This window comes from Bradyrhizobium sp. S3.7.6, assembly GCF_054061875.1.
The window spans coordinates 7,128,475-8,034,596 of record NZ_JBSSEQ010000001.1 but is presented as its reverse complement, the minus strand read 5'-3'; the positions used below and the strand labels follow the sequence as shown (position 1 = coordinate 8,034,596).

The window sequence follows — 906,122 nt, the reverse complement described above, 5'->3', positions numbered from 1 at the left end:
GGCCCCGAACGGCAACGGCATATTTGCCTGTCTCCTCATCGTCGCGTTCGCGCTGTGCTCGAACGGCGTGATTTACGAGGCCCCTTCGTATCTTTCTCCCGCGATCGACATTGCGATCGGGCTGTGCCTGGTCGCGCTGATCTGGTGGGTGCGCGCCAACCAGGACAGTGCCTTTGTTCAGGCGCTGGAGTGGAAGCCGCTCGAGCATCTCGGGAAGATCAGCTACGGCTTCTATCTCGTTCACAACTTCATCCCGAACCCGCTGGGCAAGGCGCTGACGCTCTATGGCGGGATGTCGGTGCCCGAGAGCGTGAAGATCACCGCGGGCGCAGCCATCGGTTTCGTGATCTCCTACGCTGTCGCGCATGTGTCCTGGAAGTACTTCGAATCGCCGATCCTGCGCAGCCGTCGCGGCCTGACCAAATTCTTCCTGCAATACCTGCCCGAAAATCCCTCGCAGGGCGTGCCGCGAACCGAGCTGAAATAGCCTAGCGGCTCATCCGAAAGCCATCGCCATCGACTGGATAACAGCGATGGCGAATTCGCAGGCCCTTCTCCGCGACGAAATGCGAGAACAATTCCCGATCGGCTTCGGGCGCGGCGCAGGTGCGTTCGAGCAGCGCGATGCGCGCCTCGGCGCCTGCCGCCTGATAGAACGTAGCTGCGCTTGGGAACAGGCGGGCCTGGAAGATATCGGCGAAGTCCTGGGTGGCGTAATCCCTGAGCTCGGGCGAGGCCGCATTGAAGGCGCGAAGCGCCAGTGGCGCGCGGATGAGCTGGAGCCAGGCCTCGTGTGGTGCGAAGCGATAGGAAAGACCCAGCAGTTCCGCCGTTCGCGGCCCAAAGCCGGCCTGGCGAATTTCGGCCCAGTAGCTGCCGAACCAGCCCAGTGCTTCAGTCGGCGCGCATGCCAGCAAGGCACGGCTCGTCGACGCGACGGCGTCTGCATCGAGGTCGATCTGCTTCAGGTCGCCTGTGCGTGTCGATTCGTCGGCGATTGCGAGCTGGAGCAGCAGGAGCTCGCGCAGCGTCTTGGCGCTGCATAGGCGACGGGCGGATGGCAAATTGTCCGATACGATCCGTCTCAGGCGATCGACTTCATATCGCTCGCCGCGCGCGACGCGTCCTGCAATCTGCGGAACCGCGGGATTGGTCACATCCGGGGCGATAGCCGCGATCCACGCCAGCGCGGCTGCGGCCAGCGCGATGGTCGAGCCGCGCAGAAGCCAGCGATACGCGGTCCCCGCTGCCTGTGCCGCCGGCTCGGTGGCGCTAGGCTCCCTCGACATAGTAGCTGTTGTAGTGCGAGCCCTTATACGCCTCGATCCTCTTGAGCATCTTCGGATTGGCGCGATTGAGCACGGCGCCCAGAAGCTTCTTCTGAATGCCTTCGGAACTCGCCATCGACTCCTGGAGCGCGTTGCGGGTCGTACGGCCCCACTCGATGACGTAAACCATCGCATCGACGAGATGGCTGACAGCCTTGGCGTCGGTGACCGGCATCACCGGCGCCAGATCGATGACGATGTATTCGTATTCCTCGCGCACCACTGCAAGCAGGTCAGCCATCGACTTGGAGGCGATGACGTCCGCCGAGTTCACCATGCGCGATGCGACGACGGAGGGCAGGAAGTCGAGCCCGCTCTCCTTGCTGCGCTGGATATGATAGCCGAACGAGCGCGGATCCTTGAGGGCTTCGACCAGGCCGGTCTTGGAATGGGGGGCCAGCGCCCTCGTCAGCGAGCGGGTATGGAGGTCGCCGTCGATCAGTAGCGTGCGATGTCCGGTCAACGCGGTCAAATGACCGAAATTGGCGGCAACCGTCGTTTTTCCCTCTTTCGGCAAGGACGACAGGATTCCAATGATCTTGACCTCGCGCGACAGGCGCGCGACGTCGATCGACACCTTGATGTTCCGCAGCGTCTCCGCGAACCGCGAGAACGGGTGCTCGACGACGTAGCTGGATATGTTTCCTTCCGGATGATCTGCCGAAGCCCTCGCCGCGCGGATGTCGGGAAGAACGCCGAGGCATTTCACCCCGAGCTGATCCTCGACGTCGCTCGGAGATCGCAGCACGTCGCTCATCAGTTCCTTCGTGAAGGCCGCCCCGAAGCCGAAACAGAGACCGCCGAGCAGGCCGCCGACCAGCGCCAGCAGCGTCTTGGGTGAGCTCTTCTTGTCGGGTTTGACCGCCGTGCCGATGATGCGCGCTTCGCTGATCGGGAAGCTCTGGTTCTGCGTCGCGTTCTGCAGCTTCTCGAGGAAGTTGTTGTAGAGGTTACGATAAGTATCCGCCGCGCTTTCGAGGTCGCGCAGCTTGACCTGCGCCTGACTCGTGCTGCCGGCCTGGGATACGAGATTCTTGAGATTCTCCTCAAGCGCCGTCTCGCGGCTCTTGGCGATCTCGTACTCGCTGCGATATGCGTCCGCGATACGACGGACCTCGTCCGCGATCGCCTTGCGCAGCTCTTCCATTCGGTTGGCGAGGTTGACGGCCGCCTGGTGGGTCTTGCCGTAACGGCTCGACCAGTCGGCATATTGCGCCGCCAGGTCGAGATATTGGGCGCGCAGGCGCGTGATCACCGTGTTGTTGAGTGCGTCCGTCACGGTCGGCTGCACGAGATCCTTGTCAAGCAGCGCCTCGATCCGGTCGAGGCGGGCCTTGGCCTCGGCGGTCGCGGCATGAGCGGCAATAAGCTGAGAGTTGACGTCCGCAAGCTGTTGCTCGCTCATCAGACCCCGGCTGGTGCCCACGATGTTGTTTTGCGCCTTGAACGTCTGCACGGCGCGGTCGCTCGCCGTCGCCTGTTCACGCAGCTCGGCGCTGCGTTGCTGGAGCCACTCGCCGGCGCGCTTGGTCGACTGATATTTCGCCTCCAGCGCGCCGACGATGTAGGCGTCTGCAATCGCGTTGGCGATCTGCGCAGCCTTGTTCGGATCGATCGAACGGTAGTTCATCGAGAGGACATAGGTCGTCAGCACGCGCTCGACCTTAAGGTTCTTCTGGAGAAGCTCGACCGCGCCGCGCTCGACCCGCTCCTTGCTCGGAGGACCGTCCGACCCGAACATCGAGATGACCTTGCCGATGACCAGCGGAATCAACCCGGGATCCGAGCCGTTGAACTCCGGATCCTCGGTGAGCTTCAGGCGACGGACGATCGACAGGAGGAGGTCGTCAGACTGGAGAATCTCGACCTGGCTGTCGACGAAGCCCGGGTCGATCAGCGCGTTGGCGGTTCCGCTGTCCTTGTCCAGTACCTGGGTTTGGCGTGTGTCCATCAGGATGCGCGCATTTGCCGTGTACATCGGCGTTGCCACGATCAGGTAGACGAGAACGATCGCGAGCGTACCGGCCACGATGGCGACGATCAGCGGCCATTGGCGGCGTACGATGTCCAGAGCGCGCTCGGCGCTGAGCGTCGTGCCACCGACCTCGATGGCATATCTCGGGCGTTGCGGAAACTGATCTCGTGGCTGAAACATCTCTGGGAATCTTGAGGTTGTCACTCGGGAAGGGGAACGGGTTTGAACGGGTCGGCGAGTTCGGTCTTCCACTCACCCGACATCAGACCGGCGCTTGCACCCGGACCCGCCGGTGCATTGCTGGCCGTGGCGGGAGCCGGGCTTCCCGGAACGGGCGCAGCCGCGGCGTCCTGATCCGTGAGATATCCTTTGAGGATGGACCCGTCGTGCAGCTTGGCAACGAATTCGCTGATCCGGCGCGCGACGTCGGGCTTGGTCGCGATGCAGCGCTCTTCGGCACGGTGAAGCCCGGCGCCGATTGCGACACGGTCGGCCTGGCTCGCCTGGCGCAGCATGTCCCGAACCGGATCGAGCGCGGCTATGTCGGTCACCAGCAATCCGGTGAGCCGGCCCGAAAGCTTGTCCCTGTCGTTCTTCGACTGTCGCAACAAAACCGAGGGGTCCGAGACGAATGCGCTGACCGCGGACGACGGCGCTCGTTCGGCGCGATCGACGCATTGAGCCTGTGCCGGCGCCGACAGCGTCGCAGACACGGCAACGGCGATCACTGCCGCGATCCGTAAAACCGGCAGGGAGCCACGCAACAAGCTATCGAGTTTGATTAGGATCGCGCTCATATCTCGTTGCAAACTAGCGATGACGTATGGATTTAGGCCCTAGGTCCTTGATGACCCAAAACTATGTCAAATTCTTGTGCGGCGCAAAATATAAACCAGTACGGACCAAATTGCCATACTTGCCCGCTCTGCATCCCCGTTTCGCATGAACGAAATTCTTGCTGCGATCAGGCGCGGATTCGGCGAATGGTTGCGCGCGCTCGTATGCGATAAGCACGAATTTTAGGCAAGCGCCATGCCAAGGCCAAGCACCATGCCAAGGCAAAGGCGCGAGGGACGGTCTGGCAGACCATCGCCTCGCGCCTGTCGCAACCTGCGATTGAGGGCGGTAGAGCGAAACTTCGCGCGGTCTATTCGGAGGTCCGCAACATCGCGAGACGCGTGGCGCGCAGGCGCTCGCCATGCTCGCCGATCGCGACCCAGAAGCGCGGATTTCCGCCGGACTGCATCGAGATCCACTCGTAATCCGCGGCGTTCCAGGGGCGCACCGAAGCGGAAAGATTGTCCAGGACGAAGTCGCCGTCGGCAAGTCGCGCCACCAGCACGAGATGGCCCTGGCCGCCATTTGTCAGGACCACTGCGAGGCGCAGTGCCGACTTGGGCCAGCCCATCTCGATCAGTTGATGACGCTTGGTGACCGCGTAGTCGTTGCAATCGCCGGCGGACGGCGAAAGGCTCCAGCGCGCCACCATCGGATTGGTCGATTTCTGCATCGGTGTGATCGACGCGTTGACCGAGCTGTTCACCTCGCGCAGCATGCTCATCGCCCGGTCGCCCGAAGGCAGTGTCCGGTCGGCGGCGTCGCTCGCGCATTCGCCGTCGTTGTTCATGCAGAACTTGACGAATTGCAGCGGCGCGAGCGCATTGTCGTACTCGCGGATGAACGCGCTCTTCGCCTGATTGAGCGAACTGTCGTTCAACATCTCGGCCTTGGCGGCGGTGCCGGTCGACGCGATCCCGATCGCGACCAGCGATTTGATAATCCAGCTCATGACATCCCCGTCTCGCGTTTTCTTTTTTGACGCTACGGGTATCTCACAAACGATTTGAGCTTTGGTTCCGCGGAAATTTACAATTGTAGCTAAATAGGCCGGTCACGGGACCGGCCTGGGAGGGGTGGTTAACGGTTCCAGCCGTCAGCGCGACGGGCTTACCGAGGTCAGAACGGCGGTCGACGTCGCCGCAAACAGCGTCTGCGTCTGTGACGCCGCACCGGGCCCGCTCTGGTTCACGACCGTGGGTGCGGTCGAGCTTGCTCCGCCACCGCGTGCCTCCGCCGCGGTCGAACCAGGTCCGCCGCCGGCTGTGGTCTCGCCCGTCGGATCGGCGCCGTTGGTCGCTTCGGTCGGGATATCGCCGGTGATGCTGGTGAACGATTGGATCAGGTCGGGATTCTCGGTCTTGAGAACCGCCTCCTGGATCAGCTGGGCAACGCCGGGCTGCGACAGGACGCAAACCGAAGCGGCGGTGCCGAGACCAGCGCCAATGGCGCGGCTTTGATCGGTGCTGCTGGCCTTCGCCAGCGAGACAATGCCATCGACTGTCTCGGGACGCGCGGTCAGAAGGTCGCGCACAGCCGAGGCGAGGCCGCCTTGTCCGTCCTTGAACTGGTCGAGCAGCCCGCCGGGATTGGCCAGAAAGTCGGTGGCGCGCTCGGCTGAAACAACGCCCGTGTTGGCAACGCAGCCCGAGCTGACGCCCGTTGCGCCGAATGCTGCCGGCATTCCGGCGAAAATTGCCAGCGCTCCGACGACCACGGTGAAGCGCCTACCAGAATTCCAGCTCATTGCCCTGCCCACTTCAATCAATTTGGCTTTAAACTTCAATTAATTTGACTTTAGCTCGACTTGCACGGATTTGCCACGTTCTTTTCGCATCTGTGATGGTAGCGATTGCGCGAGGCCGCACCCGACGATGGCTGCGAAAAACACGCCGTAACCGGGTATCTGCAACGAGAAATCGATGCAGCTATGTGCAACTCCCAATACAGCGACGCTGGCGCCGATCACGGGTATGTAGCGGTCGCGTTTTCGGCGCAAGCTTCCGGTAAACAGATGGTAAAGATACCAGAGGCAGGCCAGCGCGATGACGCCGAAGGCGGGGATGCCTAATTCGACGGCAATTTCCAGCGACGTGCTGTGAGCGCGGTCCCAGATGCCGAGACTGCCGAGCGTTGCGGGTCTGATGGCGGGAAAAACAGCTTCGAAATTGCCCAGCCCGACACCGAGCAGCCGATGATCAGCGATGATCCCCAATGATGCCTGGTACGCAGCAAGCCGCTGCGGATCGACCAGCCCGTGTTCGACGATTCGCCCCGCCACGAGGCCGCCTACGAGCTGCAAGAGCACGAGCCCTGCTGCCGCTGAGCCGCCGAGGACCAGCCACTTCCGCGATCTGCCGAGCTCGAGCGGCACGAGATAAAGGATGATGGCCAGCACGAACGTGCCAACCGACAGCAGCAGACCCGCCCGCGATCCGGTCATGGCAAGCGCGATCGTGCAGATCGCGAATCCCGCACCGAGCGCCACCGGCGCGGAGAGGATTTGCTCGAGCCGCGATCGCCAATCCGGTTGTTCCGGCGGCCCGCCTTCCTGGCGGTGCATGGTGCGCAGAAGCGGCACCAGAAACAGCAGGGCGCAGCTGCCCCAGAACGTCGCCGCCGTGTTTCGATTGACGAAGGTCCCTGTGGCAAAGCCCAGGTAGGCTTCTTTCTGCCTGAACAGCACCATGTCCGGTGCGATCAGCTCCGCCAGAATTCCGTACAATGCATACAGGCATCCCGCCCATGCCAGTATGCGTAGCAGCGAACGTGCGGCTCCCGCATCGCTTGCAAGAATCACGGCGCGCGTGAAGGCGAGCGACAGCAGCAAGACCGATCCGAACGCCAGCCACGTTCCGCGTGCGGTGACCGAGAGGCGGTCAGGCAACACGAGGCCGAAAAAACGCCGCGGCAGTTCCCAGACCGCTGCTGATTCACTGGACGGATCGCTCCACGTTTGCAACGCCACGATGACAACCACCGCCGCGATCGCCACTGCCAATGGAATGAGCAACATGGCATTGCGACGGCTCACGGCCGAAAGATCGGCGGTCAGCAGGCTGCAGACGAGCAGAAAATTCCAGAAGCAAATCCACGCGAGGTCGAGGGATCCGAGCGGAAGTGGCGCCAGCACAAACACGGCTGTGGCGAAAAATCGCGATATCGCGCCCAAAGGCCCCTCTGTCATTCAACTCAGCCGCGATGGAGCTATCAGAACTTCGCGCGAGATCAAGTTAATGCGAGGCTAGGTCGTTGATGGCCATTCGCAACATTGCAAACAAGGCCGCAGCTCGCGCGTGCAGCCCTGATCTGTTCCAAACGCAATGCCCGTTGCCTCGCGAAAGCTGAATTGAAGTCTATGAGCATGTCGTCGGAGCAAAGATGCCGACCGGCGTCTTGCTGCCGCATCTGTCGTGCACTGTCCTGGTCGAGATCGGCGCTTCGCGGCTCTTTTCAGTTGAATAAACCATCCCGGTGGAGGCATTATATTGCACCGCAGCATTTCGCTTTGGTCGAATCGTAGAGCCTCTATCAAGTGCTAGCTCATCAAACAAAGGCGCACTACGTTCCGCTGGACAGCGTTCGTGGCCTCGCCGCCCTCTGCGTGGTCGTCCATCACTTCGTCGGATCGGATCCGCTCGCCGCTGCGCTACCTCATCGCGCCTGGATCGACGTCGCGTTTTTTCACAATTCCTGGCTCTTCGTCGATTTGTTCTTCGTGTTGAGCGGCATCGTGATTTCGATGAGCTATGTTCAGTCCGAATTCAGCGGGTTCGACTTCCGAACGTTCACCTTGCGTCGTATCGCACGCATCTATCCGCTGCACATCGTCATGCTGTTCGCCTTTCTGGCGTTTCGGCTGATGCGGCTCACGCTCACCGAACTGGACCTGCTGCACTTCTCGACCAACGAGACGGCGGATCTCCAGGTTAACAATGTGTACTCGTTTGTCGCGAATGTGTTCTTGCTCCATGCTATGGGCGTGCTCGACTATCTGAGCTGGAACGGCCCGAGCTGGAGCATCAGCGCGGAGTTCTACACCTATCTCGTGTTTGGCGCCGTCGTCGTCCTGTCGCAGCGCCTTGGCTACATCAAGCTCGTCTATGTTTTCAGCGCCGTGCTGGCCGTGATGGGCGCGGCTCTCATTATCTTCGTGCTCAAGAATGAAACGCTCGACTTCCAGACCAACGCCTTCACCCGATGCTTCCTGGGCTTCTTCGTCGGCGTGCTCACGCTTCGTTTCGTCTCGGGAAAAGGTCGTTCAGTGAGCCCCTTCGTTCAGTCGGCCTGCCAGATCGGCGCGGCCGTCGTCGCCATCGTGCTGGTTTCAGTCGTCGGCTTCGACGAACGGCTCAGCTTCGTGGCGCCGATCGTTTTCGGCGCCCTGCTGGGCTCGCTGATGGCGTTTCCGGAGCGGCTCCTGCCGAGGCTGCTGTCCGTCCGTCCGCTGGTCTGGCTGGGCAAGCGCTCCTATTCGATCTACATGACGCATGCGCTGATACTTGTCCTCATCCAGTACTTCGCGCGTGGCGTGGGCACCGAGCGCCTGCAAATCGTGGACAACATTCTTCCCGGACTGGCAGCCTCGCTGCTGCTCGCCGTCTTCGTGGCCGCCGTGCTCGTGCTCTCCAACCTCACCTACCTCTGGGTCGAGATGCCGGGGTCGCGGTTCGTGCTTCGGCTTTTCAATCGCCGCGCCGTTCCCGTTGTGGTCGCGGCGGAGTGACGGGCATGTCCAGCAGCTCTTCGGCTCTACCGAGGTCGGACTGGCGCATGGTCGATCCGGTGGCCTTGCCCCGGCATCACCAGCAGGAGGGCAGTGCATTCTTCAGTCTCGAGGCAATCGCGCTCTTGCTTTATTTCTACCGCGATGCGCTCGCAGGCGCGTTGCGCTATTATCTGGCCGTTCTCAAGATCAGCCCGCTGTGGTTCCTGCCTGACATTTTCGCGCTGGTCTGCATTTTTGCCTTCGTGCAGCGCTACGTCCTGATGGGACGTAACCTCGTCGCGATCCTCACGCTGTTCTACATCTGCTTTGCGCTTTACCTCGGATACGTGTTCCTGGGCTATTTCAGCGGCATGATGTCGTCGTTCAAGATGATCGCGCCGGTGTTCGTCGGCTTCTGTTTCTGCGGGCGCAATTTCGGCGACTACGATCGACTGCTGCGGTGGCTTCACCCGATCTTCTACCTGACGATCGTCGGGATCATATTGTCGTCCCGCATGCAGTTGCCTTGGGTGGGATATGCCTACGAGACTTTCGGCACGACGCGGCAGGCGACGCGGCTGTGGTGGTCGGCGTCCGAGACGCGCCTCGCCGGACTTGCCGCCGACAGCACGATGGCCGCATTCTTCGTGTTCATTTCGTTCACGATCAGCTCGGTGCGCCGGAGCCTGCTGTGGTGCCTGTTCTGGGCGCCCATCGGTCTCTACGCCATCAAATTGACCACGAACAAGACCTCGCTCGGCGTGATGGTGATCTACATCGCTTGCCTGATCATCGTTCGCCTCGTTCCCGAGCGTGAGAAGTTTCCCATGCTCCGGCGCATGGCGCTGCTTTCGTTCCTGTCGATCCTCGTGCCTGCGGTGCTGATCGCCCTGTTCTCCGGCAACGGGCTTGTCAGCATGTCGCGCGGCCTGTTCAGCCTGCAGGACCGCGTCAACAACAGCTGGCAGTTGCCGTTCGTCTACATGGCTGAGCTCATGCCGGTCGGCTTCTTCACCGGCTGCGGCCTCGGTTGCTTCAACTATCCGCAGCTGCTGTTCTCGAACAAGCTCAGCTATTACGTTCCGGTGGATAATTTCTACCTCGGCACCTACCTGATGTTCGGGCCGATCTTCGTGTTGTTCATGGTCATGGTCATCCTCGCGGTCGCAAGGACCAGGGACATCTACAAGCTGTCTTTCGCGGTCGCCATGAACCTCTTCACCATCACGGTTCTGGCCTATGGTCCCGCAAGCGGCCTGATCATGCTCGGCGTCGCCTTCAGCGAAGTCTTCGCCCGAGAGAGACGTGACGAGACCGTCGCGGACGCGGTGCCGCTCGCGCCTGACGTCGACGATCTGGTCTCTCGGCCGGCATGATCGCGATGTTGCCGCATGCAATGAGCTGCAATGCGCAGCACGGGCTCTGGTCCGCAACTTTCCTTCGTCTTGATATCGGATCGCGGCGGTGAGCGCAGATAGCAAGAATTTCGTGGAGGCGATCCAGGGGCTGCGCGGCGTCGCCGCGCTCACCGTGCTGATCGTCCATCTTCAGGACATGCCGCTTCTGGCGGGCTTCCTGCCTCCGATCTGGCCGTGGCTGGAAGCGACGGTCAACATGGGCGGGCACGGGGTCGAGCTGTTCTTCATGATCAGCGGCTTCCTGATTCCGGCGAGCCTGATGCGTCACCGCAGCGTCGGGAAGTTCTTTCTCGATCGCGCCCTGCGAATCCTGCCCGTGTTCGTGATCCTGCACCTGATCCTGTTCACGGCAGGCCCCCTGGTTGGCTACAAGTTCTTCAAGGGGATCGACCTGCCGACCTATCTCAAGCTGTTCTTCGTCAATCTGGCGTTCCTGCCGGACGCGCTGGGATTGCCGATCGGCCAGCAGAATGCATGGACACTGAGCTACGAATGGGCGTTCTACATTCTGTTCGCGGTGATCTTCGTGATGTTGGTGCGGCGGAGGAACTGGCTGCTGGCGGCGCCGTTCATCCTGCTCGGTCTCGCGGGCATTGCCTTTCGGCCGATCGCCGCGTTCTTTCTGGTCGGGCTGTTGTTCAGCCTGATCGATTTGCGAATCCGCGTCGTCGGCTGGCCCGGATTGCTGGCGGGCATCCTTTGCGGGATCGCGATGTACGTGTCGATCGAATATGCGCATCCGCTGGTCGGGCTGCTGCCGGGCGCGCTGCTGTTTGGAATGGTCCTTGCTCCGGACTCCGGTATTGCCGCCGCTTTGAGCGGCAAATTCCTACAGTTCCTCGGAAAGATCAGCTATAGCCTCTATTTGGTCCATCCTTTCGCGCTATTTCCGTTGCAGGTCATCGGAGTGAAGCTGGCCGCGCATGGCGTCAATCTCTGGCTCCTCTGGGCCGGGTTCGCGGGCCTCGGCCTGATTGCCGCGCTGATAGCGGGAACGGTCAGTTACGAGCTGATCGAAGTGAGACTCCGCCGCTTGCTCGATCCGGTGCTGCGGGGCCTGTTGTTCGGAGTGCGCCGTGAAGCTCGCTATGTCGCCTGAGCGCATCCCTTCGCAATCGTTTCAGCCGGATCACGTACGAGAGATGTCATGATCATCAAGAATCTGCTCTCGATGTCGAGCGTGAACGTCGTGAAGTCGGCCGTTCAGTTCCTCATCACGCTGCTGATCACCTATTTCGTGACGCCCACGGAATTCGGGCTCGTTGCGTTTTCGCTGCCCTTCATCGCCTTCATCTCCATGCTGACCGACCTTGGGCTGTCGAGCGCGATGATCCAGCGGACGTCGCTCACCAGGGAGGAAGCCGGCGCGGCGACGACTCTGATGGTCGCGATCGGGATTGGTTGTGCCCTGGTGCTGGCCGCCGCCTCGAAACCGCTGGGGGCTGCCGTCGACATGCAGGGGCTGCCGTCCGTGCTGGCTGCTCTCTCCGGTTCGGTCGTCTTGTCCATTTCCGCGATGGGGCCGCGCGCGGTCCTGGAGCGCTCCCTGCAATATCAGACCATCGCCTTGATCGAGGCCGGCGCGGCTCTAGCTTCCGCGACGGTGGGCGTGGCCGGAGCCCTGCTCGGATGGGGGATCTGGGCGCTGATCGCATACTATGTCCTGATGCAGGCGGTGCGCGCCGTCGCCTTCTATGTGAACACCAGGCGCCATATCCATCTGTCCTTCAAATGGCGCGGCGTCGCGCTGATGCTGTCGTTCGGCGGTTGGGTGCTGGCCTCGAACGTCCTCAACTTCACTGCGAGAAACGTCGGCAATCTCATGATCGGCGCCAAGCTGGGCGCGGCGGCGGTCGGCCTGTTCGGTCTCGCCTTCCAGTTCATGACGCTTCCGCTGATGATCCTGTCGTGGCCGGGCGGCGGCGTTCTGATGGCCACCCTGAGCCGGATGAACGGCGAACGGGAACAGGAACGGCGCCGGTCGGCGATCTGCGCGGTGCTCGGCATGACCGCGATGATCACATTCCCGGCGATGATCTATCTGACATTCGGGCTGAAATATCCCGTTGCGACGTTCCTCTCGCCGCATTGGCAGGAAGTCCTGCCGCTGATTGCCATCCTCGCGCCCGCAGGCGCGGCACAGTCGATTGCGGCCTATGCCGGGCCGATTCTGCTGGCTCACAACAAGGCCCGGCTTCAGTTCTGGGTGAGCACCGCCAACAGTGCCAGCATGATCCTTGCCTTTGTCGTGGCGTTGCCGTTCGGGCTCACGGCCGTGGCGGTCGTGTACCTGATCGTATCGATCCTCGTTTGCGTCCTGATGCTGATGATTGGAGCCCGCAACTGCGCGATCTCCTATGCCTCTTTGTTGGGCGCCCTGATGCCGGCCACCGTCGCCACCGCGCTCGGCGCATTGTGTGCGCTCGTCGCCACGAAGGCAGACGTCGCAAGCCTGTCACATTGGCTGTTGGCGACGGCCGTCTATGCGCTGATCGTGCTTGGCAGCTACGTGATATTCAGGCGTCGTATCTGGAACAGCATGCAGTCGCTGCTCGGCGGCTCGGTTCCGCCGATCCAGGCGAATGTCTCCTCGGCAGGTTAGTAGAGAACGTTTGATGTCATCAGTTGAGGGAATGAGCGGCAAGTCCCAGGCGGGATTTCCGTGGCGCGAGGACCTGATGGCAAACACCGGCAGGTCCGGTGTTGGTGCCGCTTTCGTCGCCATGCTGACGAGCCCGGGCTTTGCCGTGATCACGACCTGGCGCATCGCCAGGATGCTGCGATTCCAGACACGCTGGGGACATCAGATCACCTGGCTGCTCGTGCGGGCGCTAATGCGGCGCGGCTGCTACATCTCGGTTCTCGCGGAGATCGGTCCAGGGCTGATCTTGCCGCATCCGACCGGCGTCGTGATCGGCGAGGGGGCGCGGATCGGTCGTTCCGTGATGCTTTATCACAACGTCACGCTCGGCCGGCGTGCCTGGGATGAACCGGGTTGCCCGACCATCGGCGACGGCGCCGTCATCTACACCGGTGCCGTGATCGTTGGCCCGACTTCGATTGGTGCGGGAGCAAACGTTGCCGCCAACGCGGTCGTGACGCGTGACGTCCCGCCGCATTCCGTCGCCGCGGGAGCACCTGCGCGGATCGTGCGCTCCGAAGCACCAGGTCGCCTGCGCGCCTGACCGGCCGCGAACCGACGGCGAGGTTCCGGCGATCCGCGGTTGGTCCGCCGGTTCAACCCGGTCACAATTCTGATTGCTTGCCATGTATAGTTGTGTCTGGAAACGTCTCGGACACAGGAAGCAAGCCCATGTCGTCGATCATTACCGATTTTTCGCAGGTCTATCCCTATCTCGACGGCTCGAAGTTCAAAGACACCATCGTCGTGCAGTATCGGGGCGACGGCGACGTCAGATACAGATGCGACGTCCTCGTGGACATCTGTCGGGGCAAGCGAGTCCTGCATGTCGGATGCTGTGATCATCTGCCGCTCATCAAACGAAAGATCGACAACCGGGACTGGCTGCACGGCCTGATCACCGAGTGTTCCGAATACACCGTCGGCGTCGACATCGATGCGGATGCGGTGCGGGAGGCGTCGCGGATTTCCGGGCTCGACAACATGGTCGCGGGCGACGTGACGTCCGGCCAGAAGATCGAGGCAATATCCGGCCGGAAGTTCGACATCGCCGTGTTTGGCGAAGTCGTCGAGCACATTCCGAATCCGGTCTCGTTCCTGTCGCGCTTCAGGGAGAATTACGGCGACGTCGTCGATCAGATCGTGATCACCGTTCCGAACGCCTTCAGGGGTGGCAACATCAAGGGCATCTTGAAGAACGTCGAGACGATCAACAGCGATCACCGGTTCTTCTTCACGCCCTACACCATCGCCAAGGTCGCAATCGACGCCGGCTATGCGCCCGTCGAGGTGAAGATGGCCACCTTCATGCGCGCCGGAAAGCTGAAGTCGATGCTGCTGCGGCGGCTTCCGCTGCTGGCCGAGGATATCATCTTCATCGGTGCGGCCACACCCGCGCGGCCGCACTGACGTTGCTTCACCCGTCTTCCTATTTCAGCTGGCAGGGGGCACCTGCCAGCTGGTTCGGCATCAGACGAACAGGAAGTTGCCGTGATCCAGGGTGGTCGAATTCACATTCTTCAACAGGATGGAATCGGCCGAGGTGAGCTGGATCAGCGTGTCGGACCCTGATTGCGAAATCTGCAGGTGGCTGTAGTCGGCCACCAGTGATTTCAGGATTTCGATCGTGTCGTGGTTCGCCGCGGTTCCGGCGTGGAAGCTCTTGATCTGGTCGTTGCCGCCGTCGAACATGACGGTGGTCGTGCCCGGCGCCGCGGAGAAGATATCGTTGCCACTGCCGCCCGCCAGTGTCAGTCCCGCAGTCACCGCCGTGACGGCGTGGGTCCCATCGGTGTTGAGGACGTCGATCGAGAGCAGCGAGCCGCTGGTATTGTAGCTGTCGTGCTCGACGGCGCCCGGCAGGCCGGCGACCTTGAACTTGAAGACGTCGGATGTTCCATCGGCGTTGTTGATGGTTTCGGTCGTCTTGACCCCGGTGCTGTCGTAGACGTCGGAGATTTTGCTGCCGTCCGACTTGACCACTTGCGTGTAGTCGAGCGTGCCGTCCGCGTGCGAACGGATGATCGAGGTCATCTTGCCCGCAGCGTCGATGTGCTGCTGCTCCGTGACGTAGCTCTTGCCGGTGATGTTGTAGATCGTGTTGTCGTGCGAGCCGTCGGCGTTATTGGCGTAGACCGCGGTCTTGACGCCCGACGTGAACACGGTGGTCGAGTTGGAGCCGTCCTTGTTCAGCACGTAGTCGCTGGTGAGGCTGCCGCTGCCGTCGAACAGCTTCGTTTCCTTGGAACCGTCGGCGTTGACGACGTAGATCGACGAGTTCAATCCGTTCGCGTAGTTTGTCGTCGTCACGTCGCCGCCCGCCGTCTTGTGAACGTCCTGGACCAGAGCTCCCGACGAATTGTACGTGTCCGTCGTGGTCGATCCATCGGCGGCATTCAAGATCTCGCTCATCTTGTGGCCGGTGCTGTCGTAGAGGTCGGTGACCTTGCTGCCGTCGCTATTGATCACCTGCTTGTAGGCAAGCGAATCATCGGCATGAAGGCGGGTCAGGGCCGTAAGCGCGCCGGCGGCGGTGAGGTGTTGGATCTCGGTCGTATAGCTCTGGCCCGTGATGTTGTAGAAGGTGTTGTCATGGCTGCCGTCGGCATGGGTGACATAGAGCTTCGTCTTGACGCCGGCGGAGTAGACCGTGTTCGAGGACGAACCGTCCTTGTTCTGGACCAGGTCGCTGGCGATGATCCCCGCTGGAATCGTACAGCTTGGTGTCCTTTGACCCGTCGGCGTTGACCACGTAGACCGACGCCAGCTTGGCGCCGTTGTAGTTCGTCGTTGTGGTGTCGCCGGAGTTCGTCTTGGAGATCTCCTGCTTCAATGCGCCGGTCGATGCATCGTAGATGTCGGTCGTCGTGCCCGACGACGTGACGGTGATGACCGAGATCTTGTGGCCTGTGGAATCGTACTGGGTCGTGACCTTGCTGCCGTCGCTGTTGACCACCTGGCTATAGGCCATCGAGCCGTCGGCATGGGTACGGCTGACCAGAAGCAGCTTTCCGCTCGGATCGATGTGGTCGTGCTCGTTGGTATAGGACTGGCCGGTGATGTTGTAATAGTAGTTGTCGTGGCTGCCGTCGGCATTGGTGCCATAGACCTTGGTCTTGACGCCGGCCGTGTAGAGCGTGTTCGAGGACGAGCCGTCCTTGTTCTGGATCAGGTCGCTCGCGATGAGGCCGTTGGAATCGTAAAGCTTCGATTCCTTCGACCCGTCGGCGTTGACCACGTAGACCGACGCCAGCAGCGAGCCGTTGTAGTTGGTCGTGGTCACGTTGCCGGAGGTCGTCTGCACGACCTGCTGCTTGAGCGCGCCCGCGGTGGTATAGAAATTGGTCGTGGTGGCCGTCGACGTTATGGTGACGGCCGAGGTCTTGTGGCCGGTCGAGTCGTACTGGGTCGTGACCTTGCTGCCGTCGCTGTTGAACACCTGGCTGTAGGCCATGGTGCCGTCCGCATGGGTGCGGCTGACCGACAGCAGCTTGCCGCTCGCGTCGAGGTGATCGTGCTCGCCGGTATAGGACTGGCCGGTGATGTTGAAATAATAGTTATCGCGGCTGCCGTCCGCGTTGGTGACGTAGGCCTTGGTCTTGACGCCTGCCGTATAGAGCGTGGTCGACGACGAGCCGTCCGCGTTCTGGACCACGTCGCTCGCGATGACGCCCTTGGCGTCGTACAGCTTGGAGTCCTTCGAGCCGTCGGCGTTGACGACGTAGACGGACACCAGCAGCGAACCATTGTAGTTCGTGGTGGTCACGTTGCCGGAGGTCGTCTGCACGACGGTCTGCTTGAGAACGCCGGCTGTGGTGTAGAAATCGGTGCTGGTCGCCGTCGATGTCACGGTGACGACAGAGGTCTTGTGGCCCGTGGCGTCGTACTGGGTCGTAACCTTGCTGCCGTCGCTGTTGTAGACCTGGCTGTAGGCCATCGAGCCGTCGGCATGCATCCGGACGACTGATAGAAGCCTCCCGCCCGCGTCGAGCTGGTCGTGCTCGGTGGTATAGGACTGACCGGTGATGTTGTAATAGTAGTTGTCGTGGGTGCGGTCGGCATTGGTGACGTAGACCTTGGTCTTGACGCCGTTCGAATAGAGCGTATTCGAGGACGAGCCGTCCTTGTTCTGAACGAGATCCGCGGTGAGATTGCCGCTCGTATCGTAGGTCTTGGTGTCCTTGTCGCCGATCGCCGAGACGGTGACGTCACGCACCATCTTGCCGCCGGTATAGGCGATGTTCTCCGACGAGCCGTCGGTATTGAGCGTCACCTTGCTGGTGATGACGCCGTCGGTGAAGTTGGACGTGCTGGTCGACAGAAGCTTTGCGGAGGAGTCGTAGACCCTGGTCACGCTCCAGGTGTCGGTCGAGTTGGTGACGGAGAACTGGTAGCCGCCCTGGATGGCTGCGAGCGCCTTCCCGTAATGCGAGATCATGTACTCCATGGTGGCATTGGAAGCGACCGGAAGCACGTGGGTGTCGGTGAGCGTGATGGTCTTAAGCGAACCCGAGGCGTTCAGGTCGGACATCTGCGATACGATGTCGGCGGCGGTTCCGCTGACGTCGGTCACGGCGGGCGGTGCAGTGCCGCCTCCTGCGGGAGCGTCGATCTCGATGATGAGCGGGTGGTCCGTGATCGGAACCACGATCTGGCTGACATCGGTGTAGGTCGCGATCGGCGAGCTGCCCTTTAGCGGGTCATAGACGTTGATCAGGTGGTGGACGCTGCCCAGGTTGACGGTAACCGATATCGTCGGATTCGCGATCTCGGTGTCGGTGGCGTCGTTCCAGACCTTGGGTTCCGCCCAGACCACGAGCTCATAGGCGCCGTTGCTCTTGCCGAGAACCATGCTGTTCCCGCTCGCCGGCATGTTGTCGAGCGTATAGTTCAGCGAGGCAGTCGGCGTGTGGCCGCCCTTGCCGTCGTCGGCCAGGATCGTCGTCAGATTGTGGACCGCGGTCGCCGCGAGCTTCGGGGTTCCGTCGGCGTTGAACAGGCCCCAGTGCGATTCGGGATCCGTAGGGTCGTTGCTCGCCGAGGCGTCGAGCAGTTGATAGAGATAGGTGGTGCTGACGCCGTCCTTGTAGGCATCGACCAGCGTGTTCAGGATCGATTTCGCCTGTACGTTCTCGCTGGCGCCGACATACGGGGTATCGCTCTTGGTCGTATAGCCGGTCTCGGTGATCACGACCGGTTTGCCGCCGGTGACCGACGTGGCGTTACCGAGCAATTGCTCGAGGGCGGTTTCGGGTGTCAGGCCGGTGCTGACATAGGCGTGAGAGTTGGCGTAGTCGGTCGATCCCGACATGTTTCCGAGATTGGCGTAGTCGGCCGAGTCATTATAGCCGATCGACAAATTGTAGACGGGGATGTCCTTGAGCGCGGCGTCCGCCTTGATGGCGCTGTAATAGACAGCCTGGAACTGCGCTGCGGCCGAGACGCTCGAGCTCCCATTATAGCTGAAGCCCTGGATGTTGACCTCGTTGAGGCCTTCCAGCGCGATGACGCTGCCGGGATGGCTGGCCGCGAACTCCTTGACGGATTCCAAATAAGACTGGAGCGCAGCCGCGCCGCCGGCCGGAACGCCCGACGGAACCACGAGGTCGAATTTGTAACCGTCCTTCGCAAGTCCCTCGACGATCGGTTGCGCTTCCGGGCTCGTGGCGAGTCCGCCCCGCAGTTTCGTCACCCCGAGATATTTGAGATTGTCCTCGACGAGGGCGAGGTTGTCGTAGGCGCCCCAGGAATATCCAACGTGAACATTGACGCCGATGGAACTGACAAAGGTGCTCGCCGACAGGATCGTCTGATCTGGTGATGCGGTAGTCATCGGTATTTCGGAGCCTTTTCTGAAACGCGAGAGTTCGGTGCCGCCTGCGTCTGTCGTATCGGCCAATCTCTGTTTTTCGAGTTGGTGAGATCGGTAAAAATGGAAGCACCCGGAGATTTTCTCACCGACGCTTCCTGCGCGACGCCCACAGCGCACGAATCTGCGTGGACTGAGATTGATCGATGAAGACCACGGCAATGTGCTTGCAGCGTGACGTTCGAATGGCGATGCAACGACGATGTTCGATCGATGTTGTGCCGGTGCCTAATCGAAACGCATTTGCTTGTCGCGCGAGCAGCCTTGCTTCGAATCTGTTGTGTTAAGCGCCGTTAAGCCTGTGGCGTGGGCGGATCGAGTTGCCTGCGAGTCACGACCGCAAAAAATATCGATCGAACTTCGAATGTGACAGTTGTTCGGGCGTTGAAGGCTTGCAGCGCGCTTCCAAATTTTCCCGCGTGCAGTCGGGAAGCGAGAAAGTAAATCTATGGAACTCGCCACCGGAGTTTTGTTTTCTCTCCTGGTCGCTGCGACATCGTGTCGACGTCAATGCAGAAGGATATCGAGTCTGTCTTTGGCCGATGAAGAAACGCCTCGTTGATGTGCAGGGCCAGTCGAACGAACGACGCCGACCAGATGAGAGGTCCAATCTGTGTGCACGAGGTGCGGCGATCGGTGCGTTGACGGCGGGACAATCGGTCGCGGACCCGGCGGGCAAGGGGCCGGGGGACGTTTCAACCGGGCGTTGCTTGCGGAATTTGAAGGGAACGCCGACTTCCGGCGGAAGGTGCGAACCCGAGAAGCGGACTTCGGACGTCGTCTGCAGTGCCGGGGCGGAGTGTCGCAGATCCGCAACGTCAATATGTTAGGCGCGCAATGCTGTTGCGGGCAAACCGCTGGCACGGCATGGAATTTGCCGCTAAGCACTGACCGAAATGTCGTCGATTGAACGGAGTAAGGCCATTCCCATGCAAGATCCCGCCCCGAATGTCATGTTTCTGGTTGAGGTCGTGAATTGCAATGACGGGATTGCATCCTATTGCGAGACCCTGGCCACGGGATTGCATGGCCGGGGCGTGCAGATCCACCTGGTCTCCGGTGCCGTGCGCTCGGACGACAAGTCTGAATACAAGCGTCAGAAGCTGGCGGCGGCCGTCAAGGAATGGCACGTCATTCCGGGACTTCGGAAGTTGCCCTCGCTGTCGATCTTCATGCAGCTGTTGAAGCTGATCCGGAAGAACAACATCACGGTGATCAACGTCCACGGGCTGGGCATGCTGATGTGGGGCAGGCTGCTCGCGCTGCTCACCGGCGCGCGCTGTGTTGCGACCTATCATCCCTCGGTGCTCGGGAACATCGAGAAGGTGCAGAATGCGCCGCAATCGACCTTCAGCCCGGTCCAGGTCCTGTTCTTCAACCTCTTCTTTCCCCACACCCTCATTCTGATGTCGGAGGAATCGCTCCGGCATCTGCGCCGCTACGTGCTGTTCGGCAAGAACCGGATCGCCAAGGTCTATGGCGGCGTCGACACGGTTCATTTCCGCCCGCCCTCGGATGCCGAGCGCCGCGATGCGCGCGCGAAATTCGGCGTTGGCGACGGTGAGTTCATGTGCCTGTTGGCGGCCCGTCTCGCCTGGGTGAAGGGTCACGACCTCCTCATCAAGGCGGCGCGCAAGATCCGCGACGGCGCCAGTTCTCCGCCGATCGACATCAAATGCTACTTTGTCGGCAGCGGCGGAGCCGAGCGCGAGAAGGAAATCAAGTCGTTCGCTTTCGCCGGCGAGAAGGACAAGGACACCTTCAAGTTCCTCGGTTTCATGGGCGACGTCCGCGAAATTCTCTGGGCCGCCGACGTGTTCGCGCTGCCGAGCCGGTTCGAGGGATTTCCGCTCGGCGTTGCCGAGGCCATGGCGACGGGCCTCGTTCCGGTCCGGACTCCGGCGGGCGGCGCGACTGATCAGATCATCCAGGGCCAGACCGGCTTCATCGTGCCGTTCGAGGACGTCGACGCGCTCGTCGGTGCGCTCGAGAAGGTGGCCGACCCCGCGATGCGCGCCGCGCTGTCGCGCAATGCTCTTGCGCGCGCCCAACAATATTTCGGTGTCGGGCCGATGGTCGACGAGACTCTCAGGATCTACGGTTTGACCGGCGATACCAGCGGCAACGCGCTGGCTCACGCGGTGAAGGCCTGATCTTAACTGCGTGCCGAGGCCAGCAGATCGCCTCGCCACGTCACCAGAACGACGGCGAGGCCGGCAAAGACGATCTTTCCCGCGAGCCAGGTCAGGGAGTCCGACGGAGCTGCCGCGAGCATCGCGATCGCGGCGGCCGCGACGGTCGCTTCCAGGATCAGCAACACCTTTGGCGCCGCCCTGAACCGGATCAGCGGACCGCTGGCGAAGAGGATGATGAGGGCGGTGGCCAAGGCCGCGCTCGCGATCTGTCCCGCCACCGATATGTGCAACAACGCGCCGATCGAGGACGCCGCCGACACCAGCAGCAGCTGGCACGCGGCGACGACCACCAGCCTCGTCGCCGATTTGGTCAGATGTGGCACGATCGCGAGCGTGGCCTGAAGGTGGGTGTGGAGGAAGTAGAAGATCGCCGCGACCGGCGCCGCGTTGAGGAAATCGACCAGCAGATCGGCGGGCACGAACAGATGCGCCGCGTCGGGCAGGAGGCCGATCAGCCCGCCCAGCATCACGATCGTCGCGCAGAGGATGAATTCGAGCATGCGGGCGGTGGCCTTGCGCGCTTCGCCGTCGACGCCGCGCTCGAACTGGACCACGACATTGGGATAGCAGACGGTGTGAATGGCGGCCACCAGGACCGAGAACGGTCGTTGCAGAAGGTCGATCGCCATCGAGAAGCCGGCCGCTCCGGTCGACGCCCGGCCGAGCGTGGCGATCACGATCAGGCGCAAGGTGACGGGTACGGAGAGATGAATGACGGAGGCGGCCGCAGCCATGATGCCGTAGCGGCAGAAATTGCCCCAATCGGTTAGCATGGCGTGCCGCGACGCGCGCCGTAGCGAGGTGCGATGCACGACCAGGCTCAGGAGAAGCACCGCGCCGTAGCTCGCGGCCATGCCGCACAGCGTCGCTGCAGCCGTGCCGTGGAGCAGCGCGCCGGCGACGGCGCCGGCCAGAAGCACGCTGGCACGCAGGATCAGGAGGACGGACGCGGTCCCCAGCCGGTCGGACACGCGGACGATCATGAAATAGAGGTCGGTGGCGCCTTGCAGCACGGCCATCGCCAGCGCGAGGGCGACGACGCTCGTCTCGAGCGTGCCCAGCAGTCCCGCCACGCCGCCGACGAGCAGCAGCACCAGCGCGCTGAGCAGCCCGGCGCTGAACAGCGAGAACCGCAGGCGCGCGGCCTCTTCTCCGGAAGCTGCGGCGAGGAAACGAACGCCGGCCAGTTGCAGCCATTCGAACACGAAGACGCAGAACAACTGGCTCGTCGCCAGCGCCAGCGAGAACGAGGTGTACTGGGCCGGCGAGAGGATATGGCTGACGGCGAAGATCAGAATGATCGCGGACGCACTCTGGTAGATATAGCTGCCGAATGCGAGCAGGCTGATCATGTCTGGCAATGCGTGAGAAAGAACATGGCGGGATGGTTGAGGGCCATTGGCGGCATCTGCGTCAGCTTCGGCTATGTGCGAGGCGTGCCGCGGCCGCGCGTGAGCTCGTCGTAGACGTTGCGATAGCCGGCGACGACGTCGTCAAAAACCCATTTGTCGATGCCGGACTTCAATCGCTCGCTCATCTCCACGATCTGCTGCGGCGCTTCGATGATCGCCGAAATGCTCTTGGCGATCGAGGCGGGATCGGGCGACGTCAGCCAGCCGGTCACGCCAGGCTTGATCGCCTCCTGAATGCCGCCGAACGGCGTGCCGAGCAGGGGTTTGCAGGCGGCCTGCGCGTCGGCGACGACGAGCGGGCAGGGATCTTCCCAGACCGAGGGGACGACCACCACGTTCACCTGTTCGTAAAACTGCTTCGGCTGTACGAAGCCGAGAAATTCGATCCGTGCATTCGGAGCGAGCGCCTTGAGCTGCTTCTGCTGGCTCTCGGTTGTGTGGCCTGCGATGACGAGCCGAAACCGGTCAGGCGGAATCGTCGCGATGGCGCGCACGAGATTGTAGATGCCCTTCTCTTCGGTCAGGCGTCCGATGAAGCCGAACGTGACGGTGCCGTCGACCATCGCGGTGTCTGCGTTGCCGACGTCGGCGGTCGAGGCGTTTCGAATGACGATCTTCAGCGGTGTCTGCGTGAACAGGCCGAGCTGGGTATGGATGTCGAGAATGCGCTGGCTGACGCCGACGACGGCATCCAGATGTCGCGTCGCCCCGCGACGGCGAAGGGTCAGGATCTGACAGCTCATGCAGCTCGATTCGCAGGCATGTCCGTCCGAGAAGCGCGAGCAGCGCGGGCAGGTGAGATAATAGTCGTGAAGCGTGTGCAGGACCGGAATGCCGAGCTCGGCGGCGGTCCGCCACACCGCGGTCGTCAGGCCGGAGAGATTGTTCGAGTGCAGGATGTCAGGCTTGAAGGCCTTGATGCGCGCCGCAACGAGCTCCGACATTGTCTGCCAGTCCTCGATCGCGTGCCAGATGCCGCGCACCGGCGAACTGTGCTGCTTGGCGAAAGGGAAATAGATGTTGTGTACGGGCGCCGAATACACGTCGATGCCGTTGCAGGTCTCCATCTGCTGGTTCGATGCGGACGCGGCACGTATCACTTCCACGCCGTCGTTCTGCCCGACCAGGGTCTCGGCGAGGCGGCGGACGAACGTTTCCGCGCCCCCGACCACCTTCGGTGCCAATGGCGTTGGATAGAGGGATGACGTGATAAGGATCTTCATCGAAAAGGTCTGTCCAGCTATCCTGCCAAATGGCTTTGCTGAAATCTCCGTTTCGGCTTATTGCCGGTTGGTTCGATTGTTGTTCAAATAGACGTCCAAATATTGTCCTGTCACTGAATCCGCCGAAAACCTCTCGGCGAATCCTGGCTGCGGAGGCCGGGAGACTTTCCAGTGTGACCTTTCGTTGACGGCCTTCAGCATCAATTCTCCCAGTCGCCTATGATCGCTGGGCTCGTAGGACCCAACCATATTGGAAAACCCCGCGATCTCGGGAATCCCACCGGCCGTCGAGCAAATCGTCGCCCGGCCGGCGTTGATGCTTTCGATCAACGTGCGCGGCAGCGGCTCCGGCCAGACCGAACTCACCAGGCAGACGTCGATGCTGGCATAGAATTCAGCTGCCTTGGCAAAGCCAAGCCATTCGATCTTCTTTCCGCTGCGGCTTTTTAGCCCCCGCACGTAATCCTCAAGCCCTTTTCCTGCGATTTTCAGTTGCCAGCCCTCGTCGGGAAGCTGCTCGGCCGCCTTGAGGACTACCTCGATACCTTTTTCAGCCTCGAGCCGCCCGATGAACCCGAATATCAGATCATCCGAGCTCGAAGCTGGTGACGGCACCACGGAGCTTGGATCGGCGATGTTGAAGATGACGCGGCCATCGGTGCCGGGGAAATATTTCAGCCTGGTGTGCTGGTCGAGCACGAATTGGCTGTTCGAGACCACCGCATCGACCATACGCGAGGCCAGCAGATAAGGCGACGTCATGGCGGCGCAGACGGTGCAGCGCTGCGCGCATGTCGCATCGCCCCGAAACAGCGTCGAGCGTTTGCAGAGCAGGGAATAGTCGCGCAGGGTGTGCACGATCCTGATGCTGCGCCGCCTGGCTTCCGACCACAGCGAGACCGAGAAGCCCGTGAGGTTGTTGGTGTGGACGACGTCGGGCTTCTCGATCTCGAGAATTTCGGCGAACCGCGCCGCGGATTTGCGATTCCATGTGTCCTTGAGATGCCACTTCAGGCGCTGGACCGAGGAGGGCTTCCTGTCGTTGCCGAACGGCCAGTAATCGTTGTCTATCGGCACGCGGTATACGCGCACGCCCTTGAGTTCGTCGATCGTGCGTTCCTGCTTCTTCTGAAGGCAGACCACCGACACCTGATGGCCGCGCTGGACGAACGCCTCCGCGAGCAGCGACACAGACACTTCGGCGCCCCCGATGATCTCGGGCGGATAGAGCGTGTTAACGATCAGTATTTTCAAGGATAGCCTCGGATTAGCAGCCCGCCGCAGCGTCAGTTCGATGGCCGGATCTCGAAATCCGGCACGGCCGTGCCCTTGACGCTGACAAGCAACGGCGTTGTCGATAACGCCGTCCAGGCGCCGGCGGCAGGGCCCGGCGCTTGCTGACATACATATCTGATCTCGGCATTCGGTTCCGCATTTTTTAATCGAACTTCGAAGCGCTTCGACGCAGTCTCCGACCAAAGCGCGAGTTTCGTTTCCGATCCACTGTCACTGCGAATCTGCACGACGCCGGGCGCCGGCGTGGTTCGCGTTGCCTTCAAGCTGGTGCGGATGAAGGCCCAGCTTTCGCGAATGGAACACACGGCAGGCTTCGGCGAATTGTCGAAATGATAAATGCCGAAATTGTCCTCCAGTTCACCAGGCTTCGTCCCACTGTCCTTCAGCTCGTAGAGCCATATCCCCTTGAGCCAGGGACCGGCGGTCGAGGCCCAGAGGATGATCTGCGCCATGTTGTCGGCGGCAAGCTGCTCGGTCACGCCGCATTTCGCGCTTGGTGTCGGCCAGCCCGTTTCGGTCAGATAGATCGGATAGTCGGGATTGCCGGTCGCCTGTGCGACGCGTTGATGAAGATTTTGCAGCCGTTCGATCGCCTCGGCTGCGGTCCGCCCGGCCGGTGACAGGCAATGGTTGTAGATGTGAATGGACATCCCGTCCGCGATACGAAGCAGGTCGGTCTTCAGCAGGGCGTCGGTCCATTTCCAGCCGGGATCGTCGCCCAGCGCTCCGACCACGAAAGGCGCGGACGGCACCGCCTGCTTGACCGCGGGCTGCACCGATCGGGCGAGCGTCACATAATTTTCGACGGTGAACAGCGGCTCCGCGCGCGCTCTGAGATTGTACTCGTTCCACAACTCGAAGATCGGCTGCCGCGATGCGACCGCTTGCGCGGCTGCCGCGGCATAGGTGACGAATCTTTGGCGCGCTTCGTCGGTCGTCGGCGGATCGGAATTCGGGACGAGATGATGGCCGGTCCCGAGAATGAGCAGCGGGATTCCGACGCCGGACCTGATCTGGGTCTCGAGGCGGCCGTTCAGGGCATTGAAGCCGAGCCGCTTGCCGGGCAGCTCGAAATCCGACCAAGGGAAGTCGTCGCGGAACGAGGTGACCCCCAGCTCCTTCATCTGCTTGATGGCGGTCGCGGGCACATAGCCGCGGGCGCTGGTGACGCCGCCGAGGCCCTGGTGCGTGCCGACGCCCAGCAGGAAGCGCTGATCGAGCGGCTGCGCGTTCTGTGCGTCTGCAGGATATGAGAGGCCGGCCGCGACGCAGAGCCCGCACATCAACATCCGGAAACGACGCAGGGCGCGTTTCCTGTTTTGCTCGGTCACGCTCGTGTCCACTCCTGCTCGCGTCAACCCGACAAGGCTAATACTCTTCAGTGGCCCCAATGGGGTAGGGCCGCCTTGTCTGCACGCTCGTCATTGAGCGCGCTGAGTTGGGCTATTTGGAGTTCACGACCACCGAGCTGATGTTGTCCGCGTTGGCGGTTGCCGCGTTCAGCGGGGCCATGAGCTTGATGAATTCGATCGACGGCGATTCCGCCACCGAGATCACGTCGTGATCGCGCATCCTGAACGTATCCGCCTGGAACCAGCCGTCCGGCTTGCTCATGTCGAACTTGTAGACGGCAGGGACCGACTTGGTCGGGAACTGGGATACGGCGATGCCGATCCTCTCCAGCAGCGGCTTGGGCTCGAAACGGTAGACGTAGATCGACTTGGAGTCCGCACGGGCGCCGTCGAGACCGCCTGCCTTCGCGATGGCTTCAGCCAGCGACATGTTGTCGTTCTCGAACGTGAAACGACGGTTGTTGGTGCCGCCGATCGATCCCGGAGACGGCGTCGAACCGAACACCATGTAGACGCGCGGAATGCGGGTCAAGAAGACGACGTCGCCTGGAGCGAGCAGCGCGTCCTCGTTGGGGTTGTGCACGACCGAGGACATCGTCTCGCTGTAGGTGCGGCCCTCGCGCTTGATCGTGATCGTGCTCTCGTAGGACGGATATTTCGGGCCGCCGGCGCGCGCGATCGCGCCCATCAGGCGAATCCCGCCCGGATCGACCGGGAAGCGGAGCGGCGAGTTGACTTCGCCGAGCACGCTGATCTGGTTGCCGCGCTGTTCCGCCACGCTCACGACGGCCTGCGGGTCGATGGCGCGGTCCTTGAGACGCTCGCGGATGATGTTCGACACGGCGCGCGGCGTCAGCCCTGCGACCTTGATCGATCCGGCGTAGGGGATGTTGATGTTGCCGGACTGGTCGACCTGCTGGCGCGGAATGTCGACGAAGTTGCCCGGCCGCACGCCTGCTTCGCGCGGAATGAACAGGCCGCCTGCCTGCGCTTCATACACGGTCACGGTGACGATGTCGCCGATGCCGATGGTGACGTCGCGGTAGTTGCCGCCGGGAAGGCGGGAGAACACCATTCCGGCGGAGTCCGTGAACGCGTTGGTCGCCTGCAGGATCGCCGGATTGACCGGCATCAGGGCATAGGCCAGCGGCGCGCTCGGCTCGGTGATCAGCGCCGCATTTGTTTGCGTTGCGACGGCATCAGGAGCGTCTAACGGAATGAAGCTACCGCAACCCGCCAAGGAGAAGCTGATCGCAGCAACGGCCAGGATTCGGCTAATACCGAAATCAAAATCAAAACGTTCGGTCTTAGCCACCACTATTCCCTCGCACTCATCTAAAATCGGAATCACCGTACAAATCCCGTGCTGCGGAGTCACTGCTACGTCTTCGACTTTATGGTAAAGCACTTGTGGCTGTGACCTTATTGCCACTTGTGAACGTGGATACACGCCGAAATCTCTGTCCAAAATTTGTGCGGAACATCCTCTTAAATAAGCAGTTCGCAAACCATACATACACGTGTCAGATCGATGTCACGATTGAGACTGCGATCGAACCAATGAGCAGCGTGCGGCGACGGACATGCAGATGCGACGGCATTGTCGCGAGATGACATCGCCATAAACTTCAAGTGTTGGATCCCGTCCTGAGTGATTCTGCGTTGTGTTTTCGTCGTCCTGCGGCGGGCATCGCGCCCGAGCGGACGTTCTCGCCGGGGCATCGGACCAATGTTTCTGCGACGGGATTCCACCTCCGTTAACGCTTAGATTTGGAAGCTGGCGTCACGCTGGCGTCCGTAAGGTCTTCCTAATCCTGATCCGGCTAGTGGTCGGCCAAACAAAAGGAAGGCGAAGACGATGTTGCACACCGGATCACTGCTGTTCGCGGCCGGCTTTCTCACCTGCGCGATGATCGTCGCATCGGCCATTGCTTGGTCGTTCTCCGATAAACGCGTGAATGACGGCGAGTTCGCGCAGGGCGATGCCCGCCGGCTGGCCTGATCAGCCGGTCGCTACGATCGCAGATTGTTCGGGAAATCGGACTGCAACTTCGCCTGCTGCCCGGATTCGCTCATCCGCACATGCACGACGTCGGCATAAACCTGACTGAGCGTGCGGTGGGTCTGTTCGATGTCGTAGAGGCGGGTGAAACGCTCATATCCGGCACGGCCGACCGCAGCCAGGTCGAGCCTGGTTGCGCGTTGGAAACCTTCAACCAGCTTTTCGGCCGAGACTTCGTCGCACAGCACGCCCGTCGCATTGTCTTCGACGATTTCGGGCAGGGCGCCGATGCGGAAGGCAATGATCGGCTTGGCCGCCCGCATCGCCTCGATTGCGACCAGGCCAAACGCCTCCCCAGCGCGAGGGAATCGCGACCATGTCGGCCTGGTCGAGCTCGGCCTCGATCTGGTTGCGGTTCATCCAGCCCAGAAAAGAGACGTTGGCGGGCAGATCGCTTCTGCGGAATTTGCTGACGACCGAGGCGCCGATCAGGCGCACGTCGAGCTTGTCTCCGAGTGCGCGCGCCGCCTCGATCAGGAGATCGTAGCCCTTCTGACGGTCGAGGCGCCCGATGAAGAGGACCTTGATCTTCTCCGACCGCCATTGCGCTGCGCCCTTGTCGAGCGCAGGACGCTGCTTGGAAATCCCGTTGTGCACAAGAACCAGGCGATTCGCCGCGATTCCGACCTGCTTGGCGTCGGCCTGCTCGCTTTCCGAGATGCAGACGATGCGATGGGTGAATTTCGACAGCACGAGCTCGGTGAACTTCGTCACCTCGCGGCTGAGGCGGCCGGTTTCGCGGCCGAAGGCCCAGCCGTGCGGGCAATAGACGATGCGCGAGCGCCGATAGGTGAGCCAGAGCACCGGGCGCACCACGAGCCCGGCGAACGACGAGTGCAGGTGGATGACGTCAGGACGAAGCTGCCGGACCGCGCGCATGGTTGCAAACAGCATGCGAAACAGGCCGACCGCGTTGCGTCCGTCGCGCGGAAACGTGGTGACCGCGTCGTCCTCGATGTTCACCAGGTCGCTGCGATGGTCGGAGGGAACGACATAGTTGACGTTGCCGGGGCCGAAGCTCGCGCTCTGGTGCGGATGCAGCTCGTTGAGGTAGGTCGCGATGCCGCCACGGACCGTTTCGGCGACATGCAGAATCTTCAGGCCGCTGGACAACGGTCATTCCTTCCTTGTCTTGAAGGCGCCAGATACTGGAGACGCCGGATCTTGCAGGCGCACGTCTAACCTCGCTAAGCAGCAATAATCGGGCCGCGTCATTGTTTCGCACGGTCGGATGTGGATCGGGATGCCGGTTTGGCGAGGAATTCGAGCATCGCTGCGGCGGACTTGGCCCAGGAATATGTCATAAGGCGCTGCCGCTGCTTCTCCTGTTCCGCCGGCGATATCCTGCCGAGTTCAATTCTTTCGCGCATCCGCGCCGACAGCTCGTCCGCGTCGAGCGGATCGAAATAGACGGCGGCATCGTTGCAGGTCTCGCGCACGGCATCGGCGGAACTCGCGATCACCGGACAGGCGAAGAACATCGCCTCAAGGGGAGGCACGCCGAATCCCTCATAAAGGCTCGGAAACACGAACGCGGCGGCCTGGGAGAACAGCGCGGCAATCTCCTCGTCCTTCAGGCGCCCGGCGATGACAACGCCGGACCTCGATTCCGTGGCCGCGCCTCCGAACACTTTGCTGTTATCGCCTCCGACCACGACCAGCGGAAAGTCGGCGCGGCCAAGCTGCTCGGCGGCGCGAATGGCCGTATCGACATTCTTGTTCTTCGTCATCGAGCCGACGAAGAGGAAGAATTGATGGGGCGCAAGACGCAGCTTGTCGATGATCGAGAAGTCGGGCGCGACGGTCGCAAAATGTTCCGCGCTGTTCGCAATGACGGGGATCGAAGCCGGATCCAGCGACAGCACCTCGGCAAGTTCGTTGCGTGAAAACGCCGAAACTGTTGCGATCGTTGCCGTGCGCGCCAGCAGATGGCCGAGCGTCCGGTGCAGGGCGAGGTAGCGCCAGCTGAAGAAGTCCGGCCGCCGGAAAACCTGCGCGTCGTGAATCACGACGAGATGGTCGCGGTGGAGTACGGGGCCGGAATTGGCGAGACTGACGAGACGGGTGCCGGCCGCGGCGCGCGCCAGATCGATCTGGTCCCACGCGTGCCCCTGCAAAGATCCGATCTGCTTGATGGCGATGCGGCGAAGACCTGGAAGCGTCTGCGCATTCGGCGGCGCAAGGATTTGCCACTCTGCATCCAGCAGTTGTCGCGGGGCCTCTCCGCTCGCGAGCAAGCGGTCCATCGCCTTGACGATCTCGGCGGCGTAGCGCTGCACGCCCGTGAGCGATTGTGACAGGAACCTGCCGTTGATGGAGAGTTTCAAAGTCGATCTTTTTCTTTGCGGGTTCTTGCGCGAACAATGCTCGAAGACTGAGCATCAGGCGCCGAATATACGTTCTATGACGTCTAGCACATGTGGCGCTATCGTCCGAGCATCCTTGCAGGCGGATAGCATGCGATCGTGCATGACGCCATCATGTTTCCTACACATTTCGATGCGCTTACATGGGCCGACTGATTTGATGATTGTCGTGACTGTCCAAACCTTGCCTCTCATGTCCTGGTCTGGCAATGCTCCGCGGAATGAACGAGATGACAACTTTGCGGCCAGTGATCGTTACCGGTGCTGCCGGCTTTATCGGAATGCATGTTTGTGAACGGCTGTTGGCACGTGGCGAGCAGGTCGTCGGCATCGATGCAATCACTCCGTATTACGATCCCGCGCTGAAGCGTGCGCGTCTCGCAACGCTCGAACACCATCCAGGGTTCAAATTCCACAAGATCGATCTCGCAGACTTCGCCGCAGTGACGCGCGTCTTCGACGAGGTCTCGCCCGATCGCGTCGTGCATCTGGCGGCGCAGCCCGGCGTGCGCGCGTCGATCGACGATCCCATCACCAGCATCCGGGCCAATTGTGACGGCTTTGTCACCGTGCTCGAAGCCGGCCGGCGCCATGGTCTGGCGCATCTCGTCTACGCCTCGTCGAGTTCGGTGTATGGCGCCAACCGCACCTTGCCGTATTCGACCGAGCATTCGGTGAACCATCCGGTCAGCCTTTACGCCGCAAGCAAGAAAGCCAACGAGCTGATGGCGCATACCTTTGCGCATGTTCACAAGCTGCCGGTGACCGGGCTTCGCTTCTTCACCGTCTACGGCCCGTGGGGCCGGCCCGACATGGCCGCCTATCTGTTCACGCGCGCGATCTTCGCGAATGAGCCGATCAGGATTTTCAATAAAGGCGACATGTGGCGCGACTTCACCTATGTCGACGACATCGTCGAAGGGGTGATCCGCACCCTCGATCGGCCCGCGGCGCCGAATCCCGCGTGGAATGCCGAGCGGCCGGAAAATTCGTCGAGCTATGCGCCGTATCGCGTCTACAACATCGGCAACAACAGGTCGGTCAACCTGATGGAGTTCGTCGAGACGCTCGAGAAGATCATCGGCAAGCCGGCGATCCGTCAGCTGTTGCCGATGCAGGCCGGCGACGTCCTGGAGACGCGCGCCGACATTTCCGCGCTCCAGCGCGACGTCGGCTTCTCGCCGTCCACGTCGATCGCGGATGGCCTCGGCCGCTTCGTCGAATGGTATCGGAAGTACCACGGCGTCTGATCCCGCGGGCGACGGCACCTGCGTGTCGCCCGGGAATGCTGGCTCTTAAGCCGGTTCTTGCGCTGGTTCTTGCGCTTTTGACCGCCGGCGGCCTTGTCAGCGGGCGCGAACGGTGGTTATCCCGTCCCTCTGAACCTCTTTGACCCCGAACCAGGCGCGGGCCCATGGCTGAGCGGATCGCTCTCATCACCGGCGTGACCGGTCAGGACGGCGCCTATCTCGCCGAATATTTGCTGTCGCTCGGCTATGTCGTGCACGGCATCAAGCGGCGCTCGTCCTCGTTCAACACCGCGCGCGTCGATCACCTCTACCAGGACCCGCATGTCGGCAACGTGCCGTTCCTGATGCATTACGGCGACATGACGGACTCGACCAATCTGATCCGTCTGGTGCAGCAGATCCGGCCGACCGAGATCTACAATCTCGCAGCTCAAAGCCACGTCGCCGTCAGCTTCGAGAGCCCGGAATACACCGCCAACGCCGACGCCATCGGCGTGCTGCGCCTGTTGGAAGCGATCCGCATCCTCGGCATGGAGAAGGAGACGCGGTTCTACCAGGCCTCGACCTCCGAGCTCTACGGCCTGGTGCAGGAGATCCCGCAGAAGGAGACGACGCCGTTCTATCCGCGCTCGCCCTATGGCGTCGCCAAGCTCTACGGCTACTGGATCACGGTGAACTACCGCGAAGCCTACGGCATGTTCGCCAGCAACGGCATCCTGTTCAACCACGAGAGTCCGATCCGCGGCGAGACCTTTGTGACCCGCAAGATCACCCGCGGCGTCGCGCGTATCGAGGTCGGGTTGGAACAGACGCTCTATCTCGGCAATCTCGAAGCCAAGCGCGACTGGGGCCATGCCAGGGACTATGTCGAGGGCATGCACAGGATCCTGCAGGCCGACAAGCCCGACGACTTCGTGCTTGCCACCGGCGAGATGCGCTCGGTGCGCGAGATGGTCGAGCTGTCCTTTGCCCATGTCGGCCGCCGCATCGCATGGCGCGGCAAGGGCGTCGAGGAGACCGGCGTCGATGAGACGAGCGGCAAGCCCGTGGTGAAGATCGATCCGACCTATTTCCGTCCGACCGAGGTCGATCTCCTCGTCGGCGACGCCAGCAAGGCGCGCGAGGTGCTCGGCTGGACGCCGAAGCGCAGCTTCGCCCAGCTCGTCGAGGAGATGATGGCAAGCGACCTGGCGGAGGCAAAGCGGGATGCGGCCAGTGGCAAACGCACCGTTTGAGCTGAGGGGAAAGACCGTCTATGTCGCCGGCCATCGCGGCATGGTCGGAGCCGCGCTGGTGCGCCGGCTGGCGCGGGAGGACGTCAACCTCGTCACGGTCGACCGGCGCGAGGTCGATCTCTGCAACCAGGCCGCCGTGTTCGACTGGTTCGTGAAAGCGCGGCCGCAAGTGATCTTCCTCGCCGCGGCCAAGGTCGGCGGCATCGTCGCCAACAACACGCTGCGTGCCGAGTTCATCTACGACAACATCGCGATTGCCGCGAACGTGATCCAGGCCGCGCATCTCAACGGCGCCGAGAAGCTGATGTTTCTGGGCTCGTCCTGCATCTATCCGAAGCTGGCGCCGCAGCCCTTGCGCGAGGATTCGGTGCTATCAGGCCCGCTGGAGCCGACCAATGAGCCCTATGCGATCGCCAAGATCGCCGGCATCAAGATGGCGGAGGCCTATCGCAGCCAGTATGGCAGCGACTTCATCAGCGTGATGCCGACCAATCTGTACGGTCCCGGCGACAATTATCACCCTGAATTGAGCCACGTCGTCGCCGCCCTGATCCGGCGTTTCCATGAGGCAAAAGTCGCAGGCGCAAAGAGCGTCATCGTGTGGGGCACCGGCACGCCGCGGCGCGAGTTCCTCTATGTCGACGACATGGCGGATGCCTGCGTGCACCTGATGAAGACCTATTCGAGCGCGGAGCTGGTCAACATCGGCACCGGCGAGGACATCACCATCGCCGAGTTCGCGCGGGTCGTGGCCGACATCGTCGGTTACGGCGGCGAGATCGGCTTCGACACCTCGCGTCCCGATGGCACGCCGCGCAAGCTGCTCGACGTCAGCCGTCTCGCCAAGCTCGGCTGGCGCGCCACGACCTCGCTCGAGGACGGCGTGAGACGCGCTTACGCGGCGTATCTGTCGCATACGTAGAATGCAACCAATGCATGTCGCGTATTTCAGGAGATGACCGCAACGCCTGTCACGCGCGGCGGTTAAGGTTTATTCGGTTCGCGAAGCAACCTGCCCTAATGTTGGGCGTGCGGCCGGATACAGAAATGGTCTAGGGTGTTCAGTGGAACATCCGTCTTCAACGGAAAGAGTTTTTCATGCGAATCGCGATGATCGGAACGGGCTATGTGGGACTGGTGTCCGGAGCCTGCTTTGCGGATTTCGGTCACGACGTCACCTGCGTCGACAAGGACGAGAAGAAGATCGCGGCGCTTCATCGCGGCGAGATTCCGATTTACGAGCCTGGGCTCGACGAGCTGGTCGCGACCAATGTGAAGGCCAAGCGGCTCGACTTCACCACCGATTTGTCGAAGCCGGTCGCGGACGCCGATGCCGTCTTCATCGCGGTCGGCACCCCCTCGCGCCGCGGCGACGGTCACGCCGATCTGTCCTATGTCTACGCCGCCGCGCGCGAGATCGCGCAGTCGCTGTCGGGCTTCACCGTCGTCGTGACCAAGTCCACCGTCCCGGTCGGCACCGGCGACGAGGTCGAGCGCATCATCCGCGAGACCAACCCCGCGGCCGACGTCGTCGTCGCCTCCAACCCCGAATTCCTGCGCGAGGGCGCGGCGATCCGCGACTTCAAGTATCCCGACCGCGTCGTCGTCGGCACCGCCGACGAGCGCGGCCGCAAGGTGATGGGCGACGTCTATCGCCCGCTGTCGCTGAACCAGGCCCCGCTGATGTTCACGGCGCGCCGCACCGCCGAGATGATCAAATACGCCGCGAACGCGTTCCTCGCGACCAAGATCACCTTCATCAACGAGATCGCGGACCTCTCGGAAAAGGTCGGCGCCAACGTCCAGGAGGTCGCGCGCGGCATTGGCCTGGACAACCGCATCGGCACCAAGTTCCTGCACGCGGGTCCCGGCTTCGGCGGCTCCTGCTTCCCGAAGGACACCAAGGCGCTGATCAAGATCGCGCAGGACTATGACGTGAGCTTGCGCATCGTCGAATCCGTGCTGGCCGTCAACGAGAACCGCAAGCGCGCGATGGCGCGCAAGGTCAGCCAGGCGCTCGGCGGTAGCTTGCGCGGCAAGACCATCGCCGTGCTCGGCCTCACCTTCAAGCCCGATACCGACGACATGCGCGATGCGCCGTCGATTCCGCTCGTCACCGGCCTGATCGACATGGGCGCGACGGTCAAGGCCTTCGATCCCGTCGGCATGGAACAGGCCAAGGGTGAGTTGCCGAACATCACCTATTGCGAGGACGCCTATTCCTGCGCGCAAGGCGCCGATGCGCTCGTCATCGTCACCGAATGGGTGCAGTTCCGCGCGCTCGATCTCGGCCGGCTGAAGGCGGCCATGACCCAGCCCGTCGTGGTCGATCTCCGCAACATCTACCCGCCCGAAGAGATGCGAGCCGCCGGCTTCACCTACGAGAGCATCGGGCGATCGTCCCAGGCTTAAGCCAGTCGTTTGAAGTTCGGCTTCGCCCGCCTCATCCTGGGGCGGGCGAAATCGTTTCTGATGCGATATGATCCGGTCGCATCAGGTCGCCGCGTTTGGCCTCGTTGCCGCGATGGAGATTGTCATGACCGACGACACGCACACGATCCGAAGTGGCGGGCTCACCGCGACCATCAAGGCACACGGCGCCGAGCTGTGCTCGTTGAAGGACGGCAGCGGTGTCGAATTTGTCTGGCAGGCGGGGCCGGCCTGGCCACGCCACGCGCCGCTGCTGTTTCCGATCGTCGGGCGTCTCGCCAATGACGAAATGCGGCACCGGGGCAAGACCTACCGGATGACCCAGCACGGTTTTGCGCGCGACAGCCGGTTCGCGTGGGTAGAGCGCGGCGAGAACCGTTGCGCGCTGGCGCTCGAAGACAGCGAGACAACGCGCGCGCTCTATCCGTTCGCATTTCGCCTGACGGCCACCTACGCGATCGACGACGCTGGTCTCGATCTCTCGCTCACGGTCGTGAACACCGGCAAGGAGACATTGCCGGTGTCGCTCGGTGGCCATCCCGCCTTCAACTGGCCGCTTCAGCCTGGAATGTCGAAGGAGAGCTACGCGCTGACGTTCACGAACGAGGAGCCGTCTCCGGTTCGCCGTGTCGAGGGCGGACTCCTGCTCGCGGCAACGGATCCGAGCCCCGTCAGAGGCACCGTGCTTCCTTTGTCGGAATCCCTGTTCACCAATGACGCCGTCATCCTCGACCCCGTCAACAGCCATGCGGTCCGCTATGCGGCCGGGCAGGGGGCCGGGCCCTGGCTCAAAATGTCATGGCGCGGCTTTCGCGAACTCGGCGTCTGGTCGAAACCGACAGGCGCGCCGTTTCTCTGCATCGAGCCCTGGCGCGGCTATGCCAGTCCCGTCGGTTTCGAAGGCGAGTTCAGCGACAAGCCGGGTCTGATGCACATTGCGGCCGGCGCGAACGAAGAACTGTCGTACCGGATCGAGGTCGGGTCGTCCTGAGGCAGGCCTTCGCGTGCCTGTGGCTCTCAGACCTCGATCCGCGTGAGGTCCTCGCCGAGCACGACGGGACCTGCGTAGTCTCGGCGGACGTCCGCGAGCAACGCGTTCAGCATGGAATCGTCAGTGCGCGGCCGGTGATGGGTCAGCGCGAGCTTCTTGACGCCGGCCTTGGCGGCAACCTTGCCGACCGTATCGCCGCAGGCGAGCGTATATTTCGCGAGCCGGCGGAAGTGGTCGTTGGTGATCTCAGGCGTCGCGAGAAAGCAGCACTGGACCAGCAGGTCGGCTCCCTGTGCCAGCCGCTCGAGACCGGGGCAGGGGACCGTGTCGCCGGAGATCGCTATGACCTTGCCCTCGGCTTCGAAGCGGAAGCCGAGACACATCCAGCGCGCGAGAAACGCCGGCGACATGTCGAGACCGTCGCCATGTGAAACGAGCTCGGCGCTGATCTTCCAGCGACCGGTGTCGAGGACGGGGCCGGGAATGATGTCCGTCGCGACGACCGGCTTCCATCCCCCAAAGGTCGGCTCGCCCTGATCCCGCCAGGCGATGTCCTTGTCGTAGACCTGTGTGATCAGCGTGTTGACGAGCCGTTCGGTATCGGGCGGACCGTAGATGCGCAGATCGTCCTTGCGCCCATGCATCCACGAATTCAACATCACATCGTAGAGGTCGCCGATGTGGTCGAAGTGGTGATGGGTGAGAAAGACCGTGTTGATGGCGCCGAGCGGCACGCCGGCCTTGTGGAGCTGCACCATGACGCCGCGGCCCGCGTCGAACAGGATATTCTCCTCGCCAAGCCTGATCAGCGTGGTCGTCGCCATGCGGCGCGGGTCCGGGCGTGGGCCGCCGGTGCCGAGCAGTATGACTTCCATGGCGCCTACTCCAGCGTGAAGCCGGTCGACCTGATCACGCCGCCCCGGCGTGTCTGAAGATCTTTCGTGGCGTACTGTAGATTCGAAGGCGTCAGCTAGACAAGTCGCGCGTCAGTGCAGACCGGCCACAGTGGCAGCAATGGTTGGCCGGATCGTCGAGCGGCCCGATCCCGTGGACGTCAGGCGATGCGCAAAATCCTGCGCGCGCCGTTCGACCAGATGCCAGGTCGCGCGTGCGACGAGATAGCTGAGCGCGGCGATGACGGCATAGGCGATCAGCAGCGAGACCAGTCCGTCCGTAAGCGGCCAGATCTGGCGCAGGCCGTAGATCACCGCGAAGTGCGACAGGTACATCGAATAGGAGTTGCGGCCGAGCGCCTCGATCGGCCGGCAGCGGATCGCGAGGCGGATGCAACCTGCAACCAGCGCGCCGAGCACGAGGTTGATCATCAAATAGTTGAATTCATGCGAGTCGGTGGCGCGATCGGCGATGAAGGACAGCGCGATGAAGGCGGCGAAGATCGCGGCGCCCGACTTCGCAAAGCCGTCGCGCAGCGAGAAGAACAGCGCGCAGCCCACGAGGAAGACCGGCAACTGGTTCAGGAAGCTGATGTGCAGCGCATTCCAGACGAAGGCCTCGTGGCCGGGCCCGTAATGGGCCGAGAACAGTGCGAACGCCCAAGGCTTGAACAGGCAGACATTGACGAGATGCAGCGCGATCGCGAGCGCGAGATAGAGGTGGCGGCGAGATCCGAAGGCCGTGATCACGAAGGGGAAGACGAGATAGAACGTCATTTCCGCCGCAATCGACCAGTCGCCCGGCACGACGCTGTTGACGCTGTCCGGCCAGAAGCCGTGCAGGAACGTCGCGGTCAGGATCACCTGGAGCGGTCCGATGCCGTTGGGCGCGTTGTAGCTGGGACCCGTGCCGTTGACGGCGAGGTAAACCGGGATCGCGAGCCAGAACAGCGGCGCGATGCGCAGGAAGCGCCGGATGTAGAATTTGCGCGTCGGGTCGGTTTCGGTGCGCTGCGTCCACATCAGGCACATCGTCATGGCGCTGACGAAGTAGAACACGTTGACGCCGGTCCAGCCGCACATGAAGGCGAAGTCGACGGCGTGGATCTTTGAAGGAAAGGATTGTGAAACGTGGATCGCCATCACGCCGACGATGGCGAGGCCGCGCAGGACGTCGAGCGTGTGAGAACGGCCGAAAGGCGTTGCACCTTGCTCGGTTCGTTCGGCGGCCAACCGGGCCTGCCCCTGCATCACGCCTGCTCCGTGGTTTCGCATCTGCAAGCGGAGACCATAGAGGCGCGGCCGGCTGTTTCGAAGCCGAAGCCTTTCTTTACGTTAACCAGCGGTTGAGTCCGATGCCGAATGTACGGGATCGGCGGTGTCGAGGGCCCCGGTCGGCGCTCGCACGCGCCACGCCGGCATGATGATGCGCGCGATGAGAATTGTGGGGCAATTCATACTTAATACGCCAATACCATGACCAATATTGTTCGGGCAGCACAACACGCCTAGTATTCCAGCAGGCAAATTTCGGGGGCTCGAATAAGTCGTGAATGTTCGTTCACAGGACAGTGCGCTGCGCGACGACTTGAACTTTCAAGCCGCGCCACAAGCACACAGGACATCCAACAACGTGGTTGATTCCGCACGTCAGGAATTGAGGCCTGCCGGCCGCGAGCGGCTGATCGTCGTCGAAGACGATCCCGTGACGCGGACGATGCTGGTCGGCTATTTCAGCGAGAACAATTTCGACGTGGTCGGCGCCGGCTCCTGCGCGGAATGCCGCCAGGCGCTGCGCTCGCGCACGGATCTCGTCTTCCTCGACGTGCAGTTGCCTGACGGCGACGGCTTCGAGCTCGCCAAGGAGATCCAGGCGACCAGCAACGCGGGCATCATCTTCGTGACGCGCCGCGACACCGACGTCGATCGCATCCTCGGGCTCGAGATCGCCGGCGACCATTACGTCACCAAGCCGATCAATCTGCGCGACCTGCTCGCGCGCGCGCGCAGCGTGCTGCGGCGGCGCTCGATCGACCGCAAGGCGGCGCGCAACCACAATTCGATCGCCTTCGGCGACTGGATCATCGACCTGACCCGGCGCGAGCTGCTCGGCAGCGACGGCAAGCCGGTGGCGTTGACGCGCGCCGAGTTCGACCTGCTCGCGGCGCTGGTCGGCGCCGACGGCCGGCCGCTCAGCCGCGACTATCTGATCGAGGTCGTCAGCAACCGCCAGGCCGAGGTCGACATCCGCACGGTGGATGCGCTGGTGGCGCGGCTGCGGCGCAAGCTCGTCGGCAGCGGCACGCCCGTGATCGCGACCGTCACCGGCGTCGGCTACAAACTCGCGCTCAGCGAGCGGCTCTAGCCTCAACCGTCGAAAGATCCGATCACCCTCGCGCCTATCGCGCGCGGGCGCTCTGATCCGTCGATGTCCTTTGCGCCGCCCCGGCCAGCTGGTCATCGACCGCATACAGCGTGCAGGTCGGCGACCATTTCATGCAGGCGCTAAGCGAATCGCGCCGGGCGTCGTCGGCGGTGGTGCGGCCCGAACGCCAGCCGTAACCGCCGTTCGGCGACACCGCAAAAGCCTTGTGCGGCATGGTGCTGGCGAGATAGCGGGAGAATTCGGCGCGCGCGGCCTCGTTGAGCTGGCCCGGCGGCGGCAGCGGATCGGGAAGGCTCAGGATGTCATGGCCGAGCCCGCGCTCGCGCAGGAAGGCGTCGAGATAGGGCGTCCATTGCGGGCGGCCCACCACCGAATAGAGATAGTGGCCGTCATCGCCGTAAGGCGGCGCCGCAATGAATTTCGCGTGACCGCCATTGCCGCGAAATCCGTCATAGAGGCGGCGCGCGAGATCGGGACCGAAGAACGAATCGTTGGCCGCATAGACCCACAGCATCGGCACGCGCGAGGTTTTGCCGAACGTGGCGAAGGCCTGCACCAGCCCGTCCTCGTTGCAGACGTCGTCGTCATCGCGCGAGCCGCGGCCGCCGGCAAAGCTGATCGCGGCGACGAGACCACTCGGTGCCTGCGCGGTCAGCGCGACGGTGGCGAGCCCGCCGGCGGAATGGCCGGCCGCGATCATGCCCGATGTCGTGACGTCGGCCCTGCGACCCATCGCGTCGATCGCCGCGCGCAAATCCGCGACCGCAACCGCCGCCGCCGGCAGATAGGCGGCATTGGCGCAGCCGCCGACGCTGTCGACGCGTCCGCCGGGCGAGGTGCCGTAGCCGCGCCGCATCACGATCAGCGCGGCAAAGCCGCGCCGGGCATATTCGAGCGCGATCCCGTAATATTTGTGCGCCGACATGGTCGCGCGGTCGTCGAAACTGCGCGGCGAGCCGTGGTTGAGCAGCGCGAGCGGATAGCGCTTCGTTCCGGCCGGCCGGACCAGAAAGGCCTCCAGCCCCTGCGGCCCGGCCCCCGCCATCGGAATGCGCAGGTCTTCCGTGTAGAACTCCGCGGCCGTCGCATTGGTCACGATGCCAGCGGTCGCAAGCCAGGCCATCAGCACAACCAAGAGCCTGTGAAACAGCGTCATGCCCCGACTCGAAAAAGCCCCGATTTGAAAGACCATAGCATGATCTCGGGAACGGCCAGCCCGCCGCGCGTGTTGTGCCCTTGGCGGGGGTCCGGCCGATGCTATGGTACTCCACAAACTCTGCACGACAGGACGAGGATATTTCAGTGGCTGATGTTCATCCCGCGGCGGGCAAGCTGGTCTCGCCGGACGCGCTCACCAACGTTCCGCGGCTGGTGACGGCCTATTTCGCCGGCAAGCCCGATGTCGGCGATCCCGCGCAGCGGGTGGCGTTCGGAACCTCCGGCCATCGCGGCACGTCGTTCAAGAACAGCTTCAACGAGGGCCACATCCTCGCGACCACGCAGGCGATTTGTGACTACAGAACAGAAAAGGGCCTGACCGGCCCGCTCTTCATCGGCATCGACACCCATGCGCTGGCCGAGCCCGCGCTGGTCAGCGCCGTCGAGGTGTTCGCCGCCAACGGCGTCGACATCATGATCGACAAGGACGGCGGCTACAGCCCGACGCCTGTCATCTCGCACGCGATCCTGACCTACAACAAGGGCCGAACTAGCGGCCTTGCCGACGGCGTCGTCGTCACGCCCTCGCACAATCCCCCCGAGGACGGCGGCTACAAATACAATCCGCCGCATGGCGGCCCGGCCGACACCGACGCGACCTCCGTCGTCGAGAAGCGCGCCAACGCCTATCTCGCCGACGGCCTCAAGGGCGTGAAGCGTATCGACTACGCCAAGGCGCGCAAATCCGCGAACGTGCACGCCTACGACTTCATCACGCCCTACGTTGCCGATCTCGGCAATGTCGTCGATCTCGATCTCGTCAAATCCGCCGGCATCAATATCGGCATCGATCCGCTCGGCGGCGCCGCCGTGCATTACTGGCATCCGATCATCGAGCGCTACGGCCTGAAGGCCACCGTCGTGAACGAGGCGATCGATCCGACCTTCCGCTTCATGACCGTCGACTGGGACGGCAAGATCCGCATGGATTGCTCCTCGCCCTACGCGATGGCGAGCCTGATCGCGATGCGCGACCGCTTCGACGTCGCCTTTGCCAACGACACCGATGCCGACCGCCACGGCATCGTGACGCGCACCGGCGGCCTGATGAATCCGAACCATTATCTGGCGACCGCGATCTCCTATCTGTTCGCGAACCGCCCGAACTGGGGCAAGGATGCCGCGATCGGCAAGACCGTGGTGTCGAGCTCGATCATCGACCGCGTCGCCAAGAAGCTCGGCCGCAGGCTGGTCGAGACGCCGGTCGGCTTCAAATGGTTCGTCGACGGCCTCCTCACGGGCGGCTTCGGCTTCGGCGGCGAGGAGAGTGCAGGGGCCTCGTTCCTGCGCCGCGACGGCGGGGTGTGGACCACCGACAAGGACGGCATCATCCTCGGCCTGCTCGCAGCCGAGATCATGGCGAAGACCGGCCGCGGCCCCAGCCAGCTCTTCAACGACCTCACCGCGGAGCTCGGCGTGCCGCACTATGCGCGCATCGACGTCGCCGCCACCGCGCCCCAGAAGAACATCCTCAAGTCCGTCACGCCCGAGCAGCTCGGCCTCAAGGACCTCGCCGGCGATCCTGTCCGCGCCACGCTGAGCAAGGCGCCGGGCAACGGCCAGCCGTTCGGCGGCATCAAGGTCGAGACCGATTTCGGCTGGTTCGCCGCAAGGCCGTCGGGGACCGAGGACGTCTACAAGATCTACGCGGAAAGTTTCCGCAGCACCGAGCACCTGAAGCGGATTCAGGAAGAGGCCCAGGCAGGGCTGAAGAAGGTGTTCGGGGCGTAGGGCACTGAGCCCAGTACGACTCTTCGGTTGCTGCTCCGAGGAAGTGTTTGCCGCATTCTCCGCTGTCATCACCAGCGAAAGCGGGTGATCCAGTACGCCGCCGCCGTGCCGTGATGCGGAGAAGCCGCGGCGTACTGGATTCCCCTCCTTCGGGGAATGACATGTGGGTAGAATTGTATACACCATCTGGATAATAGGTATCCAAATACGCCATATTTAGCCTTGAACGATTCTATCCCTCCGCTATTGTATACATAAAGCATACACAAGCCTTGGGAGAGCGACCCGTGACAAAACCCTTCCCGATGAACGCGTGGTACGCCGCGGCCTGGGACGCTGAAGTCAAGCCGGCGCTGTTGCCGCGGACGATCTGCGGCAAGCATGTCGTGATGTACCGCAAGGCCGATGGCTCGGTGGCCGCGCTGGAGGATGCCTGCTGGCACCGTCTGGTGCCGCTGTCCAAGGGCCGGCTGGAAGGCGACACCGTCGTCTGCGGCTATCACGGCCTGAAATACAATGCGCAGGGGCGCTGCACCTTCATGCCCTCGCAGGAGACCATCAATCCGTCGGCCTGCGTCCGCGCTTATCCCGTGGTCGAGCGTCATCGTTACATCTGGCTCTGGATGGGCGATCCCGCGCTGGCCGATCCCGCGCTGGTGCCGGACATGCACTGGAATCACGATCCGGCCTGGGCCGGCGATGGCAAGACCATCCGCGTCAATTGCGACTACCGCCTCGTGCTCGACAATCTCATGGACCTCACCCACGAGACCTTTGTGCACGGCTCCTCGATCGGCAATGATGCGGTGGCCGAAGCGCCGTTCGACGTCACCCATGGCGAGAAGACGGTGACGGTGACGCGCTGGATGCGCGGCATCGAGGCGCCGCCGTTCTGGGCCAAGCAGCTCGGCAAGCCCGGCCTCGTCGACCGCTGGCAGATCATCCGCTTCGAAGCCCCGTGCACGATCGCGATCGATGTCGGCGTGGCGCCGACAGGCACGGGCGCGCCGGAAGGCGACCGCTCGCAGGGCGTCAACGGTTTCGTGCTCAACACCATCACGCCGGAGACCGAGAAGACCTGCCACTATTTCTGGGCGTTCGTCCGCAACTATCAGATCGGCGAGCAGCGCATCACCACCGAGATCCGCGAGGGTGTCTCCGGGATCTTCCACGAGGACGAGCTGATCCTCGAGGCGCAGCAGCGCGCCATGGACGAGAACCCCGATCGGATCTTCTACAACCTCAACATCGACGCCGGTGCGATGTGGACGCGCAAGCTGATCGACAGGATGGTGGCGAAGGAAAGCGCGCCGCAGCAGCTCCAGGCCGCGGAGTAGGCCAGGTGAAACCAGCGCCTGAGCGAGAGGTCGACCGCTCCGTCTCGCAGACCGTGAAGGCGCAGCTCGCGCTGCGCGACCAGATCCTGTCGGGTCGCTTACGGCCCGGCGAGCGCATCTCCGAGCTGCAGGCGGTGGAGACGACCGGCGCCTCGCGCACGCCGGTGCGCATGGCGCTGGTGCGGCTGGAGGAGGAAGGCCTGCTGGAGGCGATTCCCTCCGGCGGCTTCATGGTGAAGGCGTTTTCCGAGCGCGACATCTCCGATTCCATCGAGCTGCGCGGCACGCTCGAAGGGCTCGCCGCGCGCTTCGCAGCCGAGCGCGGCGTTTCCGCGCGCGAGCTCGAGCCGTTGAAGGAGTGTTTGGCCGCGATCGACGAGTTGCTGCGCCAGGTGCCGATCTCGGTCGACGCGTTCTCATCCTATGTCACGCTGAACGCGCGCTTCCACGCACTGCTCACGGAATTGTCGCGCAGCCCGCCGCTGATCCGGCAGATCGACCGCGCCTCGGCGCTGCCGTTCGCCTCGCCCAGCGGTTTCGTGATGGCGCAATCGGCGCTGCCCGAGGCGCAGCAGATTCTGATCATCGGGCAGGAGCACCATCGCGTCGTGATCGACGCCATCGAGAACCGCGAAGGCGCCCGCGCCGAGGCCGTGATGCGCGAGCACGCGCGCCTCGCAGTGCGAAACCTGCGGCTTGCGCTGCGCAACCGCACCCATCTCGACCTCTTGCCGGCGCTCGCGCTGATCAGGACCGCAACCGACTAGGGCAATCGCCATGCGCTTCATCGAAACCTGGATTCCGGCAACGCTGGTCGCGACGCGCGATCTTGCGCCGGGCATCCGCGAATTCCTGATCCTGCCGGATCAGTTCGACGGCACGGCCTATCCGGTCGGCAGCCACATCAATATCAGCGTGACCATCGACGGCCTGCCGGAGACGCGATCCTATTCGCTGGTCGGCGAGGCGTCCTCGCGCGGCTTGCGGATCGCGGTGCGCCGTGCCGAGGATTCCCGCGGCGGCTCGCGCTATATGTGGCAGCTCGCACCCGGCGCTCGGCTCGACATCACCCGGCCGGCTTCGCTGCTCGCGGTCGACTGGGCCCGCGAAAACTATTGCCTGATCGCCGGCGGCATAGGCATCACGCCGATCCTTGGCGCCGCTCAGGCGCTGGCGCGTCGCGGCGCTGACGTCACGCTGCATTATGCCGTGCGCTCGCGCACCGATGCCGCCTACCTCGACGATCTCGCCAAAATGCTCGGTGAGCGCCTGGTCGTTCACGCGAGCGACGAGGGCCGGCGGCTCGACCTCGATGCGCTGTTCGGATCATTGCCGCAAGGTGCGCTGGCGCTGTTCTGCGGTCCGATGCGGATGCTGGATGCCGCGCGGCACGCCTGGATCGGCGCCGGCCATCCGCTTCCCGATCTCCGCTACGAGACCTTCGGCTCCAGCGGCACGCTGCCGACCGAGACGTTTCGCGTGCGCCTGAAGGGGACCGATGTCGAGCTCGAAATCCCGCGCGAGCGCTCGATGCTTGATGTGCTCAATGCCAGCGGCCACGACGTGATGTACGATTGCAAGCGCGGCGAATGCGGCCTGTGCGCCATCGACGTGGTCGAGGTCGACGGCGAGATCGACCATCGCGACGTCTTCTTCAGCGATCACCAGAAGCAAAGCAACCAGAAGATCTGCGCCTGCGTCTCCCGCGCCCGCGGTACCATCACCGTGGACACGCTGCTGCGGGCGGATGCGGTCTGACCGGGGCTGGAAGGCGTACTCGGAAACCGCGATCAGCCTGAAAGCTCGCGCATCCGCCCTACTTTCGGAGCGGGCGGGTGCAGGTCGTCCTGGCGAGGCAGCTAAGGGCGGTGACGAAGCGGGCTTCGTTTGCAGCGCCAACGGGCCGGTAAGAGCGCTTCGTGCGGTCCATCAATCATGATAGGTTTGCTCTCGCAGTAAAAGTGTTCAGCCGGTCTTGGACAGCAAGGGTGGAGATTCTGCCATGAAATCCAATTCTGTCTCGCTGGCAGTCGATGAGTTCGCCAAAGGGCGAGCTGACGCGCTGATTTTAATCGGCCGCATTCTCCTCGCGTGGGTATTCGTCGGAAGCGCGTATGGAGCAATATCCAACTTCAGCGGCTCTGTGGGTTATTTCAGGTCCCTGAACCTTCCAGCACCTGAGCTGTTCACGATGACGAACATCGTACTGGAGGTATTGATATCCGTCGGTTTGATATTGGGCGTCGGTACGCGCTACTGCGCAATTCTGACGTTTGTGTTCGTATTGGCGGCAACGGCTATTGCGCACCGCTACTGGGAGTATCCCGCGGGTGCGCAGCAGATCGGTCAATACAACCACTTCTTGAAGAATGTCTCGATCATGGGAGGCGCGATGTTGATCTTCGTCACCGGGGCGGGCCGGTTCAGTTTCGATCGGGCATCGTAGCCGAGATCACTTCAAGTCGGGCTTGAAAGCTTCCTCTATCGCGCGGCGGATGCTCTTTGAGAGCTGCTTCAGGGTCTTGCTCACGAGGGCGAAGAGAAGCATCAACCATGTCGCAAGCGCGGCACACCACAGCACGACTTCAAATATCTCAGGCATGATGATGCCCCTCAAAATAATTACTTTGAAATGAGGCAAGTGTTGCTTAATGGGGCCGACACGGCAAGCCGTCTTGAGAGTGGTAGCGCGCCGAAACACTCGGAAACGCCCTCAAAACAGCGGGCAGCCTTAGGTCAGGGATGCAGACCAACCCTATGACCGCGAAGACTGGCGCGGGATGCAGAACTGCCTGGCAGCGATTCATTTGCGAAGGGTGGCTTGAAGAAATTCTGCCCTGCGCGAGTCTGCTTCACCCCTGGAAGCGGACCGCCTCACATTTGCGAGTATTTCCCTACGCCGCGTAAGTCGCCCGCAGCTTCTTCGTGTTCAACAGCGCCAGAACGCCATCGGCCGACACCGGCCGGCTGATCAGATAGCCCTGCGCTTCGTCGCAACCGAACTGGCGCAGAAACTCGAGCTGGTCGGCGGTCTCGACGCCTTCCGCAACCACGCCGATGCGCAGGTCGCGCGCCAGCGAGATCACCGACTTCACGATCGCGGCGCAGTCGGGCTGCACCAGCATGTCGCGGATGAAGGACTGGTCGATCTTGATACGGCTGAACGGCAGCTTGCGCAGATAGGTGAGGGAGGAGAAGCCGGTGCCGAAATCGTCCAGCGCCACCGTGATGCCGAGCTCGAGCAGCGCGTTCAGGATCGACGCCGCGGAGCCATATTTCGACAGCAGCATCGATTCCGTGATCTCGACCTCGAGCCGGTGCGGGGCGACCTTCGCGTCCGCGAGCGCCTGCACGATGGTCTGGAGGATGCCGGTGCTGTGAAACTGCGCGGCGGAGAAGTTCACGGCGACCCTGATGTCCTCGGGCCAGTCCGAAAGCGTTGCGCAGGCGCGCCGGATCACCCATTCGCCGATCTCGTGGATCAGCCCGGTCTCCTCGGCGATCGGGATGAATTCGCTCGGCGGTACCAGTCCGCGCCGGGGATGCTGCCAGCGCAGCAGCGCCTCGAAGCCGGTGATGCGGTTCTCGCCGAGATCGAGGAACGGCTGGAACACCAGGAACAGCTCGTCCCTGGCGATGGCGCCTTCGAGGTCCGCTTGCAGCGCCTTGCGATCGCGTGACACCCTTTCATCGGCTTCCTCGAAGAAGCAGACCGTGCCGGGGCCGGCTTTCTTGGCGCGATACAGTGCGGCGTCGGCATTCTTCATGATGTCGAGCTGCGTGGTGCCGTCGCGCGGCGCCAGCACGATGCCGACGCTGGTCGCGCCGACGATCTGGCGGCCCTCGAACTGGAACGGTTCGTCGAAGGCCGCGACGAAGCGTTCGGCGATCTCGAGCGCATCCTCCGGCCGCGCCAGATTGGCCATCACCAGCGCGAACTCGTCGCCGCCGATTCGCGGCGACGTGCTCGGCGGCGCGCGTGCAGCGTTGCAGCCGGCTTGTGACCTGCAACAGGAATTCGTCGCCCGCGGGGTGGCCGAACTTGTCGTTGACCTCCTTGAAGCGGTCGAGGTCGAGCAGGAGCACCGCGAATTCCTCGCCGGACAGGGCCATCCGCCGCAGCGCGGCTTCGAGCGTCTCGTTGAAGGCGAAGCGGTTGGGCAACAGCGTGAGGGGATCCTGCCGGACCGTGCGCTCGGCCTCGATCTGCCGGATCACGCGTCGCGCGAACGCGAATGAATTGACGAACACCGCGCGCAGCAGCACGCTGCCGTAAACCACCACCAGGATGGCCATCAGCACATAGGCGGGATCGCCGTCGCGGCCGAGGCAGATGGCGATGCCGACGAAGATGGGGCTGGTGAAGGCGATGGCCGCAATCGGGATCGTGGCGAAGGCAAGCGCGCCGCCGGCCAGCATTCCCGAGCAAAGGCAGGTGATGACGAGCTGGCCGCCGGTCGCGGCATTCGCGAAGAAGGCGACCGGGACGATGCCCCAGGCAACGCCGAGCACGAAGGCGTTGCGCACCAGCCGATGCATCGCCCGGCGCGAAACGAATTGCGGTTTTGTGATCCGGCGCGAGGCGTGGGATTGCAGGCCGAACGCAATCGCGGCGCCGGCCACGATCGCGGCCCAGGCCAGTGCAAACTTCCAGTCCGGCGAATGCCAGAGCGCGATGGCGAGCACGGCCGCGTTGCAGGCATTGGCAAGCATGATGCCGACGGAGTAGCCGAGCACCAGTGACATCTGATCGGCGCGGATATGTCCGGCGACGGCTTCGTCGGTTGCAGGACCGCCAAAGGTCGACAGATCGCCGGCGAACAGCCGTGCGAAATAGCTGGTCGTTTGAGTCCGCATTCCAGGGCCTAGCAGCATGGGCCGTTTGTCCGGCTCGATCAGGAGGATTCGCTGCAAACCTTTGACGAAATATGAATTATCCCCGCTGGCCACGATCGCCATGGCCACTTCTGCGTGTTCAAGCGAGGGTATCGATAACAAATCGATACAAATGCGGCGCCCCGCGTTACGGTTGTAACAGTGGGCCGATTGCAGAACGCGCTCGGCCTTCATGGTTCGAGACGCGCCGCAAGGCGGCGCTCCTCACCATGAGGGTCCAAGATGTTGCCGCGGAGCAGACCTCATCCTGAGGAGCCCGCTGAAGGCGGGCGTCTCGAAGGATGGCCGCGAGGAGGCTGCCAACCCGATCTGTTGCCAAATGTGCCGAACGTCACCGCCCGAGCTGCTTCGGATCATAGTAGAACCGCTCCTCGACCAGCTTGTCGCCCTGCCAGGTCTGCCACGCGATCTCATCCAGTGTTCGGGTGGCGCCTTCGGCATTGGTGAAGCTGAACCGCCAGCGTGTCGCGACAGTGTCGCCCTCGATCAGGCTCGGCCCGATGCGGACGGCCTTCACCTCCCTGGATGCCGCGAGCACGCCGCGCTCCTTGGCGACGAGCTTGTCGCGGCCAACCGTCGGGGCGGCGTTGTTCTCATAGGTCGCGGCATCGGACGTGTAGTACTGCTCGATCGCTTCGACAAACTCCCCATCCTCCAACCGCTTCGCAAAAGCTTCGACGACGTCACGGCTCGGCATGGCGCACCTCACGATTAAAACCGACTGATAGTCGGTAAATACCGACCGGTAGTCGAAAAGTCAACTGGCCGGGTGCGACGAATTGGACTAGACGGGAGCGATGGCAAAGCAGGCGGAGCGGCGGGCGGCGACATCGGAGGCGATCCTGACGGCGGCGCGCCGCCTGTTCGGGACGCAGGGCTTTGCCGCGACCACCATGGACGACATCGCGGAGGCCGCGGGCGTCGCCAAGGGCGCGGTCTATCATCACTTCAAGACCAAGGAGGCGGTGTTCGAAGCGGTGTTCGATTCTGTCTCGCGCGATCTCGTCGCCGAGATCGACCGCACCGCGCGCGCCGAGAAGGACGTGCTCGCCGCGATGGTCGCCGGCACCCAGCATTACTTTGCGGCGACCGCCAAGGGGCCGACCGGCCAGATCATCCTGCGCGACGGCCCGGCCGTGCTCGGCTGGGAGCGCTGGCGCGAGATCGACGCGCAGCATTTTGGCGGCAAGATGCCGCGCGCGCTGTCGGTGGCGATGGAGGCCGGCCTCATCGCAAAGCAACCGGTCGAGCCGCTGGCGCGGCTTCTGCTCGGCGCGGTGACGGAAGCGGCGGTCGCCTGCGCCGGACGCGCCGATATCGCAAGGGCAGGGGCGGAATATGCCCGTGCGTTCAAGTCACTGGTCGAGGCGCTGCGTCTACGCGCATGATTGTGCTAGTGACGAACCGGAAACGCCCACCAACAAGAAGAACAGTAGCGCATGAACGCAAATTCCTCCCTCGCGCCGTCCGATCCTGAGTTCGACTACATCATCGTCGGCGCCGGCTCCGCTGGCTGCGTGCTCGCCAACAGGCTGTCGGCGAACGGCAAGCACAGCGTGCTGCTGCTCGAGGCGGGACCTAAGGATTCCAACATCTGGATCCACGTGCCGCTCGGCTACGGAAAACTGTTCAAGGAGAAGACGGTCAACTGGATGTATCAGACCGAGCCGGAGCCCGAATTGAAGGGGCGCCAGGTGTTCCAGCCGCGCGGCAAGACGCTGGGCGGATCGAGCTCGATCAACGGCCTGCTTTATGTCCGCGGCCAGCACGAGGATTACGATCGCTGGCGCCAGCACGGCAATGCCGGCTGGGGCTATGACGACGTGCTGCCCTATTTCAAGAAAGCCGAGAACCAGGCGCGTGGCGCCGATCAATATCACGGCAGCGGCGGCCCGCTGCCGGTGTCCAACATGGTCGTGACCGATCCGCTGTCGAAGGCCTTCATGGATGCCGCGGTCCAGACCGGTCTGCCCTACAATCCCGATTTCAACGGCGCCACGCAGGAGGGCGTCGGCCTGTTCCAGACCACGACGCGCAACGGCCGCCGTGCCTCGACGGCGGTGGCCTATCTTGGACCCGCGAAGACGCGCAGCAATCTCAAGGTCGAGACCGAGGCGCTCGGCCAGCGCGTGCTGTTCGAGGGACGCCGCGCGGTCGGCGTCGAATATCGGCAAGGCGCAACCGTGCGCCGGGCCCGCGCGCGCAAGGAGGTCGTGCTGTCGAGCGGCGCCTACAACTCGCCGCAGCTCCTTCAGCTCTCCGGCGTCGGCCCTGCCGATCTCTTGCGCAAGCACGGCATCGATGTCGTGCTGGACGCGCCGGGCGTCGGCCACGATCTCCAGGACCACATGCAGGTCCGCGTCGTGATGCGCTGCTCGCAGAAGATCACGCTCAACGACACCGTCAATAATCCGTTCCGCCGCACGTTGGCCGGTGCGCGCTATGCGCTGTTCCGGAAGGGCTGGCTGACCATCGCGGCCGGCACGGCCGGCGCCTTCTTCAAGACCAGTCCGCGGCTTGCTTCGCCCGACATCCAGGTGCATTTCCTGCCGTTCTCGACCGACAAGATGGGGGAGAAGCTGCATGATTTTTCCGGGTTCACGGCGTCGGTGTGCCAGCTGCGGCCCGAAAGCCGCGGCTCCTTGCGCATCAAAAGCGCGGACCCGACCGTGCCGCCGGAAATTCGCATCAACTACATGTCCACCGAGACCGACCGCACCACCAATGTCGAAGGCCTGAAGATCCTGCGCAAGATCCTGAATGCGCCGGCGCTGAAGCCGTTCGTGGTCAGCGAGTACGATCCCGGGGCGAAGGTATCCACGGACGCCGAGATTCTGGATTATTGCCGCGAGCGCGGCAGCACCATCTACCATCCGACCTCGACCTGTCGTATGGGCAATGACGCGCTGGCGGTGGTGGACCAGCGGCTGAAGGTGAGGGGGCTCGAAGGCCTTCGCATCGTCGACGGTTCGATCATGCCGGACCTCGTGTCGGGGAATACCAACGCGCCGATCATCATGATCGCCGAAAAGGCCTCCGACATGATATTGGAGGATGCGCGATAAACATTGCGCTGAAAGGACATTCGACTTGGCTACGCGACTGAAGATCGGCACACGCAAGAGCGCGATGGCGCTGGCGCAGACGGAAGAGATTGCGCGCCGCCTGACCGCCGCCATGCCCGATCTCGACGTCGAGATCGTCAAGTTCGACACCACGGGCGATCTCGACCAGACCAGCAAGCTGTTGCCGCATGGCGGCAAGGGCGGCGCCTTCGTGGCGCAGATCCGCGCCGCGGTCCTGTCGGGCGAATTGCAGGCCGCTATGCATTCGCTGAAGGACATGCCCGGCAACGAGGACACGCCCGGCCTCGTCATCGGCGCTACGCTATCGCGCGATCCCCCGAGTGACGCACTGGTGCTGCGCGATGGCGTGACGCTGGAAGCGCTGCGCCAGTCCCGCGGTAAGGGTTTCAAGATCGGCACCAACGCCGTGCGCCGCGCCGCCTATGCGCGGCGGCTGTTTCCCGATGTCGAAGTGATCCACTTCCGCGGCGCCGCCGACACGCGCGTGCGAAAACTCGACAATGGCGAGAAGCAGAAGTTGCCGGATGGCGGCGCGGTTGGTCCCGCCGATGCGCTGATCATGGCGCGTTCCGGCCTCGACCGCGTTGGCCTCTCTCACCGTATCGCCTATGAATTCACCGCGGCGGAGATGCTGCCCGCGGCAGGCCAGGGCATCGTCGCCGTGGAATGCGCCGCGCAGGACTGGCAGACGCGGCAGATCCTGTCATCGATCGACGATCCCTCTGCGCACGCTTCTGCCGATGCGGAGCGCGAGGTGCTGTGGGTGCTCAACGGCCATTGCAATTCGCCGGTGGCGGGTTTTTCGACCATCGCAGGCGATCAGATGTCGCTGACGGCGTCCGTGCTCGACCTCTCCGGCAACACCATCATCGAAGCCTCGCACACAGGCCCCGCCAACCGCCCGCGCGAGCTCGGCCGTGCGGTGGGACTGGATCTGCTGACGAAGGGCGCCGCCGAGATCATCGAGCGCAGCCGGCCGCGCTAGCTGGCCTGTGAAATCGCAATCGGTGGGATGATGCCATCCTGCTCCTGTTTTGCCCGACGTGTCAAACGTCGGCGCAATCTAGTGCGATGACCGCGCATCTGATTTCAGTGCCCTTTAAGTCATTGATCGGGCGTGGTCTCTCTACTGTGCATGGGGTTGTTTCGCGGTTTTTGTTTCCGCTCCCCTCCGGGACGCAACAAATTAGCCCCGCACGCGCTTCAGCATCTGCTCGACATGGGCGATCGGCGTTTCCGGCTGGATGCCGTGACCGAGATTGAAGATGAAGCGCCCTTGCGCAAAGTTCGCCAGCACGTTGTCCACGGCGCGGTCGAGCGCAGCGCCGCCCGTGATCAGCACCAGCGGATCGAGATTGCCCTGCACGGCGACGCGGCTCTGCACGCGCTCGCGGATGAAGGCCGGCTCGGCAGTCCAGTCGATGCTGACGGCATTCACGCCGGTCGCTTCGACATAACCCGGCAATTGCGCGCCAGCGCCGCGCGGAAAACCGATGATCTTCGCATCGGGCACTTTTGCGCGCACGCCTTCTACGATGCGCCGGGTCGGCTCGACCGACCAGCGCGCGAACTCGGCCGGCGGCAGCACGCCGGCCCAGGTGTCGAAGATCTGCAACGCATCGGCACCGGCCGCGAGTTGCGCCAGCAGATATGCGATCGAGTTCTCCACGAGCACGTCGATGATTGTCGCAAACGCCTCCGGATGCCGGTAGGCCATCATCCGCGCCGGCGCCTGGTCGGGCGTGCCCTGGCCGGCGACCATGTAGGTCGCCACCGTCCACGGCGCTCCGCAGAAGCCGATCAGTGCGGTCTTGGGATCGAGCGCACCGCGCACGAGCCTGAGCGCTTCGAACACCGGTTTGAGCTTGCTGAAGTCGGCGTGCGCGGCGAGCGTCACGACTTTTGCGGGATCATCCAGCGGCTCCAGCCGAGGACCCTCGCCAACCTCGAACCGCACGGAACGGCCGAGCGCATAGGGGATCACGAGGATGTCGGAGAAGATGATCGCTGCATCGAAGCCGAACCTGCGGATCGGCTGCAGCGTCACTTCGGCGGCAAGCTCCGGGTTGAAGCAGAGATCGAGGAAGCCGCCGGCCTTGGCCCGCACCTCGCGATATTCCGGCAGATAACGCCCGGCCTGCCGCATCATCCACATGGGCGGGGTAGCCTGGCGCTGGCCGGAGAGCACGTCGATGAAGGGCTTTGTCGCAGACTGGGGCACGGACGGTCCTATCAAGATTGAGGTTCCTGATACACTGCCGGAAGCCGGAGCGGAACAGTGGAACCAGCGCAAATGCGCCGCGTTGACCTCCCAATCGAGGAGGACTCCATGGCTGAGACATTCAATCCCGCGCCGCACGACAAGCACGCTGATGATCTTGGCAAGGCGCTGGCCGCCGATCGCCATACCAAGCTTGAAGCCGGGCTGGAGGACAGTTTCCCTGCGTCCGATCCGGTCAGCGCTGCGCAGCCGACACCGTCGAAGGCCGATGCGGACGCCGACAGTCCCTCGCTCTGGGACAAGGTTAAGTCGATCTTCAGCTAAGGCCGACGTTCAGCGAGCGCCGGGGCGCTCGGTTTCCGATAGGGTCGCTAACGCATTGTTAGCGATCCAACGACGCTCCAGTCCGTAGGAGTACGGGAAAACCCGCATAACGCTGCGAATGTCCTCAAGCGTTTCAGGGTTCAATAACAGAAGCGGTGGAAGTTCCGGCGATCGGAGATTTCTGCCGCATGACCGTCGCCTCACAAAGAGCCGGATGGAGCCGCCTGCCGTTGCGCGCGGCGGCGTTCGTCGTGCTCACTTGTGCGACCATCCTCGGCGTCAGCGGCTGGCGTGAATGGGCCGCGCGCGATGCCGTGCTCAAGGGCGCCGAGACCGAGATGGCGAATGTTGCGCGCTCGCTGACGCAGCATGCGGAGGACAGCCTCGACCTGCTGGATTCCGGCGTCGTCGGCGTCGTCAGCCGGCTGGAGATGGACGGCGCCGAACCCGCCACGATCGCCAAGCTCAGGAACCTCTTGGAGGCGCGCAAGAAGGCGATCGCGCGCATTCACAGCCTCGCCATCATCGACGACCAGGGCAACTGGCTGACCTCGCCGGGCACGATCGGCTCGACCCTCAGCGACGACGCTTTCTTCCGTCATCACCAGCTGTCCTCGAAACGGGAGCCTCATGTCGGCCATCCGGTGCGGAGCCAGCTCGATGGCGAATGGGTCGTCACCCTGTCGCGCCGCTTCAACAAGCAGGACGGCAGCTTCGGCGGTGTCGTGCTTGCGACCATCAGTGCGAACTATCTCGCGCATTTCTACGAGCAGTTCGAGCTCGGCCGCAACAGCTCCGTGGCGCTCGTGCACGGCGACGGCATGATCATCGCGCGCAATCCAAGCAACGACAGGTTCGTCGGCCGCAGCGTCGCCGACACCCCGCTATTCCGCGACGCGAGCCTGCAGCAGCCGGGCGGCGCATACCATTTCAGGTCGCCGCTGGACGGCGCCGAGCGCGTCAGCTTCTTCAAGCGCTCTGGCCGTTATCCGCTCGTCCTGCTTGCCATGGTCGACAAGGCCGAACTGCTGGCGCCCTGGCGCGCCGCGGCGATCTCCCGCATGCTCTACGTGCTCGCGCTGGTCGTGCTGATCGCGGTCATCGGCGCGGTGCTGGTGCGGCAGTTGCAGCGGGGCCAGCGCATGGCCGCGGCCCTGGTCGAGAAAGAGGCGCATTTCCGCCTGCTCGCGGAAGGCTCCAGCGACATGGTGACCCGCATCGGGCTCGACGAGCGGCTGCGCTATGTCTCGCCCTCGTCGGTTCGCGTCGTCGGCTGGCGGCCCAATCAGCTGATCGGAACGCCGGCGCTCGCCGGCATCCATGCGGATGATCGGCCGCAGGTCCAGGCGCTCGTCGATGCCATGAAGCGCGGCGAAAAGGACGAGGCGCGCGTCACCTATCGCAACGCGCACCGGCAAAACTCGGAAGTCTGGCTCGAATCGACCATGCGGGTGACGCGCAAGGAAAACGGCAACGTCGACGGGGTGGTCGCGATCTCGCGCGACATCACCGAGCAGAAGAAGCTGGAGACCAGGCTCGAGACACTCGCGATCGAGGACAGCCTCACCGGGCTCGCCAACCGCCGCCGCTTCGACGAACGGTTGAAGGAGGAATGGGCGCGCGCCTATCGCGACCGCTCCAGCCTCGCTTTGCTGATGATCGACGTCGATCACTTCAAGGCCTACAACGACGAATACGGCCACCCCGCAGGCGATGCCTGTCTGCGTGTGGTGGCGAAGGTCATCGCGGCCGAGATGCAGCGCGCCGGAGATCTGGCTGCGCGCTACGGCGGCGAGGAATTCGCCATGCTGCTGCCGAACACCGATGCCGCCGGCTGCGCGCGGATCGGCGAGCGGATCCGCCGGGCGATCCGCGAGGCGGGCCTCGTCCACAGCACCAATCACGCGTCGGGCTGCGTCACCGCTTCGCTCGGCGGCGCGGCCTGCCGGCCCGCGCTGGAACGCACCGCCGGCGTGGGCTCGCTCGTCGAGGCTGCCGATCAGGCGCTCTATGCGGCGAAGCAGGGTGGGCGCGACCGCCTGATGATGTCGGTCGAGGTGGCGAGCCTGCTGCCGAAGGCGTCAGGGCTGTAGCCCATCATCCTCAATAATGCGGCGGGGGCTCGTTGGCGGGGCCCGGCGCATTCGTCTCGGCTTCCTGAAGTCGCTCGCCGAGCTCTGCGATCTTCCGCGTCAGCGCGTCGATCTGCTTCCATTGCGCGGTGATCGTCTGGTTGAGCGTCTCGATCGTATCGTCCTGATAGGCGATGCGCGTCTCCAGCGTGTCGATGCGCTCGCCCAGCGTCTTGATGTCACTCGTCACGGTCGTGCCCCAATTCCTGTTCGCGTAGGCCCCGTTCGCGCAAGCCATGACTGAGTGCGACGCGCTCGTCGAATACAAAACATTCGCCGCGCCAGCGGCTCTGCGCCTCCGGCACCTCTTCGAGATATTTGAGGATACCGCCCTTGAGGTGATAGACCTCAGCAAAGCCGCGCGCGAGCAGATGCGCGCTCGCCTTCTCGCAGCGGATGCCGCCGGTGCAGAACATCGCGATCCTGCGGTGCTTTGCCGGATCGAGCTGCTCGGCGGCAAAATCCTTGAACTGGCCAAAGCTCTTGATCTCGGGATCGACCGCACCCTCGAACGTGCCCATCGCCACCTCGAAGGCGTTGCGCGTGTCGAGCACCAGCGTGTCGGGTGCTGCGATCAGCGCGTTCCATTCGGCGGCCTCGACGTACGTGCCGACCTGCCGCGTCGGATCTGCGGCCTCGTCGCCGAGCGTGACGATCTCCTTCTTCAGCCGCACCTTGAGCCGGCCGAACGGCATCGCCTCGGCGGTCGAGAATTTCAGCTCGAGATTGTTCAGCCGGCCGCCGAACAGGGCGCCGTGCGCGAGCTCGTGGACGAAGGCGTCGATCGCCTCGGGCGCACCCGCAATCGTGCCGTTGATACCTTCCTGGGCGAGCAGCACGCTGCCCTTGAGCGCGAGGCCTGCGCAGAACGCGCGCAACGGCTCGCGCAGCTCGCGGTAATCGGGCAGGGCGGCGAATTGGTAAAAGGCGGCGACCTTGTGGATCATGGCGGCTCGTTTAGCAGGCGGCCGCCGCCCAGAAAACCCGCATGGCCCCGGACGGCAAAAGGTCTATACGCCCAGCGGATGGCAGCTATTTCGCTGGTATGCCAGCATTGCCCCGACGGGCCGGAATGTGTCATGTAGGCCCGGTTTTTCCGAGACGGCGCGCCCTCCGCGCCGACGGCCCAAGAGAGCCCCCCAAGAGAGCCCTGAGAGAGCAAAACTTCGATGAGAAACTTCCATTTCCCCGGCAGGTCCACCGTCCACGCCACCAACGCGATGGTCGCGACCTCGCATCCGCAGGCCTCCCTGGCCGCGATCGAGGTGCTGCGCGAGGGCGGCACGGCGGTGGATGCGGCGGTGGCGGGTTCGGCGCTGCTCGGCGTGATCGAACCGCAATCGACCGGCATCGGCGGCGACTGCTTTGCGCTGATCCAGCCGCGCGGCGAGGGCAAGATCATCGCCTATAACGGCTCCGGCCGGGCCCCGAAGGCGGCGAACGCCGACTGGTATCTCGAGCGCAAGATCAATTCCGTGCCGCTGACCTCGGCGCATGCGGTCTCGATCCCGGGCGTGATCGACGCCTTCGCGACCGTGCTGCGCGATCACGGCAAGTTCGGCTTCGACCGCCTGCTGCAGCCCGCGATCAAGGCGGCCGAGGAAGGTTACGTGGTTGCCCCCCGCATCGCCTTCGACTGGAAGAACCAGTTCGAGAAGCTGAAGGGTGGCACCAATACCGTGCGTTACCTGTTGCCGGGCGGCAAGCCGCCGGTCGCCGGCGACATCATCCGCCAGGCCGAGCTCGGCAAGACGCTGCGCGCGATCGCCAAGGACGGCCGCGACGCGTTCTACAAGGGCGCGATCGCGGAGGACATGGTCGAGACCCTCAGGGAGATCGGCGGCCTGCACACGCTCGACGATTTCGCCGCCCACACCACCGAGACGACGACGCCGATCGGTACCAACTACAAGGGTTACGACGTCTGGCAGTGCCCGCCGAACGGCCCGGGCGTCACCGCGCTCTTGATGCTCAACATCCTGTCGCGGTTCGACCTGACCAAGTACGCGCCGCTCAGCATCGAGCGCTTCCATCTCGAAGCCGAAGCCGCGCGCATCGCCTACATGAATCGCGAGATGCATGTCGCCGACCCTGAGCATATGAAGATCGACGTCGCCGAAATGCTCGCGAAGGGCTTTGCCGACGAGTACATCAGCAAGATCCGCATGGACGGCATGCTCGACCTGCCGAACGTCGCGCCGCCGATGAATCCCTCGACCATCTACATCACGGTCGTGGACAAGGATCGCAACGTCTGCTCGTTCATCAATTCGATCGCGCATTCCTTCGGCTCGGCGATCGTCTCGAACAAGACCGGCGTGCTGTTCCAGAACCGCGCCGGCGGCTTCCGCATCCAGCCCGGCCATCCCAATTGCATCGCCGGCGGCAAGCGCCCGCTGCACACGATCATGCCGAGCCTCCTCACCAAGGGCGGCCGCTCCGTGATGCCGTTCGCGGTGATGGGCGGACAGTACCAGCCCGTCGGCCAGACCCACGTCGTGACCAACATTCTCGACTATGGCTGCGACGTGCAGGAGGCGATCGACATGCCGCGCGGTCTGCACTACGAGGGCCAGTACCAGCTCGAGGACAGCGTGCCTGCCGATATCGTCGAAGGCCTGAAGAAGCTCGGCCACAAGACCACCAGCGTGGTCGGCCCGCTCGGCGGCGCCCAGGCGATCTGGATCGACTGGGACAAGGGCACGCTCACCGGCGGTTCCGATCCACGCAAGGACGGCTGCGCGCTGGGCTATTAAGGGCCGAGGGCTGGAAACGATTGCTTCGTTGCGCTAGACACCTTCCGCCTCAAACGGAAGGTCTCTTATGCAGCGTTTCCAGCGCGCGCTCCTCGCCATCATGTCGGCACTCGCGATCACCGTGATCGGCAGCGTGTCGACATTCGTTTCCACCACGGCCTCGGCCCAGACCGCAGGAAAACCCATGACAACAGCTTCAGGCTTGCAGACCATTGATAGCGTCGTCGGCACCGGTGCCTCGCCGAAACCCGGCCAGATCTGCGTGATGCACTACACCGGCTGGCTCTACGAGAACGGCCAGAAGGGTAAGAAATTCGACTCGTCGGTCGACCGGAACGAGCCGTTCGAGTTTCCGATCGGCAAGGGCCGCGTCATCGCCGGCTGGGACGAGGGCGTTGCCACGATGAAGGTCGGCGGCAAGCGTACGCTGATCATCCCGCCGCAACTCGGCTACGGCGCCCGCGGCGCCGGCGGCGTGATCCCGCCGAACGCGACTTTGATGTTCGACGTGGAATTGCTCGCGGTGAAGTGAGCCTGCTTCGTCATGCCCGGGCTTGTCCCGGGCATCCACGTTCTTTCCTTCGTGCAGCCAAGACGTGGATGGCCGGGACAGGCCCGGCCATGACGGATAGAGATCAGCGCAAAACAAAAAGACCGGCCTCGCGGCCGGTCTTTTCGCTTTCAGATTGACGCGCGTCACTCCGCCGCGCGCTTTGCCGCGGCTGCGGCGCGATCGATTGCTTCCTTCGCGGCGTCCTTGGCGTCGCCCATGGCCTGCTGGCCCTTGCCCTTCACTTCCTGGACCACGCCTTCGCCCTTCAGGCGATCGGAACCGGTGGCTTCACCGATGCCCTACTTGGCTTTGCCAATGGCCTCGTTGGCGGTGCCCTTGATCTTGTCGCTCGTGCTACCCATGAAACTCTCCTTCCAGTTGGCTCGCGAAAACAACGCCTGCCGACTACGAGAGTTCCGATTTTGGGTATGGCTTGATAGGCCCGCTTTGGTTAGCTTGCCGCGCACGGAACCAACAGAAAGCAAGTCCCATGACCGGCCATGACCACACGCATTCCCACCATGACCACGATCATGACGATCGCTGGAAACATGACGGTGTGCGCGTCATTCCCGGCAATCAGCTCGATACCAACGTGCCGTCGACGGCGGGCATGGACCGCGCGGCCGCGATCAATTTCGCACGCGTCGGCGCGCAGAAATTGTGGGCGGGCACGGTCAGCATCAAGCCGGACGCCAAGACCGGTGCGCATCACCACGGCCATCTCGAAAGCGTCATCTACGTGGTGAAGGGCAAGGCGCGGATGCGCTGGGGCGAGAGCTTGCAATTCACGGCGGAGGCCGGCCCCGGCGATTTCATCTTCGTCCCGCCTTACGTGCCGCATCAGGAGATCAACGCCAGCCGGGACGAGGTGCTGGAATGCGTGCTGGTGCGCAGCGACGGCGAGGCGGTCGCGATCAACCTCGACATCGAGCCGGTCGAGAAGCCCGAGACCGTGCTGTGGATCGACCCCGTGCACCGGGATCCCAACGAGAAGAAGTAAGGGCCTGAAAGCCTGCTGGTTCTGTGCGACAGAACCACGCAGGGCACAGCCTTCAAAAAATATTCGGAAGCCGTGTCGGATGGCCGTCGGGCCATCCGTCCTTGGGCAGAACCCCGCCCAAGGAGCCTCCGATGCCCAAAATGATCTTCGTCAATCTGCCGGTGACCGACCTCAAGCGCGCGACGGCCTTTTACGAGGCGGTCGGAGCGGTCAGGAACCCGCAATTCAGCGACGAGACGGCGAGCTGCATGGTCTTCTCCGAGACCATCTTCGCCATGCTCCTGACCCACGACAAATTCCGCAAGTTCACGCCGAAGCCGATCGCGGATGCCAAGACCTCGAACCAGGTGCTGCTCTGCCTGTCGGCCGACAGCCGCGACGAGGTCGATGACGTCGTCGGCAAGGCCGAGGCCGCGGGCGGTGTGGCCGATCCAAGCCCGAAGGACGAATACAGCTTTATGTACGGCCGCAGCTTCGAGGATCCGGACGGTCATATGTGGGGCGTGAACTGGATGGACATGGCAGCCTTCGCCGCGCAGTCCGACATGGCGAACGCCTGACCGAAGCCAACGAACATCGACCATCTCAAGAGGAGCATTCACGATGTCCAAGCTCGTGCCCTGCATGTGGTTCAACGGCGATGCCGAGGAAGCCGCGAAGTTCTACGTGTCGCTCGTTCCGAACTCGGAAATCACGCACGTCCAGCGCAACGTTTCGGACGGCCCGTCCGGCAAGACCGGCTCCGTGCTCGTCGTCGAGTTCACGGTGGCCGGGCAGCCCCTGGTCGCGCTCAACGGCGGCATGAAGGTGGAATATACCCACGCAATCTCCCTGATGATCCATTGCGACGACCAGGCTCAGGTCGACAGCGTCTGGAGCGCGTTCCTTGCTCATGGCGGCAAGGAGCAGCAGTGCGGCTGGATCAGCGATCGCTGGGGCGTATCCTGGCAGGTGGTGCCGAAGGTGATGTTCGAATTCCTGTCGAGCCCCGACAAGGCCGCGGCTGCGCGCGCGATGCAAGCCATGATGACGATGGTGAAGCTCGATGTGGAAGTGCTCCGGCGGGCGTTCGAGGGCAAGTCGGCAGCGTGACGTGGCATGCTCTGGCCACATATTGACTGTCATCGCCCGACTTGATCGGGCGATCCAGTACTCCGAGACGCTAGTGGTCAATCGATAGGCCGCGGCGTACTGGATGCCCCGGTCAAGCCGGGGCATGACAGCGGAATTTGGGGCGAGATCCCGCCCTAGTAATTGATCCTTAGCCCCACGCCGCCATGGATGGTGTTCCCCACCGGCTGCGGGCCCAGCGTGCCGTTGGCGAACAGGTCCACGATCCAGCCCTTCTGCACGCGGAAGCCGAGGCGGCCGCCATATTCGAACCAACCCTGGTTGCCCATCGTCGGCACCACCAGGCCGTCGCCGGTCACGGTGGCGACGATGCCGCCATGGCTGGCGAAGGACTGCACCCAGCCGCCATTGACATTGGCCTCGATGTTGCTGCCGAAGAGGTGCGTCCACTGGCCGCCGATCTTGACCAGGCTGGTGCGGTCGGTGCCGGTCGCAATGGAGGCGTCGAACGGATTGAACGCCACGGCGCTGTCCGAATAGCCGGAGACGCGCTGCCAGAGCTGCCAGACTTCGATCGAGGCCGCGAATTCGTCGCGCGGGGACACGCGGCTCATCCAGCCGGCACGGCCATAGACGGCGTAGTTCGACGCGTTGGTCGAGCCCGTGACGCTCACCGGCCCGAGGCTGGCGTTGTAGTTGCGGGTGTAGCGCGCCTTCTCCCACGGCGTCAGGATGGTGCCGACGTCGAAGAACGGGCGCGACGAGCCCCAGTCGGTGAAGTCATAGCGCAGAGCGAAGGCGCCGATCGGCGCGCTGGTGATATTGTAGCCGCCCTCGCTGTATTGCGTGTAGGCGATGCCGGCGAGCAGCGACAGGTTGTTGGTGAGCTCCTTGCGGCCGTGGATGCCGGCCGAGAACGAGCCGGCGGAGCCGAATGCGCTGATGCAGTCGCTGCAATTGACCTGCTCGTTGACGCCGAGCAGCACCGTGCCGAGCACCCGGTTGGTGATCATCTGGTTGAAGCGCTGGTTGGCGAGGCCGCCGATCGAATTGCCGCTGGAGTCCGCGCCGGTCGGGCCCGAAGGTGGAGGCGGTGGATACGGGCTCGGCGAGGACGACGGATAGGGGCTTGGCGAAGGGGAGGGGGTCGGTGTGGGTGTCGGCGACGGCGACGGTGAATAGGTCGGCGACGGAGAGGGCGTCGGCCCACCGCATCCGGACTCGCAAGACGCCTGCGCTGCCGCCGGTCGCGCATTGAACGCGAAGAACGCAAACGCAGCGGTTGCGGTCAGCGCGGCGGCGAGGACGAAGCGCTTGACGTCGAGTTTCGCCATCATCACCGCCCGCACAGCATGCCGTCGTCGTGGACGGCAGGCGTGATGGTCGGCGAGGCGTCCGCATACTGGTTGACCGAGCACAGCCCGGCGCTTGCGGCGCAGTTGGCGGCAAAGGTCCAGGGCGGCGTGTTGGTCTTGGTGATGCTAACCTTGCCGCCGGCCGAGGTGATGATTGCAGTGTCGCCGGGCTGGGTGAGCTGCACGCACTGGGAGCTCGTCGTGCAGACGCTGGCGGCTCCGTCCTGGAGCACGACGACGGAGCGGCCGCGCTGGGAGAGGATGTCGAGCGTGGTGCCGCGCACGCCGATGGTCGCGAGCGGTGTCGTGATCTTGTAGGCGGTCTTTTCCGAATGTCCGGTGACGAAACGGAATGCGCCTGTGGTCATGCGGATCGCGACGTCGCGATAGCTGTGCTCGTCGTTGAAGACGGTGCGGTCGAGCTTCAGCGTGGCGCTAGGGCCGAGCGACAGATTGGTGCTGTCGGCCATGACGAAGCGCGCAGCGCTATCGGCGCCGGTGCGCACAGTCTCGTCGCGCAGCATGCTGTCGCCGACACTGATCGGCGTCGTGGTCGTGGCCACGCGCACCACGTCGTTCTGGATCACGACGGCTTCGCCGACGCGCGTCTGTGCCTGCGCGCAAGGCGCCGCGCAGACGAGTGCCGACAACAGAGTGGGGAAAAGCCAGAAACGCAAATTCATTTCGCAACCGATCGATATGTCCCTGATCGTACCGGATCGCGCGCGCTTCTGATGTGGCGAAATTATCACAAGCGGCGCTGGACGTGCGTTATGCTTAGTGACAGTTGCGGCAGAATGCGTTCAATGAAAAGTGCCGTCTTTGTTTTTCTCCGCGGTGAAGCAGATTTGCCACGCAAAATAGCCCCACAGCAGCCGTTCGAATTGCCCTCGGTTCCGAAGGTGTCGCAGAGCGCAGTGATCGCTGTCGCGATTTTCCTGGTCGCGCATCTCGCGCTGCTGATCGGCCTGACGGCGCCGGAGAAGTTCGTCTTCGACGAGGTGCATTACGTGCCGGCGGCACGGCAGATGCTGACACCCACGATGTCGCAACCGATGCTCAATCCGATGCATCCGCCGCTGGCCAAGGAGCTGATGGCGGCATCGATCGCCGCCTTCGGCGACAATGCGCTGGGCTGGCGCTATCCGTCGACCTTGTTCGGTGCGCTCGCGATCGTCGCGATCTATCTGTGCGGGCTCGCGCTGTTCTCCGCGCAAGGGCCCGCGATCGCCGCCGCGGCGATCGCGGGCTTCAACCAGATGCTTTACGTGCAGGCGCGCATCGCCATGCTGGACATTTACGCGCTCGGATTCGGCCTGCTCGCGATTGCCGCCTTCATGCACGGCTTTCGAAGAGAGCGCCCGCATGCGTTGTTCGCGCTCGCTGGCGCCTTGTTTGGCCTCGCCGCGACTTGCAAATGGAGCGGCCTGTTTCCGCTCGGCATCTGCATCGTGATGGTTGCGGTGATCCGCCTGATGCAGGGCTGGCACACACTGTTTGCCGACGCGAAGCCGAGCGACTGGTATCGGCCCGATCTCTGGCCCGGTTTTCGGGTGCAGCATGTCGCGCTCTGTTTCGCCGTGCTGCCGGCGCTGACATATCTTGCCGCTTTCGTGCCGCTCTACGGAGCGTCGCTGCCGGATCTGATCGAGGCGCAGCGCCGGATATTCGCCGACAACACCACGACCGCGATCGCCGGCCATACCTATATGAGCGCGTGGCCATCCTGGCCGCTGCTCGCGCGCCCGGTGTGGTTCCTATTCGACAAGACCTCGGAGAACAATGTCTCCGCGATCGTCTTCCTCGGCAATCCGCTGGTCGCGTGGCCGGCGCTGCTCGCGCTCGCCGTCGTGTTGCGCGACTTCATCGTCGCTCGCCGCTGGGATGCGTTCCTGATCGCGACGTTCTATTTCGGCTCCTGGCTCGCCTGGGCCTTGCTGCCGCGCACGCTCGGCTTCCTCTACTATTATCTGCCGGCCGCAACCGTGGCGTCGCTTGCGCTGGTCTATGTGCTGCGACGAGAGGGGCTGCCGCGCTGGCTGCTGTGGGCCTATGTCGGGGTCGCGGCGATCGGCTTTGCGGTGATGCTGCCGATCTCGGCGGCCTTCATCGGCACGTCCATGCAGACGTTCAACCGGTTGATGCTGTTCCAGAGCTGGATATGAAATCGCCGCCTGTCACGATCGGGGCAGGCGGCGTATTTCACGCGGCGATGATTTGAAGTTCACTTGGACAGTTTACTTGGACAATCTACTTGGACGCCGTCGTCTTGGCTTCCATGTTGACGACCTGGACGCGGCGGTTGATCGGGTCGGCGCCGTTGGCGGTGTCCTTCAGCTTGGTCTTGCCATAGCCGACGGTGACGAGCTCTGTGCCGTTGAGACCATAGTTCTGCACCAGGTACTTCTTGATGGTGTCGGCGCGCCGTTCGGAGAGGCCTTGATTGTACTCCTCGCCGCCGATCGCATCGGTGTGGCCGGCGACCACGAAGGTCGAGCCCTTCAGCGACGGATCGGACAGCGCCTTGCCGAGCGCCTGCACCGACGGCACCGACGTCTTGGCGATGTCGGCCGAGTTGTAGTCGAACTGGATCTCCAGATCGATCTTCGGCTTGGTGGCGGCGAGCTCGGCGATCTGCTCGCGCTCGCCCATCGAGAGCGACCGGGTCGAGCGGTTGCGCACCGTGTTCAGGAACGTCGCTTCCTTGGCCTGCGCGGTCGGATCGGCCTGCGGACCGACGGACAGGCCGCGGGTTGCCGGCTTCGGCTTCAGCGCATCCAGAATCTGGTTAGCAGAGACGTTATCCCCGGCGAAAGCCAGGCCGGCCGTCATCGACAGCGCGGCCGTGAGGGTAATCGCCTTCAATCCAAAAAACTTATCAAAACGGGTCATTGTCGCATCCTCGCTGTTACGCCTGATGGCGATTTGATGTTGCGAGCGTAGGGAAGGTTCAACAGCCTCGATGTGATGCGGGTCACATTCCAGACGACCGAAATGACCCGTGCATCCTAGCGCCGGCGCCGATCGGCATCCATGGCATGTCGGGCCAGCGGCGGTGCCCTGCCACCGGGAAGAACCGCCGTCTCATTCGGCATCGACAGCTGAACCGGCTGGACTCGCAGCCCGAGCAGGTACAATCTTTCGGCCATTGTTCGTCACCAGCCGTATTGCCCGCTGCGTCAGCAGCCCGAAAAGCGACCGTCGCAGCGACTCTCAGCTCGGTTCGAGCAGCAGAAATCCCCGAGTGATCCAGATCACAGTGCGTCGTTGTGAACTGGATCAGATTGCTCTCATCGGATCGGCTCAGGCCGAACCGAGAGCAGCGAGGAAGTTTGGATCAGGGGAGAATGATCATGCGCTTCTTGATCGCAGCAATTTCAATCGCAGTATTTCTCGTCAGCGGCAACGCGGCCTTCGCGGACAAGCGCGTCGCCTTCGTGGTCGGCAACGCCGCCTACAAGAATGTCCCGCAGCTTCCCAACCCCGCGATCGATTCCAAGGCGATGGCCAGGGTGCTGCGCAATGTCGGCTTCGACGTCGTCGAGGGCGCCAACCTCACCCGCGATGCCATGACCGCGAAGCTTCTGGAGTTCGGCAAGAAGAGCGAAGGCGCCGACGTCGCTGTGTTCTTCTATGCCGGCCACGGGATTGCCGTGAACGGCGTCAACTACCTGTTGCCGGTCGACGCAGACCTGAAATCCGAGATGGACGTCAAGCTGGGCGCGGCGATCAATGTCGACCTCACGCTCGATCAGACCATGTCTGACGCGAAGGTGAAGCTCGTGTTCCTGGACGCCTGCCGCGACAATCCGTTCGCGGCAAAGATCCGCTCGGCCAAGGCCACCCGCTCCGTCAACGTCCAGACCGGTCTTGCCGAGATGAAGTCGGGCGAGGGTACGCTGATTGCCTTTGCCACCGGCCCCGGCCAGACCGCGCTCGACGGCGAAGCCGGCACCAACAGCCCGTTCACCCGCGCGCTCGTCGCCAACATTGCCCAGCCCGGGATCGAGATCCAGCAGGCGATGACCAAGGTCCGTGCCCAGGTCAGTGACGAGACCAGCAAGGGGCAATTGCCCTGGGGGCACACCAACCTCACGGGCAACGTCTATCTCAATCCGGTCGGCGTGCCGGCTGCGGCCACGACCGATCCGTCGAACGCACCGGTGTTGGCCGCGAGCAAGCAAGGCTCCGACGTCGAGCTCGAGTTCTGGCGCTCGATCAGGGACTCCAACAAGGTCGAGGAGCTCAACGCCTATCTCACCAGCTATCCCAACGGCACGTTCAAATCGATCGCGCTCGCCCGCATCGCGGCGTTGCAGGATGGTCCATCCATCACCACCCGCAACCTCTCGGCCGGGATCGATCCCGCGACCTTTACGGAAGAAGCCAACCAGGTGTCTGAAGACCAGATCGGCCTGGACAAGAACCAGCGCCGCGACGTGCAGCGCCGCCTCACCGGGCTCGGCTTCGACGTCAAGGCGACGGGCAAGTTCGATGATGAGACCCGTTCCGTGATGAGGCGGTGGCAGGCTGCCCGTGTCTATCCTGCGACTGGTTACCTTAACAAGCTCCAGCACAAGGCCCTGCTGTCGGAGATTGTCTCGACCCGCGCGGCCTCCTCCGAACAGGCAGACGACGAGCCGGCGCGTCGCCGGTCCTCCGGCGGTGGCGGCCGGCGCCATTACGGCGGTGGCGGTGCCGGTCCGCCAGGCGGCCCCGGCGGTCTGTTCGGCGGTATGATGGGCGGGTTGTTCGGCCGCCGCTGAGCCGGCAGGCAAGCAACAGGCGGCCCGGCTCGGGCCGCCAATTTGTTCCGGAAACCCTTGCTCACCGATCGTCGCAAAGCCGTCGCGTGATGGCCTGCGTGCGAACAAGAATTCGGCCAGTTGGGCGCCTAGCAGGACTCCGCGTCCAATAACCGCCGAGGAACGGAGCCGAGTTCAGTCCAGTGCCCAGGCCGAGTGATTACCAGTTCTATCGTGGCGGGCCGCCGGATCGGACAGTCTTTCTGAGCTCAATGCCCATCTATGTCGGTGCGGCGATGATCGCGGTGGCGATCCTGCTGTCCACGCTGATCACCGGGCTGAGCAGCCGTTATGTCGGCCTCGACGGTCCGAACGACGAGAACATGTGGCTGGTCGACCGCCTCACCGGCAGCGTCTATCGCTGCCAGGCGGAGGTGCGTGGCAAAGCGTCCTGCGAGCCTGACGTTGCCACCGGCAGCCTCGGTGACCGGCCCAAGGTGCAAAAGAACGGCAATTGAGGCCTTTCACCCTCGCAGCGCAGCCATGGCCAACACCGTTATGAGCAACGGCAAGATGAAGAGCGCCTGCACGCATTACATGAAGGCGCAGAAGGCCATGTCGATGAAGTGAGGCGCGAGGCGCGCACGGTTCGGCCGCGCTGTCAGCAGTTGGCAGCGCGGCTTTTTCTTGAGAAAGCTTCTTTGGCGTCTCTCTTTTTCCTGGCGCGAATCCGGCTACATTGCCTCCTGCAATGTCACGCGCGCCCAAACCCTTTCCGATCCCCACGACACAGGCCCGGCAGATCTGGCTGCATGCCCAGCGGCTGGACGAGCGCGCGCCGTTCGGGGAGGGCGCGCGCGCGGTGGCGGATGCGATCGACCATCTCGGTTATGTGCAGATCGACACCATCAACGTCATCGAGCGCAGCCACCACCACATCCTGTTCAGCCGCATTCCGTCCTACCGGCGTGCCGATCTGCGCCAGGCCCAGAGCGTCGACAGGAGCGTGTTCGAATACTGGACCCATGCGCTGTCCTATGTGCCGGCGAACGATTTTCGCTTCTTCCTGCCGGCGATGCGCGAGCACCGGCGCGAGGGGCACAAATGGTACGCCTCGGTCAAGCCGGCCGATACGCGCAAGGTGATGCGGCTCCTGCGCGCCGGTCCGCTGACGATCCGCGACATCGAGGACGACGTGCTCACCGAGAAGGAGCATCTCTGGCAGAGCCGAAAGCCCTCGAAGCGGGCTTTGCAGCTCGCCTTCTACACCGGCGTCGCGACCGTCAGCGCGCGCCAGGGCATGCTCAAGACCTATGAGCTGATGACGCGGCACTTCGGCTGGGACAAGCTGCCGAAGCCGGCGTCGGCGAGAGACATCACGGCCTATCTGCTCGACCGCGCGCTGCGGTCGCAGGGCTTGGTCAGTCTGGATTCGATCTGCCACCTCGATGCGCCGAGCAAGAAGGCGATCGCTCAGCTGGTCGCCTCACGCATCCGCCGCGGTGAGCTCGTGCCCGTTGCGATCGAGGGCGCCGGCAAGCAGGAGCATTGGGCCGCGCCTGCGGCGCTGGAGCCGGGTGAGGGCGCTTCGCCCGATCTCGTTCACATCCTCTCGCCGTTCGATCCCCTGATCATCCAGCGCAAGCGCACCAATCTGTTCTTCGGCTACAACCACCTGTTCGAAGCCTATGTGCCGAAGGCCAAGCGCAAGCTCGGCTATTTCGCGTTGCCCGTGCTGGTGGGCGATGAGATCGTCGCGGCGCTTGACCTCAAGACCGACCGTCAGGCGAAGAAGCTGTTGATGCAGAAATGGACCTGGGTCGGGCAGGGGAAGAAGACGGCGGGGCGCAAGGAGCTGAAGCGCGTGATCGAGGAGGAGCTCGATCGCTTCGAGCGGTTTCAATTGACAGAGTGAGGGGCGCTCGCCACGGCGTCGGTCCCGTAGGGTGGGCAAAGCGACTTGTCCGCCGTAGCTCGAAGAGCGAAGGCGGAAGCGTGCCCACCATCGTGGTCCGCGAAGGAGAACGGTGGGCACGGCGCTAACGCGCCTTTGCCCACCCTACAAGACCATCAATCCAAACGCCGAACGCAATCCCGACCGCATAGGCCACCAGATTCCACAGCGAGAAGATCCGTCCTAACAGCAGCGCGCCCGCGGTGGTGAGCCGAAACGCATCGAGCCAGGGCGCATGCACCAGCCGGGAGAACTCGACGGCGATCGCGATCGCCACGGCGATGGCTGCAAGTCGGCTCCGCGACATCCCCGGCAGCAAAACCCCGACTAGCAGAAACACCATCGTCGCCCATAGCAGCGAGCCGCCATATTTCACCACGAAGGCGGGAAGCCCAAGCGGAAAGCCGTACCAGCGCAAGGACAGCCCGCAGGCGATCACGACCAGCGCAAGGGCGGCGCGGGTCAGCGACCTCCGTCGCAGCGCAACAGGTTTATCCGGCTGCGCCCCGTGCATTGCTTGCTCCATTGACTCTTTCGCAGCGATGCTGAAAACCCCGGATCAGCCCATAAGAGCAACAACCCCGGGGGGAAGCCTTGAGCCAGACCACGACCTATGCCGGTTCCGCCGGCTCAGCCAAGTCGGAAATCGAGACCTCGACGATCCGTGCCATCTCCTGGCGCCTGATTCCGTTCCTGGTGCTGGCCTACTTCTTCTCCTATCTCGACCGCGTCAATCTCGGCTTCGCCGCGCTGACCATGAACGCGGAGCTGAAGTTCACGCCGCTGATCTTCTCCTGGGGCGCCGGCATCTTCTTCATCGGCTATTTCATTTTCGAGGTGCCGAGCAACCTGGCGCTGGAAAAATTCGGCGCGAGCCGCTGGATCGCCCGCATCATGGTGACCTGGGGCATCATCTCGGCGCTGATGGCGCTGGTCAGCGGCGTGACGAGCTTCTACGTGCTGCGCTTCCTGCTCGGCGTCGCCGAGGCCGGCTTCTTCCCCGGCATCATCCTCTATCTCACCTACTGGTACCCGGCCGAGTATCGCGCCCGCTTCCTCGCCGCCTTCGCCATCGCTGTCCCGGTCTCCACCGTGATCGGCGCGCCGGTCTCGGGCCTGCTGCTCGGGCTCGACGGCGCGATGGGGCTGAAGGGCTGGCAGTGGTTGTTCATCATCGAAGGCATCCCCTCGGTGCTGCTGGGCATCGTCACCTGGTTCTATCTCACCGACAGGCCGGAGAAGGCGGACTGGCTCTCGGCCGATCAGAAGGCCTGGCTCAAGTCCAGGCTCGATTCGGAAATCGCGGCCAAGCAGGCGGTGAAGCATCTGTCGCTCGGCGAGGCGCTGTCGTCGCCGAAGGTGATCATGCTGAGCCTCGTCTATTTCGGCTTCGTCGGCGCGCTCTATGGCATGCAGTTCTGGCTGCCGCAGATCGTCAAGGCGTTCGGCCTCACCAACGCCCAGACCGGCTTCGTCACCGCGATCCCGTATCTGTTCGGCACCATCGCCATGATCCTGTGGGCGCGGCATTCCGATGCGACGCGCGAGCGCGTGATGCATGTCGGCGCGCCGCTGCTGCTCACCGCCGTCGCGCTGGCCGTCTCCTCCTATCTCACCGATCCCACCATGACGATGGTGGTGCTCACCGTCGCGGCGATCGGCGTGTTCTGCTGCTTCGGCGTGTTCTGGACCCTGCCGACCGCCTGGCTCTCCGGCACGGCGGCGGCCGGCGCCATCGCGCTGATCAACTCGATCGGCAACCTCGCCGGCTTCGGCGGTCCCTACCTGATCGGCTGGGTCAAGGAAGCCACCGGCCAGACCTCGACCGGCTTGCTGGTGCTGGCCGTCCTGCCCCTGATCGCCGGCATCCTAGTGTTTGTCGGCGGCCACGAGAGCAAGCACGAGTTCGCCGGGCAGGGGCGTTAGAGCTGCACCCACCACTGCGTAGCCCGGATGGAGCGAAGCGAAATCCGGGAGCGCTCGAGCTACAGCCTGCAGGCCGCGGATTGAGCTGCGCTCCATCCGGGCTAATCTGCACTGGCGCTTCTCTGCGAACCAGCCAGTCCGAGAAACACCAGAATAGCGCGATTGAGACGCAGCAGGTCGTCATCGTCTAGGCGTCCCACTAACGTTCCTACCTTGGCTTTTGGCACTGTAGTAATCTTGTCGACCATAAGTCGAGACGGAGCTCGAAGGCCGTTGCCGTCGTTCGGCTCGACCTTGAGCCGGAAAAGTGGCGCCTCGGTTTCGTCGGTCGTGAAGGCGCAGACAGTGATGGAGTTCGTCGCGTCAAAGCTGTCGTCCTGCACGATGACGACGGGGCGCGGCTTGCCCGCATAGTCCTTGCCGCCTGCCACCGTCCCAGACCTCACCTCGCTTCATTCATCGGTCCAATCGGATACGGCATCAATGAAGCCTTGGTCTTCGGATTCATGTGAGCTCGTTGCGACCGCAAGCGATTGGCGATGGGCTTCCGATTGGAAGGAGGGCGAGCGGATATCCGGCACCCAGATCTGGATCGGCCGCAGGCCTTGTGCACGCAATCGATCGCGGTGGGCCTGCACCTTCATACGAGACGGCTTGGGCTTTGAAGGGCTCATATGTATTTCCGTTGGTTACATGTAACCCTATCAAGAAATGGTGCGCGTTGCTAGCGGCACAAGGCTCACCAATCCTTACCGCCCCTTAACGATCACGCTTTCCTGATGACTGACGATTATTGACTTTTATCAGTGATTAGTCGACATTCCTCTCATTGCAGTCGCGGGAGTGTCCTCCGATGTTCGTTCGGTCAGTTTTGTCCAGCTATTCCAAGCTCTTGGCGGGTGTGTCGCTGGCCCTGATGGTCGCCGCGCTGGCCGGGTGCAATGACACCGTCGCTGAAAAGGCCGAGCCGCCACGGCCGGTTCTGGTCGCGACCGCCCATTATGATGCCGAGACGCCGGAGCGCAGCTTTGTCGGCACCGTCAGGCCCCGGATCGAGAGCGATCTCGGTTTCCGCGTGGCCGGCAAGGTTGCCAAGCGCCTGGTCGAGGTCGGCCAGACCGTCGAAATCGGCCAGCCGCTCGCGACCCTCGACGAGGTCGATCTGAAGCTCCAGGCTGAACAGTCCGTCGCCGAGCAGACCGCTGCGACCGGCGTGCTGGCCCAGGCCGCCGCGGCCGAGCAGCGCGCCAAGGATCTGAAGGCCAAGGGCTGGACTACGGATGCGGCGATGGATTCGAGCCGCGCCGCCGCCGATGAGGCCCGCGCGCGTCTGGACCGAGCCGTGCGCTCAGTCGAGCTGACCAAGAATTCTCTTTCCTACGCGACGCTCAACGCCGACGCCCGTGGCGTCGTCACCGCAACGCTGATCGAGCCCGGCCAGGTGGTTGCCGCAGGCCAGACTTCGATCCGTGTCGCCCGCTTTGCCGAGAAGGAAGCGGTCGTCGCGATCCCTGAGACGCTGGTTGGACGTGCCAAGTCGGGCGCCGCCAGCGTCACTCTTTGGTCGGAGCCGGACAAGAAATATGCGGCCAAGCTGCGCGAGATCGCGCCGACGGCCGATCCGTCGACGCGCACCTATCTAGCAAAATTCTCGCTGCCTGAGGCCGACGACAAGGTTTCGCTCGGCATGACCGCGACGCTGACGCTGTCGGATGCCGCGACCGAGCGCGTCGCGCGGCTGCCGCTGTCGGCGCTGTTCAACGAAGGCGGCAAGCCCTCCTTCTACGTCGTCGACGACAATGGCGCCGTCACGCTCAAGCCGGTCGTGGTGAAGTCCTACGAGAGCAACGACGTCATCATCACCAGCGGTGTCGAAGAGGGCGCCAAGATCGTGGCGCTCGGCGTGCAGAAGCTCGATCCGAGCCAGCGGGTGCGGATCGTCTCGTCGCTGTCTTTCTAGAGTTTACGAGTCACGTCGTGTGAGGTGAGTTTCGGCCCAAGCGCAAATGCCGGGGCTGAAGCGGCGAAGCGATCCAGAACCTGCCCAGCCCCCTGGATTGCTTCGCTGCCTCGCGACGACGGTTTGAACAGAGTGGCTGTGGTTTTTTTGCAATTGGACCATCTTTGGAGAGTGCGATGAAGCGCTTCAACCTTTCGGCCTGGGCCGTCAGCCATCCGACGCTGGTCCTGTTCTTGATGATCATACTCGGCGTCGCCGGCTTCTTCTCCTATCAGAAGCTCGGGCGAGCCGAGGATCCGTTCTTCACGGTGAAGGTGGTCAACGTCTCCGTGATCTGGCCGGGCGCGACTGCGCAGGAGATGCAGACGCAGGTCGCCGACCCCATCGAGAAGAAGATCCAGGAGCTGCCCTATTTCGAGAAGGTGCAGACCTATTCCAAGCCGGCCTTCACCGCGCTCCAGGTGACCTTCCGCGATTCCACGCCGCCAAAGGACGTGCCGTATCTCTTCTATCTCTTGCGCAAGAAGCTCGCCGACGTGCAGGGCCAGTTGCCTTCGGGCATTCTGGGACCCGTCGTCAACGACGAGTTCTCCGACGTCGATTCCATCCTCTACATGATGACCGGCGACGGCGCCGACTATGCCCAGCTCAAGAAGGTCTCGGAAGGCTTCCGCCAGCGCCTGTTGAAGGTGCCTGGTGTGACCAAGGTCGACGTCTACGGCAACCAGGACGAGCGCATCTTCGTCGAATTCTCGCACGCCAAGCTCGCCACCCTCGGCATCACGCCGCAGGCCCTGTTCGATTCGCTCGCCAAGCAGAACAACGTCGTGCCCGCCGGCACGGTCGAGACCTCGTCGCAGCGCGTGCCGCTGCGCGTTACCGGCGCGCTCGATGGCGCCAAGGCCGTCGCCGAGACGCCGGTCGAGAGCAACGGCCGCGTGTTCCGTTTGGGTGATATCGCCACCGTCACCCACGGCTATGTCGACCCGCCGAGCTTCATCGTGCGCCAGGAAGGCAAGGCCGCGATCGGTATCGGTGTCGTCACCGCCAAGGGCGCCAACATCCTCGATCTCGGCAAGGAGGTCGAGAAGGCCACCGCCGAGTTCATGAAGGCGGTGCCGCAAGGCATCGACGTCAAGCTCATCGCCGACCAGCCCAAGGTGGTCGAGCACGCCGTCGGCGAGTTCGTGCACTCCTTCATGGAAGCGCTCGTCATCGTGCTGTTCGTGTCGTTCCTGGCGCTCGGCTGGCGCACCGGCATCGTGGTCGCGCTGTCGGTGCCGCTGGTGCTCGGCATCGTCTTCGTCGTCATGAACACGATGTCGCTCGATCTGCACCGCATCACGCTCGGCGCGCTGATCATCGCGCTCGGCCTGCTGGTGGATGACGCGATCATCGCGGTCGAGATGATGGTGGTGAAGATGGAGCAGGGCTGGGACCGTTTCCGCGCGGCCTCCTTTGCCTGGGAATCCACTGCGTTTCCGATGCTCACGGGAACGCTGGTCACGGCCGCTGGCTTCCTCCCCATCGGCTTTGCCAATTCCGCGGTCGGCGAATATGCCGGCAGCATCTTCTGGATCGTGGCGATCGCGCTGGTCGCGTCCTGGTTCGTGGCGGTGATCTTCACGCCCTATATCGGCGTCATGTTGCTGCCCAACATCAAGGTGCACCACAATCACGATCCGCACGCGGTCTACGAGACCCGCATGTACCGCGGCCTGCGCGCCATCGTGCAATGGTGCGTCAACCACCGCATCACCGTGGTGGCCGCGACCGTCGGCGTCTTCATCGCCTCGATCGTCGGCTTCGGCCATGTCCAGCAGCAGTTTTTCCCGCTGTCGGAGCGGCCCGAGCTGTTCCTCCAGCTCCGCCTGCCCGAGGGCACCGCCTTCAACGTCACCGAGAAGGCGGTGAAGAAGGCCGAGACGCTGCTCAAGGACGACAAGGACATCGAGACCTATACGTCCTATGTCGGCCAGGGCTCGCCGCGCTTCTGGCTCGGCCTCAATCCGCAGCTTCCGAACGAGGCCTTTGCCGAGATCGTCATCGTCGCCAAGGGCGTCGAGGCGCGCGAGCGCATCAAGGCCAAGATCGAGAACGCGGCTGCGGAGGGCATGCTGACCGAGGCGCGCGTGCGCGTCGACCGCTTCAACTTCGGTCCGCCGGTCGGCTTCCCCGTCCAGTTCCGCGTGATCGGCCCCGACGCTAACAAGGTGCGCGAGATCGCCTATCAGGTCCGCGACGTCATGCGGCAGAACAAGAGCGTCAAGGACGTCCAGCTCGACTGGAACGAGCAGTCGCCCTACCTCAAGCTCGTCGTCGACCAGGATCGTGCCCGCGCCATGGGCCTGACCCCGCAGGACGTCTCGCAGGCGCTGTCGATGCTGATCTCGGGCGCGCAGGTCACGACCATACGCGACGGCATCGAGAAGGTGGCCGTGGTTGCTCGTGCGGTCCCGTCCGAACGTCTCGATCTCGGCGGCGTCGGCGATCTGACCATCACCTCGAAGAACGGCGTCGCCGTGCCGCTCCAGCAGATCGCCAAGATCGAGTATGCCCATGAGGAGCCGATCATGTGGCGGCGTAACCGCGACATGGCGATCACCGTGCGCTCCGACGTCGTCGACGGCGTGCAGGCGCCCGACGTCACGAGCCAGATCACGCCGAAGCTGAAGGCGATCAAGGACAATCTCGAGCCGGCCTACCGCATCGAGCCGGGTGGGGCGTTCGAGGAATCCGCCAAGGGCAACGCCTCGATCTTCATCCTCTTCCCGTTGATGGTCATGGTGATGCTGACGCTGCTGATGTTCCAGCTGCAGAGCTTCTCGCGCCTGATCCTGGTGTTCCTCACCGCGCCGCTCGGCATCGTCGGTGCCTCGTTCGGCCTCAACGTCGCCAATGCCCCGTTCGGCTTCGTGGCGCTGCTCGGCCTGATCGCGCTCGCCGGCATGATCATGCGCAACACCGTCATCCTGGTCGACCAGATCGAGACCGACGTTTCCCACGGCCTGACCCGCCGCGAGGCGATCGTGGAGGCAACCGTCCGCCGCGCCCGGCCGGTGGTGCTGACGGCGCTCGCCGCGATCCTGGCCATGATCCCGTTGTCGCGCTCGGCCTTCTGGGGCCCGATGGCGATCACGATCATGGGAGGCCTGTTCGTCGCGACCTTCCTGACGCTGCTGTACCTGCCGGGCCTCTACGCCCTGTGGTTCAGGAAGAGCCTGGACGAGGCGGGCACCCCCGAGCAGCCTGCCGCGCCGCAGCATGGGAGCGATGACCAGCACGCAATTCCGCTTGCTGAAGCGGCTGAATAAATGAGAAGACTGCTGATGGACGAGTCCTGACACATGACACTGGTTGCGGAACATATCGAAGGCGACACCCGGGATCGTATCCTCGAGGTGGCTGAGCGGCTGTTCCGCCAGATCGGTTACCAGAAGACCACGGTCGGGGACATCGCCAAGGAGCTCAGGATGAGCCCCGCCAATGTCTATCGCTTCTTCGAATCGAAGAAGGCGATCCACCAGTCGGTGGCGCGGGCCTTGATGGGCGAGGTCGAGATCGAAGCGCAGCGGATCGTGGCGAGGCCTGGTCCGGTGCTCCCGCGCTTCCGCGAGCTGCTCACCACCATCCACCGCATGAACACCGAGCGCTATGTCGGTGATAACAAGCTGCATGAGATGGTCGAGATCGCGATGCAGGAGGACTGGGACGTCTGCGTCGCCCATATGGAGTGCATTGCTGGCGTCATCGGCCAGGTGATCGCGCAGGGTACCGCGTCCGGCGAGTTCGAGGCGCCGGACCTGCAACTGGCCTCGATGTGCGCCTGCACCGCGATGATGCGCTTCTTCCACCCCCAGATGATCGCCCAGTGCGCCACCAAGCCGGGCCCGACCATCGACCAGATGATCGATTTCGTCATCGCCGGTCTGTCCCCGCGCCACTGACGGGCGCTGGAATTTCCCCTATAAACTGCTTAGCGCCGCCCTTAACGGGTGGATGGCGGGCAATGACGGACCAACAAACTCCGTCATTGCGAGCGCAGCGAAGCAATCCAGACTGTCTCCGCGGAGGGATTCTGGATTGCTTCGCTGCGCTCGCAATGACGAAAAGGAAGCAGCGCGTGACCGACAAAGACCTCTACTTCTACGAGCCCTCCAAGGGCCACGGCCTCAAGCACGATCCCTTCAACGCCATCATCGCGCCGCGGCCGATCGGCTGGATCTCCTCCCGCGACACCAAGGGCCACGTCAACCTCGCGCCCTACAGCTTTTTCAACGCCTTTTGCTACGTGCCGCCGATCATCGGCTTCTCCTCCACCAACTGGAAGGACACGGTCTCGAACATGGAGCAGACCCGGGAGTTCGTCTGGAATCTGACGACCATGGATCTCGCCAAGCACATGAACGCGACCGCCGCGCATGTCGGCCCCGAGGTCGACGAGTTCAAGCTCGCAGGGCTGACCGCCGTCCCCGGCAAGCTCGTCAACGTGCCGCGCGTGGCCGAGAGCCCGGTTGCCTTCGAGTGCAAGGTGTCTGACATCGTCCGCCTCAAGGGCGCCGACGGCAAGGAGGCCGACGCCTGGCTGACGCTGGGCGAGGTCGTCGCCGTCCATATCGACAAGGCCATGATCAAGGACGGCGTCTACCAGACCGCCGCCGCCCACCCCATCGTCCGCGCCGGCCGTCGCGGCGACTATTTCGAGATCAAGCCGGAAAACATGTTCGAGATGGTGCGGCCGGACTGATCTGATCCAGGTTAAGCCACTCTCTCCGCATCGTCATTCCGGGGCGCGCCGTCAGGCGCGAGCCCGGAATCCATACTCCCGATGGTGGTTATGGATTCCGGGCTCGACGCTTGCGCGTCGCCCCGGAATGACGACGGGGCATTCAGCCCGATTCGCCTCCCCGGAACTGCCCCCACGCCCCGACCGTTATGGCCTCCGGGGCGGCCGCCCGGCCGCGTCAATTCGCGTCTTTTTGCTCGCGAAGTGTTCACTTACCCCGGCCACTTTCCGCTAAAATGCCGATAACCGCGCCGATGCATGAGGTCAGCCATGAGCTTCCGCCGCGACACCATCACAAAGCCGATCTTCTCCTGGGCGCGCGGCGTGCTGCCAGCGATGTCCGACACCGAGCGCGAGGCGCTGGAGGCCGGTGACGTCTGGTGGGATGCCGATCTCTTCACCGGCGACCCCGATTGGTCGAAGTTGCTGAAGGTGCCTCAGGCGACGCTCACCCCCGAGGAGCAGGCCTTTCTCAACGGCCCGGTCGACGCGCTCTGCGCCATGCTCGACGAGTGGAAGATCTTCTGGGAATGGCGTGACCTGCCGCCAGACGTCTGGCACTTCGTCAAGCGTGAGAAATTCTTCGGCATGATCATTCCGAAGGAATTCGGTGGTCTCGGCTTCTCGCCCTATGCCCATTCGGAAGTGGTGCGCAAGATCTCGACCCGTTCGATCGCCGCGGCCGTCACCGTGATGGTGCCGAACTCGCTCGGGCCGGGCGAGCTCCTGATGCGCTTCGGCACGAAAGAGCAGCAGGAGCGCTGGTTGCCGCGCCTCGCCGACGGCCGCGACATTCCCTGCTTCGGCCTGACCAGCCCCGAAGCCGGCTCCGACGCCGCCTCGATGGTCGACACCGGCATCATCTGCAAGGGCGATTTCGAGGGCAGCGAGGTCATTGGCCTCAGGCTCAACTGGCACAAGCGCTACATCACGCTCGGCCCGGTCGCGACGCTGCTGGGCCTCGCCTTCAAGGCCTATGACCCCGACCACCTCGTGGGCAGCCAGGAAGAGCTTGGCATCACCGTCGCGCTGATCCCGACCAATCTGCCGGGCGTCAAGATCGGCCATCGTCATCTGCCGTCGATGCAGGTGTTCCAGAATGGCCCGAACTGGGGCCGCGACGTCTTCATCCCGCTCGACTACGTCATCGGCGGCAAGGAGAGACTCGGGCAGGGCTGGAAGATGCTGATGACCGCGCTCGCCGCCGGCCGCGGCATTTCTCTTCCATCGTTGTCGGCGGCCGGCGCCGCCTATGCCGCCCGTACCACCGGCGCCTATGCCCGCATCCGCGAGCAGTTCGGCATCTCTATCTCCAAATTCGAGGGCGTCGAGGAGCCGCTCGCGCGTATCGTCGCCACCGCCTACCAGCTCGACGCGGCGCGCCGGCTGACCTGCGCGGCGCTGAATGCCGGCATCCATCCCGCCGTCATCTCCGGCATCATGAAGCTGCACGCGACCGAGCGGATGCGCACGGCGGTCGACGACGCCATGGACATCCATGGCGGCAAGGCCGTGATCGACGGTCCGCAAAACTATCTCGGCAATCTGCACCGCGCCGTGCCTGTCGGTATCACGGTCGAGGGCGCCAACATCCTGACCCGCAACCTCATCGTGTTCGGGCAGGGTGCCATCCGCGCGCATCCCTATCTGCTTGACGAGATGAATGCGCTTGCGGACGCCGATCGCGAACGCGGGCTCACCGCCTTTGACAAGGCGTTCTGGAAACATGCCGGCCACAGCTTCCAGACGCTGTTGCGTGCGTTCGGCCGGAGCTGGAGCTTCGGCGCCTTCGCGCTTGCGCCGGATGCGGGCGATGCCACGCCATTCTATCGCCAGCTCGCGCGCTACTCCGCGGCCTTCGCGCTCTGCGCCGACATGGCGCTGCTCACGCTCGGCGGCGCGCTCAAGCGCAAGGAGATGCTGTCGGCGAGGTTCGGCGACATCCTCTCCGAGCTCTATCTGCTCTCGGCCGCGCTGAAACGCTGGCAGGACGAGGGCCGGCAGAAGGAGGACTTCGCTGCGCTGGAATGGTGCATGGCGACCGGCTTCAAGACCATCGAGAACCGGCTTGCTGAGATCCTCGCCAATCTGCCCAATCGTTTTGTCGCTGTCATCCTCAAGCTCGTGGTCCAGCCCTTCGGCGCGCGGGTGCTCGGCCCGTCTGACCGTGTCGTGCACCAGTGCGCCAGCCTCGTGCTGGAGCCGTCGGCGGCGCGCGAGCGCCTCACGCCGGATCTCGCTTATGTCGATGACGACGGCGGCTTTGCCCGGCTGGAGCGCGCGTTCAAGCTCGTTGCGGCCACCGATGCCATCGCCAAGCGCATGCGCGCCGCGCACATCCGCGACTGGAAGGACGCCGTCACCAAGGGCGTGATCACGCAGGCCGAAGGCGAGCAGCTTGCGGCCGCTCATGAAGCCGTCACAAAAGTGATCGAGGTCGACGATTTTGCGCCCGAAGCGCTGTCGCCGATTTACAAGAAAACCGGAGATGTGCATCAGTTCTTCCAGGAACTCGGTGAACAGAGGGCGGCGAGCTGATGGCACGACCGGTTTTCATCGTCGACGGCAGCCGGACGCCGTTTCTCAAAGCGCGTTCGGGGCCGGGGCCGTTCACGCCAGTCGATCTCGCCGTGCAATGCGGCCGGCCGCTGCTGGCACGCCAGCCGTTTTCACCCGATGATTTCGACCGGGTCATCCTCGGTTGCGTCAACGTGATCGCGGACGAGATGAACCCGGCCCGCGTCGCCGCGCTCCGGCTCGGCATGGGCGAGGACATGGTCGCCTTCACCGTGCAGATCAATTGCGGCTCCGGCATGCAGTCGATCGACACGGCCTACCGCTACATCCGCGAGGGTCATGCCGACATGGTCCTCGCCGGCGGCACCGAGGCGCTGAGCCACGCGCCGCTGGTCTGGCCGAATTCCGGTGTGCGCTGGTTCGCCGGCCTTGCCACCGCCAAGGGTATGGCCGCGAAGCTCGCTGCCGCCTTCAAGCTGCGGCCGCGCTACCTCAAGCCGATCATCGGCCTGGAGCGCGGGCTGACCGATCCCATCACCGACTTGAACATGGGCCAGACCGCCGAGGTCGTCGGCCATCTCTTCGGCATCACGCGGGCACAGTCCGACGCTTATGCCGCCGAGAGTCATCGCCGGCTCGCGCATGCGCAGGCCGAAGGTTTTCTCAAGGGCGAGGTCGAGACAGCGTTCTCCCGCGACGGAAAATTCTTCGACCATGACGACGGCGTGCGGCCGGACTCGACGGCCGAGACGCTCGCAAAGCTGCGGCCGGTGTTCGAACGCCCTTGGGGCCAGGTCACCGCCGGCAATTCGTCGCAGATCACCGACGGTGCCTCCTGGGTGATCCTCGCCTCCGACGCGGCGGTCGCAAAGCACAGACTGACGCCGAAGGCTGTCATCGTCGACAGCCACTGGGCGGCGCTCGATCCCAGCATCATGGGACTGGGACCCGTGATGTCGGCGACGCCGCTGCTTCACCGCAACGACCTCACCGTCAAGGACGTCGAAACCTGGGAGCTGAACGAGGCTTTTGCGACGCAGGTGCTCGGCTGTCTCGCCGCCTGGAACGACGACAAATTCTGTCGCGAGATCCTGGGCCTCGACGGCGCGGCCGGCGAGATCGACCGTGACAGGCTCAACGTCGATGGCGGTGCCATCTCGCTCGGCCATCCCGTCGGCACCTCCGGCAACCGCATCGTGCTGCATCTCGTCAATGCGATGAAGCGGCTCGGCACGCGCCGCGGCGTTGCGACCGAATGCATCGGCGGCGGGCTCGGCGGCGCCATGCTGATCGAGGCGGTGTGACCATGGATTCCAGGATCATGACCGCGCTCGGCGACCGCGTGCTGGAGCTTGGGCCCAGGCCCGCGACCGACTGCCCCTACAAGCACTTCAAGCTGACGCGCGATGCCGACGGCGTCGCCTGGCTGCTGTTCGACCGCGCAGATGCCAGCGCCAACACGCTGTCCGCGGACGTGATGGAGGAGTTCGATGCCGTGCTCGCGGCGATCGAGACCGAGCGCCCCGCCGGCCTCGTGATCCGCTCGGCAAAGCCGTCCGGCTTCATTGCCGGCGCCGACGTCAACGAATTCCGCGGCGCCAGCGATCCCGAGATGGTCGAGACACGCATCCGCGCGGCGCATGCGGTGGTCGATCATCTGGAGGCGCTGAAGCTGCCGACGGTCGCGGTCATCCACGGCTTCTGCCTCGGCGGCGGGCTGGAGGTCGCGCTGGCCTGCCAGTCGCGCATTGCGATCGACGGCGCGCGCTTCGGCTTCCCGGAGGTGATGCTCGGCCTGCATCCCGGCCTCGGCGGCACCGCGCGCTTCACCGCGCTGGTGAACCCGACGCAGTCGATGGCGCTGATGCTGACCGGCCGCACCATCGATGCGCGCCGCGCCAGATCGCTCGGCCTCGTCGATACCGTGACGCAGGAGCGGCACGTCCGCAACGCGGTGAAGGATGCGCTGTTCGGCCGCTTGAAGCGGGCGCGTCCGGGCCTTCTGACTCACGCGGCCAATTTCGGTCCCGTGCGCGGGCTGCTGGCCAGGCGCATGCGCTCGGAGGCGGCGAAGGCCGCGCGCCGCGAGCATTATCCGGCGCCTTACGCGCTGATCGATCTCTGGGAGACCCATGGCGGCAGCAAGGCCGCGATGCTGAAGGCCGAGCAGGCCTCGTTCGCCAGGCTGATGGTGACGCCGACCGCGCAGAATTTGATCCGCGTGTTCTTCCTGCGCGAGCAGATGAAGAAGACGGCCGGCGGCGGCAACACGATCAAGCACGTCCATGTCATCGGCGCCGGCGCCATGGGTGGTGATATCGCGGCGTGGTGTGCGGGGCAGGGGCTGCGCGTCTCGCTCGCGGACATGAAGCCGGAGCCGGTCGCCGGCGCGGTGAAGCGCGCGGCCGAGCTTTACGGCAAGATCATTCGCAGGCCGACCGAGGTGCGCGATGCGCTTGATCGTCTGATCCCCGACATGGACGGCGAGGGCGTTCGCAACGCCGATCTGATCATCGAGGCGGTGCCGGAAAAGCTCGAGCTGAAGCAGAAGGTCTATGCGGGCCTCGAGCCGAAGATGAAGCCGGGCGCGATCCTTGCGACCAACACGTCGAGCATTCCGCTCCAGGATCTGCGCACCACGCTGGCGCGGCCCGATCGTCTCGTCGGCCTGCACTTCTTCAACCCGGTGTCGCGGCTGCAGCTGGTCGAAGTCGTCAGCCATGACGGCAACGACGCGCGGGTGCTGAAGGAGGCGCTCGCCTTCGTCGGCGCGATCGACCGTCTGCCGCTCTCCGTGAAGAGCTCGCCCGGCTTCCTCGTCAACCGTGCGCTGACGCCCTACATGCTGGAGGCGATGGTGATGCTGGATGAGAGGATCGACCAGCGCCTGATCGACGCGGCGGCCGAGCAGTTCGGCATGCCGATGGGGCCGATCGAGCTCGCCGACCAGGTCGGGCTCGACATCTGCCTCGACGTCGGTGACATGCTGCGGACCAAGTTCGGCGATCTGCTCCCGCCGACGCCGGCTTGGCTGCGCGAGAAGGTCGCCAAGGGCGAGCTCGGCCGCAAGACGGGCAAGGGATTCTACACCTGGAAGGACGGCAAGGCGGAGAAGGCGCCGTTGCCCGAGACCGGCCCGCGCGTCACCGACCCGATGATCGACCGCCTGGTGCTGCCGATGTCCAATGTCTGCGTCGCGGCACTCCGCGAAGGTATCGTCGACGATGCCGATGCGGTCGACGGCGCCATGATCTTCGGCACTGGATATGCACCGTTCCGCGGCGGTCCGCTGAACTACGCGCGCACGCGCGGCGTGGAAAATGTCGTATCCACCCTGCGCGCGCTGGCCGAGCGATTCGGCGGGCGCTTTGCGCCCGATCCGGGCTGGGACAATTTTAGGTGAGACCGACATGACCGAGAAGTCCGACACCGAGCCGCGCGGCGATCTCTGCATTCGCACGCTGGCAATGCCCGCCGACACCAATGCCAACGGCGACATCTTCGGCGGCTGGCTGCTCAGCCAGATGGATGTCGGCGGCGGCGTGTTCGCATCGAAGCTCGCGAGGTCGCGTACGGTCACCGTGGCGATCGAGGCGATGAATTTTCGCAAAGCGGTCTATGTCGGCGATCTCGTTTCGGTCTATGCCAATCTCGTCCGCGTGGGCCGCACCTCGATGACCGTGCATCTCGAAGCCTGGGCGCTACGGCGCAGGGAGCTCCAGCCGATCCTCGTCACCGACGGTCATTTCACCTACGTCTCGATCGATGATGACGGCCGTCCGCAAGCGATCCAGCGCAACGATCCGCCGATCGCGACGTAATCGCGCGCGACGCTCTGCCCCATCTCACGCAAACTTGCGGCACGCCAAACGCGGCGCGACTGAGTCACCGCGTCGCGGCTTCGCCAAGAACAAGTCATAAAACGGATGAGGTCCCGGCGTACTCAATTGCGTGTCGATTCGGGGTGGAGACGGCCTCAAATGCTCAGGAACCTTTGGGCAGGATTGCCGTTATTTGCCCGCACTGAGGAATCTACGGACCATGCCGGACAGCTACATTATCGAAGTCGACTCGCAAACCGCAGGTATCGTCGTTCGTTCTCAGGGAGGCTATTGTTTCTTCGCCTCGTCGCACCGCTTCAATCGCCTTGAAGGCCAGCTTTTCCGCAACGCACGCGAAGCCGAGCGTGCCGCGCGCAAGCTGGTTAACGGCGATGTGAAGGAAGCGGCGTAAACGCCGCCGCTGGCGATTTCTGGCGCGCAAAGCGTGGTCGGGATTTTTTGCAGCCCTTGATGCCGCTGCCTTTTCCTTCTCCCTTCATGTCCGCCGAAGCCTTGGCGAAGGCGGATGTGGGAGAAGGTGGCGCGAAGCGCCGGATGAGGGGTTGTTTCCGCGAATTCAATCGTGAGAGGGTCGCCCGCGGGGGCAACCCCTCATCCGTCTCGCCGCCGCGCGGCGAGCCACCCTCTCGCGCAGAGGGAGAGGGAAAGAATCGCAATCACAACTTCGTCGCGGAGCGCGACAACAACTTCCACTCGTCGCCTTGCTTCAGCCAGTTCATCAGGATGTGAAGGCTGTTTGCCACTTTCTGTCCGCCGGTCATCATCTCGGCCAACCAGTGGAAGCGCACGATCGCGGCGGGACCAACGATCTTGATGGTTGGATCCTTGTACGTAATCGACAGGAATTCGGTCTTGCCGTCGGTGGCGTTGGCGATAAAGGCCGCCTTATCCTCGAGGAAGCCGCTGGAATGGCTGTAGCTCAGATCGTCCGCGCACAGCGCGCCGAGGGCCTTCGGATCGGCCGCGATCTGGGCGAGGCGAAATGCCTCGACGTTCTTTGCCACCGCCTCGTGGTCCGTCGTGGCAGCATGGTCGCGATTCAGTGTCATCATATCCTCCGTCCTTGATCTTGCGCCCACTGTTGCAGCCGCACTTGATTGTGTCGAGCGCCAGGTCGCAATCGTCGTCGCAATACGCTGCATTGCGCCAGGCGGCGCGATTTCTGACGCGCAAAGCGTGGTCGGAATTTTTTGCAGCCCTTGATACCGCTGCCTTTTCCTTCTCCCCTTGTGGGAGAAGGTGGCGCGAAGCGCCGGATGAGGGGTTCTATCGGCGCATTCGGAAGCGAGAGAGTTACTCGCGGAAGCATACCCCTCACCCGTCTCGCCGCGAGCCACCCTCTCCCACAGGGGGAGAGGGAAAGAATCGCAATCACAGCTTCGTCGCAGCCCGCGACAGCAGCTTCCAATCGTCGCCCTGCTTCTGCCAGTTCATCAGGATGTGAAGATTGGTCGATACTTTTTTCCCATCGGCCGCCATTTCCTGTTCGCCCATCCAGTGGAAGCGCACGATCGCGGCGGGGCCGACGACCTTGATGGTCGGGTCCTTGTACTCGATCGACAGGAATTTTGATTTGCCGTCGGTGGCGTTGGTGATGAAGGTCGCCTTGTCCTCGACCTTGCCGTTGGAATGGCTGTAGCTCACCTCGTCGGCGCAGAGCGCGCCGAGCGCCTTGGGATCGGCCGCGATCTGGGCAAGGCGGAAGGCCTCGACCTTTTTCGCCACGGCTTCCTCATCCGCCGCGGCCGCCAACGCCGGTGCTGTGAGAGCAAGCGCGGAGACGGCAAGGGTTGAGACGGCAAGAGTCGAGAGAGCCAGATCGCGTCGGTTGATCGTCATCGTTTCCTCCTTTTTGGTCTTGCGCGGAGTGTTGCAGCCGCGCGCGACTTTGTCGAGTGTCGCTTGGCGGTCATGTCGATGCGTCATTGCGCGATCGGGGCTGCATTGATACGTGTTTCGCATTGATGCATCGTGCATTCGGGAAAGTACGGAAATGATCGAGGCCAAAGGGCAGGCGCAGGGGCAAGTGACGGGCAGGGCGCTGCTGTTCGACATCGACGGCACGCTGGCCAACACCGACCCGCTGCACCTCAAGGCGTTCAACCAGGTGCTTGGGCCGCTGGGCCATGTGTTCGATCACGCGCGCTTCTCCAGGGAGCTGCAAGGCTTCGCCAATGCGTCGATCGGCGAGCGCTTTCTGCCCGACGAAACCGTGGAACGGCGCGCCGTGATCCTCGGAGAGAAGGAGGTCGTCTTCCGCACACTCGTCGCCGGACAGATCGAGCCGCTTCCGGGCCTGATGGCGCTGCTCGACCGCGCGGATGCCGCCGGCATTCCCATGGTCGCCGTGACCAACGCGCCGCGTCCGAATGCCGAGCTGTTGCTCTCCGGTCTCGGCATCACGCACCGCTTCAGGGCACTTGTGATCGGCGACGAGCTGCCGCACGGCAAGCCGCACCCGCTGCCCTATCAGGAGGGGCTGCGTTTCGTCGGCGGGAGCGCGACGGCTTCGATCGCGTTCGAGGATTCCCGCTCCGGCGTGCAGTCGGCGACGGCCGCCGGCATTCCGACCATCGGCATCCGGACGAGCCTCAGCCATGCCGACCTTGTTGGCGCCGGCGCGGTTGCTTCCGCCAGCGCGTTCGACGATCCGGAACTGCTCGCGCGTCTCGCCGCCGCGATGGCATGGTGAGAGGCTTTGTCCGTTAACCGTGATCGCTGAGCGCATTGACCGAACGTGCGAACCGCCGCACCATGCGCCTTCCTGATTTGAGGCCATCGCCGTGACCGGATTGACCCATCGCCAAGCCGAAATCCTCAACATCGCGCGCGCCTCGGGGCGCGTCATGGTCGAGGAGCTCGCGCGCCGGTTCGAGGTCTCGGCGCAGACGATCCGCAAGGATCTGAACGATCTCTGCGAGCGCCGCTCGCTGACCCGTATCCACGGCGGCGCCATCATCGCCTCCGGCGTCGAAAACCTCGCCTACGAGGCGAGGCGGTTCGTCGCCGCCGACGAAAAGAAGGCGATCGGGGCTGCGGCCGCCTCGCTGATCCCGAACGGCTGCTCGCTCTTCATCAATATCGGCACCACGACCGAGGAGGTGGCGAGCGCGCTGACCTCGCACGAGGACCTCCTCGTCATCACCAACAATCTCAATGTCGCGATGCTGCTCTACCGCCATCCCCGCATTGAGGTGGTGGTCGCCGGCGGCACGGTGCGGCGGGCCGACGGTGCCGTGGTCGGCTCGACCGCGACGCAGCTCATCGGCCAGTTCAAGGTCGACTATGCCATCATCGGGGCGTCCGCGATCGACGAGGAGGGCGCGCTGCTCGACTTCGACTATCGCGAGGTGCAGGTGGCGCAAGCCATCATCGCCAATGCCCGCAGCGTCATGCTGGTTGCCGACTCCACCAAGCTGCGCCGCAGCGCGCCGGTGCGCATCGCCCATATCACCCAGATCCAGACCTTCGTGACCGACCAGGAGCTGCCCGAGCGCCTCGCCACCATCTGCCACAGCAAGGGCATCGAGGTGATGGCGGCGATGCCGAAGGATGCGGCGGATATCGATGATGCGCAGGCCGAAGCGCAGGATGCCGCGCCCGAAGCCGCGCCGGTGGTCCGGCTGAGATAGCGGCTTAGGCGTCGCTCCATGGGTCGAGCAGCGGAACGCCGAAGGCCGCAAAATCTTTCACATTGCGTGTGACGAGCGTGAGATCGTTGGCGAGCGCGGTGGCCGCAAAGAAGCCGTCCATCACGGACAACGCAACGCCATTGCGACGGCTCTGCGCCATCAGGTCGCCCCAGCGCTCAGCGACCGCGTGGTCGATCGGCAGGATGCGCTGCGCGAACCGAGCCGGCAGGTCATGGGCGAGCCAAGCGACCAGTGCGGCGCGCCGACGGCCATCGTCCAGCAGGGCGATGCCGCGGCGAAGCTCGGCGATCGAAGCAACGCTGATGAACGTGCGATCCTCATCGACCGTATCGAGCCATGCCAGGACTTTCGGGGAAGGCGCCGGCCGCTGAACCTCCGACAGCACGTTGGTGTCGAGGAGCAGGTTCACGGCATCTCGTCGCGCGGTTCGTCCTGCACCCGTTCAAGTTCGAGGTCGGCACCGCGCAGCGGCGAAGCCAGCAGGAATTCAGCTAGCGTGCCTTTGCGTGCCGTCTTTCGCGCCCATTCATCCGCGGAAACGACAACCGCATTGGGCCTGCCGTGTCGGGTGATGATCTGGGGGCCAGTTTGGGCGCGATCGACCACCTCGGACAGGCGTGCCTTGGCATTGGCGAGCGTCCACGTGTCAGTCGGGGGCGAATCGGGGGCGGTGCTGCGGTCTGTCATGCCGAATATAACTAATGTGACTATTATGACTATATTGGCTCTACGTGACTATTCAAGATCGTATTGCGGTTTCGATTGGCGTCCGAACTGCCCATTTCCACGGCTGATTGCCCACCAGAAAGTTCCTCTTTCACTTCCCTTCGCCTCTCTTTCATCTTGCTTTCGTTTTTCGGTGTGATCTAATCAAAAACGAAAGTAGTCGCTCGAAGGAACGAGCGGTCGCCGGGGGATGCGTCTGTTGGAGCGTATTTTCGACCTCGCCATTATCGGAGGCGGTGTTAACGGCTGCGGCATCGCGCGCGACGCGGTGGGCCGGGGCAACACGGTTTTCCTGTGCGAAATGAACGATCTGGCGAGCGGGACCTCGTCCTGGTCGACCAAGCTGGTGCATGGCGGCCTGCGCTATCTCGAATATTACGAGTTTCGCCTGGTCCGCGAGGCGCTGATCGAGCGCGAGATCCTTTGGGGCATCGCGCCCCATATCATCCATCCCCTGCGTTTCGTTTTGCCGCATCACGCCGGCCTGCGTCCGGCCTGGCTGCTGCGCCTCGGCCTCTTCCTCTATGACCATATCGGCGGCCGGCACCTGTTGCCGGCGACGCGTTCGGTCGATCTCAGGCGTGACGAGGTCGGCCGCCCGCTGATCCCGAACCGCTACAGCCGCGCGTTCGAATATTCCGACTGCTTCGTCGACGACGCCCGTCTCGTCGTGCTCAACGCGCGCGATGCCGCGGACAAGGGCGCCGAGATCCGCACCCGCACCCGCGCGACGGATATCAAGCAGTCCGGCGGCATCTGGACCGTCAGCATGGTCAGCACGCTGACCGGCGAGCGTTCGCAGATCCAGGCCCGCGCGGTGGTCAATGCCGGCGGCCCCTGGGTCGAGGATGTGCTCGGCCGCGGCGCTGGCGTGAACGCGAAGGCCAAGGTGCGCCTGGTGCAGGGGTCGCACATCGTAGTCAAAAAGCTCTACGACCACGACCGCGCCTACATGTTCCAGAACGCCGACGGCCGCATCATCTTCGTGATCCCGTACCAGGACGATTTCACGCTGATCGGCACCACCGATCGCGATTATGACGGCGATCCCTCCAAGGTGAAGGCGACGCCCGAAGAGATCGAGTACCTCTGCGCCGCCGCGAGCGAATACCTGGCCAAGCCGGTGACTTCGGCGGACGTGGTCTGGACCTATTCCGGCGTGCGGCCGCTTTATGACGACGGCGCCAGCGAAGCCAAGGCCGCGACGCGCGACTACGTGTTCGAGCTCGACACACCCGGCGGCGTGCCGCTGCTCTCGATCTATGGCGGCAAGATTACGACCTACCGCCGACTCGCCGAAGAGGCGCTGGAACGGCTCGCGCCCTATCTTCGCAGTGCGAAAGCGCGCGAAGGCTGGACCGGCAAATGGCCGCTGCCCGGCGGGGACATGGGCGTGTCCGACGTCGACGGCCTGATCGCCGAGCTCCAGCGCGGCTATCCCTTCCTCAGCCATGAGCATGCCCGGCGCCTCGCGCGCGCCTATGGTACCCGCGCCATCAAGCTGCTTGGTGATGCCAAGTCGGTCGCCGATCTCGGCCAGGCCTTCGGCGCGACACTGACCGAACGCGAGGTCCGCTACCTCATGGCCAATGAATGGGCGGTCACGGCGGAAGACATCGTCTGGCGCCGCTCCAAACTTGGCCTGCGACTATCTGCCGACGAGGTTGCTGCATTGAACGACTGGATTGCAACCCACGCTGTGCCGCAAAGTCCCCTGCTGGAAGCGGGAGGACGCCCATGACCGTGACGCTCGATCATGTGACCCGGACCGTCGAGGGGATACCGCACATCCGCGACGTCTCGCTGACGCTCGAGAGCGGGACGCTCAACGTGCTGCTCGGGCCGACGCTGTCAGGCAAGACCTCGATCATGCGGCTGCTCGCCGGCCTCGACAAGCCGACGACGGGCAAGGTGCTGGTCAACGGCAAGGACGTCACCGGCGTCGACGTGCGCAAGCGTTCGGTCGCGATGGTCTATCAGCAGTTCATCAACTACCCCTCGCTCACGGTCTACGAGAACATCGCTTCGCCCTTGCGCGTGCAGGGCAAGCCGCGCGAAGAGATCGAGAAGCGCGTGGCGGAAGCCGCGCGGCTGCTCCGGCTCGAGCCGTTCCTGAAACGCACGCCGCTCCAGCTCTCCGGCGGCCAGCAGCAGCGCACCGCGATGGCGCGCGCGCTGGTGAAGGGCGCCGATCTCGTGCTGCTCGACGAACCGCTCGCCAATCTCGACTACAAGCTGCGCGAGGAGCTTCGTACCGAGCTGCCGCGCATCTTCGAGGCGTCCGGCGCGATCTTCGTTTATGCCACGACCGAGCCGACCGAGGCGCTGCTGCTCGGCGGCAACACGGTCTGCATGTGGGAGGGGCAGGCGCTCCAGATCGGCGAGACGCCGAACGTCTACCGCCGTCCGCAGACGCTGCGTGTCGCTCAGGTGTTCTCCGATCCGCCGCTCAACCTCGTCGGCATCGAGAAAAAGAACGGCTCTGTGCAATATGCAGGCGGCATCGCCGCGCCGGCCTCCGGGCTCTATTCATCGCTCGCCGACGGCGCCTATCGCGTCGGCTTCCGCGCGCATCAGCTCGCCCTCGCCAATGGCGAGACCGACCGCCACGCCTTCCACGCCACGGTGACGGTGACCGAGATCACCGGTTCGGAGAGTTTTGTGCATCTGACCCGCGACGGATCGAACTGGGTGGCAGTGCTGCACGGCGTGCACGAGTTTGAGCCCGGCCAGACCATCGATGCCGTGCTCGATCCCAATGATATCTTCGTCTTCGACGCGGCCGACCGTCTGGTCGCCGCGCCGAGCTCGTAAGGGGGAGATGCGACATGGCCCGCATTGACCTCGTCGATCTCGCCCACTCTTACGGCGGCAATGATGCGCCGCAGGACAGCTTTGCGCTGAAGCCGGTGACCATGACCTGGCGGCAGGGCGGTGCTTACGCGCTGCTCGGCCCGTCCGGTTGCGGCAAGACCACGCTGCTCAACGTCATCTCCGGCATCATCACGCCGTCGCGGGGGAAAATCCTGTTCGACGGCCAGGACATCACACCGCTGTCAACCCAGAAGCGCAACATCGCCCAGGTGTTCCAGTTTCCGGTGATCTACGACACCATGACGGTGGGGCAGAACCTGGCGTTCCCGCTTAAGAACCGCGGCGTGCCGAAGGCCGAGATCGACAAGCGCGTCGCCGAGATCGGCCGCCTGCTCGACCTTGAGCCCTATCTCAATCGCAAGGCGACGCGCCTCACGGCGGATGCCAAGCAAAAAATCTCGCTCGGCCGCGGCCTGGTCCGCTCCGACGTCGCCGCCGTGCTGTTCGACGAGCCGCTGACCGTGATCGATCCCGAGCTGAAATGGCAGCTCCGTTCCAAGCTGAAGGCGTTGCATCGCGAGCTCGACCTGACGATGATCTACGTCACCCACGACCAGACCGAGGCGCTGACCTTCGCCGACACCGTTGTCGTCATGCATGACGGCCGCGTGGTGCAGAGCGGCACGCCCGCCGAGCTGTTCGACAAGCCGGCGCATACGTTCGTGGGCTATTTCATCGGCTCGCCCGGCATGAACATCCTGCCGGCCGAGGTGAAGGGTCGCGAGGCGCGCATCGGCGGGAATGTCATCGCGCTCAACCGCAGCTATGACAGCCTGCCAGCCGGCGCCAAGATCGAGATCGGCGTGCGTCCGGAGTTTGTCGACGCCGTCGCGCCCGCACCCGGATTGCTCAGTGCGAAGATCGACCGCATCGACGACCTCGGCCGCATCCGCTTCGCGCGCGTCCGCATCGGCGAGGCCAAGATCGCGGCGCGCGCGCCGGCGGGCTTCACCAGCGCGGACGGTACCGCCGGGCTGAAGTTCGATCCGGCGCATGTCCACGTCTATGCCGACAGCCTTCTGGTGGAGGGAGCCGCCTGATGGACAAGACCGTCAACCAAAAAGCCTGGTTCCTGGTGCTGCCGGTGTTCCTGGTCGTGGCCTTCTCGGCGGTGCTGCCGCTGATGACGGTCGTGAACTATTCGATGCAGGACACCTTCGGCAACAACCAGTTCTTCTGGAACGGCGTCGGCTGGTTCAAGGAGCTGCTCGATCCATCGACCGATCTCGGCGGCCGATTCCTCGCCTCGCTCGGCCGCAATCTGTTCTTCTCGATGGTGATCCTCGCGATCGAGGTGCCGCTCGGCATCGTCATCGCGCTGTCGATGCCGCGTCAGGGCTGGACGGTGGCGGCCTGCCTCGTCATCCTCGCGCTGCCGCTGCTGATTCCGTGGAACGTGGTCGGCACGATCTGGCAGATCTTCGGCCGGCCCGACATCGGTCTGATGGGCTATGTGCTCAATGCGATCGGCATCGACTACAACTACGTCTCCAACGCCGTCGATGCCTGGGTTACCGTCATCGTGATGGACGTCTGGCACTGGACCAGCCTGGTCGCGCTGCTGTGCTACGCCGGCCTGAAGTCGATCCCCGAGGCCTATTACCAGGCAGCTCAGATCGACGGCGCCTCGCGCTGGGCTGTGTTCAAGGCGATCCAGCTGCCGAAGATGAACCGCGTGCTCCTGATCGCCGTGCTGCTGCGCTTCATGGACTCGTTCATGATCTACACCGAGCCGTTCGTGGTGACGGGTGGCGGACCCGGCAACTCGACGACCTTCGTGTCGATCGAGCTCGTCAAGATCGCGCTCGGCCAGTTCGACCTCGGCAAGGCCGCGGCGCTCTCGCTGGTCTATAATCTGATCATCCTGATCGTCTGCTGGATCTTCTATACCGTCATGACCAATGCCGGCGTCGAACGCAAAGTCCAGGCCGAGACCGAGCCGGCGACGGAGCCCAAGCCTTCGGCCGTGCTCAAGCCCGTGACTGCACTCAAGCCAAAGGAAGGAGTGGCCTGATGCACTCAATTCCCGGCCGCCGCGTCATCATGGCGCTGTTTCTGATCTTCCTGTTGTTGCCGATCTACTGGCTCGTCAACATGAGCTTCAAGACCAACGCAGAAATCGTCTCGACGATGACGCTGTGGCCACATGCGCCGACGCTGCAGCATTACAAGCGCATCTTCACCGACGAGAGCTGGTACTCCGGCTACATCAACTCGCTCAAATACGTCGTCCTCAACACCATCATCTCGATCTCGGTGGCGCTGCCCGCGGCCTACGCGTTCTCGCGCTACCGCTTCCTCGGCGACAAGCACCTGTTCTTCTGGCTGCTGTCGAACCGCATGGCCCCGGCGGCGGTCTATGCGCTGCCGTTCTTCAACCTCTATTCGGCGATCGGCCTGTTCGATACGCCGTGGGCGGTCGCGCTCGCGCATTGCATCTTCAACGTTCCGCTGGCGGTGTGGATCCTCGAAGGCTTCGTCTCCGGCGTGCCGCGCGAGATCGACGAGACCGCCTTCCTCGACGGCTATTCCTTTCCGCGCTTCTTCATCAGGATCCTGGTGCCGCTGATCGCGAGCGGCATCGGCGTCGCCGCCTTCTTCTGCTTCATGTTTTCCTGGGTCGAGCTCCTGCTCGCGCGGACGCTGACCTCGGTGCAGGCAAAACCGATCGCGGCGATCATGACGCGTACGGTGTCGGCTGCGGGCATGGACTGGGGCCTGCTGGCCGCGGCCGGCGTGCTTACCATCATCCCAGGCGCGCTCGTGATCTGGTTCGTCCGCAATTACATCGCGAGCGGTTTCGCGCTCGGTCGGGTCTAGGGAGGCATCGATGGAATCTATTGCATGGATGGCCTGGACGCTGCCGACGGCGATCTTCTTCGTGGCGCTCGCCTCCACCCTCGCGGTCATGACGTGCCTCGCCGCGGTCTATCCCGAAGCCGAGCGCGTCGGCGTGCTCAGCATTCCGACGACGCGGGGCGACCGCCTGTTCATCTCCTTGATCACGGCGGCCGTCATCCACCTTCTGTGGATCGCCTTCGCCGGCACCGACACGCTCGCCACCCTGCCGATCGGCGAGGAAGGTTTTGAGATCTCGAGCCTGTGGCTCGCAAGTGGGATTTCGCTGGCCACGGCCGTGCTCATTTTTCGCACGGTCTGAAGCTCGCGAAGGGACGGCCAGATCCGGGGGCAACCCGGGCCTGTATAAAATTTTGTCGCTGCAACGGAGGAACAACATGCGACAGTTTAGGAGAAGGAAAGGTCCATTGACCAAGAATAGCTTTCTGACCATGTCCAGCGCCGCCGCCATCGTGGCGGTGTCGTTCGCCGTCTCGGCGCCGGTCCGCGCCGCCGACGACGCCGCGATCCAGAAGTGGATTGCGGAATTCCAGCCCTCGACGCTGTCAAAGGACGAGCAGAAGAAGGAGCTGGAGTGGTTCGCCAAGGCCGCCGAGCCCTTCAAGGGCATGGAGATCAACGTCGTCTCCGAGACCATCGCGACCCACGAATACGAGTCGCAGACGCTGGCAAAGGCGTTCTCCGAGCTCACCGGCATCAAGCTCAAGCACGACATCATCCAGGAAGGTGACGTCGTCGAGAAGCTGCAGACCCAGATGCAGTCCGGCAAGAACGTCTATGACGGCTGGATCAACGATTCCGATCTGATCGGCACACACTTCCGCTACGGCCAGACCATCGCGCTGTCGGACTACATGACCGGCGAGGGCAAGGACGTCACCGATCCCCAGCTCGACGTCAACGACTTCATCGGCAAGTCGTTCGGCACCGCGCCGGACGGCAAACTCTATCAGCTGCCCGACCAGCAGTTCGCGAACCTCTATTGGTTCCGCTACGACTGGTTCACCAACGCGGACTACAAGGCCAAGTTCAAGGCCAAGTATGGCTACGAGCTCGGCGTGCCCGTGAACTGGTCGGCCTATGAAGACATCGCCGAGTTCTTCACGAACGACATCAAGGAGATCAACGGCGTCAAGGTCTACGGCCATATGGACTATGGCAAGAAGGACCCGTCGCTCGGATGGCGTTTCACCGACGCCTGGCTGTCGATGGCCGGCAACGGTGACAAGGGCATTCCGAACGGTCTGCCGGTCGACGAATGGGGCATCCGCATGGAAGGCTGCCGTCCGGTCGGCTCCTCGGTCGATCGCGGTGGCGACACCAACGGTCCGGCCGCGGTCTACTCGATCACCAAGTACCTCGAGTGGATGAAGAAGTATGCTCCGCCGCAGGCCCAGGGCATGACCTTCTCCGAGTCCGGTCCCGTGCCGGCGCAGGGCAACATCGCCCAGCAGATGTTCTGGTACACCGCCTTCACCGCCGACATGGTGAAGCCGGGCATCGCCGTGATGAACGCGGACGGTACGCCGAAATGGCGTATGGCTCCGTCGCCGCACGGCTCGTACTGGAAGGAAGGCATGAAGCTCGGCTACCAGGACGCCGGCTCGCTCACGCTGTTGAAGTCGACCCCGGCTGACCGCCGCAAGGCGGCCTGGCTCTATCTCCAGTTCATCGTCTCCAAGACGGTGTCGCTGAAGAAGAGCCATGTCGGTCTCACCTTCATCCGTGAATCCGACATCTGGGACAAGTCGTTCACCGAGCGTGCGCCGAAGCTCGGCGGCCTGATCGAGTTCTACCGCTCGCCCGCGCGCGTGCAGTGGACCCCGACCGGCAACAACGTGCCTGACTATCCGAAGCTCGCGCAGCTCTGGTGGCAGAACATCGGCGATGCGTCGTCCGGTGCGAAGACGCCGCAAGCCGCGATGGATGCACTCGCGGCCGCTCAGGACTCCGTCATGGAGCGCCTCGAGAAGTCCGGCGTGCAGGGCGCCTGCGGTCCGAAGCTGCACAAGAAGGAGACCGCCGAGTACTGGTACGCCAAGGCCCAGAAGGACGGCACCATCGCACCGCAGCGCAAGCTCGCCAACGAGAAGCCGAAGGGTGAGACGGTCGACTACGACACGCTGATCAAGTCGTGGCCGGCATCCCCGCCCAAGCGCGCGGAAGCGAAGTAAGCGGCGCATAGCGTCATCAAACACGAAAGGCCGGGAGCGATCCCGGCCTTTTTCCTGGCGGATGTCGAGAATGGCGATTGTGCCGACTACACACTCGCTGTCATCGCCCGACTTGATCGGGCGATCCAGTATTCCAGAGACGGTCGTGATTGAACCGAAGAGCCGCGGCGTACTGGATGCCCCGCCTTCGCGGGGCATGACAGCCGTCGTGTGGTTGGTACTTACTCCGCCGGCTCGGCCGCGAGCGTCGGATAATCCGTGTAGCCCTTCGCGCCGCCGCCGTAGAACGTGTTCTTGTCCCAGTCGTTCAGCGCCGCGCCCGTCTTCAGCCGCTCGACCAGGTCGGGGTTGGAGATAAACGGCTTGCCGAAGGCAATGAGATCGGCCGCGTTCGCGTCCAGCACCTTGGTCGCGAGATCGAAGTCGTAGCCGTTGTTGGCGATGTAGGCGCCGGTGAAGCGCTTGCGCAGGCCCGCATAGTCGAACGGCGCGATGTCGCGCGGGCCGCCGGTGGCGCCTTCGACCACGTGCAGATAGACGAGCTTGAGCGCGTTGAGACCGTCGACGATGTGATCGAACAAGGCCTGCGGATTGGAGTCGGAGAGGTCGTTGGCTGGCGTCACCGGCGAGATGCGGATGCCGGTGCGGTCGGCGCCGGCCTCGGCGGCAACAGCCCTGGAAACCTCCAGCATCAGCCGCGCGCGGTTCTCGATGGAGCCGCCGTAAGCATCGGTGCGCTTGTTGGCACCGTCCCTTGCGAACTGGTCGAGCAGATAGCCGTTGGCGCCGTGGATTTCGACGCCGTCGAATCCGGCCTCGAGCGCATTCTTGGTGGCGCGCTTGAAGTCATCGATGATGCCGGGAAGTTCGGAGAGCTCGAGCGCGCGGGGTTCGGAGACGTCGGCAAAAGTGCCGTTGACAAAGGTCTTGCCCTTGGCGCGGATCGCGCTCGGCGCCACCGGGGCTGCGCCATTGGCCTGGAGATCGACATGCGAGATGCGGCCGACATGCCAGAGCTGGATGAAGATCTTGCCGCCGCGCTCATGCACGCGGTCGGTGACCTTGCGCCAGCCGGCGACCTGGTCCTTGCTGTAGATGCCGGGCGTGTCCTGGTAGCCCTGGCCCTGCTGTGAGATCTGGCTCGCTTCGGTGACCAGGAGACCTGCGGAGGCGCGCTGGCCGTAATAATCGGCGGCAAGCGGGCTCGGCACGAACGTGCCGGGCGCTGCGCGGTTGCGCGTCAGCGGCGCCATCACGAGGCGGTTGGCCAGCGTGATCGGGCCGAGCTTGTAGGTCTCTAGCAATTTGGTCGGGCGGCTCATGGGAATGCTTCCAGGCGGTGAGAGATCACGAACACTTGTGCATCGCGACAATCAGCGCAAGGGAGGAGCCATACGGAAAGTGCAGGCGAGCTACGCGGCCTGGCCCGCGTAGCATGATTCATGTGCAATCCCGGCCATGACAGCGGATTTGCGCTTCCACGGCCTGCGATCCCTCAGTTCGCGCCGAGGAAATCGCGCTTGCCGATCTCGACGCCGTTGTGACGCATGATGCCGTGAGCGGTGGTGGCGTGGAAATAGAAGTTCGGCAGCGAGACCCCGCTGAAGAACTGCTGGCCCTTGAGCGTCATGGTCCGGTCCGGGCCCGCCGGGAAGGTCACGTCCTTGGTGTCGGCGCCTTCGAACTGCTCCGGCTTGTACGATTTCACGTAGTCGATCGTCTTGGCGAGCCGCTGCTTCAGCTCCTCAAACGTCTTTTCCGTGTCGGGCATCGAAGGCACCTCGCTATGGGTCAGCCTGGCGCAGCCCTTGGCGGCGAAATCGCTGGCGAGCTGGATCTGCTTCGACAGCGGCAGCATGTCCGGGAAGAGGCGCGAGCCGAGCAGGACGCCCGGGTCGATCTTTTTGGCCGCGCAATGCGCCTCAGCCTTGGTGAGCAGGCCGGTCAGGCTGTTCAGCATTTGCAAGTACGCGGGGACGACGGCGTCGTGGAAGGACATGTGATGCTCGCTTGTGAATGGGAAATCTCAGGAGAAACCTGAGCCACTCACATGGGAGCATCACAGAAAATTACAATCGCGAGAGCGGCTTGTGCGGTGCGAAAATTCTAGCGAGCCACACCCGCAGTGTCATCGCCCGCGAAGGCGGGCGATCCAGTACGCCGCAGCGGTTCGATTCCGGCCGCGCTGTCTCGGAGTACTGGATGCCCCGCCTTCGCGGGGCATGACGGAGAGTAGAGGCCTTAGCGCACCATCCCCGCCGGCTGCGCCTGGGCCGTGCCGCCGCGCATCCGCGCGAGCAGCTCGGCGGTCGGCCAGGAATCGGCGGGCAGGCCGTATTTGATCTGCATCGCCTTCACGGCGGCACGGCTCTGCTGGCCCAGCACACCGTCGACCTTGCCGACGTTGAAGCCGGCCTGGACCAGGAGCTGCTGCAATTGCTTGAGTTCGTTGAACGGCAGTTGCGCGACCGGTTGGGCCGGCTTGCGCATCGGAGCCGCGCCCGCGATGCGCGTGGCGAGATAACCCGCGGTGGTCGAATAGATCAGCGAATTATTCCACTCGGTGTAGGCCGCGAAATTCGCATACGCCATGAAGGCAGGTCCATTGCGTCCCATCGGCAGCAGCACGGACGACGCGAGATTGTCGTTCGGCAGCGGACGGCCGTCGGGATAGGTGACTCCCAACTGCGACCATTTCGAGCGCGGCTGCTGCACCGTGAGGTCGGTCTGATCCCAGGGCAGGTTCTGCGGCACCTTGATCTCTTCGAGCCACGGCTCGCCGCGCCGCCACTTCAATCCGTTGGCGATGTAGTTCGCGGTCGAGCCGATCACGTCGTCCTCGCTGCGCAAGAGATCGCGCCGTCCGTCGCCGTCATAGTCGACGGCGTAGTTGACGTAATGCACGGGCAGGAATTGCGTCTGCCCGAGCTCGCCGGCCCAGGAGCCGACCATCTCGTCGGGTGTGAGATCGCCACGATCGATGATCTTCAGCGCGGCGATGGTCTCGTTCACGAACATCTCCGAGCGCCGGCAGTCATAGGCCAGCGACACCAGTGATTTCAGCGTCGGCAGATTGCCCATGTTGACGCCGAAATCGCTCTCGAGGCCCCAGAACGCGGCGATCACCGCCGGCGGCACGCCGTATTCCTTTTCGGCGCGTGCGAACGCAGCCGCGTGGCTCTTGATGTGCTGCTGGCCGTTCTGCATGCGATAGGGCGCGGCCATGCGGCCGGCAAATTCGGTGAAGAGCTGGCCGAACACGCGCTGGCCGCGGTCGCGATTGACGATGCCCTGGTCGTAGACGAGGTAGGGCGAGGCTTCCGATATCGTCCGCTGCGACACGCCGGCGGTAACGGCCTGCTTTTTCACGTCGGCCAGGAAGCGATCGAAGCTCGTGCCATTGTGGCACGAGGCCGCGCGCGGCGACGGGGTTGTGGCTTTGGGCGCGATGGGCTTGGCGGGTGGTGGCGCGAACTGGGCGGAGGCGGGGAGGGCGAAGGCGAGCAGAGCGGCGGCCGCGATCGCAAATCGGGTCTGGAGCATGAGGTTTCCGGCGGGGAGAAGGGCGCGTGTGGAATCTTGCTAAAGCTTAAGTGAATTGAGCGCCTCAAACCATCCCTTCGTCATGGCCGGGCTTGTCCCAGCCATCCACGCCTTTCGGGCCTTGTGTAGAGGAAGAACGTGGATGCCCGGGCCTTCGCCGCGCCGAAGCGGCTTCGGCCGCGCAGGCGGGACAAGCCCGGGCATGACGGAAATGCAATGTTGGGCATAGCCGCGGCCCCGCGACGCACCTTGAAACCTTGCACCCGGGCCGGGGTCATCCCTACCTGAATAGCGCCGGCCAGAGGTTTGCCCGCGGCCGCCCTGGGAGACGGCCATGAACTATCTGCGTACCGCAATGCTGCTCGCCGGCCTCACCGCCCTGTTCATGGGCGTCGGCTATCTGATCGGCGGTGCCACCGGCGCCATGATCGCGCTCGTCATTGCCGCCGCGACCAATCTCTTCACCTACTGGAACTCCGACCGCATGGTGCTCCGCATGTACGGCGCCCATGAGGTCGACCGCGCCAGCGCGCCGGAGCTGGTCGGGCTCGTCGCCGAGCTTGCGGGCCGCGCCTCGCTGCCGATGCCGCGTGTGTTCGTAATGGACGAGGCGCAGCCCAACGCGTTCGCGACCGGGCGCAACCCGCAGAATGCCGCGGTCGCCGTCACCACCGGCCTTGTGCATCAGCTCAGCCGCGAGGAACTTGCCGGCGTGATCGCGCACGAGCTCGCGCATATCAAGCATCACGACACGCTGCTGATGACTGTTACCGCGACCATCGCCGGCGCGATCTCGATGCTGGCGCAGTTCGGCATGTTCTTCGGCGGCCATCGCGACAACAACGGCCCCGGCATCGTCGGCTCGATCCTGATGATGATCCTCGCCCCGATCGGCGCCATGCTGGTGCAGATGGCGATCAGCCGTACCCGCGAATACGCCGCGGACAATCTCGGCGCGCGCATTGCGGGCCAGCCAATGTGGCTGGCGTCGGCGCTGCTGAAGATCGAAGGCGCCGCGCATCAGGTCCCGAACTACGATGCCGAGAGAAACCCCGCGACCGCGCACATGTTCATCATCAACCCGCTGTCGGGCCATGGTGTGGACAATCTGTTCGCCACCCATCCTTCGACGCAGAACCGCATCGCGGCGCTCCAGCAGCTCGCGGCCGAGCTCGGCGCGCAGGCATCTCCGTCGGTCGGCGCCAACGAAAACTATCCGCCGCGGAGCCCGTGGGGGCAGTCGTCCTCACGCGGCCCTTCACCTGGTCCTTCCCGTGGCCCTTGGGGCTGATGCGGAACCGGCCGGAATCGCGCCCGGCTTTGTGACCGGCTTTTGTGACCTGGCGCACACAGGATGGTCCCGGCCGGTGTTAACACCATGGCGAGACTGTTCCTTCGAAAGGGGATGCGTGGCCGGTCCTCTGCCTGCCACGGTCGAAGATGACCAAAGCTGCGGTACCATTGTTGATCGTCCTGGGCGTGCTCATTGGCCTGTCCACGCACACGGTCGTCAATTGCGGGGACGAGGACGAGCCCGACATCTGCTCGGCGGTGATCGGATTCTCGCCGCTGCGGGGATCGCTGATCGCGTTCGCCTATGAAGGGCGCGGACGGATCGCGTTGCGCCACGGCGACTGGCGGCGGGCGATCGCGGATTTCGACGAGGCCATCCACCTCAATCCCAACCGCGCCTCGCTGTATCGCGACCGGGCGCAGGCGCGCCGGCAGAACGGCGACCTGGAGCTTGCCATCGAGGATTACGACGAGGCGATCGCGCATGATCCCAGGCACGCCGCGCCCTATCACCAACGCGGTCTCGCGCTCGCCGCCACCGGCGATCTCGATCGCGCCATCCTGAGCTACAACACGGCGGTCCGTCTCGACCCGTCGGATGCGCAGGCCCGCCTCGACCGCGGCCTTGCATTCCTCGCCCGCGGCCAGGCCGACGACGCACGCGCCGATTTCGAAGCCGCTCTCGCGCTGCCGGCCGGCAAGGACGACCGCACCCGCGACGCAGCCCGCGCCAAGCTCGCCGAGCTCGCGAGCGCCGAGCCGAACCAGGCCCCCGCGCCGAGGCGGTAGAGATATCTAGAGCCGCATTCGCCGCTGCAACCCTCTCCCCTTGCGGGAGAGGGTGGCTCGCCGCGATAGCGGCGAGACGGGTGAGGGGTATCTCTCCACGATTGATCCTCTCGCAGACGAGTACGCGGAAAGAACCCCTCATCCGGCGCCATAGCCGAAGCTTCGCTTCGGCGTTCTTAAGAACGGCGGCCGAAGGCCGCCTATGCCACCTTCTCCCACAAGGGGAGAAGGAAGAAAGTGCGCGCTTACTTCGCTTTCTTGGCTTTGGCCTTCTTCGCCTTTTTCACCGGCTTCTCCTTCGCCTTCTTCTCCACCTTCGCCGGGATCGGCGTGCTGGCGACGAGGCGCATCGAGCGGGCGTAGCTGTCGGCGACGTTGTCGGCGGACATCTGGAGGCGCTTGGCGGCGGCGGTGGCCTGCTCCATCGTGGCCTTGGCCATCATCTTGAAGCGGTCGCCGGTCTCCTTGCCCTTGGCCTTGGCCGCAAGGCCGTTGAAGCGATCCCGGCGCTCCTTGGCGCGGGTCAAAAGGCCCGTATGCAGCTGTCTGGCCAGTTGCCGGATCACGACATCCAGGTCGGCGTCCGCCATGTTGTTCTATCCTCTTAAAACGGTATCGATGCGGGCGGGACTATGCAGATCGGGCCCCGCCTTGGCAATTCCCGGCGGTGCGTCATCCGCAGCTTCCGGTTACCAAACCAAAAAAGCCGCGCATTTTTGCGCGGCTTTCTGGGGTGGCTTGGCGCAGACGCCTTATTTCAGCGAGGCAACCGGTCCGCTCGCCGGTGCCGGATCGGGGTCGAAGCCGAACACGCCGACCAGATATTTGTAATAGTCCGGCATCTTCTCCTTGAGCGCCTCGCGCGACTTCGGGTCGTGGAATTCGCTCTTGCCGGCCAGGAAGATGCTGGCGGTCACGGCAAAGAATTCCATGGGATTCTTCATCGCATAGGATTCCTTGGGCAACAGGTCCTTGGACTTGGCAAGGGCGAAATAGCCGATCACGCCCTTGTTGGCGTAGCCGTCCGGCAACAGCCGCGCGTGATAGGCGTGCAGCAGCTCGTGCAGCAGCACGGCTTCCTTCTCGTAGCGCATCATGTCCGGCCGCAGCATGATCACGCCGAGGCCCGAATCGACCGCGAGGTCGACGGCGTTCGGATTGGTCCAGCGCTGCTTGTCGGGGTCCCAGACCGTCAGCGTCCGGGGTGCGGTGCGCTGGATATCCGGCGTGACCCGGCCGTAGCATGCGGTCGCGGCGCCTTCGTCGAGGCAGGCGAGCTCGCTCGCGACGATCGGAACGGTGTGGAAGAAGCGCAGCACGCGCGGCGACAGGCCGGAAGCCTCGACGACGTCGATCTGCTGCTTCAGATTGTCGGTGAGCTTGTCGACGTCCTTGCGCTCGGAATTCTCCGTCAGGTCGAACATGTAGCCGCGGTAGCTCTGGAAGCCCGGCGGCAGCACCTGCGCTGCCCCGGCCGACGCGTCGAGCGATCCGGCATGGGATGGATTGGCGAAGAGCGCGCCCACAACGGTCGCGGTCAGCAGCAGCGCAGCGCGCATGATGAACCCCCTGTTGTCACTTCACCCGGCAGAATAGGCCGCCGCCGTTTGCGAAAAGTGAGTGGGGCGAGACTAAGGCACCGATGTTGAGGCGTGCTTAACCGTTGGTTGCAGATCGCGGGAATGGATTAGTGGCGGGTTAACCAAGCGTGGATTGGTCGCGCGCTTCGGCGTAGGATCGAAGCCGGGCACATGCCCGACAGCAATAGCCGGAGGAGGATGCCATGTATGCCGCCATCCGTCAGGCCAAGGCGAAAAGCGGGAGCGCCGAAGAGCTGGCGCGCCGCATCAAGGACGGCGCCGTTCCGATCATCAGCGACGTCGACGGTTTCCGTGCCTACTACGTCGTCTATGCCGGCGACGACACGGTCACCGCCATCTCCATCTTCGACAAGTTCGAGCAGGCGGAGGAGGCGAACCGGCGAGCGATCGCCTGGATCGAGAAGGATCTGGGGCCGCTGCTCGCAGGGCACGCGAGCGCCGCAGCCGGGCCGGTGATCGTGCATACGCTGGCGTAGGTGGACGGATCGCTCTCGCCTCACACTCAACTGTCATCGCCCGGCTTGACCGGGCGATCCAGTACTCCGAGACGGCTGTGATCGAACCGATAAGCCGCGGCGTACTGGATGCCCCGCCTGCCGCCTACGCTAAAGCTTCGGCGCCCCTGGACCGCAGCCGCGGCGAAGCCTTGGCGTAGCCGGGTCGCGGGGCATGACAGCGGTGTGCCTCACAACTCCCGTGCATTCGAGAACGCGAAACTCGACACCCGTCTTGTCGTCTCATCCAAAATCAGCGTGCGCGTGATCGGCGGCTCGGCGCGCTGGGCGCAGTTTTCGCGTTCGCAGAGGCGGCAGTTGACGCCGATCGGCGTGCCCTCCGTTTTCTCCAAATCCAGGCCGGAGGCGTAGACGAGGCGGGCGGCGTGACGGATCTCGCAGCCGAGGCCGATGGCGAAGCGCGGCTGCGGCAGCGGATGCGGCGCGACGGGGCGTCGCACCATCTGCGCGATCGAGAAATAGCGCGTGCCGTCGGACAGCTCAATCACCTGCTTCAACAGGCGATCCGGCGTGTCGAAGGTCGAGTGCACGTTCCACAACGGACAGGTGCCGCCGAATTTCGAGAACGGGAACGTGCCGGACGAAAAGCGTTTCGACACGTTGCCGGCATTGTCGACGCGCAGCAGGAAGAACGGAATGCCGCGCGCGTTCGGCCGTTGCAGCGTGGTGAGGCGATGGCAGACCTGCTCGAAGCCGGAGTTGAAGCGCTGCGCCAGCACGTGGATGTCGTAGTTCAAGGCCTCCGCCGCGGCGAGGAAGGCCGGGTAGGGCATCATCACGGCCGCCGCAAAATAGTTGGCGAGCGTGATGCGGAACAGGCGGCGTGGCGCGTCGTCGAGCGGGCCGGCGCGGCCGATGATGGTCTCCAGGGCTTGCGCGCATTCGCCCAGGCCCAGCTGGAAGGCGAGCTGGAACGCGCGGCCGGGCGGATCGACCAGCTCGGAGATCAGGAGCTGGCGGCGATGGCGGTCGAAACGCCTGAGCGTCTCGCGCATCACGTCGACCGGCATGATGCGGGTCTGGATCGAATGCTTTTCGCGCAGGCGTGCGGATAGCGCGGCATAGAGCCCTTCGGCCGGCACGTTCAGTTCGTCGCGAAGCGTCTCCGCGGCCTGCTCCAGCTCCGGAAAATAATTGCGGTTGGCCTCGATCAGCTCGCGCACGCGCTCGACGGGATTGGCCTCATAGCGCGTGCCGACGTCGCGGTCGGCCATGTGCGCCGCGGCCAAGGTCTCGCCCTGGCGGGCCTCGGCATAGGCGGCATAGAGCCGTTGCAGCGCATGGGTGACGCCGGGACAGAGCTCGGCAAGGTCGCGCAGTTCCTGCTTGGGAACGTCGATCTGGCGGAACAGCGGATCGGAGAAGATCTCGTTCAGCTCGGCGAAGAAGCGGTCCTCGTCGGCGGTCGCGAGGTCGCGCAGGTCGAGGTCATAGGTCTCGGCCAGCCGCAGCAGGATCTGCGCCGTCACCGGGCGCTGGTTGCGCTCGATCAGATTGACGTAGCTCGGCGAGATCCCGAGCCCCTCGGCGATCTGGGTCTGCGACAGCCCCAATTGCTGCCGGATCCGCCGGAAGCGCGGGCCGACGAACAGTTTTTTCCCTGATACGGCGGGCATTTTCAGATCTCCCAACGGAATAACAGGCACATCAAGGACAGTCTTGTTGACTCATATTCTTTACAAGATTTACAAAATAACATCTATTACATGTTCTGATGTTACATGACATCACCATTCGAATACAAGGCCTCTGTACGAACTTCGCTTTCTGGCGTTTAGCTCATGACACGCATTTCGCAATGCACTGTCAAAAATGTCGATGACAAGTTGAGTTGTCATCAGCGAAAGGATCGAGCAGATGAATTACCAGCCCCGTGGCATCAACGCCCTGCAGAGCCCGGCCTCGTATCAGAGCGAGATCGAGGCAGCCCAGGCGCTCCTCAAGACCCAGCCGACCTGGAACGGGGTGTCGGCCGAGGCCGTCGCGCGCATGCGCCTGCAGAACCGCTTCAAGACCGGCCTGGACATCGCCCGCTACACCGCGGCTTTGATGCGGGCCGACATGGCGGCCTATGACAACGATCCGACCAAGTACACCCAGTCGCTGGGCTGCTGGCACGGCTTCATCGCGCAGCAGAAGCTGATCTCGGTCAAGAAGCACTTCGGCGGCAAGACCGATCGCACCTATTTGTACCTGTCCGGCTGGATGATCGCGGCGCTGCGCTCCGAATTCGGCCCGCTGCCCGACCAGTCGATGCACGAGAAGACCTCGGTGCCCGCCCTGATCGAGGAGCTCTACACCTTCCTGCGCCAAGCCGACTCGCGTGAGCTGAACGACATCTTCCGCAGCCTCGATAAGGCGCGCAAGGAAGGCGACAAGACCAGGGAGAAGGAGCTGATCGAGAAGATCGACAACTTCCAGACCCATGTCGTGCCCGTCATCGCCGACATCGACGCGGGCTTCGGCAACGCGGAGGCGACCTATCTGCTCGCCAAGAAGATGATCGAAGCGGGCGCCTGCGCGCTCCAGATCGAGAACCAGGTCTCGGACGAAAAGCAGTGCGGTCACCAGGACGGCAAGGTCACCGTGCCGCACGAGGTGTTCCTGGCGAAGATCCGCGCCTGCCGCCACGCGTTCCTCGAGCTCGGCATCGAAGACGGTGTCGTCGTGACCCGTACCGACTCGCTCGGCGCCGGCCTGACGCAGCAGATCGCCGTCAGCCACAAGCCTGGCGACCTCGGTGATCAGTACAACAGCTTCCTGGATTGCGAGGAAATCACGCCGGAGAACGCCCGCAACGGCGACGTCATCATCAACCGTAACGGCAAGATGATGCGTCCGAAGCGGCTGCCTTCCAATCTCTACCAGTTCCGTCCCGGCACCGGCGAAGACCGCTGCGTGCTCGACAGCATCACCTCGCTGCAGAACGGAGCCGACCTGCTCTGGATCGAAACCGAGAAGCCGCATATCGAGCAGATCGCCAAGATGGTCGATCGGATCCGCAAGGTGGTTCCGAACGCGAAGCTCGCCTACAACAACTCGCCGTCGTTCAACTGGACCCTCAACTTCCGTTGGCAGGTCTACGACGCAATGAAGGAAGCCGGCCAGGACGTCAGCAAGTACAACCGTGCCGAGCTGATGAAGCCGGAATACGACGATACGCCGCTGGCGAAGGAAGCCGACGAGCGCATCCGCACCTTCCAGGCCGACTCAGCCAAGCGTGCCGGCATCTTCCATCACCTGATCACGTTGCCGACCTACCACACGGCGGCGCTCTCGACCGACAATCTGGCGAAGGAATATTTCGGCGACCAGGGCATGCTCGGCTACGTGAAGAACGTGCAGCGCGCCGAGATCCGCCAGGGTATCGCCTGCGCCAAGCATCAGAACATGGCCGGCTCCGACATCGGCGACGACCACAAGGAATACTTCGCCGGCGAGGCTGCCCTGAAGGCGGGCGGCGCCCACAATACGATGAACCAGTTCGGCTAACGTACCACGCTATTCGACAGGAGACTGACAATGACCAAAGGCAGCAATTTCTGGGTGATCGGCGGCGAGTTCGGTTCGATGAACTTCCACAAGCTCGTGGAAGGCTCGGCCCAGGTGCAGGGTCCGTTCAAGACCCGCAAGGAAGCCGAGGATGCCTGGCGCTCGGTCTCGGAAGAGAACCGCCACAAGGCCGGCGTCCGCTTCTCGATCGTGGAGGAGCCGTCGCGGGTTTCGGCCTGACAATCTGAACTAAGAAGACGTCCAAGGACGGAGGGTCCCATCCGGCGCAAGCCGGGTGGGATCGTCTGTTTCTGGGACAGGTCAATCGGCTGTGGGCGCCGTAAGTCTCTGGAATTGTGGACCCTTTGCGGAGGGTGTGGTTGCTGATAGGTTAATGGCGTAAAGTCGAGGACGAGGCCGACAATGTCAGAGCCTGAGACCAGCGGGACCCATCCCAGCCAGCCGCGCCCGGTGCGGCTGCGCGACGCGCTGCTGCGCGCACGGATCGAGGCCGCCGACCGGACCGGTGTGGTCGTCGATTTGCGCGACGCGGAGGTGGCGCGGCTGGAGATCCTCAATGACGCGCTCGATCCCCTGTTCGCGCAGGTGCCCGACCAGATCGACCTGTTCGATCGCGGCATCAGCCAGGGCGATACGCCCAGACTCTGGATCGATGTCGTCGCACACATCATGATGGGGCGCGACAAGCGGATGTACCGCTTCGTCCAGGACACCCGCTTCGGCCGCATCGTGCTCGCCGAATCGCACGACACCGCAATGATCGTCGAAGCCGTGACCGACTACGTCGCCCGCCGCATGATCGAGCGCGAGCACGCCATGGTGGTGCCATCAGAGCCGAAGCCCGCGGCCGCCGAGCCGCCGCGCCGCTCGCGCCTCTGGCCGTTCGTGTTCGGATTCATTTTCGGCGCGGCCGCCTTGTTCGGCCTCGCCGTGCTGGCGGCCCTGCGGAGCTGGTGAGACGCTCGCCGTCGTCATTGCGAGCGCGGCGAAGCAATCCAGGAATCTTTCCGCGGAGAAACTCTGGATTGCTTCGCGGAGCCTGTCATCGGGCCGCGCTTCGCGCGGACCCGTTGGCTCGCAATGACGGCGAACTAGATCAACCTTGCCTGCTTGATCTGCCGGATCTGAAATCCGGACCCGAGGCCCCGCACCGTCTGCTCGCAGCGCCAGCCGGCATTGTCTTTCTCGATCGTGAACAGGTTATACGCTGCCGCCGGGTAGCGCCCGTGGGCGAGCGCGGAGGCCGACGGCACGCCGACCGCGGGGATGTTGCCGTTGGGGCCCTCGAACCACATCGTCGAATGAATGTGGTCGTGCCCGTGCAGGATCAGCTCGACGCCGTGGCGCTTGATCAGTCCCAGCAGCGCACCCGCATCGGTCATCCGTTTCTGGCGCGCGCCGGACTTCAGGGGATGATGCACCAGCAGCACGCGGAAGGCGTCCTCGGCGGCGAGGCGGTCGAGGACCGCTTCGAGGGATGCGAGCTGATCGCGGCCGAGCGTACCCGTCGCCATCAGGGGCAGGGTCGGCACCGCCGTGGACAGGCTGATCAGCGCGAGCGGCCCGCGCCGGCGCAGCGAAGGAAAGCCGATGCTGCCGTCGTCGCCCGCAAGATAGGGTGCAAAGATCTCGCCGAATCGGTGAGAGGTGGCGTGGACATAGGCATCGTGATTGCCGGGAATGGTGGTGACGCGGTCGGGCGGACCGACGCCGTCGAGCCAGGCGCGCGCCGGCGCGAACTCCGCCTCCAGCGCCAGATTGACGAGATCGCCTGTGACCGCGATGTGGTCGGGCGTCTGCGCCTGGACGTCGGCGACGAGCGCGTCGAGCACCTCGCGGCGCTGGTATTTGTGGCGGTTGCGCGTCCAGTTGACGTAGCCGAGCGCGCGCTTGCCGGCGAGCTCGATCAGCCGTGGCTTCGGCAACGGGGGCAGATGCGGGTCGGACAGATGGGCGAGCGTGAAGGGGGCCATGGCGCGCGATTGCCTCGCTATTCGTCCGCTGTAATGGCAAGGTCGCGAGGACTGTGCAAGCGGGGCCCGGGCAGGGGCCTCTTGGGAGTCTTCTCGGGAGTTTTCTTGGGAGTTTCTTTGGGAGCCTGATGGGGGATCGTCTGAACAGCGTCCGACGGACATTCGAACCGCTGCTGCGGCGAATCTTCCACGCCTATTTCCTGCTTGTCCGCGGCATGACGCTCGGCGTTCGCGCCGTGGTGCTGGATTCCGAGAACCGCGTGTTCCTGGTCAGGCACAGCTACATCTCCGGCTGGTATCTGCCCGGCGGCGGCGTCGATCTCGGCGAGACCATGGAGCAGGCGATGCGGCGCGAGCTCAAGGAGGAAGGGGACATCGATCTCACCAGTGACGCGGTGCTGCACGGTATCTTCCTCAACAGCCACGTCTCCCGCCGCGACCACGTCGCGGTCTATGTCGTCAGGCAGTTCAAGCAGGATCGCCTCCCTGAGCCCAACCACGAGATCGTCGAATGCGGATTCTTCGCGATCAATGCGCTGCCCGAGGGCACCACACACGGCACGCGGCAAAGGCTCGCGGAAGTGCTGGACGGCAAGCCGCTGATCGCGACGTGGCGTTAAAGGAATTTGCCGCTTTAGCGATGTGACGTTGAAGCGATGTGACGTCGAAGCGGCCTGGCCGAATCCTCAAGCCCGAACCGGCTGCCCGATCCCCAGCAGGTTGCCTTCGCTGTCGCGGAACCAGGCGCCCCGCTCACCAGTACCCTTGCTCGGATAGTTTCCCGCGATCTCCGCAATTCCATCGACGGTCTTCAAGCTGGGCAAATCATAGTCCTCGAACGCCACGCCGCGTGTGCGAAGTTCGCGCACAGTTGCCTCGATATCCTCGACTTCCCACCCCATTTGCGTGTGCGTGCCGGATTGCGTGCCGGCCGAGACGAATATCGCAAACTCGCCGGCCGCACAGACGTAACGGAGCCCACCCTCGCGCTGTTCGACCGGCTCGAGCCCGAGCTTTTCCGAATAGAACGCCCGCGCACGGTCGAGGTCTTTGGCTGGAAGCCGGGTTGCCACCTTCGCGTTCTTCAGCATGCCCGCTCTCCCTGTCTTTGCCTCGCGACGACGCTGGATTTCCTCGGCTACGCGCTCATGACTCGACGCCCTGACGGCCCTGCTTCGCCTGCAGCTCCAGCACCAGCAGGCTCTGCTCCTGGATCAGCGCGCAGTTCTGCCGCTCCAGCCTGTGCAGTCGCGCCGTCATGTTGTGCATGAACGCGAACACCACCAGGAACAGGGCGCCGAACATCACGACGAACGGAAACACGACGCCGGTCAGATGGCTGACCAGATAAGCCAGTGTCGGAAACAGCGTGAAGCCCGCGGGGATGATCGCCACCATGGACAGCATCAGGAAGTCATAGAGATCGAACTTGCCCTGCATCGTCTTGCGCAGCAGCACCAGCATGTAGATCAGCGCAAAGGCGGAGACGACGACGACCGTCTCCGGACTTGGAAGGGCATCTGTCACGGCTGCCTCCTCAGAATGTTCGACGAGATGATGAGACCACAAATCGGAACGGGGACGCTCGGCGTCATGACGCCCTCACGAGGCGCGCGAGCAGGATATAACCGAGGACGCGGATCATGTAGCTCGCCGACTTCAATCCGTCGATCGAGCTGACGCCGGTCTCCCGCGCCCGCATCTCGACCGGAACTTCGCTGACCGTGAGGCCTGCGCGCATGGCCCAGGCCAGCGAGATCGGCTCCGGAAAATCCGTCGGATACGCTTTTGCGAAGAAGGCGATGGCGGAACGGTCGAGCAAACGCATGCCGCTGGTCGGATCGGTGATGCGGCCGCCGCTGAAGAGGCCGTTGAGCGCAAGCACGATCAGCCTGATGCCGGCGCGCCGCATGCGCGTGGAGCAGAAACCGGCATGGTCGATGAAGCGGCTTCCGATGGTGATGTTGGTCGGGTCGTTGCGATAGGCCTCCAGAAGCGTCTCGATGGCGCGCGGATCATGCTGCCCGTCGCCGTCGATCTGGATGCAGAAATCAAAATCCTGACGCGCCGCGTATTTGATGCCGGTCTGCACGGCGCCGCCGATGCCGAGATTCTGCGCGAGGCGGGCGACCGGCGAGCGGCAGCTTGCCACCGCGGACGTCGCGTCCGACGAGCCGTCGTCGACGACCAGGGTGTGGTAGCCGCGGCCGGTCGCCGCGATCTCGCTCAGCAGGCCGCCGACCGAGGCCTCCTCGTTGAAGCAGGGAATGATGATGAGGACGCGCGACGTGCCCTGCTGCGGTGCGGCAGCACCGTTGCGGCACGTGTCAGTTGAACCCAAGCCCAGTCCCATATCGGCCACGTCCGCCTCACCTCCAGAATCCCCACTTTGCTATACTTGCCGGTGCTTTTCCTGTACAGGCGGCGGGCCATTTCAAGCTGCGGGGGCCGCCCGGCGAATGCCGATGAGAGCTGTCAAAGTATTTTTTTCAATTGTGTTTCTGGCAATTCTGGCCAGCAACATCAGGCTGACCTCGCATTGGAGCGAGAGCCGCGGCGTCTATGACGACATCTGCTATCTCAGGCAGGCGCATCTGTTTCAGCGCTTCGGCTGGCAAGGGCTCGACACCAGTCTCGCCCGTGAAACCGACGGCTATCTCGCGGCCAAGTTGCGCAGTATCGATTTTCCGAACTGGAACGAACCGACGCGGGCACCCTGCCACACACAGACTGCCGACGGCAGCAAATGGGTGATGACGCCGCCGCCGGGCACGGGCTTCGTGCTGGCGCTGTTCCCGGAGGGGTTCCAGGTCGTTCCGCTCTATATGCTGGCCAACGCGATCGTCGCCGGCCTTGCGCTGTTCGGCTTGTGGCGGGCGCAGGAGAAGGTCGGCTTGACGCTCGCCGCATTGCTCGGCGCGCTCTCGATCTACTTCATGATCAATCCGACGAAGGCGAGCTATTCGATGGCGCCGACCATGGTCGTCTGCGCGCTGGCGGGTCTGTTCACCGCAAGACTGTTCGTCGATGAAGGCCGGCGCCGCCTGCTGATGGTCGCTGCCGTCGGCGTGCTGCTCGGCCTGTCCGCGAGCTTTCGGATCGCCAACGTGGTTCTGTCGGCCGGCTATTTCCTGTTCTTCGGATTGTCCTTCCTGATCCGGCGTAACCGCGAGACGTTCGTTTCGGGTCTCGCGCTCGGCCTTTCGTTCCTCGTCGGGCTGTTGCCGGTGTTCGCGGCGAACCTGGTCAATTCAGGCAATCCGCTGGTCTCGGCCTATGGCGGCCAGGATACGGCCCCGCCGAGCCTCGACCCGGCCGTGCTGCTGGCCTATCTCCGCGACACGCAGTTCCCGTTGATCGTGATCGCCTGCGTCGGGACCGCGCTGTTGTGGCGCTACGCCGGCCATGGTGGCGTCAGGAAACTCGCGTTGCTGGTGGCGGGCAATCTCGCGCTGAATCTGGCGTTCTTTGCCACGCATCCGGTCTTCACGCAGTACTATGTCATCCCGATCCTGATGCTGTCGCTCTGGACGCTGCTGTTCGCGGCGGTCCTCAGTCGCGGTCCGGCACAGGGTTTTATCGCCCACGAGGCCGATGGACCGCGGCCGTCTGAGATGTTATCCCGCATCTCGCATTGACGCGTTTTCCTGACGCGAACCTGAAACCACTTCGCTCGAAGACGCATGCCGACATGACCGATCTCTCGCTCACCATCCTTCCGGAAGCCGCCGGCGACGCCCAGGCGATCGAACGGCTGCACGAGCGCACCTTCGGCCCCGGCCGTTTCGTGCTCAGCGCTTACCGCATTCGCGAGCATGTCGACCATCTGCTCGAATTGTCTTTCACCGCCCGCATCGGTACGCTGCTGGTCGGCTCGGTCAGGCAATTGCCGGTGCTGGTCGGCGAAACGCAGGCCCTGCTGCTCGGACCGCTCACCGTCGAGCCGCCGTTCCGCGACCGCGGCATCGGCCGTCTCCTGATGGAGCGCGCGCTGAAGGACGCCAAGGAGAAAGGTCACCGCCTGGTGCTGCTGGTCGGCGACGAGCCCTATTACAGCCGCGTCGGCTTCAAGCCGGTGCCGAAGGGCCGCGTCACCATGCCGGGCCCGGTCGACGCCGCGCGCGTGCTGGTGTTCGAGCTCGTCGACGGCGCTTTCGAGGGCGTGTCGGGGCAGGTAACGCCTGACTGGAGCAAGGCGCGAGGCTAGGGCTACGATACCTCTTGCGGAGTATCCATGATGCAGGTGCGGCCCGCTGATGCCGGTGAAGTCGATCATCTCGCTCAGCTGTGGCACGATGCCTGGCATGGGTCGCATGCCTCGCTTGCGCCGCAAGAACTGGTCCGCCTTCGCACGCTCCCGAATTTTCGCGATCGGCTGGCGGTCATGCTTCCCGACATCCGCGTCGTCGGCCCGGCCGGCGCGCCGCTCGGCTTCTGCGCCGTCAGGGCTGACGAATTGTATCAGCTCTTCGTATCGCCGAAGGCGCACGGCGCGGGCGTGGCCGCGGCGCTGATCTCCGACGCAGAGGCCCGCCTTGCCGCGCGCGGCGTGGAGCTGGCGTGGCTCGCCTGCGCCGTCGGCAACGCGCGCGCTGCGCGGTTCTACGAGAAGAGCGGTTGGCGCAACGCCGGCACCTTCGTGATGATGACGGACACCTCGAACGGGCCGTTCCCCGTCGATCAATGGCGCTTCGAGAAGCGGCTGACGCGCAGCCCGTAGCCCGGATTTCGCTCCGCTCCATCCGGGCTACGGTTCACTCAACGCGCATGTGCCGGGGCCCGCGGGCCCCGGCTGTCGCAAGGCTAGAACTTGAAGTTGGCAAACGCCCGCACGCCGATGCCGGGCATCAGAACCTCGTCCTTGGTGTAGGACACCGAGTTGCGGATGTTTTCGTTGAGGAGATTGTTGCCGACGATGCCGGCCGTCATCTCGCGCGCGCCGAACAGACGCGGATCGAGCTTGGTCTTGTAGCTGACCTCGGCCTTCAGCAAATTGTAGCCCGGCGTTGGCGTCTCCGCGATCACGGCGACGTTGTTCTGCGCGAACGCGTGCAACAGGTTGACGCGCATCAACCAGTTGTCGTCGCGCCAGAACACGCCGCCGCCTATCCGCAGCGGCGGAATGCGCGGCACGTTGGTGCCGTCGGTGAAGGTGGCGCGCACCACGTCGAACTGGTTCTCGATGCCCCAGATGCCGCCCTGGAATGCGCCGACGTCGAGCTGCGACTGGAATTCGCCGCCGCGGAAATTGGCATTGCGTTGCGAATAGACGGCCTGGTTCAACTCGGCGCCCGGCGTGCCGCAGGACGCGAAACTGTCGTCGCACATCACGCCGGTGAGGCGGCGAAAGATGAAATTGTCGAAATGCGTGTAGTAGACGGTCGCCTCGAACCGGAACGGCCCCGTCGCCTTGCGCAGTCCAACCTCGACCGACTCAGCGGTCTCGATCGTGAGGTTCGGATTGCCGATGTCGAACGTCGCGGTCGCATCATGCGCACCGCGCGAGAACAGTTCGGCCGGCTTCGGCGCGCGCTCGACATATTGTGCGGTGATGCTGCCGACCATGCCGCCCGGCAGGTCCTGCAACAGGCCGATGCTGCCGCTCTTCGGCGTGAAGGACGGATTGCGTGCGATGCCCACCTGCGGCGTGCCGTCGGGTAGATAATCCGGCGGGAAGTTCGGCGTCGTGCCGTGCAGCTCGACATGCTCGATGCGGCCGGCGATCTGGGCTCGCGTCGCGTCCGTGAACTTGAACTCGTTGAAGGCGTAAGCGGCAACGCGGGTGTTGTTGTTGGGGTCCCACAGGCCGTTGAACAGCGTACCGGGATTGTCAGGGCTCGGCGCGGTCAATTCCTGATGGCCGACCTGAAAGCCCAGCGCCGTCGTCACCTCGGCGAAGCGCGCGTTGAACGGCATCAACTGCACCTCGGTGCGGATCTCCTGCTCCTTGTTGGTGAAGGTCTGCCGCACACCGTCGGTGTTGGGATCGGCGGGATCGGCAAGGCCGATCTCGTTGTGTCGATAATCCGTGGTGCCAGCCCAGAAGCGGATGGTGTCGATCGCGGCGGCATCGGGCCGGTACTCGCCCTTGACGTTGATCTTGGTCTGGTGCGCGTCGATCCGGGTGTTGTGGTCGGCGCCGTCGATGCCGGGGATATGGTAGAGCGAGTCGTTCTGCGTGATCGACGCGCCGATATAGCCGCCCTGGAAGAAGTAGGAGCCGCCGATCGAGGCGCCGTCCGTGCGCGACGCCGAATTGGGCTGGCGCCCGTTTGTGATGGTCCGGGTCTGGTCGGTCAAATAGGGGTAGCTCGGGATGCCGTAATCCGTCGTGTTGCGGCCGTAGACGTCGGCATGGAACGCGAAATTGCCGGCGCCGGTGTCGAGCAGCACGCCGCTCTCGACACCGCGATCGACCGAGCTGAACGCGGAACGCGTCTCGGCCGTGACGCAGGGCGATGTCCCAGCGGTTGCGAGTGGCGCCTTCACCGGCATGCCATAACTCTGGAACGGCTGGGCACCGCAGGTTGGCAGCGCGTCCGGAATCCGGTTGTTGGTCGCGCTGACGACGCCGCCGATCGAGGTCGATCCATAGCGCAAGGCGGCCGGCCCGCGCACCACTTCGACCTGATTGGTCGCGAGCGTATCGATCGGGACGAAGTGATCCTCGCCGAGATCGGATGCGCCGTTCGCATTGGTGCCGTTCTCGACGATGCCGACGCGGTTGACGTCGAGGCCCCGGATGATCGGCCGGCTTGAGGCGCCAGGTGCGAAGCTCGAGCCGGTGATGCCGGGCTTGGAGAACAGGAGATCGCCGAGCTGGCCGCCGCCCTCGCGGCGGATCTCCTCGTTCGGCACCACGGTGACGGTGGCGAACTGGTTGGTGACGATTGGCAGCACGCCCTGCTGGGGCGTGGCGGCCGTCGCTGGCGCCGCCGGCGTTGCTTCCGCCGTGCGTTGCTGGCCGCGCGACCGTCCGGTGCGCGCGACATGGACCGGGCTGCGGGTCGGCACCACCCTGCGCACGATCGGGCTCGGCGCCGTCACGGTGACGGCGGGGATCTCGGTCGATGATTTATCTTGCGCAGGCTGTTGTACCGGCTCTTGGGCGAGCGCCGATGTGGCGGCGGCGCCGAGCAGGAGCAGGCTTGCTCCACCCAGACGCTGCGCGCGTCGCAATTCAAATGACATAGTCCTGATTCCAGTCAGGCGCCGTCCGCAAGATTTGGTGCTGATCGGAGGCGGCCTGCCGTCGCAGCGCGACGGAATTCGACTTCAACTTCTCCCGTGCGTTCGCCGGAAAGCGGCGAGCCGGGCGTGATCAAGTGATGTCTGGAGTCAGGACGCGGGAGGGGCGCGGGGCTGGAACGCCGTGCCGGCCGATTTCAGATGGACGAATTCGGCATCGGTGGTGAGCTGAAGCAGCTCGATCGCCTGCGGCAGCAGGAGCACAGGCGGCGTCGCGGATACGACGGTACCCGCCATCGCGACCACGGCGCAGATCGCGCAATTGTCCTCGCCCGGCTGCTCCCGGTCGGGGCCGGCGGGCGATTGCTTCTGGACCGCGGCGCGGTCGATCGAAGCGATGCTCTTGCCGCTGTCGGTCTGCTGGAGCGAGGACTGTGCGAGGGGCGCGGCCTGGGCGAACCAATGGCTGTGGCCGAACGTCAACGCGAACTGCACCAGCATCGCGAACAACGCGAGCCGGGCGCCGTGCCTGATATTCGACCGGAACCACTTCATCTGGAAAAGCCACCCCACATCGCGAGGCGCCGATCCCCTCGGCTTCCTGCGATGTTATAATGTAACATCGCAGGAACGGTCTGCTTATGTCAACGGAAGTCAAACGATCTCGCGCGGGTGGCCGCGCGATGTGTCGTTCAGGCAACTAGCGCCCTTCGCGGACCCAGGTCGCGGCAAACGCGCCGAGCAGCAGCAACAGGCCGATCAGGCCGGCGAAGATCGGCAGCACGCCGACGCCCTTCACGACGCTGGCGTCGCGCATCCGCACGCCCATCCAGCCATCGCCAGCGAAGACGCTCGCCGAACGCACCGGCACGATGCGCGGTAGCTCGACGCTGGTGCCGTCGACCACGCGCACGGCATTGCCGCCGGTCGCCTGCGTCAGCGGCTTCAGGGTTTCGGTCGTCGAGGTGACTTCCGAAAACTCCTTCGGATTGGTCGGGCCGACATTGATCAGCGCCTTCAGTGTGCCGTCGGTCGCCTGCCACAGGCCGAGCTCGCTGGCCGGCAGGCTGGCGCGCCACTCGCCGGGATCGGCAGGGCTGAGCGTCAGGTCCTGCGATACGCCGGACGGCGAGGTCACGCTGACCGGCTGGACACTGTCCGACATGGTCTGGCGCACCACGACGAGGTCCTTGCCCTGCACCTGGAGGCGCAGCGCCTCTTCATCGAGGTCCGGCTGCTTCATCAGCCAGTGCGACATCCGCCGCAGCAGGTCAAGATGCGGGCCGCCGCCTTCATAGCCGCGCGCCCACAGCCAGATATGGTCGGAGAGCAAGAGCGCGACGCGGCCCTCGCCGAAGCGCGACAGGAACAGGAGCGGCTTGCCGTCGACGCCCGTCATCACCGGCGGGTTGACCGCATTGCGGGTGTCGACGGTGCGGAAGAAGCGGCTCCAGCGCGGCGGTTCGCTCGCGGAGCCCTCGAGGCCGCGCGTGACCGGATGGCGTTTTCCGATCTCCGACAGATGCGCATAGAACGGCTTTTCCGTCACGCCGACCGGCTCAGCCGGCAGCACCGAATCCAGCGGCGTGCGCCAGATGCTGGTGTTGGAGGCATAGTCGGGGCCGGCCGAGACCAGCACCGCGCCGCCCGCACGGACGTAGCGCGCGATGTTGTCGAAATAGGCGATCGGCAGCACGCCCTGGCGGGCGTAGCGGTCGAAGATGATCAGCTGGAATTCGTTGATCTTCTGCTGGAACAGCTCGCGGGTCGGAAACGCGATCAGCGACAGCTCGTTGATCGGCGTGCCGTCCTGCTTCTCCGGCGGACGCAGAATGGTGAAGTGCACGAGGTCGACGCTGGCGTCGGACTTCAGCAGGTTGCGCCAGGTGCGCTCGCCGGAATGTGGTTCGCCCGAGACCAGCAGCACGCGCAGCTTGTCGCGCACGCCGTCGATGGCGACGACCGCGCGGTTGTTCACCGGCGTCAGCTCTTTCTCGAGCGGCGAGGCCTCGATCTCGACGATGTTGGGGCCGGCATGCTTGATGTCGACGTCGACGCTTGCGCTCTGGCCGCTCGATAGCGTGCGCTCGCCCAGGACCTCGCCGTCCCTGCGGATCGTGACCTTGGCGCGCTCGCCGGTGACGCCCTGGTCGTCGAGGCGGTAGGTGATGGTCTGGGTCTGTCCGACGATGCCGAAGCGCGGCGCGGCCGTGATCGCAATGCGGCGGTCGCGCTCGTCCTTCTGCCCGGTGATCAGCGCGTGCACCGGCGCCTGGAAGCCGAGCCCGGCGGTATTGGCCGGGATGTCGTGGACCCGGCCGTCGGTGATCAGGAACGCGCCGGCGACGCGGTCGACCGGCACGTCCGACAGCGCGGTGGCCAGCGCCCCGAACAGTTTTGTGCCGTCGGTCTCGCCATCGGCCTGTCCGGCGTCGACGACGCGGACCTCGAGGCCCTTGATCTTCTTCAGGCTGTCGACCAGCGCTTCCTGCGCTTGCGCGGCCTCGCGATTGCGGTTGCCGAAATTCTGGCTCGGGCTCTTGTCGATCACGACGGCGGCGACCGAGGTGAGGGGATCGCGGTCCTCGCGGGTGAAGGAGGGATTGGCGAGCGCCAGCAGGAACAGCGCCAGCGCGGCCACGCGCACGGCTGCACCGCGCGCACGCGCCACCAGCAGCACGAGCGCAACGACGACGATCGCGGCGAGCGCGAGCCACAGGACGATCGTGGGAACAAGCGGCGTGAACGCAATGCCGTAATTCATGTCGATCCTATTGCCCCAACCGTTCGATCAGGGCCGGTGCGTGCACCTGGTCGGCCTTGTAGTTGCCGGTCAGGGTGTACATCACGATGTTGGCGCCGGCGCGGTAGGCGAATTCGCGCTGGCGGGCGTCGCCGCCGGACATCGGCAGCATGAACTGACCGTCGAGCCGCTGCGCCCAGGCGCCGGCCAGATCGTTCGAGGTGATGATGATTGGCGAGACGCCGTCGCCGCCGCGGGCCGGCCGCTGCGCGCTGTCGTCGTCCTCATCGCGCGGCAAGGCCTCGACCCAGGTCTGGCCGGTGCTGAAACGGCCCGGGAAGTCGCGCAGCAGGTAAAAGGTCTTGGTCAGCACGTGCTCGCGCGGCACCGGTTCGAGCTCGGGCACGTCGAGCGACGACAGGATCTCGCGCAGCGTCTGCATGCCCGGGGTCTGTGCGGCGCCGTTCTCGCCGGGCGGCGCTTCGATCGCGTCGCGGGTGTCGAACAGCACGGTGCCACCCTGCTTCATGTAGGCGTCGATCTTGTTGATGGCATCCTGCGGCGGCTTGGGCGCGCCCGGCACGATCGGCCAGTAGATCAGTGGGAAGAAGGCGAGCTCGTCGCGTCCGGGATCGATGCCGACGGGATCGCCGGCCTCCAGCGCGGTGCGCTGCGCCAGGAATTGCGTCAGACCGGACATGCCGGCCTTGACGATGGAATCGACGTCGGCATTGCCGGTGACGACATAGGCGAGGCGGGTTTGCGACACCGCCTTCATGGCGAACTCGTCGGACGCGCCATCGGCGCGCGACGGCGCGGGCGCAAGCGACACCAGGCCTGCAAGCGCCAGCCCGACGACGATCATGGCTGTCGCGGCGCGCCGGCGCAGCAGCGCGGCGATCCCGCCGCCGAGCACCGCGACGATGATGGCGTCGATCAGGAACAGCGCGAGCGCCGTCGACAGCAGCCAGCCGCGCAGGTCGCGCGGCTCGGCGTTGGTGTAAGTCGCGTGCCGGGCGCGCAGGCCTGCGGTGTTCAGCGCGGCGATGCGGTCGGAAGCTGCGAGCGTATTCACGGCGAGCGGTCCTTCTGCCGGACCATAGAAGCCGGGCGGATGATCAGGCGTAGCGCGGTCGCGATAATCCGCGGGCAGCGGCTTTGCGGTGGCCGGCGGCGGACCGAACGCGCCGAAGCCGTCGAGGATGTGCAGCGGCGCCACCGTCTCGGTGCTCGCCTCGGCCGCGACCCCGGGCCCGGGCTTGGCGGTGTAGCCGGACATGTCGACGACCCGGCGCAGCATTTCGACGAAGGTGCCCGACATCGGCAGGTCAGACCAGCGCATGTCGGCGCTGACGTGGAACAGGCTGACCAGGCCCTTGCCGCGATGCTCGCCGGTGACGAGCGGCGTGCCGTCTTCCAGCGAGGCCCAGCTCTTGGTGGCGAGCACCGCGTCGGGCTCGGCCAGCACCTGGCGGTTCACGGTGACGTCCTTGGGGACGGCGACGCCGGCAAACGGGCCGTTTGCCGCGAAGGCGGCGAGATGCTGCGGCTTCTCCCAGGTCAGGCTGCCGCCGAGCGTGCGGCCGCCCTTGCGCAGCTTGACCGGCACGAGATCGTCCTCGGCCTGCGCGAGCCTTGGACCGGCGAAGCGCACCAGCACGCCGCCCTGGTCGATCCAGGCGTTGAGGCGCTCGCGGATTTCAGGAGCGACGGTGCCGACATCGGCGAGGATGATCATCGGCAGCTTCTGGTCGAGGAATTGCGTGATGCCCTGCTGCGGCGAGCCCCGGTCGGCGAGCCGCACGTCGGCGAACGGCGCCAGCGCACGGGTCAGGTAGAAGGTCGGCGCCAGCAGCGGCTGCGCGGTCTCGCTGGTCGTGCCGGTGACGATGCCGATGGCGCGGCGGCGCCACCGCTTGTCGAGCAGTTGCACCGCGCCGGCCGAACGCTCGCCCGATATGTCGAGCCGCGTGATGTCGTTGCGCAGCTCGACCGGCAGGTCGAACGAGGCTTCGGTTTCCTTGTCCTGCGGGCCGAACGAATAACGCGCTTCGCCGATCGGCGAAGACTTCTGGTCCAGCGCGCGCACGGTGCCGACGGCGATGCCGCTGTCGGTGCGCAGCACCTTCACCGTCATCTTGGCGGCGGCGTTCTCGGCGGCGACGAGCGCCAGCGGGGAGGACGTGCCGCCTTCGAACACCGTCAGGCTGCGATCTCCGATGGTCTTGCCCAGGCCCTGCACGAAGTCCTCGCCGCGGCCGGTGTCGACGCCATCCGACAGCCAGGCGATCTCGCAGTCGCCGGTGGCCTTCAGGAAACGGTCGATGGCGGTCAGGGTTTCAACGCGATCGATCGAGTAGGGCTTTGGCGCGAGCTGGCGCAGTGCGACGCGCGCCGCACCCGCCGGCATCAGGGTGATGTCGCGGTTCGGCTCGGACAGCGGCACCAGCGCGATGGCGCGGCGGTCGTTGTCGGCATTGGCGATCAGCTCGTCGGCGGCCCTGACCCTGACATCCCAATGCGATGCGGCGCTCCAGCCGTCGTCGAACATGATCATCAGCGGCGCCTTGCTGCCGGCGGCGCCGGTCTGCGGATTCCAGATCGGGCCGGCGGCGGCGAAAATGACGAGGGCCGCAGCTAGGAGCCGCAGCGCGGTCAGCCACCACGGCGTCCGCGAGGGCGTCTCTTCCCTTGGCGCGATGTCGAACAGCAGGCGCGTCGGCGGAAACTCGATGCGGCGCGGCCGCGGCGGCATCACGCGCAGCAGCCACCACAGCACCGGCAGGCTGACGAGGCCGATCAGGAGCAGCGGTTCGGTGAAGGCGAGCGGCAATCCCATCATGCGGCCGGCCCCACCTTGATCGTCGTGGTGCGGGTGCCCGATTTGCTCACCTGCATGCCGGCATGCAGGAACAGCAAGAGCTCGGCGGCGGAGCGGTCGGTCGCATGGGTCGTGAACAGCCAGTTGAGTCTGCTGGTCTCGGCGCGGATCTGGTCGCGGTGCAGCGCGAGCCGCGCGGTGTAGTCCTGCGCCCAGCTCTCGGCGCGGCCCGCCGTGATCACGCCGAAGCCCTCGGGCTCGACGAACTCGACGCGGCCGGAATAAGGGAACGACTCTTCGGCGGGATCGACCACCTGCACCATCGTGCCATGCGCGCCGGAGCCGGACAGGCCCGCGAGCGTGGATTTGATCTCCGCGATCGGCGACCAGAAATCCGACAGCACGATGATCTCGGCGAGCGCGGAAGGCACGAAGGACGGCGGCAGGCTCAGCCGGTCGGCATCGTCATGCAGCATCGCCTGCGCCATCTTGTCGATGACGCTGCGGCTCGCGGTCGGCGCCATCAGTCCGGGAATGCCGACGCGTTCGCCGCCCGAGACCAGCAACTCGGCCAGCGCGAAGGCGACGATCAGCGTCCGCTCGAGCTTGGATTCGCGCGCGGTCTTGGAGGCGAACGCCATCGAGGGCGAGCGGTCGGGCCAGATCCAGACCGTGTGCGAGGCTTCCCATTCGAGCTCGCGCACATACAGATGGTCGTCGCGCGCCGAGCGGCGCCAGTCGACGTTCTGCGCCGGCTCGCCGGAGACGAAGCGGCGGTATTGCCAGAAATTTTCGCCGGAACCGGCGCGGCGCCTTCCGTGCAGGCCATGGATGACGTTGGCGGCGATACGGCGGGCTTCGAGCACCAGGCGCGGCAGTGAAGCGGCGAGCGTACGGCTTTCGCCATCGGCACGTCGGATCGCGATGATCTCCTTCGCTGTGTGCCCGTTGTCTGCGGCCATCAACCGATCCGAGCCTTCAATTGTTTGATCACGTCCGGAATCGTGCGGCCTTCGGCGCGCGCCTGGAACGTCAGCGCCATGCGGTGCTTCAATATGGGCTCGGCGAGGTCGAGCACGTCGTCGATCGAGGGCGCGAGGCGTCCGTCGATCAGCGCGCGTGCTCGCACGGCGAGCATCAAGGATTGGCTGGCGCGCGGGCCGGGACCCCAGGCGATGAACTTGCCGGTCTCGCCGCTCTCCTCGCCCGGACGGGCCGAGCGGACCAGCGACAGGATCGCCTCCACCACGGAATCGCCGACCGGCAGACGGCGGATCAGCCGCTGCGCGGTGATCAGCGCATCTGCGTTCATCGATCCCCTCGCCAGCGTCTCCTCGGCACCCGTGGTCTCGAACAGGATGCGGCGCTCGGCGTCGCGATCGGGATAGTCGACGTCGATCTCCATCAGGAAGCGGTCGAGCTGGGCTTCCGGCAGCGGATAGGTGCCTTCCTGCTCCAGCGGGTTTTGCGTGGCCAGCACGTGGAACGGCTTCGGCAGGTCGTGACGCGCGCCGGCGACGGTGATGTGCTGCTCCTGCATCGCCTGGAGCAGCGCCGACTGCGTGCGCGGGCTGGCGCGGTTGATCTCGTCCGCCATCAGCAGCTGCGCGAACACGGGACCGGAGATGAAGCGGAAGGAGCGTTTGCCGGCGGTGCTTTCGTCGAGCACTTCGGCACCGAGAATATCCGACGGCATCAAATCGGGCGTGAACTGGATGCGCTTGGCGTCGAGGCCCAGCGTGATGCCGAGCGTCTCGACCAGCTTGGTCTTGGCGAGGCCGGGCACGCCGATCAGCAGCGCATGACCGCCTGAGAGGATGGTGACGAGCGTGTTCTCGATCACCCGATCCTGGCCGAAGATGACGGACGCGATTGCGTCTTTCGCCGCGCGAATCTGGCTCGACACCTGCTCGGCCGAACGGACGATTCCGTCTTCCAGTTTCTCGACACTTTCCGCCATCCGTCAGCTCCTTAAGTCCGCCACGCGGCCCGCTTGCGTCGTCAGATCATCACAAGTCGCACATGGGCCCTATGCTAGACTTGCAGGAAGGCCATGTATTCGTTGAATTAACCTATCCCCACCTTATCGGCTTAGGGATATGTAGGGCATCACGAAGTGGCGACCTCCACACCGGGTTAATCCGGTGTGGAACCGCGCACCCGGGTACAACGTAAAACCTGCACCAATCGTGCCAACAGACAAAGTCAGGGCAAACCATGGCGAACCAAGGGCAGAGCGCCGATCGAGGTCTTGAGGGGCTGACTGCCGCCGCCAAAACTGCCGCCAATACCGAAGGCGCCACGAAGGGCCTACCGCCGGTGCATCTGTGGAATCCGCCGTTTTGCGGCGATCTCGACATCCGAATCGCGTCCGACGGTACTTGGTTCTACATGGGCACGCCAATCGGACGACACGCCCTGGTCCGCCTGTTCTCGACCGTCCTGAAGCGCGAGGGCGACAAGCATTTCCTCGTCACGCCTGTGGAGAAGGTCGGCATTCGCGTCGACGATGCGCCGTTCATGGCGGTCGAGATGCAGAAGGACGGCGAGGACAACCATCGCGTGCTCCGCTTCCGCACCAATGTCGACGACTGGGTCACCTGCGATGCCGCGCACCGGCTGCGCTTCGAGCAGGCCAGGGAGGGCGGGCTGACGCCATACCTGCATGTCCGCGCCGATCTCTGGGCCAAGGTCACCCGCGCACTCTACTACGATCTGGTTGACATGGGTGAGGAGCGGATGGTCGATGGCCAGCCGATGTTCGGCGTCGAGTCGGCCGGCGAATTCTTCGCCATGGCCGACGCGGAGCAGGTGAGGGCCGCACTTTGAACAAGCCTATCCTGAAGAGCGGTCCGGTCGTGATCGGCGCGGCCGATTTCTTCGCCCGATCCCGGGCGAGGCTCGGGTTCGACGTGCCGCCCGGCCTCTACGATCCGAACGTCATCCCCGCCTCGGGCGATCCCGGCACCGACAAGATGCTCGAGATCGTCGCGCGCGAGCAGCCGGTGCGGCCGGCTGCGGTCCTGATCGCCGTGGTCGACCGTCCCGAGCCGACCATCCTGCTGACGCAGCGCTCGGCGCATCTCAATGACCACGCCGGCCAGATCGCTTTCCCCGGCGGCAAGATCGACGCGATCGACGCCTCGCCGCTCGATGCGGCTTTGCGCGAGGCCGAGGAGGAGGTCGGCCTGTCCAGAGACTTCGTCGAGCCGATCGGCTATCTCGATCTCTACGGCACCGCTTTCGGCTTCCGCATCCTGCCGACGGTCGCCAAGGTGCGGCCCGGCTTCGAGCTCACCATCAACCATTCGGAGGTTGATGATGCCTTCGAGGTACCGCTATCCTTCCTGATGAACCCGGTGAACCACCAGGTGCACAGCAAGGAATTCCGCGGCATGGAGCGCTTTTACTACGCGATGCCGTTCGCGGAACGCTACATCTGGGGTGCGACGGCCGGAATGTTGCGTGTGCTGTATGAGCGGATCTACTCATCATGATCCGGCCGGTTCTGACCGAGATCGGAATTTTCCTCATCCCCTTTGCCGTCTATGCGCTGTTCCTGGCCGCCACCCGCTCCGGCCTGTTCGCGCGATCGTCCTGGCCGGTCACCGTCGTCGCGCGCCTTGTCCTGGCCGCGCTCGTGCTTGTCATCGCGGGGCTGATCGGCTTCGCGCATTTCTCCGGCGCCGCACCGGATTCGACCTACGTTCCCGCCCATATCGAGAACGGCAGGCTCGTGCCGGGCGTGGAAAAATAGGGGCTGGACCATGAGCGCAGAGCCGTTACTCGCCAATGCGCCCTGGCTGACCTCTGGCGGGACGGCGCGCGTCCTGACGCTGCTCAACGGCAACGGCGAGGAAGCGCGCGTGGTCGGCGGCGCCGTGCGCAATGCGTTGCTCGGTCTCGTGCCCGGCGACATCGACATCGCGACCACGGCGCGGCCCGACGAGGTGATGCGGCGCGCCAAGGCTGCCGGCATCAAGAGCGTGCCGACCGGCATCGACCACGGCACCATCACGCTGGTCATCGACGGGCAACCTTACGAAGTCACGACGCTGCGCGAGGACACCGAGACCTTCGGCCGCAAGGCCAAGGTCGCGTTCGGCCGCGACTGGGTGAAGGACGCCGAGCGCCGCGACTTCACCATGAATGGACTTTCGGCCGATGCGATGGGCGTCGTCTACGACTATGTCGGCGGGATCGCGGATGCGGCCGCGCGGCGGGTGCGCTTCATCGGCGATCCCGACCAGCGCATCGCCGAGGATTTCCTGCGCATCCTGCGCTTCTTCCGCATCCACGCCGCCTTCGGGGCCGGCAAGCCCGACCGCGACGGCTATCTCGCCTGCATCCGCGGCCGCGCGGGTCTTGCGAGCCTGTCGGCCGAGCGGGTGCGCATGGAGATGCTGAAGCTGCTGGTCGCTCACGGTGCCTCTGACGCCGCGGTCGCGATGGCGGATGGCGGGTTGCTGCAAGTGCTGAGCGGAGGCGTCGTCTATACCGGGCCGCTGTCGGCCATGATCGCGATCGAGGGCGAGCTTGGCTTGCCGGCAAGCAGCACGCGGCGGCTCGCCGCGCTGACGGTCGCCGTGACCGAAGATGCCAAGCGCGTTGCCACGCGCTTGCGGCTCTCCAATGTAGAAAGCAAGGCGCTGGATTCGATGGGGCATCGCTGGTGGCGCTTCGCCACCAAGGACGAGGCCAATGCGCGGCGGTTGCTCTATCGGCTCGGCGCGGAGCGCTATCACGATCGCGTGTTGCTTGGCTGGGCGCGGGCCGGCGGCGACGTCGGATCGTCGCGCTGGCGTGCGCTCGCCGAGTTGCCGCAGCGCTGGATTGCGCCGAAATTTCCGCTGCGCGCCGCCGACTTCATCGCCCGCGGCATGGCGGAAGGACCCGCGCTCGGGCATGTGCTGACGCTTGCCGAGGACGCTTGGCTTGCGGCGGATTTTCCCCTAGAGGAAGCCGCGCTCGCTTCCATCGCCGATCAAGCAGCGGCACGCGTCAGCCGCGATGAGAGAACGTGACCATCGTCTCAGGCTTCGCCGACATCTCGATCCTTCAGCTCCTGCTGGTCGCGTTGATGGCGTTGTTTGCTTCGATCATCGGTGGTCTCGCCGGCTACGGCACCGGCGCGCTGATGCCGCTGGTGCTGGTGCCGCTGGTCGGCGCCGAGCCCGTGGTGCCGATCATCGCGATCTCCGCGATCTTCACCAATTCAAGCCGCGCGCTCGCCTATCTGCGCTATGCCGATCGCCGCCGCGCGCTGATCGTGCTCGCCTGTGCGGCGCTGACGACCGCGCTCGGCGCCTACGGCTACACGCGCCTCACCAATGCGGGCGCCGCGCTCGTGATCGGCTCCATGCTGATCCTCAGCGTGCCGCTGCGCCGCGTGCTCCGCCGCCGCCAGGTCAGGATCGGCGACACCGGCCTTGCCGCCGGCTCCGTTGGTTACGGCGTGCTGGTCGGCGGCACCTCCGGCTCCGGCGTGATCCTGCTCTCGCTCTTGATGGCCGCGGGCCTCGAAGGCGCCGCCGTGATCGCGACCGATGCGATGATCTCGCTCGGCACCGGTCTCATCAAGATCTCGGTGTTCGGCCTTGCCGGCGCGGTGAATGCGCAGGTGCTCGCCTTCGCGCTGCTGATCGGCGCGATTGCGATCCCCGGCGCGTTCCTCGCAAAGGCTTTTGTCGAACGCATGCCGGTGCATATCCACACGGCGATCCTCGACGTCGCCGTGATCACCGGCGGGCTGGTGATGATCTCGGCTGCGGCAAGGTCGCTGATCGCATAGATGACTCCGGTCCGATTGGCGTTCGCGATGTCCTTTCAAGGACGGACATTCCGTCCCGATGCTTGCACGCCACCAAATGCTAGCCGAAACGCCCGATCCTGACTGCCGGGGGTTGAAAAGATTTCCGCCGATGACGGCCGTGGGCCGGTGGGCCAAGCGGGACGCTTTCTTACAACTGCAATCGGGCATGTCAGGACTGAAATGCTTCAGTAGCACCGTCGAGGCAGGTTTGAGACTTCATATCAATGGAAGCGGGCGCAGGCATGCGCACGCATCGTGGTCTCGACGTGCACGGAGGAGGGTGAGGCATGGGACGATCCAACACAGAGTGCCAATGGCCTGAAAAAAAGTCGCGCAATCGGTCCAGGATTCAGATTGCCTTCCGTGAGATCAGTGCCGTTCTTGTTCTCTTTCCTGCTCTCCTGGGTCTTTCTCTCCCTTCCAGTGCATGGGCGCAGACCGGGACCGACGCGAAGCCGGACCGCATCAAGGCGAATATCTCGAGAGTCGACCGCGACTTCATTGAAGCCAATACCAAGAGATCCAGGGATTGGCCGACCGTCGGCCTCGACTACGCCGAAACGCGGTTCAGCAAGCTCAATCAGATCAACACTGACAACGTCAGGGATCTCGGGCTCGTCTGGAGTTACAATCTGGAATCATCGCGCGGCATCGAGGCAACGCCCCTCGTCGTCGACGGCATCATGTATCAGTCGGCCCCCTGGAATGTGGTCCATGCCATTGACGCGCGGACCGGGACAAAAATCTGGTCGTTCGATCCGGGTGTTGACCGGTCGAAGACCTATCGCGGGTGCTGCGACGCTGTCAGCCGTGGCCTCGCACTCTACAAGGGCAAGGTCTTCGAAGCCGCCTATGACGGGCGCCTGATCGCGCTCGATGCCGCGACCGGGGCCAAGCTCTGGGAAACGGACACGCTGATCGATCACGATCATTCCTACACGATCACCGGCGCGCCTCGCGTCTTCAACGGCAAGGTCGTGATCGGCCAGAGCGGTGCCGAATATGGTGTGCGCGGCTACGTCACGGCCTACGACAGCGAGACCGGTCATCAGCTCTGGCGCTGGTTCACCGTGCCCGGCGATCCATCCAAGCCATTTGAAGACGCCTCGATGGAAGCCGCGGCGAAGACCTGGGATCCCTCAGGGAAGTATTGGATCAACGGCGGCGGTGGCGCGCCATGGGACTCGATCACGTTCGATCCCGATCTGAACATGGTCTATGTCGGCACGGGAAACGGCGGTCCCTGGAATCGCAAGCTTCGCAGTCCGTCGGGTGGCGACAATCTCTATCTGGGCTCGATCGTCGCGCTCAACGCCGACACGGGCCGGTATGTCTGGCACTACCAGGAGACGCCCGGCGACAATTGGGACTATACATCGACCCAGCCGATGATCCTCGCCGACATCAAGATCGACAATGTGCCGCGCAAGGTGATCCTGCACGCGCCGAAAAACGGCTTCTTCTTCGTCATCGATCGCACCAACGGCAAGTTCATCTCGGCGAAGAATTTTGTCGATGTGAATTGGGCGACGGGATACGATGCCAACGGACGGCCGATCGAGCTGCCTGCGGCGCGCGATGCAGATCAATACGAGTCGATTCCGGGACCGGACGGGGCTCACAATTGGCAGCCGATGTCGTTCAATCCGCTGACCGGCCTCGTCTACCTTCCGGCGCAGCACATCCCGGTCAATCTGTCGCCGGAAAAGTCGTTCGTGCAGAATGCTGCTGCGCCGGGCAAGCTCGGCGGCTTGCGTGGGCGGGAATATCGGTTTCGTTTTCAACCCTCCGAAGTCGGCCCCATTCGGACGTCTGCTCGCCTGGGATCCGGTGCATCAAAAGGAAGTCTGGCGCGTCGAGCACGTGTCGCCGTGGAACGGCGGGACGCTGACCACCGCCGGCAACCTGGTTTTCCAGGGGACGGCGGATGGCCGCTTCGTCGCTTATGATGCGGCAAACGGAACCAAGCTGTGGGAAATGCCGACCGGCACCGGCGCGGTGGCGGCCGCCGCAACCTACATGGTCGACGACAGGCAATACATCTCGATTGCGGTCGGCTGGGGCGGCTCCTACGGCCTGACGCACCGCGCGACCGAGTACCAGAACCCGGGAACGATCTACACATACGCACTCGGCGGCACGGCGAAGCTGCCAGCGTTCGTCAAATATCAGACCGAAGGTCTGCTGCAGGGCGTGAAGTACGATCCGAAGGACATCAGGGAAGGCGGCGAGATCTATGTCGCGGCAGCCTGCGTCGCCTGCCACGGCGTGCCTGGCGTCGGCCGCGGCGGCAACATCATCAATCTCGGTTACGTCAGCGCCGAAGAGATCACCAATCTGAGGCATATCCTCTTCCACGGTCCATTCCGCGACCAGGGCATGCCGGATTTCAGCGGCAAGTTGACGGAAGGGGACGTCGGGAAACTCCAGGCCTTCATACAGGGAACTGTTGACGCCATCAGACCGAAGAGCAGGTGATGAGTCAGCAGGCGCTGCGGCGGCGAGCGGCCCGTTCGACCGTGGCCGCTCGTCACGCGCCTTTGTCGATCTTCACCCAGAGCGCACTGCCGAGCGTCGATGAGTTCCTGGCCGCGTAGGCCCATGCCGGCAAGCGTGATGGTGCAAGCGCAAGTGCGATCATCGCTTGCCCAATCCGCTGCGCTTTGCTTCGCGGCAGGCCGCGCACGAACTCACTGACGCTGCCCGGCTTCTCCGCCCTGCGCAAAAAGCTGTCCACGATGTCTTCCCTGAGGAACTTCAGGAGATCGAATGGCTCCCGCTCGCAAACGCTCAATTGCAGGCCGTGTCGTCGACATACCGCATCAAACGCGTCCTTCGTCCAGCGGCCAATGTGGTTCGGCGGCATGTCGATGAGCGATCCGTGGCCCTCCATGTAGTGCGTTCGGATATCATTCGGCACGGCGATGAAGACAGAGCCTTGCGCCTTGAGGAGGTATTTCAATCGCGCGAAGACGTCATCCACCCGGTCCATGTGCTCGAACACCTGAAACATGAAGATGATGTCGAAGGCCTCCTTCATCGGAGTGAAGCCATCCTCCCGAAGGTCGACCGAAAAGGTCTTGTAGCCTTTCGATCGCAAGGCCTGTTGCGCTGCTTCGTTGTAATCGACCGCGTAAATATCGGACGCGCGAAAGAGTTTGTCCTTGATGTGATCGAGAAAATAGCCAAACCCGGCCCCGACATCGATCGCCGTTTTTCCGGCAGTGCCGAGGCCGCTCAGCTCCTCGATCGTCCTCTCATACTCCCATTTCATGGTTGGATAGGAAGGGTGGGGCGCGGCCAGGTTATAGAACTCGGCGCCGCCCGCGACGAACGGATCTGCAAATCCAAATCCGCAATCCGCGCATTTGCGGATATCGCAGGTGTCGCGGCCCCAGAGCAGCGACAGGTGGCTTATTAACTTTCGAGAGCGATCCGGATACTGGCGCGGACTGACGAAGGATCGAGAGGCCTGATCTGCGGTCACTTCAAACAGTTTGGCAGTTGATCCACTGCCGCATGCTGGACAGGTGCTCATCTCTCCTGACCTCATTCAGGTCTTTCGGTGGAAAGTGGTTGCGACCAATTGTCTCGTCATCATTCAAATGAAGGTTGGCGGAGCGCGAGGTCCGGGGCAGTGGACAGGACAGGGGAGGCAGGCCGCTCGCGGCGCGAAGGCGCCTTCGGCAGCGCCGATTTCCTACTGCCAGAATCTGTCACTGGCCTGCGCTAGGTCTTCTTTCAGGGCATTTTTACTGAAAGGAAGACGATGAAAACCCAGAGCAACGGCCAGGCGCTGCAGATCGCCAAGACCTACATCGAGGCCATCGCCAGCAGGAGCGTGGATACGATTACTTCCGTGTCGGCGGACGACGTTGTTTGCACGTCGCCACGCGGGCGGATCGTCGGCATGCAGAAGTTTCGCGAATTCCACCAGGGTTTCGCCCGCATGATCAAGAAGGTCACGGTTCTCGCCGTCTACGGCGACGATGATCAGGCTGTCGTCCTTTACAGCGCGGACACCCATCCGGTTGCCAACGCCGTCGTCGCGGAACTCCTCAAGGTGAAGAACGGCAAGATCGCGTCGACCGAAGTGATCTACGACGCGACTCCGTTCGCCGCCTACACGGCGACCGTCCAACCGCACTAAGGCACGATCGACCATGAAACGGATTCAATATGACAGCTACGGCGGCCCTGAAACGATGAAGCTCGAAGCCTTCGAGCTGAAGGCTCCGGGGACCGGCGAAGTCGCGGTCAAGGTCAAGTTCGCCGCCATCAATCCCATCGATTGGAAGGTGCGCAATGGCTATCTCAAAATGGTGACGGGGAAGAAATTTCCGCGTGCCATGGGCAGCGATTTTTCCGGCATCGTGACCGCTGTCGGCGCTGGTGTCACGCGCTTCAAGATTGGCGATCCCGTATTCGGCATGGCGCAGATAAAGCATGGTGGCGCGCTTGGCGAAGTCGTCATCGCTCCCCAAACCTTCGTCGCCAGGAGGCCGGATTCAGTCTCGTTCGAGGACGCGGCTTGCCTGGCTACGCCGGGGGTCACCGCATGGAACGGCCTCGTGGACAAGGCTGCCCTGAAATCCGGCGGCCAGGTGTTCATCAACGGCTGCACCGGCGCTGTCGGCGAGGCCACGGTGCAGCTCGCAAAGATGTTCGGGGCGACCGTCGCGGGGACATGCAGTGCGCAGGCGATGCAGCGAGCCCGTGACTTGGACGTCCAGCCTCTCTTCGATTATCGGGCCACCGATCTGTCGAAGATCCGTGAACGCTTCGACGTAGTGTATGACTCGGCGGGAACGATGGCAGTTGCCGCCGGGGTTGGCCTGCTTCGCGAAGGCGGCGTGTATCTCGATATCAATCCAGCGCCAATCAAGTTCATCCGTGCGATCTTCAACCGGAAACTCAAGCCGATCGTCTGCGCCGCGCGGGCTGATATCCTTGACGGCCTTGCCGTCGCTTCGGCGAATGGAAAGCTGCGCTTGCCAGTTGCTGAGACCGTGCGTCTGAACGATGCGATCCCGCTCATCGCGGCGCTTGAAGCCGGGCACAAGCTCGCCGGAAAGGCTCTGGTAGCGATGTAAATGCCGTCTGGGCCAGTAAAGCCCCGCCGCCCGTCGCCCGCGATGCCTACTGCCATTTTTTGGCAGGATTCGTGCTAGACTTGGTCTATGTCGAAGAGCCAACGATTATTCGACCTCATGCAGATTTTGCGGCGGCACCGCACCCCGGTGTCGGGCAACGACCCTTGCGGCTGAGGCGGGTGTGTCGTTGCGAACGATTTATCGCGACATCGCCGACTTGCAGGGCTTGGGCGCACAAATCGACGGCGAGCCTGGCTTTGGCTATGTCTTGCAACCCGGCTTCCTCCTTCCTCCCCTGATGTTCTCGGAACAGGAAATCCAAGCCTTGGCGCTGGGCGCCCAATGGGTATCTCGCCAGACCGATGACGAGTTCGCGCTGGCGGCGCGTGACGCGCTCGCTAAAATTGGCGCGGTCCTTCCCTCGGAGCTGCAACACAAGCTGGACGACAGTGCCTTTCACGTAGGGCGCAGGTTGAAGCAGCCCGAAGCCGTCGACCTTCGCGTCGTGCGGCAAGCCATGCGCGACCAACACAAGCTTTCCATTGTGTATCGCGACCCGCAAGGCGCGAAGACGACGCGGATCATCTGGCCAATTGGCGTCGGCTTTTTCGATTCCCGGCGCATCATTGCCGGCTGGTGCGAAATGAGAAAGGACTTCCGCTCATTCCGGGCGGATCGGATAGAAAAGATCAAGCTCAGGACGGAACGCTATCCCGGTCGCCGGCGCGATCTCGTCAAGCAATGGCGGGCTCAAGTTGACGCGGAACGTCGCAAGACTCTCAGCTGATCTCACCACCGGGTCCGACGCTGATGCTGGCGAGCTATCACCTGCTGGTGCGCTTCACCATCGCCGGCGTAAGGGCCGCCTGACGCCTTCCGGGGTTAGAGCGGGCGCCGAAAATTACCGCGCCCGCTAGGCTCGAACCTTAATTTGTGACGGGCGCCGCCTTGCGGACCAACACTTCGTTGCCCGCCCGGCTGATTTCAAGCGCACGTGGCTGCTGGGACGTTGAGAGAACAACGCTTTGGCCTGGCGCGAGAACAGAGACTACGCGGATTGGCGTTCCCGTCTCGCCCTGAGCAAGGGTCGTCACGACATGGAACCCATCGCGCTCAACGGTGTAGTAGGCGACGCCGGACACCCCGCCGAGATCGATGCTCTTTGCCTGAATTGGCCTGAGGCTATCTGCATGAGCGGTTCCAAAAGCGGCTAAGGCTAGTGTCGCGGCTAAGAGGCTACTGCGGATTGACATGTTGATCTCCTTTAGCTGGGCGGTGGGCCACGCCCTCCGTTCCCTTGCCACATAAGATGGGCGGCCTATGCTCATTGATCAAACAGATTGGATCGATGATGGGTATCGATGCCGTCAATCTAAGCCATCTCGACCTAAACCTACTGGTTCACCTCGATGCCTTGCTTCGCGAACGTAGCGTCACGCGAGCTGCAGGCCGCGTAGGCATTGGTCAGTCGGCGATGAGCCACAACCTCGCCCGCCTGCGTGACCTGTTCGGCGACGAGCTTCTGACGCGAGGGCCCGACGGCTTGCGCCTCACTCCTCGTGCAGTGATGCTGGTAGAGCCGGTGCGGGCTACGCTGTCTCAAATCCAAACGATTGTCTCACGCGACGACGCATTCGATCCAGCGACGGCAGAGCGGACCTTCAGGTTCGGACTCCCAGACAGCATGGAAATCCTGGTCCTTCCCGCTCTCCTCGCACGCCTGCGCGAGGTCGCGCCTGGCGTCCATCTGCGGCTCTACAACATCGACTCGTCGAGACTTCTGGATGATCTCGATGCCGACGAACTGGACCTCGCTATTGGCTATGACGTCTTTCCTCAGGGCCAGATCCACCACAAGCGGCGTCTGCTGTTCAATGAGAGCTATCTGTGCATGTTCAACAAGGAGATAACGGGCATCACCGACGCCCAAATCTCGCTCGAAGATTATGTGCGGTTACCTCATGTTCTCACGAGCCTGCGGCCGGGCCGGACTGTGCGCGGCGTGGTAGACGACGCCCTTGAGAAACTGGGATTGCGGCGGACGGTTGTCCTGACCACGCCTCGCTTCCTCACTGTCCCTGCCTTGGTGGCACGCGCACCTGTCGTCGTGACAATGCACGCGCGGCTGGCTCGGTTGTTCGCCACAGAACTCAAGCTTAGCCTGAGCCAGCCTCCGGTGGATTTGCAGGACGTAGCTGTTTCACTGCTCTGGCACGCTTCCTACGATCACGATCCATCTCATGCGTGGCTGCGTCAGATCTTGGTGGAATTGGTCTCCGAGCTTTGAGCTGGCCACCACCCGGCGTGGAGCGGTGCAGACTCCACAGGCCACTTGTCGCCCTTTGGCCCTTAGCAGACGTTCCAGCGCTCTGGGTCGATGCCGGCTTTTGACCCAAAGCAGAAGTCGCTGTTGAAACCAATCATTGCCCAGCAATCCATCGGTCCGGCGGCACCTCACGCTCATGTGTCCGCGGCGAGGCCGCTATTTCTATTGAATTACGATCGTAATTTAATATTGTGACCGTAATGGCATCAAGCTGAGCCGCTGTTGGGCGGCGGCCGGGTGCCGCCAAACAGCTCCCAGCGAGGATTTCATGGACGACACGACCACGGCCTCACGCCACATCGCATCGCGACAAACCACAGATGTCGGCTCGCTTGGGCTCGCAACCGCTGCAGCAGCGGTTCGCAACGGCGATATCACCTCGGAGGCCTACACCGCGGCACTTTTACAGCGCGCCCGAGCGCTTGCCGAGCTGAACGCCTTCATCACCATCGACGAGGCCGGGGTGCTGGCGGCCGCGAGGGCCGCAGACAAATCGCGTGCGGCCGGATCGGCGGCCCCGCTCCTCGGCGTGCCGCTTGGGGTGAAGGACAGTTATTTGACGGAAGGGCTACCTACCAGCCTGGGCGTCGAAGGTCTCGCTCACTTCGTGCCGCGCGAAGATGCCGACGCTGTCCAGGCCATTAAGGGTGCGGGCGCTTTGGTCTTCGGCAAGAACAACCTCGTCGAGATGTCGTACGGCTTGACCGGTCACAACGCGCGTTACGGCCAGGTGAAGAATCCGCACGCACGAGATCGCGTGTCGGGCGGCTCCTCGAGCGGCTCCGCCGCATCCGTGGCCGCCGGCATCGTTCCCGCGTCCTTGGGCGGTGACACCGTTGGGTCGATCCGGGTGCCAGCATCGTTCTGTGGGGTCGTGGGATTTAAGCCAACCACCGGGCGTTGGCCGCGCTACGGCGTTGCGCCGATCTCCCATACGCTCGACACGACGGGCGTATTCGCGCGTAGCGTTGAGGATTGCATGCTGGTGGATCAGGTCGTGACCGGCGAACAGGCGGCGGAGTCCTCCGACGGCGGCTACGGCTTGAAGGGTGCCCGGCTGGCCTTCGCGCCGCGACAGTTCCTGGATCTGGTGGACTCGGAGGTCGAGACCCGCTTCCGCGAGGTGGTTCGGCGCTTGCAGGACGCCGGCGCCGAGATCGTTGAAGTAGACCTTGGCGACGATTTCAATTCCCTCGTCCAAACCGCAACATGGGGCATCTTCGCTCATGAGACGATGGGCGAAATTTCAGAGTTTCTTCGCCGCCATGACATTCCGACCACGTTCGAGGCCATTTACGAGGGCCTTAAGCCCCAACTTCGGCAGGCGTGGGGGCACATCGTGCTGCCGGGTGGCGCAGGTGCTACCTCGGCAGAGGCCTATCAGGTTGCGCTCGACGTGAGCCGGCCGGAAATCCAGCGCCGGCTCAACACGGCGTTCGTCTCTCATGGAGCGCTGGTCATTCTGCAACCGACCACGCCCTGCACGGCGCCTTTGATCGAGGAGCAGGCGACCGTCCATATCGCGGGGCAGGAAGTTAGCTACCTCGCTTTGGCGAACCACACCGTGTCGGCAAGCAGCGTAGGGTTGCCCGGTGTCAGCCTTCCTGTTGGCTTGTCTCGCGCGGGGCTGCCGATCGGGCTTGAGCTGGATGCCCCCTTAGGGAGCGACCGGGGGCTTCTAAACCTTGCCCGCGGCATCGAGGGCATCTTGGGCGCAGAGTCGAGTGCGATCTGACGTCGTGATCGACCAGCGTCGGTTTCAGTCAGCTTGGCAGCGATAATGTCGATCCAGTGGCCCAGCAACTTGATCGCGACCTCCAGGCTTTGCTGGAAGCGGCCGCAGCGTAAGGGCCGCGGGATATTGGTGGAGGGGAGAGAACATGCGCTTCGAGAAAGGTCATAAGGCGGCGACGCGACTGCACATCATCGATGTGGCGTCGAAGTGCATGCGCCGGAACGGCATCTCCGCCGCCGGGATCGCCGGGATCATGGACGAGGCCGGCCTGACCAAAGGCGCATTCTCTCCGCACTTCGAATCCAAAGACGCGCTCGTTCGCGAGGCGCTGGCGAGCGCGCTCGACGACCAGCAACATCGCCTCGATGAGGATCAGCGGAGAGGCCTGGACCTTGAGGGAGCGATCCGGAGATACCTGAACCGCGCTCACCTCGAAGACCCGACGGGCGGATGCCCCTCGGCGGCGTTGCTCCCCGAAATCGCCCGACAGCCCCTGTCCACCAGGAAAGATTACGAGAAGGGGCTGCGAAGCTACGTTGCGACATTGGCTGCACTGCTTCCTGACGCAGATGCATCAGCGAGCCGCCGCCGCGCGACCGCCATCTTCGGTCTCATGGTGGGCACCCTTCAGTTCGCGCGGGCCGTGCCCAACGCTGCGCAGGCCGAGCAGATCCTGGAAGGCGGCGTTGAGGCCGCCTTGCACTTGGCACGAGCTCCCTCTCGCTAGATTAGGAAGCCGGGAGAGGCGGTCCCTCGAGGTCCGCTTCACCAAACAGAGCAGACACGGCGTCGCATTGTCCGCCGCGAGCAGCGAAGGGCGTCGCTGGCTCCGAGCGCAACGATTGGGCGATCTAATTCGCGCATTCAATCGCGCTTTGATGCTGCTTTGGTTTTGCTTCATATGATTGGCAGGCCGCCCGGGCGGCTCAATAAGGGGGTTTTGAAATGAGGAAGTTTACACTTGTATTGCTGTCGACAGTCGCTCTCGGCCCGATCACAGCCCAGGCTGCGGATCTGGCGCCGGTCCGTATGTCGTCGAAGGCTCCCGCTCAGGTGGGCAACTGGACGGGATTCTATATCGGCGGCAACGTTGGTTATGGCTGGGGCAGCTACGGCGCGTCGAACGCCACCGGGACAATCGTGAACTCGAATGGCGGTTCGGGCATCTATGGCTTCAACGCTGTATCCGGAAACGGCAATGGGGTCACGGCCGGTATCCAGGCCGGCTACAACTGGCAGATCGAGCAGACTGTGCTCGGCATCGAGGCTGATTGGCAGTATCTCAATTCAAAGGCCAGCACCGGCAACTCGGCTATTGCTGTTCCCGTCTTCATCGGCGGCAATTTCAGCGGCAGCACGTCCGTCAGCACCGATTGGTACGCGACCTTCCGTGGCCGAGTGGGTTATGCGTTTGGGCCGGCGTTGCTCTACGCGACTGGCGGTATTGCGTTGGCCGATACCAAGGTCAGTGCGAGCGCTACGGGCAGTATCGTTACTGCCCTCTTCCCGCCAACCCTGGGACCGCTGGGCTCCATGAACGCTTCTGACAGCGCCGTCCTGATCGGCTACACGGTTGGCGGCGGTTTCGAATATGCTCTGGGGGCAGGGTGGTCGGTCAAGGGCGAGTATCTGCACATGGGTTTCGGCACGAAAGGCTACAACTTGACCGGCTCGCTTCAATCGCCGGCCGGGTTGACGGGCGTCATCGCGACTCACGTCGATATCAAGCCGAGCTTCGACATCGCCCGCGTTGGTGTGAACTATCGCTTCTGATCAGCGGATCTGAAGACGTGAAGAAAGGGAGACTTCAGGTCTCCCTTTCTCGCAATCGCAGGCCGCTTAGGCGTGCCTACTCGTCATCCTCGTCTTCGTCCTCATCCTCGTCGTGATCTTCCACTTCCAGGCGGTCGAGCGCGGCCAGCGGCAGTGTCTCGCGGAACAGATCGCCTTCCGAGCCCATCCAGAGGCAGAGGATGTCGTCGCCTTTCACCTCTGCGACGGTCAGCGGCTGGCCGCCGGATTTCAGCATCACGACGTCGCCGGTTTTCAGTTCCATGGATGGTCCTTTCGGGGTTGATCGACGAGAGGGGAGGCTAGCAAGCCGTCATGACAGGCCGATCACGGGCTATGGGACCCGTGAATTCGCTGCGGCTTGCACAGACTGCCGACACGTCGATGGCAGAGGTTCGAGTGGGGGATCGCTCGAGGTCACCAGGGGCTATTCCGTCCCAGGCACGGCGATGATGGCATCATGCGCCTGTTTTGCCCGACGCGTCAAATGATTTCGTAAAATCAGCAATGAATTGCGTTTGCGGCAAGCTCTTGAAATTGCAGCAGCCGGCTACTGTGCATGGGGTTGTTTTCGATGTTTTGTTTTCGCCTGGGTTACGGCTGGTCCGGCACGAGTTCGGTCAGCGAGCGGATGATGCGGTCGGGCTTGACGGCCGAGCCTTCGGGCAGGCCGTCGCCATGCACGTCGATCCAGATCGAGTAGATGCCGAGGCGCTGCGGCGTCACGACTTCCCATTCCAGATTGTCGCCGATCATCCAGGTGTCTTTCGCGGTGACGCCGAGCGCCTCCATCGCGTGCAGATAGGCGCGCTCCTCGGGCTTGCCGAAACCGTGCTCGCCCTCGATCTGGATGTGATCGAAGCGATGCGCGAGCTCGAAGCGCTCGACCTTGGCGCGCTGCATGTCGGCGGCGCCGTTGGTGACCAGCGCGAGTTTGACGCCGCGTGCCTTGAACGCGTCGATCGCATCATGCGCACCGGGGAACACGAAGATCGCTTCTTCGCGATAGGTCGTGAAGCGGTTGGCGAGGCGATCGGCGAGATCGTCGGAGAGGGCGCGGTGGCCGTCGGCGGCGAGCGCGGCGAAGCCGCCCCGCACTGTGAGCCGCCGTGCCTCGCCAAGCTTCATTCGCCATGCGGCTTCCGCATTGGCCCAGAAGTTTCGTGCGAAGGCCAAAACTGCGATCGCGACCTGCTGCGGCGGCAGCGGCGCGAGCTCGTCGGCAAATTCTTCTGCGATCGTATTCCAGGCGATCTCGGGCCGGCCGTAGGCCGACAGGATGGTGTCGTCCATGTCGATCAGCATGGCGCGCGGCAGCGGAGGCATCGCGGTGCTCATGGCCATTTCACCTCCGGCGGCAGCGACGACAGGATGGAGTCCACGTTGCCGCCGGTCTTGAGCCCGAAGATGGTGCCGCGGTCGTAGAGCAGGTTGAATTCGACATAGCGACCGCGCCGGATCAACTGCTCCTCGCGATCCTCAGCGGTCCAGGCGCTCGCGAAATTGCGCCTGACGATGTCAGGGTAGATTTTCTGGAAGGCGCGGCCGACATCCTGGGTAAAGGCAAGGTCGGCGTCCCAGTCGCCGCTGTCGTGCCAGTCGTAGAAGATGCCGCCGATGCCGCGCGCCTCTCTCCGGTGCGGCAGGTAGAAATACTCGTCGCACCATTTCTTGTATTTGTCGTAGTCGGCAACACCGTTCGGGCCCGTGCAGGCCTCCTTCATCGCGGCGTGGAAGGCGAGCGTGTCGGGATCGTCCTGCGTGCGCCGGCGGTCGAGCACCGGCGTGAGATCGGCGCCGCCGCCGAACCAGGCTTTTGTGGTGACGACGAAGCGGGTGTTCATGTGCACGGCGGGCACGTGCGGATTGCGCAGATGCGCGATTAGCGAGATGCCGGAGGCCCAGAACTTGGGGTCGTCTGCTGCGCCCGGGATCTGGGCGCGAAACTCGGGCGCGAATTCGCCGTGCACCGTCGAGCAGTGCACGCCGACCTTCTCGAACAGGCGGCCGGACATCATCGACATCACGCCGCCGCCGCCGGGCGCGCCGGTATGATCGGTGCGCTGCCAGGGCGTGCGTTTGAAGCGGCCGGCCGCGCCCGGATAAAGGCTTTGGGGGGCGTCATCCTCCAGCCGCTCGAAGCTCGCGCAGATGTCGTCGCGCAAAGCTTCGAACCAGGCGCGGGCGCGCGTCTTGCGGTCTTCGATTGTCGAGATGTCCATATCCAATTCCAAAACCGGTCTCGTAGGGTGGGCAAAGGCGCTCTTGCGCCGTGCCCACCATCTTCACTGTCGTCCTGAATGGTGGGCACGCTTCGCTTTGCCCACCCTGCGAATTTCACCCCTGCGGACCGTAATAGGTGCAGCTCTCGTTGCAACTGTCGCGGTGGATGCTGACGCGGGTGAGCTCGCCGATATGCTGGAGCCGCTCCCAGACGAAGCGCGAGAGGTTTTCCAGCGTCGGCGTGCCCAGCGCCTCGATCTTGTTGAGGTATTTGTGGTCCAGCGTCAGCCGTACGTCCTCGATGGCGCGCTGGACGAGGCCGAGATCGACCACCATGCCGGTCGCAGGGTCCGGCGTGCCGCGCAACGTCACCTCGGCGCGGAATGAGTGGCCGTGGATCTCCTCGCTCGCGGCGCCAAAGGTCGTCCCCGATAGTGAGTGCGCCGCCTCGAAGCGGAACGATTTCGTCAATTCCCACATCTGTTCGAAAACCAATCCTATCTGATGCCGAGCGATTTATGTGTCTGCACGCTCAGCCGCCATTGCGGATGGCGCAGGCAATAGTCGATCGCACGCACGGTGTTTTGGGCAACCTCGGGTCCGTCCATCGGCTGCAGCGAGAAGCGTTCGAAGGCGAGGTCCTCGAAGGTCTCGGGGGCGGCGAGGGCCTGCGGATAGACCAGCTTCAGCTCGTGGCCGCGGCGCTGGACGAGTTCGCTGCCGCCCTTGGGGCTGACGCAGATCCAGTCGAGCCCCTCAGGCGCCGCAATCGTGCCGTTGGTCTCGACGCCGATCTCGAAGCCGCGGGCGTGGAGGGCGTCGATCAGGGCGGCATCGACCTGGAGCAGCGGCTCGCCGCCGGTGAGCACCACGTAACGGTTGTTGTCAGCGGCGGCCGTCCATTGCGCGGCGATGGTGTCGGCGAGTTCCGCGGCCGAGGCATAGCGGCCGCCGAGCGTGCCGTCGGTGCCGACGAAGTCGGTGTCGCAGAATTTGCAGGTCGCGGCCTCGCGGTCGGCCTCGCGGCCGCTCCAGAGGTTGCAGCCGGCAAAACGGCAGAACACCGACGCGCGCCCGGCATGGGCGCCTTCGCCTTGCAGGGTCAGGAAGATTTCCTTGACCGCGTAACTCAATGATCTCTCCTCAACATCTCAAACTTGCGGGTTCCGGAGCTGCCGCAGCGCCTCGCCTGCGGCCATCGCCGCGGTCATGGCAACATTGAGCGACCGCAGCCCCGCATTGATCGGGATCACCAGCCGCGCGTCCGCAGCCTCGACCACCGCGTCGGTGACGCCGGCGCTCTCGCGCCCGAATAGCAGGATGTCCGCCGTCTGGTAATGAAAATCGCGGTAATCGGTGGCGGCCTTGGTGGTGAACAGAAGCAGGCGGTAGCCCTGTGTCGCACGCCAGTCCTCGAATTTCGACCAGGAGTCGTGGCGGGTCACGCTGACATGATCGAGGTAGTCCATTCCCGCCCGGCGGAACAAGCGGTCGGAGAACGGGAAGCCCGCCGGCTCGATGATATGGGCGGCCATGCCCAGGCAGGCACAGAGCCTGAGAATCGTGCCGGTGTTCTGGGCGATGTCGGGTTGGAAAAGCGCGATCTGCATGGGCTGTATCAGGGTCGGTGCGGGCCGGAAATGTCTCAATAAAACATCGCTGGCTGCGGAATTCGTGCATTGCACGCCCCCACGCCGTTAGCGGGCTTGCGCTCGCCCGGCAAGGGTGCCAATAGAACGATTCTGGACTGCTGTTTTCGCCTTGTTTCGGTGGGGACAAGTGAAGTTCTGCCGCCGCGGGGGGCCGCGGGCGCCGGCACGCTGTTTTGGGGACCTTGGGGGCTCCCGGAACGGTTCCGTCGGCAGCATAAGAAGAAAGGGTTGGAATCGTGACGACAGCGTCTTCGGCGGACCATCCGACACGCCGTGATTTCTTATTCGTTGCAACGGGGGCAGCTGCAGCAGTAGGGGGCGCAGCTGCGCTCTGGCCCTTCATCTCTCAAATGAATCCTGATGCGTCGACCATCGCCGCCGGTGCGCCGATCGAGGTCGATCTCAGCCCGGTCGCCGAGGGGCAGGACATCAAGGTGTTCTGGCGCGGCAAGCCGATCTACGTCAGCCACCGCACCAAGAAGCAGATCGACGAGGCGCGCGCCGTCAACGTGGCGAGCCTGCCCGATCCGCAGTCCGACGAGGCCCGGGTCAAGCCGGGCCACGAGCAGTGGCTGGTCGTGATCGGTATCTGCACCCATCTCGGCTGCATCCCGATCGCTCATGAGGGCAATTACGACGGGTTCTTCTGCCCCTGCCATGGTTCGCAGTACGATTCGTCCGGCCGCATCCGCCAGGGGCCCGCGCCCGCGAACCTGCCGGTGCCGCCGTACCAGTTCGTTTCCGACACCAAAATCCAGATCGGCTGAGCTTCGGGCCTTCGCCCGAAGCTTCGCGCCGTCTCGTCGTTATATTTCCTCAGGATCGCATCATGAGCGGACCATCCGACTACCAGCCGAGCAATCCGGCCCTGCAATGGATCGAGCGACGTCTGCCGATCATCGGTCTCGTCCATTCCTCCTTCGTCGTCTATCCCACCCCGCGCAACCTGAACTACTGGTGGACCTTCGGCGCCATCCTCTCCTTCATGCTGGGGATGCAGATCCTGACCGGCGTGGTCCTGGCGATGCATTACACGCCGCACGCCGATCTCGCCTTCAAGTCGGTCGAACTGATCGTCCGTGACGTCAATTACGGCTGGCTGCTGCGCAACATGCATGCCTGCGGCGCGTCGATGTTCTTCTTCGCGGTCTACGTCCACATGCTGCGCGGCCTCTATTACGGCTCCTATAAGGAGCCGCGCGAGGTGCTGTGGATCCTCGGCGTCATCATCTACCTCCTGATGATGGCGACGGGCTTCATGGGCTACGTGCTGCCGTGGGGCCAGATGAGCTTCTGGGGCGCCACCGTCATCACCAATCTGTTCTCCGCCATTCCCTATGTCGGCGAGAGCATCGTGACGCTGTTGTGGGGCGGCTATTCGGTCGGCAACCCGACGCTGAACCGCTTCTTCTCGCTGCACTATCTGCTGCCGTTCCTGATCGCTGGCGTCGTCGTGCTCCACGTCTGGGCGCTGCATGTCGCCGGCCAGAACAATCCTGACGGCGTCGAGCCGAAGACGGAAAAGGACACGGTGCCGTTCACGCCGCACGCGACCATCAAGGACGGGTTCGGTGTCGCCTGCTTCCTGCTGCTCTACGCCTGGTTCATCTTCTACATGCCGAACTATCTCGGCGACGCCGACAACTACATCCCGGCGAACCCGGGCGTGACGCCGCCACACATCGTGCCGGAATGGTATTACCTGCCGTTCTACGCGATCCTGCGTTCGATCCCGAACAAGCTTGCGGGCGTGATCGGGATGTTCTCGGCGATCATCATCCTGTGCTTCCTGCCCTGGCTCGATGCCGCCAAGACCAGGTCGTCGAAGTACCGTCCGCTGGCCAAGCAGTTCTTCTGGATCTTCGTCGCGGTCTGCATCCTGCTCGGCTATCTCGGCGCGCAGCCGCCGGAAGGCATCTACGTGATCGCCGGCCGGGTCCTGACGGTCTGCTACTTCGCCTATTTCCTGATCGTGCTGCCGCTGCTCTCGCGCATCGAGACGCCGCGGCCGGTGCCGAACTCGATCTCGGAGGCGATCCTGGCCAAGGGCGGCAAGGCGGTGGCCTCGGTCGCCATCGCGCTCGTTGCCGCCGGCGCGTTGTTCCTCGGCAGCCTTCAGGACGCTCGCGCCTCCGAAGGCAGCGACAGGCCGCCGGGCAACAAATGGTCGTTCTCCGGCCCTTTCGGTAAGTACGACCGCGGCGCGCTCCAGCGCGGCCTGCAGGTCTACAAGGAGGTCTGCTCGAGCTGCCATGGCCTGTCCTACATCGCCTTCCGCAACCTCGCGGAAGCCGGCGGCCCCGGCTATTCGGTGGCGCAGGCAGCGGCGTTTGCGTCCGACTACAAGGTCAAGGACGGCCCGAACGATGCGGGTGACATGTTCGAGCGCCCGGGCCGGCCGGCGGACTATTTCCCCTCGCCATTCCCGAACGAGCAGGCGGCCCGTGCGGCGAACGGCGGTGCGGCGCCGCCCGATCTGTCGCTGATCACCAAGGCGCGCTCCTACGGTCGCGGCTTCCCCTGGTTCATCTTCGACTTCTTCACCCAGTACCAGGAGCAGGGCCCGGACTATGTCGCGGCGGTGCTCCAGGGCTTTGAGGACAAGGTGCCTGAAGGCGTGACCATCCCGGAAGGCTCCTACTACAACAAGTACTTCCCGGGCCACGCGATCAAGATGCCGAAGCCGCTCAGCGACGGCCAGGTAACCTATGGCGACGGCTCGCCGACCACGGTCGCGCAATATTCCAAGGACGTCACCACGTTCCTGATGTGGACCGCCGAACCCCACATGGAAGCGCGCAAGCGCCTCGGCTTCCAGGTGTTCGTGTTCCTGATCATCTTCGCGGGCCTGATGTACTTCACGAAGAAAAAGGTCTGGACCGACTCCCACTGAGCGGATCGAGAAGAAAATGAAGAAGCCCCCGCGAGGGGGCTTTTTTTGTTGGACACGAGCGTGTGTTGTTTGGCGCGATTGCCTATCGCGCTCCCAGCGGCCAAAATACTGCCAACCGCTCCCCCAGAAACTCATCGGAGGACACCATGGGAACCGCCATCACCTTCAAGCGCCCGGACGGCAAGGACGCCTCGGGCTATCTCGCCAACGCCGCGCGCGGCAACGCGCCGGGCGTGGTCGTGATCCAGGAGTGGTGGGGCCTGTCGGACCAGATCAAGGGCCTGTGCGACCGCTTTGCGCTCGCCGGCTTCGATGCGCTGGCGCCTGATCTCTACAAGGGCAAGGTGGTGCCGTATCACGACACGGACGCCGCCGGTAAGGAGATGAACTCGCTCGATTTCATGGACGCCACCACGCAGACCGTCCGCGGCGCCACGCAATATCTGTCGCGCAACGGCGCCAAGGTCGGGCTAACAGGCTTCTGCCTCGGCGGCGCCGTCACCATCATCGGCGCGACCAAGATTCCGGAGCTTGCGGCCGGCGTCGTGTTCTACGGCATCCCGCCAGAGCAGGCGGCCAAGCCCGCCGACGTCAAGATCCCGCTCCAGGCCCATTTCGCCAACAAGGACGACTGGTGCACGCCGCAACTGGTCGATGCCTTTGAAAACGGCATGAAGGCCGCCGGCAAGTCGCTCGAGCTGTTCCGCTATGATGCCGAGCACGCTTTCGTCAACGAGCAGCGCCAGGCCGTGCACGACCGCGAAGCCGCCGAGCTCGCCTGGGGCAGGGCGACGGAGTTTTTCAGGAAGCATCTCGGCTGATCGCCTGGAGCCCGGACGGCATCGGGCCCACCCTTGACGCCGTCCCCGCGCCATGGTGAGTATCCGCCCCATGAGCACCGCCGTCCGCCCAGCCCGTCTTTGGTGGCGCACCTCCTAAAGAGGTGGCCGGTGCGATTTCATTTCTCAAAATCGTCGAAGGTCGCCACGCAGTGCGGCGGCCTGATCGTTTGTCCTGTGTGGCGTTTCCTCGGCAAGTTTCGTAAGAGGACGACATGAACAGGACAGTCTTTGCCCTCCCGGCCCGAAGCGACTACGTGACCCGCGGCGGTCTCGCGATCACGCGTGTAGCGGAGCAGTTCACCGGCGGCGCCAACAGGCTCGACGATCTCATCAACCTGCTCGACCGCCGCCGCGGCGTGGTGCTGTCCTCGGGCACGACCGTGCCCGGCCGCTACGAGAGCTTTGACCTCGGCTTCTCCGATCCGCCGCTCAAGCTCGAGACCACTGGCGTCAATTTCAAGCTGGAAGCGCTCAATGAACGCGGCCAGGTGCTGATCGCCTTCCTCGCAGACGTGCTGCACGAGCCCTGCGTCGTGATCTCCGAGAAGAGCGCCACGCAGCTTGCCGGCCACATCATCCGCGGCGATGCGCCGGTCGAGGAAGACCAGCGCACGCGGCGCGCCAGCGTGATGTCGCTGGTGCGCGATCTCGTCGCCGCCTTCTCCGCCAACGATGACGGGCTGCTCGGCCTGTTCGGCGCCTTCGCCTACGACCTCGTGTTCCAGATCGAGGACCTCGTGCAGAAGCGCGCACGCGAAAATGATCAGCGCGACATCGTGCTCTACGTCCCCGATCGCCTGCTCGCCTACGACCGCGCCACCGGCCGCGGCGTGGTGCTGAGTTACGATTTTGCGTGGAAGGGCAAGTCCACCGAAGGCTTGCCGCGCGAGACCGTCGAGAGCCCGTACCTCAAGACACCGCGCCAGGGCTTTGCCGATCACGCGCCTGGTGAATATCAGGCCACGGTCGAGACCGCGCGCGCGGCTTTCGCGCGCGGCGATCTGTTTGAGGCCGTACCCGGACAACTGTTCGCCGAGCCCTGCGATCGCTCGCCGGCGGAAGTGTTCCAGCGCCTCTGCGTCATCAACCCGTCGCCCTACGGCGCGCTGATGAATCTCGGCGAGGGCGAGTTCCTCGTCTCCGCCTCGCCGGAAATGTTCGTGCGCTCGGACGGCCGCCGCGTCGAGACCTGCCCGATATCAGGGACGATCGCGCGCGGCACCGATGCGATCGGCGATGCCGAGCAGATCCGCCAGCTCCTGAACTCGGAGAAGGACGAGTTCGAGCTCAACATGTGCACCGACGTCGATCGCAACGACAAGGCGCGCGTCTGCGTCCCCGGTACGATCAAGGTGCTGGCGCGGCGGCAGATCGAGACCTACTCAAAACTGTTCCACACCGTCGATCACGTCGAGGGCATGCTGCGTCCCGGCTTCGACGCGCTCGATGCCTTCCTCACCCATGCCTGGGCGGTGACGGTAACCGGCGCGCCAAAACTCTGGGCGATGCAGTTCGTCGAGGATCACGAGCGTTCGCCGCGGCGCTGGTATGCCGGCGCGATCGGTGCGGTGAATTTCGACGGCAGCATCAACACCGGCCTCACCATCCGCACCATCCGCATGAAGGATGGTCTCGCCGAGGTGCGCGTCGGTGCCACCTGCCTGTTCGATTCCGATCCCGCGGCCGAAGACCGCGAGTGCCAGGTCAAGGCTGCAGCCCTGTTCCAGGCGCTGCGCGGCGATCCGCCAAAGCCGCTCTCGGCCTTCGCGCCCGACGCGACCGGCTCGGGCAAGCAGGTGCTGCTGATCGATCACGACGACAGCTTCGTGCACATGCTGGCCGATTATTTCCGCCAGGTCGGCGCCGACGTCACCGTGGTCCGCCATGTGCATGCGCTCGACATGCTCAAGCGGAAGAAATGGGATTTGCTGGTGCTGTCGCCCGGACCCGGCAGGCCCGAAGATTTCGGGATCAAGAAGACCATCGATGCGGCGCTGGAGAAGAAGCTGCCGGTGTTCGGCGTCTGTCTCGGCGTGCAGGCGATCGGCGAATATTTCGGCGGCGAGCTCGGTCAGCTCACCCATCCCGCGCACGGCCGGCCCTCGCGGGTGCAGGTCCGCGGCGGACGCCTGATGCGCAATTTGCCGAACGAGATCGTCATCGGCCGCTATCACTCGCTCTATGTCGAGCGCGACAGCATGCCCGAGGTGCTTGATGTCACCGCCAGCACCGAGGACGGCGTCGCCATGGCGCTCGAGCACAAGACCCTGCCGGTTGCCGGCGTGCAGTTCCACCCGGAATCGCTGATGTCGCTCAGTGGCGAGGTGGGCCTGCGGATTGTCGAGAATGCGTTCCGGCTGGATGCGCGCGTTGATTGAGAGGCACCAATGACCTTTGACCACGATCTGAAGGCGAGCGTCCGCACCATCGTCGACTATCCCAAGCCGGGGATCATGTTCCGCGACATCACGACGCTGCTCGCCGATGCGCGCGCCTTCCGCCGCGCGGTCGACGAGCTCGTCAATCCCTGGGCCGGCAACAAGATCGACAAGGTCGCCGGCATGGAGGCGCGCGGCTTCATCATCGGCGGCGCGGTGGCGCATCAGCTCTCGGCCGGCTTCGTGCCGATCCGGAAAAAAGGCAAGTTGCCGCACACCACCGTGCGCATTGCCTACTCGCTCGAATACGGCATCGACGAGATGGAGATGCATGTCGACGCGATCCAGCCCGGCGAGCGCGTCATCCTGGTCGACGATCTCATCGCCACCGGCGGCACCGCGGAAGGCGCGGTGAAGCTCCTCCGCCAAATCGGCGCCAATGTCGTCGCCGCCTGCTTCATCGTCGATCTGCCCGATCTCGGCGGTGCCGCCAAGCTGCGCGCGATGGACGTGCCGGTGCGCACGCTGATGACGTTCGAAGGGCATTGAGCCGCGTCGGCGCCCCGGCGGTCGTCAGATCGCCTCGGCCTTCAATGCCGACCGCCAATGCAGCATGCGCTCCTTCAGGAGCGCGTTCCTGACGTAGTCCGTCTCCTCATCTTCCAGCCGCTCGCATTCGCCGAACGTCAGGCCCGCCTCGCCATGCGCGTTCCAGGCGGCCTGGAGGGTACGGCAGGTGTGGCTGCCTTGGCGGAGCGAGAACCAGATGCGGTTCTGGATGGTCTGCAGGTTCGGCGCCTGGCCGACCCAGGCCTCGCCCGATGCCGCGCAGCGGACGACGTAGATGCCCGCAATGGTCTTGCGCTCCTTGTAGGCGGCGATGGCTGCCTTCCGGTCGATGCTCACGGGGGTGGGACCTTGCTGAGAGGGATACCGATCTCCGCCTCAATAGGCGCGGTCAGCCCCGCAGTCAATATTATCCGGGTAAAATTATCGCCTCAGGAGCTTTGCAGGATCAGGCTGAGCTCGAGCTCGCGGAAGGCGAGGTAGTTCCGCCGGGTCCACTGGTGCAGCTCGGTGGAGGCGTCCTTCTCCTGGCGCAGATAGCCGGTGAAGGAGAAGTTGAGCCGGTCGATATAGGTCTTGAGGAAGCCGGGTAGCGCGGGCAGGCGGAACAGCCGCCCGGTTGCCATCGCGGCCGGCAGCTCGCCGCGCACGATGTGCTCATTGTCCACCGTGATCAGGTTTATCCGGGGGATCTGCCCGCGCAGCATCTCGTGGGCGCGGGCCGAGACGCGATCGGTATCGGCCACGAACAGGATCATCGGCGCGACGTGGCGGCGCGCGGCCTCCTTCAACAGGCCGATCTCGTCGCTCATCTTGAAGAACTCGTCGAAGGCGTGGAAGCCGAGGTCGATCACCTTGGCCATGCCGTCATCGACGATGACGCGGTCCATCAGCTGCATCTTGCCGTAGGTGTCGATCACATCAGCCGTTTCGGTGACCTTCGGCAGATAGTCGAGTAGCGACGGTTCCTTCAGGTTGACGTCGAAGGCCGCGACGTCGCCGTTCTTGAGCAGCAAAAATTCGCTCAAAAGCCGCGCCAGCAGCGTCTTGCCGACCTGCGGGCGGGGCGAGCAGATGATGTAAAGGGGCGTCGCGGGCATCGACAGCTATATCAGGCGAACTCACCGCCCAATCCAGCCGTATCCGCCCGGGCTCTGCAACTATTTTTCGCTGTTGCGGGTGGCGGGCTTCGAACCGACGATGTCGGTCAGCCGGATCCGGTCGAACTCGCTCCAGACATTCGCCAGCCAGTGGCGGACATAGCCGCGCAGCACGAAGGAATAGTTCGCGGCTTCGTCGTTGATGCCCTTGTTGGCGACGAATTTCAGGAACGGGACGGAGGACACCTCGACCTGCTCATAGGCCATTTCGTTGAGCTTGGGGATGGTCAGCTCGGTCGCGTCCTTGATGCGGTGGAAGTAGGAATTGTAGGTCGCCTGGTCCCACTGGAAGAACTGGGTGTCGTTGATGAAGTTCTTCACCAGGAAATATTTTGCGCCCCCCATGAAGCCCGCGGTCTCGGCGATTTCGTCGAGCGACGCGATCGAGGGGCCCAGGATGTGGAACACCGCGAAGGTGATCTGGCCGGCCTTGGCGGCGTCGAGGAAGCCGATGTCGCGCAGCGAGGCCAGCGCCGGCGAGAGCAGGCCGGCGCGGACGTCGATCACGGTCACCGACGGGCTCGCCGCGTTGAGCGTGTCGAAGATCTTCATCTGGTCCGAGGTCGTCATCATGTCGACGATCTCGGTGATCTCGGGGTGAAAGCGCTTCAGGGTTCCGCGCGGCGACTCCGTGTCGAAGGCGCGCGTCGGTACGTTGTTGGCGGAAAAATAATCGAGCAAGGTGCGCGACACCGTGGTCTTGCCCACCCCGCCCTTGTCCGCGCCCACCACAACCACTGCCGGCTTTGCCATTGCTGTCCCCTAACGCGCCCTCCGATTGCGCCTTGCAATCGGTCGGGCCCCAAATCGATGTCCCAAGTCTGCTGTTGGGCGCGAACATGGCAGAAACAAGGGAGAATTCAAATCCTCGGCCTATGGTTGTGGCAATTTCCGAGGTTTTTCCCAATCGCAACGCAACCCTTCGCAAGTCGCTTAAAATCCCGCCCTTAACGACGGCCCCATGGACCCATCGGATTGCCGGCTGCAGTTCCGGAGGGTGCGGGTACGGGCGGCGGACTGGCCGAGCCGCCTGCATCGTCCCAAGGCCCCTGGCGCAACGGCGGCGGGCCGCCCTGCCGCTCAACCTGTGCCTCAGGCTCGTCCGCCTCGTCGGGCGGCGGCAGCGGGCCGGGATCATGGCCGCCGGCGAACTTGACCAGCGCGTCGACCCGGGACTGCACCGAGGGATGGGTCGCGAACAAATCGGCAAAGCCCTCGCGCGGATTGTCGACGCAGAGCTCCATCACCGCCGAGGTCGCGCCCGGCAGCTCGCCGCGGTTCTCGATCTTGCGCAGCGCCGAGATCATGGCGTCCGGATCTTTCGTCAGCTCGACGGAGCCTGCGTCGGCGAGATATTCGCGCGAACGCGACAGCGCGAGCTTCACCACCTGCGACAATAGCCACGCCACCACGATCAACACGACCGCGATGATGATCACGATCACCGCGCCGCCGCCGGAGCTCTTGCTTTCGCTCGATGACGAGGATGATCGCGACGATGAGGACGAGCCCGACGACCACGAGCCGCCGGAGCCGGAGCTCCAGTTGAAGCTCGTGAACAGGCGGAAGAACAACTCGCCGAAGAAGCCGACCACGCCGGCGATGATGACGGCGACCACCATGAGCTGGACGTCGCCGTTCTTGATGTGGGTCAGCTCGTGGCCCAGCACCGCCTCGATCTCCTTGTCGTTGAGCGCATTGAGGAGACCCGTGGTTACGGTGATCGAATATTGCCGCGGATTGAGGCCGGTCGCGAACGCGTTCAGCGCCGGGCTTTCCATGATCTTCAGCTTCGGCATGGTGATGCCGCGCGAGATGCAGAGGTTTTCGAGCAGATTGTAGAGCCGCGGCTCTTCCTGCCGGGTGACGTCGTGGCCGCCGGTCACGGCATCGATCATCGACTGGTGGAAGAAATAGGCGATGACGATCCAGACCGCCGCCGCGATCGTCGCGAACGGCGCGGCGACGATGAGGTCGTGGAAAGCGCGGCTCAGATAGTAGGCGACAGTGCCATTGCTGTTGATGACGACTTCGGCGACCAGCGCGCCGGCATAGACCAGCACGTAGACCAGCATGAACAGGCCGGCGAGCAGCAGCATCGAACGAAACTTGTTCGAGGCGATGTGCGTGTAGAGACCATACGCGGCCATGACGCGATGCCCTGCCGGCCTATCGGCTCAACTCAGAACTTCACCTGCGGAGTGGCTTCGACTTCGGTGCGGCTGGCGCCGAGATCGAAGAAGTCCTTCTTGGTGAAGCCGAACATGCCGGCGAACAGGGCGGCGGGCATCTGCTGGATGCCGGTGTTGTATTCCTGGACCGCGTTGTTGAAGAACCGGCGGCTCGCCGCGATCTTGTTCTCGAGGTCGGAGAGCTCACTGGCGAGCTGCTGGAAGTTGGCGTTGGCCTTGAGGTCCGGATAGGCCTCCGACAGCGCGATCAGCCGGCCGAGCGCGCCGGAGAGCTGGTTCTCGGCGGCGGATACCTGTGCCGGCCCCTGTGCGGACATCGCCGAGTTGCGCGCCTTGATGACGTCGTCGAGCGTGCCACGCTCATGCGAGGCATAGCCCTTCACCGTCTCGACCAGGTTTGGGATCAGATCGTGGCGCTGCTTGAGCTGCACATCGATGTCGGCAAAGGCCTGGCCGACCCGCTGGCCCAGCGCCACCAGCCGGTTGTAGGCGCTGAACGCCAGGAACACGAGGACGACGATGACGCCGAGAACGATCCAGCCGGTCGACATGGAGAACTCCTGAAGGGGGGAAGAAGGCGGGCGCAGCCTAGACCAAATTGGCACAGGACGAGAGCCCGGCGCAGAGGAAGGTAAGACTTGGTCGAATGGGGAACCATCCGAGTTCAAGGCAAAAGCGTCCGACGAAGTTAACTTTCGGCAATGACCGCGTCACCCCAGCGCCAGCGCCGGGCGTTTGCATAGGCGGCCTTGTCGCGCCGCGAGACCTTGGTGATGGCGAGGCCGCCCTCCGTGCAGAGCTTTGCGGTGATCTCGGCCTTGCCGACATCCGGCGGCGCCAGCACGCGCGCGGCGCGTGTTGCGGGCGCTGTCCGGGTCAGGGCGATGTAGATGAAGCGCTCGTCCTCGAACGGCACGTCGGCGCCCTTGATCTGCCGGTGCGCCTGCGAGCGCGGCAGACGCTGGCTGAAATGGCACCAGTCGGGCGCTACGAGGGGGCAGGGTTTTTCGTGCGGGCAGGGCGCGGCGACGTAGGCACCTAGCGCGATCAGTTGCTGGCGCAGTGCCAGGATGCGGGCGTAGCCGGCCGGTGTGCCGGGCTCGATCACGACCAGCGCGTGGCGTGCTTTCGCCCACATCGTTTCCGCCAGCTTGCGCTGATCACCCTCGCTGAGCTCGCCGACCACGTAGCTCGCGACGACGAGATCGGCTTGCGAGGCTTCCGCGAGGTTGGTGCCGGCGTCGCCCGGCAGATAGCGGCAATCAGCGAGCCGCGTGCTGTCATGCGCGAGTTCGAGCGCGAGACGGCTGAGGGTGGCGTTGGCGTCGAGCAGGGTGAAATCCTGCAGCGACGGAAAGGCCTCAGCAGCGGCCCAGCTCGCGGTGCCCGGGCCTGCGCCGACGTCGAGCAGGGTTTCCGGGGCGAGGTCCGGCGCCATCTCGGTCAGCGCATTCAGGCTGGCCGCCACGGCCGCATAGGTTGCCGGCATCCGCGCCAGCGCATAGGCGAGCGCGTCGGCCTCCGACTTGATGGTGCCGGAGGTGCCGCCTGCGCGATAGGCGGTCGAGATTTTTTGCGAGCGCTGTGCGGCGTCGGTGCGGGAGAAGCCCTGGAGCTTGCCGTCGAGGGCTGCTTTTAGCTCAGCGGGGAGGGTGGGTGAGATCATTTTCTCATCGTCATGCCCCGCGCAGGCGGGGCATCCAGTATTCCGAGACGGCGCCGTCAACCGAGAGCCCGCGGCGTACTGGATCATCCGCTCCAGTGCGCAATTTGCGCACAAGGCGGATGATGACGTCAATGGGTGTGGAACGACCGGAGGCTCACGCCACGTTCTGGTCGAGAATGTCCACCGCCTCTGACAGGCTCACCGACACCAGTTGCGAGACGCCGCGCTCGGCCATGGTGACGCCGAACAGCCGGTTCATCCGCGCCATCGTGATCGGGTTGTGCGTGATGATGATGAAGCGGGTGTCGGTCGAGCTGGTCATCTCGTGCAGCAGGTTGCAGTAGCGCTCGACGTTGTGGTCGTCGAGCGGTGCGTCGACTTCGTCCAGCACGCAGATCGGCGAGGGGTTGGTGAGGAACACCGCGAAGATCAGCGCCATCGCGGTCAGCGCCTGCTCGCCGCCCGAAAGCAGCGACAGCGTCTGCGGCTTCTTGCCCGGCGGCTTTGCGATGATCTCGAGACCGGCTTCGAGCGGGTCGTCGCTCTCGATCAGGTGCAGCGCGGCCTCGCCGCCGCCGAACAGCTCGACGAACAGGCGCTTGAAGTGGTTGTTGACGACCTCGAACGAGGTCAGGAGCCGCTCGCGCGCTTCCTTGTTGAGGCTCTGGATACCCTGGCGCAGCCGCTTGATGGCTTCGACGAGGTCATCGCGCTCAGTGACGAGGCCCGTGTGCTGGGTCTCGACCTCGCGCAGCTCTTCCTCGGCGCGCAGGTTGACGGCGCCGAGGCGCTCGCGGTCGCGGCGCATCTTTTCGAGGTCTTCCTCGATGCCGTGCAGCGGCGGCAGCTCGGCGCCGGGCTCGATCTCGGCGAGGCCGGCAACGGCCTGCGGCTCGACCTCCAGCATGTCGCGGATCTCGCGCTCGATGTCCTCGAGCCGGCGCCGTGCGCCTTCCATGCGTTCCTCGGCGCGCGCGGTGGCCTCGCGGGAGCTCGACAGCGCTTCGAGTGTCAGCTTGGCGACGCGATCGGTTTCGGCCATCGCGGTCTCGGCCGAGGCGAGCGCGTCGGCGGCCATGCGGCGGTCGTTTTCCGCGTATTCGATCTCGGTGATCAGCGCGCTGCGCTTCTCGGCGAACACGGCGGGCGCGTTTTCGAGATCGCTGCGCTCGATCGAGACCTCGGTGATGCGGGTCTGGATGGTGTCGATGTGAGAGGCCGCACTCTCCTTGCGGTTCTGCCACTCGGTGCGCTCGGCGAGGATCGCCTGCACGCGGCGGTCGGCGAGCTCCGCTTCGCGCGCCAGCGCCTGCGCCTCGGCGCGGACCTGGGCGGCCATACGGCGATGGCCTTCGATGTCGCTGCGGACGGCGGCGAGACGGGTTTCGGTGTCCTCGCTCGACGGCAGCTCGGTGATCCCGGCCTCGGCATATTCGTACGCGGCCTCGGCCTCGGCGCGGTCGGCGGCGAGACGGCTATGGGCTTCCGACAGCGTCGCCTTGCGCGCGGCGCGGCGGCTGATCTCGCGCTCGGCGGTGGCATGGCGCTCGCGCGCGACGTTCACCTCGCGCTGGGCGGCGCGCCAGGCCTCGCGGCTCGCACCTTCGGTGCTGGCGGCCATCTGCAGCTCGGACTCGGCGTTCTCCAGCGCCTGACGCTTGATCTGCGCGTCGATGCGGGCCTGCTCCAGCTCGTTCTCGATGTCGACGAGGCGGGCGCGCTCGGCGAGGCGCCGTGCCGCACCGGTCGGGGCGTGGGCTGCGGCGACAAAGCCGTCCCAGCGCCAGACGTCGCCTTCGGGCGAGACCAGCCGCTGGCCGGTCTTGAGCTGCGAGACCAGCTCGGCGCCGCGCTCGCGCGGCACCACGCCGATCTGCGCCAGGCGGCGCGCCAGCTCGGCGGGCGCCTGAACGTGGCTCGCGAGCGGCACGACGCCCTCGGGCAGCTCCGGATCGCCGTCGGTGACGCCGGCATTGGTCCAGCGCATCGGCGCGGACGGATCGACCGGCGCGTCGAGATCGTCGCCGAGAGCTGCGCCGATCGCCTTCTCAAAGCCCTTGTCGACGGTGATGCCGTCGATGATCGGCGGCCACAGATTCTTGGTCTCGCCGTTGACGATCTTGGAGATCGTGCGCGCTTCGGTATCGAGCCGCTGCACGCGCTTGTCGGCTTCGACGAGCGGTGAGCGTGAGGATTCCAGCGTCTGGCGCGCGGCAACATGCGCAGCTTCGCTGGCCTGGGCCGCGGCTTCCGAAGCGGCAAGGGTCTGCTCCGCGTTCTCGACCGTTGCGGTCAGCTCGTCGAGATCGCCGAAGCCGCCGGTCTCGTCGGCAAGCTTCTGCTCCTCGGCCGCGACGTTCGAAATCTCCTGGTCGAGGCGGGCGAGCTTGTCGCGATGGGTGCGGACATTGGCCTCGAGCTGGTTGCGCTTGGCGGTGAGGTCGGCGAGCGCCGTGGTGAGCTCGGCGAACTGGTGCTCGGTTTCGGTCAGCACCGCCTCGGCTTCGCCGACGCGCTCGTCGACGCCGGAGCGCTTCTCGACCCGCGACTTGATCTCTTCCTTCAGCTCGGCGTCTTCGGTGTCGAGCCGCTGGAGCGCGACGTCGGCGTCCATGGTCTGCTGCTGGGCGCGGGAGATGTCGCCCTCGAACTGGGCCAGGCGCCGCTCGAGCTCGGCGACGCGCTCCTTGGCGCGCTCTTCCTCGCGGTCGAGCAGCTCGCGGGCATTGGTCAGGCGCTGCAGCCCGGCCGCGGCGCGCGCTTCGGCATCGCGCAGCGCCGGCATTTCGGTGGCGCGGATCGCCTGGATGCGGGCGGCTTCGGCCTGGTGCTGAGTGCGCTCGGCCATCTCGCGAACCGCGAGATCATGGGTCTGGCCGGATTCGTTGACGTCGGCATGCGCGCCGATCCAGCGCAGGTGGAACAGCGTGGCTTCAGCCTTGCGGACCTTGGCCGCGACCTCGCGATAGCGCACGGCCTGGCGGGCCTGCTTCTTCAGGCCTTCCATCTGGCCGGCGAGCTGGCCGATCACGTCCTCGACGCGGGTGAGGTTGGTTTCGGCCGCCTTCAGCCGCAATTCGGCCTCGTGGCGGCGGGCGTGCAGGCCGGCGACGCCGGCGGCGTCTTCCAGCACGCGGCGGCGCTGCTCGGGCTTGGCCTGGATGATCTCGCCGATCTTGCCCTGGTGGACGAGGGCGGGCGAACGCGCGCCGGTGGCGGCGTCGGCGAACAGGATCTGCACGTCGCGCGCACGCACGTCGCGGCCGTTGATACGATAGACCGAGCCGGCCTCGCGCTCGATGCGGCGGGAGATTTCGAGCAGCTGGCTGTCGTTCATCGCCGCCGGCGCGGTGCGATCGGTGTTGTCGATCGTCATCGTCACTTCGGCGTGGTTGCGCGCAGGACGGTTGCCGGAGCCGGCGAAGATCACCGCGTCCATGTCGGCCGCGCGCAGCGACTTGTACGAGGTCTCGCCCATCGCCCAGCGCAGCGCTTCGACGAGATTCGACTTGCCGCAACCGTTGGGTCCGACCACGCCGGTCAGGCCGGGCTCGATGACGAAGTCGGTGGCCTCAACGAAGGACTTGAAGCCGTGAAGGCGCAGGCGGGTGATTTTCATAAGCACGCATCTCTGTTGGCAGGCGCGAATCCCCCTGCCGGGACAATACCATGGAAGGCAATGTCACTCTCTGGGTGAGTCGCGCGAGGCGCCTCATGCGGTCGGACAATGGCCGCGGTGCGCCGCGAGGGCAACCGGCGAAAGCCGCTTTTCCCAAGGGATTTATGCCGGGAAAGATACGGCTTTCGAGATGCGAATCAGGCGTTGAGCGGGGAAAATCAGCTCTTCAGCAGCGGATTGATCTTCTTGGCGAATTCATCGAACGAGGCTTCGCCCTTGATCTTCTCGCCGTTGATGAAGAAGGTCGGCGTCGAATCCACCTTCAGAACGTCGCTGGCGTATTTCTGGTCGGCGGCGATCTTGTCGAGCAGCGCCTGGTCCTTCAGGCAGGCCTCGACCTGCTGCTGGGTGAGGCCGGCCTGCTTGCCGATCCGCGTCAGGGTCTCGGTGGTGTTCTTCAGCACCCAGTCGTTCTGCTGGCGGAACAGCATGTCGGTGACCGCGAAATATTTCGGCGCGTCGTCCTTGGCGATGCAGCGCGACAGCATCGAGCCGGCGGCGGCTTTGATGTCGAGCGGGAACTCGCGGAAGATGTAACGCACCTTGCCGGTGTCGATGTATTCCGACTTGATCTTGGGGAACACCTGCTCGTTGAACGCCGCACAATGCGGGCAGGTCATCGAGGCATATTCGGTGATGGTGACGGGGGCATCCTTGGGACCGAGTGCCATGTCGGGCAGCGACACGGGCTTGGCCACATCGGCGGCCGACTGCGCCATCGCTTCGGAGATGAACCGCAGCGGCGACAGCCCGGCGAGCGCGGCAAAACCGGTCAGCGACAGCATCGTGTTGAAGGCGCGGCGGGTGATGATCAAGGTCGGCTCCCGGATTGATGTGGTCTCGCCCCAAGGGTCCTATTGAGTTCCCGTTCAGGCGGCCTGTCGCTAGCTTGAAACGTAGTTCGAGGCAATGGCGAGCGACAGGGACGGGTCCAGATTACCGTCGGAATGAGGCTCAATTTCGCTTGATGGCGGCCCCGAGCCGCGCCAGCGCTGTCTTCAATTCTTCATCTTCGATGTCCCCCAGGCTCTCCGCCACCTTGGCCACCGATTTGGGATCCGGCGGACCGGGCCGGACCGGCGGCCGGGCGCGCGACAGGGGGGCCTGGCGGAAGGCGAGCTTGCCGACCGCGCTCCAGCCGAAGAAGCGGTTGACCCGCTCCAGGATCACGTCGGCGGAGTGCTGGATCTCCAGCGCCATCGGCCCCTCGACCCGCAGCACCAGGGTCGCCGGCTCCTGCGGCTGGCCCTCGACCGGCCGCGGCCATTGTATCTTCAAGGGCTCGGCATGGGCCGCAATCTCCGGCCCGGCAATCTGCGCCCACCGGGTCACGAGCTCGCGCGCGGCAAAACCCTGCTTGGCATAGGCCTCGGCAAAGACGTCGTTGAGCAGCAGCGAAAGCGGCTTGGCGCTGATGGGACCGGGTCTGGGAGGGAATTTGGACATGGACCCTTATAGCACCTTGGAGCGCAGGCCTCACCATTGGGGAGCGTTCCGCGAAGAAAGACGTGGATGCCCGCGACGAGCACGGGCATGACGTGGAGAGGCCGGCGCGTTGCCGCTACAGTGAGAGCATGAGCCCCAAATCGGCACTAATGGCCAAGTCGGAACCAATTCAGTCGGAGGCATCGGCTCGCCCAACGCTGCTGCTCGCCTGGTACGACCGCCATCGCCGCCGTCTGCCATGGCGCGCGATGCCCGGCGAGACCTCGGACCCTTACCGCGTCTGGCTGTCGGAGATCATGCTCCAGCAGACCACCGTGAAAGCCGTCGGCCCTTATTTCGAAAAGTTCGTCGCGCGCTGGCCGGATGTCACGGCGCTGGGGCGGGCGTCGCAGGATGACGTGCTGCGGATGTGGGCTGGCCTCGGCTATTACTCCCGCGCGCGCAATCTCCATGCCTGCGCGGTCGCCGTGACGCGCGAGCACGGCGGTGTGTTTCCGGACACGGAAGAGGGGCTGCGCGCGCTGCCGGGGATCGGGCCCTATACGGCGGCCGCGATCGCCGCGATCGCCTTCGACCGCCGCACCATGCCGGTCGACGGCAACATCGAGCGCGTGGTGTCGCGCCTGTTCGCCGTCGAGGAGGAGCTGCCGCAGGCCAAGCCGCTGATCCAGCAACTGGCGGCGACGCTGCTTGCGGACGCTCGCGCCGGCGACGAGACGTCTCGCGCCGGCGACAGCGCGCAGGCGCTGATGGATCTGGGCGCCTCGATCTGCACGCCGAAGAAGCCGGCCTGCTCGCTCTGTCCGCTCAATGAGGGTTGCACCGCGCGTGCGCTAGCGACGCAGGAAACGTTTCCGCGCAAGGCGCCGAAGAAGAGCGGAACGTTGCGGCGCGGTGCTGCCTTCGTCGTGACGCGCGGCGGCGAGCTGCTGGTGCGCTCGAGGCCCGAAAAAGGCCTCCTTGGCGGCATGACCGAGGTCCCGGGCTCGGACTGGCTGGCCGGCCAGGAAGACGCGACGGCGAAGCAGCAGGCGCCGGACCTGAAGGGACTGTCGCGCTGGCAGCGCAAGGTGGGCGTCGTCACCCACGTCTTCACGCATTTTCCGCTGGAGCTGGTGGTCTACACGGCGAAGGCCGAAGCGCGCACTCGCGCGCCCGAGGGCATGCGCTGGGTGCCGATCGCGACCCTCGCCGGTGAAGCGCTGCCCAACGTCATGCGCAAGGTGATCGCGCACGCGCTGGACCCTTCAAGGGCCCCACCTTCCTGACAGCACGCTGGCAGCAGCGCTACGCTATCAGCGCCCGATACGGAGGCTGCCAATGGTCAAGACCGCACTCGACAACTTCAAGAGGCCGCCCTGCGCCGAGCTGCTCGGATGGCGCCTGCTCGATGCCCGTCCGGAGGAGGGCTGGATCAGGCTCGCCTTCCAGGGTAAGCCCGAGTTCTGCAATCCGGCGGGCTTCATCCAGGGCGGCATGCTCTCTGCCATGCTCGACGACACCATGGGGCCGGCCGTGCTGGTGATGAGCGAGGGCCGGCTCTACACCACCACGATCAGCATGACCGTGAATTTCCTCAGCCCCGCAAGGCCCGGTCCGATCATCGGTGAGGCCAAGGTGACGCAACTCGGCAAGACGATTGCGTTCGTCGAGGCGAAGCTGATGGCGGAAGACGGCACGGTGCTGGCGACGGCCAGCGCGAGCGAGCGGCTGCTGGAGGCGGCGAGGGTGGTGGGGAAATAGTCGAGCCGCGCATTCCTCTTCCCTTCTCCCTTGCGGGAGAAGGTGGCATAGGCGGCCTTCGGGCCGCCGTTCTTAAGAGAACGCCGAAGCGAAGCTTCGGCTATGGCGCCGGATGAGGGGTATGTCTCCGCGAACTCAAATGCGAGTTGGACTCGCGGAGACAGACCCCTCACCCGAGTGAGCCTGCGTCCACCGGCGTCGCTGCCCTCTCCCGCAAGGGGCGAGGGCGCATTCATGCACATCTCGCTTTGAGCGAGAGCATCACGCCCTCGCGCGCGCACCAGCACTCACGATCGGCGGCTTCGCATTCAGCGCCTCGACCTGGAAGCCGGCGACGCGCTTGTAGTTGGCGGCGATGTCTTCCAGCTCCTTTTGCGACAGCACGTCGGTGACGACGTCGTATCCGTCAGGCGCGCGCTCCTCGACGAGCTGCATCACCTGCTCGGGGCCGTTCTTGCGGTTGAGCAGGACGAGGTCGGTGGTCGCGGGCCTGCGCTCGGCCTCATAGGCGAGCAGCGCCGCGGTCGTCGGGCCATGCGCCAGGATCTCGCGCGTGATGGTGCGGGCATCGAGGATCGCCTGCGAGGCGCCGTTCGAGCCGATCGGGTACATCGGATGCGCCGCGTCGCCCATCAGCGTGACGCGGCCAAAGGTCCATTGCGACACCGGATCGCGGTCGACCAGCGGGTATTCGTAGGCGTGCGGGCAGTTCTCGATCAGGCCGGGGACGTCCAGCCAGTCGAACTGCCAGCTCTCGAACCAGGGCAGAAACTCCTCGAGCCGCGCGGTGCGGTTATAATCCTCGCGCCGCCACTGATAGGTCGGCGGCATGTGGCGCTCGGCAACCCAGTTGATCAGATGGTTGCCCGCTGCGTCCGGCGCCTTCGAAATCGGATAGCAGACGAATTTCAGGATCTCGTGCCCGGCCATGATCATGGTGCGGCCGGTGAGGAACGCCTTTGACGGCGTGACGCCGCGCCAGAGGATGCGGCCGTTCCAGATCGGCGGTCCCTCCTGCGGATAGAGCTTTTCTCGCACGGCGGAATGGATGCCGTCGGCGGCGATCAGGATCGCGCCGTCGTAGCTGCCGGCAGCCTTGCCGGTCGCCCTGTCGACGAAATTGGCGCGCACGCCGCTGTCCGTCTCGGTCCAGCCCGTCAGATGGTGGCTGGTCAGGATATTCTCGCGGCCGAGCCGCTCGATCGCGGTGTCGAGCAGAAGCTGCTGGAGCGTGCCGCGATGGATCGAGAATTGCGGCCATTTGTAGCCGGCCTCCAGCCCGCGCGGCTCGCTCCAGATCGGCTTGCCGTGCTTGGAGAAATAGGCGAGCTCGCGGGTGCGCACGCCGCTTTCGTCCAGCCGGTCCATCAGCCCGAGCTCGATCAGCTCGCGCACCGCATGCGGCAGCACGTTGATGCCGACGCCGAGCGGCTTCAGTTCCGCGACGCTCTCGAACACTTTTACGGGAACGCCGATTCCGTGCAGGCTGAGCGCGAGCGTCAGCCCGCCGATGCCGCCACCGGCGATGAGTACGGTCATGACAAAACCCCTCCAATTGCAGGCGTCTTGGCACAGGCGGGCGGCGGTGGGCAACTGCGAAGAGCAAAGCACCTAGAACAGCGTGCTATGGACCTGGCGGCCCGCAGCCGTTAGTTTCCAATTTTCCCATGAGGTCCGACATGCTCAAGCTCTACTACGCCACCGGCACCTGCGCGCTCGCCACCTACATGACCCTGGAGGAGGCCGGCGCCGACTACACGGCTGAACGGCTGAGCTTCAAGGATAACCAGCAGAACAGCCCGGACTATCTCGCGATCAATCCGAAGGGCCGCGTGCCGGCGCTGGTGACCGATCGCGGCGTGCTGACCGAGACGCCCGCGATGCTGGCCTATATCGCGCAGACCTTCCCCAAGGCGAAGCTCGCCCCGCTCGACGATCCCTTCGACTTCGCCCAGGTGCAGTCGTTCAATTCCTATCTCTGCTCGACCGCGCACATCAACCATGCCCACAAGATGCGCGGCGCGCGCTGGGCGACGCAGGAGAGCTCGTTCGCCGACATGAAGGCGATGGTGCCGAAGAGCATGGGCGCCTGCTTCTCCTTGATCGAGCAGAAGATGTTCAAAGGTCCCTGGGTGATGGGCGACCAGTTCACGATCTGCGATCCCTACCTCCACACGCTCTCGCACTGGCTCGAAGGCGACAGCGTCGACATCAACGCGACGCCGAAGATCGCCGACCACTTCAAGCGCATGTCAGACCGCCCCGCCGTGCGCAAGGTGATGGACGCGCAGAAGGCGTAGGAACGCGGCCACATATTCCCCTGTCGTCCCGGGCAAGCGTTAGCGCAGACCCGGGACCCATAACCACAGGGAGAAGTTGTGACACGAGCTGACGACCACGAGTCTTCGCCAAACCGCGCCCTGTGGTTATGGATCCCGGATCGGCGCTCCGCTTCGCTGCGCTTGTCCGGGACGACACCATTTGTTTTGAAGCTGCGTCCTACCCAGCACGCCGTTCCTTCTTCTCCAATTCCCGTCCCGTCGCCAGCATCAGCCGCCGCAGCCAGATCGAGCCGGGGTCCATCTGCGCCCGCGTCGGATGGAACATGAACTGCTCGTCGATCCCTGGATCGAGCGGCGGCGTCACCGTGACGAGGCCGAACTGCTTCGACAGCGCCGCGATCAGCCGGCGCGGCACGAAGGCGACGAGGTCGGTGCGGGCGGCGACGTGCAGCGCTTCGAGATAGCCTGACACCACCAGCGAAATGTGCCGCTCGATGCCCTTGGTCCGCAGCCAGGTGTCGATGAGATCCTCCGGTTGGCCGCGGATGATCACGCCGACATGGCGTGCCGCCAGGAACGTCTCGCGCCGCTTCAGCTTCGCAGCCATGGGATGGCCGCGCCGCACCGCCAGCGCGTCGCTGTCGGTGTAGAGCAACTGGCGGTGAAAGCCCTTGAAGGCGTTGCCGATCGAGATCACGAGGTCGATGGTGCGGGCGAACTCGGCGTGAAAGATCGCAGGGCCCCGCCACGGTACGACGTCGATGCGGACGTTGGGCGCGGCCCGCGTCACCTTCTCCATCAAGGGCGGCATCAGCAGCTCGACCGCGAGATCAGGCATCATCAGGCGGAATTGCCGCTCGCTGCGCGCGGCGTCGAAGTCGTCGGGTATGAACAGCCCGCGCACCTGGTCGAGCGCCTGGGCCAGCGGTGCGCGGAGGGCTTGCGCCCGCGGCGTCAGCTCCATGCGCGCGCCGGTGCGCACCAGCAGCGGATCGCCGAAGATGTCGCGCAGGCGTTGCAACGCATGGCTCGCGGCCGGCTGCGACAGCCCGATCCGAAGCGCGGCCCGGCTGACATTGGCCTCGCGCAGCAGCGCGTCGAGCGCGGTCAGGAGATTGAGGTCAAGCGAATTCAAATTCATGAAGCGAATAGATATCATATCCACTATCGATTTGAAGAATTCTCATCCGGCGGGGATGATCTCCGTGTTGCCACCAAACGGAGATGCCGCCATGAGCGCGAGCGCCAACAAGAAACTGATGCAGGATATCTTTGCCGCCGCCGCCAGCCCCGATCCGGCCGCGCGCGACCGGGCCCTGTTCGCCGCAAGCCTTGCCGACGATGCCAGATGGGTCGTGACCGGACAGTACTCCTGGTCGCGCACCTTCACCGGCAAGGAGGCGATCCTCAACGATCTGCACGGTTATGTGCGCACCCGCTTGCGCGATCGGACGCGCACCGTGGCTCACCGTTTCATCGCCGATGGCGACGTCGTCGTGGTGGAAGCCAAGGGCGACAACGTCACGCCCGAGGGCGTTCGTTATGACAACGACTACTGCCTGGTGTTTCGCCTCGAGGACGGGAAGATCAAGGAGATCCGGGAATATTGCGACTCGACCCTGACCGAGAAGGCGCTCGGTCCGTTTCCGCAGACGCCCGTGAGGGCCGCGAGCTGACCGGATCGAGGACCATCTCGTCCGCCGACCGGTGCCGTCGGCCCCGTTCGGCGATGGTCGTGTCGATCTGGCGCAGGCTGATAGCGATCGTCCATGTCAGGCGCGAGCGGTCCCGGGCCCGGTGCCAGCTCGCCGCCATGAGCGAACGGGAGCTTCAGGACTGCGGCATGACCCGGGCGGAGATCGCGTACGAACTGAGGAGACCGGTGCGACGGAGTTAGACAAACGGACGAGATCCAGGCGCCGCCTGCCTCCCATTTTATCGTAGCCGGCGGAACCTTCGGGTTCCGCCGGGCGTTTGCTCGGTTCGGGGGCAATCGCGCCCCGGCATTGCACGCGTTTGGGACATTTCATGCTGGCTGGGGTTTCGGACGTTTCAACACAGGTGGGCCGCAGCTTTTCCGGACTCCGCGAACGATTGAGAGATGCGACTGCGAATGCGCACCGGGAGCTCGATGCGCAGCTTTCGTCGTTCGACCTCACAGTCCTGTCCGGTTACCGCCGCTTCCTGCAAGCCAGCGCCGGCGCACTTCTTCCGCTCGAAGCTGCGCTTGTGCAGGCCGGCGTCGCCAAGATGTTTCCGGATTGGCGGGAGCGGGCGCGTAGCGCCGCGATCGCGGCGGATCTCGCGCAGCTCGGCAGCGCCGCGCAATCCACCGTGTCCGTGCCGCCGCTGACGCGCAGTGGCATGCTCGGCACGTTGTACGTTCTGGAGGGCTCCCAGCTCGGCGCAAAGTTTCTGCTGAAGGCGGTTGCCGATGCGGGCGATCCGCGCATCGGCGAGGCCACCGCCTATCTCAGCCATGGCGCGGGCAAACGGCTCTGGCAGAGCTTTCTGGCGAAACTTCAAAACGAAGAGGCATGCGACGAGGACGAGGCGATCGAGTCGGCACGTCTCGCCTTCGCGGCCTTCGAGCAGGCGGCGGACCGCGCATGAACGAGGCGGTCAATCTCACCAATTGCGATCGCGAGCCGATCCACATCCCCGGCAGTGTCCAGCCGTTCGGCTTCCTGCTCACGGTGCTGTCGGATTTCACGATCTGCATGGCCTCCGACAATGTCGACAGCTTTCTCGGGACTGACGTCGCCGACCTGCTCCAGCAGCCGTTGTCGCGCGTCATCTCGGAAGCCGCGGTCGAGACCATTCGCAGCCGCGTCGATCATCTCAGCGGCCCCGATACGACCGAGCGCATGTTCGGTGTCGAACTCCAGGCCGGCAAGCCGCCTTACGATCTCTCCATCCACTTCTCCGGCGCCTATCTGGTCATCGAGGCGGAGCCCAGCGTCAACGAGCCCGGCGTCAATTCCGGCGAGCTCGTCCGCCTGATGCTGGAGCGAATCCGCAAGACGCGCGGCATGACCGAGCTCGCCCGCGAGGCGGCGCGCCAGCTCAAGGTCCTGACCGGATTCGACCGCGTCATGGTCTATCAATTTCACCCGGACGGATCGGGTGAGGTGATCGCTGAAGCTGCGGAAGCCGGCCTCGAACGGTTCCTCGGCCTGCACTATCCGGCCTCCGACATCCCCAAACAGGCCCGCATCCTTTATCAGCGCAACTGGCTGCGCATCATCGCCGATATCAATTCGAAACCAGCCGCGTTGTTTTCGACGGCCACGCACAATGCGGGGCTGCTCGATCTCTCCATGAGCGTACTGCGCTCGGTCTCGCCGATCCACATCGAATATCTGCGCAACATGGGCGTCGGCGCCTCGATGTCGGTGTCGATCCTGCGTGACGGCAAGCTGTGGGGCCTGTTCGCCTGCCATCATTATTCGCCGCGCTACATCTCGTTCGAGAAGCGCACCGCGTCCGAGCTGTTCGGGCAGATGTTCTCCTGGATCGTGGAGGGGCGCGAGCGCGAGGGCAATGTCGCCTATGAGATGCGCGCTCACCAGGTGCAGGAGCGGTTGATCGAGACCGCGGCCTCGCATGAGCACAGCCGGCGCGCGATCGTCGACTTCCTCGGCGACTATCGCGGGATGATCGATTGCGACGGCGTGGCGGTGTGGTCCGACAACAAGATCACGCTTCAGGGCCAGACGCCGACCGAGGACGAGGTGAAGGATCTGGTTGCCTTCATCAACCGAACCTCGCCGGGACGGATTTTCGCCAGTGCCGAGATTGCCAAGGTCTATGCCGCGGGCCAGTCCTTTCGCGACCGCGCGGCGGGATTTCTCGCCATTCCGATCTCACGGACTCCGCGCGATTGCCTGATCTTCTTCCGGCGCGAGGTCGTGCGCTCGGTGAACTGGGCCGGCGCGCCCGACAAGGTCTATGACGAGGGTCCGAACGGACCGCGGCTGACGCCGCGCAAGAGCTTTGAGCTCTGGCAGGAAACGGTGGCGGGCCAGTCGAAACCGTGGTCCACGGCCGACATCCGCATCGCCGAGAGCCTGCGCGTCACGCTGCTCGAAGTGATCCTGCAACTGTCCGACCTTGCCGCCCGCGAGCGTCGCGGCGCGCAGGAGCGGCAGGAGCTGATGATCGCCGAGCTCAATCACCGCGTCCGCAACATTTTGAGCCTCGTCCGCGCGCTGGTGGCGCAGAGCAAGGACACCGCCACGTCGGTCGAGGAATTCGCCGGCGTGCTCGGTGGCCGCATCGAGGCCTTGGCTCGCGCCCACGACCAGATCACCAATTTGAACTGGGCGCCGGTTGCGCTGCGCTCGCTGGTCGAGTCCGAGGCCGGCGCCTATCTCGGCGCGCGCGCCGGCCGCGTGAAGATGGGCGGGCCCGACGTCGCGCTCGATCCCAAGGCGTTCGCGACGCTGGCGCTCGTCGTGCACGAGATGATGACCAATTCCGCCAAATATGGCGCGCTGGCCGATTCCACCGGCAGCGTCGAGGTGGTGTGGCGTCTCGATCCGTCTTCAAGCCTTGTCATCGAATGGAAGGAGAGCGGCGGTCCGCCAGTGCAGCCGCCGTCGCGCCGCGGCTTCGGGACCACCATCATCGAGCGTTCCGTCCCCTTCGACCTCAAGGGCGAAGCCGAAATCCGCTTCGACCTGCTCGGGGTCCAGGCCAAGTTTATCATCCCGCCCAATTTTGTCGAACTGGTGCCATCAATCGGAGGAGCCGCCATGCGCGTCGAGGAGCAGCAACCCGCCCGTCCGCGAATTTCCGAGACGGCACTGATCGTCGAGGACAATCTGATCATCGCCATGGCGGCGGAAGTCATCCTGCTCGATCTCGGTGCCCGCCATGTCGATACTGCGGCGAGCGTCGACCAGGCGTTGCGCGCGATCGAGCGCACGCGTCCGGGTTTTGCGCTGCTCGATCTCAACCTCGGTAACGAGAGCAGCATCAAGGTGGCCGAGAAGCTGAAGGAGATCGGCGTGCCCTTCATGTTCGCGACCGGCTATGGCGAGCGCGCGCCGATCCCGGAAGAGCTGGCGTCCGCGCCGGTGGTCCAGAAGCCCTACACGCTGGAAGTCGTCGAGAACGCGCTCGGCAAATTGCAGGGGACGGTCGCCCAATAGACATCCATCCCGGCGACGCGTGCAGCGCTCTGCAAGCGGCTGCGGGCTTTGCGCCGAAACCTGCGCAACTGCCGATAAAATCAGCAGGTCTTGGGCGGGCCGGCGCACACATGCGCGAAAAATCGGAAGGTTCAATTAACGAGTGTCCCTCATTGTACCGCGGTGCAGCGTGGGTGCCGAAAAGCGACTCGCGGCTGCCGGGGGTGGCCGTGACGATTGCCGGGGTCGTTCGTCCGCCCGAATTCACATGCACCTGGGTGGACAGTGGGAATGCCGAACTTTCGTTTGCGGATCAGGGGGCGCCTGTACGCAGGCTTCATGGCCTTGGTGGCGGTTGGTCTCGTGATGGCGGTGGTCGCCATCTGGAATTTGCGGTCCGTGCAGGACCAGGTCGCAAAGGCTTCGGCGTTTTCGGACAGCACGGCGCGTGTCCTGGAGGTCTCGACCCATCTTCAGGCGATCCAGCGCGCCAATCTGCGCTACATCTACGACGCCAGCGAGCCCGCAATGAAGGAGGCCGCAGAGCGGGAGACCGCGGCGACCGAGCTGTTGAAGGTCGGGGCGCAGGGGACGCTCTCCGAGGAGCGGCGGAAGCTCTACAACGATCTGATCGCCGACATCGCGAAAATGCGAAGCCTGCGTGACAATCTCGGCGACGCCGTCAACGAGGCGCGGACCGGCAAGGCGACGCTGCTGCCCAGCGGTGACGAACTGACTGTCAAGATGGGCAAGCTGGTCGATGTGGCGCGCGCAGCCGTCGACGAAGACACCGGGGCCCTCGTTGCGGATCTCGAATCCAGGCTCCTTCTCGTCCAGATCGCGAACTGGCGTTTCCTGGCCCTGCGCGACAGCAAGGGGCCCGCCAACTTCAGAACCAATGTGGACAGGGCGTCGCAGCGCCTCTCGGCGCTCGAAAAGAGCCCGCAGGCGACCGAACTGCGCACGACGCTCGCGCCGGTGAAGACCTCACTCGGAATCTACAAATCCGCGTTCGAGACGACGTCGGCCGCGATGCTCCAGGCCGACGAGATCTACCACAAGAGCCTCGCGCCCCTCATCGTCGACAGCATCGCCAAGCTCAAGGTCGCGGAAGCCGCCCTGAAGAAGGACTACAAGGAGTCGCGCAGCCAGGCCGAAGCCGTGATTGACGGCACGACCACCGTGCAGGCGATCGCTGGCTGCCTTGCCACCCTGTTCGGATTGATCGTCGCCTTCCTGATCGCCCGCAGCATCGTCGGTCCCCTGACCTCGATGACGCGCGCGATGGGGCTGCTGGCCGGCGGCAATCTCGAGGTCGAGATTCCCGGGCGCGGCAAGGCCGACGAGATCGGCGACATGGCCAAGGCGATCGAGGTGTTCAAGACCAACATGATCGACACCGAACGGCTGCGCACGGAGCAGACCGAGACCGAGGCGCGGCAGGCGGAGAGCCGCAAGGCCGACATGGTCCGGCTCGCCGACCAGTTCGAGCAGGCGGTCGGCGAGATCGTCGACACCGTGTCGTCGGCATCGAACGAGTTGGAGGCGTCGGCGGGCACCCTGACGACGACCGCGACGCGCGCACAGAATCTGTCGACCGAGGTGGCGTCGGCGTCACAGGAGGCCACGGCCAATGTGCAGGCGGTGGCGTCCGCGACCGAGCAGCTGTCCTCCTCGGTCACCGAGATCGCCCGCCAGGTGCAGGAATCCGCCCGGATCGCCAACGAGGCCGTCGGGCAGGCGAGCAGGACCAATGAGCGCGTCGGCGAGCTGTCCAAGGCGGCCGCCCGCATCGGCGACGTGGTCGAGCTGATCAGCACGATCGCCGGCCAGACCAACCTCCTGGCGCTGAACGCCACCATCGAGGCCGCGCGCGCCGGCGAGGCCGGCCGCGGCTTTGCGGTGGTCGCCTCCGAGGTCAAGGCGCTGGCCGAGCAGACCGCGAAGGCGACCGGCGAGATCGGCCAGCAGATTTCGAGCATCCAGGCCGCGACCGAGCAGTCGGTCGGCTCCATCCGGGAGATCAGCGGCACGATCGAGCGGCTGTCGGAAATCTCGTCGGCGGTTGCCGCCGCCGTGGAAGAGCAGGGCGCGGCGACGCAGGACATCTCCCGCAACGTCCAGCAGGCCGCCCATGGCACGCAGCGCGTCTCGATCAATATCGGCGACGTCCAGCGCGGCGCCTCCGAGACCGGCTCGGCCTCCTCGCAGGTGCTCTCGGCGGCGCGCTCGCTGTCTTCAGACAGCAACCGGCTGAAGCAGGAAGTCGCGAAGTTCCTGGACTCGGTCCACGCTGCCTGATCGGCGCGGACCCGCAAAAGCAAAGGTCCACGCGCATGCGCGTGGACCTGCCATGGCGGTGTGGTAGGATGAGGACATCGATCGCGCGCCACCGCTTGATGTCCGGAATACGGTGGTGTCTTCGTCGGCTTCTCCGTATTCGACACCGGTAAAAATACAGCCGCAATTAACAATTGTTCCGCATTGTACGGCAGCGCAGCGCGATTCTCGGAGGCGTGGTTGCAATGATCTGTCGTTGCAATCGCGCGAAGGTCGTCGGCTGCTTCTGCTTTTCTGCTGCAATGGGTGGACAGTGATGCCGAGCTTGCGTTTGAGAATTCGGGGGCGTCTCTACGCCGGATTTTCGGTTCTCGTGGTCGTTGGTTTGATCATGGCCGCGGTTGCGGTCTGGAATTTGTGGGCCGTCCAGGGCCAGATGGCACGGCTCTCCGCGCTCTCGGACAACACCGCCCGCGTCCAGGAAATCTCGATTAACCTCCAGGCGCTGCGGCGTGCCAATTTGCGTTACATCTATGACGCCAACGAGCCGGCCTTCAAGGAGGCTGCGGAGCGGGAGGCGGCGACGGCCGAGCTGTTGAGGGCCGCGGCCAAGTCGACGGTCTCCGAGGAGCGGCTCAAGATCTACAATGGCCTCGTCGGCGACGTCGACAAGATGAAGTCCCTGCGCGAGCGCATGGGCGCTGCCGTCAACGAGACGACGAAAGGCAAGGCCACTTTGCTCGCCGCCGGCGACGAGCTCACCGCTAACACCGGCAAGCTGGTCGAGGCCGCGGGTGCAACCGGCGACACCAGCGTGACCGCCCCCGTCGCCGATCTCGAATCCAAGATCCTCCTTGTTCGTGTCTCAAACTGGCGTTTCCTCGCCGTCCGGGACGCGAAGGGGCCGGCGACCTTCAGGACCAATGTCGATCGGGCGCAGCAAGCACTCAAGTCACTTGAGGGGGCCGGTCTGCCGGACGAGGTCAAGGCCGCGTTCGGGCCGATCAAGAGTTCACTTTCGACCTACAAGGGGGCTTTCGAGACGACATCCGCCGCAATCCTCCAGGCCGATGAAATCTACCGCAACGAGATCGCCCCCTTGATCAGCGATAGCGTCGACAGGCTCAAGGTGGCGGAGACCGGATTGAAGGCCGACTACCAGAAATCGCGCGCGGCCGCCGATGGCGTCATTGCCAGCACGACCTGGATTCAGGAAGTCGCCGGCGGCCTTGCGGTCCTGTTCGGCGGCCTCGTCGCCTTCCTGATCGCGCGCAGCATCGTCGGACCGCTGACCACGATGACCCGGGCGATGGGAGCCCTCGCCGGTGGCGATCTCAAGGTCGAGATCCCCGGCCGCGGCAATCGCGACGAGATCGGCGAGATGGCCAAGGCGATCCAGGTGTTCAAGGAGAGCATGGTCGAGACCGACCGCCTGCGCCACGAGCAGGTCGAGGTCGAGGCGCGGCAGGCGGAGAGCCGCAAGGCCGACATGCGAAACCTGGCCAATCAGTTCGAACGAGCGGTCGGCGAGATCGTCGACACCGTGTCGTCGGCATCAAACGAGCTCGAGGTTTCCGCGGGCACCCTGACCACGACGGCAACGCGCGCCCAGGATCTGTCGACGGAAGTCGCCAGCGCCTCCCAGGAGGCCTCGGCCAATGTGCAAGCCGTTGCCTCGGCGACCGAGGAACTGTCCTCCTCGGTCTCGGAGATCGCCCGCCAGGTGCAGGAATCCGCCCGCATCGCCAGCGAGGCTGTGGGTCAGGCAACGCGGACCAACGAACGGGTCGGTGAGCTGTCCAAGGCCGCCGCCCGTATCGGCGACGTGGTCGAGCTGATCAGCACGATTGCCGGCCAGACCAATCTGCTGGCACTGAACGCGACGATCGAGGCGGCGCGTGCGGGCGAGGCCGGTCGCGGCTTTGCCGTGGTCGCCTCCGAGGTGAAGGCGCTGGCCGAGCAGACCGCGAAGGCCACGGGCGAGATCGCCCAGCAGGTCTCCGGCATCCAGGCCGCGACGGAGGAGTCGGTCGGCTCGATCCGGGAGATCAGCGGCACCATCGAGCGGCTGTCGGAGATCTCGTCGACGGTCGCGGCGGCCGTGGAAGAGCAGGGCGCTGCCACACAGGAAATCTCCCGCAACGTCCAGCAGGCCGCCCATGGCACGCAGCGCGTGTCGACCAATATCGGCGACGTGCAGCGCGGCGCCTCCGAGACCGGCTCGGCCTCCTCGCAGGTGCTCTCAGCGGCGCGCTCGCTGTCTTCAGACAGCAACCGGCTGAAGCAGGAAGTCGCGAAGTTCCTGAGCTCGGTCCACGCCGCCTGAGCCGCAAACGCAAAAGGCCACGCGCATGCGCGTGGCCTCCAAGAGCTGCGTCGCGCGATCAGGCGACCTTCGTCGTCATGTGCTTGAACATGTTGGCGCGCGCCTCGTCGTCCATCTCGGCCTTGAAGGTGAACTTGTCCTTCAGGGCGATCGCACGCGCCGCCGCCGGCCGCGCCGAGATCTCGTCCACCAGCCGCTTCACGTTCGGGTAGCGCGCAAAGGCATCGTCGCCGAGCTTGAACGGCACCATCCGCGCCCAGCCCCACAGCGCCATGTCGACGATCGAATAGCTGTCGCCGACCATATAGCTGCGGCCTTTGAGGTGACCGTCCAGGATCTTGTAGTGGCGATCGGTCTCGTACTGGTAGCGGTTGTGCGCGTAGTCGTGGTTCTGGTCCTTGGGCGCAAAATGCTTGAAGTGCACGGCCTGGCCCGAATACGGCCCGACGCCGGTGGCAATGAACATCAGCCATGACAGCGTCTCGCCGCGGACGTTGGCGGCGGGGAGGAACTTGCCGGTCTTCTCGGCGAGGTAGAGCAGGATGGCGTTCGAGTCGAACACGATGGTGCCGTTGTCATCGATCGCCGGCACCTTGCCGTTCGGATTGATCTTCAGATAGTCCGGCGCGAACTGTTCGCCCGTGCGGGTGTCGATCTTGACCGGCTCGAAGGCCAGGCCGACCTCTTCGAGATAAAGCGCGACCTTGGTCGGGTTCGGCGATCCGTTGAAATAGAATTTGAGCATGTTTGTCTCCCCGATTCCCTTCTTAGAGAATGAATGCAGCGTCGCGGCCTTCTGTGCCTGAACATGGCCTGGGAGAGCAACCGGCGAGTTTGCCGGGCGGTGTCTGCGCGGTACGCAGATCAGCCGGCGTAACAAGGGCCGATCGCCGCCGTAATGGCGGTTCAAGTCCGGCTGAGCCGTTCCCGCAGGAATTCGATGAAGCGCTGCGTCTTGGCTGGCAGCAGGCGCGTCTCGGTGACTGCGTAGACAGTGACGGGCGAGCCCTGCCATTGCGGCATGATGCGACGCAGCCGGCCATTCGCCACTTCGTCGGCCACGATCTCTTGCGGCAGAAAGGCGATGCCCATGTCGAGCGTTGCGAGGCGGCGGATCAGTCCCACGTTGTTGAGCCGAAAACGGCCGCCGACGTCGGTCTGCTCCATCTGCGTGCCCCTGTGTAACGTCCACGCACTCACCTTCGTCATGCACAGGCATTGATGACGGGTGAGGTCCGCCGGTTCATGCGGCTCGCCGTTGGTCTCGAGATAGCGCGGCGAGGCGTAGAGATATCCCGGCATGCGGGCGAGCGGCCGCGCGATCATGTGGGACGGCTCTGATTCTCCGACGCGGATCGCCAGATCGAATGGCTCCGATACGAGATCGACACGTCGCGGCGTCAGGTCGAATTCGAAATCGATGTCGGGATATTGCTGCGCGAATTCGGCGATCAACGGTGCGAGGTAGGTGTTCGCGAAATCCACCGGCAGCGAGACGCGGAGCATGCCGCTCGGCTGCGCCAGCATCCCGTCCAGTTGCTCATGCGCCAGGCGCGCCTCGTCCACGATGCGCTTGCAGCGCTCGAAGTAGATCTGGCCGGCTTCGGTCAATTCGATCTTGCGGGTCGTCCGGTTCAGCAGGCGAAGCCCGATCTCCTTCTCCAGGAGATCGATCCGGCGCGACAGCGTCGAATTGGGCATGTCGAGGGTCTTGGCGGCGCGACGGAAGCTGCGGGCCTTCGCGACCTCCACGAACAGCGCCATATAGTTCAGCAACGCCATTTCATTATTCCATCAATGGATCAATCAGTTCCAATTTACGGTATTTATTCCATTGAGTGGAAGGTCCATCTGCCCTTTGCTGACATTGCAGGGCGAGCCATCCATGAAACGCGTAGAACTCGACAAGAACCTGAAGGTGAATCCGCCGGCGCTCGAAGGCCTCAGGCTCGCTGGATTGAATGTGGCGGTGATCGGCGGCACCGGCGGCATCGGCCGGGCGTTCAGTCGCCAATTGGCGGCCAAGGGGGCGCGTGTCCTCGTCGTCGGCCAGACGTTCCGCGATCAGAACGTGCCGGGCATCGCATTCATGCAGGCCGATCTGAGCCTGATGCGGGAAGCCAGGCGGATCGGCCGTGAGCTTCCCGCCGAGACGCTCGACATCGTCGTCTTCACGACCGGCATCATGGCGGGGCCCAGGCGTGAGGTGACGGCGGAAGGCATCGAACGCGATCTCGCCGTCAGCTATCTGAGCCGCTTCGTCATCCTGAACGCGATCGCCTCTCGTCTTGGAAGGGACAGGGCCACGGCCACATTCAAGCCTCGGATTTTCGTCATGGGATTCCCCGGGACCGAGCAGAGGGCCGATGTCGGCGATCTGAATTCGGAACGGAGCTACAAACGGTTCGCAGCCCACTCGAACACCGTGGCGGGCAACGAAGTGCTCGTCCTCGAGGCCGCCAGGCGCTTTGCCGATGTCGATGTGTTCGGCCTCAATCCCGGCTTCGTGAAGACCGATATTCGCGCCAATCTGCTCGGGTCGCGCGCGCTCGTCTCGCTGATCAACTGGCTGACCAGCTTCATGATGGTCGAGCCGGACGCCTATGCCGAGCGACTGGTGCCGCTCCTGGTGTCGCCTGATCTCAACGGCCGCAGCGGTGTCATGTTCAACAACAAGGCTGAGGCGATCCTGCCGAGCCCTTCGTCTGCGGAGCGATCCTACGCGACGGCGCTCATGGATGCCTCCGATCGATTGATCGCTCGTCTGGCGCCGTGAGGCCGCGCCTCGACGCTCAACTGGAATAGAGCAGGCCGACGATGGCGATGACGATCATCCCGGCGCCGACAGCGTCCAGCCGCATCGCGAGCCGCGTTGCGGCGTGCATGCTGGAGGCCCGTGCCTTGCGCTCCGATCCGCGCGCGTAGCCGTGCACGATGACGTCGTGATTGAAATTGTCGTGGGCCTCGTTGCTGCTGGCCAGCCCGACGCAGACCACCAGCACGCCGAAGATGGCGAGGCCGAAAAAGCCGAGCAGGGCGATCAGGAACATCGGAAACATGCCGAGCAGGAAGATCGGCAGCAGCGGCACCAGCAGCAAAGTCTCGGACTGTCGTCGCATCGGAGCCGGACCGGTCAGGACGGGGCTGATCGGTGAAATCTAGTCCTGGCTGTGGCGGCATTCAAGGAGCCGTAGGGTGGGCAAAGGCGCGAAGCGCCGTGCCCACCGCGTCGCTTGCGGCATATTCTAAGGTGGTGGGCACGCTTCGCTTTGCCCACCCTACGGGACCGCGGAGAAAACTACTCCGCCCCGATCCCCGCACGGATCTCGGCACGGAACTCGTCGATCAGCTTGAGACCCTTCTTGGTCTCGACATGCCAGAAGGTCCAGCCGTTGCAGGCTTGCGCCCCTTGCGCCACGGCGCCGATGCGGTGGATCGAGCCGACCTTGTCGCCCAGCATGATGGCGCCATCGGCACGCACCAGCGCACCAAGCTTCTTCTTGGCGTCGAACAGCTTTGTGCCGGGCATGATCATGCCGCGCTCGATCAGCTCGGAGAACGCGACCCGCGGCGCTTCGCGCGCGGTCATGAACGGGGCGAGGCTTTCTTCCGGCAGCGGCTCGATCGCAGCGATGCGGGCTTCCGCCGCCTTGGCATAGGTCTTGTCGCGCTCGAAGCCGATATAGGAGCGGCCGAGACGCTTGGCGACAGCACCCGTGGTGCCGGTGCCGTTGAAGGGATCGATCACGAGATCGCCGGGCTTCGACGACGACAGCAGCACGCGCGCGAGCAGGCCTTCCGGCTTCTGCGTCGGATGCACTTTCTTGCCGTCGGCGCCCTTGAGGCGCTCCTCGCCGGTGCAGAGCGGGATCAGCCAGTCGGACCGTGCCTGCACGTCCTCGTTCGCCGCCTTCAGCGCCTCGTAGTTGAACGTGTAGCCCTTGGCTTTTTCGTCACGCGCGGCCCAGATCATCGTTTCGTGCGCGTTGGTGAAGCGGCGGCCGCGGAAGTTCGGCATCGGGTTCGACTTGCGCCAGACGATGTCGTTCAGGAGCCAGAAGCCGAGATCCTGCATGATCGCGCCGACGCGGAAAATGTTGTGATAGGAGCCGATCACCCAGATCGTCGCCGACGGCTTCATCGCGCGGCGGGCGGCAAGCAGCCAGGCGCGGGTGAAATCGTCATAGGCGGAGAACGAATCGAACTTGTCCCAGTCGTCGTTGACGGCATCGACATGGGATTCGTCGGGGCGCTTCAGATCGCCCTTGAGCTGGAGATTGTAGGGCGGATCGGCGAACACGAGGTCGACCGAACCGGCCTGAAGCTTCGACATCTCGGCGACGCAATCACCGAGGATGATGCTGTGCGAAGCGGACTCAAAATTTGTGCGGGGCGCCCTTGCAGACGCCCCGCGACGCGACACTACCATGACTCAAGAACTCTGACTCAGGCGACGCTGTCGGCGACGCGGGACCAAACAACCGACTGACCGCTACAATGGAGCGGCAAAGTAAAAATCGACTTAACCCGCCGCTTTGGTGAGCAGCCCTCGCATCACGCATTGTGCGCGTTTCGCTCTGCGCATTCGTCGTGTTTTCCAGTGTATTTCGTATTTCTTCGCGTTGCGGGAGCAGTCAGGTCGCCAAATTTCTCTCGGAAAAAATTGCACGACCCCGGAAAAAATTGCTGGCATCGGCATGCTGTCGCACTAGGCAATAATTGCCGAGCGGGATATTGATTAACGCATTGGAAATTTTACGTGTGTGGCGCGTTGAGCTTTCGCGCTTCTGCGCCCAAATGACGCCAATTGAGGACTGAGGGAAACCCGCCATGCGTTATGATGATTTCCGCCGCAGCGACGACATTGAGGATCGCCGCGACGGCGGTGGCGGCATGGGCGGCGGCGGAGGCGGGTTCGGCCTGCCGATGGGCGGCGGCGGTCTGGGCATCGGCACCATCATCGTGCTCGGCCTGGTCGGCTATGCCTTCGGCATCGATCCGCGCATCCTGATCGGCGGCGCCGAGATCCTCACCGGCGGCGGCCAGGCGCCTTCCTACCAGACCGATCGTCAGTCGACCTCCGCCAAGCGCGGCGCGCCGACCGACGAGATGGGCAGCATGATCTCCGGCATCCTCGGCGAGATCGACGACCGCTGGAGCGAGATCTTCCAGGCCAGCGGCCAGTCCTACACCGGTCCGAAGGTCGTGCTGTTCCGCAACGTCACCAATGGCGGCCGCTGCGGCCGGGCAGAGTCGGCGATGGGGCCGTTCTACTGTCCGCCGGATCGTACCATCTTCCTAGACACCAGTTTCTTCCGCGAGGTCGAGACGCGCTTCCGCGGCTGCTCCGCGCAAGTCCGCCTGCAACTTCACCACCGCCTACATCATCGCGCATGAGGCCGGCCATCACATCCAGAACCTGCTCGGCATCATTCCGCGCGTGACGCGGCTGCAGCAGCAGGCCGGCAGCAAGGCCGAGGCCAATGCGCTCCAGGTGAAGGTCGAATTGCAGGCCGATTGCCTGTCCGGCGTCTGGGTCAATCGCGAGTCGAAGAAGCGTCCGAACTTCCTCGAGCCCGGCGACATCGACGCCGCGTTGACCACGGCGAGCGCGATCGGTGACGACACGCTGCAACGCCAGGCGACGGGACGCGTCGTGCCCGATTCCTTCACGCACGGCTCGGCGGCGCAACGCAAGCAGTGGTTCATGACCGGCTACCAGCAAGGCACCGTCCAGGCCTGCAACACGTTCGGCAGCGGGTCGTAGTCGCCAGGACATCGTGCCCCGGACGCAGCGCAGCGCTTCTTCAGCGGTGCGCTGCAGAGCCGGGGCCCACAATGCCGGTCTCCCAAGCCTCGGAAATGGGTCCCGGCTCTGCGACGCACCGCTGACGCGCTGCATCGCGTCCGGGACACGAGAGGAAGGACCAATGGCCTCGATCGACGACTCAAAACAATTCATCCCGCTCAACATCGCGGTGCTCACCGTCTCTGACACGCGCGCGCTCGCCGACGACAAGTCCGGCCAGACGCTGGCCGACCGCCTCACCGCGGCGGGCCATCATCTTGCCGCGCGCGAGATCGTCACCGACGACGTCGAGGCGATCCGCGCCGTCGTCCGCCGCTGGATTGCTGATGCCGGCGTCGACGTCGTCGTCACCACCGGCGGCACCGGTTTTACCGGGCGCGACGTCACGCCGGAGGCGATCGAGCCGCTGTTCGAGAAGCGCATGGACGGCTTCTCGATCGCCTTCCACATGCTGAGCCACGCCAAGATCGGGACGTCGACGATCCAGAGCCGCGCCACCGCCGGCGTCGCCGGCGCCACCTACATCTTCTGCCTGCCGGGCTCGCCCGGCGCCTGTCGTGACGGCTGGGACGGCATCCTCGCCGCCCAGCTCGACTACCGCACGCGTCCCTGCAATTTCGTCGAGATCATGCCGCGCCTCGACGAGCATCTGCGAAGGGCGAAGGCGCAGGGCGCGACGGTGTGAGTGCGTTGCTTTGACGCTGCTTTGCTGAGCTAGGCGCGGACCTCTTCCCTTCCCCCTTGTGGGAGAGGGTGGCTCGCCGCGGAGCGGCGAGACGGGTGAGGGGTCTCCATCCGCACGGACCGCTCGGAGACATACCCCTCACCCAAGCGAGTTCGTATCTACTGGCGTCGCTGCCCTCTCCCGCAAGGGGCGAGGGCACAATCATGCGCATCGCGCCCGCTGCGCCAGCGACTAGCTCTTCCGTCTCAGCGAGCTCCACACCACGCGCCACATAGTCCGGCGCGCCTCCACGTGCAACCGTCGCGCCCGGCGCTTGTAGAGATCGACGAGCTCTCCCGTGATGAGCGCGTGCCGCCGCATCAGAGATCGCGCTCCCAGGTTTCACCGGTGAGGTTCTGGCCAAAACTGCGATGCGGCTCGGTGGCGGTCAGCTTGAAGCCGGCATCCTGATAGATTTTTCGCGCGGCGACCAAATTGCTCTGCGTCCACAGCGTCATCCGCCGATAGCCGCAGGCGCGGGCAAAGGAGACGCATTCGGCGACCAGCCGTTGGCCTAGCCCCTGGCCTCGCGCGGCCGGATCGAGCAGCAACAGGCGCAGCTTGGCAACGTCGTCGCTGGCCTTGACCAGAAATACCGAGCCGACCGGCCGGCCCTCGATGTCGGCGATCCAGCAGCGCTCGCGCGAGGCATCGTAGGAGGTCATGTATTTGGCGACGATCTCGGCGACCAGCGCCTCGAAGCCGGAGTCGAAACCGTATTCGCTGGCGTAGAGCGCGCCGTGGCTCTGCACCACCCAGCCCATGTCGCCCGGGCGGGGCTCGCGCAGGGTCGCCCGCGGGGATGGCGTGCGCGGCATGGCGAGCAGCCGCTCGATCGTCTCCATCGCACCGGTGAGCTTGCTGCGCTCCTCATCCGGCAGCGGCCGCAGCATCGCGGCGACGTCGTCCTGGGACGAGCGTTCGAGCCTGGCGAACGCCTGGCGGCCCTTCGCAGTCAGGCTCAGCTGAACCTGCCGGCGGTCGCTCGGAAGCGGCTTGCGCGCGATCAGGCCGCTTTCATCGAAGTTCTGCACGATGCGGCTGAGATAGCCGGCGTCGAGCCCGAGCGCGATGCCGATCTCCTTGGCCGACTGCTCGCCACCATGGGCCAGCTCGTAGAGCACGCGCGCCTCGCTCAGCGAGAACGGGCTCTTCAGGAGCTGCTGGTCGAGCACGCCGAGCTTCTGGGTGTAGAAGCGGTTGAAGGCGCGAACCGCCTGGACCTGGTCGTCGGCGACCTGTTCGGTCGAAGCGGGGCCGGATGGCGAAGGGCTGGATGACGAAAGGGCTGATGGCATGGGTCACCTCGATACTTGCCATTGTCAAACAATTATTTGACTTTGGCAAGTATTAGATCGGTGACGTCAGCCGACCATGACGATCCGGCTGCGCAGCATGGTCCGGGACGAGCGGCCGAGCCGCCGGAGCAGCCGCGCCTCGGAACGGCGGGCCTGGGGCGGGTAGCCGCCGATCCGGTCGTAATGATCGCGCGCGATCAAGAGTCCCTGATCGCCGAGGGGGCCGACCAGTTTGCGCACCACGGCCCAGAGGACGTCGCGAAACCCGGTATCGGCATAAGGCGACCGTGTGTAGCGGAACACCGCCGCGCGATCCCTGCCGCTGGTCGAGACAGCCTGGATGAACTGGGTGGTTTCCTCGATCCAGCCGGTCTCCAGCACGGCGCCGGCCGGGAGGAACATCAGCCAGGGCGAACGGGCCTGGAGCGCACCGGCGGCAAGCGCCGCGCCCTGCGAAGAACCCTCGAAGCCGATGAAACGGCAGCCTGCGACGTCGGCAACGCGCTCGATGACACCGTTGCGGGTGCCATCGACCAGCAGGACTTCCTTGATGATGCCCGCAGCGGCACCGGGTACCAGCGCGGCCAGAGTTGCGACCGCCGTCTGCTCGACGCCTTCGGTCGGTATGATGACGCTCAGCATGATTGAGGCTTCGATGTCTGCACTTCGGGAGAAGCGTAGCTTGTTATGAATGTGTCATAAACACGCGGCGTCGCCGAGTGCAACTTTTCGCCGGTGTTCCGGCATGCGATGGTAAATCGCCGCCGGTCTATCGCAGCCGAATATGTCGTGCGCGGGGTGGCCCTGTTGCCCAATGTTTCCGCGAATGTCGTTTCCGTGAGCTTCAAACGGGGGCTTTCTCTGCCGATATGATCGGGGCGAGGACGGCACGTTCCGCAAGGCTGCACCGGCAGTCTGACACAAACCTTTCGACGGGAAAAACGTGCAACGCTCGCCGCGCAAAGTGAGATAGTCCAGTGAACGCCGATCAACTTCCCGTTGGCACCACGCCAACATCGCCGAAGCCGGAGGCCGCGCCGACCCTGCGGATCCGCGCCGTGATGCTGGGCGAACGCATCAATCCGTCCGGGCTCGAGCTTGGCGCACCTGTCTCCTCGACGCCTGCTGCCTTCCGCGTCCATGCCGGGCTCGTCGTGATCTTCCGCTACGGCGTCGTGGTGCTGATCGGCCTCCTCCCTTCGGAGGAGAAGGTGCTGATCGACAGCCTGAAACCGCGGGTGACCGGCGAGCTCAGCCCTTTTGAAGAGGAGATCGCACAGGCGCAGCTCTGCAAGGATGAGAACGCCGAGGCGATCCAGCCCGGCGGGCCGATCTGCCTCGCCAAATTCTCCGACGATCGCCTGCTGATCGTTGCGGACGCGCTCGCCAAGAGCACCTCGCTCGCCCGCGACGAGCGCCGCGTCGCCGCGGTCTTCGACGTGATCGAGCCCTTTGCGCGGGGACTCGCCGAGCAGGGCCGCACGCCGCCCCGGCGCAAGGGCATCTTGCAACTGATCGGCAATGCGCTTCTGGTCCAGCAGCGCGTCGCCGGCCGTGTCGCGGTGGCCGAGAAACCGGACGTGCTCTGGGAGAAGCCCGAGCTCGACCGCCTCTATGCCCGTCTCGAAGACGAGTACGAATTGAAGGAGCGCCTCGATACGCTCGAGCGCAAGCTCACCGCGGTGTCGGAAACCGCCAACGCGCTGACCGACATCATCGACACCCAGCGCTCGCTGCGTCTGGAAATCGCAGTCGTGGTGCTGATCGTGATCGAGGTCGTGATCGGGTGCATCCAGATCCTGTCGGGCACGCATTAGATCGGCCTGAGATCGGCCTGCACGCCACTGTGCGGGCGGGGAACCGTCGTTCATGTAGATGAACGTTGATCCAAATCAAAGGCACGAAGCTCCAGCGCACGAGACTTCGATCGGACCCGCGGTCAACGCGATGTGCAGCTGTCCGCGGCTTCCTCCCTCGAAGAAGGAGTACGCTGATGTTGCGTCAAGCTCTCATCGCTTCGGCAGCCGCAGCTATGCTGCTTGTCGCCTTCACTCCCGATGACGCATCTGCCCGCGGCGGTCGCGGCGGCGGCATGCGCGCAGGAGGTTTCCACGGCGGTGCCGTGCGGGCAGGAGGCTACCGCGGGGGCGCGGTCGCGGCGCGTGGATATCGGGGCGGTGCTGTCGCCGTGCGCGGCGGGCGTTACGGCTATCGGGGCGCTTATGCAGGGTATCGCGGATATCGTTACGGCGTCGGTGCGGCGGCAGTGGGGGCCGCGGCGATCGGCGCAGCTGCGACGGGGGCCTACTACCGCAGCGGCTGCGGCTATGACGCTTACGGAAACTATGTTTGCCCGGGCGGGTACTCTCCGTACTGAGCGGAGCGACGTAGTTGGCCCATGGTGCTCGAAGCGCTGGCGAAATCGTTTGCTTTGCGCACCATGGTCATTTCGACAGTGGCGCAGCAGCGCTGCGACAAGTCATGGCCCGACAAGTCATGGTCCGCTGAAATTCTCCCACGGGGGAGAAGGGAAAGATGCAGCGGTCGACCGGGCTTTCATTTCGCTCGCAGCACAGCCGCGCAATGCCGAGCGATCGTCAGCTCCTCATTCGTCGGAATGACGAACACATTGACGGTGCTGCCACTGCTGCTGATCCGCTCGCGTGCCGCGTCATTCGCACCCGCGTCAATATGTACGCCGAGCCACCCAAGCCGCTCACCAATCGCGGCGCGGATTTCCTTCGCATGCTCGCCGATGCCGCCGGTGAAGACCAGACAGTCCAGCCCGCCCAGCGTGGTCGCCATCACCGCGACCTGCTGCGCCGCACGGAAGGTGAAGAGCTCGACCGCCTGCCGCGCCGCAGCCTCACGGCTCGCCAGCAGCGTGCGCATGTCGGCAGAGATGCCGGAGACGCCGAGCAGGCCTGACTCGTGATAGAGCAGGTGCTGGACATCCTCGACCGACATCCTCTCGTGCTGTTGCAGATAGAGCAGCACGCCGGGATCGATCGTGCCGCTCCGGGTGCCCATCACGAGGCCATCGAGCGGCGTCAGCCCCATCGTGGTGTCGACGCTGCGGCCATCGCGCAACGCGCACAGGCTGGCGCCATTGCCGAGATGCGCGATGACGGTGCGCTTGGCAACGAACTGCGGCGCGATTTTCGCGAGGCGCCCCGCGACATATTCGAACGAGAGGCCGTGAAAGCCGTAGCGCCGGATACCGCGCTCTTCATAGCGCCGCGGGATGGCGAAGCGGCTCGCGGGTGGCGCCATGCTGTGATGAAAGGCGGTGTCGAAACATGCGATCTGTGCCAGGTCGGGCTTTATTGCCCTGATGGTGCGGACTGGTTCAAGGCACCGCGGCTGGTGCAGCGGCGCCAGTGGCGTCAGTGCGTCCAGCTTTGCGTAGACGTCGTCAGTCAGCTCAACCGGGCCCGAATAATCCGGCCCGCCATGAACGATGCGGTGACCGACGGCGCGCAGGCGGTGGTCGGCAAAACGCTCCTCGATGAAGCCGAGCACCTCCGCGAACAGATGACCGCTGTCCGCATCGGATGCTTCCCTCTGCGTCTCGAACAGGTCTCCGCCCGCAGGGCTTTTCACCACGAGCCGCGGCTTCGCCTCATGCTCGTCGAGCAGGCCCTTGCAGAGCAGGGCAGGCTCGTCCGCCGCGATGTCGAACAGGCCGAACTTGATGCTCGACGAGCCCGAGTTGAGCACGAGGGCCGACGCCGTCATGACGTCAACCCGCTTTGCCCGGCCAGACCCAGTCGCGAATTTCAGGCATGTCCTCGCCGTGTTCGCGCACATAGTGCGAATGTTCGATCAGTCTGTCGCGGAACTGCTGTTGCACCTGCGCGGCCTTGGTCGCCAGACCCGGCACGCGCGCGATCGCCTCGATCGCGAGGTGATAGCGGTCGAGCCCGTTGAGGACGACCATGTCGAACGGCGTCGTCGTGGTGCCTTCCTCGGCAAAGCCGCGCACATGCATTCCGGCATGGTTGGTGCGGTTATAGGTGAGACGGTGGATGAGATAGGGATAGCCGTGATAGGCGAAGATCACCGGCTTGTCTGGTGTGAACAGGCTGTCGAAGTCACGGTCGGACAGGCCGTGCGGGTGCTGGTCTTTCGGCTGCAGCGTCATGAGGTCGACGACGTTGACGACGCGGATCTTCAGGTCGGGCAGCGCCTTGCGCAGCAGATCGACGGCGGCGAGCGTCTCCAGTGTCGGCACGTCGCCGGCGCAGGCCATCACGACGTCGGGCTCGCCATCCGCATCCTCCGTGCCGGCCCAGGTCCAGATGCCGATGCCGGCATCACAATGCGTGGCGGCGTCCTGCATCGACAGCCATTGCGGCGCCGGCTGCTTGCCGGCGACGATGACGTTGATGCGGTCATAGGTGCGCAGGCAGTGATCGGCGATCCACAACAGCGTGTTGGCGTCGGGCGGGAAGTAGATGCGGACGATGTCGGCCTTCTTGTTGGCGACGAGATCGACGAAGCCGGGATCCTGATGGCTGAATCCGTTATGGTCCTGCCGCCAGACATGCGAGGTCAGGAGATAGTTCAGCGAGGCGATCGGTCGCCGCCAGGGCAGATGTCGCGTCACCTTCAGCCATTTGGCGTGCTGGTTGAACATGGAATCGACGATGTGGATGAAGGCCTCGTAGCAGGAGAACAAGCCGTGCCGTCCGGTGAGCAGATAGCCCTCGAGCCAGCCCTGGCAGAGATGCTCGCTCAAAACCTCCATCACCCGGCCGTCCTGGGCGAGATGCACGTCGTAAGGCTCCGTCGGCTCCATCCAGACCCGTTCGGTCGCCTCGAACACGGCATCGAGCCGGTTTGACGCGGTCTCGTCCGGACCCATGATGCGGAAGTTGCGCGTTTCTGCGTTGAGGCGGATGACGTCGCGCAGGAATTTGCCGAGCTCGCGCGTTGCTTCGCCGGTGACGCCGCCGGGCTGCGGCACGTCCAACGCAAAACTGCGGAAGTCCGGCAGCTTCAGCTCCTTCTTCAGCAGGCCGCCATTGGCGTGCGGATTGGCGCCCATGCGCCTGTTACCGTCGGGCGCCAGCGCCTGGAGCTCGGGAATGAGCGCGCCGCTGCCGTCGAACAGCTTCTCGGGCTCGTAGCTGCGCATCCAGTCTTCGAGGATTTTCAGATGCGCCGGGTTCTCGCGACAGCTCGCAACGGGAACCTGATGCGCGCGCCAAAAGCCCTCGACCTTCTTGCCGTCGACCTCCTTCGGGCCGGTCCAGCCCTTCGGGCTGCGCAGCACGATCATCGGCCAGCGCGGCCGCTCGACGCTCTTGCGGCCGTCGCGGGCATGCTGCTGGATCGAGCGGATGCTGGCGAGCGCGACGTCGAGCGCATCCGCCATGGCCTGGTGCATCAATTCGGGATCGTCGCCCTCGACGAACAGCGGCTCGTGGCCGAACCCGCGGAACAGGTCGCGGATCTCCGCGTCGCGCATCCGTCCGAGCACGGTCGGGTTCGCGATCTTGTAGCCATTGAGGTGCAGGATCGGCAGCACAGCGCCGTCATGGGCGGGATTGAGGAACTTGTTCGAGTGCCAGGACGCCGCGAGCGGGCCGGTTTCCGCCTCGCCATCGCCGACGACGCAGGCGACGATCAGGTCGGGATTGTCGAATGCGGCGCCATAGGCATGCACCAGCGCGTAGCCGAGTTCGCCGCCTTCGTGGATCGAGCCTGGCGTTTCCGGCGCCGCGTGGCTCGGAATGCCGCCGGGGAAGGAGAACTGCCTGAAAAGTTTTCGCAATCCGTCTGTATCGCGCGCGACGTCAGGATAGATCTCGCTGTAGCTGCCTTCGAGATAGGTGTTGGCCACCATGCCCGGGCCGCCATGGCCGGGACCGCAGATATAGAGCACGTTGACATCGAGCGCGCGGATGACGCGGTTGAGATGGGCGTAAATGAAGTTCAAACCGGGCGTCGTGCCCCAATGGCCGAGCAAGCGCGGCTTGATGTGCTCCGGCCGCAACGGCTCGCGCAGCAGCGGATTGTCGAGCAGATAGATTTGCCCGACGGAGAGGTAGTTCGCGGCGCGCCAATAGCGATCGAGCAGATCGAGCTCGCTGCTCCCTGAGGCCGATTGTCGTTGATTTGTCATGTTCCTGCTGACCTTCACCCAGCGATCGACACCAACTTTGTTCCGGTGCGATTGATCCCTGTCCGGCATCGAACAGGATCGCCGCGACGGGTGTGTTGCGTGAGGTCAAGGGACCGCGCCCGAAATTTGGGCGGCTACTGTGCATGGGGTTGTTTTTGAGTTTTTTGTTTGTGTTCTTGATTTGTTCCTTTTGCGTGCTATCTTGGCTTCATGAGTCCAGCATCCTCTCATGCTCTCAAGCACCCGCCGGTCACGGCGCCCTCCGAGCCGGCGGGTGCGGACTCTGATTTTCCCGAACTGGCGGTCGCCATCGACAAACAGCGCAGGCGAGGGCGGGGCGCCCAGTCCAATGCCAGCGGCCGCTTCGAGGCCGAGGCCCGCGTCGCCTTCGACGATGGCTGGCAGAGCCTGGAGGAGCTGCCGCCGTTCAAGACCACCGTCGGCGTCGATACCTCGCGCAAGGTGATCACCCGCAACGAATCCCCCGATATTGGCTTCGACCGCTCGATCAATCCGTATCGCGGCTGCGAGCACGGCTGTGTCTATTGCTTCGCGCGGCCGACGCACGCCTATCTCGGCCTGTCGCCGGGGCTCGACTTCGAGTCAAAGCTGTTTGCCAAGCCCGATGCGCCGGCGCTGCTCGAGAAGGAGCTGGCCGCGACCGGCTACGAGCCGCGGATGATCGCGATCGGGACCAACACCGATCCGTATCAGCCGATCGAGCGCGAGCGTAAGATCATGCGCGGCATTCTCGAAGTGCTGGAGCGCGCCGGCCACCCCGTCGGCATCGTCACCAAGTCGGCGCTGGTCACGCGCGACATCGACATTCTCGCGCGGATGGCCAAGCGCAATCTCGCCAAGGTCGGAATTTCCGTCACCTCGCTCGATCCAAAGCTGGCTCGCACCATGGAGCCGCGCGCATCGACGCCGCCGAAGCGGCTGGAGGCGCTGAAGCAGCTTTCGGACGCGGGTATTCCGACCACCGTGATGGTCGCGCCCGTGATCCCCGCGCTGAACGATTCCGAGATCGAGCGCATTCTCGATGCCGCCGCCCATGCCGGCGTCAAGGAAGCCTCCTACGTGCTGTTGCGGCTGCCGCTGGAGGTTCGCGATCTCTTCCGCGAATGGCTGATGGCCAATTATCCAGACCGCTACCGCCACGTCTTCACCCTGATCCGCGACATGCGCGGCGGCCGCGATTACGACGCGAAATGGGGCGAGCGGATGAAGGGCACCGGACCGATGGCCTGGACCATCGGCCGCCGCTTCGAGATCGCCTGCGACAGGCTTGGGCTGAACAAGCGGCGCTCCAAGCTGACGACGGATCACTTTGCGAGGCCGAAGCGGAACGGCGATCAGCTCAGCCTGTTCTGATCGGGAAACGGAAGAGGCGTAGCATGAGCCAGGAACTTACCGCGCCGGTGCCGCGGCTCACGGTCATCACACTGGGTGTGAGCGACATTCGTGCCAGCATCGCCTTCTATGACGCGCTCGGCTTCTCGCGTCGGCTGAAGGCGACCGGCGAGGCCGTCGCCTTCTACGATACCGGTGGTCCGGTGCTGGCCCTGTTTCACTGGGACAAACTCGCGGCCGACGCCAAGTTGCCCGACAATCCGAGGCCCGCGACCTTCCGCGGCATGACGCTCGCCTGGAACTGCGCCACGCGCGGCGAGGTCGATGCGGTTCTGGCCTTCGCCGTCGGCAAGGGCGCGGCGCTGCTGAAAGCGGCGCATGAGACCGACTACGGCGGTTATTCCGGCTATTTCGCCGACCCCGACGGCCATCCCTGGGAAGTCGTGGTCGCGCCCGACATCGAGGTCGGTGAGGACCGGCGGGTGCATCTGGCGGAGTAGGCGGCTGGTCTGAATAACGGGAATTGTCCGGGGTTCCCGGTTGCGCCGGCCGGGCCGCTTGCGCACGATCCCGCCCATGATTCGGGACAAGTCCACCAGGAAGCCGGCCAAAGACGCGCCAAAGAAGGGCGCGTCGAAGAAGGATGCCGCCAGGAAGGCAGCGCCTGCGAAGACGGCCAAGGGGGCGGCCAAGGCCCCGGCCGGTAGGCAGGGCGCCATCATCGCCGTCGCATCGCCGACCTTCCGCCGCGAGCGCGCGCTGATCAAGCGCGGCATCTGGCCGGTTGCCGGCTGCGACGAGGCCGGCCGCGGGCCGCTGGCCGGACCCGTGGTCGCGGCCGCCGTGATTCTCGATCCCGACCGCATTCCCCGCGGCATCGACGATTCCAAGCGCCTGACGGCCGAGGAACGCGAGAAGCTTTTCGACAAGATCTGCGCCACCGCGCAGGTCTCGGTCGCCGTCGCCTCGCGCTCCCGAATCGACCGCGACAACATCCTGCGCGCCTCGCTGTGGGCGCTGAAGCGCGCCGTGGTGGCGCTGCCCGACTCGCCGCGTCATGTGTTTGTCGACGGCCGCGACCGGCTCGACACCGCCTGCGACTGCGAGGCCGTGATCGGCGGCGACGGCATCGTCCTGTCGATCGCCGCAGCCTCGATCATCGCCAAGGTGACGCGCGACCGGCTGATGTGCGCGCTGGCGCAGGACTGCCCCGGCTATGGCTTCGAGCAGCACAAGGGCTACGCCGTCCCGGAGCACCTCGACGCGCTCGACCGCCTCGGTCCCACCATCCACCACCGCAGCTTCTTCGCCCCCGTTGCCGCCGCCCGCGCCAAGCACATGCCCTGGACCGTCGAGCCGGTGCGGGACCTGTTCGCGGTGACCGAGATGGAAGTGCAGCTAGAAGCAAGCGTTGAAATTGATGCGTCAGCGGGCCTGTAGGGCAGACGGTCGTTGCCACAACGCGCAGCGCCCTTTATCAAAACAGATGTGAGCGAATAGGGCCGGCTGGACGGGTTGGCTGCATCTTTCGGACGTTGCATGCGGTTTACCTCCCTGGTCATCGAGCTCATTCGCGCCCGGCCGCGGCTGATCGTGTGGATCGCCGTGCTGCTGCAGGCCGCGATGTGGCTGTTCGTGGCGCTGGTATTTTACCGCAGCCCGCCCGGCACGCTCGCGACCCTGCTGGCGTTCGGCCGCGAATACCAGGTCGGCACCGATCTCGGGCCGCCCTTGCCGGTCTGGCTCGCCGACATCGCCTATCGCGCCGCAGGCGGCCACGTGTTCGGCGTCTATGTCCTCGCCCAGCTCTGCGAGGTCGCGACCTTCATCGCGCTCTATCATCTCTCCCGCGCCGTGGTCGGCTCACAGCAGGCGGTGCTCGCCGTGCTGCTGACCATGACCGTGCTGGCCTTCTCCTCGCCGGCGCTCGACTTTGGCCCGCTGGTGCTGGCGCGGCCGCTCTGGGCGCTGCTGCTGCTGCATTCCTGGCAGATCATCGGCCAGCGCCGCGGCAATGCCTGGTTTGCCTGGTCGATCGAAGCGGGCCTCTTGCTGCTGACGACGCCCGCGGCGATCTTCCTTCTCCTCCTGCTCGTCGTCTTCGCGGTCTCGACCGCCGGCGGACGCCGGACGCTACGCGCGCTCGATCCGCTGTTCGCGCTGATCGTCGTCGCCGTGCTGGCGCTGCCCTATGCAGTCTGGCTGATGCGCGCGGAGACGCTTGTCATGCCGACCCTGCCTGAGGTCGCCGAGCTGAACGCTCGCGCGCTGCACGCGGCCTGGCTGCTCGGCGGGCTCGTGCTCGGCGCGGCGGCGATCCCGGCGCTGACCTTTCTCAATAGCGGCCTGTTCGTCGCCAAGGGCGAGGAAGCGCCGATCATCTACCGGCCGCCGGTCGAGCCGCTCGCGCACAACTTCGTCTATTTCTTCGCGCTGGCGCCTGCGCTCGGCGCGGTCCTGATCTCCGGCGTGCTCGGGCTCGATGCCGTTGTCGGCGGCGCCGGTGTCGTGCTGGTGGTGTCGGGACTTGCCGTGGTGGTGGCGGCTGGCGACCTCATCGCGATGCGCCGCGCGCGGGTGCTGCGGACGGTGTGGGCTGCCGCCGTCCTGGCGCCCGCAGCCGGCGTCGTGCTCGCCGTGCTGTTTCTGCCCTTGACCGGCGCCAACGAGATTGCGACCTCGATGCCGGCGCGCGCTATCTCGGATTTCTTCGACGAGAGCTTTGCCCGCCGCACCAATCATCGCCTGCGCGCGGTCGCCGGCGAGACCCAGCTCGCGAGCCTGATCACGCTGCATTCCGGCCGGCCGCATCTCTTCATCGATGCCCAGCCCGCGCGTACGCCGTGGATCAATCAGGCCAAGTTCAGCGAGACCGGCGGCGTCGTGGTCTGGCGCGCCTCCGACACCGCCGGCACCCCGCCGCCGGAAATCCTCGCGCGCTTTCCCGGCATCGTTCCGGAAGTGCCGCGCGCCTTCGAATGGCTGGTGACCGGCCGCCAGCAGCTCTTGCGCATCGGCTGGGCCATCGTGCGGCCGAAGGGGACGTAAGTCGGGAATCGTAGGGTGGGCAAAGCGAAGCGTGCCCACCACGCATCCATGATCGCGGAGAGAGACGGTGGGCACGGCGCTTTGCGCCTTTGCCCACCCTACGAGAGCTCGCTATCCCGCCAGCACCTTCGCGATCGCGCGCAGATCCTGCCAGGCCAGCCGCTTGTACGATGGCGAGCGCAAGAGATAGGCCGGATGGAACGTCGGCAGCGCGCGGATGGTGCGCCCACCCGTCTCGTAGTCGAACCAGCGGCCGCGGGTGCGCATGATGCCTTCGCGCGTCGACAGCAGCGTCTGCGTCGAGGGATTGCCGAGCGTCACCAGCACGTCGGGATTCACCAGCTCGATCTGGCGCTGGATGAAAGGCAGGCAGATCTGCGTTTCCTGCGGCGTCGGCGTGCGGTTGCCGGGCGGCCGCCAGGGAATCACGTTGGCGATGTAGGCAGTGGTGCGGTTGAGCCCGATCGCGCCGATCATGAGGTCGAGCAGCTTGCCGCTGCGCCCGACGAAGGGCAGCCCCTCGATGTCCTCGTCGCGGCCCGGCGCCTCGCCGACGAACATGATGCGCGCCTGCGGATTGCCGTCGGCGAACACCAGCTGCGTCGCGGTGTGCTTCAGCGCGCAGCCTTCAAAATTCTGCATCAGCTCGCGCAGTGCCTCGAGCGTCGGCGCGGTACGCGCGGCCTCGCGCGCGGAGGCGATCGCAATGTCCGGCGCAGGTGCGGCCTCGCCGCGCATCACCGCGGGCGCGGCAACAGGCCGTGGTGCCTCAACCGGAGGTGCGGCGCGTGGGGCCGGCGGCGGAGCATCCAATTCCGCCAGGCGGTCGACTGGTTCCTCCGCGAGCGCGCAGTCGACCCCGGCCTCCAGATAGAAGGCGAGAAGCTCTCGGACGGTGGGTGCGGGTTCGGGGATCATTTGGAAAGTCAGACTTTTACTATATCAGTTTGGGGTGCCTTGCATCCCAGTGGAACGCATTTCCGTGGTTGTCCTACCCGGAAAAATCGGAAACAAGGGGGCGCAAATGACGAGGAACCGTCTCAAGGGCTGAGATCAGATGAGCACCGAAGAACTTCCCCCGCGCGAATCCATGGAATTCGACGTCGTCATCGTCGGCGCCGGCCCGTCTGGCCTGGCGGCCGCGATCCGGCTGAAGCAGCTCAATGCCGATCTCAACGTCGTCGTGGTGGAGAAGGGCTCCGAGGTCGGTGCGCACATTCTCTCCGGCGCCGTGATCGATCCGGCCGGGCTCGACAAGCTGATCCCGGACTGGCGCGAGGATTCCGACTGTCCGCTGAAGACGCAGGTGAAGGACGATCGCTTCTACTGGATGACCGCTGGCGGCGCGATCAAGCTGCCGAACTTCATCATGCCGCCGCTGATGGATAATCATCACTGCTATATCGGCTCGCTCGGCAATGTCTGCCGCTGGCTGGCGCGCAAGGCCGAGGCGCTCGGCGTCGAGATCTATCCGGGCTTTGCCGCAGCCGAGGTGCTCTATGACGAGCAGGGCGCGGTGAAGGGCATCGCCACCGGCGACATGGGCATTGGCCGCGATGGCAAGCCGAAGGACTCCTTTACCCGTGGCATGGAACTGCTCGGCAAGTACACCCTGTTCGCCGAAGGCGCGCGCGGCAGCCTGACCAAGCAGCTGATCGCGAAGTTCGCGCTAGATGCCAACAGCGAGCCGCCGAAGTTCGGCATCGGCCTCAAGGAAGTCTGGCAGATCGATCCCGCCAAGCACCAGAAGGGTATGATCCAGCATTCGTTCGGCTGGCCGCTCGACCTGAAGACCGGCGGCGGCTCGTTCCTTTATCACTATGACGACAATCTCGTCGCCGTCGGCTTCGTCGTGCATCTCAACTACGACGATCCGTATCTGTCGCCGTTCGACGAGTTCCAGCGCTTCAAGACCCATCCCTCGATCCGCGGCACCTTTGAAGGCGGCAAGCGGCTCGCCTATGGCGCGCGCGCCATCACCGAAGGCGGCTACCAGTCGGTGCCGAAGCTGAGCTTCCCCGGCGGCGCGCTGGTCGGTTGTGCGGCGGGCTTCGTCAACGTGCCTCGCATCAAGGGCGTGCACAATGCGATGGGCACCGGCATGCTCGCCGCAGAGCATGTCGCGGCCGCGCTCGCTGCCGATCGCGCCAATGACGAGATCGTCGACTACGAGAACGCCTGGCGGTCCTCGGCGGTCGGCAAGGACCTGTTCCTGGTCCGCAACGTCAAGCCGCTATGGTCGAAGTTCGGCACCGTGCTCGGCGTCGCGCTCGGTGGCTTCGACATGTGGTGCAACACGCTGTTCGGTGGCTCGCTGTTCGGCACGCAGTCGCATGCGAAGCCCGATCGCGCCACGCTTGATCCGGCGAAGAGCCACGCGCCGAAGAACTACCCGAAGCCGGACGGCAAGATCTCGTTCGACAAGCTCTCGTCGGTGTTCCTGTCCAACACCAATCATGAGGAGGACCAGCCGGTCCATCTCAAGGTCGCCGACATGAACCTGCAGAAGACCTCGGAGCACGACGTCTTCGCCGGTCCCTCGAATCGCTATTGCCCGGCCGGGGTCTATGAGTGGGTCGAGGAAGGCGCGAGCCCGCGCTTCCAGATCAATGCCCAGAACTGCGTCCACTGCAAAACCTGCGACGTGAAGGACCCCAACGGCAACATCACCTGGGTTCCCCCGGAGGGCGGCGGCGGCCCGAACTACGAGGCGATGTAAGCCGGGATCATTGGACCAAAGCGATCAGGCCGGGGTCAATGTGACGTGCCCCCGGCATTGTGACGCACGTTCGCGTGAGAACCGGCCCGGGGTAGCGGTCCGCGGCCACGATAAGGCCATACTGGCAGCGTCTTGGGGCGTAGTAGGCCGATTTGGGGCGTGCGGAGGGGATCGCATGCCCGAATCCTTGCGGTGAAGCGCCAAAAGCGGCATTGTCGGCCCGACGGTTCCGGGTCCCCATGCCACCGGCCGCGTTCGCATGCGATACGGCCTACTGCTGCAAACCCAGGCACTACAACTCAAGGCGAGCCCCTGATGTTCTCAAATCGTTTCAACCGCTGGACTGTTGCCGCCATCGCCCTCATGGGCACCGCGATTGCGACGGTCCCCGGCGCGGTCCTGGCGCAGACGCCGGACCATCCGTCCGACACGGCGGCGCAATTCCCGACCCGGAACGATCTGAAGTCGCTGACGACCTCCGGCAGCTATCTCGCTGCCCGCCACGCCAGCGTCGAGCGCGATGCGGCCTCGGCCGCCGCCTTCTACCGCTCGGCGCTCCGCACCGATCCCAAAAACAATGAGCTGCTCGATCGCGCCTTCATCTCGTCGGTTGCCGACGGTGACATCGACGAGGCGGTCAAGCTCGCCGAGCGCGTCCTGACCATCGACAAGACCAACCGCGTCGCACGTCTCGTCGTCGGGGTGCACGATCTCAAGATGAAGAAATACGCGACCGCGCAAACCAACATCAACCAGTCGATCCGCGGTCCGATCACCGATCTCGTCGCCACGCTGCTGTCGGGCTGGGCCGCCTATGGCGCGGGCGATGCCAAGGGCGGCGTCGCCACCATCGACAAGCTCGCCGGTCCGGAATGGTATCCGCTGTTCAAGGACCTCCATGCCGGCATGATCCTCGAGCTCTCCGGCAAGGAGAAGGACGCCGGCGTCCGCTTCGAGCGCGCCTACAAGCTCGACGATTCCATGCTGCGCGTCACCGAGGCCTATGCCCGCTGGCTGTCGCGCAACAAGGATTCCGCGGCCGCGACCACCGTCTACCTGGCTTTCGACAAGAAGCTCGCCCGCCATCCGCTGATCGTGGAAGGCCTGCGCGACACCAAGGCCGGCAAGAAGATGCCGCCGCTGGCCGACTCCGCCCAAGCCGGTGCCGCCGAAGCGCTGTACGGCATCGGCGCCACGCTGACCCGCCGCGGCGGCGAGGATCTGGCGCTGGTCTATCTCCAGCTCGCGCTCTATCTCCAGCCGACCCATCCGCTGGCGCTACTCTCGCTCGCCGACCTCTATGAATCGGTGAAGCGGCCGCAGATGGCGATCAAGGTTTATGAGCGGGTGCCCGCGACCTCGCCGTTGAAGCGCAATGCGCAGATCCAGCTGGCCATCGATCTGGATTCCGCCGACCGCACCGACGAGGCGATCAAGATCCTCAAGGGCGTCACATCGGACGATTCCAAGGATCTCGAGGCCATCATGGCGCTCGGCAATATCGAGCGCGGTCGCAAGAAGTTCGGCGATTGCGGCGCGACCTATTCGCGGGGCGTCGACGTGCTGCCGGCGGGCAACGACAAGGCCAACAGCGTCTGGTACTATTATCGCGGCATCTGCGAGGAGCGTTCCAAGGAGTGGAGCAAGGCCGAAGCCGACATGAAGAAGGCGCTCGAGCTCCAGCCCGACCAGCCGCATGTCCTCAACTATCTCGGCTATTCCTGGATCGACCAGGGCGTGAATCTCGACGAAGGCATGAAGATGATCAAGCGTGCCGTCGAGCAGCGTCCCGACGACGGCTACATCGTCGACTCCCTCGGCTGGGCCTACTACCGCATCGGCAATTACGAAGAGGCGGTGAAGAACCTCGAGCGCGCGATCGACCTCAAGCCCGAGGATCCCACCATCAACGATCACCTCGGCGATGCCTATTGGCGCGTCGGCCGCACGCTGGAAGCGAAATTCCAGTGGGCCCACGCCCGCGATCTCAAGCCCGAGCCGGAGGAGCTTCCGAAGATCGAGGCCAAGATCGCCAACGGTATGACCGACGATTCGAACTCTTCGGCCGCGCAGGCGGACAAGAAGAAGGACGACGGCAAGGGCGGCTAAGAGTGCGTTTGGGGACTGATCGCCAATGTCGGCGTTGATTGAAGAAGGGCGCGCGAAGGTCAATCTGAGCCTTCGCGTGGTCGGCCGTCGTGCCGACGGCTATCATGATCTCGAAAGCGTGGTCGCGTTTGCCGACTGCGCGGACCAGCTGACGCTGGAGCCGGGCGGCGAACTGAAGCTCGTCACCACCGGGCCGCTGGCCGCGGCCTGCGGCGACACCGCCGACAATCTCGTGGTCAAGGCGGCCAGGCTCCTGGCCGAGGCCGTGCCGAACCTGAAGCTGGGCGCCTTCGCGCTCGACAAGGTGCTTCCCGTCGCGGCCGGCATCGGCGGCGGCTCGGCCGATGCCGCGGCGGCGCTGCGGCTGCTCGCGCGTCTCAACAATCTGTCTCTCGATGATCCGCGCTTGCAGAAAGTCGCGCTCGCGACCGGCGCCGACGTGCCGGTGTGCCTGGTCTCGCGCGCCTGCGACATGACCGGCGTCGGCGAGCAGCTGCTGCCGCTCGCGCTGCCGAGCATGCCCTGCGTGATGGTCAATCCGCGCGTGCCGGTCGCGACCAAGGACGTGTTCCAGGCGCTGGGCTTGCGCAACGGCGAATTGCTGGTGGGCGCCACCTCTGTCCTCGACGCCCCGGCCTGGCCGGACGAGGGCGCCTCCATTGCCGATTGGGTCGACGTTCTCGAAACCGTGGCCAACGATCTCGAAGCCCCTGCGTTGCGGATCGAGCCCGTGATCGGCGAGGTGCTGGAAGCCTTGCGTGACTCCGCCGGCGTCAAGCTTGCCCGCATGTCCGGCTCCGGCGCGACTTGCTTTGCGATCTGTGGCGCAGCGAGCGATGCGCATGCCGGCGCGGAAAAGATCCGGCGCGACCACCCCGGCTGGTGGGTGCATGCGGGGACGTTGAGCTAGGTTTTTCCCCGACGACGGTGCCGTAGGGTGGGCAAAGCGAAGCGTGCCCACCAAACTTATTCTCGCAATCTGGCTGCGTGGTGGGCACGGCGCTTTGCGCCTTTGCCCACCCTACGGCAGTGGAGCTAGCCGCCGTCTTCGGCCAGCCCGAGAAACCGCCGGATCTCACCCAACACCTCTTGCGGCTTGTCATGCTGCAGCCAGTGTCCGGCGCCGGCGATGGTTTCGATGCGCGCCTGCGGGAAGTAGCGCTCCAGGCCCGCAGCCTTGGCGCCGGCGAGAAAACTTTCACCGGCATTGAGCAGCAGCGTCGGGCAGGCAATGCGCGACCACAGCGCGACGTGATCGTCCGGCCAGAGCCGGTGCGGCGCAGAGGCGCGCTGGTAGGGATCGAACTTCCAGCTATAGGTGCCGTCGTCATTCCGCCGCGAGCCGTGCGTTGCAAGATGCAGCGCGAGGTCGCGGGCGAGGCGCTTGTTGTGAAGCACCATCTGCGCGGCCGCGTCTTCGAGGGTCGAATAGCGGCGCGGCGTGCGGTCGTGCAGCCTGTCGAGCTGGCTGACCCATTTGCTGATGCGCTCATGCGTCGGCGCTTTGGGGGTGTCCGGCAACATGGTGACGCCGTCGAGGACGACGAGCTTCGAAACCAGTTCGGGGAACGACCCCGAAAAGATCAGGCTCACCATGCCGCCCATGGAATGGCCGATCAGAGTCACCTGAGGCGCTGCGATGCTGCGAATGAGCTGCGCGAGGTCGTAGACATACTCGGTCAGCGCGTAGCTGCCGCCCTTGGTCCAGTCGGAATCGCCATGACCGCGCAGATCGGGCGCGAGCACGTGAAAATGCGGCTGAAGCGAGCGGGCGATGGCGTCCCAGCTCCGGCAATGATCGCGGCCGCCATGGACCAGGATGGCGACGGGCGCGCCGTGATTGCCCCAATCGGCATAGTGCAGCCGCAGGCCGTGGGACTCGTAAGTGCGACTTTGCGGGGCGAGCATCGGGCGTCGATCCTTCGAAATGCCGGACGAGATAACAGCACGACTGGAGTAGCCTGCTGCCGGCCATTCCACAAGCAAGCCGCAGGTCACGGGCGCTTCGGCGGCGAGCTCGTGCCGGCTAGGCGGCGCATGGCGCGTCGGCGCTGCCGGGTCTTGCGCATCTTCGCGTCGTGACAGCGACGCGCGGTGCGCGACAACGACCTTGTCAGGAGGCGATAACGCGACCAGGACATCATCCTCATCGAACTCTCCATCGCAACAACCATGGGTGAGCCGCGAGCGATGGGTCGTTCGAATTCCACGCGTTACATCTAGGTCATTACGGGTCGGAAAGTCTTTCGGGCCGATGGCGACAATGTCGCGCGCACGCCGTCATCGCGAGCGGATCGCCTCATCGAAATCGTTCATCGGTATTAAACCTGCGTAAGGCGCCGAACGCAGGACGCACTCGTCGCCTCCAACGGATGTTAGGAGGTGAACATCATGAAACTTGTATCTGCGTTTGTCGGCCTTGCCGCGCTTGGCGGGGTCACGCTGTCGAGCGGGGCTGCGTCAGCAGCACCGATCGAGGTGCCGACCGGCTATGTCTGCAATGAATGGGGCCATTGCTGGCAACGGCACTACCATGGAGGCTACTACCATCCGCACTACTGGGGTGGTTACGGCTGGCACCATCATTGGGGTGACGGCTGGCGCTGGCATCATTGGGCTCGCTGGCACCGCTGGCATCATTGGCATCAGTGGTGAAATCCGAGAAAGGGGCTTCGGCCCCTTTCTTTTTTCGGCGGATGCCGTCGGGAATGACGCGAGCTAGGTCTGCACCGGCCGCCGCGCCAGCGCAAGTGAGAGGCCAAGGCCGGTGATGAAGACGCCCGAGCCCTGCGTGAGACGCCGCATCAGATGCGGCCTGCCAATCAGCTGCGTGCGCGTTGCAGTTGCCATCAGCACGACGACGACATCGGCGAGCGTGTTCAGGATCACCGAGATCGCGCCGAGCACGATGAATTGCAGCGTGGGGCTCGATCCCGCGGGATCGAGGAACTGCGGAATGAAGGCGAGGAAGAATGCGGCGGTCTTCGGGTTCAGCGCCTCGACCAGCACGCCGTCGCGGAACGCGCGCCTGTCGCCGACGGGCTCGCTCTCCAGCGAGAGCGCGCGGCCGGCGCTGCGGAAGGTCTTGATGCCGAGCCAAACCAGATAGAGCGCGCCGATGAATTTTACGACGGCAAACAGCTCCGCACTGGCAAGGATGATCGCGGAGATGCCGAGGCTGCCCGCGACGACATGAACCAGCCCGCCGAGCGCCGTGCCCGCAGTTGACGCAAAGCCGCTGGCGCGCCCCTCCGACAAGGTCCGCGCCGCGACGTAGAAGATGCCGGGGCCGGGAACGGCGGCAATGAGACACGCTGCGGCCAGGAACAGCCAGAAATTCGTTTCGATCATCCCGTTTTGGTAACGTAGCGTGCTGCGATTGCAAGGCCTCTCGTTCAGCCCATCCGGCGGAAGATCACGCTGGCATTCACCCCGCCGAAGCCAAATCCGTTGGAGATGGCGTTGAGCATCGGCATCGGCCGCGCGCTGCCTGCGACGATGTCGATGCCATCAGCGCCGGGATCTGCGTTTTCGAAATTGCGCGTCGGCGGCGCGACCTGGTCTCGCAAGGCGAGGACGGTGAAGATGGCCTCGAGGCCGCCGGCGGCGCCGAGCAGATGGCCGGTGGCCGATTTCGTCGCGCTGACCGCGATGCCGCGGTTGCGGCCGAACAGCGCGGCGATCGCGCCGAGCTCGCTCTCGTCGCCGGCCGGCGTCGACGTCGCATGCGCGTTCAGATGCTGCAAATCCGCGGGCGCAAGCTTCGCCTGGCGCAGCGCGATCTCCATGGCACGGCGGGCGCCGTCGCCGTCGGGCGGGCCCGACGTCATGTGATAGGCGTCCGCCGTCGTGCCGTAGCCCACGATTTCCGCAATCGGGGAGGCGCCGCGCGCCAGCGCATGCTCCAGCTCCTCGATCACGAGGATACCGGCGCCTTCGCCCATGACAAAGCCGTCGCGGTCGCGATCGAACGGGCGCGAAGCGCGCGCGGGCTCGCCGTTGAATCCGCTCGACAGCGCGCGGGCCGCGGCAAAGCCGCCGATGCTGACGATATCGATGCAGGCTTCCGCGCCGCCGCAGATCGCGACATCGGCTTCGCCTGCACGGATCATGCGCGCGGCATCGCCGATCGCCTGGACGCCGGCGGCACAGGCCGTGACCGGTGTGCCCAGCGCACCCTTGTAGCCGTATTTGATCGAGACGTGGCCGGCGGCGAGATTGGCGAGAAACGAGGGGATGGTGAAGGGCGAGAGCCGGCGCGCGCCGCGCTGCTCGGTGATGCGCACCGCCTCCGCCATTGCCGGGAAGCCGCCGACGCCGGAAGCGATGATCGTCGCGGTGCGTTCCTGTGCGCTCGCATCCTGCGGCGCCCATCTGGCCTGCGCGACCGCCTCTGCGGTCGCGAGCAGGGCGAACAGGATGAAGCGGTCCATCTTGCGCTGGTCTTTTGGCGCGGCAGCTTGCGCGGGGTCGAAGCCGCCTTCGGCATCGTCGGCCTTGTCGGGCACGAGACCGGCAATGCGCGCGGGCAGTGCCTGCGACCATTCCGGCAGAGGGCGCAGCCCGCTCTGGCCGGCGCGCAGCCGGCGCCAGGACAGTTCAACACCGCAGCCGAGCGGCGACACCGCCCCCATTCCCGTCACGACGATACGACGCATGTCAGTCTCCAGCCGGCGCAACGGCCGGGTTCATGGCTTTGAGCGAGGCGAGCCGCTTGCGCATCCCGCGACTGGCGCGGGGACCCGGGACGACGACCGCATTGGCGAGGGTGATCGGACGCATCTCGGCGGCATCGACCACGATCGGATCGAACGGGCGAGCGTCACTCCGATTCGCCAGCACGATGGATTCGCCCTTGGGCGCGAGATGCCTGTTGCCCCAGGCCAGCAGCGCCACGACCACAGGGAAGAAATCCCGCGCCTTCTCCGTCAGCACATATTCGTAACGCGGCGGCCGTTCATGATAGCGGCGGCGGACGAACATGCCGCTCTCGGTGAGATGGGCAAGGCGCCGCGACAGGATGTTCGGCGCGATGCCGAGACCTTGCGAGAATTCGTCGAACTTCGTCGCGCCCTGGAACGCATCCCGCAGGATCAAGATGCTCCACCATTCACCGACCGTCTCAACAGCGCGGCCGACCGGGCATTCCAGGATGGAGGGGGATTTGGGCTGCATGGCGGGAACGTAGGAGAGTGGCTTGCAAAATGCAAGTCACTGGGCAGGCGGCGGCGGGTAGAGTGAGCGGTGAGGATGCGGAGGTGGGGCTGGCGGTGAGGTGCGCGGCGGGCGAGCGGTAAGTATGTGAAAGCAGGTCTGGTGGTGGGATTTAAGGTAGCCGCCGGATAGCCGCTATCGTGCCCCGGACGCAGCGCAGCGCCTCTTGGCGGTGCGCTGCAGAGCCGGGGCCCATGTTGCGGAGAGCCTTGCGTGTCGCTTCCCGGCTCTGCACAGCAGCGTTTCCCGCTGCAGCGCGTCCGGGACAAGAGAGGGAATGCGCCGTTGCCTAGCTCTCCGTCATTGCGAGCGCAGCGAAGCAATCCAGACTGTTCCCGCGGAGGGATTCTGGATTGCTTCGCTGCGCTCGCAATGACGACGTGGAAAGAGCGTCAGGCCCTCGCGCCTAATGCGACCTTGCCAGACAGAACGCGACCACCTGCTCCAGCGCGCTCTTCATCGGCGAGGACGGGAACAGCGCCAGCGCGTCGACGGCCATGGCGCCGTAGTGCTGGGCGCGGCTGAGCGTATCTTCCAGCGCGCGGTGCTTGTTCATCAGGCCGAGGGCGTGGTCGAGGTCGGTGTCGCCGATCTCGCCGCGCTCGAGTGCCCGGATCCAGAAGGCGCGCTCGGTGTCGTTGCCGCGGCGGAAGGCGAGCACGACCGGCAGCGTGATCTTGCCCTCGCGGAAATCGTCGCCGGTGTTCTTGCCGAGCTTGGCGCTCTTGCCGCCATAGTCGAGCACGTCGTCGACGAGCTGGAAGGCGATGCCGAGATTCATTCCGACCGAGCGGCAGGCGGTCTGCTCCGCCTTCGGGCGGTTGGCGATCACGGGGCCGACCTCGCAGGCGGCCGCGAACAGCTCCGCGGTCTTGCCACGGATCACGGCGAGATATTCGTCCTCGGTGGTCGCGGTGTTCTTGGCGGCGGCAAGCTGCATCACCTCGCCCTCGGCGATGGTGGCGGCGGCCGCGGACAGGATGTCGAGCGCGCGGAGCGAGCCGACCTCGACCATCATGCGGAACGCCTGGCCGAGCAGGAAGTCGCCGACCAGCACGCTCGCCTCGTTGCCCCAGAGCATTCGCGCCGACAGCTTGCCGCGGCGCATCTCGCTCTCGTCGACGACGTCGTCGTGAAGGAGCGTCGCGGTATGCATGAATTCGACGGAGGCAGCGAGCTTGATGTGACCGTCGCCGGTGTAGCCGGCGAGGTTGGCCATGGCGAGCGTCAGCATCGGGCGCAGGCGCTTGCCGCCGGAGGAGATGAGGTGGTTGGCGACCTCCGGGATCATGGTGACCTCGGAGCCGGTCCGCGACAGGATCGTGGCGTTGACGCGCTCCATGTCACCAGCGACAAGGGCAACCAGCTGTTCGATCGACGCGCCGGGAGTTTCGAAAGGTACGATGACGGCCACGCCGGTCTCCAATATTTGCCCCGGAGGGGCTATTCTGATGCAAATACAATAGAAACTGGCAGCGGATGCGGCAAGTGCCGCGGAACCATTGACATTTGCCGCTTTAGCCCCTTTCAGGCAGGAGACGTGCGTTTTGCGTGAACTGGTTCGGACCAACGACATGGTGCTGGTGTCGGCGATCGGCGCGCTGCTCGACGGCGCCAACATCCATCATCTGGTGCTGGACCAGAACATGAGCATTATCGAGGGCTCGCTGGGTATCCTGCCACGGCGGATCCTGGTCCATGAGGATGACGCCCAGGAGGCCAGGGAGCTCCTCACCGAGGCCGGCCTCAGCCATGAACTGCGCGGCGATGATTGACGTCGTCACAGACTTCACCGAGGACGCCTTTCTCGGCGGGCAATTGCGCTTGAAGCAGAAGCGGTCCGGCCACCGCGCCGGGCATGACGCCATCCTGCTCGCGGCGGCGACGGAAGCGCGGGCGGGCGACCGCGTCGTCGATCTCGGTGCCGGCATCGGCACCGCCGGGCTGGCGCTTGGCCGGCGCGTCGCGGGAATCAGCCTCAGCCTGGTCGAGATCGATCCGGAACTGGCGGAACTCGCGCGCGCCAATGCGGCGGCGAATGCGATCGCCGCCGAGACGATCGTGCTCGACGTTACGGCCGACGCACAGGCGTTTGCGGCTAATGGCCTCGCGCCCGACAGCGTCGACGTGGTGCTGATGAACCCGCCCTTCAACGATCCCGCGCGCCATCGCGGTTCGCCCGATCAGGCGCGCCGCACCGCGCATGTTGCGAGGGAGGAGACGCTGAATGCATGGGTGCATGCGGCGCGGCGCATCCTCCGATCGGACGGCGCGCTGACCCTGATCTGGCGCGCCGATGGGATCGCGGAGGTCTTGACTGCGCTGTCACGCGGCTTCGGCAGCCTGTCGATCCTGCCGGTTCACGGCGAGGCGGGACGGCCCGCGATCCGCGTACTGGTGCGCGCCGTCAAAGGCGGCCGGGCTCCGACGCGACTGCTGCCGGGCCTCATGCTCAACGACGAGTCAGGCGTGCCTAAAAATCAGGTGACGGAGATTCTGGAGGGGAGGGCGCTCTTGCCGCTGGCGGAGCCGCGACGACTTACTGCGGAAGCGATTCCGACTGCTGCTCTTGCGGGGTCGTCAGGCGGATCGCCATGAACAGCGCACCGACCAGCAGCAACAGCAGATAGATTTTCATGGTGTTCTCCGCTGCCTCATTGCAGCTTCCCAACGGGGAATCTGCAAAACACGTTCCGGGCACTTCCAATGACAGTCGCGTGATAAGAAATGGTTAAGCAGAGGTAACGGCATGGCCGAACAATTGAACGATCGTGAGGGTTCCGGCCTGGCCGACAAGCTCATGCAATATCTGCCGGCGCGCTTCCGTCCCGGCACCGCGGTGGTGCCGGTGGTGCGGCTGTCCGGTGTGATCGGTGCGGTGACGCCGCTGCGCCCGGGCATGACGCTTGCGGGCGTCGCGCGGGTGCTGGAGCGGGCATTTTCGTACCGGAACGCCAAGGCGGTGGCGCTGGTGATCAATTCGCCCGGCGGCTCGCCGGTGCAGTCGCGCCAGATCTATCTGCGCATCAAGCAGCTCGCGGCGGAGAAGAAGCTGCCCGTGCTGGTCTTCGTCGAGGACGTCGCGGCGTCCGGCGGCTACATGATCGCCTGCGCCGGCGACGAGATCATATGCGATCCGTCCTCCATCCTCGGCTCGATCGGCGTGGTCGGCGGCAGTTTTGGTTTCCAGGAGGCAATCAGGCGGCTCGGCATCGAGCGGCGGCTCTACACGGCCGGCGCGCACAAGGCGATGCTCGACCCGTTCCTCCCGGAAAACCCCGACGACGTGGCGAGGCTGAAGGCGCTCCAGCGCGAGATCCACCAGATCTTCATCGCGCTGGTGAAGGAGAGCCGCGGCGCGCGGCTGAAGGGCGCCGACGACACCCTGTTCACCGGCGAATACTGGGCCGGCGAGAGTTCGATCGCGCTGGGGCTTGCCGACGGCATCGGCGATCTCCGCTCAACTCTTCGTGCCCGCTATGGCGAGAAGGTTCTCACCCCTGTGATTGCGCAGCCGACCGGTCTGCTCTCGGGCCTTTTGGGGCGGAAATCGCCCGGTGCGGGCCAGCTTTCGGCCATGGAATCAATGGCCGGCCTGCCGGACGAGTTGATCTCGGCGGTCGAGACGCGGGCGATTTGGGCGAAATTCGGGTTCTAGGCGACACCCTCCCGCGCCATTTGGTCCGGGCCGAGCCAATTGCGGCGCGGCCCGGTCTGCGCAAGAATGTGCGTGGGGGCTGAGCACTAGACAAGGATCGACCGATGCCGCCGTTTGTCGCTTTCGCGGGCGTCCTGGGCGGGCTTGCCGTGGTCCGCTGGGCCTACAAGACCGCTGTCCGGATCAACCATGAGCTGGAGGAGATGCGCCTGTCGCGCGTCGCTGAAGCCGCCCATGCCGGGGATATTCAGAAGCTGAAACGTGACCCCGTGACCGGAGCGTATCGGCCCGGCTAGGCCGCGCTGCCGTAGGGTGGGCAAAGGCGCTCTTGCGCCGTGCCCACCATTCCCTTTGCAATTGTGGTGACGATGGTGGGCACGCTTCGCTTTGCCCACCCTACCGCACCGTCTCCGGACCAAGGCGATCGGCCCGAATCCGCCCCCTTTGCCTTGATTCCCATCCCCGCCGTCGATACGGTCCCGCGCGATTCAAAACCCCCCGCGAGAGCCTGATCTGACGATGGACGCCTCATTGCCCGCCCATATGCGCCCGGAACGCTCGTTCCAGGGCTTTATCCTCGCGCTCCAGCGGTTCTGGGCCGAGCAGGGCTGCGTGATCCTGCAGCCCTACGACATGGAGATGGGCGCAGGCACCTTCCATCCGGCGACGACGCTGCGCGCGCTTGGGCCAAAGCCCTGGAACGCCGCCTATGTGCAGCCCTCGCGCCGGCCCAAGGACGGCCGCTACGGCGAGAATCCGAACCGGATGCAGCACTACTACCAGTTCCAGGTGATCATGAAGCCGTCGCCGCCGAACCTTCAGGAGCTGTACCTGAAGTCGCTCGCCGCGATCGGCATCGATTCCGCCGTGCACGACATCCGCTTCGTCGAGGACGATTGGGAAAGCCCGACGCTGGGCGCCTGGGGCTTGGGGTGGGAGTGCTGGTGCGACGGCATGGAAGTCAGCCAGTTTACCTACTTCCAGCAGGTCGCGGGATTTGAGTGCGCGCCTGTTGCCGGCGAGCTCACCTATGGGCTCGAGCGCCTCGCGATGTATGTGCAGGGCGTCGACCGCGTCTACGACCTCAACTTCAACGGCCGCGAGGGCGACGCCAAGGTGACCTATGGCGACGTGTTCCTGCAGGCCGAGCGTGAATATTCGAAGCACAATTTCGAAGTCGCCGACACCGCGATGCTGTTCGAGCAGTTCAAGATGGCGGAGACGGCGTGCAGAAAATACCTCGAAGCTGGCTGGAAGGACGGCAAGCGCGAAGCGCACCTGATGGCGCTGCCGGCCTATGACCAGTGCATCAAGGCCAGCCACGTCTTCAACCTGCTCGATGCGCGCGGCGTGATCTCCGTGACCGAGCGGCAGAGCTACATTCTTCGCGTGCGCGAGCTGGCAAAGGCCTGCGGCGAGGCCTGGATCCATACTGAAGCGGGCGGAGCGGCCTGATGCCCGATCTTTTGCTTGAACTGTTCTCGGAAGAAATCCCCGCGCGCATGCAGGCCAAGGCGGCCGACGATCTGCGCCGCATGGTCACCGACAAGCTGGTCGCCGAAGGCCTCGTCTACGAGGGTGCGAAGGCGTTCGCGACGCCACGTCGCCTTGCGCTCACCGTGCACGGCATCCCCGCGCGCCAGCCCGATCTGAAAACCGAACGCCGCGGTCCGAAAATGGGCGCGCCCGATGCGGCCGTGCAGGGTTTTCTGAAAGCGACAGGTCTAAACTCGCTCGACGAAGCAAAGATCCAGCGCGACCCGAAGGGCGACTTCTACATCGCGTTGATCGAAAAGCCCGGCCGCGACGCGATCGACGTGCTCGCGGAAATCCTGCCGGTCATCATCCGCACCTTCCCCTGGCCGAAATCGATGCGCTGGGGCGCGCGCTCCGGCAAGCCCGGCTCGCTGAGCTGGGTGCGTCCGCTGCACGCGATCACCGCGACCTTCGGGCCTGAAACTGAAGAGCCCGATGTCGTCAAATTCTCGGTCGACGGCATCGAGACCGGCCAGACCACCTACGGCCATCGCTTCATGGCGCCGGCGGCGATCAAAGTACGCCGCTTCGAGGACTATGAGGCGAAGCTGAAGGCTGCAAAAGTCATCCTCGATCCGCAGGCGCGCAAGGACATCATCTTCGCCGATGCCAAGGAGCTGACGTTCGCGCAAGGGTTCGAGCTGGTCGAGGATCAGGTGCTGCTGGACGAGGTGTCGGGCCTCGTCGAATGGCCCGTCGTCATGATGGGATCGTTCGAGCCGGAATATCTCGCGATCCCGGAAGAGGTGATCCGCGCCACCATCCGCAACAACCAGAAGTGCTTTGTCGTCAGGGATTCCAAGACGGGCAAGCTGACCAACAAGTTCGTCCTCACGGCGAATATCGAGGCGGCCGACGGCGGCAAGACTATCGTATCAGGCAACGAGCGCGTGATCCGTCCGCGCCTGTCGGATGCGAAGTTCTTCTATGAGACCGATCTCAAGACGAAGCTTGAAGACCGCCTGCCGAAGTTCGAGCAGATCGTGTTCCACGAGAAGCTCGGAACTCAGGCGGAACGCATCAAGCGCATCGAACGCCTCGCCGCCGAAATCGCGCCTTTGGTCGGTGCCGACGTCGCGAAGGCCACGCGTGCCGCGCATCTCGCCAAGGCCGATTTGCTGACCGAAGTCGTCGGTGAATTCCCGGAAGTGCAGGGCTTGATGGGCAAGTACTACGCGCTGGCCCAGGGCGAGGATGCCTCTGTCGCCGCCGCGTGCGAGGAGCACTACAAGCCGCAGGGCCCGACCGATCGCGTGCCGACCGATTCGGTCAGTGTCGCCGTCGCGCTTGCCGACAAGGTCGACACGCTCGTCGGCTTCTGGGCGATCGACGAGAAGCCGACTGGCAGCAAGGACCCGTATGCGCTGCGGCGTGCGGCGCTGGGCGTGATCAGGCTGATCGCTGAGAACAACCTGCGTCTGTCGCTCATGAAGGTGGCGGCATCTGCACTCGCGGGCCTGTCGCTGAAGTCGGCCGATGCGGAGAAGCTTCCAAGCGATCTCCTCGCCTTCTTCGCCGATCGCCTGAAGGTCCAGCTGCGCGAGCAGGGCGCACGGCACGATCTCGTCGACGCCGTGTTCGCCCTCGGCGGCCAGGACGATCTCCTGATGATCGTCCGCCGCGTCGAGGCGCTCGGCAAGTTCCTCGAGAGCGATGACGGCAAGAACTTGCTCGCTGGTATCAAGCGCGCCAGCAACATCCTCGGCATCGAGGAGAAGAAGGACAAGCGCGCGTTCGACGGTGCGCCGGATGCTGCGCTCTATGGCCTCGATGAGGAGAAGGCGCTGGCGAAGGCGATCGGCGAAGTGCAGGCGGAAGCAAGCGCCGCTGTCGCCAGGGAAGACTTTGCCGCCGCGATGAGCGCGATGGCAAAGCTGCGTCCGCCGGTCGATGCGTTCTTCGAGAAGGTTCGTGTCAACGACGACGATCCGAAGGTGCGTGAGAACAGGCTGAAGCTGCTCAACGAAATCCGCAGCGCCACGCGTGCGGTCGCGGATTTCTCGAAGATCCAGGATTGAGGCTCTCGTGCCCCGGACGCAGCGCAGCGCTTCTTCAGCGGTGCGCTGCAGAGCCGGGGCCCATGTTAACCTCGTGCTCGTAGCTTCTGGGTCCCGGGTCGCGCTGCGCTTGCCCGGGACACGAGAGCGTGCACAGACGACGCCCAAAAAAGCCCCGCCCGGCGGGGGGAGAACCGGGCGGGGCCTGATGTCCGTACTACGCGATGCGCGCCAGCCTGATTGAAGTGACACGCCGGACATCGAGTTGATCGGAAGCGTTTTCAAGCGAAGTGGATACCGGTTCGCGTGAAGAAAACGCGTTCAGACGAGAATCTAATCCATCACCTCGACGACGCGCCGCGAGCGCGGCTCGACCAGCACGGTTGCGCCGTTTACGACGGTGTAGCGGTAGGTGGTGGCGCCGAAACGTTGCGGCACGTCATAATAAGTGACGCCGCTTTCAGGTAAGGTGGCGCCGACCACCACGCGATCCGGGACACGGAAGGCCGGCACACGTTGCTCGACGACATATTCGCGGAATGCCGGCCTCTGTTCGACCGCAATCGTCGGGCCGCTGTCGACGACGACAGGCGCGCGGCCAACGGTGAGACCGGATTGCGCAAACGCTGCGATCGGCGAGCCGAGCGCGGCGCCAAGCGCAGCGAGGGCGAGAATCCTGTTCCGCATGGGCAACTCCTTCGAACTGATTTCAGCCGGCGCTACTGGCGCGACCGGTTGCCAATGCATGTCCCCTTCGCAATGTTCCGGGAAAAGCCCTGCCGCATCAGCGGCAATTTCGGGCAGTTTTCGCGAAGCCGGGAACCTGTTCGCGCCTTGTGCGTCTCTACCCGCGGAACCCGGTCCGGTATGATCCAGCCGCGATTCGCCTCACGTCACGGAAAGACAATTCATGCACATCACCGTCGCCCACATCTCGCCGCTTCTGTCGCTGCTTGCGGGCGTGCTCATCCTGATCATGCCGCGCCTTCTCAACCTGATCGTCGCGATCTTTCTCATCATAAATGGTGCGATCGGGCTCGGATTGTTGAAGTGGCTCCATCTCTAGGCCTTCATTTTCCGGAACTCTTCGACTTGCGCGGGCCTGCCCAAAGTGGTGTAAGGCGCGCGATTTCCCTTTCCTCTCGCAGGTTGTGTGCAAGCTATGGCCAAAGCCGCCTCGAAGCCCAATAAAACTCCAGCGAAAACGCCAGCGAAATCAAAGTCCTCCGCCGCGGCGAAGGCCGCGCCGGCGGCTCGCAAGGCACTCGCCAAGAGCGCCCCGAAGCCGGTCGCCAAGGCGGCTGTAAAGTCGGCTGCAAAGCCGGCTGCGAAGCCCGCGGCGAAGGCTGCGACCAAGTCGGCTGCGCCGAAGGTTGCCGTGAAGCCCGCCCCCAAAAAGGCCGCGCCCGCCAAGGCGGCGCCAGCCGCGGCCAAGGCCGGCAAATGGGTGTTCACGTTCGGCGACGGCAAGGCCGAGGGCCGGACGGAGATGCGCGACCTGCTTGGCGGCAAGGGCGCCAACCTCGCCGAGATGGCCAATCTCGGCCTTCCCGTGCCTCCCGGCTTCACCCTCCCGACCTCGGTCTGCACCTACTTCTACGCACACGACAAATCCTATCCGAAGGAATTGCAGTCGCAGGTTGAGAAGGCGCTCGACCATGTTGGCAAGTTGACCGGCAAGGTGTTCGGCGACGTCAAAAACCCGCTGCTCGTCTCCGTGCGCTCCGGCGCGCGTGCCTCGATGCCGGGCATGATGGACACCGTGCTCAATCTCGGCCTGAACGACGAGACCGTGGAAGCGCTGTCGGAACTGTCGGGTGACCGTCGCTTCGCCTATGACAGCTATCGCCGCTTCATCACCATGTATTCGGACGTGGTGCTCGGCTTCGAGCATCATCACTTCGAGGAAATCCTCGACACCTTCAAGGACAGCCAGGGCTATACGCTCGATACGGACCTCAGCGCCGAGGACTGGGTCGGACTGGTCGGCAAGTACAAGGACGCGGTCGCGCGCGAGACCGGCAAGGATTTCCCACAGGATCCGCACGACCAGCTCTGGGGTGCGATTGGCGCGGTGTTCTCATCCTGGATGAACGCGCGCGCAGTGACCTATCGCAAGCTGCACGACATTCCGGAATCCTGGGGCACCGCGGTCAACGTGCAGGCCATGGTGTTCGGCAACATGGGCGAGACGTCGGCGACCGGCGTCGCCTTCACCCGCAACCCCTCGACCGGCGAGAGCAAGCTCTACGGCGAGTTCCTGATCAACGCGCAAGGCGAAGACGTGGTGGCGGGCATCCGCACGCCGCAGGACATCACCGAGGAAGCGCGCAAGGAATCCGGTTCCGACAAGGCGTCGATGGAAGCGGCGATGCCGGAAGCCTTCAAGGAGCTGACGCGGATCTACACGCTGCTCGAGAAGCACTACCGCGACATGCAGGACATGGAGTTCACGGTCGAGCAGGGCAAGCTGTGGATGCTCCAGACCCGCGGCGGCAAGCGCACCGCCAAGGCGGCGCTGCGCATCGCGGTCGAGCTCGCCAATGAAGGGCTGATCTCGAAGAAGGAAGCGGTGACGCGGATCGATCCCGCCTCGCTCGACCAGCTGCTGCATCCAACCATCGATCCCGACGCCAAGCGCGACGTGATCGCGACCGGCCTGCCGGCCTCGCCTGGTGCGGCTTCCGGCGAGATCGTGTTCTCCTCGGACGAGGCGGCCAAGCTCCAGGCCGACGGGCGCAAGGTGATCCTGGTCCGCATCGAGACCAGCCCGGAAGACATCCACGGCATGCACGCCGCCGAAGGCATCCTGACCACCCGCGGCGGCATGACCTCGCATGCGGCGGTGGTCGCGCGCGGCATGGGCAAGCCCTGCGTCTCCGGCTGCGGCACCATCCGCGTCGATTACGGCCGCGGCACCATGAGCATCGGCTCCCGCACCTTCAAGACCGGCGACGTCATCACCATCGACGGCTCGCTCGGCCAGGTGCTCGCCGGCCGCATGCCGATGATCGAGCCGGAGCTGTCCGGCGAGTTCGGCACGCTGATGAAATGGGCCGACCAGGTCCGCAAGATCGGCGTGCGCGTCAACGGTGACACGCCGGAGGACGCGCGCACCGCGATCAAGTTCGGCGCGGAAGGCATCGGCCTCTGCCGCACCGAGCACATGTTCTTCGAGGAGACGCGCATCCGCACGGTTCGCGAGATGATTCTCTCCGAGGACGAGCAGTCGCGCCGCGCCGCGCTCGCCAAGCTGTTGCCGATGCAGCGCGCCGACTTCGTCGAGCTGTTCGAGATCATGAAGGGCCTGCCCGTCACGATCCGGCTTCTGGATCCTCCCCTCCATGAATTCCTGCCGCACACCCATGCCGAGGTCGAGGAAGTGGCGCGCGCCATGAACACTGACCCGCGGCGCCTGGCCGACCGTGCGCGCGAGCTCTCGGAGTTCAATCCGATGCTCGGTTTCCGCGGCTGCCGCATCGCGATCGCCTATCCGGAGATCGCGGAGATGCAGGCGCGTGCGATCTTCGAGGCCGCAGTCGAGGCCGAGAAGCGCACCGGCAAGGCCGTCGGCCTCGAGGTGATGGTGCCGCTGATCGCCACCAAGGCCGAGCTCGACCTCGTCAAGGCGCGCATCGATGCCACCGCGAAAGCCGTGATGCGCGACACCAACACCAAGATCGCCTACCAGGTCGGCACCATGATCGAGCTGCCGCGCGCCTGCTTGCTTGCGGCAGAGATCGCGGAGAGCGCGGAGTTCTTCTCGTTCGGCACCAACGACCTCACGCAGACCACCTACGGCATCAGCCGTGACGACGCGGCGAGCTTCCTCGGAACCTACGTGTCCAAGGGCATCCTCCCGGTCGATCCCTTCGTCGCGCTCGACCAGGAAGGCGTCGGTGAGCTCGTCAAGATCGGCGTCGCGCGCGGCCGCAAGACGCGCCCGCAGCTCAAGGTCGGCATCTGCGGCGAGCACGGCGGCGATCCCGCCTCCGTCGCCTTCTGCCACGATATCGGCCTCGACTACGTCTCCTGCTCGCCCTACCGCGTGCCGATCGCCCGTCTCGCCGCGGCGCAGGCGGCGCTCGGCAAGGCGATCGCGAGCCAGGCGTAAGCGCAGCGTTGAAGTGTTGAATGCGAAGAGGCGGGGCTAAACCCCGCCTCTTTCATTTGAGGCACACTCCACCCACACTTCATTGCGAGCGCCCCACACTCACTGTCATCGCCCGGCTTGACCGGGCGATCCAGTATTCCGAGACAACAGTGATTGAATCGAGAAGCCGCGGCGTACTGGATGCCCCGGTCAAGCCGGGGCATGACAGCGGTGTTTGCGGGACGTGGTTCCCGTAAACGATGGAGCCCCCCGCGTCCCGTAATGAGACGCGCGCGCAAGAGTTCCTTCACCATTCGCGTTGACCGAATGTTTACCGCTTTACGAGAGGCGGCGTTTACCAACGTGCATCATTGCCCGTGAAAACACCTGCAATCGCTTGAGTGTGCCGCACGCGCAACGCCGATTAACGCCCCGGCAACCTAAATTGGATATTGACGATAAAGATCGAATTGTACGGACGTACTGCGGTTCGATTTTTCTGGCGTAAGCGTAGCGTGAGCGTGTCGATGTCAGTGTTGCGTAACCATCCGAAGGGCGCGCGGTTCGCGTCCTTCGGAATCGGTCTCTGCATCTTCGCATTGATGCCGAGAGAGACCGGTTATCAGGATATCGCGTCGTTGCTGGCGCGGCAGCCCGGCGTCGCCGAGCGCTGGCAGAAGCAGGTGTTCTCTGCCGCGTCCTCGATCCAGCTCGCCACCTACAGCTTTTCCCGTCCGATCGGCACGTCGCTTCCGCAGAGCGCGATGGTTCGCCTCGCGAGCCTCGATGGTCGCGACGTCACCGGCGCGATCAGCCGCAATCCTGCGCTTCAGGCGCCGCCGCGCTACCAGGCCGCCGATTTTCCCAAGGTCGATCGCTCCATGAAGGGGGATCGCCTCGCAAGCGTCACACCCACGCAGGTTCCCGAGACGAGCGCACCATCGGCCGCGCCGGCGCTGCAAGATCCCGCGACATCGAACAGCTCGGTGTTCGGCGCCAAAACCGCCGCGTTGCCACAAATCATGTCGCCGGAGTCCGCGGCGGCGCTCGATCCTGAGCTTCAGGAAGCGCTGCGTGCGCCGCCGCTGCCGCAATATGCCAATCCGCCACAAGCCAGTGACGCGGCGCGCGCGTTCGCAGTCCAGCCGCTCGAGGCGCTGAAGCAGGCGACCCTTCCAGACGTGGCGCCGCGCGATCCCTTCCGCGTCAAGACCTCGAACCTGTTTTTCGGGAGCTCCTCGCTCGGCGGCAATCTCGAGAGCATCGAGAGCTGGCAGCCCGGCGCCGAGCCGCTGATCGTGATGCCCGATCCTGACATGAAGGTGACGGCCGCGCTGTCGCCGCCGTCGGCCGAGATCGCCAGGGACATCGAAAGCGGCGAGAGCGTCGCGCCGAAGGGCGAGGTCAACGCCGACAACCAGCGCGCCAGATCGCCGGCGGAGCGGCTCGCGCTCGACGACAAGTCGCGCGCAAAGGCCGAGAAGTGTCTCGCCGAAGCCGTCTATTTCGAATCGCGCGGCGAGGCCGTGCGCGGCCAGATGGCGGTTGCGCAAGTCGTGATGAACCGCGTCTTCTCCGGCAAATATCCGGACACCGTGTGCGGCGCGGTCTATCAGAACAAGCACCGCCATTTGGCGTGTCAGTTCACCTTCGCCTGCGACAACAATGCCGACGTGATCCGCGAGCCCGAGATGTGGGAGCGCGCGAAAAAGATTTCGAAGGCGATGCTCGACGGCCAGATCTGGCTGCCCGAAGTGGGCAAGTCCACGCACTACCACGCCTACTGGGTGCGTCCGTCCTGGGTCGCCGAGATGAAGAAGATGTACAAGACCGGCGTCCACACCTTCTATCGCCCGCGCGCCTGGGGCGACGGCAGCGAAGAACCGAGCTGGGGCACCCCGGCCCAGACCGCCGCGCTCTCTGCCGAGCTCGCCCAGGAAGCCAAGAGCTCCGCCGAGATGGGCGTGAGCGAGCGAAGGTAATCATTCACGGAAGTTCGTCATGCCCGGGCTTGTCCCGGGCATCCACGTTCTTTGTGTTGCGAGGCGAGGCGTGGATGGCCGGGACAACCCGGCCACGACGGTGTGGCTCACGCCTCGATATCCAGCGCACAGTCGAAATTCGGCGCCGAATGTGTCAGCGCGCCGGATGAGACGTAGTCGACGCCGGTCGCCGCGATGGCCGCGATCGAGTCCAGCGTGACGCCGCCGGATGCCTCCAGCTCGAGGCGCCCCTCGTTGAGCCGCACCGCCTCGCGCAGCGTCGCAAGGTCCATGTTGTCGAGCAGCACGGCATCGGCGAGCCCGGTGCCGAGCACCTCGCGCAATTGCGCGAGCGTATCGACCTCGATCTCGATCTTGACGAGATGACCGGCATGGGCGCGGGCGCGCTCCAGCACCGCACCGATGCCGCCGGCGACCGCGATGTGGTTGTCCTTGATCAGGATCGCATCGTCGAGCCCGAAGCGGTGGTTGAAGCCGCCGCCGCAGCGCACGGCGTATTTCTCCAGCGCACGCAATCCCGGCGTGGTCTTGCGCGTGCAGCAGATGCGCATTGTCGTGCCTTCGGTCTGCGCGACGTAGTCGGCCGTGAGCGTCGCGACGCCCGACAGCCGGCCGACGAAATTCAACGCGGTCCGCTCCGCCGTGAGGATGGCGCGCGCCGGGCCCGTGATCGTCAGCACGTGCTGGCCGCGGGCAACCCGTGCGGCGTCGCGGACATGCGCGCGCACGTCGATGTCGGGCGAGAGCTTTTGCAGCGTCGCCAGCGCCAGCGGCAGGCCGGCGATCACGCCGGACTGGCGGGCGACCAGGACGGCCTGCGCCTTGGTCGCCTCCGGGATCGTCGCAAGCGAGGTGATGTCGCCGGCGCGGCCGAGATCCTCGTCGAGCGCGCGATGCACGGCCTCGTCGATCGCAAGCGGCGACAGGAAGGCGTCGGGATAGAGCAGTGACGTCGGGGTGATCATGGGGAACTCCATCAGGCGATCATCGGTCGGGCGGTGCGTGGCAGCGGACGCTCGGTCAGGCGCTCCGCGATCTCACGTGCCTCCGTGAGCGTCGTCATCGTTCTCTGTGCCAGCGTGGGGACATCCGCCGGATGGTCGGAGCGGAAATGCGCGCCGCGGCTTTCGCGCCGCCTCCACGCGGAAGCCGCGACGAGCAGGGCTGATGCCGCCATGTTGCGGAGAGCGATGCTTGCGGGCCCGCGTTCGACTGCGGCGAAGTTGCGCACGGCCTCCGCAAGCCCATCACTGTTGCGGATCACGCCGACATGCGCGCTCATCATCGTTCGCAACCGCTTCACGTCGGCAGCGTCCGGCGTGCCGCCGCGCGACGTCACCAACGCATCGGGAAGGCGGGCAGGTGAGGGGATCGCGCGGCCGGCGATGTCGTCGGCGATGCGGGCGGCGTAGACCACGGCCTCCAGCAGCGAATTCGACGCCAGCCGGTTGGCGCCATGCGCGCCGGTGGAGGACACTTCGCCGCCGGCCCAGAGCCCGTCGATCGAGCTGCGGCCGCGCTCGTCCACCGCGATACCGCCCATGTGGTAATGCGCGGCCGGCGCGATCGGGATGGCCTGCGTGGCGGGATCGATGCCGGCCGCGATGCAGCTTGCATGCACGGTCGGAAATTTGTCGGCGAAGCGTGTGCCGAGCGCCTGCCGGGCATCGAGGAAGGCGCCGCGGCCGGCCGCGATCTCGGCGAATACGCCGCGCGCCACGATGTCGCGCGGCGCGAGCTCTGCGAGCGGATGGAGCGCCGTCATGAAACGTTCGCCATCGCCGTTGATCAGCGTCGCGCCTTCGCCGCGCAGCGCCTCCGTTGCCAGCGGCGCCGGATCGCGGCCGACCATGATGGCGGTGGGGTGGAACTGCACGAACTCGGGATCGGCGATCACGGCGCCGGCGCGCGCGGCGATCGCAAGGCCGGAGCCGCTGGCCTCAGTCGGGTTGGTGGTGACGGCATAGAGATGGCCGAGGCCACCGGTCGCCAGCACCACCGCGCGAGAGGCAAGCAGGAGCGGACGTGCAGCGGGATTGCCGGCCTCGCGCAATTGAATACCCGTGACCGCGCCGTCCTCGGTCAACAGCGCTTCGGCGACGAGACCTTCGATCAGTCGGATCGACGGCGTGCGGCGCACGGCCTCGCTCAGCGCCGCAATGATCGCGGCTCCGGCCCCGTCGCCGCGCACATGCACGATGCGCCGCGCCGAATGCGCGGCCTCGCGGCCGACCGCGAGCTGGCCTTCGAGGTCGCGGTCGAACGGCACGCCATAGGCGAGCAGGTCATGGATTCGTGGCGCGGCCTCGCGCGCGATCCCGAGTGCGACCGCCTCGTCGACAAGACCGCCGCCGACGGCGATGGTGTCAGCGGCGTGCGCCTCCGGGCTATCGCCTTCAGCCACGGCCGCTGCGATGCCGCCTTGCGCCCATGCGGACGACGCGCCCTGTCCGAGCGGGGCGGCCGAGATCAGCGTTACCGGCCGCGGCGCGAGCTTCAGTGCACAAAAGAGTCCGGCGAGGCCACCGCCGACGATGACGACGTCATCGGTGCTGCGGGTGAGATTGTGGATGTTGTCTTGCATGCTTCACTCTCAATTCTTCAGATTGATCATCCGCTCGACCGAGCGCCGCGCGCGTTCCGCGAGCGCGGGGTCGATCGTGACCTGCTCGCCAAGCGTGAGCAGGCTGTCCAGAATGTTGGCGAGCGTGATGCGCTTCATGTGCGGGCAGAGATTGCAGGGGCGAAGCATCTCCACATCAGGCAGCTCGGCGCGGACATTGTCGGCCATCGAGCATTCCGTGATCATGACGAGTCGCCGCGGCCGCCGCTCGCGCACCCAGTTGATCATGTGCGCGGTCGAGCCGGTGAAGTCGGCTTCCGCCAGCACATCAGGCGGACATTCGGGATGCGCGATGATCTGCACCGACGGGTCGGCCTCGCGATAGGCGCGCAGCTCCTCGCCGGTAAAGCGTTCGTGCACCTCGCAGGCACCCTTCCAGGCGATGATCTTCACGTCGGTCTTCGAGGCGACATACGTTGCAAGGTAGCGATCGGGCAGGAAGATCACGGTCGGTGCGTTCAGGCTCTCGACCACTTGCACCGCGTTCGACGAGGTGCAGCAGATGTCGACCTCCGCCTTCACCTCTGCGGAGGTGTTGACATAGGCGACGACCGGTACGCCCGGAAATTTTTCGCGGAGCAGGCGAACGTCCGCGCCCGTGATGCTGTCCGCGAGCGAGCAGCCGGCGCGGCTATCCGGGATCAGCACCATCTTGTCCGGGTTGAGCAGCTTTGACGTCTCCGCCATGAAGTGCACGCCGCATTGCACGATGATGTCGGCCTTCACCTTGGTTGCTTCGACCGCGAGCTGAAGCGAGTCGCCGCCGATGTCGGCGACGCAATGAAAGATCTCCGGCGCCTGATAGTTGTGCGCGAGGATGACCGCGCCCCGGGCCTGCTTCAGCTCGTTGATTGCCTTGATCGTCGGCGCCATCAGCGGCCACTCGATCGGGGGGATCACGTGCTTCACGCGCTCATAGAGCGGCGCAGTGGCCCGCTCGACGTCCGCAGTCCATTCCAGTGAGGGCTTCGGCAGCGCGGGGCCGGTTCGCGCTGCTATGGCGCGCGGAGGGGCGGGGACTTGGCCCTGCGGCCGGTTGGCAAAGTCGTCGGGGCCGTAAATTCCAGTGATGGGCATCGAAGCCTCCCGTGAATGCTAATTATGCTCAATGCGAGTATATATAGGGTCTGAGAAATCCGGCCGAGAGGGCCGGTGGGTTTCGCTAGAGCTCACATATACTCAATCTGAGTAAATCAAAGATAACACGCGCCCGAGCTGGCCGCTAGCCCCGGCCGCACACATTCCCGTCAAATCGCGCTCGGCGCGTCGGAGAGGGCCGCGATGGGCAGCCCTTCGTGGAACGCAATCATTTTTGACTTGGGATCTTCATGCATCTGCATTAAACGCGTGACTCGCGGTTGCCTATCCCGGATCCGCCAGTGACTGATGAGGAACCCATGTCCACTCAAGCGGGCGAACTCGGTCCGGACTCGCGTTCCTCCTCCTGGCGCACCCCGGCGATCATCATTCTCTGCGGCTGTGCGATCGGCATGCTCGGCTTCGGGCCGCGCTCGGCGCTCGGGTTCTTCGTGCAGCCGATGAGCCACGAATTCGCCTGGGGCCGCGACGTGTTCGGTCTCGCGATCGCTTTCCAGAATTTGCTGTGGGGATTGGGCCAGCCCCTTGCCGGCGCCGTCGCCGATCGCTTCGGCCTATTCCGGGTGATGTGCGTCGGCGCGCTGCTTTACGCCGGCGGCCTATTGCTGATGCGCTATTCCTCGACGCCGCTGTCGCTGAATCTCGGCGCGGGCGTCATGGTCGGCTTCGGTCTCGCCGGCTGTTCGTTCAACTTGGTGCTGTCGGCCTTCACCAAGCTGTTGCCGGCGGAGAAGCGCGGCCTTGCGCTCGGTGCCGGCACTGCGGCGGGCTCGTTCGGCCAATTCCTGTTCGCGCCGATCGGCGTCGCACTGATCGACAATTTCGGCTGGCAGCAGGCGCTCACCGTGTTCGGCTTCCTGATGCTGCTGATCATCCCGTTGTCGCTGGCGCTCTCGACGCCGCCGGTCGCAACCACGGCCAACGCGGCGCCGGCGGATGAGCAGACCTTTACGAAAGCGCTCGCCGAAGCCTTCGGCCATCGCTCCTATGTGTTGCTGGTGCTCGGCTTCTTCACCTGCGGCTTCCAGCTCGCCTTCATCACCGTGCATCTGCCGGCGTTCCTGGTCGATCGCGGCATCTCGACTCAAACCGGCGGCTGGGTGATCGCGGCGATCGGCCTGTTCAACATCATGGGATCGCTGAGCGTCGGCTATCTCCAGAACTCGCTGCCGAAGCGCTACATCCTCTCCGCGATCTATTTCACGCGCGCGCTTGCGACGCTCGCCTTCATCTCGTTCCCGATCACGCCGTTCTCGGCGATCGCATTCGGCGCGGTCTCCGGTCTGACCTGGCTGTCGACGGTGCCGCCGACCTCGGCGCTAGTGGCGCTGATGTTCGGCACGCGCTGGCTCGCCACGCTCTATGGCTTTGCCTTCGTCAGCCATCAGGTCGGCGGCTTCCTCGGCGTCTGGCTCGGCGGCATCGTGTTCGAAAAGTTCGGTTCCTATACGCCGATCTGGTGGCTCTCGATCCTGTTCGGCGTGCTCTCCGCGCTGATCAATCTTCCGATCGTGGAGAAACCGGTTCAGCGAGCGGTTGCGCAGCCTGCCTGATCGGCTAAACATCCCCTGAAACAAGTCCAGGGAGTTCAGTCGTGGCCACATTCAAGGCGATCCGGATCGACAAGGCGGACAAGGGCACCACCGCCGCACTCACGCAGTTCGACGACGCCGAACTGATGGACGGTGATGTCACGGTCCGCGTGGAATGGTCGACGCTGAACTACAAGGACGGCCTCGCGCTCACCGGCAAGGCGCCGGTGGTGCGCCGCTTCCCGATGATCGCCGGCATCGATTTCGCCGGCACGGTTGAAACCTCCGCCCATCCGCAATGGAAGGCGGGCGACAAGGTCGTCTGCACCGGTTGGGGCATGGGCGAGACCCATCTCGGCGCCTATGCCGAGAAGGCGCGGGTCAAGGGCGACTGGCTGGTCGCCTTGCCGCAGGGCCTGTCGGCGCGTGACGCCATGGCGATCGGCACCGCCGGCTTCACCGCGATGCTGTCTGTGCTGGCGCTGGAGAAGCACGGCCTGTCGCCGAAGAGCGGCCCTGTGGTGGTGACGGGCGCGGCCGGCGGCGTCGGCTCGGTCGCCACCGCCGTGCTCTCGAAGCTCGGTTATCACGTCATCGCCTCGACCGGCCGCGCCTCGGAAGCCGACTATTTGAAAGAGATCGGTGCGGCCGAGATCATCGACCGCAATGAATTGTCGGCGGCGGCCAAGCCCCTCGCCAAGGAGCGCTGGGCCGGCGGCGTCGACAGCGTCGGCTCGACCACGCTCGCGAATCTCCTGTCGATGACGAAGTATGGCGGCGCGGTCGCGGCGTGCGGCCTGGCGGCCGGCATGGACCTGCCGTCTTCTGTCGCACCCTTCATTTTGCGCGGGGTGTGCCTTCTCGGCATCGATTCCGTGATGTGCCCGATCGAGCCGCGGAAAGCCGCCTGGCAGCGTCTGGCCTCGGATCTGGATCGGACAAAACTATCTGAAATTACTCATGAAATTCCGCTCGAGGAAGTTTCGGAATGGGGCGCGAAAATCCTTGCCGGCCAGGTCCGCGGCCGCATCGTGGTAAAAATTGTCTAACGGCGTTCAGACTTTACCAACCAAGCTGCTTCAATGTTGCCTTGGTTAGTATGGTAAGCAGCGGGTAAAGAGATAAGGCATCGCCCGCGCTGGGGTTGGTTCGGAGTTGAGCATGCTTGCGCGTATTGTGTTGGGGGCTGTCACGGCGGCAGCGACGTTTGCGCCGGCCATTGCAGGAAGCATGAACGCCGACGAGGCGCGCCGCTTCGTTGCCGGTAAGGTGTTCGCCTTCACTTGTTTCGACGGCACCCGCGGCGCAGGCCGCATCCTGGACGATCTCGGCGCCGCCGGCGCGGTGCAGTTCTCGGGCGCAGGCCCGGTGAAGCATCTCCGCCTGCCCGGCAACACGCTCCAGATCCGTGGGCAGAACGTTTGCGCCTCGATCAAGGGCATTCCGTTCGAGCCCTGTTTCAACCTGGAAAAGACCGACGATCGCAGCTTCCGCGGCTCGGTGTCGGGCATGGGCTTCGCCTATTGCGACTTCCACCACCAGGGCGGCAATCAGATGCTGATGGCCCGCGCCGTGGCGCGTCCGCGTTCACTGCGCTCTTCGGAGCGCACCGGTTCGGTCGCTGCGTCCAACACTGAAGTCGCCGCGCGCGTCGAGACGCCGCGTGTCGAGAGCAGCCGGCTCGAGCCGGTGAAGTCCGAAGCCAAATCGGAGCCAGCCAGGAACGACGCTCCGCTGGAATTGCGCCGCTCGACCCAGTGAGCTGGCTGCGCGGGACCGCCCGCGCATTTTGTCGTTGAAAATATTCATCGGTCACCAAGCCGCCGCGCCGTAGTCATACGGACGGCGGCTTTCATGCCTTGGTAGGGACTCGCGTCCCAGTTTGCGCAGGGCCGGGGGGTGCAAGGATTCTACGATGTCGTTGTATTTCTTTCGCATCAGCACCGGTCGTTATTCCGGCGCCGCCGACCAGCCGTACGAGTTCGAGGATCGCGCCGCCGCCTGGGCCGAGATGAGCGAGGTCTGCGCCAACCTGCTCGGCAGCATCGCGCGCAACCTGAAGCCGAACGCGAAGTGGAGCATGGAGCTGCTCGACGAGAACAAGAAGCCGGTCTTCCGCGTCAGCCTGGTCGGTGAGACCGTGTGCTGATGACCGCGAACGGGCAACCGTTAACGGACGCCAGCGCGTGCAAATCCGCGAGTTCCGTTTCATTGCACGTGAAAAGTGCGCAACTGCAGTAGTTTAAGCACGATTTCAGTATTTCTACCCAGGCTGCCGCGGCCACCCTTAACGTTAATGAGTAACCTCGCGGTTAGCCTTCCCGGACTGTTCACGCGCGTCGGCGCGGCAATGCGTATCCGGGGATTATGTCGATGATGTTCATTCAGAACCTGCGAATTGGCACCAAGCTCGCTGTGACCTCGGCACTCACCATCGCGCTCGTCGCGCTGATGATCGTCCTCCAGATGAACGGCGACGCTGCGGTTCAGAAGCTCAGCAATGGGGCATCGGGGCAGCAGTCGATCGCGCAAAGCGCCGCGGAAGCCAAAGCGTCGGTCCGCGGGATGCAGATCGGCATTCGTGACATCCTGAGCTCCACGTCGCCGGCCGAGTTGCAGAAGGCCGTCACCTATTTCAACGATCGGCAGACCGCGGCCCTGAAATTCGCGGACGAGATGGCGAAGCTGTCGCGCTCGCCGGAGAATCACAAGCGGATCGACCGCCTGGTCGTGTTGGTCGGCAATTTCAGCAAGGGGCAACAGCAGATCGAAGCGATCCGCAAGCAGGAGCTCGCCCTGAGCGCGAAGAAGGACGGCGAGGCGGCAGCACCGCTCGCAAAGCTCGTGGCCGAGGTCGACCGCATCCGCAAGGAGATGCTGGCGCCGATCAACGAAGAGATATCGGAGCTGACCAACGAGATCATCAACTTTGCCAAGCAGAAGAGTTCCGAAGCCCGCGCCGAAGCCGAAGCTGAGGCCGCGTCCGTCGCGCGGACCTCGTTCGTCGCCGGCGTGCTGGTCGCGCTGGTTCTGATCGGGGCGTGCATCTTCTCCGTCTTCAGCATTGCGCGGCCCATGCGCGCATTGACGGCGGCGATGGAGAAGCTCGCCGGCGGCGATTTCTCCGTGGTGCTGCCGGGCCTCGGCCGCAAGGACGAGGTCGGCGAAGTCGCCGGTGCCGTCGAAAAATTCAAGATCGTGTCCGAACAGAAGGCGCGGGAGGACGCGGAAGCCAAGTCGCGGCAGGATCAGCTCGCGGCCGAGCAGCGCAAGTCCGAGATGCGCAAGCTCGCCGACAGCTTCGAAGGCGCCGTCGGCGAGATCGTCGGTACGGTGTCGTCGGCTTCCACGGAGCTTGAAGCATCCGCCACCACGCTCACCTCGACCGCGGAGCGCACGCAGCAGCTCACCACCGTGGTCGCGGCGGCTTCCGAAGAGGCCTCCACCAACGTGCAGTCGGTGGCGTCGGCAACGGAGGAGCTGTCGTCGTCGATCACCGAGATCAGCCGCCAGGTGCAGGAATCTGCGCGCGTCGCCAGCGAGGCGGTCGGCCAGGCCCGCACCACGACCGACCGTGTCAGCGAACTGTCGAAGGCGGCGACGCGGATCGGCGACGTCGTGGAACTGATCAACACCATCGCCGGCCAGACTAATCTGCTGGCGCTCAACGCCACGATCGAGGCCGCGCGCGCCGGCGAAGCGGGCCGCGGATTTGCCGTGGTCGCCTCCGAAGTCAAGGCGCTCGCCGAGCAGACCGCGAAGGCGACCGGCGAGATCGGCCAGCAGATCGCCAGCATTCAGGCCGCGACCGAGCATTCGGTCGGCGCCATCAGGGACATCAGCGACACCATCGAGAAGCTGTCGGAGATCTCCTCGGCGATCGCGGCTGCGGTCGAAGAGCAGGGCGCCGCGACGCAGGAAATCTCTCGCAACGTGCAGCAGGCCGCGGAAGGCACCCATCAAGTGTCGTCCAACATCACCGACGTGCAGCGCGGCGCAAGCGAGACCGGCTCGGCGTCCTCGCAGGTGTTGGCGGCGGCGCAGTCGCTGTCCGGCGACAGCAATCGCCTCAAGCTCGAAGTCGGCAAGTTCCTGGGTACCGTTCGCGCGGCCTGACCAAAACCGCAGGGAGAGCCTTGCTCCCTGCGCAACTCTCGGAATGCAAGAGCGGCGTCGATCGCGGTGAAAGCTCCGTGTTTCTACGGCAAACGTGGTTAAGGGAAGCGGAATGGTTTTGGACGAAGTTCATGGGAATTCAGCCGCTTGAGCGGCAACGTCCATAAAGGGTTCCAGTCATGCATTTTCTCGGCCGCTTCCGCATCCTGAGCAAGATCCTCGGGATCGTCCTCCTGCTGTGCGGGATCGGTGCCGCGATCGCCTGGATTGGCGTCTCCGCCCTCAGCGATCTCAGCGAAAAGGCCGACGTGATGTCGACCGCGGCCAAGCGGGCCTTGCTCGCCGCGCGCGCCAACCAGAACGTCATCGCGCTGAACCGCGCTGAATTCCGCAGTGCGCTCGATCCGCGTGACGACAATCGCCTCGCCGCGCGTGATGTCATCAACGCCCAGCTCAAGCAGTATCAGGAGCGTTTCGACGAGGTCAGCCAGACCCCGGACGAGAAGGCCAAGACGCTGCTCCCGGGCGTGCGCGAGGCGTTCTCGGCCTACAAGAGCCAGATGGACACGACGCTCGCGGCCGTCGATGCCGAGAAGTCGGCGAAGCTCAGCGACAGCGCAGACAAGCTGCGCGACATCGCGATGAAGAGCAGGACCGCTGCGGAGAACCTTCAAGGCAAGATCCGCGAACTCGCCGATCGGCTGAATACGCGCGTCGAGGAGAAGAGCAAGGAAGCGCGCGAGCAGTATGAATCGACGTCACGCTTCCTGATCATCCTCGCAGGCCTCGGTGTCGTCATCGGCGGCGCGTTGGGCTTCATCATCGGTCAGTACGGCATCGCGCGGCCGATCCGCATGATCGTCGGTGTGCTCCAGGAGCTTGCCGCCGGCCGCTATCAGGTCGAGATCGCCGGCCTTGATCGCAAGGACGAGGTCGGCGAAGTCGCCAAGACCGCGGAAGTGTTCCGGGAGAACGGCCTTGCCAAGATTCGGATGGAAGCCGAGCAGAAGGAGATGGAGCAGCGCAGCGCGGCGCAGCGTCGCCAGGACATGCTCCGGCTTGCCGATCAGTTTGAAACCGCGGTCGGCGAGGTGATCGAGACCGTGAGCTCGGCCTCGACCGAGCTCGAGGCTTCCGCGACGACGCTGACCTCGACCGCGGAGCACGCGCAGCAGCTCGCGACCGTGGTCGCTTCGGCCTCTGAGGAAGCCTCCGCCAACGTGCAGTCGGTGGCCTCGGCAACGGAAGAGCTGTCGTCGTCGATCACCGAGATCAGCCGCCAGGTGCAGGAATCCGCGCGCGTGGCGAGCGAAGCCGTCGGCCAGGCCCGCACCACGACCGAACGTGTCAGCGAACTGTCGAAGGCGGCAACGCGGATCGGCGACGTCGTCGAGCTGATCAACACCATCGCCGGCCAGACCAACCTGCTGGCGCTCAACGCCACGATCGAGGCTGCGCGTGCCGGCGAAGCTGGCCGTGGCTTCGCCGTCGTCGCTTCCGAAGTGAAGGCGCTTGCCGAGCAGACCGCGAAGGCGACCGGCGAGATCGGCCAGCAGATTTCCGGCATCCAGTCTGCTACCCAGGAGTCGGTCGGCGCCATCAAGGACATCAGCTACACCATCGAACGCCTGTCGGAGATCTCTTCGGCGATCGCGGCGGCGGTGGAGGAGCAGGGCGCGGCGACGCAGGAAATCTCCCGCAACGTGCAACAGGCGGCGGAAGGCACCCATCAAGTGTCGTCCAACATCACCGACGTGCAGCGCGGCGCGAGCGAGACCGGCTCGGCGTCGTCGCAGGTGCTTTCGGCTGCGCAGTCGCTGTCCGGCGACAGCAACCGCCTCAAGCTCGAGGTCGGCAAGTTCCTCACCACGGTGCGCGCCGCCTGAGGGCGCCCGTCCTCACCCATCATTCGCCGATTGCAACCGCCGCGCGAGGACGCGTGGCGGTTCGCATGCGTCCACAGCCGATGCCGCGGTGAGAAGGTCTGCACGGTTAACCTTCCGGAAAACCGATGCAGTCATGATCTCGCAATATTCGGGTGCCGAGTCGCCCTCCCTGTATTGCGTATCGAACGTATCGGAGCACATTCAATGAGCGGCTTCTCCATTCGCCTCACCCACAAGGTCATGGCGATCGGACTCTTCGGCCTTGTCGGCCTCGTCGTCTTCGGCGCGATCTACGAGATCGGCAGCCTCTCTCAGGACGCCTCCCGCACCGTTGCCAACCGCGCCCGCGCGATCGCTGACCTCAACAAGCAGCTCACGATCGAGATGCTGGAGGCGCGCCGCAACGAGAAGAATTTTCAGCAGCGTCGCAACGAAAGCTACGCCAAGGCCCATGCCGAGCTGATGGGACCGATCAACCGCGATTTCGACCAGGTCGAGCGGTTGATGGCGGCCGGCGGCATGAGCGCGCTGTCCGACAAGACCAGGCAGGCACATGACGGCTTCAAACGCTATGCCGAGGATTTCAAGGCGCTTGTCGTGGCCGAGACCAGACTCGGGCTGAACGAGACGCTTGGCCTGTCCGGCTCGCTCCGCGCCGCCGTGCACGACATCGAGGTGAAGCTCAAGGAGATCGACGATCCCAGGACGACGAGCTGGATGCTGATGATGCGCCGGCACGAGAAGGACTTCATGCTGCGGCGCGACCCCAAATACATCGCCGAGGTGAAGAAGGCCGCGATCGAATTCTCCAAGGCGATCGAGGTGGTCGCAGTCCCGACGGCGGTGATGAACGACATCACGGCCAAGCTCCAGAAGTACCAGTCCGAGTTCGCGGCCTGGGCCGAGACCGCGCAGCAGAGCGCTGCGCTGGACGCCAGCATGATGAAGACGTTCCGCGAGCTCGAACCCTCCATGGTCGAGGTGCGAACCGCCGTCGACGCCATGTACAAGCAGGCCGACGCCGCGGAAGCCGCAACGCGCGATGCCGTGCGCCTGTGGATGATGATCGCCTTCGCGCTCACCGTCGTCGTGCTCGCCGTGGTCGGCTTCGTGCTGGGGCGCTCGATCTCGAAGGCATTGTCCGGCATGGTCGGCGCGATGACGCGGCTGGCGCGCGGCGAGCTTTCGATCTCCGTCCCCGGCGTCGGGCGCAAGGACGAGATTGGCGAGATGGCCGGTGCGGTCGAGGTGTTCAGGACCAACATGGCGGAGGCCGAGCGGCTGCGTGCGGAGCAGGCCGAGGCTGACGCGCGCGGGCGCGAACGGCGCAAGGCGGACATGCACCGCCTCGCCGACGGGTTTGAAGGCGCGGTCGGCGAGATCATCGACACGGTGTCGTCGGCGGCAACCGAGCTCGAGGCGTCCTCCAATACGCTGACCCAGGCCGCCGAGCGCGGCAACGGGCTCGCCACGGCGGTGGCGGCGGCCTCGGAGGAGGCGTCCGCGAACGTGCAGTCGGTGTCGTCCGCGAGCGAGGAGATGACCACATCGATCTCGGAGATCAGCCGCCAGGTGCAGGAATCGGCCCGCGTCGCCGACGTCGCGGTGGAGCAGGCCCAGCGCACCAACGCGCGCGTCGCGGAGCTGACCAAGGCGGCAGGGCGTATCGGCGACGTGGTCGAGCTGATCAACACGATCGCCAGCCAGACCAATCTGCTGGCGCTGAATGCCACGATCGAGGCGGCACGTGCGGGCGAGGCCGGCAAGGGCTTCGCGGTGGTCGCGACCGAAGTCAAGGCGCTCGCTGAGCAGACCGCGAAGGCCACGGGCGAGATCAGCCAGCACATCGGCGCGATCCAGACCGCGACGCAGGATTCGGTCGGTGCGATCAAGGAGATCGGCGACACCATCGCGCGGATGTCGGAAATTTCCTCGGCCATCGCCGCAGCGGTGGAGGAGCAGGGCGCCGCGACGCAGGAGATCTCCCGCAACATCCAGCATGCCGCGCACGGCACCTCGGAGGTCTCCGCCAATATCGGCAACGTCCAGCGCGGCGCAGGCGAGACCGGGGCTGCGTCGGCCCAGGTGCATTCGGCAGCACAATCGCTGTCTCAGGAGAGCAACCGGCTTAAGAGCGAGGTCGCGCGCTTCCTGGAGTCGGTCCGGGCGGCCTGAGGTCGTCAGTTGCTCCGTTCGAGCCGCGCATCGCGGTGCGCGGGTGTGGCGTCGCGCGATGTCTGCTGCGCTGCAACCAATAATTGCGGAACATATAACGGCGGCGACAGCGAATTCCGTAGTTCACGTAGGTTCCTGTTAACGCCTGTTTGCAACTATGAGCGCAATCTTACGGGATAAAAATCAGCCAGCATTGTTGAACTGACTTTCGCCCTGTCGTCCGTCGTGACGATGGCGGCGCAGGTGATTTGCGCGTTGCTAGGTCTCATCGGGATTTGCTGTGATGTCGAAGTTGTCGATCGTGTTCAAGCTTCTGACCGTGTTGTCGGTCCTCGTGCTGTCGCTCGCCGGCGTCGGCGTGATGGCGATCGGCACCATGCAGAGTATCAATTCCCACACCGTCGAGATCGCGGAGAGCTGGCTGCCGAGCGTGCGTGCGCTCGGCTCGCTTCGCGCCGATATCAACGAGCTGCGCGTCGCGCTGCGCCTGCACCTGATGCAGGACACCGCCGAGGGCAAGGAAGCCGCCGAGAAGCGCCTCGCCTCGCTGCAGGCGCGCATCGACCAGACCCGCAAGGTCTACGAGCCGCTGATCACCTCAGCCGAGGAGCGTTCGCTCTATGAGCAGTGGAGCAAGGCATGGGCCGAGTACCTGAACGGGGTGCAGGACGTCATGGCGCTGTCGCGCAAGGGCGTCGGTCGCTTCCCGGCCGATGCCAACGAGCTGTTGCAGACCAAGGTCGCGAAGATGGCCCAGGCCGCCGACCCGCTGCTCCAGAAGGGCATCGAGATGAACAACCGGGGCGCCGAGCTGGAGACGAAGCAGGCGGCCGACAGCTACGCCACGATCTTCCGCGTGTTGGTCGGCATCATCGTGTTCTCGGTCGTGATCGCGATCGGTGCCGCCTATTATCTCGTGCGTGACGTTTCTCGCGGGATTGCCTCGATCATCCATCCGATGCAGTCGCTTGGCGAAGGCGACCTCTCCGCCGAGGTGCCGCATCGCGGCGAGAAGACCGAGATCGGCTCGATGGCGGATGCGCTCCAGATCTTCAAGGAGGCGTTGATCGCCAAGAAGGCCGCCGACGAAGTCGCCGCGGCCGACGCCGAGGCCAAGATCGAACGCGGCCGCCGCGTCGACGCCATCACCCGCAAGTTCGAGGCCATGATCGGCGAGGTCGTCGGCACCGTGTCGTCGGCCTCGACCGAGCTCGAGGCCTCCGCGACCACGCTGAGCAGCACCGCGCAGCGCGGGCAGGAGCTTGCGACCGTGGTCGCCGCGGCGTCCGAGGAAGCCTCGACCAACGTCCAGGCGGTTGCGTCCGCATCGGAGGAGCTGTCGTCCTCCATCACCGAGATCAGCCGCCGCGTGCAGGATTCGGCGCGGATGGCCGCAGAGGCCGTCGAGCAGGCCACGCGGACCAACGACCGCGTCAATGCGCTGTCTCAGGCGGCATCGCGTATCGGCGCCGTGGTCGAGCTGATCAACACCATCGCCGGTCAGACCAACCTGCTGGCGCTCAACGCCACCATCGAGGCGGCGCGTGCCGGTGAAGCCGGCCGCGGCTTCGCGGTCGTCGCCTCCGAGGTCAAGGCGCTGGCCGAGCAGACCGCGAAAGCGACCGGCGAGATCGGGGCGCAGGTCTCCGGGATCCAGTCCGCGACGCAGGAATCTGTCAGCGCCATCCAGGAGATCGGCGGCACCATCGAGCGGCTGTCCGAGGTGGCGGCGGCCATCGCAGCCGCCGTCGAGGAACAGGGCGCGGCCACGCAGGAGATCTCGCGCAACGTGCAGCAGGCTTCGGTCGGTACGCAGGAGGTCTCGATGAACATCACGGACGTGCAGCGTGGTGCGATCGAGACCGGCTCGGCGTCGACGGAGGTGCTGTCGGCGGCGAAATCGCTGGCGACCGACAGCACGCGGCTCAAAGTCGAGGTCGCGCAGTTCCTGGAGTCGGTCCGCGCGGCTTGATCCTCAAGTGCTCGCCTGCGGAGCCGGCGGCGGTGCTATCTGCCGCCGGAATAGGATGCGCTGGTAGAGCCACCCGATCGCGACCAGCACGATGCCGAGGCACATGAACGACAGCGCGCGGTAGACGCCTGTCAGCGTCGACATGTCGATCACGAAGGCCTTCAGGATCGTCAGCGCGATCACCGCGGCCGACGCCAGCCGTGCCCGCTCGGAGTTGACGAGAATGCCGACGCCGAGCAGCACCACACCGAAGCCGAGCCAGCCGATCGAATAGGTGTATTGCTCCGCGCCCGTGGTGGCGCCGTAGAGCAGGACCGGGCCGTGATAGAAGCGGCGGATCTCCAGCGTCAAATAGGTGAGCGCGAACACCAGCGCAGCGCCGGCAATCGTGTTCGCATAGGCGACGGGGCGATGTCCGGCCACCGCATAGGACAGCAGCAGCATCAGCACCGCCGGGAGAGCGTAGCCGAGCAGCAGCAGGTTGAAGACGAGACCGCCGACATCGACGCTGGAGAGCAGCCACGGATTCTCCAGGATCAGCAGGCCGAACACGCTGATGAGCCCGGCGATCGCGGTGAGCGCGACCGCGCCGACATTGTGAACGATGCTGTGGCTCCTCAGCCGCAGCCGCTCCAGCCCGATCGCCATGGCGAGCGCGACGCAGACTTGCAGGGCAAATTCGAGCAGCGAGGGCGGCGACGTCATGCGGCCGCCGGTGGCGAGATGCCGGATCTCCATGAAGGCGAGCAGCGCGGTGAACAGGATCGCGGCGGCCTCCACGATGCGCAGCGGCGGATCGTCACCGCGGCGGCGCAGGAAGATGCTCGCGCCCCAGAACGAGGCCGCCGGCAGGCCGTAGCCCCACAACAGCCAATTGAAGATCGGCGTGGTGCCGACGGCATCGCCGACGATGCGCGGATCATAGCCGATGCGCGCGGTCACGATCGCGGCAAAGATGGCGGCGAGCCGGCGCAGGACCGGGATCGGCCGCTGCAGCGAGATCCAGGCCGTGCCGAGCGACATCAGCGCCAGCGCGATGGTGAGCCAGCCCTTTTCGAGGGCGAAGGTCAGCGCCAGCGCCAGCGCGCCGAGCGTGCCGGTCGCGAACAGCGCGACAGAGGTCGCAGTGCCCGGCCGATCTTCGCGGCGCGCCAGCGCTTCGGTCGCAGCGCCAAAGGCGGCGGCGAGCAGCACCGCGAGGATCGCGAACGGGATCGAGCGGTCGAGATGGGCGACGCGCGCGTAGAGCGCAACGAGGATCGCGATCGGCGTCGCGACGGCGGCCGCAGACCACACCACCGGAATGACCGCCGAGTTCGAGCGGCCCTGCGCGAGGAAGCCTGCGATGCCGAAGCCGGCAGCGAAGATCGCGGCCATCACCAGATGCAGCGTCACCGAACCGTCGGTGGCGACCGGTCCGACGCCGGGGATCGGGCCGCCCGGCAGCACCAGCATGTCGGGATTGGCGCGCACCGCCCATTCGGCGAACACGATGAAGACGGTTGCCGCGGCCGCGCCCAGTGCGCCGGTCGCCGCCGGCGCACGCCAGGCGACGAACAGCGTCGCGCCGACGAGAAGCGTGAACGCGATCAGCGCAAGGTCCGCATGCGCGCTCGACAGCACGATCAGCATCGCGCCGAACAGATAGGCGCCAAGCGAGCTCGACGACACCGGCTCGATCTCGCCGTCCTCGATGGTCGGGCCGAACATGAAGCCGCAGACCACGAGGAGGGCGGCGAGCACGAAGCCCGCGATCGCATGGAAGGTGTGCGGCGCGACCTGCAGCTCGCTGGTATCGAGACCCGGGAAGATCCAGAGCACGGCGAAGGCGATGGTGGTCACCGCGAGCCAGCGCCACAGCCGGATGCGCGCGAGGCCGAAGCTCGCGGCGGTGACGATCGCAAGATAAATATAGAGCGCCCAATAATCCGGCTTGCCGCTGGAGACGAGGATCGGCGTCACGAACGCGCCGACCACGCCGAGGCCCGCGAGTGCGGGCCCATGCAACAGTGCCGCGGCGAGCGTGCCCATCGCGACGATGCCGAGCAGCACGAAAGCGGTGGCGGGCACGAGGAAGCCATAGAGCGCATAGGCCGCGTAGATGGTCGCGAACGCCACGGCCGTTCCGGCCGCGGTGAGGATCGCGGGGATGTTGGCGATAGGCAGCGCCGCGATGTTGGAGATGCTCTCCTTGCGCCGCGACCATTCGCCGGCGCCCAGCAGCGCGGCTGCGAACAGCCCGCCGAGGAACACGCGCACGCCGGGGCCGACGAGACCTGCCTCGATCGAATAGCGCACCATGAAGAAGCCGCCGAGCGCGAGCGCGAGGCCGCCGATCCAGACCACCCAGCGCGTGCCGAGCCGTTCCTCGAAGCCGGGTGCCGGCGCGGGCAAAGGCGGCGGTGCGTAGGCCTCGGTGTTCGCCGCAAGCGGCGGCGGTGCATCGGCTTCGGTGCTCGGCGCGAGCGGCCGCGGTGAAACCTCTTCGGTGACGAGCGGAGGCGGTGCTGCCTCGACTTCGGGCGCGAGCGGCGGCGGCTCGGCGGCCGTCGTCGCGGGCGCCTCGGCCTGCACCTGCGTGGGCATCAGCGGCGGCGGCTGCACCTGCCGCTGCGCGTAAAACATCTCTTCGAGCGAGGCCAGCCGGCGGCGCAGCTCGGCCGCCTGGCTGGAGGCCTTGATCGCGATCAGGACAGCGATGATCGCAATGATCAGCGCAAAGACGTCAAACGGGCCGTCGGACATGAAGCCTCCAGGCAACCGGCGGGCAGGGGCCGGTCACGCAAATCCTAGGATCTAGCGCCGGGAGCGTACGCGCAAGCCCGGCGCGGGTCGTTCCTGGAGCACGTCGCGGCGGAAGCGGTAGAGCGCCGCCGGCCGTCCGCCGGTCTGTGTCGACATCACCCCGGTCGGTTCGACCAAGGCTTCGGTTTCGACCAGGCGGCGGAAATTTTGTTTGTGCAGGTGCCGGCCGGAGATCGCCTCCACCGTGTACTGCAGTTCAGTGAGTGTGAACTCCGCGGTCAAAAGTTCAAACACCACAGGACGATACTTCAGTTTTGCACGCAGCCGCGCGATCGCTGTCGCGAGAATCCGGCGGTGATCGAACCGCATGGAGGTGCCGAGCGCGGGAAGCTGCTTGCGCGCCAATGCCGCAGGACGGCCGTCGCGCCGCGCCTCCTCGATCAGCCCGGCCTCGTACAAGAGCTCGTAGCGGTCGAGCACGCGCTCCTCGTCCCAGGGCGCGCCGTCGAGGCCGAAATAGAACCGCACGCGATCCCGGCGCGGCAGCGCGCGTGTGGTCTCCGGCGTCTCCTCCTCGGCCCATAGCGTCAGCGCCGGAATGATGTCACGGGCGATGATCGCAGGCGGCTCCTCGCGCCAGTCTTCCCAGGGGAGGAAGCGATACCACGGTTCGAAGCTCGCGCCGGTCGCTGCGAGCTCGCCGCCCACCGCGCGCGTCAGCGCCAGATAGCCGATCGACACCATATGCGCACCGGTGTCGCCGGCCTCGGCATGACGGCCACGATCGCCGAACGTGTAGAGCTGCTCGACATAGCCGAGCCGCAAGCCCGCCTGCGCCTCGACCCAGGCGCGCAGGCCGATCTCGAACGTGCGATGGCTGGGCGCATCGAACGGCCCGAACGGCAGGCCCGCCAGCCCATCACTGCTGTGCGCGGTGAGGATCAGCGGCTCATGATCCTCGATCGCGACGATCGCCGCGGTCAGGCCGATCTCGATCGGCGTCAGCTGCGTGTCGCTCATGCGGCTGATGTCGCAGTTGTCATTCGAGCTCGATCACGAAGGGGCGGCCCTCGACCATCATGGCGCCCGGGCCCATCTCGTCGAGCGCGCGCAGCATGCGGCCGTTGCGTCCGAGCGCGCGGTCGGCAAGACCGACGATGCGGCGGTTCGGCGAGGCGATCGGGGAGGCCGCGCGGATCTTCTTGGCGATCTCGATCTCGTCGCGATCCGGATTGAGGGCGCAGACGGCCGCAAAGGCGCTCGCAGTGGAGCGGCTGATGCCGGCATAGCAATGCACCACCAGCGGCGCGCTGCGGTCCCAGCCGCGTACGAAATTCAGCACCTGGTCGATATGAGCTTCGGATGGTGCGGTGAAGCCGTCCATCTCCTCGGTGATGTCGTCCATCGACACCTTGAGATGGTTGGCCGGCAGCACCGACACCGGACGTGCCACCTGCTCGACATTGGCCATGACGGTCAGCACATGGCTGGCCCTGGTGAGGCGGACGGTTTCGGGAAGGGCGGCGAGGGAACAGACGTGGATCATGGCGGACCTTTTTGCCGCTGATTATAGCGAGCGCTCGTAGGGTGGGCAAAGGCGCATCGCGCCGTGCCCACCGTTTCGCACCGCGCACACCGCGGCTAGTTTGGTGGGCACGCTTCGCTTTGCCCACCCTACGAAGGGATGATGCTACGCGAACACCGCGTTGAACCGCTCCAGAAACTGCTTCTCGGCCCGCGCCGCGGTCCAGGGCGTGAGGTAGTCGCGCCGGACGCTGTCGGAGAGGCTGGGGTCCCTGCCGAACAGGCGCTTCGCCTCGCTTTCGCTGAAGCCGGCAAGCTCGGTTGCCTCCAGATAGGCCGCCCCGCGATCGGCGGCCTTGATGGCTTGCGTGATCTCCTCGGGCAGCGCCGGCGGCAGGCCGAAGCGGATGTGGATGGCGCCGAGCAGGCGCTTCTCCACCGCCTTGTAGTGGCCGTCGAGCACGGCCTTGAACGGCGAGATCATGTCGCCGATCACGTATTCGGGCGCATCGTGCAGCAGGGCGGCGAGCCGCATGCGCTCGTCGACGCGCGGCATCTCGTGCCGCATCACGGTCTCCACCAGAAGCGTATGCTGCGCGACCGAGAAGATGTGCGCGCCGGTGGTCTGCCCGTTCCAGCGCGCCACGCGCGCCAGCCCATGCGCGATGTCGGCGATCTCGACATCGAGCGGAGAGGGATCGAGCAGATCGAGCCGCCGGCCCGACAGCATGCGTTGCCAGGCGCGGGATGCCACGTCGCGTGCCGTTTTCTTCGCGGTCATTTGGCCTTGAGGCGCGGCTTGCGCTGCGTCTTGCCGCAGCTCGCGTGACAATGGCAGTCGACGAGATGGTCGTTGACCATGCCGGTCGCCTCCATGAAGGCGTAGACGATGGTCGGACCGACGAATTTGAAACCGCGCGAGGACAGTTCCTTGGAGATCTGCGTCGACAGCGGCGTCGAGGCCGGCACGCTCGCAGTGGTCTTGAAATTGTTGACCTTGGGCCGGCCGTCCATGAAGTCCCACAACAGCTTCGAGAAGCCCAGGCCCTTCTCCATGATGTCGAGATATGATTTCGCGCTCAGGATCGCGCCGTCGATCTTGGCGCGGTTGCGCACGATGCCGGCATCGTTCATCAGCGCGTGCACCTTCTTGTCGTTGTAGCGCGCGATCTTCTCCGGCTGAAAATCATCGAAGGCTTTGCGGAAATTGTCCCGCTTGCGCAGGATCGTGATCCAGGAGAGGCCGGCCTGGAAGCCGTCGAGGATCAGCTTTTCGTAGAGCGCACGGTCGTCATATTCCGGCACGCCCCATTCGGTGTCGTGATAGGCGACATAGAGCGGGTCTTCGCCGGGCCAGGGGCAGCGGGTCTTTCCGTCGGGATGCAGGCGGGGGGCTCGGCTCATGCGATGGGCTGCTTCAGGGGAATGCGGACGACGTCGGGTTCGGCGAGCCTCACGGCGAGGCCGCCGGCGGTGAGCGGCTGGCCGGCATCGAGCGCGTCCGCAACGCGGTCGATGCGTACCAGCGCGATGCCCTTGCCCTGTGCGGACGAGCCCATCGTGCCGACCGGCTTGTCGCCGGCCATAACACTGACGCCGGCCTCCGGCGAGAGGTCGTCGAGCAGCACCTTGACGCTGCGGGTGCGCGCGGTGCCGCGATGCTGCATGCGCGAGACGACCTCCTGGCCGACATAGCAGCCCTTGTCGAAATCGACGCCGGCAAGACGGTCCATGTTGGTCTCGTGCGGGAACGCATCGCTGTACATGAAATCGAGCCCGCCGCGCGGCACGCCGAGCGCGATGCGATGGGCCTCGTATTCGGCGGCATCGACCAGCTCGGCGCCGATGAGATCGGACAGCTTCTGTTTGAGATCTTCGGGGATCAGGATGCGAGTGCCGAGCGCATCATTGCGCGGATCGGCGAACGCAAGGTCCGGCTGCGCCGCAAGCTGGCCGTCCCAGGCCGCGAGCACGCCGAGATCGAGGTTTTCCACCGTGACCTTGGCGCGCAGCTTGTAGAATTTCAGCTTGGTGGCGAGGCCCTCGGCCAGCGCCTTCGGACAGTCGATCAGGAACCCGCCGCCATGGCCTGCGGGCACCTCTGTGATCAGGAAGTCCACGATGATCTTGCCCTGCGGCGTCAGCAGCGCACCGAATCGCCCCAGGCCCGGCTTCAGCCTGTCGAGATCGGTCGTGATCAGGCCGTTGAGGAAGTTGCGCGCGTCCTCGCCCGCGACCTTGACCACGCTCCGGTCGGGAAGAAACGCTGATTTCATGTGAAAATCTCTTGCGACATGTTGCTCCGGAACGTAAGCCCGCAAGGCATAAACGACAAGACCTCAAGCCCCGCGCTTGGGGATGAGAGAGGCCTTCAGCCATGACCCAGCGCTTCGATGTGATCCTCAAAGGCGGCACCGTCGTCAACCAGGACGGCGAGGGTGTTCGCGATATCGGCATCACCAACGGCCGCATCGCGGAGCTGGGCCCGCTCTCGCAGGCCTCCGCCGCTGAGGTGATCGACTGCAAGGGCCTCCACATCCTGCCGGGCGTGATGGACACCCAGGTGCATTTCCGCGAGCCCGGGCTGGAGCAGAAGGAAGACCTCGAGACAGGGTCGCGCAGCGCCGTGATGGGCGGCGTCACCGCCGTGTTCGAGATGCCGAACACGGCGCCGTTGACCGTGACGGAGGCTACCTTCACCGACAAGGTGAAGCGTGCCCATCATCGCATGCACTGCGATTTCGCCTTCTTCATCGGCGGCACCCGCGAGAACGTGCAGGATCTGCCGGTGCTGGAGCGCGCGCCCGGCTGTGCGGGCGTCAAGGTGTTCATCGGCTCGTCGACCGGCGCGCTGCTGGTGGAGGACGACGAGAGCCTGCGCCGCATCTTCCAGGTGATCCGCCGCCGCGCCGCCTTCCACGCCGAAGACGAATACCGCCTCAACGACCGCAAGTCGCTGCGCATCGAGGGCGATCCGCGTTCGCATCCGGTCTGGCGCGACGAGACCGCGGCGCTGATGGCGACGCAGCGATTGGTCAAGCTCGCGCACGAGACCGGCAAGCGCATCCACGTGCTGCACATATCGACCAAGGAAGAGATCGAGTTCCTGCGCGACCACAAGGACGTCGCTTCCTGCGAGGCGACGCCGCATCATCTGACGTTGGTCGCACCCGAATGCTACGAGCGGCTCGGCACGCTGGCGCAGATGAACCCGCCGGTGCGCGGGGCCGATCACCGCGCCGGCATCTGGCGCGGCATCGAGCAGGGCATCATCGACGTGCTCGGCTCCGACCATGCCCCGCATACGCTGGAAGAGAAGTCGAAGACCTATCCGGCCTCGCCCTCCGGCATGACCGGCGTGCAAACGCTGGTGCCGCTCATGCTCGACCACGTCAACGCCGGCCGCCTGTCGCTGGCGCGCTTCGTCGACCTCACCAGCGCCGGCCCCGCGCGTCTCTACAACATGGCCTGCAAGGGCCGCATTGCCGCAGGCTACGACGCCGATTTCACGATCGTAGATCTCAAGCGCAGCGAGACCATCACCAACAAATGGGTGGCGTCCAAAGCCGGCTGGACGCCTTATGACGGCGTCCGCGTCACCGGCTGGCCCGTCGGCACCTTCATCCGCGGCCGCCGCGTGATGTGGCAGGGCGAACTGGTGACGGCCTCGCAGGGCGAGCCGGTGCGGTTTCTGGAGACGCTGAAGCAGTAGAGGGCGGCCCGCTTCTCGCTCCGCTGTCATGCCCCGCGGAGGCGGGGCATCCAGTACGCCGCGGCTTCTCGGTTCGATCACCGCCGCCTCTGGAATACTGGATTGCCCGCCTTCGCGGGCAATGACAGAGTGCCAGGAAGCGTAGACTCAAATTGGGAGAGAGCAATGTCCCAACCGACGCCCCTCATCACCACTGTGCAACTCGCCGCGATTCTCGGCGATCCCAACCTCCGCCTCTACGACTGCACGACCTATAACGAGCCGGTGCCGCCCGGTAGCGATGTGCCCTATCGCGCGGTGCCCGGCGACAAGACGTTCGCGGCCGGCCACATCCCCGGCGCGGATTTCCTCGACCTGCAAGGCGAGTTCTCCGACACCTCCGCGCAACAGCTCTTCATGATGGCTGGCGTGCCCCAGCTAGAGGCCGCCTTCGGTCGCCACGGCGCTGACGCATCCAAGACCATCGTGCTCTACAGCATCGGCACCATGATGTGGTCGACGCGGTTCTGGTGGATGCTGCGCTCGCTCGGCGTCGATGCGCGCGTGCTCGACGGCGGTTTTGACAAATGGAAGGACGAGGGGCGGCCGGTCGAGACGGGCGCGCCGAAGGGCTATCCCGCCACGACCTTCAAGGCCGCGTCGCACGCGGGCTTCTTCGTCGACAAGACCACCGTGAAGGCGCGGATCTGCGATCCCTCGACCGTGATCGTCAACGCGCTCGGGCCGCAATTTCATCAGGGCCTCGAGCCGAGCCGCTACGGCCGGCCCGGCCGCGTGCCCGGCAGCGTCAACGTGCCCGCGGCCACGCTTGCCAAGGCCGACAAGACACTGACGACGCTTGCCGACGCCGAAGCGAAGTTCGCGGCCCAGGGCGTTACGCGCGACAAGAATGTGATCTGCTATTGCGGCGGCGGCATCTCGGCGACGATCGACCTGCTCATGCTGACACAGCTCGGCTACGACAAGCTGACGCTGTACGATGCCTCCATGGGCGAATGGGCGAGGGATCCGGCACTGCCGATCGAGACGGATTAGCTCTTACCCTCCCCTGAAGGGGGAGGGTCGCTTCACGTCGAGCGAAGCGAGAGGTGAAGCGGGGTGGGGTGATCTCTCCACTCGGGCACCGCCTCAAAGGTATAGACTGTCACCCCACCCCGCTCGCGCTGCGCGCGATCGACCCTCCCCCTCCAGGGGAGGGTAAGAAAGTCGGGAACCTTTATCGCTGGCCTGCATCCAATGTCCGGAACGAATGGAAACAGGTGACCACCATGCAGCGGACCGCAGCCGGCCTGTCCGCCGGCGCTAGAGCATCGGAAGCCGAACTGGTCGATCGCGCGCGGGGCCGTGACGAGGCCGCGTTGCGCGAGATCATGCAGGCCAACAACCGCAGGCTCTACCGTCTAGCGCGCGGTATCCTGCGCAGCGACAGCGAAGCCGAGGACGTGGTGCAGGAAACCTATGTCCGGGCCTTTACCCATCTGGACGACTTTCGCGGCGAGTCCGGGCTGTCGACCTGGCTGTCGCGCATTGCCATCAACGAGGCGCTTGGCCGGGCGCGAAGCCGCAAGCCGCATGTCGAGCTCAGCGCGCTGCCGGAAGGGGCGCTCGACGCGCAGATCATAAAATTTCCCGTTTCTCCCGCAGGCGATCCGGAAAGGACCATGGCCCAACGTGAAATCCAGCGCGTCGTCGAACGCGCAATCGACGAACTGCCGGATGTGTTCCGCATGGTCTTCGTCGCGCGCGTCATGGAGGGGATGAACATCGAGGAGACCGCCGATCTGCTCGGCGTCAAGCCCGAGACCGTGAAGACGCGGCTGCACCGTGCGCGCACCATGTTGCGCGAGAACGTCGAGAAGGAGATCGGTCCGGTTATGATGGATGCGTTCCCGTTTGCCGGGTGGCGCTGCGAGCGGCTGACCGTATCGGTGCTGAAGCGGCTCGGCAGCGGCGGCTGAAGTTTTTCGGGAACGTTTGCGCGAAAATCCCATCCAATGCCTGTGAAGCAACGCCGGCAAACCCTCCGGCAGCACAGGAGTTTCAAACATGTTCACCCGATGGAGCGCGGCGATCGCCGCGGCAATTCTGTTGTCGAGCCCGGCGCTACTGCAAGGCGCGAGCGCAGCCGACAAGCCCACCGATCCGCAGATCGCTCACATCGCCTACACCGCGGGCGTGATCGACATCAACGCGGCCAAGCAGGCGCAGAAAAAGGCCAAGAACAAGGACGTCAAGGCGTTTGCCGAGGACATGCTGCGCGACCACGAGGCGGTCAACAAGCAGGCGCTGGCGCTGGTCAAGAAGCTGAACGTTACGCCTGAAGACAACGATACCAGCAAGACGCTGTCGAAGCAGGCGAGCGACAAGCTGGCTGAGCTCGACAAGCTGAGCGGCGCGGCCTTCGACAAGGCCTATGTCGCGAACGAGGTCGCCTACCACAAGGCGGTCAACGGCGCGCTGGAAACCCAGCTCATCCCGTCCGCCGGCAATGCCGAGCTCAAGAGCCTGTTGCAGACCGGCCTGAAGATTTTTCAGGGCCACCAGCAGCACGCCGAGCATGTCGCGGCCGAGCTGAAATAGGGGGTGTGGGATGAAGCCGCGACACCTCGCTTCGATCGCGCTTGCGGTCGTCTTGCTGTCGATCGTCGTCCCGGCGCGCGCCGCGACCATGCAGATCATAATGGACAATCTCGTGGTTTCACCGGCCGAAACGTCCGCGAAGGTCGGCGATACCATCGAATGGATCAACAAGGACGTGTTCGCGCACACCGCCACGGCGAAGAGCGGCGATTTCGACGTGATGCTGCCACCGAAGAAGTCGGCAACGTTTGTTCTGAAGAAGGCGGGAATTGTCGACTATTACTGCCGCTATCATCCCAACATGAAAGCGACGCTCAAGGTCGCGCCGTGAGGGAGGAGGGAGTGCATTCCCGATCGTAGTGGGAATATCTCCCGGTCATCGCGAGACTAATGCTTGTCTGGGGGAGGCGGCTTCCGTGCGATAAACGCGGCAGACTTCGCGAACCTGTTCGCCAGATCCCGTTCGCCAAGTCATTCATCCGTAGACTGGCCCCGCCCGTGTGGCGGGGTCATTTTTCGCAAGAAGCTTACTGCCTTGCGAGAGTGACCGAGAATTCGCCGTTGCGGATGCGGCCCGGAAAGCCCTCGACGAATTTCGCCACCGCATCCTCGCCGTAGGTACCGACGAGCTCGGCGAATGCCGCAAACAGGCTCGCCTGCGCCAGGCAGTCGCCGTCGACGCCATCATGGCGCGCTTCGGCCCAGGCCTCGTTGAGATAGCTCAGCGCGGCCTGTTTCTGCTCGTGATCGGGCAGCGGCGCGCGGGCGGGGGCGTAGGACACTGAATGGCTCATGAAACTCGATCAGGGCTGGGGCGCGATCCACGGCGATGCGCTGTACGAAAGGTGTAGCACGCGTATTAACGCCCGCTAGGCCACATCTTTAGGAACGGTTAACGGCTGTGAACAAAGTCGATGACAGGGTTCCAGATGCGCGTTCGACAGCCAAACCCTCATGTGAGGAGGCGCGTTAGCGCCGTCTCGAACCATAGAGGCCGTGCTGCGGCAGCGGGGCCTTGCATCCTTCGAGACGCGCGCGAAGAGCGCGCTCCTCAGGATGAGGAGATGCGCTCAGTTCGCGTAACGCGCCGTGAGATCGCGCGAGATCTTCGAGCCTTCCTCGATATAGCGGCGGATCGCCACCGTCGCGGCCGGCGTGCAGCTCCGATAGGTCTGCTGGAAGCCGTTATAGCCGCGGTTGAAGCCGGCGATCATACGGGTGCGGCGCTCGCCCGAGGGGGTTTCGGCATCGATCAGCGCCTGCATCTCGCTGCGCCATTTGTTGCCCTCGTTGGACCCGCAGATGCCGCGCAGATAGTGCAGGCCGCCCAAAATCTCCGCCAGCCGCTGCAAATCGGCGTCAAACGGCGCCGCCACGTCCTGGGCCCTTGTGGGCACGGAGGCGCAGGCGAGAATCAGGGCAAAAATGGCCAGAAATCGCGTGGACATCGGCGGGGTGTATGCCCCCTCGGAGCGGAGGACGCAAGACGGGGCGGTCAGGGCCCGATCAGCCCGGCGGCCGACAGGATGACCTCCTCCAGCCCCCCGGTCAGCTTGAGGTCGCCGAGGCTCGCCAGGGCGTCGGGGGCGATCCAGCGGTAATCGTCGAGCTCGTCGTTGAGAGCCGGCTCCTTGGCCACCCAGCGGGCGGCAAAGGACATGATCAGGTAATGGCCGGCGCCGGCTGCGGCCGGCAACACCTCGCGCCAGCCGGCGAGGCCAATGATCTCGATGGCGAGCCCGGTCTCCTCGTCGACCTCGCGCGCCAGCGCCTGGTGCAGCGATTCGCCGAACTCGACCCGGCCGCCGGGCAGCGAATAGAACCCCTTGACGGGCGAGCGGGCGCGGCGGGTCAGAAGTACCTTGCCGTCGCGGAAGATGGCGGCGCTGACCGCGATCTGGGGGTGGGTGGGCTGGATGACCGCAGACATATCTTCAACAACCCTTCAACAGCCCTTGGCTCAATTCGCCATGATGGTGTCGACGTCGGCTTCCGCGCCGCCATTGATGATGCCGCCGCAGGCCGCGATCAGCGGCTTGACCCAGAGCGTGGCCTGCTCGGCGAGGCGGACGCGGGTCGTGTCCTTCTCGACCTCGCGCATGGCCGAGCCGACCGCTGTCAGGATCGAGGTCATGGTATCAGTGATGTGGTCGAACTGGGCGCGCACATTCGGATCGGCCTTCTCATAGGCTTCGATGGCCAGATCCCGTGCCTTGAAATTCGACGCGGTGAAATGCTCGGCATAGGACAGCGGCGACCAGGTCAAAAAATCTTCGGCGCATTCCGGCATGTCCGGGACCATTTCCAGCAGCATCACGGCTTCATTGAAATGGTTGAGATAGTCGGTGGCAAGCCCGGTTCGCGGGTTGATGTTGGCCACGCGCAGCCGCTCGGCCCAGGCGGCGGCCTCGGGGCCCGTCTGTACATGCGTCCGCGCGGGTTGGGAGGCCGTTGAGCTCATCTGCCGCAGTGTTAACGTTCGGGGTTAAAAGGACCTGAACGGACCCTATATAGGCCCCCAAGGATGTGTGGACGCTTCGTCATAACTTCGGCCCCCGCGGCTTTACGGCAACTGTTCGGCTACATCGAGCAGCCGAATTTCCCGTCACGGTACAACGTCGCGCCGACACAACCGATTCCGGTCGTGCTGCTCGAGAATGGCGCGCGCCATTTCCGCTTGATGCGCTGGGGATTGTTGCCGAGCTGGGTCAAGGATCCCAAGGGATTTACGCTCCTGATCAACGCGCGCTCCGAGACGGTGCTGGAAAAGCCCGCCTTCAAGAACGCGATTCGGAGGCGCCGCGGCCTGATCCCGGCCGACGGCTATTATGAATGGAAGGCGGAGGGTGGCCGCAAGCAGCCCTTCTTCATCCACCGCGCCGATAGCGAGCCGCTCGGCTTTGCTGCGGTATTCGAGACCTGGGTCGGGCCGAACGGTGAGGAGCTCGACACCGTCGCGATCGTCACGGCGGCGGCGGGCGAGGATCTCGCCGCGCTGCATGACCGCGTGCCCGTCACCATCAGCCCGCGCGATTTCGAGCGCTGGCTCGACAGCCGCGGCGACGATGTCGATGCCGTGTTGCCGCTGATGTCCACCCCGCGCATCGGTGAATTCGCCTGGCACCCGGTCTCCACCCGCGTCAACCGCGTCGCCAATGACGACGATCAGCTCGTGTTGCCGATCAGCGCGGAGGAGATGGAGGCGGAAGCTGAGGCGGCGAAACCGAAGAAGGCGGCCCGGAAGGTCGCTGCTAGCTCGTCAGATGACGGGCAGGGGTCGTTGTTTTAGGCGGCGGTGCCGTAGGGTGGGCAAAGCGAAGCGTGCCCACCATCGTGTTTCAAGCAAGTGGGTAGACGGTGGGCACGGCGCGTTGCGCCTTTGCCCACCCTACGCAATCTACACGATCTCTTTTGCCCTGAGCGCCGCGATCTCCGCTGCATCGAACCCCAGCTCGCCCAGCACCGCATCCGTATCCGCACCCAATTCCGGCGCCATCCGGTCCAGCCGGCCGCCGCCATGGCCGAGCTTGAAGCCGCTGCCGGCAAAGCGCAGGCGGCCGTAGGGCGTATCCAGCTCCTGGATCGCGCCGCGCGCCTTGATTTGCGGATGATCGATGACCTCCTCGACCTTCCAGATGCTGGCGCAGGGCGCGCCGGCATCTTCCAGGATTGTCTCCCACTCGCGCGCAGGCCTGGCCGCCAGCGCCTCCTCGATGATGGCGCGCAATGCGCCCTCGTTCTCGTTGCGCGCGAACCAGTCGGCGAAGCGCGGGTCTGACAGCGTGTCCTCGCGGCCGAGCGCGGACATCAGCGCGCGGTACTGCTTCTCGTTGTTGACGGCGAGCAGGATGTGGCCGTCGCCGCATCTGAACAGATTTGCCGTGGTCCGACGGCTGACGGCCTGGTTGCCCGACAGCTGCTGGCGATGGCCGGCGACCGACCAGTCCGCGATCTGCCCCGAGAGAAACGCCATCGTCGCCTCAAGCATCGAGACGTCAATCAGCTGTCCCTTGCCGGTACGGTCGCGCTGGTACAGCGCGCTCGACACGCCGAACGCGGCCGTCGCGCCCGACAGCACGTCGCACACCGCAAAACCCGCGCGCGTTGGCCCCGTCTCGGGATGTCCCGTGATCGCCATGATGCCCGACAGCGCCTGCATCTTGCCGTCATAGCCGGGCCTCAGGCGGTCCGGGCCGGTCTGGCCGAAGCCGGACACGGCGCAATAGATCAGCTTTGGATTGATCGCGGAGAGTGCCTCGTAGCCGATGCCGAGCTTGTCCATCACGCCCGGGCGAAAGTTCTCCATGACGACGTCGACTTGCGCCACGAGCTTCTTCACGATCGCGATCGCGTCGGGCTTTTGCAAATCGAGCGTCAGGCTGCGCTTGTTGCCGTTGATGGCCTGGAACGCCGGCGCGAGTCCGCGCTCGGCCCATTCGCGGCTGAGCGGTGTGCGGCGCATGTCCTCGCCCTCGCGCCGTTCGACCTTGATCACGTCGGCCCCCAGAAGCGCGAGCTGGTAGCTCGCATAGGGGCCGGCCAGCACCTGCGTGAAGTCCAGGATCTTCACGCCCTCGAACGGTCGCGTCACGTCGCTCTCCCCTTAGTTTGTTGTTGTCGGAGGACGTCAGGCGGCGCGGTTGCCGCGCGCGATCTCCTTCTGCTTGTCGAATTCGGCGCGGCGGCGCGCCAGCTCTTCAGGCGAGAGCTGTGCGACGTTGTTGTAGTCGAGCTTCCAGGAGGCGTCCTCGCTCCAGCGCAGCGGCGACTGCATCGTGGTTTGCGGACCGCTCGCGCTTTCCAGCAGCGTCAGCGCGAGCTCCAGCGTCTGTGCCTGCGAGGCGACGTCGTGTGGCTTGCCGGCGGAATTGCCGAGCGGGAAATCCGAGAACAAGAAGCGCGGCACGGCGGCATGCTCGATGATGTCCTTGGCGCAGCCCATCACCACGGTCGGAATGCCGTTGGCCTCGAGATGCCGCGCCACCAGTGCGGTGGTCTGGTGGCAGACCGGGCAGTTCGGCACCAGCACGGCGACATCGACCTTGTCAGCGAGGCAGCGCGCCAGGATTTCCGGCGCGTCGGTGTCGAGCGTGACGCGATGGCTCCGGTTGGTCGGCGCGCCGAAGAAACGCTGGCTCACCTCGCCGATGCGGCCTACGGCAGATGCCTTCAAGAGCTGCGGCAGCGGAAACCAGGTGCCGTTGTCGGTCGCCGTGGTGTGCTTGCGGTCGTAGCCGATGTGCGAGATGCGCAGATCGTGCTGCTTCGAGGTGTCGCCGTCATAGACCTGGTAGAATTTCGCCCCGCCATTATACGCCGCGCCCGGCCCCTGGTCGCCCTTGGTGGGATCGTAAGGCGCGGCCGTGGTGATGATCGTCACGCGCGATTTTGCCAACGGTTTCTTCAGCGGCTGGAACGGCGCCTGCGTGTAATGCGCCCAGCGATACGGCGTGGTGTAGCCGATCGCGGTGTAATATTCGCGCGTGCGCTGCATATAGGGGACGGGGGAGTCGTAGTCGGGCGCAAAGCCGAATTCGTCGTCGCGCGAAGCGGACATGGGGCGCGTCTCCTGGTTCTTGGTTCGCGCCAGACTAGAGATAGTTTTGGTGTTGCTCAACCGGGGCGGGGCGGCGCAGGGCAGAATTGCAGGCTTAGTGGAGCCGATTGCGCTGTCTTCCCCTCTCCCCTTGCGGGAGAGGGTGGCTCGCCGCGGAGCGGCGAGACGGGTGAGGGGTATCTCTCCGCGAGTCCGCTCTTTCTGAATTTGCGGACGCGTACCCCTCATCCGGCGCTTCGCGCCACCTTCTCCCACAGGGGGAGAAGGAAGAAAGCGTAACTCACCTGAAAATATGCAGCGCCGCGTACTGCAGCAGCATGATCGCCTTGGCGTCGATGATGCGGCCGTCCGCGATCATTGCCAAGGCCTCGTCGATCGAGAGCTCCAGCACCTCGATGTCCTCGCCTTCGTGCTCGAGGCCGCCGCCGTCGCTGACCCGCATCTCCGGCTCGTATTCGGCGACGAAGAAATGCAGCTTCTCGGTGATGGCGCCGGGGCTCATGAAGGCCTCGAACACTTTGTGGACGTGGTGCAGGCGATAGCCGGTCTCCTCCTCGGCCTCGGCGCGGATGCGCACCTCGGGGGAGGCATCGTCCAGCACGCCGGCGGCCGCTTCGATCAGGAGATCGTCGTAGCCGCGGATAAAGGCCGGCAGGCGGAACTGGCGTACCAGGATCACCGTACGCCGTGCGCGATTATACGGCAGCACGGCGGCGGCGTTGTCGCGCTCATAGGTTTCCCGGTGCTGCGTCTGCCACTCGCCATTGGCGCGCCGGTACTCGAACGTCGTGGTCTTCAGCGTGGTCCAGCCGTCCGAGAGCACGCGGACGTCCTTGATGCGGACGCGGTCGGATACGGTCATTGCTGTTTTCCGGCTACGTTGTGGAAGCGCGGCCGTCGAGCCACTTCTGGAACATCACCGAGGTCGATTCCTCGAAACCCAGCGACTGGTAGAACGCATTGGCTTGCGCGTTCTCGCGGCGGACCAGCAGCTGCAGCTTCAAAATGCCGGCCTGGCGCAGCCAGTCCTCGGCCGCGGCCATGATGACGCGGCCATAACCGCGTTTGCGCCCATCGGGATCGACCGCGACGTAATAGACCCAGCCGCGATGGCCGTCATGGCCGACCATGGCGGTGGCGACGATCGTGCCGCCATCGCGGCCGATCAGAACGGTCGAATTGTCGCGCCGCCGCGCCAGCGCGATGTCGGCATGCGGATCGTTCCAGGGGCGCGTCAGGCCGCAGCGTTGCCACAGCGCGACGACGGGCTCGACATCGGCATCATCGATCGCATCGATCGTAAGGGAGACGCTCACAGCACCTTCCCCGGATTCATGATGCCCTGCGGATCCAGCATCGCCTTGATCGCGCGCATCAGCTCGATCGCGGTCTTGTCCTTCACCTCGGGCAGTTCGTCGCGCTTGAGCACGCCGATGCCGTGCTCGGCCGAGATCGAGCCGCCCATGCGCAGCACGATCTCGAACACGACCGCATTCATCTCATGCCAGCGCGCCAGATAGTCCGCGGTGTTGGCGCCGATGGGCTCGCTGACATTGTAATGCAGATTGCCGTCGCCGAGATGGCCGAACGGCACCGGCCGTGCGCCGGGGATCAGTTTCACGACGGCGGCATTGGCTTCGTCGATGAAGGCGGGCACGGCGGCGACCGGCACGGAGATGTCATGCTTGATCGAGCCGCCCTCCGGCTTCTGCGCCGACGACATTTCCTCGCGCAGCTTCCAGAAGCCGTTGCGCTGGGTGAGGTTGGCCGCGATCACGGCGTCGTCGACGATCTCGTCTTCCATGGCGCGCGTCAGGATCGTCTCCAGCGGCGTGCGGGCATCATCGCCGGGCGAGGACAATTCCATCAGCACGTACCAGGGATGTTTTGCTTCGAGCGGATCGCGCACGTCGATGCCGTGGCGGACCGAGAAGTCGACCGCCATCTCCGACAGCAACTCGAAGCTCGTCAGCGCGTTCGCAGCTTCGCCTTGCGCGATGGTCAGCAGCTTCAGCGCCGCCGCCGGCGATTTTAGCCCGACGAACGCGGTCTCGACCGCCCGCGGCTTCGGAAACAGCTTGAGCGTGGCCGCGGTGATGATGCCGAGCGTGCCTTCCGCGCCGATGAAGAGGTTGTGCAGATTGTAGCCGGTGTTGTCCTTCTTCAGCTTCGACAACACGTTGAGCACGCGACCGTCGGCGAGCACCACCTCGAGCCCCAGCGCCATCTCGCGCGCCACGCCATAGGCGAGCGCGGCGGTGCCGCCGGCATTGGTCGAGAGATTGCCGCCGATGGTGCAGCTTCCTTCGGCGCCGAGCGAGAGTGGAAACAGCCGGTCCACGTCGGCCGCCTTCTGCTGCGCGACCTGGAGCACGACGCCGGCCTCGCAGGTCATGGTGTTGGAGGCGGTGTCGACCTCGCGGATCTTGTCGAGCCGGCGCAGCGACACCACCACTTCGCCGTTGTGGGGCGTCTGGCCGCCGACGAGCCCGGTGTTGCCGCCCTGCGGCACCAGCGCGATTCCGTGCGCGGAGGCGAGCTTGCAGATCGCCGAGACCTCCGCCGTCGAGCCCGGGCGCAGGACCAGCGGCGAGCGGCCGTGAAACAGGTTGCGCTCCTCGGTAACGTAGGCCTCGATGTCGGCCGCGTCGGTGATGGCATGTCGGTCGCCGACGATTTTGCGGAATTGTTCGATCAGCTCTGGCGCAAGCGGCGGGGTGGCAGATTTATTGACGTTCATGCTCTTGTCTCTTCTTCGCTCTTATCTCTTGCGCATGATCTTATCGGAAAACCGCTGCATACTTTTCCGGATCATGCGCTATCGGGCGACCGCGGCCCGGCGCAGCCGGTCGTTGATGGCCTCGCCAAGTCCTTCTTCCGGCACCGCCATCACCGCGATCGCTCGCGGGCTCGTCGCATCGAGGGCGCGAAGATAGCCGAACAGATTGGTGGCGGCTTCATCGAGATCAGCCGCGGGCGACAAATTCATGACAGCGGCGGCGGCCTCCAGGCCCGGCAGGCGATCGGGGCCGAACGCGAGCAGCGCTTCGCCCGCGGCCACATCACGCGCATTGAGCCGCACGCTGGCGCGCGGCGCGTAGTGCGAGGCCAGCATGCCCGGCGCCAGCGGCTGGCTGTCGTCGCTCTCGGCCTCTACAGGCGGCCGCGCCAGCGGCGCGCCGAGCACGGCCTCGATCCGCTCGCGCGACAGCCCGCCGGGGCGCAGCAGCATCGGGGCGTCGAAACAGCCGACGATGGTCGATTCGACGCCGACCGTAACAGGTCCGCCGTCGACGATCAGGTCGATCCGCCCGGCAAGGTCGCTTTCGACATGGGCTGCCAGTGTCGGCGAGACATGGCCGGAGATGTTGGCCGACGGCGCCACCACGGCCCCGCCGAAGGCGCGCAGGATCGCCTCCGCCACCGGATGGGCGGGAATGCGGATCGCGACCGTGTCGAGCCCGGCGGTGGCCAACTCGGCCACCGGACAGTCGTCCGTTTTCGGGACCACGAGCGTCAGGGGCCCCGGCCAGAACGCTTCCGCAAGCCTCAACGCACGCGCGTCGAACCGCCCGATCCGGCGCGCGGCGGCGAGATCGGCGACATGGGCGATCAGCGGGTTGAAGGCCGGCCGCCCCTTGGCGGCGTAAAGATGGGCGATCGCGGTGGCATTGGCGGCGTCCGCCCCGAGCCCGTAGACCGTCTCGGTCGGAAACGCGACCAGCCCGCCGGCGGCCAAAATCCGGGCGGCAGCTTCCGCGCCGGCCGCGCCGGCCGGTAAAATCAGCGTTTCAAGACCCGTTTTCACAGGGACAAAATTCCTCATGCCGGCCGCTTGCGGTGCGTCAAACCCGACGCTATAAGCCGCCTTCTTGTCGGAGTGTGGCTCAGCCCGGTAGAGCACTGCGTTCGGGACGCAGGGGTCGCAGGTTCGAATCCTGCCACTCCGACCATTCTTCCAAAAGTCGACGTTTTCCAGAGGCTTGGCGGACCGGCCGCCAGCGCCTCGGGAGTGCCTTTTTGCAACGATTTTCGGGGCGGGTCCACGGCCGATTTGGTTGGGCAGGGGCATCTGCCGCGGCGGCATGGCTCTACATTCGCCGGCCGATGGTCCGATGCTGGACAGTAGGTCAGTAGACTACCGCCGCGCGACCAGCACGCCCACCAGGAACGCCACCATCAGTGCCGGCAGTGGCGCCTCGCGCACCATGCCGCGAACGATGTCCGGCCAGTGCTGCTCCGGGACGAGGCTTGGAGACCTGACTTCAGCCATCGGTGTCATGCCCCAGTCCGAGGCAAGTTCGGCGATCTCGCTCGAGGCCAAACGCACGTCGTCGCGGACACGGAAGATGGCGGCGTCGGATCGCTCGCGCGGCGCCAGCGCCATCAGCGTCGCGACAGCAGTGCGCAACGTCATCTCACCAAAACCTTGCAGCCTCACCGACTCCTCGGGATCGGATGTCATGCAAAATCCCTCACAGCGCGAAGTGGTGCGCGATGGTGAATGCTGCCGTCGCGCATAGGACCAGCGTGGACACCGCGCCGGCCACCCCGCGCGCGAGATGGGCTCGCGTCAGGTGCCTGGTCATGATTCTGCTCCATGCTCAGCATGGCAATGGCGTCGAGGAAGGTTGGTTCCTTGCGCGTCGCTCGAATCGCCCGAAGCTCTACTTCCGCAAGAGCTCGCTCAAGGCCGCCGTCGCCTCGGCGCAGCGGATGTCGTCGATCTCGCGCGACAGGCTCAGCGCGCTGGATCTCAGTTCTTCGAGCCTCCAGTTCGCCGGATGCTGGCTTTCGAGCTGACCGAGACGCTTGTTCAGGTCATCCAGTCTCGATTGGAGCTGCCCGATGCTGGCGGCCCCATTCACTTTCCAAACGCGCTGTGCACGCATCGTAGTTCCCCTGCTAGTCTCACGGCGTTGTGAGCGGGGTTCGTGGCTGGAATGGGAGTTTCTTTTGTCCGGCTTCAGACGGCGGGGAACCGTTGCAAAAGGGCAACGCGGGTTCCTGCGCGTTGACCGGCGCGGACAGGGCTATCGCCCATCGCCCGCGCCCTTCTGTAGATGCCGTCGCGGTGCCTGGTCGGGCCCGGCACGATCCGCGTCAGGCGGCGCTCGGCCACTCGGTTGATCGCTTTTCGATGCGGCTTTCCAGGATCGCGATGCTCACCTGGAGATTGTCGCGCCGGGCTCTCAGGTTCTGCGCGAGCATCGGGTAGGCGAGATTGTTTGGATCGGAGATTCCGGCCCTCCGCTCTTCCTCCTGAATGTCGGCGTCGAGCATTTGCGTGCGCCAACGCAGATCGGAGATCAGGACGTGGAGCTGTGTCGGGATGGTCGCTTCGAAACGGGACGTCGATTGCATGGGATCGCCTCACTATGAAACAGACCCACTGCGGGTCTGAGGGATTGGCGGGCGAGCAGCAAGGAGAGTGCCAGCGCGTCGGCTGAGGGCGAAGGCCTGCCGGGCGGCCGAAGCGGTGACACTCTCCCCTTCGTCATTCCGGGGCGATGTGCAGCATTGAGCCCGGAATCCATCGGGCCGCAGTTGCGCGGCGACATGGGATCTCAGATGCGCAATTGCGCATCATAGCTCGCCGCTTCGCCGCGCTCCGGAATGACGGTGGCATGCCCGGGTGTTTCGCTTTGCTGTCAACCCAATCGCGCCAAATATTCCACTTTACCGAATTTCGGAAATGGCGTATGTGTAGCCCATCCCGGCTCATTCGGCTCGTAATGTTTGGCTGGCTATTCCCGAACGAAAATGTGGGACTTAACCTTCCATTCGCCGTTGGACTGGTGTTCGTAAAGCTTAACGGTGCTTCCGGACAGCTTGGTCGTTTCCTCGCCTTTGACCAAGGAAGCTTTGAAGCGGGAGGTCACGTATGCGTAGTTCCCCATTGGCAAAACCTCAACAAGTTCAAGCTTGTGATTTCTGACGCTCGTTCCCCTTTTGGCAAAGAAGTCGCGTATCGCAGTCGCACCCGAAACGGGCGGTGCGCCGGGCGGGATTAGACTGGCATCGGTGGCATACATTGGCAGCAAGGCATCGAAATTTGGATCGTTGATCGCTGCATCCCATTGCGCATTGAGTTTCGTCATGTCCTCATTGAGCGGGTCCGCCCGCGCATGGCCGATAGTGACGAACAACAGCACCAGCAGCAGCGATAAGCTTTTGCTCATGACTTTGCCCTCTTTGATCTGATCGTGTCCGCCAGTCGGGCGCGCCTATGCGACGCGCACGCTGGTGATCTGTGAATGGCTGGTTCTGAAGATCGCGCCTGCCAATGGCACCAAGGCTGCAATTTGAAGAGAAGCGGAGAGTTCGGCGTTTCTCCGTTTTGTGGGCAGCAGCTTCCGGCAAGCAAAGAGCGTGACGGTGCGGGGAGGCTACACGGTTCTCGGAATAATGCCTACGGTTGTTTTGGGTCAGAAAGCCAGCGAATGTCGGCCCCGAACGCGGCATCGTCGATGGCTCGCACCGTGTCGTGGTGATGACGTGATGCCCGCAATGGCTGGCGGCGACCGTCGAAGGATGGGCGGTCCCTCCGCAATCGGTCGTCAGGGTTCTTCAGAGGGCAAAAAGAAACGCGGGGACCGCGCCACCGCACCTATTGAGAATATCTGGTGCGAGAAAATGCGTGGTTGCAGTTGCAGGGGACGCCGGAACGTTCGCTATGCGCCGATAGCGAGCAGCGAGCGCTTTGCAGCGAAATGACGCGATGGGCCCAAAGGCGACACTCAAGAAAAGCCGCCAAGCGAGGCGGACTTAGACCGGCGTCTCCCGGCGGACTGGCGGTAAGAGTGCCAACGCAATGTAGGGGAGTGGATAAAGCAATCCGCCCCAGATGAACCAGGCGGCCCTAGAGCGTCCCCTCTGTTCGGCATAGTTCGCAGTATAGTGCCCGCACGCAGAGATGAGGCTGAGATAAAGGATTGCAGCAACAATTAACGGAAACATGGGCCGGCTCCGATCACTGCTACGAATAAACATAAGGGATTTGGGTCACGGGGCAATACACGCCCTCGTCAACGAATGAGTTCAAGACCGCATGGCAAGGTCCGGTTAGGCGCAATCGCGCCCAAGGTCGACCAGCAGCAAATCTGGATATGGTCCGCTCTGCCGCCGGAAGCGAAAGTGAGCTATCCCGCTGCGATGCAGCAGGAATGACGCTGATGACCGAAACCGTCGCGCCCGTCGCCAAGCCTGTTCCTCGACCGCGATCCAGAAGCGCCGAGACCGTCAGCGCGTCGGCGCTGGCGCAGCACCTCGATTGCAGCCGGACCTACATCGGCAAGCTCGAAGCCGAAGGCGTAATCCAGCGGCAAGGTGACGGCTTCCCGCTCGATCAGAGCCGCGTCGCTTATCTGCGATACCTGCGGCGCGAGCGGCGGCAATCGTCGCGCAGTGAAGCCGATGCTGCGCAGGGCGCGGCAATGACAGCGGGTTTTCGAGAACGCTGCAATCTCCTCATGCTGTTGCCGAAAGGCAACTGATTTATTGTTTCTTCGTTGAACTGTTCCATTTTGCGTTTACGCCGCAACAAACAGTTTTAGATTTGCGGTCTCCGGGCTGGGGCGTGTTTTACGACAGCGAATTTTCGAACCCGGAGGCTTTTCGAAATGATTTTGGAATTCCTCGCAATTTTTTCTCTCGTTCAGTTCGCCAACATAATTTCGCGACTGATCGGTCAGCGGAATGACGTACTCTCCTACGTTTCAAGATCAGGTCCTCACCGGTAAGTGTGGCTAAAGCGGCATTGCTGGCACCGTTTTGATGGCATCTATCCTGCACGGTGCGCGACGTAGCGATCTTGCGGCCCGGCGCGCCATCGAGCATGTGTGTTCGAGGTGCGCACAGAGATTGCCAAGGTCTAACAGGAGATGGCCGACAAGTGAGGTGAGCCGCCACTGGATGACGACACATGATGACCGCCGCTCAAGTCGCGACACAGGTCCTACGTCGCCTCCGTTGTGCCGGCGTGCCGGCACGCCATCCACCGCAATCTGTAGCGGCGTGCTAGTCCATCGTAGGCCGGGCGGAGTTGTTTGCTATTTCTGCTCCCCGCGATACTCTGACAATCGGCTGGGGGCCTTAGAATGTTCGATGTGTATCTTAACACCAGGCGAGATCTGTTGGTTGTGCGAAATGGTTTGCCAATTCCGCTTCCCGACGCGTCAGGCAGATGGCATAAGAAGAAAAAAGTAGCGAGCGTCAGTGAGAACATTAAGCTCGCCGTTCAGCGACAAGGCTACTACCTGCGCAAGCTAACGGACTTTAAAAAGCGTTAGCCCGCGAACCGCATGTGCAACCTCTACAGCATCGCGACGAACCAAGCTGCGTCGCCGCACTGTTTCGCGTCGCCAACCGATACGTCGGCAACCTCGCACCGATGCCCGGCGTGTTTCCCGACTATCCTGCGCCGGTCGTCCGCAACACAGACGCAGGATGGTGTTGATGCGGTGGGGCATGCCGCCGCCACTTCGCACAGGCGTGCTGCCAGTCACGCCCCGCTGACCCCGGCCGTCGGGCAAAACACCGGGTCATTCCGATCTGCGCCGGTGTCAAGTTGCGCTTGCAAGAATATTCCACTTTACCGAAATTCGGAATTGGCGTATGTGTCGCCCATCCCGGCTCACCAAGAGGGGCGATCTTGTGTCGTCACTGTCGCGAGCCGGGCTTGCGGTGGACGCGGCAGCGTCGGGCGCGAGAGGCCAAGGGCAGGGCGGATTGCTCTCCGTGAGCCCAAGACTTCGTGCCGGATGAGCGGCGCTGTCAGGTTCGTCTCGTCTGCAAGTTTCCGGCTCCGTCGACAGGGCTGGAAAAACTGCGGCGAAATGGCGGGCCGTGCGTACGGCAAAACCGTGTGGGCTATATTTTGAAGGACGGTGAAAGACGCTGAAAGCAACAAAACCCTTTATTTATAGGGTTTTTCTTCTACCCTCATTCAACGGCTTTCAGCGCATTTCGCCAAATCTAGGGCCCGGCCCTAAGCCTCTCGCGACCCTCCAAGGACTGAGAGGCCCAAGGCCGGACCCATGGTCCCAAACCCTTCAGGAGCTCAGAAACCACATGGACACTACCACGACCACCGAGGCCGCCAAGCGCGGGCGCAATTCCGCAGTCATCCTGACCGACCGCATGTGCGAGAAGCGGGTCGATCAGCGCGACAAGGTGTACGACCGCAAGGCCCCAGGCCTGTACATCAGCCGCACCGCGTCCGGCGTGACGGCCTTCAACTTCAAATTCACACATCCGACGACCGGCAAGCAGTGCTCGACCAAGATTGGCGACTACAGCCCGGCCTTCGGGGTCGATGCCGCCCGCAGCAGGGTCTACGCCATGAAGGCGATGGACCCGGCCGAGCTTGTCGCGCTGCTTGCACAGAAACAGGCCGACAAGGTCGCGCAGGGCAAGACCGTCGATGAAATCATCAAGGAGCGGGTCGCGTGGATGAAAGCGCCAGTTCTCAAGGCCGATGGCGAGCTGCGTCCCCGCATCGAAACATGGAGCAATGGCGAGAGCCATCTGCGGCGATTCCTCAGCCCTCGCTTCGGCAAGATGGCCGCCAGCACGGTCACCAAGCGCGACATCGCCACGCTCTCGGATGATCTTGTCGCTGGCCGGTATCCGGGCAGCAAGGCATCGCTCAGCAACGCCCGCCACATGCGGCGCGCTGCTTCGGGCTTGTTCAATTGGGCGATGGAAGCCGGTCGCGAATACGTTACCGCGAGCCCGTGCGCCAACCTGCCGCCGCTGGACAAGGAACATGCCAGGACCCGCGTGCTATCCGAGGACGAGATCAGGATTTTCTGGCATGGGCTGGACCGCGCCGACCTGCCGTGGGATCGCCGCACCCGGTTGGCGCTGAAATTCCAGTTGGTCACCATGCTGCGCGGCGGCGAGCTGCTGGCCGCTCATCGCGACGAGCTGATCGGCCTCGACGGCGAATTCCCGCACATCCGCGTCCCGGCCAAGCGGGTCAAAAAGCGCCGCGTGATCGAGCAGCCACTGTCCGATCTGGCGGTAGAGATCATCCGAGAGGCGCTGGCCAGCGACGAGCAAGGGTTCGTGTTCGATAGCCCGGTCTATCCGGGCCAGCCGATTTATCGCACCTCGACATCGCTGGCGCTGCGCGGCACCAAGCACGAAACCAACAAAGACAAGAGCAAAACGCCGGGCCTGTGTGAGCTGCTTGGGTTGCCGCGCTTCACGCCGCACGATCTGCGGCGGACGGCGGCGACGCTGGCCGGTGAGCTGGGCCACTCGGATGCCGCCATCGCGAAGTGCCTCGACCATGCCGTGACCAAGGATGGCGGCGAGAAGATCGCGCGGGTGACCGGCGTCTATGTTCAGTCGAAGCGCATGGTGCAGAAGCGCGCGGTGCTGGACGGCATCGCGGCCGAGCTGCGGCGGATCATTGGTGAGCCCGCGCCGAAGGCCGCTGAGGACAGGCTGCGCCTCGTCGCCTGATCATCGAACCCGACACAGCGTCCCGGCCCGGTCAGCGCAAAGCTGGCCGGGTCTTTTCTTTTGAGATCCGGTGAAACCGCCATTTGGCCGCTGATGCGTTCGGCGTCCTGCCCGGTGTCCGATAGCGGCGACTCCGAAATAGCGCATCAGTGACGCGCAGCCAGCGCCACGCCATCGCCTTCCGGCGGCATCGATGACCTTGATCGGCTGCGCCCACGCCCGTCAAGGTCGTCAGGATGCGGCGGCTGCGGCGGTGATCGCTGCAATATCGTGCGACGCGCTCGCCTAATCGCGGAACCGCAGCGTAAACCGACTTTACGCTTGATGCAGAAAAATCGGCCCAACTGCACGAAAACCGGTCCAACTCTGGTTTGAGCGTTGACTGGGAAAAAAGGTGCGTACTTATAGGGTCGCCCGCATTTTGGAGGCGACCCTGCTGTCGATAGGAGGTCGCCCAGCAATTGGAGCGACCCGATGGAAGATCATCCAACCGACCGGACATCGCCACCGACCGAGGCCGCTGAACTGGAGCTTTGGGACCGTGTGACGGTCCAGAAGTTCTTCGGTGGCAGCAAGCCGATCCACATCTCAACATTATATCGCGGCGTGCACAGCGGTCTCTATCCGAAGCCGGTGAACGTATCCGAAAACGTGGTCCGCTGGATCGGCCACGAGTGCCGGGCGGCACGGCAACGCATGATCGCCGAACGCGGCGAACCTAAGCCGCTGCCGCACCGGGGCCGACCGCGAGGAAGCAGGCGTCGCGAGGCCGCAGCCAAAGCCGCCACGCTGACCAATGAACCCTCTTGCGCGCATGAGGGCTAAATGACCGTCTCGCAAACCGAAGCCGCTGCACCGCCTCGACCGCAAGCCGAAAACGAAGACGCCACCGACAAGGCCGGGCTTCGGGTCATGCTCTCCGAAGCCCAGGTTCTGGCGGTCGTGCCGGTTTCTCCGGTGACGTTGTGGAGGATGGAGCGGGATGGCCGCTTTCCGCGCGGCACCTTCATCTCCCCGAACAAAAAAATCTGGTGGGCCGACGAAATCGCTGCGTGGCAACGGGAGGTCGATGGACGCCGTCGCGGGCGTCGGCATCACCCGTCTGGGTCGAAGTCCACCGAAACCACATAAAGCAAACGCCGCCCGGCCGGGCGGCGCTTTCATTCAAGCTGCATCGTCAACTGCCTTTGAGCGGGCGGCGACGATGTAGCGCAAAGCGAACGCTGCATCAATGCCGACCACCAACATCAAACGGCCCGACCTCCAAGTTTCGAATGAGAAATGGGGCTTGATCAAGGGCGCGGTCGATAAGCTGCGATGGTTCGAGTGCGTTGACGCATGCATCGCTGCTGGCACCGTTGATCGGTCGTTTGCCCATCTGGCGATCAGGATCGCCACCCAATGGATCAACAAAGAGACCGGCCTTGCATGGCGCAGCGCAAAAAACCTCGCCGTTGATATTGGCATGTCGGAGACGAGTGTAGTCCGGTTGTTTGGCGAGGCGGTCGCTGCCGGGCTGCTCGGAATCGCCAAGCCGGGACGGCGCGGAAGCGGACATTTCTCTATCTATCGGCTCGCAATGCCGGAAGCCGGAAAACCTCCACCGATGGAGATTTCCAAGCCCATCAATACCTCCACCGACGGAGATTTTGATCGGGTCGAAACCACCATTGGTGATGCCGGAAAACCTCCATCCGTGCCGGAAAAAACCTCCGTGGGTGGTGATGAATCCCTTAAGAGGAATAAACCCCAGAGGAAAGAACCCCAAGAGCGCGGCGCGCATGCGCACGCCGCGCATACTGCCCGTGTGGATGGAGGGTATGTAACGGCGGCAGAGACCGCCGTCTCTGACGCACTTCTGAACCCAGCCAAAACCAGTACCGGTGACGTACCGGTTTCCGCGACGGATGGACCTGTTGCGCGCACCGCTCACGCGGCGCTGCAACAACCGCTGGCAGAGCAAAACCAAGCACCACCACCTTGCCGAGCCACTTCTAAAAAAATGGGGCGTCCCGTGAACGCGGACGCGGACCCCCCCTTCGCCGAAGTCTACCAGCGTGGCCGTGAAATCCTTGGTGACGAGGCCGACGCGGTGATCACCGAGTTGCTCGCGGCCCACGACGGCTACGTTGACGCCGTGCTCGACACGCTCGCCGTCGCCGCGGAGGAGAGCGATCCGCGCCAGTACGTCCAGATGGACATTGAGACTGAGGCGGCTGCGCGCCGCCGCAGGCAGTGACAACCAAGCGAGAGGAGCAAGCGATGAGGATCATTCGAAGCAGGCCCGCGACGGGCAAGCCGCCCAAGATCATCTGCACCGGCTGCGGCGAGCGAGCACGCGAGGCGGGCGTCGCCGTCCCCGACTGGGCCGTCGAGAAGACCCACGGACCCGAATTCCAAGGCCCCGATGGGCCGGTCGGGGTCAGCGTGATCATCGATGAAGATGAGACACAGCCGCTGTGCGAGGCGTGCCTCATCGCATTTGAGCGCGGTCAGGCGCACACCACCGGCACGCAATGACAACAGCGGGAGGAGCGAGAGCATGACCAGCAGCATGACGAGACGAGCCGTTGCCGCCGCAAGGTGCGCCAACATTGGGGCCGATGATCAGTTTGAGCATACCGTCCACAAGCCAGACCTGCGCGGCAAGCTGCCCGAGAGCTGGGCGTGCATCGACTGCGGCGTGAACACCGCGCCGGGGTTCTTCAACCGGAAGCAGATGGAGCAGGCGATGGCGCTCGACTGGAATGATCAGGGGGTGAAGCAAACCTTCGATGCCTTGTCGGAGGTCTACACCGTCAAGCCGAAGATTTGGAAAGTTGCGGACATGGAGGAGAACGGCGGCTGCCTGTGCATCGGGTGCCTTGAACGGCGGATCGGGCGGATGCTGGCGGCGGAGGATTTCCTTCGCAACGATCCGTTCAATGCGATGCCGGGAACGGAGCGACTGCGGTCGCGGCGTGGGCGCAGGGGCCAGAGGCCGAAAGGCTTGAGGCCGTGAAAGCGAGCATCGCCATGAACCGCCACGCTCGCCGCAGCGAACTCGCTCGCTACCGTCAGGAGACTGGCGGGCGCTGGACACGTACCTCGTTGCTGTCGATCAGCCGCTCGACGTGCCGATCCTACAGAACGCAGCCCGTTCTTGGCTGGATGATCTGCCGCGTCGGATGAGAGCCTGCATCGTGTGTTCGGGCCTGATCTGGGAGAGACAGCGCGTCGGCTGGCTGTTGTTGAGCATGCCAGCGGTGCCGAAGCCGCCAGCGGCATCCGTGTGCGCTATTTGCTGCGAGTGCGCCGACCTTCCGCTTCCGGCGCTGGAACGTGCGGCGACGGTCGCGTTGCAGACAGCAGTGCCAGGAGGACGCTTCGAGCCGCTGGACACGAGGACATGAAGCCGGTTCGACCATTAACATTTGCAGGTGCGTTTCCGGTCGGTCGCGGGCATCCAACGCCCGCTGAAATGCTTTCGCGAGACGAGCGCGACCGGTATCTGATCGCGGCGGCGGATCGATTTTACGTCGGCGTGAGCGACAATTCAGCAGCAGCCGATCTGGTCACCAAGCTCAGTCTGTATCGCGCAACCGCTTGGCACAACGACGGCCCCGAGGCGCTTTGCCCCGCTCGACATCGAGGCACCATCAGGGAATTTTTCTGGATGATCTTGAAGTCCCGTGATCGTCTGCCGGGCGAGAGGTTAGTCCGCGAGGTGTTGCGGGCGAGCGAGCGAGAGCGGGGCTGACGCTCAGAGCAATTCAATCGCGCCATCGAGCCGACCCCGGTATTTTTTGCCAACTGCCCGCGTCACCGTGTGTCTCCGATCATCATGGGAGGCGACACGTGAGCTTCGAACCCGGACCCGCGAACCCGCAACCGTTTTCCGCTGGGATACATCTCCAGCCGCAACTCGACGTGATCGAGTGGCTGCCGCCCGCTGCTGCCGAACGGCTGCGGCTGCTGCGCCAGCGTGCCGCCGATGCGCATCGGCTCATTCCAGAGTTCGAGACTGTTCGTGAAGCGAGCATGGCGCGCATTGACGCCGAAAATCGGCTGAAGACGTTGCTGGCCCATCCGCAGGATTTTGGCCGCAACCTCAAGCCGGATGATCCGCTCGTCAAAACCGCAACCAAGCATCTCGAAAAGATGACTGCCGATTTGAAGCGACTGACAGAATTGCGGGAGGTGCGGACGGCGGCATGGCATGCAGCATCCGCCGCGCTGGCTGCCTGCGAGAGCTGGCTGCGCGATGGGAAGCCGCACGGCACCACGCTCGAAGAAGTTGAGACCGAGCCGCCGAAGCTGAACAAGGGCGAGGACGTTCTGTCGGGCATCGAGCGCTTGCGCCGTCGCGTTCGCGAGTTGCGCGCCGACCTGCATCGGATCGCGTCCGCGCCTTACCCGAGCGCCTTCTGCAAGCAGCGCATGCGCGAGCAGATCGAGGCATTGGCGCAGCGTGGAACGCCATCGGTCAGCCGGTTGATCGAGCTTGATGGGCCGGTGGATTTCCAGACGCAGAGCCTCACATCTGAGGTTCACGCGGAGCGTCGTTCACTGGCCTTCACCGAAACCGCCGACGCGCTCGCGCTGGTCGCGTGGCTGCATCGGGATGCGCTGATTACCGCGCTTGATCGCGAGATCAGCACGGAAGCCGATGACAAGGCTGCGCTGTCGCTCGAAGCACGCCAGAAGGCTGAGGCCGAGGTGATGGGCGACTTGCTCGCGGTCGAGCGCGATGAATGCGCGCTGATTTGGCAGGCACAGGCGCAAAACCTTCCGTGTGAACACCATCAGGATGTTTCCATTTTGGCGCTGCTCTCGGTTGCTCTCGTCACGGCACCGAGCGCAGACGCATCGCCGGAATCATCGCCGGGCCTTAGTTGGCCGTGGCGGCGGTGAACGAGATGCGCGTTCGTCCTCTCGGCTCGTGCCAACGGCTTGGGGATGGACGCGCGGCGGGCAGACAGGTTCGCTCCTTGGCCGGTCTGCCCGCACAACTACCACAAGATCGCGCTGCCGGGCATCGGCTGCTCGGCGCTCCCGACCGCGACGGGCCAATCCCGGCACAAGGTCAGCCGTCGCGAGGGCCGAGATGGGTGCTGGCGCAGACATCTCGGCCCGCCTCCAACAGCGAAAGCAACCGCGCATGATCAACACCTATCGCACCGCCGACGAGGCCGACCGGGACAAGGCTCAACTCGTTGAACTGTTCGAGGCCCTGCATGCCTCGCCGTCTGTCCTGCGGCGGAATGACGATGGCTTATGGACCCAGCGTGGTCGTCCCGGCTGCTACATCTCGACATGGGGCAACGGCAAAGGCTGGCAGCTTGTCGTCGCGCCGGAAGATGAAATCAGCCCGCTGCAATGGACATGGTTCAAGAAACGGCTGCCGTTCTGCGAGGTGACGCAGGACGGTGACAGCGAGGGCTGCTTCCGCCTCAGCCGGTTGCCGACAGCCGCCGAGGCCGAGGTGATCCGTGACATCATCGGAATTCGCAAGCGGATGGACTTGTCGGCAGAAGCGCAGGCCGAGCGAACGGCCCGACTTCCAAGGCGCGGAACCGGCTAGAAAAGGCGACTGTTTGCCTCCTGCATTCGACAGAACGGAGCGACCGCACTGGACGAGGGTCACGACCATGAGGCCGCTCGTCGCGTCCGCTCGCTGCGGAGGCTGACTGTCAGCGCCACTGCTCCTCGCGCTCGCGTCTCACCGCATCGCTCTCCGGGTTCACGTTTTTGGACAACCCGCGCGTGATCCACAAGGCTACTTCACCACCGCAATCTCGCTCGGTCGCCAGTCCTTCGTGAAGAACGGTTCAAGCGGGCTGTACAAGCGCAGGATCGTGAACCAGCCCTTTGTGGGATCGGTCTGGATCCAGTTGCCGCGCTTGATCCCCGCTGGCTGGGTTGGGCTGAAGTAGACCGTTGTTGAACCATCGGCGTCGGGTTCGGCGGCGGGTGACGGGTAGCTCTGGCTACCAGCGCGGGGGTAGCGCTGCGGCGTGTCGAGCATTGAGCGCGTCTGGTTGTCGTAAAGCGTGAACGACCAGAATTTCTCGGCGGGAATGCCTTTCGGCAGCGCCACCTTGTAGGTCTTGGCGCCGTCGAAATAATTCTTGTCGGCATCCAGTGACGTGAACAGGTACTGCGAGCCGATGCCGGTCATGCGCATCGCCATCGCGGGCGTGATGCCGGTGACGCCATAGAAGAAACTGGTGCGCGCATCCAGCGTGCGGAAGCCGGTGGGCGGGAAGGGTTTGGCGGCTTCAGGAATTTGCATTTCCCCCCGGATCGGCCCCTCAATCATTGGAATGGGCGTCTCGAACTCGTAACCGCTGATGAACAGCTGGTTGAACCACGCCGAACCGGGATAGTAGAACCAGGTGGGATTGCGCGGATGCATGAGCAGGCTGCGCGAGGTGGCGTTGGCGAGCGCGAGCGCCTCAGTCAGGATTTTCTTCATGCGTGCATCGGGCGCGAACGGCTTGCCCTTGATGATGCCGATGGCAGCGAGCGGTCCCATCAGCTCGGGGTCGAGCGAGGTGGCTGGCTCGTCCTGCACGATCTGGTTGAGCATTTCGTAATAGGTCCAGTCGTTGGGCGGAACGGTGTTCATGACCTTGCCGCTGACTTCGTGGAACACAGTCGGCGGCGGTTCAGTGACACGGCCAAGTTTGGCCTTGCCGTCAAGGAATTCGGCGATGGGTGTGCCGACGCCTCCGGCTTCATAGGGGTAGATCTTGGTGAATTTTCGGATCAGCTCGGCGGAGGGCTTGGGATCGTTGTTCTCCATGAACATGCGCCCCAAGATCAGGACGCGGGTGGTCCGCGCGCGGGCAACATAGAAGCCGCCCTCGGGGACCGGGCCATCGTAGCCGGGCGGCAGCAGAAGGTATTTGCCGCCCGTTCCACGATCAGGACCGGGGAGGCCGAAATCGGTGACCCAGCGCCACCACATGTCATCAATCGTGGCGAGCGCCTTCGGCGGCGTCTCTAAAACCATAGGCCCCTTGTTCAAGTCGATGAAACCGAAGAAATAGACGGTGTCCGCGTTCGCCGTCATAAAGAGCGACTTGGCGTCCATCAGGTTGCCGAATACGGCGATCTCGTTGTCCTTGATCCCGATATCAAGAACACCCTTGCGGGCGGCGGCGGCGTTCACGCCTTGGAAGGTGTTCACGAATGCCTCGAAGGCATGGGTGAAGTCGAGGTTGTCGTAGACCTTCGCCAGCGTCGCTGGGCTGGGCATGCCGTCCTTGAAATCGAGCGTACCGAGGCGTGTCTCAACTTTGTCCGGCGTGGTGATCGAGGGAGAGATTGCCGGTGCCGTTTGGGCGGTGGCTAAGCGTGGCAGTATCAGAGCGGCGCAAACGACGGTCGCTGCAAGCGGTCCTATCGGCTTCATTAGTCGCCTCCATTGATGCTACTGGAAAACGGAGCGTCAGCCGGAGGGACGCCGCACGATCATGGGAGAATAACGGCGAGGGTCATCGTGGTCACGCTGCCGCCGCGATCCTCTTTGTCGGCTCCGCGCATCACGCACATCATCCGGCAACGCCTTTGCAATGACTTCGCCTCGTCCCCACGGCCATGCGAGTGAGGATGCGCCCGGTCACGATGGACAGGCAAGCCGCTAGAGATAGCGGGACGGCGCAGCGGGCACACCACGGTTGGCGGGGATAATGAATTTCCGAGCGAAACTTGGTTTTACTGCAACGGCCACTGGTGGCTGAACCGGGACAGGACGGCACCGCCGCCCACAACCCCGGAGCAAGCCAGTGCGAAACCCGAAACCCTTCACCGTCTTTCAGCCCGTCGCGGGCCAGAACCCGAAGCCGCTATTCATCGTCTACGCCTACAGCGCCGAACAGGCCCGCGCGCTCGCCGCGTCCAAGGTCGCGGGCGAGACCATCGTTGTCGCCGTCAAGGGGACAGGCCGATGATCCCCGACATCAAGCACGGCCTTCCCGCGATGGCTTGTGTCTCCGCGATGCAGAAGAGCATCAGGCGCGGCCTTGAGCGAGAGGCGATGGAATTCGCCGTCGAGCTGATGCACACCTCGAAAGCCTTCCATTCGATGGTCTGCAACAGGTTGGAGGTCATCTGCCATGAAGACCTCGACTCGCTGGCTGCGCCGCACGTCGTTCCGTTCGTCGCAGCCGCAATGGCGCAGTCGAAAGCGCGTTACGACAGCAAGATCGGTGAAGCCCGGCTGATGGTTGGCAACGCGATCCGCATGATGGCACGCGCGCCGAAGTCTCGCGCGGGCTGTCACTTCGCAGCCGCCATTGGCCTGCGGTCATCGCTGGAGGATTTCGCACCGACAATCCCCGACTGGGCGCGCGACCAGCACACATTGGCCGGTCGTAAGCTGGGGCGCGGTCTCGACCACTTCCGCGCGGAGGGCGCGAAGCTGATCCCGCCGCCGACAGAACCTGACCCCTACGAGGATGAGGCGTACAGGCTGTGGGCGGCCAAGCAGCAGAGCAAGTGACGGCGCGGGCCGGTCTCGGCGTGAACGACCTAAGCGCAACGATATGTTCGGTGTTGGATGGAAACCGGAAGTAGTCAGCGCAGGGTCAAAACGACGCGAATGACCCGAAGGCGACATCACAGTTGCGTTCTCGGCTCTGTTGTGTAGAAGGACCATGGGTGCTCACTGCATAAAGCAGTGACAGGTTAAGCGATGGTCGGGCCGCCACGCAGGGTGCGTGTGCCCATGAACGATCAACTGCCCAGCAGAAACCCTTTAAAGTCCCAATCTCTTGCCGAGCGAGCGCTCGCGACACTCCAGCACTTCCTGCATGTCGAGGCGATCAGCGGGATTGTGCTGCTCGCGGCCGCGGCGGCCGCATTGCTGTGGGCCAACTCGCCGTTGGCCCATTCGTATCATGACGTCTGGAGCCTGACGATTCCACTTCGCCTCGGCGCATTTGCTTTCGAAAGGCCGCTGCATTTCTGGATCAACGACGCGCTGATGACGATGTTCTTCCTCGTCGTCGGCATGGAGATTCGCCGCGAGATCCACGAGGGCGGGCTGAGCAGGTTCGATCAAGCTATTTTGCCGGTGCTGGCGGCATTCGGCGGAGTCGTCGTTCCTGCGCTGATCTATCTGAGCTTCAACGCCGTTCCGGGGCGCGGCCATGGCTGGGCGATACCGACCGCCACCGATATCGCTTTCGCCGTCGGCGTGCTCGCGCTGCTCGGCAAATCGATCCCAGGCAGCATTCGGGTCTTTCTGCTGGCGCTCGCTATCATCGACGACATCATCGCGGTTCTCATCATCGCGCTGTTCTACACCAGCGGACTCGATCCCAGCGGCTTCGCCGTCGCGGCGCTCGGCGTTGTCATGGCGCTCGGCTTTCAGCGCCTCGGGATCGGTTCCGCCTATGCTTATGTCGTGCCGGCGTTCATCGTCTGGGCGGGCTTTCTCGTGGCAGGCGTTCATCCGACGCTCGCAGGCGTCGTGCTTGGGCTGATCACACCGGCACGGTCGCGGCATCCCTGGATCGTGCCGCCCGTCATTCGTGTGGAGATGGCACTGCATCCCTGGGTCGCCTACGCCATCATGCCGGTCTTCGCGCTGGCTAATGCGGGTGTCAGTTTCAAAGGTATGGAGCTATCAGGCGACGCTCAGTTCGTGACGCTCGGCGTCGCACTCGCGCTGTGTGCGGGAAAGCCGGTCGGTGTGATCGGGGCGACGTGGCTTGCGGTGCGCACGGGCTGGTGCCGCCTCGCGCCGGACGTGTCATGGAGCGGCGTTTGTCTCGTCGGGCTGCTCGCCGGCATCGGCTTCACCATGTCGATCTTCATTGCCATGCTCGCCTTTAGCGACGACAAGTTGCTCGATGCGGCGAAGCTCGGCGTGCTGTTCGGCTCGCTGATCTCGGTTACCTTGGGACTTGGATGGGGGGCCGAGTACGCCCAACGACAGCGAAAAACCAACTGATGGAAACTCGAGTAGACGACTAATGAACCATGATAAAATCCTAACATGGCTCTCAGTGATGATGGGCATTCTCGTCATCGGCTATTCGCTTTACGTTCTCTACGTCCTTGTCTGGTGAGAACGCATTTCCGAACGCGGCTCTCGCGCGCCCCGCATTGTCGCCTGCTGGCCCCTTTCCGGACATGACTGGTTTAGCTGAGGATGTCCGCTCACGAGGCAAAAGCGGTCATCAAGCATTTGGCCTATCGTAAACCGCCATTGTGTACGAGGTGGTGCATAATTTAGGGCGGTGTGATGATTTGCAAATATATTCATACGGAGCGGTCGCGCGGTCCCCCCGCTTCATTTTAAGCTTCAAAGGACCCCACGCGCAGACCGTCGCCGCACGTCCATCACGTCACCGAGCGCAGCGGCACTTGCACAGTGCGAAAAGCCGTCGCTGCTCATGCCCCTTGCCGGTCGTCCCGACACGAGATGGCGCCTGACCGATGGGCAGCAGGTTCCAGTCGTATATGTAAGCTGTAGCCGGCCCAGCGAGCGCGCCGCCGAACCAGAAACCCGCCTTTTTCTCGGTGCCCCACGACATCTCGAATGGATCGCGCTTGAGGTTTACCATGCCGGCAGCGAACATCGTCTGGACACCCGGGTTCACGAACCCGGTCGCGGTTTCGGGCGCAATCGCGAAATACATCTTCCAATTCTTGTAGCGCACCGCCGACGGATGCGCGCTGGAATAGTAGAAGAAGACGTCGCGCGCGGACTTCTCGGTCTTTCCCTCCAGATAGTCGCGCTGATTGAAACCGTCGAGCGTGGTCTTGACGATGCCCGGATAGCTGCCGGCCTCGATTTGCGCCTTGAGGCCGTCGCCCTTGGGGCCGCCGGCGATATCGACGAGCGTGGGCAGCCAGTCGAGCGAGGCGAAGATCTCCTCCTTCACCGTGCCTGGCTTGATGACGCCCGGCCAGCGGATGACCATCGGCGCGCGCATGCCACCTTCCCAAGTGTTCATCTTCGAGCCCTTGAACGGCGTGACGCCGCCGTCAGGAAAGGTGAAGGTCTCGGCGCCGTTATCAGTGGTGAAGGCAACGATGGTGTTGTTGAGCTGGCCCATCTCTTCCAGCTTCTGCAGCACGTAGCCGATATTGTCATCCATCTGTTTCATACCGGCTTCGTTGACGCCCCAATCCTTGCCGCCGGGCTCGCCGACCATGGCCATGTACTTGTCGTTAAGCACGGTCGTGACGTGCATGCGCGCCGGGTTGTACCAGACGAAGAACGGCTTGTTGGTCTTCTTGGGATCGTTGCGGTCGAGGAAGTCGATGACCTTGGCCGAAATTTCCTCGTCCACCCCTTTCGAACGCTCGAGGGTCAGCGGGCCCTGGTCCTGGCATGTCTGGTTCTTCGCCGTTCCGTCGGAGGACTTGCACCAGATGACCGGACGCGGCGGCGTCAGGCAGGTCTTTGTCTTCGTCACCATCTTCGGATCCACCGCGCCCGGCACTTCCGCAAGACCCGGGATCGGTGTGTTTCTGCAAGGTGGGGCGACGGTCTGCTGGGTCGGGGTCTTGTTAATGTCCGGGAAGCTCACGCCCTGCATCGCATCCAGGTGGTATAGATAGCCCCAGAACTCATGGAAGCCGTGGGCGGTCGGCAACGCGTCGGTGTGGTCGCCCAGGTGATTTTTGCCGAACTCGCCGGTGTTGTAGCCGAGGTCGCGCAGGAACCATGCGAGCGTCGGCGTGCCCGGCTTCAGGTAGGTCGGGCTTCCCGGCAGCTGCGGCGGGATCATGCCGGTGCGCAGCGGGTTCATACCGGTGAAGAACGCGTTGCGCCCCGCCGTGCAGCTCTGCTCGGCGTAATAGTGCATGAACTTGGCGCCCTCTTGTCCGATGCGGTCGATGTTGGGCGTCTCGCCGACCATGAGCCCTTGATGGTAGATGCGCGGCTGCATCCAGCCGATGTCATCGCCCATGATGAAGAGAATGTTTGGTTTCTGCGGTGTTTGCGCTACCGCCGGTGTGGTGGCCGGTCCGGACAGCGATAGCGACATCAGCATCGTAGCGCCGAGCAGCGCGGCGTAGGATCGCTTATGCCGGCCTGTTGCAACTTTGCACAGCCGGCTCGGGATAGCAGATGGTCTGTCGTTGTGTGCGCAGCAAAACATGACGTAACCCTCCCTTTTTGCGGGCGTCAAAGACGCCGAGCCAAATGCATGGAAAGCTAGGTTGGCTTGCAGAATGATGTCTTTCTCGTCCAGTGAGTGTGACCCCCACGGACGTTAGCTTCGCCGAGCAGTGAAATTACTTGGCTGCGCCGGTAGTTGTACCCGCTGGAGCCGCGCCCGCAGCTGTACCTGTGCGCCGTTCCTCACGTCGCTCGGTACGCCCCATGCGACGGTCGTCACGCCGCTGATGCCGCCCTTCACGCCGATCCTGACGCCGCTCCATACCAACTGTCTGAGCCTCAGCCTCGGATACTGTCAGTGCCGTAGGAACGGTCGCGAGGCCGAACGCAGCAGCTAATCCCATGAGAGAAAGGGCTTTTCGGCGAGAGACCATTTCCGAATTGATGATCATGGCAACCTCCCTGACTGGATGAACGCTCCTGCCAGTGCATCCACGACGGAGCGGTTCACATTGATCCACATCAACAGGCAAGCGAGAGCAGGCAACATCGAGAACCGCGCCTATCAGGGCGAGGCCACGGACAGGCTGCAGCATCGGGCGAGCGGTCAGGCTTCAGCGCCAGCGTCCAGGCCGCAGGACGGCCGCACAGCGCCCGGAGCGGCAGGCCACAGGACCCCGGGCAAGCCGCGCCATCGCATCCAGCAGGCCCGCGCGCCGCGAACCGCCGGGCCATCGGGCGCGGCCCGACCGGATCAAACCTCGCCGGGCGCGGCCCAAATTCTCGCCCAAAACGGCAGGTTGTGAAACTAGGGCCTATTAGGGCCCAGCGCGTTTCCACCGGGTCGCCGGGCCGGGCCGAAAACTCACAGAAATCCTTGATTTGCAGGGGTTTCTAGAGTTTCCCCCAAGGGCAAAAACAGCTAGACATCAAGTCGTGTGGTCCTGGCCGTCGTTGCTACGGTCAAGTGCTTTGCGAATGCGGCAGTCGCGTCAACCGGCGCGGTGCTGGTGACTTTCGCAGGCGTGAGGGAGGCCAGAAGGAATTCGGCTCCCGGGAGAGCACGGCATAAGCCGTCCAACCATCGCGCAGGGAAGGCCGAGTGATTGGCACCACCTGCTGCTGTGCGGTTTCCCTGCGCACCATCTTCGCGCAGCGGACCGCGGGTGCGAGGTCAGCACCCGGCCTTCCCTGCGCCCTCTTGGCTTAGAGAGGGTGGAGCGACCAAGCAAAGCTCGGGCGAATTGGGCCGCGAGGATGCGAAGGCGTGTCTGCGACCAGGCACTCGCTGTCGTCGCCCGGCTTGACCGGGCGATCCAGCATTGCAGAGACGGCTGTGATTGAGCCGAGAGGCCGCGGCGTACTGGATTCCCCGCTTGCCGCCTACGCTAAAGCTTCGGCGGCCCTGGACCTCAGCCCCGGCGAAGCCTTGGCGTAGCCGGGTCGCGGGGAATGACTGTGGTACTTGGAGGACGACGCCGATGCCCCTTGCTCCGTCATTGCGGGCGCAGCGAAGCAATCCAGAGCCTTTCCGCGGAGGGATTCTGGATTGCTTCCGCCTTCGCTGAAGCTTCGGCGGACAAGTCGCTACGCTCGCAATGACGATGCGGAGAGAGCGTGCCTTCCATCCACCCCCCATTCACAACTCCGTGCCTTGATTCGGGAACAATCATTCCCTATTATCCCGCAATGCAAAAAGCCGCGCGCCGTCCCCAGCCTGCTGCCCGTCCACCCGGCCGTCCCCGGGAATTCGACATGGACACCGCGCTCGACCGCGCCGTACGCGTATTTTGCGAGCGGGGCTATCATGCCACCTCGATCGGCGACCTGACAGCCGCGATGCGGCTTGCCACCGGCAGTGTCTACAAGGCGTTTCGCGACAAGCAGGCCGTGTTCCTGGCCGCTTTCGAGCGCTATGCCGCGGTGCGCCGGGAGCAGACCCGCAGCGCGGCGGCGCGCGGCGCCAACGGTCGCGAGCGACTGCGCCATATGTTGCTGTCCTATGTCGAGCACTCCCAGGGGATCGAGGGCCGTCGCGGCTGCATCGTGGTCGGCGGCGCGGTCGAGCTCGCCGCGCTCGATCCGGACGTCCGTGCCCGCGTCAACGCCCAGCTCGAGACCAACGAGGCCTTCATCGCCGGCCTCATTCGCGAGGGCCAGGCCGATGGCTCGATTCCCGCCCATGTTGCGACCGACGACACCGCGCGGCTGATGATCTGCATCACGCAGGGAATGCGCGTCGTCGGCAAGGCGCGCCTGCCGCTCGACGGCGAGCGCCTGGTCGGCGTCGCGATGAAACTGCTCGACTGAATTTGTGTCATATTAGGGAATGATCATTCCCGATATCTGGAGTCTGTTGGAATGACGATGAATGCCACGATCGAGACCGCACCCGGGCCGGATGCGGTGTCGCAGCGACTGACCTTCGTGCTTGCCGCGGCCTGCGGCATGGTCGCCGCCAACATCTACTACGCCCAGCCGCTGATCGCCCCGATCAGCGCCGCGCTCGGCCTCTCGCATGCGGCGGCCGGGCTGATCGTCACCATGACGCAGATCGGCTACGGCGTGGGGCTTCTCTTCATCGTGCCGCTCGGCGACCTCGTCGAGAACCGCGCGCTGATCTGCTCTGTCATCACGCTCGGCGCCGCGGCGCTTCTGGCCGCCGCGTTCGCCACCCACGCGCTGCCGTTCCTGATCGCCGCGCTGTTCATCGGCCTCGGCTCGGTCGCCGTGCAGATCATCATTCCCTACGCTGCACACCTTGCGCCGGAAGCCATTCGCGGCCGCGTCGTCGGCAATGTCTCGACCGGATTGATGCTGGGCATCATGCTGGCGCGGCCGGTGTCGAGCTTTGTCACGGCAGCGCTGTCATGGCACGCGGTGTTCTTCATGTCCGCCGCGCTGATGATCGTGCTCGCGGCGGTGTTGTGGACGACGTTGCCCAAGCGCAAGCCGGTCGCGCGCATGCATTACGGCACGCTGCTGCTGTCGATGCCGCATCTGGCGCGGACCACGCCGCTGCTCCGGCGCCGCGCGCTCTATCAGGCGAGCCTGTTCGGTGCCTTCACCCTGTTCTGGACGGTGGCGCCACTCCAGCTCGCCAGTGAATTCGGCTTCTCCCAGCGCGGCATCGCGCTGTTCGCGCTCGCCGGCGTCGCCGGCGTGTTCGCCGCGCCAATCGCGGGACGGCTCGCCGATCGCGGCCATAGCCGCATCGCGACGCTGGTCGCCATGCTGCTCGCGGCCGCCGGCTTCCTGGTGACCTATGTCGGTGCGGCCGGCTCGACGCTGAATCTCGCCTGCCTGGTCGTGGCCGCGATCGCTATCGATATCGGTGTCCAGGGGAACGTCGTGCTGGGCTTCCGCGCCATCTTCGCGCTCGGGCATGAGCACCGCAGCCGTCTCAACGGCCTCTATATGGCGACGTTCTTCGCCGCCGGCGCTGCCGGCTCTGCGGTTGGCGCCTGGGCCTTCGCGCAAGGCGGCTGGACGCTGGCGTCGGCCATTGGCCTTGCTCTGCCCGTCGCGGGCCTGCTCTATGCGGCGACAGAGTAGCGGTACGATCGTGCCCGCGGCCGTTTACCAAGCCCTGGATACGCAGCCCGGCACCGTGCGATTTCCGTCTCGCGGTTTCCCTGCGGCTGTAGTACTTTGGTCGCAAGCGAGCCCGGTTAACGGGCGGCAGGGGGAGGCTGATGAGGCGTGCGGGACTGGTTGGCGTACCGCGGGTACGGCCATGGTCGTGGCAGGCGTTTCTGCTCGGATTTATCGTCGTCGCGGTGTCGGCCGCGCTTCAAGGCGTCTGCGTCGCACTCGGCGCCAAGCTCTATTTCGCGGCGTTCCTGCCTAGCCTGTTCGTGCTCGGAATCGTCGCGGGCGCGCCGGCGGCGGTGTTCGCCGCGCTGCTCACCGTTCCGCTGGTGTGGTGGGCGTTCATCCCGCCGTTCTTCCAGTTCATGCCGCTCTCCAGCGCGGGCGCGGATTCCATCAACCTGTTCTGCCTGCTCGCGGTGCTCTTGATCGGCCTTGCCGATCTCTGCCGCGAGATGATGGCAATGATCAGCCGCGGCGGGCTGAAGCCCTCGGGCGAGAGCACGGCAACGAATTCGCAATAAATCCGCCTCGTGCGGAAGGGGCGCGTTGCGCCGGCGCAACAGTCCGGCAACCATCCGCGAGCTTGGTGCGCGCCGCTAACTTTTCGAAAAAGATTTGGCCGCAATTTCTCCCCCGGGAATGACGAGGGAGTTTTTGAACATGAACGGTCACGCCATCTTTGAGAACGTGCGCCGCTATCGCGGCATCGCATCGCTCTATCGCCAGACCGCTGCATTCCGCCCGGGCCAGAGCTGGTCGCTTCTGGAGCAGGCGAGCGAGTGGGAAGCGCGGGCGCTGTCGGAGCTGGAAGCCTATTTCGCCGCGCGCGCGGATTACGCCGCCGTCCAGCGCGCTGCCTGATCGTTAACCATCACAGGTATTCGTATCGATGACGAACGGCGCGAACGACACGCGATGGGACGCAGACGTTCGCGCCATAGCCGTCAGAACCGGTAGCTCGCCTGGACCCTCACGGTGCGGCCCTGGCCGGGCGAGATGTTGTTGTTGCCGTCGGCGGACGCCCAATAGCCGCGGTTGAAGATGTTCTCGACCGTGAGCTGCGCTCGCCAGTTGGCATCGATCGTGGCGTAGACGCCGGCATCGAAGCGCACGAAGCTCGGCAGTCTCACCGTGTCATCCGACGATGCAAAGGAATCGCCGAAATAGATGATGCCGAGCGCGGCCGCCCACATCGGCGTGAACTGGTACTTGTTCCACCAGGCGAACTGATTGTACGGCACCAGCTGCACGCGATTGCCCGGCACCACGGTCGCCGACGTCGCGCTGGTGATCTTCGCATCGGTATAGGCATAACCGAGCGTGGACTGCCATTGCTCGGTGACGTAGCCGACGAGGCTCGCCTCGAAGCCGCGCGTCAGCGTGCTGCCGGAGGGCAGGAAGAAGCCGGGATTGTTGCCGTCCGCGATCGGCTGGTTGGTGCGGTTGAGGTTGTAGATCGCGGTCGAGAACAGCAGCCTCGGATTGATGTTCCACTTCATGCCGACCTCGGTGTTCTCGAACTTCTGCGGCTGGAGGATCAGCGTGCCGTCGTTGAGCGAGGAGAACTGGTCGCCGGACGCGGGCAAATAGGAGATGCTGTAGGCGGTGTAGACCGACATCGTCTCCATCGGCTTGAGGAGGACGGCCGCTTGCGGCGACACCAGATTGTCGGTGCGGTTGCGGTTGAGGTTGGTGTTCATGTCCAGCGCCGACATCTCGAGGCGGTCGAACCGCGTGCCCACGATGAGCTGGAGCGCGCGTGAGAATTCGATGGTGTCGCGCAGGTAACCGGACTCGACGTTGAGCGCATATTTACTGTTCGAATCCGGTGTCGTGACGCCATCGGTGTTGGTGCCGGTGAAGTGGTGGACGAAGGTGACCGGTCCGAAATAGGTCGGAGCGAACGGGTTCTGCACGATGGTGTTGGTGCCGTTCGGGAAGACGCCGGTGTTGCGGATGTCGACACCGGTCTGGCGGCCGAACTCGGTGCCGAAGCCCACCGTGTGCGCGATCGGCCCAGTCCAGCCCTTGTAGGTGAAGTCGGTCTGGTTGAAGACGTTGTCGCGGTTGGTCGTGTGCTGATAGGCGCCAAGGTTGACCGCGGTGTCGGCTGCGTTGACGGCACCGGCGAGCGGCCCGCCGGTGGGATAGACGTTCTGGTAGAACTTCTGGTAGTCGGCCGCCATCGTGCCGTTGCGCACCGACAGTCCGTTCTGGAAGTCGTGCTCGATGATCGCCATGCCGGTCTGCACGGTCGCCTGCGCGGTGTTGAGGCTGGGGCTGCCGAAGAAGGTCTGAAGATTGCCGTTCGGCGCGAACGGTGTCGTCGGATTGAATCGCGTGACGCCGCCGGGAAGGCCCTGCGAGGGATTGCCGCGATCGGCGGTGCGGCCGTCGTGGTAATATTCGTAGGACAGCTTGATCTTGGTGAAGTCGTCGGGCTTCAGCGTGACGGTCGGGTTGATGCCGTAGCGCTCGAGATGATTGAAGTCGCGGAAGGCATCGCTGCCCTCGTAGAACACGTTCAGCCGTGCCGCCACGTTGTCGTTGACGGCTTGGCCCGCGTCGAGCGTGACGCGCCGGTCGCCCCACGAGCCCGTTTGCCCCGTCGCCTGGTAGATGCGGGTGCCATCGGCCTCCTTGAAGGTGCGGTTGAGCACGCCGCCGCCGGCGCCGCGGCCGAAGGTCAGGGCGCTCGGGCCCTTCAGCACCTCGATGCTTTGCGCGTTGTACAGGTCGCGGAAATATTGCACGTCGTCACGAAAGCCGTTGACGAAGAAGTTGGCGCTGGAATCGACGCCGCGGATGACGAGCTCGTCGCGATTGCCTTCGCCCTGGTGGACGGCGACGCTCGGGACGTAGCGCGTGACATCGGTCAAGCCCTGATAATTCTGGTCGCGGATTTGCTGCTGGGTGATGACGGAAAGCGATTGCGGGATGTTGACGATGGGCGTGTTCGACTTGGTGGCGACGGAGGTGCTGTTGGCGAAATAGCCGACGGTGCCGGTGCGCGCGTCCTGCGATGGCAGGAAGGGTTGTGGCGCGGCGGTCGTCCCCGGCCGCCGTGCCGTTTGCGTCCGGCGGCTCCGCGTGCCGCTCGACCGGCGTGCGGCCGAAGCGGGATTGGTACGGCGCTGTGCGTCCGGCGCGGTCACGGTGACGGATGGAATCGTCACGCCTTGCGCGGGCGTGGATTGCGCAAAGGCCTGCGGACTGGCGAAGAACGCAGCTGACGTCATCAGCGCGGTCAACACGCCTCCGATACCCGAAAAATTGCGCTTGGACATGTAGCTTGCGGCAGACAAAAGCTCTCCCGCGGCGGCGATGTGGCTCATCGCGCCCTCCCCGACTCTTTCAAAACTCGCCCGGATTCCCCATTGCACGGCCGGATGCGGGGTAAGGCGCATCCGTGCACGCGAAGTCACTGTGTGCATGAACAAAGTGACCGCGCGGCCATTCCGCGCAGGATGATTTGAATCGTTCGAAACTTGTCGGGTTCCAGGCGATCACATGTTTCGGCGCACCGGCAGGATCCGTGGCGACTACGGAGTTATCTCGGCGCCCGCGTGTGCTAGCAACACGCCGATCGAGATCTCCTACGTCGGCCGGGCCAAGCGATGACCACCTTCAACCGCATCTTCACGACGGAGCGTCTGCTCCAGATCATCGTCGTTCTGGCCGCGACGATCGCGATGAAGCTGATGGGGTGAGTATCGGCAGGCTATTGCCCGCCGAACTCGGGCACGTCGGGCAAATAGTTCGAGCCCTCGGAGCCCAGGAAATCGAACATCGCCTGCGCCGGTGGCAGCAGCACCTTGTCGCTGCGGCGGATCACGTACCATTGCCGGACGATCGGAAGGCCCGCGACATCGAGCACGATGAGACGACCTTCGGCGAGCTCATGCGCCACCGTGTGGGCCGAGATGAAGGCGATGCCGAGCCCGGCGATGACGGCCTGCTTGATGGTCTCGTTGCTGCTCATCTCCATGCCGATGATCGGCTCGAGATCCGATCTCTGGAACATGCCTTCCATCAGCGTGCGCGTCCCTGATCCCGGCTCGCGGGTGAGGAAGGTCTCGTGCACGAGGTCGGTCAGGTTGAGGCCGGAATCCTTCCCCAGCCAGTGTCCCTTGCGCGCGACGATGATGTGCGGATTGCGCCCGAGCTGACGCACGTCGACGCTGACGTCGGCCGGTGGCCGACCCATCACGGCGAAATCGAGATCGTAGCCGTGCATGGCCTCGCGGATCTCCTCGCGATTGCCGATCGTGAGCTTGATCTCGATCTTCGGATGCCGCTTCGAGAACGCCGCGATCGCATGCGGCACGAAGTATTTCGCGGTCGAGACCGCGCCGAGATGCACCGTGCCGCCGGTCCGTCCAGCGAGCAGATCGAGCGCGCCCTGGCAGTCCATGATCGCGGCCTCGACGCGTTCGGCGAGCGTCAGCACCTCCTTGCCTGCCTCCGTCAGCAGCATGCCGTCGCCGGTCCGCTGCACCAGCGGCAGGCCGGCGAGGTCCTGGAGCTGCCGGAGCTGCTGGGTGACGGCTGGCTGGGTCAGGCCGAGCTGGCTCGAGGCCGCAGTGACGCTGCCCTTCGCCGAGAGCGCCGCAAGCGAGCGCAGCTGCCGGATCGTCAGATGCCGGAGCTGGGCCGCTGCGTGGCCGGGGCCATTATAAGAAAATTCTTTGGCACTCATTATGAATAGAAATTTTCCTTATTAAGCCGCCCCTGTCAATCTCCTCGTGTTGGGACCGACCGCACCGACCTCCAGCGGGGAGGGAACTGGAAGCGGCGCCCGCAAGGGGATGGACGCAGATGACCGGGCAACTCAGGTTGGACGACCACCTTCAACGGTATTCCGAGACGGCGCCGCATGCGCTGGCCGTGGCAGCCGCAGTCGATGCCATCGCGGCGGCGGCGATCGAGATCGCCGACCTCATCGCCACCGGCGATTCCGCGGACGCATCGGGCCTGACCACCGGCCGCAACAGCGACGGCGATCTCCAGCGCGACCTCGACCTCCAGGCCGATGCGATCCTGCGCCGCTGTCTCAGCAGACTGCCGATCGCGGCGCTCGCGTCGGAGGAGATGCGCGAGCCGCAAATCGGCGACCGCGAGGCAAAAATCTGCGTCGCGATCGATCCGCTCGACGGCTCCTCCAACATCGACATCAACATGACCGTCGGCACGATCTTCTCGATCCTGCCTGCCCCGGATGACCTGGCTCTCGCCTTCCATCAGCGCGGCTCGGCGCAGCTTGCCGCGGGGTTCGTCACCTATGGGCCGCAGACCTCACTGGTGCTGACGCTCGGCGACGGCGTCGACATCTTCACGCTCGACCGCAGGGCGGGCTGCTTCCGCCTCGCGCGCAGCGCCGTGCAGATCTCCGAGACGTGCGAAGAATTCGCGATCAATGCGTCGAACCGCCGCCACTGGGATACGCCGGTCCGCGCCTTCGTCGACGAATGTCTTGCCGGCGTCGAAGGGCCCGCCAACCACAATTTCAACATGCGCTGGATCGGCTCGCTGGTTGCGGAGGCCTACCGAATACTCACCCGCGGCGGCGTGTTCCTCTATCCCTCGGACGCGCGCCCCGGCTATGGCGACGGCCGCTTGCGCCTCACCTACGAGGCGCACCCGATGGCCATGATCATCGAACAGGCCGGCGGCTCCGCCACGACCGGGCGCGAGCGCATCCTCGAGCTATCGGCGCAGAGCCTGCACCAGCGCGTGCCGCTGATCATGGGCTCGAGCAACGAGGTGCAGCGCGTCGAGGAACTGCATTGCGATCCGCTGCTGGTCGCCAGCATCTCCGCACCGCTGTTCGCGCGGCGCGGCTTCTTCCGGCTGTGAGCGAGGCGACCCATGTCCAGGAAGCATCCGATCATCTCCATCACCGGCTCCTCCGGCGCCGGCACCACCTCGGTCAAGAAGACGTTCGAGCAGATCTTCTTCCGCGAGAAGGTCAACGCCGTCTACATCGAGGGCGACGCCTTCCATCGCTATGATCGTGCCGAGATGCGCACGCAGATGGCGCAGGAGGCCGAACGCGGCAACAAGCATTTCAGCCATTTCAGCCCCGAGACCAACCTGTTCGAGGAGCTGGAGCGTGCCTTCCGCGACTATGGCGAGACCGGCACCGCGACGACGCGGCACTATGTCCATGATGCCGAGGAGTCCGCACTGCATGGTACGGCGCCCGGGACCTTCACCGAGTGGGAGCGGCTGCCGGAAAATTCGGACCTGTTGTTCTACGAGGGCCTGCACGGCGCCGTCGTCACCGACAAGGTCAATGTCGCGCGCTACGCCGATCTCAAGATCGGCGTCGTGCCGGTCATCAATCTCGAATGGATCCAGAAGCTGCACCGCGACCGCAGCGCCCGCGGCTATTCGACCGAGGCCGTCACCGACACCATCCTGCGGCGGATGCCCGACTACATCCACTACATCTGCCCGCAATTCACCGAGACCGACATCAACTTCCAGCGCGTGCCGACGGTGGACACCTCCAATCCGTTCATCGCGCGCTGGATCCCGACGCCGGACGAATCGATGGTCGTGATCCGCTTCAAGAATCCGCGCGGCATCGACTTCCCCTATCTGCTGTCGATGCTTCCCCACAGCTGGATGTCCCGCGCGAACTCCATCGTGTGTCCAGGCGCGAAGCTCGATCTGGCGATGCAGCTGATCCTGACGCCGCTGATCATGCAGCTGATCGAGCGCAAGCGAAATCTGAAGTGAACAGGGAGAGAATCCGATGAATATCTCCGTCCACGCTGAAGCCGACATCACGGCAGTCGCGCACAACGATCTCGCCAATGCCGTCCGCTTCCTCGCGGTCGATGCGATCGAGACCTCGCAGTCCGGCCATCCCGGCCTGCCCATGGGCATGGCCGACGTCGCAACCGTGCTGTTCTCGCGGTTCCTGAAATTCGACTCGGCTCACCCGAATTGGCCGGATCGCGACCGCTTCGTGCTGTCGGCGGGCCACGGTTCGATGCTGCTCTATGCGCTGCTGCATCTCACCGGCGGCGACGTCAGCCTGGACGACATCAAGGCGTTCCGGCAGTGGGGCTCGAAGACGCCGGGGCATCCGGAATACGGCCACACGCCGGGTGTCGAGACCACGACCGGGCCGCTGGGGCAGGGGATTGCGACCGCTGTCGGCATGGCGCTCGCCGAGCGCATGGCCAATGCACGGCACGGCGACGGCCTGGTCGATCACTTCACCTATGTGATCGCGGGCGACGGCTGCCTGATGGAAGGCATCAGCCAGGAGGCGATCTCGCTCGCCGGTCATCTCCAGCTCGGCCGTTTGATTGTGCTGTTCGACGACAACGGCATCTCCATCGACGGGCCGACCTCGCTGGCCACTTCCGATGATCAGCTCGCGCGCTTTGCGGCGTCCGGCTGGTCGGTCCGCCGTGTCGACGGCCATGACCCCGAAGCGGTTGCGCAGGCGATTGCCGAAGAGCGTGAGAGCACAAGACCGTCGCTGATCGCCTGCCGTACCATCATCGGCTATGGCGCGCCGGACCGTCAGGGCACCGAGAAGGCGCATGGTGCGCCGCTCGGCACCGAGCAAACAGCGGCGGCGCGGCGGACGCTCGGCTGGGACTATCAGCCTTTCGTGGTCCCGATCCCGATCCTCAAGGCATGGCGGATGATCGGACAGCGCGGGCAGGTCGAGCGTCTTGCCTGGCTCGACCGCTACGAATGCGCGACGGCCGCGCAGCGCGAGCTGTTCATCGAGGGCAAGGCCGTTGCCCTGCCGGAGGCCTATGCCCAGGCCTCGGCGAAATTGCGCGAGCGCTTTGCCAGCGAGCGTCCGAAGCTGGCGACGCGGCAAGCCTCGCAACAGGTGCTCGACGGCATTGCCGGGACAATTCCCGGACTGGTCGGCGGCTCGGCGGACCTGACGCATTCGAACCTCACGCACGCCAAAGCGCAGACTCCGGTGACGCGTGGGGCGTTCGCCGGCGGCTACATCCACTACGGCATCCGCGAGCACGGCATGGCCGCCGCGATGAATGGCCTCGCGTTGCATGGCGGATTCATCCCCTATGGCGGCACCTTTCTCGCCTTCTCCGACTACAGCCGGCCGGCGATCCGTCTTGCGGCCCTGATGCGGCTGCGCGTCATCCATGTGATGACCCACGACTCCATCGGTCTTGGCGAGGACGGTCCCACGCATCAGCCCGTCGAGCATCTCGCGGCGCTGCGCGTCATCCCGAATCTTCTGGTGTTCCGCCCCGCCGACGCGGTCGAGACGCTGGAAGCCTGGGACTGCGCGCTCGAGGCGGAAGATCGCCCCTCCGTGCTGTGTCTGTCGCGTCAGGCGCTGCCGACATTCCGCAGCGACGTGCGCGGCAGGAACCGTGTCGCGCGCGGCGCCTACCTCATCGTCTCGCCGGACGGCGGTCGCGACGTCACGTTGATGGCGACCGGCTCCGAAGTCTCGATCGCGCTGGAAGCCGCTCGCCTGCTCGCGACGGAACATATCCGCGCCGCCGTGGTCTCCGCGCCATGCTTCGCGCTGTTCGAGGAGCAGCCGGAGGACTACCGCGCCTGTGTGCTCGGCACTGCCCCGCGCGTCGGCATCGAGGCCGCAGTCGCCGGCGATTGGCATCGCTGGATCGGCACTGACGGCGAGTTCGTCGGCATGCGCGGCTTCGGCGCCTCTGCGCCGGCGCCCGTGCTCTACCGCGAATTCGGCATCACGCCGCAAAGCGTTGCCGAAGCCGCCCGGCGGACGATCACCCGCGCCGGCAAGCCATAACAGGAGGAACTTTCGTGGCCCGTATCACCCTTCGTCAGCTGCTCGATCACGCCGCCAACCACGGCTACGCGGTGCCGGCGTTCAACATCAACAACATGGAGCAGGGTATTGCGATCATGCAGGCCGCGGCCGAGGTCGATGCGCCCGTGATCATCCAGGCCTCGCGCGGCGCGCGCAGCTATGCCGGCGATCTCATGCTCTCGCACATGATCGACGCGCTGGAGCGGACCTATCCGGACATTCCGCTCTGCATGCACCAGGACCACGGCAATGACGAGGCGACCTGCGCCTCCGCCATCGCCCACGGCTTCACCTCCGTCATGATGGACGGCTCGCTCAAGGCCGACGCCAAGACCGCCGCCGATTACGACTACAATGTCGACATCACCCGCCGCGTCGTCGATCTCGCGCATTGGGTGGGCGCCTCCGTCGAAGGCGAGCTCGGCGTGCTCGGCTCGCTCGAGCATGGCGGCGGCGAGCAGGAGGACGGCCACGGCGTCGAGGGCAAGGTCAGCCACGACCAGCTCCTCACCGATCCCGACCAAGCCGTCGACTTCGTCCGCGCCACCAAGGTCGATGCGCTCGCGATCGCGATGGGCACGTCCCACGGCGCCTACAAGTTCAGCCGCAAGCCTGATGGCGACATCCTGGCGATGCGGGTGGTCGAGGAGATTCACCGCCGCCTGCCGAATACGCATCTCGTGATGCACGGCTCCTCCTCGGTGCCGCAGCCGCTCCAGGACATGTTCAATCAGTTCGGCGGCGAGATGCCGCAGACCTGGGGCGTGCCGGTGGAGGAGATCGTCCGCGGCATCAAGAGCGGTGTGCGAAAGGTCAACATCGACACCGACTGTCGCCTCGCGATGACCGCGGTGTTCCGCAAGGTCGCCGCGCAAACGCGCTCGGAGTTCGATCCGCGCAAATTCCTCAAGCCTGCGATGGATGCGATGCGCGAGCTCTGCCGCGATCGCTTCGAGCAGTTCGGCACCGCGGGCCACGCCAGCAAGATCAAGGTCATTCCCTTGAGCGAGATGGCGCGGCGCTATCGCGCCGGCGAGCTCGACCCGCGCATCGGCGCCCGCGAGTCGGTCGCCGCCTAATCATTCAGAGAGAGAAGAGCAGGAGAGAGCCATGAATGCACACGCAGGAACCGTCCGGGGCAAAGAGCGCTATCGATCGGGCACGATGGAATACGCGCGCATGGGCTATTGGGAGCCCGACTACACGCCGAAGGACACCGATGTCATCGCGCTGTTCCGCGTGACGCCGCAGGAGGGCGTGGACCCCATCGAGGCGTCAGCGGCGGTTGCCGGCGAATCCTCGACCGCGACCTGGACGGTGGTGTGGACCGATCGCCTGACCGCTGCGGAGAAGTATCGCGCAAAGTGCTACCGTGTCGATCCGGTGCCCGGCACGCCGGGCTCGTACTTCGCCTACATCGCCTACGACCTCGACCTGTTCGAGCCGGGTTCGATCGCCAACCTGTCGGCCTCGATCATCGGCAACGTGTTCGGCTTCAAGCCGCTGAAGGCGCTGCGTCTGGAGGACATGCGCTTCCCGGTCGCCTATGTGAAGACGTTCCAGGGGCCGGCGACCGGCATCGTGGTCGAGCGTGAGCGGCTCGACAAGTTCGGCCGGCCGCTGCTGGGCGCGACGGTGAAGCCGAAGCTCGGCTTGTCCGGGCGCAACTATGGCCGCGTGGTCTACGAGGCGCTCAAGGGCGGGCTCGACTTCACCAAGGACGACGAGAACATCAACTCGCAGCCCTTCATGCATTGGCGTGACCGCTTCCTCTATTGCATGGAGGCCGTGAATCGCGCGCAGGCGGCGTCCGGCGAGGTCAAGGGCACGTACCTAAACATCACCGCGGGGACGATGGAGGACATGTACGAGCGCGCAGAGTTCGCCAAAGAGCTCGGGTCGTGCATCGTCATGATCGATCTCGTGATCGGCTACACCGCGATCCAGTCCATGGCGAAATGGGCACGGCGCAACGACATGATCCTGCATCTGCATCGCGCCGGTCACTCGACCTATACGCGGCAGAAGAGCCACGGCGTGTCGTTCCGCGTCATCGCGAAGTGGATGCGGCTCGCCGGCGTCGACCACATCCACGCCGGCACGGTGGTCGGCAAGCTCGAAGGCGATCCCAACACCACGCGCGGCTATTACGATGTCTGCCGCGAAGACTTCAACCCGACCAAGCTCGAGCATGGCCTGTTCTTCGACCAGTCCTGGGCGAGCCTGAACAAGATGATGCCGGTCGCCTCCGGCGGCATCCATGCCGGCCAGATGCACCAGCTGCTCGATCTCCTAGGCGAGGACGTCGTGCTGCAATTCGGCGGCGGCACCATCGGCCATCCCATGGGCATTGCGGCTGGCGCGATCGCCAACCGCGTGGCGCTCGAGGCGATGATCCTCGCCCGCAACGAGGGGCGCGACTACGTCCATGAAGGTCCCGAGATCCTGGCGAGGGCGGCCGAGACCTGCACCCCGCTAAAGGCCGCGCTCGAGGTCTGGAAGGACGTCAGCTTCAACTATCAATCCACTGATACGCCGGACTTCGTGCCGACCGCGCTCGAAACCGTTTGAGGAGTTTTGACATGAAACTGACCCAGGGCTGCTTCTCGTTCCTGCCTGATCTGACCGACGACCAGATCACCAAGCAGGTGCAGTATTGCCTGGCCAATGGCTGGGCGGTGAATATCGAGTTCACCGACGATCCGCATCCCCGCAACACCTATTGGGAGATGTGGGGCCTGCCGATGTTCGACCTCCAGGACGCCGCCGGCGTGATGATGGAGCTCGCCGAATGCCGCAGGGTTTACGGCGACCGCTACATCCGCATCAGTGGATTCGACTCCAGCCATGGCTGGGAATCGGTGCGGATCTCGTTCCTCGTCAACCGCCCGCCGCAGGAAGCCGAGTTCGACCTGGTGCGGCAGGAGGTGGGCGGACGTGCGATCCGCTACACCACCGTGCGCCGGCCGGCCGCGCACGCGTCGACCTAGTTACTCCTCTCCGCGCGGAGCACTCCCTGCTCCGTTTCCTTGGCGGACCACTGCTTCGCCGCTCCCCCCGCGGCGAAGCTCTTTTCTTCGAGGTGCCGATGCTTGATGTCCCTCATGCGACGACCGCTGAAACCAGCGAGACCAGTTTCGATCTCCGCAAGGAGGCCGAGGCGGCCGGGATCACCGACACGCTGCAACAGCTCGAGCAGGAGCTGATCGGCCTCCGGCCGGTCAAGAACCGCGTGCGCCAGATCGCGTCACTGCTGCTGATCGAGCGCATCCGCCAGCGTGCGGGACTGGCATCGTCGCCACCGACACTGCACATGTCGTTCACCGGTAATCCGGGCACGGGCAAGACCACGGTGGCGCTGCGCATGGCAAAGATCCTGCACGGTCTCGGTTTCGTGCGGCGCGGGCAGGTGATCTCGGTGACGCGCGACGATCTCGTCGGCCAGTATATCGGCCATACCGCGCCGAAGACGAAGGAGATCTTGAAGAAGGCGATGGGCGGCGTGTTGTTCATCGACGAGGCCTATTATCTGCACCGGCCTGACAACGAGCGAGATTACGGCCAGGAGGCGATCGAGATTCTGCTCCAGGTGATGGAGAACCAGCGCGAGGACCTCGTCGTGATCCTCGCCGGCTATGGCGAGCGGATGACGAGCTTCTTTGCCTCCAACCCGGGCTTCCGTTCGCGCATCGCCCATCACATCGACTTCCCGGACTATGCGGAAGCCGAGCTTCTCGTCATCGCCGAGCTGATGCTGAAGGAGCGTGGATACCGCTTCTCGGCGGCGGCGCGCGGGGCCTTTGAAAAATACATCGCGCTGCGCCGGACCCAGCCGTTCTTCTCCAATGCGCGCTCGATCCGCAACGCGGTCGATCGCATCCGCCTGCGGCAGGCCGATCGCCTCGTCTCCGATCTCGACCGCATGCTCGATGTCGCCGATCTCGAAACGATCGATCCGACGGATGTCCTTGCGAGTCGCGTTTTCAGCGGTGGTGCGGACGCGCAGAGGAGTGCGAAGCCATGACGAGAGAAATCCTCATCGCGCCTTCGATCCTGGCCGCCGATTTCGCGCGCCTCGGCGAGGAGATTAGGGCTATTGATGCTGCCGGCGCCGACTGGATCCACTGCGACGTCATGGACGGGCACTTCGTGCCGAACATCAGCTTCGGCGCCGACGTCATCAAGGCGATCCGACCGGCGACGGCGAAGATCTTTGACGTGCATCTGATGATCGCGCCGACCGATCCCTACCTGGAGGCGTTCGCAAAGGCAGGCGCCGACGTCATCACGGTCCATGCCGAAGCCGGCCCGCATCTGGACCGCTCGCTCCAGGCCATCCGTGCGCTCGGCAAGAAGGCTGGCGTCAGCCTGTGTCCGGCTACACCGGAAGCCGCGATCGAATACGTGCTTGATCGTCTCGACCTCGTGCTGGTGATGACGGTCAATCCCGGCTTCGGCGGCCAGTCCTTCCTCGACTCCCAGATCGAGAAGATCAGGCGCATTCGAAGCATGATCGGCGACCGGCCGATCCGGCTCGAGGTCGATGGCGGCATCACGCGCGACAATGCCGCCGCCGTGGCTGCCGCGGGCGCCGACACCCTCGTGGCAGGATCGGCCGTGTTCCGCGGCAAGAGCAGCGCCGATTATGCGGGCAACATCGCCGCCATCCGCGCTGCTGCGGAGGCCGGCCGGGTTTCGAAGCTGCAACATGGTTCGGCACAGACGATCCGGGCCGGCGAGGCCGCGCTCACCCGGTAGAATACGGCATACAGGCGTGGCAGCGCCGGCGTCGCACTGGTTGTGCCATGGCGTGCCATCCCGTCCGAGGTTCTACAGGGCATGCCGCACAGCGCAGCGGGCCTTCCTCGCCCGAGAGTTCTGCGCAGAAATGCAGGGCAATCTCATCGGGTGGCCGGAATCGATCGAACGGTATCTTGATCTGATCGGCATCTCCGTCGCGCGCCAGCGCTACGCCTGGCCAATGAGTTCCACGTGGAGTTCTCCGATAGGAACCAATGGAGGCCTGCGCGTTTCCCAGACGTTAACCCAGGTTGCGCGGGGCGCCTCGCACGCAGTAAATGTTTTGCATAACCGCCATCGGCCTGACGTAAATCAGGGCAATAAGCTCAGTGAATGCGAGGGAGGGTCTCATGGAGAACGTACGTCGCTACCGGGCGCTGGCGTCTCTCTGTCGTCAGCAGGCGGCCTATCGGCCGCTCCAGAACTGGCAACTCCTTGGCCAAGCCGAACATTTCGAATATCTCGCCGAGATTGCGCTGAAGGCGCATTTCGACGCGTGCAATGCGCAACCCGAGGACGACGCCATCGCCACCGCGCCATTTGAGACCCCTGCTGCGGCCTGAGGGCGTCGGTCCGTTGCGGATCATCTCTCGATCAATGCGACATCAGCGTCGGGACCGTCATGGCTTCCAGCATGGCGCGGGTGACGCCGCCGAGGAAACGTTCCTGCAATCGTGAGTGGCCGTAGCCGCCCATGACCAGGAGATCGAGGCTCTCGTCGGCGGCCAGCGACAGGATGGTCGGCTGGATGTCGGCGCGTGCCGCCGACAGGCTGACCGTGCGGGTCGACAATCCGCGCCGGCCGAGGTGTCTTGCCAGATGGCTTGCCGAGACTTCGTCGGGAACGGCGTCGGCTTCGTTGATCGTGATGATCACGATCTCCTCGGCGCGGGCCAGGAAGGGAGCGGCGTCGCGCATCGCGCGGGCGGCGAGGCGGCTGCCATCCCAGCAGATGCCGATCCGGTTCGCCCTGAATGACCCACGAAAGGTGTAGGGCAGGAACAGCACCGGTCCGCCCGCCTGGAACAGGATCTCGCCGGGCATATCATTGTCGAATGAGCCTTGCGCCGGATCGGGCTGCAGCACGATGCTGAGATCGTGGAGCCGCGCCATCTCGCCGAGCGAGCCGGCTGCGTCCGCCGGGATTGCGCCGAGCGGGTGGCAGGTGCAGGAGATGCCGGCGTTCGTGGCTTCGCTCCGAAATATCGCCAACGCGGCCTCGGCACGCTCCACCGCGCGCTCGCGCTCCATCTCGAACACCGCCGCTACGGCGGCACCGCCATCCAGGACGTAGGCAGTGCTGCTCGCGACGTACCCGACGGCGACCGCGTCGACGTGTGCGTTGAGTCTCGCCGCGAGCGAGATCGAGCCGTCGATCACCGCGCTCATCGGGCGCTCGGTCGGGATGTGGACGAGAATGTCTTTGTACATGGCGCGCCTCCGGTGGACATCATCCAGTGGCCGCAGTCTATCACGGCGCACGGGGCCTGCGTTGAGCCGCATCAAATGTGCAGCCCTGATTTTCGCGGCACCTTTGCCAAGATTTAATCGGACGGACGGGACGCCGTAAGGTGACGATGTCCATGTTGGTTGCAAGGCGACTTACCCAACATGGACATTTCGACATGAACGATCACGTCAATTCCGACACCACCACGTCCCGCAAGATATTGAAGCCGCGCCGGCTTGCGCTGCTGGGCACCGTGGCCGCGCTTGGCGTGGCCGTGCTCGCTGCCTCTCCCGCCTCTTCGCAGTTCGGTCTGAATTCCTTCATCGGGCCGGCCCAGGCGGCGGAAGCCGCCGCGACGCCGCCGGGCTTCGGCGATCTCGTCAGCAAGGTCAAACCCGCCGTCATCTCGGTGCGGGTCAGGATCGACCAGGACAATGACAAGAGCGCGATGCTGCAACAGAACCGGATGGATTCGGACGAGGATTCGCCGTTCGACCAGTTTTCGCGGCAGTTCGGCTTCCGCGGCCCGGGTGGCATGAACGGCATGCCGCGCCAGCGCCACCAGATGATCACGGGCGAGGGTTCCGGCTTCTTCATCTCCGCCGACGGCTATGCCGTGACCAACAACCACGTCGTCGATCACGCCGAGTCGGTACAGGTGACTATGGATGACGGCACGAGCTACACCGCGAAGGTGGTAGGCACCGATCCGAAGACCGATCTCGCGCTGATCAAGGTCGATGGCAAGAGGGACTTTCCGTTCGTCAAATTCTCCGACCAGAAGCCGCGCATCGGCGACTGGGTGGTCGCGGTCGGCAACCCCTTCGGCCTCGGTGGCACCGTGACCGCCGGCATCGTCTCGGCCAATGGTCGCGACATCGGCAACGGTCCCTATGACGACTTCATCCAGATCGACGCGCCGATCAACAAGGGTAATTCCGGCGGTCCGGCCTTCGACATGAACGGCAACGTGATCGGCGTGAACACCGCGATCTTCTCGCCCTCCGGCGGTTCGGTCGGTATCGGCTTCGACATTCCGGCTTCGACCGCGAAGCTCGTCGTCGCGCAGCTGAAGGACAAGGGCTCGGTCACCCGCGGCTGGCTCGGCGTGCAGGTGCAGCCGGTGAGCGCCGAGATCGCCGACAGCCTCGGCCTCAAGGAGGCGCGCGGCGCGATCGTGGACAATCCGCAGGACGGCAGCCCCGCGGCGAAGGCCGGCATCGAGGCGGGCGACGTCATTACCGCCGTCAACGGTACCGCGATCAAGGACTCCCGCGATCTCGCCCGCACCATTGCCACCCTGGCGCCGGGCACCTCCGTGAAGCTCGACGTCTTCCACAAAGGCGCGAGCAAGACGGTGACACTCGCCCTCGGCGAGTTGCCGAACGAGCGGCAGGCCAAGGCCGGCGAGGGCAAGGCGCAGCCGAACACCGGCACGCCGCGCCTCGGTCTCAGCCTGGCGCCGGCCGGCGACGTCCAGGGCGCGGGCCAGAAGGGCGTCGTCGTGACCGAGGTCGATCCGCAGGGACCCGCCGCGCAGCGCGGCATCCAGACCGGCGACGTCATTCTCAACGTCGGCGGCAAGGCCGTTGCCAATGTCGGTGATGTCCGCTCCGAGCTGGCGCAGGCCAAATCATCCGGCAAGAACAGCGTGCTGTTGCAGGTGAAGAGCCAGGAAGCGACGCGGTTCGTCGCGGTGCCGCTGGCCTAAGCCTCGCGCTTCCCGCGGCAAACTCAAAAGGCGGCCTGCGGGCCGCCTTTTTCGTGCGCGTCTGGAAGATTCCCACAGGTGTCGATAACATTCTCGTTAACGGCAGCGTTGATGACGGGTTCGTCCGAAAAAGCCGCGTTCGCTCGTCACAGTTGGGAATCACGTGTTGGGCTTTGGCGTCAATGAAGACGCCCAGGCGAATTGCAGGAGTGGAACTTCGAACGCCCGGCCTTCTTGTGGAACCGGTGGTTCGCATTTGATCGGTGCCGACATGGATCGATTGAAGCTCTCGCTGAGGTGTGCGCTGCTTGTGGCGCCGCTTGTCCTGACGACCGGAAGCGCCTTGGGGCGCGACGATGGCCGCTACGCCAACTCGCCGCTAAAACCCTGGTTCGACAGTTTGCGCAGCCATCTCGGGCCCTGCTGCTCGGATGCAGATGGCTTTGCTGTATCCGACCCCGATTGGGAATCGCACGATGGGCACTATCGCGTGCGGCTCGACGGGCAGTGGGTGGACGTGCCTGATGAGGCCGTCATCACCGAGCCAAACCGGGCTGGCCACACCATGGTGTGGCCGGTGAAGACTGCGTTCGGGATTTCGATCCGCTGCTTCATGCCGGGCAGCATGATCTGACCCGGATCGGCGTTACCGCTTGCTGGACTTGCGCTTCGCGGTCTTCTTCGTTGTCTTGGCCGTCTTCTTGGCTGTCTTCTTCTTGGACGTTTTCCGCTTCGACGCCTTCTTCGGGACCTTCTTGCCCTTCGCGCGCGCTTCCGACAGGCCGATTGCGATCGCCTGCTTGCGACTCTTCACGCGTCCGCCACGACCGCCGGGGCCGCTTTTCGCGGTGCCCTTCTTATAGCGGCGCATCTCGCGCTCGACATCACCGCCGGCGCTGCGTGAGTAGCGGCGCTTCTTTGCCTTGCGTGCCATCGACTCTCTCCCTTGGCCACGGGAAAGAACCGCATCACTGACCCTACGTTCCAAATGCGCTGGCCGCGCTCCTCAGAAGGAGTTCGCCAACTCGATCTCGTCTTCCAGCGCTCGAATGCGGCGCGCAGCCTCAGTCGAGGACAGAGCCCGATCGTATTGGGTGGGCTGATAGGCCTCCTCGCTCAGACGCTTCAGCCTCAGCCCCTGCGCTCTCGTCATCTGTTCCGCGAGGAAAACCCTGGCGTCGTATTTACCCTGAACCTGCATCTGGCCTCTCCGTTCTCAAATCCTGACTTGACTATATGTTCTTATTTTGTTCTAACAAGCCATGGACAACAGAATTAATGAAATTCGACGCAAAATCAGCGCCTTGAGGCTTGAGATGGCCGACATTGAGGTGTCTGTGCGCGACCTCGTCAATCGCGACCGCGACTGCACGGAAAAGGCCCTGGCGCAGATGGATCTGCGCCGGAAAATCAACCTGCTGATCGGCGAATGGAAGGCGGCCGGTGGCGGCGATGTCCTGCCTGACGTCCGCGAGCGGGTACGCCTTCGTCCTGCAACGACATCCGGCAGTCCGCTGCGCGTGATCGCGCGCCGCTGAGAATTTTGGGAGCGTGCGGTGGACGAAGACCCGGACACGTACCGGATTCTAAAGCTGCGCGCCGAAATTCTCGAACTCGGCTCCGCCATCCGGCAATTGCAGCGCGAGGGTCTCGACGATGCCGCAGCCCAACTCCTGATCGCACGCAAACGTGCACAGCTCGAGCATCTCGTGAAGGCGAATGCCGCGGGACGGCCGCTTTAGCGATCTGACGCTGGAAGGATTCCCAATCCAGCTCCAAGCTCCAGCTCCAAAGCGAAAGGCCCCGCGTCGCCGCGAGGCCTTTGATGGTCGGCCGGAGCTCACTTGGTGTTGCTCATGCCGCCCTTGTTGTTCGTCATGGTGCCGCCTTGGTCGGAGCCGGGGCCAGAACCACCTTGACCGGAGGGATCAGCGCCCTTGGAGGACTTGGTGTTGGCACCCGTGGTCTGCGACGAGGACATAGCGGATCCATGCTTGGCCTTATGCGACTTGGCCTGCACGGCGAACGGAGCGGCGGCGAGGCCAGTTGCCAACATCACGGTAAGAGCGAGCTTGGTGGTTTTCACGCGCGGGAACTCCCTGAGTTGAATTGACGCAGGCAGCCAACTGCCATTTGCCGCAGGAGTTCCGAACGAAAGCGCCCGGTGCGCGTCACGCGCGCTTCAAAATTCCTTGTCCTCGGCGAGGATGAACATGAGGCCCGTGAGCGTCGCCCCGATCGCGAACGTCGTCACCAGTGTGATGATGAAGACCATGGCGGCCGAATGTCCGCCGTGGTTCAGCAAATTTGCGACTGCCGGATTGAACAGGACGAGGGCGAGCCCGAAGACAAGGCCGAGGGCTGCGCCCATCATCGCATGCGTCATCAGCTTGATGACGCCGGTCGGAGAGATGAGGCTCGGCGACTTTTTCCCGCGCATGGAACCGCCTCGCGGTGTGGCATAAAACGCGCACGACGATTGCGGGTTCCATTGTCATGACGATTTTGTCATTCCCCGCTTCATCCGACGTTCATGGCGGTCTTGCGAGGATGAATGCCATCAACACGGGAACATTCGATATGGGTAAGGTCGTCTTTCTCTATCGCTCGCTGGCCTATCGCAACGCGGCTGCGGATATGCTGCGCAAGGCGCGCAAGCTGCCGCGCGGCGCCGAGCGGAGCGCAGCCCGCCGTTACGCGCGGGCGCTGCGCGAGCTTTCGCAAACGGAAGCCTGGCTGGAAGGACGTGTCGCTGACGAACCGCAGGCGATGCAGAGCATGAGGGTCGCCGCGACGCGCTAGAGCATGATCGGTTCTGAGTGAATCAGGGCCGAAGCTCCAGATTCCTGTCTTTACGCGCGAACCGGAGCCCACTTCGCTCGCAGACGCGCTAGCCTGAGGCCTGCTGAAGGGGTTCGGACGGAGCCGCGTCGAACTTGCTCGCGGCCGACGGCGCTACGGTCTTCCGCGTCAGCGGCACCTCAAGGCGGCACAACAGGCCTTCGGCACGCCAGTTGAATTCCGCCTGTCCGCCGAGTTGCGATTCCACACTGGCAAGCAGGCTCCGCGTGCCGAAGCCACGGGATTTCGGCGTCCTCACCAGCGGGCCGCCGGTTTCGTCCCAGGTCAGTGTGAGGTGGTCGTCCTCGACTTGCCAGCCGATCGCGAGCCGCCCCGACCGCGTCGAGAGCGCGCCATATTTCGCCGAGTTGGTGAAGAGCTCATGCAGCGCCAGCGCCAGCGTCTGCGCTGTCGCCGGCGCCAGCTGAACTTCCGGACCGGCCAGCTTGATCTGGCCGCCGAGCGAGTAGGGCGCGAGTTCCTCGTCGATCAGCCTCGAGAGTTCGGCGCCCTGCCAGCTCGACAGCGACAGGATCGTGTGCACGCGCGCCAGCGCGTTGATGCGCCCTTCGACGGCGTTGACGTAGGCCTTGACCTCGTCGGCGCGGGTGAGGCGCACGATCGATTGCGCCAGCGCCAGCGCGTTCTTGGCGCGATGATCCACCTCGCGCGCGAGCAGGTTTTGTCTCTCTTCCGCGCGTTTGCGTTCGGTGATGTCCACGGTGACGCCGCTCACGCGCACCACGCGGCCGCCCTGGTCCACCGTCGCGGCCGCCGTGCCGACGCACCAGCGCACCTCGCCATCGGGCCGGCTGACGCGAAACTCGCCTTCATAGGCGTGCGCGCCGGTGTTGAACGCGGCAATCGCCTGGCTGAACTGGTCGACGTCATCAGGGTGCAGCAGCGCCTGGATATTGGCTGAGGTGACATTGAAGGTCTCCGGCGTCACGCCGAAGATGCGGTACTGGCCTTCGTCCCACATCCAGTCGCCGTTGACCCAGTCCCAGTCCCAGGATCCCATCTTGCCGGCGGCAATCGCCATGCTGCGCCGCTCTTCGCTCTCGCGCAGCTTTGCGGTGGAATTCTCCAGCTCGGCCGTGCGCGCGCGAACGCGGTCCTCGAGCTCCCGGTTCAGCCGTTCGAGCTCGCGCGTCTTGCGGTAGAGTTCGGCGAACACCTTGATCTTGGCGCGCAGCACCTCCGGCACCACAGGCACCGGCACGTAATCGACCGCGCCCATCTCGTAGCCGCGCAAACGGTCGATGTCGCTCACCTGAATGGCCGAGATGAAGATCATCGCGGTCTTCTGGAAGCGCGGATGCTCCCGGATCATCGCGGCCAGCTCGAATCCGTCGAGCTCGGGCATGCAGACGTCGACCAGGATCACCGCGATCTCGGTCTTGAGGAGCACCTCCAGCGCCTCGCGGCCCGATGATGCGATCACGAGGTTCTCGCCGAGTTCCTTCAGGATCACCTCGTAGGCGAGCAGCTTGGCCGGCTGGTCGTCGACGAGGAGGATGTTGACCTTTTCGTGGTCCATTCGCGGATCCAAACTCAGCGGTGCAGCCACATGCGGATTGCAAGCAGCAATTGATCGGTGTTGACGGGTTTGGCGAGGTAGTCGGACGCACCGGCTTCCAGGCATTTCTCACGGTCGCCCTTCATCGCCTTGGCTGTCAGCGCGATGATCGGAAGGCGGGCGAAGGCCGGATTTTCGCGAATGACGCCGATGGTCTGATAGCCATCCATCTGCGGCATCATGATGTCCATCAGCACGATGGCGATCTCCGGATTGGATTCGACCAGCGTTACCGCCTCGCGGCCGGTCGTGGCCGTCAGCACCTTCATGCCCCGCCGCTCCAAGACGCTCGACAGCGCGAAGATGTTGCGGGCGTCGTCGTCGACGAGCAGGGCGGTCTTGCCGATCAGGTCTTCGTCGGAACTGTTCAGCTTCTCCAGCATGCGCTGCTTCTCGACCGGCAGTTCCGTGATCACGCGATGCAGGAACAAGGCGGTCTCGTCGAGCAGGCGCTCCGGCGATTCCACGCCCTTGACCACGATGCTGCGCGCCATGGTGTGGAGTTCCGCATCTTCCTCCGCCGAGAGCTCGCGGCCGGTGAAGACCACCACCGGAACGTTCGACAGGCTCTCGTCGTTGCGGATCTGGTCCAGCACCTCGAAGCCGCTCATGTCGGGCAGCCGCAGGTCGAGCACCACGCAATCGCAGGGTGCCTCGCGCAGCGTCGAGAGCGCGCCGGCGCCGGTATCCGTCGTCACGATCTCGATGTCGTCGTGATGCAGCAGCTCGCGGATCGAGAGCTGCTCGGCCTCGTTGTCCTCGACGATCAGGAGCCGCTTGCGCCGCGGCCGTGCATATTCCTTGATCTGCGTCAGCGCGGCTGAGACGCCCTCGGTCGTGGTCGGCTTGTTGACGAAGGAGAAGGCGCCACGGGCCAGCGCATGTTGCCGGTCCTCGTCGAGCGTGATGATCTGCACGGGGATGTGGCGGGTCAGCGGATTGTGCTTGAGCTGGCTCAGCACCGTCCAGCCCAGCATATCAGGCAGGAACACGTCGAGCGAAACGGCCCGCGGCTGGTACTGCTTCGCAAGCTCCAGCGCCTCCGCGCCGCGCGCGGCGACCAGAACCTTGAAGCCCTTGTCGCGGGCGAGATCGACCAGCACGCGCGCATAATGCGGATCGTCCTCGACGATGAGCAGGATGGTGTCACCGGGCTCGAGATTGAGCCGGTCGTCGGCAATCTGCTCGATGACGCGCTGCTGTTCGGGTGCAGCCGCTTGCAACGCCGGTGGCTGACTGTACTGCTGCGGCGCGGGCGCACGCGGCGCGAGCGTCGGGCCGGAATATTTCAGCGGCAGATAGAGCGTGAAGGACGAGCCCCTTGCCGGGCGCGCTGCGCAGATGGATCTCGCCGCCGAGCAGGCTTGCGAGCTCGCGGCTGATGGCAAGTCCGAGACCGGTGCCGCCATATTTGCGGCTGGTGCCGGCGTCCGCCTGCTGGAATGCCTCGAAGATCAGCTTCTGCTTCTCGAGGGGAATGCCGATGCCGGTGTCCGTCACTTCGAACGCGATTACCGCCGGCGCGGAGTTCAGCACCGGATGATCCGTGCCCCAGCCGCCGACCGCGGCGACGACCTTCAGGCGCACCTCGCCTTCGGCGGTGAACTTGAAGGCGTTGGAAAGCAGGTTCTTGAGAACCTGCTGCAGGCGCTTGGAGTCGGTGACGATGCTGCGCGCAAGGTTCGGGTCGACGTCGATCTTGAACGACAGGTTGCGGTTTTCCGCCTCGTGCCGGAACGGCCGCCCGACGGTCTCGAGCAGGTTCGCAGTCAGAATCTCCTCGGCGTCGACCGTCACCGTGCCGGATTCGATCTTGGAGAGATCCAGGATGTCGCTGATGAGGTTGAGCAGGTCGGTGCCGGCGCCATGGATGGTGCGGGCGAACTCGACCTGCTTGGCAGAGAGGTTGCCATCCGGATTGTCGGTGAGCTGCTGTCCCAGGATCAGGATCGAGTTCAGCGGTGTGCGCAGCTCGTGGCTCATATTGGCGAGGAATTCGGACTTGTACTTCGAGGTCAGCGCGAGCTCGGTCGCCTTTTCCTCCAGTGCGCGGCGGGCCTGCTCGATTTCCTGGTTCTTGCGCTCGACCTCGACGTTGCGCTCGGCGAGCTGCTGCGCCTTCTGCTCGAGCTGGTCGTTGGTCTGCTGCAATTCGCGCTGCTGGGTCTGAAGCTCGCCGGCGAGCTGCTGCGACTGCTTGAGCAGGCCTTCGGTCTGCATCGTCGCCTCGATCGAGTTGAGCACGATGCCGATGGAGTCGGTAAGCTGCTCGAGGAATGTCATCTGCGAGGTCGTGAACGAGGTCAGCGAGGCGAGCTCGATCACCGCCTTGACCTGGCCTTCGAACAGCACCGGCAGCACGACGAGGTTCTTTGGCGCGACGCGGAACAGCGCCGAGTTGATCGGCACCACGTCGGGCGGAATATCGGCGATGACGCGCGGCCGTCTGTCGAGGGCGCATTGGCCGATCAGGCCGTCGCCGAGCGGGAGCACGCGCTGATAGGGATAGACGCCGTCGCCGGCATAGGAGGCGAGCAGCAGGAGCCGCGGACTATCCTCGTTCTCGACCTGGTAGATCACGCCGGTATGGGCGTTCACCAGGGGCGACAATTCGGTCAGCAGCAACCGGCCGACGGTGGTGAGATCGCGCTGGCCCTGGAGCATGTTGGTGAATTTAGCGAGGTTGGTCTTCAGCCAGTCCTGCTCGGTGTTCACGTCCGTCGTGAGACGGAGGTTCGTGATCATGGTGTTGATGTTGTCTTTCAGCTCGGCGACTTCGCCGCGGGCGTCGACCTGGATTGACCGCGTCAGGTCGCCCTTGGTCACGGCGGTCGCGACTTCCGCGATCGCGCGCACCTGCGAGGTGAGGTTGGCCGCGAGCAGGTTGACGTTGCCGGTGAGATCCTTCCAGGTGCCGGCGGCACCGGGCACGTCGGCCTGGCCGCCCAGCCGTCCCTCGACGCCGACCTCGCGCGCCACCGACGTCACCTGATCGGCGAAGGTCGCGAGCGTCTCGGTCATGTTGTTGATGGTGTCGGCGAGCGCCGCGACCTCGCCCTTGGATTTCACGGTGAGATTTTGTTTCAAATCACCGTTCGCAACCGCGGTCACCACCTTGACGATGCCGCGGACCTGCTCGGTCAGGTTCGCCGCCATGAAGTTGACGGTGTCGGTGAGGTCCTTCCAGGTGCCGGCCACACCGGGCACCTGGGCCTGGCCGCCGAGCTCGCCTTCGGTGCCGACTTCACGCGCGACGCGGGTGACTTCGCCGGCAAACGCGTTGAGCTGGTCCACCATGGTGTTGATGGTGTTCTTCAGCTCGAGGATTTCGCCCTTCACGTCCACGGTGATCTTGCGGGACAAGTCGCCGCGCGCCACGGCGGTCGTGACCTCGGCGATGTTGCGGACCTGCGTCGTGAGGTTCGCGGCCAGCAGGTTGACGTTGTCGGTGAGATCCTTCCAGGTGCCGCCGACGCCGGGCACGACGGCCTGACCGCCGAGCCGGCCCTCGGTGCCGACCTCGCGCGCCACGCGCGTCACTTCGGCGGCGAAGGAGCGCAGCTGCTCCACCATCGTGTTCAGGGTGTCCTTGAGCAGCAGGATCTCGCCGCGCACGTCCACCGTGATCTTCTTCGACAGGTCACCGCCGGCGATTGCGGTCGCGACCTCGGCGATGTTGCGGACCTGGGCCGTCAGGTTGGAGGCCATGAAGTTGACGTTGTCGGTGAGGTCCTTCCAGGTGCCGGCAACGCCGGGCACTTCGGCCTGGCCGCCGAGCTTGCCCTCGGTACCCACCTCGCGCGCCACGCGCGTCACTTCGCCGGCAAAGCCGTTGAGCTGGTCCACCATGGTGTTGATGGTGTTCTTCAGCTCGAGGATTTCGCCCTTCACGTCCACGGTGATCTTGCGAGACAAGTCGCCGCGCGCCACGGCGGTGGTGACCTCGGCGATGTTGCGGACCTGTGCGGTCAGGTTGCCCGCCATCGAGTTGACGCTGTCGGTGAGGTCCTTCCAGGTGCCGGCGACGCCGGGCACGTTGGCCTGACCGCCGAGCCGGCCTTCGGTGCCGACCTCGCGCGCCACGCGCGTCACCTCGCCCGCGAAGCGGTTGAGCTGGTCGACCATCGTGTTCAGCGTGTCCTTGAGCTGAAGGATCTCGCCGCGGACGTCCACCGTGATCTTGCGCGACAGGTCGCCGCCGGCGATGGCGGTTGCGACCTCGGCGATGTTGCGGACCTGGGCGGTGAGATTGCCCGCCATCGAGTTGACGTTGTCGGTCAGGTCCTTCCAGGTGCCAGCGACGCCCGTCACCTGGGCCTGGCCGCCGAGCTTGCCTTCGGTGCCGACCTCGCGCGCCACGCGCGTGACTTCGCCGGCGAACGCGTTGAGCTGGTCCACCATGGTGTTGAGCGTTTCCTTCAGCTGAAGGATTTCGCCCGACACGTTCACGGTGATCTTCTTCGACAAGTCGCCCTTCGCAACGGCGGTCGCGACCTCGGCGATGTTACGGACCTGACCGGTCAGGTTCGAGGCCATCGAGTTGACCGAGTCCGTCAAGTCCTTCCAGGTACCGGCGACGCCGCGCACTTGGGCCTGGCCGCCGAGCTTGCCTTCGGTGCCGACCTCGCGCGCGACGCGGGTGACTTCGCCGGCGAAGGCGTTGAGCTGGTCCACCATCGTGTTGATGGTGTCTTTCAGCTCCAGGATTTCGCCGCGCACGTCCACGGTGATCTTCTTCGACAGATCGCCGCCCGCGACCGCCGTCGTCACCTCGGCGATGTTGCGGACCTGTGCGGTCAGGTTTGACGCCATCGAGTTGACGCTCTCGGTGAGGTCCTTCCAGGTGCCGGCGACGCCGAGCACGTTGGCTTGACCGCCGAGCCGCCCCTCGGTGCCGACCTCGCGCGCGACGCGGGTGACTTCGCCGGCAAACGCATTGAGCTGGTCCACCATGGTGTTGAGCGTTTCCTTCAGCTGAAGGATCTCGCCCGAGACGGTCACCGTGATCTTCTTCGACAGGTCGCCGCCTGCGATCGCGGTCGCGACGTCGGCGATGTTGCGGACCTGCGCGGTCAGGTTCGACGCCATGAAGTTGACGTTGTCGGTGAGGTCCTTCCAGGTGCCGGCCACGCCGGGCACTTGGGCCTGGCCGCCGAGCTTGCCTTCGGTGCCGACCTCGCGCGCCACGCGGGTCACTTCGGAGGCGAAGGAGTTGAGCTGGTCCACCATGGTGTTGATGGTGTCCTTCAGCTCCAGGATCTCGCCACGCACGTCCACCGTGATCTTGCGCGACAGGTCGCCGCGCGCCACGGCAGTGGTGACGTTGGCGATGTTGCGGACCTGGGCGGTGAGGTTGCCGCACATCGCGTTGACGGAGTCGGTGAGGTCCTTCCAGGTGCCGGCGACGCCGGGCACGATCGCCTGGCCGCCGAGCTTGCCGTCGGTGCCGACCTCGCGCGCCACGCGCGTCACTTCGGAGGCGAAGGAGCGCAGCTGGTCCACCATCGTGTTGATGGCTTCCTTGAGCTGAAGGATCTCGCCGCGGACGTCGACGGTGATCTTCTTGGACAAGTCGCCGTTGGCGACCGCGATCGTGACCTCGGCGATGTTGCGAACCTGGTTGGTCAGGTTGTTCGCCATCGAGTTGACGCTCTCGGTCAGATCCTTCCAGACGCCGGTCACTTCCGGCACCTGGGCCTGGCCGCCGAGCTTGCCTTCGGTGCCGACCTCGCGCGCGACGCGCGTCACCTCGGAGGTGAACACGCCGAGCTGCTTGATCATGGTGTTGACGATGGTCGCCGACTGCAGGAATTCGCCGCGCAGCGGGCGGCCGTCGACGTCCAGCTTGACGGTCTGGAGCAGGTCGCCTTGCGCCACCGCCGCGACCGCGCGCGTCACCTCGCGCGTCGGCCACAGGAGGTCGTCGATCAGCGTGTTGACGGAGCCTTCCATGTCGGCCCAGGAGCCGCTGGCGAGGCCGAACTTCACGCGCTGGCGGGTCTTGCCCTCGCGCCCTACGACCTGACCGACCAGCTCGAGCTGCTGCGCCATGCGCTGGTTGGCGGCGATGATTTCATTAAAAGTGTCGGCGATCTTGCCGTCGATGCCGAGATAGTCCCCGCTCATCCGCACCGAAAAATCGCCGCTGCGCATGGCCTGCAAGGCAAGCAGCAATTCCGGCCGCGAATCCGGGTCCGACATACCGTTGGTTTTTGGCTTTGGAACGCGACGACCGGAGCGTGATGCAGTTCCGGGATCGAGGTCGCTCATACTGATTCCCCCGCGGCGTCGGCCGAATCCAAGGCGTGACGCAGTTGTCAAAATAGACCGTCAGCCAAATTCGAAATCAAGCGCCAACGTTGCAGCGCTTGGAATTGGAACCTGCCGTGCTCAGCCCGGCCAAAATAACGGTGAGGAGTGACGATGGTTCCATCCCGCTCAGGAAAAAGCCGGCCGGCCGCTGCACCAGAGCTCAGAGCCGTCCTAGGAGAGGCGCTGGCGCGCCCAGCGGGCGCGGGGCTGTGACTGGCGACCCCGCCGCAAGCTCCGCCACGCCGCACGCTGATTCGCAGGCCACGAGGACCGCGACCAGATCGAGCCCCAGCGGCAGCGGCGCCTCGACCTCGGGCGGCAGGGACGACAACGGCGATGCCGGCCCCGAGAGTAACCGTACGGTGCGGCCGGAGAGCCAGCAGCATCATCCGGAAGACAAATAGGCTGCTATTTGTCCGCCATGGTGCGCTCCGCATCTTTCACCTGCGTGCGCAGCATCGGCAATTGCTCGCGCGCGAAGGCGGCGAGCGCAGGATTGTCGGGCGCTTTCAGATAGCGCTCGAGCAGGCTGATGGCGGATTCGTATTCGGGGATTTGCGCGGCATAGAAGCTTCTGACGTAAGTTGGTCCATCCGCATTTTCGGGCTCGACGAGGCTTGCGCTCACTGACGTCGTCTTGCCGGCGTGCGGCTCCGCACCGATTGCGTCCTGAATCTGCTTCAGGGTCTTGTCGCGCTTGCCCGCCTCCTCGGCGCGCAGGGCCGCGAGATTTTTCACCTCCGCATTGCCTTTCAGGTCGGTGCTCTCCAGCAGGCCCTGCTGGAAACGGCTGAAGCTATAGAGGCCGGTGATGACATCGGTTGCGGTCGGCACGCGGTCGCCGGCCGTTCGCTCGCCCATATTGTCGGCGAACGCCGAGGTGCTGACGAGAGCCAGGATGATTGCCACGAGAATCCTCATGCATCTCCAATGACCGATGGCGTGCGAAGTTCCCCCGGCGTTACGATCCGGTAAAGGCGATTGCGGAGCGAGAGTTCCGTTCCCACATCTTCTGTATGAAACAGTCTGACATCTTCAGGGATAACGCCGACAACTGCCTTCAGCTCGCCGAGCGCGCGGAAGGGCAGCCCACCCACAAACGCTATTTGCGCATGGCGGATGCCTGGACGGCATTGGCGAACGAGCAGGACTGGCTGGACGGTGAAATCCCGCCCGTAAAGGTCCGCGTCCTTCGAACGCAGGATGCGTAAGCGCTCTCATTTTCGTGAATCTGCATGTGAGACTGCTCACGGAATGCAAGCAACCAATCCAGGATCATCCACGAACAGTCGATCGCGTTGATTTTGATTCCAGAAGGAGGTTTTGCGATGGCTCCACGTCTGGCTCTTCTCTCGCTCATTCTCGCCTTTGGCGTCTCGGTCGCGTTCGCGACAGTGACGACGGTGCGGCAGGTGCATCTGGAGAATGCATCGGCGGCGATCCACGCCACGCATAGTTAGCGCTGCGGGCCTCGCGCGCTGGAACATTCGTTGTGCCGGCGCGTAAGCGCTTCAGGACATCTGGAGAGGCGAGAGGACATCATGGCGCATTCCGACCACGGCATCGTCAAGGACAAGCGGGCGGAAGATCAACCGCGCGACAAGCAGCGCGCGCAAACCGTGCACAAGACGGATTCGAAAGGCTCGCCGTCGCGCGAAGCGACGCGCGATCCCAAGCTCAACGACAACACCAAGACACCGGGCTCCGGCGTGATGCCGGACGATTCCGGCGACGCGCCGACCGGCTAGTTCTCGCGAGGAACGAATCCCTTCGCGACGAGTCGACGGATTGCTTCCGGCTGTCATGCCCCCGGTGCGCCGGAAGCAATCTCCAAGGACGGCCCTAGCACCCCACTGTGCCGGGGTCGTTTTTGCTTGGGAGAGACTCAATCCTCGGTGTCGCCCTCGGGCTTCGCGGGCGCGTGTCCTTCGGGACCGCGACCAAAGACACCAAACTCGCTTGATTTGATGCCTGCCGACGGGTCGATGCTCGTCTCGATGCCCGCGGCTGCGAGCCCGAATTTGAGAAGCTCTCGGACCGCCGCAGCGCGCGTCGGCATGCGGTGCTTGAATCGGAAATCATCGACGGCGGCCAGCTCTTCCGGCGAGAGCATGACCTGGAGGCGCTCGGCGCGAAGGTCATTCATGGTCGATCACGCAAAGTGAGTAAGTTGAGTAGTTTGCTCAACGAACGAGTTTGGCGCGAGTTCCACAAGAGTCGGAAAAATCGTCAGATGAGTAAAAATAGTTAGTAAAATCAATAAGTTATTATTGAAACAACTCTGGCGGTGGCGCATTCTTTCGGGAGAGAGGGAGAAGAGGCCATGGCGGAGGAAGTCAGGTTACCCCGCAAGCTTTCCGAAGAGCCCGAGGCGCCCAAACCGGTGCGTCCGAGCCATCAGAAGGTCATCGAGCAAGTCGAGCGCTGGGCCAACAGCTCGGGGCTGCAACCACCGAGGACGGAAGATGCGAAGACGATCTGAGCCCCACACGTTCGAACAACGTCTCAAGGCAGAGCAGCTGCGGCTCGAGCACGAACTGTCGGGCTTGCCGGATGGACAGCAGCGCGATTCTGTTATGGCGCGCATTGATCAGCTTCAGACTGCTGCCGCGATGCATGATTTCCTGATGCTACCGGAGGCCGCGGCCGCTCGCTGATCGCCCCTGGCGACCGTGCTCCGTGTCTGACGCGACCACCAGAACATGCGCCGGAACGTTCGCTCGCCGACCCGGTTGGTCCACACGTTGGCCGAGTGGAGAATTGGAATGCTGAAACAAGGCGAGTTGGACCGCAGCGAGATGGACAGGTTGATCGGCAGCGACAAGGTCGAGGGAACATCGGTCTATGGCGCCGATCGCAACAAGATCGGTTCGATCGAACGCGTGATGATCGACAAGGTCAGCGGCAAGGTGTCCTACGCCGTGCTCGGCTTCGGCGGTTTCCTGGGCCTCGGCAACGACCACTATCCGCTGCCCTGGCAGTCGCTCAAATACGATACGGAGCTCGGCGGCTATGTCACCGGGATCACCGCCAAGACGCTCGAAGGCGCGCCGAAATACGGTGAACGCAGCGATTGGAACTGGGGTGACGACGCGGCAGTCCGCGGCATCAACTCGTACTACGGCGTTCCCTTCGCGTAAGCCCCCATGGAAAGCGATCCGATGAGCAAGGAACGGCCCACCGACTGGATGCCCCGGTCAAGCCGGGGCACGACACCTTTGCTCTCCGCCACTCTACCCCACCGCCTCCTTCCGCCCCGGCCCCGCATGCACATGCACCTGTTTCGCATGTAGCGGCTCACCGCATTCCGAGCAGACCATCACGGGGTCGAAATCCTTGCCGCAAGTCTTGTGCTGGTGCAGCAGCGGGCGGCCGCGCTCGTCGCCCATGTGGGTGTCGCCCCAATGCACCATCGTCATGATGATCGGGTAGAGGTCGAGGCCCTTCTGCGTCAGGATGTATTCGTAGCGCTTGGGCGCCTCGGAATAGGGGACGCGGCGCAGGATGCCGAACCGCACCAGCTTCTTCAGACGCTCCGAGAGGAGGTGCCGCGTGATCTGGAGCGAGGACTGAAACGCCTCGAACCGGCGCACGCGTAAAAAACATTCGCGCAGGATCAGCAGCGTCCAGCGGTCGCCGACCACGGCGACGGTCCGGGAGAGCGAGCAGGGCTCTTCATCCAGCGTGTCCCACTTCATGTAGCGAATCTCCGGCAAAGGGTAGTAAGTCAGAAAAAGGAACTGACTTGAATGATCAGCGCTATTTCTAATAGAGAATATCATTCACCCCTGTAGTTTGACAGTTCTATTTTAGAACTATAGCCTCCGGCCCAATCACATACCGTTCTCACCGGAGGAGGTGACCTTGCCCAAGCGAAACGCGACAGCCGCCGTGATCGGGGCCGGCGATTTCATCGGCTCCGAGATCGCCAAGAAATTTTCCGCGGAAGGTTTCACGGTCTTTGCCGGGCGCCGCAACGGCGACAAGCTGGCGCCGCTGGTGAAGGACATCGAGGCCGCCGGCGGCGAGATTCACGCGCGCTCGCTCGATGCACGCAAAGAGGAGGAGGTCATCTCCTTCCTCAATGACGCCGACCAGCATGCGCCGCTCGAAGTCTGCATCTTCAACGTCGGTGCCAACGTCAATTTCCCGATCCTCGACACCACCGAGCGCGTGTTCCGGAAGGTGTGGGAGATGGCCTGCTATTCCGGCTTCCTGGCCGGCAGGGAAGCGGCGCGGCTGATGCTGCCGCGCGGTGGCGGCAACATCTTCTTCACCGGCGCGACGGCGAGCCTGCGCGGCGGCAGCGGCTTTGCTGCCTTTGCCAGCGCAAAATTCGGACTGCGCGCGGTGGCGCAGGCGATGGCGCGCGAGCTCGGGCCGAACAACATCCACGTCGCCCATCTCATCATCGATTCCGGCGTCGACACCGAGTGGGTGCGGCAGCGCCGGCTCGAAGCGCTCGGGGCGAATGCGCTTGATAATCCCGATCTTCTGATGCCGCCGTCATCTGTCGCGGATGCCTATTGGCAGCTCTATCAGCAGCCGAAGAGCGCCTGGACCTTCGAGATGGAGATCCGTCCCTTCGGAGAGAAATGGTGACCGCGGAGCAAGACTGCGGCTAGACTGATCTCAATACAAACTGAAATCCGGGAGGCCCCTACGTGAAGACCGCGATCACCGAACTGTTCGGCATCGAGCACCCGATCATCCAGGGTGGCATGCATTTCGTCGGCTTTGCCGAACTCGCCGCTGCCGTCTCCAATGCCGGCGGGCTCGGCATCATCACGGGCCTCACGCAGAAGACGCCGGAATTGCTCGCGAAGGAAATCGCGCGCTGTCGCGACATGACGGACAAGCCGTTCGGCGTGAACCTCACCTTCCTGCCGACCTTCTCGGCGCCGCCTTATCCGGAATACATCGCGGCCATCGTCGAAGGCGGCATCAAGGCGGTGGAGACGGCGGGGCGCAGCCCGGAGCAATACATGCCTGCGCTGAAGGCCGCCGGCATCAAGGTGATCCACAAATGCACGTCCGTGCGCCACTCCCTGAAGGCCGAGCGCATCGGCTGCGACGCCGTCAGCGTCGACGGCTTTGAGTGCGGCGGCCATCCCGGCGAGGACGACATTCCCAACATGATCCTGCTGCCGCGCGCGGCGGAGGAACTGAAGATTCCGTTCGTGGCCTCCGGCGGCATGGCTGACGGGCGCAGCCTCGTCGCGGCGCTGTCGCTGGGCGCGGCCGGCATGAACATGGGCACGCGCTTCATCGCCACCAAGGAAGCACCGGTGCATCAGAACGTGAAGAACGCGCTTGTTGCGGCAACCGAGCTCGACACCCGGCTGATCATGCGCGCTCTGCGCAACACCGAGCGCGTGCTGAAGAACGCCAACGTCGATCGTCTGCTCGAGATCGAGCGCGAGAAGGGCGCCAAGCTGAGCATCGACGACATCCACGACCAGGTCGCGGGCGTCTATCCGAAGATCATGCTGGACGGCCAGATGGACGCGGGTGCCTGGAGCTGCGGCATGGTCGCAGGGCTGATCCACGACATCCCCTCCTGCAAGGAGCTCGTCGATCGCATCATGGATGAGGCGGAAGAGATCATCCGCAGCCGCCTGATGGGGTTCCTGGACGGGACGGGTGCGGCGCGAAAGGTCGCCTGACTCCGCCAAACTTCTTAACCACGGCGGCACTTGGCCGCTGGAATTGCGCGTGACGCCTCCTAAATAGGAGTAAATTACCCCTTGAAATAAGCAATTTCAGGAGGCGTCCGTGGTCCTGAAGAGCGTTCCATTTGCAGTTGCCGTTGCCCTCGTGCTCGCATGGGGCGGCATTGCGCGCGCTGACGACTACAAGCCCGACGAATATCTCGGTCTCGATCTCTCCAAGGCGGTGCTGTCGCCAAAGCGGCTCGGGCCCGAGACGCAGTTCGCCCCGGTTGCGTTGGAGGCGAAGGGAGGCAACGAGGCGCAGGCGCGCGGCGAACCCATCGACGTGCCGAAGAAAGTTGCCGCCGAACGCGTGCACGTGGCCCAGCCGAAGGTTGTTCATGCCAGGGGCGCCCAGCCACGCGGCGCAGCGCGCACCAAGCTTGCACATCGTCGCGGCAATCCGCTGGACGCGCAGGCGATGGACACCCGCATCCAGACCTGGCCGTGCCGCACCGGCGGCATTTGCAACTGGAAGCACTAGCCGGATCTCTCGCGTCATCCGGGCGTCGCAAAACCGTAGGCGCGGAGTCAAGAAACCGTCAGGATAGGAGTCAAGGAGCGCAGGCACCTTCCGTCGCGATTCGACGAAGGTTTCCTGAATGGCAACGCTCCGCGCCTCGCGCGCATGGACCCGGCGGCAGTTCCTGGTCCGCTCGACTTCAAGCCTCGCCGTTGCCGCGCTCGGCACAGTCGCAAAGCCATCCATCAGCCGCGCCGCCGATCGCCCGCAGATCGCGGGCGGCATTCAGTCCGGCGACGTCTCGGATGGCTCCGCCGTGATCTGGGCGCGCGCCGACCGGCCCGCGCGGATGCAGGTGGAATGCGCGACCGTCGAGAGTTTCAAGACGATCATAGCGTCAGCTTCGCGCGACGCGCTGCCCGATGCCGACTTCACCGCAAAACTGCTGCTGAACGATCTGCCGTCCGGGCAGGATATCTTCTATCGCGTGCGTTTCGACGACATCGCGACCGGCATTGCCGGCGAAAGCCGCGTCGGCCATTTCCGCACCGCGCCGGCTGCAGGGCAATCTATCTCGTTCGTGTGGTCGGGCGACGTCGCGGGGCAGGGCTGGGGCATCGACATCTCGCGCGGCGGCTATCGCAGCTATCGCACCATGCTCGAGAATCGCCCGGACTTCTTCATCCACTCTGGCGATCATATCTACGCCGACTGCACGATTCCCTCCGAGCAGAAGCTGCCGAACGGCGAGACCTGGCGCAATCTGGTGACCGAGGAGAAAGCCGAGGCCGCGCACACGCTGGCGCAATTCCGCGGCAACTACAAATACAACCATCTCGACGAGCATTTTCGCGCCTTCCACGCGCAGGTGCCGATGTTCGCACAGTGGGACGATCACGAGGTCACCAACGACTGGTCGCCGACCGGCAGCTACGACAACGCCGGCTATGAGGACGACGGCACGCCGCGCCTGGTCGCGCGTGCCCGCCGTGCCTTCTTCGATTTCATGCCGATCCGCGACATCGGCACGCGACAGGGGCGCGTCTATCGCAAGATCGCTTATGGTCCGCTGCTCGACGTCTTCATGATCGACATGCGCAGCTATCGTGACGACAGCTGGAACAAGGGCGAGGACCATCGCGGCTGGATTCTCGGTGCCGAGCAGCTCGCATGGCTGAAGCGGGAGCTCGCCGCTTCGCGCGCGACCTGGAAGGTGATCGCGGCCGACCTGCCGATTGGCCTCGTCAGTCTCGATGCCGTCGCGCTCGGCAACGGAGCGCCCGATCGGCGTGAGCATGAGGTCGCCGATCTGCTGGCCTCGATCAAGCACGCGGGCGTGCGCAACATCGTCTGGCTCACCGCCGACATGCACTACACCGCCGCGCATTACTACGATCCGAACAAGGCGCAATTCCAGGATTTTGAGCCGTTCTGGGAGTTCGTCTCCGGACCCCTGCATGCCGGCACCTGGGGTCCGGGCGAGCTCGACAATACGTTTGGCCCGGTCGCGATGTACCAGAACGGCTGCAGCGAGGCGCAGGGGGAGAACCTTGCGCCGTGCTTCGGCCTGCAGTTCTTCGGCAGGGTCGATATCGACGGTGCGAGCGGCGTGATGACTCGTGAGTGGGCAACTCTCTCCGTCGTCATGGCCGGGCTTGACCCGGCCATCCACGCCTTGCTGCTCGGCCCTGAGAACGTGGATGCCCGGGCATAGGCAAGCGGAAGCGACGCCGTCCTTCGGACGGCTATGCCCGGGCATGACGGTGGGGACGGATCGCGCATCCCAGCACTAACCCGATCTTGATTGGCCGCCTCGCGTCTCCTGCGCTATAGTCTCTATCCCCGCCACCTCTTTTCAATCACCGAAGAGTCTGCCCTTGCGGCCCCACCGCGTGTTCGGCGGCTGAAATACGTCAGGAGTTAGCTCATGGATCATCTGAAGACACAGGGCATCAGCATGCCCAAGCTCGGCCTTGGCACTTTCCGCATGCAGGGCGATGCCTGCCGCGCGGCGGTCGAGAGCGCACTGTCGATCGGCTATCGCCACATCGACACCGCCGAGATGTACGCCAACGAAGAATCGATCGGTGCCGCGCTCGCCGCGGCCCGGCTGCCGCGCGGCGAGCTGCATGTCACGACCAAGGTCTGGCACGAGAATCTCAGCCCCGATGCGATCCGCCGCGCCTTCGACGCCAGCCTGACCAAGCTCCGGCTCGACCATGTTGATCTCTACCTCGTGCACTGGCCGTCGAAATCCGCGAACTGGGGCGCGGTGTTCGAGACCCTGATGAAGCTGAAGGAGGAGGGGCGTACGCGGGCGATCGGCGTTGCCAAATTTCACCACGGCGCTGCTCAAGATCGCGGTCGAGGACATCAAGGCGCCGATCGCCTGCAACCAGATCGAATATCACGCCATGCTCGATCAATCGAGGGTGCTGGCCTATCTCAACGCCAAATCGATCCCGCTGGTCGCCTATTGCCCGCTCGCGCAAGGACGCATCGCGTCAGATCCGGCGTTGGCCGAGATCGGCGCCAGGCACAACGCGACCGCCGCGCAGGTCGCGCTGAAATGGCTGCTCGACCAGGGCGGTGTCGCTGCGATCCCGAAGGCCTCGCGCCGGGAGAGCCAGCAAGCCAACCTCGATGCGCTGAAGATCACGCTCGACGATGCCGACCGCAAGAAGATCGCGGCGTTGCCCAAGGACAGGCGTTGCGTCAATCCAGGCTTTGCGCCGGTGTGGGATTAAAACTCGACGCTGAACGCGCCGCCCTTACCCTCTCCCCTTGCGGGAGAGGGTGGCTCGCTGCGTAGCGGCGAGACGGGTGAGGGGTCTCCATCCGCGAGTCCAATTCTCATTGAATGCGCTGAAGCAACCCCTCGTCCGGCGCTTCGCGCCACCTTCTCCCACAAGGGGAGAAGGAAGAAAGAGCGCAAAGAAATGGCCCCGCGAGGGGCCATTTCCATCATGCGTTACGCATTAATCCCAGTGGTGATGGTGACCGCGCTTGACCACGACGACCCGGTCGTGATGGTGCCAGCCGCGATGCCAGCCGTGGTCGCGATGCTCGCGCATTTCGGCGCGGGCGCCGTAGCCATGATGGTAGCCGTTCTTGATCACCACCGTTTCGGCATTCGCCATCGTCGGTGCAACGATCGCGAGCGCGCCGAGAGCCGCAACCACATAACCAAGCTTCTTCATGATGTCCTCCTCCAATGCAATGCACATGAGAACGGCGCATGTGTGCGAACGTTCCGGAGGAACTGGAAGAGAATTCTGAATGGATGTTCAGACAGACCATGATCCGGAAAAGTGTGAAGCGGTTTTCCAAACGATCATGCTCAAACGTGATGCTCAATCGCAGCGTTGCTGCGCTGGTGTCGGCGCGCCTGTCGCGACGTATTTGCCGTCCCTGATCGTGTACACACCGCGCTCGCTGCGATTGTAGATCGCGCGCAAGCTGCCATCCTTCGCCAGCAGCAGCCCGAACTCACGCGTCTGGTGCAGCGAGGGGAAGTACACCATCACATTGAGCAGGCCCTCGGCTTCGACCGTGGCGGACACAACTTCGTTCTCGTCCCTGGCCTCGCCGAAATCGCGCCGGTACATCACCCGGCCGTCCTTCCTGATCTCGTAAGTCAACAGCGAGCCCTTGTCGCGGTCCGGCCGCGCCGCGCAATCGACCGCCCATGAACCGAGCAGGCCCCATTGCTCGACCGTCGCCGCAAGCGTCTCGGCGCCCGCCGCTGGCGTGAACGCAATCCACAGCATCGCCGCCGCGATCCAGCAGCCTAGACAACGCTTCATGTCCTGAAAAACCCCGCCTCGAACAAGTCCAAGTGTAGCATCCCGCGCGCGATCGTCCATGCGAGCTGGCAATCGCGCGCGAATTTGATCCGCGTCAATGAGGCCGGTCGTATCAAGGGTAGGATGGCGCTCCCGAAGGCGAAGTTGGTGAGAGCGATGCTGAATCAAGTCGTGGATTTCGCGGGCGAGGTACTGCCGGGGAGCTGTGCCGTGCCGCCTTATTCCGAGACCGCGTTCCTGGCCGAGCTGGGCGAGCGCTTGAGGTCCTCGCGTGCGCGGTGCGAGCTGTCGCGCCGGGAGCTGGCACGCCGCTCCGGGATTTCCGAGCGCTACATCGCCCAGATCGAGGCCGGCAAGGGCAACGTCTCGATCGTGCTGCTGCTGCGGCTGGCCTCCGCGATCCACGGCAGCCAGCCTCAGGTGGCCTAGAGCGAGCCTTAGGCCCGCTTCTCCACGTTGGCGCTGCGGGCCGGCACGCCGAACTCCTTGCGGCAGACCTCGGCCAGCACGGCGACGCCCTCACGGATCTGCTGATGCGAGGGGCTCGCAAAGCACAGCCTGAGCCGCGAGCTGGAATGGGGCTTGTTGGTCGACCATTCCGGGCCCGGATTGATCGACACGCCGGCGGCGAGCGCGGCTTGATAGAGTTTTAGCGTATCGACCTGGTCGGGCAGCTTCACCCACAGGAAGATGCCGCCCTTGGGCTCCTCGAACTCGGCCGCCGTCCCGAACTGCTCGTTCAGCGCCTCCATCAGCGTATCGAGCTTGGTGCGCAGCGCCTTCGTCAACGCGGGCACGTGGGTCGAGAAATGCGGCTTGCAATAGGCGGCCAGCACCATCTGCTCCAGTGCGCCGGAGCCTGCATCCGTCTTCAGCGCCAGCATCCGCGACATCACATCCCAGGGCGCGACGATGAAGCCGACGCGCAGCGCCGGTGCGATCGATTTCGAGAACGAGCCGATATGGATCACGCCGCCGTTCGGGCTCATCGCGTGGATCGCCGGCGGTCGCTGCCCCGACCAGACGAGATCGGCGTAGCAATCGTCCTCGAAGATGGGCACGCCATATTCGGCCGCGAGCCGCACCAGTTCGGTGCGGCGGCTCTCCGGCATGATGCTGCCGGTCGGGTTCTGCACGGTCGGGATGGTGTAGATGTATTTCGGCCGGATGCCGCGGCTCTTCAAATCGGCCAGCGTCGAGGCCAGCACATCCATGCGCATGCCGTCCTTGTCGAGGGGGATACCGACGACGTTGACCCCGAGCCGCGCCAGTCGGGTCAACGAGCCCTGATAGCTGTCCTGCTCGAAGATCACGGTATCGCCGCGTGTCAGCAGCGTCGCGTTGACGAGGTCGAGCGCCTGGAGCGAGCCGGAGACGATCAGGAGATCGTCGACGGTGCAGTTGATGCCGGCGTCGCGCTTCAGTTTTGTCACCAGGAATTCGCGCAAGGGCAGGTAGCCCTGCGGCCCGTGCGCCAGGCCGTAGGTCGCGAGCGAGCGGCCTTCCTTTTGCAGGGCGGAATTGGTCGCCTCGATCAGGCCGTCGAGCGGCAACTGCTCGGAATCGTTGTTGCCGCCGACGAAACTGTACTTGGCGAGGCCCGTCCAGCGCGCGGAAGGGGCCGGCAGCCCTGCGGGAAACAGGGGCGCGAAATCGAAGCTGGACGTCATGGGGGCGTTCCTCGTTTTGTTCTTGTTGAGCGGCCGGCCTTGCGCCGGCGTGCCTTACTTCTTGCCGGCCGTCCTCGTCGGACGGCCCAGGCTGATGAAAGCGTAATGCGCATTGGCGACGCCGCCAACCATCAAGGCCTCGACCACTGGCTCGGCGATCTCGCCTGTTGCGGCCCAGTCGACAAGGAAATTGGCCCCGGTCCCCCCGCGCACATCGTCGGTCGGAATGAAGATCGAGACGGTGGCCAGAGGCTTCAGCGCCACCTGGCCCTTCAGGTAGGTCTCGACCTGCTTGCCTGCGGTGTCGAAATAGGCGATGCGTTTGACCACCAGCGGCTGGGTCTCGGAGGCGTTGTGAACGCTCAGCGTCACCGAGAAGTCGACACGTAGTTTGCCCTGGCTCATCGCGACGCTGGAATAGGCGGGCACATAGAACCCGCCGGAGACGGCGAGTTCCTCCTTCGGCAGTGTGGTGAGCGAATCGGCAAAGTTTTGTTCGATATTGACTTTGGATTGCGCGGCTGCGGGCGCGGCAGAGGCGAGGGGACATAGCAGCATTGCTGCGAAAAGCCCTGCTCGCATGTGACGAATTGCTCGCTTGCCGCGCCGCAACCTGGCCCTAGGGTGCGGCAAAACGGACCAATTTGGTATGCACGAACTCATTCGCGACATCACTCTCTGTATTCTGTTTGCCTGGATGCTGGGCCTGCTCGCCCATTTCTCCCGGCAGCCGCTGATCCTGGCCTACCTTATCGCCGGCTTCTGCATAGGTCCATTCGGTGCCGGCTGGGTCAAATCGCAGGAATCGATCAGCGTCATCTCCGAGCTCGGCCTGATCTTCATGCTGTTCATGATCGGGCTCGAGATCGACCTGAAGAAGATCGTGCGGGCGGGAAAGGTGATCCTGTTCGCGGCGGGCGGCCAGCTCATCGGCGGCTGCGTGCTCGGGGTGCTGTTCTTCGTTGGCATCGGCCTGTCGCTCGGCGGTGGGCATTTCGATGCGGTCTATCTCTGCGTCGCCTGCGCGCTGTCGAGCACCGTGATCATCGTCAAGGTGCTCTACGAGAAGCGCGAGCTCGACACGCTGCCCGGCCGCATCACGCTCGGTGTGCTGGTGCTCCAGGATATCTTCGCCATCCTGTTCCTGGCGGTGCAGCCGAGCCTCGCCAATCTCGAGGTCAGCGTCATCCTGCTGTCGATCGGCCGTGTCGCGGTGCTGGTCGCCGCCGCGCTGCTGGTCAGCCGCTACGTGCTGCCGCGCCTATTCCATCAGATTGCCCGCCGCCCCGAGCTGATCCTGCTTGGCGCGCTCGCCTGGTGCTTCCTCGTCGCCGAGACCGCGGAGCGGCTCTCACTCTCGCGCGAGATGGGTGCGCTGATCGCCGGCGTTTCGCTGTCGACCTTCCCTTACGCCCTCGACGTCACCGCCAAGGTCACCACGCTCCGCGACTTCTTCATCACGCTGTTCTTTGTCGCGCTCGGCATGACCATTCCCGTGCCGGGCCTCTCCGTGATCGGGCTTGCCTTGATGATCGCGGCGTTCACGGTGGTCAGCCGCCTCGTCACCACCTTCGCCCCGCTCTACCTGATGAAGCAGGGCCTGCGCGCCAGCCTGTTGCCGGCCCTTAACCTCGCGCAGATCTCCGAGTTCTCGCTGGTGGTGATCCAGACCGGCGTCGCCGACCATCATATCGCGGCCGAAACGGCGAATGCGGCCTCCTTTGCCTTCGTGGTGCTGGCGGTGCTCTCGACCTTCGTGATGACCCGCAGCGACGAGATCACCCGCTGGGCGATCGGCCCCCTGAAGCGGATCGGCCTGCGCGACCTCGACCATGGCAACGGCCACGCCGAGGAGGGGCACGAGGGCGGCCACGGCGAGGCCCGCCGCATCGTCATCCTCGGCTTTTTCCGTGCGGCGAGCGCGCTGCTGGCCGAGATCGAACGGCAGGCGCCGGTGCTGCTCGAGCAGATCACCGTGATCGACTTCAATCCCAATGTGTACAAGACGCTGCTATCGCGCGGCCTGCACGTGATCTATGGTGACATCAGCAGCGCCGACACGCTGCTCCATGCCGGCGTCGGCAAGTCCGAGATGATCATCCTCAGCGTGCCGGACGCCCTTCTCAAGGGCGCCAGCAACGAGAAGCTGGTCCGCCACGTCCGTACCCTCAACCCGACCGCCATGATCGTGGCCACGGCCGATCTTTTGTCGGATGTGAGCGAGCTCTACGCGGCCGGCGCCAGCTACGTCACGGTGACCCGGCTCAGCGACGCTCATGAGCTGTTTACCGTGATCGAAGCGGCCCAGGCTGGCCTGCTGGCCGACAAGCGGGCCGAGCTCGATGTCCGGCTCGGCGAGCGGCGCGAAGTGCTGCCCTGAAGGCGGCGCGGCCGCTTTCCGTCCGGGCCGTGTGCGCCTATATCCCTGGTATCTTCGGTGCAAGCCTTAGACCCGCGGGCCGGCCCGCCATCAGGCATATGCGGTTGCGTCCAGGACACTAGCGCTTGGGGCCAAGTCCGGCTAAGGCGTCCGGCTAAGCCTCCCGGCCATAACCGATAGAGATTGGGAAATGCCCGATAACGTTCAGGAAGTCTTGCAGGCCTTTGCCCGGGGTGAGCTCGTGGTCGTCACCGACGACGAGGACCGCGAGGGCGAGGGCGATCTGATCGTCGCCGCCTCGCTCTGCACCGCCGAGAAGATGGCGTTCATCATCCGCCATACCTCCGGCATCGTCTGCGCGCCGGTGACCACCGAGGACGCGCGCCGCCTCCGGCTCGATCCGATGGTGGCCCACAACGATTCCGCGCACACCACCGCATTCACGGTCTCGATCGACTACAAGCCCGACGGCGGCACCGGCATCTCGGCCGAAGAGCGCGCCTCGTGCTGCCGCGCGCTGTCCAATCCCAATGTCGGCGCCAACGATTTTGCCCGCCCGGGCCACATCTTCCCGCTGATTGCCAAGGACGGCGGCGTGCTCTTGCGCTCCGGCCATACCGAGGCCGCGGTCGATCTGTGCAAGCTCTCCGGCCTGCCGCCGGTCGGTGTCATCAGCGAGCTGATGAACGACGACGGCAGCGTGATGAAGGGCGAGCAGGTTGCGCAGTTCGCCGCCAGGCACAAGCTCAAGCATGTCACCATCGCCGACATGATCGCCTACCGCCAGGTGCGCGAGAAGCTGATCGAGCGGGTCTCGACCTTCGTCACCGACAGCCCGATCGGGCCGCTTCAGGGCTATGCCTACCGCTCGCCGTTCGATTCCATCGCCCACGTCGCGTTCGTCTATAACGGCGTCGGTGACGGCAAGAACGTGCTGACGCGCTTCCACAAGCCCAACATTGTCAAGGACATCTTCACCGGCCACAAGCGCATGGCGGCGGTGCTCGAGCACTTCAAGAAGTCCGGCCGTGGCGTCTTGGTTTACCTGCGTGACGGCGCCGCCGGTGTCCCCGTTGCTCCGCTGCCCGATGAGAGCGCGAGCGAGGCGGACCGCAACCGCCAGTGGCGCGAGGTCGGTGTCGGCGCGCAGATCCTGCGCGACCTCGGCGTCACCTCGATCCGCCACCTCACCTCTTCGGTGCACGACTACAAGGGCCTGTCAGGCTTCGGCATCGAGATCGTCGCCAACGAGCAGCTTGAAAGCTAGCGCTGTCATTCCGGGGGCGCGCGTTGCGCATCCCCGGGGTTCACGCAGAGCCATCCATCTGCAACGCAATTGCACTTGTTGCCGCGGCGCTTTACTTTGTCGGGCAAATTTTGACGGAACCAGACGAAAGGACGTTTCATGAGCGTGCGCCCTCAGACCAAGGACAAGCCGGCTGCGGCTTCTTTCCAATGGGACGATCCGTTCCTGCTCGACGAGCAGCTTACCGAAGACGAGCGCATGGTGCGCGACACCGCGCGCGCCTATGCCCAGGACAAGCTGCTGCCGCGCGTCACCAAGGCGTATCTCGAGGAGAAGACCGACCGCGAGATCTTCAACGAGATGGGCGAGCTCGGCCTGATCGGCATTACGCTGCCTGAGGAATATGGCTGTGCCAATGCGAGCTACGTCGCCTACGGCCTCGTCGCGCGCGAGATCGAGCGGGTCGATTCCGGCTATCGCTCGATGAACTCGGTGCAGTCCTCGCTGGTGATGTACCCGATCTACGCCTATGGCGACGAGAACCAGCGCAAGAAGTACCTGCCGAAGCTCGCCAGCGGCGAATGGGTCGGCTGCTTCGGTCTCACCGAGCCCGACGCCGGCTCCGATCCGGCCGGCATGAAGACCCGCGCCGAGAAGGTCTCGGATGGCTATCGCCTGACCGGCAGCAAGATGTGGATCTCGAACGCGCCGATCGCCGACGTGTTCGTGGTCTGGGCCAAGTCGGCCGAGCACGACAACCAGATCCGCGGCTTCGTGCTGGAAAAGGGCATGAAGGGCCTCTCCGCGCCGAAGATCGGCGGCAAGCTGTCCCTGCGCGCCTCGATCACCGGTGAGGTCGTGATGGATGGCGTCGTGGTTCCCGAGGACGCGCTGCTGCCCAACGTGTCCGGCCTCAAGGGCCCGTTCGGCTGCCTCAACCGCGCCCGCTACGGTATCTCCTGGGGTGCGCTCGGCGCCGCCGAGGACTGTATGCACCGCGCCCGCCAGTACACGCTCGATCGCAAGCAGTTCGGCAAGCCGCTCGCCGCGACCCAGCTCGTGCAGAAGAAGCTGGCGGACATGGAAACCGAGATCGCGCTGGGCCTCCAGGGTTCGCTTCGCGTCGGCCGTCTGATGGACGAGGGCAAGTTTGCCCCCGAGATGATCTCGATCATGAAGCGCAACAATTGCGGCAAGGCCCTCGATATCGCCCGCGTCGCGCGAGACATGCACGGTGGCAACGGCATCTCGGCCGAGTACCACGTGATGCGCCACGTCCATAACCTCGAGACCGTCAACACGTACGAGGGGACTCACGACGTCCACGCCCTGATCCTGGGACGTGCGATCACGGGCATCCAGGCGTTTTTCTAGTCGCAGCGTTCTTCGGCCGCGGCTAGTTTGCTCCGCTGTCATCGCCCGCCCTGTGCGCAATTGCGCACTAGAGCGGGCGATCCAGTATCCCAGAGACCTCGCCTTCGCCTCAGGCGCCGCGGCGTACTGGATACCCGCTTTCGCGGGGTATGACGGTGAGGGTTGGGGCTGCAGTGCACAGGAAGTCCCATGTCCGACAACGACGACATCCCGTTCAACCGCAACTTTCCGCTCAAAGCCGGTGTCGTCGAGGAAGTCCGTCCCGGCGTGCGGCGCGTGCTCTGTAACAATCCGAGCCCGTTCACCTTCACCGGCACGGTCAGCTACATCGTAGGCCAAGGCAACGTCGCGATCATCGATCCCGGCCCGGACGATGAGGCGCATGCGGCGGCGCTGCTCGATGCCGTGCGCGGCGAGACGGTGAGCCATATCTTCGTCACCCACACCCATCGCGACCATTCGCCGAACACGGCACGGATCAAGCAGGCGACCGGCGCGCCTGTCTATGCCGAGGGCCCGCACCGTGCCTCGCGACCGCGCTTCGAGAGCGAGAAGCACAATCCGGAGTCCGGCGCCGACCGCGATTTCGCGCCCGATATCAGGATCGCCCATGGCGACGTCGTCGAAGGCGACGGCTGGCGTCTGGAGGCCGTGGCGACGCCCGGCCACACCGCCAATCATCTCGCCTTCGCCTGGCCCGAACGGAAATTCAACTTCGTCGGCGATCACGTGATGGGCTGGTCGACCTCGATCGTGGCGCCGCCCGACGGCTCGATGATCGACTACATGGAGTCGCTCGACCGCCTCGCCGGGCGCGAGGAGGATCTGTATTTCTCAGGCCACGGCCCGGAGATCCCGGACGGCCAGCGCTTCGTGCGCTTCCTGATCCGCCACCGCAAGGCGCGCGAGGCCTCGATCCTGCATCGCCTAGCCAAGGGCGAGGCCGATATCCCGACCATGGTGCGCGCGATCTATATCGGTATCGATCCCAGGCTGACGACGGCCGCCGGCTATTCGGTCCTGGCGCATCTGGAAGATCTGGTCGCGCGCGGCGTGGTGACGACGGACGGCGATCCCGTGATCGGTGGAACGTATCGAATGGCTTAGGGGCGAATGGCGAATAGGGAGCAGCGAATAGGTGCTTTCCACTCGCTATTTGCTACTCCCCATTCGCCGATCTCATTTCTTCACCGTCTTCGCCGGTGCCTTCGGCGGCGCGACCGGCGTCTTCTTCACCGGTTTCAGCGCGTCGGCGTCGGCGGCGGTGTTGAGATCGTCGATGAATTTTTTGACGCGCGCGGCGTTGCTGCCGAGATCACTGTCGAAATAGCGCGACGCCGAGCGGATATCGACGCGGGAATCGTCACCGTCGGGCACGACCCGGATCGAGATGTCCTCGCGGAACCCCATGATCGGCGTCCGTGCCACCGCCTCGATGCGACCGATACGGCGCGGCGGCTGCGGCTCGCGCTCGTCGATGACGAGCCATTTGCGCTTGATGACGAGCTGGCGCGCGATCGCATAGGCCCGATCGACGGGGATCTCCAGCTCGATCGGCTCGATGTCCGGGTAGAACTGGCGCTGCTGCTCGGCCGAATAGAGGCCGGCATAGACCGCGGTGTTGGTGCCATCGCCGGTGCGCAGATGCGCGAGCGCGTCGAAGCGCGGCGGGTCGATCGGGTTGGTCGTGATGTCGTAGATCGGGGGCAGCTTGCGGTATTGCAGGGCGAGATAAGCGGGATAAGCGAGGATCGCGCCGTTGATGAGGAAGGCGAGCAGGATGCGCCCCATGCCGCGCGAGCCGTTCTGCCAGATCGCGGCAAAGCCCGCGAGCCCAAACAGGATCGAGAGGCCGGCGATCGCGAGCCCGCCGAAGAACGTCATCAGCGCCGGCCTCATCTCCAGGAAGTCGAAGCGGACGATGATGATCGAGACCACCACCGCCACCACCGCGAACACGGCCAGATTGCGCGCCCAACTCGCGAGGCTGGACACGGGCTCCGACTGATAGGGAGCGGAAAACCTGCGGGCCATAGGGTGAAGCTCTGCCGGGGGTTTGGGCGATGTCGGCCGATTTGGCGCGACGATGGGCCGTTGAGACCACGGCCCGGAGGCAAATTCAAGGGTTCCGCATGCGCCCAGACCGTCATGCCCGGGCATAGCCGTCCGAAGGACGGCGTCGCTTCCGCTCGCCTATGCCCGGGCATCCACGTTCTCCGTGCCGCGGGGCAAGGCGTGGATGGCCGGGACAAGCCCGGCCATGACGTTGTGGGGCTTCAATGCGTCGAGCGCTCACGCCCTCCAGGGGAGGGTGGTACCGAGGGTTACGCCGCCGCGTTCGGGAAACGGTAATCCTTGAACTGGTCGCGTAGTGCGGTCTTCAGGATCTTGCCGGTCGCGGTGTGCGGAATGCCTTCGACGAAGGCGACGTCGTCAGGCATCCACCATTTGGCGATCTTGCCGTCCATGAACTTCAGGATGTCCTCGCGGCTGGCCTGCTGGCCCTGCTTGAGCTGCACGATCAGCAGCGGCCGCTCGTCCCATTTGGGATGATAGATGCCGATCACGGCGGCCTCCGCCACGGCGGGATGGCCGACCGCGAGGTTTTCGAGGTCGATCGAGGAGATCCACTCGCCGCCGGACTTGATCACGTCCTTGGAGCGGTCGGTGATCCGCATGTAGCCGGCCTCGTCGATGGTCGCGACGTCACCGGTGTCGAAGAAGCCCTCCTCGTCGAGGATGTTGCTGTCGACGCGGTAATAGGCCTTGGCGACGGCGGGGCCGGAGACCTTGAGACGGCCGAAGGTCTTGCCGTCCCAGGGCAGCTCCTTGCCGGCATCGTCGGTGATCTTCATCTCCACCGCAAAGGGCGCATAGCCCTGCATCTGCAGCACGTCGAGCCGCGCCTCACCGGTCGCATTCTGGAACGGCGGCTTCAGCGCCGCGACGCTGCCGATCGGGCTCATCTCGGTCATGCCCCAGGCGTGGCGCACGTTCGAGCCCATGTCGAGGAAGGCCTTGATCATCGAGCGCGGCATCGCCGAGCCGCCGCAGATCACCATCTTCAGAGCCGGCAGCTTCAGATTGTTGGCGGCCATGTGCTGCAGCAGCATCAGCCACACCGTGGGCACGCCCGCCGTGTGCGTCACCTTCTCGGTCGAGAGCAGCTCGTAGACGGAGGCGCCGTCGAGCTTGGCGCCGGGCATGACCAGCTTGGTGCCTTGCGAGGGGGCCGAGAAGGCGATGCCCCAGCTATTGGCATGGAACAGCGGCACCACCGGCAGCATTGTCTCGGACGCGCTGGTGCCGAGCGCATCGACATTGTTTGCCATCAGCGCGTGCAGCACGTTGGAGCGATGCGAATACAGAACACCCTTCGGATCGCCCGTGGTGCCGGATGTGTAGCACATCGCGGCGGCCGTGTTCTCGTCAAAGTCCTTCCATTCGAATTTGCCGTCGGCCTCCGCGATCCAGTCCTCGTAGGCGACCACATTCTTCAGCGTGGTCTCAGGCAAATGCGCCTTGTCGGTGAGCACGACGTAGCGTTCGACGCTTGGCAGCTTGTCGGCGATCTTCTCCAGGACCGGAACGAAGGTGAGGTCGGTCATCACGATGCGGTCCTGCGCATGGTTGATGATCCAGGCGATCTGCTCGGGGAAAAGGCGGGGATTGACGGTATGGCAGATGGCGCCGATCCCCATGATGCCGTACCAGACCTCGAGATGGCGCCAGGTGTTCCAGGCGATCGTTGCGACCCGGTCACCGAGCTTGATGCCGTCTCGCTCCAGCACCTGCGAGACCTTGAGCGCCCGCTTGTGGATTTCGCCGTAGGTGGTGCGATGGATCGGTCCCTCGACCGATCGCGTAACGACCTCCTGCTTGCCATGAATCTTGGCGGCGTGTTCGATGATCCGGTGGCAGAGCAGGGGCCAATCTTGCATCAAACCAAGCATTCAGACATTCCTCCGAGGTGGGCTGGACTTTTTATAGCTCTCAGCGCTGGGCCAAAGAATTGTCATGAGTTTTAGCCTGCCGGACTTTCGCCGCAAATGGTCTTGTCGCGGCTATATGTCCGCAGGCGCGGCAATGGTTACCGCTGCGCTCGGGCTGTCGCTTGTGCTGGCGGAGCGGGCAGAAGCACGAAAATATGCTGCGCCGCTGGATATCTTTGGCCTCGGGACACCACGGCCACGTACGAAGGTGCACTCCGCCAGGATACCGCTACCAAAGCCCCGTCCGGAGGAGGCCCCCCAAGCAACGGACGAGGCCGCGCCGGAGGCAGAGGGGAAGCCTTCCGCAGACAAGCCGAGCGCGACCAAGCCCGCCGAGGCCGCGCCGCCGCCCGAGAAGCAACTCTCGGCCTGCCGGCTCGCCTTGACCGAGGAGATCGCAGTCGCGCCGTCCATTCCCGATATTCGCGGCCCCGGCGCCTGCGGCGGCGAGGATCTGGTGCGCCTGGAGGCGATCGTGCTGCCGGACAAGCGCAAGGTGGCGGTCAAGCCGGCGGCGATCCTCCGCTGCACCATGGCGTCCGCGATCGCCGATTGGGTGCGCAAGGACATGGTGCCGCTGGCGGCGAGCCTCGGCTCGACCATCAGCGATCTCGACAATTTCGACAGCTTCGAATGCCGAGGCCGTAACCGCGTCGCCGGCGCGATGCTGTCCGAACACGGCAAGGCCAACGCGCTCGACGTCCGCGCCATCAAGCTCGCCAACGGGCGGTCGATCGGCCTGACCGACCGCGGCATGCCGCGCGATGTGCGCGAGCGCGTGCTGCATTCAGTCTGCGCGCGCTTTTCCACCGTGCTCGGTCCGGGCTCGGACTGGTATCACGAGGACCACATCCATCTCGACCTGGCGCAACGGCGCAACGACTACCGGATTTGTCAGTGGAACGTCTGGGATCCCCTGCCGCAGGTCGCCCCGTTGCTGCCGGCGGGACGGCCCGAGGAGGCGCCGCCGCGCGAGGTCGCGGCCAGGCCTGAGGCCAAGGATGGAGCCAAGGACGGAGCTGATGACGAGCCGGCGCAGAAATCCCCTGCGCCGGCGGACAAGTCGGCCGCCGATGGCACCAAAGCCGAGCCGCACAAGCCGGCAACAAAAAAGCGCCGGTAAAACCGGCGCTTTTGAATGTCCGAGAGCAGGAAGCGATCAGTAGCTGCCCGCCTGGCCCGTCTGGCTGCCGCCGAGCGCGAGGCGCGAATTGTAGGGCGAGTCGCCATGCTTCGGCTCGAGCACCACGACGATGGTGCCGACCTTGACGCGGCCATAGAGGTCGATGGCATCCTCGTTGGTCAGGCGGATGCAGCCCGACGAGATCGAGGCGCCGATATATTCCGGCTGGTTGGTGCCGTGAATGCGGAACAGCGTGTCCTTGCCGCCGGAGTAGAGATACATCGCGCGGGAGCCCATCGGATTGTCCGGACCCGGTGCAACGTAGGTCGGCACGCCCAGTCGCGAAATCTCGCCCGGGGTCGGATGCCAGGCCGGCCACTCGGTCATGCTGCCAACCTTGGCAATGCCCGACCATGCCATGGCTTCTTCGCCGACGGTAATGCCGTAGCGGATCGCCTTGCCGCCATCCATCACCCAGTAGAGGTAATGGTTGTCGGAATCGACCACGATCGAGCCCGGCGATTCCTTGCGGTGGTAATCGACGATGGCGCGGCGGAACGGCTCGGCGACCGGGGTGTTCTCGTACCGGACCTTGGCGAGGAGTTCCTTGTCCTTCGGCTTGAAGGCCTTGGTGTCGGTCGCTTCAAAATGTGTGGCCTGCATGCAGCCCGACAGCATCAGGCCAGCGGCCAAAATACCCAGCATAACTTTCAGCGACGACATGATTTGGTTCCAATCGACAACAACTAGCTTTCGCGGGGCTTGAGACGCGCCCAAACCACGACTCCGTTGGGCCCTATTATCGTTGAAATCTGCCACAATTCCAGCGTTTCGGACCTTTTCCCGCGCTGCAAGAGCCGAGCTGTGGCTTTTTTGCCGCAAGTTTTGCGCTCCTGTGCTGGTTTTTAGGCAAAGCACGCCCGACTGTCGATTCCGTGCCACGGTTGGGCCACGGCGCCGCCACAAATGCAAACGCTCCGTTAATGTGCTTGTCATCATGAACTTGTCAGAATCGCGCTAAGGGCTGTCACTCTGTCGCAGGCCCCTGCTGGAGTTGTGCATGTTTTCTGTGTTCGTTCCCACCGACTCCTCCCTCAAGAAAGCGGTTGTCGAAGACCTCGCGGCGGTTCCAGAGCATGCGGTGTGGATCGACCTGGTCAACCCGACCGCGGCTGAGGACAAGGCGGTGGAGCGGCTCTCCGGTATTGCGATCCCGACCCGGGAGGACATGCAGGAGATCGAGATCTCCAGCCGCCTCTATATCGAGAACAGCGCCCGCTACATGACGGCAACGCTGATGTGCCAGTCCGACACCGACATGCCCCGGACCACGGCTGTGACCTTCATTCTCGGCGACCATCGCCTGGTGACGGTGCGCTACGACCAGCCCAAGCCGTTTGCGCTGGTCGAGGCCAAGCTGGCCCGTTCCTGCACGCCCGCGATCACCGGCGAGATGGTGCTGATGGAACTGCTGGACGCCGTGATCGACCGCTGCGCCGACATCCTGGAGCGCTGCGGCGCGGAGATCGACCAGGTCTCGCACGACATCTTCGAGCCCGAGAGCGAGCGCCACGGCCACGCCAAGCAATATTCCCAGATCCTGATCTCGATCGGCCGCAAGGGCGACCTGACCTCGAAGGTTCGCGAAAGCCTGGTGTCGATCGGCCGCGTCGTCACCTTCCTCTCCGCGGTGGTGGAGGGCGTGAAATGGTCGAAGGACATGCGCGAGCAGCTCAAGACCATGCAGCGCGACGTCGCCTCGCTGACCGACCACGCCTCTTATCTCTCCAGCAAGATCACCTTCGTGCTCGACGCCATGCTCGGCGTCGTCAATCTCGAGCAGAACAACATCATCAAGCTGTTTTCGGTCATGGCCGTTGTCCTGATGCCGCCGACGCTGATCGCCTCGATCTACGGCATGAATTTCAAGGCGATGCCGGAACTCGAATGGGTCCACGGCTATCCGATGGCGCTGGTGATGATGCTCGCCGCCGCGATCGTCCCGTACTGGCTCTTCAAGTGGAAGAAGTGGCTTTGATACCTACCGAGACCTTACGCTGTTCAACGAGACACGATGGTTGGTGTCGCAGAATAGAGCGGGATTGAGGCCGCGCCGTGATGTGTGCCCGCCGCCCCAATTCCTCCGGTAAAATTTGAGCAGTGGGCTGAACGTTTGCGCGAAACTTGTCTGCGATAAGCAGCATGTTAGCCGCGAGGAACAGCCATGGTTGAAAAACACATAACGTCGCCCCGCAACGTCATCGATCTGGCGAATTACCGTCAGGTCCTGGCGAGCGGCAAGGCGTCGTCGATGTCGGCGCGCATGTGCCGGCACTGTGGTGCTCCGCTGCTCGACGGTGAGAACGACGACGACTGCTCGACTGCGTTCAGCACGGCCGCTCCGCGGCTGCGCGATCGGTCGCGTCGGATTCGAGTCGATTGAGGAACGGAAGGGTAAAGGCGATCCAGGTCCTGCGGCGGCGTTGTCTGGATCGCCTTGCTTCCCGCGCTTCGAGCGGGAAAATCATCTAGCGCTTCACGATCTGGGCCGTCGAGACGACGGTCTCGGCGATAGCACCGTCGCGACTGAAGGGAGCGAGATGCTGCCCGACATCGCGCAGCATCGCGTCGGCATTTTCGCCAAGCGCTTCCGGCGATGACGACGAGTAGGTGAGGGTGCGTTTCGCCAGGTCGTGCAGGCCGACCAGATGGCTGGTCTCGATTGAGACGAGTTCAGCGGGCTGAAACGAACTGCCGCGAAAGAATGCTGGGAGGTCGCGGTGAGTCCGCGTGCCCCGACCGGCCTCCTCCCACAGCTTGGCCGGTGACCATCGGCGGCGCGCTTCATTGTAGCCGTCAAGCCACGGGTTGCGGCCGTCGGTGGCCGAGAATGAGGCGCAGATGGCAATTGCGCCGTCGTGCGCGACGAGCCGGTCGAGCAGTGCAAGCGTCAGGTCGCGATCCATCCAATGCAGGGCGCGCCCGATCGTCACGACATCGAAGCTGCCGATGTCGGGAGCCAGCGTTTCGGCCTTGCCTTCGATCAGCGTGATATTCCGCCCTGCGCCCGCTGCGGCGCGTCGCGCCGCCTCGATCATCTCGGGCTCGGGATCGACGCCGACAACGCGGCCGACATAGGGGCCGAAGCCGAGCGCCAAGAGTCCGGGTCCGGTGCCGAGGTCTATCAGGCTGCTCTGTTTGGTGAGACCAAGCTTGTGCGCGACGCTGCGAAAGAATTCGCTCGGGTAGGGCGGCCGCAAATGCTCGTAGAGTGACGCAGTGCTCGCGAACCGGCCCATGCTTCGCCTGCCTGGCCTTTACACGTGCTGGCCGCCGTTGATGTGGATCTCGGCGCCGTTGACGTAAGAGCTGGTGTCCGTGCACAGCACGTAGATGATCTTGGCGACCTCGTCGGGCGTGCCGAGCCGGTGCATCGGGATCTGCTGGTCGACGATCTTCTCGGTGCCCGGCGACAGGATCGAGGTGTCGATCTCGCCCGGCGCGATCGCGTTGACGCGGACGCCGACGCGGCCGAAATCGGAGGCCATTTCGCGCGTCAGGGATGCAAGCGCAGCTTTCGATGTGGCATAGGCGGCGCCCGCAAAGGGATGCACGCGCGAGCCCGCGATCGAGGTGACGTTCACGACCGAGCCCCTGGCCGCCTTCAACTCCTCGATCAATCCCCGCGCGATCATGATCGGCGCAAAGAAATTGACGTGGAAGACGTGCGTCCAGGTGTCGAGGTCGGTGTCGACCGAGCCAAGCCGCGAGCCACCCGGCCCCTTCGGCGAGATCGCGGCGTTGTTGACGAGCGCATGCAGCATGCCGCCTTCGAGCCGGTTGCGGATGTCGGTGATCGCGCGCGCGGTGTCCAGGGGGTTGCCGAGGTCGACCTGGATGTGATCCTCGGGGCCGGCGTCCCACGGACAGTCCTCGGGGAAGGGATGCCGCGAGCAGGTGATGACGCGCCAGCCCGCCGACGAGAAGCGGATCACTGTGGCGTGGCCGATGCCGCGGCTCGCTCCGGTCAGGAGCAGCGTGCGGCGCGGCGCATTGGACGAATGCGGCATGGACATCTTTCAGGTCGGCCTAAGCTCAGGGATACATCCGCGTCTTGGACCATGGCTGGCCGGCCGCGTCACGGCGAAATTCGATACGGTCGTGCAGGCGGAACGGGCGGTCGTGCCAGAACTCGATACGCGAGGGCGTGATGCGCCAGCCGCTCCAGCCCGGCGGCCGCGGCACCTCGCCGATGATGTGCTTGGCCGCGACTTTGGCGATGGCTTGTTCGAAGGCGAAGCGGCTTTCCAGCGCCTCGGACTGCTTGCTCGCCCAGGCGCCGATCTGCGCCTGCTTGGGACGGGTGGCGAAGTAAGCGTCGGCCTCGGCGTCGGTCACCGGCGTCACGTTGCCGCGGATGCGGACCTGACGGCGCAGTGACTTCCAGTGAAAAAGTAACGCCGCCTTAGGATTTGCGGCGAGTTCGCGGCCCTTCTGGCTCGCGATGTGGCTGTAGAAGACGAAACCGTCGGCATCGAAGCCCTTCATCAGCACCATGCGGACGTCTGGCAGCCCGTCGGGGTCGACGGTTGCGAGCGCCATGGCGTTCGGATCGTTCGGCTCAGTCTTGATCGCCTCGTTCAGCCAGGCCTCGAACAGCGCAAATGGCTCGTCGGCGGCGGTGAAATCACCGGATGTTAAGGGTGTCTGGTGTTTCATCGAGGTCGTGTCGGTCATGTCCGGAGTCCGAATTGCGTCCAGCGGCCCAAAACGCGTTGTTGTCCGCTACCGCCCTATATAGGGCATGGGGACGCGTTGGCCTATCGGCGATCCGGCCGTCCGGCTTTGTCATGACAATGATTCTGATCGGGCTCGGCTCCGGCGGCTGCAGCTTTTCCCGCAACGACACCAGCGCCTACGCCAAGGCCGACGACAGTGACCTGACCGGCTCGATCGCGCGGGCGGCAAAGGACGCCCCGCCGACCGACACCGATCTTGCCTTCGCCCGTAACGCCGCCTCCGACGTGCTGAGCAAGGGCGACAAGGATTCCAGCCAGCACTGGGAGAATCCGGAAACCGGTGCGCGTGGTTCGGTGACGCCGATCGCGCAGTCCTACGCTGCCGAGGACGGCCGCAAGTGCCGGGACTTCCTGGCGAGCTACGTCAATGGCAGCACCGAAAGCTGGCTCCAGGGCGCCGGCTGCCAAAGCAGCCGTGGCCGTTGGGAGATTCATACGCTAAAGCCGTGGCGGAGCTAGGAATCGGCTCTGCGGCTAGTTGCAAAAATGCCACTCGCCTCCCACATGACGAGCAGATGGGGCGGGGAGCCCTTTGAACAATTCGATTTCTTGAAGGAGACGTGACGGATGCGCGACCCCTATGAGGTCTTGGGGGTGCCGCGGAGCGCCAACGCTGCCGCGATCAAGAGCGCCTATCGCAAGCTTGCCAAGAAGCACCATCCCGACAGCAACAAGGATGACCCCAAGGCCGCCGAGCGCTTCTCCGAGATCAATTCGGCGAACGAGATCATCGGCGACGAGGACAAGCGCAAGCAGTTCGACCGCGGCGAGATCGACGCCGACGGCAAGCCGCGCTTCCAGGGTTTTCCGGGCGGCGGCGGGCCGCGCGGCCGTGCGGGTCCCGGCGGGTTCGAAAGCTATACGTTCCGCAGCGGCGGCGCGGGCCCTGGTCAGGGCGGCGGCGCGTTCGAGGACATCCTCAACAGCATGTTCGGCGGGACGCGTGGTGCGCGGCCCGGGGCCGGCGGCGCCGGGCAGTTCGAATTCGACACCGGAGGGATCGGCCTCGATCTCGACGTCAATGTCGCGATGAGCGTCTCGCTGGAAGAATCGGTCAAGGGTGGCGAGAAGCGCGTCCGGTTGCCGACGGGCAAGGAGCTCAACGTCAAGATTCCGGCCGGCGTCACCGAGGGCCAGCAGATCCGGTTGCGAGGGCAGGGCGAGAGCGCCCAGGGCCATCCGCCGGGCGATCTCCTGATCACGATCAGCATCGCGCCGCACCCGTTCTTCAAGATCGAGGGTGCCGACCTCAGGATCGACCTGCCGGTCACGCTCTACGAGGCGGTGCTCGGCGGCAAGGTCCGCGTGCCGACCCTCGGCAATGCCGTGGAACTGTCGGTCCCGAAAAACACCTCCAGCGGCCGGACCTTCCGCCTCAAGGGCAAGGGATTGCCAAAAACTGGCGGAACCGGGGATCTCTTCGTCACCATCAGGATTATGCTACCGGACGGGAACGACGCCGAGCTTGAGGCATTGATGGAGAAGTGGCGGGACCAACACCCCTACAATCCACGTAGCGGGCTTGGCTAAAGCATGATCCGGACCCGGAGGGCCGCGTGAGAGCGAGGCGTTCATGCGGCGTTCAGCCGTTTTCCGAAAAGATCATGCGCAAAGAAAATTGCTAAAGCGCGAGCCATCGCGCTTTAGGGCGAGATCGCAACTGAAGGGGGGTCTCCCAAAGGACCAGAGCATCTCTCAACAGATGATGCTCGTCATATGCCTGAGGCGTGAGAGCGCCTCTCGGCTCATGTGGTTCGACGTGTCGGCTGTCCGGCGGGGCAGTCGATAATAGGTGCGGCCTCGAGAGGGGGACCAGCGCGGTACCAAAAACCCCAATCGAGGCCGCCCGCGTCGATCGGCGGATCGAACGCTACTCATTTTCTCGTGAGCATCCGGTGCGATAATGAGACGCACCCATGTCTTGATTCCAAATTTTCAATGTCGGAATCGAGGCACCGCCTTCAAGCGGTTGCTCAGGTACCGTTTTTCTCGGCCTGGTCGTAGACCGCCTGCGCGACCTTGGTCAGGCGATCGCGATCGCTGCCGCCGCTGACGACGTAGCCGACGCCGCGCTCGGCCCAGAACAGTGCGCCGTCCTTGTCGGCTTTGGCGTAGCGCATCTGAGTCGCGCCGGTCTCGGTCTTGGCGGTGTAGATCGTGTACCGCTCGCCCGAGGCGCCCTCATACATCAGGAACGACGCCGGACCGTTCGGCCCCGGCAAGAGCCGGCCGCCGACGAGCTTCAGCCCGCTCGCCTCCAGGTTCGGCGCGAACACGGTCCAGCCGCAACGCCTGGTCAGCCAGGCTTGGAGATGGTCGCGCTCGTTGCCGCCGACCTCGACGGGGTGGCGAACCTCGACGACATAGAGGCGGTGGGCGTCGAGCGCGTCCGCTGTAAAGCTCTGGAAGGTCGAGGGGGCGTTGGCCGCGCCATGCGCCACCCAACCGGCGGTGCCGCCGGCCACGAAGGCGACCAGCACAGCCGCCGCGGCGCCATAGAGCCATTGCCGGGGACGGCGCTCCAGCCGCTCGAGCTCCAGCCGGGCCGGCACCGGCTCCTGGACGACAGAGTCGTAACGCGCGTGAAGCATCTCGGCCATGGCGCGCCAGGACTGCACGCGTCCGGCATCGTCAGGGTGTGCGGCAAGCCAGGCCTCGACGTCGGCGCGGCGCTCGGCCGGCAGCTCGCCGTCGACATAGGCGTGCAGCTCGTCTTCGGTAATGGGAATATTATGGTCGTTCATATCGATCGTCTCTGGCTCTGCGGCCCAAAATGTCTTTCGCAGTTCAACTGCGCTGCTTCCCGCGCCATGCAGGCGAAGCGACCTGCGCGATGCATCAACACTGCCATCACTTCACCCGCTTGAGCGCCGGGCGCTCACCTTCCAGCGAGGCTTTAACGTGGGCTCTCGCTCGCGCCAGGCGCGACATCACGGTGCCGATCGGCACGCCCTGGATGTCGGCGACCTCGCGGTAGCTCATGCCCTCCAGCATCACCAGCAGAAGCACCGAGCGCTGCTCCTCGACCAGCGTCGCCAGCGCCTTCTCGATGTCGCGCCCTTCGGCCTCGGTCCCGCTGGCATCCGGATTGTTCTCCGTCAGCTGCGTGAATTGCGGGCGCCTTGCCAGCGAGCGCCGCCGGTTCTTGTTGAGGTTGGTTAGGATCGTATAGAGCCAGCTCCTGACATCGCCTCCGAGGAACAGGCGCTCCGAACGCAGCGCCCGCACCAGCGTATCCTGCACCAGGTCGTCGGCCGCATCCGCATCGCGCGTGAGCGCGCGGGCGTAGCGGCGCAACGCCGGGATCATGGCTTCCACACTCTGGCGAAACGCACTCATGCCGTCTTGACGTCCTGCTGTCCGGCGCGAGCGCCTCAATCATCATAACACCCGAACGGAACGGCTATTCCGGCGCTTGAAACAGCGTTAACGCCGCGTATTAGGACTGTACCGCGAAGGAGGGCTGGTGTACCTCCAGACCTCAACGAGAGCTCGACGGGACGTTAGCAAATGGCGCAGAATTCAGGTCTGATGCAGGGCAAGCGCGGGGTCATCCTCGGCCTTGCCAACAACCGCTCGATCGCCTGGGGCATCGCCAAGGCATGCCACGCAGCCGGCGCCGAGCTCGCCTTCACCTATCAGGGCGATGCGCTCAAGAAGCGCGTCGAGCCGCTCGCTGCCGAGATCGGCGGCCTCGTGCTCGGCCATTGCGACGTCACCGATGCCGCGACCATCGACGCCGCCTTCGCAGTGCTGAAGGAGAAGTGGGGCAAGATCGACTTCCTGGTGCATGCGATCGCCTATGGCGAGCAGCTCGACGGCCGCTACGTCGACACCACGCCGGAGAATTTCTCCAAGTCGATGCTGATCTCCTGCTACTCGTTCACGGCCGTGGCGCAGCGCGCCGAGAAGCTGATGAGCGATGGCGGCTCGCTCATCACGCTCAGCTATTACGGCGCCGAGAAGTGGATGCCGCACTACAACGTGATGGGCGTGGCGAAAGCCGCGCTGGAGGCCAGCGTGCGCTATCTCGCCGCCGATCTCGGCGAGAAGAACATCCGCGTCAACGCGATCTCGGCCGGCCCGATCAAGACGCTCGCGGCATCCGGCATCGGCGACTTCCGCTATATCCTGAAGTGGAACGAGAACAACGCGCCGATGCGGCGCAACGTCTCGATCGAAGACGTCGGCGGCAGCGCGCTGTATTTCCTCTCCGACCTCGCGCGCGGCGTCACCGGCGAGGTGCATCACGTCGATTCCGGCTATCACGTGCTCGGCATGAAGCGCCCGGACGCGCCGGACATCTCGTTCGGCGGCAAGGACTAGCTTATAAATCTGGAATGCCGGTGCCCACGATCTATTACCTTCGCCACGGTGAGACCGAGTGGAATGCGCTCGGGAGGCTTCAGGGCACCAAGGACGTTCCGCTGAACGCGCGTGGACGCGGTCAGGCCGTGCAGGCCGGCGGCGTGCTGGCGGATCTCTTCAAGCGCGACGGCAAGGACAAGGCGGCGTTACCCTACGTGTCGAGCCCGCTCGGGCGTGCACGCCAGACCATGGAACTCGCGCGCGGCAAGCTCGAACTGCCGCCGGCGGACTACGCGCTCGACGATCGCCTGCGCGAGATCGGCTACGGCAGCTGGGAAGGGCTGACGCTGGCCGAGAGCGAGGCGGCCGATCCGGACGTCTATGCCAGGCGCCTCGCCGACAAATGGACGGTCGGCCCCGCGGACGGGGAGACCTACGCCGATGTGCAGGTCCGCGTGCGGGCCTGGTACAACGAGCTCCGGACCGACACCGTCGCCGTCGCCCACGGCGGGACTTGCCGGGCCCTGATGGTTTCGCTCGGCCTTGAGACGCCGGCCAGCGCCGCCGAGCTCTATATCGAGCAGGGCGCCGTCTACGTCTTCCGCGACGGGCGGCTTGAGAAGTTTAGTTAGGTCGGTTCGCCGTCATCCACGGTGGCTATGGGTTTGACCCCCGGCCCCCCGCGCGTTACCACACGCCCGAACCGACCCAGCGAGCAGCGATGTCCTTCAACACCTTCGGCCACATGTTCCGCGTCACCACCTTCGGCGAGAGCCATGGGGTGGCGATCGGCTGCGTGGTCGACGGCTGTCCGCCCATGATCCCGCTCACCGAGGCCGATATCCAGCAGGATCTCGACCGCCGTCGGCCCGGCCAATCGCGCTTCACCACCCAGCGCCAGGAGCCGGACCAGGTGAAAATCCTGTCCGGCGTGATGGCGCATCCGGAGACCGGCGTGCAGGTGACGACGGGCACCCCGATCGGGCTCCTGATCGAGAACACCGACCAGCGCTCGAAGGACTATTCCGAGATCAAGGACAAGTTTCGTCCCGGACATGCCGACTTCACCTATGAGGCCAAATACGGCCTGCGCGACTATCGTGGCGGCGGCCGCTCCTCGGCGCGCGAGACCGCGATGCGCGTTGCCGCCGGTGCGATCGCGCGAAAAGTGCTGCCCGACGTCAAGGTCCGCGGCGCGCTGGTGCAAATCGGCCCGCACAAGATCGACCGCGACAAATGGGACTGGGACGAGATTGCCAAAAATCCGTTCTTCTGTCCGGACAAGGACAAGGCCGCCTTCTTCGAGACCTATCTCGACGGCATCCGCAAGAGCGGCTCGTCGATCGGCGCGGTGATCGAGGTCGTCGCCGAAGGCGTGCCGGCAGGCTTAGGTGCCCCGATCTACGCAAAACTCGATTCTGATCTCGCGGGTGCGATGATGACCATCAACGCCGTGAAGGGCGTCGAGATCGGTGCCGGCTTTGGCGCGGCCGAGCTCACCGGCGAAGAGAACGCCGACGAGATGCGCACAGGCAATGATGGCACGCGCTTCCTCTCCAACCATGCCGGCGGCGTTCTGGGCGGCATCTCCACCGGACAGCCGGTGGTGGTCCGCTTCGCGGTGAAGCCGACCTCGTCGATCCTCCAGCCGCGCCTCACTGTCGATCGCAAGGGCGCCGACACCGAGATCATGACCAAGGGCCGCCACGACCCCTGTGTCGGCATCCGCGCCGTGCCCGTCGGCGAGGCCATGATGGCCTGCGTGCTCGCCGATCACTTCATTCGGGATCGCGGGCAGGTCGGCCGCTAGAGCATTCGTGTCGCGGTACTAGCCCACCGCGCAGCTTGACGTCCCCACAACTTCGTCCGCAAATGCGGTCATGCAAAACTCCGAGATCCAGCGCATCACCAACTGGCTGATCGACGGTGCGAGGTCGTCTGGGACCCCTTCCGAGATGATCGCCGAGGTCTGCGAGCATCTGGTCGCGGCCGGCCTGCCGCTGTCGCGGTTCGGTATCTTCATCCGAACGCTGCATCCGGAAATCTTCGGCCGCAATTTCATTTGGCGGGAAGGTCAGAAGGTCGAGATTGGTACTGTCGATTTCGAGATTCTGGACACGCCTGAATTCGCCAGGAGCCCGCTCCGGATCGTGTTCGAGGAGGGGCTGGAGGTCCGGGGACGGATGGACGACCCGGACAGCAAGCGGTTTCCGTTCCTCGACGACATGCGCGCCGAAGGCGTGACCGACTACCTCGCGATGCCGATGCACTATCTCGACGGCTCGATCCACGCGACGAGCTGGGTGACGCGGCAGCCCGGCGGCTTCAGCGACGACGACATCGCGGCGATCCGGACCCTTGCGGCACCGCTCGCGCGCGTCAGCGAGATCATCAGCCTGCGCCGCACCGCCGAGATGCTGCTCGACACCTATGTCGGCAACCGTGCCGGCGCGCGCATCCTCGGCGGCCAGATCCGACGCGGCCACAACGACACCATGCAGGCTGCGATCTGGCTCTCGGATCTGCGCGGTTTCACTGCGCTGTCGGACCGGCTGCCGGCCGAGACCGTGGTCGAGATCCTCAACCAGTATTTCGACTGCCAGGTCACCGCGATCCGGGGCCATGGCGGCGAGGTGCTGAAGTTCATGGGCGACGGCCTGCTCGCGGTGTTCCCGATCGACGAATATGTCGGCGATGCCGCCCATGTCTGCACCCGCGTGCTGGAGGCCGCGCGCGAATCCCGCGCCAGCGTCGAGGCGCTCGCTTTCCCGGTCGGCGACATCGTCGAGCGCTTCCGCTTCGGCGTCGCGCTGCACGTCGGCAACATCCTCTACGGCAATATCGGCGGCGGCAATCGCCTCGACTTCACCTGCATCGGCCCCGCCGTCAATCTCGCGGCAAGGCTTGAGAAGATCACGGGCAGGCTGGGGCGGACCGTCGTGGTCTCGGAAGTCTTCGCGAACGCCTGCCGCCATGACTGGCGCGAGCTCGGCGAATTTCCGATCGCAGGGTTTTCGAAGGCGCAACGCGTGTACGGGCTCGCCGAAGAGACGCCGGTGGTGATGGCCTGATGCGCGATGAGATGAAGATCATTCATCGTCGCAACATGAAGCCCTATTCCTCGGGCTCCGTCGTGAACAGCAGCGGATAGCCCTTGGCGCGGCCGGCGTCGGTGGCGCGGGTGGCCTTGGTTTCGGCGACGTCCCTGGTGAACACGGCGACCACGCAGGCGCCCAGCTTGTGCGCGGTGATCATGACCTTGTAGGCCTGATCCTCGGTCATGCGGAACTCGGCCTTGAGGATCATCGTGACGAATTCGCGTGGCGTGAAGTCGTCGTTGATCAGGATGACCTTGTGCAGCTTGGGCCGCTCGACCTTGGTCTTCGTCCTGGTTTTAGGCTTGGTAACGGTGTCGTTCATTCCGCCTCCCGGAAACGGCGGGCTCGGTTCAGCCGCGGTGCTCAGTGTGCGGTCCTCTCACCATATTGCAGGACCTGCACCTTCTCCAAGGTGATCAGGCCGCTCGACATCATGCCATCCAGGATGGGCAGGAATGCGTTGATGCTGTCCTCGCTGTCGACGATCTCGATCAGCAGCGGCAGGTCTTCCGACAGCCGCAGGATCTTCGAGGTGTGCAGCCGGCTCGACTTGCCAAACCCCATCGGGCCGCGCAGCACGGTGGCGCCCGCGAGATGCCGCTCGCGCGCCGTCATCACGATCGCTTCGTAAAGCGGCTTGCCGCCGAAATGGTCGCTCTCGCCGATGAAGATCCGGAGCGAAACAGCCTGATTGGGGATTTGCATGGTCAGCTCCTCGTCAAGCGGTTGTAGCGGCTTGCCATCATATGGCCGAGCCACACGGACACCAGCCAGCAGATGACGGATGCCGCGATATAGGCGAGTGCCGTGTATTTCATGCCGCCGTGGAACAGGCGGAAGGTCTCCAGGCTGAAGGCCGAGAAGGTGGTGTAGCCGCCGCAAAACCCGGTCATGACGAACTGCCGGTGCTCGGGCCGCGCCAGCACGCGGCCGTCGGGGCCGGTCAGCGTTGCGTAGAAGCCGATGATGAGCGATCCCGTGGCATTGATGAACAGCGTCGCGACGGGGAAGCCCGGGCCGGTGTCGAGCACGAGGGAGACGAAATAGCGCGCGAGGCCGCCAAGGACGCTGCCGAAGGAAACCCAGGCATAGAGCATCGCGCTGCGCCAGCGGTCGGTGGAGGAGGGAACGGTCATCCGCCTCTAGCCTCCAAGACCGTCAGCGATGACAAAGCCGCAACTGACGGCGGCAAGGCAAAGCCCGACCGAGAGCGCGACATTGCCGAGCGCATGCATCGGCTCGCCGTTGCGCGCGAGTGTCAGCGTCTGCAGGCTGAACGAGGACACCGTGGTGTAGCAGCCGAGGAACCCGGTCACCGCGAACAGCCATGGATTGGGCGCGGCGAAGATCGAGCCGGGATGGGTTGCCAGCGCGCCGAAAATGCCGATCAGGAAGGCGCCGGTGATGTTGATGGTCATGGTGCCCCAGGGAAAGGTCTCGCCCAGCCGCCGCGCGATCGCGCCCGAGACGAAATAGCGCGCGCAGCCGCCGAGAACGCTGCCGACCACGATTGCGATCACTCCGCTCAACACGACGAACGCTCCTCCATCATCATTTGTCCTCCGCTGCCAGACCATTGCCGACGGCGAGCAGCCCTGCGAGCGCGACCAGCGCGAAGCCGAGCCCGGCCAAAAACGTGCCCGCAGGACCGTAGGCATCCCACAGCGCGCCGGCGATCACGCTTGCGGCTAGCAAGGCCAGTCCGGTGAACAGGTTGAAATAGCCGAATGCGGTGCCGCGCAGGCTCGGCGGCGCGGCGTCGGCGACGAGGGCCGACAGCAGGCCTTGGGTCAATCCCATGTGCAGCCCCCACAGCACGACGCCGAGCGCGAGGCCCGCGAGGCTAGGCAGCAGCGCGAGCGCGAGATCGGCGCCGGCGAGGAAGACGAGGCCGAGCGCGAGCAGGCCGGTCCGGTTGATCCGGTCCGACAGCACGCCGGCCGGATAGGCCGACAGGGCATAGACCACGTTCATCAGCACCAGCACCGCCGGCACCCACATCGCCGAGAGACCGATGTTCTGCGCGCGCAGGATCAAAAAGGCCTCGCTGAAGCGCGCGAGCGTGAACACCACGCCGACCGCGACGACGCGCCAGTACACGGATCCGAGCTGCCGCATGGCGGAGGTGTTCAGCGGATTCTTCGTAGTCTCCCGGCTTGGGTCCGGCTCCGGCTCGCTCACCGCGAATGCGATCAGGCCGAAAGACAGGAAGGCCGGCAGCACCGCTACCCAGAAGACGAGGGCAAAATTATCTGCCGTCCACCACATCAGGCCGATCGCCACGAGCGGTCCGACGAATGCGCCGATGGTGTCGAGCGACTGCCGCAGGCCGAAGCTCGCGCCGCGCAGACCCGCAGGTGCAATGTCGGCGATCAGCGCATCGCGCGGTGCGCCGCGAATACCCTTGCCGACGCGGTCGATGAAGCGCGCGGCAATCAGCCAACCGACGCTGGGGGCAAGCGGGAACAGCGGTTTTGTCAGCGCGGCTAGGCCGTAGCCGAGCGCCGCGAGGAGCTTGCGCCGGCCGAGCCAGTCGGACAATGCGCCGGAGAAGATCTTCGTGATCGAGGCGGTCGCCTCCGCAATGCCCTCGATGAAGCCGACCGTGAGCGTGGAGGCCCCGAGCACGGTGACGAGATAGACCGGCAGCAGCGCGTGGATCATCTCGGAGGAGACGTCCATCAGCATCGAGACGAAGCCGAGCACCCAGATCCCCCTGGGCAGCCCCGCACGCGCAGCATTCGGTGTCGTCGTCGTCACGCCCTGACCTTCGCCTTCAGGCAACAAAAAACCCGCCATCGGCGGGTTTGTCCATGCTCCCGCCAAAGGCCGAGGCTTTGAGATTGCCCCTCCTCGAGCAGGAGTCATCAGCCCACTACGGTCACAGGCCGACGGGCGGTTGTCGGGGGACTCCATCCCCATCTGTACATCCAACCTAGCATGGAAATCGCACCGGACAAGTGGGCGGGGAAGGTCTGTCTTCGGCTCGATGCTGCTGGACGCTCCGGAATGATGGCGTGAGCGATCGCGCATGTCCCCGTGGCGCAAGCGCGGCAACACGGCGGCAGCTTTGCGTGACGTGCGCATTCCCAACTCGCGAATTCCTAACCGGAATGTGAAGCGCAAGCGATCTTCGGACTTTGCGGCAAGGCGATTGCATGTCACCATCGCGTCATACGACGGGAGACTGCGATGCGCATGCTGTTCTCGATCGGGGCTGTGCTGGTGGCCGGCGTACTCGCCGGAGGGGATGTCGCGGGCATCGCGGCACCAGGGCCCAAATTTGAACCGAGCAAGAGTTCGCCACAACGGCTAGCGGCCGATCGGGACGCGCAGACGGTCGATGTCGAGCTGGTCCTCGCGGTCGACGTCTCCTACTCCATGGACATGGACGAACTCGCGATCCAGCGCGAAGGCTATGCGCAGGCGATCCAGTCGAAGGAATTCCTCCAGGCGCTGAAGCTCGGGCCGAATGGCCGGATCGCGGTGACTTACTTCGAATGGGCCGCTTCCAGCGACCAGAAGATCATCATCCCGTGGCGGCTGGTGGACGGACCGGAGACGGCGGACGCGGTCGCCGCCGAGATCTTGAAGACGCCGATCCGGCGCGCCTCGCGCACCTCGATCTCCGGGGCGATCACGTTCGCGATGCCGTTGTTCGACGAGGATCCCTATCGCGGCTTGCGCCGCGTGATCGACATTTCCGGTGACGGCCCGAACAACAATGGCGGCCCGGTGACGGCCGCGCGCGACGCCGCGCTCGAGAAGGGCATCGTCATCAACGGCCTGCCGATCATGGTCAAGGAGCCGTCCTATTCGACCATGGATATCGACAATCTCGACTACTACTACGAGGACTGCGTTATCGGCGGTCCCGGCTCCTTCGTCATCACGATCAAGGATCGCGACAAGTTCAAGGAAGCGATCCGCACCAAGCTCCTGATGGAGGTCGCGGGCCGCATGCCGGAGCGCCCCGTGAGGCGCGTTGCCGACAAGGAGCCACGGGTCAGCTGCTTGATCGGCGAGAAAATCTGGTCGGACCGCTGGGGGCGCTGATCCGCACCACCCCGAATGAGACCTTTTGCCCTGTCCCGCCCGCGGTCGAATTTAACCACGCGTTAACTGCTGCGTGGCCCTAATCGGCCTGCTTCCCGTTGTTTCCGGATAAAGTTCTGACTTCGCCGTCCGGCGCGCGAACAGAAGCGGGTCTGTCAGACAAATCCGCCGAGCAATCCAATGGCCATCGTCACATCGAGCACCAGCCAGATTTCGCCCGCCAACGAGCGGGTGTATCACCAGAGCAGTCTGGTGGGTGACTGGAAGGGCAATTGGGCAGGCAACAACCAGGCCGTCGGCTTCAAGGTCGTGAACATCCGCGGGGCCAGGGCCCAAATCGAGTACACCCATAACGGGCACACCGAGCGCGGTATCGGCGAGGTCAATGGTGCAACGATAAGCTACGGCAACGTCACGGTCGGCACCAAGGACGGCAAGAACCTAGTGCTCCTGTTCTCCTCGGGCGTTGGCAAGCAGAGCGCGACTTTGCAGAAACAGGCGGCGCCGGGTTCCGACAGCATCCTCATGGGAAGCTGGGGCGGCTATTCCGCCGACATCGGCAAGAGTGCGAGCTTTCGCGTGCTGGCCATCAACGGCAAGGAGGCGACGGTCAGCGTCACCACCGACGGTATCACCCGCCAGGGCACCGGCTACGTCTACAGGAACGTCATCATGTTCGGGCAGTCGCAGATATCGACCGACAACGGACAAAACGGCAAGATCATCTATCAGGTCGGCTCCAAATCCTTCACCGTGCCGGTGACGAAATATCCGCCTGCGGATTCGTCGTCCTCGGTGGACAGGACGGCCTGAACGCCAGCCTCCCTGGGCGGCCGGCGGCCCCCCTCACCATTTCGGCGCCCGCTTCTCCACGAACGCCCTCAATCCCTCCTGCGCTTCGTCCGACGTCGCGACATTGCAGAAATCGTCTACTGCACTTGCGATGCTGCGCCGGTAGTCGAGATCAATCTGGCGCATGAAGGCGGCGCGGCCCATCCGCAGCACGGCGGCCGACTTGCCGGCGAATTGCGCCGCGAGCTTGATCACCTCGGTGTCGAGCTCCGCATCGGCGACGACGCGGTTGACCACGCCGAGTTCCCGCGCCTCCGCGGCGGTGAAGACGCGGCCGGTGAACAGCAGCTCGAAAGCGCGGTGGCGTCCGACGATGCGCGGCAGGTGTGCGTAGTGGATCGCGGGAATGACGCCGACGTCGATCTCGGGATAGCCGAACGTCGCGCTCTCGGCCGCCAGCACCACGTCGCAGGACACCGCCATGGTCATGCCGCCGCCGCGCGCCGCACCACCGACCGCGGCGATCGACGGTTTTCCGAGCCCGTACTGGGCGTCGTAAAGGTCGATATAGAGCGACTGGAGGAATTCGCGGATCTCGGCGCCGGATTTGCCAAGCAGGATGTCGAGGTCGAGGCCGGCCGAAAAGCGCTTGGCGATCGCGCTCGCCAGCACGACAACGCGAGCTTCCGGATCGTTCGCTGCGCGACGCAGGGCCGCGACCACCGCACGGATGACCTCGAGGCTCAGTGCATTGACGGGCGGGCGGCGCAGCGTGATGCGGGCGATGTTGCCTGCGCGTTCGTAGGCGACGGGATTGTCAGATGTCACCGGGTTCTCCATGCTTTCGGGAAACGTGCGGCATCGATCGAGGTGGTGGCCCGGTTATTTCGCGGCGAGCGGCGGCGGCGGGACGCTGTCGTTCGGTGCTTCCGCCTTGTCCGGGCGACAGCTTACGGTGCGGCTTGGGCCGTGCAAGACCTCCAGCGCGCATGCTAGACTGCGTGCAGGAGATTGCTTGCCGGATGGAGGGACCAATGACCGACGAACACCCGATGATGGCCGGCTCCGCCACCGTCTTCGTCGTGTCCGACATCACAGCCAGCCTCGCTTATTACCGCGACGTGCTCGGCTTCGAGGTCACCTTCGAATACGGTCAGCCTCCGTCCTACGCCTGCCTCTGCCGTGACGAGGTCGGCCTGCATCTGCTTGCGGCGGCGGTAACGAAGCGGTTGCCCGGGCACGGCGGCATCTGCATCTTCGTCAGGGACGTCGATCAGATCTATGCCGAACTATCGGGACGCGGCGCCAGGCTGCTCAACCGGCCGGAGGACCGTGACTATCGCATGCGCGATTTCGACGTCGTCGACGCCGACGGCAATCAGCTCACGTTCGGTATGGGAACGGACGACGCGGCCTGACATCGCCGGCCGCGCGTCCGCCATTGCATCAGATCCTGGCCTCCAGGATCAGGTTGAAGGGTGTTTCGGCGGCGCGGCGGAAGCGCGACAGGCCGCCTTCGCTGGCGACCTTGCGCAGCCTTGCCTCGCCGGCTTGGGCGCCCAGCGCGAGGCCCACCTCCTGATCGAGCGAGGCCGGCGTGCAGATCATGGTCGATGCCGCATAGTAGACCCGCCCGACCGGGTTGAGATTGTCTTCGAGGCGGTCGCCTGCGAACGGCTCGACCAGCATGCAGGTGCCGTCCTTCGCCATGGTCTTGCGCACGTGGCTGATGGCGCCGACGGGATCGCCCATGTCGTGCAGGCAATCGAAGAAGCAGACGAGATCGTAGCCCTCGGCGGGATAGGTCTTCGCCGAGTGAACCGCGAAGCTGACACGATCGCCCAGCTTCGCCTCAGTCGTCGCCTTTCGTGCGGCCGCGATCGAGCCCTCGTGATAGTCGAAGCCGTAGAAGCGGGAGTTCGGGAAGGCCTCCGCCATCAGCCGTGTCGAGACGCCGTGCCCGCAGCCGACGTCGGCGACCTTGGCACCGCGCTTCAGCTTGTCCACGACGCCTTCGAGCGCGGGCAGCCACTCCTGCACCAGATGATGCATGTAGCCGGTGCGGAAGAACCGGGCGGTGCCGCAGAACAGGCACTCGCTGCGACGATTCCAGCCGACGCCCTTGCCGGACTTGAATGCGTCCGTAATTTTCGGCTCGTCGAGGAACGCCGCGGCAATGACATTACCGACCGCGCCGAGGAAGACCGGGCTGTCATCATCGGCAAGCGCCATCGCCTGCTCCGGCAGCATCGAGAACTTGCCGGAAGCGGAGTCGTATTCGACGTAACCAGAAGCCGCCTGGCTCGCCAGCCACTCGCGGACGTAGCGTTCGTTCGTTCCGGTGGCGCTTGCGAGCTCGGCAGAGCTCATGGGTCCCTTGGCGGCGAGGGCGCGGTAGAGGCCGAGCTTGTCGCCCAGCAGGACCAGCGATGCGTTCATCGCGGCACCGACCTCGGTGATCATCTTGCCCATAAAGGCATTCAACCTGTCGGAATCGACCTCCATGACAGCCTCCATGTTGTGTCTGGCATTTTCAAAGGTCTGCGCAATTGCGTCTTGCCGGACTGCGCCGGCCGATCAGGATCGAAGCGACGGCTCGCGTTCGCGCGTCCTCTATGTGGGTCAATCCGTCGCGCAGGAGGTTCAACACGTCAGGATAACGTGATTTTGGAACTCGATGGCGCGACCACCGGCATCGCGTCACTGGTATTCGTGTGATCCCCGGCATATAATTTCCGCACTTTTTTGACGGTTACCTGAATGTCCAGCCTTGCACGTTCCTGCGGTCTCGCAACTCTCTTCGTGGTGTTCTGCCTCGGCGGAGCGCCGGCTCATGCGCAAGTCGCGCCCCTGCAATATTGGATCCCGGGCGGGCCTTTCGGCTTTGGTGGCAGCGCCGGCCAGGGCTCCGATGGCTACGGCAATTTTCCGAGCTTCAAGGGTGGCGATGCCAACGCAGGCTATGATTTTCGTCCCGGTTTCTTCGTCGGAAGCGAACGCGGCAATCTAGGCCTGGGCGGCCTCAGCCAGCCTGCGCCGGCCGGCAATTTCAACGCGCTCTCCTACGATGGCACGCAGTTCGGTTACAACTACAAGACCGCGGGCGGCATGCCCGTCACGTTCTTTGCCGGGTTCGACACGCTGAAATACAATGGCGGCATCGGCAGCTCGCTCGCCCCGCTCACCTCCAGCGCCTCGCCCGGCTACGGCGCTTTCGCGGGTGTCGAGTTCAAGCCGACCTCCAACCTCAGCCTGTCGTTCGGCGCCGGTTTCACCCAGCAGCAATCGGGACGCATGGACAGCGACATCAATTCGTCAATGCTGCCCGGCGAGTCACCGGCGTTGGGTGGCTTGCGTCGTTGAGCGGTCACGCGTCGCTTTCGCCGCCCGCTTGACGGCAGCCGCGTTGGCTTACGACAAGCCCGCCACCAGCGGGCGTTGCAGGTGCTTCGCCATCAGCTCTGCCGCTTCGGCGTAACGCCGCGTTTCCAGAACCTCGAGCAGGCGCAAATGCTCGCGCACGTGCCGCCGCATACCGTCGCGGTCGGCGAAGCTGCGATAGGCGAACAGGCGTCTGATCGAATTCACGCGCCGGAGCGATTCAAGAAAGAAGGGATTGCCGGCGCCGCGAATGATCTCCTCATGGAATTCGCAACCGGAAAGAAAGACCTCGCCGATCGTCATCTTCTCGAGCTCGCCTTCGAATACGCGCAGCTGGCGCTCGCGCAAGCGTGCAATCACCTCCTGCGGCAGCGCAAAGCTGGGCTGCGCGATTGCCGCAGGTTCGATCACCGCGCGAAACGCCATGGCCTTGGCGTGAGCTTCGGGGTTCGAGACCGTCTCCGCGAAGCGCCAGCCATAACCCGGCAGGCGTGCAATCCAGCCCTCGGCAGCGATCCGGTCAAGCAGCCGCTGCAACTCGGCCCGGCTGAGGCCATAGCGGCGCATCAGCTCCGCCTCGGTGACGTCAGCCGGCAGCCGGCTTGCGAGCACGTCGCCTGCGATGGACGTATAAACCTGTTCGCTGCGCCTGACCGCCGCGAGGGCTGGCTGGGCTGCGCCGCTGGTCGGATGCTTGGCCAGCACGAACCCGCGATGTGGCTCGCCGCGCGCGAGCCCTGCCGCTTCCAGAGCCTTGAGGCCGAGCCGGATCGGCGCGCGTGAAAGATCGAGCGCATCGGCAAGCCTTTGTTCGATCAAGCGATCGCCAGCCTTCATGCCTTCGCGTCGGGCGAGCGCCATGATCAGCCCGGCGAGGTGCTCGGCGCGCTCGGAACCGCCTTTGCTTGAAGCGGGCGGTCGGGAATTGTCGGAGGCGGTCATTGCAGTGCACGCGGATTTTGAGCTTGACAGACTGTCCCACGGATTGTTCTTTTACGCAATAATATACAATCGAACCAGGGAGAGCCTGATGGCGCATGCGCCGGATGTCCTGATTTGCGAGGTCGGCCCCCGCGATGGGCTGCAAAACCTGGACGTGTTCGTTCCCACCGAAGCCAAATGCGCGCTGATTGATACGATCGCCGCCGCCGGCGTGCGCGAGATCGACGCGGGATCCTTCGTGCCGCCGAAGGTCGTACCGCAATTCGCCGATGTCGATGCGGTGATGGCGCACGCGCTCGCGCACAGGACCGCGACCATCGGTGCACTTGTGCCGAACGTGAAGGGCGCCGAGCGCGCCATCGCCGCCGGTGTCGACGCCGTCTACTTCGTCATCTCCGCCAGCGAGACGCACAACCGCGCCAATGTGCGGCGCTCGATCGAAGAGCAGCTCGACGGGTTTCGCGCGGTCCGCGCCGCGATCGACGCCTGTCCGGCGGGCCGGCGGCCGCACCTGATGGGCGCGATCGCCACCTCCTTCGGCTGCTCGCTGGAAGGCGAGGTGAGCGAAGCGGCGGTGTGCCGGGTCGCGCGCGCCTTTGCCGAGGCCGGTGCCGACGAGATCGGGCTCGCCGACACCGTCGGCTACGCCACCCCGAAACTGGTCAGGCAGATCGTCGAAGCCGTCAGGCGTGAAGTCGGATTGCAGATGACGCTGCGGCTGCATCTGCACGACACGCTCGGTGCTGGCCTCGCCAATGCCGTCGCCGGCCTCGAAGCCGGGATCCGGCGTTTCGACGCCGCGGTATCAGGACTTGGCGGCTGTCCTTTCGCGCCTGGTGCCCGCGGCAACATCGTCACCGAGGATCTCGTGTTCATGCTGGAACGCATGGGACTTTCGACCGGCATCGACCTCGATCGGCTGATGCAAACGCGCGAGATTCTGGCCCGCCACATCCAGGCAAAACATCTGACCGGGCACCTGCACGAGGCCGGCATTCCCAAGGTGCTGCGGAGGGCGGCATGACGACGGCCGCGCCCGAGGCGGCAACGGAGCTGCGTCCGCTGGCCGGCCTTCGTGTCATCGAGTTCAGCCAGATGGTGATGGGGCCGAGCTGCGGCTTGATCCTCGCCGATCTCGGCGCCGACGTGATCAAGGTCGAGCCGCCCAAGGGCGACCGCACCCGCTATTTCAAGGGGCCCGCTGCCGGCTTCTTCGCCACCTACAGCCGCAACAAGCGCAGCATCGCGCTGGATACGTCGACCGCGGAAGGCCAGACCATCGCGCGGCGGCTGATCGAGAGCAGCGACGTCCTGATCGAGAATTTCCGACCCGGCCTGCTGAAGCGGATCAGTCTCGACTACGAGTCGGTTGCCGCTTTTGCGCCGCGCCTGATCTACTGCTCGCTCAAGGGCTATTTGCCCGGCCCGTACGAGAATCGCCTCGCGCTCGACGAGGTCGTGCAGATGATGGGCGGCCTTGCCTACATGACGGGCCTGCCGGACCGGCCGATGCGCGCCGGTGCCTCGGTCAACGACATCATGGGCGGCATGTTCGGCGTGATCGCGATCCAGGCCGCGCTGGCCGAGCGGCAGCGCACCGGGCGCGGCCGCTACATCCAGAGCGCGCTCTACGAGAACAACGTGTTCCTGATGGCGCAGGCCATGATGTGCGAGGTGGTCAGCGGCCAGCCCTCGATCCCCTATTCGATCAAGGACAGCCCCTGGCCGGTCTACGATCTCTTCGACACCAGGGACGGCTCGAAGCTGTTCGTCACCATCGTCGGTGAAGAGCAATGGGAGGCGTTCTGCCGCGCCTTCGATCGCGAATCCTGGCTTGCCGATCCGCGCTTTGCGACGAGCAACGACCGCGTCGATCATCGCGGCTGGCTGATCCCGGAGATCGCGAAGATCTTCAAGCAATGGGACAAGGCCGATCTCGCGGCACGCCTCGAGCAGCTCGATCTGCCCTACGCGCCGGTCAACAAGCCCGGCGATCTCTTCGACGATCCGCATCTGAACCAGTCGGGCGGGCTGACCAACATTCACCTGCCTGACGGCGGCGAGGCAAAAACGCCGCTGTTGCCGATCTCCATGGACGGCCGCCGGCTGCCCAACCGCTACGATCCGCCGCAGATCGGCGAGCAGACGCGCGAGATCCTGAGCGAGATCGGCATTTCGTCGAGTGAAATCGAGACGCTGCAAAAGGCAGGAACCATCCGGATTGCGCCTGGGCCGTCCTGACGAACGGATCGATCAAACAAGAATCAAGGAGGAGCACATGAACATCACCAGACGCCAGGCGCTGATCGCGGGCTCCACATTGGCCGGCGCATCGATGCTGCCCGGGCAGCTCCGCGCCGAGACCAAGCAGGTATCGCTCGCCTTCGGGCCGGTGTCGCCGGTCTACGCCATCGGCATGATTGCCGAGCTGAAGGGTTACTTCAGGGACGAAGGTCTCGACTCCAAGCTCGTCACCGGTAACGCCGGCACGTTCGGCCGTCAGACGCTGGCGGCGGGACAAGCCCTGTTCGCGCACGGCGATGCCAGCCATCCGCTCCAGCTCAGTGCGCGCGGCAAACCCTGCAAGATCCTGCTCGCGACCGAGATGGTGTGCTCCTACGCCAACATCGTGGTCCGGCAGGACCTTTACGACGGCGGTATCAATTCAGTCGAGAAGCTCGCCGAGCATAAACGGCCTGACGGCGCCAAGCCGATCGTCGCGGCCACCGCGATCGGGTCGGGCACCTGGGTGTTCGGCACCTATGTGTTCGAAACGCGCGGGCTCGGCGACAGGGTGAACTGGGTCGCCGGCGGCGGACCCAACACGATGTTCCCGTCGCTGCAGACCAAGCAGTTCGACGCCATCATTGGCGCCGCCAAGCTGGATCGTCGAGGTCGAGAAGAAGGGCTTTGGCAGGACGATCTACGACACCTCCAAGCCCGGCGTATTCGAGAAGGATTTCGGCGGCACGCTGCCCGTGCTGGTGATCTACACGCTCCAGGACACGATCGAGCAGGACAAGGCGATGGTGCAGGCCTATGTGAACGCGATCCACCGCGCGATCGCTTTCGTGAAGGCGACGCCGCTCGCGGACGTACAGGCACTGGTCACGCCGAAATATTTCTCGGGCATCGACCCCGATGCAGTCAGCGCCGAGCTCGGCTTCGACAAATCGACCTGGGCCTATGACGGCGTCATCGACAAGTCCTCGTTCGAACGCGGGGCCAAGCCCTGGTACCGCAAGGGAACGGATATTCCCGAGACGAAATACGAGGATGTCGTCGACATGAGCTTCCTCCAGGCGGCGATGGCGAAATACAAATGATCGCTGCGCCAGGCCCAGGATTCGCGCTCGCGCGAGACGAGGTGGAGGAGCGAACCCGCATCGCGGTGCGAGGTCTCGCCAAGCGCTTCAACGCGTCCGGCCGCGAGTTCGTGGCGGTCGATGACGTTTCCTTCGAGGTCAAGCAAGGCGAGTTCGTCGCGCTGCTCGGTCCGTCCGGCTGCGGCAAGAGCACCATCCTCAACATGGTTGCGGGGCTATTGCCGCGCTCGGGCGGACGCATCCTGATCGATGAGGACATGGTTGAGACCGGAAAGGTCAACCGCAGGGTCGGCTATGTCTTCCAGCGCGACACGCTGTTTCCCTGGCGAACCGTGGAGCAGAACATCGGCTATGGGCTGGAGATCGCGGGGCTGCGAAAGACCGAGCGCGCCGGGCGCGTCGCTTCGGCCGTCGAGAAGGCCGGGCTCTCCGGCTTTGCACAGAGCTTCCCCAGCATGCTGTCCGGCGGCATGCGTCAGCGCGTCGCCTTGATGCGCACGCTGATCATGGAGCCCGAGATCCTGCTGATGGATGAGCCGTTCGGCGCGCTCGACACCCACACCAAACTCGAGATGCACAAGACGCTGCTGGAGATATGGGAACGCGAGCGGCAGACTGTGCTGTTCGTGACCCACGATCTCGGCGAGGCCTTGACGCTGGCGAGCCGCATCATCCTGCTCTCGGCCCGGCCCGGGAGGCTCAAGGAAGATTTCGACGTCGCCATCCCGCGGCCGCGCGATCCCGTGGACGTGCGCGAGACCGCCGAATTCGGCCGCCTCTACTCTCACATCTGGCATTCCCTCGGCGAAGAATTCCGCCGCACCAGGGCCGAATGATCATGTCCAACAGCCGTAGCGCCGTCCTGTTCTGGCAAGTGGCCATTCTCGTGGTGGTTCTCGTCGTCTGGCAGTGGGGCTTCGAATGGAGCAAGGCGCTGTTGCCGAAGGCCTATGTGCCGAAAATCCTCGATCCCTATTTCGTCGCCAAGCCGTCGTTGATCTGGCAGAGCTTCCTGCGGCTTGGCTGCTTTGCCGATCCCGCCGGCTTTGCCGCCTGCATCAACGGCAACGACAACAATTTGTGGCTCGCCACGCTCGTCACGCTGAAGAACACCTGGTGGGGATTTCTTTTCGGCTCAGCGAGCGGAATCGCGGCCGGCCTGGTCCTCGGCCGTTCGGACTTCCTGGCCCGCGTGTTCGGGCCCTATGTCGTGGCGCTCAACTCGATACCGCGCATCGCGCTGGTGCCGCTCGTCATCCTGATCTTCGGCCTCGGCGATCTCTCCAAGATCGCCACGGCATGGCTCGTCGTGTTCTTCGTGGTGTTCTTCAACACCTTCGAGGGAACGCGTGCGGTCGACCGCGACCAGATCGCCGCTGCCCGTCTGCTCGGTGCCAGCGAACTCACCGTGCTGCGCACGGTGGTGATCCCCTCCGCGCTGGCCTGGGTGTTCGCGTCGCTGTTGCCGGCGGTGTCTTTCGCGCTGATCGGCGTCATCGTCGGCGAATTCATCGGCGCCGAGCGCGGGCTCGGCAAGCTCATCATCGAAGCCGAGGCGCGCGCCAATGCCAGCGAGATGATGGTCGCCATCTTCGTCATGATGTTCGTCGGAATCCTGTTGGCGATCGCGGTGCGCTCGCTGCAGTTCTACCTGCTGCGATGGCAGCCGCAATTCGAACCGTCGGCATAGCAGTCTGGAAGGGTTCGGACGGTGAGCGGCAGGTAGCGCGTCAGCGCGTGAACCGCGCCACCAATTCCACATGCGGCGTGTGGCGGAACTGATCGACCGGGACCACGGTCTCGATCCTGTAGCCGCCGTCGATGAGGAGCCGGGCGTCGCGAGCGAAGGTTGCGGCGTTGCAGGACACCGCGATCACGACGGGTACCTTGCTCGCAGCGAGTTTCAGCGCCTGCGCCTGCGCGCCCTGGCGCGGCGGGTCGAACACCACGGCGTCGAAGTCGCGCAGCTCCGGCGGCACCAGCGGGCGGCGGAACAGGTCGCGCGGTTCGGCCTTGATCGGCTTCAGCCCGGGTGTGCGCGCAGCCTTCACAAGCGCCGCGACGGCGCCGGCGTCGTTGTCATAGGCGGTGACGCGCGCCTTCTCGGCGAGCCTCAAGGCAAACGGGCCGACGCCGCAGAAGAGGTCGAGAACCTCCTTGGCCTTGCCGACGCGCTCGGCGACGAGCGACGCCAGCGTCTCCTCGCCCGCGACCGTTGCCTGCAGGAACGAGCCCGGCGGCAGCGTCACCTCGGCGCGGCCCATCCGCACCGTCGGCGGCAGGCGTTGCAGCACCAGCTCGCCGTGCCGCGTCAGCCGCGCCAGCCGATGCTGCTCGGCGACGCGCGAAAGCGCCGTGACCAGCGGCGTCGGCAGCGGGCCGGAGCCGCGCACGTCGACATCGAGGCCGTTGGCGGTCGCGGTGACCTGGATGTCCAGCGGCTTCGTCACCGCCATCCTAGACGTCAGGGATTCGGCAAGCGCCCAGGCGGCATCGAGCGCGCCCTCGAGCCCGGGATCGAGGATCGGGCAGCGATGAATCGGGATCACGTCGTGCGAGCTCGCCGCCGAGAAACCGACCTTGAGGACGTCATGCGTGCCGAACCGCCCGTGCAGCGTGACGCGCCGGCGGCCGGCACCATGGGCATCGACCAGCGGCGCCACCTCGCAGTCGATCCCGGCCTGGGCCAGCGTCTCGACCACGATGCCGCGCTTCCACGCGTGATAGGGCTCAGCCGCCCAGTGCTGGATGGCGCAGCCGCCGCAGACGCCGAAATGCGGACAGAACGGCTCGATGCGATCGGGGCTGGCGACATCGACCGCGAGCAGCTTGCGGCGGTCGGGATGGCTGCCGGCGACGTGGTCGACCTCGACGGTCTCGCCGCCAAGCGCGTAGGGCACATAGACGGGATCGCCCGCAGCGAGCGAGACGCCGTCGCCGCGATGGCCGACGTGATCGATCCTCATGCGCTCAACCACGGCGCGCGCCCAGGAAGAATTCGATATTGCCGTCACCGCCGGTGATCGGGGAGGGGAACACCTCGATGTCGGTGCAGCCGAGCGAAGCGGCAAAGACCGCGATGTCGTCGCAGATCTCCTGATGCACGGCGGCGTCGCGGATGATGCCCTTCTTGTTGTGCTTCCGATCGGCCTCGAACTGCGGCTTGATCAGCGCCAGCAGGCTCATCGGCGCCGCCGCCAGTGACAGCGCCACGGGCAGCACCGTCTTGAGCGAGATGAAGCTGACGTCGATGACGACGACGTCGGGCCGCGCCGGCAACCGTTTGCCGTCATAGCTGCGGATGTCGGTCTCCTCCATCGACACGATCTTGGGATGGTCGCGCAGCGAGGGATGCAGCTGGCTGGTGCCGACATCGATGGCGAACACCAGGCTGGCGCCGTTCGCCAGCAGCACCTCGGTGAAACCGCCGGTGGAGGCGCCGACGTCGAGGCAGACATGGTCCTCGATCTCGATGGGGTAGCGCTCCAGCGCGCCGGCGAGCTTGACGCCGCCGCGCGACACATAGGGATGCGCAGGCTCGGCGACGATCACCGCGTCCTCGGCGATCGTCTCCGAGGGTTTGGCGACCTGCTTGTCGTCGGCGGTGACGAGCCCGGCCTCGATCGCCGCGCGCGCCCGCGCCCGGCTCTCGAACAAGCCGCGCTCGACCAGCAGAACATCCGCACGCTTGCGGGCAGGGGACATCGGATCTCCGGAGGCGACTGAAACGTCTATGGTGCGATCAATCGCGCGGCCGCGATCCGGACGCAAGCCTCGAACGCGGCCAGATCGTGCCAGACGTCGATCGGCATCTGCGCCGGCGTCACCAGCGGGCAGCCGTGCAGCTCCAGCGCATGGATCATCATGAGGTTGTCGACGAGGCCAAAATCCTCGACCGTCAGCCCCTGTGCATCGACCAGCCGTCCGTCCTCGGAGGTCACGTCCATGAAGCGGCCGACGCGGTCGGCATAGACGGCGCCGTCGTTGGAATAGGCCAGGCAAATCTTGCGGCGGCCGGCCATGTAGCCGAGCTCGTAGACGGTGCCGGGGTCGGCGCCGGCACCGCGGAACGGGGTGAGGTTCGCGATGATGGCATCGGCTTCGTCCATCATCGCCTCGTTGCCGCAAAAGATCTGCCGCGAGGCGTCGGGCGAGGTGAGATCGATCGCGTTGTCGAGGGGATAGAGGCCGGTGAGCCCATGCGCAGCGCAGATCGCGGCCTTTTGCCGGCCGATCTCAACCGCATCCGGCAGGAACACGTCGGGCCCTGCCAGATAGATTTTCATGAAGGTCGCGCTGGTTCGCGAAGGTCGAAGCTCGCCGTTAGGCGAGCTTGACCGTCTCGGTCTTGACGTCCTTGCCCAGCGCCTCGAACACCTTGGCGACGATGCCCTTGGCGTCGAGACCGGCACGGCCGTACATCGCGGCCGGCGTGTCGTGGTCCTGGAACACGTCGGGCAGCACCATCGAGCGGAACTTGACCATGCCGCCGTCGAGCGCGCCCTGATCGGTCAGGTACTGCGCGACATGCGAGCCGAAGCCGCCGACCGAGCCTTCCTCGATCGTGATCAGGATCTCGTGGTCGCGGGCGAGCTTGAGAACCAGCTCGGTGTCGAGCGGCTTCATGAAGCGCGCATCGGCGATCGAGGTGGAGAGGCCGTGGGCGGCGAGTTCGTCGGCCGCCTTCTCGCATTCGGCGAGGCGCGTACCGAAGGAAAGCAATGCGATCTTGCTGCCCTGGCGAATCATGCGGCCCTTGCCGACCTCGAGCGGAACGCCGACTTCGGGCATCTCGATGCCGCGGCCTTCGCCGCGCGGATAGCGCAGCGAGCTCGGACGGTCGTCGATCGCGACCTGGGTCGCCACCATGTGCACGAGCTCGGCTTCGTCGGCCGCGGCCATGATCACCATGTTCGGCAGGCAGCCGAGATAGGCGTTGTCGAACGAGCCGGCATGCGTCGCGCCGTCGGCGCCGACGAGGCCGGCGCGGTCGATGGCGAAGCGGACCGGCAGGTTCTGGATGGCGACGTCATGCACGATCTGGTCGTAGCCGCGCTGCAGGAAGGTCGAGTAGATCGCGCAGAACGGCTTGTAGCCTTCGCTCGCAAGACCGGCGGCGAACGTCACCGCGTGCTGCTCGGCGATGCCGACGTCGAAGGTGCGGTCCGGGAAGGCCTTGTTGAAGATGTCGACGCCGGTGCCGGACGGCATCGCCGCGGTGATGGCGACGATCTTGTCGTCCTTCTGCGCTTCCTTGACGAGGCTCTGGCCGAACACGTTCTGGTAGGCCGGCGCATTCGGCTTGGCCTTGGCCTGGGTGCCGGTCGCGACGTCGAACTTGACGACCGCGTGGTACTTGTCGGCGGAAGCTTCCGCCGGGCCGTAGCCCTTGCCCTTCTGAGTCACGACGTGGACCAGGATCGGGCCGGTCTCCATGTCGCGCACGTTCTTCAGCACGGGCAGCAGATGGTCGAGGTTATGACCGTCGATCGGGCCGACATAATAGAAGCCGAGCTCCTCGAACAGCGTGCCGCCGTCCATCATGAAGCCGCGCGAATATTCCTCGACGCGGTTGGCGCGGTTGGCGATGATCTTGGGCAGGCGCTTGTTGATCTGCTTGGCCGCATCGCGCAGCGTGCGATAGGTCTTGCCGGAGTAGAGGCGCGACAGATAGGCGCTCATCGCGCCGACCGGCGGCGCGATCGACATGTCGTTGTCGTTGAGGATCACGATCAGGCGCGAGTTCATGGCGCCGGCGTTGTTCATGGCTTCATAGGCCATGCCGGCTGACATCGCGCCGTCACCGATCACCGCGATAACGTTGTTCTTGCCGCCGGAGAGGTCGCGCGCGACCGCCATGCCGAGGCCGGCGGAAATCGAGGTCGAGGAATGCGCTGCGCCGAACGGATCGTAATCGCTCTCGCTGCGCTTGGTGAAGCCGGACAGGCCGCCGCCGGTGCGCAGCGTGCGGATGCGGTCGCGCCGGCCGGTGAGGATCTTGTGCGGATAGGCCTGATGGCCGACGTCCCAGATCAGCCGGTCGCGCGGCGTGTCGAAGACATAATGGATCGCGGTGGTGAGCTCGACCACGCCGAGGCCGGCGCCGAAGTGACCGCCGGTCACCGAGACGGCATCGATGGTCTCTTGCCGCAGCTCGTCGGCGACCTGGCGAACCTGCTCGATCTTGAGCTTGCGCAGGTCATCCGGCGTATGGATGGTGTCGAGAAGCGGCGTTTTACTGTATGCGTTCACGGCGATTTCCAATTTGTCAGCGCCGGAAGATCGTTCCGGTGCGCGATGGGTTTGCACAATATCGGCGCAGCGCGAGTCCTTAAACCGTCGGAGCCACCTGCATGGGGCAGGGCCCCGTCTTCAAGCTTAGGTGAGCTTAGGTGCGCTCCGGTTCAGTCCCTGTGATCCCTGTCACTTAGATCGGCTTCGTCCGTCCCAGCCAATTTCATTAGCAGTTTGAAGCGCTTGTCGTCGGTAATTTGTGCCCACGCAAGGCTTGCAAAAAGCCACACTCCGCGCAGCTTTACACCAAAGCTTGGGCCAAAGCCAACCCGCAGGGTCGTTTAGGGGTATGCACCTGCAACCCGCGGGCCAGCTTGGTTAATCCTGGCGCCGGCGGATGGGTTCCAGTCTTGCCCGGTTCCTCGCCTGCATTTTGGGCGAGAGGAAGGCCGTTTTGGCCAGATTCGCGAGCCCGAGAGGCCCTGGCCGGGGGAACTCTTCGATGTCAGTGCTTGGCCGCCGAGGGCTGTAAGCCCAAACAGCGGCGTGCGATCATGAAAAACTGCAGATGGCCGATGCTTGAGGCGGGCGGCTTGAAACGGGGACCTTACTGCACGTCGAGCGGTGCGGTGCCGGTGGCCTGGCCGCTGGCATCGGTGGTGATCTTGTCGACGCGTGCCTCGGCTTGGCGCAGCAATTCCTCGCAGCGGCGCTTCAGCGCCTCGCCGCGCTCGTAGATCGTCACGGATTCCTCGAGCGGCACCTTGCCGTCCTCGAGCCGCTTCACGATGGTTTCGAGCTCCTCGATGGCGCGTTCGAAGGTGAGCCTGGAGACGTCGACTTGGGTATTTTCGGCCATATCCGTTTCCGATTGCCCGCTTCACGTGAGAAAAAGCGCAGTTTTGCGGGCGTAATGTGGCGGGTGCGTCAAGCGCCCATCAGGGCGCCGACATGCGCCGTAACAGATTCTTTCAATCCTTGCAGGTCATAGCCGCCCTCGAGCACCGAAACAATGCGGCCCCCTGCGGACTTGTCGGCAAGGTCCATCAGCTTGCGCGTGACCCAGGTGTAGTCCTCCGCGCGCAAATTCAGCGAGGCCAGCGGATCGCGGTAATGCGCATCGAAGCCCGCGGAGATGACGAGAAGCTCGGGGCTGAATTTTTCGAGGCGCGGCAGGATCAGTTGCTCGAACGCGGCGCGGAATTCTGGTCCGCCGTCTTCGGAAGCGAGCGGCGCATTGACGATGGTGTCGTGGTCGCCGCGCTCGCCCTTCGCGCCGGTACCCGGAAACAGCGGCATCTGATGCGTCGAGCAGTACATCACGGTCTGATCGGACCAGAAGATGTCCTGCGTGCCGTTGCCGTGATGCACGTCGAAATCGACGATGGCGGCGCGCTGGACGCCGTATTTGCGCTGCGCGTGACGCGCGGCGATCGCGGCATTGTCGAAGAAGCAGAAGCCCATCGGCTTGCCGATCTCGGCGTGATGTCCGGGCGGGCGCACCGCGACGAAGGCGTTGCGATGCTCGCCATTCATCACCGCTTCGGTCGCAGCCACTGCGCCGCCGACGCCGCGCATCACTGCTTCCCACGTGCCTGGTGACATCGAGGTGTCGCCGTCGATATAGACTTGGCCGCTGGTCGGCGCGATGTGGCGCAGCTCGGTGACGTAGTGCTCGTTGTGGCACAGCGTCACGAGATCGAGATCGCCTTCCGGTGCCAGGTCGCGCGCCAGGAACTGGAAGCGTTCCTGCGACAGCGCTTCCTCCACTGCCCGCAGGCGGTCGGGCCTTTCAGGGTGTCCCGGCGGCGTGACGTGGTCGAGGCAGGCCTTGTGGGAGAGGAGAAGCGTGCTCATCAGGTCGGCCTCACAGGGAACGGGCTCTTGACGTCGCTTGGCGCATCCCGAGCCAAAACGCAAATGCAAAACGCAATCTAAGCGCTTGGGCGGGGATGGCAAAGGGTGGTTCCGGACAAGTCCGTTTGATCCGGATCAATTCACGCGCAGGATGCGGGTGGGCGGCAGCGGACCGATCGGTCCGTGTGCCCTGAAGAAGGCGAACAGCGCGTCCGCGTCGTAGCCGCCATATTGCTGCGCTGTGCCTTGTTTGGCGGCCGTGAAACCGTCACCGCCGACGGCGAGGTAATCGTTGACGGTGACGCGGTAGCCGCTCCCAGGCTCGATCGGCTTGCCGTTGAGCGTCACCTTCTCGATGCTGATTCGCTCGCCGAAAGGTTTCGTCGCATCCCAAGTGTAGCTGAACCCGTTCGACACCTGGAGAATCCGCGGGCGCTTCGGATCGAGCCATTGCTGCTCCAGCATGTCCTTGAGCTGGCTGCCCGTGAGCGTCATCGTAACGAGGCGATTGCGGAACGGCTGGCTCGCGAACAGTTCGCCGAACGACACCGCGCCGTTCTCCTTCGGAACAATGTCGGTGCGGATGCCGCCGGGATTGGTGAACGCGATGACAGCGCTGCCATCCTTGGCGTCCTTCGTCGCGGCGAGCTGAGCGTCCGCGATGACGTCGCCGAGTGCGCTCTCGCCGGCCTCGTTCGGCACGCGCGACAGCGTCTGCGTCACCGATCCGGCAGGGCGATTCGCAATCGGTGCCGACAGCTTGTCATAGGCATCGATCAGGGCGGTCTGTTCGGGATCCTTCGCCAGCGAGGCATTGGCGACGATGACGTTCTCGGCTTTGGCGCCGACGATGTCGCGGGTTACAGGATCGAGCTTGAGGTCGATCGCGGTGACCAGCGTGCCGTATTTGTCGCCGCTGGTGACGAGCCGCCCGTCGATGTCGCAGACATAGGCGCGGTGGGTGTGGCCGCTGACGACGACGTCGACGGCGCGGTCGAATTTCTTGACGATGTCGACGATCGGCCCCGTAATGGCAGGGCATTCATTGTAGTCGCCCGAGGGCTCACCGCCCTGGTGGATCAGCACCACGATCGCCTCGACGCCACGCGCCTTCAGCTGCGGCACCAGCGCGTTCACCGTCTCGGCCTCGTCGCGGAATTCGAGCCCGGCAATGCCTGAGGGCGAGACGATGCCCGCGGTCTCCTTCAAGGTCAGTCCGATGAAGGCGACGGGGATGCCCTCGACCTCCCTGATCTCGTAGGGCGGCAGTACGCTCTTGCCGGTCGCGGTCTCGATGGTGGAAGCCGCGAGATAATGGAATTTGGCGCCGGTGAAGGGATGCGGCCCCTGGCAGCCGTCGACCGGATGACAGCCGCCGTTCTGCATCCGCAAGAGCTCGGTCTTGCCCTCGTCGAACTCGTGATTGCCGACCGATGTGATCGCAAGTCCCATCATCGAGAGCGACTCGACCGAGGGCTCGTCGTGAAACATCGCCGACAGGAACGGGCTCGCGCCGATCAGGTCGCCGGCGGCGACGAAGATCGTGTTGGTGTGCCCCTCGCGCAGCTGCTTGACCAGCGTCGCCATATACTCCGCGCCGCCGGCCGCGACCGTCACCTTCTTGCTCTTGTCCTCGGGATCCCCGATCCGGATGCCGCCCGGCGGCGGACGCAGATTGCCGTGGAAATCGTTGATCGCGAGAATGCGCAGCTCGACGGGCGCGGCGGTCTGGGCCGAGGCGGGGAGGGTGGCGAGAGCGGCAAGGAGGAATAGGAAGGCGTATCGCATGGAACAAGTTTAGTCGTTCCCCGCGAAGATTTCACGAACGTTCTCGCTGTCATTCCGGGGCGCGCGTAGCGCGAGCCCGGAATCCATTCATCCACCAACTCTGCCGCACGATGGATTCCGGGCTCGCGACTTCGTCGCGCCCCGGAATGACGACCATTGGCTGGGCGCCGGCCGCCCCCTACCTCTTCTTCCGATTCGCAAACGCCTTGAACGCGGCAATCGCCTCGTCCGACTTCAGCCGCTCGCCGAACAGATGGGCCTCCTGGTCGATGCGGCGGGTGAGCTCCTCGGGCGCGGCGCGCAGCAGCTTGCGCGAGGCCGCGACCGCCTCGGCCGGCAGCCGGCAGATATCGCGCGCCACCTTGCGCGCCTCGACCTCGGTATGTCCCGGCGAGACCACGGTGTTGACGAAGCCTGCCGCGTGCGCCTCCGCGGCGGTGAAAGTTCGCCCCATCACCAGCATCGCGAAGGCGCGCTGGTAGCCCATCGTGTTCGGCATCAGGAGGCTGGCCGCGCCGACCGGAACGAGCCCGAGATGGATATAGGGCGCGGAGAAGGTCGCGGCGTTCGAGGCAAGCACATAGTCGCAATGGAACAGCATCACGGTGCCCATGCCGATCGAGGCGCCGTCGACGGCCGCGATGATCGGCTTGACGTTGAGGGCGAGCGAATAGAGAAATTTTGCGCCGTCCGACAGCGTCTCGGAATTCGGTTCGGCCTGCATGAAGTCGTCGATGTCGTCGCCGGCGGTGAACACGCCGGAGCCGCCGGTGATGATCATGCAGCGGATGTCGGGATTGTTCTGCGCGGTGTCGATCGCGCGGCTCATCTCGCGATACATGTCCTGCGTGATCGCGTTCTTCTTGCTCGGGCGGCGCAGGGTGATGACGCGCGTTCCGCGCTCTTCGGTGACGACGATATTGCCATTCGGCATGAGAGCCCCCTGCGGTCGCCGCGACGCTTGCCTTGGCGAGTCTCGCAAGCCTCAGCCTACATCATCTTGCAGGCGTGCCAATCCGCCCGCTCGGCCTTTTCGAGAACGTCCTCGTGAGTCCGCCATATGGCGCGCTGTCGTTTTTCTGATCGGGAACCGCACCGCACCGGATCATGCCGGTTGTATTGCTTCGCACATGCAGTTGCGCATTGCAACAAATGGCTACAATGTTTCATTTGAAAAACCGGGGGTTGTAGGGCACGATTGCCCAATGCCGTTCCACTTGGCCGATTGCTCGTTTGATGATTGCCGCAACGGGCGTTGACGAATCCTCGCTGCGTTATCGCGGCTGGCGCGTCGTGCTGGCCTGTTTCCTGATGGCCTTCTTCATGTTCGGCTTCGGCCTCTATGGCCAGGGCGTCTATCTCGCCGAGCTCCAGCGCGCCCATGGTTGGCCGGGCACGCTGGTCTCCGCGGCCAGCACCTTCTCGTTTCTCCTCACCTCCGTGCTCGTCATCTTCACCGACGATCTGCTCGCCCGCATCGGGCTGCGCGCGCTGATCCTGTGCGGCCTGTCGGCGCTCGGCGCGTCGACCGTGCTGCTGGCGCTGATGCAGACGCCCTGGCAGCTTTATCTCGCCTATGCGCTGATGTCGGTCGGCTGGACCGGCATGGGCACCGTGGTGATCGCCACCGTGCTGAACGCCTGGTTCGAACGGCGGCGCGGGCTCGCGCTCAGCCTCGCCTTCAACGGCGCGACCTGCGGCGGCATCGTCCTCGTTCCGCTGCTGCTGTCGCTGACCGGCAGCATCGGCTTCCAGTCCGCCATGCTTGCCGCCACGATGGCGATGGTGGTGCTGGTGCTGCCGGTGGTTGTCATCTTCATCGGCTGGCCGACGCAGATATCGCCGGCATCGGGCGGCCGCTCGTCCGCTGGCATGGCCGCGCCGGCCCATTCCCGCAAGACGCTGCTCGCCAACGCGGCGTTCTGGACCATGGTGCTGCCGATCGCGATCGCGCTGCTGGCGCAGATGGGATTCATCATCCACCAGGTGACGTTCCTCGAGCCGCTGATCGGGCGTTATGCCGCAGGCCTTGCGGTCACCATCATGGCGGCGATGGCGGTGGTCGGCCGCCTGTCGCTCGGCCTGTTCGTCGACCGGCTCGATCCGCGGCTCGCCTGCGCGGCGTCGATGACGAGCCAGGCGGCGGCGCTGTTCGTGCTTCTCCCAAAGCACGAACCCGACCGTGCTGCTCGTCTGCTGCGCCGTCTACGGCTTCTCGATTGGCAACATGATCACGTTCCCACCCTTGATCATCCAGCGCGAGATCGGCGCTGCCGCCTTTGCCGCCGCAATGGGATTGGGCACGTCGATCAGCGGCGTCGTCAGCGCCTTCGGCCCCGGCATCATCGGCCTCGTGCGGAGTTTCACCGGCAACTACACGAGCGCGTTTGCGATCTGTGTGATGCTCGATCTCGTGGCGGCGGGAATCGTGCTGTGGCGGCCGGGGAGAAGGGCGAAGCTCGCCGCTTCGTAGGGTGGATGGAGCGAAGCGCAATCCGGGATAGGCTCGAGTGTGGCACGTGCGTCCCACATGTTCGCTGTCATCGCCCGACTTGATCGGGCGATCCAGTACGCCGAGACGTTTGTTGTTTTATCGCGAGGCCGCGGCGTACTGGATTCCCCGCTTTCGCGGGGAATGACAGCGGGGAGGAGGAGAAATCTCCCATGACAACGCGTTGGCAGTATCTCGCTTACAACAACACCGCATCCGCCGCAGCGACCGACTCCGCGCTCTCCGTCACCGTGCGCTCCAGCGCGCCGGCCTGCACCGTGATGTTCTCGGCGAAGAAGCGCGCGAGCGAAACGTAGCGCGGGGCGTCAGTGTTGCCGTCGGACTTGGCGGCGAGCGCCTCGGAGGCCAGCATGCAACCGCCGAGCGTCGAGCCGAACTGCTGCAGATACGGCGTCGCGCCGGCGAGCGCCTCGTTCGGCGCGGAGGTCACGCGCTCCAGCAGCCACTTGCTGGTGCGCGTCAGCGCCTCCAGCGCCTCGCGCAGCTTGATACCTGTGGTGCCGAAAGCGGGATCGTTGGAGGCTTCGACCTGCTTCACGGTTGCCGAGAGCTCGTCGAGCAGCGCCCACACCGCAGCGCCGCCATTGGCCGCGAGCTTGCGCGTGACGAGATCGATCGCCTGAATGCCGTTGGTGCCCTCGTAGATCGCGGTGATGCGCGCATCGCGATAGTGCTGCGCGGCGCCGGTCTCCTCGATGAAGCCCATGCCGCCGTGCACCTGCACGCCGAGATAGGCGACCTCGTTGCCGATATCGGTGGAATAGCCCTTCGCCATCGGCGTCAGCAGCGCCGCGCGCGCGGCGGCGTCCGCGCGGACCTTCGGATCCTTGGCGCGCGTGGAGACGTCGATCGCGACCGCGGTCGCATAGCAGATGGTGCGTGCGGCGGCGGTCTGCGCCCGCATCCGCATCAGCATGCGCTTGACGTCCGGATGCACGAAGATCGCGTCCGAACCGTCGCCCTTCTTGCCGATGGCGCGGCCCTGCTTGCGCTCCTGCGCATAGGCCAGCGCCTGCTGGTAGGCGCGATCGGCGACGCCGACGCCCTCCAGCCCGACGCCGAGGCGGGCCTGGTTCATCATCGTGAACATGCAGCGCATGCCCTGGTTCTCTTCGCCGACGAGGAAGCCGATCGCGCCGCCATGATCGCCCATGGTCATGGTGCAGGTGGGGGAAGCGTGCATGCCGAGCTTGTGCTCGACGCCCGACGCATAGATGTCATTGCGCGCGCCGAGCGAGCCGTCGGCATTGACCATGAACTTCGGCACGAGGAACAGCGAGATCCCCTTGGTGCCCGCGGGCGCGTCCGGCAGGCGCGCCAGCACGAAATGCACGATATTGTCGGTCATGTCGTGCTCGCCATAGGTGATGAAGATCTTCGTCCCCTTGATGCGATAGGTGCCGTCGGCCTGCTTGTCGGCGCGGGTGCGCAGCGCGCCGACGTCGGAGCCGGCCTGCGGCTCGGTGAGCTGCATCGTGCCGGTCCATTCGCCGGAGACGAGCTTTTCCAGATAGATCTTCTTCAGCTCGTCGCTGCCATGCGCATCCAGCGCCTCCATCGCCGAGGCCGTCAGCAGCGGGCAGAGGCCGAAGGCGACGTTGGAAGCGCTCCAGATCTCGGTGCAGGCGGCGTTGATCGCGATCGGCAGGCCCTGGCCGCCGAAATCCTCGGGGCCGGAGACCGCGTTCCAGCCGCCCTCGGTCCAGCGCTTGTAGGCGTCCGGCCAGCCCGGCGCAGTCGTGACCTTGCCATCGCTGAGCTTGATGCCGTGCTCGTCGCCGACCTGGTTGAGCGGCGCCAGCACGTCGGTTGCGAACTTGCCGGCTTCCTCCAGCACGGCGCTCACGATGTCGCCGTCGAAATCGCCGTAATGGCCGGCCTCCACGGCAGCCTTGAGGCCGGCGCCATGGTTGAGCGACAGCAGCATGTCTGAGATCGGCGCGCGGTAGGTCATGGCTCACTCCCGTGGACAGGTATTGGCGCCGTATTCCCATGAAACGGGGGAGGTCTCAACTGCCCGAACGCCGGGACTGCGCCGGCCCGGAACGGCGCCGCCGCCGGGCCTATAATAAAGGGTGGCTCGGCCAGCGCCGGCCCCGGTCCTGGACCTCAGGTATTTTGCCCCTCCAGGCGGTTGAAATGGCGCGCCGCTCCCTATAGACCGGCTGCGACCAGCGGGAATCTGCGGTAGCCGGTTCTTCCGCCCGTTCCCTGGTCGCCTGTTGGGGCGTAGCCAAGCGGTAAGGCAGCGGATTTTGATTCCGCCATTCGGAGGTTCGATCCCTCCCGCCCCAGCCAATTGATATTGCTTACCAAATCGACGTCATCGTTGCCCCATTTGGAGAGCGGATGGCGCCGTCCGCTGGAGACGTTGCTGTTTTTGTTCGCCACCATTCACTCAGAACATCTTCCAGAAACTCGAGATCAGTTACCCGGACGGTGTTCGCGAATTTCGCACAACGATCGCGCGGGTCGCAAGACAAGCTGACCACCTGTAGGACTGAGCGCAGTACGAGTGACGGTCGTACCTTGTGAAAGGATCGCATCAACTGCCGCCGGGCTGAGCTCGTGAGTCATTTCAGCGGAGCCAACTAGCTGTTGGCTTGAGCCGATAGCGCGGGTGAGCCGAGAGAACTACCACTGAAAATTAATTGCAGCGACGATCAACAGCCCGAAGAAGATCACGAGGCTGGTCGCACTTAATTTTCGTGGACAGTTGTAATCCGATTCCAGAGTAGCCATTTATGGTTTAGCGCAGCCGGATCGCTCTCAGAACCTATTCCCGTTGCGCAAACTTGATCGGACCCAACCATGATCGAGTTTCCGAATTTCAGTCGTTCATATGACCGAACGCGGCACGCCGTGCGTTTTTGGGGATACGATAGCGCGTTAGAGGCATCGTTCTTCATAGAGGAAGACGCGCTGAGGCGACTTGAACCGGGCGCTCACTCCAACAATGAATCGGATTTCCTGAGCGCATTCGATTCCAATCGTGATGTGATATGCGCCGCCGCTGCCAGGGTGTACGTCCGCGGCAGCAGGGGCTCTTACGATCTGGTCGCCGCCAATTTTTGAGACGAAGCCTCGCGTCTTGATGGAAGCGGAAGACTTCGTTTACGGCACGTGCTTCATTACGACTGCCAATCCAGAAATAATCACAAAAGCCAGGGAGGATCGCATGAAATTCCGTCCGCTCCATGACCGCGTCGTGGTCAAGCGCATAGAGGCCGACGACAAGACAGCCGGTGGCATCATCATTCCGGACACCGCCAAGGAGAAGCCCTCCCAGGGCGAAGTCATCGCCGTCGGCCCCGGTGGCCGCGACGAAGCCGGCAAGCTGATCCCGATCGACCTGAAGGTCGGCGACCGCGTGCTGTTCGGCAAGTGGTCCGGCACTGAAGTCAAGATCGACGGCGTCGACCTGCTGATCGTGAAGGAAAGCGACATCATGGGCGTCCTCACTGATCTGCCGGCCGCCAAGAAGAAGGCCGCGTAAGCGCCAGCCGGTTTTCCTTACCCTGAGGATTCGGCGTAGCCGGGTTCTCGAAGGATGAGGCCCGCAATTCAAATCTCATCCCTCAAGAGCTCGCCAGTTGCGCGGCTTTTGGGATCTGACCAGTTGAAAACGGAGATCGCCATGTCAGCCAAAGAAGTCAAATTCGGCGTCGATGCCCGCGACCGCATGTTGCGCGGCGTCGAAATTCTCAACAACGCGGTAAAGGTGACGCTCGGTCCGAAGGGCCGCAACGTTGTCCTCGACAAGTCGTTCGGCGCTCCCCGCATCACCAAGGATGGCGTCACCGTCGCCAAGGAGATCGAGCTCGAAGAGAAGTTCGAGAACATGGGCGCACAGATGGTGCGCGAAGTTGCCTCCAAGTCGGCTGACGCGGCCGGCGACGGCACCACCACCGCCACCGTGCTCGCGGCTGCGATCGTGAAGGAAGGCGCCAAGGCGGTTGCCGCCGGCATGAACCCGATGGACCTCAAGCGCGGCATCGACTTGGCAGTGGACGCCGTCGTCGCCGACCTCGTCAAGAACTCCAAGAAGGTCACCTCGAACGAGGAGATCGCTCAGGTTGGCACCATCTCGGCCAACGGCGATGCGGAGATTGGCAAGTTCCTCTCCGACGCCATGAAGAAGGTCGGCAACGAGGGCGTCATCACGGTTGAAGAAGCCAAATCGCTCGAGACCGAGCTCGAAGTCGTCGAAGGCATGCAGTTCGACCGCGGCTACATCTCGCCCTACTTCGTCACCAACGCCGACAAGATGCGCGTTGAAATGGACGACGCCTATATCCTGATCTACGAGAAAAAGCTCTCCAGCCTGAACGAACTGCTGCCGCTCCTGGAAGCTGTCGTACAGAGCGGCAAGCCGCTCGTTATCATCGCCGAAGACGTGGAAGGCGAGGCGCTCGCCACCCTCGTCGTCAACCGTCTGCGCGGCGGTCTGAAGGTCGCGGCCGTCAAGGCTCCGGGCTTCGGCGATCGCCGCAAGGCCATGCTGCAGGACATCGCGATCCTGGCCGGCGGCCAGGCGATCTCGGAAGATCTCGGCATCAAGCTCGAGAACGTCACGCTCAACATGCTCGGTCGCGCCAAGAAGGTGATGATCGACAAGGAGAACACAACGATCGTCAACGGCGCCGGCAAGAAGGCCGACATCGAGGCGCGCGTGGCCCAGATCAAGGCGCAGATCGAGGAGACCACCTCGGACTACGACCGTGAGAAACTCCAGGAGCGTCTCGCCAAGCTCGCAGGCGGCGTCGCGGTGATCCGCGTCGGCGGCGCGACCGAGGTCGAGGTGAAGGAGCGCAAGGATCGCGTTGATGACGCGATGCATGCGACCCGCGCGGCGGTCGAGGAAGGTATCGTCCCGGGCGGCGGCGTCGCCCTGCTCCGTGCCTCCGAGCATCTCAAGGGGCTGCGCACCAAGAACGACGACCAGAAGACCGGCGTCGAGATCGTGCGCAAGGCGCTGTCCGCGCCGGCTCGCCAGATCGCGATCAACGCCGGCGAAGACGGCTCGGTCATCGTCGGCAAGATCCTGGAAAAGGAACAGTACGCCTACGGCTTCGACTCGCAGACCGGTGAGTATGGCAACTTGGTCGCCAAGGGCATCATCGACCCGACCAAGGTGGTTCGCGTGGCGATCCAGAACGCGGCTTCGGTTGCGGCTCTCCTGATCACCACCGAAGCCATGGTGGCCGAGGTGCCGAAGAGGAACGCCGGCGGCGGCGCGCCTGCGGGTGGCGGCGGCATGGGAGGCATGGGCGGTATGGATTTCTAGGTCAACCCGCTCATGGCCGAACGGAGACAAGGGAAGGGATGGCCGATTTCCAGGAGGCAGAAGCGACGATCTGCTCACAGGAAAGGGTCAGTTGAGAACCGCATGCGCACTCCGCAGTCCGGCAAACCCTTCCAGGGAAGCTTCTCCTCGTTTGCCGAGACGCCGAGGTGAGACTGCTGTTCTATCGGCCTCGACTGCGAACGGCCTTCCCAAGCGAAAAGCCCGGCCGCGAGGGCCGGGCTGATCGGTAATATATTCAAGTCAGGCAATGCAGGAATAAAGCGGGGAGAGGCGTCGCCGTCTGTTCGAAAAGGAACACCTGAACCGATTATTGGTACCGCCAGCGCTCAACCGCGAAAGGCGGAGAATCTCACAAAGGCCCTGCATTTCCAGGAGCATCAAGGGTGCAGATACTCGCCGTGGCGCGCTGGCATCAGACTGCAGCGAGCCGGCGCATCAAGCCATCCCGAAGGTATCCCTACGCGAGTGCAGTGAGCAATTTGGTACAGACGCCGATCCCTCTACGTGTCTAGCCTCCTTAACCGGTGAAGCTCAACATACCTCTAAATCAAGGCGAAGATCATGGAAATCTCCAGGGAGACGAAAGCTGCCGTGCGGCCGGCACTGTGGGGAGCCGTGGCCGGAGCAATTGCTCTGGCAATCGTGGGTTTCAGCTGGGGCGGCTGGGTGACGGGTGGGGCCGCCGAGACGCTCGCGAGGAATAGTGCTGCGACGGCTGTCGTCGCAGCTCTCACACCCATCTGCGTTGAGAAGTTTCAACAAGCCGCTGATGCGTCGGAAAACCTGGTCGCAATGAAGAAGACGACCTATGCGTGGGATCAGAGCAAGTTCGTCGAAAAAGGCGGTTGGGCCACGATGCCGGGAAGCACTGAGCCAAATTCAGCCGTTGCGAAAGCTTGTGCCGAATCGCTTGGTAGCAAGAAAGCTGTGGAGCTGCGCGGATAGTCAGGCAAGTCGCGCGGCGGAAATCTGCGCATAGACGCGCCGGCCCCTCGACACGTCTGCATCTTGCGCAGTGGAAGGGGGCTCCTGCAAAGCAGACCAGGCAGTCGTCGCCAGATGGTCAAGCATCAAATTCGTCGTATCTACTTTGAACGGAGAACTCGATGGGACGAAATCCCTGAAGCCCAGGTCGAGCCGAGCGCTTCCCCTCGTCATTTCAGTTCCCGATTTGCCGCACGCCACGCGGCCTTCCAACGGGTGAACATCCTTTCAATTGTGGTAGTATGATTGCGTGTTAATGGTCCAGCGAACGAGAGTCCTGCCTTGGTGAAAGCGGCGAAGGACTTTGATCCCAGAGCATTCCTTGCCAAGGTCGGGGCCGGGAAATCGATCTCGAAAGTTGGCAAAGGTCGGAGCGTGTTCGTGCAGGGAGATGCTGCGGACGCGGTATTCTACATTCAAGAGGGAAAGATCAAGCTCACGGTCGTTTCGGACCAAGGCAAGGAAGCCGTCGTTGGGATTTTGGAGCCCGGACAATTCTTTGGCGAGGGCTGCCTCAATGGTCATCCATTGCGTCTTGCCACGACTACGGCAATGGAGTCCTGTGTCATCACGAGAATATCGAAGACGGCGATGACTACAGCGCTCGAAGGCAAGCCGAAGTTCTCTCAATTGTTCATGGCGTATTTGCTCGCGCGCAATAGCCGGATTGAAGAAGACCTGATCGACCAACTCTTCAATTCGAGCGAGAAACGCTTGGCGCGCCTGCTGCTTCTGCTGGCGAACTTCGGCAAGGAAGCCAGCTCGCAGCCCATTGGCGTCAATATCAGCCAGGAAACGCTGGCCGAAATGATCGGTACGACCCGATCACGGGTCAGCTTCTTCATGAACAAGTTCCGGAAGCTTGGCTTCATCAGCTACAATGGAAAGATCGAGGTCCATAGCTCGCTTCTGAACGCGGTTCTGCGCGACAAACCCGAGATAGACCGGAAGAACTGACCGCCGCGCGGCCAAACCGAGCGCCGGGCCAAACGCGGGACATTAGCCCACTCGAATAGCGGATCAGGGCGGCAGTTCGTCGCGGACCGAGCCTCCCTCGTTCTCCCATCGTGACAGAGCGGTTGCGCTCGATCTCGCATCGCCAGGCGTGTCCTTTTTCAAAGGCAGCTTGTTGCGACCGATTTCATTGTTGCGCCTGTGATCCGTCAAAAAGACGAAGCCGGCCCGCCAGGTGTTGAATTTACAGCTTTCCTCAGCGCTGGCCGAATCCTTAACGAGCTCGCCGGACGCGGTCGCTCTTGCGCGATGCTGCTGAGATTTGGACATATGCAGAGCCCTTTCGTTGGAAGTCTCCGCGCACTCCGGCCAATCTCGACGGTTGACCAAGGTGGACTTAAATGTGGGGATCGAAGCGATGAATAGCGAGCCCTCGGCATAAATAAGATTGCCAGAGGAGCGCACGGATCGCTTTGCCGTGCGTCCAATCGTGCCGCGCGGCAAAAGAGCTGCTGTAGCGGATTGTAGTCAGAAACAATTCACTGCCATCTTCGACGACATCGTAGTTGCGAGCGATGGAGTCGGCAGCAATTGGCGGCGAGGAGCACGCGCCCGGCAGCGTCCGACCAATCCCTCAGGCGCGGCAATGATGCTGACAGACAGAAACACCGCAATCGCGTCCCGGCGCTGGTTTGCACCCAAGCTTCTGATCTATCGACCAGTGGGATTCGCTGCCGGATGGTAAGACAAGCTGTCCTGGCTTCATTTGGAAATGTCGCAGTCCGTTGCCCGTTGGAGAGAGATCGGGCAGCGACGGCGGCACGGTGAGGCCGTTGGCGATTGACGATCAACTCGGCGGTCGCAGCTTGCTGCTGTTTGATGATGGGACCGCTGAGGCTTGCCGTTCCTTTGCTTCGTAATATTCGGCCGAGAACTTGATGGACCATCGCGCGAAGAACGAACGCAATTCCTGAGTGGGCTTCTCGACGCCCAAATGCTCTGCGACATGCGCCTCGCGCAACCACCTCACCGCCGACGTGAGGCCGGCAATGCGCTCGAGCCTCTCAACCGCTGCGGTCCCGGCGATCTCTGCCTGCCGATAGCGAAGGCCGACCTTTCTGATCACATGCACGCGCTTGATGATGTCGTAGCCCTTGAAGACGAGCTGAACGAGTGGATGCTTTCTGGCCTGCGGCCAGGCTGCCGGATAGACCGGTAGCACCAGAAGCTTGCTCTTCGCGATGACCGTTGCGAGCGGATGCAGGAGTTGCATCCAGGCTGGCCAGGATGTGACCTTGGCAAACAATATCGCGTGCATCGCCGTTGCCGCACCGAAAGAGATCGGCAGCCAAAGGACCGCGCACAGGATCACGAGCAATGCGGCATTCGGCGTGAGATGCCGGCATGTTCTGAACACCCATGCCATGCCGCCTTCAAAGGCATCATGCACAGCGTGTTCGAACGCCCGATAGCTGATCTTCCGCCGGAACCACAACCAGTTTCGGCGAATCGATCTACCCCACTGTCGACGCTTCGACGCGGACAGGGGAAGCAAGCGCACCGCGCCATTGATGACAGTTACGATGACATCGCCGACAACCCTGGCCGCGAACAGCGGCAGCCAGACAATCTGCATCGCAAAAGGGAAGGCGAAGTCAAGCATCCGCATCAAGATCGCAAGAACGAAACGCAGGATCTTGTTCGTGGCGAGCGCAACAACAACAAGTGGGATGATAATCACATCGTCGAGCGCACCGCGAAAGCGGCTTTCCTCGGTCCATGCCGGGTGACGACCATCGGTCACGGTGCACCGTCCGGGCTGAGTGCCGGCTCAGACTAGCACATTGCAAGCTCGAGGGGGGGCCTCAGGTACCGGTCGTTAGGCGACAGCGAGCACTCCGCATAAGGGGCCAGTTCGCATGACCCGCGTTAACCCTGTCTCTGATCTTGTCCGGTCGCCCCGCCGGCTGGTTCGGTTCTGCCGCCAAGCCGCCTTATTGGATGTCCGCAATTGGTCTCCGATTTTCGGGAGCTTATTTTTCGGCAGGCTTTGAACGAGGCGTCGCGTTCGGGAAGCGTGAAATCAGATGAAGGCGGCTCTCATCCTCGTTGGCTTCAGTACACTCGCGGTGATGGAGCTTGAGACGGCGCCGCGCATGACCAAGCCCGTGAACGCGCCGCCTGTTCAGGCGACCGTCGGGTTACGCGTCTCAGCCGATACGCTGACGACGGCAGACCGGCTCGGGACCCCGCACATGCACATGCAATTTGAAGCGCCTCCGCAGCCGGTCTCCTTGAGCGAACCGATGCCTCCGCCGGATCAAACGGCGAATGTTGCGCCAGAGCCTTTGAAGATCATCGCGCCACACCAGCGCACCGCAAGCGGGAGAAAATTCGCGGTCATGCTGCCCAGACCTCGGCCCGTGCAGGGAACGTCCAAGGCATTTGCGAATGCCAAGCGCGCCAAGCCAGTCGCGGAGGTCAAGCCCTGCCGGTCAGGTGTCTTCGATGGCCTGTTCAAGGCATTGAACCTGTCAACGGGATGTCAGAGCTAGCCCCAAGATACCTCTCTATCAGCGATATCGTTTCCGCCACGCCGGGTTCACGCGGCCACGGTATCAATCGAGCGGCGGATCACCTGGCGCACCTCCGCATTCGACAGGAACAGGTCGTGGTTGATAACGCCCCAGCCTGCCTCGGAAGCATCGACCACGCGCACCCCAAGCCCTTCGATGGCGGTCTTCTCGGCAGCGCCGACCCGTGTCATCCCACCAGCGATTTGCCCCGACAACGCCAGCGCGCGGTCGTTCGTCGCGGCGATGACGGTGATCTTGCGCGAAAGCGGACCGATGCGGTTGATCGACGACGAGAACACGTCCATGTCGATGTCCGGCGCGGCGAACACCACGGCCCCGATCTTGCCCGCAACGGCGTCACCGGATCGCGCATAGAGCTGGCGCAGGCTTTCGAGCGTGAGCATGGTTCCCATGCTGTGCGCGACGATGTGGACGCGGCCGGCGCTTGAACTCGTCACGACAGATTGCAGCACGCGTTCGAAGCCATCGCGGGACCACATTGCGCTGTCGCGGTCATAGGCGTAGTCGAACAGTCCAGCCTTCGAGGGCCAGGAGAATACCATCGTCTGGCCGCGGAACCTGATGCCATCGGAGAGATGCGCGGCATCGAGCGCCGCTGTCTCGAACGTCTGCTTGAAGCCGTGCACGTAGATCAGGACGTCCGGTCCGCCGCCGGCCTGCGCGACAAGACTGCCGACATCGCCCGATACCGGCTCGACCCCATCAAGACGCCAATCGTCAAGCCCCGCTGCAGCCAGAGAAAAACGGCTGTCACCAGGCGCCACAAGCTTCGCGCGTGCGACGGTCATCGTAGAAGCCCGCTCCGGCCCGAACCACGGCTTCGTCCGGCCGCCGTTCACTGGCTTGCGCGTGGTTACGACGAGCAATGTAGGGTCGACCGAGAGCGACGAAGCGTCGTAGCGTGCGCCGGTAGCACCCAGGCTGGCGCATCCGCCCAGCGCGACAACGCAGGCTGACGACGCAAGCCCGCCAAGGAGCGCACGGCGGGACGCAATCACTTCGTGTTGCACTAAACGTCGGATGATCACGCAGAACCTTTGGGAACTGCCCCCTGGAGGAGCCCGCCCCCTGCGCGCGTTCCTGAATGATGATGGCGGCGAGAATAAGGGCGGGGCGCGCCACGCCGCTTGTTCCAAATGCGGATTGAAATCGTCGAAATCAAACAGGTTTTGGTTCCGCCATGCGGAGGTTCGATCCCTCACTGGCCTAGTCAGGTCGCAACCCCAACTCAGGACTTCGTGGGGCTGCGGACCGCCACGCCGGGATCGATCGTCTGCGACGGCAGGCGGCGTTCGGCGGGGCGCGCGACCAGCAGATAGAGAACCAGGGCGAGCAGCGACGTTGCCGCCATCACCGCCGTCATCGACAACGCGGTCCGCCCGTCGAAGCGAAGTGCGACCAGTCCGCTCGATATCGCGCCGGCGGTCAGCTGAATGCTTCCGGCGGCAGCGCTGACGGCGCCCGCGATCTCCGGGAGACGCTGCATCGTCGCGCTCATCACGTTCGGCACGCTGAACCCGAAGCCGAGTGCGACCGCCATCAGCAGCGCGACCACGAGTGACGTGGGCATCCAGCCGGCCAATGTCATCGCGAGCAGGGCGGTGCTGGCGGCGGCCGACAGCGTCAGCCCGGTTGTGAGCATGCGCGCCGACTCTACGCCGCGCCGGCCGAGCTGGCCGTCGAGAAAGGCGCCGACCATGACGGCCCCCGAGCATGCGCTGAAGATCAGGCCATATTGCTCCGGGCGCAGTCCGATGGCGCCGACGAAGAACAGCGAGGCGCCGGTGACGTAGGCAAACACGGTCGCGCCGCCCGCGGCGCCGACCAGGATGAAAGGCAACGACACCGGATGCGTCAGCACCTGGCGGTAGCTGTCGATGACAGCAGAAAGCCCCAGGCGGCCGGCGCGGTCGGTCGTCGCAGTCTCCGCGAAGCGAAACATCACCACGACCAGCAGCATGAGACCGATCCCCGCCTGGGCGGCATAGATCGATCGCCAGCCGGCGATCGCCAGCAGGGCGGCGCCGGCCGTCGGTGCGATCACGGTCGCGACATTGACCGTGACCATGACGTTGGCGATCTTGCCTCGCGCGGCGTTGCCGTCGAAGAGATCGCGAATGATGGCAAAGGTCGTTGCGGTGGCGGCGGCGCCGATGCCCTGGACGAAGCGGCCCAGCAACAGAACCGGCAGCGAGGACGCTTTCGCGCAGGCAAGGCTTGCTGCGACGAACAGTACGAGGCCGAATGCCAGAATCGGCTTGCGGCCCAGGCGGTCGGAGATAGGTCCGTAGATCAGCGGCGCGGTGGCGAGGCTGAGCATGAAGGCGCTCATGGTCAGCCCGACATCCGACGCGCTCGCGTCGAGCGTCGCACCGGTTGCTGCCAGCGCCGGCAGATTGATGTCGATGCCGGAATAGGGCACGGCCGCCAGAAAACCGAGCAGCAGCGTGAAGGCGAAGGATGCGGGGTCGATTTGCATGGACAGATTTCCGGTTCCGGCTTGGTCGATGTGCATGAGGCGATGGAGGCGCGGTCGCCCGCCCTCCATCGCTGCGTTCGGCGATTACGCGCGCCGTTCGGCGCGCCGCCCCCGGGTTGCCGCCATCGCGCCGGTGTGCGAGCTCTCGTCGGCCACAAGCTCGCCGATGACCCGGAGGATTTCGGCCCGCGTGTCGATCCCGGCAAATTCGTCCGCGATCTGCGAGGCTCGCGACTGGAAGCGGGATTGATCGAGCACCGTCCGCACCGCGTCGCGCAGCGCCTTCGGTGTCGGCTCGTTGGTCGCGAGGTTGATGCCGACCCCGGACCATGCGACCCGCGCGTTGACGTCGGCCTTGTCTTCGGTCAGCCCCGCAGTGACCAGCGGGATGCCGAAGCTCATGGCCTGGTTGACGCTGCCATAGCCGCCGTTGGTGACGAGCACGTCGACGTTCGGCAGCAGCCATTCGAACGGCAGATAGCTGGCGATGCGCGCGTTCGACGGGATCTTGCCGGGGATGGCGTCAACCGGGCGGCCGCCTGCCGTCGCGATCACCAGGATGTCTTTCTCGTCCGCGAGGGCCGCCAGCGTCGGGGCAACCAGCAGATTGAAATTGTGATTGGCCACCGTTCCCTGCGTCACCAGAACGATCTTGCGCGATCCGTCGAGCTCTTCGGCCCAGGGGGGCGGCGGGACCTGGTTGGCGATGATCGGTGGGGTGCCGACGAAATGCACTGAGGGCGGAATCTCGCGAGGAAATTCGAAGCTTGGCACCGACAATTGCAGATAGGCATCCCCGAGAGCGACCACAGAATGGAACATCGGCATCGCGATCGGCCCGACCCCGAGAGACTTCAACGCCCGATTCAGGCGCAGTGACACCGGCTGATCGACTGCCGCATCAAATTCCCGCGCCATGGCCGCATAGCGATCGCGCTCCTCGCCGCTCTTTGCCGGCGGCAGACCGAGGAAATTGGGCGCGCCGTCCTCGCGCGCCCAATGCAGAAACGAGGTCCCGCAGAGCGCGATGGGAGGCCGCTGCGAGCGCGGTCCGAGCAGCATCGGCAGTACACCGAACAGCATGTCGTCGGCGACAATGATGTCGGCGGGGAATTGCCGCAAGATTTGCAGCAGCCCCTGGTGCTGAGCCGGAATGGCGTCGACGAAGATGCGCTCGCAAGCAACACGGAACCACTCCAGTCCCGGCGGGATGGTCTTGAGTTCGGGGAACCGCGAGAAGACGTCGTTCGGATCAAAGTCCGCGTCCTCGGGAAGGGGAAAGAATTTGACGCCGCTGGCTTCGACGCGGGCACGAAAGGCGGTGCCCGTCAGGAAAGCGATCTCGTGGCCATCGCCACGCAGGATTTGCGTGATCGCCAGCATCGGATTGAGATGACCCGTCGCCGGTGTCGAAGCGATAAGAATCTTCATGTGAGTTGACCTCTTGATGATCGATGCACGGTCGCCCCAGAGCGTCCGGTCGAGTGAGAGGCAATTGAAGCGATCGCCGTTACGCCAAGACTTCCGGCGGCAGCGAAAATGGTTACGGCGGCAACGCATCGTGGCGCTGCCAAGGCCGGGCAAAAAGGCCGGTGCAAAAACCGGTGACATCGCGCCGGAAGCCGATAACTCGCACAGGATTACAATTGTAACGCGAGCGGCGGGCGATGAAACGGCACGGAAACACCGCGCTGTTAATCCGGCAGACCTCCGCATGGCACACCTTCGCAGATATTGGCGCGTTGGCGTCGGCCGAAATTCATTTTTGACGATCCGGATGTCGCGCGGCATCGGTCGCGCCCAATTCATTGAGGACTGGCATGGAAAATATTGTCGCCCTGATTGCGATGGTTGCGTTCATCGCGTTTCTGGCCTGGCTGGGCGTTCGCGCCTCCCGGACGAAATCTGCTCTGGCGAAGTGGAGCGGCATGGTGCTGACGGCCATGCTGGCCATCTCAGTGTTCGGCGTTGCCGCTTTGACCGCGGTCGGTATCGTCCGGCAACACGCCCGTTCTGCACCGGTCCCGGATGTGAAGATCGAGGCGACACCGGACCAGATTGCCCGAGGCATGGCCGTGGCCGACGGCTTTTGCGCCGCATGTCACTCGCAGACCGGGACGCTGACCGGCGGCGGCGACGTGGCCAAGGATCTCCCGATTCCCATCGGCTCGTTCGTGCCGGCCAATCTCACGCCCGCCGGCGTCTTGAAGAATTGGTCCGATGCCGAGATCTTTCGTGCCATTCGCAATGGGATCGACGCGAGGGGGCGCTGGCTGGCGATCATGTCCTTCACCAATGCCGGCCGGCTCAGTGACGACGACACCAAGGCGGTGATCGCCTACATCCGCAGCCTGCCCGCGAGCGGTACGCAGACCCCGGATCCGCCGGATCGCTTCAGCCTGCTGGGCATCGTGATGCTGGGCGCCGGACTGTTGCCGGATGCGAAGCCCGTCTTCACCGGCGTGATCACCGCGCCGCCGAAGGCGCCGACGGCGCTCTATGGCAAGTACCTGCTGTCCTATCAGGATTGCCGCGAATGCCACGGCAGGGATCTCGGCGGCGGCGTGCCGGGACAATTGCCGCCGCTCGGACCGGACCTCGGTATCGTCAAGAACTGGAGCCTTGCGCAATTCGTCGACACCATGCGCACAGGCGTTGATCCGAACGGGCATCGGCTCGGCGAGCAGATGCCGTGGCGGCCGATCGGGCGGATGGATGACGACGATCTCGCCGCGATCTACCAGTACCTGTTGGCTCTGCCGGGCTCCTGATGATTCCGTGAAGCCCGCAAACGATCGCGCCCTGCGGGGGCGGGCAACAGCCTGCGCAGCACATCGCAGTCGCTGAACGACAGCGCAGGCCGCAGGCTTCCTATCGCCCCAAAGTAGTAAGCGTTGGGATCACAATTATTCACGTATGCGACATCCGGCGGAATTAGCCGCAGAATTACCCTGTTGCGACGTCATCACGGCATCATAGATAGGCTCAGTGTGTGCCGATGGCCTCGGATATCCCGTTCTATTTTGAGCGATTCCAATTCGGATGACATCAATATCATTTCACCACAGCCGGACGTTGACGTTCGCAATTCTTAAGTACAGCTCACTCGGCGGACGGCGAATTTTGAGAGTATGGAATGCTTGCAGATATTGGCCACATCGTCGTCGTCGATGACGATCCGACGTTAAGGCAAATGGTGATCAAATATCTCGAGGAGCACAATATCCCGACAAGGGCGGCCTCCAACAGATCGGAATTGAACCACTATCTCGATGGCAGCCAGCCGAGCCTGATCATCCTCGATCTTCGGCTTGGTCAGGATGACGGTCTGGACCTGTTGAGGGAAATCCGGTCGCATTCCGACGTGCCGGTCATCATCACGACGGGCCATCGTCCCGACGAGATCGATCGTATCGTCGGGCTCGAGCTTGGCGCCGACGACTACATCATCAAGCCGTTCTCCCTGAGGGAGCTGCTGGCGCGCGTCCGCGCGGTGTTGCGGCGGCAGGAGATGGGACGGGCCGCGCGCGCCCGCGATCCCGAGCGCGGGGGCTATCGCTTCAGCGGCTGGAAGCTCGAACGCCGTAGCCGAAAGCTGACCGATCCCGACGAAGCGCCGGTGCCGTTGAGCAAGGGAGAATATGCGCTGCTGCTGGCCTTTCTGGAGGCGCCGCAGCGTCCCCTGACCCGCGAGCATCTGCTGCAGGCGACCCGTATCCATGAGGATATCTTCGATCGCAGCATCGACGTCCAGGTGCTGCGGCTGCGGCGCAAGCTGGAGACCGATCCGAGCGCGCCGCGCGTCATTCAGACCGAGCGCGGCGTCGGCTATGTCTTCGCGGTGCCGGTCGATCCGTTCTAGAAGCAATTGGCGGATTGCAATTGTAGCCAATTTGCCGATGGCGGTGACCTTGGCGTAACAGCGGGCCGTCAGATTGCCTCCCACCAACAGCGTGTGGGAGATTTACGATGGAGAAGTATTCTCACAGTGTGAGCCGCGTTGCCTTGCCGGGTCACATGGAACTCGACAGGGCGAACTGGGTCGCACGATCTGACGGTCGCGGCATGGTCCGTCTCGGTGCGGTTGCCGCGAGGCATCGCGCGCCGGACATTGCTTCGCCTCCGGATGTGCCGCCTGCCGGGCAGGATCAGCCCGTCACCACATTCTGGTGGGCGGTCTTCGCCTCCCTGATGGAGGGCTTTGCCCTCTACGGTGCAGCCTTGCATCCGACCGCAGCCGCGCCGGTTCAGGCGATGCTGGAGGCCACGAGAGATTGCCGATCGCCCTCGGCGGGTCGCGAGCCCGCGGAGAAGAGCGGCAACGATGGAGCCGACAACAATGGGAATGACAATAATGGGAATATCGTCAGGCTCGATCGCGCCGCGCCGCGCGATGCGCGACTGGAGCGCAGCTGGAATCGGCTGGGGTCGCTCGGCGCGACCCTGGGGACTCTGATGGACCTGCCTGCGTACTGGCGTCGGGAACGTGAGATCAGGAAGGCCGTCGCTGCGTTGATGGAGTTCGATGACCGGACCTTGCGGGACCTCGGGATTTCCGGCAGGTCGGACATCGAGCGGGTGGTGAGGTACTGCCGTGATTGCTGACAGCATCGCCCGGAGCATGTGGCGGCCACCTTCGCGAAATCATCCAGCTTCGATCAAAATTCCTTGAGCAGCCGCGACAATTCTCGCTTCACCCCCACATTGCTGGGCGTGCAGCAGTTCGCCAGATTTCTCGGGGCCGGACGAGGTGCCGGCCTTCGACGTTGCGCGATCGTGATTTGCGCACTGGTGCCGTGCTCTCTGAAGGTCTCTCCGGCACCGTCGCAGTCGCCGCCGGCCTTCGTGTCGGTCCGCAAGGATGAGCCCATCACGCCCATTCCGGCACCGCCGGCAATCAATCCGCTGAAGGTCAAGCTCGGCGAACGACTGTTCTCCGATCGCAGGCTGTCGCACGACAATTCACGCAGTTGCGCATCGTGTCACGATATCGCGACGAACGGCGCGAGCCCGAGGCAGCACGATGTCGGCCCCGACGGGGCGGCGATCACGCTCAACACGCTCACCGTCTTCAATGCGGCGCTCAGCTTTCGCTTCGGCTGGGAAGGAAAATTACGCAACATCGAGGCCGATACCAGGGCGTCGCTGGAAAGCCCGCGCACCATGGCGAGCAGCTCGGTCGAGATCGCAGAGAAGCTCAATTCCGATCCCGACATGCGCGAGAGCTTCTTCGCGGCTTACGGCCACCGCCCGGAGCGCGGCGATGTCGTCGACGCGCTCGCGAACTTCCAGCGCACGCTGGTCACGCCGGGCGGCAAGTTCGATCGTTGGCTGGCGGGTGACGCCGCGGCGCTGTCGGAGGACGAGCTGGGCGGCTACCAATTGTTCAAATCGCTGGGCTGCGCGTCCTGCCATCAGGGCGTCAATGTCGGCGGCAATCTGTTCCAGCGCCACGGCATATTCCACCCGCTCGCATCGCCCGAGCCGAAAATTCTGCGCGTGCCGAGCCTGCGCAACGTCGCGACCACGCCGCCGTATTTCCATGACGGCAGCGCGCCGACGCTCGATGACGCGGTTCGCAAGATGGCCTTTGCCCAATTGAACGCCACGTTGACGGAGAAGCAGGTCAAGGCGCTCGTCGCCTTTCTGAACAGTCTGACCGGCACCTATCGCGGCGCGACTGTCGGAGGCTCCCCATGAAATTTGCCCCCGCCGTGATCGGCGTAACCTGCGTGCTCGCCCTGCTGACCTGGCTGTTGTTGAACGGGCTGAACTTCAATTCGGTGCGTTACGACCGTCAGCTCCAGGCGCTTGGCGACTTCACCCGGTTCGAACGCGCGATGACCAGGGAAGTGCTGACCGCGCGCGTCGGCCTGTCGCGCAACTATGACAAGCTGGTGCAGATGACCGATGCCTATGACGACGCCCTGACGCGGCTGCGCGAAACGCCGGGTCTCAATGCCGAAGAGACCAGGGCCATCGATGTGCTGTCGGCACGCGCCCTCCGGCAGGAGGATCTGGTCGAACGGTTCAAGAGCCGCAACGCGTTGCTCCAGAACTCCTTTGCCTATTTCGGTCTGTTCAGCGACAAGTTGGCTGAGTCGGATCAGCGGGCGCTGGTCACGGCCGCCTCCGCATTGGCGGCAGCGATGCTGCGCCTGACGCTCGATACGTCGGACGTCGTGGCGCGTCAGGTCCAGGGTCGATTGGAAGAGCTGGCGCTCGTGCAAACGCCGCCGCAGGACATGGATTCGGTCCGCGCGTTGTTGATGCACGGGGAGATGCTGCATGACCTTCTGCCCGACATCGACACGATCGTGAAGACGCTCGTCGCCGAATCGAACAACCGCGAGCAGGATGCCGTATTGGCATTGATCACCAGGCGTCAGCTCGCCTCGCGGGCGTCGGCGCGCCGGGTACGCCTGTTGCAGTTCATGACGTCGCTGCTGCTGCTCTGCGGCGTGGTCTATTTCGGATTGCTATTGCACCGGCGCGCGGTCACGCTGCGCCGCCGTGCGGCGTTCGAGCACGTCATGGCCGGCATCTCGATGCGGTTCATCGATTCGAGCCGCGAGAGGATCACCGCTGACGTCGAGACCGCGCTGCAACAGCTCGCCGGATGCATCGGTGCGGATCGCGCCTATTTCGTCGGCGCGACCGGGACGACGACAAGCACCTATCGGTGGTCCCGCGACGGGATCGCATTCGAGCCGGGTTGGCCGGATCGCGCGCTGAGCCTCGCGCCACGCTTCGACAGTGGCGAAGGCGGTATCGTCTATATTCCCAAGGTCAAGGCCGCCCATCCCGACGACACGATGAACCTGCTCGAGGACGCCGGCGTCGGTGGCTGGCTGTGCGTGACGGCGGTCAGGGGACATCGCGATGAAATCCTCGGCTTCGATACCGTGCCGGCCGGGGCGCTCGCATACTGGTCCGAAGTCTCGTTGTTTCGCATGGCGTTCGACGCCATCGGCAACGCGATCCGCCGGGTGCGGCTCGAAGGCGAGAAGGAGCGCTTGCAGGCGAGCCTGCAACAGGCACGCCGCATGGAAACCCTCGGCACCTTTGCCAGCGGTATCGCCCACAACTTCAACAATATCGTCGGTGCGATTCTCGGCTATGCCGAGATCGCCGAAGCGCGAATCCGGTCAGGAGGCCGGCCGGCCGGCAGCCTTGCGGAGATCCGCCGTGCCGGCGAGCGGGCGCGCGAACTGGTCGAACAGATTCTCGGCTTCGGCCGCCGCGGCGAGGGCAGGCGGGAGCGTGTCTGCGTCAGGACCCTGATCGACGAAACCAGATCGCTGCTGGCGGCTTCGTTGCCTTCGCACGTCCAGTTCGAGGTGAACGAGTCGGCCGAAGAGGCCACCGTGATGGGCGAGCCCGCCCAGTTGCAGCAGGTGATCCTGAATCTTTGCAACAATGCGGCTCAGGCGATGACGGAGCCGGGTTGCATCGAACTCGGCATCAAGGTGCGCGATCTTCAACAGCCATTGTCGATCGGACGCAGTGAGGTCGGCCCCGGCCGCTTCACCGTGATTTCGGTCACCGATCCGGGGCCGGGAATGGACGAGGCGACGCTGGAACGGATCTTCGAGCCCTTCTTCACGACGCGCCCGGACGGCAACGGCATCGGGCTCGCAACCGTTCGCGAGATCGCGGAGCAATATGGCGGCGCCGTCGCCGTGCAGAGCGAGCCGGATGCGGGCACGCGCTTCGACGTCTGGCTGCCATCCGGCGACCCCGACGAGGCGGTGCCGGTTCAGCACAGCCCCGATCTGGCGTTCCGTGGCGCGGGCGAGACGGTGCTGGTGCTCGACACCGATCGCCGTCGCCTGTTGCGCCATGAGGAAATCCTCGCGGCGCTGGGGTATGAGCCGGTCGGGTTCACCAGGCTGGCGGAGGCGATCACCGCCTGCCGCACCGCGCAAGCACGCTTCGATGCGGCGCTGGTGTGTCACATGCCCGGAGGCTCCTCGATCGAGCTGGCGGCGGCATTGCACGCGGCGGCGCCGGCCTTGCCGATGATTCTGGCGAGCCCATCGACGCGCGAGCTGGCGGTGCCGTCGCTGGAGACGTCAGGGATCACCGAGCTCGTTCATCACCCGCTGATATCGGCGGAGCTCGCCGGCGTCCTGGCGCGGAGCGTCGCCTCGTCGGCCGCGCGACGACGCGTGAGGCGGGCCGCCGTGGCGCGGTAGAGCGTTTTCGAGCGAAGCGGAAGCCGGCTCGCGCGAACGAAGCGCGTCAAAACAGGAATCCAGAGTTGGCGCACGACAATCGGCGATCGCGGTTGCAATGGTAACGCGATGTCACCGCGGGCGAAATGGTCGAGTAGCCGGGACCTCCTATCCATCGTGTGCGCATCGTCGCAACGTCACCGCGATAGGAGAATGATGATGTCAATCAGACTTGGCGTGACCGTCGTCGCAGCTACGTTTCTGTTCGGATCGGTTTCCAGCCTCAGGGCTGCCGGAGGCGCAAGCGCGCCTGTGACCATGTCCTCGCCTGGCAGTGTGGACGCAATGAAGTTCGCGGACCTGTCCCGGCAGGCTCCCATCGGTCACCGGCAGCCGCGACGCAGCGACGTGCCCGGGTCGACGCAAGCCTCGCCCCAAGACGCGGAGCTGCAGCGGCTCGACAAGGAGATCGACCGCCGGCTGATCATCTGCCGTGGCTGCTGATGGCCGGCCGAGGTCATGGATCGCGCGCGCCGCAAGGCGCGCGTTCGCCGTTCCCTATCCCTCGTATTGATCCGGCCCCATCGCCCAGAGCGAATGGTCGTGGCCGAACGCGTAATTGCGGTTGTTGATCGCCGGATTGCGATTGACCATCGGCCGCATGAACATCGGATGGGTTGCGCTGCGGACCTCGTGCTCGACCGTGAAGAGATGCCTGCCGCTGTCGAGATCGACGATGTCGCAGAAGCGGTACTGGTATTGATTGTCCTCACGCGAGATCAGGTCGCGCGCCAGCAGTTTGCGGTAGGGGCCGGAGAAGTCGGTGATGTACATCTGCACATGGTGGCCGTCGTAGTCGCCCTGCGGCCGATCGGTCTCGCGGAATAACAGATGCTGGTCGCGGCCGGTCCTCACGGCGGCGATCTGGCCGTCGCCGTTTCGCAAGCTTGCGGGCATGCCCATGATCTCGGGGTAGAAGGCGCAAATCGCCTTCGTGGTGCCTTCCGGCACGTCGAACTCGACATAGGGAATGCCGAGCGCGATGCGCCCGAAGCGCGCAGCGTCCGGTTCGTAGCAGCGCAGTCGGTTGCCCCACGGACAGGTCGCCTCGACATGATCGTTGTGCTCGGCGAACGCGAACGTCGTGCCCTCGAGCTTCTTCGCGACCGACGCGAGCCGCGCCAGCAGCGCCTCGCGGCCCTCGATGACCAGCCCGACATGGCCGCGCAGCACCTGCGGCCTGCCGCTCGGCAGGTGAAACTGGCTCCGTCCGGCATTGATCCACATGTTGGTGTCGGACACCATCAGGTAGGGATCGCGGGTCAGTCCAAGCCCGGTCACGTAGAACAGCGTGGCGAGGCGCTGGTCGGGGACCTGGATGTTGACGTGCTCGAAATGGATCGCGTTGCCGAGATCTTCTGCGGATCGATCGAATTGTTGCGGCATGGATGTGCTCTGGCTGGGGGACGGACGGGGCAATACTAGAGCAGAATTTCCGCCAGCCGAAACAGTCAGGCGATCACATCTTGGGGGCAGGGGCATGATGTCCTCTGCCGCCTTGCCGTGGCGGCCAGTCCCTGTAATCTGGCGAGAACATATGAATATGGGAAGGGATCGATGGGAGGAGTTTTGGAGGGCGTGCGCGTCCTCGATTTCGGGCGCTATATCGCGGGGCCCTATTGCGCGACCTTGCTGGCCGAATTCGGCGCCGAGGTCATCCGCGTGGAAAAGCGCGACGGCAGCGAGGACCGCTTCGTGGCGCCGGTCGGCGAGGGCGGCGAAGGCGCGCTGTTTCTTCAGGTCAACCGCAACAAGAAGTGCATCACCCTCGATCCGATGAAGCCGGAGGGGCAGGAGGTGATGCGCCGCCTGATCGCGACCGCGGACGTCGTCGTCGCCAATCTGCCGCCGCAGACCCTGCGCGCGATGAAGCTCGACTACGACTCCTTGAAGGCGATCAAGCCCGACATCATCCTGACGACCGCCACCGCGTTCGGCGGGCCGGGGCCATGGTCCGACCGCGTCGGCTTCGACGGTGTCGGCCAAGTCATGTCGGGCTCGGTGTACATGACCGGTGCCGGCGACCCGCCATATCGGGCCGCGGTGAATTGGGTCGATTTCGGCACCGCGCTGCATTGCGCGTTCGGGACCCTCGCAGCCCTGATCGAGCGCGGCAAATCCGGACGCGGCCAGATCGTCGAGGGCGCGCTGCTCGCCACCGCGCTGTCCTTCACCAATGCCACGCTGATCGAGCAGGCGGTCATCAACGTCAACCGTGTTCCGACCGGCAATCTCGGCCAGACCGCAGCGCCGGCCGACATCTATCGCACCAGGGACGGCTGGGTGCTGTGCCAGGTCACGGGGCATCCGCTGTTCAAACGCTGGGCGAAGCTGATGGGTGAGGAGGAGCAGTGGCTGAACGATCCGCGCTTTGCCGACGATATCAGCCGCGGTAACAACGGCCCCGTCATCAGCGCGCGGATGGCGCGCTGGTGCGCCGAGCGCACCACGCAGGAGGCGGTCGATATGCTGGGCAAGGCCATGATTCCGACCGGGCCCGTCCTCAGCCCGCAACAGGCGCTGGACCATCCGCATATTCGCGCCGCTGGCTTCATGCAGGAGGTCGAATATCCCGGCCTGCCGAAACGCGCTCCCGTCGCCCGCGCTGCCGTCCGACTGTCGGAAACGCCCGGCGAGATCGCATCGCGTCCGCCGATGCTCGGCGAGCATACCGACCTCGTCCTGACGGAGCTTGGCTACGACGTGGCTGCGATCGCGACGCTTCGGCAGGGCGGGATCGTCTAGGAAGCGCGCGCGCCTCACGCCAGGAGATTTTCATTGAGGACTCCAGTGGTCGTCAATACCATGGCAAGGTATTGATCGATCAAGCGTTCGACCGACGTGGCGGGGATGGTGGCAGGTTCAAAGAGAGCGCGTGGAGGCAGCGGCCGCGTCAAGCTCGAGGAGGTCGCCCGCAAGGCCAATGTCTCGACCGCGACCGTCTCGCGCGCCTTCAACGAACCCGACAAGGTTTCCGAAGAGGTCAGGCAGCGGGTCAAGGACGCCGCACGCGCGCTGAACTGGATTCCCAATGCTGCCGGACGGGCGCTGGCCTCGCGCCGGACGCATATTGCCGGCGCCATCATTCCCACCCTGGACGATGAAATCTTCGCCCACCAGATCGGCGGCATGCAGACCGTCTTCAGCGAACGCGGCTTCACGCTGTTCCTCGGCTGCTCGAACTACGATCCGGACGAGGGCTTGCGGCAGGCCGAAGCGATGCTTGCGCGCGGCGTGGAAGCAATTGCCGTGGTCGGTGAAAATCATCCCCCCGAGCTTTTTGATGCGCTCAACTCGCGCGGCATTCCCTATGTGGTGACGTACTCCTACAACAAGCTGTCACCGCATCCGTGCATCGGCTTTGACAATCGCGCCGCGTTCAGCCGCATGACGGAGCATCTGCTGTCGCTCGGCCATCGCCGGTTTGCCGCCATCTTCCAGCCCGACACCAACAACGACCGCGTCAAGGACAGGCTTCGCGGCGTCAGCGAAGCGCTCGCGGCCGCGGGTTTGGAAATTGCCGCGCAGGATCTGATGATGGGTCCCTCGACGCTGGAGTTCGGGGCGGCCAGCTTTGCCGGATTGATGACGCAAGCCGTCGACGTTCGGCCGACCGCGATCGTTTGCGGCAACGACAATCTGGCGCTCGGTGCGTTGATGGCTGCGCGGGAATGCGGCCTGGACGCGCCCGGGGATTTTTCGATCACCGGCTTCGATGATCTTGCGATTTCATCGCGCTTTTCTCCGGGGCTTACGACGATGAAGGTCGACAATCAGGAGATCGGCGTCCTCGCGGCCAACGAGCTTCTCGCCGTGATCGCGGGCCGGCAAGCGCAGGCGCAGTCCCGCGAAGTCGTGCCCGTCCTGAAAATCCGCGACAGCGCAGGTCACGCCAGGGGCGCCTGATCCCGCAGAGAGCGGTCGTCTCTTCGATAGCGCGCATATCGTCCCGCCAAGAGGGCTGCTTCCCTCTCAAAGGGCTGCTTGACTCCTCATATGTAAGCGCTTACATAACTGCGTTTTAAACGCCATGAGAGCAACCGGCGGGCCCCTCGCCGGATGAGACGGAGAGGAAACGACAATGCGGAATAGCGTTTTGCGGTGGGCCAGAAACTGTTCGATGGCGGTTTCGCTGGTCTTGCCGATGATGGGAACGGCGAGCCCCGCGGCCGCCGAGGAGAAGCTCGTCGTCTGGTGGAACAAGGGCTACTACAAGGCCGAGGAAGACGCGCTGCTCGCCGTCATCAAGAAGTTCGAGGCCAAGACCGGGGTCAAGGTCGAGCTGTCGCAATATGCGACGCAGGACATGATGCCGAAGCTGGTGGCGGCGCTCGATGCCGGCAGTCCGCCCGACGTGACCTATGCGGACACCTACCATTTCCAGGGCGCCGGCAAGTGGGCCTCCGAGGGCAAGCTGGTCGATCTCGGCTCCGTGCTCGCGCCGATCAAGGGCGAGTTCTCTCCGCAGTCGCTCGAAACGGTCATGCTGTACAACGACAAGACCAAGGCGAAGGCCTATTACGCCTTCCCGCTGAAGCAGGCGACGCTGCATCTGCATTATTGGAAGGACATGCTGGAGGAGGGAGGTCTCAAGGAGACCGACATCCCGAAGGACTGGAAGGGCTATTGGTCGTTCTGGTGTGACAAGGCGCAACCGGCGGTGCGCAAGGCGTCCGGCAAGCGCATCTACGGCGTCGGCCATCCGATGGGTGTCGACGCCACCGACAGCTTCATCTCGTTCCTGGTGTTCATGGACGCCTACAACGTCGTGCTCGTCGACGACAACGGCAAGCTCCTGGTCGACGATCCCAAGGTGAAGGCGGGCCTCGTCGCCGCCATGACGGACTATGTCGAGTTCGCCGCGAAAGGCTGCACGCCGCAATCGGCGACGAGCTGGAAGGATCCCGACAACAACGTCGCCTTCCACAACAAGACGACGATCATGACGCACAATTCGACGGTTTCGCTCCCCGGCAAATGGCTCGACGACGCCGGCAACGAGACGCTCACCGCCGAGCAGCGCGACGAAGCCAAGAAGAACTATAATGACCGCATCCGCACCATGGTCTGGCCCAACAAGCCGGATGGTACGCCGGTCCACACCCGCGCCTCCGTGGTGGTCGGCCTGATCTTCGAGCAGGCCAAGAACAAGGACCGCGCCAAGGAGTTCGTCTCGTTCCTGCTGCGTGACGAGAACCTCCAGCCCTACGTCGAAGGCGCGCTCGGCCGCTGGTTCCCGGTCAAGACGGCCGCACAGAAGTCCGCCTTCTGGGACGGCGACGTTCATCGCCGCGCCGTGCGCGACCAGTTCTTCGCCGGCGTCGGCGGCTACGAGATGAGCAAGAACTACAAGTTCACCACCCTGAACAACGAGAACGTCTGGATGAAGGCCGTGAACGCCATCGTCACCAACAAGGTGCCGGTCGACAAGGCCGTCGACGACATGATCGCGCGCATTAAGGAAGTAGCCGGCAACTGACCGCCAGCCCGAACAGCTACGCTCACGCGTTGCAAGACGCGTGAGCGGCAGGCTCCTGCCTGTCACCGAATTCAACGTCTTGGGAGCCGATTTGTGACCGCAACCATCAAGGGCATCATTCCGGTGATGCTGACGCCGTTCACTGAAGCCGACGCGATCGACTATGCGGGCCTCGAAAACCTCGTCGAATGGTACATCGCCAATGGCGCGGATGCGCTGTTCGCCGTGGCCCAGTCGAGCGAGATGCAGTTTTTGAGCCTGGAGGAGCGCGTCGCGCTGGCGCGCTTCGTCGTGCGGCAGGCGGCGGGCCGGGTGCCCGTCATCGCGTCAGGCCACGTCAGTGAATCCCGCGACGATCAAGTGACCGAGCTGACCTCCATCGCCGCGACCGGCGTGGACGGACTGGTGCTGGTGACGAACCGGTTCGATCCGAAGGGGCAGGGCGGCACGGTCTTCATGGACAATCTGCGCCATCTGCTCGACGCGCTGCCCGCCGATCTTCCGCTCGGCCTCTACGAATGTCCCGCGCCGTTCCGGCGGCTCATGTCCGACGACGAGCTGGCGTTCTGCGCCGAGAGCGGGCGCTTCGCGATCCTCAAGGACGTGTCCTGCGACCTCGAGACCGTGAAGCGTCGCGTGGCGCTGACGAAAAATTCCTCGCTCGCCATCGTCAATGCCAATGCGGCGATCGCCTTCGACGCCATCAGAAGCGGATCCGCCGGCTTCACCGGCGTGTTCACGAACTTCCATCCCGATCTCTACAAATGGCTGTTGACCGACAGCGCGCGGCATCCGGCGCTGGCGGACGATCTCTCCGTCTATCTCGCGCTCGCGGCGATGGCCGAGCCGATGGGATATCCCAAGCTGGCGAAGCTGTACCATCAGAGGCTCGGCACGTTCGCCTGCGCCCACAGCCGGACCATCGATTTCGACATCCGTGAGCGCTTCTGGGCGCTCGATGCACTGCTCGACAAGATCATGCAGGGGCAGGCGAGCTTCCGCGCAAGGATCGCGGCCACGCGCTGATGGCGGCCGTTGCCATCTCGATGATGTGAGGGTAACCGCCGCGCGAGGGCTGTCCCTCGCGCAATTGCGGGTCGACCGTGATTGCGGCCGTGCGCCTAGAGCGAGCTGCCGCCGCAGATGACGAGCTGCTGTCCGGTGATGGCCGCAGCCTCCGGCGAAAGCAGGAACGCCACTGCGTGCGCGACTTCCTCCGGGCGAATGAAGCGGCCGATCGGGGGCAGTTTTGGTGCGACATTGGCGCGGGTCGGGTCTTTCAGCATCGGCGTCTCGGTTGCGGCGGGCGCAACGACGTTGACCGTGACGCCGCGCGGCGCGAGCTCGATGGCCCAGGATCGCGCGAGCGCCACCAGCGCCGCTTTGGTCGCGGCATATTGACCGCGGCCGGCCGCGCCCGAGGCGGTGCGGCTGCCGATGAGGATGATGCGTCCTCCTTTCGGCAAGCGCGGCGCCAGCGCGTTGGCGAGACGCTCGGCGACATCGACATGCAGTCGCCACATCGCGGTGCCGTCGTCATGGTCGAGCGATCCGAGCTCGCCGACCTTGAGCATGCCGGCCGCGTGAACCAGTGCGGTCGGCGCGATGCCTGCGACGGCGTTCGCAATGTTATCGACCTCTCCGAGATCGAGCGAGAGGTGATCGAAGGCCGGATGGTTGAATGGCGCGGGACGGCGGCTGATGCCGGTGACGCGCCAGCCATCGCGCAGCAGCCGTTCGACGATCGCAGCGCCGATCCCTGAGCTGGCGCCCGTGACGAGCGCGTGCGGGCTCTTGTCCATGCTCTCAGTCCCGGATGGCGCGTTTCACCCATGGCTCGGTCACGCGCACATATTTGATCGCGCGGCGATGGAAGGTGAAGGCCATGTGGATCGCTCCGTCGGCGGTCTCCTTGACCGAAGGATAGGACAGTTCGCGATTGGTCTGATCGCGTGAATTGTTGGTCATGCAATAGCCGTCACCGGTCTCGACGTTGCGTTTGCTCCACGTCCGCCCGCCGTCGGCGGAGACGGCCAGCGTCATCGGCGCCCGCGGCGCGCCCCAGAACGCGGTGCGTTCATCCGTTCTTTTGCCGTCGCCGGCGAGCACGGGCGGCAAATCGTCCTCGATCTCGTCATAGAGCGAGAGGCGGCGCCCGGTCGCATCCCTGGCGCTGGAATCGTTGAAGACCAGCGCGAGATGACCGTTGCCAAGTCGCGTGACCTGGATCGAGGAGTTGTTGTTGGGCAGCACGGTCTGGACCGGCGCCGACCAGGTGCGGCCGTGATCGGTGGACCGGCTCTGATAGATGTTGTCTGCCCAGCGGCTGCGGTAAAGGGCGATCAGCGAGCCGTCGTCGAGCCGCGCGATGCACATATGCACGCAGCCGCGGCTGCCGGGGACGTCGATGTCGCGCCAGGTCGCGCCGGAATCGGACGAGATCTTCACCGCGCTGGTGTCCTCGTCGCCGTTCCATTTCCGACCCGGGGTGCTGTGGCAATAGAACACGGGCAGCAGCCAGTCGCCATTGTCGAGCACGACGATCGGCTGCCGGATGAAGGTGCCGCGGCCGCGCTGCTCGGGAAACAGCGTCTCGATCGGGCCCCAGTTCTTGCCGTTGTCGCGGGAGAGGCGGCGGCGGATCAGCGCGGTGTCCTGGTTTCCCGCCAGCTGCGCCGTCCACATCAGCCACAGCGTGCCGTCAGGTGCGGGAAACAGCACCGGGTTCTGCTCCGAACGTCCGTTGTCGTCGGACAGCTTTTCGGCGGGAGACCACTGCGTCGCGCCGCGGGGCAGGCGCGAAAAATAGACCGAGATGTCCGACATGCCCTCCTGCGTGCCGCCGAACCAGACGCAGGCCAGATCGCCGTTCGCGAGCGGCATCAGATTGGCGGCGTGGTTCTGCACGCAAGGCGAGGGAATGAAAGCGTCGGACCGGTCGGGATCGCCGGCGGCCGGGCGAACGACGCCATCGGCGGCGGTCCCGATGTCGGTGGTCACGATCCCGGTATCGATGATCATGTCGAAGTCCTTTCCATCAATGCATTTGGCTGCGGCGTCGTGGCGGCGGCCGGAGCGCGGCCCATCACCAGGCGCTCGACCGCCATCACCACCAGCGGCGTCGCGGCCGCGACATACATGTTGTCGATGCCGAAGGGGTTTCCGAGCATGTACCAGGCCGTCGTCGAGATCGCCGCGCCGATCAGGCCCGCGGTGGCGCCGCGGTTGCTGGCAAACAGCGGCAAATAGAACCCCATCATCGCGATGATAGTGATCGACAGGCGCAGCGCGCGCGTGAAGAACGACAGCTTGAGGATTTCCGGGATGAAGAAGACGAAGACCAGCGGCGCGATGCCGATCGCCACCGAGAACAGGCGGGTCATCTTCAGCTCCCGCTCCGGCGTTGGCTTCCAGTAGGGGACGTAGAAGTCGCGGACCACCAGCGAGGCGATCGCGAGCGCAACCGTGCAGACGCTGACGAAGATCGAGGCGACGAGCGAGGTCGTCACGAAAGCCGAGGCCAGCGGCGGCATCTTCTCCAAAAACACCGGCAGCGCGTAGAGGCTGTTCATGTCGGGATAGAGGAATTTCGCGGAGACGCCGATCAAGGCGAGCAGGAATCCGAGCGGCAGGCAGAACGCCGCCGCATAGAAGGTGGCCCTGCGCGCGTCATCGGCGCTCGGCGTCGATGAGATCGCCTGCACGATGAACTGGGTCGAGAAGATCGCGCCGACGGTGCCAAAGGTCCAGGCGAAGATGGTCGCAAAGCCGATCTTGCCGTCCCAGCTGAAGTAATAGGCGGGCAGCTTGGCCTGGATCGGCGCGATGCCGCCGGTCAGCGACATCGCAACCGAGAATATGATGACGATACCGACGACCTTGATGGCGCTGTGCAGGATCGTCACCCAGGCGACGCCCTTCAGCCCGCCGAACACGTAGTAGAAGGTGCTGACCACGGCGATGATGCACATCGCAACAGGCATGCTGACATGCAGTGCGGTGGCGATTGCGGCCGCGCCGCTCACATAGTTGCCGACGTTCACGAGCAGCAGCGCGTAGATCATGATCACCGACACCGTGAGCATGGTCGACTTGCCGTATTTCTGCGCGATCGCCGCCGAGATGGTGTATTCGCCGGAACTGTAGAGCTTCTTCACCATCAGGAACCCGAACAGCAGGAAGCCGATCGAGGCGCCGAGCACGGCCCACCCCGCCGCTATGCCCGACTGAAACGCTTCCTGCGCCGTGCCGACGGTCGATTTGGCGCCGACGAATTCGGACATCATCAGCACGCCGACGACCACCGCCGGCATCGCGCGTGCGCCCGTCATGAACTGATCGCTGGTCCTGCTGCGCAGCCTGAACGTGAGCCAGGACGTGAAGGCGATGTAGGCGACGATCATCGCGACGATGAGCGTGCTGTCGCCATTGAGGATGGCTTGCATCGATGACGTTTCCTCTGGTGGCGCGGATGCGGTGTTGTGAGCCCGCTTGATCCCCCTGCATATTGTTCGGAATGCGAACAATTGTTCTTTAATTTCATTATTCCTGCCCGCACGTCCCGCGTCAAGCGCGCGCAGCGGTGCGGTGCTGCAACGCGCCCGGTCGGGCAGTCATCGCCGCTGCATGTTCAAAGGGTTGCAGGCCAAAGAAAAAGTGTCGGTGGGACAGTGCGGCGGGACGGTCGGCGCACGGCCGACGTCATGCGCAGGGAATCCGAGGCCCTGCCGTTCCGGGGTCAGTTCGACTTCAGCGCCACCTTGGCGACCTCGGCCATCCAGCTCGAGGCGACCGGCAAAATCGCGTCGTTGAAATCGTAGCGCGGGCCGTGCAGCTCGGCGCCGTCGCGCAATTCACCGTTGCCGATCCAGGCGAAGGCGCCGGGGCACTGCTTGAGAAAGAAGGCAAAATCCTCGCCGGCCATGCTCGGCGCGAGATCGCGTCGCACCTCGGTCTGCACCCTCTCCGCGGCGAGGCGCGCCAGGCCCGCCTCGGCCGGCGTGTTGACCACCACGCCGACGCCCATGACGATTTCGGGCGTGACCTTGACGCCGAAGGTCGTTGCAATGCCTGCGCAGACCTCTCCGATCCGCGCCAGGATGACGTCCTTCACCGCGTCGCGATGATACCGCAGCGTGCCGCCGATGGTGACGCGTCCTGCGATCTGGTTGCGCGCCGTGCCGCCTTCGAGCGTGCACAGCGAGAGCACGGCGGTGTCGAGCGGATCGATGCTGCGCGACACGACCGATTGCAGCGCCACGATCAGGTGTCCCGCCGCCATCACGGGATCGCGGGTCAGATGCGGCATGCCGGCATGTCCGGCATGGCCGTCGATGGTGATGCTGACGCGGCCGCCGGAGGCCATCACGACGCCGTCATGGACCGCGATGGTGCCGGCTGCGAGCCCCGGCCAGTTGTGGAAGCCGAACACCCGCGTCATCGGAAAGCGGTCGAACAGGCCCGCGCCGACCATCGCGCGCGCGCCGCCAAGTCCTTCCTCGGCCGGCTGGAAGATGAAGTCGACGGTGCCGCTCCAGCTGGTGTCGGCCACCAGCAGCGCGGCCGCGCCGAGCAGCGAGGCGGTGTGCCCGTCATGACCGCAGGCATGCATCACGCCTGATGTCGTCGAGGCGTAGGGCAGGCCGGTGTCCTCGGTGATCGGCAGCGCATCCATGTCGGCGCGCAGGCCGACGCGGCCCTGCGCCGACCCTCGCGTCAGCGTCGCAACCACGCCGTGGCCCCCGATGCCCGCTTCGAAGGGAATGCCGAGCTCGGTGAGCTTCTCCTGCACGAAGGCCGAGGTGGCCTTCTCGTGGAGGCCCAGTTCCGGGTGCGCATGCAGATGCCGGCGCCACTGGGTCAGTTTCTGGTGCAGCTCGGGGGGCAAGGCGGGGATCTTTCGTAAGGAGGGCCGGCTAATGCCAGCATAGCCGAATATTGAGCCGACCCGTCAAGCGCCTGCGAGTGTCTCGCGTGCAGCAACATCGTCATGGCCGGGCATAGCCGTCCGAAGGACGGCGTCGCTTCCGCTCGCCATAGCGGTCCGAAGGACGGCGTCGCTTCCGCTCGCCTATGACCCGGCCATCCACGTCTTGCTTCGGCCATGACGGATTGCCCTACGGCGAGAGCTTCGCCAGTCCCTTCCAGTCGAAGCTGATGCCATGGCCCGGCCGGTCCGGCGCCAGCGCCTTGCCGTCCGCGAGCACCAGCGGGTGCTCGATATACTTGTCCAGCCCGAAACCATGCGCTTCCAGATACGAGCGGTTCGGGCAGGCCGCGAGCAAATGCACCGTGATGTCGTGCGCGCCGTGGCTGGTGACCGGGAGATTGAACGCCTCCGCGAGCCGCGCGATCTTCATGAACGCACTCACGCCGCCGCAATTGGTGACGTCAGGCTCGGGGTAGGATACCGCGCCGGCGACGATGTAGTTCTTGAACTCCCACAGCGAGCGCAAATTCTCGCCGGCCGCGATCGGCACGCCGCCGGCCTGCATGATGCGGGCATGGCCCGCGACGTCGTCGGGGATAACAGGCTCCTCGAGCCAGGTGAGGTCGTAGGGGACGAATGCGCGGGCGGCGCGGATCGCGTCCTCCACCGTCCATTTCATGTTGGCGTCCGCCATCAGCGGAAAGCCGTCGCCGAGATGTTTGCGCATGGCCGCGACGCGCGCGACGTCGGATTTGAGATCGGGCCGGCCGACCTTCATTTTGATGGCGCAAAAGCCCTTGGCGAGATTGCCGTCGGTCTGCGCGAGCAGCGCCTCGACGGAGAGATCGAGGTCGATGCCGCCGGCATAGCAAGGCACGTGCGCATCGAAGCCGCCGAGCAGGCGGAACAGCGGCAATTTCGCGCGCCGCGCCTTCAGGTCCCACAACGCGATGTCGAGCGCGGACAGCGCCAAGACCGCCGGTCCGCCGCGCCCGCCATAATGCAGGCCCCACCAGACGTGATGCCAGATCGCCTCGGTGTCGTCGGCCTCGCGTCCCTCCACGAGCGGCGGAATCTCGCGTTTGAGGATGTCCGCAGTCGCCCCGCCATTGCGCCCGACCGTGTAGGTGTAGCCGACGCCTTCGGCGCCGTCGGCATCGCGGATGCGGCAGGTGATCAGCTCGAACGCCGCGATCTCGCCATGCGTTGAGTCCGACAGCGTGACGGGGAGCGGGATCCGGTAGAACCCGGTCTCGATTGTCGAGATGCGTGCCATGTTTCCTTCCTGCTTTTCCTTGCAGGCTAGGCCGGCAGGCATCGGCGGGCAACCGCGGGCGATGCAGGGCAGTTCTGTAGGATGGGTAGAGCGCAGCGAAACCCATCATCTTCGTGACCGCGGCGATGGGTTTCGCTGCGCTCTCCCCATCCTGCGGACGACTTCATGCGAAGAAACGACGCAGCTCCGCCGCAACGCGAATCGGGTCGCCTTCGTTGTCTGCCGCGATGTGTCCGGCGCCCTTGAATTCAACGCGCGTCGCGTTCGGCAGGATCGCGGCGAGAGCATCGAGAGCGGTGGCGAGATAGCCCTGGCTCCGATCGCCGCCAAGCAGCAGCGTTTCCGTGCTCAAGCTCCTGAAGCGGTCAAGATCGCCGGCCTTCTCCGCAATCAGCTCGATGTCGTAGTGGACTGTGGGGATGAGCGTGGCCAGAGGCGGCCCGTTGCCAACGGCCGCGTTGGGACGGAGCCGCATCATCATGGCGAAGAACGATTTAAGGACAGGCGCAGGGAGCCTTGTCATGATCTCGTTGTCGCCGGTGCCTTTGAGCACGGCAACAAGGGCGCCCGGCAGATCCCCCTTCGCCAGGGCCGCCTCATAGCCAGCGGCCCAGTAGCGCGGCTGGACCCCGCCGAATTCGAGCGGCGGCTCGTAAAGCGAGAGGCGCGCGATCGCCGGATTGGCGAGCGCGGTGTGCATGGCAACCAAGGCCCCGGCGCTCAATGCAAACACATTGCGTGCGCCCGTCTCGGCGAGAAGCCGGCCGAGATCATCGATCTCGGTCGCCATGCAGTGGTCGGGCCGGAACGGTCCGCTCAGACCTCGACCGCGCCGGTCCGGGATCAGAACGGTGAAGCGGTCGGCCAGCGCTGCGCCAAGGTCAGTAAAGCTCGCTGCGCTCTGCAGCGCGCCATGGAGCAGCACCAGTCCGGGGCCTGAGCCCAGTTGCCGATATCCAATGACGGTGCCGTCATTGGCGACAAATGATCTCTCTGAGCTCACGCGCAACGCGCCTCACCGCATCGTCGCAAGCTGCACGGCCAGCGCGCAGGCGCGATCGTATTCGTCGAGATTGATCCACTCGTCGATCGTGTGCGCTTCGTTCTGACCGGCGCCGAAGGTCACGGTGGGAACACCGTGGCGGACCATCCAGTTGGCATCCAGGCCGCCATTGGCGGTGCGGACGTTCGGGGTGCCGCCGACCGCGGACACCGCCTCGATCGCGCGCTTGATGACGGGCTGATTGTCCTTCATGCGGAACGGAAAATAGTCGGTCTCGGCCTTGAACTTGACCTTGCCGGATTTGCCTTGCGCGTTCGTCACCTTCTTGGCGGCCTTCTCGAACGCGGCCTTGTAGGCCTTGGTGATCTCCTTGAAGAATTTGCCGTCGTGGCTGCGGCTCTCGCCGCGCACATGGACGTAGTCGGTGACGACGTTGGTGGCATCGCCCGCCGGGCGGCCCTCGCCGCCGGTGACGGGGCCGACATTGCTGGTGCCTTGGCTCTTGCCCTTCACGACCTTGCCGAACCAGCCGCCGGCCTTCACGTCTGCAAGCGCGAGCGCCATGATCATGGTCGAGGAGATGCCGCGCTCGGGTGCGACGCCGGCATGCGAGGCGCGGCCGAAGATCTCGACATTCCAGCGGTCCGCGCCGACGGCGCCGATGATGACGTTGGAGGCCGAGCCGCCGTCATAGTTGAAGGCCATCGCCGGCGAGCCGAGCTCGTCCAGCTTGACGTGGCGTGCGCCGTAGAGCCCGCTCTCCTCGCGCACGCAGAACAGCAGCGTGATCGGGGGATGATCGAGCTTCTGCTTGGCGAGCTCGGCGGCCAGCGTCACCAGCACGCCGCAGCCGCAGCGGTTGTCGCCGCCGAGCGCGGTCTTGGCCTCGTTGACGATCTTGCGGCCGGATTTCTTCGGCTTGGCGCCGGCACACAGCGGCACGGTGTCCATGTGGGTCATGAACATGATGCGCGGCTGGTTGTGCAGCGCGCCGCGGCCGGGCAGGTCGACGATGAGGTTGCCGGTCTCGGTCGGCACGGGAATGCGGGTGTTGGCGTCGTCGAGCCGGATCGCCTTGGCCGGCACGCCGCTTTCCTTCAGCGCGGCGGTGAGCTCACGCCCGATCGCCGCCTCCTGTCCGGTGACGCCCTCGACGGAGAGGAAGCGCATGAGGCGGTCGGTGGCGGCTTTGGTATCGACAGGCATGAGATGGTCCTTTGATGCACGGTACGCGTCAGCATCCTTCGCTGCGCCGTGTTTCGCAAGGCCTCTCGGACAGTCCGGTGAGTTTTAGGGCGGGGCAGACCGCATCAAAGCCACGGCGGCTGCATGCGGCGGCGCGCCGAACACGACGCGCCGCCGACGCTTTCGGCACAAAAATCAGTATCGCGCGACGAGCGGGGTGAGGGCAGAATTGAATCGCCAATTCACGCCCAGCATGACGGTTTGCATGTTCTGCCGGACGGTGGCCGGGAAGAAGGGAGTAGCACATCCGGGACTGCTGGTGCAGTTCAGGGTGTAGCCGTTCGTTCCAAAGTCGAAATAATTGTATTCGGCCTTCAACGACAGGTTTGGCAGCAGCGCATATTCGAGGCCGGCGCCGACGACGAATCCCGTCACATCGCGCGACCCCTTGAAATCAACCGAGAAGGCGGCGAAATCGGTCTGCGTCATCTGATAATTGAAGCGGGCGAAGGCGGCGCCGCCCTTGGCGTAAAACAGCACGCGATCGAAGGCGTAGCCGATGCGGCCGGTCGCGGTGGCGACGCGATCGAGCTGGGTCGTCAGCAGGAAGCCGGCGGCGCCGCCCGGAATCAGTGTCGTGCTGGTGTCCTTCATGTCGGCCCAATCGAACTGGCCTTCGAGGCCGACCACCAGGGAGCCGACCTGATAGTCGCAGCCGCCCTGCACACCGGCGAGCCAGCCGCTGTTGTGATTGGCGGTGAATGCTTGCCCGACGATGGGCTGCTGCTCGTTGACCCCGCGGCCGCCGCCGCCATTGCCGCCGACATAGCAACCTGTCCAGGAGAAGGCCGGGGCCGCGGGCGCCGCCTTGTACGGCATCGACACGTCCGCCGCCATGGCCGAGGTCAACGTCGAAACGGCCAGCGCAATGGCGCTGAAAAGGGTTTTGGTGGTCATGCGAGGATCTTCCTTCAACTAACGGCAATGGCGCCTGAGGCGCATCGTGCGTGTCGGCATCGCACAGGCCAGCGACTTCATCTGGTGAGTTGTCCGACTTCGCGATCCGGTCACAATATCCGGCGAGTCATGCGGCGGCTGTAACCACCGGGTCACAGTGGAAATAACGGCCACTGCAGGTTGCGACTTTTCACAGAGGCTGGCGCGACAGGAAGAATCGGGAGCATCCCCTGCGCCACGCTGTTGTACGAGGCTGCTTCACGCAGTGCGCGTATAGGCCAGGAAGAACAGCGCGCCCAGAAGTAGCGCCGCCGCCATGAACAGCAGCACCGCCGGCAGCCCCGCGAACGCCGCCACCGCGCCCGTCATCGACTGCATCAGGGCGGCGCCAAGGAAGAAGGCGAGGTTGATCGCCGCGAGCGCCTTGCCCGCGGTTTGCGCATCGACCAGCTGCCGCGACATGCCGAACAGCAGCGGCTGGGCGGAGGTCGCAAGGCCGATGAGCACGAACAGCACGAGATCATATTGCGGCGGCATCACGGGCACGCCGAAGAGCATCGAGACCGCATAATGCGGCGCCCCCAGCGCCATCAGCGCCAGCAGCAGCGCGCCGACCATATGCGTGCCCGCCACCAGCTCGCGGCGGCGACTGAGCCTGCGGTCGATCATGCCGATGCACAGGGGACCTGCGATCATCGCCAGCGTGAACGCGCCGAGCTGGTTGCCGGCCTCGACCCGCGTCAGTCCCTTGATCTCCATCAGCCAAGGTCCGCCCCACAGGCCGCGCAGCACCAGCGAGGTCGCGAGCGACACCAGCGCCAGCGCGATCAGGCCACGCAGGGGGCGCGAGAGTCCGAGCCTGAGCACCTCGATCATCTGCGACAGCGGCGAGGACTCGTCCTTGTGCTCGGCCGGCTGCCTCGGCACCAGCAAGAACACCGCGAGCGCGACGAGGACGCCGCCGAGCGCCGAGATCCAGAACCCGGCGCGCCAGCCGTAATGATCGACCACGAAAGCGAGCGGGCTCGACGACAGCAGCATGCCGATATTGCCGATCGAGAGGATCGCGCCGGACCACAGCCCGAACCGCGCCGCCGACAATTGTTTGGCCGCCAGCGTCATCGGGCACATCAGCATGCCTGATGTCGCGATGCCGAGCATCACCTGCCCGACCGCGAAGCTTTCGGGCCCCGTCGCGAATCCCGACGCGATGGCGCCGATCACGGTTCCCATAAGCAGGCTCAGCGACACCGGCCGCACGCCGAAGCGATCCATGGCCGCGCCGACCGGAATCTGCGCGGCGGCAAAGGCAAAGGGATAGACCGAGGTGAGGCTCGCCAGCGCCTGCGGCTCGATGTGGAAATCCGCCGCCATCAGGTCGAGGCTGACGGCGGGAATCGTGCGCAGCAAGGTCGAGAGCATGTGCCCGCAGGCGAGCGCAAGCAGCGCAAAGATCAGCGCGCGGGTGCCATCTCCCGCGTTATCAGTGGCAACCGCACTCATCAGCGTCCCGTCCCGGCGAGGGTTTCGGCCGGGTTACACGATTGGCGGGACGGTGCCAATGGGGGAGGGCCGATCCGGTGTGTGATGCTTTGTGTCTTCCGGAGAGCCGATGATCGAGCCAGGCCCCGCGTCGATGCCGCTGAAACTGCGATTCGTCGTTACGCCGTCAGTTGATGACGAGCGCTGTTCAATTCCTGCATTCCGATTTATCGAAGCAAAGGTTCGATTGCTCGAGCCTGGAAAAGTCCTCTGTCGCGATGAATACGAGAAGTCCGAGCAGAACCATTGCCGCGATGTTGGAACGCATGCTGGGGCGGTTCTCGACAGCGGGGCGATGGTGTTCGAACTTCGAGAGGTCGAGCATGCGCAAGATGTTGCCGGACCGTGCATGATCAACCGGATCTCTGCCGCTTCCCGATCGCGTCCGAAACGGTACGACATTTCCCCGGAAGTTCGGTTGATCAGCCTTCATCTCGCGCCTCGTTCCCATCAAGCAGCGCTTGCTGAACTTCAATGATAAGGCCTGACTTGAGGCGAGCGATCCTGAAATTCGCGAGCACCGGCGCAATTCAGCGTGATGCCGCGGTGATCTCTCGCGTCTTTCCATTTCGTTTCTGTTTGTTTCTGCCTGTCCTTCGTTGGACGCTTTGATTGCGCGACTGCGTTTTGCAGCGAGCGAACATGAAAATTTGTACAGATTTTCGCACGCGATCGTCATTTTGACGCTGGGATTTTGTCCGCGATACTTCCAATCCGAGGCGGCGGTTTCACCTGCAATCAGTCGGTTTATCTGAAGGCAGGTACAAACAGTTAGAGGGCCATCAATTTGTCAACGCGACCGAAGCTCAGCGTTGCGCTGTTTGGAATCCTTGCAATAGCCGCGGTGGCCTATGGCGTTTGGTATGAGCTCCTCGGGGGCGTCAAGCCAGCCGCAGCGGCCGCCCAAAGCGCTGCCAGTCAGGCTGCGGCGAAGATTCCCGTCACCTCGTTCGTGGTGAAGAAGGCCGACTTTCCCGTACGCGCCTACGGTCTCGGAGTCGTCTCGCCGTTCAAGACGGTCACGGTCAAGAGCCGCGTCGACGGTCAGATCATCAAGGTGTTCTTCAAACAGGGGCAGATGGTGAAGGAGGGCGATCCGCTTCTGGAGATCGATCAACGCCCCTTTACCGCGGCTCTCGAGCAGGCGGTGGCGAAGAAGGCCCAGGACGAGGCCAATCTGAGGAACGACCGGTTGAACCTGGAGCGATTTCAGAAGCTCGCGAAACAGCAATTCGAGACCCAGCAAAATCTCGATACCCAGCAGGCCCTGGTCGATCAGATGATCGCGCAGGTGAAGGGCGACGAGGCCGCCATCGACAATGCGCAGACCAATCTCGGCTACACCTCGATCAAGGCGCCGATCAGCGGACGAACGGGTTTCCGGCTGGTTGACCCCGGCAACATCGTGCATGCCGCGGATACGACGGGGATCGTCACCATCGCCCAGCTGCAGCCGATCGCCGTGCAGTTCACGGAGCCTGAAGAGCAATTGCAGGCCATCGACAAGGCCTTTGACGCCGGTGAGGTGCCCGTCGAGGCGCTGACCTCGGACGGAACCAGGACACTGTCGCAAGGCAGGCTCGTGGTCATGGACAATTCGGTCAACCAGGCCACCGGGACCATCAGCCTGAAAGCGCGCTTCGACAACAAGGACAATGCGCTGTGGCCCGGCCTGTCGGTCACCACGCGGATGCTGATCGATACGCGCAAGGACGTCATCGTCGTGCCGCAGGATGGCGTGCAGCACGGGCCGTCGGGTCTGTTCGCCTACGTGATCGGCGACAATGGCAAGGTCAGCGCGAGGCCGATCAAGGTCAGTCAGAGCGGCGATGCAAATGCCGTGGTCTCCGAAGGGCTGAACGTCGGAGACAGGATCGTGGTGGCCGGACAGTCACGCCTGTTCGATGGCGCGTTGGTCGAGGAAGCGCCTGCGGCTGCGCCGATGGCGGATGCAAGCGCCACTGCCACTCCGGCCACGAGCGGAACCAAGAGCGGAACCAAGACCGGATCGGCTGACTGACATGGCTGGCGGTATCTCGGCTCCCTTCATTCGCCTCCCCATCGCGACGTCGCTGCTGATGGTCGGCATCGTCTTCGTCGGGATCATCGCCTATCCGCAATTGCCGGTGGCGCCGCTGCCGGAAGTCGACTTCCCCACCATCCAGGTCTCCGCCAACCTTCCCGGCGCGGATCCGGAAACGATGGCTTCTTCGGTGGCGCAACCGCTCGAATCGCAATTTGCGCTCATTCCCGGCGTCTCGGAGATGACGTCGCAGAGCCAGACCAGCTCGACCCAGATCGTTCTGCAGTTCGATCTCTCGCGCAACATCGATGGCGCCGGCTCCGACGTGCTCGCAGCCATCAATGCGGCGAGCGGGCAATTGCCCAAGAACATGCCGACCCCGCCGACCTACAGAAAGGTCAATCCGGCCGACTCGCCCATTCTCACGCTTGGCGCCACCTCGACGACGCTGCCGATGACGCAGGTGTCCGACGAGACCTACACCAAGCTCGCGCAGGCGATCAGCCATATCAGCGGTGTCGGCCAAGTCAGTGTCGGTGGACAGCAGGCGCCGTCGATCCGTGTCCAGATCGATCCCGCCAAGCTGGTCGCCAAGGGCCTGTCGCTGGAGGACGTGCGCACCCCGCTCTCGGTGATCACCGTCAACAATCCCAAGGGAACCCTCAACGGCGACACCCGCACCTACACCGTCTATGCCAACGACCAGTTCACCAAGGCCGAGGCCTGGAACGACATCGTCATCGCCTATCGGAACGGCAGTCCCGTCCGTGTCGGCGACATCGGCCATGCCGTCAGTGCGCCGCTGGACAATACCCAGTACGGCTGGGTCGACGGCAAGCCCGGGGTGTTCCTGGTCATCTTCAAGCAGCCCGGCGCCAACGTCATCGATACCGTCGACAGCGTCATGAAACAGCTGCCGCACCTGCAGGCCGGCATCTCGCCGGCCATCAAGGTCTCGGTGCTGTCGGACCGCACGCAGACGATCCGCGCGGCGGTGAAGGACGTGCAGTTCACGCTGCTGCTGACGATCGGCCTCGTCGTGATGGTGATCTTCGTCTTCCTGCGCAGCGTCTGGGCCACCATTATTCCGTCGATCACGGTGCCGCTTGCGTTGCTGGGCGCCTGCGCGCTGATGTGGATAGCCGGCTACAGCCTCGATAATCTGTCACTGATGGCGCTCACCATCGCGGTCGGCTTCGTGGTCGACGATGCCATCGTGATGCTGGAGAACATCACCCGCTACATCGAGGAGGGCGAGACGCCGATGGCCGCCGCGCTCAAAGGCGCCAGCGAAATCGGCTTCACGATCATCTCGATCTCCGTTTCGCTGATCGCGGTCTTGATTCCGCTATTGCTCATGAGCGGGATTATCGGCCGCCTGTTCCGCGAATTTTCGGTGACGCTCGCGATGACGATCGCCGTGTCGGCCCTGGTATCGCTGACGTTGACGCCGATGATGGCGTCGCGCTTCCTCAAATCGCACGACGAGGAGCATCACGGCAGGCTCTATATGCTCAGCGAGCGGATGTTCCAGGGCCTCGTGGACGGCTACGCGCGCGGCCTCGACCTCGTGCTGCGCTTCCGCTTCGCCACCTTGATGGTGTTCTTTGCGACGATCGCGCTGACGGTCTATCTGTTCGTGATCATCCCGAAGGGGTTCTTTCCGCAACAGGATACCGGGCTGATCACCGGAATCGTCGAAACGTCGCAGGACGTGTCGATCGCCGACATGGCCAAGCACATGCAGGAGATCGGCGCGATCGTGCTGAAGGACCCTGCGATCGACCACATGGCGATGCGGATGGGCGGAAGCGGAAATACGCTCAACGACGGCACGATGTACATTACGTTGAAGCCGCGGGATGAACGCACCGACTCGGCCGACCAGGTCATCCGTCGTCTGCAGGTCCAGACGGCGAAGGTTCAGGGCGCGCGGCTCTATCTCCAGTCGGCGCAGGACGTACGTGTCGGCGGCCGGGCGTCCCGGACGCAGTTCCAGTTCACCCTGCAGTCGACCGACATGGACCAGCTCAACACATGGGCCCCGAAGCTGCTCGCGAAGATGAAGGAGATGCCCGAGCTTCGCGACGTCGCGTCCGACCAGCAGACGTCGGGCACCACGCTGACGCTGTCGATCGACCGCAATCAGGCCGCGCGTTTCGGGATCACGCCCGACGTGATCGACGCGACCCTTTATGACGCATTCGGGCAGCGGGAGATCGCGACATATTTCACCCAATTGTCGACCTACTATGTCGTCCTCGAGGTGCTGCCCTCGCTGCAGAAGAACCCGTCCACGCTGGAGCAGATCTACCTCCGCTCCCCGACGACGGGAGGCGAGGTGCCATTGTCGGCGTTCACCAAGTGGACCACGGCTCCGGTCCGGCCTCTGGCCATCAACCATCAGGGCCAGTTTCCCGCGGTGACGATCTCCTTCAACCTCGCGCCCAACGTCGCGCTCGGCCAGGCAACGCAGGCGATCGACGCGATGGAAAGGCAGATGAACGTGCCGGCCGCGATCACCTCGACTTTCGCAGGCACGGCGAAGGCGTTCCAGGAGTCGCTGTCCTCCGTGCCCCTGCTGATCGTGGCGGCGTTGATCGTGGTCTATCTCATTCTCGGCGTGCTCTACGAGAGCTACATTCACCCCTTGACGATTCTGTCGACCCTGCCGTCGGCCGGTGTCGGCGCGCTGGCGACGCTCCTCATCTTCCATTTCGACTTCAGTCTGATCGGGTTGATCGGCCTCGTCCTGCTGATCGGCATCGTCAAGAAGAACGGCATCATGCTGGTCGACTTCGCGATCGCGGCGGAGCGGGATCAGGGCCTGTCGCCGGTTGAGGCCATTCGAAGGGCATGCCTGCTGCGCTTCCGTCCGATCCTGATGACCACGATGGCGGCGGTGCTCGGCGGCGTGCCGCTGATGCTCGGCCACGGCACCGGCTCGGAGCTGCGTCAACCGCTCGGCTACGCCATGGTCGGCGGTCTCTTGGTCAGCCAGGTCCTGACGCTCTTCACCACGCCGGTTGTCTATCTTTATCTGGACCGTGTCTCGCAATGGTTCAGTCCGAAACCACACGCAGGAAGCGATCCTCAGGAAGAGGACGTTGTCGACGACGGCGATCTGGACGTCTTCAAAAAGCTGGACCGGAAGAAATCAGGGGTCTTTGCGGCGGAGTGACTGTTTGACATCCACGCCGACGGCGAGCGCGGTCCGGTCAATTAGAAAAATTTTTTGATGGTGGCTCTGCCGGCACTTCACATGTCGGCTCTCAGGGGAGCTGACAGAAACCGAGGAGTGCTCGATAGATGCGAATGACCCAAAGCGGTCCTTCACTGCATCAGAGAGCCTGGCCACGAAACGGTATTGCTAGCGAGTGAACTGATAATCGATCCAAACCTGAATTTCCGATAGTCCGCTCAAGTCCAACGAGCCCGCTTCGATTTCGTGCGGCTCAATCGTCACGTCCCAATCTCCGCCCACGCCGCGGCCCCAGATGGCCAATGACGTAGGAGCATCGATCGGTGGGTCGGTGTTCTCGACGGGGCGGTCCAGCCGCGTCGTTTCCGCCCGGCGATTGACGGTCTGCGGCGCCAGATGCTGCACCTCAACCGTTCCATCCAGTCGACGCTGCTCATACTGCGCGCCGTGCCGCACCACGCATGAGATTTCTCCGCTTTGATTGCGCGCTCCAACAAAGGAGACGAGCACGTTCTTGACCTTGGTCTCAAAGTGGCCTTCGGGCAGGTCCGTCGCTTCAAGCCGAAAGCTGAAGCTATGTGTATTGCGGAGCGATGCTAATTCCGGACCGTCCGTGAACGAGAGCCTATGGGTGTCCCAGTCGGGCCTGGCGTCAAAGTAGGAGATATAGGACAGCTGCATATTGACGGGGTTCAGGATGCTGCCCCAGGACGCGATCAAGGCGTTTGCGAGAGCGGCTTCGTCCTTTTCGCCTTCGTAGAAGGCCCGGCTGACGTCCGGACTAATCATTCCAGCATCCAGGAAGACGTTCTGTTCCTGGTCGTCGAGCGTATATATTTCGACCGATCTTTGCGCCCGGAAGGCCAGTGTCTGCAGCGATTGGGCCTTTGAGGCTGCTATGTCTATGGCGGCCAGTCCAACTTGCCGAATCGTGTGCTGCCTGTTCAGCAGGTCGGATATCAGCTTATTCACCGATGCAACCACCGCTTCGGCCCGCGCAAGTTTGGCGGTTGCGGCGTCAAGGCGCTGCTGGGCCAAGGTCGCCCGGTTCCCGGCAAGCATCAGTTCGTGAGCCAACTCGACACCCTGTTTGACCAGCGCGACATATTTGGAGCTGTCGGGCGCCGTGGTGGCGTTGAGATTTTGCACCAGCTTCACGAAGCTCACGATGGACTTGCCGCCCTTGACGACAGCGTCGACGTTCTTGCCCACCTCCTCGTAGGCTTTTTTGACCTGCTTGAGGTCTGCGTCCTTGACCTTTGCGTCGTCGATCAGAGCCTTTACGATCGGTTCCGCGTTGTCGCTGAGGGAGTTGGAAAGCGCGACCAATGACGGCACAAGCGCGACGACGCTCGCGCCCGCTGTCGGGATAGCGGCTACGATGCTCACCACCGCCGCGCCGATCGACGCCACCGTGCCGAGGAATCCGCCGAAAGAGAAACTCTTGGTCGCCATCACCGGCAGCGCCGTCTGAATTTCGGCGGTCACCTTGTCGAGCCGTTGCTTCGCATAGGTGACTTCGTCAACTGAGTTCTTCAGTTCGGTCTTCGCTATGTCGAGCTCGTCACTGCTGTTTGCGCGCGCCGCGAGGACTTCCGTGAGTTGCTGCGCCGCGAACTCACTCATGACCGCGATTCCCTCCGCGCCCAAAAGCCATGACGTGCCGATGGTCAGGAAGCTCAGCGTCAGGGACCCAAAGCCGGTATAGGCGGCGATGTAGTAGTCAAACCGCGGCAACAGGTCCATCTCGCGCGGCAGGCCCAGCGCGTTGTTGCCGCCACCCTTCCACACCACCTCGTTCGTCCCTGCAACGGGTTCAGGAAAGCCCACCATCTGTCTTTGCAGACGAAGGGCCTCCACATTGTCCGGCTGAAACTGCAGTGCGGCCGCGAACTCACCTGCAGCAAGCGTCAGATAGCCTGCGCGATCGGTCACGCGAGAGTTGTACCTGTGATAAAAATAGTCCCCGACAGCAATACGGAACGGGGCCCAGTAATTGGCGTAAACGCCAAGATCACCGCGCACAAGCGCCAGGAACTCCGCTTCGGAAACAACGGTGTAAGCGATGGCCGACGAGATGCCCGAAGCTCCGTCCGCGCCAGACTGGGCTTGTTCGTCACCCAGGAACCCTCCGGCGCCGCCCGCACCACCGCCACCGCCCTCCGCTTCAAGTGCGGGAAAGCCATCTTCGGTCATGGTCGTGAAGGTCAGCGTGCCGGCATTTCCTCCTGCTCCGCCGCTGGTGCCCATGCTGGGAGGACTTCCTGGCGTGCCGGGAATTATCTCGCCGGGAACCCATTCCTCGTGTGTGGTTTCCATGGGCCAGGGATCGGGGACCGTGATCCAGTATCCCTCGATAATGGTGTCGGGCACGCCTTCGGTGCCATCGGCTCCCGTTAGGCCGGCGGCTCCGTGGCCACCAGACACGCTGACATAGGCGCCGGTTGATCGTTTGCACCGGACAATGACGGTGCCGCCACCCCCGCCGGGGTATGCTCCCCTTGCGTTAATTATCTTCCCGTTGCCGTGATACTCGTCGGCGATGATGATCAGGGGCTTCTGACCTACTATGAGGTCAACCTCATGGATCACAACTCGCCCGAGTAGAAAGACGGGGCCCGATCCTACAAAATTATTATAGAAGCCCTGCACATAGGCATTAATGACGACTGTGTCCCGTATATATGGATAGTTGTGCGCATCCATGACGTCGTCGTCCCTGTGTTCAGGTGTACTGCCTGGATCATCGTTGGTGTTACAGGTATCTCGCCGTAGCCGTGATGCACGCTTGAACGCCTCAGCCAGTCATCAGTCGAAGGCTAGTCTCAACCGCGGACGGTGCTCTCAAGGGGCGCAACCTACGACAGCGCGTCCAAGCTCAAGGGGCGTCCACGCGAGCTACTGATACCAATACACTAAAGGTTGTGCTTTCACCAGTTTCGGGCCGCCTCAGGCCACCGCGTCACAACACCACATTGATGACGGCTCGTGGCCCTTAGCCGACTTTCATGACCCAGCTCAGTGTGCCGCTCTCGCCTTCATCAAAACGAACAAATGGGAGGCTAAAGCGACCACCGAGAAAATGACTATTCCTAGTTCAACGCCGTGCACGCTCTGCGGCGCATAGGTCGAAACCAGCCAAATAAAAAGCCGAACAGCTCCCATGAAGACAACCACTCCCCACATCGCGAACCATTTTGGGGCGCTCCATGTTGGCTCGCCGTTGCGTCCCCACTGCATTGCGATGCGGTCCCGCTCGATACGAGGCGCGAAATAGAGGTTTAGGGTTACAACTAACGCAACAGCCAGATCAAAAACGTAATCTGCGGGTAACATATTTTGCGCCTTCCCGGGCAAGCACACTTGGCCCCTCGTGAGACGAACTGCCGCAATCTATGCTTGTTTGAGCCGAGCCGGTCGCGTCTATTTCCCGTATGGTTGCCAGCAGGTTGAGCGTTGCCCGAGGTCTCCCCCTGTTTCACGCCACCGCCTGGGCAATGAAGTTGCGGACGATCTTCGAGGTCTCGCCACGCCGGAACGCCAGAGCCAAGCGCACGATTGGAGCGTCCCCTTTGACCTCACGATAGGTGACGCCGGTTACATGAAGCTGGCGCATTGACGCCGGCACGAGCGAAAAGCCAAGCTCAGCTGCCACCAGGCTGACGACAGAGCTGATCTGCGGCGCGGACTGCCCGAGGGTCGGCTCGAAGCCCGCCCGCCGACAGGCCGCGATGACTGTGTCAACCCAGGCCGATCCGCGCGGCGTCAGAATGAGCGGATCCCCTTTGAGCCTGATAAGATCGATTTCAGTCGACTTCGCCACCGGATGGCTTGCGGGCAATACGACGAGCATCGGCTCGCTGGAGAGACGCCGAAACTGTAGATCGTCCTCGCCCTCATCGGGGCGCAGGAACACCGCGTCCAGCTCTCCTTCCCGAAGGCCCGCAAGGAGGCGGGATGTGCTTGCTTCCTCCAGCGTCAGATCCACATCGGGATAAGCTCGGCGAAACGATCGGATTGTCGAGGTAACAACGGGATTAAATGGTGCCGAGTTGGTAAAGCCGACCCGCAGCGAACCGATTTGACCCCGCGCAGCCCTCTGCGCGGCGCGAATGGAGCGCTCCGCCTGCATAGGAATGACCCGCACGTTCTCTAGAAAAGCGCGCCCTGCCTCGGTCAGTTCAGCACCCTGGGGAATGCGATGGAAGAGCGCAGCCCCGACTTCGGCCTCAAGATCCTTGATCTGTTGGCTCAGCGGCGGCTGCCCGATTCCAACGCGCGCAGCGGCGCGTGTGAAGTTTTTCTCCTCGGCAACCGCGAGGAAATAGCGGATGTGGCGCAGTTCCATGTCAGTGCCAAAAGCTATCGAGATCGTGCTTCCTATATATTTGACTGCGCGATTATCGAAATCAAATATCTCCTATCGGGGGCGCCGATTGACTTGGACGATCGAAATTGGACCAGAATCTGAACGTCAGTCTGAAAGACAAGTCCATCCCCGAGCCGGCGATTGGGAACATGGAACCCCGTCTCCCGGTTGCTGCACCTTCGCTTTCCGCGACACCCGAACTCGATCGATCGCGCGTTTTTTCGCACCGCCGGCGCGCCTTGCTGTTCCTCCTCGCCGTTGCAGCAACTGTCTTAGCCTGGTGGATATCGGGCCATCTGTTCGCCTATACGGACGACGCATACGTCACGTCCGATGTGCTGTCGATCACGCCGGAAGTTACGGGTCCGATCGCAGCGGTTCTTGTGAAAGACAACGAATGGGTGAAGCGGGGAACCCTCCTCTTTACCATCGATCCGGTTCCGTTCAGATTGGCCGTAGAGCAAGCGCGCGCGCAGGAGGCGCGAACTGAGGCTCAGCTGCCGGTCGACCGGGCGCAGTTGCAGGTTCTGCAGGCGCAGAAGGAAGCGGCGGGTGCTGCCGAGAGGCTCGCTGCGGCAAACCTGCGCCGTGACACGCCGCTTGCCCAGTCCGGTACGATCTCCGCGCAGGCCCTCGACACGACTCGTACCACCGAGGAGCAAAGCGCGGCCCAGCAACATGCTGCCGAAGCTGCCTTGCAGAAGGAGAGCGAGACTCTCAGCCTGGATAAGGCTGCCGTCTCATCGGCCCACGCTGCACGTCTTCTCGCCGAATGGCGCTTGGGCTGCACCAAAGTCGTGGCGCCCGTTGATGGTTTCGTGACGCATCTTGCCATTCAAACTGGCGACATGGTTTCCACGAGCCAGGCAGCGGTTGCGATCGTCGATGGAAACGCCTGGCGCGTCGTTGCCAATTACAAGGAATATTATCTACGACACCTCCATCCCGGCGGCCTCGCCTGGATCTGGCTCGACAGCCATCCCTGGCATCTTTATCGCGCGCGCATCCAAGGTCTGGCGCACGGCATTAGTCGCCAGCAAGGAAGCGAGACACTTGTCCCTTACGTATCTCCAACGGTGAACTGGATTCGCCTGCAACGACGGATTCCAGTTCGATTCACGCTGCTCGAATCTCCTGGGAGCGACCAACTCTTCATGGGCGTCGACGCCCGCGTCCTGGTCATCTACTGATTGGGAGAATCTTGACGATGCCGCTCCTGATATCGGCCCTGCGACCCATACCGCAAGCCCTGGTGCGTGAGCTCAAATCGCTCGAGCTTCGCGGCCCGCGCGCCAGAGACGCAGCAAAACTCGCGATCTCGGTGCTGGTTGCTGTCGCGGCGGCAACCATTCTCAACCTTGATGATCTCTCCTGGGCAGCGTTCAGCGGCTACATGGTGATACGTGGCAGCCTCGCCGAGACATTCCGGCGGGGACTGATGCGAATCGTGGGCACTGCCGGTGGAGCACTGCTGGGGCTCCTGCTTGCGCCCAGCGCAGCGGACGCCCCTTTGCTGCTAATCGTTTTCCTCTTCCTTGTGTCATGGATCGGCACCTTTCAGTCGCTGGCGACCAACTACAGTTACGCATGGCTGTTCTTTGGCCTTACGGCCGGGATGGTCATCACCGAGGCGCTCGCCTCGCCAGACTCTGTCGTGCATTTCGCCGCCACGCGGGTGGCGGAGATTACGGTCGGAACGTGCGCATGCCTTGTTGTTGCAAGCCTGTTCCCGGATACACCGAGCCGCAGGGAACAACATGCTTACGACATGCTCTGGTGTGGACGCCTGCGTGATGTGTTGAATGAGAGCTGGCTACGAGAGAATTGGCTGCTGCTCGAGCACTGTACGCGCGCGGCGCTGGCCGTCGCCTTGCTTCCCCTCATCTGGCGGTGGTTCGGCATTGAGGAGTTCTCACAAACTGCGGTCACATCGTACGTCATCATGATCGTCCCATCGGCCGCGGTGGGGAACCGCCGATATGCTACGATCTACGAGAGGATAGCCCACAGGGCGTTCGGATGCCTGCTTGGTAGCGCGGTCGCTCTTGTCTCTATTGGCCTGTTCGGCACAGGATTGCCGGTAACCGTGCTCACCCTCGCTGCCGGCGTCTGGATCGGCTACCAAATCCAGACAGGACGGGAGATCAACTATCTCGGAACGCAGTTCACGCTCGGGCTTCTCATCACCCTAGTTCAGGGACCAGCTCCGATCACAGATATTACGCCTGGGCTAGAGCGTTTAGTTGGCATCGCGATCGGCTCCGCCATGCTGTGTCTGACGACCTTCGCTTGGCCTTTGGTTCAAGACCAGTAGCATCTCCGACGGAGGCTAACCGCCGTCTTCCCAATGTCGACCGACCAGTCTTCGTATGTCCCCTCAAGCGGCCGGACATCGCGAATGCGATCGTCGAGCCGAACCGTGCTTCAGGTCTCAGCGTGTCAGCTGACGGAGGTAAACCCGACACACCCCGCGCTTACCCCTGATCGCTGCTTTTGACCAAAAGCCGACCTCTGCTGAGATCCGCTATTGCGCCGCTATCAGGGGCACAGCGGACCTCATACGCGCCCTGACTGCCGGGCGTTCTGCGAGTACAAGCCTCGGTGCGCCTCGTGAAACCGGCTCAAGAACCTTCAGCCGTTTCGCTGCGCGGCTGGCGGATGGTTTCCTCGGGCGTGCCGATCCTCGGCCATGATGCCGGCATTCATGAAGCCGACGCAGGTCGAGACATCGGAAGAAGGCCATCTCGTGCGTGACCAGCATGATGATGCCTTCGGCGCTTCTCGCCCCGGTCACCCCTTGGCAGCAACGTACCCATAAAAATTCATAAGAAAGTCCCGAACGGCGAGGGGCTTGACGGCACCGGTTTTTTCCTGCGGATGCGGTATCACGTAGTCTCCATCGCCATATGAGAAGACCTTCGCCTTCACGTACCCGTTCATCACTTGTATCTTCTCGCGCAGCACGACCCAGTGCATTGTAAACGCGGAGCCTTTATCGGACTGGTCGTCATAGTCGATCATATTGGCGCTTATGAAAAGACATACGCGATATCCGCTGTCGAGCAGCCGGTTGGCTTCGTTTACATCGTCGATGTCTTTGTTGTATCGCGAAATGTTGGTATTCTCCCGCACGTCCCGGTATCCTGCCTTGCGAAACCATTGCTCCATTTCGCTCGGCAGGGTGACACCCGCAAGATCGCTGATCTTGCCTGTGTCGTCGAAATCGAGGAACCAGTTCTCCGAATCGCGTATGGAGGCGCATGTCAGCCAATCGACGTGGTCCAGCGACCAGGGTGGCGTGAAGTTCCTCACATCCTTTCCCGGCTTGATCAGCAGGCGGCCAAGGTTCGCCTGCCCCTTCTGATAGAGATCGATCGCGAACCGCGCGTAAGACCCTGGCTTGTCGGACGCGTAGCCGAACATCAGGGCGGATGGCCCGCACAGACTTCCCTGATCTTGATTGATGAGGCTCGGCTTCGCAATGCGCCTGAGAATACCTATGCCGACGCGGTGTGGGTCGAGCTTCGGAAAGAACGTCGTCCTCGTGTTTTTCAGGAAATCGCAGACCATTTCCGCGGCTAGTTTTTTCTGGTCGGAATTGAGGTCGTACGGTCCGATCCCGCGCTTCTCCTTGTATTCTTCTCCGACGAAGAGCGTGATGAGCTTTTTCGAGGTGGGGGAGAGCGTTCTGGAGGTGTTCGCAATGGTGGTCAGGTCGTCCAGCTCGAATGCGGTGACCATGCCGTCTGCGACGGTAGCCCGGATGATGTCAACGATCTCTGCGTAGTCCAGCTTTGAATCGTCGATGAGGCCTTTGCGAAGTGCAGCATCGACGGAAGGAGTCGCGATTGCGTCCCATTGGCCCTTTGGCAGGGCGGGCTTGGCAGCCGCCTTCGTCGACAGTTCAACGAGCCGACTGAATGTCGGGCCGGCAGGCCGAACATAGCCGTCAGGCGTGCCGGGAAAGTTCTTCTTTTGGAAGTACAGAATCGAGTTGTAAAGGCCGTCGCTGGCGTAACCGGTCACGACCATCTGTGGTTTAAGCGTGTTCTCGGCGCCGCCGTCGGAAATGGCGATCTTGTTGAGCAGCGAAATGACCAGCTCCTGATCCTTTTTCCAGTTTTGGCAGCTGCGCCCTGTCGTCGCGAACCGTCCGACCTTGTCTTTCAACTGCAGCATATCGCGCCTCCCCGGAACGGGAATGCTGCCTCGAACGTCCTGACATGCAGCCGAGGCAGGCGCTGTGGCAAGTTTTCCCGCTGTAGGGTTGGTCGCCCCTGCCGTCCCTTGTGTTCATTCGCAAGGACAGCGGTCGCCCTGTGGCGAGGTTCACGAATGCGTTATGTCTGCCTATCGGGGTAGACCGGAATTCGTCGGCGCACAGCTAGAATGTCGCGAATGGCCCATCGCGACCTCTTGTGCTGCCGCACGAACCTGGTCGCTATTGGGGCAAAGCAGGCGTAGCCTTCGTCGCATCACGCCGCGGGGTTTATGGGTACACGGCCTAGCCCAGCTCTTGCAGCAGCTTCCGCGTCTCGCCCAGCAGCGCCCGTATCGCCCTTCGTTCTGCGATCCGGTCTTGCGTGAATAGCCCATGCTTCCGCGCATTCTGATTTCCTCTCGGTGCGCCTGACCTCGCGGCGCTGCCATGCATGCGACAGCGGGTCTTGCCGTGCACCGCCGGCGCGAGGCAGGCGGTGCCGCTGCGTGTCCTGGCGCCGCAGCGCGGACTCGCCAGCATCGCAGCCATGTTGCGGGAGTGATCGCCGCTCATGCGCTGGCGCCTTGTGCGGCATCGACCAGTTCATGTTCGCCTTCGCCGGCTTCGTGAGGCGAGATCGATCCTGCTCCCATCGGCGTGTCCGCGACGCCTTGCTCCGTTACGATCATTCCAGCGTGCTGTACGGCGTGGCTCGCGGTGGCTCCCGCGCCATCCTGCACCGTCAGACTCTGCACCGTGATCGCCCGCTCGCCATTGTTGCGGTACCGGTTGAGCGTCTCGACCTGGGCCGGAAAGATTCGCGTTAGCTTGGCGAGCGCGCGTGAGGCGCTGTCCTGCCGCGGGATGTCGTCGGCGAAGGCGAGGCGATGGGCGCAGCGCATCGCCAGGACGTGAATGGAGACCATCTGCGCCGCCAGCATGGCCTCGATGGAGTCCCTCGGCGCGATGCTCTTCATCATCGAGATCATGAAGGCGAGATTGGCCTCGTCCGGCTTCTGCGCAATCACGCTGGCTTTCACCAATTGCTTCAAGATGCCGTGCAGCGCATCGCGGTCGACGGCACCGAGCGCGTCGGCCAGCAGCCGTTCGCCGGTTTTCGGGTCGGGATGGTCGATGGCAATGCGGCGCCTGTAGAGTTTGATGCGCGGGCTCGCAGCCGGGTCGCTGCGATCGGTTGCCGCAACCGGTGGCGTGGTGTGGCGATTTGGGGATGTCGTCATGTGTCGTGTCCTTTGCCGGCGCAGGTGCGCGACCGCCCGCCCGCGTGCTGCGCGCGGCTACCAATTTCGAGATGTCGATGAGAGGCTTACGCGCGATCGCGGCGAGGCGCCCGAGGAGCGGGCGGCTTGGACGCTGGCGATTGTTGCGATGATGCCATCATGCCGGTGTTTTGCCCGACGTGTCAAATTGCATTTCGTGGTATCCGAAGGTGCTTGTCCTGCGCAAGTCCTTGTCCTGACCGGGGCCGGCTACTGTGCATGGGGTTGTTTTCGCATTTTTTGTCTGGATGCGGCTCTCGCGTGCCGCGCGACGGAATGACGGCGCGCAAACGCGATTGCGAAATCCGGCGCGACCGCTAATCATGATCTCCAGAGGCGCCGCACCATGCAAAAGCGGCAGCGCGGGTCCGGGGAGAGAACGAATGCAACGAACGATTCGCCTGCTGGCGATTGTCGCCGGATTGTGCGTGACGACCGAGGCTCTCGCGCAGAAATATCCGACGCGTCCGGTCAAGATCATGGTCGGCTTCAGCGCGGGCGGCCCGGTCGATGTGGTCGCGCGCATCATCGGCGACCGGCTGAGCAACAAGCTCGGCCAGCCCTTCGTGGTCGAGAACCGCGCCGGCGCCAACGGCATGATCGCAGCCGAGGGCGTGGCGCGCGCGGACGCGGACGGCTACACCATCCTCGCCTGCAACTCGTCCACAATCACGCTCAACAAGACGCTGTTCAAGGACGCCCGCTACGATCCGCAAGGGGACTTTGCGCCGCTCACCACCGTCATCTCGGCGCCGCTCGTTCTCGTGGTCAATCCCGAGAATCCCAAGACGGCCAACATCAACACCGTCGCCGATCTGGTCGCGGCGGCGAAGGCCGCGCCGGGCGCGCTCGCCTACGGCTCGGGCGGCAACGGCAACCTTGCCCATCTCGCCATGGAGCTGCTCAGCCAGAAGGCCGGCATCAAGCTGATCCACGTGCCCTATCGCGGCGGCGCGGCATCCGAGGTCGGCATCCTCGCGCAGGAGGTCCTGGCGGTGTTCGATCCCTTGTCCGCCGTCCCGCTGGTGAAGGCCGGCAAGCTGCGCGCGCTCGCGGTGTCATCGGCCGAGCGGCTGCCGGCGCTGCCTGATGTGCCGACCGTCGCGGAGGCCGGCTATCCCGGCTTCGACATCTCGTTCTGGGTCGGCTTCTTCATGCCGAAGGCCGTGCCCGCGCCGATCCGCGAGACGCTGCACCGTGAGATCGTCGCCGCCGCCAAAGATCCGGCGGTGCAGGAGCGGCTTGAGTCGCAAGGCGTCGTCAGCGTGCTCAACCCGGCCGACTACGCCGCGAAGATCGCGAAGGAGACCACGGAGCTTGCCGAGGTCGTCGCGGCCGCGAACATCAAGGCGGAGTAGGGGCGTCAGGGCGAGAGGATCTGCTTGCGGTAGCGGATCAGCGCTCGCTCGATGCGAGGCGCACGGCGCGGACCTTCGCGCCGGTCGTCTTCCTCGATGCGCCGACGGAATCCTCATTAAAGCAGCAGGGAAAACTGGCCGCGAAGCGGGCTTCGAGCTAGTCCTTGGGAAAATCCTTGCGCATCGCGATCTCGGCGGCGTCGCCGGGCGACAGCACGGTCTGCTCGAACGCTGCTTGCGGCTTCGTCATGATGTCGTAGAGCGAGATGCCCTTGATCGGCTTATCCATGAGCACGCGAACGCAGTCGGCGAGCGTGCCGTTGTAGACGAGATAGGGCGGACCCCGGTCCTTCTGTCTCTCGCCTTTCAGCGACGGCCACTTCTTCAGCTCGGCCGGCGCGTCATAGGCGATCGGCGATTCCTCTTTGAACATGCGCTTGGCCTCGGGCGGCGTGGAAAGCCCGAAAGTCCTAGTGCCGCCGGGTAAACGCTCGTTAAAGAATTAGTTAAAATCAGCCGGCAACGAAGGCGAGCAGGGTGCCGTTGGCCTTGGCCGGCGGCACGCAGATCGCAGCCCCGCTGCGCAACGTAGCCGGACCCAGCGCCTTCTCGGTGGCTGCGAGATCGCCGCTGACGAGGACCAGGGCCGCGCCGCCGCGCGCGGAAAGACCGGTGAGCGGCACGCCGGGATAGCGTTTGCCGAGCTGCTCCAGCGTCAAATAGACGAAGTCGGCGCGGTCGCCGCCGGACGGCACGGCGACTGCACCATCGGCTTCCGTCCTCGGTTCGCGGTCGATCAGGCGGCCGAGATGCGCCGCATCCTGCGCGGGCTCGGGCGTTGCGATCAGCGTCTGCCTGATCCGCTTCGCCGCATTGGCGTGCTTCATCAATTCAGGAATCCACACCGTCTCGCGGGTCTTGTGCTGGCAGGCGAAGATGCGCACGCCGCCGGGCGCCTCCGCGGTCGGCCACATGAAGGTGCGGAATTTTGCCGCCGAGATCGTGCCATCGGGTAGCGTCACCGGCCGTTCGAAATCGGTCGGGCCGATCGGCGTCAGGCCGCGCGCACGGATCTCCTCGGCGCCGGCCGCGCTGTCGATCGCCGTGAAGGCGATGCGCTCGATGCCCTCGCCGTGCCTGTCGACGAAGGCGCGGGCCGGTGCGTTGTGCTCGGTCGCCACCAGCACGCCGAGCAGCTCCATATAGTCGGGGTCGAACATGATGGTGTAATTGCCGGTGCCCATATGCGCGCTGTGGGTGCCGCGCGGCGACAGGGTGAAACCGAGCTGCCTGTAGTTTTCGGCGGCCCTGTCGAGGTCGCGAACCATGACCACGGCGTGGTCGATACCGATGATGTTCTTGAGGGCCACTGTTCTTTCCCCGCAGCAGATGCAAACTTGGATCTGGACCGCGCCAGCGGCCGCTGGCCCTGTCTACGCCGGATAGGCGATCAAGTCATTTTCAAATCGGGGGCGGATGCGGAATTTCATTTCGCGAAATGCGGTATCGACGCGTGATGGCGTCACTGCGCCTGCTCGATATAGGCGGCGAGGATGGCGCGCTCCTCGCTGGTCATGTCGGTGATGTTGCCCGGCGGCATCGCATTGGACCACGCCGCCACGCGGCCGATCAGGCGGATGTTGCGATGGATGTGCTCGGGCGCGTCGAGCAAGATGCCTTTGGGCGCGGTCACGATGCCGGCCCAGACCGGCTCGGCCGCGTGGCACATGCTGCAACGGGACATCACGATCTCCTCGACATTGGCGCGCGTCGGCTGTGCCGACAGCGCGCCCGTCTTGACCTCGCGGGGGCCGGCCGCGGAGAGCAGGAGGATCGCGATCACGCCCAACGCGGCGACACCCCACACCCACCACGGCGATTTGCGCCCCGCGTGCCGCTCGTTGAAGAAGTGGCGGATCACGGGGCCGAGCGCCAGAATGATCGCGACGATGATCCAGTTGAAGCGCGTCGCGTAGAGCAGAGGATAGTGATTGCTGATCATCAGCACGACGACGGGCAAGGTCAGGTAGTTGTTGTGAACCGAGCGCTCCTTGCTGGCCTTGCCGAGCTTCGGATCGGGCGCCTGGCCCGCGATCAGGCTGGCGACGATCTTCTTCTGGTTCGGGATGATCAGTGCGAACACGTTGGCGACCATGATGGTGCCGATGATCGCCCCGATCTGGTTGAAGGCGCCGCGCCCGCTCAGGACGTGGGTGAAGGCGTAAGTGAGCGCGACCAGGAACAGATAGCCGCCGATGGCAAAGGGCAGCTCGCGCTGCGCAAGCCCGGTGCGGCAGGCCGCCTCATAGAGCAGCCATGCCAGCGCCAGGCTGCAGAAGCTGAACAGCCCGGCCTGGATCGGTGTGAGGTCGAGAATCGACTTGTCGACCAGGAACAGGTCGGCATCGAGATAGTACACCACCACCATCAGCGCGAAGCCGGACAGCCAGGTGGTGTAGGCCTCCCATTTGAACCAGGTCAGCTCCTCCGGCATCTGGCTCGGAGCCACCAGATATTTCATGATCCGGTAGAAGCCGCCGCCATGGACCTGCCAGGCTTCGCCCTGCACGCCGTCCGGCAGGTCAGTCTTCGGCTGCAGGCTGAGATCGAGGGCGATGAAGTAGAAGGAACTGCCGATCCAGGCGATCGCCGCCACCACGTGCAGCCAGCGCAGCAGCAGGCTCGCCCATTCCGATATGATGGATCCCCACATGATCACCCCATCAATTGCGACCTGGATGCCGCAGCTTTGATGACCGCAACCGGCGGTCGCGCCCTTACAATGTGTCGCACCGATCTGCCGCATTTTCCAGTACGATGGGCTGCGGCTGATGCACATCGTGCGGGCATGAGCTGACGTGGGATTCGGCAGGTGTTTGTACTGCCGCAGAACATTTGCGGACCTATAAGCGTCGACGTTCAGGACGCGCTGGCTGGGAGGAAAACGACGTGAAAAGCAGGATTTCGTCCGCAGCAACGGCTGCGGGATTGCTGGTCGCGGTTGCTGCCAGCGCGCAGGCCGAGCCGGTTCTGCAAGGCAAGGACGCCTATGGCGATTGGCAGGCCGACAAGCCCGGCACGGTCAGGTTGATCCGGCCGCAGGACCTCGTCAGGCCCGGCGCGACACGGTCGGTTGCGAGCACCGCGCGTGTGGCGTCGCGACCGCCGGAGGCCACGCCACGTGTGCCGGCGGGTTTCAAGATCGAGCTGTTCGCCGAAGGCTTGCGCGCGCCGCGCATTGTGAGGGTCGCGCCGAACGGCGATGTCTTCGTCGCGGAGACGCGGGCCGACGCCATCCGCGTGCTGCGCGCCGGGGATGGCGGCAAGGCTGCGACCAACGAGGTGTTTGCCAGCGGATTGAGACGGCCGTTCGGCATCGCCTTCTTTCCGAACGGCGACAATCCGCAATGGGTCTATATCGCCAACACCGACAGCGTCGTCCGGTTTCCCTATCAGGCCGGCGATCTCAAGGCGCGCGGCAGGGCGGAGACGATCGTGGCAAGCCTGCCGCAGGACGGCAGCCATTCCACCCGCGACATCGTCTTCACGCCCGACAACAAGCGCATGCTGGTCTCGGTCGGCTCGCTCAGCAACGTCGCCGAGGGCATGGGGACGCCGCCGGGCGGATTGGATGGCTGGTCGAAGACGCAGCCGCTCGGCGCGGCCTGGGCCAGTGAGCTCGAGCGCGCCACCGTGATGGCCTTCACGCCTGACGGCAAGGACCGGAAGATTTATGCCACCGGCATCCGCAATTGCGTCGGTCTTGCGATCGAGCCGCAGAGCGGGCTGCCCTGGTGCTCGACCAATGAGCGCGACGGGCTCGGCGACGATCTCGTGCCCGATTACGTCACCAGCGTGAAGGAGGGCGCGTTCTACGGCTGGCCGTGGTTCTATATCGGCGGCAACGAAGATCCGCGTCACGCCGGCGCGCGGCCGGACCTCAAGGACAAGGTGACGGTGCCCGACGTGCTGATCCAGCCGCACTCGGCTTCGCTCGGCATGACTTTCTATCAGGGCACGCAGTTTCCGTCCGACTATCAAGGCGATGCCTTCGCCGCTGAGCACGGCTCCTGGAACCGCTCCAAGCGCACCGGCTACAAGGTGATCCGTATCAGGATGAAGGACGGCAAGCCCACCGGCGAGTACGAGGATTTCGTCACGGGGTTTGTCGTGAGTGACACGGAGGTCTGGGGAAGGCCGGTTGGTGTCGCCGTGGCGAAGGATGGATCGCTGCTGGTGTCGGAGGACGGCAATGGCACCATCTGGCGGGCGACGCGCGCACCGCAGTGACGCTGTTTCCCTCCCCCTCCAGGGGAGGGTAAGCAGCGCGCTCGAATTACCCCCGTCTCACACTCGCGCCACCGTCCACCGGCAGCGTCACGCCGGTGATGAAATTCGCCTCGTCCGACGCCAAAAACAGTGCGGCATTCGCGACGTCCCAGCCGGTGCCCATCTTCCTGCGCAGTGGCACCTTGCTGTCGCGCTCGGCTTCGACTTCAGAGCGGGGCTTGGACCATTCGCGGGCGCGGGTGTCGACGGCCATCGGCGTGTTCATCAGGCCGGGCAGGATGACGTTGGCAGGGATGCCGTATTCGGCGTTCTGGTAGGCGAGCTGCTCGGTGAAGGCGATCATGGCCGACTTCGTCGCCTTGTAGGCGACGTAAGGATAGGTCGTGATCGCGGCCATCGAGGAGATGTTGACGATGGCGCCGCTTCCTTGCGTGCGCATGATCGGGATCACTTCCTTCGCTGCCAGAATACAGCTCTTCAGATTGATGGCGACGACACGGTCGAACGCCTCCTCGGTGATTTGAAGCAGCTCGGCATCGCCACCGGACAGGCTGACGCCGACATTGTTGTGCAGCACGTCGATGCGGCCCCAGCGCGCCAGCGCATCCGCGACCATCGCCTTGATGTCCGCGGATTTGGTCACGTCGGCCTTGAAAGCCGCGGCGGTGCCTTGCTCCGCTGCGATCAGATCGACGGTTTCCTGCGCCGATTCCAGGTGGTGGTCGACGCACAGCACTTTGGCACCCTCGCGCGCGAAGGTCAGCGCGGTGGCGCGGCCGTTGCCCATGCCTTCACCGGGGCTCTGGCCGGCGCCGACGACGATCGCGACCTTGTCCTTCAAGCGCATGTCACTTCACTCCCGGGATCGGGTACTGCTGGAGTACCTCTTTGTAATACGGTTCGTTGTCGATCTTCATAGTGGCGAGCACGCGTACCACGCCGCAATAGAAGGCGATGGTGAGCACGAGGTCGACCATGTGCTCGTCAGAGAGATCTTTCTTGATCTCGGCGAAGGTCGCGTCCGACATCGCGAGCTCGCGCACCATCTCGCGGGCGCCTTTCAGGATCGCCCTGGCGAGCGGCTCCAGCTTCGACGGCTTGCCGTCGGTCTCCGCCATCAGACCTGCGATGTCCTCGTCGGTGACGCCGAACTCCTTGCCGATCTTCACATGGTGGGTGAATTCGTATTCCGACTTCTCCATCCAGCCGACCTGGAGGATCGCGAGCTCCCGCAACCGCGGGTCGAGCTTGCTCTTGAAGCGAATATAGCTGCCGATGCCGTTGAAGGCGCGCGCCATCTCCGGCGAGTTGACCAGCAGCTTGTGCAGGTTGGTGTTGCGCTTGAGCATGTCGCGATATTCGGGCGCGACCTGGTCGGCCTCGAGATAGGGCAGGCGGGCCATCCGTGTTCCTTTCAGTGTTCCTGTGATTCACGTTCCGGCGCTTGCAGCGTCACGCCGCCGTCGACCACCAGCACTTGGCCGGTGATGTAGCGCGCAAAATTGCTGAGCAGGAATTTGACGGCGTGGCCGACATCCCAGCCGGTGCCTTCGGTCTTGAGCAGGGAGGCCCTGGCGCGGTTGGCGCGCGCCCGCTCGCTCATGCCGCGGGCATAGACCATCGGCGTGTACATCGGTCCGGGGCAGATGCAGTTGACGCGGATGTTGTCGCGACCGTGATCGACCGCCATAGCGCGGGTCAGGCCGATGATCGCAGCTTTTGAGGTCGTGTAGGTCGTGAGCCCGCGCGGCCTGAGCGCCGAGATCGAGGAGATATTGACGATCGCGCCGCCCTTGGCGGTCCTGATCATCGCGGGGATCGCGTGCTTGGAGAGCAGGAACATGGTCTCGACGTTGACCTGCATGACACGGCGATACTGCTCGGGAGTCTCGTCGACCACGCTGCCGCGGCTGCCGATGCCGACATTGTTGTCGAGGAAATCGAGCCGGCCCCAGCGGTCGAGCGTAGCCTCGACCAGTGTCTTGCAATCGGCTTCGCTGGTGACGTCGCCGCCATGTGCTGCTGCCGTGCCGCCCTCGGCCATGATCATCTCCACCGTGCGCTCGGCGAGCCTGAGGTCGCGATCGGCCACCAGCACTTTTGCGCCGGCGCGGGCCAATAGGATTGCTGCAGCGCGGCCGTTGCCGATGCCGTCGCCAGCGGCGCCACCGCCGCTGATCAGTGCCACCCTGCCGGCGAGGCCGGCATCGTCCTCGGGGCCCTGCATGTCGTTTCATCCCAATTATTTTCGTGCAGATTAGCAATCGCCCTGACAGGAGAGAAGGCCGATGGTCCCGCGCAGATGTCATTGACATCGCATGGAATTGCATGCCGCCGGGCGGCACGGCGCACAATTAAGCGGGCGTATCGCGGAACCGTTCTGCCGAGCTTGCGTTTGTTGCGGGGGCTTTTCCGCGCTAGGCTCTCGCCTGGGGTTTCCCAATCGCCAGTGGCTTGCCGATGAATCTGCTCGATCCAAAAGGGCCGGTGGCTGCCGCCAACAGCACCATCCTGGTCGATTCCGTCTTCATCATGCTCGTGATCGTGGTGCCGACCATTTTCGCGATTTTGGCCTTTGCGTTCTGGTTTCGCGCGTCCAATCCGAGAGCACGTTACCAGCCCGACTTCGTCTATTCCGGCCGCGTCGAGATGGTGGTGTGGGCGATCCCAGCGCTCACCGTGATCCTGCTCGGCGGCGTCGCCTGGATCGGCTCGCACCAGCTCGATCCCGCCGCGCCCGTGCCGGGCACCGGCAGTCCGGTCCGCATCCAGGCGGTCTCGCTCGACTGGAAATGGCTCTTCATCTATCCGGACCAGCGCATCGCCACCGTCAACACGCTGACGGTGCCGGCTGGTGCCGAGCTGAATTTCCAGCTGACGTCGTCGAGCGTGATGAACGTGTTCTTCATCCCGCAGCTCGGCAGCATGATCTACACCATGAACGGCATGGTGACGAAGCTGAACCTGCGTGCCGACAATGAGGGCAAGCTGCAGGGTCTGTCGGCGCATTTCTCCGGCGACGGCTTTCCCGACATGATGTTCGACGTCAACGTGATCTCGCCGCTCGCCTTCCCGGATTGGGTCGCGACCATTGCGAAGACCGATGCCGTGCTGAACGAGGAGAGCTATACGAAGCTGATGCAGCAGGGCATCGAGAAGAACAGGCTGACCTTTCGCCTGGACGATCCCCGTCTGTTCGACCTGATCGCAACCCAGCACATTCCGCCAGGGCCCGGCCCGGAGCTACTCTCCGATGCCGGCAGGCCGCATAGTGGAGGCCACGATGCTCGGTAAGCTCGATTGGTCGGCGATTCCGTTCGACCAGCCGATACCCCTCGTCGCGGGTGCCGTCGTGCTGGTCGCGATCCTCGGCGTGCTGATCTGGGTCGTCGTGAAAGGTCATTTGCCTTATCTCTGGCACGAATGGATCACCAGCGTCGATCACAAGCGCATCGGCGTGATGTACATCCTGCTCGCTTCGGTCATGCTGCTGCGCGGCGGCAGCGACGCCATCATGATGCGGCTCCAGCAGGCGGTCGCCTACCAGTCACAAGGCTATCTCCCACCGGAGCACTACAACCAGATATTCTCGGCGCACGGCACCATCATGATCTTCTTCACGGCGATGCCGTTCGTGATCGGGCTGATGAACCTGATCGTGCCGCTTCAACTCGGCGTGCGCGACGTTGCTTTCCCAACGCTGAATTCGGTCGGCTTCTGGCTGACCGCGACCGGCGCGCTGCTGGTCAATATCTCGCTCGTGGTCGGCGAGTTCGCGCGCACCGGCTGGCTGGCCTTTCCGCCGCTGTCGGAACTGTCCTATTCGCCCGGCGTCGGCGTCGACTATTACGCGTGGTCTTTGCAAATCTCCGGCGTCGGCACGCTGGTCGCCGGCATCAACCTCGTCACCACCGTGCTGAAGCTGCGCACCAAGGGCATGAACTATCTGCGCATGCCGATGTTCTGCTGGACCACGCTGGCCTCCAACCTGCTCATCGTCGCCGCCTTTCCGATCCTCACCGCCACGCTCGCGATGCTGCTGCTCGACCGTTACCTCGGCTTCCACTTCTTCACCAATGAAGCCGGCGGCAACGTCATGATGTTCATGAACCTGATCTGGGCCTGGGGGCACCCGGAGGTCTATATCCTCGTATTGCCGGCCTTCGGCATCTTCTCCGAGGTGGTGTCGACCTTCTCGGGCAAGGCGCTGTTCGGCTACCGCTCGATGGTGCTCGCGACCATGGCGATCTGCGTCATCTCCTTCATGGTCTGGCTGCACCATTTCTTCACGATGGGCGCTGGCCCCGACGTCAACGCCATCTTCGGCATCGCCAGCATGATCATCGCGATACCGACGGGCGTGAAGATCTACAATTGGCTGTTCACGATGTATGGCGGCCGCATCCGTTTTGCGACGCCGATGCTGTGGGCGGTCGGGTTCATGGTTACCTTCATCATCGGCGGGCTGACGGGCGTGCTGGTCGCGGTGCCCCCGGCCGACTTCATGCTCCACAACAGCATGTTCCTGGTGGCGCACTTCCACAACGTCATCATCGGCGGCGTGCTGTTCGGCGCCTTCGCCGGCTTCGAATACTGGTTCCCAAAGGCGTTCGGCTTTCGTCTCGACGAGCGCTGGGGCAAGGCGGCGTTCTGGTTCACGTTCCTCGGCTTCTACGTCACTTTCATTCCGCTCTATATCGCCGGCATGCTCGGCATGACCCGGCGCATGCAGCACTACGACGTCGCGGCCTGGCGGCCATGGATGTTCGTGGCGGCCGCCGGCATGGCCGTGCTGTCGATCGGCGTGATCTGCCAGATCGTGCAGCTCGTGGTCAGCATCCGCAACCGCGAGGCCCTGCGCGACCGCACCGGCGATCCCTGGGACGGCCGCTCGCTGGAATGGGCGACCTCGTCGCCGCCGCCCGTGTTCAACTTCGCCTTCTATCCGGATGTGCGCGGCGAGGATGCTTATTGGGATCAGAAGGCCCATGCCAAGCAGCAGCAGCTCGAGCATGATCGGCCGGAGTATCAGGATATCGAGATGCCCAGGAATTCGCCGACCGGCTTCGTCTGCGCGTTCTTCGCCACCATCATGGGCTTCGCGCTGATCTGGCACATCTGGTGGATGGTGATCCTGGGCGGCATCGGCGCCTTCGCGACCTTCGTCGTGTTCGCCTGGCGCGACCATGACGAATACGTCATTCCGGCCGACGAGGTCGCAGCGATCGATCGCATCAATATCGAGGAACGGCGCAGCCTCGTCAGCATGGCGGGAGCGCTCTGATGTCGATGACGGCGACCGCGGGCCGCGCGCATGCCGACCCCCACCATATCGGGCTCGTTGTCGAGCATCCAGGTCCGGCATCGAAGCGGATCGTGACCGCCTACGGCTTCTGGGTCTTCCTGCTCTCCGATATCGTGATGTTCTCCTGCTTCTTCGCGGCCTATGCGGTGCTGTCCGGCCAGACCGCGGGCGGCCCCAGCGGCTCGGAGATCTTCGAGCAGCGCAACGTCGCGATCGAGACGGTCTGCCTGCTGCTGTCGAGCTTCACTTGCGGCATGGCCAGCATTGCCGCCGACGTGCGCAACCGGTTCTGGTTCTATCTCGGCATGACCGTGACCTGCGTGCTCGGACTGATCTTTCTCACTATCGAGTTCCGCGAATTCGCGGACCTCGTCGCACGCGGCTATGGCCCGTCGCGCAGCGCGTTCCTGACCTCGTTCTTCTCGCTGGTCGGATGCCACGGCCTGCACGTCTCGGCCGGCATATTGTGGCTGCTCACCATGATAGCCCAGGTATTCGCAAAGGGCTTTCGCGCCGACGTCTTGCGCCGGATGATGTGCTTTGCGCTGTTCTGGCATGCGCTCGACATCGTCTGGGTCGGGGTCTTCTCCGTCGTCTACCTGCTTGGGAGTGCCGTATGAGCGATCAGACGCATGTGCGGACCGGACACGATCTCGCACCGGGCGAGGAAGAGCAACACAGCGTCGGCGAGCGGGTGCTCGGCTATGTCGTTGGGCTCGGCCTCGCGCTGCTGCTTACGGCAACGTCATTCTTCATCGCCGGAACCGACCTGGTCTGGCAGCCATCGATCCCCGTCGCTCTGATCGTGCTGGCGATCGCGCAGATGGGCGTGCACCTCGTGTTCTTCCTGCACATCACGACCGGGCCTGACAATACCAACAACGTGCTGGCGCTCGCCTTCGGCCTTCTGGTCGTCTTCCTGGTCGTCGGCGGCACCGTCTGGATCATGGGGCATCTGAATGCAAACATGCCGCCGATGGACCAGATCATGCCGATGCGGAAATAGGGCGCACAAAAAAGAAGAGCCGCTTGTTGTGACAAGCGGCCCAAGTCTAGGGAGGAAACGCCCGAGCAAAGCAATCGGACCGAAGCCGGATTGCTGCCAAGGAACGCTCGCGCAAAGCGCTTGCGTACATATTAGATGTAGCAACCACCGAGAGAGTTCAATTCCGGATCAATACTGTCTCCGGCTACCGCTCACATGCTCGTGACGGGCTTCCTCATTTCGGCCGGCGGCAATTGTAGGCCTTGCGGAAGCCGGCGGCCTGCGCGTCGTCCTCCGAGCAGAACCAGCGGTCCGGCTTGGTGGTCGCGGGATAGCTTGGGCAGCCTCTCAAGTGATAGATGCCGATATTGCCGGTGACGCGCGCGCGCACGGCGAGCTTGCCCTTGATGCTGCAACTCGGCGGCATGGTCAGCTCCTCCGGAAACAGCGCCGCGCGGATTTCCTTGTCGCGGTCGGCGCGGCAGGCGGCGCCGAGCAGCGTGCCGTCCTTCTTGCCCATGCGGAATTCTTGCGGTGCAACAAAGCAGCCCTTCCAGATGCCGGCTGACGCGGTTTTGGCATCGGCCGCGGCAGCCTTGACGTTCGCCTTGATCGGCTCGCGGGCGATGGCATAGCCAAGCTTGACCAGCTGCTCGTTCAACGAGACCTTGTCGCCCTCGGCGGTGCAGATCGCCCGGTGCCGTTTGCCGAAGCTCTTTTCCGGCCCGACATCGTCACAGCGCACGCTGCGTTTGTTGATCAGCTTCGCCAGCTGGTCGCGGGCCTCGATGCCGCAGGTCCAGGGATCGGCGTGATCGTCGATGCAGACCTGGTCCAGCTCGGGCGCGTCGACGCCGTCGAGGCGGTAGGTGACGTCGCCGAGCTGGATCGAATTGGCGTCCCGGACGGTCGCGGCCGCCGTCAGCGCGGAGGCGGGCCCGGAAGAGGCCAGAAACCCGGACAGAGCGAGAAACGAAACAAGCGCGAAGGCGCGGGCGGCGGCAAATGAATTCCTAAAGGACATAACGTCTCGCTATCGATTGCTCTGGCGCCTCGTTCCTAGCATCCGGAGGTCGCGATACCAATGGTCTGCGCCCTGCGAAGTGCGACATTCGCGGGCCAGCCTTTACTGACCGGCCGGTCTGCCCCTATCGTTCGGCACGATCAAAAACCTGCGTAGACCGAATCGCCCTTGAAGCGGCGAGGGCGGGAGGAAGAAAGTTCGATGAAAGACCCCGTGGACGTCCTGATCATCGGCGCCGGCGCTTCAGGTGCCGCGATCGCGTGGTCGCTGGCCGAGACCAAGATGCACATCCTCTGCCTGGAGCAGGGCGGCTGGATGAACCCGGCGGAATATCCCAGCACGGGCCGCGACTGGGAGGCCAAGTTCTACGGGGAGTGGTCGTCGAGCCCGAATGTCCGCGGCCGGCCCGAGGACTATCCGATCAACGACGACAATTCGCCGATCAAGGTCGTCAACTACAACGCGGTCGGCGGCTCGACGGTGATGTACACCGCGCACTGGCCGCGGCTGCATCCCTCCGATTTCAAGGTGAAGACGCTCGACGGCGTCGCTGACGACTGGCCGATCGACTACGACGCGCTGACGCCGTTCTTCGAAGAGAACGACCGCATCATGGGCACGTCTGGGCTATCGGGCGATCCGCTGTCACCGCTGACGCATCCGCCGATGCCGCAGCAGCCGATGGGATTGTCCGGCGCCATCATCGGCAAGGCCATGAACAAGCTCGGCTGGCACTGGTGGCCGTCGGACACGACAGTCGCGACCACGGACTATGAGGGCCGCGCGCGCTGCATCAATCTCGGCCATTGCACGCCGGCCTGCGCCCAAGGCGCAAAGTCCTCGACCGACATTACCTATTGGCCGCACGCGATCCGTGCCGGCGTCGAGCTGCGCACGCATTGCCGGGTGCGCGAGATCACCACCGACGAGAACGGCATGGCCTCAGGCGCGGTCTATTACGACAAGGACGGCGTCGAGCAGTTCCAGCCGGCGCATGTCGTCATCATCGCCTGCAACGGCGTCGGCACGCCCCGGCTGCTGCTCAACTCGGCATCCAACCGCTTCCCGCACGGTCTTGCCAATTCGTCGGGCCTCGTCGGCAAGAACCTGATGTTCCATCCCTATGCGCAGATCTACGGCTATGTGAAGGAGCCGACCGACAGCAACCGCGCGCCGCCGACCTGCCTGTGGAGCAAGGAATGGTATGACACCGACCTGTCGCGCGGTTTCGTACGCGGCTACGGCGTCCAGTTCGTGCGCGGGGCAGGACCGGTGTTCGAGGCTGTCGTGAGCGAGCAGAGGGGCATTTTGCCGTGGGGCGCGGATCATCACCGCGTCTTCCGCAAGCTCAATGGCCATCGGCTGGGATTCTCCGCGATCTGCGAGGACCTGCCGGAGGAGCACAATCGCGTCACGCTCGATCCTGTCCTGAAGGACAGCCACGGCATTCCAGCACCGAAGATCGACTACTCGATCAGCGAGAACAGCCGGAAGATGATGGAGCATGCGCTCGCGCGCGGCCGCGAGGTTCTGGAAATGGCGGGGGCGACCGACATCTGCGTCAACTCGCCGATCCCGTGGGGCGGCTGGCATCTGCTCGGCACCGCGCGGATGGGCACCGACCCCGAACGCTCCGTCGTCAACGAATGGGGCCGCACGCACGACGTCAAAAATCTCTTCATCGTCGACGGCAGCATCTTCGTCACCTCGGGCGGCGTGAACCCGACGTCCACCATCCAGGCCCTCGCGCTCTACATCGCCGACCAGATGAAGCAGCGCCTCGCAAACTTGTTCGACTGAGGCCGTCATGTCCGCAGACAATCAACTCACGCGCGCCCAATGCAACGATCTCCGCACCATCGCTGCGATGATCGTGCCCGCCAGCGACGAGTACAAGGTGCCCGGCGCCGACGACCCCGCGATCCAGGCCGATATTCTGACGACGCTGGGCCGCGACACCAAATTGGTGGCGGCGGCGCTGGACCATCTGGCCCGGCTCGCAGGGCAACCGTTCGCCGAGCTCGATGCCGCCAGGCGCGATGCGGTGGCGCAGGAGTTCCGCAGCTCCGGCGGCGCGGCTGCCGCAACGCTCGTCCGCGTCGTCCTGCAATGCTACTACCGCGACGACCGGGTGCTGCGCTCGCTCGGGCTCGAGCTGCGCGCGCCGTTCCCCAAGGGTTACGTGCTCCCGGACGGCGACTGGTCGCTGCTCGACCCGGTCAAGGCGAGGGCGGGCACGCTGCGGCGGGCGCCCTAGCCACCTTGGTAGGTCAAGTCCTGACAGCCCAGCCTTGCGCCCCAGGCGGGTCCCTTGCGTTGGCAGGAACAGGCCACCATCTGTGTGAGCCTCAAGGACTCTTGCCATGCTGGATTTTACCTCAGACATCGTCGATGACGCCGCGTCATCGCGAGCGACAGCGTCTGCCCCGGTCGACGACCGGGCTCTGCTGGACGCCTATTCCAATGCCGTGATCGACGTGACCGACCGTGTCGGCCCCGCCGTCGTGCGCGTCGAGACCGGGCCAAAGGTGCCGAACGGCCGCGAGCGCGGCGGGCTCGGCTCCGGCATCGTGATCTCGCCGGACGGGCTCGTGCTCACCAATAGCCACGTGGTCGGTTCCTCCAGGGAGATCCGGCTGCGGGACGTCGAGGGTAACGTCGGTGAGGCCCGCGTACTCGGCGTCGATCCCGACACCGACCTTGCGTTGCTGCGCGCCAATGGTGTGCGCGACTTGCCCTATGCCGCGCTCGGCAACTCCAAGACCCTGCGGCGCGGCCAGCTCGTGATCGCGATCGGCAATCCGCTCGGCTTCGAGTCGACCGTGACCGCCGGCGTGGTCTCGGCGCTGGGGCGCTCGATCCGCTCAGTGAGCGGCCGCACCATCGAGGACGTGATCCAGACCGATGCTGCGCTCAACCCCGGCAATTCCGGCGGGCCGCTGGTGTCGTCGAATGCCGAGGTGATCGGCATCAACACCGCCATCATCAATGGCGCGCAAGGCATATGCTTCGCGGTCGCCAGCAACACCGCGCAGTTCGTGCTGTCGGAGATCATCCGCCACGGCTATGTCCGCCGCGCCTTTATCGGCGTCGCCGGGCAGACTGCACCGGTCCCGCGGCGGCACGCGGTACTGGCCGGCGTCGACAACAAGATGGGCGCGCTCTTGATGCAGATCGAGCCGAATGGACCGGCGGCGAAGGCGGGCCTGTTGCCCGGCGACGTCGTCATCAAGCTCGATGGTGTCGATATCAACGGCGTCGACGATCTGATCCGCGTGCTCGACCGCGACCGGATCGGCCGGCGGCTCGCCATGGACGTGCTGCGGCTCGGCCGCTTGCGGGCGATCGATATCGACCCGATCGAGCGCAAGCCGGCGCGCTAGCGTTGGTGCCTCCGGGCGAGGTATGACGGCGTCATGCCTCTTTCCCGGACCCTTGCCGCATGATGCCGGCGCATGAGACCTACGATGTCATTGTCGTCGGCGCTGGCGCCGGTGGCATGACGGCCGCGGCGGTGGCCGCCGCTGAAGGCTTGCGCGTGCTGGTGATCGAGAAGACGGCGTTCGTCGGCGGCACCACCGCCTGGAGCGACGGCATGGTCTGGATCCCCGCCAATCCCAAGATGAAGGACGTCGGGCTGTCCGACAGCATCACGGACGCGGTCCGGTATCTGTCGAGCACGGTGCCGGAGCCTGCCAATGCCGGCCTGCGCGCAGCCTTCCTCGCGCGCGGGCCGGAGGCGGTCGCCTATCTCGAAGCCAACACGGAAGTGCGCCTCCAGCCGGTGAAAGCCTGTCCGGACTGTTATCCGGAGCGGTTGGGCGCGACATCAGGCGGGCGCGTGCTGGAGCCGGTCGCGTTCGACGGCACCCGGCTCGGCGCGCCTTTCGCGCGGCTGCGCGCGCCGCTGCCGGAGCTCACGCTGTTCGGCGGGATGATGGTCAACCGCCTCGACATCCCGCATCTGCGCCGGGCCGGAAAATCGTTGCGTTCGACCCTGCGCGCGGCGCGGCTCGTTTCGGAATACGCGTTGCAGCGGCTACGCAATCGGCGCGGCACGACGCTGCATCTCGGCAACGCGCTCGCGGCGCGGCTCTATGCCTCGCTGCTGGCGCGGCAGGTCGAGATTCTCTTCTGCGCCGATGTTGAGGACTTGTCGATGCAGGGCGATCACGTCGGCGGCGTTGTCATCCGCCACGGCTCCCGCGACCGCCTGATCTCAGCGCGTCGCGGCGTGGTGGTTGCGACCGGCGGCTTTTCGCACGACGCTGTGTTGCGCAAACGCTTCTTCCCGGCCGCGGCTGGTTTCGTCTCGGCGGCCAGCACCGCTGGCACTGGCGACGGGCTCCGGCTTGCGGCCACGGCCGGTGCCGCGCTCAACACGGAGGCGACGAGTCCGGCCTATTGGGTGCCGGCCTCGCTGTTCCGTCGCGACGATGGCAGCCGTGGCGTTTTTCCGCATACGGTGACCGACCACGCCAAGCCCGGCGTGATCGCCATCAACGCGGCCGGCCGTCGCTTCGTCAACGAGGCGCAGTCGCACCATGAGTTCGTGCTGGCGATGTTGCGCGACGGCAATGGCGAGCCGGACCGGCCGTTTTATCTCGTCTGCGACCGTCAGTTCCTGTGGAGCTATGGCCTCGGCCGCATCAAGCCGTTTACGCTCAACCTCCGGCGCTATCTGGCGAGCGGCGAGTTGCTCAAGGCTCCAGACATCGCGCAGCTCGCGGCGAAGATCGGCGTCAATCCGTCCGTGCTCACGGCGACGATCGCTGGTTACAACGTTGATGCGAAGCAGGGCCGCGATCCCGAATTCGGCCGCGGCAGCACCATCTATCAGCGCCACCTCGGCGATGCCACGCACAAGCCCAATCCCTGCGTCGCGCCGATCCTCCGCGCGCCGTTCTTCGCGATGCGCATCCATCCGGCCGATCTCGGCACGGCCATCGGCATGAAGGTGGATGCCCAGGCGCGCGTGCTGCGCGAGGACGGGGCCCCGATCGCAGGTCTCTACGCCTGCGGCAACGACATGGGGTCGATCATGAACGGGAATTATCCGGGGCCGGGGATCATGCTCGGGCCCGCGCTGACGTTCGGGTATATCGCGGGGCGGCATCTGGCGGAGGGTGGTGCGGCGCGTGAGACGGCTGCCGGCGTGTCAGCTTCGGTCTAGCCACTACCTCCACCGTCATGCCCCGCGAAGGCGGGGCATCCAGTACGCCGCGGCCTATCGATTCAACCACAACCGCCTCGGAGTACTGGATCGCCCGCCTTCGCGGGCGATGACACCGAGAATGAGGCGACAGCACCCCCGCTACTCCGCCGCCGCCGCAAAGCGGCTGTTCTCCAGTTCGGCCTCCAGCCGCGCTGTCTCGGCCGCCGCCAGCTTGATATTGGCTTCCTTGACGTGCCCGAAGCCGCGGATCGTCTCGGGCACGCGGGCGAGCCGCGCCAGCAGCGGGATCTGCTCCGCCTTCAGCCCGGCCATCCGCTGGTCGATCATGCCGAGATAATCCGCGACCAGCTTCCGTTCGGTCCGGCGCTCCTCGGTGCGGCCGAACGGGTCGAACGCGCCGCCGCGCAGGACCTTCAGCTTGGCGAGCAGGCGGAAGGCGTGGATCATCCAGCCGCCGAACTCCTTCTTCTGAAGGTGTCCGGTGGTCTTGTCGCGCTGCGCGAAGATCGGCGGGGCGAGGTGGTACTTCAGCGTGAAGTCGCCGTCGAACTTCTCCGACACCTTCTTGGCAAAGCTGCCGTCGGTGTAGAGCCGTGCAACCTCGTATTCGTCCTTGTAGGCCATCAGCTTGAACAGGTTTTTGGCGACCGCCTCGGTGAGCTCCGTGGACGCGGGCGAGACTGTGCTCTCTGCCTTGCGCACCTTGGCGACGGCCGTGCGATAGCGGTCGGCGTAGGCCTTGTCCTGATAGCCGGTCAGAAACTCCGCGCGGGTCGCGATCACGTCGTCGAGCGACTTCGTCGGCGCGGAAGCGCGGCTCTTGAACTGCAGCACGCTGCGCACGCGCGACATGTCGTGGGCGGCCAGCCGTCCCCAGGTGAAGGCCAGCTTGTTCATCTCGATCGCCGCGCCGTTGATCTCGATGGCGCGGAGCAGGGCCTCCAGCGACAGCGGGATCGCGCCCTTCTGGAAGGCGAAGCCGAGCATGAAGGGATTTGTCGCGATCGAGTCGCCCATCAGGGCCGAGGCAATGCCTGTCGCGTCGATGATGTCGAGGTTCGTGTCGCCGACGGCGTCACGCAGCACGGTCTGCATCGTGCCCATCTCGAAGTCGAGATCGGGATTCTGCACGAAACTCGCGGTCGGCTGCAGGTCGGCGTTGATGAACGCCTTCGTCACCCCGCGTTCGGCACGGCTCAGCGCGGAGGGACCTGCCGAGACGATCATGTCGCAGCCGAGAATGACGTCGGCGCCGCCGGTGGTGATGCGGACCGCGGAGATGTCCTCCGGCCTCCGTGCAATGCGGACATGGCTCATCACCGCGCCGTTCTTCTGCGACAGGCCGGTGAAGTCGAGCGCCGAGCAGCCGCGGCCGTCGACATGGGCGGCCATGCCGAGCAGCGCGCCGATGGTGATGACGCCGGTGCCACCGATGCCGGTGACGAGGATGTTGTACGGCGCCTCGAGCTCGCGGGCAGGAGGCAGCGGCAGGTCGGCGAACAACTGTCCGGAATCGACCGCCGACGTCTTCATCCGCTTCAGGCTGCCGCCGTGCACGGTGACAAAGCTCGGGCAGAAACCCTCGACGCAGGAAAAGTCCTTGTTGCAGTTCGACTGGTCGATCTGGCGCTTGCGGCCGAACTCCGTCTCCAGCGGCTGCACCGAGACGCAGTTGGAGGCCTGCGAGCAGTCGCCGCAGCCTTCGCAGACCAGCTCGTTGATGAAGGCACGCTTTGCGGGATCGGGATAGAGCCCGCGCTTGCGGCGGCGGCGCTTTTCGGCTGCGCAGGTCTGGTCGTAGATCACGACCGTGAGGCCCTTGATGTCACGCAGCTCGCGCTGGACGGCGTCGAGCTCGCGGCGGTGATGGATGGTCGCGCGCTGCGGGAAGTAGTTGCCTTCCGGATACTTCGTCGGATCGTCCGATACGATCGCAAGTCGCTTGACGCCCTCGGCCCAGACCTGATGCGCGATCTGCGCGACGTTGAAGGCGCCTTCGGCGGGCTGGCCGCCGGTCATCGCGACCGCGTCGTTGTAGAGGATCTTGTAGGTGATGTTGATGCCGGCGGCGGAAGCCGCGCGCAGCGCAAGTAGGCCAGAATGGGTGTAGGTGCCGTCACCGAGGTTTTGGAAGATGTGCTTCTCGGTGGTGAAGGGCGACTGGCCGATCCAGTTCACGCCCTCGGCGCCCATATGCGAGATCAGATCGGTACGGCGGGTCGGCATGCTCAAGGCCATGCCGTGGCAGCCGATGCCGGCCATGGCGCGGCTTCCCTCGGGCACGCGCGTCGAGGAGTTGTGCGGGCAGCCCGAGCAGAAGAACGGTGTGCGCGCGAGCTTGATCTGCGTGCTTGATGTGACGGGACTGTCGAAGGCCTCGAGCCGGGCGAGGCGTTGCTCCAGCACCGGGCTGTGATGCCCGAGCTTGCGCAAGCGTGCCACCAGCGCGCCCGCGACGATGGTCGGCGTCAGCTCGCCCTCGCTCGGCAGCAGCGGCGCGCCGCGCTCGTCGCGTTTTCCGGTGACCGTCGGCCGCCTGGAGGCATCGATATTGTAGAGGATGCGCATCAGCTGGTCTTCGATGAAGCCGCGCTTCTCCTCGACCACCAGCACGTCCTGAAGACCTTCGGCGAAACGCTTGGCGCCGCTTTCCTCCAGCGGCCAGGTCAGTGCGACCTTGTAGATGCGCAGGCCGAGGTCCTGCGCCTCCTTGTCGGTGATGCCCAAATCGGCCAGCGCCTGGCGCAGATCGAGATAGGCCTTGCCGGTCGCGAGAATGCCGAGCCGTGCCGGCTTGGAATCGAGCACGATGCGGTCGAGCTGGTTGGCGCGGGCAAAGGCCTGCACGGCGGCCATCTTCGGGCCGAACAGGCGCCTCTCGGCGTCCAGCGGCGGATCGGGCCAGCGGATGTTGAGGCCGCCGGGCGGCATCTCGAAATCATCGGGCAGCACGATCTTGATGCGCTCGGGATCGCTGTCAATCGAGGCCGAGCTTTCCACGGTCTCGCTGATCGCCTTGAAGCCGACCCAGCAGCCGGAGAAGCGCGACAGCGCAAAGCCGTAGAGGCCGAGGTCGAGATAATCCTGGAGCGTTGCCGGATTGATCACGGGGATCAGCGCCGCCGCGAACACCTGCTCGCTCTGATGCGCCAGCGTCGAGGACTGGCAGCCGTGGTCGTCGCCTGCGAGTGCCAGCACGCCGCCATTGAGCGAGGTGCCGGCCGCATTGGCATGTTTGAGCGCATCGACCGAGCGGTCGACGCCGGGGCCCTTGCCGTACCAGATGCCGAACACGCCATCGACCTTGGCGCCGGGAAACAGGCCGACCTGCTGGCTGCCCCAGACGGCGGTCGCAGCCAGGTCCTCGTTCAGGCCGGGGACGAAGGCGATGTCGTGCTGCTGGAGGTGCGACTTCGCGCGCCACAGCGCGTGGTCGTACATGCCGAGCGGGGAACCACGATAGCCCGAGATGAAACCGCCGGTGTTGAGGCCCTGAAGCCGGTCGCGTTCGCGCTGCAACATGGGCAGCCGAACCAGCGCCTGCGTGCCGGACAGGAAGATCCGCTTCGATTCGAGCCGGTATTTGTCGTCCAGCTCGACCTGCATCAGCGTCATTTCAGGAGTCCTCGTCTCTCGTTCGGCGTGGGGGTTTGCGCTGCGGGAGGGATAGCGGCGGCGCGACGCGAATTGCGACAGTCAAGAGCATGGGCCGGCGAAGTCAATACGGCTAGCCGCATCCGTGGCGCTCCTGCTAGTCATGGCTGCCTGTGGAGGACACCATGGCTGCAAACGCATTCGACACCGAGATTACAGAGACGGCCGAGGCGCTGATTGGCCCGTGGCGCCAGCCGCGCCAGATGCTTCACGCGCAAGTCTACGACGCGCACGCCTCGATCCACGACGATGCCACCGCGCAAAAGCTCGGCTTCAAGGGCGGCACCATCGAAGGCCCGACACATTTCAGCCAGTTCGCCCCGCTCGGCGCGCGGCTGTGGGGGCAGGCCTGGTTCGAGAGCGGTTGCCTGTCCGCGCATTACCGCAACGCCTGCTTCGAAGGTGAGGAGGTGCAGGCGATGCTGTCGAAGCCGCTGCCCGGCACGAGCCAGTGCCAGATCCAGATGGTCAAGCGCGACGGCACCGAGGTGCTGCGCGGCACGGCCTCGGTCGGCGAACCTCATGCGGCGACCGCGCTCGAGGCGCGCCTCACCGAGCTCAAGCCGCTCGCCGATCCCGTGATCCTGCGCGATGTGAAGGTGGCGCAGACCAGCAAACGGCAGACGGTGCGGATGGCGTTGGACCAGAACATGGGCGACCTCTATCCGTTCTCTCTCCGGCAGAAGCTCGCCGTCATCACCGAGAACTCGCCATATTATTCAGGCGCCGACAATCCGTGGGGGAAGGCCATCATCCCGATGGAGATGTTGAGCGTACTCTTCCAGTACCGTTCCAAGGACGATCCGCTGCCGGCGAAGGGGCCGGCGGTCGGCCTGTTCGCGGATCAGGAGATCAGGCTGATCAAGGGGCCGCTCTTCGTCGATGAGGAGTACGAAATCGAGCGTGAGGTTGTCGCGCTCTCCGGCAGCCGCCGCACCGAGAGTGCCTGGATTAAAACGCGCGTGTTCGGCAAGACGGGCGCGGTGGTGGCCACCATGCTGCTCAACATGGCGACGCTGAAGGATTCGTATGCGCCGTATGAGATGGAGTATCGGCAGCTGTACGGCACGGGGCGGTAGCGCTACGGCCTCCGCCGTCATTCCGGGGCGCGCGCAGCGCGAACCCGGAATCCACTTTCCTCGCGTACTGCGGCCCGATGGATTCCGGGCTCGACGCTGTCGCGTCGCCACGGAATGACGGCGAGCGAGTCCGTCGCTGCCCGCTCATCCTTTAAGCAACTGCACGTCGCAAAGCCGTCGCACAGGGAATAAGCAGCCGTCAGCCGCTGACGTAACCTTCTGAGTGCGCAGCAAATTCTCTCGCGGCCTGTGCCCCACCGCTATTGTACACAATGGCACGGCGTTTGCAGAACTCCTGGCAAAGAGAGTTCTCGCGGGGGCCTTGAGTTATGTTGAACTCAACCAAGCCGACACTGGGCGTCATCAGCGCCGAGCCCGAGCCGATCAGGCTCGACTGGCCTGCCACCGCACTTCTCATCATCGACATGCAGCGGGATTTCATGGAGCCGGGCGGCTTCGGCGAGACGCTTGGCAACGATGTCAGCCAGCTCGCGCGCGCGGTGAAGCCGATCGGCGCGGTGCTGAAGGCGGCGCGTGACACCGGCATGCTGGTGATCCACACGCGCGAGGGGCATTTACCTGATCTGTCCGACGCGCCGCCCGCAAAAGTCGAGCGCGGCGCGCCGTCCTTGCGCATCGGCGATCCCGGCCCGATGGGGCGCATTCTCATTCGCGGCGAGGCCGGCCACGACATCATTCCCGAGCTTTATCCGCTCGACAGCGAAGTCGTGATCGACAAGCCCGGCAAGGGTGCCTTCTACGCCACCGAGCTCACGGACGTGCTGGAGAAATACGGCATCGAGAACTTGCTCGTCTGCGGCGTCACAACGGAAGTGTGCGTCAACACCACCGTGCGCGAGGCCAATGACCGCGGCTATCGCTGTGTCGTCATCTCGGACGGCTGCGCATCCTACTTCCCGCAATTTCACGAGATGGGCCTGAAGATGATCAAGGCCCAGGGCGGCATCTTCGGCTGGGTCGCGGACTCAGCCGCAGTACTGGAGGCAATGAAGACTTCGACCACACAGGGGTAATGTCATGAGCACATTGACGGGGACGGCCGGTAAATCTGATCTGAGCAAGTCCGAGTTCAAGCCGGCACTATGGACATCGGGCGACTGGAACGCGTTCTTCGGCTTCGGCACCAACATCCTCGTCAACATGCTGGTGCTCACGGGCCTGCTGCGCTTCGTCCTGAAGATGCCTGATAGTCTCGTGTTCGGCCGCATCCTGCCCGCGCTCGGGCTGATGATGTGTCTCTCCACCTTCTACTACGCGTATCTCGCCTATCGGCTGGCGCAGAAGACGGGCCGTAACGACGTCTGCGCACTGCCCTCGGGCGTCAGCGTACCGCACATGTTCATCGTCACCTTCGTGATCATGCTGCCGATCACGATCAAGACCGGTGATCCGCTCAAGGGCTGGTCGGCCGGCCTCGTCTGGGTGTTCTTCCAGAGCTTTATCCTGATGATCGGCGGCTTCATCGCACCGTTCATCCGCAAGATCACGCCGCGCGCGGCGCTGCTCGGCACGCTCGCCGGCGTCTCCGTCACCTTCATCTCGATGCGTCCGGCGTTAGAGATGTACATGACGCCGCAAATCGGCCTGGTCTGCTTCGCCATCATCTTGGTGAGCTGGTTCGGCGGCGTGAAATATTGGCGCGGCATTCCCGCAGGCCTCGTCGCGATCGCGGTCGGCATGGTCATCGCCTGGGGCTCGAACCTGTTCGGCCTCGGTCTCGGTGGGCTGAGCGTCAAGGGCGTCGGCGACGCTTTCGCGAACTTCGGCTTCTCGGTGCCGATTCCGGCGATAGGCTATGTCTTCTCCGGCTTCGAATTCCTAGGCGTCATCCTGGTTACCGCCATTCCCTTCGGCATCTACGACCTCGTCGAGGCCATGGACAATGTCGAGAGCGCGGAAGCGGCCGGCGACGAATATCCCACCACGCGGGTGCTGACCGCCGACGGCGTCGTCAGCCTGATCGGCTGCCTGATGGGCAACCCCTTCATCAACGCCGTCTATATCGGTCATCCCGGCTGGAAGGCGATGGGCGGCCGCATCGGCTATTCGGCTGCGACCGGCATCATGGTGGTGGTGCTGGCCTGGTTCGGCATCATCTCGGTGCTGCTGGCACTGGTGCCCGTCGTCGCGATCTCGCCGATCCTGCTCTATATCGGCATGCTGATCGGCGCGCAGGCGTTCCAGACCACACCGGTCAAGCACGCGCCCGCGATCGTGCTGGCGCTGACGCCGCATCTTGCTGCCTGGGCCAAGCTCCAGATCGACACGATGCTCGGCTCGACCATGATGGCGGCGACCACTGTCGGCGGTCTCGCCGCCGACAAGGCCGACGCGGTCAAGGCCGCGGCGATCGCAGCATTGCCACAGCAGGGCGTGTTCTATCACGGCTTAGAGGTGATGGGCGGCGGCTCCATCCTCGGCGGCCTCATCCTGGGTGCGATCGGTGTCTTCATCATCGAGCGCGACTTCGAGAAGGCCTCGGCCTTCGCGCTGGTCGGTGCCGTGCTCACTTACTTCGGCTTCATGCATGGCGAGGCCGTGGGTATTGGCGGCGGCTTCGGCGTCACGCCCGCGGTGGCGTTCGCCTACGCGGTGATGGCGGCGGGACTGTTTTCCGCCAGCAAGCTCGGCGCCACCGAGCGCTACGCCGCCCATCCGGAGATGCACGCCGCGCCGGCGGAGTAGGCATCGGCCAGTATTGATCGCCGCCGGGTGACACCATGTCGCCCGGCGGCGTTTTTTTAGGCGACGCCCAGATCGGACAGGATATCGGCCCCGGCACGAACCTCGTGACTGGATCCCCGGAAATCCTCGCCAACGGGCTCGCAGGCGCCACCCAGATGCCGTGCAAAGAACGCCTCGGCAATTGCGAGATAGGAGAGCTGGTTCGGCGGCCTCTGGAATCCGTGCCCCTCATCGGGATAGACGATGTAGGTCACGGGAATGCCTTTCGCCTGCATAGCCGCTGCGATGGTGTCGCTTTCCGCGATCTTGCAGCGAACGTCGTTGGCGCCATGAAAGATCAGCATGGGCTTCTTGATGTTGTCGACCTTGTTGATCGGTGAACGTTCGGCGAGCAGCTTACGGCCTTCCTCGGTGCGGGGATCGCCGTAGCTGCGATACATGAATTCCGCAAAGCCGGCCCAATAGGGTGGCATCGACTCCAGCAGGGTTTGCAGGTTGGAGATGCCGACGACCGGCACGGAACAGCAGAAGACGTCCGGCGTGAAGGTTGCGCCGACGAACGAGGCCAGGCCGCCGTAGGACAGGCCGAAAATCGCGACTTTGTCCTTTTGCGCGATGCCTTCGGCGATCGCCCAATCGACCATGTCGATGAGATCGTCGTGCATCTTTCGCGCATGCTCCTTCTCGCTCGCCGCGACAAACGCCTTGCCGAAGCCCGTCGATCCCCGATAATTGACCGAAAGCACGGCGTAGCCGCGATCGGCCAGCCATTGGTGATCCCTGCGATAGCCGTAGATATCCCGTCCCCACGGACCGCCGTGGACGATGAGGACCATCGGCAGCGGCCGAGGCGGGCGATCACCATCGATGTCGGCGGGCAGCGTGAGGTACGAGACGAGGGGCAGGCCGTCGCGCGATTTGCCCTGCACTTCCTGCATCGAAGCGAGGCGGTAGGGCTTCAGCTCGGGGCGCGCCGAAAACAGCTCGGTGATGGTCTGCTTGTCGCGGTCAAGGAGATGATATGTGATGGGTTGATCCGGCGCGTGGCTCGCCACGATCCATCGGCGGCCATCGTCGGTTTGGCTCTCAACATAAAACGCGTGGTCGCGTAGTCGCGCCTTGATCAGATCAAGCTCGGCCGCAATCGCAGGCGTGAAAGCCGTCCATTCCTGCCGACCGGGATCGATGCAGACCGCTTCGGGTTCGAGTGTCCGGGTGTTGAATATGGCTCCCGTCACATCGGCGCGGTCGCTTGCGAACAAGACACGTTCGTCACCCGTCGACCAGTTGATGCTTAGCAGGGCCGACTTGTCGTGCGTGACGCTCGAAGTCATATGGAGGTAGTTGCCCTCCGCGTCGAAATTCCAGGGCCGGGTGCTGATGTAGGCCTCGTATGAGGTATCGCGCCAATGCGTGACCTCGCCGTCGTCAATACGCCAGAGCCGTGTGCCTCCGTCAGGCGCGTTGCTGTGCGCGTAGCGCGGCTTCAACTGCCAGTCGAGCCCGACGTAATGGAACTCCTGGCGATTTTCCCAAACCAGGCTGCGTTCGCCGGTTGCGAGGTCGAGCACGTAGACATCGTGCCAGCGCGGGTCGCGATCGTTGAGGCTGACTGCAATCTTGTCAGGAACCATGTGCGACCAGTGCGTCGGCATCGCTCGGACATTGGCAAAGGGCGTGAGATCCCGGAGCTCTGAACTGCGGGGATCGACGACGAACAGGCGCAGATTCTCATCGCCGTTCTCGTCGTTGAGAAACATGATGTAGCGGCCGTCCGGGCTCCAACTCTGCCAGTTGATTGGTCGGCCCGTGGTGCGTGTTACGGGCTGGCCCGCCGCAATGCTGTCGACCGGAGAAACCCAGACGTTCAGAACGTCATCGACAGGGGCGAGCCAGGACAGCCATTGCCCATCTGGTGACAACTTGGTGCCGACGTAGGTCGGATTGCCAAACAGTTTTCGGCGCGGAATCAGAGGGCGAGCTGACATGTGGCGTCTCGTACGCAGGCGCGACTTCCATCGCGCATCGTAGTGCTACGGTATGTAGCATATACACGCGAAAACCTTGCGTCAACTCCAAGTAGAGCGCGTGCTCGTGGCGCGGGAAGCGCGCAAGAGTGCGCTCCCCAGAGGATTGAGATTGGCGCAGCTACCCGCCCTTGACCGCCCCCGCCGTGAGCCCCGCCACGATCTGTCGCTGGGCGAACACTGTGAGCAGCAGCACCGGGAGAGTGACGATCAGCGCGGCCGCGGCCAGCGGACCCCAGCTCAACTGGTCGAACGAGATCATGTTGTAGACGGCAACGGGCAGGGTGCGCGTCTCGCGTCCGGCCAGCACGATGCCGAACACAAAATTGTTCCAGGAGAAGATCACGGCGAGGATGAAGGCGACCGCGATCCCGGGCTTGGCGATCGGCAGGGCGACGTGTCGAAAGACCTGCCACCGCGTGGCGCCGTCGATCAGGGCGGCTTCCTCCAGTTCCATCGGTGTCGTCTCAAAGTAACCGATCATGATCCAGATCACGATCGGCACCGTCACGACGAGATGGATGATGATCTGCGGCACCAGCGTGCCGAGCAATCCCAGCCACTGGAACAGCAGGAACAGCGGGATCAAATAGGACAGGCCGGGCGTGATGCGCGCGATCAGGATCACGATCGCGGATTTGTGCGCGGCCATGCGCGCGATGCCGTAGCCGGCGGGAACGCCGACGAGCAGGGCCAGCGTGGTCGCGCCGCCGGTGACGATCAGGCTGTTGACGAAATAGGTCAGGAAGCGGTTGGAAGCGAGCACGTCGGCGTAGTTCTTCCAGGCGATGCGATCGGGGATGAACACCGGCGGGTAGGCGGCATTGTCGACCTCGAACTTGAGCGACAGCGACGCCATCCAGAGGAAGAACAGGATCGCCGGCGACACGATGACGAACACCGAGAGCCACAGACCGATCCTGCCAATGACCTGACGTAGGTTGATTCGACTTGGGTTGACTTGACTTGAGCTCATGCGCCGCTCGCGATTTCGGTCCACAGCATGCGCTGGCGGGCATAGAGCATCACGGCCGCGAGGGCGACGATGAGGAGGAAGAACACCACCGCGATCGCCGAGCCGTAGCCGAGGTCGTAATAGGTGAAGGCTACGCTGTAGAGATAGATGTTGATCGTCTCCGACGCCGAGCCCGGTCCGCCCTGCGTGATCGCGAAGATGATGTCGAAACTCTTCACGGCGTCGATCATGCGGATCATGCCGGCGATGAACAGGAACGGCATGATCAGCGGCAGGGTGATGAAGCGGAACACCTGCCAGAAGCTGGCGCCGTCGATCTGCGCGCTTTCATAAGGCTCGGTCGGGATGGCGGCGAGGCCGCCGAGCACGATCAGCATGACCAGCGGCGTCCATTGCCAAGTCTCGACCAGCACGAGCGAGGGAATGACGGTCGCGGGGTGGAAGACCCAGAGCTGTGCGGGGATCCCGACCAGCGACAAGAGGTAGTTCAGCACGCCGAGCTGCGGGTGGAACATCATGGTCCAGACCAGCGCGATCGCGACGGGGGTCGCCATCATCGGCATGATGAAAATACCGCGCAGAAAGCCGCGGCCGACGAATTTCTGGTGAAACACGACGGCCGCGAACGTGCCGAGAATCAGCGGCAGCAGCACCGATAGCAAAGTGTAGACCATGGTGTGGCCCACCGCCTCGATGAAGCGGGGATCGCTCGTCAGCCGCAGATAGTTGGAAAACCCGACGAAGGTGGTCGGTGAGCCGACCTTCCACTCGTTCAGGCTCATCCAGATGGTGAAGACCCACGGGAAGATGATGATCGCGAGCACGACGACCAGCGCCGGCACCACGAACGGCCAGTAGGACGGCGGCCGCAACGCCTTCTCCGGCGCGGCATCAGACTGTGCCGCGGCCGGAGTCGATTGTGTCAACGCACTCACGCTTTTTCGCTGCGCTCCAGGATCGGCCGGTACTGATCGTGAGCCTTCTTCAACTCGGTCGCGGGATCGGCGCCCGATAGTGTCGAGGTGAGGGCCGCGCCGACGAGATCGCGGAATTCGGCGACCGGGATCACGACGGGAAGGCCGAGCTTGCTGATCTTGGCAGAATCGATCACCGACTGCAGCCACTCCTTGGGCATCTTCACGCCGTTCTGGACCTCGGGATCGCCGAGGATCGAGTTGCGGAACGGCACGCCGCCGCCGGCCTGCAACAGCCGTGCGCCCTGCTGCTTCGAGACCGCCCACTGGCAGAGCAGATAGGCGGCTTCCTTGTTTTTGCTCGCCGCGGCAATGCCGATGCCGTCGCCATAGGTGGCCGAATATTGCCCCTTCGGTCCGGCCGGCACGACGGTGTAGCCGACCTTGCCGACGACGCGCGAGGCGGCGGGGTCCTCCAGCGGCGGCGCCCAGCCGACGCCGTCGATCCACATCGCCGAACGTCCTTGCGTGAACGAGGCCATCGACTCCATCCAGTTGAAGCCGGCGACGCCTGGCGGGGCGACCTTCGTCAGCAGCGTCTGATAGAGCTTTGTCGCCGCGACCGCCTCGGGGCCGTCCGTGAGGATGTTGCCTTTGGCGTCGAGGAATTCGCCGCCATAGTCGAGGAAGAAGTTGGTCCACAACGTCATGTTGGCGTTGCGCAGGCCCCGTCCGACGAAACCGTAGGTGCCTTCCTTGGTGTCGGTCAGTTTTTCGGCGGCCGCGACCATCTCGTCGAGGGTCTTGGGGACGGCGACGCCCTTCTTCTGGAACAACTCCTTGTTGTAGTAGAGGATGAAGTAATCGACCGACCAGGGCAGCGACAGCATCTGGCCCTTGTCGTTCTTGGCGTATTGCAGGCCGGCGGCCGAGAAATCGCTCTCGACGAGATCGGGCGCCGTCAGCGTCGGATCCTTCATGAAGGGCGTCATGTCGGCCAGCCAGCCGCCCTTCTCGAACTGCCGCTTCTGCACGTGATAGCTGAGATGGACGACGTCGAAGCTCGGCCGGCCCGAGGTCAGCTCGATCACCACTTTCTGGCGCTGTTGCTGCTCGGGGATCTGTTCGGATTCCACCTGGATGCCGGTGAGCTCGGTGAACTCCTTGATGTTTTTTTGCAGGTTGTCGCCGCGCGGACCCTTGGCGAGGATCACCTCCAGCTTGGTCCCGGCGTATTTCTTCCAGTTGACCTCGGCGCGTGCCGGTAGTCCGGTCAGGCTGAGCGCGCCAGCCGCGGCGGTCCCCGTCAACAGCGTGCGGCGCGAGATGTTATGGTTGGCCACGTCAAATCCCTCCCTCTGATTCATTTTCTTTGGGAGGGATACTAACGGCCGTGCCACGCCTGCCTAGTCCTAATCTGGGGACTCAGGGACGCACGGCAGGCGTCTCCATCGGCAGGCCGCGCGCCCGCGACATCAGGTAGAGTTCAAGCGCGACCAGCTCGGGCGCGCCGTAATCAAAGGCCTGGGCGCGTACGCCGGTCATGCAACTGCGCAACCTTCGCTCGATCGACCCCAACGTCTGCCACTCCAGGCGGTAGAGCGGATAGCCGGTCGGCTGTCCTTGCGTGATCGGCGCGCCCGCAAGACGCTTGTCGAAATTGTCGTCGTGGCAGTTGGTGCAGGCGAGGTTGAGCTGACCCTCGCGCCGCATGAAGAGGTCGCGGCCCTGCGCCACGAAAGGCTTCAGCTCCGGATCATCGCCGGCCGAGATCGCGACGCCGCGGGACTGGTGGGCGATAAAGGCGGACAGCGCCAGGAGGTCGTGGCTCTCGTAGGGCAGCGCCGGCGCCTGCTGATGATTGGCGCGGCAGAGGTTGATGCGCTGGTCGAGGGTGACGGGGCGCGCCAGCGCCTTGTCGAAGGCCGGATAGCGCGCCGCGACGCCCTTCATGCTGGTCGTTGCATCGCCGTGGCAGTCCGCACAGGCCTTGTCGGCGCTGCCGGCCTTCTTCGCCCAGAGCGCCTCGCCGTCGAGCACGAAAAGCATGCCCGGATTGGACGTGTCGTCATCCTGCATCGCGCGCGTGTCCGGCCCCATGAACGAATAGCCGGAGCGGCGCGCGTCCGGCGGAATCTCGCCGGCGAGCAGGGCAGGGGCCGCGGCCAACAATGTTGCCGCCGCTATCGCGCGCCAAAAGATCATTCGACCGTGATCGAGGCCGATGCGGTCGACGAATAGCCGTTGTCGCCGATCCATTCGAATTCGAACTTGCCGCTCTCCTTCGCGACCGTGAAGAAGGAGAGGTATGGGTTGGCCGCGATCGCCGGAAACAGGTCGGCGCGGAAAACTTCGGTGCCATTGTAGCGGCACGTAAAGCTCGTGATGATGTCGCGCGGCACCAGCGCGCCGTCCGCGGTGTGGCGGAAGCCGGTCTCCATGATGTGCGAGGTCAGCGTGCGGATCTCGATGACATCGCCGCGTTTGGCTTTTGCCGGGACGTTGATGAGCGCGGCCATCAGTTCATCTCCTCGGTACAGGCGGCCAGCGTCACGACGATGTCGGCGGCGACCTGCCAGAACGTGTCATCGGACATGCGTGCGATTGCCACCACCTTCTGGGTGTCGGCGAGCCGGATCCGGGTCGAGACCTGGGCGCGGCCGGAGGAGGGATTGAGATAGAAATTGCCGATGTTCGGCTGCGGGTTCTTCTCGTTGAAGACGTGGATGCTCTTGACGTAGTCGTTTGCGGTCATCGGGCTTGCGACGCTCACCGTCATCGGCACCGTGTTGCCGTTCTCGACCAGAGGCGGAATGTCGAGCTTGACCTTGCCGGTGCGAATCTGGGCTTCGCCGACGACGTTGCGGATGGCGGTGCTGAGCATCGCGGGCGTCGCTTCCAGCGGTCGCAGCGTGACGATCGGGATCGTCCCGGCGACCGTCGCGCCGCCTGCAATACTCAGGAATTGTCGTCGCGTGGTTGGCATGAAGCTAGTTCCGAAGCGTTACAAGAAAGGCCACGATGTCTTCGATCTCCGCGGCGGATAATATCGGCTTGCCGGCAAAATTGCGCCCGACCCGGACCAGCCCGTCGTTGCGATAATAGGACGGCATGATGGTCTGCGGGTTGTAGCGCGATGCATCGACCAGCCGCAGCCGCAACTGGCCCGCCGACCACCAGTTTCCGGTGCCGGTGAGATCGGGTGCGAGGTCACCCTGGAACCGCGCCTCCGGGAACGGACCGGAATGGCAAAGGATGCAGGTCGTGGTGCGCGCAACCACCAGCGCGCGTCCACGCGCGGGATCGGCTGGTGAGCCCGTGAGCGGCTCCGGGATGGTGTCACCGATGATTTTGTAGCGCACGAGCTCGTCGGCTCTTGCGCCGCAAGCCAGGGCAACGCCGGCGGCGATCAGCGCTGCGATATGAAGGAATGCTCTAGCCAAAGGTGTCCGCCGTGATGGTTTGAAACCAGCGTTCTGCCTCCGCGGCCTCGCGGGCGCGCAGCTCGCGCGGCGCATCGACCGGGCTGGTCGCGCCGCCCTCGACCTCGGCAAAGATGTCGCCCCTGGGCTGGTAATTGCCGGCGAGCGAGAAGCCGTAGCCGGGCGCGGCCGTGTTGTAGCAGACGCCGGTCAGCCGCGGCGTCTCCGGCGCGCGGCCCGCGAACAGGTTGAGGATGGCGGCGGCGCAGGCCTTGCCCTGTGCGCTCGCGGCCGACGCCGATTTGGGAATGCCGCCGCCGAGGCAGGCGTCGCCGATGACATGGATGTTCGGGACGAGCTTCGACTCGAATGTCACGGGATCGATCGGGCACCAGCCGGTCGCATCCGCCGCGCCCGCGATCTCGGCGATGCGGCCGGCGCGTTGCGGCGGGATGACGTTGGCGACATCAGGCGTGTAGTTGCCGAACTCGGTGATGATGGTCCTTGTCGAAGGATCGACCGAGGTGACGCGACCGCCCTGCGACAGCGCGATACGCTCGATCATGTCGCCATAGAGCTCCTTCCACGCCTTCTCGAACAGCCGCTGCTGCGAAAAATTGTCCTTGGCATCGAGGACCAGCACCTTCGAGCGCGGCTTCTTCGTCTTCAGGTAATGCGCAATCAGGCTGGCGCGTTCGTAGGGCGCCGGCGGGCAACGCGACGGGTTGGCCGGGATGGCGATGGCGACCGTGCCGCCGTCCGCCATCGCCTCCAGTTGCCTGCGCAGCAGCAGCGTCTGCGCGCCGGCCTTCCAGGCGTGCGGCATTTTCTCGGATGCCGCTTCGTCATAGCCGGGCAGGGCCTCGAAATGGAAGTCGATGCCAGGGGAGAGTACGAGACGGTCATAGGGCAGCGCGACGCCGTCGGTCGTCACGACGCTGCGCCGCTGCGGCTCGATTGTGGTGACGGCCTCGTCGATCACGGTGATGCCCTCGGCGGCGAGCTTGTCATAGTCGAACTGCTGCGCGTCGATCTCACGCAGGCCCGCAATCACCTCGTTGCTGAAGGGGCAGGAGGTGAAGACCGCGTTCGGTTCGATCAGGATGATTTGCAGGTTTTCCTGCGCGCGTTTCAGCGCGCGGGCGCAGGCCGCGCCGCCGAACCCGCCGCCGACCACGACGATACGTGCTGCCGACTGCGCACGCGGGACCGATGGCCGCGCCAGCGTTGCGGCGGCCGCGGTGATGCCGAGCACGGCATTCCGCCGTGTCACCGGGCGCGTGGTCATCAGGATCATCCAGGCAAAAATGCCGCGGCGGCCGTTGCAGCCGCCGCGGCGTTTCTCAGGCGAAGGTGATGTTCTGGTCGCGCAGCGGCACCGAGCGGATGCGCTTGCCCGTCGCCGCGAAATAGGCGTTGAGCACCGCCGGCGCCGCGACGCCGATGGTCGGCTCGCCGACGCCGCCCCAGAACCCGCCGCTCGGCACCATCACCGATTCCACCTTCGGCATCTCGTTGATGCGCATCGAGTTGTAGGTGTCGAAGTTGGTTTGCTCGATCTTGCCGTCCTTGACGGTGCAGCCGCCGTAGAACAACGCGGACAGGCCATAGACGAAGGAGCCGGCGATCTGCCGCTCCACCTGCGCCGGATTGACGACGTAGCCGGGATCGGTGGAGGCGACGATGCGATGCACCTTGATCTTGTTGCCGTCGGTCACCGAGATTTCGGCGGCGCCGGCAACATAGCTGCCATAGCCCATGACCTGCGCGATGCCGCGATAGACGCCCTGCGGCGCCGGCTTGTCCCAGCCGATCTTCTCGGCCACGGCATTGAGCACCGCCAGATGCTTGGGATGGTTGCCCATCAGCTTGCGGCGGAATTCGAGCGGGTCCTGACCTGCGGCCTGGGCCAGCTCGTCCATGAAGCATTCCATGTAGATCGCGTTGTGATTGACGTTCACGCCGCGCCAGAAGCCGGGCGGAACGTGCGGGTTGCGCATCGCATGCTCGATCAGGAGGTTCGGCACCGAATAGCCGAACGCGGCTTCGCCGGACTGGGCGACGCCCTGGAATGCGGCCGGATCCATGCCGTTCTGCAGCGCTTCGGGGCGCAGCGAGAACAGGATCGACTGCCCGGACAGGCGGTAGTGCAGCGCCACCAGATTGTTGTTGGCGTCGAACGCGCCGGTCATCTTGCACTGGGTGATCGGGTGATACCTGCCGTGCGCCATGTCCTCTTCGCGCGACCACAACAGCTTGATCGGCGTGCCCGGCATCTGCTTGGCGATCATGACCGCCTGGCGGACGTAGTCGGTCTGGCCGCGCCGGCCGAAGCCGCCGCCGGGCATCACCTTGTACACGTCGCACTTCTCCGCTGGCAGGCCGGAGGCCTCCAGCACCGCCGCGAAGACGGCTTCGCCGTTCTGCGTGCCGCACCAGACCTCGCATTTGTCGGCCGTGTAGAGCGCGGTGGCGTTCATCGGCTCCATGGTGGCGTGGTTCTGGTAGGGGTAGTTGTAGACGGCTTCGACTTTCTTCGCTGCGCCGGCAATCGCGGCTTTGACGTCGCCGTTCTTGTTGCCGACATAGGCCGGCTGCGCGTCGTCGAGGCCCTCAGCCAGCCACTTCGCGATCGACTCGCTGGAGACCTTGGCATTCTCGCCCTCGTCCCAGACGATCGGCAGCGCTTCCAGCGCGGTCTTGGCGTGCCACCAGGTGTCGGCAACGACCGCAACCGCGGTATCGCCGACCTTGACGACCTTCTTGACGCCTTTCATGCCGGTGATCTTGGCTTCGTCATAGCTCTTCAGCTTGCCGCCAAACACCGGGCAGTCCTTGATTGCGGCGTTCAGCATGCCCGGCAGCTTGACGTCGATGCCGTAGATCATCGTGCCGGTGGTCTTGTCGGCGGTGTCGAGCCGCAAGAGGCCCTTGCCCGCGATGGTCCAGTCCTTGGGATCCTTGAGCTTGACGTCGGCCGGCGGCGTCAGCTTGGCGGCGGCTTCGGCGACCTTGCCGTAAGTTGTCGTCTTGCCCGACGCCTTGTGGGTGATGACGCCCTTGGCGACGGTGCATTCGGAGGCCGGCACCTTCCACTCGTTCGCGGCGGCCTCGATCAGCATCACGCGCGCGGTGGCGCCGCCCTTGCGGACATAGTCCTGCGACGAGCGGATGCCGCGGCTGCCGCCGGTCGAGAAATCACCCCAGACGCGCTTGCGGGCGACGCTCTGGCCGGGGGTCGGATATTCGGTCGTGACCTTCGACCAGTCGCATTCGAGTTCCTCGGCGACCAGCTGGGCGAGGCCGGTGAGCGAGCCCTGGCCCATCTCGGAGCGGGCGATGCGGATCACGACGGTGTCATCGGGCCTGACTACGACCCAGGCGTTGACTTCCGGCGCGCCGTCGGCCGCGCGGACCACGGCGGGGCCACCGAAGGGGAGATCGAGCCCGATCGCGAGGCCGGTGCCGACAGCGGCGGTGCCGATGACGAAGGCGCGACGGTTCATCTTGGGAGAAACATGCTTGTTCATGGGACGGCTCCTCAGGCGCTGGCGATCGTGTGGATCGCTTCGCGCACCTGCTGGAAGGTGCCGCAGCGGCAGATATTGGTGATGGCCTCGTCGATGTCGGCGTCGGTCGGCTTCGGCTTTTCGGCGAGGAGTGCGGCCACCGCCATGATCATGCCGCTCTGGCAATAGCCACATTGCGGAACGTCCTTGGCGATCCAGGCTGCCTGCACCTTGTGCAGCGTGTCGCCGGATGCGAGCCCCTCGATCGTGGTGATCTTCTTGCCTTCGGCCTCGCTGACCGAAATCCCGCAGGAACGGATGGCGACGCCGTCCATGTGAACGGTGCAGGCGCCGCATTGCGCAATGCCGCAGCCATATTTGGTGCCGGTCAGGCCGGCATTCTCACGGATCGCCCAGAGCAGCGGCGTATCCGGCTCGACGTCGAGCGTGAAGGTTTTTCCGTTGATTGTTAGGTTTGCCATCGCAAGTCCCCTGATTGGCCCAATCCACCGATCGGACTCAGGGAACAATGTGTCTGGCAAATTGGAACTGTTCAAATCAATAGTCCGAGGGGTGGCCAACAGCGAGGCTGGCATGCGCGGGGAAGAATGTCGGGAGCGCGGTGTTGCCGCCGAAATCGCCGTCCAAGCGGCCGGATGAGCCTCTCCCGGCGCCAAGAGGTGGCTCGGAACGACGCCCGGCGCGTTCCGGGCAGTTCCCATTGCGGCGACAGTTTGTCCTTTTTACCGGGGTGCAAGACGAACGCGCTCTGGTACACTGGGACGAAGCAAAAAGGGATTCCATGAACGTACCGCAGCGCTGCAACGTATTGATGCTCTATCCGCTGTTCTTGGCGGAGTCGTTCTGGAGCTTTGGCGAATCCTGCGAGCTGATGGGTGTGAAGCGACCCGCGGCCCCCCTCGGCCTGATCACGGTGGCCGCGATGCTGCCGAAGGACTGGACGGTCCGGCTGATCGACTGCAACACGCAAGCCTTGGGTGACGAGGATCTCACCTGGGCCGACGTCGTGTTCACCGGCGGCATGCTGCCGCAGCAGGCCGATACGCTGCGCCTGATCGAACTCTGCCGCGCCGCCGGCAAGCCGGTGGTCGTCGGCGGACCCGATCCCACCTCCAGCCCGCACATCTACGAGAAGGCCGACTTCCGGGTGCTCGGCGAGGCCGAAAGCGTCATCGACGAGTTCATCGCGGCCTGGGAAAGCGGGGCCCGCGCCGGCGTCTTCACTGCGCCGAAATTCCAGGCCGACGTAACAAAGACGCCGGTGCCACGCTTCGATCTCCTGAAGTTCGAGGACTATCTCTACCTCGGTGTGCAATATTCGCGTGGCTGTCCGTTCACCTGCGAGTTCTGCGACATCATCGAGCTCTACGGCCGTGTGCCGCGCACCAAGACGGTCGAGCAGATGTTTGTCGAGCTCGAGACGCTCTACCGGATGGGCTACCGCGGCCATCTCGACTTCGTCGACGACAATTTCATCGGCAACAAGAAGTCGCTGCGGCAGTTTCTGCCCCAGCTCGCCGAATGGCAGCGCGCGCACGGCTATCCCTTCGAATTGTCCACCGAGGCCTCGGTCAACCTGGCCGACGATCCCGAGCTATTGGAGCTGATGGGCGCGGCCAATTTCTTCGGCATCTTCGTTGGCATCGAAAGTCCGGACCCTGCAACGCTGGTCGCGATGCGGAAGAAGCAGAACACGCGGCGCAACATCGCCGAGAGCATCCACAAGATCTATGCCGCCGGCATGCTCGTCACCGCGGGTTTCATCGTCGGCTTCGACACCGAGAAGGTCTCGATGGCGGAAGCGATGATCGATTTCATCGAGGAGGCCGCGATTCCCGTCGCCATGGTCGGCCTGCTCTATGCGTTGCCGAACACGCAGCTCACGCGCCGACTCGAGCGTGAAGGCCGGCTGCATCCGGGCCACGATCTGGCGCCGACCATCGGCGCCGATCAGTGCACGGACGGCATCAACTTCGATCCGGTCCGCCCGTTGCGCGACATCCTGACGGACTACAAGCGGGTGCTGGAGCACATCTACAGCCCCGCCGCCTACGCAGGACGCGTCGACCGCCTGATGACGCTGCTCGACCGATCCAGGCAGCGCCCCGAGCTCGCCGAGGGCGACATCCGCTCGCGGGTCGGGGCGATGGAGACGGTGCACCGCGTTGTCACCGCCCTTCCCGAAGCGCGCGGGCCGCTGTGGCAGACCTTCATGAACTGCGCCAAGCGCGACACGTCATCGGCACGGATCGCGGTGCAGATGATTGCCGCCTATGCGCATCTCGGGCCGTTCTCGCGCAAGGTCATCGAAGCCATCGACGGGCGCCTCGCTGCGCTCGATGACGAGACGGTCATCCCGACCGCTGCGACGCTCGACACCACCGCAGCCCGGCACCTGGCCTGAAGGCTTACTTCACCGCCAGCCGCAGGAAGCTCATCACGCTGCCGAGCGCGGCGAAGCCGGCGCCGAGCCCCAGAGCGACGGTCGCGCCATCGTGACCGGCCAGCGCAAAGCACAGCGCCGCGAGTGCGGCTCCCGTCGTTTGCCCTGTCAGCCGCGCGGTGGCGACGATGCCGGAGGCGCTGCCGCTGCGGTGCGGCGGCGCGCTCGACATCACGGCCTTCATGTTCGGCGCCTGGAAGAAGCCGAACCCCATGCCGCAGATCACCATCCGCCAGATGATGTCGGGGATGGCAGGATTGGACGGAAGCATCGCGAGCAATGCCATGCCGAGGCCGAGCAGCACGAGCCCGATGCCGCCGAGCAGGCCGACCGCGTGCCGGTCGGAGAGGCGCCCCGCGATCGGCGCCATGATGCCGACCACCAGCGGCCAGGGCGTCATGAAGAAGCCGGTCTCGACCTGCGAACGCCCGAGCACGTCCTCGAAATAGAACGGCAGCGAGACGAAGGCGAGGCCCTGCACGGCGAACGAGCACACCGCGGTCGCTGCCGACAGCGCGAACATCGGCCGGCTGAACAGGTCGATCGGCAGCATCGGCGCGGGATGGTCGGCATGCCGGCGCGTCAGGATGAAGCCGAGTGCGAGGGCCGTGATCAGCTCGATGCCCACGACGACGGGCGACAGATTGTGCGCGGCGCTGCCGATGCCCGTGATGAACAGGCCGAGGCAGGCGGACGCAAGGACCGCGCCGAGAAAATCAAAGCCGTGATCGGCGCGCGGCGTCTTCGGCAGCATTGCAAAGCCGATCCCGATCGCGACGAGGCCGAACGGGATGTTGACAGCGAACAGCCACGGCCACGGGCCGACTGCGAGGATGGCAGAGGCGATCGATGGACCGATGGTGAAGGCGGTCGCGACCACGAGCGCGTTGTGGCCAAAACCGCGGCCAAGCATCCGGCCGGGATAGACGAAGCGCACCAGCGCCGTGTTGACGCTCATGATGCCGCTGGCGCCCAGGCCCTGCAGCGTGCGCGCGACCAGCAGGCTGTCCAGCGACCACGCCACCGCGCAGAGCAGCGAGGCGATGGTGAACAGGATCAGGCCGCCGAGATAGATGCGCTGGTGCCCGACGATCTCGCCGAGCGCACCGAGCGGCAGCAGGGTCGCCACCAGCGCGATCTGGTAGACATTGACCACCCAGACCGATTGCTCCGGCGTGACGTGCAAATCGGCGGCAATGGCTGGCAGAGCGATATTCGCGATCGCGGTGTCGAGGGAGGCCATCGCCAGCGCGGTGAAGATGGCGGCGATCGCCCAGCGCCGCTGCGTGGCCGGAAGGCCGTCGGCAATGGGATGATCGGGCTCGCGCGCGGCGGCAGGTAACGTGATTGTCATTGCCTGGCGCGTTGCTCCGGCGGCGTGGTGAAAGGGGACTTTTGGCATGTACTACGCCGAAGGCCGCTTCCACAGGCATATGCTTGCATGCTGTGTATGCGCGAAGGTCAGGCGATGCGGCCGGCGGCTGGCGTATGATCGCGCCAACTGCTGCAATCTTGGGGGATCACCATGCAAATCGTCGTTCTGCCCGGTGACGGCATCGGACCGGAGATCACGACCGCGACATCGGGCGTGCTGCGCGCGGCCTCCGAGCGCTTCCAGCTTGACTTGCGCCTCGAGGAGCACGCGGTCGGGCATGCGAGCCTGAAGCTATCAGGCACGACGGTGCGCCCCGAGCTGCTCGACATCGTCCGCGCCGCCGACGGCCTGATCCTGGGGCCGACCGCGACCTTCGACTTCAAGGACGAGGCCCATGGCGAGATCAACCCGTCCAGGCACTTTCGCAAGAGCCTCGACCTCTACGCCAATGTCCGGCCGGCGCGCACCTATGCGGGGCGGCCTGGCCGGCTTGGCGAGTTCGACCTCGTCGTCGTGCGCGAGAACACCGAAGGGTTCTACGCCGACCGCAACATGGAACAGGGCAATGGCGAGATGCTGGTCACGCCTGACGTCGTGATCTCGCTGCGCCGGATCACGCGCCTCTGCTGCGAGCGTATCGCGCACGCCGCCTGCCGTCTGGCGATGAAGCGGCGAAGACATCTGACCATCGTGCACAAGGCCAATGTGCTCAAGATCGGCGACGGCATGTTCCTCGACATCTGCCGCGCGGCGGCGAAGGGCTATCCCGGCCTCGAAGTCGACGACATCCTGGTCGACGCCATGATGGCGCATGTCGTGCGCAACCCCGATCGCTTCGACGTCATCGTCGCCACCAACATGTTCGGCGACATCCTGTCCGATCTCACGGCCGAGCTCTCCGGCAGCCTCGGCCTCGGCGGCTCGCTCAATGTCGGTGATCGCTACGCCATGGCGCAGGCCGCGCACGGCTCGGCACCTGACATCGCGGGGCAGGACGTTGCCAATCCGGTCTCGCTGATCCTGTCGACCGCGTTGCTGCTGGCCCGGCATGGCGAGAAGAGCGGCGCCGTCCGCTACGAGGAAGCGGCGCGTGCGATCGAAGCCGCGGTGGCGAAGGCGATCGGCGAGGGCAGGGCGACGCGCGACGTCGGTGGCAAGCTCGGCACCATCGCGGCGGGGGCTGCGATTGCAGAGGTCTTGCAGGCGGAGTGAGCCATCGTCGCGGATGCCTGCGATTTTTTTGGGGGCCAACACAAAAACTCGAAAAACAACCCCATGCACAGTAGAAGGCTCCTTGATCGATAAGGGATTTTCGGAGCGCGTCGCGACGACCTTCGTGGCAGTGATCACGTTGACCCGTCGGGCAAAACACTGGCATGATGCTATCGTGCCAGCGGTCGGGGACAAGGGCGCATTCTCATCATGCGCGACGTCCGCTTCCTGACGTCCAGTGGCCCGTCTCCTCTGGCCCGCTTGAGCCAGATCAAGACTCACCCCGCGGCGCCGCCGGACCTTTCCATCAACGCTTCCATGGAAAGGGCGGCCCATATGACAACCCTGCTCAGGGAAATCCGGGATACACCTCTGCTCTGGATGCTGGTCTTCGTGCCCATCGTGCTGGTGGCGGAGGCGGTCGCCCCGCATTCCCACACGCTGCTGTTCGTGCTCGCCGTGCTTGCGATCGTGCCGCTGGCGGCGCTGCTCAGCCACGCCACCGAAGCGGTCGCCGCCAGGACCGGCGATGCCGTGGGTGGGCTGCTCAACGCAACGCTCGGCAATCTGACGGAGCTGATCATCGCCATCACGGCGCTGCGGGCAGGCGAGTACATGCTGGTGAAGGCCTCGATTGCCGGCGCGATCGTCACCAACGCGACATTCATGCTCGGCGCCTGCCTGCTGCTCGGCGGCCTGCGCTACCACGTGCAGGAGTACAACCGCGCCGGCGCGCGCCTGTCGTCCGGCCTGTTGCTGATGGCGACAGTCGCCCTGCTGGCCCCCTCGGCAGTCGCCGACCTCGAGCATTTGCCGCAGGACGGAGGCGTCATTCACAAGCTTAGCGTCGGCATTTCAGTCCTGCTGATCGCGGCTTACGCGCTTGGCCTGTGGTTCTCGCTCGGGACGCACAAGGAATTGTTCGCAAGCGTCGATCACGGCGAGCAGGAGGAAGCGCACTGGCCGATCGGGCTAGCCGTTGGGACGCTGCTGGCCGTCACCGTGCTGGTGGCGCTGGTGAGCGAGATCTTCGTGGAATCGGTGCAGAAGGCGGCGGAAACCTTCGGCATGAGTCCGGCTTTCGTCGGGTTCATCATCGTTTCGCTGGTTGGCGCCGCTGCCGAATTTGCAGTTGCCCTTGCCGCTGCGCGCAAGGACCGCCTCGACATGGTCGTCAGCATTGCGCTCGGCAGCGCCTCCCAGATCGCGCTGTTCGTTGCACCCGCGCTCGTGCTGCTCAGCTATGTCGTGGGACCGACGCCAATGAACCTTCAGTTCTGGCCTGGCGCCGTCACCATGGTGATGATCGCAACAGTCACGGCGACCTTCATCACCACCAGTGGACGCTCGGCATGGTTCGTCGGCGCGCTGATGATTTTCATTTATGCGGTGTTTGCGCTGACGCTGTATGTCGTCCCGCCGGCGGGCGAGGGATGAGGTGCACTCGCCCGCCGGCACAGGGGTGAATTGGCTCATCGGAGAATGGCGGCCCGTGGCGAGCCATCCTCCGAAGCGGCGAATACGTTTCCCGCTAGTAGGCCCAGTAGCTGCCGGTGGGCGGGCAATTGTCGCCGCCATAGCCATAGCCGTAATTGCCGCCGCCATAACCGTAATACGATGCGGCCGGGTAGCCATAGCCATAGGCGGGATAACCGCCAGAGTAGCCACCGTAGTACCCGCCATAGCCGCCGTAATAGGCGCTCCGCGCGATTGCGCCGCCGACGACCGCGCCGGCGGCCACACCGTAACCGAGGCCGCGATAGCCGTAGCCGCGATAACCCCAGCCGCCGCGGTAGCCCCAGCCGACGCCGCGATAGCCGTAGCCGCCGCCGCGCCAGCCGCCGACCCAGCGCACTTCGGTGGTGGTCTGATCGACCATCGATTTCATCGTCGAAAGATGCGTCGGGATCGGCCCGGCCTGAGCGATTGTGCCTGATAGCAGGGCGCCGGCTCCGGCGAGAACGAAGGTACGCAGGGAATTCGAGGATGTCATGATCGATCATCTCCTTGGCTTACGGGCGGCGCTTTCTGCGCGGTCGTACCCATTCCGGGATGGCAATGCCGCGGCGGGTTTGATCCAGATCAAGCGTCGACGGCGTATCCGGCCTGGACCTCGACGGGATCAATGTGCGATGCCGTCGGTAAGCACGCGCAGGCTCCTTGCGGGCGGCTACTTCAAGTCGACCGTATCTTCCGCGATGATTTCTTCGTCGAATCCGGTCGTTCGCAACACGCGTACCGCGGCACGTTTGGCGCCGGCGAACTGATTGCGATCGACGTCCACCTCGGGGGTGGGGCGACTCACAGCGATCGTGTCCCACGTCGACTTGTTGTCCGGCTTGACCTGGACCGAGTAGGTCACGCCGGCGACGGGCTGCAAACCGCCGAGCTGGTCGATCCTCAATGGTCGCCGGCTGGCTGCCGCAGCCCCGGCGAGCTCAAGTCCGAAGGTGGCGCCTGCGGTCGGCCCGGGAGGTGCCGCCCCGGCCTCGTACCGGCTGATCTCCTTCCCCTTGAGCTGGAGGCTTACCGACTTCATGCCGCTCACCCGCGGAAGGTCCGCCTGAATCAGACCGACTTCGTTCGGCCGGTCGGGTTCAGCAGATGACCGGCGGATCACGACTGGCTCACGGTAGACTTCCTTGCCGGTGCCGTCGTAAGCCACGAGTTCCACATCCTTGTCGGTGGCGGCGTCCGACGCGATGGTGGAGACCGACGGGTTCACATACATGATCTTGCCGTCACCAGCGGTCTTGTTGATGGTGGCGACGACGTGAACGAATGATCCGGTCTTGATTTCGGTCTTCATCGGATCCTCCTAAGCGACCGGCGGACCGAGGGCGTCCTCTTCCAAAAGCCGGGTCATTATCGCCTGGTAAGTGTACGCCGATAGCCACTGGTTGTCTGCATAGGTCATCACGTCGTGATATGTGAGCCCCGGCAACGCAGCGGCCGGCAAGCCGAGTTCGTGATCCCCGGTGTCGACACCGACATATTTGTTGTCCGGCTTGCTGATACAGCCGTTCTCATAAGGGAATGTCGGATCGCTCGCGTCCTGCGCGGCGGGGGGAAATCCCGGATGAAACCGGCCGAACGTATGTCCGAGTTCGTGAGCGCCGTACCAGTCGGCGTATGACGCGTCGCGATCGCCGGCAAATCCGTTCGGCACGCCCGCGGGTCCGGAAGCGACGGTGTCCGGCTGGGGCGTGCCCGGAATGGCGAACGCCTTTCCTCGCATGAAGTTGTTGGACGCGTTATCGTCGACGAGACCGTAATAGTGCGTGCGCGGGTCGACGCCGCTGCTCACCTCGCGGCTTCGCAGCGCGGCGATCTGGGCATTGGCGAGATCGACCGTCGAGTCGTCGAACGGCGCGGCAAAATCCGCGTCCACCACCATGTGGGACCATTCGAGCGCGGCGACAGGATAGGCGCGGTTGAGAAACGACTTGAGATACGAAAAGTGGACCGCAGCGGGGGTGACGGTCGTTGTGCCCGCCCTGTATCGAAGACCGATCACCCGGATGCGCAGCGGCGGCGCCGCCGCGAATGTTACGGGCGCGATGTTGAACGCCGCCGCCGGAAGGTCGCCGCCTCCGGGCTGAAAGATGCGGCTGATGCGCAAGTTGAGTGTGCCCGCGCCGATGGCCGCGGCCGGCAGGCGGAAGTTCAGGCTCTTGTCGATGTCTTCCCGCTGTTCGCGGAGACTGAAGGGCGAGCCCGGGTCCACCCGAAGCGAGTTGAGGGCCGGGACGAACGTGTCGCCTCCGCCGCTCCGGCTCCACGCAATTTCCGCGGTGATCTGACCGGGCTGCGACACCGAAGTCGGCTCAAGATAGAGGCGAACGAGCGTCGCCTTATCGGCGACCAGCGGCACCGAATTCGTCACGTCCTGAACACACTGGACGATCTCGACGCCGCGCACCTGCACGCCGGTCTGCGGCTGAGCAAGGCCGAGCGGGCGGCGCTTGCGAGGTTTGAGTCTGGGAACGCCCGAGCCGCGATGCACGCACATCATGCACATGGTGTTGTTCCGGCTTTGATGACCCGTAACGCGAGCTTCGCTTTGTCGCGTGGACTTTAGGTCTACATTGATACTATACTACTCGCTATAATTGAACAAAGCCAACCCTGCGGATCGGTCATTTGGACGCAGCGCGGTTGACATAGCCTGTTGTCGGAGCCGGTCGCGAAAGGCCCCCGCACAGCAAGTTCTGCGGCGAATTATTTGCGCGGAGGACGTTCGATGCTGCATCGCTTTCAGTCGCGTGGGCTCGGCGCGGCAGCTGCTCCGCAGAGCACCGCGCCGCCACGTTCGGAGTTCGAGCCGATCGAGGACATCCGCGCCTCGTTCATCGACAAATTCCAGAGGCGGCGGATCGAGGCCGGCGAGAAGCCCGCCGCCGTGAGGCGCAGCCTGAACGGACAGCCGATCGACGAGCCGGACCATCCGCGCTGATGGCCTCGCGGCAAGTCTCGTGCGACGCCTCCGTTTTTGGACAATCCCTTTTGATATCGAGGTCAGACGATGATCGATCCAAACGCAATTGCAGCGTTGAAAGTCTATCCGCCCATCGGCGTCGCCCGCGTTGGCAACGCGCAAGGCGCCGGCGACTACGTCATCGGCCCCGAGATGATCGGCGGTGCGTCGACCTTGCCCGGCACGACGCCGGAACAGCCGGCTCGCTTTGTCGAGGACTTTCGCACCGCGAACGGAGAGATCAAGCGGCAAGCCGCGCGCTTCCGCATCTACGCCCACATGAAGGACGGCAGTGTGCAGGAGGTGACCGCTGCGTCCGCGAAGATCGAGTGGCGCGTCTGCATCGCAAACCTCAAGGCCGGCTGGTACGAGTTCAACCAGGCAATGGACCTCGGCCCGCTGAGCCAGAGCGCGTTGCAGCGAAATCGCGAGCTGGTTTTGCCGGACGCCAGGTGGAAGCTCGACATCACGCCAACCCCGCGAAGCATCGTGGGGCAGGGGGCTGGCCCGATCAGGCTGGACGATGGCGCGTTCTGGGCTTCGCCGGTCTATCTCGGCGAGCTTCGTACCGACGAGGAGGGGCGGCTGATCTTCCTCGGCGGCAATGGAGTTTCGCGGCCGTTCCGCAAAGGGACCCGGCCCCTGACTTTCGCCAACAATCCAGGTTGGCACGATGACGTCAGCGACGGGCCGGTGCGGGCGCAAGTGACATTTGCGGGGCATGCACCGATCGATGCGGAGCCCGGCTATGTCTGCGTTACGCCGCCGAATTACGCGCCGGGGCTGTTCTGTCTCGTAACGATGGACGACGTGGTGCGGGAGGTGTTCTACGACAAGGGCTGGATTCCACGACCGGTCAAGACCTCGTTCGTCAACGACGTGCAACCAATCTTTCAGCGCCTGACCGGACTGCAATGGGTCAACCACGGGCTCTTCGTCGTTCATGGTTTTGGCTCGCCGCTCGACGCGCAGAATGCGCAAGTCCTCGCCAAGCTCAACGACGCGTCTGCTGCGAATGCGGCGTGGCGCGCGGCCGTGCTGGCGTTGTTTCGCGATCCAGGCGCGAGCGGCGCACTGATCGAAGATCAGATAGCGCAGGTGTTCGGCGATGCGGTCGACCAATTCTTCGAAGGTCCGCCGAAGCCTTCGAATTCGCTGCTTGCCGTGACGAAGACCCAGTACGCGCACCTCAAGCGCTGGGCTGCTGGAACATTCGACGCCGACGGGCCGTCGCACCAGCCGCCGCAGGCGCAGGACTTCGATGCCCTGCCTCCCGAGGTCCAGGTCAAGCATCTCGAGCGCGCATCCTTGCACGATTGTCTCGGCGGCCCGTTCCATCCCGCGATGGAGATGACATGGGTGATGCGGATTCCGCTGATGTGGACATCGGCGTATCGGCTGAAGGTCCTGGCCGGTGAGCAACCAGCGCGGCAGGACTTCGGGGGGACTCTCACGCCGGCGGTCTGCACCGGCGCGAACGGCCCACACGACGGTGTTGCCGCAGGCTGCCTCACCCGTTTCCTCGGCGTGCCCTGGCAGACCGATCATACCTCGTGCAATTCGGCGGCCGACTACTTCCCGTCGACGTTCCTGTCGATGCCGACGTTCTGGGGACCGCGTGCCCCGGATCAGGTTCTGGCAGACGGAAACTATCTGCGTGCGGCCGCCATCGCGCCTCTCGGCCAGGCGACGCAACAGCAGACCTTCAAGCACCTGATGAACCGGGTCGACTGGTTGCGCGACATCCGCGGCAACGATTACTATGACCGCCTGTCGAACATGATTGCGGAATGGTCCGAGCTCGGCATGGTGTTGCCGGTGAAGAACGCGCCTGCATCTCTGCCGGTGCAGGATCTGCGGGTCGAGCAGGGACGCCGCGACAACAACGGGCCGATCGATGTCACGGCCGATCCGAAGTACCACGCGGTCGAAGACATGGAGAGCCTTTTCTTGCCGCAGACGACGGCAGGCCTGGCGCAGCGGCGCGGTGCACGCAAGACGGCTCCCCCGCCGAAGCGGACCTATCGCCCGGGCGAGATCTGACCTTGGACGTGCTGCGCACCGACTGTCTCGTGGTCGGCGCGGGGCCTGCCGGCTTGACCGCCGCACGCCTGCTGGCCCTTAGGGGCCGCACGGTCATTCTCGCAGATTCCGGCGTCAAGCCGACGACGCGGCTTGAGCTCCTTGCTCCGGCCTCGCTCGTCACTGTCGCGGCGGTGGGACTTGAACATCTGCTCGACGATCCGGAGATCGCCCGAGCCTGTCTCGGGATTCGGCGAACACACCGTTCGGGCGCGTCGGACTACGAGGACTTTCTGCGTCATCCCTGCCGCGTCGGGTATGTGGTCGATCGCGCCCGTTTCGACGAGCGCCTTCGCGACGAGGCTGTCGCCGTCGGGGTTACATTTTATGGGCTGCGCGCAATCGGCGTCACGCCGGACCGCGGCGTTATCTGTCGTGCGAGTGATAGCGCTGGGGCGAAGGTCGTCCTTGCGGAGGTCGTCGTCGATGCAACGGGTCGCGCCGCCGCGATTGCGCGGCGCCGGGGCGCGCGCGTGGCCGCCCGGGATCGCATGGTCGCCGAACTGGTCGAGGATGCGGCTGATGGCGCGCCGGCCGGTTCCGCATCGTGGCTCGAATACAGCAGCGATGGACCGACCTGGTCTTATCGCATCCATGGACCGCAAGGGCGTGTGCAGACTTGGCGCATTCGCAGATCCGGCACATCGGCGGGAGATGCGCTGCTCAGCGTGGACGCGTCTGCTTGCCTCCTCTCGGAGGCCGCGGGCGAAGGTTGGATTGCAGTGGGCGATGCGGCGATGGCGTTCGATCCGATTGCCTCTCAGGGCCTGTTCAACGCATTGTCGTCCGCCTTGGTCGCGACGGGTGCGCTGTTGTCGGCCGATCGGCTGAGCCCGACCTCGGCGCGATTGTATTCCGACGCGGTCGCCACAACGTTCCTTCACTGCGAAGCAGGCCGTATCAGCGTCTATGGCGCCATGCCTCCGGCGCCGCAGTCATCGGCCGACCCGGCAAGAACGATCGCGCAATGAAGCATGATTTCGCGGGCCGATCGGGCTCCGCCGCCCGCCCCCGAGAACTGATACCTCCGCAACCCTCCATCCACGGGCACGATGTCATCGTGGCAGCAATCGGGAGCAGGGCCCGGGCGAAACCCGCGCCACGCTTTTCCGGATTATGCTCTAAGTGTGCAGCCGGGGAACGAGACGTGCCGCGTTCTGATGGCCGATCGCGTCGAGATCGTCTGTCGAGAGGCCAAGCTTCTGCAACTGCGCGAACTGGCCAAGGCCGAAATACGGATAGTCGCTGCCATAGGTGATCTGCGAGGCGGGCACGAGCTTGAGCAGCGCGGCCATGGAGGGCGCGAAAGTCGCATTCGCGGTGTCGTAGTGAAGCCGGCGTAGTTCGCCTTCGATTCCGTCCGGCGCAAACTCCTTCAGGTCGGGCCGCGCCCCATAGAACGAATTGATGCGCCCGGCCATCATCGGAATCGTGCCGCCGGCGTGCGAGAACAGCCATTTGATGTCGCGATGGCGGGCAAATGCGCCGCTGAGCAGAAGGCTCGTCACGGTCCGTGTGGTGTCGTGCGGGACTTCGATCACCGCCGGAAACGTGCCGACGCTGAGCGCGCTACAGCAACTCGCGACCAGCGGATGCACATACACGACCGCCTTGCGACGGTTCAGCTCCTCGAACACCGGCCTGTAGGCGGCATTGCCGAGCCATTTGTCGCCGTAGCTGCTTTGCAGCCCGATCCCGTCCGCCTTCAGCGTGTCGAACGCATATTCGATCTCCCTGAGCGTGGCATCGACGTCCTGCATCGACAAGGTCGCGAACAGGCCGAAACGGCCCGGATGGTCGCGCATCATGTCGGCCGCGTACTCGTTGCAGGCGCGCGCAAGCCGGCCGGCTTCCGCCGGCCCGAGGTCGAACCACACGCCGGGCGTGGAGGCGACCGACAGGATGCCTGTGCGTATGCCATTGCGGTCCATGTCCTCGACGAGCTTCTCGCGGGTCCAGGCCACCTGGCCGGGAAAGTGCGGCTGCTTGCGTGCGTCTTCGTAGCCAAGCCAGAGCTTTTGATACTCAGGCGGATAGAAATGAAGGTGAGTATCGATCAGCGCCGGCTTGGCCTGTCCGTGTACCGCAACGGCGGGGATGGCCGAGGCAAGGCCAACTGCACCGACGCCAGCGAGAAAGCCGCGGCGCGACGAGGGCGGGCCGTAGCAGGTGGGGCAGGCGTGATGCCCTCGAGATTTTTGATCCCATTTGTTCATGTTGCACGTCTCCCGTGACGAACTGGCAAAGCCAAGGCCTGTGGTGCTTCTATCGGCAGAACGTTTCGTCCCTCCGCTGTCTGTGGTGCGGCCGCAGCGGGGCAATGATTGTTGGGGATTGGAATACGCCGATTTTTCGTCGCCGAACGATGCCTCGCGTCACGCCTGTGCATCGCCGCCGCAACTTTGTGTGAACGCCTCTCCAATTCTCCCGCGAGATGCTCCCTGATGTCGCGAGGTTGACCCGTCGGGCGAAACACTGGCAAAATGCGATGGCGGCGAAGATTTGCGATGACCGCAATCACTTTCAGTGAGTGGATCGATGAAGTCTGACAGGGATGGCATCAACCTCGCGGCCAAGCCAAGCGGAACGGGTTGCGTGGAATGCTCGGCTGCTGGCGGATGGTGGTTTCATCTTCGCAGATGTGTCGAATGCGGTTACATCGGCTGCTGTGATACGTCACCCAATCAGCATGCAACGAAGCATAACGCGGCGACGGGTCACCCGATCATCACGAGCTTCGAGCCGGGCGAACGGTGGTTTTACGACTATCGCACGGGACAGCCCTTCGCGGGCCCGAAGCTGCAAGGCCCGCACGCGCATCCGTTGGACCAGCCGGTGCCCGGGCCGGACGGCGCGGTGCCTTCAGACTGGCAATCGCTGCTGCATGAATAGGTCGCAGCCTCTGGCAACTGGTCCATAGCCGACGAGCGCGTTTAGCAGCGGGGCTGCTTCCTGGCATCGCGCGTGAACTCACGGGCGGACGTCTTGCGCGAACTCTCGGCACCCGTGAATCCCCCATTGGAACCCTCACTGGTGTCCGTGGCGCCGGATTAGCGACATTGCAAATGCAACGCGATCCTCGCGAAGATGAAATTCTCACGCAACGTAGCATCGAGATATTGCCCTCCCGACGTTCTGCAGGAGCCTCATTGCGCGTGAGGACTACAGATCGTTTGCGTCGATCGCCGCCGCCTCAGCCGGGCCTTCGCGGATATCGAAAGGAGAACGCCTGTGCAGCCTGCTCTCGACCATCCTGCTTCCACGCCATATTGTTCTATGCCTTCACCACCGACCGACATCGAGGTCACGAGAAGGGATGACGGCACCCTGATATTGCGATCGCGGATTATGCTCGCTGGAGTGAGCGGGACGATTTGCGCATACCTTCCCCACTGGGCTCAGGAAACGCCGGACCGCGTCTTTCTCGCGCAACGAACCCGCGACAATGCATGGCAGTCGATCAGCTATGGCGAATTCTGGTCTCGAGTGCGCTCGGTCGGGCAGGCGCTGATTGATCGGGGTGGCGCAGCGGGCGATACGCTGGCCATCCTGTCCGGCAATTCGATCGAGAATGCGGTGATCCAGTTCGCCGCGATGTCGATCGGTCTGCAGGTTGCGCCGATCTCGCCAAGCTACAGTCTTCTGCCAGGTGGCCTCAGCCGCATCGAAGACATCGCGAAGGTCCTCACGCCGAAGTTTGTGTTTGCCCAGAAGGCGGATCCCTTCGTGCAAGCCCGTGCCATCCCCGGCTTTGCGCAGGCCGAATGGATAACGGCGGAAGAGGCGGCGGATACCACGCCGCTGTCGGAGCTATCCGCCGCGAAACCGGGTCACGCGTTTGAGGCGGCGTTCGCAGCACTCGGACCGGAGACCGTCGGCAGAATCCTGTTCACGTCGGGATCGACCGGCTCTCCCAAGGGAGTGATCAATACCCATCGCATGATGTCGAGCGTGCTGCAGATGGCCGCTCAGGTCACGCCGGTCTCGCAGCCCCTGGTTCAGATCGAATGGCTGCCCTGGCATCATACCATGGGCTGCAACGTCATACTGAATGGGATTCTGAAGAACGGCGGCTCTCTCTATATCGACGATGGCCGACCGACGCCCGAAGCGTTTCATCGAACAATCGCCAATCTGCACGACGTTTCTCCGACGGCCTCATTCAATGTCCCAACCGGTTACGCGTTGTTATGCGCCGCGCTCGGCGAGGATCCAGACCTGAGGCGGAAGTTCTTCCATCGCATCGACAGAATGATTTTCGGGGGCGCGGCGATCCCGGCGTCCGTAATGGCAACGCTTCAGGAATATGCAATCGAAGTCCGCGGCGAGCGAGTTCCGATTTTGGCCGGATACGGTGCCACGGAAGCCGGGCCGACCATCTGCGTGTCTTATCGACCGTGCGAAGCGCCGGGAGAGATCGGCTTGCCCGCACCCGGCATCGAACTCAAGCTGGTTCCGGCGATGGACGGTTACGAGGCGCGGGTCCGTGGCCCGAACGTCATGCCCGGTTATCTCGGATTACCCGAATTGTCCGCGGCAGCATTCGACGAAGAGGGCTTCTATCGGGTAGGCGACGCGGTCTCGTTCATCGATCCCGCCGATCTCTGCCGCGGCCTGAGGTTTTCCGGGCGTCTCTCGGAGAATTTCAAAATGATGACAGGCACGTGGGTGCTCGTCGGCGAGCTGCGTGCCGCCATCCTGAACCGGATGGGCGGCGTGCTGCAGGATCTGGTCATCGGAGGCGAGGGCCGCGATTCTCTCGTCGCGCTGGTATGGCTCAATCCGGACCGTGCAAGGCGACATGCTAACGGCGCAGCAGGCGCGGATTCCGGTGACACCCTTTCATTGGATTCCGGCGTTCGCGCATACGTCCATCGGGTCTTGACCGAGCATAACCTGGCGGCAGCGACCAACGCGCGGATATCGGCCGTTGCCATCCAGATCCAGCCGCTGTCGCTCGCGGCAGGCGAGACAACGGACAAGGGCTACATCAATCAGCGCGGGGTCCTGAAGAACCGTTCCGCCATTCTCGACAGTCTCTATAGCGGAGCAGCCTCGCCGCACATCATCCGGCTTGCCTCTCATCCACGCGCGTTGTCGACGGCAGGAAATGCAGTCACGTCGACTGATGCATGACCAGAGAGCCCGGCCGCCGACCTTCCGAGTGTGTTTCTTAAAGGGACCGCCTCTGCGTCATTGACGGCGGCGACGCCAGTAGATGTGGACGAGTGTGCGGCGAACGCCGCAACCCCAACGCACCGCCGCGGCGATGCCGCAGCCGGCACTGCCTTTCATTCAACCCGCGAAGCCCAAACTCTCACCATTGGCCTCGGCTTGCTCGTTTCGGCGGCTTGGAATATGTATAGACATGCGGTCCATCATCGCGGCCGCAACATCACGTCAGTCAACACCGAGGTCGGCCCCGATATGATCCTGATGGACGAGCCGTTCGGCGCTCTCGATGCCCAGACCCGTATGGTGATGCAAAGCGATCTCCAGACGTTGTCGATGGAAGCCGGCGCCACCGCTAGGTCCAAAGTCAGAGCGCAAAATAGACGGTCATCGCTGTAACGATCAGGCCCAGCACAACGGCGAGCACCAGTTCTGTCTTGATGCCGCCGGCGGAATGAGATTGTGCATCGTCAATCATTCGGCCAGTCCTGATGAAGCGAAAGAGCGAAATCACGATGATTGCGATCCCGATCGCGATCAGCGCGAGGCCGTCATAGTGACTGAACGCTCCCGTGAAGCGATCGAATTGCAGTCGGGACCCGATCTCCGTCCTGTTGGCTTCAGCGATAGTTCGGACGAAGAGGTTGAATTTCTCGACGACAAAGCCAAACGCGATGATTGCGATGCCCGTCCTGACCCAGGCGAGAAAAGTCCGCTCGTTTGCCGCGTGGTCTGAGTATCTCTCGATCATCGAGACCTCTCTGGATGTTGTCGATGGGTTTCGTTGCGCGCTATTCCCGCAGGAGCGGAGCGGCGGGGCGCACTGTATGCGAAGCCAGGGCAAGCCCTCAGAACTGATACCGCCGCAGCCCCCCATCCACCGGGATCACCGTGCCCGTGATGTACCTTGCCACCGGTGACGCCAGAAACACCGCGAGCGCCGCGAGGTCCTCCGGCTCGCCCCAATAGCCGACCGGGATCTCTTCCTCCGCAAAGCGCTCGCGATAATCCGGCGGATAGTTGCGGCGGATCTGCTCGCTCATGATGCGGCCGGGCGGGATGCAGTTGATGGTGATGCCGTGCTCGCCGATCTCGCGCGACAGGCCCTTGGCCCAGGCGTGCACGGCGGCCTTTGCTGCGAAGGCGGCGTTGAGGCCCTCCGGCTCGGACTTGCCGGTGATGTTGACGATGCGGCCCCATTTGCGTTCGATCATCTGCGGCAGCAGCGCATGCGCGATGCGGCGGTAACTGGTGAAGTTCAGCGCGATCGCCTCGTCCCATTTGCTGTCGGGCGCATCGACGGGAAGGGGGCGGCTGCCGCCGGCATTGTTGATGAGGATGTCGACATGGCCGAGCTCTTTGAGCGCAAAGGCCGCGATGTTCTCCGCGGCGTCCTTGGCCATCACGTCCTGCTCGAACGGCGTGATCAGGCCGGAGCCGACTTCCTGCACCAGCTCGGCAAGGAGATCAGTGCGCCGCGCCACGCCGACGACGCGGACGCCTTCGGCAGCCAGGCCCTTGGCGATGGCGCGGCCGATGCCGATGCTCGCGCCTGTCACGACTGCGGTTTTCGATTTGAGCCCGAGGTCCATGGTCACACGCTCTCTTGTTTGCTTTTTGCTTCTTGTCGTTCGTTTCCTGCCCGTCCCGCCGGCTTCGCGAATTGCCTGAGCGGGACGAGCAGTGGTAACCAAGAGCCTCGACGAAGGAAACACGAAAAAGAAAAGGCGTTGAGCAATGGTCTGGGATCCGCAGCAATATCTGAAATTCTCCGGCCATCGGCTTCGGCCCGCCGTCGACCTGTTGATGCGGATTCCGGATTTCGCCCCGCGCGCGATCGCCGATCTCGGGGCAGGGGCCGGCAACGTGACAAAACTGATCAAGGAACGCTGGCCGGACGCGACCGTGACCGGTGTCGAGGGCTCGGCCGAGATGGTGGCCGCGGGCCGCAAGGCGGCGCCGGATGTGGAATGGTCGCACGAGGATCTCGGCCATTGGCGCCCCGCCAGGCAATACGATTTGATCTATTCCAATGCCGCACTGCACTGGCTGCCCGATCATGCGGCACTGTTTCCGTCAGTCATGGAGAAGGTGACGCCCGGCGGCATGCTTGCGGTGCAGATGCCGCGCAACTTCCTCGCGCTATCGCATGTGCTGATCGGCGAGACGGCGCTGAACGGCCCGTGGCGGTCAAAGGTCGAGCATCTCGTTACCCCGCCGCCGGTCGAAGGGCCGGCCTTCTATCATGATCTACTCGCGCCGCTTTCCCAGAACGTCGACATCTGGGAGACCGAATATCTGCAGGTGCTCGAAGGCGACAATCCCGTGAAGGAATGGACCAAGGGGACCTGGTTGACGCGCTATCTCGACATCCTGCAGGGCGACGAGAAGGCCGCGTTCGAGGCCGCCTATGGCGAGCGGGTGGCGAAGGCCTATCCGAAGAATGCGGCGGGGCAGACGCTGTTTCCGTTCCGGCGTCTGTTCATGGTCGCCCAGCGCAAGGACTGATCGCACTGCCGCAATGCGACATAACCGTTCGCAACCCGGGACTGGGAGCGGGTCCCGGGTTGCACGGACAACAGCCGTCAAGCTAGCTTGCCTGTGGCAAATTGGGCTTAGGTCTAGTTGTTCGGGTGGTGGATTGCTGCCACTACTGGGCTGCAAACCGGGCTGCAAAACAAAAAGAACCCGGTTTTAGAGGTTGTTGGGAGGTTACTTCATGCGCAAGCTGCTTCTTGCGGTCGCCGCCGCAGGTATTCTCGTGGCCCCAGCCGTGGCACAGGCCCAGAGCCCTGTTGTCATCAAGTTCAGCCACGTGGTCGCCAACGACACCCCGAAGGGCAAGGGCGCGCTGAAGTTCAAGGAACTCGCCGAGAAGTACACCGACGGCAAGGTCAAGATCGAAGTCTATCCGAACTCCTCGCTCTACAAGGACAAGGAGGAGATCGAGGCGCTCCAGCTCGGTTCGGTGCAGATGCTGGCACCCTCGACCGCGAAATTCGCGCCGCTCGGCATCAAGGAATTCGAGGCGCTCGACCTGCCCTGGTTGTTCAAGGACGACGAGACCTATTCCAACGCGATGAAGGGCACGATCGGCAAGTGGCTGTTCCAGAAGCTCGAGGCCAAGGGCATCACCGGGCTCGCGTATTGGGACAACGGCTTCCACATGGTGTCGTCGAATCGCGCGTTGATGAAGCCTGAGGATTTCAAGGGCCTGAAATTCCGCATCTCCGGATCGAAGATCGCGGACCAGTATTTCCGCCTGATGGGCTCGATCCCGCAGATCATGGCGTTCTCCGAAGTCTACCAGGCGCTGCAAACCGGCGTGGTCGACGGCTGCGAGAACACCGCGTCGAACTACCTGACCCAGAAGTTCTACGAGGTGCAGAAGGACATCACAGTGTCCTATCACGCGCATCTGCAATATGCGGTCATCGTCAACTCGAAATTCTGGTCCGGCCTGCCGCCCGACATCCGCACCCAGCTCGAGAAGGCGATGGTGGATGCAACCGAGTACACCAACCAGATCGCGCACCAGGAGAACGAGGACGCGCTGGCCGAGATCAAGAAGGCGGGCAAGACCAAGCTGCATTATCTGACTGACGCCGACCGCAAGGCGTGGCAGGAATCGATGCGGCCGACTTATACATGGGCAAAGGGTCGGGTCGGGCAGGAGGTGCTCGATCTCGTCGCCAAGGAACTCGACGTCAAGATGAACTGACGCGTTTTCCGCAAGGACAATACGAACGGTCGGGAGTGTGCGCACTTCCGGCCGTTTCGCATCGATAGGGGGACTTTGATTTGCTTCGCGTGCTCAATCAGGCGCTCAACCATCTCGAAGAATGGCTGATCGCGACGCTCATCGCGGCTGCAACCGGGTTGATCTTCATCGCCGTGGTGCACCGTTACGGCGCAGGCGAATCGATCGTCCTCTCCAGATGGGCGGCTGCGCACGGGATGAACTGGCTCGCGACGCTGTCGATGGCGGTGTTCACCTTCCTGTCCGAGCTCGACCTGTCTTGGGCGCAGGAACTCTGCATCTACATGTTCATCTGGATGGCGAAGTTCGGCGCGGCCTATGGCGTGCGCACCGGCATCCATGTCGGCGTCGACCTGCTCGTCAACCGCCTGCCCGAACATTCGCGCAAGCACGTGATCCTGTTCTCGCTGCTGTGCGGCGCGCTGTTCACGGGCATGATCGCGGCCTTCGGCGCCTCCTTCGTCGCCGAGATGTTCAAGACCGGCCAGCAGTCCAATGACCTGGAAGCGCCGATGTGGTTCGTCTATCTGGCGATCCCGCTCGGCTCGGGCCTGATGTGCTTCCGCTTCCTCCAGGTCTCGTGGTCCTCCTACTGGACCGGCCATCTGCCGCATCACGACGAGAGCCATGTCGAGGGCGTGGAGGCCGACGTCTCGCCGGCGCTGCATCCGCAGCCCGCCGGCGCGGCGACCAGGGCCGCCGCGCGAAAAGTGTCGCCGCTCGGCGTCATCCTGATCATGGCGCCGATCCTGATCTTCGCGATGTGTCTCGCCGAGAAGTTTGGCGTGGTGGTGCTGCCGCACTGGATGCGTGCCGCGACCGTGTTCGCGCTGCTGATCGCGCTGATGCTGACCGGCATCCCGGTCTCGATCGCGCTTGGCCTCACCGTGATGACGTTCCTGTTCACGCTGACCACGGTGCCGATCGAAGCGGTCTCGATGAAGCTCTTCACCGGCATCGAGGGGTTCGAGATCATGGCGATCCCGTTCTTCATCCTCGCCGGCAATTTCCTCACCCATGGCGGCGTCGCGCGCCGCATGATCAATTTCGCGACCTCGCTGATCGGCCACTGGCACGGCGGTCTCGGCCTTGCCGGCATCGTCGCCTGCGCGATGTTCGCGCTGGTCTGCGGCTCGAGCGTCGCGACCGTTGCCGCGATCGGCGCGATCGTGCTGCCGGAGATGGTCCGCCACGGCTATCCCATGCATTTCGGCGCCGGCATCATCACCGTTGCCGGCTCGCTCGGCATCCTGATGCTGCCGTCGATACCGAAGATCGTCTATGCGGTCTCCACCAATACCTCGATCGGCGCGCTGTTCGTCGCGGGCCTGCTGCCGGGCATCATGCTGACGACGATGCTCTGCATCGTCACCTGGTGGCTCGCACGCAAGCGCGACTATCCACGCCTGCCGAAGGCGAGCTGGGGCGAGACCGTCCGCACCTTCCGCGAGAGCATCTGGGGATTGATGCTGGTCGTCATCATCATCGGCGGCATCTACAGCGGCCTGTTCACCGCCACCGAGGCGGCCGCGATGGCTGCGGTCTACTCCTTTATCATCGCGGTGTTTGTCTACAAGGCGATCAAGATCGTGGACGTGCCGCGGGTGCTGCTGCGCGCCGCCAACACCAGCGCGATGCTGCTCTACATCGTCACCAACGCGGTGCTGTTCTCCTTCGTGCTCTCCAACGAGAACCTGCCGGCGACCTTGGCCGACTGGATCGCGGCGCAGAACCTCGGCTGGGTCGGCTTCCTGCTGGTCGTCAACATCCTCCTGCTGCTCGCCGGCAATTTCATGGAGCCGAACTCGATCATCCTGATCATGGCGCCGATCCTGGCGCCGGCGGCCAAGAAGCTCGGCATCGACCTCGTGCATTTCGGCATCGTGATGGACGTCAACATGGAGGTCGGCCTCTGCCATCCGCCTGTCGGGTTAAATCTCTATGTCGCCTCGATGATAGCGCGCATGCGAATAACCGAGCTCGCGGTCGCCGTGTTGCCGTGGCTCATCACCATGCTCGGCTTCCTCGTCATCGTGACGTATTGGCCCGATTTGACGCTGTGGCTGCCGCGGGTGCTGGGGATGCATTAGCGCCGCGGGCGGGCGGGACATGGCTAACGCGCGGTAAACACGCGCGCTCAAATGCCATCGCTGTGCTGGGAACCCATTTTTACGGGTCTGCGGTAGAAGCATGCCAGCGGATGGGGCTGGCATGTTCTTCAACAGAATGGAATCCGGACGGGCGTCGATTTCCGACCCCGTCTATATGGAAGTCATCACGGGTCTTCACGGCACGACGATGCCCACCGTTCTCGCGGCCGCCTGCCAGGCGATGGTCGGTGCGATTACGACCTACGAGACCGGCGACATGGTGACGGCCGGCCTGTCGGTCGCCGGTGTCGTGGTGGCCATTGTCCGCCTGTTCGAAATCTTCGCCTTCCGTCGCCGCCTCGCGTATCCGCCGCAGCTCGGTCGAGCCGAAGCCGTGCTCTGGGAGCGGCGCTATGTTGCAGGCACCGTCGTCACTGCCCTGGTGCTTGGCGTGTTTGCCGCGCGCAGCATCGTGCTGGGTGACGCGCTCTGTTCCGTGATGGCGATCGGCATCGGCTTCGGCTTTGGCGCCGGCGTGGTGGCGCGGCTGGCGCTGCGTCCCGTCGCGGCGCTGCTCGATCTCGTCGCGATCGCCGCGCCTGCCGCGATCGTGACCTTCATGCAACCTGATCTGCGTCACGTCGGGCTCGGGCTCCTCATCCTGATGTATGTGGTCGCGAGCTTCGAGATGGTGCGGCTGAGCTTCAACGCCTCGATCAACCAGATCACGCTCAAGCGGCAGTTCGAGCAGCTGTCGCGCCTGGACCCGATGACCGGCGTGTCCAATCGTTCGGTGCTGGCCACGGACCTGCCGCAGATGCTGGCGGCCGGGATGATTGCCGTTCATACGCTCGACCTCGACCGCTTCAAGGAGGCGAACGACCGGTTCGGCCATCCCGTCGGTGACGCACTGCTGAAGCAGGTCGCCGGGCGGCTCAAGGCGCTCGCCGCGCAGGATGACCTCGTGGTCCGGATGGGCGGCGACGAGTTCGTCCTGGTGCAGCGTGCGGCGGCTGATGCGGAAGCGATGGCGCAGCGCATCGTGCAGTCGATCAGCGCGCCCTATGATATCGACGGACAAATGATCGAGCTCGGCGTCAGCGTCGGCGTCGCCGTCGCGCCGGACGACGGGCGCACCGCGGAAGCGCTGCTGTCGCGCTCCGACAAGGCGCTCTATCGGGCCAAGCAGGAACGCGGCGGTTATGTGCTGGCGCGGGATTTGCGGATGGCGGATGCGAGCGCATCGGGCCAGATCTTGGCGGAAGAGCTCGCTGCGTAAGCCACGCGAACGGTGCACCCTCTACCCTTGTGGGAGAGGGTGGCTCGCCGCGCAGCGGCGAGGCGGGTGAGGGGTTTCTCTCCGCACAAACAGTCTTGCGGGCGGAGATATACCCCTCATCCGGCGCTTCGCGCCACCTTCTCCCACAAGGGGAGAAGGGAAGAGGCATCTCGCTCGATTTCGGCAGTCTCCTCCGATAGCAATCACCCGCGAGATGCGGTTAGATGCTCGCACAGGCCGGGAGGAAACAAGAATGACCAGCAACGAGCCGAAGGACGCAACACCCTCCGTCATCGCGCAGCAAGCAACGATGCTGAATGCGCTGCCGTTTTCCGACACGCGGGATTTCGACGACGCCGCGCGTGGCTTCCTTGGTACGATCGAAAATGCGGAGATCGCCAACCCGCAGGGGCGGACGGTGTGGAGCCTGAAGCCCTATGGCTTCCTCTCCAGCGAGACGGCGCCGCCGACCGTCAATCCGAGCTTGTGGCGACAGGCGCGGCTCAACATGCATCACGGCCTGTTCGAGGTGGTGCCCGGGGTCTACCAGGTGCGCGGGCTCGACATCGCCAACATGACGCTGATCGAGGGCGACAGCGGTGTCATCGTGGTGGACACGCTGACGTCGATCGAGGGCGCACGTGCCGCGCTCGATCTCTATTACAGGCATCGTGGCCAGAAGCCGGTGGCCGCCGTCATTTTCACCCACACCCATACCGACCATTGGGGTGGCGCGCGCGGCGTGCTGGAGGAGGACGCGCTGGCAACCGGCGCCGTGCCGATCATCGCGCCGAACCTGTTCATGGAGCATGCCGTCTCCGAGAACATCATCGCGGGGCCGGCGATGCTGCGGCGGGCACAATACCAGTTCGGGCCGTTCCTCGCCAAAGGCGTGCGGGGGCAGGTCGACAACGGGCTCGGCAAGTCGATGGCGGCGGGCGCCGTGGCACTGCTGCGTCCGGCAGACCTGATCATGGCAACCGGCGACAGGCGGGTGATCGACGGCGTCGAATTCGAATTCCAGATGGCGCCGAACAGCGAAGCGCCGGCGGAGATGCACTTCTTCATCCCGCGCTACAAGCTGCTGAACCTCGCCGAGAACTGCACGCACAATTTCCACAATCTGCTGCCGTTCCGCGGCGCCGATGTGCGCGATGCGCTGGCCTGGTCGAAGTATCTCAACGAGGCCTTGCGGCTCTGGGACGGCAAGGCAGAGGCGATGTGCGGACAGCATCACTGGCCGGTGTGGGGCCGCGAGCGGATCGGAACGATGATCCGGCAGCAGCGCGATCTCTACAAGTTCGCGCATGACCAGACCATCCGCCTGATGAACCACGGCCTCACCGCAGCCGAGATCGCCGAGACGATCCAGTTGCCGAAGAGCCTGGAGGGCGCCTGGCACGGCCGCGGTTATTACGGCCATATCCGGCATAACGTGAAGGCGATCTACCAGAAGTATCTCGGCTGGTACGATGCCAACCCGGTCAATCTCGATCCGCTGCCGCCGGTGGAATCCGGCAAGAAGTATGTCGAGTACATGGGCGGCGCCGAGGCCATCCTCGCGCGCGCGCGCAAGGACTTCGACAAAGGCGAGTTTCGCTTTGTCGCGCAGGCGCTCGGCCATGTCGTCTTCGCGGAGCCGGAGAATGAAGCGGCGCGTGCGTTGCTCGCGGATACGCTCGAGCAGCTCGGTTATGCCGCCGAGAGCTCGACCTGGCGCAACGCCTATCTGTTCGGCGCGCAGGAGCTGCGTCAGGGCATGCCGAAGACCCCGCCGCGTCCGCCGATGCCGCGCGAGACGCTGGCGGCGCTACGCACCGAGCAGCTCTGGGACGTGCTCGGCATTCGGCTCAACGGCCCCAAGGCCGAGGGCAAGCACATCGTGCTGAACTGGAGCTTTTCCGATACCGGCGAGATCTTCGTGCTCAACCTGGAGAATTGCGCGCTGACTTATACGGAGGGCGTGCAGGCGGAAGGCGCGGACGCCAGTTTCACGCTCGCGCGCGCAACGCTCGATGAGGTCATCGCGAAACTGACGAGCTTTCCGGAAGCGATCGCCGCCGGCAAGATCAAGCTCGCGGGCAACCCGATACGGCTTGCCGAGCTGATGGGCCTGATGGACGAATTCCCGCGCATGTTCGAGATCGTCGAGCCGAAGCGGGCGGTGGTGAGTTAGGGCACCGCTCGCCTCGTTCTTGCTGGCATCGCCCTCCGCACTCTCGCTGTCATCGCCCGGCTTGACCGGGCGATCCAGTATTCCAGAGACCGCAGTGCTTGAGCCGAGAAGCCGCGGAGTACTGGATGCCCCGGTCAAGCCGGGGCATGACAGTGTGTCGTGAGGTGAAAGCGGCCCTTACTCCGCGCTGCTCACCAGCTTGATCCGCGGCGCCTGCGCTTCCGTCAGGCTGCGATAGGCCGCGAGATAATCCAGCGCCATCCGCCGCGCCGTAAAGCGCTTCTCGAACTGCTTGCGGATGGCCGCGCGATCGAGTTGCGGCAGGCGCTTGACGACGCCGGCGGCGCTGATGATGTCCTCGACCACGAAGCCGGTGAGGCCCTCATCGATGATCTCGGGCACCGAGCCGCGGTTGAAGGCGACGACCGGCGTGCCGCAAGCCATCGCTTCGATCATCACGAGACCGAACGGCTCCGGCCAGTCGATCGGCAGCAGGAGGCCGAGCGCGCCGCTCAGGAAGTCGGATTTCTCGTGGTCACCGATCTCGCCGATGAAGTCGACCAGCGGATTGTTCTGGATCATCGGCTTGATCAGTTCGTCGTAATAGTCCTGGTCGGCGCGATCGACCTTGGCCGCGATCTTCAGCGGGATGCCGCAATGCATCGCGATCTTGATGGCGCGGTCAACGCCCTTCTCTGGCGCGATGCGGCCGAGCACGGCGAGATATTCCTGCTTCGCCGGCTTCGGCGTCAGCAAGGTCTCCGGCAGGCCGTGTTGGATCGTCGTCACCCAGTTCGCCTGCGGCACCGGCCTGCGCTGCGCGTTCGAGATCGAGATGACAGGCATTTTCGAGAAGGTGTTGAACACGGGCTGATGCTCCGGCAGGTCGAGCCGGCCGTGCAGCGTGGTCACGAACGGGGTCGGCTGCCGGTGGAACAGGGACCATGGATAGTAGTCGAGATGGAAGTGGAGGAAGTCGAACTCCTCGTCGTCACATTTCTGCCGCACGCGCTCCAGGAGCACCATATGCAGCGCGTTGGGATCACGCACGGAACCGTCGAGGCGAAGCGCCCGCGGCCAAAGTGCGTCCAGCTTCGCCGACGTCTGCGAGTCACCGCTGGCGAACAGCGTGACATCGTGTCCAAGGGCAACCAACTCCTCCGTCAACCAGTGCACCACCCGCTCGGTGCCGCCATACAGCTTGGGTGGAACAGCCTCAGTCAACGGAGCTACCTGCGCGATGCGCATCTCGCCATCTCCTCTGTGATCATGGAAGTAAAACCCCCGCCGTGTCTCGGCACCGGCATGCCAGACGAGGGAACGTTCTCGCAATTGCGAAGTTCCTTCAACGAACGTTACTTCTTCGACACACTTCAGTCGGCCGCGATGCTGCCATCTCCTCTTCTCACATCGTCCGCATCCGCATGTCGTGATGGCCCGGCCCGGGAACCGAGGCGAAGCGGTCGATGTTCAATCGGCTAATAGAAAAATCGAAATCAATACGACGGGGTCGCAGTCACATGGATCATCTTTCTGGTTACGCGCGCAGGCCATTTGCCTTTGTCTTGCGCTATCTGCGACGACGGCCGGCATCGCATCTCGTGATCCTGACCGCTGTCGTTGCAGCCGTTGCCTGTTCCGTGGGCACGCAATACGGCGTCAAATCCCTGGTCGACAGCCTGTCCGCGGGAACTTCGCACGGTGGCAGCGTATGGCTGGCATTCATTTTACTCATGTCGCTGATCGCTGCCGATAATTTCCTGTGGCGGATCGCGAGCTGGACCGCGAGCTTCACCTTCGTTCGTGTCACGGGCGATTTACGCCGTGACATATTTCGTCATCTAACCGGACACGCGCCGAGCTATTTCTCGGATCGCATGCCGGGCATGCTGACGAGCCGTATCACCGCGACCTCAAACGCGGTGTTCACGGTCGAGAACATGTTCGTCTGGAATGTGTTGCCGCCGTGCATCGCCACAATTGCGGCCATCGGGCTGATTGGAACCGTCAGTCCCTATATGGCACTCGGCCTGATCGTGGTCGCGGGCGGTATGGTGATAGCGATGTTCCATTTGGCCGCAGCCGGCAAGCCGTTGCATGACGACTTTGCCGACAAGGCCGCCGTCGTCGACGGCGAGATGATCGACGTCATCAGCAACATGCCGCTGGTCCGCGCCTTCTGCGGCATCGGCCATGAGCACGAGCGGTTCGACGCGACGGTGAACCGGGAACTGACCGCGCGCGGCCGTAGCCTGCGTTATCTGGAAAAGCTGCGGCTCACGCATGCCGGCGTGACGGTCGTCCTGACGGTTGCGCTGATGGCCTGGGCGATCACGCTCTGGCAGCAGGGCGAGGCGACCACCGGCGATGTCGTGCTGGTCTGTACGCTCGGCCTCTCCATTCTCAACGCGACGCGCGACCTCGCGGTGGCGCTGGTCGATGTCACCCAGCACGTCGCGCGCCTGACCGAGGCGATCGCGACCTTGCTCGTGCCGCATGAATTGCGCGATCATCCCGAGGCCGAGCCGCTGATGAAGAGCGGCGCCGCGATCGCGTACAACAACGTCACCTTCGGCTATCCCGGCGGCGAAAAAATCTTTGAACGGTTCAGCCTGCGGCTTCAGCCCGGCCAGCGCGTCGGCCTGGTCGGCCAGTCGGGCGGAGGGAAATCGACCCTGTTCACGTTGCTGCAGCGGTTCTACGATGTCGATGAAGGCAGCGTGACCGTCGATGGCCAGGATATTTCCAAGGTGACCCAGCTGAGCCTGCGTGAGGCCATCTCGGTCGTGCCGCAGGATATCTCGCTGTTCCACCGCTCCATCCGCGAGAACATCCGCTACGGCCGTCCGAACGCGACCGACGACGAGGTGCTGCGCGCGGCGATCGCGGCGCGCTGCGATTTCATCGACAGCCTGCCGGAAGGTCTCGACACCATGGTCGGCGACCGCGGTGTCAAGATGTCCGGCGGCCAGCGCCAGCGCATCGCGATCGCGCGTGCCTTCCTGAAGGACGCGCCGATCCTGCTGCTGGACGAAGCGACCGCCGCGCTCGACAGCGAATCCGAGGAGGCGATCCGCGAGGCGCTGTCGCGCCTGATGCGCGGCCGTACCGTGATCGCGATCGCGCACCGGCTGGCGACGCTGCGCAATTTCGATCGCGTCCTGGTGCTGAAGAATGGCAAGATCATCGAGGACGGCGCGCCCGACCGCCTGATGCAGGGCCACGGCCCCTACCGTGAGCTGGTGACGCAGGAGATGAGCCGGCTGGCGAAGTTCGCCGCGTAAGTCCAACAGTTGCGTTTGCGTTGGTCGCGTTCGAAAAACTGGCCGCAGGGGAGCAGCTCATGGCAGCCGAAGCCGTAACCCAGATCATCTCGGTAACGCAGACGGAGGAGGCCGTCGCGGAGCAGGCGTTCTACATTCCGATGACGGGGCCCGCCGCGCGGCCCCGTCGGTCGCTCAAGCACGACGACACCTTCATCGTGCTGGACAGCCATGGTGACATCGGCGCCTCCGCGGGCGGGCCGGACGGCCTGTTCAACTGCGACACGCGCTATCTGGCGCGGCTGGAGCTCGTGCTCGACGATCTCCAGCCGCTGCTGCTCGGCTCGAATCTTCGCGATGACAATTCGGCCCTGACCGTCGATCTCACCAATCCCGATATCTATCGCCAGGGCCGCATCGTGCTGCAGAAGGACCTGCTGCACATCGTGCGCACGATCTTCCTGTGGCGCGGCACGGCCTATCAGCGCATCGGCGTGCAGAACCATGGCGACCGTCGCGCCAGCCCGGAGCTGACGCTGCTGTTCGACAGCGACTTTGCCGATCTGTTCGAGGTGCGCGGCGAGCGGCGCCCGCACCGCGGGACCGGCACCAGCAAGTTGCTCGGGCCGACCGACGTGCTGTTCCACTATCGCGGGCTTGACGATGCCGTGCGTACCACCGGCCTGCATTTCGACCCGCGTCCGACGCGGCTGTCGGTGAATGCCGCGACCTGGCAGCTCGACCTGGACCCGCACCAGTCGAAATCCCTTTTCGTGGCGGTGTCCTGCAACCGGCCGATCGCGGAGAAGCCCGCGCGCTTCTTCAGGGGCCTGCTCGCCCATCGCCGCGAGATGCGCCAGTCAACGAAGGGCATGGCCAGCATCGAGACGTCGAACAACATCTTCAACGAGGTGCTGTGCCAGGCCATGGCCGACCTCAACATGCTCATGACGGAGACGCCGCAGGGGCGTTATCCCTATGCCGGCATTCCCTGGTACTCGACGACGTTCGGCCGCGACGGCCTGATCACCGCGCTCCAGATGCTGTGGATCGATCCGCGGGTCGCGAAGGGCGTGCTGCGGCGGCTCGCGCATTTTCAGGCAGAGACGGTCGATCCGCTGAACGATGCGGCGCCCGGAAAAATCCTGCACGAGATGCGTGGCGGCGAGATGGCTGCGCTCCGCGAGGTGCCGTTCGCGCAATATTACGGCAGCGTGGATTCGACCGCCTTGTTCGTGCTGCTCGCCGGAAGCTATTTCGAGCGCACCGGCGACGAAAAGACCCTGACCGAGCTGTGGCCGGCGATCGAGGCGGGGCTGGCCTGGATCGACGGCCCGGGCGACCCCGACAGGGACGGCTTCGTCGAATACCAGCGCGCCACCGAAAAGGGCCTCGCCAACCAGGGCTGGAAGGACTCGTATGACGCGATCTTCCATGCCGATGGCCAGCTTGCGGAAGGCAATCTCGCCCTTGCCGAGGTGCAGGGTTACGTCTTTGCCGCCAAGCAGCTCGCCGCACGTTGCGCGTTGCGGCTCGGCAAGCCGGACCTCGCCAAAAAGCTCGAGACCGAGGCCAAGGCGCTGGCCGAGCGGTTCGAGAAGGCATTCTGGTGCGAGGAGCTCGGTACCTATGCGCTCGCGCTCGACGGCAAGAAGCGGCCCTGCAAGGTGCGGACATCCAACGCCGGGCAGGTGCTGTTCAGCGGCATGATCCGCGAGGACCGCGCACGTCTCGTCGCCGCCGATCTGATGGCGCCGCACTTCTTCTCGGGCTGGGGCATCCGCACGGTCGCGCAAGGCGAGGTGCGCTACAATCCGATGTCCTATCATGACGGCTCGATCTGGCCGCACGACAATGCGCTGATCGCGCTCGGGCTCGCGCGCTACGGCCTCAAGCATTCGGTGGCGCATGTCTTCAAGGGCTTGTTCGACGCGGCGACATACATGGACCTGCGGCGGCTGCCCGAATTGTTCTGCGGCTTCCGGCGCGAGAAGCGGCGCGGCCCGACGCTCTATCCGGTCGCCTGCGCGCCGCAGGCCTGGGCCAGCGCGACGCCATTCACGCTGCTGGAGGCAGCGCTCGGCATCGAGTTCGACGTCGCGCGCGGCGAGATTCGCCTGCGCAATCCGCATCTGCCGGCGTTCCTGAACGAGGTGATCCTGCGCGATCTGCGATTGGGCAATTCCAGCGTGGATCTGCGCGTCAGTCGTCACGGCGACGACGTCGCGCTGGAGGTCTTGCGCACGCGCGGCCAGATCCAGGTCTCGATCGTGCTGGCACGCTAGCGGCGCCTGCGAGGAGGGTTTTATGCGTACCGCCGGATGGTTGGTTCTGAGCGCAGCGATCGTCGCGGGATTGACGGTCGCCGCATCGCGTGCCGCGGAGGAACCGCCCGCGGGCCCAACGACGCCCCCCAGCGAAGCGAACGCGCCGGCCGCGGTGCAGCCGTCGACCTCCACCGTGCCGGTCACGCCGAAGGACGCCGCGCCGCCGCCGTCCGTGACCATCATCGGTGCGAGCGACGCCCATGGCGTGCTCGGCCGTGACGTGCGCAGCGCAGCCGACGAGGACATGGGCCGCATCGTCGACATCATCGTCGACCGCGCCGGCCGCGTGCGCGCCGCCGTGATTGATTTCGGCGGTTTCCTCGGCGTCGGTAGCCGCAAGATCGTGGTGGACTGGAACGCGATGCGGTTCGGCAAGATTGCCAACAAGAAGGACAGCATCACACTGGAATTGACCAAGGCGCAGGTCGCAGCCGCGCCGGAATACAAGGAAGACACGCCGATGGTGGTGCTCGGCGCGTCCGGCAGCCTGCAGCCGCTGCAAGCGATTCAGTGAGGCGCGGGGAGGGATGGCCGCCGGTGCTGTTGTCGAGGACGCCGAACCACGCAGATCGCGATAGCCGCGTTGAACGGTACAACGTTGCCGCGCCGCCGCCTGCGGGCCTTCCGGCGCCGTCGCGCCAGAGCCTGCGCGGCCTCGACTGGTTCATCTTCTTCCTCGCCGACGTGCAGACCGGGTTCGGCCCCTTCATCGCGGTCTACCTCACGACGCAGAAATGGACCCAGGTCGAGATCGGCCTCGTGCTGTCGATCGGTGGCATCGTCGCGCTGATCGGACAGATGCCCGGTGGCGCGATCATCGATGCCGCGAAGTCCGAGCGGCTGGTCGCAGCGCTTGCGATAGCGACCATCGGCTTCTGCGCGCTCGCCTATGCGGCGATGCCGATCTTCCCCGTGGTGGTTGCTGCGGCCACGCTGCATGCGGCGGCGAGCTGCGTGCTGGGGCCGGCGATCGCGGCGATCAGCCTCGGCCTGGTCGGTCCGCTTGCGATCGGCGAGCGGCTCGGCCGCAATGCGCGCTTTGCGTCCCTCGGCAACGGCGTCGCCGCCGCCGTGATGGGCACGGCCGGCTATCTCCTGTCGAGCCGCTCGGTGTTCCTCGTCACCTTCCTGCTCGCGATTCCGACCCTGATCGCGCTGTCGCGCATCCGCGAGGAGGAAGTGGACATCGCGCGCTGTCACGGCGAGATGCCGCGCGAGGCGCCGGTTCCAGGCGACACCAATCTCTGGCACCTGATCCGGCAACGCCCGCTCATCGTCTTCGCGCTGAGCGTGCTGCTGCTGCAATTGGCGAACGCCGCGATGATGCCGCTGATGGCGAGCGCGGTGACGGCGCGGTCGAGCCAGTGGGCAACCGTGCTCGTCGCCTTCTGCATCGTCGTGCCGCAGGCGATTGTGGCGCTGCTGTCGCCGACGGTCGGGCGCAAGGCGCAGCTCTGGGGCCGGCGCCCGCTGCTGCTGATCGGATTCGCTGCGCTGACGATCCGGGGCCTTCTGTTTGCGACCGTGCGCGATCCCTATCTGCTGGTCGCGGTGCAGGTGTTCGACGGCATCACGGCGGCGGTGTTCGCGGTGATGATCCCGCTGATCGTGGCCGACGTCGCCTTCGGCAGCGGCCATTTCAATCTGGCGCAAGGCATTGTCGGGACCGCGACCGGCATCGGGGCGTCCTTGAGCACGGCGCTTGGCGGCTATGTCAGCGACAAGTTCGGCAATGCCACCGCCTTCATCGGGCTGTCCGGCGTCGCCGCGACCGGGCTTTTGCTGATCCTCTTTGTGATGCCGGAAACCCGGCGCACCGGCATGATCGCGCCGAAAAAATTGGCCGGCTGAACGAATTCAGCCGGCCAAAGCGGGTGGGGAGGAAGACAGAAATCAGGCGTCGAGATTGTGCAGGCGCTGACGGTTGCGCAGCACGATCTGGCGGGCGCCGGAAAATCCCAAAATACCCTGGGCATGAAGCTGCGACAGCGCGCGCGACACGGTCTCCAGCGTGAGGCCGAGATAGTCGCCGATGTCGCGGCGGCACATCGGCAGTGCCATCATGCCGGCTACCGCAAGGCGGCGGTCCATCTCGAGCAGGAAGGTTGCAACGCGCTCCATCGCGGTCTTGCGTCCGAGCAGCAGCATGTGGTCCTCGGCGTGACGTAGTTCGCCGGCGGTCATGGCCCAGAGCTTGCGCGCGACCTGCACATCGGTGCTGGCGGCCTTCTCCAGGCTCGCGCGCTTCACCAGGCGCACGGTCGTGTCGATGATGGCTTCAGCGGCGAGGCGGTGGCTCGGACCGGATTCAAGGCCGAACACGTCACCGGGAAGATGGAAGGAGCCGATCTGGCGGCGGCCGTCGGAGAGCAGCTTGTAGCTGCGCACCGCGCCGGTGATGACCTGGTAGACATATTCGGCCGGCTCGTCCTCGCCGTAGATCTCCTCGTCCTTGCGGTAGGAGAACTCCGTGGCGACGAGGCCGACATGGCCGGCGATCGCGCCGAACTGGTCGGAGACGGGATGGGCAGGAGCAATCTTGCCACGAATTTGCGTGTTGATCGCCTGGGTGTTGAGCGTCTCGGTCAGCATCTGCGCCATCTCCGTTGTGATGACGCTTTGGTACGCGGGTTCGGGCGCTTCGAAAATTTCGCGAGATATCTTAAGGGAGGTTACCTACGTAGAACCCCGTAGGTCAGTTGCCGCGGCCGCCCTGGATGGCGTGGCGGATGGACTTGACCAGGGTTTCGTCGAGAAGCGGCTTCAAAATCACGTCCTTGACGCCTGCTGCGGCCGCCCGGGCCGAGATATTCCCATCGGGATAGCCGGTGATCAGGATCACGGGCGTGCCCTCGTCGGACTGGCGCAACCGGCCGGCCAGCTCGATGCCGTTGATGTCGGGCATCTTGTAATCGATCACGTAGCAGTCCGCGCCGGGCGCGCCGCTGGCATTCAGCAGCGCCGTGGCATTCCTGAAGGTCCGCACGGCAAAGCCGTCGGTTTCCAGCAGGAATTGCAGGGATCCCAGCACGGCGGCATCGTCGTCGACCACGTAGACGGTGGGCTTTGCGGATGACGTCACTGGAAGCCGCTGTTGGTGCGAGCCGATCTCGATCATCCCCTTTGGCTAGCACGGCCCGGGAGAATGATTTTGACCTGCCTCAATCCTTCAGCATCCCGGCGCGCATCGCCAGCCGGACCAGCTCCGAGAGGCTGTTCGCCTGCATCTTGGTCATGACGTTGGCCCGGTAGACCTCGATGGTGCGGGGGCTGATGTCGTATTCACGGGCGATCAGCTTGTTGGAGAGGCCCGCGATCAGCCCTTCCATGACCTGGCGCTCGCGCGGGCTGAGGGAGGCGACGCGGGCGGCGATGTCCTGCGAGATCGCCTCGTTCTTCGCCGCCGGCTCGGCCTGGCGGATCGCCGTCTCGATCATGGTGATGAGGCGGTCGTCCTCGAACGGCTTCTCGAGAAAGTCGACCGCCCCCAACTTCATCGCCTCGACCGCGAGCGGCACGTCGCCATGACCGGTCATGATCAGGATCGGGAACGGGCTTTGCTGCGCCTTCATCCGCTTCAACAGCTCGATCCCGTCGATTCCAGGCATGCGCACGTCGGAGACGACGCAGCCGAAGGCAAGGCCGGGCAGGACATCGAGGAAGGCTTGCGCATCGTCAAACAGGGTGACGCCGAAGCCGGAGGAATCCAGCAGGAAGTTCAGCGAGTCCCGCATAGCCTCGTCGTCATCGATGATGTAGACATGTCCCTTGGTCGTCATGGATCAATTCTCATCGGCTGCCGGGAGAGTGAAGCGGAATGTCGCGCCGCCTGATGGGTTGCTCTCGGCCCACATGCGTCCGCCGTGAGCCTCGATGATCGAGCGGCTGATGGACAGTCCCACGCCCATGCCGGTTTCCTTGGTGGTGAAGAAGGTCTGGAACAGGTTGGGAATGACGTCGCCCTGGAAGCCGGAGCCGGTGTCGGACACCTCGACCTCGATCATGTCGTCACCGACGCGGGTGTTGGCGACGACGAGCTCGCGCTGCGGCGACTGCGCCATCGCTTCCAGCGCGTTGCGGAACAGATTGACCAGCACCTGCTGGATCTGCACGCGGTCGGCGAGCACGAGATCGGCGTCGGGATCGAGGCTGAAGCGGAGCTGCACGTTCTGCTCGCGCGCGCCGGCAAGCCCGAGCGCGCCGGCCTCCTCGATCAGCTTGGACAGGCTCTCGACCCGCTTCTCGGACTCGCCGCGGGAGACGAAGTCGCGCAGGCGGCGGATGATCTGGCCGGCGCGCAAGGCCTGCTCCGCGGCGCGATCCATCGCACTTTCGATCTTCGGCGTGTTGGGATCGGTGCTGCCGGCCAGCAGCCGCCGCGATCCCTTCATGTAATTGCTGATCGCCGCCAGCGGCTGGTTGATCTCGTGGGCAAGCGCCGAGGCCATCTCGCCCATCGCGGTCAGCCGCGAAACGTGGACGAGCTCGGACTGCAATTCCTGGAGCCGCGCCTGGGTCTGCTGGTGCTCGGTGAGGTCGCGGACGAAGCCGGTGAAATAGGGCTCGCCGCCGGACTGCATCTCGCCGATCGACAGGTGCATCGGAAAGGTCGTGCCGTCGCGGCGCTTGCCGGTCACGATGCGGCCGATGCCGATGATGTGCGGATCGTTCGTGCTGCGATAGCGCGCGATGTAGCTGTCGTGGCGGGTGCGGTCGGGCTCCGGCATCAGGATGCTGACGTTCTGGCCGATCGCCTCCTGCTCGGACCAGCCGAACAGGCGCTCGGCGGCGGTGCTGAACAGTTGCATGATGCCGCGGCCGTCGATGACGATCATGGCGTCGGGAATGGTGTGAAGGATCGAGCGGAGGTGGGTCTCACGCGTGCGCAGGGCTTCCTCGACCTGCTTCTCCTCGTCGATATCGAGGAAGATGCCGCTGAGATGGCGCGCGACGCCGGATTCGTCTCGAATCAATCCGGCGCGCGCCCTGATCCATTTGCCGCGGCCGGAATTGGCGGAAATCCTGAAGGAGACGTCGAAACCGCCGCCATGCTCGGAGACCTGCTTGATCGCGTTCTCGACGCGCGCGCGGTCACCGGGCTCGAGGCGCGACAGGAAGAGGTCGTAACTTGCCGGCTGGCCCCGCTCGATACCGAGCAGCATCCTCGCGGTTTCCGACCACTCCAGTTCGCGCGTCGCGAGGTCGAGATCCCAGGTGCCGACGCCGAATCCCTCGATCCGGACCCGGAAATGCTCGCCGCGACTGTCGTCTGGCGGATGCGTTACGCGGGTCGGCGACAATCGATGACTCCCATCTTCGCGCGGCGGGCGTGGTGCCGCGAACATGACCGCAATTTCGCCCATGGACCGGCCCGAGGCAAGTTCGGATGTCTGATTCCATTGGCGGATTTCCCGCAAGGTCGCGCCCGGCGATTTGATCTACCTCATCCTGCCCCGTCACGGCGAGGCTAGATTTCGCGCCAGTTCATAGCTGAGCGGAGAATCCCAATGACTTACGCGACCGTGATGGTCAGCCTGGCGCTCGACCAGTCCAACGAGGCGCGCCTTCAGGTCGCGGGCGAACTCGCCGAGCGATTCGAGGCGGCCATTATCGGGGTTGCCGCAGGGCAGTTCGCGCCGCCGCTCTATTTCACCGACGGCGCTGAAGCCCAGAGCCTGATCGATCAGGAGGAAGCCTCCATCAGGAAGCGCCTTGCCGATCTGGAGGCGCAATTCCGCGCCGCCACCAAGGCGCGCGGCGGCCGCGTGGAGTGGCGCGGCGCCATGGATTTTCCGACCCGTTTCGTGCTGGCGCAGGCACGATGTGCCGACATCATCGTCAGCGGCGGCCAGAGCCCGGCCTTCTCCGATGCGTTCGCGCTCGCGAGCCCCAAGGACCTGGTGATGCAGGCCGGCCGCCCGCTTCTCGTCGTTCCCGACAAGGTCAACTGGCTCGACCTGCGCAGCGTGCTGGTGGCGTGGAAGGACACGCCGGAGGCGCGGCGCGCGGTGGCCGACGCGCTGCCGCTGCTGCGCAAGGCGAGGGACGTCACCATCGTGGAAATCCCGGAGCGCGACGACGACCGTTCGGCGGTGATGGCCGGCGTCACCGACGTTGCCGCCTGGCTCGCCCGTCACGGCGTCACCGCGAGCGCACGCGTCTCGGAGGCCGTGCGGAACGCAACCGCTGCCGCGCAGTTGGAGCAGGTCGCCGGCGACCTTGGGGCCGGCCTGATCGTGGCGGGCGCCTATGGTCATTCGCGCTTTCGCGAGCTGATCCTCGGCGGCGTCACCGAATATCTGGTCACCCAATCCGCCCGCAGCGTGCTGCTGTCGCACTGACGGCCGCCCGGCCCAAAAGCTAATCGAGGAGGACGCGCCGTGTACAAATTTCTTGAAGAGACCGTCGACAGCTACATGACGCGCAACGTCACGACGGTGCGGCGCGACCACGACCTGCTCGCGCTTAGCGAGATGTTCGAGCGTGATGATTTCAACTCCTATCCGGTCGAGGACGACGGGCAGGTGGTCGGCATCGTTACCAAGTTCGACATCCTGAAGTGTTTCGCGTTCTCGCCGAGCCAGATGCTGCCGCACTATCGCGACCTGATGAGCCGCAGGATCGGCGACGTCATGACGCCCGAGTTCATCTATGTCAGCCCCGACACGCGGCTGACGCGCGTGCTCCAGATCATGGTCGAGCACCGCATCAGGAGCATCATCGTGCTCGACGGCGCGGAAAAGCTGGTCGGAATCATCGCCCGCGAGGACGTCATCAAGGCGCTCAAGGCGACGGCGCGGGAGTGACTCCTTCCTTCTCCCCTCATGTCCGCCGAAGCCTTGGCGAAGGCGGATGTGGGAGAAGGTGGCGCGAAGCGCCGGATGAGGGGTTCTCTCCACCGAAAGACTCTCCGTGCGGAGCCAACCCCTCACCCAAGTGAGTGCGCGGCACCGTCCTCGCTGCCCTCTCCCATAAGGGGAGAGGGCACTTCAACTGGCGGGCGCCGCATCACTCACCCGAATAGAAATCCACCTGTCTTGATTTCAATCAATTCGCCGCGAGGTCGAATGTGGTTTCTGGCGGCGTGTTCTTTCAGAGAGAATCCGCATGAGCCAGCCCTCCATCTCCAAATCCATGACCATCGGTGAAAGCGGCCTGGCCATCGTGTTCGCAGTCACCGCCTTCCTTTGCGTGATCGCCTCGGCCAAGGCGCTCGATTCGGCCTTTGCCTTCCATGCCGCGCTCAGCGCAGCGGCGAGCTTGGCTGTGGTCTTTGGCATCATCAACCGCTACTTCGATCGTCCGGCGGCGCTGCCGCCGGCGGAGATCAACGGCCGCCCCAACTACAATATGGGTCCGATCAAGTTCACCGCCGTCATGGCGATGTTCTGGGGCATTGCCGGCTTCCTCGTTGGCCTCATCATCGCCTCGCAGCTGGCGTGGCCCGCACTGAACTTCGATCTGCCCTGGACCAGCTTCGGCCGGCTGCGTCCGCTGCACACCTCCGCGGTGATCTTCGCCTTCGGCGGCAACGTGCTGATCGGCACGTCGCTCTATGTCGTGCAGAAGTCCTGCCGGGTGCGCCTTGCGGGCGACCTCGCGCCCTGGTTCGTCGTGATCGGCTACAATTTCTTCATCCTGGTCGCCGGCACCGGCTATCTGCTCGGTGTCACCCAGTCGAAGGAATATGCCGAGCCGGAATGGTATGCCGACCTCTGGCTCACCATCGTCTGGGTCGCCTATCTGCTGGTCTTCCTTGCCACGATCATCAAGCGCAAGGAGCCGCACATCTTCGTCGCGAACTGGTTCTATCTCGCCTTCATCGTGACGATCGCGGTCCTGCATCTCGGCAACAATCCCGCGCTCCCCGTCTCGGTGTTCGGCTCGAAATCCTACGTCGCCTGGGGCGGCATCCAGGACGCGATGTTCCAGTGGTGGTACGGCCACAACGCGGTCGGCTTCTTCCTGACTGCCGGCTTCCTCGCCATCATGTACTACTTCATCCCGAAGCGCGCGGAGCGGCCGATCTATTCCTACCGGCTGTCGATCATCCACTTCTGGGCGCTGATCTTCCTCTACATCTGGGCCGGCCCGCACCATCTGCACTACACGGCGCTGCCCGACTGGACGCAGACGCTCGGCATGACCTTTTCGATCATGCTGTGGATGCCCTCCTGGGGCGGCATGATCAACGGCCTGATGACGCTGTCGGGCGCCTGGGACAAGCTGCGCACCGATCCCGTGCTGCGCATGCTCGTGGTCTCCGTCGCCTTCTACGGCATGTCGACCTTCGAAGGCCCGATGATGTCGATCAAGGTGGTGAACTCGCTCAGCCACTACACCGACTGGACCATCGGCCACGTGCATTCCGGCGCGCTCGGCTGGGTCGGCTTCGTCTCCTTCGGCGCGCTCTACTGCCTGGTGCCGTGGATATGGAATCGCAAGGGCCTCTACAGCCTGAAGCTCGTCAACTGGCACTTCTGGATCGCGACCCTCGGCATCGTCCTCTACATCTCGGCGATGTGGGTGTCCGGCATCCTGCAAGGCCTGATGTGGCGCGCCTACACCTCGCTCGGCTTCCTCGAATATTCCTTCATCGAGAGCGTCGAGGCGATGCATCCCTTCTACATCATCCGCGCCGCCGGCGGCGGGCTGTTCCTGATCGGCGCGCTGATCATGGCCTACAATCTCTGGATGACCGTTCGCGTCGGCGAAGTGGAAGTCCAGATGCCCGTCGCGCTTCAGCCGGCGGAATGAGGAGCTTTCCATGTCGTTCTGGACACGCCATCAAATCTTTGAAAAGAACTCGATCGTCCTGATCGTCGGCATTTTGCTGGTGATCGCGATCGGCGGTCTCGTCGAGATCACTCCGCTGTTCTACCTCAAGAGCACGATCGAGGCGGTCGACGGCGTCAGGCCCTACACGCCGCTGGAGCTCGCGGGGCGCAACGTCTATGTCCGCGAAGGCTGCTATCTCTGCCATTCGCAGATGATCCGCCCGCTGCGCGACGAGGTCGAGCGCTACGGCCACTTCTCGCTCGCCGCCGAGAGCATGTACGACCACCCGTTCCAGTGGGGCTCGAAGCGCACCGGTCCCGATCTCGCCCGCGTCGGCGCCAAATATTCCGACGACTGGCACGTGACCCATCTGACCAACCCGCGCGCAATCGTGCCGCAGTCGGTGATGCCGGGCTATCCGTTCCTGAGCCAGACCGAGGTCGATCCCGATACGATCGCCGACCACATGAAGACGCTCAAGGCCATCGGCACGCCCTACACCGACGACCAGATCGCAAACGCAGGCGCCGATCTGAAGGCCCAGGCCGATCCCGACAATGCCGGCTCAGACGCCTTCGGGAAGCGCTACGCCAAGGCCGTCGTGCGCAATTTCGACGGCAAGGCCGGCACGCCGACCGAGATGGACGCGCTGATCGCCTATCTGCAGATGCTCGGCACGCTGGTCGACTTCAAGCTCTACAACGAGAAAGCAAATCTTCGCTGAGAAGGCATCACCGATGAAAGCCATCCTGACACTCGACAATCTCGCGTCCGGTCTGGTGACCACGATCTGGACGCCGGTGTTCGTCGCGATCTTTCTCGCGATCATCGCCTACGCATTATGGCCCCGCAACAAGGCCGCTTTCGACGAAGCGGCGCGCCTGCCGTTGCGGGAGGAGTAAGAGATCATGACCGAACATCATGGCGACATCGATTCCGTCACCGGCAAGTCCACGACCGGACATGAGTGGGACGGCATCAAGGAGCTCAACACGCCGCTGCCGCGCTGGTGGGTGATCTCATTCTACCTCACCATCGTCTGGGCGATCGGCTACTGGATCGTCTATCCGGCCTGGCCGCTGATCTCCAGCAATACCACGGGCCTGTTCGGCTATTCCTCGCGCGCCGACGTCGCGGTGGAGCTCGCCAACCTCGAGAAGATCCGGGGTGACAGGATGGCGGCGCTAGGCGCGGCTTCGCTCGCCGACATCGAGAAGGACCCGGCCTTGCTGGCGCTTGCGCGAGCCAAGGGCAAGACCGTGTTCGGCGACAATTGCGCGCCATGCCACGGCTCCGGCGGCGCCGGCGCAAAGGGCTTTCCGAATCTCAACGACGACGACTGGCTGTGGGGCGGCACGCTCGACCAGATCATGCAGACCATCCAGTTCGGCGCGCGTTCCGGCCATGCCAAGGCGCATGAGGGCCAGATGCTCGCCTTTGGCAAGGACGGCGTGCTGAAGCCGGAAGAGATCGTCACGGTCGCCAATTACGTGCGGTCGCTGTCGGGCCTCTCGACCCGCAAGGGCTTTGATGCCGCCAAGGGTGAGAAGATCTTTGCCGAGAATTGCGTCGCCTGTCACGGTGACGGCGGCAAGGGCAACCCCGAGATGGGCGCCCCGAATCTGACCGACAAGATCTGGCTCTACGGCTCGGACGAAGCGAGCCTGATCGAGACCATCAGCCTGGGCCGTGCCGGTGTGATGCCGGCCTGGGAAGGGCGGCTCGATCCTGCCACCATCAAGGCGATGGCGGTCTACGTCCACTCGCTGGGCGGTGGCAAATAGCCTGCTCGCGACAAGCGGGGGCGAACAAAAGTGTCCCCGCTTGAGCTGGATCAACTGACGCGCTCGCGCCGGGTCTAGGTTTAATCGCACCTTTTCGAGAAGCTTCTTGGCGATGAACAAGACCGTGAACCCGAACGACCTCACATCGAACGATGACAATGGGCCGCTCTACGTAGCCCAGAAGAAGGTGTATCCCCAGAGCGTCTCCGGCACGTTCCGCCGAATCAAATGGGGGCTGATGGCGTTCTGCCTCGGCGTCTACTACTTCCTGCCGTTCGTGCGCTGGAATCGCGGCATCGGTGCTCCGAGCCAGGCGGTGCTGATCGATCTTCCCAACAGCCGCTTCTACTTCTTCTTCATCGAGTTGTGGCCGCAGGAAATCTACTACTTCACCGGCCTGCTGATCGTCGCCGCGGTGGCGCTGTTTCTGATGAACTCAGTCGGCGGCCGCATCTGGTGCGGCTATCTCTGCCCGCAGACCGTGTGGACCGATCTGTTCTATGCGGTCGAGCGGCTGGTCGAAGGCGACCGGCGCGAGCGAATGAAGAAGGACAAGTCGTCCGATCCGATGAAGCTGGAGCGCATCTCCGAGATCGTGCTCAAGCATTCGATCTGGCTCCTGATCGCCTGGTGGACCGGCGGCGCCTGGGTGCTCTATTTCAACGACGCGCCGACGCTGGTGAAGGAGCTCGTCACCTTCCAGGCGCCGATGATCGCCTATATCTGGATCGGCATCCTGACGGCGACGACCTATGTGCTCGCCGGCTTCATGCGCGAGCAGGTCTGCACCTATATGTGCCCGTGGCCGCGCATCCAGGCCGCGCTCACCGACGAATGGGCGCTCAACGTCACCTATCGCTACGACCGCGGCGAGAAGCGCACTTCGGTGAAGAAGGCAATCGAGCTGCGCGCGCTCGGCGAACACGTCGGCGACTGCGTCGACTGCTATCAATGCGTCGCGGTCTGCCCGACCGGCATCGACATCCGCAACGGGCCGCAGCTCGAATGCATCCAGTGCGGACTCTGCATCGACGCCTGCGACAACGTGATGACCAAGATCGGCCGGCCGAAGCGGCTGATCGGCTACGACAACGACATCAACATCCAGCGCCGCCAGGAAGGCAGGGCGCCGGTCTACCGCATCGTCCGGGCCCGCACCGTCGCCTACAGCGCGATCATCGCGGCGGTCGGCGGCATCATGATCTATACGCTCGCGACCCGTAGCCTGCTCGACGTCAACGTGCTGCACGACCGCAACCCGGTCGCGGTCAGGCTCAGCGATGGCTCGATCCGCAATGCCTATACGGTGCGGCTCTTGAACAAGAGCGGCTATGACCGCGTCATCGCGATCGACGCCAACGGTCCGGCCAATCTGACCACGCATGTCGTCGGCATCGATTCCGTGACGCCGGATAGGCCGATGATCGTGATCCCGCGCGACTCCACCAGCGAGCTGCGCCTGCTCGTCACTGCGCCGGCGGAAAGCAATCCGGAAAAGTCGGTTCCTGTTCGCTTCCACGTCACCGACATCGGGCTGGGCGAGGTCGCCACCGCCACCGACAATTTCGTCTCGCCCTAGGATCAGGAGACTGCCATGGCCACCAAGCCGCTGACCGGAACAAAAGTGTTCCTGATGCTGGTCGCCTTCTTCGGGCTCGTGATCGGCGTCAACGTGACCATGATGAAGCTCGCGATCGCGACGCTGCCCGGCACCGACGTCGACAGCCCCTATGCCGCTGGCCTCACTTATGATCGCGAGATCTCGGCGGCGCAGGACCAGGCCGCGCGCAAATGGCAGGTCAGCGCCCATATCGAGCGCCGCGCCGATGGTGCGGCTACGCTGCAGGTCGACGCGCGCGACGCAAAAGGCCAGCCGATGAGCGGGTTGAAATTCGGCGGCCGCCTGGAGCGGCCGACCGACAAGCGCGCCGATCTCCAGGTCGAGCTCTCGGAGGCCGACATCGGCATCTACCGCGGCAATGCCGCGTCGGTTGCGCCGGGGCAGTGGGATCTCGTGATCGAAGGCGAGGCGCGAGGAGCACGCGTGTTCATGTCGCGCAACCGCGTGATCCTGAACTGAGGGAATTCGTCATGCAGGTCACGCGGGATTTTTCGCATTACGTCCGGGCCGCGGGCGAGGGTATCAAGCACATCGATCTCGCGGTCGAGGGCGTTCACTGCGCCGGCTGCATGGCCAAGATCGAGCGCGGATTGTCGGCCATCCCCGACGTCACGCTGGCGCGCGTGAATCTCACCGACCGCCGCGTCGCGCTGGAATGGAAGCAGGGCACGCTCGACCCGGCCCGCTTCATCGATCGGCTCGAGGAACTCGGCTACAAGGCCTATCCTTACGAGACCGAGAGTGCGGAAGCGACGGAAGTTGCGGAATCGCGCTTCCTGCTGCGCTGCCTCGGCGTCGCCGCGTTCGCCACCATGAACGTGATGATGCTGTCGATCCCGGTCTGGTCCGGCAACGTCTCGGACATGCTGCCGGAGCAGCGCGACTTTTTCCACTGGCTGTCGGCGCTGATCGCGCTGCCGGCGGCGGCCTATGCCGGCCAGCCGTTCTTCCGCTCGGCCTGGCGCGCACTGTCGGCCAAGACCACCAACATGGACGTGCCGATCTCGATCGGGGTGTGCCTTGCGCTCGGCATGTCCGTGGTCGAGACCATCCATCACGCCGAGCACGCCTATTTCGACGCGGCGATCATGCTGCTCACGTTTCTTTTGGTCGGCCGCTTCCTCGACCAGAACATGCGGCGGCGGACCCGCGCGGTCGCCGGCAATCTCGCCGCGCTGAAGGCGGAGACGGCGGCCAAGTTCGTCGGGCCCGACGAGATTTCGCAGGTGCCGGTCGCGGCGATCCATCCCGGCGACATCGTGCTGCTCCGGCCCGGCGAGCGTTGCGCGGTCGACGGCACCGTGATCGAGGGACGCTCCGAGATCGACCAGAGCCTGATCACCGGTGAGACGCTGTATGTCACGGCGGAGCAGGGCACGGCGGCCTATGCGGGCTCCATGAACATCTCCGGCACGCTGCGGGTGCGGGTCTCGGCGGCGTCGGAGGCGACGCTGCTCGCCGAGATCACGCGGCTGCTCGACAACGCGCTGCAGGCACGCTCGCGCTACATGCGGCTCGCAGATCGCGCCTCGCGGCTCTACGCGCCAGTCGTGCATGCGACCGCGCTGATCACCATTTTGGGCTGGGTCATCGCGGGCGCCGGCTGGCACGATGCGATCGTGACCGGCGTGGCCGTGCTGATCATCACCTGTCCCTGCGCGCTCGGGCTCGCGATCCCGACCGTGCAGACGGTGGCCTCGGGCGCGATGTTCAAAGCTGGCGTGCTGCTCAATTCCGGCGACGCCATCGAGCGGCTCGCCGAGGCCGACCACGTCATCTTCGACAAGACCGGCACGCTGACGCTGCCCGATCTCGAAGTGATGAACGCGGCCGATATTCCCGCCGACATTTTTGCACTTGCCGGGCGGCTCGCGCTGTCGAGCCACCATCCCGTTGCCGCCGCCGTCGCGCAGGCCGCCGGTGCAAGGTCGCCGATCGTTGGCGCGGTCGAGGAGGCCGGGCAGGGCGTGCGCGCTGTGGTGGACGGTGTCGAGCTTCGCCTAGGCCGTCCGTCCTTTTGCGGCGCCGAGGCGATGGTCGGCGGGGCAACGCTCGATCCTGAGGCCTCCATCGTGGCTTTCAGCAAGGGCAACGAGAAGTTCATCCTCTCGGTGCGCCAGGGCCTGCGGCCGGACGCGCAGGCCGTGATCGCGGCGTTGAGGGCGCGCAATATTGGCATCGAGATTCTCTCCGGCGACCGCGAGCCCGCGGTGATCGCGGCGGCCCATGCGCTGGGCATCGCCGAATGGCGCGCCGGCGTCACGCCGGCCGACAAGATCGCACGGATCGAGGAACTGAAGCGGCGCGGCGCCAAAGTGCTGATGGTCGGCGACGGCATGAACGACGCGCCCTCGCTGGCGGCGGCCCATGTCTCGATGTCGCCGATCTCGGCCGCGCATCTCAGCCAGGCGACCGCCGATCTCGTCTTCCTCGGCCGGCCGCTGGTGCCTGTCGTCGCCGCGATCGACGCCTCCCGCAAGGCGCTGTATCTGATGCGGCAGAACCTCTGGCTGGCGATCGGCTATAACGTCCTCGCCGTGCCGGTGGCAATCAGCGGCGTAGTGACGCCCCTGATTGCGGCGGCAGCCATGAGCGGATCCTCGATCCTGGTGATGCTGAATTCGTTGCGCGCGCGCGGAGCTGCGCGGGAGATCGTGTGATGGAAATCCTGGTCATCCTGGTGCCGCTGGCGCTGATGCTCGGAGGCGCCGGCCTCGTCGCCTTCCTCTGGTCGCTGCGGAGCGGCCAATATGACGATCTCGACGGCGCGGCCTGGCGCGCCATCGCCGACGACGAGCCGCCGCAGGACGCCCCAGCCAAGCGTTAACCGTTGGTTCCGCGCTGCCCTTTTCGGACATGGTCGCTGGACGGCCGGCGGTCGCCGGGCGTAACAATGCCGGAGGATTTTGCGTAGAAGCGACGGGGCAGGCTCTCCGGAGCAGGAGCGTGACGAGCATGCAGAAAAATGTCGGAGTGTGCGGGGCTAACGATCTGCCGGGACAGGTCGTGCTGGTGCTGCAAGGCGGCGGTGCGCTCGGCTCCTACCAGGCGGGCGTCTACCAGGCCCTGCACGAGGCCGGGATCGAGCCGGACTGGGTCATCGGCACCTCGATCGGCGCCATCAACGGGAGCCTGATCGCCGGTAATGCGCCGGAAAACAGGCTCGCGCGCCTGAAGGAGTTCTGGAAGCGGATGGAGCAGAATCCGGTCTGGGCTCTGGGTGGCGCCTTTCCCGACTTCAGCGAGAAGCTCGCCTATTTGTCGACTGTCACCAACGGCATTCCCGGCTTCTTCCGGCCCAACCCGCTGGCGCATGCGGGAGATTCCTTTCCACTCGGCGCCGATCACGCCGGCTTCTATTCGACCGCGCCACTGGAGAAGACGCTGAGCGAGCTGGTCGATTTCGATCTGGCCAATCGCTGCGCGCCGCGACTGACGGTCGGTGCGGCTCATGTCGGCACCAGCGAAATGCGCTATTTCGACAGCCGCGACGGCGAGCTGACGGTGAAGCATGTCATGGCTTCGGGCGCGCTGCCGCCGGCCTTCCCGGCGGTGCGCATCGATGGCGAGCTGTATTGGGACGGCGGCATCCTGTCGAACACGCCGACGGAGGCCGTATTCGACGACAATCCACGCAGGGATTCGCTGATTTTCTCCGTGCATCTGTGGAATTCCGTCGGCGCCGAGCCGACCACGATGGCGGAGGTCTTGAACCGCCATAAGGACGTGCAGTACTCCAGCCGCATCGCGAGCCAGATCGTGCGGCAGCAGCAGGCCCATCGCCTGCGCCACGTCATCAACCAGCTTGCCGCGCGGTTGCCCGAGAGCGAGCGCAACGATCCCGCGGTGAGGGAATTGATGAGCTACGGCTGTCCGACCCGCATGCATGTGGTGCGGCTGCTGGCGCCGCAACTCGATCGCGAAACCCATACCAAGGATATCGATTTCAGTCCGTCAGGCATTACGCGGCGCTGGCATGCGGGCTACGCCCACACGAGATCGGTGCTGGCGCGAAAGCCGTGGATCGGTGAATTCGATCCGCTTGCCGGCGTGGTGCTGCACGAGCATATGGACGAGATGCCGATGGCGGCGGAGTAGGGCCGCGTCCGCTTTCATCGAATTGCCGCAGGCCCTGCGGATTGTCGGTCGTCGTCCGCTTTTGAGAGGCCTTGCAGTTGGTATCCGGGAACGATCTGGAATTGGCCCTCGATCAGGTCCGCGCCGACGCCGCGGGACCGGTTGCCGGCGTGTTCGGCCCTGACACGGTGACCTGGCAGATCGACCGGGAGGCCGTCATCTTTCTCGGCGCCGGCCGCGCGCTGTTGTTGCAGCTGGCGCATCCCTGGGTCGCTGCCGCCATCGCGGAGCATTCACGAACGCTTGCCGATCCGATCGGTCGCTTCCATCGCACCTTTGACATCGTCTTTGCGATGGTGTTCGGCTCGCTCGACCGGGCGCAGTTGTCGTCCCGGCAATTGCATCGGCGCCACAGCATGATCGTCGGCGCGATGCCCGAGGCCGTCGGTCCGTTCGCGGCAGGCTCGCGCTACTGCGCCAACGACATTCCGTCGTTGCGCTGGGTTCATGCGACGCTGGTCGAGACCGCGGTGATGGCGCATGAGCTGGTCCTGCCGCCGCTCTCGGCGGAGGAGCGCGAGCGCTACTGGAGCGAGAGCCGGATGTTCGGCGCCTTGTTCGGATTGACGGCCGACGATTTGCCCGCGGACTGGTCCGGCTTTGCGGCCTACACCGCGGCGATGGCGCAGTCGGACACGCTGACCGTCAGCCCGGCGGCGCGCGAGATCGCCGCGCAGATCCTTGGCGGCGCCCGTCCGTGGCTGCGGCCACCGCGATGGTATCGCGCGCTCACGGCGAGTTTGTTGCCGGAGCGGCTGCGAGCGGGCTTCGGGTTTGAATTCGAGGAGCGCGACAAGAGGGCAGCCGACAACGCGCTGAAATGGATGAGGCGCGTGTATCCGAAACTGCCGGACCGGCTGCGCTATGTCGGTCCATACCAGGAAGCGCAGGCGCGGCTGCGGGGCGAGCCGCAGCCCGACTGGATGACACGGTGTCTCAATCGCGCCTGGATCGGGCGGCCGCAAATGGATGTGCGCGGGAAGGGGTGAGGTTCTCCACTCTTAGGGTGACGGGCGATAGAGTGGCGCGCACTCTCTCCACATCGTCATTGCGAGCGCAGCGAAGCAATCCAGACTGTCGCCGCGGAGACAGTCTGGATTGCTTAGTCGCTTCGCTCCTCGCAATGACGGAGAATGGAGAAGCGCCGCCTCAGCCTCACACCGATGCCAGCCTCCGATACAGCGCGCTGTAGCTGCCGGCGGAGATGCTCCAGGAGAACGATCGTCCCATCGCGCTGCGACGCATGGAGTCGAGCTGGTCATGCGCCACGAAAGCTGAGAAGGCGCGGCGGACGCCGCCGAGGAAGGACGCGCGCGAGGGCTGCGAGAACAGAAAGCCGGTCTCGCCGTCGGTGATGGTTTCGGCCAAGCCGCCGGTCTGGTGACCGATCGGGAGCGAGCCGAAGCGCTGGGCGTACATCTGGCTGAGCCCGCACGGTTCGAAGCGCGACGGCATCAATGTGAAATCGCTGCCCGCGAAGATGCGCCGCGCCTGGGCGTCGTTGAAACCGATCGTAACCCCGATCGCGTCGGGGCGGCGGCGATGCGCGTCGATCAGCGCTTGCTCGAGCGCCGGCTCGCCGGAGCCGGTGACCACGATCTGCCCGCCGGCATCGATGATCTCGTCGGCGGCCGACAGGACGAGGTCGATGCCCTTCTGGTGCACCAGGCGTGCGACGATCGCGAACATCGGCCCGCGCGAGACCGCCAGGCCAAACTGCTTGCGGATATAATCCGCATTGGCCTTCTTGCCGACCCAGTCGCCGGCGCCGAACTGCTGGGCCAGCTGGGAGCAGGAGCGTGGATCCCAGCTCTCGTCGATGCCGTTGAGGATGCCCGTGAGCTCGGCAGCATCCGAGCGGACACGAAGCAGGCCTTCGAGACCGCAGCCGAATTCCTCCGTCGTGATCTCGCGTGCATAGGTGCCGCTCACGGTAGTGAGGTGCGAGGCATAGACCAGCCCGGCCTTGAGGAAGGAGAGCTGGTCGTAGAATTCGACGCCGTCGATATGGAAGGAACTCTCGGGGACGCCGATCCGCCGCAGCGAGTCCTTCGGGAAGAGTCCCTGGTAGGCGAGGTTGTGGATGGTCAGGATCGACGGCAGCCTGGCCCCGCGCCAGGCGAGGTAGGCCGGCACGAGCGAGGCCTGCCAGTCGTTGGCATGGACCAGGTCTGCTGCCCAATTCTTGTCCAGCTTGCCCATGGCCAGCTCAGCGGCTGCCGAGGCAAAGCGCGCAAAGCGGATGTCGTTGTCCGGCCAGTCGTGTCCGGACTCGTCGCCATAGGGATTGCCGGGTCGGTCGTAGAGTTGTGAGCACAACAGCACATAGACCGGCAGCCCGTCCTTGGTCGCAGCCCGGCCGAGCGAGCAGGCCGGCATCTCCGCGAGCGCCGGGCAGCGGCCAACGATCTGAATATGCGTGAGTTGTTCGATGATGTCGCGGTAGCCGGGCAACATGACCCGGATATCGGCGAGAGGGCGAAGCGCCCTGGGAAGTGCAGCGGAAACGGCGCCGAGTCCGCCAACGCGGACGAAATCGTCCATCTCGGTTGTGACGAACAAGACCCTCAAGAACAGCTGCCCTCTTCCGATCCCGTTTATTGCTATGCAAGAACGGGTCCAGTTGTCCTGGAATTCCCAAGCCCGCCCGTGAGACGCGTCCGTTCGGTAAAGACTTTCCTACTCACCCGCCGCCCTCTAGGGTCGGCGCATCAACAAGAGAGAACTTCGATAGTTCCTAAGAGGCCGAGGGGCGCAGCAGGCATGCCGTTAGCAGATAAGCATGAGGGGACGACGACAAAGGCCTTCGCGGGCCTCAGGGTCCTGGATTTTTCGACCACCATCGCCGGTCCCCATTGTGCGCGGATGCTTGCCGACATGGGCGCCGAGGTCATCAAGATCGAGACCGACGGCGGCGAGACGATGCGCACCCGGCCGCCGCTGCGCAAGGGGTGCAGCACCGTATTCGGCCAGCTCAACGTCGGCAAGAAAAGCGTCGTGCTCGATCTCAAGTCCGAGGAGGGCAAGGAGGCGGTGCGCCGGCTCGCCGCGACCGCCGATATCCTGGTCGAGAATTTTCGCCCCGGCGTGATGCACCGGCTGCGGCTCGACTACGACCGCCTGTGCCCGGTCAATCCCAAGCTGATCTATTGCTCGATCTCGGGCTACGGCCAGACCGGTCCCTCGGCCGAGCTGCCGGCCTACGCGCCGGTAATCCACGCGGCCTCCGGCTACGACATGGCGCATCTCGCGTACCAGCCCGGCCGCAGCCGGCCGGATTATTGCGGCATCTACCATGCCGACGTCGTCACCGGCACCTACGGTTTTGGCGCGATTGCGTCGGCGCTCTATCAGCGCACTATGACCGGGCAGGGCCAGCACATCGACGTCTCGATGCTGGAATCGATGCTGACCTTGACGGTGATCGAGCTGCAGAGCTCGCAATTCGCGGTGAAGCCACCGCCGCGCCCGATGTTCGGGCCGACCGAGACGGCCAATGGCTATGTCATGATCACGGTCGCGAGCGAGAAGACGTTTCAGTGCCTGATGGGTGTGATCGGCCGCCCCGACTGGATTTCCGATCCGCGCTTCTCCACCTACGCCGCGCGGCGCGAGAACTGGGCCGACATGATGGACGGTGTCGAAGCCTGGTCGCGGCCGCTCACGACCGATGCATGCCTTGTCGCGCTTGGCGCGGCCGGTGTGCCAGCCTCGGCCTATCGCACCGTGTCCGAGGCGCTGGCCGATCCGCAACTCGCGCACCGGCAGGCGCTCTCGTCCGTGGAGGACGAGGGTGGCTCGTTCCAGGTGCTCAATCTGCCGTTCCGGATGTCGGGCGCCGACACCACGCCCGCCAAAACGATGGCCGTGCTCGGCGAGCACACGGACGCATTGCGCCAGGAGATCGGCCTCGCCGGCGATGCTCCAATTCCGTCAGGCAAAACGGCTGCGACAAACTGAGCGCATCGCAGCACCACTACAGCGTTTGATCTCTCGCGTGTTCCTCTTGCCGTGGCGAGCATTTATCGCCAAGCTCGCTTCCGAGTCATTCAACGATCCGAAACATCGGACGAGGGATCCCGGGAGGAACCATGACGAACCTTGCTGCCGCGGCGCGCAAGCGCGCGCCGATTTTCCTTGTTGCGGCATTTACTCTCCTTCCGCCGGCTGGGCCGGCGCAGGCGCAGAAGGCGGGCGGCAGCATCACCGTCGGTCAGGAGCTGGAGATTACGGGCTTCGATCCGCTCAAGGTCGGGGTCTACGACACCTCGACCTTCACCGCCGCGGCCGCGATCTTCGATACGCTCACCACGCTCGACGACAAGGGCGAGGCCGCGCCAAAGCTGGCAGTGTCCTGGACCCATTCCGACGATTACAAGACCTGGACCTTCAAGCTGCGCCGGGGCGTGAAATTCCACGACGGCACGCCGTTCAATGCGCAAGCCTTCAAGGAGAACTTCGATCGGCAGAAGGACCCCGCCAACAAGTGCCGCTGCGCCTTCTACATCACCAACGTCAAGGAGGTGCTGGCGCCCGACGAATATACTGTCGTCTACAATCTCACCGATCCTTCCGTGAATTTGCCGGCGACGAACACCATCCAGAGCCAGAACAACGTCGTGCATTCGCCGACGGCGTGGAAGACCAAGGGCGACGACTACAATCGCAATCCCGTCGGCACCGGTCCCTACATCCTGAAATCATGGACGGCCGGCGATCGCATGGTTCTGGAGAAGAACCCGGGCTACTGGGACAAGGGCCGTCCCTATCTCGACCGCATCATCCTGAAGCCGCTGCCCGACGCGCAGTCGCGTTTCGCCTCGCTGCAATCGGGCGAGGCCGACATCATCTGGGACGACGAGAACGACGCTGACAACATCATGAAGGCGCAGAAGGACTCCAAGCTCACCGTGCACACCTACAAGGGCTCGGGCGCGCAGGTCTATGCCTTCAACACCAAGGTGGCGCCGTTCGACGACGTCCGCGTGCGGCAGGCGCTGGTGATGGCGATCGACCGTCCAAAGATGTCGCAGGCGATCAGCAACGGCCTGAGCCGGCCCGCGACCAATCCCTACGGCGACGGCTCCTGGGTCAAGTGCAAGGACGACGGCGCGCTGCCGTTCGATGTCGAGAAGGCCAAGGCGCTGATCAAGGACTATGGCAAGCCGGTCGAGTTCAAGACGATGGTGACCGCGACGCCCCGCGGCCGCATGATCGGCCAGGTGCTCCAGCAATTCTGGAAGCGCGCCGGCGCCAACATGGAGATCGAGCAGGTCGACCAGGCCACCATTCCGCCACGCGCGTTCATGCGTCAGTTCCAGCTCATACCCTGGCGCATCGTCGACCTCGCCGATCCCGATCCGCAGATGTATGCGAACTTCCGCAGCGGCAGCCCGCTGGCGCTGGCCAACTTCGCCGATCCGGAGCTCGACCGGCTGCTCGACCACTCCCGCGTCACCGCCGATCCCGCGGCGCGGATCGAGGATTATTGCGCGATCAGCCGCCTGATCAACAAGGAGGCGATCTGGTTCTGGACCTTCCAGAACACCTATTACGCGCTGTCGAGCGCCAGGCTGAAGGGCTTTCCGAAAATCTACAACGGCGTGATCGACGTCTCCTCCACCTGGCTGGAATGACCGCGCGATGCTGAACTTCGTCGTGCGGCGGCTCCTTGCCATCCTGCCGGTGCTGCTCGCCGTCTCGCTGCTCACCTTCCTGATCGCCGCGTTGCTGCCGGGCGATCTTGCCTATGTCATCCTCGGCGATCAGGCGACGCCGGAGAATGTCGCGGCGTTGCGCCGTGACATGGGGCTCGACCAGCCGCTGTGGTGGCGTTATCTGAGCTGGCTCGGTCATGTCCTGCAGGGCGATCTCGGCCGCTCCTTCCGCACCGGGCAGACGGTGTTGCAGGCGGTAGCCGAGCGCATTCCGGTCTCGCTCGAGCTGATGCTGATGGCCGAATTCATCGGGCTCCTGATCGGCGTGCCGCTCGCGATCGCCTGCGCTGCGCGCGCCGGTGGCGCCTTCGACCGCTTCATGACCGGCAGCGCCTTCGCCATGCTGTCGATGCCGTCCTTCCTGATGGCGATTTTGTTGATCTATCTGTTCGCGGTCGAGTTGCGCTGGCTGCCGGCGACCGGCTATGTGCCGTTCACCGAGGAGCCGCTGTCGAACCTGCGCTTCTTCGTGCTGCCGGCGCTGACGCTGGCGCTGGCGGAATGGCCTGGAATCATGCGGGTGCTGCGCTCCGACATGATCGCGACCCTGCAGGAGGACTACATTGCTCTCGCGAAAGCGAAAGGCCTCAAGCCCGCGCGCATCCTGTTCGTGCATGCGCTCAAGCCATCGTCGCTGACCCTGGTGACGGTCACAGGCATCAACATCGGTCGCCTGCTGGGCGGCACGCTGATCGTGGAATCGATCTTCGCGCTGCCGGGCATCGGCCGCCTGCTGGTTGGCGCGATCTACACCCGCGACCTCGTCATCCTCCAGGGCGTGGTGCTGCTGGTCGCCTGCGGCTTCGTCATCGTCAATTTCATCGTCGACATGCTTTACGCCGTGCTCGATCCGAGGATCCGCCATGGCCACGCTTGAGCTGTCGATGCAGGACGAGGTGGTCTCCGAGCCGGTTCGGCGCCGGCGCAAGCTCGGCCTGTTGTTCTGGTTCGCGAGCGCCTGGCTCGCGATTGTCCTGACGCTCGCGATCCTGGCGCCGGTGCTGCCGCTGCAGAATCCTGTAGACATGGACATGCTGGAGCGCCGTGCGGCGTTCTCCGGGGAACACTGGCTCGGCACCGACGGGCTCGGCCGCGACGAATTTGCCCGCCTGATCTTTGGCGCGCGGGTGTCGCTGACGGTGGGGCTGATCGCGCCGATGATCGGGCTTGCGCTCGGCGGCGCGCTTGGTCTCCTCGCCGGCTATTTCCGCGGCCGGTTCGAGACGCTGGTGGTCGGCAGCATGGACGTGCTGCTGGCGTTTCCACCGCTGATCTTCGCGCTCGCGGTGACCGCCTATCTCGGCCAGTCGATTCCCAACCTCACCCTGATCCTCGGCGTGCTCGGCATTCCCGCCTTCATGCGCGTGGCGCGCGCGGCCACGCTGACGCTGGCGCGGCGCGAGTTCGTGATCGCGGCCGAGGCGCTCGGCGCCAGCCATGCGCGCATCCTGATACGCGAGCTGCTGCCGAACGTGATCCTGCCGCTGCTGGCCTTCTTCTTGCTCGGCGTCGCCGTCACGATCGTGGTCGAGGGCGCGCTGTCCTTCCTCGGGCTCGGCGTGCCGCCACCGATGGCGAGCTGGGGCAGCATGATCGGCGAGGGGCGCGACAGCCTCGACGTCGCGCCGCGGCTGGCCTTCCTGCCGGCAACGGCGCTGTTCTTGACCGTACTGGCCTTCAACCTGGTCGGCGACACCTTGCGGGCCCTGACCGACCCGCGTCAGGGGGCGCTATGAGCGCGCCGCTCCTGACCATCGAGGACGTGGCGGTCGAACTGCCGACCCCGCGCGGCAATTTGCGCGCCGTGGATCATGTCGATCTGTCGCTGGAAGCGGGCCGCACGCTCGGCATCGTCGGCGAATCCGGCTGCGGCAAGACCATGCTGTCGCGCGCGGTGCTTCAGCTCTTGCCGAAGAAGGCGAAGCTGACCGGGCGCGTGATGTTCGACGGCCAGGACCTGGTGCGGCTCGATGCCGAAAGCCTGCGGCGCCTGCGCGGGCGCGACCTCGCGGTCGTGTTCCAGGACCCGATGACCTCGCTCAATCCGGTGCTCACCATCGGCACCCAGCTGATGGAGACGATCCAGGAGCATCTCGAGCTCGATGCGCCGGCGGCGCGGAAGCGCAGCATCGAGCTCCTCGCTGCCGTCGGCATTCCGGCGCCGGAGCAGCGGCTCGCGCAATATCCGCATCAATGTTCCGGCGGCATGCGCCAGCGCATCGCGATTGCGATCGCGCTGTCCTGCGAGCCGAAACTGCTGATCGCGGACGAGCCGACTACGGCGCTCGACGTGACCATCCAGGCGCAGATCCTCGATCTGCTGGCGCGCGAGCAGCGCCGCCGCCACATGGCGATGATCATCATCACCCACGACCTCGGCGTCGTCGCCGGCCGCGCCGACGAGGTCGCGGTGATGTATGCGGGCAGGGTGGTCGAGCGCGCGCCGACGCAGGCGTTGTTCAAGCGCATGCACATGCCCTACACCGAGGCGCTGCTGGCGGCGATCCCGAAGCTGGAGACCGCGCCGCATACGCCGCTGCCCGCCATCTCCGGCCGTCCGCCCGATCCGACCCGGCCGCTGAGGGGCTGCTCGTTTGCGCCGCGTTGCCGCTATGCCGTGGGGCGCTGTCACGAGGCCAAGCCCGAATTAAAGGGCGCGGAGATGCCGGGGCATCTCTATGCCTGCTTCCATCCCATCCAGATGACGGAGGGGATTGGCGCATGATGCAGTTTGCCATGCCCGCCGAGCCGCTCCTGAACGTCGACAATCTCGTCGTCGAATATGGTCTCGGCAACAAGACGGTGCACGCGGTCTCCGGCGTCAGCCTCCAGGTCGCGCGCGGCGAGACGCTGGGGCTGGTCGGCGAATCCGGCTGCGGCAAGTCGACGCTGGGGCGCGCGGTGCTGCAATTGCGCCGCGCCAAGTCCGGCCGCGTGCTGTTCGACGGCGAGGACCTCACCGCGATGGAAGGCGAGGCGCTGCGCAAAATGCGCCGCCGCGTGCAGCTGATCTTCCAGGACCCGATCGCCTCGCTCAATCCGCGCCGGCGCATCGGCGACATCGTCGCCGAGCCGCTCATCATCGCCGGCGTCAAGGATGCCACGGAGCGCAAGCGACGCGTTCACGAGGTGTTGTCCGCGGTCGGGCTAGATCCTGACATCGTGGCGGGCCGCCTGCCGCACGAATTCTCCGGCGGCCAGTGCCAGCGCATCTGCATCGCACGATCGCTGGTGCTCAACCCCGAATTCATCGTCTGCGACGAGCCGGTCTCGGCGCTCGACGTCTCCATCCGCGCGCAGATCCTCAATCTGCTCGAGGAGATGAAGGCGCGCTTCGGCCTGACGCTGCTGTTCATCGCGCATGACCTCGCGGTGGTGAAAGCGGTCAGCGACCGCGTCGCGGTGATGTATCTCGGCCGCCTCTGCGAGGTCGGGCCGTCGGAGCAATTGTTCGCAAGGCCCGCGCATCCCTACACGGACCTGCTGTTGCAGGCGATCCCGGTGCCCGATCCGGACGTGCGTCCCGTCGAGAGTGTGGCGACCGGCGAGCCGCCATCGCCGATTGCGCCGCCGTCCGGCTGCCGCTTCCGCACCCGCTGCCCGCGGGCCGACCAGCGATGCAGCGCGGAGATACCGGAGTTGCGCGAGGTCGCACCCGGCCAGTTCGCGGCTTGCCACCATCCGCTGGCCTGAACTAAAGACGGTAGCGGATTTGTTTAGCCCCGCCGGTCATGGCATGGTGGCGACGACAAAGAAGTATGCCGGGAGGACGCCGATGAAGAGTTTCAAGGTCGCCGATTTCAAGGCGCCGCTGCAGGAGTTCGACGAGGCCACGCCGCAGCCGTCGGGCACGCAGGTGCTGATCAAGGTGAAGGCCGCCGGCGTCTGCCACAGCGACCTCCACATCTGGGAAGGCGGCTACGATCTCGGCCACGGCCGCAAGCCGCTGTCGCTGAAGGACCGCGGTATCAATCTGCCGCTGACCATGGGTCATGAGACGGTCGGCGAAATCGCAGCCTTCGGCCCCGACGTGAAGCCGACCGACCAGGGCGATCTCAGGCTCGGCGATGTCGGCCTGGTCTATCCCTGGATCGGTTGCGGCAAGTGCGCCACGTGCCTGGCCGGTGACGAGAACATGTGCCTGACGCCGCGCTCGCTCGGCGTCTATTGCGACGGCGGCTATTCCGACCACATGCTGGTGCCGCATCCGCGCTATCTGCTCAACCTGAAGGGGCTCGATCCCGCCTCGGCGGCGCCCTACGCCTGCTCGGGCGTCACCACCTACAGCGCGCTGAAGAAGGTCGAGCAGCATTTTGACACGCCGATCGTGATGTTCGGCGCCGGCGGTCTTGGCCTGATGGCGCTGTCGCTGCTGAAGGCAATGGGCGGCAAGGGCGCGATCATGGTCGACATCGACGCCAGGAAGCGCGAGGCCGCCGAAAAGGCCGGCGCGCTCGCGACCGTCGATCCCAAGGCGCCGGATGCGCTGGAGCAGCTTGCCAAAAAGGCGGGCGGGCCGATCCGCGCCGTGATCGATCTCGTCGGTAACGCCGCGACCACGCAACTCGGCTTCGATTGCCTGACCAAGGGCGGCAAGCTCGTCATCGTCGGCCTGTTCGGCGGCGGCGCGACCTGGGCGCTGCCGCTGATCCCGATCAAGGCGGTGACGATCCAGGGCAGCTATGTCGGCAATCTGCGCGAGACGCAGGAACTGCTCGACCTCGTGCGCGCGAAGAACGTGCCGCCGATCCCGGTGACGCGTCAGCCGCTCAACAAGGCCAATGACGCGCTGGTGCAATTGCAGCAGGGCGCGGTGGTCGGTCGCACGGTGCTGACGCCGTAGTCTCACTCTCTCCGTCGTCATTGCGAGCGAAGCGAAGCAATCCAGAAATCCGTCCGCGGACACAGTCTGGATTGCTTCGTCGCTTCGCTCCTCGCAATGACGAGCCACGCCTTTCTTCACGCAGGAACCGCCATGTCCGCAAACAACGCCTTCCACATTGCCGTGCTCGCCGGTGACGGCATCGGTCCCGAAGTCATGGCACCGGCCATCGAAGTCTTGCGCAAGATCGAGGCGAAGTCCGGCCTGAGCTTCCGCTTCACCGAGGCGCCCGCCGGCGCCAACAATTATCTCGCGACCGGCAAGTCGATGCCGGATTCCACTATCAAGCTCTGCGAGGAGGCCGACGCGATCCTGCTCGGCGCCTGCGGCCTGCCGTCGGTGCGCTATCCCGATAATACCGAGATCGCGCCACAGATCGAGCTGCGGTTCATCTTCGATCTCTATGCCGGCGTGCGCCCGGCGCGGCTCATTCCGGGCGTGCCGAGCCCGATCGTCGGCGCCGACCAGCGCGGCATCGATCTCGTCGTGATCCGCGAATCCACCGAAGGCCTGTTCGCCTCGATGGGCAAGGGCGTCGTCACCCATGAGGACGCGCGCGAGACCATGGTGATCACGCGCAAGACCTCCGAACGCCTGTTCGAGTTCTCGTTTCGGCTCGCCGAGCGGCGCAAGGCGCGCGGCAAGCCGGGGATGCTGACCTGCGTCGACAAGGCGAACGTGTTCAAGGCCTTTGCGTTCTTCCGCGGCATCTTCGACGAGATCGAGAAGAAGCATCCGAACGTGAAGACCGACCGGCTCTATGTCGATGCCTGCTCGGCGATGCTGGTGAAGCGTCCCTGGGATTTCGACGTGATGGTGATGGAGAACATGTTCGGCGACATCGTCTCCGACATCACCGCGAGCCTGATCGGCGGCCTCGGCATGGCGCCGTCCGCCGACATCGGCGACAAATATGCCGTGTTCCAGCCCTGCCACGGCACCGCACCCGATATCATGGGGCAGGGCAAGGCCAATCCCACCGGCATGATCCTGTCGGCGGCGATGATGCTGGACTGGCTCGCCGACAAGCACGGCGTCGAGAGCGCGGCAGAAGCCGGCGAGCAGATCGAGCTTGCGGTGGACCAGATCTACGCCGGCGGCATCAAGCCGATGGAGTTCGGCGGCAGCAACGGCACGGCTGACATTACGAAAGCGGTGCTCGCTGCGCTGTAGTTACCGCAGGCGGTCGATATCGGAGGAGCCGGAAGTCAATGAGCAATCCGGTTCCCGAGCACTATCGGCACCTCAGGACCTTCGCCTTCGGCGACAATCCTGCGCTCGCGGATGAATTGGTCGAACTCGTCGTCAAGGGCGTCAAGACCGCGACTTGCAGCACGGAAGACGAACCGAACACGTCGACGCCGGGTGAGCGCTGGGTCGTACTCAACGGGCGCGGAGAACCGCGCTGCGTCATCGAATCCGTCGAGATCACCTATCGGCGCTTTAATGAAGTCGATGCCACCTTTGCGCACGATGAGGGCGAAGGCGATCGAAGCCTCGCCTATTGGCGCAGCGCCCATCGGACCTATTTCGGCCGGCTCGGACGATTCAGCGAGGACATGATGCTGATGTGCGAGCGCTTCCGCCTGATCGAGGTGTTTGGTGATCAGGCGCCTGCGCCTTGCTGAGCCCGGTCGCCGAGGCTACTTGCCCGTAAACTGCGGCTTGCGCTTTTCCATGAAGGCCTGCCGGCCCTCGCGAAAATCCGCGCTGTCCATGCAGGCGTGACCGATCGCCTTGATCGCCTCCAGGTCGCGCTGGCTCTCGTCTTTCAACACCTGCGCGATGGTGATCTTGGCGGCCTTGATCGCGAGCGGGGCGTTCTCGGAGATGGTCTGCGCGATCGTCATCGTCTCACCCCACAACTCGTCGATCGGGAACAAGCGCTCGACGAGGCCAATGCGCAGCGCCTCGGCGGAATCGATCCGCATGCCCGTGTACATCAGAAGCCGTGCCCAGGACGGACCGACCAGCGACACCAGATGCTTCAAGCCGTCATAGCCGTAGGCGATGCCGAGTTTTGCCGCGGGAATGCCGAACTGACTGCCATGCGCGGCGAGGCGGATGTCGGCGAGCATCGCGACCTGCATGCCGCCGCCGAGGCAAAAGCCCTCGATGCAGGCGATGGTCGGCTTGGGATAGTCGGCGAGCAGCGCGCGCTGGGCGGCGCTGCGCCTGGCATATTCCTCGGACGCCGCCGCGTTGTGGCGGGTCTTCTCGAACTGGCTGATGTCGGCGCCGGAGACGAATGCCTTGCCGCCTGCGCCGCGCAGGATCACGACGCGCACCGTCTCGTCATCGCGCAGGCTCGTCAGCGCCTCGCCAAATCCCTCCCACATCTCCAGCGACATCGCGTTGCGCTTGTCGGGATTGTTGAAGGTGATCACGCCGACGCCGTCGATGACCTGCTTGAGGATCTTGCCGTCGGCATGGGGTGTTTCGGTCGTGCTGGAAATGTCAGGCATTGCGCGCTCGCTGTCGTAGGCCGGGCGCAATGTGCGGCCGGGGCGCGGCCCGGGTCAACCGCGACGAGGGACGCGGCTCTGCATCCGCCTGTGCCGCGATTGCATGGCGCGAGAAGCGGCTATTCCTTGAGCATGATCTTTTCGGAAAACCGCTGCACACTTTTCCGGATCATGCTCTACTGCGTTGCGTGCATGTGCGCGGTCAGGGGATGGCTGCCGGCATTGCTGAAAAACGCCGCCTCTTCGGCGGTGGCCTCCAGCAACTGCTCGTCCTGATTATAGACGTCGTTGCGGAACTGGACGGTCTGGTCCTTGGTCATCCATGCAGTGAGGTAAATCCAGGCCACCGGCACCTTCTTCGCCATGGCGACCTCGAGGTGCTGGCCGCCCGCAATCTCCGCATCGATCGCGGCGCGGCTCCATTTCGGCTGGTCCTTCAGCAGCCAGGCGGCGAGATCGCGCACATTGTCGACGCGCGAGCAGCCGTGGGAATCGAAGCGGTAGTCGTCGCTGAACAGGTTGCGCTGGTTGGTGTCGTGCATATAGACCGAATAGGCGTTCGGCATGTCGATCTTCACCGCGCCGAGCGCGTTGAAGGTGCCGTTGTGCTGGCGCACGGTGAAGTTCGGCGTGTGCGTGCCCGACCAGTCGACCGAATGCGGGTCGATCGGATTGTCGTGGGCGTCGAGCACCTCCATGTGCATGCGCGACAAATAGGTCGGATCCTTGCGCATATGCGCCGAGATCTCGGTCTTGGCGATCGAGGACGGCACCGTCCAGGTCGGATTGAGCACGACGCTGGTGATCTGGGCCGTCAGGGTCGGCGAGGGCTTTTCGGTCTTGCCGACGATCACGCGATAGCGCCGCGCCACAACATCGTTCTCGACCGCTTCGGCAAAGGCAGCGGGAATGTTGACCACGACATAGCGCTGGCCGAAGCCGAAATTCATGTTCTCGAGCCGCTGGAGCGAAGCCTCCAGCTGCCGGATGCGCTTCTGCACGGAGACGTTCATCGCCGCGAGCGTACGAGGCGTCACCGTGCCGGTCGGCGCCAGTCCATGGCGGGCCTGGAAGCGTTTTACAGCGTCGGCGAGATCCTGGTCGAGGGCGCCGGTCGCCTTGTCGGCGGCGAGATCGCCGGAGAGGATTAGTCGCTTGCGCAGCAGCTCGTCGCTGGCGCCCTGGACGCCGAGGGCGAACTTGGCATCGGCAGGGATGGTCGGCCAGCCGCCGCGTACGGCAAGATCGGAGTAGCTAAGCGCGGCATCCTTGATGCGCTGGGCCGAGCCCTCGTCATAGGTTGGCTCGTGCGTCAGCGCGAGCGCCGCGGCGGAGCGGCTCTCCGCCGTCGAAGCGGGTGCGGTGGCCTTCGGCGCGGCAGCATGGGCCGGGTTCGCCGCTGCCGGCACCGTACCGGCCGCCGTTGCCGGCCTGGGGTTTGCCTGTCCCGTGGTTTCGGTTTGCGCCAGCGCGGAGGCGCTCGCGAGCACGCCGACGGCAACGATCATCGCATGGCGTTTCGACATGTGTCCCATTTTCCCCACGAGGACGAGGCCCGGACGGGCGCTCGCATTGGCAATTCCCGCTCGCCGCGCTGCGTGCGCCGATTCGCAAAAATCGGCGGGAAGCTAGAGCCCCGGAGTTGAGGTCCCATTAAGGGCGGCAGTCGAAAGCCCGCGCGTTCGAGGCGGGGCGTCTCGATTGGGTCGCGGCAGGGGCGGGATCGGTTCGCGAAATCCGCGACAATGGCGGGCAAATTGCCGGGAAATCCGCATCAAGAAATCCGCAAGAAAAAAGGGCGGCTTGGCCGCCCCGAAAGGAGAGCCGCGCGCAAGCGCGCGGACTGGGTCTCGTTCAATCCGGCCGCGCCCCCGTGACGCGGCGGATTGAACATCGGCCGTAAAGGTCAGAGCCCGATCGGCTCAGGCCTCGTTCGCTGCGATCGATTCCATCAGCGAGACGAGCTGACGCTGCACCGTCTGGTCCTTGATCTTGCTGTAGGCGCGCAGCAGGCGGAGGCTGAAGGCGGAATCGAGGAACAGCAGGCTCTCGACTTCGCGCGCCTTGTTGTCGCCGTCATAGAAGAAGGTCACGGGCACATCGAGGGCGGTGGCGATCTGCTGAAGCCGAGCCGCGCCGACGCGATTGACGCCCTTCTCGTATTTCTGGACCTGCTGGAAGCTCACGCCGAGCTTCTCGCCGAGCTCGGCCTGCGAGATCTTCATCTCGACGCGCCGCAGACGGATCCGCTTGCCAAGCTCAATGTCCGGCTTGCCGGCGCTGCGCTGCTTCATTCTTTTCGCCGCTGCTTTCATACTCTCACCTTTGTTCTTCGGTTGAAAATCCCCCGAAGAGCTGGGTCAGGGGTTCGCCCATATACTCGTCCTTGAATTCATGCGGATGCACGAACTCTTCCTTAAACCACGGGAATCGCGCCGGATTGAAAGCTTCGATCAGCCAGTCAATCATGTGCCGCACGCGTGGAATCCGGCCGCTACCAGGGTGGTAGGACAACCAGATATCCAGCGGCCTGTTCAGCTCGACCTCCAGTGGAATCAACTTCCCGCCAAGCGCAATGGCGTAGCTCGGGAATACGCCGATGCCGGCGCCATTCGCGACCGCCCAATAATTGGCGCTTGAGACGTTGGTCTTCATGACCAGCAGGTCACGTTCCGGAACGCCTGGGAAGAAGCTCTCGAAGGTTTCCTTGGCGGCAAGCTGGTCGGCGAATTGCAGCACCAGGCGGTGCTTGATCAATTCGAGCGCCGAGCGCGGCGTGCCGTGTTTTTCAAGGTATTTTTCCGAAGCCCAGAACATCAGGTGCATGCGGCCGAGCCGCACCAGCTTGACGTCGAGCGCGGAGGGACGCGACAGATGGATGGCGACGTCGGCCTCGTGACGAGAGACATCGGCCGAGCGCATCGCGCAATGCAAGTCGACCAGGATCTTCGGATAGGCCTGCTGGAATTCGACCAGCCGCGGGGCGAGCCAGAACGTCCCGAGACCCTCGGTGACGGCCACGCGAACTTCGCCGGACAGGGCGTTGGCCGTCGAATCGCTGGTGCGCAGCACGTCGAAGGCGGCCGCCTCCATGCGCTCGACTGCGGAGACCACCAGTGCACCTTCATCGGTCAGATGCGTGCCGTGGACGTCGCGGGTGAACAGGGTGGTGCCGGTCTGGCGCTCGAAATCATCAATCCGGCGGCGGACGGCGTTGATCGACAGCGACAGGCGTTCAGACGCCGAGCGAAAACTGCCGCATCGAACGACTTCCAGGAATATGCGGGCCGCATCCCAATCGGAGAGGCCGCTGATGTTGATCTTTGGGCGTTCCTCCTGTGGAACGCCCCTTTCCGCCAAGGAGTGCATACAAGTCCCTTCGGGTTGCTAAACTGGCAGAATTGGGCGCAAACCACAACCACTGCGGGTTGGGGAACGGCGACTTTTGAACGCCATCGTTACTGCCTCGTGGGCGGTATCCGAGTGTTACTAAGGCTGAGAATCGAATCGGCCGACCAACGTTGGAATGAGGGGTGTGGCGTGAGTTCCGTTGCGAGCCCTGAAATGGCTGCAGGATTGTCGGCGTTTTCCGTCACGGAAGTCCTTGCGCGCGAGCTGTCGCCGCGCGGAATGGGTCGATCATCCAGTGCCGCGCGTTCGAGTCCCGGCCACGACGATAATGGCGTCCCGCGCAGCGGGTCGATGTTCGCGGGAGCCACGGTTTCCCGGCAAAATCATACTGAAATCATGTTCGGAGGCGTCGGCGCCTCGTGTTATTCTCGGTATCCCATGGGGGCCGAGGGGATTTCCACAAACACGTCTCGCAGGCCGAACTAACGGAAAGAACGCCGGTGTCGCATTCAGACGAACAGTTGCAGTCGGTGCTGGAAACGCTTGAGGAGTGCCGCAAGGTTCTCAACGAGAGCAATAACCGCGAGTCGGCCGAGCTGCTGTCTATCGTCATCCTCGACGTGCGGATGAAGCTCAAAGGAATTGACAGTGCCGATCTCAAGGCGCTGTGCGACGAAATGTTGCGGAGCGCTGGAAGCGAACCGCAGCCCCCCTCCAAGCAGACGCAGGACCAGCCCCGGCGTCCGCTGCTCCGCGTGGTGAAGTAGCCGCGCCGCCGAGTCTCGCTTTTTGGCGAGGTTTGTGCGCGTCCCGATGCCGCATCTGTGATCGCAGACGGCATCGGGAGGAGCCTGGTTTCGTGCGCCTCTGTTGTGCGCATTCCCCGGCATCGGCTACACCAGAGCCGGTTCGGCTCCCGCCCGCGCGCATTCCCGGTGCGCGGCCAAAGAGCCTGAGATGGCTCCGACTGCATCATGCAAAATGTCTCGATCCCGGCGGCCCTGATTGCCGGCCTCGTTAGCTTCCTCTCTCCTTGCGTTCTGCCCCTGGTTCCGCCCTATCTGATCTATCTCACGGGCGCCACGATCGAGCATGTCGAGAACAAGGAGCCGGCCTCGGCGTCCAAGCGCGCCATCATGATGTCGGCGCTCCTGTTCGTGCTCGGCTTCTCCACGGTGTTCGTGGCGCTCGGCGCCAGCGCTTCGCTGATCGGCGGGCTGATTCGTGCCTGGTCGGCCGAGCTGTCGATCCTCGCCGGCATCGTCATCATCATCATGGGCCTGCACTTCCTGGGACTGACGCGGATCGGCCTTTTGATGCGCGAGGGGCGCCTGACCGCGCCCAAGCCTGTCGGCCTGTGGGGCGCCTATGTGATGGGCCTCGCCTTCGCCTTCGGCTGGACGCCCTGCATCGGCCCGATCCTCGCCGCGATCCTCTCGATCGCCGCGGCGGAGGCGACGGTGACGAAGGGGGCGGGCCTGCTCGCAGTCTATTCGGCCGGCCTCGGCATTCCCTTCCTGATCGCCGCCCTGATGATCGAGCAGTTCTCGAAGCTGTTCGCGCGCATGAAGGGCCAGCTCGTCAATGTCGAGCGCGCCATGGGCGTCCTGATGGTGATCACTGGCATCGGCTTCCTCACCGGCACGGTCTCGAATGTCAGCATCTGGCTGCTCGAGACGTTTCCGGCGCTGCAGACGATCGGTTAGCTCACGCTGTTGGTACGGCAGTCAGGTCAAACCGGACATGCGCGACGATGCCGGTCGCGCCGCTCCGGTTCTGATGCATCAGCCTGAAGCCGTGCCGGTCGGCGGTGGATTTGGCGATCGCAAGACCAAGCCCGGTCCCCTCGACGCCTTGGGGCGCAGCCCTGAAGAAGCGGTCGTAGATGAACGGCATTGCATCCTCGGGAATGCCTGGGCCGTCATCGACGATCTCCAGCGCGCAAATCTTGCCGTCATTGACGACCCTGAGTTCCACGGAGCCGCCTGAGCCTGAATAGCGAATGGCGTTGTCCAGCAGGATGGCGATGAGCTTGCCGATCGCGTCGCGATCGCCGAGGAACCTGCACGGTGTCTCCGCCGTCATCGCGAGCTGGACGTTGCGCGCCTCAGCCAGCGGATAGAAGTCCGCCAGCAACGAGGTCGCGAGCGCGGCAAGATCGACGTCGTCGCGCTTCCGGATCGAGGCGCCTTCCGTTCTGGCCATTTCGAGCAACTGGCTCGCCAGATGCGATGCGCGCCGCACGCCGTCCCGAAGTTCGTCGGCAAGCTCGCGAGTCTGTCCGGACAGATCCGCGGCGATCAGGTTTTCCGCTTGAATCTGGAGCGCGGCCAGAGGTGTCCTCAGTTCGTGCGCCGCGTCCGCCACGAAGCGGCGCTGCGCTTCGAGTGCCGACCGGTGACGATCGACGAGCTTGTCGATGGCAACGATCAGGGGAGCCACTTCCGCCGGTACGCCCACCGGACGCAGGGGCTCCTGCGCATCGACGCTGCGCTGGCCGATTTCGGCCGACAGCCGTTGCAGACCGCTCATCGTGCGGCTGATCGACCAACCCAGAACGGCCCAGACCAGCGGGATGGCGAGCAGCAGCGGAAGCGCGGCGCCTGTCGCCGCGTGCAGCGCGATCTCGTGCCTGGCGCTCCACGCCTGCGCGATCTGGATATCGTGCTGCGCGTGGCTCCAGCGATAGACGCGCCAATCCTGCCCGTCGGCGATCTCGTCGGACAATCCCGGCACTGATTGCCACGGAATGTCGATCGGAGGACCCGCCCGATGCAGCAGCGCGCCGGAGCGATCCCAGATGCGGACGACCAACTGATCCTCGTCTTCGCCTTCGAGCAGCGGACCCGCACCGTTGCGGTCGCCTGGACCGACATTGACGGCGATCTCCTGCAACTGCGCGTCGAGGAACTTGTTCATCTCATAGGCGACCAGGCCGAACGATGTTGCCGTCGCCAGGAGGCCGATGGCGGCCAGCAACAGCGTCGCACGCGTGATGATCGTCTTGCGAAGAGAGCTCATGATCCGGACTTTGTGACCATCCACCCGGCACCGCGGATGTTCCGGATGACGTCCTTGCCATACCGCTTGCGCAGGCCGTGGATGACGACGTCAACGGCGTTGCTCTGCACCTCGTCACTCCAGCCGTAGATCCGGCTCTCGATCTGGCCTCGCGACAGAATGGTTCCGGGACGCTCCATCAGGGCGTACATCACCGAGAATTCCCGCGCCGAAAGCGTCGACTGGATGCCGCGGAAGGTCGCCACATGGGTCGATGGATCGAGCGTGATCTCCTTGCTGCTCATCAGCGAATTGGAGCGGTCGTTGACCCTGCGCATGACCGCGCGAATGCGCGCGAGCAGGGCGCGCAACTCGAACGGCTTGACGATGAAGTCGTCGGCGCCGAGATCGAGTCCCGCGACCATGTCCTCGACCCGGTCGCGGGCCGTGATCACCAGGATGGGCGAAGCCTTCCTGCTGCGCGCGGCCTTGAGAATCTCGAAGCCGGTCATGCCGGGCAGTCCGATATCGAGCAGCGTGATCGCGTGCTCGGCGCGTTGTAGCGCGGCGTAGCCGTCCTGTCCGTCGCGGGTCCAGTCCACGGTCATTCCGTTTCGCTTCAATCCGCGGACGAGCGCCTTGCCGAACATCGGATCGTCTTCGATCAGCAGGAGGCGCATTGATTCAGGGAAAATCGCTGTGTTGGAGTGGTGGCGCGTCGCAGCACCAAGCGCCACATTCGACACCGCGGCCAAATGGTCAACCGCCTGCGCCTCAATTTAGAACTCTTACAAATTTGGGCGTGAGCGTAGAGAGGCTCGACCTATTCTAAATCCGATCTAATCCTCATCTAATTCTTCGCATTGCAGATGCGCCCCAGTTTGGGACCGCGAAGCCGTCTTTCAGAGCGGCACGCGAAGTTTTGGGGCGTTGCAGATGGAATTGGGTTGTTGGGCTGGCCGTAAGGCGTTGCGTGGTTTTCTGCTGTCGACGACGGCAGCGCTGTCATTCATTGGCGGGCTGACGATGCAGGCCGGCCCGGCCTCTGCGCAGCAGGGGCAGGCGGCGGGAGCCTTGCCGTCAGTCGTCGTTTCCGCTCCGCAGCAGCGCGCCCGCCGGGCGCAGACCGCGACGGCCTCGCGCGCAGCGCGATCGAATCGCCGGACGACCACCGTCGCACCGGTCGAGAAGAAGCCGCCGAGCGTCAACAATCAGGACGCGCGTACCGGCCAGAAGGGCTATGTCACGCGGAGCGTGACCAGCGCGACGAAGACCAATACGGCTCTCCTCAACGTGCCGCAGTCGGTGACGGTGCTGACGAAGGATTTCATCAGGGACCAGGCCTTCACCTCGATCGGCGAGGCGACCCGCTATGTGCCCGGCGTGATCTATCACCAGGGCGAATCGCATCGTGACGACCTCGTCATCCGCGGCCAGCGCAGCAACGCCGACTTCTACACAAACGGCATCCGCGACGACGTCCAGTATTTTCGCGACTTCTACAACATTCAGCGGCTCGAGGTCCTGAAGGGGCCGAACGCGATGATCTTCGGCCGCGGCGGTGGCGGTGGCGTCGTCAACCGCGTACTCAAGGAGGCCGACGGTACGACCATTCGCGAGGTGACGGTCGGCGGCAATTCCTATCCCGGCGCCCGCGTGACCACCGACGTCGGCCAGGCGATCAACGAGAACTGGGCCTTCCGCCTCAACGCGATGTACGAAAACACGCAGAGCTATCGCGATTTCGTCAACCTCGAACGCTGGGCGATCAATCCTACCGCGACCTTTGCGCCGAACGACACCACGACGGTCAAGCTGAGCTACGAGCATCTGCACGACCGGCGTACCGTCGATCGCGGCATCCCTTCGCAGATCCGCCCCGGAAACGCCTTCCCGCGCTATCCCTACGATACGTCGCCGTCTGCGTTCTTCGGCAACCCCAACCTCAACTATGCGCTCGCCGATGTGGATATCGGAACCGCTGTCGTCGAGCACGATTTCGAGAACGGGTGGACGATCAAGAATTCGTCGCAGATCGCCAACTACGACAAGTTCTACCAGAACATCTATCCGGGCGGAGGAGCCAATTCCGGTGCCGTCAATGCCGCCGGAACCTCGAGCAATCTGCAAGCATACAATAACGAGACCGACCGGACGAACTACTTCAACCAGACCGATCTCAACTACAAGTTCGGGACGGGCCCAATTCGTCACACCGTCGTCTTCGGCGCCGAGGTGGGCCGTCAGAACGGCCTGAACTACCGGCAGAGCGGGCTCTTCAATGGCGTATCGTCGACCATCACGATCGATCCGAGGAATCCGACATCGTACGTTCCGGTCACTTTCGCCAATAACGGGGGCACCGACGCCAACAACACCTACAAGCTCAATCTCGGCGCCGTCTACGTCCAGGACCAGGTCGAGATCACGCGCTATCTGGAACTGATTGGCGGCGTGCGGTTCGATCACTTCGACCTAACGTCGCGAGACCGCCGCACATTCGTCGAGCTCAACCGAGTCGATGATCTGGTGTCGCCACGCGCCGGTGTCCTGTTCAAGCCGCTCGAAAACCTGTCGATCTACGGCAGCTACAGCATCTCGTATCTGCCGAGCGCCGGCGACCAGTTCAGCGCTCTGACACCGGGCCTGGCCATCGCAGCGCCCGAGAAGTTCGTGAACAAGGAAGTCGGGCTCAAATACGACATCTTCCCGAGCCTGCAGTTCGCTACGGCGATCTACGAACTGGACCGGACCAATCAGCGCTTTGCCGATCCCAACAATGCGGGATTCTTCATTCTGAGCGGAGCAACCAAGACCCGCGGCTTCGAAGCGTCTCTGACCGGCTACGTGACGGACGCCTGGCAAATCACGGGCGGCTACGCTTACACGGATGCGCGGATCACCAGCAACAACTCCGCGACCATTGTCGCCGGCAACCGCGTGGGACTTGTGCCGTACATTACCTTTTCCCTCTGGAACAAGTATCAGTTCACGGAGCAGTGGGCCGCGGGCCTCGGTGTGATCCACTACTCGAACTTCTTCGCATCGTCCGACGACACCGTCCTGATTCCGGAGTTCACGCGAGTGGACGCCGCTGTGTTCCTCAGGCTCAACGAGACCTGGCGGGCTCAGCTCAACATCGAAAATCTCCTCGACCGGAAGTACTATTCGACCGCGGACGGGAATAACAACATCACGCCGGGGTCTCCACGTGTGTTCAGATTGTCAGCCACGGCGAACTTCTGATGGTGTTGAGATGACACGCGCGAGTGGCCGAGCTGAAGGCAGGTCGACGGCACGCAAGAGCAATCGCGCCGCACAGGCGGCGCGACAGCGCTGCTTCGTGCTGGAGATCAACCAGAGACCGGTTCTTGCATTCTCGGCCAGCTCACTGCGATCCGCCAAGGCGCGCGTGCAGGAAGCCTGGTTCGTCGAGGAACTGGAGAGCATGCGTTCAGGTGGGCGTCCTCTCCTGTGCCCGGATCATGTCCGACAGGTCAGGCTCGCGCTTCCCGCCGAGATTGCCGCGGTGGAACTTGGACGCGGCATCGATGAGGCGCGCGGCGAGGACGCCAAATATGGCTTCGCGTTTCTCGTTCCGATCGACGTGCCGCCGAATTAACGGTGTCGACCGTTTTTTCTATTGAACCGCGAAGCGCGCGAGCGCCTCGCGGTCGATCTCGATACCTAGCCCCGGTCTGTCAGGCACCCGCACGAAACCCTTCTCGTGCTCGATCGGCTCCTTCAAAATCGCCTGCCGGATCGGATGCTCGGTGCGGTCGAACTCGAGCATCGGTTCGATCGGCGCAAGCGAGATCGGCGTGTGTGACGGCAGCACGGCGAGGAGCTGGAGCGAGGCCGCGATCGCGATCCCGGTGCCCCAGACATGCGGATTGTAGCGGATGCCGAACGCCTCGCTCATGTCGGCGATCTTCTTGCATTCGGAGAGGCCACCCGCGGCGCAGGTGTCGGGCTGGGCGATGTCCAGCGCATGCGATGCGAACAGGTCGCGAAAACCGAAACGGGTGAATTCGCATTCGCCGCCGGCGATGGGAATCGTCAGCGCGGATCGCACCGCGCGATATCCCGCGACATCCTCCGGCGGCACCGGCTCCTCGAACCAGCCGATGTCGTAGCGCTCGATCATGCGGCCGAGCCGGATCGCCGCCACTGCGTCATAGGCGTGGTTCGCATCGACCATCAGCGCGACATCCGGGCCGATCGCCTCGCGCACCGCGCGGGTGACCGCGGCATCCTCGGCGATGCCGAAGCCGACCTTCAGCTTCACGGCGCGGAAACCTTCCGCGGCGTAGCCGGCCGCTTCCTCCGGCAGGTATTTGAGCGGATCGCCTGATTTGCGCCGGTAGAGCCCGGTCGCATAGGCCGCTATCTCCTTGCGCGCGGCGCCGCCGAGAAGCTGATGCGCTGGCACGCCGAAATGCTTGCCCTTGATGTCCCACAACGCGATGTCGATGCCGCTCAGGCCCTGGATCACGACGCCCTTCTGGCCGTGATCGCGCAAGCGTGCGTAGACCATCTGCCACAGCACGTCGGTGCGCAGCGGATCCTCGCCGATCAGCCAGGGCGCGATGCTCTGCACCACCGCCGCCGTCATCCGCGCCGGCCCGTAGCATTCGCCCCAGCCGGTCAGGCCGTCATCCGTCTCGATCTCGACCAGCATCGCGGTGCGCGTGTCGTACCAGGCGCGCGAATAGGCGAAGGGCTGCGAGAGCTTTGCTTCGAGGATGTGCGTGCGCACCTTGGTGATCTTCATCGCCGATGTTCCTTCAATCCGTTCACCGCGCCTCGTCCAGCACGCACGTCACCGTGCAGACGACGCCGCGCGGCAGGAAGTCGACGGTCGCCTCGCCGCCGAGCTGGTCGCGCGCGCTGCGCTCGATCAGGCGCGAGCCGAAACCGCGCTGCACCGGCTCCGTCACCGGCGGTCCGCCGATCTCACTCCAGATCAGCCGCAGCCGGGGCTTCGGCGTGTCGGCGATGACCTCCCAGTCCAGCGTAACCCGGCCGGTCTCGTTCGACAGCGCGCCGTATTTCGCGGCGTTGGTGGCGATCTCGTGCACGATCATCGACAGCACCACGGCGAGCCGCGGCGACAGCGGCACGGCGGGGCCGGCCATGCGGATGCGACCGGGATTGCTCAGCAGGAACGGCTGGAGCACGCGCGCGATCACATCCCTCAGCTCCGATCCCGCCCATTTCTCCTGGCTCAGGAGATTGTGCGCCTCGGCGAGCGCACCGAGTCGTCCCTCGAACTTCGTCCGCTCGTCCCGGCTTGAACTTCGGAAGGTCTGCACTGCGATCGCCTGCATCAAGGCCAGCGTGTTCTTGACGCGATGGTTGAGCTCCTCGATCAGCAGATTGTGCAGCATCTCGCCGCGCGCGATCGTGGTCGCCATCCGTACCGCGAAGGTCAGGCCGGTCAGCAGCAGGATGCCGCCGATCAGGCTGGTGATCGCGATGTCGCGCCAGAGCGGGGCGATCAGCGATCTCTCGGCGACACCGGCCACGACCGTCCAGCCGGTCAGCCGCGATCTCGTATAGGCGGAGGACAGCGCGACGCCGTCGAGCGAAACGGTGGAGAGGGTCGCCTCCGGGGTCCGGGCCATCGCATCGTTCAGTGCGCCGGAGGCCTGCTTGCCGAACGTCTCGGCCGGATTGGGCGCGCGCGCGAACACCCGACCCTTGGTGTCCAGCAGCGACACCGTCCACTGATCGTTCGGCCGCTGCTGCTCGACCAGTTTCTGGAATGTCGCGATCGGCGGGCTGAAGGAGAGCGCGTAGACGACCTCATCGTTGCGCAGCACGGGAACCTCGACGGTCACGATCGGTCGGTTCTTGGTCGAGCCGGTGAACAGGTCGGAATATTGCGGTGACTTGCTCGCAAATACCCGCTCGACGATCTCGCGATTATTGCGGGGTGGCAGGTTTGTCGTTTCACTCGTGACGGTCGAGAACAGCTGGTGCCCGCTCCCGTCCGCCACCAGCAGGACGCTGTCCTCGCCATATTGGCTGATGAACCCGGTTGCCAGCCGGCGGAAGTCGTCGAAGTCGCCGCTTTGCAGGGCGTTGCTGAGCGCCAGCACCTGCAAGCCGCCGGTCATCCGCTGCACTTCGGAATCGAGCACGAGGCGCATGCTTCGCACCGTCTCCAGCACGCGTCGTGTCGCGTCGCTGCGGTCCTGGCGGTAGTTGGAATAGGCAATACCCACCGCAAAGACGATCAGCGGCAACATCGTTCCCGTGACCAGAAGAGCGAGCCGGACCGGCAGAGTGAGCTTTGACAAACGCGGGCGTCCCGGTTCCAGCGCAGCGGCGCCGGATTATGATTTTGGGGAGACCATACGGGTGAGACTTGCACCGCGCCACGATTTTCGCGTCCGGCGAGCGCGTCAGAGCGGGATTTTGCAGCGCGGTCGTGGGCGTCAAGTCGCGCACCGAGGCTGAAAGCGGCATGAAGACCGTCAAGGTCTGCACGTCCAACTGAGGAGCATGACGCAGTTCTGATTTTGTGGGCCGTGCCCGCCGTTCTGGTGCTCGGCGGCGGAATTTATCTGATCGGCCATATGCACTAGGCAACGACGGGCCCTCGCGATCGATCGCGAGGGCCCGTTCTTGTTGAGACGCAGCTCAGAGATTGCTCTCGGTGATCGCGGCATAGACCATGCTGCGCAGTTCGCGCCGGAGCGGATAGGCGCTCGACGGCAGCACCTGCGTCATGAAGATGGTGATCAGCTCTTCGGCCGGGTCGATCCAGAACGAGGTCGTGGCCGCGCCGCCCCAATTATATTCGCCCGGGCTGCCGGCGATCAGCGTCTCCGCCGGCCGCATGGTCACGGCGAAGCCGAGACCGAAGCCGATGCCGTTATAGGTGGCTTCGGAGAACAGCGAACGCGATACCTCCGGCAGCGCGCGGCCGCCCGGAATGTGGTTGCTCGTCATCAGCGCGAGCGTCTTCGGCCCGAGCAGGCGGACGCCGCCCAGCTCGCCGCCATTGAGCAGCGCGCGGCAGAAAGTGAGATAGTCGGCGACCGTCGAGCATAGTCCGCCGCCGCCCGAGATGAACGAGGGCGGAGACAGGAACGAGCTCTTGGTCGGGTCGTCCTGGAGCGTCAGGCCCTCGCGGCGCTGGCCGGCATGGAAGGTCATGCCGCCACCCGGATCGGCGGAGTAGCAGGCGGCGAAGCGATGCGCCTTGGCGGCCGGCACGTGAAAATCAGTGTCGGTCATGCCGAGCGGATCGAGGATGCGCGTTTTAAGGAACTGCTTGAAGGGAATCCCGGAGATTTTGCCGACGAGATAGCCAAGCACGTCGGTCGCCACCGAGTAGTTCCAGGATTCGCCCGGCGAGAACTCCAGCGGAATCTTTGCCAGCGCCTCGATCATGCTCTGCAGCGTGCCGGCTTTCTCGACTTCGCCGATCTTTTCGGTGCGATAGGCGGCATCGACGTTGGAGCGCTGCTGGAAGCCGTAGGTGAGACCGGCGGTGTGCCGCAGCAGGTCGACGATCAGCATCGGCCGGGACGGCGGCCGGGTCAGGAAGGCCGGCGCGGTGCCAGCGACGAACACGCCGAGATCCTTCCATTCCGGAATGTATTTGGCGACGGGCTCGTCGATCGCCACGAGGCCTTGCTCGACCAGCATCATGAAGGCGACGCTGGTGAGCGGCTTGGTCATGGAATAGATGCGGTAAATGGTGTCGTCCTTGACCGGCGCCTTGCGCTCGACGTCGGCAAAGCCCTGCACCGAGCTGTGGGCGACCTTGCCGCGGCGATAGACCAGCAGGTGCGTGCCCGGGAAGCGGCCGGCATCGATGTAGCGTCTCTTCAGATGCGCATCGACGCGGTCGAGCGCGGCCTTGGACATGCCCACGGATTCGGGCGAGGCGGGGGTAGGGGCGAGCATCAGTTCCTCCGGGGCGTTTTGTCGGAAAGTTGATAGCGAAATGCCGGCCCCATTCCAAGCCGGTTGCGCTTAACGCGGCCGGGCCTGCTGGTGTAGGCTGCACTGTGGAACGCCTCCAAGGAGCCCACCCGGGCCAACGAGAAAACTCAGGGCAAACGCACCATGACCCAGTTCAACGAGACCGAACTCACCGAAGCCGTCGTCAAAAGCTTCGACAATACGCCGAACCCTCGGGCAAAATTCCTGCTCCAGGAATTGGTGAAGTCGCTGCACGATTACGTGAGCAAGACCGGTCTCACCTTCGAGGAATGGGAATACGCCATCGATTTCCTGACCCGCACCGGCCACAAATGCACCGACACAAGGCAGGAGTTCATCCTGCTCTCCGACGCGCTCGGGGTCTCCATGCTGGTCGACGCGGTCAACCACCGCGACCGCGAGGGGGCGACCCAGACCACGGTGCTCGGGCCCTTCTATGTCGGCGAGCACAAGGTGACCGCGCACGGCACCGACATCTCGCCGAACAATCAGACCGGCGAACGGATGTTCGTGCAGAGCCGTGTCACCGACCTCAAGGGCAAGCCGCTTGCGGGCGTTCCCGTCGACGTCTGGCATGCCGACGATGACGGCTTCTACGATTCACAGAAGCCGAACTACGACGAGGTCGGCGCTTCGGCGCGGGCGCGCTTCATCACCGACGCCGACGGCCGCTTCTTCTTCCGCACCATTTTGCCTTGCAGCTATCCGATTCCGACCGATGGCCCGGTCGGCGAGATGATCATGCAGACCAAGCGCCATCCGATGCGGCCCGCGCACGTGCACTTCCTGGTCAATGCCAAGGGCTACGAGCCGCTGATCACCCACGTCTTCATGGATGGCGACAAATATCTCGATTCCGACGTGGTGTTCGGGGTCAAGGACGACCTCGTCGCCAAGGTCGAGCCGCGCAACGACCCGGCGATGCCTGACGGCTCCAAGGCAAACGGGCAGTGGCATTTGATGACGTACGAATTCCACCTCAAGCCCGGTGGCGGCATGGCGCCGAAGCCGCTGGGGGTGAAGGCGGAGGAGCCGGCGTGACGGCGCTGCGCTGGAGCGCACATTCGGCCGCCCGGTAGTCAGGGCGCGTGCGACGTCCGCTGTGCTTCTGGTAGCTGCGCAACAGCGGACCTCACTGGATGTCCGAGTTGGGCCAACAACAAACATACTGCGAACATAAAGAAGACGCGAGGCGAGCCGGCCTTAACGCCCCCGGAGCGTCCCGATTAAGCAGGACGGATACCGCCTGTTCGTGCAGCGCGTGGGTTCACATGCCACTCCCTCCGCCACCGCCGCCGCCACCACCAGCTTGTCTGGACGCTTCGAGATTTCTGTCTAAACGACTGGGTTCATTAGGCGCGTAACCGAAAGCTCCCGGATAGCCCTTCTTCGATCCCATTGTTTGCAGCTCATGCAGCGGAGCGTAGCCGGGGACGCCCGGGTGATGTCTCTTAGAGATCTTATGCTGCAGACCAACTGCTTTGCCTGGTACACCCTGCGCAAGCGCGGCTGGTGCGGCGGCGATGAGAGCGGCGGCACAAAGTGCGATGATCGTTGTCTTCACCTTTCGGTCCTCCCTCCTTGAAACAAAAGAGCCCGCGTAGCGGATTCAACGCCGTCGCGACGGCATAGTCGAGCGCAAAAACGTCTAGCCGCAATCAACCTTTAAACCCGGCTAATCGCGCGATGTTTGGGCTATTTGGCCGATGTCGCATATGGGTCACCAGCGGCAATGCTCTGACGAACGATAATGGTTCCACTTGGCCGATAGAAGTGGACGTCTGCGCCCTTCTGCGCCCTATCGCCCGTGCAGCAGCGCCAGCAGCACGACGACTGCGCAAGCAAGCGCTGCCGTGGTCAGCTTCCAGAACATCAGCGGGCTACGCTCCAAGAGCGGCGTGATCCGTGTGTCGAGATAGGCCGGATTGGGCGTGCGAAGCTCGAAGACGAATTCGGACAGATCCTCGTGCCGCTTGTAGGGATCCGGATGGAGCGCGCGCCTGAGCGCGCCGTCGACCCAGGCCGGCACGTTGCGATCGTCGCCGGCCGGGCGATATTGAAGTCTCCGCACGTCTGCCTTGCGCCGGATCCTGGCGATCTGGGTGCCATAGGGAAGCTTTCCCGTCAGCATCTGGTAGCAGATCACGGCCAGCGAAAACATGTCGGAGCGCGGCGAGCCGCCTTGCCCCAGAAAGTACTCCGGCGCCGTGTACTGGACCGTTCCCAGGATGTCGTCGGCCTCGTCTCGCGGCGCGGCTTCCGCGACGCCCGCGACCCTGACCGACCCGAAGTCGATGATCTTCGCGGTGCCCGTCTTGTCGATCAGGATGTTGTCGGGCCTGAGGTCCTGATGCAGCATTTCCATGCGGTGGAAGGCGCGCAGCCCCGCGGCGATCTGCTCGATGATACCGCGGACGGTTTCGAGGTCGGGGCGCGGATTGTCGGTCATCCACTGTTTCAGGGTCTGCCCTTCGACGAATTCGGTCGCGACGTAGAGGTAGCTGCGCCGTCTCGACTGTGACAGCGGCTTCAGCACGTGCGGGCTGTCGATCCGGCGCGCGATCCACTCCTCCATCAGGAAGCGCTTGAGATAGGCGGCGTTGTCGCGCAAGTCGATCGACGGTAGCTTGAGCGCGACCGGCGCCTCGGTCTCCACATCGACGGCGAGATAGATATGACTGCGGCTGCTGCCGTGGATTTCCCGGATAATCCTGTAGCCGTCGAAGACCGCGCGCGGCTCCGGCAACGGAGGAAGCGGCAGCTGTGACGTCTGATTGAAGATACCGGACGGCTCGCGCTGCGGCACCGCGTCGATGCGCAGGATCTGGACGGTGATGTTGTCGTCGCTGCCGCGCCGGTAGGCTTCCTCGACGATCGCCTTTGCCGCGCCATCGAGCCCGGCTGCGTGCTCGCCGAGTACGCTGGTGATAAAACGCTGGTCGACGAATTCATAGGCACCGTCGGTCGCCAGGATGAAGGTGTCGCCGGCCTCGATCTCGACCGTCTGGTAGTCGATCTCGAGCTGCGGATTGATGCCGAGCGCGCGGCCGAGATAGGTCTGCTCCGACGACACGATGATCCGATGATCGTCGGTCAGCTGCTCGAGCGCTTTGCCGGCGACGCGGTAGACGCGACAGTCGCCGACATGGAAGATGTGCGCGGTGGTCGCCTTGATGACCATGGCGGTCAGGGTGCAGACATAACCCTTGTCGCGGTCATAGGCATATTGGCTCTTGCGCGTCTGCGCGTGCAGCCAGGAATTGGTCGCGTCGAGCACGCGGCGGGCGGAGGTCTTCACCGTCCAGGATTCCGACGTGCAGTAATAGTCCATCAGGAAGCTCTTGACCGCCGACTCGCTGGCGATCTGGCTCACCGTGCTGCTCGAGATGCCGTCGGCGAGAACGGCCGCGATGCCCTTCAGGCTGAGCAGCGGTTCTTCCGGAATCAGGACGCCGTGAAAATCTTGATTGACGGGCTTGCGCCCCTTGTCGGAGTGCTGGCCGACAGAGATCAGGAGTCCGCGGGTCATCGTCATCACCAGGCGAAGGGAGCCTCACCCTGGTCGGGCGAGGCTCCTCTGTCGAGACGTATCAGGCCGCAACGCGGGTCGGCGCAGCCTTGCCGGCCTGGCGCTTCGGCTTGGTCATGACGTGGGTGGCGTAGAGGGTCATGCCGGTGAAGGCGAGGCCGCCCACGAGATTGCCGAGCACGGTCGGGATCTCGTTCCAGATCAGATAATCCATGATCGAGAATTTGGCATGGAGCATCAGGCCGGACGGGAACAGGAACATGTTCACGACGGAATGCTCGAACACCATGTAGAAGAACAGCATGATGGGCATCCACATCGCGATGACCTTGCCGGGGACCGAGGTCGAGATCATGGCGCCGACGACGCCGGTCGAGACCATCCAGTTGCACAGCATGCCGCGCATGAACAGCGTCGCCATGCCGGCCGCGCCGTGCGCGGCATAGCCGAGCGTTCGGCCTTCGCCGATGTTTCCAATGGCCGCTCCGACCTTGTCGGGGTCTTGCGTGAAGCCGAACGTCGTCACGAAGGCCATCATGAAGGCCACGGTGAAGGCGCCGGCGAAGTTGCCGACGAAGACCAGGCCCCAGTTGCGCAGCACGCCGCCAAGAGTGACGCCGGGACGCTTGTCGATCAGGGCGAGCGGCGAGAGCACGAACACGCCGGTGAGCAGATCGAAGCCGAGCAGGTACAGCATGATGAAGCCGACCGGAAACAGTATCGCGCCGATCAGCGGCTGGCCCGTGTTCACGTTGATGGTGATGGCGAACCATGCGCCGAGTGCGAGGATGGCGCCGGCCATGAAGGCGCGGATGGCAGTATCCCGGGTGGACATGAAGATCTTGGACTCGCCCGCATCCACCATCTTGGTGACGAATTCCGAAGGCGCGAGATACGACATCAATGGTTCCTTTTGCTTCGTAAGTGAGATCGACACGCCCGAGAGAGCGCAGCTGAACATCATTGGCCGTGCGGACAGCTCTGCCGCACGAGGGCTATGGAAGGTTTGGAAGCCTTGGGAATCGCGTCACGAGGACTGAGCCGGGGAGGGCCGCGAAGCAGTTGAGCTTCCGGGATGCAGCCGCCAGAGGCTGCAACAATGCGGCGAGCCGCAGTCTTCGTTGACGTCGGTGAAGAAGCAAGTTGCGTGCCGTATGGGCGTGTTAGAAAAGGCTAGTGATATCAGACGGATGCTGCGCGCGTTCAGCTGACTTTTGCGGACGCACGGCCTTTTGCTTGGGCCGCTGCATAAGATTTGTGCGGCGCACAAGGAATGAGCAATCCGCAAGTTCCGCGTGCGCAGCAAGCCTGCGACAGTCTGGCGCGGCATCAATAACCCATTCATTTTTCGATAGTTTTCGAAGTGGCGGGCTTGGCATGAAGCTTGAATCATTCAAGCCGACGCCATTGAAGCCGTCCCGCGAGACTTCTCATCCGATTTGCCGACGCCACCAGACGGGGGTCTCCCCCGCCATGCGTTCGCATGCGCCTTTTTCTGGCGTCACGGACGGACGGGCTGCTCGCGAGCACTGACGCCATCAATTCTGCAACGATGCAAAGGACGACACTGCCTATGACCAAGCGCACCCGCCAGCCCTCGGGCCTGAGCCGCCGTCAATTGTTGAAGGCCGCCGGCAGCACCGCCGCTCTTCTCGCCGCCGCCAAGCTGAATTTCCCCGCCGGCGCCTTCGCGCAGGACGCAGGCCCCGAGGTCAAGGGCGCCAAGCTCGGCTTCATCGCGTTGAGCGATGCCGGTCCGCTCTTCGTCGCCAAGGACAAGGGCCTGTTCGCCAAATACGGCGTGCCCGACACCGACGTGCAGAAGCAGGCCTCATGGGGCACCACGCGCGACAATCTCGTGCTCGGCTCGGAGGGGAACGGCATCGACGGCGCGCACATCCTGACCCCGATGCCGTATCTGATTTCCGCCGGCAAGGTGACGCAGAACAACCAGCCGACCCCGATGTACATCCTGGCGCGGCTCAATCTCGATGCGCAGTGCATCTCGGTCGCCAAGGAATATGCCGACCTCAAGGTCGGTGCCGACGCGTCGGTGCTGAAGGCGGCGTTCGAGAAGAAGAAGGCCGATGGCAAGTCGGCCAAGGTCGCGATGACCTTCCCGGGCGGCACACATGACCTCTGGGTCCGCTATTGGCTCGCCGCCGGCGGCATCGATCCCGACAAGGACGTCGAGACAATCACCGTGCCGCCGCCGCAGATGGTGGCGAACATGAAGGTCGGCACCATGGACGCGTTCTGCGTCGGCGAGCCCTGGCCCGGGCAGCTCGTGCATCAGGGCATCGGCTACACCGCCGTCAACACCGGCGAGATCTGGAGCAAGCATCCCGAAAAGTCGCTCGGCATGCGCGCGGCCTGGGTCGACAAGAACCCGAAGGCTGCCAAGGCGATCCTGATGGCCGTGATGGAGGCGCAGCAATGGGCCGACAAGATGGAGAACAAGGAAGAGCTCGCGACCATCATGGCGAAACGGCAGTGGATTAACTGCCCGGTCGAGGACATCGCCGATCGCGCCAAGGGCAAGTTCGACTACGGCAATGCCGGCAAGGTGGTCGAGAACTCACCGCACATCATGAAGTACTGGCGCGACTTCGCCTCCTATCCGTTCCAGAGCCATGATCTCTGGTTCATGACCGAGGACATCCGGTGGGGCAAATATGAAGCTTCCTTCGACAGCAAGGCGCTGATCGGCAAGGTCAACCGCGAGGACATGTGGCGCGATGCGGCCAAGACGCTCGGCGTCGCGGCTTCCGAGATCCCGGCCTCCACCTCGCGCGGCAAGGAGACCTTCTTCGACGGCAAGGTGTTCGATCCCGAAAATCCGGCGGCCTATCTGAAATCGCTCGCGATCAAGCGCGTCGAAGTCTGATGGAGCCAGCGGCCGCCCTTGGGCGGCCGCATCGTCCTTTGAAGCCGGAGAGGGATTTTCAATGAACATGCCTGCCACGAAGATTGAGGTTGAGACCGCAACGCCTGCGGGTGCCGCCGCGCCGGTCGTCGCGATGACGCTCAAGCGTCCGCCGCGCGCCGAGACTTACGCCCGCATCGCCAGGGAGACCGCCGTGCGCGTGATTCCGCCGCTGGTCGTGATCGCGTTGCTGACGCTGGTGTGGGAGCTGGTGTGCCGCCGCGCCGGCTCGGCGCTGCCGCCGCCGTCGCGGGTGTTCAAGGACACCAAGGAACTGATCCTCGATCCGTTCTTCGATCATGGTGGCATCGACAAGGGCCTGTTCTGGCATCTCTCCGCCAGTCTCCAGCGCGTCGCGCTCGGCTATTCGCTGTCGGCCATCGCCGGCATCGCGCTCGGCGTGCTGGTCGGGCAGTCGGTCTGGGCGATGCGCGGGCTCGATCCGCTGTTCCAGGTGCTGCGCACCATCCCGCCGCTCGCCTGGCTGCCGCTGTCGCTCGCGGCGTTCCGCGACGGCCAGCCTTCGGCGATCTTCGTCATCTTCATCACCTCGATCTGGCCGATCATCATCAACACCGCGGTCGGCATCCGCAACATCCCGCAGGACTACCGCAACGTCGCCGCGGTGGTGCAGCTCAATCCGCTCGAGTTCTTCGGCAAGATCATGATCCCAGCGGCGGCGCCCTACATCTTCACGGGCCTGCGCATCGGCATCGGCCTGTCATGGCTCGCCATTATCGCCGCGGAAATGCTGATCGGCGGCGTCGGCATCGGCTTCTTCATCTGGGACGCCTGGAACTCCTCGCATATCAGCGAGATCATCCTGGCGCTGTTCTATGTCGGCATCGTCGGCTTCGTGCTCGACCGCCTGATCGCGGGCATCGGCAAGATCGTCACCCGCGGCACGGCGCAGAACTGAGGGAGAAGGGCACATGACCGCCTATCTGAAGCTCGACCACATCGACAAGGTCTTTACCCGCGGCGCCGCCAGCACGGAGGTGCTCAAGGACATCAATCTGACGATCGAGAAGGGACAATACGTCTCGATCATCGGCCATTCCGGCTGCGGCAAGTCGACCCTGCTCAACATCATCGCAGGCCTGACCGGCGCCACAACCGGCGGCGTGCTGCTCGAGAACCGCGAGGTCAACTCGCCGGGTCCCGATCGCGCGGTGGTGTTCCAGAACCACAGCCTGCTGCCGTGGCTGACCGTTTACGAGAACGTCAAGCTCGGCGTCGACAAGGTCTTTGCCAAGACCAAGTCCCGCGCCGAACGCGACGCCTGGGTCATGCACAATCTCAACCTGGTGCAGATGGCCCACGCCAGGGACAAGCGTCCCTCGGAAATCTCCGGCGGCATGAAGCAGCGCGTCGGCATCGCCCGTGCGCTGGCGATGGAACCGAAGGTGCTGCTGCTCGACGAGCCGTTCGGCGCGCTCGACGCGCTGACCCGCGCGCATCTGCAGGACTCGGTGATGGCGCTGCATCAGAAGCTCGGCAACACCATCCTGATGATCACCCACGACGTCGACGAGGCGGTGCTGCTATCCGATCGCATCGTCATGATGACGAACGGGCCGAGTGCGCGCATCGGCGAGGTGCTGGAGGTGCCGCTCGCACGTCCCCGCAAGCGGCTCGATCTCGCGACCAACTCCACCTATTTGAAGTGCCGCCACCGCGTGCTCGAGTTCCTCTACGAGCGTCATCGCTTCGTCGAGGCCGCGTAAACCAAGGTTTAACGTGGATGATAAGCGCGCCTAAATAATCGACACCTCGCTCAATCCTTGTGCGCCGCACAAGGATTGAGCGAACCGCTAAATTTGCGAGCGAAATACGCCTGCAAGAACTTCGGGCAATGCGAACAAGCTCCTGAATTCCCTGTATTTCCCGTATGCGCGCAATTGGCACGGAAATTGAAATACCTTTTCCGACGCCAACGACGACGTCCCTCAACATCATCAATCAGCATCGTGAACTCGCCACCGGGGCATGGCCTCGGCGCGCGCCTCCGCGTGGAGGCTGAGCCTGCAACGACGCAGCGGTGAGCCAAGAAGGGATTATCAATGACGACGAATCCGACTCGAAATCCGACGTGGATTTCTGATTGGCGCCCCGAAGACGAGGCGTTCTGGAATGCGGGCGGCAAAGTGATCGCCCGGCGTAACCTGATCTGGTCGATCGTGGCCGAGCATATCGGCTTCTCGGTGTGGCTGATCTGGAGCATCGTCACCACCAAGCTGCCGCAGGCGGGCTTCCACTACACCACCGACCAGCTGTTCCAGCTCGTCGCGGTGCCCGGGCTGATCGGCGCATTGATGCGCTTCCCCTATACGTTCGCGGTCACGACCTTCGGCGGCCGCAACTGGACAATTTTCAGCGCGGCTGTCCTGTTCATCCCGACGCTGTCGCTCGCCTACTTCGTCGGCCAGCCCGACACCCCGTTCTGGCTGATGCTGCTGATCGCATCGACCGCGGGTCTCGGTGGCGGCAATTTCGCCTCCAGCATGACCAACATCTCCTTCTTCTTCCCTGACCGGATGAAGGGATGGGCGCTGGGGCTGAACGCGGCGGGCGGCAATATCGGCGTCTCCAGCGTGCAGCTCTTGACCCCGATCCTGATGACGCTCGCGGTCATCAACCTGTTCCAGGCGTCCCCCGTCGACGGCATCTTCCTCCAGAACGCAGGCCTGATGTGGGTGCTGCCGATCGCGATCGCGGTGTTCGGCGCGGTGTTCTTCATGAACAACCTGACCACGGCCAAGTCGTCGATCACGAACCAGCTTGCCGTGGTCAAGCGCAAGCACACCTGGATCATGGCGTATCTCTATATCGGCACGTTCGGATCCTTCATCGGCTACTCGGCGGCGTTCCCGCTGCTGATCAAGACGCAGTTTCCGGCGATCTCGATCTCGATCGCGTTCCTCGGGCCGCTGGTCGGTTCGTTGTCGCGACCGCTCGGCGGCTTGCTCGCCGACAAGATCGGCGGCTCCATCCTCACCTTCTGGAATTTCATCGCGATGGCGGGCGCCACCGTCGGCGTGCTCTACTTCGTCGGGCACAAGGACTTCACCGGCTTCCTTGCGATGTTCCTGATCCTGTTCGTGACGACGGGCATCGGCAACGGCTCGACCTACCGCATGATCCCCTCGATCTTCCGCGAGCAGAACCTGTTCAGAGTGCGCGGCAAGGGCGATGCGGCGCGCGCGGCGGCGTTGAAGACCGCGAGCATCGAGAGCGGTGCGGCGGTCGGCTTCATCGGCGCGATCGGCGCAGTCGGCGGTTATCTGATCCCGACCGGTTTCGGCAAGTCGATCGCCATGACCGGTGGTCCCTCGCTCGCGCTCGCGATCTACCTCGCTTTCTACGCCTCCTGCCTCGGACTGACCTGGTGGTTCTACCTGCGTCGCAGCCCGCAGGGTGAGGGCGCGTCAAGCCTCGCGGAAGCGCGAGTCTGAGTTTGGCACGAATGTCGCTTCTCCCCGTACGCGGGGAGAAGACTCTCTGATGACGTTTGACCCATGAACCTTGTTCGCAATGGCGCGGACAAAGGCAGACCGAAACAGACAGGAGAACATCATGACTTCAGAACAGATCACCCTCGTCCAGCAGAGCTTTTCCAAGGTCGCGCCGATTTCAGAGGCGGCCGCGGTGCTGTTCTACGATCGCCTGTTCGAGGTGGCGCCGTCCGTGCGCGCGATGTTTCCCGAGGACATGACCGAGCAGCGCAAGAAGCTGATGGGCATGCTCGCCGCCGTCGTCGGCGGACTGTCGAAGCTCGAAACGATTCTTCCCGCGGCCTCGGCGCTCGCCAAGCGTCACGTCGCCTATGGCGCCAAGGCTGACCACTATCCGGTGGTCGGCGCGACCTTGCTCTGGACCCTCGAGAAGGGCCTCGGCGAGGCCTGGACACCCGAACTCGCCACGGCCTGGACCGACGCCTATGGCGTCCTGTCCGGCTACATGATTTCCGAGGCCTATGGCGCACAGGCGCAGGCCGCCGAATAGGAGATGCCTTGTGAGTGAACCGCTGGTCATCGTCGGTAACGGTATGGCGGCCGCGCGTCTGGTCGACGAGCTCGCCAAGACCTCGCTCGGCCGCTACGCGGTCGCGGTGATCGGCGAAGAGCCGCGGCTCGCTTACAATCGCGTGCTGCTCTCCTCCGTGCTGGCCGGCGAGACCGGCTCGCACGAGATCGAGCTGAGGCCGGCGGACTGGTGGCGCCATCGCGGCGTCACCGTGCGCTACGGCTATCGCGTCACCGAGATCGACACCGGCCGTCGCGAACTCAAGATCGAAGGTGAAGAGAGCGTCGAATATTCCAAGCTCGTGCTCGCCACCGGCTCGACGCCGCTGCGGCTCAACGTGCCGGGCGCCGATCTCACCGGGGTGCACACCTTTCGCGATACGCGCGACGTCGATCTGCTGCTGACGCTCGCTGCGGCGAAGAAGCGCGTCGTCGTGGTCGGCGGTGGCCTGCTCGGGTTAGAGGCGGCCTATGGCCTTGCGAAAGCCGGCGCGCCGGTGACGCTGCTGCACCTGATGGACCGGCTGATGGAGCGCCAGCTCGATCTGCCGGCGGCCGACCTGCTGAAGACGCTGGTCGAGCGCAAGGGTATCCGCATCCTGCTCAATGCCTCCACCGCCCGCATTCACGGCGACGGACATGTCGAAGCCGTCGAGCTTGCCGACGGCACGCGCATCGAGGCGGATGCCGTGATCTTCGCCGCCGGCATCAGGCCGAATGTGGCGCTTGCCAAAGAGGCGGGCATCGCGGTCAACCGCGGTATCGTCGTCAATGACGAGATGCAGACGGCCTCGCCCGACATCTACGCGCTCGGCGAATGTGCCGAGCATCGCGGCACCTGCTACGGCCTGGTCGAGCCCGCTTACGAGCAGGCGCGCGTGCTGGCGCGACATCTCGCCGGACGTCCCGCCGCCTATCAGGGCAGCGTGGTCTCGACCAATCTGAAGGTGTCCGGCGTCAGCGTCTTCTCCGCCGGCGATTTCATGGGCGGGGACGGCAGCGAGAGCCTGGTGCTGTCAGACCGCAGGCGCGGCACCTACAAGAAGCTCGTCATCGCCGACGGCCGGCTCACCGGCGCGGTCCTGATCGGCGATACCGTCGATGCGCTCTGGTATCTCGAGCTGATCCGCAATCGCGACAAGGTGGCGGCGATCCGCACCGACATGATGTTCGGCCGCGCTCTGGCGCGTCCTTCCAAGGCGGCTTGATAAGGCAGCTCGATATGACGGCGATCGATCCCACGCTCCGCGCCACCAAGACGACCTGTCCCTATTGCGGCGTCGGCTGCGGCGTGCTGGCGACGCCCGACGGCAACGGTGGCGCGGCGATCGCGGGCGATCCGGATCATCCCGCCAATTTCGGCCGGCTGTGCTCGAAGGGCTCGGCGCTCGGCGAGACCGTCGGGCTGGAGAGCCGGCTGCTCTATCCGATGATCCGCTGCAAGGGCGTGCTCGAACGCGTCGCCTGGAGCGATGCACTCGACCACGTCGCCCATCGCATGCAACACATCGTGGCGCGCGACGGCGCCGATGCGGTCGCGTTCTATCTCTCGGGCCAGCTCCTGACTGAGGACTATTACGTCGCCAACAAGCTGATGAAGGGCTTTGTCGGCACGGCCAATGTCGACACCAATTCGCGGCTCTGCATGTCGTCCTCGGTCGCGGGCCACCGCCGCGCCTTCGGCGCCGACACCGTGCCCGGCTGCTACGAGGATCTCGACCAGGCTGATCTCCTCGTGTTCGTCGGCTCGAATGCGGCCTGGTGTCATCCGGTTCTGTTCCAGCGCATGCTGAAGAACCGGCAGGAGCGCGGCGCGCGCATGATCGTGATCGATCCGCGCCGTACCGACACGGCGAGCGACGTCGATCTGTTCCTCGGCCTCAAGCCCGGCACCGACACCGCCTTGTTCTCCGGCCTGTTCGTCCATCTCGCCGACAATGGCGCGCTGGACCAGGATTACATCGCGCAGAACACGTCGGGCTTCGATGACGCGCTGGCGCGCGCGCGCAACATCGCCGGCAGTGTCACCGCGACCGCGCTGGCGACGGGCCTGTCCGAACAGGACGTCGCCGCCTTCTTCAAGATGTTCCGCGACACCGAGCGCGTCGTCACGCTCTATTCGCAGGGCGTCAACCAGTCGGCGCAGGGCACCGACAAGGTCAACGCGATCCTGAACTGCCATCTCGCCACGGGGCGCATCGGCAAGCCGGGCGCCTCGCCGTTCTCGCTCACCGGCCAGCCGAACGCGATGGGCGGCCGCGAGGTCGGCGGCCTCGCAAACCAGCTCGCCGCGCATATGAACTTTACACCGCCGGATATCGACCGTGTCAGGCGGTTCTGGAAGGCGCCGCGCATCGCCACCCATGAAGGGTTGAAGGCGGTGCAGCTGTTCGAGGCGATCAACCGCGGCGAGGTCAAGGCGTTGTGGGTGATGGGCACCAACCCGGCGGTGTCATTGCCGGACGCGGACGTCGTGCGTGAGGCGCTGAAGAAGCTCGAGCTGTTCGTGGTCTCCGAGAACGTGCTCTCCAATGACACGGTCGAGGCTGGGCCGCATGTGCTGCTGCCGGCGCTCGCCTGGGGTGAGAAGTCGGGCACGGTGACCAACTCCGAACGCCGCATCTCGCGCCAGCGCTCGTTCCTGCCGGCGCCGGGCGAGGCGCGGCCGGACTGGGGGATTCTGAGCGAGACCGCAAAGCGGCTCGGCTTCGGCGACAGCTTCAACTACAAATCCGCCGCCGATATTTTCCGCGAGCATGCCGCGCTCTCTGCTTTCGAGAACGACGGCAGCCGCGATTTCGACATCGGCGCGCTGACCGCGCTCTCGGACGAGGCCTTCGACGCCTTGAAGCCGGTGCAGTGGCCGGCGCGCGAAGGAGTGGCGCCCGGCGAGCGCTTCTTCGCGAGCGGCGGCTTCTTCACCAATGACGGCAAAGGCCGCTTCGTCGCGCCGGAAGTGCCGGCGCTGCGCGGCGAGACCGGACCGTCGCGCCCGCTGCGGCTCAACACGGGACGCATCCGCGACCAGTGGCACACCATGACGCGCACGGGTCTCAGCCAGCGTCTCGGCGCGCATCTGCCGGAGCCGTTCGTCGAGATCCATCCGGATGATGCCAGCAAACACGGCATCGCGCATGACGGCTACGCCCGCATCACCACCGATTACGGCCAGTGCATCCTGAAGGTCGTCGTCAGCGACCGTCAGCAGCGCGGCACGCTGTTCGCGCCGATCCACTGGAGCGCGATGAACGCCTCGCACGGCCGCGTCGGGGCGCTCGTGCAGTCCTTCACCGATCCGTTCTCGGGCCAGCCGGAGTCGAAAGCCACGCCGGCGGCGATCGCGCCTTATGAATACGTCTTCCGCGGCTTTGCGCTGTCGCGCAAACAGCTCGATCTGCCGCCGAACCTGATGTGGACGCGTGTCACGGTTGCGGGTGGCTTCGGCTATCTCTTCGCCGACAATGCGGATCTGTCGCGCTGGCCGGCCTGGCTCGACGGTGTCGCCGGCGAGGACGTCGCCGACTATCGCGACTTCGGCGGCGGCGTTTATCGCGCGGCCTCGTTCGCGGGCGACCGCATCGAGACCTGCCTGTTCGTCGGCCCCGCGCATGATGCCGGCGACTGGGAGGTGGTGAAGAGTCTGTTCGTGGCCGATCACGTCACCGACGAGCAGCGCCGCATGCTGCTGTCAGGCAAATCGACGGAGGGCGCGGCCTCGACCGGCCCCATCGTCTGCGCCTGCTTCGGCGTCGGCCGCGGCACCATCTGCGACACCATCGCGAGCGGCGCGCGCACGGCGGCCGAGATCGGCGCCAAGCTCAAGGCCGGCACCAATTGCGGGTCATGTATCCCTGAGCTGAAGCAGCTGATCGCGACGACGGAAGTGGCGCCGGCGAAGCAGGCGAAGGTCGCGGCGGCTGCGGGGTAGGGGATCTCTCCAGACTGGGAGACGGTCTCGTGCCCCGGACGCTGCGCAGCACGAAGTGATGCGCTGCAGAGCCGGGACCCATCTCACAGCAGAGTGTTTGGCCTTTCTGGGTCCCGGCTCTGCGCAGCGGCGTTTCACGCTGCAGCGCGTCCGGGACAGAGAGTGACGTGGACGCAGCCATGCCCTTCGCCCAATCGACGCGCCCGCGATTGTGCCCTATGTTGCCGCGATCCCCCTCCACATGCACAAAAACAACAATGATGTACCTGGAAACGCCGCCGCGCCTGATCGAAACCAAGATCTTCTCCGCCATGCCCGACCAATTCCGCCGCAAGGGCGTGCGGACCGATTGGGCCGAGGTCAACCGGCCGGGTGTGCCGACCGATAGTTTCATCGAAGGGCCGTCGTTCGACAAAGACGGCAACCTCTATATCGTCGACATTCCCTTCGGCCGCATCTTCCGCATCGCGCCTGATGGCGGGTGGTCGCTCGTGATCGAATATGAGGGCTGGCCGAACGGGTTGAAGATCGCCGCCGACGGCCGCATCCTCGTGGCCGACTACATGCACGGCATCATGGAGCTCGACGCCGGGGCGGGGCGCATCAGGCCCATCCTGACCGCGCGCAATTCAGAATCGTTCCGTGGCTGCAACGATCTGCATCTCGCCTCCAACGGCGACATCTTGTTCACCGATCAGGGCCAGACCGGTCTGCACGACGCAAGCGGCCGCGTCTATCGCCTGACGCCAAGCGGCCGGCTCGATTGCCTTGTTGACACCGGCATCAGCCCGAACGGCCTGGTGCTCGATCCCAGCGAAACCGTGCTGTTCGTCGCCATGACGCGCGACAACGCGGTGTGGCGGTTGCCGTTCATGAAGGACGGCAGCGTGTCGAAGGTCGGCCGCTTCTGCTCGCTGTTCGGCACCAGCGGTCCTGATGGCATGACCATGGACGCGGCCGGTCGCCTGTTCGTCGGCCACGCCTCGCTCGGCCACGTCTTCGTGTTCGCGCCGAACGGAGAGCTGATCGCGCGGATCAAGTCCTGCGCGGGTCCGAGCTGCACCAATGTCGCCATCGGTGGCGTCAAGAAAGATCGGCTCTATATCACGGAGTCAGGGACCGGCAGCGTGCTGGTTGCGGATATCAGCGGACTGTGAGCTTTGACATGAACGCAAAACCCTTCGGCAAGACCGGCGCGAACGTCTCCGTCATCGGGCAGGGCACCTGGTATCTCGACCATGGCGACCGCAAGCGCGCGATCGCGGCGCTTCAGCGCGGGCTCGATCTCGGCATGACCACATCGACACCGCCGAGATGTACGGCGATGCCGAGCTCGTCATCGCCGATGCGATCGCAGGCCGCCGCGATGAAGTGTTCCTGGTTTCAAAGGTGCTGCCGAGCAACGCCTCGCGCGGCGGCACCATCACGGCGTGCGAACGCTCGCTGAAGCGGCTGAAGGCCGATCGTCTCGACTGCTATCTGCTGCACTGGCGCGGTTCCTATCCGCTCGAGGACACGGTTGCCGCGTTCGAAGAGTTGGTGAAGGCCGGCAAGATCAAATCCTGGGGCGTCTCCAATTTCGACGCCGACGATCTCGACGAAATTCTCGACGTCTCCGGCGAAGGCCGCATCGCCTGCAATCAAGTGCTTTATCATCTGAAGGAGCGCGCGATCGAGCATGCGGTGATCCCGTGGTGCGAGAAGCGTGGCGTTGCTGTCGTTGCATACTCTCCGTTCGGCCACGACGATTTTCCCGCAAGCAACAGCAAGGGAGGCGCGGTGCTGGCACGCATCGCGGAGGCGCGTCGTGTGACACCGCGGCAGGTCGCGCTGAGCTTCCTCACCCGTGCAACTACGGTGTTCGCGATCCCGAAGGCGTCGTCCGCGGAACATGCCGGCGAGAATGCGGCGGCCGGCGATCTCGTGCTGACGAAAGAGGAGATTTCGGCGCTCGATGCGGCGTTTCCGCGCGGTCCGAAGCCGCGCAGTCTGCCCATGTTGTAGTGCACAAACGCCTATTATTAATGGAGTATTGACGCGCGGGGTCGTCAGCGCATATCGGCATCCTGTTTTCAGAAGTTGTGAAAGCGGCGCATTTGTCGTTTTTTACGATCGTTCCCGAATCGTAGTTTTCCCAGGTTCCAGCCGTGACACCGCCGCCCGCCGCAGCCGCAAGGCTCGACAGTATTCCCATGCCCGTGCCGGAGAAGAAGCAGGAGGCTCGCCGCGCGCCTGCGCGCGTCGATCATCCCTTCAAGGGCATCGCGCTGGTGCTGCTGTCGACGGTATTCCTCGGCTGCTCCGACGTCACCGCAAAGTATCTGTCGACGAGCCTGCCGTCGATCGAGATCACCTGGATCCGCTTCGTCACGTTCGCGCTGATGTTCACGCCGGTGATGCTGCCGGGCTCGCCGCTGCGTGCGATGCGCACCGATCGCCTCGGCCTGCAATTGATGCGCGGCGTCGCGCTGCTCGGCTCCTCGCTGTTCTTCATCACCGGTCTCCGTTTCCTCCCCATCGCGGAAGCCTCGGCCACCGGCTTCGTCTCGCCGCTGTTCGTCACCGCGCTGTCGATCATCTTCCTGAGCGAGAAGGTCGGCATGCGCCGCTGGATCGCGACCGCGATCGGTCTCATCGGCGTGATGATCATCCTGCGTCCGGGCTCAAATGCGTTTCACGCCGCCGCGTTCTTCCCGATCATCTCGGCATTCTGCTGGGCCGCTGCGCTGATCCTGACGCGCATGATGAGCGGGCGCGAAGCCGTCCTCACCACCATGGCCTATTCGGCGCTCACGGGCGTTGCGATCCTCAGCCTGATGGTGCCGTTCGTCTGGGTGACGCCGAACTGGACCGCGATCGGGCTCGGCATCGTGATCGGCGTCGCGTCGACCGTGGGCCAGTGGATCATCGTGCTGGCCTATCGCTACGGCGATGCCTCGGTGCTGGCGCCGTTCTCGTACACGCAGTTGCTGTGGGTCAGCATTCTGGGCTTCTTCCTGTTCGGCGAAGTGCCTGACGTCTGGACCGTCACTGGCGCTGCCTTCATCGTCGCCAGCGGTCTATACATCGCCCATCGCGAGCGCATCCGCCGCGCCCAGCTGCTGGTGCTGGAAGAGCGTTCCCCGAACCCCTGACGCAAGTTCGCGTGTCCCGCTTCGTGCTATCAACGGTTCCAACAACACGGGAGGAGCCGGATGCGCGCTGCGATTTTCAGGAACGGTGAGATTGTCGTCGACCGGATGGCCGAGCCGAAGCCGGGCCCCGGCCAGGTGTTGGTCAGGACGCTCGCCTGCGGCATCTGCGGCTCCGACCTTCACGCGCGCCTGCATGCCCCCCGCATGGTGGAGATGGCGAGGAAGACCGGCCGCAAGCCGATGGATCTCGCCCGCGACGTCGTGTTCGGGCATGAGTTCTGCTGCGAGATCGTCGATTACGGTCCCGGAGCCGCGCGCAAGCTCAAGCCCGGCACCCGCGTCTGCTCGCTGCCGGCGCTCGTGACGCCGCAGGGCATCGAGGGCATCGGCTATTCCAACGACAATATCGGCGGCTATGCCGAGGCGATGCTGCTCAGCGAGCCCCTGCTGCTTGAGGTGCCCAATGGTCTCGCGCCCGAACATGCGGCGCTAACCGAGCCGCTCGCCGTCGGCGTCCACGCCGTGGCGAAAGCCAACATCCGTGGCGGCGAGGTGCCGCTCGTGATCGGCTGCGGCCCGGTCGGGCTCGCGGTGATCGCCGCGCTGAGGATCAAGGGTCTGCATCCGATCGTTGCTGCCGACTATTCGCCGGCGCGGCGTGCACTGGCCGCAAAGCTGGGGGCCGATATCGTCGTCGATCCCAGGGTGACGCAGCCCTATGCGACCTGGGCCGAGCACGCGCAGATGTCGGAGGCCGAGAAGGCGGCGCGCCCGCCGTTGCAGGCCATGCTGCCGGCACTGAAGCCCGCAATCATCTTCGAATGTGTCGGCGTGCCCGGCCTGTTGCAGCAGGTGTTCGAGGGCGCCCCGCGTGATGCGCGCATCGTGGTGGTCGGCGTCTGCATGGAGACCGACAGGAGCGAACCCATGCTCGGCATCATGAAGGAGCTCAATGTCCAATATGTGCTCGGCTACACGCCGGATGAGTTCGCAGCGTCACTGCGCCTGATCGCGGAAGGGCAGGTGGATGCGGCGGCGATGGTCACCGCCGAGGTCGGTCTCGACGGCGTCGCAAAGGCGTTCGCTGATCTCGCCAATCCTGAGGCGCACACCAAGATCATCGTGCAGCCGTGGAAATAGGGAACGGCTGAAGCACGCCGCCATCGGGTTTCGCGGCGACGTCGGCATCGCTCATCTGGGCGATCACGGCCCGGCGGTCGACGATCGCCTGATGGAATTGCGCCAGCACGAGACCGAAGGCGGTGAGGTCGCCGTCTTCGATGGCGCCGTCCTCGTGACAGGCCAGCGTCTCGCGCAGGATGTCGTCGGCTGCGCTCTGCATCGCCGCGAGATCGTCGAGCGACGTCGCCTCCCGCACGCTCGAGATCGCGTTGAGCAGGCGGTCGCGATGCAGCGCGTTCTCGCTGCGCTCCTCGCGCCGCAGATAGTGCCGCAGCCACGCGGCCACCGAGCCGAAGCCCGAGAGCAGCAGCACCACGCCCCAGATGTAGTCGCTGTACTTGTCCATGAAGCTGCGCTCGTTGCCGTCGATATAGGCGGCAGCTCCCGGATGGGCCGGCAGCGCGGCGTCTTTGTCGGTGTCAGGCTTCTGGATGTGGCTGGCGCCGGGCAAGTCCTTCACGAGCGACTGACGGACCGTAAACAGCTCGCGGGTGAAGGCAGCGACCGTGTCCTCGGACAATGAAGCAGGCGCGACGATCAGATGATTGACGGCGATGGTGTCGATCTTGTCGTCCGGCCGCTGCGGCGTCGTGGAAAATGCGCTCGCGGGAATTTCTTCGGATTCGTAGAGCGGATGCCGCTCTGCGATGGCGTCGGAGACGTCGACGGACAGGAACTTGGGCTCGCCGCGCAGGCGTGCGGTGGTGGCGATCGTGCTTGCGATCGCCTTGTCGTCGAGTGCGCCCACCATCATGAAGGCGTCGAGCGTTGAGTCCTGGGCCATCTCGGAGATGCGGTCGATACCGAACTGTGCGATCGTGACCTTCTGCGGATTGACGCCTGACTCGGCGAGGATGACACGGAGCAGATTGAGATTGGCATCGCCAAGGCCGACGACACCGATGCGGCGCCCGGTGAGGGAGGCGATCTCCATGATCTTCGGCCTGGCGGCACCCTTGCGCGCCGCTGGCGCCCACAACACCACGAAATTCCGCCGGAGGATCGCCACCGAATTGGTGTCGGCCGGCATGGCGGAGTCGCCGCGAGCCACCGCAAGGTCGGCCTTGCCGGCGCCGAGCAGATTGAGGCTTTGCAGTGTGCCGTCGGTCTCGATCGGCACGGGTCGCACCGCGCCACCCCTGGCGTCGAACGCCTTCGCCACGGCCGCAATCAGCGCCTGGTCGTCACTGCCGGCTGGCCCGACCGCGATGCGTAGCGTCGCCGGCTGCCAGACCCAGTAGGCGAGGGCAAGAGCGACCGTGAGCACCGAGAGCACGCTTGCGAGCGCGAGCCACGGGCCAAAGCGATTGCGGCGGCGAGACGACGCGTCTCTCCTCACGCTCAGATCGCTCGGCACGGGCATCTCGCTTTCCTCATCGGCAAGCTCGCCCGACGGCAGGCGCGGCGGGTGCCGTCAGTATTTCGAAGGCACGTACATCTCCGGCGGAATCGGTCCGCGGTGGTAGTCGGGGTTGCGGACGCGCGGCGGCAGCACCACGGGCACGCGGGCGACCTCCTGGTACGGCATCTGGCTGAGCAGATGCGCGATGCAGTTGAGGCGGGCGCGCTTCTTGTCGACGGCGTCGACGATCCACCATGGCGAGTCCGGCAGATGCGTGTGCTCCAGCATCGTCTCCTTGGCCTTGGTGTACGCCTCCCAGCGGCTGCGCGCCTCGACATCCATCGGGCTCAGCTTCCACTGCTTCAGCGGATCCCTGATGCGCATGCTGAAGCGGAACTGCTGCTCGTCGTCAGTGATCGAGAACCAGTATTTGACCAGGATGATGCCGGAGCGGATCAGCATCCGTTCGAACTCCGGCACCGTCTTGAAAAATTCCTGGTATTGCTCCTCGGAGCAGAAGCCCATCACGCGCTCGACGCCGGCGCGGTTGTACCAACTGCGGTCGAACAGCACGATCTCGCCGCCGGCGGGCAAATGCGAGACGTAGCGCTGGAAGTACCATTGCGTGCGCTCGCGCTCGCTCGGGGCGGGGAGCGCGGCGACACGGCAGATGCGGGGATTGAGACGCTGGGTGATACGCTTGATGACGCCGCCCTTGCCGGCGGAGTCGCGGCCCTCGAACAGCACCACGACCTTCTTCTTCTCGCTCTGCACCCAGTCCTGGAGCTTGACCAGTTCGCCCTGGAGGCGGAGCAATTCCCGGAAATAGAGCCTGCGATCTACCGTCGGGCGGAGCGCGTCCGTCTCGTCCAGCAGCTCGTCGAGCCTGCTGTCATCGAGCTCCATCTCCAGCTCTTCGTCGAGATCGTCGGTCATTTCCCGGATGATGCGCTCGCGTTTGGCCATTTCAGGGGTGCGGTCGGATGCGGTCATGGGTCCTTCTTTCGGCAGGGTGCCTGTCGCCCGTGACCATCGGCGGGGTTTATTGCGCCCATGTGACACCGGTTCCGAAATAGCCCGGCGGAGCCGTCAGACCGGCAGGGCGATCGAATATTTGACCTGGCTCAGCGCAAAGCTCGACTCGATCGAGGCAATGCCGTCGAGCCGGGTCAGCTTGGTCTTCAGGAAGGTCTCGTAGGAGGCGAGGTCGGCCGCCACCACGCGCAGGAGATAGTCGCGGTTGCCGGTCATCAGATAGCACTCCAGCACCTCGTCCCATTTCGAGATCGCGCGCGCGAAACGATTCAGATCCTCCTCCTTCTGCCGCGCCAGCTTGATCGAGATGAAGACGCTGACATGCAGCCCCAGCGCCTTCTGGTCGACGGTCGCGATGTAGCGGCTGATGACGCCGCGCTCCTCCAGCAGCTTGACCCGGCGATGGCAGGGCGACACCGAGAGCCCGACCTTGTCGGCCAGCTCCTGCATGGTCAGCCGGCTGTCGTTCTGGAGCAAAGCAAGGATTTTCCGGTCGATGGCGTCGAGGTCTGGCATTGGGATGAAACCTGTCTGAAGTGCTGATCCATTGGTAAAGTATCCCAATATTTGAGGGCATGGCGCGAAAAATTGAGAAGTTTGGCGCCGCCCGCAGGCGTATCATCGTCGGACCTGTTTCCGGGAGCCATTGTGATGCCCGTTGATACCGCCCGTCTGGACACGTTGACCGCGCTGGCCCGCAAGGCGCTGTGGCTGTCGTCATGGACCATCCATCACGCCAACCACATCCGCGCCAACGCGGACGGGCTCAAGGTCGGGGGCCATCAGGCCTCGTCCGCCTCGCTCGCCACCATCATGTCGGCGCTGTATTTTAGCGTCCTGCGCCCTGAGGATCGCGTCGCGGTGAAGCCGCATGCGAGCCCGGTGTTCCACGCCATCCAGTATCTGTTCGGCCGGCAGACGCGCGAGAAGCTGGAGAACTTTCGCGGGTTCAAGGGCGCGCAGTCCTATCCCTCGCGCACCAAGGATGTCGACGACGTCGATTTCTCCACCGGCTCCGTCGGCCTCGGTGTCGCGCAGACGCTGTTTGCCTCGCTGGTGCAGGACTACGTCAAGGCGCATGGCTGGATGAAGGATCGCCGCGAAGGGCGGATGATTGCCCTCGTCGGCGATGCCGAGATGGACGAGGGCAACATTTTCGAGGCGCTCGCCGAAGGCTGGAAGCACGGTCTGCGCAACACCTGGTGGGTGGTCGACTACAACAGGCAGTCGCTCGACGCCGTCGTGCGCGAGGGGCTCTGGGAAAAGTTCGAGACCATGTTCCGCAATTTCGGCTGGGACGTGGTGATCGTGAAATATGGCCGCCTGATGCGCGAGGCCTTTGCCGAGCCCGGCGGCGAGGCGCTTAAAGCTTGGATCGACAATTGCCCGAACGCGCTCTACGCGGCGCTGTGCTTCCAGGGCGGCGCCGCCTTCCGCAAGCATCTGCACGACGAGATCGGCGACCAGGGCCCGATCACCAAGCTGATCGACAGGCGCAGCGACGAGGAGCTGCTGGCGCTGATGTCGAACCTCGGCGGCCACGACATGGCGAGCATGCTGGAGGCGTTCGAGTCGATCGATCACGATCGCCCGGTCTGCTTCATCGCCTACACCATCAAGGGCGTCGGCCTGCCGTTCCAGGGCCACAAGGACAACCACGCCGGCCTGATGACGGTCGCGCAGATGGAGAAATATCGCGAGAGCCAGAACATCCGTCCGGGCCACGAATGGGACAAGTACGAAGGCCTCGCGCAGAACGCCGCCGAGCTCGACGCCTTCCTCGCGCGCGTGTCGTTCAACCAGGATGGCCGCCGGCTTACCGCGCCTGTTATCGAGGTGCCCCAGCAGCTGGCGTTCAAGCCGTCGACCCAGATGTCGACCCAGCAGGGCTTTGGCCTCGTGCTGAACGAGATCGCGCGCGGCGACAGCGAACTCGCACAGCGCATCGTCACGACCTCGCCCGACGTCACGGTCTCGACCAATCTCGGTCCGTGGGTGAACCGGCGCGGCCTGTTCGCGCGCGGCGAGAAGGCGGATTTATTCCGCAGCGAGAAAATTCCCTCCACGTTCAATTGGGACTTCTCGCCCAAGGGGCAGCATCTCGAGCTCGGCATCGCGGAGATGAACCTGTTCATCATGCTCTCGGCGCTGGGCCTGTCGCACCAGATCAACGGCGAGCGGCTCTTGCCGGTCGGCACCCTCTACGATCCCTTCATCGAGCGCGGCCTCGATGCATTGAACTACGCCTGCTACCAGGATGCGCGCTTCATGGTGGCGGCGACGCCTTCGGGCATCACGCTGGCGCCTGAAGGCGGTGCGCACCAGTCGATCGCGACGCCGTTGATCGGCATGGCGCAGGACGGGCTCGCCTCGTTCGAGCCGGCTTTCGTCGACGAACTCGCCGTGATCATGGCTTGGGGCTTCAATCACATGCAGCGCGATCCGGGCGAGGGCGGCTCGGTCTATTTGCGGCTCTCGACGCGCAGCATCGAGCAGGCGCAGCGGATCATGACGCCGGAGCTTGCGCAGGGCATCACCGACGGCGCCTATTGGCTGCGCAAGCCGGGGCCCAATGCCGAACTCGTGATCGCCTATACCGGCGCGGTCGCGCCCGAAGCGATCGAGGCGACCGGCTTCATCGGCGAGAGCCGCCGCGACATCGGCCTGCTCGCGATCACCTCGGCGGATCGTCTGCATGCGGGTTGGACCGCTGCGCGGAAATTGCGGCGCGATCGGCGGGGTGTGCAGCATCTCAGCCACATCGAAAAGCTGCTCGCGCCGCTGCCGCGCGACTGCGGCATCGTGACCGTGATCGACGGCCATCCCTCCGCGCTCGGCTGGCTCGGCAGCGTTCGCGGCCATCGCGTCGAGGCGCTCGGCGTCGAGCAGTTCGGCCAGACCGGCACCATCGCGGACCTCTACCGCCATTACGGCATCGATGCGAACGCCATCATCGATGCGGCGGAAAGCCTCACCACCGGCGCACCGGTGCTGCATCGGAAGATGGCGGTGTAGTTGAGGTAACTGCCCTGTCATTCCGGGGCGACGCGTAGCGTCGAGCCCGGAATCCATACTCCCGATCGTGGTTATGGATTCCGGGCCCGCGCCAAGTGGCGCGTCCCGGATTGACACCTGAGGGAGCCTTGCCTCGTTCCCGCCATCGGCTCATATATCCTCCGTCCGCCGCAACGCTGGCCCCGCATATGGCGGGTTCAATTGCCGGCGCTTTCGTGCAAGGATGCCTGCCGAAACGCCCCCTCCAAGCCCCCAAGAAGAGGTTAACGATGGTCAATCGCATGCAATTCTACATCGACGGCGCCTGGGTCGATCCCGCCGTCAAGAAGTCCACCGCCGTGGTCAATCCCGCGACGGAAGAGGCGATGTACGAGGTTGCGCTGGGCTCCAAGGCTGACGTCGACAAGGCCGTCACTGCTGCCAAGCGCGCCTTTGCAACTTTCTCCCAGACCAGCCGCGAGGAGCGCGTCGCGCTGCTCACGAAAGTCATCGAGGTCTACAAGGGCCGGCTCAAGGAGATCGGCGCCGCCGTCTCCGACGAGATGGGCGCGCCGCTGCCGATGGCGGAGAAGCTCCAGGCCGGCGCCGGCCTCGGCCACCTCATGACCACGCTCGACGTGCTCAAGGACTATCATTTCGAGGAACCGGTCGGCACCGCCATGGTGCTGCGCGAGCCGGTCGGCGTGGTCGGCATGATCACGCCCTGGAACTGGCCGCTCAACCAGATCGCCTGCAAGGTCGCGCCTGCGCTCGCCGCCGGCTGCACCATGATCCTGAAGCCGTCGGAGTTCACCCCGACCTCGGCTTTGATCTTCGCGGAAATCCTCCACGAAGCGGGTGTGCCGAAGGGCGTGTTCAACCTCGTCAACGGCCTCGGCCCCGAGGTCGGCGCCGCCATGAGCGAGCATCCTGATATCGACATGATCTCGTTCACCGGCTCGACCCGCGCCGGCATCGACGTGGCCAAGCGCGCCGCGCCGACCGTGAAGCGCGTCAGCCAGGAGCTCGGCGGCAAGTCGCCGAACGTCATCCTCGAAGGTGCCGACCTGACCAAGGCGGTGACCGGCGGCGTGATGCACATGTTCAACAACTCCGGCCAGTCCTGCAACGCACCCTCGCGCATGATCGTGCCGCTGTCGAAGATGAAGGAAGTCGCTGCGATCGCGAAGGCTGTCGCCGACAAGACCAAGGCCGGTGATCCCCGCGCTGAAGGCACTACCATTGGTCCGGTCGTCAACCGCGGCCAGTGGGACAAGATCCAGGGCCTCATCAAGAAGGGCATCGACGAGGGCGCAACGCTCGTCGCCGGCGGCCCGGGCCTGCCTGAGGGCGTCAACAAGGGCTTCTACGTCCGTCCGACCATCTTCGCCGACGTCACTCCCGACATGACGATCGCCCGTGAAGAGATCTTCGGACCGGTGCTGACCATCATCGGCGCCAAGGACGAGTCTGAGGCCGTGCACATCGCCAACGACACGCCGTATGGCCTTGCCGGCTACGTCTCGGGCGCCTCGGTGGAGGACGCCAAGCGCGTCGGCCGGCAGATCCGCGCCGGCAACGTCAACCTCCAGGGCGTGCCCAACGACCGCTCCGCGCCGTTCGGCGGCTACAAGCAGTCGGGCAACGGCCGCGAGTGGGGCAAGTACGGCCTCGAGGACTTCCTCGAAGTGAAGGCCGTTGCGGGCTTCAACGCGGCGTAAGTTTTTTCGCCTGAACGAACAAAGCGCCGGAGCGGGAGACCGCTCCGGCGTTTTTCGTTTTGTCGACGTGTCTGCAACGCGGGAATTCGTAGGCTGGGCAAAGGAGCGTAGCGACGTGCCCACCATTCCGCGACGAACAAGAAGCGGTGGGCACGCTTTCGCTTTGCCCACCCTACGAGACCGTCTCTGCGTAACGCCTATCCCCCGACCGCGCCTTGCGTGTTCACATACAGCGCGTAGATCGACTGGCTTGCCGCCATGAACAGGCGATTGCGCTTGACGCCGCCGAAGCAGAGATTGGCGCAGCGCTCAGGCAGCGCGATGCGGCCGATCATGACGCCGTCGGGCGCGAATACGACGACGCCGTCGAGCTCGGGATCGCCCATGCCCCAGCCGCACCAGAGATTGCCGTCGATGTCGCAGCGCATGCCGTCCGGTGTGCCCGGGCCGGCATCGATGTGGACGCGCTTGTTGGAGATCGTGGTGCCGTCAAGCGAGACGTCATAGGCGAGGATCTTTCGGTTCGGCACGCCGCGCGATTCCACGACATACAGAATCGTCTCGTCGGGCGAGAAGCACAGCCCGTTGGGGCCGAGCACGCCTTCGGCGACGATGGTCGCCTTGCCCGTTGCAGGATCGAGCCGATAGACGTTCGGCTCGATCTCGGGCTCGGCCTTGTAACCCTCGTAATTGCCGAGCAGGCCGAAGGTCGGATCGGTGAACCAGATCGATCCGTCGGACTTCACCACGACGTCGTTCGGCGAGTTCAGCCGCTTGCCGCCGAACGAGTCCATCAGCACGGTGATGCTGCCGTCATATTCGGTGCGCACCACGCGGCGGCCGCCATGCTCGCAGGTGACGAGCCGGCCCTGACGATCCCTGGTGTTGCCGTTGGCGAAATTCGAGGGCTTTCGGAAAACCGAGACGGTTCCGGTTTCCTCCTCCCACTTGATGATGCGCTGGTTCGGGATGTCGCTGCAGAGCAGATACCGCCCGTCGCCGAACCACACCGGACCCTCGGCCCAGCGCAGGCCGGTCGCCAGCCGCTCCACCGCCGACAGCTTCAGCCAGTATTTTTCGAAGCGGGGGTCCAGTGCTTTTATCGCCGGATCGGGGTAATAGGTCGCCGGCCGCCAGCCTTGAGTGTGGGACGATGCATCGTTCATGTGCAGGTCTCTTTGTTGCGTTCCCTCTGTCCAAGTCTGCTAGCATCAGTTATCTACGGCCGCAAATCGGTCACCACAGGCGAGGGAAGACATGCCGCGTATTTTGATGACGGGAGCTTCGGGCGGAATCGGCACGAGCCTGCGAAAGCTGCTGCCGCCGATCTATCCGGATCTCCTGCTCTCCGACATCAAGCCGCCAGCCGATCTCGGCGCGAACGAACAATTCAAGGCGGCGGATCTCGCCGATCTCGCGCAGTGCGAGGCGATCTGCGAGGGCGTCGACGGCATCATCCATTTCGGCGGCTATTCGGTCGAAGGCACCTGGGACCAAATCCTCCAGGCCAACATCATCGGCGGCTACAATCTGTTCGAGGCCGCCTACCGCAAGGGCGTCAAGCGCGTGGTGTTCGCCTCGTCCAACCACGCCGTCGGCTTCTATCCCCGCCACCACAACATCGGGACCGACGTCACCCCGCGCCCCGACGGCCGTTATGGCGTCAGCAAGGTGTTCGGCGAGGCCGTCGGCGCGCTCTACGCCGACAAGCATGGCCTGAAGGTGACCTGCCTGCGCATCGGCAATTTCGGCGACATGCCGCTCGACCAGCGCCGGCTCTCGATCTGGCTGAAGCCCGACGACCTCGTGCAGCTCTGCCGCATCGGGCTCGAACATCCCGACATCCATTTCGAGGTCTTCTACGGCGCCTCCCTCAACGAGCGCGCCTGGTGGGACAACCACCGCGCCTACGAATTCGGCTATCGCCCGACGGGGCGCGCCGAGGATTTCCGCGAGCACGCGATGGCCGAGCAGGCCAAGCTGAAGCCGGATCCGGTCGGCGACCACTACCAGGGCGGCGCGTTCTGCAGCAATGAGTTCGACGGCGATGCGAGCCGCATCATTGATTGGAGTAAGCGCTGAAATGCCATGCCCCCTCTCTACAGTCATGAGGTGAGGGGGCCTCTCCGCGGCACTCGCGCCGGCATGCAGCCTAGTCCATGCCTTCATCGGGAATGTTCAAGACGGTGCCACAAGCTTTGCAATGCACCGCGTCGACATCGTGGCGCTGCAGGGCGCAAACCGGACAGGGGAAGCGTACCTTGGAGGGCGCGAGCAGTGCCTTGGCGAGATTCAGGAAAAGGGTCACGCCAAAGATCATGATGACGACGGTGATCAGGCGGCCGACGGTCCCGGGCAAGGTGATGTCGCCGAAGCCGGTCGTGGTCAGTGCGGTGACCGTGAAGTAGAGCGCGTCGGCATAGTTGGCGATCTGATGATTGTGAGACTTCTGCGTCTCGTAGACGATCCCGGTCATCACGAAAATAAACACGCCGAGGTTCACGACGGCAAAAACAACTTCCTCGTTTCGCGCGGAAGAAGGGGCTGTCGACCCGGAGGCGCGCTACCATCTGGTAGTCGCGCAGCAGCCGCAATGTTCGAAATGCGCGCAAGAAGCCGCCGGCCTCTCCGGCGAGCGGCGCAAGGAACGAGATGATGACGACGATGTCGGTCCAGGTCGAAAGCCGCGCCAGGTCGTGCAGCGGCTGACGGCTGATGATCATCCGTGCGGCGAAGTCCGCAAGGATCAGGACGCCGAACACGACATCGAGCGACTCGACGGCCCTGTTGCGAGGCAGGAACGAGGTCGCGATGATGAACAGAACCGTGACGACGTCCAGCGCAAGCAGGGCGTATCGGAATTTTATGCAGCCGAACGTGTCGCCTTCGTAAAGTTGCCGGATCCTGCCCTTCAGGGCCTCAAATGGGACGGCGACGACGTCGAGCGGCCCATGTCCCTTCGTACTGTTGCGATAAAATGCCATGGTCAGCGACCGCCGCGCCTATCTCGGTAGCCTACGCTTCCGAAGGATCGAGCATTTCGCCAATCTTGTTGACGGCGACATTGATCGACATGCCCAAATAGTCGCCGGGATCGCCGAACCACGAGCCAGTCAGCGGCACGGCCTGGCCCGGATGCCGCGCAATGGCCACCGGAATGAGGTCGAATCCGGCGCTCAGACTGTTGGTTGGATCGTAATCCAGCCAGCCGGCACCGGGCAGGAATACCTGCACCCATGCGTGGGTCGCGCCGGAGCCGGTCATGCCCACGGCACCGCCATCGAGCGCCGCATCATAGAGATAACCGCTGACGAAGCGAGCGGCGAAGCCGAGCCGGCGCAACGTCTCGATCATCAGCCAGGCGAAGTCCCGGCAAGTGCCCGATTTCGTGCGCAGCGTTTCGCCGGGTGACTGTGTGCCTTCGGCATCTCTGCCGCGATAGTTGAAGTCGCTGCGAAACTTGCCGAGCATTCGGCGCAGCACGTCGGCGGTCCGATCCTGATCGCCGGCAACGAAGCTCTTGGTCCACGCCGCATGGCTGCCGTCTGCATCGTCGGCATGCGGGCGCAGGTAACCGGCAAGGTCGGTCCATTCGTCCGGGGTGTACTGCACGGGGACCTCCTCGGCCCGGGGCTCCAGCGGAAATGTCTCCAGACCCTTGATGCCGAAATAGACGCCACGAACCCTAAACGTGAATGTCAGCTCGCTGCCGGGTTCGCTGAAGTCCATCACCGTGACGGCATTGGAGCGGGAGTCGGTGACCCAATGCACCTTTGACGGCAGGCTGGTAGCAGCGGACCAGCGAAGCAGCCGGGTCGCGGCGCCGCGCCGCGGCAGGAACATCGCCCGGTGCGTGCCGAACGTCACCGGCTTTGCATAGCGGTAGGTCGTGGTGTGCGTGATCTCGCCAATGATCGCCATGCATTGATCCGCTTCGCGTTGCGGAGCGCATTGAGCGCCTTCCCGCGCAAGAGAGAGCAGGCGCCAGCTTTCGGCCCGGCCGCTTCCACCCATTGATCTAGATCAACGTCGTTCCCGGGATCGTCTGGCCCATCAAGCGATCACGCATTCCTTCAGACGTTGATGTGCAAACCGACCGAATGGAGCGATGGACATGGGTATCCTTTGGACGATCATCATTGGATTTATCGTCGGCGTGGTCGCGAAATTCATCATGCCCGGTGACAAGTCCGAGCCCACGGGGTTCATCCTGACGACGGTCTTGGGAATCGTCGGCGCGTTCGTCGCGACCTGGCTCGGTCAAGCCGTGGGCTGGTATCATTTCGGAGAGGCCGCCGGCTTCATCGGCAGCGTGGTCGGAGCCATCATCCTCCTCTTCCTGTACGGCCTTGTCATGGGTCGTCAGGGGCGCGCTTGAAAATCACGCTATCAGCCGTCGCGATGCTCGCGATGATCGTCTCAGAGCCGGCGCGAGCCGGAGCGCTCAGCGACGCCGAGGCGACGTTCCTCGACCAGCTCGTCACCGCATCCGTGGTGCTGGAGCAGCGATGCGACGGTTACGAGGTCGATGGCGCCGGCGGCGTTCAGCTCGGCGCGCGGCTTCTCGGCAGCCCTGAGGCGGCGATGGCCATGATCGACGCCTATGCTGCGGCCATCAAGGCCCGCGACGGCGAGACCTACGATCCCGGTAAATTCCGCCCCGAGGTGTCCGACGCGGCCGGCAAAACGTTCAGGCGCGTCCGGGCGGACTTGATCAAGAACCCGAAAGGAGCCTGCGCCGACTACGGCGATGCCAGCGTGGATCGTGGCCTGCTGAGGCGATACTAAACGGGAACAAGCTCTGATTGAGAATGGCCTGTCACTCGCGCTATGCTATCGTCTGCTCCGGGACGTGCATTTCCCGTCCCAGGCAACAAGAACAGGGAGGATGGCTATGAAGACGTTAGCGATGTCAGCGTTGATCCTTGCTACCTTGTCGGTCGCGCCGGTGAGCGCCGCACCGATCGGCTCCGCGGCTCACCTGAACCCAAACCAAGGTCCCGGATGCTCGCTCTCCGGCGCCGCGGTTGCGAATTGCAAGAACGTCCTCAACTTCAAGTCTTACTACGAGTGCCGCAGTAACCGCATGGAGCGAGGTTGGACTGGCGTTGAGAGCGGCTACTACTGCCGGGCTCTCGACCTCAAATAAGAGCGCGGGTCAGTTCAGAATTTTGGGAGGCCGCCTGCGTTGGCGGCCTCTTCTACCGCGATGAGTGTCAGGCACGCATCCCGATCGCCGGACGAAATGGCGGACCGTCCCAAGGCTGCGGTGCGGCGGCATAGCGGTCGAAGCGCATTGTGTGGCTGGCGAGCCCCTGGCTCATCACGCGGAGGCTGTTCGCATAGCCGAACATCGCTATGAGCGGTACCGTCGCATCGATCGCGACCGTGTCTTCGTCGACGACCCTGGAGTGGGCGGTCCCACGCCGCGATGTCAGGTCGTCAACGATCGATTGCGCGAACGGCGTCGGTGTCACCACTTCGACCTTCATGATCGGCTCAAGCAAGACCGATTCCGCCGTTTGCAGCGCCCTGCGGAACGCGGCATTAGCCGCGATCTCGAAGGCGAGCGGTGAAGAATCGACGTCGTGATACTTGCCGTCGATCAGCTGGACCCTGACGTTCACCACCGGAAAGCCCGCAATCACGCCGCAGGCCAGTACGCTTTCGAGCCCTTTCTCGATCCCGGGCATATATTTGTTCGGTAGCGCATCCACACCAATGTTGCGTTCAAGCTGGTATCCCTCGCCAAGCTCATTCGGCTCGATGGCAAGCTTGACGGCGGCAAACTCCCCCTTAGGCCCGTAGATCTTTTTGTGAGTGTATTCCGCTTCCGCACGTTTGGTCGGATGCTCAAGAAATGCCACCTGCAGGGCACCAATATTGACGGCTATTCCAGAGGTCCGGTTGAGGGCGTCGATCGCGCTCTCGATGTGGTTTTCGTTCGTTCCCTTCAGGATGATCTGAGCGGAGTCTTGATCAACCGACACGGCGAGCGCTCCGTCCTTGGCGGTGAGCTTCAAGAGCGCAGCAACGAGCTTCTCATGATCGGCCCTGGACTTCGCTTCGATGGCGACGTCAACAAGCAGGGGTGGCGTGCTCACATCATGCGGCATTGTAAGACCTGTAGCGTTGCCTTGGTCTAGCGTCAGCTCTCCTCACCCGCAATCCGCGCCAGATAATCCGACTTGCTGAACTGCATGTGATCCACGCACAGCTGCGCCAGCGCCCAGCTGTCGCGGCCCTTCAACAGCTCGATCATCAGCTCGTGCTGGCGCCGCGATTGCGCCAACCCCTCGCGGTCGGCGAGGTTCTTGGCGCGCATCGGCAGCGTCAGGTTCATGTAGTCCTGGAGCGAGCGCACCAGATAGGGATTGCCGCAGGCCGAGAACAGCGCGAGGTGGAAGGCGTCGTTGGCCTCGTGAATGCCGCGCAAATCCTGCACATCTGCCTTCGCGCAATATTGCCGCTGCAGCCCAGTCAGCTCGTCGATCAGGTCTTGCGGCGCGGGCAGGGGGATCATCAGCGCGGCCTGCCGCGTCAGCATCTCGCGGACCTCGTAGATCTGCCGGACTTCCTCGGCCGAGTAGAACCGCACGGTGGCGCCGACGTTCTTCTCGCGGCGGACGATGCCGCGGCGCTCGGCATCGACCAAGGCCTGCCGCACGAAGTGCCGGGAGGTGCCGTAGCGCGACATCAGCGCGTCTTCGGTGAGGCGCGCGCCCGGCGGCAGGCGGCCGAAGATGATGTCCTCTTCCAGCCGCGCGACGACATCGTCCGGATCGTCGCGCCGGACCAGCATGGCGTCTGCGGTGCGGATGTCGGACATGCCCTCAGCCTCCGGCTCATGCCGGTCCGCCTTGTGGAGCAGGGAGAACCCGGATTGTCAATAATTTGTGTCGGATGGCGGTGTATGGGGCAGAAAGCGCGACGATCTGGCCCAATCTTATTGACAATCAGGGGGCAGGCTGTAGCACAATGGCAAGCGAGAAGGAGCGGTATGATGACGAGTGGTTTGCGCAAAGGGCTGACGAGCTATGGCGATGCCGGCTTCTCGCTGTTCCTGCGCAAGGCGTTCATCAAGGCCATGGGCTATTCCGACGACGCGCTGGAGCGCCCGATCGTCGGCATCACCAACACCTATAGCGACTACAATCCCTGCCACGGCAACGTCCCGCAGATCATCGAGGCCGCCAAGCGCGGCGTGATGCTGTCGGGCGCGATGCCGTTCGTGTTTCCGACCATCTCGATCGCCGAGAGCTTTGCGCATCCGACCTCGATGTATCTGCGCAACCTGATGGCGATGGACACCGAGGAGATGATCCGCGCGCAGCCGATGGATTCGGTGATCGTGATCGGCGGCTGCGACAAGACCCTTCCCGCGCAGGTCATGGCCGCAATCAGCGCCGACCTGCCGACGGTGGTCATTCCCGTCGGTCCCATGGTGGTCGGCCATCACAAGGGCGAGGTGCTCGGCGCCTGCACCGATTGCCGCCGTCTCTGGGGCAAATATCGCGCCGGCGAAATCGACGATGTCGAGATCGAAGCGGTCAATGGCCGCCTCGCGCCGTCGGTCGGCACCTGCATGGTGATGGGCACGGCCTCGACCATGGCCTGCATGATCGAAGCCATGGGCCTGTCGCTGCCGATGAGCGCGACGATTCCCGCGCCGCACGCCGAACGCTTTCGCCTGGCCGAAGCGAGCGGCAGGGTTGCCGCCGAGATGGCCAAGACCAAGGGGCCGAAGCCGAGCGAATTGCTGACGCCGGCGTCTTTCAAGAATGCGCAGGTCGTGCTCCAGGCGATCGGCGGCTCGACCAACGGCCTGATCCATTTGACGGCAATGGCGCACCGCTCGCCCCACCGCCTCGATCTCGAGGTGTTCGACCAGATTGGCCGCGAAGTGCCGGTGCTGGTCGACCTCAAGCCGTCGGGCGAACACTACATGGAGCATTTCCACCACGCCGGTGGCGTGCCGAAATTGCTGGCGCAGCTCGGCGATCTCGTCGATCTCGACGCGAAGACCATCAGCGGCCAGACGCTGCGCGATGTCGTCGCGAATGCGGAGGACGTGCCGGGCCAGGATGCGATCCGTCCGCGCGACAATCCGATCAAGAAGGAAGGCGGCCTTGCCGTCCTGCACGGCAACCTCGCCCCGCGCGGTGCCGTCATCAAGCAGTCGGCCGCGAGCCCCAAGCTGTTGCAGCACACCGGGCGTGCGGTGGTGTTCGAATCCGTCGAGGACATGACCTTGCGGGTCGACCATCCCGATCTCGACGTGAACTCCGACGACGTGCTGGTGCTGCGCAACGCCGGCCCTAAGGGCGCGCCCGGCATGCCCGAGGCGGGTTATCTGCCGATCCCGAAGAAGCTCGCGCGCGGCGGCACCAAGGATATGGTGCGCATTTCGGATGCGCGCATGAGCGGCACCGCGTTCGGCACCATCGTGCTTCACATCACGCCGGAATCCGCTGTCGGCGGACCGCTCGCGCTGGTAAAGAACGGCGACATGATCCGGCTGGATGTTGCCAAGCGCAGCATCGAGCTGCTGGTCGATGCCGCCGAGCTGGAGCGTCGGCGCGCCGCATTGAAGCCGGCCGCAGCACCCGATGAGGCGCGGCGCGGCTACGCCTGGCTGTTCAACGAGACCATCATGCAGGCCGACGAGGGCTGCGACTTCGATTTCATGCAGAGGACTGGGAAGCAGACTGAGAAGGGGTGACGAACCACCCGAACGAGCGCTCAGACCGCACAAGCGGCGGGCGATAAAACAGGGGGAAACGATGATTGCACGATCCATGCGTGGGTTGGTGGCCATGGCCGCCGTACTTTTCGTCACCGGGGCCGGGGCACAGGAGGTGAAGCATTATCGCTTTGCCTACGATCAGCCGCGCAACACCGGCTATTCCATCGCGGGCGACCTCTTTGCCGACAAGCTCAAGGAATTGAGCAAGGGCACCATGATCATCGACCAGTATCCGGGTGCGCAGCTCGGGCAGGAGCCGCAGGTGCTCCAGCTCGTGAAGGCCGGCGACATCGAATTCGCCATCATCTCCTCGGCCAACACCGCGACGATCTCGCCGCAGGCCGGCGTGATGTCGCTGCACTTCCTGTTCCGCGACGAGAACCACGTGGTCAAGGGGCTGGCCGATCCCCGCGTGTTCGAAGCCCTCAAGACCATGATCGACGAGACCACGCAGGGCCTGCACGTGATCGCGACGGGCTCGCAGGGTGTACGCCACATGTACTCCAAGAAGGAGATCCACAATGTCGGCGACATCAAGGGGCTGAAGATCCGCGTCCAGGCGACCGCGACAGAGGACATGATGTTCCCGGCCTACGGCGCCCAGACCGTGCATATGCCGTTCGGCAGCGTCTATACGAGCTTGCAAACCGGCGTCGTCGACGTCGCCGAGAACAGCATCAACGTCTACCTCGTCAACAAGCACTACGAGGTCGCCCCGGTCCTCAACATCACCGAGCACGAGGCCAACAACGCGCTGGTGTTCGTCTCCGACAAGCTCTGGCAGAGCCTGTCGGCGGAGCAGAAGGGGTGGGTGCAGGCGGCGGCCAACGAGGTCAGCACGAAAGAGCCGCAGAAGGCGTTCGACCTCGAGCGCACCGCGGCCGACAAGCTGAAGAAGATGGGCGTGAAGATCGTCGACAACGTCGACAAGAAGAGCTTCACGGTGATCGCCGATCCCTATCTCGACAAGCTCGCCAAGGAGCTCGGCCCGCATGCCGAGAAGATCAAGAATTTGATCCGGTCGGTGAACTAGCCCGCCTGTGGCCATCCTTCGAGACGCCCGCCTATGGCGGGCCCTCAGGATGAGGTCGTGCTTTCCGGCGAGATTTTAGACCCTCATGGTGAGGAGCCCGCCAAAGCGGGCGTCTCGAACCATGCAGGCCGAGCACGTTCGGCAGCTTCCCAGCTGTCACATGCGATAGCTCCGGGACGAAGGGGAAATTGAATGGCCGTCGCCGACAAACTGCTCGTTCAACGCCAGCGTCACCTCAAGTGGCGCTGGCTCGACTGGCTCGAGCTTGCGCTGATGATCCTTTGCGGCGTGCTCTGCTTCGGCTTCTCGCTGTCGGTCACCGCCGACATCGTCACACGCACCATCGGCCACCCCTGGCTGTGGCTCCAGGAAGTCACCTCGACGCTGTTCATCTATGCGATCTTCGTCGGGACCGCGGTCGCGACCCGACGCAACGATCACCTCTATCTCACCGCGATCTCCGAAGCGATGCACGGCACGGCGCGGCTGATCGTCGAAGTGATCATTCGTCTCGTCGTGCTCGGCGTCGCCTTCTGCCTGATTTGGTACGGCTATCAGAACTATCTTCGCGGCTTCGGCAGCTTTCGCTTGCCGTCGGGCACCCCGATCGCCTCGCTCTATGCGATCATCCCGCTGTCTGGCGTGCTGATCGGCCTGTTCACCATCGAGCAGCTCGTCAACGGCTTGCGCAACGGCTTTGACCATCACGAGCCGCCCGAAGAGGACGGAGCGCCCGTCATCACGGACGTGCAGATGAGGGCGCAGCCGTGAGCGCACCTGTTGTCCTGGCGTTGATGTCGATCTGCTTCCTGTCGTTCGGCTATCTCGGCGTGCCCGTGCCGTTCTCGCTGATGGCCGGCGTCTTCATCGGTGCGATCCTGTCGGATGTCTCGCTGGCCGCGATCATCCAGAAGATATTTGACGGCGTGGACTCCGAGGCGTTGCTGGCGATCCCGTTCTTTCTGCTGGTCGGCGAGCTCATGAGCTCGGCCAACGTGGTGGTACGAATAGCCAACCTGTCAGTATCGCTGGTCGGGCACATCAGGGGCGGGCTGTCGCAGGTCGTCGTCGTCTTCAGCATGTTCTTCTCGGAAATGTCGGGCTCGACCACCGCCGACGTCGCCGTGATGAGCCGTGCGCTGGGCGGCCCGATGAAGCGCGAGGGCTACGAGCCCGCCTTCATCGCCGCGATCATCGCGTCTGCCTCGACCATCGCGGCGCTGGTGCCGCCGAGCATCACGGCGGTGGTCTATGGCGCCGTCGGCAACGTCTCGATCGCCGGCCTGTTCATGGCGGGCGTGGTGCCTGGGCTGATGATCGGCTTCGGGTTGATGATCTATTGCTACTTCTTCGGCCCTTCCGGCCTGCGCAAGCCGCGCGCGCCGCTGCGGCAGGTGGTGTTCGCCGCGGGTGACGCCGCCCTGCCGCTGATGATCCCTGTCATTTTGCTCGGCGGCATCCTCACCGGCTGGTTCACGCCGACGGAAGCCGGCGTCGTTGCGGTGGTCTGGATTGTCGTCGTCGTGATCCCCGCGCTGAACCGCGGGCATATCAAAAAGATCCCATACGATTTCTGCCTTGCAGGCCTGATCTTCTCGCTGCCGCTGATCACCATCGGCGCCGCCAATGCCTTCGGCTGGATGCTCGCTTACTTACGCGGTGCGAGTTACATCGCCGACATGATCACCTCGATTGCCGGCAACGATCCGCATCTGATCATGCTGCTGATGGTGCTGCTCTTCACCGTGGTCGGTGACTTCATCGAGCCGGTGCCGACCATCATCATCTTCATGCCGCTGGTCAACGCGCTGACCGAGGCCGGCGACATCAACGCCGTGCATATGGGCGTGGTGCTGATCGCCACGCTCGCCTTTGGCCTGATCACGCCGCCATACGGCCTGGTGCTGCTGATGGCCTCGAAATTCGTCGGCATCAGTTTTGCCAAGGCCTTACGCGCCGCCTTGCCGATCTATGTGGTGTTCCTGGCCACGATCGCGTTCGCGATCTATTTCCCGAGCGTGGTGCTGTGGCTGCCGCAGAAAGTGCTGCCGGAATCGGTCGGCTGCTTCAAGTCGCCGGCGGGGACAGGCTACATCTGTCCTAAGTGACGAGCTGCTCGACGCGCCATTGCTCGCCTTCACGGAGGTAGCGAAACGGCGTGCCGTGGCTGTTCTTGAAATAGCTGCCGGCGAGCGATTTCGCCATTCCCTGCATCACCGCGTCGTGGCAGACGAACAGGAAGTCGTCGTCAGGATGACGGTCGAGCCATGCGGAGACGCAAGCCAGCGACCGATCGGTCATGGCGTCCCAGTTTTCGCCGTCGGCGGGCAGGATCGAGACGAGGCCCGTCGCTGAGTTGACGCCGTGCTTGATCATGAGGTCGCGGACAGGGAGGCCCTCAAAGCTTCCGAAATCGAACTCGATGATGCCGTCGTCGATCGAGAGCGGCGCCGAAATGGCGTCCGCGATGATCTTGGCCGTTCGCGCCGCGCGCACCAGCGGGCTCGCGACGATGCGGCTGATGCCGGTACCGCGCAACATGTCCGCGGCCTCGTGCGCCTGCGCAAGGCCGTCCGCGTTCAGCGGGTTGTCGGTTCGTCCCTGAAACAGCCCCTGCCTGTTCCAGTCGGTCGCGCCGTGGCGCAGGCCGCAGAACGAGCGCGCCTGTGCCGGCGCGCTCACTTGCCTTTGCTCGTGAATTTTTTCACGGCGACGCGGAAATCCTCCGTGTTCATCGCCATGATGATTTTCTGCTCCTCGGCATCGAGCTGCTGCTTCACCGGTGTGGTCCCGGCCTGGTAGACCAGCGACTTGGTGCCGGCGATCGCCGCCGGCGGATTCTGCGCCAGGCGCTCGGCGAGTTTTCGCGTGGCCGCCTTCAGCTCCGCGGCGGGGACGACCTTCGCAACCAGGCCCCATTCATAGGCCTGCTGCGCGGTAAAACTGTCCTCCGACAGGAAGATCTGGAGCGCACGTCGCGATCCGACCGTACCGACGATCCCGACCGTCGAGCCGCCGTCCGGCGACACCCCGATCTTGGCATAGGCCGGCGTGAACTTGGCATCCTCCGCGGCGATGCAGAGATCGGTGACGAAGGCGAGGCCCATGCCGGCGCCGGCTGCCGAGCCGTGCACGCTGGACAGCGAGATCTTCGGCATGCGCCGGATGATCTCGATGAAGGCATGATAATGCTTCAGCAGCTCGCCGACGACCGGCGTGACCGTGCCGGTTTCGGCCGCAGCGCCGATCGTCTGCAGATCGCCGCCGGCTGAGAAGGCGCGGCCTTCTCCTTCGAGCACGACGACCCTGATGTCGTCGGCGCCTTCGAGATAGGCCGCGAGCTGTTCGAGCTTCTGCGCAATTGCAAGGTTGATCGAGTTGAACGCGGCGGGGCGGTTGAGCGTGATGGTTGCGATCGGGCCGTCGATCCGCAGCAGGGCGGGATCGTCGGGTTTTGAGACGGGAGCTGGCATCTGGAATATCCCCGGCATGAGGTCGTTGCTGCAACTAAATCGCAGAAGGTCGGGGGGGACAATCCCCGCATGCCGCTCTTGCGCAGGACGGAATGATGGGCTCAAATGGGGCCGCCTTCGTTTAGGAACGGACACGAGCGCCGGCTCCTCCTGGGCAAGCCAAGCCAATATCAGCGAGAGAGGAGACGACATGGGTGACGCTCGTGTCTCCGGAAATGGGCTGTTCCAATGACGGGTGGTCCGGTGATCATTGTCGGTGCCGGCCATGGCGGCTACCAGGTCGCGGCATCCCTGCGTCAGGCGGGCTTTTCCGACCGCGTCTGCCTGATCAACGACGAGGCGCATCTGCCCTATCAGCGGCCGCCGCTGTCCAAGGCCTATATCAAGGGCTCGGCCGGGCCGGAGAGCCTGATGTTCCGGCCGGAGAAATTCTACCAGGATCAGAAGATCGAGCTGATTGGGGGCCGCGCGGTGTCGATCGATCGCGCCGGCCACAAGGTGCATCTCGCATCCGGCGAGACGCTGCCTTACGGCCACCTCGTGCTGGCCACGGGCGCGCGCAACCGGCTGCTTGATTTGCCGAATGCGAATTTGCCCGACGTGAAATATCTGCGCATCCTCGACGACAGCGAGGCGCTGCGACAGATCATGCCGTCGAAGTCGCGTGTCGTGGTGATCGGCGCCGGCTTCATCGGCCTCGAATTCGCGGCCACCGCGCGGATCAAGGGCCTCGAGGTGGACGTGCTCGAACTCGCCCCGCGCGTGATGGCGCGCGCGGTGACGGCGGAGGTCTCGGAGTATTTTCAGGCGCGGCATCGCGAGGCCGGCATCCGCATTCACCTCGGTGTGCAGGCAACCTCGATCGAGGCTGAGGGCGGCAAGGTCACCGGCGTTTCCTTGAGCGACGGAAGGCATCTGCCGGCCGACCTCGTCGTGGTCGGTGTCGGCGTGCTGCCGAACATCGAGCTTGCGGCGGAGGCGGGGCTTGCCGTCGCCGCCGGCATCATCGTCGACGAATATCTCTCGACGTCCGATCCTGACATCTCCGCGATCGGCGACTGCGCGCTGTTCGCCAGTCCGCGCTTCGGCGGATCGCAGCGGCTGGAATCGGTGCAGAACGCCACCGATCACGCCCGCTGCCTCGCGGCGCGGCTGACCGGCGACCGCAAGGCCTACGACAGTCACCCCTGGTTCTGGAGCGACCAGGGCGACGACAAGCTCCAGATGGCGGGGCTGACCACCGGCTACGACCGCGTCGTGCTGCGCGGCGATCCCGCGAAGAAAGCGTTCTCGGCGTTCTGCTACAAGGGCGACAGACTGCTCGGCATCGAGTCGGTCAACCGTGCCGGCGACCACATGTTCGGCCGCCGCCTGTTCGGCCTGGAGCGCTCGATCACGCCGGAGCAGGCCGCGGATGAAGGCTTCGACCTGAAGAGCGCGCTGGCCTGATCTTTTCCCTCGGCCTGCTCTCGGGGCGAGGTGAAGAAGTCGCCGCGCTCTACAAGACCGCGGCGACTTCCGCTGCCGTCGGCATCGACGGCCCGGCGCCCATCCGCTGCACGCTGATCGAGGCGGCCGCGTTGGCGAAGGCGAGCGCGGTACGCAGGGACACGCCCTCCGCCAGCTGCGCCGCAAGTGCGCCGACGAAGCAATCGCCCGCGCCGGTGGTGTCGACCGCCTTCACCGCGCGGCCGGACACCGCGAATTCCTTGCGGCCGGCGAGCGCGAGCACGCCCCGCTTGCCGAGCGTCACGCAGATGATCTGGTCCTCGCGTGCCTGCAGTTGTCGCGCGACGTCGATGATTGTTGCGGCCTCGTCGCCGTCGGAGAGCTCCACGCCTGCGAGGAAGCCGAGCTCGGTCTCGTTCAGCACGAGGATGTCGACGAGCGCCAGCAGCTCGGCGGACATCGTTTGCGCCGGTGCGGGGTTGAGCAGCGTCGTGGCGCCGGCGCTACGGGCGCGTTGGAAGAAGGCGGCAATCGTCGGCAGCGGAATCTCGAACTGGCTGACGGCCACATCGCCCTTCGCCAGCGGCGCATCCGCGACGTCATCCGCACTGACCAGCGCATTGCTGCCGGGGATGACGACAATGGTATTGTCAGATTCTGCGACGGTGATGATGGCGGTGCCGCTATGCGTGTCGGCGTCGCGGACGGAGCCGAGATCGATGCCCTGGGCGCCGAGGAATGCCCGGAGCTCGGCCCCGAACGAATCCTTTCCGAGCCGCCCGATCAGCGTGGTTTTCACGCCGAGCCGTGACGCCGCGACTGCCTGGTTCGCGCCCTTGCCGCCAGGAAAATACAGCACCTGCCGGCCGGCGACGGTCTCGCCGACTTTGGGGTGGCGATCGGCGGTCGCCACCACATCCATGTTGATGCTGCCGGCGATAAAGACGCGCCCCATGATATGCCCTTACAAAACCCTAGACCCTGACTTCGAACTCGTGCCTGACTTTGGCGATGTCCACAAGGGTCGGCAGCCCGGCCTCGTTGCCGAGGCGCTGGATCTTGAAGGTCGAGGCGGCGCGGGCAAAATCAAAGTGTTCGCGCCAGCTTTTGCCGGGATGGGCGAGGTAGGAATAGACATAGGCGCCGTGGAAGACGTCGCCGGCGCCGTTGGTGTCGATCACGCGCTCGCGCGGGATCGGCATCGCCGGCATGACCTCGACCGCACCCGTCTCATTGTACCAGAGCAGGCCCTTCTCACCCATGGTGACGCCGCCGATCTTGCAGCCGCGGCTCTTGAGGTAGTCGAGCATCTTCTCGGGCGTCAGGTCCATCTGCTCACACAGGCGTTCGGCGACGATGGCGACGTCGATGAATGCGAGCAGCTCATGCGTGTTGGTGCGCAGGCCGCCGCCGTCGAGCGAGGTCAGGATTCCGGCCTCGCGGCAGACCTTTGCATAGTGGATCGCGGCATCGGGCTGATGGCCGTCGATGTGCAGGGCGCGACAGCCACCGAGATTGAGCATCGGGAACGGATGGATGTGCTCGTCATCGCGGCAGCGGACGATGGCGCGCTTACCGTCCTTGGGCATGATGAAGGACAGCGAGGACTGGTTCACCTTCCGCCCGTGCAGCGAGATCGCGTATTTCGCGCACATGTCCTGGAACATCCGCCCCAGCCAGTCATTGGCCGCCGTGGCGATGAGGTCGGGCACGATGCCGAGCTTGGCGCAGCAGAACGCCGCCGTCACCGCGTTGCCGCCGAAGGAGACCGCGTAGTCCGTTGCCACGTGCTTTTCGTCGCCGGTCGGCATGTGGTCGGTGATGAAGACGACGTCGATATAGGTCTGACCGATAAAGAGAGCCTGCATTGGTTGTCCGTGATGCGCTGGGTGGTCCCGGCCGGCGAGCTTACTCTAACACCGGTTCCGCTCTGGGGACGCTGAAATTATTCGCAAATCTGCCGCCCGAGCGCTTGAGGTCGGCATGGGGCCGGAATACGACCATCACCGGTCCATGCCAAGCCCGGACAAACGCCGTCCTTCGGAATGGTTCCAGGTCGATCAAGGGGGGGAATGATGATCACCGGCCTCGATCACGTCGTCGCCCTAGTGAGGGATATCGGTGCGGCCAAGGCGGCGTATCAGACGCTGCTCGGGCGCGCGCCGGCCTGGCAGAATTCCGGCGAGGGCGCCGACCGCGTGCTGTTCACGCTTGCGAACATGACGATCGAGCTGATGGCGCCGAGCGGCTTTAACGTCGCGGCGGACCGGATCCGCGCGCTGCTCGACGACCGCGAGGGCGTGCTCGCCAGCCTGTGCTTTCGTGTCGCAGACATGAGCAAGATGCACCGGCGGCTGGAGCGGGTGGCCTTGAGGCCTGATCCGGTCGCCGAGGTCGAAAGCAGCGACGTCGCGAGCGGCGCGGTCCTGCACTGGAAACGCACGCGTGCCGCAACCGAATTGACGCGCGACGTGCGCATGTTCTTCCTCGAGCTCGCCGAGGAGCGGCCGCTGTCGGCTGCGACCGACATCGCGCCGATCGATGGGCTCGACCACGTCGTGGTCACCACCGAGGATTCCGACCGCGCCGCTGCACTCTATGGCGCGCGGCTCGGCCTTGATCTCGCACTGGACCGCTCGCACCAGGACTGGGGTCAGCTGATGTTCTTCCGCTGCGGCGACCTCATCGTCGAAGTGGTGCGCCGCCCCGTGGCGGGTGGGGATTCCCTGCATGACCGTCTCTGGGGCCTGAGCTGGCGGGTCGCCGACATCGACGCCACGCGCGCCCGCCTGATCGCCGCCGGCCTCGACGTCACCGAGGTGCGCAACGGCCGCAAGCCGGGCACGCGGATCATGACGGTCAGGAACGGCACCTGCGGCATCCAGACGGTGCTGCTGGAGCGTTCGCCGAAGCCGGCGGAGTAAGGGGCCGTACTCTTCCCGCGTCGTTGTGCGGATGCGACGAAGACTCCCGTAGGGTGGGCAAAGCGGAGCGTGCCCACGTCTTTGCCCAATTGATGAGAAGACGTGGGCACGGCGCAAATGCGCCTTTGCCCACCCTACGAAGCTGCGTCCGGGGCACGAGATCGTTCTCAAACGCCCGCCCGCGTGTTACACGCGTCATGACAGCACCCAGCGAGCAACCGGTTTGGCGAAGGCAAAGCGAACTCTGAAATGGCAGCGCGACCCCGAGGGGATGCGGCTGCGCATTCTCGAAGCCGCCAAGCAGGAGTTTTCGGCGCACGGGCTCGCGGGCGCGCGTGTCGACCGCATCGCGGCGAAGGCCGGCGCCAACAAGCGCATGCTCTACTATCACGTCGGCAACAAGGACGAGCTCTATCTCGCGGTGCTTGAAGGCGCCTATGACAAGATCCGCAGCGAGGAGCGGGGGCTGGATCTCGAGCATCTCGATCCGCCCGAAGCGATACGGCGGCTGATCGAGTTCACCTGGAACTACTTCCTGCGCAACCCGGAATTCCTGTCGCTGCTCCAGACCGAGAACCTCGCGCGCGCAAAGCACCTCAAGCGCTCGACCAAGGTCAAGTCGATGCACTCGCCCTTCGTCGAGATGATCCGCACCGTGGTGCTGCGCGGCGTCGACAGCGGCGATTTCCAGGTCGCGGTCGATCCGGTGCAGCTCTACATCTCGATCGCGGGGCTCTGCTTCTTCTATCTCTCTAATTCGGCCACGTTGAGCGTGATCTTCGGCCGCGATCTGCTGGCCAAGGACGCCAAGGACGAGAGGCTTTCGCACATGGTCGGCCTCGTGCTGGCCGCGCTGACGGGCCGATCGACCGCGCTGTTCGAGATCGCCAAGGCGCCGAAGTCGCGCAGCGCCGTGGCGCAGACGGTTTAGCGGCCTAGTCCGCGCGTTGGTGGACTAATCGTCCGTCGTTTCCTCAATCTCCGCCGTCATTGCCCGCGAAGGCGGGCAATCCAGTATTCCAGAGACGGTTGAGATTGAACCGAGAAGCCGCGGCGTACTCCCCCGCCTTCGCGGGGAATGACACCGAAGGTGAGGCGGTCTCGTGCCCCGGACGTAGCGCAGCAGCGCGTCCGGGACACGAGAGGAGGCCAGGAACCGGCACAAAACGTCACAGGGAAAGCTCTGGACAGTATTTATCCAACGAGTTAATTTCTCCCCCGAACGAAGAAGAATGCCGGGAGTGAGACGTGGCTGAGTTGAAGCCGCAAGGTGCGGTATCCAAGATGCTGAATGCGGCCTGGGTCCGGCCGTTTTTGTTCCTGGTCTTCATCGTCGTCGCCTGGGATCTTGTGATCCGCCTGTTCAGGATCCCCGCCTATCAGATCCCGGCGCCGGCCGACGTCGTCGCGGTGCTGCGCACCGAATGGCCGGAATTGCTGCGCCAGTCCTGGCCGACCACCTATGCCACCGTCTGCGGCTTCCTGCTGTCGGCGCTGTTCGGCATCCCCGTTGCGATGCTGATCGCGGGGTCGAAGACAGTGGAGAGCTATGTCTATCCGCTGCTGGTGTTCTCGCAATCCGTGCCGAAGATCGCGATCGCGCCGCTGTTCGTGGTGTGGTTTGGCTTCGGCATCATTCCCAAAGTGATTTCCGCCTTCCTGCTCGGCTTCTTCCCGGTGGTGGTCTCCGCCGTGCAGGGCTTCAAGTCGGTCGACCCTGACATGGTCGATCTCGCGCGCGCCATGCAGGGCAGCCGGTTCCGGGTTTTCCTCGCGGTGAACCTGCCGCATGCGCTGCCGGCGATCTTCTCAGGCCTCAAAGTGTCGGTGACGCTGGCCGTGGTCGGCGCTGTCGTCGGCGAATTCGTCGGCTCCAATTCCGGCATCGGCTACGTGATGCAGCGCTCGATCGGCACGTTCGACCTGCCGACGATGTTCGCAGCGCTCGTGATCCTGGCGCTGCTCGGCGTGATCCTGTTCTGGATCGTGGACCGGATCGAGAAGCTGGTCATTCCCTGGCATGTCAGCCAGCGCGAAGACGTGATTTTCGCCTCGTAACAAAAACTAAGGCAACGAACGGCCATCAACGGCCGACGCAACAAGGGCAAGGGAGAGAAACGATGAAGCGGTGGATAGGAGCTGTCTCGGCTGCGCTGATGGTGTTTGCGACGATGCCCGCGCAGGCCGCCGACAAGGTCGTGCTGATGCTGAACTGGTACGTCTATGGCGAGCACGCGCCGTTCTATTACGGCAAGGCCAAGGGCATCTATGCGGCCGAGGGCATCGACCTCGAGATCCAGGAAGGCCGCGGCTCGGCTGCGACCACGCAGGCCGTGGCCGCCAAGACCGCCGATTTCGGCTATGTCGACGTCCCCACCATGATGCGCGCCGCAATCAAGGGCGCACCTGTCGTCGCGACCGGCGTGCTGCTCCAGACCAGCCCGATGTCGGCCATGGGCTTCGTCGACAAGAACATCAGGAAGCCTGAGGACATCAAGGGCAGGACGGTGGCGATCACACCGGCCGATTCCATGACCCAGATCTGGCCGCTGTTCCTGAAGAAGACCGGCCTGAAGGAGAGCGATTTCCAGACGGTCGCCGGCGACGGCCAGACCAAGCTCAATGCCGTCATCAACGGCCAGGCTGATCTGCTGCTCGGCTACGTCATGGACCAGTCGATGAAGATCAAGGACGCTACCGGAAAGGACGTGTTCCCGATCAAGTTCGCCGACTACGGCATCAACATGGTCTCCTCCGGCATCATCGCCAACGCCGACTATGTGAAGGCCAATGCCGACCTCGTCCGCCGCTTCATGTCGGCGACGACCAAGGCGGTCGAAGCCGCCGAGAAGGAGCCGAAGGCGGCTGCGCAATCGATCCTCGATGCCAACCCCAAGGGCGGCAAGATCGACACCCTGACGCAGGGCTTTGAGCTGACCATTCCGCTCTACCGGACCGCGGAGACCAAGAGCAAGCGGCCGTTCCAGGTCACCGACCAGAACATGACGGACTCCGTCAATCTGATGGTCGAATATGGCGGACTGGATGCCAAGGCCAAGGAGAACCCGAAGGCCTTCTACACCAACGATTATCTGCCGAAGAGCGGATCGTGAAGCAAGCCGCAGTCGTGAGCGAAATCGTGCAGCAGGCCGCGCATCTGAGACTGGTGAGCGACCGGGCTGCCGGCGATGCGTCGGGCATCAAACTTTCCGGCGTGTCGAAGACCTACCGGACGCGCGACGGCGACGTGCCGTCGCTGCGTCCGCTCGATTTCCACATCAACGACGGCGAATTCTTCGTCGTGGTCGGCCCAAGCGGTTGCGGCAAGTCCACGCTGCTCAAGCTGATCTCGGGGTTGCTGCCGCCGACGTCAGGCGAGGTCCTGGTCGAGGGTGAGAAGGTCACGAAGCCGCACGGCAATGTCGGCATCGTGTTCCAGAACGCGCTGCTGCTGCCCTGGCGCAACATCCTCGCGAACGTGATGCTGCCGATCGACATGAAGCGGCTGCCACGACAACACTATCTCGATCGCGCCAAGGCGCTGCTGAAGCTGGTCGGCCTCGAAGGTTTCGAGAAGAAGCTACCCTGGCAGCTCTCGGGCGGCATGCAGCAGCGAACCTCGATCTGCCGTGCGCTGGTGCACGATCCCAAGATCATGCTGATGGACGAGCCGTTCGGCGCGCTCGACGCGTTGACGCGCGAGCGCATGAATGTCGAGTTGATGCGGATCCAGCGCGAGACCAGGAAGACGGTGCTCCTGATCACGCATTCGATTCCCGAGGCCGTGTTCCTCGCCGACCGCGTGCTGGTCATGACCGAGCGGCCCGGCGCGATCGCTGCGATTTACGACGTGCCGCTGCCGCGCCCGCGTTCGCTCGATGTGATGGCCGATCCTGTCTTCACCGAGCTCGTGCAACGCATCCGCAAGCATTTCTTCTCGCAAGGTTCGCTGGATTGAAGTCATGGCGCCGCGCCTGAAGCTGCGAGACATCGCGTTCTTTGAACGTCCCGTGCATTTTGCGCGGCCGTTCCGCTTTGGCGCGATCACCATCAACGCGACGCCGCAGCTGTTCGTGCGGGTCGAGATCGAGGTCGAGGGCAGGGGGAGCGCGGTCGGTGCCAGCGCCGAGCTGCTGGTGCCAAAATGGTTCGACAAGCGGCCGGAGCTGTCGCCGGCGCAGACGGTCGACGGCCTGCGGCGTTCGCTGGAGATTGCGCGGGGCCTTTATCTTGCGCGGACTGGATTCTTGACGGCGTTCGATCTGCATGCCTCGTGCATCGGTGCCCAGATCGCGACTTGCGCGAAAAAGAATATTCCGGCGCTTGCGGCGGCTTATGGCCCCGCGGAAATCGACAAGGCGATCCTCGACGCACTGCTGCGTGGGGTTGAAACCAACTTTTTCGACGGCATGGTTGGCAACGTCGCGGGCATCGATGCGCGACTTTCTCCTGACCTGAAGGAAACGGATATCGCGCAGTTTCTCGCGGGCCGAAAGCCGCTGCCGCGCGTTGCCATCAGGCACACCGTGGGCCTCGACGATACCGTCGAAGGTGAGGGCGGTGTTGCCGATGCACGCGAGAACGCCGGTGCCAATTACTTCAAGCTGAAGCTATCAGGGGATTTCGCGGCTGATGCGGCTCGGTTGACGCGTATTGGCAAGGAGCTCGATACGCTGGGGCGTGACTACAAGGTGACGCTTGACGCCAACGAACAGTATGCCGATCTCTCCGCACTGCATGCGCTGACCGACCGGCTCGACCACGATGCAGCGCTGCGGTCGATCGCGTCACGGCTGCTCTATGTCGAACAGCCGATGCCGCGCGATATCACGCGGCAGTCGCCGCTCGGCTCGCTCGCCGCGCACGGCTTCATCATCGACGAGGCCGACGATTCCTACGATGCGTTCCCGGCGGCGCGCGCGCTCGGCTATTGCGGCATTTCCTCGAAATCCTGCAAGGGCCTCTACAAGTCCATCGTCAATGCGACCCGCGCAGCGAAATGGAGCACGGACGGCGCGCGGTTCTTCGTGACGGGTGAGGACCTGACCTGCCAGGCAGGTCTCGCCGTGCAGCAGGATCTCGCGCTCGGTGCGTTCATCGGCGTTACCCATGCCGAGCGCAACGGCCATCACTATGTCGACGGTTTTGGCGAGACGCCTGCCGCCGAAGCGCAGGCCTTCGCGGCCGCGCATCCCGATCTCTACGCCGACGCCGGGCAGGGCATCCGGCTCTCCATTCACAACGGCGATCTCCTGACGGGATCGCTGACCGCAACGGGCTTTGCGACATCGGTCCATCCGGACTGGTCGGCGCTCCGTCCGCTCGAACAGCCAAAATCACTTCAGGAGCAATTGGCATGACCACCCAACGCCTCGGCCTCATCATGAACGGCGTCACCGGCCGCATGGGGCTCAACCAGCATCTCATCCGTTCGATCGTCGCGATCCGCGAGCAGGGCGGCGTTCGGCTGAAGAACGGCGACCGCGTGATGCCCGATCCGATCCTGGTCGGCCGCAGCGCCGACAAGGTCGAAGCCCTCGCCAAGCGCTACAACATCACGCGCTGGACCACCGACCTCGATGCGGCGCTCGCCGACAAGAACGACATCATGTTCTTCGACGCAGCGACCACGCAGGCCCGCCCCGGCCTGCTGACCCAGGCGATCAATGCCGGCAAGCACGTCTATTGCGAGAAGCCGATTGCGACGAATTTCGAGGAGGCGCTCGAGGTCGTTAAGCTCGCCAACGCAAAGGGCGTCAAGCATGGCACGGTGCAAGACAAGCTGTTTCTGCCCGGCCTGAAGAAGATCGCCTTCCTGCGTGACTCCGGCTTCTTCGGCCGCATCCTCTCGGTGCGCGGCGAATTCGGCTATTGGGTGTTCGAAGGCGGTTGGCAGGAGGCGCAGCGACCGTCCTGGAACTACCGCGACGAGGACGGCGGCGGCATCATCCTCGACATGGTCTGCCACTGGCGCTACGTGCTCGACAATCTCTTCGGCAACGTCCAGAGCGTGGTCTGCATCGGCAACACCGACATCCCCGAGCGTTTTGACGAGCAGGGCAAGAAATACAAGGCGACCGCGGATGATTCCGCCTACGCGACCTTCCAGCTCGAGGGCGGCGTCATCGCCCACATCAACATGTCCTGGGTGACGCGCGTCTATCGCGACGACCTCGTCACCTTCCAGGTCGACGGCACACACGGTTCGGCGGTCGCGGGCCTGTCGGATTGCATGATCCAGGCGCGGCAGGCAACGCCCCGGCCGGTGTGGAATCCCGACGAGAAGCGGCTGCACGACTTCTTCGGCGACTGGCAGAAGCTGCCTGACAACGTCACCTACGACAACGGCTTCAAGGAGCAGTGGGAGATGTTCATCCGCCACGTCTACGAGGACGCGCCCTACAAGTTCACACTGCTCGAAGGCGTCAAGGGCGTGCAGCTCGCTGAATGCGCGCTGAAGAGCTGGAAGGAGCGGCGCTGGATCGACGTCGCCCCGATCAAGGCCTGAGGAGGGACACATGAACAAGCCCGTCCAGCCGATGTCGTCGTTGTCCCTGAAACTGCCGAAGGCCGATCGCTCGATCGAGACCTATCGGCTCGCGGCCTCGCGCACGTTCCCCGCAAAACTCGAAGGCCCTTTGAACCGCATCGCGTTCTCGGCCGTGCACACGGTCGTCGATCCCTTTGCGGACAACGATCCCTGGCTCTCCGCCGCTGTCGACTGGGACAAGACCATCGCCTTCCGCGAGCACGTCTGGGACCTCGGCCTCGGCGTCGCCGAAGCCATGGACACCGCGCAACGCGGGATGGGGTTGGACTGGCCGACTTCGCTGGAGCTGATCACCCGCTCGGTCGGTGCCGCCAAGCGGCGCAATGCGCTGGTGTTCTCCGGCGCAGGTACGGATCATCTTGCGGTCGAGGATGCCAAGAGCCTCGACGACGTCATTCGCGCCTATGAGGAGCAGCTCTCGGCCGTCGAGAAGGTCGGCGGCCGCATCATCCTGATGGCGTCGCGTGCTCTCGCAAAACTCGGCCGCAGCGCCGACGATTACGCCAAGGTCTACAACCGCGTGCTGTCGCAGGTCCGCGAGCCCGTGATCATCCACTGGCTCGGTGACATGTTCGATCCGGCGTTGACGGATTATTGGGGCACCAAGGATTTGGACAAGGCGATGGACGTTGCGGTGGCCATCATTAACAACAACGCCGCCAAGGTCGATGGCGTCAAGGTCTCACTGCTCGACAAGCAGCGCGAGATCGACATGCGCCGCCGCCTCGACAAGCGCATCAAGATGTATACCGGCGATGACTTCAATTACGCGGAGCTGATCGCCGGCGATAGCCAAGGCTTTTCGCACGCACTGCTCGGCATCTTCGATGCCATCGCGCCTGCAGCGTCCTACGCGCTGTCGCGGCTCGCGGCTGGCGACGAGGCCGGCTTCCACGACGTGCTGGGGCCGACGGTGCCGCTGTCGCGCCACATCTTCAAGGCGCCGACGCGCTTCTACAAGACCGGCGTCGTCTTCATGGCGTATCTGAACGGCCATCAGGACCACTTCACCATGGTCGGGGGCCAGGAGAGCGCGCGCTCGATGCTGCATCTGGCCGAGCTGTTCCGGCTGGCCGATCAGGCCGGCCTGCTCGCCAATCCTGAAATGGCGATGCGGCGGATGAAGACCGTGCTGGCCTCGCACGGACTGGAAGACTGATGCGCGATTTCTCGTCCGACCATCGCTGGCTGTCGCTGAACACGGCGACGGTCCGCAAGCAGGGTGACCTCGTCGAGATCATCGAGGCCTGTGCAAGGCATGGCATCCGCGCCATCGACCCCTGGCGTGATCAGGTCGCTGCCGTCGGTCTCGATCGTACCGCGCGCGCGGTGCGTGAGGCCGGGCTCGATCTCTCAGGCTATTGCCGCGGCGGCATGTTCACTTCGGACGCATCGCGCCGGGGGGAAGTGCGCGACGACAATCGCCGCTGCGTGGATGAGGCCAAGGCGCTGGGCGCGCCCTGCATCGTTCTCGTCGTTGGCGGCCTGCCGCAATATTCGCGGCCGGGCAGCGAGGCGTCGAAGGATATCGCGGGAGCGCGCGGGCAGGTCGAGGAAGCGCTTGCCGACATGCTCGTCTACGCCAAACAGGCAAAACTGCCGCTGGCGATCGAGCCGCTCCATCCGGCCTATGCAGCCGACCGCGCTTGCGTGAACACGACGAAACAGGCGCTCGACATCTGCGATCGGCTCGACCCCGGCCGCAGCGGCATGCTTGGCGTCGCGCTCGACGTCTACCACATCTGGTGGGATCCGGAGCTGATGGCCCAGATCGCGCGCGCCGGCAAGGATCGCCTGCTCGCGTTCCATGTCTGCGACTGGCTGGTGCCGACCAGGGACATCCTCAACGACCGCGGCATGATGGGCGACGGCGTCATCGACATCCAATCGGCGCGCGCCGCGGTCGAGGCGCAGGGGTTTGCCGGCTATTCGGAGATCGAGATCTTCTCCAACGACTGGTGGAGCAAGCCGATGGACGACGTGCTGCGCACGTGCATTACGCGGCACAGGACGGTGGTCTAGCCCCCACGCGCGCTGTCCTCACGGGCTTGCGACTTGTTGCCGCGTGTTGAAGCGCGCCTTCCGCTTGACGGCACCGAAGCGGCGGGCTCGCTCAGCGAGCCGGTTGGAGTACCACCAACGAGAGGTGGACAGCCGTCAGCTTTCAGGCAGAATGATATCATCCCGATGCCGCAGCCTCGCCACGGTCTGCGCCAGATCGGATGCGGTAATGAGTGGCATCAACGATCGGCAGGCACGGCGGATGTACCCACGCCTGATGATCTTGGATGGCCCCGACGCGCAATCGTCGGGGCCATTGTTGTGATCGGCGTGCCGAAGGGCCCCGGCGTGATCCAGCCCCGGCCCGTTCTATTGCGGCGATAAGGAAAGACCGCCCGAAGGCGGTCTTGCAGTCCAATGTGCCGGGCCAAAATAGTTTCGGGATCAAACCTTGTCCGGCCCGGTCTGATCGCCAGCTAACCACTATCGCGGGAAGGCCGCTGACAATTAAGATTTCGGTCCTGAAATGAATGCACCTGCGACTTGGGAACCCGTCGTTCGACGCGAGTCTTGTTGCGCGCCTGCGTACAGCGCTGGCCGAAGGGGCTGCGGCGCTGAGAGCTCGACTAGCTCTCAGGGCTGGAGCTGCTCACGTCGGTGAAAAGTCAGACGATTGCGCTATCATCGATTGACCGTCAAACACCGGACTATCACTCGTCAATTCAATCTGCGAAATTGTGACAACATAAATGCGCTTGTAAACAAGCTGGCGCGAAGGGAGGTTCGCAGTGGAGGCAGTGGAGAGAGTGCAGCGCTTGCGTGCGATGGGTTCGCTGTGCCGCCAACAGGCCGCGTACAACAGCATGAACAAATGGAAGCTGCTCGCAGAAGCAGAATACTGGGACCACCTGGCCGATCTTGAGTTGTCTGCTCACTCCCAGCAATGCAACGCCATCAGCTCGGATGAGAAAGAGCGGCCTCAAGCGATCCCAACCGCGAATGACGCTGGACCGAAGACGATTTCCGTCGCGTGAGGTCAAGACGAGGCGGTTGTTTGCATTCCGTGCCACCGCACTTCTCACGGAGAGAAGCGGCTGTGGAGCAGGGCGATGACGGCGCCCCGCGTCGTTCGGCCGCTGCTCGCATTGCAACGAGAGAATGCGACGCCGCCGTCACGGGCCTGCGAGCTGTTGCAGCGTGTTGAAGCGCGCCTTCTGCTCGCTGCTCAGCGTGGCATAGAACTCGTCCAGGGCGGGCTCGACCAGCTTGGCGGCCTGAAGCATGGCTTCGAGCCGGTGCTGCATCGCCTCCAGTCGTCCAACCGGCGTCAGCGGTACATCGTTCGGACAGGCCGCCTGTAGGCCCTCAACGCCCTTCGCCGTCGCCTCGCCGAGGCGGTCGAGCGCTTCCTTCTGCTTGCCCGCGGGGTGAAGCACAGCCTCGATCCTCTGGATCGGCAACTGGGTCAGGCCGGACTTCGGATCACCGCAGCCTTCGGCACTGGCTTCCTGGGCACTGGCTTGCTGCTGCCGAGGCGAGCGGTCGCCGATGTTGGGGCCGAGCGCGTTGAAGCGGGCCTGCTGCTCGTCACTGAGCGAGTTGTAAAAAGTCTCCAGTGCCGGTCGCACGATCTTGACAGCATCCAGTGTCGCGCTGACGCGGTTCATCATCGCCCGCAAGCGGCCAGGCGGCGTCAGTGCATAAGTCTCCGCACAGGAATCCTTGAACACACCGGCGGCGTTGGCCGCCGCGGTCTTCAACGCGTTGAGCAGCGCGCGTTGCTCCGCCGTCGGCCGCACCGCCCGCGTGATATCGTCAAGCGGCCAAGCGGTGACGCCCTTGTCCGGTGTGCCGCATAATTGCTGCAGCGTTTGCGGGCTCGCGCTGGCGCGCTGGCGCGCGCGGGTGCCGCCGCCGGCTTGCGGATAGTCATTCGGGTTGGTGCTGGCATAGGCGGAATAGGGGCTGTCATCGCCCCAGAACACGGTGTCGACGAAGTCGTCATACGCGTACGCCCAATAGCCGGGCTCGTAGGCATAGGACCAGAACGTGTAGTCAAAAATGTCGGAATAGGCGTAGGGCCAGAACACGGGCCCAAGCCATGCCACGAACACCGCGGGATGGCGGTGTCGCCAGGCCTGCCGGGGAGCCCAGCCGCTGTGGCGGGTGACGAGGGCCGCCTGGGTTTGCGCAGTCGCCCGCTCGCGGAAGTGCGCGGCAAACCGCCCGCGCGCGGCGACAGCCGCTGCGGCTGTTGCAGCGGGGGCCTGCGGTCCCAGCCTCTGCTGGCGCGACAGATCGATTTGCTGCGCCCGTTGCTCGTGCTGCAGCAGACGGTTCTGCGCCTGCAGTGCGCGTTCTTGTGCGCGTTGTGCGCGTGCGCCTTCAGGTTTTTGCGACTGCAAGGTCTGCACACGTTGCTGGAGGCGATCGATGCGGGTCTGGCGCTCCGTGGTCTGGCGCGACAGCATCTCGCGCTGTCGCTGCTCGACGTGCTGCTCACGCTGTTGGACGCGCTGCTCGCGCTCCAGCAGCCTATTCTGCGACTGCAGCAACCGCTGCTGCTCGCGTTGCGCTCTTGCGCCTTCCGGCTTTTGCGACTGCAATGTCTGCACACGCTGCTGCAAATGGTCGATGCGGCCCTGGCGTTCCGAGGCTTGGCGCGACAGCGTCTCGCGCGGCTGTTCCCGCCGCTCGCTCACGGTCGGCGGCGCGCTGGGGTGTGAGGGGGCGGCAATATGCGGCGTCGGCGGCGGTGCCATCGCCGGACGTTGCGGTGCTGCCGGAGCGCGGTGGAATTCAGGTCGCGGTGCCGCCACGAGCGGGGCAGCTCGCTGCGGCGGTGCCGCGAAGTGCGGGGCCGGGCGCGGCGGCGGGGAGGCCATGCGAGGCGCCGGATTCGGCGCCATGGCCGGCCGCTGCGGCATGGGTGGGGGATGAAATGCCGGCGCGGCAGGACGCGCCATCGCAGGTGGCGCCGCCGGTCGGGCCATCGCGGGCGGCGCTGCCGGTCGGGCAGCCGCTCCCGGTGGTCCACCCCGATGGTCCTGGGCGGACGCTCCGACGCTCGCCGCGAGCATCGAGGCACCGACCAAAAACGCCGAAAGGCACACGGCACGCGGAAGCATGATCGCAACTCCACGCTCGTCCCAGTCGCCCGGAACCGTTCAACGCGCAGGCGGCGAAATCGTTCGTTGTTGACTGTCAGCGGCCTTGCGGTCTTCCGACGCAGGCAGACCTCAGGCGAAATCCTGCGTCAGGGCGGCAGCGATTCTCTCCAAGGCCCAATCAACCTGGTCACTGGTAATCACCAGCGGCGGGGCGAAGCGGATCGTGTGCTCGTGGGTATCCTTGGCGAGGATGCCTTCGGTCTGCAGAGCCTCACAGTAGCGGCGTGCACGGCCGGCTTCAGGATTGAGCTCGACCGCCAGCATCAGGCCTCGTCCGCGCACGTCGCGCACGGTGTTGGCGCGGATGCTTCTGAGGCCTTTCAGGAAGCGTTCACCTTGCACCGCAGCGTTCTCGATCATCCCTTCCTCGACGAGAACGCGGAGCGCCGCGCGCGCCACCGCGCAGGCGAGGGGATTGCCACCGAATGTTGAGCCATGCTGACCTGGTTTCAGCGTGCCGAGGACCTCGTTGTTGGAAAGCACGGCCGAGACGGGATAGAAACCGCCGGACAAAGCTTTGCCAAGCAGCGTCACATCCGCCTCGATGCCCTCGTGCTGTTCCGCAAGCAGCTTGCCGGTGCGGCCGAGTCCGGTCTGGATCTCGTCGAGGATCAGCATCACGTCGTGCGCCGTGCAGAGCTCGCGCACCCCCGTGAAATAGCCTGCCGGTGGAATGATGACGCCGGCTTCGCCCTGGATGGGTTCGACCAGGAAGGCGACGGTGTTCGGCGTGATGGCGTCTTTCAGCGCGGCGAGATCGCCGAAGGGGATGATTTTGAAGCCCGGCGCAAAGGGGCCGAAATGTTCGCGCGTGGCCGCGTCGGTCGAGAAACCGACGATACCGAGGGTGCGTCCATGGAAATTGTTGGCGCAGACGATGATCTCGGCTTGCCCGTCGGGCACCCCCTTCACCTCATAGCCCCATTTACGCACGGACTTGATCGCGCTCTCAACGGCTTCGGCTCCGCTATTCATCGGCAGCACCTTGTGAGAGCCGGTGAGTTCCGCGATCTCCTCGTAGAAGAGAGCGAGCTGGTCGTTGTGGAATGCACGCGAGGTCAGGGTCAATCGGCCGGCCTGCTCGACCATGGCGGCCAGGATTTTCGGGTGGCAATGGCCCTGGTTGACCGCCGAATAGGCGGAGAGGCAATCCAGATATCGGTTGCCCTGGGTGTCCCAAACGAAGACGCCTTCGCCGCGCGACAGGACAACGCCAAGCGGCTCATAATTGCGGGCGCCGAAGCGCTCCTCCCTCGAGATGAAATCAGCGACTGGCGGACTACTCATTCGTCACTCCAGCTCACGTGTCTTGCGCATTCTAACAGATCTAATGCGTGGCTCGTTCGAAATGATGCGCGCGGGCCTCAACCTATGGAGCAGGGCACGCTCAGGAAGCCGCGGAACCGCACCCGTCCGCCCCGCACCGGACGGCCGCTCACGGCATAATTCGGGAAGCGCGCCAGGAAGCGCGAGATCGCAATCGCGCCTTCGAGCCGCGCCAGCGCCATGCCGGCGCATTGATGTGCGCCGGTGGCGAAGGCGAGATGCCGGTTCGGCGTGCGCGCGATGTCGAAGCGTTCGGGCTCCGGAAACTGGGCGGGATCGCGGTTGGCCGCCCCGATGCACAGCGTCACCGACGTGCCGGCGTCGAGCATGACGCCGCCGAGCTCGATCTTCTCTGTCGTCATGCGGTTGCCGAGCTGGTTCGAGCTCTCGTAGCGCAGCATCTCCTCGACGGCAGTCTTGATCATGTCGGAGTTTTCGATCAGCCGCTGCTTCTGGTCCGGATTCCGGTGCAGCGCGACGAGGCCGTTGCCGATCAGATTGGTGGTGGTCTCGTGCCCGGCATTGAGCAGGAAGATGCAGTTGTGCAGCAGCTCCTTCTCGGTCAGCCGCTCGCCGTTCTCCTCGCCGTTGCCTTCTCCCTGGATCAGGCGCGTCAGCACGTCACGCTCGGGATTGCCGGGCTTTTGGCGCCTGCGCGCGACCAGGGTTTCGAGATAGGTGAGGAAGTCCTTCACCGCCTTGTTGCCGCGCGCAGCCACTTCGGGCGACACCACGGGCTCGAGCGCACCGAGGATCGCCAGTGACCAGTCGCGCAGCGGCTCGCGTTCGTCGTGGGGAACGTCGAGCAGATTGCCGATCACTTCGATGGGGATCGACACGGCGAAGTCGTCGATCAGCTCGCAAGTCCCCTTGGCGGCGATGGCATCGAGCAGGCCGTCGACCAGCTTGACGATATCAGGCTCCATCCCCGCGATCGCGCGCGGCGACAGCGCGCCCATGATCAGGCGGCGCACGCGGGTGTGGGCGGGCGGGTCGTTGAAGACGAGGCTCGTGGTGTGGTGCTCGTAAAGCGGGGTGTCGCCGTATTTCGGCGCGAACTCGCGCTTCTTGTCCGAACTGAACGACTTTGTGTTCTTGTAGGTGGTGACGAGATCGTCATAGCGGGTCAGGAACACAGTGCCGTTGGGAAGGCGCTTGACCGGCTCGTTGTCCCGCAGTGCACGATAAGTCGGGTAGGGATCGTCGTAGAATTCGGGTGTCAGCTTCTCCAGATCGAAATTGGCCGCCAGTTCTTTCGCACTTGCGTTCATCGCCGCCATACTCGCCGGTTGAGACCGATATGCTGTTTTCGCTCTTTCGAGCGGCTCGGCTCACCGTCTACAGTCGTGTCGTGATTTGCAAGCCGACCGGACAGGAAAATGCACGCCCGCGCTGACGCTGCCGACACGGCCCCGAATTGGCCCGACGATATTTTCGCGACATTGCAACGCTTCGACGTCCGGCAGGTGCCGTACGTGCCCGATGCCGGCCATTCGAAGCTGATCCAGCGCGTGCTGGCCTCATCCACGATGCGCGGCATTCCGCTGACGACGGAGGAGGAGGGCGTCGCGCTCCTGGCCGGGGCCTGGACGGGCGGACAACGTGGCGTGCTGCTGATGCAGTCGAGCGGGGTCGGCAATTGCATCAACATGCTGTCGCTGATCCCGATCCTGCGCTTTCCGTTCCTCACGCTCGTGACCATGCGCGGCGAGTGGGGCGAGTTCAATCCATGGCAGGTGCCGATGGGATCGACCACGCAGGGCGTGTTCGAACTCTCGGGCGTCCAGGTGCTGCGCGCGTCCAATGCGGCCGAGGTGCCGGCGGTGATGGAGGCAGCCGCAGCGCAGGCCTACAACGCGCTCACGCCCACCGCCGTCCTGCTGTCGCAGCGCCTGATCGGCGCGAAGGTTTTCACCAAATGAGCAAGGCCAACCTCCTCGACCGCCGCCAGGTGGTGTCCACCCTGCTTGCGAACCGCAAGGACGTCGTTGCGATCGGCGGCCTCGGGGCCTCCACCAACGACATGTGTGCCGCCGGCGACCACGCGCGCAACTTCTACCTCTGGGGCGGCATGGGCGGCGCGGCGATGATCGGGCTTGGCCTGGCGCTGGCGCAACCAAAACTGCCGGTGCTGGTCATCACCGGCGACGGCGAGATGCTGATGGGGATGGGGAGCCTTGCCACCATCGGCCTGCAGAAGCCGTCCAACCTCTCGATCGTGGTGCTCGACAACGAGGCCTATGGCGAGACCGGTGGCCAGACCAGCCACACCTCCGCGGCTGCCGACCTCGTCGGCGTCGCCAGGGCCTGCGGCATCGGGGACTCCCGCGCGATCTCGACCATGGCCGAGGTCGAGGCCTTCGCCAAAGCCGTCCACAACGTCTCGGCGGGGCCGCGATTTGCCAATGTGAAGATCGATAGCGCCAGCCTGGACCGGATTCTCCCAGTCCGGGACGGGACTTACATCGTCAACCGGATCCGTGGCGATCTCGGCTTCCAGCCGATCTAGCCCTGCTTGGCTCCGTCCTGAGCAACGTTCCCGGCCCTCCGGGCGGGGAAGTGTGGCCATTTTCCAACAAGTTTGTACCCACGTAGGTTGCGTCGCAGCATTCTGCTTGACTTTTGCGTGGGTGAGTGCTTACTCACTAACATGAGCTCACTGCGAATGACGAGCGACCTGAGGCGTCAATTGATCCTCGGTGCCGCAAAACGCTGCTTTGCCCGACACGGCTATACCGGCACCACGACCAAGAGCGTGGCGGCCGCCGCTGCCATTTCCGAGGCGCTGCTGTTCAAGCATTTTCCGTCCAAGGCGGCGCTCTACGCCGAAATCCTCAGCGACGAATGCGAAGCCGATCCGGCACTGATGGACCTGCTCGAACGGGAGCCCTCGACGGCCACGCTGGTCGAGTTGATCCGTGGCATGGTCCAGCATTTCCTCCACATCGCCGACGGGCCCGATCAGGAAGAGGCGCAGCGCCTGCGACTGATGGCCACCAGCCATCTGGATGACGGCGAATTCGCCCGTCTGCTATATGCCAAGATCGAGAAGCTGATCGGGGCGGTCTTCCTCGCCTCGCTCGAGCGTGCGGTTGCCAGCGGTGACGCGCGACCGTTCAGCGGCGATCCGCTCAACCTGTTCTGGTTCGCGCATCATTCGGTGATGATGGCTGCGCTGACCAGGCTGCCGGCCACGCCCTGCCTCGTCTACGGCAAGGCGAACGATCTGGAGCGGCAGCTCTGTGAGTTTCTCCTGAGGGGTATCGGACTTAACGACGCCGCAATTGCTTCGCATTTGGGCCGCGATCGGGCCGCGGATGCGGGCAAGACGGCGATTGCAGAAAGCGCATGACATGAACATCGTAACCGAACACAAGATTTCGGGCGAACCGATCGACACCAAGGCTCGCCGGCGTCCGGTTAGGCCAGTGCTGTGGTTCATCATCGTCGGCACGCTCCTGGGCGTGCTCGTTGGCGGCCTCGTCTGGTTCAATTACTTCCGCGGCCAGATGATCAAGCAGTTCTTCGCCAACAACAAGCCGCCGCCGACCGCGGTCAGCGCGGCCGAGGCGAAGTCCGAGGTGGTCCCGAACCTGCTCACCGCAGTCGGCGGCCTTGCCGCCGTGCACCAGGTCGACGTCAGCGCCGACGTCAATGGCCGCGTCACCGAGATCAAGTTCGAGCCGGGTACGCATGTCGATGCCGGCACGCCACTGGTGCAGTTCTTCGACATGCCGGAGCAGGGCGACCTCGCCAACTACAAGGCGCAGGCAACCGTCGCACAGCTCTCGCTCGACCGCGCCAAGCAGCTGGCATCGCGCCAGTTCGGCCCGCAGGCGACCGTCGATAACGCGCAGGCCGCCTACGATCAGGCGCTGGCCGGCATCGCCAAGACCGAGGCGGTGATCTCGCAGAAGCTGGTGCGTGCGCCGTTCTCCGGCGATCTCGGCGTCCGCAAGGTCGAAGTCGGCCAGTACCTGACGGCCGGCACGGCGATCGTCTCGCTGACCGATCTGTCGGAGCTGTGGGCCAACTTCACGGTGACCGAAAAGGACTCGGGCAACCTCAAGGTCGGCCAGCCGGTCCGGCTCAAGGTCGACGCCTACCCCGGCCGCACCTTCGATGCCAAGATCACCACGATCGAGCCGCAGGTCGCGGCCGACACCCGCAACATCCGCGTGCAGGCGACGGTCGCCAATCCGGAGAAGATCCTGAAGCCGGGCATGTTCGTGACCACGACGGTGGTGCTGCCGGCGAAGCCGGCCGTGATCACCGTGCCGGAAACGGCGGTCGATTACACGCTCTACGGCGACTCCGTGTTCGTGATCACCGAGAAGAAGGAAGAGGACGGCAAGACCAGCCTCTCCGCAGTGCGCACCTTCGTGCAGACCGGCAGCCGGGTCGACGGTCGCGTCGAAATCATCAAGGGCGTGAAGGTGGGCGACAAGGTCGTCGCCGTTGGCCAGCTCAAGCTGCAATCGGGCGCTCCGGTGTCGATTTCGACCGACCCGGCTCCGCAGATCCCGGCGCAGCCGCCGCGCTACTGATCAACACCATCCAAGTGATCCGGCTCGACCGGATCACTTTTCTTGAGACAAAGAAATCGAGATCGCCGCGATGCGCTTTACCGATATTTTCATCAAGCGACCGGTCCTGTCGGTCGTCGTCAGTCTGCTGATCCTGCTGATCGGCCTGCGCGCGGCGATGGTGCTGCCGATCCGGCAATATCCGAAGCTGTCGAACACGGTCATCAACATCACGACCGTCTATCCCGGCGCGTCCGCAGACCTGATCCAGGGCTTCATCACGACGCCGATCGAGCAGGCGGTCGCCTCGGCCGAAGGCGTCGACTACATGACCTCGTCCTCGGTGCTCGGCACCTCGACGATCCAGGTCTACATCAAGCTGAACTTCGATCCGAACCAGGCGCTCACCGAGGTGCTCGCCAAGACCAACTCGGTCAAGTACCTGATTCCAAAGGAATCCAACGACCCGATCGTCACCAAGACCACCGGCCAGACCACGGCCGTGATGTATCTCGGCTTCTCCTCCGAGGAGCTGTCGGGCTCGGCGATATCAGACTATCTGACGCGTGTGGTGCAGCCGGTGCTGTCGACGGTCGACGGCGTGGCCTCGGCCGACATTCTGGGCGGCCAGACCTTTGCGATGCGGCTGTGGCTCGATCCCATGAAGATGGCCGGCCGCAACGTGTCGCCGGCCGATGTCGCCGCCGCGATCGCCGCCAACAACTTCCAGTCCGCAGCGGGGCAGACCAAGGGCTATCTGATCGTTTCCAACATCTCGACGAACACCAGCCTGACTGACGTCAACCAGTTCAGGAAGATGATCGTCAAGGCGAAGGACGGCGGCTTTGTGCGGATGGAGGACATCGCCACAGTCGAACTCGCCGCCCAAAGCACGGATGCCAGCGTCGCCTTCAATGGCGAGCATGCGATCTTCATTGGCGTGAACGCGACGCCGCAGGGCAACCCGCTGACGCTGGTCAAGGGCGTGCGCGCGCTGTTCCCCGAACTCGAGCGCAATCTTCCGCCGTCGATGAAGATGAAGGTCGCCTACGACTCGACCAAGTTCATCCAATCTTCGATCGACGAGGTGGAGAAGACGCTGGGTGAAGCCGTGATCATCGTGATCGTGGTCATCTTCCTGTTCCTGGCCTCGCTCCGTTCGGTCATCATTCCCGTCGTCACCATTCCGCTGTCGATGATCGGCGTCTGCACCTTGATGCTGGCGTTGGGTTTCAGCTTCAACCTTCTGACCCTGCTCGCGATGGTGCTCGCGATCGGCCTCGTGGTCGACGACGCCATTGTCGTGGTGGAGAACATCCATCGCCATCTGGAGGAGGGGAAGACGCCGGTTCAGTCGGCGCTGGAAGGCGCGCGCGAAATCGTTGGGCCGGTCATCTCCATGACCATCACGCTCGCGGCGGTGTACGCGCCGATCGGCTTCCTCGGCGGCCTGACCGGTTCGCTGTTCCGCGAATTCGCCTTCACGCTCGCGGGCTCGGTGATCGTGTCAGGTGTGATCGCGCTGACGCTGTCGCCGATGATGTGCTCTATTCTGCTCAAGAATACCGAAGAGGGCCGCTTCGCCAAGCTGGTCAACAAGGTGTTCGGCGCTTTGACGCGCTGGTATGGGCGCAGGCTCGACCGCTCGCTCGATTACAAGGCGATCACCGGTCTGTTCGCGGTGACGATCCTCGGGCTGGTCGGCTTCCTCTACATGCACACCTCGAAGGAGCTGGCGCCTGAGGAGGACCAGGGCATCGTGTTCGCGGTGACCAAGGCGCCGAAATACGCCAACATCGACTATGTCGATTTCTACGGCGAGAAGCTCGACGAGAAATTCCAGAAGTTCCCCGAAACCGATCTGCGCTTCGTGCTGAACGGCATCAACGGCCCGCAGGGCGGCATCGCCGGCATGCTGCTGAAGTCGTGGGACGAGCGCAAGCGCTCGTCGATCCAGTTGAAGCCGCTGGTGCAGGCCGAGCTTTCCAAGATCGAGGGCGTGCAGGCTTTCGCGTTCAACCTGCCGCCGTTGCCGGGTGGCCCCGGCGGTCTGCCGGTTCAGATGGTGATCAATTCCACCGCGGGCTTCCAGACGGTCTATGAGCAGATGGAGAAGCTGAAGGACGCCGCGCGCAAGAGCGGCATGTTCATCGTCTCCGACAGCGACCTCGCCTACAACCAGCCGAACGTGGAGGTCACGATCGACCGCACCAAGGCGCAGGATCTCGGCGTTAACATGCAGAACCTCGGCTCTACGCTCGCGGTGCTGCTCGGTGGCAACTACATCAACCGCTTCAATCTGGAGGGCCGGTCCTACCAGGTGATCCCACAGGTGCCGCGCAGCAGCCGGCTCTCGCCGGAATCGCTCGGCGGCTATTATGTGACGACCAACACGGGCCAGCAGCTCCCGCTGTCGACCGTGGTCTCGGTCAGGACCAAGACTGATCCGAATTCGCTGACGCATTACAATCAGCTCAATTCGGCGACGTTCTCGGCTGTGCCGATGCCCGGCGTGACGGTCGGATCGGCGGTCGACTTCCTCGAAGGCGAGGCCAAGAAGCTGCCGGCCGGCTTCAGCCACGATTATCTCGCGGACTCCAGGCAATACGTGCAGGAGGGCAACCAGCTTGCGATCACCTTCGGTTTTGCGTTGATCATCATCTTCCTGGTGCTGGCGGCGCAGTTCGAGAGCCTGCGTGACCCGTTCGTGATCATGATCTCGGTGCCGATGGCGATCGTGGGTGCGCTGATCCCGCTGTTCTTTGGCATGGCGACCATGAACATCTACACCCAGGTCGGTCTGCTGACGCTGGTCGGGCTGATCACCAAGCACGGCATCCTGATGGTGGAGTTCGCCAACGAGCTCCAGGTCAACGAGCGGCTCGACCGCCGCTCGGCCATCGAGATGTCGGCCCGTATTCGTCTGCGGCCGATCCTGATGACCACGGCCGCGATGGTGACCGGCCTGATCCCGCTCCTGACTGCGTCCGGCGCGGGCGCGGCCAGCCGCTTCTCGATCGGCCTCGTTGTGGTCGCCGGCATGTCGATCGGTACGCTGTTCACGCTGTTCGTGCTGCCCGCGGTCTACGTCGTGCTGGCAACCGACCACCGCGCGGCGGCCGATTCCGAGCGGAACAAGGAGGTCAACGATCTCGACCTCAATTCCAAGGCGCTGCGACCGACCTGAGCCGCAGGTCAGCGAACCAGAAGGGCGGCAGCGGCATCCGTTGCCGCCCTTTTCATTTGCCCCGCAGCCTGCGGACGCCGTCAGGCTTAGGGGGAGCCCTTTCCGCGTTGGCGAGAGACAAGTTCCGGCCTTCTTGCTAGATTCGCCGGGATGAGCATCTCCCTCCACCCCGACACCCCGCAAGCCAGGACGGCGCCGAGCGCGGCCGCGGCTGGCGTCGTGCCCGGCGAGGCGGCGGGGCGCGGGATCAGGACCCGGCTTTTCACCAAATATGTCGCGCTCTTCGTGGCCGTCGTCGCCATTGCGCTGCTGGCCAACGGGCTGTTCGAGGTCTTCTTCTATTATCGCGAGCACAAGGCCGCGCTGATCCGGGTCCAGCATGAGCAGGCGGAGGCGGCCGCGGCCAAGATCGGCCAGTTCGTCAAGGAGATCGAGAGCCAGCTAGGCTGGACCACGCAGCTGCCCTGGTCGGCGGGCTCGATCGAGCAGCGCCGGTTCGACGCACAACGGCTGCTGCGCCAGGTGCCCGCGGTCACAGAGCTCGCCCAGGTGGATGCGACCGGCAAGGAGCGCTTGCGGGTCTCGCGGCTGGCCATGGACGCGACCGACAGCGGGATCGACCTGTCGGCCGACCCGAAGTTCACCGAGGCGGTCGCGCACAAGGTCTATTACGGCCCGGTCTATTTCCGCAGGGAGTCCGAGCCCTACATGACGCTCGCGCTGGCCGGCGCGCGCAAGGATGCCGGCGTCAGCATCGCGGAGGTCAATCTCAAGCTGATCTGGGACGTCGTGTCCCAGATCAAGGTCGGCGAACACGGGCACGCCTATGTGGTCGGCCCGGAGGGACGCCTGATCGCGCATCCCGACATCAGCCTGGTGCTGCGCAACACCGACATGTCGGGCCTCGCCCAGGTGCGCGCCGCGCAGGCTGGAGGCGGCACCCTGTCCGACGCGCTCCCCGAAGCGCGCAATATCCAGGGGCAGAAGGTGCTGACCACATCGGCCCCGATCGAGCCGCTGCATTGGACCATGCTCGTCGAGCTGCCGGTCGAGGAGGCCTATGCGGCGCTCTATGCTTCGCTGCAGCGGCTGGCGATCGTGTTGCTCGCAGCGTCGATCTTCGCGGTGCTCGCCGGGATTTTTCTCGCACGCCGCATGGTCGGACCGATCCAGGCCCTGCGCAGCGGCGCCGAGCGGATCGGCGGCGGCGATTTCTCGCAGCGCATCTCGATCAAGACCGGCGACGAGCTCGAAGGACTCGCCGACCAGTTCAACGACATGGGCGCGCGGTTGCAGGAATCCTATGCGGATTTGGAAAACAAGGTCGAGCGGCGGACGGCTGAATTGTCCGAAACGCTCGAGCAACAGACGGCGACTTCTGAGGTGCTGGAGGTCATCAGTTCCTCTCCGGGCGAACTCGCTCCCGTGTTCTACAAAATGCTCGAAAATGCGACGCGGGTCTGTGGCGCAAGTTTCGGCGTCATGAATCTCTGGGGCGGTGAAAGCTTCACGATTGCGGCGGATTACAATGTGCCGGCTGCGTTCGCTGCTTCGCGAAAAGATGTGGAAATCCGACCTCGTCCGAACAGCGCGCTCGCCGAGGTCGTCAGGACACGTGAGGTCGTCCACGTTCACGATGTGCGAAAACACACCTGCCTATCTTGCTGGTGGGCCTGCCGTTCGCGCGATCTCAGACGTCGCCGGCGCCCGTACGATCGTCATCGTGCCGATGCTGAAGGAGAACGAGCTGATTGGCACGATCGCGGTCTATCGCAAGGAGGTCCGTCCGTTCGCCGACAAGCAGATCGCACTGGTTGAGAATTTCACCAAACAGGCTGTGATTGCGATCGAGAACGCTCGACTGCTCAAGCAGCTTCGTGAGCGTACCACGGAGCTGTCGCAGTCGCTCGACAATCTGCGTACCGCGCAGGATCGCCTGATCCAGACCGAGAAGCTCGCCTCCCTCGGCCAGCTCACGGCGGGGATCGCCCACGAGATCAAGAACCCGCTCAATTTCGTCAACAATTTCTCCTCGGTCTCGACCGAGCTGATCGATGAACTCAACCAGGCCCTGCAATCGGCTTCGCTCGACGGCAAGACGAAGGAGGAGGTCGACGAGCTGACCGGCATGCTCAGGAGCAATCTGGAAAAGGTGGTGCAGCACGGCAAGCGCGCCGATTCCATCGTCAGGAACATGCTGCTGCATTCGCGCGCGGGTTCCGGCGAGCATCGCCCCAGCGATATCAATGCCGTCGTCGAGGAAAGCCTCAATCTCGCCTATCACGGTGCGCGCGCGGAACGGCCCGCCTTCAACGTCACGCTTGAGCGCGAGTTCGATCCCGGGGCCGGGACGGTCGATGTCTATCCGCAGGAGATCGCGCGCGTCTTGCTCAATTTGATCTCGAACGGCTTCTATGCTGCGGCCAAGCGCAAGGAGAGCGCGACGGACGGCTTCGAGCCCACCTTGAACGCGGCCACCAAAAACCTCGGCGACAAGGTCGAGATCCGGATCCGCGACAACGGCACAGGGATTCCGCCCGAGGTGAAGGCGAAATTGTTCAATCCGTTTTTCACCACCAAGCCGGCCGGCGAGGGCACCGGGCTCGGCCTGTCCATGAGCCATGACATCGTCGTGAAGCAGCACGGCGGCACGATCGACGTGAACACCGAGCCCGGTGTATTCACCGAATTCATCATCACGCTGCCGCGCCAGATGGCGGCGGACGATACTCCCGGAGGCAAGAATTGAACGTTTACATCCTGGTCGTCGATGACGAGCCCGACGTCGAGGCGCTGTTCCGGCAGCAGTTCCGGCGTGACCTGCGCGCCGGACGCTTCCAGATGGAATTCGCGCCGTCCGCGTCCGATGCGCTCAGGCTCGCCTCCGAGGTGCGCGACCCCTCGTTGATCCTGATCCTGTCCGACATCAACATGCCCGGCATGAGCGGGCTCGACATGCTGCCCAAGGTGCGCGCCGAGCATCCGGACGTTCCCGTCATCATGATCACGGCCTATGGTGACGCCGAGACGCGCCGGAAGGCGATCGAGCGTGGCGCCATCGGGCTCCTCACCAAGCCGATCGATTTTGCGCTGCTGCGGCAGGAGATCGACACGAGGCTCGAGCAAGCCGCATGACTTCGACCATCCTCTTCGTCGATGACGAGCCAGACCTCGAGGCGCTGATCCTGCAGAAGTTTCGCAGGCAGATCCGCGACGGGCTCGTCGACATCATGTTTGCACGCGACGGCGTCGAGGCGCTGGAGTCCCTCGAGCAGAACCCGCATGTCGACATGGTGGTCTCCGACATCAACATGCCGCGCATGGATGGGCTGTCGCTGCTGGCGAAGCTCCAGGAGGCCGAGGACAAGAAGTCGACTATCATCGTCTCGGCCTATGGCGACATGAGCAACATCCGCACCGCCATGAACCGCGGCGCGTTCGACTTCCTCACCAAACCGATCGACTTCGCCGACCTGGAAGCCACGATCGAGAAGACCATTCGCCATATCGAGATGCTGCGCGAGGTGCGGCGCCGTCAGATGGAGGCGGAGCGGGCCCATGCCGCGCTGTCGCGCCATTTCTCGCCCGAGCTCGCCAAGCGTCTGGTGGCGGGCGGCGAGGGTGAGGGGATCGAGGTGCAGTGGCGCGATGTCGCCACCATCTTCACCGATATCACCGGGTTCACCTCCCTGGTCGAGAGCGCGCCGCCCGAGACGCTCGGCGCGCTCCTCAACGAATATGTCGGCGGGATGACCGAAACCATCTTCGCGCATGAGGGGACGGTCGCAAAAATCATCGGCGATGCGATCCAGGTGCTCTTCAATGCGCCCGGCGATCAGCCGGACTATGCGACGCGTGCGGTCGCCTGCGCCCATGACCTCGATGCCTGGGCACAGGATTTCTGCGCGCGCCAGAGGGCCGTGGGCGTGAATTTCGGCACCACCCGCATCGGCATTCACGCCGGGCCGGCACTGGTCGGCAATTTCGGAGGCAACCGCTTCTTCGACTACACCGCCTATGGAGACACCATCAACATCGCGGCGCGACTGGAGGCCGCCAACAAGCATCTGGGAACACGCATCTGCGCCAGTGCCAGCGTCGCCAAGGCTGCCGAGCATTTTCAAGGCCGTCCCGTGGGTGATCTGATGCTGCGCGGACGCAGCGAACCGCTGCGTGCGTTCGAACCGTTGCCGCAGGATAAATTCGAAGCGCCAAGGACGGCGCAATATTCCGAGGCTTTTGCCAAGATGGAAGCCGGCGACGTCGCGGCCATGCCGGCCTTTGCCGCGCTGGTCGGGATGCACGCCGACGATTCCCTGGCCGGCTTTCACCTGAAGCGCTTGCTCAACGGTGCCAAGGGCATCCGCATGAAACTGGATTAGGAGTTCGACATGATTGGTGATTTCTCCGCCGGCAACTATCGGTTCATTCCGTCCGTGTTCCAGTATTCGGCGGGTGCCGCCGCTGACGACGGATACGAGATTGAGCGGGTTCGGTTCGATCGCCTGGTGCCGCTGGCCGAGGGATTTGCGCTCGCGGCGAAGTATATCCAGGAAGCAGGGCGTCCGCTGACGGCGTTCTGTGCCTGCGAGTTGCGCTCACCGGCGGCCTTCAGCGAGGAAGGCTTTCGCGCATTCAACCTGCATTATGTGAAGACGCTGTCCGAATGGGGCATCTTCGACGGCACCACCAATCCGGTGGCGCGCAGCAATGTCTGTCCGGAGATCGATCCGCCGTCCGAGCCGTCGTTCTATGCTTTCTCCTTCACGCGTCCGACAACCTCGAAGGCACCAAGCTTCGTGATCGCCGGTGGCGCCGAGGCGCGCGAGGGCGGCGGCACCTATGTCGAGCGCACGGTGCGCTACCGCGACCTCAGCCCGGAGGGTCTTCGCGAGAAGGTGCGGTTCACCACGACGTCGCAGATGGAGAACCGGATGACGGCCTTCGGCTTCGGCTGGAAGGACACCACCGGCGTGCAGGCCTATTCCGTGCACGATTTCCACCACGCGCTGGTCGACGAGCTGGTCCGCCACGGCGCGCTGCGCTCCGGCCTGACCTGGCATTTCGCCCGTCCGCCGGTGGTCGACCTCGAATACGAGATGGATTGCCGTCGCGTGATGCGCGAGACCGTGATTTGAGGTCCTCATCCTGAGGAGCGGCCGTCAGGCCGCGTCTCGAACGATGGCTCCAGGTGACAGTCGGGCCTTCATGGTTCGAGACGCGCGTAAGAACGCGCTCCTCACCTGAGGGACTGCTAGCGCTGGCGCGGGTCGAGCGCGTCGCGCAGGCCGTCGCCGAGCAGGTTCAGCGACAGCACCACGAGGAAGATCGCAAGGCCCGGCCAGATCGCCATCCACGGCGCCTGGGTCAGGAAGCGCTGCGCCGCGTTGAGCATGCTGCCCCAGGACGGTGCCGGCGGCTGCTGGCCGAGGCCGAGGAACGACAGCGCGGCTTCGGCGATGATGGCGGCGGCGATCGACAGCGTCGCCTGCACCAATAGCGCGGGAAGGATGTTCGGCAGGATGTGCGAGAACGCGATCCGCCACGGCGGATTGCCGAGCGCGCGCGCCGCCTCGACATAGTCTTCGGCCTTGACGCTCAGCACCTGCCCGCGCGTCAGGCGGATGAAGATCGGCGTTGCCGAGATGCCGATCGCGATCATGGCGTTGCCGAGGCTGGGACCGAGGAAGGCGGCCAGCGCGATCGCCAGGATCAGGAACGGGCAGGCCAACATCGCATCGGTGATCCGGCTGATCAGCGCGTCAACAAATCCGCCGCGATAGCCGGCGAGGAGACCAAGAGGGACACCGATCCCGAGCGCGATCGCGACCGAGATCAGACCCGCCATCAGGGAGGCCCGCGCGCCGTAGATGACGCGGCTGAGGATGTCGCGGCCGAGATCGTCGGTGCCGAACCAGTGGGCGGCGGTGGGCGGCTTGCGCACCAGGCTCCAGCTCGTTGCAATGGGATCATAGGGCACGACCAGCGGCGCAAGGGCCGCAAGCAGGATGAAGGCTGTGATCACGACAAGCCCGAAGACCGCGGCCTTGCGCTTGAACAGGCGCCGCCGCGCACGGCGGGCCGGGCTGTCCAGCTCGTAGGCCTGGGTGGCGGGACTGGCTGGCAGTGCGGCGTCGGTCATCGTCTAACCTCGCAGCCGCGGATTGACGAGGACATAGGCGACGTCGGCGACGAGATTGAGCGTGATGTAGACTGTGGCCGTCACCAGCACCACGCCCTGCACCACCGCATAGTCACGGTTGAAGACGGCGTCCACGATCAGCTTGCCGAAGCCGGGAATGGAAAAGATCTGCTCGGTCAGCACCGCGCCCGACAACAGCGTGCCGAGCTCGAGCGCGCCGAGGGTGATGATCGGCGTCAGCGCGTTGCGCATCGCGTGCTTGAGGATCACCGAGCGCTCGGAGAGACCTTTCGCGCGCGCGGTGCGGACATAGTCGCTCTCCAGAACCTGGAGCATGGCGCTGCGTGTGTGCCGCATCAGGACCGCTGAAATTGCGTTGCCGAGCACGAAGGCCGGCATGATGGTGGCGGCCAGGCTCGCGCGCCAGTCCTCCGTGAGCGGCACATAGCCTGAGGCCGGCAGCCAGCCCAGGTGAATCGAGAACAGGAAGATCATGAGGATTCCGAGCCAGAAATTCGGCGTCGAGATGCCCCATAGCGCGAACAGATTGGCGCCATAGTCCCAAACCGTGCCCTTCTTCACCGCGGAGATGATGCCGGCGGGAATGCCGATGAGGAACGCGATCAGGATCGCCATTGAGCCGAGCTGGAGCGTCACCGGCAGTTTCTGGGCGATCAACTCGCGCACCGGCATCTTGTTGCGCAGCGACTCGCCGAAATTACCGGTGAGGACTCCCTTGAGCCAGTAGACATATTGCACGGGGATCGACTGATCGAGCTTGTACTGCTGCCGGATCTGCTCGATCGCTGCGGGATCGCGCTCCTCGCCGGCCATCACCAGCGCGGGATCGCCCGGCAGCAATTGCTGGAGCGAGAAGATCAGCACCGACACGAAGAACAGTGTCGGCACGATCTGCGCGATGCGGCGGGCGAGGAAGTTCAGCATGGCTCCACGCGTTTCCCGAGTGATGCCGCGATCACTTGAACTTCAGCCCGACCACGCGCACGAGGCCATCAGGCATCTGCCGGTAGCCCTCGAGCTTCTTCGTATGCGCGATCAGGAGCGTACGATGATAGATGTAGATGATCGGCAGGTCGTCGAGCAGGATCTTGGTCAGCTTCCCGTAGATCGCCTTGCGCTCCTCGACATTGGACGTCGCCCGTCCGTCTTCCATCAGCTTGTCGGCTTCGGGGTTCGAATACACGCCGTCGTTCTGCGGCGCCTTGCTGCGCATGAAGATGTAGGAATTGCCGTCCGGGTCGATGCGTCCGCTCCAGTTGATCTGGAACACCTGGAACTCGCCGGCCTGCGCCTGCTTGAAGGTGGTCGCGAATTCAACGACGCGGACCTTGATGTCGAAGCCTGCTTCGGCGGCCATGGACTGCACGACCTGGGCGACGGCCTCGTACTCGGTGCCCTTTGGTACCATGTAGTCGACGGTGACGGGCAGGCTGACACCGGCTTCCTTCAACAGCGCCTTGGCCTTGGCGATGTCGCGACCCGGAATGGGGAAAGCCTTCTGATAGTATGGATGCGTCGGGCTGACCCATTGATTGCCCGGCGTGAACTCGCCGTTGAATACGACCTGGTTGATGGCCTCGCGATCGATCGACAGGCTGAGTGCCTGGCGTACCTTCGCGGATTGGCTGAGTGGCCCCTTGGTCTTGTCGTTGCCGATATTGATCGTCAGGCCCTGATAACCGAGCTCGGGCGCCGTCGACAGCACCAGCTTGGGATCGGCGCGCACATCCTTGATGTCGGTGGCCAGCACGCGCTCGATCAAATCGAGCCCGCCGGACTTGAGGTTGGCAAGGCGCACCGTCGCGTCGACAATCGGCAGGAACACGACGCGGTCGATATGGATGTTGTCCTTGTTCCAGTAGTCGGCAAACTTCTCGAACACCATGCGGTCCTGTTGGACGCGCTCGACGAATTTGTAGGGGCCGGCGCAGACCGGATGCAGGCCGAACTTGTCGCCCGCCTCCTTCGCGGCCTTCGGCGAGACCATCATGCCGGAGCGGTCGGTGAGCTGGGCGATCAGCGGCGAGTAAGGGGTCTTGAGCACCAGCTTGATGGTCAGGGGATCGACCACCTCGACATGGTCGACGCTGGCAAGCTCCGACTTCCGGAACGAGGTCGGCAGCGTCATGTGACGCTCGATCGAGAACTTTGCGGCTTCGGCGTCCAGCGGTTCGCCGTCATGGAATTTGACGTTCGGCCGGAGCTTGATCGTCATCTCCTTGCCGTCGGCCGAAGTCTCGTAGGACAGCGCGAGCTGCGGCACGATGTTGAGCTTCTCGTCGATGTCGAACAGCTTGTCGCAGAAGGCGGAGAAGACGATGCGGCCGACATAGGTGCGGCCGATGCTGGGATCGAGGATATCGGGGTCTTCGGCGATGCCGATGCGAAGCGTGGTCTGAGCCTGGGCTGCGCCCGCGAGCGACGTCAGCACAGCCGACGCCAGGATTGTCAAACGCATGAAACTCATCGCTCTCAACCTCTGTTTTGCGGCTATGCCGGGTCCGTTCCCAATGAACTAACCCCGCTGCCGCGGACTGCTTCCGGGCCCCCGCTGAAGGCGGCGACCAATTTTTCAAGGACCGGCGAGAAGCCGCCGTCGGACGGGACGATCGCCGCGGAGGACGGCAGTTCCGACGTTCGGTGACAGGCCGTTGCATGTCCGATGCCATCCGGCACGAGCTGCGGCATTTCACTGCGGCAGCGGTCGATCACGTAGGGGCAGCGGGTGTGGAAGCGGCAACCCGGCGGCGGGCTGAGTGCGCTGGGGATCTCTCCCTGCAGCACAATTCGGCTGCGCTTTGCCCGCGGTTTAGGCATGGGGATCGCGGACAGCAGCGCACGGCTGTAGGGATGGCGGGGTGCCGCGAACAGGGCGTCCGCCTCGGCAGTCTCGACGATCTGGCCGAGATTCATCACGGCGACATGGTCGGCGATGTGCTTGACCACGGCGAGGTCATGCGAGACGAAGATATAGGCCAGCCCAAGCCGGTCCTGAAGCTCGCGCAGCAGGTTCAGGATCTGCGAGCGGATCGAGACGTCCAGCGCCGAGACCGGCTCATCGCAGATGATCAGTTTTGGTTCGACCGCGAGCGCGCGGGCAATGGCGATGCGCTGGCGTTGGCCGCCGGAGAATTCGTGCGGATAACGCCGCTCGAGCCGTGGCTCGAGGCCGACCAGCCGCAAGATTTCCGCGACGCGCTCGCGCCGTTGCGCCGGCGGTACCAGATCGTGCAGCGCCAGCGGCTCGGTGAGAATCTGGCCGACCGTCATGCGCGGATTGAGCGAGGCGTAGGGGTCCTGGAAAATGATCTGTGCTTCGCGGCGGAAGGCGCGGAGCGCCGCGGCGTCCAGCGAGAGCAGGTCACGGCCGGCGAAACGCACCGTGCCTGCATCCGGCTCGATCAGCCGCAGCACCAGGCGACTGACGGTGGATTTGCCGCAACCGGATTCGCCGACCAGGGCCAGCGTCTTGCCGGCGTCGAGAGAGAAGCTGACGCCATCGACCGCTTTGACATGCCCCAGTGCCCGGCCGAACAGCGAGCGCCCGGCGACAAAATGCTTGACCAGGCCTTCGACCTCGAGAAGCGCCATCACGACACCAGAAGTTCGAGCGGTGCGCGGATGCAGCGCGAGAGGTGGCCGGGGCTGACCTCGACCAGCGGTGGCGGCACCTCCGTGCAGGCGTCCAGCACGAAGGGGCAGCGCGCGGCGAAACGGCAGCCGGCGGGTGGCTGCGCCATGTTCGGCACCATGCCTTCGATCGTGGCCAGCTGCTCGGCGCGGTGGTCGAGCCGCGGGATCGAGCCCAGCAGGCCGACGGTGTAGGGATGCTGCGGCATCGCGAACAGCTCGTCGACCGGCGCGCGCTCGACGATCTCGCCGGCATACATCACCGCGACCTCGTCGCAGACTTCGGCGACAACACCGAGATCGTGGGTGATCAGGATGATGGCGGCGCCGCTCGCCGCCTTCAGTTCGCGCATCAGCTCCAAGATCTGCGCCTGCAGGGTGACGTCGAGCGCGGTGGTCGGCTCGTCCGCGATCAGCAGCCGCGGGTCGCAGGCCAGCGCCATCGCGATCATCACGCGCTGGCGCATGCCGCCGGAGAGCTTGTGCGGATATTCGTCGATCCGCCGCTCCGGCGAGGGGATGTGGACGCGGCGCAAGAGCTCGATGGCCCGCTCGCGCGCGCTGCGCCGTGAGCCGCCGCGGTGGCGCAGAATGGTCTCGATGATCTGGTCGCCGATGGTGAAGCTCGGGTTGAGCGACGTCATCGGCTCCTGAAAAATCATCGCGAGCCGGTTGCCGCGGAGATCGCGCAGCGTCTGGTCAGGAGTCTTCAGCAGGTCGAAGCCGTCGAAGCGGATTGCGCCCGAGATCTCCGCGCTTTGCTTCGGCAGCAAACCCATGATCGCCAGCGACGTCACGCTCTTGCCGCAACCGGATTCGCCGACGAGGCCGAGCGTCGCGCCATTGGCGACGCTGAGATCGACGCTGTCGACGGCGTGGGTCACGCGGCCGTCGTCGCCGTGGAAGCGGATGCGCAGATCCTTGATCTCGATGAGAGGACTTGCGCTCATGATTGCCTTGCTCGGCTCGCAGCAATGCTGGCGTCGATGACGCTGCGATCGGTGTTGCCTGCCGGGTTCTGCCGCGTCGGCATGGAAGAGCGGAAATGCACCCAGAGTTCCTGACTGACGCGCTCCAGCCGTTCGAGTTCGCCCAGCGGATCGGGATGATCGTCGGCGCGAATGTCCAGCGCCGGCCATTCCTCCTCGCCGTGGATCAGGAGCGCAGCGGATTGCTTGCCGCGCTTGTCGCCGCCGGCGGCCTCGCCCGCGCGCATGGCGGCGAGCAGGCGGCGCGGGAAGGGCAGGCTGTCATTGGCGATATAGGTCTTCGCGGTCTCGTCGAGCACGTCGGCGCCGGCCAGCATGTTGCCGGCAATGGAGAAGCCGCTGCCGGCGATGTGTCCGCACCAGTCGACGCAGTCGCGCCCGGTATGCGCGGCGATCGCGCCGCTGGCGTCCATGATGTGGATCTGGCGGCTCTCGCGGCCGTCGTCGGTCGCGAGCTGGGTGGCGAGAACGTCATGCGCGTTCAGGCCCTCGCGCAGCAGCTTGACGCCGTCGATGCCATAATAGGGATTGACGAAGGCCTGGGTCGCGATGGCGCCGAGACCGGCCGCGATGTAGGGCACGCGCGCGCCGACAGCGAAGAAGCGGGTCGCTACCGCGATGCCAAACTGGCCGGTGGCAGGGTCTCGCGCGATGATCGACCAGGTCATGTGCTGCCTTCAGCGCCCTGCGGCGTAGCCCTGCATGCCGCGCGGGTTGGCGGCGGCGCGGCGGCGCACCCCGACGCGCGAGGCCGCGGTGAGGCGACCTTCCGACCAGTCGGGGCCGACCTCGACAATGTGTCCGCGCTCGCGAAGGTTCTCGATCGTCGCCTTCGGCACGCGGTTCTCGACCACGAGCACGCCGGGGCGCGCGGTGCGCGGCCAGAACGAGATCGGGAAATGCTCGGAGTGCCAGGCCGGCGCATCGATCGCTTCCTGGAGATTGAGGTTGCAATGGACGTGCCGTAGGAAGAACTGCGTGATCCACTGATCCTGCTGGTCGCCGCCGGGCGAGCCCCAGGCCAGATACGGCTCGCCGTCGCGTAGCGCCATGGTCGGCGACAGCGTCGTGCGCGGCCGCTTGCCCGGCGCAAGCGCTGCGGGATGGTCTTCCTCCAGCCAGAACATCTGCGCGCGGCTGCCGAGGCAGAAGCCGAGCTCCGGAATAATCGGTGAGGATTGCAGCCAGCCGCCCGATGGCGTCGAGGACACCATGTTGCCGGCCTTGTCGATGATGTCGAAATGCACGGTGTCGCCGCGCACTTCGCCGAAACGCCCGACTGTCGGCTCGCCCGCGCCAAGCGCGCCGACCGCCTCGCGCTGCCCCTCGGCGCGGCGCAGCTTGACCACGCCGCCAAAACCTTCGACCGAACCGGGGAGGAAGTCGAGCGATGCCTTCTCTGAGATCAGTTTGCGGCGTTCGTCGTTATAGGCATCCGACAGCAGCGTCGCGATCGGGATCTCGCTGAACTTGGGATCGCCGTAGAATTTTTCGCGGTCGGCGAAGGCCAGCTTGGCGCATTCGATCTGGAGGTGGATGAATTCCGGCCCGGTCGGATCGAGCCCGTCGAGCGCAAAGCCCTTGAGCAGCGCGAGCTGCTGGAGCGTCACCGGACCCTGGCTCCAGACGCCGGCTTTGCAGACCGTGTAGCGCCCGTAGTCGTAGGTGAGCGGTGCCTCGATCGTCGGCTGCCAACGCGCCATGTCGTCGGCCGAGAGCACGCCGCGATGCGGCGAGCCGCTGACATCCATCACCTCCTGGGTGCGGCAGAACTTGTCGATGGCTTCCGCAACGAAACCTTGCGACCAGGCCTTTCGCGCGCGCTCGATCTCGGCGTCGCGGTCACCGCCGCCGCTCTCGGCTTCGCTGAGAATGCGGGCGTAGGTCGCAGCCAGCGTCTTGTTGGTGAAGAGCGTGCCGGGCCTCGGCACTTCGCCATTGGGCAGATAGACCGCGGCCGAGGTCGGCCAATGCTTGCGGAACAGTTGCTCGACGGTCTGGATCGTGGCGCAGGCGCGCTCGACCAGCGGATAGCCGTCGCGCGCGTAGGAGATGGCTGGCTCCAGCACGTCGCGCACGCGCATCGTGCCGTAGTCGCGCAGCAGCATCATCCAGGATTCGAACGTGCCGGGGACGCAGGCCGCGAGCAGGCCGGTGCCGGGCACCATGTCGAGGCCTTCGCTCTTGTAGTGGGCGATGGTGGCGCGCGCCGGCGCCGGGCCCTGGCCGCAGATCACCTCGGTGCGTGCGCGTTTGACGTCATGCACGATGATGGGCACGTCTCCGCCCGGGCCGTTCAAATGCGGCTCGACGACCTGGAGCGTGAACGCTGTGGCGACGCCGGCGTCGAAGGCATTGCCGCCCTTTTCCAGGATGGCCATGCCGACCGCGGTCGCGATCCAGTGTGTGGTGGCGACGACCCCGAATGTGCCCTCGATCTCGGGGCGCGTCGTGAAGGGATCGGGATTGACGTTGCTGGCCATGGGATTTCGCTACCTTATTTGTCGCGCGCGCAATTGATCACAGGCGATGCCGTGCCGCCAATGCGTGGACCGCATGGCACGCGCGCGTCACGCCGGGACCGGCGCGGTGTTCACCGCATGGCAGGCGACGCCGGCGATCAGTTCCGGGGCTTCCTTGCGGCAGAGATCGAACGCCAGCGGGCAGCGCGGATTGAAGGCGCAGCCGGGCGGCGGATTGATCGGATTCGGGATCTCGCCCTTCACCGGAATACGCTGGCGGCCCGACATTGCGAGATCGGGCACGGCGCCCAGCAGCATCTTGGTGTAGGGCATGCGCGGTCTGGCGAACAGCTCGCGTCCCTCCGCGATCTCGACGATGCGGCCGAGATACATCACGCCGACGCGGCTCGCCATGTGGCGGACCACGGCGAGGTTGTGGCTGATGAACATGTAGGTCAGGCCGAACTTGTCCTGGAGGTCGCGCATCAGGTTCAGGATCTGCGCCTGCACGGAGACATCGAGCGCCGAGGTCGGCTCGTCGCAGACGATGAACTCCGCATCGGAGGCGAGCGCTCGCGCGATCGCGATGCGCTGGCGCTGGCCGCCGGAGAATTCGTGTGGAAATTTCAACCGGTCGTCGGGATGCAGCCCGACAAGGCTGAGCAATTCGCCGACGCGCGCCTGGATATCGCGCTCGCCCTGGATCAGGTCGAAAGCGCGGATCGGCTCGGAGATGATGGCATCGACCCGGAAGCGCGGGTTCAGGCTCGCATAGGGGTCCTGGAAGATCATCTGGATGCGGCGGCGCAGTTTTCGCCGCGCCTGCGCCTGCCGTGGATCGGTCATCGAGATGCCGTCGATCAGCACGTTGCCGGAACTCGGCGGCAGCAGGCCGACCACCATTCGCGCCACCGTGGTCTTGCCCGAGCCGGACTCGCCGACCAGAGCAAAGGTCTCGCCCTTCCTGATGTCGAAGCTAACGTGATCGACAGCCTTGAGATATTCGAGATGCCCGCCTTCGAGCACGCGGTTGAGCCAGGGTTTTGAGACGTCGAAGACGCGGCGCAGATTTGTGGCCTGGACGAAAGGCGTGCTCATGCCGCGCTCTCCGCAGGCACGGTGTCGTAGAGATGGCAGGCAACGGATTGTGTGCCGCGCGATAGTGGCTCCGGCCGTTCAACCCGGCAGCGATCGAAGGCGAAGGCGCAGCGCGGATTGAACGAGCAGCCACGCGGGATCGCCGATAGGCGCGGCATGGAGCCGGGGATCTGCACCAGGCGCTTGTCGTCCCCGGCAAGCGTCGGAATCGCGCCCATCAGGCCCTTGGCGTAAGGGTGCAGCGGATTCCTGACGACGTCCTGTACCGGGCCGATCTCGGCGACGCGGCCGGCATACATCACCGCGACGCGGTCGGAGGTCTCCGCGATCACGCCCATGTCGTGGGTCACCAGCATCACGGCGGTGCCGTGATCGCGCCCGAGCCGCTTGATCAGGGAGATGATCTGCGCCTGCACGGAGACATCGAGCGCGGTGGTCGGCTCGTCCGCGATGATCAGTTCGGGCTCGGCGCAGATCGCCAGCGCAATCACAACGCGCTGGCGCATGCCGCCGGAGAATTCGTGGGGATAGCCGTCGATGCGCTTTTCCGGCGCGGGAATACCGACCTCGGCGAGCAGGTCGATGGCGCGGCGGCGGGCGGCCGCCTCGGACAGGTTCAGGTGGGTTTTGATCGTCTCGATGATCTGGTCGCCGACGCGGTACAGCGGATTGAGCGAGGTGAGGGGATCCTGGAAGATCATGCCGATCCGTTTTCCCCGGATGCGGCGTATCTGCTCGGCGGGCAAATTGTCGATGCGCTGGCCGGCGAGACGAATCTCACCGCCGGCGATGCGGCCGGGCGGATCGATCAGGCCGATCACCGCCAGGCCGGTGACGGACTTGCCGGCGCCGGATTCGCCGACCACGCCGAGCACCTCGCCCTTGGCGATGTCGAAGGAGACGCCGTCGATCGCGCGCAGCGTGCCGCGGCGGGAGGCGAACTCGACCTGAAGATTGCGCACGGAGAGAACGGGTTCGGTCATGGGCGAGGCGATTTCATCGAAGCTTTGCTCATCGAGTCTTGCTCATCGAAGTTTCGGGTTGAGCGCGTCGCGCAGCCAGTCGCCGAGCAGGTTGATCGACAGGATCAGCGCGGCGAGCGCAAGCCCGGGGAAGGCGACGATCCACCATTCGCCCGCGAACAGATAGTTGTTGCCGATGCGGATCAGCGTCCCGAGCGACGGCATGGTGTCGGGCAGGCCGACACCGAGGAAGGACAGGGTCGCCTCGGTGATGATGGCAAGCGCGAGGTTGATGGTGGCAATGACCAGGATCGGTCCCATCGTGTTGGGCAGCACGTGCCGCAGCATGATTTTTGGTGCGGGCAGGCCGATCAGCTGCGCTGCGGCCACGTAGTCCTTGTTCTTCTCGACCATCACGGAACCGCGCACGGTCCGGGCATATCCGACCCAGAAACTAAGCCCGATCGAGATGACCAGCACCACCAGCATGCTGTTGGCATCCAGCCGGTTGCCGAGGATCGATTTCGCGATGCCGTTGACCAGCAGCGCGATCAGAATGGCGGGGAAAGTGAGCTGCACGTCGGCGATCCGCATGATCACGCCGTCGACCGCGCCCCCGAAATAGCCGGCGGTCAGGCCGAGCGCGATTCCGAGCGCGCCGGCGAAGACCACGCCGGCGACACCGACGGCGAGCGAGATGCGCAAGCCATACAGGATGGCGGAGAACACGTCGCGGCCCTGCTCGTCGGTGCCGAGCAGGAACGGGCTCTGGCCGTCGGCGGTCCAGAGCGGTGAGATCCGCGAGTTCATCAATTGCAGCTGCGCCGGATCGAACGGGTTCTGCACCGCGAGCGCGGATGCAAAGATCGCGAGCAGGAAGAACAGCACGGTAATGGCCGCCGCCACCATGGTCAGCTTGGAGCGGCGGAACGAATAGAAGATGTCGCTGTCGAGCGCGCGGCTGAGCCAGCTCCGGGCGGCATGCGTCGGCAGCGTGCTCGGCTTGTCGGAATTTGAGGCGACTACGTCGGACATGAAGGCTGCCTCATGCGGCGCGGCCGATGGTCGAGCGCAGGCGCGGATCGACCACGGTGTAGAGGATGTCGACCACCAGATTGATGGTGACGAAAATCAGAGAGACCATCAGCAGGTAGGCGGCCATAATCGGGATATCGACGTTTTGCACGGCCTGCACGAACAGAAGTCCCATGCCGGGCCATTGGAATACGGTTTCGGTGATGATCGAAAATGCAATAACCGAGCCAAACTGCAGTCCGGCCACCGTGATGACGGGAATGAGCGTGTTCTTCAGCGCGTGGCCGAAATGGATGGCACGGGTGGTCAGCCCGCGGGCGCGAGCGAAGCGAATATAGTCGGTTCGAAGCACTTCCAGCATTTCGGCGCGCACCAGCCGCATGATCAGGGTCATCTGGAACAGGCCGAGCGTGATCGAGGGCATGATCAGCGCCTTCAGGCCCGACAGCGTGAGCAGCCCCGTCGTCCACCAGCCGAGCTTGACCACCTCGCCGCGACCGAACGAGGGCAACCAGCCCAATGTCACCGCGAACAGATAGATCAGGAGAATGCCGATCAGGAAAGTCGGCAACGAGATGCCGATCAGCGAAACCGCCTGGAATAATTTGGCGAGCACGGTGTCGCGTTTGAGCGCCGAATAGACGCCCATCAGGATGCCGAACACCATTGCGAATACGGTCGCGCAGATCGCCAGTTCCAGCGTCGCGGGCATGCGCTCCATCAACAGCGTAGAGACCGGCTGGCGGAACTGATAGGAGACGCCGAATTTGAACTGCGCGGCGTTGCCGAAATAGCGGACGAACTGCACCGGCACGGGATCATCGAGGCCGAGCGATTTGCGCACGGCTTCGCGTTCGGCCGCCGACGTATCGATCGAGACGATCTGGTTGACCGGGTCGCCGGCGAAGCGGAACATCGAGAACGCGATGATGCCGACGGCGAACATGACGCCGATGGCCTGAAGGGCGCGGCGAAGAGTGAAAGCGAGCATGCCTTCCACTATCCTTGGGTGTGCGTTTGGCTGACGTCTTTGTCAGCCGGAAAAGGAAAGGTCCCGGAAGCCTGACGCTGCCGGGACCTCGTGTTCAACTGTCGCTATTCCTTCTTGGTCGCCCAGTGGAACATGACCAGATTGTCGGCGCGCTGCGGCAGGTTGACCTTCTTTGATACGCCCCAAGCCAGCGCCTGCTGGTGCAGCGGGATGTAGGACCAGTCCTTGTTGCCGATTTCGTAGGCCTGCTTGATCAGCTGGTTGCGCTCGGCGGTGTCGGTTTCGACCAGCACCTTGTCGGTGATGGCGTCGAACTCCTTGTTGCAGTAACCGCCGAGATTGGCTTCGCCGCGCGAGGATTTGGCATCGTCGCGGCAGCCCATGATGTCAAAGAGCACGTTGTGGGAATCCATCGTGCTCGGCGTCCAGCCCAGCATGTAGAACGAGGTCTGGTAGCCGCCTTGCTTCAACACCTTGGCGAAGTATTGCGCCTTGGGCTGCGCCAGCAGATTGATCTTGACGCCGATGCGGGCGAGCATGCCGACGACGGCCTGGCAGATCGCGGCGTCGTTGACGTAGCGATCGTTCGGGCAATCCATGGTGACCTCGAAGCCGTCGGGGTAGCCGGCCTCGGTCAGGAGCTTCTTGGCGCCTTCAGGGTCGAATTTCGGCCGGGTGAACTCCTTGGACAGCAGGAACAATTCCGGAGCGATCATCAACGCCGACGGCGTCGACAGCCCGCGCATCACGCGCGTCTTGATCAGCTCGATGTCGATCGCCTTGTAGAAGGCCTCGCGGACGCGGATGTCCTTGAATGGGTTCTTGCCCTTGATGCTGGAGTAGAGCAACTCGTCGCGGACTTGATCGAAGCCGATGAAGATGGTGCGCAGCTCCGCCCCCTTCAGCACCTGGGCGTTCGGGCTCGAATCGACGCGGGAGATGTCCTGGATCGGCACCGGCTCAATGACGTCGACTTCGCCCGACAGCAGCGCGGCGACGCGGGTGGCGTCGGAGGCGATCGGGGTGAAGATGATCTCCTTCAGGTTACCTTCGACCTTGCCCCAGTAATTGGGGTTGGCCTTGAACACCGTCTTCACGCCGGGCTGGTGGCTCTCGATGACGAAGGGACCGGTGCCGTTCTCGTGGAGCGAGGCGTAGCTCGGCGTGGTCGCCGCCACCGGCGTCGGGTCGACGACGTTGTTCTCCTCGGCCCATTTCTTGTCCATGATGTACCAGACATCCCACGCGTTATGCAGGATGGGATTGGGCGAGGGCAGGACGAAATCGACGGTGTAGTCGTCGACCTTGATCACCTTGACGTCCGGAGCAAGGCGGGTCTGCATGTTGGACCCCTTCTTGCGGACGCGATCGGCCGAGAACAGCACGTCGTCGGCGGTGAAGGGATCGCCGTTGTGGAATTTCACGCCTTTGCGCAAATGGAAGCGCCAGCGGGTCGGCTCCGGGGTTTCCCAGCTTTCCGCCAGCGCCGGAATGATCTTGAGGTCCTTGTCGCGCGCGGTGAGGCCTTGATAGACGTGACCGAGATGGGCGTGGGTGGTGCTCTCGTTGAGCGTATAGGGATCGAGCGACTTCAGGTCACCCTGGTTGGCATAACGTAGCGTCTGGCTCGACGCCGGCGAGACCGCCAACGCAAGCGTACCGGCGAGCGTCGCCGCAAACAGAGTTCGACCGACTGACATTCTTGACCCTCTCCACTCTGCCGCGCCGTGATTTTTGATTGTTCGGCGGGCGTCCCAATCCATGTTGCCCAGAGTTCACGACCCGTGCAAGCGCCATTCCAGCAAGGAACGCGCCAAGTTGCGCCGCTGTGCAGCAATGCTGGCCGACAATCTGGCGGCGAGGGGTTCGCGGGCGATATTCGACTTTCGATCGGTGAAGTCCCCGGCCGCGGGGCCCTCGTGCCCCGCCGGGCGCCGAGGAAGCGGGCTCATGGCGGGCGCGATTTCATTGACCATATCCGCCGATCGCGGAAGCAAGGCCGGCCGCCAGCCTCAGGTCGCTTGCGTTGCACACCGTCTCGCGGCGATACTGCGACAGGCCGCTCGAATCTCATCTGGAGGGGACATGAAAGTTAACATCGAAATTGACTGCACCCCCCTTGAAGCCCGCCAGTTCTTCGGACTACCCGACGTGATGCCGATGCAGACCGCCGTGATGGACAAGTTGCAACAGCAGATGATGTCCAACATCGACAAGGTCTCGCCGGAATCGCTGATCCAGAGCTGGTTCACCTTCGATCCCAAGATCGCCGAGCGGTTTCAGGACATGTTCGTCACCATGGCCGGTCTCGGCAGCCCGCGCAGCAGCGACAAGAAGAAATAAATGTCGCCCGGGCCGGACGAGCCGCAGGGGTCGGGCCGGCTTCGTCCGCCGAGCCTCGGCCTGCTGCTGGCCGAAGCCCGTGGACTTTTCGAATTCAACGCCAGCGTAATGCTGTCGCCGCTCCTGATGCGCGCGCCCAGGGGCGACGGCCATCCGGTGCTGGCACTGCCGGGCTTTCTTGCCAGCGATCTCTCGATGGCACCGATGCGGCGCTATCTCAGCGAGCTCGGCTATGAGGCGCATGCCTGGCGGATGGGGCGCAATCTCGGTGGGCTGGAACGGATGAGGGAAGCCCTGCGCGCGCGCCTTGCCGAAATCCACGCCACGAGCGGACGCAAGGTCAGCCTGGTCGGTTGGAGTCTCGGCGGCGTCTATGCCCGCGATCTCGCGCTCCAGGCGCCCGAGATGGTCCGCTACGTCGTCACGCTCGGCAGCCCGTTTGCCGACGACGTGCGGGCGACCAACGCCACGCGGCTGTACGAAGCGCTGACCGGCGAGCGTGTCGAGGATTTCGCCGAACTGCGCGAGGCGATCGCCGGCGATCTGCCGGTGCCGGCGACGTCGATCTATTCGCGCGCCGACGGTATCGTGAACTGGCGAACCTGTTTGTTGCGTCCCTCCGACCGCGCCGAGAACATCGAGGTGCACCTGGCGAGCCATATCGGGCTCGGCGTGAACCCCGCGGCGCTGTGGGCCGTGGCGGACCGCCTGGCCCAACCGGAGGGGGAGTTCTGGCCGTTCGACCGGGCAGGGCCGTTTGCCATTGCATATGCCCCGCCGGAACGGGCAGTATCGGCCTGACGAGAAGCGCCGGCAAAGGCGCCCGTCAAAACGAGCGGAGGGAACTATGGCTGACGGTAAGAAGCTGTCGTCGCTGGACGCATCATTTCTCTATCTGGAAACGCCGGAGATGCCGATGCATGTCGGCAGCATGGCGATCTTTCGCCTGCCTGACGACTACAAGGGCGACTTCTTCGAAGATTTCAAGGCGATGATCGTCTCGCGCTTGCACATCGCGCCGATCCTGAAGGCGCGGCTGGAGAAGGCGCCGCTCGATATCGATCATCCCTCCTGGGTCGAGGACGACCAGTTCGACATCGACCGCCACATCTTCCGCGCCAGCCTGCCGCAGCCGCGCGACCGCGCCACGCTCGAACGCATCGTCGGCTGGATGCACGCCAAGCTCTTGAACCGCGCCCGGCCGCTCTGGGAGTTCTACGTGTTCGAGGGCATGAAGGACAACGAGGTCGGGCTCTATTCCAAGATGCACCACGCCGCCATCGACGGCGGCGCCGGGGCGGCGCTGACCAACATGATCTACGATATCTCGCCCACCCCCCGGAAGGTCGATCCGCCGACGGCGGGCAGCAAGCCCGGACAGGAGCCGCGCGACATCGCCGCCAACCTGCTCGATTCCTATCAGCAGCTCTTCACCCAGCCGCTCGATGCCTCGGCCGCCGCGAAGAACCTGCAACTGCCGCGCACGGGCAAGAGCGACATCGGCTCGATCCTGTTCGACAATGCGATGTACCAGATCGAGAGTGCGGTGCGCTTCGCCGGCAACATCCCGACCATGGTCAAGAGCGTCTCCGACGTGCTCGGCAAGATCTCCGATCCGAAATCCCGGGAAAGCCTCGCCAGCATGGTGTCGCCGCCGACCATGCTGAACAAGACGATTTCCTCGGAACGCAGCTTTGCCGGCGTCTCGATCTCGCTGTCGCGTTCGAAGGCGCTCGCCAAGCAGGCCGGCGGCAAGCTCAACGACGTGGTGCTGGCGCTCGCCTCCGGCGTGGTCCGGCGCTACCTCCAGCAATATGGCACGTTGCCGGCGAAATCGCTGACCGCCGCCGTGCCGATCTCGCTGCGCGAGGAAGGCAACACCGAGGCCAACAACCAGGTGTTCGGCATGATCTGCTCGATCGCGACCAATATCGACGATCCCAAGGCGCGGCTGGAGGCGATCATCGCGCAGTCGACCAAGTCCAAGGAGATGTCGCATCCGTTGCGGGCCCTGATGCCGCAGATTTCCAACATCTCGATGCTGGGTGCGCCGATGATGGTGCAGGTTTTGGCGCTGCTCTACAGCCGCTCGAACCTGTCGGATGTGCTGCCGCCGGCGGCCAACATCACGGTGTCCAACGTGCCGGGGCCGCGGCAGACGCTCTATGCCGCCGGCGCGGAGCTGTTGCACATCTTCCCGGTGTCGATCTCGACGCATGGGCAGGCGCTCAACATCACCGTGCAGAGCTATCGCGACCAGCTCGACTTCGGCTTCATCGTCGGCGCCAACATCATTCCGCACGTGCAGGTGATGTGCGACATGCTGCCGGAGGAGTTCGCCGCGCTGGAGGCGGCCTACGCGCCGCCGGCGGCCGACGTCAAGGGCGCCGCAGAGTAGGAATATTGCGATGATTGAGATGCCACCGCTCAAGTTCGTGCAGACGAACGGAATCCGCATGGGCTACTACGAGGCGGGCCCGGTCAGCGACAAGCCGCCGATGGTGCTGTGCCACGGTTGGCCGGAACTCGCCTTCTCCTGGCGTCACCAGATCAAGGCGCTGAGCGAGGCCGGCATCCGGGTGATCGCGCCGGACCAGCGCGGCTATGGCGCGACCGACCGGCCCGAGCCGGTCGAGGCCTACGACATCGAACATCTGACCGACGACCTCGTTGGGCTCCTCGATCATCTCCAGATCGACAAGGCCATCTTCGTCGGTCACGACTGGGGCGGCTTCATCGTCTGGCAGATGCCGCTGCGGCACATCGACCGGGTTGCGGGGGTGGTCGGCATCAACACGCCTCATACCAACCGTGCCTGGGCCGATCCGATCGAGCTTCTGCGCGCTCGCTTCGGCGACAAGATGTACATCGTGCAGTTCCAGGATCCGGCGCGCGAACCCGACCGGATCTTCGGCAATCGCGTCGAGCAGACATTCGATGCGTTCATGCGCAAGCCGGCGCCACGCCCGCCCGATGCGCCGGCAGAGGAAGTGATTGCCGGCGTGGGCGCCTCGCCGCGGGTCAATCTGGCGTTTCCGCAGATGATTGCGGCTTACGACGCGAAGCACGATCCGCGCACGCCGATCCTGTCGCCGGAAGAGAAAAAGGTGTTCGTCGACAATTTCACCAGAACGGGCTTCACCGGCGGCATCAACTGGTACCGCAACATGTCGCGCAACTGGACGCGCGCCGAAGGGCTCGATCATACGGTGCGCGTGCCGTCGCTGATGATCATGGCCGAGAACGACGCGGTGTTGCCGCCGTCTTCCGCCGACGGCATGGACAAGCTGATTCCCGATCTCGAAAAATATCTGGTCCGCGACAGCGGCCATTGGACGCAGCAGGAGAAGCCGGAAGAGGTCAGCGCCAAGCTGATCGAATGGCGTAGAAGGCGGTTTGGCTAGCGCTCGTCGTTGCGAGGAGCGAAGCGACGAAGCAATCCAGACTGCCTCCGCGGATATATTCTGGATTGCTTCGCTTCGCTCGCAATGACGACATTGAGGCAGGGGGACTACATTTCGATGTCATCCAAGAACCGTCTGGACCCGATTCCGCAGCCGCCGACCAAGCCGGTGGTCGGCAACATGCTGTCGCTGGATTCGGCCGCGCCGGTGCAGCACCTGACCCGGCTTGCCAAGGAGCTCGGGCCGATCTTCTGGCTCGACATGATGGGCTCGCCGATCGTCGTCGTCTCCGGCCACGATCTCGTCGACGAGCTCTCCGACGAGAAGCGCTTCGACAAGACGGTGCGCGGTGCGTTGCGCCGCGTGCGCGCGGTCGGCGGCGACGGCCTTTTCACGGCCGACACCCGCGAGCCGAACTGGAGCAAGGCACACAACATCCTGCTGCAGCCGTTCGGCAATCGCGCCATGCAGTCCTATCACCCGAGCATGGTCGATATCGCCGAGCAGCTCGTCAACAAATGGGAACGGCTCAACGCCGACGACGAGATCGACGTCGTCCATGACATGACCGCGCTGACGCTGGACACGATCGGCCTGTGCGGCTTCGAGTACCGCTTCAATTCCTTCTATCGGCGCGACTATCATCCCTTCGTCGAGTCGCTGGTGCGCTCGCTCGAAACCATCATGATGACGCGCGGCCTGCCGTTCGAGCAGCTCTGGATGCAGAAGCGCCGGAAGACGCTCGCCGAAGACGTCGCCTTCATGAACAAGATGGTCGACGAGATCATCGCCGAGCGCCGCAAGAGCGCCGAAGGGATCGACGACAAGAAGGACATGCTCGCCGCGATGATGACCGGCGTCGACCGTTCGACCGGCGAGCAGCTTGACGACATCAACATCCGCTACCAGATCAACACGTTCCTGATCGCGGGGCACGAGACCACCAGCGGCCTGCTGTCCTACACGCTCTACGCCCTGCTCAAGCACCCGGACATTCTCAAGAAGGCCTACGACGAGGTCGACCGCGTTTTCGGCCCCGACGTCAATGCCAAGCCGACCTACCAGCAGGTGACGCAGCTCACCTACATCACGCAGATCCTCAAGGAAGCTCTGCGGCTGTGGCCGCCGGCGCCGGCCTATGGCATCTCGCCGCTGAACGACGAGACCATCGGCGGCGGCCAGTACAGGCTCAGGAAGGGCACCTTCATCACCATCCTGGTGACGGCGCTGCATCGCGATCCCTCGGTCTGGGGCCCGAATCCAGACGCCTTCGATCCCGAGAATTTCAGCCGCGAGGCGGAGGCCAAGCGGCCGATCAATGCCTGGAAGCCGTTCGGCAACGGCCAGCGCGCCTGCATCGGACGCGGCTTCGCCATGCACGAGGCCGCGCTCGCGCTCGGCATGATCCTCCAGCGCTTCAAGCTGATCGATCACCAGCGCTATCAGATGCATCTGAAGGAAACGCTGACGATGAAGCCGGAAGGCTTCAAGATCAAGGTACGTCCGCGCGCCGATCGCGAGCGCGGCGCTTATGGCGGGCCCATCGCGGCTGCGGTTTCAGCGCCGAGAGCACCGCGTCAGCCGACGGCGCGGCCCGGCCACAACACGCCGATGCTGGTGCTTTACGGCTCCAATCTCGGCACGGCCGAGGAGCTGGCGACGCGCATGGCCGATCTTGCCGAGATCAACGGCTTTGCCGTGCATCTCGGGCCGCTCGACGATTACGTCGGCAAGCTGCCGCAGGAGGGCGGCGTGCTGATCATCTGCGCCTCCTATAACGGTGCGCCGCCTGACAACGCGACGCAGTTCGTCAAATGGCTCGGCGACGATCTGCCGATGGATGCCTTTGCCAATGTGCGCTACGCCGTGTTCGGCTGCGGCAACAGCGATTGGGCGGCAACCTATCAATCGGTGCCGCGCTTCATCGACGAGCAATTGTCGAAGCATGGTGCGCGCGCAGTCTATCCGCGCGGCGAAGGCGATGCGCGCAGCGATCTCGACGGCCAGTTCCAGAAATGGTTCCCTGCGGCCGCGCAGGTTGCCACCAAGGAATTCGGCATCGACTGGAATTTCACCCGCACCGCGGAGGACGATCCGCTCTATGCGATCGAGCCTGTCGCAGTAACCGCCGTCAACACCATCGTGGCCCAGGGCGGTGCTGTCGCGATGAAGGTGCTGGTCAATGACGAGCTTCAGAACAAGTCCGGCGCCAATCCGTCCGAGCGTTCGACGCGCCATATCGAGGTGCAGCTGCCGTCCAACATCACCTACCGCGTCGGCGATCATCTGAGTGTGGTCCCGCGCAATGATCCGACGCTGGTGGATTCGGTTGCCCGTCGCTTCGGCTTCCTGCCGGCGGACCAGATCAGGCTTCAGGTCGCCGAAGGCCGCCGCGCGCAGCTGCCGGTCGGCAATGCCGTCTCGGTCGGACGCCTGCTCAGCGAGTTCGTCGAGCTGCAGCAGGTGGCGACACGGAAGCAGATCCAGATCATGGCCGAGCACACCCGCTGCCCGGTCACCAAGCCTAAGCTGCTGGCCTTCGTTGGCGAGGAGGCCGAGCCGCTCGAGCGTTATCGCACCGAGATTCTGGCCAGGCGCAAATCGGTGTTCGACATGTTGCTCGAATATCCGGCCTGCGAACTGCCGTTCCACGCTTATCTGGAAATGCTCTCGCTGCTGGCGCCGCGTTATTACTCGATCTCGTCGTCGCCGTCGGTCGACCCGGCGCGATGCAGCGTCACGGTCGGCGTGGTCGAAGGGCCGGCCGCCTCCGGGCGCGGTGTCTACAAAGGCATCTGCTCGAATTATCTCTCCAACCGGCGTGCGGGCGATGCGATCTATGCCACCGTGCGCGAGACCAAGGCCGGCTTCCGGCTCCCCGATGAGTCATCCGTGCCGATCATCATGATCGGCCCGGGCACCGGACTGGCGCCGTTCCGCGGCTTCCTCCAGGAGCGCGCTGCGCGCAAGGCGAAGGGCGCCGCGCTCGGTCCGGCCATGCTGTTCTTCGGCTGCCGCCATCCCGACCAGGATTTTCTCTACGCGGAGGAGCTGAAGGGGCTGGCGGCAAGCGGCATCACCGAGCTCTTCACGGCATTCTCGCGTGCAGATGGACCGAAGACCTATGTGCAGCACATGCTTGCCGCGCAGAAGGACAGGGTCTGGCTGCTGATCGAGCAGGGCGCGATCATTTATGTCTGCGGCGATGGCGGCAAGATGGAGCCCGACGTGAAGGCCGCGCTCGTTGCGATCCATCGCGAGAAGAGCGGCAGCGATGCCGCCACGGCTCTGCGCTGGATCGAGGAGATGGGCGCGAAGAACCGCTATGTGCTGGACGTCTGGGCGGGAGGGTGATTGTTCGTCCGATCGTGCTAAAGCTCTCCCATGATTCCCTGGGAAAAGATCGACACCGCCAAAATCCCCGGCTCCGACGAAGAGCTCCGCCTGATGCGGCGCGGCAAGGAGTTCTCCATCAAGCTCGGCACCAACGAGCTGATGAACAATCGCCTGTCGGGCTCTGAGGCCGCGCTCGCAACTCTCGCGGCAAAGCAGATCGAGACGGTCGCAAAACCCGTTGTCCTCATCGGAGGCCTCGGGATGGGCTTTACGCTGCGCGCGGCGCTGACTGTGCTCGGGAGCAAGGCGAAGATCGTGGTCTCCGAGCTCGTGCCGGCGGTGGTCGCCTGGGCGCGCGGCCCGATGGCCGAGGTCTTTGGCGACAGTCTCGATGATGTCAGGGTGAAGATCCGGGAGACTGACGTCGGCGGGATCATCCGCGCGCAGCGGTCGGCCTTCGACGCCATTCTGCTCGACGTCGACAACGGGCCGGAGGGGCTGACCCGGAAGGGCAATAACGCACTCTACAATGCGAGCGGGTTGAAAGCGGCGAAGGTGGCGCTGCGGCCGGGCGGCGTGCTCGCCGTCTGGTCGTCGGGACCCAACCCGGCCTTCACCAAGCGCCTCGGCAGCGCCGGCTTCGATGTGAACGAAGTCAACGTTCGCGCCACCGGACGAGGCGGCGGCGCGCGCCATGTGATCTGGATCGCGAGGAGGAGCTAGGCGGCGATTTGTAGCCCGGATGGAGCGAAGCGAAATCCGGGGCGGTCGATCCGCAAAGAGTGGTCCCGGATTACGCTGCGCTTCATCCGGGCTACGGCTCTAGAACATCGTATTGTTGTTCGCCGGATTTTCCGGGATGTCCTGAACAACGTCCCAGTGTTCGACGATCTTGCCGTTTTCCAGCTTGAAGATATCCACGATCGCGCGGCCCCTGCTGCCGGGCTCGCGAACGGAGTGGACGTGCAGGATGACAAAGTCGCCGTCGACGAATGAGCGCTTGACCTCGCTGTGCGAGCTCGGGAACTTTTCGCGCAGGAAGCCGATGAACTTGCGAAAACCGTCCGGACCATCGGGCGCGTTCGGATTGTGCTGGACATAACGGTTGCCGACATAGGCGAGGGCGGCGTCGGCGTCCTTTTGGTTAAGGCCCTTCTCGTAGAAGGCCAGTACGGCGGCGCGGTTGGCTTCTTCCTGCGCGCTGGCGGCCAGCGCAGCGCCGTTGCCGAGGGACAGCATGAGAATGGAAGCCGCAATCATTGCGACGGACCGGACGATGAGATGCATGTGAGCTCCGAGAGGCCGCAGCCTCTGTCTTGCGATTGAGGAAGGCCTGTATAGCTTTCGCCCCGGCTCGCGTTAAGAGAGTAACCGGAAGCTCACATGGTCACCGCGAGGAGACCGGTCGCGTCTACGCCGCCTGCGCCGCCGCCCCATGAGCGTGTTTGTCGATGGCGCGGATGATGTCGGGCCAGAAGCGCATCGGCAGCGCATGGCCCATGCCGTCGATCATCAATAGCTTTGCGCCGGGAATCGACTCTGCGGTGTCCTTGCCGCCTTCGGGCCGCACCAGCGGATCGACGGTGCCGTGAATGACCAGCGTCGGTGTTTTCACGCCACGCAGCCGCTCCTTGCGGCTGCCGGAGGCGAGTACGGCGCGGAGCTGCCGGCCGACGCCGGCCGGATTGAGGCCGCGTGCGAAGACGCGCTCGGCACGATCGGGGTCGAGCGCTTCCTCTTCCGGAAAGGACCCGGCGCGCAGCACCTTCCAGGTCTCGCCGAAGCGGACGATGAACTCCTCCTTGCTGCGTGGCGGCGGCGCCATCAGCATCGCGGAGGCCTCGCGTGTCGGCGGCGGCACACGCGGATTGCCTGTCGTCGACATGATCGAGGTCAGCGAGCGCACGCGCTCTGGAAACGACAGCGTCACCTCCTGCGCGATCATGCCGCCCATCGAGGCGCCAACCAGATGCGCCGACTTGATGCCGAGCGCATCCATCAGGCCGACCGTGTCCTTCGCCATGTCGATCAGCTTGTAGGTCGCGGCCACGGGAATCCTGAGAAAGCGCAGCTTCAACAGCTCGAGTGGCGTCAGGCGTTTACCGCCCGTCAGATGGCTCGACTTGCCGATGTCGCGATTGTCGAAGCGGATCACGCGAAACCCATGCACGGCGAGCTGCTCGCAGAACGCATCGTCCCAGTGGATCATCTGCGCCCCGAGCCCCATGATCAGCAGCAGCGGCTCGGCATTGTCGTTGCCAAAGATCTCGTAGCAGATGTCGATGCCGTTGGCGCGGATGGTCTGGGGCGGCTGATGGGTGGTCACGGGCGCGTTCCCTCCTGCTGATCGATGCTGTATCGCACGATTTGCCGCCGCAAAGAAGCCGTGTGCGCCGCACCGCGCGACCTGCCGGTTGACCGCTCCCTCGCAACGGTGTGGTATGGCGAAAAAAGAAGGGCATCGCAGCTCTCGATATCAGGAGGACGCCGATGACCGACAAGACCAATGACCCGGTCGCCATGTGGCAGAAGATGGTTGGTGAGATGGAGAAGGGGTTCAACTCCTTCGCCAACCAGGCCATGTCGTCGCCCGAGTTTTCACAGGCGATGAACCGCGCGGGAGGAGTTGCTGCAGGTGCTCAGAAGCAACTCGGCGAGCTCATGGAAAAATATCTGGTCTCCATGAACCTGCCCAGCCGCGATCAGGTCACTGGCCTTGCCGAAAGGTTGCAAGCCATCGAAGGCCAGATCGGTGAGATCAAGTGGATGCTGAGCCAGATGGCGGCACGTTCCGGCGTATCTCAGGGCTCCGATACGGCATTGCGACCGCCGCGCACCAAGCGCCCGCCGTCCGAGGGCGGAGAGCAGACATGAATGCAGCCACCGGACTAGATTTCGCATCGCTCCCTGATCGCATCCAGTCCGAGGTGCAGCGCGCCATCCAGCGCAGCATCAAGGGCGTCGAATATTTTTCGACTTCGGGCCCTTCGCTCGGCTCGACGCCGAAGGACGTGCTGCATTCGCGCGGCACCATGAGCCTCTATCACTACCGGCCGATGTCCGACGAGATCTACCGCGTACCGGTCTTGATCGTGATGGCGACCACCAATCGTGGCTACATCCTCGATCTCGTGCCTGGTCAGAGCTTCATCGAGTTCCTGCTCAAGCGCGGCTACGACGTCTACATGCTGGACTGGAGCGCGCCGCGGCCGGAGGAGAAGAGCCTGCGCATGGAGGACTATGTCCTCGACTTCATCCCGGATTGCGTCCGCCGCGTGCAGGCCGATTCCGGCGAGCAGGACGTCTCCGTGATCGGCTATTGCTTCGGCGGCGTGCTGTCCCTGCTCTATGGCTCGATCCACAAGGACGGGCCGATGAAGAACCTGATCTGCTTCACCACGCCGATCGACTTTCGCGAGATGAAGCTGTTCTCGAATTTCTCCGACCGGCGTTATTTCGACGTCGACCGCCTCGTCGACAGCGTCGGCAACGTGCCGCCGGAGATGATCCTGTCCTCGTTCGAGATGCTGCGCCCGGCCTCGCGCACGGTGAGCCAGATCCAGCTCTGGGAAAACATCTGGAACGACGAGTTCGTGAAATCGTACCGGATGTTCGACCGCTGGGCGACCGACACGCTGCCGCTGGCGGGCGAATATTTCCGCACCATCACCAAGGACCTGATGTGGGACAACAAGCTGTTCAACGACACCATGTCGGTCGGCGGCCGCGCGGCGAAGCTCGAAGACATCAAGGTGCCGTTCCTGCACGCGGTCGCGGAGCACGATCACATCGTGCCGTATGAGGCCGCAAAACACCTGATCGCCAAGATCGGGTCCGAGGACAAGGAAGAGGTGATGCTGAAGGGCGGTCACGTCTCGCTGGTCGCCGGCGCCAATGCGGTGAAGCGGCTGTGGCCGAAACTGGATACCTGGCTGGGGAAGAGATCGACATGAGTGAGCAGCGTTCCTATCCGCGTCAGGTCAAGACCGACGCTGGCGATATCGAGATCCGCCTGATGTCGCCTGCGGACGAGGCCGCGATGCTGGCCTTCGGCAAGGGCCTGCCGACCCATGATCTGTTGTTCCTGCCGCGCAACATCAGCGAGCCGAAGGTGCTCTCGGCCTGGGTCAAGGAGATCGAGCGCGGCGCGATTACCAGCCTGCTCGCGGTCAGGGACGCCAAGGTCGTCGGCTGCGGCACGCTGGTGCGCGATCCGCATTCCTGGTCGCCCCATGTCGGCGAGATCCGGATGGTTGTTTCCCTCGACGTGCGCGGGAAGGGGGTCGGGCGGGCGCTCTCGCAGGAGACCTTTGCGCTCGCGCTCGGCGCCGGCCTGGAAAAGCTTTCGGTCCAGATGACGGTCGACCAGCAGGCGGCGATCGCCCTGTTCGAGAGCCTCGGCTTCAAGGCCGAGGCGCTGCTGCGGGACCATGTCCGGGACGTCGACGGCAAGACCCACGACATTGTCGTGCTCGGCCACAACATCGCACAGGTCCAGGCCCAGATGGAGGCCTATGGCTTGCCGGGAGCCGTCCAGCATTAGGGCGGCCGTCTCGCCTTCCGGGAACCCAACTGGCTAGGGAGGCGCCAAATTGCCTCCCATTAAGGCTGTTCACGATTTCGTGATATCGCAGTGCAATACGAATATTGCATCGCACCATTAATTATGTCATATAAGCCGTGCCCCGGGCCAATGAGGACGGGGTGAGCCCATAGCTCAACCCAATGAGGATGGAGAGAACCCCATGACCACCGAAACCAACACTGCCTTCGAGGGCTTCAAGGACGCTTTCAAGAACATCCAGAACCTGGAAGTTCCCGAGGCCGCCCGCGAGTTCGTCAAGAAGTCCGCCAACACCGCCAAGGACCGTGCTGCCGAGGTGTTCGCTGGCTCCGAGCGCGTGACCGCCGCCGTCGAGAACGCGGTGACCGAGTCCGTCACCGAGGCCGGCAAGATCAGCCGCAACATCCAGCAGGCGATCTACGAGGACGCCGAGGCGTTCTTCGCGGGCATCGACAAGCTCGCGTCCGCCAAGTCGATCAGCGAAGCCGTCGAGATCCAGTCGAGCCTGCTCCGCGCCCGCGGCGAAGTTTTCGTCTCGCGCGCCAAGGCGACCGCCGACTATGTCGGCAAGCTCGCTGCCAACGGTGCGAAGTCCGCTCAGGACAACTTTGCCAAGGTCTACACCAAGACCGCTTGATACGGCACCCTGAGTACAAACTGAAATTTGAGGCCCGCTTCGGCGGGCCTTTGTTTTTTGCGCTGCCGTCATTGCGAGCGAAGCGAAGCAATCCAGTCCGTCTCCGTGGAAAGACTCTGGATTGCTTCGCTTCGCTCGCAATGACGAGTAGGGTGATGCAGTGATGACCCCGCCCGCTACCTTCTCCTTCGACACCCCCGGTGACGCCGAACGCGCGGCGGAGCTTCGCCGCGTCAAAGCACTGGCGACGCTGGTGCTGGCCTCGACGCTTGCCCTGTTCGTCGTTGCGAAATGGCTTCTGCCAGTGCATCCCGTGTTCGGCTTCATCGCGGCCTTCGCAGAAGCCGCGACCATCGGCGGGCTCGCCGACTGGTACGCGGTGGTCGCGCTGTTCAAGCGGCCGCTCGGCCTGCCGATCCCGCACACCGCGATCATCCAGAGCAATCAGGCCCGCATCGCCGACAAGCTCGGCGAGTTCATCCAGGTGCATTTCCTCGAGGCCCGCCCCGTCGAGGCCAAGCTGAGGGAGATCGATTTCGGCTCCTTCGTCGCCGACTGGCTGCGCGACCGCAAGCGCAGCGATGATCTCGCGCGTTTCGCGCTGCGCCTGCTGCCGGAGGCCGTCTCCGCGACGGAAAGCTCGGGTCTGATGACCTTCATCATTCGCCGCATGTCCTCGCAGCTCCAGGCGATCGACCTTGCGCCGCTCGCGGCCGGCACGCTGCGCGGCTTCGTCGCGGAAGGGCGGCATCAGATCCTGTTCGATGATCTCCTGCGCGTGATGCACGAGACGCTGAACCAGACCGAGACGATGGCGATGATCCGCGAGAAGGTGCGCGCGGAGTTGCCGACCCTGCTCAGGCTCTATCGCGCCGACAAGTTTCTGGTGAACAAGATCGTGGCGTCCGCCACGGCTTTTTTCAACGAGGTGCGCAGCGATCCCAAACATCCGTTTCGCGGCGAGTTCGATCGCATGGTGCTGGGCTTCGTCGATCGGCTCGGCACCGATCAGGCCTATATCGATCGTATCGACGGATTGAAGCGCGATCTGCTCGCCCGGCCCGAGCTTGCCGATCTCGCCCGGACCGTCTGGACCAACATGCGCTCCTTCATCGAGCGCAGCGCAAGCGGCGAGACGCAGGTACTGCAGCATCATCTCGCCGGCATGTTCGTCGCCGCGGGTGAGGTGCTCGCCGGCGATGCCGAGCTCCGCGGCGAGATCAACAAGGGCCTGGTGGCGGTGCTGCGCAGCTTCGTTGCGGATCAGAAGAGCGGCGTCTCGACCTTCATTTCCGACCAGGTCAAGGCGTGGGATATGGCGCAGTTGATTTCGCTGATTGAAATCAACATCGGCCGCGACCTGCAATACATCCGCTTCAACGGTTCGTTGATCGGCGGGCTCGCAGGTCTTGCGCTCTACTCCGTAGAATTCCTGCTTCGATGGTTGTGACTTTTGCGTCACGGACGCTGGCATTCACCTGCGGGCCTATTGTCGCCTTGGGCTTCACCCGCTTGAATGTCTGGAACCGGCCGCCTAGCTGATTCATGCTGCGTTGCGGAACGTTCGAGAAGCCGGACTGTTGGAATTCGTACCCATTTGCCGGCATCGCAACCGGTAGCCTTTTCAGCAATTCTGCCCAGGGGACCATTGATGACCGCTACTGCCCAGACGCTGCGTCCGCCGTCCCGTACCTTGATGTTCCTGGAAGGGCGCGCGATCCACGAGTTCGGCGCATTCCTCGGCGCGCTGCCGCTGCTGAGCCTCGCGCCCCGCGGCGATGGGCATCCGGTGCTGGTGTTCCCGGGCCTCGTGGCCTCCGACGCGTCGACGCGCGCGCTGCGCTCCTTTCTGACCAGCAAGGGCTACGCGGCAAGCGGCTGGCGCCAGGGCCGCAACTACGGCCTGCGCGAGGGCGTGCAGCATGCGATGGTCGATCTCGTGCAGGAGCTCAGCGACAAGCATGGCCGCAGGATCAGTCTGGTCGGCTGGAGCCTCGGCGGCCTCTATGCGCGCCAGCTCGCCAAGATGATGCCGGCGCGCGTGCGCCAGGTGATCACGCTCGGCAGCCCCTTCGCGGGCGATCCCCGTTCGACCAATGCCTGGCGCGTCTATGAATGGGCGAGCGGCCGGAAGTCCGACGAGGTCGATCCGCAGTTCGGCGGCGAGCTCGCCGTCCCGCCGCCGGTGCCGACCACCGCCATCTTCAGCCGCACCGACGGCGTCTGCGCCTGGCAGGGCTGTATGGAGAAGACGGGCGCGCAGACCGAGAGCATCGAGGTCGAGAGCAGCCATTGCGGCATGGGCCATCATCCCGCCGCCGTCTATGCGGTCGCCGACCGCCTCGCGCAGAAGGAAGGCCAGTGGCGGCCGTTCGACCGCAGCGGCTGGCGCAGCATGGTCTATCCCGATCCGCATCGGTAAGCGCGGCCTGCATGGTTCGAGACGCGCGGCTTTGCCGCGCTCCTCACCATGAGGACTGAGAGCTAGTGATGCGGCGCGAAAGCGATCAGACCTCATCCTGAGGAGGCGCGAAGGGCCGTCTCGAAGGATCGAGCCCGGCTCTCGCTTTGATTGTAGCTCCCGTCCATTGTCGCGCCCGCACCAAACGCGCTATGCCTCGCGCATGGCGCATCCATTGTCCCGCATCATCGACCAGCTCAAGCGTGAGCCGTCACGCACGGGCTCCATCGTCATCACCGTGTTTGGCGACGCGATCGTGCCGCGCGGCGGCTCGGTGTGGCTCGGCACGCTGTTGGAGTTCTTCGAGAGTGTGGACATCGATAGCGGCGTGGTGCGCACCGCGATGTCACGCCTTGCTGCCGATGGCTGGCTGACACGCGAAAAGGTTGGCCGGAACAGTTTTTATCGCCTGGCCGATAAAGGAAGTCAGACCTTCGAGGCCGCCACGCGCCACATCTACGATCCGCCATCGTCGGACTGGACCGGGCGTTTCGAGCTGCTCCTGATCGGCAACGGGGAGGATCGCGACGTCTCGCGCGAAGCGCTGCGCAACGCCGGCTTCGGCAGTCCGCTGCCCGGCGTGTGGGTCGCGCCATCAGGTGTGCCGGTGCCGGACGAGGCTGGCGGGGCAATCCGTCTCGAAGTCTCGGCTGAGGATGACAGCGGGCGCCGTCTGCTCAGCGCGAGCTGGCCGCTGGACCGCACCGCAGACGCCTATCTGAAATTCATGAAGACGTTCGAGCCGCTCCGTGCCGCTATCGCGCGCGGTGCGGATCTGTCCGAGGCCGACGCCTTCACCGCGCGCATCCTGCTGATCCACTATTACCGCCGTGTTGTGTTGCGCGATCCGCTGCTGCCCGAGAGCTTGCTGCCGGGCGACTGGCCCGGCAGGGCAGCACGTGAACTCTGCGGCGAGGTCTATCGCGCGCTGCTTGCGCCGTCGGAACAATGGCTTGATAGCCATGGAACCAATGAGAAGGGGCCACTGCCGCCGGCTCGAAAGCTCCTGGAGCGGCGGTTCGAGGCCTGATTTATATGTTACAGAAATATCTTGCATGACGTAATTTTTGTTATATATTGCCTCCCAATAAACGGGAGGATGCGCATGTATACCCAGGCGCTGAATACGGCCGAGACTGACGATCGCGGTCTCGAGGATGCGGCGAAGGCTGCGCAGTTCCAGGCCCGCATTGATGCCGAGGAGCGCATCGAGCCGAACGACTGGATGCCGGCGGCCTATCGCAAGACGCTCACCCGCCAGATCTCCCAGCACGCCCATTCCGAAATCGTCGGCATGCTGCCTGAGGGCAACTGGATCACGCGCGCGCCGACCTTGCGCCGCAAGGCGGCGCTGCTGGCCAAGGTGCAGGACGAGTGCGGCCACGGGCTCTATCTCTATGCCGCCGCCGAGACGCTCGGTACGTCGCGCGAAGAGCTGGTCGACGCGATGCTCACCGGCAAGGCCAAATATTCCTCGATCTTCAATTATCCGACGCTGACCTGGGCCGACATCGGCACCATCGGCTGGCTGGTCGACGGCGCCGCGATCATGAACCAGATCCCGCTGTGTCGTTGCTCCTATGGCCCGTACGCACGCGCGATGATCCGCGTCTGCAAGGAGGAGTCCTTCCACCAGCGCCAGGGCTACGAGATCATGCTGACGCTGTGCCGCGGCTCGGATGAGCAGAAGGCGATGGCGCAGGACGCGCTGAACCGCTGGTGGTGGCCGGTGCTGATGATGTTCGGTCCGCCCGATGCGACGAGCCAGCACAGCGACACATCGACGAAGTGGAAGATCAAGCGCTTCTCCAATGACGAGCTGCGCCAGAAGTTCGTCGATGCCACCGTGCCGCAGGCGCAATATCTCGGCCTCGCCATCCCCGATCCCGGCATGACGCGGGACGCCGAAGGGCACTGGCGCTACAGCGAGATCGACTGGACCGAATTCAAGCAGGTGCTCGCCGGCAACGGCCCGTGCAACCGCGATCGGCTTGCCGCGCGTCGCAAGGCGCACGATGAGGGCGCCTGGGTGCGCGAGGCGGCAGCTAGCTATGCCGCAAAGCGCGCGCAGCGTCAGACCGCACAAGCCGCGGAATAAGGAGATCACGATGGCCACGCCGAACACACCGCTGTGGGAAGTCTTCATTCGCAGCCGCAACGGGCTCGCGCACAAGCATGTCGGCTCGCTGCATGCGAATGACGCCACCATGGCCCTGCAGGCCGCGCGCGACATCTACACCCGCCGCGGCGAGGGCCTGTCGATCTGGGTCGTGCCGTCGACCGCGATCACCGCGAGCGATCCCGCCGAGAAGGACATGATGTTCGAGCCAGCGGAATCGAAGATCTACCGGCATCCGACGTTCTACGAGGTGCCTGAGGAAGTGGGGCACATGTGATGCTTGTGGCCAACATCCAGGTCTCCGAAACGCCGCTGGTGCTCTACGCGTTGCGCCGCGCCGACGATGCGCTGATTCTCGGTCATCGTCTGTCGGAATGGTGCGGACATGCGCCGATGCTGGAAGAGGACATGGCGCTCTCCAACATCGCGCTCGATCTGATCGGCCAGGCGCGTGAACTCTACACCTACGCAGCCAAAGCCGAAGGCAAGGACAACAACGAGGACAAGCTCGCCTATTTGCGCGACGTCAGGCAGTACCGCAACCTGCTGCTGGTCGAACAGCCGAATGGCGACTTTGCCCAGACCCTGGTGCGGCAGTTCTTCTATTCCGCCTTCGCCGACCTCTATTGGCGCGCGATGATGAATTCGCGCGATACGACGCTCGCGGCCATTGCCGCCAAGTCCGAGAAGGAGAGCGCTTATCATCTGCGCCACGCCTCGGAATGGATCATTCGGCTTGGCGACGGTACCGGCGAGAGTCACGCCAGGGCGCAGGCCGCGATCGATCATCTCTGGGCCTTCACCGGAGAGATGTTTGCCGTCGACGAAGGCGAACGCGCTTTGATCCATGCCGGCATCGCTGTGGATCCCGGCACCTTGCGCGGCCGCTGGCTGACAACGTTGTCTGACGTCGTTGGTGAAGCAACGCTCAGGTTGCCGCAGAATGACTGGATGCAGCAGGGCGGCCGCGTGGGCCGCCACAGCGAGCATCTCGGTCATCTCCTGTCCGAGCTTCAGTCGATGCAGCGTACATTTCCGGGGCAGACATGGTGACGGTGCTCGAGCGCGACAGCGAGCTGCGCCGGCGCGCCTGGGATGCCGCGGCGAGCGTCGTTGACCCTGAAATCCCGGTGCTGACCATCGCCGATCTCGGCGTGCTCCGTGATGTCGTTCTCGATGGCGATCATGTCGAGGTCGCGATCACCCCGACTTACTCGGGCTGCCCGGCCATGAACATGATCGCGTTCGAGATCGAGCTTGCGTTGGAACGCGCCGGTTTTCGCCAGCCGAAAGTGCGCACCGTGCTGTCGCCGGCCTGGACCACCGACTGGATGAGCGAAGAGGGGCGCCGCAAGCTGCACGCCTACGGCATCGCGCCACCGCAGGCGTCAAGCTCTCGCCGCGCGCTGTTCGGCGAGCAGGCCGTTGCGTGCCCGCAATGCGGCTCTGACAAGACCGAGCTTCTGTCCGAATTCGGCTCGACCTCCTGCAAGGCGTTGTGGCGCTGCAAGGCCTGCCGCGAACCCTTCGATTATTTCAAGTGTCATTGATCATGTCCGCAGCCGCACCGCGCTTTCATCGCCTGACCGTCAACGACCTCCGCCGCGAGGCGGCCGACGCGGTGTCGATGACCTTTGCGGTCCCCGGCGAACTCGCGGGCGATTACGCTTTCGCGCCCGGCCAGTACCTCACGCTCCGCACCATGCTCGATGGCGAGGAAGTCCGGCGCTCCTATTCGATCTGCTCGGGTCCTGACGATGGCGAGATCCGCATTGCCGTGAAGAAGGTCGATGGCGGAGCATTTTCGAACTGGGCGGCGGATGAACTCAAATGCGGCGACGAGCTCGACGTCATGACGCCGACCGGACGCTTCGGCGTGATCCCGCCGGCAGATAGCGGACGCATCCATGTCGGCTTTGCCGCAGGCTCCGGCATCACGCCGATCCTGTCGATCGTCAAGGGCGTGCTCGCGCGCGAGGCGGACAGCCGCTTCTTCCTGTTCTACGGCAACCGCGCCACCGACAACATCATGTTCCTGGAGGCACTCGAGGAGCTCAAGGACCGCTTCATCGATCGCCTCTCGATCTTCCACGTCATCTCCGGCGAGGAGCAGGACATCCCGATCCTGCATGGCCGACTCGATGGCGACAAGGTGAGGGTGTTGCTGCGCTCGCTGGTGCCGGCCGCGAGTGTCGATCATATCTTCATCTGTGGCCCCCTTGGCATGAGCGAGGAGATCGAGGCGACCTGCCGCGATCTCGGTATCGCGGAAGAGCGCATCCACGTGGAGCGCTTCGTCTCCGAATTCGGCGGCAAGCCGCGACCGAAGAAGATCGTTGCACCCGACGCGCCGCCGAAGGCGATCGCCTCGCTGATCATCGACGGCAAGCGCCGCGACGTGCCGGTCGCCGAAGATGAGGCGATCCTCGATGCCGCGCTGCGCGCCGGCGTGTCGATCTGCCCTTCGCCTGCAAGGGCGGCATGTGCTCGACCTGCCGCGCCAAGCTGGTCGAGGGCGAGGCGCCGATGGACGTCAACTATTCGCTGGAGCCCTGGGAGTTGAAGGCCGGCTTCGTCCTTACCTGCCAGGCGAAGCCGTCGTCGGAGCGGGTCGTGGTCGATTACGATCACGTTTGACAGTTATGGCCGGGCAGCAGAGCATTATGGCCAAACATTTGGCCGGGAGAAGCGCGTGAACGTCAAAGCCAACCTGTCGCCCGAGGATGTTGCCCGCGCCTGCGCCGACGCGATGTGGGCGGAGGATGATGCCTCCAAGGGTCTCGGCATGGAGATCGTCGAGATTGGTCCGGGCTTTGCGACGCTGGCGATGAATGTGCGGCCGGACATGGTCAACGGCCAGCGTATCGCCCATGGCGGCTTCATCTTCACGCTGGCCGATTCCGCCTTCGCCTTTGCCTGCAATTCGCACAATGAACGTGTCGTGGCGGCACAGGGCCAGATCACCTTCATCAAGCCGGGCAGGCTTGATGACCGCCTCGTTGCAAAAGCGCGCGAGGTCAGCCGTGGCGGACGCTCAGGCATCTACGACGTGCGCGTGACAGCGGGCGACACCGTCATCGCGGAATTCCGGGGGCATTCGCGTGTCATTCCCGGCACGTGGCTGCCGACGCAAGAACCGTAAGACTCCAATAAAAAGAACCAACCAATGTGGGGAAACGAGGATGGCTCTGACGAGGCTCAAGGAAGGTGGCAACGCCTATCGCGCCGAGATGGACGCGCATGAGCGCGCGTCGCGTGACGAGATCATGGCGCTGCAAACGCAGCGGCTGGCCTGGTCGCTGAAGCACGCCTACGACAACGTCGCGCATTACCGCCAGGCCTTCGACAAGGCCGGCGTGCATCCGTCCGACTTTCGCGAACTCTCCGATCTCGCAAAATTCCCGTTCACCGTGAAGACGGATCTGCGCGACAATTATCCCTTCAACATGTTCGCCGTGCCGCGCGAAAAGCTGGTGCGCGTGCATGCCTCCTCCGGCACCACGGGAAAGCCGATCGTGGTGGGCTATACGCAGCGCGACATCGACACCTGGTCGGAGGTGATGGCACGCTCGATCCGCGCCGCCGGCGGCCGCACCGGCATGATCATCCACAACGCCTATGGCTACGGCCTGTTTACCGGCGGATTGGGTGTGCACTACGGCGCGGAAAAACTTGGTTGCACCGTGGTGCCGATCTCCGGCGGCATGACCGAGCGGCAGGTGCAACTCATCAACGACTTCCGACCCGACATCATCACGGTGACGCCGAGCTACATGTTGGCGATCCTCGACGAGTTCAAGCGCCAGAAGCTCGACCCGCGCCAGTGCTCGCTCAAGGTCGGCATCTTCGGCGCCGAGCCCTGGACCAATGCGATGCGCGGGGAGATCGAGGACGCCTTCGATATGGATGCAACCGATATCTATGGCCTCTCGGAGGTGATCGGTCCAGGCGTTGCGCAGGAATGCATCGAGACCAAGGACGGTCTGCACATATGGGAGGACCATTTCTATCCCGAGGTGATCGATCCCGAAACCGGCGCGGTGCTGCCGGACGGCGCGAAGGGCGAACTGGTCTTCACCTCGCTGACCAAGGAAGCCTTCCCGGTGATCCGCTATCGCACCCGGGACCTGACGCGGCTGCTGCCGGGCACGGCGCGGCCGGGCATGCGGCGCATGGAGAAGGTGACGGGCCGCTCGGACGACATGATCATCCTGCGCGGCGTCAATCTGTTCCCGACCCAGATCGAGGAGGTGCTGCTCGCGACCGACTGGTGCGGCGGTCACTTCATCATGGAGCTGACCCGCGAAGGCCGCATGGACGAGCTGACCATCATCGCCGAGGCGCGCCCGGAGAGCTGGGACGGCCGCGGGCTGGTCGATCATGCCGACCGCATTTCGACCCACATCAAGAACACCATCGGAATCAGCTCCAACGTGCGGGTGGTCGCCCCCGCCACGCTGGAGCGCTCGCTGGGCAAGGCCAAGCGCCTCTACGACAAGCGGCCGAAGGACTAGCTGTCGCTCCTCATGGTGAGGAGCGCCGAAGGCGCGTCTCGAACCATGAAGGCCCGGATGCTGCAGCGCGGGCCTGTATCCTTCGAGACGCCGCTCGCGCGACTCCTCAGGATGAGGGGAGGCGGTTGACTTGACCGGTCCCAAAGGCGACAAGGCCCGCGAGAAATCGTGGGTCTTTCGATGTCACCAGCCGATTGCAAAACCGTCGAAGCGCGCTGCGTCCGCCTCAATGCCAAGGCCGATAATGCTGCGGCGATCGCGCCGCTGATCGAGCGTCATCTACTCACGCGCGGTCCGAAGGATCTCCTGATCGAGATAAGGGCCGCCGCCGTCAACCCCTCCGATGTGAAGGCTGCGACCGGGCTGATGCCCTATGCGGTCTTCCCCCGCACGCCCGGCCGCGATTATGCCGGCGTGGTGATTGACGGACCGGCCGATACGATCGGCCGCGAGGTGTTCGGCTCCTCCGGCGATCTCGGCATCCGCCGCGACGGCACCCATGCCAGCCATCTCGTCGTCGAAGCCGACGCCGTGGTGGAGAAGCCGAAGACGGTGTCCTGGGAGGAGGCCGCCGGCATCGGCGTGCCTTTCGTCACCGCAATGGAAGGCTTTCGCCGCGCCGGCATTCCGAAGCCCGGCGAGACCGTGCTGGTGTTCGGCGTCAACGGGAAGGTCGGTCAGGCCGCGGTCCAGATCGCGACGTGGCAGGGCGCGCGCGTTATCGGCGTGGTGCGCAAGGCGGAAGCCTATGAGGGCCATGCCAACGCAGCCATCGAGGTGATTGACGCCTCGGCGACCGATGTCGCCACGCGCGTACGCGAACTGACCGGCGGCAAGGGGGCCGACATCGTCTTCAACACGGTCGGCGATCCCTATTTCCAGGCCGCGCACAAGTCGCTCGGATTGCGCGGCCGCCAGATCCTGATCGCCGCGATCGACCGCATCGTGCAGTTCAACATCCTCGAATTCTACCGCGGGCAACACACCTATGTCGGCATCGACACGCTCGGGCTGTCCTCGGCCGCGACCGGCGCGGTGCTGCGCGACCTCGGCCCCGGCTTTGCGAGCGGGCACCTGAAACCGTTCCCGATCAAGGCGAATGCCGTCTATCCGCTGGAGCGCGCCAAGGAGGCCTATGTCGCGGTCGCCGGTTCGTCGCGGGATCGCGTGATCCTGAAGCCTTGACCATGGACTCGTCCACCCAACTCGTCATCCTCGCCGGCCTCATCATCGGGCTCATCTATGGCGCCGTGGGCCTGCTCAGCGGCTTCTGCCTGATGAGCAGCATGCGCGGCTGGCTGGCCGAAGGAGACGGGCGGCTGGTGCGGACCTTTGCGATGGCGATTGCTGTTGCGGTTGCTGCGAGCCAATTCCTTGCCGGTAGCGGCATGGTCGATCTCGGCAAGTCGATCTATCTGCAACAATCCTTTTCAGTGCCGGTGCTGTTCCTCGGCGGCCTGTTGTTCGGCTACGGCATGGTGTTGTCGAACGGCTGCGGCTCGCGGGCGCTGGTGCTGCTCGGCCGCGGCAATCTCCGCTCCTTCGTCGTCGTGATCGTGCTCGCCATCGCCGCGCAGATGACGCTCAAGGGCTTGATCGCGCCGGCGCGCATTGCGCTGGTTCAGGCCTCGCAAACGACCGTCAACGCCAATTCGCTGCCGTCACTGTTGGCGACGCTCGGTCCCGGCGAAGCGGCCTCGCGTGCGCTGAGCGCTGCTATAATCGTCGTTGCGCTGATCCTGTTTGCGTTCGCGCACCCGGCGTTCCGGCGTTCGCCCGGCCAGATTGCAGCCGGCGTCGTCGTCGGCCTCCTGGTCGCCAGCGGCTGGTTCGTCACCGGCTATCTTGGTGCCGACGATTTCAATCCCGTCCCGGTGACCTCGCTGACCTTCGTCGCGCCGATCGCCGATAGCCTGCAGTATGCCATGCTCTCGACCGGTCTGACGCTCAATTTCGGCATCGCCACCGTGGCCGGCGTTCTCGCCGGCAGCCTTGTCACCGCGCTCGCCACAGGCCGTTTCCACCTCGAAGGTTATTCCTCGCCGCGCCACATGCTGCGGTCTGCCGGCGGCGCCGCGCTGATGGGGATCGGCGGCGTGATGGCGTTCGGCTGCTCGATCGGGCAGGGGCTCACCGGCGTATCGACGCTCGCTCTGGGCTCGTTCGTCGCGGTCGCCGGCATCCTGCTCGGCACGACGGCCGGCCTGCGCGGCGCACTGCGGGTTCAGCCGCTCGCGGTGGCCTGACCGCGCAGCAGCCGGTCGCCCAGCGTCGCAAGACCGATGCCGGTGACGATCAGTCCGGCCGCGACAGCAAGACTCATGTCGATTGGCTCGCCCAGCAGGATCGCAGCACTGGCGATACCGACGAGCGGCGTCCCGGTGGTGCCGAGCGACGTCGTCAGGGCCGAGATGCTCTTGTTGACCATCGACATCGCCCAATAGGCCAGCGCCGTTCCGATCAGGCCGGAATACAGGAAAAGCAGCACGAGCTTCCACGACCATTCCGCGTGCGGCGGGCCTTCCGTGATAACAGCCGATCCCGTCAGTACGATCGTCGCCACGAGCACCTGCCAGAGCAGGAGCTGGAGCGGCGATGCAATCCAGCGATGCGCGCTCATATAGATGATGTTCGCGGCCCAGGACATCGCGGCCAGGACGACCATGCCGGCCCCGAGCAGGACGTTGGTATTGGTCCAATCGATCGACGTGGGGTTCAGGATCACGGCAAGGCCGATCAGCCCGAGCAAGGCGCCGGCGAGCTTGGGCGCCGTCAGCGTATCCTTCCCCAGCAAGGGCGCGGCGATCGCGACCCAGAGCGGCGTGGTGTAGCCGAGCACGATTGCCTTGCTCGCGGGCAGGAAGCGCACACCGGCCGCAACCAGGACCGAGAACACCGTCATGTGCAGCAGTGCGACGCTCAGGATCACCGGAATGTCGCGCCGCTCCGGGATCATCAGATTGTTGCTCAGCCCGAGGATCACGAACAATCCGGCCAGCGCGATCCAGCTCCGGATCGCCGAAGTCCATAGTGGCGGAAGGAACTGGACGAGTTGCTTCGTCACCGACCAGTTCACGCCCCAGGCCAGCACGACGATCAGGAACAGGCCGACGGCCGCGCGGGAGGAGAGGGAGTTCATCGCAAAATCCTTGAAGCAGTCCAGTCCGGCGGATAGCATCCGGATTGGCACCTGAAAAAGTGCCAGATCGGAAAGGAATTAGGTGCCAGTTTCGGAAGGTGTGATCTCCGCCCTGATCGAGCTGAAGCGGACCGACGACGAGGGGCTGACGGCGCAACTGACGAGCCAGCTGCGAGACCTGATCGCGACCGGTCGACTCGGCAAAGGCCGCGCGCTGCCGTCGAGCCGCCGGCTTGCGAGCGATCTCGGCGTCTCGCGCAACACCGTCACTTATGCCTTCGAGCAGCTCGCCGCCGAGGGATATCTCGAGGCGTCGCACGGTCGTCGTCCCATGGTCACGGTCGACGGCGGCCGTAACGAAGAGACGGGTGCCGTCGCACCGAGCGTCCGCTCTGGTAAGCCGCGGCTCTCACCCTGGGCGTCGAAGCTCAAGCAGACCGACTGGCCGATGTCCTATCAGGCGCCGCTAAAACCCTTGCGTCCGGGGCAAGGAGATGCGCGGGAGTTTCCGAACGAAGTGTGGGCCCGCTGCCTGCGCCGCAGCGCGGTGCGCGCAGCTAAGCGCGAGCTTGGACCGGTCAATCGGACGCGCCTGCGCCAGGCGCTGGCGCATTATCTGGCCGCCAGCAGGGGCGTCCGCGCCACCGCAGACCAGATCCTGATCCTGCCGAGCGCGCAGGCCGCGCTGACCCTGATTGCAGCTGCGCTCATCACGCCCGGCGACGATGTCTGGGTCGAGGACCCCGGCTATCCCGGCGCTGCGGCGGCTTTCCGCGCCTCCGGCGCGCGCGTGATGGGAATGAAGCTGGACGAGCAGGGCATGCAGCGGATGCCGGGACTGGCCGCGCCAAAGCTCATCTTCATGACGCCCTCGCATCAGCATCCGACCGGGCGGCTGATGTCGCTCGCGCGCCGCACTGAATTCCTGGGCATGAGCAGGCCAGGCGAGACCTGGATCGTCGAAGACGATTACGACGGCGAATTCCATTATGACAGCCGGCCGGTGCCGGCCTTGCAGGGGTTAGACGCCCACGGCCGCGTGTTCTATGTCGGAACGTTCTCGAAGGCGATGACGTCGGATATCCGGCTCGGCTATGTCGTCGCGCCACCAGGGCTGGTCGGCACCCTTGAGATCGCACAGCGACACGTCGGGCTGATCGCCTCCAGCCACATCCAGGAAGCGCTGGCGGAGTTCATCGCAGACGGGCATTTTCTCGCGCATCTGCGCCGGATGCGACGGCTCTATCACGCGCGCCGCGATCACCTCGTCGAGGGACTGGAGCGCCATCTGGGCGAAGTTCTCTCCGCTGAAGTGCCCTCGGGCGGCATCCAACTGGTCGCTCGCCTCAAGCGCGGTCGCGCCGATCAGGCGGCGGTGCAACGGCTGGTCGAGGCAGGCGTCGAAACACGGGCCCTGTCCAGCCTGGCGCTCGGCCGTCCACGCGACCATGGCCTGCTGCTCGGCTTCGCCGCCTGGCGCGAGAATGAGATCAGCGCGGCGGTGCGGACGATGGCGTCGTGCTTCTAGAGCAGCCGCGCTAGCGCGGTACTCCATCGATGTAAATTCGACGGGAAATCTTGCTCCACCCCGGGTTCATACGAACGCCGGCCTTCGGGGGCTTTCTAAGAAACTCCGCCACGTCGTCGAGCGCGCGAAAGCAGACGGCATCAACGTTCTTTCCGAAGTGGAAGTAGTGGTACTGGCCATCTGCATCGGGCTCGGCGCGCTGCGTAGGCGAACCGCTGGAATCGAATTTCTCGATTCGGGTTACTGGCAAGGCATTCTCTCTCGTTAGATGCCGGCGATGGCGCGGCGGTAGATTGAAGACGGCGATCGCGGAATGCACCGTGGCCGTGCTGCCACGAGCAGAAAAAAGGCTCTATTTTTCCTCGACAATACAATCTGGTTGTGTGTTTACGATCGAAAACGATATAGATCCGTCGGCCTTGGCGAATAGGTCTTTGCCCAACGACCAACCAGCACAATCTGGCTTTGGTCCGAAAATCGAAGGGTTGCCGAGTGCTTCTGTCAGTTTGTCGCGGATAATCCCGGACGATTGCTCAGTTGTGAAAAAGAGCAATGCTCGAATCTTTCTGTCCTTCAGATTCTTCGGCCGATCAAAAAAATACGTAACTTCCCTGAACGTGGCGTGGTCTAATTTAATCGACCAATATGAGGCAACGTTCTTTGTAACTTTTTCCTCTGGATAGTTACCAAGAATGGCTTCAGGACTGTCGCCGATCTTCACTTTGCTCAAACCAATGGGATAAGGGTTGCCCACCGAGAATACGTTGTTGATCTGGGCTGCTTTGAGCTCGAGCTTGGCCTTCGCAGTGTCTTCAGTCGCCTTCTTGAGCTGTTCCCTTAACGCCGCAACTTCTTGCGTTTGGCTTCGCGCCGACGAGACTTCATTTTGAAGCGATGCTGTCATCGTCGGAAAGATCACGGTCTGCGCAAAGATCAGCGCGGCAGCGCCGCTGCCGATTGCGATGACAACTGGATGATCTTGCCACTTTTTTGTGTCGTCAGGCGTCGGCATCAACTGTAACCTTGGCTCGGCTTGTCATCGTTGGGTGCCTTCCATCCGTTCATCTCATCGTGGAGCAGGAAATCGAGGTCGTCGGTGTTAGGCGCCCGAACGATGGCGGGAGTCCAGTGATACCGCTCGACCAGGTAGAACCAGACGGCCTCGAGTCCCCATCGATCGTACTTGTGTTTCTGCGCAAGGTGATCACCGAAGCAGTCGATCAGGTGCTGGATCTCGGCTTGCGATTTTCGGAGGCTCCGGTTGATCTTCCGTCCCTCGCTGTCTGTCGTCATTCGTTCCCTCATGAATCGATTCGCGGGCGATGAGGATGGCACTCTCGCCGCTAGTGGTGGAGCGAACGATCGCTTTTCGCGACTCTATTCACAGGGAGTCCGTCGTCCGATCGCCGAGTGGGCGGTGGCTGTGCTTCCCTAAAGCCCCGGCTTGATCTCTCTAGTCACATTCATCGTCTTGAGCGTCTCGCCTTCATCGGCGAGCTTGATCCGTAGAGTGAATGTGATGTCAACGCCATTGATAGGCCAATCGTCTTTTTCGTCGGTTACGCCGGATACGGTTCCCTTCATGGTAGCTGAATTCTTTGGAGCAATGACCCCCATCGATTTGAGGCTCAGGGACGTACTGAGCTTCTCTACATTTTGACGCGAGCCCGACAGATAGAGATCACCATGTTCGAGTAGATGGAGGGCGGTGATGTCTTGCGGCACGATGTTGATGTCCCCACGATTGAAAATGTAGATCGTGAGGTCGGCGCTTCTCGCCTTGCTATTGGGGGCGACTTGCACATCGACGATCGGTGACTTCTCAAGAAGTTCGCGCTGGTCTTTTGCCGCGCTGAGGTCGTAGGAGCGCTTCGTAAAAAGCAGGCTGCCGCCGGAGATTATCAGCGCAATGGTCGAGACCACGGCGGCGTAATGCGCCGTTGAAAATGTGCTCTTCAATGACGGACCGCTGGGGGGGGCCGGTTTTCTCCATGTTTAGGTCTCTCACTTTTGTGGTGGTTTCGACCAATCTACCGGCCCGCTCCGAAGCAGGAGGCCGACGCGGCGACGTTGAGCGTCAACGGTTTCACCGGAGACCCAAACGTATAGGCGCGATCGTCGCCGCGATTGCCGGAGCGATTGATCCGCCTTCACAAAGAAGGTCAATCGGAGAGAGTTGCTCTCCGGTATTTCTGCAGGCGGAGTGATCACAATCGACCGACATCCCTCTGGGAGTTCAATCGATCGGTCGTAGATCATGATCGCTTTTACGGAGTCTTCGTCTGTGTAGGCGTACCCACCAAGGCCAAGCGGCCACAAGACGCGGAGGCGTCCTATCCGGATCGGTGAGGCTGTCCAGCTCCTCAAATTCAACTTGGCCCACCGCACATTCCGGCGATCGACTCCATCGGTAACCGTCAAGGTCGAACCTGCCGCTTTCTTCCGTTCGTAGTCGCGCCATCGAAAGAACAGGGTAACGGCTGTCGCGAAGGACAGTCCGGACGCGAGATACTTTAGCCACTCGAACATGCCTAGCGCGGTGTCGCTAGATGCGAGCATTGATCCAGTCCCAAATCTCCTTCGAGAGCCAGCCTTGGTGCTGCCCGTTCACGAGTTTGGTGACCATCAACCTGTCGTTGGTATCCATGTGGCCCCGAATGTCAGAGTCCAGCGCGTCGGCCGTGGAGGTTGATTGGATGAACCATACGGAGTCTAGACCCTCATCTTTGATATGGGGGTAGCGCGACATGTGATCGACAAGGTTCTGTCGAGCCTGCGCGTAGTTCGGCTTGTGCCTATTCAAATCCCAAGTCACCAAATAAACGCCCATCGGCAATCTCCCTGATTCGCGTGATGCGATCAGGATGCCGTGTCACCCGCATTAGGCGAACCTATTGTCGAAGTTATCCTTGTTACGCACAGGCCAGCGCGCCCCGGGTTTTTTGGTCTAGTCCCAATGTGGGCGCAACTTCGATCCTGCATTTGATAGGCAGTTCGAAACGACCGCGATCAGCGATCTCGACTTGCTTTCCCATCAGCGGCACCAAGCGGATGAGCCGTGCGGCTGTTTCGGGTACGGAGTATTTTCGCCAGGCTCCGGACAAGAAGAAAAATACTATCTTGGCCGTCTAGTCCACGACCTTCGTCACGATGCGGATCTCCGAGGTCAGCGTCCGGTGCACCGGACACTTGTCGGCGATCTCCATCAGCTTCTTGCGCTGCTCCGCATCGAGCGCGCCGTCGATCGCGATGTCGCGCTCGATCTGGTCGAGCATGCCATCGCGCGTCTCGCACTCCGCGCAGTCCTTGGCGTAGATCTTGGAGTGCTTCAGCGTGACCGTGACGCGATCGAGCGGCAGCGATTTGCGATCGGCATAGAGGCGCATGGTCATGGAGGTGCAGGCACCAAGGCCGGCCAGCAGGAAGTCATAGGGGCCGGGACCGGCATCCTCGCCGCCGGCCGCGATCGGCTCGTCCGCCACCAGATGATGCGGGCCGACGGTGATGGCCTGGTTGAACTTGCTCTTGCGGGTCTCCTGCACCACCACTCTGCGCGGCTCTTCCGCGAGATCCATCGCCTTCGCGGGCTTCGCGGTGTCGATGTAGCGGCTGGCCCAGGCCGTGATCACGTCGGCCGCGTAGAGGGCGTCGGCCGGCTTGCTCAGCAGGTGATCGGCGTGGTCGAGCGAGACGAAGCTCTTGGGGTGTTTTGCCGCAACGAAAATCTTGGTCGCATTGTCGATGCCGACGGTGTCGTCGACAGGGGACTGCATCACGAGCAGGGCCTTGTGCAGGCCGGTGATGTCCTTCATCAGTTCTTGCTCGGCGATGTCGTCGAGGAATTCGCGCTTGATCCGGAACGGACGTCCCGCGAGCGAGACCTCGACTTCGCCCTGCGCGCGGATGCTGTCGAGATGCTCGCTGAACAGACCTGTGACGTGCGCGGGATCGGACGGCGCCGCGATGGTCACGACAGCCTTGGCTTCCGGAATCCTTCCGGCGGCGGCGACGATCGCGGCACCACCGAGGCTGTGGCCGATCAGGATCGACGGCGCCGTGCGGACCTGGCGCAGATGATCGGCGGCGCGCAAGAGGTCGGCGACGTTGGAGGAGAACGTCGAATTGGCGAAATCGCCTTCGCTGGAGCCGAGCCCGGTGAAGTCGAAGCGCAGCACCGCAATGCCCTTGGCGGCGAGCGCGACCGAGATGCGTTTTGCCGCCAGCGTGTCCTTGCCGCAGGTGAAGCAGTGCGCGAACAGCGCGTAGGCTGCGGGCTCGCCATCGGGCAGCTCCAGCGCGGCGGCTAGTTGATGACCGCCTTCGCCGGTGAATTGAAAGCGTTCCGTCGGCATGGGCTTCCCCCGTCCTTGCGTGAACCTAATCGGCTGAATAACGCTGCTCGGCCCAGGGATCGCCGCGGTTATGATAGCCGCGGACTTCCCAGAAGCCCAGCGCGTCCTCGGTCAGGAACTCGATGGCCTGAAGCCATTTGGCGCTCTTCCAGAAATACAGATGCGGCACGACGAGCCGTACCGGGCCGCCGTGCTCTTCGGTCAGCGGCTGACCCGACCAGCTGTGGGCGAGCAGCGCGTCCTCGGCGGCAAAGTCTTCCAGCGTGAGGTTGGTGGTGTAGCCGTCATGGGAATGCAGGACCACGAAGCGCGCGTCCTCGCGCGGCTGGCAAGCCGCAAGCAGCTCGCGCGTGGCGAGGCCTTCCCACTCATTGTCGTAGCGAGACCAGGTGGTCACGCAGTGAATGTCGGAGGTGATCTGCGCCTGCTTCTGCGCCGCGAATTCGGCAAAGGTCCAGAACACGGGGGTCTCGATCGCACCGTAAACGTCGAGCCGCCAGCGCTCGCGCGAAACCGGCGGCACGACTCCGAGATCGAGCACCGGCCAGTCCTTGGTGAGATGCTGGCCCGGCGGTAGCCGCTGATCCTCCGGTCGCGTAACGCGGCCCGTGAGGAAGCGGCCTTCGCGCGCCCATTTCTCCTTGGTGCGCGTCAGCTTGCTGTCGGGCGGCTCGTTGTCGTCGGCCATGAGCTACTCGTGGCGATGCATCGCGGAGGCGTGCTTGGTGTCACGCATGGTGGAATAGATGATCAGCGACAGGCAGATGACGCCGGCGAGATAGTAGTAGAACCACTCCTCGTGCCCGATGCTCTTGAAATAGAGCGCGATCGCCGGCGCCGTGCCGCCGAAGATCGAGACCGTGATGGCGTAGGGCAGGCCGACACCGAGGGCGCGGACATTGGTCGGGAACAGCTCGGCCTTCACCACCGCGTTGATCGAGGTGTAACCGGCGACGAACAGCCACGCGCAGCAGATCAGAATGAAGGCCATGAACGGCGACTTGGTCTCCTTCAGCGTCATCAGCAGCGGCACGGTCGCGAGCGTACCGGCGACGCCGAAGAAGATCAGCAACGGTTTGCGGCCGATCTTGTCGGAGATCGCGCCGTAGATCGGCTGGAGGATGGTCGCGAAGATCAGCGTGCCGAAGATCACGAAAGTGGTCTGGTCCTCGGTCAGGCCGACCGAGAGCTTGACGAAGGTCTGCATGTAGGTGGTGAAGGTGTAGAACGCCGCGGTACCGCCGGCCGTGAGGCCGACCACCAGCAGCAGCTCGCGGGGGTAGCGCAGCAAATTGGTGATCGAGCCGGTCGGCTTCACCACCTTCTTGGCTTCCTCGAAGGCCTCGGTCTCGTGCAGATTGCGCCGCATCACTGCGGCAAAGATCGCCAGCGCCGCGCCGATCGCAAACGGGATGCGCCAGCCCCAGGCCTTGAGCTCCTCCGGCGTGAGGAAGACCTTTTGCAGGAGCAGCAGCACGATGATCGCGGTGAGCTGGCCGCCGATCAGGGTGACGTATTGAAAGCTCGAATAGAAGCCGCGATGCTTGGGATCGGCGACCTCGCTGAGATAGGTCGCGCTGGCACCATATTCGCCGCCGAGGCTCAGGCCCTCGATGACGCGGGCGAGCGCCAGGATCACCGGCGCGGCGAAACCGATGGTCGCATAGGTCGGCGTCAGCGCGATGATCAGCGAGCCGAAGCACATGAAGACGACCGACAAGGTCAGCGAGATGCGCCGGCCGAAATGATCCGCGATGTAGCCGAACAGCCAGCCGCCCAGGGGGCGCATCAGGAAGGTCGCCGCGAACACCACGGCGACGTTCAATTGCTGGACGACGGGGTCGTTGCCAGGGAAGAAGGCCGGAGCGAAATAGAGCGCGAACGCCGTATAGGCGTAAAAATCGTACCACTCGACGAGATTGCCGATCGAGCCGATGAAGATCGCCTTGATCCGCCGTTTGGCGTCGGCGATGTCGATGTCGATGTGATCAGAGGCCGGTAGGGTTGCTTGCTCTGTCACGTCCGGCCTCTCTCCGTTGGTCTTGGAAAGGCCTACATCGCCTTTCCGAACAGAAATGGCAACTGGCGGGGGCCTCTCACCGTGCCCTGTGACCAGGTCACCGTGCCTGCCGGATCGAGGGAGAAGTCCGGGATCCGCTTCAGCCATTCCTCCAGCGCAACCTGCATCTCCATGCGTGCAAGGTTGGAACCGACGCAGCGGTGGATGCCGAGGCCGAAGGCGGCATGGCGATTCTCCCGGCGGTCGATCACGACTTTGTCAGCGTCCGGAAACATCTTGGGGTCGCGGTTGGCGGCCGGGAACGACAGCAGCACCATGTTGCCCGCCTTGACCGGGCAGCCCGAGATCGTGGTCTCCTTGACCACCTCGCGGGCCATGGTCACCGGCGAATAGGCCCGCAGCAGCTCCTCCACGGCGATCGGGATCAGCCCGGGCTCGGCGATCAGCCGTTCGCGGTCGGCCGGCGTCCGGGCGAGATGCCAGAGCGAGGAGCCGATCGCACTCCAGGTGGTGTCGATGCCGGCGATCAGGAGCAGCCGCAGCGAACCCAGCACATGGGACTCTTCCAGCGGCTGGCCTTCCTTGTCCTTGGCGTTCATCAAATAGGAAATCAGGTCGTCGGTCGGCTTCGATCTGCGCTCCTCGATATGCGTCCTGAAATAGGCGCTCATCTCCTGCACGGCCTGGAGCAGCTTGCTCTCGTCCTTGATGCCGAGCTCGAGGATCATGTGGATCCAGTCGATGAACCGATCGCTGTCGCTCTCGGGAATGCCGAGCATGTGGGCGATAGCCTGAACCGGAATATATTTGCTGTAGCGCGCTGCGGCATCGACCTTGCCATCGGCGATGAACCCGTCGATCAGCTCGTTGCAGATCGCGCGCATCCGCGGTTCCAGCTTCTTCATCGCGTCCGGCGTGAAAGGCGGCAACAGCAATTGCTTGGCTGGCTTGTGTACGGGCGGGTCGGAGGTGATCGGCGGAGCGGCGTTCCTGGCGACTTCGGGTCGAACGTCACGGACGATGATGCGGCGCGAGGAGAAATGCTCGGTGTCGTTGGCGATCTCGCGCACCGCCTCATAAGTCGTCGGCATGTAGCAGCCGAGGAAGCGCTTTGTATGCACCACCGGGCTCGCGGAGCGAAGCTCCTCCCAGATCGAGAACGGATCCTCCGTCCATTGCGGATCGGTGTGGTCGAAATCGTTGACCCAGTCGGTGACGGGCGGGTGGGCGACAGGCTGGCTGACGTCGGACATGGCAGGAAATCCCTCGGGGCTCGTGTTCGCTAAAAGCACGCAAGCGGGCAGGGGCCGCGCTACTCCTCGATCACATCGATCGCAATTTCCGGGCAGTTGGATTTGGCAAGCCACGCCTTGTCTTCGAGACCGGGGGGCACGGTGCCGTCCCCGGCCTCATGGGCGTTGCCGTATTCGTCGAGCTCGAACAGCTCCGGCGCGAGCGCCTTGCAGCGCGCGTGGCCCTGGCATTTGTCGGGATCGACGTGAACCCTCAGTCGCTCTGTCATGGCGGCTTCCTCGGTCGTGTGCGCGGGGCCCGAAGGCCGCGCGATCCTCATGTCAATTTTATCGGCGGCATTTGCCGCCGCTTTAAGTTATATGCTATTACATTCGCGGCGGGCTTCCCCTGTCAAGCGCAAACTTATAGGCTTGACGTAACATGCGTTCACAACTCGTCCGTAAGCCGGAGAATACTTACCACCATGGCGATCTCCGTGACGCCTTGATCAAGGCCGCGCTGCGCGAGGCGGAGCAGGGCGGCGCCGAGGCGATCAGCATCAAGGCGCTTGCCAAACAGCTCGGCGTCTCGCAGCCGGCGCCGTATCGGCATTTTGCCGACCGTGATGCGCTGCTAACGGCGGTGACGGCGGAAGCGTTCCGGCAGCTCAGTGCACTTCTGCGCGAGGCGATGGCGAAGCCGTCGAAGCAATCGAAACTGTCGCGGCTGGCGCAGGCGACGCTCGATTTCGGTCTGCGCCGCAACGGCATCTATCGCCTGATGTTCGCTTCCCGCACCGTGTCATGCGCGGCAAAGGGCAGCGAGCTGCACGACGCCACGCGCGAGACTTTTGCGCTGGTGATCGAAGCCCTCGAGGCGCCGGCGGTCGGCTTCTTGCGCGAGCGGCAAGCGCTCAAGATCTGGGCGGCGTTGCATGGCGTGGTGATGCTGGCCGAGCAGGGCCTGTTCACCGGCGAGGCCGCGCATGCCACGCGCGAGGAACTGGTCGAGGACTTTGTGAACGAAACGAAGGCCGCGCTTGCTGCTGCGATCAAGGATGCGCGTCGTCGGAAAAAGGCCGGCGCCTAGGCCTTCGCTTTCAGCAGCCTCATCAACTTGTCGACCGCGCTGTCCGGGGTCGTCACGACCGGGCGGCCGGTGGCTTCGGCGACCAGCGGCGCGGTTGCCGCGATGCTGAATTGCGCGAGCGCAATGACGTCGCAATCGCGCAAGTCCTTTGAAGCCTCGACAATCAGCCTGTCGTGCGTGGCGCGATCGCCGCGATCGAGCGCCGCCAGCGCGCCCTCGGCGAGTTTCGGCACGACCTGGGCCGAGGCCGGAAACTCCGGTGGCATCGAGGCCAGTGTCGGCGGGAAGGTCGAGAGCAGGCCAATTCGCTTGCCCATGGTCACGGCCTGCTCGATCATCGCCTCGTTCGGCTTCAGCACGGGCATTGGCGCATGTGCGCGCGCGACGGCCTCGATGCAGGGGCCGAACGCCGAGCAGGTGAACAGGATTCCGTTCGCTCCCGTAGCTGCCGCATAGTCGCCGAGCGCGAGGAAGTGCTCGGTCATGGCATCGTTGAGCACGCCGTCGCGGGCCAGATCCGCCGACAGGCTGTCGTCGAGCAGGTTCATCAGCCGCGCCTCTGGCCACGCCTTCGCGAACGCAGCCTCGATCGGCGCGATGGAATGCTTGAGGGCGTGAATCAGGGCGATGCGCATCGGTGTCTCTTCTCCCTCTCCCCGTTCTTACGGGGAGAGGGTCGGGGTGAGGGGCTCTATCCACGTTGAAAGTGAGGGATGAATTCGCGGAGGCTCCCCCTCACCCGACCGCTGCGCGGTCGACCTCTCCCCGCAGGCGGGGAGAGGTGAAGCACCGTTTACTTGAACGGCACCGCGTACATCAAGCCGCCCTTGCTCCAGAGGCCGTTGAGGCCGCGGTCGAGCTTGAGCGGGCTCGCCTTGCCGACATTGCGCTCGTAGATCTCGCCGTAATTGCCGGTGGCCTTGATCACCGTCACCAGCCATTTGTTATCGAGACCGAGCCGCGAGCCGAGGTCGCCGGAGGCACCCAGCAGGCGCTGGACCGCCGGCGTCTGTGACTTCGCCATCTCGTCGACATTGCCTTGCGTGACACCGAGTTCCTCGGCCTCGATCAGGCCGTAATGCAACCAGGTGATAATGTCGCTCCAGACTTCGTCACCGTTGCGGGTGAACGGGCCGAGCGGCTCCTTGCTGATGGTCTGCGGCAGCACGACGTAGTCGGCCGGATTCGGCGCCGCGGTCGTCACGGCGCCGGCGAGCGCGGAGGCATCCTGGGTCATGGCATCGCAGCGGCCGCCGAAGAAGGTCTGGTACATGGTGTCGACGCGGTCGAACACCAGCGGCTTCCAGTCGATGCCGTTGGCGCGGCCGTAATCGCCGAGCGTGACTTCATGCGTGGTGCCCTGCGCGACGCAGACAGTCGCACCCTTCAAATCCTTGATCTCCTTCACGCCGAGGTCCTTCTTCACGACAAAGCCCTGGCCGTCATAGAAGTTGACCGGCCCCTGGCGGAGGCCCAGCGTCACGCCGCGCAGATAGGTCTGCGTCGAGTTGCGGTAGAGTACGTCGATCTCGCCCGATTGCAGCGCGGTGAAGCGATTCTGCGCGGTCAGCGAGACGTAGCGCACCTTGCTGGCGTCGCCGAGCACGCCGGCCGCGAGCGCGCGGCAATAATCGACGTCGAGACCCTTGTAATTGCCCTGCGAGTCCGGCGCGGAGAAACCGGCAAAGCCGGCGCTGACGCCGCAGATCAGCGTGCCGCGGCTCTTCACCGTGTCGAGCGTCGCCGCCGACGCGGCAACCGTCGATGCTGCAAGCATGCCGGCTACGATAACCACTTTCCTCATCATATGACTCTCCCCTCAGTGATTGACACTACGCAACACGTTGTCGACGGCGGTGCCGAGCTTGTCGACGATCAGATCGATCTCGGCAGCCGAAGCGATATAGGGCGGCGCCAGCAGCACATGGTCGCCACGGGCGCCGTCCACGGTACCGCCACCGGGATAGCAGCCGAGCCCGTTGGCGAAGGCTTCCGCCTTGATCTTCTGGTTCAGCTTGAGCGCGGGATCGAACGAGGTGCGGCCGGCGCGATCGGCGACGAGCTCGATCGCCCAGAACAGGCCGCGGCCCCTGATGTCGCCGATATGGCGGTGATTGCCGAAGCGCTCGGTCAGGCGCTGCTCGAGTTGCTTGCCGCGCTCCTTGACGCGGTCTAGCAGGCGGTCCTCGCGGATCACATCCTGCACCGCGAGCGCGGCTGCGCAGGCGAGGGGATGCGCCAGATAGGTGTGGCCATGCTGGAACGCGCCGGAGCCCGAGCGGATGGTGTCGATGATCTTGCCGCTCGCGAGCATCGCGCCGATCGGCTGATAGCCGCCGCCGAGACCCTTTGCGATCGCCTGGATATCCGGAGCAACGCCCTCCTGCTCCCAGGCGTGCGTCGTGCCGGTGCGGCCCATGCCGCTCATGACTTCGTCGAGGACGAGGAGGGCGCCATGCCGGTCGCAGATCTCGCGCACCGCCTTGAAGTAGCCGTCCGGTGCCGTCACCGCACCGGCGGTGGCACCGACGACGGGCTCGGCGAGGAACGCGGCGACGGTGTCGGGGCCAAGCCGCTGAAATTCGGCTTCGAGCTCCGCGGCCAGTCGCGCCACGAACTGCGCATCGGATTCGCCCTCGTGCTTCTCGTGATAGGCGAAGGCCGGCGTCACATGGCTGAAGGCACCGGACAGCAGGGGCGCATAGGGCGCGCGCCGCCAGGTATTGCCACCGGCGGCGAGCGCGCCGAGCGTGTTGCCGTGATAGCTCTGCCGCCGCGCAATGAAGTGCTGCCGCTGCGGCTCGCCGCGCTCGATGAAATATTGCCGCGCCAGCTTGATGCTGGCTTCGATCGCCTCCGATCCGCCACTGACGAAATAGGCGTAGGCGAGACCGCCGGGTTCATGCCCGACCAGCGTCTCGGCCAGCGCCTCGGCCGGCTCGGAGGAGAAGAAGGCGGTGTGCGCATAGGCCAGCGTCGAGGCTTGTTTTGCCATCGCCGCGATCACGCGCGGATGCTGATGGCCGAGGCAGGAGACGGCTGCGCCGCCGGAGGCGTCGATCACGCGCCGCCCGTCCTCGGCGAAAAGATAGACGCCTTCGCCGCCGATCGCCTTGGGTGGCGTTTCGCGCAACGAACGGTGCAGCACGCGGCTGGTGCGAGCGGCCATGGGTCAACCTTTCTCTGAAATGTATGTGGAGGCCGCGGCGAGCCGCGCCTCGGTGGTTTCCAGGCGCTTCTTCGCGGCCGTGCCGCCGAGCGAGAATGTGACCGCCGCGAGCGATTGCGCAATCGCGATGGCACCCGTGAGACTCGGGAAGAAGCCGGGGGACGAGGCCGCCTCGAACAGCAGCACGTGGTCGGCGCCTTCTGCCATCGGCGCTGAGAGGCTGTCCGCGATCGCGATCAGCGCTGCGCCGGCACGATGGGCGGCCTGCGCAACGCGGACGCTCGCATGCGTGTAGGGCAGGAAGCCGATGACGATGACGGCTTCGCCGGTACGAAAGGCGCCGAGATCGAGATCGTCGGGGCCGGATGCGCCGACGAGTTGCACCTGTTCGGGACGGAACAGCCGGAGCTCGTAGTTCAAGAGCTCCGCGACGCTCCGGCAGCTTCGGTAACCGGCAATCCAGATACGCTTGGCGTCGTGCAGCGCGCGGGCTGCATCCGCAATCGGCTGGGCCGGAATGCGCAGAAGGCCGGCGCCCTCGGCCTCGAGCTTGTCGGTGACGAGCGCGACATCGGCGTTCGGGCCGTGACGGCGGCTCTTGGCGCGGCCCGAGAAAGGTGAGATCTGCGAAGGCCGCCGCGCTTCGGTGAGTGCCGCGCGCAACTGGTCCCAGCCGGAATAGCCGATGGCCTTGGCAAGCCGCGTGAATGCAGCCGGGTCGGCGCCGGCCTCGGCGGCGAGATCGCGCATCGAACGGGTGGTGGCGTCGTAGTCATTGGCGGCAACGAAGCGGCCGACCTCCTGCAGGCGCAGGGGGAGCGATGGCAACGCAATGCGCAGTTCGCTCAAGGGCGAGGATTTCGTGGGCTCGGCCATGAAACATTTGTTGCACGCTTTTAAGATTGGTGCAACAGTTGACGTGCGCCGCCGGAAATCGTTGCTCGCCAGAAGGATTTTTGTGCTGTGACTTCAGACAGTCCAAGACCGCCGCCCCGCCGTCGCTTCTTCGGCGGATTTGGCCGCCGAGAGCTGCAAGGCCTGTTCTGGCAGGTGCTCGTCGTCGGAATCGTGCTTGGGGTTGTCGCCTTCCTCTGGTGCAACACCGTCACCAATCTCTCGGCCCGCCGCATCACCACCGGCTTCGCTTTCCTCGGCCGGGAAGCCGGCATGCCGATCGCCGACAGCCTGCTCTCTTATAATCCGAGAGACACGTACCTGTGGGCCTTCGTCGTCGGCATCGCCAACACCTTGCGCGTCGCCGTGATCGGCATCGTGCTCGCGACGATCCTGGGCACGCTGATCGGCATTTCGCGTCTCTCCGCCAACTGGCTGTTGTCGCGGCTCGCCGCCGTCTATGTCGAAACGCTCCGCGACATCCCGCTGCTGCTTCAGCTCTTGTTCTGGTACGTGTTGATGCAGGCGCTGCCGGCCGCGCGCGCGGCCTGGCGGCCGGTCGAGGGCGTATTTCTGTCCAATCGCGGCCTGATCCTGCCGGCGATTCCGGTCGGCTCGCCGCAGCTCTGGGTGCTCGGTACAGCCGTGCTCGGGCTTGCCGTGTTCTATCTCATCAGGCGATGGCTGATCGCGCAGCAGATGCGCGACGGCAAGCCGCGGCCGGCGTGGCCCTTTGCGGTTGGCCTCATCGTCGCGCTGCCGGCGGCAATGTCGGTGGCGCTTGGTGTGTCCTGGAAGATCGAATGGCCGGAGCTGCGCGGCTTCAACTTCGTCGGCGGGCTGACGCTCGCGCCGGAGTATTTCGCGCTGCTGATCGCGCTCGTGACCTACACCTCGGCCTTCATTGCCGAGATCGTGCGCAGCGGCATCCAGTCCGTGCCGCGCGGACAATGGGATGCCGCCAATGCGCTCGGCTTGCGCCGCAGCTTCATGCTGCGGCAGATCATCCTGCCCCAGGCGCTGCGCGTCATCGTGCCGCCGATGACGAGCCAGTACCTCAACCTGACCAAGAACTCCTCGCTCGCGGTCGCGATCGGCTACCAGGACGTCGTGTCTGTCGCCAATACCACGCTGAACCAGACCGGGCAGGCGATCGAGGCCATCGCGCTGATCATGGCGGTGTTCTTGACCATCAGCCTCTGCATCAGCTTCTTCATGAACTGGTACAATTCGCGCATCGCGCTGGTGGAGCGCTGATCATGACGGCGATCGCCGATATTCCGGACGCCCCGCGCGCTGCCCGCCGCCCGCAGATGGGCAACCCGGTGCTGCGCTGGCTCCGCACCAATTTGTTCTCGTCGATCCCGAACGCTATTCTTTCGGTCGTGTTGCTGGCAGTCCTCGCCAAGGGCATCTTCAGCTTCGTGCAGTGGGGCATCGCGAATGCCGTGTGGCTCACGCCGGCAAACGACTCCAGCGCCTGCCGCGCCGCGCGCGGCCTCGGTGCCTGCTGGGCGATCATCCCCGAAAAATATCGCTTCATACTGTTCGGCACCTATCCGTTCGACGAGCAGTGGCGGCCGGCGCTGTCGGTGGTGCTGTTCATCGCGCTGTTCTATCTCTCCACCCGCCGCGCCCTGTGGCGGCGCGAGCTGGCCTATATCTGGATCGGCGCGCTGGCGCTGATCAGCGTACTGATGTGGGGCGGCGTGTTCGGCCTCTCCTTCGTCTCGCAGGACCGTTGGGGCGGATTGCCGGTGACACTGATCCTGGCGACGTTTGGATTGGCCTTTGGTTTCCCGCTCGGCATCCTCGTCGCGCTCGGCCGGCGCTCAAAGCTGCCGGCGATCCGCTCGCTCAGCGTGCTCTATGTCGAACTGATCCGCGGCGTGCCGCTGGTGAGCCTGTTGTTCATGGCGAGCGTGATGTTTCCGCTGTTCATGCCGAGCGGCTTCAATATCGACAAGCTGCTGCGCGCGCAGATCGCCATCATCCTGTTCGCGGGCGCGTATCTTGCCGAAGTCATCCGCGGCGGCCTCCAGGCCGTGCCGCGCGGGCAATATGAGGCCGCCGATGCGCTCGGGCTGTCCTACTGGCGCAAGCATCGTCTGATCGTGCTGCCGCAGGCGATCCGCCACGTCATCCCGCCGCTGGTCAACACCTTCATCGCGTTTTTCAAGGACACCAGCCTAGTCCTGATCATCGGCATCTTCGACCTGCTGACGACGGCCAAGACCGCGATCATCGATCCGGCCTGGCAGCAATTCTCGGTCGAGGTCTACATCTTCGTCGCCGCGATCTACTTTGTCTTTTGCTTTGCGATGTCGCGGTACAGTCGCGGCCTGGAGGCGAATACCGCCTCGAGGTGAGCGGCTTTCCCCGCCGCGGGAGCGAGCCAGAAACGCTGGAAGCCTATACTGGAGCGCGAAATGCTTATGCCGCGCCTATATCGCGTGCCTGGATTCAAACTGGCAATCCTACGCGGCGAGATCCATCTGCAATTTGCTGGTGGCACTCACAAGAGGCACGTCACATCATGATGAAATCAGTTCTCGCAGCGTCGGCCATGCTGGTCGCGCTTTGCTCCGCCGCCTCTGCCCACGAGGCAATGAATCACTCGCACATGGCTTCGGCGGCCACCGCCCAGATGTCGGAAACGCATCCGAACTCCTTCGCCTTCGCCGCTCCAACGGATGAGGCCGGATACGATGCGCATCGGTATCACGGCGGGCCGAAAGCGAACGACTAGGGTCTGACCGGCGCACGGCGGGGACGGCCAAGTCCCCGCCGGTGCGGCTCGCGTCAGGCCTTCACCTTGGGATCGATCGGCGTGGAGCCGCGCAGACCCAGAATATCTTCCAATACCTTCGCGCCGGCGATCACCTGCGCATCCGCGCGCGGGGCACCGACGACCTGTACGCCGACCGGGAGGCCAGACGCCGTGAAGCCGCAGGGCAGCGACAGCGACGGGCAGCAGGCGAGCGTGATAGCGTAGACGATGCCGAGCCATTCGACATAGTTCTCGAACTTCTTGCCGGCGCATTCGGCGACATAGCGGTGCTCGATCGGGAAGGGCGGCACGATCGTGGTTGGCGTCAACAGCAGGTCGTAGTTTTTGAAGAACTCGATCGCGCGCGCGGTCATGCCGACGCGTTGCGCCTCGGCGCGCGCGAGCTGCTCGACGGTGAGCTTGAGGCCTTCCTCGATGTTCCAGATCACCTCGGGCTTCAGGAGGTCGCGCTTGGTCCGCAGCAGATTGGCCTTGGTGATCGCGAAATCGAAGGCGCGCAGGACGTGGAAGCATTCATGCGCCTCGCGCCAGTCCGGATGCGCTTCCTCCACGATCGCGCCGGCCTCCGCGAAGCGTTCAGCGGCCTTGCGCGTGATCGCCTTGACCTCGGGATCGACCGGGGTGATGCCGAGATCGGGCGAATAGGCGATGCGCTTCGGCTTCTTGCCTGACTGCGCCGCCGACAGGAACGAGGTCGCAGGTGCGGGCAGCGACAGCGGGTCGTCCGCATAGTCACCGCTCATGGCATCCAACAGCAGCGCAAGATCCTCGACGTTGCGCGCCATCGGCCCCACCACGCCGAGATTGCGGTCGATCGCCGATTTGGGCGTATGTGCGACGCGCCCGATGCTCGGCCGCATGCCGACGACGCCGCAGAACGCCGCGGGGCTGCGCAGGCTGCCGCCCATGTCGGAGCCCTGGGCGAGCCAGGCCATGCCGGTGGCCAGCGCCACCGCCGCGCCACCGGAGGAGCCGGCCGCAGACTTCGTCGTATCCCAGGGATTGAGCGTCGCGCCAAACACTTCGTTGAAGGTGTTAGCGCCGGCGCCGAATTCCGGTGTGTTCGACTTGGCGTAGACGACCGCGCCATTGCCTTCGAGGTTCTCGACCATGAGATCGGACTGCTTGGGCACATTGTCCCTGAAGATTGGCGAACCCTGTGTGTTCAGCACGCCCGCGACATCGGTCAGGTCCTTGATCGGTACCGGCAGGCCCGCGAGCAGCCCGCGGGCTCCGGCCGGCTTCTGCATCAGCGCCTTGGCGTTGTCTCGCGCGCGGTCGAAGCATAGCGTCGGCAGCGCGTTGACCTTGCCGTCGACCTCACCGATGCGCTTCTCCAGCACATCCAGAAGCTCGAGCGGCGAGACGTCGCCGGATCGCAGCTTATCGACGACGGCGCAGGCCGTTTCGCGGATCAGGTCTTGAGACAACTATTCTACTCCTGTGCTTATTCAATCGTCATTGCGAGCGCAGTGAAGCAATCCAGAAATGTACCTGAGATGGCAATCTGGATAGCTTCGTTGCGCTTGCAATGACGCGGATAGAGTTAACCCCAGCCCGCGCTGATGCCGCCATCCACGGTATAGATGACCCCCGACGTATATCCGGCGCGATCGGACGCCAGGAACGCCATGAGATCGCCGATCTCGCGCGCATGCGCGGGCCGGCCGAGCGGCAGGCTCTTCTGGAATTCCTTGTAGCGGCTCTCGTCGCCGAATTGGTGCTTTGCCCGCGTCTTGAGCAGGGTGACGTGGCGATCGGTGCCGACCGGGCCGGGATTGATGCCGACCACGCGGATGTTGTCGGCGAGGCTCTTGCCGCCGAGCGCGCGGGTGAAGGCCATCAATGCGGCGTTGCCGGCGCTGCCGCAGATGTAATTGGCATCGAATTTTTCGCCGGCCGCGCCGATGTCATTGACGATGACGCCGCCGCCCTTCGCCTTCATCTGCGCGTAGATCTGCCGCGTCAGGTTGATGTAGCCGAACACTTTCAATTCCCAGGCGTGCCGCCAGGTCGCCTCGTCGATCTTGTCGATCGAGCCGCCGGGGATGTCGCCGGCATTATTGACGAGCACGTCGATGTCGGCGGCTTCCCTCGCGAGCCGCGCCAAATCCTCGGCCTTGCGCAGGTCCACGATGCTCGTCGCGGCATCGATCTGGTGCGCGGAGCGCAGGCGGTCCGCCAGCGCCTTGAGCTGGTCGCCGCTGCGGGCGGCGAGCAGGAGGTTTGCGCCTTCCTCGGCAAACGCCTCGGCGGCGGCTGCGCCAATGCCTTTGGACGCGCCTGTGATCAGGACGCGCTTGCCACGCAGATGCAGATCCATGAAGGGTACTCGCTCGGTGGGAACATCAGGATCAAACCAGTAGGCGCTCGGCCGCGCCACGGTCAACATTGCAGTGCAGCGTTGCACTGCTGCCGAGTTTGGTCCATTGCAGTGCGGTCAAAAAGGCGGCGGCTGCCGGACCAACCAGGGACGTTCTCGATGAGCAAGAAACAATACCGGATTGCAGTCATTCCCGGCGACGGCATCGGCAAGGAAGTGATGCCCGAGGGCCTGCGCGTTCTGGAGGCAGCGGCGAAGAAGCACGGGGTGTCCCTGCATTTCGACCATTTCGACTTCTCGTCCTGGGACTATTACGAGAAGCACGGCCAGATGATGCCGGACGACTGGAAAGAAAAGATCGGCAAGCATGACGCGATCTATTTCGGCGCCGTCGGCTGGCCGGCCAAGATTCCGGATCACGTCTCGCTGTGGGGGTCGCTGATCAAGTTTCGCCGCGAGTTCGACCAGTATGTGAATTTGCGCCCGGTGCGGCTGATGCCCGGCGTGCCGTCGCCGCTGGCGAACCGCAAGCCCGGCGACATCGATTTCTGGGTGGTGCGAGAGAACACCGAAGGTGAATATTCCTCCGTCGGCGGCCGCATGTTCCCGGACACCGACCGCGAGTTCGTGACGCAGCAGACGGTGATGACCCGCATCGGCGTCGACCGCATCCTGAAATTCGCTTTCGAGCTCGCGCAGTCGCGGCCGAAGAAGCACCTGACCTCGGCGACCAAGTCCAATGGCATCTCCATCACCATGCCCTATTGGGACGAGCGCGTGGAGGCGATGGCGAAGAAGTTTCCGGGCGTGAAGTGGGACAAGTACCACATCGACATCCTGACCGCGAACTTCGTGCTGCATCCGGACTGGTTCGACGTCGTGGTCGGCTCGAATCTGTTCGGCGACATCCTCTCCGATCTCGGCCCGGCCTGCACCGGCACCATCGGCATCGCGCCATCGGGCAACATCAATCCCGAGGGCGATTTCCCCTCGGTGTTCGAGCCGGTGCACGGCTCGGCGCCCGACATTGCGGGGCAGGGCATCGCCAACCCGATCGGCGCGATCTGGTCCGGCGCGATGATGCTCGAGCACCTCGGCGAGAAGGAGGCCGGTAAGTCGATCGTCGATGCGATCGAGCGCACCCTCGCCGAACGCACGCTCCGCACCAAGGATCTCGGCGGCAACGCCGACACCACCGCCTGCGGCAAGGCGGTCGCGGATATGGTGGATTGAGGCGGGGCGAGCTGCGTAGGGTGGGTTAGCCGAAGGCGTAACCCACCACTGCTCGTATCCGCGGAGACAGAAGAGGTGGGTTACGCCGAGCAACTGCGCTTCGCGCAGTTGCAGGGCTAACCCACCCTACACATACGATTTCCGCGTCGGATCGAAGATCGGCGGATAATCGTTCTCGTCGAGCAGATCGAGAAACGGGTCGAGTCCCTGGGACTTGATGAGGCCGAGCTCTTGATGCGAGATCAGGTTCACGGTCAGGATCTCCACGGGATCGCACGCGATCTCCAGCGCCTCGGCGATCTGCTTATCGGGGCCGATGATCGGTGTGAGAAACAGGAACGTCTGGAAGTCCGTTCCTGCAACCGGCGGACACGGCAGCGCGACGCGATGACCAAAACCGAACCAGGTCGTGTCGATGAACGGCAGATTGGCGAGCCAGCGCAGATTGGCGCAAACCTCCTCTGTCGGCTCCCGGACATACCACATCAGCTCGGCACGTGGCTTTGCGTCGCCATGCACCCCCGGCATTCGCTGTTCGCTCATGCCGTTGGTCAGAAGCACATAACCTTCGTCAGATCCCTCTTCGCACACCGGCACGAAATCGCGGCCAAAGGCGTGGATGTCGATGCGGCGCTCCGCGCTGTCCGTGAAGCTGTGCTCGGGCTCGCCCAGCTCGCTTTCATAGATCGCGAGCCGGTGCCGGTAGAAGTCGATTTCGGGTAACGGCTCGCTCGAGCCGGACATGAGCTTTGCAAGACGGGAGAACATGTGAACCTCGGGGGCGGATGTGGACCGGGATATTCGCGTTGTCGTGAGACGACGCGGGCCGGTTCAAATCCGCTCCACGAGTGCGGTGATGCTTCGCTTTAGTCCAGACCTCGTTGCGCGATAGTGCACTTGGCCGGGCTATTCTCAGCGATGCGCTTCGTTCCCGACTAGCCCGCGATCTTCTCGATCGCAGCCTGGTCCAGTCCGAACTTCGTCCCGGCCTCCAGGATTTCCTGCCAGGTGGTCGGGTCGACCGGAATGCCTTCGGCCAGACGCTTCTTCCTGGTCTCGCGCTCGGGATCGCCGGCGATCTTCACCTTGTCGATGCCGGGAGCGGGCGGCGAGCCGGTGTGCCAGGCAACAAAACTCTCGACCTCGCTCGCAAGGTTGTCGCCGGTGCCGAGCTTGTTCGGGTCGATGACGATCGAGAGCATGCCGTTGAGGACGTTGTACTTGCCGTCGGACGGGCCCTTGACCACCTGCCCGCCGGAGAGCGCCCCGCCGAGGATTTCGCACACCAGTGCGAGCCCCGAGCCCTTGTGCTCGCCGAACGGCAGGATGGCGCCGTGCGGCGGGATCACGGTGTAGCGCGGATTGACGGTGGGCTTGCCTTCGTTGTCGATAATGGTGCCGGGCTCGAGCTCGACGCCCTTGTTGTGGGCGACGCGGGTCTTGCCCTGCGCGATCCTGCTGGTGGCGAAGTCGAGCACGATCGGGTCCTTGCCCCTGCGCGGGATGCCCACGCAGAACGGGTTGGTGCCGTGGCGCGCATCGCTGCCGCCCCACGGCGCCACGATCGGGCGCGAGATCACGTTGACGAAGTGGATCGAGACCAGCCCGTGGTCGATGCACTGCTCGGCCCAATGGCCGATGCGGCCGATGTGGTGCGAGTTGGAGAGGCCGACGAGACACACGCCGTTGCGCTTGGCGCGCTCTGCCGCCAGCTCCATCGCCTCATGGCCGATCACCTGGCCATAGCCGGTGAGGCCGTCCAGGGTGAGAAGCGGACCGGTGTCGAGCACGATCTTGACGTGCTGGTTCACGGCGAGGCCGCCCGTGGTGACGCTCTGGACATAGCGCGGGATCATGCCGACGCCGTGCGAGTCATGTCCTCTAAGATTGGCCTCGACGAGGTTGGTGGACACGAGCTCGGCTTCGCGGTCCGTAGATCCGCCCGCCTTGACGATGGCACGGACGACATTGGTGAGCGGCTGTGCCTTGATGGTGCGATAGTCGGCCATTGTTGTTGCTTTTATCCCTTCACGATCCGGCGGCAATGGACCCATGCCGCTTCAATCAGGTTCTCGCTCGCTTCCGGCGTGCGGAAGGCCGAATGCGCCGACAGCGTCACGTTCGGAATCTTCGTCAACGGATGGTCGCCGGGCAGGGGCTCGATGTTGAAGACGTCGAGGCCGGCATGGCGGATGTGGCCGGACTTCAGCGCGTCGATCATCGCGGTCTCGTCGACGACGGCGGCACGCGCGGTGTTGATCAGGATGACACCGGGCTTCATCGCAAAAATCTTCTCGCGCGTAATCATGCCGCGGGTCTCGTCGTTGAGCAGCAGATGCAGCGACACGACGTCGCTTCTCGCCAATAGCGTGTCGAGATCGGTGAACTCGACGCCCGGATGGCTCTTTGGCGACCGGTTCCAGGCGATCACCTTCATGCCTGAGCCGACCGCAATGCGTGCGACTTCCGCGGCGATGCCGCCGAAGCCGATCAGGCCGAGCGTCTTGCCGGTTAGCTGCATGCCGTCCTCGCGCAGCCAATTGCCGACGCGCATCTCGCGGTCCATCATCGCGATGACGCGGGCGGAGGCCCACATCAGGGCGATCGCGGACTCCGCGACTGCCGTGTCGCCATACCCCTTGATCAGGTGCACGGAGATGCCGAGCTCGGCGAGCTCTTCCGGATTCATGTAGCTGCGCGCGCCGGTGCCGAGGAACACGACATGCTTCAGGCCTGTGCATGTCTTCGCGACCTCGGTCGGCAGCGCGGTGTGGTCGACGATGGCGATCTCGGCGCCATCGAGGACTTCAGGATATTGTTCGGGCTTGATGTCGGGATCCCTGTGGATCCGCACCTCGGGGTCGCCGGGCTTCCCGAGCCGCTCCATGATCACGGCGAGGGCTTCGTTGGCGTCGACGAAAACTCCGCGCATGGCTCTCTCCGATCAGGACGCGACGCCGGCGATCGCCAGCACGGTATGCATCAGCACGTTGGTGCCCGCGGCGCAGTCGGGCTGCGTGGCGTCTTCCAGCTCGTTGTGGCTGATGCCGTCCTTGCAAGGCACGAACACCATCGCCGCCGGCATGACGGTGTTGAGGTTGCAGGCATCGTGGCCGGCGCCGGAGGTGATGCGGCGAGAGGAATAGCCGAGCGTCTTCGCCGCGTTCTCGACCGCCGCGATCAGCTTGGGATCGAAATGCGTCGGCGGCTTGCGCCAGACCAGGTCGATCTTGACCTCGACCTTGCGGCGCGCGGCGATCTCGGCAATGGCGGCGCGCAGATCGCGATCGAGCGCGTCCATGATGGCGCCATCCGCGCTGCGGCAATCCATGGTGAAGGCGATCTCGCCGGGAATGACGTTGCGCGAGGGATTTGCGATCACGGCCTCGCCGATGGTGCCGACTGCTTTGGGCCCATGCTTCTTCGCAATGGCCTCCATCGCCAGCACGATTTCGGAGAGCGTCGCGAGCGCATCGCGCCGCAGCGGCATCGGCGTCGATCCGGCATGGCTCTCGAAGCCGGAAATCTTGCCGTCGTACCAGAGCACGCCCTGGCCGGAATCGACCACGCCGATGGTCTTGCCCTCGGCCTCGAGGATCGGACCTTGCTCGATGTGCAATTCGACGAAGCAGCCGAGCTTCTGGAAGCCGACCGGCTTGTCGCCGCGATAGCCGATGCTGTCGAGCGCCTGGCTGACGGAAGTGCCGTCGATATCCTTGCGCGACAGGATGTCATCGGTGGTGAAATCGCCGACGTAAGCGGCGGAGGCCATCATCGCCGGTGCGAAGCGCGAGCCTTCCTCGTTGGTCCAGTTGACGACGCAGATCGGCGCTTCGGTTTCGATGCCTGCGTCGTTCAGCGTGCGGATCACTTCCAGCGCGCCGAGCGTCCCCAGAATGCCGTCATACTTGCCGCCGGTCGGCTGGGTGTCGAGATGCGAGCCGATCCCGACGGGCAGCTTCGTCATGTCGCGGCCCTTGCGCAGGCCGAACTGTGAGCCGAGCGCATCGGTGTGCACATCGAGGCCGGCGTCCTCGCAAGCCTTGCGGAACCAGTCGCGCACCTGCTTGTCTTCGCTGCTCAGCGTCAGCCGCCGTACGCCGCCCTTGGCCGTCCCGCCAAACTGGGCGGTCTCGTGGATGGAGCCCCAGAGGCGGGCGGAATCGATTTGCAGATTGGTGGCGGCTCGGCTCATGCGGTCGGTCTCTCGGTTGTCCGGCGCCTTTTTCAATGACGCGCCGGCGCGGACTCGTCAACCGCGAGGCTGCTCTGCGCAATCTGCCGTGCGAGCTCGGCGACGCGCTCCACCGCGACGACGTCAGGCGAGGCGAGCCAGCTCGCCGTGAATGTCAGCGGCGCTATGGCGAGATCGGTTTGGAGCAGTTGCAACCGCCCGTCGGCGAGCTCGTTCTCGACGATGGCGTCGGGGATCACGGCGATGCCGAGCCCTTCGACCGCCATGTGGATGACCGTCGCCAGCGATGCGGACGCATGCAGCCGGATCGGCGGCAGCTCCGGCCGGTCGAAGACTTCGCGCACGACCTCGTAGGGCCTGGTCTTGCGCGGGAAGGTGATGATCGGAAACCGCGCGAGGTCGGCGCGCGTCACCGGGCCGTCGCCGAGCCCGAGCGAGGGGCTTGCGAGAAAGCCGATCGGATAATCCGCGAGCACGCGATTGTGGACGCCCGACGCCGACAGCGGCCCCACCACGAAGGCGAGCTCGATTTCCTGCGCGAGCAGGCGCGCAGTGAGGTTCGGCGTGATGTCGACCTCGATCTCCAGCGACAGGTTCGGATAGACTTCGTTCATGCTCTTGACGAGCCGCGGCAGCCAGGTGTGCACGATGGTCTCGGCGACGCCGAGGCGCATCACGCCGCGCATCGCCGAGCGATCGCCGATCTCGGCGATCATCGCCGCCCTCAGACCGATCAGCTTCTCGGCATAGACCATCATCTGCCGGCCGCTCGGCGTCGGCGAAGCAACGCGATGATCGCGGTTGAGGAGCTTCACGCCCATCTCGCGCTCGAGCTGGGCGATGCGCTGGGAGATCGCCGGCTGGGTCGTATTGAGCCGTGCTGCGGCGCCGCGAAAGCTGCCGAGCTTCACAACCCAGAGAAAGGTTTCGATCGACCTGAAGTCCAGCATTGAGAAGGATTTTCCCGATCGATAAATTGAATTTATCGATATCGATTAGAAAGGAAGATTAGACTTTATAGCATGCTTGGTGTTGGCTGTCTTTGTCGAGTTTATAGGCAGGTCGATCAAATGACTGTTTTGGTGGCAGCGCAGCAAACTGAAACGCCCGACACGCTCCCGAGCCGCCTGGCACGGCTCGCCTATCGCGGCGGCCAGGTCGGATCTACCGCCGGCGTCGCTCCCGGCTTCGTCCAGGGCAATCTGGCGATCCTGCCGGCCGAATATGCCAGCGCCTTTCACCGCTTCTGCCAGCTCAATCCGAAACCGTGCCCGATCATCGGCATGTCCGATGTCGGCAGCCCGCACATCCCCGCGCTCGGCGCCGATCTCGACATCCGCACCGACGTGCCGCGCTATCGCATCTGGCGCGACGGCGAGGTGGTCGACGAGCCGACCGACGTGACCAAGCATTGGCGCGACGATCTCGTGACCTTCGTGCTCGGCTGCTCGTTCTCGTTCGAAGAGGCGTTGCTCGACGAGGGCATGCCGATCCGCCACATCGAGCAGAACGTGCGCGTGCCGATGTACCGCACCAACATCGCCTGCGGCGAGGCCGGTCCGTTCGCCGGTCCCATGGTGGTGTCGATGCGTCCGTTCAAGCCGGCCGATGCGATCCGCGCGGTGCAGATCACCTCGCGTTATCCCGCCGTGCACGGTGCCCCCGTGCATCTCGGGCATCCGCATTTGATCGGCATCAAGGATCTCGCCAAGCCGGATTACGGCGATCCCGTGCCCGTCGCCGACGACGAGATCCCGGTGTTCTGGGCCTGCGGCGTGACGCCGCAATCGGTGATCAACGCCGCCAGGTTGCCGTTCGCGATCACGCATTCGCCCGGCCTGATGCTGGTGACGGATCTGAAGAACCGGAACATGGCCGTGATTTAGTAGGCAGCGTTTGCTGCTTCTTCGGGCTTTACCGCGTCCATCAATCGCTCCATTCGATCAGTCGAAATTTAGTAACAGGGGACTTTGCCATGACGATCTCTCGCCGCGACGTGCTGCTTGGTGCCACAGCCACTGCCGCGCTGGTGCCGCTCGCTGCACGCGCCCAGACCTCCGAGGTCGTGATCGGCGTGATCTATCCGTTCTCCGGCGGCAGCGCGCAGCAGGGCGTCGACGCGCAGAAGGCCTATGAGACCGCGCTCGAGGTCATCAACAAGGACACCGATTTCGATCTGCCGCTGGCCAAGGGCGAGGGTCTGCCGGGCCTCGGCGGCGCAAAAGTCCGCCTCGTGTTCGCCGACCACCAGGCCGATCCGCAAAAGGGCCGCGCCGAGGCCGAGCGCCTGATCACGCAGGAGAAGGTCTCCGCGATCATCGGCACCTATCAAAGCGCGGTCGCCGTCACCGTCAGCCAGATCTGCGAGCGCTACCAGATCCCGTTCGTCTCCGCCGACAACTCCTCGCCGAGCCTGCATCGCCGCGGCCTCAAATATTACTTCCGCGCCGCCCCGCATGACGAGATGTACTCGGCTGCGATGTTCGACTTCTTCGATGCTTTGAAGAAGAAGGGCACCAAGATCGAGACGCTGTCGCTGTTCCACGAGGACACCATCTTCGGCACCGATTCCGGCAACGCCCAGGCCAAGATCGCCGGCGAGCGCGGTTACAAGATCGTCTCCGACATCAAGTATCGCGCCAATTCGCCGTCGCTGTCGGCCGAAGTGCAGCAGCTCAAGAGCGCCAATGCCGACGTGCTGATGCCCTCGAGCTACACCACGGACGGCATCCTGCTCGTCAAGACCATGGGCGAGCTCGGCTACAAGCCGAACGCGATCGTGGCGCAGGACGCCGGCTTCTCGGAGAAGGCGCTCTATGATGCCGTCGGCGACAAGCTCGAAGGCGTGATCTCGCGCGGCACCTTCTCGCTCGATCTCGCGCAGAAGCGTCCCATGGTCGGCAAGATCAACGAGATGTTCAAGGCGCGCTCGGGCAAGGACTTCAACGACCTGACCTCGCGCCAGTTCATGGGCCTGATCATCCTGGCCGACGCCATCAACCGCGCCAAGTCGGCCGACGGCGAGAAGATCCGCGATGCACTGGCCGCGACCGACATCCCGGGCGAGCAGACCATCATGCCCTGGAAGCGCGTCAAGTTCGACGAGGCCGGCCAGAACAACGACGCCGACCCGGTGCTGCTGCAATATGTCGGCGGCAAGTTCGTCACCATCTTCCCGCCGCAGGCCGCGATCGCGGAAGCGATCTGGCCGATGAAGTAAGATTGGGAAGCGGGAGCTCGGACGTAGCTCCCGCCCTCATCCTGAGGAGCGGGCGTAGCCCGCGTCTCGAAGGACGAGGGCTGGGCCATCCTTCGAGACGTGCGCTGGTGCGCGCTCCTCAGGATGAGGATCTATTTCGGGGGACGACTTTTGACAGCTCAAGCCATTATCCAGAGTCTCGCGAGCGGCCTTCTGATGGGCCTGCTTTACGGACTGATCGCGGTCGGCCTCGCGCTGATTTTCGGCCTGATGGACGTCACGAACTTCGCCCATGGCGAATTCCTGATGCTCGCGATGTACCTGTCCTTCTTTCTGTTCGCGTTCTTCGCGATCGATCCCCTGCTGTCGGCCCCATTGGTCGCCGCGGCGATGTTCGTGTTCGGAGCGGTGGTCTATCTACTCCTTGTACGCTTCGCCATGCGGGCCAAGGCCAATGCCGGCATGGTGCAGATCTTCACGACTTTCGGCCTTGCGATCGTGATGCGCGGCCTCGCGCAGTACTTCTTCACGCCGGACTATCGCAGCATTCCACAGTCCTGGCTCGGCGGTAAAACCATCTCGGTCGCCGGCATCTTCCTGCCCGAGCCGCAGCTCATCGGTGCGCTGGTCTCGATCGCGGCCTTCGCCGGGCTCTACCTCTTCATCCACCGCACCGACTTCGGCCGCGCGCTGGAAGCCACCCGCGAGGATCCCGGCGCCGTCGCGCTCGTCGGCATCGACAAGAACCGCGTGTTCGCGTTCGGCTGGGGCCTCGGCGCCGCGCTGGTCGGTCTCGCCGGTGCGATCATGGCGGTGTTCTTCTACATCTATCCCGATGTCGGCGCGTCGTTCGCGCTGATCGCCTACGTCACCGTGGCGCTCGGCGGCTTCGGCAGCGTGTTCGGCGCCTTCGCCGGCGGCATCATTGTTGGCCTGGTCGAAGCGGTGACCGCGCTGGTGTTGCCGCCATCGCTGAAGTCCGTCGGCATCTATGCCGTCTATCTCCTCGTCGTCTTCATCCGGCCGCGTGGCCTGTTCGGGTCGATGTGATGGACAAGGCTTTTGCAGCGCGGCGCCGCCGCGATCTCATCATCGCCGCAGTGCTGGCCGGGCTCGCAGCGCTGGCTCCGCTGTTGATCAAGGATGTTTACGTCCAGAACATCCTGATCCTGACCCTGATGTATGCGGCGCTGTCGCAGAGCTGGAACATCCTGTCCGGCTATTGCGGGCAGATCTCGCTGGGGCACGCGCTCTATTTCGGCATCGGCGCCTACACCACCGAGCTGCTGTTCACCAAGTTCGGCGTGCTGCCCTGGTTCGGCATGCTCGCCGGCGGCGTGATTGCGGCGATCATCGCAATGGGGCTCGGCTATCCCTTCTTCCGCCTGCGCGGCCATTACTTCGTGATCGCGACCATCGTCATCGCCGAGATCGGACTGCTCTTGTTCCAGAACTGGGAATGGGCGGGGGCTGCGATGGGAATCACCGTTCCCGTGCGCGGCGACAGCTGGCTGAAATTCCAGTTCATGCGCAGCAAGCTGCCGTACTTCTATTTCGCGCTGGTGCTGTGCAGCCTCGCCTGGTTCGTCACCTGGTGGCTGGAGGACTCCAAATGGGGCTTTTGGTGGCGCGCGGTGAAGGACAATCCGGAAGCGGCCGAGAGCCTCGGCGTCGTCGTGTTCAACTCCAAGATGGGCGCGGCCGCGGTCTCCGCCTTCCTCGTCGCCATCGGGGGCGCGTTCTATGCGCAGTTTCTCGCCTATATCGATCCTGAAAGCGTGATGGGCTTCCAGTTCTCGCTGCTGATGGCGCTGCCGGCCGTGCTCGGCGGCATCGGCACCCTCTGGGGGCCTGTGCTTGGGGCTGCCATCCTGATCCCGATGACGGAGCTGACGCGCTCCTATATCGGTGGCTCCGGCCGCGGCGTCGACCTCATCGTCTATGGCGCGCTGATCGTTGCGATCTCGCTGGCCCTGCCGCGAGGCTTGGTGAGCCTGTTCTCCCGTTCGAAGGCAAGAGGAGCCACGCGATGACTGCGCTCCTTGAAACCCGCGGCGTCTGGCAGCGGTTTGGCGGCCTCGTCGCCAACAGCGATGTCTCGATCTCGGTCGGCCGCGGCGAGATCGTCGGTCTGATCGGGCCGAACGGTGCCGGCAAGTCGACGCTGTTCAATCTCATCGCCGGCGTCTTGCCGCCGACGCAAGGGTCGATCTGGTTCGACGGCGAGGATGTCACCAACATGCCGGCGGCCGAACGCTGCCAGCGTGGCGTCGGGCGCACCTTCCAGGTGGTCAAGAGCTTTGAGACCATGACTGTCATCGACAACGTCATCGTCGGTGCTCTCGTGCGCAACACTGTGATGCGCGAGGCGCGCCGCAAGGCGCATGAGGTGCTCGAATTCACCGGCCTTGCCGCACGCGCCGACGTGCTCGCGAGCGACCTCGTGCCGGCCGAGAAACGCCGCCTCGAAGTCGCCCGTGCGCTGGCGACCGAACCAAAGCTGCTGCTGCTGGACGAAGTTCTCACCGGCCTGACGCCGACCGAGGCGCAGACCGGCGTCGCGCTGGTGCGCAAGGTGCGCGATGCCGGCATCACCGTTTTGATGGTCGAGCATGTCATGGAGATCGTGATGCCGCTGGTCGACCGCGCCATCGTGCTCGACCTCGGCAAGGTGCTGGTCGAGGGTAAGCCTTCCGACGTCGTCCGCGATCCCAAGGTGATCAGCGCATATCTGGGAGATCGTCATGCTGTCGGTGCATGAAGTCACGACCGCCTATCAGGGTCTGGTCGCGATCTCGGCGGTCTCGATCGAGGTCCAGAAGGGCGAGATCGTCTGCGTCGCTGGCGCCAACGGCGCGGGCAAGTCGACGCTGCTCAAATCCATCGCCGGCGCCGAGCGTCCGCGTTCGGGCACGGTGACGTTCGACGGCAAGCGTCTCGACGGCATGGCGCAGCATCACATCACCGCCACCGGCATCGCCTATGTGCCGGAGAACCGCCGCCTGTTCCCGCGCCTGTCGGTGCGCGACAATCTGCGCCTCGGCAGTTATCTGTACCGCGGTGACGCCGACCGCGAGGGGCCGCTCAATCTCGTCTTCACACTGTTCCCGCGTCTCCAGGAACGTTTGGAGCAGCGCGCCGAGACGCTCTCCGGCGGCGAGCAGCAGATGCTCGCGATCGGCCGCGCGCTGATGACGCGCCCGCGGCTGTTGATGCTGGACGAGCCCTCGCAAGGTATCATGCCGAAGCTGGTCGACGAAATCTTCCAGGCGGTACTGCGCATCCGCGACGCCGGCATGACTGTGCTGATCGTCGAGCAGCGCATGGCCGAGTGCCTGGAGATCGCCGACCGCGCCTACATCCTGCAAACCGGCCGCGTGCTGATGCAGGGCCCGGCAGAGGAGATCAGGGGGAACCCGGACGTACGGAAGGCGTATCTGGGGCTGTAGTTACTACCTGGTCGGTGTCATCGCCCGCGAAGGCGGGCGATCCAGTATTCCAGAGACGCTAGTTGGATACGGAGAAGCTGCGGCGTACTGGATTCCCCGCTTCCGCGGGGAATGACTGTGGTGGATGAGGCGTCGTTAGTCCGCCCATGATCGAAGGGCGCTAATGCTCATGCCCATGCTCCGGCAGCGTCACCCCGAACACCTTCACCAGATCCTTCACCTGCTCCGGCGACAGATACCGCGGGTTCATCCCGCGCAGCAGCAGGTACAGCTTCGCCGTCTCCTCCAGCTCCTCCGTCGCGAACACCGCGGCCTCCAGCGTGTCGCCGGCGACCACCGGGCCGTGATTGGCGAGCAGCACGGACGAATATTTGCCCGCCAGTCCCTTGATCACATCCGCAACCGCGGGATCGCCGGGGCGGTAATAGGGCACAAGCGCAGTGGCGCCGCATTTCATCAGATAATAAGCCGTCATCGGCGGCAGCGCGGCGCGCGGGTCGATCTCGGGCAGCATCGAGAGCGCGACCGAATGGGTGGAGTGCAGATGCACGATCGCCCGCGCGCTTTCGCGCGTATCGTAGAGCGCGTTGTGCAGCGGAACTTCCTTGGTCGGCGCATCGCCCGAGAGGAGGCGCCCCCGTGCGTCCAGCCGCGACAGTCGCGCCGGGTCGAGGAAGCCGAGCGAGGCGTTGGTGGGGGTGACGAGCCAACCCCCGTCGTGCATCTTGACGCTGATATTGCCGGAAGAGCCCGGTGTCAGGCCGCGCTCGAACAAGGACCGTCCGAAGCGGCAGATATCCTCACGCAGCCGGGTCTCGTTGCTCATAGCCGTCATGCCCGCTTGTCTCACGCTTTGGCAGCGCGGCCAAGCCGTGTTATTCGGATCAGTGAGCCGCCGCAAAGGGCGGCCGTCCAGGAAACGTTCGCAAGGGTCAGTTGCATGTCCGCCTCCACGTCGCAAAATCAGCGTATCGCGGTCATCGGGCTCGGCTCGATGGGATTCGGCATGGCGACCTCGCTGAAGCGCGCCGGTCATGCCGTGACCGGCTGCGACGTCTCGGCCGACGCGGTGGCGCGTTTCGTGAAGGACGGCGGCGCAGGCGCCAGCACGCCGGCGGAAGCGGCCAAGGGCGCCGACATCGTCGTCAGCGTCGTCGTCAATGCCGCGCAGACCGAGACCATCCTGTTCGGCAAGGATGGCGCCGCCGAGACCCTGCCGAAGGACAGCGTCTTCCTGTCCTCCGCCACCATGGACCCGGATGTGGCCCGTCGCCTCGCAAAGCAGTTGGAGGCGACCGGCCGTCACTATCTGGATGCGCCGATCTCCGGTGGCGCGCAGCGCGCGGCCCAAGGTGAGCTGACGATCCTCGCCTCCGGCAGTCCCGCTGCCTTTGCAAAGGCACGGCCGGCGCTCGATGCCATGGCGGCAAAACTCTACGAGCTCGGCGATGCCGCAGGGCAGGGCGCCGCCTTCAAGATGATCAACCAGTTGCTCGCCGGCGTGCATATCGCCGCCGCCAGCGAAGCGATGGCGTTCGCGGCCAAGCAGGGCCTCGACATCCGCAAGGTCTATGAGGTGATCACGGCCTCAGCCGGCAATTCCTGGATGTTCGAGAATCGCATGCCCCACGTGCTTGACGGCGATTACACGCCGCGCAGCGCGGTGGAGATCTTCGTCAAGGACCTCGGCATCATCCAGGACATGGCGCGCAGCGCCCGATTCCCGGTGCCGGTCTCGGCCGCCGCGCTCCAGATGTTCCTGATGACATCAGCTGCCGGCATGGGCCGCGATGACGACGCCTCGGTGGCGCGCATGTACGCGCAGGTCACCGGCGTAAAACTTCCCGGCGACAAGTAAGCCAAGAGGATTCCGATGCCCCGTTTCGCCGCCAATCTCTCGATGATGTTCACCGAGGTGCCGTTCCTTGACCGTTTCGACGCCGCTGCGCAAGCGGGCTTCACCGCGGTCGAATTCCTCTTTCCCTACGAGCATCCGGCCGAGGTGGTCGGCGAGCGGCTCAAGCGCAACGGTTTGACGCAGGCGCTGTTCAACCTGCCGCCGGGCGACTGGAACGCCGGCGAGAAAGGCTTTGCGGCGCTGCCGGCGCGCTTCGCCGATCTCAAGGCGAGCCTGGAGACCGCGTTGCCTTACGCCAAGGCGACCGGTGTCAAGCGGCTGCACTTGATGGCCGGCATTGCCAACCGCGGCGAGCGGGTCGCGATCGAGGCGTTCTACAAGTCGGTGGCGTGGGCTGCGGAGTTCTTCGCTCCGCACGGCATCGACATCGTGCTCGAGCCGATCAATGCGCGCAATGTGCCCGGCTACTTCCTCAATGATTTCGGCTTCGCGCGCGACCTGATCCAGGAGCTGAGACTGGCGAACCTGAAGCTCCAGTTCGACATCTATCACTGCCAGATCATCCACGGCGACGTCACCATGCGCCTGCGTGAGATGATGCCGATCATCGGGCACATCCAGATCGCGAGCGTCCCCTCGCGCAACGAGCCCGACGGCGAGGAGCTGAACTATCCTTTCCTGTTCACCGAACTCGACCGGCTCGGCTATACCGGCTTCGTCGGTTGCGAATACAATCCGCGCGGCAAGACCACCGATGGCCTCGCCTGGTTCAGGCCTTATGCGGGAGTGAAGCCGTGACGCTCGCACTGGGTTGCATTGCCGACGACTATACCGGCGCCTCCGATCTCGCCAACACGCTGACGCGCGCGGGCCTGCGTACCGTGCAGACCATCGGCGTGCCCGCGGACGATCTCACGCTGCCCGAGGTCGACGCCGTCGTGGTGTCGCTGAAGAGCCGCTCGATCGAGGCGGGCCTTGCCGTGTCGCGCTCGCGTGCGGCGGAGAAATGGCTGCGTGGCCGCGGGGCGCACCATGTGCTGTTCAAGGTCTGCTCGACCTTCGATTCCACCGATGCGGGCAATATCGGCCCGGTGATGGACGCGCTGCGCGCCGATAGCGGCGAGGCCGTCGTGCTGGTGACGCCGGCTTTCCCGGAGACCGGTCGCACGGTTTATCAGGGCAATCTGTTCGTCGGCGCCGTGCCGCTGAACGAGAGCCCGCTCAAGGACCATCCGCTCAACCCGATGCGTGATTCCAACCTGGTGCGCGTGCTGGCGCGCCAGAGCAAGACGCAGGTGGGTCTCGTCGACCTCGCGACCGTCGCCCGCGGCGCGGAGGCCGTGCGGGCTCGGCTTGCCGAATTGTCAGGCAAGGGCATCGGTGCCGCGATCATCGATGCCGTGTTCGACCGCGACCTCGAGGCCATCGGCCTCGTCGCTGCCCAGCATCGGCTGTCGGTCGGCGCCTCCGGCATCGGCCTCGGACTGGCGCGGGCTCTGGTCTCGACGGGCAAGGTCAAGTCGGCCGCTGGCAGCGGCGGGGCGGACGCCGCCGTCGGCGGACCGGCGGCCTGCCTCGCCGGAAGCTGCTCGCAGGCGACGCTTCAGCAGATCGCTAATGCCGAACGCGTCATGGCGGTGCTCCATCTCGATCAGGACCGTATTCTTACGGGAGCGGACGAAGTGCAGCGCGCGATCGCCTGGGCCAAGCCGCGTTTAGCCGACGGTCCGGTCCTGATCGCGTCGAGCGCGACACCGGATCAGGTCGCCGCCTTGCAGGCGCGCCACGGCCGCGATGCAGCCGGTCACGCCATCGAGCAGGCGATGGCCGACATTGCGGAAAACCTAGTGAAATCAGGCGTCCGTCGGCTGGTCGTGGCTGGCGGCGAGACCTCCGGCGCCGTCGTCGATCGCCTCGGGATTCCCGGCTTCCTGGTCGGCGCGGAGATCGCTGCGGGCGTCCCGGTGCTGCGCGCCGTCGGCGCTGAAGCAGGCGATATGCTGCTCGCACTGAAGTCCGGAAATTTCGGCGGGCCGGAATTCTTCGCGGACGCGCTTGGGCTCATGCGCTGAGCGCAGGACGTTCTTAGCTGCCTGTTCATTTCTTTCAGGCTCCGTACTCGAACGGAGTCGTAGTTAACATCTGCTCAGTCGCTCTGTTGTCTGATGTCGGCGTCGCTCCTTTTGGTTGATTGTTAAGACCTCCCGGACGCGCGCCCGCGCCAGCACAACGAGACCCGATTATGTTCGCCACCATTTCCATTCGCGCCAAGATCATCAGTGTCGTGGCGTTCCTGCTGGTCGCGATGACCGGCATGGGCCTGCTCGCCGTCACGAAGATGCGGTCGATGAACGCCAACACCACCGACATCACCACGAGCTGGCTGCCCAGCGTCCGGGTGCTCGGCGAACTCCGCGCCAGCGTCATCACCTACCGCAACGTGGTCCGCCAGCACATGCTGTCCGAGACCCTCGAGGAGAAGCTCGCCAACGAAAAGACGGCCGGCACCGTCATCGAGGCGCTCGCCAAGTCCCGCAAGGCCTACGAGCCGATGATCACTTCACCCGAGGAACGCCGGCTGTACAACGAATGGGCCAAGCTCTGGGACGACTACAAGAAGGGCACCGAAGACGTCATGGCGCTGTCACGCAAGGAGGCCGGCAAGGTCCCGCATGACGCCCAGGAGCTGAACACCAAGACGGTCAACAAGATCGGCCTTGCGTCGGATGAGGTCCTGATGAAGGACATCGATCTCAACACCAAGGGCGGCGACCAGGCTGCCCAGGATGCCGCCGACAGCTATTTCTATGCCTTCATGCTGGTCTCGATCATCCTCGGCGCCGCCGTGATCATCGGCATCGGCGTCAGCTTCTACCTGGTCCAGGACGTCTCCGCCGGCATCAACTCGATCATCCAGCCGATGCAGGCGCTCGGCAAGGGCGACCTCTCCGCCGAAGTCCCGCATCGCGGCGAGAAGACCGAGATCGGCGCCATGGCCGACGTGCTCCAGATCTTCAAGGAAGCCTTGATCGCCAAGAAAGCCGCCGACGAGGCCGCCGCCGCCGATGCCGAAGCCAAGATCGAGCGCGGCCGCCGCGTCGACGGCATCACCCGCGATTTCGAAACGATGATCGGCGAGATCGTCCAGACCGTGTCGTCGGCCTCGACCCAGCTCGAAGCCTCCGCCTCGACGCTGACCTCGACCGCCGACCGCTCACAGCGGATGGCGACCACGGTCGCCGCGGCCTCGGAGGAAGCCTCGACCAACGTGCAGTCGGTGGCCTCGGCCACCGAGGAGATGGCTTCGTCGGTCGGCGAGATCAGCCGCCAGGTGCAGGAATCAGCGCGGATGGCGGGCGACGCCGTCGGCCAGGCCCGTGCCACCACCGAGCGCGTCAGCGAGCTGTCGAAGGCGGCTTCCCGCATCGGCGACGTCGTCGAGCTGATCAACACCATCGCGGGCCAGACCAACCTCTTGGCGCTGAACGCCACCATCGAGGCGGCGCGTGCCGGTGAAGCCGGCCGCGGCTTCGCGGTGGTCGCCTCCGAGGTAAAGGCGCTCGCCGAGCAGACCGCCAAGGCGACCGGCGAGATCGGCCAGCAGATCTCCGGCATCCAGGCGGCGACCAACGACTCGGTCGGCGCCATCAAGGAGATCTCCTCGACCATCGAGCGTCTCTCCGAAATCTCCTCGGCGATTGCGGCTGCGGTGGAAGAGCAGGGCGCAGCGACCCAGGAGATCGCCCGCAACGTGCAGCAGGCGGCGCAGGGCACACAGCAGGTCTCCTCCAACATCACCGACGTGCAGCGCGGTGCGACCGAGACCGGCACGGCCTCCTCGCAGGTGCTGTCGGCAGCGCAGATGCTGTCCAACGACTCGAGCCGCCTCAAGACCGAGGTCAGCAAGTTCCTGACCAACGTCCGCGCAGCCTGAGCCGGGACACGATCGCAGTTCTGAAAGCGGCGCCTGCGGGCGCCGCTTTTTTACGGGGGTAAGCCGCTTCTTTTTACGGGGGTAAGCCGCTTCCGTAATATTCCGGCCGCAGGCTGCATATCTGGAATGCGATTTCGCAGTGCGATAGCAGGGAAGTGACCGCACGGGGCGGCGCCGTCGTTGGCCATTTCCACGGTGTTCGGGTAAATCAGCCTCAGGAACCCGTGGGGCGTGTTCCCTGTCCCCCGATTTGGAATTGCCTGACCGATGATTGCTCTGGTCCGTATTGCCCTGAGCCGACCCTACACGTTTGTCGTGCTCGCGCTTCTGCTCCTGATCATCGGGCCGCTCGCGGCCCTGCGGACGCCGACCGACATCTTCCCGGACATCCGCATCCCCGTGATCGGGGTGGTCTGGCAGTACACCGGCCTGCCGCCGGACCAGATGTCCGGCCGCATCACCACGCCGTTCCAGCGCGCGCTGACGACGACCGTCAACGACATCGAGCACATTACCGCCAACTCCTATAACGGCTTTGGCATCATCAAGATCTTCTTCCAGCCGAACGTCGACATCCGCACCGCCAACGCGCAGGTCACCGCGATCTCGCAGACGCTGCTGAAGCAGATGCCGCCGGGCGCAACGCCGCCCCTGATCCTGAACTACTCCGCCTCGACCGTTCCGATCATCCAGGTGGCGCTGTCGGGCGATGGCCTGACCGAGCAGAACCTCGCCGATATCGGCATTAATAACCTGCGCACCCCGCTGGTCACCGTGCCCGGCGCGGCGATCCCGTATCCGTTCGGCGGCAAGCAGCGCCAAATCCAGATCGACCTCGATCCGACCGCGCTCCAGGCGCGCGGCCTGTCGGGCCAGGACGTCGCCAACGCGCTCGCAGCCCAAAACCTGATCACGCCGGTCGGCACCCAGAAGATCGGCCAGTTCGAATACAACATCCAGCTCAACAACTCGCCGCTGAAGATCGACGAGCTCGGCAATCTGCCGATCAGGACCGTCAATGGCGCGATGGTCTATGTGCGCGACGTCGCGACCGTGCGTGACGGCAATCCGCCGCAGACCAACATCGTCCATGTCGACGGCAACCGCTCGGTGCTGATGATGGTGCTGAAGGCGGGCGCGACCTCGACGCTCGACATCATCGCCGGCATCAAGCAGAAGGTGATCGACGTCAAGGACCAGCTGCCGGACGCGCTGAAGATCGGCTTCATCGGCGACCAGTCGGTGTTCGTCCGCGGTGCGATTCAAGGCGTCGCGATCGAAGGCGTGATCGCGGCGCTGCTGACCAGCGTCATGATCCTGCTGTTCCTCGGCAGCTGGCGCTCCACGGTCATCATCGCGGTCTCGATCCCGCTCTCGGTGCTCGGCGCCATCGTCATGCTGTCGGCGATCGGCGAGACGCTCAACATCATGACGCTCGGCGGCCTTGCGCTCGCGGTCGGCATCCTCGTCGACGACGCCACCGTCACCATCGAGAACATCAACTACCATCTGGAGCAGGGTAAGCCGGTCGAGCAGTCGATCCTCGACGGCGCCAACCAGATCGTGACGCCGGCTTTCGTCTCGTTGCTGTGCATCTGCATCGTATTCGTGCCGATGTTCTTCCTCTCCGGCGTCGCCCGCTTCCTGTTCGTGCCGATGGCCGAAGCCGTGATGTTCGCGATGATCTGGTCGTTCATCCTGTCGCGCACGCTGGTGCCGACCATGGCGAACTATCTGCTGCAGGCGCACGTCCATCACGAGGGCGGCCCGCCGAAGTCGCGCAATCCGCTGGTTTGGTTCCAGCGCGGCTTCGAGAAGCGGTTCGAGCGCATCCGCGGCGGCTACCATAATCTGCTGGGACTGGCGCTGGTGCACCGCGCGGTGTTCGTGATCGGCTTCCTCTGCGTGGTCGGCGCGTCCTTCGCGCTGGTGCCGTTCCTCGGGCGCAACTTCTTCCCGGCGGTCGATGCCGGCAATATCCTGATGCATGTCCGCACCCAGGTCGGCACCCGCGTGGAGGAGACGGCCAACCAGCTCGCAGACGTCCAGAAGGCGATCCGCAAGCTGATCCCCGGCGAAATCGAGACGCTGACCGACAACATCGGCATGCCGATCTCCGGCATCAACATGACCTACAACAACACGGGCGTGATCGGCCCGCAGGACGGCGACATCCAGATCAAGCTGAAAGAGGGCCACAAGCCGACGGAAGAGCACGTGCGCGTGCTGCGCGAGCAGCTGCCGCGCCTGTTCCCCGGCGTCAGCTTCGCGTTCCTCCCCGCCGACATCGTCAGCCAGATCCTGAACTTCGGCGCGCCGGCGCCGATCGACCTGCAGATCCGCGGCGCCAACATCAACGCCAACTTTGCCTACGCCAACAACCTGCTGGCGAAGGTTCGCAAGATTCCCGGCGTTGCCGATGCGCGTATCCAGCAGTCGCCGAACAATCCCACCTTCAACATCGACGTCGACCGCACCCGCGCGCAATATGTCGGCCTGACCGAGCGCGACGTCACCAACAGCCTCGTGGTCAATCTCGCCGGCTCCTCGCAGGTAGCGCCGACCTACTACCTGAATCCGGACAACGGCGTGTCCTACTCGATCGTGATGCAGACGCCGCAATACCAGATCGACTCGCTCAGCGCGCTCCAGACGCTGCCGATCACGGCCACCGGCAATTCGCAATCGCCGATCCTCGGCGGCATCGCCGACATCAAGCGCTCGACCTCGAGCGCGGTGGTGTCGCAATACGACATCCAGTCGCTGGTGCAGATCTTTGCCACGACCTCGGGTCGCGATCTCGGCGCGGTCGCCGCCGACATCCGCCAGGTGATCGCCGACACCGCCAAGGACGTGCCGAAGGGCTCCTCCGTGGTGCTGCTCGGCCAGGTGCAGACCATGAACAGCGCCTTCACCGGTCTTCTGTTCGGCCTGCTCGGTGCCGTCGTGCTGATCTACTTCCTGATCGTCGTGAACTTCCAGTCCTGGTCCGATCCGTTCGTGATCATCACGGCGCTGCCGGCCGCGCTCGCCGGCATCGTCTGGATGCTGTTCATGACCGAGACGACGCTGTCGGTGCCGGCCCTGACCGGCGCGATCATGTGCATGGGCGTTGCCACCGCCAACAGCGTGCTGGTGATCTCCTTCGCCCGCGAGCGCTACGAGGAGCTCGGTGACCCCATCGCCGCTGCACTCGAGGCCGGCTTCGTCCGGTTCCGCCCGGTGCTGATGACCGCGCTCGCCATGATCATCGGCATGGCGCCGATGGCTTTGGGGCTCGGGGAGGGCGGCGAGCAGAATGCGCCGCTTGGCCGCGCCGTGATCGGCGGCCTGATCTTTGCAACTTTCGCCACGCTGATGTTTGTTCCCGTGGTGTTCAGTATGGTACACAAGAAACAGGGCGCCAAAGCCGCCGCCCCATTGGAGACTCCGCATGTCGCCCACTGAACCCCGCTCCCCGGTGTCGCACCGGAAACTGGGCATCTTCGGCGTGGTGGCGCTGATTGCGGCAGGCCTCGTCGTGGGTACCGGCATTCGTGCCCGCGAGGAGCAGGGCTCCAAGCTGAAGGAATGGACCGACGATCAGGCCGTTCCCAGCGTTGCGGTGACCCTGCCGAACGCAAAATCCCTCAACGGCACCATCGACCTGCCGGGTCGGCTCGAAGCCTATTACCGCGCGCCTATCTTCGCACGCGTCTCCGGCTATCTGAAGAGCTGGAGCGTCGACATGGGCGCGCGCGTCAAGGCGGGGCAGGTGATCGCCGAGATCGAGGCGCCCGACCTCGACCAGCAACTGCTTCAGGCCCGCGCCGACCTCGCCAGCCAGCAGGCCAGTGCCAGGCTCTCGGAAGCAACGCTCAACCGGCGCAAGACGCTGGTCGCCTCCAACTTCGTCTCCGCGCAGGAGATCGACGAGCGCACCGCCGATCTCTCCAACAAGAACGCGGCCGTCCACTCAGGCCAGGCAAATGTCGAACGGCTTGAAGCGCTGGCCGGCTACAAGAAGATCACGGTGCCGTTCGATGGCGTGGTCACGGCGCGCGATACCGACGTCGGCGCGTTGATCAATGCCGGCGGCGGCTCCGGCCCGGCGATGTTCGTGGTCTCCGACATCACCAAGCTGCGCGTTTACGTCAACGTTCCCCAGAACTACGTGCCTGCGATCAAGATCGGCGCCAAGGCCACCATGGTCATGCCGGAATACCCGAACCGGACATTCCAGGCGACGGTCGAGGCGTCCTCGCAGGCCGTCGACGTCGCCTCAGGAACCACCCGCATGCAGCTTCGGCTCGACAATTCCAACGGCGAGTTGATGCCCGGCGGCTATGCCAGCGTGAAGCTCAACCTTCAGCGCGACACCGCGCCGCTGAGCATTCCCGCCAGTGCCCTGATCTTCAACGGCAGCGGTCTGCGTGTTGCGACCGTCGGTCCCGACGACAAGGTGCAGTTCAAGACCGTGACCATCGCACGCGATCTCGGCAAGGAGATTGAACTCGCCTCGGGCATCGCACCCGACGACCGCGTGATCACTGCCCCGCCGGATGGTATTTCCGACGGCGACCAGGTTCGCGTCGCCGGCGGTGCCGGTGCCAAGGGCAAGCCGGCGACGGCGTCGGAGAAGCAGGCGCCGAAGGGCTAGGTTGATCTCGTAGGGTGGGCAAAGCGAAGCGTGCCCACCGTCTTCATGTGATTGGAGGAAGAATGGTGGGCACGGCGCAAGAGCGCCTTTGCCCACCCTACGAAAGCTACGCCACCCGCCACTCCGGCACGTCATCCGCGGCCATCGCGATCTCGCCGAGCGAGCCTACCGGCGTGCGATCCATATTGAGCAGATGCGCCAGCGTCGCCGCGTCGCTCGCCGGAATGCGCGCGAGTGTGCGCCGCTCGTCCGCCGTCCGCAGCATCACCACACCGTGTTCGACATCGCCGCCGCGGCCATAGAGCATCGTAAAGCTCTCGACCTTGCCCCTGCCTGAAACCTCCGTGACGAACTCGGGCACCGCGCGCTTGTTGCGGTCGGCCTCGGCTTGCACGCTGGTCTCCTGCGCCAGCGCCGCACGTGGCGTCTTCGACACCACCAATGCGTGGTGCTTGGTGACGAAGCCGCCCTGGCCGTAGAGCAGCCCGAGCTTGGCACCATCGCGCACACGCCGCACCATCGCGCAGGCCGCATGCGTCATGTAGGTGTTGAGCGGCGCGCCGAAGAAGGTGAGACCACCGGTCACGGTCGGCTGCACGTCGGCCCCGAGGCCAAGCGTCCGCCGCGCCATCTTGGGCACGCAAGGGAAGCAGCTATAGAGCTCGATCGCGTCGAATCCGTCGCCGCCGGCGAGGTCCATCGCCGCCTTCAGCACCGCATTCTGTGGATGGCTTTCATGGAACTGATCGCGCAGGAGGTAATCCCGCGGCTCTTCGGCCGAGGCGCCACCGAGCGGATAGACCAGCTTGTCCTCGGCGATGCCGGCCGCGCGCGCCCTGGCGAGGCTGGTGAGCAGCAGCGCGCCGCCCATGTTGACGCTGGGGTTGGCGACCATGAGCTTGTTGTAGGGCCAGGCGATCAGGCGGTTGTCCGCCGACGGCGTCGTGATCTCGTCCGGCGCATAGCGCCGCTTCAGCCAGGCGTTGGGATTTTCGGCGGCGGCTTCGGAGTAGCGCGACCACAGCGTGCCGGACTCTGCCATGGCTTCGCGCGGCGTCTGGCCCCAATGGGCGGAGGAGGCGGACTCATAGAATGGATAAACCGTGACGGGACGGAACACGCCGAGCTTCACCGCGAGCGGCTTCTGGAATGCCGCACCACGCTTGGGCTCCTCGACGTCATGGGCGAACGGCGTCCAGGGTAGCTTGATCCCGGCGCGCTCAGCCTTGGTCGCGGTCGACTGCGCCTCCGCACCGCAGACTGCCGCCACCGTGCACTCGCCACGCGCGATGCGTTTTGCCGCCTCGTGGATGTAGCGGATCGGGCTCTCGCCGCCGACCGGGCCGTAATAGCAATGCGCCGGCGCAATGCCGAGCCGCTGCGCCAAAAGCTTTTCCGGATCGCGATAGCGCCAGCTCAGGAAGTTGACGACGTCGAGCGACTGCACCTCGCCAAGCAGTTTTGCGCCGGCGTCCTGCTCGGCCCGCCGTAGCGCCTGTTCGAGCAGATCCAACGGCTCGAGGCCGTCGGTAATCTCCTTGGGTCGGTCGATGATCTCGCCGACGCCGACGATGACGGGGATGAGGTCTTCCGGGATATTGGTCTTGTCAGTCATAATCTCGATTCACGATGTTAGTTGCTTCGTCATTGCGAGGAGCTCGCGACAAAATTGCGAAGCAATTTTGCGTTGTAGCGACGAAGCAATCCAGAAATGCATCAGCGGAGGCAGTCTGGATTGCTTCGCTTCGCTCGCAATGACGATGTGGATGCTACTCCGCCACCAGCGCATTCATGTGCTCGACGGCCTCGGCAAATTCTTCCTTGAACTCCTGCACCACCGCGCCCGCCGACTTCACGCTGTCGATCAGGCCGACGCCCTGGCCGACGAAATAGCTGACGAGGTCGCGCGCTTTGGCGTTGCCGCTCGCCGCCGCGCGGTCGATCGCGTTGAAGGCGTCGCGGCTGATGACGCTTTGCAGCGGCATCGGCAGCGCGCCTGGGCTTTCCGGCGCGCGGTCCCAGGCATCGGTCCAGACCGAGCGGAGCTGGCGTGCCGGCTTGCCGGTGCGCCCCTTCGAACGGATCGCGTCGCGCGAGGATGCCGCGATCATCTTCTCGCGGAAGATCTCCGTGGTCTCGGCCTCGACGGTGGCGAGCCACACCGAACCGGTCCAGGCGCCGGCCGCGCCCATCGCCATGCAGGCGGCCATCTGCCGTCCCGTCATGATGCCGCCGGCCGCGAGCACCGGCACGTCGCGGATGTTCTTGATCGCCTTGATCACCTCCGGCACCAGCACCAGGGTGGAGACCTCGCCGCAATGGCCGCCGGCCTCGGTGCCCTGCACCACGAGAATGTCGACGCCGGCCGCAACCTGCCGCAACGCATGCTCCTTGGCGCCGACGAGGGCGGCAACCGGCACGCCGTGCTTCCTGCCCATCTCGATCATCGCCTTCGGCGGCACGCCCAGCGCGTTGGCGATCAATCGGATCGGATGGTTGAAGGAGACCTCGAGCAGCTGAAGTGCGGTCTTCGCGTCGAACGGTTGCGGCTGATTGTCGGCCACATCACTTGTCGTCAACTCGATATCGTACTTCATCAGGAGGTCGCGCGTGTAGGCGCGGTGCTCCTGCGGTACGCGCGCCTCCAGGCTCTTCCAGGTGACGTCCTTCTCGCCCGCGGTCGAGATGTTTTCGGGGATCAGGACGTCGATGCCGTAGGGCTTGCCGTCGACATGCTCGTCGATCCATTTCAGCTCGCGTTCGAGCGTGTCGGGCGTGTGCACGGTGGCACCCAACACGCCAAAGCCGCCGGCACGGCTGACGGCGGCAACGACGTCGCGGCAATGGCTGAAGGCGAGCAGCGGGAACTCGATGCCCAGCATGTCGCAGATCGGCGATTTCATGGCTCTCTCCCGGCAGCCGTCGCGTTGCTGTTGTTGCTTTGCTTGAGCGAAGGCGCTTCGAAGCTAGCCCATCGTCGTCAACGATGCCAATCCGGATTTGGCCGCGCATCTTGCGTGCAGACGCCACGCGGCGGATGAGCCATTCCGCTGCACAAAATAAACAGGCCAGAGCCCGCCGATTTGTCTCTTGCGCTTTTGTGAGTCTGTGAGAATGCTGGCGCAAACAAAGAGAAAACAGCGAGGGAGCGCCAACCGATGTCGCAAGCGCAAGCGAGTCCGGCTCGAACCGTGAAAGCTTACGACGTGGTCGTCGTCGGCGCGGGCTTTGCCGGCATGTACATGCTGCACCGCCTGCGCGGTCTTGGCTTCTCGGCGCGCGTCTATGAGCAGGGCGGTGGCGTCGGCGGCACCTGGTACTGGAATCGCTATCCCGGCGCGCGCTGCGATGTCGAGAGCATGCAGTATTCCTACTCGTTCTCGGAAGAGCTTCAGCAGGAGTGGGACTGGAGCGAGCGCTACGCGCCGCAGCCGGAGATCCTGAACTACGCCAACCACGTTGCCGACCGTTTTGATCTTCGCCGCGACATCCAGTTCGACACCCGCGTCGAGCGCGCGGCGTTCGACGCGCGGGCGAAGTGCTGGTCGGTGACGACGTCCGACGGCAAGACGGTTGAGGCGCAGTTCATCGTGCTCGCGACCGGCTGCCTCTCGAACGCGCGCAAGCCCGACATCAAGGGCCTTGAGAGCTTCAAGGGACCGGTCTACCACACTGGCAGCTGGCCGCATGAAGACGTCGACTTCACGGGCTTGCGCGTCGGCTTGATCGGGACGGGATCGTCTGGCATCCAATCGACGCCCGTCATCGCCGAACAAGCAAGACATCTCACCGTGTTTCAGCGCACGGCGAATTTTTCGATTCCCGCGCGCAACGCCGCGCTGACCGACGAAGAACGCAGTAACGTCCGCAAGACCTATCCGGAGATCCGCCGCTTCGCCCGCGAAGTCGCGCGCAACGGCATTTTCGCCGAGCAACCCGATCGCGGCGCGCTCGACGACAGCGATGAGACCAGGAATGGCAAATATTCGGCGCGCTGGGAGCGCGGCGGGCTCACCTTCATGTATGTCTACAACAATCTCGGCCTCGAGCCGTCCGCGAACGATACCGCGGCGAACTTCGTGCGCAGCAAGATCGCCGAGATCGTGAAGGACCCCGAAACCGCGAAGCTGCTCCAGCCCAACAGCCATCCGATCGGCACCAAGCGCATCTGCATCGATACGGATTATTTCGCGACCTTCAACCGGCCGAACGTCTCGCTGGTCGATATCAAGACCAATCCGATCGAGGAGATCACCGCGAATGCCGTGCGTGTCGCAGGCAAGGACCACGAGGTCGACGCGCTGGTGATGGCGACGGGGTTCGATGCCATGACCGGCTCGGTCGCGAAGATCGACATCAGTGGCCCGGGCGGACGGACGCTGAACGAGAAATGGGCGGAAGGCCCAAAGACCTATCTCGGGCTGATGAGCGCGGGCTTTCCGAACCTCTTCATCATCACCGGCCCCGGCAGTCCGTCGGTGCTCTCGAACATGATCGTCTCGATCGAGCAGCATGTCGATTGGATCACCGATTGCCTCGTCCACATGCGCAGGCAGGGTGTTGCCACCATGGAGGCAAGCGGGGAGGCCGAGGACAAGTGGGTCGCCCATGTCAACGAGGTCGCCCGCGGCACGCTCTATCCGCAGGCCAATTCCTGGTACATGGGCGCCAACATTCCAGGCAAGCCGCGCATCTTCATGCCCTATATCGGCGGCGTCGGTGTCTACCGCCGGATCTGCGACGAGGTCGCGGCGAAGGGATATGAGGGGTTTTTGCTGGGGCGGGCCGAGCAGGGGCTGACGGCAGCCGCGTCCTGAACCTGGCTCTTTCCGATCGTTATTCCCGGGGGGCGCGGAGCGGCGGGCGCGGAACGAGGGCGGGGAAGTGGCCTGCCATGACGAAACGTAGAGTTGCCCTGCCCGGCAATGCATTTCTGCGCCCTTGCCATCGGCCATTCGCGGGCTAATTAATGCAGGCGCATCTTTTTCGCCGGAGCCCCCGCATGACCGACGCCCCCGCCTACGTGCCGCCCAAAGTCTGGACCTGGAACAAGGAGAACGGCGGGCAGTTCGCCAGCATCAACCGCCCCATTGCCGGCGCGACCCACGACAAGGAGCTGCCGGTCGGCAAGCATCCCTTCCAGCTCTATTCGCTGGCGACGCCGAATGGCGTGAAGGTCACGGTGATGCTGGAGGAACTGCTGGCGCTCGGCCACAAGGGCGCGGAATACGATGCCTGGCTGATCAGGATCGGCAATGGCGACCAGTTCGGCAGCGGCTTTGTCGACATCAACCCGAATTCGAAAATTCCCGCGCTGGTGGACCGCTCCGGTCCGGAGCCGATCCGGGTGTTCGAATCCGGCTCGATCCTGGTCTATCTCGCCGAGAAGTTCGGCGCCTTCCTGCCAAAGGACATCAAGAGCCGCACCGAGGCGATGTCCTGGCTGTTCTGGCAGATGGGCAGCGCGCCCTATCTCGGCGGCGGTTTTGGTCACTTCTACGCCTACGCGCCGACCAAGATCGAATACGCCATCGACCGCTTTGCGATGGAGGTCAAGCGCCAGCTCGACGTGCTCGACCGGCGCCTTGCCGACAACGAGTACCTCGCGGGCAATGATTACACCATCGCCGACATCGCGGTGTGGCCCTGGTACGGCGCGCTCGCCAAGGGGCTGGTCTATGGCGCCGGCGAATTCCTGTCGGTGCAGGACTACAAGCACGTGCAGCGCTGGACCGATCAGATCGCCAAGCGTCCGGCCGTCAAGCGCGGCCGCATGGTCAACCGCGTCTCCGGCGATCCCGCCAGCCAGCTCCACGAGCGGCACGACGCCGGCGATTTCGACACCAAGACCCAGGACAAGATCGGCGAGCCGGCCGCGACGTAGGTGGTGCTCGCTTCACCTCGCCCCACTTGCGGGGAGAGGTCGAATTCGATCGAAGATCGAATTCGGGTGAGGGGGACTCTCCGCGAGTCCAACTCACACTGTTTTCTCGGAGGCAGCCCCTCACCCCAGCCCTCTCCCCGTAAGAACGGGGCGAGGGAGCGCGATGGCGCGGCCTACTTCCCCTTCGCCCCTTCCGCCGCCGGAAACACCACTCGATCATCCGTGCGGCAGTAGCGATCGGCGAACATGCGGCCGATCGGGTGATAGCGGTCCATGTGCACCCGCATCGCGTTGTCGTCCCACAGTTCGTCGCGGATATGGAAGTGGATGCCTTCGCCCATGATCAGCCGGCGATCGTCGTTGACGTCGATCATCTTCCAGAGCTTGCACTCCATCGCCCAGGGCGTGTCGGCGAGCCGCGGCACGGCGATCTTCGCCGACGGTGCGAGCTTCAGCCCGAGATAGTCAGGCTCGCCCACTTCAGGGGGAAAGTCGCCGCTGCTCTCGTGCATGGCCTTCGCCAGCGGCTCGTCGGCGAGGTTGACCACGAACTCGCCAGTGCGCTGGATGTTGAGGAACGTGTCCTTGTCCTGGCCGTTGGGCTTGCGGTTCGCCGCGAACATGCACAGCGGCGGATCTTCGCAGAAGGCGTTGAAGAAGCTGAACGGCGCGGCGTTGACGATTCCGGTCGGCCCGACCGAGGTCACCCACGCGATCGGCCGTGGCAGGATGAAGGACGTCAGCACCTTGTAGCGCTCGCGTGGCGTCAGGTCGCTGGCGGCGTATTCCATGGTGGCTCCGTGAGTTGTCGCCCCGCTCATGTCCGCCGAAGCTTTAGCGAAGGCGGATGCGGGGAGAGGTCGAATTCGATCGCAGATCGAATTCGGGTGAGGGGGTACAGGTCCCTCGATGATCTCACGTGTAGAGAGAGGCCCCTCACCCCAACCCTCTCCCCGTAAGAACGGGGAGAGGGGGAGGAGAGACTTTTACGCCATGCTCAGCTCGTGGCGTCCCACCACCATCCAGTGCACCTCGTCCGGACCGTCGGCGAAGCGCAGATGGCGCACGTCCTGGTACATCTCGGCAAGCGGGGTCCAGTGCGAGATGCCGGTGGCACCGTGCATCTGGATCGACTGGTCGATGATCTTGCAGGCGCGCTCCGGCACCATGGCCTTGACCATGGAGACCCAGACGCGGGCCTCCTTGTTGCCGAGCACGTCCATGGCCTTGGCGGCCTTCAGCACCATCAGCCGCATCGCCTCGATCTCGCAGCGCGCCTGCGCGATGATCTGCATGTTGCCGCCGAGATGGGCAATCTTCTTGCCGAAGGCCTCACGGGTGAGGCCACGCTGCACCATCAGATCAAGCGCCTTCTCGGCCTTGCCGATGGTGCGCATGCAGTGATGGATGCGGCCCGGGCCGAGGCGGAGCTGCGAGATCTCGAAGCCGCGGCCTTCGCCGAGCAGCATGTTCTCCTTGGGCACGCGGACGTTGTTGAAGCGCATGTGCATGTGGCCGCGCGGGGCGTGGTCCTGGCCGAATACGTACATGGGCCCGAGCACCTCGACGCCGGGCGTATCGCGCGGCACCAGGATCTGCGACTGCTGCTTGCTCGGCGCCGCATCCGGATTGGTCTTCACCATCACGATGAGGATCTTGCAGCGGGGATCGCCGACGCCGGAGATGTAATATTTCTCGCCGTTGATGACCCATTCGTCGCCGACGAGCTTTGCGGTCGTCGAAATGTTCTTGGCGTCGGAGGAGGCGACGTTCGGCTCGGTCATGACATAGGCCGAGCGGATCTCGCCGTCCATCAGCGGCTTCAGCCACTTCTCCTTCTGCTCCTTGGTGCCGACGCGCTCCAACACTTCCATGTTGCCCGTGTCCGGCGCCGAGCAGTTCATCGTCTCGGAGGCCAGCGGACTCTTGCCCAGTTCGGAGGCGATATAGGCGTAGTCGAGATTCTTCAGGCCCTGGCCGGTCTCGTCGTCGGGCAGGAAGAAGTTCCACAGGCCTTCCTTCTTGGCCTTGTTCTTGGCGACCTCGAGCACCTCGAGCTGCTTCGGGGTGAAGCTCCAGCGATCCTGCTTGCCTTCGCCGGCCTTGGCGAATTCGATCGACATCGGCTCGACGGTGTCGCGGATGAATTTCCTGACGTGATCGTAGAGCGGCCGGACCTGGTCCGACATGCGCAGATCGTTGAGCTCGTCGCCGGGATTGAGAGTGTAGTTGGTGGTGCGGGGTATGTAGGCGTGCTTTGTCATTGTTCCTCCCGGGGTCACTGAGATCGCGTTGGGCCGCAGAATAGTCGCAGCGCGGCCAAAGCGCGAGCGCACATTTTTTCAGGCGACCCATGCCATGCGATGGAATATCGCGAGCGTGTTTGAAATGTTGTTTGAACGGGGTGAGGAGGCAGGTGCGGGCCGCACTCACTGTTGTCATCGCCCGGCTTGACCGGACGATCCAGTACTCCGTGACGTCAGCGATTTACGGAGAAGCCGCGGCGTACTGGATTCCCCGCTCCAGTGCGCAATTGCGCACAAGGCGGGGAATGACACCGTCCTGGAGCAATCAGTTCGGCAGCCGATGCATCGCGCAGATCTTGTTGCCATCGAGGTCGCGCAAATAAGCGATGTAGAGCTTGTTCCCTGCGCCCTCCCGGATGCCGGGCGGATTCTCGATCGGCGTTCCGCCGGCGGCGACACCGGCTGCGTGCCACTTGTCGACCTGCTCAGGCGAGTTGGCGGCAAAGCCGATGGTGCTGCCATTCGCACACGTGGCGGCCTCGCCGTTGATCGGCTTCGTCACCGAGAACACGCCGGTCTTGGTGATGTAGAAGATGCGATGGCCGTCGACCCTGGCCGGGCGCACCTCGAGCGTGCCGAGCAGCTGGTCGTAAAAAGCCTTGGCCTTGTCGAGATCGTTGGTGCCGATCATGATGTGTGAGAACATTTGCCCATTCCCCTCAGAGTTTGTAGCCCGGATGGAGCGCAGCGAAATCCGGGTCTTGCTTGTTTTTGAAAATCCCGGATTACGCTTCGCTCCATCCGGGCTACGAGATTCAAAACGCCGTATAGCCGCCGTCGATCACGAACGTATCCGCGGTGTGATACGACGACGCCTTGCTCATCAGATACACCGCGATGCCGCCGAAATCGCTGGCCTCGCCGAAGCGCCGCATCGGAATGCGCGGCATCACATTGGCGACGAACTTCTCGTTGGCCATGATGCCCGCGGTCATGTCGCTCTTGATCCAGCCGGGCAGGATCGCGTTCGCGGTGACGCCGTGACGCGCCAGCTCGACGCCGAGCGCGCGCACCAGCGCGTTGATCGCGGCCTTGGTCGCGGCATAATGCTCGTTGCGCGCCGTGCCGAAGATCGAGGCGAGGCTCGATGTCGCGACCAGCCGGCCGAAGGGATCGCCGGCATTGGCGCGTTCGGTCATGTGTTTTGCGGCGGCCTGGAACGCGTGGAACACGCCGTCGAGATTGGTCGCAAACATCGTGCGCCATTCTTCCTCGGTGCGCTCGATGAAGGAACGCCGGCCGCCGCCGCCGATTCCGGCATTGGCAAAGCAGCCGTCGACCCGGCCGAAAATGTCGAGCGTCGCCTTCATCGCGGCATTGACCGAAGCCGGATCGGTGACGTCGCAGACGCGGGTGTCGACCTTGCCGGAGAGGCCCGTCATGCTCGCGGCAGCAGCCTTGTTCTTGTCAGGATTGCGGCCCCAGATCGAGACGTTGCAGCCCTGGCCGGCGAGCGCCTGCGCGATGCCGAGCCCGATACCGCCATTTCCGCCGGTGATCACGGCGACGCGGCCGGTGAGGTCGAAAAGGTTCATGGCGCGTTTCCTGTTTTTGGCACGGGCGCGCACCAGCCTGTGCGCGCAAGATTGTGCGATACGACGACAAGGTATGTTCGGACCACCATGGACAAGGCCGCGACAAAAATCAAATATGCGCCCCGGCAAAACTAATTCCGGTCTGCGAAACATCGCTAGTACCAACTGACGAGGAAACCATGCAGTTCAAACACGTCACGCTCGATTTCGATGGTTCGGTCGCGATCCTCCGGCTCGACCATCAGGAGGTGATGAACGCGGTCTCCATGGACATGCTGGGTGGCCTCTCCGATGCCCTCGACGCGATCGAGGAGAAGAAGGGCGAGGTCCGCTGCGTGGTGCTGACCGGCGCGGGGCGGGCGTTCTGCACCGGTGCGAATCTGCAGGGGCGCAACAACCAGTCGAAGAAAACCAAGGCCGGCCTGACGCTCGAGACCGGCTTTCATCCCTTCTTGCGGCGCATCCGCAATCTGCATTGCCCGATCGTGACCGCGGTCAACGGCCCGGCGGCCGGCGCCGGCATGAGCTTCGCACTGCTCGGCGACATGATTTTGTGCGCGCGGTCCTCTTATTTTCTTCAAGCGTTTCGTCGCATCGGCCTGGTGCCGGATTGCGGCTCGACCTGGCTGCTGCCGCGCCTGATCGGCCGGGCGCGCTCGGTCGAATTGTCGCTGATGGGTGAGCGGCTGCCGGCCGAGAAGGCGCTGGAATGGGGCCTCGTCAACCGCGTCTATGACGACGGCGTGCTGATGGAGGAGGCGATGAAGCTTGCGCGCGACCTTGCCAGCGGCCCGACCGTCGCGCTGTCGCTGATCCGCAAGCTCTACTGGGACAGCCCCGAAAATTCGTTCGAGGATCAGCTCAATCTCGAATTCCAGTGCCAGCTGCGTGCCGGCGACACGGACGATTTCCGTGAAGGCGTTGGCGCGTTCCTGGAGAAGCGCCCGGCGCAGTTCAAAGGCAAATGATCGAGGCCGAGCTCTCCCGCAGCGTCGCGCGCTGGTGCGAAGGGGCGACCGGCGTCACCGGCGCAGCAAAACTGTCCGGCGGCGCCAGCCAGGAAACCTGGCGCTTCGACATCGAGCATCCCGATGGGCTGATCGGCGCGATCCTGCGACGCTCGCCGAAGGGCTATGGCGCCGCGCCGACGCGCGCGGCGGGTCTCGCCGCTGAAGCGCAGTTGATGCAGCTCGCTTTCGAGGCAGGCGTGCCGTCGCCGCGCGTCATGCATGTGCTGACGCCGGACGAAAATCTCGGCACCGGCTTCATCATGCAGCGGGTCGAGGGCGAGACCATCGCCCGCAAGATTCTTCGCGATGATGAGTACGCGGCGGCGCGGCCGCGTCTCGCGCGGCAGATCGGTGGCGTGCTCGCCGGCCTGCACAAACTGCCGCAGGACAAGCTGCCCGAGCTGCGCAGCCGGTCCGCGACTCAGGAGATCGGCGAGTTCGAGCGCGACTATCGCAGCCTGAACTGGCCCAAGCCCGTGTTCGAGCTGGCGCTGCGCTGGCTGCGCGACCATGATCCCGGTCCCTCGGCCGAGATGACGCTGGTGCACGGCGATTTCCGCAACGGCAATCTGATCATCGGCGCCGACGGTGTCCGTGCCGTGCTCGACTGGGAGCTCGCCCATCTCGGCGATCCCATGGAGGATCTCGGCTGGGTCTGCGTCAATTCCTGGCGTTTTGGTGAGATCGACAAGCCGGTCGGCGGTTTTGGCACACGCGAGGAGTTGTTTGCCGGCTACGAAGCGGCAGGCCGAAAAGTCGATCCCGTGCGCGTAAAATTCTGGGAAGTGATGGGCACGCTGCGCTGGGGCATCATGTGCGGCGGCATGATGCAGCGGTTTCGCGAGGGGCCTGACCATTCGATGGAACGCGCCATGATCGGCCGCCGCGCCAGCGAGACCGAGATCGATCTGTTGCGGCTGCTGGCGCCGCGCGGGAGCTGACACATGCAGGACGAACCAACACCGACCGAGCTGACCAAGGCGGTCGCCGATTTCCTCCGCAACGACATCACGCCGCTGATCTCGGGCCACCAGGCCTTCAAGCTGCGCGTCGCCGTCAACATCCTCGACCTCGTCACGCGGCAGCTGACGCAGGAGGAGGGGAGCGACGCGAAGGAAGTCGAGCGTTTGCGCGCGCTGATGGGCATGGATGGCTCGGTCACCGATCTCAACCGCGCGCTCGCCGAGCGCATCGCCACGGGCGAGATCGACCTCGCAACGCCGGGGCTCGCCGAGCATCTGTGGGCGACCACGATGGACAAGCTCGCGGTGGACCAGCCGAATTACGCGTCATACAAGCGGGAGCTGGGGCGATAGGCGGGTAGACGGTGCCATATTCTCCGCTGTCATCGCCCGCCTAGTGCGCAATTGCGCACAGGGGCGGGCGATCCAGTATTCCAGAGACGGCAGTGAGATACGTTGAAGCCGCGGCGTACTGGATGCCCCGGTCAAGCCGGGGCATGACACCTGTGGTGTTGGGGCATCCGTCGTCGTGACGAGGAGAGCGGCGCTCTACTTCCCCACCCATTTCGGTGGCCGCTTCTCCGAGAATGCCTTTGGGCCCTCGATATAATCCTGCGAGGCCACCATCGCCTTCACCGCCGGATATTCGCGCTGCTCCTCGATCGCCTGTTCCAGTGACACGGCGAGGCCCTTCTGGATGGTCTGCTTCGATGCCCGGATCGACATCGGCGAGTTCTTGGTGATCATCTCCGCCCAGCGCAGCGCGCCCGACAGCGCCTCGCCCTGCGGCACCACCTCGTTGACGAAGCCGAGTTCGTGGCCCTCCTTGGCGCTGACATGGCGCGCGGTGAGGATCATGCCCATGGCGCGCTTCAGCCCGATCTGGCGCGGCAGGCGATGGAGGCCGCCGGCGAGTGCGGCGAGGCCGACGCGTGGCTCGGGCAGGGCGAAGGTCGCGTTCTCGGACGCGATGATCAGGTCGCAGGCGAGCGCGATCTCGAAGCCGCCGCCCATGGCGACGCCGTTGACCGCGGCGATGATCGGCTTGTCGCAGTCGAATCGCGAGGTGAGGCCGGCAAAGCCGCCCTTGTCCCAGCCGCGCTTGCCGCCCGCCGCCTGCCATTTCAGATCGTTGCCGGCGCAGAACGCCTTGTCGCCGGCGCCGGTGACGACCGCGACCCACTGCTCGGGGTCGGCGGAGAAGTCGTCGAACACCTTGTTGAGCTCGAAATGCGCATCGATGTGCAGCGCGTTGTAGACCTCGGGCCGCGACAGCGTGATGATCGTGATTGGCCCCTTGCGTTCCACTTTTGAGAATTTCAGATCCATCGCGCGCTCCCGCATTTTCTCGTGAAGGAATATTGCGGACATACTAGCGCGCGTCGGCGCCGCGACACCATCGAATTGCGCGGGCGCGCCTTGCGCCCGTCACACGCCTTGCCTTGCTTGACTTGCGCGCGCACTTCTCACCTTAATCGTGCGAAGCAAAAAGCGCGGTAGCGCCTTAACGCAAAACAACAAAATCAATCCGGGAGAGAGCCGTGGATTTCTCATTGCCTGCCGATCTCGTCGCCTATCTCGGAGAGCTCGATCGCTTCATCGAACGCGAGATCAAGCCGCTCGAACAAGCCGACGACAACATCCGCTTCTTCGACCATCGCCGCGAATGGGCGCGCACCGATTTCGACAATGGCGGCCTGCCGCGCCATGAATGGGAAGCGCTGCTGCGCAAGGCCAAGGATCTGGCGGACGCCGCCGGCCATCTGCGCTTTCCGGTGCCGAAGCAATATGGCGGCAAGGACGGCTCCAACCTCTGGATGGCCGTGATCCGCGAGCACTTTGCCGCCAAGGGTCTCGGCCTGCACAACGATCTCCAGAACGAGCACTCCATCGTCGGCAATTTCCCTGTTGTCACCATGCTCGATCGCTATGGCCGCGACGACCAGAAGGCGATGATCGACGGCTCGATCAAGGGCAAGTACCGCATCACCTTTGGATTGACGGAGCCGCATCACGGCTCGGACGCCACCCACATGGAGACGCGCGCGGTGCCCGCGACCCGCGACAACGTCAAGGGCTGGATCATCAACGGCGAGAAGATGTGGACGACCGGCATGCACGTCGCCACGCATTGCGCGCTGTTCGCGCGCACCTCGGGCAATGACGGAGATGCCCGCGGCATCACCTGCTTCCTGGTTCCGGCCAAGAGCCATGGCGTGAAGGTCGAGGAATACATGTGGACCTTCAACATGCCAACCGACCATCCCCGCGTCAGCTTTACGGACGTGTTCGTGCCGGAGGATGCGTTGTTCGGCGAAGTCGGCCGCGGCCTGTCGCTGGCGCAGTGCTTCGTGCACCAGAACCGCATCCGCCAGGCGGCAAGCTCGCTCGGTGCTGCCGTCTACTGCATCAACGAGAGTGTGAAATACGCGCGCGAGCGAAAGCCGTTTGGCAGGGCGCTGGCCGAGAATCAGGCGATCCAGTTCCCACTCGTCGAGCTCGCCACGCAAGCCGAGATGCTGCGCCTTTTGATCCGCAAGACGGCGTGGGAGATGGACAAGCTCACCGAGGAGCAGATCGAGCGCACGCTCTCCGACCGCGTCTCCATGTGCAACTACTGGGCAAACCGCCTCTGCTGCGAATCCGCCGACCGCGCCATGCAAGTCCACGGCGGCATGGGCTATTCACGCCACAAGCCGTTCGAGCACATCTACCGCCACCACCGCCGCTATCGCATCACGGAGGGGAGTGAGGAGATCCAGATGCGCAAGGTGGCGGGGTTCTTGTTCGGGTATATGGGGCCGGGGAAACATTGAGCGGTTGCTGCGAAGCATCGCTGCCGTAGGGTGGGCAAAGCGGAGCGTGCCCACCGTTCTTGTTGCAAACGAAGATTGGTGGGCACGGCGCTTCGCGCCTTTGCCCACCCTACGGTACCGCACCAAGCGGTCAGTTCACCCTTCTATCCTTCCCCGCCCAATAAGGCTCGCGCAGCTGCCGCCGCAAAATCTTGCCTGACGGGTTCCTCGGCAGGGCCGGCAAAAACTCCACGCTCTTCGGCGTCTTGAACCCGGCAATGCGTTCGCGGGTGAAGTTGATGATGTCGGTGGCGGTCGCCTGCTTGCCGGGCTTCATCACCACGACGGCCTTCACGGCCTCGCCCCATTTGTCGTCGGGCACGCCGATCACGGCGGCTTCCGCGACATCGGGATGATCGCACAGCGCGCTCTCGACCTCGGCGGGGTAGATGTTCTCGCCGCCGGAGATGATCATGTCCTTGATGCGGTCGTGGATGTAGAGGTATCCGTCCTCGTCCATGTAGCCGGCGTCGCCCGTGCGCAGCCAGCCATCGCCGCGCAGGGTCGCCGCAGTCGCCTCCGGCAGGTTCCAATAGCCGGCCATGTTGGAGCCTGAGCGCGTCGCGATCTCGCCGACCTCGCGCGGCGGCAGCGGCTTGCCGTCCGCATCCAGGATCGCGATCTCGACGCCCGGCAGCGCCTTGCCGGCCGAGCGCATCCGCTCGAGGCCCTCGACGTGGTCCTCCGGCGGCAGCGCGACGATGGTGCCTGTCGTCTCGGTCATGCCGTACATCTGCACGAAGCCGCATTTGAAGATCTCGATGCATTCCTTCAGCAGCGCCGCCGGAATCGGCGAGGCGCCATACAGCATGTATTTCAGCCGCGAGAAATCGACCGTCCTCGCGCGCGGCTGCCGCACCACGAACTGCATCGCCGCCGGCACCATGAACAGCTTTGTGATGCCCGACTGCTCGAAGAAATCCAGAACCTTGGTTGGATCGAACTCGCGCGCGATCACGCCGCGGGCGCCGTGATAGAGTCCCATCACGCCCCAGCCGGAGCCGCCGATGTGGAAAATCGGCATCGCCACCAGCGACACGTCGTCGGTGGACCACCGATTCCATTCCGGCTTGTCCTCGGCATTGCCGGTTTGCACGAGGTTGAGGAAGTTCGCATGCGACAGCATCGCGCCTTTCGGCTTGCCTGTCGTGCCCGACGTGTAGAGCTGGATCGCGATGTCCTTCGTGTCGATCGGCACCTTCGGGTCGTCGCCGCTTTGCGCATCGCGCCAGGCTGTAAAATCCTGCCATTCCGGCGCGCCGCCTTCGGTGGTGATGACAGTGCGCACGCTGGGCAACTGGTCCTTGATCTGGCGGACCTGGGTGACGAACTCTGGCCCCACAAACAGAACCGGCGCCTTGCAATCGGCGACAATGAAGGCGACCTCGGGCCCGGCGAGGCGCCAGTTCACCGGCGCCATCACCACGCCGGCCTTCATCGCGCCCATCAGCAGCTCGAAATAGAGATCACTGTTCTTGCCGAGATAGGCGATGCGGTCGCCGCGTCTGACGCCCATCGCGATCAATGCGTTGGCGACCTTGTTGGTCTTGACGTCGAACTCGGCAAAGCTGGTGACGCGGCCCTCGAACTCGTAGGCGGTGGCATTGCCGCGGCTGGTCGCGCGCTCGCGCACCATGTCGGCGAGATTCGCCAATGGCTGTGTGGTGGACATGTCTCTCCCGTGGCATCTTGTTTTTGTGTCGCGGAGTGTGGCGTCATCCGCGGGCAAAGACAATACGGGAGAGAGCGAGCTACCCCCGCTTGGCCCGGTCCTTCTCGTTCTGCGCCATGATGCTCTCGCGCGCGGTTTTCCAGTCGTCGTCGCTCCAGTCGCGGAGCTGGTAGAAATTGCCGCCCATCGCCAGCGCCTGCGCGCCGTCCATGGCGATGGTCTCGCCGCTGATCCAGTCGCAGCCGCCGGAGATCAGGAACACCGCGAGGTTCTGCAATTCCTCCATGGTGCCGACGCGGCCCATCGGGTTCATGGCCTTGGTGCGCGCGCCGGCTTCGTCGCCGGGCTTGATGCGCTTGCTCATGCCCTCGGTCGGGATCTCGCCCGGCGCGATGGTGTTGAGGCGGATGCCGTAGCGGCCCCATTCGGTCGCGAGCGACATCGTCATGGCGTGGATCGCTGACTTGCTCATCGCGGACGGCACCACGTAAGGCGAGCCGTTGCGCACCCAGGTCGTGGTGATGGAAACGACATTGCCGGGCTGCTTCAAGGCGATCCAGCGCTTGCCGACCGCATGGGTCACATAGAACGTGCCGTGCATCACGATGTTGGCGACGGCATCGAAGCCGCGGGGCGAGAGCTCTTCGCTGCGCGAGATGAAATTGCCGGCCGCGTTGTTGATGAGATCGGTGAGGGGAGCGTCACGAAAGATGGTCTCGATCATCTCTTCGACCGCGAGCGCGTTGCGGATGTCGACGCCGTGGCTGGTGACGCGGCCACCATACTCAGCCATCAGCTCGGTCGCGGTCTCGTCGCACACGATCTTGCGCCGGCCGCAGATGTGCACCTCTGCTCCAAGCTGGAGGAAGCGCGCCGCCATCGACTTGCCGAGCCCGGTGCCGCCACCGGTGACAAGGATGTTCCGGCCGGCCAGAAGATTTTCCTTGAACATGGCTGTTTCCTCCGCAGGCATTGTCAGTTAATTGGTCGATTGACTAAATCCGGCCGCCGGCTTCCTGTAAAGCGGCACTGAACAAGAACAGGGGAGAATTCATCCATGGAAGAGCGCGTCTCGATCTCGATCTCGGAAGGCGTCGCCGACGTGCGCCTAGTGCGCGCGGACAAGATGAATGCGCTCGATCAGGCGATGTTCGAGGCCCTTGTTGCCGCAACCGACCGGCTTTCGAAGGAAAAGGGCGTGCGTGTCGTCGTGCTCTCGGGCGAAGGCCGCGCCTTCTGCGCCGGTCTCGACATGGGGCGTTTTGCCGCCATGAAGGAGAAGGGCGGCAACGGAATTCCGGGTGGCGAAAATCGCGACCTCACGGCGCGTACGCACGGCCAGGCGAACTTTCCGCAACAGGCGGTGTGGGGCTGGCGCCAGCTTCCGGTTCCCGTGATCGCGGCCGTGCACGGCGTCGCTTTCGGCGGTGGGTTCCAGCTCTCGCTCGGTGCCGACATGCGCTTTCTCTCACCGGATGCGCGGATGTCGGTGATGGAGATCAAATGGGGCCTCGTGCCCGACATGGCGGGCACGCCGATCCTGGCCTCGCTCGTGCGCGACGACATCCTGCGCGATCTCACCTACACCGGCCGCATCTTCTCCGCACAGGAGGCGATGAACTACGGCCTCGCGACGCGCATCTGCGACGACCCTCGCGCCACGGCTCTCGAAGTCGCGCGCGAGATCGCCGGCAAGAGCCCCGATGCGATCCGCGCCGCAAAGCGCCTGCTCAACAATCTCTCGGTCGATCCCGGCCCGGCGCTGCTCGCCGAGTCCATCGAGCAGCAGAAGCTGATCGGTCGTGCGAACCAGAGCGAAGCGGTGCGCTCCAATCTGGAGAAGCGTGCGGCGAGGTATGTGGATTAGTAACTCCCCGTCATTCCGGGACGATGCGTAGCATCGAGCCCGGAATCCATAACCACGATCGGGAGTATGGATTCTCAGATGCGCAATTGCGCATCGTAGCTTGCGCCTTCGGCGCATCCCGGAATGACGATCGCGGGTGTGGCTACAATTTTGAACCGACGAAAGATCGGAAAAGCAACAAATGAGCGAAACGTCCCCATTCCTCGGCATCGTCTCCGGCGAGCGCCGCCGTACCCACGCCGAAGTCGCCAACCGCGCGGATCGCATCGCGAGCGGCCTCGCCAAAATCGGCGTCAAGCAGGGCGATTGCGTCTGCATGCTGATGCGCAACGACATCGCCTTCCTCGAAGCCGCCTACGCTGCGATGCGGCTCGGGGCCTATGGCGTGCCGATCAACTGGCACTTCAAGCCGGAGGAGATCAACTACATCCTTGGCGATACCGGCACGTCCGTGCTGATCGGGCATGCCGACATGCTGCACGCCCTGCGCGATGCCATCCCGAAAGGCGTCACCGTGCTCAGCGTGCCGACCCCGCTGGAGATCCTGTCCAACTACAAGATCGACCCCGATCACCTGAAGACGCCGGACTTCGCGATCGATTTCGAATCCTGGCTTGCGCAACACCAGCCCTATGACGGCCCGGTCGTGCCGCAGCCCATGAACATGATCTACACGTCAGGCACGACCGGCCATCCAAAGGGCGTGCGGCGCAATGCGCCGACGCCGGAACAGGCGGCGGCCGGCGAGCGCATGCGTGCGATGATCTATGGGCTCAAGCCCGGCGCCCGCGCGATCCTGCCCGGGTCCGCTCTATCACTCCGCGCCAAATTCGTTCGGCATCCGCGCCGGCAAGCTCGGCGGCGCGCTGGTGCTGATGCCGCGGTTCGAGGCGGAAGAATTTCTTGAGCTGATCGAACGGTACAAGATCGACACCATCTTCATGGTGCCGACCATGTTCATCCGCCTGATGAAGCTGCCTGAGGCGGTGCGCAAGAAATACGATGTCTCGTCGCTGCGCCACATCATCCATGCCGCCGCGCCATGTCCGGCCGACGTCAAGCGCGCCATGATCGAATGGTGGGGGCCGGTGATCTACGAATTCTACGGCTCGACTGAATCCAGCGCCGTCACCTTCGCGACCTCTGAGGATGCGCTCAAAAAGCCCGGCACCGTCGGCAAGATTTCCCCCGGCGCCGAACTGCGCTTCATCGGCGATGACGGCAGCGTGCTCCCCGTGGGCGAAATCGGCGAGATCTATTCCCGCATGGCCGAAATGGCTGACTTCACCTACCACAACAAGCCGGAGAAGCGCGCCGAGATCGACCGTGACGGTTTCATCACCTCCGGCGATGTCGGCTATATCGACGAGGACGGCTACGTCTTCATCTGCGACCGCAAGCGCGACATGGTGATCTCAGGCGGCGTCAACATCTATCCGGCCGAGATCGAATCCGTGCTGCATGCCGTGCCCGGCGTGCATGATTGCGCCGTGTTCGGCATCCCCGATGCCGAGTTCGGCGAGGCGCTGATGGCGGTGGTCGAGCCGCAACCGGGTGTCACGCTCGATGCCGGCGATATCCGCACCCGGCTCAAGGGCTCGCTCGCCGACTACAAGGTGCCCAAGCACATCGAGATTCGCACGAGCCTGCCGCGCGAAGACTCCGGAAAGATCTTCAAACGCCGCCTGCGCGATCCCTATTGGGAGCAGGCGGGGCGGAAGATTTGAAAGCCTTGTAGCCCGGATGGAGCGAAGCGCAATCCGGGGCGGTGCTCGCGTCAGAAAGACCCCGGATTTCGCTTCGCTCCATCCGGGCTACGAACACAGGAACGAATGATCATGACCGACGCCGCAAACGAAGTCCTCTATGAGGTCGCCGACCACATCGCGGTGATCACGCTGAATGCGCCGGAGCGCATGAACACGATCTCCGGCCCGATGCTGAACGATCTGGCGCGGCTGCTGACCGAGGCCAATGAGGACCGCAACGTCCGGGTCGTGATCCTCATCGGCAAGGGGCGGGCATTCTGCGCCGGCCTCGATTTGCGTCGGGAGCGCGACGGCAATGGCCTCAGTGCCGCGTCTTCGCCGACCACGATCAATCTGCGCAACACGCCGCCGACCGTGCTTCAGGCGATGGACAAGCCGACCATCTGCGCCGTCAACGGCGGCGCCGCCGGTTACGGCATGGACACCGCGCTCGGCTGCGATATCCGCATCATGGCGGAGTCCTCGAAGCTTGCGGCGGCCTTCGTCAAGCGCGGCGTCGTGCCGGAATCCGGCGGCACGTGGCTGCTGCCGCGGATGCTCGGCTGGGCCAAGGCGTCCGAGCTGATTTTTACGGGCCGCACGCTGAGCGCGCGCGAGTGCCTGGAATGGGGCCTCGCCAACGAGGTCGTTCCGGATGCCGAGCTGATGAACCGCGCCACTGCGATTGCCCGTGAAATCGCCGCCAACGCGCCGCTCGCGGTGCAGGCCTCCAAGCGCATGATGCGGATGGGCCTCAACGAGAACTTCTCCGATCACGTTCACCACGTCTACCTCCAGCTTCTGCCGCTGTTCAAGACACAGGACATGGCCGAGGGCATGAAGGCGTTCATGGAGAAGCGTGAGCCGAAGTTCGAGGGGCGGTAGGCGCCGCCTGATCGCGCACGCTGGAGTAGCAATCAGTAATCGGCTCGGCTAGGTTGACGTTCCCACGCCAACCGCTTGCGATCGCCGATGCCCTCATACCGCGCCAGCTTCTTCGAAGTTCCTCATGCGGCCCTTTACGCGCTGATGACGGTGACCGTCCTGGCGTCGGGATTCTGCTTCATCCAGGCAGGTAGTCCGGCGGCGCCGGCAGAGTTGTTGTATCGCTATGGCGGCATGTATTCGGGCGCAATCGCGCGGCATGAGTACTGGCGCCTGCTCGCCTATGGCTTCCTGCATGTCAACTTCGTCCACCTCACCATGAACATGTTGTGCCTCGTGCTGTGGGGCGGACATCTCGAGCGGCGAGTGGGACCGGCCTATTTCCTCATCATCTATCTCTGCGCGATGGTGTTCGGCGCCGTCATCGGCAATGGCATCCATTCCACGCCCTATTTGACCGTCGGCGCGTCCGGCGCCACGTCGGGCATTTTGGGTGCGCTGCTCTGCCTGTGGATCCTCGGCAAGCTCGACGTCAGGTTCGACTTCTTCGCCATCAACATCGGATTGAACATCGCGTTTGCGCTCGGCAATTCGCGGATCGACTGGGGCGTCCATCTCGGCGGCTTTGCGGCCGGATTGATCGCCTGCGCATTGCTGGACCTCATCGAGAAGGCGAATCCTTACGCGCTTCGTTGCAAATTTCCCGAAGCCGTGAAGGTCAATCTCACTCTGTTGGCCTGTGTTGCTGCTGCGTGGGCTTGGAGCGGTCAGGCCATCGCCGCCGGGATTTCCGGATGGGGCCTGGCCATCGTTGTCGTGATCGCATGCTGTGCGGTCGTGAAGGTGGTTGATCTCGTCCTCTCCATGAAGAAGGGTCTTGCGATCGTCGTGGTCGCCCTGGCTGGAGCGAATGCTGTCACCATCCTGCTGTGCGGTTTGGCTCTGGCATCTTCTTGCAGTCCGCGCTGGCCAACCGGGTCCGTTCCACTCGATAATCTTCTCGTCATATTCTGTCCCAATCCTGTTCTGATCTCGGGGCTGGCCGCGATCGGTGCCGCCGCGGTGACGCTGTGGCTCTGCGCAAGGGAAATTTCGCGCGGGATCGAGGATGTCGGATTTGTCGGCACATCGCTGCGTGCCGAACGCAGCCGGCGTCATGGACTATGACCGCGGAGGTCGTGCTATAAGAGGGCTCATTGACCCCGGATCATCCCAAGGTTCCTAAATCTAATGGCCCCCGTTTCCATTCTGCTCAACGTGATCTGGATTCTCATCGGCGGTGCCTGGATGGCATTCGGCTGGCTGGTGGCTTCTGTCATCATGGCCATTACCATCATCGGCCTTCCCTGGGCGCGGGCGGCGTTCAACATCGCGGTCTACGCCCTGCTGCCGTTCGGCTCGCGCGCGGTCAACCGCGACGAGGTCACCGGTATGGGCGATATCGGCACCGGCCCGCTCGGGGTGATCGGGAACATTATCTGGTTCGTGCTGGCCGGCTGGTGGCTGGCACTCGGCCACGTGCTGACAGCCGTGATCTTCGCCGTCACCATCATCGGCATTCCCTTTGCCTGGGCCCATCTGAAGCTTGCGGGGATCGCGCTCTGGCCGATCGGCAAGGTGATCGTGCCGGCCTAGCCGCAAGGAGTGATCGCCCCTTTCAGTGTGCGCCGCCCCCAACTTCATCTTGCGCTGCGGCAAAAAACTTGCACACTCGGCTGAGCCGGGCAGCGAAGCGAGCTCGAACAAGGAAGCGAGCCATGTCCCTCCAGACCGTGCCACCCGACACCACTGACCATCGCCCTAATCGCCCTGAGGACGCCCAGGCGCTGGAGGCAGATGTGCGGCTGCGTGACGACATCCGCCTGCTCGGGCGCATCCTGGGCGACACGGTGCGCGACCAGGAGGGCGCGGAATTGTTCGACTTGGTCGAGCGCATCCGCCAGACCTCGATCCGGTTCCACCGCGACGAGGACCGGCTTGCCCGCCGCGAGCTCGAGCAGATCCTCGACAGCATGTCGACCTCCGAGACGGTGCGGATTGTCCGCGCCTTCAGCTATTTCTCCCACCTCGCCAACATCGCCGAGGACCAGAACAACATTCGCCAGATGCGCGCCCGCAGTGCCGCCCAGAGCACCGGTTCCGGCGTACTGGCGGAGACGCTGGCCCATGCCAGGGACGCCGGGATCAGCTCCGATGTGCTGCGTAATTTCTTCAAGACCGCGCTGGTCAGCCCGGTCCTGACCGCGCACCCGACCGAGGTCCGTCGCAAGAGCACCATGGATCGCGAGATGGAGGTCGCGGCATTGCTGGACCGCCGCGAGCGTGTGGCGCTGACTGAAGACGAGGCCGCCGCCAGCGACGAACAGCTCCGCCGCGAGGTGCTGACGCTGTGGCAGACCAATCTCTTGCGCCGGACCAAGCTCACCGTGCTCGACGAGGTCGCCAATGGCCTGTCCTTCTACGACTACACCTTCCTGCGCGAGGTACCGCGGCTGGTCAACGTGCTCGAAGACCGGCTGGAGGAGAGCGGCGAGGCGGCTGCAAGCGAGCTCGCCTCGTTCCTGCGCATGGGCAGCTGGATCGGCGGCGACCGCGACGGCAATCCCTTCGTCACCGCCGACGTCATGCGCGGGACGCTGCGGCTGCAGTCGAGCCGGGTGATGCAATTCTATCTCAACGAGCTGCATGTGCTCGGCTCGGAGCTGTCGATCGCAGCGCACCTCGCCGACGTCTCCGAGGAGCTGCGGACGCTGGCGGAACGCTCGCCCGACACCTCGCCGCACCGGAGCGGCGAGCCTTATCGTCTCGCGGTCTCCGGCATCTATGCGCGCCTGACGGCGACGGCCGAAAAGCTCGAGGTCGAGATCACGCGCCGGCCGGTCGGCAAGGGCAGGCCTTACGAGACCGTCAGGGAGCTGCAGGCCGATCTCGACGTGCTGCACCGTTCGCTGATCTCCAACAATGCCCGCGTCATCGCCCGCGGCCGGCTGCGACTGCTGCGGCGCGCGGTGGATTGCTTCGGCTTCCATCTGGCGCGGCTCGATATCCGCCAGAATTCGGCCGTGCACGAACGTACCATCGCCGAGCTGATGGATGCCGCGAACCCCGGCATGTCCTATCTCGCGCTGGGCGAGGACGCGCGCATCTCGCTGCTCACCAATGAATTGCGCAGCACACGCTCGCTGGTCTCGCCATTCGTCAAATACAGCGACGAGACCATGGGTGAGCTCAACGTCTTCCATTCCGCCGCGGAGGCGCATGCGAAGTTTGGCTCGGACGCCATTCCCCAATGCATCATCTCGATGTGCAAGGGCATGTCCGACATGCTCGAAGTGGCCGTGCTGCTCAAGGAGGTCGGCCTCGTCCATCCCTCCGGGCGCAGCGCCATCAACATCGTGCCGCTGTTCGAGACCATCGAGGATTTGCAGGCCTCCAGCGGCATCATGGATCGCATGCTGTCGCTGCACGATTACCGCCGCCTCGTCGACAGCCGCGGCAGCGTACAGGAGGTCATGCTCGGTTATTCCGACTCGAACAAGGATGGCGGCTTCGTCACCTCGGGCTGGGAACTCTACAAGGCCGAGATCGGCCTCGTCGACGTGTTCGAGCGTCACAGCGTGCGCTTGCGCCTGTTCCACGGCCGCGGCGGCTCGGTCGGCCGCGGTGGCGGTCCGAGCTATGACGCCATCATCGCCCAGCCCGGCGGCGCGGTGAACGGGCAGATCCGCATCACCGAGCAGGGCGAGATCATCTCGTCGAAATATTCCAACGCCGAAGTCGGCCGCAACAATCTGGAGATCCTCGCCGCCGCAACGCTGGAGGCGAGCCTGCTGCATCCGCGCCAGAGCGCGCCGCGCCGCGAATATCTCACCGCGATGGACGAGCTTTCAAATTTGGCTTTCAAGGCCTATCGCGGCCTCGTCTACGAGACCGACGGTTTCGTCGATTATTTCTGGGCCTCCACCGTCATCAACGAGATCGCGACGCTGAACATCGGCAGCCGTCCGGCCTCGCGCAAGAAGACCCGCGCGATCGAAGATCTGCGCGCCATTCCCTGGGTGTTCTCCTGGGCGCAGTGCCGCCTGATGCTGCCCGGCTGGTACGGTTTTGGCAGCGCGGTCGAGCAGTGGATCGCGGAGCATCCCGACAAGGGCATGCCGTTCCTGAAAGAGCTCTACAGGGAATGGCCGTTCTTCCGCATGCTGCTGTCGAACATGGACATGGTGCTGGCCAAAAGCTCGATCGCGATCGCCTCGCGCTATGCCGAGCTCGTGCCGGACGAAGCCTTGCGCGAAAAGATCTTCGGCCGCATCCGCCGCGAATGGCATTCCTGCATCGAGACGCTGCTCGACATCATGGGCCAGGACCGGCTCCTCCAGGGCAACCCGCTGCTGGAGCGCTCGGTGCGCCACCGCTTCCCCTATCTCGATCCGCTCAACCACGTGCAGGTCGAGCTACTCAAGGAGCACCGCGCGCAGAACCCGGACGAGCAGGTGTTGCGCGGGATTCAGCTCACCATCAACGGCATCTCGGCAGGGTTGAGGAATACGGGTTAATGGGGCGAGTAGCGAACAGAAGGGCGTGCCGCTGCCGACTATTCGCTACTCACCATTCGCTATTTGTTGATGTTCACGGCTTTAGTGCGCCCTGCACACTGGTGTACACAGCATAGAGCGATGTCGAGCCACAGATATACAGCCTGTTTCGCTGCTGACCGCCGAAGCTCAGATTCGCTACTGTTTCCGGAATATGAATCTTGCCGAGCAGACCGCCCGATGGCGTATAACAGCGCACGCCGTCTTCGTTCGGATCGCCCCAGCCCACCGAACACCAGACCCGTCCTTCGGTGTCACAGCGGACGCCGTCGGTGATGCTTGGCTTTGGCATCTCGGCGAAGACCTTGCTGTTCGACACCTTCCCCGCCGCCACGTCGAGGTCGAACACGCGGATATGCGATGGGTTGTCCGGTCCGTCCGTGAATCCGGTCTCGCAGATGTAGAGCTTCTTCTCGTCGGGCGAGATGGTGATCCCGTTGGGTTCCACAAAATCGTCGATGACGACCTTGACGTCGCCGGTTTTCGGGTCGACGCGGTAGACGTTCTTCTTCTCCTGCTCGGGGTCGGCCTTGATGCCCTCATAGAAGCCACCGATGCCGTAGGCCGGATCGGTGAACCAGATCGCGCCATCGGCGGTGACGACCGCATCGTTCGGCGAGTTCAGTCGCTTGCCATTGAATTTGTCGGCAATGATGGTGATCGAGCCGTCGAGTTCGGTGCGCGTCACACGCCGCCCACTATGCTCGCACGTGATCAGGCGTCCTTCGCGATCGATCGTGTTGCCGTTCGAGTTCATCGAGGGTTGACGGTAGACGCTGGTATGACCGTCATCCTCCGAGAAGCGCATGATGCGATTGTTGGGGATGTCGCTGAACAGCAGATATCGTCCGGCTGCAAAATACACGGGACCTTCGGCCCATCGGAAGCCGGTTGCAACACGCTCAACCGCCATGGTGCCGGCGAAGGCCGGGAAGTCGGCAGGCCCGAACGTTGGCGGCCCCTTCTTCGCGGATTCCAGACGGGAGTCCGGGTAGCGGCTGCCGGGAAGCGGTCCCAAGGGCAACGGGGCCGTCGATATCGTCGGAGTGCCGGTCTGGCCCAATGGCGCGACAGAGGCTGCCAGGGTTGCGTTCATCGTAACGCCGGTCGCGGCTACCGCCGCTGCCGCGCCCTTCAAGAGGGTGCGGCGTCCAAGGCACGGCTCATCAGTACCGGTAGAATTGGTCAGTGATTTTGTCATAGTCGCCTCCCGTTTTTTTGTTGGAAGGAAACCATTCGCCCGCAATCGGGCGTAATGCGGGCGATCTCCGGTCGGACAACCGGAGATCGCAATGCAACAATTGCTGGGAAAACGGCTAGACGGGATCCCAGGGGAAGATGTCGGCCGAACGGTCGAGCTTGTAGAACGAGCCCTTCAGTGCCGGCATGCCGTGTTCCGCGATCGTTTGCGGCGTCCAGCCCTCGCTGCGATGAACCGAGCGCAGCGGGCGGTTCTGGCTGAACAGGAACAGCTCGTTCATGCGTGCGCCGAAGATCTGCCCGGAGACGTCCTTGGCGGCATCGGAGAGCAGATAGGCGCAGATCGGCGCGATCTTCTCCGGTCCCATCTGCTTGATCTTCTCGACGCGCGCCTTCTCAGCTTCGGTCTCGGTCGGAATGGTGCCGATCATGCGGGTCCAGGCAAACGGCGAGACGCAGTTGGAGCGGACGTTGAAGCGGCCCATGTCGAGCGCGATCGACTTCGACAGCCCGATGATGCCGAGCTTGGCCGCGGCGTAGTTGGCTTGGCCAAAATTGCCGATCAGGCCGGAGGTCGAGGTGAAGTGCACGAATGAGCCGCTCTCCTGCTCGCGAAAGATCCGCGCCGCAGCGTGGCTGACGTAGAACGAGCCCATCAGGTGAACCTTGATGACGGCCTCGAACGCTTCCACGCTCATCTTGTGGAAGATCATGTCGCGCAGGATGCCGGCATTGTTGACGACGCCGTCGAGCTTGCCGAAATGATCGGTCGCGGTCTTCACGATCTTGCTGGCGGGGACAGCTTCCGCCACCGACTCGAAATTGGGCACCGCGATGCCGCCGCGCTTCTTGATCTCGTCGACCACCTCCTCGGCAGGCGAAGCGCTGGAACCGGCGCCGTCGGCGGCAACACCGGGGTCGTTGACGACGACCTTGGCGCCCTCCGCCGCGCAGAGCAGCGCGATCTCGCGCCCGATGCCGCGGCCCGCGCCGGTGACGATGATGACCTTGTCTTGCAGTGATTTTGTCATGTGAGTTCTCCGCTAGCCGTTCCAATTTCCGCCGTCATTCCGGGATGCGCCGCAAGGCGCAGGCCCGGAATCCATACTCCCGATCGTGGTTATGGATTCCGGGCTCGTCGCTGACGCGACGCCCCGGAATGACAGTCGTTACCTCTCGTTCGTAAACACGATCGTGCCACTTGCCGCGAACATGCCGCCGACGCCGTGACACACCGAAATCTTCGCGTTCGGCACCTGCGCCGGCGCGATGCCGCGCATCTGGCGCACGCTCTCCTGGAGCGCGTACATGCCGTACATGCCCGAATGCATGTAGGACAGGCCGCCGCCATTGGTGTTGAGCGGCAGCTTGCCGCCGGGCCGCGTGTTGCCGTCGGCGATGAATTGGCCTGTCTCCTCATGCGGCATGAAGCCGAGGTCGCCAAGGCCGAACAGCGGCAGATGCGCAAACGCATCGTAGATCATGAGATGGTCGACATCCCGGTGCGCGATGCCGGCTTCCCTGAACGCCAGCGGGCCGGCGGTCTTGAACGCGCGCGAGGAGTTGAAAGTCTCCATCTGGCTGACCATCGGCGTTTCCACGCTCTCGCCGGTGCCCATGATGTAGACGGGCTTCCTCGGAAAATCCTTGGCGCGGTCGGCCGAGGTCAGGATCAGCGCGCCGCCGCCGTCGGTGACGAGGCAGCACTGAAGCAGGCGGAACGGATAAGCGATCATGCGCGAGTTGAGGACGTCGGCGACCGTGATCGGGTCCTTCATCATCGCGCGCGGATTCTTCGCCGCCCATTCCCGCTGCACCACCGCGACCGAAGCAAGCTGCTCATGGGTGATGCCGTAGGTCTTCATGAAGCGCAGCACGGGGATCGGGAACATGCTGGGCGGGCCGTAGACGCCGAACGGCGCCTCGAATTGGCCGTTGAGGCTGTCCGGCGGCGTCGAGCGCGGCGCCTTTCCGATCATCGACTTGCCGCTCTCGGCATGCGTGATCAGCACGGTCTTGCAGAGACCGGCCTCGATCGCCGCCGCCGCATGGCGAACGTGCAGCATGAACGAGCAGCCGCCGACCGAGGTGCCGTCCACCCAGGTAGGCCTAATGCCGAGGTAATGGCAGACCTGCTGCGGCGTTTCGACCGCGGTGGCAAAGCCGTCGATGTCGGAGAGTTTCAGCCCGGCATCCGCGATGGCGTTGAGCGCCGCATCCGCGTGGAGCTGGAGCTGCGACATATTGGGGATGACACCGAGTTCGGAGGTCTCGGCCGCGCCGACGACGGCAACCTGGTTGCTGCGCATGGCCTATCCCTTCGCCGGACGGAACACGGGGAGGGTGATCTTGTCGTCGAGCGCCTGGAAGGCGACTTCGAGCTTCATGTCGAGCTCGAGCGCCTCCGGCGTCTGCGGACAATCGATGATGTTGCTCATCATCCGCGGTCCTTCGGCGAGCTCGACCACCGCGATCGCATAAGGCGGCGTGAAGCCGGGAGCGGCGGGACGATGATTGATCACGTAACTGTAGAGGAAGCCCTTGCCACTCGCCTTGAAGATGCTGACCTTGCGCGAGGCGCAGGATGGGCAGAACGGACGCGGCGGGAAATAGACATGCGCGCAGGCGTCGCAGCGCTGCAAACGCAATTCGCCCGCTTTCGTGCCGTCCCAGAAATGCTGGGTCTCCGGCGTCGGTTTCGGGCGCGCGCGCTGCGGTTCGGCCATGTCGGAAAACCCTCCCAAAGGCAATTCTTGATAAGGCCTGGGCTTCACGCCTGGCTATTTCGATCTTGATGCGACAATCGACCATCGCGCGTCAACGGTCCAGCAATGCGCATGCATGCCATCATGCGCACAATGCTTGTGTCGAACCGAGGCGGCGCTATAGATTGCGCGCGCAATATTCCGTGAGACAGACATGCCCGATTTTCCGACACTGGCGAAACTCGCCGACGACCTCGAAAGCGGCCGCACGACCTCCCGCAAGCTGGTCGAGGCATGCCTCGCCAGGATCGCCGACCCGGCCGGCGAGGGCCAACGCACATTCATCCACGTCGACAAGGACGCCGCGCTCGCAACCGCGGATGCGATGGACGGCTTGCGCAAGGTCAAGGCGGCGCCGTCGCGCTATGCCGGTATCCCGGTCTCGATCAAGGATCTCTTCGACATCAAGGGCCAGGTCACGCGCGCCGGCTCCCGCGCGCTCGACGATTCTGCGCCGGCCGATCAGGACGCCGCGACGGTGGCGCGGCTGCGCAAGGCCGGCTTCGTCGTGATCGGGCGGACCAACATGACTGAGTTCGCCTATTCCGGCATCGGCATCAATCCGCATTACGGCACGCCGAAGGGCGCCTGGAACCGAGCCGAGGGACACGTGCCCGGCGGCTCGTCCTCGGGCGCCGCGGTGTCCGTGCTCGACGGCATGGCGCATGGCGCGCTCGGCACCGACACCGGCGGCTCCTGCCGGATTCCGGCCGCCTTCAACGGCATCGTCGGCTACAAGCCGACGCAGCGCCGCGTGCCGCTGGACGGCTCCGTGCCGCTGTCCTTCTCGCTCGACAGCATCGGGCCGCTGGCGCGGTCGGTCAGCTGCTGTGCCATTCTCGATGCCGTGCTCGCGAACGAGCCGATCGTCCCGCTGAAGCCGCGGCCGGTAAAGGGCATGCGGCTCGCAGTGCCGACCACGATTGCGCTCGACGATCTCGATGCGGACGTGGCCTCGACGTTCGAGCGCGCGCTCAAGAGCCTCGCCGATCACGGTGCGATCATCGAGCGGATCGAGATGGCCGAATTTCACGACATCGGCCCGATGAACGCCAAGGGCGGCTTTGCGGCGTCCGAAAGCTATGCCTGGCATCGCTACCTCATTACGGCCAAGGGCGACGTCTACGACCCCAGGGTCTCCGTGCGCATCATGCGCGGCGAGGCGCAGAGCGCTGCCGATTACATCGATCTCCTCAACGAGCGCCGCTCGCTGATCGTGCGCGTCAATGCGCGCGTCGCGCCCTATGACGCGCTGGTGCTGCCCACCACCGCCAACACGCCGCCGAAGATTTCCGATCTCGCCGATGACAAGGCGTTCACCAGGGAAAACCTGCGGGCGCTGCGCAATTGCACCCTCATCAACATGATCGACGGCTGCGCCATCTCGCTGCCCGCGCATCGCGAGGGTGACGTTCCTGTCGGCCTGATGCTGGCGGGCGCGGGCGGATCTGACCGTCGTATTTTCGAGCTTGCTGCCGGCATGGAGGCCGTAATTCGTGTTTGACCTGACTTTCACCGTTGACGCCCAGGACACCACCACGCCGCTGACATTGGCGATCGACCAGATGGTCATTGCGGGCTGGACCGGCCGCGATCCCGTCGCGCGCGACAAGCACATCGCCGAGCTGCAAGAGATGGGCATCGCCCCGCCGGCCTCGACGCCGATCTACTACCGCGCCTCGGCGCGCCGGCTGACCCAGGAAGACGGCATCGAATGCTGTGGCGGCGATTCCTCCGGCGAGGTCGAATTCGTGCTGATCGGCTGGCAGGGCCGCATCTTCGTCGGCTGCGGCTCCGACCATACCGACCGCAAGGTCGAGGCCTACAACGTCACGGTCTCCAAGCAGATGTGCGACAAGCCGGTCGCATCCACGCTCTGGGAGCTCGAGGACGTCATCGGTCATTGGGACAGGATGATCCTGCGCTCCTACGCCACCATCAAGGGCGAGCGCGTGCTCTACCAGGAGGGCACGCTGGACGCGATGCTGCCGGTCGCCGACCTCATCGCGCGCGGCTTTGGGGGTGGCAAGTTCCCCGACGGCTGCGCCATGTTCGGCGGCACCTTTGCTGCCAAGGGCGGCATCCGCCCCGCCGATCGCTTCGATTTCGAGCTGGAAGACCCCGTGCTGAAGCGCACGATCAAGCACGGCTACGACGTGACGACGCTGCCGGTGCGGGGCTGAGGCGCCTCCCCACCGTCATTGCGAGCGCAGCGAAGCAATCCAGGCTGGTTCCGCGGAGGCAGTCTGGATTGCTTCGTCGCAAGGGCTCCTCGCAATGACGGGGAGATATCGGGAATCGGGTGGCGGCGGGCGGATCGATCTTGCGAAAGTCGTAGCTATGACAGCAACAGCACGAAAATCGCCTCAATCGCCTCATAAGTCGGCCGCCGACCTCGCCGCCCATGTCGACACCCTCGACTGGCCGCAGATCACGGCCGAGCTCGACTCCCAGGGCAGCGCCGTCCTGAAGAATCTGCTGGCGCCCGACCTATGCCGCGCCATCGCCGCGCTCTATCCCGATGATGCGGGCTTCCGCAGCCGCATCGTCATGGGCCGCCACGGGTTTGGCCGTGGCGAGTACAAATATTTCTCCTACCCGCTGCCCGATCTGATCGCGGAGCTCCGCCCGGCGCTCTATGCGCATCTTCAGGGCGTTGCCAATCGTTGGAACGAGGCGATGGGGATCGACATCCGTTATCCAGCCGCGCATGCGGCGTTCCTCAAGCGCTGCCACGAGGCAGGCCAGGCGCGGCCGACGCCGCTGCTGCTGCAGTACGAGACCGGCGATTTCAACTGCCTGCACCAGGATCTCTATGGCGAGCACGTGTTTCCGCTCCAGGTCGCGATCCTCTTGTCCGAGCCGGGACGCGATTTCACCGGCGGTGAGTTCGTGCTGACCGAGCAGCGCCCGCGCATGCAGTCGCGTGCCGAGGTCGTGCCGCTGATGCAGGGCGATGCGGTCGCTTTCGCCGTGCATCACCGCCCGGTGCAGGGGACACGCGGGACTTACCGCGTTAATCTCCGCCATGGCGTCAGCCGGATCAGGTCCGGCCAGCGCCACACGCTGGGTGTGATCTTCCATGATGCCAAATGAGCGTTGCGATTGACGGGTGATCTGTTCGACACCGCCGCCGAGGCACAGCCGTCGCGCGAGGAGATCGCCGACGGTGCCGTCTTGCTGCGCGGGTTCGTCAGGCCGATCGAGAGCGAGTTGATCGCCGCCGTGCGCGCGATCGTGACACAGTCGCCGTTCCGCCGCATGACCACGCCCGGCGGCCACCTGATGTCGGTGGCGATGACCAATTGCGGCGAGCGCGGCTGGATCACCGATCACACCGGCTATCGCTATGATCCCATCGATCCGCGAACCGGCGCGCCATGGCCCCAGATGCCGACGGTGCTTCGCGACCTGGCCCGAGGCGCGGCGGAGCAGGGCGGGTTCACCGGCTTTGCGCCCGACGCCTGCCTCGTCAATCGCTACGAGCCCGGCACGCGGCTGTCGCTGCATCAGGACAAGGACGAGCTGGACTATTCGGCGCCGATCGTCTCGGTCTCGCTTGGGCTGCCCGCGACCTTCCTGTTCGGCGGCCTGGCGCGCAGCGACAAGCCACGCCGCTTCCGGCTTGTCCATGGCGACGTGGTCGTCTGGGGCGGAGCTAGCAGGCTCGCCTATCACGGCGTCGCGCCGCTCGCCGATGGCGAGCACGCGCTGCTGGGAAGGAAGCGGATCAATTTGACCTTCCGCCGGACGCGCTGACGCTTCTCGTCATTCCGGGATGCGCCGTAAGGCGCAGGCCCGGAATCCATACTGCCGATCGTGGTTATGGATTCTCAGATGCGCAATCGCGCATCATAGCTCGCGCTACGCGCGCCCCGGAATGACAACAACTACGGCTTCGGCGGATGAATAAACGCCCAGGGGCTGACTTCCGAATCCCGCGTCACCTCGATCGAAATCAGATATGGCCCGCCATGGGCCAGCGCCTTTTCCATCGCCGCCTTGAACTGGTCCGGCGCGGTGACGCGCGCAGCAGCCACACCAAAGGACTCCGCGAGCTTGACGAAATCCGGATTGACCAGATCGGACGCCACCACGCGGCCGTTAAAGCGCTCGCGCTGGTCGCGGCGGACATTGCCATAGGCGTTGTTGTTGAACACCAGCGTCACCACGCCGATGTTGAACTGCACGGCGGTGGCAAGCTCCTGCACGCCGAACATGAAGCCGCCGTCGCCGGTGATCGCGACCACCGGCTTGTCGGGATTGGCCACCTTGGCCCCGAGCGCGGTGGGGAAGCCCGAGCCGAGCGTGCCCTGATAGCCTGACGTGATGAAGGTGCGCGGCTCGTAGATCGGAAAGCCGTACCAGGAGGCGAAGCCGAACTGCGATAATTCATCGGTGACGATCGCGTTCGCCGGCAGCACCTCGCGCAGGATGTTGAGATACGCCATCTGCGGCTGGATGCTCTGGATCTCCGCCAGCGCGGCCGCGGTGGCCTCGCGGATCGCGGCGCGGCGGCCGGCGGTCTTGCCGTAGCCGGCCTTGCTGACCGCTTGGATCAGATCGGCGGTCGCGGTCTTGGCATCGGCGACGATGGCGGTGTCGGAGATGAAGCGCCGCATCTCGACGGGATCGATGTCGATGCGGATGCTCTTCAACCCGTCGGGCCGATACGGCCAGCGCGACATGGTCGGCAGCTCCAGCCGCGAGCCGATGCCGATCATGAGATCGGTCTTCGGCCACAGCTTGTAGGCGGCCGCCATCGTGAGCCCCAGCTCATGCGCGTTGGAGACGATGCCGCGCCCGCTGCGGAAGGCGACGACGGGTGCATCGATCATCTCGGCGAGCTCGAGGATTTCGTCGCGCGCCTCGATCGCGCCGCTGCCGACGAAGATCATCGGCGCCTTGCTGCTCCTGATCACCGCGGCCGCCTGCGTGATCAGATCAGGGTCGGGCAATGGCGCGGGCAGCGGCTCCAGCACCTTTGCGGCACAGGTGTCCGCGCGCTGGGTGAAGACGTCCCAGGGCATCTCGACCGAGGCAGGGCCGCGCCGCCCGGACGTCATTTCCTGGAAGGCGCGCGACACGGTGGTCGGCGCGTTGCCGGGCGTTTCAATCCGATCCGCCCATTTCACATAGGTGCGCAAGGTGGCGAGCTGGTCCGGCATCTCGTGCAGATGGCCGCGGCCCTTGCCCAGAAACTGCGTCGGCACCTGGCCGGTGACGCACAGCACCGGCTCGTTGCAGCCGTAGGCGGTCAGCAGCGCCGCACTCGCGTTGAGCACGCCGGGGCCGGGCACCACGCTGAACACACCGGGCTTGCCGCTGGAGCGCGCATAGCCGAACGCCATGTAGCCGCAGGCTTGCTCGTGCCGCGCGCCGATCACCTTGAGCTGGGCCTGGTGGAAGGCGTCGAACAGACCGTAGACCTGCGCGCCGGGCAGGCCGAACACGGTGTCGACGCCGTGGGCGACAAGGCCGCTTACGATCGCTTCGCCGCCGGTGAGGGTGGTCATTGTACTATTCCATTTCGATTGTTGTCAGGCTTCTTCGATTGTTGTCAGGCTTCGTCGACGACGCCATTCCGTAGCATGCCGATGCCTTCGGCTTCGACCTCGATGACATCGCCGGGCGTCAGATAGCGCGGCGGATCGAACCGCGCACCGGCACCGGTCGGCGTGCCCGTCACAATGATGTCACCGGGGACCAGCGTCGCGAAGGTCGAGATATAGCTGATGAGATAGCGGAACGGGAACATCAGCCGGCTGGTGCGGTCGTCCTGCCGGAGCTCGCCGTTGACATGCGTGGTGAGCCTGATGTCGGCGATCTGCGCTTCCCGCGTGTAGGGCACCAGCCACGGGCCGAGGCTGCCGCTGGAATCAAAATTCTTGCCCTGCGTGACGTTGAACTTGGCGTGGCGAAGCCAGTCGCGCACCGAGCCTTCGTTGCAGAGCGTGAGCGCTGCGATGTGGTCGAGCGCGGCGCTTTCCGCGATGTGCCGGCCCGCCTTGCCGATGACAAGCACGATCTCGCCTTCGTAGTCGAGCTGCGCTGACGCGCGCGGGCGCACCAAAGGCGTGTCGTGGCCGACGAAGGAGCGAGGCGAGCGCATGAACATGCTCGGATATTTCGGCGCCTCCTGGCCGTCCTTGTACTCGGCATTGCGGTCGGGATAGTTGACGCCGATGCAGATGATCTTTTCCGGTGCGGGCACCGGCGGCAGCCAGGTGATGTCGCCGAGCGCGTGGTCTGGCGTCAGGCTGGCGGCCTCCTCGGCAAGGCTCACGAGCTTTCCGGCGGCGATCACTTCGCGCAGCGTCGGATAGTCTTTTGCGTGGCGTGCGGAGAGATCGACGATGCCGCCCTCAAGGACGGCGCCGTACTTGGTTTCACCCTTGACGGAATAGGTGGCGAGGCGAGGGAGCTTCATTGGTGACTCTTCACTTCCTGTCGTCCCAGCGAACGCCGGGACCCATACCGCGGAATCTATCGATTGGATGAGGTAGGAGTACCGAACAACGGGTCTTCGCCAAACTCCTCCCTGTGGTTATGGGTCCCTGCTCCCGTGCGCAATTGCGCACTAGGCAGGGACGACGAAGAGAGAGGCTTTGCCTGTCATCGGCATTAATCCGCCACCAGCACGTCGGCCACGAACTTCGGCTCACGCACGGCCTGCCCGCTGAACGGCGAGCCCTGCTCGAACCAGGACCGCGGCGCCGGCGCGCCCCACAGCGTCTGGCGGCGCGGATCGCGCAGCGACCAGCGCAGCGGCTCGTGGTCGTGATCGCCGGTGAAATAATCGCTGATGTAAAGTTCGAGACGGTGCCCGTCGGGGTCGCGCACGTACAGGAAGAACGCATTCGAGATGCCGTGGCGTCCCGGTCCGCGTTCGATGTTCTTGACGAAGCCTTGCGAGGCCATCACGTCGCAGAGATGGATGATGTTCATCGCCGTCGGCGTCCAATAGGCGAAGTGGTGCAGGCGCGGGCCCTTGCCGTTGGTGATGGCGAAGTCGTGGACATTGCCCTTGCGATGCATCCAGGCAGCCGCAATGCGCCCGTTCGGTCCGTCCTCCTCGGCGTATTCGGTGAGACGGAAGCCGAGCCGGGCATAGAAGTCGACGGTATCCTGCACCTCGGCGGCGAAGACGTTGAAATGATCGAGCCGCTGCGGATGGCATCCCCTGTAGAGATCGTAGCGGCGAAGCAGATGCGGGCGGCGGTCCATCGACGCGTAGAGCTCGATCTGGAAGCCGAAGGGGTCGGTGAATTGCAGCGTGCGGCCCTGGAAGGGCTGGTCGACGAAGGCGTAGGAGAGACCGTTCTCCGAGAGGAAGGAGGCGGCCTTGTCGAGGTCTTTGTCGTTGCCGACCTTGAAGCCGAGCCGGGCGCAGGCGGGTACCGCCGCCTTGCGCAACACCAGCGAGTGATGCTGGTGCTCCTCGGCTGCGCGCAGGTAAACGACCTTGTCGTCGGCATCCTCGACATGCAGCCCGACGGTGGTTTCGTAGAACGCACGGCTGAGCTTCAGGTCAGTCACGTCGAGCACGACGTGGCTGGAGCGGATGATGTTGAACGGCGGTTCGAAGATGTGTTGCGGTACGGGCATCGGCGTTTCCCCTCGGCTCGACGAGCGTCAGATTCCCAATTTCTGAATCTTGTGCGTGCCCCGCGCCAGCGAGACGTGCTTGGTTTCCATGTAGAAGTCGAACGAGTAGTCGCCGCCGTCGCGGCCGATGCCTGAGGCCTTCATGCCGCCGAACGGCGTCGGCAGATGGCGAACGTTTTCCGAGTTGAGCCAGATCATGCCGGCCTCCAGCGCGTCGGCAACGCGCAGTGCGCGGCCGACGTCGTTGGTCCAGACATAGCCGGTCAGGCCATAGCGGATGTCGTTGGCGATCTCGATGGCGTCGGCTTCGTCCTTGAAGGGCAGCACGGTGAGGAAGGGGCCGAACACTTCCTCTTGCGCCACGCGCATCTTGCCGGTTGCGCCGGTCACCAGTGTCGGCTCGACGTAATGTCCGCCGCCCGGGCCGTCATAGGTCTTGCCGCCGACGGCGATCACAGCGCCGTCCTGCCGCGCGACGTCGAAATAGGAGCACACTTTGGCCAGGTGCCGCTCGTGGATCAGCGGCCCGATCTCGGTGGCGGGATCGAGCGGATGGCCGACCTTGAGTGCCTTCACGCGCGCGGTCAGCTTCTCGATGAATGTCTCGGCAATGTCTTGCTGGATCAGCAGACGGCTCGACGACGTGCAGCGCTCGCCGTTGAGGGAGTAGATCATGAACACGACGGCATCGAGCGCGCGGTCGAGATCGGCGTCGTCGAACACGATCACCGGGTTCTTGCCGCCGAGCTCGAAATGCACGCGCTTCAAGGTCGGCGCGCCCTGAACCATGATCGCCGACCCCGTCGCGCTCTCGCCGACGAAGCCGATCGCCTTGATCGCCGGATGCTCGGTCAGGGCCTTGCCTGCCTCCTCGCCAAAACCGTGCACGGTGTTGAGCACACCGTCGGGAACGCCGGCTTCCTTGACGAGCCTTGCCAGAATGGCGGCCGTCACCGGTGACCACTCGGCCGGCTTGTGCACGACGGTGCAGCCCGCGGCCAGCGCCGGGGCGATCTTCCAGGTCGAGAGCATGAACGGCGTGTTCCACGGCGTGATCACGCCGACCGGGCCGATCGGCACGCGGGTCGAGATATTCCAGTGCTCGTCGCTCGGCGTGTTCTGGCCATCGCGCGCCTCGGCGCACTTGTCGGCGAAGAAGCGAAAATTCTCGGCGGCGCGGATCGCTGCCTTGGCCATGAAGCGATAGGCTTGGCCGGTGTCGATGCATTCGAGCACGGCGATGTCGTCGGCATTGTCCTCGATCGCGTCGGCGACGCGGTGCAGCAGCTTCTTCCGCATCGCCGGCCCCATGTCGCGCCAGGACTTGAAGGCCAGCGTAGCGGCCGTGGCTGCGGCGTCGATGTCTTCGGCGTTGCCGCGTGCGACGCTCGCAAGCGTGGCGCCATCGACCGGCGACTTCGTCTCGAATGCCTCACCGGAGATCGAGGGGACGATCTTGCCGTCGATCATGTGGCCGATGCCGTCGGCCCGCAGCTTCTTCAGCAGCGGTGCGGCGCGGTCACGATTGGCCTGGAACACATCGGCTTTCGGCGTGGGCTTATCCATGGGCAGCTTCCACTTTCAGGGCGTCGTGGATGTTGTTGCGCTTCCAGCTCGTGTCCTTGTCGTTGATCTGCATGTCGAACGACAGGGCGAACTTGCTGGCGGCGAAGACGGGATCGAGATGTTTTGAAAGCGCTTGGAAGACGTGCTCGCCGGCTTTCTGACGCGTAGGAAGGTCGCGGCCTTCGCCGATGCGCAGCACCATGTCGAGAAAGCCGTAGTCCTGTCGCGCGTCGGCGATCGCATAGTGCTCGCATCTAATGGCGCGGACGCGGATGCCGCCGAGCGGGAAGATGCCGGTCTCGACCGCCGCCTTCCGCACCACCTCGCAGACCGCGCCGATGTCGAGGCGGCCGTCGAGATTGGCCGAATATTCGATGGTGAAATGCGGCATCGCGGTTTCACTCCCTGTCTTTTTTGTTCGTCTAAGCGAAGTAGCAGCTCACCGAGCCGTAGGCGCCATAATCGGCCTGAATTGTGTCGCCCTTGCGGGTCTCGATCGGACGGATGAAGGAGCCGGCAAGCACGATCTGGCCGGGCTCGAGCGCAAGGCCGAGCGGCGCGATCTTGTTGGCGAGCCAGGCCACGGCGGTTGCGGGATGATTGAGCACGCCGGCGGCAAGGCCCGTCTCCTCGAGCTGGCCGTTCTTGAAGCAGAGCGCGCCGATCCAGCGCAGGTCGGCGTCCAGCGGGCGGATCGGACGTCCACCGAGCACGATGCCGGCATTCGCCGCGTTGTCGGCGACGGTGTCGAAGATTTTTCGTGTCGCCTTGGTGCCGGGATCGACACGTTCGATGCGCGTGTCCAGGATCTCCAGCGCCGGCACGACGAAGTCGGTGGCGTTGAGCACGTCGAACATCGTGCAGTCCGGCCCCGCGAGGCGCTTGCTCATGACGAAGGCGAGCTCGGCCTCGACGCGCGTGGCGATGAAGCGCTCGGTCGGGACGAGGCCGCCATCGGCAAAGAACATGTCGTCGAGCAGCACGCCGGAATCCGGCTCGTCGATATTGAGCGCGCTCTGCATCGCCTTCGAGGTCAAGCCGATCTTGTGGCCTTTGACGGTGCGGCCTTCCGCGAGCTTGAGGTCGACCCAGGCCTTCTGAATCGCGTAGGCGTCAGCGATGGTAATGCCCGGAAAATCCTGCGAGAGCTGCCGGATCTGGGTGCGGGTCTTCTCCGCCTGGTGCAGACGGTTCGCACAAGCTTGGATATCGTCGTTGGAAAGCGCCATCTGTGATCTTACAAATCGTGGTGCCCGGAGATACTTAACATGTTAAGTGGATGCGTCAAACACAATTTGGGTTTGCTGCACTGCAAACATTTTGCGGCTTGAAAGGGCGGCTTTGAAAGGACGACATGACGAAGAGACCGGCTGATCCCGCGAACGGAAGTGAGCCCGCCGCACGGCAGGTGCCGATGCGTGACTTCTCGCGTTCGCTGCCGATGTCGCTGCTCAGGGCACGTGAAGCGGTGATGCGGCAATTTCGTCCCAAGCTGCGCGAGCACGGCCTGACCGAGCAGCAATGGCGCATCCTCCGCGCATTGGCAGCCATCGAGGCCGCGGAGGTGACTGAGCTTGCGCGCACGGCATTTCTCCTCGGCCCGAGCCTGTCGCGCATCCTGCGCGATCTCGAGGCGCGCAATCTGATCGAGCGCAAGACCGCGAAGGTGGACCAGCGCCGCAGCATGGTCTCGATCTCGAAGGAGGGCGTGAAGCTGATGGCCGCGGTCGCCCCATCCTCGGAGGCGATCTACGCCGAGATCACGCAACGCTTCGGCGCGCGCAAGCTCGCCGAGTTGCAGGAGATGCTCGGTCAGTTGGAATCGTGTCTCGCTTCCACGGACGCGAGTGACGTCACGGATGAAACGTAACGGCAAATTTGCATGATCACTTTCCAACTACGCATGACTGTCATCATTGCATAACGCGTGGGCAGCGCGATCGCCGCGAAATGCGTGAAAATGCCGTGAGAAATCGCTGAGAATAGACAGCCGTCGCGGGTGTTGATCACTATTGGGTGCGCGCTCTGCGCAGTTAGTCGATGTTGGCGCAATATCAATTTACTCGTATCGGCAGAATTCGTAAGTAGCATCCGGTCCTGTATTCAGCGATAGAGCCAAAACAGAACCAAGACCAAGAAGGGCCGACAAGGATGCCCGGCCCCAGGGAGGAATGAATGAGACTGACGAGACGCGACTTCGCGGCCGGAATTGCTGCCGGCATTGCCGCGCCATACCTCATCAAGAGCGCGCATGCGCAAGGCGCCACCATCAAGATCGGCATGTGCGCGCCCGTCACCGGTCCAGCCGCTGAATCCGGCGGTTACGCCATCAAGGGCGCCAAGCTCGCGCTCGAAGCTGTGAACAAAGCCGGCGGTATCCTGGGAAAGCAGGGCGAGCTGATCGTCGAGGACGACCAGACCACCAATCCCGGCATCGTGCTCGCTTTCTCCAAGCTCGCCGCGCAGTCCGACATCGTCGGGTTCCTCGGCTCGATCCGTTCGACCCAGGTGCACGCGATGGCGCCCGACGTGATCAAGCTTGGCAAGCCCGTGATGATCGGCGGCACCGATCCTAACCTCACCCACATGGGCAATCAGTGGCTGTTCCGCTGCCGCCCCAATGACAGCTATTCCGGTCGCGTCATCGCCGAATACGGCGTCAATACGCTCGGCAAGAAAAAGTGGGCCGTGCTGCACTCGACCGACGCTTTTGGCACCGCCGGCGGCAAGGCGTTGACCGCCGCGCTCGAAAAGCTCGGTGCCCCCTCGGTGCTCGACCAAGGCTACGCCAACCAGAGCCAGGACTTCACCCCGGTCGTGCTCGCGATCAAGCAGTCGGGTGCCGACATTCTCGGTTCCTACTTCACCTTCGAGAACGATCTCGGCATCTTCGCCCGGCAGCTCCGTCAGCTCGGCGTGAACATTCCCTGGGTCGGCTCGCCCTCGATCGTCAACATCACCGCGTTGAAGCTCGCGGGTCCCGCGCTGTACAATACATATGGCGTTGCCGATTATGCCGAGAATTCCAGCGAAGGCTCGAAGGCGTTCGGCAAGATCTACCGTGATGCGGTCAAGGTCGCGCCCGACAACCAGAGCTCCTGGACCTTCGACGCCATCAGCGTCTTGTCGGCGGCCATCAACAAGGCCGGCACGACCGATCCGGCCAAGGTCCGCGAAGCCATCCTCGCGATCAAGAAGTTCCCGGGTGCCGAGGGCGAATACAATTTCGACCAGAACGGCGATGGTCTCCACGGCTACAACATCGTGAAGAACGAGAAGGGCAACATCGTCTTCGACAAGCACATCGAGTTCAACGACTGACGTTGAAACGGCCTCCCCGATTTCGATCGGGGAGGTCGAACCGTCTTTCGGCGAACGCATCCGACCTCCAACAGAAGCTTGTCATGGATCTCGCCCTACAACTCCTTTTTACCGGCATCGGTATCGGCGCCGTCTACGCGCTCGTCGCGCTCGGCTTCGTGCTGATCTTCCGTGCCACCAACGTGGTGAATTTCGCCCAGGGCGAATTCTCCATGGTCGCGGCCTATCTGATGGTCGTCGCGGTCGAAGCCGGTCTGCCCTATTGGGCGGCCTTCATCGTCGCGCTGCTCGGCATGGCGCTGCTCGGTGTCATCTTCAATCTCGGCGTCTATTATCCGCTGCGTCACCGCACCTATCTGCCTGTGATCATCGCCACCATCGGCGCCTCGATCCTGATGGCGAATTCGGTGCTCGCGATCTACGGCCCGCAGCCGCAGGTGCTGGAAGGCTGGTTTGAGACGCCGGGCATTCAGGTCGGCCCGGTCTATCTCGACAGCCAGTATCTGCTGATCATCGGCGTCACCATCTGTCTCGTGATCTTCAATTTCTGGTTCTTCGAGAAGACGCTGCTCGGCAAGAAGCTGCAGGCGACCTCGCAGGACAAGGAAATGGCCTCGCTGCTCGGCATTTCCGTCTCCACCATGATCATGATCACCTTCATCTATTCGGCGGTGCTTGGCGGCCTTGCCGGCATCCTCGTCGCGCCCGTGCTGTTCGTCTCGATCCAGATGGGCTCGACGATCGCGCTGAAGGCGTTCGCGGCCACCATCATCGGCGGCTTTGGCGACGTTGCCGGCGCCATCATCGGCGGTCTCGCGCTCGGCGTGATCGAGACCTTTGGTGCGGCCTATATCTCGGTGCCCTACAAGGACGGCTTCGCCTTCCTGGTGCTGGTCGCCTTCCTGATCTTCCGGCCGCAAGGCATCTTCGGCGAACGCGTGGCGGAAAAGGCATGAGCGCCCCCAGCGACAACATGCCGATCCCGGCGCCCGCCATCCGTTCGAAACCGCTCGTGATCCGGCACCTGCCGTACTTCATCGGCGCGGCGATCCTGGTCGCGCTCGCGGCCAACATGCGCTTCGACGGATACGTCCATAACATCCTGCTTCAGGCCACCACGTTCTCGATCGCGGTGTTCGGGCTCTCGGTGGTGCTCGGCCTGTGCGGCCAGATCAATCTGGCGCAGGCCGCGTTCTTCGGGCTCGGCGCCTATGCGGTCGGCATGGGCACGACGGATCTGCAGCTCAGCTTCTGGCTGTGTCTCGTCGGCGGCTGCGTGATCTCGCTGCTCGCGGGCGCGTTCCTCGGCATGTCCACGCTGCGGCTCGGCGGTCATTATCTCGCGATGGTGACGATCTCGTTCCAGCAGATCGTCACGCTGGTGATGATCAACGCGATCTGGCTCACGCGCGGTCCCGACGGCGTCCCCAACATCAAGCGTCCCGAGCTGTTCCAGTCGTCGCAAAGCTATCTCGCCTTCTGCGTCGCGATGCTGGCGATCGTCGGTTATCTGGTCTGGCATCTCTCCGACACCAAGCTCGGTCGTGCCATGCGCGCTGTCCGCGACAACGAGCTTGCGGCTGGTGTCAACGGCATCGACGTGTTCCGCACCAAGATCTACGCCTTCGCGCTCTGTGCGCTGCTCGGCGGACTCGCGGGCGGATTGTTCGCCGGCGGCTTCGCCTATGTCAGCCCCGATCAGTTCTCCTTTGCGGAATCGATCGTGTTCCTGACCATGTCGCTGCTCGGCGGCGTGGCCTCGCCGATCGGTTCTGCCATCGGCACGGGTCTGTTGATCCTGATCCCGGAATGGCTGCGCTTCCTCAAGAGCGTGCCGGGCCTTTATCTCGCGATCTACGGCCTGTTCGTGATCCTGATCATTCGCTTCATGCCTGACGGCATATGGGGCTTTGTTGCGGACGCCTTCACGCGCTGGCGCGCCAAGATCAAGGCGCCGCCGGCAGCGGCTGCCCTGCAATTGAAGCCGGCGACGATCGGCGGCGACACGGTGCTGGAAGTCACCGGCCTGTCGAAGCATTTCGGTGGCCTGAAGGCGGTCGACGGTGTCGACATCGCTGTGAAGCGCGGCGGTGTGCATGCGCTGATCGGGCCGAACGGCTCGGGCAAGACCACGACGCTCAACGTGCTCTCAGGGCTCTATGTGGCCACCGCAGGCAAGATCGTGCTCGACGGCACCGACATCACCCACATGCCGCCGCATCAGCGCACGGCGTCGGGTCTCGGGCGCACCTTCCAGAACATCCGCCTGTTCCGCTCGATGACGGCGCTGGAGAACGTCGAGATCGGCGCGGAACGGCCCGGTAACACCATGGTCGGGAAGGGCGACGACGCCCTGACCGAGCGTGCGATGGAGGCACTGACCTTCGTCGGGCTCGGCAGCCGCGCCAACGAGCTGATATCGAGCTTCTCCTACGGCCATCAGCGGCTGATCGAGATCGCTCGTGCGCTCGCGTCGAACCCGACGCTGCTGCTGCTCGACGAGCCCGCGGCCGGCCTCAACTCGACCGAGAAGCTGGAGCTGCACGAGCTGCTCAAGCGCATCGCGGCGCAGGGCCTGACCATCCTGATCATCGATCACGACATGACGCTGGTCTCGGAAGCGGCCCAGCACATCACCGTGCTCAACTTCGGACGCCGTATCGCGGACGGCGAATCTCTGGCCGTGCTGCGTCATCCCGACGTCGTCTCCGCCTATCTCGGGAGCGAATGATGCCGTTGCTCGAAATCCGCAATCTGGTGGTGCGCTACGGCGAGATCGAAGCGCTGCGCGGGGTGACCTGCGCGGTGGAGCAGGGGCAGGTGGTGACGCTGCTCGGGGCCAACGGCGCCGGCAAGTCCACGACCTTGCGTGCCATCTCCGGCCTCGCCAAGCCGACCTCCGGCGACATCCTTTTCGACGGTAAGTCGATCGCAGGTCTTGGTCCGGAAGCGATCGTCCGCATGGGTATCTCGCACGTGCCGGAAGGCCGCAGGGTGTTCCCGGGTCTCACCGTGAAAGAGAACATCATGCTCGGCGCGTCCAATCGCCGGGCGCCGACCTCGGAGATTTCGCGGGAGGCGGACGCGATGTTCGACCTGTTCCCTGACATCCGGAAGTTCACCAACGCGCTCGGCTGGACGCTGTCCGGCGGCCAGTTGCAGATGGTGGCGGTCGCGCGCGGCTTGATGGCCAAGCCGCGGCTGTTGTTGCTCGACGAGCCCTCGCTCGGTCTTGCGCCCGTCATCGTGCAGGCGGTGTTCAAGATCATCTCGGAGATCCGGCGCAACACGACAGTGCTGCTCGTCGAGCAGAATGCGCGCATGGGCCTGTCGGTGGCCGATTACGGCTACGTGCTCGAAACCGGCCGCATCGTGCTCGGCGGCAAGCCCGACGCGCTCTGGGGCAACGAAGCGATCCGCGCCGCCTATCTCGGCGGCCATGCCAAGGTGAATGCTTAACCGGGGAGTTTCTTGATGGTCACGATCCAGGTCCAGAACCTCATCGATTTCGTCGGCGAGGTGTTTGGTCACGCAGAATCCTCGCCGGAGGAGGCGAAGCGGATCGCGACCTATCTCACCACGGCCAATCTCACTGGCCATGACAGCCACGGCGTGATCCGCGTGCCCGTCTACATCCGCTGGCTGAAGACCGGCTTCGTGGTCCCGAACCAGACCGCAGAGGTGGTTGTCGACACGCCCTCGCTCGCGGTGGTCGACGGCAAGTTCGGCTACGGCCAGACCGTAACGCCGCAAGCGGTCAGGATCGGCATCGAGAAGTGCAAGAAGGCGGGCCTTGCCGCTGTTGCGTTGCGCAATGCCGGCCATATCGGCCGCGTCGGCGACTGGGCCGAGATGGCCGCCGCCGATGGGTTGGTCTCCGTGCATTTCGTCAATGCCGCCGGCTCGCCGCTGGTGGCGCCGTTCGGCGGCGTCGAGAAGCGGCTCTCGACCGCGCCTTATTGCGTCGGCATCCCCCGCGAGGGCCAGGATCCGATCGTGCTGGATTTCGCCACCTCGGTCGTCGCCGAAGGCAAGGTGCTGGTCGCAAGCCGCGGCGGCAAGAAGCTGCCGAAGGGCGCACTGGTCGATGCCGACGGGACCCTGAGCGAGGACCCGACCATGCTCTACGGGCCCTTCACGCCGGAAGGGCCGCGCGATCACACCAAGGGCACCGGCGCGATCCGCGCCTTCGGCGACCACAAGGGATCGGGCCTCGCCTTCATGTGCGAGCTGCTCGGCGGCGCGCTGACCGGAACTGGAGCCACCTCGGGCGAGCGGCGCTTTGCCAACGGCATGCTGGCGTTCTATATCGATCCGAAGGTCGTCGATACCTCCCATGTGTTCGACGCAGAGGTATCGCGCTATACGGACTTCATCCGTGCCACCAAGCCGATGGCGGGGGTCGATCAGGTGCTGATTCCCGGCGATCCCGAGCGGAAAACCCGGGCTGAGCGCACCAAGAACGGCATCCCCTTGCCGGATGACACCTGGGCGGCAATAGTGAGCACCGCCCGCGAGGTCGGCGTCAGCGAAGTCAGCATCCAGCGGGCGACCGCATAGGTCTTGCGTCATTGCGAGCGTAGCGCGGAGCCCCGGTTCGCGGTAACAGCAGAGCCGTGCTGTCGCGGCGCTCGTCATGGTGACGAAGGTCCAAACAACGGTCCAAGCAACAAAAGAAGGAAGGCAACGTGGCGAACAAGGTCAAGGAAATCTGGAAGTCGGGCAAGGCCGTGGTCAACGCGTGGCTCGCGATTCCCTCCGGCTTCTCGGCCGAGATGATCGCGCAATGCGGCTTCGACAGCGTCACCGTCGACATGCAGCACGGCGTGCAGGACTATCTCTCGATGGTGCAGTGCTTCCAGGCGATGGACAAGCATCCCGTGACCCCGATGGTCCGCGTGCCCTGGAACGAGCCCGGCATCATCGGCAAGGTGCTCGATGGCGGCGCCTACGGCGTGATCTGCCCGATGGTGAACACGGCGCAGGAGGCCAAGAACCTCGTCTCGTATTCCAAGTATCCGCCGCAGGGCGTCCGCTCCAACGGCCCGATCCGCGCCGGCATGTACGGCACCGCGGGCTCCTACCAGAAGACCGCGAATGCCGACACCATCCTGCTGCCGATGATGGAGACCAGGACCGCGGTCGAGAACATGGAAGCGATCCTCGACGTCGAGGGCATCGACGGCGTCTATATCGGCCCGTCCGACATCGGCTTCTCCTACGGCCTCGAGCCGAAGCTCGACCGCAGCGAGCCCGAGATCCTCGCGATCTACGACAAGATCATCAAGGAATGCGCCAAGCGCGGCCTCAACCCGGGTATCCATTGCAGCGGCGCGGAAGGCGCGGCGCGTGCGATCAACATGGGCTTCAAGCTGGTGACGTTGTCCAACGAAGTCGGCCTGATGACGACCTACGCCAAGATGCAGGTCAACGCGACCCGCAAGGATTCGGCCGGGAAGGCCTGATCTCGTGTCCCGGACGCGATGCGGCGCCTAGCGCCGCTTCGCAGAGCCGGGACCCGGTTGCTTGCGAAAGAAACGACACATGGGGCCCCGGCTCAGCAGCGCACCGTTTCACGCTGCGCTGCGTCCGGGGCACGATAGTTTTGATACAGGAGACCTGCCATGACCATCAGCCCCGTCATTCGCCTCCATCCCGATGATGGCGTGCTGATCGCGCGCGCGAGCCTGCCGCCGGGAACATTGGTTGCCGACGGCGTGACCACGGTCGAGCGCATTCCCTCCGGCCACAAGGTCGCGATCAAGCCGATCGCAGTGGGCGAGCCGGTCAGGCGCTACGGACAGATCATCGGCTTTGCGACGGTGCCGATCGCGCCGGGCCAGCACGTGCATACGCAGAACTGCGGCATGGGCGATTTTTCCAAGGACTATGCCTATTGCGCCGACGTCAAGCCGACGCCGAACTTCGATCTGCCGGCGACCTTCGAGGGCATCCGCCGCCCGGATGGCCGCGTCGCCACGCGCAACTATATCGGCATCCTCACCTCGGTGAATTGCAGCGCGCATGTCGCAAGCCTCGTCGCCGACGTCTTCAAGAAGAATCCGTTCACCGGCGACAATCCGCTCGCCGACTTCCCCAATGTCGACGGCGTGGTCGCGCTGACCCACAAGACCGGCTGCGGCATGACGCAGAACGAGCCCTTGGCGCTGCTCCGCCGCACGCTCGGCGGCTATGCGCGTCACGTCAATTTCTCCCACGTCATCGTGCTTGGGCTGGGCTGCGAGGTGAACCAGATCGGCGGCCTGATGGAGGAGCAGAAGCTCGCCGGCCGCCTGCGCGCGATGGACATCCAGGAGGTCGGCGGCACCCGCAAGACTGTCGAAGCGGGTATTGCCTTCGTGCGTGAAGCTCTCGCGGACTCCAACAAGGTCAAGCGCGAATCCGTGCCCGTCAGCGAACTCACCGTGGCCCTGCAATGCGGCGGCTCGGACGGCTATTCCGGCGTATCCGCCAATCCGGCGCTTGGGGCTGCCAGCGATCTCATCGTCCGTCACGGCGGCACCGTGATCCTGTCGGAGACGCCGGAGACCTACGGCGCCGAGCACCTGCTCACGCGCCGCGCCGTCAGCCGCGAGGTCGGCGAGAAGCTGGTCGATCTCATGCGCTGGTGGGACGCGTATACCGAGCGCGAGGGCGCCGAGATGAACGCCAATCCGAGCCCCGGCAACAAGGCCGGCGGCCTCACCACCATTTTGGAGAAATCGCTCGGCGCGATGGCCAAGGCCGGCACCACCAATCTCGTCGACGTGCTGCGCTATGCCGAGCCCATCACCAAGAAGGGTTTCATCTTCATGGACACGCCCGGCTACGATCCGGTCGCGGCGACCGGCCAGGTCGCCGGCGGTGCCAATCTGGTCTGCTTCACCACCGGCCGCGGCAGCGTGTTCGGCTGCAAGCCGGCGCCCTCGATCAAGCTTGCCACCAACACGCCCATGTACAAGCGCATGGAGGAGGACATGGACGTCAATTGCGGCACCATCCTCGAAGGCGAGGAGAGCGTCGAGCAATGCGGCCAGCGCATCTTCGAGCTCATCCTGAAGACGGCGTCCGGACAGCCGACCAAGAGCGAAAGCTTCGATTTCGGCGGTGCCGAATTCGCGCCCTGGGTGCTCGGGGCGACGATGTGAGGCTACGCGGCAGTTACGGAATGGTGACCGACAACGCCCGGAAGTAGCTTGCCGGAACATGGTCGCGCACGAAGCCGGGCAGTACGTCGGATTGGTCGAGCGTCCGCGGGTCGATGTTGCGGAGTTCCTCGATGCTTGGGATCTTCAGGTGGAAATTGCCTCCGGTAAGAAGGGTACCAAGCCCGACTAGGTTGAAGCTGGGGTCGTTTCCCTCTTTCGACGCCGGCACCTGACCTGCGAAGGTCGAGCCAGACGCGCAACGCAGCATTCGGCCGACGTGGCGGAAGTTGCCTCGCAGGCTGGGTGGAACGGCCGGGACGATGTCGTTACCGTTGACGAGCCGGAACGTGCTTTCGCTGAGAGGCTCGTAGGCTTCAAAGAAATCCTGACCGCCGGTTCGCGGCCCGCCAAACGTGTAAATGGCGGTTGCCCGCAGGCCATGATCCAACGCGCGCAGTGCTGAGATATTTGCCAAGGCGCCGCCCATGCTGTGTCCAGTAAAGAAGAGCGGCTGTCCGGCGCCGCCACTCCTGATCGCGACTTCGATGTCTGATCGGACTGCATCGACGGCTTCGGCAAATCCTTTGTGAAGAACATTTTGACTTGGTGCGAGGGTGAAGTCGGTGATCCAATCCTTGATACTGAGCGGATCGGTGCCGGAGAGTGTGACGAAAGTCGCGCCGCGTCCGACGGCGACAATGAAGCGGGCTTTTGGCGGTACCAAACCTGTAGCGGGAGTGTCGGCACCGAAGCCGCGCATCTCTAGCCCCAGTGCCGTCAGGATATTGTCTACCTTGTCGCGGTCGTCGGTCTCGTAGGCGAGCTGCGACAACCACATCATGGCTTGCGCGTTTTCCGGTGTGAAACCTGGAGTGACCGTGAAACCATCGAGCGCGTCGGCGCGATAGGAAGCCCGTGGGAATCTGACCAGAAAGCTCATCGGAAACATCTCCTCTTTCGGGCCGCGCCACGCGTCGAGACGTTGCGCGGCAACCATTACGAACGGGAGAGTCCATCATGCGCAAAGCGGCGCGTCGGGCGCGGCTTGTGCAGGCAATGGTTCATTCGATCATAGGTAGATCACTTCGGCAAGTGTAACTCGCAATTCAGCCCGCGGCGTAGGCAACCCGTGCCCGTTGTTAGTGCTTGATCCCACCCGGAACCGGTGTTCTGCTCAAAAAAGCTGCTGGAGCACCGCACCCCGTGTCGATCTACGTCGCATTACACCACGTCACGCACTACAAATACGACCGCCCGATCGATCTTGGCCCGCAGACCATCCGGCTGCGGCCGGCGCCGCATACGCGCACGCCGGTTCTGAGCTATTCGCTCAAGGTCACTCCGGCCAATCATTTCGTGAACTGGCAGCAGGACCCGCAAGGCAATTGGCTGGCGCGCTACGTCTTTCCGGAGAAGACGACCGAGCTGAAATTCGAGGTCGACTTCACGGCGCAGATGACCGTGGTCAACCCGTTCGACTTTTTCGTCGAGCCTTATGCCGACAGCTTTCCGTTCGAGTATTCGAAGGATCTGAAGACCGAGCTCGCGCCGTATCTCGAGACCATCAAGCCCGATCGCCTGTTCGCAAAATTTCTCGACGCGATCCCGCCTGAAGCCCCGAACACCGTCAACTTCCTGGTCGATCTCAATCGCGAGCTTCAGAAGCACGTCCGTTACATCATCCGCATGGAGCCCGGCGTGCAGACTCCGGAGGAGACGCTCTCCTCCGGTGCCGGATCGTGCCGCGACTCCGCCTGGCTCCTGATCCAGACCTTCCGTCATCTCGGTCTCGCGGCCCGTTTCGTCTCCGGTTATCTCATTCAGATACGCCCCGACATCGATCCGATCGAGGGACCGCCAGAGGTCGAGAACGATTTTACCGACCTGCATGCCTGGGCCGAAGTCTATTTGCCCGGCGCGGGCTGGATCGGCTTCGACGCGACCTCGGGTATGCTCGCGGGCGAGGGGCACATCCCGGTTGCGGCCACGCCGCATTATCGTTCGGCGGCGCCGATCTCCGGCGGCGCCGGCTTTGCCGAGGTCGAGTTCGAGTTCGACATGAGCGTGAAGCGCATCCGCGAGGCGCCGCGCATTACAAAGCCGTTCTCCGACGAATCCTGGACGCGGCTCAATGACCTCGGCGAGCAGGTCGACGGCGATCTCGCCGCGCAGGATGTCCGGCTGACCATGGGCGGCGAGCCGACCTTCGTCTCCGTCGATGATCTCGAAGCGGCGGAATGGAACACCGAGGCCGTCGGCCCGACCAAGCGCGCGCTCGCCGACGATCTGATCCGCCGCTTGCACACGCGCTTCGGGCCGGGTGGCCTGCTGCACTTCGGCGAGGGCAAATGGTATCCCGGTGAAAGCCTGCCGCGCTGGGCCTTTGGCCTGTACTGGCGCAAGGACGGCGTACCGATCTGGAAGAATGCCGATCTGATCGCCAGGATCGAGAATCCGCGGCGCGCCGAGGTCAAGGACGCCCAGGAATTCGTGGAGGGCGCGGCGGCGCGGCTCGGACTTGATCCCGGCTACATCATCCCAGCCTATGAGGACACCGCGTACTGGCTCCAGAAGGAAGCCGAGCTTCCCCTCAACGTCGATCCGTCCGACTCCAAATTATCCGATCCCGAAGCCCGCGCGCGGATGGCGCGCGTGTTCGACGAGGGCCTCAACACGCCGCGTGGCTTCGTGCTGCCGGTGCAACGCTGGAACGCGCCGCCGCGCTGGCGCAGCGAGCGCTGGCAACTCCGGCGCAATCATCTGTTCCTGATGCCGGGCGATTCACCGCTGGGCTTGCGCCTGCCGATCGGCTCGCTCGGCTACATCCCGCCCAACCAATATCCTTACATCGTCGAGCAGGATCCGTTGGAGCCGCGGGGCAAGCTGCCGGTGTTCACCCTCGCCGCGCGCCCGGAATCGCCGCCGCAGATCGCGCCCGAGCATCTCAACACGTCCGTCCCCGTCCGCACCGCGATGTCGGTCGAAGTCCGCGACGGCGTGCTCTGCGCCTTCATGCCGCCGGTCGAGCGCATCGAGGATTATCTCGAACTGGTCGCGGCCCTCGAAGCCACCGCCGAGGAGATGCAGCTCCAGGTCCATGTCGAGGGCTATCCGCCGCCGTTCGATCCGCGCGTCGAGGTCATCAAGGTGACGCCCGACCCTGGTGTCATCGAGGTCAACATCCAGCCGGCAAAGAGCTGGCGCGAGGCGGTCGACATCACCGTCGGGCTCTATGAGGACGCCGGCAAGACACGCCTCGGCGCCAACCGCTTCCTGGTCGACGGCCGCCACACTGGCACCGGTGGCGGCAACCACGTCGTGGTCGGCGGCTCCAGCCCGCAGGACTCGCCGTTCCTGCGCCGGCCTGATCTCTTGAAGAGCCTCGTGCTGTACTGGCAGCGGCATCCGTCACTGTCCTATTTCTTCTCCGGCCTGTTCATCGGCCCGACCAGCCAGGCGCCGCGGATCGACGAAGCGCGCCACGACAGCATCTACGAGCTCGAGATCGCGCTCTCGCATGTGCCGCCGCCGGGCTACCAGACGCCGCTGTGGCTGGTGGACCGGCTGTTCCGCCATCTGCTCGTCGACATCACCGGCAACACCCATCGCGCCGAAATCTGCATCGACAAGCTCTATTCGCCGGATGGCTCCACAGGCCGGCTCGGCCTCGTCGAATTCCGCGCGCTCGAAATGCCGCCCGATCCGCGCATGTCGCTGGCGCAGCAGTTGCTGATCCGCGCGCTGATCGCAAAATTCTGGCGCGAGCCGCAACAAGGCAAGTTCGTGCGCTGGGGCACTGCGCTGCATGATCGCTTCATGCTGCCTCACTTCATCTGGCAGGATTTTCTTGACGTGCTTTCTGAGTTGAAGCAGTCCGGCTATCCCTTTGAGCCAGAATGGTATCTGGCCCAGCTCGAATTCCGTTTCCCCGCCTTCGGCCGCGTCCATCATGGCGGCGTGACGCTGGAATTGCGTCAGGCGCTGGAGCCCTGGCATGTGCTCGGCGAGGAGGGCTCGGCCGGCGGCACGGTGCGTTATGTCGACAGTTCGGTCGAACGGCTTCAAGTGAAAGCTGAGGGGTTTGTCGAGGGCCGCCACATCGTGACCTGCAACGGCCGCCGCCTGCCGATGACCTCGACCGGTCGCTCGGGCGAAGCCGTGGCCGGCGTCCGCTTCAAGGCCTGGCAGCCGGCCTCCGGCCTGCACCCGACCATCCCCGTTCACGCGCCCCTGACCTTCGACCTGATCGACACCTGGAACGGGCGCTCGCTGGGCGGCTGCGTCTATCACGTCGCCCATCCCGGCGGCCGCAGCTACGACACCAAGCCCGTCAACACCTACGAGGCCGAGGCGCGGCGGCTGGCGCGCTTCCAGGACCACGGCCATACGCCGGGTCCGATGCAGCCCCCGCCCGAGGAACGCACAAATGAGTTTCCGCTGACCCTCGACTTGCGGACCCCGCTCCTGCAATGAGAATGATGGTGGGGCAGGGAGAGGCGCATGGGCGAGGGCGCAGCCGAACAGGACGACAAGACGGGTAAGGCGCAAGGTCAGCGCGAAGGCCAGCGCCGCCTCGCGCAATGGGTCCGCGACTATAGCCGCCTGCCCGGCATCCCCGACGAGTTCCTGGGGCCCGGCGGCGCCCCCCGCGCGGTCTGGAGCCGCTTCTTCGACGCCTTCGGCGCGCTCGCGCCGGACGAGATCGAACGGCGGTTCGGCATGGCCGACCGCCATTTGCGCGAGGCCGGCGTCACCTACCGTGCGCCCGGCGACAGCGCCGACCGGCCGTGGTCGATTAGCCATCTGCCGCTGCTGATCGACGAGGCCGACTGGAAGCAGCTGTCCGCCGGCATCACCCAGCGCGCCGAACTGCTCGAGCTCGTGCTGCGCGACATCTATGGCGAGGGGCGGCTGGTCGCGGAAGGCGCGTTGCCGGCGGCCGCGATCGCCGGCAGCCCCGAATATCTCCGTCCCGTCTGCGGCGTGCCACCGCCGGGTGGGCGCTATCTCTCGCTCTATGCCGCCGATGTCGGCCGCGGGCCCGACGGGCGCTGGTGGGTGCTCGGCGACCGCACGCAGGCGCCCTCAGGCGCGGGCTATGCGCTGGAGAACCGCCTGGTGCTCTCGCGTGCCTTCTCCGACCTCTACAAGTCGATGAACGTGCCGCGCGTCGCGCCGTTCTTCGAGGCGTTTCGCGACAGCCTGCGCGCGCGCGCCGATCGCGACGAGCCGCGCATCGGCGTGCTCACGCCGGGCAGCTTCAGCGAGACCTATTTCGAGCACGCAACCCTGGCGCGCTATCTCGGCTTCCTGCTGGTCGAGGGCGACGATCTCGCCGTCAGCGACAACCGTATCCACATCCGCACCGTCGCCGGCCTGAAGCGGCTCGACGTGCTGCTGCGCCGGGTCGATTCCAACTCGCTCGATCCGCTCGAGCTCGATGCGTCCTCGCATCTCGGCGTGGCCGGCCTGATCGACGTGCTGCGCAAGGACGGCGTCGTCGTCGCCAACATGCCGGGCTCGGGCGTGCTGGAGGCGCGCGCGCTGCTCGGCTTCCTGCCGGCCCTGAGCCGCCGCCTGCTCGGGCAAGAGCTCAAGATGCCGCATATCGCGACCTGGTGGTGCGGTCAGCGCAACGCGCGCGACGAGGTGTTGTCACGGCTCGACGAGGTCGCGATCGAGGGCGCCTATCGCCGCGGCGTTCCCGGCTTCGACAGCAATGGCCCGGTGCTCGCGAGCGAGCTCGACGCCGCCGGGCGCCAGCGTCTCGTCGACGCCATCAGCGCGCGCGGCATGGACTATGTCGGCCAGGAGATGGTGCGGCTTTCGACCATGCCGGTGTGGGAGCAGGGCCAGCTCACGCCGCGTCCCTTCGTGCTGCGCGTGTTCGCGGCCGCGACGGCCGACGGCTGGGCCATCATGCCCGGCGGCTTCTGCCGGATCGCCGAGCAGGCGGACGCGCGCGCGGTGTCGATGGGCGACGGCGCGCGCGCCGCCGACGTCTGGGTGGTCTCGGACAAGAAGGTCTCGATCGCGACGCTGCTGCCCGCGACCGACAAGGTGCGGATCCGCCGCATCGCCGGTGTGCTGCCGAGCCGCGCCGCGGACAATCTGTTCTGGCTCGGCCGCTATCTCGAACGCGCCGAGGCAACGCTGCGGCTGGTGCGCGCGCTGGGCTCGCCGAGCGGGCCCAACAAGGGCACCGCGGCCTCGCTGCAATCGGCCGACCGCATCCAGCGCCTGCTGGTGGCGTGGGGCGCGATCTCGCAGGCCTCGCGCACTGCGCCGGGGCGCATCGTCGCCGAAGCGCTGCAGAGCCCGGAGCGGTTCGGCTCGGCGCTGTCGCTGGTGCGCGCGGCGCAGCGCACGGCGACATCCCTGCGCGAGCGGCTGTCGCCCGACGCCTGGCAGGTCATCACCGAGATGGCCGATCGGCTGGCCTACGAGGTCGAGGACGACGACGATGTGCTGAGCGCGGCCGAGCTGACCTTGCAGGAGCTTGCGAGCCTTGCGGGACTGGCGCAGGAGAACATGAACCGCGCCGCCGGCTGGCGCTTCCTCGATATCGGCCGCCGCACCGAGCGCGCCATCAACACCACGCGCTTCGCGCGCCAGTTCGCCTATGACGAGGCCTGCGACGAGGATCTCGATATCCTGCTGACGCTGGTGGATTCCCAGATCACCTACCGCTCGCGCTATCTGCTGGCGCCGATCCTGGCGCCGGTGCGCGATCTCGCGGTGCTCGACAGCTACAATCCGCGTTCGGTCGCGTTCCAGGTGACGACGCTGAACGAGCACATCGCTTCGCTCCCGAGCCTGAAGGAGCACGGCCTGATCGAGCAGCCGCAGCGGCTCGCGGTGGCGGCGCAGGCGATGCTGGCCACCGCGGAAGCCGAGAAGCTCGAGGTCAAGACCCTGTTCTCGCTGGAACAGGACCTGCTCAGCCTCGCCGAGGCGATCGGGCTGCACTACTTCCCGCACGGCCCCAATGCCAGCCGGCCGGAAAAGCTGACGGGGCTGGCGTGATCTACGACATCCGTCACGTCACGACTTACGAATACGAGAGTGCGGTCAGCTTCGCTCGCTGCACGCTGCGGCTGGAGCCGAAGAGCGGCGACGGTCAGGAGCTGATCTCGCACAGGGTCGAGATCCGGCCGCGCCCGTCCGAGCGCCACGTCCGCCGCGACTTCTTCGGCACGCTCACCGAGAGCGTCGTGATCGAAACCGCGCACCGAAACTTGCGCATCGACTCGCGCTCGCGCGTGTCCGTCTCGCGCAAATCGCCGGCGCGCGATGCCGTCAGCCCGCCTTGGGAGAGCATCCGCGACATCGCGTTTGAAGCAACGAGCCTCGGGCCGTCCTCGCCGGTCGGCTATGTCTTTGCGAGCCCGCTGGTGCCGGTGCTGCACCCCGTCAGCGCCTATGCGGCCACGAGCTTTGCGCCCGGCGCAGGGATCCTCGCCGGTGCGACCGACCTCATGCATCGCATCCGCACCGAATTCCGCTACGATCCGAAGGCCACGGTGATCTCGACGCCGCTTGGCGAGGTCTTCGACAAGCGCCACGGCGTTTGTCAGGACTTTGCCCATGTGATGATCGCAGGGCTGCGCGGGCTCGGCCTTCCGGCAGCCTATGTCAGCGGCTATCTCCGTACCATTCCGCCGCCGGGCCAGCCGCGCTTGCAGGGCGCCGATGCCACCCATGCCTGGGTGTCGCTGTGGTGCGGCGCGGAGCTTGGCTGGGTCGATTTCGATCCGACCAATGATTTGCTGGTCGCCAACGATCACATCGTGCTCGCGGTCGGGCGCGACTTTTCCGACGTCTCGCCGGTCGACGGCATCATTGTCGGCTCGCCGAAGCAGAAGCTCGGCGTCGCCGTGGACGTGCTGCTGGTGGAATAAAAGCGGTCTCGCCGGCTCGGCCAGGCTGTGTCGCGGCCCGACCGCAACCGTGATGTCGCAGGGCACAACAGCAACATATTTCCGTAAATTCGTCCCGGCGTTTGGTCACTTGGCCCAAGATGGGCTATGCTGGCCGTTGCGTTGAGGACACGAATGAGACGTCGGGAGCTGGCGTGGGACACCACCGACAAGCGGGGCTGCATCCATGATGACGTTACCGAGACTGGCGGCTGAATCCCTGGAGAAGTTGCTGGGCTCGTTCATGCGTCGCAGGTACGACGATTCCTATGCCAGGGTGGTGGAGGCCTCGACGCGCACTGCGATGGAATGCATCGGCAACAGCGATGCGCTCTATCACAATATCGAGCATACGATGCTGGTGACGCTGGCGGCCCAGGCGATCATGCTTGGCCGCAATCTGCACACGCACCTCGATGCCGAGGACTACATCCATATCCTGATCGCCTGCCTTGCGCACGACATCGGCTATGTTCGCGGGCTGTTTCCGGAGGACGACGAAGACGGTTTCGTGGTCGACGAGGCCGGCACCAAGGTGTCGCTGCCGCGCGGCGCGTCGGATGCCAGTCTGATGATGTATCACGTTGATCGTTCGATGCTTTTCGTGCGGCGGCGGCTGCCACCGATCCGCGGTATCGACAGTGAGCGCGTCGCCCGCGCCATCGAGGGCACCCGCTTCCCGGCCCGTGAAGGCCAGGAGTACGACGACGAGGCCTCGATCCTGCGCGCCGCGGACTTCATCGGTCAGCTCGGCGATCCCAACTATCTGCGCAAGGCCAACGCGCTCTACTACGAATTCGAAGAGGTCGGCATCAATCGCCAGCTCGGCTACGACTCGCCCGCCGACATCGTGAACCGCTATCCACAATTCTACTGGAACAGCGTCGCACCGCACATCCAGACCGAGATCAGCTACCTCAACAAGACCGAGATCGGCCGGCAGTGGATCGCCAATCTCTACAGCAATGTGTTCCGCGCCGAACGCGAGATCTCGCTGTCAGGCCCGCAGAAATAGCCCCCGTAGCCCGCATGGAGCGAAGCGGAATGCGGGGACGCCTGCATCCGCGAATCCTGGATTGCGCTGCGCTCCATCCAGGCTACGGCCTCTCAACTCCGTGAGCAAATCATGCAACAAAAAACCATCGCCACGGATATCCTCGACATCGCCTATCTCGAATACGGCGCACCGGATGGCTGGCCCTGCATCATGGGTCACGGCTTTCCCTATGATGTGAACGCCTATGCCGAGACCGCGCCGCTGATCGCGGAAGCCGGCGCGCGGGTGCTTGTGCCGTGGCTGCGCGGCTACGGGCCGACGCGGTTCCGGTCCGCCGCGACGCTGCGCTCCGGCGAGCAGGCGGCGCTCGGCGCCGATCTGCTGGCCTTCATGGATGCGCTTCGCATCGAACGCGCGGTCCTCGGCGGTTACGATTGGGGCGGGCGCGCGGCCTGCGTGGTCTCGGTGCTGCATCCCGAGCGCGTGATTGCCCTGGTCTCCGGCAATTCCTACAACATCCAGAACATCGCGCGTTCGATGGAGCCGGCTTCGCCACCGGAGGAAGCGGCGCTCTGGTATCAATATCTCTTCCACAACGAGCGCGGCCGGCGTGCGCTGGAGCGCAACCGGCGCGGTTTTGCGCGCCAGCTCTGGGCGATGTGGTCGCCGAAATGGAGCTTCGACGACGCGACGTTCGAAACGAGTGCGATGGCGTTCGACAATCCTGATTTCGTCGATGTCGTGATCCACTCCTACCGTCATCGCTATGGGCTGGTCGAAGGCGATCCCGCCTATGCCGCGATCGAGGCGAAGCTCGCCGCGCAGCCGCCGATCCGTGTCCCGACGATCGCGGTCGACGGCGACAGCGATGGCGTCAATCCCGGCACCGCCCATCATGCGCCCAAATTCGAAGGCGTGTTCGAACGGCGTGTCTTCGCTGGAGCCGGCCACAACCTGCCGCAGGAGCGGCCTGCGGAATGGGCGCGCGCCGTGCTCGACGTGCGGAAAGCAGCCTCGTAAAGCCCGGCTTTCCCGCCCTGCCGCCCGGTCGCCCGATTTTTCGCGACTTCGGGAACCTTTTCCGATTGCAGCCGTCCAAGCTGAGGGGCCGCCAGATGTGCGCGGCTCATTGCAGGGAGGCTATTGATGAATTCACATGCGCGCAGGTTGCAAGCCGTCGCGGTGGCGCAGCTGCCGGGCGAACGGCCTGGCAGGGCCGAGGTCGAGCAGGCGGTCCGGACCATGATCCGCTGGGCGGGCGACGATCCCGCGCGCGACGGTCTGCACGACACGCCGGACCGGGTTGCGCGCGCCTTCGCAGAGTATTTTTCCGGCTATGCGCAGGATCCGACCGAAATCCTGCAAAAGACCTTTGAGGAGATCGAAGGCTATGACGAGATGATCGTCCTGCGCGGCGTTCGCTTCGAAAGCCATTGCGAGCACCACATGGCGCCGATCGTCGGCCGCGCCTGGGTCGCCTATATCCCGCAGGGCCGCGTCGTCGGCATCAGCAAGCTCGCGCGTGTGGTGGACATCTACGCAAAACGCCTCCAGATCCAGGAGAAGATGACCGCGCAGATCGCCAATACGATCAACGATGTGTTGAAGCCGGAAGGCGTCGGCGTCATCATCAAGGCGACGCATCATTGCATGACCACGCGTGGCGCGCACAAACTTGGAACCGATCTCGTTACCAGCCGCATGCTGGGTGTGTTCCGTGACAACGCGCTGACGCGTCAGGAGCTGTTGGGGCTGGCCAATTCGGACGCGTGATCCGCGCGGGCCGAGCTGAAGGAGACGACACCATGACCGAGCACAAGACGCCGAGCGGGCCGGACCTCACCAAGGGCGTGTTGCTGACCGCGTTCGAGGACGGCAAGCTGCTCGGCCATGTCGGCGAGGAAGACGTCTTGCTGGTGCAAGCCGGCAGCGAGGTCTTCGCGATCGAGCCGTCCTGCAGCCACTACCACGGCCCGCTCGCCGAAGGGCTGGTCGTCGGCGACACGATCCGCTGCCCCTGGCATCACGCCTGCTTCTCCTTGCGCACCGGCGAGGCCACCCGCCCGCCCGCGCTGAACGCGCTGGCGGTCTGGGAGGTCACGCGCGACCAGGACGGGATCTCGGTTCAGCGCAAGCGCGAGATGCCGCAGCCTGCAGCGTCACATCGCAGCGCGCCGACGGCGGAAAAATTCGTCATCGTCGGCGGCGGTGCGGCCGGCTTTGCGGCCGCCGAGACGCTTCGGCGCGAGGGCTTTGCCGGCGCCATCACCATGCTGAGCGATGACGGCGCGATGCCGGTCGACCGGCCGAACCTCTCCAAGGATTACCTCGCCGGCAGTGCACCCGAGGATTGGCTGCCGCTGCGGGGCGAGGACTATTATCAGGACGCGGGCATCGATCTCAGGCTCAACACCAATGTTGCAGCGATCGATCCGAAGGCGCGCACCATCACGCTCGGCAATGGCGACAAGCTGCCGTTCGACCGGCTGCTGCTCGCGACCGGCGCCGAGCCGGTCAAATTGCAGATTCCGGGCGCGGACCAGCCACACGTGCACACCTTGCGGACCGTTGCCGACAGCCGTGCCATCATCAAGGCGGCGGGCAGCGCGAAGCGCGCGCTGGTGATCGGCGCCAGCTTCATTGGCCTCGAAGTCGCGGCCTCCTTGCGGGCGCGCAAGCTGGAGGTGCATGTGGTTGCGCCCGAGGAGCGGCCGATGCAGCGTGTTCTCGGCCCCGAGATGGGCGATTTCGTCCGCGCGCTGCATGAAGAGAGCGGCGTCCACTTTCACCTCGAGGACACCGTGGAAAAGCTCGACGGCAAACGCGCCACACTGAAGAGCGGCAGCGTGATCGAGGCCGATCTGGTCGTGGTCGGGATCGGCGTCAGGCCGCGCCTTGTGCTCGCGGAGCAGGCGGGGCTCGCCATCGATCGCGGCGTCAGCGTGAACGAGTATCTCGAGACCAGCGCATCAGGTATCTTCGCGGCCGGCGATATCGCGCGCTGGCCCGATCCGCATTCGGGCCAGAACATCCGCGTCGAGCACTGGGTGGTGGCGGAGCGGCAGGGCCAGGCCGCGGCGCGCAACATGCTCGGCAGGCGCGAACGTTTCGACGCCGTGCCGTTCTTCTGGTCGCAGCACTACGACGTTCCGATCAACTATGTCGGCCATGCCGAGAGCTTCGACGACATCGCCATCGACGGCAGCATCGACGGCAGGGATTGCCTGCTGAAGTACAGCAAGGACGGCCGCGTGCTCGCGGTTGCTTCGATCTATCGCGATCTCGATAGTCTCAAGGCCGAGCTCGACATGGAGCGCTCGCGCGCGTGAGGCGGCCCCGTCCGCTCTTGACTTAAGTCAATGGGGGCTCCCGGGGGGCTGCTCTACTGGCTGTTGTCCCGGCGCGGCTCGTGCTATCCTGAGATGTGCCTTGGGACTTCGCATGCAGGAGTAGCCGTCATGACAAGTGCTTCGGATACGTCTCCAAACTTGGGTCTTGGGTCCGGCATTGCTGCGCTGCACGCCAAGTGGGGCTGGATCGTCGCCCTCGGCGTCGTCTATCTCATCACCGGCTTCATCGCGCTCGGCAGCATGATGATGGCGACGGTGGCGAGCGTGCTCGTGGTTGGTGTGATGATGATCATCGCCGGGGTCACCGAGGTGATCGGCGCGTTCCAGATGAAGAGCTGGGGCAAGTTCCTGATCTGGGCCTTGCTCGGCGTGCTCTATATCGTCGCGGGCTTCCTGACCTTCGAGAACCCGTTGTTCGCCGCGGTGCTGCTCACCTTGTTCCTCGGCGCGTCGCTGCTGGCCTCGGGCGCCGTCAGGCTGTTTCTCGCCTTCAGCATGAAAAGGGAAAGCCCGTGGGTGTGGGTAGCGCTGTCTGCGGTCATCACCCTGCTGCTCGGGCTCTTGATCCTGGCGCGCTGGCCGGTCAACAGCGTCTATATCCTCGGCCTGTTCCTCGGCATCGACCTGATCATGGCCGGCGCCGGCTGGGTCAGTCTGGGCTTTAGCCTGCGGCGGCGCCATTAAGGCTTGATCCGGAGAAGGACCGTGGTCGCCCAAGAGCGCGATGACGGTTCATCCAGATTTCATCGCGCGTCGGGCGACGCTGAGGGATTGTCATGCGCTGGTTTCATCTCGCCGTGATCGTGTTTTTCGCCGCAGCGACCATCGTCTTCGCCGTGCAGAATCTCGACACGGTCACGATCTCCTTCTTCAAGATGAATCTCAGTCTGCCGCTCGCGCTCCAAACCCTCGTTGTCTATCTCGTTGGAGCCGCGACCGGCGGCAGCCTGTTCGCCCTGCTGCGGCGTTCATACGCAGGTTCGAAACGAGACGTCGAATGAACCAGCAACTCGACGCAAGACCGTGTTGCGGAACTCCGCTGATCTGACGTGCTGGCAAAAAGCAGCACGCCGCGCGGTCGCCTCGCGTGGACGATCATCACCGGGGAGAAACCATGAGAGCCGCTTTGGTCCTGGCCGCAGCGCTGGCTGCCGCCTGCCTGTCCACGCCCGTCTCCGCGCAAAAGTCCTACGGTCCCGGCGTCAGTGACACCGAGATCAAGATCGGCAACACCATGCCCTATAGCGGCCCCGCATCGCCGCTGGGCATCACCGGCAGGGTGATCTCCGCCTATTTCGATGAGGTCAACGAGAAGGGCGGCGTCAACGGCCGCAAGCTCAATCTGTTGTCGCTCGACGACGCCTTCTCGCCGCCGAAGACCATGGAAGCCGCGCGACGCTTGGTCGAGGGCGACGGCGTCGCCTTCATCTTCGCGACCATGGGCACGGCGCCGAACTCGGCGATCGCAAAATACCTCAACAGCAACAAGGTGCCGCAGCTGTTCCTGATCAGCTCGGCCTCGAAGTGGAACGATCCCGCCAACATGCCGTGGTCGATGGCGCTGCCCTGGGCGCCGAACTACACCAGCGAGGCCGCGATCGACGTCGCTTACGCCCGCGCCAAGAACCCGAACGCGCGCTTTGCGGTGCTCTATCAGAACGACGACGCCGGCAAGGAATATTTTCGCGGTGTCAAGGAAGCGCTTGGTGCCGACGCCGACAAGGCACTCGCGATGGCCTCGAGCTTCGAGGTCACCGATCCCACCGTCGATTCCCAGGTGTTGACGCTGGCCAACACCAAGGCCGATGTCTTCATGATCTATTCGGTGACGCCGCGCGCCTGCGCGCAGGCGATCCGCAAGGCGCACGAGGTCGGCTGGCAACCGACGCGCTTCCTCGCCTCCGGCTGCGCCAACAAGGCGACCGTCATGGTCCCTGCGGGCCTCGATGCCGGCAAGGGCGTGCTGTCGCTCGGCTCGCTCAAGCCGTTTGTCGAGCAGCCGAAGGACGACCCGTCGATGACGGCCTATATCGACTTCATGAAGAAGCGCCTGCCCAATGCCGACATCAACAACGTCGCCGGCCTCTACGGCTACACCGTCGCCGAGGCGCTGGTCGTCCTGCTCAAGCAGTGCAAGGACAATCTGACGCGCGAGAACATCATGGCGCAGGCGGCGAACCTCAAGAACGTGCCGCTGTCGCTTCTGTTGCCCGGCATCACGCTCAACACCACACCGCAGGATTTCCGCCCCATCAAGGACGGCTACATGCTCCAGTTCGACGGCAACGACTGGATCGTGGCGAGCGAGCTGCTGCGCGGGACGTGAGGGGACTGCGCGAGCGGCCGCAGAGACAGTGCACCCTCTCCCCTTGTGGGAGAGGGTGGATCGCCGCGAAGCGGCGAGCCGGGTGAGGGGTATCTCTCCGCGAGTCCGGAATCGTAGGGTGGGCAAAGGCGCACTTGCGCCGTGCCCACCACCGATCCAACACTGCAACAGAAGCGGTGGGCACGCTTCGCTTTGCCCACCCTACAATACTTTCTGCTTGTGGAGAGAACCCCATGGACTTTCAACACTCCGCCCGTTCGCTGGAACTCCAGGAGCGTGTCCGCCAGTTCATGCGGACGCATGTCGAGCCGGTCGAGGAGCTCTATTACGAGCAGGTGAAGCCGGAAGCCGCGCGTTACAAGACGCCGCAGGTGCTGCAGGACTTGAAGCGGTTGGCGCGCGAGCAGGGGCTTTGGAACCTGTTCCTCTCCGGCGAGCACGGTCCAGGCCTGACCAATCTCGAATACGCCCCCGTGAAAGAGATCATGGGCCGCATCCTCTGGGCGCCGGAGGTCTTCAACTGCTCCGCGCCCGATGTCGGCAACATGGAGGTGCTGGCCAATTACGGCACGCCGGCGCAGCAGGAGCGCTGGCTGAAGCCGCTGCTGGAGGGGCGCATCCGCTCCGGCTTCTCGATGACGGAGCCGCAGGTCGCCTCCAGCGATGCCACCAACATCCAGTGCGAGATCAAGCGCGACGGCGGCGACTACGTCGTCAACGGCCGCAAATGGTTCACGTCAGGCGCGATGAATGAGGATTGCGAGATCCTGATCGTGATGGGCAAGACCGCGCCCGATGATCCCGATCGCCATCGCCAGCAATCCATGATCCTGATGCCGAAGGCGACGCCCGGCGTGCGCATCGTCCGCGACATGCTGACCTACGGCTACGATGACGCGCCGGTCGGCCATCCCGAAATCGTCTACGAGAATGTCCGTGTGCCGGCCGAGAACATCCTGCTCGGCGAGGGCCGCGGCTTCGAGATCGCGCAAGGCCGGCTCGGCCCCGGCCGCATCCACCACTGCATGCGCCTGATCGGCTGCGCCCAGCGCGCGCTCGAATTGATGTGCCGGCGATCCGTGTCGCGCACAGCCTTCGGCAAGCCGCTCGCAGACCAGGGCTCGGTGCGCGAGGACATCGCCAACTCCTTCTGCGAGATCGCGCAGGCGCGGCTCCTCACCTTGCAAGCTACCGACAAGATGGACCGCGAAGGCAACAAGTCAGCGCGCGACCTGATCGCCGCCGCCAAGATCGTGGTGCCCAGCATGGCCGCCCGCGTCATCGACCGCGCCATCCAGATCCACGGCGCCGCCGGCGTCTCGCAGGACACCTTCCTCGCCCGCGCCTATGTCTATGCCCGCTTCATCCGCATCGGCGACGGCCCCGACCAGGTGCATCTCGCTGCCGTCGGCAAGGAGTTGATCAAGCGCGGCGGCGTGATGGGGTAGGGGCGCTGCTCTCGGCCTCTCGGGTGTGAATCTGCAGGCTTCTGATCAGCAGCCCAGTCGTCGATCTTGCCCAGCGCGGTTTGGGAGCGAGGTACTCGATATCATCCACGTCCCAGTATTCGACACAATGAGCTACACGGCACAGCGATCTCCGCCGTCCTTTAGCGCGACCACTAGTTCCGCGTCCGGAAAATCAGCGACAGTACAGAGCAACGGATTCCGCGCAGTTCCTCCCGCCGCAATACCTTTTGCTTGCAGGGCCTCTAACGCAAATGGCGAGATGGGACCGACGTCTTCAGGCGAAAGTTTCTCGGCCGCGGCTCGCGAGAAGGAGAGCCAATCCAGACCTTCGAGCTTGGCTCGGTGGTGGAAAACCTCCTCGGCATAGCGGCTTCGGTAGCAATGGCCTGCGCAGAGATTTGGCGCCATTATGATTCTATCAAGACTCCACAACCTAAAGGAGTCAGTTAGAGTGTATCCAACTTGATAAACACGCGTTTGTTGTGATTCTATTAATGGTTGTGTATTCATTTGCACTCTCGTAATGCAGGGAGTGGCCGCAAATGGCGCAGGATTCTTGTGGGAAGTCGTCACATTCAAAGTAGAGAAGCACGACGCAAGACGAAATCGTTTCTCTGCGGCTGTTCCAGCTGAATTGGGCTCTCATCACCATGGTCTTGGGGAGCTTTTGTCTCGGCCTTTTGCTCACCGAATTCCGCATTGAGTGGTGCAGCTACCTCACTATGCTCGGAATCGCCGCGCTGTATGGTACCGTCGGCCATCTCAATGCGAGATCCGCGGCCGGAGACCCCAGGATCTACGCCACGCTCCTGATGCAGGCCCAATTCATTTCGATGATCGTGCTGATCACTTCGCTCGGTTACGTCGCAGCTTCTGCGAACCTGCCAATGCAGGAAGAAAATCTGCTCACGCTTGACCGCAGGCTGGGATTGGATTTCCGGGCCTATCTCGGTGTCGTAAACGACCAGCTTCAGTTACGCTGGGCGTTTGAGCAAACCTATAATTCCATTCAATGGCAGCTCGTCATCCTGATTCTAATCCTGCCGTTGTTCGGCCACCATCGGCGCGCGGCGGAGTTCGCGCTTGCCTTCGCCATAGCGCTGATCGTGACCACCATCATCTCTACGCTTGTGCCGGCGACTGGTGTCTATCACGCTCTTGGACTCGTGCCGAGCGACCATCCCAATGTCGAACCAGTTGTCTACTACGGGACTCTGAAAGAGCTTCCACTCGTGCGCGACGGCACTACCAGACTGCTCAACGCCTATCTCCTGGGGCCTATTCTGACGTTTCCGAGCTTCCATGCCATTTCCGCGGCACTTTACGCTTGGGTCTTTTGGCCGTTTCGTTGGCTGAGGGCCGTTGGTCTCTTGTGGAATGCCGTTATGGTCGCAGCGACTCCAATTGGTGGTGGCCATTTCTTTGCTGATGTTGCCGCCGGATTGATCATAGCCGTGGCGGCGACATACGCGGTGCGCCGTGTTGGAAAATATCTTACGAGCGATCGGCAGAAGCAACAAAAGACTCTGATGCCGCCAGATCCCCTAAACGCGCCGATTTTGAGAGTGCAATGAGACTTCGGCTACGTATCATTTTCGACGGTGGTTTTCGGTTGGTTGATGTCCGCTCTACCCACAAATCGGCGGAAGCTGGATGAGCAGTTCTTGCGCCGCGCATCCTTTGGCGGCTGGCGCAATGCTGCGCCAGAATAGCTCGCAGCTGACTCGAGACGAGCGAACGAAACTCGATGACATCGCACATTTCGAGCAGCGGCTGCTGTTGGCGGACCTGCGAGAGGGCGCCCCGATGTGATTCTCGTGGATGCCTATCTGCTGAGTGCGGCCCGTTTCGATGGGTTGGCTTGGGACACCAATTCGGACCCCGAACTCTGGGTGGAATTGAGTCATTATCGTGAAGTTGAGGACTCCCGGCGGCCGCGTTCAAATTTTGGTTGCTCAATCCAATTCGGAACGCCAGTTCGTTTCATTCGATCTGCGCTGTTGATGGCATAGACTTCCGATCAGCAGCCGAATCGGTTCGTCGATCTTGCCCAGCGCGGTTTGGGGATCGAGGTACTCAATATCATCGACGAGCTGCGCCGGCGAAGCGTTCCTCGATCATGGGGCGATGCTCGGCGTCCTTCAGCACGACGCGTAGCGACTTCGGTAGCAATTGCCAGTGCGGAGCACTCGATTGCCGGCGGGGCGGGTAGCGCCGCTCAGCTGCGACTTCTCGTAGCACAATAGTAACGACTGCCGGTTGAGAATGGCCCATCACGCCATGGCAGGTTCACGCGGGTGAAAGAGAATAGATCGCCTCCTTCCAGGGAGAGCGCCCTGGCCCTGCTAGGAACCGACTTCGGCACGCATCAGCGGCAGTTTGTCGTGATCGCGATCCTGCTGACGGCCCTGCTCGTCCAAATACCTGTCGTTCTCAACGCGGATGTGGGCTGGCTTCTGACCGTCAACGAAAAAATCCTGGACGGCCGAAAGTTTGGGGTCGACCTCTTCGAGTCCAATCCGCCTCTGTCGGTCTACATGTACATGCCGGCGGCGATGCTCGGGCGAATGACCGGCATTGCACCCGAGTTCATCGTGATCGTCCTGGTGATCGCCGAGATATCAGGCGCGCTTTTTGTGATCGATCGCGCGGCTGCGGCCGCGAAGCTGGGCGCTCGGGAGAGGAGTCTTTCAACCTGGTCGTTTGCGTTTCTGCTCGCAATTCTTCCGGGCACCATCTTCGGACAGCGTGAACACATCGCTGTCATCGCGCTGACCCCTTTTGTCGCCATCACCGCGCTGCGCTGGCGCGGGCTCGATCCCGGACGGGTCGCGATCCTCGCTGGCGTAGGGGCGGGGCTGGCCATGAGCATCAAGCCGTTCTTTGCCCTGGTGGCCGGCCTCCCGATCATTCTGAGCGCCCTCCGCCAGCGGTCCTTCAGGCCCTTGTTCACCCCTGAAGCATGGACGGCCGCGATTGTCGTAATCAGCTACGGGGCGGTGGTTGTTGCCGTCTTCCCCGCTTATCTCTCCACCTATGCCCCGATGGTCGCCGAAGCCTATTTGCCGATCAGACGGGAGCTAAGTGCCCTGCTTCCTATTCCGATCGCCGTGATCGGCGCTTCTCTTGGGTTCTTGCGTCTGAGCGGTCCTCAAAACCTCAAGATGGGGAGCGCCGCAATCCCTTGGCTTGCCGCATCGGTCGGCGGCGCCGCGAGTTTCCTGCTTCAAGGCAAGGGATGGCCATACACGGCCTTCGCGCTCTGTCTGTTTGCGATTACCGCACCGTTGCTGCAGGTTGGCACCAAGACGTTGCGGGCGCCTGTTGTGATCGGCGGCCTTGCGACCGTCGTCGCCATCGGGCTCTATTTGTCATCACCAGCCCCGGGATTTCCGCCGCTGCAGGCGCGCGTCCAGGCATATGTGAAGCACCCGCGGCTGCTGACGATTACCGATCACATCGGCCTCGGGCATCCGCTCGTCCGCCAGATCGACGGAGTTTGGGTGGGCAGCTCTTGTGCGCAGCTGCTGGCCGCCGGCGCGATGCTGCGCGAGAACAGCTCGCAACCAAGCGAAGGTGAGCGAGCAAGATTGGACAGCATCATCGAGTTCGAGCGGCAGCAATTGCTGGCGGACGTGCGAAACGGGCGCCCCAACGTCATTCTCGTTGATACCTCTCTGCTGAGCTCGTTCCCGTTCGATTGGCTGGCCTGGGCCAATTCGGATCCCGAGCTCCGGATGGAGTTAAGCCGCTATCGTGAAGTCGAGGATGTCGGCCGCGTTCGAATATTCGTCGATCAATCGAATTCAGAACGCTGATCCCTGCGTTCGATGGCAGGCTGCCAATGCCGGAGCGGGGACTGGCGTGCCATCGCGATGATGACATCATGCCGGTGTTTTGCCCGACGAGTCAAATAGGATTCGTAAAATCCGCAAGGCGTGTGGGGCGGTCAAGCCATTGATATCGTTATCCCCGGCTACTGTGCATGGGGTTGTTTTCGCGTTTTTTGTGAGAGCGTGAGCCCGCCGCGGGTGTGCGCGCTCTTACCCCGCCTTGGCGACGCGGCTGTCCGCGGAGCCCGATCGCAGGTTCTGGAAAAACGTCTCCACCTCCCGCGACAGCGTGTCCGCCGTCTCCGTGAGGCTGCTCGCCGCCGTCAGCACGGAGGCTGCCGCCGTGTCGGTCTCGCCGATGGCGTCGCGCAGCGAGGTGATGTTGGCGACCAAGGTCTCGTTGCCCTGCGCGGCCGATTGGGCGTTGGACGAGATCTCGCGCGTGGCGGTGTCCTGCTGGCCGATGGCGCCGGCGATTGCCGAGGTGACGTCGCTGATCTCGCGCACGGCGCCGCCGATCTCGCGCACGGCATCGACCGCGTTGCGGGTGGACGCCTGGATCATCGAGACGTTCTCGCCGATCTCGGCGGTCGCCTTGGCGGTCTGACCCGCCAGCGCCTTCACTTCGTGCGCGACGACGGCAAAGCCGCGGCCGGCGTCACCGGCGCGCGCGGCTTCGATGGTGGCGTTGAGCGCGAGCAGATTGGTCTGCTCGGCGATCGCCTGGATCAGGTTGAGCACGCCGTCGATGCGCTGGGTGGCGGCCGCGAGGCTTTCGATCTCGGAGATCGACTTCTCGGTGCGCTGACCGGTCTGCTCGACCGCGCCTGCGGACTGCCGGACCTGGCGGCCGATCTCCACCACCGACGCGGACAGCTCCTCGGCTGCGCCTGCCACCGCCGTGACGTTGTGCGAGGCCTGCTCGGTGGCGTTCGCCGCGGTGCCGGCGCGGCTGCTGGCATCCGCCGTGACGCGGGTGATGGTCTGTGCCGTCTCGCGCATGACGGAGGCGTTGTCGCTGAGGCCGCGCATGATCGCGCCGATCGCCTCGCCAAACGCCTCGACGGATTGCTCGATGTGGCGGGCGCGCTGCTCGCGCGCGGCGGAGTCCTGCGAGACCTGCGAGGCGAGATTGCGGTTGCGGCCCATCGCGTCCTGGAAGATCTGGATGGCGCGTGCCAGCGCGCCGATCTCGTCGGCGCGGTCAGAGTGCGGCACCACGACATTCTCGGCGCCGTCCGCGACCTGCTCGATGGTCGCGGTGATGGCGGAGAGGGGACGGGCTATCGAGCGGGCGATGATGACGATGCCGATCACGACGAGGGCCAGCGCCACGCCGCCGAGGCAGGTCAGCACGAAGGAGAGGGTGCGATTGGTCTCGGTCTCGTGCGCGATCTGCCTGGCGCGCTCGGCATAGACCTTGGACAGCGCCTCGAGATCCTTGTTCAGCGCCGAGCGCACGGCGCGATTGGCGTCGTTGTCGCCCCATTCGCGGCCCGCGGCCGCATTGATCTCGACGCCGCGGCGCACCAGCTCCTTGCGGAACTCGACGAACTGCTCGATGCGCCTCTTGAACGTGGCAAACTGCTCGGCATCGTCGGCTTTGACGATGGTCTCCCAGCGCTTCACGACATCGAGGATCTGGGCGTTGAACTTGAGCAGGCCTTCGCCGTATTTCTTCACGACGGCCGGTTCGGTCGACATGTAGACGCCGCGCGATTCCATCACGACCGCGTAGACCAGCGAGTTGACCCGCTCGACATTGAGTGCTGCGGCGTTCGCCGTCTCGATCGCGCTCGTCAACTCGGCGCTGCGGCGGCTGTTGTAGTCGGACAGCATCGCGATCGCCGCCGTGAGCAGCGCGAACAGCGCGAAGATCGCGTAGAGCTTGATCGCAAGCGTGAAACGGCCTGCCACCCCCGTGGCATTCCCAGAACGGTCGGTTGTCATGCTTTTCAGAGGCCCCAATGGCCGGCAGTGGCCGGAGAGCGCGGTCGTATAAAATTGATGCAAAACTATGCAGAATGAAGATGGACGCCGTCTTAACGCCGTGGCCCGGCCCCTTCGTCCTTAGTCAAAAGAAAGGTAAGATATTTCAGTGTCTTGATCTGGGTATAGTTTGGGATCGCGCTGATGTCGGCCACTGGCCGATGAACCCCGGAGGGGCCTTTGGTCTACCGCCACACCATCGACGCCACGACCTACACATTTCCGGACCTGCGCGACCTGCTCGCCAAGGCGACGCCGCCGCGCTCCGGCGACCGGCTGGCCGGGATTGCCGCCGCAAGCGCCGCGCAGATGATCGCGGCGCGGATGGCGCTCGCCGACGTCCCGCTCGGCCAGTTCTTGCAGGAAGCGGTCATCCCGTACGAAGCCGACGAGGTCACCCGCCTCGTCATCGACAGCCACGATGCCAGGGCATTCGCGCCGGTGGCTTCGCTGACGGTCGGCGCCTTTCGCGACTGGCTGCTGTCGGATGCGGCGACATCCGAGGTTTTGCGCAGGCTGGCGGGCGGCATCACCCCGGAAATGGCGGCCGCGGTCTCAAAGCTGATGCGCAACCAGGATTTGATCCTGGCGGCGCGGAAATGCGAGGTCACCACCGCCTTTCGCAACACCATTGGCCTGAAGGGGCGGATGAGCACGCGGCTGCAGCCCAACCATCCCTTCGACGACGCCAGGGGCATCACCGCCTCGATCCTCGACGGCATCCTGTTAGGGGCCGGCGATGCCTGCATCGGCATCAATCCGGCCAGCGACGATCCCGCGGTCATCGGGCAATTGCTGCGGCTGCTGGACGAGATCATCGCGCGGCTGAAGATCCCGACGCAAGCCTGCGTGCTGACCCATGTCACGACGACGCTGTCGCTGATCGGGCAGGGCGTGCCGGTCGATCTCGTCTTCCAGTCGGTCGCCGGCACCGAGGCCGCCAACCGCAGCTTTGGCGTCGACCTCGCGCTCCTGAAGGAGGCGCAGCAGGCCGGCCTGTCGCAGAAGCGCGGCACGGTCGGCGAGAACGTGATGTATTTCGAGACCGGCCAGGGCTCGGCGCTGTCGGCGGGCGCCCATCACGGCGTCGACCAGCAGACCTGCGAGGCGCGGGCCTATGCGGTCGCCCGCGCCTTTGCGCCGTTGCTGGTCAACAGCGTGGTCGGCTTCATCGGCCCGGAATATCTCTACGACGGCAAGGAAATCATCCGTGCCGGGCTGGAGGATCATTTTTGCGGCAAGCTGCTCGGCCTGCCGCTCGGGATCGACATCTGCTACACCAACCATGCCGAGGCGGACCAGGACGACATGGACAATCTGCTGACGCTGCTGGCGGCCGCCGGCGTCACCTTCATCATGGGTGTCCCCGGGGCCGACGACGTCATGCTGAACTACCAGTCGACGTCTTTTCACGACGCGCTCTATGTCCGCGACGTCTTCGGCCTGCGCCGCGCGCCGGAATTCGACGACTGGTTGGTGCAGTCGGGGATCGCGGGCGCCGATTTCCGTCTTGCCGGCGACGCAGGCCTGCTGCCCGATTTTGCCTCACGGCTGATCGCGTGACGCGGCGGGAGCGCCCGGCGGCTTGAGGAAACCATTGGTCCCTCTCGGAATTATGGTCCTGCCACAATATTGAGAAATTCCGGCGACAGCATTACGCTATGTGTCTGGCTGGCAATTTCCGCAGCTATGTCGACCGTGGCGGGGGAGCTTTGATGCGAGCTGAAAGTAACGGTACGGCCCGGCGGATTCTGTGCGTGTTTCCGCGGTACACTTCGTCGTTCGGGACGTTCGAGCATTCCTATCCATTGACCGACGGCGTCTGTGCCTTCATGCCCCCGCAGGGGCTTTTGCTGCTCGCGGCCTATCTGCCCGAGGAGTGGGAGGTCAAGTTCGTCGACGAGAATCTCCGTCGCGCGACCAACGAAGAGTTCGCCTGGGCGGAGGCGGTCTTCGTCAGCGGCATGCACATCCAGCGCCAGCAGATGAACGACATCTGCCGCCGCGCCCATGAGTTCGATCTGCCGGTCGCGCTCGGCGGTCCCTCCGTCAGCGCCTGCCCGGACTATTATCCGTCCTTCGACTATCTTCATGTCGGCGAACTCGGCGACGCCACCAATCGGCTGATCGAGATTTTGGCGCGCGACGCGTCGCGTCCCGGGGAGCAGGTGGTGCTCACCACCAAGGACCGCGTGCCGATGACGGAGTTTCCGATCCCGGCCTACGAACTTGCCGACGTGAAGAAATACTTTCTCGGCAGCATCCAGTATTCCAGCGGCTGTCCCTATCAGTGCGAGTTCTGCGACATCCCCGGCCTCTACGGCCGCAATCCGCGCCTCAAGTCGCCCGAGCAGATCATCGCCGAGCTCGACCGCCTGCGCGAATGCGGGATGACCGACACGGTCTATTTCGTCGACGACAATTTCATCGGCAACCGCAAGGCGGCGATGGACCTGCTGCCGCATCTGATCGAATGGCAGAAGCGGACCGGCTATGTGGTGCGGCTCGCCTGCGAGGCGACGCTCAACATCGCCAAGCGGCCCGAGATCCTCGAGAAGATGCGCGAGGCCTATTTCATCACCATCTTCTGCGGCATCGAGACGCCCGATCCCGACGCCCTGAAGGCGATGCACAAGGACCACAACATGATGGTCCCGATCCTCGAGGGCGTGCAAACGATCAACTCCTACGGCATGGAGGTCGTGTCCGGCATCATCATGGGGCTCGACACCGACAAGCCGAACACGTCGGAGGCGCTGCTGGCCTTCGTCGAGGAGTCCCGGATTCCGCTGCTCACGATCAACCTGCTCCAGGCGCTGCCGAAGACGCCGCTGTGGGACCGTCTGGAGCGCGAGGGACGCCTGATCGAGGATGACGGCCGCGATTCCAACGTCGACTTCCTGTTGCCCTATGACGAGGTCGTCGCATCCTGGAAGCACGCCATGGGCGTCGCCTACGAGCCCGAGAGGGTCTACGCGCGCTTCCAGTATCAATGCGACAACGTCTATGTGCACCGCCTGAAGATGCCGACGCCGGACGAGATGAAGACCTGGCCCAACATCCGGCGTGGGCTCGTGATGCTGCGCAACATCTTCTGGAAGGTCGGTGTGCTCGGCGACTACAGGCGCGTGTTCTGGAAGTTTGCGCTCGGGCGCATCAAGCGCGGCGACCTCGAGGGACTGATCGGCTGCACCTTGATCGCGCACCATCTCATCACCTTTGCGCGCGCGGCCTCCAGCGGCAGGCAAAACGCCTCGAACTATTCGATCCGCCTGCGCGAGGCCTCCGTTCCCGCCGAATGACGCGACATGTCTGATCCGGCCGTCCCGCGCCGCCCGACCCTCGATCTGCGGTCGCTGACGCCTGCGCGCGTCGCGCTCGGCCGCAGCGGCGCGAGCGTGCCCACAAGGGCCTTGCTCGATTTCACGCTGGATCATGCCCGCGCCCGCGATGCCGTGCATGCAGTGTTTGACACGCCGCGTCTGGTCGCAGATCTCCGCGCGCTTGGCCTTATCGTCACCGAGGCGCGGAGCCAGGCGGTCGACCGCAGGGATTATTTGCGGCGGCCGGATTTGGGACGACAGCTCGATGCCGGCTCGGTCGAATTGTTGGCACGACATGCCTCGGAGCTGTGCCAGCTCGCGGTCGTGATCGGCGACGGCCTGTCGGCGGCGGCGGTCCACGCCCATGCGGTGGCGTTGGTGTCTCACCTGCTGCCGCTGCTCGCGGAAGGCGACGACGTCGCGATTGGACATGTCGTTGTCGCCTCAGGCGCGCGCGTCGCGCTCGGCGACGAGATCGGCGCCATTCTCGGTGCGCGCATGGTGGTGACGCTGATCGGCGAGCGGCCGGGCCTGTCCGCGCCCGACAGCCTCGGCGCCTATCTGACCTTCGCACCGAAGCCGGGCCGCACCGATGCCGAGCGCAATTGCGTCTCGAACGTCCACAAGGCCGGGTTGAGCCATGACGAGGCCGCCTTCAAAATCGCTTGGCTTGTTCGCGAGGGGCTGGCGCGGGAGGCCACCGGCGTGGCGCTGAAAGACGAGAGCGGCGATCCTCCCGCTCGAATCGGGACGATCCGGCCGGAATGACCGGTATCAAGGGTCGAAATCGCCGCATGTTGATCCAATTTGTGCGCTTGCGCGCGCTTGCGAGAGGGCGTTTGGACCTGCTAAACCCCTCGCGGCGATTTTCCGCGCATTTTCAAAGGGCAAGCCTCCCATCTGTATGGCATTTTCAAGCCGTTCGCGGGACGCAATAAGCTCACAGACCCGAGCCGATTAGGAACTGGACAAGGCATGCTCGAAAAGCACCGCGAGAATGAGGTTCATGTCGACAAGGTCGAGCAGGGACCGACGTCCTCGATCGCCTTCGGGCTCGAGCGCATCGGGCTGATCGCCGTCCGGGCGCCGATCGTCTCCTGCATCGTTCTGCTCGCCCTGATCGTCGGTGCCGTGTTCGGCATTCACCGGATCAAGATCGACGATTCGCTGTCCCAGCTGTTCCGGTCCAACACGCCGGAATTCCGCCAGTATGAAGCGGTGACAAAGAAGTTCCCGGCCGAGGAATTCGACGTCCTCGTCGTGGTCGAGGGCAAGACCCTCCTGGCGCGGAATAACCTCGAGAAGCTGCGCGACTTCGTCACCGACATGCAGCTGGTCGAAGGCACGCGTGGCCTGGTCTCGTTGTTCTCGGCGCGGCAGGCGCCGGCGCCGGGCAGGCTGCCGGCGGCGCTGTTCCCGCCCGAACTGCCCGAGGGCGCGGCCTATGACAAGTTCGTCGAGACCGTCAAGAACAACGAGATCATCCGCGGCAAGCTGTTGTCGGACGACGGCACGCTGGCGCTGATCGTGCTGTCGCTCGATCCGGAGGTGGTCGCCTCCAACAAGCTGACCAAGACCGTCGGCGACATCCGTGCGCTGATGAAGGAAGACCTCGGCAATACCGGCCTCAACGTGCAGCTCTCCGGCGTGCCGGTGATGCAGCTCGAGATCCGCAACGCGGTCGAGCGTGACGGGCTGACCTACAACATCCTCGGCATCCTCGCCGGCTGCGTTATCGCCATCATCTTCTTCCGCAAGATCTCGTTCATGGTCGCGGCGGCGTTCCCGCCGATGATTGCGATCCTGCTGGCGCTCGGTGCGCTCGGCTGGGCCAATTTCAATCTCAACATGTTCCTGAACGTGATGACGCCGCTCATCATGGTCATCAGCTTCTCCGACTCGATGCAGCTCACCTTCGCCGCGCGCGACCGGCTGATCGCGGGCCAGGACAAGTTCACCGCGTTCAAGAACGCGGTGCTGGTGGTGGGCCCGGCCTGCGTGCTGACGCACGGCACCGCCGGCATTTCCTTCATCGCGCTCCAGTTCTCCGACTCCGACCTGATCCGCAAGTTCGGCGAGGCGGGCCTCGCCGCCACCATCATCGCGCTGGTCGCGGTGTTGTCGCTGGTGCCGGTGTTCGGCGTGCTGTTGGTGCGCAACGAGAAAGTCTTTGCTTCCAAGTTCCAGAGCGCGGATGCCGGCGTGCAGGCGCTGCGCAATTTCTGCTACTGGATCGCGGTCCGCATGGTGGGTCGTCCCGGCCTGTTCAGCCTGATTGCGGTGTTGTTCGTCGCGGGCCTCGGCGTCATCTACGCCAATCTGGAGCCGCGCTACCGGCTCGCCGACCAGGTGCCGGACAAGCGCCAGGCCGTCGCCGCCAGCGACCGGCTCGATGCCAAGCTCACCGGTGCCAATCCGGTCAACGTGCTGGTCCAGTTCCCCAAGGGTGAGACGCTCTACTCGCCGGAGACGCTCCAGACCATCGCGGACGTGCATGCGACCGTCGAGAAAGCCGCCGGTGTCGGCAACGTCTGGTCGCTCGAGACCCTGCGTCGCTGGCTCGCGGACAAGGCCGGCAGCGCCGACGTCGCGACGCTGAAGGAATATGTCAACGTCATCCCCGAGCATCTGGTCCGGCGCTTCATCGACGCCGAGCAGGACGCCGTCGTGGTCGCAGGCCGCGTGCCGGACAAGGATTCCAGCCAGCTGCTACCGATCGTCGACAAGCTCGATTCCGAACTTGACGCCGTCCGCAAGAAGCATCCCGGCTACGAGATCGCGGTAACGGGTCTTGCCGCGATTGCCGCGCGCAACTCGGCCGGCATGATCGAGAAGCTCAACCGCGGGCTCACTGTCGAATTCGCGCTCGTCGCGATCTTCATCGGCCTTGCCTTCCGCTCCTGGGTCGTGATGTTCGCCTGTATCCTGCCGGGCATCTTCCCGGTGGTGATGTCGGGAACGGTGCTGTGGGCGATGGGCGAGGGGCTGCAATTTGCCAGTGTCGTGGCGCTGACCGTTTCGTTCGGCCTGGGCTTGAGCGCGACGATCCACTTCCTCAATCGCCTCAGGCTGGAGAGCAAGCCGGGCGTCGGTTCGGCGCTCGCGGTGGAGCGCGCGACGGTGCTGGTCGGCCCGGCGTTGATCCTGACCACGCTGGTGCTGGCCTGCGGTCTCGTCGTCACCGTGTTCTCCGACCTGCCGTCGCTGCGGCTGTTCGGCTGGCTCAGCGCCTTCTCGATGGTGATGGCCCTCGTCGCCGACCTCTTCATCCTGCGGCCGACGGCGATGTGGCTGATCAACCTGCACGCCAAGCTTCAGGGCCCCGACAAGCCGGCGATCTGAGCGGGCGGCGGCATACGCCGCCCCTTGCTCACGCCTCGACCCGGACGATCCCGTACGGATTGAACTTGAAATCGTCCTCGGCGTAGTCCTGCTCCCGCGAGAGCGTAAGCTTGCGATCGCGTAGCGTCGCTTCGATGCCGCGCTCGGCCATGGCGTTGGCAAGCTCCTCCATGAGCAGCACCGCCGACCATTCGTTGCCGCGCGATTTCGCGACATAGATCTCCGGCAAGCCGACGAGGTGATAGCCGACGGTCTCGTAATAGCGATCGCCGCCGAGCGGACGCTTGGCGAAAGCAAGACGACACGCCTTGGCGACGGCGAGGGTCATGCCAAGGTCCTGACTGGTCTTTGCGCCCTTGCGTGCCTGATCGCCGAGACTGCGCCACCGCTCGAGGCCGTGGGCAACGCCGGCGCTTTCGCCCTTCACGGCGGTGGCGCCGGCTTCGATCATCTCCTCGACGATGCGCAAGGCCGCCGCCGAAAAGGCGACTGCTTTCTGCTGCTCTAGCGGCGGGCTCAGCAAATAAAGCACCGCTTTGTGGTTGACCACGGCCGCTTCGTCCGCGGCAGACCAGGCTTTCGGGAAGACGCGGTCCCAGCACACGCCGAACGACCACTCCATGTGCGGATCGGGCTTGGCCTGCGAATAGGTGCGGTCGATCTCGAAGTTGAAATCCGCGATTGTCTTGGCCACCGCCTTCGGCGGGTGCAGCAGGCTCTCGTCCTTGCCGAGGAAGCAGAGCACGTGACGCGGTTTTACCGACGAAGGCTGCATGCTCGTACCCTGCTGGTCATTGGCGAAGGCGCGGCTGGTTACGAAGAGCCCGGCGGCCTTGAGCAGATGTCTGCGAATTGGGTCCATGTCCGTAACAATGTCAGCAAAAAGCCCCCGGCTCGCGAGAACCGGGGGCGTGTTCCTCTCGAAGCGGGAAGGGTGTCAGCCCTTCGTCATCGTGATGTTGACGCCGCGGATCTCGCCCTTCGAGCTGATCTGCACCGTCTGCTTGGTGCCGTTGGTGCGCAGCGACAGGTTGGCGGCGAAGCCGTTGGCCTCGACGAACACCTCGATCTGGCCTCCGCCGGCGGTGCCCTGGAGATTGCCGAAGATGTTGCGGTTGGTCTCGCTCCAGTTGCCGGAGATTCGCTCGCCCTGGCTCGTCACGTCGCTGGTGAGGTCGAACTTGTAGCTGTCGGACGCGCAGTGAAGGGCCTGCTTGAGGCTGAGACCGGTGCCGGCGACCTTGTAGTCGGCCTTGCAGCGGATGCGCTCGGTGCTACCATCGGACAGCGACACCGTGCCGGTGCCGCTCCACGCACCGTCGAAACCTGCAAACGGTCCGGACGACTGAGCATGGCTTGCCGAGACTGAGAAGAGCAGCGCAGCCCCGATGCCGGCCGCCTTGATTGCCTGTCCAGATCGCCCAATGAATTGCATTTTGAATATCCCGTTTTCGAGCGACGTTCGCTTAGGATGAACGTCTCGCCACATCGAAAGTTTAGTGTTCCGAGCCTGTGTCTGGTTCAAAGCCTGACAGCCAGGGACGGCGGTTCACGACGCCGTCGCGCCAGGTCAGGCTGCGCGATTCTCTCTGTTTCGCTGTGTTTCTCGCGGGAAAAGCAGGGCGGAGAGATGCAGCTCTGCAACAGGTACGCATCAAAACGCAGTGTGCCAGAATTATGACGTAGTATCAATCTGTTACATCTGCCAATGAAGAGCGAGGGAAGACCCGATTTGGTGGCTGTGGCGCCAATTTGGCCGCATTTGCCAGTGCTTGTGCCTTCTCCGAGGCCGCACGTTCCGCGGCGACTTGCCATCAGAACAATCCGTTCCGGTCGTTCGCCCTGTCCGGGATCGGTGCGGTTCTGCCGTCAGAATGAAGGAATACAATGCGTAAGCTTCTCGTCGCTCTCACCCTACTGTTGGCATCCCTTTCGACGGCGGCATTCGCCCAGGCAGGACGTGGCACAGACGCGGAACAGAAGGCCTGCACGCGCGATGTGCAGAAGTTCTGCCGTCCGGTCATCGACCAGGGCGATTTCACCATCCTGGCCTGCCTCAAGGAGAACCGGGCCAAGATCTCGCAGGCCTGCGACCAGGTCCTGAAGACCCACAACCAGTAAGCTCGGCCACTGGCCCACAAGGGCGGCCCGGGGGCCGCCTTTTCGGGCCGGATCCGGAAGGGCAGCCATCGAGAGACAGGATTGGTTTTGCGGCCGTATTCCCCTATATGGGGGCCGCGGCGGCATCGCCGGCATAAGCCCGCGCGAGCGAAAAAGCCCTTCCTGTCCAAACGATTGTAAACCAGCCCTCGATGACCTCTGCGAGCGAATTGCGATCCGGCAAGGGTGACCGCGACGAGAATTTTCCCGTCGCGTCCTGGATCATTCATCCGCGCCATCGCGCGCTGATCCTGGCGTACTACAATTTCGTCCGCACCGCCGACGACATCGCGGATCACGCGACGCTGCCTCCCGACCAGAAACTCGCTTATCTCGACCTGCTCGAGGCGGAACTGCTCGGCGAGGGCGACACCCAGGCCGAAGCCGTCATTCTGCGGCGGGCGCTGGCCGAGCGAGGCATGGCGCCGCGCCACGCGCTCGACGTGCTCATCGCGTTCCGCATGGACGTCACCAAGCTGCGCTACGAGAACTGGGACGAGGTCATCCACTATTGCCGCTACTCGGCGATGCCGGTCGGCCGTTTCATGCTCGACGTCCACGGCGAGAGCACGTCGACATGGGCGGCCTCGGACGCGCTCTGTGCGGCGCTCCAGATCAACAACCACCTCCAGGATTGCGGCAAGGATTTTCGCGAGCTCAATCGTGTCTATCTGCCGCGCGACGCGCTGGCCGCGAGTGGCGCCTCGGTCGAGCAGTTGGGGCTGACGCAGTCGCCGCCGGCGATGCTGGCCTGCCTTCAGGCGCTCGCCGTGCGTAACGCAGCCCTGCTCGACGAGGGCAGATCGCTGAGCGCGGAGATCCGGGATTTCCGCCTCGGCGTCGATGTTGCGGTGATCCAGGCCTATGCCGATCGTATCGTGCGTCTGTTGAAGGTGCGCGATCCCCTGCGCGAGCGCGTGCATCTGAACAAGTTCGAGCTTCTCACTTTCAGCCTCGCCGGCATGATCGGCGAAGTCGGCCGCCGCGCGATCGGACGCAAGGCCATTTCCAGACCGGGGACTGCACATGACGCTTGAGGCGACCTCGCCCAGCGCCAATTACGGCTCGACCGCATCGAACAGCTCCTTCTACGCTGCGATGCGCATCCTGCCGCATGACCAGCGCGAAGCGATGTTCCAGATCTACAGCTTCTGCCGACAGGTCGACGACATCGCCGACTCCGACGGCCCGCGCGACGAGCGGCTCGCCGCGCTTCAGGAGTGGCGCAACGACATCGACGCGCTCTATCAGGGCCATCCGCCGCCGCGGCTGAAGGACTACGTCGCCTCGGTGAAGACCTTCGGCCTCAAGCGCGAGGATTTCCTTGCGATCGTCGACGGCATGGAGATGGACGTGCCGCAGGACATCCGTGCGCCCGACATGGCGACGCTCGATCTCTACTGCGATCGCGTCGCCAGCGCCGTGGGGCGGCTGTCGGTACGGGTGTTCGGCCTGCCCGAGGAAGACGGCATCCAGCTCGCCTACCATCTCGGCCGCGCGCTCCAGCTCACCAACATCCTGCGCGACATCGACGAGGACGCTGGCCTCGGCCGGCTCTATCTGCCGCGCGAGGCGCTGCTGCATGCCGGCATCACCTCCAACGACCCGAACCGCGTGATCACCGAGCGCGCGCTGCCGAAGGTCTGCCAGTCGCTGACGCAGCGTGCGAAGGCGCATTTCGAGAAGTCTGACGAGATCATGAACCGCAACAAGCGCCGCGCCGTGCGCGCGCCGCGGATCATGTCGAAGTATTATCATTCCATCTTGGATCTCCTGATCGCGCGCGGCTTCAACGCGCCGCGCGAGCCGGTGCGTGTGTCGAAGGTCACGCGCATCCTGATCCTGCTCCGTTACGCTTTCATCTGATGCAAAAGACAGCTCATATCATCGGTGCTGGAATTTCCGGCCTCTCCGCCGCCGTGCGGCTCGCCAATGCGGGCTTCAAGGTCGCCGTCCACGAGGCGACGCACCAGGCCGGCGGCCGCTGCCGCTCCTATTTCGACGGCGCCACCAATCTCACCATCGACAACGGCAATCATCTGCTGCTGTCGGGCAACAGCCATGCGCGCGCCTATGCCCGCTCGATCGGCACCGAGGCGGGCCTCGTCGGCCCCGAACGCGCGCAGTTTCCGTTCGTCGACATCAAGACCGGGCAGCGCTGGCAGATCGATCTCGGCGATGGCCGGCTGCCGACCTGGGTGCTCGACGAGAGCCGCCGCGTTCCCGACACCGGGCTCAGCGATTATCTCAAGCTGGCGCCGCTGATCTGGGCGTCGGAGGAGACGCTGGTCGGCAAGTCCATTCCCTGCGAAGGCATCCTCTATCAGCGCTTGGTGCAGCCGCTGCTGCTTGCGGCGCTCAACGTCGATCCGCCAGAGGGCTCGGCCGGGCTTGCCGGCGCGATCGTGCGCGAGACGCTGCTTGCTGGCGGACAGGCGTGCCGGCCGCTGATTGCGCGCGACGGCTTGAGCGCCGTGCTGATCGAGCCTGCCGTGAAGTTCTTGCAGGAGCGCGGCCACACCGTTCAGCTCGGCCATGAGCTGCGTTCGTTTACGACCGGTGACGGCAAGGCTAGCGCGCTGAATTTCGGCGGCGAGGATGTGATCCAGCTCGGTGAGGGCGATGTCGTCGTGATGGCAGTGCCGCCGCGCGCCGCCGCGAGCCTGCTGCCCAGGCTGAAGACGCCGACCGAATTCCGCGCCATCGTGAACGCGCATTTCCGCTTTGAACCGCCGCCCGGTTCGGCGCCGATCCTCGGCGTGATCGGCGGCGTCGTGGAATGGCTGTTCGCGTTCCCGAACCGGCTGTCCGTGACCATCAGCAATGGCGACCGCCTGGTCGACATGCCGCGCGAGGAACTCGCGCAGGCGATCTGGAACGACGTCTGCAAGGCGGGCGGGGTGTCCGGCGAGCTGCCCCCCTGGCAGATCGTGCGCGAGCGCCGTGCCACATTTGCGGCGACGCCGGCCCAGAATGCCCTGCGTCCGGGGCCGGCCACTGCGCTGAAAAACCTGTTTCTTGCCGGCGACTGGACTGCTACGGGATTGCCTGCAACCATCGAGGGATCGGTGCGGTCCGGTGATCGCGCCGCCGATCTGGTTTTGGCCGCAAAGCGGCCCTGACGGGCAAAGTCCCGGTCAATTTCAATCGACTATCGGAGCAATCGAGCGACATGGATGCCGTGAACGCGACCAGCCGCGAAGCCTTGGAATCGGGCGTCCTGGAATCGAGCATTGCGTCGGCGACGCAAGGCGTTCTCGGCTTCCAGCAATCCGACGGCCATTGGGTGTTCGAGCTCGAGGCCGACTGCACGATTCCGGCCGAATACATCCTGCTGCGCCATTATCTCGCAGAGCCCGTGGACGCCGTGCTCGAGGCCAAGATCGGCAATTATCTCCGCCGCGTTCAGGGCGCCCATGGTGGCTGGCCGCTCGTGCATGACGGCGAGTTCGACATGAGTGCGAGCGTGAAGTCCTACTTCGCGCTCAAGATGATCGGCGATTCCGTCGACGCCCCGCACATGGTGCGTGCGCGCGAGGCGATCCATGCCCGCGGCGGCGCGATCAACAGCAACGTCTTCACGCGCTTCCTGCTTGCGATGTTCGGCGTGGTGACCTGGCGCGCGGTGCCGGTGCTGCCGATCGAGATCGTGCTGCTGCCGTTCTGGTCGCCGTTCCACATCAACAAGATTTCCTACTGGGCCCGCACCACCATGGTGCCGCTGATGGTTCTTGCCGCGCTGAAGCCGCTGGCGAAGAATCCCAAGGGCGTCGGGATCGACGAGCTGTTTCTCCAGGATCCGCGCTCGATCGGCATGACCGCGAAGGCGCCGCACCAGAGCATGGCCTGGTTCGTGCTGTTCCGCGCGCTCGACGGCATTCTGCGCGTGATCGAGCCGATGTTTCCGAAGAGCCTGCGCCAGCGCGCGATCGATGCGGCGCTCGCCTTCACCGAGGAACGCCTCAACGGCGAGGACGGCATGGGCGCGATCTATCCGCCCATGGCCAACATCGTCATGATGTATGACGCGCTCGGCAAGGACGAGAATTATCCGCCGCGCGCGGTCACGCGCCGGGGCATCGACAAGCTGCTCGTGTTCAACGGCGACGAGGCCTATTGCCAGCCCTGCGTCTCGCCGGTGTGGGACACGACGCTGACCGCCCACGCGCTGCTGGAAGCCGGCGGTGACATAGCCCTGCCTGCGGCCAAGCAGGGCCTCGACTGGCTGATCCCGAAGCAGGAGCTCGAGGTGAAGGGCGACTGGGCGGTGAAGCGGCCCGAGGTACGCCCGGGCGGCTGGGCCTTCCAGTACAACAATGCCTATTATCCCGATCTCGACGACACCGCGGTGGTGGTGATGTCGATGGACCGCATGCGACGCGAGCACGGTGCGACCGGCTATGACGCCGCGATCGACCGCGGCCGGGAGTGGATCGAGGGCATGCAGAGCGACGACGGCGGCTGGGCCGCCTTCGACGTCAACAACCTCGAATACTATCTGAACAACATCCCGTTCTCGGATCATGGCGCGCTGCTCGATCCGCCGACCGAGGACGTCACCGCGCGCTGCATCTCCATGCTGGCCCAGCTCGGCGAGACCGAGAAGTCCAGCAAGCATGTGGCCGACGGGGTCGCCTACCTCAGGAAGACCCAGCACCCGGAGGGGTCCTGGTATGGCCGCTGGGGCATGAACTTCATCTACGGAACCTGGTCGGTGCTCTGTGCCCTCAACATGGCCGGCGTCCGCCATAACGACCCGATGATTCGGAAAGCCGCCGACTGGCTGGCCTCGATCCAGAACAAGGACGGCGGCTGGGGCGAGGCCGCCGTCAGCTACCGTCTCGACTACAAGGGCTGGGAGGCGTCTCCCTCGACCGCCTCGCAAACGGCATGGGCCTTGCTTGCCCTGATGGCTGCTGGCGAGGTTGATCACCCGGCCGTCGCCCGCGGGGTGGAGTACCTGATTGCAACACAGAACAAAAAAGGACTGTGGGACGAAGAGCGGTACACCGCCACAGGCTTTCCTCGTGTATTCTATCTGCGTTATCACGGTTACCCGAAGTTCTTCCCGCTGTGGGCGTTGGCGCGGTATCGGAACTTGCGGAACACCAACAGCAGGGTGGTAGGGGTCGGGATGTGACTTTGGGGACGGGGGACTATCTGACCGTGGGTAATGCCATCGACCCGCGGCCGATATTGATCGTGACTGGACTGGTTCAGGAGGCCCGTATCGCGGCTGGGCCCGGAATGGCGGTCATTTGCTCGTCGAGCAGCCCGACCCAGTTGCGGGCGCTTCTGACGGTGGTGGATCCCGAGACGATTCGCGGCGTGATCTCGTTCGGCGTGGCCGGCGGGCTCGACCCGACGCTGCGCTCCGGCGACGTCGTGCTGGCGACCGAGGTGCTCTCCGGCGATACCCGCTGGGCCGCGGGCCTGTCGCTCGGCGACGACCTGATCGACCGTCTGACGTCCGGGCGCCGCCGCGTCGTGCGCGGCAGCCTTGCCGGCGCCGAGGAGGTGGTCACGAAGCGGTCCTGCAAGGCGGCGCTGCATTCGGAAACCGGCGCCTCTGCCGTCGACATGGAGAGCCACATCGCGGCCGCCTACGCCGCCGAGGCGGGGCTACCCTTTGCCGCGGTCCGCGTCATCAGCGATCCCGCCCATCGCGCGCTGCCGGCGCTCGCCCGCGCCGCCATCAAGCCGAACGGCCAGATTGATCTCGCCGCCGTGCTCCGTGGCATCGTGCGCAATCCGACCACGCTGCATGCGCTGGTCTCGACCGGCATCGACTTCAACCGCGCGCTGCGTAGCTTGCGCGGCTGCCGCGACTATTTGATCGGCACCGAGCTCGTCGACAGCGAGGCCCTGGTCTCCAAGGCGGCCTGAGCTCTTGATGCGATAAAGCAAAAGGCCCGGTCGCCATTGGCGACCGGGCCTTTTGCGTTTTGGTGCCTACTCACTCGGTCGCCTCCATGCGGTTTCGGTCCACGACCCACAGCGTCCGTCGCATCATGCCTTCGACAATTGCCGCCGACTCGCTTGGAAGCAGATAGATCGCCGTGGACTTGAGCAGCCATGGCAACACCGCTTGCTCGAGCCGCTCCTCATAGGCGCGGCGCATCATGTCGAATGCCTGCAGGCCGGGTCCCGCCAGGATCACATGGTGTGGGCGCAGCACGGATATCGTTGCCGCGGGGCGTTCGCGCCGAAGATGAAAAGGCCCGGTCGCGGTGGCGACCGGGCCTTTTTCGTTCGTACCGACTCGCGTGCTTACGCGGCAGTCGAAGCCTTGCGGGCCGCCTTCTCCTGCGCCGCGGCCGCCTCGTCCTTGCGGATCTCCGACAGGCGCTTCTGCACTTCCGCCGAGAAGATGTACTGCGCCGGACGCTGCTTGGTCATGTCGATCTCGGGCGCCATCGGGCCCGTGGTCCTGATCCCGCGCAGCGACACCCACATCGCCTTCAGCGGGTGGCTGATGGCAGCGGTCGCAGCCGTCGGCTCGTAGCCGCAATGGGCCATACAGTCGGCGCACTTCTCGTACTTGCCGGTGCCGTAGGTTTCCCAATCGGTGGTGTCCATCAGCTCCTTGAAGGTCTTGGCATAGCCTTCACCGAGCAGATAGCAGGGCTTCTGCCAGCCGAAGATGTTGCGCGCGGGCATGCCCCACGGCGTGCACTCGTATTCCTGGTTGCCGGCGAGGAAGTCCAGGAACAGGCCGGAATGCATGAAGTTCCACTTCTTGCCCTTGCCCATCGCGAAGACGTCGCGGAACAGCTTCTTGGTCTTGGTGCGGTTGAGGAAGTGCTCCTGGTCCGGCGCACGCTCATACGCATAGCCCGGCGACATCGAGACGCCGACACCGAGCTCGACGGTGAGGTCGAGGAATTTCGCGATCTCCTCGGCCGGATGGCCGTCGAAGATGGTGGCGTTGACGTTGACGGTGAAGCCGCGCGCCTTGGCCGCCTTGATCGCGGAGACGGCGCGGTCGAACACGCCCTTCTGCGACACAGCCTTGTCGTGATGGTCCTTCAGGCCGTCGAGATGCACGGAGAAGAACAGGTACGGGGAGGGCGTGAACAGGTCGAGCTTCTTCTCGAGCAGCAGCGCGTTGGTGCAGAGCGAGACGAACTTCTTGCGTTCGACCAGGCCACGCACGATCTCGCCGATCTCCTTGTGGATCAGCGGCTCGCCGCCGGGAATGGCGACCATCGGCGCGCCGCACTCGTCGGCCGCGTCCCAGCACTCCTGGGCGGTCATGCGGCGGTTGAGGATCGCATCCGGATAATCGATCTTGCCGCAGCCGACGCAGGCGAGGTTGCAGCGGAACAGCGGCTCCAGCATCAGCACGAGCGGATAGCGCTTGCGGCCAAGCAGTTTCTGCTTGAGCAAATAGCCGCCGATACGCATTTCCTTGAAGAAGGGGATAGCCATTACAAGTTTCTTTCTGGGCTAGGAATTCGGGTGGGTCAGCTCGCAGCCAGTTCGGCCGGAAGCCGGAATTCGATGTTTTCCTCGCGGCCCGGCAGCACCGAGACCTTGACTGGTCCGATCCGCCGCATCGCTTCGATCACGTCATCCACGAGTACCTCAGGCGCCGAAGCGCCGGCCGTGACGCCGACGGTCTTGGCATCTTTCAACCACTCCGGATTGAGCGCGCTGCCGTCGGCAATCAAATAACTCGCGACGCCGGCCTCAGTGCCGATTTCGCGGAGCCGGTTCGAGTTCGAGCTATTGGCAGCGCCCACCACCAAGATCACGTCGACCAGCTTGCTCAAGTCCCTTACCGCAGATTGGCGGTTCTGTGTCGCATAGCAGATATCCCGGATATCCGGGCCTTGAATATCTGTAAAGCGGGCCTGGAGGGCCGCAATAATGTCCTTGGTGTCGTCGACCGACAGGGTGGTCTGGGTGATGTAGGCCACTGGCGTATCCGCCTGCAGCGTCAAGGCCTTAACCTCTTCAACGCTTTGGACAAGCAGCACCGGGGCGGGAACCTGGCCCATCGTGCCCTCGACCTCGGGGTGGCCGGCATGGCCGATCAGGATCAGGGTGCGGCCCCTGGAGATGTAGCGTTTCCCCTGATTGTGAACTTTCGTGACCAGGGGGCAGGTGGCATTGAGCACCGGAAGGTCGCGCGCGGCAGCCTCTTCCTCGACGCTGCGGGCGACGCCATGGGCACTGAAAACGGTCACGGCTTTCGGCGGAACCTCGGACAGTTCCTCGACGAAGATCGCGCCCTTGTTCTTCAGGCTCTCGACCACGTACTTGTTGTGCACGATCTCGTGGCGCACGTAGACGGGCGGGCCGTACTTCTCCAGCGCCCGTTCCACGATCTCGATCGCACGCACCACGCCCGCGCAAAAGCCGCGCGGCTGCGCTAGATAAACTTCCATAGGACGCCCATCACGCAATTTGCACCAATCCGCTTCTCAAGTCCCCGGCGGCACTTCGATACTGTCCAATGAGTTGCAATAACCGCACCATTGGTTTCGCGCACGCGGTAACCGCCCACCCTACTTGGGCCCCGGCGCATGGAGGCACAGCACTTTGTGTCAAAAAATCGGCAAAAAGGAAAGACCGGATGAAACCCTGGTTCCGTTACCGTGCGCATCCGCGGTATTATAATAGGGCATGCGCTCTGAGCAAAATGGCGACATTTGTGCTCACCGCTTCGCCACTTTCCCGCCTCAAGTCACCGGCTATACCGACCGCCCCGCATGATTTTGCCTAGGTCTGTCGCCGTTTACCTCGAACCTTCGTGCGGCGAGAACCACTCAAAACAGCAATAGGTTTCGCCGGGGAACTCCGATAAACAGCGGGCGTTTCCGGCAAGCTGTTAACCGCAGAAAGAAAAGATGCTGCAAAGCGTAGTCGTTGCCATCGTCAGGGCCTGCACCCGGTTTGCCTCCCTCGTCGTCGTTCTCGGGCTCCTGCTTTCGGTCGGGGCGGGCTATTACACGTCTAAGCATTTCGCCATCAACACCGACATCAATTCGCTGATTGCCCAGAATTTGGACTGGCGCCAGCGCGACCAGCAGTTCGACCGTGCCTTCGACCGCGACGCGACGATTCTCGCGGTCGTCGAGGCCAGGACGCCGGAGATGGCGACCGCGGCAGCGGATGCGCTCTTCGCCAAGCTGAAGGACAACAAGACCGACTTCCAGTCGATGCAGCAGCTCGGCACCGGCGAGTTCTTTGAGAAGAACGGCTTGCTGTTCCTGCCGACCGAAGAGGTCGGCAAGATCACCAGCCAGTTCGAATCTGCAGCGCCCCTGGTCGAGATCATGGCCGGTGATCCCTCGATCCGCGGCCTGACCGGCGCGCTGGAGACGGGACTTGCCGGCGTCAAGCGCGGCCAGGTCAAGCTCGACAATACCGCGCGGCCCTTCAATCAGATCGCGCAAACGGTCGAGACCGTGCTCAACAAGGGCAAAGCGAGCTTCTCCTGGCGTGAGCTCGTCAGCGACGAGCCGCTGACGGATTCCGATAAGCGCGCCTTCATCGAGTTCAAGCCGATCCTGGACTACAACGCGCTGGAGCCCGGCAAGGGCGCCACCGACGCGATCCGCAAGGCGGCAGTTGATCTGGATTTTGCGAACAAGTACCAGGCACGAGTGCGACTGACCGGTCCGGTCCCGATCGCCAACGAGGAATACGCCACCGTCCAGGAAGGCGCCGTCGTCAACGGCGTCGGGACTGTGCTGGTCGTGCTGCTCATCCTGTGGATGGCGCTGCACTCGTCGAAGATCATTTTCGCGGTGTTCGTCAATCTCTTCGTCGGCCTTGCGCTGACGACCGCTGCCGGCCTGATGATGGTCGGCTCGTTCAATTTGCTGTCGATCGCGTTCGCCGTACTGTTCGTGGGACTGGGCGTCGATTTTGGTATCCAGTACAGCGTCCGCTACCGCTCGGAGCGCTACAAGCACAACGATCTCTCCGGCGCGCTGGTGCTTGCCGCCAAGCGCTCCGCGGTGCCGCTGTCGCTGGCGGCAATGGCGACCGCCGCCGGCTTCCTCTGTTTCCTGCCCACCGATTACAAGGGCATCTCCGAGCTCGGCCAGATCGCCGGCGTCGGCATGCTGGTGGCGTTCCTCTCCAGCATCACCGTACTGCCCGCAATGCTGAAGCTGTTGAACCCGCCCGGTGAGCAGGAGCCCGTCGGTTATGCCTTCCTGGCGCCGCTCGATTACTTTCTGGAGAAGCACCGTGTGCTGGTCGTGGGCGGCACGTTGCTGCTGGCGCTCGCCGGTCTGCCGCTGCTCTACTTCCTGAAGTTCGACTTCAACCCGATGAACCTGCGCAACCCGAAGGCCGAGTCGATCGCGACCTTCCTCGATTTGCGCAAGGATCCGAACACCGGCGCCAATGCCATCAACGTGATGACCACGTCCGAGGAGCAGGCGAGGCAGGTCGAGGCGAAGCTGGAGAAGGTGCCGGAGGTGCTGCGCGTGATGTCGCTCGACAGCTTCGTGCCGACCGACCAGGCGCCAAAGCTGAAGCTGCTCGCGCAGGGCGCCAAGGTGCTCAACCCCGCGCTCAATCCTGACCAGGTCGACGCTGCGCCAACGGACAAGGAAAACGTCGAGGCGTTGAAATCCTCGGTCGACAATCTGCGCCGGACCGCCGGTGACACGAAGGGCCCGGGCGCCGTCGCCTCGCGCCGGCTGGCGGACGCGCTCGAAAAGCTCGCCAATGGCGACGAGGCCACGCGGAACAAGGCGCAGGACGTGTTCGTCACGCCGCTGAAGATCGCGTTCGGCCAGCTCAGGAACGCGATGCAGGCCGGGCCGGTCACCCTGGCCTCACTGCCCCCCGAGCTCGTCAGCGCCTGGAAGAGCAAGGACGGGATCATCCGCGTCGAGGCGCAGCCGAAGGGCGATCCCAATGACAACGACACGCTGCGCAAATTTGCAGCCGCCGTGCTCGCTGCCGAGCCGACCGCGATCGGCGGGCCGGTCTCGATCCTGAAATCCGGTGACACCGTGGTGAAGGCGTTCATCCACGCCGGCATCTACGCGCTGCTGGTGATCGGCCTGTTGCTTTGGATCACGCTGCGGCGGTTCGTCGACGTGCTGATGACGCTGGTGCCGCTGCTGGTCGCCGGCGCGGTTACGCTCGAAATCTGCGTGTTGATCGGCCTGCCGCTCAACTTCGCCAACATCGTCGCGTTCCCGCTGCTGCTCGGCGTCGGCGTCGCCTTCAAGATCTATTATGTCGTGGCCTGGCGCTCTGGCAGGACAAACCTGCTGCAGACCAGCCTGACGCGCGCAATCTTTTTCAGCGCGCTGACGACGGCGACCGCGTTCGGCAGCCTGTGGCTGTCGAGCCACCCCGGAACGTCCAGCATGGGCAAGCTGCTCGCACTCTCGCTGGTGACGACGCTTGCCGCAGTGCTGCTGTTCCAGCCGGCCCTAATGGGCAAACCCCGCAATCTCAGGGAGTAGGCAGATGTCGCCGACCGGGTCGGCGGCGTTCTTCTGACCGGGCTTGGCGGTGGTAGCGGTCTTCTGGGCTGCGGGGGCAGGGGCCGGCGCTGGGGCGCTGGCGCCGGTCGTGCCGCCTGTTGTCGGGCCGCCTGTGGTGCCGCCGTTGTTGCCTTGGACTTTCGGCGCCGCGCCGGTGGGCTTTGGCGCGCCCTTGGCCATGGCGTTGGCGGTGCTCAAAGGAATCGGCGGGGCGACGCGGGTCCAGGTCTCGCCGCCGCAGAGGAAGCCCATCACGCAGCCCTTGATTTCGAGCTGGTCGGTGCCGACGGTCGTGATGGTTGCGCTGTAGAGCTGGCCGTCCTTGGCGTTGTAGACCTGCCCTTCCCACTGATCGACGCCGGGCTTCTTCTTCATGTCGATCAGGGTCGCCATGCCCAGCGTCGGCCTGGTCTTTTTCGACGCATCCGGATTGTATTCATCGCGGCCGCCGGGCTGCTTTTCCCAGGAAACCGCGCCCCACATGCTGCCATTGCATTGGGCGACACGAATGTTGGCGACGGCGTCGGCGACCCGCCAGTCGCCGGTGGGATCGGCGGCGAGCGCGGGTGTCAGGCAGGTGTAACCACCAGCCAGTATTAGTCCGGTGTAAAGGGCTAAACGCATGATAGTTCCTTGGCAGTGCAACATGGTTTAAAGCTGTGCTTGCGAAGATGGTCCGAAAAAGGGCAAAAGGCCGCACAGACCGTTTTCGGTAACGGTCCCTTTTCAGTTGACGAGCCGGCCCTCAAGCGAAGTATGTAGCGGATGCACAGCCCAAATCCAGACATGTCTCAGCTATTCGCGGACCGTCAGGCCCAGCGCAGCACCCTGCATAATCGGTATCTGAACGAGCAGTTCGTTCGGGTTCTCAAGACCATCGGCTACGATGTCGGCTTCCAGAAGGGGCAGGGGCAGTACCTCTACGATCGCGAGGGGGCGCGCTATCTCGACCTGCTGTCCGGCTTTGGCGTGTTCGCGATCGGGCGCAATCACCCCGTCATGCGCGAGGCGCTCAAGAGCGTGCTCGATGCCGACCTGCCCAATCTGGTCCAGTTCGACGTCTCGGTGCTCGCCGGCGTGCTCGCCGAGCGGCTGCTGAAATACGTCCCCTATCTCGACAAGGCGTTCTTCGCCAATTCCGGCGCCGAATGCGTCGAAGCGGCAATCAAGTTCGCGCGCGGCGCCACCGGCCGTCCCGGCATCGTCTATTGCGCCCACGGCTATCATGGCCTGACCTACGGCGCGCTGTCGCTGACAGGTGATTCGAACTTCCGCACCGGCTTCGAGCCGCTGCTGCCCGGCTGCACCTCAATTCCGTTCAACGACCTCGCCGCGCTCGAAAAGGCGCTGGCCTCGCGCGAGGTCGCGGCCTTCGTCGTCGAGCCGATCCAGGGCAAGGGCGTCAACATGCCCACCGACGAGTTCCTGCCGGGCGCTGCCGCGCTCTGCAAGAAATACGGCACGCTGTTCGTCGCCGACGAGATCCAGACCGGCATGGGCCGCACCGGCCGATTCCTGGCGGTCGAGCACTGGAACGTCGAGCCCGACATGGTGCTGCTGTCGAAGTCGCTGTCCGGCGGCCACGTGCCGGTCGGTGCCGTGCTGACGCGCAAGAGCATCTTCGACAAGATCTTCAACCAGATGGACCGCGCGGTGGTGCACGGCTCCACCTTCTCCAAGAACGATCTGGCGATGGCCGCGGGCATCGCGACGCTCGACGTCATGGAGTCCGAGAAGCTGATCGAGTCCGCCGCCAAGCGCGGCGCCGAGCTGCGCCTGGCGCTGACGCGCATGGTGCCCGGCTACGAGCTGATGAAGGAAGTGCGCGGCAAGGGCCTGATGATCGGCGTCGAGTTCGGCCCGCCGAAGTCGCTGCGGCTCCGGGCGTCCTGGAACGTGCTGGAAGCTGCCAACAAGGGCCTGTTCTGCCAGCTCATCACCGTGCCGCTGTTCAAGGACCACAAGATCCTCACGCAGGTCGCCGGTCACGGCAGCCACACCATCAAGCTGCTGCCGCCGCTCACCATCACCGAGGAAGACTGCGGCTGGATCGAGCGCGCCTTCGACGACGTCATCGCCGGCAGTCACAAGGTCCCCGGCGCGATCTGGTCGCTCGGCAAGACGCTGGTGGACAACGCGGTGCGGCGGTCGGCGTAAATTCGCCGATCTATCTCAGCAATCGTCATTGCGAGCGAAGCGAAGCAATCCAGTATCCCTCTGCGGATGCGGGCTGGATTGCTTCGCTCCGCTCGCAATGACGCTGGTTTCAGTTACCCCTCCACATTCGCCTTCATCGCCGCCTCGAACTTGTCGACGAATTCGGCGAGCTCGTCGGCGCCGATATCGCTGACGGCCCAGAAGTTCAGGCCGCGATTGCCCCAGCGGCGGCAGTTGAAGCCCTGCATGGTCTCGGTCTTCGGCGCGCGATATTCCGCGTTCGATGTCTGCGATACGAACAAATTGATCACGTGCTGCCGGCGCTTGTAGACGACGGCGCCGATGGCGCGGGCGTCGATATAGTCGAGCCGGCCGCCGACCAGCGTGAAGCCTTGCGCGGTGAGATCGATCACGGGCGGGGCGACGTCGAGCTTGCCGTTGAACCACGGCTTCACGGTGTGCTGGTCGGTGGAAACCACGTCGATGAGGTGGCCGGCTTGAAGCGAGCGCAGATGCGCGGAGACGACCTCCGACAGGATGCGCTGCTGGTCGTCCTGGCGCAGCACCACGGCGACGACGCCGGAGGCGGCGAGCGCGGAGACGGCAGAGCCCATCGCAAAGCCGCGCAGCACGGAGCGGCGGGTCGGTTGCCGGCGCTGCGGCTGTGGCAGCGAGGCTTCGATCCGGGCGCGCAGGCTAGCCGGCGCAGCATAGCGCAAATCGGTGTCGGCGAGCACGCGCTGCATCTCGCGTTGTGCGGCAAACTCCGCGGCGCAGTCCGGGCAACTGGCAATGTGGGCTTCGACCTCGCGCGCGTGGCCAGCATCGAGCTCGTTGTCGAGCAGCGCGTGAAGCAGGATTTTTGCTTCGTCGCAGGTCATCGAGAGTGCTCCTCTTCCGCCGTCCAGGCCGCGCGCAGCATGGCGCGGGCGCGGGCGAGGCGGGACATCACGGTGCCGACGGGGGCGCCGACGGCCTCGGCGATTTCACGATAGGACAGGTTGTTGATCTCCCGCAGCACGAATGTTTCCTTGAACGGTTCGGCGAGCGCGTCGATCAGCTTGCGGATGGCGCCGGCATCGCGGCTGCGCAGCACTTCGGTCTCGGGGCTCGCCTCGCTCTCCTGCCAGATCGGCGTCTGCTCGGCGGCGCCGGGCGTATCCTCGATCGCGCTGGGCCTGTGCGCGCGCCGCGCGTATTCGGCGTTGCAGACGTTGCGCAGGATCGCGAACAGCCAGGGCTTCATCGCCGGTCCGCGATAGCTGTCGAAGTGCTTCAGCGCGCGGAGATAGCACTCCTGCACCGCGTCCTCGGCATCAGAGGCATCGCGCAGCAGATAGCGCGCGAGCGTGTAGACGTCGTCGAGATAGGGCAGCGCGGCTTCGCGGAAGCGCTGCGCCTTCTGCAAATCGTCGTTGGCGGGCATCGCTCCTCGCTTTGCCTCTTGTTCTGCGCGTCGCGTTGTTTCGTCCCTGTTTGTTTCGTCCCCGTGTGTGACGGAAGGCACACGAGCCCGGCCGGCGTGGGACCACCGGCCGGGCAAGACGTTGATGCCTTGGTTTGAGACGTTACTCAACCTTGATCATCCCCGTCATGTGCGGGTGCAACGAACAAAAATATTTGTAGTCGCCCGCATTGGTGAAGGTGAACGAGAACTTGTCGTCGGTGTCCAGGGCCTTGGACCTGAACTTGCCGGCCGACACCACGGTGTGGGGGATGTCGTCCCGGTTGGTCCAGGTCACGGTGGTGCCGAGCTTGATCTTCAACTCGGCCGGCTGGAAAACGAAATTGTCGATATGCACTTCCATGTCGTCGGCACGGGCCGTCGTTGCGGGCAACAGGATGGCCGCGACCACGGCGACACCGAAGTCGCGGCGATTGAGTGTTTTCATTGTCAGCTTCCGTTCAGCCTTTTTCCGTTCAATCTTGGATCAACCCTGCAGTGGCGTGTCGATGATCGCGAGCCGCTGCTCGTTCTGCTTGAAGTTGATGCTGGCGACGCCGAGCATGCCGCGCAGCTTTGCGTCCTCGACCTTCATTGGTCCGGGCGAGGGCGCGGTCCCCGGCGCGGGCTGCGGGAACGCAGTCGAGCGCGCGGTGTGGAAAGTGACGTTGCCCTCGACCTTCTGCATCACCTGATGGATATGGCCGTTCAGCACGGTGACGGAGCCGAAGCCTTTCACGTGTTCCAGCGCGCGGCCGCCGTCCTCGGTGCCCCAGCCCCATTCGGGATAGACCGTCCAAAGCGGGATATGCGCGAACAGCACGATCGGCGTCGATTTCGACTTGCCGCGCAGATCGTCCTCGAGCCAGGCGAGTTGCTCGGCGCCGAGATTGCCGAGACCGCCGCCCTTGAGGTCGACGACGTTGACGAGGCCGATGAAGTGTACGCCGCCGGCGTCGAACGAATACCAGCCTGCACCCTTGGTGCCGCGGCCGTAACGCTCGCGATAGAATTTCACCTCCTCGTCGAGAAAGTCATGCTCGCCAGGCACGTAGTGCACGTCGAGCTTGCTCTGCGAGATGATGCGGTCGGCATTGTCGAACTCGGCGGCCTTCGACAGGTGCGTGATGTCGCCGGTGTGGATCATGAAGGAGGGTTTTGCCGGCATTGCGTTGATCTTGTTGATGGCCTCCTCCAGCGTGCCGAGCGCGTTGGGGTTCGCCGGCTTGTCGAAGCCGACATGGCTGTCGCTGATCTGGAGGAAGGTCATGCCGGGCGCGGCCGCGGTCGCGGCCTGCGCGGAATCGATGATGCCGAGCGAGCGCGGCACGCCGCCCGTGATGGTCCAGAGCACCCCGGTGCCGGCCCAGGTCATGCATTCCAGCACCTTGCGGCGGCTGACGCCGTCCCCGTGATCGTGTCCGCTCATCGCACGTCTCCACTTCGCCCGGAATTGGGCTTCGGGGAGGTGATTGGGGGAGGGGGAGACTTATTCCCGGATGCGATGACGTTTTCGTGAGGTGGTAGGGTCTCGTGTCCCGGACGCGGTGCAGCGCCCAAAAGCGCGTTCACGCGCGTCTTCGACGCGCTATGGCGGTGCGCCGCAGAGCCGGGACCCACGCGGCTCGGGTTGTCTGGGCCCCGGCTCTGCGCAGCAGCGTTGCACGCTGCAGCGCGTCCGGGGCGCGAGACTTATTTCGCGAATTCCCGCACGGCGGCTACCACGCGTTCCGGCACTTCCTGCGCCACGCAGTGCCCGGCACCCTCAAAGACCATCGTGCTGACACGCGGAATCAGCGACACGGCGCGTCGCGCCATCTCCTTGTAGATCGGCCCCGACTTCGCGGCGGTCGCGACGCGGACGGGGCATTCGATCTCGGCGAGCCCTGCAAACGGGTTGCCGCGGGCATCGCCGACATAGACCTGCTCCATCGCCTCGTAGATCGGACGCAGGATTGCGAATTCGATCTCGGGCGTGCAGCAAAGCCGAACCCGGCCATTCTCCAGCGGTACGAAGCCGTGTTGGACATAGGCCCGGAGCGAGGTCTCGGTCCAATCGGCAAACGCCGGCGCAGCGCGGTAGCGCTCGAACACGGTGTCGGCACTGTCGAACTCGGCCCGCCGGCGCAGCGTGCCCTGGACGCGAGCGAGGGACTCTTCGTTCAATCCCCCGGGCCGCGCCGCGCGCGGGTCCATCACGGTCGGCTCCATCACGAACAGGCGTGTGAAGCGTCCGGGCCGAAGTTTCGTCGCGAGCAGAAGATCGGTCGCGCCGGCGCTGTGGCCGATGCCATAGACGTCGCGCAGATCGAGCGCATCGATCACCCGGCAGACATCCTCGGCATAATCAAGGAAATGATAGGCATCGGGCTTGTGGCTCGCGCCGTGGCCGCGGCGGTCGAGCGCATAGACGGTGTAGCTCGATGCAAGCTCGCGCGCGACCTCGTCCCAGACGTCGGCGACGAAACCGGTGCCGTGCACGAGCAGCGCGGGCGGCCTCCCGCTCTCGCCCCATTGCAGCATGGCGATCTCTGTGTCGGCCGGGCCGATTGAAAAGAGATGCGGGCTGATCATGGTTGGGGCGCTACTTCGCATCCTCCAAAATCATCGTCGCACCCTTCTCGGCGATCATCGCGGTCGGCGTGTTGGTATTGCCTGACGTTATCGTCGGCATGATCGACGCGTCGATAATGCGCAGGCCGCTCAGGCCGTAGAAACGCAGCCGCTCGTCCACCACCGCCATCGGATCATTCGCCGCGCCCATCTTCGCGGTGCCGACGGGATGGAAGATGGTGGTGCCGATGTCGCCGGCGGCCTTGGCGAGCGAGGCATCGTCGTCGCCGACGGTGGGGCCGGGCAGATATTCGCTCGGGCGATATTTGGCGAGCGCCTTCTGCTGCATCAGTCGCCGCGTGGTCCGGATGGCGTCGGCGCCGACCTGGCGGTCGTCGTCGGTCGACAAATAGTTCGGCGCAATGATCGGCTTCTCGTCCGCGCTCGCCGAGCGCAGCCGCACCGTGCCGCGCGAGGTCGGCTGCAGATTGCAGGCGCTCACCGTGATCGCGGGGAAGCGGTGCAGGGGATCACCGAACTTGTCGAGCGACAGCGGCTGCACGTGGAACTGGATGTTGGCGCGGGCGCGCGTCGCGTCGGAGCGGGTGAAGATACCGAGCTGCGACGGCGCCATGGTCAGCGGTCCGCGACGGCGGAAGGCGTAGTCGAGCCCCATCAGGCCACGGCGGAACAAATTGTAGTAGGTCTCGTTCAGCGTGCGCACGCCCTCGACCTTGTAGATCGCGCGCTGCTGGAGGTGGTCCTGGAGGTTGCGACCGATTCCGGGCTTGTCCATCACGATGTCGATGCCGAGCGGCGACAGCCAGTCGGCGGGACCAATGCCGGAGCGATGCAGCACCTGCACCGAGCCGATGGAGCCTGCCGAGAGGATCACCTCGCGCTTGGCACGCGCCTCGATGACCTCGCCATTCTGGATGAAGCGCACGCCGACGGCGCGGCCCTGCTCGATGATGAGACGGTCGACCAGCACGTTCTTCTCGAGCCGCAGGTTGGGACGGTTCAGCGCCGGCTTGAGGAAGCCCCGTGCGGACGACCAGCGCCGACCGCGCTTCTGGTTGACGTGGAAATAGCTGGTGCCTTCGTTGTCGCCGGTGTTGAAATCGGGAATGCGCTTGATGCCCATCTCCTCGGCGGCGTCGCCGACGGCGTCGAGAACGGCCCATGACAGCCGTGGCGCCTCGATGCGCCAGCCGCCGCCGGTGCCATGATGCTCGCTCGCACCGAGGAAGTGATCTTCGAGTTTCTTGAACAGCGGCAGCACGTCGTCATAACCCCAACCGGTCATGCCGAGCTGGCGCCAGTGGTCGTAATCGGCGGCCTGTCCGCGCATCGAGATCATGGCGTTGATCGCCGAAGAGCCGCCGATCACCTTGCCGCGGGGATAGGCCAGCGAGCGGCCGTTCAGGCCCGGCTCCGCCTCGGTCTTGAACATCCAGTCCGAGCGCGGATTGCCGATCGCGAAGAGATAGCCGACCGGAATGTGGAACCAGATCCAGTTGTCGTCGCCGCCGGCTTCGAGAATGAGGACGCGATTCCCTGATACGGCCGAGAGGCGGTTGGCGATGATGCAGCCGGCCGTGCCGGCTCCGACGACAATGTAGTCAAACTCACCTTCGAGGCGCCTCGGCATTCTGCTTCCACCCAAACAGGCGTCATGCCCGGGCTTGTCCGGGGCATCCACGCGCTTTCCGTCCTAATAGTCAGACGTGGATGGCCAAGACAAGCTGGTGACAAGCCCGGCCATGACGAGAGCACAGGGGACCCTCGATCCACGGGAGTTAGGTGGACTGGTGCTTGCATGGTAGACAGTCCTGTATTCCCAACAAGGCTTGAGACCCTCCATGCCCATCGTGAACCGCGTCGCCGACCTCCAACCCGATATTCAGGCCTGGCGCCGGGACATCCACCAGCATCCGGAGCTGCTGTACGATGTTCACCGCACCGCAGCATTCGTTGCGGACCGGCTGCGCGAGTTCGGCTGCGACGAGGTTGTGACCGGCCTCGGGCAGACCGGCGTGGTCGGCGTGATCAAGGGCAGCAAGCCGGCCGGCGACGGGCTCAAGGTGATCGGCATGCGTGCCGACATGGACGCGCTGCCCGTCGACGAGCAGACCAACCTGCCTTACGCCTCCAAGACTCCGGGCAAGATGCACGCCTGTGGCCATGACGGCCACACCGCGATGCTGCTCGGTGCGGCCCGCTACCTCGCCGAGACCCGCAACTTCGCCGGCGATGCTGTGGTGATCTTCCAGCCTGCCGAGGAGGGCGGCGCCGGCGGCGCGGCCATGGTCAAGGACGGCCTGATGGAGCGCTTCGGCATCGAGCAGGTCTACGGCATGCACAACGGCCCGGGCATCCCGATCGGCTCGTTCGCGATCCGGCCGGGCCCGATCATGGCGGCGACCGACGAGGTCGACATCATGATCGAGGGCCTCGGCGGCCATGCCGCGCGTCCGCACAAGTGCATCGATTCCGTGCTGGTCGGCGCGCAGGTGATCACCGCGCTGCAGTCGATCGTCGCCCGCAGCGTCGATCCGCTGGAATCGGCCGTGATCTCGATCTGCGAATTCCACGCCGGCAATGCCCGCAACGTCATTCCGCAGACTGCGACGTTGAGGGGCACCATCCGCACGTTGTCGCCGGAGGTGCGCAAGCTGGTCGAGAAGCGCGTGCACGAAGTGGTGGCGGGCGTGGCGCAGATCACCGGTGCCAAGATCGACCTGCACTACAAGCGCAACTACCCTGTCGTGAACAACCACGCCGCGGAGACCGAGGTGGCGCGGCGCATCGCCAGGAACGTTGCCGGCGAGGCCAATGTGCACGAGATGCCGCCGCTGATGGGCGGCGAGGATTTCGCCTACATGCTGGAAGCGCGGCCCGGCGCGTTCATCTTCTGCGGCAACGGCGACAGCGCCGGTCTGCATCACCCCGCCTACAATTTCAACGACGAGGCGATCGTGTTCGGTACGTCCTATTGGGTCAAGCTGGTCGAGGAGTCGCTCGCGGCGTCTTAACGCCGAACCGAAGCACAAACGAAGAGGGCCCGTGCATCGCACGGGCCCTTTGTCTTTGCGGAATGATCGGCTCAGAAAATCTGCGAGAAGATCACATACAGCGTGGCCGACAGCGCGATCGCGCAGGGCAGCGTCAGCACCCAGGCCATCAGCAGGTTGCGGATGGTCGCCATCTGCAGGCCCGAGCCGTTCGCGGCCATGGTGCCGGCGACGCCGGACGACAGCACGTGGGTGGTCGAGACCGGCAGGCCGAACACGTCGGCGGCGCCGATCGTGGCGGCGGCGACCAGCTCGGCGGAGGCGCCCTGTGCGTAGGTGAGATGGGTCTTGCCGATCTTCTCACCGACGGTGACGACGATGCGCTTCCAGCCGACCATGGTGCCGAGGCCGAGCGCGATGGCGACGGCGACCTTCACCCAGGTCGGGATGAACTTCGTGGCGCTATCGAGGCCGCCCTTGTAGGCGTTCAAGGTCGCGACCTCTTCCTTGTTGAGGTCGTTTTCCTTGTCCTTCATCAGGAAGCGGATCGCTTCCGAGGTCAGGTACATGTCGTTACGGGTGTTGCCGACCACTTCCGCCGGTACCTTGTTGAGCGAGCCGTACTTCGCGACCTGGTCGCCGACATCCTTCACCAGCACCGACAGCGAGGGGTAGGTGCCTTCGCTGATGTGGTGCGAGGTGATGTACTGCGTCACCGCAGGACGGGGATCGCCGATGATCGAGTGACCGGCGCCCTTGGCCGCGATCACCTTGGAGGCTGCGTCCGAGACCTTCTGGAACTGGGCGACCTGGCTCTCCGGCAGCGCGCGGTTAAGCGCGTAAGCGGTCGGCACGGTGCCGATCAGGATCAGCATGATCAGGCCCATGCCCTTCTGGCCGTCGTTCGAGCCGTGGGCGAAGCTGACGCCGGTGCAGGTTGCGATCAGCAGGCCGCGGATCCACAGCGGCGGCGCCTTGTTGCCTTCGGGCGCGGCATAGAGCGCAGGGTTGCGCACGATGAACTTGAGCAGCAGCAGCAGCACGGCGGCGCAGATGAAACCGAACAGCGGCGACAGCAGCAGCGCGTAGCCGATCTCGGTGGCCTTGCTCCAGTCGACGCCCGAGGTGCCGTCGCGGCCGCGCATGACGGCATTGGCGATGCCGACGCCGATGATCGAGCCGATCAGCGTGTGCGAGGAGGAGGCGGGCAGGCCGAAATACCAGGTACCGAGGTTCCAGATGATCGCGGCGATCAAGAGTGCGAACACCATGGCGAAGCCGGCGCTGGAGCCGACCTGGAGGATCAGCTCGACCGGCAGCAGCGAGACGATGCCGAACGCGACCGCGCCGGAGGACAGCAGCACGCCGAGGAAGTTGAAGAAGCCCGACCACATCACCGCGAATTCAGCCGGCAGCGAATGGGTGTAGATCACGGTCGCCACCGCGTTGGCGGTGTCGTGGAAGCCGTTGACGAATTCGAAGCCGAGCGCGATCAGCAGCGCGACGAACAAGAGGATGTAGGGCAGGAAGGTCGTCACCTTCGTGCCGGTCGCGTTGACGTCGACATAGATGCTGTAGGCAACGAACAGCAGGCCTGCGGCAAGGATGCCGAAGAACAGGATCATCGTGAGCGGGTTAAAACCCTTGTCGAGATTTGGCCTGGAAGCCGGCTGGACAGGCGTCGGATCGCCTACCGCACGGTCGAATGCAACATCTGTCATTTTTGGACGCCCCTTAACTAATTTGAAGGGCTATTGTCCGCGATGGATTTGAAGGCTGGATGACAGCTGCGTCGTAAAGTCGCTTTCCCTCCAGTATTTGCCAGTATTTAGGCGGCGCGTGCGGCTTTCTTCTGCAAGCCGGCGGCAATCTTCAGGTCTTCGACAAAGCGCTGATATTCCAGCACTTTGGCTTCCGGATCGGGCAGTCGGAGCAGATAGGACGGGTGCACCGTCACCAGCGCCTTGCGGCCGTCGGGCAGGTCTATGAGCCGGCCACGGGTCTTGCCGATCGGGATGATCTTGCCGAACACGCTTTGCGCGGCGGTGGCGCCCATTGCCACGATGAGCTCGGGCTGGATTGCCGAAACTTCCCGCTCGTACCATTGCCGGCACGCCCGGATCTCCGGCGTCGCCGGCTTCTGGTGCAGACGGATCTTTCCGCGCGGCACGAATTTGAAGTGCTTGACCGCGTTGGTGACGTAGACCTTGTTGCGGTCGACGCCGGCTTCCTGAAGCGCACGGTCGAGCATCTGGCCGGCCGGGCCGACGAAGGGGTGGCCGGCGAGGTCTTCCTTGTCGCCGGGCTGCTCGCCGACCAGCATGATGGTCGCGTCTTTCGGGCCCTCGCCGAACACGGTCTGCGTCGCGTCCTTGTAGAGCGGGCAGGCGCGGCAATGCGCGGCCTCCTCGCGGAGCGCTTCGAGATCGTCGGCAGCCAGCTTGCGTGGCATCGGAGCCTCCGGCCGCTTCTGGGGCTTGTGCGGATCGGTTGCGGCATTGGCGATCATGGCGCCGGTCATGCGCTCGGCGTCCTCGATCAAGGGCTTAATGATCGACGCCTCGGGCAGGTTCCTCCAGTATTTCTTCGGCATCTCCGTCTGCATTGCCTTCACCTTCAGCCGCGCCGGATTGAAGATGCTGGCGTAGTAGCGCCGCCAGGTTTCCTCCAACCGGTCTTCGCCGGGTGCTTCGTTCTTGCTCACGCCCGACGTGAACGAGAGCGCGTGGCCGTCCCAATGCGCACACAGATCGGGTGTCAGGATCGACCAGGGCATGTCGGCGAAGCGCTTGGCAAAGAACGGCGCGGCAAGCTCGACGATGTGATGCTCCGGCTCGAACCAGGCGACGTAATGCGCCGCGCGCTCGCGTCCGATCTCGCGGAAGCGCACGAAGGCATGCATCTTGTGCTCGTCGCGATGGACTGCTCTTGCCATGGCGGTGACTTGCGCGACATCGGGATCGGTCGCGACCTCGATGAGATCGTGATTGTCTTTCAAGCGCCAGAGCAGGCGATAGAGGATCGCAAAGCGCTCGCCGTCGCGATGCAGGATCGCGGCCTTGGCGAGCTCGACGAATTTTGCCGAGACGTTGAAGGTGCCGTCGTTCACCTCAAATATCGGAGACGGCGCGGGCGGTGCGAACAGCTCGGCTTCGCCGCCTTGTACGGTCCAGGTGGCATCGGTTGGCGGCACATGATGCAGCACGAGCGACCGCGCGGCTTTGCGCCAGCCGTCGAAATCGGTTTCGGTGTCGAGGGTGATGTACTGCATCAGAAGCCAAACCCCAGTTGTGTTGCCTTCGGCTTGAACCGTTCGATCAGCCGCGCCTCGTCGAGGCGGTGCGGCGCGGGGCGGTGATCGCTGAGGACGATGAAAGGCAGCGCCTTGTTGCGGGGCACGTGCAGCCGCGCGAGATCGGAGAGGCGGATCGTGGTGGTGCGCCGGGTCGCGATGATGCGTTCGACCGCCTTGGTGCCGAAGCCGGGCACGCGCAACAGCTCCTCGCGGCTGGCGCGGTTGACGTCGAGCGGGAAGCGGTCGCGATGGCGCAGCGCCCAGGCGAGCTTCGGATCGATGTCGAGCGGCAGCATCGCGTTGTCATCGACGATCTCCGCAACGTCGAAACCGTAGAACCGCATCAGCCAGTCGGCCTGGTAGAGCCGGTGCTCGCGCAGCAGCGGCGGCTGTACCAGAGGCAAAGCGCGGCTGGCATCGGGGATCGGGCTGAAGGCGGAGTAATAGACGCGCCGCAGCCTGTAGGAGCCATAGAGATTGGAGCTGGTGTGGAGAATGGTGTGATCGGAGGCCGCGTCGGCGCCGACGATCATCTGCGTGCTCTGTCCGGCGGGCGCGAAGCGCTGCGGCCTCGCCTTCGTCTTTGTGCTGCGGTTTTCCTCAGCCTCGTCGAGCTTCAGCCGCAGCCGGCCCATGGTGCGGCGGATCGCGCGCACATCCTTTTCCGGTGCGTATTGCTGCAGGCTCGTCTCCTCAGGCATCTCGATGTTGATGGAGAGGCGATCTGCATATTTGCCGGCTTCCGCGATCAGCGCGTCGTCGGCCTCGGGAATGGTCTTGAGATGGATGTAGCCGCGAAAGTGATGCTCCTCGCGCAGTTTGCGCGCGACGCTGACCACCTGCTCCATGGTGTAGTCGGGGCTGCGGATGATGCCGGAGGAGAGAAACAAGCCCTCGATGTAATTGCGCCGGTAGAAGTCGAGCGTGAGCTTGACCACTTCGTCGATGGTGAAGCGGGCACGCGGCACGTTGGAAGAGGCGCGGTTGACGCAATAAAGGCAGTTGTAATTGCAGGCGTTGGTCAGGAGCACTTTGAGCAGCGAGATGCAGCGTCCGTCCGGCGCGTAGGAATGGCAGATGCCCATGCCCGGTGCGGTCGAGCCCATGCCCTTGCCGTCGCTGGAATCCCGCTTCTCGGTGCCGCTGGAGGCGCACGACGCATCGTATTTGGCGGCATCAGCCAGAATCTCCAGCTTGCGTTGTACGTCCATCGTGGAATCCCTTTGATTCAGCTTACGAATCCGGATGAGCACCAATTCGATTGACTCCCCGGCCGCTGTTAGCTTTATATTAGAACATATCATGAACAAATGAGCCAGCCGCAGGTTCTTATTTTTGAGAACCTCGGCAATCACCTCTGAAGGAGCGGCGTATATGAGCGGCGCACGGATGAACGCGCTTGCGACCTTGCGCGGCCAGATCGAGCGCATCGAGACGGCGGAGGTCGTGCATCAGCACGATCGCGTCGCGCTCGGCCACGACGAGGTCGACAGCGCGCTGAAGGGCGGGCTCGCGCGCGCGGTGATCCACGAGGTGTTTTGCGAGGGCCGGCAGGGAACCGCCGCGACGGGTTTTGTCATGGGGCTTGCGGGGCGTGTCTCGCGGCGCCGGCCGCTGCTGTGGGTGCGGCAGGATTTTTCGGAACTCGAGACCGGCGCGCTGTCGATGAGCGGGCTTGCCGAGATCGGTCTCGATCCGCGCCGCGTGGTGATGGTGCGCGCCGCCGATGTCGAGAGCGCGTTGCGGACCTCGGCCGATGCGCTCGCCTGCGACGCGCTTGGCGCCGTCGTGCTCGAGCTCTGGGGTGAGACGCGGCAGTTCGATCTCGTGGCGAGCCGTAAGCTGACACTGGCCGCGCAATCGTCCGGTGTCACCGGCCTGATGTTGCGGATGGCCGCGCAGCCGCTGCCCTCGACCGCGGAGACGCGATGGATGCTGCGCGCGGCGCATTCGCCGCCGGGCCCGGCATGGAGTGCCTGGGGCGCGCCGCGCTTCGATGCCGAGCTCTTGCGCAATCGTCATGGCCCCTGCGGCCGGTGGATCATGGAATGGAAATGTGATGAGTGCCAGTTCTCTGAACCGTCGACGTATCCTCAGCCTGTGGCTGCCACGCCTGCCCATCGATCGGATTCAGCGGTTCTTCGGCGCGCTGGGTAAGACCAATGATCCGAGCATCGTCGTCATCAAGGACAACAATGCGCTGGTGATCCATGCGCTGGACGAAGCCGCCGAGCGCCTCGGCTTGCACATCGGCCAGCCCCTGGCCAATGCACGGGCGATGTGTCCGGACTTGAAAGTGTTCGACGCCGATGTCGTGGCCGATGCGAAGACGCTCAGCGACGTCGCCGACTGGTGCGATCGCTTCACGCCGCTGGTGGCGCTCGATCCGCCGCACGGGCTGTTTCTGGACATCACCGGCTGCGCGCATCTGTTCGGCGGCGAGGCTGCGTTGTTGCAGACCTTCGTCCGCGGGCTCGCCCGTCAGGGTTTTGCCGTCAGCGCGGCGATCGCCGGCACCTCGGTCTGCGCGCGCACGCTGACGCGGCAGGCCTCCGGCACCATCGTCGCCGATGGCGGGGAGGCGGCGGCGGTCAGCCGGCTGCCGGTGTCCGCGCTCGGTGCGGGCGAGGCCATCACCACGGGCCTGCGTCGCGCCGGCCTGAAAACCATCGGCGATGTCGCCTCGCGCGAGCCGCATGAGATCACGGCGCGGTTCGGCGCGCGGTTCTCCACGCTGCTCGCGCATGCGCAGGGGCATGGCGATGCCCCGATCAATCCGCGCAAACCGCTGCCGGATTACATCGTGGAGAAGCGCTTTGCCGAACCGATCGCCACCGACACCATGATCGCGATGACGCTGTCGCGGCTGGCCGACACGCTGATCGCGTCCATGGAGAAGCAGGGCAAGGGTGCGCGGCGCCTGGAAGCCGCCTTCTTTCGCACCGACGGCGTGGTGCGCGCGATCATGGTCGAGACCGGGCGGCCGGTCACGCAAAGCAAAGTCATCGACCGGCTGTTCCGCGAGCGCCTCGATGCGCTCGCCGATCCGCTGGATCCCGGCTTCGGTTTCGACATGGTACGACTGTCGGCAAGCCGCACCGAGATCGTGGTGCAGGAGCAGCGCGATCTCGACGCCCATGTCCATGACAATGACGAGCTCGCCGCGCTGATCGACCGCATCGCCGCGCGCATCGGCGGAAAGCGCGTCGTCGTGCATTTGCCTGAGGATACCCATATCCCGGAATGTGCGGTGCTGGCCGCGCCTGCCCAGCACCATCTCGCCGTGGCCATGCAGGCCGAATGGCCGGCGCGCGCCGAGAGCGAGCCGCCGCTGCGCCCCCTGCGGCTGTTCGACAGACCGGAGCCGATCAAGGTGCCGTTCGCGACCGTGCCCGACGGCCCGCCGCATCAGTTCACCTGGCGGCGCGCGCTGCATGCGGTGGTGCGGGTGGAAGGGCCCGAGCGCATCGCGATGGAATGGTGGCGGCAGGACGGCAAGCAATTGACGCGGGATTATTTCCGCATCGAGGATGCCGAAGGCCTGCGCTTCTGGATCTTTCGCGACGGTCTTTACGAAGGAGAGGTGTTCGACGACGAAGGTAAACCCATTCCCCCCAACTGGTATGTGCACGGTCTCTTCGCATGAACACGCCCGCTTATGCCGAGATCGGCATCACCACCAACTTCTCCTTCCTGCGCGGCGGCTCGGATCCGCGCGCCTATGTGCATCAGGCGAGCATCCTCGGCATTCCCGTGATCGGCATTGCCGACCACAACACGCTCGCCGGCGTCGTGCGCGCCTACAAGGAGCTCGACAATGACAAGGTGCTGCACAAGCCGAAATTGCTGATCGGCGCGCGCATCGTTTTCATCGACGGAACGCCCGACATTTTTGTCTATCCGCGCGACCGCGCCGCCTATGGCCGGCTGTGCCAGCTCCTCACCAGGGGCAAGCGCGGCGACGACATCACGCGGATCGAGAAGGGCGAATGCCATCTCACTTTTGTCGACCTTCTTGAGTTTTCCGAGGGCCAGCTCCTGGTCCTGACGCTGCCGCATCGCTTCGAGCCCGCGCAGGCGCTGGATGTTCTCGCCAAGCTTAAGGACAGCCGCGCCGAGGGCGTGTGGCTGGCGGCGAGCCTGGTCTATCGCGGCGACGACCGCCGCCGCCTGGCGCGGCTCGATGATCTCGCCGCCAAAGCAAACGTGCCGCTGCTCGCAACCAACGAGGTGCTCTATCACCATCCCGGCCGCCGCCCGCTCCAGGACGTGCTCACCTGCATCCGGGAAAAGACCACGATCGAGGCGGTCGGACGGAAGCTCGAAGCCAATGCCGAGCGCTTCCTGAAGACGCCACGCGAAATGTCGCGGCTGTTCCGAGATTTTCCCGAGGCGATCGCGGAGACCATGCGCTTTGCGGGCAAGATCGATTTCACGCTCGACCAACTCAAATACCAGTATCCGGACGAACCTGTGCCGCGGGGCAAGACCGCGCAGGGGCATCTGGAGGATCTGACCTGGGCGGGCGTGCAGACATATTTCGGCGGCAACATCGATGACAAGCTTCGCGCGACCCTGAAGAAAGAGCTCGCGCTGATCGCAGAGCTGAAATACGCGCACTACTTCCTCACCGTGCACGACATCGTGCATTATGCGCGCAGCCAGAACATCCTGTGCCAGGGGCGGGGATCGGCGGCGAACTCAGCGGTCTGCTACGTGCTCGGCATCACCTCCGTTAATCCGACCAGCGTCGATCTCCTGTTCGAGCGCTTCATCTCCAAGGAGCGGCTGGAGCCGCCTGACATCGACGTCGATTTCGAGCATTCGCGGGCGCGAGGAGGTGATGCAATATGTCTATCGCCGCTACGGCCGCCACCGCGCCGCGATCATCGCCACGATCATCCATTACCGCCCGCGCAGCGCCATCCGTGACGTCGGCAAGGCGCTGGGCCTGACCGAGGACGTCACCGCTGCGCTTGCCGACACCGTCTGGGGAAGCTGGGGCAAGGGCCTCAACGACATGCAGGTCAGGCAGGCCGGGCTCGATCCCAACAATCCCATGATCAACCTCGCGGTCGAGCTCGCGACCGAGCTGATCGAATTCCCGCGCCATCTCTCCCAGCATGTCGGGGGCTATGTACTGACGCAGGACCGGCTCGACACCTATGTGCCGATCGGCAACGCCGCGATGGACGACCGCACCTTCATCGAATGGGACAAGGACGACGTCGACGCGCTCAACATGATGAAGGTCGACGTGCTCGCGCTGGGCATGCTGACCTGCATCCGGAAATGTTTTGATTTGATCGACCACCACAAGGGCAAGCGCTGGGTGCTGGCGAGTGTCCCTCAGGACGATCCCAAGGTTTACGACATGCTGTGTGCTGGGGAATCCCTCGGCGTGTTCCAGGTCGAGAGCCGCGCCCAGATGAACATGTTGCCGCGGTTGAAGCCGCGGACCTTCTACGACCTTGTCATCGAAGTCGCGATCGTGCGGCCGGGGCCAATCCAGGGCGACATGGTGCATCCCTATTTGCGACGGCGTAACGGGATCGAGAAAGTGACCTATCCCTCGCCATCGCCCGAGCATGGTCCCGCGGATGAGCTCTACAAGGTGCTGCACAAGACGAAGGGCGTGCCGCTGTTTCAGGAACAGGCCATGCGAATCGCGATCGAAGCAGCAAAGTTCACCTCCGAGGAGGCTAACGGCCTGCGCCGCTCAATGGCGACCTTCCGCAATGTCGGCACCATCGGCCAATACGAGGAGAAGCTGATCGGCAACATGGTCGCGCGCGGCTACGATCCCAACTTCGCCAGAAGCTGCTTTGACCAGATCAAGGGCTTTGGCTCCTACGGTTTTCCAGAGAGCCATGCCGCGAGCTTTGCTCAGCTCGTCTACATCTCGTCATGGCTGAAATATCATCACCCCGATGCGTTCTGTTGCGGCCTGTTGAACTCGCAGCCCATGGGCTTTTACGCGCCGGCGCAGATCGTCGGCGACGCCCGCAAGAACGGCGTCGAGGTGCGCGACATCGACGTATCCTGCAGCTTTGCGCAAAACACGCTGGAGAACACCGACGGCAAATACTGCGCCGTGCGCCTGGGCTTCCGTCAGATCGACGGCTTTCACTGGCTCGATCCCGATGAGGAGTTGCTCAAAGAGGCGCAGGCGAAACGGCAAGGCAAGGTCTACGTCACTCAGAAAGACTGGGCCGACCTGATCATCGACGCCCGCAACAGCGGTCCCTTCACCTCGCTCGAAGACTTCGCCCGCGACACCGGGCTGCCCAAGCGTGCGCTGATCCTGCTCGCGGATGCCGACGCGTTCCGCTCGCTCGGCCTCGACCGCCGCGAGGCGCTGTGGCAGGTGCGGCGGCTGCCCGACGACGTGTCGCTGCCGCTGTTCGAGGCCGCGACCGCGCGCGAGCAGCCGGACGAGCACGCAAAACCGTTGCCGGAGATGCCGCGGGCCGAGCAGGTGGTCGCGGACTACCAGACCATCCGGCTATCGCTGAAGGGCCATCCGATGGAATTTTTGCGCGAGATGTTTTCGCGCGAGCGTGTGGTGGCCTGCAGGGACGTCAGCCATGAGAACGAGCGGCGCCGCGTCCGCTGCGCCGGCGTGGTGCTGGTGCGGCAGCGGCCGGGCAGCGCCAGCGGCGTCGTGTTCATGACGCTGGAGGACGAGACCGGCATCGCGAATGTCGTGGTGTGGCCCAAGATCATGGAGCAGTACCGCAAGGAGGTGATGGGCGCGCGCCTCATCCTGGTCGAGGGCTATATCCAGAGCAGCCCCGAAAAGGTGACGCATCTCATCGCCCAGCGCATGGTCGACCGCTCGCACGATCTGGTCGGCCTCGCCAACGACGCGCTGAGCCGCAAGCATCCGGTGCCGGCAGGCGCCGATCTGATCGAGCCCCTCAACGACGATCCCGGGGCCCACGCGGATATGCCGGCGCAAAAAATCCGTCACCCCCGCAACGTCCGCATCCTGCCGCCATCGCGGGATTTTCATTGAGAATGTGACGCAGAATGTCGCCACACCGTCATTGCGAGCGCAGCGAAGCAATCCAGACTGCCGCCCGCGGAAAGACTCTGGATTGCTTCGCTGCGCTCGCAATGACGAGCTTGTTGAGCCGGGCCGTGTCAGACTCTCGGTGTCATACCCCGCGAAAGCGGGGTATCCAGTACGCTGCGGCCCCTCGGCTCTAGCCGAGCCGTCTCTGGAATACTGGGTCGCCCGGTCAAGCCGGGCGACGACAGTGTGCTCGTCTCAAAAATTCACCCGGTTCGAGATCGCGCCGTCCACGACGAGATTGGAGCCCGTGGTGAACCCCGACACCGGGCTTGCCAGAAACACCGCCGCGCTTGCGATCTCCTGTGGCGTTGCCATGCGGCCCGTCGGATTGCGCTTCATCGCATCATTGTAGCGCTCCGGCATCTTCTGCTCGATCATATTCCAGACGCCGCCCTTGAAATAGACCGTGCCGGGCGACACCACGTTGACGCGGATCTTCTTCTTTGCGTATTGCCGCGCCAATCCCTTGGCCATGTGGATCAGCGCCGCCTTGATCGGGCCGTAGGAGCTGGCGAGATCGGCCTGCGCCGCCGAGATCGAGGAGATGATGACGAAGGCGGCATCTCCGCTCTTTTCGCCGCTGGCCTCGAGGAACGGCCGCGCGGCGTCGAACGCATGCACGGCGCCGAGCACGTCGAGCCGGAAGTTCTGCTCCCAGGATGCTGCATCGTGGCCCTGCGCCATCGCGCCGGCATTGGCGAACAGCAGGTCGACGCCGCCGAGCTCCTTTGCAGCGGTCTCGATCCAAGATTTCAGCGCCGCGCCGTCGGTGACGTCGACCGGTCCGCCGCTGGCACGGATTCCGCTTGCCTTGAGTTCAGTGACGGTCGCCGCAACCTGATCCGCGTTGCGCGCGCACACCGCGACATTGGCGCCTTCGCCGGCCAGCGTTGCCGCAATCGCCCGCCCGATGCCGCGCGTGCCGCCGAGGACGATGGCGTTCTTGCCTTTGAGACCGAGATCCATTGTTTGGTTTTCCTTTTTGTTGGTGCAAAGAGTGTAGCCGTTTCAGGAGACATGCTGAACTCTCCAATTCGTCATTGCGAGCGTAGCGAAGCAATCCAGAAATGCATCCGCAGAGACAGTCTGGATTGCTTCGTCGCAAGGGCTCCTCGCAATGACGACGCGGAGAGGCGGTTCCCTCACTCCGGTGCCGCCCCCACCGGCGGGCCGCCGGGCGGGCGGTGCAGGAAGGTCAGCGAGGCGTAGGCGCCGGCCCAAGAGCCGATCGCCGCGAAAGCGACATAGAACGGGTTTTCGGTGTAGCTGATCACGGCGTAGGAGGAGAGCAGGTACCAGACCGCGCTCCAGTTCGCCGCCGGCACGCGCTTGCGCGCGATCACGGCCGAGGTGAACATGACATAGACTGCGTCGGTGGCCGCCGTTGCGATGAACACGGCGCCTGCGGTGAGGGGATCTACGGCAGCCATTGCATTCCTTTCTGCGATCATGACATGGTCGCGAAAACTACAGCATGATCCGGAAAATGCGCAGCGGATTTCCGAAAGGATCATGCTCAAATCTGAAAGGGAGAGAAGCGGTCATGCAAAGCCCCGCCGATATTCTTAGGGATCTCTGGACCTCCATCGGCGGCGACAGGGCCGCGCTCGGACGCGTGCGGCTGACCGGCGAGGAGTCGCAAATTCCGTCCTCATTTCGCGTCGCTGTCGCCGGACAGACGACGATCGCCGCCGCCGGCCTTGCCGCCGCCGAAATCTGGAGACTGCGCAGCTGTGAGACGCAGGACGTCTCCGTCGACATGCGCCACGCCGTCGCCGAATGCCGTTCGGAGCGTTATTTGCGCCTCGACGACAAGCCACCACCGCCAGCCTGGGACGCCATCGCCGGTGTCTACAAGACCGGCGACAACCGCTTCGTCCGCTGTCACACCAATTTCCCGCATCATCGCGACGCCGTCTGCAACGTGCTCGGCTGCGAGCCCGAGCGCGACAAGGTTCAGGCCGCGTTGATGCAATGGAAGGGCGAGGATTTTGAAACTGCGGCCTATGCCGCGGGCGGCGTCGTCGCCCTGATGCGTTCCTACGACGAATGGTCCGCGCTGCCGCAGGCGCGCGCGCTCGCCGAACTGCCGCTGGTCTCGATCGAGAAGATCGGCGAGGCCCCGCCAAAGCCGTGGCCGCAGGGATTGTCGAACGGCGATCGTCCGCTTTCCGGGCTGCGCGTGCTCGATCTCTCGCGCGTCATCGCAGGCCCCGTTGCCGGTCGCACGCTCGCCGCGCACGGCGCGGATGTGCTGCTCGTCTCGGGGCCGGAGCTGCCGGCCATTCCCTGGCTCACCATCGATACCGGCCGCGGCAAGCTCACCACGTTGGTCGAGCTGAAAAGCGAGGCGGGCAGGGCGCAGCTGCGCGAGCTGTTGAAGGGCGCGGACATCTTCTCGCAAGGCTATCGCCCGCGAGCGCTCGCAGCCCTCGGGTTCGCGCCGGAGGATGCAGCGAACATCAATCCCGGCATCGTCTATGTCACGCTGTCGGCCTATGGCCATGCCGGCCCCTGGGCGGAGCGGCGCGGTTTCGATTCACTGGTGCAGACCACGACGGGCTTCAACCACGCCGAGGGGCAGGCCGCGGGCATCGACGGTCCCAAGGAATTGCCGGCGCAGATGCTCGACCATGCCACCGGCTATCTGATGGCGTTCGGTGCGATGATGGCCAAGGCACGCCAGGCCCGCGAGGGCGGGAGCTGGCACGTGCGCGTGTCGCTGGCGCAGACCGGACGCTGGCTGTGGAAGCTCGGCCGGCTCGATGGCGGCCTGGATACCCCGGATCTTACGGGCGAGGCCGTACATGCTGCATTCATCGAGTCCGTGCCATCTGGCTTCGGCACGTTGAAGGCAGTGCGCCATTCTGCGCTGCTGTCGACCACGCCGGCGCGATGGAGCCGCCCGGCGATGCCGCTCGGCAGTCATCCGCCACAGTGGCCGGCGCGAAACTGACGTGAAGCTGACGCGATGCAATATTTTAACGCAAACGGAAAGGTGGCTGGCGTTTTTTAGGTTGTTTGAAATCCCAATTCAGCACTATTAGCGCGACCGATAAGGCAGGCGTCTGCCGAGATCGTCGCAGACTTGACCGGGCCCCATGGTAGTTGAAAATACCAAGCGATTGCAGGTGTTTACAAAACAACGGGTGATCACATCCGTAGTTTTACTGGCACTCGCCTGCGCCGGTGCCTATGGCTTCCTGCGTGCGGGGGCCAAGGAAAAGAGCCACTCCGAGGTCTCCAGCCAGTCGCGCAGGAATGCGCAGAATTTCACGCCGACGCCGTCCGAGTGGGCGACGCTGACGATCGAGCCGGTCAAGGCCAAGACCTTCCGGGCCGAATATGTCACCGAGGGCAAGGTCGCGGTCGACGAGGATCGCTCGACGCCGGTGTTCTCGCCCTATGCGGGCCGGGTGACCAAGCTGCTCGCCAAGCCGGGCGAGATGCTGAAGCAAGGTCAACCGCTGTTCACGATCGAGGCCGCCGACACCGTGCAGGCCCAGAACGATTTCATCGCGGCGATGACCGCGCAGAACAAGGCGAAGTCTGCGATCGATCTTGCCGACATCCAGTTCAGGCGCGCCAAGGACCTCTATGAGGGCCGCGCCATTCCGCTGAAGGACTATCAGCAGGCCGAAACGACCCAGGTCCAGGCGCAGAACGACGTGCGCTCCTCGGGGACGGCGCTGGAAGCCGCGCGCAACAAGCTGCGCATCCTCGGCTTCACCGACGAGACCATCAAGGCATTCCAGGACAAGGGCGTCATCGATCGGGAGATCACGATCTATTCGCCGATCTCCGGCACCGTCGTGCAGCGCAAGATCGGTCCGGGCCAATACGTCAATTCCGGCGCCAGCGATCCGGTCTTCGTGATCGGCGACCTCTCCACGGTCTGGCTCACCGCCTTCGTGCGCGAGAGCGATGCGGCCGCGGTGTGCATCGGCCAGGACATCAGCGTCAACGTGATGGCGCTGCCGGGCCACCCCCTGACCGCCAAGATCAACTACGTCGCCGCCGCCATCGATCCCAACACCCGCCGCCTGCTGGTTCGCGCGACCATCGACAACAAGGACGGCCTGCTCAAGCCGGAAATGTTCGCCAACGTCACGATCTATTCGGCCGGCGACCGTGCCGCGCCGGCGGTGCCGAAGCAGGCTTTGATCTACGAGGCCGACAAGGTCCGCATCTGGGTCGCGCGCGAGGACAAGTCGGTCGAGCTGCGCCAGATCAAGACCGGCCTCATCAATGGCAATTTCGTCGAGGTCACCAGCAATCTGAAGCCAGGCGAGCAGGTCGTCACCAAGGGCAGCCTGTTCATCGACCGCGCGGCGTCCGGTAGCTGATCGACGACCCAAGAAAATTGAAGACCTGAATGGATCGTCTCGTCGCCCTTGCCGTCAACCGGCGCTTCCTGATGGTCGGGATGTTCTTCGCCGTGCTGATCGGCGGCCTGATCGCGTTCAACCAGCTCAACATCGAGGCCTATCCCGATCCGACGCCGCCGATGGTCGACATCGTGACGCAGAGCCCGGGCCTGTCGGCGGAAGAGATCGAGCGCTACATCACGATTCCAATCGAGACCCAGGTCGCGGGTCTGAAGAACCTCACGACGATCCGCACCATCTCGCTCTACGGCCTCTCCGACATCAAGCTCCAGTTCTCCTTCGCCTACACCTATGACGAGGCGCAGCAGCAGGTCTTGAACCGCCTGGCGCAGCTCGCGCCGCTGCCGGGTAATGTGCAGCCGCAGATCTCGCCGCTCAGCCCGATCGGCGAAATCTTCCGCTACCGCCTCGTCGGTCCGCCGAACTACAGCGTGCTCGATCTCAAGACCATCCAGGACTGGATTCTGCAGCGCCGCTTCCGCGCCGTGCCCGGCGTCATCGACGTCACCGGCTGGGGCGGCAAGAGCAAGACCTACGAGCTCCAGGTCGATTTCAACAAGCTGGTCGCCAACGGCCTGACACTGCCGCAATTGCTCCAGGCGGTCAGCAATTCCAACGTCAATGTCGGCGGCAACACCGTCAATATCGGCCAGCAATCGGCCGTGGTACGCGGCGTCGGCCTGATCCGTTCGATCGACGACCTCGCCAACACCATGGTCTCGCAGACCAACGGCAATCCGGTGCTGGTCAAGGACGTCGCCACCGTCACTGTCGGCCAAAAACCCCGTCTCGGCATTGCCGGCATCGACGATTCCGACGACATCGTGCAGGGCATCGTCCTGATGCGCCGCGGTGAGCAAAGCTCGCCAACCATCAAGCGCGTCCACCAGCTCGTTCAAACCATCAACAACTCCAGCATCCTGCCGCCCGGCGTGCGCATCGAGCGCATCTACGATCGCGGGGACCTGATCGAACTCACCACCCACACCGTGTTGCACAACATGGTGGTCGGCATCCTGCTCATCGTACTGTTGCAGTGGATGTTCCTCGGCGATCTCCGCAGCGCGCTGATCGTCGGCGCCACGATTCCGTTCGCGCTGTTCTTCGCCGTGATCATCCTGGTGCTACGCGGGGAATCCGCGAATCTGCTGTCGGTCGGCGCGATCGATTTCGGCCTCATCGTCGACGCCACCGTCATCATGGTGGAAGCGATCTTCCGCCGCCTGACGCAGACCACGCCGGTGTCGGAATCCGAGCAGATGTCGCCCGAGACGCTGTTCGGCATGAAGAGCCACGCCATCCTCAGCGCCGCCGCCGACGTGTCGCGCTCGATCTTCTTTGCCGCCGCCATCATCATCGCGGCGTTCCTGCCGTTGTTCACGCTGTCCGGCGTCGAGGGCAACATCTTCGGGCCGATGGCGCGCACCTATGCCTATGCGCTCGCCGGCGGGCTGCTCGCGACCTTCACGGTTACCCCGGCGCTGTCCGCGATCATTCTGCCTGCGCATCTCGAGGAGACCGAGACGAGGGTCATGCGGATCCTGCACCGGATCTACATGCCGGTGCTGAATTGGGCCGTCGCCAACCGCGGCATCATGCTCGGCGGCGCGGTCGGTCTCGTGCTGATGACGGTGGCGCTCAGCCGCCTGCTCGGCCTCGAATTCCTGCCCAAGCTGGAAGAGGGCAATCTCTGGATCCGCGCCACGCTGCCGCCGACCATCTCGCTCCAGGAAGGCAACACCTACGTCAACGAGATGCGCAAGCTGATCCGTGCCCGGCCCGAGGTGGAATCCGTGGTGTCGCAGCATGGCCGCCCCGATGACGGCACCGACGCTGCCGGCTTCTTCAACGCCGAGTTCTTCGCCCCCCTCAAGCCCGCAAGCCAATGGCCGGGAACGCACGACAAGGAAGAGTTGACCGCGCAGCTGTTGAAGCAGCTCGACGATCGCTTCCCCGGCGTCGAATTCAACTTCTCGCAATATCTCCAGGACAACGTCTCCGAAGCCGTCTCGGGCGTGAAGGGCGAGAACTCGATCAAGCTGTTCGGCAGCGATCTCCAGGCGCTCACCGACACCGCCAACAAGATCAAGTCGGTGCTGGCGACAGTGCAAGGCGTCACCGACCTTGCGGTGTTCACCTCGCTCGGGCAGCCGACCATTCAGATTGACATCGACCGTGCCAAGGCCGCGCGCTATGGGCTCGCGCCCGGCGACATCAACGCCACGATCAAGGTCGCGATCGGCGGCGATACCGCGGGCGATCTCTACGAGCCGGGCTCCGATCGTCACTTCCCGATCATCGTCCGCCTCGCGCCGGAATATCGCAGGAGCGCCGAGGCGATCCAGAATTTGCGCATCGGCGCGCCTGGCCCCAACGGCACCGTCACGCAGATTCCCCTGAGCGAGGTCGCCACCATCAGCCTCGTCTCCGGTGCCGCCTACATCTATCGCGAGCAGCAGGAACGCTATCTGCCGATCAAGTTCTCGGTGCGCGAGCGCGACCTCGGCAGCGCGATCCGCGAGGCGCAACAGAAGGTCGCCGAGCAGGTGCAGCTGCCGCCCGGCGCGCACATGGACTGGGTCGGCGAGTTCGGCAATCTCCAGGACGCCATCCGCCGGCTGTCGATCGTGGTGCCGATCTCGCTGGCGCTGATCGGCGTGCTGCTCTGGTTCAATTTCGGCTCGATGACCGACACGCTGCTCGCCATGAGCGTGATTCCGATGGCGATCTTCGGCGGCGTGCTCGGTCTCTTGATCACCGGCACCGCCTTCAGCGTCTCCGCCGCGATCGGATTCATCGCGCTGTTCGGCATTGCGGTCATGGACGGCATCATCATCCTGTCGCAGTTCAACCAGCTGATCGAAGAAGGCATGGACCGCGTGAGCGCGGTGATACGCACCGGCGAGTTGCAGCTCCGGCCGGTGCTGATGACCTGCGTCGTTGCCGGCGTCGGCCTGCTGCCGGCGGCGCTGTCGGAAGGCATCGGCTCGCAGGTGCAGAAGCCGCTCGCCGTCGTCGTCGTCACCGGCATGATGCTCGCGCCGGTCGTGATCCTGGTGACCTTGCCGGTCCTGATCTCCTTCTTCTCCCGCCGCGCGCGCTGATCGCGCGCCGTCGCCGCGCCTCAGAATCCGTAGAGACGCGCGGGATTGTCGACCAGGATCTTCTTGCGCACCTCCGCATCCGGCGCCCACACAGGAAGCTGGTTGAGGAGCCGGCCGTCTTCGATCTGATAGAAGGGCGCGATGTCGGTGGGCTTGCGTCCCTCGACGGGGCTGGAATCCGGATGCGGCCAGTCGGTGCCCCAGACGATGCGGTCCGGGTTCGCCGCGATCAGCGCCCGGGCATAGGGCACCATGTCCTGATAGTCGGGCGCGAGGTTCGACGAGCGATAGGCTCCCGAGATCTTCACATAGGCCTTGCCGGATTTGACGAGCGCGACCAGGTCGGAGAATCCCGGCTGCTCCAGTCCGAGCGACGCCTCGAGGCCGCCGAAATGGTCGAACACGGCCGGCACGGGCGAAGCCAGCACGAGCTCCTTGATCGCCGAGATCATCGGCAGCGTGGTGTAGAGCTGCACGTGCCAGCCGCGCGCCTTCATGCGCTCGACGGCGGCGGTGAAGCGCGCGCGGCCGACATTCGGATCGCTGACGCCGCCGGTGGCGAGATTGATGCGACTGCCGCGAAAACCGTCCGCCTGCATCGCGTCGAGCTGTGCTTCGGTCGTCTTGTCGTCGATCACGGCCACTCCGCGCGCTGTCGCGCCGCGCGCCTTCATGCCGAACAAGGTGGAGGAATTGTCGGTGCCGTAGACGCTCGGCGTCACGATCACCACGCGCTCGATATGCAGCGCCTTGTGCAGCGCCGCCATTTCCTCGGGGCTTGCCGGTTCCGGCGTATAGACGCGCCCCGCGAAGAACGGAAACTTTTCGACGTCACCATGGATGTGCGTGTGGCAATCGCAGGCAAGGGCCGGAACGTCGAAATCGACCGGCGTCGCGGGCTGCGCCGCACGGGCGTGAGCTTTGTTGGTCATGGCTACTCCGGCGGCAAGGGAGGCAAGCAGGACGCTGCGTCGGTTGAGCATGGTTCTCTCCCTGCTTCGTTATTTTTGAGGTGGGACCGGAACGGTATCACATCAGCCGGGTAACCAACTCCGCTTCGCTGCATAGCTGCTCGACAAGATCCGCAAGCCGGCGTGAGCCGTCGATCCGCACGACCGGGCAGGGCAGGCCCGCGAGCCAGGCTTCATCTTTTGTGAGACTGCGGCCCTCGCGATCGCCGGCTTCGTAGCGCGAGGCCCATTCGACGAACGACTCCGTCTCCTCATGACGCCAGCCACCCTGTGCGACGGCATCAGCTCCGAAATGCGTAGCCTCGCGGCCACGCAGGCGCTGCAAGCGAAGCTCGCGCGGCGTCGTCACGAAGACGACAAGATCGAAGAACGGGACGAGCTCGTCGCCCCAGCCGGTGACGGTTCCGCTCAGCACCCAATCGAGACGCGGCAGAAACATTTCGCGCATCAGGCGCAGACGATCCGCGGCAGTGCGTGTCGTCTGGTAGGGCGGCGCGGTCGGCAGCCAGAAATAATCGTCGCTGTCGTGATGCGGCAGCGCAAGCCGGCCGGCGAGCGCGCGACCGAGCGTCGTCACGCCGGAGCCCGAAGCTCCCATCAGATGGATGCGGCGGCTCTTCATCGGCATCAGGCCAGACGATTTGAAACTACTGCCCCGACGGCGTGCGCAGGCCGTGCCAGGCGTCGCGGACCTGCTGGTAATGCACCTCGGGCAGATAGTCCGGCGTGTTGAGGCTAAGCGTCTTGACGTCGAGATGGCCGACGGCGCTGAGCAGCGTGTAGGAGGCGATGACGCGGTCGCGCAGTGCGCCGATCAGGCGGGCCTTGGCCTGGATCAAATCGGCCTGCGAGTTCAGCACGTCCACCGTCGTGCGCTGCCCGCCGGCGGCCTCGCGCTGCACGCCCTGGAGCGCGACGGTCGCGGCCTTCACCTCTGATTCGGAAGCGGAGACCGTGATCTTGGCGCCCTCATTGGCGACCCAGGCGCTGGTCGCCGCCGTGCGCGCCTGGTTGCGGACCTGGTCGAGCACGAGCCGGCTCTGCGCCGTGATCTCCTTGGCCTGTCGGGTCTGTGCGGCGGCCTGGCCGCCGTCGTAGATCGGCGCGGTGACGTTGGCGACGATCGAGGCCTGGTCTTCGGCGATGGTGCTCAGCGTCGGGTCGTTGCTGCGGCTCTTGCTGGCGCTGCCCTGAAGACTGGCGCTCGGCAGCAGCGCGCCCTCGGCGACGCGGATGTTGGTCGAGGCGACATCGACGTCGAAGCCCGCCGCCATCACCGCCGGGTGCTGGCGGATCGCCGTCGTCAGCGCATCCTCGCGGCTCTTCGGCAGATAGCGGTCGACGACTTCGGCGGGCCGAAGCTGCGTTGGCGCATTGCCGATCACCTGCGCGTAGACCGCCTGGCTCACCGCCAGCGCGACTTCCGCGGCGTTGAGATCGGCGAGCCCCCGGCTGAGCCGCGCCTCGGCCTGGGCGCTGTCGGTCGGCGTGACGTCGCCGGCGTTGAGGCGGCGCTGAGTGACGGCGAGCGTCTCGCGCAGGAACGCGACGTTGGAGCGTTGCGCCTCGACCAGTGACTGGTTGGCGAGCACGTTGGTGTAGGCGGTGACCGCGTCGAGCAGCACGCCCTGACCGACATTGCGCAGCGCCTCGCGGCCGGACTGCACCTGAAGTTCCGCGGCGCGGACGCTGTTGGCGGTGCGGAACCCGTTGAACAGGGTCTGCGTCACGGTGACGCCGATGATCCACGGCTTCAGATTGGCGGTCTGGATCGTGTTGTCGGGCAGCAAATTGCGCACCGATTGCAGGCCGGCGCTGAGGCTTGCCACGATCTGCGGCCGGTAGCCGGCGAGCGCCTGCGGCACGTTTTCATCCGTGGCGCGTTGCCGCGCGCGCTCGGCATTGAGCTGCGGGTTGGTCTGGTAGGCCTTGGCGAGCGCCTCCGGCAGGGCTTCCGCCCATGCGGCTGAGGGCAGGGCGCAACAGAGCGCCAGCGTGGTCCATGTCGCAAGCACAGGACCCACGCCCGATCGATGCCGCGTCATCACGCGACCAACTCTGGCGGCACGCCCAATCATGTAATCCTGCTAAACCCCGGCTGTCCGCCCCCGCCGACGGTGGCCTCTTAACTGTTTAACCAGCCGGGGTCCCGCAGGCAAACTGCCGCGGGGAAAACCCCCATCTATTCCGTGCTTGTTGCAGGTGCGTCACAGGGTTTCTGCACCAGAGCGGCGAAGCCTTACACCAGCCTGACCGCCCGCGGCTATTACCGGTTCTTGTTCACCGGCTTGCGCTTCTCGATGAACGCCGCCATGCCCTCGGAGCGGTCCTCCAGCGCGAAGGTCGCGTGAAACAGGTTGCGCTCGACGCTCATGCCTTCGGCGAGCGTGGTCTCGAAGGCGCGGTTGACCGCTTCCTTGGCCATGGCGACGGCGGGCCGCGACATCGATGCGATCTTCTCGGCGGCTTCCATGACCTCGTCCATGAGCCTGTCGGCGGGCACGATGCGGCTGACGAGGCCTGAGCGCTCCGCTTCCGCCGCATCCATCATGCGGCCGGTGAGGCAGAGGTCCATCGCCTTCGACTTGCCGATCGCGCGGGTCAGGCGCTGGGTGCCGCCGATGCCGGGAATGGTGCCGAGCGTGATTTCGGGCTGGCCGAACTTGGCGGTGTCGGCGGCGATGATGAAGTCGCACATCATGGCGAGCTCGCAGCCGCCGCCGAGCGCATAGCCCGCGACCGCGGCGATGGTCGGCTTGCGGCAGCGCGCGACGCGGTCGCCGCCGATCGCGGCGAAATCCTCGGAGAACATGTCGATGAAGCCTTTCGGCTGCATCTCCTTGATGTCGGCGCCGGCGGCAAAGGCCTTCTCGCTGCCGGTCACGACGATGCAGCCGATGGCGTCATCGGCCTCGAGATCGTCGACGGCCGCGGCGATCTCGCGGAAGACGCCGAAGGAGAGCGCATTGAGCATCTTCGGCCGGTTCAGCTTGATGATGCCGACCGCGCCTTTGCTCTCGACGATGATGTGTTCGAACGTGCTCATGCTCCACCCACGCGTTTGATTGGGCGGGCAATGTGCCCGCTGGCGCGGTGGGCTTCAAGGGCCGAAAAGCTGTCGGAACGAGGCCGTCCGGAACGCGCGGCGAGACGCGCGTTCCGGACGAGGTCCCTCACCCCAAAATCAGGCCAAAAATCAGGCCAAAAATCAGGCCAAGCATCAAGCGAAGAACATGCGTGCGGCAGAGGCCAGCGTCAGCAGCGTGCCGACGCCGATGAAGATCTTGCCGATCAGCGAGCTCTGGTCCCAGGCCGAGCTGTGGCTGCTCGCCATCACCGGCGCCGGCCGCGCGTCGGTTGCGGCGATCACCGCCTTCTGTGCCGGCGGGTCCTGTTGGAGGGCGCGGTCGATGTCGTTGAGCTGATCGGGCGCCACCACCTGAGCCTCGTCATTCGGCGCGGTGGTATTATCGGCTGCAGCCTGAACGTTGTCGTTGGCGCGGCCGGTCAACGCGGAGGCCGCGGCAGCCGTCGGCGTATCGGCTGCGGCGATCTGCGCGTTGGCGTTGGCGACTGCCGGCGGCATCTGGCTCAAGGCCGGCACGTCGTTTTCGGCCTTCGCCGCGCCGTCCTTCTTGTCGGCCTTGTCGTCGGATTTCTGCGCCGTCTTGCCGCTGTCGCGGTGGCGCGATGCATGGTGCCGCTGCTTGCTCGGCTTGACTACGTCGGCCTGGTTGCTCGCGCTGTCCGATTTGCTGCTTGCGGCTGAACTCGGTGCCGCCTGTGCAGCGGCTCCGACCAGCACGAAAAGGCCGGCAAGAAGAATCAGTGCGGCGCGCCCGCTGGCTTTCATCATGTTGACGATCTCCCCAATTCCGCCTGTCCCGGGACCGAACAGAGCCCCTGGGGCGTGACCACAGCGGGGCAAAAAATGGGAATCTTCGGGCTATCCCGGGCAAAAGCGGGGCAAACCGCCGCCTCGCAACCGGCCGCCGGATGCGGACGGGACCGATCGGTGTTATGAGCCGTCGCGGGTTTCGACGGCCGCATCGCGTGGCGAGGCACGGCGAAGATCACGAAGTCGTGATCGTTCTGGTGCCGGCGTAACAAACTGAAAGAGCTGCCGAATTGCATGGTGAGGGCGCGTGCGCGGACGTGAGGACGAGTGGACCGGCCTGATGCGGTCGGCCATGGCAGGCGATGATGCGGCGTATCATCGCCTGTTGAAGGCGGTCACGCCTGTGCTGCGCGCTGCCGCGAGGCGGGGTCTGGCGCGGGCAGGGCAGCCTCCCGACCAGGCCGAGGATATCGTGCAGGAGATTTTGTTGGCGGTGCATCTGAAGCGGCACACCTGGGACAGCGAAGCCCCCTTCGCCCCGTGGCTGTTTGCGATCGGGCGCAACAAGCTGATCGATGCGCTCCGGCGGCGGGGCCGGCGGGTCTTCGTCAACATCGACGATTTCGCCGAGACGCTGCCGGGCGAGGCGCCGCAGGAGACAGCCTCGGCGGCCGAGGTCGCAACGCAGCTCGATACGCTGCCGCAGCGCCAGCGCGACGTGCTGCAGTCGATCGCCGTCGACAGCGCTTCGATCAAGGACACGGCGTCAAAGTTTTCGATGAGCGAAGGTGCGGTGCGGGTCGCGCTGCATCGCGGACTTGCGGCGCTGACTGCCAAACTGCGGGACCACTAGTCATGGATACCGATCAACTCATTCGCTCGCTCGCGGCCGACAACGCGCATCGCGCGCCGCGCGTCGGCGCCGTGCTGACGATGGCGCTGCTGGTGGCGGCACCGTTCTCGATCCTGATCTTCGCCAGCTTCCTGGGCGTGCGGCCCGACGTGATGACCGCGATGCATAATCCGTTCTTCGACACGAAGTTCGCGGTCACGCTGTCGCTTGCGATCCCCGCGATCATCGTCAGCCTGCATCTGTCGCGGCCCGAAGCCTTGATGCGCGGCTGGGGCTGGCTGCTGCTGCTTCCCGTCGGCCTGCTTGCGGTTGCGATCGGCAGCGAGACCATGATGGCTCCGGCGATGCCGATGACGATGCGGCTGGTGGGCAAGAACTCCCGGGTGTGCATGCTCGCGATCCCCGCGATGTCGCTGCCGCTGCTTGCGGGCGCGCTGTTCGGCCTGCGCCACGGCGCGCCGTCGCATCCTGCACTCGCCGGCGCGCTCGCCGGCCTGCTGTCGGCCGGCCTTGCCGCAACGCTCTACGCCTCGCACTGCACCGACGACTCGCCGCTGTTCGTCGCGACCTGGTACACGATCGCGACGGCGCTCGTGACCGCGATCGGCGCCTACGCGGGTTCGAAAGTTTTGCGCTACTAGCGCGCCGGCCTCACGCCACCGGCGTCGTGCCCTGCTGCATGCGGTGGAAGCGCAGCACCTGCTGCGCGGTCGATGAGCGCAGGGCCTCGTAGGCATCGCGCAGCGTCAGCATGTCGGTCTTCGAGCCGCCCGAGAGCTTTTCGCGCATGGCGATGATCGCGCGGACGCTCGACCATTGCATGCCCGCGACCTTGGCGAGGACCATCACACCCTCGTTGCGGCTCTCGATCATCATGTTCTCGGCGGTCTCGACCGCGACGCCCGCGAGCGCCGCGAGCCCCGCATTGGTCTCGTCGAACTTGCCCTGCTCGGCGAAGCTGGTGACCTGGAACTCGTTGAGACGACCATCCTCGTGCAGCGATCTCACCAGCGCGCGCGCCATTTCGGTCTGCCTGGTCATGGCGGCGGCGCGGACCCGCTGGGTCGCTTCCTGGACCACGCTGGACACTTCGTCCGCGAGCTCCGGATGCGCGGTCTCGAGCTTCCTGCGCACGCTCAGGGACGCCTTGGCGATCAGCTTCAGGTAGTGATGGCGCGGCAGGTCGGGCCGCAGGCCGATGCAGGTGGCGAGGTCATCGTCGCGTTCGGCGCGCGTGACGAGGTCGGTGAAACTTCCCTCGGAGAGCTGCGCGCCCGGATTGCTGACGGTCGATTGCACGACGTCTTCGTTGCCGCGCGCCACCAGCACGTCGGTCAGTGCTTCCGACAGCACCCGCCGCAGCGAGATCGCCTTGAGATGCGCCTGGCTCCTGGTGCGCGCGATCTCGATCAGGGTCGCCTCGTCCAGCCGTTCCGATTTCGAGAGCACGGGTCCGGAGACTTCGATCACCTCGTCGAGCGCGAGCGTGCGGATGATCTTGGGCGGCGCGGCCGCGATCGGCGCGAGACGGTTGGCGAGCAGCGTTCTCGCCGAGGCCTCGATCTGCTCGATCAGGCACTGGAACACGTCGTCGAACACCCTGATGTGCTCGTCGGAATAATCCACCGCATTGTTGATGAAGAGATCGGTGACGCGGCGCAGGGCCTCGACCCGGCGCGCGACGGTGCCGTGCGAGAGCGCGGTCTGCAATTCCTCAAGCAGGTTCTCGGATGGTTTTTCGGATTTCGATCTCATGGCCCTGTCCTGGAGCGTTCGGTCCGGCTGCGGCTTCCGCGCAGCTAGGAAAAAATGGATTAGTCAGCTCGTTGCAATACGGTTGCGCCCTTGCGCCTTGGCGGAATAAAGCGCGCTGTCGGCGCGTGCGAGAAACGTGTCGGCAGTATCGTTGTCGCGCAGCGTCACGACGCCCGCGGAAATCGTCACCCGCATGCCCGGGGAAAATGCACTCCAGTCGAGATCGGCGACGATGCCGCGCAGCCGCTCGAGCATGCGCCCCGCCGCGCCGCCGTCGGTGCCCGGCAGCAGCAGCAGAAATTCCTCGCCGCCATAGCGGCCGAAAAAGTCGGCCGGGCGGATATTTGCAAAAATGGTGATGGCGAAGGTGCGCAGCACCTCGTCGCCGACGGGGTGGCCGTGGGCGTCGTTGATGCGCTTGAACCAGTCGAGGTCGATCAGCGCGATGGCGCAAGGTGCGGACGCCAGCTGCGACTTTTCGACCTCTGCATCGAGCAGCCGCATGATGCAGCGGCGGTTGTAGGAGCCGGTGAGCTCGTCGAGCTCGGCTAGCTCCTCGATGCGCTGATAGGCGGCCTTCAGCTCGATGCTGCGCCGGTACAGGACCTTTCGCAGGGTGGCGCCGAACAGGCCGAGGAAGGCGCACTGGCCGATCACCAGGACGAAGCACAGCATCGAGGCGGTCCGCTGGAGCTTCGTGGCGACTGGCATGCCGATCGGCAGGTCGGAGGCGAGGAAGACGGCCGCGAGGCAGGTCGTCGCGATCGCCCAGGTGAACATCGCCTGCGCCGAGGTCATGCGCAGCGTGCCGAAGGCGAAGATCAGGAACAGCACGCTGATGAAGGCGATGCCGAGGGTCGGCACCGACACCAGGAAGATGAACTGCAGCGCCATGTGCGCCGAGATCTGGAAGACGGTGAGATAATGGTCGCTGTGTCTGTCGCCGACGCCGGCTTCCGACATCACGACGAAGATGCCGATGATCATCAGGCCGCCGACCCAGAACAGCGACGGAACGTTCATCGGGACGACGCCGTCATGGGCATAGATCAGCAGCACGAAGGCGCCGAGCGAGTAGCTTGCGACCTGGCCGACATACATCTGCCGGCGTTGCCGGACCCGGCGTGCTCGTACCTCGGGCGCAGCCGCGTCGGGCATGAGAACGAGATCCGCGACCTCAGCGGCATTCCTCTCCGGTAAGGTCGTCGCGGCCGTGCTCATTGTCCCGCCAAGGGTGAATGTCGCCCAAAAATCTACGCGGCAAGCCTTTAGGTTTGGTATCCTTCGAAATCGAATCCAAACGGTGCAGCGCGCAACAGGGTGACAGTGGCCGGCGGGGAAATTTGCCGGCGATTAGGCATCGTTGGCGACGGGGTCGAGCCAAAGCAGGGCTTGGTGAGACATACGTCGTGCAGGGCTGCTATGGTTCCATCATGTCGGGCCGTCCGCGCCGGACGGCATTGCGCAGGGAATGCTTCATTACTATGTTACCGTTATCGAGCGAGCCGGCCAACCGCCGCGGGTGGCAAAAGGAAAATTCGCGTATGTGGGGTAGATCACACAGACCCCCGTGTGACTGCGGTAGGCTGAAGAATTTCGCCCCGCCCGTCGAACCGTCCGCCGCGCCGACCCGACCAACTTTGCGAGACGGGCATTGAGCGTGACACAGGCGGCTTCGGACGAGGTCCTCATCGCCAGGATCGCTCAAGGTGACCGGCTCGCCATGCAGGTGCTGTACGGGCGGCACCATGTCAGGGTCTACAGGTTCGGGCTAAGGCTCGTGCGGGACGAGCAGGCGGCGGAAGACCTCATCAGCGAGGTGTTTCTCGACGTCTGGCGTCAAGCCGGCAAGTTCGAGGGTCGATCCGCCGTTTCCACCTGGCTGCTGGCAATCACCCGATTCAAGGCCCTGTCTGCGCTCCGGCGCAGGAAGGACGTTGGGTTGGACGACGAAGCTGCCAACGCGATCGAGGATTCGTCTGACGATCCGGAAATCGCGGTGCAGAAAAAGGATACCAGTGAAGCGTTGCGGGAGTGTCTGACGGGCCTCTCGCCGGACCACCGGGAAATCGTCGATCTCGTCTACTACCACGAGAAATCCGTGGAAGAAGTGGCCGAAATCGTCGGTATTCCGGAGAACACTGTGAAGACGCGCTTGTTCTATGCGCGCAAGAAACTGGCCGAACTGCTGAAGGCAGCCGGCGTTGAGCGAGGCTGGCCATGATGGCATTGAGCAAAAAGATGCTGGAGCAAGAGCCCAGTGAAATTGAACTGCTACTGCCCTGGCACGCCGCCGGTACGCTGAACGCGCGTGACGCTCGCCGCGTCGAGGAAGCGCTGGCGCGTGATCCGGCGCTTGCAAAGCAATATGCCGCGATCCGCGGCGAGTACGAAGAGACCATCCATCTGAACGAGAGCTTAGGGGCCCCGTCGGCGCGGGCGATGCAGAAGCTGTTCGCCGCGATCGATGCCGAGCCGGCGCGGCCGGTCGGTTCGCTGCCGCTCTCGGCGCGCATCGCGACCTTCTTCTCGAGCCTGTCGCCGCGTACGCTGGCCTGGTCGGCGAGCCTGGGTGCCATCGCGCTGCTGCTCCAGGCCGGCATCATCGGCGCCGTGCTGATGAAGACCCAGCCCGCGACCTTCGAGACCGCTTCGCTGTCGGTCGGCGCGCCGATCACGCGTGAGCTTGGAGCTCCACCTGCGCGCGCGCTGGTGCGCTTCACGCCCGAGGCGCGCGTCGCCGACATCACCGCGCTGCTCGACAGCTACCAGGCTTCGATCATCGGCGATGCCAAGGGCGGCATGTTCCGTCTCCAGTTCGATAAGGCGATGGGCCGGGACGAGCTCGCCTCGCTGCTCGGCAGGATGTCGCGCGAGAAGTTCGTCAACCTCGCCGTTGCGGCGCCGTAAGGCGCCGCTGCACCGATGACGCGCAAGTCCGAGAGTAAGTCGCGAGCCGGGGCCTACGCTTCATCGGTCGGAGCTGCACTCCTGCTCGCCGGTCTCGGCGTCGAGGTTGCGCAGGCGCAGGCGATCATGCGCACGCCGACGATCAGCGTCCCCACGCGCACCCCGACCATCTCTCCCAGCATCGCCGCGCGCGTCAGCCCCGGTGTCGGTGCGCGGGCTGTCGGCGTCGGCCCCGGCCCGCGTTCTATCCCTGCTATCCCGCGTACCACCACCACGGCGCGGATGAGACCGGTGCTGCCCTATGCGCGCTATTCGCCGAACCTGTACCCCGCCTGCACCGCCCCCTATCGCGACGCCGACGGCGAATGCCTGGCGCAGCCGGGCGCAGGCGGCGATGGCACGGGCAAATCGGGCAAGAAGAGCGCCGGCAAGGGGCGGGGCAACAGCACGCCGGCCGCCGTCGACTTGCGCACCTTCGCCAACGAATTCGTGGCCGAGATCGACGGCGCGCTGTCGGCGACCGAAGCCGACGAGCTTGCGCGTCGCCACGGCCTGACGCGTGTCTCATCCGAGAATTTCCCGCTGATCGGGGCGACGTTCGGCCTGTTCCGCATCACGGACGGCCGGCCTTCCGAGACGGTGCGGCGTGAGTTCGCCGCCGACGGCAGCGTGCGCTCGGTCCAGCCGAACTTCCGCTACGTGCTCCAGGATCAGAAATCGTCGGTGCCTACCGAGGGCGATCCCGCGCAATACGCGCTGGCCAGGCTTCGCCTGCCGCAAGCGCATACGCTGGCGCACGGCGCCAACGTGACGGTTGCCGTGATCGACTCCGGCATCGACGCCCAACATCCCGAGCTCGCCCATTCCATCGCCGACAACTTTGATGCGCTCGGCAGCGCCGAGGGCCCGCATGTCCATGGCACCGGCATTGCCGGTGCCATCGTGGCGCATGCCAAGCTGATGGGCAGCGCGCCCGAAGCGCGCATCATCGCCATCCGCGCCTTTGGCGGCTCGACGGGTGGAGCCCAGAGCTCGTCCTACATCGTCCTGCGCTCGCTGAATTACGCCGCCGAGCACGGCGCGCAGATCGTCAATATGAGCTTTGCCGGTCCGAAGGACGCCGTGATCGAGCGCGCCATCGCGGCGGCCGCCGCCCGCGGGCTGGTGCTGATCGCGGCCGCCGGCAATGCCGGCGCGAAATCGCCGCCGCTCTATCCGGCCGCCAATCCCAACCTGATCGCGGTCAGCGCGACCGACCAGCAGGACAAGCTGTTCTCGGCGTCCAACCGCGGCAATTACATCGCGCTGGCGGCGCCTGGCGTCGACATCTTCCTTCCCGCGCCGGACGGCAAGTACCAGATGACCTCGGGGACCTCGTTCTCGGCCGCCTATGTCTCGGGCGTCGCCGCGCTGCTGCTCGAGCGCAATTACACGCTCAAGCCGGAGGCGCTGCGCATGACGCTGGCGAAGACAGCGCGCGACCTCGGTTCACCCGGCCGTGATGATCTCTTCGGCGACGGTGAGGCCGACGCGTTTGCCGCGGTGATGGCCGTTCCCGTCGACAACGCGACGCCTGTTGCGGCTGCGTCGGGTACAACAAAACGTGAAGATGCCGAGAAGCGTCGCGACGAGCCTGGCGTCCGCGCGATCGAACAACCCTCGCTGTCGAGCGCAGGCGATAAATCCACGATTTCTCAGGCGGATAGGCCGGCGACGCGATAGCGGCTGCGACAACTTTGCGCGCGGTGCGAGGGCCAAGAAATCGAACGCCGCATTGAACGTTCAGCCGGCTGCCACGACCAAATTATGTGGGAGCGGTCATCCCTCCCCATAAGTCATATCAGGCGCGAGCGCCCATCCACCCCAAGCGCCCATATGGCTCGACCCGTCCGGTTGTCCCCCCGGACGGGTCTTTTCTTTTCAGGCGTCTGATTTCTTGAACCGCTCGGCGCGATCAGCTTCCGGTTGAACGAACGTGGCGGCGCCCCTTGTCGGCGTCCGCGAGTCGCCCCGCAGGCCGGTTATGCTTGTGCGAAGCTTGACTCGAAAACACAGCAATTGTCCGCACGACTACGGTGATTGACGACGACCGGCGTGTCGTTGCTGGACAAGTCAAAACTTTTCCACAAAATATTCATGTCGCGTCTAAATTGATTCGTGTGCGTTGCGTCGCGTCCGTATTTTTCTCCCAACGGGCTGGTTTATGACACATCGCCAAGAGGCTGTTCGCGACGTGGCGCGTGGCCGCGACATTGCGGCACGCTGGTGCGCTCTCGCCGAGCAGCGGCTGGAACATCTCTCCGAAATGTTCGAGACCGGACGGTGGCGCCGCTATCACTCCGAGATCGCATTCCTCGAAAACATCCAGGAAGCCAAGCGCGCCGTCCAGACCTGGCGCGCTCTCGCGACCGGTGCTGACGTGGCCGCGGCGGCCGCGAGTGTCTCGCCCGTATTCGGCTGGTCGCCGGCGACCATGCCCCGCGTGTTTCCGCGCGACCAACAGGCGCAGACCGTGCAGCCGAAGGCCGTCCGCATCGCCGCGGAGACCACCGTCCCGGTCAGGCTCGCAGCCAAGCCGGAGGTCCTTGCCGAAATCACCGAAGCCCCGCTCGTGCCGCGAGCGACGCCTGCTGCGATGGCATTGTTCACTGCGCCGGCCGCTGTCGCGCCGCTCAAGGCTCCCGCTGCGCGGGCGCCACTCACCGCACCCGCCGTGAGGTCGCCGGTCGCCGCGCCTGCCGCAATGGCGGCGTTCACCACGCCTGCCGTGAAGGCGGCGTTCACCGCACCTGCCGTGAAGGCGCCCCCCGCCACGCCTGCTGCAATGGCAACGCTTCTGCCGCAGTTCGCCCCGCCCGCCGCCGAAATCGTCGCCGCACCCGAGCGCGTCGTCGAATTCACCTTCAGCCTCGACGGCCTGCAAGCGAAGTACCCGCTGCTGAGGAACGCGTTCTAGCGTTTGGGCGCCGGGATGAGGGCGGCAGCTACCGCCGCACCGCATTGCCGCCGACCACCAGCTGCGCAAAGCGCTGTGCGCCGTCGGCCGACAGATCCGACGTCACTGCACGGGCGTGATCGAGCCCAACCACGGCGCCGCGCGGGGTTTCCGAGATCATGTTGTTGTTGACGAGCGCGGTGCCTGCGCCGGACACCACGGAGACGCCGACGCCGGCCAGCGCCTTGCGGATCACATTGCCCGTGATCGCGACGTCGCGCAGATATTTGCCCCAGCCGGCGACGATGCCATAGGACGGCGCGTTCTCGATCACATTGCCGGTCACGGAGCTGTCAGCCTCGATGTAGATGCCCACACCGGCATCGTCGTCGGGGGCGGTGCCGATCGGCCGCTTCGGGATCAGATTGCGGATGATGTTGCCCTGGACCACCGCGATGCGGCCGCCTTCGTTGAAATTGCAGACGGAGACGCCGACGGCGGCACCATCGACCGTGTTGTTGGCGATCATCGCGGCCTCGAACGCGAACTCCGAATAGAGCGCGACCTCGCGCACGTCGCTGACGCTGTTGCCTGATATGTGGATGTTCGACGCCGAATTGCCGCGCACCGCCGAGTAATCGCAGTTCCTGATGCGATTGCCGCGCACGATCACGTTGCCGGCGCGAAACGCGTTGATGGCGTTGCCGTACTGGCCCGAGCCGCCGGGGCCGGCCTTGATGTCCTCGATGCGGTTGTCAGTGACCAGCGTGCCGTCGTCGCCGATTGCGGTGCGCAGGATCTCGATGCCGTTGTCGTTGGTGCCGATGATGGTGTTGCGGGACACGCTGAGGCCCTTGGCGTCGAACGAGACGACTGCCGTCACCGCGATGTTGGTGAAGATGTTGCCCGAGATGTCGCCGGACACCTGCTCGAGCCAGATGCCGCTGCCGCCGGAGCCGGTGATCTCGCAATCGGTGATGCGGACGTCACGCCCGCCGAGGACATGGATCAGTCCGCGCCGCGTCGGCAGCGGGATGCCGCCGCCGTCGAAGATGAGGCCGGTCAGGCCGATCGAGTCCGACCCGTCGCTCTGGATCGCTGCGGCCCCGCCGGTGAAGATGATTTTTGTCGCGCCGCGCACGCCGATCAGCTGGGCGCCATTCGGCAACCGCAGCAATCCGCTGCGGTAGATGCCGGGTGGCAGCGCCAGCGGCATCTGTGCCCGCGCAGCGTCGTCGATGGCGCGCTGGAGCACGCGGGTCTGGTCCTCGCTGCTGCCGGGCCGCACGCCGTATTGCGTGGCATCGCGGCCGAGCAGGGACGTCAGCGGCGCCGCGCGCGCGGCGTCGGCCGGCATGGCGAGGGCGCCCGCGATGCCTGCGGTCGAAGCTCCGATGAGATGACGGCGATTGAGGTCCATGACGCATCCTTCGGCGGACGCGGGAGGTCCGCGACCGACTAGGTAGCGCAGGGTGGCTGGGGCGGTGAGGATTGTTCGCGGTAGGGTTAAATGTTTACCGCAAAGACGGTGCCGTAGGGTGGGCAAAGCGACTTGTCCGCCGTAGCTCGAAGAGCGAAGGCGGAAGCGTGCCCACCATTGTTACACGAATGCGGATGTATGGTGGGCACGGCGCGACGCGCCTTTGCCACCCTACGAAATCTGAGTGTTCCGCTGCTTCCTTGCCAGCCCCACCAGCTCCATCAGCATCGCTTCCCCCGCGTCCACCAGCTCCTCCAGCGTAATCCGGGCTGCGCCCTTGCGCCGCACCGCGCCGCTGCGGGCGAGCAGGGGAATGTGGATGAACGCCGCAAGCTGCGGTCCGCCCGCCCTCACATTCTCGATCGCGCGCCAGCTCAGATAATTGCAGAGATAGGCGCCGGCATCGCGCGAGGCGCGCGCGTCGATGCCGGTGAGGCGCGCGGCGCGCAGCAGCCTTGCCGTGTGCGGACCGAACGTCATCGCGTCCGCATGGCCGGCGATGCCGCGCTTGCTGGAGCGGGTGTTGGCGGCATCGGGCCAGAGCATGGTGACGGCGTTGCGTGCGCGGGTCTCGATGCGGAGGTAAGGCGTACGCGCGGCGAGGCCGAACATCAGCAGCGCGTCGGGCTGTTCCTTCGCGAGCACATCAGGCAATTGCCGGTCGACCGCGGCATAGGTGACCGGGAAGATGTGGCTCGCGAGCGCGACATCGTCGAGCGCCGGACGGCGCAATTGCGCCAGCCGCGCGACCAGTGGCTGGGTCGGGTTATAGGGCGCGCCGGGAAACGGTCCGAACCCGGTGAGGAGAATGCGGAGCTTTTCGCTCATTGCAGCAACTCCAAAATCTGCTCGGCGGCGAGTGCCGGCGTGAGATGGCCTTCGGCCACCTCAGCCTCGATCTTCCTGACCTTGGTCCGCACCGACGCCTCGCTGCGCAGCCGCGCCAGCATGCGCTGCTCCAGCATCGACCACATCCATTTCACCTGCTGCTCGCGCCGCCGTGCGGCGAAATCGCCGGACGCGTTCATCGCCTTGCGGTGATCCAGAACCTTCTGCCAGAGTTTTGCGATCCCGTCGCCGGTCAGCGCCGAATAGGTCTCGACCGGCGGGTGCCAATGCTCGGATCGCGGCGCCAAAATATGCAGCGCGCCGCGATAGTCGGCGGCGGTGATGTTGGCGCGCTTGAGGTTGTCGCCGTCGGCCTTGTTGATCGCGATCATATCGGCGAGCTCGACCAGACCCTTCTTGATGCCTTGCAGCTCGTCGCCGCCGCCCGGCAGCATCAGCGCGAGGAAGAAGTCGGTCATGTCGCAGACTGCGGTCTCGGACTGGCCGATGCCGACGGTCTCGACCAGCACGACGTCGAAGCCGGCGGCCTCGCACAACAGCATGGCCTCGCGCGTCTTGGCGGCGACGCCGCCGAGCGTGCCTGACGATGGGGAGGGACGGATGAAGGCGTCATTGGAGGCTGACAGCCGCGCCATCCGCGTCTTGTCACCAAGGATCGAGCCGCCGCTGCGCGCCGAGGACGGATCGACCGCGAGCACCGCGACCTTGTTACCCTGTTCGATCAGGTACGTCCCGAGCACGTCGATGGTGGTGGACTTGCCGACGCCGGGCGAGCCGGTGATGCCGACGCGAACCGCCTTGCCGGTGTCGGGCAGCAGCATCTGCACCAGCTCGCGCGCCAGCGCCTGATGGTCGCCGCGCCGGCTCTCCGCCAGGGTGATCGCCCGGGCGAGCGCCGCGCGACTGCCGGCGCGCAAGTCGCGGGCGAGGGTCTTGATGTCCAGCGAGGCCTTCTTCTCAGTCATGCCCTGCTTTACAACGCCCCGCCGAGGCAGGCGAGGGCCGCTCGCCCGATATCACCGAGTCGTTGCCGCCGCTGTCTGCACCGGCTTCACCTTGCGCCAGACCCACACCAGCACCGGCCAGAGCAGCGCGCCGATCGCCATGGCGGCGAGGATCGCCGCGACGGGTCGCTCGAAGAACGGCAGGATACTGCCGTCGGACTTGATCAGCGACGTCACGAAGGCCTGCTCGACCATGGTGCCCATGACGATGCCGAGCACCATCGCGGCCACCGGATAGCCGTTCGCCTCCATGACATAGCCGATGATGCCGAAGGCGGCGACGGTGACGACGCCGAACATGTTGTTGCCGATCGCGAACGAGCCGACCGCGCAGCACAGCATGATGATCGGCATGATGGCGGAGCGCGGCGCCAGCAGGATGTAGGCGGCGATCCGGATCATGGCGATGCCGAGCGGGATCATCACGATGTTCGCGATGATGAACATCAGGTAGATCGCGTACATGCTCGACGCCTTCTCGGTGAACAGCGTCGGGCCGGGATTGAGCCCCTTCATGTAGAGTACGCCGATCGCGATCGCGGCGATGGTGTCACCGGGAATGCCGAACAGCAGCGACGGCACCCAGCCCGAGGCGATGCTGGCGTTGTTGCTGGCGCCGGCCTCGACCAGGCCCTCGACATGGCCGGTGCCGAATTTCTCCGGCTCCTTGGAGAAGCGTTTCGACATCGCGTAGGAGACCCAGGCGGCCATGTCGGCGCCAGCGCCGGGCAGCACGCCGATGATGATGCCGATGATGTTTCCACGCGTCATCTGCCAGTGATACTTCTTGGTCAGCTTCCACTGGCCGGCCATGATGCTTCCGAATTTTCGCCGCGGCAGCGGCGGCGGCTCGGGCGTCAGCATCGCGCGCATCACCTGTGCCACCGCGAACACGCCGACCAGCGCCGGGATCGGCTCGATGCCGCCGAACAAATCGGTGATGCCGAAGGTGAAGCGCGGCACGCCGCCGGGATTCTCGATGCCGATGCAGGACACCAGCAGGCCGAGGAACATGCCCGCGATCGCCTTCACCGGCGAGGAGCGCGCGACCAAAGTGGCGCACATCAGGCCGAGCAGCGCCAGCCAGAAATATTCGAAGGTCGAGAACGACAGCGCGATCTCGGCGAGCGGCGGCGCCAGGATCATCAGCGACAGCACGCCGGCGATGCCGCCGATGGCGGAGAACCAGACGCCGGCCCCCAGCGCCAGCTCGGCCTGGCCCTTGCGCGTCATGGCGTAGGCCTCGTCGGCATAGGCGGCCGAGGCGGGGGTGCCGGGAATGCGCAGCAGCGCGCCGGGGATGTCGCCCGAGAAGATCGCCATCGAGGAGGCCGCGACAATGGTTGCGATCGCCGCGATCGGCGAGAGGTAGAAGGTGACGGGGACGAGCAGGGCGGTCGCCATCGTCGCCGACAGGCCGGGCAGCGAGCCGATCACGAGGCCGTACACGGAGGCTGCGAACATCGCGATGATGACCTCCCAGGTGGAGATCAGCGCGAATGCTTCAATCAGGGTTTTCAGCATGGGATCACCAGGGCGTCGGCAGCAGGCCGGCGGGGAGCGGCACGCGCAGCAGCTTGCCGAAGATGAGGTGGATGCCGAACGGCGACAGCGCCGCGAGCGGCAGCGCCAGCTTCCACTTCGCCCCGAGCGCGGTCGAGGTGACGTAGACCATGATTGCCGCGGTGATGATGAAGCCGAGCCGGTCGGCGGCGGCGACGTAGAACAGCAGCAGCGCCGGCGGCAGCAGGGCGCGCAGGCCGTAGAGCTTGCTCTGCGGCGGCGGTGCGGCGGCTTGGCCGTCTTCCAGTGGGATCAGCTCTTCCTCCTCCTCGAAGGAATGGCCGATGCCGAACACGATCGCGAGCCCGCACAGCGCGAGCCCGATACCGATCACGAGCGGAAATACGTTGGGGCCGACCGGCTGCCCCGGCACCGGCGGCAGGATCCAGCCGCCATAGGCAGCCGCCGCGCCGAGCACGACGAGAAACGATCCCGTGACGGAGTCGGGAAGACGCATGTGAGAATCCTATGCGAGGTATTCTCCCTCTCCCCGCGCGCGGGGAGAGGGTTGGGGTGAGGGGGGCTCTCCGCGGGGAAGGTGAGAATTGGACTTGTGGAGAGTCCCCCTCACCCGGAATCCGCGCTTCGCGCGAATTCCGGCCTCTCCCCGCAAGCGGTGAGAGGCGATCAGAGCATCGCAGGTGCGGATCACGCCTTGCTCAGGCCGGCGGCCTTCATCGCCTCGCCCATCTGGGCGTCGCCCTTGTCCATGAAGCTTGCGAACTGACCGGCATCGCCCCACACCGTGCCGAAGCCGCGGTTGCTCATGAAGTCCTTGAACTCGGCGGAGTCGTAGACCTTCTTCAGCGCTGCGGTGAGCTTCGTTGCGATCTCCGGCGGCAGGTTCTTCGGTGCGCCGATGCCGCGCCAGGCGCCGGTTGCGTAGTCGATGCCCATCGCCTCCTTCAGCGTCGGCACGTCCTTGAAGATCGGGTTGCGCGCCGGCGCCATGATGGCAAGGCTCCTTGCCTTGCCCGCCTCGATGATGGCGCGCGCCTCCGGCACCGAGCACGTCGTGAGGTCGAGGCCGCCGGCGGCGAGATCCTGCATCGCGGGCGCAGCGCCATTCGACGGCACCCAGGCGACCTGGTTGGCGGGCAGGCCCATCGCCTGCATCCAGCCGACCAGCGCGAGATGCCAGATGCCGCCCTGGCCGGTGCCCGACGCCTTGAACTTGCCGGGGGGCGCCGCCTTGATGGCTTCGGCGAGCTCCTTGACGGTCTTGTAGGGCGAGGAGGAGGAGACCTGGATGCCGGGCGGGTCCTCGTTCATCAGCGCCAGCGGCGTGTAGCTCTTCGGCGTCAGCTCGGTGAGGCCCTGCCAGTGCATCATCGAGATTTCGACGGTGAGCATGCCGATCGTGTAGCCGTCCGGCTGTGCGGTCGCGATCGCGCTATGGCCGACCACGCCCGAACCGCCGGTGCGGTTGACGACGTTGAAGGGCTGGCCGAGATCCTTTTCCAGCAGGGCTGCGACAATGCGCGCAGTCGCGTCGGTGCCGCCACCGGCGCCCCAGGGCACGATCACGGTGACCGGCCGGGCCGGATACGCCTGTGCGCGCGCGGGTGTGAGACCGAATGCGGCGGATGCGGCAATCGCGGCGGAAGAGGCCGCAAAAGTGCGGCGCGAAATCTTGGACATCAATGCCTCCCAGCGGCGCCCGTGACACCGGGCGCTCTTGTCAATGAAGGCATTCTAGTCGGCTTTGCGGCGCCGCTGCAAGGTAGCGCTACCACAGCGCTGTGAGCAATGTGTCGCTGCTCAAAACATCATCACTGCGGCTCCTCGGCGTCGCCCTTCGGCCGCGCGCCGCCGAAGATGCGTATGCCTTCCGCCGTGAGATAGGTCTTCAGCGTTTCCCACGGCACGAAGGCGACATATTCGCCCTCGGCGTAGGGGCCGACCGCGTAAGGCGGATAGTGGAAGGTGAGCCCGGAACTCTTGCCCGCTTCGGTTGACGGCGCGAGCGTCACCGGCCGATCTTGAGCAGGCTCGGCTCGACGCTCTTGAACCACTCGTCGGTCGCGGTCTCGCTGGTGTCGCGCTTCTTCTTCTCGACTCTCAGCGAAGCGATCACGGCCTTCACCATCGCCTTCATGGTTGCCCCGTTGTCGGCGGTCTCGGTGAAGAACGGGCGGATCGAGATGCGCTTGTGCTCGCTCTTGTCCCACAGGATCGTGTTCACGTCCGAATTGGGATGCGCGCCATGAGTGTCCATGTAGTCGTTGCGCAGGACGCTGACATAGCGATCGCCGACCACGGAGCGGATCGCATATTTGCGTTCGAAATCCCAGCCGCCCTCCTTGAAGAACTGCGGATCTTCCTTGCGCGAGGCGGCGGCCTCGGCCGCGTTCTTGTCGAGCCACTTCCTGCCTTCGGCCAGGCAATCCGCCGCCAGCGTTGCATCCGCCTTGATCCTGTCGTCGAGGAAGATGCGGGCGTCGATGCTCTTGGTCTTGATGACGGCGTCGGGCTTGGGGTCCGCGGCGAGGGCGGAGATCACGCACGTTGCGCTAAGCGCCACGGCGACGCTCAAACCGATCATGAACTTCAAGGGGAATGCTCCTTACGTGAGCGTCAGAATATTTCGAGGATGTCGTCTGCGATCTGCTGCGCAGAGTGGGGGGAGGCGGAGCGCCGGACGGTCGCCTGCGCCTGCAGGCCGGTTGCATCCTCGATGATCTGCTCGACGTCGATCAGGTTGAGCAGCGAGAAAGAGGCCTCCGGTTCGACCTCGACCAGGACATCGATGTCGCTGTGCGGGTGATAATCGTCGCCGGCCCGACAGCCGAGGATGGCGAGCTTCGAGACGCCCTTGGCTTTGATGGCATCAGCGTTCTGGCGTATCGCAGCGATGAGCTCATCACGTGTCATGGAGACAATCCGGCCGGTGATGCGGCCAGCGTACCATCTACTCCGCCGCCTCGCTATGCCCGAGCCGGGCATTCAGCTTGCGGATCAGCTCCTCGGCGGCTTCCGCGATCACCGTGCCCGGCGGGAAGATGGCTTCGGCGCCGGCCGCATAGAGCGCGTCGTAATCCTGCGGCGGCACCACGCCGCCGACGATGATCATGATGTCGTCGCGGCCCTGTTTCTTCAGCGCGGCCTTGAGTTCAGGCACTGCGGTGAGATGGGCGGCGGCGAGCGAGGAGACGCCGAGGATGTGCACGTCGTTCTCGACCGCCTGCCGCGCAGCTTCATCCGCCGTGGCAAACAGCGGCCCGATGTCGACGTCGAAGCCGATGTCGGCGAAGGCCGAGGCAATCACCTTCTGGCCGCGGTCGTGGCCGTCCTGGCCGATCTTGGCGACCAGGATTCGCGGCCGGCGGCCTTCCGCCTCCTCGAAGGTGTCGATCAGCGCCTGAACCTTCTCGACCTGGTTACCCATGCTGGACGCCTCCCGCTTGTAGACGCCGGTGATGGACCTGATCTCGGCGCGGTGCCGGCCGAACACCTTTTCCATCGCGTCCGAGATTTCGCCGACGGTCGCCTTCGCCCGTGCCGCGTCGATCGCGAGTGCGAGCAGATTGCCGTTGCCTTCGCCGGCCGAGCGCGTCAGCGCGGCAAGCGCCGCGTCGACGTCGGTCTGGTTGCGCTCGGATTTCAGCCGCGTCAGCTTGTCGATCTGGAGGCGGCGGACATTGGTGTTGTCGACCTTGAGGATGTCGATGGGAGCCTCATCCGTCGGCTTGTACTTGTTGACACCGATCACCGCCTGCTTGCCGGCATCGATCCGGGCTTGCGTCTTGGCCGAGGCCTCCTCGATGCGCAGCTTTGGCACGCCGGCCTCGATGGCCTTGGCCATGCCGCCGAGCTCCTCGACCTCCTGGATGTGGCCCCACGCCTTCGCCGCGAGATCGCGCGTCAGCCGCTCGACATAATAGGAGCCGCCCCAGGGATCGATGATGCGGGTGGTGCCGCTCTCCTGCTGCAGGAAGAGCTGGGTGTTGCGGGCGATGCGCGCCGAGAAGTCGGTCGGCAGCGCCAAGGCCTCGTCGAGCGCGTTGGTGTGGAGCGACTGGGTGTGGCCTTGCGTCGCCGCCATCGCCTCCACCGTCGTGCGCATCACATTGTTGAACACGTCCTGCGCGGTCAGGGACCAGCCCGAGGTCTGGCAATGCGTGCGCAGCGAGAGCGAGCGCGGATCCTTCGGGTTAAAGGGCTTCAACAGCTTCGCCCAGAGCAGGCGCGCGGCGCGCATCTTGGCGACTTCCATGAAGAAGTTCATGCCGATCGCCCAGAAGAACGACAGGCGCGGCGCGAAGCGGTCGACATCCAGGCCCGCGGCAAGACCGGCACGGAGATATTCGACGCCGTCGGCGAGCGTGTAGGCGAGCTCGAGGTCCTGCGTCGCGCCGGCCTCCTGCATGTGATAGCCGGAGATCGAGATCGAATTGTATTTCGGCATCTTCGTGGAGGTATAGGCGAAGATGTCCGAGATGATCCGCATCGAGGGCGCGGGCGGATAGATATAGGTGTTGCGCACCATGAACTCTTTCAGAATGTCGTTCTGAATGGTGCCCGAGAGCTTTTCCGGCGGCACGCCCTGTTCGCCGGCGGCGGCCACATATAGCGCGAGGATCGGCAGCACCGCGCCGTTCATGGTCATGGACACGCTCATCTGGTCGAGCGGAATGCCTGCGAACAGCGTGCGCATGTCGTAGATGGAATCGATGGCAACACCGGCCATGCCGACGTCGCCGCCGACGCGCGGATGGTCGCTGTCATAGCCGCGATGGGTGGCGAGGTCGAAGGCGACCGAGAGGCCCTTCTGTCCGGCCGCGAGGTTGCGGCGGTAGAATGCGTTGGAATCCTCCGCCGTGGAGAAGCCGGCATATTGCCGGACGGTCCAGGGCTGATTGACATACATGGTCGGGTAAGGGCCGCGCAGGTAGGGCGCGATGCTCGGATAGGTCTCGAGGAAATCGAGCCCGGCGAGATCGGCCTCGCCGTAGGCAGGCTTCACCAGAATGCCCTCGGGCGTCAGCCACGGCTCGGCGCTGCCGGTCGGCGCGGCGGTCGCGGCTCGCTCGAAGGCGACGTCGGCGAAATCAGGAATGCGGCTCATGGTTTCAACCATATCATAAACGCTCAATCATGATCCGGATGCTGATGGCTGACGATGGTCGCCATCTTCTCCGGTCCGTAATTCTGTTGCGTGGTCTGGCTCGGCAAATTGGAGATTCCGACCACCCAGCCGAGGCGGGATTCAGTTCCGTATTGGCGCGTCGGCACCAACTGGTCGGGCCGGTCGAAGGCGCCGGTCATGATCTCGATCCGGTCGCCGTCGATGCGGCCAAAGCTCAGCGGCGTGCCGCAGGCGGCGCAATAGCCGCGATCAGCGATCGAGGAGGAGCGGAAGAACGCCGGCTGCCCCTTGCTCCAGGCGAAATCCGTCCGGTTGATGTCGGCGAAGGACGCGAACGGCGCGCCGCTCGCCTTCTGGCACATCCGGCAATGGCAGATCGAAACCCGGTTGGGGGTTGCCGAAATCGCAAAGCGCACCGCGCCGCATTGGCAGCCGCCGGTGAAAACTGGTTTGCCCGCCTCGCTCATGCCTGCTCCATCCGTCGGTAGGCGTCTTGCAGTGTCGCAAGCGCATCGCCTCCGGCGAAGACAAAACCCGTGACGCCGGCCGCACGGAGCGCCGCCTCGGCATCGGTCGGACGGCCTGCCAGATAGATAAGTCGCGCGCCGGCCGTTTGCAGGGCCTTCGCCGCGGCGTCGGCGTGTTCCGGATAGACCTTGTCGCTGGAACAAAGACAGGCGAGCTCGGCGCCGGAGGCCTTGAATGCGGCGGCCAATTTGGCCGGATCGGCAAAGCCCTCGCTGTCGACGGCCTGGATGCCGCCGGCCTCGAACAAGCTCTTGGCAAAGGTCGCCCGCGCCGTGAAATCGGCGGGCGTGCCGAGATTGGCCAGAAACACCTTTGGCCGCGCACCGCGCGCCTTCAGCGCCGCATCGGATTTGTCGCGCAACGCCTCGAACGGTTCCGCCAGCCGGATCGGCGGCAGCGCATCGAACTTGTATTTCTGCTCGCCGTAGGGAGCGAGCTTGACCGGCGTCGCCGTCAGCACCGCCGTCTCGCGCTCATGCAGGTTGGGAAACTCGCTGGCGCCTGTCAGCACGTCGCGGCGCTTTGCGATGTTGGCGTCGCGCGCCTTTCGCGCGGCCGCGACCTTGCTCTGGAACAGACCTTGCTGAAGCGCGGCGAAGGCGCCGCCGGCTTTCTCGCTGTCCTGGAACAGCACCCAGGCGGCGTCGCAAAGCTGTGCGGTCAATGTCTCGATGCCGCCCGCGCCGGCGGCGGGATCGCTGACCTTGGCGAGGTTGCTTTCTTCCAGCAGCAGGGCTTGCGTATTGCGCGCCACGCGCCGCGCGAATGGATCAGGCAGCCCGAGCGCCAGCGTATGCGGCAGCACGGTGATTGCATTGGCGCCGGCGAGCCCGGCCGCGAATGTCGCGATGGTCGCGCGCAGCATGTTCACGTAAGGATCGCGCTGCGCCAGCATGCGCCAGGCCGTATCGGCGGCAATGAACAGCGGCTTCGGCGTCAGCCCGCACGCCGTCTCGATGCGCGCCCACAGCAGCCGCAGTGCACGGAATTTTGCCATTGTCAAAAACTGGTCGGCATCCGCAGAGAGCCGCGCATAGATCATGTCCTGCGCCTGCTCCAGCGGAACGCCGGCGCCCTCGATCGCGCGCAGATAGGCGACGCCGCAGGCGAGCACGAACGCGAGCTCCTGCACCTCGGAGCCGCCGGCATCGTGGATCACGCGCCCGTCGGCGGACGCGAACGGTCCCTTGAAGCCGAGCGCGGCGAGCCCCTTGATGGCGCCGGTGACGGCCGGAACGATCTCGTCCCATGTGTAGGGGCTGTGACCCCACACCGCGCCGGCCGCAAGCGGATCGAGCCCGAAGCGGATGTTGCAGGCGGCGGGATCGAGGCCGTTGCTCTTCACATATTCCGCGACATGGATCGCCGCCATCCGCGATTGCGGACCGATCTGGAGCTCGATGCCGATGCCGGCATCGAGATGAATATCCTTGAAGACCTTTGCGACCGCATCGGCCGAAGGTTCCAGCCCGAACCCGTGAGCGCCACTGCCGCCGGCGAACACCAGCGCGAGACCCGTCGCGCCATTTTCGAGATCGGTCAGCGCCTGCGCATTCGCGAGCGCCGCATCGGGATGGTCGATCCGCTGCATGATCTGCCACGGCGCGGCGGCAGGCCGTCCCACCACGGGCGCAACGCCCCGGGCGCGCGGATAGAGAGGGTCGATCTTGAGGCCGTCATAAGTCTTGCCGACCAGCTTCTCGAACGGCGCACCCTTCAGCACGCCGTCGACCAGCTTGCGCCAGTCGTCGACCGTGGCCTTGGGGAAATCCGCCGCCAGCGGCAGGTCGTCAGTCACGGAGGTCATACGGCCAAGGGCTCCCAAAAATCTTGTTGTTCGCGGGCGAAATTGCCACGGCCGGCCGTCGCTGCAAACGGTTGTTTTTGGTTAACCGGTATCCGGAAGCCGCTCAATGCCTTGCGTCGAGACGCTGGCAAGCCCGTCACGCACACGAATGCCTGAGATCACGCGGTCGGGCGCGATTTCGGCCAGCGGCACCAGCACGAAGGCGCGCTCGAACAAGCGCGGATGCGGCAAGGTCAGGTCGGGTTTCTGCAAGCTGACATCGTCATAGGCGATCATGTCGAGATCGAGCGTGCGCGGGCCCCATTGCCTCTCCTTGTTCCGTGTGCGGCCGAATTTCTGCTCGACCTTATGCATCACGAACAGGAGCGCATGCGGATCGAGGCTGGTTTCGATCTCGACGCAGGCATTGATGAAGGGATCCTGGTCCTCGTCGCCCCAGGGCGGCGTCGCATAGTCCGAGGAGCGCGCGATCAGCGCGGCTTGCGCCATGCCGCAGATGTGCGAGATCGCCTTCCGGAACGTCGCGCGGACATCGCCGACATTGCCGCCGAGTGCGATCAGCACGCTCGCCATATCAAGGATGCCGCGAGCGCGTCAGCATGATGCCGACGTCGTCGAAGATCGCGGCGATCGGCGCATGCGGCTTGTGCACGGTGATCTTCACGGCGCGGATGCGCGGGGAAGTGCGACAGGATGGCATCGGCGACCGCGCCGGCCGCCCGCTCCAGGAGCTTGTAGTTGGTGTTCTTGAACGCCGCCGTCGTGGTCGCCACGACTTCGGCATAGGACACCGTATCGGCGAGCCGGTCGCTGCGCGACGGCTCCGACAAATCGGTATAGAGCTCGAGATCGATGACGAAGCGCTGGCCGACTTCGGTCTCGTGATCCATCACGCCGTGGCGGGCGTGGATCGACAGGCCGGTGACGAAGATCGTATCGGTCATTGCTTGCTCTCGATTGCATTCGCGACCCGCAGGGCCTGCAAGGTCTCGGCGACGTCATGCGTGCGGATGATTTTGGCGCCGCGCTGTGCGGCGATCAGATGCGCAGCGATCGAGCCGGCGAGCCGTTCCTTCGGCTCCGAGGGCGACACCGAGGCGATGAAGCGTTTTCGCGAGGCACCAACGAGGATCGGCAGGCCGAACATGTCGAATTCGCGCAGCCGCGCCAGCGCGGTCATGCTCTGCTCGGCCGTCTTGCCGAAGCCGATGCCGGGATCGAGTACGATCTTGTCGCGCGCGATGCCGGCCTTGGCGGCGATATCGAGCGAGCGCAGGAAGAACGCTTTCATGTCCGTGACGATGTCGATGGCGGAATCGACGGCCTCGCGGTTGTGCATGACGATGACGGGGACGCCGCGCGCGGCGATGAGCTGTGCCATGCCGGTGTCGCGCTGCAGGCCCCAGACGTCGTTGGCGATCGCAGCGCCTTGGTCGAGCGCAAAGGCTACGACTTCAGCCTTCATGCTGTCGATCGACACGGGGACGCCCAGCGCCACCACGCCTGACAGCACCGGCTTCAGCCGGGCCAGCTCGTCCGCGGCCGTCACCGGCCGGGCGCCCGTGTAGGGCCGGGTGGACTCGGCGCCGATGTCGATGATGTCGACGCCGGCCTCGATCATCGCCCGCGCCCGCGCAAGCGCCAGCTCGGGCGCGATAAACTCGCCGCCGTCGGAGAAGGAATCCGGGGTGACGTTGAGCACGCCCATCACTGCCGGAATCGGCCGCTCCAGCAGCGTCCGCAGCACGTCGGGCCCGGCCGAGCCGGCCGGCGGGACGGATGGGGAGGGCGAGGCATTCATGCGGCCCGCTTTAGCGGTCGGGGAGGGGGGATTCAAGGTGGGAGGTGGCGAATGTCGATGTGTTCGCGGAGCATCGATCGCCTCCGCTGTCATTGCCCGCGAAAGCGGGCAATCCAGTATTCCGAGGCCGTGCGGTGATACGGAGGAGCCGCGGCGTACTGGATACCCCGCCTTCGCGGGTATGACACCGAGAGCTAACGCGGCAGGTCGTATGCCGAGGGAGATGCCCTAATACGTGATCTTCGGCGGCAGCTTCTTCGCCTTGGCGATGATGTCGCCGACCGATTTTTCCGAGGGCAGGATGCGGACGAGCTTCTTCTTCACGTTGGCTTCCCGCATGCTCTGGGCCAGCCGTGCCGGATTCCGATAAGCGAGCTCGCGCACGGTGGTGACGCCGGCGGCGCGGACGAGGCCGACCTTGGCCCGGCCCATCCCGGGAATGCGCATGTAGTCGGAGACGTTGGCCCATTCCAGCAACTGCTGCTCGCTGATGCCGGTCTTGGCGGCGAGCGCCTTGCGACCCTTCACGGTCGAGGCCGCCTCGAGCAGCGCGTCGGTCGTGCGGATTCCTTGCGCCTTCAATTTGTTGGCGGCAAAGGCTGGCAGGCCCTCAATCTCGGAGATCGGATATGTCATGATGCTCGATATGAAAAGCGTCGCTCAGGCGAACTGGCTGAGGCCCGGCGTCCCCGCGATGATCTTGCCCATCTGATCCGCTCCGATTTTGTCTCGGCCGTAGCGGAAAAGTTCACGGGCAACGTTCTGAATCTCGGACATGCCAAGTCCCAGGCCCATCAGGCGCGTGCCGACGGCCATCAGGCCGCCGCCCATCAGCCGCGACAGTCCGCCGCCGCTCCTGGACGCTTCTATCGCCGCTTCTGCACCGGGAATCTGATCGATCAGCGCTTCGACGTTCTCGGAAGGACCTTCGCTGCGGAGGAAGCCCAGGATAATGCCGACGGTCTTTTCAGCCACAGCACCATCTATGCTGGCGTTCGACGCCAGCCGCCCGATCAGCTCGTCCATAAGGCCCGCCCCTCAGCCGGTTTGCATGCCCGAGTATTGCTTCCGAAATGATCTTGATCCGGAGCGATGTGAAATACAAGCGATGAACGTACGCAAGGTTCCGATTCACTCTCGAAGGCGCGAAAAGTGTTGCAACGATGCAAGAGCGGAGATGGATTCAGCGAAAAATTGCCGCGGTGCGAACGCGTCATTCCTACTTTCGGCTGATGTCGGCGGTATGTTTCCGACAATGTCGCATGCTCGGGGCGCGTTGAACGGTTTTAATCCGCACGCGACATGCGTTAAACTACGGAGCAGGTGCATTCGAGTTTCAATAGGCGAAACACGGCAGAGAGATCAGAGAGAAGCATGACCGCACAGGACAGCAAGCTCGGCGACACCGACGACAAGATCTTCGTCGGCAAGGGAGACGAGCAGGCATGGCTGACGCTGGCGCTTGCCAATCGACACGGCCTCGTCACGGGTGCAACCGGGACCGGTAAGACGGTATCGCTGCAAGTCATGGCGGAAGGATTTGCGCGCGCCGGCGTTCCGGTCTTCGCATCCGACATCAAGGGCGACCTCTCCGGCATCTCCGAGGTCGGCGAGGCCAAGGATTTCATTGTCAAGCGTGCCACCGAGATGGGGCTGACGTTCCAGCCCGACCAGTTCTCGACGGTGTTCTGGGACGTGTTCGGCGAACAGGGCCATCCGGTGCGGGCGACCGTCACGGAGATGGGGCCGCTTCTGCTCGCGCGCATGCTCGACCTGAACGACGTGCAGGAAGGAGTGCTCAACGTCGCCTTCCGCGTCGCCGACGACAACGGGCTGACCCTCATCGACATGAAGGATCTGCGCGCGCTGCTCGATGCCATCGTGCCGGATGCCGGCAAGAAGGGGGCGGACGCCGAGGAAAGCCCGCTTGCCGACATCAAGAAGGAGGCCCAGGGTTTTGGCAACGTCACCAAGGCCACCGTCGGCACCATCCAGCGCCAGCTTCTGGTGCTCGAGAACCAGGGCGGCACCAAATTCTTCGGTGAGCCGGCGCTGACGCTGAAGGACTTCATGAAGACCGACCGCGACGGCCGCGGCATGGTCAACATCCTTGTTGCCGACAAGCTGCTGCAGAGTCCACGGCTTTACGCGACATTCCTGCTGTGGATGCTGTCAGAATTGTTCGAAGAGCTGCCCGAGGCCGGCGACCTGCCGAAGCCGAAGCTGGTGTTCTTCTTCGACGAGGCACATCTGTTGTTCAACGATGCGCCGAAGGCGTTGATGGACAAGATCGAGCAGGTGGTGCGTTTGATCCGGTCCAAGGGCGTCGGCGTCTATTTCGTGACGCAAAACCCCGTCGACGTGCCCGACCGCGTGCTCGGGCAATTGGGCAACCGTGTGCAGCATGCGCTGCGTGCCTTCACCCCGCGCGACCAGAAAGCGGTCGCCGCAGCGGCCCAGACCTTCCGGCCCAACCCGAAGCTCGACACCGCCAAGGTGATCATGGAGCTCGGCAAGGGCGAGGCGCTGGTGTCCTTCCTCGAAGGCAACGGCACGCCGACGATGGTCGAGCGTGTCATGATCCGGCCGCCATCGGCCCGCATCGGATCGATCACGCCGGAAGAGCGCAAGGCGATCATGGATGCGAGCCCGGTGAAGGGCAAATACGACACCGCTGTCGATGCCGAATCTGCCTACGAGATGATCCAGAAGCGGATTGCCGGCACGGCTGCGACTGCCGATGCCGGTGCGGCCGACGGAGGTGGCGGCGGCATTCTCGGCCAGATCGGCTCGATGGTCGGCACCATCTTCGGCACCAACGTCAAGCGCGGCCGCCTGTCGGCGGGCCAGGTCATTGCGCGCGACGTGACGCGATCGGTCACCAACCAGGTGATCGGGGGGATGGCGGCCAATCTCGGCAAATCGGTCGCCGGCCAGCTCGGTGGCTCGATCGGCCGCACCCTGGTGCGAGGCGCGCTCGGCGGGCTGCTGCGTCGTTAGGCAGAGAAGCCAGGTTTGAGGCACCAAGCCTCCACAGCGTCATGGCCGGGCTTGTCCCGGCCATCCACGCCTTACTTGCAGCTCTAAGAACCTGGATGCCCGGGCCTTCGCCTCGCCGAAGCGGCTTCGGCCGCGCAGGCGGGACAATCCCGGGCATGACGAGATCTCGCGAGTGTTTAGATGCGATTGCCCCGCACGCCGGGCGAGGCCGAACACCATAAATTCAGGTGAGGGGGGTTCTCCAAGCGTCCGTCGGTCTGCTACGTGCTATTTGTTGCCGACGGGACATAATGTGACATCACCGAATCTATCAGACAAACTTGGCCCGCACAGAGCCTTGTCGCTACGTGCGCCGCTCGATCTGCTCTTCCTGATCTGCTGCGTCCTCCTGACCGCCGACGTGCTCGTTCCCGAGATATTCGGCCACGGCAAGACCAAGGATTATGGGCTGTGGTACTGGGCCGGACAGCAGGTGCTGCACGGCGGGTCGCTCTATCCCGACGAGATCGGCGAGTATTTCGAATTCATCTATCCACCGCTGCCGGCGATCCTGCTGGCGATCCCGAGCTGGTTCGGCAAGATCCCGCTCTATGTCGTGCTGTCGATCCTGAACGTGGTGGCATGGTGGTACACGGGCAACTTCTCCAATGCCATGACGGGATCGGGCCGCAGGCCCGGCCCGTGGCTCGAAGCGCTGCCGGCCATCGTCACCGTGACCTTCGTGTTCGACATGTTCGACCTCGGCCAGCCGAACCTCGTGCTGCTGGCGATGATGCTGTGGGGCTTCTGGTCGTTGCAGCATCAGCGCTCCTGGCTCGCAGGCTTCCTGTTCGCGCTCGCCACCGCCATCAAGGTGTTTCCGATCGCGGTGCTGCCCTATCTGATCTGGCGCAGGAAGTGGGCGGCCACCGTCGCGACGGTCGCTTTCACCGGCATCCTTCTCTATGTCGTGCCTGCACCGATCCGCGGCTTCGAGCGCAACGCGGCCGAGCTCAAGACCTGGTATCAGGGCATGGTCGGCACGAGCTCGGAAAAGGGCTTTGGCCAGCGCGACGAGCAGAACTGGTCGTGGGTCAACCAGTCGCTGATTGCCGTCACGCATCGCCTGGTCCGCCCGATCAACTACAATCAGGAAGATCCCAGCAAGCCACCGCGCACGATGAATGTCATCGACGTCGACTACAAGACGGCGAACTTGATCGTGCTGGCGTTATCGGCGTTGCTCGGGCTCGGCTTCCTCGCGGTGATGCCGTCGCAAGCGCGGCGAACGGCGCGCTCGGATGCGGAGGAGCTCGGCATCCTGTTCTGCCTGATGACGGTGGCATCGCCGCTGGCGCGGCAATACTACTTCATGTGGCTGTTCTTCCCGATGACGGTGCTGATGCATCGCGCCGCCTTCGACGCGCGACCGAACGTGCGGCTGGGAACCTGGCTCGCGCTGGGCGCCGCCGGCATCCTCATGCTGCTGTCGCTGCCGTGGTTTCCCAATGTCATCCAGGCCTGGGGCAATAACCTTGTCGCGACCGCCATTCTTGCGGGTAGCCTCGCATGGCACATCCGGCATCCGCCGGTTGCGGCTGGCTCCGAGGCTGCGGCAGCGCTAAAACCCGGTACCTCTTGAGACTCAAAAGTCAGGAATACGACCATGGCCAATGCGCAGCTTCAATCGGTGCTCGATCACATCGACAAGGATTTTGACAACAGCCTGGAGCGTCTGTTCTCGCTGTTGCGGATCAAGTCGATCTCTGCGGATCCGGCTTTTGCCGCCGACTGCAAGGCCGCGGCCGAGCATCTCGCCAAGGACATCGCGAGCCTCGGTGTCGCCACTGAAGTGCGCCCGACCGCCGGCCATCCCGCCATCGTCGGCAAGACCGGGGCCGGCGGACGGCCGCATGTGATTTTCTACGGCCATTACGACGTGCAGCCGGTCGATCCGCTCGATCTCTGGCACCGTCCGCCGTTCGAGCCTGCCGTGACCGACCACGCCGACGGCCGCAAGATCATCGTCGCGCGCGGCGCCGAGGACGACAAGGGCCAGGTCATGACCTTCGTCGAGGCCTGCCGCGCCTGGAAGAAAGTGACCGGCTCGCTGCCGATCGACATCACCTTCCTGATCGAAGGCGAGGAGGAGGTCGGCTCCAAGAATTTCGTGCCGTTCATCGAGGCCAACAAGGACGAGTTCAAAGCGGACTACGTGCTGGTCTGCGACACCGGCATGTGGGACCGCAACACGCCCGCGATCACGACGTCGCTTCGCGGTCTGCTCTATGAAGAGCTGAAGATCACCGCCGCCAATCGCGATTTGCATTCCGGCGTGTTCGGCGGCAGCGCCATGAACCCGATCCGGGTGCTGACGAAAATCCTGGGCGGCCTGTTCGACGACGACAACCGCATCACCATCCCCGGCTTCTATGACGGCGTGAAGGATCTGCCGCCCGATATCCTGGAGCAGTGGAAGAAGCTGAACCTCACGCCGGAGATGTTCCTCAAGCCGATCGGTCTGTCGATCCCCGCCGGCGAGAAGGGCCGGCTGCTGATCGAGCAGGCCTCGTCGCGTCCGACCTGCGACGTCAACGGCATCTGGGGCGGCTATATCGGCGAAGGCTCCAAGACGGTGATCCCGTCGCACGCCTCGGCCAAGGTCTCGTTCCGCCTGGTCGAGGGGCAGGACCCCCAGAAGATCCGCAAGGCTTTTCGCGACTACGTGGCGGCGCGGCTTCCGGGCGACTGCAAGGTCGAGTTCGGCGATCATTCCGCCGCGCCCGCGGTGGCGCTCGACTGGAACATGAAACCGCTCGCCGCCGCCAGCAAGGCGCTGACCGAGGAGTGGGGCAAGGAGACCGTGCTGATGGGTTCGGGCGCCTCGATCCCGATCGTCGCCGATTTCAAGCGGACGCTTGGGCTCGACTCGCTGCTGGTCGGCTTCGGATTGGACGACGACAACATCCATTCGCCGAACGAGAAATACGACCTGCGGAGTTTCCAGAAGGGCATCCGCTCCTGGGCGCGGATCCTCGCTGCGCTCGCGGACGTGACATAGGCGCGGTGCCGTAGGGTGGGCAAAGGCGCAAAGCGCCGTGCCCACCATCTCTCCGCGATCGCCTTCGCTCTTCGAGCTACGGCGGACGAGTCGCTTTGCCCACCCTACGAAGACTCTCTCCTCGTCATTGCGAGCGTAGCGAAGCAACCCAGAATCCCTCCACGGGCACAGTCTGGATTGCTTCGTCGCTTCGCTCCTCGCAATGACGGCGCAAATAAAAACGCCGCCCGGAATTGGGCGGCGTTTCATTCCAAAAGGCGTAGAGGTTCATTGAACGCTACCCTACACCAAATCCGCAAAATCTCAAGACCGGTAGCCCGGAAGCTCGCGGTCGAGCTTGCGCAGCAGCGGCGGCCAGACCAGGTTGGTGGCGCGCAGCTCGGCGCGGTCGCGGTTGGCGAGCAGCTCGGTGTTCTTCTCGATCGCAATCTCCTCAACCGGGTAGACCGGCGTGCCCAGAGCGCGCGTGCGCACCTGCATCGAGCAGGCGCGCTCGAGATGGTACATGCGCTCGAACGCGGAGGCGACCGACCGGCCGACCGTCAGCGTGCCGTGGTTACGCAGCAGCATGTGGTTGTGGTCGCCGAGGTCCTTCTGCAGCCGCGGCCGCTCGTCGTGATCGAGCGCGATGCCCTCGTAGTCGTGATAGGCGAGGTCGTGGGTGACGAGCTGGGCGGTCTGGTTCAGCGGCAGCAGCCCTTCCGCGCTGCTCGACACCGCGGTGCCGTCGAGCGTGTGGAGATGCAGCACGCAGATTGCGTCCTCGCGCACCTCGTGGATCGCCGAATGGATGGTGAACCCGGCCGGGTTGATGCTGTACTCGCTCTCGGAGAGCTGGTTGCCGTGCAGGTCGACCTTGACGAGGCTCGATGCCGTGATCTCGTCGAACATCAGTCCGTAGGGGTTGATGAGGAAATGATGGTCGGGGCCGGGCACGCGGGCGGAGATGTGGGTGTCGACCAGATCGTCCCAGCCGTACAGCGAGACGAGGCGGTAGCAGGCGGCGAGATTGACCCGTTGCTGCCACTCCGCCTCCGTCATGTTCGACGGCACTTCCTTCAGGCGCGCTTCCGCTGGCGACATGGCTTATCTCTCCGAACATCGTTGTTGCGGGGAGGGAGCGTAGTCGCGGGTGAGGCTGGCGGCAAGGCGGTCAAATCGCAGCAGCCACGCGTAGCCCGCATGGAGCCAACGGGTCGGCGCGAAGCGCCGCCCGATGACAGGCTCCGCGAAATGGGGGGCGCCTTCCCGAAAGCTCCCGGAGAAAATTATTACGGCGCCGGGATCGACAGCAGGCTGGAAATGCTACGGCCGCGGATGTCGTAGACGCGGGCGAACACCACGTCGTCGCGCTTGATCTCGACCATCACGGGCGCAGTGAGGCCCTTGCAGTAGAACTCGCCGAGCGTCATCGCGAAATCGGCCGCGTTGGAATCCCAGCCGATGGTGAAGTCGGGCCCGAGCGCGACCTGGGCCGGGCGCTGCGGACCGCACACCGCGACCTTCCATTTGCGGTTGCCCGGCGCCACTTCCTGCCGCTCGACGATCTGCTCGCGCAATTCGTCCGAGGCCTGCTTCAGCGCAAGGCCCCAATAGTCCAGCATGAAGCGGTCGTCGGCGCCGCGCACGGTGCCGGCGATGTGGTTGAAGTGCGTGTATTGATAGGGATGCAGCCGGATCATCTCGGCCAGCGACAGCGCGAGGCCGAAGCAGAAGGTCGCGAGCACGACGGGCTGCCAGGTGCGGTGGTTGGTGCGCAGGCGCTCCATGGCCCAGGCAAAGGCGACGCCGCCGAGCACCGCCATCGGCGGGATCACGAAGACGAAATGGCGGATGCCGTTGTACAGCGCCGGCCGCTTTACCATCGCGATCGCGAGCGGCAGGGTCGCCGCCAGCGTCAGCATCAAGAGGATGGTCTTGCGGCGCGCCGGAACCTCGCGGCGCGGCAGCATCGCGAAGGTGCTAACCACGGCGCCGCCCATCAGCACCAGCATCACCTCGGGAAGCTGCAGCGCGAACAGCGTCGGCAGATAGGACCAGGGCATGTCGGGCACGGACACGATCGCGCCGTCGAACATCTCCTTCCAGGGCTTCTCGAAGAAGTGCGAGAAATAGGTCAGGGCCTCGAAGGGATTGCCGGGCTCCATGATCGACCACGGCCAGATCAGGCCCATCACGAGATAGCCGAACACGAGGCCGGGCAGCAGCACGTAGACGACATGGGCGAAGCGGCGGGCTGCTTCGCGGGCGCCTTCGGTGCGCAGCTCCTCCAGGAACAGCGGCATGAAGCCGATCATGGCGTAGACCAGTGCGAGGCCGCCGAGGACGCGGCAGCCGAGCGAGAGGCCGGCACCCAGGCCGACGATCAGGATTGTGCGCGGCGACGGCTGCGGATATTCCTCGGCGAGACGGACGAGGCCCAGCATCAGGATGATCATGGCCACCGCGAAGGGCGCATCCTTCGGGTTCATGAACATGTGGCCGTAGAAGATCGGGCAGAGCGCGAGCAGCAGGAGCGCGGCAAGACCGGCAAGGGGCCCGCCGATGCGGCGGCCGAGCCGCCACGTCACCGCAAGCCCGATCACGCCGACCATGGCGCCGAGCATGCGTCGCGTCTCGAACAGCTCGAGCGGAATGACCTTGTGCAGGAGAGCCGCGACCATGTCGAAGCCGCCGCCATACATGTAGAGATTCGCGAAAGAGAGCGCCGCGGTGTCCCTGAAGCCGGAACCGAACATGCGCAGCAGCAGGTCGGCATATTCAGCGTGGGTGTAATCGTCCCAGCCGAGCCCGTAGTCGCGGAAGGTCAAGCCTGCAATGACGGCGACCGCAGCCAGCACCAGCATGGCGAGATCGTCGCAAGTCCGTTCAACCGAGCGCCGCAGAGGCGTGTCGATCGCCGAAGTCGTGATGGATGTCATGGCTATTGGTGACCCGGAATCCCCTCTTGGCCCTGCTGGTGCCCGCGGGCCACTTCCCCGGAATCCCTATAGCGCAGTTCCATTACCAAGTAATTGGGCATTATGGCTAAAATCCTGATGCGACGCAGCAAATCCAGACAGTTGAGAGCAGGTTAGAAGTAGCGGGTGGTAGCTGAAGGGAATGTGAATAAGTCCCTGATATCCTTCCCTTTAGGAACGCAGGCTCTAATTCGCCGTTGGCGTGGAACACCGTATGACGGTATCGTGGCGTAACGGGTGTCGCGCACGGCTGCGCGACCAGGGGTGAGTTCGATGAGCTTGGCATTGTTGATTGTGGGGATTTTCGCCGTCCTGGCGGGCCTCCTTACGATCCTGTTCGGCTTCACCGTTAGGGAGGCCAGCCTCGGTAGCACCCTCATAATCTCCGGCACCATTGGCGTCTGCTCCGGAATGTTACTGGCCGGCCTTTACGTCGTGGTCGTGGAACTGAAGGGCATCGCCCGCCGGCTGGCCGGATCGGCCGCGCCGGCCGAGGTTCGGGTCAGGCCCGTGCTGCCGGGCCTCGCGGTGCCTGGCGCGCCAGTGTCCGAGCCGTTCCCGGCACCGGCGACGAAAACCGAGCCACCACCGGCCGCGGGTCTGCCGCCGTGGCAGAGCGAGGCCGCCGCGCGCGAGCGGCCGCGCGCCGAACCGCCGCCGGAGCCGGAAGCTCCGACACCGCCTGCGGCTCCGGAAGCGCCGCGCCGCCGCAACCTGTTGTTCGCATCGTCCTCCCGCAAGGAGCGCGAGCGCGCGGAGGCGAAGGCGACAGAGAGCTTGCCGCCGCAGCCTCATGACGAGCCCACGGAACCGGCCGGCCCGGAGAGTCAGCCGGCGAGCTTCGACGATGCCTGGCCGAGGCCGGACCGTATGCGGCCACCGGAACCGCCGGCCGCCGGGCGTCGCCCGCCGCCGCGCTCCCCGTCGATCTTTACCGAGCCCGGCCCGCCGCCGCCTCCCCCCGAACCGACGCCGGTCGAGCAGGCGCCCGTGACCGTGCTCAAATCGGGTATCGTCGACGGCATGGCCTATTCGCTCTATTCCGATGGCTCGATCGAAGCGCAGATGCCGGAAGGCATGATGCGCTTCGCCTCGATCGACGAACTGCGCGCCCATCTCGACCAGCGGTCCTGAGGCCGCCGCGTCCAAGTAGAGCGCCATCGTTCTTGTCACTTCGTCAGTAATCAGCTCATATTCGTCAGTCGTCTTATTTCGGCCGAATGTATTGTTGACACGGAATACTTAGGCGTCGTCTCTCCGGCGAGACGCAAGGTCAGGGAAAGGTCGGGCCCATGTCGGATAACGGGGCTAAGAATTTCATCGAGCTGACGGCGAGCATCGTGTCCGCCTATGTCGGCAACAACCCGACGCCGGCGGCCGATATCCCGAACCTGATCAGCCAGGTGCATGGCGCCTTGGTGCGCGTCTCGTCAGGCCGCACCGAGACCGCGCCGCTCGAGCCGGCCAAGCCGGCGGTGTCGCTGAAGAAGTCGATCGCGCCGGACTATCTGGTCTGTCTGGAAGACGGCAAGCGCTTCAAGTCGCTGAAGCGCCATCTGCGCACCCAGTACAACATGACGCCGGAGCAATATCGCGAGAAATGGGGCCTGCCGGCCGACTATCCCATGGTCGCGCCGAACTACGCGGTGGCGCGCTCGCAACTGGCAAAGCAGATGGGACTGGGACAGCAGCAGCGGAAGCGGAAGTAACCGCTTCAGGTGGCTTCCGCGAGCGCCTCTTTCGCGTCGGTCTTGATGCGCTCGACCATCGAGCGCAGGCCGTTGGAGCGCTGCGGCGTCAGATGATCGCGAAAGCCGAATTCGTTGAACACCGCGATCGCGTCGGTCGCAAGGATCTGCTGTGGCGTGCGGCCGGAGTAAAGCGAGAGCACGATCGCGACCAGCCCGCGCACGATGTGGGCGTCACTGTCGCCGCGATATTTCAGGATCGGGGCGCCGCCATCGCGATCGACCAGCTTCTGGAGCCAGACCTGGCTGACGCAGCCATTCACCTTGTTCTCGGCCGAATGCTCGGATTCGGGCATCGGTTCCAGGGTGCGGCCGAGCTCGATGACGTACCGGTAGCGGTCGTCCCACTCGTCCAGGAGCTCGAAATTGTCCCTGATTTCGTCGATCGTCGTCATGCTGGCCCAATGTTCCCGTTCAGGCCAATATAAGGATGCGAGGAGGCGAAATCGATAGGGTTTGGCCGCTAATTCGCCGGCGCCGCCGCAGGGCCGCGCCATTCCAGCGCGAGGTCGTCCTGGCTCAGGGTGTCGCGCGGCGCCTCGCCCGAGGCGGCATCGCCTTCGCCGGCCAGCGCGATCGAGCCGGTATGATCGGGCGCCTTCTTGTCGGTCTTCTCGAGCTGTTCTTTCTTGTCGTTGATGATCTGGTAGATCTTCTTCGCGCCGTCCTGTGCGCGCTGGCCGATGATGGTCGCGGCCTGGCCGCCGACCTCGCAGGCCGCCGGCTGGCGCTTGCAGAACTGGGTCACGTCGGAGACGGCCGCGGTCGCAGCCTGCACCGCATCGGCGGCGCCGATCTGCGGCAGCTTCTCCGATTCGGGCGTCTTGTCCCGCGGCAGGAGCACCAGCACCAGCCCGAGCCAGAATGTGATGCGGAGCAGAAAGCGCATCTTATCGACCTGTATGTTAGATCCCGCCGCGGCGATGCCCGCGAGGCGCCGGACCTAGCAACTCTCGATAAATCGCAAGTGATTGCCTTCCGCTTAATTCGCGGAAAATCTACGCAAGAATCTTCCCGAACCGCCACGTCGTAAATTTTCGATTGACGCCGGAGCCCCGTGATTCCGGTGGCGCCGCTTGTCCACCAATTCGAAACCATGCGGGGACTGGTGAAACCCTGTGTTCACCATCCCCGATGATGACGTGGTCAAATCGCCTAAAAATCTCCGCGATGACACAGTGTCCGGCGGCGGGCCGCATTGCCTTAGCACTCGTTTAAGGTCGCTCTGACACGGTGGCTCAACGATAAGGAGGCGTTCCGGCGCGTCTTCTCGACGAGTGGGCCGAAGCGCGAGACCCGTGACAGTTTTGAGTATCATCCGCGATTGTCTCGATGCACTGCTGCATCCCTCCGCGCGTTACGACGCGCTGACGCGAGCGCGCCATCGCGCCTTCATGGCGCCGCGGCTGCTCGGCAGCCTGGCCGCGTTTGCCGCATTCCCGGTCTATCTCGCCACGCGCGGCGTGCCGAGCGCGATCGAGGTCGCCGCCTTCGCGTGGCTGATCGCCCCCATTCTCCTGTCATGGTTCCTGTCGCGCACCGGCCGCTATGAAGGCGCCCATGTGCTGTCGTCGCTGGCGCTCGCCGGCCTGATCATGGCGGTTGCCGGCACCACCGGCGGCATCGAATCATTCGCTGCGATCTGGCTGGTCGTGGTTCCCCTGGAAGCCGCGTTGTCGGCCTCGCGCCGCGTCGCGGCCTTTGCCTCCCTGCTTGCGCTGTCCTGCGCCGGCGTCCTGATCTTTGCCGGCCAGCTCGGCTGGCTTCCGGCTGGAGACGCCAGCGCCGCACAACGCGGCGTGCTGATGGCGTTCGGCGTCGCCTCGGCGACGCTCTATGCCGCGGGCCTCGCCTTCGGTGCGGAATCGCTCGCGCGCACCAGCGTTGCACTGCTGTTGCGCGAGGAAGAGCGCTATCGGCTGCTGGCGCGCAACATGAGCGACGTCATCTCGCGGCATCGGCGCAACGGCGCGGTGCAGTTCATCTCGCCGGCGGTGGAAGCCATGCTCGGCATGCCCGTCGCGCAGCTGCTCGGCCACGGCCTGTTCGACCGCGTCCATGTCGCCGATCGTCCGGCCTATCTCACCGCGCTCTCCGATGCCGCGCGCGGCGACGTGCGCAGCGTCGAGTTCCGGCTGCGGCGGGAGCCGGCCGGATCGGAGCGTGGCCAGGTCGATTTCATCTGGGTCGAGATGCGCTGCCGGCCGCTCGACCAGGATATCGGCCGCCAGGATATTGACGGCGATGCCACGCGCGAGGCGGAAGTCGTCGGCGTGATGCGCGACGTCACCGATCGCAAGCTCGCGGAGCAGGCGCTCGATCAGGCGCGCAGCGCCGCGGAAGCGGCCGATGCTGCCAAGACCCGCTTCCTCGCCACCATGAGCCACGAGCTGCGCACGCCGCTCAACGCCATCATCGGTTTCTCCGAGATGATCGCGCAGGAGCAGACCCTGATGCTGGGTGCGGCCCAACGCAAGGAATATGCCCAGCTCATCAACGATTCCGGCCAGCATCTGCTGTCGGTCGTCAACGGCATCCTCGACATGTCGAAGATGGAATCGGGCAATTTCGAGATTGCGTCGGAACCGTTCACGCCGCGCGCCTCTCTGATGCATTGCTGCAATCTGCTGGCGCTGAAGGCGCGGGAGAACGGCATCGACCTCATCACCGATGCGCCGCAGGACCTGCCTGTCATGACCGGCGATCCGCGCGCCTTCAAGCAGATCGTGCTCAATCTCGTCGCCAACGCCATCAAGTTCACCGAGCGCGGCGGTCAGGTCGCCGTATCGGCCGCGGTGTCCGGATCGCAGCTCGCGCTGCGCATCAGCGACACCGGTGTCGGCATTGCGGCCGATGATCTCAAGCGCATCGGTGCGCCGTTCTTCCAGGCCGGGAAGACCTATCAGCGCCGTCACGAAGGCACGGGTCTCGGGCTTTCGATCGTGAAGAGTCTGGTGGCGTTGCATCTCGGCGAATTGACTGTACAAAGCAGGCTCGGCGAGGGCACCTCCGTCACCGTCAGATTGCCGCTCGTCTACACGCCGCCGCAGGCCAAGACGTCCGATAGAATGGCGGCCGAGAGCAAGATCGCGACGCTGACGCCGGTGCCGCGCCAGGAGCTTCAGGACCAATCTCACGACCAACCAGCTCTGGTGAAGAAAAGTGCCTAAGAAGTCTGCCAAGGACGAAGCCGCTCCGCGCCGCCGTGGCGCCAAGGCCGCGGTCATCGATGTCGAGACCGAGCGCAATCTTGCGATGCGCATCCTGCTGCACAGTCCCAAGGACACGCTGGCCGGTCTCGTCGCCGTCGCCGCAGTCAGCGCGATCGTTGCCAACGCGCTGTTCCTTCAGACCGGCCGGCATCCGGCGCCGATGTTCGGCACCGTGATCAATCTTCCCGCGCCGTCGTCCGTGCCGCTGTCGAACCCCTTGCCGCGTCCGCGCCCCGTCGGCGCGGATACCTCGCCGCTGGAGCCGAGAGCGACGGAATTCCGCGCCGAGCCCAAGCCTGTCGAGCGCGCCGCCGAGAAGGCCCCCGAGAAGCCGGTCGAGGCGACGGCATCGACGCCGCGCGCGGGCGATCCGATGACCAATCTGGTCAAGCAAACGACGTCGGCGCCGCCGCAATCCGTCGCCATCGCGCGTCCGCCGGCGCCGATTCCCGTCGCGCAGAGTCCGGCCGCGCGGCGTATCGCCGGCGTGCAGCGCGCGCTATCCGAATACGGCTATGGCAATTTGAAGATCACGGGCACGATGGGCGCAGAGACGCAGTCCGCGATCCAGAAATTCGAGCGCGAGCACAAGATGCAGGTGACGGGTCAGGTCTCCGACCGCCTGCTGCGCGAGCTCGGAGCCGCGATCGGCCACCCCGTCGAATAAGCGTCATTGTTGTGCGAAGGCTGGTGCTGATTGCAGCACTGGCCTATCGTGCTCTTCATGCGTTTGAAATCAAACATTTGGGTTTCCGCCTACCTGCGCCGGTGCCAGACCGAAGGCGTGTTCGGGGCGGTGCGTCGTCGCGGTGCCGAGGAGGCGGGCGCGGTATTCGTGAAGGTGTCGCTGCTCGACGGCAACGCGATGCTGTACGTACCGGCGCCGCAGACCGTCTATGACGACGGCCGGCCGGTCGATCGCTTCTTCGTGCCACTTGCCGCGCAGCCGATGCCTGAGCCAGCGGTCGAGGAGCGCCTCACCAAGGAAATCCGCTTCGATCCGGACGCCTGGATCGTCGAGACCGAGGACCGCAAAGGTCGTCACTTCCTCGAATTGGCGAAGACCTAGCGGTCCGATCCGTCGGTGCCCGTCCGCACCGCAGGCGCCGAGCCCGGCTGCACGCCCGGCCGGGTCTGGCTGGCGCCCGCACGCGGGCGTTGGCGTTCGCTGTCATGCAGCGACGACTGGTATTTTGCGCGCGTGACTGCGAGCGTCGAGCCGCGCCAGGCCGCCAGCATCACCAGCGCGGAGCGGTCGCTGAGCCGGTCGTAGAGCCGCGACAACCGGTACACCGCATCGACCGACGTGCCGATCTCCGGCTTGAAGAACAGGAGGATGCGCTGGAAGTTCGGGCTCGGCATGTCGAGCGCGCGCGCGGCGATTGCGAGCGCTTCGCCACCGGCATCGTCGACGATCTGGGCTGCGACGCGCGAGGGCAGGATCAGGCTGTCGCCGAGCTCGTAGGTGAAATTCTCGACATCGTTGGCGATTGCCGCCATCTCCAGGATCTGGAGCGCGCGCTTGGCACGCACGGTCGGAATCCGCGGCGCGGCCTTCAGCGGGGTTTGCGCCAGATTGTGCAGGACCAGCGCGCGCTGGGTCGCATCGGCGCGGAAGAACATGTCGTGGATCTCGGCCGCTTCCTTCGGCTGCATCGCCATGTTGGCGGCCATGCGCAACTCGGCGTCGGTCGGCGTGCGAGCTGGCGAAGCCGCCTGCGGGGAGCTGCGAATTTCGCGCGCGAGCGGAACCCTGCGGCCTTCCTGGGTCGCAACCAGCCCGAGTTTCTGCAGGACCGGGACGGGCGTCTGCGGATAGATCGCAAGCTTCGCCTTGACGGCCGCGCGCGTCGCATCGTCGACCTGGTCGATCAGCCGCGTCGCAAGCTCGATGAACTGGCGCTGCTCGTCGTCGCTGTGGGTGGGCGCCTGGACATAGAGGTCCGTCAGCACGCGCAGCAGCGTCGGGCGAACATCAACGCCTTCGCGACGGGAGAGGCTCATCAGCCCGTCGAATCCGGGAAACAGCGACTTGGTCATGGAGAGATACGCGACCTGGAAAAGATACTCGTCCGCGAGCCTAACGCAGGTTCCTTTAAAGGCTCGTTAAGGAAAACGAGGCGTGAAGTCGACCCCATCATTTCAGGTGTTGTCGTCCCGCAACGGGACGCGGGAGGCCGCCCGTGAAGTTACGGTCCGGAAGGCGCGTTTACACCCCGTTAACCATGAACTGATCTTAATGAACGCACGTTGCACCAGCGCGCTCGGTCGCGCGGCAATTGATAGAGAGCTGATATGGGGACCATTATCGAATTTCCGGCCGGTCGCCGGGCAGGCTCGTCGGGGGATGCCACGCCGCGTACGGAAACGGGAACGATTCTGATCCTCCCCGTGATCCGCATCGAGCGCCAGACGGAAGAAACCAGCGGCGATCGCGGGCCGGAGCAGGGCACAGCGCCGGGGCGCCGTCGTCGTCGCCGCTAGCATCCGGCTTTTGCAATGCCGGATGCCATCCGCCAGATCCGGCCTGTCGTAACGGCCGTCCTGCTCGCACTCGTCGGTGCGACGCTCGGCGCGTGCAGCGGCGGCGATTTCGGCCGCACCCGCGCTGACATGCGCAGCGACGACATGCATCGCTGGCTCGGGGCCGAGGCCACCGGCAGCGTCGGCCTGAAGTCGTCCCAATTCCAGCTCACCGACGCGGAGCGCCAGCTTCGCGATCTCGCCTATCCCATGATCGAGCCGCCGCTGTCGCGGCCCGCCTGGAAGAGCGTATTCGGCGACTACAGGGCGCTGCCGTCGCCCTGGCAGCAGAAGGTCGTGTTCGACCGCACCATGTATGGGCGCACGCTGATCGACGAGCCGCATCGCTCGCATTCATCGCGCTATGCGCAGCTGATCGAGGACGTGCGCAACGACATCACCCGTTTCGAGCCGTTCTTCGGCTCCGCGATCCGCGTCATCGATCTCGACAGGAAGCGCGATGCGACCATGGCGCGCGTCTCCGAGCTCTCGCCAAGGGAGAGGGACGATGCGGTCGCGCGCATGCAGGAGAACTCGCTGATCATCCAGTGGGTGCAGCTGTGCCTCGAGCAGCGCGTCTCGTCCTATCGCTGGGCGCTGGAGCGTCTGGTGATCCAGGCGCCCGACGGCATGGCCGCCGATGCCGACCGCCTGATCGGCGAACTCGCAGCCCAGACCGCCAATCCGCCGGTCGCGGCGCAGCCGCCTTACGGGCGCGCCGTGGTCACGAAGGGCTAGGACTTCCTGCGCTTGTTACGCCGTGGGCCGGTCCGATCCGGCTTTCGCCGCTGCCTCTGGAGCTTCCCGACAAACTCCTTCAGCGCATCCGCCAGCGGCTCTGACGCGCGGTAGGCGAGGCCGACCTCGCGTTTGACCCTGACCTCGATCTCGCGCACCGCGACATCAGGGTTGCCGCGCGCCACGCCTTCCGGGACGATGGCAATGCCGACGCCGGCCGCGACCAGCGCCATCGCCCAATCCTCCGATTGCGCGATCGCCGCGGTCTGCCTTCGTTGTGAGCTCCGACCGAAGAATTCGCTTTGCTCGCAATGGCAGCGGTCGATCAGAGGGACGCCGGCGAGATCGGCGGTCCGCAGCTTCTCCTTCAGCGTCAGCGGATGCGAGGGCGGAAGTGCGGCGACATAGCGCTCGCTCCACAGCGCGACGAAATGCTCGTCGGCGCGGAGCATGCTCTTCGAGATGATGCGCGCATCGGCGCGCTCGTCGCTGCCGACGAGGCGGAGCGCGATGTCGGTGCGCGCCGTCAGCGGCTTCAGCAGCGCGATCGTTCGGGGTATGTCGAGCGTGCGCATCAGTCCCAGCGTGACGGTGGTCTTCGTATTCGGCTTCCTGAACAGGCTGCGTGCGGCGTCCGCCTCGTCGATGATGCGGCGGGCCAGCGCATGAAACTGCTCGGCTGAGGCGGTCGGCGCGACGCCCTTCTTGTGCCGGATGAACAGGGTGGTGCCGAGCTCGGCCTCCAGATGGGTGATCGCGGTCGAGATCGACGGCTGCGACACGAAGCAAGCCCGCGCCGCCGCGGTCAGATTGCGCTCGCGGTACACGGCTGCGAAGTAGCGAAGCTCGCGGATGTCCATAGGATATGCCTAGAGATAGTATCAATATTCAATATTTTACCTATAGATCGCCCGGTGGCAAGAACGCCCTGCTCACAACAGCAGGAACGCGCCATGAAGATCCAGCACCTCAACACCGGCACGATGTGCCCCATGGGCCGCCGCCTTGTGAACGGCACGGGCGGCCTGTTCCAGCGCGCCCGCCTGGTCTGCCATTGCCTGCTGGTCGAGACGAGGGACGGACTCGCTCTGGTCGACACCGGCATCGGTCTCGGCGATATCGCAACGCCCGATCGGCTCGGGGGCCGATGGCTGCGCCAGACCGCGCCGAGGCTGGATCCGGCGGAGACGGCGGTCGAGCAGGTGAAGGCGCTCGGCTACTCGCCCAGCGATGTGCGCCACGTGCTGCTGACGCATCTCGACCGCGACCACGCCGGCGGCGTGCCGGACTTTCCCCATGCCGCGATCCACGTCCACCGCGCCGAATACGACATGGCGGTGCTGCGCAAGCCCGCGCCGCCCGAAGGGCGTTATGTCACGGGGCAGTGGAGCCATGGGCCGGGCTGGACATTCTATGGCGAGGCCGGCGAGGACTGGTTCGGCTTCAAGGGCGTGCGCGCGCTCGGCGACAAGGAAGCCGACATCCTGATGATCCCGCTCGCCGGCCACACACTCGGCCATTGCGGCATCGCGGTGCGATCAGGCGAGAAATGGCTGCTGCATGCCGGCGACAGCTATTTCCACCACGGCCAGCTCGACGCGTCGCCGCACGTGCCGCTCATGCTCGGCTATTTCCAGCGCCGCGGCGACATGGATCGCAAGATGCGGATCGCCAACCAGGCGCGGCTGCGCGCGCTGAAGCTGAACCACGGCGACCGCGTGAGCATCGTCAACAGCCACGATCCCGTCGCCTATGAAAGCTGCCGCTGCGCTGCGCATTAGGGTGTCGAAGCCGGGCCGCCGGTTATGCGCCCGAACGCACTGCTTGAGTCCGGAGCAAGCGGTGCTTCACCGTTCGGGCGATTGCCGCCGGCGCGTCGTCGGGAATCGCAAAGCATGAGCTCGCGTTGATTTCGCACAGGACGTAGGTGTCGGTACCGGCGGCGTCGCGGGGCCCGTACAGGAAGTCGGCGTCCCAGATCACCGGCAGCGACGGTTCGTCGATGCCGAGCGTGTCCATCAGCTGCGGCGTCCATTCGTCCTCCATCGATCTTCGGAGCGCCTGGAATTGCGGAGCATCGGGTCCGTGCATGATCCGTGGGCCCGGCTGCGCCTCAGGTGCGTCGGGGCCTTCCGGCGGCGGGATCAGCGCCTTGATCAATTGATGCCCGAAGCCCACGACCTCAGCGCCGCTCATGTAGCAGCGGATCATGCCGTCGGGCAGGCGGGGTTGGAACGCCTGGTCGATGATGCAGCCGCCCCATCCGAAATACGGTTCGCAGCGGGCGAGCAAGGCATCGAGCGGCATGTCCTCGGGTAGACTGCCGCGTTGGGCATGCAGCACGCGAACCATGGCGTCCGCGTTGGGCAGGGCCTCCACCTTCCACACCCCTTGGCCACCATTGCCGCGATTTTGCTTGAGCACGCGCGGACCGTTCGCCTGAAGGCGCGAAGGAAATTCGGCGCGGAAGCTTGCGGCGGTGTCATAGCGATGCGTGTCGGCTCCCCAGCCGAGATGACGCGTTCGGTAGAGCACGTCCTTGACGCCCATCTTCAGGATCACGTCGGGATGTGCGCTCACCCATGGCCCTTGCGCCGCAACGTCGCGAAGCAGCGGGTCGAGGGCCTCGCGCGTCTTGCCCTGATGGATCGGATCGACCCAGACGAGCACGCCATCGACGGCGAGCAGTTGATCGCGGACGGCGTCGGCGAAGATCTCGTCGTAGATCACCGGCCGGGCTTCGATGCCGACCGCGGCGAGTGCTTCGAAAACGCGGACGAAGCGGCTGTTTTGTGCCGTCGTGTCCCGGCGCGCGGCAGCGTCGCCGCGGGAGAGGATGGCAACGGTAGGGCGGAGAGGAGGGTGGCGTTCGGTATCCATGCGCAAGCTCCACGAATGGCGTGCTGCGCAGAGCTTGGACCGAGGTCTCACGGGGAGTCTGCTTCGTCCCCACGCCGATCAATCTACGTGAGATCGTCCGGCCGTTGCAAGATGGTGTTTGTGCGGTTCCATCCAGACGGCGAACGCTTCGCGCGCGCCGCTACGGTGGCGGAGGATAGCGGTCGAATGTCGGCAGTTCGTGCGCGCGCTCCATCCATCGAAGGCGCTCTGCGACCTGGATGTGCATCGTCGCCGGTACGGCATCGGGATCGTCGTAGGTCGCGCTCTGGACGTCGATGACCCCGGGTAACATGTCGGCATTGACATAAAACAGGCCGGTTCCGCAGTCGCCGCAAAAGTGCCGCCAGGCATGTTCCGAGGAGTGATACACCTTGGGCTCGCCCTTGGTCACCTTGACGGCATCGTCCGCGTACATCGTCCAGCCGACGACGGGAGCGCCCGCGTGAAGCCTGCAATCGCGGCAGTGACACAGCGCGTGCACGATCGCTTCGCCCTCGACCTGATAGCGGATTGCGCCACAGTGACAACCGCCGGTGATGGTGCTCATGCGTTCCTCCCGATGGAAGCGAGGTTTCGTTGATCGATAGCTCTCGAGACCCGCGGCTTCAACGGCGCAATCGATTTGCGATTGCGTCCTACTGTCGCGTGACACCTCCCGCCACGGCGCGGACGAGGTGATCCGCGACTACCACTTGAACGAAGCCGCGACCTCGTAGCTGCGCGGCGCGCCCAGGATGATCTGGTCGGTGTAACCCGGATCGCCCCAGGCCGCGTAGAGCTTGTTGGTCAGGTTCCTCACGCGAAAGCTGATCCGGGTCTGGTCGACGCCCGGGAAATAGGCTTTTGGAATATCGACGAACGCGTATGCGTCGAAGATCGTGTAGGCGTCCATCGTGACCAGATTGTCCTGGAAGTTGAAGCGGTCGCCGACGTGACGGACGAGGCCGCCGATCTCCACCGGCAGCTTCGTGTCGAAGCGATAGGAGGCGCCGGCGTTGGCGATGAAGTTGGGAACGTTGGGCGGCGTCTTGCCCGAATAGGACTGGAAGTCGCCATTGCCGTCGACATAGGTGAAGTCGATGAAGCGCGACTGCACGAAGGCGACGTTGCCCCATAGTTTCAGGCCCGCGACCGGATTGACCGCGGCGGCAATCTCGACGCCCTTGGAGGCCATCTTGCCGGCGACGTTGAAGAGGATGCCGCTTTCGGGGACGTAGACGTTCTTGCGCTCGATGTCGAAGGCCGAGAGCGTGGCCTCCGCGCGCTTGTCGGCCGACAGCAGCTTCACGCCGGTCTCGTAGGTTCGCGACGTCGTGAGCAGCAGCGGCGTCGTGGGCCTGAGGATGAAGATGTTCGCGACCGTCGGGTCCGCCGCCGTCGCGTACTGGCCGTAAAGCATCACGCCGGGCGCGATGTCCCAGGTGTAGCCGATGCGTCCGGTGACCGGATTGAACGTCTTCGAGAAAGGATAGCTGGCTTTCAGGAGGCCAGTCTCGTCGAAGCGGGTCCGCGACAGCTCGATATTCTCAAAACGGATGCCGCCGATCAGCGCGAAGGTCGAGGTCAGCTTGAGCCGGTCCTCGAACGACAGCGAGGTGGTGTCGAGATGGGTGTAGATCTTCTCGTCGCTGCGCGGGCCGTAGAGGCCGCGGTCCGGATTGAGGAGATCGACGTAGTCATTGAAGAACAACGTGTCCTGCGAGACGTTGAACTGGTTGCTGCTCGCCGCCACGGTGGCGACGAAGCGATTGTCCATTCCGGCGACGTTGGAATTGACGGTGAGGTCGGTGATGTTGCCGTAGAGCCGCTGCGCGTGATCGAGCGCCAGGCGCTCGCGGTAGATGCTCTGCGCGCCTGCGAAATTGCCTACGGTCTAGTCGAACGACGAGATCTCGTTGTTGAACCAGTGCCGGTGGGCGTCATAGCCGTAGACTTGGCTTTTCAGCGAGATGTTGTTGGTGATGTCCCATTGAAAGCCGCTGCGCAGCCAGAGCTCGTTGGCGCCGCTGTGATTGTCGAGCACGTTGTAGTTCGTGGTCAGCGTGCGCGCGTCGATGGTGACCGGGACCGGCGTGCCGCCGCCGAGGTAATAGTTGCTCCAGACGCCGGACACGATGCCGTACGTCGGCACGATGCCCGGCGCGTTCGCCGGCACCAGCGGCGTCCCCCAGTAGAAGCGGTCGTTGTCCTGCCTGTATTCGGTTGCGCCCCAGATCTTCAGGTTCTCGTTGACGCGATAGTTCAGCTGGCCCGAGACGTTGCTGAGCTTCGAATAGGTGTCGTCGATAAAGCCCTTGTTGTTGAAATGGCTGATATCGAAGCGGTAGTCGAGGCCGTTGATCAGCGTGCTGCCGCCCGATCCGTAACCGGCGCGATAGCCGTTGAAGGAATCGTAGGAGGTGAAGGCGTCGTTGACGATTGGTCCGGTGTGCGGCGCCTTGTTCACGTAGTTGATGGCGCCGCCGGTCGCACCGAGGCCCGCCACCAGCGAGTCCGGTCCCTTGATGATCTCGACCTGCTGGAGGCCAGCCACGTCCATGGGACGGCCGGTCATGGTCGACGGCCCGATCGGGATGCCGTTGTAGAGCGTGGAGATCTGGTCGCCGGAAAAGCCACGCATCGAGAAGATGGCGGGCGCGCCGGGCGCATCGCCGCCGGTGACGCCGACTGCAGCCTTGGCGACGTCGGTCGTGGTCCGGATGCCCAGGTCCTGCATCGTCCGCTGACTGATGACCTCGACGGTCGCCGGCATCTCGCGCGCCGTGATGCCGAGCCGGGAGCCGACATCGGTGACGGCTGCCGTGTTGAGCGGCGTCTGCACCGGGCCGCTCGGAGCTTGCGTGGCCGGAACGGCGACAGCAGGGGCGCCACGATTGCGTCCCGCGGCGCGCCGGGCGGCGCGCTGCTTCTGAGTGCCGGGGCTGACGGCAGGAGCCTGTCGCGGCGCAGGCGGCGACACGATCACCGGGCCGACCTCCCGGGAGCGGTTGTCCTGCGCCGCGCTTTGCGCGAGCGCCGCGGACGACAAGGACACCGACGAGAGCAGAGTAATCAGGAAAGCACGCGATAACGCTGGCCTTGCGCCAGCACGGAAATGAAAATGTTGCACAACAACGCTCTGCGGCGACGCAAACAAACCGTCACCGCGGTTGCCTTAGTCATCCACCTTCGCCCCAGGCGGCGGATGCACCGGCTACTTGTCCGACATCAGGGCACCCCGCCCAATGCGTTCGCGCGTGACCATGGCTGGCAGCAGGTTTCCTGGCTCGCGGGTCATCGCCTTCGACCACCTTCCCAGAGGCCCAAGCGGGGCTCCAGTGGTTTGTTTGGTCGTCGACTATCCGCCTACAGTTGCGGGGGCAGCCGCGGAATTGCCCACTGAGGTGGACGCACCGCATTCCCTTGAAGAGTCCTTGCGGACACTACCGATCACGAAACTGGCATCAGGGGATGAGCGCGTCAACATCCGCGCGGGCTGCTGGACGGGCTGGTCGGTCGATGGTGGCCTTGTGTTGCTGTTTTGCACGATAGTCCGAAGGACCGCGTCGAAACGTCCAACCCGGCCTCCGGACCAGCCTGGGTAACGAACGCTTGACCACGATCAATGACTGCCTTTGGTGCCCGAATATGCTACTGAGGCCGAGTTCCGGCCTGACAAAGTAAGTCGATATTGATGCAGTTCGTCCGTACCATCCTGGCAGTCGCCATCGCCATATCCTTGGCGATGCTGCCGGTTGGCGCGTCCGCGGCGAACCTCGCAATGTCGTCGGATGGCATGCAGACGGCCATGCACATGAGCGGCGACGCCGACATGTCGATGGACGATTGTTGTCCCGACATGAAGGGAACAGGCTCCCATAGCGGCGGCTACAAGTGCGGGATGGGCTTCTGCTGCGTCGGTGGGATCATCGCGCTCGGTGATGTCAGGCCCGTGGCGTTCGAGCGTCTCGCCGTCATGGCCAGCACGTTGGCTATTCCCCCGGATCAGGTCGTTTCCTTCCGCGGCGGCAGTCCTCCTTTCCGACCTCCTCGAATCTGATCTCGCAAAGCCCGAGACGCGAGCGGCATGCCTGCTCGCGACGACGACTGACGTGCGCGCTTCACGCGCCACGGCGAAAGATCAATTCATGAGGACAAGACAATGCTTTCCAAAATCCGCACCGCGGCTCTCGCCGCCACCCTTTCGCTTGCCGCTTCAGCCGCGATGGCGGGCGCGGGCGACTACGCCTTCGAGCCCGTCACTCCGCAGATGAGGAAGGGCGAAGACGTCACGCTCGCCGTTCGCCTGACGAACAAGCAGTCCGGCAAGCCGATACCGGACGCAGTCATCTTCAAGACCCGCCTCGACATGGCCCCGGACGGGATGGCCGAGATGGAATCGGCGGTCGCGCCGCTGCCGTCCAGGGAGCCTGGTGTGTACGCCTTCAAGACGGACCTGCCGATGGCTGGCCGCTACCAGATGACGCTGTCCGTGAAGGTGCAGGGCGAACCGGAGACCGTCACCGGCAAGGTGATCGTCACGGCGGTCAAGTGAGCGTTCGGGCGCTGCCCGGCAGCGCCCGACATTCCCCCTTTTCCTTCACACGGACGCGCGCTCCCGGGTGCGCGGATACACGACATGAAAACGCTGCGTCTCCTGACGGCACTTGCGCTGGGCGGCGGCCTGGTCCTGGCCGGCTACTACTGGCATTCGAACGGTGCGGGCTGGCTCGCTGAGGCCGACATATCATCGGCTGCGGCCGCCGCGGAGCGAACTCCGCTCTACTACCGCGATCCAAGCGGCGCGTCGCTCTGGTCTGCGGGTCCGAAGAAGGACGACCGCGGGCGGGACTATCTGCCGGTCTACGACGACGATGGAGCGGCCGTCGCGCCGGCGCTACCGAAGGCGCAAGCGGCTTCGCCGCGAAAAATCCTCTACTACCGCAATCCGATGGGGCTGCCCGACACGTCGCCCGTCCCAAAGAAGGATCCGATGGGGATGGACTATGTCGCCGTTTACGAAGGCGACGACACCGACGACGGCACGGTGAAGCTGTCGCCCGGCAAGATCCAGCGCGCGGGCGTGAAGTCCGAGCCCGTCACGCGGCGCTCGATCCGGGTCTCGGTGAAGGCGCCCGGCACGATCCAGCTCGATGAACGCCGCGTGTCGGTGATCGCGATGCGCGCCGAAAGCTTCGTGCAGAAGGTCGCCGACGTGACCACCGGCACGCGCGTGAAGGCCGGCCAGCCGCTGATGGAAATCTACAGTTCGGCGGTGGCGTCCGCAGCGGCGGAATATCTTGCGACGATCACCTCCAAGACGGTCGGCGGTGTCGAGATGTACGGCCGCGGCTCGCGACAGCGGCTGGTCAATCTCGACGTTCCCGAGTCCGTCATTGCGGAGATGGACAAGACGCACACCGCGCCCGTCGCCATACGCTGGTCTGCGCCGCGCGACGGGGTCGTGCTCGAACGCAATGCGATCGAAGGGATGCGGGCCAATCCCGGCGACGTTCTGTTCCGGATCGCGGACACCTCGGTGGTCTGGGCGCTGGTCGACGTGGCCGAGCGCGATCTCGGCAACATCGCGGTGGGGCAGTCAGTCGCGGTGCGCGCGCGCAGTTTCCCCGGCCGGACCTTCACCGGGACCATCGCCGTCGTCTATCCGCAGGTGAACCGCGACACGCGCACCGTTCGCATCAGGATCGAGCTCGCCAATCCGGACGCGGTGCTGCTGCCCGACATGTACGTCGATGCCGACATCGACACGGCCGATGCCGCGCCCGTCCTGGCGATACAGGACAGCGCGGTGCTCGACACCGGCAGCCGGCAGGCCGTGCTCGTCGACAAGGGGGAAGGGCGTTTCGAGCCGCGGGAAGTCAAGCTCGGCCGTCGCGGCGGCGGCTATGTCGAGGTGCGCCATGGTCTCGCGGACGGCGAGGCGGTGGTGACCTCCGCCAACTTCCTGATCGATGCGGAAAGCAACCTGAAGGCCGCGCTGAAGGGGTTTGGCGAGGCGGCATCCCAGGCCACCGACGCCGGCCCTGGCAATGCAACGGGAGATCACAAATGATCGCCCGCATCATCGCCTGGTCGGCGCGCAATCTGCTGCTCGTGCTGTTCGGCGCCGGCTTCGCGGCCGCCGCCGGCCTCTATGCCCTGGTTCACCTTCCGCTGGATGCGATCCCGGACCTCTCGGATACGCAGGTCATCGTCTACACCGAGTATCCCGGCCAGGCGCCGCAGGTGATCGAGGATCAGGTCACCTATCCGCTGACGACGGCGATGCTCACCGTGCCGAAATCGAAGGTCGTACGCGGCTTCTCGTTCTTCGGCGTCTCCTTCGTCTATGTGATCTTCGAGGACGGCACCGACATCTATTGGGCGCGGTCGCGCGTCATGGAATTCCTGAACGGCGCGGCGTCCAGGCTTCCCGCCGGCGTCACCCCGACCATCGGGCCCGACGCGACCGGCGTCGGCTGGGTCTACCAATACGCCGTCATATCGAAGGAATTGAACCTGGCGGACACGCGCACGATCCAGGACTGGAATCTGAAGTTCGCGCTGGCCAAGGCCGAAGGCGTCGCCGAGGTCGCCAGCGTCGGCGGCTTCGTCAAGCAGTACAACGTGGTCCTCGACCCGCAGCGGATGCGCGACCGCGGCATCAGCATGCAAAAAATACGTGAGGCGATCCGCGCCAGCAACGCCGACGTCGGCGGCCGCACCGTCGAGCTCTCCGAGTTCGAATACGTCATCCGCGGCAAGGGCTACATCAAGAGCATCAACGATCTCGGCAACATCGTGCTGAAGACGAGCAACGGCACGCCGGTGCTGCTGCGGGACGTCGCCAACGTCGAGCTCGGGCCCGACGAGCGGCGCGGCATCGCCGAATTGAACGGCGAGGGCGAGGTCGCAAGCGGCATCGTGCTGCAGCGGTTCGGCGTCAACGCCCTCGACGTCATCGAAAACGTCAAGAAGCGCTTCAGGGAGATCGCGAGCAGCCTGCCGAAATCGGTCGAGATCGTGCCGGTCTACGACCGGTCGAACCTGATCTACGCGGCGATCGATACCCTCAAGCATACCCTGTTCGAGGAGAGCATCGTCGTCGGGCTCGTCTGCATCGTGTTCCTGCTGCATGTCCGCAGCGCACTCGTCGCGATCCTGATGTTGCCGGTCGGCGTGTTGATGGCGTTTGGCGCCATGAAGCTGCTCGGGCTGGGATCGAACATCATGAGCCTGGGTGGCATCGCGATTGCGATCGGCGCCATGGTGGACGCCCGCCATCGTCATGATCGAGAACGCACACAAGCACCTCGAACGGGCGGGGCCCGATCAGTCACGCGTGCAGGTTCTGATCGACGCGGCATCCGAGGTCGGCCCCGCGCTCTTCTTCAGCCTGTTGATCATCACCGTGTCGTTCATGCCGATCTTCACGCTGGAATCGCAGGAGGGCCGATTGTTCAGCCCGCTGGCGTTCACGAAGACCTTCTCGATGGCCGCCGCGGCGTTGCTGTCCGTCACCCTGGTGCCGGCGCTGATGGTGATCTTCGTCCGCGGCAGGATCGTCCCGGAGAGCAGGAACGTCATCAACCGCTTCCTGATCTGGGTCTACCGTCCCGTGATCAAGGGGGTTCTGCGCGCCAAGACGCCGGTCATCCTGGCTTCGCTCGTCGTGCTTGCGGTGACGATCTGGCCGGCGCGCCAGCTCGGCACCGAGTTCATGCCGGCGCTGAATGAGGGAACGCTGCTCTACATGCCAACGACGCTGCCCGGCATTTCGGTCACCAAGGCGGCCGAGCTGATGCAGATGCAGGACCGCATCATCAAGTCGTTCCCGGAGGTCGCTTCGGTCTATGGCAAGGCGGGACGAGCCGCCACTGCGACCGATCCCGCCCCGACAGAGATGTTTGAGACGATCGTCAACCTGAAGCCTAGGGAGCAGTGGCGTTCCGGCGTTACCGTCGACAGTCTCATCGCCGAGATGGACAAGGCGTTGCAGTTTCCGGGTGTCTCCAATGCCTGGACCATGCCGATCAAGGCACGTATCGACATGCTCTCGACCGGAATCCGCACGCCGGTCGGCGTCAAGGTCATGGGCAATGACCTCGCCGAGATCGACCGGCTCGCGAAGCAGATCGAACGCGTCATCAAGACCGTACCCGGCACCTCGTCGGCCTACGCCGAGCGTGGCATCGGCGGCTATTATCTCGAGATCGTTCCCGACCGTGAGGCGCTCGCCCGTTACGGCATCCTGATCCAGGACGTCCAGGACACCATCGCGGCCGCGCTCGGCGGTCAGACGGTCACGACGATCGTGGAGGGACGGCAGCGGTTCACCGTGAACATGCGCTATCCGCGCGACCTTCGTGACAACCCCAAGGCCATCGCCAGCGACATCCTGGTGCCGATGCCGTCGGGCGGCGCCGTGCCGCTCGGCGAGGTGGCGAAGGTCGAACCCGCGCGCGGGCCGACGTCGATCCGGACGGAGAACGGCCAGCTTGCGACCTACATCTACGTCGACATCCGGGATCGCGACATCGGAAGCTACGTCACTGACGCGCAACGCGCCGTGACGGAGAGCATCCGGTTTCCCGCCGGCACCTACGTCGTGTGGAGCGGCCAGTACGAATATCTGCAGCGCGCCGCCGCCCGTCTGAAGATCGTGGTGCCCGTGACGCTCACGATCATCTTCCTGCTGCTGTACCTGAACTTCCGGGCGATGACCGAGACGCTGATCGTGATGCTGTCGCTGCCGTTCGCGCTGGTCGGCGGCATCTGGATGATGTGGTGGCTCGGCTTCAACCTGTCCGTTGCCGTCGCGGTCGGCTTCATCGCGCTCGCAGGCGTCGCCGCCGAGACGGGTGTCGTCATGCTGATCTACCTCGATCACGCGCTGGCCGAGGTGAAGGCCAGATGCAGCGCCGAGGGGAGGCCACTGACGCGCCGGGATCTCCACGACGCCATCATGGTGGGCGCGGTCGAGCGCGTGCGGCCCAAAATGATGACGGTGGTTGCCATCATGGCCGGTCTGCTGCCGATCATGTGGAGCACCGGGGCCGGATCGGAGATCATGCAGCGCATTGCGGTGCCCATGATCGGCGGCATGACGTCATCGACACTGCTGACGCTGGTCGTGATCCCCGCAATTTTCGGCTTGGTGAAGGGCCGGGGGCTTCCATCGGGCGAACGATCGGCTCCTGCCGACGAATGGACCGCGCGCGCGTCGCAAGCCGCCGAATAGGCTGGGCGGAGGTCGTCTTCACGGCGACCTCCGCTCTGGCGTGAAAAAAACCGCGGCGGATTCCGACCGAGGAGCGTTAGGGGCGGTGAGTCGCCTGGCGCGCTTCGACCACCTCGCCATCTTCCTTCGTGAACCGGCCGACCGGATTGTCGAGGAGATCGACGACGGCTTCGGAAGGGCGGCACAAGCGCGTGCCCTTCGAGGTCACGACGATCGGGCGGTTGATGAGAATGGGATGCGCGAGCATCTGATCGATCAACTGGTCGTCGGTCCATTTGGGGTCGGCGAGGCCGAGCTCCTTGTACGGCGTGCCCTTCTCGCGCAGCAATCCGCGAACCGTGATGCCCATCGCTGCAATCAGCTGCTTGAGCGTCTCGCGCGATGGCGGGGTCTTGAGATATTCGATGACCGTGGGCTCCGCGCCGCTCTGTCGAATCATCGCCAGCGTGTTGCGCGAGGTGCCGCAATCGGGGTTGTGGTAGATCGTGACGTTCATCGGGTCGTCTCCGCGATTGGGACAGGGCCGCGCGACTTCGACTGTCCGAGCAGCCAGTTCATCAACAGCATGCCGGCGAATGCTCCGCAGAGCTCCGCAAGGATGAAACCGGGCAGGTCGGTCGGACGAATGCCCGAGAACGTGTTCGTCAGCGACCGCGCGATGGCCACCGCCGGATTTGCAAACGACGTGGAGGCCGTGAACCAATAGGCTGCCGTGATGTAAAGGCCCACCAGCCAGGGAACCGCCGTCCGCTGAAATCGGATGCCGGCCAGGATCGTCGCGACCAGACCGAAGGCGGCGACCGCTTCGGCGAACCATTGCGGCCCTCCCGTTCGAACCTTCGTCGAGAAATCGAGCAGGGGAAGTCCGAACATCAGATGCGCGGCCATCGTTCCCGCGATGCCGCCGGCGATCTGCGCGACCACGTAGAGCACGGCTTCGTTGACCGGAAGCTCGCGCTTGCCGGTGAAGACGAGGGTCACCGCGGGATTGAAATGCGCGCCGGAGATCGGACCGAGCACGGTGATCAGGACAACCAGAATGGCTCCGGTCGGCAGGGTATTGCACAGAAGCGCCAGCGCTACGTCCTTGGTCAGCGTCTCGGCCATGATGCCGGAGCCGACGACGGTGGCGACGAGAATGCCCGTGCCGAGCGCTTCGGCTGCGAGGCGCCGTGGAAGATCGAAATTGTCCATCAGCCGGCCTTCGGCGTTGAATGTGTTGCGCCCTGGGAGCGTCCGATCTCGCGCAGCTTGGTGCCGAGGGAGAGCTTGTCGATGCTCCTGAGCGGCAGGCTCACAAAGGTGTCGATCCGATTCTTGAGGTAGCGGAATGCGGTGACGAACGCTGCCTGTTTCTCCAGATCGGTACCTTCGGCTGCGGCGGGGTCCTCGATACCCCAATGTGCGGTCATCGGCTGTCCCGGCCAGATGGGGCAGGATTCACCGGCCGCATTGTCACAAACGGTGAAGACGAAATCCATCACCGGCGCATCGGGAGCGGCGAACTCCAGCCAGCTCTTCGAGCGCATCCCGTCGGCGGGGTAGTCCATGCTTTCCAGCGTGCGCAGCGCCAGCGGGTGCACCGCGCCTTTCGGCGCGCTGCCGGCGGAGAACGACTGAAAACGGCCGGCTCCGTCCTTGCGAAGGATCGACTCGGCGAGGATCGAGCGCGCCGAATTGCCGGTGCACAAGAACAAAACATTGTACATCTGGTCAGGCACGGCTTCGCTCCTTTCGCTTTGGCGAGCAGCAGGCTTGAAGGCTCTCGACAACCGGTTCGCAAACCTCCGGCCGGCCGCCGCAGCAATCCCGAAGCAGGAAAACCGCAACGTCCCTGAACTCCGCAAGGTTGGCGCGATAGACGATTGAACGGCTGTGTCGCTCGGAGGTGACGAGGCGGGCACGCGTCAGGATCGAGAGATGAGCCGAAAGCGTATTCGGCGGGACTTCCAGCAGACGTGCGAGGTCGCCGGCCGCAAGGCCATCGGGCTCGTGTCGGACCAGCGTCCGGAAGGCCTCCAGACGGGTCGATTGTGACAGGGCGGCGAGCGCCAGGACTGCTTCTTCAGTTTCCATATATCCAGATTTATAGAAATGATGATAAAGCGTCAATTGAATTTCCGAACTCGCCGCGCTTAGAATGCGTTGTGTCTTGCGATCGAGGAAAGCCGGCCATGCAAACCCAATCGGTGATCACGTGTCCGGTCTGTCATCACGCGTCAGCCGAAACCATGCCGACCGACGCCTGTCAGTTCTTCTACGATTGCAAGGGATGCGGGACCCGGCTCAAGCCGACGAGCGGCGATTGCTGCGTCTTCTGTTCGTACGGATCGGTCCCTTGTCCGCCGATCCAGCAGAACGGAAAGTGCTGCTGAAGCCGCTCCGCCGGGGGCGGTCGCATATATATATTTCCAATATTCTAGAAATACGGTTGACGGCGAGGGCGGATCGGCGCATCTTATGGTCATGAAGATCGACGACGCAGCAGCACGCTTGGAAGCCCTGGGTAACCGGACGCGGCTCCAGATTTATCGGGCGCTGGTCCGGGCTGGACAGCCGGGCATGCCCGTCGGTCGCTTGCAGGACAAGCTGAAGATCCCGGCATCGACGCTATCTCATCACATCAAGTCTCTGGTTGCGGTCGGGCTCATTAGTCAGGTCCGCGAATCCACGACCCTGGTCTGCCACGCGAACTACGACGGGATGCGGGGCCTGGTGGATTTCCTGGTGTCGGAGTGCTGTGCCGACGAAACCGAATGCAAGGATACCAAAACGGCGGCCTGATTTTTTTGGGCCGAATTATTCGATGATTCTAGAACAACGGGAGTAGCGAAATGAGCGACGGAAAGACAGTTGCCATTGTCGGGGCAGGGCCGGTCGGCCTGGCTGCGGGCGCGCACGTGCTCGAACGCGGCATGTCTCCCATCGTGCTCGAGGCCGGACCCGAAGCCGGACACGCCGTCCGCCAGTGGCAGCAGGTCCAGCTGTTCTCGCCATGGGAGTACAATGTCGACAAGGCCGCCGCGCGCCTGCTTGCACCGACGGGATGGAATTCGCCGGACCCGCAATCCTATCCGACCGGCGGCGAACTGCTCGATCGATACCTGACGCCGCTCGCGACGCGAACGTCGCTGCGCGATGTGATCCGGACCTCCAGCCGCGTCTCGGCCATCAGCCGCGTCGGCTTCGACAAGGCAAAGACCAGGGGGCGCGAGCAGGCGCCTTTTGAAATCCGCTATCAGAACGGCAAGGGGCCCGAGGTTCTGCGTGCAGACGCCGTGATCGATACATCAGGCACATGGTTCTCCCCCAATCCGGCCGGCCGCAACGGCCTGCCGGCGATCGGTGAATCCGAATGCGGCGACCGAATTGCCTACGGCATGCCGGATGTGCGGGGTGCCGGCCGTTCCAGATATGCCGGGAAGACTGTTGCGGTGCTCGGCGCGGGCCATTCTGCGGTGGGCACGCTGATCGATCTCGTGCATCTCGCCGACGAAGTGCCGGGTACGCAGCCCGTCTGGCTGTTGCGCGGCGCCGATCCCTCGAAGGCGTTTGGCGGCGGCCGTAACGACAAGCTCGCGGCGCGCGGCGAACTCGGCAGTGCCTTCGCCGCACTTGTTGCCTCCGGGAAGATCAAGGTCGAAACCGAATTCGGGGTGACGCACCTCTCGGACTCCGAAGGTCGCCTCAAGATCGCGGCAGGGTCCTGTTGCGGAGGGCGAAGCGTGGTCGTGGACGAACTGATCGTGTCGACAGGTTTCCGTCCTGACTTCTCGTTCCTGTCCGAACTGCGTTTGCGGCTCGATCCCGCCATCGAGGCACCGGTCGCCCTGGCGCCGCTGATCGACCCCAACGAGCATAGCTGCGGGACGGTGCGTCCCCACGGCGCGCGCGAGCTCGCGCATGATGAAGCGGGTTTCTACATGGCTGGCATGAAGTCGTACGGCCGCGCTCCGACCTTCCTGATGATGACGGGTTATGAGCAGGTTCGCTCGATTGCGGCCGACATCGCCGGCGACAAGGAGGCGGCGGCGAGGGTGGAGCTTGTGCTGCCGGAGACCGGCGTCTGCACACGTGGCGGTGTCGAGGCCGCCGGGACCGCATCGGGATGTTGCGGCGGGCCGGCGAAGGAGGATTTGTCCGCCTGCTGTGCTGCCGACGAAACGGCCAAGAAGGCCGGCGCTTCGGGGTGTGGTTGTTCATGAAGCAAGTTCTCGCGGGCCAAGCCCGAGGCCCGCTCGGCGTCGTCGCCGCGCTCGGCACCGCGCAAACGGTTGCATGGGCGTCGAGCTATTATCTCCCGGCCATCCTGGCTGCGCCGATTGCGCGCGATCTCGGTCTCGCGCCGACTTACGTGTTCGGCGCGCTGTCGGGAGCGCTCGTCATCTCTGGTCTGCTCGGCCCGCGCGTGGGGCATGCCATCGATACGTTTGGCGGGCGCAGCCTGCTTGCCATTTCGAACCTCGTGTTTGTGGCAGGCCTGCTCCTGCTGTCCGTGGCCCATGGCGTGGCGGTGCTGATTGCGGCCTGGACGTTGCTCGGGATCGGTATGGGCATGGGCCTCTATGAGGCGGCCTTTGCGACGCTTGCGCGCATCTACGGTACCAATGCACGACGAACCATCACCGGCATCACGCTGATCGCCGGTTTCGCCAGCACGCTCGGCTGGCCCCTCACGACCTGGCTCGCGTCGGAGTACGGCTGGCGCGTCGCCTGTCAGGTATGGGCGTCGATCCATATCGCTGTTGCGTTGCCGCTCAATCTCTCGCTGCCGCGCGCCGTCCCATTGGACCAACAGGCTCGACCGGGGCCGGGTGCAATCCAGCAATCCGGACGCCAGAGCGAGACCTTCGCGATGGTGCTGCTGGCTTACATGTTCGCGGCAGCTAGCTTCGTCAGTTCGGGCATCTCGGCCATTCTGCCGACCATGCTGGTTGCGTTCGGCGCCACACCGGCTCAGGCCTTGCTCGCGGGCGCGCTGGTTGGGCCTGCACAAGTCGGCGCGCGTCTGCTGGAAGCAGGATGGCTCGCCCGGTTTCACCCGCTGCTTTCGGCGAGGCTGGCCATGCTGATGAATCCGATCGGCGTCGTTGCGCTGGTGATGGGCGGACCCTTGCTCGCGTCGACCTTCACGGTGCTGTACGGAGCGGGCAACGGCATCATCACCATTGCCCGTGGGACGCTTCCATTGGCGCTGTTTGGGCCGGCCGGATTCGGCAGGCGGGTCGGCATGATCTCGCTGCCTTCTAGACTGACGGGTGCCGCCGCGCCGCTCGCACTGGGGCTGATGGTGGAGCACATCGGCAGCAGTGCGCTGTGGATCAGCGCGCTCGTCTCGGTCTCGGCCTTCTTCGCGCTCTTGCTGCTTCGTACGGAGCGGGCAAACTCAACGCCTCTCCAGGTAGGAGAACAAAATTCGTAAGTTCGGCGGTCGGTCTCTGATTGCGGTGATGTGCATTGGGCAGGTCGGCAACCTCCTGCCGCATGTGACCTTGTCCGCAAATCTGGCGCAGCATTTGATGCCGGAGTGGGGCCTCTCCGCTGCCGAAGGCGGCCTGATGGCGAGCGGTTATGCGTTCGGCTACATGCTCGCGGTGCCCGTGCTGACGACGTTGACCGACCGGATCGACGCGAGGATTGTCCTGCTCTGGGGCTCGATCGTCAGCGGGCTCGCGACCGCAGCGTTCGGAATCTTCGCGCAAGGGTTCTGGTCGGCCACCGCGATCTGGTCCCTTGCAGGGCTTGGATTTGCCGGCGCCTACATGCCGGGCCTGAAGGCGCTGACGGACCGGCTTCCCGCCGGCAACACCTCACGCGCCGTCACACTGTACACCTCGAGCTTCTCGGTCGGCGTTGGCCTCTCGTTCCTGGTCGCGCAACTGATCGCCGACCGCTGGGGGTGGCGCACCGCCTTCCTCGTCACCGGCCTCGGTCCCGTCGCCATGGTCGTCGCGTGCCTTCTGATGCGGGAGCAGCGGTCCGCGCCGAAGGCGGGACGTCTGCTCAACTTCGCACCCGTCTTCGCCAACCGCGAGGCGCTCGGTTACATCCTCGGCTATGGCGCGCACTGCTTCGAGCTTTACGGCATCCGCACCTGGCTGGTCGGGTTCTGGACCTTCGTCGTTGCGCACCAGGGCGCGCCGTCTTGGTTGAGTCCCGTCGTGCTGAGCTTCTGCTTCGCGGTGATCTCGATGCCCGCAAGCATCCTCGGCAACGAGGCCGCGCTGAAATTCGGCCGCCATCGGGCGATCACGATCGTCATGATCGCATCGGCCTGCGTCGCACTTATCATCGGCCTCAACGCGACGGCGCCGGCATGGGTGCTCGCACTGCTGCTGCTCGCCTATGGCCTGACCGTGCCCGCCGATTCAGGTGCGTTGACTGCCGGCATGTCTGCCGCGGCGACTTCCGAACATCGCGGTGCGACCCTGGCCTTGCATTCGACGGTCGGCTTCGGTCTGTCGGCGGTTGGAGCCTGGGGAACCGGCGCCGCGCTCGACGCCGCCGGCGGTCCGCAGAGCGCGACCGGCTGGCTGCTGGCGTTCATCGTTCTTGCGGCGGGAATTGCGTTGGGTCCGTTCGCGCTGCTCTGGGCGCGGATGGATCGAACGTATCACGCCTGAGCCAGCTCTACTCGTGCCGCCATATCTCCACGGCTGAGATGACCAGGATCACAGCCAATCCCGGCAAAAGAATCGAATTCGGGACAACGCCGAGCAGCAAGCCGCCGATGAATGTACCGACGATCGATCCGATCGCCATTGCAAGCATGAACTGCCAGTTGGCGCGGAGCACTGAAAAGCTTTGATCGCGGCTATAGCGCGCGAAGCCCACCAGCATCGTCGGAAGGCTTACCGCGAGTGAGAGGCTGCCTGCCAGCTTGACGTCCGCGCCGAACAGCAGGATCAGGGTGGGGATCAGGAATTCTCCACCGGCAACGCCGAGCAACGACGTCACGATGCCAATCACGAAGCCTGCCGCTACGCCCGCGATAATCAGGTACATGCCGGCTAGCGCCGGGGCGGTTGCTGCCGCAGTGCTGTGCGCGAACAGAAGCACACCTGCGATCAGCAGCAACAAGACGGCTATGATCTTGTAGAGCGTTTCGGATTTGAGGCGCGTCGCCCAGGATGCTCCGGCATAGGCGCCAACAAGGCTGCCAGCCAGCAGGTTCAGGATGACCGGCCAATGCGCATATATTTCGGCAAAGGGAACGGCGCGGGCACGAAATGGCAGCGCGCTGGCCACCACGATCAGGCTCGTCGCCTTGTTGAGGACCACGGCTTCAAGACCGCGAAACCTGAACAAGCTGATGAGCAGCGGCAGACGAAATTCAGCGCCCCCGAGGCCGATGAGGCCGCCCAAGGTACCGATGATTGCGCCCGAGCCGAACGCGGCGGAATTGTTTCGCATGGACACGACGGAAAAAATGCGCTGGTGCGCAAAACTGGACTTGCCCGTAATCCGTCGTGGCGGGGAGCTTCACACCTGCTTACGGCAGGGAGTGGGGCAGAGGAACAGGCTAGTCTAGAATCTCGGGCGTTGCAAACTTACGTCCACTCGGCTTCGAGTGGCAGGGGACGATGACGATCCTTCGATCATGGCTCGCTTTTCTCCGACATGAAACCGCGACGGATTGCTCCGCGCGGGTGTTACGAACTTTAGATGCTGCCTGTATGCGGGTCTTTTGCTCGACGTGCCAAAGGTTCCAAACCGTCGGCGCTATCCTCGTGACGTGCCTCCGATGACTTCTGCATTCCCCGACTTAAGCAGGTTGACAGTTCGGCCATCCGGGTTTTAATTCGCCGCTACGGGGATGTGCGATCTCCCCGTGAGGCGACATGCCCAAGTATCGCGTCCTTAATCACCAAGGGCGCAGCATGTCAGCATCATACATCCCCATTTCTTCCGGCAGATTATCTAGACTGATCGGCACGGCGAATACGCCGGCGCTTATCGATGCGCGCGTTGACGGGGACGTCTCAGCCGACCCCCGCCTGATACCCGGCGCCGGGCGACGCTCGCGCGACGTCCAGGATTGGACCTCCCGCTTGATGGGCCGATGCGATCGATCTCGGGGCGTGATTAGCCGCAGCTGCTTCAAGACCTAGGAGCACATCAATGAGAAACACACTCTTCACGTTCATCGGTCTCGGCGCCTGCCTCCTTGGCTCGGTCTCGACGGCTCAAGCGCAGAACATCGACTGGCAGAAGGTTGACGAGACGCTGGGCCGCAAGCCCGCCGTTTCGGACGACGTCCACCGCTACGGCTTTCCCCGCAGCGATCTCTCCGTGACGTTGGACGGGGTGACGATCCAGCCGGCGCTGGCGCTCGGCGGCTGGGTTGCGTTCAAGCCTGGGCACGGCGGCGCCATGGTCATGGGCGACCTCGTGCTGCTCGAAACCGAGATCAATCCCGTGATGGCGAAGATGATCGCGAACGGCCTCGAGATCACCGCCATCCACAATCATCTGCTGCGCGCGAGTCCGGCGACGTTCTACATGCATGTTGCCGGGCACGGGGACCCGGTCAAGCTCGCCGCTGCGATCCACGATGCACTTGCCGAAAGCAAGACTCCATTGACCGTCGCAGCGCCGGCGAGCCCGCCGCCGGCCGTGGACCTAGACACCGCGAAGCTCGACCAGATTATCGGCAGCAAGGGACAGGTCAACGGAGGCGTCTACCAATTCAACGTGAAGCGACGTGATCCGATCACGCAAGATGGCATGCCATTGACCCCTGTCGCCCCAATGGGCGTTGCGATCGGTATCAACTTCCAGCCGACGGGGGGCGGGAAGGCGGCCATCACGGGCGACTTCGTGCTGACGGGCAACGAGGTCAACCTTGTCATTCTGGCGCTGCGCACGCACGGCATCGAGGTGACCGCGCTGCATAGCCACATGCTGGATGAGCAGCCGCGGCTTTTCTTCATGCACTTCTGGGCGAACGACGATGCCGTGAAGCTCGCCGAAGGCTTGCGCGCGGCCCTGGACAAGACTGCCAGCACGAAAAGTTGAGCCAAGGATTAGAAGGAGAAGCCCGATGCGTTACGAAGCCAAACCGATGCCGTTCGATCCAAAGTCGATCAGCGGAATCTCTGAAAAGGTGCTCGTCAGCCACTACGAGAACAACTACGGCGGAGCCGTGAAGCGGCTCAACGCGATTGGCGCGCAGCTCGCAGAGCTCGATTTCGCGAAGGCGCCGAACTTTCTCATCAACGGCCTGAAGCGCGAGGAGTTGATCGCAACGAACTCGATGATCCTGCACGAGATCTACTTCGACGGTCTTGGTGGATCCGAGAGGCCGAGCGGCGCTCTCGCCGATGCGATTGCGCGCGACTTTGGCAGCATCGAGCGCTGGCGTACGGAATTCGCGGCCATGGGCAAGGCCGAAGGCGGTGGCTCGGGTTGGGTGATCCTTGCCTATTCACCCCGTGACGGGCGGCTCATCAATCAATGGGCCGCAGATCATACCACAACGCTCGCCGGCGGTCGGCCGGTGCTGGTGCTCGACATGTATGAGCACGCCTATCACATGGATTTCGGCGCTGCCGCCGCCCGCTATGTCGACGTCTACATGGAGGCCATTCGCTGGGAGAACGCCGCCAAATTGTACGATCGATACGCCGGGGAATCCTGAAAGAGGCGGGAGGGGGGTAGGACGCCGAGGTATTGCCAAACGAGTGATCGATTGCGGGGACCCGCGACCTCCCCATCAGATGGATATCCATCCAAGTGCTCGCCTGCATTGTTCTTGGGGAGACGACCCATGGATGGACCTGTCTTCGCTCTCTTCGCACTTGCCGCGCTCGCTGGCGGCTTCGTCAGCGGCTTTTCCGGATTCGCCATGGGCCTCGTGGTGTCGGGCGTATGGCTGCACATCATCACGCCGATGCAGACCGCTACCTTGATCGCAGGCTACGGCTTGCTCACGCAGGGCTACGGCATCTTCAAGCTGCGACATCTCCTCGACCTTCGGAAGGCTTGGCCGCTCGCGCTCGGAACTGTCATCGGCATCCCGATCGGCGTCAGCATTCTCGCTTACCTGAACCCCAGCTACCTCCGATTTGGTGTGGGGGTCCTGCTGGTGCTCTACGCAATCTACGGCCTGACGAAGCCCGTATTCGCTCCGGTAAAGATCGGAGTCGGAGCCGATATCGCCATTGGCGTCTCCAACGGCTTGCTTGGCGGCCTGACAGGGCTCGGCGGCGTGATCTCGACGATTTCCTGCCAATGGCGCGGCTGGCCCAAGGACGTGCAGCGCGCGGTGTTTCAGCCAGTGCTGTTCGTGGCGTTCGTTGTCATCTCGAGCTCTCAGGCCGTAGCCGGTACCATAACGAAGGAAACGCTGATGCTATACGCATTGGGCGTTCCCTTCATGGTCGCGGGCCTTTGGTCCGGCTTCAAACTTTTCGGCAAGATCAACGACGAGACCTTCCGCAGGACCGTGCTGGCGCTTCTGCTGCTCGCGGGATTGTCGCTGATCGCATCGGTGCTGTCGTTCGGACTGCGTTGATATCAGCCGAATCCCCGGCGGCTTACCACCTCGGACTATTCTCCGCGGACGAGAAAATCGCCGGAAAGAGGCCTATCGCCGCCTCGCTGCCTTTGGTGTCCCGATGACGGATTTAAGCAGGCGCAGGTCGCTCGACGCCTCCGCGAGCAGCCAGTCACGAAATGTCGCAATCTTCGGAAGTGACGCGGTCGCCTTGGGGCAGACGATCCAATAGCTCTTCGACAATGGCACCGACTCCGGGAAGGGCAGCGCCAGCCGTCCATTGATCAGGTCCCAGGCCCCTAATGTCGTGCGGGCCAGGGCGATGCCCTGGCCGTTGATTGCGGCATCGATGACCATGCTGGCGCGATTGAGCACCGGACCATGCGTGACATCGGCGTCGTCAATGCCGACGCCACGTAGCCAATTTGCCCAGTCGGACCTGCTGTCGAGGTGGATCAGGGGAAATCTCAGGATATCCGCGACCCCGCCGATGCGGCGGCGTCCCGACAGCAGCTTGGGACTGCACACGGCGAAGAGCCGTTCCGTGCAGAGCCTTGTGGCATCGAGGCCCGGCCAGTTTCCATCGCCATGGCGGACCGCAAGATCGACCTCCTCACGCGCAAAATCGACGTGATGCATCGTTGCCGAGACGCGGAGATCGATTCCCGAATGCGCTTCCGCGAAATGGCCGAGGCGATGCACCAGCCATTTGGCGGCAAAATCCGGGGACGTGCTGACCGTGAGCACGCCTGCGTTCTGTCGCTGCAACAGCCGCTCCGTACCCGCGGCAATTCGGTCCAGCGCATCACGTATCACCGCGAGATAGTCGCGGCCCGCTTCCGTGATGATCAGGCGCTGGCGCTCGCGGCTGAACAGCTTGATGGCGAGCTCCGTTTCCAACGCCTTGACCTGATGACTCACCGCACCTTGCGTGACGCACAGCTCTTCGGCGGCCCGCGTGAAGCTCTCGTGGCGGGCTGCGGCTTCGAAGGCCTTTAGTGCGTTCAGCGGTGGCAAACGCGGGCGCATGACGAACCTTCCTGAGGGACTTCATGAGAAAAATTGGGGCTGGCCCGAGAAACGATGCTTTGCGGACTTTGCCCTGCCGGCCCTATGCAGGCGGCCACGACACGAAATCATGGGAGTTGGAGGCAATAAATGTCAATACCTATTGCCGTTCGCGGTTTTCCGGCGCGAGTTCGACGCAGCGCGACGGCTGCGGATCATAAACATAATTCATGGCAGGCGTTGATCGGCAGATGGCTTGCCCGTATCGAGCGGATAAATCAGCGCGACGATCTTCGCGCGATTGCCGACAATCCCCATCTCCTTGCCGATCTCGGGCTCACCCGGGAAGAGGCCTTGGAGCAAGCGAACAAGCCGTTCTGGCGCTGATCGAGCCCGATCGACAGCAAGCGAACCGGGAGGAGAAAAGATGTCCGAGACCATCGTTTACGGCTTTCCCCGCAGCACGTTCGTCAACATCGTGCGGCTCGTCCTCACCCACAAGGACGTGGCCTACCGCTTCGAGGACCTCGAGCCCGTGATGGGCAGGAGCGAGCATCTCGCGCTCCATCCGTTCAACCGCGTTCCGATCTTCCGGCACGGCGACTTCACCGTCTACGAGACGCGCGCCATCGTCGGCTACATCGACGAGGTGTTCGCGGGAGCACGGCTGACGCCGCAGAACCCGCACGCGCGGGCTCGCATGAATCAATGGATCGGTGTCGTCGATTCCTACGTCTATCCCTACATGATCTACCATGTGACCCACGAGCGGCTGGTGTTTCCCGAGCTCGGGATTGCATCCGACGAGAAGGTGGTGGCGCACGCACTGCCCAAGGTCGAGAACGCACTCGTGGCCATCGAGCGCGAGCTCGCCGATGGTCGGGACTACCTCCTCGGTCCAGAACTCTCGATCGCGGATTTCTACCTTTTGCCAAGCACCTTTGCGTTCAGCCTGACGGAGGAAGGCAAGGCCATGTACCCGAAATATCCGGCCTTCTGTCGATGGCGGGAGCGCATGGAGAGCCTGCCGACGACGCAGAAGCTGCGCGCGATCCTGCCGCCGCGCGCGCCCATTGCGCATGCCCGCGAGTGGGCGCACTCGCACCGCCCGAGATATTGAGCTAGGCTTGGACTGACACTGGGGGCAGGGACTTTCCGCCAGGTACCCGACGCAGTGGATTGCGTTTTCGAGCGGCGGGGGACGACGGTGATCCTTAGATCACGGCAACCTGTGCTACGACATGAAAAACGCGGCGGATTGCTCCGCCGCGGGTGTTACGAACTTTCGATGTTGCCATCATGCCAGTGTTTTGCCCGACGTGTCAAAGGCGGCCAAAATGGTCTCGCCGCTGAGGTCGCGCTGCTGCTGATCGGTCGTTCAGATTAGCTAACAGTTTCAATGCCCCCGCTACTGTGCATGGGGTTGTTTTTCAGTTTTTGTATTGCGGCTCGCCGAAACGGCCGCGCTCAGCGCCGTCCGCGCGGCGCTTCGGCCTTGGCGGGCGCTTCTGTCTGCGGCGCGCAGGTCGCAGCCTGAAGCGAGTTTTGCGCCTGCTGCATCAGGCCGGGCTCGGCGGCGAGCGCCTTCATCACGATCAGGCCGGTGGTAGCAGGGGAATCGATGATGAGGCGGTCGGCCGCGGTGATCTCTTCGTCCTCGGGCAGCTCGTTGTGCTGCGGCTCGGTCATGAGGTCGAGCTCGATCACCTTCTTGCCGGCGGAGCGGTCGTTGATGGCGTAATAGGCGATCTCGTTGCGGGTGTAGAACGACACCGAGGTGTAGGCCTGGCTCACCGGCACCGTGAGCTTGAGCGGCCCGCCCGTGAGGTCGTAGCGGCAGATCGCGATCGCGAAGGCCGGGTCCATGAACGGCATCGGCGAATTGTTGGGATCGGCGAGGGGAAGCTGCGTCACGGCATTGAGCTTGGTCATCGGCGTCAGCCGCGAATAGGCGTCCTGTGTCGCGATCCGCGGCAGCGCCAGCACGCTGACGAGATGGACCACGAGGCCCAGCACCACGCCCGCGACGATGGTGAACATCAGGCGGATCATGAGCAGCCCACCGTCTTGATCGTGGGCATCGGCGCATCGCGCTGGGTGCGCGTCGCGACCCCGACCGGCGTGTCGTAGAGGCGCAGCATCAGCGCGTAGCGCTCGATGCCGCCGGTCGGCAGCCAGTTGCCGGCGCGCGAGCGCGAGGCGATGCGGATCTCGAACGTCCCGTCGGACTGCCGCACGATCTCCTGGCTGGTGAAGCCATAGCGCTGCAGCGAATTGGCGACGAGGTGGCCCTTGCGGTCGTACAGCGTCAGCGTCCAGAACCGCGCCGGCGGCGTCACGCCGGAGACGATGACGTCGCAGCGGCCGTCGAGCGCCTTCTTCTTCTCGTCGGCGGTCGCGGTGAAGGCGACGCCGTCACCGGTGCCGATCGGCAGCTCGCCATTGCGCACGATGGTGGCGCGCGAATAGGGATCGACGTCGGCGGTGCCGGTGCGCGGGCGGGCGGTCCACGGGCCGATGGTCAGCGCGCCGATCTCGGTGCCGCGCGTCGTCGTCATCCAGGTCGCGCCGACGCCGACCACGCTCGCGAGCAGAAGGGCCGTCAATGTGATCAGGATCAGCCGCACGGGTTTCGATCAGTTCTTGCGCGGGACGGATGCATTCGCATTCTCTTCCGCATAGTTCTGCGGGAAGGCGAGCGCGCTCGTCGACGACGCCGGCTTGGCCAGCTTGTCGTCGTCGGCAGCCGCCTTGGTCGCGGTCCTGGCGGCGTCATCGAGCAGCTTCTCGACGCGCACCAGGACGTCGGCGCCGCGCTTGGTCAGCACGGGCGGCGGGCCGGGCTTGGTCTCCAGCACCTTCGGCGCCGCATTGGCCTGCGCTGCCGTCGGCTGCGGCGGCAGCTTCTGGCCCATGCCGATGCCGGGGATTTCCCGGACCTCGACGCCCTGATGCGCGGTGACCATGATGTCGTGCCAGGTCTGCGCCGGCAGCGAGCCGCCGGTCATGCGGTTGGTCGGCGAATAGTCGTCATTGCCGTACCACACCGCGCAGGTGAAATTGCCGGTGTAGCCGACGAACCAGGCGTCGCGATACGCATTGGTCGTGCCGGTCTTGCCGGCGGTCGGAATGCCGTCGAGCGCGGCGCGGCGCGCGGTGCCTTCGCTGACGACGTGGCTCATCATGCCGGCCATGTCGGCGGCAACGGAGGCCGGGATCGCCTGCCGCGGCTTCGGACCGTCGCGGTCCCAGCGCCAGACCGGATCACCGGCACCGGTGCGCACTTCCAGCACCGAATGCGGCGTCACCGCCTTGCCGCGGTTGGGGAAGGTGGCGTAGGCGACGGCGTGCTCGATCACGGTGACTTCGTCCGAGCCGATCGGCAGCGACGGCGTGTCGGGCAGCGGCGCCTTGAGGCCGAAGCGGCGGGCGACCTCGACGATCTTGGCGCGGCCGAGCTTGGCCGGGTTCGGCGCCTTCGGCTGTTCCTTCTGGCCGATCGCGATCGACAGCTTGACCGGCACGACGTTGATCGAGCGCGTGATCGCCTGCGTCAGCGTCACCGAGCCGGAATAGGAATGGCCATAGTTCTGCGGACACCAATTGCCGATGCAGACCGGACCGTCGACCACGATCGAGTTTGGCGTGAAGCCGTTGAGGAGCGCGGTGGTGTAGACGTAAGGCTTGAACGACGAGCCGGGCTGGCGGTAGGCGTCGGTGGCGCGGTTGAACTGGCTGGCACCATAGTCGCGGCCGCCGACCATGGCGCGGATGCCGCCGTCGAGATCGGAGACGACGGTCGCGGCCTGCGTCGCGTGATAATCGCGGCCGAACTGGCGCAGCTGGTTCTCGATGGCGTCTTCCGCGGCCTTCTGCACGTTGGTGTCGATCGCGAGGCGCACCACGAAGACGCGCTCGGTGTAGGATTTCGGGAAGGTGTCGACCAGCTTGCGCATCTCGTCGAAGGCGTAGTCGAGATAGTAGTTCGGCGAGGCCTCGTCGCGGCGATCGACCGCGAAGGCCGGGTTGCGGCGGGCGCCGAACACCTGGCCCTCGGTCATGAAGCCGGCGTCGACGAGGTTGTCGAGCACGACGTTGGCGCGGGCACGCGCCGCGGGCAGGTTGATGTGGGGCGCGTATTTGGTCGGCGCCTTGAACAGGCCGGCGAGCATCGCGGCTTCGGCCAGCGTCACGTCGCGCGCGGATTTGTTGAAGTAGAAGTGGGCTGCGCCGTCGACGCCAAAAGTGCCGCCGCCCATATAGGCGCGGTCGAGATAGAGCTTGAGGATCTCGTTCTTGGTCAGGCGCCATTCCAGCCAGACCGCCAGGAAGGCCTCGTTGACCTTGCGCTCGATGGTGCGCTCGTTGCTCAAGAACAGGTTCTTGGCGAGCTGCTGGGTGATCGAGGAGCCGCCCTGGCGGACGCCGCCGGCCTGGGCGTTGGTGACGAGCGCGCGCGCGGTGCCGGCGATGTCGATGCCGAAATGCTCGTAGAAGCGGCGGTCTTCGGTGGCGAGCGTCGCCTTGATCAGCACGTCCGGAAAGTCTTCCAGCGGGATCGAGTCGTTGTGCTTGATGCCGCGGCTGCCGATCGGGTTGCCGTAGCGGTCGAGGAACGACACCGCCAGGTCGGACTTCTTCAGCCAGTCCTCGTCCGCGGTCTCGCGGAAGGCGGGGATGGCGAGGGTGAGCATCACGACCAGGCCGCCGAGGCCCAGCGTCGCGGCCTCCGACAGCGGCTCGATGAAAACCCAGCGCTTCCACCGCCCGACATAGAAGCGGTCCATGAAGGTCGAGTAGCGCTCGTAGAGCTCGCGGATGCCCTTGGCGGAGGAGAACAGCGAGGAATCGATGCGCGCGTCGAGATCCAGAAAGAAATTCCGGATGCGGCTCTTCCAGTTGGATGGTGTGTTCTGGACCACCTAGAACCCTTGAGGCTCGGTTCGACAGCGTTCAGGCACCCGGCCGGGCGGCACCGAGACGTCTTGAGGGAATGTTACGGCAAACCCAAGGCGCCGGTTCGCGTCCGAGGGGACTTGCTGTTCCTTCTAGCCGAGCAGGGCCCATAAACCAATGGTCAGGCTCGCGATTTTGAACAACAGGCCTAATTGACCCCGGTTCATTACGGGCCTCAATTGGGCGTTGCTTGCAGCGTCCCGGCCGCACGCCGTAGATGAACGAGCCGTAGCTCTTTCGAACCCTTGTTGAGGCGCATGACCGCAGCTCCCAAACGACCTTCAGGCCAGGAAGGATTCTTCTGGAAAACCAAGACGTTGGAAGAGCTGTCGACGGCCGAATGGGAGAGCCTGTGCGACGGCTGCGGCCGCTGCTGCCTGAACAAGCTCGAGGACGAGGATACCGGCGACATCTATTTCACCCATGTCGGCTGCAAGCTGCTCGATGCCGGGACCTGCGGCTGCAAAGACTATCCGAATCGCTCCGCCAAGGTTCCCGACTGCGTCCGCCTGACCCCGGCCAATGTCCGCACCCTGAACTGGCTGCCGCCGAGCTGCGGCTACAAGCTGGTCGCGGAAGGGCGCGACCTCTATTGGTGGCATCCGCTGGTCTCGGGCGATCCCAACACCGTTCATGAAGCCGGCGTCTCCGTCCGCGGCCGGGTCGAGGGCAGCGAGGAGGAGATCCCGGACGAGGAGCTCGAGGACCACATCGTGCAATGGCCGGCGCAGCTGCCGAAACGGGCACGCCTGAAGCGACGTCCGAAGGACTGACCCGCCTGCGACGTCGAATCACGTCATCGCGATGACCCCGCGGCGGGATGCACCCATGCGCCGCGGTGCCTGCCTGAGAAGAACTTTCCTCTCTACATTGCCTGCATAGAACGAATCCTTCGCGGCGTTTGCGCCGCTTCACGGCTTCCGATCGAGATGAACAAGTTCGACCGGCAGAGCAGTTCTGCCGACATTCAGGCGTTGCCTGACGACATTGCCGAAGAGCTGTCCCGCCTTCCCAGCGAGGTCTTGAGCGTCGACGACGCGCCTTCGCTCGCGCCGCCGGCGCCGTTGTCGCAGGACGAGGTCCGGACCATCGTGATCAGCCTGATGCTGACGATGTTCCTGGCTGCGCTTGACCAGACCATCGTCGCGACCGCGCTGCCGACCATCGGGCGCCAGTTTCACGACGTCTCCAATCTCTCCTGGGTCATCACCGCCTATCTGCTCGCCTCGACCGCGGTCGCACCGGTGTTCGGGACGCTGAGCGATATCTACGGCCGCCGCGTGATGATCATCATTTCGCTCAGCCTGTTCGTCGCCGGCTCCGTGCTGTGCGCGATCGCGCCGAACATGCCGATGCTGATTCTGGCGCGCGGCCTTCAGGGCCTCGGCGGCGGCGGCATCATGCCTGTCGTGCAGACCGTGATCTCCGACATCGTCTCCCCGCGCGAGCGCGGCCAGTACCAGGCCTATTTCTCCAGCGTCTGGATGGTCGGCGGCATTTTGGGCCCGGTCATCGGCGGCGTGTTCGCCGAGCATCTGCACTGGTCGATGATCTTCTGGATCAATCTGCCGCTCGCGGCCGCCGCCATCGCGATGCTGCTGCCGAAGATGAAGAAGATCCCGGTGTTCCACCGCAAGCGCAAGGTCGACTGGCTCGGCGGCGTGCTGCTGATGGCCTCTGCGGTCGTCTTCATGCTGGTGCTGACCTGGGGCGGCACGCGCTATCCGTGGCTCTCGCCGACCGTGCTTGCGATGGTGGGCGGCGCCGTCGCGCTCGCGGTCACCTTCGTGTGGCACGCGCGGCGGGCCGACGAGCCGTTCCTGCCGTTGAAGCTATTGACGGGTTCGGTGGCGCCTTTCGCCATGACAGCCGGTGGCTGCGGGCTCGGTGCGATCACGGGCCTCACCGTGCAGCTGCCGCTCTATTACGAGTCGGTCTACCATCTCAGTGCCAGCGAGGCGGGCCTTGCGCTGATTCCGCTCGCGGCAGTCTCGACCTGCGGTGCGGCGATTGCCGGCCGTACCATGGCGCGCGCAAAGCACTACAAGCGCGTTGCCATCATCGGCACGTCCTGGGCCGCGCTGTGCGGCCTCGCCCTCACGGTCACCACCTTGCCGCTGTGGGGCTTGCTGATGCTGATGGCCGCGTTTGCGCTCGGCCTCGGCACGACCTTCCCGGTCTGCGTGGTCTCGCTGCAGAATTCGGTCGCGCGCCCGCAAGTCGGCACCATCACCGGCGCGATGAACTTCTTCCGCTCGCTGATGTCCTCGTTCACGGTCGCGGCGTTCGCGGCGATCCTGCTGATCGCGCTCGGCGCCGACGTTCCGCTGGCCGGTGAGCATCATGCCGTGGGCAACATCCCCGCGATTCCCGCCGAGGATATGAGGCACGCGTTCCGCTACGTCTTCGGTGCCGCCACCGCGCTGATGACCACCGCCTCGCTCTGCCTGATCATGATGGAGGAGCGGCCACTCGCCGGCCCCTCCGTCACGCAGCAGGTGGAGATGGCGGAGTAGGGGTTAGCCGCCGCGATCGGGATCGTCGTCGGCATCACCTGCGCTCGTCTTTCGCGCCTTCGCCGCAAGCTGTTCCTTGAGACGCGCGAGTGCTTCGGCGGACCAATCATTGACATCTGTCACCGCGACCCAGGCATCGACGTAATGCTCGGGCGCGTAGACATGGCCAAAGCCCATCGGCGTCGCGGTCGCGACCGCCATGTCGAGGGCGAGCTGCAGCATCGTCACGATGGGATACCAACGCAGCTCCGGTGATACGTCCGGCCCGCGCGGCGCATTCATCCAGTCCGGCGCCCGATAGGCGTCGCGGTAGGCGAAGAACGTGATCGCGTCGCTGGCATATTGCAGATAAACGACGCGCATCGGCCCCCAGGGCCTATCCGGCGGCACCGTCGGCCCGTTCTGGTTCATGAAGCGGACGAGGCGGCCGTCGCGGAATTCCGGGAGCCAGGCCGGCGATCCTGGATTGCGGTTCGCGGTGACCGATCGCCAGATGCGGCTCTCGAATGGCGCCCCGCTCCACAGCGCGCCGCCAATGGGATCCCCGATCGTCTCGAACAGCTCCGCGGATTTCTCCGAGTTCATGGCGCCGAGGCTCAGTCCATGCAGATACAGCTTCGGCCGCTTGTCCTTCGGCAGCGTCGTCCAGTAGCCGTAGATTTCCGCGAACAGTGCGCGCGACGCTTCCGCGCCGTATTCGGGCTGAAACAGCAGCGACAGCGGACTGTTGAGATAGGAATACTGCATCGCGACGCTCGCGACATCGCCATGGTGGAGATATTCGACCGTATCCATCGCGGCCGGATCGATCCAGCCCGTGCCGGTCGGCGTGATGACGATCAGGATTTTGCGGTCGAAGCCGTGTTGGCGCTTGAGCTCCTCGAGCGCAAGCCTGGCGCGCGCTTGCGCGGTGTTGCGGCTCCCGAGCCCGACATAGACGCGCACGGGATTCTGCGCAGGCCTTTCCGTGACGGCGCTGATCTCGGCTGCGGCCGGGCCTGAGGCAATGAACCGGCGCCCCATGCGCCCGAGCTCGGTCCACTTCACCAGCGATGCCGGGCTTCCCGTCCGACCGGGATCGGTCGGCTGCGGCCGCTCGGGCTCGAACAGAACATCGAGTTCGCGGAAGGAGGAATCGAGTGCGTTGAACGCCGTGCGGATCAGGACATTGCTGGCGATCGACCAGAACAGCAGGGCTGCGACGAGCACGCCGATCACGTTCGCGACCTTCCGCGGAACGAGGCGTCGTGTGCGCGCGGCGAGAAAGCGGGCGACAAGCGCGAACAGCCGCCCCAGCGCCAGCAGCAAGACGAACGTGATCAGGGCGATGACGCAGACCTTGAGCGGATGGGCGGTCTCCAACGGCGCCATCTTCATCACGGCGCGGATCGAGTTCTGCCATTCGGCCGTGCGCCAAAGGAAGACGATGACGACGAGCAAGCAGACGGCTGCGGCCAGTGCATTCGCAATTGATCTTGCGCGCGCCGAAGGTTCGGGCAGTTCGAGATAGTGCCACAGCCGGCGCCACAGGATTCCGGTGAAATAGCCGATCGCAAAGCAGCCGCCGGCGAGGGCACCTTGCGTGAGATAGCTGCGCGGGATCAGCGTCGGCGTCAGCGCGGCAGCGAAGAACAGCGCACCCAGCATGAGGCCGACGCCGGACAGCGACAGCAATTGTCGCCGAATGAACCGAGCTGGATTCATGAAAGCACCTCCCGAGCCACGCTATCCTCCGGTCGTGTCCGGAAAGCTGCTCTTTCGCGGCAACAGGATCGTGAACTCCGTGAACGCGCCGGGCTCTGTCGTGACGTCGATCGTGCCGCCGTGCTGCTTCACGATGATGTCGTGGCTCATCGACAGCCCGAGACCGGTACCTTCGCCGGCCGGCTTGGTGGTGAAGAACGGATTAAACATCTTCGCCTTCACGTCTTCCGGAATGCCGGTGCCGTTGTCGCGGATGCGGATCTCGATGCTGTCGCCGCGGTCGCGGGTCGCGGCGATCACCACCGGCTCGTAACCGGCGGCGCCGCTGCCCATCTGGCGCCTGGTCACCGCATAGAACCCGTTCGAGATCAGGTTCAAAAGCACCCGGGAAATCTCCTGCGGAAACACCTCCGCCGAACCTGCCGCCGGGTCGAGCTCGCTCTTCATCGTCACGTCGAAGAGCGGCTTCTCGGCACGCGCGCCGTGATAGGCGAGGTTGAGGCTCTCCTCGACCAGGGCGTTGATGTCGCTCAGCCGGTGCTCGCCGCCGCCCTCGCGCGAATGCAGCAGCATGTTCTTGACGATGGAATCGGCCCGCCTTCCGTGCTGCACGATCTTTCCAAGATTGTCTCTCAGCAGCCCCGTCAGCTCGTCGACCTCCGCGCGCAGATCGTCGGCGAGCGGGACGGGCGCAAGCACCTCGTTCAGCTCGTCGGTCAGCTCGGCCGAGAGCGATGCAAAATTGTTGACGAAGTTGAGCGGGTTCTTGATCTCGTGCGCAATTCCGGCGGTGAGCTGGCCGAGCGAGGCCAGCTTTTCGGTCTGGACCAGGCGGTCTTGCGCCGCGCGCAAATCGTCGAGCGATCTGGCGAGCTCCCGCGTGCGGTCCTGCACCTCGTTGAACAGGCGGGTGTTCTCGACCGCGATCACGGCCTGGTCGGCAAAGGTCTTGAGCAGGCTGATCGCCTTGTCCGGGAAAGGCCCGGCCTCGCGGCGCGTCACGCCGATGGTTCCGATCGCAATGCCGTCGCGCAGCATCGGAATCACGAGGATGCTGCGATAGCCTCGCGTCCGCGCCAGCTCCCGCATCGCCTCCGTGAGGTCGGGCTCGTTCTGCATGTCGCTGCGGAAGGCGTATTCACCACTCGTCGCCACCCGGCTGTGAATGCCCGATGCCGCAAGCGGCGCCGGGAACGAGCTACGCAGCTCCGCGTTGCCGGCCTCGTTGTCGGTGGTGAAGGCGGCCAGATGCAGCATGCCGTTGAAGACGCGGGTGACGGTGGAGGAATGTCCGCCGACCAGCGCCTTGGCACTGTCGGAGATGGCCTGGAACACCGGCGTGACGTCGGCCGGCGAGGCCGCGATCACCTTGAGGATGTCGGCGGTCGCGGTCTGCCGTTCCAGCGCTTCCCTGGTGGCGTTGAACAGGCTGACATTCTTGACCGCGATCACCGCCTGGTCGGCGAAGGTCTGCAGCAGCCGCACATGATGCTCGGCGAATGTGCCGGTCGTCCGCCGCGTGGCGATGATGACGCCTTTGGCCTCGCCCTCGCTCATCAGCGGCGTGAACAGCATGCTGCGAAAGCCGCGGGCGCGCGCGATGTCGCGTGCCGCCGGCTCGAGCTCGGTATCCGGCAGCTGCGCCGATTCACCATGGGCCGTGAGCTGGTACGCCGGGAACTGCGCGAACGGCACCGGAAACGAGGCCTGGAGCACGCGGTCGCCGGCTGGATCGCCCGGCGTGAATGCCACGAGGTGCGCGGCGCCGTCGACATAGCGCAGCACGGCGGTGGAGAAGCCGCCGATCAGCCGGTTGGCGTTGGCGGCGACGGCGTCGAACACCGGCTGCACGTCGGAGGGCGAACTCGCCAGCACTTTCAGAATGTCGGCGGTCGCGGTCTGCCGTTCCAGTGATTCCCGCGTCTCGTTGAACAGGCGCGCGTTCTCGATCGCGATCGCGGCCTGGTCGGCAAAGCTCTGTTGCAGCGCCATCTCGTCATCGGTGAAGGGCGCGAGGCGGTCGCGGTAGACGATCAGCGCGCCGATCGCCTTCCCTTCAAGCCGCAGCGGCGAGCCGGACATCGAACGCGTGCCGGCGGCGCGAGCGTGAGGCATGCCGGGCCAGTCGGCGATGGCCGGATCGACATTGTCGAGATCGGGGACATGAACCTGCCGGTTCTCGGCCACGATGGTGCCGGGCATGTTGCGGCCGCCGATCTTGAGCTGGGCGAGCGGCACGCCGGCGCCGACGCGCATGGAGCTGTCACCGACACGGATCACCCTGGACCACCCGTCGCCTTCCGCAATGTGAATGGTGGCGCTCGGCGCGCCGAACAGATGCATGGTCGCTTCCGCGATCTGTTGCAGCGAGCCCTCAGCATCGCCCGAGGAGTTGGCGATGGTGCGCAGGATCTCCATGCTGGCGTTCTGGCGGTCGCGCGCAATGGCAAGCTCGGCCTGCAGGCGGGCATTCTCGGCCGCTTGGGATCGCAATTGCCGTTCGAGCTCGGCGGCCTTGTCCTGGGGAGGCGCGGTCATTGATAATCCGGCTAAGCGCCGCGACGTACGCGGTACCAAGCCCGATTATCACATCTCCTGCGGCCGGAGCCAGCGCCCACAGCCTTGTGGCCGCCTCAAGTCCCTGGCCGCGACACCTCGGTCTCCTTGCTGGTGATGAACTCCAGCAGCACCGGCACGCCTTCCTTCGTCTTCTGGATGCCGCGCTTGATCGCGGGGATGATGTCCTCCGGCCTCGTCACCCGCTCGCCATGACCGCCAAAGGCGCGCGCCATCGCGGCATAGTCGCCGGAAATGTCGGTCGAGCGATATTTCTCGGTCGAGATCGGCATCACCTTCAACTCGATCGCCATCGAGAAATTGTTGAGCAGGATCGACATGATCGGGATGCGCTCGCGCACCGCGGTCTCGAAATCCATACCGGTGAACCCGATGGCGGCGTCGCCCCAGACATTGATGCAGAGCTTGTCGGGCTTTGCGAGTTTTGCGCCCATCGCGAGCCCAAGGCCGTAGCCGAGCTGCGTCGTCTTGCCCCAGCCGAGATAGGTGAGGGGCTCGACCGCCTTCCAGAACGGCGAGAGCTGGTCGCGCGGACTGCCGGCATCATGGGTGATGATGGTGTTCTTGATGTCGACGGTGTGCTGGAGGTCCCAGAGCACGCGATAGGGGCTGAGCGGCGCGTCATTGCTGGTGAGTTTTGGCATCCATTTCGCCAGCCACTCCTTGTGCGAAGCGGCGATCTCGGCAGCGATCGCTGATGCATCGCGATCCTTCGTGACGGTCTTGCCGGTCTCCTCCAGCAGCGCATCGAGCACGAGGCCGGCATCGCCGACGAGGCCGACCTTGGCTTCCACATCCTTGTTGAGATGGTTCGGATCGAGCGTGGAGTGGATGATGGTCTTGCCCTTGGGCATCGCGATGCCGAAACTGGTTTCCGTGAACGAGCAGCCGATGCCGAAGATCACGTCGGCCTCAGCGAGGAATTTCGGGACCGCGCGCGGCACCGCGAGGCCGCCCGAGCCGAGCGACAGAGGATGCGTTTCCGGGAACGATGATTTGCCCCCTAGGCTGGTGGTGACGGGAATGGCGAGCCGCTCGGCGAGCCGCTTCAGTTGCGGCCAGGCCTGCGCGTAGTGCACGCCCTGGCCGGCATAGATCACGGGGCGCTTCGCGTTGACGAGCAGGGCTGCCGCCTCCTTCACATGAACGGGATCGGCGCCGTAGCGCGTGCGCAGCACCGGCGTGTAGTTCAGCGGCTCCGGCACCTCCTCGTTCCACATGTCGGCGGGGATCTCGACAATGACGGGCCCACCGCGGCCGTTCTTGAGCTTGGTGAAGGCACGGCGAAAAATGTTGGTGACCTCGGACGCTAAAATGATCGGCTCGGACGATTTCGAAAACGGCTTCATCGCCTCGCTGGAATTGAAGTTCGGCTCGATATGCGCGAGCCGGCGCTGATAGCCCATCGGCAGCACCAGCACGGGCACGGATTCGCCATAGCATTGCGCAACGCCGCCCATTGCGTTCTCGGCGCCCGGCCCGTGCTGCATGCAGAAGGCGCCGATCGAACGCCCCGACGTCACCCGCGAGATCGCGTCCGCCATATGCACCCCGACGCGTTCCTGCCGCACCATCACGGGCCGGATCTCGGCCTTGGCCGCGTGCTCGATCAGATGGTTGACCGGATAGCCGCAGAGGATTTCGATCCCCTCGCGCTTCATGATTTCCGCAATGGCGGTGCCGAGCTTCATGGCGTCTCTCTCCTCAGGCTTGGCCGGTTGCTCCGGCCGATTGGGGAGAGAGGATCAGGAATTTACAGAAGGGTAAAGCACGGGTGGGCGACGGTCGCGGTAGGTCAGCCATGCAGCGAGCTGCCGTAGCCCGGACGGAGCGACTTGTCCGCCGTAGCTCGAAGAGCGAGGGCGGAAGCGCAATCCGGGCTACAAACGTCCTACTTGCAGTTTTTGCAGATCGTCAGCTTTCGTTTCAACGCCTCATCTTCCTGATCGATCGATGACTGGCCGCCGAGGCCATTTGTATCGGGATTGGACGTGGAATTGGACTTGGCGCCCTTTGCTGCGCGTGACCTCACAGGCGGCGTCACCTGGCTTGAGGCGTCGTTGTCGTCGACGGTGCCTACGCTGAAGCCATCGTAGTCGGCGGCCGGATTAGGCATCGGCGGAGGCCCGCCGATCACAGGGGGCGAAGCCTCCCTGCCGGATGTCGCCGGCGGAATTCTGGAAGTTTTGGCGCTCGCGCGCGGTGGCGATGCATTGGGCGGGGCAAGCGAAACCGGAGGCGCGACCGAAGTCTGTCCTCTCGCGCTGTCGTGCGACCATGCGCCGACAAACATGAGGCTGAGAGCCAAGACCGTCGCGCTTCTCATCCGCATCCTTCAAACAGCTCTGGTCCAATGATTGAGCATGGCCCGTCGAACCACGCCGGGCCGAAGACTATCAGGACTCAAAAGGCCGTCAAAGCGCGGGAGCGCGAGGATGTGGTTGCTCGAAGGACGTTGCGTAGCGTCCGGGACACGATTTTGAGTGCTTTACGGGCCACCCACCGTCATTGCGAGCGCAGCGAGGTAATCCAGAATTCCTCCGCGGGAGGACTCTGGATTGCTTCGCTGCGCTCGCAATGACGAGATCGCGGAGGGAGCATGCGCCGACGGCCGCGCCCGAGCCGGCGCGTGCAGGGACGTCGCCTCAGGCCAGGGCGGCCGTTACGAGGCGGCCGTTACTTCAGCGACGAGCTGATCGAGTTGAACTTGTTGTTGAGGAGCTGGCTGCCCGTGTTGTTCACGACGGTCACGATCGCCAGTGCAATGCCGGCGGCAATCAGGCCGTATTCGATGGCGGTTGCGCCAGTCTCATCGGCAAGGAAAGACCTAAGCAAAGTCATTGCCAACTCCTCTTCATCCGATCCAATGTGTGGCAGCGTCGTTTTCGGACTGGTAAATAGATCGAATAGATTTTTCTGCGCGACGGAAGAATGAAGCCCGGGCGGCCGCGCCTCCGTCACATACGATGGCATCCATTAAATTAAGGTTCCATCGATCCATCCAAATGGATTCAAATCGACCGCCCTCCGCAAGGACGCGCGGAAGCCGCGGTGTCTGTCAGGGCGTGATGGTCGGGCCCGGTGCGGCGGGGAGGCGGCGCTTCAGCACGGTCGCGAGACGGCCGACGAAGTCCTTCATCGTGCCCGGCTGCGGCCGCGGCGCGGTGCTCGCCGCCTGCTCGTGATCAGGCGCGTCGTTCACGATGCTGATGTAGTTCTTTCTGACGTCCTGCTGCACGTGGGCACGCGAACCTTGGCTCGATCGGAGCCGGAACCATGCTGCGCATAAGGGGAACCAACGGTTAATTTTGTCGCCCGTAGGAATACCCTGTCGTGCTGGACACGAGGGCGCCGATTAACGGTTTGTTGAGCCTGTTCGTCACGGTCGGCACGGATGCCTGCCAGGGATGACAACAAAGGACGACAACCAAGGCGCTCATCGGTTGCGGCCGTCCGCATTCAGCGCCCGCAACATCGCGATGCGGGCGAACATCACCCAGCCGCCGCCTGTCTCGGCTGCGTTGATCAACGTCTCGATGGCGGTCTGCCAGTGCACCTCGTGCTGTGCGTCCTCAGGCAGCTGCATGATGTAGTCCGCCGCGTCTTGCAGTGTCAGCAGCTTGCGCTTGTGACTTGCGCGAACGGGATCGTCGAACGCCGTCGACCAGGGCATGTCAGGCCGGCCGATCGGCGAGGGGAGACATCACGGCGCGATTGCAGACGCGGATTGCGTCTAACCGGCCTTCTTCGCCCGCGCCGGCTTGTCGGCCTTCTTCGGGGGCGCTTCCTTGGCTGCTGCAGTCTTGCCACCCTTGCCGGTGATCGGCAGCAGCATCTCGCGCTGGCCCTCGACGCGCTTCTTCGGCTTCTTGCCCTTGACGGTCTCCCTGACGGGCTCCTTGGCGGCCTTGGCCGCGGGCGCCATGTCCTTCTCGCTGGCGATGCTCTTCTTCAGCGCGTCCATCAGGTTGATGACGTTGCCGCCGGTCTTCGGCGCGGCCTTCGCCGCGATCGGTGCACCGCTGCGCTTCTTGTTGATGAGGTCGATCAGCGCCGTCTCGTAATGGTCCTCGAACAGCTCGGGCTCGAACGCGCCGGACTTCTTCTCGACGATGTGCTTGGCAAGGTCGAGCATGTCCCTGGTCAGCTTTACGTCCTGAATGTCGTCGAAATATTCCTTCTCGCTGCGGACCTCGTAGGGATAGCGCAGCAGCGTGCCCATCAGGCCGCTCTCGAGCGGCTCCAGCGCGATGATGTGCTCGCGGTTGGTCAGCACGACGCGGCCGATCGCGACCTTGTCCATGCTGCGGATGGTCTCGCGGATCACCGCGAAGGCGTCGTGGCCGACCTTGCCGTCAGGCACGAGATAATAGGGGCGGATCAAATAGCGGCTGTCGATATCGGTCTTCGGCACGAACTCGTCGATCTCGATCGTGTGCGTCGAGTCCAGCGCGATGTCGTCGAGCTCGTCCTTGGTGACCTCGATATAGGTGTCGGTGTCGACCTTGTAGCCCTTGACGATGTCCTCGGAGGTCACCTCGTCGCCGGTCTCGGCGTCGACCTTGAGGTACTTGATCCGGTGGCCGGTCTTGCGGTTGATCTGGTTGAACGAGACCTTCTCGGTATCCGAAGTGGCCGGATACAGCGCGACCGGGCAGGTCACGAGCGACAGACGCAGAAAACCCTTCCAATTGGCGCGGGGGGCCATGGGCTACTCCAAACGCAACGGGGACAGAGGACGAGGATACCATCGGGGAACAACGAATCATAGCAAGGCGGATTGCGGAATCTTGCAACTGCGTTAACCGGCCGCCCGGCGCGGGGTTGCAGCCCGATGCAGCGGCAAAAGCCGGAACATCATATCCAATCACGCGTTGGCTCAAGACATCAGGCCGCGAGGGGGGGCGCGACCACCGCAGCCGACATCCAGAGATTGAGGGCAATATGGCAACCGCGCGAGAGCACGATCAGATCGTCGAAACCGCCACCGAGGCGCGTCAGGGCGAGCCCGGGCCGTCAGTGGCGGCTCTGCTTACCATCTCGACGGGGCTCGCGGTCCTGATCCTTGCCGTCATCTGGTTCGTGTTCTTCCGGACCTGACGGCCGATCGACGGGACGGTTCGGACCTTCCGACTCGTCGCGTAACGCGGCACATTGCGCCCGCCACGCCCGCCGGCTCGTCCGGTGGCTGCCTGGCGGGCGCAGTCGCGTCGGCGCTTGAGAAGCTCTATATGACCAAAAAGTAACGCGGCCGGTTCCCCGTGTTCATATTCAGTTCACGCCGGAATTGCTCATCTCTGGCGATCGATTGTGCAGTCTATTTCTGGAGAGAAGCGTGCGCCTGCTTGTTGTTGAGGACGACCCCGATCTCAATCGGCAGCTCACCAAGGCGCTGACCGACGCCGGCTACGTCGTCGACCGTGCCTTCGACGGCGAGGAGGGGCATTATCTCGGCGATAATGAGCCCTACGATGCCGTTGTGCTCGACATCGGCCTGCCGAAGAAGGACGGCATCTCGGTGCTGGAAGCCTGGCGCCGCAACGGCCGCACCATGCCGGTCCTGATCCTCACCGCGCGCGACCGCTGGAGCGACAAGGTCCAGGGGTTCGATGCCGGCGCCGACGATTACGTGCCGAAGCCGTTCCATCTGGAGGAGGTGCTGGCCCGCATCCGCGCGCTGCTGCGCCGCTCCACCGGCCATGCCCAGAGCGAATTGAGTTGCGGCCCCGTCACGCTCGACACCAGGACCGGACGGGTCAGCGTCTCCGGCAATCCGGTCAAGATGACCTCGCACGAATATCGGCTTCTGGCCTACCTGATGCACCATTCGGGGCGCGTCGTGTCCCGAACCGAGCTGGTCGAGCACCTCTACGACCAGGACTTCGACCGCGACTCCAACACCATCGAGGTCTTCGTCGGCCGCATCCGCAAGAAGCTCGACGTCGACATCATCCAGACCGTCCGCGGCCTCGGCTATCTCCTGACCCCGCCGCCTGCTCCCGGCGCTTGAGGCGTCAGGACTTGACGGCCGGCCGAACAGGGGCCTTGGTCCGGTCATGACGTCCGACGCCCCGCCCCCCTGCGCCTGCCGGGATCCTTCCGATGGCCGCTAGCTCGCTTGCCAACCGCCTGTTCCTGTCGGCGACGGCGTGGCTCGTGGTGATCCTGGCCATCACCGGGGTGGTGCTGTCGTCGGTCTACAAGAGCGCCACCGAGCGCGCCTTCGACCGCCGGCTCAATCTCTATCTGCGCACCCTCATCGCGGAGGTCGCGACGCCCGACGAGCCGCCGGACCGTCAATTCCAGTCGCTCGGCGAGCCCCTGTTCGAGCTGCCGCTGTCGGGCTGGTACTGGCAGATCACGCGGACCGACACCGAAAAGCCGGAGGTGCGCTCCTCGCGCTCGCTCTGGGACAAGAAGCTGCCGAAGCTGGAGGAGCAGGGCACCGAGCTCACCGCTGCCGGCATCCGCCTCGCCTATGTCGACGGGCCCGAGGGACAGAATCTCCGCATGGTGGAGCGGCCGGTCGATCTCGGCGCGGACGGCAAATATCTGGTCAGCGTCGCCGGCGACGACACCGAGATTTTCGACGAGACGCGGAGCTTCGACTACTATCTCGGCGGCACCTTCACCGCGCTCGGCATCGTGCTGCTGCTGACCACGGTGTTCCAGGTGAGGTTCGGTCTCGCGCCGCTCAAGCGCATCTCGGAATCTATCGCCGACATCCGCTCGGGGCGGGCGGAGCGGCTCGAAGGTGAATTCCCGGTCGAGATCGCGCCGTTGGCGCGCGAGACCAACGCGCTGATAGATGCCAATCGCGAGATCGTCGAGCGCGCGCGCACCCATGTCGGCAATCTCGCCCATGCGATCAAGACGCCGCTCTCGGTGATCGTGAATGAGGCCGGCACGCACGCCACCGAGCCGTTCGCAGCCAAGGTGATGGAGCAGGCGGACGTGATGCGCGACCAGCTCGCCCATCATCTGGAGCGCGCGCGCATCGCGGCGCGCGTCTCGGTGGTCGCGACCGTGACGGAGGTCGCACCCGTCATCGAGGCGCTGCGGCGGACCATGGAGAAGATCCATCGCGATCGCGGGATACTGGTCGAGGCGAAGGCCGATCCGTCCGCAAAGTTTCGCGGCGAGCGGCAAGATCTGGAGGAGATGGTCGGCAATCTCGTCGACAATGCCTGCAAATGGGCGGCCTCGCAGGTCTTCATCGAGGTTCTGGTGGAAGCGCCGCACCAGACGGGCGCCGGCCCGCGCCTGCGGATCATCGTCGACGACGATGGCCGCGGACTGTCGGAGGCCGAGCGCGCCCAGGTCTCCCGGCGCGGCCAGCGGCTCGACGAGTCCAAGCCCGGCTCGGGACTCGGCCTGTCCATCGTGACCGACCTCGCCGCGCTCTATGGCGGCAGCCTCTCGCTCGCGGGCGCCCCGACTGGTGGCCTGCGGGCGGAGCTGGTCCTCCCCGGAATATAATCCTTTGTTCCGGCTCGACTATTTGACCGGTCCGGCACCGATCCGGACCAAACCGGAGCTATTTCGGAGCGACTTCCTAAACGGCTTCTTAAGTGGGCCCCATCTATGATCGCGCAGGACGCATCCCACGTCTGCCATTTTATCGTGCATCACCCGGGCGCATGAGCCAGACATCGATCGAGCGGCTGAGGGAATATCTCGCGCAGCTCCCGCCGCAGTCGCAGGCGCTGCTGATGCGGGAGTTCGAGCGCGCGCTCGAGCGCGGCCAGGACACGGCGGTGGCGACGCTCGTGCTCGAGCAGCTGCGCAAGATCGTCCGCAAGACCGAAGTCGACGAGGCTGCGCCGCCGCGCACGGACGATCTGTCGCGGCTGTTGTTCCAGGTGCTGGAACCGTTCCTGGTCGAGACGGGCGCCCCTGTCAGGGTCGGCCAGATCCGCCGCTCCTCATTGCATCCGATCTGGCAATGGCTCGGCCGCGATGGCGCCCCCGACAAGGTCAACGAATTCGAGGCGGCGCTGGCGCGCATGCCGGCTTCAGACAGTGCAGGGCAGGTCGAAGCCCTCGCCGCGAAGCTCCAGGCGGTGGCCGCGGATGCCATCTTCGGGCTGACGGGTCCCGGCGGCGGCGACAAGTCGCGCGCGCTCGCCCGCGTCGGCCCGCCCAACGTGATCGAGGACCTCTATTCGATCGGAGCGGTGCTTCAGGTCCGGGAGGCCATCGCTACGCTGAACGAGAAGCTGCCGCGCTTCCTGCGTGCCTTCGGCGAAGCCCAAATCGCGTCAGTGACTTCCACGCTCAACATCCCCGCGCTCCAGACGCCGCAGATGCTGCCCTTCGCGCTGTCGATGGTTGTGCAGCGGATGACCGCGCCGTGGCAGATCATCCGCCTCGCCATCAAGATTGCCGCGTCCGACGACGAGATCCGCGTCGCGGCGACGCCCTACGGCGTGGCCGTCACGATCGCTTTGCATGATTTGTCCTGCGTTGCCGCGATCCTGCGCATGGACATCAAGCGCGGCCATTTCGAGAACGTCGCCGACAATCTCAAGGCGCTGCATGACGGCGTGCGCGGTCTTCGCACGGAGCTCGATCTGCGCAACGATTCCGTCTGGGGCAAGCAGCTGACCTCGATCCGGGCCGACATCTCCAATGCGCTGCAATCGGAGATCGACAGCGTTCCCGGCCGCGTTCGCCGCATCCTGCGCCAGCGCGCCGAGAAGGACATTCCGCCGGGGGCGCGGATCGACAGCACCGAGGTCGAGGAAACCGCGGCGCTGATCGATTTCGTCGCGACCTGCCGCAACTATGCGAGCGAGCTTGCGATCAACGAGGTGACGCTGCGCACCTATTCCGATCTCCAGCAATATGTCGAACGCTCAACCGAGCAGTTGGTGCAGTCGCTGCGTGCGGCCGATCACAAGGTCCGCACCTATCGGCAGCAGCAGGTGCAGGCCGCGATCCGCTTCTGCCAGGTGCTGTTCGGCGATGATTATGCGTCGCTGATGAGCCGCGCCGCGGAGAACGCGGCCACGGGCGAGCGCAAATCGTCGCGGGCAAGCTGATCAAGCGCATTTTTTTGTGATCACAATTTGTGGTTGACGGTGCCGGTGGCGGGCCCTACGGTCGCCGTGCAAGATTTTGGAATTTCTATCTGTGGGCGCATGAAACCCCTTATCAGCTCCATCGAAATTGAAAACCGCGTCATTGTCGCCAAGTATCAGAGGCTGATGGTTGGCGCGAAGGTGGTGCTGATCGAGAAGGCAAGCGGCCGGCAACTGCCTGAGACCGTCACCAGGGTTGCATCGCCCGTTCCCGTCGGGGCGTTGCGCATCAAATTGCCTGAAGCAATCGAGCCGGGAACATACTTCCTGAGGGCCTTCAACGGGCACGGCGAGGACGCGGCTCAAAGCGCGGACTTCGAGATCCGTTAAGCCGTTGGATTTTCACAGTTTCGGGACTGTGTGCGGTCGCGCCGAATTGACAATTGTCAATTGCCGCATCGTCCGGCCGTGGTGTAAAGCCACCTATGGGCGCGGTTCGCGCGCCGCCGGAAGCTTGCCAGATGACGCTATGGTTCGTGTTCGCGCTGATGACGGTCGCGGCGATTTTCGCCGTGCTTCTGCCGCTCGGCCGCAGCGGACGCGCGCAAAATCAGGGGAGCGAGGTCGCGGTCTACAAGGACCAGTTGGCCGAGATCGAGCGTGATCTCGCCGCAGGACTGATCGCCGCGCCGGAAGCCGAGGCCGCACGTGTCGAGATCAGCCGCAGGCTGCTTGCCGCGGCCGGGAGCGAGCCGGTATCGGAACCGACATCGAGCCTCAAATGGCGCCGCGCGGCGGCTGTGCTGGCGCTTGCCGGCCTGCCGCTCATTGCGATCGGCGTCTACATGCCGCTCGGCTCGCCCAGGCTTCAGGACTTTCCCCTGGCGCAGCGGGAGCGCGGGGCCGGGTCCGGCATGGCGCTCGAGAATCTCGTCGTGCAGGTCGAGCAGCATCTGGACAAGAATCCGACCGACGGGCGCGGCTGGAACGTGCTCGCGCCGGTGCTGGTGCGGCTCGGCCGCTTCGACGATGCGGTGCGCGCCTATCGCAACTCGCTCACCTACAATGGCGAGAGTTCGGAGCGCCGGGCCGATCTCGGCGAGGCGATCGCGGCTGCTGCCGGCGGTGTGGTGACCGCCGAGGCCAAGACCGAATTCGAGCGCGCGCGTGGCCTGAACGCGGACGATCCCAAGGCGAACTATTTCCTCGGGCTTGCCGCCGAGCAGGATGGCCGCAAGGACGATGCCGCCAACATCTGGCGCGCACTGCTGGCGAAAGCGCCGGCGGATGCGCCGTGGCGTCCTCTGGTGCAGACCTCGTTGGCGCGGGTCGGCGGCGGTGGCGCTACGATGCCGGCGCTGTCTGACGAGACGATCGCAGCCTCCAAGGACATGAACGAGGGCGATCGCAACGCGATGGTGCGCGGCATGGTCGAACGCCTGGCCACCCGGCTGAAGCAGAACGGCGATGATGTCGAGGGTTGGCTGCGCCTGGTGCGCGCCTATCTCGTGATGGGCGATCGTGACAGGGCAATGGGCGCTTCGACCGACGCCCGACAGGCGGTCGCCAACGACGCCGCGCGGCTGCGCCAGCTCAACGAAGGCCTCAAGACTCTCGGGCTCGACGGATGACGATGTCGGGACGAGGCGAGCGGAGAACGGATACGCGATGACGCGCAAGCAGCGACGTATGACCATCATCGGCGGCTCCCTCGCGGTGCTCGCGCTTGCAGCCGCGCTGGTGCTCAACGCTCTGCGCGACTCCATCGTGTTCTTCTCGACGCCGACGATGGTCGCCGAAAAGCACGTCGAGCCCGGCAAGCGGTTTCGTCTCGGCGGCCTGGTGCAGCCCGGCTCGCTCCAGCGCGGCGATAATCTCGCCGTGACCTTCGAGGTTGCGGACGGCGGCGCCAAGCTGCCGGTCGCCTACAAGGGCATCCTGCCCGACCTGTTCCGGGAAGGGCAGGGCGTGGTCGCCGAAGGCGCGCTCGACGCCAATGGCGTGTTCAAGGCCGACACCGTGCTCGCCAAGCACGATGAGACCTACATGCCCAAGGAAGTCGCCGATGCCCTGAAGAAGCAGGGGCATTGGAAGGACGATTACGGCGCCAAGGCTTCTGATAGCGTCAAGCCCGCGGCGACGACCGCGCAGGGCAACCCGCAGGGAGCAGTGCGTTGATCGCGGAATCCGGACACTACGCGCTGGTGCTAGCCCTTGGCCTGGCGCTGATCCAGTCCATCGTGCCGCTGATCGGTGCGCGCTTGCGCGATGACGCGCTGATGAACGTGGCGCGCTCCGCCGCGCTGGCGCAGCTGCTGTTCGTCGGTGCGTCGTTCATCGCGCTCGTGATGCTTCACGTGAATTCGGATTTCTCCGTCGCCAACGTCTACGAGAACTCCCATTCGATGAAGCCGCTGATCTACAAGATCACCGGCGTGTGGGGGAACCATGAAGGCTCGATGCTGCTGTGGGTCTCGATCCTGGCGCTGTTCGGCGGAATGGTCGCCGCCTTCGGCAACAATCTGCCGCTGTCGCTGCGCGCGCATGTGCTGGCCGTGCAGGCGTGGATCGCCAGCGCCTTCTATCTCTTCATCCTGGTGACATCGAATCCGTTCCTGCGCATCGCCAATCCGCCGATCGAGGGACGCGATCTCAATCCGGTGCTCCAGGACATCGGCCTCGCCGTGCATCCGCCGATGCTCTATCTCGGCTATGTCGGCTTCTCGATCTCGTTCTCCTTCGCCATCGCGGCGCTGATGGAGGGGCGGATCGACGCGGCCTGGGCGCGCTGGGTGCGGCCGTGGACGCTGGTGGCCTGGATCTTCCTGACCCTCGGCATCGCGATGGGGTCGTACTGGGCCTATTACGAGCTCGGCTGGGGCGGCTGGTGGTTCTGGGATCCGGTCGAGAACGCCTCGCTGATGCCGTGGCTCGCCGGCACGGCGCTGCTGCACTCGGCGCTGGTGATGGAGAAGCGCAACGCGCTGAAGGTCTGGACCATCCTGCTGTCGATCCTGACCTTCTCGCTGTCGCTGCTCGGCACCTTCCTGGTGCGTTCGGGCGTCATCACCTCCGTGCACGCTTTCGCCACCGATCCGACGCGCGGCGTGTTCATCCTGCTGATCCTCTGCCTGTTCATCGGCGGCAGCCTGTCGCTGTTCGCAGGGCGCGCGACCTCGTTGAAGCAGGGCGGCCTGTTCGCGCCGATCTCGCGCGAGGGCGCGCTGGTCTTGAACAATCTGCTGCTCAGCGTAGCCTGCGCGGTCGTGCTGTTCGGCACGCTCTATCCGCTGGCGATGGAAGCGCTCGACTTCAAGATGTCGGTCGGCGCGCCCTTCTACAATCTCACCTTCGTCCCGCTGTTCGCGCTGCTGCTGCTCGTGGTGCCGTTCGGGCCGATGCTGGCGTGGAAGCGCGGCGATCTGCTCGGCGTCACCCAGCGGCTGCTTGCGGCGGGCGTTGCCGCGCTCGTTGTGATCGCCATCGTCTGGGCCTGGACCCGTGGTGGCAGTGCGCTGGCACCATTGGCAATTGGGCTTGGAGTCTTCGTCATCGCCGGTGCCGTGACCGATCTGTCCGAACGGACCGGTTTGTTCCGCCTGCCGTTCGCAACGACGCTGCACCGGGCCCGCGGCCTGCCGCGTTCGGCCTGGGGTTCTGTGTTTGCCCATGCGGGCCTCGGCGTCGCGCTGATCGGGATCGTCTGCGAGACCACCTGGAACAGCGAGTATATCGCGACCATGAAGCAGAACGACGTTGCACACGTCGCCGGCTATGATCTCAAGCTCGACGGCCTGTCCCAGCGTCAGGGGCCGAACTTCCGCGAGATGATCGCCGAGTTCAACGTCAGCCGCGACGGTGAGAAGATCAGCGTCATGACGCCGTCCAAGCGCAACTTCACGACGCGCGGGTCCTCGACCACCGAGGCCGCATTGCTGACGCGCGGCGCGAGCCAGCTCTACGTTTCTCTCGGCGACGCGACTGCCGATGGCGCCATTGCGGTGCGCATCTATCACAAGCCGCTGGTGCTGCTGATCTGGTGGGGACCGGTGCTCATGGCCTTTGGCGGCATGCTGTCGCTGTCCGATCGGCGCCTGCGGGTCGGCGCACCGAAGCCGGCGCGGGCCAAGCAGCGCCTTCAGCCGGCGGAGTGATCCGATGCGGCGGATGATGGTCACGATCGTTGCGCTCACGCTGCTGGCTTTGCCCGCCGCCCACGCCGTGCAGCCCGACGAGATCATGTCGGATCCCGCGAAGGAGGTGCGCGCCCGCGACCTATCGCGCGAGCTGCGCTGCATGGTCTGCCAGAACCAGTCGATCGACGATTCCGACGCGCCGCTGGCGCGCGATCTGCGGCTGCTGGTGCGCGAGCGGATCGCTGCCGGCGACAGCAATTCGCAGGTGCTCGACTTCCTGGTCGCGCGCTATGGCGAGTTCGTGCTGCTCAAGCCGCGCTTCGAGCGGCAGACCGTGTTGTTGTGGCTGCTCGCGCCGCTGCTGCTGATCGGCGGCGGCCTGGCGCTCTGGCTGCAAATCCGCCGGCGCGCGCGAAGCGGTGCAGACCTACCAGCTCCGCCGCTCACGCCCGAGGAAGAGGCTCGGCTCGCAGCCTTGATGTCGGACGAGACGAAGTCGTCCTAGCGACTTCAAGTCGTCCCGGCCTACGTAATGATACGTAGGCCGTCTGCGGCCGCGTGTTTCATGCTCTGTTGACCTTTGTCTGGAAGCTTGTCGCGAAATTCGATTCCAGATTTTTGAGTCCTCAGCCGATGTTCACGAACAGCAATCTGACGATCCGCTTCCTGGTCGGCGCCGTCGTCGCTGCATTATTGTTCCTGCTGGGCATCGGCGGCGGCACCGGCTTCGTCGCGGTGCTCTACCTCAACAACGAGATCACCAGCCTGTCGTCGGATTTCGCCGCGCTCAGCGGCCCCGCGCGCGAGCATGCAATGCTGATCTACCAGCAGGCGCAGGCGGCATTCTCCTATTTCCTGATCGCCTGCGGCGTGATCGCGGTGGTCGCTGTCGCGATCTGCCTCACCACCTGGTTCGCTGTGCGCAACGGCATCCTCAATCCGCTGGCGGCGATTGTGCACGCCATGCGTGAGGTCGCCGATCAGAAATTCGAGACGCCTGTTCCGGGTCTCGGCGGTACCAACGAGATCGGCCTGCTCGCCGGCGCACTGGAAGTGTTCAAGACCAACGGCTTGGAGCGGCGGCGCCTCACCGAGCAGCAATTACACGAAGCGCAGCATCAGGCCGAGCGGTCGAAATTCCTGGACGCCCGGATCAAGCGCTTCAACGATCTCGTTGCCAGCGTGGTCGACAGCGTGGCGTCCTCGGCCGCGCACCTGAAGAGCAATGCCGAAACGCTGTCACGTACGGCCAACGACACGAGCTCCAAGGCCAATGCAGTCGCGAGCGCGGCGAACCAGGCCAGCGCCAGCGTGCAGATCGTCGCGGGCTCGGCCGAGGAGATGACGAACTCGATCGGCACGATCAGCCGCCGCGTCACCGACGCGACGCAGCGTGCCGAAGGCGCGGCGACGCAGGCCGAGAAGAGCCGCGACACCATCCACACGCTGTCGGATGCCGCCGACAAGATCGGCGAGGTCGTGCAGCTCGTGCAGGCGATCGCCTCGCAGACCAACCTGCTGGCGCTCAACGCCACCATCGAGGCGGCGCGGGCAGGGGACGCCGGCAAGGGTTTTGCCGTGGTTGCCTCCGAAGTGAAGAGCCTCGCGCACCAGACCAGCAAGGCGACGGAGGAGATCACCTCGCACGTCGCCAGCATCAAGGGCATCACCGCGGAGACGCGCGGCGCGATCGACGGCATCTCGAAGACGCTGTCGGAGATCTCGTCGATCATGTCGGGCATCGAGGTCGACACCGCCCAGCAGCGCAACGCCACGCAGGACATCACCCGCAGCGCGCAGGATGCCGCGCATGGAACGCTGGACGTCTCCAACCACATCGTCCAGATCACCTCGACGTCGGCGGAGACCGGCCGCATGGCGGCCGAAGCGCGCGATTCCGCCGTCGATCTGTCGCAGCAGGCCAAAACCCTGAAGCGTGAAGTCGACGAATTCATCGTCAGCGTGAGGGCGAGCTGATCTCGCCAAAGGCGTGTTCGACGCTCGTCAGGGGAACTCGATTAAGTTCCTGTAAGGCCACGACTTTCGGCGTGCGATAAACTGCCGCAACGGCGCGACCCTTCATTACAAAAGTTTAACCCCGCCGCCAGCGCACGGTAAGGCGGGAGCCCCCATCTTCATGTCCGTAACGTGCTGCCATCCGGCACCGAAAGAATTCAAGGCCTTGGAGATTCCTGCATGACCGACCGTCCCGACCTTACGAACCTTCCGTCCTACCGGCCGCCCCGCCGGTCGGTTTTCTCCGCGCGCAGGATCGCGCTGATGGCTTCGGTCGTCGCTGGCCTCGGGATTGCCGTCCACGGCTTCAGCCCGTCGACCTCGCCGAGCGAGCTGTTCTCCAGCCCGGCGCATGCGCAGGTCAACAACGAGGTCCGGAAGGTTGAGCGTCCGGTCGGATTCGCCGACATCGTCGAGCGCGTGAAACCGTCGGTGATCTCGGTGAAGGTCAACATCAAGGAGAAGACCGCAAGCAACGACGATGGCGACGATTCCTCCTCGCCGTTCCAGCCGGGCTCGCCGATGGAGCGGTTCTTCCGCCGCTTCGGCGGTCCGGATGGTTTCCCGGGCCAGAAGGGTGGCCGCGGCCGCGTCGTGCAGGGCCAGGGCTCCGGCTTCTTCATCTCCGCCGACGGTTTTGCCGTGACCAACAACCACGTGGTCGACGGCGCCGACAAGGTCGAGGTCACGACCGACGACGGCAAGACCTATACCGCCAAGGTGATCGGCACCGACCAGCGCACTGACCTCGCCCTCATCAAGGTCGAGGGCAGCTCGAACTTCCCGTTCGCCAAGCTCGCCGACAGCAAGCCGCGGATCGGCGACTGGGTGCTCGCGGTCGGCAATCCCTTCGGCCTCGGCGGTACCGTGACTGCGGGCATCGTGTCGGCCAGCGGCCGCGACATCGGCAACGGTCCCTATGACGATTTCATCCAGATCGATGCGCCCGTGAACAAGGGCAATTCCGGTGGTCCCGCTTTCGACACCAACGGCGAGGTGATGGGCGTCAATACCGCGATCTACTCGCCCTCCGGCGGCAGCGTCGGCATCGCGTTCTCGATTCCCGCGAGCACCGTGAAGAGCGTGGTGGCCCAGCTCAAGGACAAGGGCTCGGTCAGCCGCGGCTGGATCGGCGTCCAGATCCAGCCGGTGACGTCCGATATCGCCGACAGCCTCGGCATGAAGAAGGCTGAAGGTGCGCTGGTGGCGGAGCCGCAGGCGAACGGTCCGGCGGCGAAGGCCGGCATCGAGTCCGGCGACGTGATCACCTCGGTCAACGGCGAATCCGTCAAGGATGCCCGCGAGCTTGCCCGTACCATCGGCGGCATGGCGCCCGGCGCGACCGTGAAGCTCAACGTGTTGCACAAGGGCCAGGACAAGGTCGTGAACCTCACCCTCGGCCAGCTGCCGAACACGATCGAGGCCAAGGCCGACACCGACAAGGATAGCGGCAAGGGTGCGAGCCGTGGCACCGACGTGCCCAAGCTCGGCATGACCGTCGCGCCCGCCGACTCCGTCGCCGGCGCCGGCAAGGAAGGTGTCGTGGTCACCGAAGTCGATCCGAAGAGCGCCGCGGCCGAACGCGGCTTCAAGGAAGGCGACGTCATTCTCGAAGTCGGCGGCAAGAGCGTGAGCACCGCCGGCGAAGTCCGCGACGCCATCAACACGGCGCGGACCGACAACAAGAACAGCGTCCTGATGCGCGTGAAGAGCGGCGGCCAGTCGCGCTTCGTCGCCGTGCCCATCGCCAAGGGCTAAGCCGTCAGGAGGTCTACGAGATGAGGGGTGTCGCCGGCATCAGTCGCCCCCGCCGCCGACGCCCTTCGGGGGAGCAGCGTAAGGCCCGCTCCCCCAGCCTACCTTCCGGTGGAATTACGCCCCCCTCCGTCGGAAGGCCTAGGGCGGTGAGGTCCCCCCAGCTTCACCGCCCGCCTTTTTGCCTACCCAAGTCCCGTTTGCTTGGCTTGCATGCGATTGCCGCTCGCGCCATGTTCAGAGAAGGTTGACCCCCTTGACCGCCGCCGAACGCACGATGCGCCTCCTCATCATCGAAGACGACCGCGAATCCGCCGACTATCTCGTGAAGGCGTTTCGTGAAGTCGGACACATTGCCGACCACGCCGCCGACGGCGAGGAAGGCCTCGCCATGGCCGAGAGCGGCGATTACGACGTGCTGGTGGTCGACCGCATGCTGCCCAAGCGTGACGGCCTGTCCCTGATCGGCGCGTTGCGCGACAAGGGCGACTCGTCGCCGGTGCTGATTCTCTCCGCGCTCGGGCAGGTCGACGATCGCATCAAGGGTCTGCGCGCCGGCGGCGACGACTATCTGCCGAAGCCTTATTCCTTTGCCGAGCTGCTGGCCCGGGTCGAAGTGCTGTCACGGCGCCGCGGCGGTCCGGCCGAGGACACGCTCTACCGCGTCGGCGATCTCGAGCTCGACCGGCTGTCCCATCGCGTCGCCCGCGGCAAGGACGAGCTGACGCTCCAGCCGCGCGAATTCCGCCTGCTCGAATACCTCATGAAGCATGCCGGCCAGGTGGTGACGCGCACCATGCTGCTGGAGAACGTCTGGGACTACCATTTCGATCCGCAGACCAACGTGATCGACGTGCACATTTCGCGGCTGCGCTCCAAGATCGACAAGGGTTTTGAGCGGCCGCTGCTGCACACGATCCGCGGCGCCGGATACATGATCCGGGATGGGATACGTTAAAGCTTTGGATACTCTTCAATACGCAAGGCACTGAGCCAGAAGAATTTTGAAGCTTCCCCGGAAACGGCGGGGTCGATGAGAAATTCAGCGGTCGCGGCTTTGCGAGCCGCCGCGCATCAAGAGCGTGGTCAGGATTAGATGAAGGACGACTGCCGGCCACAGAAGGACGCCGCTCAATCCACCTGCGAAACCGAGGTAGGCCAAATATAGGGTGATGGCTCCGTTGTAGATCAACATGCCCGGCAGTGGCGGCCACCCTGGCCAACAGGCGATCCCCAAGGCAATCAGCGCAATGCCGGCGACACGCGCGACCGGCGTTGCGACACCGGAAAGCTGCTCGCCCAGCAACAACTGGCCAACCAGCGACGGCGCGATCAACAGCGCCAATCCCGTTGCAGCTTCGCTGATGGCGGCGAACGCCAATGCGCCTTTCATTTCTTCCCAACGTTCGCGGGTGGCTTTTGAGACTTCGACTCTTCAATGGGATCCGGCTCCGGCGCTGGCATAGGTCCAAGTTCTGCCTTGGCTTGCGCTGGGTCCTTCAACTCAGGTCCGAGCTTGAACGTCAGCTTGTTGATCTTGCCCGTGAACTTGAACGGAGGATCGTAGCGATACTCGAGCATCGCGACCCCGGTGCGGGTGTCCTGGCCGACGTCGAAGGTCTCGTCCTCGGGGAACGTGATCGGCGTACCGTGTTCTATGGATTTCCGGTCTACTTCCTTGCCATCCACTGAAAGTACGCCTGTACCGCCCTTGCCCAATCCCGGCCCATCCGACTTGAAGTCGAAGACGATGGTGTGCTTGCCCGCGGTCAACTCCGGTCCCGACCAGACCGTGCGCTTGAGGTTGAGCAGGTTGTAGAGGAACACGGGCTTACCCCGCCGAAGGCCCGCCACACCCTTGCTTAGAAGTAGCCCGTAGCCGCCGAAACGTCCGCCTTCGGTGACGATCATCCCTTCAGCGCCGCCGTTGGGAATCTCAACCTCGGCGGTGATGGTATAGGACTTGTTGAGGATGCTCGGCGCGGCGCTAGCCGGCACACCGGTCAGTTCGCCCGAATAGGTGAATACCGTCTGCCCAGCCGTCAGGCTTGGGCGCGGCGTATTCCAACGCGCGAGCGTCGTGTTATCGAGCGGCAGCACGTTGTACTTCTTCGCCTCGACATCAAAGACGGCTTGCAGCTCCTTGACCTTCTCCGGCATTTTGGCGGCCAGATCATTGAACTGAGTGGGGTCTTCCTGGACGTTGTAGAGCTCCCACTTGTAGCCCGTGATCACATCTGGCGGGGGCGCGCTGCTTAGCTCCCATGGAAGCGTGATCGGCGTCGTGGCCGCCACCCACCCATCGTGATAGATGGAGCGATTGCCGAGCATCTCGAAATATTGGGTCGTGTGCGTCGTCCTGGCATTGGCGTTCGCCTTGTCCCATGTGTACGCCATACTCACCCCTTCCATGGGGCTCTGTTTGATACCGTCGATCGTGTCAGGTTGCGAAATGCCGGTTGCTTCGAGGATGGTCGGGGCAATATCGATGACGTGATGGAATTGGCGACGGATGCCTCCGACATCGTTGATATGGCCGGGCCAGGACATGGCGACGCCTTGGGCGGTCCCGCCAAAATGCGACGGCACCTGCTTGACCCACTTGAATGGAGTGTCCATCGCCCACGCCCAGGGCGCGGCAAAATGCGGGAAAGTCTTGTCCGAGCCCCAGAACGGATACCAGAGGTACTGAGCCTTCACCGGCACCGGGACGCCATTGAAGGTCGTGAACTCGTTGGGCGTACCGTTGATCATGCCTTCGGCACTCGCGCCGTTGTCGCCGCCGATGTAGATAATCAACGTGTTGTTGAGCTCTCCGAGGTCTTCGACGGCTTGAATGACGCGGCCGATCTCATAGTCGGTGTAGGCAAGGTAGGCGCCATAGACATCTGCCTGCTTGATGAAGAGCTTCTTCTCCAACTCGCCGGTAGAATCCCATTGCGGCAATTCCTTCGGCCATGGCGTCAGCCTGGCGTGGTCGGGCATGATGCCCAACCGCTTCTGGTTGGCGAAGATCGTCTCCCGCAGCTTGTTCCAGCCTTGGTCGAACAGGTGCATGTCGCTGATCTTCTTGATCCAGTCCGGCGTCGGATGATGCGGCGCGTGCGTGCCGCCGGGCACGTAATAAACGAAGAACGGCTTGTCGGGCGCGATCTCCTTGAGCTGTTTCATGTGCTGGATGGCTTCGTCGGCCATCGCGGTCGTCAGGTTCCAGCGGGGATTGTCCTGGAATGGATAAATCGCTGTGGTGTTGCGGAACAGATTCGGCTGCCACTGACTGGCATCGCCGCCGACAAAACCATAGAAATACTCGAAGCCCATGCCATTGGGCCATTGATTGAATGGCCCCGCCTGGCTCGATTGATATGAGGGCGTGTTATGGTTCTTGCCGAACCACGAGGTGGCGTACCCGTTCGCCTTCAGGGTGGTGCCGATGGTGCCCTTCTCGATCGGAATGATCGAGTCGTAACCTGGGAATCCCGTCGATATTTCGCCGACGACTCCGAAGCCGACCGAATGATGATTGCGGCCGGTGATGAGCGCCGCCCGCGTCGGTGAGCACAGCGAGGTGGAATGAAAATTGGTGTAGCGCAGGCCCTGCGCAGCGATACGATCCATCGCGGGCGTGGGGACAACGCCGCCGAAGGTGCTCGGCGCTCCGAAACCTTGGTCGTCGGTCATGATGAGCAACACATTGGGCGCGCCCTTCGGCGGTACGACACGCGGTGCCCACCACGCCTTCGACTCCGAGGCTCTCTCGTTGATGACCCCTCCGAATTCTGGAGGCGGCGGCGGAAGCAGCTTGCCGTCAATTGTCGTCGTGGCTGCGGGCGAGCCTGGGGTGCCCGTGACCTGCTGAGCCGACGCGGAGATGCAACCGAGGGCGAGAATACTTGCTGTGGTCGCAAGGGTGCGGCAACGGATTTTCATATTCCGACCTCCCGCAGTCCATTTGGCGGGTTGAGGCTGTCACCGCTAACCGATACCTGCTTGATTTAGGTCAAATGTGCCGGTTGGGCTGGGCCAGAGATCCCGATACCATCCCGCCGGATTCGCGGCCGTCTCACCGCTCCCGCAAACTCTCCTGCCCATAGCGGATCAGCGGCGACACCACATAGCTGATGATCTTCCTTGTGCCGGTCTTGATCTCGACGGTTACGGCCATGCCGGGCGCGAGGTTGACGGTGCGGCCGTCGATGTCCATCTGCGAGCGGTCGAGCGAGACGCGGGCGGAGTAAACCAGCTCCTGGCCCTTGGGTTCACTGGATGATGTGTCGGTGCCGGCCGGCGTGTCGCCGGGCTTTTCCGGCGGTTTCTGGCGGACGATGGCGTCCTGGGAGACGCTGAGCACCTTGCCCTGGCGCAGGCCGTAGCGGGTGAAGCTGAAGGTGTCGACCTTGATCGCGGCTTCCTCGCCGGGATTGACGAAGCCGATGTCGCGGTTCGAGATCATCGCCTCGATCTCGAGGCCGCCGCTGGTGGGCACCACCACCATCAGCGTCTGGGCCGGCGTCACCACGCCGCCGACCGAGTGCACGGCGAGCTGCTGGACGATGCCGTCCTCCTGCGCGGCGAGGCGCAGCAGGCTGGTGCGCTGCTCGGCCTTGACGATGTCCTGGCGCAGGCCAGCCGCCTTCTGCTCGGCTTTCGCAAGCTCGTCAAACAGGCCGCGCTGATATTCCGCCTCGGTGCGCCGCAGCGTCTCCTCGATGCCTCCAACGGCGGCATCGGCCTCGGCATAGTGGCTCTTCTGGACCAGCAATTCCTGCTGTTGTGCGACCAGGTCCTGCGTTTCCGTGAGGTATTGCAGTTTGGAGCCGAACTCGCGGTCGACGAGATATTTTCGCACATCGACCCGCTGCTGCATGATGGGGATCAGGGCGCTGATCTTGCCGATCGTGGCCTCGCTGGTCGAACGCTCCGCTTTCTTCTGCGTGCCCTGCCATTCGAGCGAGGTGATCTTGGACGCCTGCTCGGCGGCCTGCGAGGCCAGGAAACGCTTTGCGGTGCGGATCTGATCGGAGGTCGCGCGCGCGGGCGCGATGAATTTGGCGGGATCACCGCCGGCAAGTGCGGCGTGCAGACGTGCGATGTCGAGCTCGCTCGCCAGCAGATCGCTCTGGAGATGGCCGAGCTCGGCCTGGCTCATGGTGGGATCGAGCTCGATCAGGAGGTCGCCGGCCTTGACGCGCTGACCGTCCTGCACGTGGATGGCGCGCACGACCGCGGTCTCGAACGGCTGGATCACCTTGGTGCGGCCGTCGGGGACGATCTTGCCGGTCGCGGTCGCGATGATGTCGATCGTGCCGATGCTGGCCCACACCAGCGCGATCAGAAACACCGCCGAGATCGACGCGGAGATGGCGCGGCCGATCGGCGAAGGCGGGGTCTCGACGATCTCGAGCGCCGCGGGGAGGAACGCCAGTTCGTCGCGCGTCCGCGTCGGGCTGCGCAGCGAGGCCATCATCGCCTTAGCCGACTTCATGGATGCCTGCCTGGACACGATGCAGCGTGGCGTAGCGGCCGCCGCTGCGGATCAGCTGGTCGTGCGAACCGTCCTCGACGATACGGCCACGCTCCACGGTGATGATGCGGTCCGCGGTACGCACGGTCGACAGACGGTGGGCGATGATCAGAACGGTACGGCCCGCCGTGATCTCGCGCATGTTGTGCTGGATGATGCGCTCGCTTTCATAGTCGAGCGCGCTCGTTGCTTCGTCGAAGATGAGAACGCGCGGATTGGTCGTTAGCGCGCGTGCGATCGCGATGCGCTGGCGCTGGCCGCCGGACAGCGTGCTGCCGCGCTCGCCGATGACGGTGTCGTAGCCATCCTGGAGTTCGAGGATGAAATCGTGTGCGCCGGCGAGCTTCGCTGCGGCGACGACGCGCTCCATCGGCAGCGCGGGGTCGGCGAGTGCGATGTTGTCGCGCACCGAGCGGTTAAACAGCATGTTCTCCTGCAGCACGACGCCGACCTGCCGGCGCAGCCAGGTCGGGTCGACCGCCGCAAGGTCATTGCCGTCGACCAGCACGCGGCCGCTCTCGGGGAGATAGAGCCTCTGGATCAGTTTTCCGAGCGTGCTCTTGCCGGAGCCGGAGGTGCCGACGATGCCGACGATCTGGCCGGCCGGAATCTTCAGGGTGATGTCGCTCAGGATCTGCGGTCCGTCGACGCGATAGCGGAAGCCGACATGCTCGAAGGTGATGTCGCCACGGATGGCAGGCAACGCCGCGCGACCCGGGCGATGGGTCGGCTCGGGCACGGTGTTGAGGATGTCGCCGAGCCGCTCGACCGACAGCCGCGCCTGGTGGAAATCCTGCCAGAGCTGGGCGAGCCGAAGCACCGGTGCGGTGACACGTCCCGACAGCATGTTGAAGGCGACGAGCTCGCCGACCGTGAGGTTACCGTCGATGACCAGCTTGGCGCCGAAATAGAGCAGGATCGCCATGTTGATCTTGCTGACGAACTGAACGGCCTGGCTTGCAACATTGCCGAGATTGACCACGCGAAAGCTCGAGGCGACGTAGCCGGCAAGCTGCTCTTCCCAGCGCTTCTGCATCTGCGGCTCGACCGCCATCGCCTTCAAGGTCTCGACGCCGGTGACGCTCTCGACAAGGAACGACTGGTTCTCCGCGCCGCGCTTGAACTTCTCGTCGAGACGGTAGCGGAACAGCGGCGTGGCGCCGGCCGAGATGACGATGTAGAGCGGGAACGACGCCAGCACGATCGCGGTCAGCAGCGGCGAGTAGAACGCCATCAGGCCGAGGAAGACGAAGGTGAAGAACAGGTCGATCACCAGCGTCAGCGCCGAGCCGGTGATGAAGTTGCGCAAATTCTCCAGCTCGCGCACCCGCGCGACCGTGTCGCCGACCCGCCGCGCCTGAAAATAGGACAGCGGCAGCGCCAGCAGGTGGTGGAACAGCCGCGCGCCGAGCTCGACGTCGATGCGGTTGGTCGTGTGCGAGAACAGGTAGGTGCGGAGCGCGCCGAGCACGACCTCGAAGATCGAGATCGCGACGATGCCGGCGACCAGCACATCCAGCGTGCCGAGGCTGCGATGCACCAGCACCTTGTCGATCACCACCTGGAAGAACAGCGGCGACACCAGCGCAAAGATCTGGAGGAAGAACGAGGCGAGCAGCACTTCGCCGAGCAGGCCGCGATAGCGGTTGACCGCGCCCATGAACCAGGTGATGTCGAAGCGCCGCGACAGATCGGCGAGGCCGGCGCGCTTGGTCATCAGCACGATGCGGCCGTCCCAGAGCACCTCGAACTGCGCCTTGGTCAGCATCTGCGGCCGCGGCGAGCCCGGATATTGCACGATGGCCTTACCGTCGCCGGCCTTGCCGAGGATCAGGAAGCCGCCGTCGCGCAAGGGGACGATGGCGGGCAGCGGCGTCTTGTCGAGCCGGTCCCAGCTCGTCTTCACCACGCGCGCCTTGATGTTGAACTGCCTGGTACAGCGCAGCATCTCGGTGGTGCCGATCACGGTGACGCCGAGCTGATGGCGGAGCTGCTCCGGCTCGGCGGGCACCCCGAGGAATTGGAGCATCATGACGAGCGCGGTCAGGCCGGGGTCGGCCGGCGGCTTCGGCACGGCCTGCACCGGCGGCTCCTTCGGCTGCTCTTTGGCGGCCGGGTCGCGTGAAATGGTCTCGTTCGGGCTCATTGGAAGCAAATATCCGCGGTCATCGGGTCCGGACGATTTCACGGACGGGTGTCCCGCCGGTCGGCAGGGCGGCCGATAGCTAACGCGGCTATGTTACGGTTTGATAACTATGTCGGACCGCTCACATAACGGTCGGATTTGGCGTTCTGCGGCGGGATGCGGGACGGCGGGAGGCAAGTTCACCTCCCGCCGCGATCGCATGACGCACCGGGGCGGGGACCCCGGTGCGCAGATCGTGTTGGCCGATCAGCCGTGGCTGGCCAGCGTGGGCTGCTGCTGCGTCGTGTCCGAAGACACGAGGCTGCTCTCGCCGGCATCCGGGACGATGCTCGCCGATTGCTGCACCAGCAGCGACAGCGAGATCGCCGATCCGCCGTGGCCGTCGTCGGTGACGTTGAGCTCGGTGCCGGACTGAACGCCCGCGAACTGGTAGGTGTGGCTGCCCGAGTTCGTGGCGAGCGTCAGTGTCGTACCGTCGAAGGTGAACGACGAGACCGACGTGTTGAGCAGGTCGATCGTGTCGCCGAGTTCGAAGTTCGACACCGTGCCGGTCAGGCCGGACGCGTTTTCGAGCGTCAACGTTGCAGCCGAGCCGGCGAAGTCGACGCCGTTCTGGACGCCTCCGGCGAAGACATGCTCGACCCCGCCCGCAAGGTGGGTGTTGTCGGCGGTGCCTGCGACGTCGAGTTCGCCGCTGTTGAGCGTCGTGCCGGACGCCGTTCCGATCACGAACCCGACCCCGCCGTTGATCGTCGTGGACGCGGCCGAGCCGCCGGCGTCGACATAGAGCAGACCGCCGCCGTTGACCGTGGTCGCCGTCACCGATCCGCCCGCGCCAATGTACGAATTGCCGCCGTTCTCGATCACGGTGTTCGCGGCGATGCCGCCATCCAGCACCTGCTGATTGCCGCTGAGGTTCGTGCCGGAGACGGTGGCGTGGTAGACGTCCTGGAAGCCGCCAGCCGCAACGATCGTGCCGGTCGCGCTGCCGCCGTGGTAGACGTGCTGCGCGCCGCCGTTCTTGACGGTCACACCGGTCGCGACGCCGCCGCCCAGCGAGTTGCCGCCGCCGACCGAGCCGCCGGTCGCCGTGCCGTCGACATACTGGAAGCCGCCGTCGATCACGGTGTCGCTGGCCGACCCGCCGGCATCGATGTATTGGAAGCCGCCGGTTTTGACCAGCGTGCCGGCGCTGGTGCCGCCATCGCCGACATATTGGTAGCCGCCGCCATAGACCGTGGTGTCGATGGCCGTTCCGCCCGCCAGCACCTGCTGGTTGCCGCTGAGGCTGACGTTGGTGACGGTCGAATTCGAGTAGACGTCCTGGTAGCCGCCGGCCTCGACCGTCGAACCGTTGGCGCTGCCGCCGAAGTAGACGTGCTGCTGGCCGCCCGCGTGAACGATGGTGTCGTTCGCGGTGCCGTAGTCGTACTGCACGCCGCCGCTGCGGATGTTGGTATGCTCGGTGGTCGCGCCGTTGAGGACGTCGACGACGCCGCCATTGCCGATCGTGATCTGGCCGGAGACGTTGCCGCCGGTGACGACATCGAGAGTGCCGTCGCCGAGCACGACATAGCCCTGCGAGGTCGTCGACGCGCCCGTGACCGAAACCGCGCCGGTCGAGACCAGCGTCGGCGCCGCGAAGACGGTCGAGGTGCCGGCGTTGCCGGCTGCATCGGTGGTCTTGGCGGTCAGGTTGTTGGCGCCTTCCACCAGCGTCAGGCCGGCGAGGCTCCAGGAGCCGTTGGCGCCAGCCGTGGTAGTGCCGACCAGGGTGGCACCGTCATAGACCGAGACCAGAAGGCCGGCTTCGGTGGTGCCGCTCACCGTGAAGGTGGGCAGGTTGGCGGTGTCGAGCGTCACGCCGGTGACGCCGACGGCCGGGGCAACCGTGTCGACGGTCACGTTGATCGCGGAGGCGGCATCGCTCACGGCGCCGGTCGTATCGGTGACCTTCGCAGTGATGGCGTGGGCCGCGTTGCCGAGCAGGCCGGTCTGGATGTCGACGTAGCCGCGCGCGATGTCGGCGAGCGAGAGCGTGACTGCCGAGCCGATCGCGGTCTGGCCGTCGAACAGCTGCACGACGTCGCCGGCAAAGTTGCTGCCGGTTGCGATGCGGACCGTCAGGTTGGTGTCGTTGGTGCTGGCGCCGTTGGCGAGCGCGCCGCTGTTGGGCGAGACGTCATCGGTGACCGACACGATGGTCGGCGCGGTCGGGGCGTTCGACAGGTTGAAGACCTGCGCGGTGATGCCGTAGGAGGAGTTGTCACCAAGCGTCTGGCTGAAGTCCTGCCAGCTGATGACGAAGCCGCCATTGGCGAGCGCCGAGACGGTCGGATAGTACTGATAGCTGTTGGTCTGCGAGTTGACGATGTACTCGCCGCCGATCTTGTTGCCGGCCGTATCATAGACCTGCGCCTTGATGCCGGAGCCGCTGCCGTCGGCCGTTCCTTCGTCCGACCAGGTCACGACGAAGCCGCCGCCGGTCAGTGCGGTGATGCTCGAAAAGCCCTGGTTGCCGCCGGTCTGGGTGTTGACCTGGAATTCCGAGCCGACCTTGCTGCCGCCAGCCGTGAAGACCTGCGCGCGAATTTCGCCGCTGGTGTCCTCGAAGCTGATGACGAAATTGCCGTTGGCAAGACCGGTCACGCCGGCAACCATGCGGCTGTTGTAATAGGCGGTGTCGACGGTGAATTTGGAGCCGACCTTGGTCGCGCCGCTCGCACCCGGGTGGAACACCTGACCGCGGACTTCCCAATTGCCGGTGCGGAAATCGTTCCAGGTGACGACGAAGTCGCCGTTGCTGAGCGTTGCGATCGAGGCGCGCTCCTGATCGAAGTTGGCGCTGGCGGAGTTGACGAGGAATTCGGAGCCGACCTTGGCGCCGTTCGCGTCATAGACCTGGGCCTTGATGTCGGGCGCGACGCTGCCCTGGTTGGTCCAGGCGACGACGAAGCCGCCATTGGGCAGGCCGGTGATGGCCGGCGTATTCTGGTTGTTGGCGGTGACGGAGTTGATCAGGAATTCGCCGCCGACCGGGGCGCCGTTCGCGCCGTAGATCTGGGCCTTGATGTCGCCGCTCGTGGAGTTCTGGTCCTGCCAGGAGACGACGAAGCCGCCGTTGCTGAGGCCGGTCACGACCGGGGAGGCCTGCGAGCCGTTGGTCTGGGTGTTGACCAGGAATTCGCCGCCGACCTTGCTGCCGTCCGCGGCATAGAGCTGGGCATGGACGGCGGAGCCGCTGGCGTCGCCGAGCGTGCTGCTGCCGCTGGTGGAGCCGGCGAGGCCGTCCTGCCAAGTGACGACGAAGCCGCCATTGGTGAGGCCGGTAATGGAGGGATACCACTGGCTGCCAGCCGTCTGGCTATTGACCTGAAATTCGGTACCCATTTTTACGACGGTGGTCATAACATACCTCAAGTGATGCTAAAGAGAGCGCTGAAGGGCTGAATTCCGCGCCGCGACCGCCTGCTGCGGAGGCCTGCGCCGAACCTGCATGCGCTCTAAACGATCTATTTATGATATTTTATGATACATTTTTGCGCGATGTGCGGCATTTTGTCCGGAATAACGTTACATCAATGATATGAAGGGGGTCCGCGCGTGCAGCCGGTGCGGGTGCTCCAAATGGTATGCAATCTCGCGCTGGGCATGCCTCCCGCATAGGCAGGCGTGACCGGAGCCGCCGTCGCACGGACGTGCTCGCGGGTTGCCCCTCGATGGCGCGCGACCTGTTGCGTCTGAGATTTGATGAGCGATGGCGAGGCTTGCGTCGATGGCCTTGGCCGGAGCAGGGCTCGACAGCCGAGGAAGCTGTACCGGGACTTGTCCCGGTACAGCAATGTCGTCTCAGGTCAGCTCTGGGCGTGAACGAGCGAGGCGCTCTCGGGATCGGAGCCCTGCTGCGTGATCGCGCCTTCGCCAGCATCCGGGACCAGGCTCGCCGAGAACTGCGAGAGCAGCGAGAGCGACACGGACGTGCCGCCATGGCCGTCGGAGGCGACGTTCAACGCGGTGCCGGCCTCGACGCCTGCGAATTGATAGGCGAGCGAGCCGTTGCTGGTGGTCAGCGTGAGCGTCGCGCCATCGAATTCGTACGAGGTCACAGCAAGGTTGCGGAAGTCGATGACGTCGCCGATCTCGAAATTCGAGATCGTGCCGGTCAGGCCGGACGCGTCCTCGAGATAGAGCGTCGAAGCCGAGCCAGCGAAATCGACGCCGTTCTGGACGCCGCCGGCATAGACATATTCGGCGCCGCCGGCGAGATGCGTGTTGCTGGCGCTGCCAACCACATCGAACTCGCCGCTGTTGACGGTCGCGCCCGAGGCCGTGCCAGCCACGAAGACGAAGCCGCCGTTGACCGTCGTGGAGGCCGCCGAAGCGCCAACGTCCACATATTGCAGGCCGCCGGCGTTGACCGTCGTTCCCGTCGCCGAAGCGCCGGAGCCGATATATTCGCTGCCGCCGGACAGAACCACCGTGTCGGTCGAACTGCCGGTGCCGAGAACCTGAAGGCCGCCGCTGACCTGGCTGCCCTGCACGCTGCCGCTGTTGACCTGCTGGAAGCCGCCGGCCTGGACCGTCGTCGTGATCGCGGTGCCGTCCAGCACGATGTGCTGAATGCCGCCGCTGTTGACGGTGGTGTTGTTGGTCGTGCCGGCGACTTCCTGGACGCCGCCGCCGAATACGACGGTGTCATTGCCGGTGCCGAGCACGAATTGATAGCCGCCGTTGTTGATCGCGGTGCCGTTGGCGGTGCCGTCCTCGCCGACATATTGCAGGCCGCCCGACGAGATGATCGTGCCATTGGTGGTGCCGCCGGCCGCCACGAATTCGTTGCCGCCGTTGACGATGACCGTCGCGTAGGTCACGCCGCCGACATGCACCTGCTGGAAGCCGGCGAGCGTCGTTCCGGTGACGGTGGCGTTCATGACGTCCTGGTAACCGCCGGCGCTGATCACGACGTTACTGGCGGTGCCGCCATAGACGTGCTGGGTGCCGCCGTTGGAGATGACGACGCCGTTGGCCGTGCCGTAATTGTACTGCACACCGCCGGCGATGGTCGAGTTGTTGGCGGTGCCGCCGGCCTCGATCATGATGACAGTGCCGGGGCCGACCGCGGTCGCGCCGGACACGACGCCGCCGCTGGCGACGTCGAGCGTGCCCGAGACGACGATGTAGGTCGTGGTGGTGGGGGCGGAGATCGTTGTCGTGCCGCCAAATACAACTTGAGTGGTCATTGATGCCTCAAATGAGCGCTAATGGGGATGGTCGCGATGATGATACAACTCGGAATGGGAATCATTCCGTCGCTAATGATATATTTTGTATCATAACGCGCGAACAATGTTATAGTGATAAAGGTGCGGCGAAACGCCGGACGTCTTGCGAGGTCATGCGGACTGTCGCGCATGACCGGCGACCGCGCGGCGCGCCGTGGCCGAGAGGCTGGTCTTCAGGGTCGCTCTACGGGGAATTAACGCTCGACGGGAAAAGCCGGCGGCCTGGGCTGCTCGGCGCCGAAGGCCACCCAGACGTTCGGGTCGGTGGCGCTTTGCCGCGACAGGTAGCGGTATTTGGTCTCGTACCAGAACAGGATTTCCGGGGTCTGGTTGTCGAGGATCATCTCGCCGCGGTCGGAGCGGACGGTGAGTACGGCGTGACGACCTTTGGCCGGACCGGGCTCCTCGACCGTTGTGATCAGGAGCGACCCCTGCGGCCAGCCCAGCTTGGCGAGCATCTTGCGCTTGAGCAGGACGATGTCCTCGCAATCGCCGCGATCGAGCGGCAGCGTCCAGCGTTCGGCCTTGCCGTAAAGCGCGTCATCGCTGGTCCAGGCGACGCGATCATTGACGTATTTGTTGGTCTCGTAGAGCTGCTGAAGCAGTTCGGGCGTGAGCACGACGTCCCGGGCCTGATCAGCGCCGGGCCGGCAGTCCTCGGCATTCTCGGCGCAGAACTGTTGCCAGCCGGACGGTGCCTTGGTCGCGGCGCCGATCGCAGCAAACAGGGTGGGGCGGGCCAGGAAAGCATGGGCCGGCAGCGCCATCGACAGGCAGGCCGCGGCAAGGCCGGCGGCCGCCAGCGTCGTCAGTCTCTGTTTTGCGTTGCGATTTCCCGCCATGTCGTGCCCCGACGCTCCCTGTGCAGGGGACGTTGGCAGAGACAGCTCGCGATCCGGCTAAGCGATTGCTTCAAATTGTACCGATCCGCGCGATGTCGGCTGGGACGGCGGCGGTGATGGTATGATTTCCGTTAAGACCGGCGTTACGCCGTCACATCATGATATGACGGCGTTCCCCGCAGCTTGCGGCCCGCGCCGTCGATCAGAACGGCGACTCCTCGGGCCAGCGCAGCGCGTGCCATTGGCCGGCCGCGATCTGGCCGCGGCTCATCTTCGAGGCGACGGCATTGCGCAGCTTTGCAAAATTCTCGCGGGTTTTCCTCGGTGCATGCGCAGCCGCGAGGTTCAGCCATTTGTAGGCGGCGACGTCGTCCTGCGGCACGCCCTGGCCCTTGTCGTAGGCGAGGCCGAGCAGATATTGCGACGTGGTGTCGCCTTGCTCGGCGGCCAGCCTGTACCAGTAGCCGGCGGCGTCATAGGCCTGCGGCAGGCCTTGTCCCGTCGCGTACATGAAGCCGACCATCCCTTGCGCGCGGGCATTGCCGCGCTCGGCCTGCGGCAACAGCAGACGGGCAGCGGTATTGTAGTCGCCGCGGTTGAAGGCGCCGGTTCCGGCGCCGAGGGAATTTGCGTGGGCGATGCTTGTCGAGGCAAGTCCCAGCACGATGGCGGCAATCAAGAGTCTGCTGGACCTGATCATGTGAACCGCTCCTCGGGCAATTTGTACTGGCTCAGCGGTAGGTCGTCGGCGCGGGCCTCGGCCCGATCGCGTTGATCGTACCGCGCAGCTTGGTGCGCAGCTCCTCGGCAACGAAATGAGCATCGGCGCCGTCGCGGATGATCTGCGGCCGGATGAAGATGATAAGCTCGGTGCGCTTGACCTGCTTGTCCGTCTGCCCGAACACGGCTTCGCCGAGGCCGGGAATCTGGTCGAGGCCCGGAATGCCCGCGCGGCTCTTGGTCTGGGTGTCGCTGATCAGGCCCGCCAGCAGGACCGTCTGTCCGCTCGCGACCGCGACCGAGCTGCGCACCTTGCGGGTCGACACCGTCGGCGTCAGCGAGTTGGTCGACGTCGAGGACGATCCTGACGACGAGTTGCTGACCGGATTGGAGATCTCCTGCTCGACATCGAGCCTGACATTGCCGTTGGCATTGATCCGCGGCACCACGCGCAGGATGATGCCGGTGCTGCGATAGTCGGTCGTGTTGGCGATGGTGTTGTTGCCGGTCAGCACGGTTGCGCTTCCGGTCTGGATCGGGATCTCGTCGCCGACCTGGAGGGTCGCGACCTGGTTGTCGATCACGACCACGGACGGGTTCGACAGCACCTTGACGTCGGTGATCGCATGCAGCGCGTTGAGCACGGCGCGCGGCGTCTGCGCCGAGCCGACCAGGAAGTTGAAGCCGGGGATGGCGCGCTGGAGCACGACATCGGCTGCCGCCGCGGCGACCGACGTTGCGCCGTTAAAGCCCACCGAGCCGGTGTTGGGCTTCAGGCCGACATCGCGGCTCATGATGTAGGACTGGATGCCGTATTGGAGATCGTCGGTCAGCGTCACCTCGGCGATGGTGGCGTCGATGGCGACCTGGAGCTGCGGTTGGTCGATCTCCTTGATGGTCTGCTCGATGATCCGGTACTGTTCCTGGCTCGCATAGATCAACAGCGTGTTATTGACGCTGTCGGCAGTGATGCGGACACCGTCGAGAACGTTGCCGGGACCTGCGCCGCCGCGGCCTGAATTCTGTCCTGTGGAGGAGTTGTCGAACAGGCTGCCGCCGCCCTGCGAAGCGGATGATGAACCGTAGGCGGCCTGATTGCCGGTAGACGCGTCGGAAGCACCCGCGCTTGCGGCGCGTCCGCCTGAATTCGAGCCAAAGCCGCTGCTTGACTGATTGGGCGAGGCCGACAGGCGGCTGAGCGCAGAGCCGCGGCTCGAGCTCGAGGCGAGGCCGGATCCTGGTGCGACCTGTCCACCCGGGCTGTCGAGCTGAGAGGCGGACGAGCCGGAAGAGCTGCTCGAACCGAAGACGTCGTTGAGCACCCGCGCGATCTGCCGG

Annotated in this window: 800 protein-coding genes, 2 tRNA genes, 22 pseudogenes and 2 riboswitches (2 of these 826 only partly in view); of the genes and pseudogenes, 457 read left to right on the top strand and 367 right to left on the bottom strand. The window is 64.5% G+C overall.

Features of this window, described 5'->3' with window-relative positions; translation table 11 throughout:
• Positions 1–487, top strand: the 3' end of a protein-coding gene (locus tag ACVJ5M_RS38795) for an acyltransferase family protein (protein WP_063985229.1). The gene continues 674 nt to the left of window position 1, outside the view; 487 of the gene's 1,161 nt are visible here — the last part of the coding sequence; its start codon lies off the left edge, out of view; the stop codon is at positions 485–487.
• Between the two features lies 1 nt (position 488).
• On the opposite strand, the gene ACVJ5M_RS38790 is transcribed toward ACVJ5M_RS38795, so the two are convergent.
• The 6 genes from ACVJ5M_RS38790 to ACVJ5M_RS38765 all read right to left on the bottom strand — a co-directional run bounded on the left by ACVJ5M_RS38790 (position 489) and on the right by ACVJ5M_RS38765 (position 7,327).
• Positions 489–1,289 (bottom strand): hypothetical protein, encoded by an 801-nt coding sequence (locus tag ACVJ5M_RS38790; protein ID WP_063985228.1) that lies wholly within the window; start codon positions 1,287–1,289, stop codon positions 489–491.
• Positions 1,273–3,483 (bottom strand): GNVR domain-containing protein, encoded by a 2,211-nt coding sequence (locus ACVJ5M_RS38785; protein ID WP_063985227.1) that lies wholly within the window; start codon positions 3,481–3,483, stop codon positions 1,273–1,275. The genes ACVJ5M_RS38790 and ACVJ5M_RS38785 overlap by 17 nt, the downstream gene beginning before the upstream one ends.
• 20 nt (positions 3,484–3,503) lie before the next feature.
• A complete protein-coding gene (locus ACVJ5M_RS38780; protein ID WP_283018485.1) occupies positions 3,504–4,031 on the bottom strand; it encodes a hypothetical protein in 528 nt (175 codons plus the stop codon).
• Positions 4,032–4,450: 419 nt separating this feature from the next.
• A complete protein-coding gene (locus ACVJ5M_RS38775) occupies positions 4,451–5,092 on the bottom strand; it encodes a transglutaminase-like cysteine peptidase (RefSeq protein ID WP_063985225.1) in 642 nt (213 codons plus the stop codon).
• Positions 5,093–5,236: 144 nt separating this feature from the next.
• Positions 5,237–5,887: a hypothetical protein gene (locus ACVJ5M_RS38770; protein ID WP_063985224.1), complete on the bottom strand. Its 651-nt coding sequence runs from the start codon at positions 5,885–5,887 to the stop codon at positions 5,237–5,239.
• Positions 5,888–5,926: 39 nt separating this feature from the next.
• On the bottom strand, positions 5,927–7,327 hold the full coding sequence (locus tag ACVJ5M_RS38765; protein WP_354099738.1) for an O-antigen ligase family protein: 1,401 nt from the start codon (positions 7,325–7,327) through the stop codon (positions 5,927–5,929).
• 348 nt (positions 7,328–7,675) lie between these two features.
• On the opposite strand from ACVJ5M_RS38765, the gene ACVJ5M_RS38760 reads away from it, so the two are divergent.
• The 6 genes from ACVJ5M_RS38760 (at position 7,676) to ACVJ5M_RS38735 (ending at position 14,317) form a co-directional block, all read left to right on the top strand.
• Positions 7,676–8,866: an acyltransferase family protein gene (locus ACVJ5M_RS38760; protein ID WP_354099737.1), complete on the top strand. Its 1,191-nt coding sequence runs from the start codon at positions 7,676–7,678 to the stop codon at positions 8,864–8,866.
• Positions 8,867–8,871: 5 nt separating this feature from the next.
• Positions 8,872–10,224 (top strand): hypothetical protein, encoded by a 1,353-nt coding sequence (locus tag ACVJ5M_RS38755; RefSeq protein ID WP_028152415.1) that lies wholly within the window; start codon positions 8,872–8,874, stop codon positions 10,222–10,224.
• An 88-nt stretch (positions 10,225–10,312) separates the two neighbouring features.
• Positions 10,313–11,365: an acyltransferase family protein gene (locus tag ACVJ5M_RS38750; protein WP_063985222.1), complete on the top strand. Its 1,053-nt coding sequence runs from the start codon at positions 10,313–10,315 to the stop codon at positions 11,363–11,365.
• Between the two features lie 48 nt (positions 11,366–11,413).
• Positions 11,414–12,868: a lipopolysaccharide biosynthesis protein gene (locus tag ACVJ5M_RS38745; RefSeq protein WP_063985221.1), complete on the top strand. Its 1,455-nt coding sequence runs from the start codon at positions 11,414–11,416 to the stop codon at positions 12,866–12,868.
• A 13-nt stretch (positions 12,869–12,881) separates the two neighbouring features.
• A complete protein-coding gene (locus ACVJ5M_RS38740) occupies positions 12,882–13,451 on the top strand; it encodes a serine O-acetyltransferase (RefSeq protein ID WP_354095951.1) in 570 nt (189 codons plus the stop codon).
• A 128-nt stretch (positions 13,452–13,579) separates the two neighbouring features.
• Positions 13,580–14,317, top strand: coding sequence for a class I SAM-dependent methyltransferase (locus ACVJ5M_RS38735; protein WP_063985219.1), 738 nt, complete (start codon positions 13,580–13,582; stop codon positions 14,315–14,317).
• A gap of 60 nt (positions 14,318–14,377) precedes the next feature.
• Here ACVJ5M_RS38735 and ACVJ5M_RS38730 read toward each other — a convergent pair whose 3' ends face one another.
• Together ACVJ5M_RS38730 and ACVJ5M_RS38725 are read right to left on the bottom strand one after the other, a co-directional pair.
• Positions 14,378–15,376, bottom strand: coding sequence for a hypothetical protein (locus ACVJ5M_RS38730; protein ID WP_456679606.1), 999 nt, complete (start codon positions 15,374–15,376; stop codon positions 14,378–14,380).
• Between the two features lie 121 nt (positions 15,377–15,497).
• A complete protein-coding gene (locus ACVJ5M_RS38725; protein ID WP_456679605.1) occupies positions 15,498–18,740 on the bottom strand; it encodes an RHS repeat protein in 3,243 nt (1,080 codons plus the stop codon).
• A gap of 965 nt (positions 18,741–19,705) precedes the next feature.
• On the opposite strand from ACVJ5M_RS38725, the gene ACVJ5M_RS38720 reads away from it, so the two are divergent.
• On the top strand, positions 19,706–20,929 hold the full coding sequence (locus ACVJ5M_RS38720) for a glycosyltransferase family 4 protein (protein ID WP_283018488.1): 1,224 nt from the start codon (positions 19,706–19,708) through the stop codon (positions 20,927–20,929).
• Positions 20,930–20,931: 2 nt separating this feature from the next.
• Here ACVJ5M_RS38720 and ACVJ5M_RS38715 read toward each other — a convergent pair whose 3' ends face one another.
• From ACVJ5M_RS38715 to ACVJ5M_RS38695, 5 genes are all read right to left on the bottom strand, one after another.
• Positions 20,932–22,323, bottom strand: coding sequence for a hypothetical protein (locus tag ACVJ5M_RS38715; protein ID WP_063979723.1), 1,392 nt, complete (start codon positions 22,321–22,323; stop codon positions 20,932–20,934).
• 71 nt (positions 22,324–22,394) lie between these two features.
• Positions 22,395–23,606, bottom strand: coding sequence for a glycosyltransferase family 4 protein (locus ACVJ5M_RS38710; RefSeq protein WP_166350071.1), 1,212 nt, complete (start codon positions 23,604–23,606; stop codon positions 22,395–22,397).
• 57 nt (positions 23,607–23,663) lie between these two features.
• Positions 23,664–25,010: a glycosyltransferase family 4 protein gene (locus ACVJ5M_RS38705; protein ID WP_245328409.1), complete on the bottom strand. Its 1,347-nt coding sequence runs from the start codon at positions 25,008–25,010 to the stop codon at positions 23,664–23,666.
• Positions 24,893–26,185, bottom strand: coding sequence for a glycoside hydrolase 5 family protein (locus ACVJ5M_RS38700; RefSeq protein WP_063979727.1), 1,293 nt, complete (start codon positions 26,183–26,185; stop codon positions 24,893–24,895). Before ACVJ5M_RS38700 ends, ACVJ5M_RS38705 begins: the two co-directional genes overlap by 118 nt.
• Positions 26,186–26,345: 160 nt before the next feature.
• Positions 26,346–27,569: a polysaccharide biosynthesis/export family protein gene (locus ACVJ5M_RS38695; protein WP_245328408.1), complete on the bottom strand. Its 1,224-nt coding sequence runs from the start codon at positions 27,567–27,569 to the stop codon at positions 26,346–26,348.
• A 543-nt stretch (positions 27,570–28,112) separates the two neighbouring features.
• On the opposite strand from ACVJ5M_RS38695, the gene ACVJ5M_RS38690 reads away from it, so the two are divergent.
• The gene (locus tag ACVJ5M_RS38690) at positions 28,113–28,256 is read left to right on the top strand and encodes a hypothetical protein (protein ID WP_166084269.1); all 144 of its coding nucleotides are present in this window, start codon (positions 28,113–28,115) and stop codon (positions 28,254–28,256) included.
• 11 nt (positions 28,257–28,267) lie between these two features.
• Here the strand turns inward: ACVJ5M_RS38690 and ACVJ5M_RS38685 are convergent, their stop codons facing one another.
• From ACVJ5M_RS38685 to ACVJ5M_RS38675, 3 genes are all read right to left on the bottom strand, one after another.
• Entirely contained in the window at positions 28,268–28,579 is a 312-nt protein-coding gene (locus ACVJ5M_RS38685) for a glycosyltransferase (RefSeq protein WP_456679604.1), read from the bottom strand.
• Entirely contained in the window at positions 28,467–29,429 is a 963-nt protein-coding gene (locus ACVJ5M_RS38680) for a glycosyltransferase (protein ID WP_456679603.1), read from the bottom strand. Before ACVJ5M_RS38680 ends, ACVJ5M_RS38685 begins: the two co-directional genes overlap by 113 nt.
• Positions 29,430–29,527: 98 nt before the next feature.
• A complete protein-coding gene (locus tag ACVJ5M_RS38675) occupies positions 29,528–30,643 on the bottom strand; it encodes a glycosyltransferase family 4 protein (protein ID WP_063979720.1) in 1,116 nt (371 codons plus the stop codon).
• Between the two features lie 269 nt (positions 30,644–30,912).
• Between ACVJ5M_RS38675 and ACVJ5M_RS38670 the strand changes: the two genes are divergently transcribed.
• The 5 genes from ACVJ5M_RS38670 to ACVJ5M_RS38650 all read left to right on the top strand — a co-directional run bounded on the left by ACVJ5M_RS38670 (position 30,913) and on the right by ACVJ5M_RS38650 (position 36,588).
• A complete protein-coding gene (locus ACVJ5M_RS38670) occupies positions 30,913–31,932 on the top strand; it encodes an NAD-dependent epimerase (protein WP_038960118.1) in 1,020 nt (339 codons plus the stop codon).
• A gap of 164 nt (positions 31,933–32,096) precedes the next feature.
• The gene (gene gmd, locus ACVJ5M_RS38665; RefSeq protein ID WP_063979719.1) at positions 32,097–33,167 is read left to right on the top strand and encodes a GDP-mannose 4,6-dehydratase; all 1,071 of its coding nucleotides are present in this window, start codon (positions 32,097–32,099) and stop codon (positions 33,165–33,167) included.
• Positions 33,148–34,089: a GDP-L-fucose synthase gene (fcl, locus tag ACVJ5M_RS38660; protein WP_063979724.1), complete on the top strand. Its 942-nt coding sequence runs from the start codon at positions 33,148–33,150 to the stop codon at positions 34,087–34,089. Before gmd ends, fcl begins: the two co-directional genes overlap by 20 nt.
• Positions 34,090–34,265: 176 nt before the next feature.
• The gene (locus ACVJ5M_RS38655) at positions 34,266–35,579 is read left to right on the top strand and encodes a UDP-glucose dehydrogenase family protein (RefSeq protein WP_283018490.1); all 1,314 of its coding nucleotides are present in this window, start codon (positions 34,266–34,268) and stop codon (positions 35,577–35,579) included.
• A gap of 124 nt (positions 35,580–35,703) precedes the next feature.
• Entirely contained in the window at positions 35,704–36,588 is an 885-nt protein-coding gene (locus ACVJ5M_RS38650; protein ID WP_063979737.1) for an aldose 1-epimerase family protein, read from the top strand.
• A gap of 26 nt (positions 36,589–36,614) precedes the next feature.
• On the opposite strand, the gene ACVJ5M_RS38645 is transcribed toward ACVJ5M_RS38650, so the two are convergent.
• The gene (locus tag ACVJ5M_RS38645) at positions 36,615–37,463 is read right to left on the bottom strand and encodes an MBL fold metallo-hydrolase (RefSeq protein WP_063979729.1); all 849 of its coding nucleotides are present in this window, start codon (positions 37,461–37,463) and stop codon (positions 36,615–36,617) included.
• A 111-nt stretch (positions 37,464–37,574) separates the two neighbouring features.
• The gene (locus tag ACVJ5M_RS38640; protein ID WP_283018491.1) at positions 37,575–38,732 is read right to left on the bottom strand and encodes an acyltransferase family protein; all 1,158 of its coding nucleotides are present in this window, start codon (positions 38,730–38,732) and stop codon (positions 37,575–37,577) included.
• A 298-nt stretch (positions 38,733–39,030) separates the two neighbouring features.
• Between ACVJ5M_RS38640 and ACVJ5M_RS38635 the strand changes: the two genes are divergently transcribed.
• Positions 39,031–39,846, top strand: coding sequence for a response regulator transcription factor (locus ACVJ5M_RS38635; protein ID WP_063979731.1), 816 nt, complete (start codon positions 39,031–39,033; stop codon positions 39,844–39,846).
• Between the two features lie 34 nt (positions 39,847–39,880).
• Here ACVJ5M_RS38635 and ACVJ5M_RS38630 read toward each other — a convergent pair whose 3' ends face one another.
• The gene (locus ACVJ5M_RS38630) at positions 39,881–41,023 is read right to left on the bottom strand and encodes an alpha/beta hydrolase family protein (protein WP_063979732.1); all 1,143 of its coding nucleotides are present in this window, start codon (positions 41,021–41,023) and stop codon (positions 39,881–39,883) included.
• Positions 41,024–41,169: 146 nt separating this feature from the next.
• On the opposite strand from ACVJ5M_RS38630, the gene pgm reads away from it, so the two are divergent.
• The 5 genes from pgm to ACVJ5M_RS38605 all read left to right on the top strand — a co-directional run bounded on the left by pgm (position 41,170) and on the right by ACVJ5M_RS38605 (position 46,599).
• A complete protein-coding gene (gene pgm, locus ACVJ5M_RS38625; protein ID WP_354099735.1) occupies positions 41,170–42,816 on the top strand; it encodes a phosphoglucomutase (alpha-D-glucose-1,6-bisphosphate-dependent) in 1,647 nt (548 codons plus the stop codon).
• Between the two features lie 287 nt (positions 42,817–43,103).
• A complete protein-coding gene (locus ACVJ5M_RS38620; RefSeq protein ID WP_354099734.1) occupies positions 43,104–44,153 on the top strand; it encodes an aromatic ring-hydroxylating dioxygenase subunit alpha in 1,050 nt (349 codons plus the stop codon).
• A gap of 5 nt (positions 44,154–44,158) precedes the next feature.
• Positions 44,159–44,920, top strand: a complete 762-nt coding sequence (locus ACVJ5M_RS38615) for a GntR family transcriptional regulator (RefSeq protein ID WP_063979735.1) — start codon at positions 44,159–44,161, stop codon at positions 44,918–44,920.
• A 10-nt stretch (positions 44,921–44,930) separates the two neighbouring features.
• A complete protein-coding gene (locus ACVJ5M_RS38610) occupies positions 44,931–45,911 on the top strand; it encodes a PDR/VanB family oxidoreductase (RefSeq protein WP_063979736.1) in 981 nt (326 codons plus the stop codon).
• 244 nt (positions 45,912–46,155) lie between these two features.
• Complete coding sequence (locus tag ACVJ5M_RS38605; RefSeq protein WP_063985218.1) at positions 46,156–46,599, top strand: DoxX family protein; 444 nt, start codon at positions 46,156–46,158, stop codon at positions 46,597–46,599.
• A 6-nt stretch (positions 46,600–46,605) separates the two neighbouring features.
• Here the strand turns inward: ACVJ5M_RS38605 and ACVJ5M_RS38600 are convergent, their stop codons facing one another.
• The 3 genes and pseudogenes from ACVJ5M_RS38600 to ACVJ5M_RS38590 all read right to left on the bottom strand — a co-directional run bounded on the left by ACVJ5M_RS38600 (position 46,606) and on the right by ACVJ5M_RS38590 (position 49,746).
• A complete protein-coding gene (locus tag ACVJ5M_RS38600; protein WP_166084486.1) occupies positions 46,606–46,755 on the bottom strand; it encodes a hypothetical protein in 150 nt (49 codons plus the stop codon).
• Between the two features lie 292 nt (positions 46,756–47,047).
• Positions 47,048–49,010 (bottom strand): annotated as a pseudogene (locus ACVJ5M_RS38595) (putative bifunctional diguanylate cyclase/phosphodiesterase).
• Positions 49,011–49,380: 370 nt separating this feature from the next.
• Positions 49,381–49,746 carry a nuclear transport factor 2 family protein gene (locus ACVJ5M_RS38590; RefSeq protein WP_063985216.1) on the bottom strand — a complete coding sequence of 122 codons (366 nt, stop codon included), beginning with the start codon at positions 49,744–49,746 and terminating at the stop codon, positions 49,381–49,383.
• Positions 49,747–49,846: 100 nt separating this feature from the next.
• On the opposite strand from ACVJ5M_RS38590, the gene ACVJ5M_RS38585 reads away from it, so the two are divergent.
• From ACVJ5M_RS38585 to hemC, 3 genes are read left to right on the top strand one after another with little or no spacing between them, the layout of a single operon-like run.
• Complete coding sequence (locus ACVJ5M_RS38585; protein ID WP_063985215.1) at positions 49,847–50,437, top strand: TetR/AcrR family transcriptional regulator; 591 nt, start codon at positions 49,847–49,849, stop codon at positions 50,435–50,437.
• Between the two features lie 51 nt (positions 50,438–50,488).
• Positions 50,489–52,114, top strand: a complete 1,626-nt coding sequence (locus ACVJ5M_RS38580; protein WP_063985214.1) for a GMC family oxidoreductase — start codon at positions 50,489–50,491, stop codon at positions 52,112–52,114.
• Between the two features lie 25 nt (positions 52,115–52,139).
• Complete coding sequence (hemC, locus tag ACVJ5M_RS38575) at positions 52,140–53,120, top strand: hydroxymethylbilane synthase (protein WP_084795284.1); 981 nt, start codon at positions 52,140–52,142, stop codon at positions 53,118–53,120.
• A 201-nt stretch (positions 53,121–53,321) separates the two neighbouring features.
• Here the strand turns inward: hemC and hemE are convergent, their stop codons facing one another.
• Entirely contained in the window at positions 53,322–54,356 is a 1,035-nt protein-coding gene (gene hemE / locus ACVJ5M_RS38570) for a uroporphyrinogen decarboxylase (protein ID WP_063985212.1), read from the bottom strand.
• A 108-nt stretch (positions 54,357–54,464) separates the two neighbouring features.
• Here hemE and ACVJ5M_RS38565 point away from each other — a divergent pair, with 108 nt between their 5' ends.
• Both ACVJ5M_RS38565 and ACVJ5M_RS38560 read left to right on the top strand, forming a co-directional pair.
• Positions 54,465–54,680, top strand: coding sequence for a hypothetical protein (locus ACVJ5M_RS38565; RefSeq protein ID WP_014497480.1), 216 nt, complete (start codon positions 54,465–54,467; stop codon positions 54,678–54,680).
• Between the two features lie 188 nt (positions 54,681–54,868).
• On the top strand, positions 54,869–56,773 hold the full coding sequence (locus tag ACVJ5M_RS38560) for a diguanylate cyclase domain-containing protein (protein WP_063985211.1): 1,905 nt from the start codon (positions 54,869–54,871) through the stop codon (positions 56,771–56,773).
• Between the two features lie 10 nt (positions 56,774–56,783).
• Here ACVJ5M_RS38560 and ACVJ5M_RS38555 read toward each other — a convergent pair whose 3' ends face one another.
• Both ACVJ5M_RS38555 and trhO read right to left on the bottom strand, forming a co-directional pair.
• Positions 56,784–57,002: a SlyX family protein gene (locus ACVJ5M_RS38555; RefSeq protein WP_063985210.1), complete on the bottom strand. Its 219-nt coding sequence runs from the start codon at positions 57,000–57,002 to the stop codon at positions 56,784–56,786.
• Positions 56,992–57,759, bottom strand: a complete 768-nt coding sequence (gene trhO / locus ACVJ5M_RS38550; protein WP_084795283.1) for an oxygen-dependent tRNA uridine(34) hydroxylase TrhO — start codon at positions 57,757–57,759, stop codon at positions 56,992–56,994. The genes ACVJ5M_RS38555 and trhO overlap by 11 nt, the downstream gene beginning before the upstream one ends.
• A 222-nt stretch (positions 57,760–57,981) precedes the next feature.
• Between trhO and ggt the strand changes: the two genes are divergently transcribed.
• Entirely contained in the window at positions 57,982–59,568 is a 1,587-nt protein-coding gene (ggt, locus tag ACVJ5M_RS38545) for a gamma-glutamyltransferase (RefSeq protein WP_063985209.1), read from the top strand.
• Positions 59,569–59,601: 33 nt separating this feature from the next.
• Here the strand turns inward: ggt and ACVJ5M_RS38540 are convergent, their stop codons facing one another.
• Positions 59,602–59,754: a hypothetical protein gene (locus tag ACVJ5M_RS38540; RefSeq protein WP_224517873.1), complete on the bottom strand. Its 153-nt coding sequence runs from the start codon at positions 59,752–59,754 to the stop codon at positions 59,602–59,604.
• On the opposite strand from ACVJ5M_RS38540, the gene ACVJ5M_RS38535 reads away from it, so the two are divergent.
• A complete protein-coding gene (locus tag ACVJ5M_RS38535; protein WP_234678579.1) occupies positions 59,690–60,100 on the top strand; it encodes an FKBP-type peptidyl-prolyl cis-trans isomerase in 411 nt (136 codons plus the stop codon). The genes ACVJ5M_RS38540 and ACVJ5M_RS38535 overlap by 65 nt on opposite strands.
• Positions 60,101–60,264: 164 nt before the next feature.
• Here ACVJ5M_RS38535 and ACVJ5M_RS38530 read toward each other — a convergent pair.
• Positions 60,265–60,483, bottom strand: a pseudogene (locus ACVJ5M_RS38530) (CsbD family protein).
• Positions 60,484–60,611: 128 nt separating this feature from the next.
• Between ACVJ5M_RS38530 and ACVJ5M_RS38525 the strand changes: the two are divergent.
• The 3 genes from ACVJ5M_RS38525 (at position 60,612) to ACVJ5M_RS38515 (ending at position 62,216) form a co-directional block, all read left to right on the top strand.
• Positions 60,612–61,124 (top strand): cupin domain-containing protein, encoded by a 513-nt coding sequence (locus ACVJ5M_RS38525; protein ID WP_028148584.1) that lies wholly within the window; start codon positions 60,612–60,614, stop codon positions 61,122–61,124.
• A gap of 131 nt (positions 61,125–61,255) precedes the next feature.
• Positions 61,256–61,684 carry a VOC family protein gene (locus tag ACVJ5M_RS38520; RefSeq protein ID WP_014497472.1) on the top strand — a complete coding sequence of 143 codons (429 nt, stop codon included), beginning with the start codon at positions 61,256–61,258 and terminating at the stop codon, positions 61,682–61,684.
• Between the two features lie 43 nt (positions 61,685–61,727).
• Positions 61,728–62,216 carry a VOC family protein gene (locus tag ACVJ5M_RS38515; protein ID WP_063985208.1) on the top strand — a complete coding sequence of 163 codons (489 nt, stop codon included), beginning with the start codon at positions 61,728–61,730 and terminating at the stop codon, positions 62,214–62,216.
• 155 nt (positions 62,217–62,371) lie between these two features.
• Here the strand turns inward: ACVJ5M_RS38515 and ACVJ5M_RS38510 are convergent, their stop codons facing one another.
• Together ACVJ5M_RS38510 and ACVJ5M_RS38505 are read right to left on the bottom strand one after the other, a co-directional pair.
• On the bottom strand, positions 62,372–63,529 hold the full coding sequence (locus tag ACVJ5M_RS38510) for a hypothetical protein (RefSeq protein WP_354099733.1): 1,158 nt from the start codon (positions 63,527–63,529) through the stop codon (positions 62,372–62,374).
• A 2-nt stretch (positions 63,530–63,531) separates the two neighbouring features.
• A complete protein-coding gene (locus ACVJ5M_RS38505) occupies positions 63,532–64,233 on the bottom strand; it encodes a FecR family protein (RefSeq protein ID WP_063985207.1) in 702 nt (233 codons plus the stop codon).
• 51 nt (positions 64,234–64,284) lie between these two features.
• On the opposite strand from ACVJ5M_RS38505, the gene ACVJ5M_RS38500 reads away from it, so the two are divergent.
• Entirely contained in the window at positions 64,285–65,715 is a 1,431-nt protein-coding gene (locus ACVJ5M_RS38500; protein WP_187387798.1) for a phospholipid carrier-dependent glycosyltransferase, read from the top strand.
• An 85-nt stretch (positions 65,716–65,800) separates the two neighbouring features.
• On the opposite strand, the gene ACVJ5M_RS38495 is transcribed toward ACVJ5M_RS38500, so the two are convergent.
• A complete protein-coding gene (locus ACVJ5M_RS38495; RefSeq protein ID WP_063985205.1) occupies positions 65,801–66,442 on the bottom strand; it encodes an OmpA family protein in 642 nt (213 codons plus the stop codon).
• A 461-nt stretch (positions 66,443–66,903) separates the two neighbouring features.
• Here ACVJ5M_RS38495 and ACVJ5M_RS38490 point away from each other — a divergent pair, with 461 nt between their 5' ends.
• The 3 genes from ACVJ5M_RS38490 (at position 66,904) to ACVJ5M_RS38480 (ending at position 70,210) form a co-directional block, all read left to right on the top strand.
• Positions 66,904–68,316, top strand: coding sequence for a caspase family protein (locus ACVJ5M_RS38490; RefSeq protein WP_063986640.1), 1,413 nt, complete (start codon positions 66,904–66,906; stop codon positions 68,314–68,316).
• Between the two features lie 251 nt (positions 68,317–68,567).
• Complete coding sequence (locus ACVJ5M_RS38485; RefSeq protein WP_063985204.1) at positions 68,568–68,813, top strand: hypothetical protein; 246 nt, start codon at positions 68,568–68,570, stop codon at positions 68,811–68,813.
• Positions 68,814–69,046: 233 nt separating this feature from the next.
• Entirely contained in the window at positions 69,047–70,210 is a 1,164-nt protein-coding gene (locus ACVJ5M_RS38480; RefSeq protein ID WP_063985203.1) for a winged helix-turn-helix domain-containing protein, read from the top strand.
• A 124-nt stretch (positions 70,211–70,334) separates the two neighbouring features.
• Here ACVJ5M_RS38480 and ACVJ5M_RS38475 read toward each other — a convergent pair whose 3' ends face one another.
• A complete protein-coding gene (locus tag ACVJ5M_RS38475; protein WP_063985202.1) occupies positions 70,335–70,763 on the bottom strand; it encodes a ribosomal maturation YjgA family protein in 429 nt (142 codons plus the stop codon).
• A gap of 80 nt (positions 70,764–70,843) precedes the next feature.
• Between ACVJ5M_RS38475 and ACVJ5M_RS38470 the strand changes: the two genes are divergently transcribed.
• Positions 70,844–72,175, top strand: a complete 1,332-nt coding sequence (locus ACVJ5M_RS38470) for an MFS transporter (protein ID WP_063985201.1) — start codon at positions 70,844–70,846, stop codon at positions 72,173–72,175.
• Positions 72,176–72,276: 101 nt separating this feature from the next.
• Here ACVJ5M_RS38470 and ACVJ5M_RS38465 read toward each other — a convergent pair.
• Together ACVJ5M_RS38465 and ACVJ5M_RS38460 are read right to left on the bottom strand one after the other, a co-directional pair.
• Positions 72,277–72,631 (bottom strand): annotated as a pseudogene (locus ACVJ5M_RS38465) (type II toxin-antitoxin system PemK/MazF family toxin).
• Positions 72,628–72,819 carry an antitoxin MazE family protein gene (locus tag ACVJ5M_RS38460; RefSeq protein WP_354098666.1) on the bottom strand — a complete coding sequence of 64 codons (192 nt, stop codon included), beginning with the start codon at positions 72,817–72,819 and terminating at the stop codon, positions 72,628–72,630. The pseudogene ACVJ5M_RS38465 and the gene ACVJ5M_RS38460 overlap by 4 nt, the downstream one beginning before the upstream one ends.
• Before the next feature lie 209 nt (positions 72,820–73,028).
• Between ACVJ5M_RS38460 and ACVJ5M_RS38455 the strand changes: the two genes are divergently transcribed.
• The 9 genes from ACVJ5M_RS38455 (at position 73,029) to ACVJ5M_RS38415 (ending at position 85,671) form a co-directional block, all read left to right on the top strand.
• Complete coding sequence (locus tag ACVJ5M_RS38455) at positions 73,029–74,135, top strand: efflux RND transporter periplasmic adaptor subunit (RefSeq protein ID WP_354098667.1); 1,107 nt, start codon at positions 73,029–73,031, stop codon at positions 74,133–74,135.
• Positions 74,136–74,311: 176 nt separating this feature from the next.
• Complete coding sequence (locus ACVJ5M_RS38450; RefSeq protein ID WP_063985198.1) at positions 74,312–77,449, top strand: efflux RND transporter permease subunit; 3,138 nt, start codon at positions 74,312–74,314, stop codon at positions 77,447–77,449.
• 33 nt (positions 77,450–77,482) lie between these two features.
• Positions 77,483–78,082 carry a TetR/AcrR family transcriptional regulator gene (locus ACVJ5M_RS38445; protein WP_063985197.1) on the top strand — a complete coding sequence of 200 codons (600 nt, stop codon included), beginning with the start codon at positions 77,483–77,485 and terminating at the stop codon, positions 78,080–78,082.
• A gap of 176 nt (positions 78,083–78,258) precedes the next feature.
• Entirely contained in the window at positions 78,259–78,882 is a 624-nt protein-coding gene (locus ACVJ5M_RS38440) for a flavin reductase family protein (protein ID WP_231144341.1), read from the top strand.
• Between the two features lie 309 nt (positions 78,883–79,191).
• Positions 79,192–81,459 carry an acyl-CoA dehydrogenase gene (locus tag ACVJ5M_RS38435; RefSeq protein ID WP_231144342.1) on the top strand — a complete coding sequence of 756 codons (2,268 nt, stop codon included), beginning with the start codon at positions 79,192–79,194 and terminating at the stop codon, positions 81,457–81,459.
• Positions 81,459–82,742 carry an acetyl-CoA C-acetyltransferase gene (locus ACVJ5M_RS38430; RefSeq protein ID WP_063985195.1) on the top strand — a complete coding sequence of 428 codons (1,284 nt, stop codon included), beginning with the start codon at positions 81,459–81,461 and terminating at the stop codon, positions 82,740–82,742. The genes ACVJ5M_RS38435 and ACVJ5M_RS38430 overlap by 1 nt, the downstream gene beginning before the upstream one ends.
• 2 nt (positions 82,743–82,744) lie before the next feature.
• Positions 82,745–84,841 (top strand): 3-hydroxyacyl-CoA dehydrogenase NAD-binding domain-containing protein, encoded by a 2,097-nt coding sequence (locus ACVJ5M_RS38425; protein ID WP_063985194.1) that lies wholly within the window; start codon positions 82,745–82,747, stop codon positions 84,839–84,841.
• Between the two features lie 7 nt (positions 84,842–84,848).
• Positions 84,849–85,259: an acyl-CoA thioesterase gene (locus ACVJ5M_RS38420; protein WP_063985193.1), complete on the top strand. Its 411-nt coding sequence runs from the start codon at positions 84,849–84,851 to the stop codon at positions 85,257–85,259.
• A 220-nt stretch (positions 85,260–85,479) separates the two neighbouring features.
• Positions 85,480–85,671, top strand: coding sequence for a hypothetical protein (locus ACVJ5M_RS38415; protein WP_028134810.1), 192 nt, complete (start codon positions 85,480–85,482; stop codon positions 85,669–85,671).
• A gap of 265 nt (positions 85,672–85,936) precedes the next feature.
• On the opposite strand, the gene ACVJ5M_RS38410 is transcribed toward ACVJ5M_RS38415, so the two are convergent.
• Positions 85,937–86,332: a nuclear transport factor 2 family protein gene (locus ACVJ5M_RS38410; protein ID WP_155795382.1), complete on the bottom strand. Its 396-nt coding sequence runs from the start codon at positions 86,330–86,332 to the stop codon at positions 85,937–85,939.
• Between the two features lie 319 nt (positions 86,333–86,651).
• Positions 86,652–87,119: a nuclear transport factor 2 family protein gene (locus ACVJ5M_RS38405; RefSeq protein ID WP_231144343.1), complete on the bottom strand. Its 468-nt coding sequence runs from the start codon at positions 87,117–87,119 to the stop codon at positions 86,652–86,654.
• A 154-nt stretch (positions 87,120–87,273) separates the two neighbouring features.
• Between ACVJ5M_RS38405 and ACVJ5M_RS38400 the strand changes: the two genes are divergently transcribed.
• Both ACVJ5M_RS38400 and ACVJ5M_RS38395 read left to right on the top strand, forming a co-directional pair.
• Complete coding sequence (locus ACVJ5M_RS38400; protein ID WP_063985192.1) at positions 87,274–87,972, top strand: HAD family hydrolase; 699 nt, start codon at positions 87,274–87,276, stop codon at positions 87,970–87,972.
• 91 nt (positions 87,973–88,063) lie between these two features.
• Positions 88,064–88,912 (top strand): DeoR/GlpR family DNA-binding transcription regulator, encoded by an 849-nt coding sequence (locus ACVJ5M_RS38395; RefSeq protein ID WP_063985191.1) that lies wholly within the window; start codon positions 88,064–88,066, stop codon positions 88,910–88,912.
• 4 nt (positions 88,913–88,916) lie between these two features.
• Here the strand turns inward: ACVJ5M_RS38395 and ACVJ5M_RS38390 are convergent, their stop codons facing one another.
• Positions 88,917–89,342: a type II toxin-antitoxin system VapC family toxin gene (locus ACVJ5M_RS38390; RefSeq protein WP_063985190.1), complete on the bottom strand. Its 426-nt coding sequence runs from the start codon at positions 89,340–89,342 to the stop codon at positions 88,917–88,919.
• Entirely contained in the window at positions 89,339–89,620 is a 282-nt protein-coding gene (locus tag ACVJ5M_RS38385) for a type II toxin-antitoxin system Phd/YefM family antitoxin (protein ID WP_028148610.1), read from the bottom strand. Before ACVJ5M_RS38385 ends, ACVJ5M_RS38390 begins: the two co-directional genes overlap by 4 nt.
• Positions 89,621–89,849: 229 nt before the next feature.
• On the opposite strand from ACVJ5M_RS38385, the gene glpD reads away from it, so the two are divergent.
• From glpD to ACVJ5M_RS38350, 7 genes are all read left to right on the top strand, one after another.
• Positions 89,850–91,400 (top strand): glycerol-3-phosphate dehydrogenase, encoded by a 1,551-nt coding sequence (glpD, locus tag ACVJ5M_RS38380; RefSeq protein ID WP_063985189.1) that lies wholly within the window; start codon positions 89,850–89,852, stop codon positions 91,398–91,400.
• Complete coding sequence (locus ACVJ5M_RS38375; protein ID WP_063985188.1) at positions 91,397–92,473, top strand: ABC transporter ATP-binding protein; 1,077 nt, start codon at positions 91,397–91,399, stop codon at positions 92,471–92,473. The genes glpD and ACVJ5M_RS38375 overlap by 4 nt, the downstream gene beginning before the upstream one ends.
• A gap of 14 nt (positions 92,474–92,487) precedes the next feature.
• Positions 92,488–93,573 carry an ABC transporter ATP-binding protein gene (locus tag ACVJ5M_RS38370; protein WP_063985187.1) on the top strand — a complete coding sequence of 362 codons (1,086 nt, stop codon included), beginning with the start codon at positions 92,488–92,490 and terminating at the stop codon, positions 93,571–93,573.
• The gene (locus tag ACVJ5M_RS38365) at positions 93,573–94,547 is read left to right on the top strand and encodes a carbohydrate ABC transporter permease (RefSeq protein WP_063985186.1); all 975 of its coding nucleotides are present in this window, start codon (positions 93,573–93,575) and stop codon (positions 94,545–94,547) included. Before ACVJ5M_RS38370 ends, ACVJ5M_RS38365 begins: the two co-directional genes overlap by 1 nt.
• Positions 94,547–95,353 (top strand): carbohydrate ABC transporter permease, encoded by an 807-nt coding sequence (locus ACVJ5M_RS38360; protein WP_063985185.1) that lies wholly within the window; start codon positions 94,547–94,549, stop codon positions 95,351–95,353. The genes ACVJ5M_RS38365 and ACVJ5M_RS38360 overlap by 1 nt, the downstream gene beginning before the upstream one ends.
• A gap of 10 nt (positions 95,354–95,363) precedes the next feature.
• Positions 95,364–95,693, top strand: coding sequence for a DUF2160 domain-containing protein (locus ACVJ5M_RS38355; protein ID WP_063985184.1), 330 nt, complete (start codon positions 95,364–95,366; stop codon positions 95,691–95,693).
• 130 nt (positions 95,694–95,823) lie between these two features.
• On the top strand, positions 95,824–97,566 hold the full coding sequence (locus ACVJ5M_RS38350; protein WP_063985183.1) for an ABC transporter substrate-binding protein: 1,743 nt from the start codon (positions 95,824–95,826) through the stop codon (positions 97,564–97,566).
• A 221-nt stretch (positions 97,567–97,787) separates the two neighbouring features.
• On the opposite strand, the gene ACVJ5M_RS38345 is transcribed toward ACVJ5M_RS38350, so the two are convergent.
• From ACVJ5M_RS38345 to ACVJ5M_RS38335, 3 genes are all read right to left on the bottom strand, one after another.
• Positions 97,788–98,888: an alkene reductase gene (locus tag ACVJ5M_RS38345; RefSeq protein WP_063985182.1), complete on the bottom strand. Its 1,101-nt coding sequence runs from the start codon at positions 98,886–98,888 to the stop codon at positions 97,788–97,790.
• 173 nt (positions 98,889–99,061) lie between these two features.
• On the bottom strand, positions 99,062–99,565 hold the full coding sequence (locus ACVJ5M_RS38340) for a DUF1993 domain-containing protein (protein WP_063985181.1): 504 nt from the start codon (positions 99,563–99,565) through the stop codon (positions 99,062–99,064).
• Between the two features lie 242 nt (positions 99,566–99,807).
• Complete coding sequence (locus ACVJ5M_RS38335) at positions 99,808–101,109, bottom strand: lytic murein transglycosylase (protein ID WP_063985180.1); 1,302 nt, start codon at positions 101,107–101,109, stop codon at positions 99,808–99,810.
• A gap of 334 nt (positions 101,110–101,443) precedes the next feature.
• Between ACVJ5M_RS38335 and htpX the strand changes: the two genes are divergently transcribed.
• Together htpX and ACVJ5M_RS38325 are read left to right on the top strand one after the other, a co-directional pair.
• Complete coding sequence (htpX, locus tag ACVJ5M_RS38330) at positions 101,444–102,400, top strand: zinc metalloprotease HtpX (protein ID WP_063985179.1); 957 nt, start codon at positions 101,444–101,446, stop codon at positions 102,398–102,400.
• A gap of 149 nt (positions 102,401–102,549) precedes the next feature.
• Positions 102,550–103,191, top strand: coding sequence for a tetratricopeptide repeat protein (locus ACVJ5M_RS38325; protein ID WP_187387797.1), 642 nt, complete (start codon positions 102,550–102,552; stop codon positions 103,189–103,191).
• A gap of 245 nt (positions 103,192–103,436) precedes the next feature.
• Here the strand turns inward: ACVJ5M_RS38325 and ACVJ5M_RS38320 are convergent, their stop codons facing one another.
• Together ACVJ5M_RS38320 and ACVJ5M_RS38315 are read right to left on the bottom strand one after the other, a co-directional pair.
• Positions 103,437–103,781 (bottom strand): hypothetical protein, encoded by a 345-nt coding sequence (locus ACVJ5M_RS38320; RefSeq protein WP_063985177.1) that lies wholly within the window; start codon positions 103,779–103,781, stop codon positions 103,437–103,439.
• A 162-nt stretch (positions 103,782–103,943) separates the two neighbouring features.
• Entirely contained in the window at positions 103,944–104,750 is an 807-nt protein-coding gene (locus ACVJ5M_RS38315) for a hypothetical protein (RefSeq protein WP_063985176.1), read from the bottom strand.
• Positions 104,751–104,974: 224 nt separating this feature from the next.
• Between ACVJ5M_RS38315 and ACVJ5M_RS38310 the strand changes: the two genes are divergently transcribed.
• Positions 104,975–105,268, top strand: coding sequence for an antibiotic biosynthesis monooxygenase (locus tag ACVJ5M_RS38310; protein WP_014497428.1), 294 nt, complete (start codon positions 104,975–104,977; stop codon positions 105,266–105,268).
• Positions 105,269–105,477: 209 nt separating this feature from the next.
• Here the strand turns inward: ACVJ5M_RS38310 and ACVJ5M_RS38305 are convergent, their stop codons facing one another.
• Positions 105,478–106,923 (bottom strand): helix-turn-helix domain-containing protein, encoded by a 1,446-nt coding sequence (locus ACVJ5M_RS38305; RefSeq protein WP_063985175.1) that lies wholly within the window; start codon positions 106,921–106,923, stop codon positions 105,478–105,480.
• A gap of 241 nt (positions 106,924–107,164) precedes the next feature.
• On the opposite strand from ACVJ5M_RS38305, the gene ACVJ5M_RS38300 reads away from it, so the two are divergent.
• The 3 genes from ACVJ5M_RS38300 to ACVJ5M_RS38290 all read left to right on the top strand — a co-directional run bounded on the left by ACVJ5M_RS38300 (position 107,165) and on the right by ACVJ5M_RS38290 (position 109,777).
• Entirely contained in the window at positions 107,165–108,799 is a 1,635-nt protein-coding gene (locus ACVJ5M_RS38300) for an isocitrate lyase (RefSeq protein WP_063985174.1), read from the top strand.
• 30 nt (positions 108,800–108,829) lie between these two features.
• A complete protein-coding gene (locus ACVJ5M_RS38295; protein WP_008137787.1) occupies positions 108,830–109,039 on the top strand; it encodes a DUF4170 domain-containing protein in 210 nt (69 codons plus the stop codon).
• A 183-nt stretch (positions 109,040–109,222) separates the two neighbouring features.
• Positions 109,223–109,777, top strand: a complete 555-nt coding sequence (locus tag ACVJ5M_RS38290) for a hypothetical protein (protein WP_028148626.1) — start codon at positions 109,223–109,225, stop codon at positions 109,775–109,777.
• Positions 109,778–109,911: 134 nt separating this feature from the next.
• Here the strand turns inward: ACVJ5M_RS38290 and ACVJ5M_RS38285 are convergent, their stop codons facing one another.
• Positions 109,912–110,793 (bottom strand): metallophosphoesterase family protein, encoded by an 882-nt coding sequence (locus ACVJ5M_RS38285; RefSeq protein ID WP_063985173.1) that lies wholly within the window; start codon positions 110,791–110,793, stop codon positions 109,912–109,914.
• A gap of 128 nt (positions 110,794–110,921) precedes the next feature.
• On the opposite strand from ACVJ5M_RS38285, the gene ACVJ5M_RS38280 reads away from it, so the two are divergent.
• Positions 110,922–111,413, top strand: coding sequence for an NUDIX domain-containing protein (locus ACVJ5M_RS38280; protein ID WP_063985172.1), 492 nt, complete (start codon positions 110,922–110,924; stop codon positions 111,411–111,413).
• Positions 111,414–111,479: 66 nt separating this feature from the next.
• On the opposite strand, the gene ACVJ5M_RS38275 is transcribed toward ACVJ5M_RS38280, so the two are convergent.
• The 3 genes from ACVJ5M_RS38275 to ACVJ5M_RS38265 form a co-directional block, all read right to left on the bottom strand.
• Entirely contained in the window at positions 111,480–111,884 is a 405-nt protein-coding gene (locus tag ACVJ5M_RS38275; protein WP_063985171.1) for a VOC family protein, read from the bottom strand.
• 55 nt (positions 111,885–111,939) lie between these two features.
• Positions 111,940–112,320 (bottom strand): DUF2304 domain-containing protein, encoded by a 381-nt coding sequence (locus ACVJ5M_RS38270; protein WP_063985170.1) that lies wholly within the window; start codon positions 112,318–112,320, stop codon positions 111,940–111,942.
• 64 nt (positions 112,321–112,384) lie between these two features.
• A complete protein-coding gene (locus ACVJ5M_RS38265; protein ID WP_063986636.1) occupies positions 112,385–113,134 on the bottom strand; it encodes a glycosyltransferase family 2 protein in 750 nt (249 codons plus the stop codon).
• A 124-nt stretch (positions 113,135–113,258) separates the two neighbouring features.
• Between ACVJ5M_RS38265 and ACVJ5M_RS38260 the strand changes: the two genes are divergently transcribed.
• Genes ACVJ5M_RS38260 through ACVJ5M_RS38250 form a run of 3 tightly spaced genes read left to right on the top strand, consistent with a single transcriptional unit; the run spans position 113,259 to position 115,513 of the window.
• Positions 113,259–114,431, top strand: coding sequence for a hypothetical protein (locus tag ACVJ5M_RS38260; protein ID WP_231144348.1), 1,173 nt, complete (start codon positions 113,259–113,261; stop codon positions 114,429–114,431).
• A 53-nt stretch (positions 114,432–114,484) separates the two neighbouring features.
• Complete coding sequence (locus ACVJ5M_RS38255; protein WP_063986635.1) at positions 114,485–115,000, top strand: GNAT family N-acetyltransferase; 516 nt, start codon at positions 114,485–114,487, stop codon at positions 114,998–115,000.
• A 30-nt stretch (positions 115,001–115,030) separates the two neighbouring features.
• Entirely contained in the window at positions 115,031–115,513 is a 483-nt protein-coding gene (locus ACVJ5M_RS38250; protein WP_063986634.1) for a GNAT family N-acetyltransferase, read from the top strand.
• An 83-nt stretch (positions 115,514–115,596) separates the two neighbouring features.
• Here the strand turns inward: ACVJ5M_RS38250 and ACVJ5M_RS38245 are convergent, their stop codons facing one another.
• From ACVJ5M_RS38245 to ACVJ5M_RS38220, 6 genes are all read right to left on the bottom strand, one after another.
• Positions 115,597–117,984 carry a TonB-dependent receptor gene (locus ACVJ5M_RS38245; RefSeq protein ID WP_354098002.1) on the bottom strand — a complete coding sequence of 796 codons (2,388 nt, stop codon included), beginning with the start codon at positions 117,982–117,984 and terminating at the stop codon, positions 115,597–115,599.
• Between the two features lie 147 nt (positions 117,985–118,131).
• Positions 118,132–118,536, bottom strand: a complete 405-nt coding sequence (locus tag ACVJ5M_RS38240; RefSeq protein ID WP_063985167.1) for a DUF2946 domain-containing protein — start codon at positions 118,534–118,536, stop codon at positions 118,132–118,134.
• A gap of 145 nt (positions 118,537–118,681) precedes the next feature.
• Positions 118,682–120,745, bottom strand: a complete 2,064-nt coding sequence (locus ACVJ5M_RS38235; RefSeq protein WP_063985166.1) for a hypothetical protein — start codon at positions 120,743–120,745, stop codon at positions 118,682–118,684.
• Between the two features lie 7 nt (positions 120,746–120,752).
• Positions 120,753–123,566, bottom strand: coding sequence for a DUF4159 domain-containing protein (locus tag ACVJ5M_RS38230; RefSeq protein WP_063985165.1), 2,814 nt, complete (start codon positions 123,564–123,566; stop codon positions 120,753–120,755).
• Entirely contained in the window at positions 123,563–124,507 is a 945-nt protein-coding gene (locus ACVJ5M_RS38225; protein WP_063985164.1) for a DUF58 domain-containing protein, read from the bottom strand. The genes ACVJ5M_RS38230 and ACVJ5M_RS38225 overlap by 4 nt, the downstream gene beginning before the upstream one ends.
• Positions 124,507–125,505 carry an AAA family ATPase gene (locus tag ACVJ5M_RS38220; protein WP_063985163.1) on the bottom strand — a complete coding sequence of 333 codons (999 nt, stop codon included), beginning with the start codon at positions 125,503–125,505 and terminating at the stop codon, positions 124,507–124,509. Before ACVJ5M_RS38220 ends, ACVJ5M_RS38225 begins: the two co-directional genes overlap by 1 nt.
• Before the next feature lie 257 nt (positions 125,506–125,762).
• On the opposite strand from ACVJ5M_RS38220, the gene ACVJ5M_RS38215 reads away from it, so the two are divergent.
• The 6 genes and pseudogenes from ACVJ5M_RS38215 (at position 125,763) to ACVJ5M_RS38190 (ending at position 131,835) form a co-directional block, all read left to right on the top strand.
• Positions 125,763–126,374 (top strand): DUF1285 domain-containing protein, encoded by a 612-nt coding sequence (locus ACVJ5M_RS38215; RefSeq protein ID WP_063985162.1) that lies wholly within the window; start codon positions 125,763–125,765, stop codon positions 126,372–126,374.
• On the top strand, positions 126,371–127,042 hold the full coding sequence (locus tag ACVJ5M_RS38210; RefSeq protein WP_063985161.1) for a CoA pyrophosphatase: 672 nt from the start codon (positions 126,371–126,373) through the stop codon (positions 127,040–127,042). Before ACVJ5M_RS38215 ends, ACVJ5M_RS38210 begins: the two co-directional genes overlap by 4 nt.
• On the top strand, positions 127,039–127,302 hold the full coding sequence (locus tag ACVJ5M_RS38205) for a DUF6111 family protein (protein WP_014497409.1): 264 nt from the start codon (positions 127,039–127,041) through the stop codon (positions 127,300–127,302). The genes ACVJ5M_RS38210 and ACVJ5M_RS38205 overlap by 4 nt, the downstream gene beginning before the upstream one ends.
• Positions 127,303–127,312: 10 nt before the next feature.
• A complete protein-coding gene (locus ACVJ5M_RS38200; RefSeq protein WP_063985160.1) occupies positions 127,313–128,569 on the top strand; it encodes a CCA tRNA nucleotidyltransferase in 1,257 nt (418 codons plus the stop codon).
• Positions 128,566–129,336, top strand: a complete 771-nt coding sequence (locus ACVJ5M_RS38195; protein ID WP_063985159.1) for a sulfite exporter TauE/SafE family protein — start codon at positions 128,566–128,568, stop codon at positions 129,334–129,336. Before ACVJ5M_RS38200 ends, ACVJ5M_RS38195 begins: the two co-directional genes overlap by 4 nt.
• 308 nt (positions 129,337–129,644) lie before the next feature.
• A pseudogene (locus tag ACVJ5M_RS38190) lies at positions 129,645–131,835 on the top strand (PQQ-dependent dehydrogenase, methanol/ethanol family).
• 52 nt (positions 131,836–131,887) lie between these two features.
• On the opposite strand, the gene ACVJ5M_RS38185 reads toward ACVJ5M_RS38190, so the two are convergent.
• The gene (locus ACVJ5M_RS38185) at positions 131,888–132,895 is read right to left on the bottom strand and encodes a class I SAM-dependent methyltransferase (protein WP_187387795.1); all 1,008 of its coding nucleotides are present in this window, start codon (positions 132,893–132,895) and stop codon (positions 131,888–131,890) included.
• Positions 132,896–133,126: 231 nt separating this feature from the next.
• Here ACVJ5M_RS38185 and ACVJ5M_RS38180 point away from each other — a divergent pair, with 231 nt between their 5' ends.
• The 3 genes and pseudogenes from ACVJ5M_RS38180 (at position 133,127) to ACVJ5M_RS38170 (ending at position 135,237) form a co-directional block, all read left to right on the top strand.
• Positions 133,127–133,507: a nuclear transport factor 2 family protein gene (locus tag ACVJ5M_RS38180; RefSeq protein WP_063985157.1), complete on the top strand. Its 381-nt coding sequence runs from the start codon at positions 133,127–133,129 to the stop codon at positions 133,505–133,507.
• Positions 133,508–133,520: 13 nt separating this feature from the next.
• Entirely contained in the window at positions 133,521–134,450 is a 930-nt protein-coding gene (locus ACVJ5M_RS38175; RefSeq protein WP_283018493.1) for an NAD(P)-dependent alcohol dehydrogenase, read from the top strand.
• Positions 134,451–134,537: 87 nt separating this feature from the next.
• Positions 134,538–135,237: pseudogene (locus tag ACVJ5M_RS38170) on the top strand (helix-turn-helix transcriptional regulator).
• 139 nt (positions 135,238–135,376) lie between these two features.
• On the opposite strand, the gene ACVJ5M_RS38165 reads toward ACVJ5M_RS38170, so the two are convergent.
• Positions 135,377–135,703, bottom strand: a complete 327-nt coding sequence (locus tag ACVJ5M_RS38165; RefSeq protein WP_028158248.1) for a hypothetical protein — start codon at positions 135,701–135,703, stop codon at positions 135,377–135,379.
• A gap of 98 nt (positions 135,704–135,801) precedes the next feature.
• Here ACVJ5M_RS38165 and ACVJ5M_RS38160 point away from each other — a divergent pair, with 98 nt between their 5' ends.
• From ACVJ5M_RS38160 to ACVJ5M_RS38145, 4 genes are all read left to right on the top strand, one after another.
• Positions 135,802–136,737, top strand: a complete 936-nt coding sequence (locus ACVJ5M_RS38160) for a LysR family transcriptional regulator (protein WP_063986632.1) — start codon at positions 135,802–135,804, stop codon at positions 136,735–136,737.
• A gap of 307 nt (positions 136,738–137,044) precedes the next feature.
• Entirely contained in the window at positions 137,045–138,511 is a 1,467-nt protein-coding gene (locus ACVJ5M_RS38155; RefSeq protein WP_063985154.1) for an amidase family protein, read from the top strand.
• A gap of 145 nt (positions 138,512–138,656) precedes the next feature.
• Positions 138,657–139,238 (top strand): TetR/AcrR family transcriptional regulator, encoded by a 582-nt coding sequence (locus ACVJ5M_RS38150; RefSeq protein WP_063985153.1) that lies wholly within the window; start codon positions 138,657–138,659, stop codon positions 139,236–139,238.
• Positions 139,239–139,456: 218 nt separating this feature from the next.
• Positions 139,457–140,284: an outer membrane protein gene (locus tag ACVJ5M_RS38145; RefSeq protein WP_063985152.1), complete on the top strand. Its 828-nt coding sequence runs from the start codon at positions 139,457–139,459 to the stop codon at positions 140,282–140,284.
• A gap of 76 nt (positions 140,285–140,360) precedes the next feature.
• Here ACVJ5M_RS38145 and ACVJ5M_RS38140 read toward each other — a convergent pair whose 3' ends face one another.
• The 6 genes from ACVJ5M_RS38140 to ACVJ5M_RS38115 all read right to left on the bottom strand — a co-directional run bounded on the left by ACVJ5M_RS38140 (position 140,361) and on the right by ACVJ5M_RS38115 (position 144,135).
• A complete protein-coding gene (locus ACVJ5M_RS38140; RefSeq protein ID WP_028153663.1) occupies positions 140,361–140,567 on the bottom strand; it encodes a YodC family protein in 207 nt (68 codons plus the stop codon).
• A gap of 329 nt (positions 140,568–140,896) precedes the next feature.
• The gene (locus ACVJ5M_RS38135) at positions 140,897–141,646 is read right to left on the bottom strand and encodes an HAD family hydrolase (RefSeq protein WP_187387794.1); all 750 of its coding nucleotides are present in this window, start codon (positions 141,644–141,646) and stop codon (positions 140,897–140,899) included.
• Positions 141,637–142,524 (bottom strand): oxygen-dependent coproporphyrinogen oxidase, encoded by an 888-nt coding sequence (gene hemF, locus ACVJ5M_RS38130; protein ID WP_063985151.1) that lies wholly within the window; start codon positions 142,522–142,524, stop codon positions 141,637–141,639. The genes ACVJ5M_RS38135 and hemF overlap by 10 nt, the downstream gene beginning before the upstream one ends.
• A gap of 115 nt (positions 142,525–142,639) precedes the next feature.
• Complete coding sequence (locus ACVJ5M_RS38125; RefSeq protein WP_063986630.1) at positions 142,640–143,005, bottom strand: 6-pyruvoyl trahydropterin synthase family protein; 366 nt, start codon at positions 143,003–143,005, stop codon at positions 142,640–142,642.
• A 17-nt stretch (positions 143,006–143,022) separates the two neighbouring features.
• The gene (queE, locus tag ACVJ5M_RS38120; protein WP_063985150.1) at positions 143,023–143,658 is read right to left on the bottom strand and encodes a 7-carboxy-7-deazaguanine synthase; all 636 of its coding nucleotides are present in this window, start codon (positions 143,656–143,658) and stop codon (positions 143,023–143,025) included.
• 18 nt (positions 143,659–143,676) lie between these two features.
• Positions 143,677–144,135, bottom strand: a complete 459-nt coding sequence (locus tag ACVJ5M_RS38115; protein ID WP_063985149.1) for a tRNA (cytidine(34)-2'-O)-methyltransferase — start codon at positions 144,133–144,135, stop codon at positions 143,677–143,679.
• Positions 144,136–144,413: 278 nt separating this feature from the next.
• Between ACVJ5M_RS38115 and petA the strand changes: the two genes are divergently transcribed.
• From petA to ACVJ5M_RS38090, 5 genes are all read left to right on the top strand, one after another.
• Positions 144,414–144,944: a ubiquinol-cytochrome c reductase iron-sulfur subunit gene (petA, locus tag ACVJ5M_RS38110; RefSeq protein WP_063985148.1), complete on the top strand. Its 531-nt coding sequence runs from the start codon at positions 144,414–144,416 to the stop codon at positions 144,942–144,944.
• A 62-nt stretch (positions 144,945–145,006) separates the two neighbouring features.
• A complete protein-coding gene (fbcH, locus tag ACVJ5M_RS38105) occupies positions 145,007–147,070 on the top strand; it encodes a cytochrome b/c1 (protein ID WP_063985147.1) in 2,064 nt (687 codons plus the stop codon).
• Between the two features lie 146 nt (positions 147,071–147,216).
• Positions 147,217–147,891 carry a dienelactone hydrolase family protein gene (locus ACVJ5M_RS38100; protein WP_063985146.1) on the top strand — a complete coding sequence of 225 codons (675 nt, stop codon included), beginning with the start codon at positions 147,217–147,219 and terminating at the stop codon, positions 147,889–147,891.
• A 233-nt stretch (positions 147,892–148,124) separates the two neighbouring features.
• The gene (locus ACVJ5M_RS38095) at positions 148,125–150,290 is read left to right on the top strand and encodes an anthranilate synthase component I (protein WP_063985145.1); all 2,166 of its coding nucleotides are present in this window, start codon (positions 148,125–148,127) and stop codon (positions 150,288–150,290) included.
• Between the two features lie 9 nt (positions 150,291–150,299).
• Positions 150,300–150,839: an adenine phosphoribosyltransferase gene (locus ACVJ5M_RS38090; RefSeq protein WP_038943444.1), complete on the top strand. Its 540-nt coding sequence runs from the start codon at positions 150,300–150,302 to the stop codon at positions 150,837–150,839.
• Between the two features lie 24 nt (positions 150,840–150,863).
• Here ACVJ5M_RS38090 and ACVJ5M_RS38085 read toward each other — a convergent pair whose 3' ends face one another.
• The 9 genes from ACVJ5M_RS38085 to ACVJ5M_RS38045 all read right to left on the bottom strand — a co-directional run bounded on the left by ACVJ5M_RS38085 (position 150,864) and on the right by ACVJ5M_RS38045 (position 161,000).
• On the bottom strand, positions 150,864–151,196 hold the full coding sequence (locus ACVJ5M_RS38085) for a GIY-YIG nuclease family protein (RefSeq protein ID WP_063985144.1): 333 nt from the start codon (positions 151,194–151,196) through the stop codon (positions 150,864–150,866).
• 92 nt (positions 151,197–151,288) lie between these two features.
• The gene (locus tag ACVJ5M_RS38080) at positions 151,289–151,957 is read right to left on the bottom strand and encodes a hypothetical protein (protein WP_063985143.1); all 669 of its coding nucleotides are present in this window, start codon (positions 151,955–151,957) and stop codon (positions 151,289–151,291) included.
• Between the two features lie 60 nt (positions 151,958–152,017).
• Positions 152,018–152,770 (bottom strand): P-loop NTPase family protein, encoded by a 753-nt coding sequence (locus tag ACVJ5M_RS38075; RefSeq protein ID WP_085402523.1) that lies wholly within the window; start codon positions 152,768–152,770, stop codon positions 152,018–152,020.
• Between the two features lie 194 nt (positions 152,771–152,964).
• Positions 152,965–154,167, bottom strand: a complete 1,203-nt coding sequence (locus tag ACVJ5M_RS38070) for a M48 family metallopeptidase (protein ID WP_063985141.1) — start codon at positions 154,165–154,167, stop codon at positions 152,965–152,967.
• A 32-nt stretch (positions 154,168–154,199) separates the two neighbouring features.
• Positions 154,200–154,760 carry a LemA family protein gene (locus tag ACVJ5M_RS38065; protein WP_014497379.1) on the bottom strand — a complete coding sequence of 187 codons (561 nt, stop codon included), beginning with the start codon at positions 154,758–154,760 and terminating at the stop codon, positions 154,200–154,202.
• 137 nt (positions 154,761–154,897) lie between these two features.
• A complete protein-coding gene (locus tag ACVJ5M_RS38060; protein WP_063985140.1) occupies positions 154,898–155,875 on the bottom strand; it encodes a small ribosomal subunit Rsm22 family protein in 978 nt (325 codons plus the stop codon).
• A gap of 154 nt (positions 155,876–156,029) precedes the next feature.
• The gene (smc, locus tag ACVJ5M_RS38055) at positions 156,030–159,494 is read right to left on the bottom strand and encodes a chromosome segregation protein SMC (protein WP_063985139.1); all 3,465 of its coding nucleotides are present in this window, start codon (positions 159,492–159,494) and stop codon (positions 156,030–156,032) included.
• Positions 159,495–159,712: 218 nt separating this feature from the next.
• Positions 159,713–160,369 carry a DsbA family protein gene (locus tag ACVJ5M_RS38050; RefSeq protein ID WP_063985138.1) on the bottom strand — a complete coding sequence of 219 codons (657 nt, stop codon included), beginning with the start codon at positions 160,367–160,369 and terminating at the stop codon, positions 159,713–159,715.
• A 139-nt stretch (positions 160,370–160,508) separates the two neighbouring features.
• A complete protein-coding gene (locus tag ACVJ5M_RS38045) occupies positions 160,509–161,000 on the bottom strand; it encodes a DUF721 domain-containing protein (protein WP_063985137.1) in 492 nt (163 codons plus the stop codon).
• A 128-nt stretch (positions 161,001–161,128) separates the two neighbouring features.
• Between ACVJ5M_RS38045 and mutY the strand changes: the two genes are divergently transcribed.
• On the top strand, positions 161,129–162,268 hold the full coding sequence (mutY, locus tag ACVJ5M_RS38040; RefSeq protein ID WP_231144350.1) for an A/G-specific adenine glycosylase: 1,140 nt from the start codon (positions 161,129–161,131) through the stop codon (positions 162,266–162,268).
• A gap of 52 nt (positions 162,269–162,320) precedes the next feature.
• Positions 162,321–162,743 carry a PaaI family thioesterase gene (locus ACVJ5M_RS38035; RefSeq protein ID WP_063985136.1) on the top strand — a complete coding sequence of 141 codons (423 nt, stop codon included), beginning with the start codon at positions 162,321–162,323 and terminating at the stop codon, positions 162,741–162,743.
• Between the two features lie 261 nt (positions 162,744–163,004).
• Here the strand turns inward: ACVJ5M_RS38035 and ACVJ5M_RS38030 are convergent, their stop codons facing one another.
• A complete protein-coding gene (locus ACVJ5M_RS38030; RefSeq protein ID WP_063985135.1) occupies positions 163,005–164,282 on the bottom strand; it encodes a flavin-dependent oxidoreductase in 1,278 nt (425 codons plus the stop codon).
• A 140-nt stretch (positions 164,283–164,422) separates the two neighbouring features.
• Between ACVJ5M_RS38030 and ACVJ5M_RS38025 the strand changes: the two genes are divergently transcribed.
• Positions 164,423–165,043, top strand: a complete 621-nt coding sequence (locus ACVJ5M_RS38025) for a glutathione S-transferase family protein (protein ID WP_063986629.1) — start codon at positions 164,423–164,425, stop codon at positions 165,041–165,043.
• 199 nt (positions 165,044–165,242) lie between these two features.
• Here the strand turns inward: ACVJ5M_RS38025 and ACVJ5M_RS38020 are convergent, their stop codons facing one another.
• A complete protein-coding gene (locus ACVJ5M_RS38020) occupies positions 165,243–166,166 on the bottom strand; it encodes a LysR family transcriptional regulator (RefSeq protein WP_063985134.1) in 924 nt (307 codons plus the stop codon).
• 91 nt (positions 166,167–166,257) lie between these two features.
• Here ACVJ5M_RS38020 and ACVJ5M_RS38015 point away from each other — a divergent pair, with 91 nt between their 5' ends.
• The 6 genes from ACVJ5M_RS38015 (at position 166,258) to ACVJ5M_RS37990 (ending at position 174,766) form a co-directional block, all read left to right on the top strand.
• Entirely contained in the window at positions 166,258–166,701 is a 444-nt protein-coding gene (locus ACVJ5M_RS38015; protein ID WP_063985133.1) for a nuclear transport factor 2 family protein, read from the top strand.
• 53 nt (positions 166,702–166,754) lie between these two features.
• Positions 166,755–166,922: a DUF1127 domain-containing protein gene (locus tag ACVJ5M_RS38010; RefSeq protein WP_084795279.1), complete on the top strand. Its 168-nt coding sequence runs from the start codon at positions 166,755–166,757 to the stop codon at positions 166,920–166,922.
• A 131-nt stretch (positions 166,923–167,053) separates the two neighbouring features.
• A complete protein-coding gene (locus tag ACVJ5M_RS38005) occupies positions 167,054–167,638 on the top strand; it encodes a biliverdin-producing heme oxygenase (RefSeq protein WP_354099731.1) in 585 nt (194 codons plus the stop codon).
• Positions 167,635–170,181, top strand: a complete 2,547-nt coding sequence (locus ACVJ5M_RS38000; RefSeq protein WP_456679602.1) for an HWE histidine kinase domain-containing protein — start codon at positions 167,635–167,637, stop codon at positions 170,179–170,181. The genes ACVJ5M_RS38005 and ACVJ5M_RS38000 overlap by 4 nt, the downstream gene beginning before the upstream one ends.
• A gap of 270 nt (positions 170,182–170,451) precedes the next feature.
• On the top strand, positions 170,452–172,461 hold the full coding sequence (locus tag ACVJ5M_RS37995) for a HAMP domain-containing methyl-accepting chemotaxis protein (RefSeq protein WP_063985130.1): 2,010 nt from the start codon (positions 170,452–170,454) through the stop codon (positions 172,459–172,461).
• Positions 172,462–172,756: 295 nt separating this feature from the next.
• Positions 172,757–174,766: a methyl-accepting chemotaxis protein gene (locus ACVJ5M_RS37990; RefSeq protein WP_354099730.1), complete on the top strand. Its 2,010-nt coding sequence runs from the start codon at positions 172,757–172,759 to the stop codon at positions 174,764–174,766.
• A 58-nt stretch (positions 174,767–174,824) separates the two neighbouring features.
• Here the strand turns inward: ACVJ5M_RS37990 and ACVJ5M_RS37985 are convergent, their stop codons facing one another.
• Together ACVJ5M_RS37985 and ACVJ5M_RS37980 are read right to left on the bottom strand one after the other, a co-directional pair.
• Positions 174,825–175,511, bottom strand: a complete 687-nt coding sequence (locus tag ACVJ5M_RS37985; protein WP_063985128.1) for a glutathione S-transferase family protein — start codon at positions 175,509–175,511, stop codon at positions 174,825–174,827.
• Between the two features lie 161 nt (positions 175,512–175,672).
• Entirely contained in the window at positions 175,673–176,548 is an 876-nt protein-coding gene (locus ACVJ5M_RS37980; RefSeq protein ID WP_354099729.1) for a LysR family transcriptional regulator, read from the bottom strand.
• Between the two features lie 103 nt (positions 176,549–176,651).
• Here ACVJ5M_RS37980 and ACVJ5M_RS37975 point away from each other — a divergent pair, with 103 nt between their 5' ends.
• Positions 176,652–177,542 (top strand): SDR family NAD(P)-dependent oxidoreductase, encoded by an 891-nt coding sequence (locus ACVJ5M_RS37975; protein WP_063985127.1) that lies wholly within the window; start codon positions 176,652–176,654, stop codon positions 177,540–177,542.
• Positions 177,543–177,558: 16 nt separating this feature from the next.
• Here the strand turns inward: ACVJ5M_RS37975 and ACVJ5M_RS37970 are convergent, their stop codons facing one another.
• Together ACVJ5M_RS37970 and ACVJ5M_RS37965 are read right to left on the bottom strand one after the other, a co-directional pair.
• Positions 177,559–177,885 carry a hypothetical protein gene (locus tag ACVJ5M_RS37970; RefSeq protein ID WP_063985126.1) on the bottom strand — a complete coding sequence of 109 codons (327 nt, stop codon included), beginning with the start codon at positions 177,883–177,885 and terminating at the stop codon, positions 177,559–177,561.
• Between the two features lie 179 nt (positions 177,886–178,064).
• Complete coding sequence (locus ACVJ5M_RS37965; protein WP_063985125.1) at positions 178,065–179,195, bottom strand: site-specific DNA-methyltransferase; 1,131 nt, start codon at positions 179,193–179,195, stop codon at positions 178,065–178,067.
• A 401-nt stretch (positions 179,196–179,596) separates the two neighbouring features.
• Here ACVJ5M_RS37965 and ypfJ point away from each other — a divergent pair.
• Both ypfJ and moaB read left to right on the top strand, forming a co-directional pair.
• Positions 179,597–180,533 (top strand): annotated as a pseudogene (gene ypfJ / locus ACVJ5M_RS37960) (KPN_02809 family neutral zinc metallopeptidase).
• 163 nt (positions 180,534–180,696) lie between these two features.
• Positions 180,697–181,260: a molybdenum cofactor biosynthesis protein B gene (gene moaB / locus ACVJ5M_RS37955; protein ID WP_063985123.1), complete on the top strand. Its 564-nt coding sequence runs from the start codon at positions 180,697–180,699 to the stop codon at positions 181,258–181,260.
• Between the two features lie 359 nt (positions 181,261–181,619).
• On the opposite strand, the gene ACVJ5M_RS37950 is transcribed toward moaB, so the two are convergent.
• Together ACVJ5M_RS37950 and ACVJ5M_RS37945 are read right to left on the bottom strand one after the other, a co-directional pair.
• Complete coding sequence (locus tag ACVJ5M_RS37950) at positions 181,620–182,597, bottom strand: bifunctional helix-turn-helix transcriptional regulator/GNAT family N-acetyltransferase (RefSeq protein ID WP_063985122.1); 978 nt, start codon at positions 182,595–182,597, stop codon at positions 181,620–181,622.
• A gap of 66 nt (positions 182,598–182,663) precedes the next feature.
• Positions 182,664–183,239 (bottom strand): glycosyltransferase family protein, encoded by a 576-nt coding sequence (locus ACVJ5M_RS37945; protein WP_231144353.1) that lies wholly within the window; start codon positions 183,237–183,239, stop codon positions 182,664–182,666.
• Positions 183,240–183,574: 335 nt separating this feature from the next.
• Here ACVJ5M_RS37945 and ACVJ5M_RS37940 point away from each other — a divergent pair, with 335 nt between their 5' ends.
• Together ACVJ5M_RS37940 and ACVJ5M_RS37935 are read left to right on the top strand one after the other, a co-directional pair.
• Positions 183,575–184,414, top strand: coding sequence for an RMD1 family protein (locus ACVJ5M_RS37940; protein ID WP_085402542.1), 840 nt, complete (start codon positions 183,575–183,577; stop codon positions 184,412–184,414).
• Positions 184,415–184,590: 176 nt separating this feature from the next.
• Entirely contained in the window at positions 184,591–184,974 is a 384-nt protein-coding gene (locus tag ACVJ5M_RS37935; protein WP_084795278.1) for a hypothetical protein, read from the top strand.
• Between the two features lie 179 nt (positions 184,975–185,153).
• Here ACVJ5M_RS37935 and ACVJ5M_RS37930 read toward each other — a convergent pair whose 3' ends face one another.
• On the bottom strand, positions 185,154–186,335 hold the full coding sequence (locus ACVJ5M_RS37930; RefSeq protein WP_063985120.1) for an acetate/propionate family kinase: 1,182 nt from the start codon (positions 186,333–186,335) through the stop codon (positions 185,154–185,156).
• A 4-nt stretch (positions 186,336–186,339) separates the two neighbouring features.
• Complete coding sequence (locus ACVJ5M_RS37925; RefSeq protein ID WP_063985119.1) at positions 186,340–188,727, bottom strand: phosphoketolase family protein; 2,388 nt, start codon at positions 188,725–188,727, stop codon at positions 186,340–186,342.
• Positions 188,728–188,937: 210 nt separating this feature from the next.
• Here ACVJ5M_RS37925 and ACVJ5M_RS37920 point away from each other — a divergent pair, with 210 nt between their 5' ends.
• From ACVJ5M_RS37920 to ACVJ5M_RS37905, 4 genes are all read left to right on the top strand, one after another.
• Entirely contained in the window at positions 188,938–190,101 is a 1,164-nt protein-coding gene (locus tag ACVJ5M_RS37920) for a PA0069 family radical SAM protein (protein ID WP_063985118.1), read from the top strand.
• A 23-nt stretch (positions 190,102–190,124) separates the two neighbouring features.
• Positions 190,125–190,580, top strand: coding sequence for a VOC family protein (locus tag ACVJ5M_RS37915; protein ID WP_063985117.1), 456 nt, complete (start codon positions 190,125–190,127; stop codon positions 190,578–190,580).
• A gap of 76 nt (positions 190,581–190,656) precedes the next feature.
• Positions 190,657–191,520: a ribonuclease HII gene (locus tag ACVJ5M_RS37910; protein ID WP_063986628.1), complete on the top strand. Its 864-nt coding sequence runs from the start codon at positions 190,657–190,659 to the stop codon at positions 191,518–191,520.
• A 99-nt stretch (positions 191,521–191,619) separates the two neighbouring features.
• Positions 191,620–193,128 carry a glycosyltransferase family 39 protein gene (locus ACVJ5M_RS37905; protein ID WP_063985116.1) on the top strand — a complete coding sequence of 503 codons (1,509 nt, stop codon included), beginning with the start codon at positions 191,620–191,622 and terminating at the stop codon, positions 193,126–193,128.
• A gap of 111 nt (positions 193,129–193,239) precedes the next feature.
• Here ACVJ5M_RS37905 and ACVJ5M_RS37900 read toward each other — a convergent pair whose 3' ends face one another.
• Positions 193,240–194,046: a uracil-DNA glycosylase gene (locus ACVJ5M_RS37900; RefSeq protein ID WP_063985115.1), complete on the bottom strand. Its 807-nt coding sequence runs from the start codon at positions 194,044–194,046 to the stop codon at positions 193,240–193,242.
• A 139-nt stretch (positions 194,047–194,185) separates the two neighbouring features.
• Between ACVJ5M_RS37900 and ACVJ5M_RS37895 the strand changes: the two genes are divergently transcribed.
• From ACVJ5M_RS37895 to ACVJ5M_RS37885, 3 genes are all read left to right on the top strand, one after another.
• Positions 194,186–195,847 carry an electron transfer flavoprotein-ubiquinone oxidoreductase gene (locus ACVJ5M_RS37895; protein WP_283018495.1) on the top strand — a complete coding sequence of 554 codons (1,662 nt, stop codon included), beginning with the start codon at positions 194,186–194,188 and terminating at the stop codon, positions 195,845–195,847.
• Between the two features lie 315 nt (positions 195,848–196,162).
• The gene (locus ACVJ5M_RS37890) at positions 196,163–197,956 is read left to right on the top strand and encodes a tetratricopeptide repeat protein (protein WP_187387792.1); all 1,794 of its coding nucleotides are present in this window, start codon (positions 196,163–196,165) and stop codon (positions 197,954–197,956) included.
• 25 nt (positions 197,957–197,981) lie between these two features.
• Entirely contained in the window at positions 197,982–198,866 is an 885-nt protein-coding gene (locus ACVJ5M_RS37885; RefSeq protein ID WP_063985112.1) for a 4-(cytidine 5'-diphospho)-2-C-methyl-D-erythritol kinase, read from the top strand.
• A 125-nt stretch (positions 198,867–198,991) separates the two neighbouring features.
• Here the strand turns inward: ACVJ5M_RS37885 and ACVJ5M_RS37880 are convergent, their stop codons facing one another.
• Positions 198,992–199,864 carry an alpha/beta fold hydrolase gene (locus ACVJ5M_RS37880; protein WP_063985111.1) on the bottom strand — a complete coding sequence of 291 codons (873 nt, stop codon included), beginning with the start codon at positions 199,862–199,864 and terminating at the stop codon, positions 198,992–198,994.
• 483 nt (positions 199,865–200,347) lie between these two features.
• On the opposite strand from ACVJ5M_RS37880, the gene ACVJ5M_RS37875 reads away from it, so the two are divergent.
• Positions 200,348–200,611: a hypothetical protein gene (locus tag ACVJ5M_RS37875; protein WP_084795277.1), complete on the top strand. Its 264-nt coding sequence runs from the start codon at positions 200,348–200,350 to the stop codon at positions 200,609–200,611.
• Between the two features lie 63 nt (positions 200,612–200,674).
• Here the strand turns inward: ACVJ5M_RS37875 and ACVJ5M_RS37870 are convergent, their stop codons facing one another.
• The 4 genes from ACVJ5M_RS37870 to ACVJ5M_RS37855 form a co-directional block, all read right to left on the bottom strand.
• Positions 200,675–201,307: a LysE family translocator gene (locus ACVJ5M_RS37870; protein ID WP_063985108.1), complete on the bottom strand. Its 633-nt coding sequence runs from the start codon at positions 201,305–201,307 to the stop codon at positions 200,675–200,677.
• Positions 201,308–201,351: 44 nt separating this feature from the next.
• Complete coding sequence (gene fabF, locus ACVJ5M_RS37865) at positions 201,352–202,614, bottom strand: beta-ketoacyl-ACP synthase II (protein WP_063985107.1); 1,263 nt, start codon at positions 202,612–202,614, stop codon at positions 201,352–201,354.
• A 1-nt stretch (position 202,615) separates the two neighbouring features.
• Complete coding sequence (locus ACVJ5M_RS37860; protein WP_063985106.1) at positions 202,616–203,131, bottom strand: winged helix-turn-helix transcriptional regulator; 516 nt, start codon at positions 203,129–203,131, stop codon at positions 202,616–202,618.
• Between the two features lie 445 nt (positions 203,132–203,576).
• On the bottom strand, positions 203,577–204,584 hold the full coding sequence (locus tag ACVJ5M_RS37855; RefSeq protein ID WP_063986627.1) for a polyprenyl synthetase family protein: 1,008 nt from the start codon (positions 204,582–204,584) through the stop codon (positions 203,577–203,579).
• Between the two features lie 133 nt (positions 204,585–204,717).
• On the opposite strand from ACVJ5M_RS37855, the gene ACVJ5M_RS37850 reads away from it, so the two are divergent.
• The 6 genes from ACVJ5M_RS37850 to glyS all read left to right on the top strand — a co-directional run bounded on the left by ACVJ5M_RS37850 (position 204,718) and on the right by glyS (position 210,382).
• The gene (locus tag ACVJ5M_RS37850) at positions 204,718–204,945 is read left to right on the top strand and encodes a putative signal transducing protein (protein ID WP_014497336.1); all 228 of its coding nucleotides are present in this window, start codon (positions 204,718–204,720) and stop codon (positions 204,943–204,945) included.
• Positions 204,938–205,768 (top strand): tRNA1(Val) (adenine(37)-N6)-methyltransferase, encoded by an 831-nt coding sequence (locus ACVJ5M_RS37845; protein WP_063986626.1) that lies wholly within the window; start codon positions 204,938–204,940, stop codon positions 205,766–205,768. The genes ACVJ5M_RS37850 and ACVJ5M_RS37845 overlap by 8 nt, the downstream gene beginning before the upstream one ends.
• Before the next feature lie 151 nt (positions 205,769–205,919).
• Positions 205,920–206,828 (top strand): S49 family peptidase, encoded by a 909-nt coding sequence (locus tag ACVJ5M_RS37840; RefSeq protein WP_063985105.1) that lies wholly within the window; start codon positions 205,920–205,922, stop codon positions 206,826–206,828.
• 104 nt (positions 206,829–206,932) lie between these two features.
• Positions 206,933–207,124 carry a hypothetical protein gene (locus ACVJ5M_RS37835; RefSeq protein WP_071916131.1) on the top strand — a complete coding sequence of 64 codons (192 nt, stop codon included), beginning with the start codon at positions 206,933–206,935 and terminating at the stop codon, positions 207,122–207,124.
• 223 nt (positions 207,125–207,347) lie between these two features.
• Complete coding sequence (locus tag ACVJ5M_RS37830; protein WP_063985103.1) at positions 207,348–208,283, top strand: glycine--tRNA ligase subunit alpha; 936 nt, start codon at positions 207,348–207,350, stop codon at positions 208,281–208,283.
• Positions 208,283–210,382, top strand: coding sequence for a glycine--tRNA ligase subunit beta (glyS, locus tag ACVJ5M_RS37825; protein WP_354099728.1), 2,100 nt, complete (start codon positions 208,283–208,285; stop codon positions 210,380–210,382). Before ACVJ5M_RS37830 ends, glyS begins: the two co-directional genes overlap by 1 nt.
• A 312-nt stretch (positions 210,383–210,694) precedes the next feature.
• Here glyS and ACVJ5M_RS37820 read toward each other — a convergent pair whose 3' ends face one another.
• The gene (locus ACVJ5M_RS37820; RefSeq protein WP_354099727.1) at positions 210,695–211,048 is read right to left on the bottom strand and encodes a DUF1236 domain-containing protein; all 354 of its coding nucleotides are present in this window, start codon (positions 211,046–211,048) and stop codon (positions 210,695–210,697) included.
• A 223-nt stretch (positions 211,049–211,271) separates the two neighbouring features.
• Here ACVJ5M_RS37820 and ACVJ5M_RS37815 point away from each other — a divergent pair, with 223 nt between their 5' ends.
• From ACVJ5M_RS37815 to ACVJ5M_RS37805, 3 genes are all read left to right on the top strand, one after another.
• On the top strand, positions 211,272–211,427 hold the full coding sequence (locus ACVJ5M_RS37815) for a DUF3096 domain-containing protein (RefSeq protein WP_014497329.1): 156 nt from the start codon (positions 211,272–211,274) through the stop codon (positions 211,425–211,427).
• 96 nt (positions 211,428–211,523) lie between these two features.
• Positions 211,524–214,475, top strand: coding sequence for a pyruvate, phosphate dikinase (gene ppdK, locus ACVJ5M_RS37810; RefSeq protein ID WP_063985101.1), 2,952 nt, complete (start codon positions 211,524–211,526; stop codon positions 214,473–214,475).
• 506 nt (positions 214,476–214,981) lie between these two features.
• Positions 214,982–216,436: a cell wall hydrolase gene (locus ACVJ5M_RS37805; protein WP_063985100.1), complete on the top strand. Its 1,455-nt coding sequence runs from the start codon at positions 214,982–214,984 to the stop codon at positions 216,434–216,436.
• A gap of 107 nt (positions 216,437–216,543) precedes the next feature.
• Here the strand turns inward: ACVJ5M_RS37805 and nadC are convergent, their stop codons facing one another.
• Genes nadC through nadA form a run of 3 tightly spaced genes read right to left on the bottom strand, consistent with a single transcriptional unit; the run spans position 216,544 to position 220,157 of the window.
• On the bottom strand, positions 216,544–217,422 hold the full coding sequence (gene nadC / locus ACVJ5M_RS37800; RefSeq protein WP_063986625.1) for a carboxylating nicotinate-nucleotide diphosphorylase: 879 nt from the start codon (positions 217,420–217,422) through the stop codon (positions 216,544–216,546).
• A gap of 11 nt (positions 217,423–217,433) precedes the next feature.
• Positions 217,434–219,041 carry an L-aspartate oxidase gene (locus ACVJ5M_RS37795; RefSeq protein ID WP_456679601.1) on the bottom strand — a complete coding sequence of 536 codons (1,608 nt, stop codon included), beginning with the start codon at positions 219,039–219,041 and terminating at the stop codon, positions 217,434–217,436.
• Positions 219,042–219,050: 9 nt separating this feature from the next.
• Positions 219,051–220,157, bottom strand: coding sequence for a quinolinate synthase NadA (gene nadA, locus ACVJ5M_RS37790; RefSeq protein WP_063985098.1), 1,107 nt, complete (start codon positions 220,155–220,157; stop codon positions 219,051–219,053).
• A 320-nt stretch (positions 220,158–220,477) separates the two neighbouring features.
• Here nadA and ACVJ5M_RS37785 point away from each other — a divergent pair, with 320 nt between their 5' ends.
• From ACVJ5M_RS37785 to ACVJ5M_RS37750, 8 genes are all read left to right on the top strand, one after another.
• A complete protein-coding gene (locus tag ACVJ5M_RS37785) occupies positions 220,478–221,731 on the top strand; it encodes an MFS transporter (RefSeq protein ID WP_063985097.1) in 1,254 nt (417 codons plus the stop codon).
• A 41-nt stretch (positions 221,732–221,772) separates the two neighbouring features.
• Positions 221,773–222,759 (top strand): acrylyl-CoA reductase (NADPH), encoded by a 987-nt coding sequence (gene acuI, locus ACVJ5M_RS37780; protein ID WP_063985096.1) that lies wholly within the window; start codon positions 221,773–221,775, stop codon positions 222,757–222,759.
• Between the two features lie 112 nt (positions 222,760–222,871).
• On the top strand, positions 222,872–223,471 hold the full coding sequence (locus ACVJ5M_RS37775) for a hypothetical protein (RefSeq protein ID WP_063985095.1): 600 nt from the start codon (positions 222,872–222,874) through the stop codon (positions 223,469–223,471).
• 154 nt (positions 223,472–223,625) lie between these two features.
• The gene (locus ACVJ5M_RS37770; protein WP_028152150.1) at positions 223,626–223,859 is read left to right on the top strand and encodes a DUF6894 family protein; all 234 of its coding nucleotides are present in this window, start codon (positions 223,626–223,628) and stop codon (positions 223,857–223,859) included.
• A 224-nt stretch (positions 223,860–224,083) separates the two neighbouring features.
• Positions 224,084–225,826, top strand: a complete 1,743-nt coding sequence (locus tag ACVJ5M_RS37765) for a methyl-accepting chemotaxis protein (RefSeq protein WP_063986624.1) — start codon at positions 224,084–224,086, stop codon at positions 225,824–225,826.
• Positions 225,827–226,005: 179 nt separating this feature from the next.
• Positions 226,006–227,712, top strand: a complete 1,707-nt coding sequence (locus ACVJ5M_RS37760) for a methyl-accepting chemotaxis protein (RefSeq protein WP_354099725.1) — start codon at positions 226,006–226,008, stop codon at positions 227,710–227,712.
• Positions 227,713–227,916: 204 nt separating this feature from the next.
• On the top strand, positions 227,917–229,887 hold the full coding sequence (locus ACVJ5M_RS37755) for a methyl-accepting chemotaxis protein (RefSeq protein ID WP_063985093.1): 1,971 nt from the start codon (positions 227,917–227,919) through the stop codon (positions 229,885–229,887).
• Positions 229,888–230,170: 283 nt separating this feature from the next.
• Entirely contained in the window at positions 230,171–231,859 is a 1,689-nt protein-coding gene (locus ACVJ5M_RS37750; protein WP_063985092.1) for a methyl-accepting chemotaxis protein, read from the top strand.
• A 3-nt stretch (positions 231,860–231,862) separates the two neighbouring features.
• Here ACVJ5M_RS37750 and ACVJ5M_RS37745 read toward each other — a convergent pair whose 3' ends face one another.
• From ACVJ5M_RS37745 to ygfZ, 6 genes are all read right to left on the bottom strand, one after another.
• On the bottom strand, positions 231,863–234,604 hold the full coding sequence (locus ACVJ5M_RS37745; protein WP_354099723.1) for a DUF2339 domain-containing protein: 2,742 nt from the start codon (positions 234,602–234,604) through the stop codon (positions 231,863–231,865).
• Positions 234,605–234,655: 51 nt separating this feature from the next.
• A complete protein-coding gene (locus ACVJ5M_RS37740) occupies positions 234,656–235,624 on the bottom strand; it encodes an NUDIX hydrolase (protein WP_063985091.1) in 969 nt (322 codons plus the stop codon).
• Positions 235,625–235,643: 19 nt separating this feature from the next.
• Positions 235,644–236,150, bottom strand: a complete 507-nt coding sequence (locus tag ACVJ5M_RS37735; RefSeq protein ID WP_028152156.1) for a tyrosine phosphatase family protein — start codon at positions 236,148–236,150, stop codon at positions 235,644–235,646.
• Positions 236,151–236,294: 144 nt separating this feature from the next.
• Positions 236,295–236,909, bottom strand: coding sequence for a YfbR-like 5'-deoxynucleotidase (locus tag ACVJ5M_RS37730; protein WP_063985090.1), 615 nt, complete (start codon positions 236,907–236,909; stop codon positions 236,295–236,297).
• The gene (locus ACVJ5M_RS37725; RefSeq protein WP_354099722.1) at positions 236,906–237,532 is read right to left on the bottom strand and encodes a DNA-3-methyladenine glycosylase I; all 627 of its coding nucleotides are present in this window, start codon (positions 237,530–237,532) and stop codon (positions 236,906–236,908) included. Before ACVJ5M_RS37725 ends, ACVJ5M_RS37730 begins: the two co-directional genes overlap by 4 nt.
• Positions 237,529–238,404 carry a CAF17-like 4Fe-4S cluster assembly/insertion protein YgfZ gene (gene ygfZ, locus ACVJ5M_RS37720; RefSeq protein ID WP_028158166.1) on the bottom strand — a complete coding sequence of 292 codons (876 nt, stop codon included), beginning with the start codon at positions 238,402–238,404 and terminating at the stop codon, positions 237,529–237,531. Before ygfZ ends, ACVJ5M_RS37725 begins: the two co-directional genes overlap by 4 nt.
• Before the next feature lie 101 nt (positions 238,405–238,505).
• Here ygfZ and ACVJ5M_RS37715 point away from each other — a divergent pair, with 101 nt between their 5' ends.
• From ACVJ5M_RS37715 to ACVJ5M_RS37695, 5 genes are all read left to right on the top strand, one after another.
• Complete coding sequence (locus tag ACVJ5M_RS37715; protein ID WP_063985088.1) at positions 238,506–239,840, top strand: dihydroorotase; 1,335 nt, start codon at positions 238,506–238,508, stop codon at positions 239,838–239,840.
• 165 nt (positions 239,841–240,005) lie between these two features.
• Positions 240,006–240,875 carry a sulfurtransferase gene (locus tag ACVJ5M_RS37710; RefSeq protein WP_063985087.1) on the top strand — a complete coding sequence of 290 codons (870 nt, stop codon included), beginning with the start codon at positions 240,006–240,008 and terminating at the stop codon, positions 240,873–240,875.
• A 233-nt stretch (positions 240,876–241,108) separates the two neighbouring features.
• Positions 241,109–241,798, top strand: a complete 690-nt coding sequence (locus tag ACVJ5M_RS37705; RefSeq protein ID WP_063985086.1) for an RNA polymerase sigma factor — start codon at positions 241,109–241,111, stop codon at positions 241,796–241,798.
• Positions 241,799–241,886: 88 nt separating this feature from the next.
• Positions 241,887–242,420, top strand: a complete 534-nt coding sequence (locus ACVJ5M_RS37700; RefSeq protein ID WP_063985085.1) for a DUF4142 domain-containing protein — start codon at positions 241,887–241,889, stop codon at positions 242,418–242,420.
• A 10-nt stretch (positions 242,421–242,430) separates the two neighbouring features.
• Positions 242,431–242,751, top strand: coding sequence for a cupredoxin domain-containing protein (locus tag ACVJ5M_RS37695; RefSeq protein WP_063985084.1), 321 nt, complete (start codon positions 242,431–242,433; stop codon positions 242,749–242,751).
• Between the two features lie 196 nt (positions 242,752–242,947).
• Here the strand turns inward: ACVJ5M_RS37695 and ACVJ5M_RS37690 are convergent, their stop codons facing one another.
• From ACVJ5M_RS37690 to ACVJ5M_RS37675, 4 genes are all read right to left on the bottom strand, one after another.
• Complete coding sequence (locus tag ACVJ5M_RS37690) at positions 242,948–243,214, bottom strand: hypothetical protein (protein WP_014497305.1); 267 nt, start codon at positions 243,212–243,214, stop codon at positions 242,948–242,950.
• 276 nt (positions 243,215–243,490) lie between these two features.
• The gene (locus ACVJ5M_RS37685) at positions 243,491–243,868 is read right to left on the bottom strand and encodes a TIGR02301 family protein (protein WP_011085347.1); all 378 of its coding nucleotides are present in this window, start codon (positions 243,866–243,868) and stop codon (positions 243,491–243,493) included.
• 47 nt (positions 243,869–243,915) lie between these two features.
• Positions 243,916–244,350: an NUDIX hydrolase gene (locus ACVJ5M_RS37680; RefSeq protein WP_354099721.1), complete on the bottom strand. Its 435-nt coding sequence runs from the start codon at positions 244,348–244,350 to the stop codon at positions 243,916–243,918.
• Between the two features lie 30 nt (positions 244,351–244,380).
• Complete coding sequence (locus ACVJ5M_RS37675) at positions 244,381–244,881, bottom strand: hypothetical protein (RefSeq protein WP_014497302.1); 501 nt, start codon at positions 244,879–244,881, stop codon at positions 244,381–244,383.
• A 63-nt stretch (positions 244,882–244,944) separates the two neighbouring features.
• Here ACVJ5M_RS37675 and ACVJ5M_RS37670 point away from each other — a divergent pair, with 63 nt between their 5' ends.
• Entirely contained in the window at positions 244,945–245,709 is a 765-nt protein-coding gene (locus ACVJ5M_RS37670) for an SOS response-associated peptidase (RefSeq protein ID WP_063985082.1), read from the top strand.
• Between the two features lie 108 nt (positions 245,710–245,817).
• Here the strand turns inward: ACVJ5M_RS37670 and ACVJ5M_RS37665 are convergent, their stop codons facing one another.
• From ACVJ5M_RS37665 to ACVJ5M_RS37640, 6 genes are all read right to left on the bottom strand, one after another.
• Complete coding sequence (locus ACVJ5M_RS37665) at positions 245,818–247,011, bottom strand: CaiB/BaiF CoA transferase family protein (protein WP_063985081.1); 1,194 nt, start codon at positions 247,009–247,011, stop codon at positions 245,818–245,820.
• Between the two features lie 36 nt (positions 247,012–247,047).
• The gene (locus ACVJ5M_RS37660) at positions 247,048–247,977 is read right to left on the bottom strand and encodes a glycine reductase (protein ID WP_063985080.1); all 930 of its coding nucleotides are present in this window, start codon (positions 247,975–247,977) and stop codon (positions 247,048–247,050) included.
• Positions 247,978–248,257: 280 nt separating this feature from the next.
• On the bottom strand, positions 248,258–248,839 hold the full coding sequence (locus tag ACVJ5M_RS37655; protein WP_063985078.1) for an NUDIX domain-containing protein: 582 nt from the start codon (positions 248,837–248,839) through the stop codon (positions 248,258–248,260).
• A gap of 13 nt (positions 248,840–248,852) precedes the next feature.
• The gene (locus ACVJ5M_RS37650) at positions 248,853–249,293 is read right to left on the bottom strand and encodes a GNAT family acetyltransferase (protein WP_063985077.1); all 441 of its coding nucleotides are present in this window, start codon (positions 249,291–249,293) and stop codon (positions 248,853–248,855) included.
• Positions 249,290–250,717, bottom strand: a complete 1,428-nt coding sequence (locus ACVJ5M_RS37645; protein WP_063985076.1) for an FAD-binding oxidoreductase — start codon at positions 250,715–250,717, stop codon at positions 249,290–249,292. The genes ACVJ5M_RS37650 and ACVJ5M_RS37645 overlap by 4 nt, the downstream gene beginning before the upstream one ends.
• A gap of 78 nt (positions 250,718–250,795) precedes the next feature.
• Complete coding sequence (locus ACVJ5M_RS37640) at positions 250,796–251,785, bottom strand: L-threonylcarbamoyladenylate synthase (protein WP_063985075.1); 990 nt, start codon at positions 251,783–251,785, stop codon at positions 250,796–250,798.
• 68 nt (positions 251,786–251,853) lie between these two features.
• Between ACVJ5M_RS37640 and ACVJ5M_RS37635 the strand changes: the two genes are divergently transcribed.
• Positions 251,854–251,930, top strand: a tRNA-Pro gene (locus tag ACVJ5M_RS37635).
• Between the two features lie 185 nt (positions 251,931–252,115).
• On the opposite strand, the gene ACVJ5M_RS37630 is transcribed toward ACVJ5M_RS37635, so the two are convergent.
• The gene (locus tag ACVJ5M_RS37630; protein WP_063984990.1) at positions 252,116–252,442 is read right to left on the bottom strand and encodes a hypothetical protein; all 327 of its coding nucleotides are present in this window, start codon (positions 252,440–252,442) and stop codon (positions 252,116–252,118) included.
• 122 nt (positions 252,443–252,564) lie between these two features.
• Between ACVJ5M_RS37630 and ACVJ5M_RS37625 the strand changes: the two genes are divergently transcribed.
• Entirely contained in the window at positions 252,565–252,780 is a 216-nt protein-coding gene (locus ACVJ5M_RS37625; protein WP_063984989.1) for a hypothetical protein, read from the top strand.
• 300 nt (positions 252,781–253,080) lie between these two features.
• Here ACVJ5M_RS37625 and ACVJ5M_RS37620 read toward each other — a convergent pair whose 3' ends face one another.
• The gene (locus ACVJ5M_RS37620; protein WP_371496182.1) at positions 253,081–253,260 is read right to left on the bottom strand and encodes a hypothetical protein; all 180 of its coding nucleotides are present in this window, start codon (positions 253,258–253,260) and stop codon (positions 253,081–253,083) included.
• 464 nt (positions 253,261–253,724) lie between these two features.
• Positions 253,725–254,159, bottom strand: coding sequence for a YybH family protein (locus tag ACVJ5M_RS37615; protein ID WP_063984987.1), 435 nt, complete (start codon positions 254,157–254,159; stop codon positions 253,725–253,727).
• A 993-nt stretch (positions 254,160–255,152) separates the two neighbouring features.
• Here ACVJ5M_RS37615 and ACVJ5M_RS37610 point away from each other — a divergent pair.
• From ACVJ5M_RS37610 to ACVJ5M_RS37560, 11 genes and pseudogenes are all read left to right on the top strand, one after another.
• Positions 255,153–255,473 (top strand): hypothetical protein, encoded by a 321-nt coding sequence (locus tag ACVJ5M_RS37610; protein ID WP_456679600.1) that lies wholly within the window; start codon positions 255,153–255,155, stop codon positions 255,471–255,473.
• 807 nt (positions 255,474–256,280) lie between these two features.
• Positions 256,281–256,485, top strand: a pseudogene (locus ACVJ5M_RS37605) (SOS response-associated peptidase); the annotation flags it as partial.
• A 564-nt stretch (positions 256,486–257,049) separates the two neighbouring features.
• The gene (locus tag ACVJ5M_RS37600) at positions 257,050–258,450 is read left to right on the top strand and encodes a tyrosine-type recombinase/integrase (RefSeq protein WP_231143233.1); all 1,401 of its coding nucleotides are present in this window, start codon (positions 257,050–257,052) and stop codon (positions 258,448–258,450) included.
• 474 nt (positions 258,451–258,924) lie between these two features.
• On the top strand, positions 258,925–259,275 hold the full coding sequence (locus ACVJ5M_RS37595; protein WP_231143232.1) for a helix-turn-helix transcriptional regulator: 351 nt from the start codon (positions 258,925–258,927) through the stop codon (positions 259,273–259,275).
• Positions 259,276–259,581: a helix-turn-helix transcriptional regulator gene (locus ACVJ5M_RS37590; RefSeq protein ID WP_231143231.1), complete on the top strand. Its 306-nt coding sequence runs from the start codon at positions 259,276–259,278 to the stop codon at positions 259,579–259,581. It abuts the gene before it with no gap.
• 100 nt (positions 259,582–259,681) lie between these two features.
• Entirely contained in the window at positions 259,682–260,689 is a 1,008-nt protein-coding gene (locus ACVJ5M_RS37585; protein WP_354097077.1) for a hypothetical protein, read from the top strand.
• 23 nt (positions 260,690–260,712) lie between these two features.
• Positions 260,713–260,970, top strand: a complete 258-nt coding sequence (locus ACVJ5M_RS37580; protein ID WP_231143228.1) for a hypothetical protein — start codon at positions 260,713–260,715, stop codon at positions 260,968–260,970.
• Positions 260,971–260,992: 22 nt separating this feature from the next.
• Entirely contained in the window at positions 260,993–261,451 is a 459-nt protein-coding gene (locus tag ACVJ5M_RS37575; protein WP_354097076.1) for a hypothetical protein, read from the top strand.
• Between the two features lie 387 nt (positions 261,452–261,838).
• The gene (locus tag ACVJ5M_RS37570) at positions 261,839–262,189 is read left to right on the top strand and encodes a hypothetical protein (protein WP_354097075.1); all 351 of its coding nucleotides are present in this window, start codon (positions 261,839–261,841) and stop codon (positions 262,187–262,189) included.
• 170 nt (positions 262,190–262,359) lie between these two features.
• Positions 262,360–263,343, top strand: coding sequence for a hypothetical protein (locus tag ACVJ5M_RS37565; protein WP_456679599.1), 984 nt, complete (start codon positions 262,360–262,362; stop codon positions 263,341–263,343).
• A gap of 247 nt (positions 263,344–263,590) precedes the next feature.
• On the top strand, positions 263,591–264,013 hold the full coding sequence (locus ACVJ5M_RS37560) for a hypothetical protein (RefSeq protein WP_231143223.1): 423 nt from the start codon (positions 263,591–263,593) through the stop codon (positions 264,011–264,013).
• 195 nt (positions 264,014–264,208) lie between these two features.
• Here ACVJ5M_RS37560 and ACVJ5M_RS37555 read toward each other — a convergent pair whose 3' ends face one another.
• On the bottom strand, positions 264,209–265,849 hold the full coding sequence (locus ACVJ5M_RS37555; RefSeq protein WP_354097072.1) for a DUF1254 domain-containing protein: 1,641 nt from the start codon (positions 265,847–265,849) through the stop codon (positions 264,209–264,211).
• Positions 265,850–266,222: 373 nt separating this feature from the next.
• Here ACVJ5M_RS37555 and ACVJ5M_RS37550 point away from each other — a divergent pair, with 373 nt between their 5' ends.
• The 3 genes from ACVJ5M_RS37550 to nhaA all read left to right on the top strand — a co-directional run bounded on the left by ACVJ5M_RS37550 (position 266,223) and on the right by nhaA (position 268,393).
• Entirely contained in the window at positions 266,223–266,387 is a 165-nt protein-coding gene (locus ACVJ5M_RS37550; RefSeq protein WP_231143221.1) for a hypothetical protein, read from the top strand.
• The gene (locus tag ACVJ5M_RS37545) at positions 266,384–266,938 is read left to right on the top strand and encodes a hypothetical protein (protein ID WP_231143220.1); all 555 of its coding nucleotides are present in this window, start codon (positions 266,384–266,386) and stop codon (positions 266,936–266,938) included. Before ACVJ5M_RS37550 ends, ACVJ5M_RS37545 begins: the two co-directional genes overlap by 4 nt.
• A 225-nt stretch (positions 266,939–267,163) precedes the next feature.
• Positions 267,164–268,393 (top strand): Na+/H+ antiporter NhaA, encoded by a 1,230-nt coding sequence (nhaA, locus tag ACVJ5M_RS37540; protein WP_231143219.1) that lies wholly within the window; start codon positions 267,164–267,166, stop codon positions 268,391–268,393.
• Positions 268,394–268,790: 397 nt separating this feature from the next.
• Here nhaA and ACVJ5M_RS37535 read toward each other — a convergent pair whose 3' ends face one another.
• Complete coding sequence (locus ACVJ5M_RS37535) at positions 268,791–270,443, bottom strand: arylsulfatase (RefSeq protein WP_456679639.1); 1,653 nt, start codon at positions 270,441–270,443, stop codon at positions 268,791–268,793.
• Positions 270,444–272,206: 1,763 nt separating this feature from the next.
• Between ACVJ5M_RS37535 and ACVJ5M_RS37530 the strand changes: the two genes are divergently transcribed.
• The 4 genes from ACVJ5M_RS37530 (at position 272,207) to ACVJ5M_RS37515 (ending at position 274,972) form a co-directional block, all read left to right on the top strand.
• Positions 272,207–272,827 carry a TetR/AcrR family transcriptional regulator gene (locus ACVJ5M_RS37530; RefSeq protein WP_063984971.1) on the top strand — a complete coding sequence of 207 codons (621 nt, stop codon included), beginning with the start codon at positions 272,207–272,209 and terminating at the stop codon, positions 272,825–272,827.
• A gap of 51 nt (positions 272,828–272,878) precedes the next feature.
• A complete protein-coding gene (locus ACVJ5M_RS37525) occupies positions 272,879–274,072 on the top strand; it encodes an MFS transporter (protein ID WP_231144373.1) in 1,194 nt (397 codons plus the stop codon).
• 140 nt (positions 274,073–274,212) lie between these two features.
• Entirely contained in the window at positions 274,213–274,632 is a 420-nt protein-coding gene (locus ACVJ5M_RS37520) for a hypothetical protein (protein WP_063984969.1), read from the top strand.
• A 139-nt stretch (positions 274,633–274,771) separates the two neighbouring features.
• On the top strand, positions 274,772–274,972 hold the full coding sequence (locus ACVJ5M_RS37515; protein WP_014497279.1) for a hypothetical protein: 201 nt from the start codon (positions 274,772–274,774) through the stop codon (positions 274,970–274,972).
• Positions 274,973–275,055: 83 nt separating this feature from the next.
• Here ACVJ5M_RS37515 and ACVJ5M_RS37510 read toward each other — a convergent pair whose 3' ends face one another.
• Both ACVJ5M_RS37510 and ACVJ5M_RS37505 read right to left on the bottom strand, forming a co-directional pair.
• Positions 275,056–277,446 (bottom strand): TonB-dependent receptor, encoded by a 2,391-nt coding sequence (locus tag ACVJ5M_RS37510; protein WP_354099719.1) that lies wholly within the window; start codon positions 277,444–277,446, stop codon positions 275,056–275,058.
• A gap of 386 nt (positions 277,447–277,832) precedes the next feature.
• Positions 277,833–278,810, bottom strand: coding sequence for a LysR family transcriptional regulator (locus ACVJ5M_RS37505; RefSeq protein ID WP_063984967.1), 978 nt, complete (start codon positions 278,808–278,810; stop codon positions 277,833–277,835).
• Between the two features lie 119 nt (positions 278,811–278,929).
• On the opposite strand from ACVJ5M_RS37505, the gene ACVJ5M_RS37500 reads away from it, so the two are divergent.
• From ACVJ5M_RS37500 to ACVJ5M_RS37460, 9 genes are all read left to right on the top strand, one after another.
• Positions 278,930–279,967, top strand: a complete 1,038-nt coding sequence (locus ACVJ5M_RS37500) for a class 1 fructose-bisphosphatase (protein ID WP_063984966.1) — start codon at positions 278,930–278,932, stop codon at positions 279,965–279,967.
• 12 nt (positions 279,968–279,979) lie between these two features.
• A complete protein-coding gene (locus ACVJ5M_RS37495) occupies positions 279,980–280,855 on the top strand; it encodes a phosphoribulokinase (RefSeq protein WP_063984965.1) in 876 nt (291 codons plus the stop codon).
• A 16-nt stretch (positions 280,856–280,871) separates the two neighbouring features.
• Entirely contained in the window at positions 280,872–282,893 is a 2,022-nt protein-coding gene (gene tkt / locus ACVJ5M_RS37490) for a transketolase (RefSeq protein WP_063984964.1), read from the top strand.
• Between the two features lie 14 nt (positions 282,894–282,907).
• Positions 282,908–283,993 (top strand): class II fructose-bisphosphate aldolase, encoded by a 1,086-nt coding sequence (gene fba, locus ACVJ5M_RS37485; RefSeq protein WP_063984963.1) that lies wholly within the window; start codon positions 282,908–282,910, stop codon positions 283,991–283,993.
• 31 nt (positions 283,994–284,024) lie between these two features.
• Positions 284,025–285,485 carry a form I ribulose bisphosphate carboxylase large subunit gene (locus ACVJ5M_RS37480; RefSeq protein ID WP_063984962.1) on the top strand — a complete coding sequence of 487 codons (1,461 nt, stop codon included), beginning with the start codon at positions 284,025–284,027 and terminating at the stop codon, positions 285,483–285,485.
• 11 nt (positions 285,486–285,496) lie between these two features.
• Positions 285,497–285,904 (top strand): ribulose bisphosphate carboxylase small subunit, encoded by a 408-nt coding sequence (locus ACVJ5M_RS37475; protein ID WP_063984961.1) that lies wholly within the window; start codon positions 285,497–285,499, stop codon positions 285,902–285,904.
• A gap of 98 nt (positions 285,905–286,002) precedes the next feature.
• Positions 286,003–286,938, top strand: a complete 936-nt coding sequence (gene cbbX / locus ACVJ5M_RS37470; RefSeq protein WP_063984960.1) for a CbbX protein — start codon at positions 286,003–286,005, stop codon at positions 286,936–286,938.
• A complete protein-coding gene (gene rpe, locus ACVJ5M_RS37465) occupies positions 286,935–287,672 on the top strand; it encodes a ribulose-phosphate 3-epimerase (protein ID WP_063984959.1) in 738 nt (245 codons plus the stop codon). Before cbbX ends, rpe begins: the two co-directional genes overlap by 4 nt.
• A gap of 392 nt (positions 287,673–288,064) precedes the next feature.
• Entirely contained in the window at positions 288,065–288,277 is a 213-nt protein-coding gene (locus ACVJ5M_RS37460; RefSeq protein WP_028148245.1) for a hypothetical protein, read from the top strand.
• Between the two features lie 31 nt (positions 288,278–288,308).
• On the opposite strand, the gene ACVJ5M_RS37455 is transcribed toward ACVJ5M_RS37460, so the two are convergent.
• A complete protein-coding gene (locus tag ACVJ5M_RS37455; protein ID WP_063984958.1) occupies positions 288,309–289,145 on the bottom strand; it encodes a universal stress protein in 837 nt (278 codons plus the stop codon).
• Between the two features lie 194 nt (positions 289,146–289,339).
• On the opposite strand from ACVJ5M_RS37455, the gene ACVJ5M_RS37450 reads away from it, so the two are divergent.
• Positions 289,340–290,875 (top strand): Do family serine endopeptidase, encoded by a 1,536-nt coding sequence (locus ACVJ5M_RS37450; RefSeq protein WP_063984957.1) that lies wholly within the window; start codon positions 289,340–289,342, stop codon positions 290,873–290,875.
• A 271-nt stretch (positions 290,876–291,146) separates the two neighbouring features.
• Positions 291,147–291,509, top strand: coding sequence for a hypothetical protein (locus tag ACVJ5M_RS37445; protein ID WP_028148242.1), 363 nt, complete (start codon positions 291,147–291,149; stop codon positions 291,507–291,509).
• Positions 291,510–291,521: 12 nt separating this feature from the next.
• Here the strand turns inward: ACVJ5M_RS37445 and ACVJ5M_RS37440 are convergent, their stop codons facing one another.
• Positions 291,522–291,809, bottom strand: a complete 288-nt coding sequence (locus tag ACVJ5M_RS37440) for a DUF6496 domain-containing protein (protein ID WP_063984956.1) — start codon at positions 291,807–291,809, stop codon at positions 291,522–291,524.
• A gap of 72 nt (positions 291,810–291,881) precedes the next feature.
• Complete coding sequence (locus ACVJ5M_RS37435; RefSeq protein WP_063984955.1) at positions 291,882–292,076, bottom strand: DUF3072 domain-containing protein; 195 nt, start codon at positions 292,074–292,076, stop codon at positions 291,882–291,884.
• A 115-nt stretch (positions 292,077–292,191) separates the two neighbouring features.
• Between ACVJ5M_RS37435 and ACVJ5M_RS37430 the strand changes: the two genes are divergently transcribed.
• Together ACVJ5M_RS37430 and ACVJ5M_RS37425 are read left to right on the top strand one after the other, a co-directional pair.
• Positions 292,192–292,413: a hypothetical protein gene (locus ACVJ5M_RS37430; protein ID WP_063984954.1), complete on the top strand. Its 222-nt coding sequence runs from the start codon at positions 292,192–292,194 to the stop codon at positions 292,411–292,413.
• An 18-nt stretch (positions 292,414–292,431) separates the two neighbouring features.
• Positions 292,432–292,617, top strand: coding sequence for a hypothetical protein (locus ACVJ5M_RS37425; RefSeq protein WP_084795247.1), 186 nt, complete (start codon positions 292,432–292,434; stop codon positions 292,615–292,617).
• Between the two features lie 98 nt (positions 292,618–292,715).
• Here ACVJ5M_RS37425 and ACVJ5M_RS37420 read toward each other — a convergent pair whose 3' ends face one another.
• Both ACVJ5M_RS37420 and ACVJ5M_RS37415 read right to left on the bottom strand, forming a co-directional pair.
• A complete protein-coding gene (locus ACVJ5M_RS37420) occupies positions 292,716–292,961 on the bottom strand; it encodes a hypothetical protein (protein ID WP_063984953.1) in 246 nt (81 codons plus the stop codon).
• Between the two features lie 96 nt (positions 292,962–293,057).
• A complete protein-coding gene (locus ACVJ5M_RS37415; RefSeq protein WP_063984952.1) occupies positions 293,058–293,315 on the bottom strand; it encodes a hypothetical protein in 258 nt (85 codons plus the stop codon).
• Positions 293,316–293,455: 140 nt separating this feature from the next.
• On the opposite strand from ACVJ5M_RS37415, the gene ACVJ5M_RS37410 reads away from it, so the two are divergent.
• A complete protein-coding gene (locus ACVJ5M_RS37410) occupies positions 293,456–293,677 on the top strand; it encodes a hypothetical protein (protein WP_063986599.1) in 222 nt (73 codons plus the stop codon).
• 88 nt (positions 293,678–293,765) lie between these two features.
• Here the strand turns inward: ACVJ5M_RS37410 and ACVJ5M_RS37405 are convergent, their stop codons facing one another.
• From ACVJ5M_RS37405 to ACVJ5M_RS37395, 3 genes and pseudogenes are all read right to left on the bottom strand, one after another.
• Positions 293,766–295,256 carry an HWE histidine kinase domain-containing protein gene (locus tag ACVJ5M_RS37405; RefSeq protein WP_063986598.1) on the bottom strand — a complete coding sequence of 497 codons (1,491 nt, stop codon included), beginning with the start codon at positions 295,254–295,256 and terminating at the stop codon, positions 293,766–293,768.
• 14 nt (positions 295,257–295,270) lie between these two features.
• A pseudogene (locus tag ACVJ5M_RS37400) lies at positions 295,271–301,565 on the bottom strand (HAMP domain-containing protein).
• Between the two features lie 450 nt (positions 301,566–302,015).
• A complete protein-coding gene (locus ACVJ5M_RS37395) occupies positions 302,016–302,528 on the bottom strand; it encodes a DUF4142 domain-containing protein (RefSeq protein WP_063984950.1) in 513 nt (170 codons plus the stop codon).
• A 95-nt stretch (positions 302,529–302,623) separates the two neighbouring features.
• Between ACVJ5M_RS37395 and ACVJ5M_RS37390 the strand changes: the two genes are divergently transcribed.
• From ACVJ5M_RS37390 to ACVJ5M_RS37380, 3 genes are all read left to right on the top strand, one after another.
• Entirely contained in the window at positions 302,624–302,818 is a 195-nt protein-coding gene (locus ACVJ5M_RS37390; RefSeq protein ID WP_063984949.1) for a hypothetical protein, read from the top strand.
• A 117-nt stretch (positions 302,819–302,935) separates the two neighbouring features.
• Complete coding sequence (locus tag ACVJ5M_RS37385) at positions 302,936–303,067, top strand: hypothetical protein (RefSeq protein ID WP_256376429.1); 132 nt, start codon at positions 302,936–302,938, stop codon at positions 303,065–303,067.
• 81 nt (positions 303,068–303,148) lie between these two features.
• Positions 303,149–303,355 carry a hypothetical protein gene (locus ACVJ5M_RS37380; protein ID WP_063984948.1) on the top strand — a complete coding sequence of 69 codons (207 nt, stop codon included), beginning with the start codon at positions 303,149–303,151 and terminating at the stop codon, positions 303,353–303,355.
• A gap of 137 nt (positions 303,356–303,492) precedes the next feature.
• On the opposite strand, the gene ACVJ5M_RS37375 is transcribed toward ACVJ5M_RS37380, so the two are convergent.
• Positions 303,493–303,753 carry a hypothetical protein gene (locus tag ACVJ5M_RS37375; protein ID WP_028148230.1) on the bottom strand — a complete coding sequence of 87 codons (261 nt, stop codon included), beginning with the start codon at positions 303,751–303,753 and terminating at the stop codon, positions 303,493–303,495.
• Between the two features lie 177 nt (positions 303,754–303,930).
• Here ACVJ5M_RS37375 and ACVJ5M_RS37370 point away from each other — a divergent pair, with 177 nt between their 5' ends.
• Positions 303,931–304,089 (top strand): hypothetical protein, encoded by a 159-nt coding sequence (locus tag ACVJ5M_RS37370; RefSeq protein WP_187387779.1) that lies wholly within the window; start codon positions 303,931–303,933, stop codon positions 304,087–304,089.
• A gap of 283 nt (positions 304,090–304,372) precedes the next feature.
• The gene (locus tag ACVJ5M_RS37365; protein ID WP_063984947.1) at positions 304,373–304,747 is read left to right on the top strand and encodes a PRC-barrel domain-containing protein; all 375 of its coding nucleotides are present in this window, start codon (positions 304,373–304,375) and stop codon (positions 304,745–304,747) included.
• Positions 304,748–304,840: 93 nt separating this feature from the next.
• On the opposite strand, the gene ACVJ5M_RS37360 is transcribed toward ACVJ5M_RS37365, so the two are convergent.
• The gene (locus tag ACVJ5M_RS37360; RefSeq protein ID WP_063986597.1) at positions 304,841–305,305 is read right to left on the bottom strand and encodes a winged helix-turn-helix transcriptional regulator; all 465 of its coding nucleotides are present in this window, start codon (positions 305,303–305,305) and stop codon (positions 304,841–304,843) included.
• Positions 305,306–305,471: 166 nt separating this feature from the next.
• On the opposite strand from ACVJ5M_RS37360, the gene ACVJ5M_RS37355 reads away from it, so the two are divergent.
• From ACVJ5M_RS37355 to ACVJ5M_RS37335, 5 genes and pseudogenes are all read left to right on the top strand, one after another.
• Positions 305,472–306,209, top strand: a complete 738-nt coding sequence (locus tag ACVJ5M_RS37355; protein WP_063986596.1) for an SDR family oxidoreductase — start codon at positions 305,472–305,474, stop codon at positions 306,207–306,209.
• Between the two features lie 62 nt (positions 306,210–306,271).
• On the top strand, positions 306,272–307,273 hold the full coding sequence (locus ACVJ5M_RS37350; RefSeq protein ID WP_063984946.1) for an NAD(P)H-dependent flavin oxidoreductase: 1,002 nt from the start codon (positions 306,272–306,274) through the stop codon (positions 307,271–307,273).
• Between the two features lie 109 nt (positions 307,274–307,382).
• Entirely contained in the window at positions 307,383–307,802 is a 420-nt protein-coding gene (locus tag ACVJ5M_RS37345) for a hypothetical protein (protein ID WP_063984945.1), read from the top strand.
• A gap of 118 nt (positions 307,803–307,920) precedes the next feature.
• Positions 307,921–309,495, top strand: coding sequence for an alkaline phosphatase D family protein (locus ACVJ5M_RS37340; RefSeq protein ID WP_456679598.1), 1,575 nt, complete (start codon positions 307,921–307,923; stop codon positions 309,493–309,495).
• 213 nt (positions 309,496–309,708) lie between these two features.
• A pseudogene (locus tag ACVJ5M_RS37335) lies at positions 309,709–310,528 on the top strand (aldo/keto reductase).
• Between the two features lie 231 nt (positions 310,529–310,759).
• Here ACVJ5M_RS37335 and ACVJ5M_RS37330 read toward each other — a convergent pair.
• Together ACVJ5M_RS37330 and ACVJ5M_RS37325 are read right to left on the bottom strand one after the other, a co-directional pair.
• Positions 310,760–310,981 carry a hypothetical protein gene (locus ACVJ5M_RS37330; protein WP_063986595.1) on the bottom strand — a complete coding sequence of 74 codons (222 nt, stop codon included), beginning with the start codon at positions 310,979–310,981 and terminating at the stop codon, positions 310,760–310,762.
• A 153-nt stretch (positions 310,982–311,134) separates the two neighbouring features.
• A complete protein-coding gene (locus ACVJ5M_RS37325; protein ID WP_063984942.1) occupies positions 311,135–311,587 on the bottom strand; it encodes a hypothetical protein in 453 nt (150 codons plus the stop codon).
• Positions 311,588–311,743: 156 nt separating this feature from the next.
• Between ACVJ5M_RS37325 and ACVJ5M_RS37320 the strand changes: the two genes are divergently transcribed.
• Positions 311,744–312,016 carry a helix-turn-helix domain-containing protein gene (locus ACVJ5M_RS37320; protein WP_014497240.1) on the top strand — a complete coding sequence of 91 codons (273 nt, stop codon included), beginning with the start codon at positions 311,744–311,746 and terminating at the stop codon, positions 312,014–312,016.
• Positions 312,017–312,024: 8 nt separating this feature from the next.
• Here ACVJ5M_RS37320 and ACVJ5M_RS37315 read toward each other — a convergent pair whose 3' ends face one another.
• On the bottom strand, positions 312,025–313,257 hold the full coding sequence (locus ACVJ5M_RS37315; protein ID WP_063984941.1) for an aminotransferase-like domain-containing protein: 1,233 nt from the start codon (positions 313,255–313,257) through the stop codon (positions 312,025–312,027).
• A 54-nt stretch (positions 313,258–313,311) separates the two neighbouring features.
• The gene (locus ACVJ5M_RS37310; RefSeq protein ID WP_063984940.1) at positions 313,312–313,839 is read right to left on the bottom strand and encodes a DUF3124 domain-containing protein; all 528 of its coding nucleotides are present in this window, start codon (positions 313,837–313,839) and stop codon (positions 313,312–313,314) included.
• Positions 313,840–313,906: 67 nt separating this feature from the next.
• Between ACVJ5M_RS37310 and ACVJ5M_RS37305 the strand changes: the two genes are divergently transcribed.
• The 4 genes from ACVJ5M_RS37305 to ACVJ5M_RS37290 all read left to right on the top strand — a co-directional run bounded on the left by ACVJ5M_RS37305 (position 313,907) and on the right by ACVJ5M_RS37290 (position 319,364).
• Positions 313,907–315,637 (top strand): cation:proton antiporter, encoded by a 1,731-nt coding sequence (locus tag ACVJ5M_RS37305; RefSeq protein WP_063984939.1) that lies wholly within the window; start codon positions 313,907–313,909, stop codon positions 315,635–315,637.
• A 190-nt stretch (positions 315,638–315,827) separates the two neighbouring features.
• Positions 315,828–316,904, top strand: a complete 1,077-nt coding sequence (gene ribB, locus ACVJ5M_RS37300; protein ID WP_063984938.1) for a 3,4-dihydroxy-2-butanone-4-phosphate synthase — start codon at positions 315,828–315,830, stop codon at positions 316,902–316,904.
• A gap of 138 nt (positions 316,905–317,042) precedes the next feature.
• Positions 317,043–318,257, top strand: a complete 1,215-nt coding sequence (locus ACVJ5M_RS37295) for an acyl-CoA dehydrogenase (protein ID WP_028148218.1) — start codon at positions 317,043–317,045, stop codon at positions 318,255–318,257.
• Between the two features lie 189 nt (positions 318,258–318,446).
• Positions 318,447–319,364 (top strand): MBL fold metallo-hydrolase, encoded by a 918-nt coding sequence (locus tag ACVJ5M_RS37290; RefSeq protein ID WP_063984937.1) that lies wholly within the window; start codon positions 318,447–318,449, stop codon positions 319,362–319,364.
• A gap of 72 nt (positions 319,365–319,436) precedes the next feature.
• On the opposite strand, the gene ACVJ5M_RS37285 is transcribed toward ACVJ5M_RS37290, so the two are convergent.
• Positions 319,437–320,291 carry a DUF1499 domain-containing protein gene (locus ACVJ5M_RS37285; RefSeq protein ID WP_063984936.1) on the bottom strand — a complete coding sequence of 285 codons (855 nt, stop codon included), beginning with the start codon at positions 320,289–320,291 and terminating at the stop codon, positions 319,437–319,439.
• A 290-nt stretch (positions 320,292–320,581) separates the two neighbouring features.
• Complete coding sequence (locus ACVJ5M_RS37280; RefSeq protein WP_063984935.1) at positions 320,582–322,210, bottom strand: fatty-acid--CoA ligase; 1,629 nt, start codon at positions 322,208–322,210, stop codon at positions 320,582–320,584.
• A 64-nt stretch (positions 322,211–322,274) separates the two neighbouring features.
• On the opposite strand from ACVJ5M_RS37280, the gene ACVJ5M_RS37275 reads away from it, so the two are divergent.
• Positions 322,275–323,372, top strand: coding sequence for an extensin family protein (locus ACVJ5M_RS37275; RefSeq protein ID WP_063984934.1), 1,098 nt, complete (start codon positions 322,275–322,277; stop codon positions 323,370–323,372).
• 36 nt (positions 323,373–323,408) lie between these two features.
• Here the strand turns inward: ACVJ5M_RS37275 and ACVJ5M_RS37270 are convergent, their stop codons facing one another.
• The gene (locus ACVJ5M_RS37270) at positions 323,409–324,095 is read right to left on the bottom strand and encodes a L,D-transpeptidase (RefSeq protein WP_063984933.1); all 687 of its coding nucleotides are present in this window, start codon (positions 324,093–324,095) and stop codon (positions 323,409–323,411) included.
• A gap of 337 nt (positions 324,096–324,432) precedes the next feature.
• Between ACVJ5M_RS37270 and ACVJ5M_RS37265 the strand changes: the two genes are divergently transcribed.
• Entirely contained in the window at positions 324,433–325,410 is a 978-nt protein-coding gene (locus tag ACVJ5M_RS37265) for a magnesium transporter CorA family protein (RefSeq protein WP_063984932.1), read from the top strand.
• A gap of 490 nt (positions 325,411–325,900) precedes the next feature.
• Here ACVJ5M_RS37265 and ACVJ5M_RS37260 read toward each other — a convergent pair whose 3' ends face one another.
• Genes ACVJ5M_RS37260 through pdxH form a run of 3 tightly spaced genes read right to left on the bottom strand, consistent with a single transcriptional unit; the run spans position 325,901 to position 328,109 of the window.
• Positions 325,901–326,671 carry a class I SAM-dependent methyltransferase gene (locus ACVJ5M_RS37260; protein WP_231144375.1) on the bottom strand — a complete coding sequence of 257 codons (771 nt, stop codon included), beginning with the start codon at positions 326,669–326,671 and terminating at the stop codon, positions 325,901–325,903.
• Positions 326,672–326,689: 18 nt separating this feature from the next.
• Positions 326,690–327,442, bottom strand: coding sequence for an SDR family NAD(P)-dependent oxidoreductase (locus ACVJ5M_RS37255; RefSeq protein ID WP_063984930.1), 753 nt, complete (start codon positions 327,440–327,442; stop codon positions 326,690–326,692).
• A 25-nt stretch (positions 327,443–327,467) separates the two neighbouring features.
• Entirely contained in the window at positions 327,468–328,109 is a 642-nt protein-coding gene (gene pdxH, locus ACVJ5M_RS37250; protein WP_063984929.1) for a pyridoxamine 5'-phosphate oxidase, read from the bottom strand.
• 113 nt (positions 328,110–328,222) lie between these two features.
• Between pdxH and ACVJ5M_RS37245 the strand changes: the two genes are divergently transcribed.
• Positions 328,223–328,630 (top strand): RT0821/Lpp0805 family surface protein, encoded by a 408-nt coding sequence (locus ACVJ5M_RS37245; protein WP_063984928.1) that lies wholly within the window; start codon positions 328,223–328,225, stop codon positions 328,628–328,630.
• A gap of 108 nt (positions 328,631–328,738) precedes the next feature.
• Positions 328,739–329,701, top strand: a complete 963-nt coding sequence (locus tag ACVJ5M_RS37240) for a DnaJ C-terminal domain-containing protein (RefSeq protein WP_063984927.1) — start codon at positions 328,739–328,741, stop codon at positions 329,699–329,701.
• Between the two features lie 443 nt (positions 329,702–330,144).
• On the opposite strand, the gene ACVJ5M_RS37235 is transcribed toward ACVJ5M_RS37240, so the two are convergent.
• Entirely contained in the window at positions 330,145–330,915 is a 771-nt protein-coding gene (locus tag ACVJ5M_RS37235; RefSeq protein WP_014497223.1) for an anti-sigma factor family protein, read from the bottom strand.
• A gap of 106 nt (positions 330,916–331,021) precedes the next feature.
• A complete protein-coding gene (locus ACVJ5M_RS37230; RefSeq protein ID WP_014497222.1) occupies positions 331,022–331,510 on the bottom strand; it encodes a sigma-70 family RNA polymerase sigma factor in 489 nt (162 codons plus the stop codon).
• 171 nt (positions 331,511–331,681) lie between these two features.
• On the opposite strand from ACVJ5M_RS37230, the gene fabI reads away from it, so the two are divergent.
• From fabI to ACVJ5M_RS37210, 4 genes are all read left to right on the top strand, one after another.
• The gene (gene fabI / locus ACVJ5M_RS37225) at positions 331,682–332,497 is read left to right on the top strand and encodes an enoyl-ACP reductase FabI (protein ID WP_063984926.1); all 816 of its coding nucleotides are present in this window, start codon (positions 331,682–331,684) and stop codon (positions 332,495–332,497) included.
• Between the two features lie 14 nt (positions 332,498–332,511).
• Positions 332,512–333,111, top strand: coding sequence for a histidine phosphatase family protein (locus ACVJ5M_RS37220; RefSeq protein ID WP_063984925.1), 600 nt, complete (start codon positions 332,512–332,514; stop codon positions 333,109–333,111).
• 89 nt (positions 333,112–333,200) lie between these two features.
• Positions 333,201–334,289, top strand: coding sequence for a chorismate synthase (gene aroC / locus ACVJ5M_RS37215; protein WP_063984924.1), 1,089 nt, complete (start codon positions 333,201–333,203; stop codon positions 334,287–334,289).
• A 70-nt stretch (positions 334,290–334,359) separates the two neighbouring features.
• A complete protein-coding gene (locus ACVJ5M_RS37210) occupies positions 334,360–335,550 on the top strand; it encodes an adenylate/guanylate cyclase domain-containing protein (RefSeq protein ID WP_063984923.1) in 1,191 nt (396 codons plus the stop codon).
• Between the two features lie 43 nt (positions 335,551–335,593).
• Here the strand turns inward: ACVJ5M_RS37210 and clpS are convergent, their stop codons facing one another.
• From clpS to ACVJ5M_RS37185, 5 genes are read right to left on the bottom strand one after another with little or no spacing between them, the layout of a single operon-like run.
• The gene (gene clpS / locus ACVJ5M_RS37205; RefSeq protein ID WP_014497217.1) at positions 335,594–335,899 is read right to left on the bottom strand and encodes an ATP-dependent Clp protease adapter ClpS; all 306 of its coding nucleotides are present in this window, start codon (positions 335,897–335,899) and stop codon (positions 335,594–335,596) included.
• A 41-nt stretch (positions 335,900–335,940) separates the two neighbouring features.
• Entirely contained in the window at positions 335,941–336,282 is a 342-nt protein-coding gene (locus ACVJ5M_RS37200; protein ID WP_063984922.1) for a DUF190 domain-containing protein, read from the bottom strand.
• 2 nt (positions 336,283–336,284) lie between these two features.
• On the bottom strand, positions 336,285–336,713 hold the full coding sequence (gene crcB / locus ACVJ5M_RS37195) for a fluoride efflux transporter CrcB (protein WP_212487035.1): 429 nt from the start codon (positions 336,711–336,713) through the stop codon (positions 336,285–336,287).
• 6 nt (positions 336,714–336,719) lie between these two features.
• Positions 336,720–337,154 (bottom strand): fluoride efflux transporter CrcB, encoded by a 435-nt coding sequence (gene crcB, locus ACVJ5M_RS37190; protein ID WP_063984920.1) that lies wholly within the window; start codon positions 337,152–337,154, stop codon positions 336,720–336,722.
• Complete coding sequence (locus ACVJ5M_RS37185) at positions 337,129–338,376, bottom strand: MFS transporter (protein WP_231144376.1); 1,248 nt, start codon at positions 338,374–338,376, stop codon at positions 337,129–337,131. Before ACVJ5M_RS37185 ends, crcB (ACVJ5M_RS37190) begins: the two co-directional genes overlap by 26 nt.
• Before the next feature lie 52 nt (positions 338,377–338,428).
• A riboswitch (Fluoride riboswitch) is annotated at positions 338,429–338,506 on the bottom strand.
• A gap of 263 nt (positions 338,507–338,769) precedes the next feature.
• Here ACVJ5M_RS37185 and ACVJ5M_RS37180 point away from each other — a divergent pair.
• Positions 338,770–339,633: a DUF1194 domain-containing protein gene (locus ACVJ5M_RS37180; RefSeq protein ID WP_063984919.1), complete on the top strand. Its 864-nt coding sequence runs from the start codon at positions 338,770–338,772 to the stop codon at positions 339,631–339,633.
• A gap of 180 nt (positions 339,634–339,813) precedes the next feature.
• Complete coding sequence (locus tag ACVJ5M_RS37175) at positions 339,814–340,446, top strand: hypothetical protein (RefSeq protein WP_063984918.1); 633 nt, start codon at positions 339,814–339,816, stop codon at positions 340,444–340,446.
• A gap of 33 nt (positions 340,447–340,479) precedes the next feature.
• On the opposite strand, the gene ACVJ5M_RS37170 is transcribed toward ACVJ5M_RS37175, so the two are convergent.
• Positions 340,480–341,253 carry an enoyl-CoA hydratase/isomerase family protein gene (locus tag ACVJ5M_RS37170; RefSeq protein WP_063986593.1) on the bottom strand — a complete coding sequence of 258 codons (774 nt, stop codon included), beginning with the start codon at positions 341,251–341,253 and terminating at the stop codon, positions 340,480–340,482.
• A gap of 206 nt (positions 341,254–341,459) precedes the next feature.
• On the opposite strand from ACVJ5M_RS37170, the gene ACVJ5M_RS37165 reads away from it, so the two are divergent.
• A complete protein-coding gene (locus ACVJ5M_RS37165; RefSeq protein WP_063984917.1) occupies positions 341,460–341,843 on the top strand; it encodes a bleomycin resistance protein in 384 nt (127 codons plus the stop codon).
• 28 nt (positions 341,844–341,871) lie between these two features.
• Here ACVJ5M_RS37165 and ACVJ5M_RS37160 read toward each other — a convergent pair whose 3' ends face one another.
• Positions 341,872–342,930, bottom strand: coding sequence for a class I SAM-dependent methyltransferase (locus ACVJ5M_RS37160; protein ID WP_063986592.1), 1,059 nt, complete (start codon positions 342,928–342,930; stop codon positions 341,872–341,874).
• A gap of 255 nt (positions 342,931–343,185) precedes the next feature.
• Between ACVJ5M_RS37160 and ACVJ5M_RS37155 the strand changes: the two genes are divergently transcribed.
• A complete protein-coding gene (locus ACVJ5M_RS37155; RefSeq protein WP_063984916.1) occupies positions 343,186–343,788 on the top strand; it encodes a hypothetical protein in 603 nt (200 codons plus the stop codon).
• A gap of 48 nt (positions 343,789–343,836) precedes the next feature.
• On the opposite strand, the gene ACVJ5M_RS37150 is transcribed toward ACVJ5M_RS37155, so the two are convergent.
• Complete coding sequence (locus ACVJ5M_RS37150) at positions 343,837–344,748, bottom strand: GntR family transcriptional regulator (RefSeq protein ID WP_084795387.1); 912 nt, start codon at positions 344,746–344,748, stop codon at positions 343,837–343,839.
• An 88-nt stretch (positions 344,749–344,836) separates the two neighbouring features.
• Between ACVJ5M_RS37150 and ACVJ5M_RS37145 the strand changes: the two genes are divergently transcribed.
• From ACVJ5M_RS37145 to ACVJ5M_RS37120, 6 genes and pseudogenes are all read left to right on the top strand, one after another.
• Positions 344,837–345,772: a hydroxymethylglutaryl-CoA lyase gene (locus ACVJ5M_RS37145; RefSeq protein WP_063984915.1), complete on the top strand. Its 936-nt coding sequence runs from the start codon at positions 344,837–344,839 to the stop codon at positions 345,770–345,772.
• Positions 345,769–346,989: a CaiB/BaiF CoA transferase family protein gene (locus ACVJ5M_RS37140; protein ID WP_063984914.1), complete on the top strand. Its 1,221-nt coding sequence runs from the start codon at positions 345,769–345,771 to the stop codon at positions 346,987–346,989. The genes ACVJ5M_RS37145 and ACVJ5M_RS37140 overlap by 4 nt, the downstream gene beginning before the upstream one ends.
• Positions 346,990–347,026: 37 nt before the next feature.
• Positions 347,027–347,557, top strand: a pseudogene (locus ACVJ5M_RS37135) (ABC transporter substrate-binding protein); the annotation flags it as partial.
• Positions 347,558–347,615: 58 nt separating this feature from the next.
• Positions 347,616–348,074, top strand: a complete 459-nt coding sequence (locus ACVJ5M_RS37130; RefSeq protein WP_456679643.1) for a hypothetical protein — start codon at positions 347,616–347,618, stop codon at positions 348,072–348,074.
• Positions 348,071–348,910, top strand: a complete 840-nt coding sequence (locus tag ACVJ5M_RS37125; RefSeq protein WP_084795245.1) for an ABC transporter ATP-binding protein — start codon at positions 348,071–348,073, stop codon at positions 348,908–348,910. The genes ACVJ5M_RS37130 and ACVJ5M_RS37125 overlap by 4 nt, the downstream gene beginning before the upstream one ends.
• 2 nt (positions 348,911–348,912) lie before the next feature.
• Positions 348,913–349,764 (top strand): ABC transporter permease, encoded by an 852-nt coding sequence (locus tag ACVJ5M_RS37120; RefSeq protein WP_456679597.1) that lies wholly within the window; start codon positions 348,913–348,915, stop codon positions 349,762–349,764.
• A 40-nt stretch (positions 349,765–349,804) separates the two neighbouring features.
• On the opposite strand, the gene ACVJ5M_RS37115 is transcribed toward ACVJ5M_RS37120, so the two are convergent.
• The 8 genes from ACVJ5M_RS37115 to ACVJ5M_RS37080 form a co-directional block, all read right to left on the bottom strand.
• A complete protein-coding gene (locus ACVJ5M_RS37115; RefSeq protein ID WP_063984913.1) occupies positions 349,805–351,052 on the bottom strand; it encodes a class I SAM-dependent RNA methyltransferase in 1,248 nt (415 codons plus the stop codon).
• Positions 351,045–351,779, bottom strand: coding sequence for a TlyA family RNA methyltransferase (locus ACVJ5M_RS37110; RefSeq protein ID WP_063984912.1), 735 nt, complete (start codon positions 351,777–351,779; stop codon positions 351,045–351,047). Before ACVJ5M_RS37110 ends, ACVJ5M_RS37115 begins: the two co-directional genes overlap by 8 nt.
• Before the next feature lie 26 nt (positions 351,780–351,805).
• Positions 351,806–352,360 (bottom strand): nucleoside 2-deoxyribosyltransferase, encoded by a 555-nt coding sequence (locus tag ACVJ5M_RS37105; RefSeq protein WP_063984911.1) that lies wholly within the window; start codon positions 352,358–352,360, stop codon positions 351,806–351,808.
• 37 nt (positions 352,361–352,397) lie between these two features.
• Complete coding sequence (gene dxs, locus ACVJ5M_RS37100; RefSeq protein WP_028148183.1) at positions 352,398–354,326, bottom strand: 1-deoxy-D-xylulose-5-phosphate synthase; 1,929 nt, start codon at positions 354,324–354,326, stop codon at positions 352,398–352,400.
• A gap of 589 nt (positions 354,327–354,915) precedes the next feature.
• The gene (locus ACVJ5M_RS37095; protein ID WP_008132970.1) at positions 354,916–355,167 is read right to left on the bottom strand and encodes an exodeoxyribonuclease VII small subunit; all 252 of its coding nucleotides are present in this window, start codon (positions 355,165–355,167) and stop codon (positions 354,916–354,918) included.
• A 68-nt stretch (positions 355,168–355,235) separates the two neighbouring features.
• The gene (locus ACVJ5M_RS37090; RefSeq protein WP_063984910.1) at positions 355,236–356,165 is read right to left on the bottom strand and encodes a histone deacetylase family protein; all 930 of its coding nucleotides are present in this window, start codon (positions 356,163–356,165) and stop codon (positions 355,236–355,238) included.
• 135 nt (positions 356,166–356,300) lie between these two features.
• Positions 356,301–357,953 (bottom strand): bifunctional metallophosphatase/5'-nucleotidase, encoded by a 1,653-nt coding sequence (locus tag ACVJ5M_RS37085; protein ID WP_063984909.1) that lies wholly within the window; start codon positions 357,951–357,953, stop codon positions 356,301–356,303.
• 178 nt (positions 357,954–358,131) lie between these two features.
• Positions 358,132–358,887 carry an enoyl-CoA hydratase-related protein gene (locus ACVJ5M_RS37080; protein ID WP_028148179.1) on the bottom strand — a complete coding sequence of 252 codons (756 nt, stop codon included), beginning with the start codon at positions 358,885–358,887 and terminating at the stop codon, positions 358,132–358,134.
• 302 nt (positions 358,888–359,189) lie between these two features.
• Here ACVJ5M_RS37080 and ACVJ5M_RS37075 point away from each other — a divergent pair.
• Positions 359,190–360,426: pseudogene (locus ACVJ5M_RS37075) on the top strand (MFS transporter).
• A gap of 217 nt (positions 360,427–360,643) precedes the next feature.
• On the opposite strand, the gene ACVJ5M_RS37070 reads toward ACVJ5M_RS37075, so the two are convergent.
• Positions 360,644–362,419, bottom strand: coding sequence for an acyl-CoA dehydrogenase (locus tag ACVJ5M_RS37070; protein ID WP_063984907.1), 1,776 nt, complete (start codon positions 362,417–362,419; stop codon positions 360,644–360,646).
• A 269-nt stretch (positions 362,420–362,688) separates the two neighbouring features.
• On the opposite strand from ACVJ5M_RS37070, the gene ACVJ5M_RS37065 reads away from it, so the two are divergent.
• The 6 genes from ACVJ5M_RS37065 to ACVJ5M_RS37040 all read left to right on the top strand — a co-directional run bounded on the left by ACVJ5M_RS37065 (position 362,689) and on the right by ACVJ5M_RS37040 (position 367,714).
• Positions 362,689–362,763: transfer RNA gene (locus ACVJ5M_RS37065), tRNA-Gln, on the top strand.
• Between the two features lie 513 nt (positions 362,764–363,276).
• Positions 363,277–363,540, top strand: coding sequence for a DUF1488 family protein (locus tag ACVJ5M_RS37060; RefSeq protein ID WP_063984906.1), 264 nt, complete (start codon positions 363,277–363,279; stop codon positions 363,538–363,540).
• A gap of 103 nt (positions 363,541–363,643) precedes the next feature.
• A complete protein-coding gene (locus tag ACVJ5M_RS37055) occupies positions 363,644–363,961 on the top strand; it encodes a co-chaperone GroES (RefSeq protein ID WP_063984905.1) in 318 nt (105 codons plus the stop codon).
• 141 nt (positions 363,962–364,102) lie between these two features.
• Positions 364,103–365,752 (top strand): chaperonin GroEL, encoded by a 1,650-nt coding sequence (gene groL, locus ACVJ5M_RS37050; protein WP_071917644.1) that lies wholly within the window; start codon positions 364,103–364,105, stop codon positions 365,750–365,752.
• Positions 365,753–366,334: 582 nt separating this feature from the next.
• On the top strand, positions 366,335–366,718 hold the full coding sequence (locus tag ACVJ5M_RS37045) for a hypothetical protein (protein WP_063984904.1): 384 nt from the start codon (positions 366,335–366,337) through the stop codon (positions 366,716–366,718).
• Between the two features lie 321 nt (positions 366,719–367,039).
• Complete coding sequence (locus ACVJ5M_RS37040; protein ID WP_063984903.1) at positions 367,040–367,714, top strand: Crp/Fnr family transcriptional regulator; 675 nt, start codon at positions 367,040–367,042, stop codon at positions 367,712–367,714.
• 63 nt (positions 367,715–367,777) lie between these two features.
• Here ACVJ5M_RS37040 and ACVJ5M_RS37035 read toward each other — a convergent pair whose 3' ends face one another.
• The 5 genes from ACVJ5M_RS37035 to ACVJ5M_RS37015 form a co-directional block, all read right to left on the bottom strand.
• Complete coding sequence (locus tag ACVJ5M_RS37035; protein ID WP_283018513.1) at positions 367,778–368,176, bottom strand: hypothetical protein; 399 nt, start codon at positions 368,174–368,176, stop codon at positions 367,778–367,780.
• 382 nt (positions 368,177–368,558) lie between these two features.
• Positions 368,559–369,515 (bottom strand): hypothetical protein, encoded by a 957-nt coding sequence (locus ACVJ5M_RS37030; protein WP_063984902.1) that lies wholly within the window; start codon positions 369,513–369,515, stop codon positions 368,559–368,561.
• A gap of 798 nt (positions 369,516–370,313) precedes the next feature.
• Positions 370,314–371,336 carry an alpha/beta hydrolase gene (locus ACVJ5M_RS37025; RefSeq protein WP_084795243.1) on the bottom strand — a complete coding sequence of 341 codons (1,023 nt, stop codon included), beginning with the start codon at positions 371,334–371,336 and terminating at the stop codon, positions 370,314–370,316.
• A gap of 200 nt (positions 371,337–371,536) precedes the next feature.
• The gene (locus tag ACVJ5M_RS37020; protein ID WP_231144381.1) at positions 371,537–372,787 is read right to left on the bottom strand and encodes a multidrug effflux MFS transporter; all 1,251 of its coding nucleotides are present in this window, start codon (positions 372,785–372,787) and stop codon (positions 371,537–371,539) included.
• Between the two features lie 84 nt (positions 372,788–372,871).
• On the bottom strand, positions 372,872–374,218 hold the full coding sequence (locus ACVJ5M_RS37015) for a nucleotide disphospho-sugar-binding domain-containing protein (protein ID WP_063984899.1): 1,347 nt from the start codon (positions 374,216–374,218) through the stop codon (positions 372,872–372,874).
• A 389-nt stretch (positions 374,219–374,607) separates the two neighbouring features.
• Between ACVJ5M_RS37015 and ACVJ5M_RS37010 the strand changes: the two genes are divergently transcribed.
• The 6 genes from ACVJ5M_RS37010 to ACVJ5M_RS36985 all read left to right on the top strand — a co-directional run bounded on the left by ACVJ5M_RS37010 (position 374,608) and on the right by ACVJ5M_RS36985 (position 381,468).
• Positions 374,608–375,558, top strand: coding sequence for a c-type cytochrome (locus ACVJ5M_RS37010; protein ID WP_063984898.1), 951 nt, complete (start codon positions 374,608–374,610; stop codon positions 375,556–375,558).
• A 365-nt stretch (positions 375,559–375,923) separates the two neighbouring features.
• On the top strand, positions 375,924–376,649 hold the full coding sequence (locus tag ACVJ5M_RS37005; RefSeq protein ID WP_014497160.1) for a response regulator: 726 nt from the start codon (positions 375,924–375,926) through the stop codon (positions 376,647–376,649).
• A gap of 107 nt (positions 376,650–376,756) precedes the next feature.
• Positions 376,757–377,392 (top strand): DUF1127 domain-containing protein, encoded by a 636-nt coding sequence (locus ACVJ5M_RS37000; protein WP_063984897.1) that lies wholly within the window; start codon positions 376,757–376,759, stop codon positions 377,390–377,392.
• A gap of 186 nt (positions 377,393–377,578) precedes the next feature.
• Positions 377,579–378,487 carry a cytochrome-c peroxidase gene (locus ACVJ5M_RS36995; RefSeq protein ID WP_231144383.1) on the top strand — a complete coding sequence of 303 codons (909 nt, stop codon included), beginning with the start codon at positions 377,579–377,581 and terminating at the stop codon, positions 378,485–378,487.
• Positions 378,484–380,985 (top strand): two-component system VirA-like sensor kinase, encoded by a 2,502-nt coding sequence (locus ACVJ5M_RS36990; protein WP_063984896.1) that lies wholly within the window; start codon positions 378,484–378,486, stop codon positions 380,983–380,985. The genes ACVJ5M_RS36995 and ACVJ5M_RS36990 overlap by 4 nt, the downstream gene beginning before the upstream one ends.
• Before the next feature lie 198 nt (positions 380,986–381,183).
• Positions 381,184–381,468 (top strand): hypothetical protein, encoded by a 285-nt coding sequence (locus ACVJ5M_RS36985; protein ID WP_187387777.1) that lies wholly within the window; start codon positions 381,184–381,186, stop codon positions 381,466–381,468.
• A gap of 54 nt (positions 381,469–381,522) precedes the next feature.
• Here the strand turns inward: ACVJ5M_RS36985 and ACVJ5M_RS36980 are convergent, their stop codons facing one another.
• Positions 381,523–382,410: a VOC family protein gene (locus ACVJ5M_RS36980; protein WP_063984894.1), complete on the bottom strand. Its 888-nt coding sequence runs from the start codon at positions 382,408–382,410 to the stop codon at positions 381,523–381,525.
• A 171-nt stretch (positions 382,411–382,581) separates the two neighbouring features.
• On the opposite strand from ACVJ5M_RS36980, the gene ACVJ5M_RS36975 reads away from it, so the two are divergent.
• The 4 genes from ACVJ5M_RS36975 (at position 382,582) to ACVJ5M_RS36960 (ending at position 387,529) form a co-directional block, all read left to right on the top strand.
• Positions 382,582–383,769, top strand: a complete 1,188-nt coding sequence (locus ACVJ5M_RS36975) for a CaiB/BaiF CoA transferase family protein (RefSeq protein WP_063984893.1) — start codon at positions 382,582–382,584, stop codon at positions 383,767–383,769.
• Between the two features lie 105 nt (positions 383,770–383,874).
• The gene (locus ACVJ5M_RS36970) at positions 383,875–384,930 is read left to right on the top strand and encodes a LacI family DNA-binding transcriptional regulator (RefSeq protein ID WP_063984892.1); all 1,056 of its coding nucleotides are present in this window, start codon (positions 383,875–383,877) and stop codon (positions 384,928–384,930) included.
• A gap of 214 nt (positions 384,931–385,144) precedes the next feature.
• Entirely contained in the window at positions 385,145–386,503 is a 1,359-nt protein-coding gene (locus tag ACVJ5M_RS36965) for an ABC transporter substrate-binding protein (RefSeq protein ID WP_084795242.1), read from the top strand.
• A 93-nt stretch (positions 386,504–386,596) separates the two neighbouring features.
• Positions 386,597–387,529, top strand: a complete 933-nt coding sequence (locus ACVJ5M_RS36960) for a dihydrodipicolinate synthase family protein (protein ID WP_084795241.1) — start codon at positions 386,597–386,599, stop codon at positions 387,527–387,529.
• Positions 387,530–387,624: 95 nt separating this feature from the next.
• Here ACVJ5M_RS36960 and ACVJ5M_RS36955 read toward each other — a convergent pair whose 3' ends face one another.
• The 9 genes from ACVJ5M_RS36955 to ACVJ5M_RS36915 form a co-directional block, all read right to left on the bottom strand.
• Entirely contained in the window at positions 387,625–388,305 is a 681-nt protein-coding gene (locus tag ACVJ5M_RS36955; RefSeq protein ID WP_231144385.1) for an SDR family NAD(P)-dependent oxidoreductase, read from the bottom strand.
• A gap of 4 nt (positions 388,306–388,309) precedes the next feature.
• Positions 388,310–389,524 carry a sialidase family protein gene (locus ACVJ5M_RS36950; protein ID WP_231144386.1) on the bottom strand — a complete coding sequence of 405 codons (1,215 nt, stop codon included), beginning with the start codon at positions 389,522–389,524 and terminating at the stop codon, positions 388,310–388,312.
• A complete protein-coding gene (locus tag ACVJ5M_RS36945) occupies positions 389,521–390,948 on the bottom strand; it encodes a sodium:solute symporter family protein (protein WP_063984888.1) in 1,428 nt (475 codons plus the stop codon). The genes ACVJ5M_RS36950 and ACVJ5M_RS36945 overlap by 4 nt, the downstream gene beginning before the upstream one ends.
• A 293-nt stretch (positions 390,949–391,241) precedes the next feature.
• Positions 391,242–392,390: an amidohydrolase gene (locus tag ACVJ5M_RS36940; protein ID WP_231144387.1), complete on the bottom strand. Its 1,149-nt coding sequence runs from the start codon at positions 392,388–392,390 to the stop codon at positions 391,242–391,244.
• 229 nt (positions 392,391–392,619) lie between these two features.
• Positions 392,620–393,708, bottom strand: a complete 1,089-nt coding sequence (locus ACVJ5M_RS36935; protein ID WP_063986583.1) for a mandelate racemase/muconate lactonizing enzyme family protein — start codon at positions 393,706–393,708, stop codon at positions 392,620–392,622.
• Between the two features lie 163 nt (positions 393,709–393,871).
• Positions 393,872–394,633 (bottom strand): alpha/beta fold hydrolase, encoded by a 762-nt coding sequence (locus ACVJ5M_RS36930; RefSeq protein ID WP_283018517.1) that lies wholly within the window; start codon positions 394,631–394,633, stop codon positions 393,872–393,874.
• A gap of 90 nt (positions 394,634–394,723) precedes the next feature.
• Positions 394,724–395,917, bottom strand: coding sequence for a M20/M25/M40 family metallo-hydrolase (locus ACVJ5M_RS36925; protein ID WP_063984886.1), 1,194 nt, complete (start codon positions 395,915–395,917; stop codon positions 394,724–394,726).
• Positions 395,918–396,091: 174 nt separating this feature from the next.
• A complete protein-coding gene (locus ACVJ5M_RS36920; protein ID WP_063984885.1) occupies positions 396,092–396,853 on the bottom strand; it encodes an outer membrane protein in 762 nt (253 codons plus the stop codon).
• Positions 396,854–397,111: 258 nt separating this feature from the next.
• A complete protein-coding gene (locus ACVJ5M_RS36915) occupies positions 397,112–398,356 on the bottom strand; it encodes an MFS transporter (protein WP_063984884.1) in 1,245 nt (414 codons plus the stop codon).
• Between the two features lie 109 nt (positions 398,357–398,465).
• On the opposite strand from ACVJ5M_RS36915, the gene ACVJ5M_RS36910 reads away from it, so the two are divergent.
• The 3 genes from ACVJ5M_RS36910 to ACVJ5M_RS36900 all read left to right on the top strand — a co-directional run bounded on the left by ACVJ5M_RS36910 (position 398,466) and on the right by ACVJ5M_RS36900 (position 403,599).
• On the top strand, positions 398,466–398,873 hold the full coding sequence (locus ACVJ5M_RS36910; protein WP_187387776.1) for a hypothetical protein: 408 nt from the start codon (positions 398,466–398,468) through the stop codon (positions 398,871–398,873).
• 309 nt (positions 398,874–399,182) lie between these two features.
• Positions 399,183–400,415 (top strand): efflux RND transporter periplasmic adaptor subunit, encoded by a 1,233-nt coding sequence (locus tag ACVJ5M_RS36905; protein ID WP_283018518.1) that lies wholly within the window; start codon positions 399,183–399,185, stop codon positions 400,413–400,415.
• A gap of 1 nt (position 400,416) precedes the next feature.
• Entirely contained in the window at positions 400,417–403,599 is a 3,183-nt protein-coding gene (locus ACVJ5M_RS36900) for an efflux RND transporter permease subunit (RefSeq protein WP_063984882.1), read from the top strand.
• Positions 403,600–403,788: 189 nt separating this feature from the next.
• Here ACVJ5M_RS36900 and ACVJ5M_RS36895 read toward each other — a convergent pair whose 3' ends face one another.
• The 3 genes from ACVJ5M_RS36895 to ACVJ5M_RS36885 all read right to left on the bottom strand — a co-directional run bounded on the left by ACVJ5M_RS36895 (position 403,789) and on the right by ACVJ5M_RS36885 (position 407,968).
• On the bottom strand, positions 403,789–406,326 hold the full coding sequence (locus tag ACVJ5M_RS36895; RefSeq protein WP_063984881.1) for a hypothetical protein: 2,538 nt from the start codon (positions 406,324–406,326) through the stop codon (positions 403,789–403,791).
• 312 nt (positions 406,327–406,638) lie between these two features.
• Positions 406,639–406,956: an SdpI family protein gene (locus ACVJ5M_RS36890; RefSeq protein WP_187387775.1), complete on the bottom strand. Its 318-nt coding sequence runs from the start codon at positions 406,954–406,956 to the stop codon at positions 406,639–406,641.
• Positions 406,957–407,098: 142 nt separating this feature from the next.
• Positions 407,099–407,968 (bottom strand): LysR family transcriptional regulator, encoded by an 870-nt coding sequence (locus ACVJ5M_RS36885; RefSeq protein ID WP_063984879.1) that lies wholly within the window; start codon positions 407,966–407,968, stop codon positions 407,099–407,101.
• 107 nt (positions 407,969–408,075) lie between these two features.
• On the opposite strand from ACVJ5M_RS36885, the gene ACVJ5M_RS36880 reads away from it, so the two are divergent.
• Both ACVJ5M_RS36880 and ACVJ5M_RS36875 read left to right on the top strand, forming a co-directional pair.
• Complete coding sequence (locus tag ACVJ5M_RS36880) at positions 408,076–409,179, top strand: HlyD family secretion protein (RefSeq protein WP_283018520.1); 1,104 nt, start codon at positions 408,076–408,078, stop codon at positions 409,177–409,179.
• Positions 409,180–409,196: 17 nt separating this feature from the next.
• Complete coding sequence (locus tag ACVJ5M_RS36875; RefSeq protein WP_063984877.1) at positions 409,197–410,303, top strand: FUSC family protein; 1,107 nt, start codon at positions 409,197–409,199, stop codon at positions 410,301–410,303.
• Positions 410,304–410,779: 476 nt separating this feature from the next.
• Here ACVJ5M_RS36875 and ACVJ5M_RS36870 read toward each other — a convergent pair whose 3' ends face one another.
• From ACVJ5M_RS36870 to ACVJ5M_RS36860, 3 genes are all read right to left on the bottom strand, one after another.
• Complete coding sequence (locus ACVJ5M_RS36870) at positions 410,780–412,168, bottom strand: hypothetical protein (RefSeq protein ID WP_063984876.1); 1,389 nt, start codon at positions 412,166–412,168, stop codon at positions 410,780–410,782.
• Between the two features lie 325 nt (positions 412,169–412,493).
• Positions 412,494–412,763, bottom strand: coding sequence for an HGGxSTG domain-containing protein (locus tag ACVJ5M_RS36865; protein ID WP_063984875.1), 270 nt, complete (start codon positions 412,761–412,763; stop codon positions 412,494–412,496).
• Complete coding sequence (locus ACVJ5M_RS36860) at positions 412,760–413,431, bottom strand: hypothetical protein (RefSeq protein ID WP_283018521.1); 672 nt, start codon at positions 413,429–413,431, stop codon at positions 412,760–412,762. Before ACVJ5M_RS36860 ends, ACVJ5M_RS36865 begins: the two co-directional genes overlap by 4 nt.
• A 422-nt stretch (positions 413,432–413,853) precedes the next feature.
• On the opposite strand from ACVJ5M_RS36860, the gene ACVJ5M_RS36855 reads away from it, so the two are divergent.
• Positions 413,854–414,828 (top strand): Bug family tripartite tricarboxylate transporter substrate binding protein, encoded by a 975-nt coding sequence (locus ACVJ5M_RS36855; RefSeq protein ID WP_063984873.1) that lies wholly within the window; start codon positions 413,854–413,856, stop codon positions 414,826–414,828.
• A 157-nt stretch (positions 414,829–414,985) separates the two neighbouring features.
• On the opposite strand, the gene ACVJ5M_RS36850 is transcribed toward ACVJ5M_RS36855, so the two are convergent.
• The 3 genes from ACVJ5M_RS36850 to ACVJ5M_RS36840 all read right to left on the bottom strand — a co-directional run bounded on the left by ACVJ5M_RS36850 (position 414,986) and on the right by ACVJ5M_RS36840 (position 417,541).
• A complete protein-coding gene (locus ACVJ5M_RS36850; RefSeq protein ID WP_063984872.1) occupies positions 414,986–415,261 on the bottom strand; it encodes a hypothetical protein in 276 nt (91 codons plus the stop codon).
• Between the two features lie 79 nt (positions 415,262–415,340).
• Positions 415,341–416,198 carry a VOC family protein gene (locus ACVJ5M_RS36845; RefSeq protein ID WP_063984871.1) on the bottom strand — a complete coding sequence of 286 codons (858 nt, stop codon included), beginning with the start codon at positions 416,196–416,198 and terminating at the stop codon, positions 415,341–415,343.
• Between the two features lie 152 nt (positions 416,199–416,350).
• Positions 416,351–417,541: a urate hydroxylase PuuD gene (locus tag ACVJ5M_RS36840; protein ID WP_063986582.1), complete on the bottom strand. Its 1,191-nt coding sequence runs from the start codon at positions 417,539–417,541 to the stop codon at positions 416,351–416,353.
• A 236-nt stretch (positions 417,542–417,777) separates the two neighbouring features.
• Here ACVJ5M_RS36840 and ACVJ5M_RS36835 point away from each other — a divergent pair, with 236 nt between their 5' ends.
• Positions 417,778–419,118, top strand: a complete 1,341-nt coding sequence (locus ACVJ5M_RS36835; RefSeq protein WP_063984870.1) for a PQQ-dependent sugar dehydrogenase — start codon at positions 417,778–417,780, stop codon at positions 419,116–419,118.
• 46 nt (positions 419,119–419,164) lie between these two features.
• On the opposite strand, the gene ACVJ5M_RS36830 is transcribed toward ACVJ5M_RS36835, so the two are convergent.
• From ACVJ5M_RS36830 to ACVJ5M_RS36820, 3 genes are read right to left on the bottom strand one after another with little or no spacing between them, the layout of a single operon-like run.
• Positions 419,165–419,965, bottom strand: coding sequence for an SDR family NAD(P)-dependent oxidoreductase (locus tag ACVJ5M_RS36830; RefSeq protein WP_354097062.1), 801 nt, complete (start codon positions 419,963–419,965; stop codon positions 419,165–419,167).
• A gap of 1 nt (position 419,966) precedes the next feature.
• Complete coding sequence (locus ACVJ5M_RS36825; protein WP_063984868.1) at positions 419,967–420,521, bottom strand: carboxymuconolactone decarboxylase family protein; 555 nt, start codon at positions 420,519–420,521, stop codon at positions 419,967–419,969.
• An 11-nt stretch (positions 420,522–420,532) separates the two neighbouring features.
• On the bottom strand, positions 420,533–421,345 hold the full coding sequence (locus tag ACVJ5M_RS36820) for an SDR family NAD(P)-dependent oxidoreductase (RefSeq protein WP_063984867.1): 813 nt from the start codon (positions 421,343–421,345) through the stop codon (positions 420,533–420,535).
• 233 nt (positions 421,346–421,578) lie between these two features.
• Between ACVJ5M_RS36820 and ACVJ5M_RS36815 the strand changes: the two genes are divergently transcribed.
• The 4 genes from ACVJ5M_RS36815 to cyoD are packed head-to-tail and all read left to right on the top strand — an operon-like array spanning position 421,579 to position 425,429.
• Positions 421,579–422,412 (top strand): cytochrome ubiquinol oxidase subunit II family protein, encoded by an 834-nt coding sequence (locus tag ACVJ5M_RS36815; RefSeq protein ID WP_063984866.1) that lies wholly within the window; start codon positions 421,579–421,581, stop codon positions 422,410–422,412.
• A complete protein-coding gene (gene cyoB, locus ACVJ5M_RS36810) occupies positions 422,402–424,402 on the top strand; it encodes a cytochrome o ubiquinol oxidase subunit I (RefSeq protein WP_063986581.1) in 2,001 nt (666 codons plus the stop codon). Before ACVJ5M_RS36815 ends, cyoB begins: the two co-directional genes overlap by 11 nt.
• Entirely contained in the window at positions 424,402–425,043 is a 642-nt protein-coding gene (locus ACVJ5M_RS36805; RefSeq protein WP_063984865.1) for a cytochrome (ubi)quinol oxidase subunit III, read from the top strand. Before cyoB ends, ACVJ5M_RS36805 begins: the two co-directional genes overlap by 1 nt.
• Positions 425,040–425,429, top strand: coding sequence for a cytochrome o ubiquinol oxidase subunit IV (gene cyoD / locus ACVJ5M_RS36800; protein WP_028150137.1), 390 nt, complete (start codon positions 425,040–425,042; stop codon positions 425,427–425,429). Before ACVJ5M_RS36805 ends, cyoD begins: the two co-directional genes overlap by 4 nt.
• A gap of 214 nt (positions 425,430–425,643) precedes the next feature.
• Here the strand turns inward: cyoD and ACVJ5M_RS36795 are convergent, their stop codons facing one another.
• Positions 425,644–426,432 (bottom strand): thermonuclease family protein, encoded by a 789-nt coding sequence (locus ACVJ5M_RS36795; RefSeq protein WP_063984864.1) that lies wholly within the window; start codon positions 426,430–426,432, stop codon positions 425,644–425,646.
• A gap of 201 nt (positions 426,433–426,633) precedes the next feature.
• Between ACVJ5M_RS36795 and ACVJ5M_RS36790 the strand changes: the two genes are divergently transcribed.
• The 4 genes from ACVJ5M_RS36790 (at position 426,634) to ACVJ5M_RS36775 (ending at position 431,605) form a co-directional block, all read left to right on the top strand.
• On the top strand, positions 426,634–428,232 hold the full coding sequence (locus ACVJ5M_RS36790) for a GMC family oxidoreductase (protein WP_063984863.1): 1,599 nt from the start codon (positions 426,634–426,636) through the stop codon (positions 428,230–428,232).
• Between the two features lie 7 nt (positions 428,233–428,239).
• Positions 428,240–428,689, top strand: coding sequence for a gluconate 2-dehydrogenase subunit 3 family protein (locus ACVJ5M_RS36785; RefSeq protein WP_063984862.1), 450 nt, complete (start codon positions 428,240–428,242; stop codon positions 428,687–428,689).
• 106 nt (positions 428,690–428,795) lie between these two features.
• Positions 428,796–429,815, top strand: coding sequence for a S1C family serine protease (locus ACVJ5M_RS36780; RefSeq protein WP_283018522.1), 1,020 nt, complete (start codon positions 428,796–428,798; stop codon positions 429,813–429,815).
• 59 nt (positions 429,816–429,874) lie between these two features.
• The gene (locus ACVJ5M_RS36775; RefSeq protein WP_063984860.1) at positions 429,875–431,605 is read left to right on the top strand and encodes an FAD-dependent oxidoreductase; all 1,731 of its coding nucleotides are present in this window, start codon (positions 429,875–429,877) and stop codon (positions 431,603–431,605) included.
• A gap of 141 nt (positions 431,606–431,746) precedes the next feature.
• Here ACVJ5M_RS36775 and ACVJ5M_RS36770 read toward each other — a convergent pair whose 3' ends face one another.
• The gene (locus tag ACVJ5M_RS36770) at positions 431,747–435,223 is read right to left on the bottom strand and encodes an indolepyruvate ferredoxin oxidoreductase family protein (protein ID WP_231144390.1); all 3,477 of its coding nucleotides are present in this window, start codon (positions 435,221–435,223) and stop codon (positions 431,747–431,749) included.
• Positions 435,224–435,387: 164 nt separating this feature from the next.
• Between ACVJ5M_RS36770 and ACVJ5M_RS36765 the strand changes: the two genes are divergently transcribed.
• The 3 genes from ACVJ5M_RS36765 to ACVJ5M_RS36755 all read left to right on the top strand — a co-directional run bounded on the left by ACVJ5M_RS36765 (position 435,388) and on the right by ACVJ5M_RS36755 (position 439,047).
• The gene (locus ACVJ5M_RS36765) at positions 435,388–436,341 is read left to right on the top strand and encodes a hypothetical protein (protein WP_063984858.1); all 954 of its coding nucleotides are present in this window, start codon (positions 435,388–435,390) and stop codon (positions 436,339–436,341) included.
• Positions 436,342–436,670: 329 nt separating this feature from the next.
• Complete coding sequence (locus ACVJ5M_RS36760; protein ID WP_063984857.1) at positions 436,671–437,375, top strand: cysteine hydrolase family protein; 705 nt, start codon at positions 436,671–436,673, stop codon at positions 437,373–437,375.
• Between the two features lie 4 nt (positions 437,376–437,379).
• Entirely contained in the window at positions 437,380–439,047 is a 1,668-nt protein-coding gene (locus tag ACVJ5M_RS36755; protein WP_354099399.1) for a regulator, read from the top strand.
• A gap of 56 nt (positions 439,048–439,103) precedes the next feature.
• On the opposite strand, the gene ACVJ5M_RS36750 is transcribed toward ACVJ5M_RS36755, so the two are convergent.
• From ACVJ5M_RS36750 to ACVJ5M_RS36700, 11 genes are all read right to left on the bottom strand, one after another.
• Complete coding sequence (locus tag ACVJ5M_RS36750; protein ID WP_063984855.1) at positions 439,104–441,035, bottom strand: S9 family peptidase; 1,932 nt, start codon at positions 441,033–441,035, stop codon at positions 439,104–439,106.
• Positions 441,036–441,195: 160 nt separating this feature from the next.
• Positions 441,196–442,050 carry a carbohydrate ABC transporter permease gene (locus ACVJ5M_RS36745; RefSeq protein WP_371496096.1) on the bottom strand — a complete coding sequence of 285 codons (855 nt, stop codon included), beginning with the start codon at positions 442,048–442,050 and terminating at the stop codon, positions 441,196–441,198.
• The gene (locus ACVJ5M_RS36740) at positions 442,047–442,985 is read right to left on the bottom strand and encodes a carbohydrate ABC transporter permease (protein ID WP_063984854.1); all 939 of its coding nucleotides are present in this window, start codon (positions 442,983–442,985) and stop codon (positions 442,047–442,049) included. Before ACVJ5M_RS36740 ends, ACVJ5M_RS36745 begins: the two co-directional genes overlap by 4 nt.
• The gene (locus tag ACVJ5M_RS36735) at positions 442,982–444,331 is read right to left on the bottom strand and encodes an ABC transporter substrate-binding protein (protein ID WP_063984853.1); all 1,350 of its coding nucleotides are present in this window, start codon (positions 444,329–444,331) and stop codon (positions 442,982–442,984) included. The genes ACVJ5M_RS36740 and ACVJ5M_RS36735 overlap by 4 nt, the downstream gene beginning before the upstream one ends.
• Before the next feature lie 58 nt (positions 444,332–444,389).
• Positions 444,390–445,169 (bottom strand): sulfur oxidation c-type cytochrome SoxA, encoded by a 780-nt coding sequence (gene soxA / locus ACVJ5M_RS36730; RefSeq protein WP_063984852.1) that lies wholly within the window; start codon positions 445,167–445,169, stop codon positions 444,390–444,392.
• A complete protein-coding gene (gene soxZ / locus ACVJ5M_RS36725; protein WP_014497100.1) occupies positions 445,166–445,483 on the bottom strand; it encodes a thiosulfate oxidation carrier complex protein SoxZ in 318 nt (105 codons plus the stop codon). The genes soxA and soxZ overlap by 4 nt, the downstream gene beginning before the upstream one ends.
• Entirely contained in the window at positions 445,483–445,950 is a 468-nt protein-coding gene (locus tag ACVJ5M_RS36720; protein ID WP_063984851.1) for a SoxY-related AACIE arm protein, read from the bottom strand. Before ACVJ5M_RS36720 ends, soxZ begins: the two co-directional genes overlap by 1 nt.
• A gap of 4 nt (positions 445,951–445,954) precedes the next feature.
• Positions 445,955–446,407 carry a sulfur oxidation c-type cytochrome SoxX gene (gene soxX / locus ACVJ5M_RS36715; protein WP_063984850.1) on the bottom strand — a complete coding sequence of 151 codons (453 nt, stop codon included), beginning with the start codon at positions 446,405–446,407 and terminating at the stop codon, positions 445,955–445,957.
• The gene (locus tag ACVJ5M_RS36710) at positions 446,400–447,683 is read right to left on the bottom strand and encodes an NAD(P)/FAD-dependent oxidoreductase (protein WP_354099398.1); all 1,284 of its coding nucleotides are present in this window, start codon (positions 447,681–447,683) and stop codon (positions 446,400–446,402) included. The genes soxX and ACVJ5M_RS36710 overlap by 8 nt, the downstream gene beginning before the upstream one ends.
• A 46-nt stretch (positions 447,684–447,729) precedes the next feature.
• Positions 447,730–449,916, bottom strand: coding sequence for a xanthine dehydrogenase family protein molybdopterin-binding subunit (locus ACVJ5M_RS36705; protein WP_063984849.1), 2,187 nt, complete (start codon positions 449,914–449,916; stop codon positions 447,730–447,732).
• Between the two features lie 11 nt (positions 449,917–449,927).
• Positions 449,928–450,377: a (2Fe-2S)-binding protein gene (locus ACVJ5M_RS36700; protein WP_028156974.1), complete on the bottom strand. Its 450-nt coding sequence runs from the start codon at positions 450,375–450,377 to the stop codon at positions 449,928–449,930.
• Positions 450,378–450,697: 320 nt separating this feature from the next.
• On the opposite strand from ACVJ5M_RS36700, the gene ACVJ5M_RS36695 reads away from it, so the two are divergent.
• Positions 450,698–452,320, top strand: a complete 1,623-nt coding sequence (locus tag ACVJ5M_RS36695) for a B12-binding domain-containing radical SAM protein (RefSeq protein WP_231144393.1) — start codon at positions 450,698–450,700, stop codon at positions 452,318–452,320.
• A 4-nt stretch (positions 452,321–452,324) separates the two neighbouring features.
• Here ACVJ5M_RS36695 and ACVJ5M_RS36690 read toward each other — a convergent pair whose 3' ends face one another.
• The gene (locus ACVJ5M_RS36690; RefSeq protein ID WP_063984847.1) at positions 452,325–453,713 is read right to left on the bottom strand and encodes an MFS transporter; all 1,389 of its coding nucleotides are present in this window, start codon (positions 453,711–453,713) and stop codon (positions 452,325–452,327) included.
• Between the two features lie 171 nt (positions 453,714–453,884).
• On the opposite strand from ACVJ5M_RS36690, the gene ACVJ5M_RS36685 reads away from it, so the two are divergent.
• Positions 453,885–454,946: an isocitrate/isopropylmalate dehydrogenase family protein gene (locus tag ACVJ5M_RS36685; protein ID WP_231144394.1), complete on the top strand. Its 1,062-nt coding sequence runs from the start codon at positions 453,885–453,887 to the stop codon at positions 454,944–454,946.
• 336 nt (positions 454,947–455,282) lie between these two features.
• Positions 455,283–456,383 (top strand): calcium/proton exchanger, encoded by a 1,101-nt coding sequence (cax, locus tag ACVJ5M_RS36680; protein ID WP_063984845.1) that lies wholly within the window; start codon positions 455,283–455,285, stop codon positions 456,381–456,383.
• A gap of 94 nt (positions 456,384–456,477) precedes the next feature.
• Here the strand turns inward: cax and ACVJ5M_RS36675 are convergent, their stop codons facing one another.
• The 3 genes from ACVJ5M_RS36675 to ACVJ5M_RS36665 form a co-directional block, all read right to left on the bottom strand.
• Positions 456,478–456,939, bottom strand: a complete 462-nt coding sequence (locus tag ACVJ5M_RS36675; RefSeq protein ID WP_063984844.1) for a hypothetical protein — start codon at positions 456,937–456,939, stop codon at positions 456,478–456,480.
• A 177-nt stretch (positions 456,940–457,116) separates the two neighbouring features.
• Entirely contained in the window at positions 457,117–457,755 is a 639-nt protein-coding gene (locus tag ACVJ5M_RS36670) for a hypothetical protein (protein WP_063984843.1), read from the bottom strand.
• Between the two features lie 9 nt (positions 457,756–457,764).
• Complete coding sequence (locus ACVJ5M_RS36665; protein WP_354097058.1) at positions 457,765–458,952, bottom strand: zinc metalloprotease; 1,188 nt, start codon at positions 458,950–458,952, stop codon at positions 457,765–457,767.
• A 237-nt stretch (positions 458,953–459,189) separates the two neighbouring features.
• Here ACVJ5M_RS36665 and ACVJ5M_RS36660 point away from each other — a divergent pair, with 237 nt between their 5' ends.
• The 3 genes from ACVJ5M_RS36660 to ACVJ5M_RS36650 all read left to right on the top strand — a co-directional run bounded on the left by ACVJ5M_RS36660 (position 459,190) and on the right by ACVJ5M_RS36650 (position 462,476).
• Entirely contained in the window at positions 459,190–459,402 is a 213-nt protein-coding gene (locus tag ACVJ5M_RS36660) for a hypothetical protein (RefSeq protein WP_063984842.1), read from the top strand.
• Positions 459,403–459,471: 69 nt separating this feature from the next.
• Complete coding sequence (locus ACVJ5M_RS36655) at positions 459,472–461,466, top strand: LodA/GoxA family CTQ-dependent oxidase (RefSeq protein ID WP_231144396.1); 1,995 nt, start codon at positions 459,472–459,474, stop codon at positions 461,464–461,466.
• Positions 461,467–461,474: 8 nt separating this feature from the next.
• Positions 461,475–462,476, top strand: coding sequence for an NAD(P)/FAD-dependent oxidoreductase (locus tag ACVJ5M_RS36650; RefSeq protein ID WP_231145225.1), 1,002 nt, complete (start codon positions 461,475–461,477; stop codon positions 462,474–462,476).
• Between the two features lie 150 nt (positions 462,477–462,626).
• On the opposite strand, the gene ACVJ5M_RS36645 is transcribed toward ACVJ5M_RS36650, so the two are convergent.
• Positions 462,627–463,721 carry an amidohydrolase family protein gene (locus tag ACVJ5M_RS36645; protein ID WP_063984839.1) on the bottom strand — a complete coding sequence of 365 codons (1,095 nt, stop codon included), beginning with the start codon at positions 463,719–463,721 and terminating at the stop codon, positions 462,627–462,629.
• Positions 463,722–464,043: 322 nt separating this feature from the next.
• On the opposite strand from ACVJ5M_RS36645, the gene ACVJ5M_RS36640 reads away from it, so the two are divergent.
• From ACVJ5M_RS36640 to ACVJ5M_RS36630, 3 genes are all read left to right on the top strand, one after another.
• Positions 464,044–464,397: a UBP-type zinc finger domain-containing protein gene (locus ACVJ5M_RS36640; protein ID WP_063984838.1), complete on the top strand. Its 354-nt coding sequence runs from the start codon at positions 464,044–464,046 to the stop codon at positions 464,395–464,397.
• A 339-nt stretch (positions 464,398–464,736) separates the two neighbouring features.
• Positions 464,737–466,641, top strand: coding sequence for an AMP-binding protein (locus ACVJ5M_RS36635; protein ID WP_231144397.1), 1,905 nt, complete (start codon positions 464,737–464,739; stop codon positions 466,639–466,641).
• 60 nt (positions 466,642–466,701) lie between these two features.
• Complete coding sequence (locus tag ACVJ5M_RS36630; RefSeq protein ID WP_199877110.1) at positions 466,702–467,076, top strand: hypothetical protein; 375 nt, start codon at positions 466,702–466,704, stop codon at positions 467,074–467,076.
• Here the strand turns inward: ACVJ5M_RS36630 and ACVJ5M_RS36625 are convergent.
• Both ACVJ5M_RS36625 and ACVJ5M_RS36620 read right to left on the bottom strand, forming a co-directional pair.
• On the bottom strand, positions 467,045–467,521 hold the full coding sequence (locus ACVJ5M_RS36625; protein WP_245328464.1) for a YidH family protein: 477 nt from the start codon (positions 467,519–467,521) through the stop codon (positions 467,045–467,047). The genes ACVJ5M_RS36630 and ACVJ5M_RS36625 overlap by 32 nt on opposite strands.
• Before the next feature lie 4 nt (positions 467,522–467,525).
• On the bottom strand, positions 467,526–468,269 hold the full coding sequence (locus ACVJ5M_RS36620; protein ID WP_063984836.1) for an SDR family NAD(P)-dependent oxidoreductase: 744 nt from the start codon (positions 468,267–468,269) through the stop codon (positions 467,526–467,528).
• 145 nt (positions 468,270–468,414) lie between these two features.
• Here ACVJ5M_RS36620 and ACVJ5M_RS36615 point away from each other — a divergent pair, with 145 nt between their 5' ends.
• The 6 genes and pseudogenes from ACVJ5M_RS36615 to ACVJ5M_RS36590 all read left to right on the top strand — a co-directional run bounded on the left by ACVJ5M_RS36615 (position 468,415) and on the right by ACVJ5M_RS36590 (position 475,982).
• Complete coding sequence (locus ACVJ5M_RS36615) at positions 468,415–469,185, top strand: methyltransferase domain-containing protein (RefSeq protein WP_063984835.1); 771 nt, start codon at positions 468,415–468,417, stop codon at positions 469,183–469,185.
• A gap of 211 nt (positions 469,186–469,396) precedes the next feature.
• Complete coding sequence (locus ACVJ5M_RS36610; RefSeq protein ID WP_063984834.1) at positions 469,397–470,398, top strand: DctP family TRAP transporter solute-binding subunit; 1,002 nt, start codon at positions 469,397–469,399, stop codon at positions 470,396–470,398.
• Between the two features lie 236 nt (positions 470,399–470,634).
• Positions 470,635–471,009, top strand: a pseudogene (locus tag ACVJ5M_RS36605) (TRAP transporter small permease); the annotation flags it as partial.
• Between the two features lie 234 nt (positions 471,010–471,243).
• A complete protein-coding gene (locus ACVJ5M_RS36600) occupies positions 471,244–472,527 on the top strand; it encodes a TRAP transporter large permease (protein ID WP_063986578.1) in 1,284 nt (427 codons plus the stop codon).
• Between the two features lie 121 nt (positions 472,528–472,648).
• A complete protein-coding gene (locus tag ACVJ5M_RS36595; RefSeq protein WP_283018523.1) occupies positions 472,649–473,806 on the top strand; it encodes a GGDEF domain-containing protein in 1,158 nt (385 codons plus the stop codon).
• Between the two features lie 253 nt (positions 473,807–474,059).
• Entirely contained in the window at positions 474,060–475,982 is a 1,923-nt protein-coding gene (locus ACVJ5M_RS36590) for an alkyl/aryl-sulfatase (RefSeq protein WP_456679596.1), read from the top strand.
• Positions 475,983–476,159: 177 nt separating this feature from the next.
• On the opposite strand, the gene ACVJ5M_RS36585 is transcribed toward ACVJ5M_RS36590, so the two are convergent.
• Positions 476,160–477,230, bottom strand: coding sequence for a glycosyltransferase family 4 protein (locus ACVJ5M_RS36585; protein ID WP_063984831.1), 1,071 nt, complete (start codon positions 477,228–477,230; stop codon positions 476,160–476,162).
• 272 nt (positions 477,231–477,502) lie between these two features.
• On the opposite strand from ACVJ5M_RS36585, the gene ACVJ5M_RS36580 reads away from it, so the two are divergent.
• Genes ACVJ5M_RS36580 through ACVJ5M_RS36565 form a run of 4 tightly spaced genes read left to right on the top strand, consistent with a single transcriptional unit; the run spans position 477,503 to position 483,423 of the window.
• Positions 477,503–479,266 carry an ABC transporter ATP-binding protein gene (locus tag ACVJ5M_RS36580; protein ID WP_028150105.1) on the top strand — a complete coding sequence of 588 codons (1,764 nt, stop codon included), beginning with the start codon at positions 477,503–477,505 and terminating at the stop codon, positions 479,264–479,266.
• A gap of 59 nt (positions 479,267–479,325) precedes the next feature.
• The gene (locus ACVJ5M_RS36575) at positions 479,326–481,530 is read left to right on the top strand and encodes an amylo-alpha-1,6-glucosidase (RefSeq protein ID WP_063986577.1); all 2,205 of its coding nucleotides are present in this window, start codon (positions 479,326–479,328) and stop codon (positions 481,528–481,530) included.
• Positions 481,531–481,552: 22 nt separating this feature from the next.
• Entirely contained in the window at positions 481,553–482,086 is a 534-nt protein-coding gene (locus ACVJ5M_RS36570) for a PRC-barrel domain-containing protein (protein ID WP_063984830.1), read from the top strand.
• A 23-nt stretch (positions 482,087–482,109) separates the two neighbouring features.
• Positions 482,110–483,423 carry an MFS transporter gene (locus ACVJ5M_RS36565; protein ID WP_063984829.1) on the top strand — a complete coding sequence of 438 codons (1,314 nt, stop codon included), beginning with the start codon at positions 482,110–482,112 and terminating at the stop codon, positions 483,421–483,423.
• A 42-nt stretch (positions 483,424–483,465) separates the two neighbouring features.
• On the opposite strand, the gene ACVJ5M_RS36560 is transcribed toward ACVJ5M_RS36565, so the two are convergent.
• The 4 genes from ACVJ5M_RS36560 to fixL all read right to left on the bottom strand — a co-directional run bounded on the left by ACVJ5M_RS36560 (position 483,466) and on the right by fixL (position 486,872).
• Positions 483,466–484,164 (bottom strand): helix-turn-helix domain-containing protein, encoded by a 699-nt coding sequence (locus ACVJ5M_RS36560; RefSeq protein WP_063986576.1) that lies wholly within the window; start codon positions 484,162–484,164, stop codon positions 483,466–483,468.
• A 103-nt stretch (positions 484,165–484,267) separates the two neighbouring features.
• On the bottom strand, positions 484,268–484,690 hold the full coding sequence (locus ACVJ5M_RS36555; protein ID WP_063984828.1) for a response regulator: 423 nt from the start codon (positions 484,688–484,690) through the stop codon (positions 484,268–484,270).
• A gap of 43 nt (positions 484,691–484,733) precedes the next feature.
• Entirely contained in the window at positions 484,734–485,351 is a 618-nt protein-coding gene (gene fixJ, locus ACVJ5M_RS36550; RefSeq protein WP_063984827.1) for a response regulator FixJ, read from the bottom strand.
• Between the two features lie 3 nt (positions 485,352–485,354).
• Positions 485,355–486,872, bottom strand: coding sequence for a sensor protein FixL (gene fixL / locus ACVJ5M_RS36545; protein WP_063986575.1), 1,518 nt, complete (start codon positions 486,870–486,872; stop codon positions 485,355–485,357).
• Between the two features lie 207 nt (positions 486,873–487,079).
• Between fixL and ACVJ5M_RS36540 the strand changes: the two genes are divergently transcribed.
• The 12 genes from ACVJ5M_RS36540 to ACVJ5M_RS36485 all read left to right on the top strand — a co-directional run bounded on the left by ACVJ5M_RS36540 (position 487,080) and on the right by ACVJ5M_RS36485 (position 498,881).
• Complete coding sequence (locus ACVJ5M_RS36540; RefSeq protein WP_231144398.1) at positions 487,080–487,913, top strand: universal stress protein; 834 nt, start codon at positions 487,080–487,082, stop codon at positions 487,911–487,913.
• A 39-nt stretch (positions 487,914–487,952) separates the two neighbouring features.
• Positions 487,953–488,378, top strand: a complete 426-nt coding sequence (locus ACVJ5M_RS36535) for a CBS domain-containing protein (protein ID WP_063984825.1) — start codon at positions 487,953–487,955, stop codon at positions 488,376–488,378.
• A 301-nt stretch (positions 488,379–488,679) separates the two neighbouring features.
• Positions 488,680–490,329: a cytochrome-c oxidase, cbb3-type subunit I gene (gene ccoN, locus ACVJ5M_RS36530; RefSeq protein WP_063984824.1), complete on the top strand. Its 1,650-nt coding sequence runs from the start codon at positions 488,680–488,682 to the stop codon at positions 490,327–490,329.
• A 10-nt stretch (positions 490,330–490,339) separates the two neighbouring features.
• Positions 490,340–491,074: a cytochrome-c oxidase, cbb3-type subunit II gene (gene ccoO, locus ACVJ5M_RS36525; protein ID WP_014497065.1), complete on the top strand. Its 735-nt coding sequence runs from the start codon at positions 490,340–490,342 to the stop codon at positions 491,072–491,074.
• Positions 491,075–491,087: 13 nt separating this feature from the next.
• Positions 491,088–491,252: a CcoQ/FixQ family Cbb3-type cytochrome c oxidase assembly chaperone gene (locus tag ACVJ5M_RS36520; RefSeq protein ID WP_014497064.1), complete on the top strand. Its 165-nt coding sequence runs from the start codon at positions 491,088–491,090 to the stop codon at positions 491,250–491,252.
• A 6-nt stretch (positions 491,253–491,258) separates the two neighbouring features.
• Complete coding sequence (ccoP, locus tag ACVJ5M_RS36515) at positions 491,259–492,134, top strand: cytochrome-c oxidase, cbb3-type subunit III (protein WP_063984823.1); 876 nt, start codon at positions 491,259–491,261, stop codon at positions 492,132–492,134.
• A 112-nt stretch (positions 492,135–492,246) separates the two neighbouring features.
• Positions 492,247–493,713: a cytochrome c oxidase accessory protein CcoG gene (ccoG, locus tag ACVJ5M_RS36510; protein ID WP_354099397.1), complete on the top strand. Its 1,467-nt coding sequence runs from the start codon at positions 492,247–492,249 to the stop codon at positions 493,711–493,713.
• Between the two features lie 15 nt (positions 493,714–493,728).
• On the top strand, positions 493,729–494,214 hold the full coding sequence (locus tag ACVJ5M_RS36505; protein ID WP_354099396.1) for a FixH family protein: 486 nt from the start codon (positions 493,729–493,731) through the stop codon (positions 494,212–494,214).
• An 11-nt stretch (positions 494,215–494,225) separates the two neighbouring features.
• Positions 494,226–496,415, top strand: coding sequence for a cation-translocating P-type ATPase (locus ACVJ5M_RS36500; protein ID WP_063984820.1), 2,190 nt, complete (start codon positions 494,226–494,228; stop codon positions 496,413–496,415).
• Positions 496,415–496,582: a cbb3-type cytochrome oxidase assembly protein CcoS gene (ccoS, locus tag ACVJ5M_RS36495; protein WP_063984819.1), complete on the top strand. Its 168-nt coding sequence runs from the start codon at positions 496,415–496,417 to the stop codon at positions 496,580–496,582. The genes ACVJ5M_RS36500 and ccoS overlap by 1 nt, the downstream gene beginning before the upstream one ends.
• A 128-nt stretch (positions 496,583–496,710) precedes the next feature.
• Positions 496,711–497,853, top strand: coding sequence for a patatin-like phospholipase family protein (locus ACVJ5M_RS36490; RefSeq protein ID WP_063984818.1), 1,143 nt, complete (start codon positions 496,711–496,713; stop codon positions 497,851–497,853).
• Positions 497,854–497,930: 77 nt separating this feature from the next.
• The gene (locus tag ACVJ5M_RS36485; protein WP_063984817.1) at positions 497,931–498,881 is read left to right on the top strand and encodes an oxygenase MpaB family protein; all 951 of its coding nucleotides are present in this window, start codon (positions 497,931–497,933) and stop codon (positions 498,879–498,881) included.
• 166 nt (positions 498,882–499,047) lie between these two features.
• Here the strand turns inward: ACVJ5M_RS36485 and glgA are convergent, their stop codons facing one another.
• The gene (gene glgA / locus ACVJ5M_RS36480) at positions 499,048–500,463 is read right to left on the bottom strand and encodes a glycogen synthase GlgA (protein ID WP_063984816.1); all 1,416 of its coding nucleotides are present in this window, start codon (positions 500,461–500,463) and stop codon (positions 499,048–499,050) included.
• A 192-nt stretch (positions 500,464–500,655) separates the two neighbouring features.
• On the opposite strand from glgA, the gene ACVJ5M_RS36475 reads away from it, so the two are divergent.
• The 9 genes from ACVJ5M_RS36475 to ACVJ5M_RS36435 all read left to right on the top strand — a co-directional run bounded on the left by ACVJ5M_RS36475 (position 500,656) and on the right by ACVJ5M_RS36435 (position 510,119).
• Positions 500,656–501,852 (top strand): CaiB/BaiF CoA transferase family protein, encoded by a 1,197-nt coding sequence (locus tag ACVJ5M_RS36475; protein WP_063984815.1) that lies wholly within the window; start codon positions 500,656–500,658, stop codon positions 501,850–501,852.
• Between the two features lie 131 nt (positions 501,853–501,983).
• Complete coding sequence (locus tag ACVJ5M_RS36470) at positions 501,984–503,528, top strand: ABC transporter substrate-binding protein (RefSeq protein ID WP_063984814.1); 1,545 nt, start codon at positions 501,984–501,986, stop codon at positions 503,526–503,528.
• A gap of 7 nt (positions 503,529–503,535) precedes the next feature.
• Positions 503,536–504,486 (top strand): ABC transporter permease, encoded by a 951-nt coding sequence (locus ACVJ5M_RS36465; protein ID WP_028152064.1) that lies wholly within the window; start codon positions 503,536–503,538, stop codon positions 504,484–504,486.
• A complete protein-coding gene (locus tag ACVJ5M_RS36460) occupies positions 504,473–505,345 on the top strand; it encodes an ABC transporter permease (protein WP_063984813.1) in 873 nt (290 codons plus the stop codon). Before ACVJ5M_RS36465 ends, ACVJ5M_RS36460 begins: the two co-directional genes overlap by 14 nt.
• Entirely contained in the window at positions 505,342–506,334 is a 993-nt protein-coding gene (locus ACVJ5M_RS36455; protein ID WP_063984812.1) for an ABC transporter ATP-binding protein, read from the top strand. The genes ACVJ5M_RS36460 and ACVJ5M_RS36455 overlap by 4 nt, the downstream gene beginning before the upstream one ends.
• Positions 506,331–507,302, top strand: coding sequence for an ABC transporter ATP-binding protein (locus ACVJ5M_RS36450; protein ID WP_063984811.1), 972 nt, complete (start codon positions 506,331–506,333; stop codon positions 507,300–507,302). Before ACVJ5M_RS36455 ends, ACVJ5M_RS36450 begins: the two co-directional genes overlap by 4 nt.
• Before the next feature lie 82 nt (positions 507,303–507,384).
• Positions 507,385–508,452 carry an alcohol dehydrogenase gene (locus tag ACVJ5M_RS36445; protein ID WP_166089648.1) on the top strand — a complete coding sequence of 356 codons (1,068 nt, stop codon included), beginning with the start codon at positions 507,385–507,387 and terminating at the stop codon, positions 508,450–508,452.
• A 132-nt stretch (positions 508,453–508,584) separates the two neighbouring features.
• Positions 508,585–509,664, top strand: a complete 1,080-nt coding sequence (locus tag ACVJ5M_RS36440; RefSeq protein WP_063986573.1) for an isocitrate/isopropylmalate dehydrogenase family protein — start codon at positions 508,585–508,587, stop codon at positions 509,662–509,664.
• A gap of 38 nt (positions 509,665–509,702) precedes the next feature.
• Positions 509,703–510,119, top strand: coding sequence for an ASCH domain-containing protein (locus ACVJ5M_RS36435; protein WP_063984810.1), 417 nt, complete (start codon positions 509,703–509,705; stop codon positions 510,117–510,119).
• 15 nt (positions 510,120–510,134) lie between these two features.
• Here ACVJ5M_RS36435 and ACVJ5M_RS36430 read toward each other — a convergent pair whose 3' ends face one another.
• Entirely contained in the window at positions 510,135–510,956 is an 822-nt protein-coding gene (locus tag ACVJ5M_RS36430) for an enoyl-CoA hydratase (RefSeq protein ID WP_063984809.1), read from the bottom strand.
• Between the two features lie 176 nt (positions 510,957–511,132).
• Positions 511,133–512,482, bottom strand: coding sequence for a L,D-transpeptidase family protein (locus tag ACVJ5M_RS36425; protein WP_063984808.1), 1,350 nt, complete (start codon positions 512,480–512,482; stop codon positions 511,133–511,135).
• A 219-nt stretch (positions 512,483–512,701) separates the two neighbouring features.
• On the opposite strand from ACVJ5M_RS36425, the gene ACVJ5M_RS36420 reads away from it, so the two are divergent.
• A complete protein-coding gene (locus tag ACVJ5M_RS36420; protein WP_354099395.1) occupies positions 512,702–512,833 on the top strand; it encodes a hypothetical protein in 132 nt (43 codons plus the stop codon).
• Between the two features lie 45 nt (positions 512,834–512,878).
• On the opposite strand, the gene ACVJ5M_RS36415 is transcribed toward ACVJ5M_RS36420, so the two are convergent.
• Both ACVJ5M_RS36415 and ACVJ5M_RS36410 read right to left on the bottom strand, forming a co-directional pair.
• On the bottom strand, positions 512,879–513,250 hold the full coding sequence (locus ACVJ5M_RS36415) for a helix-turn-helix domain-containing protein (protein WP_014497036.1): 372 nt from the start codon (positions 513,248–513,250) through the stop codon (positions 512,879–512,881).
• A 25-nt stretch (positions 513,251–513,275) separates the two neighbouring features.
• Positions 513,276–514,325, bottom strand: a complete 1,050-nt coding sequence (locus tag ACVJ5M_RS36410; RefSeq protein ID WP_038943246.1) for a LysR family transcriptional regulator — start codon at positions 514,323–514,325, stop codon at positions 513,276–513,278.
• A 482-nt stretch (positions 514,326–514,807) separates the two neighbouring features.
• Between ACVJ5M_RS36410 and ACVJ5M_RS36405 the strand changes: the two genes are divergently transcribed.
• Both ACVJ5M_RS36405 and ACVJ5M_RS36400 read left to right on the top strand, forming a co-directional pair.
• On the top strand, positions 514,808–515,074 hold the full coding sequence (locus ACVJ5M_RS36405) for a hypothetical protein (protein ID WP_028152051.1): 267 nt from the start codon (positions 514,808–514,810) through the stop codon (positions 515,072–515,074).
• A 207-nt stretch (positions 515,075–515,281) separates the two neighbouring features.
• Positions 515,282–516,013 (top strand): cytochrome c biogenesis CcdA family protein, encoded by a 732-nt coding sequence (locus tag ACVJ5M_RS36400; protein ID WP_085404442.1) that lies wholly within the window; start codon positions 515,282–515,284, stop codon positions 516,011–516,013.
• 1 nt (position 516,014) lies between these two features.
• On the opposite strand, the gene ACVJ5M_RS36395 is transcribed toward ACVJ5M_RS36400, so the two are convergent.
• Both ACVJ5M_RS36395 and ACVJ5M_RS36390 read right to left on the bottom strand, forming a co-directional pair.
• Entirely contained in the window at positions 516,015–517,328 is a 1,314-nt protein-coding gene (locus ACVJ5M_RS36395) for an ATP-binding protein (protein WP_071915946.1), read from the bottom strand.
• Positions 517,325–517,987, bottom strand: coding sequence for a response regulator transcription factor (locus ACVJ5M_RS36390; RefSeq protein WP_063984805.1), 663 nt, complete (start codon positions 517,985–517,987; stop codon positions 517,325–517,327). The genes ACVJ5M_RS36395 and ACVJ5M_RS36390 overlap by 4 nt, the downstream gene beginning before the upstream one ends.
• A gap of 256 nt (positions 517,988–518,243) precedes the next feature.
• Here ACVJ5M_RS36390 and ACVJ5M_RS36385 point away from each other — a divergent pair, with 256 nt between their 5' ends.
• Positions 518,244–520,553: a TonB-dependent receptor gene (locus ACVJ5M_RS36385; protein WP_063984804.1), complete on the top strand. Its 2,310-nt coding sequence runs from the start codon at positions 518,244–518,246 to the stop codon at positions 520,551–520,553.
• A 97-nt stretch (positions 520,554–520,650) separates the two neighbouring features.
• Positions 520,651–520,929: a hypothetical protein gene (locus ACVJ5M_RS36380; RefSeq protein ID WP_187387772.1), complete on the top strand. Its 279-nt coding sequence runs from the start codon at positions 520,651–520,653 to the stop codon at positions 520,927–520,929.
• A gap of 18 nt (positions 520,930–520,947) precedes the next feature.
• Here ACVJ5M_RS36380 and ACVJ5M_RS36375 read toward each other — a convergent pair whose 3' ends face one another.
• The 3 genes from ACVJ5M_RS36375 to ACVJ5M_RS36365 all read right to left on the bottom strand — a co-directional run bounded on the left by ACVJ5M_RS36375 (position 520,948) and on the right by ACVJ5M_RS36365 (position 525,230).
• Positions 520,948–522,081 carry a mandelate racemase/muconate lactonizing enzyme family protein gene (locus tag ACVJ5M_RS36375; RefSeq protein ID WP_063984802.1) on the bottom strand — a complete coding sequence of 378 codons (1,134 nt, stop codon included), beginning with the start codon at positions 522,079–522,081 and terminating at the stop codon, positions 520,948–520,950.
• A gap of 22 nt (positions 522,082–522,103) precedes the next feature.
• A complete protein-coding gene (locus ACVJ5M_RS36370; protein WP_063984801.1) occupies positions 522,104–523,561 on the bottom strand; it encodes a sensor histidine kinase in 1,458 nt (485 codons plus the stop codon).
• Positions 523,562–523,955: 394 nt separating this feature from the next.
• Complete coding sequence (locus ACVJ5M_RS36365) at positions 523,956–525,230, bottom strand: serine hydrolase domain-containing protein (protein WP_354099394.1); 1,275 nt, start codon at positions 525,228–525,230, stop codon at positions 523,956–523,958.
• Positions 525,231–525,392: 162 nt separating this feature from the next.
• On the opposite strand from ACVJ5M_RS36365, the gene ACVJ5M_RS36360 reads away from it, so the two are divergent.
• The gene (locus ACVJ5M_RS36360) at positions 525,393–526,310 is read left to right on the top strand and encodes an intradiol ring-cleavage dioxygenase (RefSeq protein ID WP_063984799.1); all 918 of its coding nucleotides are present in this window, start codon (positions 525,393–525,395) and stop codon (positions 526,308–526,310) included.
• A 226-nt stretch (positions 526,311–526,536) separates the two neighbouring features.
• On the opposite strand, the gene ACVJ5M_RS36355 is transcribed toward ACVJ5M_RS36360, so the two are convergent.
• From ACVJ5M_RS36355 to ACVJ5M_RS36345, 3 genes are all read right to left on the bottom strand, one after another.
• Positions 526,537–526,833, bottom strand: a complete 297-nt coding sequence (locus ACVJ5M_RS36355) for a hypothetical protein (RefSeq protein ID WP_231144400.1) — start codon at positions 526,831–526,833, stop codon at positions 526,537–526,539.
• A gap of 234 nt (positions 526,834–527,067) precedes the next feature.
• On the bottom strand, positions 527,068–528,804 hold the full coding sequence (locus ACVJ5M_RS36350; RefSeq protein ID WP_063984798.1) for a bifunctional protein-serine/threonine kinase/phosphatase: 1,737 nt from the start codon (positions 528,802–528,804) through the stop codon (positions 527,068–527,070).
• Positions 528,805–528,859: 55 nt separating this feature from the next.
• Positions 528,860–529,699 carry a formate/nitrite transporter family protein gene (locus ACVJ5M_RS36345; protein ID WP_028146778.1) on the bottom strand — a complete coding sequence of 280 codons (840 nt, stop codon included), beginning with the start codon at positions 529,697–529,699 and terminating at the stop codon, positions 528,860–528,862.
• A gap of 672 nt (positions 529,700–530,371) precedes the next feature.
• Between ACVJ5M_RS36345 and ACVJ5M_RS36340 the strand changes: the two genes are divergently transcribed.
• The 11 genes and pseudogenes from ACVJ5M_RS36340 to ACVJ5M_RS36290 all read left to right on the top strand — a co-directional run bounded on the left by ACVJ5M_RS36340 (position 530,372) and on the right by ACVJ5M_RS36290 (position 543,951).
• A complete protein-coding gene (locus ACVJ5M_RS36340; protein ID WP_063984796.1) occupies positions 530,372–531,685 on the top strand; it encodes a CmpA/NrtA family ABC transporter substrate-binding protein in 1,314 nt (437 codons plus the stop codon).
• A 61-nt stretch (positions 531,686–531,746) separates the two neighbouring features.
• Positions 531,747–532,643 carry a nitrate ABC transporter permease gene (gene ntrB, locus ACVJ5M_RS36335; protein WP_063984795.1) on the top strand — a complete coding sequence of 299 codons (897 nt, stop codon included), beginning with the start codon at positions 531,747–531,749 and terminating at the stop codon, positions 532,641–532,643.
• 13 nt (positions 532,644–532,656) lie between these two features.
• A complete protein-coding gene (locus ACVJ5M_RS36330; RefSeq protein WP_063984794.1) occupies positions 532,657–533,451 on the top strand; it encodes an ABC transporter ATP-binding protein in 795 nt (264 codons plus the stop codon).
• 336 nt (positions 533,452–533,787) lie between these two features.
• Positions 533,788–535,179, top strand: a complete 1,392-nt coding sequence (locus ACVJ5M_RS36325) for an MFS transporter (protein WP_063984793.1) — start codon at positions 533,788–533,790, stop codon at positions 535,177–535,179.
• A 121-nt stretch (positions 535,180–535,300) separates the two neighbouring features.
• The gene (locus tag ACVJ5M_RS36320; RefSeq protein ID WP_354099393.1) at positions 535,301–535,729 is read left to right on the top strand and encodes a globin family protein; all 429 of its coding nucleotides are present in this window, start codon (positions 535,301–535,303) and stop codon (positions 535,727–535,729) included.
• A 10-nt stretch (positions 535,730–535,739) separates the two neighbouring features.
• A complete protein-coding gene (locus ACVJ5M_RS36315) occupies positions 535,740–536,957 on the top strand; it encodes an NAD(P)/FAD-dependent oxidoreductase (RefSeq protein ID WP_071915934.1) in 1,218 nt (405 codons plus the stop codon).
• A 14-nt stretch (positions 536,958–536,971) separates the two neighbouring features.
• Positions 536,972–539,677 carry a molybdopterin-dependent oxidoreductase gene (locus tag ACVJ5M_RS36310; RefSeq protein WP_456679595.1) on the top strand — a complete coding sequence of 902 codons (2,706 nt, stop codon included), beginning with the start codon at positions 536,972–536,974 and terminating at the stop codon, positions 539,675–539,677.
• Positions 539,678–539,937: 260 nt separating this feature from the next.
• Positions 539,938–540,834 carry an SMP-30/gluconolactonase/LRE family protein gene (locus tag ACVJ5M_RS36305; RefSeq protein WP_354099406.1) on the top strand — a complete coding sequence of 299 codons (897 nt, stop codon included), beginning with the start codon at positions 539,938–539,940 and terminating at the stop codon, positions 540,832–540,834.
• Between the two features lie 8 nt (positions 540,835–540,842).
• Positions 540,843–541,681, top strand: a pseudogene (locus ACVJ5M_RS36300) (aldo/keto reductase).
• Between the two features lie 188 nt (positions 541,682–541,869).
• Complete coding sequence (locus ACVJ5M_RS36295) at positions 541,870–542,811, top strand: DMT family transporter (RefSeq protein WP_187388086.1); 942 nt, start codon at positions 541,870–541,872, stop codon at positions 542,809–542,811.
• A gap of 60 nt (positions 542,812–542,871) precedes the next feature.
• Entirely contained in the window at positions 542,872–543,951 is a 1,080-nt protein-coding gene (locus tag ACVJ5M_RS36290; protein ID WP_231144401.1) for a zinc-binding dehydrogenase, read from the top strand.
• On the opposite strand, the gene ACVJ5M_RS36285 is transcribed toward ACVJ5M_RS36290, so the two are convergent.
• The 3 genes from ACVJ5M_RS36285 to ACVJ5M_RS36275 form a co-directional block, all read right to left on the bottom strand.
• Positions 543,929–545,356, bottom strand: a complete 1,428-nt coding sequence (locus tag ACVJ5M_RS36285) for a TAXI family TRAP transporter solute-binding subunit (protein ID WP_063984787.1) — start codon at positions 545,354–545,356, stop codon at positions 543,929–543,931. The two genes, ACVJ5M_RS36290 and ACVJ5M_RS36285, sit on opposite strands and share 23 nt — an antisense overlap.
• A gap of 51 nt (positions 545,357–545,407) precedes the next feature.
• Positions 545,408–546,328, bottom strand: a complete 921-nt coding sequence (ppk2, locus tag ACVJ5M_RS36280; RefSeq protein WP_166089860.1) for a polyphosphate kinase 2 — start codon at positions 546,326–546,328, stop codon at positions 545,408–545,410.
• A gap of 96 nt (positions 546,329–546,424) precedes the next feature.
• On the bottom strand, positions 546,425–546,886 hold the full coding sequence (locus ACVJ5M_RS36275) for an Lrp/AsnC family transcriptional regulator (protein ID WP_014497003.1): 462 nt from the start codon (positions 546,884–546,886) through the stop codon (positions 546,425–546,427).
• A gap of 135 nt (positions 546,887–547,021) precedes the next feature.
• On the opposite strand from ACVJ5M_RS36275, the gene ACVJ5M_RS36270 reads away from it, so the two are divergent.
• Together ACVJ5M_RS36270 and ACVJ5M_RS36265 are read left to right on the top strand one after the other, a co-directional pair.
• Positions 547,022–549,385 (top strand): transketolase, encoded by a 2,364-nt coding sequence (locus ACVJ5M_RS36270; RefSeq protein ID WP_063984786.1) that lies wholly within the window; start codon positions 547,022–547,024, stop codon positions 549,383–549,385.
• A 269-nt stretch (positions 549,386–549,654) separates the two neighbouring features.
• Entirely contained in the window at positions 549,655–551,085 is a 1,431-nt protein-coding gene (locus ACVJ5M_RS36265) for an aldehyde dehydrogenase family protein (protein WP_063984785.1), read from the top strand.
• 197 nt (positions 551,086–551,282) lie between these two features.
• Here the strand turns inward: ACVJ5M_RS36265 and ACVJ5M_RS36260 are convergent, their stop codons facing one another.
• The gene (locus ACVJ5M_RS36260; RefSeq protein ID WP_063984784.1) at positions 551,283–552,251 is read right to left on the bottom strand and encodes an SMP-30/gluconolactonase/LRE family protein; all 969 of its coding nucleotides are present in this window, start codon (positions 552,249–552,251) and stop codon (positions 551,283–551,285) included.
• Positions 552,252–552,342: 91 nt separating this feature from the next.
• On the opposite strand from ACVJ5M_RS36260, the gene ACVJ5M_RS36255 reads away from it, so the two are divergent.
• Positions 552,343–553,167, top strand: a complete 825-nt coding sequence (locus tag ACVJ5M_RS36255; protein WP_063984783.1) for an NAD-dependent epimerase/dehydratase family protein — start codon at positions 552,343–552,345, stop codon at positions 553,165–553,167.
• Between the two features lie 70 nt (positions 553,168–553,237).
• Here ACVJ5M_RS36255 and ACVJ5M_RS36250 read toward each other — a convergent pair.
• A pseudogene (locus tag ACVJ5M_RS36250) lies at positions 553,238–554,069 on the bottom strand (potassium channel family protein).
• Between the two features lie 31 nt (positions 554,070–554,100).
• A complete protein-coding gene (locus tag ACVJ5M_RS36245) occupies positions 554,101–555,006 on the bottom strand; it encodes a transglutaminase family protein (RefSeq protein WP_063984782.1) in 906 nt (301 codons plus the stop codon).
• A 193-nt stretch (positions 555,007–555,199) separates the two neighbouring features.
• Here ACVJ5M_RS36245 and ACVJ5M_RS36240 point away from each other — a divergent pair, with 193 nt between their 5' ends.
• The 3 genes from ACVJ5M_RS36240 (at position 555,200) to ACVJ5M_RS36230 (ending at position 556,234) form a co-directional block, all read left to right on the top strand.
• On the top strand, positions 555,200–555,463 hold the full coding sequence (locus ACVJ5M_RS36240; RefSeq protein WP_063986569.1) for a GlsB/YeaQ/YmgE family stress response membrane protein: 264 nt from the start codon (positions 555,200–555,202) through the stop codon (positions 555,461–555,463).
• A gap of 23 nt (positions 555,464–555,486) precedes the next feature.
• Positions 555,487–555,873 carry a hypothetical protein gene (locus ACVJ5M_RS36235; RefSeq protein WP_371496045.1) on the top strand — a complete coding sequence of 129 codons (387 nt, stop codon included), beginning with the start codon at positions 555,487–555,489 and terminating at the stop codon, positions 555,871–555,873.
• Between the two features lie 106 nt (positions 555,874–555,979).
• Positions 555,980–556,234, top strand: a complete 255-nt coding sequence (locus ACVJ5M_RS36230) for a hypothetical protein (RefSeq protein WP_283018526.1) — start codon at positions 555,980–555,982, stop codon at positions 556,232–556,234.
• A 67-nt stretch (positions 556,235–556,301) separates the two neighbouring features.
• Here the strand turns inward: ACVJ5M_RS36230 and ACVJ5M_RS36225 are convergent, their stop codons facing one another.
• The gene (locus ACVJ5M_RS36225; protein WP_063984779.1) at positions 556,302–557,201 is read right to left on the bottom strand and encodes a translation factor GTPase family protein; all 900 of its coding nucleotides are present in this window, start codon (positions 557,199–557,201) and stop codon (positions 556,302–556,304) included.
• A gap of 32 nt (positions 557,202–557,233) precedes the next feature.
• Entirely contained in the window at positions 557,234–557,914 is a 681-nt protein-coding gene (locus tag ACVJ5M_RS36220) for a GntR family transcriptional regulator (RefSeq protein ID WP_063984778.1), read from the bottom strand.
• Between the two features lie 174 nt (positions 557,915–558,088).
• On the opposite strand from ACVJ5M_RS36220, the gene ACVJ5M_RS36215 reads away from it, so the two are divergent.
• The 4 genes from ACVJ5M_RS36215 to ACVJ5M_RS36200 all read left to right on the top strand — a co-directional run bounded on the left by ACVJ5M_RS36215 (position 558,089) and on the right by ACVJ5M_RS36200 (position 562,972).
• Entirely contained in the window at positions 558,089–559,807 is a 1,719-nt protein-coding gene (locus ACVJ5M_RS36215) for an IlvD/Edd family dehydratase (RefSeq protein WP_063986568.1), read from the top strand.
• A 61-nt stretch (positions 559,808–559,868) separates the two neighbouring features.
• On the top strand, positions 559,869–560,864 hold the full coding sequence (locus tag ACVJ5M_RS36210; RefSeq protein ID WP_063984777.1) for a TRAP transporter substrate-binding protein: 996 nt from the start codon (positions 559,869–559,871) through the stop codon (positions 560,862–560,864).
• 192 nt (positions 560,865–561,056) lie between these two features.
• Positions 561,057–561,635, top strand: a complete 579-nt coding sequence (locus ACVJ5M_RS36205) for a TRAP transporter small permease (RefSeq protein WP_063984776.1) — start codon at positions 561,057–561,059, stop codon at positions 561,633–561,635.
• A complete protein-coding gene (locus ACVJ5M_RS36200; protein ID WP_063984775.1) occupies positions 561,632–562,972 on the top strand; it encodes a TRAP transporter large permease in 1,341 nt (446 codons plus the stop codon). Before ACVJ5M_RS36205 ends, ACVJ5M_RS36200 begins: the two co-directional genes overlap by 4 nt.
• Here the strand turns inward: ACVJ5M_RS36200 and ACVJ5M_RS36195 are convergent.
• Together ACVJ5M_RS36195 and ACVJ5M_RS36190 are read right to left on the bottom strand one after the other, a co-directional pair.
• Positions 562,965–563,546, bottom strand: coding sequence for a histidine phosphatase family protein (locus tag ACVJ5M_RS36195; protein WP_354099392.1), 582 nt, complete (start codon positions 563,544–563,546; stop codon positions 562,965–562,967). The genes ACVJ5M_RS36200 and ACVJ5M_RS36195 overlap by 8 nt on opposite strands.
• Positions 563,543–564,337 (bottom strand): enoyl-CoA hydratase/isomerase family protein, encoded by a 795-nt coding sequence (locus tag ACVJ5M_RS36190; protein ID WP_063986567.1) that lies wholly within the window; start codon positions 564,335–564,337, stop codon positions 563,543–563,545. Before ACVJ5M_RS36190 ends, ACVJ5M_RS36195 begins: the two co-directional genes overlap by 4 nt.
• A gap of 228 nt (positions 564,338–564,565) precedes the next feature.
• Here ACVJ5M_RS36190 and ACVJ5M_RS36185 point away from each other — a divergent pair, with 228 nt between their 5' ends.
• Entirely contained in the window at positions 564,566–565,786 is a 1,221-nt protein-coding gene (locus ACVJ5M_RS36185; RefSeq protein WP_063984773.1) for an NAD(P)/FAD-dependent oxidoreductase, read from the top strand.
• Positions 565,787–565,835: 49 nt separating this feature from the next.
• Here ACVJ5M_RS36185 and ACVJ5M_RS36180 read toward each other — a convergent pair whose 3' ends face one another.
• Together ACVJ5M_RS36180 and ACVJ5M_RS36175 are read right to left on the bottom strand one after the other, a co-directional pair.
• The gene (locus ACVJ5M_RS36180; RefSeq protein WP_063984772.1) at positions 565,836–566,741 is read right to left on the bottom strand and encodes a ribokinase; all 906 of its coding nucleotides are present in this window, start codon (positions 566,739–566,741) and stop codon (positions 565,836–565,838) included.
• Positions 566,742–566,760: 19 nt separating this feature from the next.
• Positions 566,761–567,654, bottom strand: a complete 894-nt coding sequence (locus ACVJ5M_RS36175; RefSeq protein WP_014496984.1) for a sugar kinase — start codon at positions 567,652–567,654, stop codon at positions 566,761–566,763.
• 207 nt (positions 567,655–567,861) lie between these two features.
• On the opposite strand from ACVJ5M_RS36175, the gene ACVJ5M_RS36170 reads away from it, so the two are divergent.
• The 10 genes from ACVJ5M_RS36170 (at position 567,862) to ACVJ5M_RS36125 (ending at position 578,295) form a co-directional block, all read left to right on the top strand.
• The gene (locus ACVJ5M_RS36170) at positions 567,862–568,710 is read left to right on the top strand and encodes a VOC family protein (RefSeq protein WP_063986566.1); all 849 of its coding nucleotides are present in this window, start codon (positions 567,862–567,864) and stop codon (positions 568,708–568,710) included.
• Positions 568,711–568,933: 223 nt separating this feature from the next.
• Entirely contained in the window at positions 568,934–569,641 is a 708-nt protein-coding gene (locus tag ACVJ5M_RS36165) for a TetR/AcrR family transcriptional regulator (protein ID WP_014496982.1), read from the top strand.
• Positions 569,642–569,958: 317 nt separating this feature from the next.
• Complete coding sequence (locus ACVJ5M_RS36160) at positions 569,959–570,768, top strand: ABC transporter permease (RefSeq protein WP_063984771.1); 810 nt, start codon at positions 569,959–569,961, stop codon at positions 570,766–570,768.
• Between the two features lie 62 nt (positions 570,769–570,830).
• Positions 570,831–571,823: an ABC transporter substrate-binding protein gene (locus tag ACVJ5M_RS36155; protein WP_354099391.1), complete on the top strand. Its 993-nt coding sequence runs from the start codon at positions 570,831–570,833 to the stop codon at positions 571,821–571,823.
• Positions 571,820–572,668, top strand: coding sequence for an ABC transporter ATP-binding protein (locus ACVJ5M_RS36150; protein WP_231144403.1), 849 nt, complete (start codon positions 571,820–571,822; stop codon positions 572,666–572,668). Before ACVJ5M_RS36155 ends, ACVJ5M_RS36150 begins: the two co-directional genes overlap by 4 nt.
• Positions 572,669–572,672: 4 nt before the next feature.
• Positions 572,673–574,070, top strand: a complete 1,398-nt coding sequence (locus ACVJ5M_RS36145) for a hypothetical protein (RefSeq protein ID WP_063984769.1) — start codon at positions 572,673–572,675, stop codon at positions 574,068–574,070.
• Entirely contained in the window at positions 574,067–575,218 is a 1,152-nt protein-coding gene (locus tag ACVJ5M_RS36140; protein ID WP_354099389.1) for a Gfo/Idh/MocA family protein, read from the top strand. Before ACVJ5M_RS36145 ends, ACVJ5M_RS36140 begins: the two co-directional genes overlap by 4 nt.
• Before the next feature lie 10 nt (positions 575,219–575,228).
• Positions 575,229–576,419 carry a dihydrodipicolinate synthase family protein gene (locus tag ACVJ5M_RS36135; RefSeq protein WP_063984767.1) on the top strand — a complete coding sequence of 397 codons (1,191 nt, stop codon included), beginning with the start codon at positions 575,229–575,231 and terminating at the stop codon, positions 576,417–576,419.
• Positions 576,419–577,282: a sugar phosphate isomerase/epimerase family protein gene (locus ACVJ5M_RS36130; RefSeq protein WP_063984766.1), complete on the top strand. Its 864-nt coding sequence runs from the start codon at positions 576,419–576,421 to the stop codon at positions 577,280–577,282. Before ACVJ5M_RS36135 ends, ACVJ5M_RS36130 begins: the two co-directional genes overlap by 1 nt.
• Positions 577,283–578,049: 767 nt before the next feature.
• Positions 578,050–578,295, top strand: a complete 246-nt coding sequence (locus tag ACVJ5M_RS36125) for a hypothetical protein (protein WP_310473371.1) — start codon at positions 578,050–578,052, stop codon at positions 578,293–578,295.
• 138 nt (positions 578,296–578,433) lie between these two features.
• Here ACVJ5M_RS36125 and ACVJ5M_RS36120 read toward each other — a convergent pair whose 3' ends face one another.
• Positions 578,434–579,351 (bottom strand): Spy/CpxP family protein refolding chaperone, encoded by a 918-nt coding sequence (locus ACVJ5M_RS36120; protein ID WP_283018527.1) that lies wholly within the window; start codon positions 579,349–579,351, stop codon positions 578,434–578,436.
• Between the two features lie 69 nt (positions 579,352–579,420).
• Between ACVJ5M_RS36120 and ACVJ5M_RS36115 the strand changes: the two genes are divergently transcribed.
• A complete protein-coding gene (locus ACVJ5M_RS36115; protein WP_245328462.1) occupies positions 579,421–579,987 on the top strand; it encodes a hypothetical protein in 567 nt (188 codons plus the stop codon).
• Between the two features lie 513 nt (positions 579,988–580,500).
• Here ACVJ5M_RS36115 and rocD read toward each other — a convergent pair.
• Positions 580,501–581,718: an ornithine--oxo-acid transaminase gene (gene rocD / locus ACVJ5M_RS36110; protein ID WP_063984764.1), complete on the bottom strand. Its 1,218-nt coding sequence runs from the start codon at positions 581,716–581,718 to the stop codon at positions 580,501–580,503.
• Between the two features lie 77 nt (positions 581,719–581,795).
• A complete protein-coding gene (locus ACVJ5M_RS36105) occupies positions 581,796–583,028 on the bottom strand; it encodes a cytochrome P450 (RefSeq protein WP_354099387.1) in 1,233 nt (410 codons plus the stop codon).
• Positions 583,029–583,136: 108 nt separating this feature from the next.
• Between ACVJ5M_RS36105 and ACVJ5M_RS36100 the strand changes: the two genes are divergently transcribed.
• The 9 genes and pseudogenes from ACVJ5M_RS36100 to cnbZ all read left to right on the top strand — a co-directional run bounded on the left by ACVJ5M_RS36100 (position 583,137) and on the right by cnbZ (position 594,608).
• On the top strand, positions 583,137–583,679 hold the full coding sequence (locus tag ACVJ5M_RS36100; protein WP_063984763.1) for a phosphonopyruvate decarboxylase: 543 nt from the start codon (positions 583,137–583,139) through the stop codon (positions 583,677–583,679).
• Positions 583,676–584,266 (top strand): thiamine pyrophosphate-dependent enzyme, encoded by a 591-nt coding sequence (locus ACVJ5M_RS36095; protein ID WP_063984762.1) that lies wholly within the window; start codon positions 583,676–583,678, stop codon positions 584,264–584,266. The genes ACVJ5M_RS36100 and ACVJ5M_RS36095 overlap by 4 nt, the downstream gene beginning before the upstream one ends.
• 141 nt (positions 584,267–584,407) lie before the next feature.
• Entirely contained in the window at positions 584,408–585,109 is a 702-nt protein-coding gene (locus ACVJ5M_RS36090; RefSeq protein WP_084795235.1) for a TetR/AcrR family transcriptional regulator, read from the top strand.
• Position 585,110: 1 nt separating this feature from the next.
• A complete protein-coding gene (locus tag ACVJ5M_RS36085; protein ID WP_231144405.1) occupies positions 585,111–586,304 on the top strand; it encodes an efflux RND transporter periplasmic adaptor subunit in 1,194 nt (397 codons plus the stop codon).
• 70 nt (positions 586,305–586,374) lie between these two features.
• Positions 586,375–589,470, top strand: coding sequence for a MexW/MexI family multidrug efflux RND transporter permease subunit (locus ACVJ5M_RS36080; RefSeq protein ID WP_071915899.1), 3,096 nt, complete (start codon positions 586,375–586,377; stop codon positions 589,468–589,470).
• Between the two features lie 150 nt (positions 589,471–589,620).
• Positions 589,621–592,219, top strand: a pseudogene (locus tag ACVJ5M_RS36075) (ATP-binding protein).
• Positions 592,216–592,605 carry a response regulator gene (locus tag ACVJ5M_RS36070; RefSeq protein WP_014496960.1) on the top strand — a complete coding sequence of 130 codons (390 nt, stop codon included), beginning with the start codon at positions 592,216–592,218 and terminating at the stop codon, positions 592,603–592,605. The pseudogene ACVJ5M_RS36075 and the gene ACVJ5M_RS36070 overlap by 4 nt, the downstream one beginning before the upstream one ends.
• Positions 592,602–593,852, top strand: a complete 1,251-nt coding sequence (locus tag ACVJ5M_RS36065) for an adenylate/guanylate cyclase domain-containing protein (protein ID WP_063984757.1) — start codon at positions 592,602–592,604, stop codon at positions 593,850–593,852. Before ACVJ5M_RS36070 ends, ACVJ5M_RS36065 begins: the two co-directional genes overlap by 4 nt.
• A 9-nt stretch (positions 593,853–593,861) precedes the next feature.
• Entirely contained in the window at positions 593,862–594,608 is a 747-nt protein-coding gene (gene cnbZ, locus ACVJ5M_RS36060) for a 2-amino-5-chloromuconate deaminase CnbZ (RefSeq protein WP_063984756.1), read from the top strand.
• Positions 594,609–594,724: 116 nt separating this feature from the next.
• Here cnbZ and ACVJ5M_RS36055 read toward each other — a convergent pair whose 3' ends face one another.
• The 12 genes from ACVJ5M_RS36055 to ACVJ5M_RS36000 all read right to left on the bottom strand — a co-directional run bounded on the left by ACVJ5M_RS36055 (position 594,725) and on the right by ACVJ5M_RS36000 (position 608,500).
• Positions 594,725–595,612, bottom strand: a complete 888-nt coding sequence (locus ACVJ5M_RS36055) for an ABC transporter permease (protein WP_039151440.1) — start codon at positions 595,610–595,612, stop codon at positions 594,725–594,727.
• Between the two features lie 3 nt (positions 595,613–595,615).
• Positions 595,616–596,557, bottom strand: a complete 942-nt coding sequence (locus ACVJ5M_RS36050; RefSeq protein ID WP_231144406.1) for an ABC transporter permease — start codon at positions 596,555–596,557, stop codon at positions 595,616–595,618.
• A 31-nt stretch (positions 596,558–596,588) separates the two neighbouring features.
• Entirely contained in the window at positions 596,589–598,100 is a 1,512-nt protein-coding gene (locus tag ACVJ5M_RS36045) for an ABC transporter substrate-binding protein (protein ID WP_063984754.1), read from the bottom strand.
• Positions 598,101–598,123: 23 nt separating this feature from the next.
• Positions 598,124–599,224 carry an ABC transporter ATP-binding protein gene (locus ACVJ5M_RS36040; protein ID WP_063984753.1) on the bottom strand — a complete coding sequence of 367 codons (1,101 nt, stop codon included), beginning with the start codon at positions 599,222–599,224 and terminating at the stop codon, positions 598,124–598,126.
• Positions 599,224–600,213, bottom strand: a complete 990-nt coding sequence (locus ACVJ5M_RS36035) for an ABC transporter ATP-binding protein (RefSeq protein WP_063984752.1) — start codon at positions 600,211–600,213, stop codon at positions 599,224–599,226. The genes ACVJ5M_RS36040 and ACVJ5M_RS36035 overlap by 1 nt, the downstream gene beginning before the upstream one ends.
• On the bottom strand, positions 600,210–600,920 hold the full coding sequence (locus ACVJ5M_RS36030) for a DUF1028 domain-containing protein (RefSeq protein ID WP_063984751.1): 711 nt from the start codon (positions 600,918–600,920) through the stop codon (positions 600,210–600,212). The genes ACVJ5M_RS36035 and ACVJ5M_RS36030 overlap by 4 nt, the downstream gene beginning before the upstream one ends.
• Positions 600,921–600,929: 9 nt before the next feature.
• On the bottom strand, positions 600,930–602,735 hold the full coding sequence (locus ACVJ5M_RS36025) for a gamma-glutamyltransferase family protein (RefSeq protein WP_063984750.1): 1,806 nt from the start codon (positions 602,733–602,735) through the stop codon (positions 600,930–600,932).
• 87 nt (positions 602,736–602,822) lie between these two features.
• Positions 602,823–603,812 (bottom strand): ABC transporter ATP-binding protein, encoded by a 990-nt coding sequence (locus ACVJ5M_RS36020; protein WP_085404388.1) that lies wholly within the window; start codon positions 603,810–603,812, stop codon positions 602,823–602,825.
• Positions 603,809–604,795: an ABC transporter ATP-binding protein gene (locus ACVJ5M_RS36015; protein ID WP_063984748.1), complete on the bottom strand. Its 987-nt coding sequence runs from the start codon at positions 604,793–604,795 to the stop codon at positions 603,809–603,811. The genes ACVJ5M_RS36020 and ACVJ5M_RS36015 overlap by 4 nt, the downstream gene beginning before the upstream one ends.
• A gap of 42 nt (positions 604,796–604,837) precedes the next feature.
• Entirely contained in the window at positions 604,838–605,809 is a 972-nt protein-coding gene (locus ACVJ5M_RS36010) for an ABC transporter permease (RefSeq protein WP_063984747.1), read from the bottom strand.
• A 10-nt stretch (positions 605,810–605,819) separates the two neighbouring features.
• A complete protein-coding gene (locus ACVJ5M_RS36005; protein ID WP_063984746.1) occupies positions 605,820–606,800 on the bottom strand; it encodes an ABC transporter permease in 981 nt (326 codons plus the stop codon).
• 104 nt (positions 606,801–606,904) lie between these two features.
• Positions 606,905–608,500: an ABC transporter substrate-binding protein gene (locus ACVJ5M_RS36000; RefSeq protein WP_063984745.1), complete on the bottom strand. Its 1,596-nt coding sequence runs from the start codon at positions 608,498–608,500 to the stop codon at positions 606,905–606,907.
• A 385-nt stretch (positions 608,501–608,885) separates the two neighbouring features.
• On the opposite strand from ACVJ5M_RS36000, the gene ACVJ5M_RS35995 reads away from it, so the two are divergent.
• From ACVJ5M_RS35995 to ACVJ5M_RS35970, 6 genes are all read left to right on the top strand, one after another.
• On the top strand, positions 608,886–609,143 hold the full coding sequence (locus ACVJ5M_RS35995; protein WP_063984744.1) for a DUF6489 family protein: 258 nt from the start codon (positions 608,886–608,888) through the stop codon (positions 609,141–609,143).
• Entirely contained in the window at positions 609,144–609,944 is an 801-nt protein-coding gene (locus ACVJ5M_RS35990) for an esterase/lipase family protein (RefSeq protein ID WP_063984743.1), read from the top strand. It begins immediately after the preceding gene.
• Positions 609,945–609,990: 46 nt separating this feature from the next.
• A complete protein-coding gene (locus tag ACVJ5M_RS35985) occupies positions 609,991–611,541 on the top strand; it encodes a WS/DGAT/MGAT family O-acyltransferase (RefSeq protein ID WP_028157105.1) in 1,551 nt (516 codons plus the stop codon).
• 10 nt (positions 611,542–611,551) lie between these two features.
• Positions 611,552–612,547 (top strand): alpha/beta fold hydrolase, encoded by a 996-nt coding sequence (locus ACVJ5M_RS35980; protein ID WP_063984742.1) that lies wholly within the window; start codon positions 611,552–611,554, stop codon positions 612,545–612,547.
• Positions 612,548–612,664: 117 nt separating this feature from the next.
• Positions 612,665–615,901 carry a bifunctional cytochrome P450/NADPH--P450 reductase gene (locus tag ACVJ5M_RS35975; RefSeq protein ID WP_063984741.1) on the top strand — a complete coding sequence of 1,079 codons (3,237 nt, stop codon included), beginning with the start codon at positions 612,665–612,667 and terminating at the stop codon, positions 615,899–615,901.
• A gap of 30 nt (positions 615,902–615,931) precedes the next feature.
• Entirely contained in the window at positions 615,932–616,606 is a 675-nt protein-coding gene (locus tag ACVJ5M_RS35970; RefSeq protein ID WP_063984740.1) for a spermidine synthase family protein, read from the top strand.
• Positions 616,607–616,705: 99 nt separating this feature from the next.
• Here the strand turns inward: ACVJ5M_RS35970 and ACVJ5M_RS35965 are convergent, their stop codons facing one another.
• Both ACVJ5M_RS35965 and ACVJ5M_RS35960 read right to left on the bottom strand, forming a co-directional pair.
• Positions 616,706–617,170, bottom strand: coding sequence for a nuclear transport factor 2 family protein (locus tag ACVJ5M_RS35965; RefSeq protein WP_063984739.1), 465 nt, complete (start codon positions 617,168–617,170; stop codon positions 616,706–616,708).
• A 124-nt stretch (positions 617,171–617,294) separates the two neighbouring features.
• Complete coding sequence (locus tag ACVJ5M_RS35960) at positions 617,295–618,209, bottom strand: alpha/beta fold hydrolase (protein ID WP_063984738.1); 915 nt, start codon at positions 618,207–618,209, stop codon at positions 617,295–617,297.
• A gap of 164 nt (positions 618,210–618,373) precedes the next feature.
• Here ACVJ5M_RS35960 and ACVJ5M_RS35955 point away from each other — a divergent pair, with 164 nt between their 5' ends.
• The 16 genes and pseudogenes from ACVJ5M_RS35955 (at position 618,374) to ACVJ5M_RS35880 (ending at position 632,424) form a co-directional block, all read left to right on the top strand.
• On the top strand, positions 618,374–618,757 hold the full coding sequence (locus ACVJ5M_RS35955; RefSeq protein ID WP_063984737.1) for a hypothetical protein: 384 nt from the start codon (positions 618,374–618,376) through the stop codon (positions 618,755–618,757).
• Positions 618,754–619,836 carry a PHA/PHB synthase family protein gene (locus tag ACVJ5M_RS35950; protein ID WP_063984736.1) on the top strand — a complete coding sequence of 361 codons (1,083 nt, stop codon included), beginning with the start codon at positions 618,754–618,756 and terminating at the stop codon, positions 619,834–619,836. The genes ACVJ5M_RS35955 and ACVJ5M_RS35950 overlap by 4 nt, the downstream gene beginning before the upstream one ends.
• Complete coding sequence (locus ACVJ5M_RS35945) at positions 619,833–620,426, top strand: GNAT family N-acetyltransferase (protein ID WP_063984735.1); 594 nt, start codon at positions 619,833–619,835, stop codon at positions 620,424–620,426. Before ACVJ5M_RS35950 ends, ACVJ5M_RS35945 begins: the two co-directional genes overlap by 4 nt.
• Positions 620,427–620,628: 202 nt before the next feature.
• Positions 620,629–621,084 (top strand): phasin, encoded by a 456-nt coding sequence (locus tag ACVJ5M_RS35940; RefSeq protein WP_063984734.1) that lies wholly within the window; start codon positions 620,629–620,631, stop codon positions 621,082–621,084.
• A gap of 163 nt (positions 621,085–621,247) precedes the next feature.
• Complete coding sequence (locus tag ACVJ5M_RS35935) at positions 621,248–622,534, top strand: DUF445 domain-containing protein (protein ID WP_063984733.1); 1,287 nt, start codon at positions 621,248–621,250, stop codon at positions 622,532–622,534.
• Between the two features lie 201 nt (positions 622,535–622,735).
• Entirely contained in the window at positions 622,736–623,506 is a 771-nt protein-coding gene (locus ACVJ5M_RS35930) for an esterase/lipase family protein (RefSeq protein ID WP_063984732.1), read from the top strand.
• Between the two features lie 202 nt (positions 623,507–623,708).
• On the top strand, positions 623,709–624,575 hold the full coding sequence (gene paaX, locus ACVJ5M_RS35925) for a phenylacetic acid degradation operon negative regulatory protein PaaX (protein ID WP_063986563.1): 867 nt from the start codon (positions 623,709–623,711) through the stop codon (positions 624,573–624,575).
• A 75-nt stretch (positions 624,576–624,650) separates the two neighbouring features.
• Positions 624,651–625,643 (top strand): 1,2-phenylacetyl-CoA epoxidase subunit PaaA, encoded by a 993-nt coding sequence (paaA, locus tag ACVJ5M_RS35920; RefSeq protein ID WP_063986562.1) that lies wholly within the window; start codon positions 624,651–624,653, stop codon positions 625,641–625,643.
• A 10-nt stretch (positions 625,644–625,653) separates the two neighbouring features.
• Entirely contained in the window at positions 625,654–625,941 is a 288-nt protein-coding gene (paaB, locus tag ACVJ5M_RS35915; RefSeq protein WP_354099384.1) for a 1,2-phenylacetyl-CoA epoxidase subunit PaaB, read from the top strand.
• Positions 625,941–626,717 (top strand): 1,2-phenylacetyl-CoA epoxidase subunit PaaC, encoded by a 777-nt coding sequence (paaC, locus tag ACVJ5M_RS35910; RefSeq protein ID WP_063984731.1) that lies wholly within the window; start codon positions 625,941–625,943, stop codon positions 626,715–626,717. The genes paaB and paaC overlap by 1 nt, the downstream gene beginning before the upstream one ends.
• Complete coding sequence (gene paaD, locus ACVJ5M_RS35905) at positions 626,711–627,214, top strand: 1,2-phenylacetyl-CoA epoxidase subunit PaaD (RefSeq protein WP_063984730.1); 504 nt, start codon at positions 626,711–626,713, stop codon at positions 627,212–627,214. The genes paaC and paaD overlap by 7 nt, the downstream gene beginning before the upstream one ends.
• Positions 627,215–627,216: 2 nt before the next feature.
• Positions 627,217–628,301 (top strand): annotated as a pseudogene (gene paaE, locus ACVJ5M_RS35900) (1,2-phenylacetyl-CoA epoxidase subunit PaaE).
• A 55-nt stretch (positions 628,302–628,356) separates the two neighbouring features.
• Entirely contained in the window at positions 628,357–628,806 is a 450-nt protein-coding gene (gene paaI, locus ACVJ5M_RS35895) for a hydroxyphenylacetyl-CoA thioesterase PaaI (protein ID WP_063984728.1), read from the top strand.
• A gap of 40 nt (positions 628,807–628,846) precedes the next feature.
• On the top strand, positions 628,847–630,178 hold the full coding sequence (gene paaK, locus ACVJ5M_RS35890) for a phenylacetate--CoA ligase PaaK (protein ID WP_063984727.1): 1,332 nt from the start codon (positions 628,847–628,849) through the stop codon (positions 630,176–630,178).
• 180 nt (positions 630,179–630,358) lie between these two features.
• The gene (locus tag ACVJ5M_RS35885; protein ID WP_063984726.1) at positions 630,359–631,363 is read left to right on the top strand and encodes a quinone oxidoreductase family protein; all 1,005 of its coding nucleotides are present in this window, start codon (positions 630,359–630,361) and stop codon (positions 631,361–631,363) included.
• Between the two features lie 2 nt (positions 631,364–631,365).
• Entirely contained in the window at positions 631,366–632,424 is a 1,059-nt protein-coding gene (locus tag ACVJ5M_RS35880) for a YeeE/YedE family protein (protein WP_231144408.1), read from the top strand.
• Here the strand turns inward: ACVJ5M_RS35880 and ACVJ5M_RS35875 are convergent.
• The gene (locus ACVJ5M_RS35875; protein WP_071917623.1) at positions 632,403–633,317 is read right to left on the bottom strand and encodes a DMT family transporter; all 915 of its coding nucleotides are present in this window, start codon (positions 633,315–633,317) and stop codon (positions 632,403–632,405) included. The two genes, ACVJ5M_RS35880 and ACVJ5M_RS35875, sit on opposite strands and share 22 nt — an antisense overlap.
• An 82-nt stretch (positions 633,318–633,399) precedes the next feature.
• Between ACVJ5M_RS35875 and pdxR the strand changes: the two genes are divergently transcribed.
• Entirely contained in the window at positions 633,400–634,845 is a 1,446-nt protein-coding gene (gene pdxR, locus ACVJ5M_RS35870; protein WP_063984725.1) for a MocR-like pyridoxine biosynthesis transcription factor PdxR, read from the top strand.
• A 10-nt stretch (positions 634,846–634,855) separates the two neighbouring features.
• Here the strand turns inward: pdxR and ACVJ5M_RS35865 are convergent, their stop codons facing one another.
• The 10 genes from ACVJ5M_RS35865 to ACVJ5M_RS35820 all read right to left on the bottom strand — a co-directional run bounded on the left by ACVJ5M_RS35865 (position 634,856) and on the right by ACVJ5M_RS35820 (position 642,739).
• Positions 634,856–635,095 (bottom strand): hypothetical protein, encoded by a 240-nt coding sequence (locus ACVJ5M_RS35865; RefSeq protein WP_187387770.1) that lies wholly within the window; start codon positions 635,093–635,095, stop codon positions 634,856–634,858.
• 102 nt (positions 635,096–635,197) lie between these two features.
• Entirely contained in the window at positions 635,198–635,857 is a 660-nt protein-coding gene (locus tag ACVJ5M_RS35860; protein ID WP_231144410.1) for a hypothetical protein, read from the bottom strand.
• Complete coding sequence (locus ACVJ5M_RS35855) at positions 635,857–636,138, bottom strand: hypothetical protein (RefSeq protein WP_084795234.1); 282 nt, start codon at positions 636,136–636,138, stop codon at positions 635,857–635,859. The genes ACVJ5M_RS35860 and ACVJ5M_RS35855 overlap by 1 nt, the downstream gene beginning before the upstream one ends.
• 138 nt (positions 636,139–636,276) lie before the next feature.
• A complete protein-coding gene (locus ACVJ5M_RS35850; protein WP_354097038.1) occupies positions 636,277–636,804 on the bottom strand; it encodes a hypothetical protein in 528 nt (175 codons plus the stop codon).
• A 586-nt stretch (positions 636,805–637,390) separates the two neighbouring features.
• A complete protein-coding gene (locus ACVJ5M_RS35845) occupies positions 637,391–637,675 on the bottom strand; it encodes a hypothetical protein (protein WP_231144411.1) in 285 nt (94 codons plus the stop codon).
• A 298-nt stretch (positions 637,676–637,973) separates the two neighbouring features.
• The gene (locus tag ACVJ5M_RS35840; protein ID WP_063984722.1) at positions 637,974–639,197 is read right to left on the bottom strand and encodes a bifunctional alpha/beta hydrolase/OsmC family protein; all 1,224 of its coding nucleotides are present in this window, start codon (positions 639,195–639,197) and stop codon (positions 637,974–637,976) included.
• A 25-nt stretch (positions 639,198–639,222) separates the two neighbouring features.
• Positions 639,223–639,885, bottom strand: coding sequence for a sulfite oxidase-like oxidoreductase (locus tag ACVJ5M_RS35835; protein WP_283018529.1), 663 nt, complete (start codon positions 639,883–639,885; stop codon positions 639,223–639,225).
• A 3-nt stretch (positions 639,886–639,888) separates the two neighbouring features.
• A complete protein-coding gene (locus tag ACVJ5M_RS35830; protein ID WP_063984720.1) occupies positions 639,889–641,217 on the bottom strand; it encodes an MFS transporter in 1,329 nt (442 codons plus the stop codon).
• 32 nt (positions 641,218–641,249) lie between these two features.
• A complete protein-coding gene (locus ACVJ5M_RS35825; RefSeq protein WP_063984719.1) occupies positions 641,250–642,470 on the bottom strand; it encodes a cytochrome P450 in 1,221 nt (406 codons plus the stop codon).
• 59 nt (positions 642,471–642,529) lie between these two features.
• Positions 642,530–642,739 carry a ferredoxin gene (locus ACVJ5M_RS35820; RefSeq protein WP_007607931.1) on the bottom strand — a complete coding sequence of 70 codons (210 nt, stop codon included), beginning with the start codon at positions 642,737–642,739 and terminating at the stop codon, positions 642,530–642,532.
• A gap of 152 nt (positions 642,740–642,891) precedes the next feature.
• Here ACVJ5M_RS35820 and ACVJ5M_RS35815 point away from each other — a divergent pair, with 152 nt between their 5' ends.
• Positions 642,892–643,539 (top strand): TetR/AcrR family transcriptional regulator, encoded by a 648-nt coding sequence (locus tag ACVJ5M_RS35815; RefSeq protein ID WP_063984718.1) that lies wholly within the window; start codon positions 642,892–642,894, stop codon positions 643,537–643,539.
• On the opposite strand, the gene ACVJ5M_RS35810 is transcribed toward ACVJ5M_RS35815, so the two are convergent.
• The 4 genes from ACVJ5M_RS35810 to ACVJ5M_RS35795 form a co-directional block, all read right to left on the bottom strand.
• Positions 643,536–644,174, bottom strand: coding sequence for an aspartate/glutamate racemase family protein (locus ACVJ5M_RS35810; RefSeq protein WP_063984717.1), 639 nt, complete (start codon positions 644,172–644,174; stop codon positions 643,536–643,538). The genes ACVJ5M_RS35815 and ACVJ5M_RS35810 overlap by 4 nt on opposite strands.
• Before the next feature lie 158 nt (positions 644,175–644,332).
• The gene (locus ACVJ5M_RS35805) at positions 644,333–645,346 is read right to left on the bottom strand and encodes an amino acid ABC transporter substrate-binding protein (protein WP_063984716.1); all 1,014 of its coding nucleotides are present in this window, start codon (positions 645,344–645,346) and stop codon (positions 644,333–644,335) included.
• 12 nt (positions 645,347–645,358) lie between these two features.
• The gene (locus tag ACVJ5M_RS35800; RefSeq protein ID WP_063984715.1) at positions 645,359–646,708 is read right to left on the bottom strand and encodes an aspartate aminotransferase family protein; all 1,350 of its coding nucleotides are present in this window, start codon (positions 646,706–646,708) and stop codon (positions 645,359–645,361) included.
• 3 nt (positions 646,709–646,711) lie between these two features.
• The gene (locus ACVJ5M_RS35795; RefSeq protein WP_063984714.1) at positions 646,712–647,584 is read right to left on the bottom strand and encodes a MurR/RpiR family transcriptional regulator; all 873 of its coding nucleotides are present in this window, start codon (positions 647,582–647,584) and stop codon (positions 646,712–646,714) included.
• Between the two features lie 87 nt (positions 647,585–647,671).
• Between ACVJ5M_RS35795 and ACVJ5M_RS35790 the strand changes: the two genes are divergently transcribed.
• The 3 genes from ACVJ5M_RS35790 to ACVJ5M_RS35780 all read left to right on the top strand — a co-directional run bounded on the left by ACVJ5M_RS35790 (position 647,672) and on the right by ACVJ5M_RS35780 (position 650,351).
• On the top strand, positions 647,672–648,859 hold the full coding sequence (locus ACVJ5M_RS35790; protein ID WP_283018531.1) for an amino acid ABC transporter permease: 1,188 nt from the start codon (positions 647,672–647,674) through the stop codon (positions 648,857–648,859).
• Between the two features lie 2 nt (positions 648,860–648,861).
• Entirely contained in the window at positions 648,862–649,971 is a 1,110-nt protein-coding gene (locus ACVJ5M_RS35785) for an amino acid ABC transporter permease (protein WP_231144412.1), read from the top strand.
• A 197-nt stretch (positions 649,972–650,168) separates the two neighbouring features.
• Complete coding sequence (locus ACVJ5M_RS35780) at positions 650,169–650,351, top strand: hypothetical protein (protein WP_135215961.1); 183 nt, start codon at positions 650,169–650,171, stop codon at positions 650,349–650,351.
• A gap of 53 nt (positions 650,352–650,404) precedes the next feature.
• Here ACVJ5M_RS35780 and ACVJ5M_RS35775 read toward each other — a convergent pair whose 3' ends face one another.
• Both ACVJ5M_RS35775 and ACVJ5M_RS35770 read right to left on the bottom strand, forming a co-directional pair.
• Complete coding sequence (locus ACVJ5M_RS35775; RefSeq protein WP_063984710.1) at positions 650,405–651,823, bottom strand: amidase; 1,419 nt, start codon at positions 651,821–651,823, stop codon at positions 650,405–650,407.
• A 116-nt stretch (positions 651,824–651,939) separates the two neighbouring features.
• A complete protein-coding gene (locus ACVJ5M_RS35770) occupies positions 651,940–652,716 on the bottom strand; it encodes an SDR family oxidoreductase (RefSeq protein ID WP_063984709.1) in 777 nt (258 codons plus the stop codon).
• A gap of 159 nt (positions 652,717–652,875) precedes the next feature.
• Between ACVJ5M_RS35770 and ACVJ5M_RS35765 the strand changes: the two genes are divergently transcribed.
• Positions 652,876–653,949 (top strand): tartrate dehydrogenase, encoded by a 1,074-nt coding sequence (locus ACVJ5M_RS35765; RefSeq protein ID WP_063984708.1) that lies wholly within the window; start codon positions 652,876–652,878, stop codon positions 653,947–653,949.
• Between the two features lie 126 nt (positions 653,950–654,075).
• On the opposite strand, the gene ACVJ5M_RS35760 is transcribed toward ACVJ5M_RS35765, so the two are convergent.
• From ACVJ5M_RS35760 to ACVJ5M_RS35740, 5 genes are all read right to left on the bottom strand, one after another.
• Positions 654,076–654,717 (bottom strand): suppressor of fused domain protein, encoded by a 642-nt coding sequence (locus ACVJ5M_RS35760; protein ID WP_063984707.1) that lies wholly within the window; start codon positions 654,715–654,717, stop codon positions 654,076–654,078.
• A gap of 167 nt (positions 654,718–654,884) precedes the next feature.
• A complete protein-coding gene (locus ACVJ5M_RS35755; protein ID WP_063984706.1) occupies positions 654,885–655,958 on the bottom strand; it encodes a malate/lactate/ureidoglycolate dehydrogenase in 1,074 nt (357 codons plus the stop codon).
• Positions 655,959–655,969: 11 nt separating this feature from the next.
• A complete protein-coding gene (locus tag ACVJ5M_RS35750; protein WP_063984705.1) occupies positions 655,970–656,881 on the bottom strand; it encodes an NAD(P)-dependent oxidoreductase in 912 nt (303 codons plus the stop codon).
• Between the two features lie 12 nt (positions 656,882–656,893).
• The gene (locus tag ACVJ5M_RS35745) at positions 656,894–658,144 is read right to left on the bottom strand and encodes a Zn-dependent hydrolase (protein WP_063984704.1); all 1,251 of its coding nucleotides are present in this window, start codon (positions 658,142–658,144) and stop codon (positions 656,894–656,896) included.
• Positions 658,145–658,176: 32 nt separating this feature from the next.
• Positions 658,177–659,094: a LysR family transcriptional regulator gene (locus tag ACVJ5M_RS35740; protein WP_063984703.1), complete on the bottom strand. Its 918-nt coding sequence runs from the start codon at positions 659,092–659,094 to the stop codon at positions 658,177–658,179.
• A gap of 120 nt (positions 659,095–659,214) precedes the next feature.
• Here ACVJ5M_RS35740 and ACVJ5M_RS35735 point away from each other — a divergent pair, with 120 nt between their 5' ends.
• The 6 genes from ACVJ5M_RS35735 to ACVJ5M_RS35710 all read left to right on the top strand — a co-directional run bounded on the left by ACVJ5M_RS35735 (position 659,215) and on the right by ACVJ5M_RS35710 (position 664,792).
• Positions 659,215–660,030 carry a putative hydro-lyase gene (locus ACVJ5M_RS35735; protein WP_063984702.1) on the top strand — a complete coding sequence of 272 codons (816 nt, stop codon included), beginning with the start codon at positions 659,215–659,217 and terminating at the stop codon, positions 660,028–660,030.
• Between the two features lie 89 nt (positions 660,031–660,119).
• Complete coding sequence (locus tag ACVJ5M_RS35730; protein ID WP_063984701.1) at positions 660,120–661,364, top strand: ABC transporter substrate-binding protein; 1,245 nt, start codon at positions 660,120–660,122, stop codon at positions 661,362–661,364.
• Positions 661,365–661,514: 150 nt separating this feature from the next.
• Positions 661,515–662,393 (top strand): branched-chain amino acid ABC transporter permease, encoded by an 879-nt coding sequence (locus tag ACVJ5M_RS35725; protein WP_063984700.1) that lies wholly within the window; start codon positions 661,515–661,517, stop codon positions 662,391–662,393.
• Positions 662,393–663,376, top strand: coding sequence for a branched-chain amino acid ABC transporter permease (locus ACVJ5M_RS35720; protein ID WP_063984699.1), 984 nt, complete (start codon positions 662,393–662,395; stop codon positions 663,374–663,376). Before ACVJ5M_RS35725 ends, ACVJ5M_RS35720 begins: the two co-directional genes overlap by 1 nt.
• A complete protein-coding gene (locus ACVJ5M_RS35715) occupies positions 663,373–664,104 on the top strand; it encodes an ABC transporter ATP-binding protein (RefSeq protein ID WP_028146884.1) in 732 nt (243 codons plus the stop codon). The genes ACVJ5M_RS35720 and ACVJ5M_RS35715 overlap by 4 nt, the downstream gene beginning before the upstream one ends.
• On the top strand, positions 664,088–664,792 hold the full coding sequence (locus tag ACVJ5M_RS35710) for an ABC transporter ATP-binding protein (RefSeq protein ID WP_063984698.1): 705 nt from the start codon (positions 664,088–664,090) through the stop codon (positions 664,790–664,792). Before ACVJ5M_RS35715 ends, ACVJ5M_RS35710 begins: the two co-directional genes overlap by 17 nt.
• 160 nt (positions 664,793–664,952) lie before the next feature.
• On the opposite strand, the gene otnC is transcribed toward ACVJ5M_RS35710, so the two are convergent.
• Complete coding sequence (otnC, locus tag ACVJ5M_RS35705) at positions 664,953–665,627, bottom strand: 3-oxo-tetronate 4-phosphate decarboxylase (protein WP_063984697.1); 675 nt, start codon at positions 665,625–665,627, stop codon at positions 664,953–664,955.
• Between the two features lie 105 nt (positions 665,628–665,732).
• On the opposite strand from otnC, the gene ltnD reads away from it, so the two are divergent.
• From ltnD to ACVJ5M_RS35675, 6 genes are all read left to right on the top strand, one after another.
• On the top strand, positions 665,733–666,650 hold the full coding sequence (gene ltnD / locus ACVJ5M_RS35700; protein ID WP_014496893.1) for an L-threonate dehydrogenase: 918 nt from the start codon (positions 665,733–665,735) through the stop codon (positions 666,648–666,650).
• Between the two features lie 15 nt (positions 666,651–666,665).
• A complete protein-coding gene (otnI, locus tag ACVJ5M_RS35695) occupies positions 666,666–667,448 on the top strand; it encodes a 2-oxo-tetronate isomerase (RefSeq protein ID WP_063984696.1) in 783 nt (260 codons plus the stop codon).
• The gene (otnK, locus tag ACVJ5M_RS35690; RefSeq protein WP_063984695.1) at positions 667,445–668,722 is read left to right on the top strand and encodes a 3-oxo-tetronate kinase; all 1,278 of its coding nucleotides are present in this window, start codon (positions 667,445–667,447) and stop codon (positions 668,720–668,722) included. The genes otnI and otnK overlap by 4 nt, the downstream gene beginning before the upstream one ends.
• Positions 668,723–668,892: 170 nt before the next feature.
• Positions 668,893–670,584 (top strand): methyl-accepting chemotaxis protein, encoded by a 1,692-nt coding sequence (locus tag ACVJ5M_RS35685; protein ID WP_063984694.1) that lies wholly within the window; start codon positions 668,893–668,895, stop codon positions 670,582–670,584.
• A gap of 267 nt (positions 670,585–670,851) precedes the next feature.
• Positions 670,852–674,031, top strand: a complete 3,180-nt coding sequence (locus ACVJ5M_RS35680; RefSeq protein WP_063984693.1) for an efflux RND transporter permease subunit — start codon at positions 670,852–670,854, stop codon at positions 674,029–674,031.
• The gene (locus tag ACVJ5M_RS35675) at positions 674,018–675,223 is read left to right on the top strand and encodes an efflux RND transporter periplasmic adaptor subunit (RefSeq protein WP_063984692.1); all 1,206 of its coding nucleotides are present in this window, start codon (positions 674,018–674,020) and stop codon (positions 675,221–675,223) included. The genes ACVJ5M_RS35680 and ACVJ5M_RS35675 overlap by 14 nt, the downstream gene beginning before the upstream one ends.
• Positions 675,224–675,329: 106 nt before the next feature.
• On the opposite strand, the gene ACVJ5M_RS35670 is transcribed toward ACVJ5M_RS35675, so the two are convergent.
• Both ACVJ5M_RS35670 and ACVJ5M_RS35665 read right to left on the bottom strand, forming a co-directional pair.
• Positions 675,330–676,838 (bottom strand): acetyl-CoA acetyltransferase, encoded by a 1,509-nt coding sequence (locus ACVJ5M_RS35670; RefSeq protein WP_063984691.1) that lies wholly within the window; start codon positions 676,836–676,838, stop codon positions 675,330–675,332.
• A 154-nt stretch (positions 676,839–676,992) separates the two neighbouring features.
• Positions 676,993–678,126 carry a nitronate monooxygenase gene (locus ACVJ5M_RS35665; RefSeq protein ID WP_063984690.1) on the bottom strand — a complete coding sequence of 378 codons (1,134 nt, stop codon included), beginning with the start codon at positions 678,124–678,126 and terminating at the stop codon, positions 676,993–676,995.
• A gap of 255 nt (positions 678,127–678,381) precedes the next feature.
• Between ACVJ5M_RS35665 and ACVJ5M_RS35660 the strand changes: the two genes are divergently transcribed.
• The gene (locus tag ACVJ5M_RS35660; RefSeq protein ID WP_063984689.1) at positions 678,382–680,040 is read left to right on the top strand and encodes a flavin-containing monooxygenase; all 1,659 of its coding nucleotides are present in this window, start codon (positions 678,382–678,384) and stop codon (positions 680,038–680,040) included.
• A gap of 185 nt (positions 680,041–680,225) precedes the next feature.
• Entirely contained in the window at positions 680,226–681,107 is an 882-nt protein-coding gene (gene yghU, locus ACVJ5M_RS35655; protein WP_063984688.1) for a glutathione-dependent disulfide-bond oxidoreductase, read from the top strand.
• A gap of 173 nt (positions 681,108–681,280) precedes the next feature.
• Here yghU and ACVJ5M_RS35650 read toward each other — a convergent pair whose 3' ends face one another.
• The 4 genes from ACVJ5M_RS35650 to ACVJ5M_RS35635 all read right to left on the bottom strand — a co-directional run bounded on the left by ACVJ5M_RS35650 (position 681,281) and on the right by ACVJ5M_RS35635 (position 684,948).
• On the bottom strand, positions 681,281–681,898 hold the full coding sequence (locus ACVJ5M_RS35650; protein ID WP_354099383.1) for a flavin reductase family protein: 618 nt from the start codon (positions 681,896–681,898) through the stop codon (positions 681,281–681,283).
• Between the two features lie 195 nt (positions 681,899–682,093).
• The gene (locus ACVJ5M_RS35645; RefSeq protein ID WP_063984686.1) at positions 682,094–683,371 is read right to left on the bottom strand and encodes an acyl-CoA dehydrogenase family protein; all 1,278 of its coding nucleotides are present in this window, start codon (positions 683,369–683,371) and stop codon (positions 682,094–682,096) included.
• Between the two features lie 307 nt (positions 683,372–683,678).
• Positions 683,679–684,059, bottom strand: a complete 381-nt coding sequence (locus tag ACVJ5M_RS35640; RefSeq protein WP_231144415.1) for a VOC family protein — start codon at positions 684,057–684,059, stop codon at positions 683,679–683,681.
• Between the two features lie 109 nt (positions 684,060–684,168).
• On the bottom strand, positions 684,169–684,948 hold the full coding sequence (locus ACVJ5M_RS35635; protein WP_063986559.1) for an SDR family NAD(P)-dependent oxidoreductase: 780 nt from the start codon (positions 684,946–684,948) through the stop codon (positions 684,169–684,171).
• A 179-nt stretch (positions 684,949–685,127) separates the two neighbouring features.
• Here ACVJ5M_RS35635 and ACVJ5M_RS35630 point away from each other — a divergent pair, with 179 nt between their 5' ends.
• Genes ACVJ5M_RS35630 through ACVJ5M_RS35620 form a run of 3 tightly spaced genes read left to right on the top strand, consistent with a single transcriptional unit; the run spans position 685,128 to position 687,274 of the window.
• Entirely contained in the window at positions 685,128–685,916 is a 789-nt protein-coding gene (locus tag ACVJ5M_RS35630) for an enoyl-CoA hydratase/isomerase (RefSeq protein ID WP_028146899.1), read from the top strand.
• Entirely contained in the window at positions 685,913–686,899 is a 987-nt protein-coding gene (locus ACVJ5M_RS35625; protein WP_063984685.1) for a phosphotransferase family protein, read from the top strand. Before ACVJ5M_RS35630 ends, ACVJ5M_RS35625 begins: the two co-directional genes overlap by 4 nt.
• A 3-nt stretch (positions 686,900–686,902) precedes the next feature.
• Positions 686,903–687,274, top strand: a complete 372-nt coding sequence (locus ACVJ5M_RS35620) for a DUF6285 domain-containing protein (RefSeq protein WP_063984684.1) — start codon at positions 686,903–686,905, stop codon at positions 687,272–687,274.
• Between the two features lie 195 nt (positions 687,275–687,469).
• On the opposite strand, the gene ACVJ5M_RS35615 is transcribed toward ACVJ5M_RS35620, so the two are convergent.
• Positions 687,470–688,249, bottom strand: coding sequence for an enoyl-CoA hydratase-related protein (locus ACVJ5M_RS35615; RefSeq protein ID WP_166351187.1), 780 nt, complete (start codon positions 688,247–688,249; stop codon positions 687,470–687,472).
• Between the two features lie 212 nt (positions 688,250–688,461).
• On the opposite strand from ACVJ5M_RS35615, the gene ACVJ5M_RS35610 reads away from it, so the two are divergent.
• On the top strand, positions 688,462–689,736 hold the full coding sequence (locus ACVJ5M_RS35610) for an acyl-CoA dehydrogenase family protein (RefSeq protein ID WP_063984682.1): 1,275 nt from the start codon (positions 688,462–688,464) through the stop codon (positions 689,734–689,736).
• 130 nt (positions 689,737–689,866) lie between these two features.
• Here ACVJ5M_RS35610 and ACVJ5M_RS35605 read toward each other — a convergent pair whose 3' ends face one another.
• Both ACVJ5M_RS35605 and ACVJ5M_RS35600 read right to left on the bottom strand, forming a co-directional pair.
• Positions 689,867–691,447: a fatty acid--CoA ligase gene (locus tag ACVJ5M_RS35605; protein ID WP_063984681.1), complete on the bottom strand. Its 1,581-nt coding sequence runs from the start codon at positions 691,445–691,447 to the stop codon at positions 689,867–689,869.
• Positions 691,448–691,526: 79 nt separating this feature from the next.
• Positions 691,527–692,399 (bottom strand): SDR family oxidoreductase, encoded by an 873-nt coding sequence (locus ACVJ5M_RS35600; protein WP_063986558.1) that lies wholly within the window; start codon positions 692,397–692,399, stop codon positions 691,527–691,529.
• Positions 692,400–692,504: 105 nt separating this feature from the next.
• On the opposite strand from ACVJ5M_RS35600, the gene ACVJ5M_RS35595 reads away from it, so the two are divergent.
• From ACVJ5M_RS35595 to ppc, 6 genes and pseudogenes are all read left to right on the top strand, one after another.
• Positions 692,505–693,314, top strand: coding sequence for a crotonase/enoyl-CoA hydratase family protein (locus ACVJ5M_RS35595; RefSeq protein ID WP_354099382.1), 810 nt, complete (start codon positions 692,505–692,507; stop codon positions 693,312–693,314).
• Between the two features lie 181 nt (positions 693,315–693,495).
• Positions 693,496–695,041 (top strand): annotated as a pseudogene (locus tag ACVJ5M_RS35590) (acyl-CoA synthetase).
• Between the two features lie 111 nt (positions 695,042–695,152).
• Positions 695,153–695,947 carry an enoyl-CoA hydratase/isomerase family protein gene (locus ACVJ5M_RS35585; protein ID WP_354099381.1) on the top strand — a complete coding sequence of 265 codons (795 nt, stop codon included), beginning with the start codon at positions 695,153–695,155 and terminating at the stop codon, positions 695,945–695,947.
• A gap of 87 nt (positions 695,948–696,034) precedes the next feature.
• The gene (locus ACVJ5M_RS35580; protein WP_063984678.1) at positions 696,035–697,114 is read left to right on the top strand and encodes a rhomboid family intramembrane serine protease; all 1,080 of its coding nucleotides are present in this window, start codon (positions 696,035–696,037) and stop codon (positions 697,112–697,114) included.
• A 63-nt stretch (positions 697,115–697,177) separates the two neighbouring features.
• On the top strand, positions 697,178–697,582 hold the full coding sequence (locus ACVJ5M_RS35575; RefSeq protein ID WP_071915736.1) for a YccF domain-containing protein: 405 nt from the start codon (positions 697,178–697,180) through the stop codon (positions 697,580–697,582).
• Between the two features lie 122 nt (positions 697,583–697,704).
• Entirely contained in the window at positions 697,705–700,503 is a 2,799-nt protein-coding gene (gene ppc / locus ACVJ5M_RS35570; RefSeq protein ID WP_063984676.1) for a phosphoenolpyruvate carboxylase, read from the top strand.
• Between the two features lie 73 nt (positions 700,504–700,576).
• Here ppc and ACVJ5M_RS35565 read toward each other — a convergent pair whose 3' ends face one another.
• The 4 genes from ACVJ5M_RS35565 to ACVJ5M_RS35550 form a co-directional block, all read right to left on the bottom strand.
• Complete coding sequence (locus tag ACVJ5M_RS35565) at positions 700,577–701,743, bottom strand: SMP-30/gluconolactonase/LRE family protein (RefSeq protein ID WP_063984675.1); 1,167 nt, start codon at positions 701,741–701,743, stop codon at positions 700,577–700,579.
• A gap of 115 nt (positions 701,744–701,858) precedes the next feature.
• Entirely contained in the window at positions 701,859–702,773 is a 915-nt protein-coding gene (locus ACVJ5M_RS35560; protein ID WP_014496864.1) for an SDR family oxidoreductase, read from the bottom strand.
• A 138-nt stretch (positions 702,774–702,911) separates the two neighbouring features.
• The gene (locus tag ACVJ5M_RS35555; protein WP_063984674.1) at positions 702,912–704,051 is read right to left on the bottom strand and encodes a thiolase C-terminal domain-containing protein; all 1,140 of its coding nucleotides are present in this window, start codon (positions 704,049–704,051) and stop codon (positions 702,912–702,914) included.
• Positions 704,052–704,054: 3 nt separating this feature from the next.
• On the bottom strand, positions 704,055–704,468 hold the full coding sequence (locus ACVJ5M_RS35550; protein ID WP_038957112.1) for a Zn-ribbon domain-containing OB-fold protein: 414 nt from the start codon (positions 704,466–704,468) through the stop codon (positions 704,055–704,057).
• Positions 704,469–704,661: 193 nt separating this feature from the next.
• Between ACVJ5M_RS35550 and ACVJ5M_RS35545 the strand changes: the two genes are divergently transcribed.
• The 4 genes from ACVJ5M_RS35545 to alkB all read left to right on the top strand — a co-directional run bounded on the left by ACVJ5M_RS35545 (position 704,662) and on the right by alkB (position 708,266).
• Positions 704,662–706,011: an amidase gene (locus ACVJ5M_RS35545; RefSeq protein WP_063984673.1), complete on the top strand. Its 1,350-nt coding sequence runs from the start codon at positions 704,662–704,664 to the stop codon at positions 706,009–706,011.
• Positions 706,004–706,690 (top strand): DUF2848 domain-containing protein, encoded by a 687-nt coding sequence (locus ACVJ5M_RS35540; RefSeq protein ID WP_354099380.1) that lies wholly within the window; start codon positions 706,004–706,006, stop codon positions 706,688–706,690. The genes ACVJ5M_RS35545 and ACVJ5M_RS35540 overlap by 8 nt, the downstream gene beginning before the upstream one ends.
• A gap of 157 nt (positions 706,691–706,847) precedes the next feature.
• Positions 706,848–707,603, top strand: coding sequence for a 2OG-Fe(II) oxygenase (locus ACVJ5M_RS35535; RefSeq protein ID WP_063984671.1), 756 nt, complete (start codon positions 706,848–706,850; stop codon positions 707,601–707,603).
• Positions 707,604–707,612: 9 nt separating this feature from the next.
• The gene (alkB, locus tag ACVJ5M_RS35530) at positions 707,613–708,266 is read left to right on the top strand and encodes a DNA oxidative demethylase AlkB (RefSeq protein WP_063984670.1); all 654 of its coding nucleotides are present in this window, start codon (positions 707,613–707,615) and stop codon (positions 708,264–708,266) included.
• Positions 708,267–708,397: 131 nt separating this feature from the next.
• On the opposite strand, the gene ACVJ5M_RS35525 is transcribed toward alkB, so the two are convergent.
• The 6 genes from ACVJ5M_RS35525 to hpaH all read right to left on the bottom strand — a co-directional run bounded on the left by ACVJ5M_RS35525 (position 708,398) and on the right by hpaH (position 714,910).
• Positions 708,398–710,023, bottom strand: a complete 1,626-nt coding sequence (locus ACVJ5M_RS35525; RefSeq protein ID WP_063984669.1) for a thiamine pyrophosphate-dependent enzyme — start codon at positions 710,021–710,023, stop codon at positions 708,398–708,400.
• A 44-nt stretch (positions 710,024–710,067) separates the two neighbouring features.
• Complete coding sequence (locus tag ACVJ5M_RS35520) at positions 710,068–710,937, bottom strand: fumarylacetoacetate hydrolase family protein (protein ID WP_063984668.1); 870 nt, start codon at positions 710,935–710,937, stop codon at positions 710,068–710,070.
• Positions 710,938–711,131: 194 nt separating this feature from the next.
• Entirely contained in the window at positions 711,132–712,115 is a 984-nt protein-coding gene (gene hpaD, locus ACVJ5M_RS35515; RefSeq protein ID WP_456679594.1) for a 3,4-dihydroxyphenylacetate 2,3-dioxygenase, read from the bottom strand.
• Positions 712,116–712,142: 27 nt separating this feature from the next.
• Complete coding sequence (gene hpaE / locus ACVJ5M_RS35510) at positions 712,143–713,681, bottom strand: 5-carboxymethyl-2-hydroxymuconate semialdehyde dehydrogenase (RefSeq protein WP_063984666.1); 1,539 nt, start codon at positions 713,679–713,681, stop codon at positions 712,143–712,145.
• Positions 713,674–714,072, bottom strand: a complete 399-nt coding sequence (locus ACVJ5M_RS35505) for a 5-carboxymethyl-2-hydroxymuconate Delta-isomerase (protein WP_038957103.1) — start codon at positions 714,070–714,072, stop codon at positions 713,674–713,676. The genes hpaE and ACVJ5M_RS35505 overlap by 8 nt, the downstream gene beginning before the upstream one ends.
• Before the next feature lie 31 nt (positions 714,073–714,103).
• On the bottom strand, positions 714,104–714,910 hold the full coding sequence (gene hpaH, locus ACVJ5M_RS35500; RefSeq protein ID WP_063984665.1) for a 2-oxo-hept-4-ene-1,7-dioate hydratase: 807 nt from the start codon (positions 714,908–714,910) through the stop codon (positions 714,104–714,106).
• A gap of 125 nt (positions 714,911–715,035) precedes the next feature.
• Between hpaH and hpaR the strand changes: the two genes are divergently transcribed.
• From hpaR to ACVJ5M_RS35460, 8 genes are all read left to right on the top strand, one after another.
• The gene (hpaR, locus tag ACVJ5M_RS35495) at positions 715,036–715,551 is read left to right on the top strand and encodes a homoprotocatechuate degradation operon regulator HpaR (RefSeq protein WP_063984664.1); all 516 of its coding nucleotides are present in this window, start codon (positions 715,036–715,038) and stop codon (positions 715,549–715,551) included.
• A 305-nt stretch (positions 715,552–715,856) separates the two neighbouring features.
• Positions 715,857–717,002, top strand: a complete 1,146-nt coding sequence (locus ACVJ5M_RS35490) for an ABC transporter substrate-binding protein (protein WP_063984663.1) — start codon at positions 715,857–715,859, stop codon at positions 717,000–717,002.
• Between the two features lie 83 nt (positions 717,003–717,085).
• A complete protein-coding gene (locus tag ACVJ5M_RS35485) occupies positions 717,086–717,958 on the top strand; it encodes a branched-chain amino acid ABC transporter permease (RefSeq protein ID WP_063984662.1) in 873 nt (290 codons plus the stop codon).
• The gene (locus ACVJ5M_RS35480; RefSeq protein WP_063984661.1) at positions 717,955–719,733 is read left to right on the top strand and encodes a branched-chain amino acid ABC transporter ATP-binding protein/permease; all 1,779 of its coding nucleotides are present in this window, start codon (positions 717,955–717,957) and stop codon (positions 719,731–719,733) included. The genes ACVJ5M_RS35485 and ACVJ5M_RS35480 overlap by 4 nt, the downstream gene beginning before the upstream one ends.
• Entirely contained in the window at positions 719,733–720,461 is a 729-nt protein-coding gene (locus ACVJ5M_RS35475; protein ID WP_063986556.1) for an ABC transporter ATP-binding protein, read from the top strand. The genes ACVJ5M_RS35480 and ACVJ5M_RS35475 overlap by 1 nt, the downstream gene beginning before the upstream one ends.
• Positions 720,462–720,476: 15 nt before the next feature.
• Positions 720,477–721,562, top strand: coding sequence for a malate/lactate/ureidoglycolate dehydrogenase (locus ACVJ5M_RS35470; protein WP_354099378.1), 1,086 nt, complete (start codon positions 720,477–720,479; stop codon positions 721,560–721,562).
• A 128-nt stretch (positions 721,563–721,690) separates the two neighbouring features.
• Positions 721,691–722,467 carry an HpcH/HpaI aldolase family protein gene (locus ACVJ5M_RS35465; protein WP_456679593.1) on the top strand — a complete coding sequence of 259 codons (777 nt, stop codon included), beginning with the start codon at positions 721,691–721,693 and terminating at the stop codon, positions 722,465–722,467.
• Between the two features lie 159 nt (positions 722,468–722,626).
• Entirely contained in the window at positions 722,627–724,150 is a 1,524-nt protein-coding gene (locus tag ACVJ5M_RS35460; RefSeq protein ID WP_071915717.1) for a UxaA family hydrolase, read from the top strand.
• A 13-nt stretch (positions 724,151–724,163) separates the two neighbouring features.
• On the opposite strand, the gene ACVJ5M_RS35455 is transcribed toward ACVJ5M_RS35460, so the two are convergent.
• Positions 724,164–725,090: a lipase family protein gene (locus ACVJ5M_RS35455; RefSeq protein WP_187387769.1), complete on the bottom strand. Its 927-nt coding sequence runs from the start codon at positions 725,088–725,090 to the stop codon at positions 724,164–724,166.
• A 263-nt stretch (positions 725,091–725,353) separates the two neighbouring features.
• Between ACVJ5M_RS35455 and ACVJ5M_RS35450 the strand changes: the two genes are divergently transcribed.
• The 13 genes from ACVJ5M_RS35450 (at position 725,354) to ACVJ5M_RS35390 (ending at position 744,029) form a co-directional block, all read left to right on the top strand.
• Positions 725,354–728,623 carry a transglutaminase family protein gene (locus tag ACVJ5M_RS35450; protein WP_063984657.1) on the top strand — a complete coding sequence of 1,090 codons (3,270 nt, stop codon included), beginning with the start codon at positions 725,354–725,356 and terminating at the stop codon, positions 728,621–728,623.
• Positions 728,624–728,650: 27 nt separating this feature from the next.
• Positions 728,651–731,176: a circularly permuted type 2 ATP-grasp protein gene (locus ACVJ5M_RS35445; protein ID WP_063984656.1), complete on the top strand. Its 2,526-nt coding sequence runs from the start codon at positions 728,651–728,653 to the stop codon at positions 731,174–731,176.
• Positions 731,173–732,051, top strand: a complete 879-nt coding sequence (locus ACVJ5M_RS35440; RefSeq protein WP_063984655.1) for a transglutaminase family protein — start codon at positions 731,173–731,175, stop codon at positions 732,049–732,051. Before ACVJ5M_RS35445 ends, ACVJ5M_RS35440 begins: the two co-directional genes overlap by 4 nt.
• 205 nt (positions 732,052–732,256) lie before the next feature.
• Entirely contained in the window at positions 732,257–733,084 is an 828-nt protein-coding gene (locus ACVJ5M_RS35435) for an HD domain-containing protein (RefSeq protein WP_063984654.1), read from the top strand.
• 111 nt (positions 733,085–733,195) lie between these two features.
• Positions 733,196–734,086 carry an alpha/beta fold hydrolase gene (locus ACVJ5M_RS35430; protein ID WP_063984653.1) on the top strand — a complete coding sequence of 297 codons (891 nt, stop codon included), beginning with the start codon at positions 733,196–733,198 and terminating at the stop codon, positions 734,084–734,086.
• Between the two features lie 126 nt (positions 734,087–734,212).
• The gene (folE, locus tag ACVJ5M_RS35425; RefSeq protein ID WP_063984652.1) at positions 734,213–734,839 is read left to right on the top strand and encodes a GTP cyclohydrolase I FolE; all 627 of its coding nucleotides are present in this window, start codon (positions 734,213–734,215) and stop codon (positions 734,837–734,839) included.
• Positions 734,840–734,871: 32 nt separating this feature from the next.
• Positions 734,872–736,395 carry an FAD-dependent oxidoreductase gene (locus ACVJ5M_RS35420; RefSeq protein WP_063984651.1) on the top strand — a complete coding sequence of 508 codons (1,524 nt, stop codon included), beginning with the start codon at positions 734,872–734,874 and terminating at the stop codon, positions 736,393–736,395.
• A 129-nt stretch (positions 736,396–736,524) separates the two neighbouring features.
• Positions 736,525–737,100, top strand: a complete 576-nt coding sequence (locus ACVJ5M_RS35415) for an HdeD family acid-resistance protein (RefSeq protein ID WP_014496836.1) — start codon at positions 736,525–736,527, stop codon at positions 737,098–737,100.
• Between the two features lie 92 nt (positions 737,101–737,192).
• Positions 737,193–737,417 carry a LapA family protein gene (locus tag ACVJ5M_RS35410; protein ID WP_014496835.1) on the top strand — a complete coding sequence of 75 codons (225 nt, stop codon included), beginning with the start codon at positions 737,193–737,195 and terminating at the stop codon, positions 737,415–737,417.
• Between the two features lie 113 nt (positions 737,418–737,530).
• Entirely contained in the window at positions 737,531–738,742 is a 1,212-nt protein-coding gene (locus tag ACVJ5M_RS35405; protein WP_063984649.1) for an ABC transporter substrate-binding protein, read from the top strand.
• Between the two features lie 233 nt (positions 738,743–738,975).
• Positions 738,976–740,190, top strand: coding sequence for an acyl-CoA dehydrogenase family protein (locus tag ACVJ5M_RS35400; RefSeq protein WP_063984648.1), 1,215 nt, complete (start codon positions 738,976–738,978; stop codon positions 740,188–740,190).
• A gap of 743 nt (positions 740,191–740,933) precedes the next feature.
• On the top strand, positions 740,934–741,785 hold the full coding sequence (locus tag ACVJ5M_RS35395) for a phosphatase PAP2 family protein (protein ID WP_187387768.1): 852 nt from the start codon (positions 740,934–740,936) through the stop codon (positions 741,783–741,785).
• An 810-nt stretch (positions 741,786–742,595) separates the two neighbouring features.
• Positions 742,596–744,029 carry a hypothetical protein gene (locus ACVJ5M_RS35390; RefSeq protein WP_231144420.1) on the top strand — a complete coding sequence of 478 codons (1,434 nt, stop codon included), beginning with the start codon at positions 742,596–742,598 and terminating at the stop codon, positions 744,027–744,029.
• Between the two features lie 225 nt (positions 744,030–744,254).
• Here the strand turns inward: ACVJ5M_RS35390 and ACVJ5M_RS35385 are convergent, their stop codons facing one another.
• Complete coding sequence (locus ACVJ5M_RS35385; protein ID WP_063984646.1) at positions 744,255–745,994, bottom strand: methyl-accepting chemotaxis protein; 1,740 nt, start codon at positions 745,992–745,994, stop codon at positions 744,255–744,257.
• A gap of 219 nt (positions 745,995–746,213) precedes the next feature.
• Here ACVJ5M_RS35385 and ACVJ5M_RS35380 point away from each other — a divergent pair, with 219 nt between their 5' ends.
• From ACVJ5M_RS35380 to ACVJ5M_RS35365, 4 genes are all read left to right on the top strand, one after another.
• Entirely contained in the window at positions 746,214–747,596 is a 1,383-nt protein-coding gene (locus ACVJ5M_RS35380) for an ethanolamine ammonia-lyase subunit EutB (RefSeq protein ID WP_063984645.1), read from the top strand.
• 152 nt (positions 747,597–747,748) lie between these two features.
• Positions 747,749–749,335 (top strand): B12-binding domain-containing radical SAM protein, encoded by a 1,587-nt coding sequence (locus ACVJ5M_RS35375; RefSeq protein ID WP_063984644.1) that lies wholly within the window; start codon positions 747,749–747,751, stop codon positions 749,333–749,335.
• A gap of 6 nt (positions 749,336–749,341) precedes the next feature.
• Entirely contained in the window at positions 749,342–750,124 is a 783-nt protein-coding gene (gene eutC / locus ACVJ5M_RS35370; RefSeq protein WP_063984643.1) for an ethanolamine ammonia-lyase subunit EutC, read from the top strand.
• Positions 750,125–750,331: 207 nt separating this feature from the next.
• The gene (locus ACVJ5M_RS35365) at positions 750,332–752,698 is read left to right on the top strand and encodes an efflux RND transporter permease subunit (protein WP_063984642.1); all 2,367 of its coding nucleotides are present in this window, start codon (positions 750,332–750,334) and stop codon (positions 752,696–752,698) included.
• Positions 752,699–752,726: 28 nt separating this feature from the next.
• Here ACVJ5M_RS35365 and ACVJ5M_RS35360 read toward each other — a convergent pair whose 3' ends face one another.
• Together ACVJ5M_RS35360 and ACVJ5M_RS35355 are read right to left on the bottom strand one after the other, a co-directional pair.
• Positions 752,727–753,560, bottom strand: coding sequence for a hypothetical protein (locus tag ACVJ5M_RS35360; protein WP_063984641.1), 834 nt, complete (start codon positions 753,558–753,560; stop codon positions 752,727–752,729).
• A gap of 75 nt (positions 753,561–753,635) precedes the next feature.
• A complete protein-coding gene (locus ACVJ5M_RS35355; RefSeq protein WP_063984640.1) occupies positions 753,636–754,133 on the bottom strand; it encodes a hypothetical protein in 498 nt (165 codons plus the stop codon).
• 452 nt (positions 754,134–754,585) lie between these two features.
• Between ACVJ5M_RS35355 and ACVJ5M_RS35350 the strand changes: the two genes are divergently transcribed.
• From ACVJ5M_RS35350 to ACVJ5M_RS35325, 6 genes are all read left to right on the top strand, one after another.
• Positions 754,586–754,819, top strand: a complete 234-nt coding sequence (locus tag ACVJ5M_RS35350) for a hypothetical protein (protein ID WP_063984639.1) — start codon at positions 754,586–754,588, stop codon at positions 754,817–754,819.
• 191 nt (positions 754,820–755,010) lie between these two features.
• Positions 755,011–755,895, top strand: coding sequence for a squalene synthase HpnC (gene hpnC / locus ACVJ5M_RS35345; RefSeq protein WP_063984638.1), 885 nt, complete (start codon positions 755,011–755,013; stop codon positions 755,893–755,895).
• Positions 755,885–756,724, top strand: coding sequence for a presqualene diphosphate synthase HpnD (gene hpnD / locus ACVJ5M_RS35340; RefSeq protein WP_063984637.1), 840 nt, complete (start codon positions 755,885–755,887; stop codon positions 756,722–756,724). Before hpnC ends, hpnD begins: the two co-directional genes overlap by 11 nt.
• A complete protein-coding gene (hpnE, locus tag ACVJ5M_RS35335; protein ID WP_063984636.1) occupies positions 756,724–757,980 on the top strand; it encodes a hydroxysqualene dehydroxylase HpnE in 1,257 nt (418 codons plus the stop codon). Before hpnD ends, hpnE begins: the two co-directional genes overlap by 1 nt.
• A gap of 50 nt (positions 757,981–758,030) precedes the next feature.
• Entirely contained in the window at positions 758,031–759,998 is a 1,968-nt protein-coding gene (gene shc / locus ACVJ5M_RS35330; RefSeq protein WP_063984635.1) for a squalene--hopene cyclase, read from the top strand.
• On the top strand, positions 759,995–760,744 hold the full coding sequence (locus ACVJ5M_RS35325; protein WP_063984634.1) for a phosphorylase: 750 nt from the start codon (positions 759,995–759,997) through the stop codon (positions 760,742–760,744). The genes shc and ACVJ5M_RS35325 overlap by 4 nt, the downstream gene beginning before the upstream one ends.
• Positions 760,745–760,814: 70 nt before the next feature.
• Here ACVJ5M_RS35325 and ACVJ5M_RS35320 read toward each other — a convergent pair.
• From ACVJ5M_RS35320 to ispH, 3 genes and pseudogenes are all read right to left on the bottom strand, one after another.
• A pseudogene (locus ACVJ5M_RS35320) lies at positions 760,815–761,060 on the bottom strand (ROK family protein); the annotation flags it as partial.
• A gap of 68 nt (positions 761,061–761,128) precedes the next feature.
• Complete coding sequence (gene hpnH / locus ACVJ5M_RS35315; protein ID WP_063984632.1) at positions 761,129–762,289, bottom strand: adenosyl-hopene transferase HpnH; 1,161 nt, start codon at positions 762,287–762,289, stop codon at positions 761,129–761,131.
• A gap of 35 nt (positions 762,290–762,324) precedes the next feature.
• A complete protein-coding gene (gene ispH / locus ACVJ5M_RS35310; protein ID WP_063984631.1) occupies positions 762,325–763,251 on the bottom strand; it encodes a 4-hydroxy-3-methylbut-2-enyl diphosphate reductase in 927 nt (308 codons plus the stop codon).
• A 462-nt stretch (positions 763,252–763,713) separates the two neighbouring features.
• On the opposite strand from ispH, the gene hpnN reads away from it, so the two are divergent.
• On the top strand, positions 763,714–766,302 hold the full coding sequence (hpnN, locus tag ACVJ5M_RS35305; protein WP_063984630.1) for a hopanoid transporter HpnN: 2,589 nt from the start codon (positions 763,714–763,716) through the stop codon (positions 766,300–766,302).
• Here the strand turns inward: hpnN and ACVJ5M_RS35300 are convergent.
• Positions 766,270–766,947 (bottom strand): DUF2147 domain-containing protein, encoded by a 678-nt coding sequence (locus tag ACVJ5M_RS35300; protein WP_063984629.1) that lies wholly within the window; start codon positions 766,945–766,947, stop codon positions 766,270–766,272. The two genes, hpnN and ACVJ5M_RS35300, sit on opposite strands and share 33 nt — an antisense overlap.
• 141 nt (positions 766,948–767,088) lie before the next feature.
• Between ACVJ5M_RS35300 and hpnO the strand changes: the two genes are divergently transcribed.
• Entirely contained in the window at positions 767,089–768,480 is a 1,392-nt protein-coding gene (gene hpnO, locus ACVJ5M_RS35295) for an aminobacteriohopanetriol synthase HpnO (protein ID WP_028146959.1), read from the top strand.
• A gap of 113 nt (positions 768,481–768,593) precedes the next feature.
• Here the strand turns inward: hpnO and ACVJ5M_RS35290 are convergent, their stop codons facing one another.
• The 6 genes from ACVJ5M_RS35290 to ACVJ5M_RS35265 form a co-directional block, all read right to left on the bottom strand.
• Positions 768,594–769,361 (bottom strand): anti-sigma factor family protein, encoded by a 768-nt coding sequence (locus tag ACVJ5M_RS35290; RefSeq protein ID WP_063984628.1) that lies wholly within the window; start codon positions 769,359–769,361, stop codon positions 768,594–768,596.
• A complete protein-coding gene (locus ACVJ5M_RS35285; RefSeq protein WP_028146963.1) occupies positions 769,358–769,906 on the bottom strand; it encodes a sigma-70 family RNA polymerase sigma factor in 549 nt (182 codons plus the stop codon). The genes ACVJ5M_RS35290 and ACVJ5M_RS35285 overlap by 4 nt, the downstream gene beginning before the upstream one ends.
• Positions 769,907–770,048: 142 nt before the next feature.
• Positions 770,049–770,372: a cupredoxin domain-containing protein gene (locus ACVJ5M_RS35280; RefSeq protein WP_028146964.1), complete on the bottom strand. Its 324-nt coding sequence runs from the start codon at positions 770,370–770,372 to the stop codon at positions 770,049–770,051.
• 39 nt (positions 770,373–770,411) lie between these two features.
• Positions 770,412–771,353 (bottom strand): metallophosphoesterase family protein, encoded by a 942-nt coding sequence (locus ACVJ5M_RS35275; RefSeq protein WP_063984627.1) that lies wholly within the window; start codon positions 771,351–771,353, stop codon positions 770,412–770,414.
• 263 nt (positions 771,354–771,616) lie between these two features.
• A complete protein-coding gene (locus tag ACVJ5M_RS35270; protein WP_063984626.1) occupies positions 771,617–772,498 on the bottom strand; it encodes an alpha/beta fold hydrolase in 882 nt (293 codons plus the stop codon).
• A gap of 10 nt (positions 772,499–772,508) precedes the next feature.
• On the bottom strand, positions 772,509–774,128 hold the full coding sequence (locus tag ACVJ5M_RS35265; protein ID WP_063984625.1) for a GMC family oxidoreductase: 1,620 nt from the start codon (positions 774,126–774,128) through the stop codon (positions 772,509–772,511).
• A 211-nt stretch (positions 774,129–774,339) separates the two neighbouring features.
• Here ACVJ5M_RS35265 and ACVJ5M_RS35260 point away from each other — a divergent pair, with 211 nt between their 5' ends.
• Positions 774,340–775,512, top strand: coding sequence for a M20 aminoacylase family protein (locus tag ACVJ5M_RS35260; RefSeq protein WP_063984624.1), 1,173 nt, complete (start codon positions 774,340–774,342; stop codon positions 775,510–775,512).
• Positions 775,513–775,583: 71 nt separating this feature from the next.
• On the opposite strand, the gene ACVJ5M_RS35255 is transcribed toward ACVJ5M_RS35260, so the two are convergent.
• The 3 genes from ACVJ5M_RS35255 to ACVJ5M_RS35245 form a co-directional block, all read right to left on the bottom strand.
• The gene (locus ACVJ5M_RS35255) at positions 775,584–777,212 is read right to left on the bottom strand and encodes an inorganic phosphate transporter (RefSeq protein ID WP_063984623.1); all 1,629 of its coding nucleotides are present in this window, start codon (positions 777,210–777,212) and stop codon (positions 775,584–775,586) included.
• Between the two features lie 107 nt (positions 777,213–777,319).
• On the bottom strand, positions 777,320–778,762 hold the full coding sequence (locus ACVJ5M_RS35250; RefSeq protein ID WP_354095224.1) for a UdgX family uracil-DNA binding protein: 1,443 nt from the start codon (positions 778,760–778,762) through the stop codon (positions 777,320–777,322).
• Positions 778,762–779,997, bottom strand: a complete 1,236-nt coding sequence (locus tag ACVJ5M_RS35245; protein WP_231144422.1) for a putative DNA modification/repair radical SAM protein — start codon at positions 779,995–779,997, stop codon at positions 778,762–778,764. The genes ACVJ5M_RS35250 and ACVJ5M_RS35245 overlap by 1 nt, the downstream gene beginning before the upstream one ends.
• A 163-nt stretch (positions 779,998–780,160) precedes the next feature.
• On the opposite strand from ACVJ5M_RS35245, the gene ACVJ5M_RS35240 reads away from it, so the two are divergent.
• From ACVJ5M_RS35240 to ACVJ5M_RS35225, 4 genes are read left to right on the top strand one after another with little or no spacing between them, the layout of a single operon-like run.
• Positions 780,161–780,943 (top strand): ImuA family protein, encoded by a 783-nt coding sequence (locus ACVJ5M_RS35240; RefSeq protein ID WP_063984620.1) that lies wholly within the window; start codon positions 780,161–780,163, stop codon positions 780,941–780,943.
• On the top strand, positions 780,846–782,432 hold the full coding sequence (locus ACVJ5M_RS35235; protein WP_063984619.1) for a Y-family DNA polymerase: 1,587 nt from the start codon (positions 780,846–780,848) through the stop codon (positions 782,430–782,432). Before ACVJ5M_RS35240 ends, ACVJ5M_RS35235 begins: the two co-directional genes overlap by 98 nt.
• A complete protein-coding gene (locus ACVJ5M_RS35230; RefSeq protein WP_456679592.1) occupies positions 782,429–783,718 on the top strand; it encodes a PHP domain-containing protein in 1,290 nt (429 codons plus the stop codon). The genes ACVJ5M_RS35235 and ACVJ5M_RS35230 overlap by 4 nt, the downstream gene beginning before the upstream one ends.
• The gene (locus tag ACVJ5M_RS35225) at positions 783,630–785,804 is read left to right on the top strand and encodes an error-prone DNA polymerase (RefSeq protein WP_456679591.1); all 2,175 of its coding nucleotides are present in this window, start codon (positions 783,630–783,632) and stop codon (positions 785,802–785,804) included. Before ACVJ5M_RS35230 ends, ACVJ5M_RS35225 begins: the two co-directional genes overlap by 89 nt.
• Positions 785,805–786,059: 255 nt before the next feature.
• On the opposite strand, the gene ACVJ5M_RS35220 is transcribed toward ACVJ5M_RS35225, so the two are convergent.
• Together ACVJ5M_RS35220 and ACVJ5M_RS35215 are read right to left on the bottom strand one after the other, a co-directional pair.
• Positions 786,060–786,830, bottom strand: coding sequence for an SDR family NAD(P)-dependent oxidoreductase (locus ACVJ5M_RS35220; RefSeq protein ID WP_063984617.1), 771 nt, complete (start codon positions 786,828–786,830; stop codon positions 786,060–786,062).
• A 176-nt stretch (positions 786,831–787,006) separates the two neighbouring features.
• Entirely contained in the window at positions 787,007–787,294 is a 288-nt protein-coding gene (locus ACVJ5M_RS35215; RefSeq protein ID WP_063984616.1) for a hypothetical protein, read from the bottom strand.
• A 113-nt stretch (positions 787,295–787,407) separates the two neighbouring features.
• On the opposite strand from ACVJ5M_RS35215, the gene ACVJ5M_RS35210 reads away from it, so the two are divergent.
• From ACVJ5M_RS35210 to ACVJ5M_RS35200, 3 genes are all read left to right on the top strand, one after another.
• Positions 787,408–788,820, top strand: coding sequence for a CoA transferase (locus tag ACVJ5M_RS35210; protein WP_354099377.1), 1,413 nt, complete (start codon positions 787,408–787,410; stop codon positions 788,818–788,820).
• Positions 788,821–788,965: 145 nt separating this feature from the next.
• The gene (locus ACVJ5M_RS35205) at positions 788,966–790,210 is read left to right on the top strand and encodes an efflux RND transporter periplasmic adaptor subunit (RefSeq protein WP_063984614.1); all 1,245 of its coding nucleotides are present in this window, start codon (positions 788,966–788,968) and stop codon (positions 790,208–790,210) included.
• 29 nt (positions 790,211–790,239) lie between these two features.
• Positions 790,240–793,356, top strand: a complete 3,117-nt coding sequence (locus tag ACVJ5M_RS35200) for an efflux RND transporter permease subunit (protein ID WP_063984613.1) — start codon at positions 790,240–790,242, stop codon at positions 793,354–793,356.
• Positions 793,357–793,376: 20 nt separating this feature from the next.
• On the opposite strand, the gene ACVJ5M_RS35195 is transcribed toward ACVJ5M_RS35200, so the two are convergent.
• The 5 genes from ACVJ5M_RS35195 to ACVJ5M_RS35175 all read right to left on the bottom strand — a co-directional run bounded on the left by ACVJ5M_RS35195 (position 793,377) and on the right by ACVJ5M_RS35175 (position 798,183).
• On the bottom strand, positions 793,377–794,339 hold the full coding sequence (locus tag ACVJ5M_RS35195) for an amidohydrolase family protein (protein ID WP_063984612.1): 963 nt from the start codon (positions 794,337–794,339) through the stop codon (positions 793,377–793,379).
• A 46-nt stretch (positions 794,340–794,385) separates the two neighbouring features.
• Entirely contained in the window at positions 794,386–794,949 is a 564-nt protein-coding gene (locus ACVJ5M_RS35190) for a P-loop NTPase family protein (protein WP_063986554.1), read from the bottom strand.
• A 25-nt stretch (positions 794,950–794,974) separates the two neighbouring features.
• Positions 794,975–796,405, bottom strand: coding sequence for a TolC family outer membrane protein (locus ACVJ5M_RS35185; protein WP_283018544.1), 1,431 nt, complete (start codon positions 796,403–796,405; stop codon positions 794,975–794,977).
• A 188-nt stretch (positions 796,406–796,593) separates the two neighbouring features.
• The gene (locus ACVJ5M_RS35180) at positions 796,594–797,373 is read right to left on the bottom strand and encodes an enoyl-CoA hydratase (protein WP_063984610.1); all 780 of its coding nucleotides are present in this window, start codon (positions 797,371–797,373) and stop codon (positions 796,594–796,596) included.
• Positions 797,374–797,547: 174 nt separating this feature from the next.
• A complete protein-coding gene (locus tag ACVJ5M_RS35175; protein WP_063984609.1) occupies positions 797,548–798,183 on the bottom strand; it encodes a hypothetical protein in 636 nt (211 codons plus the stop codon).
• 289 nt (positions 798,184–798,472) lie between these two features.
• Here ACVJ5M_RS35175 and ACVJ5M_RS35170 point away from each other — a divergent pair, with 289 nt between their 5' ends.
• A complete protein-coding gene (locus ACVJ5M_RS35170) occupies positions 798,473–799,018 on the top strand; it encodes a sigma-70 family RNA polymerase sigma factor (RefSeq protein WP_028146986.1) in 546 nt (181 codons plus the stop codon).
• A 2-nt stretch (positions 799,019–799,020) separates the two neighbouring features.
• Positions 799,021–799,659, top strand: a complete 639-nt coding sequence (locus ACVJ5M_RS35165; RefSeq protein ID WP_014496784.1) for an NrsF family protein — start codon at positions 799,021–799,023, stop codon at positions 799,657–799,659.
• Between the two features lie 10 nt (positions 799,660–799,669).
• On the opposite strand, the gene ACVJ5M_RS35160 is transcribed toward ACVJ5M_RS35165, so the two are convergent.
• Both ACVJ5M_RS35160 and ACVJ5M_RS35155 read right to left on the bottom strand, forming a co-directional pair.
• Positions 799,670–800,773 (bottom strand): DUF2336 domain-containing protein, encoded by a 1,104-nt coding sequence (locus tag ACVJ5M_RS35160; RefSeq protein WP_063984608.1) that lies wholly within the window; start codon positions 800,771–800,773, stop codon positions 799,670–799,672.
• Positions 800,774–800,836: 63 nt separating this feature from the next.
• Positions 800,837–801,994: a GGDEF domain-containing protein gene (locus ACVJ5M_RS35155; RefSeq protein WP_063984607.1), complete on the bottom strand. Its 1,158-nt coding sequence runs from the start codon at positions 801,992–801,994 to the stop codon at positions 800,837–800,839.
• Between the two features lie 433 nt (positions 801,995–802,427).
• Between ACVJ5M_RS35155 and ACVJ5M_RS35150 the strand changes: the two genes are divergently transcribed.
• The 4 genes from ACVJ5M_RS35150 (at position 802,428) to ACVJ5M_RS35135 (ending at position 806,639) form a co-directional block, all read left to right on the top strand.
• Positions 802,428–802,997 (top strand): sigma-70 family RNA polymerase sigma factor, encoded by a 570-nt coding sequence (locus ACVJ5M_RS35150; protein WP_008140099.1) that lies wholly within the window; start codon positions 802,428–802,430, stop codon positions 802,995–802,997.
• Positions 802,994–803,683, top strand: a complete 690-nt coding sequence (locus tag ACVJ5M_RS35145; protein ID WP_063984606.1) for a hypothetical protein — start codon at positions 802,994–802,996, stop codon at positions 803,681–803,683. The genes ACVJ5M_RS35150 and ACVJ5M_RS35145 overlap by 4 nt, the downstream gene beginning before the upstream one ends.
• Positions 803,684–803,698: 15 nt before the next feature.
• A complete protein-coding gene (locus tag ACVJ5M_RS35140) occupies positions 803,699–805,405 on the top strand; it encodes a S8 family serine peptidase (RefSeq protein WP_354099376.1) in 1,707 nt (568 codons plus the stop codon).
• 511 nt (positions 805,406–805,916) lie between these two features.
• Positions 805,917–806,639 (top strand): TIGR03809 family protein, encoded by a 723-nt coding sequence (locus tag ACVJ5M_RS35135; RefSeq protein ID WP_231145230.1) that lies wholly within the window; start codon positions 805,917–805,919, stop codon positions 806,637–806,639.
• A 28-nt stretch (positions 806,640–806,667) separates the two neighbouring features.
• Here the strand turns inward: ACVJ5M_RS35135 and ACVJ5M_RS35130 are convergent, their stop codons facing one another.
• From ACVJ5M_RS35130 to ACVJ5M_RS35055, 16 genes and pseudogenes are all read right to left on the bottom strand, one after another.
• Positions 806,668–808,038, bottom strand: coding sequence for a TIGR03808 family TAT-translocated repetitive protein (locus ACVJ5M_RS35130; RefSeq protein WP_063984604.1), 1,371 nt, complete (start codon positions 808,036–808,038; stop codon positions 806,668–806,670).
• Between the two features lie 231 nt (positions 808,039–808,269).
• A complete protein-coding gene (locus tag ACVJ5M_RS35125) occupies positions 808,270–808,926 on the bottom strand; it encodes a pyroglutamyl-peptidase I (protein WP_063984603.1) in 657 nt (218 codons plus the stop codon).
• The gene (gene meaB / locus ACVJ5M_RS35120) at positions 808,923–809,912 is read right to left on the bottom strand and encodes a methylmalonyl Co-A mutase-associated GTPase MeaB (RefSeq protein WP_063984602.1); all 990 of its coding nucleotides are present in this window, start codon (positions 809,910–809,912) and stop codon (positions 808,923–808,925) included. Before meaB ends, ACVJ5M_RS35125 begins: the two co-directional genes overlap by 4 nt.
• A 51-nt stretch (positions 809,913–809,963) precedes the next feature.
• Entirely contained in the window at positions 809,964–811,475 is a 1,512-nt protein-coding gene (locus ACVJ5M_RS35115; RefSeq protein ID WP_063984601.1) for a tripartite tricarboxylate transporter permease, read from the bottom strand.
• 4 nt (positions 811,476–811,479) lie between these two features.
• A complete protein-coding gene (locus ACVJ5M_RS35110) occupies positions 811,480–811,971 on the bottom strand; it encodes a tripartite tricarboxylate transporter TctB family protein (protein WP_063984600.1) in 492 nt (163 codons plus the stop codon).
• A 191-nt stretch (positions 811,972–812,162) separates the two neighbouring features.
• Positions 812,163–813,155, bottom strand: a complete 993-nt coding sequence (locus tag ACVJ5M_RS35105; RefSeq protein ID WP_028146998.1) for a tripartite tricarboxylate transporter substrate binding protein — start codon at positions 813,153–813,155, stop codon at positions 812,163–812,165.
• A 131-nt stretch (positions 813,156–813,286) separates the two neighbouring features.
• Positions 813,287–814,059, bottom strand: a pseudogene (locus ACVJ5M_RS35100) (RsiV family protein).
• 32 nt (positions 814,060–814,091) lie between these two features.
• Positions 814,092–814,388, bottom strand: coding sequence for a nucleotidyltransferase family protein (locus ACVJ5M_RS35095; RefSeq protein WP_063984599.1), 297 nt, complete (start codon positions 814,386–814,388; stop codon positions 814,092–814,094).
• Positions 814,389–814,425: 37 nt separating this feature from the next.
• Complete coding sequence (gene scpA / locus ACVJ5M_RS35090; protein ID WP_456679590.1) at positions 814,426–816,582, bottom strand: methylmalonyl-CoA mutase; 2,157 nt, start codon at positions 816,580–816,582, stop codon at positions 814,426–814,428.
• A 23-nt stretch (positions 816,583–816,605) separates the two neighbouring features.
• Positions 816,606–817,070 (bottom strand): GFA family protein, encoded by a 465-nt coding sequence (locus ACVJ5M_RS35085; RefSeq protein ID WP_063984598.1) that lies wholly within the window; start codon positions 817,068–817,070, stop codon positions 816,606–816,608.
• Positions 817,067–818,938, bottom strand: a complete 1,872-nt coding sequence (locus tag ACVJ5M_RS35080) for a methylmalonyl-CoA mutase family protein (RefSeq protein ID WP_063984597.1) — start codon at positions 818,936–818,938, stop codon at positions 817,067–817,069. Before ACVJ5M_RS35080 ends, ACVJ5M_RS35085 begins: the two co-directional genes overlap by 4 nt.
• An 81-nt stretch (positions 818,939–819,019) precedes the next feature.
• Complete coding sequence (gene folK, locus ACVJ5M_RS35075) at positions 819,020–819,511, bottom strand: 2-amino-4-hydroxy-6-hydroxymethyldihydropteridine diphosphokinase (protein WP_063984596.1); 492 nt, start codon at positions 819,509–819,511, stop codon at positions 819,020–819,022.
• Position 819,512: 1 nt separating this feature from the next.
• Positions 819,513–819,882 (bottom strand): annotated as a pseudogene (gene folB, locus ACVJ5M_RS35070) (dihydroneopterin aldolase).
• Positions 819,879–820,739, bottom strand: coding sequence for a dihydropteroate synthase (folP, locus tag ACVJ5M_RS35065; RefSeq protein ID WP_063984595.1), 861 nt, complete (start codon positions 820,737–820,739; stop codon positions 819,879–819,881). The pseudogene folB and the gene folP overlap by 4 nt, the downstream one beginning before the upstream one ends.
• Before the next feature lie 228 nt (positions 820,740–820,967).
• Positions 820,968–821,375: a DUF4332 domain-containing protein gene (locus ACVJ5M_RS35060; RefSeq protein WP_071915663.1), complete on the bottom strand. Its 408-nt coding sequence runs from the start codon at positions 821,373–821,375 to the stop codon at positions 820,968–820,970.
• Between the two features lie 24 nt (positions 821,376–821,399).
• A complete protein-coding gene (locus ACVJ5M_RS35055; RefSeq protein ID WP_063984593.1) occupies positions 821,400–821,765 on the bottom strand; it encodes a hypothetical protein in 366 nt (121 codons plus the stop codon).
• A gap of 348 nt (positions 821,766–822,113) precedes the next feature.
• Between ACVJ5M_RS35055 and ACVJ5M_RS35050 the strand changes: the two genes are divergently transcribed.
• From ACVJ5M_RS35050 to ACVJ5M_RS35040, 3 genes are all read left to right on the top strand, one after another.
• A complete protein-coding gene (locus ACVJ5M_RS35050; protein ID WP_063984592.1) occupies positions 822,114–823,739 on the top strand; it encodes a helicase HerA-like domain-containing protein in 1,626 nt (541 codons plus the stop codon).
• Between the two features lie 337 nt (positions 823,740–824,076).
• Complete coding sequence (locus ACVJ5M_RS35045; protein WP_187387766.1) at positions 824,077–825,360, top strand: glycosyltransferase family 87 protein; 1,284 nt, start codon at positions 824,077–824,079, stop codon at positions 825,358–825,360.
• 24 nt (positions 825,361–825,384) lie between these two features.
• Positions 825,385–826,779, top strand: coding sequence for a M20/M25/M40 family metallo-hydrolase (locus tag ACVJ5M_RS35040; RefSeq protein WP_063984590.1), 1,395 nt, complete (start codon positions 825,385–825,387; stop codon positions 826,777–826,779).
• 303 nt (positions 826,780–827,082) lie between these two features.
• Here ACVJ5M_RS35040 and ACVJ5M_RS35035 read toward each other — a convergent pair whose 3' ends face one another.
• The gene (locus ACVJ5M_RS35035; protein WP_028153549.1) at positions 827,083–827,862 is read right to left on the bottom strand and encodes a class II aldolase/adducin family protein; all 780 of its coding nucleotides are present in this window, start codon (positions 827,860–827,862) and stop codon (positions 827,083–827,085) included.
• A 188-nt stretch (positions 827,863–828,050) separates the two neighbouring features.
• Positions 828,051–829,700 carry a glycosyltransferase family 39 protein gene (locus tag ACVJ5M_RS35030; RefSeq protein ID WP_063984589.1) on the bottom strand — a complete coding sequence of 550 codons (1,650 nt, stop codon included), beginning with the start codon at positions 829,698–829,700 and terminating at the stop codon, positions 828,051–828,053.
• Positions 829,701–830,012: 312 nt separating this feature from the next.
• On the opposite strand from ACVJ5M_RS35030, the gene ACVJ5M_RS35025 reads away from it, so the two are divergent.
• Both ACVJ5M_RS35025 and ACVJ5M_RS35020 read left to right on the top strand, forming a co-directional pair.
• Complete coding sequence (locus ACVJ5M_RS35025; RefSeq protein ID WP_063984588.1) at positions 830,013–830,873, top strand: hypothetical protein; 861 nt, start codon at positions 830,013–830,015, stop codon at positions 830,871–830,873.
• A gap of 158 nt (positions 830,874–831,031) precedes the next feature.
• On the top strand, positions 831,032–831,448 hold the full coding sequence (locus tag ACVJ5M_RS35020; RefSeq protein WP_063984587.1) for a MucR family transcriptional regulator: 417 nt from the start codon (positions 831,032–831,034) through the stop codon (positions 831,446–831,448).
• A gap of 5 nt (positions 831,449–831,453) precedes the next feature.
• Here the strand turns inward: ACVJ5M_RS35020 and ACVJ5M_RS35015 are convergent, their stop codons facing one another.
• The gene (locus ACVJ5M_RS35015) at positions 831,454–831,882 is read right to left on the bottom strand and encodes a SufE family protein (protein ID WP_028149946.1); all 429 of its coding nucleotides are present in this window, start codon (positions 831,880–831,882) and stop codon (positions 831,454–831,456) included.
• A 68-nt stretch (positions 831,883–831,950) separates the two neighbouring features.
• Positions 831,951–832,376 carry a DUF5330 domain-containing protein gene (locus tag ACVJ5M_RS35010; protein WP_063984586.1) on the bottom strand — a complete coding sequence of 142 codons (426 nt, stop codon included), beginning with the start codon at positions 832,374–832,376 and terminating at the stop codon, positions 831,951–831,953.
• A 409-nt stretch (positions 832,377–832,785) separates the two neighbouring features.
• On the opposite strand from ACVJ5M_RS35010, the gene ACVJ5M_RS35005 reads away from it, so the two are divergent.
• The 3 genes from ACVJ5M_RS35005 to ACVJ5M_RS34995 are packed head-to-tail and all read left to right on the top strand — an operon-like array spanning position 832,786 to position 835,768.
• Positions 832,786–834,657, top strand: a complete 1,872-nt coding sequence (locus ACVJ5M_RS35005) for a PAS domain-containing sensor histidine kinase (protein WP_283018546.1) — start codon at positions 832,786–832,788, stop codon at positions 834,655–834,657.
• Positions 834,650–835,366, top strand: coding sequence for a peptidoglycan-binding domain-containing protein (locus tag ACVJ5M_RS35000; protein ID WP_063984584.1), 717 nt, complete (start codon positions 834,650–834,652; stop codon positions 835,364–835,366). Before ACVJ5M_RS35005 ends, ACVJ5M_RS35000 begins: the two co-directional genes overlap by 8 nt.
• A 57-nt stretch (positions 835,367–835,423) precedes the next feature.
• On the top strand, positions 835,424–835,768 hold the full coding sequence (locus ACVJ5M_RS34995) for a DUF1491 family protein (protein ID WP_063986550.1): 345 nt from the start codon (positions 835,424–835,426) through the stop codon (positions 835,766–835,768).
• Here ACVJ5M_RS34995 and ACVJ5M_RS34990 read toward each other — a convergent pair.
• Positions 835,765–836,739, bottom strand: a complete 975-nt coding sequence (locus ACVJ5M_RS34990) for a DUF2336 domain-containing protein (protein ID WP_063984583.1) — start codon at positions 836,737–836,739, stop codon at positions 835,765–835,767. The genes ACVJ5M_RS34995 and ACVJ5M_RS34990 overlap by 4 nt on opposite strands.
• Positions 836,740–836,994: 255 nt before the next feature.
• On the opposite strand from ACVJ5M_RS34990, the gene ACVJ5M_RS34985 reads away from it, so the two are divergent.
• Complete coding sequence (locus tag ACVJ5M_RS34985; protein WP_014496746.1) at positions 836,995–837,183, top strand: hypothetical protein; 189 nt, start codon at positions 836,995–836,997, stop codon at positions 837,181–837,183.
• 15 nt (positions 837,184–837,198) lie between these two features.
• Positions 837,199–837,960: a hypothetical protein gene (locus ACVJ5M_RS34980; protein ID WP_063984582.1), complete on the top strand. Its 762-nt coding sequence runs from the start codon at positions 837,199–837,201 to the stop codon at positions 837,958–837,960.
• Here ACVJ5M_RS34980 and ACVJ5M_RS34975 read toward each other — a convergent pair.
• A complete protein-coding gene (locus ACVJ5M_RS34975; RefSeq protein ID WP_063984581.1) occupies positions 837,957–838,820 on the bottom strand; it encodes a LysR family transcriptional regulator in 864 nt (287 codons plus the stop codon). The genes ACVJ5M_RS34980 and ACVJ5M_RS34975 overlap by 4 nt on opposite strands.
• 93 nt (positions 838,821–838,913) lie before the next feature.
• Here ACVJ5M_RS34975 and ACVJ5M_RS34970 point away from each other — a divergent pair, with 93 nt between their 5' ends.
• Entirely contained in the window at positions 838,914–839,741 is an 828-nt protein-coding gene (locus ACVJ5M_RS34970; RefSeq protein ID WP_063984580.1) for an MBL fold metallo-hydrolase, read from the top strand.
• 22 nt (positions 839,742–839,763) lie between these two features.
• Here the strand turns inward: ACVJ5M_RS34970 and ACVJ5M_RS34965 are convergent, their stop codons facing one another.
• From ACVJ5M_RS34965 to ACVJ5M_RS34950, 4 genes are all read right to left on the bottom strand, one after another.
• Positions 839,764–840,840, bottom strand: coding sequence for a Cj0069 family protein (locus ACVJ5M_RS34965; protein WP_063984579.1), 1,077 nt, complete (start codon positions 840,838–840,840; stop codon positions 839,764–839,766).
• Positions 840,841–841,000: 160 nt separating this feature from the next.
• A complete protein-coding gene (locus ACVJ5M_RS34960) occupies positions 841,001–841,408 on the bottom strand; it encodes a GFA family protein (RefSeq protein ID WP_063984578.1) in 408 nt (135 codons plus the stop codon).
• Between the two features lie 138 nt (positions 841,409–841,546).
• Positions 841,547–842,653 carry a TonB-dependent receptor gene (locus ACVJ5M_RS34955; RefSeq protein ID WP_354099405.1) on the bottom strand — a complete coding sequence of 369 codons (1,107 nt, stop codon included), beginning with the start codon at positions 842,651–842,653 and terminating at the stop codon, positions 841,547–841,549.
• An 81-nt stretch (positions 842,654–842,734) separates the two neighbouring features.
• The gene (locus ACVJ5M_RS34950; protein WP_354099375.1) at positions 842,735–843,895 is read right to left on the bottom strand and encodes a TonB-dependent receptor plug domain-containing protein; all 1,161 of its coding nucleotides are present in this window, start codon (positions 843,893–843,895) and stop codon (positions 842,735–842,737) included.
• Positions 843,896–844,095: 200 nt separating this feature from the next.
• Positions 844,096–844,303, bottom strand: a riboswitch (cobalamin riboswitch).
• A gap of 231 nt (positions 844,304–844,534) precedes the next feature.
• Here ACVJ5M_RS34950 and ACVJ5M_RS34945 point away from each other — a divergent pair.
• The 4 genes and pseudogenes from ACVJ5M_RS34945 (at position 844,535) to ACVJ5M_RS34930 (ending at position 850,081) form a co-directional block, all read left to right on the top strand.
• The gene (locus tag ACVJ5M_RS34945) at positions 844,535–844,900 is read left to right on the top strand and encodes a hypothetical protein (protein WP_063984576.1); all 366 of its coding nucleotides are present in this window, start codon (positions 844,535–844,537) and stop codon (positions 844,898–844,900) included.
• Between the two features lie 102 nt (positions 844,901–845,002).
• Positions 845,003–845,395, top strand: a complete 393-nt coding sequence (locus ACVJ5M_RS34940; protein WP_063984575.1) for a FixH family protein — start codon at positions 845,003–845,005, stop codon at positions 845,393–845,395.
• Positions 845,396–845,479: 84 nt separating this feature from the next.
• Positions 845,480–846,913 carry an efflux RND transporter periplasmic adaptor subunit gene (locus ACVJ5M_RS34935; protein ID WP_063984574.1) on the top strand — a complete coding sequence of 478 codons (1,434 nt, stop codon included), beginning with the start codon at positions 845,480–845,482 and terminating at the stop codon, positions 846,911–846,913.
• Positions 846,910–850,081, top strand: a pseudogene (locus ACVJ5M_RS34930) (efflux RND transporter permease subunit). The gene ACVJ5M_RS34935 and the pseudogene ACVJ5M_RS34930 overlap by 4 nt, the downstream one beginning before the upstream one ends.
• A gap of 76 nt (positions 850,082–850,157) precedes the next feature.
• On the opposite strand, the gene arsC reads toward ACVJ5M_RS34930, so the two are convergent.
• From arsC to ACVJ5M_RS34910, 4 genes are read right to left on the bottom strand one after another with little or no spacing between them, the layout of a single operon-like run.
• A complete protein-coding gene (gene arsC, locus ACVJ5M_RS34925; protein WP_063984572.1) occupies positions 850,158–850,577 on the bottom strand; it encodes an arsenate reductase (glutaredoxin) in 420 nt (139 codons plus the stop codon).
• Entirely contained in the window at positions 850,574–851,275 is a 702-nt protein-coding gene (locus tag ACVJ5M_RS34920) for an aquaporin (RefSeq protein WP_063984571.1), read from the bottom strand. The genes arsC and ACVJ5M_RS34920 overlap by 4 nt, the downstream gene beginning before the upstream one ends.
• The gene (locus ACVJ5M_RS34915; protein WP_063984570.1) at positions 851,275–851,802 is read right to left on the bottom strand and encodes an arsenate reductase ArsC; all 528 of its coding nucleotides are present in this window, start codon (positions 851,800–851,802) and stop codon (positions 851,275–851,277) included. Before ACVJ5M_RS34915 ends, ACVJ5M_RS34920 begins: the two co-directional genes overlap by 1 nt.
• Complete coding sequence (locus ACVJ5M_RS34910) at positions 851,795–852,157, bottom strand: ArsR/SmtB family transcription factor (protein ID WP_063984569.1); 363 nt, start codon at positions 852,155–852,157, stop codon at positions 851,795–851,797. The genes ACVJ5M_RS34915 and ACVJ5M_RS34910 overlap by 8 nt, the downstream gene beginning before the upstream one ends.
• A 98-nt stretch (positions 852,158–852,255) precedes the next feature.
• Between ACVJ5M_RS34910 and ACVJ5M_RS34905 the strand changes: the two genes are divergently transcribed.
• The 5 genes from ACVJ5M_RS34905 to ACVJ5M_RS34885 all read left to right on the top strand — a co-directional run bounded on the left by ACVJ5M_RS34905 (position 852,256) and on the right by ACVJ5M_RS34885 (position 856,704).
• Complete coding sequence (locus ACVJ5M_RS34905; protein ID WP_080586512.1) at positions 852,256–852,456, top strand: GDCCVxC domain-containing (seleno)protein; 201 nt, start codon at positions 852,256–852,258, stop codon at positions 852,454–852,456.
• A gap of 91 nt (positions 852,457–852,547) precedes the next feature.
• The gene (locus ACVJ5M_RS34900) at positions 852,548–852,865 is read left to right on the top strand and encodes an ArsR/SmtB family transcription factor (protein ID WP_063986549.1); all 318 of its coding nucleotides are present in this window, start codon (positions 852,548–852,550) and stop codon (positions 852,863–852,865) included.
• Positions 852,866–852,915: 50 nt separating this feature from the next.
• Positions 852,916–854,286, top strand: coding sequence for an NAD(P)-binding domain-containing protein (locus ACVJ5M_RS34895; RefSeq protein ID WP_354099374.1), 1,371 nt, complete (start codon positions 852,916–852,918; stop codon positions 854,284–854,286).
• Positions 854,283–855,503 (top strand): MFS transporter, encoded by a 1,221-nt coding sequence (locus ACVJ5M_RS34890; protein WP_063984567.1) that lies wholly within the window; start codon positions 854,283–854,285, stop codon positions 855,501–855,503. The genes ACVJ5M_RS34895 and ACVJ5M_RS34890 overlap by 4 nt, the downstream gene beginning before the upstream one ends.
• Positions 855,504–855,531: 28 nt before the next feature.
• The gene (locus ACVJ5M_RS34885) at positions 855,532–856,704 is read left to right on the top strand and encodes an MFS transporter (RefSeq protein WP_063984566.1); all 1,173 of its coding nucleotides are present in this window, start codon (positions 855,532–855,534) and stop codon (positions 856,702–856,704) included.
• Positions 856,705–856,711: 7 nt separating this feature from the next.
• Here the strand turns inward: ACVJ5M_RS34885 and ACVJ5M_RS34880 are convergent, their stop codons facing one another.
• Positions 856,712–857,494: a sulfite exporter TauE/SafE family protein gene (locus ACVJ5M_RS34880; RefSeq protein ID WP_063984565.1), complete on the bottom strand. Its 783-nt coding sequence runs from the start codon at positions 857,492–857,494 to the stop codon at positions 856,712–856,714.
• A 708-nt stretch (positions 857,495–858,202) separates the two neighbouring features.
• On the opposite strand from ACVJ5M_RS34880, the gene ACVJ5M_RS34875 reads away from it, so the two are divergent.
• The 3 genes from ACVJ5M_RS34875 to ACVJ5M_RS34865 all read left to right on the top strand — a co-directional run bounded on the left by ACVJ5M_RS34875 (position 858,203) and on the right by ACVJ5M_RS34865 (position 860,597).
• Entirely contained in the window at positions 858,203–859,099 is an 897-nt protein-coding gene (locus ACVJ5M_RS34875; protein WP_354099373.1) for a DUF1259 domain-containing protein, read from the top strand.
• Between the two features lie 25 nt (positions 859,100–859,124).
• A complete protein-coding gene (locus ACVJ5M_RS34870) occupies positions 859,125–859,721 on the top strand; it encodes a superoxide dismutase (RefSeq protein WP_231144430.1) in 597 nt (198 codons plus the stop codon).
• Positions 859,722–859,850: 129 nt separating this feature from the next.
• Complete coding sequence (locus ACVJ5M_RS34865; RefSeq protein WP_063984562.1) at positions 859,851–860,597, top strand: sulfite exporter TauE/SafE family protein; 747 nt, start codon at positions 859,851–859,853, stop codon at positions 860,595–860,597.
• Between the two features lie 72 nt (positions 860,598–860,669).
• On the opposite strand, the gene ACVJ5M_RS34860 is transcribed toward ACVJ5M_RS34865, so the two are convergent.
• A complete protein-coding gene (locus tag ACVJ5M_RS34860; RefSeq protein WP_063984561.1) occupies positions 860,670–861,608 on the bottom strand; it encodes a transcriptional regulator GcvA in 939 nt (312 codons plus the stop codon).
• Positions 861,609–861,815: 207 nt separating this feature from the next.
• Complete coding sequence (locus tag ACVJ5M_RS34855; RefSeq protein WP_155257828.1) at positions 861,816–862,028, bottom strand: hypothetical protein; 213 nt, start codon at positions 862,026–862,028, stop codon at positions 861,816–861,818.
• On the opposite strand from ACVJ5M_RS34855, the gene ACVJ5M_RS34850 reads away from it, so the two are divergent.
• On the top strand, positions 862,015–862,707 hold the full coding sequence (locus ACVJ5M_RS34850; RefSeq protein WP_063984560.1) for a glutathione S-transferase family protein: 693 nt from the start codon (positions 862,015–862,017) through the stop codon (positions 862,705–862,707). The two genes, ACVJ5M_RS34855 and ACVJ5M_RS34850, sit on opposite strands and share 14 nt — an antisense overlap.
• A gap of 347 nt (positions 862,708–863,054) precedes the next feature.
• Here ACVJ5M_RS34850 and ACVJ5M_RS34845 read toward each other — a convergent pair whose 3' ends face one another.
• The 3 genes from ACVJ5M_RS34845 to ACVJ5M_RS34835 are packed head-to-tail and all read right to left on the bottom strand — an operon-like array spanning position 863,055 to position 866,509.
• Entirely contained in the window at positions 863,055–863,639 is a 585-nt protein-coding gene (locus ACVJ5M_RS34845) for a DUF1254 domain-containing protein (protein WP_063984559.1), read from the bottom strand.
• Positions 863,636–864,214: a DUF1214 domain-containing protein gene (locus ACVJ5M_RS34840; protein ID WP_063984558.1), complete on the bottom strand. Its 579-nt coding sequence runs from the start codon at positions 864,212–864,214 to the stop codon at positions 863,636–863,638. The genes ACVJ5M_RS34845 and ACVJ5M_RS34840 overlap by 4 nt, the downstream gene beginning before the upstream one ends.
• A gap of 9 nt (positions 864,215–864,223) precedes the next feature.
• Positions 864,224–866,509, bottom strand: coding sequence for a transglycosylase domain-containing protein (locus ACVJ5M_RS34835; protein ID WP_071915626.1), 2,286 nt, complete (start codon positions 866,507–866,509; stop codon positions 864,224–864,226).
• 291 nt (positions 866,510–866,800) lie between these two features.
• On the opposite strand from ACVJ5M_RS34835, the gene ACVJ5M_RS34830 reads away from it, so the two are divergent.
• Together ACVJ5M_RS34830 and ACVJ5M_RS34825 are read left to right on the top strand one after the other, a co-directional pair.
• Positions 866,801–867,316, top strand: a complete 516-nt coding sequence (locus ACVJ5M_RS34830) for a YcgN family cysteine cluster protein (RefSeq protein WP_014496718.1) — start codon at positions 866,801–866,803, stop codon at positions 867,314–867,316.
• 156 nt (positions 867,317–867,472) lie between these two features.
• Positions 867,473–869,059, top strand: coding sequence for an MDR family MFS transporter (locus ACVJ5M_RS34825; protein WP_063984556.1), 1,587 nt, complete (start codon positions 867,473–867,475; stop codon positions 869,057–869,059).
• 3 nt (positions 869,060–869,062) lie between these two features.
• On the opposite strand, the gene ACVJ5M_RS34820 is transcribed toward ACVJ5M_RS34825, so the two are convergent.
• From ACVJ5M_RS34820 to ku, 8 genes and pseudogenes are all read right to left on the bottom strand, one after another.
• Positions 869,063–870,763 (bottom strand): alpha/beta hydrolase, encoded by a 1,701-nt coding sequence (locus tag ACVJ5M_RS34820; RefSeq protein WP_063984555.1) that lies wholly within the window; start codon positions 870,761–870,763, stop codon positions 869,063–869,065.
• A 21-nt stretch (positions 870,764–870,784) separates the two neighbouring features.
• On the bottom strand, positions 870,785–873,301 hold the full coding sequence (locus ACVJ5M_RS34815) for a GAF domain-containing protein (RefSeq protein WP_063984554.1): 2,517 nt from the start codon (positions 873,299–873,301) through the stop codon (positions 870,785–870,787).
• 95 nt (positions 873,302–873,396) lie between these two features.
• Positions 873,397–875,040 (bottom strand): annotated as a pseudogene (locus ACVJ5M_RS34810) (thiamine pyrophosphate-requiring protein); the annotation flags it as partial.
• Positions 875,041–875,231: 191 nt separating this feature from the next.
• Positions 875,232–875,666 (bottom strand): hypothetical protein, encoded by a 435-nt coding sequence (locus ACVJ5M_RS34805; protein ID WP_231144432.1) that lies wholly within the window; start codon positions 875,664–875,666, stop codon positions 875,232–875,234.
• A 350-nt stretch (positions 875,667–876,016) separates the two neighbouring features.
• Complete coding sequence (locus ACVJ5M_RS34800) at positions 876,017–876,181, bottom strand: Flp family type IVb pilin (protein ID WP_014496710.1); 165 nt, start codon at positions 876,179–876,181, stop codon at positions 876,017–876,019.
• Positions 876,182–876,398: 217 nt separating this feature from the next.
• A complete protein-coding gene (locus tag ACVJ5M_RS34795) occupies positions 876,399–876,578 on the bottom strand; it encodes a hypothetical protein (protein ID WP_028149907.1) in 180 nt (59 codons plus the stop codon).
• Positions 876,579–876,776: 198 nt separating this feature from the next.
• The gene (locus tag ACVJ5M_RS34790; RefSeq protein WP_063984551.1) at positions 876,777–877,013 is read right to left on the bottom strand and encodes a hypothetical protein; all 237 of its coding nucleotides are present in this window, start codon (positions 877,011–877,013) and stop codon (positions 876,777–876,779) included.
• Between the two features lie 60 nt (positions 877,014–877,073).
• Positions 877,074–878,048, bottom strand: coding sequence for a non-homologous end joining protein Ku (gene ku, locus ACVJ5M_RS34785; RefSeq protein WP_063984550.1), 975 nt, complete (start codon positions 878,046–878,048; stop codon positions 877,074–877,076).
• Between the two features lie 236 nt (positions 878,049–878,284).
• Between ku and ACVJ5M_RS34780 the strand changes: the two genes are divergently transcribed.
• From ACVJ5M_RS34780 to ACVJ5M_RS34725, 12 genes are all read left to right on the top strand, one after another.
• Complete coding sequence (locus ACVJ5M_RS34780; RefSeq protein WP_187387765.1) at positions 878,285–878,440, top strand: hypothetical protein; 156 nt, start codon at positions 878,285–878,287, stop codon at positions 878,438–878,440.
• A 235-nt stretch (positions 878,441–878,675) separates the two neighbouring features.
• Positions 878,676–879,350, top strand: a complete 675-nt coding sequence (locus ACVJ5M_RS34775; RefSeq protein ID WP_014496705.1) for a response regulator transcription factor — start codon at positions 878,676–878,678, stop codon at positions 879,348–879,350.
• Between the two features lie 92 nt (positions 879,351–879,442).
• Entirely contained in the window at positions 879,443–880,819 is a 1,377-nt protein-coding gene (locus tag ACVJ5M_RS34770; RefSeq protein ID WP_063984549.1) for a sensor histidine kinase, read from the top strand.
• Positions 880,820–880,980: 161 nt separating this feature from the next.
• Positions 880,981–882,384, top strand: coding sequence for a hypothetical protein (locus ACVJ5M_RS34765; RefSeq protein ID WP_063984548.1), 1,404 nt, complete (start codon positions 880,981–880,983; stop codon positions 882,382–882,384).
• A 99-nt stretch (positions 882,385–882,483) separates the two neighbouring features.
• A complete protein-coding gene (locus ACVJ5M_RS34760) occupies positions 882,484–882,753 on the top strand; it encodes a hypothetical protein (RefSeq protein WP_028149902.1) in 270 nt (89 codons plus the stop codon).
• 131 nt (positions 882,754–882,884) lie between these two features.
• Positions 882,885–883,994, top strand: a complete 1,110-nt coding sequence (ccmI, locus tag ACVJ5M_RS34755) for a c-type cytochrome biogenesis protein CcmI (protein WP_063986548.1) — start codon at positions 882,885–882,887, stop codon at positions 883,992–883,994.
• A 37-nt stretch (positions 883,995–884,031) separates the two neighbouring features.
• Positions 884,032–884,541 carry a cytochrome c maturation protein CcmE gene (gene ccmE / locus ACVJ5M_RS34750; RefSeq protein ID WP_063984547.1) on the top strand — a complete coding sequence of 170 codons (510 nt, stop codon included), beginning with the start codon at positions 884,032–884,034 and terminating at the stop codon, positions 884,539–884,541.
• Positions 884,538–886,517, top strand: a complete 1,980-nt coding sequence (locus tag ACVJ5M_RS34745) for a heme lyase CcmF/NrfE family subunit (RefSeq protein ID WP_063984546.1) — start codon at positions 884,538–884,540, stop codon at positions 886,515–886,517. The genes ccmE and ACVJ5M_RS34745 overlap by 4 nt, the downstream gene beginning before the upstream one ends.
• 4 nt (positions 886,518–886,521) lie before the next feature.
• On the top strand, positions 886,522–887,004 hold the full coding sequence (locus ACVJ5M_RS34740; protein ID WP_063984545.1) for a cytochrome c-type biogenesis protein: 483 nt from the start codon (positions 886,522–886,524) through the stop codon (positions 887,002–887,004).
• A 128-nt stretch (positions 887,005–887,132) separates the two neighbouring features.
• Positions 887,133–888,476 carry a methyl-accepting chemotaxis protein gene (locus ACVJ5M_RS34735; RefSeq protein WP_354099371.1) on the top strand — a complete coding sequence of 448 codons (1,344 nt, stop codon included), beginning with the start codon at positions 887,133–887,135 and terminating at the stop codon, positions 888,474–888,476.
• A gap of 219 nt (positions 888,477–888,695) precedes the next feature.
• Positions 888,696–890,273, top strand: coding sequence for a Do family serine endopeptidase (locus tag ACVJ5M_RS34730; RefSeq protein ID WP_028149896.1), 1,578 nt, complete (start codon positions 888,696–888,698; stop codon positions 890,271–890,273).
• Positions 890,274–890,547: 274 nt separating this feature from the next.
• Positions 890,548–891,228, top strand: coding sequence for a response regulator transcription factor (locus ACVJ5M_RS34725; protein ID WP_063986547.1), 681 nt, complete (start codon positions 890,548–890,550; stop codon positions 891,226–891,228).
• Between the two features lie 84 nt (positions 891,229–891,312).
• Here the strand turns inward: ACVJ5M_RS34725 and ACVJ5M_RS34720 are convergent, their stop codons facing one another.
• The 9 genes from ACVJ5M_RS34720 to gspD form a co-directional block, all read right to left on the bottom strand.
• Positions 891,313–891,663, bottom strand: coding sequence for a hypothetical protein (locus tag ACVJ5M_RS34720; RefSeq protein WP_085402745.1), 351 nt, complete (start codon positions 891,661–891,663; stop codon positions 891,313–891,315).
• Complete coding sequence (locus ACVJ5M_RS34715; protein ID WP_231144433.1) at positions 891,660–894,200, bottom strand: arylsulfatase; 2,541 nt, start codon at positions 894,198–894,200, stop codon at positions 891,660–891,662. The genes ACVJ5M_RS34720 and ACVJ5M_RS34715 overlap by 4 nt, the downstream gene beginning before the upstream one ends.
• 133 nt (positions 894,201–894,333) lie before the next feature.
• On the bottom strand, positions 894,334–895,755 hold the full coding sequence (locus tag ACVJ5M_RS34710) for an HlyD family type I secretion periplasmic adaptor subunit (protein WP_231144434.1): 1,422 nt from the start codon (positions 895,753–895,755) through the stop codon (positions 894,334–894,336).
• Positions 895,742–897,940 carry a type I secretion system permease/ATPase gene (locus ACVJ5M_RS34705; RefSeq protein WP_085402748.1) on the bottom strand — a complete coding sequence of 733 codons (2,199 nt, stop codon included), beginning with the start codon at positions 897,938–897,940 and terminating at the stop codon, positions 895,742–895,744. Before ACVJ5M_RS34705 ends, ACVJ5M_RS34710 begins: the two co-directional genes overlap by 14 nt.
• A gap of 246 nt (positions 897,941–898,186) precedes the next feature.
• The gene (locus ACVJ5M_RS34700; protein WP_354099370.1) at positions 898,187–901,348 is read right to left on the bottom strand and encodes an AIDA repeat-containing protein; all 3,162 of its coding nucleotides are present in this window, start codon (positions 901,346–901,348) and stop codon (positions 898,187–898,189) included.
• Positions 901,349–901,794: 446 nt separating this feature from the next.
• Entirely contained in the window at positions 901,795–903,180 is a 1,386-nt protein-coding gene (locus tag ACVJ5M_RS34695) for a hypothetical protein (protein ID WP_231144436.1), read from the bottom strand.
• Between the two features lie 236 nt (positions 903,181–903,416).
• Positions 903,417–904,064 carry a transglutaminase-like cysteine peptidase gene (locus ACVJ5M_RS34690; protein WP_231144437.1) on the bottom strand — a complete coding sequence of 216 codons (648 nt, stop codon included), beginning with the start codon at positions 904,062–904,064 and terminating at the stop codon, positions 903,417–903,419.
• A gap of 202 nt (positions 904,065–904,266) precedes the next feature.
• On the bottom strand, positions 904,267–904,764 hold the full coding sequence (locus ACVJ5M_RS34685; protein ID WP_283018551.1) for a tetratricopeptide repeat protein: 498 nt from the start codon (positions 904,762–904,764) through the stop codon (positions 904,267–904,269).
• 31 nt (positions 904,765–904,795) lie between these two features.
• Positions 904,796–906,122 carry the 3' portion of a type II secretion system secretin GspD gene (gspD, locus tag ACVJ5M_RS34680; RefSeq protein ID WP_354099369.1) on the bottom strand. It continues 947 nt past the right edge of the window, so the window shows 1,327 of its 2,274 coding nt (coding positions 948–2,274); the start codon falls outside the window, past its right edge; its stop codon occupies positions 904,796–904,798.

Excerpts from the sequence above, each read along its gene's own strand:
- ACVJ5M_RS38790 (WP_063985228.1), bottom strand. The coding sequence starts at position 1,289 with ATGTCGAGGGAGCCTAGCGCCACCGAGCCGGCGGCACAGGCAGCGGGG.
- ACVJ5M_RS38785 (WP_063985227.1), bottom strand. The coding sequence starts at position 3,483 with ATGTTTCAGCCACGAGATCAGTTTCCGCAACGCCCGAGATATGCCATC.
- ACVJ5M_RS38775 (WP_063985225.1), bottom strand. The coding sequence starts at position 5,092 with ATGAGCTGGATTATCAAATCGCTGGTCGCGATCGGGATCGCGTCGACC.
- ACVJ5M_RS38770 (WP_063985224.1), bottom strand. The coding sequence starts at position 5,887 with ATGAGCTGGAATTCTGGTAGGCGCTTCACCGTGGTCGTCGGAGCGCTG.
- ACVJ5M_RS38765 (WP_354099738.1), bottom strand. The coding sequence starts at position 7,327 with ATGACAGAGGGGCCTTTGGGCGCGATATCGCGATTTTTCGCCACAGCC.
- ACVJ5M_RS38755 (WP_028152415.1), top strand. The coding sequence starts at position 8,872 with ATGTCCAGCAGCTCTTCGGCTCTACCGAGGTCGGACTGGCGCATGGTC.
- ACVJ5M_RS38745 (WP_063985221.1), top strand. The coding sequence starts at position 11,414 with ATGATCATCAAGAATCTGCTCTCGATGTCGAGCGTGAACGTCGTGAAG.
- ACVJ5M_RS38740 (WP_354095951.1), top strand. The coding sequence starts at position 12,882 with ATGTCATCAGTTGAGGGAATGAGCGGCAAGTCCCAGGCGGGATTTCCG.
- ACVJ5M_RS38735 (WP_063985219.1), top strand. The coding sequence starts at position 13,580 with ATGTCGTCGATCATTACCGATTTTTCGCAGGTCTATCCCTATCTCGAC.
- ACVJ5M_RS38725 (WP_456679605.1), bottom strand. The coding sequence starts at position 18,740 with ATGACTACCGCATCACCAGATCAGACGATCCTGTCGGCGAGCACCTTT.
- ACVJ5M_RS38720 (WP_283018488.1), top strand. The coding sequence starts at position 19,706 with ATGCAAGATCCCGCCCCGAATGTCATGTTTCTGGTTGAGGTCGTGAAT.
- ACVJ5M_RS38715 (WP_063979723.1), bottom strand. The coding sequence starts at position 22,323 with ATGATCAGCCTGCTCGCATTCGGCAGCTATATCTACCAGAGTGCGTCC.
- ACVJ5M_RS38710 (WP_166350071.1), bottom strand. The coding sequence starts at position 23,606 with ATGAAGATCCTTATCACGTCATCCCTCTATCCAACGCCATTGGCACCG.
- ACVJ5M_RS38705 (WP_245328409.1), bottom strand. The coding sequence starts at position 25,010 with ATGTCAGCAAGCGCCGGGCCCTGCCGCCGGCGCCTGGACGGCGTTATC.
- ACVJ5M_RS38700 (WP_063979727.1), bottom strand. The coding sequence starts at position 26,185 with ATGTGCGGGCTCTGCGTCGCGGCCGGCCTCTCATATCCTGCAGACGCA.
- ACVJ5M_RS38690 (WP_166084269.1), top strand. The coding sequence starts at position 28,113 with ATGTTGCACACCGGATCACTGCTGTTCGCGGCCGGCTTTCTCACCTGC.
- ACVJ5M_RS38685 (WP_456679604.1), bottom strand. The coding sequence starts at position 28,579 with ATGCGGGCGGCCAAGCCGATCATTGCCTTCCGCATCGGCGCCCTGCCC.
- ACVJ5M_RS38670 (WP_038960118.1), top strand. The coding sequence starts at position 30,913 with ATGACAACTTTGCGGCCAGTGATCGTTACCGGTGCTGCCGGCTTTATC.
- gmd (WP_063979719.1), top strand. The coding sequence starts at position 32,097 with ATGGCTGAGCGGATCGCTCTCATCACCGGCGTGACCGGTCAGGACGGC.
- ACVJ5M_RS38655 (WP_283018490.1), top strand. The coding sequence starts at position 34,266 with ATGCGAATCGCGATGATCGGAACGGGCTATGTGGGACTGGTGTCCGGA.
- ACVJ5M_RS38650 (WP_063979737.1), top strand. The coding sequence starts at position 35,704 with ATGACCGACGACACGCACACGATCCGAAGTGGCGGGCTCACCGCGACC.
- ACVJ5M_RS38645 (WP_063979729.1), bottom strand. The coding sequence starts at position 37,463 with ATGGAAGTCATACTGCTCGGCACCGGCGGCCCACGCCCGGACCCGCGC.
- ACVJ5M_RS38640 (WP_283018491.1), bottom strand. The coding sequence starts at position 38,732 with ATGCAGGGGCAGGCCCGGTTGGCCGCCGAACGAACCGAGCAAGGTGCA.
- ACVJ5M_RS38630 (WP_063979732.1), bottom strand. The coding sequence starts at position 41,023 with ATGACGCTGTTTCACAGGCTCTTGGTTGTGCTGATGGCCTGGCTTGCG.
- ACVJ5M_RS38610 (WP_063979736.1), top strand. The coding sequence starts at position 44,931 with ATGCGCTTCATCGAAACCTGGATTCCGGCAACGCTGGTCGCGACGCGC.
- ACVJ5M_RS38605 (WP_063985218.1), top strand. The coding sequence starts at position 46,156 with ATGAAATCCAATTCTGTCTCGCTGGCAGTCGATGAGTTCGCCAAAGGG.
- ACVJ5M_RS38600 (WP_166084486.1), bottom strand. The coding sequence starts at position 46,755 with ATGCCTGAGATATTTGAAGTCGTGCTGTGGTGTGCCGCGCTTGCGACA.
- ACVJ5M_RS38590 (WP_063985216.1), bottom strand. The coding sequence starts at position 49,746 with ATGCCGAGCCGTGACGTCGTCGAAGCTTTTGCGAAGCGGTTGGAGGAT.
- ACVJ5M_RS38585 (WP_063985215.1), top strand. The coding sequence starts at position 49,847 with ATGGCAAAGCAGGCGGAGCGGCGGGCGGCGACATCGGAGGCGATCCTG.
- ACVJ5M_RS38580 (WP_063985214.1), top strand. The coding sequence starts at position 50,489 with ATGAACGCAAATTCCTCCCTCGCGCCGTCCGATCCTGAGTTCGACTAC.
- ACVJ5M_RS38565 (WP_014497480.1), top strand. The coding sequence starts at position 54,465 with ATGGCTGAGACATTCAATCCCGCGCCGCACGACAAGCACGCTGATGAT.
- ACVJ5M_RS38560 (WP_063985211.1), top strand. The coding sequence starts at position 54,869 with ATGACCGTCGCCTCACAAAGAGCCGGATGGAGCCGCCTGCCGTTGCGC.
- trhO (WP_084795283.1), bottom strand. The coding sequence starts at position 57,759 with ATGATCCACAAGGTCGCCGCCTTTTACCAATTCGCCGCCCTGCCCGAT.
- ggt (WP_063985209.1), top strand. The coding sequence starts at position 57,982 with ATGAGAAACTTCCATTTCCCCGGCAGGTCCACCGTCCACGCCACCAAC.
- ACVJ5M_RS38540 (WP_224517873.1), bottom strand. The coding sequence starts at position 59,754 with ATGGGTTTTCCTGCGGTCTGGGCCGAGGCCGTGGTGGAAACGAATGTC.
- ACVJ5M_RS38525 (WP_028148584.1), top strand. The coding sequence starts at position 60,612 with ATGACCGGCCATGACCACACGCATTCCCACCATGACCACGATCATGAC.
- ACVJ5M_RS38520 (WP_014497472.1), top strand. The coding sequence starts at position 61,256 with ATGCCCAAAATGATCTTCGTCAATCTGCCGGTGACCGACCTCAAGCGC.
- ACVJ5M_RS38515 (WP_063985208.1), top strand. The coding sequence starts at position 61,728 with ATGTCCAAGCTCGTGCCCTGCATGTGGTTCAACGGCGATGCCGAGGAA.
- ACVJ5M_RS38510 (WP_354099733.1), bottom strand. The coding sequence starts at position 63,529 with ATGGCGAAACTCGACGTCAAGCGCTTCGTCCTCGCCGCCGCGCTGACC.
- ACVJ5M_RS38505 (WP_063985207.1), bottom strand. The coding sequence starts at position 64,233 with ATGAATTTGCGTTTCTGGCTTTTCCCCACTCTGTTGTCGGCACTCGTC.
- ACVJ5M_RS38500 (WP_187387798.1), top strand. The coding sequence starts at position 64,285 with ATGTGGCGAAATTATCACAAGCGGCGCTGGACGTGCGTTATGCTTAGT.
- ACVJ5M_RS38495 (WP_063985205.1), bottom strand. The coding sequence starts at position 66,442 with ATGACCCGTTTTGATAAGTTTTTTGGATTGAAGGCGATTACCCTCACG.
- ACVJ5M_RS38490 (WP_063986640.1), top strand. The coding sequence starts at position 66,904 with ATGCGCTTCTTGATCGCAGCAATTTCAATCGCAGTATTTCTCGTCAGC.
- ACVJ5M_RS38485 (WP_063985204.1), top strand. The coding sequence starts at position 68,568 with ATGCCCATCTATGTCGGTGCGGCGATGATCGCGGTGGCGATCCTGCTG.
- ACVJ5M_RS38480 (WP_063985203.1), top strand. The coding sequence starts at position 69,047 with ATGTCACGCGCGCCCAAACCCTTTCCGATCCCCACGACACAGGCCCGG.
- ACVJ5M_RS38475 (WP_063985202.1), bottom strand. The coding sequence starts at position 70,763 with ATGCACGGGGCGCAGCCGGATAAACCTGTTGCGCTGCGACGGAGGTCG.
- ACVJ5M_RS38460 (WP_354098666.1), bottom strand. The coding sequence starts at position 72,819 with ATGAAGGTGCAGGCCCACCGCGATCGATTGCGTGCACAAGGCCTGCGG.
- ACVJ5M_RS38455 (WP_354098667.1), top strand. The coding sequence starts at position 73,029 with ATGTTCGTTCGGTCAGTTTTGTCCAGCTATTCCAAGCTCTTGGCGGGT.
- ACVJ5M_RS38450 (WP_063985198.1), top strand. The coding sequence starts at position 74,312 with ATGAAGCGCTTCAACCTTTCGGCCTGGGCCGTCAGCCATCCGACGCTG.
- ACVJ5M_RS38445 (WP_063985197.1), top strand. The coding sequence starts at position 77,483 with ATGACACTGGTTGCGGAACATATCGAAGGCGACACCCGGGATCGTATC.
- ACVJ5M_RS38435 (WP_231144342.1), top strand. The coding sequence starts at position 79,192 with ATGAGCTTCCGCCGCGACACCATCACAAAGCCGATCTTCTCCTGGGCG.
- ACVJ5M_RS38430 (WP_063985195.1), top strand. The coding sequence starts at position 81,459 with ATGGCACGACCGGTTTTCATCGTCGACGGCAGCCGGACGCCGTTTCTC.
- ACVJ5M_RS38425 (WP_063985194.1), top strand. The coding sequence starts at position 82,745 with ATGGATTCCAGGATCATGACCGCGCTCGGCGACCGCGTGCTGGAGCTT.
- ACVJ5M_RS38420 (WP_063985193.1), top strand. The coding sequence starts at position 84,849 with ATGACCGAGAAGTCCGACACCGAGCCGCGCGGCGATCTCTGCATTCGC.
- ACVJ5M_RS38415 (WP_028134810.1), top strand. The coding sequence starts at position 85,480 with ATGCCGGACAGCTACATTATCGAAGTCGACTCGCAAACCGCAGGTATC.
- ACVJ5M_RS38410 (WP_155795382.1), bottom strand. The coding sequence starts at position 86,332 with ATGATGACACTGAATCGCGACCATGCTGCCACGACGGACCACGAGGCG.
- ACVJ5M_RS38405 (WP_231144343.1), bottom strand. The coding sequence starts at position 87,119 with ATGACGATCAACCGACGCGATCTGGCTCTCTCGACTCTTGCCGTCTCA.
- ACVJ5M_RS38400 (WP_063985192.1), top strand. The coding sequence starts at position 87,274 with ATGATCGAGGCCAAAGGGCAGGCGCAGGGGCAAGTGACGGGCAGGGCG.
- ACVJ5M_RS38385 (WP_028148610.1), bottom strand. The coding sequence starts at position 89,620 with ATGACAGACCGCAGCACCGCCCCCGATTCGCCCCCGACTGACACGTGG.
- glpD (WP_063985189.1), top strand. The coding sequence starts at position 89,850 with ATGCGTCTGTTGGAGCGTATTTTCGACCTCGCCATTATCGGAGGCGGT.
- ACVJ5M_RS38375 (WP_063985188.1), top strand. The coding sequence starts at position 91,397 with ATGACCGTGACGCTCGATCATGTGACCCGGACCGTCGAGGGGATACCG.
- ACVJ5M_RS38370 (WP_063985187.1), top strand. The coding sequence starts at position 92,488 with ATGGCCCGCATTGACCTCGTCGATCTCGCCCACTCTTACGGCGGCAAT.
- ACVJ5M_RS38365 (WP_063985186.1), top strand. The coding sequence starts at position 93,573 with ATGGACAAGACCGTCAACCAAAAAGCCTGGTTCCTGGTGCTGCCGGTG.
- ACVJ5M_RS38360 (WP_063985185.1), top strand. The coding sequence starts at position 94,547 with ATGCACTCAATTCCCGGCCGCCGCGTCATCATGGCGCTGTTTCTGATC.
- ACVJ5M_RS38355 (WP_063985184.1), top strand. The coding sequence starts at position 95,364 with ATGGAATCTATTGCATGGATGGCCTGGACGCTGCCGACGGCGATCTTC.
- ACVJ5M_RS38350 (WP_063985183.1), top strand. The coding sequence starts at position 95,824 with ATGTCCAGCGCCGCCGCCATCGTGGCGGTGTCGTTCGCCGTCTCGGCG.
- ACVJ5M_RS38345 (WP_063985182.1), bottom strand. The coding sequence starts at position 98,888 with ATGAGCCGCCCGACCAAATTGCTAGAGACCTACAAGCTCGGCCCGATC.
- ACVJ5M_RS38340 (WP_063985181.1), bottom strand. The coding sequence starts at position 99,565 with ATGTCCTTCCACGACGCCGTCGTCCCCGCGTACTTGCAAATGCTGAAC.
- ACVJ5M_RS38335 (WP_063985180.1), bottom strand. The coding sequence starts at position 101,109 with ATGCTCCAGACCCGATTTGCGATCGCGGCCGCCGCTCTGCTCGCCTTC.
- htpX (WP_063985179.1), top strand. The coding sequence starts at position 101,444 with ATGAACTATCTGCGTACCGCAATGCTGCTCGCCGGCCTCACCGCCCTG.
- ACVJ5M_RS38325 (WP_187387797.1), top strand. The coding sequence starts at position 102,550 with ATGACCAAAGCTGCGGTACCATTGTTGATCGTCCTGGGCGTGCTCATT.
- ACVJ5M_RS38320 (WP_063985177.1), bottom strand. The coding sequence starts at position 103,781 with ATGGCGGACGCCGACCTGGATGTCGTGATCCGGCAACTGGCCAGACAG.
- ACVJ5M_RS38315 (WP_063985176.1), bottom strand. The coding sequence starts at position 104,750 with ATGCGCGCTGCGCTGCTGCTGACCGCGACCGTTGTGGGCGCGCTCTTC.
- ACVJ5M_RS38310 (WP_014497428.1), top strand. The coding sequence starts at position 104,975 with ATGTATGCCGCCATCCGTCAGGCCAAGGCGAAAAGCGGGAGCGCCGAA.
- ACVJ5M_RS38305 (WP_063985175.1), bottom strand. The coding sequence starts at position 106,923 with ATGCCCGCCGTATCAGGGAAAAAACTGTTCGTCGGCCCGCGCTTCCGG.
- ACVJ5M_RS38300 (WP_063985174.1), top strand. The coding sequence starts at position 107,165 with ATGAATTACCAGCCCCGTGGCATCAACGCCCTGCAGAGCCCGGCCTCG.
- ACVJ5M_RS38295 (WP_008137787.1), top strand. The coding sequence starts at position 108,830 with ATGACCAAAGGCAGCAATTTCTGGGTGATCGGCGGCGAGTTCGGTTCG.
- ACVJ5M_RS38290 (WP_028148626.1), top strand. The coding sequence starts at position 109,223 with ATGTCAGAGCCTGAGACCAGCGGGACCCATCCCAGCCAGCCGCGCCCG.
- ACVJ5M_RS38285 (WP_063985173.1), bottom strand. The coding sequence starts at position 110,793 with ATGGCCCCCTTCACGCTCGCCCATCTGTCCGACCCGCATCTGCCCCCG.
- ACVJ5M_RS38280 (WP_063985172.1), top strand. The coding sequence starts at position 110,922 with ATGGGGGATCGTCTGAACAGCGTCCGACGGACATTCGAACCGCTGCTG.
- ACVJ5M_RS38275 (WP_063985171.1), bottom strand. The coding sequence starts at position 111,884 with ATGCTGAAGAACGCGAAGGTGGCAACCCGGCTTCCAGCCAAAGACCTC.
- ACVJ5M_RS38260 (WP_231144348.1), top strand. The coding sequence starts at position 113,259 with ATGAGAGCTGTCAAAGTATTTTTTTCAATTGTGTTTCTGGCAATTCTG.
- ACVJ5M_RS38255 (WP_063986635.1), top strand. The coding sequence starts at position 114,485 with ATGACCGATCTCTCGCTCACCATCCTTCCGGAAGCCGCCGGCGACGCC.
- ACVJ5M_RS38250 (WP_063986634.1), top strand. The coding sequence starts at position 115,031 with ATGCAGGTGCGGCCCGCTGATGCCGGTGAAGTCGATCATCTCGCTCAG.
- ACVJ5M_RS38245 (WP_354098002.1), bottom strand. The coding sequence starts at position 117,984 with ATGTCATTTGAATTGCGACGCGCGCAGCGTCTGGGTGGAGCAAGCCTG.
- ACVJ5M_RS38240 (WP_063985167.1), bottom strand. The coding sequence starts at position 118,536 with ATGAAGTGGTTCCGGTCGAATATCAGGCACGGCGCCCGGCTCGCGTTG.
- ACVJ5M_RS38235 (WP_063985166.1), bottom strand. The coding sequence starts at position 120,745 with ATGAATTACGGCATTGCGTTCACGCCGCTTGTTCCCACGATCGTCCTG.
- ACVJ5M_RS38230 (WP_063985165.1), bottom strand. The coding sequence starts at position 123,566 with ATGATGGGATTGCCGCTCGCCTTCACCGAACCGCTGCTCCTGATCGGC.
- ACVJ5M_RS38225 (WP_063985164.1), bottom strand. The coding sequence starts at position 124,507 with ATGGCCGCAGACAACGGGCACACAGCGAAGGAGATCATCGCGATCCGA.
- ACVJ5M_RS38220 (WP_063985163.1), bottom strand. The coding sequence starts at position 125,505 with ATGGCGGAAAGTGTCGAGAAACTGGAAGACGGAATCGTCCGTTCGGCC.
- ACVJ5M_RS38215 (WP_063985162.1), top strand. The coding sequence starts at position 125,763 with ATGGCGAACCAAGGGCAGAGCGCCGATCGAGGTCTTGAGGGGCTGACT.
- ACVJ5M_RS38205 (WP_014497409.1), top strand. The coding sequence starts at position 127,039 with ATGATCCGGCCGGTTCTGACCGAGATCGGAATTTTCCTCATCCCCTTT.
- ACVJ5M_RS38200 (WP_063985160.1), top strand. The coding sequence starts at position 127,313 with ATGAGCGCAGAGCCGTTACTCGCCAATGCGCCCTGGCTGACCTCTGGC.
- ACVJ5M_RS38185 (WP_187387795.1), bottom strand. The coding sequence starts at position 132,895 with ATGAGCACCTGTCCAGCATGCGGCAGTGGATCAACTGCCAAACTGTTT.
- ACVJ5M_RS38180 (WP_063985157.1), top strand. The coding sequence starts at position 133,127 with ATGAAAACCCAGAGCAACGGCCAGGCGCTGCAGATCGCCAAGACCTAC.
- ACVJ5M_RS38175 (WP_283018493.1), top strand. The coding sequence starts at position 133,521 with ATGAAACGGATTCAATATGACAGCTACGGCGGCCCTGAAACGATGAAG.
- ACVJ5M_RS38165 (WP_028158248.1), bottom strand. The coding sequence starts at position 135,703 with ATGTCAATCCGCAGTAGCCTCTTAGCCGCGACACTAGCCTTAGCCGCT.
- ACVJ5M_RS38160 (WP_063986632.1), top strand. The coding sequence starts at position 135,802 with ATGGGTATCGATGCCGTCAATCTAAGCCATCTCGACCTAAACCTACTG.
- ACVJ5M_RS38155 (WP_063985154.1), top strand. The coding sequence starts at position 137,045 with ATGGACGACACGACCACGGCCTCACGCCACATCGCATCGCGACAAACC.
- ACVJ5M_RS38150 (WP_063985153.1), top strand. The coding sequence starts at position 138,657 with ATGCGCTTCGAGAAAGGTCATAAGGCGGCGACGCGACTGCACATCATC.
- ACVJ5M_RS38145 (WP_063985152.1), top strand. The coding sequence starts at position 139,457 with ATGAGGAAGTTTACACTTGTATTGCTGTCGACAGTCGCTCTCGGCCCG.
- ACVJ5M_RS38140 (WP_028153663.1), bottom strand. The coding sequence starts at position 140,567 with ATGGAACTGAAAACCGGCGACGTCGTGATGCTGAAATCCGGCGGCCAG.
- ACVJ5M_RS38135 (WP_187387794.1), bottom strand. The coding sequence starts at position 141,646 with ATGGCCATGAGCACCGCGATGCCTCCGCTGCCGCGCGCCATGCTGATC.
- hemF (WP_063985151.1), bottom strand. The coding sequence starts at position 142,524 with ATGGACATCTCGACAATCGAAGACCGCAAGACGCGCGCCCGCGCCTGG.
- ACVJ5M_RS38125 (WP_063986630.1), bottom strand. The coding sequence starts at position 143,005 with ATGTGGGAATTGACGAAATCGTTCCGCTTCGAGGCGGCGCACTCACTA.
- ACVJ5M_RS38115 (WP_063985149.1), bottom strand. The coding sequence starts at position 144,135 with ATGCAGATCGCGCTTTTCCAACCCGACATCGCCCAGAACACCGGCACG.
- fbcH (WP_063985147.1), top strand. The coding sequence starts at position 145,007 with ATGAGCGGACCATCCGACTACCAGCCGAGCAATCCGGCCCTGCAATGG.
- ACVJ5M_RS38100 (WP_063985146.1), top strand. The coding sequence starts at position 147,217 with ATGGGAACCGCCATCACCTTCAAGCGCCCGGACGGCAAGGACGCCTCG.
- ACVJ5M_RS38095 (WP_063985145.1), top strand. The coding sequence starts at position 148,125 with ATGAACAGGACAGTCTTTGCCCTCCCGGCCCGAAGCGACTACGTGACC.
- ACVJ5M_RS38090 (WP_038943444.1), top strand. The coding sequence starts at position 150,300 with ATGACCTTTGACCACGATCTGAAGGCGAGCGTCCGCACCATCGTCGAC.
- ACVJ5M_RS38080 (WP_063985143.1), bottom strand. The coding sequence starts at position 151,957 with ATGCCCGCGACGCCCCTTTACATCATCTGCTCGCCCCGCCCGCAGGTC.
- ACVJ5M_RS38075 (WP_085402523.1), bottom strand. The coding sequence starts at position 152,770 with ATGGCAAAGCCGGCAGTGGTTGTGGTGGGCGCGGACAAGGGCGGGGTG.
- ACVJ5M_RS38070 (WP_063985141.1), bottom strand. The coding sequence starts at position 154,167 with ATGGCCGCGTATGGTCTCTACACGCACATCGCCTCGAACAAGTTTCGT.
- ACVJ5M_RS38065 (WP_014497379.1), bottom strand. The coding sequence starts at position 154,760 with ATGTCGACCGGCTGGATCGTTCTCGGCGTCATCGTCGTCCTCGTGTTC.
- ACVJ5M_RS38060 (WP_063985140.1), bottom strand. The coding sequence starts at position 155,875 with ATGATCTCACCCACCCTCCCCGCTGAGCTAAAAGCAGCCCTCGACGGC.
- smc (WP_063985139.1), bottom strand. The coding sequence starts at position 159,494 with ATGAAAATCACCCGCCTGCGCCTTCACGGCTTCAAGTCCTTCGTTGAG.
- ACVJ5M_RS38045 (WP_063985137.1), bottom strand. The coding sequence starts at position 161,000 with ATGTCCAAATTCCCTCCCAGACCCGGTCCCATCAGCGCCAAGCCGCTT.
- mutY (WP_231144350.1), top strand. The coding sequence starts at position 161,129 with ATGAGCCCCAAATCGGCACTAATGGCCAAGTCGGAACCAATTCAGTCG.
- ACVJ5M_RS38035 (WP_063985136.1), top strand. The coding sequence starts at position 162,321 with ATGGTCAAGACCGCACTCGACAACTTCAAGAGGCCGCCCTGCGCCGAG.
- ACVJ5M_RS38030 (WP_063985135.1), bottom strand. The coding sequence starts at position 164,282 with ATGACCGTACTCATCGCCGGTGGCGGCATCGGCGGGCTGACGCTCGCG.
- ACVJ5M_RS38025 (WP_063986629.1), top strand. The coding sequence starts at position 164,423 with ATGCTCAAGCTCTACTACGCCACCGGCACCTGCGCGCTCGCCACCTAC.
- ACVJ5M_RS38020 (WP_063985134.1), bottom strand. The coding sequence starts at position 166,166 with ATGAATTTGAATTCGCTTGACCTCAATCTCCTGACCGCGCTCGACGCG.
- ACVJ5M_RS38015 (WP_063985133.1), top strand. The coding sequence starts at position 166,258 with ATGAGCGCGAGCGCCAACAAGAAACTGATGCAGGATATCTTTGCCGCC.
- ACVJ5M_RS38010 (WP_084795279.1), top strand. The coding sequence starts at position 166,755 with ATGGTCGTGTCGATCTGGCGCAGGCTGATAGCGATCGTCCATGTCAGG.
- ACVJ5M_RS38005 (WP_354099731.1), top strand. The coding sequence starts at position 167,054 with ATGCTGGCTGGGGTTTCGGACGTTTCAACACAGGTGGGCCGCAGCTTT.
- ACVJ5M_RS38000 (WP_456679602.1), top strand. The coding sequence starts at position 167,635 with ATGAACGAGGCGGTCAATCTCACCAATTGCGATCGCGAGCCGATCCAC.
- ACVJ5M_RS37995 (WP_063985130.1), top strand. The coding sequence starts at position 170,452 with ATGCCGAACTTTCGTTTGCGGATCAGGGGGCGCCTGTACGCAGGCTTC.
- ACVJ5M_RS37990 (WP_354099730.1), top strand. The coding sequence starts at position 172,757 with ATGCCGAGCTTGCGTTTGAGAATTCGGGGGCGTCTCTACGCCGGATTT.
- ACVJ5M_RS37985 (WP_063985128.1), bottom strand. The coding sequence starts at position 175,511 with ATGCTCAAATTCTATTTCAACGGATCGCCGAACCCGACCAAGGTCGCG.
- ACVJ5M_RS37980 (WP_354099729.1), bottom strand. The coding sequence starts at position 176,548 with ATGGCGTTGCTGAACTATATGGCGCTGTTCGTGGAGGTCGCGAAGGCC.
- ACVJ5M_RS37975 (WP_063985127.1), top strand. The coding sequence starts at position 176,652 with ATGAAACGCGTAGAACTCGACAAGAACCTGAAGGTGAATCCGCCGGCG.
- ACVJ5M_RS37970 (WP_063985126.1), bottom strand. The coding sequence starts at position 177,885 with ATGCGACGACAGTCCGAGACTTTGCTGCTGGTGCCGCTGCTGCCGATC.
- ACVJ5M_RS37965 (WP_063985125.1), bottom strand. The coding sequence starts at position 179,195 with ATGGTAGTGTCGCGTCGCGGGGCGTCTGCAAGGGCGCCCCGCACAAAT.
- moaB (WP_063985123.1), top strand. The coding sequence starts at position 180,697 with ATGGCCTCGATCGACGACTCAAAACAATTCATCCCGCTCAACATCGCG.
- ACVJ5M_RS37950 (WP_063985122.1), bottom strand. The coding sequence starts at position 182,597 with ATGCCATCAGCCCTTTCGTCATCCAGCCCTTCGCCATCCGGCCCCGCT.
- ACVJ5M_RS37945 (WP_231144353.1), bottom strand. The coding sequence starts at position 183,239 with ATGCTGAGCGTCATCATACCGACCGAAGGCGTCGAGCAGACGGCGGTC.
- ACVJ5M_RS37935 (WP_084795278.1), top strand. The coding sequence starts at position 184,591 with ATGTTGCGTCAAGCTCTCATCGCTTCGGCAGCCGCAGCTATGCTGCTT.
- ACVJ5M_RS37930 (WP_063985120.1), bottom strand. The coding sequence starts at position 186,335 with ATGACGGCGTCGGCCCTCGTGCTCAACTCGGGCTCGTCGAGCATCAAG.
- ACVJ5M_RS37925 (WP_063985119.1), bottom strand. The coding sequence starts at position 188,727 with ATGACAAATCAACGACAATCGGCCTCAGGGAGCAGCGAGCTCGATCTG.
- ACVJ5M_RS37920 (WP_063985118.1), top strand. The coding sequence starts at position 188,938 with ATGAGTCCAGCATCCTCTCATGCTCTCAAGCACCCGCCGGTCACGGCG.
- ACVJ5M_RS37915 (WP_063985117.1), top strand. The coding sequence starts at position 190,125 with ATGAGCCAGGAACTTACCGCGCCGGTGCCGCGGCTCACGGTCATCACA.
- ACVJ5M_RS37910 (WP_063986628.1), top strand. The coding sequence starts at position 190,657 with ATGATTCGGGACAAGTCCACCAGGAAGCCGGCCAAAGACGCGCCAAAG.
- ACVJ5M_RS37905 (WP_063985116.1), top strand. The coding sequence starts at position 191,620 with ATGCGGTTTACCTCCCTGGTCATCGAGCTCATTCGCGCCCGGCCGCGG.
- ACVJ5M_RS37900 (WP_063985115.1), bottom strand. The coding sequence starts at position 194,046 with ATGATCCCCGAACCCGCACCCACCGTCCGAGAGCTTCTCGCCTTCTAT.
- ACVJ5M_RS37895 (WP_283018495.1), top strand. The coding sequence starts at position 194,186 with ATGAGCACCGAAGAACTTCCCCCGCGCGAATCCATGGAATTCGACGTC.
- ACVJ5M_RS37890 (WP_187387792.1), top strand. The coding sequence starts at position 196,163 with ATGTTCTCAAATCGTTTCAACCGCTGGACTGTTGCCGCCATCGCCCTC.
- ACVJ5M_RS37885 (WP_063985112.1), top strand. The coding sequence starts at position 197,982 with ATGTCGGCGTTGATTGAAGAAGGGCGCGCGAAGGTCAATCTGAGCCTT.
- ACVJ5M_RS37880 (WP_063985111.1), bottom strand. The coding sequence starts at position 199,864 with ATGCTCGCCCCGCAAAGTCGCACTTACGAGTCCCACGGCCTGCGGCTG.
- ACVJ5M_RS37875 (WP_084795277.1), top strand. The coding sequence starts at position 200,348 with ATGAAACTTGTATCTGCGTTTGTCGGCCTTGCCGCGCTTGGCGGGGTC.
- ACVJ5M_RS37870 (WP_063985108.1), bottom strand. The coding sequence starts at position 201,307 with ATGATCGAAACGAATTTCTGGCTGTTCCTGGCCGCAGCGTGTCTCATT.
- fabF (WP_063985107.1), bottom strand. The coding sequence starts at position 202,614 with ATGCGTCGTATCGTCGTGACGGGAATGGGGGCGGTGTCGCCGCTCGGC.
- ACVJ5M_RS37860 (WP_063985106.1), bottom strand. The coding sequence starts at position 203,131 with ATGCAGCCCAAATCCCCCTCCATCCTGGAATGCCCGGTCGGCCGCGCT.
- ACVJ5M_RS37845 (WP_063986626.1), top strand. The coding sequence starts at position 204,938 with ATGATTGACGTCGTCACAGACTTCACCGAGGACGCCTTTCTCGGCGGG.
- ACVJ5M_RS37840 (WP_063985105.1), top strand. The coding sequence starts at position 205,920 with ATGGCCGAACAATTGAACGATCGTGAGGGTTCCGGCCTGGCCGACAAG.
- ACVJ5M_RS37835 (WP_071916131.1), top strand. The coding sequence starts at position 206,933 with ATGCCGCCGTTTGTCGCTTTCGCGGGCGTCCTGGGCGGGCTTGCCGTG.
- ACVJ5M_RS37830 (WP_063985103.1), top strand. The coding sequence starts at position 207,348 with ATGGACGCCTCATTGCCCGCCCATATGCGCCCGGAACGCTCGTTCCAG.
- glyS (WP_354099728.1), top strand. The coding sequence starts at position 208,283 with ATGCCCGATCTTTTGCTTGAACTGTTCTCGGAAGAAATCCCCGCGCGC.
- ACVJ5M_RS37820 (WP_354099727.1), bottom strand. The coding sequence starts at position 211,048 with ATGCGGAACAGGATTCTCGCCCTCGCTGCGCTTGGCGCCGCGCTCGGC.
- ACVJ5M_RS37815 (WP_014497329.1), top strand. The coding sequence starts at position 211,272 with ATGCACATCACCGTCGCCCACATCTCGCCGCTTCTGTCGCTGCTTGCG.
- ppdK (WP_063985101.1), top strand. The coding sequence starts at position 211,524 with ATGGCCAAAGCCGCCTCGAAGCCCAATAAAACTCCAGCGAAAACGCCA.
- ACVJ5M_RS37805 (WP_063985100.1), top strand. The coding sequence starts at position 214,982 with ATGTCAGTGTTGCGTAACCATCCGAAGGGCGCGCGGTTCGCGTCCTTC.
- nadC (WP_063986625.1), bottom strand. The coding sequence starts at position 217,422 with ATGATCACCCCGACGTCACTGCTCTATCCCGACGCCTTCCTGTCGCCG.
- ACVJ5M_RS37795 (WP_456679601.1), bottom strand. The coding sequence starts at position 219,041 with ATGCAAGACAACATCCACAATCTCACCCGCAGCACCGATGACGTCGTC.
- nadA (WP_063985098.1), bottom strand. The coding sequence starts at position 220,157 with ATGCCCATCACTGGAATTTACGGCCCCGACGACTTTGCCAACCGGCCG.
- ACVJ5M_RS37785 (WP_063985097.1), top strand. The coding sequence starts at position 220,478 with ATGTCCACTCAAGCGGGCGAACTCGGTCCGGACTCGCGTTCCTCCTCC.
- ACVJ5M_RS37775 (WP_063985095.1), top strand. The coding sequence starts at position 222,872 with ATGCTTGCGCGTATTGTGTTGGGGGCTGTCACGGCGGCAGCGACGTTT.
- ACVJ5M_RS37770 (WP_028152150.1), top strand. The coding sequence starts at position 223,626 with ATGTCGTTGTATTTCTTTCGCATCAGCACCGGTCGTTATTCCGGCGCC.
- ACVJ5M_RS37765 (WP_063986624.1), top strand. The coding sequence starts at position 224,084 with ATGATGTTCATTCAGAACCTGCGAATTGGCACCAAGCTCGCTGTGACC.
- ACVJ5M_RS37760 (WP_354099725.1), top strand. The coding sequence starts at position 226,006 with ATGCATTTTCTCGGCCGCTTCCGCATCCTGAGCAAGATCCTCGGGATC.
- ACVJ5M_RS37755 (WP_063985093.1), top strand. The coding sequence starts at position 227,917 with ATGAGCGGCTTCTCCATTCGCCTCACCCACAAGGTCATGGCGATCGGA.
- ACVJ5M_RS37750 (WP_063985092.1), top strand. The coding sequence starts at position 230,171 with ATGTCGAAGTTGTCGATCGTGTTCAAGCTTCTGACCGTGTTGTCGGTC.
- ACVJ5M_RS37745 (WP_354099723.1), bottom strand. The coding sequence starts at position 234,604 with ATGTCCGACGGCCCGTTTGACGTCTTTGCGCTGATCATTGCGATCATC.
- ACVJ5M_RS37740 (WP_063985091.1), bottom strand. The coding sequence starts at position 235,624 with ATGAGCGACACGCAGCTGACGCCGATCGAGATCGGCCTGACCGCGGCG.
- ACVJ5M_RS37735 (WP_028152156.1), bottom strand. The coding sequence starts at position 236,150 with ATGATCCACGTCTGTTCCCTCGCCGCCCTTCCCGAAACCGTCCGCCTC.
- ACVJ5M_RS37730 (WP_063985090.1), bottom strand. The coding sequence starts at position 236,909 with ATGACCGCGAAGAAAACGGCACGCGACGTGGCATCCCGCGCCTGGCAA.
- ACVJ5M_RS37725 (WP_354099722.1), bottom strand. The coding sequence starts at position 237,532 with ATGAGCCGAGCCCCCCGCCTGCATCCCGACGGAAAGACCCGCTGCCCC.
- ygfZ (WP_028158166.1), bottom strand. The coding sequence starts at position 238,404 with ATGAAATCAGCGTTTCTTCCCGACCGGAGCGTGGTCAAGGTCGCGGGC.
- ACVJ5M_RS37715 (WP_063985088.1), top strand. The coding sequence starts at position 238,506 with ATGACCCAGCGCTTCGATGTGATCCTCAAAGGCGGCACCGTCGTCAAC.
- ACVJ5M_RS37710 (WP_063985087.1), top strand. The coding sequence starts at position 240,006 with ATGTCCCAACCGACGCCCCTCATCACCACTGTGCAACTCGCCGCGATT.
- ACVJ5M_RS37705 (WP_063985086.1), top strand. The coding sequence starts at position 241,109 with ATGCAGCGGACCGCAGCCGGCCTGTCCGCCGGCGCTAGAGCATCGGAA.
- ACVJ5M_RS37700 (WP_063985085.1), top strand. The coding sequence starts at position 241,887 with ATGTTCACCCGATGGAGCGCGGCGATCGCCGCGGCAATTCTGTTGTCG.
- ACVJ5M_RS37695 (WP_063985084.1), top strand. The coding sequence starts at position 242,431 with ATGAAGCCGCGACACCTCGCTTCGATCGCGCTTGCGGTCGTCTTGCTG.
- ACVJ5M_RS37690 (WP_014497305.1), bottom strand. The coding sequence starts at position 243,214 with ATGAGCCATTCAGTGTCCTACGCCCCCGCCCGCGCGCCGCTGCCCGAT.
- ACVJ5M_RS37685 (WP_011085347.1), bottom strand. The coding sequence starts at position 243,868 with ATGTCCACGCGATTTCTGGCCATTTTTGCCCTGATTCTCGCCTGCGCC.
- ACVJ5M_RS37680 (WP_354099721.1), bottom strand. The coding sequence starts at position 244,350 with ATGTCTGCGGTCATCCAGCCCACCCACCCCCAGATCGCGGTCAGCGCC.
- ACVJ5M_RS37675 (WP_014497302.1), bottom strand. The coding sequence starts at position 244,881 with ATGAGCTCAACGGCCTCCCAACCCGCGCGGACGCATGTACAGACGGGC.
- ACVJ5M_RS37670 (WP_063985082.1), top strand. The coding sequence starts at position 244,945 with ATGTGTGGACGCTTCGTCATAACTTCGGCCCCCGCGGCTTTACGGCAA.
- ACVJ5M_RS37660 (WP_063985080.1), bottom strand. The coding sequence starts at position 247,977 with ATGTCCGCTTCGCGCGACGACGAATTCGGCTTTGCGCCCGACTACGAC.
- ACVJ5M_RS37655 (WP_063985078.1), bottom strand. The coding sequence starts at position 248,839 with ATGACCGTATCCGACCGCGTCCGCATCAAGGACGTCCGCGTGCTCTCG.
- ACVJ5M_RS37645 (WP_063985076.1), bottom strand. The coding sequence starts at position 250,717 with ATGAACGTCAATAAATCTGCCACCCCGCCGCTTGCGCCAGAGCTGATC.
- ACVJ5M_RS37630 (WP_063984990.1), bottom strand. The coding sequence starts at position 252,442 with ATGACATCCGATCCCGAGGAGTCGGTGAGGCTGCAAGGTTTTGGTGAG.
- ACVJ5M_RS37625 (WP_063984989.1), top strand. The coding sequence starts at position 252,565 with ATGATTCTGCTCCATGCTCAGCATGGCAATGGCGTCGAGGAAGGTTGG.
- ACVJ5M_RS37620 (WP_371496182.1), bottom strand. The coding sequence starts at position 253,260 with ATGCTCGACGCCGACATTCAGGAGGAAGAGCGGAGGGCCGGAATCTCC.
- ACVJ5M_RS37615 (WP_063984987.1), bottom strand. The coding sequence starts at position 254,159 with ATGAGCAAAAGCTTATCGCTGCTGCTGGTGCTGTTGTTCGTCACTATC.
- ACVJ5M_RS37610 (WP_456679600.1), top strand. The coding sequence starts at position 255,153 with ATGACCGAAACCGTCGCGCCCGTCGCCAAGCCTGTTCCTCGACCGCGA.
- ACVJ5M_RS37600 (WP_231143233.1), top strand. The coding sequence starts at position 257,050 with ATGGACACTACCACGACCACCGAGGCCGCCAAGCGCGGGCGCAATTCC.
- ACVJ5M_RS37595 (WP_231143232.1), top strand. The coding sequence starts at position 258,925 with ATGGAAGATCATCCAACCGACCGGACATCGCCACCGACCGAGGCCGCT.
- ACVJ5M_RS37590 (WP_231143231.1), top strand. The coding sequence starts at position 259,276 with ATGACCGTCTCGCAAACCGAAGCCGCTGCACCGCCTCGACCGCAAGCC.
- ACVJ5M_RS37585 (WP_354097077.1), top strand. The coding sequence starts at position 259,682 with ATGCCGACCACCAACATCAAACGGCCCGACCTCCAAGTTTCGAATGAG.
- ACVJ5M_RS37580 (WP_231143228.1), top strand. The coding sequence starts at position 260,713 with ATGAGGATCATTCGAAGCAGGCCCGCGACGGGCAAGCCGCCCAAGATC.
- ACVJ5M_RS37575 (WP_354097076.1), top strand. The coding sequence starts at position 260,993 with ATGACCAGCAGCATGACGAGACGAGCCGTTGCCGCCGCAAGGTGCGCC.
- ACVJ5M_RS37570 (WP_354097075.1), top strand. The coding sequence starts at position 261,839 with ATGAAGCCGGTTCGACCATTAACATTTGCAGGTGCGTTTCCGGTCGGT.
- ACVJ5M_RS37560 (WP_231143223.1), top strand. The coding sequence starts at position 263,591 with ATGATCAACACCTATCGCACCGCCGACGAGGCCGACCGGGACAAGGCT.
- ACVJ5M_RS37555 (WP_354097072.1), bottom strand. The coding sequence starts at position 265,849 with ATGAAGCCGATAGGACCGCTTGCAGCGACCGTCGTTTGCGCCGCTCTG.
- ACVJ5M_RS37545 (WP_231143220.1), top strand. The coding sequence starts at position 266,384 with ATGATCCCCGACATCAAGCACGGCCTTCCCGCGATGGCTTGTGTCTCC.
- nhaA (WP_231143219.1), top strand. The coding sequence starts at position 267,164 with ATGAACGATCAACTGCCCAGCAGAAACCCTTTAAAGTCCCAATCTCTT.
- ACVJ5M_RS37535 (WP_456679639.1), bottom strand. The coding sequence starts at position 270,443 with ATGTCGCTATCGCTGTCCGGACCGGCCACCACACCGGCGGTAGCGCAA.
- ACVJ5M_RS37530 (WP_063984971.1), top strand. The coding sequence starts at position 272,207 with ATGCAAAAAGCCGCGCGCCGTCCCCAGCCTGCTGCCCGTCCACCCGGC.
- ACVJ5M_RS37525 (WP_231144373.1), top strand. The coding sequence starts at position 272,879 with ATGACGATGAATGCCACGATCGAGACCGCACCCGGGCCGGATGCGGTG.
- ACVJ5M_RS37520 (WP_063984969.1), top strand. The coding sequence starts at position 274,213 with ATGAGGCGTGCGGGACTGGTTGGCGTACCGCGGGTACGGCCATGGTCG.
- ACVJ5M_RS37515 (WP_014497279.1), top strand. The coding sequence starts at position 274,772 with ATGAACGGTCACGCCATCTTTGAGAACGTGCGCCGCTATCGCGGCATC.
- ACVJ5M_RS37510 (WP_354099719.1), bottom strand. The coding sequence starts at position 277,446 with ATGAGCCACATCGCCGCCGCGGGAGAGCTTTTGTCTGCCGCAAGCTAC.
- ACVJ5M_RS37505 (WP_063984967.1), bottom strand. The coding sequence starts at position 278,810 with ATGAGTGCCAAAGAATTTTCTTATAATGGCCCCGGCCACGCAGCGGCC.
- ACVJ5M_RS37500 (WP_063984966.1), top strand. The coding sequence starts at position 278,930 with ATGACCGGGCAACTCAGGTTGGACGACCACCTTCAACGGTATTCCGAG.
- ACVJ5M_RS37495 (WP_063984965.1), top strand. The coding sequence starts at position 279,980 with ATGTCCAGGAAGCATCCGATCATCTCCATCACCGGCTCCTCCGGCGCC.
- tkt (WP_063984964.1), top strand. The coding sequence starts at position 280,872 with ATGAATATCTCCGTCCACGCTGAAGCCGACATCACGGCAGTCGCGCAC.
- ACVJ5M_RS37480 (WP_063984962.1), top strand. The coding sequence starts at position 284,025 with ATGAATGCACACGCAGGAACCGTCCGGGGCAAAGAGCGCTATCGATCG.
- ACVJ5M_RS37475 (WP_063984961.1), top strand. The coding sequence starts at position 285,497 with ATGAAACTGACCCAGGGCTGCTTCTCGTTCCTGCCTGATCTGACCGAC.
- cbbX (WP_063984960.1), top strand. The coding sequence starts at position 286,003 with ATGCTTGATGTCCCTCATGCGACGACCGCTGAAACCAGCGAGACCAGT.
- rpe (WP_063984959.1), top strand. The coding sequence starts at position 286,935 with ATGACGAGAGAAATCCTCATCGCGCCTTCGATCCTGGCCGCCGATTTC.
- ACVJ5M_RS37460 (WP_028148245.1), top strand. The coding sequence starts at position 288,065 with ATGGAGAACGTACGTCGCTACCGGGCGCTGGCGTCTCTCTGTCGTCAG.
- ACVJ5M_RS37455 (WP_063984958.1), bottom strand. The coding sequence starts at position 289,145 with ATGTACAAAGACATTCTCGTCCACATCCCGACCGAGCGCCCGATGAGC.
- ACVJ5M_RS37450 (WP_063984957.1), top strand. The coding sequence starts at position 289,340 with ATGAACGATCACGTCAATTCCGACACCACCACGTCCCGCAAGATATTG.
- ACVJ5M_RS37445 (WP_028148242.1), top strand. The coding sequence starts at position 291,147 with ATGGATCGATTGAAGCTCTCGCTGAGGTGTGCGCTGCTTGTGGCGCCG.
- ACVJ5M_RS37440 (WP_063984956.1), bottom strand. The coding sequence starts at position 291,809 with ATGGCACGCAAGGCAAAGAAGCGCCGCTACTCACGCAGCGCCGGCGGT.
- ACVJ5M_RS37435 (WP_063984955.1), bottom strand. The coding sequence starts at position 292,076 with ATGCAGGTTCAGGGTAAATACGACGCCAGGGTTTTCCTCGCGGAACAG.
- ACVJ5M_RS37430 (WP_063984954.1), top strand. The coding sequence starts at position 292,192 with ATGGCCGACATTGAGGTGTCTGTGCGCGACCTCGTCAATCGCGACCGC.
- ACVJ5M_RS37415 (WP_063984952.1), bottom strand. The coding sequence starts at position 293,315 with ATGCGCGGGAAAAAGTCGCCGAGCCTCATCTCTCCGACCGGCGTCATC.
- ACVJ5M_RS37410 (WP_063986599.1), top strand. The coding sequence starts at position 293,456 with ATGGGTAAGGTCGTCTTTCTCTATCGCTCGCTGGCCTATCGCAACGCG.
- ACVJ5M_RS37405 (WP_063986598.1), bottom strand. The coding sequence starts at position 295,256 with ATGGACCACGAAAAGGTCAACATCCTCCTCGTCGACGACCAGCCGGCC.
- ACVJ5M_RS37395 (WP_063984950.1), bottom strand. The coding sequence starts at position 302,528 with ATGAGGATTCTCGTGGCAATCATCCTGGCTCTCGTCAGCACCTCGGCG.
- ACVJ5M_RS37390 (WP_063984949.1), top strand. The coding sequence starts at position 302,624 with ATGAAACAGTCTGACATCTTCAGGGATAACGCCGACAACTGCCTTCAG.
- ACVJ5M_RS37385 (WP_256376429.1), top strand. The coding sequence starts at position 302,936 with ATGGCTCCACGTCTGGCTCTTCTCTCGCTCATTCTCGCCTTTGGCGTC.
- ACVJ5M_RS37380 (WP_063984948.1), top strand. The coding sequence starts at position 303,149 with ATGGCGCATTCCGACCACGGCATCGTCAAGGACAAGCGGGCGGAAGAT.
- ACVJ5M_RS37375 (WP_028148230.1), bottom strand. The coding sequence starts at position 303,753 with ATGAATGACCTTCGCGCCGAGCGCCTCCAGGTCATGCTCTCGCCGGAA.
- ACVJ5M_RS37370 (WP_187387779.1), top strand. The coding sequence starts at position 303,931 with ATGGCGGAGGAAGTCAGGTTACCCCGCAAGCTTTCCGAAGAGCCCGAG.
- ACVJ5M_RS37365 (WP_063984947.1), top strand. The coding sequence starts at position 304,373 with ATGCTGAAACAAGGCGAGTTGGACCGCAGCGAGATGGACAGGTTGATC.
- ACVJ5M_RS37360 (WP_063986597.1), bottom strand. The coding sequence starts at position 305,305 with ATGAAGTGGGACACGCTGGATGAAGAGCCCTGCTCGCTCTCCCGGACC.
- ACVJ5M_RS37340 (WP_456679598.1), top strand. The coding sequence starts at position 307,921 with ATGGCAACGCTCCGCGCCTCGCGCGCATGGACCCGGCGGCAGTTCCTG.
- ACVJ5M_RS37330 (WP_063986595.1), bottom strand. The coding sequence starts at position 310,981 with ATGAAGAAGCTTGGTTATGTGGTTGCGGCTCTCGGCGCGCTCGCGATC.
- ACVJ5M_RS37325 (WP_063984942.1), bottom strand. The coding sequence starts at position 311,587 with ATGAAGCGTTGTCTAGGCTGCTGGATCGCGGCGGCGATGCTGTGGATT.
- ACVJ5M_RS37320 (WP_014497240.1), top strand. The coding sequence starts at position 311,744 with ATGCTGAATCAAGTCGTGGATTTCGCGGGCGAGGTACTGCCGGGGAGC.
- ACVJ5M_RS37315 (WP_063984941.1), bottom strand. The coding sequence starts at position 313,257 with ATGACGTCCAGCTTCGATTTCGCGCCCCTGTTTCCCGCAGGGCTGCCG.
- ACVJ5M_RS37310 (WP_063984940.1), bottom strand. The coding sequence starts at position 313,839 with ATGCGAGCAGGGCTTTTCGCAGCAATGCTGCTATGTCCCCTCGCCTCT.
- ACVJ5M_RS37305 (WP_063984939.1), top strand. The coding sequence starts at position 313,907 with ATGCACGAACTCATTCGCGACATCACTCTCTGTATTCTGTTTGCCTGG.
- ribB (WP_063984938.1), top strand. The coding sequence starts at position 315,828 with ATGCCCGATAACGTTCAGGAAGTCTTGCAGGCCTTTGCCCGGGGTGAG.
- ACVJ5M_RS37295 (WP_028148218.1), top strand. The coding sequence starts at position 317,043 with ATGAGCGTGCGCCCTCAGACCAAGGACAAGCCGGCTGCGGCTTCTTTC.
- ACVJ5M_RS37290 (WP_063984937.1), top strand. The coding sequence starts at position 318,447 with ATGTCCGACAACGACGACATCCCGTTCAACCGCAACTTTCCGCTCAAA.
- ACVJ5M_RS37285 (WP_063984936.1), bottom strand. The coding sequence starts at position 320,291 with ATGGCCCGCAGGTTTTCCGCTCCCTATCAGTCGGAGCCCGTGTCCAGC.
- ACVJ5M_RS37280 (WP_063984935.1), bottom strand. The coding sequence starts at position 322,210 with ATGCTTGGTTTGATGCAAGATTGGCCCCTGCTCTGCCACCGGATCATC.
- ACVJ5M_RS37275 (WP_063984934.1), top strand. The coding sequence starts at position 322,275 with ATGAGTTTTAGCCTGCCGGACTTTCGCCGCAAATGGTCTTGTCGCGGC.
- ACVJ5M_RS37270 (WP_063984933.1), bottom strand. The coding sequence starts at position 324,095 with ATGTCGTCGCTGAAAGTTATGCTGGGTATTTTGGCCGCTGGCCTGATG.
- ACVJ5M_RS37265 (WP_063984932.1), top strand. The coding sequence starts at position 324,433 with ATGTTTTCTGTGTTCGTTCCCACCGACTCCTCCCTCAAGAAAGCGGTT.
- ACVJ5M_RS37260 (WP_231144375.1), bottom strand. The coding sequence starts at position 326,671 with ATGGGCCGGTTCGCGAGCACTGCGTCACTCTACGAGCATTTGCGGCCG.
- ACVJ5M_RS37255 (WP_063984930.1), bottom strand. The coding sequence starts at position 327,442 with ATGCCGCATTCGTCCAATGCGCCGCGCCGCACGCTGCTCCTGACCGGA.
- pdxH (WP_063984929.1), bottom strand. The coding sequence starts at position 328,109 with ATGACCGACACGACCTCGATGAAACACCAGACACCCTTAACATCCGGT.
- ACVJ5M_RS37245 (WP_063984928.1), top strand. The coding sequence starts at position 328,223 with ATGACAATGATTCTGATCGGGCTCGGCTCCGGCGGCTGCAGCTTTTCC.
- ACVJ5M_RS37240 (WP_063984927.1), top strand. The coding sequence starts at position 328,739 with ATGCGCGACCCCTATGAGGTCTTGGGGGTGCCGCGGAGCGCCAACGCT.
- ACVJ5M_RS37235 (WP_014497223.1), bottom strand. The coding sequence starts at position 330,915 with ATGAACGACCATAATATTCCCATTACCGAAGACGAGCTGCACGCCTAT.
- ACVJ5M_RS37230 (WP_014497222.1), bottom strand. The coding sequence starts at position 331,510 with ATGAGTGCGTTTCGCCAGAGTGTGGAAGCCATGATCCCGGCGTTGCGC.
- fabI (WP_063984926.1), top strand. The coding sequence starts at position 331,682 with ATGGCGCAGAATTCAGGTCTGATGCAGGGCAAGCGCGGGGTCATCCTC.
- ACVJ5M_RS37220 (WP_063984925.1), top strand. The coding sequence starts at position 332,512 with ATGCCGGTGCCCACGATCTATTACCTTCGCCACGGTGAGACCGAGTGG.
- aroC (WP_063984924.1), top strand. The coding sequence starts at position 333,201 with ATGTCCTTCAACACCTTCGGCCACATGTTCCGCGTCACCACCTTCGGC.
- ACVJ5M_RS37210 (WP_063984923.1), top strand. The coding sequence starts at position 334,360 with ATGCAAAACTCCGAGATCCAGCGCATCACCAACTGGCTGATCGACGGT.
- clpS (WP_014497217.1), bottom strand. The coding sequence starts at position 335,899 with ATGAACGACACCGTTACCAAGCCTAAAACCAGGACGAAGACCAAGGTC.
- ACVJ5M_RS37200 (WP_063984922.1), bottom strand. The coding sequence starts at position 336,282 with ATGCAAATCCCCAATCAGGCTGTTTCGCTCCGGATCTTCATCGGCGAG.
- crcB (WP_212487035.1), bottom strand. The coding sequence starts at position 336,713 with ATGACCGTTCCCTCCTCCACCGACCGCTGGCGCAGCGCGATGCTCTAT.
- crcB (WP_063984920.1), bottom strand. The coding sequence starts at position 337,154 with ATGGTCTGGCAGCGGAGGACAAATGATGATGGAGGAGCGTTCGTCGTG.
- ACVJ5M_RS37185 (WP_231144376.1), bottom strand. The coding sequence starts at position 338,376 with ATGGCGGGTTTTTTGTTGCCTGAAGGCGAAGGTCAGGGCGTGACGACG.
- ACVJ5M_RS37180 (WP_063984919.1), top strand. The coding sequence starts at position 338,770 with ATGCGCATGCTGTTCTCGATCGGGGCTGTGCTGGTGGCCGGCGTACTC.
- ACVJ5M_RS37175 (WP_063984918.1), top strand. The coding sequence starts at position 339,814 with ATGGCCATCGTCACATCGAGCACCAGCCAGATTTCGCCCGCCAACGAG.
- ACVJ5M_RS37165 (WP_063984917.1), top strand. The coding sequence starts at position 341,460 with ATGACCGACGAACACCCGATGATGGCCGGCTCCGCCACCGTCTTCGTC.
- ACVJ5M_RS37160 (WP_063986592.1), bottom strand. The coding sequence starts at position 342,930 with ATGGAGGTCGATTCCGACAGGTTGAATGCCTTTATGGGCAAGATGATC.
- ACVJ5M_RS37155 (WP_063984916.1), top strand. The coding sequence starts at position 343,186 with ATGTCCAGCCTTGCACGTTCCTGCGGTCTCGCAACTCTCTTCGTGGTG.
- ACVJ5M_RS37150 (WP_084795387.1), bottom strand. The coding sequence starts at position 344,748 with ATGACCGCCTCCGACAATTCCCGACCGCCCGCTTCAAGCAAAGGCGGT.
- ACVJ5M_RS37145 (WP_063984915.1), top strand. The coding sequence starts at position 344,837 with ATGGCGCATGCGCCGGATGTCCTGATTTGCGAGGTCGGCCCCCGCGAT.
- ACVJ5M_RS37140 (WP_063984914.1), top strand. The coding sequence starts at position 345,769 with ATGACGACGGCCGCGCCCGAGGCGGCAACGGAGCTGCGTCCGCTGGCC.
- ACVJ5M_RS37125 (WP_084795245.1), top strand. The coding sequence starts at position 348,071 with ATGATCGCTGCGCCAGGCCCAGGATTCGCGCTCGCGCGAGACGAGGTG.
- ACVJ5M_RS37120 (WP_456679597.1), top strand. The coding sequence starts at position 348,913 with ATGTCCAACAGCCGTAGCGCCGTCCTGTTCTGGCAAGTGGCCATTCTC.
- ACVJ5M_RS37110 (WP_063984912.1), bottom strand. The coding sequence starts at position 351,779 with ATGTCCCCTGCCCGCAAGCGTGCGGATGTTCTGCTGGTCGAGCGCGGC.
- ACVJ5M_RS37105 (WP_063984911.1), bottom strand. The coding sequence starts at position 352,360 with ATGAAAATCTATCTGGCAGGGCCCGACGTGTTCCTGCCGGATGCGGTT.
- ACVJ5M_RS37095 (WP_008132970.1), bottom strand. The coding sequence starts at position 355,167 with ATGGCCGAAAATACCCAAGTCGACGTCTCCAGGCTCACCTTCGAACGC.
- ACVJ5M_RS37090 (WP_063984910.1), bottom strand. The coding sequence starts at position 356,165 with ATGAGCACGCTTCTCCTCTCCCACAAGGCCTGCCTCGACCACGTCACG.
- ACVJ5M_RS37085 (WP_063984909.1), bottom strand. The coding sequence starts at position 357,953 with ATGCGATACGCCTTCCTATTCCTCCTTGCCGCTCTCGCCACCCTCCCC.
- ACVJ5M_RS37080 (WP_028148179.1), bottom strand. The coding sequence starts at position 358,887 with ATGCCGAATGGCAATATCGTCGTCACCGAAGAGCGCGGAACGCGCGTC.
- ACVJ5M_RS37070 (WP_063984907.1), bottom strand. The coding sequence starts at position 362,419 with ATGACCTACCGCGCGCCGATCTCAGACATGCTGCTGTCGCTCAACCAT.
- ACVJ5M_RS37060 (WP_063984906.1), top strand. The coding sequence starts at position 363,277 with ATGATCGAGTTTCCGAATTTCAGTCGTTCATATGACCGAACGCGGCAC.
- ACVJ5M_RS37055 (WP_063984905.1), top strand. The coding sequence starts at position 363,644 with ATGAAATTCCGTCCGCTCCATGACCGCGTCGTGGTCAAGCGCATAGAG.
- groL (WP_071917644.1), top strand. The coding sequence starts at position 364,103 with ATGTCAGCCAAAGAAGTCAAATTCGGCGTCGATGCCCGCGACCGCATG.
- ACVJ5M_RS37045 (WP_063984904.1), top strand. The coding sequence starts at position 366,335 with ATGGAAATCTCCAGGGAGACGAAAGCTGCCGTGCGGCCGGCACTGTGG.
- ACVJ5M_RS37020 (WP_231144381.1), bottom strand. The coding sequence starts at position 372,787 with ATGCAAATCGACCCCGCATCCTTCGCCTTCACGCTGCTGCTCGGTTTT.
- ACVJ5M_RS37015 (WP_063984899.1), bottom strand. The coding sequence starts at position 374,218 with ATGAAGATTCTTATCGCTTCGACACCGGCGACGGGTCATCTCAATCCG.
- ACVJ5M_RS37010 (WP_063984898.1), top strand. The coding sequence starts at position 374,608 with ATGGAAAATATTGTCGCCCTGATTGCGATGGTTGCGTTCATCGCGTTT.
- ACVJ5M_RS37005 (WP_014497160.1), top strand. The coding sequence starts at position 375,924 with ATGCTTGCAGATATTGGCCACATCGTCGTCGTCGATGACGATCCGACG.
- ACVJ5M_RS37000 (WP_063984897.1), top strand. The coding sequence starts at position 376,757 with ATGGAGAAGTATTCTCACAGTGTGAGCCGCGTTGCCTTGCCGGGTCAC.
- ACVJ5M_RS36990 (WP_063984896.1), top strand. The coding sequence starts at position 378,484 with ATGAAATTTGCCCCCGCCGTGATCGGCGTAACCTGCGTGCTCGCCCTG.
- ACVJ5M_RS36985 (WP_187387777.1), top strand. The coding sequence starts at position 381,184 with ATGTCAATCAGACTTGGCGTGACCGTCGTCGCAGCTACGTTTCTGTTC.
- ACVJ5M_RS36980 (WP_063984894.1), bottom strand. The coding sequence starts at position 382,410 with ATGCCGCAACAATTCGATCGATCCGCAGAAGATCTCGGCAACGCGATC.
- ACVJ5M_RS36975 (WP_063984893.1), top strand. The coding sequence starts at position 382,582 with ATGGGAGGAGTTTTGGAGGGCGTGCGCGTCCTCGATTTCGGGCGCTAT.
- ACVJ5M_RS36970 (WP_063984892.1), top strand. The coding sequence starts at position 383,875 with ATGGTGGCAGGTTCAAAGAGAGCGCGTGGAGGCAGCGGCCGCGTCAAG.
- ACVJ5M_RS36965 (WP_084795242.1), top strand. The coding sequence starts at position 385,145 with ATGGCGGTTTCGCTGGTCTTGCCGATGATGGGAACGGCGAGCCCCGCG.
- ACVJ5M_RS36955 (WP_231144385.1), bottom strand. The coding sequence starts at position 388,305 with ATGGACAAGAGCCCGCACGCGCTCGTCACGGGCGCCAGCTCAGGGATC.
- ACVJ5M_RS36950 (WP_231144386.1), bottom strand. The coding sequence starts at position 389,524 with ATGATCATCGATACCGGGATCGTGACCACCGACATCGGGACCGCCGCC.
- ACVJ5M_RS36945 (WP_063984888.1), bottom strand. The coding sequence starts at position 390,948 with ATGCAAGCCATCCTCAATGGCGACAGCACGCTCATCGTCGCGATGATC.
- ACVJ5M_RS36935 (WP_063986583.1), bottom strand. The coding sequence starts at position 393,708 with ATGGCACGCATCTCGACAATCGAGACCGGGTTCTACCGGATCCCGCTC.
- ACVJ5M_RS36925 (WP_063984886.1), bottom strand. The coding sequence starts at position 395,917 with ATGCCTGTCGATACCAAAGCCGCCACCGACCGCCTCATGCGCTTCCTC.
- ACVJ5M_RS36920 (WP_063984885.1), bottom strand. The coding sequence starts at position 396,853 with ATGACCACCAAAACCCTTTTCAGCGCCATTGCGCTGGCCGTTTCGACG.
- ACVJ5M_RS36915 (WP_063984884.1), bottom strand. The coding sequence starts at position 398,356 with ATGAGTGCGGTTGCCACTGATAACGCGGGAGATGGCACCCGCGCGCTG.
- ACVJ5M_RS36910 (WP_187387776.1), top strand. The coding sequence starts at position 398,466 with ATGATCGAGCCAGGCCCCGCGTCGATGCCGCTGAAACTGCGATTCGTC.
- ACVJ5M_RS36900 (WP_063984882.1), top strand. The coding sequence starts at position 400,417 with ATGGCTGGCGGTATCTCGGCTCCCTTCATTCGCCTCCCCATCGCGACG.
- ACVJ5M_RS36895 (WP_063984881.1), bottom strand. The coding sequence starts at position 406,326 with ATGGATGCGCACAACTATCCATATATACGGGACACAGTCGTCATTAAT.
- ACVJ5M_RS36890 (WP_187387775.1), bottom strand. The coding sequence starts at position 406,956 with ATGTTACCCGCAGATTACGTTTTTGATCTGGCTGTTGCGTTAGTTGTA.
- ACVJ5M_RS36885 (WP_063984879.1), bottom strand. The coding sequence starts at position 407,968 with ATGGAACTGCGCCACATCCGCTATTTCCTCGCGGTTGCCGAGGAGAAA.
- ACVJ5M_RS36875 (WP_063984877.1), top strand. The coding sequence starts at position 409,197 with ATGCCGCTCCTGATATCGGCCCTGCGACCCATACCGCAAGCCCTGGTG.
- ACVJ5M_RS36870 (WP_063984876.1), bottom strand. The coding sequence starts at position 412,168 with ATGCTGCAGTTGAAAGACAAGGTCGGACGGTTCGCGACGACAGGGCGC.
- ACVJ5M_RS36865 (WP_063984875.1), bottom strand. The coding sequence starts at position 412,763 with ATGAGCGGCGATCACTCCCGCAACATGGCTGCGATGCTGGCGAGTCCG.
- ACVJ5M_RS36860 (WP_283018521.1), bottom strand. The coding sequence starts at position 413,431 with ATGACGACATCCCCAAATCGCCACACCACGCCACCGGTTGCGGCAACC.
- ACVJ5M_RS36855 (WP_063984873.1), top strand. The coding sequence starts at position 413,854 with ATGCAACGAACGATTCGCCTGCTGGCGATTGTCGCCGGATTGTGCGTG.
- ACVJ5M_RS36850 (WP_063984872.1), bottom strand. The coding sequence starts at position 415,261 with ATGTTCAAAGAGGAATCGCCGATCGCCTATGACGCGCCGGCCGAGCTG.
- ACVJ5M_RS36840 (WP_063986582.1), bottom strand. The coding sequence starts at position 417,541 with ATGTGGGGATCCATCATATCGGAATGGGCGAGCCTGCTGCTGCGCTGG.
- ACVJ5M_RS36830 (WP_354097062.1), bottom strand. The coding sequence starts at position 419,965 with ATGCGCTTGAAGGACAAGGTCGCGATCGTCGTCGGCGCCGGCCAGAGC.
- ACVJ5M_RS36825 (WP_063984868.1), bottom strand. The coding sequence starts at position 420,521 with ATGGCCCGCCTGCCCTATCTCGAGGCCGACCAGGTCGCGCCCGAATAT.
- ACVJ5M_RS36820 (WP_063984867.1), bottom strand. The coding sequence starts at position 421,345 with ATGCAGGGCCCCGAGGACGATGCCGGCCTCGCCGGCAGGGTGGCACTG.
- ACVJ5M_RS36815 (WP_063984866.1), top strand. The coding sequence starts at position 421,579 with ATGAATCTGCTCGATCCAAAAGGGCCGGTGGCTGCCGCCAACAGCACC.
- cyoB (WP_063986581.1), top strand. The coding sequence starts at position 422,402 with ATGCTCGGTAAGCTCGATTGGTCGGCGATTCCGTTCGACCAGCCGATA.
- ACVJ5M_RS36805 (WP_063984865.1), top strand. The coding sequence starts at position 424,402 with ATGTCGATGACGGCGACCGCGGGCCGCGCGCATGCCGACCCCCACCAT.
- cyoD (WP_028150137.1), top strand. The coding sequence starts at position 425,040 with ATGAGCGATCAGACGCATGTGCGGACCGGACACGATCTCGCACCGGGC.
- ACVJ5M_RS36795 (WP_063984864.1), bottom strand. The coding sequence starts at position 426,432 with ATGTCCTTTAGGAATTCATTTGCCGCCGCCCGCGCCTTCGCGCTTGTT.
- ACVJ5M_RS36790 (WP_063984863.1), top strand. The coding sequence starts at position 426,634 with ATGAAAGACCCCGTGGACGTCCTGATCATCGGCGCCGGCGCTTCAGGT.
- ACVJ5M_RS36785 (WP_063984862.1), top strand. The coding sequence starts at position 428,240 with ATGTCCGCAGACAATCAACTCACGCGCGCCCAATGCAACGATCTCCGC.
- ACVJ5M_RS36780 (WP_283018522.1), top strand. The coding sequence starts at position 428,796 with ATGCTGGATTTTACCTCAGACATCGTCGATGACGCCGCGTCATCGCGA.
- ACVJ5M_RS36775 (WP_063984860.1), top strand. The coding sequence starts at position 429,875 with ATGATGCCGGCGCATGAGACCTACGATGTCATTGTCGTCGGCGCTGGC.
- ACVJ5M_RS36770 (WP_231144390.1), bottom strand. The coding sequence starts at position 435,223 with ATGACGCTGATGCAGGTCGAGCTGGACGACAAATACCGGCTCGAATCG.
- ACVJ5M_RS36765 (WP_063984858.1), top strand. The coding sequence starts at position 435,388 with ATGGCTGCAAACGCATTCGACACCGAGATTACAGAGACGGCCGAGGCG.
- ACVJ5M_RS36760 (WP_063984857.1), top strand. The coding sequence starts at position 436,671 with ATGTTGAACTCAACCAAGCCGACACTGGGCGTCATCAGCGCCGAGCCC.
- ACVJ5M_RS36755 (WP_354099399.1), top strand. The coding sequence starts at position 437,380 with ATGAGCACATTGACGGGGACGGCCGGTAAATCTGATCTGAGCAAGTCC.
- ACVJ5M_RS36750 (WP_063984855.1), bottom strand. The coding sequence starts at position 441,035 with ATGTCAGCTCGCCCTCTGATTCCGCGCCGAAAACTGTTTGGCAATCCG.
- ACVJ5M_RS36745 (WP_371496096.1), bottom strand. The coding sequence starts at position 442,050 with ATGAGCTCAAGTCAAGTCAACCCAAGTCGAATCAACCTACGTCAGGTC.
- ACVJ5M_RS36735 (WP_063984853.1), bottom strand. The coding sequence starts at position 444,331 with ATGAATCAGAGGGAGGGATTTGACGTGGCCAACCATAACATCTCGCGC.
- soxA (WP_063984852.1), bottom strand. The coding sequence starts at position 445,169 with ATGATCTTTTGGCGCGCGATAGCGGCGGCAACATTGTTGGCCGCGGCC.
- soxZ (WP_014497100.1), bottom strand. The coding sequence starts at position 445,483 with ATGGCCGCGCTCATCAACGTCCCGGCAAAAGCCAAACGCGGCGATGTC.
- ACVJ5M_RS36720 (WP_063984851.1), bottom strand. The coding sequence starts at position 445,950 with ATGCCAACCACGCGACGACAATTCCTGAGTATTGCAGGCGGCGCGACG.
- ACVJ5M_RS36710 (WP_354099398.1), bottom strand. The coding sequence starts at position 447,683 with ATGATCCTGATGACCACGCGCCCGGTGACACGGCGGAATGCCGTGCTC.
- ACVJ5M_RS36705 (WP_063984849.1), bottom strand. The coding sequence starts at position 449,916 with ATGAACAAGCATGTTTCTCCCAAGATGAACCGTCGCGCCTTCGTCATC.
- ACVJ5M_RS36700 (WP_028156974.1), bottom strand. The coding sequence starts at position 450,377 with ATGGCAAACCTAACAATCAACGGAAAAACCTTCACGCTCGACGTCGAG.
- ACVJ5M_RS36695 (WP_231144393.1), top strand. The coding sequence starts at position 450,698 with ATGAACGTACCGCAGCGCTGCAACGTATTGATGCTCTATCCGCTGTTC.
- ACVJ5M_RS36690 (WP_063984847.1), bottom strand. The coding sequence starts at position 453,713 with ATGACAATCACGTTACCTGCCGCCGCGCGCGAGCCCGATCATCCCATT.
- ACVJ5M_RS36685 (WP_231144394.1), top strand. The coding sequence starts at position 453,885 with ATGCAAATCGTCGTTCTGCCCGGTGACGGCATCGGACCGGAGATCACG.
- cax (WP_063984845.1), top strand. The coding sequence starts at position 455,283 with ATGACAACCCTGCTCAGGGAAATCCGGGATACACCTCTGCTCTGGATG.
- ACVJ5M_RS36675 (WP_063984844.1), bottom strand. The coding sequence starts at position 456,939 with ATGACATCCTCGAATTCCCTGCGTACCTTCGTTCTCGCCGGAGCCGGC.
- ACVJ5M_RS36670 (WP_063984843.1), bottom strand. The coding sequence starts at position 457,755 with ATGAAGACCGAAATCAAGACCGGATCATTCGTTCACGTCGTCGCCACC.
- ACVJ5M_RS36660 (WP_063984842.1), top strand. The coding sequence starts at position 459,190 with ATGCTGCATCGCTTTCAGTCGCGTGGGCTCGGCGCGGCAGCTGCTCCG.
- ACVJ5M_RS36655 (WP_231144396.1), top strand. The coding sequence starts at position 459,472 with ATGATCGATCCAAACGCAATTGCAGCGTTGAAAGTCTATCCGCCCATC.
- ACVJ5M_RS36645 (WP_063984839.1), bottom strand. The coding sequence starts at position 463,721 with ATGAACAAATGGGATCAAAAATCTCGAGGGCATCACGCCTGCCCCACC.
- ACVJ5M_RS36640 (WP_063984838.1), top strand. The coding sequence starts at position 464,044 with ATGAAGTCTGACAGGGATGGCATCAACCTCGCGGCCAAGCCAAGCGGA.
- ACVJ5M_RS36620 (WP_063984836.1), bottom strand. The coding sequence starts at position 468,269 with ATGGACCTCGGGCTCAAATCGAAAACCGCAGTCGTGACAGGCGCGAGC.
- ACVJ5M_RS36615 (WP_063984835.1), top strand. The coding sequence starts at position 468,415 with ATGGTCTGGGATCCGCAGCAATATCTGAAATTCTCCGGCCATCGGCTT.
- ACVJ5M_RS36610 (WP_063984834.1), top strand. The coding sequence starts at position 469,397 with ATGCGCAAGCTGCTTCTTGCGGTCGCCGCCGCAGGTATTCTCGTGGCC.
- ACVJ5M_RS36600 (WP_063986578.1), top strand. The coding sequence starts at position 471,244 with ATGCGTGCCGCGACCGTGTTCGCGCTGCTGATCGCGCTGATGCTGACC.
- ACVJ5M_RS36595 (WP_283018523.1), top strand. The coding sequence starts at position 472,649 with ATGTTCTTCAACAGAATGGAATCCGGACGGGCGTCGATTTCCGACCCC.
- ACVJ5M_RS36590 (WP_456679596.1), top strand. The coding sequence starts at position 474,060 with ATGACCAGCAACGAGCCGAAGGACGCAACACCCTCCGTCATCGCGCAG.
- ACVJ5M_RS36585 (WP_063984831.1), bottom strand. The coding sequence starts at position 477,230 with ATGCGCATCGCGCAGGTAGCTCCGTTGACTGAGGCTGTTCCACCCAAG.
- ACVJ5M_RS36580 (WP_028150105.1), top strand. The coding sequence starts at position 477,503 with ATGGATCATCTTTCTGGTTACGCGCGCAGGCCATTTGCCTTTGTCTTG.
- ACVJ5M_RS36575 (WP_063986577.1), top strand. The coding sequence starts at position 479,326 with ATGGCAGCCGAAGCCGTAACCCAGATCATCTCGGTAACGCAGACGGAG.
- ACVJ5M_RS36570 (WP_063984830.1), top strand. The coding sequence starts at position 481,553 with ATGCGTACCGCCGGATGGTTGGTTCTGAGCGCAGCGATCGTCGCGGGA.
- ACVJ5M_RS36560 (WP_063986576.1), bottom strand. The coding sequence starts at position 484,164 with ATGCTGACCGAGACGCTCAACACCCAGGCGATCAACACGCAAATTCGT.
- ACVJ5M_RS36555 (WP_063984828.1), bottom strand. The coding sequence starts at position 484,690 with ATGATCGAGATCGGCTCGCACCAACAGCGGCTTCCAGTGACGTCATCC.
- fixJ (WP_063984827.1), bottom strand. The coding sequence starts at position 485,351 with ATGACGACCAAGGGACATGTCTACATCATCGATGACGACGAGGCTATG.
- ACVJ5M_RS36540 (WP_231144398.1), top strand. The coding sequence starts at position 487,080 with ATGACTTACGCGACCGTGATGGTCAGCCTGGCGCTCGACCAGTCCAAC.
- ccoN (WP_063984824.1), top strand. The coding sequence starts at position 488,680 with ATGAGCCAGCCCTCCATCTCCAAATCCATGACCATCGGTGAAAGCGGC.
- ccoO (WP_014497065.1), top strand. The coding sequence starts at position 490,340 with ATGTCGTTCTGGACACGCCATCAAATCTTTGAAAAGAACTCGATCGTC.
- ACVJ5M_RS36520 (WP_014497064.1), top strand. The coding sequence starts at position 491,088 with ATGAAAGCCATCCTGACACTCGACAATCTCGCGTCCGGTCTGGTGACC.
- ccoP (WP_063984823.1), top strand. The coding sequence starts at position 491,259 with ATGACCGAACATCATGGCGACATCGATTCCGTCACCGGCAAGTCCACG.
- ccoG (WP_354099397.1), top strand. The coding sequence starts at position 492,247 with ATGAACAAGACCGTGAACCCGAACGACCTCACATCGAACGATGACAAT.
- ACVJ5M_RS36505 (WP_354099396.1), top strand. The coding sequence starts at position 493,729 with ATGGCCACCAAGCCGCTGACCGGAACAAAAGTGTTCCTGATGCTGGTC.
- ACVJ5M_RS36500 (WP_063984820.1), top strand. The coding sequence starts at position 494,226 with ATGCAGGTCACGCGGGATTTTTCGCATTACGTCCGGGCCGCGGGCGAG.
- ccoS (WP_063984819.1), top strand. The coding sequence starts at position 496,415 with ATGGAAATCCTGGTCATCCTGGTGCCGCTGGCGCTGATGCTCGGAGGC.
- ACVJ5M_RS36490 (WP_063984818.1), top strand. The coding sequence starts at position 496,711 with ATGCAGAAAAATGTCGGAGTGTGCGGGGCTAACGATCTGCCGGGACAG.
- ACVJ5M_RS36475 (WP_063984815.1), top strand. The coding sequence starts at position 500,656 with ATGCCGTTAGCAGATAAGCATGAGGGGACGACGACAAAGGCCTTCGCG.
- ACVJ5M_RS36470 (WP_063984814.1), top strand. The coding sequence starts at position 501,984 with ATGACGAACCTTGCTGCCGCGGCGCGCAAGCGCGCGCCGATTTTCCTT.
- ACVJ5M_RS36465 (WP_028152064.1), top strand. The coding sequence starts at position 503,536 with ATGCTGAACTTCGTCGTGCGGCGGCTCCTTGCCATCCTGCCGGTGCTG.
- ACVJ5M_RS36460 (WP_063984813.1), top strand. The coding sequence starts at position 504,473 with ATGGCCACGCTTGAGCTGTCGATGCAGGACGAGGTGGTCTCCGAGCCG.
- ACVJ5M_RS36455 (WP_063984812.1), top strand. The coding sequence starts at position 505,342 with ATGAGCGCGCCGCTCCTGACCATCGAGGACGTGGCGGTCGAACTGCCG.
- ACVJ5M_RS36450 (WP_063984811.1), top strand. The coding sequence starts at position 506,331 with ATGATGCAGTTTGCCATGCCCGCCGAGCCGCTCCTGAACGTCGACAAT.
- ACVJ5M_RS36445 (WP_166089648.1), top strand. The coding sequence starts at position 507,385 with ATGAAGAGTTTCAAGGTCGCCGATTTCAAGGCGCCGCTGCAGGAGTTC.
- ACVJ5M_RS36440 (WP_063986573.1), top strand. The coding sequence starts at position 508,585 with ATGTCCGCAAACAACGCCTTCCACATTGCCGTGCTCGCCGGTGACGGC.
- ACVJ5M_RS36435 (WP_063984810.1), top strand. The coding sequence starts at position 509,703 with ATGAGCAATCCGGTTCCCGAGCACTATCGGCACCTCAGGACCTTCGCC.
- ACVJ5M_RS36430 (WP_063984809.1), bottom strand. The coding sequence starts at position 510,956 with ATGCCTGACATTTCCAGCACGACCGAAACACCCCATGCCGACGGCAAG.
- ACVJ5M_RS36425 (WP_063984808.1), bottom strand. The coding sequence starts at position 512,482 with ATGTCGAAACGCCATGCGATGATCGTTGCCGTCGGCGTGCTCGCGAGC.
- ACVJ5M_RS36420 (WP_354099395.1), top strand. The coding sequence starts at position 512,702 with ATGGCGGGCAAATTGCCGGGAAATCCGCATCAAGAAATCCGCAAGAAA.
- ACVJ5M_RS36415 (WP_014497036.1), bottom strand. The coding sequence starts at position 513,250 with ATGAAGCAGCGCAGCGCCGGCAAGCCGGACATTGAGCTTGGCAAGCGG.
- ACVJ5M_RS36410 (WP_038943246.1), bottom strand. The coding sequence starts at position 514,325 with ATGCACTCCTTGGCGGAAAGGGGCGTTCCACAGGAGGAACGCCCAAAG.
- ACVJ5M_RS36400 (WP_085404442.1), top strand. The coding sequence starts at position 515,282 with ATGCAAAATGTCTCGATCCCGGCGGCCCTGATTGCCGGCCTCGTTAGC.
- ACVJ5M_RS36395 (WP_071915946.1), bottom strand. The coding sequence starts at position 517,328 with ATGAGCTCTCTTCGCAAGACGATCATCACGCGTGCGACGCTGTTGCTG.
- ACVJ5M_RS36390 (WP_063984805.1), bottom strand. The coding sequence starts at position 517,987 with ATGCGCCTCCTGCTGATCGAAGACGATCCGATGTTCGGCAAGGCGCTC.
- ACVJ5M_RS36385 (WP_063984804.1), top strand. The coding sequence starts at position 518,244 with ATGGAATTGGGTTGTTGGGCTGGCCGTAAGGCGTTGCGTGGTTTTCTG.
- ACVJ5M_RS36375 (WP_063984802.1), bottom strand. The coding sequence starts at position 522,081 with ATGAAGATCACCAAGGTGCGCACGCACATCCTCGAAGCAAAGCTCTCG.
- ACVJ5M_RS36370 (WP_063984801.1), bottom strand. The coding sequence starts at position 523,561 with ATGTTGCCGCTGATCGTCTTTGCGGTGGGTATTGCCTATTCCAACTAC.
- ACVJ5M_RS36365 (WP_354099394.1), bottom strand. The coding sequence starts at position 525,230 with ATGCTCGCCCCTACCCCCGCCTCGCCCGAATCCGTGGGCATGTCCAAG.
- ACVJ5M_RS36360 (WP_063984799.1), top strand. The coding sequence starts at position 525,393 with ATGACCCAGTTCAACGAGACCGAACTCACCGAAGCCGTCGTCAAAAGC.
- ACVJ5M_RS36350 (WP_063984798.1), bottom strand. The coding sequence starts at position 528,804 with ATGACGATGACCCGCGGACTCCTGATCTCTGTCGGCCAGCACTCCGAC.
- ACVJ5M_RS36345 (WP_028146778.1), bottom strand. The coding sequence starts at position 529,699 with ATGTCGTATCTCGCGCCTTCGGAATTCGTCACCAAGATGGTGGATGCG.
- ACVJ5M_RS36340 (WP_063984796.1), top strand. The coding sequence starts at position 530,372 with ATGACCAAGCGCACCCGCCAGCCCTCGGGCCTGAGCCGCCGTCAATTG.
- ntrB (WP_063984795.1), top strand. The coding sequence starts at position 531,747 with ATGAACATGCCTGCCACGAAGATTGAGGTTGAGACCGCAACGCCTGCG.
- ACVJ5M_RS36330 (WP_063984794.1), top strand. The coding sequence starts at position 532,657 with ATGACCGCCTATCTGAAGCTCGACCACATCGACAAGGTCTTTACCCGC.
- ACVJ5M_RS36325 (WP_063984793.1), top strand. The coding sequence starts at position 533,788 with ATGACGACGAATCCGACTCGAAATCCGACGTGGATTTCTGATTGGCGC.
- ACVJ5M_RS36320 (WP_354099393.1), top strand. The coding sequence starts at position 535,301 with ATGACTTCAGAACAGATCACCCTCGTCCAGCAGAGCTTTTCCAAGGTC.
- ACVJ5M_RS36310 (WP_456679595.1), top strand. The coding sequence starts at position 536,972 with ATGACGGCGATCGATCCCACGCTCCGCGCCACCAAGACGACCTGTCCC.
- ACVJ5M_RS36305 (WP_354099406.1), top strand. The coding sequence starts at position 539,938 with ATGTACCTGGAAACGCCGCCGCGCCTGATCGAAACCAAGATCTTCTCC.
- ACVJ5M_RS36295 (WP_187388086.1), top strand. The coding sequence starts at position 541,870 with ATGCCCGTGCCGGAGAAGAAGCAGGAGGCTCGCCGCGCGCCTGCGCGC.
- ACVJ5M_RS36290 (WP_231144401.1), top strand. The coding sequence starts at position 542,872 with ATGCGCGCTGCGATTTTCAGGAACGGTGAGATTGTCGTCGACCGGATG.
- ACVJ5M_RS36285 (WP_063984787.1), bottom strand. The coding sequence starts at position 545,356 with ATGCCCGTGCCGAGCGATCTGAGCGTGAGGAGAGACGCGTCGTCTCGC.
- ppk2 (WP_166089860.1), bottom strand. The coding sequence starts at position 546,328 with ATGACCGCATCCGACCGCACCCCTGAAATGGCCAAACGCGAGCGCATC.
- ACVJ5M_RS36275 (WP_014497003.1), bottom strand. The coding sequence starts at position 546,886 with ATGCCAGACCTCGACGCCATCGACCGGAAAATCCTTGCTTTGCTCCAG.
- ACVJ5M_RS36270 (WP_063984786.1), top strand. The coding sequence starts at position 547,022 with ATGCCCGTTGATACCGCCCGTCTGGACACGTTGACCGCGCTGGCCCGC.
- ACVJ5M_RS36265 (WP_063984785.1), top strand. The coding sequence starts at position 549,655 with ATGGTCAATCGCATGCAATTCTACATCGACGGCGCCTGGGTCGATCCC.
- ACVJ5M_RS36260 (WP_063984784.1), bottom strand. The coding sequence starts at position 552,251 with ATGAACGATGCATCGTCCCACACTCAAGGCTGGCGGCCGGCGACCTAT.
- ACVJ5M_RS36255 (WP_063984783.1), top strand. The coding sequence starts at position 552,343 with ATGCCGCGTATTTTGATGACGGGAGCTTCGGGCGGAATCGGCACGAGC.
- ACVJ5M_RS36245 (WP_063984782.1), bottom strand. The coding sequence starts at position 555,006 with ATGGCGATCATTGGCGAGATCACGCACACCACGACCTACCGCTATGCA.
- ACVJ5M_RS36240 (WP_063986569.1), top strand. The coding sequence starts at position 555,200 with ATGGGTATCCTTTGGACGATCATCATTGGATTTATCGTCGGCGTGGTC.
- ACVJ5M_RS36235 (WP_371496045.1), top strand. The coding sequence starts at position 555,487 with ATGCTCGCGATGATCGTCTCAGAGCCGGCGCGAGCCGGAGCGCTCAGC.
- ACVJ5M_RS36230 (WP_283018526.1), top strand. The coding sequence starts at position 555,980 with ATGAAGACGTTAGCGATGTCAGCGTTGATCCTTGCTACCTTGTCGGTC.
- ACVJ5M_RS36225 (WP_063984779.1), bottom strand. The coding sequence starts at position 557,201 with ATGCCGCATGATGTGAGCACGCCACCCCTGCTTGTTGACGTCGCCATC.
- ACVJ5M_RS36220 (WP_063984778.1), bottom strand. The coding sequence starts at position 557,914 with ATGTCCGACATCCGCACCGCAGACGCCATGCTGGTCCGGCGCGACGAT.
- ACVJ5M_RS36215 (WP_063986568.1), top strand. The coding sequence starts at position 558,089 with ATGACGAGTGGTTTGCGCAAAGGGCTGACGAGCTATGGCGATGCCGGC.
- ACVJ5M_RS36210 (WP_063984777.1), top strand. The coding sequence starts at position 559,869 with ATGATTGCACGATCCATGCGTGGGTTGGTGGCCATGGCCGCCGTACTT.
- ACVJ5M_RS36205 (WP_063984776.1), top strand. The coding sequence starts at position 561,057 with ATGGCCGTCGCCGACAAACTGCTCGTTCAACGCCAGCGTCACCTCAAG.
- ACVJ5M_RS36190 (WP_063986567.1), bottom strand. The coding sequence starts at position 564,337 with ATGCCAGCTCCCGTCTCAAAACCCGACGATCCCGCCCTGCTGCGGATC.
- ACVJ5M_RS36185 (WP_063984773.1), top strand. The coding sequence starts at position 564,566 with ATGACGGGTGGTCCGGTGATCATTGTCGGTGCCGGCCATGGCGGCTAC.
- ACVJ5M_RS36180 (WP_063984772.1), bottom strand. The coding sequence starts at position 566,741 with ATGGGGCGCGTCTTTATCGCCGGCAGCATCAACATGGATGTGGTGGCG.
- ACVJ5M_RS36175 (WP_014496984.1), bottom strand. The coding sequence starts at position 567,654 with ATGCAGGCTCTCTTTATCGGTCAGACCTATATCGACGTCGTCTTCATC.
- ACVJ5M_RS36170 (WP_063986566.1), top strand. The coding sequence starts at position 567,862 with ATGATCACCGGCCTCGATCACGTCGTCGCCCTAGTGAGGGATATCGGT.
- ACVJ5M_RS36155 (WP_354099391.1), top strand. The coding sequence starts at position 570,831 with ATGAAGCGGTGGATAGGAGCTGTCTCGGCTGCGCTGATGGTGTTTGCG.
- ACVJ5M_RS36145 (WP_063984769.1), top strand. The coding sequence starts at position 572,673 with ATGGCGCCGCGCCTGAAGCTGCGAGACATCGCGTTCTTTGAACGTCCC.
- ACVJ5M_RS36140 (WP_354099389.1), top strand. The coding sequence starts at position 574,067 with ATGACCACCCAACGCCTCGGCCTCATCATGAACGGCGTCACCGGCCGC.
- ACVJ5M_RS36135 (WP_063984767.1), top strand. The coding sequence starts at position 575,229 with ATGAACAAGCCCGTCCAGCCGATGTCGTCGTTGTCCCTGAAACTGCCG.
- ACVJ5M_RS36130 (WP_063984766.1), top strand. The coding sequence starts at position 576,419 with ATGCGCGATTTCTCGTCCGACCATCGCTGGCTGTCGCTGAACACGGCG.
- rocD (WP_063984764.1), bottom strand. The coding sequence starts at position 581,718 with ATGAGTAGTCCGCCAGTCGCTGATTTCATCTCGAGGGAGGAGCGCTTC.
- ACVJ5M_RS36105 (WP_354099387.1), bottom strand. The coding sequence starts at position 583,028 with ATGAACGCAAGTGCGAAAGAACTGGCGGCCAATTTCGATCTGGAGAAG.
- ACVJ5M_RS36100 (WP_063984763.1), top strand. The coding sequence starts at position 583,137 with ATGCACGCCCGCGCTGACGCTGCCGACACGGCCCCGAATTGGCCCGAC.
- ACVJ5M_RS36095 (WP_063984762.1), top strand. The coding sequence starts at position 583,676 with ATGAGCAAGGCCAACCTCCTCGACCGCCGCCAGGTGGTGTCCACCCTG.
- ACVJ5M_RS36090 (WP_084795235.1), top strand. The coding sequence starts at position 584,408 with ATGAGCTCACTGCGAATGACGAGCGACCTGAGGCGTCAATTGATCCTC.
- ACVJ5M_RS36085 (WP_231144405.1), top strand. The coding sequence starts at position 585,111 with ATGAACATCGTAACCGAACACAAGATTTCGGGCGAACCGATCGACACC.
- ACVJ5M_RS36080 (WP_071915899.1), top strand. The coding sequence starts at position 586,375 with ATGCGCTTTACCGATATTTTCATCAAGCGACCGGTCCTGTCGGTCGTC.
- ACVJ5M_RS36065 (WP_063984757.1), top strand. The coding sequence starts at position 592,602 with ATGACTTCGACCATCCTCTTCGTCGATGACGAGCCAGACCTCGAGGCG.
- cnbZ (WP_063984756.1), top strand. The coding sequence starts at position 593,862 with ATGATTGGTGATTTCTCCGCCGGCAACTATCGGTTCATTCCGTCCGTG.
- ACVJ5M_RS36055 (WP_039151440.1), bottom strand. The coding sequence starts at position 595,612 with ATGACCGACGCCGCACTGCCAGCCAGTCCCGCCACCCAGGCCTACGAG.
- ACVJ5M_RS36050 (WP_231144406.1), bottom strand. The coding sequence starts at position 596,557 with ATGCTGAACTTCCTCGCCCGCCGCATCGCGCAGATCGTGCCGACACTG.
- ACVJ5M_RS36045 (WP_063984754.1), bottom strand. The coding sequence starts at position 598,100 with ATGAGTTTCATGCGTTTGACAATCCTGGCGTCGGCTGTGCTGACGTCG.
- ACVJ5M_RS36040 (WP_063984753.1), bottom strand. The coding sequence starts at position 599,224 with ATGGCGCTTCTCGAGGTCGAAGGCCTGGTCAAGCATTTTGTCGCCGGG.
- ACVJ5M_RS36035 (WP_063984752.1), bottom strand. The coding sequence starts at position 600,213 with ATGAGCGCAAGTCCTCTCATCGAGATCAAGGATCTGCGCATCCGCTTC.
- ACVJ5M_RS36030 (WP_063984751.1), bottom strand. The coding sequence starts at position 600,920 with ATGACCTGGTCGATCATCGCGCGAGACCCTGCCACCGGCCAGTTTGGC.
- ACVJ5M_RS36025 (WP_063984750.1), bottom strand. The coding sequence starts at position 602,735 with ATGGCCAGCAACGTCAATCCCGATCCCTTCACGACGCGCCCCGAGATC.
- ACVJ5M_RS36020 (WP_085404388.1), bottom strand. The coding sequence starts at position 603,812 with ATGAGCACGCCTTTCGTCCAGGCCACAAATCTGCGCCGCGTCTTCGAC.
- ACVJ5M_RS36015 (WP_063984748.1), bottom strand. The coding sequence starts at position 604,795 with ATGACCGAACCCGTTCTCTCCGTGCGCAATCTTCAGGTCGAGTTCGCC.
- ACVJ5M_RS36010 (WP_063984747.1), bottom strand. The coding sequence starts at position 605,809 with ATGTCCGACGTAGTCGCCTCAAATTCCGACAAGCCGAGCACGCTGCCG.
- ACVJ5M_RS36005 (WP_063984746.1), bottom strand. The coding sequence starts at position 606,800 with ATGCTCGCTTTCACTCTTCGCCGCGCCCTTCAGGCCATCGGCGTCATG.
- ACVJ5M_RS36000 (WP_063984745.1), bottom strand. The coding sequence starts at position 608,500 with ATGTCAGTCGGTCGAACTCTGTTTGCGGCGACGCTCGCCGGTACGCTT.
- ACVJ5M_RS35995 (WP_063984744.1), top strand. The coding sequence starts at position 608,886 with ATGAAAGTTAACATCGAAATTGACTGCACCCCCCTTGAAGCCCGCCAG.
- ACVJ5M_RS35990 (WP_063984743.1), top strand. The coding sequence starts at position 609,144 with ATGTCGCCCGGGCCGGACGAGCCGCAGGGGTCGGGCCGGCTTCGTCCG.
- ACVJ5M_RS35985 (WP_028157105.1), top strand. The coding sequence starts at position 609,991 with ATGGCTGACGGTAAGAAGCTGTCGTCGCTGGACGCATCATTTCTCTAT.
- ACVJ5M_RS35980 (WP_063984742.1), top strand. The coding sequence starts at position 611,552 with ATGATTGAGATGCCACCGCTCAAGTTCGTGCAGACGAACGGAATCCGC.
- ACVJ5M_RS35975 (WP_063984741.1), top strand. The coding sequence starts at position 612,665 with ATGTCATCCAAGAACCGTCTGGACCCGATTCCGCAGCCGCCGACCAAG.
- ACVJ5M_RS35970 (WP_063984740.1), top strand. The coding sequence starts at position 615,932 with ATGATTCCCTGGGAAAAGATCGACACCGCCAAAATCCCCGGCTCCGAC.
- ACVJ5M_RS35965 (WP_063984739.1), bottom strand. The coding sequence starts at position 617,170 with ATGCATCTCATCGTCCGGTCCGTCGCAATGATTGCGGCTTCCATTCTC.
- ACVJ5M_RS35955 (WP_063984737.1), top strand. The coding sequence starts at position 618,374 with ATGACCGACAAGACCAATGACCCGGTCGCCATGTGGCAGAAGATGGTT.
- ACVJ5M_RS35950 (WP_063984736.1), top strand. The coding sequence starts at position 618,754 with ATGAATGCAGCCACCGGACTAGATTTCGCATCGCTCCCTGATCGCATC.
- ACVJ5M_RS35945 (WP_063984735.1), top strand. The coding sequence starts at position 619,833 with ATGAGTGAGCAGCGTTCCTATCCGCGTCAGGTCAAGACCGACGCTGGC.
- ACVJ5M_RS35940 (WP_063984734.1), top strand. The coding sequence starts at position 620,629 with ATGACCACCGAAACCAACACTGCCTTCGAGGGCTTCAAGGACGCTTTC.
- ACVJ5M_RS35935 (WP_063984733.1), top strand. The coding sequence starts at position 621,248 with ATGACCCCGCCCGCTACCTTCTCCTTCGACACCCCCGGTGACGCCGAA.
- ACVJ5M_RS35930 (WP_063984732.1), top strand. The coding sequence starts at position 622,736 with ATGACCGCTACTGCCCAGACGCTGCGTCCGCCGTCCCGTACCTTGATG.
- paaX (WP_063986563.1), top strand. The coding sequence starts at position 623,709 with ATGGCGCATCCATTGTCCCGCATCATCGACCAGCTCAAGCGTGAGCCG.
- paaA (WP_063986562.1), top strand. The coding sequence starts at position 624,651 with ATGTATACCCAGGCGCTGAATACGGCCGAGACTGACGATCGCGGTCTC.
- paaB (WP_354099384.1), top strand. The coding sequence starts at position 625,654 with ATGGCCACGCCGAACACACCGCTGTGGGAAGTCTTCATTCGCAGCCGC.
- paaC (WP_063984731.1), top strand. The coding sequence starts at position 625,941 with ATGCTTGTGGCCAACATCCAGGTCTCCGAAACGCCGCTGGTGCTCTAC.
- paaD (WP_063984730.1), top strand. The coding sequence starts at position 626,711 with ATGGTGACGGTGCTCGAGCGCGACAGCGAGCTGCGCCGGCGCGCCTGG.
- paaK (WP_063984727.1), top strand. The coding sequence starts at position 628,847 with ATGGCTCTGACGAGGCTCAAGGAAGGTGGCAACGCCTATCGCGCCGAG.
- ACVJ5M_RS35885 (WP_063984726.1), top strand. The coding sequence starts at position 630,359 with ATGTCACCAGCCGATTGCAAAACCGTCGAAGCGCGCTGCGTCCGCCTC.
- ACVJ5M_RS35880 (WP_231144408.1), top strand. The coding sequence starts at position 631,366 with ATGGACTCGTCCACCCAACTCGTCATCCTCGCCGGCCTCATCATCGGG.
- ACVJ5M_RS35875 (WP_071917623.1), bottom strand. The coding sequence starts at position 633,317 with ATGAACTCCCTCTCCTCCCGCGCGGCCGTCGGCCTGTTCCTGATCGTC.
- ACVJ5M_RS35860 (WP_231144410.1), bottom strand. The coding sequence starts at position 635,857 with ATGCCGACGCCTGACGACACAAAAAAGTGGCAAGATCATCCAGTTGTC.
- ACVJ5M_RS35855 (WP_084795234.1), bottom strand. The coding sequence starts at position 636,138 with ATGACGACAGACAGCGAGGGACGGAAGATCAACCGGAGCCTCCGAAAA.
- ACVJ5M_RS35845 (WP_231144411.1), bottom strand. The coding sequence starts at position 637,675 with ATGGGCGTTTATTTGGTGACTTGGGATTTGAATAGGCACAAGCCGAAC.
- ACVJ5M_RS35840 (WP_063984722.1), bottom strand. The coding sequence starts at position 639,197 with ATGCCGACGGAACGCTTTCAATTCACCGGCGAAGGCGGTCATCAACTA.
- ACVJ5M_RS35835 (WP_283018529.1), bottom strand. The coding sequence starts at position 639,885 with ATGGCCGACGACAACGAGCCGCCCGACAGCAAGCTGACGCGCACCAAG.
- ACVJ5M_RS35825 (WP_063984719.1), bottom strand. The coding sequence starts at position 642,470 with ATGTCCGACGTCAGCCAGCCTGTCGCCCACCCGCCCGTCACCGACTGG.
- ACVJ5M_RS35820 (WP_007607931.1), bottom strand. The coding sequence starts at position 642,739 with ATGACAGAGCGACTGAGGGTTCACGTCGATCCCGACAAATGCCAGGGC.
- ACVJ5M_RS35815 (WP_063984718.1), top strand. The coding sequence starts at position 642,892 with ATGCGTTCACAACTCGTCCGTAAGCCGGAGAATACTTACCACCATGGC.
- ACVJ5M_RS35810 (WP_063984717.1), bottom strand. The coding sequence starts at position 644,174 with ATGCGCATCGCCCTGATTCACGCCCTCAAGCATTCCATCGCGCCGATC.
- ACVJ5M_RS35805 (WP_063984716.1), bottom strand. The coding sequence starts at position 645,346 with ATGATGAGGAAAGTGGTTATCGTAGCCGGCATGCTTGCAGCATCGACG.
- ACVJ5M_RS35800 (WP_063984715.1), bottom strand. The coding sequence starts at position 646,708 with ATGGCCGCTCGCACCAGCCGCGTGCTGCACCGTTCGTTGCGCGAAACG.
- ACVJ5M_RS35795 (WP_063984714.1), bottom strand. The coding sequence starts at position 647,584 with ATGGCCGAGCCCACGAAATCCTCGCCCTTGAGCGAACTGCGCATTGCG.
- ACVJ5M_RS35785 (WP_231144412.1), top strand. The coding sequence starts at position 648,862 with ATGACGGCGATCGCCGATATTCCGGACGCCCCGCGCGCTGCCCGCCGC.
- ACVJ5M_RS35780 (WP_135215961.1), top strand. The coding sequence starts at position 650,169 with ATGCTGGTCGCGCTTTGCTCCGCCGCCTCTGCCCACGAGGCAATGAAT.
- ACVJ5M_RS35770 (WP_063984709.1), bottom strand. The coding sequence starts at position 652,716 with ATGGATCTGCATCTGCGTGGCAAGCGCGTCCTGATCACAGGCGCGTCC.
- ACVJ5M_RS35765 (WP_063984708.1), top strand. The coding sequence starts at position 652,876 with ATGAGCAAGAAACAATACCGGATTGCAGTCATTCCCGGCGACGGCATC.
- ACVJ5M_RS35760 (WP_063984707.1), bottom strand. The coding sequence starts at position 654,717 with ATGTTCTCCCGTCTTGCAAAGCTCATGTCCGGCTCGAGCGAGCCGTTA.
- ACVJ5M_RS35755 (WP_063984706.1), bottom strand. The coding sequence starts at position 655,958 with ATGGCCGACTATCGCACCATCAAGGCACAGCCGCTCACCAATGTCGTC.
- ACVJ5M_RS35750 (WP_063984705.1), bottom strand. The coding sequence starts at position 656,881 with ATGCGCGGAGTTTTCGTCGACGCCAACGAAGCCCTCGCCGTGATCATG.
- ACVJ5M_RS35745 (WP_063984704.1), bottom strand. The coding sequence starts at position 658,144 with ATGAGCCGAGCCGCCACCAATCTGCAAATCGATTCCGCCCGCCTCTGG.
- ACVJ5M_RS35740 (WP_063984703.1), bottom strand. The coding sequence starts at position 659,094 with ATGCTGGACTTCAGGTCGATCGAAACCTTTCTCTGGGTTGTGAAGCTC.
- ACVJ5M_RS35735 (WP_063984702.1), top strand. The coding sequence starts at position 659,215 with ATGACTGTTTTGGTGGCAGCGCAGCAAACTGAAACGCCCGACACGCTC.
- ACVJ5M_RS35730 (WP_063984701.1), top strand. The coding sequence starts at position 660,120 with ATGACGATCTCTCGCCGCGACGTGCTGCTTGGTGCCACAGCCACTGCC.
- ACVJ5M_RS35720 (WP_063984699.1), top strand. The coding sequence starts at position 662,393 with ATGGACAAGGCTTTTGCAGCGCGGCGCCGCCGCGATCTCATCATCGCC.
- ACVJ5M_RS35715 (WP_028146884.1), top strand. The coding sequence starts at position 663,373 with ATGACTGCGCTCCTTGAAACCCGCGGCGTCTGGCAGCGGTTTGGCGGC.
- ACVJ5M_RS35710 (WP_063984698.1), top strand. The coding sequence starts at position 664,088 with ATGCTGTCGGTGCATGAAGTCACGACCGCCTATCAGGGTCTGGTCGCG.
- otnC (WP_063984697.1), bottom strand. The coding sequence starts at position 665,627 with ATGACGGCTATGAGCAACGAGACCCGGCTGCGTGAGGATATCTGCCGC.
- ltnD (WP_014496893.1), top strand. The coding sequence starts at position 665,733 with ATGTCCGCCTCCACGTCGCAAAATCAGCGTATCGCGGTCATCGGGCTC.
- otnI (WP_063984696.1), top strand. The coding sequence starts at position 666,666 with ATGCCCCGTTTCGCCGCCAATCTCTCGATGATGTTCACCGAGGTGCCG.
- ACVJ5M_RS35685 (WP_063984694.1), top strand. The coding sequence starts at position 668,893 with ATGTTCGCCACCATTTCCATTCGCGCCAAGATCATCAGTGTCGTGGCG.
- ACVJ5M_RS35680 (WP_063984693.1), top strand. The coding sequence starts at position 670,852 with ATGATTGCTCTGGTCCGTATTGCCCTGAGCCGACCCTACACGTTTGTC.
- ACVJ5M_RS35675 (WP_063984692.1), top strand. The coding sequence starts at position 674,018 with ATGTCGCCCACTGAACCCCGCTCCCCGGTGTCGCACCGGAAACTGGGC.
- ACVJ5M_RS35670 (WP_063984691.1), bottom strand. The coding sequence starts at position 676,838 with ATGACTGACAAGACCAATATCCCGGAAGACCTCATCCCCGTCATCGTC.
- ACVJ5M_RS35665 (WP_063984690.1), bottom strand. The coding sequence starts at position 678,126 with ATGAAATCGCCGATCTGCGACATGCTGGGCATCGAGTTCCCGCTGCTC.
- ACVJ5M_RS35660 (WP_063984689.1), top strand. The coding sequence starts at position 678,382 with ATGTCGCAAGCGCAAGCGAGTCCGGCTCGAACCGTGAAAGCTTACGAC.
- yghU (WP_063984688.1), top strand. The coding sequence starts at position 680,226 with ATGACCGACGCCCCCGCCTACGTGCCGCCCAAAGTCTGGACCTGGAAC.
- ACVJ5M_RS35650 (WP_354099383.1), bottom strand. The coding sequence starts at position 681,898 with ATGGAATACGCCGCCAGCGACCTGACGCCACGCGAGCGCTACAAGGTG.
- ACVJ5M_RS35645 (WP_063984686.1), bottom strand. The coding sequence starts at position 683,371 with ATGACAAAGCACGCCTACATACCCCGCACCACCAACTACACTCTCAAT.
- ACVJ5M_RS35640 (WP_231144415.1), bottom strand. The coding sequence starts at position 684,059 with ATGTTCTCACACATCATGATCGGCACCAACGATCTCGACAAGGCCAAG.
- ACVJ5M_RS35635 (WP_063986559.1), bottom strand. The coding sequence starts at position 684,948 with ATGAACCTTTTCGACCTCACCGGCCGCGTCGCCGTGATCACCGGCGGA.
- ACVJ5M_RS35630 (WP_028146899.1), top strand. The coding sequence starts at position 685,128 with ATGCAGTTCAAACACGTCACGCTCGATTTCGATGGTTCGGTCGCGATC.
- ACVJ5M_RS35625 (WP_063984685.1), top strand. The coding sequence starts at position 685,913 with ATGATCGAGGCCGAGCTCTCCCGCAGCGTCGCGCGCTGGTGCGAAGGG.
- ACVJ5M_RS35620 (WP_063984684.1), top strand. The coding sequence starts at position 686,903 with ATGCAGGACGAACCAACACCGACCGAGCTGACCAAGGCGGTCGCCGAT.
- ACVJ5M_RS35615 (WP_166351187.1), bottom strand. The coding sequence starts at position 688,249 with ATGGATCTGAAATTCTCAAAAGTGGAACGCAAGGGGCCAATCACGATC.
- ACVJ5M_RS35605 (WP_063984681.1), bottom strand. The coding sequence starts at position 691,447 with ATGTCCACCACACAGCCATTGGCGAATCTCGCCGACATGGTGCGCGAG.
- ACVJ5M_RS35600 (WP_063986558.1), bottom strand. The coding sequence starts at position 692,399 with ATGTTCAAGGAAAATCTTCTGGCCGGCCGGAACATCCTTGTCACCGGT.
- ACVJ5M_RS35595 (WP_354099382.1), top strand. The coding sequence starts at position 692,505 with ATGGAAGAGCGCGTCTCGATCTCGATCTCGGAAGGCGTCGCCGACGTG.
- ACVJ5M_RS35585 (WP_354099381.1), top strand. The coding sequence starts at position 695,153 with ATGACCGACGCCGCAAACGAAGTCCTCTATGAGGTCGCCGACCACATC.
- ACVJ5M_RS35580 (WP_063984678.1), top strand. The coding sequence starts at position 696,035 with ATGCCCTCATACCGCGCCAGCTTCTTCGAAGTTCCTCATGCGGCCCTT.
- ACVJ5M_RS35575 (WP_071915736.1), top strand. The coding sequence starts at position 697,178 with ATGGCCCCCGTTTCCATTCTGCTCAACGTGATCTGGATTCTCATCGGC.
- ppc (WP_063984676.1), top strand. The coding sequence starts at position 697,705 with ATGTCCCTCCAGACCGTGCCACCCGACACCACTGACCATCGCCCTAAT.
- ACVJ5M_RS35565 (WP_063984675.1), bottom strand. The coding sequence starts at position 701,743 with ATGACAAAATCACTGACCAATTCTACCGGTACTGATGAGCCGTGCCTT.
- ACVJ5M_RS35560 (WP_014496864.1), bottom strand. The coding sequence starts at position 702,773 with ATGACAAAATCACTGCAAGACAAGGTCATCATCGTCACCGGCGCGGGC.
- ACVJ5M_RS35555 (WP_063984674.1), bottom strand. The coding sequence starts at position 704,051 with ATGCGCAGCAACCAGGTTGCCGTCGTCGGCGCGGCCGAGACCTCCGAA.
- ACVJ5M_RS35550 (WP_038957112.1), bottom strand. The coding sequence starts at position 704,468 with ATGGCCGAACCGCAGCGCGCGCGCCCGAAACCGACGCCGGAGACCCAG.
- ACVJ5M_RS35545 (WP_063984673.1), top strand. The coding sequence starts at position 704,662 with ATGCCCGATTTTCCGACACTGGCGAAACTCGCCGACGACCTCGAAAGC.
- ACVJ5M_RS35535 (WP_063984671.1), top strand. The coding sequence starts at position 706,848 with ATGACAGCAACAGCACGAAAATCGCCTCAATCGCCTCATAAGTCGGCC.
- ACVJ5M_RS35525 (WP_063984669.1), bottom strand. The coding sequence starts at position 710,023 with ATGACCACCCTCACCGGCGGCGAAGCGATCGTAAGCGGCCTTGTCGCC.
- ACVJ5M_RS35520 (WP_063984668.1), bottom strand. The coding sequence starts at position 710,937 with ATGAAGCTCCCTCGCCTCGCCACCTATTCCGTCAAGGGTGAAACCAAG.
- hpaD (WP_456679594.1), bottom strand. The coding sequence starts at position 712,115 with ATGCCCGTACCGCAACACATCTTCGAACCGCCGTTCAACATCATCCGC.
- hpaE (WP_063984666.1), bottom strand. The coding sequence starts at position 713,681 with ATGGATAAGCCCACGCCGAAAGCCGATGTGTTCCAGGCCAATCGTGAC.
- ACVJ5M_RS35505 (WP_038957103.1), bottom strand. The coding sequence starts at position 714,072 with ATGCCGCATTTCACCATCGAATATTCGGCCAATCTCGACGGCCGCCTC.
- hpaH (WP_063984665.1), bottom strand. The coding sequence starts at position 714,910 with ATGGCGCTTTCCAACGACGATATCCAAGCTTGTGCGAACCGTCTGCAC.
- hpaR (WP_063984664.1), top strand. The coding sequence starts at position 715,036 with ATGACGAAGAGACCGGCTGATCCCGCGAACGGAAGTGAGCCCGCCGCA.
- ACVJ5M_RS35490 (WP_063984663.1), top strand. The coding sequence starts at position 715,857 with ATGAGACTGACGAGACGCGACTTCGCGGCCGGAATTGCTGCCGGCATT.
- ACVJ5M_RS35485 (WP_063984662.1), top strand. The coding sequence starts at position 717,086 with ATGGATCTCGCCCTACAACTCCTTTTTACCGGCATCGGTATCGGCGCC.
- ACVJ5M_RS35480 (WP_063984661.1), top strand. The coding sequence starts at position 717,955 with ATGAGCGCCCCCAGCGACAACATGCCGATCCCGGCGCCCGCCATCCGT.
- ACVJ5M_RS35475 (WP_063986556.1), top strand. The coding sequence starts at position 719,733 with ATGCCGTTGCTCGAAATCCGCAATCTGGTGGTGCGCTACGGCGAGATC.
- ACVJ5M_RS35470 (WP_354099378.1), top strand. The coding sequence starts at position 720,477 with ATGGTCACGATCCAGGTCCAGAACCTCATCGATTTCGTCGGCGAGGTG.
- ACVJ5M_RS35460 (WP_071915717.1), top strand. The coding sequence starts at position 722,627 with ATGACCATCAGCCCCGTCATTCGCCTCCATCCCGATGATGGCGTGCTG.
- ACVJ5M_RS35455 (WP_187387769.1), bottom strand. The coding sequence starts at position 725,090 with ATGAGCTTTCTGGTCAGATTCCCACGGGCTTCCTATCGCGCCGACGCG.
- ACVJ5M_RS35445 (WP_063984656.1), top strand. The coding sequence starts at position 728,651 with ATGGGCGAGGGCGCAGCCGAACAGGACGACAAGACGGGTAAGGCGCAA.
- ACVJ5M_RS35435 (WP_063984654.1), top strand. The coding sequence starts at position 732,257 with ATGATGACGTTACCGAGACTGGCGGCTGAATCCCTGGAGAAGTTGCTG.
- ACVJ5M_RS35430 (WP_063984653.1), top strand. The coding sequence starts at position 733,196 with ATGCAACAAAAAACCATCGCCACGGATATCCTCGACATCGCCTATCTC.
- folE (WP_063984652.1), top strand. The coding sequence starts at position 734,213 with ATGAATTCACATGCGCGCAGGTTGCAAGCCGTCGCGGTGGCGCAGCTG.
- ACVJ5M_RS35420 (WP_063984651.1), top strand. The coding sequence starts at position 734,872 with ATGACCGAGCACAAGACGCCGAGCGGGCCGGACCTCACCAAGGGCGTG.
- ACVJ5M_RS35415 (WP_014496836.1), top strand. The coding sequence starts at position 736,525 with ATGACAAGTGCTTCGGATACGTCTCCAAACTTGGGTCTTGGGTCCGGC.
- ACVJ5M_RS35410 (WP_014496835.1), top strand. The coding sequence starts at position 737,193 with ATGCGCTGGTTTCATCTCGCCGTGATCGTGTTTTTCGCCGCAGCGACC.
- ACVJ5M_RS35405 (WP_063984649.1), top strand. The coding sequence starts at position 737,531 with ATGAGAGCCGCTTTGGTCCTGGCCGCAGCGCTGGCTGCCGCCTGCCTG.
- ACVJ5M_RS35400 (WP_063984648.1), top strand. The coding sequence starts at position 738,976 with ATGGACTTTCAACACTCCGCCCGTTCGCTGGAACTCCAGGAGCGTGTC.
- ACVJ5M_RS35395 (WP_187387768.1), top strand. The coding sequence starts at position 740,934 with ATGCTCGGAATCGCCGCGCTGTATGGTACCGTCGGCCATCTCAATGCG.
- ACVJ5M_RS35385 (WP_063984646.1), bottom strand. The coding sequence starts at position 745,994 with ATGACAACCGACCGTTCTGGGAATGCCACGGGGGTGGCAGGCCGTTTC.
- ACVJ5M_RS35375 (WP_063984644.1), top strand. The coding sequence starts at position 747,749 with ATGCGAGCTGAAAGTAACGGTACGGCCCGGCGGATTCTGTGCGTGTTT.
- eutC (WP_063984643.1), top strand. The coding sequence starts at position 749,342 with ATGTCTGATCCGGCCGTCCCGCGCCGCCCGACCCTCGATCTGCGGTCG.
- ACVJ5M_RS35365 (WP_063984642.1), top strand. The coding sequence starts at position 750,332 with ATGCTCGAAAAGCACCGCGAGAATGAGGTTCATGTCGACAAGGTCGAG.
- ACVJ5M_RS35360 (WP_063984641.1), bottom strand. The coding sequence starts at position 753,560 with ATGGACCCAATTCGCAGACATCTGCTCAAGGCCGCCGGGCTCTTCGTA.
- ACVJ5M_RS35355 (WP_063984640.1), bottom strand. The coding sequence starts at position 754,133 with ATGCAATTCATTGGGCGATCTGGACAGGCAATCAAGGCGGCCGGCATC.
- ACVJ5M_RS35350 (WP_063984639.1), top strand. The coding sequence starts at position 754,586 with ATGCGTAAGCTTCTCGTCGCTCTCACCCTACTGTTGGCATCCCTTTCG.
- hpnC (WP_063984638.1), top strand. The coding sequence starts at position 755,011 with ATGACCTCTGCGAGCGAATTGCGATCCGGCAAGGGTGACCGCGACGAG.
- hpnD (WP_063984637.1), top strand. The coding sequence starts at position 755,885 with ATGACGCTTGAGGCGACCTCGCCCAGCGCCAATTACGGCTCGACCGCA.
- hpnE (WP_063984636.1), top strand. The coding sequence starts at position 756,724 with ATGCAAAAGACAGCTCATATCATCGGTGCTGGAATTTCCGGCCTCTCC.
- shc (WP_063984635.1), top strand. The coding sequence starts at position 758,031 with ATGGATGCCGTGAACGCGACCAGCCGCGAAGCCTTGGAATCGGGCGTC.
- hpnH (WP_063984632.1), bottom strand. The coding sequence starts at position 762,289 with ATGGCTATCCCCTTCTTCAAGGAAATGCGTATCGGCGGCTATTTGCTC.
- ispH (WP_063984631.1), bottom strand. The coding sequence starts at position 763,251 with ATGGAAGTTTATCTAGCGCAGCCGCGCGGCTTTTGCGCGGGCGTGGTG.
- hpnN (WP_063984630.1), top strand. The coding sequence starts at position 763,714 with ATGCTGCAAAGCGTAGTCGTTGCCATCGTCAGGGCCTGCACCCGGTTT.
- ACVJ5M_RS35300 (WP_063984629.1), bottom strand. The coding sequence starts at position 766,947 with ATGCGTTTAGCCCTTTACACCGGACTAATACTGGCTGGTGGTTACACC.
- hpnO (WP_028146959.1), top strand. The coding sequence starts at position 767,089 with ATGCACAGCCCAAATCCAGACATGTCTCAGCTATTCGCGGACCGTCAG.
- ACVJ5M_RS35290 (WP_063984628.1), bottom strand. The coding sequence starts at position 769,361 with ATGACCTGCGACGAAGCAAAAATCCTGCTTCACGCGCTGCTCGACAAC.
- ACVJ5M_RS35285 (WP_028146963.1), bottom strand. The coding sequence starts at position 769,906 with ATGCCCGCCAACGACGATTTGCAGAAGGCGCAGCGCTTCCGCGAAGCC.
- ACVJ5M_RS35280 (WP_028146964.1), bottom strand. The coding sequence starts at position 770,372 with ATGAAAACACTCAATCGCCGCGACTTCGGTGTCGCCGTGGTCGCGGCC.
- ACVJ5M_RS35275 (WP_063984627.1), bottom strand. The coding sequence starts at position 771,353 with ATGAGCGGACACGATCACGGGGACGGCGTCAGCCGCCGCAAGGTGCTG.
- ACVJ5M_RS35270 (WP_063984626.1), bottom strand. The coding sequence starts at position 772,498 with ATGATCAGCCCGCATCTCTTTTCAATCGGCCCGGCCGACACAGAGATC.
- ACVJ5M_RS35265 (WP_063984625.1), bottom strand. The coding sequence starts at position 774,128 with ATGCCGAGGCGCCTCGAAGGTGAGTTTGACTACATTGTCGTCGGAGCC.
- ACVJ5M_RS35260 (WP_063984624.1), top strand. The coding sequence starts at position 774,340 with ATGCCCATCGTGAACCGCGTCGCCGACCTCCAACCCGATATTCAGGCC.
- ACVJ5M_RS35255 (WP_063984623.1), bottom strand. The coding sequence starts at position 777,212 with ATGACAGATGTTGCATTCGACCGTGCGGTAGGCGATCCGACGCCTGTC.
- ACVJ5M_RS35250 (WP_354095224.1), bottom strand. The coding sequence starts at position 778,762 with ATGCAGTACATCACCCTCGACACCGAAACCGATTTCGACGGCTGGCGC.
- ACVJ5M_RS35245 (WP_231144422.1), bottom strand. The coding sequence starts at position 779,997 with ATGGACGTACAACGCAAGCTGGAGATTCTGGCTGATGCCGCCAAATAC.
- ACVJ5M_RS35240 (WP_063984620.1), top strand. The coding sequence starts at position 780,161 with ATGAGCGGCGCACGGATGAACGCGCTTGCGACCTTGCGCGGCCAGATC.
- ACVJ5M_RS35235 (WP_063984619.1), top strand. The coding sequence starts at position 780,846 with ATGAGTGCCAGTTCTCTGAACCGTCGACGTATCCTCAGCCTGTGGCTG.
- ACVJ5M_RS35230 (WP_456679592.1), top strand. The coding sequence starts at position 782,429 with ATGAACACGCCCGCTTATGCCGAGATCGGCATCACCACCAACTTCTCC.
- ACVJ5M_RS35225 (WP_456679591.1), top strand. The coding sequence starts at position 783,630 with ATGCAATATGTCTATCGCCGCTACGGCCGCCACCGCGCCGCGATCATC.
- ACVJ5M_RS35220 (WP_063984617.1), bottom strand. The coding sequence starts at position 786,830 with ATGGATCTCGGTCTCAAAGGCAAGAACGCCATCGTCCTCGGCGGCACG.
- ACVJ5M_RS35215 (WP_063984616.1), bottom strand. The coding sequence starts at position 787,294 with ATGGCTGCCGTAGATCCCCTCACCGCAGGCGCCGTGTTCATCGCAACG.
- ACVJ5M_RS35210 (WP_354099377.1), top strand. The coding sequence starts at position 787,408 with ATGCAAAGCCCCGCCGATATTCTTAGGGATCTCTGGACCTCCATCGGC.
- ACVJ5M_RS35205 (WP_063984614.1), top strand. The coding sequence starts at position 788,966 with ATGGTAGTTGAAAATACCAAGCGATTGCAGGTGTTTACAAAACAACGG.
- ACVJ5M_RS35200 (WP_063984613.1), top strand. The coding sequence starts at position 790,240 with ATGGATCGTCTCGTCGCCCTTGCCGTCAACCGGCGCTTCCTGATGGTC.
- ACVJ5M_RS35195 (WP_063984612.1), bottom strand. The coding sequence starts at position 794,339 with ATGCTCAACCGACGCAGCGTCCTGCTTGCCTCCCTTGCCGCCGGAGTA.
- ACVJ5M_RS35190 (WP_063986554.1), bottom strand. The coding sequence starts at position 794,949 with ATGAAGAGCCGCCGCATCCATCTGATGGGAGCTTCGGGCTCCGGCGTG.
- ACVJ5M_RS35185 (WP_283018544.1), bottom strand. The coding sequence starts at position 796,405 with ATGATTGGGCGTGCCGCCAGAGTTGGTCGCGTGATGACGCGGCATCGA.
- ACVJ5M_RS35180 (WP_063984610.1), bottom strand. The coding sequence starts at position 797,373 with ATGAGCACGTTCGAACACATCATCGTCGAGAGCAAAGGCGCGGTCGGC.
- ACVJ5M_RS35175 (WP_063984609.1), bottom strand. The coding sequence starts at position 798,183 with ATGATGAAAGCCAGCGGGCGCGCCGCACTGATTCTTCTTGCCGGCCTT.
- ACVJ5M_RS35165 (WP_014496784.1), top strand. The coding sequence starts at position 799,021 with ATGGATACCGATCAACTCATTCGCTCGCTCGCGGCCGACAACGCGCAT.
- ACVJ5M_RS35160 (WP_063984608.1), bottom strand. The coding sequence starts at position 800,773 with ATGAGATCGAAATCCGAAAAACCATCCGAGAACCTGCTTGAGGAATTG.
- ACVJ5M_RS35155 (WP_063984607.1), bottom strand. The coding sequence starts at position 801,994 with ATGAGCACGGCCGCGACGACCTTACCGGAGAGGAATGCCGCTGAGGTC.
- ACVJ5M_RS35145 (WP_063984606.1), top strand. The coding sequence starts at position 802,994 with ATGATGGCATTGAGCAAAAAGATGCTGGAGCAAGAGCCCAGTGAAATT.
- ACVJ5M_RS35140 (WP_354099376.1), top strand. The coding sequence starts at position 803,699 with ATGACGCGCAAGTCCGAGAGTAAGTCGCGAGCCGGGGCCTACGCTTCA.
- ACVJ5M_RS35130 (WP_063984604.1), bottom strand. The coding sequence starts at position 808,038 with ATGGACCTCAATCGCCGTCATCTCATCGGAGCTTCGACCGCAGGCATC.
- ACVJ5M_RS35125 (WP_063984603.1), bottom strand. The coding sequence starts at position 808,926 with ATGAGCGAAAAGCTCCGCATTCTCCTCACCGGGTTCGGACCGTTTCCC.
- meaB (WP_063984602.1), bottom strand. The coding sequence starts at position 809,912 with ATGACTGAGAAGAAGGCCTCGCTGGACATCAAGACCCTCGCCCGCGAC.
- ACVJ5M_RS35115 (WP_063984601.1), bottom strand. The coding sequence starts at position 811,475 with ATGCTGAAAACCCTGATTGAAGCATTCGCGCTGATCTCCACCTGGGAG.
- ACVJ5M_RS35110 (WP_063984600.1), bottom strand. The coding sequence starts at position 811,971 with ATGCGTCTTCCCGACTCCGTCACGGGATCGTTTCTCGTCGTGCTCGGC.
- ACVJ5M_RS35105 (WP_028146998.1), bottom strand. The coding sequence starts at position 813,155 with ATGTCCAAGATTTCGCGCCGCACTTTTGCGGCCTCTTCCGCCGCGATT.
- ACVJ5M_RS35095 (WP_063984599.1), bottom strand. The coding sequence starts at position 814,388 with ATGACACGTGATGAGCTCATCGCTGCGATACGCCAGAACGCTGATGCC.
- scpA (WP_456679590.1), bottom strand. The coding sequence starts at position 816,582 with ATGAGCCGCATTCCTGATTTCGCCGACGTCGCCTTCGAGCGAGCCGCG.
- ACVJ5M_RS35085 (WP_063984598.1), bottom strand. The coding sequence starts at position 817,070 with ATGAGCGAGGCGGGCAAACCAGTTTTCACCGGCGGCTGCCAATGCGGC.
- ACVJ5M_RS35080 (WP_063984597.1), bottom strand. The coding sequence starts at position 818,938 with ATGACCTCCGTGACTGACGACCTGCCGCTGGCGGCGGATTTCCCCAAG.
- folK (WP_063984596.1), bottom strand. The coding sequence starts at position 819,511 with ATGGCGAGCGTGCTGATCGCACTCGGCGGCAATGTCGGCGATGTCCGC.
- folP (WP_063984595.1), bottom strand. The coding sequence starts at position 820,739 with ATGAATGCCTCGCCCTCCCCATCCGTCCCGCCGGCCGGCTCGGCCGGG.
- ACVJ5M_RS35060 (WP_071915663.1), bottom strand. The coding sequence starts at position 821,375 with ATGACATATCCGATCTCCGAGATTGAGGGCCTGCCAGCCTTTGCCGCC.
- ACVJ5M_RS35055 (WP_063984593.1), bottom strand. The coding sequence starts at position 821,765 with ATGGACGAGCTGATCGGGCGGCTGGCGTCGAACGCCAGCATAGATGGT.
- ACVJ5M_RS35050 (WP_063984592.1), top strand. The coding sequence starts at position 822,114 with ATGACCGCACAGGACAGCAAGCTCGGCGACACCGACGACAAGATCTTC.
- ACVJ5M_RS35040 (WP_063984590.1), top strand. The coding sequence starts at position 825,385 with ATGGCCAATGCGCAGCTTCAATCGGTGCTCGATCACATCGACAAGGAT.
- ACVJ5M_RS35035 (WP_028153549.1), bottom strand. The coding sequence starts at position 827,862 with ATGTCGCCAGCGGAAGCGCGCCTGAAGGAAGTGCCGTCGAACATGACG.
- ACVJ5M_RS35030 (WP_063984589.1), bottom strand. The coding sequence starts at position 829,700 with ATGACATCCATCACGACTTCGGCGATCGACACGCCTCTGCGGCGCTCG.
- ACVJ5M_RS35025 (WP_063984588.1), top strand. The coding sequence starts at position 830,013 with ATGAGCTTGGCATTGTTGATTGTGGGGATTTTCGCCGTCCTGGCGGGC.
- ACVJ5M_RS35020 (WP_063984587.1), top strand. The coding sequence starts at position 831,032 with ATGTCGGATAACGGGGCTAAGAATTTCATCGAGCTGACGGCGAGCATC.
- ACVJ5M_RS35015 (WP_028149946.1), bottom strand. The coding sequence starts at position 831,882 with ATGACGACGATCGACGAAATCAGGGACAATTTCGAGCTCCTGGACGAG.
- ACVJ5M_RS35010 (WP_063984586.1), bottom strand. The coding sequence starts at position 832,376 with ATGCGCTTTCTGCTCCGCATCACATTCTGGCTCGGGCTGGTGCTGGTG.
- ACVJ5M_RS34995 (WP_063986550.1), top strand. The coding sequence starts at position 835,424 with ATGCGTTTGAAATCAAACATTTGGGTTTCCGCCTACCTGCGCCGGTGC.
- ACVJ5M_RS34990 (WP_063984583.1), bottom strand. The coding sequence starts at position 836,739 with ATGACCAAGTCGCTGTTTCCCGGATTCGACGGGCTGATGAGCCTCTCC.
- ACVJ5M_RS34985 (WP_014496746.1), top strand. The coding sequence starts at position 836,995 with ATGGGGACCATTATCGAATTTCCGGCCGGTCGCCGGGCAGGCTCGTCG.
- ACVJ5M_RS34980 (WP_063984582.1), top strand. The coding sequence starts at position 837,199 with ATGCCGGATGCCATCCGCCAGATCCGGCCTGTCGTAACGGCCGTCCTG.
- ACVJ5M_RS34975 (WP_063984581.1), bottom strand. The coding sequence starts at position 838,820 with ATGGACATCCGCGAGCTTCGCTACTTCGCAGCCGTGTACCGCGAGCGC.
- ACVJ5M_RS34970 (WP_063984580.1), top strand. The coding sequence starts at position 838,914 with ATGAAGATCCAGCACCTCAACACCGGCACGATGTGCCCCATGGGCCGC.
- ACVJ5M_RS34965 (WP_063984579.1), bottom strand. The coding sequence starts at position 840,840 with ATGGATACCGAACGCCACCCTCCTCTCCGCCCTACCGTTGCCATCCTC.
- ACVJ5M_RS34960 (WP_063984578.1), bottom strand. The coding sequence starts at position 841,408 with ATGAGCACCATCACCGGCGGTTGTCACTGTGGCGCAATCCGCTATCAG.
- ACVJ5M_RS34945 (WP_063984576.1), top strand. The coding sequence starts at position 844,535 with ATGCAGTTCGTCCGTACCATCCTGGCAGTCGCCATCGCCATATCCTTG.
- ACVJ5M_RS34940 (WP_063984575.1), top strand. The coding sequence starts at position 845,003 with ATGCTTTCCAAAATCCGCACCGCGGCTCTCGCCGCCACCCTTTCGCTT.
- ACVJ5M_RS34935 (WP_063984574.1), top strand. The coding sequence starts at position 845,480 with ATGAAAACGCTGCGTCTCCTGACGGCACTTGCGCTGGGCGGCGGCCTG.
- arsC (WP_063984572.1), bottom strand. The coding sequence starts at position 850,577 with ATGAACGTCACGATCTACCACAACCCCGATTGCGGCACCTCGCGCAAC.
- ACVJ5M_RS34920 (WP_063984571.1), bottom strand. The coding sequence starts at position 851,275 with ATGGACAATTTCGATCTTCCACGGCGCCTCGCAGCCGAAGCGCTCGGC.
- ACVJ5M_RS34910 (WP_063984569.1), bottom strand. The coding sequence starts at position 852,157 with ATGGAAACTGAAGAAGCAGTCCTGGCGCTCGCCGCCCTGTCACAATCG.
- ACVJ5M_RS34905 (WP_080586512.1), top strand. The coding sequence starts at position 852,256 with ATGCAAACCCAATCGGTGATCACGTGTCCGGTCTGTCATCACGCGTCA.
- ACVJ5M_RS34900 (WP_063986549.1), top strand. The coding sequence starts at position 852,548 with ATGAAGATCGACGACGCAGCAGCACGCTTGGAAGCCCTGGGTAACCGG.
- ACVJ5M_RS34895 (WP_354099374.1), top strand. The coding sequence starts at position 852,916 with ATGAGCGACGGAAAGACAGTTGCCATTGTCGGGGCAGGGCCGGTCGGC.
- ACVJ5M_RS34890 (WP_063984567.1), top strand. The coding sequence starts at position 854,283 with ATGAAGCAAGTTCTCGCGGGCCAAGCCCGAGGCCCGCTCGGCGTCGTC.
- ACVJ5M_RS34885 (WP_063984566.1), top strand. The coding sequence starts at position 855,532 with ATGTGCATTGGGCAGGTCGGCAACCTCCTGCCGCATGTGACCTTGTCC.
- ACVJ5M_RS34880 (WP_063984565.1), bottom strand. The coding sequence starts at position 857,494 with ATGCGAAACAATTCCGCCGCGTTCGGCTCGGGCGCAATCATCGGTACC.
- ACVJ5M_RS34875 (WP_354099373.1), top strand. The coding sequence starts at position 858,203 with ATGAGAAACACACTCTTCACGTTCATCGGTCTCGGCGCCTGCCTCCTT.
- ACVJ5M_RS34870 (WP_231144430.1), top strand. The coding sequence starts at position 859,125 with ATGCGTTACGAAGCCAAACCGATGCCGTTCGATCCAAAGTCGATCAGC.
- ACVJ5M_RS34865 (WP_063984562.1), top strand. The coding sequence starts at position 859,851 with ATGGATGGACCTGTCTTCGCTCTCTTCGCACTTGCCGCGCTCGCTGGC.
- ACVJ5M_RS34860 (WP_063984561.1), bottom strand. The coding sequence starts at position 861,608 with ATGCGCCCGCGTTTGCCACCGCTGAACGCACTAAAGGCCTTCGAAGCC.
- ACVJ5M_RS34850 (WP_063984560.1), top strand. The coding sequence starts at position 862,015 with ATGTCCGAGACCATCGTTTACGGCTTTCCCCGCAGCACGTTCGTCAAC.
- ACVJ5M_RS34855 (WP_155257828.1), bottom strand. The coding sequence starts at position 862,028 with ATGGTCTCGGACATCTTTTCTCCTCCCGGTTCGCTTGCTGTCGATCGG.
- ACVJ5M_RS34845 (WP_063984559.1), bottom strand. The coding sequence starts at position 863,639 with ATGATCCGCCTGATGTTCACCATCGTCGCGGGCGTGGTGCTGGGCCTC.
- ACVJ5M_RS34830 (WP_014496718.1), top strand. The coding sequence starts at position 866,801 with ATGACCGCAGCTCCCAAACGACCTTCAGGCCAGGAAGGATTCTTCTGG.
- ACVJ5M_RS34825 (WP_063984556.1), top strand. The coding sequence starts at position 867,473 with ATGAACAAGTTCGACCGGCAGAGCAGTTCTGCCGACATTCAGGCGTTG.
- ACVJ5M_RS34820 (WP_063984555.1), bottom strand. The coding sequence starts at position 870,763 with ATGAATCCAGCTCGGTTCATTCGGCGACAATTGCTGTCGCTGTCCGGC.
- ACVJ5M_RS34815 (WP_063984554.1), bottom strand. The coding sequence starts at position 873,301 with ATGACCGCGCCTCCCCAGGACAAGGCCGCCGAGCTCGAACGGCAATTG.
- ACVJ5M_RS34805 (WP_231144432.1), bottom strand. The coding sequence starts at position 875,666 with ATGAGAAGCGCGACGGTCTTGGCTCTCAGCCTCATGTTTGTCGGCGCA.
- ACVJ5M_RS34800 (WP_014496710.1), bottom strand. The coding sequence starts at position 876,181 with ATGACTTTGCTTAGGTCTTTCCTTGCCGATGAGACTGGCGCAACCGCC.
- ACVJ5M_RS34790 (WP_063984551.1), bottom strand. The coding sequence starts at position 877,013 with ATGCCCTGGTCGACGGCGTTCGACGATCCCGTTCGCGCAAGTCACAAG.
- ku (WP_063984550.1), bottom strand. The coding sequence starts at position 878,048 with ATGGCCCCCCGCGCCAATTGGAAGGGTTTTCTGCGTCTGTCGCTCGTG.
- ACVJ5M_RS34780 (WP_187387765.1), top strand. The coding sequence starts at position 878,285 with ATGGCAACCGCGCGAGAGCACGATCAGATCGTCGAAACCGCCACCGAG.
- ACVJ5M_RS34770 (WP_063984549.1), top strand. The coding sequence starts at position 879,443 with ATGGCCGCTAGCTCGCTTGCCAACCGCCTGTTCCTGTCGGCGACGGCG.
- ACVJ5M_RS34765 (WP_063984548.1), top strand. The coding sequence starts at position 880,981 with ATGAGCCAGACATCGATCGAGCGGCTGAGGGAATATCTCGCGCAGCTC.
- ACVJ5M_RS34760 (WP_028149902.1), top strand. The coding sequence starts at position 882,484 with ATGAAACCCCTTATCAGCTCCATCGAAATTGAAAACCGCGTCATTGTC.
- ccmI (WP_063986548.1), top strand. The coding sequence starts at position 882,885 with ATGACGCTATGGTTCGTGTTCGCGCTGATGACGGTCGCGGCGATTTTC.
- ccmE (WP_063984547.1), top strand. The coding sequence starts at position 884,032 with ATGACGCGCAAGCAGCGACGTATGACCATCATCGGCGGCTCCCTCGCG.
- ACVJ5M_RS34740 (WP_063984545.1), top strand. The coding sequence starts at position 886,522 with ATGCGGCGGATGATGGTCACGATCGTTGCGCTCACGCTGCTGGCTTTG.
- ACVJ5M_RS34735 (WP_354099371.1), top strand. The coding sequence starts at position 887,133 with ATGTTCACGAACAGCAATCTGACGATCCGCTTCCTGGTCGGCGCCGTC.
- ACVJ5M_RS34730 (WP_028149896.1), top strand. The coding sequence starts at position 888,696 with ATGACCGACCGTCCCGACCTTACGAACCTTCCGTCCTACCGGCCGCCC.
- ACVJ5M_RS34725 (WP_063986547.1), top strand. The coding sequence starts at position 890,548 with ATGCGCCTCCTCATCATCGAAGACGACCGCGAATCCGCCGACTATCTC.
- ACVJ5M_RS34720 (WP_085402745.1), bottom strand. The coding sequence starts at position 891,663 with ATGAAAGGCGCATTGGCGTTCGCCGCCATCAGCGAAGCTGCAACGGGA.
- ACVJ5M_RS34715 (WP_231144433.1), bottom strand. The coding sequence starts at position 894,200 with ATGAAAATCCGTTGCCGCACCCTTGCGACCACAGCAAGTATTCTCGCC.
- ACVJ5M_RS34710 (WP_231144434.1), bottom strand. The coding sequence starts at position 895,755 with ATGAAGTCGGCTAAGGCGATGATGGCCTCGCTGCGCAGCCCGACGCGG.
- ACVJ5M_RS34705 (WP_085402748.1), bottom strand. The coding sequence starts at position 897,940 with ATGAGCCCGAACGAGACCATTTCACGCGACCCGGCCGCCAAAGAGCAG.
- ACVJ5M_RS34700 (WP_354099370.1), bottom strand. The coding sequence starts at position 901,348 with ATGACCACCGTCGTAAAAATGGGTACCGAATTTCAGGTCAATAGCCAG.
- ACVJ5M_RS34695 (WP_231144436.1), bottom strand. The coding sequence starts at position 903,180 with ATGACCACTCAAGTTGTATTTGGCGGCACGACAACGATCTCCGCCCCC.
- ACVJ5M_RS34690 (WP_231144437.1), bottom strand. The coding sequence starts at position 904,064 with ATGGCGGGAAATCGCAACGCAAAACAGAGACTGACGACGCTGGCGGCC.
- ACVJ5M_RS34685 (WP_283018551.1), bottom strand. The coding sequence starts at position 904,764 with ATGATCAGGTCCAGCAGACTCTTGATTGCCGCCATCGTGCTGGGACTT.